General features: G+C 62.3%; 808 protein-coding genes and 20 pseudogenes (2 of these 828 cut by a window edge). 420 read left to right on the top strand and 408 right to left on the bottom strand.

Annotation, left to right across the window (positions count from 1 at the left end; all coding sequences use genetic code 11):
• The 3 genes from ACN9MO_RS26625 to ACN9MO_RS26615 all read right to left on the bottom strand — a co-directional run.
• Positions 1–504, bottom strand: partial view of an ABC transporter permease gene (locus tag ACN9MO_RS26625; RefSeq protein ID WP_057255303.1) — the 5' portion only. Its footprint begins 366 nt before the window's first position; only the first 504 of its 870 coding nucleotides appear in the window; the start codon lies at positions 502–504; its stop codon lies beyond the left edge, outside the window.
• Complete coding sequence (locus ACN9MO_RS26620) at positions 504–1445, bottom strand: ABC transporter permease (RefSeq protein WP_057255304.1); 942 nt, start codon at positions 1443–1445, stop codon at positions 504–506. Before ACN9MO_RS26620 ends, ACN9MO_RS26625 begins: the two co-directional genes overlap by 1 nt.
• Before the next feature lie 117 nt (positions 1446–1562).
• Entirely contained in the window at positions 1563–3092 is a 1530-nt protein-coding gene (locus tag ACN9MO_RS26615) for an ABC transporter substrate-binding protein (protein WP_057255305.1), read from the bottom strand.
• A 263-nt stretch (positions 3093–3355) separates the two neighbouring features.
• On the opposite strand from ACN9MO_RS26615, the gene ACN9MO_RS26610 reads away from it, so the two are divergent.
• Positions 3356–4054 carry an aspartate/glutamate racemase family protein gene (locus ACN9MO_RS26610; protein ID WP_057255306.1) on the top strand — a complete coding sequence of 233 codons (699 nt, stop codon included), beginning with the start codon at positions 3356–3358 and terminating at the stop codon, positions 4052–4054.
• 107 nt (positions 4055–4161) lie between these two features.
• On the opposite strand, the gene ACN9MO_RS26605 is transcribed toward ACN9MO_RS26610, so the two are convergent.
• From ACN9MO_RS26605 to ACN9MO_RS26595, 3 genes are all read right to left on the bottom strand, one after another.
• The gene (locus ACN9MO_RS26605; RefSeq protein ID WP_057255307.1) at positions 4162–4455 is read right to left on the bottom strand and encodes a hypothetical protein; all 294 of its coding nucleotides are present in this window, start codon (positions 4453–4455) and stop codon (positions 4162–4164) included.
• A gap of 350 nt (positions 4456–4805) precedes the next feature.
• Positions 4806–5984, bottom strand: a complete 1179-nt coding sequence (locus tag ACN9MO_RS26600) for an MFS transporter (protein ID WP_113132569.1) — start codon at positions 5982–5984, stop codon at positions 4806–4808.
• 310 nt (positions 5985–6294) lie between these two features.
• Positions 6295–6711, bottom strand: coding sequence for a DUF2000 domain-containing protein (locus ACN9MO_RS26595; RefSeq protein WP_113132570.1), 417 nt, complete (start codon positions 6709–6711; stop codon positions 6295–6297).
• Positions 6712–6842: 131 nt separating this feature from the next.
• Between ACN9MO_RS26595 and ACN9MO_RS26590 the strand changes: the two genes are divergently transcribed.
• The gene (locus ACN9MO_RS26590) at positions 6843–7328 is read left to right on the top strand and encodes an Lrp/AsnC family transcriptional regulator (protein ID WP_057255310.1); all 486 of its coding nucleotides are present in this window, start codon (positions 6843–6845) and stop codon (positions 7326–7328) included.
• A gap of 14 nt (positions 7329–7342) precedes the next feature.
• Here ACN9MO_RS26590 and ACN9MO_RS26585 read toward each other — a convergent pair whose 3' ends face one another.
• Positions 7343–8248 (bottom strand): LysR family transcriptional regulator, encoded by a 906-nt coding sequence (locus ACN9MO_RS26585; protein ID WP_113132571.1) that lies wholly within the window; start codon positions 8246–8248, stop codon positions 7343–7345.
• A 129-nt stretch (positions 8249–8377) separates the two neighbouring features.
• On the opposite strand from ACN9MO_RS26585, the gene ACN9MO_RS26580 reads away from it, so the two are divergent.
• From ACN9MO_RS26580 to ACN9MO_RS26570, 3 genes are all read left to right on the top strand, one after another.
• On the top strand, positions 8378–8857 hold the full coding sequence (locus ACN9MO_RS26580; protein ID WP_113132572.1) for a carboxymuconolactone decarboxylase family protein: 480 nt from the start codon (positions 8378–8380) through the stop codon (positions 8855–8857).
• A gap of 58 nt (positions 8858–8915) precedes the next feature.
• Positions 8916–9668 (top strand): SDR family oxidoreductase, encoded by a 753-nt coding sequence (locus ACN9MO_RS26575; protein WP_057255313.1) that lies wholly within the window; start codon positions 8916–8918, stop codon positions 9666–9668.
• Positions 9669–9886: 218 nt separating this feature from the next.
• Entirely contained in the window at positions 9887–10897 is a 1011-nt protein-coding gene (locus tag ACN9MO_RS26570; RefSeq protein WP_113132573.1) for a mechanosensitive ion channel family protein, read from the top strand.
• On the opposite strand, the gene ACN9MO_RS26565 is transcribed toward ACN9MO_RS26570, so the two are convergent.
• A complete protein-coding gene (locus tag ACN9MO_RS26565; protein WP_057255316.1) occupies positions 10880–11368 on the bottom strand; it encodes an RrF2 family transcriptional regulator in 489 nt (162 codons plus the stop codon). The two genes, ACN9MO_RS26570 and ACN9MO_RS26565, sit on opposite strands and share 18 nt — an antisense overlap.
• Positions 11369–11468: 100 nt before the next feature.
• The gene (locus ACN9MO_RS26560) at positions 11469–12008 is read right to left on the bottom strand and encodes a hypothetical protein (RefSeq protein ID WP_113132574.1); all 540 of its coding nucleotides are present in this window, start codon (positions 12006–12008) and stop codon (positions 11469–11471) included.
• Between the two features lie 35 nt (positions 12009–12043).
• On the opposite strand from ACN9MO_RS26560, the gene ACN9MO_RS26555 reads away from it, so the two are divergent.
• Together ACN9MO_RS26555 and ACN9MO_RS26550 are read left to right on the top strand one after the other, a co-directional pair.
• Entirely contained in the window at positions 12044–12610 is a 567-nt protein-coding gene (locus ACN9MO_RS26555) for a methylated-DNA--[protein]-cysteine S-methyltransferase (RefSeq protein ID WP_057255318.1), read from the top strand.
• A gap of 312 nt (positions 12611–12922) precedes the next feature.
• Positions 12923–13696, top strand: a complete 774-nt coding sequence (locus ACN9MO_RS26550) for a LuxR C-terminal-related transcriptional regulator (RefSeq protein WP_057255319.1) — start codon at positions 12923–12925, stop codon at positions 13694–13696.
• Here ACN9MO_RS26550 and ACN9MO_RS26545 read toward each other — a convergent pair.
• The 6 genes from ACN9MO_RS26545 to ACN9MO_RS26520 all read right to left on the bottom strand — a co-directional run bounded on the left by ACN9MO_RS26545 (position 13665) and on the right by ACN9MO_RS26520 (position 20505).
• Complete coding sequence (locus ACN9MO_RS26545; RefSeq protein WP_057255320.1) at positions 13665–13934, bottom strand: transposase; 270 nt, start codon at positions 13932–13934, stop codon at positions 13665–13667. The genes ACN9MO_RS26550 and ACN9MO_RS26545 overlap by 32 nt on opposite strands.
• A 96-nt stretch (positions 13935–14030) precedes the next feature.
• On the bottom strand, positions 14031–15458 hold the full coding sequence (locus ACN9MO_RS26540) for an HlyD family type I secretion periplasmic adaptor subunit (protein WP_112996464.1): 1428 nt from the start codon (positions 15456–15458) through the stop codon (positions 14031–14033).
• A 19-nt stretch (positions 15459–15477) separates the two neighbouring features.
• Positions 15478–17193 carry a type I secretion system permease/ATPase gene (locus ACN9MO_RS26535; RefSeq protein ID WP_113132575.1) on the bottom strand — a complete coding sequence of 572 codons (1716 nt, stop codon included), beginning with the start codon at positions 17191–17193 and terminating at the stop codon, positions 15478–15480.
• A 184-nt stretch (positions 17194–17377) separates the two neighbouring features.
• Positions 17378–17974, bottom strand: a complete 597-nt coding sequence (locus ACN9MO_RS26530) for a hypothetical protein (protein ID WP_057255323.1) — start codon at positions 17972–17974, stop codon at positions 17378–17380.
• A 292-nt stretch (positions 17975–18266) separates the two neighbouring features.
• Complete coding sequence (locus tag ACN9MO_RS26525) at positions 18267–19331, bottom strand: hypothetical protein (RefSeq protein ID WP_057255545.1); 1065 nt, start codon at positions 19329–19331, stop codon at positions 18267–18269.
• A 184-nt stretch (positions 19332–19515) separates the two neighbouring features.
• The gene (locus ACN9MO_RS26520) at positions 19516–20505 is read right to left on the bottom strand and encodes a GlxA family transcriptional regulator (protein WP_057255546.1); all 990 of its coding nucleotides are present in this window, start codon (positions 20503–20505) and stop codon (positions 19516–19518) included.
• Between the two features lie 407 nt (positions 20506–20912).
• Here ACN9MO_RS26520 and ACN9MO_RS26515 point away from each other — a divergent pair, with 407 nt between their 5' ends.
• Together ACN9MO_RS26515 and ACN9MO_RS26510 are read left to right on the top strand one after the other, a co-directional pair.
• Complete coding sequence (locus ACN9MO_RS26515; RefSeq protein ID WP_425987151.1) at positions 20913–21941, top strand: four-carbon acid sugar kinase family protein; 1029 nt, start codon at positions 20913–20915, stop codon at positions 21939–21941.
• A gap of 3 nt (positions 21942–21944) precedes the next feature.
• Positions 21945–22646: a FadR/GntR family transcriptional regulator gene (locus ACN9MO_RS26510; protein WP_057255325.1), complete on the top strand. Its 702-nt coding sequence runs from the start codon at positions 21945–21947 to the stop codon at positions 22644–22646.
• Between the two features lie 61 nt (positions 22647–22707).
• On the opposite strand, the gene ACN9MO_RS26505 is transcribed toward ACN9MO_RS26510, so the two are convergent.
• The 3 genes from ACN9MO_RS26505 to ACN9MO_RS26495 are packed head-to-tail and all read right to left on the bottom strand — an operon-like array spanning position 22708 to position 25980.
• Positions 22708–23826, bottom strand: a complete 1119-nt coding sequence (locus tag ACN9MO_RS26505; protein ID WP_113132576.1) for an iron-containing alcohol dehydrogenase — start codon at positions 23824–23826, stop codon at positions 22708–22710.
• A gap of 4 nt (positions 23827–23830) precedes the next feature.
• Entirely contained in the window at positions 23831–24787 is a 957-nt protein-coding gene (gene pdxA, locus ACN9MO_RS26500; protein WP_057255327.1) for a 4-hydroxythreonine-4-phosphate dehydrogenase PdxA, read from the bottom strand.
• Complete coding sequence (locus ACN9MO_RS26495) at positions 24784–25980, bottom strand: sialidase family protein (protein WP_057255328.1); 1197 nt, start codon at positions 25978–25980, stop codon at positions 24784–24786. The genes pdxA and ACN9MO_RS26495 overlap by 4 nt, the downstream gene beginning before the upstream one ends.
• A gap of 232 nt (positions 25981–26212) precedes the next feature.
• Between ACN9MO_RS26495 and ACN9MO_RS26490 the strand changes: the two genes are divergently transcribed.
• From ACN9MO_RS26490 to ACN9MO_RS26465, 6 genes are all read left to right on the top strand, one after another.
• Complete coding sequence (locus ACN9MO_RS26490) at positions 26213–27082, top strand: DMT family transporter (protein WP_057255329.1); 870 nt, start codon at positions 26213–26215, stop codon at positions 27080–27082.
• 56 nt (positions 27083–27138) lie between these two features.
• Positions 27139–28608, top strand: coding sequence for an ABC transporter substrate-binding protein (locus ACN9MO_RS26485; protein ID WP_210334619.1), 1470 nt, complete (start codon positions 27139–27141; stop codon positions 28606–28608).
• A gap of 87 nt (positions 28609–28695) precedes the next feature.
• Positions 28696–29610: an ABC transporter permease gene (locus ACN9MO_RS26480; RefSeq protein WP_057255547.1), complete on the top strand. Its 915-nt coding sequence runs from the start codon at positions 28696–28698 to the stop codon at positions 29608–29610.
• 10 nt (positions 29611–29620) lie between these two features.
• Positions 29621–30544, top strand: a complete 924-nt coding sequence (locus tag ACN9MO_RS26475) for an ABC transporter permease (RefSeq protein ID WP_057255548.1) — start codon at positions 29621–29623, stop codon at positions 30542–30544.
• Positions 30537–32156, top strand: coding sequence for an ABC transporter ATP-binding protein (locus ACN9MO_RS26470; protein WP_425987150.1), 1620 nt, complete (start codon positions 30537–30539; stop codon positions 32154–32156). The genes ACN9MO_RS26475 and ACN9MO_RS26470 overlap by 8 nt, the downstream gene beginning before the upstream one ends.
• A 27-nt stretch (positions 32157–32183) precedes the next feature.
• Positions 32184–33068 (top strand): dihydrodipicolinate synthase family protein, encoded by an 885-nt coding sequence (locus ACN9MO_RS26465; RefSeq protein ID WP_057255332.1) that lies wholly within the window; start codon positions 32184–32186, stop codon positions 33066–33068.
• A 48-nt stretch (positions 33069–33116) separates the two neighbouring features.
• On the opposite strand, the gene ACN9MO_RS26460 is transcribed toward ACN9MO_RS26465, so the two are convergent.
• From ACN9MO_RS26460 to ACN9MO_RS26450, 3 genes are all read right to left on the bottom strand, one after another.
• Entirely contained in the window at positions 33117–36164 is a 3048-nt protein-coding gene (locus tag ACN9MO_RS26460) for an AsmA family protein (protein ID WP_425987149.1), read from the bottom strand.
• A gap of 76 nt (positions 36165–36240) precedes the next feature.
• Positions 36241–37188 (bottom strand): DUF817 domain-containing protein, encoded by a 948-nt coding sequence (locus ACN9MO_RS26455; protein ID WP_082616242.1) that lies wholly within the window; start codon positions 37186–37188, stop codon positions 36241–36243.
• Between the two features lie 126 nt (positions 37189–37314).
• A complete protein-coding gene (locus ACN9MO_RS26450; protein ID WP_112996458.1) occupies positions 37315–37797 on the bottom strand; it encodes a hypothetical protein in 483 nt (160 codons plus the stop codon).
• 528 nt (positions 37798–38325) lie between these two features.
• On the opposite strand from ACN9MO_RS26450, the gene ACN9MO_RS26445 reads away from it, so the two are divergent.
• From ACN9MO_RS26445 to ACN9MO_RS26430, 4 genes are all read left to right on the top strand, one after another.
• Positions 38326–40080 carry a hypothetical protein gene (locus tag ACN9MO_RS26445; protein ID WP_162733612.1) on the top strand — a complete coding sequence of 585 codons (1755 nt, stop codon included), beginning with the start codon at positions 38326–38328 and terminating at the stop codon, positions 40078–40080.
• Positions 40081–40210: 130 nt separating this feature from the next.
• Complete coding sequence (locus ACN9MO_RS26440; RefSeq protein ID WP_246806071.1) at positions 40211–42247, top strand: type I secretion protein; 2037 nt, start codon at positions 40211–40213, stop codon at positions 42245–42247.
• Between the two features lie 19 nt (positions 42248–42266).
• Positions 42267–44729 (top strand): type I secretion system permease/ATPase, encoded by a 2463-nt coding sequence (locus ACN9MO_RS26435; protein WP_112996453.1) that lies wholly within the window; start codon positions 42267–42269, stop codon positions 44727–44729.
• A 6-nt stretch (positions 44730–44735) separates the two neighbouring features.
• Complete coding sequence (locus tag ACN9MO_RS26430) at positions 44736–46076, top strand: HlyD family type I secretion periplasmic adaptor subunit (RefSeq protein ID WP_058330140.1); 1341 nt, start codon at positions 44736–44738, stop codon at positions 46074–46076.
• An 86-nt stretch (positions 46077–46162) separates the two neighbouring features.
• Here ACN9MO_RS26430 and ACN9MO_RS26425 read toward each other — a convergent pair whose 3' ends face one another.
• Entirely contained in the window at positions 46163–46786 is a 624-nt protein-coding gene (locus tag ACN9MO_RS26425) for a hypothetical protein (RefSeq protein WP_057255338.1), read from the bottom strand.
• A 467-nt stretch (positions 46787–47253) separates the two neighbouring features.
• On the opposite strand from ACN9MO_RS26425, the gene ACN9MO_RS26420 reads away from it, so the two are divergent.
• From ACN9MO_RS26420 to ACN9MO_RS26405, 4 genes are all read left to right on the top strand, one after another.
• Positions 47254–47670, top strand: coding sequence for a hypothetical protein (locus ACN9MO_RS26420; protein WP_057255339.1), 417 nt, complete (start codon positions 47254–47256; stop codon positions 47668–47670).
• 127 nt (positions 47671–47797) lie between these two features.
• Positions 47798–48769, top strand: a complete 972-nt coding sequence (locus ACN9MO_RS26415; RefSeq protein WP_057255340.1) for an aldo/keto reductase — start codon at positions 47798–47800, stop codon at positions 48767–48769.
• A gap of 124 nt (positions 48770–48893) precedes the next feature.
• The gene (locus tag ACN9MO_RS26410) at positions 48894–50621 is read left to right on the top strand and encodes an adenylate/guanylate cyclase domain-containing protein (RefSeq protein ID WP_057255341.1); all 1728 of its coding nucleotides are present in this window, start codon (positions 48894–48896) and stop codon (positions 50619–50621) included.
• A 54-nt stretch (positions 50622–50675) separates the two neighbouring features.
• The gene (locus ACN9MO_RS26405; protein ID WP_057255342.1) at positions 50676–51056 is read left to right on the top strand and encodes a VOC family protein; all 381 of its coding nucleotides are present in this window, start codon (positions 50676–50678) and stop codon (positions 51054–51056) included.
• A 68-nt stretch (positions 51057–51124) separates the two neighbouring features.
• Here ACN9MO_RS26405 and ACN9MO_RS26400 read toward each other — a convergent pair whose 3' ends face one another.
• Complete coding sequence (locus ACN9MO_RS26400; protein WP_057255343.1) at positions 51125–51550, bottom strand: OsmC family protein; 426 nt, start codon at positions 51548–51550, stop codon at positions 51125–51127.
• A gap of 157 nt (positions 51551–51707) precedes the next feature.
• Here ACN9MO_RS26400 and ACN9MO_RS26395 point away from each other — a divergent pair, with 157 nt between their 5' ends.
• A complete protein-coding gene (locus ACN9MO_RS26395) occupies positions 51708–52190 on the top strand; it encodes a methyltransferase family protein (RefSeq protein ID WP_057255344.1) in 483 nt (160 codons plus the stop codon).
• Here ACN9MO_RS26395 and ACN9MO_RS26390 read toward each other — a convergent pair.
• Both ACN9MO_RS26390 and ACN9MO_RS26385 read right to left on the bottom strand, forming a co-directional pair.
• The gene (locus ACN9MO_RS26390) at positions 52174–53385 is read right to left on the bottom strand and encodes an amino acid aminotransferase (RefSeq protein ID WP_113132581.1); all 1212 of its coding nucleotides are present in this window, start codon (positions 53383–53385) and stop codon (positions 52174–52176) included. The two genes, ACN9MO_RS26395 and ACN9MO_RS26390, sit on opposite strands and share 17 nt — an antisense overlap.
• Positions 53386–53410: 25 nt before the next feature.
• Positions 53411–54322, bottom strand: coding sequence for a DMT family transporter (locus ACN9MO_RS26385; protein ID WP_113132582.1), 912 nt, complete (start codon positions 54320–54322; stop codon positions 53411–53413).
• A 116-nt stretch (positions 54323–54438) separates the two neighbouring features.
• Here ACN9MO_RS26385 and ACN9MO_RS26380 point away from each other — a divergent pair, with 116 nt between their 5' ends.
• Positions 54439–54894, top strand: a complete 456-nt coding sequence (locus ACN9MO_RS26380) for an Lrp/AsnC family transcriptional regulator (protein ID WP_057255347.1) — start codon at positions 54439–54441, stop codon at positions 54892–54894.
• Positions 54895–54918: 24 nt separating this feature from the next.
• Here the strand turns inward: ACN9MO_RS26380 and fabF are convergent, their stop codons facing one another.
• The 4 genes from fabF to ACN9MO_RS26360 form a co-directional block, all read right to left on the bottom strand.
• The gene (gene fabF, locus ACN9MO_RS26375; RefSeq protein WP_057255348.1) at positions 54919–56187 is read right to left on the bottom strand and encodes a beta-ketoacyl-ACP synthase II; all 1269 of its coding nucleotides are present in this window, start codon (positions 56185–56187) and stop codon (positions 54919–54921) included.
• A 130-nt stretch (positions 56188–56317) separates the two neighbouring features.
• Entirely contained in the window at positions 56318–57511 is a 1194-nt protein-coding gene (locus ACN9MO_RS26370) for an acetyl-CoA C-acyltransferase (RefSeq protein WP_057255349.1), read from the bottom strand.
• A 59-nt stretch (positions 57512–57570) separates the two neighbouring features.
• Complete coding sequence (locus ACN9MO_RS26365; RefSeq protein WP_057255350.1) at positions 57571–58170, bottom strand: TetR/AcrR family transcriptional regulator; 600 nt, start codon at positions 58168–58170, stop codon at positions 57571–57573.
• A gap of 118 nt (positions 58171–58288) precedes the next feature.
• Positions 58289–59302, bottom strand: a complete 1014-nt coding sequence (locus ACN9MO_RS26360; protein WP_113132583.1) for an oxidoreductase — start codon at positions 59300–59302, stop codon at positions 58289–58291.
• A 94-nt stretch (positions 59303–59396) separates the two neighbouring features.
• Between ACN9MO_RS26360 and ACN9MO_RS26355 the strand changes: the two genes are divergently transcribed.
• Positions 59397–60344 (top strand): AraC family transcriptional regulator, encoded by a 948-nt coding sequence (locus ACN9MO_RS26355; protein ID WP_057255352.1) that lies wholly within the window; start codon positions 59397–59399, stop codon positions 60342–60344.
• An 18-nt stretch (positions 60345–60362) separates the two neighbouring features.
• Here ACN9MO_RS26355 and ACN9MO_RS26350 read toward each other — a convergent pair whose 3' ends face one another.
• On the bottom strand, positions 60363–61421 hold the full coding sequence (locus ACN9MO_RS26350; RefSeq protein WP_057255353.1) for an adenylate/guanylate cyclase domain-containing protein: 1059 nt from the start codon (positions 61419–61421) through the stop codon (positions 60363–60365).
• 152 nt (positions 61422–61573) lie between these two features.
• Here ACN9MO_RS26350 and ACN9MO_RS26345 point away from each other — a divergent pair, with 152 nt between their 5' ends.
• Entirely contained in the window at positions 61574–62032 is a 459-nt protein-coding gene (locus ACN9MO_RS26345) for an SRPBCC family protein (protein ID WP_057255354.1), read from the top strand.
• 17 nt (positions 62033–62049) lie between these two features.
• On the opposite strand, the gene ACN9MO_RS26340 is transcribed toward ACN9MO_RS26345, so the two are convergent.
• Positions 62050–62523: an Lrp/AsnC family transcriptional regulator gene (locus tag ACN9MO_RS26340; RefSeq protein WP_057255355.1), complete on the bottom strand. Its 474-nt coding sequence runs from the start codon at positions 62521–62523 to the stop codon at positions 62050–62052.
• 145 nt (positions 62524–62668) lie between these two features.
• Between ACN9MO_RS26340 and ACN9MO_RS26335 the strand changes: the two genes are divergently transcribed.
• Positions 62669–63565 carry a DMT family transporter gene (locus ACN9MO_RS26335; protein ID WP_425987148.1) on the top strand — a complete coding sequence of 299 codons (897 nt, stop codon included), beginning with the start codon at positions 62669–62671 and terminating at the stop codon, positions 63563–63565.
• Positions 63566–63606: 41 nt separating this feature from the next.
• Here the strand turns inward: ACN9MO_RS26335 and ACN9MO_RS26330 are convergent, their stop codons facing one another.
• On the bottom strand, positions 63607–64758 hold the full coding sequence (locus tag ACN9MO_RS26330) for an efflux RND transporter periplasmic adaptor subunit (protein WP_057255357.1): 1152 nt from the start codon (positions 64756–64758) through the stop codon (positions 63607–63609).
• A 15-nt stretch (positions 64759–64773) separates the two neighbouring features.
• Positions 64774–67917 (bottom strand): efflux RND transporter permease subunit, encoded by a 3144-nt coding sequence (locus tag ACN9MO_RS26325; RefSeq protein WP_057255358.1) that lies wholly within the window; start codon positions 67915–67917, stop codon positions 64774–64776.
• 69 nt (positions 67918–67986) lie between these two features.
• On the opposite strand from ACN9MO_RS26325, the gene ACN9MO_RS26320 reads away from it, so the two are divergent.
• Complete coding sequence (locus ACN9MO_RS26320; RefSeq protein WP_425987147.1) at positions 67987–68967, top strand: TetR/AcrR family transcriptional regulator; 981 nt, start codon at positions 67987–67989, stop codon at positions 68965–68967.
• 11 nt (positions 68968–68978) lie between these two features.
• Here the strand turns inward: ACN9MO_RS26320 and ACN9MO_RS26315 are convergent, their stop codons facing one another.
• Together ACN9MO_RS26315 and ACN9MO_RS26310 are read right to left on the bottom strand one after the other, a co-directional pair.
• Positions 68979–70301 carry an MFS transporter gene (locus ACN9MO_RS26315; protein ID WP_113132584.1) on the bottom strand — a complete coding sequence of 441 codons (1323 nt, stop codon included), beginning with the start codon at positions 70299–70301 and terminating at the stop codon, positions 68979–68981.
• A gap of 54 nt (positions 70302–70355) precedes the next feature.
• Entirely contained in the window at positions 70356–70631 is a 276-nt protein-coding gene (locus tag ACN9MO_RS26310) for a metal-sensing transcriptional repressor (protein ID WP_112996441.1), read from the bottom strand.
• A 457-nt stretch (positions 70632–71088) separates the two neighbouring features.
• Here ACN9MO_RS26310 and ACN9MO_RS26305 point away from each other — a divergent pair, with 457 nt between their 5' ends.
• Genes ACN9MO_RS26305 through ACN9MO_RS26285 form a run of 5 tightly spaced genes read left to right on the top strand, consistent with a single transcriptional unit; the run spans position 71089 to position 76514 of the window.
• On the top strand, positions 71089–72666 hold the full coding sequence (locus tag ACN9MO_RS26305; protein ID WP_113132585.1) for a nickel ABC transporter substrate-binding protein: 1578 nt from the start codon (positions 71089–71091) through the stop codon (positions 72664–72666).
• 12 nt (positions 72667–72678) lie between these two features.
• Positions 72679–73614, top strand: a complete 936-nt coding sequence (locus tag ACN9MO_RS26300; protein WP_057255363.1) for an ABC transporter permease — start codon at positions 72679–72681, stop codon at positions 73612–73614.
• A complete protein-coding gene (locus ACN9MO_RS26295; protein WP_057255364.1) occupies positions 73605–74513 on the top strand; it encodes an ABC transporter permease in 909 nt (302 codons plus the stop codon). Before ACN9MO_RS26300 ends, ACN9MO_RS26295 begins: the two co-directional genes overlap by 10 nt.
• Positions 74506–75501, top strand: coding sequence for an ABC transporter ATP-binding protein (locus tag ACN9MO_RS26290; RefSeq protein WP_057255365.1), 996 nt, complete (start codon positions 74506–74508; stop codon positions 75499–75501). The genes ACN9MO_RS26295 and ACN9MO_RS26290 overlap by 8 nt, the downstream gene beginning before the upstream one ends.
• Entirely contained in the window at positions 75498–76514 is a 1017-nt protein-coding gene (locus ACN9MO_RS26285; protein WP_058329987.1) for an ABC transporter ATP-binding protein, read from the top strand. The genes ACN9MO_RS26290 and ACN9MO_RS26285 overlap by 4 nt, the downstream gene beginning before the upstream one ends.
• Before the next feature lie 279 nt (positions 76515–76793).
• Here the strand turns inward: ACN9MO_RS26285 and ACN9MO_RS26280 are convergent, their stop codons facing one another.
• The 3 genes from ACN9MO_RS26280 to ACN9MO_RS26270 all read right to left on the bottom strand — a co-directional run bounded on the left by ACN9MO_RS26280 (position 76794) and on the right by ACN9MO_RS26270 (position 80191).
• Positions 76794–77753: a YeeE/YedE thiosulfate transporter family protein gene (locus tag ACN9MO_RS26280; RefSeq protein WP_057255367.1), complete on the bottom strand. Its 960-nt coding sequence runs from the start codon at positions 77751–77753 to the stop codon at positions 76794–76796.
• 321 nt (positions 77754–78074) lie between these two features.
• Complete coding sequence (locus ACN9MO_RS26275; protein WP_057255368.1) at positions 78075–78539, bottom strand: SRPBCC family protein; 465 nt, start codon at positions 78537–78539, stop codon at positions 78075–78077.
• Between the two features lie 290 nt (positions 78540–78829).
• A complete protein-coding gene (locus ACN9MO_RS26270; RefSeq protein WP_057255369.1) occupies positions 78830–80191 on the bottom strand; it encodes a dicarboxylate/amino acid:cation symporter in 1362 nt (453 codons plus the stop codon).
• A 551-nt stretch (positions 80192–80742) separates the two neighbouring features.
• Here ACN9MO_RS26270 and ACN9MO_RS26265 point away from each other — a divergent pair.
• From ACN9MO_RS26265 to ACN9MO_RS26245, 5 genes are all read left to right on the top strand, one after another.
• Positions 80743–82095 (top strand): LLM class flavin-dependent oxidoreductase, encoded by a 1353-nt coding sequence (locus tag ACN9MO_RS26265; RefSeq protein ID WP_057255370.1) that lies wholly within the window; start codon positions 80743–80745, stop codon positions 82093–82095.
• A gap of 9 nt (positions 82096–82104) precedes the next feature.
• The gene (locus ACN9MO_RS26260) at positions 82105–82968 is read left to right on the top strand and encodes an ABC transporter permease (protein WP_057255371.1); all 864 of its coding nucleotides are present in this window, start codon (positions 82105–82107) and stop codon (positions 82966–82968) included.
• 40 nt (positions 82969–83008) lie between these two features.
• Positions 83009–83992 carry an ABC transporter substrate-binding protein gene (locus tag ACN9MO_RS26255; RefSeq protein ID WP_057255372.1) on the top strand — a complete coding sequence of 328 codons (984 nt, stop codon included), beginning with the start codon at positions 83009–83011 and terminating at the stop codon, positions 83990–83992.
• A gap of 9 nt (positions 83993–84001) precedes the next feature.
• Positions 84002–84772 (top strand): ABC transporter ATP-binding protein, encoded by a 771-nt coding sequence (locus ACN9MO_RS26250; protein ID WP_057255373.1) that lies wholly within the window; start codon positions 84002–84004, stop codon positions 84770–84772.
• Between the two features lie 121 nt (positions 84773–84893).
• Entirely contained in the window at positions 84894–85271 is a 378-nt protein-coding gene (locus tag ACN9MO_RS26245; RefSeq protein WP_057255374.1) for a hypothetical protein, read from the top strand.
• A gap of 98 nt (positions 85272–85369) precedes the next feature.
• Here the strand turns inward: ACN9MO_RS26245 and ACN9MO_RS26240 are convergent, their stop codons facing one another.
• The 5 genes from ACN9MO_RS26240 to ACN9MO_RS26220 form a co-directional block, all read right to left on the bottom strand.
• Positions 85370–87100: an adenylate/guanylate cyclase domain-containing protein gene (locus tag ACN9MO_RS26240; protein WP_057255375.1), complete on the bottom strand. Its 1731-nt coding sequence runs from the start codon at positions 87098–87100 to the stop codon at positions 85370–85372.
• Positions 87101–87248: 148 nt separating this feature from the next.
• Positions 87249–88271 (bottom strand): LLM class flavin-dependent oxidoreductase, encoded by a 1023-nt coding sequence (locus tag ACN9MO_RS26235; RefSeq protein WP_057255376.1) that lies wholly within the window; start codon positions 88269–88271, stop codon positions 87249–87251.
• 176 nt (positions 88272–88447) lie between these two features.
• Positions 88448–88762 (bottom strand): cupredoxin domain-containing protein, encoded by a 315-nt coding sequence (locus tag ACN9MO_RS26230; protein WP_057255377.1) that lies wholly within the window; start codon positions 88760–88762, stop codon positions 88448–88450.
• A gap of 8 nt (positions 88763–88770) precedes the next feature.
• Complete coding sequence (locus tag ACN9MO_RS26225) at positions 88771–89292, bottom strand: DUF4142 domain-containing protein (RefSeq protein ID WP_057255378.1); 522 nt, start codon at positions 89290–89292, stop codon at positions 88771–88773.
• Positions 89293–89381: 89 nt separating this feature from the next.
• Entirely contained in the window at positions 89382–90083 is a 702-nt protein-coding gene (locus tag ACN9MO_RS26220) for an RNA polymerase sigma factor (RefSeq protein ID WP_112996437.1), read from the bottom strand.
• A gap of 340 nt (positions 90084–90423) precedes the next feature.
• On the opposite strand from ACN9MO_RS26220, the gene ACN9MO_RS26215 reads away from it, so the two are divergent.
• The 11 genes from ACN9MO_RS26215 (at position 90424) to ACN9MO_RS26165 (ending at position 102761) form a co-directional block, all read left to right on the top strand.
• On the top strand, positions 90424–90834 hold the full coding sequence (locus ACN9MO_RS26215; RefSeq protein WP_057255380.1) for a hypothetical protein: 411 nt from the start codon (positions 90424–90426) through the stop codon (positions 90832–90834).
• A 234-nt stretch (positions 90835–91068) separates the two neighbouring features.
• Complete coding sequence (locus tag ACN9MO_RS26210) at positions 91069–92541, top strand: ComEC/Rec2 family competence protein (protein ID WP_162728142.1); 1473 nt, start codon at positions 91069–91071, stop codon at positions 92539–92541.
• Positions 92542–92659: 118 nt separating this feature from the next.
• Positions 92660–93427: a DUF899 family protein gene (locus tag ACN9MO_RS26205; protein ID WP_057255382.1), complete on the top strand. Its 768-nt coding sequence runs from the start codon at positions 92660–92662 to the stop codon at positions 93425–93427.
• A 108-nt stretch (positions 93428–93535) separates the two neighbouring features.
• Positions 93536–95239, top strand: a complete 1704-nt coding sequence (locus ACN9MO_RS26200; RefSeq protein WP_112996435.1) for an amidohydrolase — start codon at positions 93536–93538, stop codon at positions 95237–95239.
• Positions 95240–95712: 473 nt separating this feature from the next.
• Entirely contained in the window at positions 95713–96813 is a 1101-nt protein-coding gene (locus ACN9MO_RS26195) for an ABC transporter ATP-binding protein (protein WP_113132586.1), read from the top strand.
• 5 nt (positions 96814–96818) lie between these two features.
• The gene (locus tag ACN9MO_RS26190; RefSeq protein ID WP_113132587.1) at positions 96819–97739 is read left to right on the top strand and encodes an ABC transporter permease; all 921 of its coding nucleotides are present in this window, start codon (positions 96819–96821) and stop codon (positions 97737–97739) included.
• Positions 97732–98532 (top strand): ABC transporter permease, encoded by an 801-nt coding sequence (locus ACN9MO_RS26185; protein ID WP_058330137.1) that lies wholly within the window; start codon positions 97732–97734, stop codon positions 98530–98532. Before ACN9MO_RS26190 ends, ACN9MO_RS26185 begins: the two co-directional genes overlap by 8 nt.
• Positions 98533–98551: 19 nt before the next feature.
• Positions 98552–99586 (top strand): extracellular solute-binding protein, encoded by a 1035-nt coding sequence (locus ACN9MO_RS26180; protein WP_057255386.1) that lies wholly within the window; start codon positions 98552–98554, stop codon positions 99584–99586.
• A gap of 139 nt (positions 99587–99725) precedes the next feature.
• Positions 99726–100898, top strand: coding sequence for a serine hydrolase domain-containing protein (locus ACN9MO_RS26175; protein ID WP_112996434.1), 1173 nt, complete (start codon positions 99726–99728; stop codon positions 100896–100898).
• A 107-nt stretch (positions 100899–101005) separates the two neighbouring features.
• Positions 101006–101722 (top strand): GntR family transcriptional regulator, encoded by a 717-nt coding sequence (locus ACN9MO_RS26170; RefSeq protein ID WP_057255550.1) that lies wholly within the window; start codon positions 101006–101008, stop codon positions 101720–101722.
• A gap of 100 nt (positions 101723–101822) precedes the next feature.
• Positions 101823–102761, top strand: a complete 939-nt coding sequence (locus tag ACN9MO_RS26165) for a LysR family transcriptional regulator (RefSeq protein ID WP_057255388.1) — start codon at positions 101823–101825, stop codon at positions 102759–102761.
• 105 nt (positions 102762–102866) lie between these two features.
• On the opposite strand, the gene ACN9MO_RS26160 is transcribed toward ACN9MO_RS26165, so the two are convergent.
• Complete coding sequence (locus ACN9MO_RS26160) at positions 102867–104261, bottom strand: NAD(P)/FAD-dependent oxidoreductase (RefSeq protein WP_057255389.1); 1395 nt, start codon at positions 104259–104261, stop codon at positions 102867–102869.
• 14 nt (positions 104262–104275) lie between these two features.
• Complete coding sequence (locus ACN9MO_RS26155) at positions 104276–104653, bottom strand: cupin domain-containing protein (protein WP_057255390.1); 378 nt, start codon at positions 104651–104653, stop codon at positions 104276–104278.
• Between the two features lie 385 nt (positions 104654–105038).
• On the opposite strand from ACN9MO_RS26155, the gene ACN9MO_RS26150 reads away from it, so the two are divergent.
• Positions 105039–105923, top strand: coding sequence for a helix-turn-helix transcriptional regulator (locus ACN9MO_RS26150; protein ID WP_057255391.1), 885 nt, complete (start codon positions 105039–105041; stop codon positions 105921–105923).
• Between the two features lie 60 nt (positions 105924–105983).
• Here the strand turns inward: ACN9MO_RS26150 and ACN9MO_RS26145 are convergent, their stop codons facing one another.
• Genes ACN9MO_RS26145 through ACN9MO_RS26130 form a run of 4 tightly spaced genes read right to left on the bottom strand, consistent with a single transcriptional unit; the run spans position 105984 to position 109905 of the window.
• Entirely contained in the window at positions 105984–106778 is a 795-nt protein-coding gene (locus tag ACN9MO_RS26145) for an ABC transporter permease (RefSeq protein WP_057255392.1), read from the bottom strand.
• 10 nt (positions 106779–106788) lie between these two features.
• Positions 106789–107691, bottom strand: a complete 903-nt coding sequence (locus ACN9MO_RS26140; RefSeq protein ID WP_113132588.1) for an ABC transporter permease subunit — start codon at positions 107689–107691, stop codon at positions 106789–106791.
• Between the two features lie 9 nt (positions 107692–107700).
• Positions 107701–108768 (bottom strand): ABC transporter ATP-binding protein, encoded by a 1068-nt coding sequence (locus ACN9MO_RS26135; protein ID WP_057255394.1) that lies wholly within the window; start codon positions 108766–108768, stop codon positions 107701–107703.
• Between the two features lie 30 nt (positions 108769–108798).
• Positions 108799–109905 carry an extracellular solute-binding protein gene (locus ACN9MO_RS26130; RefSeq protein WP_113132589.1) on the bottom strand — a complete coding sequence of 369 codons (1107 nt, stop codon included), beginning with the start codon at positions 109903–109905 and terminating at the stop codon, positions 108799–108801.
• Positions 109906–110147: 242 nt separating this feature from the next.
• Here ACN9MO_RS26130 and speB (ACN9MO_RS26125) point away from each other — a divergent pair, with 242 nt between their 5' ends.
• Positions 110148–111101: an agmatinase gene (gene speB / locus ACN9MO_RS26125; protein WP_058323076.1), complete on the top strand. Its 954-nt coding sequence runs from the start codon at positions 110148–110150 to the stop codon at positions 111099–111101.
• A gap of 104 nt (positions 111102–111205) precedes the next feature.
• On the opposite strand, the gene ACN9MO_RS26120 is transcribed toward speB (ACN9MO_RS26125), so the two are convergent.
• The gene (locus ACN9MO_RS26120; protein WP_113132590.1) at positions 111206–111580 is read right to left on the bottom strand and encodes a hypothetical protein; all 375 of its coding nucleotides are present in this window, start codon (positions 111578–111580) and stop codon (positions 111206–111208) included.
• A gap of 30 nt (positions 111581–111610) precedes the next feature.
• On the bottom strand, positions 111611–112579 hold the full coding sequence (locus ACN9MO_RS26115; RefSeq protein ID WP_113132591.1) for a DUF808 domain-containing protein: 969 nt from the start codon (positions 112577–112579) through the stop codon (positions 111611–111613).
• Positions 112580–112821: 242 nt separating this feature from the next.
• Between ACN9MO_RS26115 and ACN9MO_RS26110 the strand changes: the two genes are divergently transcribed.
• From ACN9MO_RS26110 to ACN9MO_RS26100, 3 genes are read left to right on the top strand one after another with little or no spacing between them, the layout of a single operon-like run.
• A complete protein-coding gene (locus ACN9MO_RS26110; RefSeq protein ID WP_057255397.1) occupies positions 112822–113430 on the top strand; it encodes a TetR family transcriptional regulator in 609 nt (202 codons plus the stop codon).
• 54 nt (positions 113431–113484) lie between these two features.
• Complete coding sequence (locus ACN9MO_RS26105; protein ID WP_425987146.1) at positions 113485–114630, top strand: efflux RND transporter periplasmic adaptor subunit; 1146 nt, start codon at positions 113485–113487, stop codon at positions 114628–114630.
• 30 nt (positions 114631–114660) lie between these two features.
• Positions 114661–117819, top strand: coding sequence for an efflux RND transporter permease subunit (locus tag ACN9MO_RS26100; RefSeq protein WP_112996522.1), 3159 nt, complete (start codon positions 114661–114663; stop codon positions 117817–117819).
• A gap of 45 nt (positions 117820–117864) precedes the next feature.
• Here ACN9MO_RS26100 and ACN9MO_RS26095 read toward each other — a convergent pair whose 3' ends face one another.
• Complete coding sequence (locus ACN9MO_RS26095) at positions 117865–118662, bottom strand: C1 family peptidase (RefSeq protein WP_112996432.1); 798 nt, start codon at positions 118660–118662, stop codon at positions 117865–117867.
• Between the two features lie 188 nt (positions 118663–118850).
• Here ACN9MO_RS26095 and ACN9MO_RS26090 point away from each other — a divergent pair, with 188 nt between their 5' ends.
• The 14 genes from ACN9MO_RS26090 (at position 118851) to ACN9MO_RS26025 (ending at position 136418) form a co-directional block, all read left to right on the top strand.
• A complete protein-coding gene (locus ACN9MO_RS26090) occupies positions 118851–119078 on the top strand; it encodes an EamA family transporter (RefSeq protein ID WP_425988245.1) in 228 nt (75 codons plus the stop codon).
• 289 nt (positions 119079–119367) lie between these two features.
• The gene (locus ACN9MO_RS26085; RefSeq protein ID WP_113132622.1) at positions 119368–120981 is read left to right on the top strand and encodes an ABC transporter substrate-binding protein; all 1614 of its coding nucleotides are present in this window, start codon (positions 119368–119370) and stop codon (positions 120979–120981) included.
• 19 nt (positions 120982–121000) lie between these two features.
• The gene (locus ACN9MO_RS26080; RefSeq protein ID WP_112996430.1) at positions 121001–121984 is read left to right on the top strand and encodes an ABC transporter permease; all 984 of its coding nucleotides are present in this window, start codon (positions 121001–121003) and stop codon (positions 121982–121984) included.
• Positions 121981–122883, top strand: coding sequence for an ABC transporter permease (locus ACN9MO_RS26075; RefSeq protein WP_112996429.1), 903 nt, complete (start codon positions 121981–121983; stop codon positions 122881–122883). Before ACN9MO_RS26080 ends, ACN9MO_RS26075 begins: the two co-directional genes overlap by 4 nt.
• Complete coding sequence (locus tag ACN9MO_RS26070; protein WP_112996428.1) at positions 122880–123695, top strand: ABC transporter ATP-binding protein; 816 nt, start codon at positions 122880–122882, stop codon at positions 123693–123695. Before ACN9MO_RS26075 ends, ACN9MO_RS26070 begins: the two co-directional genes overlap by 4 nt.
• A 5-nt stretch (positions 123696–123700) precedes the next feature.
• Entirely contained in the window at positions 123701–124633 is a 933-nt protein-coding gene (locus ACN9MO_RS26065) for an ABC transporter ATP-binding protein (RefSeq protein WP_425988242.1), read from the top strand.
• A gap of 82 nt (positions 124634–124715) precedes the next feature.
• Positions 124716–126740 carry a beta-N-acetylhexosaminidase gene (locus tag ACN9MO_RS26060; RefSeq protein ID WP_057255405.1) on the top strand — a complete coding sequence of 675 codons (2025 nt, stop codon included), beginning with the start codon at positions 124716–124718 and terminating at the stop codon, positions 126738–126740.
• 265 nt (positions 126741–127005) lie between these two features.
• The gene (locus ACN9MO_RS26055) at positions 127006–127884 is read left to right on the top strand and encodes a LysR substrate-binding domain-containing protein (protein WP_425987145.1); all 879 of its coding nucleotides are present in this window, start codon (positions 127006–127008) and stop codon (positions 127882–127884) included.
• Positions 127885–128078: 194 nt separating this feature from the next.
• A complete protein-coding gene (aldA, locus tag ACN9MO_RS26050; protein ID WP_113132594.1) occupies positions 128079–129503 on the top strand; it encodes an aldehyde dehydrogenase in 1425 nt (474 codons plus the stop codon).
• A 109-nt stretch (positions 129504–129612) separates the two neighbouring features.
• Positions 129613–130890: an MFS transporter gene (locus ACN9MO_RS26045; RefSeq protein ID WP_218373057.1), complete on the top strand. Its 1278-nt coding sequence runs from the start codon at positions 129613–129615 to the stop codon at positions 130888–130890.
• Positions 130891–130895: 5 nt separating this feature from the next.
• Complete coding sequence (locus ACN9MO_RS26040; protein ID WP_113132595.1) at positions 130896–132113, top strand: mandelate racemase/muconate lactonizing enzyme family protein; 1218 nt, start codon at positions 130896–130898, stop codon at positions 132111–132113.
• A 22-nt stretch (positions 132114–132135) separates the two neighbouring features.
• Positions 132136–133749 carry a GMC family oxidoreductase gene (locus ACN9MO_RS26035; RefSeq protein ID WP_112996520.1) on the top strand — a complete coding sequence of 538 codons (1614 nt, stop codon included), beginning with the start codon at positions 132136–132138 and terminating at the stop codon, positions 133747–133749.
• A gap of 259 nt (positions 133750–134008) precedes the next feature.
• Positions 134009–135751: a gamma-glutamyltransferase gene (gene ggt, locus ACN9MO_RS26030; protein WP_057255410.1), complete on the top strand. Its 1743-nt coding sequence runs from the start codon at positions 134009–134011 to the stop codon at positions 135749–135751.
• Between the two features lie 310 nt (positions 135752–136061).
• Positions 136062–136418 carry an SPW repeat protein gene (locus ACN9MO_RS26025; protein ID WP_058323092.1) on the top strand — a complete coding sequence of 119 codons (357 nt, stop codon included), beginning with the start codon at positions 136062–136064 and terminating at the stop codon, positions 136416–136418.
• A gap of 283 nt (positions 136419–136701) precedes the next feature.
• Here the strand turns inward: ACN9MO_RS26025 and ACN9MO_RS26020 are convergent, their stop codons facing one another.
• Positions 136702–136887, bottom strand: coding sequence for a hypothetical protein (locus ACN9MO_RS26020; protein ID WP_425987144.1), 186 nt, complete (start codon positions 136885–136887; stop codon positions 136702–136704).
• Positions 136888–136973: 86 nt separating this feature from the next.
• On the opposite strand from ACN9MO_RS26020, the gene ACN9MO_RS26015 reads away from it, so the two are divergent.
• From ACN9MO_RS26015 to ACN9MO_RS25990, 6 genes are all read left to right on the top strand, one after another.
• Positions 136974–137624 (top strand): sensor histidine kinase, encoded by a 651-nt coding sequence (locus tag ACN9MO_RS26015; protein WP_113132597.1) that lies wholly within the window; start codon positions 136974–136976, stop codon positions 137622–137624.
• A gap of 384 nt (positions 137625–138008) precedes the next feature.
• A complete protein-coding gene (locus ACN9MO_RS26010) occupies positions 138009–139145 on the top strand; it encodes an ElyC/SanA/YdcF family protein (protein ID WP_113132598.1) in 1137 nt (378 codons plus the stop codon).
• Between the two features lie 300 nt (positions 139146–139445).
• Positions 139446–140156 carry a 7-cyano-7-deazaguanine synthase QueC gene (gene queC / locus ACN9MO_RS26005; RefSeq protein WP_057255414.1) on the top strand — a complete coding sequence of 237 codons (711 nt, stop codon included), beginning with the start codon at positions 139446–139448 and terminating at the stop codon, positions 140154–140156.
• Positions 140156–140512, top strand: a complete 357-nt coding sequence (gene queD, locus ACN9MO_RS26000; RefSeq protein WP_058329947.1) for a 6-carboxytetrahydropterin synthase QueD — start codon at positions 140156–140158, stop codon at positions 140510–140512. Before queC ends, queD begins: the two co-directional genes overlap by 1 nt.
• A complete protein-coding gene (gene queE, locus ACN9MO_RS25995) occupies positions 140509–141246 on the top strand; it encodes a 7-carboxy-7-deazaguanine synthase QueE (RefSeq protein ID WP_112996421.1) in 738 nt (245 codons plus the stop codon). Before queD ends, queE begins: the two co-directional genes overlap by 4 nt.
• 98 nt (positions 141247–141344) lie before the next feature.
• The gene (locus tag ACN9MO_RS25990) at positions 141345–141695 is read left to right on the top strand and encodes a DUF488 domain-containing protein (RefSeq protein WP_112996420.1); all 351 of its coding nucleotides are present in this window, start codon (positions 141345–141347) and stop codon (positions 141693–141695) included.
• A 20-nt stretch (positions 141696–141715) separates the two neighbouring features.
• Here ACN9MO_RS25990 and ACN9MO_RS25985 read toward each other — a convergent pair whose 3' ends face one another.
• Together ACN9MO_RS25985 and ACN9MO_RS25980 are read right to left on the bottom strand one after the other, a co-directional pair.
• The gene (locus ACN9MO_RS25985; RefSeq protein ID WP_113132599.1) at positions 141716–142561 is read right to left on the bottom strand and encodes an arylamine N-acetyltransferase family protein; all 846 of its coding nucleotides are present in this window, start codon (positions 142559–142561) and stop codon (positions 141716–141718) included.
• A 2-nt stretch (positions 142562–142563) separates the two neighbouring features.
• On the bottom strand, positions 142564–143730 hold the full coding sequence (locus ACN9MO_RS25980; protein WP_113132600.1) for a serine hydrolase domain-containing protein: 1167 nt from the start codon (positions 143728–143730) through the stop codon (positions 142564–142566).
• A 198-nt stretch (positions 143731–143928) separates the two neighbouring features.
• Here ACN9MO_RS25980 and ACN9MO_RS25975 point away from each other — a divergent pair, with 198 nt between their 5' ends.
• The 3 genes from ACN9MO_RS25975 to ACN9MO_RS25965 all read left to right on the top strand — a co-directional run bounded on the left by ACN9MO_RS25975 (position 143929) and on the right by ACN9MO_RS25965 (position 146656).
• Positions 143929–144738 (top strand): SDR family oxidoreductase, encoded by an 810-nt coding sequence (locus ACN9MO_RS25975; protein WP_113132601.1) that lies wholly within the window; start codon positions 143929–143931, stop codon positions 144736–144738.
• An 8-nt stretch (positions 144739–144746) separates the two neighbouring features.
• Entirely contained in the window at positions 144747–145640 is an 894-nt protein-coding gene (locus ACN9MO_RS25970; RefSeq protein ID WP_113132602.1) for a LysR family transcriptional regulator, read from the top strand.
• 152 nt (positions 145641–145792) lie between these two features.
• Entirely contained in the window at positions 145793–146656 is an 864-nt protein-coding gene (locus tag ACN9MO_RS25965) for an alpha/beta fold hydrolase (RefSeq protein ID WP_112996415.1), read from the top strand.
• 64 nt (positions 146657–146720) lie between these two features.
• On the opposite strand, the gene ACN9MO_RS25960 is transcribed toward ACN9MO_RS25965, so the two are convergent.
• The 7 genes from ACN9MO_RS25960 to ACN9MO_RS25930 all read right to left on the bottom strand — a co-directional run bounded on the left by ACN9MO_RS25960 (position 146721) and on the right by ACN9MO_RS25930 (position 155405).
• The gene (locus ACN9MO_RS25960) at positions 146721–147788 is read right to left on the bottom strand and encodes a sn-glycerol-3-phosphate ABC transporter ATP-binding protein UgpC (RefSeq protein ID WP_113132603.1); all 1068 of its coding nucleotides are present in this window, start codon (positions 147786–147788) and stop codon (positions 146721–146723) included.
• Positions 147785–150049, bottom strand: coding sequence for a glycoside hydrolase family 2 protein (locus ACN9MO_RS25955; RefSeq protein ID WP_112996518.1), 2265 nt, complete (start codon positions 150047–150049; stop codon positions 147785–147787). The genes ACN9MO_RS25960 and ACN9MO_RS25955 overlap by 4 nt, the downstream gene beginning before the upstream one ends.
• 8 nt (positions 150050–150057) lie before the next feature.
• Positions 150058–150879, bottom strand: a complete 822-nt coding sequence (locus tag ACN9MO_RS25950) for a carbohydrate ABC transporter permease (RefSeq protein WP_113132604.1) — start codon at positions 150877–150879, stop codon at positions 150058–150060.
• Positions 150876–151775, bottom strand: a complete 900-nt coding sequence (locus ACN9MO_RS25945; protein WP_113132623.1) for a carbohydrate ABC transporter permease — start codon at positions 151773–151775, stop codon at positions 150876–150878. Before ACN9MO_RS25945 ends, ACN9MO_RS25950 begins: the two co-directional genes overlap by 4 nt.
• Before the next feature lie 182 nt (positions 151776–151957).
• Positions 151958–153226, bottom strand: coding sequence for an ABC transporter substrate-binding protein (locus ACN9MO_RS25940; protein ID WP_113132605.1), 1269 nt, complete (start codon positions 153224–153226; stop codon positions 151958–151960).
• A 126-nt stretch (positions 153227–153352) separates the two neighbouring features.
• Complete coding sequence (locus ACN9MO_RS25935; protein WP_113132606.1) at positions 153353–154381, bottom strand: LacI family DNA-binding transcriptional regulator; 1029 nt, start codon at positions 154379–154381, stop codon at positions 153353–153355.
• A 136-nt stretch (positions 154382–154517) separates the two neighbouring features.
• On the bottom strand, positions 154518–155405 hold the full coding sequence (locus ACN9MO_RS25930; protein WP_162733616.1) for a LysR family transcriptional regulator: 888 nt from the start codon (positions 155403–155405) through the stop codon (positions 154518–154520).
• A gap of 91 nt (positions 155406–155496) precedes the next feature.
• On the opposite strand from ACN9MO_RS25930, the gene ACN9MO_RS25925 reads away from it, so the two are divergent.
• The 7 genes and pseudogenes from ACN9MO_RS25925 to ACN9MO_RS25895 all read left to right on the top strand — a co-directional run bounded on the left by ACN9MO_RS25925 (position 155497) and on the right by ACN9MO_RS25895 (position 163626).
• The gene (locus tag ACN9MO_RS25925) at positions 155497–156396 is read left to right on the top strand and encodes an EamA family transporter (RefSeq protein WP_113132608.1); all 900 of its coding nucleotides are present in this window, start codon (positions 155497–155499) and stop codon (positions 156394–156396) included.
• A 222-nt stretch (positions 156397–156618) separates the two neighbouring features.
• The gene (gene ytfQ, locus ACN9MO_RS25920) at positions 156619–157581 is read left to right on the top strand and encodes a galactofuranose ABC transporter, galactofuranose-binding protein YtfQ (protein WP_113132624.1); all 963 of its coding nucleotides are present in this window, start codon (positions 156619–156621) and stop codon (positions 157579–157581) included.
• A 134-nt stretch (positions 157582–157715) separates the two neighbouring features.
• Positions 157716–159230, top strand: a complete 1515-nt coding sequence (gene ytfR, locus ACN9MO_RS25915) for a galactofuranose ABC transporter, ATP-binding protein YtfR (RefSeq protein ID WP_113132609.1) — start codon at positions 157716–157718, stop codon at positions 159228–159230.
• Entirely contained in the window at positions 159227–160252 is a 1026-nt protein-coding gene (locus ACN9MO_RS25910) for an ABC transporter permease (protein WP_113132610.1), read from the top strand. The genes ytfR and ACN9MO_RS25910 overlap by 4 nt, the downstream gene beginning before the upstream one ends.
• A complete protein-coding gene (gene yjfF, locus ACN9MO_RS25905) occupies positions 160249–161217 on the top strand; it encodes a galactofuranose ABC transporter, permease protein YjfF (protein ID WP_113132611.1) in 969 nt (322 codons plus the stop codon). Before ACN9MO_RS25910 ends, yjfF begins: the two co-directional genes overlap by 4 nt.
• An 18-nt stretch (positions 161218–161235) precedes the next feature.
• On the top strand, positions 161236–161964 hold the full coding sequence (locus ACN9MO_RS25900; RefSeq protein WP_112996408.1) for a FadR/GntR family transcriptional regulator: 729 nt from the start codon (positions 161236–161238) through the stop codon (positions 161962–161964).
• Between the two features lie 144 nt (positions 161965–162108).
• Positions 162109–163626, top strand: a pseudogene (locus ACN9MO_RS25895) (FAD-dependent monooxygenase).
• 151 nt (positions 163627–163777) lie between these two features.
• Here the strand turns inward: ACN9MO_RS25895 and ACN9MO_RS25890 are convergent.
• From ACN9MO_RS25890 to katG, 3 genes are all read right to left on the bottom strand, one after another.
• The gene (locus tag ACN9MO_RS25890; protein ID WP_112996406.1) at positions 163778–166987 is read right to left on the bottom strand and encodes an efflux RND transporter permease subunit; all 3210 of its coding nucleotides are present in this window, start codon (positions 166985–166987) and stop codon (positions 163778–163780) included.
• A 3-nt stretch (positions 166988–166990) separates the two neighbouring features.
• The gene (locus ACN9MO_RS25885; protein ID WP_057255435.1) at positions 166991–168103 is read right to left on the bottom strand and encodes an efflux RND transporter periplasmic adaptor subunit; all 1113 of its coding nucleotides are present in this window, start codon (positions 168101–168103) and stop codon (positions 166991–166993) included.
• A 420-nt stretch (positions 168104–168523) separates the two neighbouring features.
• Positions 168524–170731, bottom strand: a complete 2208-nt coding sequence (gene katG / locus ACN9MO_RS25880; RefSeq protein WP_057255436.1) for a catalase/peroxidase HPI — start codon at positions 170729–170731, stop codon at positions 168524–168526.
• A gap of 441 nt (positions 170732–171172) precedes the next feature.
• On the opposite strand from katG, the gene ACN9MO_RS25875 reads away from it, so the two are divergent.
• From ACN9MO_RS25875 to ACN9MO_RS25825, 11 genes are all read left to right on the top strand, one after another.
• Positions 171173–173359: a hypothetical protein gene (locus tag ACN9MO_RS25875; RefSeq protein ID WP_113132613.1), complete on the top strand. Its 2187-nt coding sequence runs from the start codon at positions 171173–171175 to the stop codon at positions 173357–173359.
• A 410-nt stretch (positions 173360–173769) separates the two neighbouring features.
• Positions 173770–174660 carry a helix-turn-helix domain-containing protein gene (locus tag ACN9MO_RS25870; protein WP_113132614.1) on the top strand — a complete coding sequence of 297 codons (891 nt, stop codon included), beginning with the start codon at positions 173770–173772 and terminating at the stop codon, positions 174658–174660.
• 135 nt (positions 174661–174795) lie between these two features.
• Positions 174796–175695, top strand: a complete 900-nt coding sequence (locus ACN9MO_RS25865; protein WP_113132615.1) for a helix-turn-helix domain-containing protein — start codon at positions 174796–174798, stop codon at positions 175693–175695.
• Positions 175696–175934: 239 nt separating this feature from the next.
• Positions 175935–176843, top strand: coding sequence for a helix-turn-helix domain-containing protein (locus tag ACN9MO_RS25860; RefSeq protein WP_057255440.1), 909 nt, complete (start codon positions 175935–175937; stop codon positions 176841–176843).
• Positions 176844–177017: 174 nt separating this feature from the next.
• A complete protein-coding gene (locus ACN9MO_RS25855) occupies positions 177018–177668 on the top strand; it encodes a hydrolase (RefSeq protein ID WP_057255441.1) in 651 nt (216 codons plus the stop codon).
• A gap of 84 nt (positions 177669–177752) precedes the next feature.
• Entirely contained in the window at positions 177753–178046 is a 294-nt protein-coding gene (locus tag ACN9MO_RS25850) for a XapX domain-containing protein (protein WP_057255558.1), read from the top strand.
• Positions 178046–180019: an amidohydrolase gene (locus tag ACN9MO_RS25845; RefSeq protein WP_425988239.1), complete on the top strand. Its 1974-nt coding sequence runs from the start codon at positions 178046–178048 to the stop codon at positions 180017–180019. Before ACN9MO_RS25850 ends, ACN9MO_RS25845 begins: the two co-directional genes overlap by 1 nt.
• Before the next feature lie 20 nt (positions 180020–180039).
• Positions 180040–180252: a hypothetical protein gene (locus ACN9MO_RS25840; protein ID WP_113132985.1), complete on the top strand. Its 213-nt coding sequence runs from the start codon at positions 180040–180042 to the stop codon at positions 180250–180252.
• 50 nt (positions 180253–180302) lie between these two features.
• The gene (locus ACN9MO_RS25835) at positions 180303–180761 is read left to right on the top strand and encodes a DoxX family protein (RefSeq protein WP_113132984.1); all 459 of its coding nucleotides are present in this window, start codon (positions 180303–180305) and stop codon (positions 180759–180761) included.
• Entirely contained in the window at positions 180758–182356 is a 1599-nt protein-coding gene (locus ACN9MO_RS25830) for an MFS transporter (RefSeq protein WP_113132983.1), read from the top strand. The genes ACN9MO_RS25835 and ACN9MO_RS25830 overlap by 4 nt, the downstream gene beginning before the upstream one ends.
• 89 nt (positions 182357–182445) lie before the next feature.
• Positions 182446–183276, top strand: a complete 831-nt coding sequence (locus tag ACN9MO_RS25825) for an alpha/beta fold hydrolase (RefSeq protein WP_057255444.1) — start codon at positions 182446–182448, stop codon at positions 183274–183276.
• 96 nt (positions 183277–183372) lie between these two features.
• Here ACN9MO_RS25825 and ACN9MO_RS25820 read toward each other — a convergent pair whose 3' ends face one another.
• Positions 183373–184266: a LysR family transcriptional regulator gene (locus ACN9MO_RS25820; protein WP_057255445.1), complete on the bottom strand. Its 894-nt coding sequence runs from the start codon at positions 184264–184266 to the stop codon at positions 183373–183375.
• 103 nt (positions 184267–184369) lie between these two features.
• On the opposite strand from ACN9MO_RS25820, the gene ACN9MO_RS25815 reads away from it, so the two are divergent.
• Positions 184370–185563: an MFS transporter gene (locus ACN9MO_RS25815; RefSeq protein ID WP_113132982.1), complete on the top strand. Its 1194-nt coding sequence runs from the start codon at positions 184370–184372 to the stop codon at positions 185561–185563.
• A gap of 9 nt (positions 185564–185572) precedes the next feature.
• Here ACN9MO_RS25815 and ACN9MO_RS25810 read toward each other — a convergent pair whose 3' ends face one another.
• Both ACN9MO_RS25810 and ACN9MO_RS25805 read right to left on the bottom strand, forming a co-directional pair.
• Positions 185573–186217, bottom strand: coding sequence for a PQQ-binding-like beta-propeller repeat protein (locus ACN9MO_RS25810; RefSeq protein ID WP_057255447.1), 645 nt, complete (start codon positions 186215–186217; stop codon positions 185573–185575).
• Positions 186218–186227: 10 nt separating this feature from the next.
• Positions 186228–187448 carry a helix-turn-helix domain-containing protein gene (locus ACN9MO_RS25805; RefSeq protein WP_113132981.1) on the bottom strand — a complete coding sequence of 407 codons (1221 nt, stop codon included), beginning with the start codon at positions 187446–187448 and terminating at the stop codon, positions 186228–186230.
• Between the two features lie 321 nt (positions 187449–187769).
• On the opposite strand from ACN9MO_RS25805, the gene ACN9MO_RS25800 reads away from it, so the two are divergent.
• Positions 187770–188984, top strand: a complete 1215-nt coding sequence (locus ACN9MO_RS25800) for an MFS transporter (protein WP_113132980.1) — start codon at positions 187770–187772, stop codon at positions 188982–188984.
• A gap of 92 nt (positions 188985–189076) precedes the next feature.
• Here the strand turns inward: ACN9MO_RS25800 and ACN9MO_RS25795 are convergent, their stop codons facing one another.
• The 11 genes from ACN9MO_RS25795 to ACN9MO_RS25745 all read right to left on the bottom strand — a co-directional run bounded on the left by ACN9MO_RS25795 (position 189077) and on the right by ACN9MO_RS25745 (position 203823).
• Positions 189077–190381, bottom strand: coding sequence for a CynX/NimT family MFS transporter (locus ACN9MO_RS25795; RefSeq protein WP_113132979.1), 1305 nt, complete (start codon positions 190379–190381; stop codon positions 189077–189079).
• On the bottom strand, positions 190378–191055 hold the full coding sequence (locus ACN9MO_RS25790) for a FadR/GntR family transcriptional regulator (RefSeq protein ID WP_057255451.1): 678 nt from the start codon (positions 191053–191055) through the stop codon (positions 190378–190380). The genes ACN9MO_RS25795 and ACN9MO_RS25790 overlap by 4 nt, the downstream gene beginning before the upstream one ends.
• A gap of 294 nt (positions 191056–191349) precedes the next feature.
• A complete protein-coding gene (locus ACN9MO_RS25785) occupies positions 191350–191691 on the bottom strand; it encodes a slr1659 superfamily regulator (protein ID WP_057255452.1) in 342 nt (113 codons plus the stop codon).
• 13 nt (positions 191692–191704) lie between these two features.
• Entirely contained in the window at positions 191705–192265 is a 561-nt protein-coding gene (locus ACN9MO_RS25780; protein WP_112994078.1) for a slr1658 superfamily regulator, read from the bottom strand.
• 4 nt (positions 192266–192269) lie between these two features.
• Positions 192270–194630 (bottom strand): SpoIIE family protein phosphatase, encoded by a 2361-nt coding sequence (locus ACN9MO_RS25775; protein ID WP_112994079.1) that lies wholly within the window; start codon positions 194628–194630, stop codon positions 192270–192272.
• Complete coding sequence (locus ACN9MO_RS25770; RefSeq protein WP_065376614.1) at positions 194627–195805, bottom strand: class I SAM-dependent methyltransferase; 1179 nt, start codon at positions 195803–195805, stop codon at positions 194627–194629. The genes ACN9MO_RS25775 and ACN9MO_RS25770 overlap by 4 nt, the downstream gene beginning before the upstream one ends.
• Positions 195802–196320 (bottom strand): hypothetical protein, encoded by a 519-nt coding sequence (locus ACN9MO_RS25765; RefSeq protein ID WP_058323161.1) that lies wholly within the window; start codon positions 196318–196320, stop codon positions 195802–195804. Before ACN9MO_RS25765 ends, ACN9MO_RS25770 begins: the two co-directional genes overlap by 4 nt.
• Positions 196321–196461: 141 nt before the next feature.
• Entirely contained in the window at positions 196462–198138 is a 1677-nt protein-coding gene (locus ACN9MO_RS25760) for a putative bifunctional diguanylate cyclase/phosphodiesterase (RefSeq protein ID WP_065376615.1), read from the bottom strand.
• A 559-nt stretch (positions 198139–198697) separates the two neighbouring features.
• Positions 198698–200494, bottom strand: a complete 1797-nt coding sequence (gene ade, locus ACN9MO_RS25755) for an adenine deaminase (RefSeq protein ID WP_112994080.1) — start codon at positions 200492–200494, stop codon at positions 198698–198700.
• Positions 200495–200562: 68 nt separating this feature from the next.
• Entirely contained in the window at positions 200563–201963 is a 1401-nt protein-coding gene (locus tag ACN9MO_RS25750) for an NCS2 family permease (RefSeq protein ID WP_112994081.1), read from the bottom strand.
• Between the two features lie 60 nt (positions 201964–202023).
• Positions 202024–203823, bottom strand: coding sequence for an adenine deaminase (locus ACN9MO_RS25745; RefSeq protein ID WP_112994082.1), 1800 nt, complete (start codon positions 203821–203823; stop codon positions 202024–202026).
• 111 nt (positions 203824–203934) lie between these two features.
• Between ACN9MO_RS25745 and ACN9MO_RS25740 the strand changes: the two genes are divergently transcribed.
• Positions 203935–204876, top strand: coding sequence for a LysR family transcriptional regulator (locus ACN9MO_RS25740; RefSeq protein ID WP_057255461.1), 942 nt, complete (start codon positions 203935–203937; stop codon positions 204874–204876).
• Between the two features lie 13 nt (positions 204877–204889).
• On the opposite strand, the gene ACN9MO_RS25735 is transcribed toward ACN9MO_RS25740, so the two are convergent.
• The 7 genes from ACN9MO_RS25735 to ACN9MO_RS25705 form a co-directional block, all read right to left on the bottom strand.
• The gene (locus ACN9MO_RS25735; protein ID WP_113132978.1) at positions 204890–205852 is read right to left on the bottom strand and encodes a pyridoxal-phosphate dependent enzyme; all 963 of its coding nucleotides are present in this window, start codon (positions 205850–205852) and stop codon (positions 204890–204892) included.
• Positions 205849–206826, bottom strand: coding sequence for an ornithine cyclodeaminase family protein (locus ACN9MO_RS25730; RefSeq protein ID WP_112994084.1), 978 nt, complete (start codon positions 206824–206826; stop codon positions 205849–205851). The genes ACN9MO_RS25735 and ACN9MO_RS25730 overlap by 4 nt, the downstream gene beginning before the upstream one ends.
• Positions 206823–207431, bottom strand: coding sequence for a helix-turn-helix transcriptional regulator (locus tag ACN9MO_RS25725; RefSeq protein ID WP_112994085.1), 609 nt, complete (start codon positions 207429–207431; stop codon positions 206823–206825). Before ACN9MO_RS25725 ends, ACN9MO_RS25730 begins: the two co-directional genes overlap by 4 nt.
• 184 nt (positions 207432–207615) lie before the next feature.
• Positions 207616–208128 carry a DoxX family protein gene (locus tag ACN9MO_RS25720; protein ID WP_112994115.1) on the bottom strand — a complete coding sequence of 171 codons (513 nt, stop codon included), beginning with the start codon at positions 208126–208128 and terminating at the stop codon, positions 207616–207618.
• A gap of 7 nt (positions 208129–208135) precedes the next feature.
• On the bottom strand, positions 208136–208939 hold the full coding sequence (locus ACN9MO_RS25715) for an HvfC/BufC family peptide modification chaperone (protein WP_375293106.1): 804 nt from the start codon (positions 208937–208939) through the stop codon (positions 208136–208138).
• The gene (locus ACN9MO_RS25710) at positions 208926–209852 is read right to left on the bottom strand and encodes a DUF692 domain-containing protein (RefSeq protein ID WP_112994086.1); all 927 of its coding nucleotides are present in this window, start codon (positions 209850–209852) and stop codon (positions 208926–208928) included. Before ACN9MO_RS25710 ends, ACN9MO_RS25715 begins: the two co-directional genes overlap by 14 nt.
• A 129-nt stretch (positions 209853–209981) precedes the next feature.
• Positions 209982–210305 (bottom strand): BufA1 family periplasmic bufferin-type metallophore, encoded by a 324-nt coding sequence (locus ACN9MO_RS25705; protein ID WP_058323170.1) that lies wholly within the window; start codon positions 210303–210305, stop codon positions 209982–209984.
• Between the two features lie 225 nt (positions 210306–210530).
• On the opposite strand from ACN9MO_RS25705, the gene ACN9MO_RS25700 reads away from it, so the two are divergent.
• Entirely contained in the window at positions 210531–211067 is a 537-nt protein-coding gene (locus ACN9MO_RS25700; RefSeq protein WP_112994087.1) for a sigma-70 family RNA polymerase sigma factor, read from the top strand.
• A gap of 1 nt (position 211068) precedes the next feature.
• On the top strand, positions 211069–211707 hold the full coding sequence (locus ACN9MO_RS25695; RefSeq protein WP_112994088.1) for an NrsF family protein: 639 nt from the start codon (positions 211069–211071) through the stop codon (positions 211705–211707).
• A gap of 246 nt (positions 211708–211953) precedes the next feature.
• Here ACN9MO_RS25695 and ACN9MO_RS25690 read toward each other — a convergent pair whose 3' ends face one another.
• Entirely contained in the window at positions 211954–212187 is a 234-nt protein-coding gene (locus ACN9MO_RS25690; protein ID WP_425988235.1) for a hypothetical protein, read from the bottom strand.
• Positions 212188–212763: 576 nt separating this feature from the next.
• On the opposite strand from ACN9MO_RS25690, the gene ACN9MO_RS25685 reads away from it, so the two are divergent.
• On the top strand, positions 212764–214578 hold the full coding sequence (locus tag ACN9MO_RS25685; protein WP_112994089.1) for an ABC transporter ATP-binding protein: 1815 nt from the start codon (positions 212764–212766) through the stop codon (positions 214576–214578).
• A gap of 73 nt (positions 214579–214651) precedes the next feature.
• On the opposite strand, the gene ACN9MO_RS25680 is transcribed toward ACN9MO_RS25685, so the two are convergent.
• The 4 genes from ACN9MO_RS25680 to ACN9MO_RS25665 all read right to left on the bottom strand — a co-directional run bounded on the left by ACN9MO_RS25680 (position 214652) and on the right by ACN9MO_RS25665 (position 219265).
• Positions 214652–215860, bottom strand: a complete 1209-nt coding sequence (locus tag ACN9MO_RS25680) for a TIGR03862 family flavoprotein (protein ID WP_057255471.1) — start codon at positions 215858–215860, stop codon at positions 214652–214654.
• A gap of 80 nt (positions 215861–215940) precedes the next feature.
• Positions 215941–217014, bottom strand: coding sequence for an amino acid ABC transporter permease (locus ACN9MO_RS25675; RefSeq protein ID WP_057255472.1), 1074 nt, complete (start codon positions 217012–217014; stop codon positions 215941–215943).
• Positions 217011–218201 carry an amino acid ABC transporter permease gene (locus ACN9MO_RS25670; RefSeq protein ID WP_058327354.1) on the bottom strand — a complete coding sequence of 397 codons (1191 nt, stop codon included), beginning with the start codon at positions 218199–218201 and terminating at the stop codon, positions 217011–217013. The genes ACN9MO_RS25675 and ACN9MO_RS25670 overlap by 4 nt, the downstream gene beginning before the upstream one ends.
• A 20-nt stretch (positions 218202–218221) precedes the next feature.
• Complete coding sequence (locus tag ACN9MO_RS25665; protein ID WP_057255473.1) at positions 218222–219265, bottom strand: amino acid ABC transporter substrate-binding protein; 1044 nt, start codon at positions 219263–219265, stop codon at positions 218222–218224.
• A gap of 321 nt (positions 219266–219586) precedes the next feature.
• Here ACN9MO_RS25665 and ACN9MO_RS25660 point away from each other — a divergent pair, with 321 nt between their 5' ends.
• Complete coding sequence (locus tag ACN9MO_RS25660) at positions 219587–220690, top strand: DUF930 domain-containing protein (RefSeq protein ID WP_063891504.1); 1104 nt, start codon at positions 219587–219589, stop codon at positions 220688–220690.
• Between the two features lie 103 nt (positions 220691–220793).
• On the opposite strand, the gene ACN9MO_RS25655 is transcribed toward ACN9MO_RS25660, so the two are convergent.
• Positions 220794–221996 (bottom strand): MFS transporter, encoded by a 1203-nt coding sequence (locus tag ACN9MO_RS25655; protein ID WP_113480189.1) that lies wholly within the window; start codon positions 221994–221996, stop codon positions 220794–220796.
• Between the two features lie 107 nt (positions 221997–222103).
• Between ACN9MO_RS25655 and ACN9MO_RS25650 the strand changes: the two genes are divergently transcribed.
• From ACN9MO_RS25650 to ACN9MO_RS25640, 3 genes are all read left to right on the top strand, one after another.
• A complete protein-coding gene (locus ACN9MO_RS25650; protein ID WP_112994090.1) occupies positions 222104–223042 on the top strand; it encodes an AraC family transcriptional regulator in 939 nt (312 codons plus the stop codon).
• Positions 223043–223253: 211 nt separating this feature from the next.
• Positions 223254–224312, top strand: coding sequence for a P1 family peptidase (locus ACN9MO_RS25645; RefSeq protein ID WP_112994091.1), 1059 nt, complete (start codon positions 223254–223256; stop codon positions 224310–224312).
• A 72-nt stretch (positions 224313–224384) separates the two neighbouring features.
• The gene (locus ACN9MO_RS25640; protein ID WP_112994092.1) at positions 224385–225251 is read left to right on the top strand and encodes a D-amino-acid transaminase; all 867 of its coding nucleotides are present in this window, start codon (positions 224385–224387) and stop codon (positions 225249–225251) included.
• A 24-nt stretch (positions 225252–225275) separates the two neighbouring features.
• Here the strand turns inward: ACN9MO_RS25640 and ACN9MO_RS25635 are convergent, their stop codons facing one another.
• Positions 225276–226175: a LysR family transcriptional regulator gene (locus ACN9MO_RS25635; protein ID WP_112994093.1), complete on the bottom strand. Its 900-nt coding sequence runs from the start codon at positions 226173–226175 to the stop codon at positions 225276–225278.
• 87 nt (positions 226176–226262) lie between these two features.
• Positions 226263–227783, bottom strand: a complete 1521-nt coding sequence (locus ACN9MO_RS25630; protein WP_112994094.1) for a serine hydrolase domain-containing protein — start codon at positions 227781–227783, stop codon at positions 226263–226265.
• A gap of 244 nt (positions 227784–228027) precedes the next feature.
• Here ACN9MO_RS25630 and ACN9MO_RS25625 point away from each other — a divergent pair, with 244 nt between their 5' ends.
• Positions 228028–229068 carry a dipeptidase gene (locus tag ACN9MO_RS25625; RefSeq protein ID WP_113480190.1) on the top strand — a complete coding sequence of 347 codons (1041 nt, stop codon included), beginning with the start codon at positions 228028–228030 and terminating at the stop codon, positions 229066–229068.
• A 67-nt stretch (positions 229069–229135) separates the two neighbouring features.
• Here ACN9MO_RS25625 and ACN9MO_RS25620 read toward each other — a convergent pair whose 3' ends face one another.
• The gene (locus ACN9MO_RS25620) at positions 229136–230005 is read right to left on the bottom strand and encodes a LysR family transcriptional regulator (protein ID WP_112994096.1); all 870 of its coding nucleotides are present in this window, start codon (positions 230003–230005) and stop codon (positions 229136–229138) included.
• A gap of 183 nt (positions 230006–230188) precedes the next feature.
• On the opposite strand from ACN9MO_RS25620, the gene ACN9MO_RS25615 reads away from it, so the two are divergent.
• The gene (locus ACN9MO_RS25615; protein WP_112994097.1) at positions 230189–231160 is read left to right on the top strand and encodes a quinone oxidoreductase family protein; all 972 of its coding nucleotides are present in this window, start codon (positions 230189–230191) and stop codon (positions 231158–231160) included.
• A gap of 43 nt (positions 231161–231203) precedes the next feature.
• On the opposite strand, the gene ACN9MO_RS25610 is transcribed toward ACN9MO_RS25615, so the two are convergent.
• The 3 genes from ACN9MO_RS25610 to ACN9MO_RS25600 all read right to left on the bottom strand — a co-directional run bounded on the left by ACN9MO_RS25610 (position 231204) and on the right by ACN9MO_RS25600 (position 233215).
• Positions 231204–231881, bottom strand: a complete 678-nt coding sequence (locus ACN9MO_RS25610) for a helix-turn-helix domain-containing protein (RefSeq protein WP_210334667.1) — start codon at positions 231879–231881, stop codon at positions 231204–231206.
• A gap of 143 nt (positions 231882–232024) precedes the next feature.
• The gene (locus tag ACN9MO_RS25605; protein WP_112994098.1) at positions 232025–232270 is read right to left on the bottom strand and encodes a DUF2798 domain-containing protein; all 246 of its coding nucleotides are present in this window, start codon (positions 232268–232270) and stop codon (positions 232025–232027) included.
• Between the two features lie 36 nt (positions 232271–232306).
• Positions 232307–233215: an NmrA family NAD(P)-binding protein gene (locus ACN9MO_RS25600; protein WP_113132976.1), complete on the bottom strand. Its 909-nt coding sequence runs from the start codon at positions 233213–233215 to the stop codon at positions 232307–232309.
• Between the two features lie 113 nt (positions 233216–233328).
• Between ACN9MO_RS25600 and ACN9MO_RS25595 the strand changes: the two genes are divergently transcribed.
• The gene (locus ACN9MO_RS25595) at positions 233329–234222 is read left to right on the top strand and encodes a LysR family transcriptional regulator (RefSeq protein ID WP_057255485.1); all 894 of its coding nucleotides are present in this window, start codon (positions 233329–233331) and stop codon (positions 234220–234222) included.
• Between the two features lie 51 nt (positions 234223–234273).
• Here the strand turns inward: ACN9MO_RS25595 and ACN9MO_RS25590 are convergent, their stop codons facing one another.
• Complete coding sequence (locus ACN9MO_RS25590) at positions 234274–235137, bottom strand: DMT family transporter (RefSeq protein ID WP_112994099.1); 864 nt, start codon at positions 235135–235137, stop codon at positions 234274–234276.
• An 80-nt stretch (positions 235138–235217) separates the two neighbouring features.
• Between ACN9MO_RS25590 and ACN9MO_RS25585 the strand changes: the two genes are divergently transcribed.
• Both ACN9MO_RS25585 and ACN9MO_RS25580 read left to right on the top strand, forming a co-directional pair.
• Positions 235218–236660 carry a PLP-dependent aminotransferase family protein gene (locus ACN9MO_RS25585; protein WP_112994100.1) on the top strand — a complete coding sequence of 481 codons (1443 nt, stop codon included), beginning with the start codon at positions 235218–235220 and terminating at the stop codon, positions 236658–236660.
• Positions 236661–236995: 335 nt separating this feature from the next.
• Entirely contained in the window at positions 236996–238036 is a 1041-nt protein-coding gene (locus ACN9MO_RS25580; RefSeq protein WP_112994101.1) for a glutamine synthetase beta-grasp domain-containing protein, read from the top strand.
• Positions 238037–238171: 135 nt separating this feature from the next.
• Here the strand turns inward: ACN9MO_RS25580 and ACN9MO_RS25575 are convergent, their stop codons facing one another.
• The 9 genes from ACN9MO_RS25575 to ACN9MO_RS25535 all read right to left on the bottom strand — a co-directional run bounded on the left by ACN9MO_RS25575 (position 238172) and on the right by ACN9MO_RS25535 (position 246684).
• Positions 238172–239080, bottom strand: coding sequence for an ABC transporter ATP-binding protein (locus ACN9MO_RS25575; RefSeq protein ID WP_425987143.1), 909 nt, complete (start codon positions 239078–239080; stop codon positions 238172–238174).
• Complete coding sequence (locus tag ACN9MO_RS25570; protein ID WP_057255490.1) at positions 239077–239880, bottom strand: ABC transporter ATP-binding protein; 804 nt, start codon at positions 239878–239880, stop codon at positions 239077–239079. The genes ACN9MO_RS25575 and ACN9MO_RS25570 overlap by 4 nt, the downstream gene beginning before the upstream one ends.
• Positions 239877–240767, bottom strand: a complete 891-nt coding sequence (locus ACN9MO_RS25565) for an ABC transporter permease (RefSeq protein WP_057255491.1) — start codon at positions 240765–240767, stop codon at positions 239877–239879. Before ACN9MO_RS25565 ends, ACN9MO_RS25570 begins: the two co-directional genes overlap by 4 nt.
• A 1-nt stretch (position 240768) precedes the next feature.
• Positions 240769–241746 (bottom strand): ABC transporter permease, encoded by a 978-nt coding sequence (locus ACN9MO_RS25560; protein ID WP_057255563.1) that lies wholly within the window; start codon positions 241744–241746, stop codon positions 240769–240771.
• Positions 241747–241937: 191 nt separating this feature from the next.
• Positions 241938–243587 (bottom strand): ABC transporter substrate-binding protein, encoded by a 1650-nt coding sequence (locus ACN9MO_RS25555; protein ID WP_112994103.1) that lies wholly within the window; start codon positions 243585–243587, stop codon positions 241938–241940.
• Between the two features lie 29 nt (positions 243588–243616).
• Positions 243617–244639 carry a glycoside hydrolase family 3 N-terminal domain-containing protein gene (locus ACN9MO_RS25550; protein WP_112994104.1) on the bottom strand — a complete coding sequence of 341 codons (1023 nt, stop codon included), beginning with the start codon at positions 244637–244639 and terminating at the stop codon, positions 243617–243619.
• A gap of 22 nt (positions 244640–244661) precedes the next feature.
• A complete protein-coding gene (locus tag ACN9MO_RS25545) occupies positions 244662–245141 on the bottom strand; it encodes a GNAT family N-acetyltransferase (RefSeq protein ID WP_057255493.1) in 480 nt (159 codons plus the stop codon).
• 465 nt (positions 245142–245606) lie between these two features.
• Positions 245607–245975, bottom strand: coding sequence for a YbaN family protein (locus ACN9MO_RS25540; protein ID WP_057255494.1), 369 nt, complete (start codon positions 245973–245975; stop codon positions 245607–245609).
• Positions 245976–245994: 19 nt separating this feature from the next.
• On the bottom strand, positions 245995–246684 hold the full coding sequence (locus ACN9MO_RS25535) for a DUF2161 domain-containing phosphodiesterase (protein ID WP_112994105.1): 690 nt from the start codon (positions 246682–246684) through the stop codon (positions 245995–245997).
• A 251-nt stretch (positions 246685–246935) separates the two neighbouring features.
• Here ACN9MO_RS25535 and ACN9MO_RS25530 point away from each other — a divergent pair, with 251 nt between their 5' ends.
• Positions 246936–248288 (top strand): NfeD family protein, encoded by a 1353-nt coding sequence (locus ACN9MO_RS25530; RefSeq protein ID WP_057255496.1) that lies wholly within the window; start codon positions 246936–246938, stop codon positions 248286–248288.
• A gap of 54 nt (positions 248289–248342) precedes the next feature.
• Complete coding sequence (locus ACN9MO_RS25525; protein ID WP_057255497.1) at positions 248343–249122, top strand: slipin family protein; 780 nt, start codon at positions 248343–248345, stop codon at positions 249120–249122.
• Positions 249123–249137: 15 nt separating this feature from the next.
• On the opposite strand, the gene ACN9MO_RS25520 is transcribed toward ACN9MO_RS25525, so the two are convergent.
• From ACN9MO_RS25520 to ACN9MO_RS25500, 5 genes are all read right to left on the bottom strand, one after another.
• The gene (locus ACN9MO_RS25520; protein ID WP_113132974.1) at positions 249138–249950 is read right to left on the bottom strand and encodes an inositol monophosphatase family protein; all 813 of its coding nucleotides are present in this window, start codon (positions 249948–249950) and stop codon (positions 249138–249140) included.
• Between the two features lie 33 nt (positions 249951–249983).
• A complete protein-coding gene (locus ACN9MO_RS25515; protein ID WP_113132986.1) occupies positions 249984–251045 on the bottom strand; it encodes an ABC transporter ATP-binding protein in 1062 nt (353 codons plus the stop codon).
• Positions 251046–251053: 8 nt separating this feature from the next.
• On the bottom strand, positions 251054–253291 hold the full coding sequence (locus tag ACN9MO_RS25510; protein ID WP_113132973.1) for an ABC transporter permease: 2238 nt from the start codon (positions 253289–253291) through the stop codon (positions 251054–251056).
• Between the two features lie 133 nt (positions 253292–253424).
• Positions 253425–254450, bottom strand: a complete 1026-nt coding sequence (locus ACN9MO_RS25505) for an ABC transporter substrate-binding protein (RefSeq protein WP_113132972.1) — start codon at positions 254448–254450, stop codon at positions 253425–253427.
• Between the two features lie 175 nt (positions 254451–254625).
• A complete protein-coding gene (locus tag ACN9MO_RS25500; protein WP_113132971.1) occupies positions 254626–255618 on the bottom strand; it encodes an ABC transporter substrate-binding protein in 993 nt (330 codons plus the stop codon).
• Between the two features lie 247 nt (positions 255619–255865).
• On the opposite strand from ACN9MO_RS25500, the gene ACN9MO_RS25495 reads away from it, so the two are divergent.
• Positions 255866–256606: a response regulator gene (locus ACN9MO_RS25495; protein ID WP_057255502.1), complete on the top strand. Its 741-nt coding sequence runs from the start codon at positions 255866–255868 to the stop codon at positions 256604–256606.
• On the top strand, positions 256603–258696 hold the full coding sequence (locus ACN9MO_RS25490; protein ID WP_057255503.1) for a two-component system sensor histidine kinase NtrB: 2094 nt from the start codon (positions 256603–256605) through the stop codon (positions 258694–258696). The genes ACN9MO_RS25495 and ACN9MO_RS25490 overlap by 4 nt, the downstream gene beginning before the upstream one ends.
• 27 nt (positions 258697–258723) lie before the next feature.
• Here the strand turns inward: ACN9MO_RS25490 and ACN9MO_RS25485 are convergent, their stop codons facing one another.
• Positions 258724–259365 carry a phosphatase PAP2 family protein gene (locus tag ACN9MO_RS25485; RefSeq protein WP_162770906.1) on the bottom strand — a complete coding sequence of 214 codons (642 nt, stop codon included), beginning with the start codon at positions 259363–259365 and terminating at the stop codon, positions 258724–258726.
• Between the two features lie 472 nt (positions 259366–259837).
• Between ACN9MO_RS25485 and ACN9MO_RS25480 the strand changes: the two genes are divergently transcribed.
• From ACN9MO_RS25480 to ACN9MO_RS25465, 4 genes are all read left to right on the top strand, one after another.
• A complete protein-coding gene (locus ACN9MO_RS25480; RefSeq protein WP_113736674.1) occupies positions 259838–260533 on the top strand; it encodes a response regulator in 696 nt (231 codons plus the stop codon).
• Complete coding sequence (locus ACN9MO_RS25475; RefSeq protein ID WP_057255506.1) at positions 260530–261702, top strand: ATP-binding protein; 1173 nt, start codon at positions 260530–260532, stop codon at positions 261700–261702. Before ACN9MO_RS25480 ends, ACN9MO_RS25475 begins: the two co-directional genes overlap by 4 nt.
• Before the next feature lie 190 nt (positions 261703–261892).
• The gene (locus ACN9MO_RS25470; protein WP_082616268.1) at positions 261893–262891 is read left to right on the top strand and encodes a DUF535 family protein; all 999 of its coding nucleotides are present in this window, start codon (positions 261893–261895) and stop codon (positions 262889–262891) included.
• A gap of 93 nt (positions 262892–262984) precedes the next feature.
• Positions 262985–263401 (top strand): GFA family protein, encoded by a 417-nt coding sequence (locus ACN9MO_RS25465; protein ID WP_113132968.1) that lies wholly within the window; start codon positions 262985–262987, stop codon positions 263399–263401.
• Between the two features lie 56 nt (positions 263402–263457).
• Here ACN9MO_RS25465 and ACN9MO_RS25460 read toward each other — a convergent pair whose 3' ends face one another.
• From ACN9MO_RS25460 to ACN9MO_RS25450, 3 genes are all read right to left on the bottom strand, one after another.
• On the bottom strand, positions 263458–264081 hold the full coding sequence (locus tag ACN9MO_RS25460) for a LysE family translocator (RefSeq protein WP_057255508.1): 624 nt from the start codon (positions 264079–264081) through the stop codon (positions 263458–263460).
• A 100-nt stretch (positions 264082–264181) separates the two neighbouring features.
• Positions 264182–264634 carry an Lrp/AsnC family transcriptional regulator gene (locus ACN9MO_RS25455; protein ID WP_113132967.1) on the bottom strand — a complete coding sequence of 151 codons (453 nt, stop codon included), beginning with the start codon at positions 264632–264634 and terminating at the stop codon, positions 264182–264184.
• Positions 264635–264723: 89 nt separating this feature from the next.
• Positions 264724–265782, bottom strand: coding sequence for a LacI family DNA-binding transcriptional regulator (locus ACN9MO_RS25450; RefSeq protein WP_113132966.1), 1059 nt, complete (start codon positions 265780–265782; stop codon positions 264724–264726).
• A gap of 244 nt (positions 265783–266026) precedes the next feature.
• On the opposite strand from ACN9MO_RS25450, the gene ACN9MO_RS25445 reads away from it, so the two are divergent.
• The 16 genes from ACN9MO_RS25445 (at position 266027) to ACN9MO_RS25370 (ending at position 282463) form a co-directional block, all read left to right on the top strand.
• Complete coding sequence (locus ACN9MO_RS25445) at positions 266027–267019, top strand: autoinducer 2 ABC transporter substrate-binding protein (protein WP_113132965.1); 993 nt, start codon at positions 266027–266029, stop codon at positions 267017–267019.
• Between the two features lie 152 nt (positions 267020–267171).
• On the top strand, positions 267172–268686 hold the full coding sequence (locus ACN9MO_RS25440) for a sugar ABC transporter ATP-binding protein (protein ID WP_057255511.1): 1515 nt from the start codon (positions 267172–267174) through the stop codon (positions 268684–268686).
• Positions 268679–269680, top strand: coding sequence for an ABC transporter permease (locus ACN9MO_RS25435; RefSeq protein ID WP_057255512.1), 1002 nt, complete (start codon positions 268679–268681; stop codon positions 269678–269680). Before ACN9MO_RS25440 ends, ACN9MO_RS25435 begins: the two co-directional genes overlap by 8 nt.
• Positions 269677–270675, top strand: a complete 999-nt coding sequence (locus ACN9MO_RS25430) for an ABC transporter permease (protein ID WP_057255513.1) — start codon at positions 269677–269679, stop codon at positions 270673–270675. The genes ACN9MO_RS25435 and ACN9MO_RS25430 overlap by 4 nt, the downstream gene beginning before the upstream one ends.
• A 2-nt stretch (positions 270676–270677) precedes the next feature.
• Positions 270678–271526 (top strand): sugar phosphate isomerase/epimerase family protein, encoded by an 849-nt coding sequence (locus ACN9MO_RS25425; RefSeq protein WP_057255514.1) that lies wholly within the window; start codon positions 270678–270680, stop codon positions 271524–271526.
• Positions 271527–271569: 43 nt separating this feature from the next.
• Positions 271570–273039, top strand: a complete 1470-nt coding sequence (locus ACN9MO_RS25420) for an FGGY family carbohydrate kinase (RefSeq protein ID WP_113132964.1) — start codon at positions 271570–271572, stop codon at positions 273037–273039.
• Complete coding sequence (locus ACN9MO_RS25415) at positions 273036–273731, top strand: class II aldolase/adducin family protein (protein ID WP_057255516.1); 696 nt, start codon at positions 273036–273038, stop codon at positions 273729–273731. The genes ACN9MO_RS25420 and ACN9MO_RS25415 overlap by 4 nt, the downstream gene beginning before the upstream one ends.
• A gap of 93 nt (positions 273732–273824) precedes the next feature.
• On the top strand, positions 273825–274382 hold the full coding sequence (locus tag ACN9MO_RS25410) for a gluconokinase (RefSeq protein WP_057255517.1): 558 nt from the start codon (positions 273825–273827) through the stop codon (positions 274380–274382).
• 267 nt (positions 274383–274649) lie between these two features.
• On the top strand, positions 274650–275813 hold the full coding sequence (locus ACN9MO_RS25405) for an isovaleryl-CoA dehydrogenase (protein WP_113132963.1): 1164 nt from the start codon (positions 274650–274652) through the stop codon (positions 275811–275813).
• A gap of 46 nt (positions 275814–275859) precedes the next feature.
• Positions 275860–277467, top strand: a complete 1608-nt coding sequence (locus tag ACN9MO_RS25400; RefSeq protein ID WP_057255519.1) for a carboxyl transferase domain-containing protein — start codon at positions 275860–275862, stop codon at positions 277465–277467.
• A 10-nt stretch (positions 277468–277477) separates the two neighbouring features.
• Positions 277478–277861, top strand: a complete 384-nt coding sequence (locus tag ACN9MO_RS25395; RefSeq protein ID WP_057255520.1) for a RidA family protein — start codon at positions 277478–277480, stop codon at positions 277859–277861.
• A gap of 15 nt (positions 277862–277876) precedes the next feature.
• The gene (locus tag ACN9MO_RS25390) at positions 277877–279865 is read left to right on the top strand and encodes an acetyl/propionyl/methylcrotonyl-CoA carboxylase subunit alpha (protein WP_057255521.1); all 1989 of its coding nucleotides are present in this window, start codon (positions 277877–277879) and stop codon (positions 279863–279865) included.
• Entirely contained in the window at positions 279862–280731 is an 870-nt protein-coding gene (locus ACN9MO_RS25385; protein ID WP_113132962.1) for a hydroxymethylglutaryl-CoA lyase, read from the top strand. Before ACN9MO_RS25390 ends, ACN9MO_RS25385 begins: the two co-directional genes overlap by 4 nt.
• Positions 280728–281513, top strand: coding sequence for a crotonase/enoyl-CoA hydratase family protein (locus ACN9MO_RS25380; RefSeq protein ID WP_057255523.1), 786 nt, complete (start codon positions 280728–280730; stop codon positions 281511–281513). The genes ACN9MO_RS25385 and ACN9MO_RS25380 overlap by 4 nt, the downstream gene beginning before the upstream one ends.
• Before the next feature lie 72 nt (positions 281514–281585).
• Positions 281586–281954 (top strand): MbcA/ParS/Xre antitoxin family protein, encoded by a 369-nt coding sequence (locus ACN9MO_RS25375; protein ID WP_057255567.1) that lies wholly within the window; start codon positions 281586–281588, stop codon positions 281952–281954.
• Positions 281954–282463, top strand: coding sequence for an RES family NAD+ phosphorylase (locus tag ACN9MO_RS25370; protein WP_057255524.1), 510 nt, complete (start codon positions 281954–281956; stop codon positions 282461–282463). The genes ACN9MO_RS25375 and ACN9MO_RS25370 overlap by 1 nt, the downstream gene beginning before the upstream one ends.
• A 51-nt stretch (positions 282464–282514) precedes the next feature.
• Here ACN9MO_RS25370 and ACN9MO_RS25365 read toward each other — a convergent pair whose 3' ends face one another.
• From ACN9MO_RS25365 to ACN9MO_RS25310, 12 genes are all read right to left on the bottom strand, one after another.
• A complete protein-coding gene (locus ACN9MO_RS25365; RefSeq protein WP_057255525.1) occupies positions 282515–283879 on the bottom strand; it encodes an FAD-binding oxidoreductase in 1365 nt (454 codons plus the stop codon).
• A gap of 125 nt (positions 283880–284004) precedes the next feature.
• Entirely contained in the window at positions 284005–285144 is a 1140-nt protein-coding gene (locus ACN9MO_RS25360) for a sulfate/molybdate ABC transporter ATP-binding protein (protein WP_425987142.1), read from the bottom strand.
• Between the two features lie 13 nt (positions 285145–285157).
• Positions 285158–286045 (bottom strand): sulfate ABC transporter permease subunit CysW, encoded by an 888-nt coding sequence (gene cysW / locus ACN9MO_RS25355; RefSeq protein ID WP_192496219.1) that lies wholly within the window; start codon positions 286043–286045, stop codon positions 285158–285160.
• Complete coding sequence (cysT, locus tag ACN9MO_RS25350; RefSeq protein WP_255571103.1) at positions 286035–286895, bottom strand: sulfate ABC transporter permease subunit CysT; 861 nt, start codon at positions 286893–286895, stop codon at positions 286035–286037. Before cysT (ACN9MO_RS25350) ends, cysW (ACN9MO_RS25355) begins: the two co-directional genes overlap by 11 nt.
• A 118-nt stretch (positions 286896–287013) precedes the next feature.
• Positions 287014–288015, bottom strand: a complete 1002-nt coding sequence (locus tag ACN9MO_RS25345) for a sulfate ABC transporter substrate-binding protein (RefSeq protein WP_425988230.1) — start codon at positions 288013–288015, stop codon at positions 287014–287016.
• Between the two features lie 360 nt (positions 288016–288375).
• The gene (locus ACN9MO_RS25340; RefSeq protein WP_057251338.1) at positions 288376–289434 is read right to left on the bottom strand and encodes a D-TA family PLP-dependent enzyme; all 1059 of its coding nucleotides are present in this window, start codon (positions 289432–289434) and stop codon (positions 288376–288378) included.
• Positions 289435–289538: 104 nt separating this feature from the next.
• Positions 289539–290624, bottom strand: a complete 1086-nt coding sequence (locus ACN9MO_RS25335) for an ABC transporter ATP-binding protein (protein WP_057251337.1) — start codon at positions 290622–290624, stop codon at positions 289539–289541.
• Positions 290621–291556, bottom strand: a complete 936-nt coding sequence (locus ACN9MO_RS25330) for a PfkB family carbohydrate kinase (protein ID WP_113133821.1) — start codon at positions 291554–291556, stop codon at positions 290621–290623. Before ACN9MO_RS25330 ends, ACN9MO_RS25335 begins: the two co-directional genes overlap by 4 nt.
• Before the next feature lie 3 nt (positions 291557–291559).
• Positions 291560–292576, bottom strand: coding sequence for an aminotransferase (locus ACN9MO_RS25325; protein ID WP_112996892.1), 1017 nt, complete (start codon positions 292574–292576; stop codon positions 291560–291562).
• A 5-nt stretch (positions 292577–292581) separates the two neighbouring features.
• Entirely contained in the window at positions 292582–293427 is an 846-nt protein-coding gene (locus ACN9MO_RS25320) for a carbohydrate ABC transporter permease (protein WP_058324649.1), read from the bottom strand.
• A complete protein-coding gene (locus ACN9MO_RS25315) occupies positions 293427–294308 on the bottom strand; it encodes a carbohydrate ABC transporter permease (protein ID WP_057251333.1) in 882 nt (293 codons plus the stop codon). The genes ACN9MO_RS25320 and ACN9MO_RS25315 overlap by 1 nt, the downstream gene beginning before the upstream one ends.
• Positions 294309–294488: 180 nt before the next feature.
• Positions 294489–295727: an extracellular solute-binding protein gene (locus ACN9MO_RS25310; protein WP_113133825.1), complete on the bottom strand. Its 1239-nt coding sequence runs from the start codon at positions 295725–295727 to the stop codon at positions 294489–294491.
• Between the two features lie 232 nt (positions 295728–295959).
• Here ACN9MO_RS25310 and ACN9MO_RS25305 point away from each other — a divergent pair, with 232 nt between their 5' ends.
• Positions 295960–297189, top strand: a complete 1230-nt coding sequence (locus ACN9MO_RS25305; protein WP_057251332.1) for an ROK family transcriptional regulator — start codon at positions 295960–295962, stop codon at positions 297187–297189.
• 11 nt (positions 297190–297200) lie between these two features.
• Here ACN9MO_RS25305 and ACN9MO_RS25300 read toward each other — a convergent pair whose 3' ends face one another.
• A complete protein-coding gene (locus ACN9MO_RS25300; RefSeq protein WP_057251331.1) occupies positions 297201–298121 on the bottom strand; it encodes a LysR substrate-binding domain-containing protein in 921 nt (306 codons plus the stop codon).
• A 133-nt stretch (positions 298122–298254) separates the two neighbouring features.
• Here ACN9MO_RS25300 and ACN9MO_RS25295 point away from each other — a divergent pair, with 133 nt between their 5' ends.
• A complete protein-coding gene (locus ACN9MO_RS25295) occupies positions 298255–298932 on the top strand; it encodes an isochorismatase family protein (protein ID WP_034799134.1) in 678 nt (225 codons plus the stop codon).
• Positions 298933–299008: 76 nt separating this feature from the next.
• Here ACN9MO_RS25295 and ACN9MO_RS25290 read toward each other — a convergent pair whose 3' ends face one another.
• The 10 genes from ACN9MO_RS25290 to ACN9MO_RS25245 all read right to left on the bottom strand — a co-directional run bounded on the left by ACN9MO_RS25290 (position 299009) and on the right by ACN9MO_RS25245 (position 311837).
• Positions 299009–300262, bottom strand: a complete 1254-nt coding sequence (locus ACN9MO_RS25290) for a Zn-dependent hydrolase (RefSeq protein ID WP_113133820.1) — start codon at positions 300260–300262, stop codon at positions 299009–299011.
• The gene (locus tag ACN9MO_RS25285; RefSeq protein WP_112996889.1) at positions 300259–300795 is read right to left on the bottom strand and encodes an L-2-amino-thiazoline-4-carboxylic acid hydrolase; all 537 of its coding nucleotides are present in this window, start codon (positions 300793–300795) and stop codon (positions 300259–300261) included. Before ACN9MO_RS25285 ends, ACN9MO_RS25290 begins: the two co-directional genes overlap by 4 nt.
• Before the next feature lie 206 nt (positions 300796–301001).
• Positions 301002–303557 carry a spermidine synthase gene (locus ACN9MO_RS25280; RefSeq protein ID WP_113133819.1) on the bottom strand — a complete coding sequence of 852 codons (2556 nt, stop codon included), beginning with the start codon at positions 303555–303557 and terminating at the stop codon, positions 301002–301004.
• Between the two features lie 43 nt (positions 303558–303600).
• Complete coding sequence (locus tag ACN9MO_RS25275) at positions 303601–305244, bottom strand: arylsulfatase (protein ID WP_210334633.1); 1644 nt, start codon at positions 305242–305244, stop codon at positions 303601–303603.
• Between the two features lie 153 nt (positions 305245–305397).
• Positions 305398–306768 carry a BatD family protein gene (locus ACN9MO_RS25270; RefSeq protein WP_162733747.1) on the bottom strand — a complete coding sequence of 457 codons (1371 nt, stop codon included), beginning with the start codon at positions 306766–306768 and terminating at the stop codon, positions 305398–305400.
• Entirely contained in the window at positions 306765–308336 is a 1572-nt protein-coding gene (locus ACN9MO_RS25265) for a vWA domain-containing protein (RefSeq protein WP_113133817.1), read from the bottom strand. The genes ACN9MO_RS25270 and ACN9MO_RS25265 overlap by 4 nt, the downstream gene beginning before the upstream one ends.
• Positions 308333–309337, bottom strand: coding sequence for a vWA domain-containing protein (locus ACN9MO_RS25260; protein ID WP_113133816.1), 1005 nt, complete (start codon positions 309335–309337; stop codon positions 308333–308335). Before ACN9MO_RS25260 ends, ACN9MO_RS25265 begins: the two co-directional genes overlap by 4 nt.
• A complete protein-coding gene (locus tag ACN9MO_RS25255) occupies positions 309324–309851 on the bottom strand; it encodes a DUF4381 domain-containing protein (RefSeq protein ID WP_113133815.1) in 528 nt (175 codons plus the stop codon). The genes ACN9MO_RS25260 and ACN9MO_RS25255 overlap by 14 nt, the downstream gene beginning before the upstream one ends.
• 2 nt (positions 309852–309853) lie before the next feature.
• Positions 309854–310849 (bottom strand): DUF58 domain-containing protein, encoded by a 996-nt coding sequence (locus ACN9MO_RS25250; RefSeq protein WP_112996884.1) that lies wholly within the window; start codon positions 310847–310849, stop codon positions 309854–309856.
• 16 nt (positions 310850–310865) lie between these two features.
• Positions 310866–311837: an AAA family ATPase gene (locus ACN9MO_RS25245; RefSeq protein WP_112996883.1), complete on the bottom strand. Its 972-nt coding sequence runs from the start codon at positions 311835–311837 to the stop codon at positions 310866–310868.
• A gap of 258 nt (positions 311838–312095) precedes the next feature.
• On the opposite strand from ACN9MO_RS25245, the gene ACN9MO_RS25240 reads away from it, so the two are divergent.
• From ACN9MO_RS25240 to ACN9MO_RS25225, 4 genes and pseudogenes are all read left to right on the top strand, one after another.
• Positions 312096–313061: a formylglycine-generating enzyme family protein gene (locus tag ACN9MO_RS25240; protein ID WP_113133814.1), complete on the top strand. Its 966-nt coding sequence runs from the start codon at positions 312096–312098 to the stop codon at positions 313059–313061.
• Positions 313062–313119: 58 nt separating this feature from the next.
• Positions 313120–314150, top strand: a pseudogene (locus tag ACN9MO_RS25235) (HAD family hydrolase).
• Between the two features lie 459 nt (positions 314151–314609).
• Entirely contained in the window at positions 314610–314885 is a 276-nt protein-coding gene (locus ACN9MO_RS25230; protein WP_058324637.1) for a hypothetical protein, read from the top strand.
• Positions 314886–315104: 219 nt separating this feature from the next.
• Complete coding sequence (locus tag ACN9MO_RS25225) at positions 315105–316874, top strand: tetratricopeptide repeat protein (protein WP_113133813.1); 1770 nt, start codon at positions 315105–315107, stop codon at positions 316872–316874.
• A gap of 20 nt (positions 316875–316894) precedes the next feature.
• Here ACN9MO_RS25225 and ACN9MO_RS25220 read toward each other — a convergent pair whose 3' ends face one another.
• The 9 genes from ACN9MO_RS25220 to ACN9MO_RS25180 all read right to left on the bottom strand — a co-directional run bounded on the left by ACN9MO_RS25220 (position 316895) and on the right by ACN9MO_RS25180 (position 326105).
• Entirely contained in the window at positions 316895–317920 is a 1026-nt protein-coding gene (locus tag ACN9MO_RS25220) for an NADP-dependent oxidoreductase (protein WP_113133812.1), read from the bottom strand.
• Between the two features lie 181 nt (positions 317921–318101).
• Positions 318102–319463 carry an O-acetylhomoserine aminocarboxypropyltransferase/cysteine synthase family protein gene (locus ACN9MO_RS25215; RefSeq protein WP_082615863.1) on the bottom strand — a complete coding sequence of 454 codons (1362 nt, stop codon included), beginning with the start codon at positions 319461–319463 and terminating at the stop codon, positions 318102–318104.
• 45 nt (positions 319464–319508) lie between these two features.
• Positions 319509–320546: an isopenicillin N synthase family dioxygenase gene (locus ACN9MO_RS25210; RefSeq protein ID WP_425987141.1), complete on the bottom strand. Its 1038-nt coding sequence runs from the start codon at positions 320544–320546 to the stop codon at positions 319509–319511.
• Between the two features lie 620 nt (positions 320547–321166).
• On the bottom strand, positions 321167–321403 hold the full coding sequence (locus ACN9MO_RS25205; protein WP_058328064.1) for a hypothetical protein: 237 nt from the start codon (positions 321401–321403) through the stop codon (positions 321167–321169).
• Between the two features lie 120 nt (positions 321404–321523).
• Entirely contained in the window at positions 321524–322249 is a 726-nt protein-coding gene (locus ACN9MO_RS25200) for a TfuA-like protein (protein WP_113133811.1), read from the bottom strand.
• Positions 322246–323433 (bottom strand): YcaO-like family protein, encoded by a 1188-nt coding sequence (locus ACN9MO_RS25195; protein ID WP_057251315.1) that lies wholly within the window; start codon positions 323431–323433, stop codon positions 322246–322248. The genes ACN9MO_RS25200 and ACN9MO_RS25195 overlap by 4 nt, the downstream gene beginning before the upstream one ends.
• 72 nt (positions 323434–323505) lie before the next feature.
• Positions 323506–323727: a hypothetical protein gene (locus ACN9MO_RS25190; RefSeq protein WP_057251314.1), complete on the bottom strand. Its 222-nt coding sequence runs from the start codon at positions 323725–323727 to the stop codon at positions 323506–323508.
• Positions 323728–323759: 32 nt separating this feature from the next.
• Positions 323760–325631 (bottom strand): SARP family transcriptional regulator, encoded by a 1872-nt coding sequence (locus ACN9MO_RS25185; protein WP_113133810.1) that lies wholly within the window; start codon positions 325629–325631, stop codon positions 323760–323762.
• A gap of 27 nt (positions 325632–325658) precedes the next feature.
• The gene (locus ACN9MO_RS25180; RefSeq protein WP_057251312.1) at positions 325659–326105 is read right to left on the bottom strand and encodes a helix-turn-helix domain-containing protein; all 447 of its coding nucleotides are present in this window, start codon (positions 326103–326105) and stop codon (positions 325659–325661) included.
• A 471-nt stretch (positions 326106–326576) separates the two neighbouring features.
• Between ACN9MO_RS25180 and ACN9MO_RS25175 the strand changes: the two genes are divergently transcribed.
• The 6 genes from ACN9MO_RS25175 to ACN9MO_RS25150 all read left to right on the top strand — a co-directional run bounded on the left by ACN9MO_RS25175 (position 326577) and on the right by ACN9MO_RS25150 (position 335082).
• Positions 326577–329099 carry an SH3 domain-containing protein gene (locus ACN9MO_RS25175; protein ID WP_425987140.1) on the top strand — a complete coding sequence of 841 codons (2523 nt, stop codon included), beginning with the start codon at positions 326577–326579 and terminating at the stop codon, positions 329097–329099.
• A gap of 111 nt (positions 329100–329210) precedes the next feature.
• Positions 329211–331328: a mechanosensitive ion channel domain-containing protein gene (locus tag ACN9MO_RS25170; RefSeq protein ID WP_113133808.1), complete on the top strand. Its 2118-nt coding sequence runs from the start codon at positions 329211–329213 to the stop codon at positions 331326–331328.
• A gap of 41 nt (positions 331329–331369) precedes the next feature.
• Positions 331370–332821, top strand: coding sequence for a lytic transglycosylase F (locus ACN9MO_RS25165; RefSeq protein ID WP_113133807.1), 1452 nt, complete (start codon positions 331370–331372; stop codon positions 332819–332821).
• A 42-nt stretch (positions 332822–332863) separates the two neighbouring features.
• Positions 332864–333148, top strand: coding sequence for a hypothetical protein (locus tag ACN9MO_RS25160; RefSeq protein ID WP_425987139.1), 285 nt, complete (start codon positions 332864–332866; stop codon positions 333146–333148).
• Positions 333149–333217: 69 nt separating this feature from the next.
• Positions 333218–334315: a glycosyltransferase family 4 protein gene (locus ACN9MO_RS25155; protein WP_057251309.1), complete on the top strand. Its 1098-nt coding sequence runs from the start codon at positions 333218–333220 to the stop codon at positions 334313–334315.
• Positions 334312–335082: a polysaccharide deacetylase family protein gene (locus tag ACN9MO_RS25150; RefSeq protein ID WP_113133806.1), complete on the top strand. Its 771-nt coding sequence runs from the start codon at positions 334312–334314 to the stop codon at positions 335080–335082. The genes ACN9MO_RS25155 and ACN9MO_RS25150 overlap by 4 nt, the downstream gene beginning before the upstream one ends.
• Here the strand turns inward: ACN9MO_RS25150 and ACN9MO_RS25145 are convergent.
• Positions 335069–335899: an MBL fold metallo-hydrolase gene (locus tag ACN9MO_RS25145; protein ID WP_057251307.1), complete on the bottom strand. Its 831-nt coding sequence runs from the start codon at positions 335897–335899 to the stop codon at positions 335069–335071. The two genes, ACN9MO_RS25150 and ACN9MO_RS25145, sit on opposite strands and share 14 nt — an antisense overlap.
• A gap of 277 nt (positions 335900–336176) precedes the next feature.
• On the opposite strand from ACN9MO_RS25145, the gene ACN9MO_RS25140 reads away from it, so the two are divergent.
• A complete protein-coding gene (locus ACN9MO_RS25140; protein WP_113133805.1) occupies positions 336177–337346 on the top strand; it encodes a DUF3095 domain-containing protein in 1170 nt (389 codons plus the stop codon).
• A gap of 48 nt (positions 337347–337394) precedes the next feature.
• On the opposite strand, the gene ACN9MO_RS25135 is transcribed toward ACN9MO_RS25140, so the two are convergent.
• Positions 337395–338732, bottom strand: coding sequence for a nucleotide sugar dehydrogenase (locus ACN9MO_RS25135; protein ID WP_162733746.1), 1338 nt, complete (start codon positions 338730–338732; stop codon positions 337395–337397).
• A gap of 374 nt (positions 338733–339106) precedes the next feature.
• On the opposite strand from ACN9MO_RS25135, the gene ACN9MO_RS25130 reads away from it, so the two are divergent.
• From ACN9MO_RS25130 to ACN9MO_RS25090, 9 genes are all read left to right on the top strand, one after another.
• Positions 339107–340456, top strand: a complete 1350-nt coding sequence (locus ACN9MO_RS25130) for an adenylate/guanylate cyclase domain-containing protein (protein WP_057251304.1) — start codon at positions 339107–339109, stop codon at positions 340454–340456.
• An 8-nt stretch (positions 340457–340464) separates the two neighbouring features.
• Positions 340465–341415 carry a polysaccharide lyase gene (locus ACN9MO_RS25125; RefSeq protein ID WP_113133803.1) on the top strand — a complete coding sequence of 317 codons (951 nt, stop codon included), beginning with the start codon at positions 340465–340467 and terminating at the stop codon, positions 341413–341415.
• A 121-nt stretch (positions 341416–341536) separates the two neighbouring features.
• Positions 341537–343429: an ABC transporter ATP-binding protein gene (locus tag ACN9MO_RS25120; protein WP_057251302.1), complete on the top strand. Its 1893-nt coding sequence runs from the start codon at positions 341537–341539 to the stop codon at positions 343427–343429.
• Positions 343426–345327, top strand: a complete 1902-nt coding sequence (locus ACN9MO_RS25115; RefSeq protein WP_057251301.1) for an ABC transporter substrate-binding protein — start codon at positions 343426–343428, stop codon at positions 345325–345327. The genes ACN9MO_RS25120 and ACN9MO_RS25115 overlap by 4 nt, the downstream gene beginning before the upstream one ends.
• 1 nt (position 345328) lies before the next feature.
• Positions 345329–346327, top strand: coding sequence for an ABC transporter permease (locus ACN9MO_RS25110; protein ID WP_057251300.1), 999 nt, complete (start codon positions 345329–345331; stop codon positions 346325–346327).
• Positions 346324–347499 carry an ABC transporter permease gene (locus ACN9MO_RS25105; protein WP_057251299.1) on the top strand — a complete coding sequence of 392 codons (1176 nt, stop codon included), beginning with the start codon at positions 346324–346326 and terminating at the stop codon, positions 347497–347499. The genes ACN9MO_RS25110 and ACN9MO_RS25105 overlap by 4 nt, the downstream gene beginning before the upstream one ends.
• Positions 347500–347568: 69 nt before the next feature.
• Positions 347569–348786, top strand: coding sequence for a glycosyltransferase family protein (locus ACN9MO_RS25100; RefSeq protein ID WP_057251298.1), 1218 nt, complete (start codon positions 347569–347571; stop codon positions 348784–348786).
• Positions 348787–348790: 4 nt separating this feature from the next.
• Positions 348791–350035, top strand: coding sequence for a glycosyltransferase (locus ACN9MO_RS25095; RefSeq protein WP_425987138.1), 1245 nt, complete (start codon positions 348791–348793; stop codon positions 350033–350035).
• Complete coding sequence (locus ACN9MO_RS25090) at positions 350035–351171, top strand: glycosyltransferase family protein (protein ID WP_113133802.1); 1137 nt, start codon at positions 350035–350037, stop codon at positions 351169–351171. Before ACN9MO_RS25095 ends, ACN9MO_RS25090 begins: the two co-directional genes overlap by 1 nt.
• Positions 351172–351271: 100 nt before the next feature.
• Here the strand turns inward: ACN9MO_RS25090 and ACN9MO_RS25085 are convergent, their stop codons facing one another.
• Complete coding sequence (locus ACN9MO_RS25085) at positions 351272–351946, bottom strand: hypothetical protein (RefSeq protein ID WP_057251295.1); 675 nt, start codon at positions 351944–351946, stop codon at positions 351272–351274.
• 304 nt (positions 351947–352250) lie between these two features.
• Here ACN9MO_RS25085 and ACN9MO_RS25080 point away from each other — a divergent pair, with 304 nt between their 5' ends.
• The 8 genes from ACN9MO_RS25080 to nadE (ACN9MO_RS25045) all read left to right on the top strand — a co-directional run bounded on the left by ACN9MO_RS25080 (position 352251) and on the right by nadE (ACN9MO_RS25045) (position 361890).
• Positions 352251–354953: an ABC transporter transmembrane domain-containing protein gene (locus ACN9MO_RS25080; protein WP_057251294.1), complete on the top strand. Its 2703-nt coding sequence runs from the start codon at positions 352251–352253 to the stop codon at positions 354951–354953.
• A 91-nt stretch (positions 354954–355044) separates the two neighbouring features.
• The gene (locus ACN9MO_RS25075) at positions 355045–355509 is read left to right on the top strand and encodes a cyclic nucleotide-binding domain-containing protein (RefSeq protein ID WP_057251293.1); all 465 of its coding nucleotides are present in this window, start codon (positions 355045–355047) and stop codon (positions 355507–355509) included.
• A gap of 106 nt (positions 355510–355615) precedes the next feature.
• Complete coding sequence (locus ACN9MO_RS25070; protein WP_057251292.1) at positions 355616–356377, top strand: FkbM family methyltransferase; 762 nt, start codon at positions 355616–355618, stop codon at positions 356375–356377.
• A 342-nt stretch (positions 356378–356719) separates the two neighbouring features.
• Positions 356720–356944, top strand: a complete 225-nt coding sequence (locus ACN9MO_RS25065; protein ID WP_156414643.1) for a hypothetical protein — start codon at positions 356720–356722, stop codon at positions 356942–356944.
• 146 nt (positions 356945–357090) lie between these two features.
• Entirely contained in the window at positions 357091–359028 is a 1938-nt protein-coding gene (gene asnB, locus ACN9MO_RS25060) for an asparagine synthase (glutamine-hydrolyzing) (RefSeq protein WP_113133801.1), read from the top strand.
• A 22-nt stretch (positions 359029–359050) separates the two neighbouring features.
• Positions 359051–359317 carry an acyl carrier protein gene (locus ACN9MO_RS25055; RefSeq protein WP_057251289.1) on the top strand — a complete coding sequence of 89 codons (267 nt, stop codon included), beginning with the start codon at positions 359051–359053 and terminating at the stop codon, positions 359315–359317.
• A 21-nt stretch (positions 359318–359338) separates the two neighbouring features.
• Entirely contained in the window at positions 359339–360886 is a 1548-nt protein-coding gene (locus ACN9MO_RS25050) for a class I adenylate-forming enzyme family protein (RefSeq protein ID WP_057251288.1), read from the top strand.
• Complete coding sequence (gene nadE / locus ACN9MO_RS25045; protein WP_112996862.1) at positions 360883–361890, top strand: NAD(+) synthase; 1008 nt, start codon at positions 360883–360885, stop codon at positions 361888–361890. The genes ACN9MO_RS25050 and nadE (ACN9MO_RS25045) overlap by 4 nt, the downstream gene beginning before the upstream one ends.
• A 71-nt stretch (positions 361891–361961) precedes the next feature.
• Here the strand turns inward: nadE (ACN9MO_RS25045) and ACN9MO_RS25040 are convergent, their stop codons facing one another.
• Both ACN9MO_RS25040 and ACN9MO_RS25035 read right to left on the bottom strand, forming a co-directional pair.
• Positions 361962–363077 carry a hypothetical protein gene (locus tag ACN9MO_RS25040; protein WP_425987137.1) on the bottom strand — a complete coding sequence of 372 codons (1116 nt, stop codon included), beginning with the start codon at positions 363075–363077 and terminating at the stop codon, positions 361962–361964.
• On the bottom strand, positions 363074–363727 hold the full coding sequence (locus tag ACN9MO_RS25035; protein ID WP_113133773.1) for a HemK/PrmC family methyltransferase: 654 nt from the start codon (positions 363725–363727) through the stop codon (positions 363074–363076). The genes ACN9MO_RS25040 and ACN9MO_RS25035 overlap by 4 nt, the downstream gene beginning before the upstream one ends.
• Before the next feature lie 270 nt (positions 363728–363997).
• On the opposite strand from ACN9MO_RS25035, the gene ACN9MO_RS25030 reads away from it, so the two are divergent.
• The 11 genes from ACN9MO_RS25030 to ACN9MO_RS24980 all read left to right on the top strand — a co-directional run bounded on the left by ACN9MO_RS25030 (position 363998) and on the right by ACN9MO_RS24980 (position 377241).
• On the top strand, positions 363998–365320 hold the full coding sequence (locus ACN9MO_RS25030; protein ID WP_112994696.1) for a lipopolysaccharide biosynthesis protein: 1323 nt from the start codon (positions 363998–364000) through the stop codon (positions 365318–365320).
• The gene (locus tag ACN9MO_RS25025) at positions 365310–366458 is read left to right on the top strand and encodes a GNAT family N-acetyltransferase (RefSeq protein WP_425987136.1); all 1149 of its coding nucleotides are present in this window, start codon (positions 365310–365312) and stop codon (positions 366456–366458) included. Before ACN9MO_RS25030 ends, ACN9MO_RS25025 begins: the two co-directional genes overlap by 11 nt.
• 128 nt (positions 366459–366586) lie before the next feature.
• Positions 366587–368203: a GumC family protein gene (locus ACN9MO_RS25020; RefSeq protein WP_113133771.1), complete on the top strand. Its 1617-nt coding sequence runs from the start codon at positions 366587–366589 to the stop codon at positions 368201–368203.
• Positions 368204–368216: 13 nt separating this feature from the next.
• A complete protein-coding gene (locus ACN9MO_RS25015) occupies positions 368217–369545 on the top strand; it encodes an O-antigen ligase family protein (protein ID WP_113133770.1) in 1329 nt (442 codons plus the stop codon).
• The gene (locus ACN9MO_RS25010; RefSeq protein WP_057251512.1) at positions 369538–370299 is read left to right on the top strand and encodes a polysaccharide deacetylase family protein; all 762 of its coding nucleotides are present in this window, start codon (positions 369538–369540) and stop codon (positions 370297–370299) included. The genes ACN9MO_RS25015 and ACN9MO_RS25010 overlap by 8 nt, the downstream gene beginning before the upstream one ends.
• Before the next feature lie 9 nt (positions 370300–370308).
• Positions 370309–371568: a glycosyltransferase family 4 protein gene (locus ACN9MO_RS25005; RefSeq protein ID WP_057251513.1), complete on the top strand. Its 1260-nt coding sequence runs from the start codon at positions 370309–370311 to the stop codon at positions 371566–371568.
• A 325-nt stretch (positions 371569–371893) separates the two neighbouring features.
• The gene (locus ACN9MO_RS25000) at positions 371894–372994 is read left to right on the top strand and encodes a glycosyltransferase family 4 protein (RefSeq protein ID WP_425988224.1); all 1101 of its coding nucleotides are present in this window, start codon (positions 371894–371896) and stop codon (positions 372992–372994) included.
• Between the two features lie 139 nt (positions 372995–373133).
• On the top strand, positions 373134–373496 hold the full coding sequence (locus ACN9MO_RS24995) for a VanZ family protein (RefSeq protein ID WP_057251514.1): 363 nt from the start codon (positions 373134–373136) through the stop codon (positions 373494–373496).
• A gap of 81 nt (positions 373497–373577) precedes the next feature.
• Complete coding sequence (locus ACN9MO_RS24990; protein WP_057251515.1) at positions 373578–374576, top strand: glycosyltransferase; 999 nt, start codon at positions 373578–373580, stop codon at positions 374574–374576.
• Between the two features lie 53 nt (positions 374577–374629).
• The gene (locus ACN9MO_RS24985; RefSeq protein WP_425987135.1) at positions 374630–376741 is read left to right on the top strand and encodes a glycoside hydrolase; all 2112 of its coding nucleotides are present in this window, start codon (positions 374630–374632) and stop codon (positions 376739–376741) included.
• A gap of 80 nt (positions 376742–376821) precedes the next feature.
• The gene (locus ACN9MO_RS24980) at positions 376822–377241 is read left to right on the top strand and encodes a CBS domain-containing protein (RefSeq protein WP_057251516.1); all 420 of its coding nucleotides are present in this window, start codon (positions 376822–376824) and stop codon (positions 377239–377241) included.
• Between the two features lie 71 nt (positions 377242–377312).
• On the opposite strand, the gene ACN9MO_RS24975 is transcribed toward ACN9MO_RS24980, so the two are convergent.
• The 6 genes from ACN9MO_RS24975 to ACN9MO_RS24950 form a co-directional block, all read right to left on the bottom strand.
• The gene (locus ACN9MO_RS24975) at positions 377313–378020 is read right to left on the bottom strand and encodes an OmpW/AlkL family protein (protein WP_425987134.1); all 708 of its coding nucleotides are present in this window, start codon (positions 378018–378020) and stop codon (positions 377313–377315) included.
• A 192-nt stretch (positions 378021–378212) separates the two neighbouring features.
• On the bottom strand, positions 378213–378959 hold the full coding sequence (locus ACN9MO_RS24970) for an ABC transporter ATP-binding protein (protein ID WP_057251517.1): 747 nt from the start codon (positions 378957–378959) through the stop codon (positions 378213–378215).
• Complete coding sequence (locus ACN9MO_RS24965; RefSeq protein WP_057251518.1) at positions 378956–379765, bottom strand: ATP-binding cassette domain-containing protein; 810 nt, start codon at positions 379763–379765, stop codon at positions 378956–378958. Before ACN9MO_RS24965 ends, ACN9MO_RS24970 begins: the two co-directional genes overlap by 4 nt.
• The gene (locus tag ACN9MO_RS24960; RefSeq protein ID WP_112994687.1) at positions 379762–380613 is read right to left on the bottom strand and encodes an ABC transporter permease; all 852 of its coding nucleotides are present in this window, start codon (positions 380611–380613) and stop codon (positions 379762–379764) included. The genes ACN9MO_RS24965 and ACN9MO_RS24960 overlap by 4 nt, the downstream gene beginning before the upstream one ends.
• Positions 380610–381575 carry an ABC transporter permease gene (locus tag ACN9MO_RS24955; protein ID WP_057251520.1) on the bottom strand — a complete coding sequence of 322 codons (966 nt, stop codon included), beginning with the start codon at positions 381573–381575 and terminating at the stop codon, positions 380610–380612. Before ACN9MO_RS24955 ends, ACN9MO_RS24960 begins: the two co-directional genes overlap by 4 nt.
• Positions 381576–381792: 217 nt before the next feature.
• Positions 381793–383337, bottom strand: a complete 1545-nt coding sequence (locus tag ACN9MO_RS24950) for an ABC transporter substrate-binding protein (RefSeq protein WP_113133767.1) — start codon at positions 383335–383337, stop codon at positions 381793–381795.
• A 467-nt stretch (positions 383338–383804) separates the two neighbouring features.
• Between ACN9MO_RS24950 and ACN9MO_RS24945 the strand changes: the two genes are divergently transcribed.
• The 7 genes from ACN9MO_RS24945 to ACN9MO_RS24915 all read left to right on the top strand — a co-directional run bounded on the left by ACN9MO_RS24945 (position 383805) and on the right by ACN9MO_RS24915 (position 391330).
• Complete coding sequence (locus ACN9MO_RS24945) at positions 383805–384884, top strand: LacI family DNA-binding transcriptional regulator (RefSeq protein ID WP_113133766.1); 1080 nt, start codon at positions 383805–383807, stop codon at positions 384882–384884.
• Positions 384881–385900, top strand: a complete 1020-nt coding sequence (locus ACN9MO_RS24940; protein WP_113133765.1) for a polyamine ABC transporter substrate-binding protein — start codon at positions 384881–384883, stop codon at positions 385898–385900. The genes ACN9MO_RS24945 and ACN9MO_RS24940 overlap by 4 nt, the downstream gene beginning before the upstream one ends.
• Positions 385901–386000: 100 nt before the next feature.
• The gene (locus ACN9MO_RS24935; RefSeq protein ID WP_057251524.1) at positions 386001–386828 is read left to right on the top strand and encodes an ABC transporter permease; all 828 of its coding nucleotides are present in this window, start codon (positions 386001–386003) and stop codon (positions 386826–386828) included.
• Positions 386825–387604 carry an ABC transporter permease gene (locus tag ACN9MO_RS24930; protein ID WP_057251525.1) on the top strand — a complete coding sequence of 260 codons (780 nt, stop codon included), beginning with the start codon at positions 386825–386827 and terminating at the stop codon, positions 387602–387604. Before ACN9MO_RS24935 ends, ACN9MO_RS24930 begins: the two co-directional genes overlap by 4 nt.
• Positions 387597–388625: an ABC transporter ATP-binding protein gene (locus ACN9MO_RS24925; protein ID WP_057251526.1), complete on the top strand. Its 1029-nt coding sequence runs from the start codon at positions 387597–387599 to the stop codon at positions 388623–388625. The genes ACN9MO_RS24930 and ACN9MO_RS24925 overlap by 8 nt, the downstream gene beginning before the upstream one ends.
• A gap of 6 nt (positions 388626–388631) precedes the next feature.
• Positions 388632–389552: a nucleoside hydrolase gene (locus ACN9MO_RS24920; protein WP_057251527.1), complete on the top strand. Its 921-nt coding sequence runs from the start codon at positions 388632–388634 to the stop codon at positions 389550–389552.
• Entirely contained in the window at positions 389549–391330 is a 1782-nt protein-coding gene (locus tag ACN9MO_RS24915) for an adenine deaminase (protein ID WP_112994680.1), read from the top strand. Before ACN9MO_RS24920 ends, ACN9MO_RS24915 begins: the two co-directional genes overlap by 4 nt.
• 156 nt (positions 391331–391486) lie before the next feature.
• Here the strand turns inward: ACN9MO_RS24915 and ACN9MO_RS24910 are convergent, their stop codons facing one another.
• Positions 391487–392662 (bottom strand): M20 aminoacylase family protein, encoded by a 1176-nt coding sequence (locus ACN9MO_RS24910; RefSeq protein WP_057251529.1) that lies wholly within the window; start codon positions 392660–392662, stop codon positions 391487–391489.
• Positions 392663–392763: 101 nt separating this feature from the next.
• Between ACN9MO_RS24910 and ACN9MO_RS24905 the strand changes: the two genes are divergently transcribed.
• Positions 392764–393534: a phosphoribosyltransferase gene (locus ACN9MO_RS24905; RefSeq protein WP_425988219.1), complete on the top strand. Its 771-nt coding sequence runs from the start codon at positions 392764–392766 to the stop codon at positions 393532–393534.
• 145 nt (positions 393535–393679) lie between these two features.
• Positions 393680–394081 carry a VOC family protein gene (locus ACN9MO_RS24900; protein WP_057251530.1) on the top strand — a complete coding sequence of 134 codons (402 nt, stop codon included), beginning with the start codon at positions 393680–393682 and terminating at the stop codon, positions 394079–394081.
• 119 nt (positions 394082–394200) lie between these two features.
• On the opposite strand, the gene ACN9MO_RS24895 is transcribed toward ACN9MO_RS24900, so the two are convergent.
• From ACN9MO_RS24895 to ACN9MO_RS24835, 13 genes and pseudogenes are all read right to left on the bottom strand, one after another.
• Positions 394201–394656, bottom strand: coding sequence for a DUF411 domain-containing protein (locus ACN9MO_RS24895; protein ID WP_057251540.1), 456 nt, complete (start codon positions 394654–394656; stop codon positions 394201–394203).
• 90 nt (positions 394657–394746) lie between these two features.
• Positions 394747–395040, bottom strand: a complete 294-nt coding sequence (locus ACN9MO_RS24890; RefSeq protein WP_057251531.1) for a copper-binding protein — start codon at positions 395038–395040, stop codon at positions 394747–394749.
• Between the two features lie 27 nt (positions 395041–395067).
• On the bottom strand, positions 395068–395553 hold the full coding sequence (locus ACN9MO_RS24885; RefSeq protein ID WP_425987133.1) for a cupredoxin domain-containing protein: 486 nt from the start codon (positions 395551–395553) through the stop codon (positions 395068–395070).
• Positions 395554–395603: 50 nt separating this feature from the next.
• Positions 395604–396941 (bottom strand): multicopper oxidase family protein, encoded by a 1338-nt coding sequence (locus ACN9MO_RS24880; RefSeq protein ID WP_057251532.1) that lies wholly within the window; start codon positions 396939–396941, stop codon positions 395604–395606.
• Positions 396942–396955: 14 nt separating this feature from the next.
• Positions 396956–398416: a TolC family protein gene (locus ACN9MO_RS24875; RefSeq protein ID WP_425988215.1), complete on the bottom strand. Its 1461-nt coding sequence runs from the start codon at positions 398414–398416 to the stop codon at positions 396956–396958.
• The gene (locus tag ACN9MO_RS24870; protein WP_082615889.1) at positions 398416–398646 is read right to left on the bottom strand and encodes a hypothetical protein; all 231 of its coding nucleotides are present in this window, start codon (positions 398644–398646) and stop codon (positions 398416–398418) included. Before ACN9MO_RS24870 ends, ACN9MO_RS24875 begins: the two co-directional genes overlap by 1 nt.
• Positions 398647–398850: 204 nt before the next feature.
• Positions 398851–399243 (bottom strand): hypothetical protein, encoded by a 393-nt coding sequence (locus ACN9MO_RS24865; protein ID WP_057251534.1) that lies wholly within the window; start codon positions 399241–399243, stop codon positions 398851–398853.
• A 96-nt stretch (positions 399244–399339) separates the two neighbouring features.
• Complete coding sequence (cueR, locus tag ACN9MO_RS24860; RefSeq protein ID WP_057251535.1) at positions 399340–399810, bottom strand: Cu(I)-responsive transcriptional regulator; 471 nt, start codon at positions 399808–399810, stop codon at positions 399340–399342.
• Positions 399811–399912: 102 nt separating this feature from the next.
• Positions 399913–402345: a heavy metal translocating P-type ATPase gene (locus tag ACN9MO_RS24855; protein ID WP_244495635.1), complete on the bottom strand. Its 2433-nt coding sequence runs from the start codon at positions 402343–402345 to the stop codon at positions 399913–399915.
• Between the two features lie 758 nt (positions 402346–403103).
• The gene (locus ACN9MO_RS24850) at positions 403104–403565 is read right to left on the bottom strand and encodes an SRPBCC family protein (protein ID WP_112994676.1); all 462 of its coding nucleotides are present in this window, start codon (positions 403563–403565) and stop codon (positions 403104–403106) included.
• Between the two features lie 25 nt (positions 403566–403590).
• Positions 403591–403766 (bottom strand): annotated as a pseudogene (locus tag ACN9MO_RS24845) (ArsR family transcriptional regulator); the annotation flags it as partial.
• A gap of 159 nt (positions 403767–403925) precedes the next feature.
• Positions 403926–404366: a hypothetical protein gene (locus tag ACN9MO_RS24840; protein WP_113479946.1), complete on the bottom strand. Its 441-nt coding sequence runs from the start codon at positions 404364–404366 to the stop codon at positions 403926–403928.
• A 64-nt stretch (positions 404367–404430) separates the two neighbouring features.
• On the bottom strand, positions 404431–404607 hold the full coding sequence (locus tag ACN9MO_RS24835; protein WP_425988212.1) for a biotin/lipoyl-binding protein: 177 nt from the start codon (positions 404605–404607) through the stop codon (positions 404431–404433).
• Between the two features lie 55 nt (positions 404608–404662).
• On the opposite strand from ACN9MO_RS24835, the gene ACN9MO_RS24830 reads away from it, so the two are divergent.
• On the top strand, positions 404663–404887 hold the full coding sequence (locus tag ACN9MO_RS24830) for a hypothetical protein (protein ID WP_113133988.1): 225 nt from the start codon (positions 404663–404665) through the stop codon (positions 404885–404887).
• Positions 404888–405004: 117 nt separating this feature from the next.
• Positions 405005–406342, top strand: coding sequence for a PQQ-dependent sugar dehydrogenase (locus ACN9MO_RS24825; RefSeq protein WP_057255114.1), 1338 nt, complete (start codon positions 405005–405007; stop codon positions 406340–406342).
• Between the two features lie 143 nt (positions 406343–406485).
• Here the strand turns inward: ACN9MO_RS24825 and ACN9MO_RS24820 are convergent.
• Positions 406486–406581: pseudogene (locus ACN9MO_RS24820) on the bottom strand (type II toxin-antitoxin system RelE/ParE family toxin); the annotation flags it as partial.
• A 13-nt stretch (positions 406582–406594) separates the two neighbouring features.
• Here ACN9MO_RS24820 and ACN9MO_RS24815 point away from each other — a divergent pair.
• Complete coding sequence (locus tag ACN9MO_RS24815) at positions 406595–406951, top strand: hypothetical protein (protein ID WP_244495726.1); 357 nt, start codon at positions 406595–406597, stop codon at positions 406949–406951.
• A 384-nt stretch (positions 406952–407335) separates the two neighbouring features.
• On the top strand, positions 407336–409522 hold the full coding sequence (locus tag ACN9MO_RS24810; protein WP_112994302.1) for an adenylate/guanylate cyclase domain-containing protein: 2187 nt from the start codon (positions 407336–407338) through the stop codon (positions 409520–409522).
• Positions 409523–409542: 20 nt separating this feature from the next.
• On the opposite strand, the gene ACN9MO_RS24805 is transcribed toward ACN9MO_RS24810, so the two are convergent.
• Both ACN9MO_RS24805 and ACN9MO_RS24800 read right to left on the bottom strand, forming a co-directional pair.
• On the bottom strand, positions 409543–410055 hold the full coding sequence (locus tag ACN9MO_RS24805; protein WP_112994301.1) for a YHS domain-containing (seleno)protein: 513 nt from the start codon (positions 410053–410055) through the stop codon (positions 409543–409545).
• A gap of 13 nt (positions 410056–410068) precedes the next feature.
• Positions 410069–410662 (bottom strand): ankyrin repeat domain-containing protein, encoded by a 594-nt coding sequence (locus ACN9MO_RS24800; protein ID WP_057255118.1) that lies wholly within the window; start codon positions 410660–410662, stop codon positions 410069–410071.
• Between the two features lie 396 nt (positions 410663–411058).
• On the opposite strand from ACN9MO_RS24800, the pseudogene ACN9MO_RS24795 reads away from it, so the two are divergent.
• Positions 411059–411294 (top strand): annotated as a pseudogene (locus ACN9MO_RS24795) (LysR family transcriptional regulator); the annotation flags it as partial.
• A gap of 92 nt (positions 411295–411386) precedes the next feature.
• On the opposite strand, the gene ACN9MO_RS24790 reads toward ACN9MO_RS24795, so the two are convergent.
• The gene (locus tag ACN9MO_RS24790) at positions 411387–412049 is read right to left on the bottom strand and encodes an FMN-dependent NADH-azoreductase (RefSeq protein ID WP_057255119.1); all 663 of its coding nucleotides are present in this window, start codon (positions 412047–412049) and stop codon (positions 411387–411389) included.
• A 322-nt stretch (positions 412050–412371) separates the two neighbouring features.
• Here ACN9MO_RS24790 and ACN9MO_RS24785 point away from each other — a divergent pair, with 322 nt between their 5' ends.
• A complete protein-coding gene (locus ACN9MO_RS24785; RefSeq protein ID WP_057255120.1) occupies positions 412372–412980 on the top strand; it encodes a TetR/AcrR family transcriptional regulator in 609 nt (202 codons plus the stop codon).
• Positions 412981–413093: 113 nt separating this feature from the next.
• Here ACN9MO_RS24785 and ACN9MO_RS24780 read toward each other — a convergent pair whose 3' ends face one another.
• Entirely contained in the window at positions 413094–413798 is a 705-nt protein-coding gene (locus tag ACN9MO_RS24780) for a TetR/AcrR family transcriptional regulator (protein WP_244495727.1), read from the bottom strand.
• A gap of 337 nt (positions 413799–414135) precedes the next feature.
• Here ACN9MO_RS24780 and ACN9MO_RS24775 point away from each other — a divergent pair, with 337 nt between their 5' ends.
• Together ACN9MO_RS24775 and ACN9MO_RS24770 are read left to right on the top strand one after the other, a co-directional pair.
• Positions 414136–414336 (top strand): hypothetical protein, encoded by a 201-nt coding sequence (locus ACN9MO_RS24775; RefSeq protein ID WP_156414745.1) that lies wholly within the window; start codon positions 414136–414138, stop codon positions 414334–414336.
• A gap of 12 nt (positions 414337–414348) precedes the next feature.
• Positions 414349–414942 (top strand): hypothetical protein, encoded by a 594-nt coding sequence (locus tag ACN9MO_RS24770; protein ID WP_057255122.1) that lies wholly within the window; start codon positions 414349–414351, stop codon positions 414940–414942.
• Between the two features lie 116 nt (positions 414943–415058).
• Here ACN9MO_RS24770 and ACN9MO_RS24765 read toward each other — a convergent pair whose 3' ends face one another.
• Positions 415059–415688, bottom strand: a complete 630-nt coding sequence (locus ACN9MO_RS24765; protein ID WP_057255123.1) for a TetR/AcrR family transcriptional regulator — start codon at positions 415686–415688, stop codon at positions 415059–415061.
• Between the two features lie 203 nt (positions 415689–415891).
• Between ACN9MO_RS24765 and ACN9MO_RS24760 the strand changes: the two genes are divergently transcribed.
• Genes ACN9MO_RS24760 through ACN9MO_RS24745 form a run of 4 tightly spaced genes read left to right on the top strand, consistent with a single transcriptional unit; the run spans position 415892 to position 422402 of the window.
• The gene (locus ACN9MO_RS24760) at positions 415892–416956 is read left to right on the top strand and encodes an efflux RND transporter periplasmic adaptor subunit (protein ID WP_057255124.1); all 1065 of its coding nucleotides are present in this window, start codon (positions 415892–415894) and stop codon (positions 416954–416956) included.
• Between the two features lies 1 nt (position 416957).
• Positions 416958–418055 (top strand): efflux RND transporter periplasmic adaptor subunit, encoded by a 1098-nt coding sequence (locus tag ACN9MO_RS24755; RefSeq protein ID WP_057255125.1) that lies wholly within the window; start codon positions 416958–416960, stop codon positions 418053–418055.
• Positions 418052–421102, top strand: coding sequence for an efflux RND transporter permease subunit (locus ACN9MO_RS24750; protein ID WP_057255126.1), 3051 nt, complete (start codon positions 418052–418054; stop codon positions 421100–421102). The genes ACN9MO_RS24755 and ACN9MO_RS24750 overlap by 4 nt, the downstream gene beginning before the upstream one ends.
• A gap of 1 nt (position 421103) precedes the next feature.
• The gene (locus ACN9MO_RS24745) at positions 421104–422402 is read left to right on the top strand and encodes an alpha/beta hydrolase (protein ID WP_244495728.1); all 1299 of its coding nucleotides are present in this window, start codon (positions 421104–421106) and stop codon (positions 422400–422402) included.
• 173 nt (positions 422403–422575) lie between these two features.
• Here ACN9MO_RS24745 and ACN9MO_RS24740 read toward each other — a convergent pair whose 3' ends face one another.
• From ACN9MO_RS24740 to ACN9MO_RS24700, 9 genes are all read right to left on the bottom strand, one after another.
• Complete coding sequence (locus tag ACN9MO_RS24740; protein ID WP_057255127.1) at positions 422576–423640, bottom strand: OmpP1/FadL family transporter; 1065 nt, start codon at positions 423638–423640, stop codon at positions 422576–422578.
• Between the two features lie 204 nt (positions 423641–423844).
• Positions 423845–424855, bottom strand: a complete 1011-nt coding sequence (locus tag ACN9MO_RS24735; RefSeq protein WP_244495729.1) for a fumarylacetoacetate hydrolase family protein — start codon at positions 424853–424855, stop codon at positions 423845–423847.
• 24 nt (positions 424856–424879) lie between these two features.
• A complete protein-coding gene (locus ACN9MO_RS24730) occupies positions 424880–425557 on the bottom strand; it encodes a VOC family protein (protein WP_057255129.1) in 678 nt (225 codons plus the stop codon).
• Complete coding sequence (locus tag ACN9MO_RS24725; RefSeq protein WP_057255130.1) at positions 425554–425988, bottom strand: VOC family protein; 435 nt, start codon at positions 425986–425988, stop codon at positions 425554–425556. The genes ACN9MO_RS24730 and ACN9MO_RS24725 overlap by 4 nt, the downstream gene beginning before the upstream one ends.
• A 106-nt stretch (positions 425989–426094) precedes the next feature.
• On the bottom strand, positions 426095–428020 hold the full coding sequence (locus tag ACN9MO_RS24720; protein WP_057255131.1) for an acyl-CoA synthetase: 1926 nt from the start codon (positions 428018–428020) through the stop codon (positions 426095–426097).
• 208 nt (positions 428021–428228) lie between these two features.
• Positions 428229–428870: a TetR/AcrR family transcriptional regulator gene (locus ACN9MO_RS24715; protein ID WP_244495731.1), complete on the bottom strand. Its 642-nt coding sequence runs from the start codon at positions 428868–428870 to the stop codon at positions 428229–428231.
• Complete coding sequence (locus ACN9MO_RS24710) at positions 428863–429738, bottom strand: 4Fe-4S dicluster domain-containing protein (RefSeq protein WP_057255132.1); 876 nt, start codon at positions 429736–429738, stop codon at positions 428863–428865. The genes ACN9MO_RS24715 and ACN9MO_RS24710 overlap by 8 nt, the downstream gene beginning before the upstream one ends.
• Positions 429735–432728, bottom strand: a complete 2994-nt coding sequence (locus ACN9MO_RS24705) for a molybdopterin-dependent oxidoreductase (RefSeq protein WP_113133385.1) — start codon at positions 432726–432728, stop codon at positions 429735–429737. Before ACN9MO_RS24705 ends, ACN9MO_RS24710 begins: the two co-directional genes overlap by 4 nt.
• Before the next feature lie 1392 nt (positions 432729–434120).
• Positions 434121–434624 (bottom strand): hypothetical protein, encoded by a 504-nt coding sequence (locus tag ACN9MO_RS24700; RefSeq protein ID WP_425988148.1) that lies wholly within the window; start codon positions 434622–434624, stop codon positions 434121–434123.
• Between the two features lie 259 nt (positions 434625–434883).
• Here ACN9MO_RS24700 and ACN9MO_RS24695 point away from each other — a divergent pair, with 259 nt between their 5' ends.
• From ACN9MO_RS24695 to ACN9MO_RS24670, 6 genes are all read left to right on the top strand, one after another.
• Positions 434884–435129, top strand: a complete 246-nt coding sequence (locus ACN9MO_RS24695; protein WP_162733701.1) for a hypothetical protein — start codon at positions 434884–434886, stop codon at positions 435127–435129.
• A 1942-nt stretch (positions 435130–437071) separates the two neighbouring features.
• Complete coding sequence (locus tag ACN9MO_RS24690; protein WP_156414746.1) at positions 437072–437809, top strand: nutrient deprivation-induced protein; 738 nt, start codon at positions 437072–437074, stop codon at positions 437807–437809.
• Positions 437802–438221: a phage holin family protein gene (locus tag ACN9MO_RS24685; protein WP_057255137.1), complete on the top strand. Its 420-nt coding sequence runs from the start codon at positions 437802–437804 to the stop codon at positions 438219–438221. Before ACN9MO_RS24690 ends, ACN9MO_RS24685 begins: the two co-directional genes overlap by 8 nt.
• Positions 438218–439156, top strand: a complete 939-nt coding sequence (locus ACN9MO_RS24680) for a DUF3618 domain-containing protein (protein ID WP_057255138.1) — start codon at positions 438218–438220, stop codon at positions 439154–439156. The genes ACN9MO_RS24685 and ACN9MO_RS24680 overlap by 4 nt, the downstream gene beginning before the upstream one ends.
• 1380 nt (positions 439157–440536) lie before the next feature.
• Positions 440537–440701: a hypothetical protein gene (locus ACN9MO_RS24675; protein WP_200964213.1), complete on the top strand. Its 165-nt coding sequence runs from the start codon at positions 440537–440539 to the stop codon at positions 440699–440701.
• Between the two features lie 73 nt (positions 440702–440774).
• Positions 440775–441020 (top strand): DUF982 domain-containing protein, encoded by a 246-nt coding sequence (locus tag ACN9MO_RS24670; protein WP_113133387.1) that lies wholly within the window; start codon positions 440775–440777, stop codon positions 441018–441020.
• A 41-nt stretch (positions 441021–441061) separates the two neighbouring features.
• On the opposite strand, the gene ACN9MO_RS24665 is transcribed toward ACN9MO_RS24670, so the two are convergent.
• Complete coding sequence (locus tag ACN9MO_RS24665) at positions 441062–441247, bottom strand: hypothetical protein (protein ID WP_057255140.1); 186 nt, start codon at positions 441245–441247, stop codon at positions 441062–441064.
• A 298-nt stretch (positions 441248–441545) separates the two neighbouring features.
• On the opposite strand from ACN9MO_RS24665, the gene ACN9MO_RS24660 reads away from it, so the two are divergent.
• Positions 441546–441779 (top strand): antibiotic biosynthesis monooxygenase, encoded by a 234-nt coding sequence (locus tag ACN9MO_RS24660; protein ID WP_082616209.1) that lies wholly within the window; start codon positions 441546–441548, stop codon positions 441777–441779.
• Positions 441780–442185: 406 nt separating this feature from the next.
• Here the strand turns inward: ACN9MO_RS24660 and ACN9MO_RS24655 are convergent, their stop codons facing one another.
• The 7 genes and pseudogenes from ACN9MO_RS24655 to ACN9MO_RS24625 form a co-directional block, all read right to left on the bottom strand.
• Entirely contained in the window at positions 442186–442383 is a 198-nt protein-coding gene (locus tag ACN9MO_RS24655; protein ID WP_057255141.1) for a hypothetical protein, read from the bottom strand.
• 563 nt (positions 442384–442946) lie between these two features.
• A complete protein-coding gene (locus tag ACN9MO_RS24650) occupies positions 442947–443432 on the bottom strand; it encodes an adenosine-specific kinase (RefSeq protein WP_057255142.1) in 486 nt (161 codons plus the stop codon).
• A 580-nt stretch (positions 443433–444012) separates the two neighbouring features.
• A complete protein-coding gene (locus tag ACN9MO_RS24645; RefSeq protein ID WP_057255143.1) occupies positions 444013–444489 on the bottom strand; it encodes a hypothetical protein in 477 nt (158 codons plus the stop codon).
• A 52-nt stretch (positions 444490–444541) separates the two neighbouring features.
• Positions 444542–444838, bottom strand: a complete 297-nt coding sequence (locus ACN9MO_RS24640; RefSeq protein ID WP_156414747.1) for a hypothetical protein — start codon at positions 444836–444838, stop codon at positions 444542–444544.
• Positions 444839–445037: 199 nt separating this feature from the next.
• Complete coding sequence (locus ACN9MO_RS24635; RefSeq protein WP_082616211.1) at positions 445038–445658, bottom strand: hypothetical protein; 621 nt, start codon at positions 445656–445658, stop codon at positions 445038–445040.
• 710 nt (positions 445659–446368) lie between these two features.
• Positions 446369–447754 (bottom strand): adenylate/guanylate cyclase domain-containing protein, encoded by a 1386-nt coding sequence (locus tag ACN9MO_RS24630; protein ID WP_082616213.1) that lies wholly within the window; start codon positions 447752–447754, stop codon positions 446369–446371.
• Between the two features lie 545 nt (positions 447755–448299).
• Positions 448300–449467 (bottom strand): annotated as a pseudogene (locus ACN9MO_RS24625) (IS110 family transposase).
• Positions 449468–449916: 449 nt separating this feature from the next.
• Between ACN9MO_RS24625 and ACN9MO_RS24620 the strand changes: the two are divergent.
• Complete coding sequence (locus ACN9MO_RS24620) at positions 449917–450993, top strand: septal ring lytic transglycosylase RlpA family protein (RefSeq protein ID WP_113133410.1); 1077 nt, start codon at positions 449917–449919, stop codon at positions 450991–450993.
• An 83-nt stretch (positions 450994–451076) separates the two neighbouring features.
• Here ACN9MO_RS24620 and ACN9MO_RS24615 read toward each other — a convergent pair whose 3' ends face one another.
• Both ACN9MO_RS24615 and ACN9MO_RS24610 read right to left on the bottom strand, forming a co-directional pair.
• Entirely contained in the window at positions 451077–451922 is an 846-nt protein-coding gene (locus tag ACN9MO_RS24615) for an SHOCT domain-containing protein (protein WP_112994292.1), read from the bottom strand.
• Between the two features lie 245 nt (positions 451923–452167).
• Positions 452168–453700, bottom strand: a complete 1533-nt coding sequence (locus tag ACN9MO_RS24610) for an FAD-dependent oxidoreductase (RefSeq protein ID WP_113133388.1) — start codon at positions 453698–453700, stop codon at positions 452168–452170.
• A 300-nt stretch (positions 453701–454000) separates the two neighbouring features.
• On the opposite strand from ACN9MO_RS24610, the gene ACN9MO_RS24605 reads away from it, so the two are divergent.
• Entirely contained in the window at positions 454001–454126 is a 126-nt protein-coding gene (locus ACN9MO_RS24605) for a hypothetical protein (protein ID WP_425988137.1), read from the top strand.
• A 75-nt stretch (positions 454127–454201) separates the two neighbouring features.
• Here ACN9MO_RS24605 and ACN9MO_RS24600 read toward each other — a convergent pair whose 3' ends face one another.
• Genes ACN9MO_RS24600 through ACN9MO_RS24580 form a run of 5 tightly spaced genes read right to left on the bottom strand, consistent with a single transcriptional unit; the run spans position 454202 to position 457921 of the window.
• Entirely contained in the window at positions 454202–454942 is a 741-nt protein-coding gene (locus tag ACN9MO_RS24600; RefSeq protein ID WP_057255149.1) for an ABC transporter permease, read from the bottom strand.
• A 2-nt stretch (positions 454943–454944) separates the two neighbouring features.
• The gene (locus ACN9MO_RS24595; RefSeq protein ID WP_425988208.1) at positions 454945–455484 is read right to left on the bottom strand and encodes an ABC transporter permease subunit; all 540 of its coding nucleotides are present in this window, start codon (positions 455482–455484) and stop codon (positions 454945–454947) included.
• On the bottom strand, positions 455485–455655 hold the full coding sequence (locus ACN9MO_RS24590; protein ID WP_162733703.1) for a hypothetical protein: 171 nt from the start codon (positions 455653–455655) through the stop codon (positions 455485–455487).
• A 6-nt stretch (positions 455656–455661) separates the two neighbouring features.
• Positions 455662–456492: a transporter substrate-binding domain-containing protein gene (locus tag ACN9MO_RS24585; RefSeq protein ID WP_113133390.1), complete on the bottom strand. Its 831-nt coding sequence runs from the start codon at positions 456490–456492 to the stop codon at positions 455662–455664.
• A gap of 34 nt (positions 456493–456526) precedes the next feature.
• Positions 456527–457921 (bottom strand): M20 family metallopeptidase, encoded by a 1395-nt coding sequence (locus tag ACN9MO_RS24580; protein WP_113133391.1) that lies wholly within the window; start codon positions 457919–457921, stop codon positions 456527–456529.
• Positions 457922–458023: 102 nt separating this feature from the next.
• Between ACN9MO_RS24580 and ACN9MO_RS24575 the strand changes: the two genes are divergently transcribed.
• Positions 458024–458941, top strand: a complete 918-nt coding sequence (locus ACN9MO_RS24575; RefSeq protein WP_057255152.1) for a LysR substrate-binding domain-containing protein — start codon at positions 458024–458026, stop codon at positions 458939–458941.
• Between the two features lie 263 nt (positions 458942–459204).
• Here the strand turns inward: ACN9MO_RS24575 and ACN9MO_RS24570 are convergent, their stop codons facing one another.
• Positions 459205–460008 carry a L,D-transpeptidase gene (locus tag ACN9MO_RS24570; protein WP_113133392.1) on the bottom strand — a complete coding sequence of 268 codons (804 nt, stop codon included), beginning with the start codon at positions 460006–460008 and terminating at the stop codon, positions 459205–459207.
• 277 nt (positions 460009–460285) lie between these two features.
• Complete coding sequence (locus tag ACN9MO_RS24565; protein ID WP_057255154.1) at positions 460286–460477, bottom strand: DUF6494 family protein; 192 nt, start codon at positions 460475–460477, stop codon at positions 460286–460288.
• Positions 460478–461355: 878 nt separating this feature from the next.
• On the opposite strand from ACN9MO_RS24565, the gene ACN9MO_RS24560 reads away from it, so the two are divergent.
• The 9 genes from ACN9MO_RS24560 (at position 461356) to ACN9MO_RS24520 (ending at position 473026) form a co-directional block, all read left to right on the top strand.
• Complete coding sequence (locus tag ACN9MO_RS24560; RefSeq protein ID WP_113133393.1) at positions 461356–463110, top strand: alkaline phosphatase; 1755 nt, start codon at positions 461356–461358, stop codon at positions 463108–463110.
• A gap of 79 nt (positions 463111–463189) precedes the next feature.
• Positions 463190–463654, top strand: a complete 465-nt coding sequence (locus tag ACN9MO_RS24555) for a hypothetical protein (protein ID WP_113133394.1) — start codon at positions 463190–463192, stop codon at positions 463652–463654.
• A gap of 2 nt (positions 463655–463656) precedes the next feature.
• Positions 463657–464343: an ABC transporter ATP-binding protein gene (locus ACN9MO_RS24550; protein ID WP_057255157.1), complete on the top strand. Its 687-nt coding sequence runs from the start codon at positions 463657–463659 to the stop codon at positions 464341–464343.
• A complete protein-coding gene (locus tag ACN9MO_RS24545; protein ID WP_113133395.1) occupies positions 464340–465638 on the top strand; it encodes an ABC transporter permease in 1299 nt (432 codons plus the stop codon). Before ACN9MO_RS24550 ends, ACN9MO_RS24545 begins: the two co-directional genes overlap by 4 nt.
• Before the next feature lie 339 nt (positions 465639–465977).
• Positions 465978–466304: a GYD domain-containing protein gene (locus ACN9MO_RS24540; RefSeq protein WP_057255159.1), complete on the top strand. Its 327-nt coding sequence runs from the start codon at positions 465978–465980 to the stop codon at positions 466302–466304.
• Between the two features lie 693 nt (positions 466305–466997).
• Positions 466998–468416, top strand: coding sequence for an aspartate ammonia-lyase (aspA, locus tag ACN9MO_RS24535; protein WP_113133397.1), 1419 nt, complete (start codon positions 466998–467000; stop codon positions 468414–468416).
• Positions 468417–468479: 63 nt separating this feature from the next.
• Positions 468480–469760, top strand: coding sequence for a dicarboxylate/amino acid:cation symporter (locus ACN9MO_RS24530; protein WP_113133398.1), 1281 nt, complete (start codon positions 468480–468482; stop codon positions 469758–469760).
• Positions 469761–469904: 144 nt separating this feature from the next.
• Complete coding sequence (locus tag ACN9MO_RS24525; protein ID WP_057255162.1) at positions 469905–471722, top strand: sensor histidine kinase; 1818 nt, start codon at positions 469905–469907, stop codon at positions 471720–471722.
• Complete coding sequence (locus ACN9MO_RS24520; protein ID WP_057255163.1) at positions 471698–473026, top strand: sigma-54-dependent transcriptional regulator; 1329 nt, start codon at positions 471698–471700, stop codon at positions 473024–473026. The genes ACN9MO_RS24525 and ACN9MO_RS24520 overlap by 25 nt, the downstream gene beginning before the upstream one ends.
• A 57-nt stretch (positions 473027–473083) precedes the next feature.
• On the opposite strand, the gene ACN9MO_RS24515 is transcribed toward ACN9MO_RS24520, so the two are convergent.
• Positions 473084–474100, bottom strand: a complete 1017-nt coding sequence (locus ACN9MO_RS24515; protein ID WP_113133399.1) for a LacI family DNA-binding transcriptional regulator — start codon at positions 474098–474100, stop codon at positions 473084–473086.
• A 137-nt stretch (positions 474101–474237) separates the two neighbouring features.
• Here ACN9MO_RS24515 and ACN9MO_RS24510 point away from each other — a divergent pair, with 137 nt between their 5' ends.
• The 6 genes from ACN9MO_RS24510 to ACN9MO_RS24485 all read left to right on the top strand — a co-directional run bounded on the left by ACN9MO_RS24510 (position 474238) and on the right by ACN9MO_RS24485 (position 480475).
• The gene (locus ACN9MO_RS24510) at positions 474238–475272 is read left to right on the top strand and encodes a Gfo/Idh/MocA family protein (RefSeq protein ID WP_113133400.1); all 1035 of its coding nucleotides are present in this window, start codon (positions 474238–474240) and stop codon (positions 475270–475272) included.
• Positions 475273–475282: 10 nt separating this feature from the next.
• Entirely contained in the window at positions 475283–476185 is a 903-nt protein-coding gene (locus ACN9MO_RS24505; protein ID WP_057255166.1) for a sugar phosphate isomerase/epimerase family protein, read from the top strand.
• A 59-nt stretch (positions 476186–476244) separates the two neighbouring features.
• Complete coding sequence (locus tag ACN9MO_RS24500; RefSeq protein WP_113133401.1) at positions 476245–477477, top strand: ABC transporter substrate-binding protein; 1233 nt, start codon at positions 476245–476247, stop codon at positions 477475–477477.
• 201 nt (positions 477478–477678) lie between these two features.
• Entirely contained in the window at positions 477679–478581 is a 903-nt protein-coding gene (locus ACN9MO_RS24495) for a carbohydrate ABC transporter permease (protein ID WP_113133402.1), read from the top strand.
• On the top strand, positions 478578–479405 hold the full coding sequence (locus tag ACN9MO_RS24490; protein ID WP_057255169.1) for a carbohydrate ABC transporter permease: 828 nt from the start codon (positions 478578–478580) through the stop codon (positions 479403–479405). The genes ACN9MO_RS24495 and ACN9MO_RS24490 overlap by 4 nt, the downstream gene beginning before the upstream one ends.
• Positions 479402–480475, top strand: coding sequence for a sn-glycerol-3-phosphate ABC transporter ATP-binding protein UgpC (locus tag ACN9MO_RS24485; RefSeq protein ID WP_113133403.1), 1074 nt, complete (start codon positions 479402–479404; stop codon positions 480473–480475). Before ACN9MO_RS24490 ends, ACN9MO_RS24485 begins: the two co-directional genes overlap by 4 nt.
• Positions 480476–480549: 74 nt before the next feature.
• Here ACN9MO_RS24485 and ACN9MO_RS24480 read toward each other — a convergent pair whose 3' ends face one another.
• Positions 480550–481215 (bottom strand): TetR/AcrR family transcriptional regulator, encoded by a 666-nt coding sequence (locus ACN9MO_RS24480; protein ID WP_057255171.1) that lies wholly within the window; start codon positions 481213–481215, stop codon positions 480550–480552.
• 281 nt (positions 481216–481496) lie between these two features.
• On the opposite strand from ACN9MO_RS24480, the gene ACN9MO_RS24475 reads away from it, so the two are divergent.
• From ACN9MO_RS24475 to ACN9MO_RS24450, 6 genes are all read left to right on the top strand, one after another.
• Complete coding sequence (locus ACN9MO_RS24475) at positions 481497–482060, top strand: TRAP transporter small permease (RefSeq protein ID WP_057255172.1); 564 nt, start codon at positions 481497–481499, stop codon at positions 482058–482060.
• Between the two features lie 10 nt (positions 482061–482070).
• The gene (locus ACN9MO_RS24470) at positions 482071–483351 is read left to right on the top strand and encodes a TRAP transporter large permease (protein ID WP_057255173.1); all 1281 of its coding nucleotides are present in this window, start codon (positions 482071–482073) and stop codon (positions 483349–483351) included.
• Between the two features lie 59 nt (positions 483352–483410).
• Positions 483411–484424, top strand: coding sequence for a TRAP transporter substrate-binding protein (locus ACN9MO_RS24465; protein ID WP_113133404.1), 1014 nt, complete (start codon positions 483411–483413; stop codon positions 484422–484424).
• A 92-nt stretch (positions 484425–484516) separates the two neighbouring features.
• Positions 484517–485377: a shikimate dehydrogenase gene (locus ACN9MO_RS24460; protein WP_113133411.1), complete on the top strand. Its 861-nt coding sequence runs from the start codon at positions 484517–484519 to the stop codon at positions 485375–485377.
• 34 nt (positions 485378–485411) lie between these two features.
• Entirely contained in the window at positions 485412–487301 is a 1890-nt protein-coding gene (locus ACN9MO_RS24455) for a bifunctional sugar phosphate isomerase/epimerase/4-hydroxyphenylpyruvate dioxygenase family protein (RefSeq protein ID WP_113133405.1), read from the top strand.
• A 997-nt stretch (positions 487302–488298) separates the two neighbouring features.
• Positions 488299–488724, top strand: a complete 426-nt coding sequence (locus ACN9MO_RS24450; RefSeq protein ID WP_082616269.1) for a DUF4168 domain-containing protein — start codon at positions 488299–488301, stop codon at positions 488722–488724.
• Between the two features lie 79 nt (positions 488725–488803).
• On the opposite strand, the pseudogene ACN9MO_RS24445 reads toward ACN9MO_RS24450, so the two are convergent.
• Positions 488804–489046 (bottom strand): annotated as a pseudogene (locus ACN9MO_RS24445) (hypothetical protein); the annotation flags it as partial.
• A gap of 317 nt (positions 489047–489363) precedes the next feature.
• Here ACN9MO_RS24445 and dtd point away from each other — a divergent pair.
• Entirely contained in the window at positions 489364–489807 is a 444-nt protein-coding gene (gene dtd, locus ACN9MO_RS24440; RefSeq protein ID WP_057255177.1) for a D-aminoacyl-tRNA deacylase, read from the top strand.
• 284 nt (positions 489808–490091) lie between these two features.
• Here dtd and ACN9MO_RS24435 read toward each other — a convergent pair whose 3' ends face one another.
• A complete protein-coding gene (locus tag ACN9MO_RS24435; protein ID WP_057255533.1) occupies positions 490092–490688 on the bottom strand; it encodes a TetR/AcrR family transcriptional regulator in 597 nt (198 codons plus the stop codon).
• A 100-nt stretch (positions 490689–490788) separates the two neighbouring features.
• Here ACN9MO_RS24435 and ACN9MO_RS24430 point away from each other — a divergent pair, with 100 nt between their 5' ends.
• The 3 genes from ACN9MO_RS24430 to ACN9MO_RS24420 all read left to right on the top strand — a co-directional run bounded on the left by ACN9MO_RS24430 (position 490789) and on the right by ACN9MO_RS24420 (position 495273).
• On the top strand, positions 490789–491475 hold the full coding sequence (locus ACN9MO_RS24430) for a PspA/IM30 family protein (protein ID WP_112994280.1): 687 nt from the start codon (positions 490789–490791) through the stop codon (positions 491473–491475).
• Between the two features lie 28 nt (positions 491476–491503).
• Positions 491504–491782, top strand: coding sequence for a YiaA/YiaB family inner membrane protein (locus ACN9MO_RS24425; RefSeq protein ID WP_057255179.1), 279 nt, complete (start codon positions 491504–491506; stop codon positions 491780–491782).
• 92 nt (positions 491783–491874) lie between these two features.
• Positions 491875–495273, top strand: coding sequence for an acyl-[ACP]--phospholipid O-acyltransferase (locus tag ACN9MO_RS24420; RefSeq protein ID WP_112994279.1), 3399 nt, complete (start codon positions 491875–491877; stop codon positions 495271–495273).
• A 20-nt stretch (positions 495274–495293) separates the two neighbouring features.
• Here ACN9MO_RS24420 and ACN9MO_RS24415 read toward each other — a convergent pair whose 3' ends face one another.
• From ACN9MO_RS24415 to ACN9MO_RS24395, 5 genes are all read right to left on the bottom strand, one after another.
• Positions 495294–497414 (bottom strand): GNAT family N-acetyltransferase, encoded by a 2121-nt coding sequence (locus ACN9MO_RS24415; protein WP_425988114.1) that lies wholly within the window; start codon positions 497412–497414, stop codon positions 495294–495296.
• Positions 497407–498606, bottom strand: a complete 1200-nt coding sequence (locus ACN9MO_RS24410; RefSeq protein ID WP_057255183.1) for a hypothetical protein — start codon at positions 498604–498606, stop codon at positions 497407–497409. The genes ACN9MO_RS24415 and ACN9MO_RS24410 overlap by 8 nt, the downstream gene beginning before the upstream one ends.
• Positions 498603–499490, bottom strand: coding sequence for a ThiF family adenylyltransferase (locus ACN9MO_RS24405; protein ID WP_112994276.1), 888 nt, complete (start codon positions 499488–499490; stop codon positions 498603–498605). The genes ACN9MO_RS24410 and ACN9MO_RS24405 overlap by 4 nt, the downstream gene beginning before the upstream one ends.
• Positions 499487–500434: a hypothetical protein gene (locus ACN9MO_RS24400; RefSeq protein ID WP_113133406.1), complete on the bottom strand. Its 948-nt coding sequence runs from the start codon at positions 500432–500434 to the stop codon at positions 499487–499489. Before ACN9MO_RS24400 ends, ACN9MO_RS24405 begins: the two co-directional genes overlap by 4 nt.
• A 294-nt stretch (positions 500435–500728) precedes the next feature.
• A complete protein-coding gene (locus ACN9MO_RS24395; RefSeq protein ID WP_112994274.1) occupies positions 500729–501628 on the bottom strand; it encodes a LysR family transcriptional regulator in 900 nt (299 codons plus the stop codon).
• Between the two features lie 117 nt (positions 501629–501745).
• Between ACN9MO_RS24395 and ACN9MO_RS24390 the strand changes: the two genes are divergently transcribed.
• The 4 genes from ACN9MO_RS24390 (at position 501746) to ACN9MO_RS24375 (ending at position 505067) form a co-directional block, all read left to right on the top strand.
• Positions 501746–502678: a VOC family protein gene (locus ACN9MO_RS24390; RefSeq protein WP_113133407.1), complete on the top strand. Its 933-nt coding sequence runs from the start codon at positions 501746–501748 to the stop codon at positions 502676–502678.
• Between the two features lie 129 nt (positions 502679–502807).
• Positions 502808–503095 carry a XapX domain-containing protein gene (locus ACN9MO_RS24385; RefSeq protein WP_057255187.1) on the top strand — a complete coding sequence of 96 codons (288 nt, stop codon included), beginning with the start codon at positions 502808–502810 and terminating at the stop codon, positions 503093–503095.
• A gap of 170 nt (positions 503096–503265) precedes the next feature.
• Positions 503266–504369 carry an NADH:flavin oxidoreductase/NADH oxidase gene (locus ACN9MO_RS24380; RefSeq protein WP_057255188.1) on the top strand — a complete coding sequence of 368 codons (1104 nt, stop codon included), beginning with the start codon at positions 503266–503268 and terminating at the stop codon, positions 504367–504369.
• A gap of 407 nt (positions 504370–504776) precedes the next feature.
• Positions 504777–505067, top strand: a complete 291-nt coding sequence (locus ACN9MO_RS24375; protein ID WP_057255189.1) for a GNAT family N-acetyltransferase — start codon at positions 504777–504779, stop codon at positions 505065–505067.
• A 16-nt stretch (positions 505068–505083) separates the two neighbouring features.
• Here ACN9MO_RS24375 and ACN9MO_RS24370 read toward each other — a convergent pair whose 3' ends face one another.
• The 3 genes from ACN9MO_RS24370 to ACN9MO_RS24360 form a co-directional block, all read right to left on the bottom strand.
• Positions 505084–505482, bottom strand: a complete 399-nt coding sequence (locus ACN9MO_RS24370; protein ID WP_113133408.1) for a DoxX family protein — start codon at positions 505480–505482, stop codon at positions 505084–505086.
• A 133-nt stretch (positions 505483–505615) separates the two neighbouring features.
• Positions 505616–506305, bottom strand: coding sequence for a hydrolase (locus tag ACN9MO_RS24365; protein ID WP_425988106.1), 690 nt, complete (start codon positions 506303–506305; stop codon positions 505616–505618).
• A gap of 294 nt (positions 506306–506599) precedes the next feature.
• Complete coding sequence (locus tag ACN9MO_RS24360) at positions 506600–507226, bottom strand: hydrolase (RefSeq protein WP_057252195.1); 627 nt, start codon at positions 507224–507226, stop codon at positions 506600–506602.
• 409 nt (positions 507227–507635) lie between these two features.
• Here ACN9MO_RS24360 and ACN9MO_RS24355 point away from each other — a divergent pair, with 409 nt between their 5' ends.
• The 10 genes from ACN9MO_RS24355 to ACN9MO_RS24310 all read left to right on the top strand — a co-directional run bounded on the left by ACN9MO_RS24355 (position 507636) and on the right by ACN9MO_RS24310 (position 517644).
• Complete coding sequence (locus ACN9MO_RS24355; RefSeq protein WP_113133977.1) at positions 507636–508559, top strand: dioxygenase; 924 nt, start codon at positions 507636–507638, stop codon at positions 508557–508559.
• A 28-nt stretch (positions 508560–508587) separates the two neighbouring features.
• Positions 508588–509373, top strand: coding sequence for an SDR family NAD(P)-dependent oxidoreductase (locus ACN9MO_RS24350; RefSeq protein WP_057252208.1), 786 nt, complete (start codon positions 508588–508590; stop codon positions 509371–509373).
• Between the two features lie 123 nt (positions 509374–509496).
• A complete protein-coding gene (locus ACN9MO_RS24345; RefSeq protein ID WP_057252197.1) occupies positions 509497–510393 on the top strand; it encodes a 3-keto-5-aminohexanoate cleavage protein in 897 nt (298 codons plus the stop codon).
• A gap of 12 nt (positions 510394–510405) precedes the next feature.
• A complete protein-coding gene (locus ACN9MO_RS24340; protein ID WP_425988100.1) occupies positions 510406–511431 on the top strand; it encodes a quinone oxidoreductase family protein in 1026 nt (341 codons plus the stop codon).
• 4 nt (positions 511432–511435) lie between these two features.
• Complete coding sequence (locus ACN9MO_RS24335) at positions 511436–511780, top strand: cupin domain-containing protein (protein WP_057252198.1); 345 nt, start codon at positions 511436–511438, stop codon at positions 511778–511780.
• 93 nt (positions 511781–511873) lie between these two features.
• A complete protein-coding gene (locus ACN9MO_RS24330) occupies positions 511874–513223 on the top strand; it encodes a dicarboxylate/amino acid:cation symporter (protein WP_057252199.1) in 1350 nt (449 codons plus the stop codon).
• Positions 513224–513287: 64 nt separating this feature from the next.
• On the top strand, positions 513288–513815 hold the full coding sequence (locus tag ACN9MO_RS24325) for a gamma carbonic anhydrase family protein (RefSeq protein WP_057252200.1): 528 nt from the start codon (positions 513288–513290) through the stop codon (positions 513813–513815).
• 46 nt (positions 513816–513861) lie between these two features.
• Positions 513862–514557 carry a CoA transferase subunit A gene (locus tag ACN9MO_RS24320; RefSeq protein ID WP_112996840.1) on the top strand — a complete coding sequence of 232 codons (696 nt, stop codon included), beginning with the start codon at positions 513862–513864 and terminating at the stop codon, positions 514555–514557.
• Between the two features lie 12 nt (positions 514558–514569).
• The gene (locus ACN9MO_RS24315) at positions 514570–515244 is read left to right on the top strand and encodes a 3-oxoacid CoA-transferase subunit B (protein WP_057252202.1); all 675 of its coding nucleotides are present in this window, start codon (positions 514570–514572) and stop codon (positions 515242–515244) included.
• A 114-nt stretch (positions 515245–515358) separates the two neighbouring features.
• On the top strand, positions 515359–517644 hold the full coding sequence (locus ACN9MO_RS24310; protein ID WP_057252203.1) for an NADP-dependent malic enzyme: 2286 nt from the start codon (positions 515359–515361) through the stop codon (positions 517642–517644).
• A gap of 67 nt (positions 517645–517711) precedes the next feature.
• On the opposite strand, the gene ACN9MO_RS24305 is transcribed toward ACN9MO_RS24310, so the two are convergent.
• From ACN9MO_RS24305 to ACN9MO_RS24265, 9 genes are all read right to left on the bottom strand, one after another.
• On the bottom strand, positions 517712–518965 hold the full coding sequence (locus ACN9MO_RS24305; protein WP_162261309.1) for a patatin-like phospholipase family protein: 1254 nt from the start codon (positions 518963–518965) through the stop codon (positions 517712–517714).
• 49 nt (positions 518966–519014) lie between these two features.
• Entirely contained in the window at positions 519015–520181 is a 1167-nt protein-coding gene (locus ACN9MO_RS24300; protein WP_057252205.1) for a low temperature requirement protein A, read from the bottom strand.
• Positions 520182–520237: 56 nt separating this feature from the next.
• Positions 520238–520912: a DUF1275 family protein gene (locus ACN9MO_RS24295; RefSeq protein ID WP_057252206.1), complete on the bottom strand. Its 675-nt coding sequence runs from the start codon at positions 520910–520912 to the stop codon at positions 520238–520240.
• A gap of 198 nt (positions 520913–521110) precedes the next feature.
• Positions 521111–521803 (bottom strand): hydrolase, encoded by a 693-nt coding sequence (locus tag ACN9MO_RS24290; RefSeq protein ID WP_425988092.1) that lies wholly within the window; start codon positions 521801–521803, stop codon positions 521111–521113.
• A 386-nt stretch (positions 521804–522189) separates the two neighbouring features.
• Complete coding sequence (locus ACN9MO_RS24285; RefSeq protein ID WP_057252207.1) at positions 522190–522402, bottom strand: hypothetical protein; 213 nt, start codon at positions 522400–522402, stop codon at positions 522190–522192.
• Between the two features lie 20 nt (positions 522403–522422).
• The gene (locus ACN9MO_RS24280) at positions 522423–524396 is read right to left on the bottom strand and encodes an amidohydrolase (RefSeq protein ID WP_425988089.1); all 1974 of its coding nucleotides are present in this window, start codon (positions 524394–524396) and stop codon (positions 522423–522425) included.
• 547 nt (positions 524397–524943) lie between these two features.
• Entirely contained in the window at positions 524944–525822 is an 879-nt protein-coding gene (locus ACN9MO_RS24275) for an AraC family transcriptional regulator (protein WP_057249267.1), read from the bottom strand.
• Between the two features lie 62 nt (positions 525823–525884).
• Positions 525885–526670: a helix-turn-helix domain-containing protein gene (locus tag ACN9MO_RS24270; RefSeq protein WP_156414605.1), complete on the bottom strand. Its 786-nt coding sequence runs from the start codon at positions 526668–526670 to the stop codon at positions 525885–525887.
• A 139-nt stretch (positions 526671–526809) separates the two neighbouring features.
• Positions 526810–527703, bottom strand: coding sequence for a LysR family transcriptional regulator (locus ACN9MO_RS24265; protein WP_057249265.1), 894 nt, complete (start codon positions 527701–527703; stop codon positions 526810–526812).
• Positions 527704–527802: 99 nt separating this feature from the next.
• On the opposite strand from ACN9MO_RS24265, the gene ACN9MO_RS24260 reads away from it, so the two are divergent.
• Positions 527803–528264 carry a cupin domain-containing protein gene (locus ACN9MO_RS24260; RefSeq protein ID WP_057249264.1) on the top strand — a complete coding sequence of 154 codons (462 nt, stop codon included), beginning with the start codon at positions 527803–527805 and terminating at the stop codon, positions 528262–528264.
• Positions 528265–528365: 101 nt separating this feature from the next.
• Complete coding sequence (locus ACN9MO_RS24255) at positions 528366–529181, top strand: arylamine N-acetyltransferase family protein (protein WP_244495564.1); 816 nt, start codon at positions 528366–528368, stop codon at positions 529179–529181.
• 53 nt (positions 529182–529234) lie between these two features.
• Here ACN9MO_RS24255 and ACN9MO_RS24250 read toward each other — a convergent pair whose 3' ends face one another.
• Positions 529235–529468: a hypothetical protein gene (locus ACN9MO_RS24250; RefSeq protein ID WP_057249262.1), complete on the bottom strand. Its 234-nt coding sequence runs from the start codon at positions 529466–529468 to the stop codon at positions 529235–529237.
• Positions 529469–529792: 324 nt separating this feature from the next.
• On the opposite strand from ACN9MO_RS24250, the gene ACN9MO_RS24245 reads away from it, so the two are divergent.
• Positions 529793–530302 carry a methylated-DNA--[protein]-cysteine S-methyltransferase gene (locus ACN9MO_RS24245; protein ID WP_113132691.1) on the top strand — a complete coding sequence of 170 codons (510 nt, stop codon included), beginning with the start codon at positions 529793–529795 and terminating at the stop codon, positions 530300–530302.
• A gap of 1 nt (position 530303) precedes the next feature.
• Positions 530304–530939 carry a hypothetical protein gene (locus tag ACN9MO_RS24240; RefSeq protein WP_057249260.1) on the top strand — a complete coding sequence of 212 codons (636 nt, stop codon included), beginning with the start codon at positions 530304–530306 and terminating at the stop codon, positions 530937–530939.
• Here the strand turns inward: ACN9MO_RS24240 and ACN9MO_RS24235 are convergent.
• The 8 genes from ACN9MO_RS24235 to ACN9MO_RS24200 all read right to left on the bottom strand — a co-directional run bounded on the left by ACN9MO_RS24235 (position 530917) and on the right by ACN9MO_RS24200 (position 536931).
• On the bottom strand, positions 530917–531666 hold the full coding sequence (locus ACN9MO_RS24235; RefSeq protein WP_057249259.1) for a 2OG-Fe(II) oxygenase: 750 nt from the start codon (positions 531664–531666) through the stop codon (positions 530917–530919). The genes ACN9MO_RS24240 and ACN9MO_RS24235 overlap by 23 nt on opposite strands.
• Complete coding sequence (locus ACN9MO_RS24230; RefSeq protein ID WP_057249258.1) at positions 531663–532229, bottom strand: methylated-DNA--[protein]-cysteine S-methyltransferase; 567 nt, start codon at positions 532227–532229, stop codon at positions 531663–531665. Before ACN9MO_RS24230 ends, ACN9MO_RS24235 begins: the two co-directional genes overlap by 4 nt.
• Before the next feature lie 88 nt (positions 532230–532317).
• A complete protein-coding gene (gene alkB, locus ACN9MO_RS24225; protein ID WP_057249257.1) occupies positions 532318–532968 on the bottom strand; it encodes a DNA oxidative demethylase AlkB in 651 nt (216 codons plus the stop codon).
• Entirely contained in the window at positions 532952–533602 is a 651-nt protein-coding gene (locus ACN9MO_RS24220; RefSeq protein ID WP_057249256.1) for a hypothetical protein, read from the bottom strand. Before ACN9MO_RS24220 ends, alkB begins: the two co-directional genes overlap by 17 nt.
• 22 nt (positions 533603–533624) lie before the next feature.
• The gene (locus tag ACN9MO_RS24215) at positions 533625–534266 is read right to left on the bottom strand and encodes a DNA-3-methyladenine glycosylase family protein (protein ID WP_113132690.1); all 642 of its coding nucleotides are present in this window, start codon (positions 534264–534266) and stop codon (positions 533625–533627) included.
• A gap of 94 nt (positions 534267–534360) precedes the next feature.
• Positions 534361–535452: a bifunctional DNA-binding transcriptional regulator/O6-methylguanine-DNA methyltransferase Ada gene (gene ada / locus ACN9MO_RS24210; RefSeq protein WP_425988079.1), complete on the bottom strand. Its 1092-nt coding sequence runs from the start codon at positions 535450–535452 to the stop codon at positions 534361–534363.
• Between the two features lie 344 nt (positions 535453–535796).
• Positions 535797–536246: an ester cyclase gene (locus ACN9MO_RS24205; protein WP_057249254.1), complete on the bottom strand. Its 450-nt coding sequence runs from the start codon at positions 536244–536246 to the stop codon at positions 535797–535799.
• A 163-nt stretch (positions 536247–536409) separates the two neighbouring features.
• Entirely contained in the window at positions 536410–536931 is a 522-nt protein-coding gene (locus tag ACN9MO_RS24200) for a DUF6428 family protein (RefSeq protein ID WP_057249253.1), read from the bottom strand.
• 43 nt (positions 536932–536974) lie between these two features.
• Between ACN9MO_RS24200 and ACN9MO_RS24195 the strand changes: the two genes are divergently transcribed.
• Both ACN9MO_RS24195 and arsK read left to right on the top strand, forming a co-directional pair.
• Positions 536975–537316, top strand: coding sequence for an ArsR/SmtB family transcription factor (locus ACN9MO_RS24195; RefSeq protein ID WP_057249252.1), 342 nt, complete (start codon positions 536975–536977; stop codon positions 537314–537316).
• A 19-nt stretch (positions 537317–537335) separates the two neighbouring features.
• Positions 537336–538538 (top strand): arsenite efflux MFS transporter ArsK, encoded by a 1203-nt coding sequence (gene arsK / locus ACN9MO_RS24190; protein ID WP_113132689.1) that lies wholly within the window; start codon positions 537336–537338, stop codon positions 538536–538538.
• On the opposite strand, the gene arsH is transcribed toward arsK, so the two are convergent.
• From arsH to ACN9MO_RS24110, 16 genes are all read right to left on the bottom strand, one after another.
• Complete coding sequence (gene arsH / locus ACN9MO_RS24185; RefSeq protein ID WP_057249281.1) at positions 538539–539267, bottom strand: arsenical resistance protein ArsH; 729 nt, start codon at positions 539265–539267, stop codon at positions 538539–538541. It lies immediately after the preceding gene.
• Positions 539242–539664, bottom strand: coding sequence for an arsenate reductase (glutaredoxin) (arsC, locus tag ACN9MO_RS24180; protein ID WP_057249250.1), 423 nt, complete (start codon positions 539662–539664; stop codon positions 539242–539244). Before arsC ends, arsH begins: the two co-directional genes overlap by 26 nt.
• A 2-nt stretch (positions 539665–539666) precedes the next feature.
• A complete protein-coding gene (gene arsB / locus ACN9MO_RS24175) occupies positions 539667–540725 on the bottom strand; it encodes an ACR3 family arsenite efflux transporter (RefSeq protein ID WP_057249249.1) in 1059 nt (352 codons plus the stop codon).
• Positions 540712–541251, bottom strand: a complete 540-nt coding sequence (locus tag ACN9MO_RS24170) for an arsenate reductase ArsC (RefSeq protein WP_113132688.1) — start codon at positions 541249–541251, stop codon at positions 540712–540714. The genes arsB and ACN9MO_RS24170 overlap by 14 nt, the downstream gene beginning before the upstream one ends.
• Positions 541252–541266: 15 nt before the next feature.
• A complete protein-coding gene (gene arsN2 / locus ACN9MO_RS24165; RefSeq protein WP_057249247.1) occupies positions 541267–541707 on the bottom strand; it encodes an arsenic resistance N-acetyltransferase ArsN2 in 441 nt (146 codons plus the stop codon).
• The gene (locus ACN9MO_RS24160; protein ID WP_057249246.1) at positions 541704–542057 is read right to left on the bottom strand and encodes an ArsR/SmtB family transcription factor; all 354 of its coding nucleotides are present in this window, start codon (positions 542055–542057) and stop codon (positions 541704–541706) included. The genes arsN2 and ACN9MO_RS24160 overlap by 4 nt, the downstream gene beginning before the upstream one ends.
• A gap of 203 nt (positions 542058–542260) precedes the next feature.
• Complete coding sequence (nadE, locus tag ACN9MO_RS24155) at positions 542261–543103, bottom strand: ammonia-dependent NAD(+) synthetase (RefSeq protein WP_057249245.1); 843 nt, start codon at positions 543101–543103, stop codon at positions 542261–542263.
• 249 nt (positions 543104–543352) lie between these two features.
• The gene (locus tag ACN9MO_RS24150) at positions 543353–544243 is read right to left on the bottom strand and encodes an intradiol ring-cleavage dioxygenase (RefSeq protein ID WP_057249244.1); all 891 of its coding nucleotides are present in this window, start codon (positions 544241–544243) and stop codon (positions 543353–543355) included.
• 3 nt (positions 544244–544246) lie between these two features.
• A complete protein-coding gene (locus tag ACN9MO_RS24145; protein ID WP_057249243.1) occupies positions 544247–546001 on the bottom strand; it encodes an FAD-dependent oxidoreductase in 1755 nt (584 codons plus the stop codon).
• Positions 545994–547079 carry a branched-chain amino acid ABC transporter permease gene (locus tag ACN9MO_RS24140; protein ID WP_113132687.1) on the bottom strand — a complete coding sequence of 362 codons (1086 nt, stop codon included), beginning with the start codon at positions 547077–547079 and terminating at the stop codon, positions 545994–545996. The genes ACN9MO_RS24145 and ACN9MO_RS24140 overlap by 8 nt, the downstream gene beginning before the upstream one ends.
• Positions 547080–547089: 10 nt before the next feature.
• Complete coding sequence (locus ACN9MO_RS24135; RefSeq protein WP_057249241.1) at positions 547090–547953, bottom strand: branched-chain amino acid ABC transporter permease; 864 nt, start codon at positions 547951–547953, stop codon at positions 547090–547092.
• A complete protein-coding gene (locus ACN9MO_RS24130; RefSeq protein WP_057249240.1) occupies positions 547940–548662 on the bottom strand; it encodes an ABC transporter ATP-binding protein in 723 nt (240 codons plus the stop codon). The genes ACN9MO_RS24135 and ACN9MO_RS24130 overlap by 14 nt, the downstream gene beginning before the upstream one ends.
• Positions 548659–549378 (bottom strand): ABC transporter ATP-binding protein, encoded by a 720-nt coding sequence (locus ACN9MO_RS24125; protein WP_057249239.1) that lies wholly within the window; start codon positions 549376–549378, stop codon positions 548659–548661. Before ACN9MO_RS24125 ends, ACN9MO_RS24130 begins: the two co-directional genes overlap by 4 nt.
• Before the next feature lie 40 nt (positions 549379–549418).
• Positions 549419–550699 carry an ABC transporter substrate-binding protein gene (locus ACN9MO_RS24120; protein ID WP_112996914.1) on the bottom strand — a complete coding sequence of 427 codons (1281 nt, stop codon included), beginning with the start codon at positions 550697–550699 and terminating at the stop codon, positions 549419–549421.
• A 39-nt stretch (positions 550700–550738) separates the two neighbouring features.
• Positions 550739–551800, bottom strand: a complete 1062-nt coding sequence (locus ACN9MO_RS24115; protein WP_057249237.1) for a maleylacetate reductase — start codon at positions 551798–551800, stop codon at positions 550739–550741.
• Positions 551797–552672, bottom strand: coding sequence for a dioxygenase (locus tag ACN9MO_RS24110; protein ID WP_425988064.1), 876 nt, complete (start codon positions 552670–552672; stop codon positions 551797–551799). Before ACN9MO_RS24110 ends, ACN9MO_RS24115 begins: the two co-directional genes overlap by 4 nt.
• 89 nt (positions 552673–552761) lie before the next feature.
• Here ACN9MO_RS24110 and ACN9MO_RS24105 point away from each other — a divergent pair, with 89 nt between their 5' ends.
• From ACN9MO_RS24105 to ACN9MO_RS24090, 4 genes are all read left to right on the top strand, one after another.
• Positions 552762–553712, top strand: coding sequence for a LysR family transcriptional regulator (locus tag ACN9MO_RS24105; RefSeq protein ID WP_057249235.1), 951 nt, complete (start codon positions 552762–552764; stop codon positions 553710–553712).
• Positions 553713–554068: 356 nt separating this feature from the next.
• The gene (locus ACN9MO_RS24100) at positions 554069–555163 is read left to right on the top strand and encodes an HlyD family secretion protein (RefSeq protein ID WP_057249234.1); all 1095 of its coding nucleotides are present in this window, start codon (positions 554069–554071) and stop codon (positions 555161–555163) included.
• Positions 555163–557502 carry an ABC transporter permease gene (locus ACN9MO_RS24095; RefSeq protein ID WP_112996916.1) on the top strand — a complete coding sequence of 780 codons (2340 nt, stop codon included), beginning with the start codon at positions 555163–555165 and terminating at the stop codon, positions 557500–557502. Before ACN9MO_RS24100 ends, ACN9MO_RS24095 begins: the two co-directional genes overlap by 1 nt.
• On the top strand, positions 557492–558463 hold the full coding sequence (locus tag ACN9MO_RS24090) for an HlyD family secretion protein (protein ID WP_057249232.1): 972 nt from the start codon (positions 557492–557494) through the stop codon (positions 558461–558463). Before ACN9MO_RS24095 ends, ACN9MO_RS24090 begins: the two co-directional genes overlap by 11 nt.
• Positions 558464–558670: 207 nt before the next feature.
• Here ACN9MO_RS24090 and ACN9MO_RS24085 read toward each other — a convergent pair whose 3' ends face one another.
• Entirely contained in the window at positions 558671–558853 is a 183-nt protein-coding gene (locus ACN9MO_RS24085) for a hypothetical protein (protein WP_057249230.1), read from the bottom strand.
• 146 nt (positions 558854–558999) lie between these two features.
• Complete coding sequence (locus tag ACN9MO_RS24080; RefSeq protein ID WP_057249229.1) at positions 559000–559197, bottom strand: heavy-metal-associated domain-containing protein; 198 nt, start codon at positions 559195–559197, stop codon at positions 559000–559002.
• 425 nt (positions 559198–559622) lie between these two features.
• Here ACN9MO_RS24080 and ACN9MO_RS24075 point away from each other — a divergent pair, with 425 nt between their 5' ends.
• Entirely contained in the window at positions 559623–560915 is a 1293-nt protein-coding gene (locus ACN9MO_RS24075; RefSeq protein ID WP_057249228.1) for an NCS2 family permease, read from the top strand.
• 163 nt (positions 560916–561078) lie between these two features.
• Here ACN9MO_RS24075 and ACN9MO_RS24070 read toward each other — a convergent pair whose 3' ends face one another.
• A complete protein-coding gene (locus ACN9MO_RS24070) occupies positions 561079–561399 on the bottom strand; it encodes a 2Fe-2S iron-sulfur cluster-binding protein (protein WP_057249227.1) in 321 nt (106 codons plus the stop codon).
• A gap of 40 nt (positions 561400–561439) precedes the next feature.
• On the bottom strand, positions 561440–562693 hold the full coding sequence (locus ACN9MO_RS24065) for a cytochrome P450 (protein ID WP_113132686.1): 1254 nt from the start codon (positions 562691–562693) through the stop codon (positions 561440–561442).
• Between the two features lie 112 nt (positions 562694–562805).
• On the opposite strand from ACN9MO_RS24065, the gene ACN9MO_RS24060 reads away from it, so the two are divergent.
• A complete protein-coding gene (locus ACN9MO_RS24060) occupies positions 562806–563654 on the top strand; it encodes a helix-turn-helix transcriptional regulator (RefSeq protein ID WP_082615765.1) in 849 nt (282 codons plus the stop codon).
• Positions 563655–563751: 97 nt separating this feature from the next.
• Here the strand turns inward: ACN9MO_RS24060 and ACN9MO_RS24055 are convergent, their stop codons facing one another.
• From ACN9MO_RS24055 to puuE, 3 genes are all read right to left on the bottom strand, one after another.
• Complete coding sequence (locus tag ACN9MO_RS24055; RefSeq protein ID WP_057249225.1) at positions 563752–564237, bottom strand: ureidoglycolate lyase; 486 nt, start codon at positions 564235–564237, stop codon at positions 563752–563754.
• A 107-nt stretch (positions 564238–564344) separates the two neighbouring features.
• Positions 564345–565367: an allantoicase gene (gene alc, locus ACN9MO_RS24050; RefSeq protein WP_057249224.1), complete on the bottom strand. Its 1023-nt coding sequence runs from the start codon at positions 565365–565367 to the stop codon at positions 564345–564347.
• Between the two features lie 10 nt (positions 565368–565377).
• Positions 565378–566793, bottom strand: a complete 1416-nt coding sequence (gene puuE / locus ACN9MO_RS24045; RefSeq protein WP_057249223.1) for an allantoinase PuuE — start codon at positions 566791–566793, stop codon at positions 565378–565380.
• A gap of 172 nt (positions 566794–566965) precedes the next feature.
• Here puuE and uraH point away from each other — a divergent pair, with 172 nt between their 5' ends.
• From uraH to xdhC, 4 genes are read left to right on the top strand one after another with little or no spacing between them, the layout of a single operon-like run.
• Positions 566966–567337, top strand: a complete 372-nt coding sequence (gene uraH, locus ACN9MO_RS24040; RefSeq protein WP_112996917.1) for a hydroxyisourate hydrolase — start codon at positions 566966–566968, stop codon at positions 567335–567337.
• A gap of 3 nt (positions 567338–567340) precedes the next feature.
• Positions 567341–568819: a xanthine dehydrogenase small subunit gene (gene xdhA, locus ACN9MO_RS24035; protein ID WP_057249221.1), complete on the top strand. Its 1479-nt coding sequence runs from the start codon at positions 567341–567343 to the stop codon at positions 568817–568819.
• 11 nt (positions 568820–568830) lie between these two features.
• On the top strand, positions 568831–571170 hold the full coding sequence (gene xdhB, locus ACN9MO_RS24030; protein WP_113132685.1) for a xanthine dehydrogenase molybdopterin binding subunit: 2340 nt from the start codon (positions 568831–568833) through the stop codon (positions 571168–571170).
• Between the two features lie 18 nt (positions 571171–571188).
• Positions 571189–572055 carry a xanthine dehydrogenase accessory protein XdhC gene (xdhC, locus tag ACN9MO_RS24025; protein WP_057249279.1) on the top strand — a complete coding sequence of 289 codons (867 nt, stop codon included), beginning with the start codon at positions 571189–571191 and terminating at the stop codon, positions 572053–572055.
• Positions 572056–572059: 4 nt separating this feature from the next.
• Here the strand turns inward: xdhC and ACN9MO_RS24020 are convergent, their stop codons facing one another.
• A complete protein-coding gene (locus ACN9MO_RS24020) occupies positions 572060–572866 on the bottom strand; it encodes an NAD(P)H-dependent oxidoreductase (protein WP_112996918.1) in 807 nt (268 codons plus the stop codon).
• A gap of 94 nt (positions 572867–572960) precedes the next feature.
• Here ACN9MO_RS24020 and ACN9MO_RS24015 point away from each other — a divergent pair, with 94 nt between their 5' ends.
• Positions 572961–573887, top strand: a complete 927-nt coding sequence (locus ACN9MO_RS24015; protein ID WP_057249218.1) for a LysR family transcriptional regulator — start codon at positions 572961–572963, stop codon at positions 573885–573887.
• 105 nt (positions 573888–573992) lie between these two features.
• On the opposite strand, the gene ACN9MO_RS24010 is transcribed toward ACN9MO_RS24015, so the two are convergent.
• Entirely contained in the window at positions 573993–574907 is a 915-nt protein-coding gene (locus ACN9MO_RS24010; RefSeq protein WP_057249217.1) for a LysR family transcriptional regulator, read from the bottom strand.
• Positions 574908–575054: 147 nt separating this feature from the next.
• Here ACN9MO_RS24010 and ACN9MO_RS24005 point away from each other — a divergent pair, with 147 nt between their 5' ends.
• Positions 575055–576293 carry a urate hydroxylase PuuD gene (locus ACN9MO_RS24005; RefSeq protein ID WP_058322534.1) on the top strand — a complete coding sequence of 413 codons (1239 nt, stop codon included), beginning with the start codon at positions 575055–575057 and terminating at the stop codon, positions 576291–576293.
• Positions 576290–577642 (top strand): guanine deaminase, encoded by a 1353-nt coding sequence (guaD, locus tag ACN9MO_RS24000; RefSeq protein ID WP_425988049.1) that lies wholly within the window; start codon positions 576290–576292, stop codon positions 577640–577642. Before ACN9MO_RS24005 ends, guaD begins: the two co-directional genes overlap by 4 nt.
• A 114-nt stretch (positions 577643–577756) precedes the next feature.
• Here guaD and ACN9MO_RS23995 read toward each other — a convergent pair whose 3' ends face one another.
• On the bottom strand, positions 577757–578578 hold the full coding sequence (locus tag ACN9MO_RS23995) for an IclR family transcriptional regulator (RefSeq protein ID WP_058322583.1): 822 nt from the start codon (positions 578576–578578) through the stop codon (positions 577757–577759).
• 170 nt (positions 578579–578748) lie between these two features.
• Here ACN9MO_RS23995 and gcl point away from each other — a divergent pair, with 170 nt between their 5' ends.
• From gcl to ACN9MO_RS23975, 4 genes are all read left to right on the top strand, one after another.
• Positions 578749–580536, top strand: a complete 1788-nt coding sequence (gcl, locus tag ACN9MO_RS23990) for a glyoxylate carboligase (protein ID WP_113132684.1) — start codon at positions 578749–578751, stop codon at positions 580534–580536.
• A gap of 65 nt (positions 580537–580601) precedes the next feature.
• Positions 580602–581417, top strand: coding sequence for a hydroxypyruvate isomerase (gene hyi, locus ACN9MO_RS23985; RefSeq protein WP_113132683.1), 816 nt, complete (start codon positions 580602–580604; stop codon positions 581415–581417).
• Positions 581418–581422: 5 nt separating this feature from the next.
• On the top strand, positions 581423–582307 hold the full coding sequence (glxR, locus tag ACN9MO_RS23980) for a 2-hydroxy-3-oxopropionate reductase (RefSeq protein WP_057249211.1): 885 nt from the start codon (positions 581423–581425) through the stop codon (positions 582305–582307).
• Positions 582308–582536: 229 nt separating this feature from the next.
• The gene (locus ACN9MO_RS23975; RefSeq protein ID WP_113132682.1) at positions 582537–583805 is read left to right on the top strand and encodes a glycerate kinase type-2 family protein; all 1269 of its coding nucleotides are present in this window, start codon (positions 582537–582539) and stop codon (positions 583803–583805) included.
• Positions 583806–583837: 32 nt separating this feature from the next.
• On the opposite strand, the gene hpaH is transcribed toward ACN9MO_RS23975, so the two are convergent.
• The 5 genes from hpaH to ACN9MO_RS23950 all read right to left on the bottom strand — a co-directional run bounded on the left by hpaH (position 583838) and on the right by ACN9MO_RS23950 (position 593332).
• Positions 583838–584641 carry a 2-oxo-hept-4-ene-1,7-dioate hydratase gene (gene hpaH / locus ACN9MO_RS23970; protein WP_113132681.1) on the bottom strand — a complete coding sequence of 268 codons (804 nt, stop codon included), beginning with the start codon at positions 584639–584641 and terminating at the stop codon, positions 583838–583840.
• 75 nt (positions 584642–584716) lie between these two features.
• Positions 584717–584854, bottom strand: a complete 138-nt coding sequence (locus tag ACN9MO_RS23965; protein WP_244495562.1) for a hypothetical protein — start codon at positions 584852–584854, stop codon at positions 584717–584719.
• Positions 584855–584907: 53 nt separating this feature from the next.
• On the bottom strand, positions 584908–586989 hold the full coding sequence (gene pbpC / locus ACN9MO_RS23960; protein WP_057249208.1) for a penicillin-binding protein 1C: 2082 nt from the start codon (positions 586987–586989) through the stop codon (positions 584908–584910).
• Between the two features lie 8 nt (positions 586990–586997).
• Entirely contained in the window at positions 586998–592448 is a 5451-nt protein-coding gene (locus ACN9MO_RS23955) for an alpha-2-macroglobulin family protein (RefSeq protein WP_113132696.1), read from the bottom strand.
• Between the two features lie 218 nt (positions 592449–592666).
• The gene (locus ACN9MO_RS23950) at positions 592667–593332 is read right to left on the bottom strand and encodes a GntR family transcriptional regulator (protein WP_113132680.1); all 666 of its coding nucleotides are present in this window, start codon (positions 593330–593332) and stop codon (positions 592667–592669) included.
• Between the two features lie 290 nt (positions 593333–593622).
• Here ACN9MO_RS23950 and ACN9MO_RS23945 point away from each other — a divergent pair, with 290 nt between their 5' ends.
• Positions 593623–594654, top strand: coding sequence for a trans-3-hydroxy-L-proline dehydratase (locus ACN9MO_RS23945; RefSeq protein WP_113132679.1), 1032 nt, complete (start codon positions 593623–593625; stop codon positions 594652–594654).
• A 56-nt stretch (positions 594655–594710) separates the two neighbouring features.
• Here the strand turns inward: ACN9MO_RS23945 and ACN9MO_RS23940 are convergent, their stop codons facing one another.
• Positions 594711–595331, bottom strand: a complete 621-nt coding sequence (locus tag ACN9MO_RS23940; protein ID WP_113132678.1) for a cupin domain-containing protein — start codon at positions 595329–595331, stop codon at positions 594711–594713.
• Positions 595332–595558: 227 nt separating this feature from the next.
• Between ACN9MO_RS23940 and ACN9MO_RS23935 the strand changes: the two genes are divergently transcribed.
• The 15 genes from ACN9MO_RS23935 to ACN9MO_RS23865 all read left to right on the top strand — a co-directional run bounded on the left by ACN9MO_RS23935 (position 595559) and on the right by ACN9MO_RS23865 (position 613662).
• Complete coding sequence (locus tag ACN9MO_RS23935) at positions 595559–597136, top strand: ABC transporter substrate-binding protein (protein ID WP_113132677.1); 1578 nt, start codon at positions 595559–595561, stop codon at positions 597134–597136.
• 63 nt (positions 597137–597199) lie between these two features.
• Positions 597200–598141 (top strand): ABC transporter permease, encoded by a 942-nt coding sequence (locus ACN9MO_RS23930; protein WP_112996926.1) that lies wholly within the window; start codon positions 597200–597202, stop codon positions 598139–598141.
• Positions 598138–599007 (top strand): ABC transporter permease, encoded by an 870-nt coding sequence (locus ACN9MO_RS23925; RefSeq protein WP_082615764.1) that lies wholly within the window; start codon positions 598138–598140, stop codon positions 599005–599007. The genes ACN9MO_RS23930 and ACN9MO_RS23925 overlap by 4 nt, the downstream gene beginning before the upstream one ends.
• Position 599008: 1 nt before the next feature.
• Positions 599009–600022, top strand: coding sequence for an ABC transporter ATP-binding protein (locus ACN9MO_RS23920; RefSeq protein ID WP_113132676.1), 1014 nt, complete (start codon positions 599009–599011; stop codon positions 600020–600022).
• A complete protein-coding gene (locus tag ACN9MO_RS23915) occupies positions 600019–601035 on the top strand; it encodes an oligopeptide/dipeptide ABC transporter ATP-binding protein (RefSeq protein WP_113132675.1) in 1017 nt (338 codons plus the stop codon). The genes ACN9MO_RS23920 and ACN9MO_RS23915 overlap by 4 nt, the downstream gene beginning before the upstream one ends.
• A 25-nt stretch (positions 601036–601060) precedes the next feature.
• A complete protein-coding gene (locus tag ACN9MO_RS23910; protein WP_057249199.1) occupies positions 601061–602863 on the top strand; it encodes an aminopeptidase P family protein in 1803 nt (600 codons plus the stop codon).
• A gap of 244 nt (positions 602864–603107) precedes the next feature.
• The gene (locus tag ACN9MO_RS23905; RefSeq protein ID WP_057249198.1) at positions 603108–603839 is read left to right on the top strand and encodes a DeoR family transcriptional regulator; all 732 of its coding nucleotides are present in this window, start codon (positions 603108–603110) and stop codon (positions 603837–603839) included.
• A gap of 178 nt (positions 603840–604017) precedes the next feature.
• Positions 604018–605031, top strand: coding sequence for a deoxyribose-phosphate aldolase (gene deoC, locus ACN9MO_RS23900; protein WP_112996928.1), 1014 nt, complete (start codon positions 604018–604020; stop codon positions 605029–605031).
• A 5-nt stretch (positions 605032–605036) separates the two neighbouring features.
• Positions 605037–607421 carry an aldehyde dehydrogenase family protein gene (locus ACN9MO_RS23895; RefSeq protein ID WP_113132674.1) on the top strand — a complete coding sequence of 795 codons (2385 nt, stop codon included), beginning with the start codon at positions 605037–605039 and terminating at the stop codon, positions 607419–607421.
• 135 nt (positions 607422–607556) lie between these two features.
• Entirely contained in the window at positions 607557–608009 is a 453-nt protein-coding gene (locus ACN9MO_RS23890; protein WP_057249195.1) for an RbsD/FucU family protein, read from the top strand.
• Between the two features lie 105 nt (positions 608010–608114).
• On the top strand, positions 608115–609047 hold the full coding sequence (rbsK, locus tag ACN9MO_RS23885; protein ID WP_112996930.1) for a ribokinase: 933 nt from the start codon (positions 608115–608117) through the stop codon (positions 609045–609047).
• The gene (locus tag ACN9MO_RS23880) at positions 609044–609919 is read left to right on the top strand and encodes a carbohydrate ABC transporter permease (RefSeq protein WP_057249193.1); all 876 of its coding nucleotides are present in this window, start codon (positions 609044–609046) and stop codon (positions 609917–609919) included. The genes rbsK and ACN9MO_RS23880 overlap by 4 nt, the downstream gene beginning before the upstream one ends.
• Positions 609916–610944 (top strand): carbohydrate ABC transporter permease, encoded by a 1029-nt coding sequence (locus tag ACN9MO_RS23875; RefSeq protein ID WP_057249192.1) that lies wholly within the window; start codon positions 609916–609918, stop codon positions 610942–610944. The genes ACN9MO_RS23880 and ACN9MO_RS23875 overlap by 4 nt, the downstream gene beginning before the upstream one ends.
• Before the next feature lie 41 nt (positions 610945–610985).
• The gene (locus tag ACN9MO_RS23870; RefSeq protein WP_112996932.1) at positions 610986–612440 is read left to right on the top strand and encodes an ABC transporter substrate-binding protein; all 1455 of its coding nucleotides are present in this window, start codon (positions 610986–610988) and stop codon (positions 612438–612440) included.
• 130 nt (positions 612441–612570) lie between these two features.
• Positions 612571–613662 (top strand): sn-glycerol-3-phosphate ABC transporter ATP-binding protein UgpC, encoded by a 1092-nt coding sequence (locus ACN9MO_RS23865; protein ID WP_112996933.1) that lies wholly within the window; start codon positions 612571–612573, stop codon positions 613660–613662.
• Between the two features lie 39 nt (positions 613663–613701).
• On the opposite strand, the gene ACN9MO_RS23860 is transcribed toward ACN9MO_RS23865, so the two are convergent.
• From ACN9MO_RS23860 to ACN9MO_RS23840, 5 genes are all read right to left on the bottom strand, one after another.
• The gene (locus ACN9MO_RS23860; protein ID WP_112996934.1) at positions 613702–614208 is read right to left on the bottom strand and encodes a GAF domain-containing protein; all 507 of its coding nucleotides are present in this window, start codon (positions 614206–614208) and stop codon (positions 613702–613704) included.
• 77 nt (positions 614209–614285) lie between these two features.
• Complete coding sequence (locus tag ACN9MO_RS23855) at positions 614286–615026, bottom strand: ABC transporter ATP-binding protein (RefSeq protein WP_112997018.1); 741 nt, start codon at positions 615024–615026, stop codon at positions 614286–614288.
• On the bottom strand, positions 615023–615856 hold the full coding sequence (locus ACN9MO_RS23850; protein WP_425988029.1) for an ABC transporter ATP-binding protein: 834 nt from the start codon (positions 615854–615856) through the stop codon (positions 615023–615025). The genes ACN9MO_RS23855 and ACN9MO_RS23850 overlap by 4 nt, the downstream gene beginning before the upstream one ends.
• Positions 615856–616761 carry an ABC transporter permease gene (locus ACN9MO_RS23845; protein WP_058325015.1) on the bottom strand — a complete coding sequence of 302 codons (906 nt, stop codon included), beginning with the start codon at positions 616759–616761 and terminating at the stop codon, positions 615856–615858. The genes ACN9MO_RS23850 and ACN9MO_RS23845 overlap by 1 nt, the downstream gene beginning before the upstream one ends.
• A gap of 12 nt (positions 616762–616773) precedes the next feature.
• A complete protein-coding gene (locus ACN9MO_RS23840) occupies positions 616774–617766 on the bottom strand; it encodes an ABC transporter permease (RefSeq protein ID WP_425988203.1) in 993 nt (330 codons plus the stop codon).
• A 196-nt stretch (positions 617767–617962) separates the two neighbouring features.
• Here ACN9MO_RS23840 and ACN9MO_RS23835 point away from each other — a divergent pair, with 196 nt between their 5' ends.
• The 3 genes from ACN9MO_RS23835 to ACN9MO_RS23825 all read left to right on the top strand — a co-directional run bounded on the left by ACN9MO_RS23835 (position 617963) and on the right by ACN9MO_RS23825 (position 620800).
• The gene (locus tag ACN9MO_RS23835) at positions 617963–618643 is read left to right on the top strand and encodes a helix-turn-helix domain-containing protein (protein WP_057249186.1); all 681 of its coding nucleotides are present in this window, start codon (positions 617963–617965) and stop codon (positions 618641–618643) included.
• Positions 618644–618653: 10 nt separating this feature from the next.
• Positions 618654–620243 carry an ABC transporter substrate-binding protein gene (locus tag ACN9MO_RS23830; RefSeq protein ID WP_112996937.1) on the top strand — a complete coding sequence of 530 codons (1590 nt, stop codon included), beginning with the start codon at positions 618654–618656 and terminating at the stop codon, positions 620241–620243.
• A gap of 128 nt (positions 620244–620371) precedes the next feature.
• A complete protein-coding gene (locus tag ACN9MO_RS23825; protein ID WP_112996938.1) occupies positions 620372–620800 on the top strand; it encodes an OsmC family protein in 429 nt (142 codons plus the stop codon).
• 75 nt (positions 620801–620875) lie between these two features.
• On the opposite strand, the gene ACN9MO_RS23820 is transcribed toward ACN9MO_RS23825, so the two are convergent.
• From ACN9MO_RS23820 to ACN9MO_RS23800, 5 genes are all read right to left on the bottom strand, one after another.
• Positions 620876–622171, bottom strand: coding sequence for an MFS transporter (locus tag ACN9MO_RS23820; protein ID WP_058325011.1), 1296 nt, complete (start codon positions 622169–622171; stop codon positions 620876–620878).
• A 123-nt stretch (positions 622172–622294) separates the two neighbouring features.
• Positions 622295–622690 (bottom strand): MarR family winged helix-turn-helix transcriptional regulator, encoded by a 396-nt coding sequence (locus ACN9MO_RS23815; protein ID WP_058325010.1) that lies wholly within the window; start codon positions 622688–622690, stop codon positions 622295–622297.
• Between the two features lie 59 nt (positions 622691–622749).
• Positions 622750–623277, bottom strand: coding sequence for a GNAT family N-acetyltransferase (locus tag ACN9MO_RS23810; protein ID WP_112997020.1), 528 nt, complete (start codon positions 623275–623277; stop codon positions 622750–622752).
• A 52-nt stretch (positions 623278–623329) separates the two neighbouring features.
• A complete protein-coding gene (locus tag ACN9MO_RS23805; protein WP_112996939.1) occupies positions 623330–623851 on the bottom strand; it encodes a hypothetical protein in 522 nt (173 codons plus the stop codon).
• 54 nt (positions 623852–623905) lie between these two features.
• Entirely contained in the window at positions 623906–624331 is a 426-nt protein-coding gene (locus ACN9MO_RS23800) for an Lrp/AsnC family transcriptional regulator (RefSeq protein ID WP_043613515.1), read from the bottom strand.
• Between the two features lie 92 nt (positions 624332–624423).
• On the opposite strand from ACN9MO_RS23800, the gene ACN9MO_RS23795 reads away from it, so the two are divergent.
• The 8 genes from ACN9MO_RS23795 to ACN9MO_RS23760 all read left to right on the top strand — a co-directional run bounded on the left by ACN9MO_RS23795 (position 624424) and on the right by ACN9MO_RS23760 (position 631683).
• Positions 624424–625506, top strand: a complete 1083-nt coding sequence (locus tag ACN9MO_RS23795; RefSeq protein ID WP_425988200.1) for an ornithine cyclodeaminase — start codon at positions 624424–624426, stop codon at positions 625504–625506.
• A 1-nt stretch (position 625507) separates the two neighbouring features.
• Complete coding sequence (gene ctlX / locus ACN9MO_RS23790) at positions 625508–626479, top strand: citrulline utilization hydrolase CtlX (protein ID WP_112996941.1); 972 nt, start codon at positions 625508–625510, stop codon at positions 626477–626479.
• A 31-nt stretch (positions 626480–626510) separates the two neighbouring features.
• On the top strand, positions 626511–627314 hold the full coding sequence (locus tag ACN9MO_RS23785; protein WP_113132672.1) for an arginine deiminase family protein: 804 nt from the start codon (positions 626511–626513) through the stop codon (positions 627312–627314).
• A 29-nt stretch (positions 627315–627343) separates the two neighbouring features.
• Positions 627344–628144, top strand: a complete 801-nt coding sequence (locus tag ACN9MO_RS23780) for a transporter substrate-binding domain-containing protein (protein WP_112996943.1) — start codon at positions 627344–627346, stop codon at positions 628142–628144.
• A 160-nt stretch (positions 628145–628304) separates the two neighbouring features.
• The gene (locus ACN9MO_RS23775) at positions 628305–629018 is read left to right on the top strand and encodes an ABC transporter permease subunit (protein ID WP_112996944.1); all 714 of its coding nucleotides are present in this window, start codon (positions 628305–628307) and stop codon (positions 629016–629018) included.
• Entirely contained in the window at positions 629018–629719 is a 702-nt protein-coding gene (locus tag ACN9MO_RS23770) for an ABC transporter permease (protein WP_057249177.1), read from the top strand. The genes ACN9MO_RS23775 and ACN9MO_RS23770 overlap by 1 nt, the downstream gene beginning before the upstream one ends.
• 37 nt (positions 629720–629756) lie before the next feature.
• Complete coding sequence (locus tag ACN9MO_RS23765) at positions 629757–630521, top strand: ATP-binding cassette domain-containing protein (RefSeq protein WP_113132671.1); 765 nt, start codon at positions 629757–629759, stop codon at positions 630519–630521.
• Positions 630522–630531: 10 nt separating this feature from the next.
• A complete protein-coding gene (locus ACN9MO_RS23760) occupies positions 630532–631683 on the top strand; it encodes a M20 aminoacylase family protein (protein WP_112996945.1) in 1152 nt (383 codons plus the stop codon).
• A 26-nt stretch (positions 631684–631709) separates the two neighbouring features.
• On the opposite strand, the gene ACN9MO_RS23755 is transcribed toward ACN9MO_RS23760, so the two are convergent.
• Together ACN9MO_RS23755 and ACN9MO_RS23750 are read right to left on the bottom strand one after the other, a co-directional pair.
• A complete protein-coding gene (locus ACN9MO_RS23755) occupies positions 631710–633086 on the bottom strand; it encodes an FAD-containing oxidoreductase (RefSeq protein ID WP_112996946.1) in 1377 nt (458 codons plus the stop codon).
• Positions 633083–633550 (bottom strand): DUF4126 domain-containing protein, encoded by a 468-nt coding sequence (locus ACN9MO_RS23750; protein WP_112996947.1) that lies wholly within the window; start codon positions 633548–633550, stop codon positions 633083–633085. The genes ACN9MO_RS23755 and ACN9MO_RS23750 overlap by 4 nt, the downstream gene beginning before the upstream one ends.
• A gap of 332 nt (positions 633551–633882) precedes the next feature.
• Between ACN9MO_RS23750 and osmF the strand changes: the two genes are divergently transcribed.
• The 10 genes from osmF to ACN9MO_RS23700 all read left to right on the top strand — a co-directional run bounded on the left by osmF (position 633883) and on the right by ACN9MO_RS23700 (position 644270).
• The gene (gene osmF / locus ACN9MO_RS23745; RefSeq protein ID WP_113132670.1) at positions 633883–634794 is read left to right on the top strand and encodes a glycine betaine ABC transporter substrate-binding protein OsmF; all 912 of its coding nucleotides are present in this window, start codon (positions 633883–633885) and stop codon (positions 634792–634794) included.
• Between the two features lie 97 nt (positions 634795–634891).
• Positions 634892–636061, top strand: a complete 1170-nt coding sequence (locus ACN9MO_RS23740) for an ABC transporter permease (RefSeq protein WP_113132669.1) — start codon at positions 634892–634894, stop codon at positions 636059–636061.
• A complete protein-coding gene (locus ACN9MO_RS23735) occupies positions 636058–636996 on the top strand; it encodes an ABC transporter ATP-binding protein (protein WP_113132668.1) in 939 nt (312 codons plus the stop codon). Before ACN9MO_RS23740 ends, ACN9MO_RS23735 begins: the two co-directional genes overlap by 4 nt.
• Entirely contained in the window at positions 636996–637733 is a 738-nt protein-coding gene (locus ACN9MO_RS23730; protein WP_113132667.1) for an ABC transporter permease, read from the top strand. The genes ACN9MO_RS23735 and ACN9MO_RS23730 overlap by 1 nt, the downstream gene beginning before the upstream one ends.
• A gap of 78 nt (positions 637734–637811) precedes the next feature.
• Positions 637812–638624: a pirin family protein gene (locus tag ACN9MO_RS23725; protein WP_113132666.1), complete on the top strand. Its 813-nt coding sequence runs from the start codon at positions 637812–637814 to the stop codon at positions 638622–638624.
• A gap of 241 nt (positions 638625–638865) precedes the next feature.
• Positions 638866–640023: a Gfo/Idh/MocA family protein gene (locus ACN9MO_RS23720; RefSeq protein WP_057249168.1), complete on the top strand. Its 1158-nt coding sequence runs from the start codon at positions 638866–638868 to the stop codon at positions 640021–640023.
• A 12-nt stretch (positions 640024–640035) separates the two neighbouring features.
• Positions 640036–640920 carry a carbohydrate ABC transporter permease gene (locus tag ACN9MO_RS23715; RefSeq protein ID WP_057249167.1) on the top strand — a complete coding sequence of 295 codons (885 nt, stop codon included), beginning with the start codon at positions 640036–640038 and terminating at the stop codon, positions 640918–640920.
• On the top strand, positions 640917–641774 hold the full coding sequence (locus ACN9MO_RS23710) for a carbohydrate ABC transporter permease (RefSeq protein WP_057249166.1): 858 nt from the start codon (positions 640917–640919) through the stop codon (positions 641772–641774). Before ACN9MO_RS23715 ends, ACN9MO_RS23710 begins: the two co-directional genes overlap by 4 nt.
• A gap of 37 nt (positions 641775–641811) precedes the next feature.
• Entirely contained in the window at positions 641812–643041 is a 1230-nt protein-coding gene (locus tag ACN9MO_RS23705; protein ID WP_057249165.1) for an ABC transporter substrate-binding protein, read from the top strand.
• A 95-nt stretch (positions 643042–643136) separates the two neighbouring features.
• The gene (locus ACN9MO_RS23700) at positions 643137–644270 is read left to right on the top strand and encodes an ABC transporter ATP-binding protein (protein WP_057249164.1); all 1134 of its coding nucleotides are present in this window, start codon (positions 643137–643139) and stop codon (positions 644268–644270) included.
• A gap of 108 nt (positions 644271–644378) precedes the next feature.
• Here ACN9MO_RS23700 and ACN9MO_RS23695 read toward each other — a convergent pair whose 3' ends face one another.
• On the bottom strand, positions 644379–645860 hold the full coding sequence (locus ACN9MO_RS23695; protein ID WP_113132665.1) for a M81 family metallopeptidase: 1482 nt from the start codon (positions 645858–645860) through the stop codon (positions 644379–644381).
• Positions 645861–645886: 26 nt separating this feature from the next.
• Complete coding sequence (locus tag ACN9MO_RS23690; RefSeq protein WP_113132695.1) at positions 645887–646378, bottom strand: hypothetical protein; 492 nt, start codon at positions 646376–646378, stop codon at positions 645887–645889.
• A gap of 114 nt (positions 646379–646492) precedes the next feature.
• Between ACN9MO_RS23690 and ACN9MO_RS23685 the strand changes: the two genes are divergently transcribed.
• The 6 genes from ACN9MO_RS23685 to ACN9MO_RS23660 all read left to right on the top strand — a co-directional run bounded on the left by ACN9MO_RS23685 (position 646493) and on the right by ACN9MO_RS23660 (position 653375).
• On the top strand, positions 646493–646882 hold the full coding sequence (locus tag ACN9MO_RS23685) for a RidA family protein (protein ID WP_058324990.1): 390 nt from the start codon (positions 646493–646495) through the stop codon (positions 646880–646882).
• Between the two features lie 25 nt (positions 646883–646907).
• Entirely contained in the window at positions 646908–647771 is an 864-nt protein-coding gene (locus tag ACN9MO_RS23680; protein ID WP_113132664.1) for a MurR/RpiR family transcriptional regulator, read from the top strand.
• A gap of 21 nt (positions 647772–647792) precedes the next feature.
• Positions 647793–648569 (top strand): SDR family oxidoreductase, encoded by a 777-nt coding sequence (locus ACN9MO_RS23675; RefSeq protein WP_112996957.1) that lies wholly within the window; start codon positions 647793–647795, stop codon positions 648567–648569.
• A gap of 21 nt (positions 648570–648590) precedes the next feature.
• Positions 648591–650510, top strand: coding sequence for a beta-N-acetylhexosaminidase (locus ACN9MO_RS23670; RefSeq protein ID WP_113132663.1), 1920 nt, complete (start codon positions 648591–648593; stop codon positions 650508–650510).
• Positions 650511–650521: 11 nt separating this feature from the next.
• On the top strand, positions 650522–651964 hold the full coding sequence (locus tag ACN9MO_RS23665) for a M81 family metallopeptidase (RefSeq protein ID WP_113132662.1): 1443 nt from the start codon (positions 650522–650524) through the stop codon (positions 651962–651964).
• A 184-nt stretch (positions 651965–652148) separates the two neighbouring features.
• Positions 652149–653375: an MFS transporter gene (locus ACN9MO_RS23660; protein ID WP_113132661.1), complete on the top strand. Its 1227-nt coding sequence runs from the start codon at positions 652149–652151 to the stop codon at positions 653373–653375.
• Here ACN9MO_RS23660 and ACN9MO_RS23655 read toward each other — a convergent pair.
• The 13 genes from ACN9MO_RS23655 to ACN9MO_RS23595 all read right to left on the bottom strand — a co-directional run bounded on the left by ACN9MO_RS23655 (position 653372) and on the right by ACN9MO_RS23595 (position 667577).
• Positions 653372–654010, bottom strand: a complete 639-nt coding sequence (locus ACN9MO_RS23655; RefSeq protein WP_113132660.1) for a hypothetical protein — start codon at positions 654008–654010, stop codon at positions 653372–653374. The two genes, ACN9MO_RS23660 and ACN9MO_RS23655, sit on opposite strands and share 4 nt — an antisense overlap.
• A gap of 269 nt (positions 654011–654279) precedes the next feature.
• Positions 654280–655953, bottom strand: coding sequence for a urocanate hydratase (gene hutU / locus ACN9MO_RS23650; protein ID WP_162733620.1), 1674 nt, complete (start codon positions 655951–655953; stop codon positions 654280–654282).
• A gap of 2 nt (positions 655954–655955) precedes the next feature.
• Positions 655956–656774 (bottom strand): N-formylglutamate deformylase, encoded by an 819-nt coding sequence (gene hutG / locus ACN9MO_RS23645; protein ID WP_113132658.1) that lies wholly within the window; start codon positions 656772–656774, stop codon positions 655956–655958.
• 1 nt (position 656775) lies between these two features.
• A complete protein-coding gene (hutH, locus tag ACN9MO_RS23640) occupies positions 656776–658311 on the bottom strand; it encodes a histidine ammonia-lyase (protein ID WP_113132657.1) in 1536 nt (511 codons plus the stop codon).
• A complete protein-coding gene (gene hutI / locus ACN9MO_RS23635) occupies positions 658308–659552 on the bottom strand; it encodes an imidazolonepropionase (protein ID WP_112996965.1) in 1245 nt (414 codons plus the stop codon). Before hutI ends, hutH begins: the two co-directional genes overlap by 4 nt.
• A gap of 319 nt (positions 659553–659871) precedes the next feature.
• Positions 659872–660459 (bottom strand): phosphonate metabolism protein/1,5-bisphosphokinase (PRPP-forming) PhnN, encoded by a 588-nt coding sequence (gene phnN, locus ACN9MO_RS23630; RefSeq protein WP_113132656.1) that lies wholly within the window; start codon positions 660457–660459, stop codon positions 659872–659874.
• The gene (locus tag ACN9MO_RS23625; RefSeq protein WP_113132655.1) at positions 660456–661595 is read right to left on the bottom strand and encodes an alpha-D-ribose 1-methylphosphonate 5-triphosphate diphosphatase; all 1140 of its coding nucleotides are present in this window, start codon (positions 661593–661595) and stop codon (positions 660456–660458) included. The genes phnN and ACN9MO_RS23625 overlap by 4 nt, the downstream gene beginning before the upstream one ends.
• Position 661596: 1 nt before the next feature.
• Entirely contained in the window at positions 661597–662304 is a 708-nt protein-coding gene (locus ACN9MO_RS23620) for a DUF1045 domain-containing protein (RefSeq protein ID WP_113132654.1), read from the bottom strand.
• 127 nt (positions 662305–662431) lie between these two features.
• Positions 662432–663949: a phosphonate ABC transporter, permease protein PhnE gene (gene phnE, locus ACN9MO_RS23615; RefSeq protein ID WP_113132653.1), complete on the bottom strand. Its 1518-nt coding sequence runs from the start codon at positions 663947–663949 to the stop codon at positions 662432–662434.
• A gap of 9 nt (positions 663950–663958) precedes the next feature.
• The gene (gene phnE, locus ACN9MO_RS23610; RefSeq protein ID WP_113132652.1) at positions 663959–664921 is read right to left on the bottom strand and encodes a phosphonate ABC transporter, permease protein PhnE; all 963 of its coding nucleotides are present in this window, start codon (positions 664919–664921) and stop codon (positions 663959–663961) included.
• 179 nt (positions 664922–665100) lie between these two features.
• A complete protein-coding gene (gene phnD / locus ACN9MO_RS23605; RefSeq protein ID WP_113132651.1) occupies positions 665101–666006 on the bottom strand; it encodes a phosphonate ABC transporter substrate-binding protein in 906 nt (301 codons plus the stop codon).
• A gap of 88 nt (positions 666007–666094) precedes the next feature.
• A complete protein-coding gene (gene phnC / locus ACN9MO_RS23600; RefSeq protein ID WP_058324974.1) occupies positions 666095–666937 on the bottom strand; it encodes a phosphonate ABC transporter ATP-binding protein in 843 nt (280 codons plus the stop codon).
• Between the two features lie 262 nt (positions 666938–667199).
• The gene (locus ACN9MO_RS23595) at positions 667200–667577 is read right to left on the bottom strand and encodes a YciI family protein (protein ID WP_112996972.1); all 378 of its coding nucleotides are present in this window, start codon (positions 667575–667577) and stop codon (positions 667200–667202) included.
• A 425-nt stretch (positions 667578–668002) separates the two neighbouring features.
• Here ACN9MO_RS23595 and ACN9MO_RS23590 point away from each other — a divergent pair, with 425 nt between their 5' ends.
• The 3 genes from ACN9MO_RS23590 to ACN9MO_RS23580 all read left to right on the top strand — a co-directional run bounded on the left by ACN9MO_RS23590 (position 668003) and on the right by ACN9MO_RS23580 (position 671172).
• A complete protein-coding gene (locus ACN9MO_RS23590) occupies positions 668003–668830 on the top strand; it encodes a transporter substrate-binding domain-containing protein (RefSeq protein ID WP_112996973.1) in 828 nt (275 codons plus the stop codon).
• A gap of 72 nt (positions 668831–668902) precedes the next feature.
• Positions 668903–670183: an NAD(P)/FAD-dependent oxidoreductase gene (locus ACN9MO_RS23585; protein ID WP_113132650.1), complete on the top strand. Its 1281-nt coding sequence runs from the start codon at positions 668903–668905 to the stop codon at positions 670181–670183.
• A gap of 17 nt (positions 670184–670200) precedes the next feature.
• Positions 670201–671172, top strand: a complete 972-nt coding sequence (locus ACN9MO_RS23580) for an amino acid ABC transporter permease (RefSeq protein WP_112997023.1) — start codon at positions 670201–670203, stop codon at positions 671170–671172.
• Positions 671173–671271: 99 nt separating this feature from the next.
• Here the strand turns inward: ACN9MO_RS23580 and ACN9MO_RS23575 are convergent, their stop codons facing one another.
• Both ACN9MO_RS23575 and ACN9MO_RS23570 read right to left on the bottom strand, forming a co-directional pair.
• Positions 671272–672084 carry a PfkB family carbohydrate kinase gene (locus tag ACN9MO_RS23575; protein ID WP_113132649.1) on the bottom strand — a complete coding sequence of 271 codons (813 nt, stop codon included), beginning with the start codon at positions 672082–672084 and terminating at the stop codon, positions 671272–671274.
• 84 nt (positions 672085–672168) lie between these two features.
• Positions 672169–673182: an SIS domain-containing protein gene (locus ACN9MO_RS23570; protein WP_112996976.1), complete on the bottom strand. Its 1014-nt coding sequence runs from the start codon at positions 673180–673182 to the stop codon at positions 672169–672171.
• A gap of 239 nt (positions 673183–673421) precedes the next feature.
• Between ACN9MO_RS23570 and ACN9MO_RS23565 the strand changes: the two genes are divergently transcribed.
• Positions 673422–674153 (top strand): GntR family transcriptional regulator, encoded by a 732-nt coding sequence (locus ACN9MO_RS23565; protein ID WP_057249142.1) that lies wholly within the window; start codon positions 673422–673424, stop codon positions 674151–674153.
• Between the two features lie 69 nt (positions 674154–674222).
• On the opposite strand, the gene ACN9MO_RS23560 is transcribed toward ACN9MO_RS23565, so the two are convergent.
• The gene (locus tag ACN9MO_RS23560; RefSeq protein WP_113132648.1) at positions 674223–675350 is read right to left on the bottom strand and encodes an NAD(P)/FAD-dependent oxidoreductase; all 1128 of its coding nucleotides are present in this window, start codon (positions 675348–675350) and stop codon (positions 674223–674225) included.
• A gap of 95 nt (positions 675351–675445) precedes the next feature.
• On the bottom strand, positions 675446–676399 hold the full coding sequence (locus ACN9MO_RS23555) for a LysR family transcriptional regulator (RefSeq protein ID WP_057249140.1): 954 nt from the start codon (positions 676397–676399) through the stop codon (positions 675446–675448).
• Between the two features lie 228 nt (positions 676400–676627).
• On the opposite strand from ACN9MO_RS23555, the gene ACN9MO_RS23550 reads away from it, so the two are divergent.
• A complete protein-coding gene (locus tag ACN9MO_RS23550; protein ID WP_057249139.1) occupies positions 676628–677815 on the top strand; it encodes an acyl-CoA dehydrogenase in 1188 nt (395 codons plus the stop codon).
• Between the two features lie 11 nt (positions 677816–677826).
• Positions 677827–679011, top strand: a complete 1185-nt coding sequence (locus ACN9MO_RS23545) for a CaiB/BaiF CoA transferase family protein (protein ID WP_113132647.1) — start codon at positions 677827–677829, stop codon at positions 679009–679011.
• A 94-nt stretch (positions 679012–679105) separates the two neighbouring features.
• Here the strand turns inward: ACN9MO_RS23545 and htpG are convergent, their stop codons facing one another.
• Entirely contained in the window at positions 679106–680995 is a 1890-nt protein-coding gene (gene htpG, locus ACN9MO_RS23540; RefSeq protein WP_057248543.1) for a molecular chaperone HtpG, read from the bottom strand.
• A gap of 362 nt (positions 680996–681357) precedes the next feature.
• On the opposite strand from htpG, the gene ACN9MO_RS23535 reads away from it, so the two are divergent.
• The 4 genes from ACN9MO_RS23535 to fabI are packed head-to-tail and all read left to right on the top strand — an operon-like array spanning position 681358 to position 686551.
• Entirely contained in the window at positions 681358–683586 is a 2229-nt protein-coding gene (locus ACN9MO_RS23535; RefSeq protein WP_162733618.1) for a DUF3141 domain-containing protein, read from the top strand.
• A gap of 18 nt (positions 683587–683604) precedes the next feature.
• Positions 683605–684561 (top strand): phosphate acetyltransferase, encoded by a 957-nt coding sequence (locus tag ACN9MO_RS23530; protein WP_112996981.1) that lies wholly within the window; start codon positions 683605–683607, stop codon positions 684559–684561.
• Between the two features lie 2 nt (positions 684562–684563).
• The gene (locus ACN9MO_RS23525) at positions 684564–685748 is read left to right on the top strand and encodes an acetate/propionate family kinase (protein WP_057248540.1); all 1185 of its coding nucleotides are present in this window, start codon (positions 684564–684566) and stop codon (positions 685746–685748) included.
• 17 nt (positions 685749–685765) lie between these two features.
• Entirely contained in the window at positions 685766–686551 is a 786-nt protein-coding gene (gene fabI, locus ACN9MO_RS23520) for an enoyl-ACP reductase FabI (protein WP_113132646.1), read from the top strand.
• A 31-nt stretch (positions 686552–686582) separates the two neighbouring features.
• Here the strand turns inward: fabI and ACN9MO_RS23515 are convergent, their stop codons facing one another.
• A complete protein-coding gene (locus ACN9MO_RS23515; RefSeq protein WP_113132645.1) occupies positions 686583–688058 on the bottom strand; it encodes an NAD-dependent succinate-semialdehyde dehydrogenase in 1476 nt (491 codons plus the stop codon).
• 221 nt (positions 688059–688279) lie between these two features.
• A complete protein-coding gene (locus ACN9MO_RS23510) occupies positions 688280–689548 on the bottom strand; it encodes a 4-aminobutyrate--2-oxoglutarate transaminase (RefSeq protein WP_057248537.1) in 1269 nt (422 codons plus the stop codon).
• Between the two features lie 227 nt (positions 689549–689775).
• Between ACN9MO_RS23510 and ACN9MO_RS23505 the strand changes: the two genes are divergently transcribed.
• The 5 genes from ACN9MO_RS23505 to ACN9MO_RS23485 all read left to right on the top strand — a co-directional run bounded on the left by ACN9MO_RS23505 (position 689776) and on the right by ACN9MO_RS23485 (position 696068).
• Positions 689776–690585, top strand: a complete 810-nt coding sequence (locus ACN9MO_RS23505) for a MerR family transcriptional regulator (RefSeq protein WP_057248536.1) — start codon at positions 689776–689778, stop codon at positions 690583–690585.
• Between the two features lie 326 nt (positions 690586–690911).
• Positions 690912–692111, top strand: a complete 1200-nt coding sequence (locus ACN9MO_RS23500) for an acyltransferase family protein (RefSeq protein WP_113132644.1) — start codon at positions 690912–690914, stop codon at positions 692109–692111.
• Between the two features lie 15 nt (positions 692112–692126).
• Positions 692127–693230: a glycosyltransferase family 2 protein gene (locus ACN9MO_RS23495; RefSeq protein WP_057248534.1), complete on the top strand. Its 1104-nt coding sequence runs from the start codon at positions 692127–692129 to the stop codon at positions 693228–693230.
• 46 nt (positions 693231–693276) lie between these two features.
• On the top strand, positions 693277–694260 hold the full coding sequence (locus tag ACN9MO_RS23490; RefSeq protein WP_057248782.1) for a glycosyltransferase family 2 protein: 984 nt from the start codon (positions 693277–693279) through the stop codon (positions 694258–694260).
• A gap of 11 nt (positions 694261–694271) precedes the next feature.
• The gene (locus ACN9MO_RS23485) at positions 694272–696068 is read left to right on the top strand and encodes an ABC transporter ATP-binding protein (protein ID WP_112996985.1); all 1797 of its coding nucleotides are present in this window, start codon (positions 694272–694274) and stop codon (positions 696066–696068) included.
• A gap of 179 nt (positions 696069–696247) precedes the next feature.
• Here the strand turns inward: ACN9MO_RS23485 and fba are convergent, their stop codons facing one another.
• A complete protein-coding gene (gene fba, locus ACN9MO_RS23480; RefSeq protein WP_057248781.1) occupies positions 696248–697291 on the bottom strand; it encodes a class II fructose-bisphosphate aldolase in 1044 nt (347 codons plus the stop codon).
• Between the two features lie 768 nt (positions 697292–698059).
• Here fba and ACN9MO_RS23475 point away from each other — a divergent pair.
• From ACN9MO_RS23475 to ACN9MO_RS23460, 4 genes are read left to right on the top strand one after another with little or no spacing between them, the layout of a single operon-like run.
• Positions 698060–699658, top strand: a complete 1599-nt coding sequence (locus ACN9MO_RS23475; RefSeq protein WP_057248532.1) for a peptide ABC transporter substrate-binding protein — start codon at positions 698060–698062, stop codon at positions 699656–699658.
• Between the two features lie 53 nt (positions 699659–699711).
• Positions 699712–700635 (top strand): oligopeptide ABC transporter permease OppB, encoded by a 924-nt coding sequence (oppB, locus tag ACN9MO_RS23470; RefSeq protein ID WP_057248531.1) that lies wholly within the window; start codon positions 699712–699714, stop codon positions 700633–700635.
• A complete protein-coding gene (locus tag ACN9MO_RS23465; RefSeq protein ID WP_057248530.1) occupies positions 700628–701758 on the top strand; it encodes an ABC transporter permease in 1131 nt (376 codons plus the stop codon). The genes oppB and ACN9MO_RS23465 overlap by 8 nt, the downstream gene beginning before the upstream one ends.
• Position 701759: 1 nt before the next feature.
• Positions 701760–703361 carry an ABC transporter ATP-binding protein gene (locus ACN9MO_RS23460; protein WP_057248529.1) on the top strand — a complete coding sequence of 534 codons (1602 nt, stop codon included), beginning with the start codon at positions 701760–701762 and terminating at the stop codon, positions 703359–703361.
• 86 nt (positions 703362–703447) lie between these two features.
• On the opposite strand, the gene ACN9MO_RS23455 is transcribed toward ACN9MO_RS23460, so the two are convergent.
• Positions 703448–704806 carry a sigma-54-dependent transcriptional regulator gene (locus ACN9MO_RS23455; protein WP_112996986.1) on the bottom strand — a complete coding sequence of 453 codons (1359 nt, stop codon included), beginning with the start codon at positions 704804–704806 and terminating at the stop codon, positions 703448–703450.
• Positions 704803–706629, bottom strand: coding sequence for a sensor histidine kinase (locus ACN9MO_RS23450; protein ID WP_057248527.1), 1827 nt, complete (start codon positions 706627–706629; stop codon positions 704803–704805). The genes ACN9MO_RS23455 and ACN9MO_RS23450 overlap by 4 nt, the downstream gene beginning before the upstream one ends.
• A 238-nt stretch (positions 706630–706867) precedes the next feature.
• Between ACN9MO_RS23450 and ACN9MO_RS23445 the strand changes: the two genes are divergently transcribed.
• Positions 706868–707800: a VOC family protein gene (locus ACN9MO_RS23445; RefSeq protein ID WP_113132643.1), complete on the top strand. Its 933-nt coding sequence runs from the start codon at positions 706868–706870 to the stop codon at positions 707798–707800.
• A gap of 164 nt (positions 707801–707964) precedes the next feature.
• Positions 707965–708567, top strand: a complete 603-nt coding sequence (locus ACN9MO_RS23440) for an alpha/beta hydrolase (protein WP_057248525.1) — start codon at positions 707965–707967, stop codon at positions 708565–708567.
• A 2-nt stretch (positions 708568–708569) separates the two neighbouring features.
• Here ACN9MO_RS23440 and ACN9MO_RS23435 read toward each other — a convergent pair whose 3' ends face one another.
• From ACN9MO_RS23435 to ACN9MO_RS23405, 7 genes are all read right to left on the bottom strand, one after another.
• Positions 708570–709682 carry an ABC transporter permease gene (locus ACN9MO_RS23435; protein WP_057248524.1) on the bottom strand — a complete coding sequence of 371 codons (1113 nt, stop codon included), beginning with the start codon at positions 709680–709682 and terminating at the stop codon, positions 708570–708572.
• A 1-nt stretch (position 709683) separates the two neighbouring features.
• Positions 709684–710832 carry an ABC transporter permease gene (locus ACN9MO_RS23430; RefSeq protein ID WP_113132642.1) on the bottom strand — a complete coding sequence of 383 codons (1149 nt, stop codon included), beginning with the start codon at positions 710830–710832 and terminating at the stop codon, positions 709684–709686.
• Positions 710829–712559 (bottom strand): ATP-binding cassette domain-containing protein, encoded by a 1731-nt coding sequence (locus ACN9MO_RS23425; RefSeq protein WP_113132641.1) that lies wholly within the window; start codon positions 712557–712559, stop codon positions 710829–710831. Before ACN9MO_RS23425 ends, ACN9MO_RS23430 begins: the two co-directional genes overlap by 4 nt.
• A complete protein-coding gene (gene hlyD / locus ACN9MO_RS23420) occupies positions 712556–713563 on the bottom strand; it encodes a secretion protein HlyD (protein WP_113132640.1) in 1008 nt (335 codons plus the stop codon). Before hlyD ends, ACN9MO_RS23425 begins: the two co-directional genes overlap by 4 nt.
• Positions 713560–714264 (bottom strand): CerR family C-terminal domain-containing protein, encoded by a 705-nt coding sequence (locus tag ACN9MO_RS23415; protein WP_113132639.1) that lies wholly within the window; start codon positions 714262–714264, stop codon positions 713560–713562. The genes hlyD and ACN9MO_RS23415 overlap by 4 nt, the downstream gene beginning before the upstream one ends.
• A gap of 234 nt (positions 714265–714498) precedes the next feature.
• Complete coding sequence (locus ACN9MO_RS23410; RefSeq protein ID WP_113132638.1) at positions 714499–715851, bottom strand: sensor histidine kinase; 1353 nt, start codon at positions 715849–715851, stop codon at positions 714499–714501.
• Positions 715848–716522, bottom strand: a complete 675-nt coding sequence (locus ACN9MO_RS23405; RefSeq protein ID WP_057248518.1) for a response regulator transcription factor — start codon at positions 716520–716522, stop codon at positions 715848–715850. The genes ACN9MO_RS23410 and ACN9MO_RS23405 overlap by 4 nt, the downstream gene beginning before the upstream one ends.
• A gap of 272 nt (positions 716523–716794) precedes the next feature.
• On the opposite strand from ACN9MO_RS23405, the gene ACN9MO_RS23400 reads away from it, so the two are divergent.
• The 4 genes from ACN9MO_RS23400 to ACN9MO_RS23385 all read left to right on the top strand — a co-directional run bounded on the left by ACN9MO_RS23400 (position 716795) and on the right by ACN9MO_RS23385 (position 720769).
• Positions 716795–718507, top strand: coding sequence for a phosphoethanolamine transferase (locus ACN9MO_RS23400; protein WP_162733617.1), 1713 nt, complete (start codon positions 716795–716797; stop codon positions 718505–718507).
• Positions 718508–718672: 165 nt separating this feature from the next.
• Complete coding sequence (locus ACN9MO_RS23395; protein WP_113132636.1) at positions 718673–719044, top strand: hypothetical protein; 372 nt, start codon at positions 718673–718675, stop codon at positions 719042–719044.
• A 262-nt stretch (positions 719045–719306) separates the two neighbouring features.
• The gene (locus tag ACN9MO_RS23390) at positions 719307–719975 is read left to right on the top strand and encodes a metallophosphoesterase family protein (RefSeq protein WP_057248515.1); all 669 of its coding nucleotides are present in this window, start codon (positions 719307–719309) and stop codon (positions 719973–719975) included.
• Positions 719976–720055: 80 nt separating this feature from the next.
• On the top strand, positions 720056–720769 hold the full coding sequence (locus tag ACN9MO_RS23385) for an HAD family hydrolase (RefSeq protein ID WP_425987968.1): 714 nt from the start codon (positions 720056–720058) through the stop codon (positions 720767–720769).
• 51 nt (positions 720770–720820) lie between these two features.
• Here the strand turns inward: ACN9MO_RS23385 and ACN9MO_RS23380 are convergent, their stop codons facing one another.
• Positions 720821–722410, bottom strand: a complete 1590-nt coding sequence (locus ACN9MO_RS23380) for an ABC transporter substrate-binding protein (protein WP_057248513.1) — start codon at positions 722408–722410, stop codon at positions 720821–720823.
• A gap of 167 nt (positions 722411–722577) precedes the next feature.
• Positions 722578–723264, bottom strand: a complete 687-nt coding sequence (locus tag ACN9MO_RS23375) for a GntR family transcriptional regulator (RefSeq protein WP_255571196.1) — start codon at positions 723262–723264, stop codon at positions 722578–722580.
• Between the two features lie 239 nt (positions 723265–723503).
• Here ACN9MO_RS23375 and ACN9MO_RS23370 point away from each other — a divergent pair, with 239 nt between their 5' ends.
• The 4 genes from ACN9MO_RS23370 (at position 723504) to ACN9MO_RS23355 (ending at position 728367) form a co-directional block, all read left to right on the top strand.
• Positions 723504–724535: an amino acid ABC transporter substrate-binding protein gene (locus ACN9MO_RS23370; protein WP_057248512.1), complete on the top strand. Its 1032-nt coding sequence runs from the start codon at positions 723504–723506 to the stop codon at positions 724533–724535.
• A gap of 126 nt (positions 724536–724661) precedes the next feature.
• A complete protein-coding gene (locus tag ACN9MO_RS23365) occupies positions 724662–725810 on the top strand; it encodes an amino acid ABC transporter permease (protein WP_057248511.1) in 1149 nt (382 codons plus the stop codon).
• A gap of 3 nt (positions 725811–725813) precedes the next feature.
• On the top strand, positions 725814–726920 hold the full coding sequence (locus ACN9MO_RS23360; RefSeq protein WP_057248510.1) for an amino acid ABC transporter permease: 1107 nt from the start codon (positions 725814–725816) through the stop codon (positions 726918–726920).
• Entirely contained in the window at positions 726913–728367 is a 1455-nt protein-coding gene (locus ACN9MO_RS23355; protein WP_113132634.1) for an amidohydrolase family protein, read from the top strand. The genes ACN9MO_RS23360 and ACN9MO_RS23355 overlap by 8 nt, the downstream gene beginning before the upstream one ends.
• Before the next feature lie 28 nt (positions 728368–728395).
• On the opposite strand, the gene ACN9MO_RS23350 is transcribed toward ACN9MO_RS23355, so the two are convergent.
• Both ACN9MO_RS23350 and ACN9MO_RS23345 read right to left on the bottom strand, forming a co-directional pair.
• Positions 728396–728983, bottom strand: a complete 588-nt coding sequence (locus ACN9MO_RS23350) for a YqaA family protein (protein WP_113132633.1) — start codon at positions 728981–728983, stop codon at positions 728396–728398.
• A gap of 112 nt (positions 728984–729095) precedes the next feature.
• The gene (locus tag ACN9MO_RS23345; protein ID WP_057248507.1) at positions 729096–729998 is read right to left on the bottom strand and encodes an AraC family transcriptional regulator; all 903 of its coding nucleotides are present in this window, start codon (positions 729996–729998) and stop codon (positions 729096–729098) included.
• A gap of 99 nt (positions 729999–730097) precedes the next feature.
• On the opposite strand from ACN9MO_RS23345, the gene ACN9MO_RS23340 reads away from it, so the two are divergent.
• Positions 730098–730841 (top strand): SDR family oxidoreductase, encoded by a 744-nt coding sequence (locus ACN9MO_RS23340; RefSeq protein WP_113132632.1) that lies wholly within the window; start codon positions 730098–730100, stop codon positions 730839–730841.
• Between the two features lie 49 nt (positions 730842–730890).
• On the opposite strand, the gene ACN9MO_RS23335 is transcribed toward ACN9MO_RS23340, so the two are convergent.
• Positions 730891–733161 (bottom strand): methyl-accepting chemotaxis protein, encoded by a 2271-nt coding sequence (locus tag ACN9MO_RS23335; protein WP_113132631.1) that lies wholly within the window; start codon positions 733159–733161, stop codon positions 730891–730893.
• A gap of 155 nt (positions 733162–733316) precedes the next feature.
• A complete protein-coding gene (locus ACN9MO_RS23330) occupies positions 733317–733964 on the bottom strand; it encodes a TetR/AcrR family transcriptional regulator (protein WP_113132630.1) in 648 nt (215 codons plus the stop codon).
• 145 nt (positions 733965–734109) lie between these two features.
• Between ACN9MO_RS23330 and ligD the strand changes: the two genes are divergently transcribed.
• The 6 genes from ligD (at position 734110) to ACN9MO_RS23300 (ending at position 740343) form a co-directional block, all read left to right on the top strand.
• Positions 734110–736572, top strand: coding sequence for a DNA ligase D (gene ligD / locus ACN9MO_RS23325; protein ID WP_113132629.1), 2463 nt, complete (start codon positions 734110–734112; stop codon positions 736570–736572).
• A gap of 26 nt (positions 736573–736598) precedes the next feature.
• Complete coding sequence (locus tag ACN9MO_RS23320) at positions 736599–737489, top strand: Ku protein (protein WP_113132628.1); 891 nt, start codon at positions 736599–736601, stop codon at positions 737487–737489.
• Positions 737489–738574, top strand: coding sequence for a tetratricopeptide repeat protein (locus ACN9MO_RS23315; RefSeq protein WP_112997005.1), 1086 nt, complete (start codon positions 737489–737491; stop codon positions 738572–738574). The genes ACN9MO_RS23320 and ACN9MO_RS23315 overlap by 1 nt, the downstream gene beginning before the upstream one ends.
• Position 738575: 1 nt before the next feature.
• A complete protein-coding gene (locus ACN9MO_RS23310) occupies positions 738576–739217 on the top strand; it encodes an alpha/beta hydrolase family protein (RefSeq protein ID WP_057248500.1) in 642 nt (213 codons plus the stop codon).
• A 13-nt stretch (positions 739218–739230) separates the two neighbouring features.
• Positions 739231–740004, top strand: a complete 774-nt coding sequence (xth, locus tag ACN9MO_RS23305) for an exodeoxyribonuclease III (protein ID WP_057248499.1) — start codon at positions 739231–739233, stop codon at positions 740002–740004.
• A 132-nt stretch (positions 740005–740136) separates the two neighbouring features.
• Positions 740137–740343, top strand: coding sequence for a TOBE domain-containing protein (locus ACN9MO_RS23300; protein ID WP_057248498.1), 207 nt, complete (start codon positions 740137–740139; stop codon positions 740341–740343).
• 56 nt (positions 740344–740399) lie between these two features.
• Here the strand turns inward: ACN9MO_RS23300 and ACN9MO_RS23295 are convergent.
• Positions 740400–740636 (bottom strand): annotated as a pseudogene (locus ACN9MO_RS23295) (TrmO family methyltransferase domain-containing protein); the annotation flags it as partial.
• A gap of 253 nt (positions 740637–740889) precedes the next feature.
• On the opposite strand from ACN9MO_RS23295, the gene ACN9MO_RS23290 reads away from it, so the two are divergent.
• The 9 genes from ACN9MO_RS23290 (at position 740890) to ACN9MO_RS23250 (ending at position 750143) form a co-directional block, all read left to right on the top strand.
• A complete protein-coding gene (locus tag ACN9MO_RS23290; protein WP_113132692.1) occupies positions 740890–742659 on the top strand; it encodes a cytochrome c biogenesis protein DipZ in 1770 nt (589 codons plus the stop codon).
• A 10-nt stretch (positions 742660–742669) separates the two neighbouring features.
• Positions 742670–743407: a peptide-methionine (S)-S-oxide reductase MsrA gene (gene msrA / locus ACN9MO_RS23285; protein WP_113132626.1), complete on the top strand. Its 738-nt coding sequence runs from the start codon at positions 742670–742672 to the stop codon at positions 743405–743407.
• A 223-nt stretch (positions 743408–743630) separates the two neighbouring features.
• Complete coding sequence (locus ACN9MO_RS23280) at positions 743631–743846, top strand: hypothetical protein (RefSeq protein ID WP_057248496.1); 216 nt, start codon at positions 743631–743633, stop codon at positions 743844–743846.
• Between the two features lie 408 nt (positions 743847–744254).
• On the top strand, positions 744255–745055 hold the full coding sequence (locus ACN9MO_RS23275; protein ID WP_057248495.1) for an SDR family NAD(P)-dependent oxidoreductase: 801 nt from the start codon (positions 744255–744257) through the stop codon (positions 745053–745055).
• Between the two features lie 86 nt (positions 745056–745141).
• Positions 745142–746485, top strand: coding sequence for an epoxide hydrolase family protein (locus ACN9MO_RS23270; RefSeq protein WP_057248494.1), 1344 nt, complete (start codon positions 745142–745144; stop codon positions 746483–746485).
• A 52-nt stretch (positions 746486–746537) separates the two neighbouring features.
• Positions 746538–747176, top strand: a complete 639-nt coding sequence (locus ACN9MO_RS23265) for a VOC family protein (RefSeq protein ID WP_057248493.1) — start codon at positions 746538–746540, stop codon at positions 747174–747176.
• A 78-nt stretch (positions 747177–747254) separates the two neighbouring features.
• Positions 747255–748196 carry a GlxA family transcriptional regulator gene (locus ACN9MO_RS23260; protein ID WP_057248492.1) on the top strand — a complete coding sequence of 314 codons (942 nt, stop codon included), beginning with the start codon at positions 747255–747257 and terminating at the stop codon, positions 748194–748196.
• A 162-nt stretch (positions 748197–748358) separates the two neighbouring features.
• Positions 748359–749411 (top strand): alpha/beta fold hydrolase, encoded by a 1053-nt coding sequence (locus ACN9MO_RS23255; protein ID WP_057248491.1) that lies wholly within the window; start codon positions 748359–748361, stop codon positions 749409–749411.
• Between the two features lie 315 nt (positions 749412–749726).
• On the top strand, positions 749727–750143 hold the full coding sequence (locus ACN9MO_RS23250) for an organic hydroperoxide resistance protein (RefSeq protein ID WP_057248490.1): 417 nt from the start codon (positions 749727–749729) through the stop codon (positions 750141–750143).
• 141 nt (positions 750144–750284) lie between these two features.
• Here ACN9MO_RS23250 and ACN9MO_RS23245 read toward each other — a convergent pair whose 3' ends face one another.
• The 6 genes from ACN9MO_RS23245 to ACN9MO_RS23220 form a co-directional block, all read right to left on the bottom strand.
• Positions 750285–751619, bottom strand: coding sequence for a sensor histidine kinase (locus tag ACN9MO_RS23245; protein WP_057248489.1), 1335 nt, complete (start codon positions 751617–751619; stop codon positions 750285–750287).
• The gene (locus ACN9MO_RS23240; protein WP_057248488.1) at positions 751616–752356 is read right to left on the bottom strand and encodes a response regulator; all 741 of its coding nucleotides are present in this window, start codon (positions 752354–752356) and stop codon (positions 751616–751618) included. Before ACN9MO_RS23240 ends, ACN9MO_RS23245 begins: the two co-directional genes overlap by 4 nt.
• Before the next feature lie 240 nt (positions 752357–752596).
• Positions 752597–752836: a tautomerase family protein gene (locus ACN9MO_RS23235; protein ID WP_057248487.1), complete on the bottom strand. Its 240-nt coding sequence runs from the start codon at positions 752834–752836 to the stop codon at positions 752597–752599.
• A gap of 120 nt (positions 752837–752956) precedes the next feature.
• On the bottom strand, positions 752957–753670 hold the full coding sequence (locus tag ACN9MO_RS23230; RefSeq protein WP_057248486.1) for an SDR family NAD(P)-dependent oxidoreductase: 714 nt from the start codon (positions 753668–753670) through the stop codon (positions 752957–752959).
• A 143-nt stretch (positions 753671–753813) separates the two neighbouring features.
• Positions 753814–754746 carry a LysR family transcriptional regulator gene (locus ACN9MO_RS23225; RefSeq protein WP_057248778.1) on the bottom strand — a complete coding sequence of 311 codons (933 nt, stop codon included), beginning with the start codon at positions 754744–754746 and terminating at the stop codon, positions 753814–753816.
• Between the two features lie 123 nt (positions 754747–754869).
• Complete coding sequence (locus ACN9MO_RS23220; protein WP_057248485.1) at positions 754870–755898, bottom strand: NAD(P)H-dependent flavin oxidoreductase; 1029 nt, start codon at positions 755896–755898, stop codon at positions 754870–754872.
• A 243-nt stretch (positions 755899–756141) separates the two neighbouring features.
• Between ACN9MO_RS23220 and ACN9MO_RS23215 the strand changes: the two genes are divergently transcribed.
• Positions 756142–756336, top strand: coding sequence for a hypothetical protein (locus ACN9MO_RS23215; RefSeq protein ID WP_057248484.1), 195 nt, complete (start codon positions 756142–756144; stop codon positions 756334–756336).
• Between the two features lie 15 nt (positions 756337–756351).
• On the opposite strand, the gene chrA is transcribed toward ACN9MO_RS23215, so the two are convergent.
• From chrA to ACN9MO_RS23195, 4 genes are all read right to left on the bottom strand, one after another.
• Positions 756352–757758 carry a chromate efflux transporter gene (gene chrA, locus ACN9MO_RS23210; protein ID WP_057248483.1) on the bottom strand — a complete coding sequence of 469 codons (1407 nt, stop codon included), beginning with the start codon at positions 757756–757758 and terminating at the stop codon, positions 756352–756354.
• Position 757759: 1 nt separating this feature from the next.
• Positions 757760–758581: a sulfurtransferase/chromate resistance protein gene (locus ACN9MO_RS23205; RefSeq protein WP_113132625.1), complete on the bottom strand. Its 822-nt coding sequence runs from the start codon at positions 758579–758581 to the stop codon at positions 757760–757762.
• Positions 758582–758784: 203 nt separating this feature from the next.
• The gene (locus ACN9MO_RS23200; protein WP_425987940.1) at positions 758785–759543 is read right to left on the bottom strand and encodes an alpha/beta hydrolase; all 759 of its coding nucleotides are present in this window, start codon (positions 759541–759543) and stop codon (positions 758785–758787) included.
• A gap of 196 nt (positions 759544–759739) precedes the next feature.
• Positions 759740–760006, bottom strand: coding sequence for a hypothetical protein (locus ACN9MO_RS23195; RefSeq protein WP_057248480.1), 267 nt, complete (start codon positions 760004–760006; stop codon positions 759740–759742).
• A gap of 129 nt (positions 760007–760135) precedes the next feature.
• On the opposite strand from ACN9MO_RS23195, the gene ACN9MO_RS23190 reads away from it, so the two are divergent.
• A complete protein-coding gene (locus tag ACN9MO_RS23190; protein WP_057248479.1) occupies positions 760136–760465 on the top strand; it encodes a YciI family protein in 330 nt (109 codons plus the stop codon).
• 23 nt (positions 760466–760488) lie between these two features.
• Here the strand turns inward: ACN9MO_RS23190 and ACN9MO_RS23185 are convergent, their stop codons facing one another.
• Genes ACN9MO_RS23185 through cysT (ACN9MO_RS23175) form a run of 3 tightly spaced genes read right to left on the bottom strand, consistent with a single transcriptional unit; the run spans position 760489 to position 763367 of the window.
• Positions 760489–761616, bottom strand: coding sequence for a sulfate/molybdate ABC transporter ATP-binding protein (locus ACN9MO_RS23185; RefSeq protein ID WP_425987935.1), 1128 nt, complete (start codon positions 761614–761616; stop codon positions 760489–760491).
• Between the two features lie 13 nt (positions 761617–761629).
• Positions 761630–762517: a sulfate ABC transporter permease subunit CysW gene (gene cysW, locus ACN9MO_RS23180; RefSeq protein WP_192496219.1), complete on the bottom strand. Its 888-nt coding sequence runs from the start codon at positions 762515–762517 to the stop codon at positions 761630–761632.
• Positions 762507–763367, bottom strand: coding sequence for a sulfate ABC transporter permease subunit CysT (gene cysT, locus ACN9MO_RS23175; protein ID WP_425987932.1), 861 nt, complete (start codon positions 763365–763367; stop codon positions 762507–762509). The genes cysW (ACN9MO_RS23180) and cysT (ACN9MO_RS23175) overlap by 11 nt, the downstream gene beginning before the upstream one ends.
• 419 nt (positions 763368–763786) lie before the next feature.
• Between cysT (ACN9MO_RS23175) and ACN9MO_RS23170 the strand changes: the two genes are divergently transcribed.
• A complete protein-coding gene (locus tag ACN9MO_RS23170) occupies positions 763787–764398 on the top strand; it encodes an RBBP9/YdeN family alpha/beta hydrolase (protein ID WP_057252129.1) in 612 nt (203 codons plus the stop codon).
• Between the two features lie 322 nt (positions 764399–764720).
• On the top strand, positions 764721–766127 hold the full coding sequence (locus ACN9MO_RS23165) for an FAD/NAD(P)-binding protein (RefSeq protein ID WP_425987929.1): 1407 nt from the start codon (positions 764721–764723) through the stop codon (positions 766125–766127).
• 25 nt (positions 766128–766152) lie between these two features.
• Here ACN9MO_RS23165 and ACN9MO_RS23160 read toward each other — a convergent pair whose 3' ends face one another.
• The 4 genes from ACN9MO_RS23160 to ACN9MO_RS23145 all read right to left on the bottom strand — a co-directional run bounded on the left by ACN9MO_RS23160 (position 766153) and on the right by ACN9MO_RS23145 (position 769608).
• Positions 766153–767004, bottom strand: coding sequence for an ABC transporter permease subunit (locus ACN9MO_RS23160; protein ID WP_113133758.1), 852 nt, complete (start codon positions 767002–767004; stop codon positions 766153–766155).
• Positions 767001–767792 carry a taurine ABC transporter ATP-binding protein gene (locus tag ACN9MO_RS23155; protein WP_112997242.1) on the bottom strand — a complete coding sequence of 264 codons (792 nt, stop codon included), beginning with the start codon at positions 767790–767792 and terminating at the stop codon, positions 767001–767003. The genes ACN9MO_RS23160 and ACN9MO_RS23155 overlap by 4 nt, the downstream gene beginning before the upstream one ends.
• 79 nt (positions 767793–767871) lie before the next feature.
• The gene (gene tauA / locus ACN9MO_RS23150; RefSeq protein ID WP_057252132.1) at positions 767872–768879 is read right to left on the bottom strand and encodes a taurine ABC transporter substrate-binding protein; all 1008 of its coding nucleotides are present in this window, start codon (positions 768877–768879) and stop codon (positions 767872–767874) included.
• A gap of 180 nt (positions 768880–769059) precedes the next feature.
• Positions 769060–769608, bottom strand: a complete 549-nt coding sequence (locus ACN9MO_RS23145) for a flavin reductase family protein (protein ID WP_082615924.1) — start codon at positions 769606–769608, stop codon at positions 769060–769062.
• 185 nt (positions 769609–769793) lie between these two features.
• Here ACN9MO_RS23145 and ssuD point away from each other — a divergent pair, with 185 nt between their 5' ends.
• Positions 769794–770975 (top strand): FMNH2-dependent alkanesulfonate monooxygenase, encoded by a 1182-nt coding sequence (gene ssuD, locus ACN9MO_RS23140; RefSeq protein WP_057252133.1) that lies wholly within the window; start codon positions 769794–769796, stop codon positions 770973–770975.
• Positions 770972–772456 (top strand): FAD/NAD(P)-binding protein, encoded by a 1485-nt coding sequence (locus ACN9MO_RS23135; RefSeq protein WP_244495663.1) that lies wholly within the window; start codon positions 770972–770974, stop codon positions 772454–772456. The genes ssuD and ACN9MO_RS23135 overlap by 4 nt, the downstream gene beginning before the upstream one ends.
• Here ACN9MO_RS23135 and ACN9MO_RS23130 read toward each other — a convergent pair.
• The 5 genes from ACN9MO_RS23130 to ACN9MO_RS23110 all read right to left on the bottom strand — a co-directional run bounded on the left by ACN9MO_RS23130 (position 772446) and on the right by ACN9MO_RS23110 (position 775900).
• On the bottom strand, positions 772446–773159 hold the full coding sequence (locus ACN9MO_RS23130) for an MOSC domain-containing protein (protein WP_057252134.1): 714 nt from the start codon (positions 773157–773159) through the stop codon (positions 772446–772448). The genes ACN9MO_RS23135 and ACN9MO_RS23130 overlap by 11 nt on opposite strands.
• The gene (locus ACN9MO_RS23125) at positions 773152–773859 is read right to left on the bottom strand and encodes a glutamine amidotransferase (protein WP_057252135.1); all 708 of its coding nucleotides are present in this window, start codon (positions 773857–773859) and stop codon (positions 773152–773154) included. Before ACN9MO_RS23125 ends, ACN9MO_RS23130 begins: the two co-directional genes overlap by 8 nt.
• Before the next feature lie 12 nt (positions 773860–773871).
• Entirely contained in the window at positions 773872–774435 is a 564-nt protein-coding gene (locus tag ACN9MO_RS23120; protein ID WP_112997240.1) for a redoxin domain-containing protein, read from the bottom strand.
• Positions 774436–774483: 48 nt separating this feature from the next.
• On the bottom strand, positions 774484–775032 hold the full coding sequence (locus tag ACN9MO_RS23115) for a carboxymuconolactone decarboxylase family protein (RefSeq protein WP_057252136.1): 549 nt from the start codon (positions 775030–775032) through the stop codon (positions 774484–774486).
• Between the two features lie 211 nt (positions 775033–775243).
• On the bottom strand, positions 775244–775900 hold the full coding sequence (locus tag ACN9MO_RS23110) for a MarR family winged helix-turn-helix transcriptional regulator (protein ID WP_057252137.1): 657 nt from the start codon (positions 775898–775900) through the stop codon (positions 775244–775246).
• 152 nt (positions 775901–776052) lie between these two features.
• Between ACN9MO_RS23110 and ACN9MO_RS23105 the strand changes: the two genes are divergently transcribed.
• The 4 genes and pseudogenes from ACN9MO_RS23105 (at position 776053) to ACN9MO_RS23090 (ending at position 780253) form a co-directional block, all read left to right on the top strand.
• A complete protein-coding gene (locus tag ACN9MO_RS23105) occupies positions 776053–776499 on the top strand; it encodes a pseudoazurin (RefSeq protein WP_082615927.1) in 447 nt (148 codons plus the stop codon).
• A 115-nt stretch (positions 776500–776614) separates the two neighbouring features.
• Positions 776615–777144: pseudogene (locus ACN9MO_RS23100) on the top strand (MgtC/SapB family protein).
• A gap of 429 nt (positions 777145–777573) precedes the next feature.
• Complete coding sequence (locus tag ACN9MO_RS23095; RefSeq protein ID WP_162733741.1) at positions 777574–779454, top strand: patatin-like phospholipase family protein; 1881 nt, start codon at positions 777574–777576, stop codon at positions 779452–779454.
• A 328-nt stretch (positions 779455–779782) separates the two neighbouring features.
• Entirely contained in the window at positions 779783–780253 is a 471-nt protein-coding gene (locus tag ACN9MO_RS23090; protein WP_057252140.1) for a hypothetical protein, read from the top strand.
• A gap of 221 nt (positions 780254–780474) precedes the next feature.
• Here ACN9MO_RS23090 and ppk2 read toward each other — a convergent pair whose 3' ends face one another.
• From ppk2 to ACN9MO_RS23040, 10 genes and pseudogenes are all read right to left on the bottom strand, one after another.
• Positions 780475–781320, bottom strand: a complete 846-nt coding sequence (ppk2, locus tag ACN9MO_RS23085) for a polyphosphate kinase 2 (protein ID WP_113133760.1) — start codon at positions 781318–781320, stop codon at positions 780475–780477.
• Complete coding sequence (locus ACN9MO_RS23080; protein ID WP_113133761.1) at positions 781289–783085, bottom strand: SulP family inorganic anion transporter; 1797 nt, start codon at positions 783083–783085, stop codon at positions 781289–781291. The genes ppk2 and ACN9MO_RS23080 overlap by 32 nt, the downstream gene beginning before the upstream one ends.
• A gap of 716 nt (positions 783086–783801) precedes the next feature.
• Positions 783802–784002, bottom strand: coding sequence for a hypothetical protein (locus ACN9MO_RS23075; RefSeq protein ID WP_143033022.1), 201 nt, complete (start codon positions 784000–784002; stop codon positions 783802–783804).
• A 65-nt stretch (positions 784003–784067) separates the two neighbouring features.
• On the bottom strand, positions 784068–784520 hold the full coding sequence (locus ACN9MO_RS23070; protein WP_057252142.1) for an amidohydrolase family protein: 453 nt from the start codon (positions 784518–784520) through the stop codon (positions 784068–784070).
• Positions 784516–784761 (bottom strand): annotated as a pseudogene (locus ACN9MO_RS23065) (transposase); the annotation flags it as partial. The pseudogene ACN9MO_RS23065 and the gene ACN9MO_RS23070, both read right to left, overlap by 5 nt.
• 1035 nt (positions 784762–785796) lie before the next feature.
• Positions 785797–786090: a glycosyltransferase gene (locus ACN9MO_RS23060; RefSeq protein ID WP_309140582.1), complete on the bottom strand. Its 294-nt coding sequence runs from the start codon at positions 786088–786090 to the stop codon at positions 785797–785799.
• Positions 786091–786145: 55 nt separating this feature from the next.
• Entirely contained in the window at positions 786146–786301 is a 156-nt protein-coding gene (locus ACN9MO_RS23055; protein ID WP_375293107.1) for a glycosyltransferase, read from the bottom strand.
• A gap of 356 nt (positions 786302–786657) precedes the next feature.
• Complete coding sequence (locus ACN9MO_RS23050) at positions 786658–786909, bottom strand: hypothetical protein (protein WP_425987914.1); 252 nt, start codon at positions 786907–786909, stop codon at positions 786658–786660.
• 80 nt (positions 786910–786989) lie between these two features.
• Positions 786990–787988, bottom strand: coding sequence for a nucleotidyltransferase family protein (locus ACN9MO_RS23045; RefSeq protein ID WP_113133826.1), 999 nt, complete (start codon positions 787986–787988; stop codon positions 786990–786992).
• Positions 787988–789148: a PqqD family peptide modification chaperone gene (locus tag ACN9MO_RS23040; protein ID WP_113133840.1), complete on the bottom strand. Its 1161-nt coding sequence runs from the start codon at positions 789146–789148 to the stop codon at positions 787988–787990. The genes ACN9MO_RS23045 and ACN9MO_RS23040 overlap by 1 nt, the downstream gene beginning before the upstream one ends.
• A gap of 485 nt (positions 789149–789633) precedes the next feature.
• Between ACN9MO_RS23040 and nusG the strand changes: the two genes are divergently transcribed.
• From nusG to ACN9MO_RS23015, 5 genes and pseudogenes are all read left to right on the top strand, one after another.
• Positions 789634–790182 (top strand): transcription termination/antitermination NusG family protein, encoded by a 549-nt coding sequence (gene nusG, locus ACN9MO_RS23035; protein WP_082615850.1) that lies wholly within the window; start codon positions 789634–789636, stop codon positions 790180–790182.
• A gap of 243 nt (positions 790183–790425) precedes the next feature.
• A complete protein-coding gene (locus ACN9MO_RS23030) occupies positions 790426–792036 on the top strand; it encodes a hypothetical protein (protein WP_057251176.1) in 1611 nt (536 codons plus the stop codon).
• Between the two features lie 1065 nt (positions 792037–793101).
• Positions 793102–794853, top strand: coding sequence for a type I secretion system permease/ATPase (locus tag ACN9MO_RS23025; RefSeq protein WP_309239092.1), 1752 nt, complete (start codon positions 793102–793104; stop codon positions 794851–794853).
• Between the two features lie 28 nt (positions 794854–794881).
• A complete protein-coding gene (locus ACN9MO_RS23020) occupies positions 794882–796195 on the top strand; it encodes an HlyD family type I secretion periplasmic adaptor subunit (RefSeq protein ID WP_057251175.1) in 1314 nt (437 codons plus the stop codon).
• Positions 796196–796292: 97 nt separating this feature from the next.
• A pseudogene (locus ACN9MO_RS23015) lies at positions 796293–796652 on the top strand (transposase); the annotation flags it as partial.
• Positions 796653–796766: 114 nt separating this feature from the next.
• Here the strand turns inward: ACN9MO_RS23015 and glmS are convergent.
• Positions 796767–798590 carry a glutamine--fructose-6-phosphate transaminase (isomerizing) gene (gene glmS, locus ACN9MO_RS23010; protein ID WP_057251173.1) on the bottom strand — a complete coding sequence of 608 codons (1824 nt, stop codon included), beginning with the start codon at positions 798588–798590 and terminating at the stop codon, positions 796767–796769.
• Positions 798591–799474: 884 nt separating this feature from the next.
• Here glmS and ACN9MO_RS23005 point away from each other — a divergent pair.
• From ACN9MO_RS23005 to ACN9MO_RS22995, 3 genes are all read left to right on the top strand, one after another.
• On the top strand, positions 799475–800911 hold the full coding sequence (locus ACN9MO_RS23005; RefSeq protein WP_162733749.1) for a M10 family metallopeptidase C-terminal domain-containing protein: 1437 nt from the start codon (positions 799475–799477) through the stop codon (positions 800909–800911).
• Positions 800912–801180: 269 nt separating this feature from the next.
• Positions 801181–802920 carry a type I secretion system permease/ATPase gene (locus ACN9MO_RS23000; RefSeq protein WP_113133829.1) on the top strand — a complete coding sequence of 580 codons (1740 nt, stop codon included), beginning with the start codon at positions 801181–801183 and terminating at the stop codon, positions 802918–802920.
• Complete coding sequence (locus ACN9MO_RS22995; RefSeq protein ID WP_113133830.1) at positions 802917–804359, top strand: HlyD family type I secretion periplasmic adaptor subunit; 1443 nt, start codon at positions 802917–802919, stop codon at positions 804357–804359. Before ACN9MO_RS23000 ends, ACN9MO_RS22995 begins: the two co-directional genes overlap by 4 nt.
• A gap of 271 nt (positions 804360–804630) precedes the next feature.
• Here the strand turns inward: ACN9MO_RS22995 and ACN9MO_RS22990 are convergent.
• A pseudogene (locus ACN9MO_RS22990) lies at positions 804631–804801 on the bottom strand (IS3 family transposase); the annotation flags it as partial.
• A gap of 9 nt (positions 804802–804810) precedes the next feature.
• Between ACN9MO_RS22990 and ACN9MO_RS22985 the strand changes: the two are divergent.
• Positions 804811–805247: pseudogene (locus ACN9MO_RS22985) on the top strand (IS110 family transposase); the annotation flags it as partial.
• A gap of 251 nt (positions 805248–805498) precedes the next feature.
• Here the strand turns inward: ACN9MO_RS22985 and ACN9MO_RS22980 are convergent.
• A complete protein-coding gene (locus ACN9MO_RS22980; protein ID WP_113133831.1) occupies positions 805499–807664 on the bottom strand; it encodes a GumC family protein in 2166 nt (721 codons plus the stop codon).
• Between the two features lie 537 nt (positions 807665–808201).
• Here ACN9MO_RS22980 and ACN9MO_RS22975 point away from each other — a divergent pair.
• Positions 808202–809533 carry a polysaccharide biosynthesis/export family protein gene (locus ACN9MO_RS22975; RefSeq protein ID WP_057251168.1) on the top strand — a complete coding sequence of 444 codons (1332 nt, stop codon included), beginning with the start codon at positions 808202–808204 and terminating at the stop codon, positions 809531–809533.
• A 583-nt stretch (positions 809534–810116) separates the two neighbouring features.
• A complete protein-coding gene (locus ACN9MO_RS22970; protein WP_057251166.1) occupies positions 810117–810827 on the top strand; it encodes a response regulator transcription factor in 711 nt (236 codons plus the stop codon).
• Between the two features lie 26 nt (positions 810828–810853).
• On the opposite strand, the pseudogene ACN9MO_RS22965 reads toward ACN9MO_RS22970, so the two are convergent.
• Positions 810854–811524 (bottom strand): annotated as a pseudogene (locus tag ACN9MO_RS22965) (IS5 family transposase).
• 284 nt (positions 811525–811808) lie between these two features.
• Here ACN9MO_RS22965 and ACN9MO_RS22960 point away from each other — a divergent pair.
• The 5 genes from ACN9MO_RS22960 (at position 811809) to ACN9MO_RS22940 (ending at position 818008) form a co-directional block, all read left to right on the top strand.
• The gene (locus tag ACN9MO_RS22960) at positions 811809–812528 is read left to right on the top strand and encodes a nucleotidyltransferase family protein (RefSeq protein ID WP_057251165.1); all 720 of its coding nucleotides are present in this window, start codon (positions 811809–811811) and stop codon (positions 812526–812528) included.
• Positions 812488–813717, top strand: coding sequence for a DegT/DnrJ/EryC1/StrS family aminotransferase (locus tag ACN9MO_RS22955; protein ID WP_113133832.1), 1230 nt, complete (start codon positions 812488–812490; stop codon positions 813715–813717). The genes ACN9MO_RS22960 and ACN9MO_RS22955 overlap by 41 nt, the downstream gene beginning before the upstream one ends.
• A 34-nt stretch (positions 813718–813751) precedes the next feature.
• Positions 813752–814504, top strand: coding sequence for a sugar transferase (locus tag ACN9MO_RS22950; protein WP_113133833.1), 753 nt, complete (start codon positions 813752–813754; stop codon positions 814502–814504).
• Positions 814505–814896: 392 nt separating this feature from the next.
• A complete protein-coding gene (locus ACN9MO_RS22945) occupies positions 814897–815463 on the top strand; it encodes a hypothetical protein (RefSeq protein ID WP_057251164.1) in 567 nt (188 codons plus the stop codon).
• Positions 815464–815662: 199 nt separating this feature from the next.
• A complete protein-coding gene (locus ACN9MO_RS22940; RefSeq protein ID WP_057251163.1) occupies positions 815663–818008 on the top strand; it encodes a Calx-beta domain-containing protein in 2346 nt (781 codons plus the stop codon).
• A 406-nt stretch (positions 818009–818414) separates the two neighbouring features.
• Here ACN9MO_RS22940 and ACN9MO_RS22935 read toward each other — a convergent pair whose 3' ends face one another.
• From ACN9MO_RS22935 to ACN9MO_RS22920, 4 genes are all read right to left on the bottom strand, one after another.
• Positions 818415–819437 carry an SDR family NAD(P)-dependent oxidoreductase gene (locus tag ACN9MO_RS22935; RefSeq protein WP_057251161.1) on the bottom strand — a complete coding sequence of 341 codons (1023 nt, stop codon included), beginning with the start codon at positions 819435–819437 and terminating at the stop codon, positions 818415–818417.
• Between the two features lie 110 nt (positions 819438–819547).
• The gene (locus ACN9MO_RS22930) at positions 819548–820705 is read right to left on the bottom strand and encodes a glycosyltransferase family 4 protein (RefSeq protein WP_113133835.1); all 1158 of its coding nucleotides are present in this window, start codon (positions 820703–820705) and stop codon (positions 819548–819550) included.
• Between the two features lie 24 nt (positions 820706–820729).
• A complete protein-coding gene (locus ACN9MO_RS22925; protein WP_162733751.1) occupies positions 820730–822271 on the bottom strand; it encodes a dTMP kinase in 1542 nt (513 codons plus the stop codon).
• A 574-nt stretch (positions 822272–822845) separates the two neighbouring features.
• Positions 822846–824108 (bottom strand): O-antigen ligase family protein, encoded by a 1263-nt coding sequence (locus ACN9MO_RS22920; RefSeq protein WP_113480111.1) that lies wholly within the window; start codon positions 824106–824108, stop codon positions 822846–822848.
• A 250-nt stretch (positions 824109–824358) separates the two neighbouring features.
• Here ACN9MO_RS22920 and ACN9MO_RS22915 point away from each other — a divergent pair, with 250 nt between their 5' ends.
• Both ACN9MO_RS22915 and ACN9MO_RS22910 read left to right on the top strand, forming a co-directional pair.
• The gene (locus ACN9MO_RS22915) at positions 824359–825654 is read left to right on the top strand and encodes a hypothetical protein (protein WP_192496008.1); all 1296 of its coding nucleotides are present in this window, start codon (positions 824359–824361) and stop codon (positions 825652–825654) included.
• The gene (locus ACN9MO_RS22910; protein WP_244495608.1) at positions 825644–827143 is read left to right on the top strand and encodes a lipopolysaccharide biosynthesis protein; all 1500 of its coding nucleotides are present in this window, start codon (positions 825644–825646) and stop codon (positions 827141–827143) included. The genes ACN9MO_RS22915 and ACN9MO_RS22910 overlap by 11 nt, the downstream gene beginning before the upstream one ends.
• Before the next feature lie 590 nt (positions 827144–827733).
• On the opposite strand, the pseudogene ACN9MO_RS22905 reads toward ACN9MO_RS22910, so the two are convergent.
• A pseudogene (locus tag ACN9MO_RS22905) lies at positions 827734–828133 on the bottom strand (transposase); the annotation flags it as partial.
• Positions 828134–828556: 423 nt separating this feature from the next.
• Here ACN9MO_RS22905 and ACN9MO_RS22900 point away from each other — a divergent pair.
• The gene (locus tag ACN9MO_RS22900; protein WP_082615845.1) at positions 828557–829414 is read left to right on the top strand and encodes a response regulator transcription factor; all 858 of its coding nucleotides are present in this window, start codon (positions 828557–828559) and stop codon (positions 829412–829414) included.
• Positions 829333–829650 (top strand): annotated as a pseudogene (locus tag ACN9MO_RS22895) (hypothetical protein); the annotation flags it as partial. The gene ACN9MO_RS22900 and the pseudogene ACN9MO_RS22895, both read left to right, overlap by 82 nt.
• On the opposite strand, the pseudogene ACN9MO_RS22890 reads toward ACN9MO_RS22895, so the two are convergent.
• Positions 829534–829863, bottom strand: a pseudogene (locus ACN9MO_RS22890) (hypothetical protein); the annotation flags it as partial. The pseudogenes ACN9MO_RS22895 and ACN9MO_RS22890 overlap by 117 nt on opposite strands.
• Before the next feature lie 258 nt (positions 829864–830121).
• Between ACN9MO_RS22890 and ACN9MO_RS22885 the strand changes: the two are divergent.
• A pseudogene (locus ACN9MO_RS22885) lies at positions 830122–830753 on the top strand (aldehyde dehydrogenase family protein); the annotation flags it as partial.
• Between the two features lie 288 nt (positions 830754–831041).
• Here ACN9MO_RS22885 and ACN9MO_RS22880 read toward each other — a convergent pair.
• Both ACN9MO_RS22880 and ACN9MO_RS22875 read right to left on the bottom strand, forming a co-directional pair.
• Positions 831042–831788 (bottom strand): SDR family NAD(P)-dependent oxidoreductase, encoded by a 747-nt coding sequence (locus tag ACN9MO_RS22880; protein ID WP_244495607.1) that lies wholly within the window; start codon positions 831786–831788, stop codon positions 831042–831044.
• A 107-nt stretch (positions 831789–831895) separates the two neighbouring features.
• The gene (locus tag ACN9MO_RS22875; RefSeq protein ID WP_057251155.1) at positions 831896–832936 is read right to left on the bottom strand and encodes a LacI family DNA-binding transcriptional regulator; all 1041 of its coding nucleotides are present in this window, start codon (positions 832934–832936) and stop codon (positions 831896–831898) included.
• 252 nt (positions 832937–833188) lie between these two features.
• Between ACN9MO_RS22875 and ACN9MO_RS22870 the strand changes: the two genes are divergently transcribed.
• From ACN9MO_RS22870 to ACN9MO_RS22815, 12 genes are all read left to right on the top strand, one after another.
• The gene (locus ACN9MO_RS22870; RefSeq protein ID WP_057251154.1) at positions 833189–834472 is read left to right on the top strand and encodes an amino acid ABC transporter substrate-binding protein; all 1284 of its coding nucleotides are present in this window, start codon (positions 833189–833191) and stop codon (positions 834470–834472) included.
• 97 nt (positions 834473–834569) lie between these two features.
• Positions 834570–835316 (top strand): ABC transporter ATP-binding protein, encoded by a 747-nt coding sequence (locus ACN9MO_RS22865; RefSeq protein ID WP_057251153.1) that lies wholly within the window; start codon positions 834570–834572, stop codon positions 835314–835316.
• On the top strand, positions 835316–836044 hold the full coding sequence (locus ACN9MO_RS22860) for an ABC transporter ATP-binding protein (protein WP_057251152.1): 729 nt from the start codon (positions 835316–835318) through the stop codon (positions 836042–836044). Before ACN9MO_RS22865 ends, ACN9MO_RS22860 begins: the two co-directional genes overlap by 1 nt.
• Positions 836045–836055: 11 nt before the next feature.
• Positions 836056–836934, top strand: a complete 879-nt coding sequence (locus tag ACN9MO_RS22855) for a branched-chain amino acid ABC transporter permease (protein ID WP_057251151.1) — start codon at positions 836056–836058, stop codon at positions 836932–836934.
• The gene (locus ACN9MO_RS22850) at positions 836934–837977 is read left to right on the top strand and encodes a branched-chain amino acid ABC transporter permease (RefSeq protein ID WP_057251150.1); all 1044 of its coding nucleotides are present in this window, start codon (positions 836934–836936) and stop codon (positions 837975–837977) included. Before ACN9MO_RS22855 ends, ACN9MO_RS22850 begins: the two co-directional genes overlap by 1 nt.
• A gap of 11 nt (positions 837978–837988) precedes the next feature.
• The gene (locus tag ACN9MO_RS22845; RefSeq protein WP_057251188.1) at positions 837989–838762 is read left to right on the top strand and encodes a glutathione S-transferase family protein; all 774 of its coding nucleotides are present in this window, start codon (positions 837989–837991) and stop codon (positions 838760–838762) included.
• A gap of 106 nt (positions 838763–838868) precedes the next feature.
• A complete protein-coding gene (locus ACN9MO_RS22840; protein ID WP_200964178.1) occupies positions 838869–839078 on the top strand; it encodes a dioxygenase in 210 nt (69 codons plus the stop codon).
• Positions 839033–839737 carry a catechol 1,2-dioxygenase gene (locus ACN9MO_RS22835; RefSeq protein WP_200964176.1) on the top strand — a complete coding sequence of 235 codons (705 nt, stop codon included), beginning with the start codon at positions 839033–839035 and terminating at the stop codon, positions 839735–839737. Before ACN9MO_RS22840 ends, ACN9MO_RS22835 begins: the two co-directional genes overlap by 46 nt.
• A 39-nt stretch (positions 839738–839776) precedes the next feature.
• Positions 839777–840655 (top strand): 3-keto-5-aminohexanoate cleavage protein, encoded by an 879-nt coding sequence (locus tag ACN9MO_RS22830; RefSeq protein WP_057251149.1) that lies wholly within the window; start codon positions 839777–839779, stop codon positions 840653–840655.
• 27 nt (positions 840656–840682) lie between these two features.
• Positions 840683–841687 (top strand): quinone oxidoreductase family protein, encoded by a 1005-nt coding sequence (locus ACN9MO_RS22825; RefSeq protein WP_057251148.1) that lies wholly within the window; start codon positions 840683–840685, stop codon positions 841685–841687.
• 10 nt (positions 841688–841697) lie between these two features.
• A complete protein-coding gene (locus ACN9MO_RS22820; RefSeq protein WP_057251147.1) occupies positions 841698–842030 on the top strand; it encodes a cupin domain-containing protein in 333 nt (110 codons plus the stop codon).
• A gap of 160 nt (positions 842031–842190) precedes the next feature.
• On the top strand, positions 842191–843246 hold the full coding sequence (locus tag ACN9MO_RS22815) for an alpha/beta hydrolase family protein (protein ID WP_057251146.1): 1056 nt from the start codon (positions 842191–842193) through the stop codon (positions 843244–843246).
• Between the two features lie 79 nt (positions 843247–843325).
• On the opposite strand, the gene ACN9MO_RS22810 is transcribed toward ACN9MO_RS22815, so the two are convergent.
• Positions 843326–843463 carry a hypothetical protein gene (locus tag ACN9MO_RS22810; protein ID WP_156414639.1) on the bottom strand — a complete coding sequence of 46 codons (138 nt, stop codon included), beginning with the start codon at positions 843461–843463 and terminating at the stop codon, positions 843326–843328.
• 25 nt (positions 843464–843488) lie between these two features.
• Positions 843489–843643 (bottom strand): annotated as a pseudogene (locus ACN9MO_RS22805) (NAD/NADP octopine/nopaline dehydrogenase); the annotation flags it as partial.
• 260 nt (positions 843644–843903) lie between these two features.
• Here ACN9MO_RS22805 and ACN9MO_RS22800 point away from each other — a divergent pair.
• From ACN9MO_RS22800 to ACN9MO_RS22760, 9 genes are all read left to right on the top strand, one after another.
• Positions 843904–844938: a LysR family transcriptional regulator gene (locus ACN9MO_RS22800; protein WP_082615842.1), complete on the top strand. Its 1035-nt coding sequence runs from the start codon at positions 843904–843906 to the stop codon at positions 844936–844938.
• A 23-nt stretch (positions 844939–844961) separates the two neighbouring features.
• Entirely contained in the window at positions 844962–846062 is a 1101-nt protein-coding gene (locus ACN9MO_RS22795) for an extracellular solute-binding protein (RefSeq protein WP_425987890.1), read from the top strand.
• Positions 846063–846139: 77 nt separating this feature from the next.
• Positions 846140–847120, top strand: coding sequence for an ABC transporter permease (locus ACN9MO_RS22790; RefSeq protein ID WP_082615841.1), 981 nt, complete (start codon positions 846140–846142; stop codon positions 847118–847120).
• 10 nt (positions 847121–847130) lie between these two features.
• On the top strand, positions 847131–847922 hold the full coding sequence (locus tag ACN9MO_RS22785) for an ABC transporter permease (protein WP_057251144.1): 792 nt from the start codon (positions 847131–847133) through the stop codon (positions 847920–847922).
• 5 nt (positions 847923–847927) lie between these two features.
• Positions 847928–848998 carry an ABC transporter ATP-binding protein gene (locus ACN9MO_RS22780; protein WP_057251143.1) on the top strand — a complete coding sequence of 357 codons (1071 nt, stop codon included), beginning with the start codon at positions 847928–847930 and terminating at the stop codon, positions 848996–848998.
• 13 nt (positions 848999–849011) lie between these two features.
• Positions 849012–850484, top strand: coding sequence for an NAD(P)-binding domain-containing protein (locus ACN9MO_RS22775; RefSeq protein ID WP_057251142.1), 1473 nt, complete (start codon positions 849012–849014; stop codon positions 850482–850484).
• Between the two features lie 33 nt (positions 850485–850517).
• Positions 850518–851024 carry a CMD domain-containing protein gene (locus ACN9MO_RS22770; protein ID WP_057251141.1) on the top strand — a complete coding sequence of 169 codons (507 nt, stop codon included), beginning with the start codon at positions 850518–850520 and terminating at the stop codon, positions 851022–851024.
• 1 nt (position 851025) lies between these two features.
• Entirely contained in the window at positions 851026–851604 is a 579-nt protein-coding gene (locus ACN9MO_RS22765; RefSeq protein WP_057251140.1) for a peroxidase-related enzyme, read from the top strand.
• Positions 851605–852963 carry an MATE family efflux transporter gene (locus ACN9MO_RS22760; protein WP_425987883.1) on the top strand — a complete coding sequence of 453 codons (1359 nt, stop codon included), beginning with the start codon at positions 851605–851607 and terminating at the stop codon, positions 852961–852963. It abuts the gene before it with no gap.
• Positions 852964–853085: 122 nt separating this feature from the next.
• Here the strand turns inward: ACN9MO_RS22760 and ACN9MO_RS22755 are convergent, their stop codons facing one another.
• On the bottom strand, positions 853086–853568 hold the full coding sequence (locus tag ACN9MO_RS22755) for a RidA family protein (protein WP_057251138.1): 483 nt from the start codon (positions 853566–853568) through the stop codon (positions 853086–853088).
• Positions 853569–853752: 184 nt separating this feature from the next.
• Between ACN9MO_RS22755 and ACN9MO_RS22750 the strand changes: the two genes are divergently transcribed.
• Both ACN9MO_RS22750 and ACN9MO_RS22745 read left to right on the top strand, forming a co-directional pair.
• Positions 853753–854451: a TetR/AcrR family transcriptional regulator gene (locus ACN9MO_RS22750; RefSeq protein ID WP_057251137.1), complete on the top strand. Its 699-nt coding sequence runs from the start codon at positions 853753–853755 to the stop codon at positions 854449–854451.
• Between the two features lie 389 nt (positions 854452–854840).
• Complete coding sequence (locus ACN9MO_RS22745) at positions 854841–855578, top strand: hypothetical protein (RefSeq protein ID WP_057251186.1); 738 nt, start codon at positions 854841–854843, stop codon at positions 855576–855578.
• Here ACN9MO_RS22745 and ACN9MO_RS22740 read toward each other — a convergent pair.
• From ACN9MO_RS22740 to ACN9MO_RS22665, 16 genes are all read right to left on the bottom strand, one after another.
• Positions 855565–856974: an ISNCY family transposase gene (locus ACN9MO_RS22740; protein WP_425987880.1), complete on the bottom strand. Its 1410-nt coding sequence runs from the start codon at positions 856972–856974 to the stop codon at positions 855565–855567. The two genes, ACN9MO_RS22745 and ACN9MO_RS22740, sit on opposite strands and share 14 nt — an antisense overlap.
• 756 nt (positions 856975–857730) lie before the next feature.
• Positions 857731–858777, bottom strand: a complete 1047-nt coding sequence (locus ACN9MO_RS22735; RefSeq protein ID WP_425987877.1) for an ABC transporter ATP-binding protein — start codon at positions 858775–858777, stop codon at positions 857731–857733.
• Positions 858778–858789: 12 nt separating this feature from the next.
• Positions 858790–860496: a GH32 C-terminal domain-containing protein gene (locus ACN9MO_RS22730; protein ID WP_057251134.1), complete on the bottom strand. Its 1707-nt coding sequence runs from the start codon at positions 860494–860496 to the stop codon at positions 858790–858792.
• Positions 860497–860498: 2 nt separating this feature from the next.
• A complete protein-coding gene (locus ACN9MO_RS22725) occupies positions 860499–861392 on the bottom strand; it encodes a carbohydrate ABC transporter permease (protein ID WP_057251133.1) in 894 nt (297 codons plus the stop codon).
• On the bottom strand, positions 861385–862317 hold the full coding sequence (locus ACN9MO_RS22720) for a carbohydrate ABC transporter permease (RefSeq protein ID WP_057251132.1): 933 nt from the start codon (positions 862315–862317) through the stop codon (positions 861385–861387). The genes ACN9MO_RS22725 and ACN9MO_RS22720 overlap by 8 nt, the downstream gene beginning before the upstream one ends.
• Positions 862318–862389: 72 nt before the next feature.
• Positions 862390–863682 carry an ABC transporter substrate-binding protein gene (locus tag ACN9MO_RS22715; RefSeq protein ID WP_057251185.1) on the bottom strand — a complete coding sequence of 431 codons (1293 nt, stop codon included), beginning with the start codon at positions 863680–863682 and terminating at the stop codon, positions 862390–862392.
• A 51-nt stretch (positions 863683–863733) separates the two neighbouring features.
• The gene (locus tag ACN9MO_RS22710) at positions 863734–864729 is read right to left on the bottom strand and encodes a LacI family DNA-binding transcriptional regulator (RefSeq protein WP_057251131.1); all 996 of its coding nucleotides are present in this window, start codon (positions 864727–864729) and stop codon (positions 863734–863736) included.
• Between the two features lie 250 nt (positions 864730–864979).
• On the bottom strand, positions 864980–869344 hold the full coding sequence (locus ACN9MO_RS22705; protein ID WP_057251130.1) for a putative Ig domain-containing protein: 4365 nt from the start codon (positions 869342–869344) through the stop codon (positions 864980–864982).
• Between the two features lie 763 nt (positions 869345–870107).
• Positions 870108–871616: an amidohydrolase family protein gene (locus ACN9MO_RS22700; RefSeq protein WP_057251129.1), complete on the bottom strand. Its 1509-nt coding sequence runs from the start codon at positions 871614–871616 to the stop codon at positions 870108–870110.
• Positions 871617–871674: 58 nt separating this feature from the next.
• On the bottom strand, positions 871675–872568 hold the full coding sequence (locus ACN9MO_RS22695; protein WP_057251128.1) for an ABC transporter permease: 894 nt from the start codon (positions 872566–872568) through the stop codon (positions 871675–871677).
• The gene (locus ACN9MO_RS22690; RefSeq protein ID WP_057251127.1) at positions 872565–873602 is read right to left on the bottom strand and encodes an ABC transporter permease; all 1038 of its coding nucleotides are present in this window, start codon (positions 873600–873602) and stop codon (positions 872565–872567) included. Before ACN9MO_RS22690 ends, ACN9MO_RS22695 begins: the two co-directional genes overlap by 4 nt.
• Positions 873599–875179, bottom strand: a complete 1581-nt coding sequence (locus tag ACN9MO_RS22685; protein WP_113133733.1) for an ATP-binding cassette domain-containing protein — start codon at positions 875177–875179, stop codon at positions 873599–873601. Before ACN9MO_RS22685 ends, ACN9MO_RS22690 begins: the two co-directional genes overlap by 4 nt.
• 148 nt (positions 875180–875327) lie before the next feature.
• The gene (locus ACN9MO_RS22680) at positions 875328–876353 is read right to left on the bottom strand and encodes a BMP family ABC transporter substrate-binding protein (RefSeq protein ID WP_057251184.1); all 1026 of its coding nucleotides are present in this window, start codon (positions 876351–876353) and stop codon (positions 875328–875330) included.
• 113 nt (positions 876354–876466) lie between these two features.
• The gene (locus ACN9MO_RS22675) at positions 876467–876787 is read right to left on the bottom strand and encodes an NIPSNAP family protein (RefSeq protein WP_057251125.1); all 321 of its coding nucleotides are present in this window, start codon (positions 876785–876787) and stop codon (positions 876467–876469) included.
• An 11-nt stretch (positions 876788–876798) separates the two neighbouring features.
• The gene (locus tag ACN9MO_RS22670) at positions 876799–878424 is read right to left on the bottom strand and encodes a GMC family oxidoreductase (RefSeq protein ID WP_057251124.1); all 1626 of its coding nucleotides are present in this window, start codon (positions 878422–878424) and stop codon (positions 876799–876801) included.
• 3 nt (positions 878425–878427) lie between these two features.
• Positions 878428–879255: a uracil-DNA glycosylase gene (locus ACN9MO_RS22665; RefSeq protein WP_057251183.1), complete on the bottom strand. Its 828-nt coding sequence runs from the start codon at positions 879253–879255 to the stop codon at positions 878428–878430.
• Between the two features lie 258 nt (positions 879256–879513).
• Here ACN9MO_RS22665 and ACN9MO_RS22660 point away from each other — a divergent pair, with 258 nt between their 5' ends.
• Positions 879514–880146, top strand: a complete 633-nt coding sequence (locus ACN9MO_RS22660) for a TetR family transcriptional regulator C-terminal domain-containing protein (RefSeq protein WP_057251123.1) — start codon at positions 879514–879516, stop codon at positions 880144–880146.
• A gap of 235 nt (positions 880147–880381) precedes the next feature.
• Positions 880382–880720, top strand: a complete 339-nt coding sequence (gene fdxA, locus ACN9MO_RS22655) for a ferredoxin (protein WP_057251122.1) — start codon at positions 880382–880384, stop codon at positions 880718–880720.
• 154 nt (positions 880721–880874) lie between these two features.
• Here the strand turns inward: fdxA and ACN9MO_RS22650 are convergent, their stop codons facing one another.
• The 8 genes from ACN9MO_RS22650 to ACN9MO_RS22615 all read right to left on the bottom strand — a co-directional run bounded on the left by ACN9MO_RS22650 (position 880875) and on the right by ACN9MO_RS22615 (position 889307).
• A complete protein-coding gene (locus tag ACN9MO_RS22650) occupies positions 880875–882140 on the bottom strand; it encodes an amidohydrolase family protein (RefSeq protein WP_113133735.1) in 1266 nt (421 codons plus the stop codon).
• A 128-nt stretch (positions 882141–882268) separates the two neighbouring features.
• Positions 882269–883192, bottom strand: a complete 924-nt coding sequence (locus tag ACN9MO_RS22645) for a LysR family transcriptional regulator (RefSeq protein ID WP_057251120.1) — start codon at positions 883190–883192, stop codon at positions 882269–882271.
• A 44-nt stretch (positions 883193–883236) separates the two neighbouring features.
• A complete protein-coding gene (locus ACN9MO_RS22640) occupies positions 883237–884010 on the bottom strand; it encodes an enoyl-CoA hydratase-related protein (RefSeq protein ID WP_057251119.1) in 774 nt (257 codons plus the stop codon).
• A complete protein-coding gene (locus tag ACN9MO_RS22635) occupies positions 884007–885164 on the bottom strand; it encodes a CaiB/BaiF CoA transferase family protein (protein ID WP_057251118.1) in 1158 nt (385 codons plus the stop codon). The genes ACN9MO_RS22640 and ACN9MO_RS22635 overlap by 4 nt, the downstream gene beginning before the upstream one ends.
• Positions 885161–886516 (bottom strand): FAD-dependent oxidoreductase, encoded by a 1356-nt coding sequence (locus ACN9MO_RS22630; protein ID WP_200964175.1) that lies wholly within the window; start codon positions 886514–886516, stop codon positions 885161–885163. The genes ACN9MO_RS22635 and ACN9MO_RS22630 overlap by 4 nt, the downstream gene beginning before the upstream one ends.
• 112 nt (positions 886517–886628) lie before the next feature.
• Positions 886629–887465, bottom strand: a complete 837-nt coding sequence (locus ACN9MO_RS22625; protein WP_057251117.1) for an ABC transporter permease — start codon at positions 887463–887465, stop codon at positions 886629–886631.
• Positions 887465–888268, bottom strand: coding sequence for an ABC transporter ATP-binding protein (locus ACN9MO_RS22620; protein WP_057251116.1), 804 nt, complete (start codon positions 888266–888268; stop codon positions 887465–887467). The genes ACN9MO_RS22625 and ACN9MO_RS22620 overlap by 1 nt, the downstream gene beginning before the upstream one ends.
• Positions 888269–888272: 4 nt before the next feature.
• Complete coding sequence (locus ACN9MO_RS22615; RefSeq protein WP_057251181.1) at positions 888273–889307, bottom strand: ABC transporter substrate-binding protein; 1035 nt, start codon at positions 889305–889307, stop codon at positions 888273–888275.
• Positions 889308–889527: 220 nt separating this feature from the next.
• Between ACN9MO_RS22615 and ACN9MO_RS22610 the strand changes: the two genes are divergently transcribed.
• A complete protein-coding gene (locus ACN9MO_RS22610) occupies positions 889528–890961 on the top strand; it encodes an aldehyde dehydrogenase family protein (protein ID WP_425987861.1) in 1434 nt (477 codons plus the stop codon).
• A gap of 126 nt (positions 890962–891087) precedes the next feature.
• Here the strand turns inward: ACN9MO_RS22610 and ACN9MO_RS22605 are convergent, their stop codons facing one another.
• From ACN9MO_RS22605 to ACN9MO_RS22590, 4 genes are all read right to left on the bottom strand, one after another.
• The gene (locus ACN9MO_RS22605) at positions 891088–891210 is read right to left on the bottom strand and encodes a hypothetical protein (RefSeq protein WP_256436675.1); all 123 of its coding nucleotides are present in this window, start codon (positions 891208–891210) and stop codon (positions 891088–891090) included.
• A gap of 171 nt (positions 891211–891381) precedes the next feature.
• Positions 891382–892308: a dihydrodipicolinate synthase family protein gene (locus tag ACN9MO_RS22600; protein ID WP_113133844.1), complete on the bottom strand. Its 927-nt coding sequence runs from the start codon at positions 892306–892308 to the stop codon at positions 891382–891384.
• Positions 892305–893012, bottom strand: a complete 708-nt coding sequence (locus ACN9MO_RS22595; RefSeq protein WP_057248677.1) for a ribonuclease activity regulator RraA — start codon at positions 893010–893012, stop codon at positions 892305–892307. The genes ACN9MO_RS22600 and ACN9MO_RS22595 overlap by 4 nt, the downstream gene beginning before the upstream one ends.
• Before the next feature lie 17 nt (positions 893013–893029).
• Positions 893030–893815 (bottom strand): SDR family oxidoreductase, encoded by a 786-nt coding sequence (locus ACN9MO_RS22590; RefSeq protein WP_057248678.1) that lies wholly within the window; start codon positions 893813–893815, stop codon positions 893030–893032.
• Positions 893816–893907: 92 nt separating this feature from the next.
• Here ACN9MO_RS22590 and ACN9MO_RS22585 point away from each other — a divergent pair, with 92 nt between their 5' ends.
• A complete protein-coding gene (locus ACN9MO_RS22585) occupies positions 893908–894765 on the top strand; it encodes a LysR family transcriptional regulator (protein ID WP_057248679.1) in 858 nt (285 codons plus the stop codon).
• 118 nt (positions 894766–894883) lie between these two features.
• Here the strand turns inward: ACN9MO_RS22585 and ACN9MO_RS22580 are convergent, their stop codons facing one another.
• The 7 genes from ACN9MO_RS22580 to speB (ACN9MO_RS22550) all read right to left on the bottom strand — a co-directional run bounded on the left by ACN9MO_RS22580 (position 894884) and on the right by speB (ACN9MO_RS22550) (position 901836).
• The gene (locus ACN9MO_RS22580; RefSeq protein ID WP_057248680.1) at positions 894884–895213 is read right to left on the bottom strand and encodes a type II toxin-antitoxin system RelE/ParE family toxin; all 330 of its coding nucleotides are present in this window, start codon (positions 895211–895213) and stop codon (positions 894884–894886) included.
• Positions 895210–895443, bottom strand: coding sequence for a type II toxin-antitoxin system ParD family antitoxin (locus tag ACN9MO_RS22575; RefSeq protein WP_057248799.1), 234 nt, complete (start codon positions 895441–895443; stop codon positions 895210–895212). Before ACN9MO_RS22575 ends, ACN9MO_RS22580 begins: the two co-directional genes overlap by 4 nt.
• A gap of 406 nt (positions 895444–895849) precedes the next feature.
• Positions 895850–897535 carry a choline dehydrogenase gene (betA, locus tag ACN9MO_RS22570; protein WP_057248682.1) on the bottom strand — a complete coding sequence of 562 codons (1686 nt, stop codon included), beginning with the start codon at positions 897533–897535 and terminating at the stop codon, positions 895850–895852.
• Between the two features lie 16 nt (positions 897536–897551).
• Positions 897552–899015, bottom strand: a complete 1464-nt coding sequence (locus ACN9MO_RS22565) for a cytosine permease (RefSeq protein WP_057248683.1) — start codon at positions 899013–899015, stop codon at positions 897552–897554.
• 1 nt (position 899016) lies between these two features.
• Positions 899017–899184 carry a hypothetical protein gene (locus ACN9MO_RS22560; RefSeq protein WP_110881590.1) on the bottom strand — a complete coding sequence of 56 codons (168 nt, stop codon included), beginning with the start codon at positions 899182–899184 and terminating at the stop codon, positions 899017–899019.
• A 109-nt stretch (positions 899185–899293) separates the two neighbouring features.
• Positions 899294–900802 (bottom strand): aldehyde dehydrogenase family protein, encoded by a 1509-nt coding sequence (locus tag ACN9MO_RS22555; protein WP_113133845.1) that lies wholly within the window; start codon positions 900800–900802, stop codon positions 899294–899296.
• 56 nt (positions 900803–900858) lie between these two features.
• The gene (speB, locus tag ACN9MO_RS22550) at positions 900859–901836 is read right to left on the bottom strand and encodes an agmatinase (RefSeq protein WP_057248685.1); all 978 of its coding nucleotides are present in this window, start codon (positions 901834–901836) and stop codon (positions 900859–900861) included.
• A gap of 90 nt (positions 901837–901926) precedes the next feature.
• On the opposite strand from speB (ACN9MO_RS22550), the gene ACN9MO_RS22545 reads away from it, so the two are divergent.
• Positions 901927–902859 carry a LysR family transcriptional regulator gene (locus ACN9MO_RS22545; RefSeq protein ID WP_057248686.1) on the top strand — a complete coding sequence of 311 codons (933 nt, stop codon included), beginning with the start codon at positions 901927–901929 and terminating at the stop codon, positions 902857–902859.
• Between the two features lie 326 nt (positions 902860–903185).
• Here the strand turns inward: ACN9MO_RS22545 and ACN9MO_RS22540 are convergent, their stop codons facing one another.
• The 6 genes and pseudogenes from ACN9MO_RS22540 to ACN9MO_RS22515 form a co-directional block, all read right to left on the bottom strand.
• Positions 903186–903572 carry a hypothetical protein gene (locus tag ACN9MO_RS22540; RefSeq protein WP_425987851.1) on the bottom strand — a complete coding sequence of 129 codons (387 nt, stop codon included), beginning with the start codon at positions 903570–903572 and terminating at the stop codon, positions 903186–903188.
• Between the two features lie 13 nt (positions 903573–903585).
• Positions 903586–903792 (bottom strand): annotated as a pseudogene (locus ACN9MO_RS22535) (SDR family NAD(P)-dependent oxidoreductase); the annotation flags it as partial.
• Positions 903793–903807: 15 nt separating this feature from the next.
• Entirely contained in the window at positions 903808–905808 is a 2001-nt protein-coding gene (locus ACN9MO_RS22530; protein WP_057248688.1) for a glycosyltransferase, read from the bottom strand.
• Entirely contained in the window at positions 905790–907025 is a 1236-nt protein-coding gene (locus ACN9MO_RS22525; protein WP_113133847.1) for an HlyD family efflux transporter periplasmic adaptor subunit, read from the bottom strand. The genes ACN9MO_RS22530 and ACN9MO_RS22525 overlap by 19 nt, the downstream gene beginning before the upstream one ends.
• A gap of 217 nt (positions 907026–907242) precedes the next feature.
• The gene (locus tag ACN9MO_RS22520; RefSeq protein WP_113133848.1) at positions 907243–908010 is read right to left on the bottom strand and encodes an EAL domain-containing protein; all 768 of its coding nucleotides are present in this window, start codon (positions 908008–908010) and stop codon (positions 907243–907245) included.
• Between the two features lie 66 nt (positions 908011–908076).
• Positions 908077–908811, bottom strand: a complete 735-nt coding sequence (locus ACN9MO_RS22515) for a hypothetical protein (protein WP_162733752.1) — start codon at positions 908809–908811, stop codon at positions 908077–908079.
• Positions 908812–909091: 280 nt separating this feature from the next.
• Between ACN9MO_RS22515 and ACN9MO_RS22510 the strand changes: the two genes are divergently transcribed.
• Together ACN9MO_RS22510 and ACN9MO_RS22505 are read left to right on the top strand one after the other, a co-directional pair.
• On the top strand, positions 909092–910477 hold the full coding sequence (locus tag ACN9MO_RS22510) for a sensor histidine kinase (protein WP_425987846.1): 1386 nt from the start codon (positions 909092–909094) through the stop codon (positions 910475–910477).
• Between the two features lie 5 nt (positions 910478–910482).
• Complete coding sequence (locus ACN9MO_RS22505) at positions 910483–911124, top strand: response regulator (protein WP_057248800.1); 642 nt, start codon at positions 910483–910485, stop codon at positions 911122–911124.
• A 49-nt stretch (positions 911125–911173) separates the two neighbouring features.
• Here ACN9MO_RS22505 and ACN9MO_RS22500 read toward each other — a convergent pair whose 3' ends face one another.
• Positions 911174–911626 (bottom strand): hypothetical protein, encoded by a 453-nt coding sequence (locus ACN9MO_RS22500; RefSeq protein ID WP_057248693.1) that lies wholly within the window; start codon positions 911624–911626, stop codon positions 911174–911176.
• A 1787-nt stretch (positions 911627–913413) separates the two neighbouring features.
• Here ACN9MO_RS22500 and ACN9MO_RS22495 point away from each other — a divergent pair.
• Positions 913414–917097, top strand: a complete 3684-nt coding sequence (locus tag ACN9MO_RS22495; RefSeq protein WP_425987841.1) for a beta strand repeat-containing protein — start codon at positions 913414–913416, stop codon at positions 917095–917097.
• Positions 917098–917194: 97 nt separating this feature from the next.
• Positions 917195–918848, top strand: partial view of a type I secretion system permease/ATPase gene (locus tag ACN9MO_RS22490; RefSeq protein WP_246806086.1) — the 5' portion only. Its footprint extends 200 nt past the window's final position; the window shows 1654 of its 1854 coding nt (coding positions 1–1654); the start codon lies at positions 917195–917197; the stop codon falls past the right edge of the window.

Here is a 918848-nt window from a genome sequence, read left to right as displayed (position 1 = left end):
GCGCACCACGCGGGCGAGCCTCGGTGCATAGACGATGCTGAGCGCAATGATGACGGTGGTCAGCGATGGCCCAAGCGCGGCGACAAGCGCAATCGCAAGGAGGATGTCCGGGAAGGCCATCATCGCGTCGATGACGCGGGCGATCGGCGTGTCGAGCTTCGGGAAGAAACCGGCGAGCAACCCGAGCACGACGCCGATCACGGTCGCGAGCGTGACGACGGCAGCACCGACGAGGAGCGACAGCCGGCCGGCATAGATAGTGCGGGAGAAGACGTCGCGGCCGAATTCGTCGGTGCCGAAGAACCATTGCAGGCTCGGCGGCTGCAGCCGGTTGACGATCGACAGCTTGCCGGGCGCATAGGGCGCGATGAGCGGCGCGAAGACGGCGAGCAGCACGAAGACGGTCAGCACGATCAGGCCGAAGGCCACCGTCTTGCGCTTCAGCAGGCGGCGGACGAACTTGCGGCCCTCGCTCTCGGCGGGGACTGATACGGTGACGGTCATCAGTAGCGTACCCTTGGATCAACGAGGAGATAGAGCATGTCGATCGCGAAATTGATCAGCACGTAGAGGGCGGCGATCACCAGCAAGGCCCCCTGGATCACCGGATAGTCGCGGCGAAGCACGGCGGAGACGACGAGGTTGCCGACACCCGGCAGGCCGAAGACCGTCTCGGTGACGACGGCGCCGGAAATCAGCACGGCGGCGGTCAGGCCGATAATGGTGAGGATCGGGATCAACGCGTTCTTGAGAGCATGTTTCATCACCACCTTGCGCTCGCCAAGCCCTTTGGCTCGGGCGGTGCGGATGAAATCGTCGCCGAGCACATCGAGCATCGAAGCGCGGGTGAAGCGCAGGATCAGCGCGGAGGAAACGACGCCGAGCGCGATCGCCGGCAAGGTCAGGTGATACATGCGCTCGGTAAAGGAGGAGCCAGGCCCGCCATAGCCGGAAACCGGGAACCAGCCAAAGCGCACCGCAAACACCTGGATGAGAATCAGGCCGAGCCAGAAGCTCGGTATGCTGGCGGCGAGCATCGCAAGCGTGGTTGCCGCCTGGTCGACGAAGGAGCCGCGCTTATAGGCGGCGTAGATGCCGATCGGCAGCGCGATGGCGCAGGCGATCACGATCGAGAACAGCGTCAGGAAGAAGGTCGGCTCGGCGCGTTCGGCCAGCGCTGAGGTCACCGGCTGATTGAGGAAGATCGACTGCCCGAGGTCGCCCCGCAGCAACTGGCCGATATAATAGACATATTGCAGGCCGAGCGACTGGTCGAGGCCGAGCCGGGTGCGCAGCGCCGCAATGTCCTCCTGGGTCGCTTCCGGACCGAGCATCACGGCGGCCGGATCGCCCGGTGTCACGCGGACGATGACGAAAACGATTGTGACGACGATCGCCATGACGACGATCATGCCCATCAGCCGCTGGAAGATGTAGCGTAACATGGTGGCCTCGAACCTTTCCTGTGCGCCGCAACCGCCGGAGCGGGCAACGGCGCGCCCTTCCGGCGGGCGCCAGGCTTGTAGCCGGGCGCCCGCCGAAGTCCCTGGGAGGGTGGGAGCTTACTTCTTGATCGAAGCGTTCCAGAAATACGGCCATGGCGCCGGGGACACGCCTTCAAGCGTCTTCGACTTTGCCGAGAGCGCGTTGAAGTCGCCGATCTTGATGAAAGGCACTTCTTCGAAGATCACCTTCTGCACGTCGGCCCAGAGTGCTACGCGCTTGGCCGGATCGGATTCGGCGTTGAAGGCATCGACCGCCTTGGCGCGCGCCGGGGTATCCCAGTTGCCGGGCGCCTTGGTTGACATCATGCCGATCAGCGCCGGTTCCGGCAGGAAGGGGCTGTGGGTGATGTAGATGTCCCAGAGCGTTGGGTCGGCGCGGCGCTGCGTCAGTGTCGCCCAATCGACCACCTGCAGATCGACCGTGAAGCCGGCGAGCTTCAGATACTCGGCGGCGACCTGCGCCATCTTGTAGTGGAACTCGTACTGGCGGCTCGTCAGGATGCGCAGCGGTTCACCCTTGTAGCCGGCGGCCTTCAAGAGTTCGCCAGCCTTTTCCGGGTCGGCGATGTTGTAGGCGCCTTCGGTGCCGGCATCCGTCCGCCAGGTGAATTGCGACGGATAAAGTGCTGCATGGAGCGCATAGAAGTCGGTGCTGCCGAAGGCGGCGGCCATCATATCTTCCATGCTGAGCGAGGCGCGGATCGCCTTGCGCAGATCGAGGTTCTTGGTCATGCCGTTGCCGGAGTTCAAGACGAAGACCGGCCAGCCGAACGGCTGGAGCATGACGGGATCGGAGGCGCTCGAACCCTTCACGCGATCGAAGGATTCGACCGGCAGGGAGTCGACATAATCATACTGGCCGGAGACGGCCGCCTCGACGCGGGTGTTCGGGTCCGGAACCGGCACGAAACGGATTTCGTCGGCATACTGGTGGCGGGCGCCGCCATAGCCATTGGCCTCGCCTTCCGGCGACGTGTAGGCATCGTAGCGGGTCAGCTGGATATACTGGTCCGCCTTGCGCTCCTTCAACTGGTAGGGGCCGGTGCCGACGAAATCGGTCATCGGCTCGGCCTGCTTTTCCGAGGGAAGCACGATCGCCGCGGAGTTGTTGAAGGCGAGCAGCGAGACGAGCGGTGCGTAAGGGGTGTTGAGCGAGATCTTGACCGTCAGCGGGTCGACCGCCTCGATGCCGGCAATCGTGGTTGCCGTCTGCTTGCCGCGCGAGGCGACCTTCGTCCAGCGCTCGAGCGAGGCGACGACGTCCTTGCTGTCGAGATCGCTGCCATCATGGAACTTGACGTTCGCGCGCAGCTTGATCGTGTAGGTTTTGCCGTCGGCGCTGATCTCGGGCAGGCTGGCAGCAAGCAACGGCGTTGGCTTCCAGTCCTTGTCGAAGGTGTAGAGCGTCTCGAAGATGTGCTGCGAGATGATGCCGACGAGGTCGGCGGTCGATGCCATCGGGTCGAGCGTCGGGGGCTCCCCGACCGTCGCGACGTTGATGACGCCGCCCTTTTCCTGTGCAAAGGCAAGGGTTGCCGATGCCACGAGCGCGGTTCCGATAAGCAATGCAAGTTTGGTCGATTTCATATTTGTTCCTCCTCATATTCCATAGTTATGCTATGTCGTTCTTTATTTTGGAATATAAAAGTCCACGAAACCGGAAATGTCAACCGATCGTCGTCGTCACGTCACGCAGCTTTGCGGAAAAGTCCGGTTGATGGGGGCGGGAAAGGCGCTCGGCGGAGACCGGCGTTGAGCCCCGCAATTGCGTTCTGCGCCGGTCGCTGGAGCTATCGCGATGGCTCGCGATTTGTTAGCTCAGAGTCCGGTTCGAAAATGGAGCGCGCAAAGTGAAGGTCATCGGCCTGATTGGCGGCATGAGCTGGGAGAGCTCGGCCGAGTACTACCGCATCATCAACGAGACGGTTCGCGGCCGCCTGGGTGGCGTGCATTCGGCAAAATCGCTGATGTGGTCGATGGATTTCGGCGAAATCGAACGGCTTCAGCATCATGGCGACTGGCCGGCGCTGACGGAGGAGATGATTGCGGCGGCGCGGCGCCTGGAAGCTGGCGGCGCCGATTTCCTGATGATCTGCACCAACACGATGCACAAGATGGCAGCCGACGTTTCGGCGGCCGTTTCCATTCCGCTGCTCCATATCGCTGACCCGACGGCGCAGAAGATCAAGGCCGCGGGCCTGAGCAAGGTCGGTCTGCTTGGAACCGCCTTCACGATGGAGCAGGATTTCTACAAGGGCAGGCTGAAGGACACCTTCGGTCTCGATGTTCTGGTGCCGGAGGCGGACGACCGCGCCAAGGTGCACGAGATCATCTATCGAGAACTCGTCGCCGGCATCGTCAAGGACAGCTCGCGCGACGCCTATCGCGCCGTCATCGCGCGCCTGGTCGATGCGGGGGCCGAGGCGATCATCATGGGCTGCACCGAGATCATGCTGTTGATTTCGCAGGCCGACAGCCCGGTTCCGGTGTTCGATACGACTGAAATTCATGCGCTGGCTGCGGTCGACCTCGCGCTCGAAGGCGCGTGAGACGCCTAATGGCCCGCTGAGCAGCCGCCGCGGCCGGTCGAGGATAGTCATCATCGACCGGTGCAAAGTGGCAACGGCCGGCTGGTCGCCGGCCGTGGTCGTGAGCTTTAGTGCAAGGTGAACTCTCGGGGCTCGCCCTGAAACAGGCTGATCAACGCGATACCTTGCTGCAACAGAAGTTCGGCCGCCGGCAGATCGCCAACGACCAGGTCGTCAGCACAGCTGATGATGATGTTGGCGAGGCTGATCGAATTCTCTGCAAACCGGTCATCGCCGATCTCGTAGGCCTTCTCGGCCGTTGCTTCGAGTGCGTCTGCGACGAGCGCCATCATGTCCGAGCGCTCGTGGAGCGTCATCTTGTCCAGTGTCTTGGCGTCAAGCGTCTTGGCAGAAGTCTGCATGATTACCTTCCCTATTGTTCAAGCCGGAATTGGCCGCGCCGGCCGGGGGCCGGGGGAAAAGTCTACGACTGGGATGGAGTGCTGAAGGGAGCCGGCGTCGAACGCGGCTTCATCATTAAGATCGTGAATAGCGGCGCGGGATGCAAGGAATGGCTACTATGCGCCCTGCGCATGGGTCGGCGGATCGAAAGTGAAGAGGTGCCTTCGAGACGCTCATATGGGTGGTGTTCGTCGGTTATGCCAGACTCTCGTCGACCGTCAGGCGATCGGCAGCGCATTCCCGGGCGAGAAAGTCGATCAAGGTGCGAACCGACGGCAGAAGCCCGCGCCTTGAGGGATTGCCTTGGCTGTTACGCGCGGCCCACGGCTTGCTGGGCGTCCTGCGCGCTCACGCGAGCGGCCGGCTTCAAACGGCCGGTCAAAAGCAGGCTGACGGCGAGGAAGGGTACGAGCACGCCGAGACCGAAGCGCATGTCGCTGTGCTCGGCGATCAGGCCGATAAGTGGTGGTCCGAGCAGGAAGCCGAGCAGAGCGATGAAGGACAGGATGGCGACGCTGGCTGCGGCCGGTCGGTCCTTCTGGTCGGCGGCCGCCGTGACGGCGAGCGGGAAGCCGACGGAGACCCCGAAGCCCATGGCGGCAAAGCCGAACAGCGCTGCCCAGGCGGCGGGGCTTGCAACGACCAGAAACAACCCGGCAATGCTGGCGATGCCACAGGCGCGCGCAACCGCCACCGGACCGTAACTCGCCTTCAGCCGGTCACCGGCAAAACGGCCGGCTGCCACCATGAAGGCGAAGATCGAATAGCCGAAGCCGGCGCTGGCGCTGGAGAGCCCGAAGACATCGCGCAGGAAAACGGCCGACCAGTCTGCCACAGCGCCCTCGGTCATGGTGATGCCGAAGACGAAGAAGCAGACGCCGAGAAGCGCAAAGCTCGGTAGCCGCCCCCTGGACGGCGCCGCCTCTGCAGCCGCGGCCTCGCCGGTTTGGAGGAGCGGCAGCTTTCTGGCGAAAAAGACGCTGATCGGCAGCATGACCGCGGCCGCCAGCGGCACTGCCCATTCCGGCGCGACGTGGAGCGCGGCGAAGCCGACGCCGATCAGGCTGCCGGTCATGATGCCGAGACTCCAGAAGCCGTGACAGGTGCTCATGATCAACTGTCCGGAGTGCTTCTCGATCGCATCTGCCTCGACGTTGAGGCCGAGCTCGAGGGTTGCCAGCGCCACACCGACGATGGCAAGAGCGACGAAGAGCACTTCGATGCTCGAGGCCCATGTCGGCAGCCAGACCAGCGCCAGGAAAACGACGAAGCCATAGAGGATCGTGGCGCGGCCGCCGATCCAGGCGACGAAACGTCCGGCGAAAGGCAGCGTCAGCAAAATGCCGACGGGCATGCCGAGAAGCGCGATCGCCAGTTCGGCCGGTCCAAGGCCGAGCTTCTGCTGCACATCGGGGATGCGCGGCAGCCAAGCGCCGAAGGCGATCGGCTGAAGGAAGAAGATCGGCATGATGAGCCGTTGATTGGTCATGCGCATTGGTCCCCAACAGGTATCGCATCGCACGATCAACCACGGCAGCGGCGGCCGGGGTGATGTGGTCTATGAAGCAATTCTGATATTCTGAAAATCGTTTTCAGAGCTTGTCGCGCACGACAGGGGCCGTCAAGGCTAGAAAAAGTTGCCAAGCCGGAAAGCTATGTCTTTTCGGTCGAATGGGCGGGAAGTGTTGCGGATGTGTCGCCACCAATTCCGCCATTGGTCTGGTCGCGATGAAAAAAATGTACACGCCGGGCAAGGAGGCGGGGTCTAACGCCTCCCGCGCCGTTGCGGGACTTTCGCTTCATCGCAGCAATTTCAGGGATCCCGTCAGCGATTTGACCCACTTGGTGGCACTGGCCAGTCCAATGCCGTCGATCGTTTCCTCCGAGAGATCACGCTCGGGGAATTGCGTTTCATAGTCCGCATAGCTGTGCAGAGAGCGCGCAAAAGCCGGAAACGGCACGATGATGCGGTCTTCCTCTTTCGGCAGCGCCTTCAGGAGCAACGCGCCGATCGTCCTGCTGTCGGCCTGCAGGATCGGGATGGGTCGGTTGGAACTGATGTCGATCGTATTTTGATTGCTGTCGGTAAGGTGCTGATTGCCGAGAACGGGCATGGCCGCGCCGATGCCGATGGAAATCGCCGCGATGGTGTTGGCGAGATGACCCGGCGGCAGCTCCGGATTGACGATAATGGCGAGGCGGATGTCCTGAAGCACGGTGGTTTATTCCTTCTCTGTTTCTCGACGGGGAGAATAGACCGGGCCTTGAGGTAAGTTCTTTCGGATGTTGCGGAGATTTACGAATATGGGGTAGTTTCTACCTGCATTGACAAAGCATGAGGTAGGATGTGCCTACAATCTTGACGCCCGCCGATGTGAAGATTTTGACCGCGCTGCAGAATGACGGGCGCCTGAGCAACCAGGCGCTTTCGGAGGAAGTGGGCATGTCGACATCGCCCTGCTGGCGGCGCGTGCGCCAGCTTGAGGATGATGGCGTCATTCAGGGCTATATGGCTGTCCTGAACCGGAAGGAAATCGGCTTGGGAGTGCTCGCCTTCATCCGGGTGAAGATCGACAGCCATACCGAGGCGGAAGCCGATGCTTTCGCCGATGAAGTGATGAAGCTCGACAGCGTTGTCGCCTGCTACAGCATAGCCGGTGATGCGGACTTCCTTCTGCAGGTCGTTTCATCCGACCTCGATTCCTATTCGGATTTCGCCATGAAAGTGGTGCGACGGCTGCCCTGCATCAAGGAAATGCAGACGACCTTCGTGCTGAAGGAGATCAAGGCGTTCAACGGACTCCCGCTGCGCGCAACGATCGGTCAACGCTGAGCGGCGTTCCGCTGTCAGGAGGCGGACGCCATCAACGGATCTTCCTTCACTGCCTCGACAAGAAAATCGAGAACGGTTCGCACACGCAGCGGCATGTTCCGGCGCGACGGATAGACGACGCTGATCGGCAGACGCGCTGGCGGAAAGTCCGGCATCAGGTTCACCAGCCTGCCAGCTTCGATGTCGGGGCAGGCGAGGATGTGCGACAGGATCGCCAGGCCGCTTCCCGCAAGCACCGCACGGTGCACGGCCACCGCATTGTTGGCGACGAGACGCGGTGCAATGCGCACGAAGATGTCGTCGGAACCATCGGAAAAGGTCCAGGAGCGTCCGTCACCGGCACGACTGTAGCAGATGCACTCGTGGCCCCCGATCTCGTCAGGCGTTTTCGGTGTGCTCCTTCCGTCCAAATAGCCGGGTGCTGCAACGAGGAAGGCGGTCGTCCAGCCGATGCGCCGGCACATCAGGCTATTGTCCGTCACAGGCCCGAGGCGCACTTCGAGATCAATGCCTTCGCCGACCAGATCCGACGACTCTTCACGGAAGATCAACTCGACCGACAGGCCGGGATGCCGCTCGAGAAAGCCGGCGAGCCGATCGCTGACATAAAGGCCGAGGGGTGCGGGCAGGGTGAGCCGGACTCGACCGGAGACCGAGGCAGTCTCGGCACACGAGGCTTCGTTCAGGGCGTCGACCGCTTCCACCACCCGGAGCGCCATCGGGATCATGTGCTCGCCCTCGGCGGTAAGCGCCAATGCGCTCGTCGTCCGGTGAAGAAGGCGCGTGTTCAGGTGCTCCTCGAGAGCCGATACCTGCCGCGAGACCGCCGGCTGCGTCAGGTTGAGATCGAGTGCGGCGGCGGAAAACGAGCCCGTCTCCGCCACGCGCAGGAAGGCTCTCAGCGCTGAGACAATATCCATCCGGTCCCTCAAACGTTTCGGCATAAGCCTTATGCGCCGAGTGTATGACCATCGCGCTTTACTGTCCAGTAATTACGGATATCTTGTATCCATAAGGATAGATAATATCCTTAATTACGGAGCGAACCCATGACACAGCGCCTGAACTACGCACAGCATTCCCCCGAGTTCTTCAAGAAGATCTCCGACCTCAGCCTCAGCCTGAGGGACAGCGTCATCGAACAGAAGATCCACGACCTCGTGAACATAAGGGCCTCGCAGATCAATGGCTGCGCCTTCTGCGTTGACATGCATGTGAAGGAGGCAAAGATTCACGGCGAGAGCGAACTGCGTCTCTACCACGTCGCGATCTGGCGTGAATCGAACCTCTTCATCCCGCGCGAACGCGCAGCGCTTGCCTGGGCCGAGGCGGTTACGAAACTGCCCGAAGGCGGCATTCCGGACGAACTTTACGAGCGTGTACGCGGCCAGCTTTCGGAGAAGGAGATCTCCGATCTCACCTTCTCCATCATGGTCATCAATGCCTGGAACCGCGTCAGTGTCGCCTTCAAGGCCGTGCCCGGTTCGGCCGACAAGCTCTATGGCCTCGACAAGGCCGGACTGAACTAAACCCTGTTCCTGAGTGATCGAACAACGCGGCCAGCCGCCGCAACGATTGGAGGATCCCATGAAAATCGTCATTATCGGCGGAACGGGCCTGATCGGCTCCAAGACGGTCGAACGCCTGCGCAAGCAAGGCCATGAGGTGGTTGCCGCCTCTCCGAATACGGGCGTCAACACCATCACCGGCGAAGGTCTCGCCGAGGCGCTTTCCGGTTGCGAGGTGGTCATCGACCTCGCCAACTCGCCCTCCTTCGAGGACAAGGCGGTGCTCGAGTTCTTCGAGACCTCCGGCCGCAACCTGCTTGCGGCGGAAAAGGCTGCCGGCGTCAAACACCATATCGCGCTTTCGGTCGTCGGGACCGAGCGTCTGCAGGAAAGCGGCTATTTCCGCGGCAAGCTCGCCCAGGAAAAACTGATCAAGGCCGGCGGTATCCCCTATACGATCGTGCATTCGACCCAGTTCATGGAGTTTTTGGGCGGCATCGCCCAATCCGGGACTGTCGGCGACACCGTGCACCTCTCGCCGGCCTATGTGCAGCCGATCGCGTCCGATGACGTCGCCGATGCCATGGCCGCGGTCGCGCTTGCCGCCCCGGTCAACGGCACGATCGAGATTGCCGGACCGGAGCGCTCACGCCTCAGCGATCTCGTCGCCCGCTACCTCAAGGCAAGCGGCGACAACCGCAAGGTCGAGGCCGATCGGGAGGCTCGCTACTTCGGCGCGCTGCTGCAAGACGGCTCGCTGGTCTCCGACAACAATCCCCGCCTCGGCCGGATCACCTTCGAAGAATGGTTCGCCACGGCTCCTCGCAAGTGACCACATACGGGTGCGCCGGCGGCGCACCTCCAGCCCCCTGAAAGGACTTCCGACATGATCAAGTCTCTCATCGCCGCCACTGCGGTCGCCACCGCATTGTTCGGCACGGCCGCTGCGGGCGACGAAAAGGAACTGACCTATCCGATGAAGTGATCCCTGCAGGACCGGCCGCACAAGCGCCCGGTCCTGCAATTTGTCTGCAATCGTTGGAGCCCAAGATGTTCGCCGACCAATTACCGTTGCCGCTCGTGCTGATCAATCTTCTTGGCATCACCGGCATCGTTGTCTGGCATGTGCAGGGGCGCCGTCGCCCGCTCGCCAGGCTGATTGTCCAGATCCTCTTCTTCTGCGTGATGACGGCGGTTCTCCTCCTTTCCGGCATCATGCCGCATCGGAGCGACGATCAGCATCTTCAGGGAGCGCTCGCCTTTCTGGCGACGTCGGCACGGGTGCTGTGGTGGACGCACCTCGCCTGGTCGCTTATCGGCTTCGTGCGTCTCTACATCGTCCTTGAAAGGCGGCCGCAGGAGGCCCGCCTGCTGCAGGACCTCATCGTAGACATTGTCTATCTCGGCGTGGCACTGTCGATACTGGGCTTCGTCTTCCGGGCGCCGATCGGCACGCTGGTTGCGACCTCCGGGGTGGTTGCCATCATCTTCGGTCTCGCGCTTCAAAATACGCTCGGCGACGTGTTCTCGGGTATCGCGCTGACGCTGGGGCGGCCCTTTGCCATCGGCGACTGGATAGTGCTTGGCGACGGCACCGAAGGCCGTGTCATCGAGAACAACTGGCGTTCCACGTTTCTGCTCACCGGAGCGCACAATGTCGTCGTGCTGCCGAACAGCGCGCTCGCCAAGGTCGGGCTCACCAATCTCAGCCGTCCGGACGAGACCCATCAGATCGCTTTGTCGATCCGTCTTGCCGCGGATCATCCGCCACGCCGGATCGAAGAAACGATGCAGAGAGCTCTGCAAGGGTGCGGCCTGATCGTGCGCGAGCCGCCGCCGGTCGTCGCCCTCAAGGCGATCGACGCCGTGGCCGTCGAGGTCGAACTGCAGTTTCGCGTCAAGAACCCGGCTGAGCGGACGCCGGCACGCAACGAGGTGATCGACCGCGTTCATGAACAATGCCGTCTAGAGGGTCTCTCGCTTGCGCCGCCGCCTCAGGCCTATTTCTACGTGCCGCCTGCCGGCACAGACGCCGGTTTTCGCTCAGCCGGCGCGCTCTAGAACCCACGCGAAACTCCGTTTCAAGAGATCCGAGGGAATTTCCTGCGAGAGGATCTCGATCAGGTCGGATAGGCGCACGCTGCGCAGCTTGTCGCGCCAGGCTTCGTCGGCCTCCCACATGATGCGCGCCACCGCGCACGGCGTCTCTTCGCAGTAGCCGGGTGCGCGACAGGGATTGTTGGCCCTGATATTGGTGCAGACGAAGGTTCTCGATCTGCCTTCGACCGCCTCGACGATTTCGAGAAAGGTCAGCTCGGCCGGCGCTTTTGCCAGCCGGTATCCGCCCGATGGACCGAGGGTCGTGTGGACGAGACCGGCCTGCGAAAGGCTCTGCAGCGCCTTCGACAGATACTCCTTGGGCAGCCCGTGAAATTCCGCCAGCGCCTTGGTTGAGAGGTAGCGGCCTTCAGGCAGGCCGGCGAGAATGGCACAACAGTGCAACGCCCATTCGACTTGGCTTTTGAGGATCATGTCTTCGTCCGGCGGATGCCAAGGTGCATATTAAGGATAACAAATATCCCTATTTTTCTGCTGTGTAAACAGTGTCAAACCGATGCGGCCGGTCCCGTCTTCATGGTGCGGCACGCACGACGCGGAAAATCAGGAGAGGTTCGGCGATCTCGGCGCTGAGCCGCCCCTTGAGGATTTCAGCGAAAACAGCGCCGCCGCTGGAGTGCCGCCGGTGGCAGGCCCGGCGGACGAAAGCGCGCAGGCCGAGCCAGATCATCGCGAGCGCCAGTACCGCAAGCGCATTACCGAGCGAAATGGTGACAAAGTTGTAGCCATCACCGCGCAGCGTCAGCAGGACGAAGCCGACCGCGCCGATGGAGAAGGCCGAGGACCACAGAAGCAGTTCGAGGCTCTTGCGCTCCTGTCGCCAGGCAAGGCCGAAGAAAACGGCGAAGACCACCAGCGTCGCGAACGAACTGAGCATGATCGTCGGGGTATGCAGGATGTCCACCGTCGTCTCCTGATGTTGGTGCGGAACCTTGCCCGACAACCGTAAAGCTTTCGCAAATGGCTGCGCTTTCGACCTGCGCTTGATGTCGAGCAGCCCGTAAGCGGCGGCCACCGAGGCAGGAAACGGGTTGAATTCGTCGCCCTCCGGCACGATTTTGATAGTAGAGACACAGGGAGGCTATACGGATGGGGCAGGCAGGACATCGCTATTTCATCTTCGAGACTGCGGCCGGCTTCTGCGGCATCGCCTGGAACGATGTGGGCATCACGCGATTCCAACTGCCGACCCGGGCGGCAGAGGCAACCCAGCGGCTGCTGTTGCGGCGTCTGTCGGCCGCCGAGGCTTCCCAGCCGACACCCGAAATCCGGGAGGCAGTGGAGGCCGTCCAACGCTACTTTGATGGCAAGGAGGTCGATTTCTCCGGCTTTGCGGTCGATCTGGAAGGGCAGGATGAGCTTTTCCAGCGCATCTATGCTGCGACCCGCCAGCTGCGCTGGGGGCAGACGACCACGTATGGCGCGCTGGCAAAGGAACTGGGCGCAGGCCCGGAAGCCGCGCGCGACGTTGGTCAGGCGATGGCCAAGAACCCGGTGTCCCTGATCATCCCCTGTCACCGGGTACTTGCCGCCGGCGGCAAGATCGGTGGGTTCTCGGCGCCTGGCGGTTCCACCACCAAGACCCGCATGCTGGAGCTGGAAGGCATACATCTGGGGCAAGCGCCCGAACCGACGCAACAGTCCTTCGGTTTTTAAAGATATCGACAATCGTCAGGCCGACCGGACACTCAAAGCGCTTTTGCTCAAACAATTGTGCGCGGCCCGCGTGCGCAAGCGCGTGAATATTGACTGAGGGTTGCGCGTTGCTACCTTCTTTCCGAGAGGTTCTCAGGCTCGCTGCTCAATATATGTTACAAGCTTTATCGGCGCTTCGAGAAATATATAGTATTTTCAATCTGTTGCTGATGCAGCCCGATCGGATTAATTCTGATTTTCTCATGACAGACTATCAGAACGGAAATATTTTAGGCACCGCAACTTGTCGCGAACGAATCCTGGGGGTGACGCATGTCCATCAGTTCAGGAACGCCGTGCCGCAAGGACCGTACGCCGACCGGGATTGTGATAGAACACCAGACGCTCGTGCGCAGCGTCATCGTTGCCGTTCTCGAATACGAACTCTCCGGTTGGAATTTTATCGATATGGTCTCGACCGACAGCCTGGACCAGGCGCTCGGGTACGATGTGCGTTTAATCGTGCTGGACCTGAGCGCTCGAAACGACGGCGGGTGCAACTTGCATGATGAGCTTGCGGAAATCCGCAAGCGCTTTCCGGACGTGCCGGTTGCGGTGCTCTCGGACACGGACGACAGGACGACCGCTGCCGATGTCCTCAAGCTTGGAGTTCGCGGCTTCTTCACGACGTCCTTGCGGATCGAGCTTGCGCTTGCCGGCTTGCGGCTGGTCCTTGCCGGCGGCATCTTCTGTCCAGACCCGCTTGCCGCGCTCACCGAATGCGCGGCTGCCGCTCGTCATATCGAAAGGGTGCCGATCAGCGCTTATCGAAGCGAGTTTGCGCTCGCCGACTTCACGCCGCGCGAGGCGGACGTGCTCGCGGAATTGCGATGCGGCTCTTCGAACAAAGTGATCGCTGGAAAGCTCAATCTTTCCGACCATACGGTGAAAATGCATCTGCAGCACATCATGCGCAAATTGCAGGTGCAGAACCGCACCGAGGTCGTCGCCTTGCTTGCAGACCGGGGAACCGCCGGCAACGGTCATGGCGTCGCCACCAACGGCAGCAGCATCGTCAACGTGATGTCTTTTCGAGCATCTCGCTGAGCGTTGCGGCCGTCAGCATGGCTTCGGCCAATAGCCTCTTGAGCTTCTGATTTTCCAGTTCGAGCGCCTTTACGCGCTCCGCATCGAAATTGGGGCCCCTGCTTTGCAGCGATTGCCAGCGATAGAAAGTCGGCTGGCTGATGCCATGCCGGTGGCAGACATCGGCTACGGTCGCACCGTACTGATGCTCCTTGAGGATCTCCAGGACTTCGTCGTCATTGAACTTACGTTTGCCCATCGCAGCTGTCCTTCCGGGAACCGACTGGCACATATGATCGCGGGGCCGGATAACAGAGCCCATGTGGTACGCCCACGGCGTTCCGCGCGGCACGCCTCAGTTCTCGCGAAATGCGGTGTTGAAACTGTCAAGCAACGGACGCAGCGCGTAAAGCGCCACGCTGCTCGTACCGGTCTCTATCATGGCCCGCACCGGCATGCCCGGTACCATCTCCACGCCCGGCATATGGCCTAGCCGCTCATCGGTAACGCGGATTGTTGCCGCGTAGTAGGTGTGGCCGGTTTGCCGGTCGACCAGATGGTCGGCGGACACATAGGCGACCGTGCCCTTCAGCAGCGGTACCCGCCGCTGGTTGTAAGGAATGAGATGAACCTGTGCCTCGAGCCCGGCATGGACCTGGGCGATATCTTCCGGCTTCACCCGCGCCGCGACGACCAGTGCGCCGGCGTCCGGCACGAGGTCGGCCAACGGCTCTCCAGCGCCGATGACGCCGCCTGTCGTGTGGACACGTAGATCCATGATCACTCCGTCGTCGGGCGCTCTGATCTCGGTTCTCGCCAATTGATCATCGATGGCGTTCAAACGCTCACGCAGCTGCGCCAGCTGGTTTTCCGTATCGCGCAGTGTGAGCGCGACTTCATTCAGCCGGTCGCTGCGCAGCTTGACGATATAGGACTGTGACTCGCTGATAACCTGGTGGGCGCGGGATATGCGCGCGGAGACTTCGCCGATCTGACCGCCGATGTCGGCCCTTTCCCGCGCCAGGATGAGAACCCGGCTCTTTCGTTCGAGACCCTTCGCGGTGAGCGCCGAAACCGTCTCAAGCTCCTGGCGCGAAATGGCACTCCTCTCCATCAGGGACGCCTTCTGGGCGCTCAGTCCGGCGACTTCCTCCAGCACTTCCTTGATCTTCTGCTGCGTGATCACGATGTCGGACTGCATCACCTGGCGACGGGCATCGAATATATTCTGCTGACCGTCGAGAATGTCGTGGATCACCCGGTAGTTGCCGGCTTGCTCCACGAGATCGGGGGGAAAGGCGACCTGATCCCAGCCGTTCTGCTCAGCGGTGAGCCGCGCCTGTCGCGCCTCCGCATCCCAAAGTTGGCCGCGAAGGCTGTCCCGTTCCGAACGCGGCTTCGTATCGTCGAGCTTGATCAGCACCTGGCCGGCGGACACGGCATCGCCGTTGCGCACAAGGATCCGCCTGACGATTCCGCCTTCGAGATGCTGGATGGTCTTGCGGTTCGCCTCGGTTTCAACGACGCCGGACGCGATCGCGGCGCTGCTGAGCGGTGCGAGAACCGACCAGATGCCCAGGCCGAAAACAAAGACGCCGATCAGCAGGTTTCCCGTCCAGGCGACATGCCGCAGCCGCGACATCGGTGAGGCTTCGGCAAGCGTCACCGGAAGGCGGGTGGAGACCGCTGTGGAGGGCTGGGGCCCGGCTATCCCATTGGCGTCGCAGGCATAGCCTACAATTTCAGGGCCGCGTCGGGTCAGGTCGGATTTGATGAGCTCCATCGTTCTCGCGCCTCCCTTCTCACGTGCCCGCTCGGGCCGGTGGCTGCAGATAGGTATCGAAGACCCAGTCGCTGTCGCCGAAGGCTTCGATCGTGCCATTGCGCATGATCGCGATCTTGTTGGTCACCGGGAGAATGCCCATGCGGTGCGTGATGATGATGATCATCATCCCCATGGCGCGCATGCGGGCGATTGCTGCAAACAATCGGCGTTCGCCGTCGTAATCCAGACTGGAATTGGGATCGTCGAGGACGACGAGGGCGGGATTGCCGTAAACCGCGCGCGCCAGTCCCAGCTGCTGGCGTTGGGCCCGAAGCAGGGTCGCGCCGCCATCGCCGACATCCGTCTCGTAGCCCTGAGGCAGTTGCATGATCGCATCGTGCAGCCCGACAAGCTTTGCCGCTTCGATGACCTTGCCGACGTCGGTTCCGTCGAGCCGGCCGACGACGTCCTTCACCGCGCCGCCGAAGAGTTCGATGTCCTGCGGCAGGTAGCCGACATGACGCATGCCGCCGCCGAGCCGGAGGGTGGCAATATCGACGCCGCCGAGCAGGGCGCTGCCGCAGGTCGTCGGCTGAACGCCCGCTATGATGCGGCCAAGCGTCGACTTTCCGGAACCGGATGGACCGATCAGCGCAAGACAATCGCCCGGCGCCAGCCGCAAAGTAACGGCATTCAGTATCTGACGGTTGCCCGAAGGAAGCATGTAACCGACGCGGTCGAGCACGAGCCCGCCCGCTTCGGGCATCGGTATCGTGCGTGCGCTCTCCTGCGACGCGATCGATATCAACATCGCGTTGATGCGATTGAATGCGGCATGGGCGAAGGCCACGGCGCGCCACCCGCCGATCGCGCCCTCGATCGGGGCAAGCCCGCGACCGAGAAGCAGGCTGGAGACGAAGATGATGCCGGGGTTTCCGCTTTCCTCCAGGACGAGCCAGGCTGCGGATCCCATCATCAGGATCTGCGCCAGCATGCGCACCGATTTCGAGAGCCCGAGAATGGTTTCGGTGCGCTTCATCGCATCGTCTTGCGCCTGTCGTGCGGTCTCGGCGTCGCGATAGACGAGTTGGGCGGCGCCATTCTGCATGTTCATCGCGCGGATGACCTGGATATACCGCAACGCCGTCGCGAAACGCATGTGGCTGCGGGAGAGCGCCAGGTTCGCTTTCATTAACGGCTGCCGGGTCGCGAATTCCGTCGCGATGGCGAGCAGCAGCAAGGTGAGCGCGGTGAATAGCCCGATGGTTCCGAGCAACGGATGGACTAGGAACAGAAGCAGCAGGAAGATCGGCGCCCAGGGAACGTCGAAAAGCAGCGAGCTGGCCGGGGCGTCGAGGAACTGGCGCAGGATCGATAGGTCGCGGTAGCAATCGTTGGCGAGGTTCGTTTCGGTGCGGGCGCCATATTCGAAGCAGGCCGTCAGCACGACGGGCCGCAAGCGGTGATCGAGCCAGCTGCCGATCCGCGACAGCGCGGCGCGGCGAACGATATCCAGGATCGAGCCGACCAACACCGCTGCCGCGATGATGAGCGTCAGCATCAACAGCGTGTCGGCGCTGCGGCTCGACAGGACGCGATCGTAGATCTGCAACAGGTAGATGGAAGGCGCCAGCAGGAACAGGTTGTAGGCGCAGCTATAGAGGAAGACCAGCAGGAACGCTCCCGTGCAGGCCTTGAGAGCCAGGACCAGATGGGTTGGAGAGTGCTGCGCCCCTGTCGGATTCGTCGTCATTATCGGATCTCGATCGGATCGGCATGATCGATGCTGATGCGGTCGGCTTGGCTGCTTCAGGCTTCTTTTGCTCGGGCTCGATCCGTGGCCAAATGCAACTCAAAGGTCCCGTAGCGTTCTTGCACGCCGCGACACAGGTGAAAGGAGGATCGCCGGCCATGGCCGGCGATCCTTGTCGAGCGACTCAGATACCGATGTCGCTGATGTTGCCTAATGTGTTGTCGAAATTGTCGAGAACGTTCGAGACCGCCGTGGTGGTAGTCGTCGTGGTGGTTTCCGAGATCGGGTTCGAATGAACCAGAGCGGCGGAAATATCGCCACCGAGCGCCGTTGCGCCGCTGCCGCCAGCCCCGCCCATGCCCGAGATGATCGTCGCACCTTGGTCGGCGAGCAGGGTCGTGGTTTGCGTAGCGGTGGTGTTAGCACCTACCGTTGCCGTGTTGCCGCCGCTGGTGTTGCTCTGGTCGCCACTCGAGGTCGGATTGCCGCCTGCGCCGCCTGCACCGCTGTTGGTAAGCGAAGCAAGGACGGCGATCGGTACCTGGATGAAGCCACCGCCATCAGCGCTGCCGGTGCCCCAGGCCGCAGCCTGGCCGACGTCATCGCCGTTGTCGACGGTGGGGACTGAGCCGACGACGGTCTGCGTCGGGGCAACCGTGACAACTGGGGTGTAGTTGATATCGCCGTTGTTGGTGCCGTCGCCGCCGTTGCCGGCGCTCGCGTCGCCCGCGACGGGATTGGTGAAGTTGATCGTGTCGGTGGTTAGTTGCGAGATAGGCATAGCGTCGCTCCTCTACTTGTTGCCCCGTAGTCTTGGACGGTTCGATGCCACAGCACACCGCCGCAGCGGGGGACAGCGCGAAGATATGGTGCGCGTGATCATCGGGGGGAACCAGCCGGACATTCGGGGACGTTCCTTTGGGTAGGGTCCGCCCGCGCTTCAGGCTTCGGCCGGCGTCAAGCGCTCCGGCGGCGCGCGGTTTCAAGTATATTGGCCGTGGGTGATGGTGGCAGAACGCCATGTCTCCGTGGCGCCAGAGCCGCTTGTTGGGCTTGATCTGGAATGCGGCGGGTCAGCCGTGCAGGACGTCGTCGATCAGCGCGGCATTGGTCTCGGCGATGTTGCCTTCGCCGCCCGCTCCCCCGATGCCGCCGATCTGCAGTGTATGCTGGTCGACGAGCAGGTGGTTGAGCTGGTCCGCCTCGGCGGTGCCGCCGGCGGGCACGGCGATGTTGAGCGGGTGGAAGTAGCCGATGTTGACGTCGACTGCGCTGCCGTTCGAATAGCCGTCACCGCCGCCGCCGGCGACCCCGCTTCCGGTGAAGATCGTGTCCGATGAGAGGTTGAAACCACCGCCCTTGCCGCCGATGCCGGCGATCTGCACGCCGCCCTGGTCGAAGATCACGTTGTTCGACTGCGTGGCGTGGGCATCGCCGCCGGCCGCGCCGACAGCAATGTTGATGGGCGAGAACACAGCGACGTTCACGTCGACCATGCTGCCGATGAAAGTGCCGTCACCACCATGGCCCGCGTAGGCGTCGCCATTGAAAATGAACGTCGCGCCCTGCGGCTGGGCCGGCGCGGTATTGCCGGCAACGTTATGATCCCCGCCGGAGCCGCCAACACCGCCGATCTGGGTGGCGCCTTGAAGGAAGGCGGCATTGTTTGTTTGTCCGGCCGTGGAGGTCGAACCCTGACCGGCCGCGACAGCCAGGTTCAAAGGCGCAAACACCGCGGTGTCGGTGCTGACGAGGCCGCCAAAAAAGCTGCCGTCGCCGCCACCGCCGGCCACGCTGCCGCCGCCGTGGCCGCCGGCAACATTACCATTCCCGCCTTCACCGCCGATGCCCGCCATCTCGGTGACGTGCTGATTCATCAGTGCGGTATTGCCTTGGTGCGCATCGGCGTCCGTGTGCGAGCCGGCGATTGCCGCGTTCGACGGTGTGAACATTGCCAGCGTGTTGCTGCCGATCGTACCCAGGCTTGTGCCGTCGCCGCCGCTTCCGGCGGAGTTCTGCGCCGGCGCTATGTCGAGTGGAAGCCACGTCGGGACCAGTGCGAGATGTCCGCCGGCAACTGTGCTCTGATTGGAGTTCGCGTTCGGTGCCTCTTCCGACAAAAGACGAGTTTCCGCCATCGCCATCACTCCCATAGACTTCATCCCTCGCAGCACGATCATGCGACGTGTACGAGCGCGCATCGCGAGCTATTTTGAAGGCGGTTGCGGCAAAAGGTGAGCCTGCAATTCGGCTACGTCCGTTCGGGGAGGTCATTAGCCAATCGGCTATCGTGGCCAGGCACCCCGAGTGGTAATGCAAGGCTCACTTCGGCAGTGTCGCGCGCATTTGGCGCGGCGACTGGCCGAAGGTCTTGGCAAATGTCCTGGAGAAATGCCCCGCGCTTTCGAAGCCGACTTCGAGGGCGATCTCGATGAGCGAGGCATCGGTCTGGGCGAGAAGGTGCTTGGCGCGTTCCAGCCGGAATTTCCTGTAGACGTGCGCGGGCGACATCTTGGCTTTTTCCATGAACAGGCGCTCGAGTTGCCTGCGTGACAGACCGACGGAGGCCGCCAGCTCAGGGATCGAGAGCGTGTTCTCGGTATTCTGCTCCATGATGATAAGCGCAGCGTTGAGGCGGGGGTCGTTGCTCTCGATCGCGAGCGGCTTCCTCGGCTGGACATGAAGATGCGAGCGGGCCTTGTCGATCTGCAGGACTTCCAGCGCATTGCGCTCCGCCTCCCTGCTGATGTGGAGGCGCACGATGTGGGCGGCCATGTCGGCCGCGCTGCTGCCGCCGGCGCAAGAGCCGCGGGTGCGGTCGAGATTGAAGAGGCGGTCCGAGCGCACCTTCAAGTCCGGGAAGCGTTCGCGGAACGCCTGATAGTGGAGCCAGCTGACGCAAACGACGTGCCCCGCCATGAGCCCGGCTTCCGCCAGGATGAAGGTGCCGGTGCACAGGCCGATCAACGGCACTTTCTTCGCGGCTGCCTTCTTCAGGAAAGCGATCGTCTCGTTGTCGATCGGGTGCTCGTTCTTGAGCAGGCCGCCGACCATCACGATGTAGTCGAACTGGCCGGGATCGACGAGGTCAGACGTGGGCGCCACCTGTACCCCGCAACTGGATGCGATCAGATGGCGGGTGTTGCCAAGCACCTGCCAATCGGCACGCACGCGGCCCGATTTATCGAGCTCGTCGCTCGCCAGCCGAAGCGTGTCGATGAAGAGAGCGAAGGCCGAGAGTGTGAACGACCGGGCGAGCACGAAACCTATCTTGAGGCGATTGGCTGCAGCATCGTTGGATTTCGTGTTCATCGTCATTGCGAACCCACTTTAAACTCGTCATGCCCATTGGTTGGCGCGCAGGTCACTTGTCGCGGCCCGACGGTCGTCGCGCGACTTTGCAAGCGCCGATAACAGGAACCGCAAGCTTCCGGTTCCGCCGACCCTGGTCCCGATCCGTTATCCTATCTGAAATCTGCGTGCTAGGGGATCACAATCATCCACGAAGATCAGCCGGCGCCCGATGCGCTCTACTCTTTCAGTTCCCTGCTGGCCGTTGCTCATCGCGGGATGAAGCAGACCTGCAACGGGCACCATGTCGCATGACGACAGCCTGCGATCAGAATGGTCTAGAGTTGTAATATTAGAACAAAAAAAGTTTGACATTTCAATCGAAAGAATAGTTATAAAGATAACAACAAATCGTTTGGATCTATCAGATGCTCGCCATTGTCGCTGATGACCTGACCGGCGCACTGGATGCCGCGGCGCCGTTTGCTGCGAGGGGCTTCCATGTCGAAGTCGCATTGGCGATCGAAGCGATCGGCGATGCTCTGGGGGCAGGTCCGGACGTGCTCTCGATCAATCTCGGCTCGCGCGAACTGAGCGCCGAAAGTGCCAGGCAACGTGCCGCAGCCGCTCTCGGCGCGCTCCCTTCCAGTTGGCGGATCTTCAAGAAGATCGACTCTCGTCTGAAAGGCAACATTGCCGCCGAACTCGATGCGATGTTCTTCCATTCTGCCTTAGTGGCGCCGGCCATTCCTGCCTTTGGCCGGGTGGTGACATCCGGCCGCGTTCAAGGCTTTGGGGTGGATGCGCCCATTTCCGTTGCCGAGAGGCTCGGCCGGCATGCGGCAAGAGCCTTGATCCCGGATGCATCCACCGAGGCCGAAATGCGCGCTCTGCTCGAAGAGGCGGAGCGAAGCGGCACCGATCTGATGATCGGAGCGCGTGGCCTGGCCGAAGCGCTTGCCGAGCGGATGAGTGACGGAGAGGAAGCAAGCGCTGCCGAAATGTCGGGTGGCCCGGCCTTGTTCGTTATCGGGTCCCGCGACCCGATTACCCTTGCCCAGATCGACGCGCTTCGCAGTGTCCTTGCTCTTTCCTACCTGCCGGCGCCGAATGGGCGGCTTGTCGGGTCAAGCGACGCTGGCGGCGCGATCACCCTCGTTCAGGCGGTGCCGGGCGAAGGGGAGGTGACGCCGGAGGCGGTTTCCGAGGCGCTTGCTGAAAGCGTTTGTCAGGGCCTTGTCGAAGCGGCAGGAACGCTGCTTCTGTCCGGTGGCGCCACCGCAGAGGCGGTTCTGAAGAAAATGGGCGTTCAGCGCTTTCGCCTGCTTGGTGAGTGCCTGCCGGGCCTGGGCTTGGCTGAGGTCGATGGACGTTGCATCATCGCCAAGTCCGGCGGATTCGGCGTGCCGGACACGCTGAAGGAAATCGCGGAGGCTGTCCTCCGCAAGATGGGATGACGGATGGGACTGGAGAACGGAACAGCACGCAAGAGCCTCGGCGATCTCGTCTTTGAGCGCATGCACCGAGCGATCAAATCCGGCGCCTACAAGCCGGACGAGCGCTTGCCGACTGAGCACGATCTGGCAAGCGAGTTCGAGGTTTCCCGCCCGATCATTCGCGAAGCGCTGCGCCGGCTGCGCGAGCAGGGTTTCATCTATTCGCGGCGCGGCGCTGGCAGCTTCGTTCGCGCTGTCGGCATGCGTGAGCCGCTTGGCTTCGGGCAGTTGGAGAACGTCGCCGATCTTCTGAACTGCTACGAGTTCCGCCTGACGGTCGAGCCGGCTGCAGCTGCAGCTGCGGCCGAGCGGCACGACGCTGCCACCTTGGCCGCCATCCGTCAGGCACTGGAACTGATGCGGGACGCCACCAACCGGCAATCGCACCGGGAGGATGCGGACTTCCAGTTTCATCTCGCGATCGCGCGCGCCGCCCAGAACAGTTATTTCTTCACGGCGATGGAAGCGCTGAAGGACCATATCGCCGTCGGCATGCGGTTTCACGGTGCTTCGGTCAAGCGGGAGACCACCGGGCTGACGCGCGTCTTCGCGGAGCACGAGGCGATTGCCGAAGCCATTGCCGCGCGCGAAGCCGCAAAGGCGAGACAACTCATGCAAGACCACCTCGCCGGGTCCCGCGAGCGCCTGTTCCAGGCGACCAAATAGTGATCTCGAATGCGAAAACCCCGGCTGCTGCCGGGGTTTGATTTTTGCAGTGGCCGGTGGGTCAGAAGGCTGCCCTGTAGACGGCGAGCACGTCTTCGACGCTCATATCGACGGGATTGTTGTCCATCAGCCGGCGGTTGGCATGGGCCTCGCTGGCATAAAGCGGCAAGTCGTCGGCATTTGCGCCGTGGGCGGCAAGCGACATTTCGATGCCGAGATCGCGGCAGAAGCCGCATGCTGCATCCAGGAGTTCCCGGGGGGACAGATTTTCGCCAAGACCTAAGGCCTGGGCGACTTCCGCCGTCTTGCTCACGGCTACCGGCTGGTTGAAGGCGAGCACGTGCGGAAAGATGATGGCATTTGCCAGGCCATGGGGCAGGCGAAGCCTCGTGCCGAGCGGATAGGCGATGGCATGTCCGGCAGCGGTGTTGACCGGGCCAAGGCAGATGCCGCCGTAGTAGGAGGCAAGCATCATCCCTTCACGTGCCTCGGTATCGGCACCATCCCTGACTGCGCGCGCGAGATACTTGCCGACGAGCTTGAAGCCCATACGGGCAAAGCCGTCGATCATCGGATGGGCGCGCCGATTGGTGAAGGCTTCCACGCAATGGGCCATGGCGTCGACGCCGGTGGCCGCGGTTACCGCCGACGGCACCGAATAGGTGAGTTCCGGATCGAGAACGGCGAAGTCAGCGATCATGTGTGGGCTTTCGACCGCGATCTTGTTCCCCTTGGCGGGATCAGTGATCAGCGAGCGGATACCGGCCTCCGAGCCGGTGCCGGCGGTCGTGGCGACCTGGGCAAGGCGCGTTTTGCGGCCAAGAACCCGGTTTGGCCCGGCGACATCGGCAAGCGTCTGCTCCGAGTCCCAAAGCACGGCAACCAGCTTGGCGACGTCGAGTACCGATCCGCCGCCAAGGCCGACGATGACGTCCGGCTTGCTTTGACGCGCAGCGTCGAGCGCGGCGTTGAGCGTATCGACATCGGGTTCGCCCGGGATGGCGTCAAACACCGTGACGCGGCCCGAAAGCGTCAGGCGATCGACGAAGCCGGCGGTGATCGGCGTTGCGATGACGAGCACCGAACCGGCGTCGGCCGCCCAGGTGCCGACGTCTGCGATCGTGCCGGCGCCGACGGCGAGGCGACGCGGCTGGTGAAGGGTAAGGGGAGCGATGGTCATCGTGTCATCCTCGCTTGGCGTCACCCGCGACGAGCTTGCGGGCATAGGCGATGGCGGAATTCATGTTGCCGTGGTTGGCGATGCCCTGGCCGGCGATGTCGAAAGCGGTGCCGTGATCGACCGAGGTTCGGTCGATCGGCAGGTCAACCGACACGTTCACGGCGGTATCGAAGGCGACGAGTTTCACCGGGATGTGCCCCTGGTCGTGATACTGCGCGACCACGAGGTCGAAGGCGCCGGAATAGGCGCGGTGGAACACCGTGTCGGCGGAGATCGGGCCATAGGCATCGATCCCTTCTGCCCGCGCCGCCGTGACGGCCGGCGCGATCTGGTCGTCATCCTCGGTGCCGAAAAGGCCGTTCTCGCCGCAATGGGGATTGATGCCGGCGACTGCGATTTTGGGTGCCGCGTAGCCGATGCGTTTCAGATGGGCGTCGCCGGCGCGGATGGTGGCGAGAACCCGTTCGGTCGTCGAGCGCCGGATTGCTTCCTGCAGCGCCACATGGGTCGAAACGTGGATGACCTTGAGGCGCTCGGAGGCAAGCAGCATGTAGGCAGCCTTCGATCCCGTGAGGCTGCGCAACATGCCGGTGTGGCCGTCATAGTGATGACCGGCAAGGTTGAGGGCTTCCTTGTTGATCGGCGCCGTCACGATGCAGCCGATGACGCCGGCTTCGGCGTCGCGCACCGCCATTTCGATGAAGCGGAAGGCGGCGTCGCCGGCGACCGGGCTCAACTGTCCCCAGGGAAGCGGCGCGCCCTCGATCGGCAGATCCACGACATGTGCGGTGAGATCAATCTCGAGGCCAAGGGCCGCACGGGCCGCCTCGAGCGTGGCGAGATTGCCGTAGATCCGGATCGTGTCGCGCTCTTGCTGCGACATGTCGGCGAGGGCACGCACCGAAATCTCGGGGCCGACGCCGCACGGGTCGCCCATGGTTATGCCGATGATGTTGCTCATGAAGGTCTCCGTTGGTCGGCGTGGTCCCAGCCAGGGGCCAGGCGAACATATTTGATGGCGCGCCGGTGGTAGGTGTAGGCGAGATGCACGGCCCCGTCCGGTCCCTCAAGCAGCCAGGGATAGGACATCTCCTTGTTGCGGCCGTCGGTCGAGTCGTTGGAAAGGCACGTGCCGGGGCCGTCTTCGATCAGCAGCCGGACGGGAAAGGTCTTGCCGCCATCCTCGGAGAGGCAGAGGGCGACCGGCGCGCGCCGGACACCCCAGATTGGAACGCAGCCGCCCGTGGGGTCTGCGTCGGGGCGGCTGTCGTTCTCGCCGATTTCGTCGTAAAGCGAGGTGCGCCGCTCGGCGGTGTCGGCCGCGCTGACGGGATTGCAGATCATCGCGATCCGACCATCGGCAAGGCGCAGGGCGGCGATCGAGGAATTGTTGTTCGGGACGTCGCTTGCCTCGGGCGCGGACCAGGTTCGGCCCTCGTCGAGGCTCTCGGTCCTATAGACCCAGTCGGCCTGCCGCCGGCGGAAGAGGGCGGTAAGGCGGCCATCGCCGAGTGATACCGGCGACATGTGCACGCAGCCAATGGAACGCTCCAGTTCTTCGAGCTGCCATGTTTCCCCTTGGTCGAGCGAGATGCCGATGGCCGCGGTATCGTGGCTTCCGTTCCACTTCTGACCGGGGCGCTGAACGCAGCGGAAGATCGGCAGCATCCATGCGCCGTCGCCGCGGACCACGAGGGGCGCGCGGATGAAGCATCCACGCGGGAGGTCGAGATAGCGGCCCTCGGTCGTCGTCAGTGCCAGCGGGTCGGATGCATCGCGGCGGATCTCTGCCATCCGGATCCGGCACTCATCCTGATTGCCGGAGGGTTGGGACGTGTGGAAGAGCCACAGCCTGCCGTCGGGTGCGGTGAAGAGCACCGGGTTCTGCTCCGAATGCGCAGGGTCAAAGCTCAGGCGCTGTGGCGGACCCCATTGCGTAGCGTCCTTTGGCAGGACGGAAGCAAAGATCGAGATATCCGACTTGCCCTCGAGCGTACCGCCGAACCAGGCGCAGGCGAGCGCGCCATCTGAAAGCAGATGCAGAAAGGCAGCATGGTTCTGGATCATCGGCGAAGGCAAGAGCGCTTCCATGCGCCCGGGGGAGGCGGATTGAAGCAGGCCATTCATGCCGCGGGCGATTTCTTCAGGGTTCATGGGCTCCTCCTGTGTGCTTCGAAAATCGCTGAATTTTCAAAGTTGTCAAGTTTGATAAAGTTACAAATTGACCTGTGTTTGCTCGTTTATGTCATTAATATATTGAATTTACGTAATTATTTATTGTGAGAATTCTAGAATGAATTTTACATCGCAAATTAATTTGACAAACTTGAGTGAAAAGTGGATTGTCTGGACAAGCCGGCGAGAGGATGCCGGGGAGGAGGATCTCATGCCGGAAGCCAGCCCCCAGGGGGCCAAGATTGCTGTCACCTTCGCGGTCGGTGCCGCGATTCTGGCGGCAGTCGACGCGGTGATCGTGCGGGTGCTGAACGGTGCCGTGCATCCCTTCGTCATTGGCTTCTTCCGTGCCTTTTTCGGTGCGGTCATCCTTTTGCCCTTTGTTGTCCTGCGCCCATCCGTGCTCAAGTCGAGCCACCCCTTGCGTCAGCATGCGGTGCGTGCCGGCTTCAAGCTGCTCGCCATGGTCGCCTTCTTCGCCGCCTTCAGCTGGGGTCCGCTTGCCGACGTGACGGCCATCGCCTTCACCTCGCCGATCTTCCTGTTGCTCGGCGCCGCGCTGGCGCTGGGCGAAAAGCCCGGCGCGGCGATGATCGGTGCGGTGGCGCTTGGTTTCGTGGGTGCGATGCTGATCATTGGCCCCTCGGGCGCCGGCTTCAGCTTTGCCATCCTTCTTGGGCTTACGGGCGCGGTGCTCCAGTCGACCATTCAGTTGATCCTGAAGTCGATGTCGAAGGGCGACTCGACATCGACGCTTGTCGTCTGGAACCTCCTCTTGACCGTTCCGATCGCGCTTTTTTTCGCTCTACCGTTCTGGGTTATGCCGGGGGCGAGGGAGATGACGCTTCTGGCGCTGCAAGGCGTCGTCGGAACTGCCTGCATGGGGATGATGACTCACGCCTTTTCGCTCGCACCCGCCACGATCGTCGCGCCGGTCGATTTCCTGCGCCTGCCGCTCGTGGCGCTCGGCGGCTTCGCGCTGTTTGGGGAACACATTGCCCTCACCACCCTTTGCGGTGGCGGGCTCATCGGTTGTGCGGCGCTGATCGCTGCGCGATCCGGAAAAGCAACATCCGGCTGAACGAATTTCACCAGGGAGGAAATGCCGTGAAGAAACTGTTTGTCTTGAGTGCGCTCATGCTGAGCTCCGCTCTTTCGCCCGCCTTTGCCGGGTCCGGCCCGATCAAGATCGTGCTGGCCGAGGAAGCGGACCTGCTCGAGCCCTGCATGGCGACGCGTTCGAACATCGGTCGCGTCATCATGCAGAACGTCAGCGAAACACTGACCGAACTCGATGTTCGCGGCGACAAGGGCGTCATGCCGCGGCTTGCCGAAAAATGGGAACAGAATGAAGACGGCAGCTGGCGCTTTCACCTGCGTCAGGGCGTCAAGTTCTCGGATGGCACGACCTTCGACGCCAAGGATGTCAAGCACAGCTTTGACCGTATCATGAGCGACAAGAACACCTGCGAGTCGCGTCGCTATTTCGGCGGCATTACGGTGACCCCCACTGTGGTCGACGATTACACGATCGACTTCAGCGCCGATCCGGTCCAGCCGATCCTGCCGCTCTTGATGTCTCTCGTCACGATCGTGCCCGAAGAAACGCCGCTTGAGTTCATCCGCGAGCCGGTCGGTACCGGTCCCTACAAGCTCACCAACTGGACGCCGGGGCAGCAGATCGTGCTGACGAGCCGCGACGACTATTGGGGCACGAAACCCGAGGTCACGGAAGCCACATATCTGTTCCGCGCCGACCCATCGGTGCGCGCCGCCATGGTGCAGACCGGCGAGGCCGATCTCTCGCCGTCGATCTCGCAACTCGACGCCACCAATCCGGCCACGGACTTCTCCTACCTCGACAGTGAAACCGTCTACCTGCGCATCGATCACAACATCGAGCCATTGAACGACGTTCGCGTTCGCCGCGCGCTCAACATCGCCATCGACCGCCAGGCCTTCCTCGGCACCCTGGTTCCCGAAAGCGCACTGCTCGCGACCGCAATCGTGCCGCCGCCGACGCTTGGCTGGAACCCTGACGTAAAGGTCTTCCCCTATGACCCGGAAGGCGCGAAGAAGCTGCTCGAGGAAGCCAAGGCCGATGGCGTGAAGGTCGATACGCCTATCACCATCATCGCCCGTTCAGCAAACTTCCCGAACGTGACCGAGATCATGGAAGCCATTCAGGCACAGCTTCAGGAAGCGGGCTTCAAGGTCGAGCTGAAATTCGTCGAGGTTGCCGAGCACGAACAGTACTATTCGAAGCCCTTCAAGGAAGGCCGCGGTCCGCAGATCGTCGCTGCCATGCACGACAATTCCAAGGGCGATCCGTCATTCTCGATGTTCTTCAAGTATGCGACCGACGGTACGCAGTCCGGCTTTTCCGATCCGAAGGTTGACGACTTGATAAAGCGTGCATCGGCTGCCGTCGGCGAGGAACGTGCCAAGCTCTGGTCCGAACTGATCGCCTATGTGCATGACGATGTCGTCGCCGACGTCCTGCTCTTCCACATGGTCGGTTTCTCGCGCGTTTCCGAGCGGCTTGATTTCAAGCCGACGATGGCGACCAACGGGACGCTGCAACTCTCGGAGATCAAGATCAAGTAATCTGCCCTGGCGGACGATCGGTTCGCCAGTCACAACAGAAATCAAGGCGGTGGGATGATCCCGCCGCCGGATTCCTTCGAGGGCGCCATGCTGAAATTCGTTCGAAAACGCGCCGTGGCCAGTCTGATCTCGCTCGTCGGGCTGCTCGTCATGGTCTTCTTCCTGTCGCGGTTGACGGGTGATCCGGCCGCCTTGTTCCTGCCGGTCGAAGCCTCCGCGGAGATGAAGGCGCAGTTCCGCGAACTGCATGGCCTGAACGATCCCATGCTGATGCAATTCGCGCGTTACGTCGGCGACGTCGTGACCGGCGATTTTGGCGAATCCCTGCGCAAGGCCCGCCCCGCTCTGGAGGTCGTGCTCGAGGCCTTCACATGGACGCTCTGGCTTGCCGTCATCACCATGACGCTCGTCGCCGGTGCTGCGATCGTCGTCGGCTCGCTTGCCGCCTTCCGCGCCGGCGGTTTTTTCGACCGGCTATCTTCGCTGATCTCGCTGGTCGGCGCTTCCGTTCCCGATTTCTGGATCGCCATCGTCGCGATCGTCGTGTTTTCGGTAAACCTCGCCTGGCTGCCGACTTCGGGCACGGGGTCTCTGCTTCATTGGATCCTGCCGATCTCGGTTCTGTTCATCCGGCCTTTCGGCATCATCGTGCAGGTAGTGCGCGGCTCTATGATCGGGGCACTGTCCTCGGCCTATGTGAAGACGGCGCGCGCCAAGGGCGTCAAATCCGGGCCGATCATCTTTGTGCATGCACTGCGCAATGCCATGCTGCCGGTCATCACCGTCATCGGCGACCAGGCGGCGAGCCTTCTGAATGGCGCAGTGATCGTCGAGACCATCTTCGGATTTCCGGGGGTCGGCAAGTTGATGATCGATTCCATTTTGCAGCGCGATTTCAACGTCGTGCTTGCCGCCATCCTCGTCACGGCTCTGGCGATCTTCCTCATGAACCTGCTCATCGACCTCGCCTATGCGCTGCTCGATCCGCGAATTCGACACTGAGGAGGCGACCATGACCCTCCAGACTGCCGATACCGTCATTGCCGAAGAACCGCGCTTCGCGATGCGCATGTTCCGCATGCTGCTTGCCGACAAGTTCGCGCTATGCGCTGCGATCTTCCTGATTTTCGTGCTGATCCTGGCGATCGTGGGGCCGAGCTGGCTCGGCGATCTCGCGACCAAGCAGAACCTCAGAGGGCGCAACGCCGTGCCTTTCGACTGGGAGCGCGGATGGGTCTGGTGGATGGGGGCCGATGCTCTCGGGCGACCGTTGCTTGCCCGCATGATCGTTGCCACCCAGAACACGCTGATGGTGGCCGCAGGTGCCGTCGCGCTTTCGGCAACCGTCGGCACCTTCCTCGGCCTTGTCGCCGGCTTTGCCTCGCCGCGCGTCAATCAGGTCATCATGCGGCTCGCGGACGTCATCATGTCCTTCCCGTCGCTGCTGATCGCCGTCATCGTGCTCTATATTCTCGGCTCGTCGATCCTCAACCTGATGCTGGTGCTGGCGATCACGCGCATCCCGGTCTACTTGAGGACGACGCGCGCCGAAGTGCTGGAAATCCGCGAGCGCATGTTCGTGCAGGCGGCGCGCGTGATGGGCGCATCCAGCAAGCGCATCCTCTTCCGCCACATCCTGCCGGTGGTGCTGCCGACACTGACGACGCTTGCCACGCTGGATTTCGCCTATGTGATGCTGGCGGAAAGTGCGCTCTCATTCCTCGGTATCGGCATCCAGCCGCCGGAAATCACCTGGGGGCTGATGATCTCTCAGGGCCGCCAATACCTCACCAACGCTTGGTGGCTTTCCTTCTGGCCCGGGCTTGCGATCATCCTCACCACCATGTCGCTGAACCTCCTGTCGAACTGGCTGCGCATCGCGCTCGATCCGGTGCAGCGCTGGCGCCTCGAAATGAAAGGTCGCAAGAATGGCTGACCATCTCCTGGAAGTCCGCGACCTTTCGGTCGAGTTCCACACCGCAGTCGGCGTGGTGAAGGCGGTCCGCAACATTTCCTACCACCTCGACCGTGGCGAGACCCTAGCGATCCTCGGTGAGAGCGGGTCCGGAAAGTCGGTCTCCTCCTCGGCGATCATGAACCTGATCGACATGCCGCCGGGACGCATCAGCTCCGGAGAAATCCTGCTCGACGGTGCCGACCTGCTGACGATGCCGGCGCATGAAAGGCGCAAGGTCAACGGGCGTCGAATCGCCATGATCTTCCAAGATCCGCTGAGCCACCTCAATCCGGTCTATACGGTCGGCTGGCAGATCCGCGAGGCGCTCACCACCCACGGAACCGATGCTGCCAAGGCTGCGTCTGAGGCGTTGCGACTTCTGACGCGAGTCGGCATCCCCGACCCCGAGCGCTCACTGGACAAGTATCCGCACGAATTCTCGGGCGGCCAGCGTCAGCGCGTCATGATCGCCATGGCGCTAGCGCTCCGCCCGGACCTCCTGATTGCCGATGAGCCCACGACGGCGCTCGACGTCACGGTGCAGGCCGAGGTGCTCGCTTTGCTCGAGGAATTGCAGCAGGAGACCGGAATGGCGGTTCTCATCATCACCCATGATCTCGGTGTCGTCGCCGAGATCGCCGACCGCGTCGTCGTGATGGAGAAAGGCGTCCTGGTCGAGGCCGGCACGGTGAGCGAGGTTTACAAGAACCCGCAGCATCCCTATACGAAAAAGCTCATTGCCGCCGCCCCCGGCAAGGGCGAGATGCACGCACCTGCGGCTCGCGCCGAGCCTGTTCTCTCGGTCCGTGACGTGCGCAAGCGCTACGGCTCCTTCGAGGCGTTGAAGGGCTTGTCCTTCGATCTCATGCCCGGCGAGACCATGGCCGTCGTCGGCGAGAGCGGCTCGGGCAAGTCGACGCTGGCGCGTATCCTGCTGCGCCTCGACGAACCGGGTAGCGGTAGTGCCTTGTGGAAGGGCCGCGACCTATTCACCATGTCGCCCGCCGAACTCTATAAGCTGCGCCGCGACCTGCAGATGGTGTTCCAGGACCCTACGCAATCGCTCAATCCGCGCATGACGGTCTATCAGCTCATCTCCGAGGCCTGGGTCATCCATCCGGATATCCTGCCCAAGGCGAAATGGCGCGAGCGCGTGGCTGAACTTCTGGTGCAGGTCGGTCTCGGTCCGGAACACATGGGTCGCTACCCGCATCAGTTCTCCGGCGGCCAGCGCCAACGCATCGCAATCGCCCGCGCACTTGCGCTCGAGCCGCAGCTCATCATCTGCGACGAGGCGGTCTCGGCACTCGACGTCTCGGTTCAGGCCCAGGTGATCGCGTTGCTCGACAGGCTGCGCAAGGAAATGGGCATCGCCTTCATCTTCATCGCCCATGACCTGCCAGTCGTGCGCGACTTTGCCGACCACGTCATGGTCATGCAGAAAGGCAACATCGTCGAGCTCGGCACGGTGCGCGAGGTGTTTGATACGCCGCGGCAAGACTATACGCGCGCGCTACTCGCCGCAGGCCTCGACCCCGATCCCGACGTCCAGGCCGCTCATCGCGCCGCCCGTCTTCAGCGCGCGTCTTGAGACGCGCCCATTCAAAGGAATGCCCGCATGACCAAGCAAGCCTTCGTCGCCCTCGTGACCTGCTTCAACGAGGACGAGACCATCAACTACCAGGCCACGCGCGCCCAGGTCCGCCGCCAGGTGGCGGCGGGCAACAACATCATGTGCGCCGGTACCAATGGGGACTTCACCGCGCTGACCTTCGAGGAGAAGGTGCGCCTGACGGAAGAGGTGGTCGATGAGGTCGGCGGCCGGGTCAAGGTGATTGTCAATGCCGGCATGCCGGCGACCTTCGAGACGGTGAAGCTTGCCCGCGAATTCGACCGTATCGGCGTCGATGGGATCGCTGTCATCACACCGTTCTTCATCGCCTGTACGCAGGATGGCCTTGTCCGCCACTTCTCGACCGTTGCCGACGCCGTGAAGACACCCGTCTACCTCTACGACATCCCGGCCCGCACGCAGAACCACATCGAACCCGACACCGCGCGCACGCTTGCCGGCCACGGCAACATTGCCGGCATCAAGGATTCCGGCGGCGCAAAGGAGACGCTGGAGGCCTATCTGCAGGTTGCTAGGGAGGTCGAAAGTTTCGAGGTCTATTCCGGCCCAGACCACCTCGTGCTTTGGGCACTGCTGAACGGTGCGGCCGGCTGCATTTCGGGCCTCGGCAACGCCATGCCGCATGTGCTTGCCGGCATCCTGAAGGCGTTCAATGCAGGCGAGATCGGCGAAGCCGAAAAGCAGCAGGCGATCTTTACCGCTTTTCGCACCGACCTCTACGCGCTGGGTTTCGCCCCGGCCATGGTCAAGCGCGCGCTCTTCCTGCAGGACGCCTCCGTCGGCGCCAGCCGCCAGCCGGCCCTGCTTCCGAACGCAGAGCAGGACGACCAGATCGCGGAAATCCTCCGCAGATACGAACTTCTGGGGTGATGCCGCCAGTGCCGGCGACCACACGGCAGCCGGATCGGCGATGGAAGGCTATTCACGCGCCGGCTTCTGCAGAAGCTGGTTGAACAGTTTTCCCAGGGTGCCGCTTTCCTCCGCAGGCTGCTCCGTTTCAGCAGCCGGTTGCTGGTCGGGCTGCTGCCCCTCCGGTGCCGGTTGCTCGGTGGCAACGTCCGGCGTCACGGGTTGTTCTTCAGCCGGTGGAGCGGGTGGCGTCTCGCTGCCTTCTGTCGCCTTGCCACCGATGATCTCTTCGATGGAGAGTTGATCGCCTCCGTCTTTCGCTGGCTTGCCGATAGCGCCACCAATGATGTCGCGGATCGATCCGGCCTTTCCTTCGCCGGAGAGCAGCTCGTCGAGCTTCAGCTTCCCGGTCGGCAAGCCCAGCTTCTGCAGCGCCGAGAGTGCGGCGTCCGGGTTCTTCAGCAGGCCTGAGAGATCGGGATAGATGCGCGGGGCAGCAAAGGAACCCTCGATCATCACAGGCACGCCGATGCCTTCGGTCGCGATAGCGGCGCACTGGCCTTCGAGTGAGGCGACGACGCGTGGATCCAGGCGGAAGTTCAGCTGGTCGTTTGGAAGGTTTGCCTCACCGCTGCCGCTCATACGCACCAGCGGGCCGATGAGTTTGATATCTTCGGTGCGCGCGACGCCGTTTTCGATGGCAAAGGATGCCCCAAGCTCGGTGAAGCCGGTCGCCTTGTTTTCGTTCTGCTTGAAGCCCGACGACATCAGGCCGACAAGGTTGTTGTAGACATCGGCGACGTCGATGCCGCGGATGGCGCCGTCGAAAAAGCGGACATTCGCCGACCCCTGAAGCGCGCGCTTGAGCGCGCCGGCCGTAGCGCCTGCGCCGGTGATGTCGAACTGGGCTTGCAATGCGCCTTCGAGATACTTGAAATTTGCAAGGTCGATCAGCAGCGGGGCGGCCGAAGCGCCGGCGATCGAGGCCTTCAGGGCGATCGAAGCGTCCTCTCCCGTGCCGTCAGCTCTAAGGTTTGCGGCCATCCGCCCGCCATAGAACGGGCTTTCGGGAAGGTCGAGGCTGGCCACACCCTGGGAGATCACCAGGGTGGTTGCTACCGGTCCGGCAAAGACGCGGCCATAGCCGAGCTTCTCCGCGTCGACCTTGATGGATGCATCGATCGTTCGAAGCGACGACAGGTCCAGCGGCGCGTCGGGGGTGGGGCTGCCTGCTTTGCCCTTCGCTTGCGACGGTGCGGGGCGTGCACCGGCAAGCCGCGCGAGGTCGAGTTCGGCGAAATGGAGCGCGCTGGATATCTTGAGGGGCGTGCCCAGGTCTACGGAACCGTTGCCGGTTCCTTCGACCCCGTTGACGGACAAGGTGGCTTTTTGAAACGCAACGCCGGTGGGGCTTGCGTTGACATCGCCCTTGAAGGCGAATTGCTCGACGCTGTCGCCGCCGCCCTGGCCGAACCAGGCAAGAAGCGCGCGCAGATCCGTGGCCGCGAAGTTCACCTTGCCGGCATAGCTGCCCGCGAGCGCCGCCTTGCCGTCAAGGGAGAGTGTCGCTTCTGGCATGCGCAGATCGAGTGTCAGGGGCAGCTCACTCGAACCCGAGAGCAGTTCGCGGACCGGCAGTCGCAAATCGATATCGGCTGCTTTCCCGCGCCAGACCAGGTTGCCGGATAGGAGCACGGGCTTGGTAAGATCGTCGATCTGGACCGCCAGCTTCTTGATCGTCACTTCGCCCATCGATGGGTCGGTGACACCGGGTGCTACGAAGGTGGCGTCGCGCAGGCTCGCAGTGCCGCTCAGGTTGACGGTCTTTCGGAACGCATCTCCGCCGAGCCCGCGGAACGCAAACCCGGTATCCATCGCAAGCGTTCCCGACAGTGAAACCGATTGGCCGGCGAGGCTCGCGAGCTTGGAGATGTCGAGCCCTTTGCTTGCGACGCGTCCCTTGAACGTCGGCTCGCTCTTGCGGACGTCGGCGGTGATTTCGGCCGAAATGCCGCCGGCGTCTATGCCGAGATGTTCAAGCCGGGTCCTGAGCAGCCCATCCTTCAGCGTTGCCGTCAATGCCGCATCGGAGGCGGAAATATCGTTGACGGTAATGGCGCCCACAGTGACGCTGACATCGGCATCGAAGCCGGCGAGTGCCTGCAAGCCGGCCGAGGCCGACTGCCTTTCCGATTGCCCTGCCGGTTGTGACGACCCCGAGGCGCTGGTTCCGACAAACGCGCTGAAATCCAGCTGATCGGCACTGAGGTCGGCCAGGAACCGCGGCCGGTCACCGGGAATGAACAGCGCATCGAGGCTGAGCTCTTCGTCCCCCGCTAGCAGCTTGCCGCCGCGGATCTGGTAGCTGCCGTTGCTGTTGAGCGCCACCTGCCCGCTGGCCTTGAGCTCGGTCAGGCCCGGCGCAAGCAGGGGGTCGGCTTCCACCGAGAGGCTGAGGTCAGCGGGCTTGCGCTCAAGGAGAGGGCGAAGCGGGGAGACGGAGAGAGCGACCTGGTAGCGCCGGTCTTCAAGCCGAGCACCGGCCGAAAGCGAAAGCTCGCCGTCGATGTCAGGGGCCTGGAGTGTAAGGTCGAGATCGCTGACAACGTCAGCTGTCCCGGCGGCGTTCTCTTGTCTCAGCGTGCCCCCGGTGATCGAAATCGTATCGATGGCGCTTCGTTCGAGGAAGGCGACCAGGGCTGCGAGCGGGTCGTTCTGCTTGGCCTCGCCATTGCCGCCCCCGCCGTCTTCCACCGTCGATGCGTTCTCCGGTTTCTGCCGTATCACCACGACCGGCCGGGTGAGCCTGACCTCCTTGACGTGCAGGCGGTTCGACCACAGCGAGGAGAGCGTCACGGAGCCTGCGACTTCGCCAATCTCTGCCGTCACGCCATCGCTTTGCGCATCGAGCGAAACATCCTCGGCCACAACAGCCAGATGGGGGATGACGGAGAGCCGGACGGGACCCTTCAGCGCGATCGAACTGCCCGTCGCGCTCGAGAGCTGACGGCTGAGCTCGGCGCGCATCCAGTCGCTGGAAACAAAGCTCGGCAGGACAATGAGAGAGACGACTGCGAGAACCCCGAGCGCCAGCAGGCCGAGAAAGAAACGCCGCATGTGTCTCTCCGTTGCGATAGCAATTGATTCGGTATCGTTTTCCACGGAGGCGTGTTTTGCAACTCTTGCGGTGTGTTCACCTGGACGCCGCGGGACTTCCCGCATCTGCAGTGATGTCCGTCGTCGTCTGTGCTTCGATGTTCGTAGTCGATACGTTTCCGGCTGCCGGCGCGTAGTTTCGCGGGCGATGGACGAGCGTGACCAGCACGAAAGACAGGATCATCAGCAGGTACCAGGCGCCGAGCTTTTGGAGCGAGACCGGGGTCCAGCCGTTGTGCTGCGAGGGATAGATCCAGGCGCGTGACCAGGTGCCGATGTTCTCGGCAAACCAAATGAACAGGGCGACGAGTAGAAAGCCGAGAAGCAACGGCATGCGGTGCCGAAACCGGAAGACGCGATAGTGCACTGTCGTGCGCAGAAACAGGACCGCCGTGATCGCAAACAGCGCGTAGCGCAGGTCGATGACGAAGTGGTGCGTAAAGAAATTGGCATAGATCGCCAAGGCGAGCAGCATCGTCGCCCAAAGCGGCGGATAGTTGCTGTAGCGCATGTCGAGGATACGGGTCACGCGGGCGAGATAGGAGCCGACGGCGGCATACATGAAGCCCGAGAATAGCGGAACGCCGCCGATGCGGAAGATGCTTGGCTCCGGGTAGATCCAGGACCCGACCGACGTCTTGAAGATCTCCATCACCGTGCCGACGATGTGGAAGATCAGAATGACCTTGGCTTCGGCGACGGTCTCAAGCTTGAAGACGAGCAACGAAATCTGGATGACAAGGGCCGCGACGAAAAGGAAATCATAGCGGGCAAAGCCCATGTCCTCCGGCCAGAACAATTTTGTCGCGAGCATCAGGGCGAGCATGGCGCCGCCGAAAAGGCAGGCGAAGGCCTGCTTGATGCCGAATACCAGGAACTCCGTCAGGCCGCCGAGGAGGCCGGCCGCCGGCAGCCGATCGAGCAGGCGGTGCGCCGCAGCGTCGATACGCGCTTCCCGGCTCGTGAAACGCCTATCGTCCGCCATTCGAGCCATCAGTACCGCCTCCGCTTCGCCGTTGGGGACGCGATGCCGGGACAATGCGGTTGAATTAAGGGTGGACAACAACTGCCGGGTGGGCGGACAGGCAGCCGCCCCTGCGGGTTGCCCGCCTCACCGGGGGAAGGAATAGCGCTCGACGATCGACCAGATTTCCCTGTTGACCACCTGCAACTGCTCGATGACTTCGTTGATCCGCGAAATCTCCGCATCGTTGATCTGCTCGATCTTGCCGTATTTGATCGTGTCCTTGCTGTCGAAGATCGCCATCAGCTGGGTGCTTGCCTGGTCTCCGGTCTCGTCGAAGGAATAGATGCAGTGGCTGTATTTGTTGCGAAGCTTCGCTTGCCGGCCCAGCTGCTGGGTCAGCGCGAGGATTTCCTGCCGTTGGTTCAGAGGTGTCTTGTTTGTTTTGGCCAATCGCTCGACCAGCTCGATCCGAGCCCGCGTCGTGTTCAGCGTCAGGAAGATGATGATCGCGGTTTCCTTGTCCACGCGCGCAAGACCGGCGATCAGATAGATGAGCAGGCTTTCCGTGTTGGTCCAAGTGTAGTTTAGCTGTCCGATCAGGAGAAGGATGTCGTGAAATCTCGCCATGGGCACCTGCCGAGCTTCTGTTCAAGAACAATAGTGTTTCAGAATAGCGCATTCCCGTCGTCAGTACATTCTCCCAATACGGCTATGCGGCGCACGCATTCGGTGCCGTTGAGCTTTGTGCAAGGAATCCGTTTAAAAGCAATTTCTAATAGGTACTACATTGGGCGGACCGGCGGCTAAGTCAATGCTACCCCGGCAAGGCTAGCCCGAAGTGGCAGCTTACAACGCATGTCTGTTTGCGACAGACTTGCCTCCGTAATCGGCGAGCAGGACGTGTTCAGGCCTTTGAGGGCTAGTACTGCAGCGAATTGGAGAATGCCCTTTTCATACCTGAAACCGCTGCTCTCCACCAAGTAAAGGGAGAGGCAGCCCAATATTAAATTGATTGCATATTAGAGCATATAGGCGCGCAAGCGCCTCGGAGGATCCAAACTTTCATCAAATCCAACCGCAGCCCGCCAATGGCCCAAATCCGCGTAAGAGAAGAATGCGGTTCGGCTATGGCGGCCTCAACTTGAGGTGATCGTCATGAGCAAGGACAAGAATATTCTGTTCCCATGGGACCCGAGCCAGGATCAAAGCCAGGACCAGGACCAGGGTCAAGGCCAGGGTCAAGGGCAACTGCAAGCTGAGCTCCAGGCCCAGCTCCAAGGCCAGGGACAAGGTCAGGGCCAGGGACAAGGCCAGGATCAGGGTCAAGACCAGGGCCAAGGCCAGGGTCAGGATCAGTCGCAATACAGCGAATCCTACAATGGCAACCTGAACGGTAACGGCAACCTGAACGGCAACGGCAACGGCAACCTGAACGGCAACGGCAACCTGAACGGTAACGGCAACGCCAACCTGAACGGTAACGGCAACCTGAACGCCAACGGCAACCTGAACGCCAACTTCAACGAAAACAAGACCGACGTTGACGTCGACGTCGACAGTAAGACCAAAGTCGACGTGGATGTGGACATCGACCTCGACGGCTACAAGCCGTCGGACGACGACTTCAACGACATCGACCATTCCAAGATCGACGGTATGGCCAGCACGAGCTTCAAGGACATCTTGAATGACTCGCTCAACGGCAACAACAACGTTGCCAATGTCTTCAGCCAAAACGCCATCATGTCGGACGACGACAAGGCTGAAAACATCCACAACAGCGGAACGCTGAACCAGAACGGCAGCGCCTGGGGTGGTATCGCCAAGTCGGGTGACGGCATCCAGTCCGGAGCAGACGGTGGCGAGGGCGGAAGCAAAGCTTATGCCGATGGTGGCGCCGGTGGTGACGGCGGTCACACGGTCGGCGGCTTTGCCGCCGGCGGTAAGGGTGAGGGCGGCGATTCCGACAACGACGGCGACGCAACTGGCGGGCACGGCCTTGGTGGTATTGCAGCCAGCGTTGGCGTCGGCGCCGATGGCACAAGCGGTGACGCGAACGGTGGTGCCGCCACAGGTGGTGCCGGTGGTCAGGGTGCTGCTGGTCTCGGCGTAGGTCTTGGCCTCGGTCTTGGCCTCGGTGTCGGCGCAGCAGGCGGCGGTGATGGTGGCGACAACACAGCCGGCGCCGGCGGTCAGTCTGGCAACGTCCAAAGTGGGGATGGTGACGGCGGTGACGGCGGTGATGCTGGTGACGGCGGCGACGCTGGCGGCTTCATCCTGCCGATTCTGAACTTCGCTGGAGACGGCGGCGACGGCGGCGACGGCGGCGATGGCAACAGTGTTGCACTCGGCAGGACCGGCAGCGCTGACGGTGGCGAATCGGGCGATGCCGGCGACGGCGGCAATGCTTTCGGCGCAGGCCTCGGGGCTGGTGGCGGCTACGGCGCAGGCGTTGGCTACGGCGGTGACGGCGGTGCCGGCGGCGGTGCCAGCGCCAACGGTGGAGCCACGGGTGATGCCTATGGCGGTGACGGAACCGGTGGCGCGGCGGCCGGTGGCCATGGCCTCGGCGGTCTTGCTCTCACGGGCTCGTGGGCCAGTGGCGGTGAAGGCGGTGCTGCCTATGGCGGCGACGCCTGGGGCGGAGACGGTGGTGCCGGCGGCAACGGCGGCTTTGCCACGAATGGCGACGGTGGTGCAGGTGGCAATGCCGGCACTTGGGGCTCCTTCAATGGCGGCGACTCTGTGGTCGAGGGGCTCTCCCAGGCGACGGCAGATGCCGTGATCGACACCAACGCCTTCAACCAGCAGATCGTGCTCGGCGCGAACCTGCAGGGCAACACGATCGACATGACAGTCGTCGGTGGCGACTACCATGCCGACGTAATCGGTCACGACGACAACGCTTGATTGTAAGCGACGCGGCCGGTTGCGATCATTCGCAATCGGCTTCGAACCGGGCTGCGCGGGTCTCCCGCGCAGCCCGTCATGACCCGATGCGCTTAGGGGCACTACCGGCGACAAAAAAGAGGCCCTGACCATGTACTCCGCAAAAATCACCGAAACGATTGCCCATTTTATCGGTCTCTTCCAACTCTCGATCGAAGACGCCCGCATGCGCGAAGCGCACGAGAAGTTCGACCCCAACCGAGAGATTCACAAGGACCCGAAGGACCTTGAAACCGCCCCGGTCAAAGTGCAGGCGCCGTACGATCTCGACGACTTCAATCCCGACGTTCCCTACCGGCCGCTCGATACGGACATTTATACGCCCGTTCCATACGGCTATGCCGGCTTGCCTTTCCCGCAGTACCCACACTCTGAAGGGACGTACGGTCGTCCGGAAACCGATGGCGCCGTGCAGAACACGTCGTTCAAGTCGACCTATTTCAGCACCCCGCACATCAATCCCCCGGGTTCGGTCGTGGTCTACAGTCAGCAGACCGCCGAGCTCTCGGACAACGACTATGTCAACATGGGCGGACACGGCCTGAAATCCGTCCTGCACATCGATAGCAGTGCGGTCATGGCGGAACTCATCGAAGGCTCGCTGCAGATTTCGCCGCTAGGCCTCGAGGATCCCGCAGGCTCTGCCGAAACCGTCGCCAGCCTGGTGACGACCACCGCCGCGACGCTCGATGCCTACTCTGCCGGCGATGAAAGCCAGGTGGGCGGGCTGGCCGCCAGCACATTCGTCGCGAAGGCAGCAACGCTTGAAGGCGTTTATGTCAACGGCGATCTGGTGGAGACCGCGCCCGTTCTCAAGGACCATCTGCCGAACCAGGACGAAACCGAGGAAACGCCGGAACCTGAACTGACGGAGGGCCCGAAGGAGGCGAGTGGTGCCGTTGCGCATGGCGAAGGGGAGGTTGCGATCTCGGCCTCGGTAGAGCTGGAGGCCGGCAGCAATACGCTGGTGAACGAGGTTGTCATCACAAACAATTGGCTGCAGTCGAACGTCCTCGCCGTTGCCGGCGACCATGTTCAGCTCAACGCCATCGTCCAGACCAATGCCTACTACGACAGCGATCTGGTAAGCTCCGCGCTTTGCGGCGGCAGTCTGGCGGCGGACAAGGCGACCGAAGCGCTCAACATCGCGTCATTCAAGCACGTCGCTTCCACGGAAACGACACATAACGAGTCGGGTGTTTTCCCAAAGGCATGGGCGATCACCGAGGTCAAGGGCGACCTGATGATGGTGAACTGGCTCCAGCAGTTCACGTTCATGTCCGACAACGACACCGCTATCCTGGCGGCCTCCGGCTCCAAGCTTTCGATCATCGCCGGCGACAACACCTCCGCCAATCAGGTGTCGCTGCTTGAACTGGGGTTCCGCTACGACCTGATATTCGTCGGCGGAAACGTCTTCGACGCCAACATCATCCACCAGACGAACATCCTGCTCGACAACGATTTTATCGGCGCCGTCGGCGGATTCCAGATGAGTGGAAACGGATCCGTTTCGACCGGCGGAAACCTGTTGTGGAACTATGCCAATATCGTCGAGGCCGGTGGCGCCAGCGCCGTGAACCCGATGTCGGAAGGATATCTCTCGGCCTTGCAAGACCTTGCGGAAGGCAAGGACCCTTCGTCGAAGGACTTCATGCACGACGCCGCATTTGCCGGACTGCTGGGCCTGCGTGTGCTCTATATTTCCGGCGATCTGCTCAGTCTCAACTACATTTCGCAGACCAACATCCTCGGCGACAGCGACCAGGTGACGCTGGCAATGAACGCGCTGACGGCACTTCCGGATGCGGATTGGACCATTTCAACCGGCTCGAACGCCCTCTTGAACTATGCCGGGATCGTCGATGTCGATACCGGCAAGACAATCTATGCGGGCGGTGAGGTCTATTCGGATGAAGTTCTCATCCAGGCTGAGCTGGTGAAGAACGACCCCTTCCTCGGCGGGCAGGATCCGAATGCGCTCGCGAGCGAAGCGGTGGTCTTCCTCGGCGACGGCATGCTCTCCTCGGACACCGGTGATCAGACGCAGGACGATGCATCGCCGAACCCGACATCACACACGATAGAGACGGCGAGCTGCGATCCCATGCATAGCATGGTCGCTTGATCGGGGCGCGGGGATACTCATGACCGACCGCATCAATCCCGTCCGGCTGGTACGAACTGACGCCGACGACACATTTTCTCCGAATGGCGACGACGCGGGCCGGAAGGCGGACAAGCCGGATGCAGACGCTGCGCGGCAGCAGTTCCTCCGCAGACTTGACCAACAGGAATACATTCTGGATCGCGCTGTAAAGGAGATCGACGGGGTGGCGGACCAACTTCGAAGAGCGGCGGCAAACGGCGCCAACGAAAACGAGAACTGGGCCAATAAGGCAGCAGTCCCGCTTCCAGGACCGGGCGCCAGAGTCGCGAGCGTCACGCTGGCTGCCATCGATGCGACCCCGACGCCGACAAACATCGCACCCGCGACAGTGAAATCCCCGCCTGCATCAACAGCAACTGAGGCAGCCAGCGTCACACCGCGGGCCTGGCCTCCAAGAGCCGAGCCCAATTCCCGGGTCGAGACGCCTCCGAAGAACGAGACACCGGCCAAGACGGAACCCCTGTTTGCACTGCGCGATCGGATATCGGTGGAACGGCAACCGTCTCAGGGCGAGCAAAAGCCGGAGCCACGCGCCGAGCGGCCGGTTATCTGGCCGACGGCCGAGATGAAGGAGAAGAGCTCGCCGCCCGGCATGGTCGTGATCGATGGCGATCGCGGTCCCATCAAGGCCGACGAGCGGTCCCCCGGCAATGGCGGCGGCTCGTCGAGCGGCAATGGCGGCGGCGGAGGCGGAGGGGGCGTCTTCCACAAACGCCTCGGACCGGTCGATTTTTCCGCAAGCCTCAGGGCCGGCGTCAAGGCGATCCGGCAGAACCTTATGATCGTGATGATCTTCACGATCGTAACCAACATCCTCGTACTCGCCATCCCGGTGTATCTGTTCCAGATTTCGGACAGGGTGCTCACCAGCCGCTCGCTCGACACGCTGGTGATGCTGACCGCCCTGATCGTCGGTGCGGTGTTGCTGCAGGCGATTTTCGACGGCATTCGCCGCATGATCCTGATGCGGACCGCGGTTGAGGTCGCTGCCCAGCTCGGGGCTCCGATCCTCAGCGCGGCAGCCAGGGCAGCACTCCACAGCAATGGGCGGGAGTATCAGACGCTGGGCGATCTGCAGCAGCTCCGCTCCTTCCTGGTGTCGGGCACGCTGCTTTCCTTTCTCGATGCCCCGATGGCGCCGCTCTTTGTCGTTGCGGTGTTTCTGATTCACCCGCATCTCGGCGCCATCGTCATCACATCGGCATTTCTGCTTTTGATCGTCACGCTGTTGAACCAGAGAGCGACGGCCGCCGCCTTCGGCGAAGCCACCACTTTCCAGACGAAGGCGAACCTTCATCTTGATTCGATGTCCCGCAACTCGCAGATCATCAATGCGCTGGCAATGATCCCGGAAGCCGTCCACCTCTGGGGTAAGGACATGGCCGGCTCGCTGAAAGCGCAGGTTCTGGCGCAAGACCGCAACATCGCCTTTGCGTCACTCTCCAAGGCCGTGCGACTGCTCACCCAGGTGACGATGCTCGGTTGGGGCGCCAATCTTGCTCTCCACGGTCAACTGACGGGTGGCATGGTAATCTGCGCCTCGATCATTGCCGGCCGGGCGCTCGGCCCGATTGAAGGCGCGATCGAGGGGTGGAGCCAGGTTATCCAGTCGCGCGCCGCCTACGGGCGCATTGCCTCGCTCCTGCAGACGTCGCCGCTCAACTTCGAGCGGTTGAAACTGCCGCGTCCGGAAGGGCGCCTCGACGTCGAGCGGTTGCTCTTCGTCCCACAGGGCACCAAACGTGTGGTTCTCAACGGCATCACCTTTGCGCTCGAACCCGGTGACTCTCTTGCCGTGATAGGCAGTTCCGGTGCTGGTAAGACGACGCTTGGCAAGATGCTCGTTGGCTCCATTCTGCCGACCTCTGGCAACGTCCGGCTCGACCTCATGGACCTGAGGAACTGGGACCAGCGTCAGTTCGGCGAGAGCATCGGCTATCTGCCGCAGGATGTGCAGCTTTTCCCCGGAACGATCAAGGCCAACATCGCCCGCATGCGCGAGGATGCAACGGACGCGGAGATCTATGCCGCTGCCAAGCTCGCCGACGTGCACGACATGATCGCCATGCTGCCGCATGGATATGAGACGGTCGTTGCCGCTGACGGCTCGCCCCTGTCGGGTGGACAAAAGCAGCGCGTGGCGCTTGCCCGTGCCTTCTTCGGCAATCCGCGCATGGTGGTGCTGGATGAGCCGAATTCCAATCTGGACACGTCGGGCGAAGCGGCGCTGACCCGGGCGCTCGCGCATGCCAAACGCGAGAAGATCACGGTCATCACCATTACCCAGCGGCCCGCTCTTCTCAACAGCGTCGACAAGGTCCTGCTCCTGGTGAACGGCACGGTTGCCCTGTTCGGCCACCGACAGGACGTTCTCAAGGCGCTTGCTGCCCGCGGCGTGAATACTGAAGGCAACCCGATCGACCAACCCCAGCTTCCGTAGGCGATGATGACGGACATAGCCAAAGTACATGACCTGACTTGGTACGCAGAGGTGCCGCGCTCGATCTGGAGGCACACCATGATCGGCATGGTGTTGATGGTGGCTACGGTCGGCGGCTTCGGCCTGTGGGCCTTCACCGCCCCGCTGGCCGCAGCCATCATCGCGCAAGGCAGCTTCGTCGCCACCGGCCAGAACAAGGTGATCCAGCATTTCGAAGGCGGGATCATCAAGGACATCCTGGTCAGCGAGGGCGATCATGTGACTGTCGACCAACCGTTGGTGCTGCTGGACGAGACGGCGGCGCTCGCCAATGAGCGTCAGTTCTTTCTGCGGCGGGCACGGCTGGAGGCGATCGTCGCCCGCCTCAACGCGCAGACGCACGGTCTGAAAGCGATCGTTTTGCCCGAGATCCTGACCCCGCACCTGAAAAATGACCCGGAGATCGGCCCGATCGTGCTAAGCCAGCAACTCAGCTTCCAGACCTGGAGGAGCAAGCTGGAGAGCGATCTCGGCTTGCTGAGACGCAACATCGAGAGCCTGGAATTCCGGTCGCAAGGCTTCCAAGAGCAGCTGAAGTCGGTTCGGGAGCAGCGCCGGCTGCTGCAGGAGGAATATGAAGGCAAGAAGACGCTGCTTGCGAAGGACCTGATCCGCAAGACGGAGATCAAGACCATCCAGCGGGCAATCGCCGACGCTGAAGGTCAGATCGGCAGGCTGATGTCCGAAGTCTCCGAAACGGGCTCCCAGATCCTCAAGCAGGAACAGCAGGTCAACCAGACCGAACAGAGTTACCGCGAGGCGGCGCAGGACGACTTGCAGAAGGCAGAGGCTGAACTGGACACGGTGCGTGAACAGTTGCGCGGGGCCACCAATGTTCTTCGCCGTGCCACGATCAACGCACCGGTGACCGGTACCGTGATCAGGATGCATTACCACACGTCCGGCGGCGTTATCGAAAGCGGCAAACCGATCATGGAGATCCTGCCAGCTGACGTGCCGCTGATCATAGAGGCCCAGGTGCTGCGCACCGAGATCGACAACATCAAGGTCGGCGAGAAGGCAACCGTACGGTTGACGGCTCTCAACCAGCGCACGACACCAGTGCTGAACGGCCAGGTCTTCTATGTATCGGCCGATGCCCTGCCGGTGCAGACTCAGGAGGGGACGCGCGAGGTTTACGTCGCCCGCATCAGCCTACCGACAAGCGAGCTCGCAAGGGTGCATAACTTTGCCGTGACGCCGGGTATGCCGGCCGAAATCCTAATCCAGACCGCTGAACGGACCTTCTTCGACTATCTTACCAAGCCGATCCGCGACAGCATGGCCCGCGCCTTCATGGAAAACTGACCGAGGCCTTCGCGTTCTGCCTTGCCGACTGCCCGAGATCTGAAATGATCTGGGAGGGAAGGTTACATTGGTTCTCCCGCAAGGCTTCAGTTCGCGGCGAAGCAATAGAAGAGGCCTTCGCCGCCCGTACCCTTGAAGGCTTCGATGGTGCAGCCTCCCCGCGTCGTGTGCGACGAGTTCCAGGATTTGGCTTCGGCGGAATCGTTCGGGCCCGTGCGGTCGCTGTGGCCGACGATCGCCGCGCCGTCGGCGCCGCCCATCGTCCAGTTGCCGCAGGTATCGGGTGCCGCAGTGCCATCCGCCTTCGAGCCGGTCAGGATGTCATGACGGTTGGGTGTGTCGCCACGCCCGTTGATGACCTCGCCTTTTTCATTGAGCGCGGTCTGTTTGGTGAGGTTGTTCTTGTCGCTATGGAGCGAGGCCACGTCGTCGGCGATCTTCTCGCCCTTGGCGTTGTACCATGGCCCCTTGCCGATCCGGTCCTTGGCATTTTCGGCGTCGGTGGACAGATAGGCTTTCCACGTCTTGCCGGTCGAGCCGGCCGCCTTTGCCAGGGTGTCGCAATAGGCGTCTGCGCCCGTAAGCCCGCCAAGATCGCCGCCCTTTCCTGGGTTCACGCTGGTGACGAAGAAACTCATGCTGGTGTCCTGGGCATGGGCCGCTCCGGAGCAGGCCAGGACGAATGCGAGAGCTGCAAGTCCGCTTTTCATTGGTCTCTCTCCCATCAGGTTTCGGGGAAGCCTAATGGTCGCGCTTGGCGGAGTAAAATCGAAATGGCGTGATGAACGAGGGGAAGTGTCCCTCTGAGGCGCGGGGGCCAGGCATCGTGTTGCGCGCCGGACGCATGGCTGGCTTGCGAAATCCCATCTACGATTTCGGCGCGATCGCTGTATATTCAGATCATCGAAGCGATGCACCTCCTCCCGCAAAGCTTCGACAGGTAAACGACCTTCTCCTCCTCCCAAAGGTCGTTTGCGAGATCAGCGCCACTCCTCCTCCCAAGGTTGCTGATCGGTTTTCTAAGAGCCTGCCGCTCCTCCCGCGGCGGGCTCTTTTGTTTTCACCGGATGGGACGCCAGCTTGCGCAGCATGGACCTGACGCGACGGCGGATGATGACACGCCCCAACTCTGCGGAACAAAGTGCCGGCTAGATAGTTGAACCTCCGGGAGGTTCCAATGTCGATCCGGCACTTGAAATCCAATGTGGAGCAGAAATCGCCGCGGTGGGCGTTCCACCATGGCGCGGGACGTCTCCGCCGGGCGGAAAGTGACGATACAGGCAGCCGACTGGTCGCTGAAGTGCAGCGTGAGCAGATCGTCGACGCGGGCGACGGCGGCCTGGTAGCGCCGGACCTTGCAGCCACCCCTGTACCCGATCGCAGCCGCCAACCGCCTCCACACGACTACAGCCGTCCCGCGACGAAGATCGGCAAGCTGCTTTCCGCCCAGGCCATGCGCGACGAAGATGGCGCCGGCGGGCCGGTCTGGTTGGCCGTGCTCGGCGATAATACCAGCGAAGCCATGCGACAGTTCATGGGGCTGGTGTTTGCCTTTATCTTCCTGTCGGCAGTCTTCTTCTGGTTTCTTACGTAGCGCGGCAACGAGTGTTGTGTGACTGGAAGTCACCCTATCTCTGCAACGCCGCCACGGTTGACGACCAAAGGCCGAACCCTAGATTACCGGCGACATCCCGCCTCATTCCAACGCCAGCGAGATCATCATGCACTACAGAACCTTCGGCCGTAGCGGCCTTCGCGTATCCGAAATCGGTTATGGTGCCTGGGGCATCGGCAAGAGCCATTGGCGGGGAGCGACCGATGACGAGTCCGCCCGCGCCCTCAATCGCGCCGTCGATCTCGGCCTCAACTTCATCGATACCGCGCTTGGCTACGGCCAGGGCCACAGCGAGAAGCTGATCGGGGCTTTGCTGCGCGAGCGGTCGGAGACGATCCATGTCGCCACCAAGATCCCGCCGAAGAACATGCAATGGCCTGCCCACGCCGGCACGCCGGCCGAGCAGACCTTTCCGGCCGATCATGTGATCGCCTGTACCGAGACGAGCCTGCGCAATCTCGGCGTCGAGACGATCGACGTGCAGCAGTTCCATGTCTGGTCGGATGAGTGGGTCGGTCGCGGCGACTGGCTGGAGGCGGTCGAGCGACTGAAGCGCGACGGCAAGATCCGTTTCTTCGGCGTCTCGATCAACGACTACGAACCGGACAACGCACTGAGGCTGATCGAAAGCGGCGTGGTCGACAGCGTGCAGGTGATCTACAATATCTTCGAACAGGCGCCAGAGGAAAAGCTGCTGCCTGCCTGCCTCGAGCACAATGTCGGCGTCATCGTCCGCGTGGCCCTGGACGAAGGCGGCCTGACCGGCCAGATTCGCGCTGACACCGTCTTCCCCGAGGGCGATTTTCGCGAGACCTATTTCCGCGGCGAGCGCAAGCGCGAGGTCGAGGAACGCACGCAGAAGATCGTCGAAGACCTGGAGATCGCGCCCGACGCGCTTGCCGAAACGGCACTGCGCTTCGTTCTTAGCCACCCAGCCGTATCGACCGTCATTCCCGGCATGCGCTCGGTCCGCAATGTCGAGCGCAACTGCGCTATCGGCGACGGCCTCGGCTTGCCGGACGCTCAACGTGCAAAGCTGAGCGCCCACCACTGGCGGCGCAACTTCTACCGGGATTGAGCGGCCCGGCGGCCTGGCGGTTAAGACACTCCCCCAAGGGATCATTGCCGTCGGGCGACTGCTCTATCGGTGCCCCGGGCGCCCGGATGTGCTATCCATATGGTTGCAGGAGCCGGGGGCGCCGATGGAACAAAAGCTATCCGTCATCATGGCCGCGGACGTGGCCGGCTATAGCCGGCTGATGGAGCTCGACGAGAAGGGTACGCTTGCGGCCCTGATGGCTCATCGACGGGAGCTTTGGGACGTCGAGGTCGCCGCGCATCATGGGCGCATCGTCAAGCTCATCGGCGACGGTATGCTGGTGGAGTTCCGTGCTGTGGAAGACGCAGTTCTCTGCGCGGTCGAGATCCAGCGGGGAATGCGGAGCAGAAACGCCGGCATACGCCCGGATCGCCGGATGGAATTTCGCATCGGGATCAATATCGGTGACATGCTGTTTGAAGATGGCGACGTCTATGGCGACGGCGTCAATGTGGCGGCGCGCATCGAGGGCCTCGCCAAACCGGGTGGGGTATCCGTCTCCTCCTCGGTCTACGACACCTTGGGCGGTCGCCTGGGCATCCGCTTCGAAGATACGGGCGCGCAGGCATTGAAGAACATCGGCCGCCCCGTCCACATCTACAATGTCTTCATCGACGACGCCGGGTCCGGGCCCGCCGTGCTGATGGCGCCGCCATCACAAGAGGTTCGAGAAAATCCCCCGGTCAAATCGGGCCGGACTCTTCTCCATGTGTCGCGCTTTGCGAATCTGAGCGGCAATCCCGACCGGGAGTATTTCGCTGCCGGCATAACGCAGGATGTCGTCGCGGCATTGTCGCGCTTCTCCGGCTTGAACGTGATTGTTCGGGCGCCACGTGTCGAACCGCAACACCATGCAGCCGCCTGCTACTCGCTTGAAGGCAGCGTCAGGCGCGTTGGCGACCGCGTCAGGGTCAATGCCAACCTGACGAACGCCACTGGCGAACACATCTGGGCGGAGAAATACGATTTCGACCTGATCGACATGTTCGACGTCCAGGACGAACTGTCCCGTTCCATTCCGGCGGCCCTGAACGTCAAGATCGAAGAAGCCGAACGATACAGGGTTCTCGCCGAACCGCTCAAAGGTTCGAGCGCTTACGATTTCTATCTGCGCGGCCGGCACATTGAAAAGAGCCTGAAACCGGATGAGATCAGGTTGGCGAAGGAGATGTTCCTGGCAGCGATTGACGCCGATCCGGCTTATGCGCGCGGATATCTCGGGCTCGCCTGGCTGGAGATACGCAAGCTGAAGTGGAACGAGCGCGTTGATATGGAGGCGACGCTCGCCAGCGCTTTCGCCTCGGCAAGCAAGGCTCTGGAGCTCAGCCCCTATGACGCCGACATTCACTGGGCGCTTGGCGTCGTCCATCTGTGGAGGGGAGAGGCCGATCGGGCAATCGGTTGTTATGAACGCGGCCGCGAATTGGCACCCAACAACTGCGATCTCCTCGCAGAATATTGCGATGCCCTCGGCTATCTCGGTCTTCTTGAAGACGCGATCAGGATCGGCGAACTGGCATTGCGGCTGAACCCCAGTCGCCCGGACTGGTATTTCTGGAATATCGCGGCCAGCAAATACCTCTCCGGGCAATATAGCGAAGCGCTGGCGCTGCTGGAAAAGATGGCCGAGCTTGGATCGGCCTACCGATTGCTCGCGGCGACCTACGCGCAACTCGGCCGTTTGGAGGAAGCGCGCCGCGCCGCGGCCGAACTCTTAAAACTCAATCCGGAATTCTCGATCGAGCGATACAGTTCTCGCACTCCCTATCGGGACAAGGCGCTGCTCGCGCGATACGTTGAAGGGCTGCGGCTGGCGGAACTGCCGGAATGAGGTCTGGTTGTCGCGAGGGCGCCGCCTCGGCCGTGTTCAGTTGGAGGATACGCAATGTCGGAAACAGTCAACGTCCGCTACATGGTCGACGACGTCGAGGCGGCGATCGCCTGGTACACCACCCATCTCGGCTTTTCGGTTCTGTCGAACTATGCGCCGGCCTTCGCGGATGTCCAGCGCGGAGCGTTGCGGCTCCTGCTCAGCGGGCCGACGAGCTCGGCGGGCAGGCCGATGCCGGATGGCGAGACGCCGGGGCCTGGCGGCTGGAACCGCATCCATCTCATCGTCGATGACCTCAACGCCGAGGTAGAGCGGCTGCGCGGCGCCGGCGTCAGGTTTCGCAACGACATCGTCACCGGTCCCGGAGGGGCGCAGATCCTTTTGATCGACCCCTCCGGAAATGTCGTCGAACTGTTTCAGCCGGCGCGCCGATAACGATCGCGCCCTGAGCACGTTCGTTGACGCCGCGCGCACCGTTGGAGATGCGAGAGGCGGATCTGGTCTCAGCCGGCGCTGGTGTCGACCACTTCGAAATCATGCGTGATCGTCGCGGTCTTGGCGAGCATGGCCGAGGCCGAGCAGTATTTTTCGATCGAGAGCGAGATGGCGCGTTCGACTTTGTTGACCGCCAGTCCGCGTCCCTTGACGATGAAATGCATGTGGATGCGGGTAAAGACGCGCGGTTCCGTCTCGGCGCGGTCCGCATCGAGTTCGACGACGCAATCCTCGACCGGCTCGCGACCCTTTTCCAGGATGTGCACGACATCAAAGGCCGAGCAGCCGCCGGTGCCGATCAGCACCAATTCCATCGGGCTCGGACCCGGCGTGCGGCCTTCCTCACCGAAGGCGGTTCCCAAAACGACCTTGTGGCCGCTTCCGGACTCTCCGACGAAGGTCCGGTCTTCCACCCATTTGACGCGTGCTTTCATGTGTTTCGTCCTGTTACAGCAATGTCCGGATCATAGACCCGCGCGGCCGATGACCTCCAGTTCACATACCGTTTCGAACGATTTTCGCAAATGCCTCGCTTCCGGTAAAATGCCAAGCCCGCGCCATGTGCGCGCGAAACAGGCAAGGATTGATCGGATGAACGAGACGACCGGAAATGCGCCTGACAGCTCCGGCGCGGTGGTGCACCCGCCGATCGCGTGGGTGCTGGCCGTCGGTGGCGGCCTCGTGCTCGACCGGCTTTACCCGTTGCCGTTCGTGCCGGAGATGGTGCCTGACGCGTTGGTTGGCGGCCTCGTGTTTCTGGCCGGCCTCGCGCTGCTCGTCTGGGCAGCGATGACCTTCGGCCGTGCAGGAACCGACATACCGGTCAACCGCCCGACGTCAACGATCGTCGAAGCGGGTCCCTACCGCTTCACCCGCAATCCCATCTATACCGGGATGTTCCTCGGCCTGATCGGCTTTTCCATCGCCTTCGACAGCCTGTGGCTGCTGATCCTGCTGGTCCCCTTCTACCTCGTCATCCGCTATGGCGTGGTGGCGCGTGAGGAGGCCTATCTCGAGCGCAAGTTCGGTGACGTCTATCGGGCCTACAAGACGCGCGTCAGGCGCTGGCTTTAGCGGCGCGGACGAAGGACGGAGAGCTTGAAACTGCCCGGAGCGCATCGGCCAGGCGCTCGACGTCGCGCGGCAGTAGACCGGCGATGTTGATGCGTCCGTTCGCCGTTCCGTAGACGCCGAAGTCCTCGCGGAGCCGGTTCATCTGGCGCTGGTCGAGCGGTAGCAGCGAGAACATGCCTTTTTGCCGGCGCAACACCTGGAATTTCTCCGGGGCGCCGCATCCTGCGAGCGCATCGGCGAGGCCGCTGCGGATCTCGGCTACGCGGCGGCGGCTCGCCTCCAGTTCGGCAAGCCACATCCCGGGGGTTTCGAAGAGGCGCGCGGCAATCGCGGCGCCGTGCTCCGGCGGCATGGAGTAGTTGGCCCGGGTGATCCGCTCCAGCGTGGCGCGAATGTTGGCGAGCAGGTCCCGGTCAGGCGCGATCACCATCGCCGCGCCGGTACGTTCGCAATAGAGACCCATGTTCTTGGAGCAGCTTGCCGCGACGAGCACCGTGTCGAGTTCTTGAGCGAAATGCCGCAGGCCCGCGGCGTCCTCTTCGATCCCGTCGCCGAAGCCCTGATAGGCCATGTCGATCAGCGGTATCAGCCTCTTGTCTTTGCAGAGCTTGGCAAGGAGCCGCCACTGCTCCGGCGTCGGATCGATGCCGGTCGGATTGTGGCAGCAGCCGTGGAGGAGAACGACGTCTCCCTGACGAGCCTCCTCAAGATCCGCGACGACGGCGTCGAGATCGAGGCCAGCCTCGTTCTCCTGCCAGCGGAACGCCCGCACGGCGAGGCCCGCAGCCGTCATGATCGGACGGTGGTTCACATAGCCGGGGCTGGTGTTCCAGACCGTCGCGTGCGGCGAGACGAGCGCGATGAAATCCGCGAGGATCCGGAGCGCGCCAGTGCCGCCAACCGTCTGGATCGTACACTGGCGGTTGAGCGCCTCGGCGCCTTCACCGAGAAGGAGCCTGGACATCCCGTCGTTGAATACCGGGTTCCCGGACAGTGCCCTGTAGGACTTGGACGCGGCGGCGGCGGCGAGACTCGCTTCCGCATCCTGCACGGCCTGCATCACCGGTGTTTGGCCCGAAGCATCGCGATAGACGCCGACGACGAGGTCGATCTTGTCGGTGCGACGATCCTGCCGGAACGAGCTGATGAGTGCCCACAACGGATCGGGTTCGGCGATTGGCAGAGCGGCGAGCATACTGGGTTCCCTATCGTTCTTGAAACTAGTGGCGGTTTGCCAGGATCACGCCCGTGGTGATGACGAGGATGCCGATGGCGGTCGCGAAGGCGAGCGCCTCGCCAAGGATCGGAATGGCCATCAGGCTTGCGAGCGCCGGCGCGAGCGAGCCGATCGTCGCGCTCCTAGCAGCGCCGAGCCGCGAGATCGCGAAGGCGTAGCCGACGGTCGAGACGAGGCCGACACCGAGCCCCTGCACCAGAATGAAGGGCAACGCCTGGTGCCAGGAAAATTGCCCGATATGCGTGGTGACGGCGCCGGTCAGGAGCAGGGGGAGGAGGATGACGAGCGAGCCGATGGAGAGCAGCAGTCCGTTGCTGATCGCATCCACTCCGGTGCGGCGCAGCCCGATCGTATAGGCGCCCCAGATGAGGCTCGCGACAAGCAGCAGGCCGACGCCGCGGAGGGTTTCGGTCGTCACCGCATACTGCTGTCCGGCAACGATGCCGATGACGCCGGCAAGGATCAGGGCGAGCGGCAGCCAGCGCTTCCTCGGCACGCCCTTTCGCTCAAGCAGAAGGACGAGCAAGGCAACGGATAGCGGCGTCGTTCCGGCAACGAGTGCGCCAACATAGGCCGCGGAGGTTGCTTTGGCACCTTCCGAGACGATGAAGAAGAACGGTACGCCGCCGAGCAAGACGAGGGCCGCATCCATTGGCCTGACCTTGCGAAGTGCGGAAAGGCGCTGGGGGATGGCCGGCAGCAGGGCGAGGATCGGGATCGCGAAGCGAATGAGGGCGACGTCGACGGTGGCAAGCGGCGAGGCCCCGATCGCCCGCATGGTCAGCGCGAAGCCCGCCCAGACCAGCACGACGATGGACAGCACGATGTAGCCGACTGTCGCCGGTGTCAGCCATCCGCTTCTCGATTGCTGAAAATCTGACGTCACGTCGGGCATGCGGGGCCTCATCGCTAGGATGGCTCACATGATATGCTTCTCGCGCAGTCGATATCTTGCTATTTCACTCGCCGTTTGCATAGAGTTTGGCAGAATCTGCCATCGGGGAGGGGCGAATGGACGAAAAGGACATGCAGATCATCTGGGCGCTGCAGAAGGACGGCCGCCTTTCCAATCAGGATCTCTCCGAGAAGGTCGCGCTGTCTCCGTCTCCGTGCCTCAGACGGCTGCGCCTGCTTGAGGAGGCGAAGATCATCAAGGGCTATACGGCGATCGTCGACGAGGAAGCCTATGGTCTGCCGATCACGGCTTTCGTCCGCATCCGGCTTGAGCGCCATTCCGAGGCTTCCGTCGCTGCCTTCGAGCGCAAGGTGAGAACGATCGACAACATCCAGGATTGTTACGTCATGACCGGCGAAGCCGACTACCTGCTGCGGGTCCTGGTGACGAGCCTCAAGGACTACGAGCAGTTCGTCCGCACGCAACTGCACAATATCGAGGGCATTGCTGCGATCGATACCAGCTTTGCCTATGGCACGGTCAAGCGCGCGACCGTCTTTCCGCGTCTGTGAGCGGCCAGCGAATGCCGCGCCTCGTCACTCCGCCCAACGCCGGAAGACAACGCTGGCATTGACGCCACCGAACCCGAAGCCGTTGGAGATGGCATAGTCGAGCGACAGCTTCCGTGCCGCGCCCGAGACAAAGTCGATACCGTCCGCAGCCGGATCCGGCGTTTCGAGATTGAGCGTCGGCGGCGCGATCTGGTCGCGCAGGGCGAGCACGGTAAAGATCGCCTCCAGACCGCCCGCTGCACCCAGCAAATGCCCGGTTGCGGATTTCGTCGCGCTGACGGCGATTTCGCCGTTGCGGCCAAAGACCGACTTGATCGCCTCGATTTCGCCCTTGTCGCCGACCGGCGTTGAGGTCGCATGAGCATTGAGATGGCGAATATCGCTTGGCCGAATGTCGGCCTGGGCGATGGCGATTTCCATCGCCCGCCGGGCGCCTGCACCATCCTCCGGGCCTGAGGTGATGTGGTGGGCATCGGCCGTGGTGCCATATCCGACGAGTTCGGCGATCGGTGTGGCGCCGCGCGCCAATGCATGCTCGAGCGCCTCGATCACGACGATGCCTGCGCCCTCCCCCATGACGAAGCCGTCACGATCGACATCGAAGGGCCGTGAAGCGCGATCGGGCGTCTCGTTGAAACCCGTCGACAGGGAACGGGCAGCGGCAAAACCGCCGAGGCTGATGGTGTTGATGCAGGCTTCCGCCCCGCCGCAGATCGCAATATCCGCCTCTTGCGCGCGGATCAGCCGGGCCGCGTCGCCGATCGCCTGGACGCCTGCGGCGCAAGCGGTCACCGGCGCGCCGATCGGCCCCTTGAAACCGTGACGGATCGAAACCTGGCCGGCGGCGAGGTTCACGAGAAAGGATGGCACCGTGAAGGGCGAGAGCCGCCGTACGCCGCGCTGATCGACCGTGCGGACCGCCTCCGAGATTGCCGGGAAGCCGCCAATGCCGGACGCGATCACCGTGGCCGTGCGCTGCTGTTCGATCGCGGTCGCGGGATTCCAACCCGCTTGCTCAATTGCCTCTTCCGCCGCGGCCAACGCCAACAGGATGAAGCGATCCATCTTGCGCTGGTCCTTCGGCGGGATGATCCGGTCGGGATCGAAGCCAGCCGTTGCGTCGTCCGCAGGGGTAGGCACCGTCCCGCCGATCTTGCTGCCGAGTTCGGCGACGACCTCTTCCGGCAGACGGCGAAGCCCCGAGTTTCCGGCAAGAAGCCGCGACCAGCTTGCCTCTACGCCCGCTGCCAAAGGGCTGATCGCCCCCATTCCCGTTACGACGATGCGACGCATCGGTTCTCCTGACCTGGGTTACGCAATCCGAACGGAAAGCCGCTCGTGTTGTTCCTGCCATTGCTCGCGGATCCGAGCCGCAAGGCGCGAACGGCCGCAGCACGGATGACCTCTCTCCTGTGCATGGTCCTCAGCGAGGACGCTCGATGGCGATCGCGGTGGCTTCGCCGCCGCCGATGCACAGGGCAGCGACGCCGCGCGAAAGACCCCGCCGCGCCAAGGCGTGAAGCAGGGTCACGATCAGCCGCGCGCCGGTCGCACCGATCGGATGGCCGAGCGCGCAGGCGCCGCCGTTGACGTTCAGCCGGTCGCGGGCGATGCTGAGATCCTTGGCGGCGGCCATAGCCACCACGGCGAAGGCTTCGTTGATTTCGAAGAGATCAACGTCATCGACACTCCAGCCGGTCTTTTCCAGCAGCTTGCGGATCGCAGGAATAGGTGCCGTCGTGTACCAGGCGGGTTCCTGACTGTGCGTCGCATGCGCCTTGATTTCGGCGAGGATCGGCATGCCTTCGCGCTCGGCAATCGAGCGGCGGGTCAGGACGAGCGCCGCCGCACCATCCGCATTGGCCGACGCGCTAGCGGCCGTGATCGTGCCATTGGCGCGAAAGGCGGGCTTCAGGTTCGGGATCTTTTCGGGCGACACCTTCCGCGGGTGCTCGTCGGTATCGATGACCGTGTCTCCGCCCCTGGCCGCGACGGTGATCGGCGCGATCTCGTCGGCAAAGGCCCCAGTTTCGATCGCGGTGCGGGCGCGTGTCAGCGTTTCGACCGCATAGGAGTCCTGATCGGCACGGGTAAACCCATAGGCTTCGGCCGCTGCCTCGCCGAAATCGCCCATCGGTCGGCCGGGCTCATAGGCATCTTCCAACCCGTCGAGCATCATGTGGTCGAAGATCCGGTCATGCCCGACGCGATAGCCGGCTCGTGCCTTGGGGAGCAGATAGGGCGCGTTCGACATCGACTCCATGCCGCCGGCGACCGCGACATCGATCGATCCGGCAAGAATGAGATCATGCGCCAGCATGGTCGCCTTCATGCCGGAACCGCAGACCTTGTTGATCGTGGTGGCGCCGACGGCATCGGGCAGACCCGCGCCGCGGGCTGCCTGCCGGGCCGGGGCCTGTCCCTGGCCAGCGGGAAGCACGCAGCCCATCAGCACCTCGTCCGGGCGATCGGGTGAGAGGTGTGCCCGTTCAAGTGCGGCACGGATGACGTGGGCGCCGAGCGCGCTCGCCTGGGCCGGCGCAAGATCGCCGAGGAAGCGGCCAAGCGGCGTGCGCACCGCCGATACGATGACGATGGGGTCGGATGTGCTGGACATGGTCCGGTCCTTTCCGGCTGGAGGGAAACCCTGAACGTTTCGTGGGGGATCTTTGCCTGCTACTGCAGTGGCGACGCCTGCGACGCCCCTTCGTCGGCAAGCAAGCTCTCGGCCGCCGCCTTCAGGAACCGGTTCGAGAGTTGCTCGTCATCGACTGCGCGCGAAAGCACCAGCGCACCGACCATGGTCGAGAGCGCGACGATCGATTGGTCACGCACTTCCTTGCCTGGTTCGGGTGGAACCACCCCATCGAGAATGTCGAGATGACTGTTGATGCCGGCCTCGAAAGCCTGGCGCAAAGCTGGGCTGCGGCGGGCGGCTTCCGGTGCGAGCGCGGCCAGCGCGCATCCGTCGGCCTTTTCGTGGCGATGCGCATCCGACAGGTAAAAGCGGAGCAGGGCGCGAAGCGGCTTACCGGCCGCCTTGGAGACGACCCTAGCCCAGTTCGCCACGCCGCTCTCCAGCGCCTTGGAAGAAGCCTGAGCGATGAGGTCGTCCTTGGATTCGAATTGCTTGTAGAAACCGCCTTGGGTCAGGCCGGCGCCCTTCATCAGGTCGTTCAGACCGATGCCGTCGAAGCCTCTCTCGCGAAAGAGGCGACTTGCGACCTCGATGACCGTTCGGCGGTTTTCCTCCGCCTGTGCCCGGCTTACTCTCATTGTCTGCTCCCATCAGGCAAATGCGACAAAGAGAATATATGTCGATCACCATCTATCCGTCAAGTATAGATGATGACCGAAATCTTAATGGAGGCTTGAGCGGCTGCGACGAGGAGGCTCAGGCGCCTAGCCGAACGCCGGTCATCTCCTCACTGACGGCCCAAAGCCGCTCGGCGGCCTCCCGGTCGACGGCATAGGCCTCGACGCCGGCAATGCGGGCGGACGACGTATTGCGTGCGATCGACCAGGGCGTGTCGCTGGGAAGCAGTGGGGCAATTTCGCAGTCCATGCAGAACACGCCGCCCTTGCCGTCGAGCTGTGGGCTGGTGGCGCACCAGACCTGGGTGGCCGCCCCTTGCTCCGGGGTTTTCAGGTCACGCGACGGGTCGAGGATCGGTTCGCCCTTATCGTCCAGCGCGCCGTGCGCCTGCAGCGTCTCGACCGACATGTGGCGGGTGAGCCCGGTTCCGACGATGCCGCCCGGGTGCACGGAGAGGGCACGGATGCCATCCTCCTTGCCGCGCGCGTCGAGCGCGGTGGCAAAGAGCATATTCGCCGTCTTCGACTGGCCATAGGCCAGCCACGGATCGTAGGCGCGGCGCTCGAAATTGATGTCGTCGAACACCACGGGCGAGAAGCGGTGCCCGGCCGACGAGACGGAAACGACGCGGGCGCCCTGCGCGCGCTTCAGCGCCGGCCAGAGCCGCGCAACCAGCCGGAAATGGCCGAGATGGTTGGTGGAGAACTGCAGCTCGTTGCCGCGAGCGTCGCGTTTCAATTCTTCGACGGCCATGATGCCGGCGCTGTTGACGAGGATATGGAGCGGCAGCCCGGAGGCCAGGAAATCATCGGCGAAGGCGTCGATCGAGGCGGGGTCGACAAGGTTCATTGGCCGGACTTCGACGCCCGCGGCCACCGCGCCGATGGCCTTGCGGGCGCGGTCGACGTCGCGGGCCGGCACGATCACCTTGGCGCCTGCCTGCGCAAATGTGCGTACCGTTTCAAGGCCGAGGCCGGAATAGCCGCCGGTGACGATGGCGATCTTGTCCTTGAGGTCGATGCCGCGGACGACATCCGCTGTGGTCGAGGCAGCGGTGAAGCCGGAGTTGATGGGCTGTTGCAAAGTGGACATGGTGGGGTCTCCAGTTGATGCCCCCTGGAGATATCCATCATCAACTGAATTATGAATGCTTGATAATCCGTAGTCCTTTCGCCATAGTTCAGAAATGGACCAAGATCCGCTTTCCTCCATCCTGTCGCTGATCGAAGCCCGCGCGGTTTATGCCGGCGGCTTCAGTGCCGGCGGCGATTGGGCAATCCGCTTTCCGCCGCCGGAGAAGATCAAGTTCTTCGCCATTGCCCGCGGCGCCTGCCTGCTTGCTGTCGATGGCCTCGGCGATCCGCTTCAGCTTGATTGTGGCGATGTCGTGCTGCTGTCGGCGCCGGCTCCGTTCACGATCGCCAGCGCAGATGGAATTTCTCCCGTTGATGCCTATGAGCTCTATACCGAAGGCAAGCGCATGGCGTCCCTCGGGCAGGGGGACGACTTCCTGTTCATGGGTGGCCATATCGACCTCGGCACCACAAGCAGCCGCCTGCTCATCGACAATCTGCCGCCGGTCATTCACCTGCGCCGCGATGATGCCGGGGTGGATCAGTTGCAATGGCTCATCCGCGAGCTGGTGCAGGAAACCATGGCCGCAGCGCCCGGTGCAGATGCCGCGTGCTCGGGCCTTGCCCATCTGATGTTCCTGCAGATCCTCAGGGGCTATCTGTCACGGGAGCGTGGCGTCGATGTCGGCTGGCTGCGCGCCGCATGCGATCCGAAGCTGGCGCCGGCGCTCTCACTGATGCATGGCGACCCGACACGCAACTGGCATCTGCCGGAACTGGCCCGCGCTGCGGCCATGTCGCGCACTGCCTTTGCCACCTATTTCAAGGCCGTCGCGGGCATTGCTCCGCTCAGCTATCTCGCCGAATGGCGCATGCGGCTGGCGGAGCGAAAGCTACAGGATGGTGGCCAGTCTGTGGCGACGGTCGCGCAATCCGTCGGCTACGCCTCCGAAGCCGCCTTCAGCACCGCGTTCAAGCGCATCATGGGCCGCTCGCCACGGCAGCGCGCCAAGACTGGACGTCAGGTCTCGCCGGATCAGCTGTTGCCGGTCACGCTCTGACCTTTGGCCGGAGTGCCCTCAGGCATCCGGCAGGGTGAAGACGGTGCAGGGCGCTGCGATCCCACGCAATTTATGATCGCCGAGGGGTAGGAGCGGCGTCGTCGTGACGTTGGCGACGGCGCCTGAGATCAATACGGACCGGCCAAGCGGCCGACACAGGCCTTCCAGGCGGCTGACGAGGTTCACCGCCGCGCCGATGGCGGTGAAATCGAGCCGGTCGGCTGCGCCGATATTGCCCCAGAGAATGTCGCCGAGATGCAGCGCCACGCCGAAGGAGAGCGGCGGCAGACCCTCGGCCTGCCTTGCAGCATCGAGATGCGCCATGCCGGCGCGGGCGGCGGTCACCGCGCGCAAGGCCGCGTCACACGCCTCGGTCGGCGAACCACTGACCGGAAAGATCGCCAGGACGCCGTCGCCGATGAATTTCAGCACCTCGCCGCCGAAGGCGTGGATCGCGCCGGCCACCCGATCGAACCAGGCGTCGAGGGCCGCAATCACCAAAGCGGGCTCCGTTGTTTCGGACAAACCCGTGAAATTGCGAAGATCGGCGTAGAACAATGCGGCGCGAATGGTCTCGCCGGTGCCGCGGGTCAGCTCCCCGGCTCGGACGCGGGCGGCACTGCGACGGCCGAGATAGGCTTCGAGCAGGGCGGCGAGCGCTGCCCGCTCGGCGAGTGCCACCAAGGGAGCGACGGCGAAGCGTGCGACCTGACGAAGCCTAGCGGTTTCTGCTGGGTCGAAAGGCCGGGTTCCGGCCCAGCCGAGCCTCGCCCGGTCCGTCCCCGAACTGGTCGATTGTTCAAGCACCGGCCCGAGACCGGCCAGCCAGTCATGTCCTGCCCGATCGGATACCGCGCCCGCGAAGCCCAGGCTCTCGATCACGACGCCAGTCTCGGCCCGCCATAGCCAGGTGCGGCGGGCGATGATCGGATGCGGCACGGCCAGAGTGAGCGCACCGCCGGCAAGCGGCAGGTCGTCGGCGACAAGCAGGCGTCCAAGCCCGGACAGGAACCGGTCCGGATCGGGCGAGGCGCTCGCTTCATCCACGAGCCAGGCGAGGGGTGCGGACAAATCCATGGCGAAGAGGATAGAGCCGGGGCTCGTTCCGGCAAGGGGCTGGCCTGCAAGGTGGCGCCAAACGGCACGCGGGTCTATGATCGCGGCAGCCCGGGTTCCGTGCTTCACCTCTCCTGAACCGGCGGGCAGGCCAAACAGCAAAGGGAAGACCGATGCAAGAAGCCCTCGTCGTCCGCCGCGAAACGCGTATTCAGGCGCCGCCCGCCGCGGTGTTCGCTCTCCTGACCGATCCGGAAAAGATCCTCCGCTGGATGGGAACGGAGGCCGACACCAAGGCGGAGCCCGGCGGTCTCTATCTCGTCAACGTAACCGGAGCGCGTTTCGCCCGTGGGTCTTTTCGTGAGGTGGTGCCGGTGCATCGGCTCGCCTACAGCTTCGGCTGGGAGGGCAGTGACATCGTCCCGCCCGGCTCCAGCCTGATCGAGATCGACCTGATCGAACAGCCGGATGGAACCTTGCTGCGTCTCACCCACACGGGATTGCCCAATTCCGAGCAATGCGCCGGCCATGCGGAAGGCTGGGCGCATTATCTGGAACGGTTGGGGCAAGTCGCGTCCGGGCGCGATCCCGGGCCCGATCCCTGGCTCGGCCGTGACGGCAGCAGCAGCTGACGACCTCTCCTGATTGCTTAGATCGGCAGGAGCGCATCCGGCTTCACGTCCCCGACCGACGCGTAGGTGTGCGTCTCTCTGACGCCGGGAAGCGGCAATATCACCCGTTCGAGAAAGTCCTGGAATAGCGACATGTCGCCAATCCGCGCCTTTACGAGATAGTCGAAGCCGCCGATCACCATGTGGCATTCGAGAACCTCCGGTGCCTTTGCGATGGCCTCGGAGAACCGCTCGAAGATATGCGGCGCCGTGTGGTCGAGGCGCACCTGAATGAAGACGACGGTTCCCCGGCCGATCTTCTTCGGATCGAGGATTGCTCGCACCGCTTTCACATAACCCTCGCGGAAGAGGCGCTTGACGCGCTGGCTGGTGCCGGTCGGCGAGAGCCCCACCCGGTTCGCCAGTTCAAGCGTCGTGCGCCGGCCGTCTTCCTGGAGCAGCCTCAGCAGGTTGCGATCGATGGTGTCGAGACCTGCAATTTCCTGATTCACGCAAACTGATCCTCGATAGAGTGCATTTCACTCAGATTCTGCGAAATTAATATATTTAGACACGCTCATTCGAGCAATAGCATGCCGCTTCCGCAGTCCGATAACCGTTTCTGGCCGGACCGATCTCGTCGTCATGGAGGCAAGCGTGCGTGTTCTGTTGGTCGAGCAAGAGGCCGGAAGCAAGAGGTTGGCGATCCTGGCGAGCGTGGTCTTCGTTGCGATCACCACTATCCAGTTCGTTGCCGCCCGCTTCAGCCTGCGCGAACATCTGACCGCCGCCGATATCGTCAGTTTGCGGTTTGCGGGCGCTGCTTTCGCCTTCCTGCCGGTGGTTTGGAAGACCGGGGCTGCGAGGCTGAGGGCACTCGGCTGGCGGAAGGCTGGTTTGCTGGCCCTGCTGACGGGGCTACCCTATCCACTGATCATCAATCAGGGGCTCACCCAGGCGCCGGCCGCCCATGCCGCGGCCCTCTCTCCCGCCTTTATCGTCTTCTTTTCGTTCCTGTTCTCGCGCATCGCGTTCAGGGACAGGGTTTCCGGCCAACGGGTGATCGGCATTGCCGTGATCATGGCGGGGCTCGCGCTGTTCGTCTTTCACGCAGGCATCGGTTCCGGCGACACCTTGCGCGGCGATCTTCTTTTTGCAGGTTCGGGCATCATGTTCGCGGTTTATGCGGTGCTAGTGAGGCTCTGGTCGGTCGATGCGGTCACGGCGACCATCGCCGTGGTCTTCTTTTCCTGTCTGCCTCTGCCGCTGCTGCACATCCTGGCGCCGAGCGGGCTCGGGGCCACGTCGCTGGCGGAAATCGCAACGCAGCTGGTGATCCAGGGGTTCCTTGCCGGTGCCGCTGCCGTCGTCCTCTACACCTTCGTGGTGCGCCAGCTTGGGCCGCAGCCGGCTTCGCTGTTCATGCCGTTCATTCCGGTGACCACCGCCTTGGTCGGCATGGTGGCGCTCGGCGAAATACCGGCGCCTCTGCAATTTGCGGCAATCGCGGTCATCGCGTTTGGAATGATCTTCCCGATCCTGATGCGAGCGTAGCGATCTTTTTGGAAGGATGCTCCGGGGTTGCCAGAGAACGCCTACTTCTGTGCCTGCTCGGCGGGCATCGGCTTGACCGGCGCGCCGGGGAAAATCTTCTGCAGGTTTCCCGCGATCACCTGATCGCCCTCCGCAACGCCTGACGTCAGGCCGATGAGGTCGCCGCTTGTCGGGCCGAGGGTGACCAGCCGCTGCTCGACCGTGTCGCCCTTGCCGACGACATAGATGTATTTGCCGAGCTGGCTCGAGCCGAGTGCCGTTTCCGGCACCATCAGCACATTTGGTTCGTCGCGGACTTTCAGCCGCACGCGGACATATTGGCCAGGTAGCAGGGTCAGATCGGTATTGTCGATCGTCACGCGCGCGATGACCGTTCCGGTATTGCCCTCGACCGTATTGTTGATGAAGCTGAGGTCGCCCCGATAGCGCGGCTCCTCGTCGCCGGGAAGAAGCACTTCGGCCTCCACCTTGCCCTTTGCCCGAGCCTTTTGGATGTCGGCGAGTTCCGTTTCGCTCGGGTTGAACGAGACATAGATCGGCGAAAGCTGCACGAGGTTATTGAGGGGCGTTCCGGTGGTATTGCTGACGAGCGTTCCCTCAGAAGCCTGGTTGCGGCCAAGCCGGCCGGCGAAGGGCGCTCGTATTTCGGTGTAGTCGAAGTTGATCTCGGCCGTGCGCACCGCCGCTCGCGACATCGCCAGCGCCGCTTCCGCCTGATGCACGGCGCTCTGGCGCTGGTCGAAACTGTCCTTGTCCAGATAGCCCGTGGTCGCGAGCTCGTTGCCGCGCGTGAGGTTGGACTGAAGATAGGCAAGCGATGCCTGGTCGCGCTCGACCTGGGCCTTCGCCTGATCGAGTTCTGCGCGATAGTCGCGGGCGTCGATCCGGTAGAGAAGGTCGCCTTCCTTCACATCCGAACCGTCGGGAGCCGCCTGCGATTCGATGTAGCCGGTGATCTTGGCGCGAAGCGTGACGTTGCGGATCGCCTCGGTGCGCGCCGAATAGTCGAGATAGATCGGGATCGTCTTCTTGACCACCGCCGCGACCGGAACGGGCATCGCCTGCTGCGGCGGACCCACCGCCGCGCCGGCGTCTCCGCCTTTCAGCTCAAAGCCGCCGTTCTTGTAGTGATAGGCTGCAGCGAGGGCGGCGATCGCGACCGCTGCGGCAAGGACCAGTCTCGAACCACGCATGTCAGGCTCCAATTCCTATTCCGCCGCCTCCGGCTCGCGGCTCTGGCCGAACGGCTTCGAGGACGTACGCTCGCGCCATTGCTCGATGACCGCGTAGAACACCGGGACGAAGATGAGTGTGAGAATGGTCGCTGCCAACATGCCGCCGAAGACGGTGGTGCCGATCGACTGGCGGCTCGCCGCACCCGCGCCTCTGGCATACATCAGCGGCAGCACACCGAGGATGAAGGCAAAGGCCGTCATCAGGATCGGCCGCAGGCGCAGGCGCGCCGCTTCCGCTGCGGCCGCGACCACGTCGAGACCCTCCTCGCGTCGTCGTCTTGCGAACTCGACGATCAGGATGGCGTTCTTGGCGGCAAGTCCTACCAGCATCACGAAACCGATCTGCGAATAGACGTCGATCTGCAGTCCGCGCAGCCATAGCGCCGAAAGCGCCCCCAAAAGCGCGAGCGGCACCGAAAGCAGCACCATAAACGGCATCGACCAGCTTTCGTACTGGGCGGCCAGGATCAGGAAGCAGAAAACGAGCGCGAGCGCAAAGACGAGCGCGGCGATCGAGCCTGCGCGGATCTCCTGATAGGTAATGCCGGTCCACTCGAATGTGTAGTCCCGCGGCAGCGTCGTGCGGGCGACGCGCTCCATCGCCGCCACCGCCTGGCTCGAGCTGAAGCCGGGCGCTGCCGCGCCGTTGATCAGCGCCGAGGGGTAATTGTTGTAGTGCGTGATGGTCTCGGGGCCGACCGTCGGCTTGAAGGTTCCGAGCGTGTTGAGCGGCACCATTTCGCCTTCGGTGTTGCGCACATAGAGGCGGGAAAGATCCGTCGCCGAGGCCCGCGCACCCTGGTCGGCCTGCAGCGTCACGCGGAAGGTGCGGCCGAAGATGTTGAAGTCGTTGACATAGAGCGAGCCGAAATAGATCTGCAGCGTGCTGAAGATGTCCGGCAGGCTCAGGCCCAGCAGCTTCGCCTTGTCGCGGTCGAGGTCATAGTCGAATTGCGGGCTCGAGGTGCTGAAGGTGGTGAAGAGCTGGTAGGGATTGATCTCCGGCTGCTTGCGCGCCTCGGCAATCAGTGCCTGGGTCGCGTCGCTCAGCGCCTGCGCACTGCGCCCGCCGAGATCCTCGACCTGGAATTCGAAGCCGCCTGTCGCGCCGAGCCCCTGGATCGACGGCGGATCGAAGGCAAGCACCAGCGCATCCGGGATCTGCAGCAGTTGCGGCATTACGGCCTCGCGTAGCGCCGAGGCGCCCTGTTCGGGGGGACGTTCGTCCCATGGCTTCAAGACGGCGAACTGCACGGCGGAATTCGACTGGGCGGCAAAGGACAGGAAATTGAAGCCGACGACGGAGCCGACGAAATCGACGCCGGCGGTGCCGCGCAGGATCTCCTCCGATCGCCGCGCAACGGCCTCGGTTCTTTCAAGCGAGGCGCCGTCCGGCAGCTGGATGACGACGAAGAAATAGCCCTGGTCCTCGACCGGCAGGAAGGTCGACGGAATGCGCTGCCACAAGGCATAGGTGGACCCGATCGCGACGAGGAAAAGGGCAAACAGCGCCCAGCGCCAGCGCACGAGCCCCGCGACGCTGCGCGCATAACCGTGCGACAACGCATGGAAGCCCGAATTGAACCAGCGGAAGAGGGCGAAGCGCGGCTCGCCGCGATAGCGAAGGAACGCGGCGCTCAAGGCCGGGCTGAGCGTCAGCGAATTGAAGGCGGAGAACGCGACGGAGATCGCAACCGTCAGAGCGAACTGGTTATAAAGGCTGCCGGCGACGCCCGGAATGAAGGCGACCGGGATGAACACGGCGAGCAGCACGGCTGTCGTGGCAATGATCGGGCCGGTCACCTCCTGCATGGCCTTTTTGGTGGCGGCAAGCGGCGGCAAGCCGGCCTCGAGCTGGCGTTCGACGTTCTCGACGACGACGATCGCGTCGTCGACCACCAGCCCGATGGCAAGCACCATGCCGAGCAGGCTCAGCATGTTGAGCGAGAAGCCGAAGAGATACATGACGACGAGCGTCGCGATCAGCGAGACCGGAATGGCGATCGTCGGGATGATGGTGGTGCGCAGGTTCTGCAGGAAGATGAAGACGACGAAAACGACGAGGGCAAGCGCCTCGAGCAGGGTGAAGACCACATCCTTCATCGCCGCCGAGACGAAACGCGTGGTGTCGTAGAACATGTGATAGGCGATGCCGGCGGGGAAGCGCTGCGACAGCTCGTCCATTTTCGCCTGCACGCGGCTCTGCAGGTCGAGCGCGTTGGAGCCCGGCGCCTGGAAGACGGCAAGCACGACGCTCTCCTTGCCGTTGAAGGTGACCGATGACGAGTAGAGAAGGGCGCCGAGTTCGATGCGTGCGATGTCGCGCAATCTGGTTGTCGCGCCGGTCGTCTGGTCGGCCCGAAGCACGATGTCACCGAACTGCGAGGGATCGCTCAAGCGCCCGAGCGCGTTGATCTGCATCTCGAAGGGCGTGCCTGCTGGCGCCGGCGACTGCCCGATCTTGCCGCCTGCGACCTGGATATTCTGCTCGGCGATGACGTTCTGGACGTCGACGGCGGTGATGCCGAGATTGGCCATGCGATCCGGATCGAGCCAGACGCGCATCGAATAGCGGCGCTCACCGAAAAGCTGCACGTCCCCGACGCCCGGCAGGCGCTTCAGCGGATCGAGAATCTGCAGGTAGGCGTAATTGCTGACCGAGGCGAAATCGACCGAATTGTCCGGCGAATCCAGGCTGACGAGCACGGTGAAATTGGGGATCTGCTTGGCGATGGTGACGCCGGTCTGGTTGACGAGCGCGGGAAGCGACGAGGCCGCCTGGGAGACGCGGTTCTGGACGTCGAGCGCCGCGGCGTCGATCGGATAACCCACTTCGAAGGAAATGATGATGCGCGACGAGCCGTCGTTCGAACTCGTCGAGGTCATGTAGAGCATGCCCGGCACGCCGTTGATCTGCTGTTCGAGCGGTGTCGTCACCGTGTCGGCGACCACCTGGGCGCTGGCACCCGGATAATTGGCGGCCACCACGATCTGCGGCGGCGTCACATCGGGAAACTGTGAGATCGGCAGCAGGAAATAGCAAATGCCGCCGGCAAGCGTCATGATGATCGCGATGGCCGATGCGAAGATCGGCCGGTGAATGAAGAAGTCGATCATGGCGGGATCGATCCTTTGCAGGCGCTGCCATCCTGGCGGGCGGCATAACGGAGCATTTCGAACCTGTGCATGCGCACGCCCGCCGCGCCGACCTTCCGGTCCGCGACGTTCTCCTCAGCTTTCGGCCCATCCAGCATGCGCATCGTAAGGCTCCAGCACGAGATCCTGATGGGCCGGATCGACCCAAAACACGAGCGTTATCGAATCTTAAAAGTCTCTGCGGTGTGCGCTCTGGCTAAAAGACGCCTGACGACCGCGCTCACCGACACTGGGCTAGAAATTATTCTGCGGTTACCGCCGTCTCCAGAAGGCCTTCGCGGCAAGCGGCCACTCTTCTGTGCCGCGTTGGCGAAAATGTTACTGGTCGGTAACAGCGTTGCATGTTATCGACCAATAACAGGGCGTCAAGGGCAAGATTTTTCACGCCGACCACGCCGGGCCAATGCGATGACAACGGATTTCTGCAAGCCATCCCGTCGTTCGCCGCGCGATCGCATCGTCGAGGCTGCGCGAGACCTCTTTCGCCGGCACGGCATCCGCGGAACCGGCGTCGATGCGATCGCCGATGCCGCCGACAGCAACAAGATGACGCTCTACCGCCATTTCAATTCGAAGGATGAGCTGATCGTCGAATGCCTGCGCCATGCGGGAATGGAGATGGACGGCTTCTGGCGAGAGCTGGAAGACGCGTACCCTGGCGACGGACTGGGGCAGCTCAGGGCCTGGGTCCGGCGGATCGCCGACCATCTCGGTGACGACAAGTGCCAATGCGAAATGATGAGCGCGGCCGTGCAACTGACCGACGAGGATCATCCCGGGCGCTCGGTGATCCGCATGTTCAAGGACGCGCAACGTGACCGCGTCGTTGAGCTCTGCCGCAGGGCTGGCGTCGCCGATGCGGAACTGCTTTGCGACACGCTGCTGCTGTTGATCGAGGGCGCGCGCGCCGCTCAGCAAAGCAGCGGTGCCGAAGGGCCGAGCGCCCGTTTTGCGGAGATCGCCGACGCGGCGATCCTGTCCTTTGCCGGCAGCGGTGACGCTTTCAAGTAGCGACCGTTTGCCTATCGCTCGGCCGGCCAGTCCGGGTGATGGCTGTCGATCACAAACACATGGGTGTGCCGGTGACCGCCGCCGACGCGTGTTGCACCTGCGAGATGAGGGTGACCGTCGGCAAGCTCGTGATGGACGTGCTCGATTTCGTCCGGATCCTGCGCCGGCCAGAGCCGGGCCGCCGCGACGATGGCGCCTACAGCGATGAGGCCAAGCGCTGCGAAGGTCGGCGTCAGCCCGGCCGTCGCGCCGAGCCAGCCGGCAAGCGGATAGGTGATCAGCCAGCAGGCATGCGAAAGGGCGAACTGCGCGGCAAAGAGCGCGGGCCTGTCTTCCGGTTGCGCCGAGCGGCGCAGCAGCCGGCCGGATGGTGTCTGTGCCAGCGAATAGCCGAGACCGATGGCGAGCCACAGAGGCAGCAGCGAAACGAAACTTGGGACAAGAGCGCCGATGAACAGGCCGGCGGTGAGAACCGCTGCACCCGAAAACATGGCGACGCGATCGGGGGTCCTATCGAGCAGGCGGGGCAACAGCAGCGCGGCGATCATCGAGCCGCCGCCAGAGGCGGCGAGTGCGATGGCTGTGTCGGTCTGGGTGAGCCCGAATTTGGCCTGGACCAACACCACCGTGTTGACGATGACCATCGACCCGGCAGCCGAAACCGCGAGGTTGAGCGCGAGCAGCCCCCTGAGCCGCGGCGTTGCCAGATAGATGCGCAAGCCCCGCGTCGTCCGGTCGTAGATGCCGCGTCGTTCCGTCGCCTTCGGACTTGGAAGCGCGACTGAGACGACGAGTGCGGCGGAGGCGAGGAAGCCAATGACCGTGCCGGCAAACAGGTTGTGGAAATTGACGACGGTGAGCAGCGCTGCGGCCAGCATCGGGCTTGCGACGCTCTCGAGGTCATAGGCAAGCCGCGAGAGCGACAGGGCGCGTGTGTATTCCCTTTCATCCGGCAGCACATCCGGAATGGTTGCCTGGAAGGTGGGGGTAAAGGCGGCCGACGCCGACTGCAGCACGAAGATCAGCACATAGACCTGCCAGATCTCGGTCACGAACGGCAGGAAGAGTGCGACGGCGGCGCGCACCAGATCGAGGCAGACGAGCATCGCGCGACGCGGAAGCCGCTCCGCAAAGGCGGCGGCGATCGGCGCCACGCCGACATAGGCGATCATCTTGATCGCGAGTGCCGTGCCCAGGACGACGCCCGCCTCGGCGCCTGCCAGATCATAGGCGAGAAGCCCGAGCGCAACGGTCGCAAGACCGGTTCCGACCAGCGCGATCATCTGCGCCAGAAACAGATGGCGATACGTCCGGTTTGCGAGGATCTGCAGCATGAGGTTTGGGCTCGTTCATTCGGTGGCGGTTGCAGTCGGGGCGGGCGTGGTCGTTCAGAGAAACTTTGTGATCGCCTTGAACTCGTCGATGGAGTGGCGCTGGTCACGCGGAAGCGCACCGATCGTGTCTTCGAGGCAATGATCCAGATGGTCCTGGATCAGGGTTCGCTTCGCCTGGCTGATCGCCTTCTCCACCGCGTGGAGTTGCTGGGCGATGTCGAGGCAGGGGCGGCCGCCCTCGATCATGGCAATGACGCTCTTCAGGTGCCCTTCGGCGCGCTTTAGCCGCTTGACGATCTCGGGATGGGTATCGTGTCTGTGTTCGCTCATGTTCGTAACCTATCCCCCTGGAGGGGATATATCAAGGGATGCTTGCGGAGATAGCGCTGCCCTCAGGCGCGCGTAACGCCGTGGAAGCGCGGGTATCGCCTTGGCGCTATTCAACTCGCGCGAACGTAACGACAAGTGACGTGACTTTCTTCATATTGCATACAATTTGAATTCGGCAATCCTCGGAGATTGAAGCCGAGGAACGCCGATCTGGCTGATAAAGTCCCGCCACTGCATCCACTGTTTCATCAAATGAGCCGTGATGCGGGAGGTTTCTCGCCGATTTTGATGCGCCAGACCCGGTGTCTTTTCACTCAAAGTTCAGAATGCCTACAATCTAAAATACGATATTGACGCAAGATTGCATACATGAGACAGTTATTTTGTCTATACAAAACGGCGTGGAGGCCGGATGTCTAGGCGGGCGCAGGGAGCGCCAAAACGGAGGAGAAAATTCATGTCAGTGAAGAGACGTACGTTCCTGCAAGGGGCGGCCGGCGCTGTCGGCTTGGCCATCGCACAGGGTGCCTTGTCGAAGATCGCCTATGCGCAGGGTGCAGCCGGCACGCTCCGGGTCGCCATCGCCAAGCCTGCCGGCAATCTCGATCCGCAGAGCCACTATGCGATCTGGGCGATCCAGGATCTGATGTTCGAACCGCTCGTGAAATACGGCAAGGGCGGCCAGATCGAACCGTGCCTGGCGACCGACTGGAAGATCGAGGACGGTGGAAAAACGCTGTATCTGACGTTGCGCCAGGGCGTCACGTTTCAGGACGGCACCAAGTTCGATGCTGCCTCGTGCAAATGGAATCTCGAGCGCTGGATGGGGCTCGACCAGTTCAGCTGGATGAATTGCTCAAAACACTTCCAGTCGCTTGAGGTGGTCGACGACTACCACGTCACCCTGCATTTCAAGGAGCCGGTTCTCGCGCTGATGCAGGAGCTTTCCTACACCCGGCCGACGCGCTTTCTTTCGCCCAAATCGGTTGGCGCTGATGGCAAGTTCAAGGAGCCTGTGGGCACCGGGCCGTGGCGTCAGATCAGCGCCGACGATACGCAGAGCGTCTTCGAGCATCACGAAGGTTACTGGGGCGAGTTGCCATCCTATGAACGCCTTGAAGCCAAGGTCGTCCCCGATGCACGGTCGCGGGTTGCAGCGCTGCGTGCCGGCGAGCTTGACCTGATCGGCGGCTTCTGGATCGCGCCGCTCACCCCGGAAGAAGGCAAGCAGCTCGAGGCGGCCGGCTTCAATGTCGTCGTCGATCCGGGCAATGTCACGCTGGTGATGGCCTATAATCCGGACCGCGCCGAGGCGCTCAAGGATCCGGCGGTGCGAAGGGCCGTCAGCATCGGCATCGATCGCGCGGCGATCTCCAAGGTGCTCTACCACGGCTACGCCAAGCCCGCCGGCAACATGTTCTCCAGCGCTTTGCCCTATGCTGGAACGCAGAGTGATGCACCGGTTCGCGATGCGGCGGCCGCCTCGGCCCTGCTCGAAAAGGCCGGCTGGACGGGAAGCCCCATAAGGTCCAAGGACGGCAAGCCGCTGACGCTCGAACTGGTCGTCAGCCCGGACGCCGTCCCGGGATCGCGCGTCATTGCCGAAGTCATCCAGTCCGAGATGAAGGAGATCGGCATCGACCTGGTGATCCGTTCGGTCGACCATGCCTCCAAGCACACCGACATGCTGGAGCAGAAGTATGACCTCGGCTTCTTCCTGACCTACGGCGCGCCATACGATCCTTTCGGCTCGATCGTGGGGCTGTGCCTGTCGACCTTCCACAATGACGTCGAGGGCAAGCTGGTCACCGATCCGGTTAATCTGGATCCATTGATCAACGCGGCGATGGCGGCAACGGGGGACCAGATTCAGCCGACTATCCAGAAGGTCTACGACTGGCTCAGGGACAACGACGCGATTGCGCCGCTGGTCTACGTGCCGAGCATCTGGGCGCATTCCAAGCGGGTCCACGGCTTTTCGAGCCCGGTCACCGAATACGACATGCCCTACGAAAACGTTCTGCTGGCCGAGTAAGAGGAGGGTACCTTGATCCACTTCATCAGCAAGCGGCTGAAGCATTCCCTGGTCCTTTTGTTCATGGCGTCCCTTGTTTGCTTCACCCTCGTGGTTTCGGCACCCGGTAATGTTGCAGTCTTGATTGCCGAGCTTCGCGGGGCGGTCGCAACACCGGGTTACGTCGAACAGGTTGCCGAAGAGATAGGACTGCATAAGCCATTGCTGATGCGCTACGTGGATTGGCTGGGCGATGCGGTTCGCGGAGATTTCGGCATCTCCTACAGAACGGGAACGAACGTCAGCGCGGACCTCGCGAACCGTATGTTCGTGACGGGAACGCTGATTGCGGGCTCGGCCGTGATCGCCACCCTCATCAGCCTGGCCTTGGGGTTCCTCGGTGCCTTCTGGCCCTACAAATTGCCGGATCGCGTTTCGCGCGGTCTGGCGCTCCTCGGCGCATCGACCCCGACGTTCTTCGTCGGCGCGCTGATGATCTACGCCTTCTCCGTCACCTTCCAGCTCCTGCCATCGTTCGGTTTCAATGGTCCGAAAAGCTGGATCCTGCCATGGCTCACCGTCGCCGTTCTGCCGGCTGCCGTTCTCAGTCGTGTCGTGCGGGTGGGTCTGGAAGAGGCGATGACGAGTCCCTTCGTTCTGACCGCGAAAAGCAAGGGCCTCGGCCGCACCGCCATCTTGTTCCGTGAGGCGTTGCCCAACATCACACCCCTCTTCATCAACGCGCTCGGCACCCAGGTCGGTTTGATGACCGCGACCGCCATCATCGTCGAACCGCTGTTCGCCTGGCAGGGCCTGGGAGATTATTTCCTCGCCGGCGTGCGCTTCCGCGATTTCATGGTGGTGCAGGCGTGCCTGCTCATCTTCCTCACTTTCTTCATCGTGGTGAACCTGATCGTCGATCTGGCCGTCCTGCTGACCGATCCGCGCATTCGTCGCCAATGGAGCTGACCATGAACATGCTCAATCCCATTTTTGCCCGATTGAACAAGATGCCGCGCGCGGCACTGATCACCATCGGCCTATTCGTTGCTCTCGGCACCTTCGCGCCCTGGCTTGCACCCCAGGATCCGAGCACCCAGAGCCTGCTCGATGCCGGACTTGGTCCGTCCGCCGCTCACTGGCTCGGAACCGACCACCTCGGACGCGATACCTTCAGCCGGTTGATCATCGCCGCAAACACTTCGCTCGTCAGCGTGGGCTCGGTTCTCGGCGTCGCCATGACCATCGGCATCCTGCTCGGAACGATCGCCGGCTATCATCGCGGCTGGGTCGATGACCTCTTGATGCGCGTCGTCGATGTCGGTCTCTCCATTCCGAGCCTGATCATCTCGCTCGCCGTCATCGGCATCGTCGGCCCCGGATACTGGACCATGGTGCTGGCACTGGCGCTTGCCTGGTGGCCGATGAGCGGCCGCATCAGCCGGGCCGTCGCAGTCAGCATCATGAGCAAGCCGCATATCGAGGCCTTGCGGGTGCTGGGCGCCAGCCCCTGGCGCATCTACTTCGGTCACCTTCTGCCAGGGACGATCGGTGCGGTGATGGTCTATGCGACGGCAGACGCCGGCACGGCTGCGCTCGCGGTCGCGACGCTGAGCTTCCTCGGCCTCGGCATCCAGCCGCCGACGCCGGAATGGGGGCAGATGCTCGTGGATGCGCTGCCCTATCTCGAATCCGACCCGCGCCAGGTGCTGCTGCCGGGCCTCGCCCTCACAGCCGCCGTCATCGGCTTCAACACGCTCGGGGAATCCATCGCGCTCAACCGCATTCCGAAACCGCTGACACGGCGCATGCTCGCAATCCGTCGGGCCGAGGTCGCAAGCTGGGGCAAGGAGAATTCCGATGCATGACGAACCGCTCCTTGAGGTCAGGAACCTGACGGTCAACCTGCTGACCGCGAAATCGGCAGTACGCCCGGTCGACGGCGTCAGCTATTCGGTCCGGCAAGGCGAATGTCTTGCCATCGTCGGCGAAAGCGGTAGCGGCAAGACGGTGATGAATTTCGCGCCGCTCGGGCTGATGCCAACAGGCGTGACGACTATGCTCTCCGGCTCCGTCAAGCTCGAGGGTCGCGAGCTGATCGGCCTGCCCGAGGCTGAGATCCAGAAACTGCGCGGCAAGTCCGTCGGTTTCATCTTTCAGGACCCGATGAGCGCGCTCAATCCGGTACGCCGGATCGGGCGGCAGATCGCCGAGATGGCCGAACTGCATCTCGACGTGACGCCGAGGGCCGCGGAAGCGCGTGCGTTGGAACTTGTAAAACTCGTCGGCATCTCCGACCCGGTGGCACGGCTTCGGCAGTATCCGCACGAGCTCTCCGGCGGCTTGCGGCAACGCATCGTCATTGCCATTGCGCTTGCCGGCGAGCCGAAGCTCCTGATTGCCGACGAGCCGACGACCGCACTCGACGTGACGGTTCAGGCGCAGATCCTGCGGCTGCTCAAGGACGTGCAGCGTCGGCTGAACATGGCGATGGTGCTGATTACCCACGACATGGGCGTGGTCGCGGGTGCAGCCGACAACATCGTCGTCATGTATGCGGCGCGCGCTGCCGAATGCGGTCCGGTGGACAAGGTGCTGGTGAGCCCGCGTCACCCCTACACGCAGGGCCTGATCAACGCGATACCGCGGCGAGAGGACCCAATCGGATCGGAGTTCCGGGGGCTTCCCGGCATTCCGCCGACGCTCGGTGCACCGATCAAAGGCTGCGCTCTTGCGCCGCGCTGCGAACTCGCCGTCCCTGCATGCAGCAACAGCCGCCCTCCGTTGGTCCGGTCGGACGACAGCGCGGTTCTCGTGGCTTGCCCTGTCGTCAATCAAGGAAAGGCTGCCGCATGACACAAGCACCTGTTCTTAAAGTTGAAAACCTGCAGACGCGCTTCAAGAGCGTTCAGCGGGGCAAATTTGTCCATGCCGTCGACGATGTCTCGATCGAACTCTATCCGGGCGAGATCGTCGGGTTGGTCGGCGAATCCGGCTGCGGCAAGTCGACCCTCGGGCGCACCATCGTCGGGCTCGAGAAGGCAAGCAGCGGCCGCGTGCTTCTCGACGGCGTCGATCTCAGCGCTCTCTCCGGGGCCGCCCTGCGCGACAGCCGCCGGGCGCTGCAATACGTCTTCCAGGATCCCTATTCGTCTCTGAACGATCGACAGACCGTGGGCGAGGCGATCGACGAAGCGCTGGTGATCGCCGGCACCCGATCGCCGGAGGAGCGGGATCGCCGCACCAAGGAGCTCCTGGATCAGGTGGGCCTCGCATCCGCGGTCAGGGACCGTCACACGCGCGAGCTCTCGGGCGGTCAGCGCCAGCGCGTGGCGATTGCCAGATCGCTTGCCGTGAACCCGCGCGTGTTGATCTGCGATGAACCGGTGAGCGCGCTCGATCTCTCGATCCGTGCACAGGTGATGAACCTCTTCCTGCGGCTGCAGAAGGATCTGGGCGTGGCATGCCTGTTCATTGCCCATGATCTTGCGCTGGTGCGGCAGGCGGCGTCGCGTGTCTACGTCATGTATCTCGGCAGGATCGTCGAGCATGGCTCGTCAAAGGAGCTTTATGACCGTCCGAGCCACCCCTATTCGCAGATGCTGCTGGCATCGGCGCCCGAGGTGGATCCGCGGATCGAGAAGCACCGCAGGGGACCGTTGATGATCGGCGAAGTTCCCAGTCCGACAAACCCGCCGTCGGGCTGCCGGTTCCGAACCCGTTGCCCTCTTGCCGTCGACGATTGCGCTAAGGCGCTGCCGCCATCCCGGGTGCTTTCGCCGGGGCATACGGCGGCCTGCACTTTCGCCGCGGATCTCCACCGCGGCAATCGAACGGCTCTCGTTCAACAGGAGATGTCGGCGCCATAGAGCCGGGAGCGGCTCGCCTCAGAGCCACCGGTCCGGACGTTGCCTGCTTCGAATCCCAAGTTCCCTCGCATCCTTAAGCTGGGGATGCGCGCCTGCCCCGCCATCGAGCGGGGCCTTTTTTTGTTCGGATAGACGTGTGGACCGCACCGCGGTGTCGCGGACGCGATCAACATGGACGCACTAGCACTTTGATTCTAGAGGATCTTATCCGCGTTCTGTGCTTCCACTTGAAGGCGGGATGCTCTAGAGGCGGACAAGCATCTTGTCGGTGTAGCAGCGTCATGACCAAGGTTTTGCCACCGAACCGATTTTGACAATGAGCGCGGCAAGCGTCGCAACGAACAGCACGTAGGCGAGCGCCGCCTGCCAGGCCCCTGCGGGCAGACCAATCAGCAGCAGCGTGTCGTTCCCACCGGGAATGAGTAGTGCACCCAGTCCCATAAGGATGCCCGCAAGCGTTCTCTTGACTATGGTCTTCACTGTCGGCCGCTTCAGCATGAATCCATGCTTCCGAAGTCTTGCGGAAACGAGGCTGCCGCCGAACATGCAGACCGAAATCACGGCTCCCGCGACAGGTATCGAAGCGATCGCTCCGACCGATGCGGTGATTGAGAACCCGGGCGCAAGAAGCGTCAGGACCGTAGAGGTGATGCCGATCGCTCCCATCGCTATCGTCAGCCGCCGGAAGTTTGACTCGGATCTGCGTGAAACGCCGAGCCTCAGAGCCATGATCGCCAACAATGCAAGCGCGAGAAGCGCCGCCTCCAGCGGCGGGGGAGCACTTATCGGCGGCTGATCCGAAAGCAGATCAAACAAGGATTCAATGTAGAGGACCGCATAGATCCCGAGAAACGTGAATGCGAATCCGATTTCGCCATTTCCGATATGCCCAACGGACCCGAACACACAAGCGCCGTTCACATAGCTGCCGATCCCAAGCAAAATGGCTGCGGGAACGAGGTAGCCGAGTGGCGACCAGCCCTCCTGCATCATCGGTGCCGTTTCGAGGATTGCGTAGACGAGGGCCGCCCAGACGGCGCATTCGACCAGAGCGATGAAACGTGCCGGCCTCTTGTCCGATACCAACTCCTTCGTGGCGATGACGGTGCAGATCGATCCACGATTCATGGCGAAGCCGAGAACAAATCCGAGCGCCCCGATCAAGGCCATACTTACCCAGATCTCCAAGCTAGTGGCGACAGGGCCCGTGCCTGATATGTTAAGGAGAAATTCACTCATTCGGCAAACGGACTCGCGTCCTGCTCCAGTTTCGGACACATCCAGCGATTCATATTGATCGCCGTCGCTGACATTTCAGCGACCCCAGCAGTGAGGTTCTCCCGCTCCGGCGGGCGCGCAATTGTGCCTCAAATCTTTTTGGGCGGACAGCACTTCGGTGGTTTCGATGCGAACGATCGCTTCGGAAGAGCGGGCGATCCCCCCGGGCGACTTCAAGCCAGACTATTGCCGTTTAGCCAGGTGCCTCCGCCCCGACCTTGGCGTCGCCCGGGCGGGCTGTGCTCTTCCTGTCTTTGGGAAAAGGTGTGCTCAAAATAGCGTTTAGACGCGGGCGAGGCGACGCACGAGACCGCGCCGGCCACGCTCCATGACCACCCCATGGTTCCAACGGAAGATGGGCTTCAGGATGAATGAGAGCGTGATCATCCAGGGCTTGGTGACCTGGACGATCCAGTCGTAGCGCACCCGGCAGCGGGGGCCTTCGCGCTCAAGCGTCCATCGGCCGATGCCGTCAAGCTCCCCTGAGGCCCTGCCTTCGATGAGCGACAGCGGCTCGACCCGCACCGTCTCCACGTTGAAGATCAGTTCATAGGGCAGGGCCGTCACCCATTCCAGCCGGCGAACCGCGCCCACGCCGTGTTCGTCTCCCTCGCGCAGCAGGGAAACCCGCTTGACCGATGGCCACCATTCCGGCCAGGCCTCCGGGGTGCTCAGCTCCCGCCACACGTCTTCGACCGGAGCATCGATGGTCCATTGGGTGATGAGATGAAACTCGGTGAGAGACATCGCCGGTCCTCTTCATAGCCAGAGGACGCAGCACGCCGGCGGCGATGCCTGAGCAAAGCGCAGGGCCCGCCAGCGTACGCGATCCGGCCAAGCACTCAATAAGTCTCGATAGAAGAGACACTGCTCGGCTCGCTTGTGCAAGCTCTGCTTGATCGGCGAAAGGGGGATTTTGCGGCCCGCTGCAAATAGGTGTCTCGCAGGTCGGGTACGTTTGAGTTGATGGTAGTTGCGCACCTTGCCGAGCGGGCACATGCGGGCCGTCGTAGCCCGCATGGTCAATTTTTGGAGCGCTAGGCCGCGCGTGCCGCAGCCACGAGCGGCTCAAGGTCATCGACGACCTTGTCGCCGTTGTAGACGGTCTCGTCGAGAATGCCCTCGCGCTTGGAGACGATCGTCGGCACCAGTGCCTGGCCGGCGACGTTGACCGCCGTGCGGCCCATGTCGAGGATCGGGTCGATGGCGAGTAGCAGGCCGACGCCTTCGAGCGGCAGACCGAGCGTCGAGAGCGTCAGCGTCAGCATGACGGTCGCGCCGGTGAGGCCGGCGGTGGCGGCGGAGCCGAGTACAGAGACGAAGACGATCAGCACATATTCCTGGATGCCGAGTGGCAGCCCGAAGAACTGCGCGATGAAGATCGCCGAGATGGCCGGGTAGATCGCGGCGCAGCCGTCCATTTTGGTGGTCGCGCCGAGCGGTACGGCGAAGGCGGCGTATTCGCGGGGAACGCCGAGGCTCTTTTCGGTCACCGTTTCGGTGACGGGCAGGGTGCCTACGGAAGAACGGGAGACGAAGGCGAGCTGGATCGCCGGCCAGGCGCCGGCAAAGAAGCGCGACGGCTTCAGGCCGTGGCCGATGAGCAGCGCCGGGTAGACGACGAAGAGCACGATCGCAAGGCCGATATAGACAGCCGCGGCATACCAGCCGAGTTGCGCCAGCGTTTCCCAGCCATATTGGGCGACGGCGCGGCCGAGCAGGCCGATCGTGCCGATCGGAGTCAGGCGGATGACCCACCAGAGGATCTTGCGGACGATGGCGAGCAGCGACTGGTTGAAGGCGAGGAACGGCTTGGCGGCATCACCGACCTTCAGCGCAGCGGCACCGACGGCGATCGAAACGACGAGGATCTGCAAGACGTTGAAATTGAGCGAGGTGGTAGCACCCGTGTCGGTGACCTTGGTGCTGGCTTCGAGGCCGAGCACGTTGGCGGGCACCAGGCCCTTCAGGAAATCAAGCCACGAGCCGGAGTAGGAGGGCGCCTTGGCGGCTTCCTGCGAAACGGCAGAGCCGACGCCCGGCTGAAGGATCAGTCCGAGGGCGATGCCGATGACGACGGCAATCAGCGATGTGATCGCGAACCAGAGCAGCGTCTGCCAGACGAGTTTCGCGGCATTCTGCAGCGTCGCCAGATTGGCGATCGAGGCGACGATGGCGGTGAAGACGAGCGGCGGCACGAGGGCGCGCAAAAGCTGGACGAAGATCGAACCGATCGTCTGCAGGGTTACCGTCAGCCAGTTGGCGTTGCCGCTGGCATCGACGCCCATGTTGCGGGCGACGAGGCCGAGCAGCAGGCCGATCACCATGGCCGCGAGGACTTGAAAGCCGAAGGAGGCGTAAATCGATTTCGGGGGAGATTTGATGGTTGCTTGGGACACGTCTTCTACTCTCATTGGATGGCGGTGGCCGCATTTTTGGCAAAGGCCGCCGCAAGTGCCCAAAAAATAGTCGAGTGCCCGATTCAGGATAAGAAACCCTTTGGCTCGAAAACCACTCAGAGTAGAATAATTTCCCCGGTGCGATTGGCTGATTGTCCAGGCACCGCCCGGGTCTCGCGGAGCGACGGTATTTCGGCCGAAGCGGTATGCGCTGCGGCGATATCGCGCGTTCCAGGCTGTGGCCACAGCCGTGGAGAGTCCTCAGGATTGCTCGGCTCACCGCGCTCGCCTCGCAACAAGTCACGGCGCAACCAGCCTTTCTCTCCCAAGCTCTCAGTCCCCCGGTACACGGCGATTGATCTCGCTTTCTGCGCCTGCGTCGAAAATCTTTTCACTTGCCTCGGGCGCACGGGAAATACTCTTTCTCTATAAACATTATGGATAATGTAGCCTGTCTTTCTGGCAGCCAAGGTCGTGGGTCTGGTCGCAGACAGCCCTTCATCCGTGACTTGACGCCCAAGAATTTGCAGCGAGAAGAGGAGAGGATTGAGATGACACGCAGGATCAGGCTTGGAGCATTTCTTCCCGGTGGCGGACAGCATATCGCCGCCTGGCGCCACCCCGACCAGCCGGCCGACGGGGCGACCAGTTTCGAATTTCACAAGCAACTGGCGCTGACGGCGGAACGCGGTCTGTTCGACGCCTATTTCCTGGCAGATGGGCTGGCGATCGGCTTCGGCGGGGCGCGCGAGGGCGGAAACGCCCGGGTGGCGGGCTTCGAGCCGGTGACCCTGTTTTCGGCGCTGGCGCCGCTCACCACCCATCTCGGCTTCATCGCGACCTCGTCGACGACCTATGAAGAGCCCTACACCACGGCACGCAAATTCGCTTCGCTCGATCTCATTTCCGGCGGCCGCGCCGGATGGAATGTGGTGACGACAACGGGCGATGCGACGGCGCAGAACTTCAACCGCGAGACGCAGCTTCCGCATGCCGAACGCTATCGGCGCGCGGCCGAGCATGTCGACGTGGTCACGAAGCTCTGGGACAGCTTCGAGGACGATGCGTTCATTCGCGACAAGCAAACGGGCATCTTCTACGACCCGGCGAAGCTGCACGATACCGACCATCGCGGCGAACATTTCAAGGTGCGCGGCCCGCTCAACATCTCGCGCTCTCCGCAAGGGCATCCTGTCATCGTCCAGGCGGGCCAGTCCGACGACGGTCGCGGGCTGGCGGCCGCGACGGCTGAGGTGATCTTCACTGCGCACCAGCACATTGAGACGGCGCAGGAATTTTATCGCGACATCAAGGCACGTGCGCGCGGTCTCGGCCGCAACCCGGACCACATTCTGGTCATGCCCGGGGTCTCCCCCTTCGTCGGCAGAACGGAGGCCGAAGCGCGCGAAAAGTACGATCGCCTGACCTCGCTCATCGTCGAGGAGGATGGCATCGGCCTGCTCAATGGCCTGACCGGCGGCACGCTCGATCTCCATGGCTACGATCTCGATGGGCCGCTGCCGCCGGCACCGCCAACCGAGGGCATGAAGAGCCGGCAGGCGCTGATCCGCCAGATCGCCGACGAAAACAACTTCAGCATTCGCCAGCTCTATCAATGGATTGCGTCAGCGCGCGGCCACTACACGATCGTCGGAACGGCAGAACAGATCGCCGACACCCTGCAGGAGTGGTTCGAAAACGAAGCGGCCGATGGCTTCAACATCCTGCCGCCCTGGTTTCCGACGGCGCTTGACGACTTTGTCGAGCTGGTGGTCCCGGAACTGCAGCGTCGCGGCCTTTTCCGCACGGCCTATGAGGGTCGGACGCTCCGGGAAAATCTCGGTCTGCCCATTCCCGTCAACCGCTGGGCCGACGTGCGATCGGCCGTTCAGGCAGCAGAGTGAGGTGCGATCATGTCCTACGAACACGTCAACACGTCGCTTGCAGCGAGCTTTGGTCTCGGCCGCGCTGACGGTCAGGTCTCTACAGCCGTCCCGGCCATCGTTTCCCGCTGGCGCGCCCTGCTTGGCTCGATCGTCGCACGCTATGGTGTCGTACTCGGGTTTCTCGCCTTCTGGCAACTTTCCAGCACGCTTGGCTGGGTCAATCCAGCGGTCTTTCCGCCTCTCGATGTGATCCTGTCCACGCTGTGGGGCGGTCTTGCCAGCGGCGCGCTACTGGACGATATCGCCATCAGCCTGCAGCGATCGGGCATCGCCTTTGCGGCCGCTGTCGTAGTCGGCATCCCGCTCGGCCTGTTCATGGGCCAGGTACGGCTTGTCGAACAGGCGCTCGACCCGATCCTGCAGCTCTTTCGCCAGACCTCGGCCCTGGCGCTCTATCCGGTCTTCATCCTGCTGCTCGGCCTCGGCGAGACCTCAAAGGTTTTCGTGATCTTCTGGGCGACGCTGTTTCCGGTCCTGCTTTCGACGATCGGCGGCGTCAAAGAGGTCGACAAGAAGCTGATCGAGATGGCCCGAACCTACGGTGCCGGACCGCGCACCGTGTTCCGCCGCGTGGTGCTGCCTGCCTCGGTGCCGGCGATTTTCGTAGGCCTGCGCCTCTCGGCCACCACGGCGCTTCTGCTGTTGATCGCCGCCGAGATGATCGGCGCCAACAAGGGCATCGGCTTCCAGGTCATGAACGCCCAATACAACTTCCAGATCCCGCTGATGTTCGCGGCGATCCTGTTGCTCGCCCTGCTCGGGCTCGCCGCCAACGCGCTGCTCGTTCTGCTCCAGCGCAACCTCTGCCGCTGGTCGCAACCCAACGCCTGATCGTTTCTTTGCCAGATTTCTCCTTCGAAAGGATATCGATATGACCTTCCATGCCCGCAACCTTCTTCTGTCTGCTGCAATCACCCTCGGCCTTGTCGCACCGGCGGCCGCGGCCGATGACGTGAAGCTGCGCTATCTCGCGAGCCAGGGTGGCCTGTCGGCGCACGAGCTTGCCCAGGAACTCGGATACTTCGAGGGCACCGGCATCACGATCGAGAGCGTCGGCTACGCCACGGGCGGCCCGGCCTCGCTGATCGCGCTGGCCTCGGGCGACGTCGAGATCGGCGGTGCCGCGACGTCCGCCGTCCTGAATTCGATCATCAGCGGCAACGACTTCGTCGCCGCCTATCCCTCGAACGGCATCAATGACGAGGTGCAGTCGATCTTCTACGTGCTCGAAGACAGCCCCATCAAGAGCATCAAGGACATCGCCGGCAAGAGCATTGCCGTCAACACGCTGGGCGCCCATCTCGACTATACGATCCGCGAAGCCCTGCATTCGGTCGGGTTGCCGACAGACGCCGCCAACCAGGTTGTCGTCCCCGGTCCGCAGCTGGAGCAGGTTCTGCGCTCCGGCCAGGTGGATATTTCCGCTTTCGGCTACTGGCAGACGACCTTCGAAGGGGCAGCCCGCAAGAAGGGTGGCCTGCGTGCGATCTTCGACGACACCGATGTGCTCGGCGAGATTGCCGGAGGCTTCGTCGTGCTGCGCCGGGATTTCATCAAGGAACATCCGGAAGCCGCCAAGACCTTCGTCCTGCAGTCGGCCCGTGCGCTGGACTACGCGCGTGAGCATCCCGAGGAAACCAAGGAAATCCTCGCAAAGGCATTGCAGGCGCGTGGCGAAAATCCTGACATCGCCCAGTATTTCCGTGGCTACGGCGTGCGTGCGGGCGGCCTGCCCGTCGAGCGTGACCTTCAGTTCTGGATCGACGTTCTGGTGCGTGAAGGCAAGCTCAAGGAAGGCCAGCTGACGCCAAAGGACGTGCTCTTCGCCGTCGACGGCGCATCGGCCAGCAACTGAGGACCGGCCATGAGCGTTGCCCAGAACCTTCGTCGTGGAGAGGTGGCGATCCGCCATCTCTCCAAGTCCTACCGCCTGAACGGCGCGCCATTGCCCGTCCTCAGGGATATCAACCTCAACATCCGCTCAGGTGAGACGCTCGCGATCGTCGGCGCCAGCGGTTCCGGCAAGACGACCTTGCTGCGGGTTCTGGCAGGGCTCGAGGATCCGGATGCCGGAGAGGTGCTGATCGACGGCAAGCTGACGAAAGGCGTCGGCACCGACCGCGCGGTGATCTTCCAGGAGCCGAGGTTGCTGCCTTGGCTGACGGTGCTCGACAATGTCGGCTTCGGGCTGGAGACGCAGGGGCTCTCGCGCGGCGAGGCGAGGCACCGGGCACGACGCTATGTCCAGCTCGTCGGCCTGCAGCAGTTTGAAAGCGCCTATCCCCGGCAACTCTCCGGCGGCATGGCGCAGCGCGTCGGCATTGCTCGTGCGCTGGCGGTCCAGCCCGAAATCCTGCTGCTCGACGAGCCGCTCGGCGCGCTCGACGCCATGACAAAGATCAGCATGCAGCAGGAACTGGCACGGATCTGGCGGGATGAGGATGTGACGACCGTTCTCGTCACCCATGATCTCGAGGAGGCGATCTACCTCGCCGACCGTATCCTGATCCTGCCACGCGAGAAGGGTGGCGAACCAAGGCTGATCGAGATCGATCTGCCGCGACCCCGCGATCGCAGCGCGCCCGAATTTGTCCGCCACCGCGAAGAACTGCTCAATCTCTTCGGTCTGCATTGAGGCGGCGGCGGAACGGTTGCAGCGATCAGGCGTTTATCTCTCGGGCAGCATCCGACAGGAGGCGCAGCCTGCTGGGCCTCCTGCGCGGGGCCGGATGCGAAGCCGAGACAGGAGCAACGCTATGAGAGTTTCCAAGAGGATGTCATTCGCCGCAATCGTCTTTGCCTTGAGTGGGGCAGCTGGTCCGGTGCTGGCCAACGGCTTTTATACTGGTATCGATCCGCACAATCCGCCAGGCACCCAGAATAGGTTGATGTCGACGGGTCCGTATTATCTCGAGCCCGCACCTGGGCCTGTCTATGTGGAGCCGGCGCCAGGGGCGGTCTATGTCGATCCGATGCCAACAGGCAGTATCTATATGGATCCAGCGCCAGGCTACGTCTATCGCCCGCCGGCACGCACATTGGGCGACGCCCGCCAGCGCTACACGGGTGAGTATCAGAGCGGCGGCGAGGGCGACTACTATCTCGGTGTCGCGCATCCGCCACAGGTTCCTTAAGCCCGCTGCCGCGGATCCAACCGACAATGCTTAGAGGCGACGCGTGGTATAGCGATCTCACGCGTCTGTCGGTTGGCGCGTCTCCCGAATGGGGCCGCCTATTCGGGCAGGTCCAGCAGGCGGTAGCCTTCCACGAAGTGCTGCCGCATCGTCTCGTCCCGGAACGGTTGCGATGCGGCCCATTGGCCGATCGTGAAGTTCGGATTGTTCATCAAAAACAATTGCGCTTCGGTCCGTGCCTCGTCCAGGCGACCGAGCCGCGCCAGACTGGCAGCAAGCAGGCGGCGCGATGTCGCCCGGTAGGTTTCCGGGTGGCGCAAGGTCTGGACCGCGGCCTCGTAGTCGCGAATGGCGTATTGCGCTTGCCCAAGCATCCAGTAGTACCAGCCCGGCGGATGCGGGTTGAGTCGGAGCGCTTTGTGAACGTGTTCGATCGCTTGTGCCGGTCGACCACAAAGGACGATAAGGTCGGAGCGCATCGCCCAGGCGTCGGCATGGTTCGGATCAAGCGTCAGCGCCAGGTCGAATTCGGCGTCGGATTCCTCCCAGCGGCACTCGTGACCGAGAATGATGCCCAGGACCCAGCGGTTCCCGGCGTCGTTGGGGTCGAGCGCTACCGCATTCTGCGCCTCGCTGACGGCGCGTTGCCGATAGGGAACGATCGGCTGGTCCCAGAATTCCCAGCTCAGCCAGAGGTTCAGTGCCAGGAGCCGGTGCGCCTCAGCATAGTCCTGATCGAATGCGAGCGCCCGCTCGAGAAGAAAGATCGCCTCTCTGGCTGCCCCAGCGGTCTGCAGACCGAGCGTGCGCGCCCGGACGCAATAGTCATAGGCTTTCAGGTTCGATGGGCGGTTCCGGGCCGGTGCGTCAGTTAGGCGCCCGACCAGGGCCTCGACGATCCTGCTCGTCACTTCGTCCTGAACGGCGAACATATCCTCCAGGCTGCGATCAAACCTCTCCGCCCACAGGTGATCGCCCTGCAAGGCGTCGATCAGTTGGGCGTTGATGCGAACACGCCCGGCCGCCCGTCGGGCACTGCCTTCCAGCACGTAGCGAACGCCGAGTTCGCGCGCGATGCGGCGCACATCCTCATGCCGGCCCTTGTAGGCGAAAACCGAATTGCTGGCGATGACGAACAGCCCGCCGGCCCTGGAGAGGTCGGTGATCAGGTCTTCGGTCAAGCCGTCGACGAAGACCTCCTGCTCCGGCTCGTTGCTCATATTGGTGAAGGGAAGGACGGCGATGGAGGGCTTGATGGGCAACGGCAAGGAGGCCCTGGCGCCGCTGCCTTGGCTCAAGGTCGCCGTGCTGATGCGATAAAGAGAAACCGGCTCGACTATGTTCTTGATCGCGTGGGGGCCAAGCGCGTCGAAATCGCAAAAGAGGCGCCGCCGCACCTGGTCGTAAATGTTGCCGGAGACGTAGATTTCGCCGGGACCAGCCATGGTCTGAAGCCGCGCGGCGACAATGACGCCGTCGCCGTAGAGATCGCCGCTTTCGACGACGACATCGCCGAGATTGATGCCGACGCGCAGAAGAATTCGGCGGTCGTCGGCAAGGCCCTGATTGGCTGTTGCCATGCCCTTCTGAATGTCGATCGCACAGCTGACTGCATTCACGGCACTGGCAAACTCCACCAACACACCATCGCCCATCGTCTTGACGATGCGGCCGTTGTGCTCGCGGACAAGGGGATCGAGAATCTGCTTACGGCGTTCTTTCAACGCCGCAAGTGTACCGCCTTCGTCCAGTTCGACGAGGCGGCTGTAACCGACGACATCGGCAGCCACGATAGCGGCGAGACGCCGTTGAGCGCGTTCTTCAGCCATATCGCGCCCTTCCGCAGAATGGGGTGCACGGAATTGTAGGACGTCCGCCGGAAATGTCTATGAGGGAATGCTTATGGGCTCGATCGTCGGCAATCGGAGCTCCAATCGCGACAATCCTGCCTGCTTCCGCCGAGGCGGGCTGCCGGCCCTAGCGCCAGCCGAGAGCGGGTGCGACGTGCTTCAGGATCGCCTCGATCACATGGGCGTTGTAGTCGACGCCGAGCTGGTTCGGAACGGTCAACAGCAGCGTGTCGGCTTCCGCTATCGCTTCGTCCTTGGCCAATTGCTCTATGAGAACATGCGGTTCGGCGGCGTAGCTGCGTCCGAAGATCGCCCGCGTCTTGTCGTCGATGAAACCGATCTTGTCCTCGTGCTGGTTTCCGCCGCCGAAGTAGACGCGGTCGCGATCATCCACTAGCGCGAAGATGCTGCGGCTGACCGAAACGCGCGGCTCGCGCGTGTGACCAGCCGCCTTCCACGCTTCCCGGTAGGCGCGAATCTGGTCCGCCTGCTGGACATGGAACGGCAGGCCGGTCTCATCGTCCTTCAGCGTCGAGCTCTGCAGGTTCATGCCGAGTTTCGCAGCCCAGACAGCGGTGGCGTTTGAGCTGGCGCCCCACCAGATGCGCTCCCTAAGCCCTGCGGAGTGTGGTTCGACGCGCAGCAGGCCGGGAGGATTGGGGAACATCGGCCGCGGGTTGGGCGCAGCGAAACCTTCGCCGCGCAGGACGTCGAGCAGAACCTCTGCATGCCGTCTTGCCATGTCGCTTTCGGTTTCGCCTTCGGCCGGCTGGTAGCCGAAGTGGCGCCAGCCGTCGATTACCTGTTCCGGCGAGCCGCGGCTGATGCCAAGCTGCAGGCGTCCGCCGGCGATGAGGTCGGCGGCACCCGCATCCTCGGCCATGTAGAGCGGGTTTTCGTAGCGCATGTCGATGACGGCGGTGCCGATCTCGATCCGGCTGGTCTTGGCGCCGACCGCCGCCAGCAGCGGGAACGGCGAGGCGAGTTGGCGGGCGAAGTGATGGACGCGGAAATAGGCGCCGTCAGCGCCCAGTTCCTCGGCCGCGACGGCGAGATCGATCGACTGCAGCAATGCGTCGGCCGCGGATCGCGTCTGCGACTGGGGCGAAGGTGTCCAGTGTCCGAAGGAAAGAAAACCGATCTTCTTCATGCTCGTGCCGCCTGTCGAATGAAACCGACGGCTTCATCGCATGATTCCGGCTTTGGATACAGACGGCGTTCGGTGACTTCACCGTGAACGGCGACGCGCTCTGATGATGTTGCGCCGCCGTCGTGGTCGGGAGTGGGGGCCCCTCATCCCAACCGTAAAAGAGCGGTCTTCCGCTTTCACCGCACTTGCAGGCGCGCCTTCATGTTCGGGTGAAAGCGGCAGTAATAGTCGAAAGTGCCGGCCCTGGTGACGGTGAGCGTCGCCGTTTTTCCGGGTGGGATCACCACGTCGAAACCGTCCTTGGCCGTTGCCGTGTGCGCCATGACGTCCTTGTTCTGCCATTCGATCACGTCGCCGACGACAGCGCTGATCTCGGCGGGCGAAAAGACGAGCTTTTCGACCGTGACCCGGATGGTTTCGGCCCGCACCGGCGGTCCGGCCAGAATCAGGACCAGACCGCAAAGAGCACCAAGGCTCAGTTTCGAGATCACGGCGCAACCTACTTCATCATGGCAGCGACATGCTCGGCATGTTGCTGGTGGCCCTGAAACAGCTTGAGGCCGGTCTCCAGCAGATCCTTGAGTTCGGCGTTCTTCGCTGACGGGATCAGCAGGGTTTCGAGCGCGCCGTTGACCTGCTTGTGGTAGGCAACCTCGTTGGCAACATAGGCCTTGTCGAAGTCGGTGCCGCTCAGTTTCGCCAGCTTTTCGCGCTCTTGCGTGGCGGCCTTCGTCAGCGCGCGGCTGGTGTCGTTGTCCTCGGGCTTCACGTTGAGCTTCTTGACGAGATCGAGGGCCTGTTTGTTCACAGCCTCGTGGTCACGCAGCATGTCGTTGGCGAAGGCGATGACGTCCTTGTCCTTGGAAATCTTGAGAGCCTGCTTGGCCGCCTCGATGTCGATGACGCCGGCGGTGTAGGCAATATGGGCGATCTGGGGATCGGTGATCCCGCTGCCCGCCGCAAGGCTGGCGCCACTGATGAGGCAGGCGAGGGCGAGGGCGGAGGTCAGGCGGGCATACATCGGGAACTCCTCTCCGGCGGAGCGTTGCCGCCGGTCTCTGTGGATGACACCCATTGGATGCGCGCCACGGACGAAGGTTCCCGAAAATTTCACCCGACGAACCCGAGCCGGCTCATGACGGCCGCCGTCAGCCGTTCGCAGCGGCGACCGGCAAAGGGGAACGCATTCATCAGAACGGGTCCGATCTTGCGGTCGATATGCTGGCGCAGGAGCTGGCGGGCGCGGTGCAGGCGGCTTCTGACCGTCTCCGGCTTGATGCCAAGCAGGGCGGCGGTTTCCTCGACGCTCATGGCTTCAATGACGCGCGCGGTGAAGACCAGGCGAAACGCTTCCGGCAAAGCGTCCGTCGCCTCTTCCACCAGGCGCAGAATCTGCCGTTGGGCAAGGGCTCGCTCCGGATCCTCCGAGCTTGCCGCATTGGGAAAAGGCACGATGTCGGCGCTCGCCTGCTCGGTTGCCAGCGGAACTTCTCGTCGGGTGGACGACTTTCGCAGACGTCCGAGCGCCTCATTGAGCACCACGCGATGAAGCCAGGTGGCGAGGCTGGCGTCGCCGCGAAACGTTTCCAAGTGTTCGAAGGCGCGAAGATAGGCCTCCTGCACCACATCCTCGGCGACGCTGTCGTTGCGCACCACGGCGCGTGCGATGCGGAAGAGCCGCTGATTATACCGGCGCATGATGGTGCGGAACGCTTCGGGATCATTGGCGAGCGCACCCTGGGCGAGATCGTGGTCCGTCAAATGATCGGGGTCGAGCGCGAGCGGTGTTGTTTGCAAGAGAACATCCTTCATCATCCACCTCCAAACCACCGTTTGATGCGGATCCGGCAAAATCGTTCCCGATCGGTTGAAGGAAAGAATACCCGCTGCTGAGGGGGACGGATATTGAAAACGAGCGCCCGCTGTTTTCGGCACCTGCCGCGCGTAGTTTCGCCGGGTGAGGGCGAAGAATTCGGGCACTTTTGCCAGCGAAAGTTGGGGGCAAAGCCGCGCTTCGCGCGGAGGTACGCGTCGACGATATTTTTTTTATTGGCAAGGGAACTGTGGTTCCCGCTGGCGAGTTGGTGAAGCGGCGACCTGCGTGTGGAGGGGCGCACACCGAGGTCGCATCTTCGGACCAGGAGAGACGACTATGAAGCATCAATCGATTGAACAATTGCAAGCGCTCGCCGAAATCCGTCCCGCTCCCGTCATGACGAGAACGGAACGGCTCCAACGTTGGGCCGAACTCTTGGAAAGCAATCCCGATCGCCGGCTGGGCACGCTTTCCGGTACCGAACGTGCGACCGCTGCCGTTCGGCAAGCCATGCAGGTCAACGGTTCCCCCATGACCGTCGCATTCGAGGATCCGCAATTGCGGCTCGTGGGCCTTGCCGATGACAGCTACGGCGAAGCAAAACGGTTCTTTGAAATATCGGACCACCAACTGCACGACATCGTCTGCGATTGCAATTTCGGCAGCTCGGTACGTGCTGCCTATGCCGCCCGGCGGGTTCGCTCGGCCATCGGCCTCTGGCCGCGACTGAAGGCGCTCTTTAGCTGAGCTAGATCGGCCTCACCCCAGGGAAGCCAGGGCGCCAGCCGGAAGCTTCCCTCACCTCCCGTCTTTAATGCCGGCGACAGGACATGATCGTCGGAGGGGGTCGGTTGCGGTGAAATCGGGCAGCCAGTTATGGCGACCTTCGACCACCGGATTTGGCGCGAAACCGATCGAGTTGTCGATTGAATATGACAAAATGCTACCATAAGCTGTCCCTGTCCAATGACGGGGGCGCTCATGCGATATCTTGATGATGACGTCGTAAATCTCCGCCGTGCCGATGGCAGTCAAGGGCAGTATTACTGGGGCGACCGCTGCAACGTGCTCTCGACCGAAGGCAGTCGTATGCGTGTCGAAATCCTCGGCGCACGCGGAAAAATCGACGAAGGCTTCATCCGGGCCGAGACCAGGCTGCGCGACACGGGCTTGCTGCGGCTGTCGATGGTGGACGTGCAACAGGGCGATGGTCTCATTCTGGAGACCCCTGAAGGCAAGGTGATTTTCATCGATGGCGGTGACAACCAGCTCTTTGCCCGTCACGCCAACGCCCGCTTCCCGAATACGAGCGACACCGATCCACTGGTGGTCGATCTGATCCTGATCACCCATGGGGATGCCGACCATTTCGAGGGGTTGGTGGAACTGCGTAAGTCGGAGGCCGACAGCCGCCCGAGCAAGCGGATCTTCATCGCGCCGAGGCGGGTTTATCACAACGGTATCGTCAAACGGCCGAGCGAAGACGGCAATCAGAAACGGCGCAAGGATACTGAGCTGCTCGGGCAGACCGTAGCGGTGGACGAGCGTGTATTCATCGTCGGCCTCGTCGACGACCAGGCGGCCGTGCCGCGCGAAGAGAGGAATCGTCCCTTCAACAAATGGGTCGACACGCTTGCCGCCTGGGAGGGGCGGGTTCAGACGGTTACCGGCAACGGCATCGAGCGTCGACGGATCGACCACCTTTCCGCCGGCGCCTTCGACTTTCTTCAGGATGAGTCGATCGCCGTCGATATTCTCGGGCCAATCGTCGAGACTGTCGGCGGCCAGCCTGCGTTGCGCTTTCTGCGGTCGCCGCCCGACGACGCCAACTTGATGCTCGGCACTGTGGCGGCGAGCGGCCAGGGCGCCTATTCTGCGTCGCACACGATCAACGGCCACTCCATCAATTTTCGGCTGCGGTTCGGCAATGTGCGGTTCATGTTCACCGGGGACATGAACCAGGAAGCAAGCCAGCGCTTGCGCGAGGCCTTGCCGTCGGCCGCCCTGCGATCGGAAATCCTCAAGGCGCCTCATCATGGCTCTGCCGATTTCGACATGGAATTTCTCAAGGAAATCGGCGCCGTCGTTTCGCTGATTTCATCGGGAGATGAGAGTGAAGCCAAGGAATACATCCACCCTCGCGCAACGCTGATGGCGGCGCTTGGGAAAGCTGCGCGCACCACGCCGGCGATCATTTTCTGCACGGAGCTGGCCGCATTCTTCAAAACGCTGGGTTACGTGCAGGATCCGACTGACGCCAGCAAGAAAGTCTTCGCGTTCGAGCGCACGAATTTCGGGATTTCGCATGTGCGGACCGACGGCGAGCGGGTTCTCGCCTTTACCCATTCCGGCAAGAGGTTCATGAACGAGGCCTATCGCTTCAACGTATCGCCCACGGGCGATGTCGTTTTCGAAAAGAGCGTGGTCAAACGATCGGCGCCTGCAGCGCCGTAGGAGCGATCGTGTGCCTCTTCGCAAGGGGCGCTCGGAGTGGGTGACTCACGTCAGGTGCGACCCGGCGCGCAACGGACTATGTTATGATGCCTGCGCATCCGCTTTGATGGAGGTATCCATGAGCGTGACCTTTCCGAACGAAAGCCCCAGCTACCGCGATGCGCGCAACAGGTTGTTGCAACGGGAGGCAGCACTCAGGCGCGAAATGGAAAGCGTCGCCGCGGAAATCCGTGCACTCCCGCCGGGCGGGCATGTCCTTGAGGATTATGAATTCGACCATATTGATGAGACGGGCTCTGCGGCCAAGGTTCGGCTCTCCGAGCTGTTTCGACCGGGCACCAACACCCTGATCCTCTATCACTACATGTTTCCGCGCCATCGCTCCGATAGGCGCGCCGGACCGCGGAGCGGCCCGATCGCAGGTTGTGCTCTGGAGGATGGGCCGTGCCCCTCCTGTACCGCCCTGCTCGACAATTGGGAGGGCGCTGTGCGGCATGTCGAAGGCTTCGGCGTCAACATCGCCGCCGTCGCGAAGGCGCCGATCGAAAGGGTTTCCGCCTTCGCTGCCGACCGCGGCTGGCGGGATTTGAAGCTGCTTTCGGCCGCCAACAACAGCTTCAAGCGCGACTATCACGGTGAGAGCGAGGATGGGCAGCAGGTGCCGATCCTGACCATATTCCACAAGGATGACGACGGGCTGATCAGTCTGAGTTGGGCTTCCGAACTGTTGTTCGAGCCAGCCGATCCCGGGCAGGATCCGCGGCATCTCGGCACTGTCGAACCGATGTGGACCCTGCTCGACCTGACACCAGGCGGTCGGCCCGACGTCAACGAACAATTCGATGCCGAAACCTATCGGGCGGAGATGGACGAACGGCAAACCTAGCCCGAGGGAGTATATCGCTGCCTTCCCGACTTGCAGCATCATCCATTCAACGCCGGTGTCGCGCGGCTCGCCGGGGGTGGAGGGATGCAGTCGCGGGAGGAGAATTTCATGACATTGGCAGCAGTAACCCGGGCGCTGAGCGCGACCTCGGTCCTGGCGATCATGGTTTGCGCAGCGCAGCCGGTTTGGGCGGCGCCGGATCTGATCGTGCTGAACGGCGACGTGCGCACGGTCGATCAGAGTACGCCCAAGGCTCAGGCCTTCGCGGTCGAGAACGGCAAGTTCACTGCGATCGGCAGCAATGACGAGATCAAGGGGCTGGCCGACGCCGAAACAAAGGTGATTGACGCCGGCGGCAAGACCGTCACCCCGGGCTTCATCGACGGCCATACGCATCTCACGTCCGGCATGGACATGGTGACCGGTGTCGATCTCTCCTACATTCCGGACAAGAAGACCTGGCTCGAAAAGATCAAGGAAGCCGATGCGCGCCTGCCCAAGGGCGTCTGGCTGATGGGCGGCGGTTGGGATTACACGCTCGGCGAAGGCAAGCTACCGACCAAGGAGGATCTCGATGCCGTGGTGCCGGATCGCGTCGTCATCCTGCGCGACATCGATTTCCATTCCTACTGGGTCAATTCCAAGGCGCTCGAAGTGGGCGGCGTGACCGCGACGTCCAAGGTCGAGGAGGGCGGCGAAGTCGTGCTCAACGACAAGGGCGAGCCGAGCGGCATTCTGCTCGAGAGCGCTGGCGACCTCGTCGAGAAACATCGGCCGGCGGTCGCCGATGCGGAACGGCGCGGGGCCCTGCTGCAGACGATGAAATTTGCCAACAGCCTCGGCATCACCGGCGTCAACGACATGTCCGATCTCGCCGCCGTGCACGACTATGCCGCGATCCTCGCCGAAAAGAAGATGCCGCTTCGCGTCTGGTACGGCTTCTTCGAGGGTGACCCGAAGAAGATCGCCGCCGCCGTGAAGGATCGCGACGAGGTCGACAAGGTCGCCGCGGATTCCGGCGAGCAGGAGAAGAAGGGGCCGATGCTCAAGCTCGGTTACACCAAGTCGGTGATCGACGGCGTGCTCTCGACGCGTACCGCCTACATGCATGAGGACTATTCCGACCAGCACGGCTGGAAGGGCAAGCCGTTCGAAACCAAGGAGCAGCTTGCAGCCGCGATCAAGGCCTCCAACGAAAACGGCTTCCCGACGGCGGTGCATGCGATCGGCGACGGTGGCGTCAGCCTCGTGCTCGATGCCTTTGCCGAAGCCTCCGTGCCGCGACCGCAGCCGAACCGCATCGAACATATCGAGGTCGTCGAGACCAAGGACATCCAGCGCTTCAAGGAGCTGGGCGTCGTTGCCTCGATGCAGCCGAACCATGCGACCGGCACGATCGGCAAATACATCACCGAGCGCATCGGTACCGAACGCGAGCCGCGGGCCTATGTCTGGCATTCGATGCTCGACGCCGGTGTGCCGCTGGTGTTCGGCTCGGACTGGCCGACCTCGCCCTTGAGCCCTCTGACCCAGATCAACGACGCCGTCTTCCGCGAGAGCCCGTTCGGGCTCGGTGATGGTCCGTGGCACCCGGAACAGGCTGTCAGCTTCGACCAGGCGCTGCACGGCCTCACGCAAGCCGGTGCCGACATGACGCCCTGGGGCGCTCAGATCGGCTCGATCAGTGTCGGCAAATGGGCGGATTTCGTGGTGATCGACGGCACGCTACCGGATCCGCTCGATCGTTCCATCCGGGAGCGCAAGGTTGAGGCGACCTATCTCGCCGGAAGCGAGGTCTATCGCCAGCCGTAAGTCTCGAGCGGAGGAACCCATTGCCATTGTCGATCGCCTACGGGAAGCGACAACTGCCTGTCTTCCGGTAATCTAGATCACTATCGGCCGGTGCCTGTGGCGCCGGCCGATTTGGCATGAACGGTGCCGGTCCATGCCGTGTTTTGAGGGAGCCTGCCCTTCCTTCCGGCCACGCCGCCTCCCTTTTCTGATCCGATTACCGGCTCCCACGAAAACGAGTTTTCGGGGCCTTTCGGTGTCGATTACGGATCTTTTCACGCAGTCGCGTGCTTATGGCGTGTTGCTCCATAATATTGATTTTAAATCATAAATCGTCTCTTGTTTCGCTTCGCAACCAAAATTCAGCACTCGCAAATATAATTCCTATTGCGTGATCTGAGATCACACTATACGTTCCAAAAAAATGTCGGAGGACGGACGTGGTTGCGGAATCGCCATGCTGCGGCGAGCGCTCGACTTCGTCGGGAGGAAACATGAAAAACACCACGATATCCGATGACTGTGCGGTCGATATCCGCGCCGTACGCAAAGCCTACGGGGCGGGGGAGAGCGCCTTCGTCGCGCTCGACAACGCAACCGTCTCGGTTCGGGAAAACGAGTTCTTCACGCTTCTCGGTCCATCCGGCTGCGGCAAGACGACGTTGCTGCGCATGATCGCCGGTTTCGACTATCCGACGAGCGGCGAAATCCTGCTCAATGGTTCGGATATCACCAGCCTGCCGCCATTCCAGCGGCCGGTAAACACCGTCTTCCAGAACTATGCGCTGTTTCCGCATATGACGGTGGCCGAGAACGTGGCTTTCGGCCTGGAAGCGCTCGGCAAGCCCCGCACCGAGGTCAAGGCGCGGGTGGCGGAAATGCTGCGGCTCGTGCAACTGGAGCATCTGGCCGGGCGCCGCACAAACCAGATGTCGGGCGGCCAGCAGCAGCGTGTCGCGCTGGCAAGGGCGCTGGCGCCGCAGCCGAAGGTGCTGCTGCTCGACGAGCCGCTATCGGCGCTGGACTACAAGCTGCGCAAGGAGATGCAGTCCGAGTTGAAGCGGTTGCAGTACGAGACCGGCATCACCTTCATCTTTGTCACCCACGACCAGGAGGAGGCGCTGACCATGTCCGATCGCATCGCGGTGATGTCGGCCGGTCGCATCCTGCAGATCGGCACCCCGCGCGAGATCTACAACAGGCCGGCGGATCGGTTCGTCGCAAGCTTCATCGGCGAGACGAACTTCCTCACCGGAGCGCTTCACGGTGTCGCCAACGGTAAGGCAAAGGTTACGTTGAAATCCGGCCAATCGGTCGTCGTCAACGCTGCGTCGGACGCGCCGGCATCCGGCGACGTGACCTTCATCGTCCGGCCCGAGCACGCCAGCGTCGTCGAAGGCTCAGGTGATCTTAGGGGCATAGTCGAGAAGGTCGTTTATTTCGGCACCCATACGCATCTCCATCTGCGCCTGAGTGGTGGAGAAGCCTTTACGGTGCGGCAACAGAACGGTTCCGTTTCAGGCAGCGCTGTCGAGGCGGGCCAAGCGGTGGCCGTGGCGATTGCCGAGGGAGCAGCACAGGTCGTGAGGGCTTGAGACCCATGACCAGCGCCAACGATCTCACGACGAAACTGGAAGCCGTCGACGCGCGCAGACGCTGGCTTCTTGCCTCGCCCGCATTGCTGACGATCTTTCTCGCGGCCATCGGCCCGCTGTTCATCGTGCTCGCCTATTCGTTCCTGACGCCGGGCGATTACGGCGACGTCAAATGGCAGTTCTCACCCGACGCCTGGATCGGCGTGTTCTTCGAGCGCGACATCTTCGATGACACGTTGTCGCTCGCGACCGCCCATGTCGATATCTTCTGGCGCTCGGTGAAGCTCGCCTTGATCACGACGGTGGCAACGCTCTTCTTCGGCTTTCCGACCGCCTATTTCATGGCGACGCGCAACGAGCGAAGCCGCGATCTCTGGCAGTTCCTGATCACCATTCCGTTCTGGACCAACCTTCTGATCCGGACGCTCGCGATCCTGCAGATCATCCGCAACGAAGGCATCCTGAATACGGCTCTGATCAAGCTCGGCATGATCCAGGAACCCATCCAGATCCTCTTCACCGACACGGCCATCCTGATCGGCATGGTCTATGTCTACCTGCCGCTGATGGTGCTGCCGATCTATGCCAGCCTCGAGCGGCTCGATTTCCGCCTGGTCGAAGCGGGCTACGATCTCTACGCCACACGCTGGCGCGTGTTGCGCAAGATCATCCTGCCGCTCGCCAAGCCGGGCATCATCGCCGGCTCGATCCTCGTCTTCATCCCGGCGATCGGCGCCTTCGTTTCGCCGAGCGTTCTCGGCGGCGGCAAGAACATGATGTTCTCCAACCTGATCGAACTGCAGTTCGGCCAGGGGCGGAACTGGCCGCTCGGCTCGGCGCTTTCGATTACCGTGATGATCGTCGTGATGGCGGCGCTGCTCGTCTACGTGCGCAATAACTCGGCGAAGGATGAACGCCATGCGTAAGGGCTTTTCCGTCCGCCATCAGCCCGGCTTCACGGCCATTGCAATCGCCTGCTTTGCGCTGCTCTACCTGCCGGTCGTCACCTTGGTGGTCTACGCCTTCAACAGCGCGCCTTCGGTGGCGGCCTGGGGTGGCTTCTCGCTGCACTGGTTTGAGGTCGCCCTGACGAACAGCGACGTCATCGACGCGTCGGTCCGCTCCTTCCAGATCGCGACTGTCGCGGCGACTTTGGCCACCGTCTTCGCCACCATGGCGGCGCTGGCGACGACGCGGACGCGGCGCTACCGGGGTCAGACCTTCATCTATGCCTTCATCAACCAGCCTCTGATGGTTCCGGAAATCGTCACGGCGGTTGCGTTGCTCATCATCGTCGCGCAACTGAAGGCCGTCACCGGCTATTCCGGGCTCGGCTACCTGATCGCCGCACATACGGCGTTCTGCATCCCCTTTGCCTATCTGCCGATCCGTGCCCGGCTCGAGAACATGGATCTGAGCCTCGAGCGGGCGGCGGCCGATCTCTACGCCAAGCCGCTCTACACGTTCCGCCGGGTGACGCTGCCCCTGCTCTGGCCGGGCATCCTCGGCGCCTTCATGCTCGCCTTCGTGCTCTCGCTCGACGACGTCGTCATCACCGAATTCGTGAAGTCCGGCGGCCAGGACACGCTGCCCACCTACATGCTCGGCCAGATCCGCCGCGGCATCACGCCTGAAATGAATGCGATTTCGACGGCCTTCCTGCTGCTGTCGGTCGTCATCGTCACGCTGTTTTTCGTCGTCAGCCGAAAACGCACCTGATCAAAATGGGAGGAACCAAATGATACGTGCAAACCGCATGACCCTTCTGCTTGCCGCACTCATCGCCTCGACGGGCATTGCGCATGCCGAAGGCGAACTGAACATCTACAACTGGGGCAACTACACCAGCCCGGAGATGGTCAAGAAGTTCGAGCAGGCGTTCGACGTCAAGGTCACCGTCACCGACTATGACTCGAGTGACACCGCGCTTGCCAAGGCAAGGCAGGGCGGCTCCGGCTATGACGTCGTCGTCGTCAACCAGGTCTATGTGCCGATCTGGGTGAAGGAAGGGCTCTTGATGGAGCTCGACCCAGGCCAGATGGAGAACTTCAAGAACGTTGCGCCCGAATGGGTGAATGCCGACTTCGACCCCGGCCGTAAATATACGGTTCCGTGGGCCGTCGGCACCACCGGCGTCGTGGTCAATGGTGACGCCTACAAGGGCGATGCCGACAGCTGGAGCATCGTCTTCAATCCGCCGGAAGAACTGAAGGGCAAGGTCAATGTCGTGCCGGAGCTGAACGACGTGATGGCTGCCGCCATCCAGTATGTCGGCGGCGAACAGTGCACGGCCGACAAGGCGGTGCTGAAGAAGGTCCGCGATGTGCTTGTCAATGCCAAGGCGGACTGGATCGCCATGGAATACAACACCATCGAGAAAATGGCGGCCGGCGACTTCAAGGCCACCCTTGCCTGGAACGGCGCCGGCTTCCGCGCGCGGATGAAAAACCCGGCGATCAGCTTCCACTACCCCAGGGAAGGCTACGGTGTCTGGAGTGACAACGCGGCGGTGCTGAAGGACGCCAAAAACGTCGACAACGCCAAGCTGTTCATCAACTTCGTCATGGATCCCGAGAACGCCGCGATGAACTCGGCCTTCCATGGCTATGCCAACGGCATCGCAGGCTCCGAAAAGTTCATGCCCGACACCATGAAGAACGCGCCGGAAATCGTGATCCCGGCGGAGCGCCGGGAAGGTGGGCAATTGCAGCGCCTCTGCTCGCCGGAGGCGCAAGACCTCTACAAGCGGATCTGGACCGATCTTCGCAAGTAGGCGCGCTTCAGCCTCTGATTTCAGTGCCGGCGGCCCTGTCGCCGGCGCTGCTCGCCAGCGCCGCCATCGCTCCCGCCTGACGGTTCGTCCGGTGCAGGTGCCGTGCGCTGCGTCGATCCATTCAAGAAAGGACATATCCATGACCGGCAAGACCGCGTTCAGCGAAAGATACGGCTTCCGCCGCGACCAGGTAACGCTCGCCAATTGGCGCACGGCGCCCTTCAGCCGTTGGGCGTTCCAGAACGTCGGCGAGCTGGTGCCGAGCGCCCCGGTCGTGGCCGCCTCTACCGCTCCCACGGAAGAGCTGCGTGATTTGTCGTGGCTGCTTTCGGAGACGGTGTCGCTGCCAAGTGGCGAGAAGCGGATCGGCGACTTTCTTGACGGCTCCTATGCGGACGCGCTGACGATCATGAAGCGCGGCAAATTCATCGGCGACTGGGTGGCGCCGACCATGAACTTCGGCGAGAAGCACATCGCCTTTTCCATCAGCAAGTCGATGGTCGCGATCGTCGCCGGCATCCTTGAGGACGAGGGCCTGCTGGACCCGAACGCACCCATTATCGACTACCTTCCGGAAACCGCGGGCTCGGCCTATGCGGATGCCACCGTCCGGCATGTGCTCGACATGACGGTCAGTCTCGACATCGAGGAAGCCTATCTCGATCCGGAAAGCGCTTTCGGCCGCTACAGGCGCGCGATGCTCTGGAACCCTGGTGGCGGCGACGAGGGGCTGTTCGAATTCCTCTGCACGCTGAAGCGGCTGCCGACGCCGCACGGCGAGGTTTTCCGCTATCGCTCGCCCAACACCGACCTGCTCGGCATCCTGCTCGAGCGCGTGTCCGGCAGGCGCATCGCCGATCTGATGCGGGAAAAGCTTTGGACGCCGCTTGGCACCACCGGCGAAATCGCGATCACGGTCGATCGCGAGGGAACCAGTCGCGCTTCGGCTGGAATATCCCTGACGCCACGGGATCTTGCGCGCGTCGGCGAGATGATGCGCAACGGCGGCATGGCGCGCGGTCGGCGCGTCGTTTCGGAAAGCTGGGTCGAAGACACGCTCACCAAGGGCAGCCATGAGGCGTGGCAACGCAGCGATTTTGCGCCGCTGTTCCCGAAGGGGCGCTACCGCAACAAATGGTATCAGACCGGCGAGGGCAGCTTCTGCGGCATCGGCATCCATGGCCAATGGCTCTTCGTTGATCCCAAAAACGAACTGGTCGTTGTCAGAATGTCGTGCCAGCCGGATCCGGTGATGGAGGCATTTGACTACGACAACATCGCGTTCATGAAGGCTTTGGGAAAGCTGCTCTGACGCGCCTCGAGCATCCGGAAGGTCTTGCGCTGATGTCGCGGAATCTCCTACCAAGATAAACTCTCTCTTTTAGCGCTGCGCTCCCAATGCAGCCCCAGGTTTCGAGCATGGCGACGAAGAAGACACCAAAAATCACCAGCATCGAAACACCGGTTCCGATGTATGAGCAGGTCTATCAGCAGATCGTGCAGGCGTTGATGGCCGGGCATTTCGAACCGGGCCAGAAGCTCACCTATCGCAAGGTTGCCGAGCAGTTCGGGACGAGCCCGATGCCGGTGCGCACCGCCTTTCAGCGGCTGCAGGCATTGAAGGGCCTCGAACTTCTGCCGAACGGCAGCGTCGAGGTGCCGCTCTTGACCGTCAAATCCTTCGTCAGCCTGACGGAGGCGCGCATCGCCATCGAAGGCACGGCAACGGAACTCGCGGCGAGCCGCCTCAACGGCAACAACCTGCGCACCGTGCGCCACCACTGCAATCAGCGTACTGCAGCGGCGAAGGCGGGTGACATCGACCGCTATCTGCAGGCGAACTTCGACTTCAAGTTCTCGATCTACCGCCACTGCGGCAACGAGCACCTGATCTACATCATCGAAATGCTCTGGCTCCAGGCGGGACCGTTTTTGCGCAAGCTCGTCGAGGGAACGCCGTTTACCGCGACCGAAGTGCTGGACGTCGATTTTCACGACAAGATCGTAGCGGCTCTCGAGGCGAAAGACCCGCAGCGGGCACGCGAGGCCGTTGCCCACGATATCCGCGATGCCGCAGACTACATGCTCAAATACGCGAGGTTCCTCTCGGACGAGGACGTACGGCCGGCCACATAAACGGACTGGATTTCGTTCACGCCTGCCCTAGCTTAGTGCATGAAAATGCATAATAATCGCGCTTCACTTGGATCTTTATCAAGGTAAGGGCGGACCTTGCATGGCTTTGGACTCGTTGGATGTGAGGCTGCTGCGCATCTACGTCACGATCGTGGAGGCGGGCGGTTTTGCGGCTGCGCAGGGAGAGCTCAATCTCTCGCTCTCGACGATTTCCAACCATATCTCCGCGCTGGAGAGCCGGCTCGGCCTAACGCTCTGCCAGCGCGGCCGGTCCGGCTTTCGCCTCACGGAAGAAGGGCGCGCCGTCTACGAGGAGGCCAAGCGCCTCTTCGGCTCGATCGACCAGTTCGACATCCGCATGAAGGGGTTGCAGCATCAGTTGAACGGTACGCTCTCCGTCGGCCTCATCGACAACACGCTGTCTGACCCGTCTTCCCGTCTCAACCGCGTCTTTGCCCGGATGACGGACGAGGCACCGGAAGTGGCGCTTTCGATCGTCACGCGGCCGCCGCATGAACTGCTGCGCGATGTGATAACAGGAGAGCTCCACATCGCGATCGCCAGTTTTCCGCGCACGACGCTGGGGCTGGAATATGTCGATCTCTACGAGGAGACGCAACGCTTCTATTGCGGCGCGGAGCACCCGTTGTTTTCCCGTGACGACAGCGAGATCGAGATCGACGATATCCGGTCCTACAATCTGATCGGCCGCTCCTACTGGAACGCCCGTGACCTCAAGATTTTCTCGATCGCCAATCCGCGCGCGACGGTCAGCGACATGGAAGCAGAGGCGCGGCTGATCCTCTCCGGTCGCTACCTCGGCTATCTGCCCGACCATTTCGCCAGCCGTTATGTGAACGAGGGTTTGCTGCGGCCGATCCGCCCGGATCTCTTCAGCTACAAGGCGCCGTTCCAGGCGGCCTTCGACAAGACGCGTGCAAAGTCGGGTCTGATCCCGTTTTTCGTGAAGCTGCTCGTTAGTGAATTCGGCGTTTCGCAGACCGGACGAGGCGCGTCTCGTTTGCGTGCAGGTCGATAAGCCCTTCAATCCTGACCGGCCCAGTGCCAGCTCGCGAAAACAAAGGCAGGGCCGGTATCTCGGCTCTGCCTTTGTCAAACGATAGGTGCCTTTTGGCGAGAGGCGTCAGCTTAGAGGGAAACCCATCGCCGAAACCATTTTCAGCCAGGGCTTGCGCCAGCCGCCGGACTTGTCCGCCGTATCGAGCGCATACATGGTGACCTGCGCACCGAGCCAGCGGAACGGTTCCGGCGGAATAGCGTTCGGCAGGCTGGTGGCGAAATCCAGCCGGCTCTCCGGCGTCTTCGAACCGTCGAGAATGTCGAGCGCGATACGCGCGCCGAAGCGGGAGGCCGAAACGCCGAAACCGGAATAGCCGCCTGCATAGACGACCTTCTCGCCGTAGTAGCGCTGGAAGTGCACCGCCATGCGGGTACTGAGATCGATCGGCCCGCTCCAGGCATGGGTGAAGCGCAGGCCTTCGAGCTGCGGGAACGTGTCGAAGAAGGCGGATGCCAGGGGCTTGTAGGTTTCGAGTTCCTTGTCGACCGAAGGGAAGGGGTTGCCGGCAAAGGCGTAAGCCAGACGACCGCCGAAGATGATCCGGTTGTCCTTGGTGAGCCGCATGTAGTTCATCTGCGTGCGGGTGTCGTAGACGCCCTGACGGTGGCTCCAGCCGATCGACGCCATACGCTCTGCTGACAGGGGCTCCGTTGCCAGCACCCGGTCGCGAACGGCGACGACCCGGTGCTTGATCTTTTTGTGGCCCGAGGCAAAGGCATTGGTGGCGAGAAGAACCTTGGGCGCGGTGACGCTGCCCGAAGGCGTCGTAGCCTTCATCCGGTCGCCAAGATCTTCAAGGCCGGTCAGTTCGGTGTTCTCGAAGATCTCAACGCCGAGGGTGAGCGCAACCCGCTTCAGCCCGAAGGCAAGCAGCGCCGGATGCACCGTGCCGCAGATGTGCTTCGACCAGACACCGGCCTTGTAGCGTGGCGAATTGATTTCGCTGCGGACGGCGCCCTGGTCGAGGAAGACGGCCTGGTGGCCATATTTGAGATGGAGTTCGTGCTCTTCGTGCAGCGCTTCGATATGGGCATCGTCGACGGCTACTGTCAGCTCTCCACCCCATTCGGCGTGACAGTCGACGGCGTGTTCCTCGAGGGTCTGCAGGAAGCCGTGCATGTTTTCCTGGCCAAGCCGCTCGAGCGCGGCGATGTCCTTGGGGAAGATGCGCACGGCATTCGAAAGTCCGTGCATGACCGACGTCGAGACGACGCCGCCCGGCCGGCCCGAAGCGCCGTTGGCGACCGAACCCTTTTCGATCAGCACGACGTCGATTTCGGGCTGGCGCTGTTTCGCCTGGATGGCTCCCCACAACCCGGTAAAGCCGCCGCCGACGACGAGCAGGTCAGCCTTCAGATGGCGCGTCAGTCGCTCTCGCGGCTCGGGCGCGTCCGGCCGGTCGAGCCAGAAGGGCGTCATCGTCACATCTGCAAGGGCTTTGCTTCTTACCTTGGTCATGGAGACGCCTCACATCACTTCGCGGCTGGTGCGGTGTAGAGGACGTAGACCTTGCGCATCGTCTCGAGCACTTCGAAACGCACCTCGACGCCGGCAGGCAGGACATAGCTTTCGCCGGCCTCGAAGGTCTCGATGGAACCGTCCGGGTTGGTGATTGCGACCTTGCCCGAGAGGATCACACTGTATTCGCTGCCATCGGGGTAGGAGAGCATTTCCGCGTAGGGCGTCGACTGCCAGGTGCCGATCACGACGGCTTTGTCGGGGCTTTCGAAATGAACATCGCCGAGTTCGTCTGCAAAACCGGACAGGATCGCCTCCGGCGGGACGACGCTGCATTTTTCAAGCTCGCGCAGGCCGACACCGTTGCGCCCGAGTTTGATGACCTTCGACATGTTCACTCCAGTTCAGAAAGACGAGCGGCAAGTACATCGGCCGCCCTTCAAGGTTTCGTTGCTTTATTTTCGCGCAAAGCAGCCTGGTGCCTGAGACCAATGTGTCGTCTCGACAGTCACATGCCGTCTTGCGTGCCGCCGATCTACTATGGGGCTTGCCCCATTTTTCTAGGCGCCCGGGTCAATGTCCGGAATACGCCTTAGGGCTAGGTTTGGAGGACGAGAGCCCGGCTCAGGGGCGGCGTCAGCCCTTGCGGAGCCTGGCTTTCGCTGCCGATGTCGTTGTTTTGGTTGCTCAAATGATAGTTTTGGATTTCCCGTAGTGAAAATCCGTTACTTGCGACGCACTAAACCTTCGCCTAATCTGCGCCTGGAGGAGAACAACATGAACAACGATACGATCGTCAAAGTCTGCGCGGCGACGCAGCGGGTGCCCGGTGTGGGTGATCTGGCGCTATCTCTGATGGAGGGGGTCGGCCGTTCGGATTTCCAGGATCGTCTGGCGCAGTCGCTCAAGCGACACATCGCAATCGATGCCGGTCTGATGCTCCTGTATCGGCGAAACGCAGCGCCGAAGATCCTGTTCAACGACTGGCGTACGGACAGGGGCCTGTCCGATATTCGAGCCTACCTGCAGGGCCCGTATCGGCTCGACCCGTTCTACCGGCTGGCGCTCGACAACGGCGACGATGGTCTTTATCGCCTGAGGCAGATCGATCCGTCCTTCGACCGGTCGCAATATTACCGCGACTACTACCGCCACTCGGGCCTGCACGACGAATTCAACGTCTTCATCGGAATCGATGCCGACACGAAGATCGCGATCTCGCTGGCGCGACGCCACTCCCACGCGGCCTTCAGCGGAGAAGACCAGGATTTCCTGCAGAGCGCGGCGCCGCTGCTCAGCATGGCCGTGCTCCGGCATTATCGCGACCTCAGGCCCGAGAGCCTCGGCGATGACGGCTCGCCGCTCCAGAGCGCATTGGCGCAGGCAATCCGGAACTTTGGCCGCAGCCTGCTCACCGATCGCGAATGCCAGGTCGCGCAGATGATCCTGCGCGGATATTCGGTCAAGGGGGCCGCTGAAAAGCTCGGCATCTCACCGGCGACCGTCAAGCTGCACCGCCGCAACCTCTATGCCAAGCTCGACATCAGCTCGCAAACCGCGCTGTTCTCGCTATTCATCGATGCGGTATCGTCGGCGAGCAATGCCTTCGAAGATCCGCTGGCGACCTATCTCGCGCCGGGTGGCGCGCTTCTGCCACACTGATCCAAGGCGTTGAAACGGCGCAATTCCAGGAGAGACGTTTCCTGGAATTGCCCTTTCTGGTCAGGCTGTGGTGGCTCGCTGTTCCGAGCGTCGCGAGACCAGTTGTGCGGCCACCAGTCCCAAAACCACGATGCCGAGAATGATCGTCGAGATCGCATTGATTTCCGGCGTCACGCCGAACTTGATTTGCGAATAGATCTTCATCGGCAGGGTCGATGCGCCCGGGCCGGTCGTGAAGCTTGAGATGACCAGATCATCCAGCGACAGGGTGAAGGACAGTAGCCAGGCGGAGACGATTGCCGGGACCATGTTCGGTAAGGCAACGCTGACGAATGCTTTGGCCGGCGGGCAGCCGAGATCGCGGGCCGCTTCTTCCAGCGACGGGTCGAGCTCGACCAGCCGCGATTGCAGCACGACGGTCGCAAAGCAGAGCGTGAAGGTCGTGTGCGCCAGCGTGATGGTGAGCGGCCCGCGATCAATCCCGAGCGTTACGAACATCAAGAGCATCGAGACGGCCATCACCACTTCCGGCATGACCATGGGCGCAAGCAGCATGCCGTTGAACAGTGCCCGGCCGCGGAAACGACGCAGCCGCACCATCACAACGGCCGCGAGCGTCCCGAGAATGGTTGCTGCCGTTGCCGAGACCGCAGCGACCAGGAAGCTGACTTTCGCACCTTCAATGATCGAGGGGTTGTTGAGAACGGTTGCATACCATTGAGTCGAGAAGCCGCCCCAGACCGTCACGAGCTTCGAGCCGTTGAAGCTGTAGATGACGAGAACGACGATCGGCAGATAGAGGAAGGCGAGGCCGAACAGGATCGAGAGCCGATTGAACCAGCTTGGTTTTGTCATGGCCAGCTCCTCAGGTTCGTTCGCGCGACTGGCGCGATTGGAAATAGACGATCGGCACGACCAGCAACGCGAGGAGCACGATCGTCACGGCGGCGGCCATCGGCCAGTCGCGATTGTTGAAGAATTCGAGCCAGATGGCGCGGCCGATCATCTGGGTATCGGCGCCACCTAAGAGATCCGGGATGACGAACTCGCCGACGACGGGGATGAAGACCAGCGCGCAGCCGGCCAAGACACCGGGCAGGCTCAAGGGGAAGGTGACCCGCCAGAAGGCCGAGATGCGGGAGCAGCCGATATCGCGCGCCGCCTCGATCAGGGTGCGGTCCGCGCTGCTCAAAGTTGAGTAGATCGGAAGCACCATGAAGGGCAGGTAGGTGTAGATGATGCCGATATAGATCGCCGTCTCGGTGTTGAGGATGCGCAGCGGTTCGCTGATCAGGCCGACCTTCAAAAGCAACGCGTTCAGGAGACCGTCGTTCCTGAGGATGCTCATCCAGGAATAGACTCGGATCAGCATCGAGCTCCAGAACGGAACGATCACCAGGAAGACCAGGAGAGAGCGGGAGGATGGCGAACAGGACGCAATGCCATAGGCGAGCGGATAGGCGATGAAGAGCATGGCGGCGGTCGAAATCGCCGCAACCTTGAGGCTCGTCAGATAGGCCAGAAGATAGGTGTCGTCGGTGAGAACATAGAGGAAGTTCTCGAAGTTGAGGCGGAGGTTCAGGATCGAGCCGTCCCATGCCGTCAGCGGCTCGAAGGGCGGCATGCCGAGCCGCACGGTCGAGAGGCTGATGCCCGCAACCAGCGCGAAGGGTGCCAGGAAGAGCACCAGAAGCCAGGCATAGGGGATGGCGATCAGAAGACGCTTGCCCCAGTTCGTCTTTGTGGAAGGTGTCGCTGCCGTGAGCATGGGAACCTCCTATTCGGCCAAGAGCCGGCTTGCCTGCGGCGACCAGCTCGCAAACACCCGATCGCCGACGCCGAGATCGCTCTCGGCTCCGAGATTGACCCGGCGTGCGTCGAGCGTCGCACCAGACTTCAGCCGGACGCGGTAGTGCCGCTCGACACCGGTATAGGTGAGCTGTTCAACCGTGCCTTCGAGACCACTGCCCGAAGTCGCGAGTTCCACCCGCTCGGGGCGGACCGAGACCCAGAACGGCGCATCGAGCGCGACGCGGTCGGTAAAGGCCGCATGCAGTCGGCCGCCGGCTTCGTCGCTGTCGATCTGCAGCTCGCTGCCACTGCGATCCGCTCGGCTACCGGCAAACACGTTCGTTTCGCCAAGGAACTTGGCGACATAGCGGGACTGCGGCGTTTCGTAGACTTCCGAAGGCGAGCCGACCTGCAGCACCTGCCCCTGCTTCATGATGGCGATGCGGGTGGAGACCGTCATCGCCTCGTGCTGATCGTGGGTGACGATGATGAAGGTGAGGCCGAGCTCCCGTTGCAGGCGAACGAGTTCGAGTTGCGTTTCGGTGCGCAGGTTTTTGTCGAGCGCCCCGAGCGGCTCGTCGAGCAGCAGAACCTTCGGCCGTTTGACCAGCGCACGGGCGAGCGCCACGCGCTGACGCTGGCCGCCGGAAAGCTGCGCCGGCTTGCGGTCGAGCAGCGCCGTCAGCTGCAGCTTCTCCGCCACCTCGTCGATACGCTTCCTGATCTCGCTCTTGGCAAGACCATCCTGCTGCAATCCGAAGGCGATGTTTTTGCCGACCGTCAGATGCGGGAACAGCGCATAGGACTGGAACATCATGTTGGTCGGGCGTTTATGCGCCGGCACGTCGGTGACATCGGCCCCTTCCAGTTTGATGGCGCCGGATGTCGGCGTCTCGAAGCCGGCGATCATCCGGAGCAGCGTCGACTTTCCGCAGCCCGAGGGGCCAAGAAGCGAGAAGAACTCGCCCTTCTCGATGCCCAGGCTGATGTTGTTGACGGCCGTGACGACGCCATAGGACTTCGCCAGGTTCTCGATCGAAATATAGGATTGCACGGGGTCTGGTCCTGCTGTTGACGGTGCGCGCTATTGGCCGGCCCTGAAAGCCGACCAGACGCGGGTGCGCTCGCGCGTCTGGCGCGGTGGCAGCGACTTGTCGACGAAGAGCTTGGAGCGGACTTCGGCAGGAGGATAGATGTTCGGGTTGTCGCGGATCCCGGCATCGACCTCGGCGGTCGCCGCGGCATTGGCGTTAGCGTAGAAGACGTGGTTGCTGATCGCAGCAACCGTCTTCGGCTCGAGGATATAGTCGATGAAGGAGAGCGCCTGCTCCGGATCCGGCGCATCGGCCGGGATCGCCATCGTGTCGAAAGAGATGATCGTTCCTTCCTTCGGTATCGAATAGTCGACCTTGACGCCGGTCTCGGCTTCCTCGGCGCGGGCCGCGGCAATGCCGGCGTCGCCGCTCCACATCAGCGCCAGGCAGAGCTGGCCCGACGCCATGTCGGCCACAAGCTGGCCGCTCTGCATATGGCGAATGAATGGACGCAGCTTCAGCAGCAGCTCCTTCGCCTTGTCGAGGTCGTCCTGTTTGGTGGAGTATGGGTCGAGGCCGAGATAGTTGAGCGCGATCGGGATCACTTCGTTCGGCGCATCGACGATGCCGATGCCGCAATCCTGGAATTTCGCGGCAACCTCGGGCTTGAAGAACATGTCGAGGCTGTTCGTCGGTGCATCGGCCAGGCGTTCGCCGACGAGCTTGGCGTTGTAGGCGACGCCCGTCGTCAGCCACATATAGGGAACCAGATACTTGTTGTCGGGGTCGTGCTCCGCAACGAGCTTCAACAGGTCCTTGTCGAGATTGCCGTAGTTCTTGAGCGCTGTGACATCGATCGGCTTAAGTGCGCCGGATTGGATGAGGCGTTCACCGACCGTGGCGCTTGGAAAGGCGACATCGAAGCCGCTGCCGCCGGCGAGCAGTCGGGTTTCGAGCACTTCGAGCGAATCGTAGAAGTCCACGCGCGTTTCGGTACCGGTGCGGGCCTGGAAGTTCGAGACCGTGTCTTCGGCGAAGTAGTCGGAGAAGTTGTAGATGAAGAGTTTGTCCTGCGCCTGGGCAGTCGTTGAGACCGAGATAGCGGCGAGCGATGCCGCAAACATGGAGCGCAGTGCGGTGCGACGTGAGTTTTGCATGGTTCCTCCCAAGGACATCGTATTTTTGTTTTCACCAAAGTGATTGGCGGGTCCGAAGAGGGCAACACTCCCTTTGGCTAGGTGCGGCGAGCAAGGGTGTCGACGTAAATGGCAATCGACGCCTGCCTTCGCTGCGTCAAACATGTTGGTTTGATCGCGATCGAAGTAACATTCGATCAATGGGCATTTCTCGGCCTGCAGCGCCTGATAGGGTTCCGGCGAAATCAAAAGGGAGAGCTTCGATGGATGAGAAATTCAATCAGCCGCTGGGCGGCAACGACATGCCCCGCTTCGGTGGCCCAGGCACGATGATGCGCCTTCCCACCGCGACGTCGGCTGAAGGCCTCGATGCGTGCTTCGTTGGGATCCCCATGGATATCGGCGCGTCCAACCGCTCCGGCACGCGCTACGGGCCACGGCAGATCCGCGCCGAGTCGGTGATGATCCGTCCCTACAACATGGCGACGGGGGCAGCACCCTTCGAAAGTCTGCAGGTCGCCGATATCGGCGACATCGCCATCAACACCTTCAACCTGCCGGCCAACATGGAGATCATCACCCGCAACATCGGCGAGATCCTCAAGCATGACTGCATTCCGCTGACGCTCGGCGGAGATCACACGATCAGCTATCCGATCCTGAAGGCGATTGCCGAGAAACACGGACCGGTGGCGCTCATCCATGTCGACGCCCATGCCGATATCAACGACACGATGTTCGGCGAAAAGATCGCGCACGGCACGCCGTTCCGCCGCGCCTTCGAGGACGGCTGCCTCAAGCCCGATCTCGTCTTCCAGATCGGCCTGCGCGGAACCGGCTATGCGTCCGACGATTTCGACTGGTCGCGCGACAGGGGCTTCACCGTCGTCCCGGCAGAAGAATGCTGGCACAAGTCACTCGTGCCGCTGATCGACGGCATCCGTGCGAAGATCGGCAACCACAAGACCTATCTGACCTTTGATATCGACAGCCTCGACCCGGCCTATGCTCCGGGCACCGGCACGCCCGAGATCGGGGGTCTGACCGTCATCCAGGCGATCGAAATCATCCGCGGCTGCCGCGGTCTCAATCTCGTCGGCGCCGATCTCGTCGAGGTTAGCCCGCCTTTCGATACGACGGGAACGACGGCGATCACCGCGGCGAACCTGCTCTACGAAATGCTCTGCGTGCTGCCGGGCGTGAAGTACAAGCGGTAGATCGACCGAAGAACGTCGATCATCGATGTGATGGAAGGCGCAAGAGCCTTCCATCACGCGGTGGGACTCATCCATAGCTTCTGCGAGTCAACCAGCGCGACGCATTAGCGGTAGTGCCTCCAGCCGGCCAGGTAATAGTCGAGCAGCACGGGGCGATCGAGCGTATTGGTCTCGACGCCGCTTGCGACGATATCCTTCTCGAACAGGAAATGTTTTGCGACATTGGCGTCATCGAGGTAGCGCGTCGTGACGCTGAGCGCCGGGCGCGCGGTTTCGAGCGGCGTGTCGCTTGCCACCACGAACCCCCAATCGCCAAACGAGGGCACGTTGGCGTGATAGGGATAGACGTTGCCGAAGCCCGCGGCTTCGACGGTGTTCGCGATGCTTGCAAAAGCTTGCGGGGCGAAGTAGGGGCTCGTCGCCTGGGTCACGAACAAACCTCCCGGGACAAGGTTGTTGCGAACCAGCCGGGAAGCCAATGGCGGTGCGGCCGGGTGCGGGAAGCCGGATCAGTGCTTTGCCGGCCGCAGGCGGCTCCAGATCGGCGCGACGACATTGCCCATCACGACGATCGTGGCAGCGCCGACGGCGATGGCAAGCAGCGCCTGGAGCGCCGAGGTCGTGAACCAGCCGACGACCGCCGGGGCGACCGCCAGCGTGTGGGCGACGCTCTCGGAGACATCGTGGATGAAGTGTTCCGGCTCGGCCTGGCCCAGTTGCGCCATGCCATGCACGAGGATGCTGCCGCCGACCCAGAGCATGGCCGCAGTGCCGATCGCGGCAAGAACTTTCAGGAATGCGGGCATGCCGAGAACGAGGCCGCGGCCGAAAACGCGTACGGCGGACAGCGGGTTCTTCGCCAGCGCGACGCCGGCATCGTCGGCTTTGACGATGAGCGCGACGACCCCATAGACGGCGAGCGTAATCAGGATGCCGACGCCGGCGAGTACAGCGCCCTGCATGTAGATGTCGGCATCGGCGACGGTCGACAGGGTCAGCGCCATGATCTCGGCCGAGAGAATGAAGTCGGTACGGATGGCGCCGGCAACCCTCTCGTTTTCAAGCGCCAGCGGATCGCTCTTTTCCCCGAGAACCGCTTCCTCGTGCGCGTGGGCCGCATGCGGAAAGATTGCGCCGTAAAGCTTCTCGGCCCCCTCGTAGCAGAGATAGATGCCGCCGAGCATCAGCAGCGGCGTGATCGCCCAGGGCGCGAAATAGCCGAGCAGCAGTGCGCCGGGCAAAAGGAAGAGCAACTTGTTCTTCAGTGAACCAAGGGCGATCCGCGCAATGATCGGCAGTTCCCGTTCAGGCGTCAGCCCCACCACGTAGCGCGGCGTCACCGCAGCGTCGTCGATCACGACGCCGGCTGCCTTGGCGCTGGCCTTCGTGGTCTGGGCCGCGACGTCGTCCAGCGAAGCGGCCGCCATCTTGGCAATGGCCGCGATGTCGTCGAGGAGGGCGATGAGACCTGTGGCCATAAGTTGCTAACCCCTTGAGAAGAATCCGAGAAACGCGGCTCCAGAAGCGCCAGTAACCACCATAGCGTGTCGAGTCAACGACAGCCGGGTGACATTGGGAGGCGTTCGGCCGCGCGCGGCGAGCTCAATGTTGGTTATCAAATCGTGAACGTGCGAGCGTATTCTTTCATTGACGAGTGTCTCATTTCGATTTATGACTGACGAAATACAAAATTCGTCAGTCGTAAATCGAAAGGCAAGCGATGCAGGTGAGCAGCGATAACGTCGTGGATCAGACGCGTCAGGACAACATCACGCGGATCCTCGACGCAGCGGAGCGGTTGTTCCGGCATTTCGGCTACAGCAAGACCAATGTCGCCGACATTGCCAAGGAACTCGGCATGTCGCCGGCGAACATCTACCGCTTCTTCGCCTCGAAGACGGAGATCCATCAGGCGATCTGCGGCCGCATGCTGGCGGCCAGCTACCAGATGGCCCAGGAGATCTGCGCCTTGCCATTGAGTGCGAGCGAGCGGCTGCGGCGTTACGTCCACGCGCAGCATCAGATGACCGTTGAGCTCATGCTCGACGATACGAAGGTGCATGAAATGGTGGTCGTTGCCATCGAACGCGAGTGGCACGTCATCGACAAGCATATCGACAGGCTCGACGCGCTTCTCGCCGACGTAATTCGCGAAGGCATCGCCGCCGGCGAGTTCCCGGAACAGGACGCCGATGCGGCGTCGCGCTGTTTCGGTGCGGCGACCGTCACGCTCTGTCATCCGCAAATGGTTGCGCAGTGTCTCAGCAAGACAAACCGCGCGGCACCGGAAGAGCTGGTCGAATTCGCGATCAAGGGACTGAAGGTTTAGCCGGACTGCTTCCGGCGCCAATGCGGCGTCGGCCTATTTTTCAGGAGTGCGACTATGTTTATGCCGATTGAATCTCGCCGCCGTATTTCATTCATTGCCACCGTTGCGCTGATTTCGACCCTCTCGGCGGCGCTTGCCGGCTGCTCGGAAGAAAAGTCCGAAACCGCTGAAGTCGTGCGCCCGGTCAAGGTCGTCGAGATCGCCCAGGCCGACAATGTACGCCAGCTCAGCTATTCCGGCGCCGTTCGGGCACGGACCGAGATGAATCTCGGCTTCCGCGTCAGTGGCAAGATCGTCGAGCGCGTCGTCAATGTCGGTGACCGCGTCAAGGTTGGCGATCTTCTCGCCCGCATCGATGCGACCGACTACGAGCTCGCGGTGCGCAGCGCGTCCGCCAATCTGGATGCGGCCGAGCGTCAGGTCGAAACGGTCGAGCTGGTGCGCGACCGCGCCAAGCAGCTGCTTGCCAGGAAATTCGCCTCGCAGGCCCAGTTCGACCAGGCGGTGCTGAGTTACAACCAGGCCGTCGCCACGCGCGATGCAGCAAAGTCGGCACTGTCACAGGCGAAGAACCAGGTGGTCTATACCAGCCTCGTCGCCGACCGGCCGGGCATCGTGACCTCGATCAACGCCGATGTCGGCCAGGTCGTCGGTTCTGGCACGCCGGTCGCCACCGTTGCAGTCGAAGGCGAAAAGGAAGTCCAGGTCGCAGTACCCGAAACGGAAATCAGCAATTTCAAGGTTGGCTTGCCGGTCAAGGTCGGGATCTGGTCCGATGCGGGCCTGTCGCTCGATGGCACCGTGCGCGAGGTTGCCGGCAGCGCCGACCAGCAATCGCGCACCTTCTCGGTGCGTGTCAGCCTGCCGAACGACCAACGCGTCCTTCTCGGCATGACCGCGACCATCGAAGCTTCTGCCGGCAATGGCGTGTCGTTCGTCTCGGTACCCTTGAGCGCGCTGGCTGAGAAGGATGGCTATCCGATCGTCTGGGTCGTCGACCGCGGTACGGAAACCGTCCGCAGCCGCCCGGTCACGCTTGCAGACTTCACCACCAATGGTGTGCGGGTCACCGAAGGCCTCAAAGTCGGCGATCTCGTTGTTGCCGCCGGAACGCAGTTCATGACGGACGATCTCAAGGTGACGATCTCCAACGATACGACGCACCAGGCTGCTGCCGCAGCCGAAACCGTTGTGCGCTGACGTCACCAGGATCGCGGAACCGAGCCGATGATGACCTCCTCTTCCGAAGAAAAGCGGCCTTTCAACCTTTCGCGCTGGGCGATCGCGCATCCGAGCATGGCGCGGTTCCTGTTCGGCCTCATCATTCTCGCCGGTGCCTTCGGCCTGATGCGCATGGGGCAGAAGGAGGATCCGGACTTCACCTTCCGCGTCATGGTGGTGCAAGCCTTCTGGCCAGGCGCCTCGATCGAGGAAATGCAGGACCAGGTCGTCAACAAGATCGAGCGGAAGTTGCAGGAAACGCCGCACCTCGATTTCGTGCGCTCCTATACCCGCGCCGGCAGTGCGATCATCACGCTGCAGGTTGAAGGCGATACCAATGCCGAGCAAGTGGCGGACGCATTCTACCAGGTGCGCAAGAAGGTCGGCGACATCTCCAACGAACTGCCCGAAAGCTTGCTCGGCCCCTATTTCAACGATGAGTTCGGCGACACCTTCATCACGCTCAATTCACTAAGCGGCGAGGGCTACAGCTATCCGGAGCTGAAGAAATTCGCGATCCAGGCGCGCGATATGCTGCTGACGACGCCGGGCGTCGAGAAGGCTGTGATCATCGGCGACCAGCCGGAGAAGATCTATATCGACGTTTCCTCCAAGGTGCTCGCCGAACGCGGCCTGACGCTCAACGACCTACGCAGCACGATTGCCGGTCAGAACAATATCGACCCGGCCGGTTCCGTCGATACCGGTTCCCTCTCGGTGCGCATCTCGGTCGAAGGCAGCCTCGACAAGGTCGAGGACCTGAAGAACCTCAGGCTTCGCGCCGGCGGCCAGGTCACGCGCCTTGGCGATATCGCCACGGTAAGCTCCGGGCTCGAGGATCCCTATTCGCGCAAATTCCGCTTCAACGGCCAGGACAGCGTCCAGATCGGCGTCGTCATGGCCAAGGGCTTCAAGGTGACGGATGTCGGCAAGGCGGTCGAAGAGACCTATCAGCGCTTCGAGACGTCGCTGCCCTATGGGGTCAGTGTCGACCAGGTCTCCAACCAGCCTGAGGTCGTCAAGGAAGCAGTCGGCGAGTTCATGAAGGCGCTCGGCGAAGCGCTGGCGATCGTGCTCATCGTATCGTTCCTGTCGATCGGCTGGCGCTCGGGCCTGGTGATCGCGATCACCATCCCGCTGGTGCTCGCCGCGACCTTCGCCATCATGTACGAGCTTGGCATCGATCTGCAGCGCATCTCGCTCGGCGCCCTCATCATTGCGCTCGGCCTCCTGGTCGACGACGCCATGATCGTCGTCGAGATGATGGAAAGAAAACTGGAGGAGGGACTGGTCAAGGTCGAAGCCGCGAGCTTCGCCTATACCTCCACCGCCTTCCCGATGCTGACCGGCACGCTGATCACCACCGCCGGCTTCATTCCTGTTGGCTTTGCCGCCTCGACCGCCGGCGAATATGTACGTTCGCTGTTTTATGTGGTCGGCATCGCGCTGGTCGTCTCCTGGTTCGTTGCGGTCTATTTCACGCCCTGGCTCGGCAACATGCTCTTGAAGCAGCGCAGCCACGCCGGAAACCATCACGACGTCTTCGACACGCGCTTCTATCGTCATCTGCGTTCGACGGTTGCCTGGGCGGTGCGCCATCGCATCATCGTGCTTTCGACCACGCTCGCCATCTTCTTCGTCAGCCTCTGGGCCTTCCAGTTCATTCCGAAGAACTTCTTCCCGCAGTCGTCGCGGCCGGAAATCCTGGTCGATCTGTGGCTGCCCGAGGGCACGAGCATTAAGGAGGTCGAAAAGCAGGCCAAGGCGCTTGAAGCCCGGATGATGGATGATGAGGACAAGCGCTTCATCGCCACCTATATCGGCGAGGGAGCCCCGCGCTTCTTCCTGCCGCTCGACCAGCAACTGCGTAATCCGAACTTCGCCCAGCTTCTTGTCATGGCCAAGGACGAACCGGCGCGCGAGCGGCTGATTGCCAAGATGCGTGCGATCCTTGCCGCCGACTTCCCGTCGATCCGTTCCAAGGTCGACCGCCTGTTCCTGGGGCCGCCGACCGGCTGGCCGGTACAGATGCGCGTCATGGGTCCGGACCGCGAAGAGGTCAGGCGCATTGCCGACCGGGTAACGGCGAAGTTCCACGAGAACCCACTTCTGGGCGCCGTTCACGACGATTGGCTGGAGCCGGTAGCGGGCATGAAGCTGGTCATCGACCAGGATCGCGCCCGCGCGCTTGGCGTCACATCCCAGCGCATCCGCCAGATGCTGCAGGCGAGCGTCACCGGCGCGCCGCTCGACAACTTCCGCGACGGCGAGGAGACGGTGGCGATCGTCGCCCGCGAGCCGGCCGAAAGCCGCAAATTGCTGAGCTCGGTCGATTCCATCTACATCCCGACCGATTTCGGCGGCTTCGTGCCGCTCTCGCAGGTCGCCAAGGTCGTACCGGTACTCGAGCAGGGCATCGAATGGCGCCGTGACCGCCTGCCGACGATCACCGTGCGAGGAACCTTGCCGGACGGCGTGCAGCCGAACGACGTGGCGATGAAGATGTTCGGTGAGATGCAACCGCTGCGCGACAGCCTGCCTGCCGGCTATTCGATCGCCATTCAGGGTGGGGCCGAAGATTCAGCCGAAAGCCAGGCCTCGATCGCCGCCAAGGCGCCAATCATGCTCGGCGTCATCGTCGTGCTGTTGATGATCCAGCTCCAGCATTTCGGCAAGGCGATGCTGGTTCTCGCCACCGGACCGCTCGGCATCATCGGTGCGGCGGCGGCCCTGCTCATCAGCGGTGCCCCTTTCGGCTTCGTCGCGATCCTCGGCGTCATCGCGCTGCTCGGCATCATCATGCGCAACTCGATCATCCTGGTCGACCAGATCGACCAGGACATTGCCGCCGGCATGGACCGCGCCGAGGCGATCATCGGATCGGCCGTGCGACGCTTCCGCCCGATCACGCTGACGGCGCTAACTGCGGTGCTGGCCCTGATCCCGATCTCCCGCGGGGTCTTCTGGGGACCGCTCGCCTACGCCATGATGGGCGGCATCCTGGTCGCGACGGTGTTGACCATTCTGGTATTGCCCGCCGGCTACGCGCTCTTCTTCGGGCGCGAGCCCAAGAAGGACACGGTCGAGCCGGATAAGGCGGAAGAGGTCCATGCGGATGCCGAACTTAATGAGCCGCTTGCTTATCCGCCGGCCGTGGCGGCGGAATAACGCCACGGCCCTTTCAAAGCCAATTCGGGCTAGAACTGTCTGGGGTCAGGCCGTGACATACATGGCCTGGCCCTGAGCCAGATATTGGAACAGCTCATAGCTCATCCAGATGTAGCCGCGACGTCCGTTCCACTCGCAGCCCCAGTCCTGTCCGAAGCTGTTTTGGATGAGGATCGCCTGCTGATCGTCGTCGTAGCCGATAATTAGCATGCAATGGCCGACATTCGGGACCTTGTTGAGGGGGCCCGTCATCGGGCCGGGGCCTTCGTATTTCATGAAGCCTTCGTTGAGCGACGTGCCATAACAAAGCGCACCGCCGGCGGCGATGACCGCCTTGATCGCGTCGAGATCGCTGGTTTCGACGATGGCCCAGCCGGGAATCTGGAAGCTGCCATCGGCGGCGGCGTTGGGGTCGTAGCTCGACCAGAGCTCGGGGCAGTTCGGATAATAGGGGGCGGTCTGCCAATTCGGCGTTCCGCTCTGCTTGAGCAGGTTGAGGTAGGATGCAAGCCGCGATCCTGCACAGCCCTTTTGCCCATAGCTCTTCATGACCTCGATATAGATATGGGCTGGGCTTGCCTGCAGCGCGGTGCTCGATGGGGACTGGCTCGCCGCTGCGGCCGCCGTGTAGGTGGCGAGCCCATAGGTCGAAGCCCAGGCGGCGCAACTCCCGGGACTGCCGACATGGCGTGGCGTCCCCTGCGCCTTCGGAGGCGGGAGATATTGTGGGTCGACAGTGGCCGAGGTCGGCAGCGCCGCAGGCACCGGCGGCCGGACGAGCGGGCCATCCTCTCTGATGGTGGGATCATAGCCGAGATCGAGAATTGCTTCATGCACGGACATGTAGGCCTCCTGTCAGCAGCTCCAGCTGCGTAGGTTGAAGGAATGATGTCACTGGGCAGGTTCCGGCAGTCCGCCGGTATTTCGAGGCGTGCTCAGGCTAAACCACGCTCCGGCCAAGGATCGCAGTTCGCTATGTTTCGAATTGATACACGCAATGGTAGAGTTTATCATGATCTTGCACGTTAGATATCCTGAGTTTTAACGGGGCAACTCCGGAAGTTCTCCAGTTTCGCGGGCAGCAGATGATCTCGGCGGCGAGGGCGTCGGTCATCATGTGCTGCGAACCGGTCTGGGTGCTGCCTTTCACGCTGGCATTTCTCGGGACGCCATTGAGCCTTTCGCAGATCCTGGGCTGCGCCGTGATTCTCTTTGCGATGCTGAGACAGGTTGTTCTGCGATCAAAATTGGGCGGCTGAACCGATCCCCGAGGCTCGATTTCCGCAATTGGTATTGCAATGAGAAATACCACTCACCCTCTTTTCCCGAAACTTTAGGCGGGGCGAATTAGCCCGATTGACAGCGCCTCTTTGGCAGACTTATCGTTAAGTCAAATTACTTGACTTAATAGATCGATCAACGAAACCTGAGGGGGAATTCGTCATGACGGCAGTCGAGGAAATGCGGCTTTTGGGTAACGCTCCGGAGGCCGGGAGGAAGAGGGTGACGGCGGCGCGATGGCGTCTTGGACCGGTCGCCGCAGCGCTGATGATGGTCGGGGCCGCCGAGGCCCGGGCCGAAGCGGTGCTCACCATGCACATCGAGGAACAAACGAGCTGGGTGCAGAACTTCAACCCGTTCGACCTCGGCGGCCGGCGGCAGAGCACCATGGATTTCGTCTACGAACCGCTGGTGATATTCAACGACTATGACAGCGGCAAGCCGGTCTGGCGGCTGGCGACAGGTTACAAGTTCGCCGACGATCTGAAGTCGATCACCTATACCCTGCGTGACGGTGTGAAATGGTCGGACGGCAAGCCGCTGACCTCGGCCGACATGAAGTTTACCCTCGAGATGATGTTGAAGAACCCGGCCGTCGATACCGTCGGCGTCGGCGAAACGGTCGCCTCGGTGGAGGCGCCATCACCGACCGAAGTGAAGATTAATCTCAAGGGCGTCGACACGCATTTCCCGGAATCGCTCGCCGACTTTCCCGTGGTGCCCGAGCACATCTGGAAGGACGTGAAGGATCCGCTGGCCTTCAAGAACGAAACGCCTGTCGGCTCCGGCCCGATGACCGAGATCCGCCGCTTCACGCCGCAGGTCTACGAACAATGCCGCAACCCCAACTATTGGGACGCCGCCTCGCTCAAGGTCGATTGCCTGAAGTTGCCGCAGATCTCCGGCAACGACCAGATGCTGGCGCTTTTGCCGGAAGGCGCGATCGACTGGTTTGGGTCGTTCCTGCCGCAGATCGACAAGACCTATGTCGGCCTTGACGCCGAGCACAATGGTTACTGGCAGCCACCGGCGGAAACCGTTGCCTTCCAGATGAACTTCAAGTCGTCGAATCCCGGCAATGCCGAGGCCTTCAACGACATGACCTTCCGGCGCGCCTTCAGCCTCGCGATGGATCGCACCGCGATGGTCGATATTGCCGGCTTTGGCTATCCCGTCGTCAACACCCTTGCGAGCGGCCTGCCGCCGCGCTTCGACAGTTGGCGCAACAAGGCAGCCGAGGGTGCGCAGGACGAGTGGCTGGCCTATGACATCGACAAGGCCAACAAGCTGCTCGACGACGCCGGTTACAAGAAGGACGGCGACGGCTTCCGCACCACGCCGAGCGGCAAGCCGATCGCTTTCCCAATCATCGTTCCGAACGGCTGGACCGACTGGATCGACGCGGTGCAGATCGCAACTGAAGGCCTGCGCAAGATCGGCGTCAATGCGTCGGTTGCCACGCCCGAATACGAGCAGTGGCAGAAGCAGATCCTCGACGGCAGCTTCGAGGCGGTGATGAATTCCCGCGCCGATGGCCCGACGCCTTTCCGCGGCTACTTCCAGTCGCTGTCGACCGGCTTCGGCGGGCGCATCACCAGCGCGCCGTCGCGCTATTCCAACCCCGAGCTCGACAAGGTCTTCGATGAATACCGCCGCGCCGCGACGGACGAGGAGCGCAAGACGCTGTTCGACCAGGTGCAGGTGATCGTTGCCGACAACCTGCCTGTCGTTCCCGTCTTCAACGGCCCGACCTGGTACCAATTCTCGACCAAACGCTTTACCGGCTGGGTCACCAAGGACGAACCTGTCATGAACCCGGAGGACCACGACAACAACAGGATGCGGCTGGTGCACCTGCTCCGCCTCAAGCCCGTGCAATAAGCGACAACAGGCCCCAACGATGCGACTTTCCCGTCGACGGCTTGCCGTCTATTGCGTGGCGTTCCTATTCGCGATCGTCATGAATTTCGCGGTTCCCCGGCTGATGCCGGGGAGCCCCGTCGACAGCATGATCGCCCAGCTCGGACCGCGGGCGACGCCCGCGGCCATCGAGGCGATCAAGGCGCGCTTCGGCGCGATCGAGCAGCCGATCTGGCGGCAGTTCGTCGACTACGTCGTCGGGTTGGCCCATTTCGATCTCGGTGTTTCGGTCAAGTATTACCCGCAGACCGTCGTCGAGGTTCTCGGCCGCTCGGCCGGCTGGACCGCGTTCCTGGTCGTCACGGCGATTGCCTTTTCGCTCTCAATCGGCGTGCTCTTAGGCGCCATTGCCGCCTGGCGTCGTGGTGGCCGTTTCGACAGCTTCGTCTCGCCCTTCTCGGTCGTGCTGATCGCCGTGCCGCCGGTCATCATCGCGCTCGCGACGTTGTTCACCTTTGGCGTTACGCTGCGGCTGCTGCCGGTCGGCTACGCCTATGATCCGAGCCTTGATCCCGGGCTGAACTTTACCTTCTTCGGCAGCGTCTTCCTGCATGCGATCATGCCGGTGCTGACGCTTTCGCCCTATCTCATCGGCGAGTTCCAGACAACGATGCGCTCCAGCATGATTTCGGTGCTTGGCGAAGATTATGTCACCATGGGACGCGCCAAGGGCCTGTCCGAAGCGGCCGTGATGTTCGGCTATGCGGCGCGCAATGCCATGCTGCCGGTTTTGACCAACCTGGCGCTGATGCTGGGGGCGGTCTTCGGCGGTTCGATCGTCACCGAGATCGTCTTCAACTATCCCGGCCTCGGCCTGACGCTTTATACCGCGAGTGTCGCCCGCGATTATCCGGTCATCCAGGGACAGCTGCTCTTGATGACGATCGCGACGCTCGGGGCCAATCTCCTGGTCGATATCATCTATGGCGTGGTCGATCCGCGCATAAGGGAGGGCAGGGCATGAATGCGGGCGTCTCCTTGTTCTGGCGGCAGAAAAAAGCCGTCGCCGGCCTTATCATCATTCTCACGCTCTGTCTGATGGCGCTGTTCGCACCGGTTCTGGCGCCCGGCGATCCGAGCGAGCGCGTCGGCCGCTCGCACCAGCCACCGACGGTCGAGCATTATTTCGGCACGACGAAGATGGGCCGCGACGTCTTTTCGCAATTCGTCTGGGGCGCGCGGCCATCGCTTGCCGTCGGCTTTGCCACCGGCCTTGCCATTACCGCGCTCGGCACCATCGTCGGCCTCGTCGCCGGCTATTTCGGCGGGCGCACTGACGCGACACTCGACCTCGCGACTAATGCCGTGCTGGTGATCCCCAACATTCCGCTATTGATCCTGCTCGCCTCCTTTGCCGGCACCGTTGGGCCGCTGGCGATCATGGCGATCATCGCTCTCACCTCCTGGCCCTGGGGCGCGCGCATGACCCGGTCGCAGACCATGGCGCTCAGGCAACGCGAATTCGTGGTGGCGGCGCGTATGGTCGGCGAGCCGCATTGGCGGGTGATCTTCGTGGAAATCCTGCCCAATCTGGTGCCGCTGATCGGCATCAACGTCGTCGGCAGCATCATCTACGCGATCGTCGCGCAGACGACGCTCGAATATCTCGGCTTCGGCGATCCGCTGCGGGTGACCTGGGGCACCATGCTCTACAATGCGCAGAACTCCTCGGCGATCATCGTCGGCGCCTGGTGGGACATCGCCGTACCGGCCGCAGGCATTGCCCTCGTCGGTCTTGGCCTGGCGCTCATCAATTTCACCTTCGACGAGATCGCCAATCCGCAGCTTCGCTCCGGTCCGGCGTTGAGCCGCTGGCTCCGTCTCACGCGGCTGCGCCGCCGCCAACTGGAGGCAGCCCGATGAGCGATGCGCTGCTTCAGATCCGCAATCTCAATGTCGACTACTTGCTCGACGACGGCGCCTTTCGCGCGGTCAACGACGTCTCTTTCGAGGTTCGGCGCGGTGAGCTATTCGGCCTTGCCGGTGAATCCGGCTGCGGCAAGAGCACGATTGCCTATGCGATCACCCGGCTTTCCAAGGCGCCGGCCTGGGTGGCTGGCGGCGAGATCCTGCTCGATGGGCAAGACCTTCTCAAGATGCCTGAATCCGCCTTGCAGAATGTCCGTTGGCGGCGGATCGGCATGGTGTTCCAGAGCGCCATGAACTCGCTCAACCCGCTGATGCGGGTCGAGGCGCAGTTCTTCGACGTGCTGCGCAAACACACCGGCGCGACGCGGCCCCAGGCCCGGGCGCGGGCCGAAGAAATGTTCCGGCTCGTCGGCATCCCGATCAATCGCCTCGACGACTATCCGCACCAGTTCAGTGGCGGCATGCGGCAGCGCATCGTCATTGCGATCTGCCTGGCGCTGAAGCCGGAACTGATCATCATGGACGAGCCGACGACGGCGCTCGATGTCGTGGTGCAGCGGGAAATCCTGGAGCAGCTTGTCGATCTGCAGCGCAGCCTCGGCTTCTCGGTGCTGTTTATCACCCATGATCTGCACCTGATGGCGCAGCTCTGCCATCGCATCGGTGTTATGCTGAAGGGGCAATTGGTCGAGGTCGGCGACACCCAACAGATCAGCAGTGCACCGCAACACGATTACACGCGCAAACTCTGGGGCGCGATCCCGCAACTGCCACCCACCGTCCGCAGCCTGGGGGTCGTCGAATGAATGTGATGTCGGTAGCGACGACAATACCGCAGCAGCAGGACGCGATCGTCCGGCTGAAGGACATCAGACGCAGCTTCGGCGCCGTCGAGGCGCTGCGAGGAATATCCCTGTCTTTGAAGCCTGGCCGGGCTCTGGCCCTCGTCGGCGAATCCGGTTGCGGCAAGACGACCTGCGCACGCATCGTCGCGCGGCTCGATACGCCGAGTGCCGGAACGATGCAGTTTCGCGGCGCCGATGTTACCGAGGCGGGTGACCGCGCCGCCGAGAAGCTGCGCCGCCGCGCGATCCAGATGGTTTTTCAGGACCCCTTCGCGTCACTCAACCCGGTGTTCTCCGTCTACCATCACCTCGCGCGGCCGCTGCTTTTGCATGGCCATGCAAAGAACGTCGGCGAAGCGAAGGCCGCGGTCGCGCGGCTGCTAGCCGATGTCGGCCTTGATCCAAACATCACGGCGCGGAAGTTTCCGCATGAGCTCTCCGGTGGCCAGCGCCAGCGCGTCAACATCGCCCGGGCGCTTGCTGTTGCGCCGGACGTGCTCGTCGCCGACGAGCCGACGTCGATGCTCGACGTTTCGATCAGGCTCGATATCCTGGAGCTTCTCGCGCGCATCAAACGCGAACGGAATCTCGCAATGCTCTACATCACCCATGATATCGCCACGGCCGCCCACATCGCCGAGGAGGTTGTGGTGATGTTTGCCGGCCAGATGGTCGAATGGGGAGAGACGGCCGACGTCATCGGCAACCCTCGCCATCCCTATACCCAGCTTCTTCTTTCGGCCGTGCCCGATCCGGATCGCCCGTTCGTGCCGGGGCAGAGTGCCCGCTTCCTTGCCCATGCCGAAGAGGTGCGGCGCCTCAGCCGGCCGGCATCGGACGTGATGGAGGAGGTCGCCGAAAACCATTTCGTCCGCGCCCTTGGCCAAGCCCCGACGTGAGCTATGTGAACCCAGGTCAAGCCCCCGAGTACTCCGCCGGCCTTCGGCCGGCTGCAGAAACTAACATTCATGGAGCCGTTTGATGACGTTTGCCGCTAAATCTGAATTCCTGCTGGAAACCCTCTGGGTGCCGGTCGGCACAGCTGACAGGTCGGTCTATGCACTGACCTTGACCAACAACTCGGATCGAGTGCTCAAGGGTTTTCGCCTCGGCGTTTCCGGCCCGGCTCGTATCGACCCAGCTGCCGAGATTGAAGGTGGCCGGCTCCTGATCCGCCTCTCCAACTATGCGGAGTTCGCACCGCCGGAAGGCCTCGAAGTGCCGCCGGGCGCCACCTGGACGCTGAAGGCACACGGGATGAGCTATGAGCCGCGCCATTGGACCGATGGCGCCAACGCTGCCTTCCTGGTGCTTTCCGATGGCGCAATGGCGCCGGTCGCGGTGCTTGCTTCGCGGGCGCACGGTGACAATTCCGAACTGAAGCGTGGTGCTGCCGTCTATCCGGTGCCGAAGGTGGCGCCGGTCCCGGTCTCGATTGTGCCGTGGCCGCAGGCCGTTTCCGTTTCCGGGCAACTGGTGGCGCCTCCGGGGCTCGACCTCAAACCCGAGGGCGAGGAAGCTCAGAGCGCTGCAAAGGCGTTTGCCGATCTCACCGCAAGTCTGTTCCCGGTCGAGGGTATCGTCCGCCCGGCATCGGAAGGCGGCTTTCCGGTTTCGCTGTCGCAGGCCGGCGACCTCGGCCCGGAAGCCTATGTCATCCGCTTCTCTCCCGCCGGCGTCGCCGTTTCCGGCAGCACGCAGACCGGCCTCCTCTATGGCCTGATCACGCTCGGGCAGATCCTGCGCGGCGCGCGGCTGCATCCGGGCACCTTCGTGTTTCCGACCGGCGGCGAGATCGGGGACGAGCCGGCGCTCGGATGGCGCGGCACCCATCTCGACGTCGCGCGACAGTTCTACAGCACCGCCGAAGTCGAGCGTTTCCTGCGGCTGATGGCCTGGAACAAGCTCAATCGCTTCCACTGGCACCTGACCGACGACGAGGCCTGGCGCGTCGAGATCGATGCCTATCCGGCCTTGACGGAAATCGGCGCCTGGCGTGGCCATGGCCGCAAGATCCCGCCGCTGCTCGGCTCCGGTCCGCAGCCGACCGGCGGCTACTACACGAAGGCCGCGATCCGGCAGATCGTGACACTTGCCGCAAGCCTTGGTGTCGAGGTGATGCCGGAAATCGACATTCCCGGGCATTCCTTCGCGATGCTGCAGGCAATCCCCGAACTGCGCGATCCCGAGGAACAAGGCAGCTACTTTTCGGTTCAGGGCTTCCCCAACAATTGCCTCAACCCGGCGCGCGAAGAGACCTACCGCGTCTTGGAGATCATCTTCGACGAACTGATCGAACTCTTCCCGATGCGGGCCATCCACGTCGGCGCCGATGAAGTGCCACTCGGCGCCTGGTCGGGCTCGCCTGAGGCGCTCGCACGGCTTCGGGCGCTTGCCGGAGACGAGGTTGCCGGAACCCATGCCAAGCGCCTGAACGTCGTCACCAACACCCACGGCGCCGACGAAATCGATGGATCGGGTGCTGCGGTACTGCAGGGTGAATTCCTGGCGCGCGTGCAGGCGTTCCTCGCCAGCCGCAACTGCGTGACCGGCGGCTGGCAGGAGGCCGCGCATGGCAACGTCATCGACAAGGCGAAGTCGCTACTTTTTGGCTGGCGCACGGTCGAGGCGTCGGCAGCCCTTGCCGAGGAGGGCTACGACATCGTCGTCTGCCCCGGTCAGGTCTACTATCTCGACATGGCCAACAGCCCGGCCTGGTCGGAGCCTGGCGCCAGCTGGGCCGGTTGGTCGGATCCGGAAAGGCTCTACACATTCGATCCGGTTGAGGGCTGGACCGACGCGCAGAAGAAACACCTGCTCGGCGTGCAATGCTGCATATGGTCGGAGCCGATGACCGACCGGGCTGTCTTCGATCGGCTGGTGTTCCCGCGGCTTTCCGCGCTCGCCGAAACCGGCTGGACGCGGCCGGAGCGCAAGTCCTTCAAGCGTTTTGAAGCGCTGGTCGGGCTGATGCCGGTGCTCTACGGCTTTTATGCTGCGGAGTAGGAGCGAGTGAGTTTCCAGTTTTCGTCTGGGCTTGGCCAGGCGATTGATTGGATAGGCAAGCGGCGGCGTAAGCCGCCGTTTGTCGTTCGGAGATAGCCGGGCGCGTGCTTGCGGTCAGCCTGGAGCGATTTGGATTTTCGTGCTTGTACGCTGGAGCGTGGCACGCAAAAGTGCGCATCGATCCCGCGACGACAGTCGCGGAGATGTGTGTGCAAAGCTTTCTGAGGCCAAAATCTCGATGCGAAGACTTCCTGGATTGTCGGCGATGAAAGTCTTCGAGGTGGTCGGGCAGACCCGCAGTTTCACGCGGGCGGCCGAGCGGCTCAACCTGACGCAGAGTGCCGTCAGCCGGCAGGTCCGCAACCTCGAGGACGCGCTCGGCGAAGACCTTCTCATCCGCCGCCACCATCACCTTGAACTGACGCCCGCCGGCGCCGAACTGCTGGCGACGATCCAGGAGGCGTTTCACAGCATCGAGGTTTCGCTGCGCAGCATCACCGAGAAGAGCAACCAGAACCGGCTCAGGATCAACGTGCCGCCGACCTTTGCCAAGCGCTGGCTACTGCCGCGTCTTGCCCGGTTGCGCGAGGCTCTGCCCGACGTCGATATCAGCCTCAGCACGGAAGCCACGGATACGCTTGCCGAGCGCGGGCTTCTGGACTGCGCGATCCGCTTCGGCGACGGCGAGTGGCCGATGCTCGATGCCAGCATTCTCATGACGGAGCGACATGTCGTCGTCTGCGCGCCGTCCTTGCTTGAGGGGGCGAAAGTCGAAGGTCCGTCCGACCTGCAGCGCTTCACTTTCCTGCATGTGCTTGCCTCGCCCGACCGGCGTTATCTGACCTGGCGGCACTGGCTGGATGCGGCGGGTTTTCAGGACGTCGATACCCGCGGCGGACTGGAAATCGACCTGCTCGATCTGGCGATCGAGGCAGCCTGCGCCGGGCTCGGTGTCACCGTTGCCGACCGCTCGATGGTCCGCAACCAATTGCAGTCGGGTCAGTTGGTGCAGCTCTTCGACGTTGCAGTCGAGGGCCATGAATCCTACTGGTTCGTGACACGGCCGCAATCGGCAGGCAACCGCAAGGTCGATGCCTTCCGCGCCTGGTTGCTGGCGGAGGCCGCCGCAGACCGGGCCGAGTGAGCAAGCATTCCTTTTTGGAATGCTTTCACCGAAAATTACTCGCTTGTGCCCTTTTCCGCATCGTCGCATCAATTTTCCTGACGGTTGCGGTCAGGGAGAGAGGCCGGATCATCGCTCGTGAAGCTCTCTCCCGGCTAGTCCGCCTCCCGCACCGCCATCGGCGTGCGGATCGCGGCGAACAATTCCGAGATGCCATGAGCCCCTATCGCAACTTCTCCGGCGGCCGCTTCATCGAAAGCTCCTCTACGACTGTGATCGACGTGCGCAATCCGGCGACCGGCCAGGTGTTCACCTCCGTGCCGGCGGCAACGGATGACGAGGCGAAGGCAGCGGTCGATGCCGCGGTGAAGGCGCAGCGCGTCTGGGGTGCCTTGCCGGCAATCCAGCGCGGTGACGCGCTGCGCCGGCTGGCGGCGGTGTTGGAGAGCCGGGCCGAACGCATCGGTGCCGCGCTGGCGAAGGAGTCGGGCAAGAGCCTTGCCGATGCGACCGCCGAAGTGATCTACGGCGCCGAGCTGATGCGCTACCACGCTGAATGGGCCCGCCGCATCGAGGGCGAGGTGATCGAGAGCGACAATCCGGGCGAAACGCTGATCCTGAAGCGCGTGCCGATCGGCGTCGCCGCCTGCCTGATCCCGTTCAACTATCCGATCTACACGCTAGTGCGGAAGATCGCCCCGTCGTTGATTGCTGGCAACGCCGTCGTCGTCCGGCCGAGCAACAACACGCCGACCTCCGCGTTTGCCGTCGCCGAGGCAATCGTCGAAGCGGGTCTGCCCGACGGCCTCGTCAACATCCTCACCATGTCGCACGATGTCGCGAAGACGCTCTGCACCCATCCGGGCATCGGTATGATCACGCTGACAGGCAGCGTTTCGGCCGGCCGCGTCGTGCTCGAATATTGCAAGGAAAACATCGCCAAGCCGTCGCTCGAACTCGGTGGCAAGACGCCCGTCATCGTCGAACCGGACGCGGATCTCGATGCCGTGGCGCAGATGATCATCGCCGCCAAGACCACCCATTGCGGCCAGGTCTGTACCAGCGCCGAGCGGCTCTACGTTCATGAAAGCGTCCATGATCGGCTGCTTGCCAAGCTGCGCGAAGGCTTTACCGCCCGCGCATTCGGCGACCGCGCCGAGGATGCTGGTCGTATGGGGCCGCTCGCCAATGTCGCCGCCCAAAAGCGCGTGCACGAGATGGTCGAGCGGGCGAAGGCCGAAGGCGCCGTCGTTGAGACCGGCGGCTATCTGCCTGAGGGAGACGGCTATTTCTACCCGCCGACGCTGATTTCCGGCTGCCGGCAGGACATGGAGATCGTTCGCGAGGAAGTGTTCGGCCCGGTGCTCGCCGTTCTCCGCTACTCCACCTTCGAGGAAGCGTTGGCAAAGGCGAGCGACCATCAGTTCGGCCTGAGCTCGGTGCTCTTCACCGAGAATTACCGCACGGTGATGCGTGCCAGCGATGCGATCGAGGCCGGCGAACTCTACGTCAACCGCTTCCCGGCCGATCCCTATCAAGGCTTCCATGCCGGCTGGAAACGTTCGGGCCTCGGCGGCGACGACGGCAAGCACGGCATGCTGGAATTCACCCAGACGCGCCTCGTCGTCCTGAAACACTAGACCCTTTGAGATTCAGCAATTCCGGACCGAAGCCGGAATTGCTCTGACACCAACATCAATACCGGGCCGGTGGCAATGCTCTCGCTGTCGGCCAGGGAGGAGACTGCCCGTGAGCTCAATTGCCGAAACCGAAGTCGCGGCACCATCCGTGTCGGCCCGCAGCCGCTACCTTCAGCTGGCGCTGATCGTGATCGCCGCCGGCGCGATCTATCCGATCCTCTATCTTCGTCAGTCCTACCAGACGACGATGCTGGAGGTGCTGAAGCTGAGCAACACCGAGCTTGGCGTCCTCTATTCCATCCTCGGCACCAGCTTCCTCGTCGGCTACCTGCCGAGCGGGTGGCTTGCCGACCGCGTCCAACCGCGCATCCTGATCCTGCTGTCGATGGTGGGCACTGGCCTCCTTGGTCTCTGGTACGCGACGCTGCCCGGTTATTCGTCGCTCCTCGTCATCTATTGCGGCTTCGGCGTCACCACGGGTCTCACCTTCTGGGCAGCGACGCTCAAGCAGGTAAACCTGATCGCCGGTGCCAATGAGCAGGGACGCTTCTTCGGGATCCTCGACGGCGGACGTGGCCTGGGGGAAGCACTGCTCGCAAGCGTCGCCATCGCGCTCTTCGTCTTCACGACGGAAACGCGCGGCGCCGGACTTGCCACCGGCTTCCGCGACGTCGTGCTGCTCTACGCCATTTTCTGCATCGTCGTCGGCATCGCCTATTTCGCGGTGTCGCAACCGGTTGCCGCGGACAGGACCGCGCGCAAGCGCGAGGGCAGCCTTCTCGCCGACATCAGGACGCTGCTCAGCATTCCCGAGGTCTGGCTGGTCGCGGCCATCATCTTCTGCGGCTACCACGTCTTTCTCGCCACCTACAGCTTCTCGGCCTATCTGCAGGAGGGCGGCTTCGGCATTTCCGCCGCCATGGCCGGCCTGATCGTCACGGTCAAGCTGTGGCTGCGCCCGGTCGGCGGTATCGGCGGTGGCTTGCTCGGCGACCGCTACGGCAAGACCGGCATCCTGCTCCTGAGCTTCATAGTCGCGGCCGCCAGTCTCGTGGTAATGATCGCCCTGCCTGGCATCGGCTCGACCGTCCTCTTCGTCGGGCTGGTGCTGCTCGTTGGCCTCATCACCTATACGATCCGCGGGCTCTACTGGGCGATCCTCGACGATTGCCATGTGCCGGCGAACATCACCGGTCTCGCCATCGGCATCATTTCGCTGGTCGGCTACGCGCCCGACACCTACCTGCCGCTGGTCAACGGATACCTCTCGGACCGCTATCCGGGCATCACCGGCTACCAGCTCTATTTCGGCTATATCGCCGCCGTCTGCGTCCTCGGCGCCATCGCCACCCTGGCCCTGATGGCCCGCCTCAAGAAAAAGGGATGACACCCATGAAGATCGCGTCTCTCAAGACCTATGCCGTCGCCGTCCCGCCACCGCATGTTGGCGGCATGTACTGGATCTTCGTGCGTCTCACGACCGCCTGCGGCATCGAAGGCATCGGCGAGATCTATGCGACCTCGTTCCATCCGAGCGCCATGACGCCGCTGATCGAGGACGTGTTCGAGCGGCACCTGCTCGGCCATGATCCGCACCAGATCGAGCGCTTCTGGCGCTCGGCCTATTCGAGCGGCTTCACCCAGCGCCCCGATCCGACGATGATGGGCATCGTCTCGGGTCTCGAGATCGCCTGCTGGGACATCATCGGCAAGGCCGCCGGCCGGCCGGTCTCGGATCTCCTCGGCGGAACGGTGCACGAGAAGCTCCGCGCCTATACCTACCTCTACCCGAAGAACGCCGCCGGCGAGTTCGATTTCAACGATCCGGATCTCGCCGCCGAATGCGCGGTCGAGATGGTCGAGATGGGCTTCACCGCGGTCAAGTTCGATCCGGCCGGGCCCTACACCAACTATTCCGGCCACCAGCTTTCGCTCGGCGTCATGGACCGCTGCGAGGAATTCTGCCGCAAGATCCGCGACGCGGTCGGAAGCAGTGCGGATCTGCTCTTCGGCACCCACGGCCAGATGGTTCCGTCCTCGGCCATCCGCCTTGCCAAGCGCCTGGAAAAATACGATCCGCTCTGGTTCGAAGAGCCGGTGCCGCCGGGACAGGAAGCGGCGATGGCCGAGGTGGCGCGCGCAACCTCCATTCCGGTTTCGACCGGAGAGCGCCTGACGACCAAATACGAGTTCCAGCGCGTGCTCGAACTCAAGGCCGCGTCGATCCTGCAAATGAACGTGGCGCGCGTCGGCGGCTTGCTCGAGGCGAAGAAGATCGCCGGCATGGCCGAGGCCTATTACGCCCAGATCGCGCCGCATCTCTACAACGGTCCGGTGGGGGCTGCGGCCAGTATCCAGCTTTCGGCTGCCACGCCGAACTTCCTCATCCACGAGGCGATCCTCGATTTCTCCGGGTTCCACGCCGACGTACTGAAGACCAAGCTTACCGTCGAGGACGGCTACCTCATCCCCTCGCGCGAGCCCGGCCTCGGCATCGAGCTCAACATGGACGTCGTCGAAAAGCACACGCCCTACACCGGCGAGCGTCTGCACCTCCAGATGGACAGCCGGCCGGCGGACGTGAAGGCCTTTGCCCCCGCGCGCGGGTGAATTCGGATATCAGGGACACGAGATGATCTACGATTACATCATCGTCGGCGCCGGGTCGGCGGGTTGCATCCTTGCGAGCCGGCTCAGCGAGAACGGTCACCACAAGGTGCTCTTGATCGAGGCCGGCGGCAACGACAATTCCTTCTGGTTCAAGATCCCGGTCGGTTACGCCCGCAGCTACTATAACCCTCAGGTGAACTGGATGTATTCGAGCGAGCCGGAAGCCGAGCTTCAGGATCGCAGCATCTACGTGCCGCGCGGCAAGGTCCAGGGCGGCTCCGGATCGATCAACGCGATGATCTACGTGCGCGGCGCGCGCGACGATTTCGACGACTGGAAAGCCGCCGGCAATGCGGGCTGGGGCTATGACGACGTGCTTCCCTATTTCCGCCGGCTCGAAACCCATGCGCGCGGATCGTCGCAATGGCATGGCGGCGAAGGCCCGATCCACATCACCCCGATGCGCGGCATGACGCATCCGATCACCGACGCCTTTCTTGAAAGCTGCGGATCGCTGCAACTGCCGTTGAACGAGGATTTCAATGGAGCCTCGCTCGAAGGCGCTGGCGTCTACGACGTCAACACCAACAACGGCCGCCGCTCGCATTCGAGCGCCGAGTATTTGCGCCCTGCGCTCAAACGGCCCAACCTGACGATCGAGCGCTACGCCCAGGCCGAGCGGCTGGTCTTTGCGGATGACGGGCGCGTGACCGGCGTCGATGTCGTCCAGAACGGTGCCCGCCGGCGCTTTACCGCCGGCCGCGAAGTCATCCTTGCCGCCGGGGCCGTCGGCAGCCCGCAGCTGCTGCAGGTCTCGGGCATCGGCGACGGCAAGACGCTGTCTTCGCTCGGGGTTAAGACACAGCGGCATTTGCCGGCGGTTGGCCAGAACCTGCAGGATCACCTCTGCGCCAGCTTCTACTATCGTGCCACCATCCCGACGCTCAACGACGAGTTCGGCAGCCTGTTCGGCCAGATGCGGCTCGGCCTGCAATATCTGCTCACCGGCAAGGGTCCGTTCTCGATGAGCGTCAATCAGGCCGGTGGCTTCTTCCGCGGCAAACCTGACGAAGAGCGGCCGAACATCCAGCTTTACTTCAATCCCCTGTCTTATCGGATCCCGAATGATCCGAAGGCCGGGCTGAAACCGGAGCCCTATCCGGGCTACCTGATCTGCTTCAACTCCTGCCGGCCGACCAGCCGCGGCAGCATCCAGATCGCATCCGGCGACCCCGCGCAAAAGCCCCTGATCCGGCCGAACTACCTGACGACCGACCGCGACATCGACGAAGTGCTGCAGGGAAGCCGGCTGGTGCGGCGGATCGCGTCGGCCACGGCGCTCTCCTCACTGACCGCGGAAGAAATCTCGCCCGCGCCGCGCGTTCAGAGCGACGACGCGCTGATGGATTATTTTCGCGAAAACTCAGGCTCGATCTACCATCTCTGCGGCACCTGCGCGATGGGGCCGGACCAGGCGAGCTCCGTCGTCGACAGCAGCCTGCGGGTTCATGGCGTTCCGGGTCTGCGCGTCGTCGACGCCTCCATCTTCCCGAACATTACGGCTGGCAACATCAACGCTCCGACGATGATGGTTGCGGAAAAGGGCGCGGCTCTCATCCTGGCGGATGCCGCCTGAAGAGAGCCGTATGGTTCCCCACGTTGCCTGCGGGGGGAGCCCGCCCCAAGACAGCCCCTCGCGTTCAAACGCTGCCATCGGTCAGGTGTGAATTGCCATCGCCGACCGGGCGTGGCTATACTCCGCTGACTTCATAGCTGCCCACAATCAGTGCTTGCCTGGCCAAAAGATTGTTGCCGCCGCGTTGAACGCGGTGGCGGGCGTCCGCGTCGCGGCCGCCGGCAAGGCACTGCGAGCAACGCCTGCGAGGGAGAGACGCATGCTGAGTTTTCGCTTGAAGAGCCTGCCCGTCACCTTGTTTCTTGCGCTGAGCCTGGCTCCGCCGGAGGGCCGAGCCGCCTCGCCGGAACCGGTTAAGGCCGAGCATGGCATGGTGGTGACTGCCCAGCACCTGGCCTCGGATGTAGGTGTCGCGGTCCTGAAGAGCGGCGGCAACGCGGTGGATGCGGCGGTTGCAGTCGGCTATGCGCTCGCCGTCACCTATCCGACTGCCGGCAATATCGGCGGTGGCGGGTTCATGACCATCCGCTTCAAGGACGGCAGGACGACCTTCCTCGATTTCCGCGAGCGGGCGCCGCAGGCGGCAACCAAGACCATGTATCTCGACGGGAAGGGAGATGTCATCAAAGGGTTGAGCACCGATGGTTATCTCGCCGTCGGCGTGCCGGGGCCGGTCATGGGTTTCGAGGTTGCGCGGAGCCGCTATGGCACGAAGCCGCTTGCCGAACTGATCGCGCCGGCGATCGCGCTAGCCAAGGATGGCTTCGTGCTGGAGGAGGGCGATGTCAGTACCTTCGAGGGCAGGGCCGAAAGGCTGGCGAAAGATCCGGCCGCGGCCGCGATCTTCCTGAAGCCCGACGGCAAGGCCTTTGCGGCCGGCGAAAAACTCGTCCAGACGGACCTTGCCGCATCGCTTTCGAGCATTGCCGAAAAAGGCCCGGACGCCTTCTACAAGGGCGCGATCGCCGATCAGATCGTCAAGGCGAGCTCGGAGAAGGGCGGCGTGCTCGCCAAGGCGGACTTCGAGCGCTATGCGGTGCGCGAACTGGAGCCGGTCAAGTGCAATTATCGCGGCTATGACATCGTCTCCTCGCCGCCGCCGTCTTCCGGTGGCGTGATCATCTGTGAAATCCTCAACGTGCTCGAAGGCTATCCGCTTTCCTACATGGGCTATGGCGCCGCGGACACGGTTCACGCGATGATCGAGGCGATGCGCCATGCCTATGTCGACCGTAACACGTCGCTCGGCGATCCCGATTTCGTCGAAAACCCAGTCGCCAAGCTCACCGACAAGGCCTATGCGAAGGAAGTCCGTGCCAAGATCGATCCCTTCCGCGCCGGTGTCTCCGCGACGCTGATCCCGAAGGGCTTCGGCGAAAGCAAGGAGACGACCCACTATTCGATCATCGACGACGAGGGCAACGCGGTCGCCGTCACCTATACGCTGAACGGCTCCTTCGGCGCCGGCGTGGTGGCGCCGGGAACCGGTATCCTGCTCAACAACGAGATGGACGATTTCACCTCGAAGCCGGGCGTTCCCAATCTCTATGGGCTGATCCAGGGCGAGGCCAATGCGATCGCGCCCGGCAAGACGCCGCTGTCGTCGATGAGCCCGACGATCATCTCCAAGGACGGCAAGCCGTTCATGGTGATCGGCAGCCCCGGTGGCGCCCGCATCATTACGATCACGCTCGAGGCGATCCTCAACGTCATCGATCACGGCATGAACATCCAGGAAGCCGTCGATGCGCCGCGCATCCATCACCAGTGGCTGCCGGACAAGGTGTTCATGGAGCCCTATGCGCTCTCGCCCGACACCCGCAAGCTGCTGTCGGCGATGGGCCATAACGTTCAGATCGACGAAAGCTGGACGATCTGGGGGCAGGCGACCGGCATCCTCGTCGGCGGCGAGAGCCTCTCCGACATCGAGGCCGGCGGCGGCGCCCGCTACAATGGCGCCGTCGACAGCCGCATCGGCGCAGGTGCTGCGCGCGGTTACTAGAGCAATTCCAGGAAAAGTGCGAAACGGTTTTCCGTCCGGAATTGCGTAATTTCAAAGACTTAGATCACTTCAGTGTTTCGATGAAACAATGGAATGATCTAGAGCCCGAGATAACAGGTGGCCAGTCGGTGCTTTGACACCCTTTGAAAGCAGCGGATCGCCGGTTCGCTGCGCGCTTTCGCATGTGCGATCACCGGGTGCTCGCGCGAAAAAGATTTGAAAGCGTTTTCGATTGAATTTATTATGATTTCCAGAGCGTGCGCCGCACGCGGTCGTACGCTTTGGTCAAACTTCATTCGTGGAGGTTGTCATGGCACTGATGGAAGGAAAGAAAGCGCAGGACTGGATCAATCTGGTTCTCGCCGTCTGCCTGTTCATCTCCCCGTGGATCATGGGCTTCGTTGTCGAGAGCGTTCCGGCTTGGAACGCTTGGGCCGCCGCCGTCGTGCTCGGCGTTCTGGCGATCGCAACACTTGCCATGTTTGCGGAATGGGAGGAATGGGCAAGCCTCGTCGTCGGGCTCTGGCTGATCGCTTCCCCCTGGCTGCTCGGCTTCTCGACCAGCGCCAGCCCCATGTGGACGCATGTCGTCCTCGGGGCACTGGTGACTGCGCTCGCGATCTGGTCGGTCTGGGACGAACGGCAGCACCCGCATGCGCATGCATGATGACGAGCAGTGAAGGTCGCGGCCCGGCGCCGCAGCTCCGGGCCGCGAACAGCTGGCGTAATGTCGATGCAATCTCGAGTTTGCAGCTTCACCCGGATTAAGAGCAAATCCTGAAACCGTGTAGAACGATCTTCTTTCAGATTTGCGTGATTTCAAAAAGTTAGCTCCCTTCGAACGCGTCCGAGCGAGGCCCGACGATGCACCGCGCATTCAATCCAGCCCTATGGTGCCGCCGGTGAGGAAACTGTGGCCCCGATCTCTCAAACAGCGGCTGATCGCCCAGCTACTCGTTCTCCAGTTGGCGATACTGCTGGCTTTCGGACTTTCGTTTGTAAGCCTCCTGGTCCTTGCCGACGAAGGCGGTGTGCTGGTCAGCCCAGCGCCGGTGGAGAAGGCCTTCGACGCGATCCGGAGAGGTCCGGAGGGCAAACTCGTGCGGGCAAAAACCGAGGAAATGGGGCGCGTCCATGCCAGGCATCCAGACTTTTGGTTCATCGCGCGCAACGACCACGGAGAGATCGTGCGGGTCGGCAACATCCCGCGATCTACCGGGGCATGAGCGAGAATCTCGGCAGGATGACCTATTCGGACATTCGCGACGCAGGTGAACCATCACCCTATCTTGCCGTTCTCCGGCGACGGTCGAATGCGAAAGGCGATTTCACGGTATTCGGGCAAGGCGAGTTGATGAGCCAGTCGGCTCTCATCCTGCAGTTTTCGCGCTTTTCCCTCGCGCCGATGCTGGTCTTGCTGGCCCTGGTGACGGTCGCCGGCGTGCCATGGATCGTCAACCGGGCGAGCCGGGACATTTCACCGCTGGCGATCGATGAAGGCTACGAGTTTTCATATGAGCCGGCGGTGCAGCGCTCGCTCGTTCAGGCGGGCTCGCCTTCTCTCAGGCGTACCATCATCAACCTGGCAAAAAATGCGATCGAGCATGCCGGAAACCGGGGAGCGATTGTCGTTCGGGTCGAGCGTAACGGCGTGATCGAGATCTGCGACGATGGTCCCGGCGTTCCCGAGGCAGAGCGCGAGCGAATATTCGAGCCATTTTACCGGCTGAAGCCGCGGCATCGAGGCGCGGGCCACGGTCTCAATCTCGTGCTGCAGATTACGCGAAGGCATGGTGCGCAAATGACCGTTCTGAATTCGCCAGGCGGCGGCGCATGCTTCCGCATGGACTTCGGTAGCGAGGCCGCCGAATAGGCTTTGCCTTCCCATAAGCCGCAGAACTCCCCGCAGGCAAAAGCTGATTGCCCATGACATTGGCGTTCACGGAACGACCGCGCACCGCCCGGTGCGCGCGTGCCGGTGCACAATTGGATAATACCAATATCATACCAACTAGCAACTGTCTCTGAATGCTGACGCAACTTGTGTGCGCTATCTGTAAGAAATGTAATATGAATTATTCCGAATCTGGTCGCAGTCGCGGTCCGTTTTGACATCGCGCACTAGACAGGTGGTCATGTTTTGGTATTGCTAATGCTGGCCGCATATAGATTGGGCCAGATCGGAAGTGATTACGGAACGCTTATCGGCCCGAGGGCGAGCAAGCCTGTGGGCAACCGGAAAACTGGGAGATATCAAATGAAGCCGAGTTCCATTCTTGCCCTTTTGACGGGCTCGATCGTGTTTGCGTCGGATGTTCCGCATCGGACGAAGGCGGGCGGCGCGAGACGCCGACTCCTGGCAGTGTTGACAGCAACAGCGTGTCTTATCTCGGTCGCTCCAGCCGTGGCCTTCGATCAGACCAACGCTGGCCGTATCAAGCAGCTGGTGGACACTGGCATGCAATATTACTGGTCGGGAGGCGACGTCAAAAAAGCGGAAGCCGAAGTCTTCAAGGGCATTACCTTGCACGGCAAGTACGATGTCGTGGAAGCGGCCTTCAAGGAAGCGTCGACGTTAGCACCAGAGCGGCTGGATTTTCAGTATGCCGTCGCCTCAACGCAGATCATCCAGAAGAAGCTCGACGAGGCGCAGACGACGTTCCAGGGTATCCTTGACAAGGAGCCGACCGCATTTGACGCTCAAAGCTGGTTGGAAGCGATTGCCCGCATCCGTGGCGATGAGACCGCCGCGGCACTCGCCCATCAAGCACTCGCAGGGCTCGATCGCGAGCGCGCGGAGGCGTATCGCAAGCGCTTTGTTCGCGCAGAACAGATCATGGCCGAAAAGCCCAACTTCGATGTCCCAACGGTGCCCGGCAAGGTCGTGGTCGTCGCCTTGGGCTACGCGCTGGCGGATGACGGCACGGCGCAGCAGACTTTGCTCGACCGCCTCGACGTGACGTTGAAGGCTGCAGAGGCGAACCCGACAGCACTGGTGATGGTGAGTGGCGGCGTGCCGAAGCATGGCGTTACTGAAGGCGACGTGATGTCCAAGTGGCTGGTCGACAAGGGTGTCAGCCGCGACCGCATCATCATTGAAGACAAGTCGAAAGACACGATCGGCAATGTGATCAATGCTGCCAATCTGTTGGTGCGGCATCAGGCCGACACTGTGATCCTGGTGACCAGCTCAAGCCACATGCGCCGAGCTCGCACAGTAATGGAAGACGCATTGAAACAGCGCGACCTGCTGACGGCAGTGGTGCCGCTGAATGCGCTGGACGCACCATCCCAAGATGAGGCGGCAAAGGTCGGGTCTGACGAGAGGTTGGTAATTTACCGCGATCTGATGCGTGTTTCGGGCGTATGGGCGTATCCGGGGCTTCAGCAGTAGCCACTGACGCATCTCAAGAATCATCGAAACCCGCGCGCCCAGTTCCGCCATTATGGGCGCGCGAGCTATTGACCAATGCATCGGCGACCTTCACGCCGCAACGCTTGCAGACGCTTCCCGTTCCCCTTGGTGATCGAAAATTTCTCTATGGCCTTGTGCCACAGCGCCGATGTTCGGTCGTCGAAACAGTATTTGTTCGCCACAATCTCCGACATTAAGCTTCCCATCGCCCCTGCTTTGTCCTAGAAGGCACCCCGTAATCCGGTCGCAGCCTACCCGGTCAAAACAAGGACACCTATCATGAAGACGATTGTCATCTGCTCCGGCGGATTGGACTCGGTATCGCTTGCCCACAAGGTCGCAGCCGAGCAGGAGCTTATAGGCCTGCTCTCCTTCGACTATGGACAACGACACCGCAAGGAACTGGACTTTGCCGCCGCCTGTGCGAGGCGGCTTGGCGTACCACATCAGATCATCGACATTCGCGCCATCGGCGCCCACCTCACCGGATCGGCGCTGACGGACGATGTCGACGTGCCCGACGGCCACTATGCCGAGGAAACCATGAAGGCGACGGTGGTTCCGAACCGCAACGCCATCATGCTCGCGATTGCCTTCGGGCTTGCGGCGGCGCAGAAGGCGGACGCGGTTGCGGTCGCCGTGCATGGCGGCGATCATTTCATCTATCCCGATTGCCGTCCCGGTTTCATCGATGCGTTTCAGGCGATGCAGAACCAGGCGCTCGACGGCTATGCCAACGTTGCACTCTACGCGCCCTACGTGACCGTATCGAAGGCGGATATCGTCACCGACGGCGCAAGCCATGCGACACCCTTCGAAGAGACCTGGTCCTGCTACAAGGGTGGCGCACGCCATTGCGGCCGCTGCGGCACCTGCGTCGAGCGGCGCGAGGCCTTTCATCTTGCCGGTGTTGCGGACCCGACCGATTATGAGGATCCGGATTTCTGGGTGGCGGCGACGTCTGCTTTTTCAGCCGAGGAGGTGAAGTGATGTTCCGGATCACCAAGGAGTTCCATTTCTCCGCCTCGCACCAGCTGAAGAGCCTGCCGGCGGACCACCAGTGCGCCCGGCTGCACGGGCATAACTACGTCGTTGAAGTCGAGCTTGCCGGTGCGGAACTCAACGAACACGGCTTCGTGCGCGACTATCACGAGCTGGCGCCACTGAAGCGCTACATCGACGAGAGCTTCGACCATCGTCACCTCAATGACGTCCTCGGCCATGACCAGGTGACGGCCGAATGTCTGGCAAAGCATTTCTACGATTGGTGCAAGGTGAGGCTCCCTGAAACCTCGGCGGTGCGCGTCAGCGAAACACCGAAGACCTGGGCGGAATACCGGCCATGACCGGGCCTGGCGAAACGCGCATCCGGATCAGCGAAATCTTCGGGCCGACGATCCAGGGCGAGGGCATCCTGATCGGCCTGCCGACCGTGTTCGTGCGCACGGGCGGCTGCGATTATCGCTGCAGCTGGTGTGACACGCTGCATGCGGTCGACAGCGAATATCGCGACCAATGGCTGCCGATGACGGTGGAGGAGATCTGGAGCGAAGTCAGCCGGCTATCCGGCAGCAAGCCGCTCACGGTCTCGCTATCCGGTGGCAATCCGGCGATCCAGCCGCTTGGACCTCTGATCGCGCGTGGGCGAGAGGAAGGCTACCGGTTTGCCCTGGAGACGCAGGGCAGCATCGCCAAGGACTGGTTTGCCGATCTCGACGTGCTGGTCTTGAGCCCGAAGCCGCCGTCGAGCGGCATGAAGACCGACTGGAACGCCTTCGACGACTGTCTTCGCATGGCGGCAGGCCGGCCCGAGGTGGCGCTGAAGATCGTCGTCTTCGACGAGCGCGATTATGCCTATGCCCGCGATGCGGCGGCCCGTTATCCGCATCTGCCGCTCTACCTGCAGCCCGGCAACCACACGCCGCCGCCCCCTGATGACGACGATGCCACCGTCGATATCGACGGCATCATCGACCGCATGCTCTGGCTGGTCGGCAAGGTGACGGAAGATCGCTGGTTCGAGGCTCGGGTGCTGCCGCAACTGCATGTTCTGCTCTGGGGCAACAGACGCGGGGTATAGCGGGCGCGCCCTTGTTGTCTGCCTGCAAATCCTCCGGGCTTGGTCGGACAGCGGCGGGCGGCTATGGTCCAAGCAATGAGACCGTGTGAGGGGCGTTCATGCATCTGAAGACGAAACGTGTCTATGAGCCGAAGGCGGATGGGGACGGCATGCGCGTCCTGGTCGATCGCCTGTGGCCGCGTGGACTGACCAAGGCGGAAGCGGCGGTCGACCTGTGGCTCAAGGAGATCGCGCCGACAACGGAACTGCGTCGCTGGTTTCACGGGGCTCAAGGCACCTGGGACGAGTTCAGCAAGCGCTACCTTGCCGAGCTCGACAACAATCCGGCGGCAGTTGACGTGTTGCGGCAGCACATTGGTGAGGCCCCCGTGACCTTGCTCTACAGCGTGAAGGATGAGGCTCGAACCCATGCAGAGATCCTCAAGGACTACATCCTGACACACCGATAGACGGGGGCGTCGGGCTCACGTCATGTCGTTGCGGTGGATACTTCGAACGTGCTGCCGATGCGCGCAGTGATCCGGCGCCAATCGTCCTGGAAGGGTAGGCCGAAGACGCCTGTCAGGGCAGTTTCTATTGCAGGCGCATCGAGATCACGGCGTGTGACGGTGCCGTTCCTGTCACGGATCGTCAGCCGGTTTCCGAACAGGATCTTGCGTGCCTCCTCGGTGGTCAACGCCACCAACAGGTTCCGCCGGAAAAGCGACTGCGGATGGGTCGATGTGACGATATTCGCGATCCGATACGCTTCCTCCCCGCAAATCGTTGGCGACACTTCGTAGACCGGTACCCAATCGCGACCGAGTTGGGCTTCGAGCAAGAAGCCCTCGATCGTCCGGCTGAGGCGGAATGGCTCATGTGGCGTCGGCTGTGGCGTGGTCCGGTCGAAACGCAGAGGCGCGGTCGGCACGCAACTGCCAAAACCGGTATCGACGAGATAGCCGACACCGTTCACGAAGACGCGAAGCGCCATATGCGACCATGCGGGCGGCGGCGCATCGGGTTCGCGAATCCACAGGACGCGGGCCATCAAGGGCTCTACCCGATAACCGAGCGCGCTGAGTACACGCTGCAAAAGGCTGTTCTGTTCGAAGCAGTAGCCGCCGCGTTTGCGGTCGATGAGCTTGCTGTCGATTGCCGCCGGCGACAACTCGACCGGATGGGCAAGCAGCACATCGATGGCCTCGAAGGGGATCGACGCCGCATGGCGAGCAATGATGCCGCCGAGCGTTGCCAGATCGGGCGATTGCGGCCCGGAGTAACCGATGCGGGCGAAGTAACGGCCGAGGTCGACGGGAAACGAGGCGTTCCGCATGGTTAGAGGCTCCGATAGATGGCGTCGCGGAGATCGACCGGGAAGCGTCCGTTCATGCCTTCAAAGGCGGTGTTGGTGAGCGCAACGACGGTCAGGCCGCGGGCCGGGTCGATGAACCACTTGTGCCCGTAGGCGCCGTCCCATTGCAGCGTGCCGCGCGACTGCGGTGTTCCCGCCATCTCGGGTTCGACAAGCACGGCGCCGCCGAAACCGAACTCCCACCCGGCGCCGGCGGCCAATCCGCCCGTCCTTGCCTGAATGTCGAACATCGAGCGGGTGGTAGGCGCGTCGAGCACCGGCGAGTGTCCGGTCCTGAGGCTTTCGAGAAGGCGGATCACGTCGCCGGCCGTGCCTGCCATGCCGGCGCCGCCGGAGGGAAAGGCCCGCGGGTTCAGGATCCGGCCGGGCGAGAGGCGCACGGGATTGCCAAAGAAGGGGACCGCGTCGTCGCCAACGAGCCGCCGTGGCCGCGGCGAGGCATCGCCATAGTGGACCACGAGCCTGCGTTTATCGGTCACGGAAAAGGCGGTGTCGTTCATCCCCATCGGGCGTGTGACGAGCGCAGCAATCGCCTCCGGCAGCTTTGATCCCGTCGCCTCTTCGATAACGGCGCCAAGCACGTCGAGGCTCATCGAATAGCCCCACCCATGTCCGGGCGGATAGGATAACGGAATGGCGGTGAGCTTGCCGATGAGGGCGGTGAGATCATCGTCGGTGTCGTCGAGGCCGCTGCTGATGGCGTGCCGGCGATAAGGGCCGTCGCCTCGCTCCATGAACACGTAGCTCAAACCGGCACTGTGCGTCAGGAGTTGGCGGATGGTTATCCGAGGCTCGCTGCCGTCCGGCAGCTGCGGCCTGAACGCGGGCAGCCATTCCGACACGATATCGTCGAGACCGATGGTGCCCCTTTGCACCAAGTTGAGAGCGGCGACCGTGACGATCGGCTTTGCGACCGAGGAGAGCAGGAAGATGCTGTCCTCGGTCATCGGCTGGTCGGCCTCGCGGTCCCCAAGCCCGGCGGCATGTCGGTAGCCGGGCTCGCCGTCGATAAGGATCTCGACGACTGTGCCGACGATGCGCTGTTCATCCAGGGCTTCCGCAATCACTCGGTCGAGTTCGGCCTTCAGCCGCTCTCTGCGCTGCGATCTTCCTTGTCTTGTCGCATCCATGATCGTCTCCTGTGCTTCTCGAAACTGCGGCCCGGTCGACGCTTCAGGGCGAAATTCGGGCTCCCGGACAAAGGCAAAGCCCGTTCGCAGCGAAAGTCGATCGTCTGTTCCCGTATGGGAGGCATACGCGCCTGCACGAGGCAGCCGTCGTCGTCCGGCGCTAGAAACGGTGCGACAACGTCAGATGGAGTCGGGTTGATGAACACAAACAATCTGGGATTTGCAGGCAAAGTCGCCTTAGTCGCGGGCGCCAGCAAGGGTATCGGCGCGGCCACCGCCCGCGCCTTTGCGCAGGCCGGCGCATCCGTTGTCCTTCTTTCCCGCTCGCAGCCGGCGGTCGAGGCGTTGGCGGTTTCCATCCGCCAGGCGGGCGGCGACGCACTGGCGATCGCGGCCGATGTCGGCGACAAGAGTGCCATGAAGCAGGCGCTTGCAAGCGTGATGCAGCACTATGGCCGGCTCGACGCCGCCTTCAACAATGCGACGGATGGAACCATGCCGGCCCCGCTTGCCGATCTCGACATCGACGGGTTCGATCGCGGCATCCGCACCAACATTCGCGGCACCTTTCTCGGCATGCGTTACCAGATCGAGGCGATGGCGAGGGCTGGTGGCGGTGCGATCGTCAACATGGCGTCGGTTGCCGGCATCAACGGCACCTCCGGGCTTGCCGGCTATGTCAGTGCGAAGGCCGGGATCATCGGGCTGACCAAGGCCGCGGCGCTGGACTATGCCGACCAGGGCATCCGGATCAATGTCGTTGCGCCCGGGCCGATCCTCACCCACCATCTCGAGGCCGCCGGCGCGGAAATCCAGCGGCACGCAGCACTTTCGACGCCGATGCGCCGGCTTGGCCGGATGGAGGAGGTGGCCGCAAGTGTCCTCTGGCTCTGTTCCGATGCGGCGAGTTACATCACCGGCGTAGTGCTGCCGATCGACGGGGGCATGACGGCGGGCACGAAAGTGCCTATGAATTTACCGTCGAGGCGAGCCGCCTCGGCCGGCTGAACCCTGAGGTGCTTGTGGACTGGGAAGAACTCCATCTTGTTCAGCACTTGGTCCGCCACGGCTCGCTGAGTGCAGCGGCCCGTGCGATGGGCACCACGCAACCGACGCTCAGCCGTCGCCTCGAGGCGTTCGAGCAGAAGACGCAGCAGAAGCTGTTCGAGCGGCAAACAAGCGGCCTTGTGCCGACTGCGGCGTGCCTGTCCATTCTGTCGGCGCTCGAGCAGATGGAGGCGAATGCGCTTGCGGTCGAGCGACGCCTGGCGGCGCAGGACGATGCGCTGGCGGGTACCATCACCGTCACCAGCCTCGACTGGCTCGGAGATTATCTGCTGGCGCCGATCCTGACGAGATTTGCCGCTGCCCATCCCGGCGTCACCATTCACCTGTTGAACGACGCCCGGCGCTTCAATCTGTCCCGGCGGGACGCCGATATCGCCTTCCGCTTCGGCAGCTTCGATCAGAGCGACATCGTCGAGCGCAAGGTTGCCGATATCCGCTATGGCCTGTTTGCGATGCAGGCCTACCTCGATCGCTTCGGCCATCCAAACGCCACCGGTGACGGTCACGCCATTGTCGAACTGGCCGAGGTACCGGTGCGGGTGTCACTCTCGACTTGGCTGAAGGACCTCTTGCCGGATGCGAGGGTAATGTTGCGCGCGAACTCGATCCGCTCGCAACTGAGTGCTGTCGAAACCGGCGCGGCGCTCGCGACGCTTCCGCATTTCCTTGCGGCCGGCCGGGACGGCCTTGTATCTGTGGACCTCGGCGTTGCCGCACCAGTCCTGTCGTTGAAGCTCGGCGTGCACCAGGAGACGCGCAATCTCCCGCGGGTGCGAAAACTCATAGACTTCGCCGTCTCGCAGTTCGCGGGCCTGCGGCCGAAACTCAATCCGTCGAGCTGAACGCCGGTCGCGACGACTGCTGCGCGAGACCCTTTCGGCGCGCCGCAATGCAGGCCGAAATTTTCTTGATTGTCGACGTCGGGATGGGAAAGCGCCGCGCGTCTTAAGCTCGACGGCGGTTTTGGACCGCGCTGACAACAAGGAGAATATGCATGTTCCGCACCGCTTTCATTGCTGGCGCTCTGCTGATCTCCGGCACCACATTTGCCGACGCCGAGCCGGTGGGCAATCGCGTCGATGTCAACGGCATGAAGATGTATTACGAGGTCTTGGGCGAGGGCGAACCGCTGGTCGTGCTGCACGGCGCCTACATGAACATTCCGTCGATGGGCGCGATCATCCCGAAGCTTGCCGAGACCCATAAGGTCTACGCCGTCGAACTGCAGGGCCATGGCCGCACCAATGATATCGACCGGCCGATCACTTATCCGAACCTCGCCGATGACGTCGCTGCCTTCATGGATGCGGTTGATCTCAAGAAGGCTGACGTCCTTGGTTACTCCATGGGTGCGGCCGCCGGTCTGCAACTGGCGATCCGCCACCCGGAAAAGGTGAACAAGCTCGCTGCCGCATCCGTCGCCTATGACGCTGACGGCTGGCAGCCGGAGTTCAAGGCGGTCATCCCGCAGATGACCGTCGAGATGATTGTCGGCCTGCCGTTTGCCGAGGACTATCGCAAGCTTGCCGCGAACCCTGACGGCTTTCCGGAGCTGGCGAAGAAGCTCATTCAGCTCGAAAAGGAGCCGATGGCCTGGGAGGCTGACGTCAAGACGCTGAAGGCACCGGTCCTGATCATTGCCGGCGATGCGGACGTGGCGACGCTCGAACACAATGTCGCGCTCTTCCGTCTGCTTGGCGGCGGAGCGATGGGCGACATGGGCAAGCCCCTGGCTGTCTCGCGGCTCGCCATCCTGCCGGCGACGTCGCACACCGCAGTCATCAACCAGACGGACCTGCTCTACGCCTTCATCGAACCCTTCCTGAATGGCGAGACGCCGAAGGGCATGTTCCAGTAAGATTCGACTGGCGCCATCTCCAGAGAGATGGCGCCAGCGCGACAACACGCGCGAGCCGCCTAGACTAACGCAGACGCCTTCCGTCTGCGTCGAACACCAAAACGGCGGCCGGATCGAAGCGCGCCGCAATGCTGTCGCCGGATTTGAGGCCGCGGCCGTTCTTGGTCTCGATGATGATCAATTCGCCGTCGCCATGGCGGGCATAGGCGAAGGTCTCGCCGCCGAGGTGTTCCAGCATGTCGATCGTCAGATCGAGGCTTGCCGAGCCGCTGTCGCCGAAATGTTCGGGCCGGATGCCGATGGTCACGGAGCTCCCCGGCGTAGCCTCCTTGATGGCCACTGGAATAGTCGCGTTGCCGAAGTCGGGCAGACGTACCTGCGTTCCGCCAGCGTCGACGATCCCCTTCAAGAAGTTCATTTTCGGTGAGCCGATGAAACCGGCGACGAAGAGATTGGCCGGATCGTCGTAAAGGTCGAGCGGCGAGCCGACCTGTTCGACCACGCCACCGCGCATGACGACGATCTTGTCGGCAAGCGTCATCGCCTCGACCTGGTCATGGGTGACATAGACGATTGTGGTCGCGAGCTTCTTGTGCAGCCGGGCGATCTCGATGCGCATGTGCACGCGCAGTTCCGCATCGAGGTTGGACAGCGGCTCGTCGAAGAGAAAGATTTTCGGATGCCGCACGATCGCTCGGCCGATCGCCACGCGCTGACGCTGGCCGCCGGAAAGCTGCTTCGGCCTGCGATCAAGCAACGGCCCGAGTTCGAGAATGTTCGCCGCCTCGCCGACGCGTTGCTCGATCTCGGCCTTCGGCACGCCGGCAAAACGCAGCGCGAAGCCCATGTTTTCCCGCACAGTCATATGCGGGTAGAGCGCATAGGACTGGAACACCATGGCGATGCCGCGCTTTGACGGATCGACATCATTCATCCGTTCGCCGTCAATCGTGAGATCACCCGACGTGATCTCCTCGAGACCGGCGATCATCCGGAGCAGGGTCGACTTGCCGCAACCGGACGGACCGACGAAGACGACGAACTCGCCGGTCTTGATGTCGAGGTCGACCCCCTTGATGACCTCGAAGTTGCCGTAGGACTTTCTGACGTCGCTGAGTTGGAGTTCGCTCATGCAGCCGCTGCCTCGCTTGCCACTGCCAAAAGTTCCAGTCTTACGGATCCAAGCCGTGTCGAGGTTACTGCGACGGCGATGCCGCCAGCAGCACCCGTCGTCTCCAGCCAGAAGCCGGTCGAACCACCCTGGAAGACCAGGCGCTCGGGCCCAAGCAATCGGGCAGGGCCAGTGACGGTGACGTCGACCGCATCGTTGAGGAACGGCAGGACGTTGCCGGCCTGGTCGAGCGCCCGCACGATCACACGAACACTGTCACGCCCTTCGGCCCGCAGTGTGGTGTTGTCTGCCACGACCTCGAGCGTCGTCGGCACCGGGTCGGCGACCATGCGGAGGCTAGCTGCGGCCTTGCCGTCGATGAAGCCGGTGAAGGCGGCGTCTTCCCATTTCATGCCCCAGACGCCGAGTTCGTCCTTGGTGAAGTGGCGATGGTCGATGACCACAGGCGGATGCGGCAGATGCGGGAAATTTTCGCGGTCCGGACCGACGCGCTTCACCAGCGATCCGTATTTCAGCTCGACCTCGTCGCAATTGGTGAGCACGATCAAAGGCAGCACGCCGCCGATATTGCGCTCGCCGCGCGCCCAGAAAGTGACCGGCTTCATCACCACTTCCTCCGACGGCTCGCATTGGCTGGCGTAGACATAGGCTGCAAACTTCGGCTGGCGGAACATGTCCATGACACCGTGATAGCAGATCCGGTCGCCGGAGCCGAAATCCTTGTGGGTGTTGTAGTCGAACATGCACCAGCCGATGGCGCCGGAGATGCTGGGGTCACCATGCGCGGCGTTCAGCACTTCCAGATGCCGGCGCACATGCTCGGCCTGCCGCTGCTCCTGGTCGTAGATCTTCGTCGGATACATGTGACCGCCGAATTCGGTGATCATGTAGGGCACCTTGCGATTGAGCCCGGTGCACTCCTGTTGCGGGCGCAGCGCCGTGCGCGGGCGGTTCGCGCCCGGCAGTTCCTCGTTGCCGAGGATGAAGTCGTTCATGGTGTAGACGTCTTCGAGAAACTCGCTGTCGGTGATGTAGCGCACGCCGCCGGTCTGGCGGGTCGAGTCGAGCTCGTGCGCCAGGCGGTTGGTTTCGACGTAGAAGTCGTGGGAATCCTGCGACTCGTTGATGCGCACGCCCCAGATGATGATCGACGGGTGGTTCCAGTCGCGCTCGATCATGCGCCGGACGTTTTGGATCGCCTCCTGCTTCCAGGCCTCACCGCCGATATGCTGCCAGCCGGGGATTTCCTCGAAGACGAGCAGGCCGATGCGGTCGCAATGGTCGAGAAACCATTTGGATTGCGGATAGTGCGAGGTGCGGACAAGGTTGCAATGTAGCGTGTTCTTCAGGATCTCGGCATCGCGCTCCTGGGCCGTCCGGCCCATGGCATAGCCGACATAGGGGAAGGCCTGGTGGCGGTTGAGACCACGGATCTTCAGCGGCCGGCCGTTGAGCTTGAAACCTTCCGTGGTGAACTCTGCTGTACGGAAGCCAAAGCGCGATGAGAGCCGGTCGCTGCCGCGATCGCTGCGCAGTTGCACCTCCGCCTCGTAGAGGACGGGACTGTCGATATCCCAGAGCGAAAGCCCCTTGAGACCGGTAATCTCCAATGTGGCGCTCTCACCGCGGGTCTCGCCGATGGCTTCCGCCAGCACCTTGCCGTTCGTGTCCTTGAGCAGTGCCGTGACAGTTCCGGCGAACGTCAAGCTTTGCGGATTGGCGAGATCGCAACGGACCGTGACGGACTTGGCGTCGCTGAGGACATCGCGGGTCTCGATCTTGATGTTGGCGATCGAAACCGCGTCGGTGACCTTCAGCCAGACGTCGCGATAGATGCCGGCATAGGTCAGATAATCGATGCGGCCGCCGAAGGGTGGGATCTCCGGGTTTTCGCTGCCGTCGATCTTGACGGTGATCAGGTTATCGCCCTCCCGCAGCCTGTCGGTCAGGCGCGCTTCGAAGGGCGTATAGCCGTCCTTGTGGGCAACGATCTCTTCGCCGTTGAGATAGACGACGGCATCGGCCATCGCAGCGTCGAAGACGAGCGAGACCTCGCGGCCATGGAACTCCCGACGCCAGGCGAGCGGCTTCTGATAGGTGAAAGCGCGCTGATAGGAGGCCTCGTCGAAATAGTTGAACGGCAGTTCCACCGCATTGTGCGGCAGGCTCACGGGCCTGCCCGCCTGCAGGCGGCCGGCTTCAGTGGCGGCGAAGCCTTCGGAGAAGACCCAGGAATCGTTGAAAGAGGTAACAGAACGCATCATCATTCCTATTTGACTGAGCCCAGCATTCCCTGGACGAATTGGCGTTGCATGAAGAAAAAGACCGCGAGGGTGGGAAGCGTTGCGAGAATGGTGCCGACCATGACGACGCCGTAATCGGGGTAGTAGGCGGAGGCGAGCGAGGAGACGACGAGTGTGATTGTCTTCGTCTCGTTCGACTGCAGCACGATCAGCGGCCAGAGATAGTTGTTCCACGCCGTCATGAAGACGATGATGAAGGCCGCCGCGTAGGTCGAACGCATCACCGGCACGTAGATGTAGAGAAAAATCTGCCATTCCTTCAGCCCGTCGACCTTGGCTGCGTCGCGCAGCTCCGAAGGGAACGCCTTGGTGCACTGGCGGAAGTAGAAGACGATGAAGGCCGAGCCGATTGACGGCAAGACGACGGCGAGGTGGGTGTTGATGAGCCCCGCCTTGCCCATCATGATGAAGAGCGGAATCATCAGCGCCGCAAAGGGGATCATCATCGTCAACAGCATGGCGCTGTAGATCCGGTCGCGGTGGCGCGAGCGGAACATCTCGAAGCCGTAGCCGGCCAGCGACGAGACGGCGAGCGTCAGCGCCGTCGCCAGAATGGCGATCTTGGCGGAATTCCAGAAGACCAGCGGCGCATTCACCTGGGTGAAGAAGGCGCTGATATTGGTGGCGAGCGCGCTGCCGGGCAGCATCTTGCCCTTGATGATGTCGATCGACGAATTGGTGGCGCCGAGCAGCATCCAGATGAAGGGGAAGATCGAGAGAAAGGCCATCAGCCCGACGAAGCCGTAGGTGACGATGGCGGTTGCGATGCGTGCGGATCCGTTGTTCATCGGTCGCGCTCCCGTGCCGCGAAGAACTGAAGGCAGGCGAGCAAAGCGACGAGCACGACGATCACGTAGGAGACCGTCGCCGCGTAGCCGAAGTTCGGCATGAAGCGGAAGGTCAGGTTGTAGATGTAGAGCGACAGGGTCAGCGTCGCGTTGGAAGGGCCACCCTTGCCCTCGGTCAGATTGTAGACCTCGTCGAAGAGCTGGATCGTGCCGATCGTCGAGATGATCGTGGTGAACAGGATGACGGGTTTCAGCAACGGGATGGTGATGTGGGTGAAGCGGGCCCAGGCGGGCACCCCGTCGATACGGGCCACCTCATAGATCGACTTGTCGATGTTCTGCATCGCCGCCAGGTAGAAGATCATGTTGTAGCCGGTCCAGCGCCAGGTGATGGCGATGATGACGAGCACCTTCGCCCAGAAGGGATGCGTCAGCCACGGGATCGGCGAGGCGATGATGCCGATCGCCTCAAGCGTCGAGTTGACGATGCCGTCGAGCGCGAACATGCCTTTGAACAGCACCGAATAGGCGACGAGCGAGGTGACGCAGGGCAGGAAGATGGCGGTGCGGAAGAAGCCGCGGCCGACGAGCCTCGGATTGTTGAGCAATGACGCCAGGATTAGCGCCAGCAAGATCATGATCGGCACCTGCACGACGAAATAGGTCAGCGTGTTGGTGAGCGCCTTGATGAAGACCGGGTCGTTCCAGAGACGGACGATGTTGGCGAAGCCGGCGAATTTCAGCATCATGCCGCGGCCGGACTGGAACGACATCCAGAGCGACCACACGATCGGATAGATCATGAAAAGGGCGATCAGCCCGAGCGCCGGCGCAACGAAGAGCCAGCCATTGGCGTTGTAGTATCGGCCGATGCCGCCGCGGCGCGCGAGAGCCATCATCATCCCCATGGATAGCTGGAGCCGTTGGCCGCGGCGCAATCGCCACGGCCTACAGCGCCGCGCGTCTTCAAGACGCGCCAAGAACGCTGTAACACTTTGAATTGCTGCATAATTTTTCCCTCAAATCGACTTCGACTTGAGGAATTATGCAGTTGTGGTGCAGACAATCGCCGTAGCGATTACTGGACCTGTGCGCTGACCTCGGAGTCGATCGCCTTCAGGACGTCGTCGACGGGTGTTCCCTGCTGCAGCGCCGGCAATTGCGCGGTGACGGCGGTATCCGCCTCGTTGGTGAAGATGCCGTAGTTGACCGAGGGGACCTTCGCGAGCCAGTCGGAAAAGTTCTGCCAGACCTTTTCACCGCCGAAGAAGGCATCGGCCTCGCCATAGGCGGCTCCGCCACGGGCGGCGAGAAGCGAACCGACGGCGCCGCGGTCTTGCAGGATCGTCTGGTAGAAATCGACGTCCTTGGCGTAGACCGCGTTCAGGAAGTCGACCGCCTCGGCTTTCTCCGCCGAACTTTCGAGCACGTACCAGCTCGATCCGCCGAGGTTCGAGGCGTGCGTCGCGCCGTCGATCGAAAGGGCCGGGATCGGTGCTACGCCCCACTTGCCCGCTTGGTCCGGCTGCGCCTTGACGGTACCGGTGATCCAGACGCCGGTGATGACGGTGGCGACGTCACCGGACGTAAAGGTTCCGACCCAATCGGCCCAGCCGGCCGCCGGTTTGTAGATGTTGGAAGACATGATCTTGCCGACCGTCTCCAGCGCTCCCTTCAGCGCGGCGTTGCCGGTGATGTTCGCCTTGCCTTCCTTGTCGAAGTACCATTGCCCGGCCGATTGCATGATGATGCGCACGAGGCCGGCGTCGGTCGGGTCGAGACCCATCATCTTCTTGCCGGTCTTGGCTTCGACCTGCTGGCCGATCTCGATGAAGCGGTCCCAGGTGATGCCCTGCATGTCCTCGGGCTTGAAGCCGGCCTGCTCCAGATAGTCCTTGCGATAATAGAGGCCGGTTACGCCGGAATCGAAGGGCATGCCGTAGACCTGGCCATCCAGCGTCATCAGCTCGACCTTATAGGGAGCGAAGCCGGAATAATCGACCGTGCCGGAGAGTGGCGCGAAGGCGCCGGGGAAGGACTGCAGATACTTCTGCGCGCCGTAATCCTCGATCAGCACGATATCGGGCAGGGCATCCGCCGTGCCGGACGAAAGGCCGGTCTGCAGCTTCTGCTCGACGTCGGCCTTGGCGAAATCGACGATGTTGAAGGTGACGTCAGGATGCGTCTTGGTATAACGCGCGCCAGCCTCCTTCATGATCGCAACGTTGAAGTTGGGATCCCAGCACCAGACGGTGATTTCCTTGGCTTGCGCCGCAGTCACCGCCAAGAGGCTGGCGCCGGCAAGCGCGATGGCGCTCAAGCGCGGCAGATAGATACGCATGTCCATTGTTTTCCTCCCTTGAATTTCGTTCCCCGAGACGTTCCTCCTAGTCTCGGCGCGGAGTATTTCGCAAAATTCTGAAGAAGGCAATATTTCAGTAAATTTTTACCACCGTGTTTTTTACCGGCTGTTTTACCGGCCAGCAACGGAGCCCGTCGTGGCCGTGCTGCCGCGCCAGACCATCTCTGTTCCGAGGATCACCTTCTTCGCCACGTCGCGTCCGGTCAGCCGCTCGACCAATAGGTCGACGGCCGTCTCGCCGATCACTTCGGCCGGGATCTTGACCGTCGAAAGCGGCGGGCCGAGAAACTGCGCGACCGGGATGTCGTTGAAGCTTGCCACGGCGACATCGTCAGGGATTCGAAGCCCCATCTCGTGAATGGCGCGGTAGGCGCCGATCGCCATGTTGTCGTTGCAGGTGACCAGGATTTTGGGCGGGTTGGGTTTCGACAGCATCGCCTTGGCGAGCGTATAGCCGCTGTCCGGCGTCAGCTTCTCGACCATGCAGAGTTCCGGATCGTAGAAGCCGGCTTTCGTCATCCAGCGGATGAAGGCGCGGCAGCGGCGCTCCGAATGGATGTCGTCCTTGTCGCGGAAGGCGTCGATCCAGCCGAGAAAGCCGATTCGGCGGTAACCCATGCCGTATATGCCTTGAAGCAGGCGGTTCATGGCCACGGACACGTCGCTCATCACGCTGTCGTCGACATCGTCGTCGGGGGCGAAATCGGCAAAGACCAGGTGGCGGCTGTGCCGCCGCAGCCAGTGGACCTCTTCGCCGTAATGGTGGCCGACGGCAACGACGCCGTTGGCGCCCTGCAGGATCGCCGCCTCCGGCAGGTTGCCGTTGTGGAAGACCTTGACCACCTCGATCTTCAGCGCCTGACAACGGTTTTCGATGCCGAGCCGGACGCCGACATAATAGGGATCGATCAGTTCCTGGGCGGGCTGGAGGAAATGCACCAGCGCGAATTTCAGGCCCTGCATCGGTCCCGCGCCGCGCCCGCGGTTGCGGGGCGTCGCATAGTTCAGGGCCTCGGCCGTTTCGATGATCGCCTGCCGCTTCTTGGTGGAGATCGAAAGCGTTGGATCGTAATTCAGCACCCGTGAGACGGTCGCCGAAGAGACCCCGACAGCCGAAGCGATTTCCTTGATTGTTACCATGTCCAACGTCCTGCCCGCCGCCACAACCCAGGCTTCGGGCGCGGCGCAATCTTTATTTAGTAAAATTTTGCTTGGGTTTTTTCAATCTCTGGGCGTCGTATTTCGTTCGTCGAACGTGACGCAACCGCGGTTGAGATCACGCAGCGCGGCCGGTTGCCAATGCCTGCGCCTGAAGCTCTTCGGAAAGGAACGCCCACAGTGCTGAGACCGGGCGGGATGACAGGCCCTGGTCATCGGCCGCGAAAAGCCCGAGTTCGATCACCGGGGCGGGCGGCAAGCCCTCTTCGGTCCCGAGGACCCGCATCGTGTTGGCGCGAATATTGAGATCCAGCAGAACGGCGATGCCGAGCCCCGCCTCGATCATCGACTGGATCGAGGAGAGGCTGGCGCTCGTCAGCACCGTGCGCCAAGGCCGATCCCCGCCCTTCAGCGCCTCGATCATCTTCTCGCGCCAGGTGCAGACCCCGTCGAAGGTGACGAGCGGCAAAGGCCCTTCCTCCGGGAGCACGAAACCGCGCGCCGCGACCCAGCGCAGCGGCAGCCGCCAGGTGAGGATCGGCTCACCACGGATCAGGGCCGGATCGCCGATCGCGACATCGAGCTGACCCTGCGACAGCTTCTCCGACAACACGGTGCTTTCGGTGACCGTCAGTTCGAGCCCCACGTTCGGATGACATTCGGCGAAGCGCTGCAGTGCCCTTGGCAGCGAGCCGACGGCGATGTCCTCGATCATGCCGAAGCGGATCGGGCCCTGGAGCGCCTGCCCGGCGAGCGCTCGCCGGGCACCTTCGCTCAGCCCGAGCATCTTCTGGGCATAGGGAAACAGCACATGCCCGGCTTCGGTCAGGTCCATGCCCCTGGTGCTGCGGTTCAAAAGCCTGGCGCCGACATCGTCCTCCAGCCGGCGCAACTGCATGCTGACGGCGGCTTGAGTCCGTGCCAGCCGCTGGGCAGCGCCGCTGACGCTGCCGCATTCGGCGATCACGACGAAGGCGCGCAGCAGGACGGTGTCGAGGTCATGCATATAACGATCCCTTATGAAGACATCACAACTATTAGCGTTCCTTATTGTGCCGGGATTGCTATGTCTGTTCAAGCCCAACGGGAGAACGGACATGACGGAAACGGAGACGACTGCGGATCGCGGGTGGAGCGGGCAGGGTACGACGGACGATTCCACAGGGCGTGTCTCTGTCGCGATCGTCTTTTGCCTGCTCTCCATGTCGAGTGTGCAGTTCGGCGCTGCACTTTCCAAGCCGGCGATGGAAAGCGTCGGGGCTTTTGGCGCGACCTGGCTGCGGCTCTCCTGGGCGGCGGCATTCCTGCTGCTCCTCGTCCGCCCACCCTTCCTCAGCTACACCCGGGCGCAGTGGCTTTCGGCGCTCTCGCTCGGCGCCACGATGGCCGTGATGACGCTCTGTTTCTTTGCGGCCATCGCGCGCATCCCGCTCGGGCTTGCGGTGGCGATCGAGTTTCTCGGTCCGTTGACGGTCGCTGCGATTTTCGGCGGCCGTGGCTGGCGCCTGCTTTGCCCCATTATTGCCGCTGCCGGCGTACTCTGCCTCTCCTGGGACGGTACCGCCTGGGTGGCGGATACGCGCGGGCTGCTTTTCGCCTTCGGCGCGGCGATCGGCTGGGGCGGTTATATCGTGCTGATGAAACAGGCCGGCCAGCGCTTCAGGGGATTGGAGGGACTTGCTGTTTCGCTGCTGTTTGCAGCAGTCTTCGCGATGCCGTTCGGGCTGCACCAGGTTCAATCCGGTTTCTCCTTCGACATGCTGCTGATGACGGCCGGGCTCGCCGTTCTGGTGCCGTTGCTCCCCTACGCGCTCGAGTTCATGGCGCTCCGTCGCATGCAACCGTCGGCCTTCGGCATCCTGATGAGCCTTGAGCCGGCGATCGGCGCCGGCGCCGGCTTCATCGTTCTTGGGCAGGCGCTCTCCCTCAACCAGATCTTCGGCGTGGTTCTCGTGATGACCGCCAGCGCCGCCGGCACATTGCTGGCGAGGGCCTAGCGCCTAGCGCCTAGCGGAAGGCGCCTGTTCTCGCCCGCCAATCCTCTGAACGTTCCGACGCTCCCGCGTCGGGGTCGGCCGGCCCGCGTTCAGCCGTCTGCGACCTCCGACGGATTTCATCGACGTCTAGCGCGTTAGGTGAAAAGTGCCCGTTTACAAAAGTAATATTATATGATTTTTTCTCGATGGCTGCTTGGAGGCAGCTTTCTTTGGGAGGAAATCATGAAAATCGCCAAGGCACTTGCGAGTGCAACGATCCTTGCTGCCTGCACGTTCGGTAGCGCTTCCGCGGCCGATCTGGTCGTCGGCTTTTCGCAGATCGGCTCGGAGTCCGGCTGGCGCGCCGCCGAGACGACGCTGACCAAACAGCAGGCCGAACAGCGCGGCATCGACCTCAAATTCGCTGATGCGCAGCAGAAACAGGAAAACCAGATCAAGGCGATCCGCTCCTTCATCGCGCAGGGCGTGAACGCCATCCTCGTCGCCCCGGTCGTCGCTACCGGCTGGGACGAGGTGCTGCAGGAAGCCAAAGACGCGGAAATTCCGGTCATCCTGCTCGACCGCACCGTCGACGCCTCGAAGGACCTCTACCTGACGGCCGTGACGTCCGATCTCGTGCATGAGGGCAACGTCGCCGGCAAGTGGCTCGTCGACGCCACGGCAGGCAAGCCCTGCAACGTCGTCGAGCTTCAAGGCACAACCGGCTCCTCGCCGGCAATCGACCGCAAGAAGGGCTTTGAGCAGGCGCTTTCCGGCCACGATAACCTGAAAATCGTCCGCAGCCAGACCGGCGACTTCACCCGCACCAAGGGCAAGGAAGTCATGGAAAGCTTCCTCAAGGCGGAGGATGGCGGCAAGAACATCTGCGCGCTCTACGCCCACAACGACGACATGGCGGTCGGCGCCATCCAGGCCATCAAGGAAGCCGGCCTGAAGCCGGGCAAGGATATCCTTGTCGTCTCGATCGATGCCGTTCCGGATATCTTCCAGGCGATGGCGGCCGGCGAAGCCAATGCCACGGTCGAGCTGACGCCGAACATGGCCGGCCCCGCCTTCGATGCGCTTGCCGCGTACCAGAAGGATGGCACGGCACCGCCGAAGTGGATCCAGACGGAATCGAAACTCTACACTCAGGCCGACGAGCCGCTGAAGGTCTACGAGGAAAAGAAAAGCCTCGGCTACTGATGTCGGCCGTGGCCCGCGCTGCTTCTCGCGCGGGCCACGCTCTTTTCCAAGTTTCCGGCTGAAGAGCGCTGCTTGTCGCAGACAGGCGCCGTGCTTCTCGTCCGACAGATACCAGCATCGCGGAGACGGTACCGATGCAGACCAATGACCACATTCTCCAGGCGATCCGGATCGAAAAGACCTTCCCGGGAACGAAGGCCCTCGACAAGGTCGATTTTCACCTGCGGCGCGGAGAGGTTCATGCGCTGCTTGGCGAAAACGGCGCCGGCAAGTCTACTCTTATCAAATGCCTGACCGGCGCCTACCGCCGCGACGGCGGTGCCATCCTGCTTGAGGACACGGAGGTCGATCCGCGCGACACGTTCGAGGCCCAGACACTCGGTATCGGTACGGTCTACCAGGAGGTCAACCTGCTGGCGAACCTGACGGTTGCCGAAAATCTCTTCCTCGGGCGCCAGCCCCGGCGCTTCGGCATGGTCGACGTTAGCACCATGAACCGGCGTGCGCAGGAGCTGCTCGCCGACTATGAACTCGACATCGACGTCACCCGCGATCTTGCAAGCTATTCGGTCGCGATCCAGCAGGTCGTCGCCATCGCCCGCGCCGTTGATCTCTCGGGCAAGGTGTTGATTCTCGACGAGCCGACGGCGAGCCTCGATGCGCACGAGGTGGCGATGCTCTTCCGTATTGTCCGGCGCCTTAAGGCGCGGGGGCTTGGCATCATCTTCGTCACCCACTTCCTTGAACAGGTCTACGAGATTTCGGACCGGATAACGGTGCTCAGGAACGGGCAACTCGTCGGAACCCGTGAAACTGCCAATCTTGATCGGCGCGAACTGATCGCGATGATGATCGGCCGTGAACTGGCGGCGGAAATCCACGCACCGCGCGCGCAGGCCCAGGAAGGACCGTTGCGCTACCGGTTTCGCAATTACGGTCGCAAGGGTCGCGTCCGTCCCTTCGACCTCGATGTCCGCGCCGGTGAAGTCGTCGGCATGGCGGGCCTGCTCGGCTCCGGGCGAACGGAAACCGCGGAGCTCCTCTTCGGCGCCCATCGCGCCGATAGCGGCGAGGCCGAGATCGATGGCCGCGCGGCCGACCTCTCATCACCGCGCGCCGCCATCCGCCATCGCTTCGGCTTCTGCCCGGAGGATCGCAAAACATCAGGCATCATCGGCGATCTCTCCGTACGCGAAAACATCGTGCTCGCGCTGCAGGCGCGCCGCGGCTGGACGCGGCCGATCGCCCGGGCGGAACAGAACCGGCTGGCGGACCACTACATCCGCGCGCTCGATATCCGCACGGCCGATCGGGAGAAACCGATCAAACTGCTCTCCGGCGGCAACCAGCAGAAGGCGATCCTGGCGCGCTGGCTCGCGACCGAGCCCGAATTCCTGATTCTCGACGAACCGACGCGCGGTATCGACGTCGGCGCCCATGCGGAGATCGTCAAGCTGATTGAGGCGCTGCGCGAGAAAGGCCTGTCTTTGATCGTCGTCTCCTCGGAGATCGAGGAACTGGTCGCCTACAGTACGCGGATCATCGTGCTTCGGGATCGCGCCCATGTCGCTGAACTCGACGGCAACCGGATTACCGCCCACCAGATCGTCGAAGCGATCGCCGCAACCAATGAAAGGAGGACGTCGTGACGTCGTTCCTCAGGCTCTATTTCAACCGGTTGCTGCCGCAACTGATCGCGCTTGGCATCATCATCGTCGCGGTATCGCTGGTGTTTCCCGGCTTCCTCAACCTGCAGATCCAGAACGGCCGGCTTTATGGCAGCCTCATCGACATCCTCAATCGCGGCGCCCCTGTGGTGCTGCTGGCAATCGGCATGACCGTCGTCATTGCCACCAAGGGCATCGACCTCTCGGTCGGCGCGGTCATGGCGATCTGCGGCGCTACCGCGGCTGCTTGTATCACGTCGGGGCATTCGGTCGCCGCCACCCTGCTGATCACGCTTGCCGTCGGTATCCTTTGCGGTCTGTGGAACGGGGTGCTGGTGGCGGTGCTCGACATCCAGCCGATCATTGCGACACTGGTCCTGATGGTCGCCGGGCGCGGTATTGCCCAGCTCATCACCGAGGGCGCGATCCTGACCTTCAATGATCCCGGCCTCGCCTTCATCGGCAGCGGTTCCTTCGCAGGCCTGCCGATGCCGGTCGTGATCTGGCTGGTCTTCGGCGTGCTGATCGCCATGCTCGTCCGACGGACGGCGCTCGGCATGCTGATCGAAGCGATCGGCGTCAATCGTCAGGCGAGTACGCTGTCCGGCGTGCTAACGCCCGTGCTGCTGATCGCCGCCTATGTTCTTTCCGGCCTTTGTGCGGCCATCGCCGGCATCATTGCCGCCGCCGATATTCGTGGCGCCGATGCCAACAATGCCGGGCTCTGGCTGGAGCTCGATGCCATCCTCGCGGTCGTGGTCGGCGGAACATCCCTGCTCGGCGGCCGCTTCAGCATTGCCGCATCGGTGCTCGGTGCGATCATCATCCAGGCGATCAACACCGGCATTCTTCTTTCCGGCTTCCCGCCGGAGTTCAACCTGATCATCAAGGCCGCGATCATCGTCTTCATCCTGGTGCTTCAGTCGCCGCGGTTCCGCACCGCCTTTTCCTTCTTGGTGCCGGCGCGTGGCGCGCGCAAAGCGAGCGAGCGAGCTGCAAAATGAAGCCTAAATATCTTCCGCTGATCACTACGCTCGTGATCTTTCTTCTCGGCTATGCGCTTTGCGTCGCGCAGTATCCGAACATCCTCTCCACGCGGGTGATTGGAAACCTTTTGACCGACAATGCCTTCCTCGGCATCGCGGCCGTCGGGATGACCTTCGTCATCCTCTCGGGCGGCATTGATCTCTCCATCGGTTCGGTCATCGCGTTCACCGGCGTTTTCCTGGCCGTCGTGCTGGAACACACGAGCGTTCACCCGCTCATCGCCTTCGCGATGGTTCTAACGATCGCGACGCTTTTCGGCGCCGCGATGGGCGCGATCATCCACTATCTGGAGATGCCAGCCTTCATCGTCACGCTTGCGGGCATGTTTCTCGCGCGCGGTCTGGCCTTCGTGCTGTCGATCGATTCCATCCCGATCAAGCATCCATTCTACGCGACGTTGAAGAGCCTATACTTCAAGCTGCCGGGCGGCGGACGCGTCACGCTGATCGGCGGGCTGATGCTGTTCGTCTTCGCCATCGGCATCGCGCTGGCGCATCGCAGCCGCTTCGGCACCAACGTCTACGCGCTCGGCGGCGGCACGGCGACGGCGCGGCTGATGGGCGTGCCGGTCGCCGCGACGACCGTGCGGATCTACGCGCTTTCGGGCCTGCTGGCGGGGCTGTCCGGCATCGTCTTTTCGCTCTACACCTCGGCCGGCTACTCCCTTGCAGCCGTCGGCGTCGAACTGGACGCAATTACTGCGGTCGTCATCGGCGGGACGCTTCTGACCGGCGGTTCCGGTTTCGTTGCAGGTACATTTGTCGGCATCCTCATCCAGGGCCTGATCCAGACCTACATCACCTTTGACGGATCGCTGTCGAGCTGGTGGACGAAGATCCTGATCGGCCTTCTGCTGTTTGCTTTCATCCTCTTGCAGAAGGGCATCATCTACGTCTCGCGTCATCGCCGACAGCCGGCGTGATCTCGCAAGGACCGTGCGATGTGGCCATTCTTCCAGCCGCCGCGTAAAAGGACGAGCCACCGGCTCGTCGTCGAAGAGCTCGGCCAGGCGGTTGTCGCAGGGGAATTCGCCGTCGGCGCCATCCTGCCCGGAGACGTGGAGCTTGCGGCACGATTCAGCGTCTCCCGTACGGTTCTGCGGGAAGCAATGAAGACGCTCGCCGCCAAGGGGCTCGTCGTCGCGCGGGCCCGCATCGGCACACGCGTGATGCCGCGGGCGAACTGGAACCTTTTCGACGGCGACGTGCTTTCCTGGCATTTCCGGGCCGGTGTCGATGAGGAGTTCCTGCGCCATGTCACCGAGGTCCGTCTCGCTCTGGAACCCTATGCGGCTGGGCTGGCTGCGCGCCGCGCCACGGACGCCGATATCTCCCATATGATGCGGCTGGCGGTCGCCATGGGCGATGCCGGGCACAGCGCGCAGACGCTGGCCATTGCCGATCTCGAATTCCATCTCCGCCTGCTCGAAGCTTCGCTCAATCCGTTCATGCAAACGGTGGGCGGCCTGATCGAGGCGGCCCTGATCGGCGTTTTCCGGTTGAGCAACGCGGCGGCCGATGGCACCGAGATTGATCGTGTCGCCGTCGCGCATATCCGCATCGTCGAGGAAATCCGCCTCCGCAACGAGGAAGGTGCACGAAGCGCGATGGAGCATGTGATCCGCGTGGGACAGCAGCAACTGATTGCAAATTTGCGGGCACGTGGCTGATCCGGAGGTGAGCGCCGGACGCGCCGCAGACGAGTTGCCACAAAGCACTTTCTGCACAGCTTGGCTTTGTCCGTCGCGTGGGCGTAGGGTCGGCGAAGATGCCGGCGCAACTTTTGCCGCCGGCGAAGGCGAGCGGAGAGCAGGGTGACGGAACAGGATGTTCTGATCGTCGGCGCGGGACCGACAGGGCTGGTGCTTGCTCTCTGGCTGACCGTCCAGGGGGTGAAGGTCCGCATCGTCGATAGAAACACCGGTCCCGGCCCGACGTCGCGGGCGATGGTGGTGCATGCGCGAACGCTCGAACTCTATTGCCAGCTCGATCTGGCGACAGCGGTGATCGCGGCCGGACACCGCAACCCGTCGGTCAACCTTTGGGCGAAGGGCAGGATCAGGGCACATATCCCCTTTGGCCCCACCGGTGGGGAGCTGACGCCCTACCCTTTTGTCCTGGTCTATCCGCAGGATCATCATGAGCACTTGCTGACCGAGCGATTGGAAACCATGGGCGTCACCGTCGAGCGGCAGACCGAGCTGGTCGACTTCTAAGACGCGGGCGGCGCGGTCCGCGCGCGCCTTCGGCTGCCTGACGGCAGCGAGGAGGTCAGCGCTGCGCGATACCTCGCTGGCTGCGATGGCGCCCGTTCAGCGGTGCGGCACAAGCTCGCTATCGGGTTTGAGGGCGGCACCTATAACCAGACTTTCTACGTGGCCGACGTCGAGGTGAGCGGCCCGACGGCCAATGGCGAGGCGCATATTTCGCTCGAAAGCGGCGACTTCGTAGCACTCCTCGCCTATGCCAAGGGGCGAGGACGCCTTATTGGCCTGGTCCGTGACGAGCGCGAAGACGTGGGTAAGCTCACCTTCGAAGATGTCAGCCACCGGGCGATCGAGGGCCTGCGGCTCACCATCGACAAGGTCAACTGGTTCTCGACCTATCGCGTCCATCATCGTGTGGCTGACCGTTTTCGGGAGGGGCGTGCCTTCCTGCTGGGGGACGCGGCGCATGTGCACAGCCCTGTCGGCGGGCAGGGCATGAACACCGGGATCGGCGATGCGATCAATCTTGCGTGGAAGCTCGCGGCGGTGCTGAGGGGACGAGCGCCCGATGGTCTTCTCGACAGCTATGAGCGCGAACGCGTCGGCTTCGCACACCAGCTCGTGGAGACGACCGATCGCCTGTTCACCTTCGTAACGGCAGAGGGCCGCTTCGCGGACTTTTTGCGGGTCGAGATTGCGCCGGTTCTGGCAGGTGTCGCCTACCGCATAGGTGGCATCAGGGCATTTCTGTTCCGGATCCTCTCGCAAACCCAGCTGAACTATCGTGGCGGACCTTTAAGCCGCGGCAAGGCCGGCCGGGTGGACGGCGGAGATCGGCTTCCCTGGGTCTTGGTCAAAGGTCTCGACAACTACGCGCCCCTTGCCGCCATCGCCTGGCAAGTTCATGTCTATGGTGCGGCGTCCGGCGCACTGAAGCAATGGTGCGCGGCGCGCGGCGTGCCGCTCCACGTATTTCCCTGGACCGAGGAGCACGCGGCCGCGGGCCTGGCCATCGATGCCGCCTATCTCTTGCGCCCCGATACCTACGTGGCGGTTGCCGCTTTGGAGCAGGCGCCCGATGTGTTCGACGCCTATCTGGCGGACGTGGGGATCACCCTCTGCTGACGCGCGCCGTCGCAACAGGGGCCCGGCAACCCCGAAGGCAGTTCCTGTTGGGATTGCGGGGCAGGCGGATCCAACGCCGATTGGCGGAAAGGGTCGAATGGAAACGGGCCGGACCGGCCCCGTTGTCGATGTTGCCGTCGGGTCGTCAAGCCTATCCATGGCTGGTTGGTGTCTGGGCGCCGCTCTCCGTCGCGTCGCTTTCTGCCGACGCGCCGTGCGCTCCGACCGGGTGCATGGAAATGCCGGCGAGTTTGTGGCCGCGCTCGCGCAGCCACTGGAAGGCAACGTAGAGCGCCGGGATGACGAAGATGCCGACGAGTGCAGCGGCAAGCATGCCGCCGGCAACGCCGGTGCCGACCGCGCGACGGCTGAGTTCACCAGCGCCCTTGGCGACCACCAGCGGCACCAGGCCGACGATGAAGGCGAAGCTCGTCATCATCACGGCACGGAAGCGGGCGCGCGCGCCTTCGATCGCCGCATCGACGATCGAAGCGCCGGCTTCGCGGTGGGCCTTGGCGAACTCGACGATCAGGATCGCGTTCTTCGAGGCGAGCGCGATCAAAACGACGAGGCCGATCTGGGCGTAGATGTCGAAGGAAAGCCCGGCGACGAGCACCGACAGCAGCGCACCCGAGACGCCGAAGGCGACCGACAGCAGCACCGGCACCGGGATCGTCCAGCTTTCATAGAGTGCCACCAGGAAGAGGTAGGCGAAGAGCACGGCCATCGCCAGGATGGCGGTGGTCTTGCCGGCCGCTTCCAGTTCCTGCAGCGCCGTTCCGGTCCATTCGTAGCTGTATCCGGGCGGCAATGTCGAAGCCGAGAGCGCCTCCATCGCGGCAAGCGCCTCACCGGACGAATGTCCCGCGGACGGCTGGCCGTTCAGCGTGATCGAGCGATAGTTGTTGTAGCGTACGATCGACTGCGGGCCGACGATATAGTCGACCTTGGCGACCGAAGCGACCGGCACCATGTCGCCGTTTGCGTTGCGCACGTGCAGACGCTGAATGTCGTCGACGGCGTTTCGGTCCGGCTGAGAAGCCTGCATCGTCACCTTCCAGGTGCGGCCGAAGAGGTTGAAGTCGTTGACATAGTAGCTGCCGAGCGTGCCCTGCAGCGTGGTGAACAGATCGCTCACCGAGACGCCGAGCGCTTGCAGACGGTCGCGGTCGATATCGAGATAGAGCTGCGGCGAGCTCGCCGAATAGGTGGTAAAGGTGGGGCCAAGCGCCGGGTTCTGGTTGGCGGCGATGATCAGTCCGCCGGCGGTGGCCGAAAGATCGGCGACAGAACGGCCCTGCAGGTCAAGCAACTGATATTCGAAGCCCGATCCGGTGCCGAGGCCCATGATCGGTGGCAGGTTGAAGGCGAAGATCTGTGCGCCGCGGATCGCCTGACCCTTGGCCATGGTCGTGCGGATCGCCGCTTCGACGCCGGCCGCATCACTCAGGCGCTCCGCGAAGGGCTTCATCGTGACGATCGCGAAGGCCGAGTTGGACTTCGACAGGCCATCGAGGAAGGAGTAGCCGGTGACGGTGATCACATTGGCGACCCCCTCGATGCCGCCAAGCATCGTCTCCACCTGCTTCACGACAGCGTCGGTACGGTTGTACGACGCGCCTTCCGGTAGGCGGATTTCTGTGAAGAAGGCGCCCTGGTCTTCCGCCGGCAGGAAGCCGGTCGGAACGACACGGAAGAGGAAGCCGGTCGCGACGAAGGCGACTGCCAGCAACGCAAGCCCGATGATCGCGCGGCGGGCGATGTGGCCGGCCACATAGGCATAACCGTCGCGCCCCTTGTCGATGGTGCGCGAAATGTAGCCGAGAATGCCGCGCTTCGGTCCGTGGTGCGGCTTCAGGAGCACGGCGCAGAGCGCCGGGCTCAGTGTCAGCGCGTTGATCGCCGAGATCACCATCGACACCGAGACCGCGACGGCGAACTGCTGGAACAGCTGGCCGCTCAAGCCCGGGATAAAGGCGACCGGCACGAAGACCGACAGAAGCACGAGCGTGATCGCGACGATGGCGCCGGTGATTTCACCCATCGCACGACGCGCGGCTTCCGCTGCTGAGAGGCCGGGATTTTCCTCCATCACCCGCTCGACGTTTTCGACGACCACGATGGCGTCGTCGACGACGATACCGATCGCCAGAACCAATGCCAGCAACGACACGGTGTTGAGCGAAAAGCCCATGGCGAGCAGCACCGCGAAAGTGCCGATCAGCGCGACCGGAACGGCGACGAGCGGGATCAGCGTTGCCCGCCAGTTCCCGAGGAACAGGAAGACGATGATAATGACGAGGACGAAGGCCTCGAACAACGTTTCTTCGACGTTGTCGACGCTCGCTTCGACGAACTGCGCCGTGTCATAGGAGACCGAATAGGTGAGGCCCGGCGGGAAGGATTTCGACAATCGCTCCATCGCCTCCTGCACGCCTTTGGCGGCGGCAAGCGCGTTGGCGCCCGGCGCCTGATAGGTGCCGATCATGGCAACAGGCTTGCCATTGATCCGGGCGTTGGAATCGGAACTGGCGGCGCCGAGCTCGACGCGCGCGACGTCACGAATGCGCACATAGGAGCCGTCGGGCCTTGCACGCAGCACCACGTCTTCGAACTGCTTGGGATCGGTGAGGCGCCCTTGCGTTTGAAGATTGAGCTGGAACAGCGGATCGTCGGTCATCGGCTGGGCGCCGATGCGGCCAATCGCTGCCTGAACGTTCTGCGCCTTCAACGCGTTGATCACGTCGGTTGGCGTCAGGTCCAGGCTCGTCATGCGGTCGATGTCGAGGACGACGCGCATCGAATAGTCCTGGGCTCCGAAGAGCTGAGCATCGCCGACGCCGGGCACGCGCTTGACCGTGTCGAGCACGTTGATCGTGGCGTAGTTGGACAGGAACAGGGAATCGAAGTTCTGCTTCTCGTCCGCAGCAAAGATGGTGATCACCTGCATCAGCGCCGACGACTTCTTGCGCACGCTGACGCCGCTCTGCTTGACCTCGGACGGTAGACCGGCCTCGGCCAGCGACACGCGGTTCTGCACGTTGACGGTGGCGATGTCAGGGTCGGTCCCGACGGCGAAGGTGACGGTCAATGTATAGGAGCCGTCGGCGCCGCTCGTCGATTTCATGTAGAGCATGTCGTCGACGCCGACGACCTTGCTCTCGATCGGCTGGGCAACGGTGGTTTCCACCACGTCGGCGCCGGCGCCTGGATAGCTTGCCGTGACGCTGACCTGCGGCGGCACGATGTCGGGGAACTGCGCGATCGGCAGACGGGTGAGCGCCAGCAGGCCTGCCAGCGTCAGCACGATGGATATGACCGTGGCGAAGCGCGGGCGATCGATGAAGATCTCTGAAATCATCGCTTAGCCACCTGCTGCCGTGGCGGCATCGACGGTGATGCCCGGCCGGACCTTGCCCGCCCCCTCGGTGATGACGTTCTCGCCCTCTTTCAGGCCCTTACTGATCACCGCCTGGCCGCGGGTGTTGCGCGCCACATCGACGCGGCGAAGCTCCACCTTGGAGCTGGCGTCGACCACCAGAACGAAGGCACCCTGCTGGTCGCGCTGGATCGCCTGCTGCGGCACGGCCAGAACATCCTGCTTGTCCGACTGCTCGAGCACGACGCGCACCAGGGCGCCGTCGAGCAATATGCTGTCCGGATTGGGGAATTCGGCGCGCACGGTCACCGTGTCGGTGCCTTGCGAGACGTTGCTGGCGATGAAGTTGATCGTGCCCTTCTGCTTGTATTCCGTGCCGTTCGGAAGCCCAAGCCCGACATTGGCGCCGCCGCTGATCTCGCCCTTCAGCACGCGCTCGCGATAGGTGAGGTAGAGCGCGGTCGCTACCGGAAACTGAACATAGATGGGATCAAGCCGGGTCAGCGTGACCAGCGACCCGCTGTCCGGGCCGACGAGCGCGCCGACATCGGCGGCGGTCAGGCCGACGATGCCGTCGAAGGGGGCCACGATCTTCGTGTAGGAAAGGTTGAGATCGGCATTGTCCTTGCTGCCCTTGAGCCGCACGAGATCGCCGTCTGCCTTGCGGACCGCGGCATTGGCCTCGTCCACCTTGGCCTGGGAGACGGTCTTGGTGGTGAGGAGCTGGTCGGCGCGATCGCGCTCAAGGACAGCGAGATCCTTGGAGGCTTCGGCCGCTTCGATCTGTCCCTGGATTTCCTGGACGGCAGCGCGATAGGCGCCGTCTTCGACCTGGTAGAGCACCGTGCCAGCGGTGACCTTCTGTCCCTCGGTGAAGTTGACGGCTTCGAGGAAGCCCGGCACGCGGGCGCGAATATCGACCTTCTGGATGGCGGTGACCTTGCCGGTCAGGTCGACGCTTTCGCGCAGGTCCATGATTGCTGCCGGCGCCACGACCACGGCCGGAGCCTGCTGGGCGAACGCGGTCTGCGCCGTAAGGCCGATTGCGATGAGAAGAGATGATGAAAATGAAGCGGCGAGCATTCTCGTATGACGCATGCAACGTTCCCCCTGAACGAAACAGCTTGAGATGACTTCAGCGCGCCTGGGCAGGCGCCCTCGTTGCGTTGAAAGCAGAACACGTTCTCTGCCTCAAGTCACGCAACTAATGGTTGATAAGATGTCGACCACATAAATGGGATGGGTTTGCCGGAGCTGGACCGTACGAAGGAGAACTTGTCACAAAAGCAATGGTTTGCACCCCTTGTCCCGTCCGAGGCGGAAGTGCTTGCTGGCGCGAGGTTCAGGATGGTTCGATTGAACCCGTCACCCGATGGCGACCGTTTAACGTGTGTTGCGCCGTGGCGGCCGCGGGGCCGGGATTGCAACCTTAGGTGACGCATTTCGCGTGGATGCTCTAAAAACAGGTCCCGGCTTTATGCCGGGACCTGCGGTCGATGGTGGCATCAGGCCGGAATGTCAGGTGAGATCGAAGCGATCGCCGTTCATCACCTTGTTCCAGGCGGCCACGAAGTCGCGCACGAACTTCTTCTTGGCATCCGTCTGTCCATAGACTTCCGCGATTGCCCGAAGCTGCGAGTTGGATCCGAAGACGAGATCGACGCGGGTGGCCGTCCACTTGACCTCGCCGGTCTTGCGGTCGCGACCTTCGAAGACGTCCTTGGCATCCGACGTCGCCGTCCACGCGGTGGCCATATCGAGCAGGTTGACGAAGAAGTCGTTGCTGAGCGTTTCCGGGCGATCGGTGAAGACGCCGTGCCTGGTCGCATCGTGGTTCGCGCCGAGGACACGAAGCCCGCCGACGAGAACGGTCATTTCCGGCGCGGTCAGCGTCAGCAACTGTGCCCTGTCGATCAGCAGCTCTTCCGGCGAAACCGCATATTGGGTCCTCTGGTAGTTGCGGAAACCATCGGCGATCGGCTCGAGCACTTCGAAGGAGTCGACATCGGTCTGCTCCTGGCTGGCATCTGCGCGACCTGGTGCGAAGGCAACCTCAACGTCGTGGCCCGCCGCTTTCGCTGCCTTCTCGATTGCGGCCGCACCGCCAAGCACGATCAGGTCGGCGAGCGATACCTTCTTGCCGCCGGACTGCGCGTCGTTGAAGGCGCGCTGAATGCCTTCGAGGGTTTCGAGCACCTTGGCCAGCTGTGCCGGCTGGTTGACCTGCCAGTCCTTCTGCGGGGCAAGACGGATGCGGGCACCGTTGGCACCGCCGCGCTTGTCCGAACCGCGGAAGGTCGAGGCGGACGCCCAGGCGGTGGAGACCAGTTCGGAGACCGAAAGGCCGGAAGCAAGGATCTTGGCCTTGAGGTCGGCGATATCCTTTGCGTCGACGAGCGGATGATCGACGGCGGGGATCGGATCCTGCCAGATCAGGTCTTCGGCCGGGACTTCCGGGCCGAGATAGCGGGCGCGTGGGCCCATGTCGCGGTGGGTCAGCTTGTACCAGGCGCGAGCGAAGGCGTCTGCGAAGGCGTCCGGGTTCTCGTAGAAGTGCCGTGCGATCTTTTCGTAGGCGGGGTCGACGCGTAGCGCGAGGTCGGTCGTCAGCATCGACGGGGCGTGACGCTTGGACTTGTCATGCGCATCCGGGACGGTGCCGGCGCCCATGCCATGCTTCGGCGTCCACTGGTGCGCACCGGCCGGGCTCTTCGTCAGTTCCCATTCGTAGCCGAAGAGGTTCCAGAAGAAGTTGTTGCTCCACTTGGTCGGCGTCGTCGTCCAGGTGACTTCGAGACCGCTGGTGATGGCGTCGCCACCACGGCCGCTGCCGTAGGTGCTTGCCCAGCCGAGGCCCTGTTCCTCGATGCCGGCGCCTTCCGGCTCGCGACCGACATTGGCGGCATCACCGGCGCCATGGGTCTTGCCGAAGGTGTGGCCGCCGGCGATGAGCGCGACAGTTTCCTCGTCGTTCATCGCCATGCGCGCGAAGGTCTCGCGGATGTCACGGGCCGCAGCGACCGGGTCCGGGTTGCCGTTCGGGCCTTCCGGATTGACATAGATCAGGCCCATCTGCACCGCTGCGAGCGGATTTTCGAGGTCGCGGTCGCCGGAATAGCGCTTGTCGTCAAGCCAGGTCTTTTCCGTACCCCAGTAGATGTCCTCTTCCGGTTCCCACACGTCCGGACGGCCGCCGGCGAAGCCGAAGGTCCTGAAGCCCATCGACTCGAGCGCACAGTTGCCCGCGAGGATCATCAGGTCGGCCCAGGAGATGCTGCTGCCGTACTTCTGCTTGATGGGCCAGAGGAGGCGGCGCGCCTTGTCGAGGTTGGCGTTGTCCGGCCAGCTGTTGAGTGGCGCAAAGCGCTGTTGCCCGGCGCCTGCGCCGCCGCGGCCGTCGCCGGTGCGGTAGGTGCCGGCGCTGTGCCAGGCCATGCGGATGAAGAGCGGGCCGTAGTGGCCGAAGTCGGCCGGCCACCAATCCTGCGAATCGGTCATCAGCGCGAAGAGGTCATTCTTCACCGCTGGCAGATCAAGCTTTTTGAATTCCTCGGCATAGTTGAAGGCTTCGCCCATCGGGTCGGAAAGGGAGGAATTCTGGTGCAGGATCTTCAGGTTGAGCTGGTTCGGCCACCAGTCACGGTTCGAGGTGCCGGCGGATTGAGCGCTCGTCTGAGCTCCGTGCATGACGGGACATTTGCCCGTTTTGTCGGCTTTCGCGTCCATTTCTATCTCCCTTTGCGATAACGTGAATTGTGCGGATCAGAGGAAAGGCAGGCTGTGCGGGCCAGCGATGCGCCGGGCCCGGCTTGCGGCATTCTTTGTGCCGTCGGTGGTTGTCGTTCCGCGAAGCGGTCTCGCCACTGGCTGCGTCTCCCTCATTGCACCGGCAACTCTATCAAAGTGGTTTCATTAATTTAAGTTGGATTTCCTGATGGTGGCGATAAGACGATCCTATGGCTAATGGACGGCAGGGCAACAAGCGCATGCTTGCAGCCCTGTATGCATCTTTGATGACGCGCGAACGCTTTGCCGATTGCAGCCCACACAAGAATATTGGTGCACTGTACTCCCGCCAAACTTGCGTAAGAAAGCACCAATGGTTAGTCACATCCGCAAAGACTCAAAGAGCTTTTCCATTTTTCGCGTGGTGAAAGGACAGACATCGTGGCTGAGACAGAAACTGGGGCCGGCAAGGGCCGTCGCAAAGCACTTTGGGCGGCCGTCGCGGTGGTCGCGATCGCAGCCGCCGGCGTGGTCGGCGGCAAATTCATGCTCGAAAGGACGGTCGACAAGTTCATCGCCGAGCGTGGCGGCAAGGCGGGCTCCGTCGAGGCGGATTTCCTCGGGCGCATTCATTTGCGTGACGTGACGCTGCCCTTCGCCAATGGCGCCCGTGTGCAGGTCGCCGCGATCGATGGCCGGCCAAAGATCTTCTTCCTGAGCGGCAAGCTTGATGTGAAGGGCCTCGAGCTCGATATCGCCGCAGGCAAGTTCTCCGTGCCGCATGCGATCCTCGAAGAACCGGACTTCTTCGCTGGCGCGCTTTCCAAGGCAGGCGATCAGGGTGAGCTGACGACGCTGAAACGCATCGAGCGCTTTGCCGCAAAACGGATCTCGGCGCCGGAGGCGACGATCAGCCAGGATGTGGCCGGCACCGAGCAGAAGACGGTCTACAAGGACCTCGCGCTCGAGGACATCGCCGCCGGCCGCGTCGCCCGTTATTCGGCGAGCGGTGCAAGCTTCGCCTTCGCCATGGATGTTCCAGACGGAGAAGGCGCAACGAAGCGCGAGCAGATGAACGGCTCGATCGGGGCTGTCGCAGGCGAGAACTTCGACGCGGCCTATATGGTGCGGATCTACACGGAAAAGGCCGGCCCGGACGACAAGGAGCCGAAGCCGCTTTACGGTCCGATGTCGGCAAAGAACCTTTCCTTCTCCGACGGCGAGGCGCAGTTCGGTTATGACGAAGTGCGCAGCAAGGGCTTCAGCGCGCGCATGCCGGCCGAGCCGCTGCTGGAGACCTTGAAGAAGTTGCAAGGGGTGACGGACCCCGAAACGTTGCCGCCGGCTGAGCGGCAGGCGTTCTTCAAGCGCATCCTTTCAGTTGTCGACATGATCGGCAGCGGCGACATCGAATTGCTCGGTCTCAAGATGGAAGTGCCGGACAAAAGCAGCGAAGAGGAAGGCAAGACGATCAAGCTCGCCGTCGACAAAATGGCGATGCAGCTCAATGGCCGCAGCTTCGACGGTGCCCTGCACGGTCTTTCCGCCGGAGAAGGCGCAGACTACGTCAAGCTCGCCGAAGCAAGCATCAAGGGCTTCTCCTGGGCTCCGACCATGGACGCGCTCACGAAGCTGGCGGGCCTGAAAGAGGAAGAGTTTGAAACCTTCCCCTTCACCACCCTGATGCCGGAATTCGGAACGATCCGCATCGCCGGGCTGGACGTGGACATGCCCGGCAGCGCGCCGACAAGCGTGACCGACAGCGAAACTGGTGAAGACGACCAGAGCGCCACCGAAAGCGAGGCCGATCCGTCGGTCAGCGCCGAGCCGGCGCCGGATGAGGCAACCGATGGCGACGCCTCATCCGAGGCAGAGGTCCCCGGCGATGCCCAGGACGATCCGATGGCCGAAGCGCCGGCCGAGCAGGCGGCCGTGCCTTCCGTTCCGGAGCGCGTCCGTTTCACGCTCGACAACTACGAGCTGGCCCTGACCAAGCTGCACAACGGCATCCCGACGGATGTGCGCGTCAGCTATCGCGATCTCAGCGTGCCGATTCCTGCCGACACGCAGGAGGAAGGCTTCGCGACGCTGCGCAAGCTGGGCTTCGACAAGCTGGTGTTCTCTTCCAACGTCGAGCTGACCTGGGATGAGCCGAACGAGAACCTCGTCATCAAGGATATCTCCTTGAGTGGCAAGGACATGGGCAGCTTCTCCTTCTCCGGCTTGATGGGCGGCGCGAGCAAGGACTTCTTCTCCGGCGACATGACCGCTGCGCAGGTGGCGCTCTTCGGCCTCACGGCCCGGGAAGCCACGCTCAAGCTCGAAGACAAGGGCATCGTGGCCAAGGGCATCAAACTCTATGCCGAGGATAACCACATGACCGAGGACAGCGTTCGCGGTCTCCTCGTGCTGATGACGAGCGCTGGCGTGCAGCATTTTGCTGCCACACAGCCGAAGCTGCAGGACGTGGCAAGTGCGTTTACCCAGTTCATCAGCAAGCCCGGCGCCTTCACCCTGAAGGTCAAGGCCAAGGATGAAGCCGGGATTGGCGCACTCGAGCTGATGGGCGCCGCCGAAAATCCCGCGCTTCTGCTCGACAAGGTCGATCTCGAAGCTGCCTCACAGTAATCGATCGCGGGCCGCGTCAGCCGATGCGGCCCGCATCACTTCTGCCTGTGGGCTCCTGAAGGAATTCCCGCAGCACCTTCAATGCCTCCTGTCCGATTTCATGCCCGCCACGATTGTAGAGGGGCTCGGATATCGGCCCTTTGCCCCCACAAGACAATCGACCAGGAGTCCCGCGAGCATTGCGCGATCGGTTCACGCACAACGGGCTTCCGTCAAAACAGAGTCGTTTGCGGCTAAATGTGAGCAAAGGATACAAGAAATTGGTGGCGCCACCCTGCATTTTCCCCGGACATGACGGCAAAAGCGAGTTGATCCCCTGTGCGTTCGTCATCGGAGCGATCATGCATCCAGGCAGGTTTCCACGCGAAGAATGAACTCCATCGCCAGGAGGCGAAGGTGGACGGCAGATTATGAAAGAACCGAATGGCATTGGAGCGTGTTTTGGCGAGCCGAAGGCGCCGTTTCTCGCGGCTCGGCCCGTTCGCGACGCCCGGTTTTCGGTCACGCGCCTGCAATGCCGGCTGAATGGAGCAATGAGCCGCGTCGTGTCCCTTCCCGCCGACGACGCCTATTTCCTGATGTTCTATTTCAAGGACGTCATGCATCGCGACGTGGTGCCGGACGAAGGCGAGAGTGAAATTCGCCGCTACAGGCAGGGGTCGATCTGCCTCGTCGATCTCGTTCAGGGCGCCAGTATCCGGCTTGTCAGCGATCTCGATTCACTCGCCTTCCACCTGCCGCGGGCCTTGTTCCGCGAAGTCTCCGAGTTCTCGCACGCTCCGGCCGCCACCGGTCTCAGGTGCCGCCGCGGCGAGATCGACGACGTCATACACAATCTTGCCTTGGCGCTGCTGCCGCTTCTCGCCAAGAGCGAGAAGGAACCGGGCCCCGTACTGCAGCACATCGCTGTCGCCATCTGCGCACATCTCCTGCACGCCTATCCGGATCGAGCCAATGCATCCGCCAGCCGCGATCTGTCCGTGTGGCAGGAGAAGGCGGCCAAGGACTTCATGATCGACCATTGGGCCGAGGACTTTTCGTTTGCGGCTGCGGCGTCGGCCGCAAACCTGTGTGAGGACGCTTTTGCCGCGGCCTTTGCATCCGTGACCGGGCAAACGCCGGAGGCGTGGCTGATGCGGTACAGGATCGGCCGAGCCAAACGCTATCTGATCGAGGAGGGGTGGTCGGTGGCCAAAACCGCCGCCAGTTGCGGTTATGCCGACGAAGCGCGGTTCATCGAAGCCTTTCGCGAGGTGACGGGAGTGGCGCCGGCCGTGTGGCGCGCGCGCTGGCGGCAGTGAGGGGAGCGTCCGTTGACCTGTGAAGCTCTGCGATGTCCCCTGAGATTTGCCTCTGTAATGCAGCCGCCAACCGTTGTAGCATCTGCCCCGCCGCCGAAGCAGGCGGCTGAGCTCGATACTGGGAGACCCTGACCGATGGCCTTACAAGCGGGACTGGGCGCAAGCGAGCGCACACTGCGCCCCACTGTCAAAAGGATCAGCGCGGGCGATATCACCGTGACGAGAACCTTTTCGGATCGCTTCGATCTGGACCTCGGGCCGCTGATCCCGGTCGCCGACGCCTTCAACGTCATCGTCCAGATGCGTGACTTCGAGGCACATCGCCTGTGGCGGCGCGGCGAACTCGTCTATGAGGGAGGGCACTCCAAGGCATCGCTCGCGATCACCGATCTTCGGGACCAATGGCAGTGCCACCATCTGTCGCCCTTCGACAATGTCCGCTTCCACATCCCATTCGCCTGCATGCGGGCCTTCACCGAAAGGGCGGGACGCGGCGAGTATGTGTCGTTGTCTTCCGTGCAGGGATACGTGGATCCGGTGATGTTCGGCCTCGCCCAGGCGCTGCTGCCCTCGCTCGAAGAGCCGGACCGGGCCAATCTGCTTTTCGTCGAACAGATCAACCTTGCCGCATTGGCTCATCTCAGCCAGACCTATGGCGGTTTGCATTTCCCTGTCGACAAGAAGGGTACGCTCGCGCCATGGCAGGAGAGGCTGGCGACGGATTTTCTGGTCGCACACTTCAACAAGGCGTTTTCGATCGGCGATCTCGCCGCCCAGTGCGAGCTCTCGCGCAGCTATTTCAACAAGGCTTTCAAGGAGAGCTTCGGGCGCACGCCGTCCAGGTGGCTGACCGAATACCGGATTGCGCGGGTCAAGGAGTGTCTGCTTCAGGACACCCCCCTTGCCGAAGTCGCGATCCACTGCGGTTTTGCCGACCAGAGCCACATGACCCGGGTGTTCACCAGCCAGACGGCGGAAACGCCGGCGCGCTTCAGGAAAAAGAACCGCTCCGTCGGGGTGGCGGTAGATCAGTAATAGCGTGGAAAGAGGGCGCGCCCTCATGCAGATTGTTCAAAACACGTGAAAAGCGTGCAAGAATGACGCGGCGGCCGGGGCCATCATAGGCCGCTCCTGCAGATGATGATGAGAATGAACTGCGTGGCACGCGTCCCAGGCGCGCAGCAATCCGGGCGTCGGTTGGTTCCGCGCGTTTCGTTTTCATTAGCGCTGCGGGAGTTTTTGGCGGGTGGTCTCGACAAACAGGAGCGAAGACGATGACGAATGCCTCCGCTGCCTCGGTCGGACTGCGCCCGCGCGACAGCCTCGGATGTTCGCTGGACCAGCTCGATGACGACAGGACGATCGAAGGCCGCGACATGGTCTTTTATCGCAAGCGATCGGCAGCGGGTCCGCCGGGCAGGGTCGCGACTCCTGGCAATGGGCGGGGATATCTGATCGGCCTGTCGCTCGCAGGCGGTCATAGCCGCCGGGTTTTCGGGGAGCATCACTCGGCGATCCAGGAGTTCGGCCAGAATTCCATTTACGTCAGGAACTTCGCCGACGACTACAAAGCGGATCTGGAAGGTTCCTTCGACTTCACTTTGCTTGAAATCGGCTACGGTGCGCTCCAGAGGATTGCGGATGCAGCAAATGCCACGGGAGTCAGCGAGCTGAGGTCCATTTCCGGCTCGCCCGATCCTGTTCTCGGCGGCATGCTCGGTGCCTTGTTTGCGTCGGTGGACGGTTACACCGATCGCAGCGCGCTGTTCGTCGATCAGCTTTCCGTCGCAATCGGCGTGCATATGGTGCGACAGTACGGCAACGGCCGCGGCGAAAGTTTGGCTGGAGGACGCAGGCTCTCGCAGCGCTGCCAGGCAAGTATTCGCGAACTCGTGCAAGCCCGTCTCGACGGCGAGCTTACCGTCGAAGAGCTGGCCTCGACCTGCAACCTGTCGCAGGCAGCTTTTCTCCGCGCCTTTCGGGAGACCATGGGCAGCACGCCCTTCCGCTGGCTGCTGCAGCAAAGGATCGAAAAGGCCAAGGACCTGCTGCAGTTCTCTCCCACATCGCTGAGCGAGATCGCCACCGCCTGCGGTTTTTCGGATCAGAGCCATTTTACCCGTGCCTTCGCGCAGGCGGTGGGGGCCACGCCGCGCCAATGGCGACGCAGCCGGCAGTCGTAGGGCTTACCGCAAATATAGTTGTGCGGCGAAGCGGCCCGGATCAGACTAACAGTCTCCGGTATGACGAGCGAAATTTTCAAAAATCCATCTTTGGCGACAAGAACGGGACCGCCGTCGGCGGCATAGTTGGGCCTCTCCAATCGGAGCCAGTTTCAATAGAAAGAGGCCACGACCATGCCCGCGACAGCGACCCCCGGCAAACTCCTCGTCTCGCCCAAGGACCACACCCTGATCATGATCGATTTCCAGTCGCAGATGTCGTTTGCGACCAAGTCGATCGATGCGGTGCTGCTGCGCAACAACGCCGCACTGGTCGCCCATGCGGCCGCCGGCTTCGGCGTTTCGACCATTCTCACCACCGTTGCCGAGAAGACCTTCTCCGGTCCGATGTTCTCCGAGATCACCGACGCCTTCCCGGGCCAGACGCTTTTGGACCGCACCTCGATGAACACCTGGGAAGACGCCGCCGTGATCGAAGAGGTCAACCGCCTCGGCAAGAAGCGCCTGGTGATGTGCGGGCTCTGGACCTCGGTCTGCATCGTCGGCCCGACGCTGTCGGCGCTCGACCAGGGTTTCGAAGTCTATGTCATTGCCGACGCCTGCGGCGACGTCTCCGACGAGGCGCATGAGCGGGCGATGGACCGCATGGTGCAGGCCGGTGTGCGGCCGATGACGGCGCTGCAGTACATGCTCGAGCTGCAGCGCGACTGGGCCCGTACCGAGACCTACGAGATGACCACCGGCATCGCCAAGAAGTTCGGTGGCGCCTATGGCCTCGGCATCATCTACGCCAAGTCGATGTTCGGCGCCTCCGAAGGGCACTGACACGGGACCGAGATGCCCTGGATTATCGCTCTGGCCGTGCTTGAGGCGGCCAGGGCGGCACTGTCATTCGTGAAGGAGTTGGCGATGAAGTTGTATCTTCTCTCGCTCGGAGCCGGACTGCTTGTCGGCATCATCTATTCGCTCTTGAACGTCCGCTCGCCGGCGCCGCCGGTCATTGCGCTCATCGGCTTGCTCGGCATCCTGATCGGCGAGCAATCGGTGCCGCTGGTCAAGCGCGCCCTGTCGGGTGAGCCGGTCAATCTCAGCTGGTTCAATCTGCAGTGCATGCCGCACATGTTCGGCCACCTGCCCGGCGGCGCACCGGCCACCGCCGGCAAGGCGAAGGATGCGGCCATCAACGATGAAAGGGCCGGATGATGCCGACGCGACGCTCGTTCCTCGGTGCAACCGCCGCCGCCCTAGCCTTGGGCAGGGCAACCGCGACACACGCCCAACAGACTGGAGACACCTCGATGACGCCCGACCTGATCCTGCACAACGGCCTTGTCACCACGCTCGACCGCAGCAACCCGACGGCAAGCGCGGTTGCCATCAAGGACGGAAAGTTCCTGGCCGTCGGCGACGACCGGACGATCATGGCGCTGGCCGGCGCGGGCACCCGGGTGATCGACCTCAAGGGCAAGCGCGTGCTGCCGGGCCTCAACGACAACCATACCCACGTCGTGCGCGGCGGCCTCAACTTCAACATGGAACTGCGCTGGGACGGCGTGCGTTCGCTCGCCGATGCGATGGCGATGCTGAAGCGACAGGTGGCGATCACGCCGGCGCCGCAATGGGTGCGCGTCGTCGGCGGCTTTACCGAACACCAGTTCGCCGAAAAGCGGTTGCCGACGATCGACGAGATCAATGCGGTCGCCCCGGATACGCCGGTGTTCCTGCTGCATCTCTATGACCGGGCGCTCTTGAACGGCGCCGCCCTCAGGGCGGTCGGCTATGGCAAGGACACGCCCAACCCGCCGGGCGGCGAGATCACCCGTGATGCCGCCGGCAACCCGACCGGGCTGCTCCTGGCCAAGCCCAATGCCGGCATCCTCTATTCGACCTTGGCCAAGGGACCGAAGCTGCCCTTCGACTACCAGGTCAACTCCACCCGCCACTTCATGCGCGAGCTCAACCGGCTCGGCGTCACCAGCGTCATCGACGCCGGCGGCGGCTTCCAGAACTATCCGGATGACTATGCCGTCATCCAGAAGCTGTCGGACGATGATCAGCTGACCGTTCGCCTGGCCTACAATCTCTTCACCCAGAAGCCGAAGGAAGAGAAAGAGGACTTCCTCAACTGGACCTCATCGGTCAAATACAAGCAGGGCAACGACTACTTCCGCCACAATGGCGCCGGCGAGATGCTGGTGTTTTCGGCGGCCGACTTCGAGGACTTCCGCCAGCCGCGGCCGGAGATGGCGCCGGAGATGGAGGGCGAACTCGAAGAGGTCGTCCGGGTGCTGGCCGAGAACCGCTGGCCCTGGCGGCTGCATGCGACCTATGACGAAACCATCAGCCGCGCGCTCGACGTGTTCGAGAAGGTCGACAAGGATATCCCGCTCGACGGCCTCAACTGGTTCTTCGACCATGCCGAGACGATCTCCGACCGCTCCATCGACCGGATCGCAGCCCTCGGCGGTGGTATCGCCACCCAGCACCGCATGGCCTACCAGGGCGAATATTTCGTCGAGCGCTACGGCCACGGGGTGGCGGAAGCGACGCCGCCGATCAGGCGCATGCTGGAGAAGGGCGTCAACGTTTCCGCCGGTACCGATGCCACCCGCGTCGCCTCCTACAACCCCTGGGTCTCGTTGTCGTGGATGGTGACCGGCAAGACCATCGGCGGCCTGCAGCTCTATCCGCGCGCCAACTGCCTCGATCGCGAGACGGCGCTGCGGATGTGGACCGAGAAGGTGCAGTGGTTCTCCAACGAGGAGGGCAAGAAGGGCCGGATCGAGACGGGGCAGTTTGCCGACCTGATCGTGCCGAACAAGGACTACTTCGCCTGCGCCGAGGACGAGATCTCGTTCCTGACCTCGGAGCTGACGATGGTCGGCGGCAAGGTCGTCTATGCGGCCGGCGACTTCGCTTCCCATGACGAGAACCCGGTGCCGCCGGCGATGCCCGACTGGTCGCCGGTCCGCAGCTTCGGCGGTTATGCCGCCTGGGGCGAGCCCGATGGTGCCGGCAAGAACTCGCTCCGCCGCACGGCGATCACCGCGTGCGGCTGCGCCAGCAATTGCGGCGTGCATGGACACGACCATGCCGGCGCCTGGACGTCAAAGCTGCCGATCGCCGATCTCAAGGGCTTCTTCGGCGCACTCGGCTGCTCCTGCTGGGCCGTGTGACGATAGTGGAAGGGCGCAAAATGAAAACGATCGTCGGCGCCGCCGCATTGGCAGCCTCCATCCTGATCACTTCGTCGGCGGCACTCGGCGACGATGGTGCACCCGCAAAAGATAACAAGCGACCCTCCTGGGCGAAGGTCGTGGTGAACCAATCGCCGGCGAAGGCGGGCGCCTACTACAAGGGCATTTCGCGGACCGCGTTCAGCAATTCGAAATGGCCGCAGACCCGATGAAGGCGGCCAAGCCGCCCGTTAAGTCGAAGACCGTCTAACAAGGAAACAAAATGCTGAGCCTGTCTTCTCTCGAAAAACATCTCGCTGCCCGCCTGTGGCCAAGCCACGCCGGGCGATGGATCGTCTTCGTCGGCCTGCTGGCGCTTTGCTCGGCCTATATCCAGGGGCCGCTGACGAAGATCTTCGACTTTCCGGGTGCGCTTGCCGAGATGGATCATTTCGGCCTGCATCCGGCGCCGCTCTTTGCCGTCGGGGTCATCGTTTTCGAGCTTCTGATGTCGGCCCTCATTCTCATAGGTTTCTACCGCTGGGCGGCTGCCAGCGCGCTCGCGGCTTTCACGCTTGCCGCGACCTTCCTCGCGTTTCGCTTCTGGGAGCTTCCGCCCGGCATGGAGCGTGCGATGGCGACGAACGGCTTCTTCGAGCATATCGGCCTCAGCGGTGCCTTCCTGCTCGTCGCCTGCTACGATCTTCGTGAACGGGCATCCGCAGGAAAGGCTGGGCAATGACGGCAGCGAAGGAGGGCGCAGGGACGTTTGCGCCGTTGCGGCAGAAGGTCTTTGCGGTCCTGTGGGTGGCGACGATCATCGGCAATACCGGCAGTTTTATCCGTGATGTCGCCAGCTCCTGGCTCGTTACCGACCTGTCGGCGACGCCGGCCGCCGTTTCCATGGTCCAGGCGGCGGCGACGCTGCCGATCTTCCTGCTCGCCATTCCTGCCGGGGTTCTCTCGGATATTCTCGATCGGCGCAAATTCCTGATCCTGGTGCAGTTTCTGCTCGCATCCACGAGCCTCTGCCTGCTGTTTCTCTCCGCCACAGGTCTGCAGTCCGTGAGCTCGCTGATCGCGCTGACCTTCGTCGGCGGCATAGGGGCTGCACTGGTCGCCCCCACCTGGCAGGCGATCGTGCCTGAGCTCGTCTCGAGGCAGGACGTCAAGGGCGCCGTGGCGCTGAATTCGCTCGGCATCAACATCGCCCGCGCGATCGGTCCGGCGCTTGGCGGCCTGCTGCTCGCTTGGTCCGGCGCAGCCGTCACCTATGGCGTCGATGTCATCAGCTATGTCTTCGTGATCGCGGCGCTCCTGTGGTGGCGGCGCGGTGTATCGGAGGACGACGTTCTCGCGGAACGCTTCTTTGGCGCCTTCCGGGCGGGGTTGCGCTACGCACGCGCCAGTCGCGAGCTGCACGTGGTCCTGTTGCGTGCCGCCGTGTTCTTCGCATTTTCGAGCGCGATCTGGGCCCTGCTGCCGTTGGTTGCCCGCCAGCTTCTCGGCGGTGGCGCCAGCTTCTACGGCATCCTGCTCGGTGCCGTCGGCGCGGGTGCGATCGGCGGCGCGCTGGTGATGCCGCGCCTGCGCGCCCGGATGGATGCCGACGGGCTGCTTTTGCTTTCTGCGGTGCTCACGGCCGCGGTGATGGGCGTGCTCTCCTTCGCGCCGGCGCAATGGGTGGCGGTTGTCGCTTTGCTCGCTTGCGGTGCGGCCTGGATCACCGCACTGACGACGCTAAACAGCACCGCGCAGGCCATCCTTCCCAATTGGGTGCGCGGGCGTACGCTCGCCGTCTATCTTACCGTTTTCAACGGCGCCATGACCGGAGGCAGCCTGGCCTGGGGCGCCATCGCCGAAGCGATCGGCGTGCCCTTCACCCTCTCGGCGGCGGCTATCGGCCTTCTCTGCGTCGGCGTCGTCTTCCACGCCATGAAATTGCCGAAGGGAGAGGCGGACCTCATTCCCTCCAACCATTGGCCGGAGCCGCTGACCAGCGAGCCGGTCGAACACGACCGCGGCCCCGTCCTTGTGCTGATCGAATACATGGTCGACAGGGCGGACCGCTCCGAATTCCTGAAGGCGCTCGCCCGTCTGTCGCACGAGCGCCGCCGTGATGGCGCCTATGGCTGGGGCGTGACCGAGGACGCGGCTGATACCGGCCGCATGGTTGAGTGGTTCATGGTCGAATCCTGGGCCGAGCATCTGCGCCAGCACAAGCGCGTGTCCAAGGCCGATGCCGACGTCCAGGAAGACGTTCGTCGTTTTCACAAAGGGCCGGCGGCGCCGGTCGTACACCACCTTCTCGCGATCAACCGGCCGCAGCTCGGTTGACGTGGGTTGCGTTCCATGGCGTCCATCCGGCGCCGCGGAACGTGCCAGGAAGACACACACCCTAGAACCCAAGCAAAGGAACCGCTCCCATGACCGAGAACTTCGTCAGGACTGAAGACGGCGTCGATATCTTCTACAAGGATTGGGGCTCGGGCCAGCCAATCGTCTTTCACCATGGCTGGCCGCTGTCGGCAGACGATTGGGACGCGCAGATGCTCTATTTCGTCAGCAAGGGCTATCGCGTCATTGCCCATGACCGCCGCGGTCACGGGCGCTCGACACAGGTGAGCGAGGGCCACGATATCGCGCACTATGCAAGGGACGTTGCCGCACTCACCACCAAGCTCGGCCTTAGCGACGCCGTGCATATCGGCCATTCCACGGGCGGCGGCGAGGCCGTGGCTTATGTGGCTCGCCACGGTGCCGGCCGCGTCGCCAAGCTCATCATCGTCAGTGCCGTGCCGCCGATCATGGTCAAGACCGCGAACAACCCGGGCGGCCTGCCGATCGAGGTGTTCGACGGCTTGCGGGCTGGTCTCGCCGCCAACCGTGCGCAGTTCTTCCTCGATGTTCCGACTGGTCCCTTCTATGGCTTCAACCGGCCGGGTGCCGAGGTGTCTGAGGGCGTGATCCGGAACTGGTGGCGCCAGGGCATGATGGGCAGCGCCAAAGCCCATTACGAGGGCATCAAGGCCTTCTCGGAAACCGACTTCACCGAGGACCTCAAGGCGATCGACGTGCCGACGCTGGTCATGCATGGCGACGACGACCAGATCGTTCCGATCGACGACAGTGCGCGGCTTTCCGTCAAGCTCCTGAAAAACGGCACGCTCAAGGTCTATGAGGGTTATGCCCACGGCATGCTGACGACGCATGCAGATGTCATCAATCCTGACCTGCTTGCCTTCATCAAGGCCTAAAAGGCTGGCATGATCCGCGGCGTCTCGGTGCCGCGGACCGTGCCGGGACAAATCTTGGCGCCCGCACCGTGTTGATCGCGGTGCGGGTTCCGTCGTTCAAGCATTTGCCTTCGCGGTTTTGCCAAGTGCCCCCATCAACCGGTCGATGAAGACGCGTACCTTGGGTGCGACAAGCTTCGTCGTCGGGTAGACGGCCCAGATCGCCAATGTCTCGGGTGCCGCATCTTCGAGGCGAATGCGTATCAGCCGACCTGCATCGAGATCGTCGGCGATATTCCAGTCGGAGAGCAGGGTGATGCCGGCACCGGCGAGGCAGGCCGCATGGCATCCTTCGATGCTTGTCGACGAAAAGCGGCTCTGCAGCCGCACATGGCTCTCGACCCCGGCGCTCAGAAAGGTCCAATGGCTGACGCCGTGCAGCGGCAGGCATTGATGATTGATGAGATCGCCACTGGTCCGCGGGCTCCCATGCTTTTCGACATAGGATGGGGAGACGACGAGGGAACGCGGGTTTTCGGCCAGTTTCTTGGCGATCAGACTGCTATCCTTCAAACGCGCGACGCGGATCGCCAGATCGATGCCCGACGCCACCAGGTCAGGCATTGTGTCGCTCATATCGAGCGAGACCTTGAGCCCCGGGTGATCATCAAGCAGCGAAGGCATGAGCGGAGCAATCAGCTTGATCGAGAAGGCAACCGGCGCCGAGATGCGCAGGAGACCGGTCGCTCCGTCGCCGTCACCCCTCAGGAGCGTTCGCGCCTGCTGTTCGGTTTCGAGCAGATCCTGGGCATAGGGCAGAAAGGTTTCGCCCTCTGGCGTCAGCGACAGGGACCGGGTCGTGCGGTGCATCAGCCGGACGCCAAGCGCCTGCTCCAGGGAGGCGAGCCGCCGGGTTGCGATCATGGGGGTGATGCCAAGCCGTCGCGCGGCCTCGGCGAGGCTGCCGCCGCTTGCCGCTGCGGTGAAGACGAGGACTTCGTCGAGGTTCATTGTATCGAAATCCGATATTCTGCTATGTATAATGACGACACTACAGCGAATTTCGATAAGGCGATAGATCAAGCCCATCTCTCCAGTGAGAAGGGCAAGTGAAATGGTTACCCACGAAACGGAGCATTCCGACCTCGGTCGAACCCGCCTCTACGCCATGGCCGTCGCCAGCGGTATCGCGGTTGCAAACATCTACTACAATCAGCCATTGCTGGGGCTCATCGAGGCCGAGTTTCCTGGCGAGACGGCCGTCGGCCTGCTTCCGACGGCGACGCAACTCGGCTACGCGCTCGGGTTGCTGCTTCTGTTGCCGCTCGGCGATATCGTCCAGCGGAGACGTCTGATCGTCGGGCAATTCCTGGCGATCGCGATAGCAGCGACCGCCGCTGCTTTGGCCCCGTCGCCATTCTTGCTGATCGCCGCCTCGGTGCTGCTTGGGGCAAGCGCCACCGTCGCGCAGCAGATCGTCCCGATCGCTGCGATGCTGTCCACGCCTGACAAACGCGGGGCGGCGATCGGCACGGTCATGGCCGGCGTTTTGACCGGCATCCTGCTCAGCCGCACGGTCTCCGGATTTGTCGGGGCCCATGCCGGCTGGCGCGAGATGTTCTGGGCAAGTGTGCCGCTCGCACTAGCAGCTTCGTTCCTGATGTTTCGGACCTTGCCGGATCTGCGCCCGGCATTGCGTTTGCCCTATCGCGAAGCCCTGGCCTCGCTCGCCACGCTTTGGCGGCGCGAGCCTGCGCTCCGTCTCGCTTCGATGGTGCAGGCGGCGCTTTTTGCATCCTTCACTGCGTTCTGGACCGTGCTCGCGCTTTATCTTGCGACGCCGCGTTTCAACCTGGGTGCGGATGCCGCCGGTCTGTTCGGCGTTGTCGGGGCAATCGGCGTCTTTGCGGCACCGGTCGCCGGCAGGATGGCGGATCGGCGGGGTGCGCTGTCCGTCGTCTGGTTCGGGGCGGCTTTGACGCTCGCTGCCTGGGTCGTACTCGGAGCCGGGGCCTCGATCGCCGGATTGGCGGTTGGCGTCATCGTGCTTGATATCGGCATCCAGGTCGCGTTGATCGCCAACCAGCACATCATCTATGCGCTCGAGCCCGCGGCGCGCAGCCGCATCAATACGGTCTTCATGACCAGCATGTTTCTCGGGGGAGCGGCGGGCTCGGCTCTCTCCTTCGCCGCCTGGAGCTATGGCTCTTGGCCCGGGGTCAGCGCGCTTGGCCTGGCGCTTGCGGCACTGGCGCTGGCCGCCAAGCTGCTTGCTCGACGAGCGGTCAGGCTGGAGACCTTGCGTTGAGGGTTGAACCTAGGGAGCATGTTTCTTCGGCCGGCGGACGGCCCGGATCGTTCCGCTTCCGCCACCGCCGCAGTAGAAGCGTTCACCGCCATCGGATTCCAAACCCGAAACGCCGGTTCCCGGCGGCATCACGATCCGCTCGAGCACTGACCCCGTTTCAGGGTCGATGCGCCTGAGGTCGCTGTCGTCGCCTTCCCAGGTGCCGTGCCAGAGCTCTCCGTCGACCCAGGTGACGCCCGTCACGACGCGCTTGGATTCGATGGTGCGCAGGATTGCACCGGTTTCGGGATCGATCTGATGGATCCTGCGACCTCGGTGCTGCCCGACCCAAAGGGTTCCCTCCGCCCAGGCAAGGCCGGAATCGCCGCCGCCGCCCGGTGCCGGGATCGTTGCCAGCACGCGGCCGCTCTCGGGATCGATCTTCTGGATGCGGTCCTCGGCGATCTGGAACAGGTGCTTGCCGTCAAAGGCGGTACCGGCATGCGCCGCGACATCGATCGAGCGCACCGGGTTCCCGCTTTCGGGATCGAGGGCATTGATCTTGTCGCCGGAGGCAAACCAGACGTTCCGACCGTCGAATGTGACGCCATGGATGTGGTCGGCGCCAGGGAAGGGGCCATATTCGCGGAGGATTTCGGCTTCGGATCGTTTCATGGTCTCAATCCTAATCGCTTGGCAGTGGGCCGGGGAGTAACAAGACTGTCGGGAATGTCGGCACGGGCGGGATCACCCAGCGTCGCGCCCGCCCGTGGCCAACCGGCAGCACCTTGCCTTCCGAGGAGAGGTCTTCGAGCGCCCGTTGCACTGTGCGCGGGCTGGCGTCGAGCGCGATGGCGAGAGCGGAGCTCGACCATGCCTCGCCGTCGCCAAGAAGCGCCAGCATCGCCGCATGCCGATCGTCGACCGGCGGTGCAAGCACCACGACCGCGTGGTCGCCACGCGGAGCCAGCCGGAAGCCGTCGCTGGTCGCGCTGATATCCGCGAAAGCGCGGAGTTCGTCGCGAAGCCGGCCGATCTCGACCCTCAGTCGTGCCCGGTGGGATTCGTCGACATGTTTCGCGCCGAAGGCACGGGCGAGCAAGGCGCGCCGCGAGACGTCGGCCGGCCACGCCTCTGCGAGAGCACGCGCCAGCGCGAAGAGCACCGGCCGCGTTGTAAGCGAAACGGCGGAGGCTCCGCGCCGGATGATGTTTCGGCACGCATCGACCACCAGGGTACCGGAGTTGAGCAGGGCTTCGACGTCGTCGAGCAGCAGCAGGCGCTCGCCTCCCCCGGTCAGAAGCCGGGCCGCCGGCGTCTTCAGGACAAGCGCCGCGCCTTCGACTTCCGCGACCAGCGCCGCTATGCCGGTTGCTCGCGCCGCTTCAGTCGCCCGGGCGAAGGCGCGGGTCGCCGAAGCGGTTTGTAATCGTCGAACGGCGATGCCGGCAATCGCGAGCTCGTGCGTGGCTCTCGCCGGCGGTGTCAGCCGGCCTGGATCGACACCGGCAAGCATCTGCTCGGCCTCGTCGAGACGGCCGATCAGCAGCAGACGGCGGGCGCCGAGATTGCGGGCGTGCGCGGCATTGAGGTGGTCGCCATGGTCTTCGAGCGTCGCGCGGGCGGCGTCGAGCGCCTTCATCGGCCAGGAGAGATCGCGCGAGACTATGGCGATCTCCGCTTCGGCAACGATGCATCGCGCGCGGGCCACGGCCTCTTTCGGGCCGAAGCCGCGCGCCGCCGCCTTCAACAGCGTCTTGGCGCGGCCGAGATCTCCGAGCTGAGCCATCGCGATGCCGCGGAGCGCCAGCGCCGGCGGGTCGTCGCGCAAGGCGACCCGCTTCAGCACGCCGAGCAGGTCACCGGCGGCCAGCGCCTGGCCTGCCGCGGTAATCAGCGAATCCATCGAAATCCCGTCACACTTGTCACTCCCCCAACAGTGCTTCGGCCTCTATCTATTGCTCGAACGGCACGGGACAACAGAGAGGACCTTCGAGGCACAATCAAGTGGGTTGGATCCAAACGGATTGAAGGCATGCCGCGAGCGACGCCCAGGCGAACCTGCAATAGTTACAAAATTCTGCAAATTTCGGTGTCGGCTTTCCGCTGGCGCTTGCGTCTTACAGGAACCAGCAAGAGGAGGTGCTCTGCACTTCCAAACCTGCTGCGCGATCAGTTTGCACGTTATCGGCGCTGCCGGCAGTCGGGCGCCACCAAGGAGATTGCAATGAGCAATTCGTTTTATCGTTGGGTGATCGTGGCGGCTGGCGGCCTGCTTGGCTGCTTGGCGATCGGCGCCATGTTCTCACTTCCTGTTTTCCTGCTGCCGATCTCGCGGGATACCGGCTGGTCCGTCACCGGGGTCTCCAGTGCCATGACCATCGGCTTCCTGGCGATGGCTTTCGCCAGCATTGCCTGGGGCAGTCTCTCCGATCGCTGGGGTGCGCGGCCGATCGTGCTCATCGGCTCGGTGCTTCTGGCCGCCAGCCTGATGGCGGCCAGCTGGGCGACCTCGCTGATCGCCTTCCAGGTCGTCTTCGGCGTCGTCGTCGGCACCGCCACGGCGGCGATCTTCGCGCCGATGATGGCCTGCGTTACCGGCTGGTTCGATACGCACCGGAGCCTCGCCGTTTCGCTCGTTTCGGCCGGCATGGGCATGGCGCCGATGACCATGTCGCCGTTCGCGGCATGGCTGGTTTCCGGCTACGACTGGAGAACTGCACTGCAGATCATCGCCGTCGTCGTCGCGGTCATCATGATCCCGGTGTCGCTTCTCGTTCGCCAGGCGCCGGCACTTGCTGTCGGTGCTGCCGCGGCCTCTCCTGAGGAAGAGGCGCAATCGACGATGACGACGAGCCAGGTGCTGAAATCGCCGCTCTTCATTATCCTGCTGCTCACCAACTTCTTCTGCTGCGCAACGCATTCCGGCCCGATCTTTCACACGGTGAGCTACGCCATCACGTGCGGTATCCCCGTGATGGCGGCTGTGTCGATCTACAGTGTCGAGGGGCTCGCTGGCATGGGCGGCCGCGTCGTCTTCGGCCTGCTCGGCGACCGCTTCGGGGCAAAGCGCGTGCTGGTTCTCGGGCTGCTGGCGCAGGCTTTTGGGGCACTGGCCTATGTCTTCGCCGCGGGGCTCGGCTCATTCTACGCTGTCGCCGCCCTGTTCGGCTTCATCTATGCCGGCGTCATGCCGCTTTATGCCGTGCTTGCCCGCGAGAATTTCCCCCTGCGGATGATGGGAACGGTCATCGGCGGAACGGCCATGGCCGGCAGCCTCGGCATGGCGACGGGACCGATTGCCGGCGGCATGATCTATGATGCGCTGGCCAGCTATACCTGGCTCTATGTCGGCTCCTGGGGCATCGGTCTCGGGGCGTTCCTGATCGCGCTCACCTTCAGGCCCGCACCGCGCTATCAGCAGGCGGTCGCTGCGGCGTGAAGCAGTGCACTGAGATCGACGAGAAAGGGCTCCACCGGAGAGGTGGAGCCCTATCGAGTTGAGCTTTCATTTCGAGGACGGCTGCGCCCGTCTTAGCGATCGTCGATCCTGACCGTTCGTGCGCCGACATGGAGTGCCCGGCCGGCGCCCATGCCCATGATCGCCACGCCGATGCCAAGGGCGATGAAGAGTATGGAGCTGGCCGCGAAGTTGCCGGTCCAGCTGCGAATGAAGCCCACGAACAGCGGGCCGATGGCGGCGAGCACGTATCCGACGCCCTGGGCCATGCCGGAGAGGTGGGCTGCGACATGGGAATCGGGCGAGCGCAGCACGATGAGGGTCATCGCCGCGGCAATTAGGCCACCCTGTCCGATACCTTGAAGAACGGCCCAGACGAGCACCGTCGACAGCGGCGCAAAGAGGATGCCGATCAGGGCGATGACGGCAGCGGCCGCGAGCGTCACGCAGACGGCGCGCTGGTCCCGGCGGCGGACGGCAAAAGACGGCACGAGCAGGCAGGTGACGACCTGCATCATGATCGAGGCCGAGACGACCGCGCCGGCGGTTGCGGCATCAAGGCCGCGCTCGCGAAGGATCGGCGCCATCCAGCCGAAGACGCAATAGGCCAGTGCCGACTGCAACCCCATGAACAGGGTTACCTGCCAGGCGAGGCGATCGCGCCAGAGGCCGACAACGCGGAAGCCGCTGTGGCGGGCCTGCGCCTTGCCACGCAGCGCCTGTGGCGCCCAGATCAGGAGCACGATCAGAGCTGGCACCGCCCAGGCTGCGAGCGCGCCGGACCAGGAGCCGGCGACATGGTGCTCGATCGACAAAGTGAGGCCGGCGGCACTGGCCGCGCCGGCGCAGAGCGCCATAGTGTAGAGGCCCGTCATCATCGCGGCCCGGTCGGCGAAGTCACGCTTGACGAGGCCTGGGAGGAGGACGTTGCCGACCGCGATCGCCGCACCGGCGGTAAAGGTCGCGAGGAACAGCAGCGGCACGGATTGAACACCGCGCAGGCCCGTGCCGAGCGTCAGAAGCAGCAGCACGCCAAGAAGCGTGCGCTCGGCGCCGAAACGTTGCGCGAGTTTTGGCGCAAGCGGCGCGAAGATGCCGAGGCAAAGCACCGGCAGGGTGGTGAGTACGCTGGCGCCTGCGGTCGACAGGCCGCTTGCCTGCATCACCTCGGGCAGCAGCACTGAGAGGCTCGAAAACAGTGGCCGCAGGTTGAAGGCGATCAGGACGAGGCTCACGCCAAGAAGAACACGGGCGCTGCGGCTCAAGACAGGCGGTTGCGGCGCCGGCAGGCTGTCGGCCTCGGCATCGATGAGCTGGTCTTCGAGGTCCAGTGGCTCGGCGGTCTCGGCCTTGTGGGGGTCACGAAAAGTCTGGTTCATTGGGTAAGAAGCCGATCAAGTTCAGCGAGGACGGGGGCCATGAACGCCCGGACGGAGGCCGCGGCCTGGTCCGGATCACCGGACGCGATGGCCTCGACGATCGCCGCATGCGCCCGGTCGTCCGGTTCGGGAAGGTCGCCACGAAGGGTCGAGTGGATGGTTTCGAGGATGGCCGAGGTGAAGAAATCATAGAGCTCGACGATCGCTTTGTTGCCCGATGCCTCGACGATCGATCTGTGGAAGGCGATGTCGCGTTGGCCAAAGGCATCGCGTCCTCCATCGGCCACCGTGCCGCGGGCGCCAAGCAGCTTGAACATGCGTTCGAGGTCTTCCGGCGTATGACGGAGTGCCGCCAGCCGCGCCGCCTCGACGTCGAGTGCCGCGCGTGCTTCCCACTGGTCGCGCAGACCGGTGCGCTTGACCCGGTCGAGCGCGCCCGAGGTGTCGACGGTTGAGCGGACATAGGTGCCGGAGCCCTGGCGGGCGTCGAGAAGGCCCTTCGAGATCAGGACCCGAACGGCTTCACGCACGGTGCCGCGGCTGACGGCGAGTAATTCGGTGAGTGCCGTTTCGTTCGGAATGCGCTCGCCGACTGCCCAGCGGCCGCTGAGGATTTCCGTTCGCAGGCTTTCGGCTGCGCTCTCGGTGAGATTGGTACGATTGATCGGCTGCATCGTCTGCTCATCAAGTCATCAGATGATTTGATGGATAAGCCGAGTTGACGCGCGAGTCAATGGGGCCCGGCGGCGGCCAGGGGCAGCGAGCGGCACGAGCTTTTTCTCTGAAGCGCGCTTTGTCGACAAGGTGCCAAAAATGCTGGCTTGATGTCATCAGCATCCCGCTCTCCGGCGAAGTCGCTGGAGGCGGAAAGATGCTATAGAACCAAAGTGCTAGAGCGTCCTCATGCGTAAAGTTGAACGCACGGCGCTCTGTCGTTGAACCGGCGCGATACAGCCGGACCGCCGACCTCAGTTGAGCCGGAGATCGAGGCCAGGATGCAGTTTCTTGAGGTTCGGCAAGGATTTCGATTGCCACGGGATTTCGGAGGTTCCGCGCACCGTCAATTGCACGTTCGGCCGGTTGCGCGCCTCGATCGTCAGTTTGGCGAGCAGGTTGATCCCTGACGAGTTCAGAAACTGCAATTCGGTCAGATCGATCGTGATGTGCTCAGGCTCGGTTTCGAGCACGCCCATGACGGTCGAGAAGATCGGGGCATAGGCTTCCGTTCCCGGCAGCCGCATCGTTCCTTCGAAATGGATGTCGTTGCCTTCGGACCAAACGCGATACTCTTCTACGTCCTTGTTTTCCATGTTCATCGGCTCATCAGTTCGAGAGGGCTGGGACTGCAATGGAAGCATAGGTCTCCAGCGTGGTTTCGCCATCTTCTCCGAGGGCACCAAAAACCCAAGCGAAACGAACACCATAATCGCTCATCAGTGTCAAAAGACCAAGCCCCGAGCCACTTTTCCCAAGCCCGGATGCATTGGCCTCGATGCGCTCGATGAGAAGGTCTCCGGGGTCGCCGGTAGCGATTTCGGAAAGCAGATGCTGGAAGCGCACCGCCGCTTCGTTGTCGATCACGTTGGACACTTTCGTGCGGAAGCTGTTCGCTTCGAGAGCGGCTTCGAGGACGATTTCGCCGGACGCCCGGAACTTCACCGCGTTCTCGACCAACTCGTTGGTGAGATACCCGATATTGTGCCGTACCTCCCTGTAGGTGCTGCGTGAGGCGCGGTATCGCAGCGCGGCGAGTTCAGCGACGAAATCCGAAGCCATGGCGCAATGCTTCCAGCTGAGATCGAGCGGCCCGTCGTAGAGGCGTAGCCGCGTCATTCTCTGGTGGGCACCAATCGTCAGGTCCGCCAGTCCGTAGAGCGTGGTCATCTGATCACCTGTGTCTCATGACGACGAGCGTGATGTCGTCATATATCTTCTGCTCGCCGATATGCGCCATCAGGTCTTCGAGAATACCCACCTTGGCGTCCTCGGCGCTGTGGCCGTAAAATTGCCGGGCGCTTTCGCACAGCCGTTCGATCCCGAAAAGCTCGCCCTTGGCGTTCATCGCCTCAGTCACCCCGTCGGTGTGCAGGACGATCATGTCGCCGCGGCTGAAGGAAATCTCGCGCGTCGCGACGAAAGCCGAAATGTCCGGTTCGAGGCCGATCGGCAGACCGAGGTCGAGCGTGTCGATCCGTTCGATTTCGGCGCCCTCGCGCACCACGATCAGTTCCTCGTGCTGTCCGGACAGAGTCATGCGGCCATCATCGTAATCGAGGAAGGCCAGCGACAGGTGCTTGTCGGTGTTGGTTCGCACGATGTTCTTGTAGATGGCGCGGTTGAGGCGATTGAGGAACTCTTGCGGGTCCATGTCGCCGGCCTCCTGCAAGGCCCGGGCGACGGACTGCACCATCAGCATCAGCACGCCGCTTTCAAGCCCGTGGCCGGTCACGTCGCCAATGCCGATCTTCAGCCGTTCGCCGTCGCGCAGCACGTCGTAATAGTCGCCGCCCACCTCGTCGGCAGGCCGCATATAGGCGGCGATTTCGAGGTCGGCAATTTCCGCGAGTTCGCTGGCCTTGGGCAGCACCATCATCTGGATCTGCTTGGCGACGGCAAGCTCGGCGCCAAGGCGCAGGTTCTCACTGCGCAACTGCGTGTTCAGTGCTGAAATCTGGTGATTTGCGTCCTCAAGCTGGCTCGTGCGCTCGGTTACCAGGTTTTCGAGGTTCTCGGTGTGGTAGCTGATCTCTTCCGCCATTCGGTTGAAGGCAATGCCCGCTTCGCCGACCTCGTCGCGCGTCGAAATTGGGACGCGGACGGAATAGTCCTTCGCCTCGATGCGCGTCGCCGCGCCGGCGAGGGCGCTGATGCCGCGGGTCACGCGCTTGGATATGCCGAACACCGCGGCGGTGACGAACAGCAGCGAGGCGAGCAGGGCCAGGATCTGATAGATCAGGATCCGGTTCGCCGCCTCGGAGATCCCCGCTTGCGCCGCAAACAGCGAGGCGTAGATTTCCCGTTCGGGCACCACGATGCCGAGCGACATGGTCTCGCGGCGGACGGGGCCGGACAGCCAGAAATTCTCGGGCTCGAGCTGCTTCAGGAGAATGAGATAAGGCACTTTCTCGCCGGCCTCGTCGAGCAGCACGCGCTGAATGGCGCCGTCGACGCCGAGCGGCAGGTCTGCGATCGCTGGCTGTACGCTGCGACGCAGCGAACGCTCGAGTCCGGTGACGCCTTGCCCGCCGGTATCGCTCGATCGTTGCAGGCCGATGACCTTTTCGCCAACCGGATTGATGGCAAGCACATTGCCATCAGACATCGCCAGGAAGCCGAAGCCGCTGTCGGCGACCTTGACGTTCTCGACCACTTCGGCGAGTTGATCGAGTGTGATATCGGCGCCGGCAGCACCGGCAACGCTCTTGCGATCCTGCGACCAGAGTGGCTGGAAGAAGCTGACGATCAGCTTGCCGGTGATCGCGTCGGTATAGGGGGCGGTCTGGGTGGTGTCGTTCGGTACCGGCCGCAGGCCGGGGTTCTCTGCCCACTGTTGCCAGGATTCGTAGATACCCGGAAAGAAGAATGTCCAGAATTCCGCCTGGTTGTGGCCGGGATAGAGGCGATCGAAGGTCTGCGCCTGCTCCGTATAGGGCGCGGTTCTGAAGATCGGTCGTTCGCGCGGACCGATGTAGTACATCTGCAGCTTGGAGCTGCCGCTTGCGAGCAGGCTCGGTGCGACGAGGTCGAGCACGGCGCTGTTTTCGATGTCGGCCTGGACTTCCGGCAGCGGGCGATGGTCGGGCCCGAGAAGATATCCCCAGACGCTGACGACCGATGGGGCTCCGGGCAGGTTCTGTGCCCAGCCGCCCTTGGCGTCGTACGCTACCGAGATTGCGCCGGGTGCTGCGCGCGCCAAGGCGTCGCCAACTTCGGTTTCTCGTGCCGGGTGGTCGATTTGCCCCTGCAGGACACCCGCCAGCGTGCCGACGTCGGTATGCACTTGGCCGATAAGCAGGTTGACGCGTGCGACAGTCGATTCCGCATAGGACCGAATATAGTCCTGGTTGGCCTTTTCCAGGCCCTGTCCTACCTCTGTCGCGGCATCGCGCGAAAGCCTCTGAACGTTCCAGAGCGCGAGGCCGCCGGTGACGAGGAGATCGAAGAGCACGGCGCCGCCGACCACCAGGACGAATTTGGCGCGAAACGATCGGAGCCCGAACCGGCGGCGTTGTTCGTCGACGGCGCTCATAGCGGCTTCCGTCCGGAAGCGGCCCAGATCGGCCAGCCGGCATAGCCCTTGGGATGCAGCGCCGCAAAGATATGGTCCCGGAAGCCCTGGCGGAAGCGCTCGATGAACTCGGGCGGGTCACCGCGCTTGACCGCCATTTCGCCTGCATAGACATTTTCCCAGGCGGCGATCATGTCGGCGAAGTCCTGCGGGTCGCCGTCAAGATTGGTCACCATGAAGGACTCGACGAGGATGTCGTCAAAACCCGCTTCGGCCAGATAGCGCCGGCTCTTCGGTCCGAGTTCCACATCCATCTCGAAATGGCTGAACAGTTTGGCGACCTCCGTGTAGGTCCACTGGATGCTGTTTGCCCGCGGCTCGCCGAGGCAGTGCGAGTTCTTTTCGTTGGTGATATAGACGCGTCCACCGGGCTTGCAGATCCGGTAAAGCTCCTTCAGCAGGAGTTCCGGCTGATTGAAGATCTGCAGCGAGTGGCGGCAGGTCACGAAGTCGAACTGGTTATCCTCGATCAGCATCTCCGACGCATCGCCGAAAGTGTATTCGATGCCGGTGACGCCGAAGTCGGCGGCCACCTTGCGCGCATAGGCGAGGCTTGCCCGCGAATGATCGAGTGCCACGATCCGCCCCGGTTCAAATTCCTTCTGCACCAGAACGGCGAAGTCACCGATGCCGCAGCAGATATCGGCCATGGCGATGCCGGGCCGCATGCCGTGCCGCGGCAGGATGTCTCGCTCATGGCGCCAGGTCATCTTCGTTTGCGTCCGCAGGATCGGAATGAAGCTGGTGTCCTCGACGAAGCTCTGGCCGGGATAGAACATCGAATCGTAGACCTCGACGGAGATCTGTGGCTCGATCGTGCTCAAATGCCGGAACATGCGCGTCGTCCAGCCGACGACGCTGGAGGTGACGACGATCAGGCGCAGGTCCGACCGTTCCCGACAGGCATCGAGGGCGACCCGGATAAAGGCCTGGAAGGCCGTGTTGTTCATCTGGATGAGGCGCTTCACGTCGATATAGAGAACGCCCTTCACCGCATCGATCGCTTCCCTGAGCGCATGAATGCTCTCGGCGATCTCATCGATCGATCGCGGCCTGATCGTTCCGGCGAGCGAGAAGACCTGGCTGTTCGGATCGAAGGCGACTTTGAAGCGCTGAGTAAGGCCCGCCGCGATCAACTCACCATTCCTTCAAGAGGCAAATCCACCACCAGGGTGATTGCCGAAGCCGCGTCTTCGTCGAGCCGAAGGCGGGCGTCATAGTTGACGGCCAGGTCCAGCAGCACCGATTCCCGGCTCGGGGCGAGATCGTTGGAAATGGCATCGAGATAACGGGCCTCGGCGTCGCTCTCGCGGGTTCTCGATACGGCTTCGCGATAGAAGCGCGCCTGACCAGGCGGGCATGGAAAACTGAGCTGAACCCGTTCCGTGACGCCTTGGCGATAGATCGACAGGCCGATCTTTCCGTCGGTCGTGCCGCCGCGAAACGAAACTTCGAGAAGCTCGTTCAAAGCGGAGGAGAAGAAGTTCGAATGCCGCACCGGATCGGTTCTGTTGTGGCTGATCATGCGGGCGAGGTAGCTCGAAACATGATCGCAGTGCTGCCAGTCCGACAGAAATATCTCCATCTCCATATCGAACTGCAGCAAGGGCTCGAAAGCCGTCCCCGTGGTCTTATTGACACTTGCACCCATGCAGCAATGTCCTCCGCCCGAACTCTGCCACGGCCATACGGCACTTTCTATAATGATTTCTAACCACGCAACCCCCGGATTTTGCACGTGAACAACCCAGGTTTTGCGCCGCGCGTCCCGCCGCGCAACGCACGGATGCGCCTAGAGCGTTGCCATAGCCGACGAGCGGCGAAGATAGGCGCCAATGGCGCCCGCCGGCATCGGCATGCCCAGGAAGTAACCTTGCAGCCGGTCGCACCCCTCTTTCCGCAGCCAGACCGCCTGCCCGACCGTTTCCACGCCTTCGGCGGTGACGCGCATGCCGAGGCCATGCGCAAGCCCGATGATCGACCGAACGATCGTCTGGCTTTTTTCGTCGCTCTCGAGGTCCTTGATGAAGTAGCGGTCGATCTTGATCGTATCGAAAGGGAAGTTCTTGAGGTAGCTGAGCGACGAGTAGAAGGTGCCGAAATCGTCGAGCGAAATCTGGATACCCAGCACGTTCAGGGTATTCAGCGTGTCCAGGTTGTTGGTCGTGCGCTCGAGCAGGACCGATTCGGTGACTTCCAATTCAAGCCGGTCGGCCCTGAGGCCCGCCATGTCGATCGCTTGGGCGATCCGGTCCGTCAGCCCCTCCCGCAGGAATTCGGCCGGCGAAAGATTGACGGCGACGGTGAAGTGCGACGGCCAGGTTGCGGCCTGCCGGCACGCCTCTTCCAGCACCCATTGGCCGATCTCGTTCATCAGCCCGTCGGCTTCCGCCATGGGAATGAAGACATTGGGGGGGATGACACCCACCAGCGGATGGTGCCAGCGCACCAGCGCCTCAAATCCGACGATCGAGAACGGCGGTTCGACGAGTGGCTGGTATTCGATGGAAAACTGCCTGTCCTGAAGCGCCGTGCGCAGGCTGCGACGTAGCATCTCCCGCTGTTCCAGCACGATCAGCATCGAGCGGCTGAAGGTCTTCGACCGGCCGCGGCCGTCCTTTTTTGCAGCATAGAGCGCGATGTCCGCGGCCTTCATCAGCTGCTCGATCTCGTTGCCATCGTTGGGGGCGATGGCGATCCCGATGCTGGCGCCGACGAAGACCGCAATGCCGTCGATCGTAAAGGGTTCATTGAACGCCTGGATCAAGGCTTCCGCCAGATATTCGGCATCCGTCGGCTGGTCGCTGTGGCGTTGGATAACGGCGAACTCGTCGCCCGCAAGGCGATAGGCGACCTCGCCGTCGCGAAGAGCGCCACGGATGCGCTCCGCCGCCATCTTGAGCACGGCGTCGCCGGCGCCGTGGCCGAGCGTGTCGTTGACCGGCTTGAAGTCGTCGAGGTCGATCTGCATCAGTGCCAGCTTTTCGCGCGGCGTCGGCAGGATGTTTTGCAGGTCGTCGCTGAACTGCCGGCGATTGGGCAGGCCCGTCAGCACATCGTGCGTCGCCTGGTGGAGAAGCAGCGCCCTTTCGCTTTCGCCATGGCTGCCGACCTCGCGGCGCGTCGAGCGGCCACCCGTTTCGAGCACGCCAATGCCGCGCAAGGCGCGGAAGACCAGAAGCGTGCGCCGGGATTTGGTGGTTGCGTCGATGACTTCGACGCTGCGGGGCACACCGTGCGCGATCACGGACTCGACTGCCGCCTTGGAGGCGGGAGCAAGCAGTTCGGGATAGAGATGCCACAACGTCGCATCGACCAGCGTGCCGACTTCGTAGGTTTCCTGGAGCGCCGGCGAAGCGCTCGTCAGATGGAAGGCCTCGTCATAGAACGAGAGGATTTCATCGGCGTTGGCCGCGCCCGGATCTTGCACTGAAGCTGAAGCAGACAAGGTTGCATCAGTGTCCTGCATACTTGCCTTTTCCTTTCTGTTGCGAACTCGCCCGGGGACAGCAAGCGGTCCCGCCTCCCGCAGACACTGCACGCGCGGCACTTCGGCGTGGTTCGTCCTTCTCCAAAGCTACCGCGTGACGTATCCGGGTCAATGCCCTTGCCGCGCGCCGAAAACTACCTGTGGAAACCTCGTTTCGGAACATGGCGGGCTCCGGCGCGGTGCCGTTGCCCTGCACGGTTGTATATAAGATCATTCTTTTATCATTTACCATCATTGCATGCAATTTGGCGCCGTTTCGACGGGAAGCCGAAAGCTGTTTCAGCCGCGATCCCATTGCAGGACAGCCGCTTGGAGCACGCTTTGCGGCACAAGGGTGTCCTGCCTAGGGTCGACGAACGGCTGATTTGGATGGGCAAACGGAAGGAACGTCTCTCTCAGGCGCGGGTTAACCATAAACGAAGAAACCGGGGGATTGGGGGACTGTTCTTCCTCCATCCCCGGTTCGGAAGGGCAGTTCGGCGCCTCGCGCGCTCAGGGATCGGCCGCCTGTATCAGCCGGCCGATTCCTTGGAGCGGGTCAGTGCGTGCTCAAGATCACGTCGGTCTTCTGGAAGGTCCGGACGTCGATCAGGCCCTTGTCCGAAATCCTGAGTTCCGGAATGACGACGAGGGCCAGCAGCGAGTGCTGCATGTAGGCGTTGTTCAAGTGGCAGCCGCAGGCGCGCATCGCCTCGACGATGGTCGCGGCCTTCTCGGCGACGATCTCCGCCCGCTGATCCGACATCAGGCCGGCAACGGGAAGTTCGACCAGAGCCAGCTCGCGGCCTTCCTTGATGACGACGATGCCGCCGCCGACCTCGTGCAGTCGGTTGGCGGCCTTGGCCATGTCCGCCTTGTTCGTGCCGACGACGATCATGTGGTGGCTGTCATGCGCGACCGTGCTGGCGATCGCGCAATCGCTGCCGTAGCCGAAGCCGGAGACGAAGGCGTTGACGACGTCCCCGGTGCCGCGGTGGCGTTCGACGAGCGCGATCTGGCAGATATCGTTGGCCCTATCCATCTGCACGAAGCCGTTTTCGATTGCGACCTCGGCCTCGAGCGCGCGCGTCGGCGCCTGGTTTTCGACGACGCCGATCACGTTCACCCGCGCCCTTGTAGCGCGTGCATTGGACGGGATGTCGAAATCCGCGGCGGCCAGCATCCGGCCGAGATGGACGGTGTTGCGGGCGCTTTCCGGATAGACATAGGCCGGGATGTCGCGCACCAGCGTCCCGCCTTCGGCCATGAGTTCGCCGCGGGCAAACACCATCTCGATCGGCAGGCCGGCAAGGTCGGAGGTGACGATCAGGTCCGCCCGCCGGCCCGGCGCGATCGATCCGAGCTCGCGCTCCAGGCCGAAATGCTGGGCGGTGTTGAGCGTTGCCATCTGGATGGCGGTGATCGGCTTCAGCCCCTGTGCGATCGCGTGGCGCACCACGCGGTTCATGTGTCCGTCATGAACTAGCGTGCCGGAATGGCTGTCGTCGGTGCAGAGCAGGAAATTGCGCGGATCGAGGCCGGATTCGGTGACGGCCTTGATCTGTGCGGCAACGTCGTACCAGGCCGAGCCGAGGCGCAGCATGGCGCGCATGCCCTGGCGAACGCGGGCGATCGCGTCGTCCACCGTCGTGCCTTCGTGGTCGTCGGCCGGGCCGCCGGCGGCATAAGCGTGGAATTCGCGGCCGAGATGCGGCGAGGCATAGTGCCCACCGACGGTCAGCCGCGCATCCTGGGTCGCGGCGATCTCGGCCATCATCTTCGGATCGTTGCCGGCGACACCGGGGAAGTTCATCATTTCGCCAAGGCCGATGACGTTCGGCCAGGCGAGCGCCTCGGCGACATCTTGAGCGGAAAGCTCGGCGCCGGCGGTCTCAAGGCCCGGCGCGCTCGGCACGCAGCTCGGCACCTGGACGAGCACGTTGACCGGCAGGCTCTGCGCTTCCTCGTTCATCAGCCGGACGCCATCGAGGCCGAGCACGTTGGCAATCTCGTGCGGGTCGATGAACATGGTGGTCGTTCCGTGCGGGATCACCGCGCGGGCAAATTCGGTGACGGTGACGAGACCGCTTTCGACATGCATGTGGGCGTCGCAAAGGCCGGGCACCAGGTAGCGGCCGTTCGCATCGACGACCTTGGTGTCGGCGCCGATCGTGTGGCCGGCGTCCGGGCCGACATAGGCGAAGCGGCCAGCTTTGACGGCGATATCGGTGCCGGGAATGATCTCGCCGGAATAGACGTTGACCCATTTTCCATTGCGGATCACGAGATCGGCCGGCTTGCGGCCCATGGCAACGTCGACCAGTTCGGGTGCGGTTCTCGACCAGGATTGAAGCATGACAGTTTCCTTCGAATGGGCGATGTCGGCGCCCTTCCATCAATGGGGGCGCCGAAGGATTTGCTGAGTTACTGGGTCTGGGCGACGAGCGCTGCGGCAAGCAGCGCGACGAACCACATGACCGGTCTTACATCGCCGGCCCGGCCGCAGACCAGCTTGATCAGCACATAGGCGATGATCGCAAGCGACAGGCCGAGCGTGATCGAGAAGGTGAGCGGGATCAACACGATCGCGAGGAACGCCGGGATCGCCTCATCGAGCGCGTTCCAGCGGATGTTGCTGATCGGCTCGGACATGAAGAGCCCGGTCAGGATCAGGACAGGTGCTGTCGCAACCGCAGGCACCAGCGACAAGAGCGGCGACAGGAAGAGGAAGGGCAGGAAGAGCAAGCCCGCAACCAGCGCGACGAGGCCGGTCCGGCCGCCTTGCTGGATGCCGGCGCCGGATTCGAGATAGACCGTGGCCGGGCTGGTGCCGAGCGGCGCCGAGATCAGTGCTGCGATCGCATCGACATGCATCGATTCGCGGATGTTTCGCGGCATGCCGGTCTCGTCCTTGAGGTCGGCGGCTTCGGCAAGGCCGAGGAAGGTGGACAGCGCCTCGATGAAATTGGTGAACAGGAAGACGAAGATGAAGGGCAGGTAGATCAGGTTCAGCGCGCCCAGGAGATCGATCTGGCCAACGAAGCTGAAATCCGGTGCGGCGGAGAAACCGCTCCAATTGACCAGCGTGTGCACATCAGGCGCCTCCGGCCAAAACGCGCTGCCGTCGCCCCACCAGCGGCCGATCGGGATCGCGAGGATCGTGGTCAGGATCATGCCGGCCATCATCGCGCCAGGAACCCGCCGCACCACCAGCGCGACCGTCAACACAAAGCCGGCGATGAAGGTGAGCGTCACCGGGTTGAACTGCGTCAGGCCGACGATCGTATCGGGATTGGCGACGATGAACTTGGCGTTTTCCAGGCCGATCAGCGCGATGAAGAGGCCGATGCCGCAGGCGATGCCATAGCGCAGATCGACCGGGATCGCCTCGATGATCGTCTGGCGCAGATTGAAGAACGCCATGACGGTAAAGAGCACGCCGGCCCAGAAGACGCAGCCGAGTGCGACTTCGAGCGGCACCTTGGCGCCGACCACCATGGTGTAGGCAAAGAGCGCATTGATGCCCATGCCGGGCGCCACCAGAATGGGGCTGCGCGCATAAAGCCCCATGGCGCAGCTGCCGATGAAGCTGACGAGCACCGTCGCCGTCACCCCTGCCGAAAACGGAATGCCGGCATGCGCAAGGATCGATGGATTGACGACGATCACGTAGGAGGCTGCGAGAAACGTCGTAAGCCCTGCAAGGATTTCGGTACGGACGGTGGAGCCGAAGCGTGAGATCTGGAAGTAGCGGTGGAGAAGCGCGTGAAGCCAGGATCCCCCCGGGCTAGGTGCCGCCTCCACGGACTTGTTCTGAATGTTCATTTTGTTCCCCTTTTTTGAAACGACGGAGGGGGCCGGCATGACCGGCCCCCTCCTTGAGCATTATTCCGCAGCTTCCGCGCGCTCGTCTCCGCTTGCGGGCGAAAACGGCGAGATCACCTTCAAGCCCACGCAATCGACGACGCCAAGGTCGGTGATCGCGTATTCCGGAATTGCCGTGATCTGCAGCACGAACATGTACATGAAAGGCCAGGGCAGCGGGCACCCGAGGGCTCGGGCCGCATCGTCGAGTTGGTCTTCCAGCGCCGCCATCTCGGCCGGTTCGATGTCGGAGACGATGCCGCCGATCGGTAGGTGCAGGAAGGCCTCGACCTTGCCGTTCCTGACCACGACCTGGCCGCCATTGTTGGCGATCAGGTGGTTGATGGCGACGCGCATGTCTTCGAGGTCGGCGCCGATGCAGATGATGTTGTTGTCATCGGGCGCGGTCGAGCTGGCAATCGCGCCTTCGCGCAAGCCGAAGCCGGAGGTGAAGGCGACCGGGCGGTTGCGGGTCTTGCCGTAACGTTCGACCACGGTGACATACTGGACGTCCTTCTGGGGGTCGGCGAAGACCTGGCCGTCCTTGACGGCAAGGGTCACGTCGCGACGGGTGCGCACGAAGATCTTTTCCGGCGTGACGGCGATCGCCAACGCCTCGGCCGTGTCGCCGGCGCCGTCATAGGCGACCTTGAGGTCGCCGGGCTGAAGCTGTGCGACCTTGACGGAGTTGAGCAGGGCAACGCTGCGCACCGGCGGCGTCAGCTCGATCGCCATCTTGCCGTCACGGGCGACCACTTCGCCCTTGGCGACGACCGTCTCGATGTTGAAATCGCGCAGGTCGTTGACGAGCAGGATGTCGGCGGCGCGGCCGGGCGAGATCGAACCCACCTTGTCGTCGATCCTGAGCGCATCGGCCCCATTGATCGTTGCCATCTGGATTGCTGCCATCGGCGAAATGCCTATGGCGATCGCCATGCGCACCATGTTGTCGAGATGGCCGCGCTTGAGGATGTCGCTTGCCACCACGTCGTCGGTGCAGAAGCTGATGCGCCGCAGCGCCTTCACGCCCATTTCCGTGACGATGCGCAGGTTGTCGGCGAGGAAATGGGAGATCGAGGATTCACGCACAACGACATGCATGCCGGCCCGCAGCTTTTCGAGCATCTCTTCCGGCGTGTAGCTTTCGTGATCGGCGCGAACGCCGGATTGCTGGTAGCCGTTAAGCCGTGCGCCGCGCGTCATCGGGCAGCAGCCAAGCACCGGCAGTCGGCTCTTCTCGGCGAGTTCAAGCGCCGCCAGCACGTCGGCGTCTTCTTCCTGGATGAACTCGCGCACCGTCTCCCAGATGCCGACGCATTCCGGCCAGTGGTGTGTCGCCTGGTGGTCGGCTGGGCTGAAGTAGTGGCCGACGGTCGAGCGCGGCATGGTGTAGGGCGTCTTGCAGGGCGCGCCCCAGAAGACTTTCAGCGGCGTCTGCTTGGCTTCATCGAGGAACTCGCGTGCCGCAGCCGGCCCGCCGACGACGATGATCTGGTCGAGGCCGGTGACGATCGAGGTCGTGCCGAGCGGAACGACGGCCTTGGCAAAGCTCGTCAGCGACATCTTCGAGCATTCGACATGCAGATGCCCGTCGATCATGCCCGGCGCGAGATATTTGCCCGTGGCGTCGACGATCTTGGTCTCAGGGCCGATATAGTCGGAGATGTCGCCGACGGCGATGATGCGTTCGCCATAAATGGCGACGTCGGCCTGATAGATTTCCTCCGAGACGACATTGACGAGGCGACCGCCCCGGATCGCCAGCGTTGCCTTGCCGCCGGTGCCTGATGCGGCGCGAATGAATTCTCTGATATCGCTCACTGGAACCTCTTCTCCCTTAGCTCCAGTGAATATTCCCAATTCCCATCCGTTTGCACAATGGGCCGAAATAGGCTAATTTCTGGACATATCATCCAAGATTTTGGACGAAATATGGATCTCTCGCTTATCGACTGCTTCGTAAAGGTTGCGGATTCCCGTTCGATTTCAGCGGCTTCCAGGCGGCATCGGCTGCCTAAGTCGACGCTCAGCCACAAGATCCGTCAGTTGGAGGACGAGTTCGGCATCGAGCTCTTCGTGCGCGAGGGGCACCAGCTGCATGTGACCGATGCGGGCGCCGAATTCCTGCGCTATGCACGGCTCATCCAGTCGAATTGTGACGATGCGGCAACCGCGATGGCGGAGATGCGCCAGGAGGTGGCAGGCACGCTGAGGGTCGGCTCGACAGGCGAATTCGGCACGACGATCACGTCGGAACTGCTCTACGCCTTTCGCCAGCAGTATCCCCAGGTCAATCTCGACGTCGTCTTTCTCTCCTCGCGTCGGCCGTTTTCCGATGTCACCGAACAGGCGCTCGACGGTATCTTCCACTGGGGCGAGCCGTCGGATGTGGATTACATCAGCCGGCGGCTTTCGGTCTCGTCCTATGGTCTCTTCGCCAGTCCGCAATACATCGCCCGCCACGGACAGCCGGAAAACCCGGACGAACTTGCCGGTCATCGCGGCCTCGTCTTCCGCCAGCCGACGCGGCTGCAATCCTGGTACCTGACGAGGCCTGGCGAGGACGAGGTGGACCTGCTACCAGCAGCCACCTGCACCACCAACGACTACTGGACGATCAAGTATTTCGCGGTGGCAGGCGAGGGCATCGCCTACCTGCCTGACTTCTTCGTCGAGACCGAGCGGCAGGCCGGCCTGCTGGAACCGGTGCTTCGCGACTGGCGCTCGCCGCAGACGGCGATCAACCTCATCTATTCGCGCCGCCGGCACGTGTCGAAACGCTTCAAGGCCTTCGTCGATTTCTGCATCGACTTCTATCGCGATCGGGATCGGGTGAAGATCCCGCGCTATTACGTCGAGCGGGTCAGCCTTTGACGCTGGTCGTCGCCTAGCGAAGCAATGTAGGCAGCATGCTCGCGCCATCGACATTGCCGCCGCAGAGCAGCACGACATTGGTCTGGCCGGCGTATTTTTCGGCGACCTGGCGGAAGCCGGCGAGCGCGAGGGCTGCAGCCCCTTCGACCAGCATATGCTCGTCCAGAAGCAGGTCGCGCATCGACGCTTCGATCTCCGCTTCCGTGCAGGTCACGACCTCATCGATGACGGCCATCGATAGCCCAAGCGTCACGCTGTCTTCATCGAGACCACCGGCGACCGCTTCGGCGAGCGTGTCGAGATGATCGGTTTCGACGACGCGGCCGGCTCTCATCGACACGGCGAGCGCCGCCGAGTTCGCGGCGGAAACGCCGATGACGCGGGTGTGCGGGCTGAAACTCTTCAGCACCGAGCCGATGCCGCTGATCAGCCCGCCGCCGCCCATGGCGACGAAGACATTGTCGATGCGTTCGGCCTGTTCCAGCAGTTCGAGCGCAATGGTTCCCTGTCCGGCGATGATCTCACGATCGTTGTAAGGCGAGACGTAGACACGCTTGTCCGATGCGGCCAGCCGCTGGGCTTCCTGTTCGGCGAGCCCTGTTTCGCCGCCGTGGAGAATGACATCGATGCCATAGGAGCGGATGCGTTCGAGCTTCGCCGCCTTGACGATCTCGGGCAAGACGACGGTCAGCTTCTGACCGATCGCGCTTGCCGCATGGGCAGCACCGATGCCGTGGTTGCCGGAGGAGGCGGTAATCACCCGCTGATCCCGCGGCAGCGACGTCATCTTGCTGATGGCACCTCGGATCTTGAAGGAGCCGGTCAGCTGCAGGTTCTCCGCCTTGAACAGCACAGTCGAGGATGTTTGCCGTCCGACTGCGCGCGAGGGGATCAGCGGCGTCTCATAGATGAACGGACGAATGCGCTGGCGCGCCTGGACGGAGCGAGCTGCTGTTTCGAAGATATTGGTGTTCACGGTGTTGTTCCTTCCATACGCCCGAGCAGGCCGAGTTCATCGAGGACGGTTCGGGCGATGGCGATGTCCTGCGTCGCGATCCCCGTCAGGTCGGCGATGGTGATGTCCTGGTCCGAGCCTCGGCCTTGTGTTGCACCGGAAAGCACTGCACCGAGCGCCACGCAGTGGCCTTCGCCGATCGATCCTGCCCGCGCAGCGGCGGAGAATTCGCCGTGATCTAGGCATTGCTCGGAGAGATCGACGAAAAGCCGATCGGCGCGGGCAACGAGCGCGATGTCGAGCTCCTGCTTGCCCGGCGCATCCGCACCCATGGCGGTGATGTGCGTGCCGGGAGCTATCCAGTCCGACCGGATCAGCGGCTCTTTCGAGGGTGTCGTCGTCACGATCGCATCGGATTGGCGGCACAGCGCTTCCAAGTCGGTTGTCGCCTCGATGGAAAGATCAAGGTCCGCAAGATCGGCTCGTACTGCGGCTATCTTTTCCGGTGACCGTCCCCAGACGGTGAAATGAAGTTTTCGATCCGAGAGCGCGGCGAGCGCGCGGATCTGGATACGCGCCTGCGTGCCGGTGCCGACGATCCCGACCGAGCGGGTGTCGCTGCGCCACAAGGCCATGGTCGCGATGGCACCGCCGATGCCGGTGCGCAGATCGGTCAGCAAGCCCTTGTCGTCGAGCACCGCGACCACGTCTCCGGTCTCGGCGGAGATTGCAACCATCATGCCGTTGCTGGATGGCAGCCCCCTGGTCGGGTTGTCATAGAAACCGGACGCGATCTTCACGACGAAGATCGGATCGCCTTCGATGTAGCCGTACTTGATATGGCAATCGGCATTGCGGCCGTTGAGCGGCAGGTAGCTGACCGGCGGCAGGTTGGCGCGGCCATCGGTCACGGCAATATAGGCGTCGCTGATCGCCGGGGCCGCGAGTGTCAGCAAGGGCAGGCTCGCGAGTTTTTCGCGGTCGATGACGATCATGGTGCGCTGCCCCCGCTCAGATATTTGTAGACGGTCGCCCGGCCCATGCCGAGGATGCGGGAGATGTAGGAGGCGGCGTTCTTGCCGCCGAAGGCACCATCGGAGGAAAGGGCGATCACCAGCGCCTGCTTGTCGGTCCGGCTCATGGCCGAGATCGTCAGCCTGCGGGACGCCGTCCATTGCTGGACATACTCGTTGACGCGCTCGTGCCAGTCCTCCTTGAACAGGCTCTCCGGCTTGTCGGTGACCGGCACGCGGACAAGCGCGTTGAGCGTGCGGAGCGCCGCGTGGAAGTCTGAGACATCGGCGTTGATGCAGAGCACACCGATCGCCTTGTTGGTCATATCGCGCAGCACGGCGCTGATCGACTTGATCGAGCGGCCGTCCCAATTGACCTTCTCGTAGGGGCCGATGATCCCGTCCGCTTCCTTGAAACCGATCTCGCTGAGCAGCGAGGGTTCGCCGATTTCCCGCTTGGAGAAATTCCCTGCGATATGGATGACGGTTTCGGTTGCGAGATCGTGCAGCACGACTTCGGCATAGGGCTGGAACAGCAAGGCAATCGCGTCGCAGACTAGGATATGCGGGCGGAGTTCGGGGTTCACGGCCTTCCCTTTCTTCAGGAACCGCCCTTAAATCACGTGTAGACTAAAATGTCTATATTGGACTTAATGTCTGCGAATCTTGAAAACCGCGACGGTGGCGTGCGATGATATTCGCACGCCGCCGTCGATGCTGCCGTGGGGATCAGGTTTGGCGCACGCAGGTGATGCGGGCGCCGGAATGGGCTCAGCTTTTGTAGGGGTCTCCGCGCCAGGCGCAGAGCAGGTGGTCAAGTGACAGCTTGCCGGGACCGGAGGCCATGAGGCCGAGTGCCATCGCCGCCCAGGTGATGTGGATGGGCCAGCCATCCGGCACGGTCAGCTGTACCACTGCGGTCATCACCAGCAGGCCGAGTGCGGCAAAGCGGGTTGCCAGACCGAACACCAGCAGGATCGGCAGAAGGATCTCGGCCGAACCCGCGGTAAAGGCCATGGCGGCTGGCGCCGGATAGGGGTAGGGCCCGCCGGGAAGATGCAGCTGGAACTCCGACCTGAAGAGCAGCACGGCGACGTCGTTCAACTGTAGGAAGCCGTCCCACTTGCTCATGCCGGACCGGAAGAACGGCACCGCCAGGCCAAAGCGCAGGACGAGTTGCGCGAGCCAGAGAGGAGCGAGCGCGCCGACCGCCCGGTTCGCACGGCGGGCCCAGTGCGACAGGTCGGTGGCATTGACGCTGTTTCGGGAGCTGGATGCGGACATCATGGTTTCATCCTCCGTAATGAATGGCCGAAAAGGCGCCGGCCTCGAGCGCCGTTGCGATGACGGCGGCAAGGTCGAGCGAGGGATACTGGCTTGCTGCTTCCGTTGCCGCCGTGGCCAGGGGAACGCCAGACAGCAACCGGACGAGCAGAATGTCGGCTCCGGGTGTGAGGTTGCGGACAGCCACCTCCAGTTCCGGGCGGGTGATCAGCGCGCTTTCCGGCGCCAAGGTCTCGATGCGGTCGACCGGTCCGCTCGCCCGGTTGACGGCAAAGATGGTCACGGCCGGATAGTCGGAACGGACGATCCGGGTCGCCGGGTGCGCCTCGAAGACGGCGTCGCCGAGCCGGTTCGGCGGAACGGCGGCGAGAGCATCGGGCGTCAGCGCCGGCCTATCGGCGGCGTGATAGGCATCGAGCCAGGCGCGTTCGATCCGCGCCACATCGGCAAGCCAGGGCATCGATTGCCCGTACTCATAGCGGGCAATGAAATCGGGAAAGTCCCGGCCGTACTCGAAGAGCAGCGGCGAGGTCGGTGGCGTTTCTCGCACATGAAAACGCGCCATGGCGCGAAAGAAGGTTTCGCCGGTGATACGCTCAGTCGCCGGAAAGGTCGCCGCCAGCGCCTCGATCAGGCTGACGGTGACGTTGTTGCGGTAGACGTTGAAGCGCTTGACCGCCGCCTTGCCGTTCGGGCCGGAGACCAGCGCCGGCGTCTGCTGTTCCGGATCAAGAAGCGGCGGCACGAAGCGGGCGACATAACTGCCGGCGGCGCCAACGGGCGCGGTGGGTATTCTGCTAGGCGCTTGCACGGAACTTCTCCCGTGACGTCACCTGCGCATGGCGGTCGAGGATCCGTTGTGCGGCCGTGGCCTCGCGCTTCAGCACCGGCCAGTCGGGAATGGCGCTGTCCCATTCGATCAGCGTCGGGATGGGGCCGGTCCGGGCGATGACCAGCTCATAGAGTTTCCAGACGGCATCGGCGACCGGCCCGTTATGGCTGTCGATCAGCAACAACTCGCCCTCGTCGTCCTGCTGTTCCGCATGCCCGGCGAGATGGATCTCACCGACATGCTTCAGCGGAAAGTCCCCGAGATAGTCGAGCGCGGAGTAACCCTGGTTGGTGGCCGAGACGAAGACGTTGTTGACGTCGAGCAGCAGCCCGCAACCGGTGCGTCTTACCAGTTCGCGAATGAACGCCGTCTCGTTCATCGTCGATTCCCGGAAGGTGACATAGGTTGAGGGATTTTCGAGCAGCAGCCGGCGGCCGATCGTCTCCTGGACCTCGTCGATATGATCGGCGACGCGAGCGGCGGTCGCCTCGGTGTAGGGCAGCGGCAAGAGGTCGTTGTAGAAGGTGGTTTCGTGGGTCGACCAAGCGAGATGCTCGGAGACGAGGGCCGGTTCGTAGCGTTCGATCAGGTCCTTGAACCGGGCGAGATGCGTCTGGTCCAGCGGTTGCGGCCCGCCGATCGACATGCAGACGCCGTGCAGCGAGACTGGAAAGTCCTCGCGGATCCGGGCAAGTGCTGCATGCGGCGCGCCCCCGGCACCCATGTAGTTTTCCGCGTGAACCTCGAAGAAACCGCCCGGCGCATCGTCGGCAAGGATCGCCGGCAGGTGCTGGTGCTTGAAGCTGGTTCCCGCCAGCCCGACGATTCCATGTTTCGGCAGACGCTGGCTCACCAAGGCAAACCGGCCGCCGTATCCTGTTGAAGTGCTCATCGCCAATCCTGTTCCATGCCCGTGTGGGGTTCGGTGGCGGGCGATTGCATGCCTTGGCTCACCACCGTTTGGTGAACGTCCGTGCGGAACGGGAAGCGGTTGCCCGCTCCCGTTCAGCTCTGTGATGGATCAGGACGGCATGTCGCGGGCGAGCGGCTGCGGCGAACCCTTGCGGCCGTCAGGCAATTCCATGGTTGTGCAGGTACCGCCATCGACGAACTTCCAGGCGTTGCCCTGATAGTCGACCGTGGACGTGGCCTGGCAGGTCGTGCCCGGTCCGGCGGCGCAATCGTTGTGACCCTTGAGGGCGACGCCGAAGCACTTTTCCTTGCCCGCATCCATCGCGCTCTTGACCTGTGCTTCGGTGAGCGGTGCCGCGGTCGCGAGCGTCGACAGGGCGGCGGCAACCGCGCTTGCGAGCATTGCGCTGCTGATCGTGGACTTCATGGACATCATTCTATCTCCGTGTTGAACTCATCCCGTGCGTCCTGTCTCAGGCGCACATCAGGTCTTTCGTCGCGGAGACAGGGGACGTTACATAACGTTGGCAACACGCTTTCGTGATGCGTTCGCGAGCGGTCACGATGATGTCAGCCGGCTTGACAGCGCTGCCCATGCGAATTTGGGATGAGTGTGTAACAAACGCCTGGAATCAGCGAATGGGGAGGAAAGGCGCGGGTGAGCGGCGCGGACGACGAACATCTCGCAAGACTGCTTCGCCAGGCCGTGGCCGGTGACGAGAAGGCCTATGGCGACTTCCTGCGCGATGCAGCGCCTGTGATCCGCGGTTGGGCGCGGCGGTGGACCGTGGGCGGCGGCGTCGATGCGGAGGATATCGTCCAGGAGGCGCTGCTGGCGGTGCACGTCAAGCGTCATACCTGGCGAGACGATGCGCCTGTTATCCCTTGGCTCCATGCGATCGCCAGGCACAAATTCGTCGATGCCGTCCGGCGGCAGGCCCGCCGCCCGACGGTGGGCATCGAGGAATATGAAGAAACTCTTGCGAGCGTCGAAACCGAAAAGGCTCGCGATTGGGAGATCGGCCGGGCGCTGGAGGGCCTCGCACCCGGGCAACGGTCGGTCGTCAACGCGATCTCGATCGAAGGCTGCACGGTCGCCGAAACGGCGCAGAGACTGGATATGAACGAAACGGCGGTTCGCGTGGCGCTTCACCGCGGCCTTGCGGCAATCGCCCGCCGATTTGGACGAAGCTGACATGGACACGAACGATCTCATCAAGGCTCTTGCAGCGGATACCCGGCGGCCCGGATTGTCCATGAACACCGTGTGGCTGGGCGCCGCAAGCGGGGCGCTCGTGCTCGCCGGGCTCGTCTTCTTCATGATGCTCGGGCCGCGGCCGGATATCGCCGCCGCTGTCGAGACGCTGCGCTTCCTGTTCAAGTTCGTGGTCACCATTGCGTTGGCGGCGGCGGCCTTTGCCGCGATGCGGGTCGCCGCCTGGCCCGAAGCCGAGTTGCGCAAGCTGCTGCCCTATCTCTGCATTGCGCCGGTTCTGGTGCTCGTTGGTGTCGCGCTGGAGCTGATCGCCCTGCCGTCTGATACTTGGGCTGCAAAACTGATCGGCACCAACAGCCTGCTTTGCCTGACCTTCATTCCTCTGATCGGCTTGGCGCCCCTTGCGCTCTTCCTGCTGGCGCTGCGCCACGGCGCACCATCGCGGCCGGCGTTTTCCGGTGCGCTGGCGGGGCTTGCCGCCGGAGGCATCGCTGCGACATTCTATGCGGCCCACTGCCCCGATGACTCGCCGCTCTTCGTTGCGACCTGGTACACGATCGCGGTCCTTGGCCTGACGCTGCTTGGAGCCATTGGCGCGCGTTTGGCCGTCCGCTGGTAGCAGCGCCGGCCAGCCTCCGATCGGGCCGAAGCGGTGGCGCAAACAAAAAAGGCCGGCAAGGCCGACCTTTTCCCGTTCGCTGCGTCACACTGCCAGTACATCCGTGGTCAGCGTTTTCGCGCGAGCCGTGCCGGGAGCCTTCGGTTATCCCTCGGGCTCCACGGGCAATCCGTTGACGTCTATGTGTGGTGCCGCCGTAAGAGTTTCAAGCCCCCGTCTGGAAACCTGACAAGCTACGGGGCACGGCTAGCAGTGAATGCTGACACCATGTTCGCGCAGCAAGGCGACGAGACGCCCGTCCGGCAATTCATCGGTCACAAGCGCATCGATATCGGCAAGCGAGGCAAGGCGCACCGGCGCGCGCCGGCCGAACTTGCTGCTGTCGACCGCCAGGATCACGCGCGCGGCTTGCTGCATGGCGGCCGAGACGGCGGCGACTTCGGCATGGTCGTCGTCGCCGACGTCGCGGTCCTGGTCTATGCCGCTGACGGAGATGATCGCGACGTCGAACTGCCGCGACCTTCGGCGTCAACTACACCGGGCAGATTGCGTCGGGCGTCTCCGACCACGGCGTCAACGCCAAGCTCAAGGTGAGCTTCTAAGGCTCACGCCGAGCATTGCAAGGGCTGACCTTGCTCGAGGATTGGAACGCCGCGCGGCAGGGCGCGGCGTTCTCGACGTTCGCGATCTGCGTCCAGCGACTGTTGCAAACCGGCCGCAGCCGCGACGATTGGCGCCATGGCAAGATTTCTGCACTTGGCGGTTGCGCCCGATTCGCCTATAGGTCGTCATCCGGCAACCAATCAGGGAGGTTTCAAAAGATGCCAGCTTTTTCTTTCTCCCTACGGGGCGGCGTACAGTTCTGAGCTGGACGCAGAAGGGCACCTTCGCCTTTCCGTCTTTTCCAGGTCGGAGTTCGTTTCGCTGACCATGGCCCTTCCTCCCCGGAGGACGCTGCCAAACCAATGATGCCGCATCGGAAGCTGGGTTCCTTTTTTCGGCATACTCCGTTTTAAATCAGTTTTGAGGCCGATGCACGGGCATCGGGCAATCGTTATGGCTTTTACTCGTTTCGATCTGCGCGGCGGTGCGTTCCGCAGCGTTCTTGGTTTTACTTGGGTCCATTGGAAGCGGCAGCCGCTGCGGATCAGCGTCATCCTTGGCATGGTTCTGCTGTCGACGCTCGCCGACGTCCTGACGCCGCTCTATTCCGGCCGGCTTGTCGACGCCATCGTCTCCGGTGGGGCAGCCGATCAGCTTGCCTGGAATGCGGCGATCGCGGCATTCTGGATGCTGATGGCGCTCTCGCTGGGCGCGATCATACTCAGGCACTTCACCTTCCTGGGCGTCACCGATCTGACGCTCAAAATGATGGCCGACATCGCGTCGGCAGCGTTCTACCGCATCCAGCGCTTTTCGACCGACTGGCACGCCAACAGCTTTGCCGGTTCGACGGTGCGCAAAGTGACGCGCGGCATGTGGGCACTCGACCTGTTGAACGACACGTTGCTGGTCGCGCTCTTCCCGTCCGTCGTGATGCTCGTCGGTTCGACGGTACTGATGTCGTTCTACTGGCCGATGATGGGCGTCATCATCGGCATCGGCTCGATCGTCTTCATCGTCGTGACGATCCTCCTGTCGCTTGGCTATGTCGCGCCGATGGCGAGCCTTGCCAACCGATGGGATACAAAACTCGGCGGTGCGCTGGCCGACGCGGTGAGCTGCAACATCGTCGTCAAGGGTTTCGGCGCCGAAGGCCGTGAGGACGCACGTCTTGCCAAGGTCCTTGCGAAGTGGCGGGACCGCACGCGCCGCACCTGGATACGTGGCACGACCAACGGCACGACGCAAGGGGCCATGCTGCTCATCCTGCGCGCGGCGGTGATCGGCTTTGCACTGCTATTATGGTCGCGCGGGCAGGCAACGGCCGGTGACATCACCTTCGTGCTCACCTCGTTCTTCATCCTGCAGGGTTACCTGCGTGAAGTCGGGCAGCATATCCGCAACCTGCAGCGCTCGATCAACGACATGGAGGAGCTCGTCGACATCCATGGCCAGCCGCTCGGCATTGAGGACAAGGCGGACGCCAAGCCGATCCGGATCACCGATGGTCGCATCGAGTTTAGGGATGTCACGTTCCACTACGGTGCACACCGCAAGCCGCTCTATGATCGGTTCTCGGTGACGATCCGGGAGGGCGAGCGCGTCGGTCTTGTCGGGCATTCGGGCTCGGGCAAGACGACCTTCGTCAAGCTGATCCAGCGTCTGCACGACCTGAAATCCGGGCAGATCCGGATCGACGGTCAGGACATCGCTTCGGTGGCGCAGACGTCGCTGCGTCAGCAGATCGCGATCGTCCAGCAGGAGCCAATCCTGTTCCATCGCTCTCTGGCGGAGAATATCGCCTATGCGCGACCGGACGCCACGCAGAGCGAGATCGAGAAGGCGGCGAAGCTCGCGAGCGCCCACGACTTCATCACGTCCCTGCCGAAGGGCTACGGCACACTGGTGGGCGAACGCGGGGTAAAGCTCTCGGGCGGCGAGCGGCAGCGCATCGCCATCGCCCGTGCGTTCCTGGCGGACGCACCGATCCTGATCCTCGACGAGGCGACCTCGAGCCTCGACTCGGAATCGGAGGTGCTGATCCAGCAGGCGATGGAGCGGCTGATGCTCGGACGCACGACGCTGGTGATCGCCCACCGGCTGTCGACGGTGCGGGCGCTCGACCGGCTGCTGGTGTTCGATCATGGGCGGATCGCCGAAGAGGGCACGCATGACGCGCTGATCCGCCTCGACGGCGGCATCTACCGCGGTCTCTTCGAGCGCCAGGCGCTGGAACTGACCAAGGGTCTGGTGCTGAACGACCAGTAAGCCGCCCCTGTTGAAGGCGCCTTCAAGTCCTTTCGCCGCGCGCCTTTACCGGGTGCGGCGAAAGTCTATCGATCTATCGGCTGAGCCAGCGGTCGATGCCGCGGGCGGCGGCACGGCCGGTGGCGAAGCAGGCGGTCAGCAAATAGCCCCCGGTCGGCGCTTCCCAGTCGATCATCTCTCCCGCAACGAAGGTGCCGGGCAGTGCCTTCAGCATGTAGCTTTCGTCGATCGAATCCCACTGAACTCCGCCTGCCGAAGAGATAGCTTCGGCGATCGGCCGCGGGCGCAACAGCGGTATCGGCAGCGCCCTGATCAAGGCAGCGAGATCAGGTGGACCCATCCGGGCGGCTCCGGGCGCCAGTTCGCGCAACAGGGAGGCCTTCACGCCTTCGAGCCCGGCTCCCTTGCGCAGGCGGTTTGAGAAGCTGGTCTTGCTGTCGAGGCGGCCAAGGTCCTTTTCCAGTCTCGCAACGCTTCTTCCCGGCGTGAGATCGACCACCAGGTCGGCCTCTTCGCCGCGCGCCAGCCGATCTCTGAGGGCGGCCGCATGGGCGTAGACAAGGCTGCCTTCGATGCCGTTCCTCGAAACGACGAATTCACCAGGAACCGTCCCGGCCGCGGATGTGGCGGTGACACCCTTGAGGGCGGCACCCGAGAAGCGGTCGCGGAAGGTTTCGCTCCAGTTGACGTCGAAGCCGCTATTGGCGGGTTGGAAACTGGCGACGGCCACACCTTTCTCCTGCAGCCAAGGGAGCCAGCCGGCGTCCGATCCGAGGCGGGGATAGCTCGCGCCGCCGAGTGCGAGCAATGTCGCATCGGCACTCACAAGCTTTTTGCCATCAGGTGTGTCGAAGGCGAGCTCGTTGCCCTCAAAGCCTGTCCAACGATGTCGGGTCAGGGTCCGGACCCCACGACCTTCCAGCGATTTGAGCCAAGCGCGCAGCAACGGCGACGCCTTCATGACCTCCGGAAACACACGCCCCGACGAGCCGACGAAGGTTTCGGTTCCGAGATCTGCCGCCCATTGCCTTATCTCGTCGGGCGTGAAGGCATCGAGCGCCGCGCGCAGCCGCGGCGAGGCGTCACCGAAGCGTTCGGCAAAGACGGCGTAGGGTTCGGCATGGGTAATGTTCAGGCCGGATTTTCCGGCGAGCAGGAACTTGCGCGCGACCGTTGGCATGTTGTCGTAGACGGTGATCGCGTGGCCGCGCTCCGCCAACCCCTGCGCCGCCATCAGCCCGCTTGGCCCGCCGCCCACAATGGCGATGTTCTTTTGTCCCATGCGCTTGCCCGGTCACAGATTCCATGTCGCCGCACTCTTGGCCCGGCGGCGCGCGGCGCGCAACCCCGCGCGACGTGCGCTCAGCGGCGATTGGAAGCGTTGAGCTTCCGCTCGAGCCAGAGGCTGTAGCGCGAACCGGTGAAGCAGATTGCGAAATAGACCAGCGCCGCAAAGATATAGGCCTCGCTGTAGAAGCCGAGCCAGATCGGGTCGGTCGCCGAAGTCTTGGCGGCATTCAGGAGATCGTAGATGCCGATGACGGCGAGCAGCGAGGTGTTGAGCACGATGCCGATCGAGAGGTTGACGATTGCCGGGATGACGGCAATGAGCGCCTGCGGCAGCACGACCAGCCGCAGCATCTGGATCCGGCTGAGGCCAAGGGATAAGGCCGCCTCCTTCTGCCCGGAGGGGATCACCTGCAGGCCGGCGCGGATGACTTCGGCGAGATAAGCCGAGAAGAACAGGGTAACGCCGATCTGGGCGCGCAGCAGCTTGTCGATGGCAGCACCGCTTGGCAGCGCCATCGGCACGATCAGCATGGCGACATAGAGAACGGCGATCATCGGCACGCCGCGTAGCACCTCGATGAAGGCAATTGCCAGGCACCGCACGATGCCCATGTCCGATTGGCGGGCAAGCGCCAGCAGCAGCGCGATCGGGAAGGCGAAGGCGAGGCCGGCGATCGAGACGGTGAGCGTGATCGGCAATCCGCCCCAATGATTGGTCGACACCGGTTCCATGCCGGCTGTGCCCGCCATCAGCAGCCAGATCACGACAAGGGCCAGCAGCCAGACCGGTACCAGGCGGAAGCTCCAGAAGCGGGGAAGGGCAGAGACCGTGAGCAGCGCCGTGATGAGAGTGAGCACCAACGCCGGTCGCCATTGCAGCGGGGGCGGAAAGAAGGCGAAGAGCATGAATCGAAACTTGGCACCGACGAAGGCCCAGCAGGCGCCGGCCGTCTCTGTTGCGCAATCGGCCGACGTGCCGGACCACACGGCATCGACGACGGCCCAGCGGAAAAAGGGAAGTGCGAGCCAGAGCATCGCCGCGAGCGTGGCAAGCGTGACGAGGCCATTGGCCCAGCCGCTGAAGAGGCCGTCGCGCCAACGGTGCCAGTCGGGCGCGACGGGCGGCGCAAGTTCGATCTGGCTCATCGCTTTCCTTCCTCGCGCAGAACCACGCGGCGGTTGTAGAGGTTCATGACGGCCGAAACCGCAAGGCTGATGGTCAGGTAGACGGCGGCGATGATAATGATCGCCTCCAGCGCCTGTCCTGTCGTATTCGCCGTCGTGTTGGCGACGCTGACGAGGTCCGGGTAGCCGATCGCGACCGCGAGGCTTGAATTCTTGGTCAGATCCAGGAAGCTGGAAATCATTAGCGGCGTAATCACCCGAAGCGCCTGCGGCAGCACGACGAGGCGCAGGATCTGAGCGGGTTTCAGCCCGAGCGCCCGGGCCGCCTCCCATTGACCCGATTTTACCGACTGGATGCCGCTGCGCACGATCTCGGAGATCGAGGCCGAGGCATTGACGACGAGGCCGATCAGCAGGGCTGCGAACTCGGGTGTCAGCGACAGGCCGCCGCGAATGTTGAAGCCGCCCTTGGCGGGGATTTCGACAGAGGCCGCGAAACCTAGGGAGGTGAGGGTGAGGTAGCAGAGGGCAAGCGCCCCGAGCGCAGCACCGGCCGACTTCGGCAGATAGAAGGCTGAGCCTGCAAACAGGCGACGGCACAGGACGAGCGCGGCGAGGACAGCCAGCACCACCACCGAAAGCCAGACCACCGCTGGCAAGCCTTCGACCGAAAGCGAGGGAAGATAGACGCCACGATTGCTGAGATAGATGCTGCCGAGGAAAGAATAGGCGCCGCGCGGCGGCGGCAGCGCGTGGATGATGGCGCTCCAGAGAAAGAGTTGCAGCAACAACGGCGTGTTGCGCAAAAGCTCGACATAGGAGTGAACGAAGCTGGCCAGCAGCAGGTTGCCCGAGAGTCGCGCGATGCCGAGCGCAACGCCGAGCACGGTTGCAAGCAGGCAGCCGACGACCGCGACCTTGATCGTGTTGGCAATGCCGGCGCCAAGCGCGCGGGCATAGCTGTCGCCGGCGGAATAGGAGAGCAGACTCTCGCCGATCTCGAAGTTCGCCTGGTGAGAGAGAAAGGCGAAGCCCGGCGTCAGCCCCATGCGGTGCATGCTGTCGGCGGTGTTCTGACCCAGGAATGCGAAGAGCAGGAGCACGACGACGAAAAGCAGGCCTTGCAGCAGTGGCAGCGGCCCGATCCAGGTGCGCAGCCGCGAGACAGGTCCGGGCCCCGAAGGGCCCGGTCGGCTATGGCGTGTCATGGGAAAAACCATGAAGCGGCTCAGCGGAACGGCGGCGAGTAGAGGAGGCCGCCCGCGGTCCAAGGCTGGTTGTAGCCGCGTTCGAAGTTAAGGGCCGTGCCCTTGCCGACGTTGCGCTCGAAGATTTCGCCGTAATTGCCGACGGTCTTGACGATGTTGTAGGCGAACTTCGGATCAAGGCCGATCGCTTCCCCAAGCGAGGGATCGACGCCGAGGAAGCGTTTGATCGCAGGGTCCTCGCTCTTCAGGAACGTATCGACATTGTCCTTGGTGATGCCGAATTCCTCGGCCTGGATCGTCGCATAGACGGTCCAGTTGACGATTTCGAGCCACTGGTCGTCACCGGCGCGAATTGCCGGCGCCAGCGGTTCCTTCGACAGACGCTCCGGCAGAAGCACGTAATCGTCGGGCTTCGAAAGCTGCGTGCGCTTAGCGGCAAGGTCGGTCGCGTCCTGGGTGAGCGCATCGACACGGCCGCTGTCGAGCGCCTTCAGGAACTCGCCGGTTTCTTCGATCGTGACCGGCGTGAAGGCCTTGCCCGTCTTGCGGAAGAAGTCGGCGATGTTGAGCTCGCCGGTCGTGCCGCTCTGGACGCCGATGGTCGCGCCGTCGAGTTCCTCGCCCTTGCTGACGCCAAGATCCTTGCGAACCAGCAGGCCCTGGCCATCGTAGAAAACGACAGGACCGAAATGGAAGCCAAGCTTGAAGGCGCGGCTGACGGTCTGGGTCACGCCCGAAAGCAGGATGTCGAACTCTCCGGACTGCAGCGCCGGCAGGCGCTGCTGCGGCGAGGAGTTGGTGAACTCGACCTTTTCGGCGTCGTTGAAGACGGTGATCGCGATGGCGCGGCCGAAATCGACGAAGAAGCCCTGCCAGCGGCCGCTGCTATCGGGCGAGAAGAAACCCGGCGTGGTACCGACGCCGACCTTGATCACGCCGCGCGCCTTGATCTTGTCGAGCGTTTCGCCGGCAAGCGCTGACGTGGCGATGAGGCCGGCCGCCAGCGCTGCCGTCGCGGCAAAGGCTTTTGTGAAAAGTTTTCGGTGAGTGAAATGTCGCTGCATGAAGGCCCCCAAGCCATAAAGGAATGTCACTGCGCATCCACGGCAGAAGCGCCCGATGCGTGCTGAAATAATTAAATCTATAGAAATTATATAATAGGTATTTTTGTGCGAAATTGACGCGCGGCCCGAAACAGATTTCGCCGCCTCGTTTTCGCCGGGAACGTTTTTGACAAGCGGGTGGTTGGCTTGCGCGCGTGGCGCGCGGTCCGCTCGCCTGAAGCTGCGCGACCGGGCCTCCCGGTGCACTCCAGGGCTGTACCTCTTGTTGAGATCGGCGGAAGTTCCTAGGTTCCGCCGATCGATTGGTTTATCTCGTTGGCGATGCGGCTCTTTGCGGAAAAATGGTGGAAACGGGTAGGATGGGGCGCGCCGACATCGGTCGCCCTGCATCTCATCGTCGTTTTTCTGCTGTTGTTCGATCTGCCGCTCGAACTGCCGAAACCTCCGAAAGAGCAGACCGTCAACGTTGAGCTCGTTCCTCCCCCTGAGGCGAAGGAGGAGAAAAAGGCCGAACAGAAGAAGGCAGGGCCGAAAAAGGGCGAAGAGAAGAAGGCCGAGCAACCGAAGCCGCAAGCCAAGCCCAAGCCCCAACCGAAGCCAGAGCCGAAGTCGAAGCCGGAACCCAGGCCGGCGCAGCAGTTACCGCAGTCCTTCGCCTCCGCCATGGCCAAGACCAAGCAGGACAACAAGGAGGCCGAGCTGCCGCCGGCTGCACGGGACACGGTAAAAAAGACCGAAACGTCCGAGCCGGCAAAGGCGGTGGACGACAAGGCAAAGCCAGCGGACGAGCCGCCAAAGGTGCCCCCGGCGGAGAAGAAGGAACCGGTGAAAGAGCCGAAACCCCTGTCGGCTCTGGCTGTGCCCGCAAAGTCATCCGAGAACGCCACACAGAAGGCGGATGAAAAAGCCGCCTCGACGGTGGCCGAGGCGAAGCCTGAGCCAAAAGAAACGCCTCAGGCCAAGCCGCAGGAGGTCAAGTCGGAACAGGAGACCGCAAAGGCAAAGCCGGCCGATGCTGCGGCAAAGGTCGAACTCAAGCCGGTTCCGAGCAAGATGACCGAAGCAAAAGAACTGTACTCGGCAAAGTCGATTGCTGACCCGCGGGTGAAACAGGCGCTGATCAACCTGCCGGTCAAGAGGCGCATCCTGCAACTGTGCAATCTCGAGGCGCTGGAGCAGATCCGCAGCCAACGACCGGATACCCCGCCGGAAGGGCTGGTGCCCTTCGGACCGAAAGGCGGCTTCATCTCGAAGAACCGGATGGACGCGAGCGGCGGAGCCTATCAGAGCAAAGCGAATTGGTACGACGTCGATTTCAAATGCGTCGTCAATGAAGAGGCGACAGAAGTGACCTCCTTCAGCATCGCCATTGGCGACGCGGTGCCGAAGACAAGCTGGAGGGAGCGTCGTCTTCCCGGGAACTGATACTCCAGAGCGGATCCGGATGTTGACTTTTCTTGCCTGCCGAACCCCTTAAGGCCCGGCAGGCGCAGGTGCGAGTTGCCACTCCCGCCCTGATCTTGGTCGGCTACTCCGCAGCCTGCAGCGTCCGTTCGCGATAGACGGAGACCAGCGACGTGCCGAGCATTGCTGCGACCGCGGCGAAAAGGAAGACGCCTGCGGGTCCCTGAAGTTCGACGAGAAGGCCGCCGAGGATCGCGCCTGTGGAAATGGCGATCTGGAACGTCGTGAGCGTTGCTGCTCCCGCACCTTCGGCCTCGTCGCCGGCGGCGCGGCTCAGGAACGATTGCACACTGACCGGCAGCGCGCCGAACGCGAAGCCCCAGGCGGCCGTGGCAACAATGGCGACGGCGGGCAGTACGCCGGCAAGCGCCAGCGTCAGAGTGGTGACAGCGACGCCGGCTGCGGCCGACATCATCGACAGCCGCGTGCTGCGCTCGGCCAGGAACCCGCCGGCAATATTGCCGAAGAATCCGCCGATACCGAAGGCGAGCAGGATCGCCGTGATCGCCTCGACACCGAACTGCGGCACCTGCTCAAGGAACGGGCGAACATAGGTGAAGCCGGCAAAGTGACCCGTGACGACCAAGAGGATCGTCGCAAGGCCGAGCCGGATCGCCGGACGCTTCAGTACGTTGAGGATCGTGTTGAGGCCGGTCGTCCCGACAGGCGGAAGGCGGGGAACCGTCAGCGCCTGCACGATGAAGGTGACGATGCCGACGCCGGCAGCGAGCAGGAAGGCATAACGCCAGCCGAGCGTCGCGCCGATCCAGGCGCCGACCGGGGCCGCGCAGACCGTCGCGATCGACACACCCGACATGATGATCGCCATCGCCCGCGGCATCAGCCGGGCGGGAACGAGCCGCATGGCGAGCGCCAGCGACAGCGCCCAGAAGCCGCCGAGCCCGATGCCGAGCAGCAAGCGCGCGACAAGCAGCATCGGAAGACTTGAGGCAAAACCAGCGATCAGGCTCGAAATCACCAGAAGGGCGGTCAGGGTCAGAAGGACGTCCCGCCGGTCGAAGCGCCCGGTGTAGACGACGATCGCCGGACCGGCGATGGCCGCGACGACGGCCGTGGTGGTGACCGACTGACCGGCCGCGCCGACGGTGACGCCGAGATCGGCGGACATCGGCGTCAGAAGACTTGCCGGCAGAAATTCCGCCGTGACCAAGCCAAAAACCCCAAGCGACAGGGACACGACGGCCGCCCACAAGGGCTTTTCTCGCTCATCCGCATGTCCCGTGGGCTTGGCGACAATACCATCCATGACTTTCATCTCCATTGTGGTTCGGATGAAAATATGCATGGCCAACTGGAGTTTCTATGCTAGAAAATCCAAAACACTATGCCGTTTGTCCAAAGCTGGAGTGGTCCATGACTGATGCGCTCACTGACATCCTGCGCGGCCTGAGGCTCGACGGCGTGGAATATGGGCGTTGCCAACCCTGTGCGCCATGGGCAACCTCCTATCCCGCGCAGGAACCTGCCCGTTTTCATTTTCTCGCATCCGGTTCCGCCCATCTGCAAACGCCCGACGGCGCCTGGATGGAGCTTGCGCCGGGCGATGCCGTGCTGTTACCGCGCGGCGACGCCCATGTGCTTGCCAGCAAGCCCGGCCTTCCGGCGATCTCGATCCGCGACCTGCCGAAGCGGCAGCTTTGCGATGGCATCGTCGATGTGCAGTGCCCCAATTCGGACAGCCAGAACCTGTTGTTTTTCGCGGTGATGCAGTTCAACGTCGATCGGCTTCATCCTCTGCTGCAACTCATGCCATCGGTCATGCGCACCAGCGATCTCGCCTCGAGCGAACCGTCGATCCCGTCGCTGCTCGATACCATGACGCGTGAGGCGGCGATGCAACGCGTCGGCTCGGGCGGCATCCTGGCGCGGCTTGCCGACGTGTTGACTGCAACGATCATCCGCGCCTGGGTGGAGCATGGGTGCGGCACGGCGACCGGCTGGCTTGCCGCGGTCCGCCATCCGGAAGTCGGCCGCGTTCTCGCCGCCATCCATCTCGATCCGACCAAGGACTGGTCGGTGCCGGAATTGGCAAAGCTCATGGGCGCATCGCGCTCGGGTTTTGCCCAGCGCTTTGCCGATACGGTCGGCGAGACGCCGGCCCGCTACGTGGCGCGCATGCGCATGCACCAGGCGCATCAGTGGCTGCGTGAAGGAAAGCGCGTGGCCCATGTCGCCAACCGCCTCGGCTACGATTCCGAGGCCTCGTTCAGCCGCGCCTTCCGCAAGATCATGGGTGCACCGCCAAGTCATTCGCGAAGCCTCACCTCGGCGATGGAGCAGGCCGCTTCGTGACCTGCGCCGCGCGCTGACGTCTCAGAACTTGACGGCGCGATCGGCCCTTGCGCCATGATCCCGGGCCGTCGATGTATCCGCCGGCGTTGCAGGCTACTCATGAAACTATTCCATTTTTGAGATGCCGTTTTGCCAACGATAAAGGTAGGGTGCCCCGCGACGAAACGTCTGTTTCGCGATCGGGTCGACGGGCAAGGAAATGACGGAAAAAATGGTAGATATCAAATGCTTGCGACTTCGGGACCTCGGCTTCCGGCCGGGCGTCTATGAACCCGGCCCGTTGAATGCCATTACCGATGTCGAGGGCGTCGCGGTCGGTCATGCCACCGTCGTCGAGGGGGATCGCATCCGCACCGGCGCGACCGCCATCCTGCCGCATGGCGGCAACCTGTTTCAGGGCAAGGTGCCCGCGGCGCTTGCGGTGCTCAACGGCTTCGGCAAGTTCGCAGGATCCACCCAGGTCGAGGAGCTCGGTGAGCTGGAAACACCCGTCGTTCTCACCAATACGCTGGCGACGGGACGGGCCATCGAGGCAATCAACCGCTGGACGCTGGCGCAACCGGGCAACGAGAAGGTCGTGTCGCTGAACGCGGTCGTCGGCGAGACCAACGATTCCCGCCTCAACGACATTCGTGCCGGCCGCCCGACGATCGACGAGATCGGCGCGGCCCTCGGCGCCGCGAAGACTAGTGCCGTGGAGGAGGGTGCTGTCGGCGCCGGCGCCGGCACGGTGGCCTTCGGCCTCAAGGGTGGCATCGGAACCAGTTCGCGCCGCGTCAACGCGGCCGGGGAAATCTTCACGCTCGGCGTGCTCGTTCAATCCAACTATGGCGGGCGGCTCACCGTCTGCGGTCGTGCCTATGATGCGCCGGCGGCACACGACCGGGATGGATCCATCGTCATCGTAATCGCCACCGACGCGCCGCTCTCCGCGCGCAATCTCAAGCGTCTCGCCGAGCGCGGCTTTGGCGGCCTTGCCCGCACTGGGGCAGCACTCAGCAACGGCTCCGGCGACTATGCGCTTGCCTTCTCGACGGCGCCATCCGTTCGTCGAACGAAGGCACGGCGGGCAGCGATTGCGGATTACCCGGACCTTCCGAACGACCTGATGTCGCCGCTCTTCGAGGCGGCCATCGAGGCAACCGAGGAGGCCATCCTCAATTCGCTGACCATGGCCCGAACGACGCACGGCTTCAACGCCGCGAACGGCAAGCCGAGCACGGTCGAAGCGATCTCGCTCGAAAGGCTTCGCGCCCTGAGCGAGCCGTGATCATTGCGCCTGGATCGCGAGCGGTGTGGCGATCCACGGCTGCACACCAAACCTAACTCTTACGGAGCCCCCATGCCCCAGCTGCCCATTCGTACAGTCTATCTCAACGGCGAGTTTCTGCCGGAGAACGAGGCGCGCCTCTCAATCTTCGATCGCGGCTTCCTCTTCGGCGATGGCATCTATGAGGTGACCGCTGTTCTTGACGGCAAGCTGATCGACAGCGCGCCGCATATGGCCCGGTTGGAACGCTCGGCGCGTGAAATCGATGTGCCGCTGCCGGTGTCGACCGAGGAGATCGTCGCGATTGAAAAGCGGCTGGTGCGAGACAACGATCTTGTCGAAGGCATCGTCTACCTCCAGCTCACCCGCGGCGCCGAAGACCGGAACTTCCTGTTCTCGGAGGATATCAAGCCGACGCTACTGCTCTTCACCCAGGAGAAGACACTGGTGGGCGTCGCTGCGACGGAGAAAGGCCTTTCGATCAAGACCGTGCCCGACCAGCGCTGGGCACGCCGCGACATCAAGAGCGTGTGCCTGCTGCCGCAGGTGATCGCCAAGCGCATCGCTAAGGCCGAAGGCTGCGACGAGGCCTGGATGATCGAAGACGGCTTTGTCACCGAAGGCGCTTCCTCCACCGCCTATATCATCACCGAGGACAACCGCATCGTCACCCGCGGCAACAGCCAGGCGACGCTGCCGGGCTGCACGCGGCTTGCCGCACTGGCGCTGGCGCGCGAACAGGGGCTGACGCTCGAGGAACGGCCGTTCACGCTCGACGAGGCGTTGAACGCCCGCGAAGCCTGCCTGACCAGCGCCTCGAATTTCGTCGCGCCGATCACCCGGATCGACGGCAAGCCTGTTGGCTCAGGTGCACCAGGCCCGATCGTCAAGCGTCTGCGCGAGCTCTATCTGGAGCACGCACGGCGGACGGCGATCTAGGTTGCGCCGTTTCTGGGTTGTCGCCTAGGCGACAGCCTCAAGGCTCTGCCAGACACGCCCGACGATCGGGCGGCGGTTCTCCCTGGCGCGATAGAGGCGGATCTCGACGCTGATGTCCCAGCGAGGCTCGGCTGCCCGGACCAGGGAGCCGCTCGCCAATTCGTCCGTCATCAGGCTCTCGGGAACCCAGGCGATGCCCCAGCCGGCTTCGGCCATGGCTTTCAATCCCACGGACATGCTGCCTTCGTGCACCCTTTGCGCCGGCGGCAAATTGGGGCTTATCAGCTCGTCGAGGAGTTGGCCGAAGAAGGACAACTTCTCGTAGCTCAGATGCGGAAAGGGCTTCGCCCCGCCTTCGAGTAGGTGCTTTGGCGCACCTGTCTTGCTGGCGGCCGAGACCGGAAGGATGCGTTCATGACCCAGCACGCGATGCTCGAAGGCCTGTGGGTCGAGCAGGTGCGGAACCTGGGTGTGTGCGTAGGTGAGCAGGAAGTCGCATTCGCCGTCCACGAGCGAGTTGAGGTTCTCCTCCATGCTGCCGGAGTCCGGACGAAGCCTGGAGAAGAGCGGGCCGATCTTGGCGTTGACGCGGCTCATCCACTCCGGAAAGAAGGTGAAGGAGAGCGTGTGCAGCGCCGTCAGCTTGATGGTGCGGGCGTCGGAGCCCTCTTCCTGCTGGAGATTGCGCCTCGCCTGATAAAGCTGTTTCAGCGTTTCCTGCGCCACCGGTACGAATTTCACGCCGGCTTCGGTGAGGCGCGAAGGATAGGTCGCCCGGTCGACGAGCGTTGCGCCCAGCCAGGCCTCCAATTGCCGGATGCGGCGGCTAAAAGCGGATTGGGTGACGTGACGCTCGTCCGCCGCCTTGGAGAAGTTCAGCGTGCTGGCGAGTGCCAGAAAGTCTTCAAGCCATTTGATTTCCACGACATGCACTCCGGAAGTCCAGTCCGCTCAGCCAGTCGCCGCGGGACAGGCTTCTTTGCGGCAGCGCCCACGTGTCATCAAGAAAAATCAGGCGCGGCGGCGATATTCGATCATGCGGGCGCGGCTCGAAACCAGTTCGAGGCGGTCGGGCGCAAGCATATGCAGGCAGATGCGCTTGACCCACGGGCCGTCGTTCAAGGTGAACAGGAAGCGGCCGTTGCCGAGTGCATTGAGCGTCATGGCCTGACGCACAGGGCCGATGCCCATCAAGACCGTGCCGTTCTCGATTGTGAATTCCGCGCCCTCGTCCGAGTGCCAGACACCGGAAAGCGACGCCGGAACCGGCTCATGCGCCGCCGCCGGAAGGAAGCGCCTTGCGGCATGGCCGACTTCGCCGACAAGGGCGGAACCATCCCGGCGAAGCCGCAGGGGTGATGAGGCAGAGCGCGACGAGACCCAGCCTTCGCCGTCGTCATAGAGCGTCTCGTCGGCATCGAGATAGGTGCAGGTGCTGCCCTTGATCTCGATCCACCAGGGGCCGGTCTCCGTCACGTAGAGACCGTCGCCGAGATCGGTCACGGGAGCCGGTAGTGTGAGCCCGGTGAGCCCCGCCATGCTTTCGAGCGCTATCTTGTAACCGTTGGTATCTTCGCGGTTGGAAACGACGACGAAGCCGGCGTGTGTTTCGGGATCGAGCAGGAAATAGGTCTTGTAGCCGGGGTGTGAGCCGCCGTGGCCGACGAATTCACGCGGGCCGAGCCAGGACTTGCGCAGGCCCAGGCCGTAACCCGTCGGTCGCCCGTCGGCAAGAAACCGGGTCGCCTGCAATTTCTGCAGAAGACCGGCGAAGCGACCTTCGTCGCCGAGCAGGGCCTGCAGCCAAGTGGCGAGCGCCCGAGCGCTGCCGGTCAGGCTACCCGACGCGGAAATGTGCAGGCCGGCGGCGGAAAGCTGCCAGCTTTCGCCGGAGTGCCAATAGCCGGGAACGAGGTCCTTCACCGGGTCGTTCCAGACGTCCGGCGCCTTCAGCGCGATACCGAGTGGCGTTGAGAGCTCGCGCTGGACGAAATCGTCGAAGCCGAATCCCCTGCGCTCCAACGCCGCTTCGACGAGGCGATAGCCGGTGTTCGAATAGGAGACCTCGGTGCCTGCCGCGAAGTTCAGCCGCTCAAGGCGCGAAATGTAATCGAGCAGCGCTCCGGCCTTGGTTTCCGTGTAGACGGAAAGGCCCAGTAGCGACAGGCATTCGCGTGTATCCGGCAGGCCGCCGCTCATGTCGAGCGCCTGTCCAACCGTCACTTCGGCAAGCGGCGAACGCAATTCCTGAAGGTGTTGGCCGAGCGGATCGTCGAGGCCTATCAGATCGCTGTGCGCGAGCACCATTGCCGAAAAGACGTGCTTGGTGAGGGATGCATAACGCACGACGCTGTCGACCGTGAACGGCGCAAACGTGGCGAGGCTCTCGACGCCGCCCGCATGCGAAAAGCAGATTCCGGATGCGTCGAAACCGATGACGCCGCCGCCCGGCTCGTCCGCCGCCCATTGTCTGGTCAGGCGTCTCGCGGTTGCTTCGGCGGCTTGCCAATCCAGCGATGCCGGCTTCGTCATGTCCATTCTCCGTCCTGTTCGCGGGGTGTTGCCGCGCGCGTTTTCTGACTAAGCACGACAGCAGCATGCGCTGCCAATTCCATTTCCGGCAGGGCCTATGCACGGTTTGCATTTGCCCGGCATGGCTGCATTGGGCTAGGGCGGCAGGGAAAAAGGGTGCGGTTCCCGCACCCAATGTCTATGGTCCGTCCGCGACTATCTATGAGTCGCGCACAGGACAACAGGTTGAGAAGGCGATCCAGAATTGGCGACCCAAGCGAAAATCCCGGTCTTTGACGGACATAACGACGTGCTGTCGCGGCTTTGGCGTTCGCCGGGCGGCGCGCCGGAACGCCGCTTTCTCGACGGCGCCGATACCGGACACATCGATCTCGACAAGGCGGAGACGGGCGGCCTTGCCGGCGGTCTCTGTGCCGTCTACGTGGCTTCGCCGGGCCTGGCCAAGGACGGCAGCGGCGACTTTGCGACGCCCGATCGGGAAACCGCTCTCGAAGCTACTCTCGGTATGGCGAGCCTGTTGATGCGGATCGAGCGCCAGTCCGAGGGGCGGCTGAAGATCTGCCGCAGTGCTGCCGATATCCGCGACGCCATGGCCAAGGGCGCCTTTGCCTCGGTGCTGCACATCGAGGGCATCGAGGCCGTCGGTGCCGATCTCGACGCGCTCTATGTGCTCCATGCCGCCGGCCTGCGCACGCTTGGTCCCGTCTGGAGCCGGCCGAACATCTTTGCCTATGGCGTCCCTTTCCGTTTTCCCTCTTCGCCCGATATCGGTCCGGGCCTCAGCGAGGCCGGCAAGGATCTGGTTCGCGCCAGCAACGAGCTGAAGATCATGCTCGATCTCTCGCACATGAACGAGCAGGGCTTCTGGGATATCGCCGCGCTGTCGCAGGCGCCCCTGGTGGCGTCGCATTCCAACGTTCATGCGCTCTGCCCGCACAGCCGCAACCTGACGGACCGTCAGCTCGACGCGATCAAGGATACCGGCGGGCTCGCGGGTATCAATTTCGGCGTCCTGTTCCTGCGCGCCGACGGCGTCAGGAACCCGGATACGCCGCTGACGCTGCTCGCCGATCACATCGACTACATCGTCGAGCGTATCGGCATCGAACACGTCGCGCTCGGCTCGGACTTCGACGGCACGACGATCCCGGCCGCCATGCGCAGCGCGGCCGATCTGCCGCTGCTCGTCGATCTCCTGCGCACACGCGGCTATGACGACGCCGCACTTGCGAAGATCTGCCACGGCAACTGGATCCGCGTGCTGGAGACGACCTGGGGCGCGTGATCTCCAGCCGGAGCCGCGTGTTTCAACCGGTTCGCGCCTTTCGCCGTTTCAACGCGGCAACGGAACGCTAGGTTCTTGATGTGATCGGCAGGGCTTCGAGCAGCACGCCGATCGCCGCATCGACGACGGCTGTGCGGCGATCCCTGGCGAAAAGCCCGTATTGGACGGCAAGCGGCTTCGGAACGCCTGACGAAGCGGGGAGCGCCCGCATCGTGCCCGCTCTCATGGCTTCTGGTGGAAGCAACCCGATGCCGAGCCCATTCTCGATTGCGGCTTGAAGCGCCGTGATGCTCTGGCTCGTAAAGGTGATCCGGTGTTCCCGGCCCTGGTCCGCCAGCGTCTCGATCATGCGCCGGCGCCAAAGACAGGGCGCTGCGAAGGCGACGAGGTCGACCGGCCGTGTCTCGTCGAACGCATAGTCCGTGGCGCAGACCCATTGCAGTTCGACGTTCCAGGCGGTGAGGGCGTCGGCCGTGACCACAGAGGTCGGCACGACCATGATGTCGAGTTCACCTTCGGGCCAGGTCCTTCCGAGCGCTACGCACTGCTCCACCACCACGTCGAGCCGGATCTCCGAATAGCCGCGCCGCAGCCGCCCGAGAGCCTCGGGCAGCGCCGTCGTCGCCACTTCCTCGGCAAGCCCGACCCGCACGCCACCGCTGAGATCGGCCTGTCGCAGCCGCGCGGCCGCTTCGTCGCCGAGCGCCAGCATGCGGGTCGCATATCCCAGGAACAGTTCGCCCTCGGGCGTCGGCACGACGCCGCGACCAGTGCGGTTGAAGAGTTGGCGGCCGAGCAGATCTTCGAGCCGGCGCATCTGCATGCTGAGCGCCGATTGGGTGCGGCCGGTCTGGGTAGCGACGCGGTTCAAGCTGCCTTGTCGACAGACCGCCACAAAGGCGCGCAGCAGGTCGATGCCGATCTGATCAGATATCATAATCTTTGAACTCTGTTGTCATCGATATCAGTCTACACGGGGAACTGCCGTGTGGCTATCTATCAGGTGTGAGAACAAAGGAGCGCTCGATCCGCATGCCCAAGACGAGCAAGCCGGCACCCACCATCGACTAGGCACTGCCACGGCCCTGCGGCCACGATTCCCAACCAGAGGAGCAAATCCATGAAAGCAATCCGCGTGCATCAGCACGGCGGGCCTGACGTGCTCGCCTATGAAAACGTCGAACTCGGCGAACCTGGCCCCGGCGAGGTCCGGGTGCGCAACCGGGCGATCGGCGTCAACTTCGTCGACGTCTACCTGCGCCGCGGCTCCTACCCGCCACCGCAACTGCCGTTCATCCCCGGAAAGGAAGGGGCGGGTGAGGTGATCTCGGTCGGGCCTGATGTCGAAGGCTTCAAGCCCGGCGATCGGGTCGCCTATGCCGAGGCGCTCGGCGCCTACGCGCAAGAGCACAATGTGCCGGCCCATTTCCTCGTGCATCTACCTGACGATATCGACTTCGAGACGGGTGCGGCGATGATGCTGAAGGGCCTGACGGCGCAATATCTCCTGCGCCGCACCTTCCGTGTCGAAGCTGGCCACACCGTCCTCGTCCATGCGGCTGCCGGCGGCGTCGGCCTTATCCTGACGCAATGGGCGAAGCACCTCGGCGCAACGGTCATCGGCACCGTAGGCTCACCTGAAAAGGCCAGGCTGGCGCGGGCCAATGGCGCAGACCACGTGATCGACTACAGCAGTTCGGGTTTCGCCGACCATGTCCGCGAGATCACCAAAGGCGAGGGCGTCGATGTCGTCTACGACGGCATCGGCAAGGCGACATTCGAAGGTTCGCTCGACAGCCTGCGCCCCTTCGGTCACTTCGTCAGTTTCGGTGCCGCCTCCGGCCCGATCCCGCCGTTCGACATCACGACGCTGGCGATAAAAGGATCGCTTTACGCCACGTGGCCGCTGCTGCCGGCGCACCTGGCACGCCGCGAGGACGTGCTTGCCATGAGCAAGGATCTCTTCGACGTCGTCGCGAGCGGCGCGGTCAAGATCCCCGTCCACGCGCGTCTGCCGCTTTCGGAGGCGGCCGAGGCGCATCGCCGGCTCGAGGGACGCCGGACGACGGGTGCCATGGTGCTGTTGCCTTAGCGTTGGGTGGCTCGACCTGTCGGGCCCCAGACGCTCCTAAAGGTCACGTCTTGCTGGTGGCAGTCAGCCGGTTGTCGGCCCGCGTCACCGCAAGGCTGTCGGCAGGGCTTCCCGACGGATCTCCGTCGCCGAACACATCCATGGTGCAGGTGTGCAGAATGGTGGTGGGCTCTTTCGTGTGGTTCCACATCGTGTGGGTGCGCAGCGAAGGGAAGTGGGCGGAATCGCCGGCTTCCAGCACCATGCGTTCGCCGTCCACCTCCAGCGTCAAAGCCCCCTGGAGAATGAAGAAGATCTCTTCACCCTCGTGCGACATCGGCTCGCTGCGGTGGCCCGGCGGTTCGTGGATGATGGTGCTTCTGAGTACATTGCCGGGGAAGGACGCGGAGAGGCGTTCGTAGGAGACCGCGTTGCCGCGTTCTCCGCCGAGCCCATAGATCGGCCGGTGTTCGCGGCGGGTGAACGGTGTCGCCACCTTCGGTGGGTTGAGGAAGCTTCCCGCCTCGACCTTCAGCGTCCGGCAGACGGCGATCAGCGAGGTCAGTGACGGGACGGTGATGCCACGCTCGATCTGCGAAATGAAACCAACGGAAAAGCCTGCCTCGTCGGCGACCTCCTGAAGGGTCATCTTCAGCGTCTTGCGCCGTTGGCGCAGGCGATCGCCGAGCGACGGCGCCTCTGCCTCGCCGGTAGATGCGCCGCTGGCATGTTCCGTCGTCACTGTCTGTTCCCCTTATAGTCTCTCCTCAAGCTAGGGCGCGGCCCAATTTCCTGTCAATCGCTTTTAGGTATCCTAAAAATCATCCGTGGCTTCAGAAAAGCTGGCTCGGGCAGAGAGACGATGAGGCAGTCGGCAAAGGCGTGTCAGTTGCTGCGCGGCGGCTCGACGGTCGCCGCCACGATTCGGCGCACCACCGGGAGGGCAACGAGCAGGCTCGGGAACGCGACGAGCCAGGAGAAGGCCCAAGCCCTTACCCACAGCGCGAGAAGGTCGGGCTGAAAGCCATTGCCGGCGGCCGTTGAGACGAAGGAGACGATGCCCGACATCAGGGCTGAGAGAACCAGCGGCATAACGATCGGCTGGTACCGGTGAGGAAGCTTCTTTGGCATAGGAATACTCCGGGATTTTGAAGAGAAGGAGAGTGGCTATCGGCCGGCAGGAACGGCGCCGGACGGACCTTGCCGCGAGGCCCGTGCCAACTCGCGGATGAAGCTTAGAAGGCTGCGGGGTTCGCGCTGAAGCGCCGCGCGGAGCGTCAGGCTGTTTCCACCGAGACCGACATCCGAGTAATGGGCATGCACCTTGGCCAGCAGTTCCAACTGGTGGTCGGTGTATGTGGCCGCGATCGGCTTTGCCCATTCGTGAAACCCGATGTCTCCGGCAATGATCGGCCGCCCGAGCGCCCCGGTCATCATCTGGGCGATTTCCTCGCGGTTATGCCGTCCGTCGGCGCAGAGCTCGAGCGTCGCATAGGCGAGGCGGTCTTCGGTCAATGCAATTGCCGCAACTTCGGCAACATCACGGTAATCGACACGGGCGATACGCGCCGTCGTCGGGAACGGCTCGGCGAAGGTGCCGGTTGCAAGCACACTTGGCCAGGCCGGGCGGAGGTTCTGCATGAAGTTCGCGGGATGCAGAATGGTGTAATCGAGCGGTGACGAATAGAGCGCGTCCTCCACCGGCATCTTGGCCGCATGGTTCTTCAGCCGGACATGGGTCGGCTGGATGACCGAGGAAAAGACGAACTTGCTGACGCCGGTACGCACGGCGGCATCGACCATCGACACGCCCATCGCCGCTTCATCCGGGGCAAAGGCAGGCCCGATATGGAAGACGCCGGCAGCGCCTTCGAGTGCCCGGTCGAGGCTGCCGCGCTCACGCAGATCGCCGATCGCGATTTCGGATGCGCCCAGCGATTTCGCCAGCGCGCCATGCGTCTCATCGCGGATCAGGGCGCGAACCTTGGCGCCGCGCCGCGCCAGTTCCGGAACGACGAGACCGGCAAAGCGACCGGTGGCGCCGACAACGAGGATCGTATTGGAGCGCTGGTTCATCTGGGTCTGCCTTTCGTGCCGCCGAGAAGTGATGACTTCAAGCTAATGAGGCACAAGGCGGCGGACAATCGACGTGAAATGTGATTTATTCTCCCGGAAAACGGGATTATCGCATGAGCCGCATCGAAGATCTGGAAGCCTTTATGGCGATCGTCGAACAGGGTAGCCTGACGGCGGCTGCGAAACGGCTGGGGCGCCCGCTCCAGACCGTCAGCCGGTCGCTCGCCATGCTTGAGGACGACGTCGGTGTTGAACTGGTGCATCGCACGACCCGCCGCTCGATGCCGAGCGAGGCGGGCGAGAGCTTCTATCAGCGCATCAAGCCGGCGGTGGAGGAGATCCACGAGGCGCGCGAGGAGGCGGCGCAGCGCCGGTCCGAGCCGTCAGGCGTGCTGCGCCTCGGGGCGCCCAATCTGTTTGCGCCGCGGTTCCTGATGCCAATCATCGCCGAATACATGGCGAAGTATCCTGCGGTCGAGGTGGACCTCGACCTTTCCGATGCGTTCGTCGACCTCGCCGGGAGCGGGCTCGACCTCGTGGTGCGGATCGGGGATCTCGCGGATTCGGGACTGACAAGCAAACGCCTGGGTGCGCTTCGCCGGGTCGTCTTCGGTTCGCCCTCCTATTTCGCGCGCTTCGGTCGGCCTTCACATCCGCTGGAACTGGCCGAGCATCGTTGTGTCACGCGCACGGGCGACGAGCGACCTGGCGCCTGGATGTTCACCATCGACGGTCGGGCTCGTGCGGTCAAAGTCACCGGCGCGTTTCGCACGAATTCGATGAACACGATCTACTCGGCGGTGGAGGTAGGTCTCGGCCTTGGCTACTCTCCGCTCTGGCAGATCAAGCACCTGATCGACGCGGGCAAGGTCGAAATCGTCCTTGAAGACTTTGAGCCCGCTCCGGTGCCGATCCACGCGCTTTGGCTCGAGGGGCGGAGCCCTTCGGCAAAAATCCGTTACTTTCTCGATCTGCTCGGCGAGCGGCTGAAGCTCGACCGCCTTTAGAGCGGGCGAGGCCGTTTCTCTGCCGGCACCGCCCTTAACGTGTGAAGCTGCCTATTTCGCGAACTTCTTGGCGCCGGCGACGCAGACCACGATGGCGCCGGTGGTTGCAAGCATGGCCCAGCTCACCGGCTCTCCCAGAAGCGTCGCTGCAAGTGCCAGGCCGAAGAAGGGCTGCAGAAGCTGCAGTTGGCCGACGCCGGCAACGCCGCCGAGCGCGAGGCCGCGATACCAGAAGACGAAGCCGACGAGCATGCTGAACACCGAGACATAAGCGAGGCCCGTCCAGGCGCCATGCGTGACCGTCGCGAAGGAGGAAGGCAGCGTGAAGAGCGTGAGCGCGAGCATGATCGGCAGCGACAGGACCAGCGCCCAGCAGATGACCTGCCAGCCGCCAAGCTTGCGCGAGAGGCTGGCGCCCTCGGCGTAGCCGAGGCCGCAGAGGATGATGGCGCCGAGCATCAGGAGGTCGCCGATGGGCGACGCGGCGAAGCCCTGGACCAGCGCGAAGCCCACCACTGCGGCGCTGCCCAGGGAGGAAAAAAGCCAGAAAGCCGGGCGTGGCCGCTCGCCGGCGCGCAACACGCCGAAGATCGCAGTCGCCAACGGCAGCAGGCCGACGAAGACGATCAGATGCGCCGAGGTCACGTGCTGCAAGGCCAGGGCGGTCAAAAGCGGGAAACCGAGCACGACGCCGAAGGCGACAATCGCCAGCGAAACGAGATCGGCCCGCGCAGGGCGCGGCTGACGGAAGATGAGAAGCAGCGCGAGCGCGAGCAGGCCGGCGATCGCCGCGCGCGCCACCGTCAGAAACACCGGATCGAAATCCATCACTGCGACACGGGTCGCAGGTAATGATCCGCTGAAGATCAGCACCCCGAGAAAACCGCTCATCCAACCGTCTGCCGTCTTGTCCATCGCATTCTCCTTTTTCGTCTGTATCGGCCGCAGAGGGTGGTCTTTCCAGAGACAATACGGTACAGTTTCGTCAAACTGTAATGGATGTTTGGGCAGTACGGATGACGATGCAGGAGCTTGGGATTGGCAGCGAAACGCTGCTTGAAGGCGTTATGGCGACGATCCGGCAGCGGATCTCGGGGCGCGTTCTCACACCTGGCGCGAAGCTTCCGTCCATCCGCGCCTTCGCCAAGACCATGCGCGTTTCCAAATCGACCGTCGTCGAGGCCTATGAGCGGCTGGTGGCGGAAGGCGTCATTCGCTCGAAACCGGGCGCGGGTTTCTTTGTCTCGGCGCCGCTGGCGCCCTTGTCGCTGGCCGAGATTGGGCCGCGGCTCGACCGGGCCGTCGATCCGCTCTGGGTATCGCGCCAGGCGCTGGAAACGGGCGACAACGTGCTGAAACCGGGCTGCGGCTGGTTGCCGCCGAGCTGGATGCCGGAGACGGCAATCCGCCGCGCGCTCAAGTCCGCAGCCAGGCTGGAGGCGAGCGGGCTGACGGACTATGGAACGCCGCTTGGCCATCGGCCGCTGCGCCAGCTTCTGGCACGACGTCTCGGCGAACATGGGGTCGAGGCGTCACCCGATCAGATCATCCTGACGGAATCGGGAACGCAGGCGATCGACCTTCTCTGTCGCTTCCTGCTCGAGCCCGGCGATACGGTCGTGGTCGACGATCCCTGCTATTTCAATTTCCATGCCTTGCTGCGCGCCCACCGGGCTGAGGTGGTGAGCGTGCCCTATACGCCCTCGGGGCCCGATCTGGAAAAATTCGCCGAGGTGCTGGCGGCGCATCGGCCGCGGCTCTACATCACCAATTCCGCTCTCCATAACCCGACAGGCGCGACACTCTCTCCTGTCGTCGCCCATCGGCTGCTCAAGCTTGCCGAGCAGGCGGGGCTGACGATCATCGAGGATGATATCTTCGCGGATTTCGAGCATACGCCGGCGCCACGGCTCGCCGCCTTCGACGGGCTCGATCGTGTCGTACAGATCGGCAGCTTTTCCAAGACCCTCTCCGCCTCGATGCGCTGCGGCTTCATCGCCGCGCCGCGCGACTGGATCGAAGGGCTCATCGACCTGAAGATCGCCACCACCTTCGGCGGGCCGAGCCTTGCGGCGGAGCTGGTTTTTTCGATGCTCAAGGATGGCAGTTATCGCAAGCACATGGAGGCGCTGCGCCAGCGTCTGGCGCGCGGCATGAGCGAGACGGCGGCGCGGCTCGGTGCCATCGGCATCAAGCCATGGATCGAGCCGCAGGCCGGGATGTTCCTCTGGTGCCGTTTGCCCGATGGTGTCGATGCGGCCGACGTGGCACAGAAGGCGCTACAGCGGGAGATCGTGCTGGCGCCCGGCAACGTCTTTTCCCATGCCGGCACGGCCAACGGCTTCATGCGCTTCAACGTCTCCCAATGCGAGGATGAGCGGCTTTTCGAAATTCTGCCCCTGATCATGCGCCAATGCGGTGTCGGGCGCGCAGGCTGAGCAGACCGGAGTGCTGAAGGCGATTGCTCGTTTTAGAGGCAATCGCCGGCGATTGCTGGGGAAGGGCCGTTGATCTCAGCCTTGCCACTTTGCTTTGCCGCGGAGTTGGGCAGGTTTTGCCTATTTTTTGCGCAACTCGCTTTTTCCTTGCGCTGTTGCTTCTGCTCGCCGGGCCTCCTGCCTGCGACCAAAGGCAAATTTCTCTGGATTTTCGGCGTTGAACCCGAGTTGGCACGATTAATGCTTCTCAACGGGCATCGGTCGTCGGGCAGCCGATCTGGATTGCCCAGCCGCTTCGGAACCCAGCCATTCCTGGCGTCATGTGAGAGAACGAAATGACAAAGTTTAAGCTCGAATACATCTGGCTCGACGGTTACAAGCCCACCCCGAACCTGCGCGGCAAGACCTTGATCAAGGAATTCGATGCTTTTCCGACGCTTGAGCAGCTGCCGTTCTGGGGCTTCGACGGGTCCTCGACGATGCAGGCCGAAGGCAGCAGCTCTGACTGCGTTCTGAAGCCGGTTGCCGTTTATCCGGATCCGGAGCGCAAGAACGGCGTTCTGGTTCTCTGCGAAGTCATGATGCCCGATGGCACGACCCCGCATCCGTCCAACACCCGCGCCTCCATCCTCGACGACGAAGGCGCCTGGTTCGGCTTCGAGCAGGAGTATTTCTTCTATCAGAACGGCCGCCCGCTCGGTTTCCCGGAAGCCGGCTTCCCCGCGCCGCAAGGCCCCTATTACTGCGGCGTCGGTTTCAGCAATGTCGGCGATGTTGCCCGCAAGGTCGTCGAAGAGCACCTCGACATCTGCCTGGCTGCCGGCATCAACCATGAAGGCATCAACGCAGAAGTCGCCAAGGGCCAGTGGGAATTCCAGGTGTTCGGCAAGGGCTCGCGCAAGGCCGCCGACGAAATCTGGCTCGCCCGCTACCTGCTGCAGCGCCTGACGGAAAAATACGGCATCGACGTCGAATACCACTGCAAGCCGCTCGGCGACACCGACTGGAACGGCTCGGGCATGCACGCCAACTTCTCGACCGAATACATGCGCACAGTCGGCGGCAAGGACTATTTCGAAAACCTGATGGCTGCCTTTGCCGAAGCCCGCGCCGACCACATCGCCGTCTACGGTCCTGATAACCACATGCGCCTGACCGGCAAGCATGAAACCGCTTCGATCCACCAGTTCAGCTACGGCGTTGCTGACCGTGGCGCTTCGATCCGCGTTCCGCATAGCTTCGTCAACAACGGTTACCGCGGTTACCTCGAAGATCGCCGCCCGAACTCCAAGGGCGACCCCTACCAGATCGCTTCGCAGATCCTGAAGACGATCTCGACAGTGCCGACCGACGTCGCAAAGCGCGAAGCCGCCTGATTTTCCCTTGCCCGGCGCATACGAGGGCGCCGGGCAAACTCGACTATGTCGCGCCTCTCGCGACGACAAACAAAAACGCCCTGCGGATTGCGGGGCGTTTTTTGTTTTGGAGCGATGCGCGCGTGGTTCCGAGCTTTAGACCGCGCGCACGAAATGATCGGGTTCCACTTCGCGAATCGACTCTTGCGTCGCTGCCGAGCGGCGGCGTGTCTCGTCTGCCTCGGAGGCGCTGACTTGCGCGTTCGGATCGTCGAAGCGGATGTCGGGGTCGGGAACGGCCGAGAGCAACAGCTTGGTATAGGGATGGGCCGGATTGTCGATGACCTTGCCGGTATTTCCCCATTCGACGATCTGGCCGGCATACATCACCGCGATATCCTCGGCCACATAGCGGGCGGTCGCGATGTCGTGGGTGATGTAGAGCAGGCCGAGGTTCATCTCGCGCTTCATTTCGCTGAGCAGATTGAGCACGCCGAGGCGCACGGAAACGTCGAGCATCGAGGTCGGCTCGTCGGCGACGATGACCTCGGGCTTTGCCGCGAGTGCGCGGGCGATGTTGACGCGCTGGCGCTGACCGCCCGAGAGTTCGTGCGGGTACTTCGGCGCGACGATATCGGGATCGAGCTTCACTTGCCGCAGGAGCGCCTTGATCTCCTCCGCGATTGCGGCGCCCTTGATGTCGGGGCGATGCTGCATCAGCGGCCGCTTCAGATGATAGGCGATCGTGTGGGCCGGGTTGAGCGAGGCGAACGGATCCTGGAAGATCATCTGCACCGATCGGCGATAGTCGGCGTTCTCCTTGCTTTCCGCTGAAACGATGGGCTTGCCCTTGAAGAGCAGCCGCCCTTCGCTCGGTTCGTATTCGCGCATGGCGATGCGGGCGCAGGTGGTCTTACCGCTGCCGGATTCGCCGACGACGGCGAGCGCCCGTCCCGTATGGAGCGAAAAAGAAATCGACCGCGCGGCACGCACGGCGCCCGGTCCGTTGCCAAAGGTCTTGCTGACCTTGTCCAAGGTCAAAATGGGTGCGGATGTGCCGGTCATCGAAGAACGCCTCCATGCAGCGAGGGAAAGGAGGCCCAGAGCTTCTTCGTGTAGTCGTGTTCGGGCGTCCGGTAGATGGTGTCGGCGGTGCCCTGTTCGACCAGCTTGCCGGCAAGCATGATGCCGATGCGGTCGCAGAACTGCACCATCAGCCCGAGGTCGTGGGTGATGAAGAGCACGGCGAAGCCGAGCTTGCGCCGGAGCTCGTTGATGCGCTGCAGGATTTCGCGCTGAACGACGACGTCAAGCGCCGTCGTCGGTTCGTCCATGACGATGAGGCGCGGATCGAGCGCCAGGCAGATGGCAATCACGATGCGCTGGCGCATGCCGCCGGAAAACTGGTGCGGATAGTCGCGCATCCGGTCCGGCGAAATATCGACGAGCCGCAGCATTTCTGCAGTGCGGTCACGCGCAGCGGCCCGGCTTATGCCCTTATGTGTCTTCAAGACGTCGTAGAACTGCTGCTCGATGCGCAACACCGGGTTCAGCGAGTTCATCGCGCTCTGGAACACCATCGCCACCTCGCGCCAGCGGAAATCGGCAAGGCCCTTATGGTCGAGATCGAGCACGTTGCGGCCGTCGAGCAGGATGGCGCTCTCCTTGCGGATCAGCGCCGGCGGCCTGTGCAGCCGGCTAATGGCAAAGGCGATCGTGCTCTTGCCGCAGCCGGATTCTCCGGCAAGGCCGAAGACTTCCCCGGGCGCAACGTCGAAGCTGACGTCGTCGACGGCGCGGAAGTCGTTGGTCTCGCCGATATAGTCGATGGTCAGGTTTTTGACCGAAAGCAATGGCGCTGTCACAGGCGGCCCTCCCCGGAACGGATAAGGGCCGACCAGCGGCCGAGGCGGTTGCCGGTGCGCAGCCGCGGATTGGCGATCTCATCGACCGCGAAGTTGAGCAGCGACAGGCCAATGCCGAGGAAGGCGAGCGCGAAGCAGGGCGTCAGGATGTCCCACCAGGCGCCGACCGAAAGGGCAGAGGCCTTCTGGGCGCCATAGAGCATGGTGCCCCAGGAAACGACCTTGGGATCGCCAAGGCCGAGGAACTCGAGCGTTGCCTGGGTGATGATCGCAAAGATCACGCTGCCGATGAAGTTGATGCCGACAATCGAAATCAAGTTGGGGAAGATCTCGAAGGTCATGATGCGCCAGCGCGGCTCACCCATCATCTCGGCGGATTTCACATAGTCCTTCTGCTTGACCGAGAGCGTTTCGGCGCGGGTGACGCGTGCGCCCCAGGCCCAAGAGGTGCCGCCGAGAATAAGCGCGATGACCCACGGGCTCGCCTGGCCGATGAAGGCGGCGAGCACGAGCAGCAGCGGCAGGTTTGGGACGACGAGCACCATGTTGGTGAAGAAGCTGATGACTTCGTCGACCTTGCCGCCGCGGTAGCCGGCGATGATGCCGAGCGCGGTGCCGACGGCGGTGATCAAAAGGCCGGCGCCGAAACCGACCGCAAGCGAGGTACGAGCGCCATAGATCAGGCGTGCGAAGACGTCCTGGCCGATGCGGGTGGTTCCGAGCCAATGGTCGAGCGACGGCGCCTGGTGCGGCCGGCCGACGCGGGCGCTCGGGTCGTAGGTAGTCAGCAGCGGGGCGGCGATCGCCACGAGCAGAATGAAGGCGACGATCAGCGCGCCGACCATGGCCTTGCGATTGTGGATCAGCGGGAAGGAGGAGGTCTTCATGTCAAGCCCTCTTCAGTCGCGGGTCGAGCAGCACATAGCTGATGTCGACGACGAAGTTGGCGACGAGCATCGTGGCGGTCATGATCAGAAGCTGTCCCTGGATGACGGGGTAATCGCGGGCGAGGATAGCCTGGTAGAGAATGTTGCCGAGACCGGGGTAGTTGAACACGACCTCGGTCACCAGCGAGCCGCCAAGCACCGTGCCGATGGCAATAGCAAGGCTCGAAACGGTCGGCAGCAGCGCGTTGCGCGCGGCATACCAGAGCATCACGCGGGTGTCGGAAAGCCCCTTCGCGCGGGCCATGACGATATAGTCCTCGCCGAGCAGGTTGATCATGTTGTTGCGCATGGTCACGGCGAAGCCGCCTGTCAGAACGGCGCAGAGCGTCAGCATCGGCAGCAAGCCGTGATAGATGACGCTACCGAAATAGGTGAGCGAGAAAGCCGGATCGAGCGCCGGATCGGCGGCATAACCGGTCGGAAACCAGCCGAGGGTGAAGCCGAAGGTGAAGACGACGATCAGCGAGGTGACGACGGCCGGCACCGAGGTCGCGAAGATCGCGCCGACGGAAACGATGACGTCGAAGAGGCTGCCGCGTCGCCAGGCGGCAAGAATGCCGAGGAAGGTGCCGAGCGCGAAGCTTACCAGCGTCGCCGTGCCCATCAGCCCCACGGTCCAGACGAGCGCATTGCCGAGAACCGTCGTCACCGGCAGCGGGAAATACTTGATCGAGCGACCGAGATCGCCGCTGAAGATGCTGCCGAGATAGGTGAGGTACTGCTGCCAGAGCGGGCCGTCGACGAAGCCGAAGGTCAGTTTCAGGGCCTGCAGGCTTTCGGGCGGCAACTCGGCGCCGGCGCTCGAAAACATGATCTGCACCGGATCGCCGGGCATCAGCCGCGGCAGGAAGAAGTTGATCGTCGCCGCGGCGACGAAGGCCGCCAGGTAGAAGCACAGGCGGCGTAGCAGAAAGGCCATCGGGAACTCCATCGACTGCGGCCGCCGCATGTGGGCGTCAGGCGGCAGGGCTGTCTTTTTGTCGGACCGTCCGAACGAGCAAAAGCCAGGACGGTCGCGTGGCGGACGAAGGGCGTCCGCCACTGTTTCCGGATCAAGACAAGGCGCCCTCCCGGAGCATCGTCCGTGAGAGCGCCGCGCCTGCGATCGGGTTACTTCACCGGTTCAAGCGCCAGCAGGTGCAGGAGACGCGCCGGGTTGTTGCGGGTGATCGACGGGTTGACGAAGGGGTTTTCCGCCGTCGCCCAGCCCTTGAAGCGCTTAGTGTTGTACTGGTACCAGTTCGGGTTGTTGAATACCGGCATCATGGGCATGTTCTCGGCGACGACGCGTTGTGCCTTGTTCATCGCTTCCTTCTGCTTGATCGGGTCAGCGGTCTGGGTGAACTCCGTCAGCAGAGCCTCGACGTCCGGATTGAACCAGCGCTGCGCGGTGAAGCGGGTCTTGCCCTTGTCCGAAGCGCTGAAGGCGCGCTTGTAAGGGTAGTAGGGCGAGGCCGATGCCGGCAGGCTGTTGATCGCCGCGTCGAAGGTGCCGTTGATGAGGTTACCGGTCCAGACAGCCTCTTCCGGCGTCTCGATCTTGGCGTCGAGGCCGACCGCCTGCAGGCCTTCGGCCGCGATCGTCACCGTGTCGATCCAGTCGGTCCAGGAGCTCGGCACAATGATCGAGAAGGCGATCTTGCTGCCATCCGGGTTGTCGCGGAAGCCGTCGCCGTCCTTGTCGGCATAGCCGGCTTCGTCGAGCAGCGCCTTGGCGGCGTCGGCATCGTACTTGCCGTATTTACCGAAGTCGGCCGCAACCGACGGATCGGCCCAGCTCTTGTAAAGTTCGCCCATGCCGGCCGGGTCTTCGTTGAGCGTCGGATAGCCGTAGCCGGCGACGTCAACCATGGTGCCGCGGTCGAGCGCCATCGAGGCGGCGCGGCGGAACTTCACGTCGTTGAAGGCCTTACGATTGTTCTCGTTCGCGGTTTCCTGGTTGAACAGGAAGGCGACCATGCTGCTTGGCGAGTACCAGAAGTGATAGTGCTCCGGGTCCTTGGCGACATAGACGTTCTCGATATCCGGGATGAAGGAAACGCCCCAGTCGAGCGTGCCGGAGGCCGTCGCCGTCAGGATCTGGTTGTTGTCGGCGAGCTGCGGGAAGCGCACGCAGTCGATCTTCAATGTTGCGGCATCCCAATAATGCGGGTTGCGGCACTGGTCGTAGGTCTGGCCGGTAAAGCGCGGGATCTCGGTCAGCGGGCCGCTGCCGACGGGCGTCTCGTTGGCGAAGGTCACCGGCTCGGCGATGTCCTTCCAGACATGCTCCGGAACGATCGGCAGCTGCGCCAGCTGCTCGGCTGCGAGCGAGCTCGGATTGGCGAGCATGAAGCGCACCGTCTCAGCATCCACGGCCTCGACGCCGGTGATGAAGGTCCAGATGCTGACGAAATCAAGCGCCGGGAACTTCTTCAGATAGTCGTAGGTGAACTTGACGTCGGTCGCCGTCAGCGGCTTGCCGTCCGACCACTTCAGGTTCGGCCGAAGCTTGAACTCGATCGACTTCAGGTCGTCGGCAAGCTTGAAGCTTTCAGCCAGGCGAAAGACCGGCTTGTTGCCGTCGAAGCGATTGAAGACGACGAGCGGCTCGTAGATGAAATCGAGCGTGCTCTGGCGCGCCGAGGTCTGATTGAACGGGTTGAAGTTGCGTACCCAGGTGGTCGCCGGCTCGATGTTGGCGGTGAGCACGGTCTGGGCGGCCGCCGGGCCGGCGAGGAGGGCAAGCGCGGTGGCTGCGCCGAGAATGGATTTTTTCACGGTAGTTCCCCTTTTGATTTTCGGATTGGTCAGGCGACGAGGGCGCTGTTGAACATGTCCTCGACTTCCGCATGGGCCGCGCGCACGTCGACCTTCAGCGTGCCGAGACGGGCCTTGCCGGCGTCGATCCGCTTCTGGGCGGCGGCGGTCAGCGGACTTGCCGCCTTGGCTGCCGCTTCGCTTTCAGCGAGCGTGCCGTGGCTGTGGAGCGCAATGTCGAAACCGGCGTCGAGCACCTGGCGGACACGCTCTGGCAGCGTACCGCGAAGCGATTCCATGAAGATGCAATCGGAAACGAGAACGCCGTCGTAGCCCATGTTGTTGCGGATGACGTCGTGCATGACCGGCGAGATGGATGCCGGCAGCTCCTTGTCGAAAGCGGAATAGACGACATGGGCGACCATGGCCCAGGGCGTGTCGCGAAGTGCTACGAAGGGCTTGAAGTCGGTAGCGGTCAGCGTCTCGCGCGAAGCATCGACGATGGGCCGCTCCTTGTGCGAATCGAGCGTCGCCCGGCCGTGGCCCGGGATGTGCTTCATGACCGGCATGTTGCCGGTCTCAAGCAGGCCATCGACTACCTCACGGCCGAGCGCTGCGATGAAGTCCGGATCGGCGCCGAAGGAGCGGGCGCCGATCACCGAGCTGGTGGTTGCAAAAACGAGGTCGAGCACCGGCGAGCAGCCGCTCGTGAGACCAAGTTCGCTCATCATCGTGCCCATGGCCTGGCTCGAAAGGCGAAGCGCCTTCTTGCCGAGGGCGACATCGCGGCGGGCGAGCTCGGCGAACTCGCCGAAGGAGCGAAACAGCGGCCAGGGGCCGGCGTCGAGATGCTGGACGCGGCCGCCTTCCTGGTCGGTGAAGACGGGGGCATCTTCGCGGCCAACCGCTTCGCGAAAGCGTTCGATCAGCGCCCTTGTCTGCGCGGGTTCGCGCTGGTTGCGGCGGCCGACGAACAGGCCGAGCGGATTGGTTTCGCGGAACAGAGCGAACTCGTCGTCGGAAAGTGTGGGATTGGGAATGCCGACAAAGAGGGCAAGCGGGGTCGAGGACATTGGGAGGCTCCGATAGTGGAAATTACTTGGAAGGGCGGCGCAGCATGCCCTGGTAGATCCCCTTGTCGGGGGCCGGGATCGGCACGGCGCCGACGGTCTTTGCGTAGAAATCGACGGGGCCGGCATCGCCGATGAAGGCATAGGCGTGGCCAAGGGTCTTCATGGTGTCGAGACAACTGGAGAGCAGCGCCACGCCGATACCCTTGCCACGGCTTGCGGGATCGACGCCCGTCGGGCCGAAAAAGCCCGGCGCCGTCGTGTCATAGCAGGCAAAGCCGACCAGCTTGCCGTCGTCCACGGCAATGAGGCATGCCACGGGGCGGCGCGTGAAGGCGACAGCCACCTCGCTTGCCCAGGTCTCGCTGAAATTCTCCCGCACCCAATCAATGACCAGGCGCATTTCCGGCGGCAAGGCGGGCCGAATGGTCGCCTTGTCGGTTTCGGTTCTTCGCTCGAGTTCGCCAAGGATCGGCGAATACAAGCTCACCAGCATGTCAGGCATGTGCTCCTCCACGTATTCCGTTATTAAGGAATTGCTGCCTTTGTAATGCAATAGATGGATCCAACCCGACCGGCTTGTCAATCGCCAATCGCCAGATTCGCGGTGCTATCCTCTTTTCGCGCCATCAGACGTCGACCGATGAAACGTTCCAGCGGTGCAGCCTAGGACCGCGTATCCCGGCCGGCCTCGGGTGCATGGCTGCGGTAGCGGTGCCGGAAAAATGGCGGCCAAAAGAGCCGAGCAAAGCGCTTCGCTCTGAAGATTGCACGTTTGTACAACTTTGTTCTTGGGTTGTTCGAAATATATCTTGATTTACAAAAACACTAAGTATGAATATTCGCGCTCTCATGAAGTGCATGCTTAAGAAGAGCTCGCCATTTTCGATCGCGACCAAGTATTTCCTGAGAAGAAAAGTATTGTTTTTCTGCGTGGGCGGCGCAGGTTCTTGTCCCGCTGCCTTTATGGCTACTCCGCCGGACGCGTCAGGATGAACAGCGCAGGAAGCGCCATCGACGCCGCGACGATCGCGGCCAGCGTCAGGCTTGGATTGCCGAAGAAAACGAAGAGTCCGAAGCTAGCGGCCATCAGGCTGACCGCACCGGTTTTGGCGCGCTTGGAGATGGCGCCCTTTTCACGCCATAGCCGCAGCGAGGCCCCGAAGACGCGGTGATTGAGCAGCCATTGCTCCAATCGCGGCGAAGCGCGAGCGAAGAGGCCCGCCGCCAAAAGCAAGAACGGAGTCGTCGGCAGGACGGGGAGGAAGGCGCCGATGACACCCAACCCGACCATCAGCCATGCAATACCAAGACAGAGGATACGAAGGGCGGGGTTCATACGATGGCTCCGGTGAGCGTCATGCTTCGGATGTCTCGACGATCGGCGTCGTGGCCGCCTCGCTCGGCGGCCAGCGGCGAAGCGCCTCGGCTCCCAGCTCCGTCAGGGCATAGATGCCGCGGTCGATCCGCTCGAACCAACCATAGACGTTGCTGAGCAGGATCTTGGCGGCATCCGGTGCGACCGGGCGAAGGTCGCGCGGGCGCTGCTGGCCGCTCTGCAGGGCGGCCGCACAGGCAAGCGCCTGCTGCCGATAGGCGGTCATGATCGGCGAACGGGTGGCACCGCCGGCGGTCGGGTCGCCCTTGCGGCGGCGGTGCTCGCTGATCAGGCGCGACCGCTTCCTGTTGTTCTTGCGAGGCATTACCGCGGAGGCTGCGAGAATGACGTCGACCATGCCATTGTCGGCGACCGCCAGCATGCCGAATCCGAGCCTGCGGCAGAGATCGCGGAACCGGCGATCGCTCTCCCGCCCCTTGCCTTTGGCCGAGACACGGGCGGCGATCCACACCTCGTCGCCGGCGGTGGCGCGGTCGACGGCCTGCAGGATCAGCTCGAGATTGAAGCTCAGCTTGAGCTCGCAGATGACGACAAGCGGCGGCTCGTCATCGCTGAGCGCCACCATGTCGCAGCCGCCGATCTCGCCCTTGACGCTGTAGCCGCGGGTTTCGAGAAAGCTCTTGATCGGCTGATAGAGGGTCGTCTCCAAACCCGGGAATCCTGTTCTGGTCGAAATCGGGGAGGCTCAAGCAGTGACGCATCATTGCGAAAGGAGACTAGCAGATAACCCCGATCGCCGGACTTGTCATCACGTCGCAGCAGGAAGGAGGGCTGACCTCGTTGCTCCGAGGATCCAACCGATGCAGTAGCAACCTCGCTTCGTCCTAACCTTGTGTTGTGCTATTATTCTCGAATGGACTCCTCTTCGGAGGCGTCGGGCATGCGAGGTTTTGACGACGGATGTTGCGAATCCTCACGCTGTTGTTTGTTTTGATCTCGTCATTCGCGTTTCCAGCTTCGCCGCAGGCCGAAAACGATCGGGTCGCCTTGGTGCTGCATGTCAACGGCGCCATCGGCCCGGCCACGGCCGAATATGTCAGGCGCGGCTTGACGAAGGCGGAACAGCGCCGCCTTCCGCTGGTGGTCTTGCAGATGGATACACCCGGAGGTCTCGACACGTCGATGCGCGAGATTATCCGCGCGATCCTCGCTTCCCCCGTGCCCGTTGCAAGCTACGTTGCGCCGAGCGGCGCGCGTGCGGCGAGCGCCGGCACCTATATCCTCTATGCCAGCCACATCGCGGCCATGGCGCCGGGAACGAACCTCGGGGCGGCGACGCCGATTGCGATCGGTGGTGACATGTTCGGTCAGGGGAAGGATGGCGATACCAGCAAGGACGGCGGCAAGCAGCCGGCGGCTCAGAACGCCGCCGAGGCGAAGCTCGTCAATGATGCCGTGGCCTATATCCGAGGACTGGCCGAACTGCGCGGGCGCAATGCCGACTGGGCCGAGAAGGCGGTGCGCGAGGCTGCAAGCCTCTCGGCCGAAGCGGCCGTCAGGGAGAAGGTCGTCGATTTCACCGCCGCCACCGTCGCCGATCTCTTGCAGCAGGCAAACGGGCGCTCCGTGCAAGCGGGGCAACAGGAGATCGTGCTCGATACGGCGGCGCTTGCCGTCGAGGACTTCGTGCCCGACTGGCGCACCAGGCTGCTTTCGGTCGTTACCGATCCCAATATCGCGGTCATCCTGATGATGATCGGCATTTACGGTTTGATCTTCGAGTTCCTGTCTCCGGGGTCGGTGGCGCCGGGCACCATCGGCGGCATCAGCCTGTTGCTTGGGCTCTATGCGCTTTCGGTGCTACCCGTCAGCTACGCCGGCATCGGACTGATCCTGCTTGGCATCGGCCTGATGGTTGCCGAGGCGCATTCGCCGTCTTTCGGCGTGCTCGGCGCCGGTGGCAGCGTTTCACTGGTTCTGGGCGCGGCAATCCTCTTCGACACGGATACGCCGGGCCTGCAGGTCTCCTGGTCCGTGCTGGCGGCGCTTGCCGTCGCAAGCTTCGGCTTCAGCCTGCTGGTCGCACGGCTGGCCTTCAGCTCACGCCACCACGCGGTGGTGACCGGCGGCGAACAGATGATCGGGATTGCGGGCAAGGTCGATAGTTGGACAGGCGCCGCCGGCTACGTCATCGCCCATGGCGAACGCTGGCAGGCGGTGAGCACGGAAACGCTGTCGAGAGGTGAAGATGTGAAGGTTGTCGGGCGGAACGGACTGACGCTCGAAGTGGTGCGCGAAGGTCAAAAGGCATAGCGCTCCGCGGGTCCTATGGGCGCAGGCGAAAGCGTCCGGAATGGAGGAATGGTCATGGACATGTTTGGGAGCCTCGCTCCTCTTGCCGCGTTGTTGGTGCTTGTCATTCTCGTTATCGCCTATTCGATCCGGATCCTGCGTGAATACGAGCGCGGGGTGATCTTCACGCTCGGGCGGTTCACCGGCGTCAAGGGACCGGGGCTGATCCTGCTGGTGCCCTATGTGCAGCAGATGGTGCGGGTCGATCTCAGGACCCGGGTGCTGGACGTGCCGAGCCAGGACGTGATCTCCCATGACAACGTTTCAGTTCGGGTCAGCGCCGTGATCTATTTCCGGGTCATCGATGCGGAAAAATCGACGATCCAGGTCGAAGACTTCATGATGGCGACCAGCCAGCTGGCGCAGACCACCCTGCGCTCGGTGCTCGGCAAACACGATCTCGACGAGATGCTGGCGGAGCGGGACCGGCTGAACGAAGACATCCAGAAGATCCTCGACAGTCAGACGGATGCCTGGGGCATCAAGGTCGCGACCGTGGAAATCAAACATGTCGACATCAACGAGAGCATGATCCGCGCGATCGCCCGCCAGGCCGAGGCCGAGCGCGAACGGCGCGCCAAGGTGATCAATGCCGAGGGCGAGCAGCAGGCTGCCGCCAAGCTGCTCGAGGCTGCCGAGATCCTGTCCAAGCAGCCTCAGGCGATGCAACTGCGCTATCTGAGCACGCTCAACGTCCTTGCGGGCGAGAAGAATTCAACTGTCATCTTCCCGTTCCCCATGGAGCTCGGCCGCCTGTTCGGGCTAAAGGCCGACAAGCCGCCCGGTCAAACGTGAGCGCCGCGAAGGCGCTCAGGCCGCCGCCGCTTCAAGATTGGCGACCTTCATGAGGTCGTCGACTGCGCCGGGCGCAGCCGCCAAGACCGGAGACCAATGCGTCAAAGCCTCGCCGCGCGTCGGGAAGGGCAATGTCCAGCCGCCGGCTTCGTTCACCAGGCAGTAGCCACCGAGGCAATCCCAGGCATGCATATAGGGCTCGTAGTAACCGACGAGGCGACCGGCGGCGACATAGGCGATCATCAGCGCACCGGAGCCGTTGCGCATGAAGTTGCCGCCATTCGAAAGCAGACGCTCGACGATGGCACCCATCTCGCCGGGTTTCACCTGATCGTTGGCGCCAAGCCCGGTGACGGCGTTGCGGATCGTGCGCGTGTCGTCGAGGCGAAGCGGCTTGCCGTTCAGCGTCGCGCCGCGGCCCGTTGCCGCCGCGTAGACTTCCTGATGGCAGGGCGCGTGGATCACGCCGATGACGGGCTTCTCCGCATGCACGACGGCGATCGAGACGCACCAGTTCGGCATGCCGTTGACGAAGGGCGTGGTACCGTCGATCGGATCGAGCACCCAGGTGAAGCCGGATGTGCCGTCGAGAAGACCATGCTCCTCGCCAAGCACGCCATCATCCGGAAACGCGGCGGCGATCTTGTCGCGGATCAGCGTCTCGACGTTGCGATCGGCGATCGAGACGACGTCGTGCGCGTCGCGCTTGGTTTCGATGACAAGCGTTTCCCGCTTCAGGAAATAGTCGTAGGCGAGCCGACCGGCCTCCTCGGCCATGGATTTGGCAAGCGCGAACCGGGCGTCGAGGCCGGCAATTTCAGCAGTCATGCAAGTGTCCTTCTCGTATCCAGTTGTAAAAAGTCATGCGTCAATCAAAGCGAGGCCCCGGTTGCGGAAACCGATCGCGACCTCCGTTGCCGGAGATAACATGTCCTCGACCGCCTGATCGACAACGAACAGGAGGCCGGTAGCCGTTTCGACCTCGTATTCGACATGGCCGCCGAGATAGGCAGCGCTGCTGATCGTGCCGGAAAGTGCTGCGCCCTTGGCCGGCGTCAGGGTCACCGCATTGGGACGCACTGCAAGCTTCGACGGCCCTGGCCGAGCGGTCTTCGAGGGCAGCCGATGTTCGAGGCCGCCGATGCGGATCGTCGCCTGACCGGCTTCGGCGGCGGTGACCTCGCAAGGCAGCACATTGGCCTCGCCCATGAAGTCGGCGATGAAGGTGGAGGCGGGCGTCTCGTAGAGATCGCGTGGTGCTCCTTCCTGCGCGATCGCACCATCCTTCATGACGATGATGCGGTCGGAAACGGCAAGCGCCTCATCCTGGTCGTGGGTGACGTAGACGGCGGTGAAGCCGAGCCGCTGCTGCAACTCGCGGATTTCCGTGCGCACCTTGCGGCGCAGGCGCGCATCGAGGTTCGACAGCGGCTCGTCCAGCAGCAGCACTTGCGGTTCGAGCACGAGGGCGCGGGCGACGGCGACACGTTGCTGCTGTCCGCCGGAGAGCTCCGCCGGGAGCCTTTGTCCGAGGCCGCCCAGGCCGACGAGCTGCAGGCCTTCCTCGGCGCGCTCGCGCGCCTCCTTCTTCTTGATGCCGGAGGATTCAAGGCCATAGGCGACATTGTCGAGCGCCGACATGTGCGGGAAGAGCGCATAGGACTGGAACACCATCGAGACGTCGCGCTCGTTGGCCGGAAGCATGGTCACGTCCTTGCCACCGATCAGGATCTTGCCGGCGGAGGGGTGCTCGAGGCCGGCAAGCATGCGCAGCGTTGTCGTCTTGCCGCAGCCGGAAGGCCCAAGCAGGGTCACGAGTGTACCGGGCTCGATGGTGAGCGACAGGTCGTGGATTGCAGTGAAGGCGTCGAACTGCTTGCGCACGTTCTGAAAGACGACCGAGCCGGTGCGCGGGGTGCTCATGTGGGTGCTCATGCGGTTTTCTCCTGGGAGATGGTGGTGGCGGCTGGACGGGCGGGGGCGGCACCGAGGACGCGGTTTTCGCGCCTCAGTTTGCGTTCGCCGACGAGGAGTTGCAGGCTGGTGATGACGGTGATCATCACCAGGATGAGGGCCGAGGAATAGGCGATCGCAACACCGAACTCGCCGTTTTCGACAAGGCCGACGATATAGGCAGTGGCCATGTTGTATTCGGCGCTGACGAGGAAGACGACCGCGCTGATCGAGGTGATCGCCCGGACGAAGGAATAGACGAGCGCTGCGACGATCGCCGGCCGCAAGAGCGGCAGGATGACCTTGCGCAGCGTGCGGAAGCTGGTTGCCCGAAGCGTCAGCGACGCCTCGTCGAGGCTCTTGTCGAGCTGGCTCATCGCCGCTATGCCGCCGCGCACGCCAACCGGCATGTTGCGGAAGACGAAGCAGGCGACGAGGATCAGTGCCGTGCCGGTCATTTCGAGCGGCGGCAGGTTGAAGGCGATGATGTAGCTGATGCCGATGACGGTGCCGGGAATGGCAAAGCTCAGCATCAGCGCGAACTCGAAGACATCACGGCCGGCAAAGCGCTGGCGCACGATGAGGTAGGCCGTCAGCAGCCCGACGAGTGCCGTCAGCGGTGCGGCGAGCAGCGAAATCTCCATGGTCGTCCAGAAGGAATTCCAGGCAACACCGGTCCAGGCAATCGCGCCGTCTACGACGGAAATCGAGAAAGCCTTGGCGTAGTGGTCGAGGGTCAACGAGTTGTCGAGGCCCCAGGTCTTCACGAAACCGCCGAAGAGGATCATGCCGTAGACGACGACGGTGAAGATCATCCAGGGGATGACGATGGCGTGGACGCCGATCGACAGCGAGCGTGGAAGCGCGCTGTGGGCGCCGGAGTCGCCCTTGCCGGTGACGGTCGAATAGTTCTTGCCGGCGAGCCAGGAGCGCTGAGCCAGGAAGGCGGAAAGCGTGAAGCAGAGCAGAATGATTGCGAGAACCGCTGCGCGGGACGGATCGTTCTGGGCGCCGACGACGGCGAAGAAGATTTCGGTCGAGAGCACGCCGTGGCTACCGCCGAGCACTAGCGGGTTGCCAAAATCGGCCATGCTTTCGATGAAGCCGATGAGGAAGGCGTTGGCGAGGCCGGGCTTCATCAGCGGCAGCGAGACGTTCCAGAAGGTGCGCCAGCGATCGGCGCGGAGCGTCTGCGACGCCTCTTCCATCGATGGGCTGACGCCTTCGACGACGCCGATCAGCACGAGGAAGGAGATCGGCGTGAAGGAGAGGACCTGGGCGATCCAGATGCCGGTAAGGCCGTAGAGCCAGCGGCCGGGCTCGATGCCGAAGGCATCGGACAGAAACTCGGTGACGACGCCGGCGCGGCCGAAGAGCAGCGTCAGCGCCAGGCCGATGACGAAGGGCGGGGTAATGATCGGCAGGATAGTCAGGAGCCGCATGCCCTTCTTGAAGGGAAAGCGCGTGCGGGTGGCCACAAGCGCGAAGGCAAGGCCAAGGAGCGTCGAGCCTGATGCGGTCATCAGCGCCAGCCACAGGGTGCGCCAGGCGACGCCGCAGCGGCCTTCGCCGATGACGCAGCCCAGGCTCCAGATCGAGCCGTCCTGGATGTTGCGAATGAAACCGTCAGGCTTGAACGAGCCCTCGAAATCCTGGACGGAAGCTGCGAACATGCTGCCGACCGGATAGAAGACGAAGACGATGACCAGGGAAACGAGCAGCGAAATCGCCGCAACGATGAAGGCGTCCCCCTTGAGCACGCCACGCTCCGCAAGCCCGAAGGCGAAGAGCAACACGAAGGTGAGTGCCGCGATCACGGCGCCGGCGCCCATCGAGGGTTGACCGTCGGAGAGAGGGCCGAACAGGGCCTCGGTGATCGTCCAGGTCCAGCCGGTGAAACCGATCGCCAGTCCCTGAAGCGCGAGAAAAACGACACCGGCGGCGCCGGCGATCGCGAGCACCAATCCGCGGCGGCCAGGGTCGCGGATAAAGCGTGCTGCCGCCGAGACGGCCAAGAGCAGAAACGCCACGCCAAGCCAGGCGCGGCCATGGGCGAAGATCTGTGCCAGGCCGGGGGCGACGGCGGGGTCGAATGGGAAGCTGGCGAGCCATCCAAGGCCGAAGAAGCCACCTTCGATGCCATACCAGGGGACCAGCAGGAAAGCGGCCAGTCCGAGCCCGAGTGTCAAGTCGAGCCTGCGGTTGCGATGTTCCATGACGGTCCTCGCGTGATTTGAGATGAAAATGGTGTGCCGTTGGGCCGTCCCGATCAAAGGCCGGAGCCGGCAACCGGGCGTCTATGCCAGGCGGTGCCGGCCGGATCGCTTTTCCGGCCGGCTGATCCTGCGATCAGTTGGCGCTTGCGCCCACTTCGCGATCCCAGCGCTCAAGCAGCGCCTTGCGCTTCTCGGCGTCGCCGAAAGTGGCGAAGTCGTAGTCGATCAGCTTGATGTCCTCGAACTTCGGTGCTTCCTTCGGCACTTCGGCCGATTTGTTGGACGGGAGCTGGAAGGACTTGGCCTCCTTCATGCGCGACTGCACGTCGGGCTTCAGAGCCCAGTCATACCAGGCCTTGGCATTGTCCAGGTTCTTGGCGCCGCGAATGATCGACATCGAGCCGATCTCGTAGCCGGTGCCTTCGCAGGGCGCGATCGACTTGACCGGGAAGCCTTCGGCGGTCTGGGCGACGGCGTCGTGCATGAAGACGATGCCGAGGCCGGCTTCGCCGCGCGCCGCCGCCTTCACCGGTGCGGAACCCGACTTGGTATATTGCGCAATGTTGCCGTTGAGCTTCTTCAGATAGTCGAAGGCCTGGTCCTCGCCCATGATCTGCACCAACGAGGCGAGCGCGGTATAGGCGGTGCCGGAAGAGTTCGGGTTCGCCATCTGGATCTCGCCCTTCAGCGAGGCGTCGAGCAGGTCGGCCCAGCACTTCGGTTCCTTCAGGCCCTTCTTTGAGAAGATCTCGGTGTTGTAGCCCCAGCCGAGCGCGCCGGCATAGACGCCGACCGTGCGATAGCCCGAGCCTTCAGCCTGCTTCTTCGCCCAATCCTGAAGCTGATCGAGCAACGGCGACTTGTATTCGAGCGTCAGGCCATCGGAGGCCGCCTGCAGATGCGGGTCGCCGGTGCCGGCCCACCAGATATCGGTCTTCGGGTTGCGGGCTTCGGCGCGGATCTTGGCATAGGTCTCGCCGGACGACAGGCGAACCATGTTGACCTTGATGCCGGTCTCCTTCTGGAAATCGCCGGTCATCTGCTCGCAGATCACCACGTCTGCCGAGCAGATGAGGTTGAGGCTGCCGGCGGCTTGAGCCGGCAGCGCGGCGAGCGCCGTGCCGGCAAAAAGCATGAGGGAAAGGGTCGTTGTTTTCATTGGGGCATCCTCCTGTTGCCTTGGTTTATGCGGGCGCGAACGAGACACGGCGCGGCCATCGGCCTGCCCGCCGGGCAGCACGTTCACGGTTTCGGATTTGTGGTTTGCTGGAGCGAGATGAGGATAAGTCTGTGCGGTTTTCCGCTCGCACCTCGCTCAAGTTTATTCGGCCCGGTCAGTTCGTCGTGGTGATCTCCGCGTCGAACCTTTTGAGCAATCGACTTCGTTCTTCCGGCGAGCCGAAGGTGGCGAAGTCGTAATCCACCATTTTGATCATCGAGATATCGGGTGCGGCGAGCGGCAGGTTCGAGCGCGCATTGGACGTCACCTGGTTCTGTCCGGAGGCCGCCCCCGTACCCTGACCCTCCGGGCTCAAGGCGAAATCGACGAAGCTTTTCGCGGCCTCCAGATGCCGAGCACCCTTGACGATGCTGACGGCGCCGATCTCGTAGCCGGTGCCCTCGCAGGGTGCGACGATAACGAGGGGCGAGCCCGCCTGCTTCTGCGTGACGGCGTCGTGCATGAAGGAAATGCCGATCAGCGTTTCGCCGCGCGCCGCCGCCTTCACCGGAGCGGAGCCGGCCGTCGTGTATTGGTCGATGTTGCGATTGAGCGCGGACAGGAAACGGAAGGCTTCGTCTTCGCCGAAAAGCTGTACAAGGGTTGCAAGCGTGGTGAAAGCGGTGCCGGAGGAATTCGGATTGCCGCTGCGGATGCGGCCGCGATAGGCGTTGTCCGCAAGATCCTTCCAGCAGGTCGGTGCTGGCAGCTTCAGCGCATGCAGAAGATCGGCATTGTAGGCAAAGCCAAGCGCCCCGGCATAGATACCCGCCGAACGGCCGCCGGAAATGGCGAAGAAGTTCTGCGCCCAGGGCAGCATGTCGCGTTCATGCGCCGGCTTGTAGGGTTCGAGCAGGTTCTCGGATCCGGCCTGCAGATGGGTGTCGCCCGTGCCGCCCCACCAGACATCGACGGTCGGCGCGTCTTTCTCGGCCCGCAGCTGGTTGAGGATGTCGCCGGTGCTCTTTCGGGTCATCGAGATTTCGAGGCCGGACTTCGTCTCGAACGCCGTCTTCATCGTCGCGCACCACGCTTCGTCGACACCGCACAGCACGGTGAGTGCCGGCGCCGTCATGCCTGTTGTGGCGGTGCACAGCCACAGGGCCACGCACCCGCCGATAGCGGTGATGCCTCTCACGATGTCCTCCCATTTGGAACGCTGCCGTTCCAATCTCCGCAGTCAGGATGTCGATATTCCCCGCCTGCCGCAATCGGAGAATGGTTACCGTTCTTACAGCCTTGGGCGCTCTCCGCGGTTTCAAAATTACAAAGATTACAAATATGACAAATCACATAATGTGAGCTGCTTTGAACATTGGGACGGCCCCGCCTATGATGGGGGCGGGAGGACGTGCATGCTGAGTGAGAGGATACGGATTCTGATCGTCGAGGACGATCCGGACATGGCGGAGCTTATTTCCGATCTGGTGGAGGCAGAAGGTTGGCTACCCCTGACCGCGCCGTCGGCGGAGGCGGCGGCCAATGTCCTGGCGCGCGAGGCGGTGCATCTCGTGCTTGTCGACCACAACTTGCCGGGCACTTCGGGCCGCACCTTTGCGCAGAGGCTGCGGGCACGCACCAATATCGGCATCGTCATGGTGACGGCGGCAGGCAGTGCTGCGGACCGGGTGCTGGGATTGGAGACGGCGGCGGACGATTATGTCGTCAAGCCGTTCGAGCCGATCGAGTTGACGGCGCGCATCAAGGCCGTCCTACGCCGCACCTATCCCTCGCTCAAGCCGGAGCGGGAAAGCGAGCGTGAGACCGAGCCGGCATCGATGAAGCTCGGCGACTGGTCGATCGATCTCAGGAGCCGCCGGGCGATTTGCCTGAACGATCCTTCGAGGTCGCTGACGAGCGCCGAGTTCGCTCTTCTGGAAATCCTCGCGGAAACACCGAACACGCCCGTCGGCCGCGCGCAGATACTCGACCGCCTCGGCGCCGAAAGCGACCGCTACATCGACCGCAACGTCGATGTGCTCGTGCTCCGGCTCCGGCGCAAGATCGAGCGCAATCCGGACCTGCCGCGCCACATCAAGACGAGACGCGGCAAGGGATACGTGCTCGATACCGACGACGGCGAGTCGAAGCCGTGATCGTTCGCCCTTTTCTTTCGTCGATTGCCTTCCGGCTCCCGTTCGCTATCGCCTTCATCTGCGTGCTCGTCTTCGGCCTTGCGACGGTCGCAGTTTTTGGTCTGCAACGGGCGCGCGACGAGATGGCGGCCTACGGGCTGCAGGCGTTCACCAGCCTTGCCAAGGCCTCGCTCGTGTCGCGCCAGGTTTCCGATCTTGTGTCGAGCGCGCCGTTTCTGATGAACGCCACTTCGCCCTACCGGGTTTCGAGCGAAAGCCGCTCGGTGGTCGCGCAGGTCGATGCGCTGTTGCGCGCCATGGCGCCGCAGAACGGCGATGCGGCGGTCAAAGGTTTTGCCAGCGGGCATATCGTCGAGCTTCTGGAGACCATCCGCACGCAGACGATGACGCTCGCCGGCGACGCGGAATCGGCGCAGCAGCACAAGGCCGAAGCGGCAGCCGCGCTTGGCGAGATCGCGACCGGCAGCGGCATGGCCGATGCCGATTTCCGCCGCCGCCTCAATGGGATTGTGCAATCGGCATCCAACTCCGACAGCCTGTTCCAGCTCGGCGAATTGCGCCGCCGCTATATTGCCGAAACGGTGCCGCGCCTTGAGCATGCGGCGCCGGATATCCGGGTTTCCGCTACCGAACTCGCGCCCTATGAACGGGTCTTCGAAGCGCAGACCCAATATCTCCTGGAGATGTTCGCCATTCGCGCGGCCGTCTCGCGATTGCACACCGTTTCGCGCGACCTCTCGCATGCGACAGAAACACAGAGCGAGGCCGTCGCCCGCGGCCTCAACGACGATCTCGTTTCGACCTCGAATGCTCTGAGCCGCCTGCTCGTCATCGTCGCCGTCGCTGCGCTGCTCGTGCTTGTCATGGCGATCTTCTCCATTCGCTCGGTCATGCGCGTGTCGCGAGGCATCGTGTCGCTGTCCAACGGCATGAACGCTCTTGCGGAGGGGCGCCGGGACGTCGATACGCCGACCTACAAGGGGACGGAGACCGAGCTCGTCCGGCTGCTCGAAGCCTTCAGTGCCTTTCGCGAAAGCGTCGAGCGTGTCTCGCGGCTCCGACGTACGGCCGAGGCCGCCGCACGCACCATCCGCTCTACCTTTCGCAACATGAACGAAGGCATCGCGCTCTTCGATCCCAGCGGCAAACCAATCACGATGAACCGTCGCGTCATGGAGCTCGTCGGCTGGCCGGGCTCGGCACGGAAGCTGCCGCTTCGCAATTTCGTGAGCCCGATGCCCGAGATCGACCCGGCAATGCTGCCCGCCGATCGGGAAACCGGCACGCTCGGCGACCGACTTGTGCTGCGGCATCGCTCCGACGCGGGCCGCGTGACAGAGGTTTCGCTGTCGCGGCAACCCGATCGCGGCATCGTGTTGCTGGCGCGGGACGTGACCGACATGGATCGGCAGGAGGCTGAAGCGGCAAAGGCCCAGCGGCTGGATGGCATCATGCGCATGACGCACCAGGTGAGCCACGAGGTCGGCAACATGATCGGCATCATCACCGGCAGCCTGGGGCTGCTGGAACGGGATACCGGTTTCAACGATCGGCAGAAGCGTCACATCGCCCGCATTCGCAAGGCGGCCGATCGCGGGCGTTCGCTTGCCAGCAGCATGTTGTCCGTTGGCAGCCAGCACCCGATCCAGCCGGGCGCACTCGAGGTCGGCGCGGTGTTGCGTGGCATGGCGGATGTGCTGGAAATCGCCGTCGGGGAAAGATGCCGTCTCGCCTTCGAAATCGCCGACGGCCTGCCCAATGTGCATCTCGATGCCGCCCTCTTCGAGCAGGCGATCCTCAATCTCTGCCTCAATGCCGCCGCCGCGATGCCTCAGGGCGGGACGATCCTGATCCGTGCTGCCAGCATTGACGCCGATGTCGTCGTCGCCGTCGCCGATGAGGGGATCGGCATGTCTCCGGAGGCCGTGGACAAGGCGTTCGAGCCGTATTTCACCACGCGCGACGAGGAGGGCGGTGCCGGTCTCGGGCTCGCCGTCGTCTATGGCTTCGTCCGGCAAAGCGGGGGCGACGCCCGTATCCTCTCCCAACCGGGGAGGGGAACGACCGTCGAGCTGGTCTTTCCGAGCTGAAACGGATGTAGAGCGTCGGCTGCGGGTCTACGGATTTCGCCGCCGCCCGAGCCGTTGGAAGGCGGCATCGATGCGTTCGCCATTGTCGGTGAAGACCGCCCAGAGCCACGTCATCAGCCACAGCATCAACAGCCAGGCGAGCACGACGTCGGAGAGGAAGTGAGCACCAAACACGATCCGGTTGAGCGAGAAGGCGAGGATCAGCGGGATGAGCGCGATGATCGCCAGGCGTCGCCACTGAAGGGGCAGAAGCAGCGCGAGTGCTATGAGGGCAATCGCCGTTGCGGATTCGCCGGACGCGAAGGAACAGCTGCGCGAACAGGCGCTTGAGACTTGCCAGGCGGGCGTGAACGGCAGGGTGCCACCGAAATCCGTGATGTCGTAGGGGCGGGCGCGGCCGATCAGCCGCTTCAGGGCCTGGATGAGCAGCCCGGGGCCCATGGCGTAGTAGGTGAGAAAGAACAGTGCCTTGTGCGGCCGCAGTAATCGGCGGCGCGGTGCAATCGCCTGCATGATTAACAGCGCCAGGACGCAGGGCAGAATGCAGAAGGGCAGGACGCGATTGAAGTCGCGAAGTGCCCTGAGCGCGGGCTCTCGGGAAAGCGGGAAATCACCTGCCGCGGACGCCGCCCAGCGCGAAACGACGAGATCGATACCGGGAAAGGCCATAAAGACAAAAGCCGCGCAAATGGTCAGCGCGCCAGCAACGGCGATGGGCTGATCGTTAACGCGGGCACGGGCTTGCCCAGTCCATTGACGTGGGCTCGCGCGCAACCATCGGATGCTGTTTGAAGATACTACTGTGGAGGGAAAGAGGCTGGGCATGCCGGTCGCTCGCAGATTGTCGGTGTGTGCGGGCCGGACATTTGCTCTGCTTTGTCAAGGCTAAGTGGAGGATCAGGGAGAGCTTGACGCGCAGAGCCGGGCGGTTTTTGACTACACCTTTTGGTTGATGGCGGGCGGCGCCACCTATCAGTGTGCCGGACGCCTCGGTGCCGATTGTCAAGAAACAGCGGAGATTTGTCGGGGGCTCTATCCGGAAGGCCAGGTAAAGGGCGGCAGTGCTGTGGGGGCGAATTGCAACTCGAATCTATTCAGCCCATAAGCTGCTGATCACAACATCGGGCCAGGGAGTTGCTTTATGGTCGACAAGGGTCTCATCCTTTTGGCGGAGGACGAGCCGGAGATCGCGCAGATACTCGACGCCTATCTGGTGCGCGATGGTTTCCGGACGGTACGTGCCGCCGATGGCGAGACGGCGCTAACGCATCATGCGGTGCTGTCGCCCGACCTGGTATTGCTCGACGTGCGCATGCCGAAGCTCGACGGCTTCGAAGTCCTCGCCCGGCTTCGACGTGAGGGCAATACACCGGTCATCATGGTCACGGCGCTGGCCGAGGATCTCGACCGGCTGACCGGCCTGCGGCTCGGCGCCGACGACTATGTGGTCAAGCCGTTCAACCCCCAGGAGGTGGTGGCGCGCGTCAACGCGGTGCTCCGGCGCACCCGCAACGGCGCCGGCGCGACGGTGCTCCGCTTCGAGAACGTGGAAGTCGATCTCGATGCCCATGTCGCCTTCGTCGAGAAGAGCGGCCGCCGCCACTCGGTGCCGCTGACGCTCAGCGAATTCCGCATCCTCGCCCACATGATCCGCCGCCCGACGCATGCCTTCGAGCGCGCCGATATCCTCGACGCCTGCCTGCCGGACAGCGATGCGCTGGCCCGAACGGTCGATACCCATATCGCCAATCTCAGGCGCAAGCTCGAGGATCTGGGCGCCAGCGGTCTTTTCAGTGCCGTTCGCGGTGTCGGCTATCGCTTCGTGGAGCCAAGATGAAGATCAGCCTCTCGCGCTTGCCCCTCGGCATTCTCACGGCCCTGGTGACGATCGTCCTGCTCATCATCAGCGTGTTCATCATCTATGCCGGCGTCGACTACATGGAGCCGCGGCTGGAGGCGCGGCTCTTGGAGCGGATGCCGCCGGAAGCGGCTCAGGCCTATACCGATTTCAATTCCGGCAAGCTGCCGAGCCAGGAATCGCTGCAGAAACTGCTTTCGACCATGCCCGAACTCGAGGAGTGGGCAAACTGGGAGGTGGACAAAATCATCCTCGGCTTCGGGGCGACCGCGGTGACCTTTTGCGGTCTCGTCGGCTACTGGCTGGCGCGCAAGATCAGCCGGCCGCTCGAGGTGCTCGCCCAGGCGACGCAGAATCTCAGGGCGGGCGATTTCGCCGTGCGCGTCGGATCGATCCGCAAGGGTGCCAAGGAGGTGGCAACGCTCGTGAAGACCTTCGACGAACTGGCGGCCGAGCTCGAAAACATGGAAAGCCGACTGCGTTTCAACACGATGGCGGTCGCCCACGAGTTGCGCACGCCGCTGACGATCCTTCAGGGCAACCTTCAGGGCATGGCCGACGGCGTCTTTCCTCTCGAACAGGAGAGGATCCAGCAACTCTTGCTCCAGGTGGAGGGGCTTTCCGCCCTGGTCGAGGACTTGCGCACCCTTTCGCTCGCCGCCGGCCAGAAGCTGGTCACCCAGTGTCAATCGGTCGATCTCGCTGCCGAGGCCTCCCAGGTTCTCGGCGCGTCCTGCACCTTGCTGGGCTCCGCCGGAATGTCGGTCGAGACGGCGCTGGAACCGGTCCGGGTCTCGGGAGATTCGCAACGCCTGCGCCAGGCTCTGCTGGCGCTGATCGAGAACGCCACGCGTTACGCAGCCAGTGGCGGGGTATTGCGGTGCGAGACGGGCCGACGCGGCGCTGACGAGGCCTTCATCCGGTTGCTGGATCGCGGTCCAGGACTGCCGGACGATGTCTCGACCCATTCGATCGATCTTTTCTGGCGCGGCGATGCCTCGCGGTCGCGGGCAACGGGAGGCACCGGTCTCGGTCTCTCCGTGGTGCAGGCGATCGCCAAGGCGCATGGCGGGCGGCTGGAATTCGCGTCCCGCGCCGGCGGTGGCGCCGTGATCACGATCGTCCTGCCGCGCGCCATCCCAGCCTAAGGCCCGGCGCCGGCAGTGCCGCTTCCTGGCGCCGAGCGCGGAGGGCGTCAGCTCCTCCGGACGTCGCGCCCGGCCCGCAGGTACCGCGCTCAATTGCCGACCACTTCTCCGCAAATCCTTGACAGTCCACGGGCAAACCGAGGCTGGCCGAATAATCCGGCCGGCAGAGTTTGCTCTCAAGGATTGCACCATGTCCCTGGAAATCAGGCAGGAATACAGCGTCGATCTACGGTTGTCATCTCAGGATAGTACAACGTTTGGCGGTGAGCCGCTATCGTCTTCCGGACGCTCGGTTTCTGGGCCGGTCGTCAGAGATCGGTCGCAAGCCAAGGTATCGATCCTGGGTCACGTCCTGAAGCTCGGCCTCCGGGTGAGCCTGAAACGCGCCGTCGTCTTTTCGATGCGATTTGTGCGCCACCCCTTGCTTACGGCGCGCTGGATCGCCTTTCTCGGCGAGTTCGGCGAACGCTATCGTCTGGGGCTGCCGCACGACGATCTCGTGCGCAAGTCGATCCCGACCTTCTTCCTGCACGGTGCATCCTCGCCAGAGCGGCTCGAATTGATGCTCAATCATTTCGACGTTGCAAGCGAAGTCCTCTCGCGCCGCTCGCTGATGGCGCTCTGGCGCGGTGGCACGCTGGAGATGGGAACGGTCTCCGGTCGCAGCGAAAACTATCGCATTCAGCTGCAATTGGCGGATCATTGCGGTGCCCGCCACGAAGGCGCCTTCGCAATCCGGCTTCGTCGTCAGAGTGACGAATACACGCTTTGCACGGTCGGTTTCGTCTTCGTCCGCTGTAACGACGATACATACAGCCTTGCGATGGGCGGCATGCAGGGGCCGAAGGGCGAAGACGCGAAACGAGCGCTGATAACGGCAACACGCGATCTTGGCGGTCTGCGCCCCAAGGATGCGGCACTGCTCGTCCTCCAGGGGCTGGTGGCGGAAGGCCACACGGCCTCAATCCATGCGGTTTCGAACGAAAGGCATGTGATCAATCGCCGTCGCCGCAAGCGACGGAAGATGATGATGGCTGATCTCGATGCCTATTGGTGCGATCGTGGTGGGGTGCCGTCCGAGCCCTTCGGTTTCCGTCTTCCCGTTGCCGACGGCAAGGCTGCGCCCGAGGGCAACCGACGCGACCAGAGCAAGCGGGCGTTTCGCGACATCGGCGCCTGGTTCTATTGAACCGGGCGCATTTCGCCCGCGACCCTCGGCTTTTCTTTAGCGGTTGACACAACGTACGGTGGCGCAAGTCGAATCACGGCTGGAGATTGGCCTATGTCGACCGTTGCCTCTGGGAAGAAAAAACCGCTTTTCACCGGAGGCTGCCTCTGCGGAGCGATCCGTTTCGAGGCCAAAGGAGCGCCCCGCAAGCCGCACACGTGTTCATGCATGACGTGCCAGCGCCATTCGGACGCGCTGACGTTGGCGTGGGTCGAATTCGACAAGGACGTGATTGCGTGGACCGGTCCGGGCGGTACCCCTTCGGTCTACCGCTCGTCCGACTATTCCAGCCGCGCCTTCTGCCCGGCCTGTGGCAGCAGCATTGGGGCGATCGACGATGCACCGGTCGTTGCCTTACTACTCGGCATCTTCGACAAGACGAATTCCGCCGACTTGATCCCGGCCGTTCACAGCTACCGTTCCGCACGGCCCAAGTGGTGGCACGTGGAGGCCGTGAAGCCCGCGACTTGATGAGAAACGGCCAGGCTGCAAGTCGTTGGCGCGCCGGGTAGGCTGCGCCAATTGTTCTAGACCAACCCCTCGGCGGCGGCGGCGATGGCGATGATCCCAAAGGAAATTAGGACCAGGCCGGAGAGGCGCGACACCCAGGCGACGAAGCTGTCCGGCAGCCGTGTTCGGGCAATCGCCACCCCGCCGCTCAAGAAGAACCACCAGCCGAGCGAGCCTAGGAAGACGCCCACGACGACGATGGCGGCGCTCAACGCATCGCCTGCTTCGGCAAGGCCGAGGCCGGCAAAGATCGCAGCGAAGGAGAGGATTGTCGCCGGGCTGGTCATCGTCAGGAAAAAGGTGGCGATGGTCGTGCGGACCAGATCGCGTCCGCCGACGTCGGCCGCGGCCGTCACCGGTTTCGGCCGCAATCCGCTCCAGCCGAGCCAGATCATGAACAGTCCGCCGGCGAGGCCGAGCGGTGTTGCGATCATGGAAAGCACCGCCGCAAAGGCGGCGAAACCGATCGCGGCAAGCGCTGCATAGGTGGCATCGGCGGCGGCTGTTCCCAGCCCACCGGCGACGCCCGCCCAGAAGCCGCGCTCCAGCGTACGGTTGATGCAGAGCGCTCCGATGGGGCCGAGTGGGGCCGCGACCGCGAGACCGACCAGGAGGCTTTTTCCAAACAACAATGTAGACATGGGCATAGGGCTCCGGCCGCGGCATGGCTCAATCCATCCAGATCAAGGATGGAACATGTGCGGCAGTTCAAAAATGTTTCAGCAGTCTTTACGCGTCCGTTCAGGCGCGCGATGCAGTCGTTGCCAGGCTTTCCCGCACGGTCGACAGCGCGATCACCGTTTCGCTTCGCGCCAGGAACCGCTGGCGCTTCAGTTCGGCAAGGAACGGCTCAAGATCGCCGAGCGACGGCATCCGGACCTTGACGCAATAGGACCAGGCGCCAGTGACGTGATGGCATTCGGCCACGGCCGGATGATCGGCCATGAAGGCGCGGAACGCCGCCTCGTCCGCATCGGGCGCCAGGCCGACCCAGACGAAGGCAAGCACGTCGAGGCCAAGCGCGCGATGGTCGACTTCCAGCGTGAAGTTTCGGATCACGCCATTGGCGACGAGCCGACGAATGCGCTCGTTGACGGCGGAGGGCGAAAGCTCCACCGCAGCGCCGATGTCAGTCAGCGACCGCCTCGCATCTTCAGCGAGAATTTCGATGATTTTTCTGTCAATCGCATCCATTGCCAATTAATACGTGGAATTTAGTGGCCTGTACAGATGATTTTGTTGTTTAGAAGTGCTGATGGCTGAGAAAGCACTGGTCGGGCGGCCTATTCGATGTCCTTTAGTGCATCGAGCGGGCCGGTCAGCGCCGTTCGCGGCTGCACCAGTTCGGGCTGGATGAGGTGGATCCGCGGCTGGGGCCGGGCCTCCTCGATGACGTCGAAGGCTTTGGTGATCATGCCCTCGACGTCCTGGCGGATCATGATGACGGGGAAGGGCAGGAAGGATGCGAAGGGATCGTAATCGTAGCAGCCCACGACGAGGTCGGCGAAGTTCTCGTGCGGATGTCCTGCCATGAAGCGCAGCAGGCCTTCGAAGTTGATCGACGAGTTGACGAAGAGGCCGCGCGGCAGTTTGCCGTGCTTTTCGTAGAAGGCCTCGAAGGCAAGCCTGGCATTGTTCGGCGCATAACCGGTCGGCTGGATGCATTCGTCCGGATCGGCGCCGAGCAGTTCGTTTTTGACGGCGCGGAACCCGCGAATACGCTCTCGGCTGGCATGGTCGTTGCGGCCGCCGAAGAGGTAGAGTTCATGCGGTTCCAGCGGGCCCGTTGCTTGGAAGTGACGGATGATCGCCTCCGTCAGCATCCGTCCGCCCTCGTAGTTGTCGCTGATGACCGAAGGAACCTTGGTGCCGGGCAGGTCGATGTTGATGTGCTTGAGGCCGGCCGCCTCGCAGACCTCGTGCACGCCATCGGGATCCGTGGCGCCACAGATGAAGAGTTCATCGATCGAATAGGAGATCAGCGTCTCCGCGGTCTTGCGCTCCTCCTTCGGATCGCGGCTGGCGCTGACGACGATTGGGCACTGTCCCTTGCTTCTGACATGCGCCTCGAAGGTTTGCGCCATCGACGAGAAATAGCGGTTGTCGTGGATCGGTAAGAGCAGGCCGATCAGGCCCGAGCGCGAGCTGCGCAAACCACGCGCCTGGCGGTTGGCCGTATACTGATGCGTTTCAGCGAGGTTGCGGATCAGTTCCGCCGTGCTTTCCTTGATCCGGCGCTTCTGCCAGGTGCCGTTCAGGACTGCACTTACGGTTGAGGGTGAACTCCCCGACAACACCGACAGGTCGTAGATCGTCGCTTTCTTTTTGCTGCTGCTGGTCATCGTTTTCTCCCTTGATCGTTTTAGTGCCGATTTCCCCTTGACGAAAGATTAAGTCTGCACAATAGTTCTTGCACCATCGATTGTGCAAACAAGAAATATCGATTGTGCAATTTGTTGGTGCCGTCTGAGGAGGCGGCTGTCAGGGAGGCGAGGAAGCACTTCGCCAGTGATGGTTTGAAACTGGAGGCCGGCGCTTAGATGGCGACCGGGCGCGTTCCTTCTTGGGAACGAGTGGAGGAGAGACATGATCAGGAATATTCTCGTCGCCGCCCTGGCGACATCGATGGCGCTTGCCAGCTCTGCGGCTGCCTTTGCTCAAGATGCCGGCAAGGTCGGCGTCGTAGTCAAGATCGGTGGTATCCCCTGGTTCAACGCCATGGAAGCGGGCATCAAGGAGCGCGGCCAGAAGCTCGGCATCGACGCCTTCATGGTCGGCCCGACCAGCGCCGACCCGGCGCTGCAGGTGCGCGCCATCGAAGACCTCATTGCACAAGGCGTGAAGGTGATCGGCGTGGTGCCGAACGATGCCAAGGTGCTCGAGCCGGTGCTCACTAAGGCCAAGGAAAAAGGCATCATCGTCATCACCCATGAATCGCCGAGCCAGAAGGGTGCCGACTGGGACTTCGAACTGGCATCCTCGACCGGCTTTGGTGAGGCGCATGGCAAGCTGCTTGCCGAGAAGATGGGCGGCAAGGGCGAATATGCCGTCTTCGTCGGCTCGCTGACCGTGCCGTTGCACAATGCCTGGGCCGATGCGGCGATCGCCTACATCAAGAAGAACTATCCGGAGATGACGCTGGTCGGCGACCGCTACGGCGTTGCTGAAGACGTCGATAAGAGCCGGTCGACCGCACTCGACCTGATCTCCGCCCATCCAAACCTGAAAGGCTTCCTCGCCTTCGGCAGCCAGGGTCCGATCGGCGCTGGCCGCGCCGTCGAAGAACGCCGCAAGGTCGGCGAGATCTTCGTGCTCGGTCCCTTCTCACCCGGCCAGGGCCAGAAGCTGGTGAAGTCCGACGCGATTTCAGGCGGCTTCATGTGGAATCCGAAGCAGGCGGGCGAAGTTTTCGTCACCCTTGCCGACAAGTTGATGAAGGGCGAGGAGGTCAAGGACGGCGACGAGATCGAAGGTCTCGGCAAGGTCAAGCCCGACTTCGAGAACCGCAATATCATCGTCGACCAACTGGTGCCGATCAACAAGGAGACGGTCGCGGATCTCGCGGCCATGGGCCTCTGAGGTCCAAAGTTTAAGGGTTCTCCCGGCTGCTGGGCCGGCTCCGGCCGGCCTGGCAAGTCCCTTCAACGGTACAGGAGCGGGCTGAGGAAACGTGTTTGCGGTTTTCCGCCCGCATCCCGCTCCAACTTAACGTGATTTACGGGCACAGACACATGCACCAGCTTGCGACCGCGGGAGGAGGCGAAAGGCCGCTTTTGTCCCTGCGCGACATCAACATGACTTTCGGTGGCGTCCGAGCGCTCAAGAATGTGAGCTTCGACGTGCGCCCGGGCGAAGTTCATTGCCTTGCCGGCGAAAACGGCTGCGGCAAGAGCACGCTGATCAAGATCATCACCGGCGTCTATCGCCCCGCCGATGGCGCTTCGATCGAGTTCGATGGCGAAACCTACTCCCACATGTCGCCGGTGACGGCGCAGGACCGCGGCATCCAGGTGATCTGGCAGGATCTGGCGCTCTTCCCGGAGATGAGCGTTGCCGAGAATATCGCCTTCCAGACGGTGCTCGGTCGCTGGCCGAAGCTTGTCGACTACGGCCGCATGCGCCAGATCGCGAAGGATGCGCTCGCCCGCCTCGGCGTGACGCTCGACGTCGATCTGCCACTCAAGGAATACGCAATCGCCCAGCGCCAGATCGTGGCGATCGCCCGGGCTCTCGTCGGCGAAGCGAAGCTCGTCTTCATGGACGAGCCGACCGCATCGCTGACCCAATCGGAAACCGATCACCTGCTCGATATCGTTCGCGGTCTTTCCGCCTCCGGCGTCGCCGTCGTCTTCGTCAGCCATCGGCTTGCCGAAGTGCTGGAGATCTCAAGCCGGATTACGGTGCTGCGCGATGGCGCACTGGTCGGCGTCTACCCCGCCGCCAGCATGACCCAATCGCGCATCACCGAGCTGATGACCGGCAAGACCTTCGACCAGCAGGTGCGTGCGAAGTCGCGCGATGGGCAGCCGGCCGTGCTCGATGTGAAGGGACTGTCGCGCCCTGGCCAGTTCGAAGATATCTCGCTGACCGTGCGCCGTGGCGAGACACTCGGGATTACCGGGCTGCTTGGTTCCGGGCGCACGGAACTGGCGCTGACGCTCTTCGGTATGCTGAAGCCTGCATCGGGTTCGATTTCGATCGAGGGCAAGCCGATCCGCTTCTCCTCGAACCGCGACGCGATCGAGGCGGGCGTCGCCTATCTCTCGGAGGACCGGCTCTCGCTCGGTCTCATTCAGCCGCAGCCGATCGCCGACAATCTCGTCATCAGCTCGCTCGATAAGGTCCTCTCCGGCGGCCTGCTCTCGGAAGAGCGCAAGCGCAGCCTTGTCGGCCGCTGGATCGCCGATCTCGGCGTCAAGATCGGCCTCCAGCAGGATGCGATCTCGACCCTTTCGGGTGGCAACCAGCAGCGTGTGGCAATCGCCAAGTGGCTGGCAACCGATCCGAAGCTTTTGATCCTCGACGCTCCGACCGTCGGCGTCGACGTTGGCGCGCGCGCCGGCATCTTCGACATCGTCGCCCGATTGGCTGAGAGCGGGCTCGCGATCATCCTGATCTCCGACGAGGTGCCTGAGGTCTATTTCAACGCCGACCGCGTTCTGCACATGGCGCAGGGCCGCATCGTCGGCAGCTATGATCCGCGCACATCTTCGCTCGGTGATATCGAAGGAGCTGTCTATGCCTAGCTTCGTCCGTACCCATGCGACCGAAGTGTCCTTACTGGGCGTCATCATCGCGATCTGCGCCGTTCTATCGGTCACGACGGCCAACTTCTTCTCGCTCGGCAACGCCTTCGACCTGCTCAACATCAGCTCGGTCAACATCATCTTCGCCGTCGGGCTGCTCGTGGTGCTGATTGCCGGCGGCATCGATATTTCCTTCGCCGTCGCAGCGTCCGTGGTGCAGTACGGTACGGCGATCGCGCTCGGCTGGATCGGTGGCGGCGGCTGGGTCTCGGGGCTGTTGATCGCCGGGTCGATCGGCGTCCTGCTTGGTGCCGTCAACGCCTTCCTGATCCACCGCTTCCGGGTGATCTCGATCGTGGCGACGATCTCCACCTTCAACATCTATTTCGGCCTGTTGATGTTCTTCACCAAAGGCGTGTCGATCTATGACCTGCCGGACTGGCTGACGGACCGCGTCGTCCTGTTCGAACGCGAGATGCCTGATGGAACCTGGATCGAGATCACCCTGCCGGTGCTGGTGATGGCGATCTGCGTCATTGCCACCTGGGTACTGATCACCCGCACCACCACCGGCCGCCAACTCTACGCCTTCGGCGACAATCCAGAAGGCGCCCGCCGCTTCGGCATCAACATCGGCGCCATGCAGTTCATCGCCTTCGGTTGGCTTGGCCTGATGGCCGGCATCGGCGGCCTCATCCAGGCTCACTACGCGCAGGAGGTGGTACCGAATGCACTCTATGGTCGCGAACTCGATGTGCTCGCGGCAGTCGTCCTTGGAGGCGCTCGCCTTGGCGGCGGCAAGGGCTCGGTACTCGGCTGCGTGCTCGGCGTGCTCCTGATCTCGATCACGCAGAACGGCCTCAACCTGATGGGCGTCTCGCCTTTCGCCTTCAAGATGATCATCGGCGCCATCATCCTGGTCGCGATCACGCTCTCCAACACCAGCATCGAACGGCTGTTGCCCTTCCTCACCCAGAAGGGGACCGGACGATGAGCGCGGTTGTCGATCGCATAAAGAACCTGCTTGGGCCGGAAATGGCGGGACCAGGACTGGCTTTCCTCGCCGTCATGCTGGTCTTCGGCATTGCCTCGCCGCAGTTCCTCAGTGCCGCCACCTTCGGCTCAGTCGCCTTCCAGCTTCCCGAACTTGGGCTTCTGACGCTCGCCATGCTGCTGCCGATCCTGACTGGCGGCCTCAATCTTGCGATCACGTTTACCGCCAACATCGCCGGGCTGACGCTCGCCTGGGTCCTGCAAGCGAATGGCGGGGTGGATGCGGGTCTCGGCGCCTTCCTGCTCGGTTCGGTTCTGGCGATCCTCGTCGGGGCAGTGAGCGGCGTCGTCATGGGGTTGGTGATCGCCTTTACGCGCGCTCACCCGATCCTTGTTTCGCTGTCGATGATGATCTTCCTGCGCGGCCTCGGCGAGTTCCTGACGCGCGGCGGCGATGTCTCCGGCTTTCCAGCCTTCCTCGGCCCGCTTGGCCATGGCTCGTTCCTCGGGCTGCCGATCCCGCTCATCGCCTTCATCGTCTGCGTGCTCGCCTGGCACGTGCTGCTTTCCCGCACCAAGCTCGGATTCAACACCTACATGATCGGTTCCAACCTCGAGGCGACACGCTATTCCGGCATCAACACGCGCAAGGTGATCGTGCTCGTCTATGCGCTCTCGGGCGCCATGTGTGCGATCGCCGGCATCATCATGCTGGCGCGCTTCAACTCCGTGCGTATCGGCCACGGCGAAAGCTACCTGCTGATCACCGTGCTTGCCTGCTTCCTCGGTGGCGTCAATCCGTTCGGCGGCTTTGGCCGGGTCATTCCCGTCTTCGTCGCGCTGGTTGTGCTCCAGCTTCTTTCCTCCGGCCTCAACCTCATCGGTGCCAACCAGCATCTGGCGACCGCCGTCTGGGGGCTGCTGCTTGCCGGCGTCATGGTGCTGCGCTTCGTGGCCACCAAGTTCAAGATTTCATTTGTCAGAAAGGAAACGTGACCATGCAGGGTTTTGGCGTCCATACGAGCATGTGGACCATGAATTGGGATCGTCCCGGTGCCGAGCGCGCCGTCGCCGCGGCGGTGAAATACGGCGTCGATTTCATCGAGATCCCGATGCTCAATCCGCCGGTGGTCGACACCGCCCACACCAAGGCACTCTTGGTGAAGAACAAGCTGCGCGCCGTCTGCTCGCTTGGTCTGCCCGAGCACGCCTGGGCATCCGTCCGCCCCGATGCGGCGATCGAGCACCTGAAGGTGGCGATCGACAAGACGGCCGATCTTGGCGGCGAGGCGCTGTCAGGCGTCATCTATGGCGGCATCGGCGAGCGTACCGGCGTGCCGCCGACTGAGGCCGAATACGACAACATCGCTCGCGTACTGACGGTAGCCGCCAAGCATGCGAAGACGCGCGGCATCGAGCTCGGCGTCGAGGCGGTCAACCGGTACGAGAACCACCTGATCAACACCGGCTGGCAGGCAGTCGACATGATCAAGCGGGTCGGCGCCGATAACGTCTTCGTCCACCTCGACACCTATCACATGAACATCGAGGAGAAGGGCATCGGCACCGGCATTCTCGATGCGCGCGATTTTATCAAATACATCCATCTCTCCGAGAGCGATCGCGGCACGCCCGGCTACGGCAATTGCGCCTGGGACGAGATCTTCGCGACGCTTGCCGCCATCGGCTTCAAGGGCGGCCTCGCGATGGAGAGCTTCATCAACATGCCGCCGGAGGTGGCCTATGGCCTCGCCGTCTGGCGTCCTGTCGCAAAGGACGAGGAAGAGGTCATGGGCAACGGCCTGCCGTTCCTGCGCAACAAGGCCAAACAATACGGTTTGATCTAAAGCGCCTCCGCGTGCGTTTGGGTTAGGACGGGAGGGTCGCAGCATGTCAGTCGCGGCAGACGAGGAAGCCGGTGCGGTGGCCGTGCTCGATGTCGGCAAGACCAATGTGAAGCTGAACGCGGTCACGGTCGATGGCGTCGTCCTGGAAACGCTGAGTGTGGCCAACCCGGTGCTGCCCGGTCCGCCCTGGCGACATCACGATCTCGCAAGCCTCTCCGAATGGATCTTCTCTAACCTTGAAGCGCTTGCCAGCCGTCATCCGCTGCAAACCTTCGTCGCCGCCGGTCATGGCTCTGGCGGCGTCCTCGTCGGCGATGACCCCGATGCGACGGCTGGTGCCGCCCTGCCGATGATCGATTACGAGCAGCCCTTGCCGGAGGCGATCCGGCAAGGCTACGCGCCGCTTGCCGGTTCCTTCTTCGACCGCGGCAGCGCGATGATGCACAGCGCCACCCATCAGGCGCGCCAGCTCTTTTGGATGCAGGAGCACGCGCCGGGTGCTGTCGATGCTGCGTGCTGGTATCTGGGCCTGCCGCAGTATTGGGCGTGGCGCCTGTCGGGCGTTGCGGTATCCGAGGCGAGCTTCCTCGGCGCACAGTCGCATCTCTGGAACGTTGCCGAACGCCGCTTTGCGCCCATTGTTACCACTCGCAGCTGGCAGCGGTTGATGCCGGATTTCGCCGACGCCTGGCAGGTCCTCGGCCCTGTGCGTCCGGAGCTTGCCCGCCGCCACGGGCTGCGGGACGGACTGCGGGTGCTGGCGGGCGGCCACGACAGCAGTCTCAATCACTATCGTTATCACGCGGCCGGCTTGACCGATTTCATCGTCGTTTCGACCGGGACCTGGATCGTCGGCTTTTGCGGCCGCACGGCCCTCGACCGGCTCGACGAGCACCGCGGCATGACGCTGAACAGCGACGTCTTCGGCAAACCGCTCGGCGGCGTGCTCACCATGGGCGGGCGCGAGTTTTCGCACGTGGCGGGCAGCGCACCTCCAGCGGCCCCGGTGCCCGACGATGTCGTGCTCGGCCTGATTGCCAGACGTACCATGGCGCTGCCGTCCTTCGGCGACGACGACGGTCTCTTTCCGGGAAGCGCCGGCCGCGGCCGCATCAACGGGCCACCGCCGGAGACGCCGGTCGAGCGCAAGGCGCTGGCGCTGCTTTACTGTTCCCTGCTGACCACGGAATGCGTCGAGGCGTTGGGGCCGGGGCCGCTGGTCGTGCTCGACGGAAGCTTCCTGCGCGATCCCCTCTATGCCCGCCTCGTTGCGGCGCTCATGCCAAACCGGCGGGTGCGCTTCAATCTCGATGCCTACGGCGTGGCCTCCGGCGCCGCACTGCTTGCAACCGAAGGCCAGCGCCAGCGTCCGGCTCCGCTCTCGCTCGCCGATCCGGGCGACGTTTCGCATCTTTCGCCAGCTGTCGCCGTCTATGCGTCGCAATGGCGGGCCCGGGCGCGCACCGGGCACAACAACAGTTTCACTCGCGACTTCGAAAGGACATATCGATGACCAAGACAGACACGCTGTCGTTCCGCCGCGAGATGGTGGACATCTGCCGGCGGATGAATTCGAGCGGCATCAACCAGGGCACTGCGGGCAACATTTCGCTGCGCACCGATACCGGTTTCCTGATCACGCCCTCGTCGCTGCCCTATGAGACGATGCAGCCCGAAGATCTTGTCGAGATGGATTTCGACGGCACCTATGTTGGCCTTCGTCCTTCGTCGGAATGGCGCTTCCACCGTGATATCCTGAGGGAACGCACGGATATCAACGTCGTGCTGCATTGCCATTCGGTCTATGCGACGACGCTTGCCTGCCATCACAAGACCATTCCCAGTTTCCACTACATGACCGGCATTGCCGGTGGCACGACGATCCGCTGTGCCGAATATGCGACCTTCGGCACCCAGGCGCTCTCCGACAACGCGCTGGTGGCGCTCAAGGACCGCGTTGCCTGCCTGCTTGGCCAGCACGGCCAGATCTCACTCGGCAAAACGCTCGAATCCGCCCTGTGGCTGGCCATCGAGATCGAGACTCTATCGCGCATGTATGTCCAGGCGTTGACGCTCGGCGAGCCGCCGGTCCTTCCCGATGACGAGATGGAGCGGGTCATCGCCCAGATGCGTCGCATGAGCTACGGCCAGGCACCGGATGGCGAGGGCGTCAACGACGTCGCCCGCCCCCGTGCTGCAGTTTGAGACATCGTCTGAGACTTGCATGAGCCGCCTTGTTCACCCGGTGCCGCGACGGTATCAGGGAGAGCGAGCGCGGCAGATGCAAGGAGCAAGGCCATGTCGAACGATCACGCGTCCGAGGCTGTTGTCCGCCTGGCATTTCCCGGTTCCATCGTGGTGATGGGTGTATCCGGTACCGGCAAGACCTCGGTCGGTGAGGCTATCGCAGCTGCCTGCGGTTACCGCTTCGTCGAGGGTGATGCGCTGCATCCGGAGGAAAACATCCGCAAGATGTCGGCGGGTATTCCGCTCGCCGATGCGGACCGCTGGCCGTGGCTGAAGGAGATCGGCCGACAGCTCGCGTCGAGTGATGCGCCGGTAGTCGTCTCCTGCTCGGCGCTGAAGCGCAGTTATCGCGATCTGCTGCGCGAGAGCGCCGGCAGGTCCATTGCTTTTGTCTATCTCCACGGCGATCGCGATGTTCTTGTCGGGCGGATGCAGCGCCGAACGGGACATTTCATGCCCGCCTCTCTGCTCGACACGCAGCTCGCGACGCTAGAAGACCCTGTCGGCGAGCCTTTGACCGTAACCGTGGACATCGAGCCTCCGACGCAGGCCGTGATCAATGAGGTGCTCGCTCAGCTTGTGGGACTTGCGAATTGGGGGGGCACCTGAGCGTGGTACGATCCAAAACGGACGTGGCGCGCGAGCGCCCGGTGACCGCCTCACGCACAGGATGCAATCGGTGGGCGCCTCCGGATTTTCATATCGTGCTTGGCTTCGCCCCTCTTTGGAAGGAAATTAGCGGAACGCGGTGCTATCGTCCGACCATGTCGCGGCGTTGATATCATTGCATTCGCCGCGATCCGCGTAGAGGATGGAGCGTTATCGTACGGCCGCTGTGGGAGGAGACCGCGCGGCAGGCACGATGGGAGGATAAACATGTTTCAGGGCGGATTGAGCTTCGCACTTGGCGAGGACATCGACGCATTGCGCGAGAGCGTGCGGCGCTTCGCAATGGACCGCATCGCGCCATTGGCGGATGAAACCGATCGCAACAACGCGTTTCCGATGCAGCTCTGGCGCGAGATGGGCGAACTCGGCCTGCTCGGCATCACCGCTGGCGAGGAGCATGGCGGTGCCGGCATGGGCTATCTCGCCCATTGTGTGGCGATGGAGGAGATCAGCCGCGCGTCGGCCTCGGTCGGCCTCAGCTACGGCGCCCACTCCAATCTTTGCGTCAACCAGATCAACCGCAACGGCAATGACGACCAGAAGGCGCGTTACCTGCCGAAGCTGATCTCCGGCGAATTTGTCGGCGCGCTTGCGATGTCGGAGCCCGGCGCCGGCTCGGACGTCGTCTCGATGACGCTGAGGGCCGACAAGTGCGGTGACCGCTATGTGCTCAACGGCAACAAGATGTGGATCACCAATGGCCCCGACGCCGACGTGCTCGTCGTCTATGCCAAGACCGATCCGGCGGCCGGTCCGCGCGGCATCACCGCATTCCTGGTCGAAAAAGGCTATGCCGGATTTTCCACCGGCCAGAAGCTCGACAAGCTCGGCATGCGCGGTTCCAACACCTGCGAGCTGATCTTTAAAGACTGCGAGGTGCCCGAGGAAAACGTGCTCGGCACCATCGGCGGCGGCGTCCGGGTTTTGATGTCCGGGCTCGACTACGAGCGCGTGGTGCTGTCGGCCGGTCCCCTCGGTATCATGGCCGCTTGCCTTGATGTCGTCGTCCCCTATCTGCATGAGCGCAAGCAGTTCGGCCAGGCGATCGGCGAATTCCAGCTGATGCAGGGCAAGCTCGCGGACATGTATGTGACGGCAAATGCGGCACGCGCCTATGTCTATGCGGTGGCAGCCGCCTGCGATCGTGGCGAGACGACGCGCAAGGATGCGGCGGGTTGCATCCTCTACGCGGCCGAGAAGGCGACGGCGCTCGCGCTCGAGGCGATCCAGGCGCTGGGCGGCAACGGTTATACCAACGACTACCCGGCGGGTCGTCTGCTGCGCGACGCCAAGCTCTACGAGATCGGTGCAGGCACCAGCGAGATCCGCCGCATGCTGATCGGCCGGGAACTGTTCACCGAGACGAGCTAGAGCGGGATGAGACGAAAGCGGCCGAACTCGATCCTATGAGGACCTCATGACCGTTCTGAAATCTCACATCTCACCGTCCTCCGAAACGTTCAGGGCCAATCAGGCGGCCATGGCCGAGGCGATCGTGACGGTCGAGGAGGCTGTGAAGCTTGCGGCCGGCGGCGGCGGCGAAACCGCGCGCGAGCGCCATGTCAGTCGAGGCAAGCTTCTGCCGCGCGACCGGGTGGCCAATCTCATCGATCCCGCAACGCCGTTCCTCGAAGTCGGCATGACGGCCGCGCACGGCATGTACAATGGCGATGCGCCGGCGGCCGGACTGATCACCGGCATCGGCCGGGTGTCGGGCCGCGAATGCATGATCGTCTGCAACGATCCGACGGTCAAAGGCGGTACCTACTATCCGCTGACGGTGAAGAAGCACCTGCGCGCGCAGGAGATCGCCGCGGAAAACCATCTGCCTTGCATCTATCTCGTTGACTCCGGCGGCGCCAATCTGCCGAACCAGGACGAGGTTTTCCCGGACAGGGATCACTTCGGCCGGATCTTCTACAACCAGGCCAACATGTCGGCTGCCGGCATTCCACAGATCGCTGTGGTGATGGGATCGTGCACAGCCGGCGGCGCCTACGTGCCGGCGATGTCCGACGAAACGATCATCGTCGAGGGCCAGGGTACGATCTTTCTCGCCGGCCCGCCGCTCGTCAGGGCGGCGACCGGCGAGGTGGTCTCGGCGGAGGATCTCGGCGGCGCCGATGTGCATACCCGCCTTTCCGGCGTGGCCGATCACTTGGCGCGTGACGACGCCCACGCGCTGGCGCTGGCGCGTCGGGCTGTCGCCGCGCTCAACCGGCACAAGCCGCTGTCGGTCGAACTCACGGCATCTGAACCGCCGCTCTACGATCCGCACGAAATTGCCGGCATCGTGCCTTCCGATCTGCGCACGCCCTACGATATCCGCGAGGTCATCGCCCGCGTCGTCGACGGCTCCCGTTTCGACGAGTTCAAGGCGCGCTACGGTACGACGCTCGTCTGCGGCTTCGCCCATGTCCATGGCATTCCGGTCGGCATCATCGCCAACAACGGCGTGCTGTTCTCCGAATCCGCACTGAAGGGCGCGCATTTCGTCGAGCTCTGTGCCCAGCGCAAAATTCCGCTCGTGTTCCTGCAGAACATCACCGGCTTCATGGTCGGGCGGAAGTACGAGACGGAAGGCATAGCCAAGCACGGCGCCAAGCTGGTGACGGCGGTGGCGACGGCGCGGGTACCGAAGGTGACCATGCTCGTCGGCGGCTCCTTCGGCGCGGGCAATTACGGCATGTGCGGCCGCGCCTTTTCGCCGCGCTTCCTCTGGACTTGGCCGAACAGCCGTATCTCTGTCATGGGCGGCGAACAGGCGGCCGGTGTGTTGACGACGGTGCGCAGCGAGGCGCTGAAGCGGGCGGGCACGCCCTGGAGCGAAGAGGAGGAGGCGCGTTTCCGCCAGCCGATCCTCGATCTCTTCGAGCGCCAGAGCCATCCGCTCTATGCCTCGGCAAGACTTTGGGACGACGGTGTCGTCGATCCGCGCAAGACGCGCGATGTGCTGGGCCTGTCGCTTTCGGCAGCGCTCAACGCGCCGATCGAAGACACGCGCTTCGGCCTCTTCAGGATGTAGGGATGAGCTGATGAAGCGCGAGAACATCAACGCCAAGAATGCACCTCAACCGCGCGGCGGCTATTCGCAGGCCGTGCGCCTTGAAGATTTCGAGCGCCTGCTCTTTGTCAGCGGCCAGGTGCCGCTGACGGCCGAAGACGCATTGCCGGAGGGTTTCGAGGCGCAGGCGCGCCAGGTCTGGGCGAACATTGACGCCCAGCTGACGGCGGCGGGTATGACGAAGTCCGACATCGTCAAGGTGACGGTCCTGCTTGCCGACCGCCAGTACACCATGGCCAACCGTGCTGCCCGCCAGGAATATCTGGGCGCGCTCGCACCCGCCATGACCGTGGCGATCGCCGGCATTTTCGATGCCGGCTGGTTGCTCGAAATCGATGTGATCGCTGCGCGATAGGGGCCGAGGATGCCGATGTTTTCCAAACTCCTGATTGCCAATCGCGGTGAGATCGCCTGCCGGGTGATGCGTACCGCCAAGCGCCTCGGCATTCGCACGGTCGCCGTCTATTCCGATGCTGATGTCGGCGCGCTGCACGTGGCACTTGCCGACGAAGCGATCCGCATCGGCTCAGCCCCGGCCCTCGAAAGCTATCTGTCGGCCGAGCGCATCATCGCTGCCGCACGCGCGGTCGGTGCGGATGCGATCCACCCGGGATATGGTTTCCTCTCGGAGAATGCCGATTTCGCCGACGCCGTCGAGGCGGCCGGGATCACCTTCGTCGGGCCATCCGCGCGGGCGATCCGCGCCATGGGTCTGAAGGATGCCGCCAAGGCGCTGATGGAGCAGTCCGGCGTGCCGGTCGTTCCCGGTTACCACGGCGAGCGGCAGGATGCCGACTTCCTCGCGGAAGAAGCCGTGAATGTCGGCTATCCGGTGCTGATCAAGGCGCGCGCCGGCGGCGGCGGCAAGGGCATGCGGCGCGTCGACAGCGCCACCGAGTTTCCGGCCGCGCTCGAGGCGGCGCGCCGTGAGGCGGAAGCCGCCTTCGGCGATGGTTCGGTGCTGATCGAGAAATACCTGACGAAACCCCGGCATATCGAAGTCCAGGTCTTCGGCGACCGGCACGGCAATATCCTGCACCTCTTCGAGCGCGACTGCTCGCTGCAGCGCCGCCACCAGAAAGTGATCGAGGAAGCGCCGGCCCCCGGCATGACCGCGGAAGTGCGGCGCGCTATGGGCGATGCTGCGGTTCGGGCAGCGCAGGCGATCGGCTATGTCGGCGCCGGCACCGTCGAATTCATCGCTGACGTGACGGACGGGCTCTGGCCGGACCAGTTCTATTTCATGGAGATGAACACCCGTTTGCAGGTGGAGCATCCGGTGACGGAGGCGATCACCGGTATCGATCTCGTCGAGTGGCAGTTGCGCGCCGCCGCCGGCGAAGCGCTGCCGAAACGGCAGAGCGAGATCGGCATCGACGGCTGGGCGTTCGAAGCCCGCATCTATGCGGAAGACCCATCTCGCGGCTTCCTGCCGGCGACCGGGCGGCTGACGACGCTGAGCTTTCCGGAAGATGGCGTGCGTGTCGATGCCGGTGTCCGGCAAGGCGACCGGATCACGCCATTCTATGATCCGCTGATCGCCAAGCTGATCGTTCATGGCCCGAACCGTTCGGCAGCGCTGGCAAAGCTCGAAAGCGCATTGAGGGCGTGCCGCATCGGCGGCACGGTCACCAATCTCGACTTTCTGGCGCGTCTTGCCGCCGAGCCGGATTTTCGCGCCGGGCATCCCGATACCGGCCTCATCGACCGTTCCATCGATCAGCTCACGGCAACGAAGGCGCCAAGCGATGCGGCGCTGGCGCTGGCGGCGATCGTCTCCACCGGCGCCCTGCTGCCGGATGGATCTGCCGATCCGTGGTCGTCACTCGGCCATTGGCAGATCTGGGGCGACGCCAGCAGGAACGTCACGATCGAGCACGCAGGCGGCCGGGCGATTGTGACGCTCGCCGCCCGCGGCCGCGACCAGTTTGCGGTCCACACCGGAACGGCGGCTCTGCCTGTGGTGATCCTCGACCGGTTTACCGACGGCGCCCGCGCCGAGATCTCCGGAGCGCAGCATGAGTTCCGCTTCCTGCGCGAAGGCGAGCAGATCACCCTGTTCCTCAACGGTGACACTTACGTCCTGCGCCTGCCCGACGCGCTTGGCACTGGTCATTCCAGCGAGGTGGCCGACGACGAGGTGTCGGCGCCGATGCCCGGTATCGTCAAGCTCGTCCGGGTCCGCCCCGGTGATACGGTCGAAAAGGGGCAGGCGCTCGCCGTCATGGAAGCGATGAAGATGGAGCTTACGCTGTCCGCCTCGCGTGCCGGCGTGGTCGAGAGCGTACTGGTCAGTGAAGGCGAACAGGTGAGCGCCGGCGCCGTGCTGGTGATGCTCCAGCCGGAGAGCGCAGAATGAGCGGAGCGGTGCCTGAGCACGTGACGATCGTCGAAATGGCACCACGTGACGGGCTGCAGAATGAAAGCCGTATCGTTGCGACTGCCGACAAGATCCGCCTCGTCGATCTGCTATCCGACTGCGGCTATGAGCGGATCGAGGTGACGAGCTTCGTCAGCCCGAAATGGGTGCCGCAGATGGCCGACGCCGCCGAGGTGATGGCCGGCATTGTCAGGCGACCCGGTACGCGCTACGCCGTGCTGACTCCCAATATGCGCGGGCTTGAGGCAGCACTTGAAGCTGGCGCCGACGAGGTGGCGATCTTCGCCTCCGCTTCCGAAACCTTCTCGCAGAAGAACATCAATTGCTCGATCGCCGAAAGCATCGCGCGGTTTCGCCCGATTGCCGACGCCTGCCGTGAGCGCGGGCTTCTGCTGCGCGGCTATGTCAGTTGCGTGGTCGAATGCCCCTATGAGGGGGCGATCGCGCCGGCCAGTGCCGCCGATGTCGCCGGCCTGCTCGATGATCTCGGCTGCTATGAGATCAGTCTTGGCGACACGATCGGTCGCGGCAAACCGGAGGCGGTGGACGCGATGCTGGCTGCAGTGCTGGAGCGCATTCGGTCCGAGCGGCTTGCCGGACATTTCCATGATACGTGCGGCCGCGCGCTCGAAAATATCGCCGTGGCGCTCGACCGCGGTTTGCGGGTCTTCGATGCCTCGGCCGGCGGTCTCGGCGGATGTCCCTATGCGCCGGGAGCGGCCGGCAATGTCGACACGCTCGCCGTCAACGCCTTCGTCACCGGCAAGGGGTTCTCGACTGGCCTCGACACGGCGAAGCTCGAACAGGCCGCCGCTTTCGCGCGGACCTTGAGGACAAGATCATGACCCTCGAAACGATCCGGATCGCGACCGACGCACGCGGAGTCGCGCGGCTGACTTTGGCACTACCGCAGAAGCACAATGCGCTTTCGGCGAAGATGATCGGCGAACTTACCGAAGCCGCTCATTCGCTTTCGGACGATCGCTCGGTCCGGGCCGTCATACTGGAAGCCGAAGGCCGCAGCTTCTGCGCCGGCGGCGATCTCGGCTGGATGCGTGAGCAGTTCGATGCCGATCGGGCGACGCGGGTCGCCGAGGCGACGCGTCTGGCGATGATGTTCAAGGCGCTGAACGAGATCGCCAAGCCGGTGATCGGCCGCCTGCATGGCAACGCCTTTGGCGGCGGCGTCGGCCTCATGAGCATCTGCGATGCGGCCGTCGCTTCGGCCGACGCCAAATTTGGTTTGACGGAGACGCGTCTCGGCCTGATCCCGGCCACCATCAGCCCCTATGTCGTCGCCCGGATCGGCGAGGGCAAGGCGCGGCCGTTGTTCATGTCCGCCCGCCTGTTCGGCGCTGAGGAGGCGCGCGCCCTGGGGCTGGCCACGGTCGTTGCTGCGGCAGATGCCCTGGATGCGGCGGTCGAAGCGGAGATCGAGCCCTATCTGGCAGTGGCGCCCGAGGCGACCGGTCGGGCCAAACGGTTGGCCCGTTCGCTTGGACCACCGATCACCGGGGACACCATTGCCGCGACCATCGAGCAGCTTGCTGATTGCTGGGAATCCGACGAAGCCCGCGAAGGTGTCGGCGCTTTCTTTGACAAGCGCGAGCCATCCTGGCGGCAATAGGCTTTCCTTGAAATGGGCGCCTTTTGAGCTTATTTTGATTACGTGATGATCAAAAAGAGCTCGGATTCTGCCATGACTGTCAGTTTCAATGTTTCTGCCGCCCACTACGGCGAGAGCCACTCGTCCTTCCTCTCCGCGAGGCTGGTTTCCGATCGCCTCGGCGTGACGCTTGCGGAGCTAGCGAAGCTGATCGGGGTCGCGCGCAACACGCTGACGGCGAAATCCAGCGCCCGCAAGGTCGATGCGGCGTTGAGCAACGTCGTGCGCATCCTCGCCATGGCCGGCGAGATGGCGGGGGACGACAGCCGCGCCGTGATCTGGTTCAAGCACCAGCCGATCCCAGGCTGGGCCGGAAAGACGGCCTATGACCTTGTCGGCGAAGGCAAGGCCGACAAGGTGCTCGCCTATCTCGAAGCCGTACGTTCCGGTGTCTACGCCTGATGGCAGGAAGCGAGCCGGTGCGCCTGTGGCGCGCCTACGTCCCGCGCTGGGCGCATGCGCCGCTCTCGGGCGACGGTGCTTCGCGCTTTGGCGGACGGTGGAATCCCCTGGGTGTGCCGACAATCTATGCGGCCCGCGAACTCTCGACCGCCTGGGCCGAGTACAATCAGGGTTTCGTCCAGCATCCGGCGCTGATCGCGCAGCTTGAGCTGCGCTTCGCTCGGCTCGCCGACCTGACGGTTGTCGAAACGCTTGCCGCGCTTGATCTCACCGAGGAGATTCACCGCTGCGAATGGCGCGATGCGCTTGATCGCGGCCTCCTGCCGGAGACGCATCGCCTGCAGCGGGAGCTGAGCGATCGAGGCTTCGATGGCCTGATCTACCCGTCCTTCATGTCACCTGGCGGTACTTGCGTCGCACTCTGGCGCTGGAATTCAGGCGAGGGGGCAGAGTTGAAGGTGATTGATCCCGATGGGCGCTTGCCGAAAACGCCCGCCTCCTGGCTCTGAACCGACTTATTGAGAGTTCTTCCCGGGAGCCGTTCTTCTCCAGTCGTACTCTCAGAGCACCTTACCCGGATTGAGGATGCCGTTCGGGTCGAGCGCCAGCTTGATCCGGCGCATGAGATCGAGCTCCGCCGGACTGCGCGAATGGTCGAGGAATTCCCGCTTCAACGTGCCGATGCCGTGTTCGGCCGAGATCGAGCCGCGATAGCGCCGCACGATCTCGTAGACGATGCCATCGACGATGTGCGGCGTTTCCGCGTCGCTGTCCGGTTGCGAGAAGGCGATGTGCAGGTTGCTGTCGGCGACATGGCCGAAGAAGGAGACGTGGGCGGCCGGGAACCGCGCAGAAAGAGCCTTGCCGCAGTCCTCGGCGAAGCGCCCGATATCGCCGATCGGCAGGCTGACATCGAGATTGATGAGCGACGGCAGCAACTGGTCCATCGCGTGGCCCTCGCGGATGCTCCAGAACGAGCGGCTTTCCTTCTCCGACTGGGCAATCAGCGCGTCGCTGATAATGCCGGCTTCGAGCGCTTCGCCGAGAAGGGCCTCGAACGCATCGCGCTCGCTGTCGTCACCCAGGAGATCCTGTTCGACGATCACGGCGAAAGGCGGAATTTCATCAAAGAGCCTTTGCTTTTCCGCCTCTGCGTTGAAGCGGAAATAGTTCTGCCACATGGCCTCGAAGGCCGAGAGCCCCGGCAGGCGGCGCTGGCAATGTGTGAGAAAGGCAACCACATTATCAAAGCTGTCGAGGGCACAGAGCGCCGTCAGCCGGCCGGCTGGCAGTGGCCGCAGACGGAGGACCGCGCGGGTGATCACGCCGAGCGTTCCCTCGGAGCCGATGAAATACTGTCGGAGATCGTAGCCGGTGTTGTTCTTGATCATCTTGTTGAGCGACGAGATGACAGTCCCATCGGCCAGCACGACTTCGAGGCCGAGCACGTTGTCACGGGTGACGCCGTAGCGAAGCACACGGATGCCGCCGGCATTGGTGGCGAGATTGCCGCCGATCTGGCAGGAGCCGCGGGCACCGAGATCGATGGGCAACAGGAATCCGGCGTCTTCTGCAGCGCGTTGCGCAACCTCGAGCGGCGTGCCGGCGCGCACCGTCATGGTTCCTGCCTGCGGGTCGATCTCCTCGATGCCGGTAAAACGTTCGAGCGAAATCACCACCGCGTCGCTGCCGGCATTGGCGCCGCCGGCAAGCCCGGTCAGGCCGCCCTGGACGACGACTGCCCGGCCGTTCTCGTTGCAGAGGCGGAGGACTTCGGCGATCTCTTCGCTGCTTGTAGGTCGGATAACGGCCTTCGGCAGTTCGCGGCCGGTCAGGCTGGCGTCACTGCGATGGCGTTCGCCAATCTCTGTTCCTGTCAGGACGATATCGCCGAAGGCTTGTTTCAGGTCGTCGACGATCGTCATGCGCTTCTCTCCGTTTCCGAGGCCATTGTCGGCCGCGGGCGTCCCTGCTTAGCGCATATCGAAGCAAACCGAAATCGGCCGGCGAAGCTCAAGCGCGCTTCGCCGGCGTATGGTCGGTGATGAAGTCAAGTGCCCGTGCGGGCAAGTTCGAAGGCTACGGTTTCACCGGCTTCCTCGGCCGCCCGCTGCCCCACATCTATTTCTGCCTCTACAGCCTGCTCTCTGTTGTCTCTGAAGAGTTTCCACTTTGTCGGCCGGAAGGCGATGCGGCTGTGGTCGCCGGCGGCGGCGCGTTCGGGCGACAGCTCGATCTCGACATGCGGATGGTTGCGGCCAAGGTCGAGTTCGAGATGGCGGGTGCCGGCAACGCGGCGGCTGGCGGTGACGAGGCCGGCGAGACAGCCGCCGCAGCCGTCGATCAGCTCGATGTCGTGCGGGCGGAAGTGCAGATTGGCCGGCCCGTCCGGCTCGGCCGGAGCCCTGAGCCCGATCGGCCGGTCCTCGAACCAGATCTCGCCGTTCTGGAGCGTGACGGCGAGCGCGTTCGACTGGCCGATGAAGCCGAAGACGAAGGGCGAAACCGGATGGTCGTAGATCTCGTCGGGGGTGCCGACCTGTTCGATCGCGCCCTTGCTCATGACGACGACGCGGTCGGCCAGTTCCAGCGCCTCCTCCTGGTCGTGGGTGACGAAGATCGTCGTGTGGCCGGTGCGGTCATGGATCTCGCGCAGCCACTTGCGCAGTTCCTTGCGCACCTGGGCGTCGAGCGCGCCGAAGGGCTCGTCGAGCAGCAGCACGTTCGGCTCGACCGCCATGGCGCGGGCGAGCGCCACGCGCTGGCGCTGGCCGCCGGACAGCTGCGCCGGATAGCGTTTGTCGAGACCGGAGAGCTGCACCAGATCGAGCAGGTCGAGCGCCCGCTTGCGGATCTCGGCGGCCGGCGGCCGGCGATTGCCCGGGCGCACCTTGAGGCCGAAGGCGACGTTGTCGAGCACCGTCATGTGGCGGAACAGGGCATAGTGCTGGAAGACGAAGCCGATGTTGCGCTGCTGCACCGTCTTTTGCGAGGCATCCTCGTCGCCGAAGAAGATCGTGCCGCCGGTCGGGCTTTCGAGCCCGGCAACGAGACGCAGCAAGGTCGTCTTGCCGGAGCCGGAGGGGCCAAGCAGCGCGATCAGCTCGCCGGAGCGGATGTCGAGCGAGACGTCGTCGAGCGCCGGGAAGCGGCCGAATTCCTTGCGGATGTTGTGAACGCGCACGTCCATAGCGTTTGACCTTTCAATGCCTGCGGCTGGCGGCGATCTCGGCGCTGTAGCGGATCTCCAGCGCCGTCTTCAAAATCAGGGTGATCAGCGCCAGCAGCGCCAGCAACGCCGCCACCGCAAAGGCGGCGACGAAGTTGTATTCATTATAGAGGATTTCGACCTGCAACGGCATGGTGTTGGTCTCGCCGCGGATATGGCCGGAGACCACCGAGACGGCGCCGAACTCGCCCATGGCGCGGGCGTTGCAGAGCAGCACGCCGTAAAGCAGCCCCCATTTGATGTTCGGCAGCGTCACGAACCAGAAGGTCTGCCAGCCCGACGCCCCCAAGGACAGGGCTGCCTCCTCGTCGCTACTGCCCTGTTCCTGCATCAGCGGGATCAGCTCGCGGGCGACGAAGGGGAAGGTGACGAAGACGGTGGCGAGCACCAGACCGGGCACGGCAAACAGGATCTGGATGCCGTGGCTCTGCAGCCAGGGACCGATCAGGCTGTGCGAGCCGAACAACAGCACGAAGACGAGGCCGGAGATGACCGGCGAGACCGAGAACGGCAGGTCGATCAGCGTCGTCAGGAACGCCTTGCCCTTGAACTCGAACTTGGCGATCGCCCAGGCGGCGGCGACGCCGAAGACGAGGTTGAGCGGCACGGCGATGGCAGCGACGGTCAGCGTCAGGCGGATGGCCGAGAAGGTCTCGGTGTCCCCGAGCGCGGCAACGAACTCGGCCGGTCCCTTGCGCAGCGCCTCGGTGAAGACGGCGGCGAGCGGCAAAAGCAAAAACAGCGCGACGAAGACAAGCGCCGTGATCGTCAGGGTCAGCCGGGCAAAGCGGCTTTCCGAGGTGGCGGCAGCCAGCGCCGGCAAGGCCCGTTGCGGCCCGGATGCGGTCAGATCATGCGACATAGACATATCTCCGCCGGCTCCAGGCCTGGATCGAGTTGATGAGGAGCAGCATGGCGAAGGAGATCGCCAGCATCACCGCGGCAATGGCGGTGGCGGCAGCATAGTTAAACTCTTCAAGCCTGATGACGATCAGAAGCGGCGCGATCTCCGAGACATAAGGCAGGTTGCCGGCGATGAAGATCACCGAGCCGTATTCGCCGACGCCGCGGGCAAAGGCGAGCGCAAAGCCGGTGAGGCCGGCCGGCAGCAGTCCCGGCAACAATACCCGGCTGATCGTCTGGAAACGGCTGGCGCCAAGGGTGGCTGCGGCTTCTTCCACCTCCTTGTCGATCTCCTCCATGATCGGCTGCACGGTCCTGACAACAAACGGCAGGCCGACGAAGATCAGCGCGACGACGATGCCGGATGGCGTAAAGGCGATCTTGAGCCCGAGCGGCTCGATGAACTGGCCGATCCAGCCGTTGCCGGCATAAAGCGTCGTCAAGGCAATGCCGGCGACCGCGGTCGGCAGCGCGAACGGCAGGTCGACCATGGCGTCGATCACCCGTTTGCCGGGGAAACGATAGCGCACCAGCACCCAGGCGAGGATGACGCCGAAGACGAGGTTGATGATCGCGGCGAGAAACGCCGTGCCGAACGAGATCTTCAGGGCATTGAGCGTGCGCGGATCGAGCGCCAGCTCAAAGAACTTGGCCCAGCCGAGCCCGCTTGCCCGCCACACCAGCCCCGACAGCGGGATCAACACGATCAGCACCAGCCAACTCAGCGTGATCCCGAGCGACAGCCCAAAGCCAGGCAAAACACTCGGCTGGCGAAATCGCCAGGGCGCAGTCTTCGTCGCTTCCGTCAATGACACTACCTTTACAAAGCTCGCGAGACGTAGTGAACCGCGCTTCGTGCCAAGGGCCCGGCGCGGCGCAAAGCAAGACGCGCGGCCGGATTGTCCGGCCGCGCGTCCAAGGTCGGTCTTATTGGCCCGGCTTGTAAAGCTGGTCGAAGACGCCGCCGTCGCCGAAGAATTTCGGCTGGGCTTCCTTCCAACCGCCAAAATCTTCGATTGTGACGAGCTTCAGGTCGCCGAACCGCTTGATATCAGCCGGATCGGCCGCTGCCGGCTTGAACGGCCGGTAGTAATGCTTGGCCGCAATCTTCTGACCGGCATCGCTGTAGAGGTAGCCGAGATAGGCTTCCGCCACCTTGCGGGTGCCCTTGGCGTCGACGTTGCCGTCAACGAGCGCCACCGGCGGTTCGGCCTTGATCGAGATTGACGGCGTGACGATCTCGAATTTGTCGGGGCCGAGTTCCTCGAGCGACAGATAGGCTTCGTTTTCCCAGGCGAGCAGCACGTCGCCAAGGCCGCGCTGCACGAAGGTCGTCGTCGCGCCGCGCGCGCCGGTATCGAGCACCGGAACATGCTTGAAGAGTTCCGTCACATATTCCTGCGCCTTGGCGTCATCTCCGCCATTGGCAGCCCGGCCATAGGCCCAGGCAGCCAGGAAGTTCCAGCGCGCGCCGCCCGAAGTCTTCGGGTTCGGCGTGATCACCTGGATGTCCGGCTTCACCAGATCGCCCCAGTCCTTGACGCCCTTAGGGTTGCCCTTGCGCACCAGGAATACGATCGTCGATGTGTAAGGCGCGCTGTTGTTCTCGAACTTCGTCTTCCAGTCCGCCGGGATTTTGCCGGTTTCCTTGGCGATCGCGTCGATATCGGCTTCGAGCGCCAGCGTTACGACATCGGCCTGCAGGCCGTCGATGACGGAGCGGGCTTGCTTGCCCGAGCCGCCGTGCGACGTCTGGATCGTCACGGTTTCGCCAGTGTCGGCCTTCCACTTCTCAGCGAAGGCAGCGTTGAAGTCCTTATAGAGTTCACGTGTCGGATCGTAGGACACGTTCAAGATCGTCGTGTCGGCAAACGCAACACTCGCAGCTCCCAGCTGCAGGCCCCCGAGCACAATTGCCAGTCCCACCATTCCGGTAATTCGTCCAAAGACCATTTCGACCTCCATCGGTTACCAGATAAAACTATCAATTTTATCGACTGCTACAACGCAAACAGATGACCCCGAGGGCGGCAAACGGGAAATGTCCTATCGTTCTCGCCGCGTTTTCGGGAACGGTTTGCCTGCAACCGCCCAGTATGGCCGTGCCGGCCCGCCAAGGTCATTAGATGGAGGGCGCGATGCCGGTGTCCAGTGGACGCGCGTCGATTCTCCTTTCGATCGTTTGCCGGACCGATCCATCGATGAGCCTTCAGCCCTGCATTTCCGGCGAATGCGGGGCTCTCCAGGCGAGCACAGATTTCTGCAGAATAGGGTCTCTAAGGCGCGATTCTAAAGCACGCGGCCGCGGGCGACGATCGGCCAGGTGTCTTTCAGGGTGTCGCCCTCGATGATATGGACCGCATCGACCATGTTGGTCACGACGCAGGCGTGGTTGGGCACGATGCGGAGCTGATCACCGACCTTGAGGTTGATCGGCCCATCGGTGACGAGGCGGCCGTGTTCCTCCGAGAGTTGGTCGATGCGGATGTCGTCGCGGCCGAGCACGTGACCATAGCCTGTCAGTCCCAGCAGATCCGAGGTCAACACCTTACTGCCGGCATCGATGATCGCGCGGGTTTCGGATGGGACGGAGACGACGGTCGCAAGCACGGTCAGCGCGCAATCGTCCCAGCTGGCGACACCGCGCGAAACCAGGGAGCGGTCGTTGTAGATATAGGTGCCCGGCCGATACTCGCTGGCAACCGGCGCACCGGCGGCATGCATCATGCTCGGCGTGCCGCCTGAGGTGATCACCGGCACCGCGTTGCCGTCGGCTTCGATCAGGCTTTTTGCTTCGCTCATGAAGGCCTGGACCTTTGCCTCGCCGTTGACGGGCGGATAGGTCATCAGTCCACCGAAGACGAGCCCTTGGGCATCGGCGATCCGCCGCGCCAGCCGGGCCGCCGCCTCGGGAGCTCCAACGCCACAACGATCGGCGCCGGTGTTGCATTCGACGAAGACTCGAAGCGGCTTGTCCTTGCCGGCGAAATAGCCCGCAAGCCCGTCGATGACGGTCTCGCTGTCGGCGACGACGGCAAGCGCGACGCGGCCATTGAGCCGCTCCAGCCGTGCCATCTTGGCCTCGCCGAGAATGTTGTAGGTGATCAGCACATCCTGGATCCGGTCGCTGCCCTCGACCATTGCTTCGGCTTCGGTCACCTTCTGGCAGGTGATGCCAACGGCGCCGGCCTCAAGCTGAAGCTCGGCCATCTGCGGCAGCTTGTGCGTCTTGATGTGCGGGCGCACGCGAATGCCATGTTCATCGGCATAGGCCTGGAAGCGCTCGATATTGCGCTTGGCAATTTCGAGGTCGACGAGAACGGCCGGCGTTTCGATCGGCAGGGGCATCGCGGTCACTTCCTCTTCTCGCGCGGGACAACGTGTGATGAACGATTCTCACAAGAAGGAAAAGGCGTTGCCAAAGCAATCCCGGTCGTCGCCCGCAGGCACCCTCAGTCTTTCGCCAGCGATCGGCCGGTGTCGGGATCGAAGAGATGAAGGGCATCCGCCTCGATCGTGAAGGCGCGCTCTTCGCCCGACAGAACCGCACTGCGCGGTGGCAGGCAGGCGGTGATGCGCTGGTCGCCGATCCGCGCCGTGGTGACGAGTTCGGGACCGGTCAATTCGACCACCTCGACGCGTGCCTTGAACTGCGGCACCGGCTCGTCACCAGCGGCAAGTCGCAGCGCTTCCGGGCGAATACCAGCCTTGACGCGCTGGCCATCGGAGACAACGTTGCGGAGGCGTGCCGGCAGGGCGATCGCCTGGCCGTCGCCGGCGATTTTCAACCGACCTTCCACAACGGTCGCATCCAAGATGTTCATCGGCGGCGAGCCGACGAAGCCGGCGACATAGAGCGTGGCCGGGCGGTCGTAGATCTCTTCCGGCGTGCCGAGTTGCTCGATCCGCCCGTCACGCATCACCGCGATGCGGGTCGCGAGCGTCATCGCCTCGATCTGGTCGTGGGTGACGTAGACGATCGTGGTCTTCAGCATCTGGTGCAGGCGCTTGAGCTCGGTGCGCATCTCCATGCGCAGCTTGGCGTCGAGGTTGGAGAGCGGCTCGTCGAAGAGGAACACCTGCGGATTGCGCACCAGCGCCCGGCCGATGGCGACGCGCTGGCGCTGGCCGCCCGAGAGCTGGCTCGGCTTGCGGTCGAGCAGGTTCTCGATTTGCAACAGCTTTGCCGTCTCCGCCACCGCCTTTTCGCGCTCGGCCGAGGGGACCTTGCGCATTTCAAGGCCAAAGCCGATGTTCCTTGCAACGCTCATGTTCGGGTAGAGCGCATAGGACTGGAACACCATGGCGATGTCGCGATCCTTCGGATGCGCGCCGAGAATGGATCGGTCGCCGATGCGGATATCGCCGCCGCTCGGCTCCGCAAGCCCGGCGATGATGTTGAGCAGGGTCGACTTGCCGCAGCCGGAGGAGCCGAGCAGCACCAGGAACTCGCCGCTCTCGAGATCGATGTCGATGCCCTTCAGCGTCTCGACCTCGCCATAGCGCTTGTGAATGTTCTGAATGGCGAGTGCGCTCATGCGCCGGTCTCCTGAAGGTAGGACGAAAGCGGTTTGCCGTAGCTGCGCGGCAGGGTGGAAATCGCCTCCGAGGCGATGGCGACGCCGGTGCGAAGACAGGCCTCCAGAGGCATCTCGGCGGCAAGGGCTGCCAGGAACCCGGCATTGAAGACGTCGCCGGCGCCGATGGTATCGACCACAGTAACCGCTGGGGCGGCGGCCGATGAAAGACGGCCTTGCGCATCGATAGCGATCGCGCCATGGGGACCACGCTTGACGACGACGATTGCGCCTTCGGGCATGTGGTTCCTGAGCTCGTGGGCTGCCTCGGTCGGGTCGGAGAGGCCCGTCAGCGTGGTCGTTTCAACCTCGTTGAACAGTGCGAGCCGGCAACGCTTGAGCCAGCCCACGGTCGCCGCGCAGTTCGTTTGCGTCCAGCCGTCGAGCGGCCAGCCGGTGTCGAGCGCGACAGCGATGTCGTGGGCATCGGCCCAGTCGAAGAAGCGGTCATAGTCCGATGTCAGCGCATCGGTCAGGAAGGCACCGGTCAACAGCGCATAACCACCGCGGAGCTTCTCGCCGTTGAGCATGGTGCGGACTTCGTCGAAGCTGAGCAGCGGCAGATGCCCACGCGTCGTGAAGAAGGTGCGCTCGCCGTCGGGATGGGTGATGCCGACGGAAAGCGTGGTCCCGACATTTTCGACCGGCCAGGACTTGGACCGCGCGGGAAAAGCCTCTTTCAACCAGGTGCCGAACTGATCGTTGCCGACATTGGCGGCGATCGCGTAGTCGACGCCGAGGGAATCCCAGGCGAGCGCGCTGTTGCCGGCGCAGCCGCCGACACGCAGCTCGTCGTGGTCGACGATGATTTCGGTTCCGGCTTTGGGCCAGGGGGCCGCCGGCCCGAGGATGAGATCGACATTGGCATTGCCGACCACGGCAAGAGGACGCATCGTTTATTCGCTCCGGGTGATCTTGGTCGAGCGCACGGGAGTGCCGGCATTCTCGACACGCGACGCCGCAAAGGCGATCATGAAGGACTGGGCGACGGGCAGCATGGCGAAGATCGCCGCCATGCCCGCGGCCGGCGCAAAGGGAATGGTGGTGACGCCTTCGATGGGCGCCTCGCCGGAGGCATCGAAGACGATGACCGGCGAGCCGGCTTCGGCGGCGGAAAGCGCCATGGCTTCTACAAGGCCGGCGGTCGGATCTGTCGCGCGGAAGAGCACAACACCGACGGATGGACCGAGCATTTCCATCGGGCCGTGGCGAAGCTGGCCGCCTTCAAGCGAGAAGCAGGGCAGGCGGGAAAGCTCGGTCAGGCCGAGGCCGATCGCTTCGGCGAGGCCTTGCAGCCGGCGGCCCGAAGTTACAACGGATCGGACGCTGTGCAGGGCTTCGAGTGCCGCCGACGTATCGGGCGATTGCGGGTTTTCCAATGCGTGAAGGGCATCGGCCGGATCATCAGCGAGGGCGGCGAGAATGGCGAGGTGCAGGGCGAAGCTGATGGTCAGGCTGCGGGTGGCGGCAAAGGCCTTTTCGGTTCCGCCAACGCCGACCAGAGAAGGCGCATTGCTGGCGAGGAAGGAACCGCCTTCAAGCGTCAGTCCGAAGGTGTGCGGCGTTGCGCCATTGGTTTCGCTGAACCAGCGCAGCACCTCGGCGCTTTCGCCGGACTGCGAGGTGATGAGGATCGTCTTGCCTTCGATGACAAGCGGCTGGCCGAGTTGTTCCGAGAGCGGCAGGGCAATGGCGTCGATGCCATGGGCGCGGTAGAGCGGCTCGACGGCGCGACCGACGGCATGCGAGCCGCCCATGCCGAGCAGCAGCAGCTTGCCGGTAGACTTCAGTGAGGCAGCGACACTGGCCGCCATCGCTGTCGCCTGGTGCACGGAGGCGATGGCGTCGGAGGCCTGACGCGCCATTTCGCGATCGATCGCGACGAGCCCGGCGGGGCGTTCCGAATTGGTCATAGCCGTCATCCTTTGACGCCGCCGCTGGTGAGCCCGGAAATGAGGGCACGCTGCATGACGAGACCGATCAACACCGGGGGCAGGGCGGCCAGCACCCCGGCTGTGGCGATCAGCCCGTAATCGGAGACACGGCCGCCGGCGAGATCGGAAATGGCAACCGTGAGGGTCTTGGCGCGCAGATCCGACGTGAAGAGCAGCGCGTAGAAGAATTCGTCCCAGGCGAGCAGGAAGGCAAAGAGCGCCGACGTCGCCATGACGGGTGCCGCGAGCGGCAGGGTGATGAGCCGGAGGATCTGGTCGAGACGGGCGCCGTCGATCATCGCGGCACTCTCGATTTCCTTCGGGATGGAATCGAAGCCGGATTTCAGCAGCCAGGTGGTGAAGGGCGCCAGAATGGTGAGATAAACAAGCGCGAGGCCGAAGACCGAGTTCAGAAGGCCGAGATAGGCAAGCCCCATATAGAGCGGCACGGCAAGCGCTACTGGCGGCAGCATGTAGGTGGCGATGACCGCATAGAGCGACCAGGAAACGTTGGATGTGCGCGATACCGCCCAGGCGGCGGGAATGGCGACCGCGATCGCCGCCAGCGTCGCCATCCCGGCAACCTTCAGGCTGTTGAAGAGCGAGGCAGTAAAGGCAGCGCCGGTGCTGTTTTCGATCGTGGACAACAGCAGGCGGTAGCGCGACAGATCGATCTCGTTGGGCCACCAGTTGAGCGGCTTTGTCGAGAGGTCGGCGGCCGACGAAATGCTCATGACGAAGAGCCAGAGAATGGGGGCCAGGATGATGGCTGCCAGCAGCAGAGCCGCAGCATAGACGAAGGCGGTGAAAACCGGGTTCTGGCGTTCCATCAGGATGCTCCTGCGGCTTTGCGCACCATTGCTGCATAGGCGACGGCGAGCACGGTTACGAGCAGCGTGACGATCAGCGCCAGCGAGGCGCCCGATCCGGCACGCTGGAAGGAGAACGCTTCCTGGTAGACGAGGATCGACAGCGTGCGTGTGCTGTTTGCCGGGCCGCCGCGGGTCATCACCCAGATCAGGTCGAACACCTTGAACGCCTCGATCGTGCGCAGCACCAGTGCCACCAGCAGGGGACCCGCCAGATAGGGCATGATGACATAGCGAAAGCGATTGAGCGGACCCGCGCCATCGACGAGCGAGGCGGCGGTGATGTCACGCGGCACGGCCTGGAGTGCCGCAAGCGCGATCAGCGCAACCAGCGGAAAGTTCTTCCAGCAGTCGGCGATGATCAGCGCCGTCAGCGCCGAGCCGGGTTCGCCGAGCCAGGAGCGGTAGCTGTCGATCAGGCCGATTTGCGTCAAGGCGGCGTTGAGCGCGCCATATTCCGGATTGTAGATCAACCGCCAGAGCGTGGCGTTGACCACCGTCGGCAAAGCCCAGGGCAGGATCATCAAGGCTCTGAGAGCCGTGCGCCCGCGAAATTGTTGATTGAGCAGCAGGGCTGCGAGCACCCCGAGCACCATTTCAGCGGTGACCGAGACGACGGCGAACCAGGTCGTCGTCACGAAGGCGCGCAGGAAGTTCGAGCCGCCGAGCATCTTGGCATAGTTGGCGAGGCCGACGAACGTGCCTTCCGTGCCGACGAGCCTGGCGTCGGTGAAGGAAAGCCTGACCGTATCGATCAACGGCCAGCCGATGACGGCGATCATGACCACCAGCAGCGGCAGCATGAGCAGCCATGCGCGCGTTGTTATCCAGGTGCCGGACATAAGATGGAAACCTTCTCGGGCCTAGGGAGCCCCGTCATGCTATCGCATATTGCCCCGGATCGTCATCGACCCAAGCGAATGATGCACCAAATCAAAGTGTTAAAGCGCGTGGATGCCAGCGCTACCGCATAATTCCCGCGGTCCCCGGGCGGTTACCCGCCCGGGGCTTGGGAGGGCGGCTCAGAGGCCGCTGTTTTCGGCCGCCGTCTTCAAGGCGTCCTCAGGCGAAGCCTGGCCGAGCAGTGCTTCCTGGATCGCCTGCTGAAGCGCAGTCGAAAGTTCCTGGTATTTCGGTGTCGTCGGACGCGGATACATGGCCGCGAGGCCGAGCTTGGCGGCGCCGATCAGCTCTTCCTGGCCCTTGGTGACGCTGGCATCTTCGTAGGAAGAGGCCCAGATCGGCAGGCTGAGCTTGGCGTAGGCATTCTGCGTCTGCTGCGAGGTCATGTAGACGATGTACTTCCAGGCCTCGTCCGGGTTCTTGCTGGTCGAGGTGATGCCAAGACCCATCGAGCCGTTGACGGCGGAGACTTCGCTCTTGCCGGCAACGCCCGGCGCCGGCACGACGCCGACCTTGCCTGCAACCTTGCTTTCCTTCGGATCGTTGGCGAGGTTGTACATATAGGTCCAGTTGAGAGCGAAAGCGGCTTCGCCGTTCTGGAACACCTTGCGGACATCCTCCTCCAGAAACTCCTTGGAGTTGGGATTGGTGAGGCCCGAAGAGTAGCTCGCCACCATGTAGTTGAGCGCGTCGAGGCCGCCACCGGACGCGAAGGCCGGCTTACCGCCGTCAATGAACTTGCCGCCGTAGGCGCTGACGAGCGTGGTATAGTCGCAGATCGCGGCTTCGGCCTGCGACCAGCTCCAGGCGATCGGGGTCGCGAGCAGACCCTTGTCCTTGATCACCTTGGCCTGTTCGGCAAGCTCGTCCCAGGTCTTCGGCGGCGCCTTGATGCCGGCCTTCTCCAGGATTTCCTTGTTGTAGAACAGGTATTTGGTGTCGAGGATCCAGGGCATGCCATAGCGCTTGCCGTCATATTCGACGGTCGTCCAGGCGCCGGGCAGCACGCCGGATTTCATCTCGCCTGTGATGCGGTCGGTCACATCGACGAGCACTTTGTTGCTTGCATATTCGGCCGGCCAGATCACGTCGAAGAGCACGACGTCGTAGCCGCCGCCGGAACCCTGCGCCAGCACGGTCTTGTCGTGCAGGCCCTCATAGGGCACGAATTCGAGATTAACCTTCATGTCCGGGTTGGCCTTGGTGAAGGCCTCGGTCATGGCGCGCACATCCGCCTCGCTATAGGCGGCCTGGGCCATGAAGAGGGCGTTGAGCGTCGTTTCCGCATGCGCGTGGCCGACGAAGGAGACGCCGGCGAGGGTCGCGCAAAGCAAGGTGGTTCTTATCGATTTCAACATGATTTCCTCCAGTAACTTGAGCGTTTCAGCCTTCTTCGGCGCGCCTCTGCGATGCGCCGTATGCGAGAAGTCCGTCCGTTTCCGAGCGGCCGTCGACATATCCATCGGAGCGCCCGCAGCGGTGCTTGCCGCTGCTTTCGTTCCCCCGGAGCTCTTTTGGGCTCCTATTAAGTCAATTGTCTTGACTTATTTTTTGTTCAATATTCTAACAGTGTCAAGAGGGGTTTTTTGGATGAACGATATGCGCCTGATCCGGGCGAAGAGCGGCACCAACCAGGAGGGGACGAGCGCACACAACCGGCGCGTCATGATCGACGCGCTGCGGCTGAACGGTCAATTGTCCCGGGCGGACCTTGCCCGCGCGACGGCGCTCACGAAGCAGACGGTCTCCAACATCATCGAAGACCTGGAGCGGGACGGGCTGGTCGAATCGCTCGAGGCGGTGCGCAACGGCCGCGGGCAACCTTCGACGCCCTATCGCCTGGTGCCGGAGGGTGCTTTCGCGATCGGCCTGCAAATTGACAGGCATGTGACGCGGACCATCGCTGTCGATCTCGTCGGCCGGGTGCTCGCCCGTGGCGAGGCCAACCTGCCGGTCGGTGGGCCGGCGACAGGCGTGCGGACGATCCTCGAACTGATCGAGAAGACCCGCCGTGATCTCACGGAGATCGCGCCGCAATCGGAGGATCGCCTCGTCGGCCTTGGGGCGGCGATGCCCGGGCCCTTCGGTATCGAAGCCGACGACGACGATACCTGGATGATGGCGGCGTGGCAGAATTTTCCGTTGCTGGAGACGCTTGCGACCGGCACGGGGCTCGATGTCGGCTTGCAGAACGACGCGGCCGCGGCCGCTACTGCCGAGCGCATGGTTGGCGCTGCGCACGGTGTCGACCATGCCATCTGCATCTATCTCGGCTATGGCCTTGGCGCCGGGCTGATCCTCAACGGCGAGCTCTACCGCGGCGCCAATGGCAATGCCGGCGAGATCGGCATGATCCTCAGCCTGCCGCGTGGCGCATCGCTGGACGAACGCACGCCGCTCGAACATCGCGCTTCGATCGCCTCGCTCTGCAGGCTGCTCGACCTCGATCCCGCCGATCCTGAGCTTTACGCCCATATCGATGCGATTGCCGCCGGCCCGGACGAGCGGGTGCGGCGCTGGCTCGATGCGGCGGTCTTTGAACTACGCGCCGCCGTTCAGGCGCTCGAAACGATCTTCGACCCGCAGACGGTGATCCTGTGCGGTGGGCTTCCGCCGGGGCTCGCGCGCCTGTTGGTCGAGGCGATGATGCCGCTGCTCCCCTCGATCGCCGATCGGCGAGACCGCAGTCTCCCGCGATTGCAGATCGGTTTCACCGATCCCTGGGCGGTGGCGATCGGTGCGGCGGCAGAGCCGATCAGCCGCACGTTCGATCCGCGCTTCTCCGCGATCTTGAAAACACGAGAGCACGCCACGGTGTAATGGCGCGACCGTCAGGTTCTGGGCTCGTCCAGACGGGCAAGTTCAGCATATCCGGCGGCCAGAAAATCGAGCAGGGCGCGCACCGAAGGAAGCAAACCCCGGCGTGAGGGAAAGACCGCGTGAATGATGCCGGCCCTCGGCGCCCAGTCGGGCAGCACATCGACAAGCGTGCCATCCTTCAGGTCTTGCCGTATCACCATCTCCGGCAGTTGGCAGATGCCGACACCGCGCAGGGCGGCAAGCCGCAACGTCACCATGTCTTCGGTGGCGAGCCGCGGCCGATGGCGCACGATTGCGGTTGCGCCGCCGGGGCCCTCCAGCCGCCAGTCGTGCTCCGGGCGATCAGGGTTCCAGGCAAGGCTTGGGAAGGCGGCGAGGTCGGCCGCCATCAACGGCTTGCCGATGGACGCGAGCAGCCCCGGGCTGGCGACGAGCCGCTGCCGGCTCTCGGCAAAACGTTTGACGACAAGATCGCTTTCTTCGAGTGGCGGAAAGCGGACGCGGACGGCGATGTCGATGCCTTCGCGTAGCACGTCGGCGCGCCGGTTGGTGCTTTCGAGCACGACCTCGACCTTCGGGCATTCTGCCATGAACCGGGCGATCATTTCTGCGACCTGGAAATAGACCACAGAAGAGGGGCAACTGACATGGACCACGCCCTGTGGCTCGGATCGCATGCGCTCGATCATCTCCTGCGCCGCTTCGGCTTCCACCAGCATGGCGACGCAATGGCGGTAATATTCCCTCCCGATCTCGGTGATGACGAAATGACGCGTCGAGCGCTGCACCAGCCGCACCCCGAGCCGCTCTTCCAGAAGGCCGATGCGGCGGCTCAAACGTGAGCGCGGCATGTTCAACTTTCGGGCGGCAGCGGCAAAACCGTTCTGCTCGACCACGTCGACGAATAGCTTGAGATCGTTCAGGTCCTGCATGGGGAATTGTCCTATTTTCAGGACATTATAGCTCGATATGGCCGTCTACTGCTAGGTTTGGTGCAGGGATATCTTCTCCTCAACGCCAACCACCATGGATGGGGTGGTTGCTCAACCGAAAAGGAGCAAGACCATGACACCTGCAAACTTCAACGGACAGCGCCCGGTCATCGACCCCGATGACGCCGTGATGCTTCTGATCGACCACCAGAGCGGCCTGTTCCAGACCGTCAACGACATGCCGATGCCGAAGCTGCGCGCCCATGCGGCGGCACTCGCCAGCATGGCGACGCTGACCAAGATGCCCGTCATCACCACGGCCTCCGTGCCGCAGGGCCCGAACGGCCCGCTGATCCCGGAAATCCATGCCAATGCGCCGCATGCCAAGTACGTCGCCCGTCGCGGCGAGATCAATGCCTGGGACAACCCGGATTTCGTCGCCGCGGTGAAGGAAACCGGCCGCAAGACCCTGATCATCGCCGGCACGATCACCAGCGTCTGCATGGCCTTCCCGGCAATCAGCGCCGTCCATGATGGCTACAAGGTCTTCGTAGTTGTCGATGCTTCGGGCACCTATTCGAAGATGGCTGAGGAGATCACCCTTGCCCGTGTCGTCCAGGCCGGCGTGGTGCCGATGGATACCGCAGCAGTCGCCTCCGAGCTGCAGCGCACATGGCACCGTGACGATGCCCAGCAATGGGCGGAGATCTACACCAAGATTTTTCCGGAATATCAGTTGCTGATCGAGAGCTACCTGAAGGCGCAGCAGGTCGAAAAGGACCAGGAACAATTGGACTCGCAGCGCGGCTAAGAACGCAGGCAAGCCGTGAAACCGGTTTGCAAGCACCCACGGCAGACTGTCTGCCGTGGGTGCTTGGCTTTATCGGTCAGTGCCGGTCGAGTTCCAGGATGGTCTGGAACAGAACCTCTGCGCCACGGGCGCACTCTTCGGGCGCGGTGTATTCCGCTTCGTTGTGCGACAGCCCGTCCTTGGAAGGCACGAAGATCATTGCGGTCGGCATGATCGTCGCGATATGCGCCGCATCATGCCCGGCACCGGAAACGACGTCCGTGGCCGAATAGCCGAGCGCTTCCGCGCTGTTGCGGACGGCATCCACGATCGATGGATCGAAGACGACCGGCGCTTTAGACCAGATGCGCTTCAGTTCGGCGCGGGCGCCGGCCTTGCGAACCGCCTCCTGCAACGCACCTTCCATCTGGTCGAGGCCGGCCTCGGACGGATGGCGCATGTCGATCTGGAGTCGAACAGAACCCGGCACGACATTGCGCGAATTGGGGCCTACCTCGACGAAGCCGACGGTGCCGACACCGGGAGGGTTCTCTCGGGCGATGTCGCGCACGGCGAGCACGATTTCGGCCGCGGCGACAAGCGCATCGTCGCGCTGCGCCATCGGCGTGCTGCCGGCATGCGCCTCGGTGCCGGTGACAGTGATATCGAACCAGCGCAGCCCCTGGATGCCGGTGACGATGCCGATCTCGGTTGCGGAGGCTTCCAGCAGCGGTCCCTGCTCGATATGCAGCTCGACGTAAGCCGCGAAGGCCGCCGGCTCGACCCATGCTTCACCGCGATAGCCGATGGTATCGAGCGCCGCACCGATCGTGACGCTGTCTCGGTCGGTGAGCGCGCGCGCCGCATCGAGCGAAAGCGCGCCGGCAAAGACGCCTGATCCCATCATTGCAGGAGAAAAACGCGACCCTTCCTCGTTCGTCCAGTTGACGACCGTCAGCGGATGGCGGAGCACGGTGGATGTTTCCTTGAGGGTGCGCAGCACCTCAAGGCCGGCAAGCACGCCGAGAATGCCGTCGAACCGGCCGCCCTGCGGCTGCGTGTCGAGATGGCTGCCGACGGCGATCGCCGGCAGCGACATGTCTTCGCCGGCATAAGTCGCGAAGATGTTGCCGATGCCGTCGACTTCGACCGTGCAGCCGAGCGTCCGGCACGCGGCGACGAACCAATCGCGGACCTCACGGTCCTCCTCAGTCAGCGTCAGGCGGGTGACCCCGCCTTTATCGGCGGCGCCGAAGCGTGCGGTCGCGACGATGTCGTTCCACAGCCGGTCGCCGTTTGTAACCGGCGTGTTGATGCGCTTGGGCTCAGTGCGCAAGGCTTCGGCGCTCATTTCGGCTGCTCCGGTGCGTCCTTGTTCAGCTTGTAGCGGAAGTCGCAATGGGAGGCACCCTGCATCACCGTCTGGGTGCGCTCCAGCGTGATGCGCGGATCGTAGCCGGTACAGAAGACGCCGTCGCGGTTGCAGGAAAGCAGGTGCCCGATATGGCCGAGCCCCATCTCGCGATAGGTTTCGGCGTAGCGACAGCGCTTCACATTGTAGTGGAATTCCTCATCCGTCGCCTTGGTCACCTCGATGACAAGCGCGTCGTCCTGCGTCCAGAGGTCCTGCAGTTCCTGGAAGGTGCGCAGGTTGGTGCCGCCAGGCGTCTTTGCCGCAAAGGTCCTGCCGGCTTCGATCGCGGCCTTGGTGATCGCCTTGTCGAGGATTGCTTGCGCGCGCTCCTCGCCGATCTCCTCGCGCATCGCCTCATAGATCGGCGCGATGATGCCGGCCTCGATGCGGCGGCGCGCGAGTATGCCGATCTCGCCATCCATTGCCGCCCGCGAGGTGGTTTCGGTGTTTTCTTTGTCCGTCTTTTCCATGGAATGCCTCCCTGTCTGCCACAGGGCAGAACAACGGCGGCAGGATACTACGTGGGCAATGCCTCTGTGTTGCAAATCTGTGCCGGAGGTATTTCGCGTCGTGCAAAAATTTTGCGCTATTCCGCGATTATGCAGGAATCAATCTTAGCCCGACCGATGCCACGCGAACTGCAGTCGCGTGGGGGCCCGGATTCGGCTGTGCGCAATCAGCGCTCGCTGCTCGAAACGAACCAGCGGTAATAGGGATTGTCCGGCTCCACGCGCATCAGCAGTTCCATGTCACGCGCCCATTCGTCGCGATAGCCGGCATAGGCGTTGAGCGAAGCCTGATAGAACAGCATTAGCCGGTTGTGGGCGTCCGCTACGGATTTCTTGAACGCCACGTCCGCTCCGACGAGCGGTGCCTTGCTGCGCAGGCCGACCACGGCTGGGAGTGTGCGCTGCAACTCGCCGGGACGAACCCAGCTTGCATATTCGATCCGCGGCTGGTCGTCGGTGGCAGGCTGCGCCGATCCGGCGTAACGATCAAGTCCGGCGCGGTCGGTCATCCAGGTCGCGAGCAGGTCGGCTGCACCACCTATGCCGACTTCCTTGAACGCCGCGGCGACGGACGGGTCGGCCATGCGCTTGGCAATGCGCGCGACGTCGAGTGCCTGTGGTTCGACGGAGCCGATGAGCAGCATCTCGTGCAGCTCGGTCGACCAGAGCGAGGCATGCGGGAAACTGTCGAGGAAACTGCGCACGAGCGCGCGCGTGTCCTCGTCGTTCTGTGTGGCGATCGGCAGCCATTGCGCAACAAGACCGTTTGGAGCGAGGCGTTGGCGGGCCAGCCGGTAGAAATCGGACGAATAGAGATTGACCACGCCAGCGGCCGACGGCGGCGGTGGTTCCAGCGTGATGAGATCGTAGCGCTCCGCGCTGCGCATCAGCTCGCGGCGACCGTCTGCAACGCGCACTTCGAGGCGGCTATCCCCTGCCGCGTTGAAATTGCCGGCAAACAAGGTCGAGGCGCGGGCGACCGACGGCAGCAGTTCGGCAGCGACGCGTCGGTCGAGCCCAGGATAGGCAAGCAATGAGCCGGCGGTAATGCCGGTGCCAAGCCCGATGACGAGCGCCGATTTCGGCTCGCCCTTGTGGATCATGAGCGGCAAGAGCGCCTGCAGCCGCATGTAGCGCAGCGACGGCATGGCGTCGCCGGTGTTGGACACGCCTTGGATATAGAGGCGGCGGAAGCGCCGGTCCGGCTGGCCCTGTTCGATGACTGCGACGGTGGCACCGAGGCCCTCCTCATAGGAGACGATCGTGCCGTTGCCGCGCGAGAGATTGAGCAAGGTGGCCAGCCGGTCCGATGGTGCCATCACGGCGATCAGCACGGTGACGACGCCGAGCGCTGGCGCCGCAAGGCGCCAACCCTTCCAGCCGGTTGCCCCGCGGCTGGCTGCGATGACGCCGATGATGGCTGCAGCGACGGCGAGAACGGCGAAGCTTCTGACGATACCGAACGACGGAATTAGCACGAAGCCGGTCAGAAGCGTGCCGGCGATGCCGCCGAGTGTGTTGAACGCCAGAACGCGCCCGGTGTCGCGACCGACATGATGAGGATCGACCGCGAGCCGCAGGGCGACCGGGAAGGCGGCGCCGAGGATCAGCGTCGGGACGAAGACGATCGTGAGCGCCGCGACGAGGAAGCGTGCGCACATGCCGGCAAAGATGCTGCCAGTGATACCGGCGATGGCTGCTTCCGCGCTGGCCTGCAACGCCGTCAGCCAGGGGCCGAGCAGGGCAAGCTCGGCCAGCGCCACGAGGCCGGCCAGCGTGATGAGCAGGCCGAAGGCACTCCAGGGATCCGACAGGCGGTCGGTCCGGCGCGCAAAGAGTGCGGCGCCGAGCGCCAGCCCGGCGAGATAGGTGGCCAGCACCACGGAAAAGGCAAAGGAACGGGTGGAGATGAATTGCACGATCGCCTGCGACCAGGCGACCTCATAGCCGAGGGCGATGCCGCCGGCGATCGCGTAGAGGAGCAGCGCCAACCTTGAACCAGCGGTGCCCTGCGCCGGTATCGGCATATCAGCTTGCGCGTCTTCGCGAATCGCGGTCGTGCTTAGCGATAGCGCGATCGCCGCGGCGCCAAGCCCGAGGCCGGCGGCGGCAAGGCCGCTTGCCTGCACGCCGAGAGTGGGGATGAGAACGAAGGAGACCGCAAGGCAGCCGAAGATGGCGCCGAGCGTGTTGGCGGCATAGAGCCGGCCGCCCTTTGCGCCGACGCCTCTCGGCGCCCCTTTGAGCGCTCGCAACAGCAAGGGGAGGGTGCCGCCCATCAGGAAGGCGGGTGTAGCGACGATCAGGATCAGCAGGGCCCAGGCGGCGAATGCTGTGGTGTCCTCGATTGCGACGAAGAGCGGCGCGATCTGGGAAAGGATGAGGGTGACGCCGGCGCCGAGCACGGCCACACCGGTTTCGAGCAGGGCATAGAGGCGGAGCGGCTGTCGGGAGCGGTCGCCAATGCGCCCGAGGGCGAAGCTGCCGAGCGCCAGGCCGAGAAAGAAGGCGCTGACCCCGGTGCTGACCGCATGGACATCAATACCGGTGATGAGCGAGAGCTGCTTGATCCAGAGAACCTGGAAAACCAGCGCCGCGGTGCCGGAGAGGAAGAGCATGAAGGCGGCGATTGCCGGCGCGACGTGTGCCCGCGGTCTCGCCAAAGGGTCTTCAATCGACTCCTCGTAGGCGATCGTTCGAGCGGGCTGAATGTTCTTCGTCATCGCGGCACGCCATTTTGCGCGGGGCGCCGCCTTCTCGAGAGCGTTATTGTGCCGGCTGGGTCTTCGCCAGGATCTCGTCGATCTTCTGGTGCACGCTTTCTTCGATCTGGTCGACCGAGAAGCTTGCCGGCGTCTGGCTTGGCGGATACGCGACGAAGGTTTCGAGGAATGCCGCCGATTTCCCCACCGCTTCGGCGAAGAGATAAGCGTTCTTCGTCCGCCAGTCGTTGTACTGATCGGAGACGGTATCGGCTCGCTCGTAAGGGTCCATGCGCAGGTTGAAGATCTTCGGAACGCGCAGGCAGGTGAACGGATCCTGCCAGACGTCGAAGCCACCGGGTTTGCGCATTTCGCAGAAGACGGCTTTCCAATTGTCCCAGCGCATGCCGACGAGCTTGGCGTCGTCATTGAAGTAATAGAACTCGTTGCGTGCGCTCTTCGGCTGTTCACCGGTGAGATAGGGCAACTGGTTGTATCCGTCGAGATGCACCTTGAAGGTCTTGCCGCCGAGGTCGGCGCCCTTCAAGAGGCGCTCCTTGATGTCCTTGTCACCGGCTGCTGCAAGCAGTGTCGGGAACCAGTCGAGACCGGAGAACATCTCGGTGGAGACGCCGGGCTTGATCTTGCCCGGCCAGCGGACCATCGCCGGGACGCGGAAGGCGCCTTCCCAGTTGCTGTCCTTCTCGCTGCGGAACGGCGTGGTTGCCGCGTCCGGCCAGGAGAACTGGTTCGGGCCGTTGTCGGTCGTGTAGACGACGATGGTGTTGTCGGCGATCTTCAACTCGTCGAGCAGGTCGAGCAGCTTGCCGACATCGTTGTCGTGCTCGATCATGCCATCGGCATAGTCGTTGCCGGGCATACCGCTCTGGCCCTTGTACTGGTCGCGAACATGGGTGAACAGGTGCATGCGCGTCGTGTTCATCCAGGTGAAGAAAGGCTTCTTCGCCTCCGTCTGTTTCTTGATGAACTCTATCGCTGCGGCGGTCGTCTCGTCGTCGATCGTTTCCATGCGCTTGCTGTTGAGCGCGCCGGTGTCCTCCACCTTGCCGTCGGCGAAGGAATGCAGCACGCCGCGCGGCGCGTAGGACTTCAGGAAAGCCGGGTCGTCCTTCGGCCAGTAGGGGCGTTCCGGCTCCTCCTCGGCATTCAGGTGATAGAGGTTGCCGAAGAACTCGTCAAAGCCGTGGGCTGTCGGCAGGAAGCGGTCCTGGTCGCCGAGATGGTTCTTGCCGAACTGGCCGGTGGCGTAGCCGAGCGGCTTCAGCGCCTGGGCGATGGTCACGTCACGGTCCTGGATGCCGACGGGGGCACCGGGAACGCCGACCTTGGACATACCTGTGCGCAGCACCGTCTGCCCGGTGATGAAGGTGGAGCGGCCGGCGGTGCAGCTGTTCTCAGCGTAATAGTCGGTGAACAACATGCCGTCGCGCGCGATCCTGTCGATATTCGGGGTCTTGTAACCGACGACGCCGAAGGAATAGGCGCTGATGTTGGTCTGACCGATATCGTCGCCGAAGATCACGAGGATGTTGGGTTTGGCGGCGTCTTGCGCGACGGCGGGGAGCGCCGAGGCGGAAATCGCCGACATCAGCACGGTGCCGGCGAACGCCAGCGCTTTCGGTTTCATCGACCGCTCGACGGCGCACGCCGCGAGCCGCCCAAGCCTGGTCTTCAAATCGATACTCATTTCAAGTCTCCCTGAGGCCGCAAACAAATCGCTCTCGGAATGCAGGCAAAGTTTCGAATTTACCGATGCAATCTTCGCGGGAACGCGACCTCAGGTAAGTACGTAACAGTTACGAAGGCACGCAGGACGCGTAACACGCGCCCTCACAGGGCTTCAGCGGATCTGCCGCAAGGCGCTGTCGAACACCGGGTTGAGCTCGGGCAATTCATCTAGCGCTTCGTCGCCGTCGTCGGAGAATTCGTCCAGCCAGCGTCGCCGCGCCGACTTCAATCCGCTTCGCAGCCGGGAGAAATCCGGCCGTTCGTGATGGGATTGTGGAGTGCCGTAGCGGTTCTTTCGGTGCATAGCGAAAGCGACCCTCGCCTCCGGATCGGCAAACCGGTCGAACCATTTCGCAAGAGGTACATTGCCGGTCTTGCGCGACCAGCGATCGAGTGCCGCGTCCAGCCGCGCCCTGTCGTGGTCGCGGCAAGCGTCGAGAACATGGCGGAAGGCCGTCTCCTCTGACTGCGCCTTGCGCGAGAGCGCCGCACCGATCCAAGTTTCCAGCCGTCCGAACAGATTGGCGGCGAACTGGATGACAATGGCGACGGCGAGGACAGTGGCCATCGCGATGCCCCACCAGAGCCAATCGAAGGGTTCCTTTGTCGGCGGAGGAGCGGGTGGTGCGATGGCAACCTTCGTTGCCGGCCCGGCACCGACGACCACTTCCGCGCCATCGGCCTCCGCGGTTTCGGTCTTTCCGGTCTGAGGATTGAACCACTCCAATGTGATTGCCGCCAGAGAGAAGGTGCCCGGCTCGGCAAAGACGTAGGTTGCGGTGTCCTTGCGCAGTCCCGCAGCGATCTCGCCGCGCGGCGTGCGCTCCTCGGAGAGTGCCGGATCATGCTGATAAACCTGCACGCCCTCTGGAGCCTTCAAGCTGGGCTCGGGAATCATCATCGGCGCGAGGCCGGCTGCGCGGGTGGTGACCGTGCGCACCAGCGCATCGCCCGCATGCAGGCCGGCTGGGTCGCGGTCGAATGTCTGCGTGATGGTGATTTCGCCAGCGGTCACGCCGGGCGTGCCGCCGACACCTCCTGGTACCGCTTCCACGGTAAATTTGAGCCGCGGCACGGTAACCTTACCCTGTGTCGTTTGGCCCGGCACGGCGGCATAGCCAAAGGGGATCACGATTGTCGGCAGGGCATAATTACCTGCCGCCTGTGGCGTGATCACATAGGTTTTGCGGATGCCGGAAAAGGCCTCGCCATCGACGGTCTCGTTGAGGTTCAAGCCGCGGTCGTCGGGCATGGTGACCACCGCACCCCTAAGATCGAAGAGCGGAAACTGCGGTGGTGTCAGGAAGTAATTCGGCACGAAGACGTCGATGTCGATCTCTATCTGCTGCCCGGCATAGATCGTGCCCCTTGTCGCGAGCGTGGCGCGCGCGAAGGGGTTGTCGGCGAGCGCATGGCCCGCAAGCCAGAGCGACAGGCCGACGAGCCAGACCAGTAACCGAGGCATTCCGGACAAGGCACTCACGGCGTCGCCTCCTTTGCCTCGATCGCGAATTTTCGCGCGAGCAGCTCGGCGGGCGAGACCTGGATGTTGCGCATCCACATGTCCGCCGTCTGTGGTCCACCCTGGATCGTCGCCTCCGTGCCTTTCTTGCCCTTTTCGTCGAACTGGACCTGATCGGGGTCCATGCCCGCCTGTTCCTGTTGTGCGTCCTGTTCCTGCTTGTCCTTGTCGGCCTTGAATTTTTCGGCAGCCGCCAGGTTCCTTTTCGCGTCCGGCCAGTCGGGGCGGCGTTTCAATGCCTGCTTATAGACGGTGATCGCCTCTTCCGCCTTGTCGAGGTGCATCAGGGCGTTGCCCTGGTTGTAGTAGCTCTCGGCCGTATCGGTTTCGGCAAAGGCGTCGATCGCATCCTGGAAACGGCCGGCCCGGTAGAGCGCCGCTCCGCGCCAGGTGGGATCGGCGAATTTTTCGGCGGCACCCTGGAAGTCGCCCTCTTCGAACGCGCGACGACCCTGCTGGTCCGGCGTCAGCCAGAGATCGAGGAAGCGGTTATCGGCCGCCTCCGCCCGCTCGTTGCTCAAGAGCAGGCTGATGGCGAGCAGATAGACGGCCCAGCGCACGGTCCAGCCGCGCCGGAACCAGAACAGCCCGAAGACGGCGATCGGGATCGTCAGCCACCACCCGGCATCGTGCCAGCGGGTCAGCCCCTCGGCGGTCTTTGCGGCAAAGTTGGTCTGGATGCGCCTGACGATCCAGCGCACGTCGGCATCATCCGATGTGATAGTCGCGACCTCGGCCTTAGATGCGGACTGCAAGGCCTTGAGGCCGTCGACATCCAGTTTGGAGCGAACATGACTGCCCGTCGCGTCGGTCAGGAACCCGCCGTCGGCAGTCTTCACCGGGCCGCCTTCTACCGTGCCGATGCCGAGCACCATCACCGCGTTGCGGCCTTGATACTGGCTGAACGCCTGAAAGGCGGAGCGCTCGACCCCGTCGGTCATGAAGAGGATCGTGCCAGGCGCGGTTTCATTGGCCAGGGCTTTCTCGACCTCCTGCAGGGCCTTTGCCGTATCCTTGCCTTCGACCGGCATGATCTGAGGCGAGAGTGCCGCGAGATAGGTCTTGACCAGTGCCGCATCGTCGCTCAGCGGCAGCACCATATGGGCGGAGCCGGCATAGGCGAAGAGCGCCGTGCGCGAACCTTTTCTGAGGCTCAAAATATCCTGGACCTTGAGCTTGGCGCGTTCGAGCCGCGTCGGCGAGATGTCCGTCGCGTTCATGGTCGGGTTGAGGTCGATGGCGATCGCCAGCGGCGCGGTGTCCTCGACGAAGGGCGGGCGCTCGCGCTGCCAGGTCGGACCGGCGGCAGCGATGGCCGCAACGGCGATCAGCGCTGCGGTGATGTGCACGGGCTGGAGGCGCCGCTTGCCACCCTTCTCGATCAACAGGTGATCGAGCAAGTGCGGCGCGATCATGCCTTGCCATTGCGAGCGGACATCGCCGCGCCGGCTGACGAGGTAGACGAGCAGGGGGACGGCGAGCAGTGCCAGCAGCCAAAGCGGTCTCAGGAAGTGGAAGTCCGAGATCATGGCGCTGCCTCCTGCCGCCGGCGGCGCTCGGCGAGTGAAGAGAGGAGCCACATGATGGCGTGGTAGGCGAGGACGATCAGCAGTGCTGCGCCAAGCGGGTAGTGGAACAGTTCGATGCGCGGCCGCCAGGAGAGTGTCTTCTGGTTCGCCGGTGTCAGTTGATCGAGCAGTTCATAGATGTTCTGCAGGCCCGCCTGGTCCTGGCCGAAGAAGTAGCGGCCCTTCGTCGTCTCGGCGATACCCTGAAGGGTTACCGTATCGAGCTTCTGCTCGCCTTGCGCACTGGGATCACCAATCCCCACGGTGTGGATCACCACGTTCCGGTCGGCAGCGATGCCGGCGGCCTTGTCTGGCGGCATCTTGCTGGCGGTATCGTTGCCGTCAGTCAAAAGGATCATCACCTTGTCCGGCGCGGTGCTGGCGTCGAACATCTTGATCGCGAGCCCGATCGCGTCGCCGACCGCAGTGCGCGGGCCCGCCATGCCGGGCAGGCTGTCGGCCAGCATCAACTTGACCGTCTTGTGGTCGAGCGTGAACGGCACCAGTGGATAGGGCGCGTCACCGAAGGCGATCAGGCCGAGCCGGTCGTCCGGCCGCCGGTCGATGAAGTCGGCGACAACCTTGTGCACCGCCTCGACGCGGGTCTGCAGATTGCCGGAGGGATCGCGAAAATCCCGCGTGTCCATCGACTGCGAAAGATCGATCGCCAGCATCAGGTCGCGCTGTGGCTCGGTCTTTTCGATTGGCGGTTCGACATATTGCGGCCGCGCCAGCGCCACTACGATCAGGGCCCAGCAGATGGGCGCAATCGCCTTCTGGCCGAGATTGGTCCTTGGGACGACGGAGCCCTCGGTCGGCCCGAGATTGGCGGCGGCCGTTATGTCCTTGAAGAAAGGTATTCTGACCGCGGCCGATTGCTCGCGGTAGGGTGGAAGCAGCCACCAGACGACGAAGGGCAGAGGCAGAAAGATCAGCGCCCAGGCGTGGTCAAGCACGTACATGGTGCGCCTCGATCCAGTGACGTGCCGCGGCGGCATAGGTCCGCGCTTCGGGTTCCGGGACGGCGCAGAGCGCCGCGCTGCCACGATATTCGGCTTCCTCGAAGAAACGCGCCGAGGCGATCGGGAACACCGGGCCGCCGGAATGGGCATCGAGGAAGCCCGTCCAGCCCGTGCCATGGAGCCCGGCTATCGTTTCGCGCGGCCAGAGCACCAGGGCGGTGCGCTTCAAGAGGACGGGCAAAGCGACGAGCGCCTCGCCGCGGGTTGCGGGCGCGGTGAGCCGTCCCTCAATTTTCTTGAGGTCGGCGAGCGCTTCGCGACGGTAGCGATTGGCCTCCCAGCGCCGGTACCAGCGCCAGCATGCGAAGGCGATCAGCAAGAGTATGACGCAGCCGAGCGCCGCCCAGGCCCAGGTCTGCGGCATCATCGAGACGGGCTGAGGCATGGCGATGTCCGCGAGCTGCCGAAGGGTTGCCTCGAGCAACGGGTCTTTCGCAGGGGCGGCCGTCGCCATCGCTATCGCCTCCGTTGCCGGCTGGCGAGCTGGCCGAGCATGGTGCGCAATTGTGGCGCGACCTCCTCGGCGGCGGAAATCGGCAGCATCGGCAGGCCGAGTTCTTCCTGCCAGGCGCGCAGTGCCCGCCCGCGTTTTCTGGCAAAACTGTCGATCGCCTCGCGGACATTGCCGTGGGCGAATTGCACTTCGGCTTGAAGCAGGCCGCCGCTGAAGACGATATCGCCCTTGCGTGGCAGTTCGAGCAGGAAGGGATCGTAGATGAGAACGGAGATCACATCGTTGTGGGCCGAGAGCTTCAACAGCATGTCGCGGGTTTCGAGGCTGTAGCCGTCGAAATCGCTGATGACGATGACCAGGTGGTCGTGCCGGGCAATGTTGGCGACGGTCGTGAGGACGACGTCAAGCTGCTCCGCGCCATGCGGCGCCTGCGAACCGGCCTGCAGCGCCGTATTGTGGCGAACAATGCTGTCGGCAAGCCGGACCACCGCCTCGCGGCTGCGGTAAGGGCGCACCTCGGTAACCTCTTCGTCGCCGAAGATGAAGCCGCCGACACGATCGCCGAGCGCCAGCACGCGCCAAGCCGAGAGTGCGGCGACTTCGGCCGCCGCGACCGACTTCATCGCCCGGCGGCTGCCGAAGAACATGTTGATGCGCTGGTCGACGAGGATCAGGGCCGGCCGGTCCTTCTCTTCGTCATAGACACGGACGACCGGCTTGCCGGTGCGCGCCGTCACCCGCCAGTCGATCGTGCGGATGTCGTCGCCCGGGAGATAGTTGCGTAGCTCCTCGAAGGAAAGGCCGCGGCCGCGCATGCGCGATTCATGGCGCCCGGCGAGCAGGCGCTGCACCGGTGCCTTGCGCAGGAAGGTCAGGTCTCGGGCCATGGCCTCGAGGCCGACGAGCGTGTCGACCGAGGTGTAGACGCCGGTCGTATCGACCTGGCGGGGTTTTACGATGCCGCGGGAACGGGCGAGAGCCGGCAGGGATATGGCCATCGGCAAACCTCCATCCTCAGGCGACCGCGACGAGTTCGACGATACGGTCGATTACCTGGTTGGCGGTGGTGCCGCCGGCATGTGCTTCGTAGGAAAGCACCAGCCGGTGGCGAAAGACGTCGTGCACGGTGGCCTGCACATCGTCGGGGGTCACGAAGTCGCGGCCGTTCAGCCAGGCGTGGGCTCGCGAGACCTTGTCGAGACCGATGACACCGCGCGGGCTGACGCCGACCTGCAGCCATTTGGCGAGATCCTTGTCGACCTTGTCGGGGTAGCGGGTCGCCATGACGAGCGCGACGATGTAGTTCTCGATTGCCTCTGAAACGGTGATCGCCGAGATCTCCTGGCGCGCGGTAAACACAGCATCTTGGGCGAGTTTTTCCGTCGCGTGATTGTTGGATTTCGCGTGGATTTCCTCGGAACGTACGAGCCGCATGATGTCGGCTTCCGACGCGGCGTCGGGATAATCCACCTGGATATGCATGAGGAAGCGGTCGAGCTGTGCCTCGGGCAGGGGATAGGTGCCTTCCTGCTCGATCGGGTTCTGGGTCGCCATCACCAGAAACAGATCCGGCAGCGTGTGGCTCTTGCCACCGATGGTGACTTGGCGCTCCTCCATCGCCTCGAGCAGGGCCGATTGCACCTTCGCCGGCGCACGGTTCACCTCGTCCGCGAGGATGAGGTTGGCGAAGATAGGGCCTTCCTGAAAACGAAACTCGCCTTTGCCGCCGTCGGAAAAATAGATCTCCGACCCGGTGATGTCGGCGGGCAGGAGGTCGGGGGTGAACTGGATGCGCGACAGCTCCGCGTCGAGGTTCTTCGCCATGCTCTTGATGGCCCGGGTCTTGGCGAGCCCCGGCAGGCCTTCGACGAGCAAGTGGCCGTTGCTAAGCAAGCCCAGCAGCAACCGCTCGATCATGCCTTCCTGGCCGATGATCGCTTCGCCGATGCGCTTGCCGAGTTGCTCGATATCGTCGCGTGCACCCATGAATTCCTGCTCCCTCTGCCTCTCCGGCAGCATCGGTCATCATGAAATTTTGGCAGAGCTTATTGTTAAATCAGGCCAATTGGAAAGAACGTAACAGTAACGAAGACCCCCGCAAGGACCACATTTGGCCGATTTTCATCGTGGCCACGAGGTTTTGTTTGCCATCGTAACGGTTACGTACTTTGGGCCGGCGAGGAATGGCGTTAGCTTGGACCGGTTTGGTGGTCGAACCCGCCACCTTCGGGAGATGGAAACCGCATGCAAGGTTCGCCGAAGATACCGAACGAAACGCCGGCAGCAATCAGCGCGCGCGAGCCGATCTGGATCGAAGGTGGCACCTTCGTCATGGGGTCGGACAAGCACTATCCGGAGGAAGCGCCGGCGCATCCGGTCAAAGTGGACGGCTTCTGGATCGACGTGGCGCCGGTGACCAACCGGCAGTTTGCCGCATTCGTCGAGGCGACAGGCTACGTCACCGAGGCGGAGAAGACCCCGGACCCCAAGGATTATCCCGGCGCCCTGCCGGAGATGATGCGCGCCGGCTCGGTGATCTTCGATCCGCCGAAGCGGGTTACCAGCAACAGCCCGTCGCAATGGTGGAACTTCAAGTTCGGTGCCGGTTGGCGGCGGCCCTATGGGCGGCAGAGCAATATCCGCGGCAAGTTCGATCATCCGGTCGTCCAGGTCTCCTATCTGGATGCCAGGGCCTATGCGGAATGGGCGGGCAAGGACTTGCCGACGGAGGCAGAATGGGAGTTCGCGGCAAAGGGCGGGCTTGAGGGCGCGGAATTTGCCTGGGGTGACGAACTGGTGCCGGAGGGACGGTTCATGGCGAACACCTGGCATGGCATGTTCCCGACGGAAAATCTCAGACCCGACGGCTTTGAACGGACCTCGCCGGTCGCAAGTTTCCCACCGAACGGCTACGGCCTCTACGACATGATCGGCAATGTCTGGGAATGGACGAGCGACTTCTGGTCGACCAAGCATCCGGCGCCGGCGCAAAAGAGCTGCTGTATCCCTTCCAATCCGCGCGGCGGCGACAGGGAAGCAAGCTTCGATCCGAGACAACCGACGATCCACATCGCCCGCCGGGTGGTGAAGGGCGGCTCGCATCTCTGCGCGCCCAACTATTGCCGCCGCTACCGGCCGGCGGCGCGCCATGCGCATGAGGAAAACGCGGCGACCACCCATATCGGGTTCCGCTGTATTCGGCGGCCCTGACCCTGCCAGAGGCTTCAAATCGTTCCCGCAAGGAGGATGCGTGATGAGGGCAACAGCGATGCGATCCAACTCGGTGCCAAGCGGGTACCGCTCGCGGCTCGTCTGTCTCCTGTTCCTGCTTTCCACGGCGTTCGCTGCTCCGGCTGCCGTCGTCGCGGCCGATGCGCCGGCCGACAATCTTCCGTCCTGGAACGAGGGCGAGGCGAAGTCGACCATCGTCGATTTCGTCACCCGCGTGACCAGCGAGAACGGAGCGGACTTCGTGGCGCCGGAGGAACGGATCGCCGTCTTCGACAATGACGGCACGCTCTGGACCGAGCAGCCGAACTATTTCCAGGGCATGTTCGCTGTGGATCGCGTCAAGGCGATGGCGCCGGAACATCCGGAGTGGAAGGACAAGGAGCCATTCGCATCGCTGCTCAAGGGCGATATGGCGGCCGTCGCCGCCTCGGGCGAGAAGGCATCGTCGAACTCGTGATGGCGACCCATGCCGGCATGGCGACGGATGCGTTTACCAAGACGGTCAAGGACTGGTTTGCGACCGCCAAACATCCGCGCTTCAACCGTCCCTACAACGAGATCACCTATCTGCCGATGCGCGAGCTGCTCGATTATCTCCGGGCAAACGGTTTCAAGACCTACATCGTCTCCGGCGGCGGCATCGAATTCATGCGGCCGATGACCGAACAGATGTACGGCATCCCGCCCGAACAGGTCGTCGGCAGCAGCATCACGACGAAGTATGACCTCGATGGCGATACGCCGGTGCTGACACGCGAGCCCAAGATCGACTTCATCGACGACGGCCCGGGCAAACCCGTCGGCATCAACACGTTCATTGGCCGGCGGCCGATCTTTGCGGCCGGCAACTCCGACGGCGACTATGAGATGCTGCGCTGGGTAACAGCGGGCTCCGGTCCACGCTTCGGCCTGATCGTGCACCATACGGACGGCGAGCGCGAATGGGCCTATGACCGGCAATCGCCCGTCGGCAAGCTGGACAAGGCGCTGACCGAATCCGAACAGAGAAACTGGCTGCTGGTCGATATGAAACAGGACTGGCGCAAGATCTATACTTTCGACAAGTAAGGAGCGGACCATCAGCCACTTTGGTTGCGCGCCCATGTAGGTCGACTTTGCCTGCGACGTTCCGGCCGACGGATTCTAGTCTTTGAGGAGTTCCGGAGACGATGACCTACGGTTCGACAAAGGCGTCCAAACCGGTCTGTCATCGATAGGGATCGCCTTGGCGATACCGGGACCTGCGGAGGCATAAAGCTTGTCGTATCCAGGGACGAACTCGGACGATCATATCGTCGGCGTCAAGACTATCGGGGCAAAGTTACTGTTACGTACTTCCGAAACGGAGCGTCTGTTGTCACGTTAACCACCGAGGGAGAGGTCCGGTCCGGCTGCCAGTTTTGGTTGAGCGCTGGGCGGGCTGATGTGTCGTCACGGTCCCGGAGAAAATGATCCTTGAGAAATGGTGCGCCAGCGTATCGGGCCGGCGGCAAGGTCATCGATTGTCGATCAGGCGGGTAGGAAACAATGCCCAACGCGGCCGTACAGCGCGGACTTCTGAAGCTCATGCTGAAGCTTCCGGCGTTGCGCGGCCAACTGCAACTGCTGAGCGTCAAGAACCTTTCTCTTTCCAACCTCTGCGAGGCCTATGAAGAGGCGAGCTCCATGCTCGACCGGCAACGTAAGCTCGATCCGCTGGATCATTCGATGATCTCGGAGTATGAATTGATCTGTCGCGAGATCGAAGAAGAGGTAATTTCCATCTGTATCATCGATTCAGGCCGCGAACCTAGTCCATTGTGATTAACAAATAGCCTTATCGGGTTCATTCATTTCATGTAAATCCCGTGAAAATTCTATGGGATTTTCGATTGGTTCTTGCTCTATTTTGAAATGACTCATTTCCTTCGTGAAAATGTTTTGTGATGGCGCAATATTTTTCTTTTCGCCACTGCGGCTCTCGTCTAGAGTTCGTCTCGCGTTTGCACTCTCTTTGAGGTTGTGGGCAGTTGGGAGCGCATCATGGAAGCCAGAAATGCGGGTCAAGCAGCGCATTGTGCCGTTGCCGAATGTGACGCACGCCCTGCACTTGATCGTATTCTTGCCGATAGTCAGTTTCATGCGACTGAGCGCCACCGGAAACTCCTGCGCTACCTGGTCGATGAATTCTTCGCTGGGCGCTCGGGGCAGGTCAAAGCCTATACCATCGCGATCGACGTTTTCGGTCGGCCGGCTTCCTTTGATCCGGCAACCGATCCGATCGTGCGTGTTGAAGCTTCGCGCCTGCGCGCCGCGCTGACGCAATATTACGAGACCGTCGGCGATAAGGCGGGGCTTCGCATCGAGCTTCCCAAGGGCAATTACGTTCCGCATTTCGTGGTGAGCGACCGCTCACCGGACCCGTCGGAAATCGCGACGGCTCTCAAGGAGACGGCGAGTGAGCCGGAGGAACTGGTCGATGTCGCTCCCGCCATCGTCCAGCCGAAGCGTCGGCCGTTCGGTCTGATCGCCGTCGCTGTCGCAGGGACCGCGGTAATGGCTGGAGCCTTCTATCTCTCCGTCGTCGAGCGCCTCCCGTGGCAACCGGTGCTTTCCGCCAAGCCGACGATCGTCATCGACGTTCCGGCGGCCAGCGGAGCCGGTGCCGAAGAGCAGAGGAGGGCGGGCGACTATCTGGTCCACGCGCTGTCGCAGTTCTCCGCGGTGCGCACTTTGGCGCAAGCGCCGGCGCCGGGTGTCGATGTTGCATCGGTCACCGGCTGGGTCGCGTCGGCACCGCCGGTGAAGCTGCAGGGAAGCAAGGAGTACCGGCTCTCGGTCGCTTTCAGCGCTGACGTCAAGGAGCATCAGATCTCGTGGCAGGTTGTCGATGCGCAAAGCAATGAGGCGCTCCGAGCGGGTACGGCGAAAGCCGATATCGACAGCGGTGACGCACGAGCAGTTCAGGAAAAACTGCTGGCTCGGCTTGCCCGATCGCTCGCCGGCGAAGAAGGTGTCATCGTCAGCCTGGAGGCGGCGCGGCAGCTCGTGTCACCGTCGATCGGCCACGGTTGCGTGCTTCTTGCCGATGTCGCGCTGGCGCGGATCGACCCGGAAGGATTGGCTTCGGCACATGCCTGCCTGGAGCAATCGGTGACCTATCAGGCGACAGACCCTGACGTCCTTGCCGGCCTGGCCACGGTGCTGGTGGCGACCGGCGAGGCAAGCGCCTCGCCGACGGTGGCGGCGCGGGCGGTGAAGCTCGCGGACAAGGCCGTGGCTCTCGCACCGCAATCGAGCCAGAGCTACATCGCTCAGATGCAGGCGCGCTTCGCCTCAGGCGACACCGAGGCCGCGTTCATGTCCGGTCGCCGCGCCGTTGCGCTCAATCCGCTCGATGATGCCATTCCCGCTCGGCTCGGCCTGCTGCTCTTCGTCAGCGGGCAATATTCGGAGGGCGTGAGTCTTGCGCGGGTGGCGGAAGTGGGCTGCGAATATGTGCACCACGACGCGGCGCTCACGCTGGCGCTCGAAGACTACCGAAACGGCAAATATCGCGAAGCACTGACGCGTGCGCGCCAGCTCGCCAATCCCGCCGACACTGCCGTCAACCTCCTGCGGATGGCGGCGGCAGGTCAACTCGGCCTGACGAGAGAGGCCACGAGTGCCCTTGACGGCTTACAGCGGAACAAGGCTGGCTCGATGCGATCGATTGAGAGCGAACTCGCCGCGCGTGGTTACACGCCCGAACTGATCGCGCTTCTCGATGATGGTCTTGGCAAGGCCGGCGTCCGCCTCGCCAGCCTGCACTGATCGCTTGCGAGGCGTGGTTTTCAGTTCTCGGCGGCCACCCGCACGACCAGCTTGCCGAAGTTGCGGCCTTCGAGGAGCCCGATGAAGGCATTCGGGGCGTTCTCGATGCCATCGACAACGTCCTCCTTGTAGCGAACCTCGCCGCTGGCGATCCAGCCTGCCATCTCCTGGTAGAAAACCGGACGCTGATCGGCGAATTCGCGCTGGATGAAGCCCCTGATCAGCAGGCTCCTGCTCAGAACTTCCCGCATGACGCCCGGCAGCCTGTCGCCACCAGCTTGCGGACCGCCGGCCTGGTTGTATTGCGCAATCAGGCCGCAAACGGGCACGCGGGCGAAGTCGTTCAGCAGCGGAAACACCGCGTCCCAGACATGGCCGCCGACATTCTCGAAATAGACGTCGATGCCTTTGGGGCACGCGGCGGCGAGTTGCTCGGCGAAATCCGGAGCGCGGTGATCGATCACCGCATCGAAGCCGAGCACGTCGCGAACGAAAGCGCACTTGTCCGCACCGCCCGCGATGCCGACCGCGCGCGCGCCCTTGATGCGGGCGATCTGGCCGACGGCCGAGCCGACGGCGCCGCTTGCGGCGGCCACGACGACTGTCTCGCCCGGCTTCGGCTTGCCGATCGTCAGCAGTCCTGCATAGGCGGTGAAACCGGGCATGCCGAGAATGCCGAGCGCGGTCGACAGAGGTGCCGCCGAGGGATCGAGCTTGCGCAGGTCCGCACCGCGCGACAGGGCATAGCTCTGCCAGCCGGAATGGGAGAGCACGAAATCACCGTCGCTGAAATCCGGGTGGCGTGAGCGCACGACGCGAGCGACAGTGCCGCCCTCCATGACCGCGCCAATCTCCACCGGCTTGGCATAGGACCGGCCGGCGTTCATGCGCCCGCGCATGTAGGGATCGAGCGAGAGATAGAGGACCTTGAGCAGAACCTCGCCTTCGGCCGGCTCCGGGATTGCCGTCTCGACGATGCGGAAGTCGCTCGGCGTCGGTCGCCCCGATGGCCGGGCGGCCAGCAGAACCTGGGTGTTCGTGCTCATTGTCTTTCCTTCCTTATGCATGGCCGGATCTGCGCCGGGGTGCCATCCGACGGACGCTCGATTAGAGCATGTTGCGGCATGAAACCGAACGGAGGCCTACCGGCGCGTTCGGACGCCAAAATGGCGCCGCGGGCCCGGCCCTAAAGGGCGAGCCCGCGGCAACTCCCGCAAAAGCGTTCGATCAGGCGGCGTCAATCGCCTGCTTGATGTCGGCGATAATATCGTCCGGATGCTCGATGCCGATCGAGAGCCGGACATAGCCCGGTGTTACGCCGGTCTTCAGCTGGTCGTCCTCGGTAAGCTGCGAATGCGTCGTCGTCGCCGGGTGGATGGCAAGCGAGCGCGCGTCGCCGATATTGGCGACGTGGTAGAGCAGCTTCAGCCCGTCGATGAGACGGCGTCCCGCCTCTCGTCCATCCTTCAGTTCGAAGCCGACCAGGGCTCCATAGTGTCCATTCCGGAGATACTTCTCGGCGCGAGCCTTCGCTTCGCCCTTCTGGAATTTTGGAAAGATCACGCGCGCCACTTTCGGGTGGGTGCGGAGGAACTCGGCCACCTTGATCGCATTCTCGTTATGCTGGCGGATTCTGAGCGGCAGCGTCTCCAGGCCCTGGATGAACTGGAATGCGTTCAACGGACTGATGGCGGCGCCGAGGTCGCGCAAAAGCACCGCGCGGGCGCGCAGAATATAGGGATGGAAGGCGATCGCCTCGGCCTTTTCGAGCCAGGTCTTGCCCTGGTAGCTCGGGTCCGGCTCATGCAGGTTCGGGTGCCGCGTCTCATGGTCGTGCCAGGGGAAGCGGCCACTGTCGATGATCGCGCCGCCGATCGAAGTGCCGTGACCGCCGATATATTTCGTCGTGGAGTAGACGACCACTGCGGCGCCGTGATCGAAGGGGCGGATCGTCAGCGGTGCGGCCGTGTTGTCGACGATCAGCGGAATGCCGAAGCGCAAGCCGACTTCGGCCACTTCGGCGATCGGAAAGACCTCGAGCTTCGGGTTCGGCAGGGACTCGGCATAGTAGGCGCGCGTCCTGTCGTCCGTTGCCCGGGCAAAGGCCCCCGGGTCGGCGGCATCGACGAAGCGCACCTCGATGCCGAAGCTTTTGAGGGTCGCGGCAAAGAGCGCCCAGGTGCCGCCATAGAGGCCGGCGGCGCTGACGATGTTGTCGCCGGCACGGGCAAGGTTCAGCAGCGCGAAGGCCGATGCCGCTTGGCCGGAACCGAGCGCCAGTGCTGCTGCGCCACCTTCGATTTCCGCCAGCCGCTGCTCGAACGCATCCTGGGTCGGATTGGAGACACGGGTGTAGAGATGCCCGGGAGCCTCCAGCGCAAAGAGCTTGTCGGCGCCATCGGTGCCCGGCAGCTGATAGGAGGTCGTCTGATAGATCGGAACGGCGACGGCGCCGCTTGCCGGATCGAAGCGATAGCTGCCGCCATGGAGCGCCAGCGTTTCCGGATGCAGCCGTCCGCCGGGCTCGCGCAGCCCTGTCGGTGCCTTGATCTCGGCTGCTGGTTCTTCCGGCTTCTGATGGATCGTCATGCCATTTCTCCTTGGTTCTCAGGTTGATCGGCGCTGTCCGGTCAATCAGGCGGGCACGGCCGCCTTCTGCTGCTCCAGCAGGTCTGCATGGTGCTCGGCGGCGACATCGGGGTGCGAGCGCAGCCGGGATTTCAGCACGTTGCGGCCGACCTCGTGGAAGAGCGGGTTCTGCGGATCCTGGGTGACGCCGCGGACCTCGGCCGCAAGCGCCGGCGGCAGGTCGAGCACCGGGATGGTGGAGGCGAGGTTGGCGCCGAGGAAGAAGGCGACGGAAAGCCGGTCGCCGCCTGCAGGTGGCGTAACCACCCGGTGGATATTGGCGAGCAGATAGCCGTTCGACGCCAGTTCCAGGAGTTCGCCGACATTGATGACGAAGGTGCCGCGCTTCGGCTGCGCGTCGATCCAGCCGCCCTTGCCGTCATCGACCTGCAAACCGCCGACCACGTCCTGCAGCAGGATGGTGACGAAACCGCCGTCCTTGTGGGCGCCCACCCCCTGGTCGCTTTCCGTCTTGTCGCGGCCGGGATAGCGGATGATCTTCAGGAGCTGGTTGGGGCCATCGCGGTAGATCGGCCCGAAGACATCTGGCTGCTGGCCGAGCGCTTCGGAGAAAATCTCGATCAGGCGGATGCCGAGCCCGGTGACGGCGTCAATGTAGGCGAGGATCGCCGGCTTCAACTCGGGCAGGGCTTCCGGGAACTGGTTGGGGCCGATCAGCCGCTTCCACGGCGCATCCTCGGGCTTGACCTCAAGGCTCTGGCGCTCGGGGCCGAAATCGACCTGTTCGCGCCAGTCCTGGGTGCCGCGGGTATATTCGAGCCCGGCGCGATTGTAGCCGCGAAAATGCGGCGACTTGCGCATCTCGATTGCCAGCTTGTCATCCTCAGACAGTGCGAAGAAACGCCGCGAAAGCGAAAGGATACCGTCGATCTGTTCCTGCGGAATCCCGTGGCCTTCGAGATAGAAGAAGCCCACCGAGCGGGCAACGCTGCGCAATTCGTCGAGCGCCGTCGCCCGCTCGGGGTGGCCCGCCGCAAAGCGCGAAAGGTCGAGGACGGGTAGGGTAGGGGTGGTCTGGCTCAAGATCGTCTCCGTTGTTTCGTTAGGCGTGCCGCTGGCTGCCGAAACCCGCGGATTAAGCGGAGCGAGCAGGGGCACATCGAAGGACTTCGGGTGAGGCCGGCGGATGCGGCAGCAGCCGCAGTGCCTATTGGCCGCAAGGGGGTGCTGCGCGACAAAACGCTGGTCGTTGAACGGCGTTGGCTCATGGCATCCCCGCTTGTGTCGAGTGGTTCAAGCCTAACCGGCGGCGCTGATTATTCAATAATATCTATGGAAATTATGGACTAAATTCTGAGCGTCAGGCGAAGCAAACATTCGAACGGGCCGAGGTTCCGGGGAAATTCCGTCCGTCCCCTTCCATCTCGCCCTGGCGAGCGTGCCCTCGCGTGGAAATTGAAATACCGACGACTGCCCGGTGACGCAGCGGCGGAGCTGCAATGCCGTCACCTTAAGCCGCGCCGTGCACATCGCAGCAGGCGAACTCGCTTGCAGGCGGAAAATGAAAAGCCCCGTTTTGCTTTTCTGCAAAACAGGGCGTTGTAACGATTGGGTTGATCAGATCATTCCATCGTTCCGGAAGACGGAGGACGATCCTTCACGGCTGCGCAATTCTGGACGCAGAACACCCGAACTTGCTGGCCTCAGCAGCGGCCGAGGCTCGGTCGCGTCAGCAGTTCGTTGGTCAGATGTGCGCGCTTGTCTCCGCATTCCTCTGCCTCCTTGAGCAGCGATGCGAGCGCCAGCTCGAGACAGTATTGCACACCTTCGACATTGAGGGTCTTGGCGGAGTCTCGCGCATAGGTGACAAGGCGAGCCAATGCCAGTAGCTCCTTCTCCTTGTCTTCCGGTTCCACCGGTACAGCAAATGAAGACAGCATGATTTTCCCCAGCTCCCTATGGATCAGCCAGATCCAGTTCAGCGTGACCAATCATAGCGTGACTGCGCGGCAGTGCGCGTGACATGAGCGTGACACACGTTGTATGGGAAAACCGCGCGCTTAAGATGAGGCGTCAGGTTGACCGGACAACCTCTTCCACATGCTGGTAGAATTGAATTCCCAGTCTCGCACCACAACCGTTCGTTGGTTCGGCGCGTTGTGCAGTGCGTCGAGCAGAAGCAGCGCATCGATACGTTTCTGATCGACGAATTCGACGGCAAGCAGATCTGCGAGACACGTGCGGTCTGTTCCGGCGGGAAGGCGCGCGCGCTCGACAACCGCGGCCCAGGTGCGCTCCTTGTAGAAGACGCCGGCTGCCGCGGCGCGGACCGCCGCCACCGCTTCAACAGAAAGCAGCTGGCGATCCGCCAGGCGTCTGAGGGTCACGTCCACATTGACGAGCGGCAAGGTCAGCGGCAGGTATCCAAGCTCAGCCGGACTATGGATCAGGGCGACATCGGCATCGTCCACTCGCTCGCCTTGCGCATATTGCCGATAGATCTCGCCGATGCCCGTCATGCCGAAGGGAGCGCATTCGGCAGCGCGAAGCGCGCCCATGCTGGCTGCCCCGAAAACCTGAACGCCTTGCGTCAGTGCGTAGAGGATCTCCTTGTGCCAGACCGGCGCGACCTGTTCAAAGTTGCCGTCGATCAGACCGATAGCCGTTGCACCACGCTCGGTCGCGCGGAGAATGTCGCCCTGCATGGCAGGCGGCTGGAGCGTGATGGCGGCGCCCGCAACGCGGCGCGCGTCCGGCAGGGTCGGCCCGACGAAGACGATCTTCATCCGACCTCCAGTGCGCGTGCCAGCGCCCGCTCTCCGAAACGGCGCTTGCGCAGCCCATCGGGGTTTTCCAGGCCCGGAACGAGAACCTTGACGGCAGAGAACGGCACGGCCCCTTCTTCCACCAGCGGTACGACCACAACCGAGCGGATACGCGCCTCCCTGAGCCGCTGCATCAAGAAGCGCAGCAGCGCGGGCAGTCCGCCCTCGGCACCTGTGGGGATCGTCGTTTTCCGTTGCGGGACCGCCTCGAACAGGCGCCGCGTCTCGCCCGGAAGGGGGCGGATAAAGGTCTCGGGAAAGACGTCGTCGCGGGCGCCGCTGATATAGGTGAGCCTTGACTGGGCCGCCTCCGTCACGGCGCGGATGGCGGCTCTGCGCGCCACCAGGTGCGCACCGTGGCCGATTGTCACGTCGTGGTACCGAGGTTGCCGCGCGGTCAGAATGCCAGCATCGGCAAGTGTCGCCGCATAACAGGGGACGGCGACGTCGCTGGTCATGTCGAAGAGACGCAGGTTCAGGCCGCAAGCCGTGATCTGCCGCGCCATCTGGTCGAGGAGCGGGTCCTCGAACGATGCCGGATCAATGCACGTCGCGAGCTTTCCGCTTAGCGGCAGCAGGCGCCAGAGCGTTTCGGCGTCGCGCTCGATCCGCTCGAGCAAGCCATGCAGGATGGCTTCGGTCTCGGTGTTGCCGGAGGCAAGGCCATCGGAGGATTGCCAGTATCGGCAGCCCTCGATGGTTCGGTCGAGGGTGGTCGCATGAAGCGGCGCCCATGTGGTAGTTCCGTCTGCGAGATCGAATCCGCGAAGCCAGGCGACCGTCTCATCGTCGCCGAGATCGGGCTCGCCCGTCGCGACCAGACCGGGAAGCGTCAACGCCCGATCGCCGCTTTCGCACAATGCCCGCCGCGTCGCCATTCTGGTCGGCACTGCCGGCGCGCAGGCAACGGCGCGTTCGATCGCCTCCATGGCGGCCGAAACCTTGGCGTCGTTGTCGGTGATGCCTTTTCCTTGATTGATGACGATCGACCGCGCGTTCGGGGATATGGCGCTCCAGACCGGGATCCCGATCTTGTCGAGCCCGGTCAGGCGCGCAAGCCTGCTGACGCCGAATGTCGGCAAAAGCGGCTCGATGCGCCGAAGGGTCTCTTCGGACGGACAGGCACGATCGCTGTATGAAAGCATACCGGCCGTCGGATAACCGAAGCAATCATCCGACGGCCGATCAATTCCGGTGACTTGCGCCACGTGTCGGCGCTAGCCGTCCATGAACCCGCCGGAAACCGAACCGGACGAGGCCGCCACCACAGCGAGGTTCACGCCCTTGTGCACCGTTGCGCCACCGTTGACGCGCAGATCGTTGGCCGCTGCCAGCGGCCCCTGCGTCGGCGTCGGAATTTGCGTCACCGTTCCCGCGTCCAGATCCGCCATCCAGAGCCTGTCGTCGCCCGCCACGCCAATTACCACCACTTTCGCCATTTACCCCTCCTGGCTTTCGCTGAATGAAGACGTCAGAAACCTGCCTTGCGCAGGCCCTCGCAATAGTGGACTCGCTGCCACTCTTCCCTGAAGGGAACGATGGCCATCCATTTGTCGAGATCAAAATCCGGATGTACGTCGAATGTCTTGCGGACGAATTGGCGGGCCTTTTTCCTGTTGCCAAGCATGCCCCAACTCGCCGCCGACAACCGGTCTGCAGGCGTCGGATCGCGCATACGCTCGATATAGGCGATCGCCTGCTCGTACTGGCCAAGCGAATAGCTGGCGCCGGCTGCAGTCCAGAAATATTCATCCGGTGCGATCGGGTTGAGGTCGAGTGCCGCCTGGATCTTGCGTAGACCACCTTCCGGACGCGAGGCCTGCACCAGCGTGTCGGCATAGCTCGCGATCACGTTGGCATGCTGCGGGCTGAGCGCCTCCGCCTTGTCATGGTATTCCATGCTCTCATCGAATTGTCTCAGATAGAGCTTGACGACACCGAGCTCGCGATAGCCCGTTGCCAGCGTGTCATCGGCCCCCACCGCGTCGCGCGCATGCCTTTCCGCAAGCGCCAGCAACTCGCTGTCACCACGCGCCGTCAACAGCCACTCGAAGAAGTAGCTGCGCGCCAGCCCGCTCATCGCCGGCGCAAAGTCGGAATTCTCGTACAGCGATTCACGGAAACTCTTGCGAGCGCGCCGCACTTCCGGAAGGTTCAGCTGCTTGAGATAGCGCTGCCCCAGTAGGAAGCTGCGATAGGAGCCGACATTGGTTTCGTAGGTCTTGCGATGCGCCTCGTTGCGTTCCACCTGGCTGGCGATGGCATAGGCGATCTGGCGTGCGATCTCTCGCCTGGAGGTCATCAGTCCGTCGCCGTCGAGGTTGAAGCGGTCAGCCCAGATCACTTCGTCATTGGCAAAAAAGATCAGCTGCGTGAATAGCGTCAGCCGGCTGCCCTCGTCCGTCAGGCGAGTGTCGAGGATGTAGCTGATGGCGTGCTTCTGGTAGGTGTTTGCCTTGTCGGCCTGGAGGCTGATCTGCGCGGCCGTGTAGGGGGCGATGACCGAAACCGAACGAAGCGCGCAAAGGCCGATGGTGACGTCCTCGATCAAGGCGCCAGCAAACTGGGTGGCGGGACTGTCGATCGCTCCGTTGCTCGGCGGCAGCAGCACGACGCGCGGCGGACGCAAGTCCGCGGCCGCCTCGGAGGCCGGCGCAAAGATCGTCGAGGCTGGCCGCCATTCCGCGATCGCCGGAACGGCCGGCGCATTGCTGTGTGCAAGTGCTCTCGCTTCCAGGTGATTGCCTTCCAGCTGAAACACCTGGGTCAGGATCTTGCGCACCTCCTCGTCGAGCGGATTGCGCTCGAGGAGCCGCGCTGCCGCGGCCTTGACCAGCTTGCGATGACTCTTCGCCGCTTCCGGCGCGGCTGCGATGAGACTTTCGCGCAAGAGCGTCATGTGTTCGCCGCGCTGCCGTTCGATCCAGCCGTGCAGCGCTTGCCCCTGGGACTTCAGGTCCTTGAGAAAGTCCTCCTGGAATGTCGTTGCTGCCAGTTGGAAGCGGTTGAGCGCATCGCCCGGATCACGACTGATTTCGTCCAGGTCGCTCTGCAGTCGATCGACGTCGAGTCCGACCGACGATGGAGAGAAGCTCAGGAAATGACAGCCGAGTTCGTCCTGCCGTGCACTAATCCGGGAGATCGTCTTGCGCAGATTGACGAAGGCCTGACTGGGAACGACTTCGTCCCACAACAGCTTGGCGATGTCGTTTCTCGATTGTTCGCGATATCCGCCGACGATCAGATAGCAAAGGATAAGCAGACCCTTCTCCGGGAACGTCACTTCGCGCCCGTCCTTATCGACGAGACGCAAGCGCCCGAGGGTCTGCAGTCTGAATGTCATCCGGTCATTCCTGTCGGGTGCACACGATTATCCGTGCAGATCCTGGGCGTGGCTGGTTCCTGTACGGGTGCTCTCCGTCTCGGGCGTCTGGGCGACGGCGGCGACGAGCGAGATGATCTTCTTGCGCAGCACCGGATCGGTGATCTTCAGGAAGGCGCGGTTGAGAGCGATGCCTTCCTTCGACGAAACGAAAGAGGAGATTTCGCTCGGCTCGCGCGTCGTGTCGCCGTTGCGGGCAGCGGCGTCGTCGCCTTCCTGGAAGAAGAAGCTTGGATGCACGCCGAGGATATCGGCGATCGCCTGGAGGCGGCTGGCGCCGATGCGGTTGGTGCCTTTTTCGTACTTTTGAACCTGCTGGAATGTGATCCCGAGACCGTCGGCCAGCTTTTCCTGGCTCAACCCGGCCATCAACCGACGCATCCTGACGCGGGAACCGACAAAGACATCAATCTGGCTGGGGGCTTTTGTGTTCACTTGTATTTCCTCCGCACGTAGGAATGGTCAAATCATACATATGAGTTTGCTTGAATAAATCCCCTGATGCAATCACCACGGGCTAAAACGCGGAGATTTGCGGCGCCGTCCCGGTTTTCCAGGGGATGGGCCGGGCGATGCTGCCGTCACCGGGGCGCAAGCGCGCGAATTGTGGCGGGTCGCGTGCGTCACGTTGTCTCGACCGCGCCAAAATGCAAGGCGCCCCGCGCGAATCGATCCTGCGTCAATCTGCGTTCGGCGGCCCGAAGGGAGACTCATGCCCGGGCCTCATCGTCCCTTTTCAACGGCCTGTTACGGTCGCCGTTACTGTTACGTACTTGTGCTGCCCCCGATGCCGAAGATGCTGCGATCATACCGGTCCGATGTCCGCTCCTCACCTGCCAACAACGTGGCACAGGCGGCGACAGCACGGTGCCGGTTCGGATTGCTGCTAGACGCCGGAGAACCGTGATGCGCAGATTGACCCTGGCCTTGACCCTTTTCGCGATTGCCTCCGTTCCGGCCGAGGCCGGTCCGGCTACGACAAACGCGTCCGTCAATTTCCGGGAAGGGCCGGGCACCGCCTTCGACAGCCTCGGCACGATTGCGGAAGGCGCGGAAGTCGACGTCAAGGAATGCGACGATGGCGGCACATGGTGCGCGGTGAGCTTCAATGGCCAGAACGGCTTCGTCAGCGGCAAGTATCTGAACGATGCCGATCCCAAGGGGCTCGGCTGGCCACGCGCCTTCAAGACCGACAGCGGCGCGACCATTACGCTCTACCAGCCTCAGATCAACGCTTGGAAGGACTTCACCGATCTCGATGCGTTGATCGCCGCCGAATACAAGCAGTCCGACGATGCCAAGCCGATCTATGGCGTCATCGGGGTGACCGGCATGACCGACGCCGACAGCGCATCCGGCCAGGTCGTCGTATCGGACATCAAGATGACGGAGATCAATTTTTCCGTCCTCGACCGGAAGGAACTGGCGGATCTCGCCCTCGAGGTCGGCAAGCTGATGCCGGTCGGAACCATCACGGTTTCGGAAGACAAATTGACGGCGAGCCTGGCGGACTACGAGCGGCTCGGCAATGTCGAGGGGCTGAAGGCCGACCCGCCGCCGATCTTCGTCAGCAAGGCGCCGGCGGTGCTGCTGCAGACCGACGGCAAGGCGGTGTTCGCGCCGGTCAAGGGTGTCGAAGGCCTGTCCTTCGCGGTCAACACCAATTGGGACCTGTTCAAGGTCGATGCGGACAGCGCCTATTATCTGCGCAACGACAAGGCGTGGCTGCAATCGAAGGACCTGGCCTCGGGGTGGCAGCCTGCAGCGTCCCTGCCGGACATTTTCGGCAAGCTTCCGGACGACGACAACTGGAAGGATGCCAAGGCGGCTATCCCGCCGCAAGCGGACAAAGCCGTGGTGCCTGACGTCATCTATTCGGACAAGCCCTCCGAGTTGCTCGTGTTCGACGGCGAGCCGAAGCTGGAGCAGGTGCCGGGCACCGGGCTCAAGGTTGCGACCAACAGCGAGAGCGACGTCTTCTATCGCGATGCGGATTCCAACTGGTACATCCTCGTCTCCGGTCGCTGGTTTGCGAGCTCGTCCCTCAATGGTCCGTGGACCTTCGCGACGCCCAAGCTTCCCGAAGATTTCCAGAACATCCCGCAGGACGCCGCCTATTACACGGTGCGCTCGTCCGTTCCAGGCACGTCCGAAAACGCCGAAGCGCGGCTGAAGGCAAGCATCCCCGAAAAGGCGCGTGTGGCGCTCGACGGGTCGGTGAAGGTGGACGTGACCTATAGTGGCGATCCGAAATTCGAGAAGATCGACGGCACCTCGCTGACCTACGCCGTCAACACCAACGAGACCGTCATCAAGGTCGGTGACAAGTATTTTGTCGTGAAGGACGGCATCTGGTTCGTCGGCGATACGCCGACCGGACCCTTCAGCGTCGCCAAGGCGGTGCCCGACGAGATCTACAAGATCCCGCCATCCTCGCCCGTCTACAACGCCACCTATGTACGGATCTACGAGACCGAGCCCGACGCGGTCTGGTTCGGCTACACGATGGGCTATCTCGGTGCCTATCTCGCCTGGGATACCTTCGTCTACGGCACCGGCTGGTACTATGACGATTATTGGGACTATGGCTGGACTGGCGGCGGCTACTGGCCCTATTATCCGCGTCCCGTGACCTATGGCGTCGGGGCGTTCTACAACCCGGCTGTCGGAACGTTCGGCCGCTACGGCTATGCCTATGGCCCCTATCGCGGCATCGCCGCCGGTGCGGCCTACAATCCGCGCACCGGTACCTATATGCGAGGCGCTGTCGGCTACGGGCCGAACGGTGACCGGGGCTTCGTCGCCGCCTACAATCCGCGCACCGGCAACGCGGCGATTGCGCGTGGCGGACACAATGTCTACGGGAGCTGGGGAACGGCATCCGTCAAGCACGGTTCCGACTTTGCGCGCATTTCCGGCGGTTCGACTGCGGCCGGCGCGGGTGCCCGTTGGCGCACGTCAGAAGGCAACCATGGATTCGTCGCCGGTGGCAAGGGTGGCGACGTCTACGCCGGGCGCGACGGAAACGTCTATCGCCGCGACGACGGGCAATGGCAGAAGCACACGCCTGACGGCTGGCAGCCGGTCGACAAGCCTTCCATCCAGGACAGGGCCAAGGCGGGCGAACAGTTTTCCGCCAAGCATCCGGACGCTGTCCAGAACCTGAACCAGCGGATCGAATCCGGTCAGGGAGCACGAACGCTGGACCGCGCGCCCGATCACCTGGCCATCGACAATATCGGCCGACAGCTCGGCAACCAGCGTTCCTTCGAGCGTCAGTCCTTCGATCAGCGGCCGCTGAACTTCCCGAGCAGTGGAGGCGGTGGTTTTGATCGCCCGGGTGGCTTTGGTGGCGGCGGCTTTCAGGGAGGCGGTGGCTTCCACGGTGCGGGAGGCTTCCATGGGGGCGGCGGCTTCCGTCGTCGTTGATCCGCGGCGCGGCGAAAGGGCGTTGGTAGAACCGCCTACAGGTATGTTAGCATTTGTAAAAGTTGAGAATCGTGCCGGTCGGGGCCGGCATGATCCCTGGGGGTGGTAAGAATGGGCTGTGTCGGGTCGTCGCGTCGTTTTCTGGGGCCGGTCTTCGGCCTTCTCGCGTTTCTTTCAATTATCTTCGGTCCAGTTTCCAAGGGCTTGGCGCAGGAGGCGGCGCCCGCCGCGCCGCCCGCCAAGGTCCAGCAACTGATCCAGTTACTCGACGATCCCGAAGTGAAGCAGTGGCTTTCGGCGAAGCCGGCTCCGGCACCGGCTGCCCAAGCGCCGGCTGCGGGCGTCGTCGCGCGCTGGACCGCCGAGATCAGGCGGCGGCTGACCGGCATTCGCGATGCCGTGCCGCGCGTTCTACCGGAAATGCAGGCGGGGCGGGATCGGCTGGCCGGCGTGATGGAGAGCCACGGCAGGGCGCCCGTTCTCAAGGGCTTCTTCTTCATTCTCCTGATCGGCTACGGTGCCGAATATCTGCTGCGCTGGCTGTTGCGGCGTAGCCTGCAAGGGGCCGCGTTGGCAGGACCGGCGCGGACCATGTTGGCACGCGTTCTGCCGCTCGTCGTCTTTGCTGCCGCCAGCATGTCAGTGCTTGCCTTCGCAGAATGGCCAAAGCTGCTTGAGGCGACGATCGCGCCGCTGCTTGGAGCCTGGATCGGCGCTCGCCTGCTGATGATCATCGCATCCGCCGTCCTGAAAGGTGGTCGCGAAGGCGAGGAGAGCGCCGACGCCCGTGGCGGCTATCTGTCTCTGACCGCAGACGAGGCGGGCTTCTGGTATCGTCATTCTCTCTGGCTGATCAGTGCCGCCGCGCTCGTCTGGGGCGTCGGTGATGCGATGTTGGCGCTTGCCATATCCGCGGATGTGCGCGAACTGGTTACGGCGATCCTCGGGCTCGGAGTCCTGGTCCTGGCGATCGCAACGGCTTTGCGGCGACCTATTGGCGCGGTTTCCGGCTCGCGCCGCGTGGTTAGCAATGTGCTGCTGGTCGCTTTCCTCATCGTGCTGTGGCTGCTCTGGGTCGCGGGCATGGAGGTCCTGTTCTGGATCGGTCTCTATGTGATTGGCCTGCCGCCACTGCTGCGCTTCACCAGCGCCTTCACGAAGACGATGCTGGACGCCGACGCCGCCGATGATCTCAGGGTGATGCGCAACGTCCTGATCGAGCGGGGCGCCCGTCTGCTGATCATCGCCCTCGCGGCCGCCTGGTTGGGAGTCGTGTTCAAGGTCAACGCGACGGCGATGATGCATGATGATGTTTTCAATCGGATTTTCCGCGGGGCGCTCGCCGGCGTCGTCATTCTGCTGGCGGCGGATCTCGTCTGGCAACTGGTGAAGGGTTTCATCAGCCTGCGCCTGACGCAGGCGCATGCGGCGGCCAACGATCCGGCGGAGTTGGCTCGCAACACGCGCATGCTGACCCTGTTGCCGATCCTGCGCAACTTCCTCGCGATTTTCATCGCCGTCGTGGCGGTACTGATGGTTCTCTCCGGCCTCGGCGTCGAAATCGGTCCGCTGATCGCCGGCGCCGGCGTGTTCGGTGTCGCACTCGGCTTCGGATCGCAGTCGCTGGTCAAGGACGTCATCAGCGGCATCTTCTACATGACGGATGACGCATTCCGGGTGGGCGAATATATCCAGAGCGGCAGCTACAAGGGCACGGTGGAATCCTTCAGCATTCGCTCGGTCAAGCTCCGGCACCATCGGGGCCCGGTCTTTACCGTGCCGTTCGGCTCGCTGGGTGCGGTCCAGAACATGAGCCGCGACTGGGTGATCGACAAATTCATGATCAACGTTTCGTTCGATACCGATGTGGCGAAGGTAAAGAAGGTGGTGAAAGGTATCGGGGCCAAGCTGCTCGAGGATCCCGAACTGGGGCCGTTGATCCTGGAAACGGTCAAGATGAAAGGCGTCGAACAGTTTGGCGATTATGGGATGACGCTCAGCTTCGCCATGAAGACGAAGCCGGGAAATCAGACCCAGGTCAGACGTCGGGCCCAGGTCATGATCAAGGAAGCCTTCAAGGAAAACGGCATCAATTTCGCTTCGCCGACGGTGCAGGTGGCGGGCGACGAGCAGCAGCAAGCTGCGGCGGCCGCTGCCGCGACCCGTGATGCCATAGCCAAGAAGAATGCCGCAGCAGCGCTCGGCGAAGGTGGCCCGCCGCAGGAATAGGATTTCGCCAACAGGTTTTCCAGGGGCTGGGGAGGCCGACCATGAAACGCGTTCTGTTCGGGTTGCTTCTCGTGTTCTTCGCGGGCGGCAGTGCCTTGGCGCAATCGAACGAGCAATTCATTCGGTCGATGTTCGTTCCGCACAAGGACGATTTCGACGGGATGGAAAAGCGACGTGTGATCCGCATCATCGTACCGTTCAGCAAGACGATCTATTTTATCGACCGCGGCCAGCAATTGGGCACGGCTGTTGAATTTGGGACGGCGCTCGAAAACGAGCTCAACAAGGACCGCAAGAAGCAGATCGACAAGATTCGCGTCGGTTTCGTACCGATGCCGCGGGCGAGACTTCTGTCGGCGCTGGAAGAAGGTCTCGGCGATATCGTCATGGCGAACCTGACGATCACCGAAACACGGCTTGCCGAGATGGATTTCACGGCGCCGCTCTACGACGAAGCCAGGGAGGTTCTCGTCACCGGCCCATCCGCGCCCGCAATCGCCAGTCTTGATGACCTGAGCGGACAGGAAATCGATGTGCGCCGCTCGAGCAGCTACTACGAGCACCTTGCGGCCCTCAGTGCCGGTTTCGAGAAGTCCGGCCGCCCGCCTGTTGTCTTGAAGGACATGGATGAGAACCTGGAGGACGAAGACGTCCTGGAGATGATCAATGCCGGCCTGCTGCCGTGGACGGTCGTCGATATGTACAAGGCGAACATTTGGTCGAAGGTCTTCACCGACCTCAAGGTGCGGGAGGACATTGCTGTGTCCGATCATGGCGAAATCGCCTGGGCGATCCGCAAGGACAGCCCGAAGCTCAAGGCCGTCCTCGACGACTTCGTCAAGTCTCACAAGGTCGGCACCACCTTCGGCAACATCTTGAAGAACACCTACTACAAGGGCGACAAGATGCTGAAGCGCGCCTATGATCCGGCGGATGTCGAACGCTTCAAAGTGCTGGTCGAGATCTTCCGCAATCACGGAAAGACCTATTCCTTCGACCACCTGATGCTGATGGCGCAAGGATACCAGGAATCACAGCTTGATCAGTCCAGGCGCAGCCATCGCGGTGCTGTCGGCATCATGCAGCTCCTGCCGTCGACCGCAGCGGACAAGGCGGTCAACATCCACGGCATCGACAAGGACGAGACTCTGAATGTCGAAGCTGGATCCAAGCATCTGCGCTTCCTCGTCGATACCTATATCAACGACCCGGCCGTGACCCCGCGAGATCAGTTGCTGTTTGCCTTCGCGGCCTACAATGCCGGGCCTGGGAACCTGCGCAAGTTCCGGGCAAAGGCCAAGGATATGGGGCTCGATCCGAACCTCTGGTTCGGCAATGTCGAAAATGCCGCCGCCGCGATCGTAGGGCGCGAGACGGTTCAATATGTCAGCAACATCTATAAGTACTATGTGGCCTACAGCCTGCTGGACGCCCATGACGCTGACGCGGCGGCGGCGAAAGTCGAAAACAGGTCGGCGGCCACCGCGCCATAGGCGTGCGGCGCACGTGTTCTCGCGAGATGTGGAGGTCTCGAAATGGTCGTGATGAAATGCAACTCGCCTGTGAGGCGGTCGGCAGCCTTTCTTTGCCTTTTCGCTCTGATGCTCGCCGGCTGTACCACGCCAGATATCGAGCCGATCCCGGGCAGCATCACCTATGGTGGACAGCCCCGCACGAAGCTGACGAAGGCGCCGGTGGGCAGCATCGTCCCGCACCGCTTCACGAGCGGCAACAGTTTCGTTCAGGAGACCTACGTCATTGAACCGGATCGCACGCTTAGACTTATCCGACGCGATTACTATGATCTGCCGATCGATTGACGAGCCGGTTGTGCGTACGGAAACCCATTGGTTGACAGTCTCGGGCGGAGGCACGATAGCTCGCTGCGGATGAAGATCGCCTTTTATGCACCGCTGAAATCGCCCGATCACCCGGTGCCGTCAGGCGACCGGCTGATGGCCCGCATGCTGATCGCGGCACTGCGGATCGGTGGGCACGAGGTTGCGATTGCATCGGATCTGCGCAGTTTCATGGCCAAGCCATCGGATCAGGATTTCCGCGAACTTGAGCTTGCGGCGGAAACCGAAACCGCGCGCCTTCGGACACTCTGGCAGAGCGAGGGCGTTCCCGATCTCTGGTTCTGCTACCATCCCTATTACAAGGCGCCCGACCTTCTCGGCCCCGGGCTCGCGGGCGAGTTCTCCATTCCCTATGCGACGGCGGAAGCGTCATACTCGATGCGGCGGAATGAAGGTGTCCGCGCGATTGCCCAACGCCATGTTCTTGCGGGGATTTCGCAGGCGGCCGTCAACATCTGCCTGACGCGCCGCGACCGCGACGGCCTTCTTGAAGCCGCTCCCTCATGCCGCCACGCGATGCTTGCGCCGTTCATCGACGCTGCGCCGTTCATTGAGAGCAAGCCATCAGCCGATGCCCCCTGCCGGCTGGTCGTGGTCGCGATGATGCGCAGCGGCGACAAGATGAATAGCTACCGCATGCTGGCGCAGGCGCTGACGCGTGTTGCCGACGCCGCCTGGACCTTGACGATCGTCGGCGACGGACCTTGCCGCGACGAGGTCATCGGGGCCTTTGCGACTTTGCCTCCCGAGCGATTGATGTGGCTTGGCGAAAAGGATGCAGCCGACCTGCCGGATATTCTTGCCAGCACTGATCTCTACGTGTGGCCCGGCTGCGGCGAGGCCTACGGGCTTGCCTATCTCGAAGCGCAGGCTGTGGGCCTGCCGGTCGTTGCGCAACGAACGGCCGGCGTGCCGGAAGTGGTGAGAGACGGCGAGACTGGGCTGCTGACGCCGGACGGGGATATCGGCGCCTATGCGGCGGCGGTGCGCGACCTGATCGAGGATCCGGCCGGCCGCAGGCGATTGGGCGCAGCCGCCCGACGGTTCGTTCATGAGGAGCGCTCGTTTCCGGCAGCCGCCCTACGGCTTCGCTCGATTTTCGATGAATTTCTGGAGACGCCGAAATGACAGAGGAAATCCATTGGCAGCGCCTTGCTGCGGAGCTCGATCGCATTGAAGCGTCGGGACGGCCGGTGGATTTCTGGCTGCGTGACGACGACGCAGCCGAGCCGACGCGGGCGCTCGATCGGCTGCTGTCGCTGGTCGACCGACACGCTCTTCCGGTCGTTTTGGCCGTTCCGCCAGCCCAGACCGGCGAGGCGCTCGCGCGCCGCCTTGGCGGGCTCGCAGATGTCAGCATTGCCGTGCACGGGTGGGCGCATCGCAATCATGCGCCGCCTTCGGAAAAGAAGCAGGAGCTTGGCGCGCACCGGCCGCGCGCCACGGTGCTCCACGAACTCGAACTCGGCTATGACCGCTTGCGGACGCTCTTCCCGGGCGGCTTCGTGCCGATGCTCGTTCCCCCGTGGAACCGGATCGACAACACGCTTCTCGACGGCTTGCCCGACATCGGTTTCAAGGTGCTCTCGGTCTTCGGGCCGGAGAAACCATCGCCGTTCAAGCTCGTCAACACGCATGTCGATGTCATGGATTGGCGCGGGACGCGCGGTTGCCGCGACCATGCACTGATCGTCTCCGACATCATTGCGAGGCTTCGGCAGGTGACCGGCGACGTCGAGGAGAGAGCGGAGCAGAAGGGCCGCACGATCGGCGTGCTGACGCATCACTTCGTTCACGACGAGGGCGTCTGGACATTCCTCGAAAAGCTCTTTGCGGCGACCAGCGGACATCCGGCCTGCCGTTGGCTTGCCGGCCGCGAGATTACAGCTCGATGATCTGTCCGTCGCGGGCGGCAAAGGCGCCGGCGAACGTCGCCTGAACGTCGCGTTCCATCGCGGCCAGCGCCTCGTCGGTGCGGGACGGATCGTGATGGAACATGGCGAGATGCTTGACACCGGCGGCCATCGCCAGCCGGGCGCCATGCATGCCGGTCGAGTGCCCAAAGCCCTGAAAATGATCCATCTCGCTTTCGAGATAGGTGCAGTCGTAGACCATCAGATCACAGCCGGCGATCAGATCGAGAACCGCGGGATCGAGAATGCCGGGCTCGTGCTCGGTGTCGTAGACGAGTGCGACGGCGCGCCCGTTCCATTCGACGCGGTACCCGACACAGCCGCCCGGATGCCTGAGGCTTGCCGTGCGGACCGTGATTCCCGCCCGTGGCGTCAGCACGTCACCGGGTTTGAAATCCAGGCCGTCGAGGCTTGCCTGACAGATATCCGGGTCCACTGGGAACCACGGTGGGCGCATAAAGTCGCGGATCATTTCCTTCGTGGTCATCGTGCCGTGCAGATGGCCGGACCAGAAGCGTACCGAGTTCTGACACTTGTAGATCGGCTTGAAATAGGGAAGGCCGATGATGTGGTCATAGTGGCTGTGGGTGAAGAAAAGGTCGAATTGGTCGATGCCTTCGGCGATCAGCGAGTAACCGGCCTCGCGCAACCCCGACCCCGCATCGAAGAGCAATACATCCTTGCCGCATCGAATCTCGATGCAGGATGTATTTCCCCCATAGGCGACGTATTGTTGGCCGGATACCGGCAAACTTCCTCTTACGCCCCAGAACCGCACTCGAAAGTTGTCGTCACGCATTCAGTTTCGGCTTCACTACGCACGCTCGGACCATTTTGATCCTTGTGTGACTGTTAAACAAGCACAATGGCCACACCCCTGCAATGCCATGGGTTATTATTTGGAAAGTAACCTTAGCGTCGCCAAGAGCGCCCGGTTGGAAATCGTCCGACGAAACCGCATTTCAGCGGGGGGCGCCGGATCGATGGCGAGGCCTTCGCAACAGCACATGAAACTTTTCCTTGCGCTGTTACGTGGATTATTTATCGAACGCAGTAACGTAGGGAACAGGTCACGCATGGTTGAGGCAGCAGACGGGCGGTTCTATGACAGCGTACCTCTCTTCGATGCGTTCGAAGGGGTCGCGGACGAGGCGAATTATCGTCCGCTGCCGGACGGCTGGCTTCTCGCCGTTGCCGACATCGTCAACTCCACCGGCGCGATCGCCGAAGGCCGCTACAAAACTGTGAACATGGCAGGCGCCAGCGTCATTTCGGCGTTGATGAACGCGCTCGAAGAAAAGTCGATGCCCTTTGTTTTCGGGGGAGACGGCGCGCTCGCCGCGCTGCCGGCGCCGATGACGGACCGCGCACGCGACGCACTCGCCGCCGTGAAGACCTGGGTCGCTGAGGAACTCGGGCTCGAATTGCGCGCCGCCCTGGTGCCGGTCAGCGATATCCGCTCCAACGGCCTCGATATGCGCGTCGCCCGCTTCAAGGCGAGCGAAGAGGTTTCCTACGCGATGTTTGCGGGCGGCGGCGCCAGTTGGGCCGAAGCGGAGATGAAGGCGGGACGCTATCCCGTCGGCGCCGCGGCGGCTGGCAGCCGGCCCGACCTCACCGGGCTTTCCTGTCGCTGGAACCCGATCGAGTCCCGCCACGGCGCCATTGCCTCGATCATCGCCGTGCCGGGGCCGAAGGGCAATGGGCCGGAGTTTCAGGCGTTGATCGCCGATATCGTCGCATTGGCCGACGAGGAAGAACGCAATGGCCATCCTGTTCCCGAACTTGGGCCGAGGCCACGGTTCTCCTTCAAGGGCATTGAAGCCGAGACGCGGGCCGTGGCGCCGAAAGGACGGCGCTTTCTTCCCCGTTGCTTCATCACCGTGCAGACGCTGGTTCTGTTTGTTTGCCTCCGGCTGGGCTGGAATCTGGGCTCGTTCGACACGAACCGCTACCGCCGCGACCTCGCCGACAACACGGATTTCCGCAAGTTCGACGACGGGCTGAAAATGACGATCGACATCAGCACTGAACGGCTCGAACGGATCGAGACGAGGCTAAGGCAGGCAGAGGCCATAGATGTCGTGCACTATGGCCTGCATCAACAGGATTCGGCGCTGATGACATGCATCGTGCCGACGCCGATGACACGGGATCACATGCATTTCGTCGACGGCGCGTCGGGCGGCTACGCGGTGGCGGCAAGCAAGCTCAAGGCCGCGCTGGCGCGCGTAAGCACCGCCTAGCAAGACGCCGCAAGTGCCGCCTGTTTCAGCCGTGGTGGGCCGGGCGGACTAAGCCTTGACGATATGCTCGCCGGTCAGTCCGTTGCGGTGAAACACGTTGCGCGTATCGACGACGAGCGAGGCGGAAGCGGCAAGGGCCGCGTAATCCACCTGGTCGTGATCGGTGGCAATCAGCACGGCATCGAATGTCGCGACTGTTTGTGCGTCGAGCGTGACCGATCGCCGGCCCTTCAAAGCACCGTGTTCGCGTGTCGGTGGGATCTCGGCGACGTAGGGGTCGTGATAGGAAGTGCGTCCGCCGCGCTCTTCGATCAACTCGATCAGGCGCAGCGACGGGCTTTCGCGAATATCCGGAACATTCTTCTTGTAGGCGAGGCCGACGACGAGGACGTTGGAACGGCTGAGCGCCTTGCCAGCCTTGCGGTCGAGTGCCTCGGCGAGGCGGCTGACCACATGGCGCGGCATGGCCGAGTTGATCTCGCCGGCAAGCTCGATGAAGCGCGTCGGCAGCTCGTATTCCCGCGACTTCCAGGTGAGGTAGAAGGGGTCGATCGGGATGCAGTGGCCGCCAAGCCCCGGTCCGGGGTAGAACGGCATGTAGCCGAACGGCTTGGTCTTCGCCGCTTCGATCACTTCCCAGACGTCGATGCCCATGGCCTCGTAGACGATCTTCAATTCGTTAACGAGGGCGATGTTGACCGAGCGGAAGATGTTCTCGGTGAGCTTCACGGCCTCCGCCGTGGCGTTGGAGGAGACCGGCACGACGGTTTTCACCACGGCTGCATAGAACCGTTCCATCAAGGCCGAAGCCTGCGGTCCATCGCCGGCGACGACCTTTGGAATGCTGACCGTTTCGTAGGTCGGATTGCCGGGATCCTCACGTTCCGGCGAAAAGCCGACGAAGAAGTCGCTGCCGGATTTGAGCCCGGTTTCCTCGAGGATGGTGCGCACGACGCCGTCGGTCGTCCCGGGATAGGTGGTCGATTCCAGGACGACGAGTTGTGCAGGCCTGAGGGTCGCCGCGATCGCGCGTGACGTCTTTTCGACGAAGGAAAGATCCGGGTCGCGGTGCTTGGTAAGCGGCGTCGGCACGCAGATGATGATGACGTCGCAGTCCGCCAGCTTTTGAAAGTCCGTCGTCGAGCGGAAGCGGCCGGCACCGCTCTGTTTCGCGAGCGCGGCGTCCGATACGGCGGCGATGTAGGACTTGCCCGCGTCGAGCGCGACGATCTTGGTGGGGTCGATGTCGAATCCAATGACGGCAAAACCCGCGCGAGCAGCGGCGATGGCGAGCGGCAGGCCGACATAGCCGAGACCGATGACGCCGACCTTGGCGTTCGAGGCGGAGATGGACGAGAGCAGGCTTTCGAAATGAGGTGAGGTCAAGTTTGCTTTCCGGATCTCGTGGGCAGACGGGTGGCGCCGCGCGAACATGTCGTGGTTTGTTGGAGAGAAACAAGCTCCAAGTCAAGCGAGGCACTGCGTCACGCCGAAGGACAGGCCTTTGAGCTCTCTATCAAAACATCATGCGAGAAAAACTTTGCCCGGCCTCTGGAAATCGCCGGGTGGCATCAATATCTGCACCATATAAGTGCCGCATTCCGGGTGCCTGCACGTCATCGACGCCGGAATCGGTTGGAGCATTTTCTTAACGGGCACGGCTCATCATCATCCACCGCGAACATGGACCGGCAACTTGCCGGGGCGTTCGTCGTCTCCGGATGCTGACGCGGGACGGTCTGTCATGGTGAGGACGCGAAATGGCCCCGACGAACGACAACGTATCCGAAATCCTCATCGACAAGGTTGCCGACTGGCTTATGCGGACGTCGCTCAGCGACGCGCCGCTGGAAACGATCGTCAAAGGCTTTTGCGAGCGGCTCGCTGCCGCCGGCCTGCCGCTGATGCGCGTCCATCTCTCCTTTTCGATGTTGCATCCGCTTTATGATGCGCTTGGTTTTACCTGGATCCGCGGCAAGGGCGTCGAGGTAAGCGGCCTTCGGCACGAAGAGCTGGCGCTCAATCCCGAGCGTTTCCTGCAGAGCCCCTACTACTATCTGCTCAACAACAATCTCGAGCATGTCCGGCGGCGTCTTTACCAGGATACGCCGTCCGAGTTCCCGATCTTCGACGATCTCAAGGAGATGGGCGCCACGGACTATCTGGCCTTCATGCAATCGCTCGGCGCCGATTCGGGGCATGGCATGGTCGGATCCTGGACGACGGACCGCCATGGCGGCTTCACCGATGATGTGATCGGGGCGTTGCTCAAGCTTCAACACCACCTGGCGGTCGCCGCGAAGATGGCGGTGCTCGGAAAGCTCGCCGACAATATGCTGACCACCTATCTCGGCTCCAGTGCCGGCCGGCGCGTGATGAGCGGCCAGGTCCGCCGCGGCGACGGCGAAACCGTGCGCGCGATCCTGGTCATGGCCGACATGCGTCGCTCGACGATGCTGGCGGAGAAGGAGGGGCGGCAGTCCTATATCGAGACGTTGAACACCTATTTCGACGCGATCGCCGCGCCCTTCAATCGCAATGGCGGCCATATCCTGAGCTTCGTCGGCGACGGGTTCATCGCCGTCTATCCGTGTGGGCGCCATAAGGAACCGTCCGAATTTGCCGCCCGCGAGGCCTTTGCCGCCGTGCGCGCAGCAACGGCGCGGATGGAGATGCTGAACGGCGAACGGCGCAAGCAATCCCGCGATCCCATCGGCTACGGCATCGGGCTGCATGTCGGCAACGTGATGTTCGGCAATGTCGGGCTGCGCGACCGGCTGACCTTCTCCGCCTTCGGCTCGGCCGTTAACGAAGTGCAGCGGTTGCAGAACCTCACCAAGAAATATGCGCATAGCGTCGTCGCCAGCGAGGCCTTCGTCAATTACTGCGGCGGAGATTGGACGGCGCTCGGCCAGGAAAAACTGCGCGGAGTGCGGCAGAAATTCACGATTCTCTACCCCAACGATGCAGCGTTGCTTGCCAGAGCAGATGAGCGCTTCGACGATGTGTTGCAGGATGGACTTTCCGAGGCGGAACATGTCATGCTGCTTCACCGCAATACTCGTCCGCTTCAGCCGCCGCGCGGCCTTATCGACAAGATGCTTCAATAGGGGGAAGAATGTTCCGAGCCGTGTTTGTCGCCGCCAGCATCACCATGGCCGGAGGCGCGATGGCGCAGCCGTGGGAAAGCAAACTGTCAGACGGCTTCGAGGGACAGAATTTCGCACCCGAAGGCGGGCTCTACTATCGCGATAACTTCGAGCAGAGTGCGGGCACGGTGGAATTTCAAAACCAGGTGACGCACACCGGCAAAGGCGCACTCAAGTTGAGCGTCGTTCCGACCTGTCCGGATTCCCTCGACGGTTGTAGCGAGCGAGCCGAGATCTGGGAGAAGACGGCGCTGCGCGTGCCCTACGACCAGGGGGTCTGGTATGGTTTCGCGGTCAAGTTCGCCGATCCGGTCCCGAAGGAGGATCATCGTTATCTGATCGCCCAATGGAAGCGTGAGATCGATCCCGGCGCCGAAGGTGATTTCAGTCCGTTCCTTGCTTTGCGCCTCGAGGCGGGCAAACTCTTCGTCACGGTGGAGACGAATTACATCGCGCCGCTCTCATCCGGCCCGGAAGGTACGCCGGCGAACTGCAGGCCTGGCGAGATCCCGGTGTGGGGGCGGCCTAGCGTCAACCAGATGCGTATGCTGGTCGCCGCCGACAGCAACTGGAAACCGGAAGACGGCAGTCTGTTCAACGCCTGCACGGATGCCATCAAGGTGACCAACCATGGCAATCCGCTGCCCGATCCGAAGTCCGGCTGGATCGACTTCGCGATCTACACGCTGCCGGGGGCCGGTGGCACGGGACGCATCGAACTCTTCGCCAACGGCAAGCCGATCATCACGGTGGCGGGGCATGTCGGCCACGCCGACAAGGGGCTCGGCAAGAATCAGTACTTCAAGTTCGGCCCCTATCGGGCTGCCGATACGACCGACTGGACGCTGTTCTATGACGACTTCCGCCGCTCGCCGAACTGCGCCGACGTGCTGAAGGGCGGGACGTGCCCCGCGCTCTAACCAACTGAAGATGCACGAGGCAATGCTCCGGTTGCAGTTGGCCATGCTGGACAGCCCTCTGAAGCTGCGCTAGTCTTTTTTAGAGGCGGCGGATAAAAAGCAATGAGGGAAGCGTGCTGCTATGACATCTGGGGCGGACCTGCTTCGAGTTGAAGGTCTGCGGATCACATTCTCGGTGCTTGGCGGCGAAGTTCAAGCCGTCAATAATGCGAATTTCAGGATCTTGCCCGGCAAGGTCACGGCGCTCGTTGGCGAGTCGGGATCGGGCAAGTCGGCAATCAGCCAGGCGGTGATGGGCATCTTGCCCAACGTCGCCAGGGTTGGTGGCAAAATTCTGTTCAACGATCCCACGACGGCGGCAAAGCCCATCGACCTGCTTTCGCTGGAGCGGGAAGGTGATGAGATACGTAGCCTGCGCGGCACGCGTATCAGCAAGATCTTTCAGGAGCCGATGACGTCGTTGTCGCCGCTCCATACGATCGGAAACCAGATTTCCGAGGTGCTGAAGATCCACACGGATGCGGAAAAGGCTGAACGCCGGGCACGGACCGAGGAACTGCTCGGCTATGTTGGCTTTGCCAAGCCGAAGCGCGCCTACGAAATGTATCCGTTCGAGCTTTCCGGCGGCATGCGCCAGCGCGCGATGATCGCGATGGCACTGATCTGCCGACCGGCCCTCTTGATCGCCGACGAGCCGACAACTGCGCTCGACGTGACCGTACAGGCCCAGATCCTTAAACTTCTGCGCGAGCTTCAAGTGAAGCTCAATATGGCAATGCTGCTGATCACCCACGACCTCGGTGTCGTCGCCAACATGGCCGACGAGGTTGTGGTGATCTATCATGGGCAGATCGTCGAGGCTGGCCCTGTCGAGGCCATCTTCCGCAACCCGCAGCATCCCTATCTCAAGGGCCTGATGGCCGCCGTTCCGCATTTCGACATGAAGCCCGGCGAACGGCTGAAGGCGCTGCGCGAAGTGCCGGTCAAGGCCGGGTCAGTGCTTGGGACTTCGGTGGCCAACCGGCGCGCCGGCCCACAGGTGCTGCTGTCCGTCCGTAACCTCTCGAAGACATATGGAACGCGAAAATCGTCCTGGTTTGGTGGCGGCGAAAGTTCTCATCACCGCGCCGTCGACGATGTCAGCTTTGATATCCGCCGCGGCGAATGCCTCGGCCTCGTCGGCGAGAGCGGCTGTGGCAAGACGACAGTCAGCAAGATCCTGATGCGGGCGGTAACGCCGGACACCGGCTCGGTGACCTTCGACAACGGCGAAGGTCCGGTCGATGTGCTGAAGGCTCAAGGCGACGAACTGAAGGCGCTCCGGTCGAAGATCCAGATGGTGTTTCAGGACCCGGTTTCGTCGCTTTCCCCGCGCATGACCGTCAAGAACATTCTCAGCGAGCCCCTGGAGATCCATGGGCGCGGAACGGGCAAATCGCGCGTCGAGACCGTGCGCGAACTGCTGCAAGCCGTCGGGCTCGACCAGCGCTTCATCAACCGCTATCCGCACAGTTTCTCGGGCGGGCAGCGTCAACGCATTGGCATTGCCCGCGCTTTGGCGCTGGTGCCGGAACTGCTGATCTGCGACGAGCCGGTATCGGCGCTCGACGTTTCCGTTCAGGCGCAAATCCTCAACCTTCTCAAGGATTTGCAGAAAGAACTGGGACTGACCTGTCTGTTCATCTCGCACAACCTCGCGGTCGTGGATTACATGGCGGACCGCATTGCCGTCATGTGCGCCGGGCGCATCGTCGAGCTTGCGCCGCGCGAGGTGCTGATGCGCAAGCCGGTTCATCCCTATACCAAGTCGCTGTTGGCGGCCGTTCCCTATCCGGATCTCGATCGGCCGCTCGACTTTGACAGGCTGAAGGACAGCGAAGGATCGGATATGCGGCGCTGGGGACCGCAGTTCCGCGTCGACGACGCTGGCGACACGCTTATCCCCGCCGATCTCGGTGGCGACCACTTCGTGCTGGCGCGCCGGTCCGTGGATGCAAGGGAGTTACGGCCATGATCACCCGCCGAACTGTACTGGCATTGCTTGCATCCGTGGCATTTCCCGTGCGGCTCCTGGCTGCTGGGAGTGAACCGGCGTTTCTTGAAAAGCTGATTGCCGACGGCAAGCTTCCGCCGGTCAACGAGCGCTTGCCCAAGACGCCGCGTGTCATCAACGTTGCGGCGCTGGGGCGCACGCCCGGCAAGCATGGCGGTATCGTGACGATGATCATCGGCAGTGCCAAGGACATCCGGCTCATGACCGTCTACGGCTATGCCCGACTGGTCGGCTATGATGAAACGCTGAAGCTCGAAGCGGATGTCCTCGAAAGCTACGAGACGGTAGAGGACCGCATCTTCACCTTCCACCTGAGAGAAGGGCACAAGTGGTCCGACGGGACACCGCTGACGACCGAGGACTTCCGCTATTGCTGGGACGATGTGCTCAACAACGAGAAGCTGAGCCCCGCCGGTTTGCCGACTGCGCTGGTGATGGACGGCGAAGCCGGAAAGTTCGAAGTCATCGACGAGCGAACCATTCGCTATACTTGGTCGACGCCGAACCCGGACTTCCTGCAGAAGCTCGCCGCACCGCAGCCGCTGGTGGTGGCGGTGCCTTCAGCCTATCTCAAGCAGTTCCACGAGAAATATCAGGAAGAAGACAAGCTCAAGGCTTTGATGAAGGAGCAGCGCGTTAAGAAGTGGAGCCAGCTCCATATGCGCATGGCTCGCTCCTATCGCCCTGAGAATCCTGAGCTTCCGACGCTCGATCCATGGCGCAACACGACGTCGCTTCCTGCCGAACAGTTCATCTTTGAGCGCAACCCCTACTTCCACCGCGTCGACGAGAACGGGTTGCAGCTTCCCTATATCGACAAGTTCGTGCTCAACGTCAGCTCGTCGGCGCTAATCCCGGCGAAGACGGGCACGGGTGAAAGCGACCTTCAGGCGACGGGCATCGACTTCGTCGACTATACTTTCCTCAAGGATTCCGAGAAGCGGTACCCGGTCAAGGTACTGCTGTGGAAGAAGACGCAAGGCTCGCGCCTGGCGCTGTTGCCGAACCTCAACTGCTCCGACACGGTCTGGCGGTCGTTGCTGCAGGATGTGCGGGTTCGCCGTGCGCTCTCGCTGGCCATCGACCGCACCGAGATCAACAAGGCAGTCTTCTACGGCTTAACCAAGGAGAGCGCCGACACGGTTCTGCCGGACAGCCCGCTGTTCCGTCCGGAGTTCGCCAACGCTTGGGTGGCCCACGATCCAGCTCAAGCCAATGCACTGCTCGACGAAGCGGGCCTGACGCAACGCGACAGTGACGGCATTCGCGTCCTGCCCGATGGCAGGGCCGCGCAAATCGTCGTGGAAACGGCCGGCGAAAGCACGCTCGAGACGGACGTGCTGCAGCTCGTCACCGACTACTGGCAGAAGGTCGGGATATCGCTTTTCATCCGCACCTCGCAGCGCGACACGTTCCGCAGCCGTGCTGTCGGCGGCGAGATCGTCATGTCGATGTGGTTCGGGCTCGACAACGGCGTTCCGACCCCGGGCATGAACCCGGGGCAACTGGCGCCGACGGCCGACGACCAGCTGCAATGGCCGGTCTGGGGGCTCAACTACCTGTCCCATGGCGAAATGGGCCAGCCGCCGGATCTGCCTGCCGCTGTCGAACTGACGGAGCTGTTGCAACGCTGGCGGCATTCGGCTGAAGACGCCGAGCGCACGGAGATTTGGACCCGCATGCTGTCGATCTACACAGACCAGGTCTTCTCGATCGGTATCGTCAACGCCTCGCTACAGCCGATCCTCGTGGCGAAGAAGCTGCGGAATGTGCCGGAAACGGGGCTCTACGGCTTCGATCCCACGTCCTATTTTGGTGTTTACAAAACCGATACCTTCTGGATCGAGCAGGAAGCCTGACATGCTGCGATATATTCTCTGGCGTATCGCAGCGATGGTTCCAACCCTCCTCATCATATCGGCTCTTGTCTTCACCATCATCGAACTGCCGCCCGGCGACTACTTCGAGAGCTATGTCTCCGAGATCAAGGCGCAGGGCGAAGGCGTCGACATGGAGCAGATCGAGGCGCTGAGGAAGGAGTACGGCTTCGACCAGCCACCGGTCCTGCGCTACGTCTACTGGCTCGGCGGCATGCTGCAGGGCGATTTCGGCTATTCCTTCGAATACGAACTGCCGGTCAGCGCCGTCGTCGGCGACCGTCTGTGGCTGACGATCCTCGTCTCCTTCGTCACCATCATCTTCACCTGGCTGATCGCCTTTCCGATCGGCATCTATTCCGCGACCCACCAGTATAGCTGGGGCGACTACGGCCTGTCGCTGGTGGGCTTGATCGGCATTGCCATTCCGAATTTCATGCTGGCGCTGATCCTGATGTATTTCGCCAATATCTGGTTCGGGATTTCGATCGGCCACCTGATGGACCAGCAGTATCTGGCCGAGCCGATGAGCTGGGCCAAGGCGAAGTCTATCCTCGAACATATCTGGATCCCCGTCGTCATCGTCGGCGCGGCGGGCACGGCCGGCATGATCCGGCGTCTGCGCGCAAATCTGCTCGACGAGCTGCAGAAGCAGTATGTCGTAACGGCCCGCGCAAAGGGCCTTTCGCCGATGCGCACGCTGGTCAAATACCCTCTGCGCATGGCGTTGAACTTCTTCATATCGGATATCGGCTCGATCCTGCCGGCGATCATTTCCGGCGCTGAAATCACCGCGATCGTGTTGTCGCTGGAAACCACCGGGCCGATGCTGATCAAGGCCCTGCAAAGCCAGGACATGTATCTCGCCGGTTCGTTCCTGATGTTCCTCGCCTTCCTAACCGTGATCGGCGTGCTGATTTCCGATATCGCGCTCGCCATTCTCGATCCTCGAATTCGGCTGCAAGGCAGGAGCACCAAGTGACGTCATTTCTTCCGGCGCCCGGCGAGCCCTTGCCGCATTACGTATCGACTGCTCCCTTCGATCCCTATTCCGTCGAGGCGATGACCGACGAGCAGGTGCGCGTCAACCAGGCTTCCCAGCTTCGCCTGATGTGGTGGAAATTCCGCCGCCACAGGCTCGCGCTCGTCTCCGGCATCTTTCTCGCGGTGTTCTACCTCACGATCGTCGTCTCTGAGTTTCTGGCGCCTTACAACCTGCATACCCGCAACATGGATTACATCTACGCACCGCCGCAGGCGGTGCACCTGTTCCATGAGGGCCAGTTCGTCGGTCCCTTCGTCTATGGACGGACCATGACGCTGGATATGGAAACGCTGAAGCGCAACTATGCCGACGATGTCACGGACGTGCAGCGACTGCGTTTCTTCTGCCGGGGCGACAGCTATCGTTTCTGGGGCCTGTTCGACAGCAACGTGCATCTCGTTTGCCCGGCGAAGGACGGTCAGGCGTTCTTCCTGGGGACGGACCGTCTCGGTCGCGACGTGTTGTCGCGCATCATTTACGGTGCCCGAATTTCGCTGACGATCGGCCTGCTCGGCATCACCGTCAGTTTCGTGCTCGGCATCGTCATCGGTGGCCTTGCTGGTTATCACGGCGGCGTCTTCGATCTCGTCGTCCAGCGCGTCATCGAAGTCCTGCAGTCTATCCCGAGCATCCCGCTCTGGCTGTCGCTCGCAGCGATCATGCCGGCGACCTGGAGTCCGATCCTGATCTATCTGGCGATCACGATCATCCTTGGCCTCCTGGACTGGACGGGGCTTGCGCGCGCGGTGCGCTCGAAACTGCTGGCGCTGCGCGAGGAGGATTATGTGCTTGCGGCCCAGTTGATGGGCGCAAAGAGCAGCCGCATCATCGGCCGGCATCTCGTGCCTGGCTTCATGTCGCATCTGATCGCCACTGCGACGATCTCGATCCCCGGCATGATCCTCGGCGAGACGGCTCTGAGCTTCCTCGGTCTCGGTCTTAGACCCCCCATCACCAGTTGGGGCATTCTCTTGACGGAGGCCAAGAGCGTCAGCGTTATTGCTTTCTACCCCTGGCTCCTATTTCCCACAATTCCGGTCATTCTTGTGATTTTGGCGTTCAACTTCTTGGGAGATGGGTTGCGTGACGCAGCCGATCCCTACAAATGAAGCCCGGTTTGAAGCTGACAACCAGTCAGCGCCAAACGGTTCATTGATCCTGAGCGAAAGGTTTCTTGCATGATGCGGCGTTTTGAAGATGCCCGGATCCTCATGTATAGCCATGATACGTTCGGGCTTGGGCACCTCCGGCGGTGCCGCACGATCGCGCATTCCCTGGTGGAAGACTACCGCGGTCTGAACATCCTGATCATCTCCGGCGCGACGATCGCCGGTGCGTTCGACTACCGTGCGCGCGTCGACTTCGTGAAGATTCCGAGCGTCATCAAGCTGCACAATGGCGACTACACCTCGCTCGACCGTCATATCGAGCTCGACGAGACGCTGAAGATGCGTCAGGCAATCATTCGCCACACAGCCGAGACCTTCAAGCCGGACATCTTCATCGTCGACAAGGAGCCGATGGGCCTGCGCGGCGAGGTAGAGGAGACGCTGACCTATCTGAAGGCGCATGGCACGACGCTGGTCTTGGGCTTGCGCGAGGTCATGGATGCGCCGCATCTGCTGGAAGCGGAGTGGAAGCGGCGCGACACCATGCGCAAGATCGAGCAGTATTACGATACGATCTGGGTTTATGGCCCGCCGGATTTTTACGATCCGCTGACCGAGCTCGAAGTGCCGCCGGCTGTCCGCGACCGGATGAATTTCGTCGGCTTCCTGCAGCGCAGCGTTCCGCGGGAAGAACTGCCGGGCCACAAGCCGCAGGGCGATTATATCCTGGTCACCACGGGGGGCGGCGGCGACGGTGCGGACCTGATCCACGACGTCATCCACGCTTACCAGCAGGACCCGGAGCTTACGCACAATGCGTTGATCGTGCTCGGGCCCTATATGCCGGTCAAGAAGCGGGAAAAGCTGATCCGCAAGGGCAGCAAGATCCCCTATATCAAGATCATCGAGTTCGACAATCGCATGGAAGAGCTCATCGCCGGCGCAAAGGGCGTCGTCGCCATGGGCGGCTACAACACCTATTGCGAAATCCTCTCCTTCGACAAGCCGGCGCTGATCGTGCCGCGCATCCAACCGCGCGAGGAGCAGTTGATCCGCGCCCGCCGCGCGGCCGAGCTTGGGCTCATCGAAATGCTGTTGCCGGACGAAGCGGACGATCCGCTGCGGTTGGCGGCGGCGCTGAAGGCGCTGCCGTCCCGGGCGCCGCCTTCGAAAAGCACCGCTAACGGCTTGCGGCTGGAAGGGCTCGTGCATATCTCCGAGATCGTTGGTCGGTGGCTCGACCGGCCGTCGAGCGACCACTTGAATATCGTGAAGAAATCGAGCTGAAGCATTGCCGACAGATCGCAAGATTGCAGTCGTGCTGAAGGGCTATCCGCGTCTTTCGGAAACCTTCATCGCGCAGGAACTGCTTGGCCTTGAGCGGGCCGGACTAGATCTCGTACTGATCTCGCTTCGCCGTCCGACCGACGGCAAACGTCATCCGGTGCATTACGAGATTCGTGCCGATGTTCACTATCTGCCCGAATATCTGCATGAAGAGCCGCTGCGGGTGCTGCGCGGTCTCGTGCGTTCCCTGCCGAAGCCGGGTTTCTGGCCGGCATTCGGGCTCTTTCTGAAAGACCTGCGCCGCGATTTCAGCCGCAACCGCTTTCGCCGGTTCGGGCAGGCGGTCGTGCTCGCTTCGGAATGGCCGGGCAATCCGCGCTGGCTGCATGCGCATTTCATCCATACGCCTGCTTCGGTGACCGCCTATGCCAGCGTGATCGCCGCTACGCCCTGGACCTGCTCGGCGCATGCCAAGGACATCTGGACGTCGCCGCACTGGGAGCTTTCCGAAAAGCTTGGCCGGGCGCGCTGGACGGTCACCTGCACGCGCATGGGCTACGAACATCTGAAGAGCCTGACGAGCGAAAAGGCGAGGGTGCATCTGAGCTACCACGGCCTTGATCTTGATCGTTTCCCTCGTTTCGAGGGCACGCATTCTGACCGCAATGGTTCCGACCCTTCGGATCCCGTCCGCATCGTCAGCGTCGGCCGCGCCGTCGACAAGAAGGGCTACGACGTCTTGCTGAAGGCACTCTCGCTGTTGCCGGCGGACCTTCATTGGCGGTTCGAGCATATCGGTGCCGGTGAACTGACCAGCACGCTCAAGAGGCTTGCGGCCGAGCTTGGCGTTTCCGACAGGGTTGCCTGGAAGGGTGCGCTCGACCAGACCGACGTGCTGGCGCATTACCGGACGAGCGATATCTTCGCGCTTGCCTGCCGGATCACCGCCGACGGCGATCGCGACGGGTTGCCCAACGTGCTTGTCGAAGCGTCGAGCCAACGGCTGCCGTGTGTCTCGACGGCGATTTCCGGCGTTCCGGAACTTCTCATCGATGGTGAGAACGGCAGGGTCGTCCCGTCGGAAGACCCGCAGGCGCTTGCACGGGCCCTGGAGCAACTCATCCGAGATCCCGCGCTCCGTCACGGCCTGGGCGGTGCGGCGGAGCGGAAGGTCCGCGCGCAATTCGATCACCACACCAGTATCGATCAGCTTGCAGGGCTGTTTGCCAGCGAATGGAGAGCCGCGTGATGCGTGCGCGCCGTGTCTTTTTCTACGTGCAGCATCTCCTCGGCATCGGCCATCTGGCGCGGGCGAGCCGGATCGCGAGCGCCCTTGCCGCCAGGGGCTTCGAGGTGACCGTCGTGACCGGCGGCAGCCCGGTTCCGGGATTCCCGGGGAGTGACGTAAAGCATGTGGCCCTTCCGCCGGTGCTCGCGGGCGACAAGGGCTTTTCCGGCCTTGCCGACAGCGAGGGAAATCCGGTGAGCGACGCCTTCAAGGATCGGCGCCGGGAGCTGTTGATCGAGGCGTACCTTGAATGCGATCCCGATATCGTCATCTTCGAAGCCTTCCCTTTCGGCCGCCGCCAGATGCGTTTCGAGCTGATGCCCTTGCTCGAGGTGATCGAAAGGCAGACCCCAAGACCCCTCGTTGCCGCTTCGCTTAGGGACATCCTGCAGGAGCGGACGAAACCCGGCCGCGCCGAGGAGACACTCGACGTCGTCAGGGCGTATTTCGACCTCGTGCTCGTGCATGGGGACCCTGCCTTCGCGCGGCTCGAAGAGACCTATCCCTATGCGGCCGAGATCGAGGACAAGGTCGCCTATACGGGCCTCGTGGCGGGGCCGACACCGGACGCTCCGACGGAAACGTTCGACGTACTCGTTTCGGCCGGTGGCGGTGCGGTGGGCAAGGAACTGATCGGCGCGGCGTTGCAGGCGGCGAGCTTGCTGCCGCGCGAGCTGCAATGGTGCCTGGTCACGGGGCCGAACCTGCCGCAGCAGGACTATGACGCCTTGCAAGCTGCCGCGCCCGGCAACGTGCAGCTCTTCCGCTTCCGCAAGGATTTCGCGAGCCTGCTTTCGGGCGTGCGGCTTTCGGTTTCTCAGGCCGGCTACAACACGGTCTGCGACATCATCCGCGCCGGTTGCGGATCCCTGCTGATCCCTTTCGTCGCCGGCGGCGAAACCGAGCAGTCGACCCGAGCGGAACGGCTCGAAAAGCTCGGCCTTGCCGGCGTTCTGCCGGAGGCGGAGGTGACGCCCGAGAGGCTGGCGCGCGATGTCGAAGCGATGCTGGGGCGACCGAAGCCGAACATTCCGCCGCTGGATCTTGACGGCGCGATGAAGACCGCCGAAATCCTGGAAGGCCGCACGGCTCTTTGATCGGTCTCCGCGCGGGCGGCGGCTTCTGTGAACGTGTGGCCGGTTTGCGGTGCTATTCGACAGACAGATAGCTCGCTTCGCTGCGGCGCCCCAGCCGCCCTCAGACCGTGCCGATCAGCATGAAGCGGGTATATTTTTTCGTCGGCAGCGCGCCGGCAAATTCGACCGCCGAAAGCGCCGCCTGTTTCGTGAACTCCTCGACGGAGGCCACGCAATTGATATGCGTGGGCTCGCTGAAATAGTCGTTGGATTGCAAGAGGACGCGCGTGCCAGCGGGAATGCGATCGAGCCACGACCTCAGATCGGCGATGTGTTCGCAGCTCGTGTTGATGACCAGGTCGGCCCCAAGCGTCGTATAGTCGATCGCATACATGTCGGCCGTGACCGCACGGAATTTCTCCGGGAAGGCAAAATTCAGGGTTCGCGCAACCGTTTCCACATCCGGGTCGATGTCGAAGCTGTCGACCGCAGCCACGTTGAAGCGCGCATCCTCCAGCAGCATCGCGCCCAGGATGCCATACCAACCGCCGAGGATCGCAATCCTGGCGTAGGATGAACCAGCAACACTCAAAAGCGTGTCGCGCGCCCAGAGCTTGCAGGCAATCTGCTTGTGATTGAAGGCGTTGGCGATGTGGGCTTCGGGATGTTTGGCGATTACCTTCGCGACGCCTTCGATGAGGGGGCTCTGCGTATAGGCGGCGATACCGCGTGCCAAATCAAAGGCATGCTCGTACCAATCGCTGGTTTGGGAAGTCGGGTGGCTGGTGTGTTTCATGCTCTCGTTGTAAGCTGGGCGCCGGGCGAGTGCAATAACGGCGTGTGCTTCGGAGAGTGACGTTCTCTGTGGTTGCTTTCGCGGCAGTGGAGTCGAAACCACGTCCATTGCAGATTTCCCTCGCACCTGCATAATCGACAGAACCGGATTCGGCGCCGGACGGAATATGCAGGCATCCACTTCGCGATCGAGCGCCGACAGGCACCCATCCGGAGGCTTCGCCGAGGAATGATGCGTGGTGAGGCAAACGGCAGCCCGCCACGCCAGCAGCTATCGTGTTCAATAAGGTCCTATTGCCAGACACATGGAACCACGCCTTTCCCGCTACATCTGGGCCCACACGCGCAAGGATCAGCTTTGGATTCTGGTGATCGTCGCGCTGTCGATGATCCCCTATTTCCTGTCCTTCGACCTGCCGAAGCAGATCGTCAATGGACCGATCCAGGGTGACGGCTTCGACAGTCCGGAGGCGACGCAGGCCTTCCTGCCGATTTCGTTCGACTTGCCGTATTTCGGAACGATCAATGTCTTTGACGGTTTCCATCTCGGCCGAGAAGGCATGCTGCTCGCGCTCAGCCTGGTTTTCCTGCTGCTGGTGGTCATCAACGGCCTCTTCAAGTTCTACATCAACACTTTCAAGGGCCGGCTTGGCGAGCGCCTGCTGCGGCGCATCCGCTTCGAACTCGTCGATCGTGTCCTCCGCTTTCCGCCAAGCCACTTCAAAAGAGTGAAGCCGGCCGAAATCGCAACGATGATCAAGGATGAGGTCGAGCCGCTCGGCGGCTTTACCGGTGACGCCTTCGTCTCGCCGGCGCTGCTCGGCGGCCAGGCGCTGACGGCGCTGGTGTTCATCCTGCTGCAGAGCTTCTGGCTCGGTCTGATCGCGACGCTGATCGTCGCCGTGCAGGCGGTCATCATCCCGCGCATGCGCAAGCGGCTGCTGGTGCTTGGGCGTGAACGGCAGCTGACGGCGCGCGAACTCTCCGGTCGTGTCAGCGAAATCGTCGACGGCATCGGTGCCATCCGCGGGCACGATACCTCCAACTATGAGCGCGCCGACATCGCGGCGCGGCTCGGCCGGATCTTCAAGATCCGCTACGACCTCTACCAGTGGAAGTTCCTCGTCAAGTTCATCAACAATTTCCTGGCGCAGGTCACGCCTTTCCTGTTCTACGCGATCGGCGGCTATTTCGCGCTTCAAGGTCGCCTCGATATCGGTCAGCTCGTTGCCGTCATAGGCGCCTATAAGGACCTGCCAGGTCCGCTGAAGGAACTGATCGATTGGGATCAGGCTCGCCAGGACGTTCAGGTCAAGTACGCGCAGGTCGTCGAGCAATTCAGCGTCGATCCGTTGCTCGATCCGAAGGTTCAGGCCGTTGCGGCGGGGACCATCGAATCGTTGAGTGGTCCGCTGGCGGCGGTGAACCTGACGGTGATCGACGACGGCGGCTCGACCGTGCTCGACCACGTGTCGCTTCAGGTGCAGCCTGGCGAGAAGGTGGCGCTGACAGGCGGTGGCGAGGTGCTGGCGGAGGCCTTCGGCCGGCTGGTCTGGCCGGCGAGCGGCAAGGTGGTCATCGGCGGCCAGGACATTCTGGAGATCCCGGAATCGGTTACCGGACGTCGGATCGCCTACGCTTCGTCCGATGTCTACGTGTTCCAAGGCAGCCTCGGCGACAACATCCTCTACGGCCTCAAGCACGCTCCGCTGACGGAAGTAAACTACGAAGGGGAGGGCGCTACGCACCGCAAGTGGGAAGTGACCGAGGCGCGCCTGGCCGGCAATCCGCATCTGGATGTCAACAGCGACTGGCTCGACTACGGTTCGGCCGGGGCGAGCGGTCCGGATGATCTGCTCGTGCAGATCCGCCCGGTTCTCGACGCCGTGCTGCTGACCAATGACGTGATGGCGCTGGCCGTCCGCTCGACGATCGACGCGAACCGCCATGCGGCGTTCGCAGCCGGCATCGTCGAAATGCGCAGCGCGCTCAGGCAACGTCTTGAAAAGGAAAAGCTCAGCGATCTCGTCGTGTTCTTCGAACCGGGAACCTACAACATCGAGGCGACGATCGGCGAAAACATGCTGTTTGGCACGATCACCGATCAGGCGATGTGGGCGAACGCGCTTGAGAACCACCCGTTCTTCAAGACAATCCTGCAACGGGTCGGGCTGCGTGACACATTCTACGCGATGGGGATCGAGATCGCCGAGAACGTCGTCGAACTGTTCCGCGACTTGCCGCCGGATCACCCGTTCTTCCAGCAGCTGACCTTCATGACCGCCGAGGAAATACCTGTCTACGAGGCCATCCTGCAGAAGGTGCGCAGTCGCGGCAAGGCCGAGGTTTCTGAAGACGATCAGATCAAGATCATCCGGCTGTGCTTCGATTACATCGAGCCGCGGCACCGCTTCGGTTTGCTGACGGAAGAGGTCATGGCGAAGGTTGTTGCCACGCGCCGTGAGTTCGATGAGGGTTTGCCGGCCGACCTCGCTGGAATGATCGAGCATTATCGTCCGAACCGTTACATTGCCTCAGGCAGCATCATCGACAACGTGCTCTTCGGGCGTATTGGCCACAAGCATGCCGATGGGTCGGAAAAGATCCGGGCGATTGTCCGCGATCTCTTCGAAGCCGGCGGCCTCTATAACGAAGTGCTGGCTTTCGGTTTCGACTACAATGTCGGCGCGGGCGGCAAACGTCTGACGGCAGCACAGCGACAGAAGCTCGATCTTGCGCGCGCGCTTATCCGCGCCTGCGATTTCTATATCTTCAACCAGCCGCTGCTTGCGCTCGATCAACGCGTCCAGGAGCAGGTCGTGCGCAACGTCTTCTCGATGCTTGACCGGGCCGGGCGCGATCCAGCGATCGTCTGGGTTCTTGCCAATCCCTCGTTGATGGACCTCTTCGACCGTGTCGCAAAGTTCGAGAATGGGCGCCTGATTCATGACACCGGTGCCGATGCCGCAGTGGATGACGGACGCGACTACAAGGAAATGGCATCTTGATGTAATATTAATGTCAGGGCACGAGCATATGGTCCCGCCGCGATGCGGGAGGCAGACTGCTCCCGACGGGAAATCGGAGACACGGATTGTGATGTTGCTCAAGGATGAAGTTGAAATGCTGCGCCGGATAACCCTGTTTTCAGGATTGCCGCCGGCAAAGTTGAAGCTTCTTGCCTTCACGTCCGACAGGGTGATGTACGGTGCCGGCGACGCGCTGTTCTATCAGGGCGACATCGGCGATGCGGCCTATGTCATTCTCTCCGGCAAGGCGGAGGTACTGATCAACACCGCCGGCGGGCCCTTCAAGATTGCCGAGTTTGAGCAAAATTCGATCGTCGGCGAAATCGCCATCCTCTGTAATACGCCTCGTACGGCGACCGTGCGGACCACCACACCGCTCGAAGCCTTGCGTATTCGCAAGGAGGATTTCCTCAAGCTGCTGGCCGACTTTCCCGAGATGGCGGTGGAAATCATGCGTGTCCTGGCTGACCGCCTGGCCCAGACCACGGCCGAACTCAGCGAAGCCCGTAACCAGGTCGAGCGGGTTGACGCCTGACGCACCTCGCAACCTAAGCTGTACCATGTGGAGACATTCCCTCGGGGCATGTGAGCCTTTCGCAAAAGGGATTCCGCTTGGCGGGTTTATCGGCTAGACAGGCGACATGCGTTCGATCACCTATTTCCGCAAAACCGTTCAGTTTCCCGAAAAGCCGGAGAAGAAGCGTTTCTTCGCGCGGCTGCAGAATGGCGATTGGGAGCCTTGTACGTTTCAGAACATCGAGCGCCTTGTCGATCGCAAGACGACCTTCATCGACATCGGCGGATGGATCGGAGTGACGCCCTATTGGGCCGCGCAGATCGCAGACAACGTCATCACCGTCGAGCCCGACCCCGTTTGCTTCGGCATCCTCAAGGAGATGCAGCCCGAAAACAGCGGTGAGGTGCGCGTGATCAACGCCGCACTTTCCGAGGACGAGGTGCTGGTGTTGCACTCTGTCGGCGGCGGTTTCGGCAGCTCGGAAACCTCCGCGCTGATTGCCGACGACAACGGCGAGGCGATCCGGGCGCAGACGGTTACGATCGCCGAGCTTCAGACCATGGCCCGGACCGAGCGGCTCTGCTTCAAGATCGACATCGAGGGATATGAGTATCGTGCCCTGGATCAGTTCCGGGCTATCGATCCGCAACGCACAGCCGGCGTCCTGCTTGCGGTGCACCCGCAAATCCTCTTTGCCTCGCTGAGCGGTCCTTCAGTGGTCCGCGCCATTCGCACGATTACAGCCACGATGCGCCTGATCCGCAGCCTGCGCGGCTTCAGCCTCGACAATCCCTCGGCGATCTGGGCGGCGCTGCGCAAATCGATCGCCCGCCGGGAGTTTCGGGGCTTCGACCTTTTGTTCGTTTCCAGGCAGCGCGACCGCTAGGCGGTTGCGAGAACGGCACCCACCGCTTGAAGCAGATGGCTGTCTCTTCGCGCAGACGCGCTCGGCGATAGGCGTTCAGGTCACGTCCTGCGGGATCATTCTCGAGCGAGACAGGCTCCCGCCGACAACAGGCGCGGAGCCGGCATGGTTAACCATTCTTTAGAGAATGTTAATTCTTCGTTTAAAGACGTAATTTTCAGTGCTATAAATTTCTTGGCCGCTATTGCTTACCGCGCCGCGCGTCATATGAGACGCGCAAAGGTTGTTGTAGTACTTTGATTTGCTGCATGCCTTTGTCCTCAGATTGAGGTCGATCCAAGGGTTCATGCAGGAAGCTTGATATTGTATCGTGAGGGCGACCGCATGTCATGGATGTATTTTGCGTCTGCCGCCTATTGCCTGACCGCCTTGTTTCTCCTGGCGATGACTTTTCTTGAAGGTTTGCAGGCGCGTGCGCCTTGGAGCATGTATCGCTTTGCTGGGCTGCTCATCTGCATTTTTTGGCCGGTCCTGTTTCTCTATCTGATGTTTAAAATGATATCGAAAACAAGAATTTCGGAGCGATAAGGTTAGACTTCCCTGCCACTATGTCGGGTTTTGCGCCCGAACCGTGGCATTTACCATACAACCAGAAAATGCCGGAGATTTAACCCATGAGTACCTCATGCGGATTATGCTTCAGCGGTGATCGACCGGTGTGAAAGTATTTGAACATGTGCGGTTTCGGTGGCTATTTCGGCTCAATTCCAGACGCAAAGCACCTCCTCGAGAGAATGGTTTCCGCGATTGCCCATCGCGGGCCGGACGAGAACGGCGTCTTCGTCGACAAGGAGGCCGGGCTTGGTCATGCGCGCCTGTCGATCGTCGGTCTCGGCGACGGCCAGCAGCCGATGTCGGACGAGAGCGGTGAATTGACGATCGCCTTCAACGGCGAGATCTTCAATTATGTCGAATTGCGCGATGAGCTGCGTGCCAAGGGCCGGCGCTTCCGCACCTCGAGCGACACCGAAGTGATCCTCCATCTTTACGATGTCATGGGGGAGGAATGCCTGTCCCGTCTCAATGGCGACTTTTCCTTCGCCATCTGGGATCGCCGCCGCCAGCGGGTGATGCTGGCGCGCGACCGGATGGGCGTACGCCCGCTGTTCTACATGAACCATGGCGGCACCCTCTACTTCGCATCCGAGATCAAGGCCCTGCTTCAGGTGCCGGGCGTTTCTGCCGAACTCGATCCCATCGCGCTCGATCAGATCTTCACGCTCTGGGCGCCGATCGCGCCGCGCACCGGTTTTCGCGACATTCATGAGCTTGAGCCGGCGCATCTCATGATTGCAGAAAAGGGCAAGGTCGCGATCCGCCCCTACTGGCAACTCGACTATCCCGACCGCGGGGCGTCGCCGCTGTTCACGGACGACCGTGCCGCTGCCGAAGAACTGCGCGCGCTGCTCACGGATGCCACCCGGATCCGGATGCGCGCCGATGTTCCCGTCGGCTCCTACCTTTCGGGCGGGCTCGACTCCTCCATTGTCGCGGCGATGGCGACCGGCATGGCGCCGCAGGGGCTGAGGACCTTCTCCGTCACCTTCGATAGCGTGGAGCATGACGAGAGCGCCTTCCAGATGGAAATGGCGACAGCGCTCGGCACGCATCACAGCGCCGTTGCCTGCCGGGCGGGCGACATTGCGCGGTCTTTTCCGGAGGTGATCCGCTTTGCGGAGCGACCGATCATCCGAACGGCGCCGGCACCGCTCTATCAGCTTTCGGGTCTCGTCCGGGAGCAGGGGCTGAAGGTGGTTCTGACGGGCGAAGGCGCCGACGAGGTCTTTGCCGGCTACGATATCTTCAAGGAGGCGCGGGTCCGTCGGTTCTGCGGCCGCCAGCCCGGGTCGCGCATGCGCCCGCACCTCTTTCGCAAGCTCTATCCCTACATCCCGGGCCTGCAGCAGCAATCGGCGGAGTATCTCGCCGCGTTCTTCGGCGCCGGCGACGTGCCGCTCGACGATCCGCTCTTCTCGCACCGGCCACGCTTCAAGAGCACGGCGGCGACCAAGATCTTCTTCTCGGGCGATCTGCGTACGCGGTTGAGCAACTACGATGCGGCAGAGGATCTGGCGAGCCGGCTTCCGGCAGCCTTCGGACGCTGGCACCCCTTGCACCAGGCGCAATACCTCGAAAGCCGCTTCCTGCTGCCGGGCTATATCCTGTCGAGCCAGGGCGATCGCATGGCCATGGCCCACGGGATCGAAGGACGCTTCCCGTTCCTCGATCATCGCCTCGTCGAATTTGCGACCCGTCTGCCGCCCGAAATGAAGCTGAAGGGGCTGGTGGAGAAGCATATCCTGCGCGAAGCGACGAAGGATCTGTTGCCCCCGTCCATCGGCCAGAGAACCAAGCAGCCCTATCGCGCGCCGGACAGCCATTCCTTCACCGGGGTGGGCGAACTCGATTACGTTCGCGATGTCATGAGCGAGGCGCGCGTCAGCGACAGCGGGCTTTTCAATGCCAAAGCCGTGACGAAGCTCTACGAAAAATGCCAGTCGCAGCCGGTCACCGGCTTCCGCGACAATGCGGCTTTCGTCGGAGTCCTGTCGACACAGCTCTGGCTGCAAATCTTTACCGGCACCAGCGTCCGCGCGGCGGAAGCAGCCTGAACTATTGAGGAAAGGAAACCACATGACGGAAACGATCAAAGACAAGGTTAGAGCCTTCGTCATCGAAAACTTCCTGTTCGGCGATACGTCCTACGATCTCGCCGATACAGCCTCGCTGATCGAGAATGACATCATCGATTCAACTGGCGTTCTCGAACTGGTGGCCTTCATCGAAGACCAGTTCGGCATTGTCATGGGCGACGCCGACATCGTGCCTGCGAATCTCGATTCGCTTGCGCGCATTTCGGCCTTCATCGAGGCCCGGGTCGGGGCGCCGGCCACGGCATAATCTAGGCGCGAGGGGGCGTCCATGCGGTTCGAGCAATTCCTTATTGGCAATGCCGGCAGGCAAGCGGCGAAAACGGCGCTGGTCACCGACCGCCGTCGCCTTAGCTACGGCGAATTCGACGACCTAACGGGCAGGCTGGCTGCCGCGCTGGCGCGGGCCGGCGTCAAACGCAACGATCGCGTGCTCGTCTTCATGGACAATTGCTGGGAAGCGGCTGTCTCGATCTTCGCGATCCTGAAGGCCGGCGCGACCTTCAGCCCGATCAACGCCTCGACCAAGGCGGACAAGCTCGCCTATATCATCACCGACTGCGAGGCGGCGGCGATCCTGACGCAGGCAAAGCTGATGCCGATCGTGGCGGAGGCCCAGGCGCTGAGCGGCAACTCGGATCTCTTCGTTGCCTCGACGGCTGCGCCAAATGGCCAGACGCCGGCTGACGCGATCTCCTTCGAAACCTGCCTCGCGGAAGTGGCAACGCCCGTGCCGCATCGCGGCATCGATGTCGACCTTGCGATGCTGATCTATACCTCGGGTTCGACCGGTCGGCCGAAGGGCGTGATGATGACCCATCGCAACATCGATGCTGCATCGGATTCGATCACCACCTATTTGCGCAACGAACCGGACGATATCATCCTCAACGTATTGCCGCTTGCCTTCGACTACGGCCTCTACCAGATGCTGATGGCGATCCGCATCGGCGCGACGCTGGTGCTCGAAAAATCCTTCGCGTTCCCGCATGCGATCTTCGAGCGGATCCGGGAGGAGGGCGTTACCGGCTTCCCACTGGTTCCGACGATGGCGGCGATGATCCTGCAGATGCGCGATCTGGAACCCGGCTTCCTGCCGAGCCTGCGTTATCTCTCCAACACCGCCGCTGCCTTGCCGCCGCCGCATATTGCGCGGCTCCGCGAGCTCTTTCCGGGCGCCCGGCTCTATTCGATGTACGGGCTGACGGAATGCAAGCGATGCACCTATCTGCCGCCGGAAGAACTCGACCGCCGGCCGGGTTCGGTCGGCATCGCGATCCCGAACACCGAGGCGTTCGTCGTCGATGACGAAGGCCAACGCGCGCCGCCGGGCGTTCCCGGTGAACTTGTCATTCGCGGTCCCCACGTCATGCAGGGCTACTGGCGCAACGATGCCGCGACCGAGCGCATGCTGCGGCCGGGGACGAACCGATGGGAAAAGGTGCTCTATACGGGCGACCTCTTCCAGGCCGACGAAGAGGGCTTCCTCTATTTCGTCGGCCGCAAGGACGACATCATCAAGACGCGCGGCGAGAAGGTCGCGCCCAAGGAAGTCGAGACCGTGCTGCATGCGCATCCGGGCATCGCCGAGGCCGTGGTGGTCGGCGTCGCCGATCCGGTGCTCGGCCACGCGATTGCGGCGCTGGTGGTGCTGTCCGATCCCAGCCTGACGGACAAGGACATTATTCGCCACTGCGCCCGCCATCTCGAAGATTTCATGGTGCCGAAGATTGTCGAATTCCGCACCGAACTTCCGAAGACGGATACTGGTAAGGTCAGCCGCCGCCTTGCGGCTGAGACGATGGAGCCCGCCCAATGAACATTCTGATGACTGAGGGCGCGCGCCCGTTTTCGGCCGAGACGCTGACGATCGATCATGCGGCCGAGACTGACCGGATCGTCGCCGGGCTGCGTGAGCAGTTGCGGTCGATGAAGAAGCGCGGTCTGGTGCTCGGGCTCTCCGGTGGTATCGACTCGAGCGTTTCGGTCGCGCTGGCCGTGCGCGCCGTCGGCGCCAAGAATGTCTTTTGCCTGTTCATGCCGGAAAACGATTCCGATCCGGAAAGCCTGCGCTTTGGCCGCCTCGTCGCCGAGACCTTCGGCGTCGAGGCAATCATCGAGGATATCGGTCCGACGCTGAAGGCGATGGGCTGCTACGAGCGTCGCGATGCATTCATTCGCGAACTGGTTCCGGACTATGGTGACGGATGGGCCTCGAAGATCGTGATCGCCAATGCGCTCGAAGGCGAAGGCTACAACATTTCCTCGCTCGTGGTTCAAAGCCCTGAAGGCACGCAGTCGAAGCATCGCATGCCGCCTTCGGTCTATCTCGGCATCGTCGCCGCCACCAACATGAAGCAGCGCACGCGCAAGCAGGTGGAGTACTACCACGCCGACCGGCTGAATTTCGCCGTGCTCGGCACGCCGAACCGGCTGGAATACGATCAGGGCTTCTTCGTCAAGAACGGCGACGGGGCGGCCGACGTCAAGCCGATCGCGCATCTCTACAAGTCGCAGGTCTACGCGCTTGCCGCCTATCTTGGCATTCCCGAGGAGATCCGGCGCAGGCCGCCGACGACCGACACCTATTCGCTGGAGCAGACGCAGGAGGAATTCTACTTCTCGCTGCCATACGACCGCATGGATCTCTGCCTCTACGGACTCAACAACGGCATCGATATCGACGCCGTCGCTCAAGCGGCAGGCTTGACGGTCACACAGGTGGAGCGCGTCTGGGCGGATATCGCCGCGAAGCGCAAGGCGACGCGCTACCTGCATCTGGGTCCCCAGCTTGTGCAGCCGGTGGAGGAGATCAAGGGCTGATCCCGTGCCTCGTTGCTCGGCGAGGTGGTTGCGGTGGCTTCAAGGAAACGCCGCAATAACCGAAGCCCTGGTCAGTCGAACTGGCCGGCGATCAGCCGGCACCAGTGCTCTCCGGCAATACCGTTGAAGAAGCCTTGTCCGTCCCGGCAAGCCTGGACGATTGCGGCGTCACGGGAGTGAAGCACCGTCGAGGCGACATGGACGAAGGCAATCCGGCGCCCGAGCATGGCTTCTATAAGCACCGGTTGTGTCCGTCCCCTTAGGCCCGGAAGTCCGCGCTTGGCGGCATGATCGACAAGACAGTCGATGACCGGGCCGGCCTGGCCCGGCAGCGCCAAAACCTGCAGTACCCGCCCGATCTCGCCCGCCTTGGCGTAATAGGCGAAAGCGCCAACGAGCGTGCCGGTGCGCGCCGCGACCAGAGCGTAGACGAGATCTCCCTGTTCGGGCTTTTGCTCCGCATCGCCGAGAATGTAGTCGAGCTGCCCTTCGGCCCATTCGGGGCGCAGCGGAAACTGCGCGATGAAACGATCGACCACGGCGGCAAAGCCGTTGCGATCGGTTTCCTGTGTCGTGAAACCGGCCTGGCCGATGCTGGCGGCAGACACGGCGGACCAACGTTGTTCGCCCGGCGCCATCCGCTTGCGGTAGGCGCTGTCAATGGCCCGCGCGAAAGGTGCGGCAAGTCGCGCCGGCTTGATGCGGTTGGACGCAACACTCAGGCTGAAGGAAGCGGGCTGGATGACGCGCACCCAGTCGAGGCTGTATTGCGGCAGGACGACGCCCCGCAGCCGTGTCCACATCTGCATCGAAACGTCGCTTGCGGTTTCGCTGAAGGAAAGATCCTGTGGGCCGGCCAGAAAGGCCTTGAGGATGCGCGCTCCGGCCAGGGGGTCGCTCTCGCGATCCTCGACCATCAGCGAGCCGCAGATGGCCGCACGCAGCCGGCGGCCATTCAGCACCATGGGCAGGACGTTGACGCCGACAAATCCGGAAATGACGCCCTTGTCGTTCACGTGCACGAGGGGGCGTATCTGCGGATCGCAGCCGGGCGCATCGAGGTAAAGCTGCTGCATGTAATCGGCAAGTGCCGGCGGCGGTGTGCTCTGGTCGTTGCGGAACACCCGCTGGAACATGCCTGCGATTGCCGGGATGTCCGCGCGTTCAAGCGAACGGATTTCGCTCATCTGGGTAAGCTTCCGTCCCGGTCGTCGATTTTCCTGACGATTGCGACGCGCGGCTTGCCGTCGCGATCGGTTGCGAACGTCACAGGCTCATAGGTCTTGATGCGCGACAGAAGGGCGGCCGCCTGTCGATCCTGGCCCTCGCCAAACTCGAACAGCAGCCAGCCGCCCGGCTTCAGAAAGGCAACGGCGTCGCGGATCAGCCGCTGGTGAATGGATATGCCGTAGGGGCCGCCATCAAAGGCTTCGCGCGGCTCGCTTTCAAGCAGGTGCGCCCGGTCTCCCTCCAGACGTCCGGTCGAGATGTAAGGCGGATTGCAGACGATCATATCGACCGCGCCTTCGAGATTATCGCCTTCGAAGGCGGCGAAGAGATCCCCCTGCCGGATGGAGACACGTGCGCCCGTCTCGAGCCGGTCGACGTTGCGGCGCGCCAGCGCAACGGTGCTGTCCGTGAGGTCGGCGCCCCAGACGCGGGCAGAGGGGAAATCGTTGGCGATACCGAGTGCGAGATTTCCAGAGCCGCAGCACATGTCGATGACGGTCGGTGCCGAAGGGCCATCCGCGAGGATCGACACGGCTTTTCTTCCGAGGAGCTCCGTTTCCTCGCGCGGGACGAGAACGTCGGGCGCCAGTTCAAGCTCCACGCCCATGAAACGATGCAGACGGATATGATTGTCGTTGTGCGGCACGGCCACCCCCTCATGTCCTCGGTCGAATTGTTCCTGGATAAATCTGTAGACGCGCAGTGCTGCAGCCTATTGTAATCGGGTAAATGAAGCTCAAATGCAATTGCGGCGCATGTGTTAACCGCGCAATCATCTCTACCTGCTACCTTGCGCAGCGATCAAAGGCGATTGCTCGCTGTCATTGAGTGCGCTTCTGCGCAATGAACGGCTGGTTGGTGTCAAAGGCAGATCGGAATGGCTTCGGAAGGTGTGAAGGAACGCGCGCACAGACCGTTCCTCTCGATGATCATGTCCTATGCTGCATCTGGCGGCAGCCTCGTCATCGGGTCCGCCGCCCAGCTTCTGACGTTTGCTATCCTGGCGCGCTGGCTCGGCGTGCATGAGTTCAGCGTTTTCGTCGCAATTACCGCTGTCGCCAACATCGCCGTGCACCTGTGCGGTCTCGGCGCGATGGAATGCCTGGTGCGCCGCGTGGCGCGCGATCGCAGCATGTACGCGCGCATGCTCGGGCACAATATTCTGCTGACCGCCGTGAGCGGCGTGATCCTGGTTCTGCTCGGCGCTGCCGTCCTGCCATTCTTCTTCACATTGTCACCGGATCCCGCCACCAATGTCGCGGTGATCACGCTGATGCTCATCACCAACATCGTCTTCGTTCGCATCATCGTGCTGGCGGAGCAGATTTTCCTCGCGCATTCGAATTTTGCCTCGGCAAACAAGGTCGTCGTCGGCTTTGCCGTGGCGCGCACCATTGCCGCCGCGCTCGCCTGTATCGCGTTCGGAGTTGCGACGGTCGCCTCCTGGGCGGTGTGGCAGTTCATCTGTCATGTGCTCGTGGCTGTCGGATGCTGGCGTGCCGTCAAGGTGCTGGGGCGTCCGACCTATGGCATCGTCCGTGAAGAGTTGCCGCTGGGGCTCTATTTCAGCATCCCGTTCATCCTGCGGGCCGTCAGGCAGAATGCCGACCTCTTGGTTTTGAGCCTGGTGGCGACTGCCGAGGTCATGTCGAGCTACAGCGTCGCGCGGCGTATGCTGGAGAGCAGCTACCTGTCGGTTGAAGCGCTGAACCGGTTGATCTATCCCGGCTCCGCGAAAGCGACTGCAACCGGGCTGCACCATGCGTTCGAACGTGTGCGCAAGGTGCTGATTGCCGCCACCTCGATCAGTATCGCTGCCGCCGTCGCGGTCTTTGTGCTCGCTCCAGTCTTGCCCTATCTTTTCGGCAAGGATTACGTGTCGCTCGTTTCCTTCGTCCGCATCCTCTGCTGGGTCGTGGTGCCGCTTGCCATGTGGACGGTGGCGATGGAGGCGCTCGGCGCATCTGGGCACCATCCGGCGCGCGCCTCGGTCATGGGCCTCGGCAGCGTGCTCGGCGCAGCGCTTACGGCCTGGGCCACCTGGCATGCGCCGCCGACCGGAACCTTCGTCTCCTTCTATGTCATCGAAATTGCGATGGTCTTGGTGTCCTGGACCGTCTTCTTGCGCTTCGTGCGGAATGATCGGGAGCAGGCCGCTGGCGGCGCGTCTCTGGCAACGAGGATGGCCCATGAAGCTTGAGGCCGAAAACAGCCATGCCGCAAGGCCGCTCGGCCGGGAAACGCCGCGCCTGGGCAACGTACGGGCCATGGAGCCGCGGGATATTCCCATCGTCAGCAGCATGTTTACCCGCATCTTTCGCAAACGCGAAGAGGCGGCGAGCGAAGAGCTTCGACAATATCTCGAGACCACCTTCTTCGGCAGCCCGCTCTATACGCCGGAAAACGGCAGCATCGTCTATGACGACGGGACTGGCGGTATCGGCAGCGCCATACTGGCGCTGCCGATGGAGTTCACGGTCAATGGCCGACATACGGTGGCGAAACTGCTTTGCGCCTTCATGTCCGAAGGCAAGGCCGGCGCAGTCGGCGCGGCCTGCCTTGCCCGCGCCATGCGCGCCGCCAGACAGGACATGTGCTTTTCGGACAATTCGTCGCCGGTCAGTGCGGACCACTGGGTGGCAGGCGGGGGCGTCGTGCTTCCGATACAGAGCCTCGATTGGCGCCGTGCCTTTCGGCCGCTCAAAGCCTGGGCTCTGACGATTGGCCGGCAGGCACCGCTCCTCCGGTCGCGCGTCGTCATGGGGCCGCTTGCTGTTGCCGATCGAATCTTGCGCCGCCATCGCCCCCGGACGAAGCCGGATGCGCGAGCCGGTTGCACGACGCGCGCCATCGATCCCGCGGCCTTTGTCGAATGCGCCGAGCCGATGCTCCTGCGTTTTGCCGTCAGACCCGTCTGGTCCCGCAGTGAATTCGACTGGCTGACGGCCGTCGCCGGTTTGAACAGCACTCTGGGGGAACTCCTGAGCCGGGAGGTCGTGGATGAGGGCGGGCGCGTGATCGGCGCCTATCTCTATTTCGGCAAGGCCGGCGAGACGGCGACGGTGCTCAACATCGTCTGCGAGGCGGGCCGTGAGTTCGACGTCACCGCGCAAATGTTCCATTCGCTTGATGCGGAGGGCTATGCGCTTGCCGTCGGCAGCGCGCAGCCTTTCCTGATGAACGCGATCTCTCGCCAGAGATGGCTCTCCTTCCATCATCGCGGCTACTTCTGCATGGTGACCCGGCACGCGGATCTCAAGGATGCCGCGCAACGCAACGACATCTATGTCGGCGGACTGGCGTCGGAGAGCTGGAGCCGGTTGCTGACTGACTTCTGACCCCGCGCGTTAAGCGGCAAGCCCTGCCATTTAACGGAATATTCACCCTACAACCTTAATTCTGCGATAGATGGCGGCTCGCGGGGTCACGATCTTCGCGTCTTGATGGGCGTGCGTGAGGGATGCTTATGTATAGGCCGGACGAGGCCGAGAAACGGAGGCCCAGCCAGCCGGCGCACGATCAGCGTGCACCGGCCGCGAGAGGCTCGTTGCTCGATCTGCTGTCGTCTGACTTGCCGGAAGCGGAGCAGGTGGCCGATAAGCCCGCGAATGCGCGCTTGCAACCCGACGAGCCCTTGGGAGCGTCGCGGCTGCAGCCCAGGGCCGCTGTGGCTACTCCACCGGTGCGTCGCGAAAGTTACTTCCCGGGATTGAACGAACTCGGCAACGTCGGCGTCGATGATATCATCGGCTGGCTGCGGGACGGGCTCCTCTGGATCGTCGTCGCAGTGATGCTCTGCGTGGCCGCCGCGCTTGCCTATGCGATGACGGCGACGCCGCGCTACAATGTCTACACCGACATCGTTGTCGACCCCTCCAATCTCAATGTCGTCAGCGACGACGTTTTCACCTCCAACCCGCAGCGCGACGCGCAGTTGCTGGAAGTCGAAAGCAAGCTTCGCATTCTCACATCGCGCAACGTGCTGTCGCGCGTGATCGACCAGTTGCACCTTGCCGAGGATCCGGAGTTCGTGAAGCCCTCGGCCTTCGGTTCGCTGAAGAGCCTCTTTTCGACGAAGGCGGAGCAGCAGGCAGGAAATGAACTTGCCGCGATGCGAGCGCTATCGGAGCGCGTCGAAGCCCGGCGCGAGGAGCGCTCCTTCGTCGTGGTCATGAAGGTCTGGAGCGAGGAGGCGGCGAAGGCGGTGACACTGTCCAACACGATCGTCGCGGCCTTTGAGCAGGAGCTGTTTCAATCTGCCGCCGAGAGCGCCGGCCGTGTTGCCCAGAACCTCAATGCGCGCCTCGATGAATTGCGCCACAATGTCACCGAGGCTGAACGCGCCGTCGAGGATTTCCGCCGCAAGAATGGTCTGCAGTCGACCAATGACGGCCAGCTCGTCAGCAATCAGCTTTCGAACGAACTGAACACGCAGGTTCTCGACGCCCAGCAGCGCTTCATCCAGGCGGATACGCGCTATCGGCAGATGAACGATGCTATCGCTCAGGGCCGAATCGCGAGCGCCTCGGAGTTCGAATCCGTCAACATGACGAACCTGCGCGAGCAGTACAACGTGCTGCAGCAGCAGATCGCCTCGATGCAGCGCACCTATGGCGAGCGTCACCCGCGTCTCGTCAATGCCCGGTCCGAGCGCACGACGCTGGAAGGCGCTATGACCGACGAAGCGCGCCGCATTCTCGATCGTGCCAAGGCGGACATGGGTCGCGAGCAGCAGGCGTTTGCTGCCCTGCGGGCCAAGGCGAGCGACGAGAAGTCCAACGTGTTTTCCGACAACGAGGCTCAGGTGCAACTTCGGGATCTCGAGAGAGATGCCCGCGCCAAGGCCACCATCTACGAGACCCACCTGGCGCGCGCCCAGCAGATCACCGAGCGCCAGCAGATCGACACGACCAATGTCCGCGTGATCTCGCGCGCGCTGCCGCCGAATGCGCGGAGCTGGCCGCCGCGGACATTGATCCTGCTCGCGGGAGGCGTAATCTTCGGTCTCGCACTTGGTATCGGCCTGGCCCTGACGCTAGGGCTCTGGCGTTTCCTGCGCGGACGCCGGCTCGCAGTGGCCTGAGAAGGGGGACGGCATGACGAGCGCCGTCTATCGCGAGGAGAGCCCGGCGGACCTGCTCCGCGTCCGTATAGGAACCGTGCTCTTCATGGCGACGTTCCTGTTTTTCTGGATAACGACCACGCCCTTTATCGACCTGACCGGGGCGGCGGTGCTGGATCCTTCGGCCGGCAACTCCAATCGGTTGAACCAGATCGTATCGCTTGCACTCTTCACGGCCATGTTGGCCTATGGGCTGGCGCACCCGATGCGGGGCATCATCCTGCAGCCGCGGCCATTGCTGGCCGTGCTCTACATCTGGTTCCTGTTCGTCTCGGCCATATCGGCCTATCCGATGTTCGGCATCAAGGGGACCGTGCTCGCCGTAATGGTGACGATCAATGCCAGCATTTACCTGCTGCTGCCCGCTTCGGAGCGACATTTCGCCAAGATGCTCGGTATCGGCACCCTGTTCATGCTGGCGGTCGCCTATTACGGGATTCTCTTCAAGCCGACCCTGGCGATCCACCAGGCCTCCGAACTGCGCGAACCGATGAACGCCGGCCTTTGGCGTGGTCATTTCCCCCACAAGAACAGCGCTGCGGCGGCCATGGTGATTGCCGCCTTCTTTGGCCTCTTCGTCATGAACGTCTGGTCACGACTGGCTGGGCTGGTTATCGTCGTTTTATCGTTCAACTTCCTGCTCCACACGGGCGGCAAGACTTCGACCGCCATGCTGCCGGCGATCGTGCTGCTTGCCTGGGTTTTCGAGCGGTTCCGCTTCCTGCGCATCCCGATCGTTATCGGCGGGGTCGGTCTGTTCAATCTCTTCGCCGTCGGCTCCGCGGTGTTCAAGCCACTCAGCGACTTCGTCACCGAGCTTGGCATCGATGCGACCTTTACCAATCGCGCCGATATCTGGCGCTTCGCCTTCACGGCGCTCGCCGAACAACCGATCACCGGCTATGGCTTCAAGGCTTTCTGGCAGACGTCGGAACTGGTCAACAGCGGCGGCTCGATCGAGACCTGGGCTGTGGCGGCCGCAAATGGTCACAACTCCTATCTCGATATCGCCCTGACGACGGGTTTTCCCGGATTGTTGCTGACGGTGATCTGGCTTTTGGTTCTGCCTCTCCGCAACATCGCGCGCCTGGCACCGGCCGTGGAGCATTCGCATCTGACCCGGCTTTACATCCGCGTCTGGCTCTACACGATCTTCAACGCCGGCCTCGAAAGCCTGTTTTTCGAGGGCGGCAACCTGCTGTGGTTCACATTCCTCTTTTCCCTTTACGGCCTGCACCTTCAATCGCGCGCGGTTCTTTCGGTGGCCCCGCAGCAGGTAAAATCCGGAGCCGTCTATGCCTGATCTCCTGCAAACCGTCGACGGCCTTGTCGATCGCGTCGCCAACCGGTTGATCTGGCGCTTCGCGGCCAAGCCGCGCGACGTTGTGACCGATGTGCCACTCGTTTCCTTCACCTTCGATGACGTGCCGGATACTGCGCTTCATAACGGTGCCGCGATCCTCGAGCGCCACGGTGCGCGGGGAACGTTCTACATCGCCGGCGGATTGGCTGATCGAGTCGAAGCTGATCGCACTCTGATCTCAGCGGAGGGATGCGCCGATCTCGCCGACCGCGGCCACGAAGTCGGCTGCCATACCTTTTCACATAGCAAGATCAGGCGCCTGGGTGCTGCCGGTCTTGCTCGGGATCTCGACCGCAATACCGATTATCTGAAGCGCAGCGGTGTCGGGGCGGCAGCGACGAATTTCGCCTTTCCCTACAATGCCGCCTGGCCGCTGTCGCGCCGGGAACTGGGTCGGCGCTACCGCACCTGCCGCGCCGCTGGCGAAAGCATCAACCGCACCGCCGTCGACCCGTTGATGCTGAAGGCAGTAGAGATCCGACAGCCGGAAGCGGATGCGCGCGCACTGAGCGGTTGGATCGACGATGTGGTCGCCCGGCCCGGTTGGCTCGTGTTTTTCACCCACGACATCGCCGCGCGTCCGACGCCCTATGGCTGCACGCCGGAAACGTTGGAACACCTCGTCGAATACGCGGTCGCAAAGGGATGCGTGGTCCTGCCCGTCGAGCGGGTGCTCGACAGGCTTGGCTGGTAGGAGAGCGCCATGTCTGGCCAACGAAACGGCAACAACAGGCTGCTCGCCATCAACAACTACTTCTATCGCCGCGGCGGCGCCGAAGCGGTTTTCTTCGACCATATGAAGATGTTCGGCGATATCGGCTGGGACGTGGTGCCCTTCGCCATGGAGCATGAGGACAATAAGCCTTCGCCATGGTCCGACTATTTCGTCTCCGAGATCGAATATGGCCGGCGCACCAATCTGCTGCGCAAGGTCGTGCAGGCGGCGAGCGTGATCTACTCGCGCGAGGCGCAGCGCAATGTCGACCGGCTGATCCGGAGTGCCCGGCCCTCGATCGCCCATGCGCACAATGTCTATCATCATCTGTCGCCGGCGATCTTCTCGACGCTGAAGCAAGCCGGCATCCCTGTCGTCATGACGGCGCACGACCTGAAGCTTGCCTGCCCCTCCTACAAGATGCTGCGTGATGGCGCCGTCTGCGAGGACTGTCGCGGCGGGCACGTCTACAACGTGTTGCGCCACCGCTGCATCAAGGGAGAGGTGACGCTGAGCGCGGTGGTGCTAGCGGAAACGCTGGTCCACCGCGCGCTCGGTCTCTACCGCAACCAGGTGGACCGCATCGTCGTGCCGAGCAAGTTCTATGTCGACAAGTTGGTCGAGTGGGGATGGCCGCGTGAGCGCATGGTCCACATTCCGAACTTCGTCGACGTCGAGGACTATTCCGACCAATGGACAGAGGGCGACTACTTCGTCTTCGCCGGACGTCTGGCGCCGGAGAAGGGGTTGGGGACGTTGGTAAGAGCGGCGGCATCGTCGCGTCAGCGCCTGGTGATCGCCGGAACCGGGCCCGAGGAAGCGATGCTTCGCGAGCTGGTCGAGCAGACCGGGGCCGATGTCACATTCGCCGGTTATCTCTCGGGCCAGGCCCTGCACCGTCTGATTGGGGAAGCACGCGCCCTGGTCCTGCCATCTGAATGGTACGAGAACGCACCGATCAGCGTGCTTGAAGCCTATGCGTTGGGACGACCAGTCATCGGCGCATCGATCGGCGGTATCCCCGAAATGATCCGGGAAGGTGAGACCGGGATGACGGCAAAACCCGGTGATGCTGACGATCTCGCACGGGTACTGACGCGGATGGCGGCGCTCCCTTCCTCCGAACGTGCGGCGATGGGGGCATCGGGCCGGCGTTGGGTCGCCAGTGAATTCTCCGCTGCCGCCTATCGCGACAGAACACTTGACCTCTATGCATCGCTCGGGGCGGGGGAGGGCCGGCGCCGTTAACCGTCGCGCACAATTTGTAGTAATGTGGGCTCGCCGTATGGTTTCTGGTCAGTTATATAAGTGGTCAATGAAATATTTACTTGGTTGATAAGTATTTCGCCGTGAAATCCGGTACGGACAACCTTCGAGGCGACGCATGAGCAGTAACTCTGATGTCTCGCGAAGTCACCGCCAGCAGCCGGTGATTGCACAGGAGATCGCACAATCCGGGCTGTCCGAGGGACGCGCGCAGATGCCCCGGCGCGGCGCGGCTCTGTCTGGAAGGCAGCGGGCTCTGGCCGTCCAGAGTGGAGCTGTTGCCGCCAGAGGCGAGCGCAAGCGCGTGATGATGCTGGGCTTGCGCGGCATTCCGAACGTTCAGGGTGGTGTCGAGAAACACGTCGAAATGCTCGCCAGCAAACTTCTGGGCTACGGCTGGGATGTCGAGGTCGTCGGGCGTCGGCGCTATCTTCAGCAAAGCGACTGCTACGCCTGGAACGGGGTCGAGGTCATCCCTCTCTGGTCGCCGCGCCGCATGGCGCTGGAGGCGCTCGTTCACACCTTCCTCGGCGTATGTCTTGCCGCCTGGCGGCGACCGGACGTATTGCATATCCACGCCATCGGCCCGGCATTGATGACGCCGCTTGCACGCGTTTTCGGACTGAAGGTTGTCGTCACCCATCATGGCTACGACTACGACCGGCAGAAATGGGGCGCCTTTGCCAGGCGCACGCTGAAGCTCGGTGAGTTCTTCGGCATGCGGTTCTCGAATGGGCGTGTGGCGATATCGCAGGATATCGTCCAGACCATGCGCGCGCGCCACCATGTGTCGATGACGCTGGTCCCAAATGGTGTCGCGATTACGCTGCCCTCCGGCAACGCCGGTATCCTGCGTGAATTTGGCCTGGCGCCGCGATGCTACATCCTGCTCGCCGCACGATTGGTTCCGGAGAAGCGGCAGCTCGATCTCATCAGGGCCTTTGCGAAATGTGGGCTGACGGATGTCCGGCTCGTGATCGCCGGTGGCGCGGAGTTCGAGACACCCTATGTCCGGGAGATGAGAACCCTCGCCGCCGAGGTGCCGGGGGTGGTGCTTACCGGCTTCCAGTCCGGCGATAGACTGGCAGAACTCTTCGCCAATGCCGCCCTGTTCGTGCTGCCTTCAAGCCATGAGGGCATGCCGATCGCGCTGCTGGAGGCGATGGCCTACGGCCTGCCCTTGCTGGCAAGCGATATCATTCCCAACCGGGAACTGGACCTTGCGCCCGACGAGTACTTTCCGCTGGGCGATATCGATGCGCTTGCAGCCGGCATCACCGCAAAGCTTGCTGCGCCACTCAGCGATGACGATGTCCGGGAGCGCGCGGCCCACGCGGAAGCTACCTACAGTTGGACAAACGTGGCGCAAAAGACTGCGGCGGTGTATAGCGCATTGCTGGCGAAATAGGCCGACGTTCGCGTCTGCCCGTGTCTTCGCCAATCAAGTACGACAGCGCGCCTTGCACGTTTGGACGGGCAGGCGGGCGCCGTCGTGGTCCGTTCGACGATTGCCGTGCCTTGCACGCCGCCTGGAAGACAAGCTGACAATGAACCTCAAACGCGCCGCCGGCCTTTTCGCATGGCTCCTTTTTGCCGTGATCGCCTATTCGACGATGTCTCCCCTCGAATTGCGTCCGCGCATCGGGCATCTCGTTCATCTCGAGCGGTTCGGCGCTTTCGGCCTGCTGGGGCTGCTGTTCGCGATCGCCTATCCGAAGCACCTCGTGCGTGTCTTGGTTCTCGTGCTTGCCACTGCGATCGGCTTCGAACTTTTGCAGATGATTTCGGCGGATCGCCATGCGCGGGCGGCTGATGTCGCTGTCAAGCTTCTCGGTGGTGTCTGCGGCGTCTTCGGCGGCTGGTTCCTCTTTCGCTATCGGTTGCCATTGCTGCGTTTGCTGGGGCGGTAAACCAAAACGCAAAATATCGCGGGTAAGATCGCCCGCGACTTGGGCGCGGTTGTCGACGCGCTGTTGATATGAGGAGAATGCGTGGCAGTATCCGTCATCATCAAGACGCTGAACGAAGAAAAGCGCATCGCCGCGAACATCGAGAGCGCGCTTGTCGCCCTCAAGACGGTCGGCGGTGAGGTCATCGTTGCCGATAGCGGTTCCTCCGATAGAACCATAGAGATTGCCTCCCGCTATCCGGTCGTCATCGCCCAGATCAGCCCGCCGGCGCTTCCAAGTTGCGGGATCGGTCCGCAGCTCGGTTTCCAGTATTCCCGCCACGAGCACATCTGCCTGCTCGATGGCGACATGCTTCTGGACAGCGATTTCCTTGAGGTTGCCGAGGTGTTCCTGGCCGACAATCCTAAGGTCGGCGGCGTCACCGGTCATGTCCAGGAGATGCTGACTTCCAACCTCGAATTTGCCCGGCGAGTAACGCGCAATGCGCCGGAGAACCGCATCGGCGCGATCGACCGCATGAACGGCGGCGGCCTGTATCGCCGCTCGGCGATCCAGGCGGTCGGTTACCTCTCCGATCGCAATCTCCACGGCTACGAGGAGTTCGACCTCGGTATCCGGCTGCGCAGTGCCGGCTGGAAGCTGCATCGCCTCGACCGCCGCTTCGTCCAGCATTTCGGCCACACGGACAATTCCTACCGGCTGCTCGTCCGCCGCTGGAAGAGTAAGTATCTGTTCGGCATTGGCGAGCTGCTGCGCGCATCGCTTGGCCGGCCCTATTTCCTGCAGCTCATCAGGGAGCTGCCGGAGCTCAAGCTCTGGGCTCTGGTTTATCTCTGGTGGGCGGTTTCGCTCGGCCTGCTGCTTTTCATGCCCAACAGGGCGCTCGCGCTCGGCGTGGTCCTTGCGATCCTCGCCGGCGTCGTCGGGCTCATGAGCCTGCGCAAGGGGGGCATCAGCATGGGGCTCTACACCGTCGTTGCCTGGTTCTTCCATGCGGCGGCCCTGCCGGTCGGCTTCTTCCGGGCGCGCCGGAAGCCTGATGCGCCAATCGAGAGCAAGCTGCTCGGGGCCCCGGCGTGATAGGGCGTCGGCTGTTCGCTGCTGCGGCAATGCTCCTCGCATTCGGTTCGCCCATGCGCGCATCGGATCAGTGGCTTCCCGTGCGCGAAGTCTCACTCGAACTAGAGGCTGGCAGCCCTCTCGACTTCTCATCTTTCCTGCCGAACGGGACGATCAATGCGGATCGTCGCCTGGTCGCAGGCACCAATGGCCGACTCGCGTTCGCGAGCTCGCCCGAAAAACCTGAAAGGATGCTCTGCGCGTCACTCGCCTGGAGCCCGGCGTCCGGCGGGTTTCCCGATCACGTAACGGCCGATCGCTACGCCCGGCAGTTGGCGATGCACGGCTACAATCTCGCTCGACTGCATTTCGTCGATGCCAGCCTGATGTTCGGCCGTGACCGGGATTTCGACTACGACCCCGAGACCCTCGACCGCATTCAGTATCTGCTGGCGGCGCTGAAGCGCAACGGCATCTACTGGATGGTCGATGGCCTCTCGTCGCTGCGCGGCGTCTATGGCGGCTTTGACGACCGTTGGGACGATGGAGGAAACCTCAAGCTCGAGCTGCTTGTGGATGACCGGGCGTTCGATCACTGGAAGCGCATGCAGGAAACGATCCTTGCGCGCGTGAACCCCTATACGGGCGTCGCGCCCATCCGCGACGATGCCCTGGCGGTCGTCATTCTCGCCAACGAGAACGGGATGGAGTTCGACGCTGTCGTGCACGATCGGCCGGGAAAAGCGCCTTACGATCCGTTGCTCGCCAAGCCCTTCAATGACTGGCTGGCGAAACGCTATGGCTCCACCGAAGCTTTGGCCAAGGCTTGGCCCGATCTTCGCTCCGATGAGACGATCGAGGCGAGATCGGTCGAGCTTCCCGCAGACCGCTACGGCGACAGCGCGCGTCTGCGGGATCTGCAGGCTTTCTTCATCGAGACGGAACGGGCCACAACCGCACGAATGAGCGAGGTGCTGCGCGGGCTTGGCTACCGCGGCCTGATCAGCAACTACAACAATTGGCCGACGGTCCAGGCGTCGCTCAGCCGGCGCGACCTCGAAGCCGTGACCATGAATACCTATCACGACTGGGTCAGCGGCTACGCGCCGGGCAGCAAAACCACCCAGGCCAGCTCGATTGCCGACGGGGTGAACTATATCCGGATGATCGCCGCAGCGCGCTGGCTCGGCAGGCCCTTCGTGATCAGCGAATACGATCATCTCTTCTGGAACCGCTACCGCTTCGAGGCGGGGCTGGCGATGTCGGCCTATGCGGCGCTCCAAGGCTGGGATGCGCTTTGCCGCCATGGTCACGGCCCGATCGTTCTTACCTATGGCGAGCCCTTCGCACACAAGAAGGCAATGCTTCCCTATGCGATCGCCCTCGATCCCGTCGCCCGTGCCGGCGAGACGCTGGCAGCGTTGCTTTACCGCCGCGGGGACGTTGCGACATCGGACGTAACCGTCCCGTTTGCCGTGCGTGGTGAAGAGGATCTATCTGACGACATGCAGGCGCGGGAGCCGGAATATCTGACCGACCTCGCGCTCGTCGGGAGGATCGGACTTGAGGACGTAAAGGATCTCGACAAAACACCTGCCGTACTGCAACCACGTCAGCAAAACAGCGAAGCGCTGCTCGAAAGCCTGCGCCAAAGCGGCGCGCTTCCGGCGGACAATGGCACGAACATCGATGCCGGCATCTATCAGAGCAGCACAGGCGAGATCGTGCTGAACCGTTTTGCCGGGCAATTGCGCGTTGCAACGACCGCGACCGAAGCAGCAGCCTTCTCGTCGCTACGCGAGCCTATCGATCTCGGGGTCCTGAGCATCGACGGGGCCGACGGCAATGGGCTGATCGCGGTCTCGGCCCTCGATGCGGAAGCATTCCTGAGCAAGAGCCGCCGTTTCCTCTTGATCTTTGCGACCGATGCGCAGAACACCGGCATGACATTTCGCGACACCGAAGAGAAGGTGATCGAGGATTTCGGGCGGTTGCCCGTCCGGATCCGGGAAGGCTATGTGGATCTTTCGCTGGAGCGAAGCGCTGCGAGCTGGAGCGTCTCGCCTGTTGGTCTCGATGGGACTGTGCATGCGCCCGTCGTGAAGGGGAAGGGCGCCGTCGCCTTCCGTCTCTCAAACAAACTTCCCTCCGGTCCGACGACCTATTTCCTTCTCGAGCTGCAATAGAAATCGTCTGTCGCCAGTGGATCAATGAATGGCCACGATGTCAGCTTATTCTCCGCCGCTTTCAAGCACAGGAGGGTACGATGAAAATATCGGAAGCCATGCATCCCGGCGCTCGCTGGATCTCTCCCGAAACAGATATCAAGACGATCGCACGCATCATGCGGGACGAGGATATTGGGGCCTTGCCCGTCGGCGAAAACGACCGCCTGATCGGCATGGTCACGGATCGCGACATCGCCTTGCGTGCCTTTGCCAATGGGCGCGATCCCGCTTCGATGACGGCACGCGACTTGATGACCAGGGATATTGTTTACTGCCGCACCGGTGAGACGATCGAACACGCCGTCCACCTGATGGAGGCGAAACAGGTCCGGCGTCTGCCTGTAATCGACGAGGACAAGCGCATGGTCGGCATGCTGTCACTGGGCGACATATCCCATGCCAGCAGCCGGCAGTTGTCAGGTGAACTTGCGCGGGCAGTCACGGCTCATCACCTCTAACATCCTGCCTCTACAGTTGCGGCGCCTACTACGGCGCCGCAAACGGTTTCTCGCGTCGCTCCGCGAACGGATCAGAAGCGGTAACTGATGCCCGTGCCGATTAGCCAAGGGTCGAGTTTGACCTTGCCGCTGACCGCACCGGCACCGGGCAGCGTCGCGTTGACCTCAGGCTCAAGGAACAACTTCTTGACGTCGAAGTTCAGACCCCAATGGTCGTAGAGCTTGATGTCGACGCCCGCCTGCAGCGCCACGCCGAAGGTGTTCTTCATGTTGAAGCTCGAGAAATCGCCCCGGGGCTTCTCGTTGTAGAACATCGTGTAGTTCACGCCAGCGCCGACATAGGGCTTGATCTCGTCGGTGACGTTGAAGTGGTACTGCAATGTCAGCGTCGGCGGCAGCAGCCACGCCTTGCCGATTTCGCCGAGACCGGAGATCGAGCCGCTGCCGCGCGCCGTGTGCGGCGTCGTGCCGAGGACCAGTTCAGCCGCGATGTTGTCGGTGAAGAAGTAGGTGATGTCGAGTTCCGGCACGACGGAATTGCTGACGCCGACCTTTTCGCCATCAAGCGCTGTGCCATTCAGGGAGAGCGAGGCTTTGTCGTCGGGCAGGACGGCCAGCGCGCGGGCGCGGATCATCCATCGGCCCGGCTCGCTGGCGAGAGGCATTTCCGGTGCCGCGACCGCGCTCGGCTCGGAGAGATCTGCCGCCGTCGCGATCGCGAGCGGCGCCGCGAGTACGGCAAAGACGACGGCAGATGGCAAGATGGCGCGAGTAGGCATGATTTCCGGACCCCCAGAAGAAATTGAACATCGCCGGTCAGGGCGTTCGGCCACAGGGTATCTGCGGCCGGCGGCACTATGCTCACGAAGTGCGTCTCAGGGGTTGTCCTGGATCAATGCGGCCACGAATCACCAAGTCCTTGGGGGTAAAGGCGGATTCGTCCGGACCCAAGAACTTCGTGCAATCCCTTGTCAGGCAGGCATGCGCGGAATGCTGGCAAGCAACCGCTGCGTATAGGGGTGCTTGGGTACAGCCAAAATGTCGCGGGTCTTGCCGCTCTCGACCACCTTGCCCCGTTCCAGGATGATCATTTCTTCACAAAGGGCGGCAACGACGCCGAGATCGTGGGAGACGAACACCAGCGTCAGTTTTTCCGAAAGCGTCTTAAAGAGCTCGACGATGCGGATGCGGGTCGAAAGATCGAGCGCACTGACCGCTTCGTCGGCGAGCACGATCTGCGGACGGGCGACGATCGCACGGGCAATAGCGATGCGCTGGCGCTGGCCGCCCGAGAATTCGTGCGGATAGCGGCGCATCGCGTCAAGCGGCAGGCCTACCGCTTCGAGCGCTTCGGCGACCGTCTGCGTGCGATCGCCCGGGATCCGCAACGACCTGAGCGGCTCGCCGATGATGTCGATCACCCGCTGGCGCGGGTCGAGGGACGAATAGGGATCCTGGAAGACCGGCTGCACCGCGCGTCGATAGCGCTGCATGAAGGCACTGTTTCCAGTATCGAGGCTCTCCTCGCCAAAGCGAATGACGCCGCTGGTCGGGCGAATGAGCCCGAGCATCAGCCGCAGAAGCGTCGTCTTGCCGGACCCGGATTCGCCGACGAGGCCGACGCTGACACCGGGGCGGACAGACAGCGAGACGTCGTTGAGCGTGGTCTGCTCGCGGGAATAGCCGAAGCTGACGTTTTGAAGATCGAGCATCATCATCCGGTTGCCCCGAGCGCTTCGTCGAACAGGCGGGCCGCTTCAACCAGGGTTTTGGTGTAGTCGTGTTGCGGGTTGCCGAAGACCGCCTTGACGGGCCCTTCTTCGACAGCAACGCCGTTCTTCAGCACGATCACGCGCTCCACCACCTGGGCAACGACGGGCAGGTCGTGGCTGATGAACAAAAGCGCCATGCCGGTCTCGCGCACCAATTGATCCAATAGCTTGAGGATTTCCGCCTGCGTCGTGACGTCGAGTGCGGTCGTCGGCTCGTCGGCAATCAAGAGCTTCGGGCGGCAGGCGAGCGCCATGGCGATGGCGACGCGCTGGCGCTGGCCGCCCGACACTTCGTGCGGATAGGAGTTGATGATGCGTTCCGGCTGCGGCAGCGCCACCTTGTCGATGAGGTCGCGGACTTCGCGCTGGACGACATCCTTCGATGTCTTGCCGCTCTCCCGCTCCAGTCGGCGGCGAACCGGTTCGGCGATCTGCCGGCCGATCTTCATCAGCGGGTCGAGTGCTGTCAGCGGTTCCTGAAAGACGACGGCGGCGGCAGCGCCGCGCAGACGGTTCATGACGCTGTCGGTGGCGCCGACCACCTGCTGGCTGTCAAGCTCGATCGAACCGCTTACGCCGATCGACACGGGCAGCAGGCCGGTCGCAGCCATGGCGGTCATCGACTTGCCTGAGCCGGACTCGCCGATCAGTCCGATGCGCTCGCCCGGCCGGATCGAGAAGGAGAGATCGGATACCAGCGGCTTATCGCCGGCGCGAATGTGGAGGCCCTGGATGTTGAGAAGCGCTGTCATCGCGATCTCCCGCGTGTCGGATCGCCGATGTCGCGCAGGCCGTCGGCGAGAAGGTTCATGCCGATGACAAGGGCGACCAGGGCGATGCCGGGAGCAATCGCGCCGATCGGCGCCGTATAGACGGTGCCCTGCGCTTCCTGCAGCAGCCGTCCCCAGGAGGCGTTTGGCGGCGGTGCGCCGAGACCAAGATAGGAGAGCGACGCCTCGGCGATGACGGCAAGGCCGAACTGCAAAGCGAAATTGACCGAGAGCGTCGGCCAGATATTGGGAAGCACGTGGCGAAAAACGACGCCGGCCCAAGAGGTTCCCGATGTTCGCGAGGCGACGATATAGTCCTGGCGCAGCACCCGTTTGGCGAGGATGCGGGTCAGCCGAGCGACGATTGCGGAGATCGCGAGGCCAAGGGCCAGGATTGCCGTCCACAGACTGGCGCTGTCGCTTGCCGCGACCACCAACATGGCCAGAAGCAGGGTCGGGAAGGCGATCAGGATATCGAGCGTCGCGGCCATCACGTCGTCGGCAAGGCGTGTTGCAAAGGCGGCGAGAACGCCGAGACTGACGCCGACCGTCGCGCCGATCGCAACGGCGCCGGTGCCGACAAGAAGCGCCGTTCGCGCACCGATCATCAGTTGCGTGAGCAGGTCGCGCCCCAGCCGGTCGGTCCCGAGCCAGTGCAGGAGCGATGGCGCTTCCAGTCGGCCACCGGAGGCGTTCAAAGGATCGTACGGCGTCCAGAACAGCGTGAGCAGGGCGACGAGCAGATTGATGCCGACGAGCGCGAGCCCGAGGGTGAGGGCAAGAGAGTGCCGTTGCTCCCGTCTGGATACCGACGTCTCGACCGGGCTCATGCGCTGCCTCCAACGGCGCGCTCGCGCAGGCGCGGATCGATCAGCCGCTGGGTAAGATCGGCGCCAAAGCCGATCAGCAGCACCAGTAGCGTCGAGATGAACAGCACGCCCTGGACGTTGGGATAGTCACGCTGCTCGATCGCGAGCAGCAGCATCGAGCCGAGACCCGGCAGCGCGAAGACACGCTCGATGACGACGGCGCCGAGCAGGGTCGTGGCAAGCTCGATGCCGAGAATGGAGACGATCGGCACGGCGCCGTTGCGGATGCCGTGGCGAACAAGCGCTTCAGGAAAGCTGGCGCCGAGGGCGCGCGCGGTGCGCAGGTAATCGCTGCCGAGAACATCCTGTGTCGCCGAACGCACGTAGCGCAGCAGCGATGCGCCCATGACGAGCCCGATCGTCAAAACAGGCAGCGCCAGCGCATAGAGCACCTGTCCCTCATTCTGCCAGCCGCGGCGGGGAAAGCCGCCTGATGGAAACAGCCGGAAGGTGACGGCAAAGACAGTGACGAGCAGGATGCCGACCCAGAAGACCGGAATGGCGATGCCGAGCTGCGAGACCGTCGAGATCAATCCGCCATACCAGCGGTCGGCCTTGACGGCCGAGAGAATGCCGAGCGGCACCGCGATCAGAATGGACAGCAGGAAGCCCATCAGCGCCAGCGGTACGGTGACCGTCAGCCGCGCGGCGATCTCCTCGATCACGGGCTTGCCACTGACGAAGGAGGTGCCGAGATCGAAGCGGGCGAGGCTGCCGGCAAAACGAAGGAACTGCTGCCAGAGCGGCAGGTTCGAACCGACCTGCTCGCGAGCCTTTTCGATCTGCGCGGCATCGGCGCCGACGGACAGAAGCGCATTGGCCGGGTCGCCGGGGAGCAGGCGCAACAACACGAACAGCACCACCGCCGCGATCAGCAGCGACAGGATGAGGATGGCAAAGCGGCGGACGAGATAGGTGAGAATGGCTGCATTCCTTTCTTCTCACGGGGTCCCGCGATCAGAGAAGTTGGCTTTTGCATCAAAACGGAGAGGGAGGCTAGAGCGGCGGCTCTATTTTAGTGTGGCCTGTATCGGACTGGCCGAAACGGCTCGGGCGAGGCCAAGCAAGCTTGCGGAACGCAAAGCCCCCGGATTGGATCCGGGGGCTCTTCATTGCCGCGAAAAGCGGAAGTCGTTTCGCTTACTGCTCGCTCTTCTTGATGCCGTAGGCAAAGAACTGCGAGTTCAGACCATTCACCGGGTAGCCTGACACAGCCGAGCTCGAAACGACGATTTGCGGATAAAGATAGAGCCAGTTGCTGGCGGCATCCTCGGCGATGATCGTGTTGGCTTCCTTGAGCTTGGCGGTCTGCTCGTCGGTGTTGGCGGCGGCTTCCGAGGCCTTGATCAGGTCGACAACCTTGGGGTTGTTGTAACCCCAGTAGAAGTCCGGGTTGCCGTAGAAGACGATGTCGCGGTGGTTGACGTGCTCCTGCAGCGTCGCCTGGAAATCATGTGCCTTGTAGACCTTCGTGTACCATTCGTTGGCGGTGATCACGTTGATCTCGACCTTGATGTTCACCTTGGCGAGTTCGCTCTGGATGAACTGGGCGACGATCGGGTGCGGGTCGTAGTTCGGCGTGTCGAGCTTGAAGGTGAAGCCATCGGCAAAGCCTGCTTCCTTCAGGAGCGCCTTGGCGCTTTCGACGTCATAGGTGTCGACGGCGGTGAGGTCCACGTACCAGGGATCGGTCGGCGGCACGAAGGAGCCGATCAGCGTGCCGTACTCGCCCCAGATCGAGGTCAGCAACTTCTTGTCGTCGATGGCGCGGGCGATCGCCTTCCTGACCTTGACGTTGTCAAAGGGGGCGACGCGGTCGTTGAAGGCAAGCAGTTGCTTGGTGGTCGACTGGCCGGCGGTTACGGTGAAGTCAGGATTGTCCTTGAACTGGGCGATCGAGTCCGGGCTCTGGACACTGGTGATGATGTCGACCGCGCCGGTCAGAAGCGCATTGTTGAGTGCGGTTGCGTCGGTGAAGTACTGGAAGACGACTTCGCCATTGGTCGGTGCTGTGCCCCAATATTTGTCGTTGCGGGTCAATGCCAGCGACGAGCCGCGGCGCCATTCGTCGAGGCGATAGGGGCCGGTGCCGTCTTCGCTGGCGTTCAGGTCCTTTGCCGCATCGTTGACGATCCAGACGTAGCTCAGATTGTAGGGGAGCGAGATCGAGCGTGCGGACAGCTTGACGACGACGGTTTGGTCATCGGGCGTCTCAATCGCGCTGATCGTCGAAAGGCTCTTCTTGCGCGAACTCTTGGATTGCTCGGCGGTCACGCGCTCGATGCTGTACTTCACGTCGGCTGCGGTGAGCGGGTCGCCGGAATGGAAGGCAACGCCAGGGCGAAGCTTGAACGTGTAGGTAAGGCCGTCTTCGCTGACGCTCTGCTCGGCGACCAGACCCGGCTGGACGTCGCCCGCATCGGTCAGCGTGAACAGCGCTTCATAGACATTGCCGTTGAAGGCTTCGTTGATGCCCTGGCCGGCGCCGGCGGTGTTGTCGAGGTTCTGCGGCTCGTAGAGCGAGCCGATGGTGATCGAGGCGTTGGGGTCAAACTTGGCGTCCTCGGCGAAGACGGCTGTGCTCGTCGACAGAGCGAGCGCCAGTGTGGCGGCAGCCAGAGTTGCCCCTCGTGCGCGGCGGGCTTGTCCCGCGGTCTTGCCAAAACCGATGATAGTGCCAGTCATGTCCCAAACTCCTGCATTGTGCCTGTCACGCGGATCGCGTCGCCACCCGAATGTACGCACCGGATGATTGCGATGCATCATACTTATTCCCTAGTAATTTAGTGGGAAAATTGGTTTCTTTTGTCCGTCGAAGTTGAAAATTGTACCCGCGGCCGTGGCGGATGGGCATACGCGTATTTCGCCTTCCGTCGTCCGGCGCACTATCGAGATATATCAGGGAGCCTTCACGGACCAGTTTGGTTCCGGCGAATTGGGCCGCCACCCAACTCTGATTTTGAACGGTCTTCTCCATAAGCTTTATGCAGGATTGCCGGCTTGGAATAAGGGGGGCGTCGATTGTTATTCATGACGATTTTCCCTCGAAAATTGCAAAATGCAACACGTCGACAAAAGGATTCGACACCCAGGAGATTCTGATATATCGCATGATTAATCGTTTAATCATGCGATAGCGGAAACCACGGATTTTGGCGCGTTCCGGACCAAAACTAACGAGGATTGCCAGAGCGCTCGGCGTGTCCGCAGCCACGGTTTCGAACGCGCTCTCCGGCAAGGGCCGCGTGTCTGCCGAAATGGTGGAGAAGATCCGCGCGACCGCGGCCGAGCTCGGTTACGTACCGAGCCAGGCGGGCAGGGCGCTCAGGACCGGTCGCACCGGCGTCATCGGTCTCGTTCTTCCCGATATCGCCAATCCGCTCTTCCCCCAGATCGCCCAGGCGATCGAGCTTGCCGCCTCGTCGTCGGGCTACGGCGTGCTGATTGCGGACTCGCGCGGCGACGTCTCGACCCAGACCAAGGCGATCGAGCGGCTGATCGACCGCGACGTCGACGGCCTGGTGATCGTGCCGCGGCGCGGTACCCGCGTCGCCGATGTCGGCTGTCCGGTTGCCGTCATCGATACGCCCTCGACGCCCGGCAACACGGTTGCCGCCGACCACTGGGGTGGCGGCCAGCAGATCGCCGAGCACCTGAAGGCGCTCGGGCACCGGCGCGTGCTGATCATCGGCAACAATCCCGCCTCGAACGTGCAGAACGACCGCGCCGGCGGCATCCGCTCCGTCTTCGGCCAAGGGCTTCATACCGACACGCTCTGGATCGAGCCCTTGGAGAAAGTGTCCGGAAAGGGCTGTCCGCTCGGGCTCGCCGGGAAGGTGGCGGAAGGCTACACCGCGTTTGCCTGCATCTCCGATCTCCATGCGCTCCGGGCACTGACCGAATTGCAGCGCGCCGGCATCAATGTGCCGGAAAAGGCGAGCGTGACCGGTTTTGACGATCTGATCTGGTCGCCGGTTATCACTCCAGCGCTCACGACTGCGCGCATGGACATGACCGAGATTGCCGCGATTGCCGTTGCCGCGCTCGTCAAGGCGATCCGCGAGCGCGATCCGTTCGATCCCGAGATCGGCGCACCGGTCACGGCCGAGAAGTCGAATGTGCCGATGCATCTGGTCGTCAGGCAATCGGCCGCCGCACCGCCCGCGCTTCAACCCGTTCATACCACTGCCACCGCAGCCACATCCGTCACCGAAGGAGGACACCAGTCATGAAGAAGTTCCTGCTTGCCTCGAGCGCGCTCTTGCTCGTCGCCCCTGCCGCGTCTGCTCAGGAAAAGACGCTCACAATTTCCGTCTACGGCTTTGCCCAGGACGCATTCAAGGAGCTGGTCTACACGCCGTTTGAGCAGAAGTGCGGTTGCAAGCTGGTGGTCGAAACCGGCAACAGCGTCGAGCGCCTGGCAAAGATGGAAGCCAACAAGGCAAGCCCGGTTGTCGACATGGCCGTCGTTTCGATGGCCGACGCGCTCTCGGCTTCGCGCGCTGACCTGATCGAAAAGATCGACACCTCGAACCTCCAGAACTTCAACAAGCTCTATGACCTTGCCAAGGATCCGAACGGCGACGGCATGAGCGTCGGCTACACCTTCTACGCAACCTCGATCGTCTATCGCTCGGACAAGATGGAAGTGAATTCCTGGGCCGATCTGCTCGACGAGAAGAACGCCAGCCACGTCGCCTTCCCGAACGTCACGACCAACCAAGGCCCGCCGGCGCTCTACATGGTTGGCGAGGCCATCGGCAAGAATACGCCGGACCTCAAGGAAGCGATTGCCGCCGTCGGTGCCAAGAAGGACGACATCGTCACCTTCTACGTCAAGTCTTCGCAGCTCGTGCAGTTGATGCAGCAGGAAGAGATCTGGGCCGCACCGATCGGCCGCTTCTCTTGGGAAGGCTTCACCAAGCTCGGCCTGCCAATCAAGTGGGCAACGCCGAAGGAAGGCCAGACCGGCGGCATGAATGTGATGGTGCTGACCAAGGGCGGCAAGAACCAGGACTTGGCGCTTCAGTTCATGGATTTCTGGCTCTCGACCGAAATCCAGACGGCGCTCGCCGAAAAGCTGGTCGACAGCCCGGCCAACAAGGACGTCAAGGTTTCGCCGGAGATCGCCGAGAACCTGACCTACGGCGAAGAGACGGTGAAGAACCTGAAGCTGATCCCCTCGGCTGTTGCCCTCGACAACCGCGAAGCGTGGCTGTCGGAGTGGAACGCGCAGGTCGGCCAGTAAGCCAAACAACTGAACTCCATCGGCCGGACTTTTCGGCCGGTGGAGCCACGGCCACCGGGACGGGCAGGCCGCTCTACTTGATGCCTTGAAAGGAAGAAGGATGTTTCAGAACCGCGCCGAAGCCCTGGCGCTCGCTCTGCCCGCAGCGGTCTTTGCGGCGATCGTCTTTCTTGCGCCGGTGGTGATCCTGCTGGCGGAAGGCTTTCGCAACGCCGACAGCTGGTCGCTGTCGGCCTATACGACCTTTTTCTCGGATCCGCTGAACCGCACCGTCTTCCTGCGTACCTTCCGACTTGGTCTGATGGTCACCGCTGTTTCGGCGGTCATTGGCTATGCCGCGGCCTTTGCCATCGTCAATCTGACGCCGCGCAACAAGGGGCAGATGATCGGCCTCGTCGTGCTGCCGCTGATGATCTCGTCGGTTGCCCGCACCTATGCCTGGATCGTCATCCTCGGCCGCACCGGCATCGTTAACCAGGCGCTGCAACTGGTCGGCCTCTCGGATGAGCCGATCCGCTTTCTCTTTACCGAAACGGCCGTCTTCATCGGTCTCCTTCAGCTCTTCCTGCCGCTGATGATCCTGTCCTTGATCAGCGCGCTTGAGAACATGCCGAAGGATGCAATTCCTGCGGCGCGTGTTCTTGGCGCCAACTGGTTCCAGGTGTTCTTCAAGGTGATCCTGCCGCTCACCAAAGAGGGCCTTGTGATCGGCGGCACGCTGGTCTTCACCGGCTCGCTGACGGCCTACATCACGCCTGCGATCCTCGGCGGTTCCAAGGTGCTGATGCTCGAAACGCTGCTCTACCAGCGCGTCACCGTCGCCAACGATTTCGTCGCAGCCAGCGTCATCGCCTTCATTTTGATCGTCATGAGCTTTGCCGCCAATCTTCTTTTGAAACGGCTTGCCACCGCGAGGAACAAGCGATGACACCCCGCGTCTTTTCACCCCTTGTGCTCTTCCTGGTGATTGGCTTCCTGATAGGGCCGTTCTTCATCATCGTCGCCGCCTCGCTTTCAGGCGGCGAGACGCTGGCCTTCCCACCGCAGGGCTTCTCGCTCAAATGGGTCGCCAAGGTCTTCACTGTCGAGAGCTTCCGCGAGAGCTTCGCGATCTCGATGCTTTTGGCGATCGGCGGTACGGCTGCGGCGCTTGTGCTTGGCGTTCCCGCGTCCTATGCGCTTTCACGCTACAAGCTGCCGTTCGGCGAAACCATCCGCACGATCGTGTCGCTGCCGATCATTGTGCCGGGCATCATCGTCGGCCTGGCGCTGCTGCGCTACATCGTCGTGCCCTTCGGTTTCAACATCACGCTGACCCTGTTTCTCGCGCATACGGCGCTGGTTCTGCCCTATGCGGTGCGGGTGGTCTCGGCGAGCCTCAACAACCTGCGCTCCGACATCGAGGAGGCGGCCGTGCTGCTCGGCTCCTCGCGCGCCGGCGCCTTCTTCCGCGTGGTGATGCCGAACATCCGCAGCGGCATCTTGGCCGCCTTCATCCTCGGCTTCGTCACGAGCTTCAACCAGGTGCCGGTATCGCTCTTCCTTTCCGGCCCCGGCGTGCGCACGCTGCCGATCGACATGCTCTCCTACATGGAGATCACCTACGATCCGTCGGTCGCCGCCCTCTCGGCACTGCTCGCCTTCATGTCCATCGGCATCGTCTTCCTTGCCGAACGCTTCCTGGGATTCTCTCGCTATGTCTGACGCCGCCTTCCTCAGCCTTGAAAAACTGACGCTCGCCTATGGCGATACCGTTGCGGTGAAGGATCTCGACCTTTCGATCCGCAAGGGCGAACTCGTGGCGTTCCTCGGACCGTCCGGTTGCGGCAAGACGACGACGATGCGCTCGATCGCCGGCCTGCTGACGCCGGCCTCCGGTGCCATCAGGCTCGACGGTGCCGATATCACTCGGGTCTCCGCAAACAAGCGCTCCGTCGGTCTAGTCTTCCAGTCCTATGCACTGTTCCCGCACCTGACCGTGTTCGAAAACGTCGCCTTCGGCCTGCGGCTGAAGAAGCTGCCGGCGACAGAGATCGAGAGCAAGGTAACGGCCGGGCTGAAGTCGGTCGGGCTTTCGAAGTTCTCCGCCCGTAAGCCGGGCGAACTCTCGGGCGGCCAGCAGCAGCGCGTGGCGCTGGCGCGCTCGATGGTCATGGAGCCGAAGGTGCTGCTTCTCGACGAGCCGCTGTCGAACCTCGACGCCCGCCTGCGCCTCGAAATGCGAACGGAATTGCAGCGCGTCCAGAAGGAAACCGGCGTCACGATGATCTTCGTCACCCACGACCAGGGCGAAGCCCTGTCGCTGGCGGATCGGATCGTCGTCATGCTCAACGGCGCGATTGAGCAGATCGGCACGCCCGAGGATATCTACAACCGCCCGATCTCGCGCTTCGTCGCCGATTTCGTCGGCTTCGAGAACATCTTTGCCGTCGAGGGCGGCAAGCTTGCGGTCGGCAACGGCCCGATCGATCTTTCCGGATCCCTGCCGCCTGACACGGCAGGGCTTGCGTGGCGTCCGCGCATGGTGACCCTTGGTTCAGGTCCTTTCCAAGGCACCGTGCGCGGAGCCTCTTTCTCCGGCAGCACGCGCGAATACCTGCTCGATACGCCGCTCGGTGCCATCAAGGCCGAGGAAGATGCCGCATTGGCGGCGCGCGAAACCGGCTCTACGATTGCCTTCGATCTCCCGGTCGACAAGGCTGCGCGCCTCAAGAAGTTCGGTTGACGTCATATGGGTGTCTGGATCGATACGGACATGGGCTTCGACGACATCGCCGCGGTGCTTGTCGTCCTTCATGCCGCTGAAGAAATCGACGGCGTTTCGCTCGTCTTCGGCAACACGCCGATCGAACAGGTGAAGCGCAACGCCGCCAGTGCCGCGCTCGCCTTCGGCTGGAACTTCCCCATCCATGAGGGCCGCGCCTCGCCAGTGCTTGGCAGGCTTGAGACTGCCGAACGTATTCTCGGCGAGGCCGGCATGCCGACCGCCGGGCTGACGCTGCCGCGAGCCGATGCACTGCCGCAAAGCGACGCTTTCGCTGCTCTCTCAGCCTGGTTGGAACAGGAAGGGCCAAAGCGCATTCTCGCTCTCGGGCCGCTCACCAACCTTGGCGCCCTCTGCCTTGCCCGCCCGGACCTTGCCGCGCGCATCACCGACCTTACCTGGATGGGCGGCGGCGTCACCAGCGGCAACCACACAGCCTCCGCCGAATTCAACGCCTTTGCCGATCCGGAGGCGCTTGCCATCGTGCTCGCGCACGGCCTGCCGCTGCGCATGGTCGATCTCGATCTCTGCCGCAAGGTCTTTGCCTATCCGGACGACGTTGCGCCGATCCGCTCGGCCGGCGGCGTCAATGCCGCGCTGATCGCCGATCTGCTTGCCGGATACATCTCGATCGGTACCAGCCGTGGACGCCCGGGCATGGCGATCTATGACCCCTCAGCCGCCGTCGCCTTCGTCAACCCCGGCGCAGTCTCCTTTAAGAGCGCACGTATCGATGTCGAGCTTGGCGGATCCCTGACGCGAGGGCGTACCGTCGTCGAAACCCGCGCGAGCCATGCGACCTTCAATGCCGAATACGCCGTTGACGCACACGTCGAGACGACGCGGGCCCAGATCCTGGGTGCGTTGATGAAAGAAGCGCAGAAATGAACTCCGTGCTGCAGCCTCAGGACCTGGCCGATGCGGCGCTCCGGACCCGCGCGGTGGCCGCAGCGCGCGGTGAGCAACCCTTCGACATCCTGATACAAGGCGGGACGCTGGTCGACGTGGTCACCGGCGAGCTTCGTCCGGCCGATATCGGTCTGGTCGGATCGTTGATCGCGAGCGTGCACGAGCCCGGCACGCGCAGCGACGCGGCTGATATCATCGATGCGGGCGGTGCCTTCGTTTCACCTGGCCTGATCGATACGCATATGCATGTCGAAAGTTCGATGGTGACACCGGCGACCTATGCCAACGCGGTGCTGCCGCGTGGTGTCACGACCGTTGTCTGGGACCCGCATGAGTTCGGCAACGTCAACGGTGTCGCTGGAGTGCGGTGGGCTGCGGATGCCATTCGCGATCTGCCGCTGCGCACCGTTCTGCTGGCGCCGTCCAGCGTACCGTCGGCGCCGGGTCTGGAACTGGCCGGCGCCGATTTCGACGCTGGCATCATCGCCGACATTTTGAGCTGGCCGGAAATCGGCGGCATTGCCGAGATGATGAACATGCGCGGCGTCATCGACGGCGAGGCGCGCATCAGCGCTATCGTCCAGGCCGGGCTCGCCGCCGGCAAGCCGGTCAACGGCCATGCGCGCAGCCTTGCCGGCACCGACCTTCAGGCGTTCGTCACCGCAGGCGTCAGCTCCGACCACGAGCTCGTGTCCGGCGACGATCTGATGGCGAAGCTGAGAGCAGGGTTGTCGATTGAACTGCGCGGCTCGCACGATCACCTGTTGCCTGAGTTCGTCAATACCCTCAATGCCCTAGGCCATCTTCCTCAGACGGTGACGCTCTGTACCGACGACGTCTTTCCGGACGATCTCGCCCGCGCTGGCGGCCTTGATGATGTCGTCCGCCGGTTGGTCCGCTACGGCCTGCCCGCCGAATGGGCGCTACGGGCGGCGACGCTCAACGGTGCCGTCCGGCTCGGCCGGCACGATCTGGGGCTCGTTGCGCCCGGACGCCGGGCGGATATCGTGGTCTTCGAGGACCTGAGCGAGTTCCGCACGCGCACGGTGATCGTCCACGGCAAGGTCATCGCGAAGAGCGGTGACATGATCGAGCCGCTGACTGACATCGATGTCGCGCCGTTATACGGCACGATGAAAATTGCACCGCTCGCAGAGGCCGATTTCCGCATCTGCGCTGCCGGAACGAAGGTGCGCGTCGCGACCATCGATCGCCCGCGTTTCACCCAATGGGCCGAAGCAGTTGCCGAGGTGGAAGGCGGCTTCGTCGTGCCGCCCGAGGGGACTACGGTGATCGCAGTCGCGCACCGCCACGGGCGCGCTGACAGCCGGCCACGCGTCGGCTTGCTTTCGGGTTGGGGCGCCTGGCGCGGGGCCTTCGCCACCACGGTCTCGCACGACAGCCACAACCTCACCGTCTTCGGTGGCAACGCTGCAGACATGGCTGTGGCGGCCAATGCGGTGATCGCCGCCGGCGGCGGCATGGCCGTCGCGTCCGGCGGCAAGGTTGACGTTCTCCTGCCGCTACCGATTTGCGGGTTGGTTTCGGAACAGCCGCTCGCGGAGATAGCTGCCGGCTTCGCAGAACTTCGCGATGCTGTTGGCCGCATTGTGGATTGGCAGCCACCCTATCTGGTCTTCAAGGCCTGTTTTGGCGCGACGCTCGCCTGCAACGCCGGACCGCACCAGACCGACCGCGGCATCGCCGATGTCGCAATCGGCAAACTGATGGAAAGCCCGATATTGGAAGTGCTTTGAGGTGTAACTCGCGCGGTCAGCTCGGTTTAAGCCGCCTGTGCGATCCGCTCTCAGCTCCAATGGGACAGATCACTTCTCCGTTCAGAGAACTGATACAAGCCCCTGAAATTGCGCATCTTCGGGTGATTTGCGGCCACGCGCCCGGGCTGGCGCGCGCTATTCGGCGCGCGGCAGCTCCTGCTCCACCAGCGTCGACCAGAAGGCAACGCCCGGGCCGATCGCGGCGTCGTTGAAATCATAGGCGGTGTTGTGATGCAGCGCGCCGTCGACGGCGGGGCCGTTGCCGAGCCACACATAGCAGCCCGGAGCTTCGAGCCCGAAAAAGGCGAAATCGTCGCCGGCGGTGGAGGGCGGAAATGCCGTGCGGGTCTTTTTGCCGAAGACGGCTTGGGCCGCCTTCAGCGCCCGGGCGGTCGCATCGCCATCGTTGACGACGGGTGGGATGCGGCGCTCGAATTCGTAGTCGACCGCAATCCCGTACATTTCCGCCGTGCCCCGGGCCAGTCGTCCGATCTCGGTTTCGAGCTGGTCGCGCACTTCGGGTGTATAGGCGCGGGCGGTGCCGCCGATTTCCACGATGTCGGGGATCACGTTCAGTGCTTTTGGGTCGCCGGCACGCACGGAGCAGGCGCTGACGACGGCCGGTTGCAAGGGATCGACGACGCGGCCGACGATCGACTGCAGCGAGGCAAGGAAGGTACCGGCCGCCGTTACGGGGTCGCGGCCGAGATGCGGCTTGGCACCGTGGGTTCCGACACCGCGGAAGGTCAGACGCCAGCTGTCCGAGGAGGCGAGCTGCGGCCCGGCGACGACGGCGATTTCGTCCGGATCGAGGCCGGGCATGTTGTGCAGACCGTAGACGGCGTCGCAGGGAAAACGCTGAAACAGCCCTTCCTCGACCATGCGCTTCGCGCCGCCGCGGCCTTCCTCGGCCGGTTGGAAAATGAAATGAACGGTGCCTGAGAAATTGCGGGTCTTTGCCAGATGGCGGGCGGCACCGAGCAGTAATGTGGTGTGGCCGTCATGGCCGCAGGCATGCATCTTGCCGGCTTCGCGGGACTTGTAGGGTCGGTCGGCGATTTCGGGCATGGCGAGTGCGTCCATGTCGGCGCGAAGACCGATCGAGCGCGTGCCGTTGCCCACTTGCAGGGTGCCGACGACGCCGGTTTTTCCCAAGCCTCGATGGACCTTTAGCCCGGCGGCCTCGAGCCATTTGGCAACGAGGTCGCTGGTGCGCTCCTCCTCGAACCCGAGTTCCGGATGGGCATGCAGATCGCGACGGAAGTCCGTGAGGAAGGCGAGGTCGTCAGCAATTCCGTCTGGCAGGCGCATGTTCAGGTATTCCCGTGGTTCATCTGGCGAAGGGCTTGTGAATTCCGCGCGCTTTGCTCGCTGCACGGTGCCCTTTCGGTTTGATCGAAGTCGCAAACGGTATAGACGAAAACCACCGGGATCAGAACAGCGAACCGGCTTTTTGGGTCGCCTTTCAATCCGGGCGAAATGCGCAGACGAGGACGGAACCGATGCAGCCTCACGACTTCTGGCAGGAGGTCTACCCGCCGAAAAGTTTCGGCATTCAGGCGGGTTATCGCGATTTCTTCCCGGCAACGCTCGGCGACGGCCGCCAGATATTGCTGCCGATCCGGCCGCTCTCGGATGGCAGGCACGCGCTCGCCTCGCTGATCGTCAACCAGGCGAGCTTTGCGGTGGAAGATGCGCTGGCCACCGAACTTGCGGCAAAGCTTGCCGCCTTCGAGCCCGATGTCGTGGCCGGTCTCCCGACATTGGGCCTGACGCTTACTTCTGCCGTTGCGCGCAAGCTCGGCCATAGCCGCTACGTGCCGCTCGGTACATCAAGAAAATTCTGGTATGTCGACGACCTGTCGGTGCCGCTCTCCTCGATCACGACGCCGGACCAGAAGAAGCGGCTCTACGTCGATCCGCGCATGCTTCCACTGCTCGAGGGGCGACGTGTCGCGCTGATCGACGACGTGATATCGAGCGGCACGTCGATCCTGGCCGGGCTGACCCTGATGGAGGCTTGCGGCATCGAGCCGGTCGCGATCGGCGCCGCCATGCTGCAGACCGAGCGCTGGCGACAGCCGCTCGCCAACCTCGCGCCTTATTGGCCGGAACGCGTCGTGGGGGTGTTCCAGACCCCGATGCTCGCGCGCAGCGACGATGGCACTTGGCAGGTGGTCTGACCGCGTAGAGATCGCAAACAGGCGCGCTACCATGAAACGGCCGAGCCCGAGAGGGCTTCGCGAACGGCATTCTCTTTGCCATCTTTCAACGTGAAAACTTTAGGCAAGCTTTGGTCCGAGCGGCAGTCTTCGCGAAAGGAAGTCCATGCGCTTCGTCAATCCGATCCCTTTCGTCCACGACATCGCCCGGTCGCGGGAATTCTACGAGAAGACGCTCGGCCTGACAGTTCGCGAGGACTTCGGAAACTTCGTCCTCTTCGAGAGCGGCTTTGCCGTCCACGAAGGCCGCTCGCTCGAGCGAACAGTCTGGCGGGAAGAACTCGCCTCGGCGGAACCCTATGGGCGAGGAAACCTGCTCCTGTATTTCGAACACGATGATGTCGACGCAGCTTTCGCACGCGTCGCGCCCCATGTGGAACTGATCCATCCGGTCGAACGGCAGGATTGGGGGCAGCGCGTGTTCCGTTTCTATGATCCGGATGGGCACGCCGTCGAGGTCGGGGAGCCGCAGGCGCTGGGATCCACGGTCGAACTGGAGAAGCGCTAGCTTCCTGCGAGGCTGAGCTTCATTGGGGGCCCGACGCTTCCGACGAAAGAGGAAGCGCCCAGGTTTCGTGCTTGCGAGGCGCTTCGGGGCCGAAGCGCTGCCGCTTTGCAGCCAATGCCCTAATTCGCCGGACGGACCTGATAGTAGACCGTCGACTGGGCGCCTGCCTTGGCGATCGTATAGACGTCGTAGGACGCCTGCGGGTCATTGCCCATGCCGAGCGAGCCTGCGGGCATGCCGGGCACGGCGATGCCGGCGATATCGGGCCGCTCAGAGAGAAGCTTGCGAACCGCTTCCAGCGGCACATGCCCCTCGATGACGTAGCTGTCGACTACTGCCGTATGGCAGCCTTCCACGTCGGCGGGCACCGCGAAGCGCGTCTTGATCGCCGACATATCGGCCTCGTCGTGCACCTCGACCTTGTAGCCGGCCGCCTCCATCGCCTCGGCCCATTGCTCGCAGCAGCCGCATTGCGGATCCTTGTAGATGGCCATGGTGCCGGCCGCAGCCGCGGCGGCTGTCGCAAAGAGGGTGATGCCTGCGATTGCGCCTGCTACGAAATGTCTACGTAACACGTCCATTGGACGCTCCTTTCCGGTTCTGCCTGACTATAGCATCGTGCCGGCCCGGGCGGCGTGATTTCGACCCGGGCCGTTTGTCGCAGCTTACTTGACTTCGGTCACGGTCAGCTTGCCGTTGACCCGGTCGGCGACGAATTCGATCGAGGCGCCTTCCTTGAGCTTGGCAAGCACCGCATCGTCGCCAACGCGGAACACCATGGTCATGGCCGGCATGTCGAGGTTCTTCAGGTCTTCATGATCGATCGTCACCTTCTTGGCCTTGGTATCGATTTTCTTGACGACGCCCTTGGTGAACTCCGCCGCGTGTGCGGGAAGGGCAAAGGCGGCGGCGGAGGCAGCGAGCGCAAGCGCTGCGAAGAATGTACCTACGGTCTTCATGGTCAGATCCTTTTCTATGATCGGGGATTACTTCTTCACGACGTCGAGCGGACCGTGCATGCCGGCGTCGTAGTGGCCGGGCACCAGGCAGGCGAACTCGAAGGTGCCGTCATTGGTGAAGGTCCAGTAGATGTCGCCGGATTTGCCGGGCTCGAGCCGGATGGCGTTCGGGTCGTCGTGCTCCATGTCGGGGAACTTCTCCATGGTGATCTTGTGTTCCTGGATCGTCGCCTTGTCGTCGAGAACGAATTCATGGGCCAATTCGCCGGCATTCTTGATCGCGAAATGAACGGTCTGGCCCTGACGCACCTTGATGGTCGCCGGGGTGAAGATCATCTTGCCGTCGTCGGTTTCCTTCATCGTGACGCGGATCGTCTGCGTCGCCTTCTTGCTGTCACCGGGCTCGCCGACGGACACTTTGTCGTGGCCGCCCGCGTGGCTGCCCGATGCGAGCGCCTGGGCGGAGAAGGCAGAGGCGACAACGAGCGCCAGAGCGAATGCTGTTTTCTTCATCGTATGGTTCCTGGTGGAATTGAGAGAATTCATCGTGGTCAGCCGTTGCTTCATGGTTTCGGCGTGATCACGGTCTTGGCACCCTTTGCCCGCGTTGCTTCCGGCAGTTCGCCGGTCCACTCCCAGGCTTGTGTTCCCGGCGGGTTCTCGTACCAGCCGGGATCGCTGTAATCGCCGGCGGAGATGCCTTCGCGCACCTTCACCACCGAGAACATTCCGCCCATCTCCAACGCGCCGTGCGGACCCCAGCCGGTCATCATCGGGATCGTGTTGTCGGGGAGCGGCATTTCCATTTCGCCCATGTCGGCCATGCCGGCCGTTCCCATGGGCATGTAGTCGGGCTTGACCTTGCGGATCTTCGCCGCGACCGATGTCTTGTCGGCGCCGATGAAGGTCGGGATATCGTGGCCCATCGCATTCATCGTGTGGTGCGATTTGTGGCAATGGATCGCCCAGTCGCCCTCATACTTTGCGTCGAATTCGTAGGCGCGCATGGCGCCGACGGGGATGTCGATCGACACTTCCGGCCACCGCGCCTCCGGCCGCACCCAGCCGCCATCGGTGCAGGTTACCTCGAAATCGTAGCCGTGCATGTGGATCGGATGGTTGGTCATGGTGAGGTTTCCGACCCTCACCCGCACCCGGTCGTTCTTGGACACGACCAGCGGGTCGATATCGGGGAAGATCCGGCTGTTCCAGCACCACATGTTGAAGTCGGTCATCTCCATGATCTTCGGCACGTAGGTGCCGGGATCGATGTCGTAGGCGTTGAGCAGGAACACGAAGTCGCGGTCGACGCGCATGAAGTCCGGGTCCTTCGGATGCACCACGAAGAAGCCCATCATGCCCATGGCCATCTGCACCATCTCGTCGGCGTGGGGATGGTACATGAAGGTGCCCGACTTCACGAGGTCGAACTCGTAGACATAGGTCTTGCCCGAGGGGATGTGCGGCTGCGACAGTCCGCCCACGCCATCCATGCCCGAGGGCAGGATCATGCCGTGCCAGTGGATGGTGGTGTGTTCCGGCAGCTTGTTGGTGACGAAGATCCGAACGCGGTCGCCTTCGACCGCCTCGATCGTCGGACCCGGCGACTGGCCGTTGTAACCCCAGAGATAGGCGGTCATACCGTCGGCCATTTCGCGTTCGACCGGCTCGGCGACGAGGTGAAATTCCTTGACGCCGTTGTTCATGCGGTGTGGCAGTGTCCAGCCGTTGAGGGTGACGACCGGGTTGTAGTCAGGTCCGCTCGTCGGCACCAGCGGCTTCTGGGTCGCGGCATTGTCCATGCTTGCCGCTTCGGGCAGGCCGGAGTTGGAGGTTTGCGCCCATGCGGCGGTGGAAACGAGAGCCGCGCCTGCACCAAGGAAGTGTCTTCTGTTGAACATGATCCTATTCCTTCTCAATGCCCTGCAGCGCCGGCTTCCGCCGTCGCGGGGGCGGCCGTTGCTTCGGCTGCTCCGCCTGATCCGCCACCGTGGATCGCCGTCATCAGATCGCTGTCGGCGAGCCAGAAATCGCGTTTCGCATTGACTGAGAGAACGGTCGAATCGACCCTCGCCCTGACGTCGGCAAGCAGTTCGAAGGTGCTGGTGATCATCCCGTTGTAGCTAAGCGTCGCCTCCTCCTCGATCTTGCTGCGCAGCGGCACGATGCTGTTGCGATAGTGGCGGGCGATATCGTAGCGCGAGCGATAGGCCTCATAGGCGGAGCGCGCCTCGGAGCGGATGTTGACCGCCTTTTCGGCAAGCAGGTTGGCCGAGCGCATGTGGGCAAGCTCTGCCTTGCGCATGCGCGCGTTGCCGCTGTCGAAGATCGGGATGACGAATTCGAGCTCGAACTGGCCCGTCGTCTCGACCTTGGTGCCGTGATCCTCTTGCTCCCGTTCCGCTTCCGCACCAGCGACGAGTTCCAGATCGGTGACGAAGCGGGTCGCCTCGGTCAGCTTGTAGGATTTTGCGACGGCCTCGAGATCGAGACGGGCGATCTGCAAGTCGACGCGTCGCTTCAGCGCCTCCGCCTCGATGCTATCCTTGCGGGCAAGCGTCTTCGGCAGGTCCGGCAGGCGGTTCGGTACCTGGTAGTCGACATCGGATCCCCACAGGCCCATCCGTCGTGTGAGGTTCTCCTTGGCAAGCCGCGCGGCAAGTCGCGCCTCGGCCGCCTGTCCGGCAAGTTCCGCATTGAAGACATGTTCCCGCGCCTGCGCGCCCTTGCCCATGGCACCGGTTTCACCGAGCTTGGCGGCAAGTTCCGAGGAGGCGTCAGCAGCAATCTGGGCCCGGCTCAACTGTCCGACGGTTTCCCAAGCAGCGACGGCCTCGATCCAGGCGCGACGGGCTTCAGCGGCAAGTTCCAGGGTCCTGAGCGCTGCTGAAAGTTGCGCCTGGCGAAAACGGGCATCGGCGATGGCAATGGTCTTGTCGCGCGTCAGCAGCGCCAGGATGTTGGTGGTGACCAGGCCCTCGATTGCGCGGTAGGCTTCGAGTTCCGGCGCGCCGATCCCGGTCGTGCCGATCGAGACGGTGGGGTTAAGGAAAAGGGTCGCCTGCCAGGCGTCCGCCGAGGCATCGCCAAGATCGGCGTAGGTCGCTTGAAGACCCTTGTTGTTGAGAAGCGCGATCTGAACGGCGGTGTCAGCGTCGATCGTCTTGCGCTTCAAGAGCGCCTTGACCTCGGCATTGACCTTGTCCGCCTGTTCTCGGTTCTGGATCCAGACGCTTTTCTTGGTCGCAGCTGTCGCAACCTTCGCATCCACCGTCGTAAAACCCGCGTCCTTGGCCGAATACTCTGCGTTGGTCGCGCAGCCGGCGAGCACGAGCGGCAGGCCGATGAGCGCCGCCAGCTTGATCTTGCGGCTCATCATGACGCGTCCCCCTTCTTGGGCGATTGGGCGTCGTTCAATGGACCCCACGGCTTCGGGCCGATCGGCTCGCGGTGGGTATAGCCGACAACAGGGCTTCGATACTGGAGGCTACGAATTCCGCTGGTGCCGTCGGCGGGATCGCCAAGGCTTGAAACCTCGGCAGGCAATGTGGCAGCGCATCCGCCCAGAATGATGGGCAGGAGCGCCATGGAAAACAAACGTTTCATGGTCAAACCTGAAATGTGAATGGCAGAGGTCGGCGACCGACCGGCAGTGGTCCGGGCGGGCCTCATCGCTGACCGTGCTACGGTGCCTCGCGTTTCAGTTGACGCGCAAAAGGCGGCCACAGCGCTTTGCTCTGCTGCATGTTTTTGCCCTTCAATCGGCTAGGATAAAAGGCAACATGCAGAAGCGGTCACGGCTTCACAAAGTCAGGCTTTTGGAGGGCGATGTAGGCCGTCGAGCTCACCTGGGGTCAGCTGCGGCTGCGGTCCGAAGTTGCGGATGGAGCGCGGGAAAACGGGATGGCTAGCGCCGGTATCGGCAAGGACTGCAACGGCGGCACAGAAGGTCTTGCAGCAATCCTTCTTGTCGGCCTTGCCGCTATCCTGGGTCGGCTTCACCTTGCCCTTGTCGAGGCTCGGGCAATGCTCGGTCGCTGCCTGGATCGGGTTGTCTGAGGACGCTTCGATCTGCTTCGAGCCGTGCGTGGCCGCATGTGTCATGCCGGATGCGGTGGAATAGGGCAGCAGGGCCAGCGACAGCATGACTGCCAGCTTCAGCACAATCAGCAAACGCAGATATGTGGTTCGCACCTTTTCCATAATCGATCCGTAAAAACGCCCGCGATTCCTGTCAATGCCGCTTGCGCTTCGCACCGTCACGAATGCGTGAGACTTTGCCAAGCGCATGGGACCACGTCATCCGCGGCGGCGGTTGCGAACAGGATCGATGCCGGCCGTGCCGAAACGGGCGGGCTCCGCCTGCTTTGCTGGGGTGTTCCCGGCATCGGCCAGATCGTCAAGAATAGGACAGTCCGGTCGTCCGTCGCCATGGCAATGGGCCGCGAGATGCTTCAGCGTCCGGCTCATCGCCTTCAGCTCCTCCGCCTTGCGTTCCAGGATCTCGACATGTTCGAGGGCGATCTTCTTGACCTCGCCGCTGGCACGCGATCGGTCGCGCCACAGCGCCAAAAGGTCGGCCATCTGCTCGACGGTGAAGCCGAGATCCCGCGAGCGGCGGATGAAGCGCAGCGTATGGACGTCGTTGTCGCCATAGTTGCGGTAGCCGGCTTCGCTGCGGTCGGCCTGTGGAATGAGGCCGATCGTCTCGTAATAGCGGATCATTTTCGTCGAGACGCCGGAGGCGCGTGAAGCTTCGCCGATATTCATGATTTCATCCTTGCAGCCGCCTTCGCGGCCATTCCCTTCGAATATAAGGGCTCTCCCCGGCTTCCGCCATGCTGTGGCGGGAAGCCGGGGAGAATGTCGATCTTACGCCGCGCGTCCTGCCGCGACCGGGCGGAATGCCCTCAGCCGCAGCGCGTTGCCGAGCACGAAGACGCTCGACAATGCCATGGCGCCGGCCGCGAAGATCGGCGACAAGAGCAGGCCGTAGGCCGGATAGAGCGCGCCGGCTGCTACCGGGATCAGCACAACATTATAGGCGAAGGCCCAGAACAGGTTCTCCTTGATGTTGCGGATCGTCGCCTTCGACAGTGCGATCGCATTCGGGACACCGAGCAGATCGCCGGACATCAGCACCACATCGGCGCTTTCGATGGCGACATCCGTGCCGGTGCCGATCGCCAGCCCGACATCGGCTTCGGCCAGCGCCGGCGCGTCGTTGATGCCGTCGCCGACGAAGGCGACCGCGCGTCCGCCTTGCTTCAGCTTCTTCAGCGCTGCGACCTTGCCGTCGGGCAGGACTTCGGCGATGACCTCGTCAATGCCGAGCTTGGCGGCGATGGCTTCGGCGGTGCGGCGGTTGTCGCCGGTGATCATCGCGACCTTCAAGCCAAGCTCGTGCAGCATGCGGATCGCCTGCGGCGTCGTCTCCTTGATCGGGTCGGCAACGGCGATGATCGCCGCAAGCTTGCCGTCGATCGCCGCATAGAGCGGGCTCTTGCCTTCGGAACCCAGGCGGGTCGCCTGCTCGGCGAAAGCGGAAACGTCGAGCTTCAACTGCGCCATCAGCCGGTCGGCGCCGACATGGACGGTGCGGCCCGTGACTTCGGCGCTGGCGCCGAAGCCGGGGATGGCCTCGAACTTCGCCGGCTCGGCGATTGCCAGGCCCTTTGTCTTTGCGGCCTCGACGATTGCTTCGGCGATCGGATGCTCGGAGCGGGTTTCGACGGCGGCGACCAGTGCCAGAACGGTATCGCGGTCGAAGCCTGCGGCGGTTTCTAGGTCGGTCAGTTCAGGCCGTCCCTTGGTCAAGGTACCGGTCTTGTCGACGGCGATGACGGCGGCATTGCGCAGCATCTGCAGTGCCTCGCCCTTGCGGAAGAGTACGCCCATTTCGGCGGCGCGTCCGGTGCCGACCATGATCGACGTCGGGGTGGCAAGGCCCATGGCGCAGGGGCAGGCGATGATCAGAACTGCGACGCCGTTGACGAGCGCGAAGGTCAGCGCCGGATCGGGGCCGAAGACCAGCCAGATGCCGAAGGTCAAAAGCGCGATGGCGATGACTGCGGGCACGAACCAGGCGGTGACGCGATCGACCAGCGACTGGATCGGCAGCTTCGCGCCCTGGGCCTGCTCGACCATGCGGATGATCTGCGCCAGCACCGTGTCGGCGCCGACCTTGGTTGCACGGAAGGTGAAGGAGCCGGTCTTGTTGATCGTGCCGCCGACCACCTCGCTGCCGGCGATCTTTTCAACCGGAACCGGCTCGCCGGTAATCATCGATTCGTCGACATAGGAGTTGCCGTCGATGACGCTGCCATCGACCGGAACCCGGTCGCCGGGACGCACCAGTACGGTATCGCCGGCGTGCACGTCGGAAAGCGGGACCTCGATCGTCTCGCCGTTGCGGACCAAGCGGGCGGTCTTTGCCTGCAGGCCCATCAGATGCTTGATCGCCTCGGATGTCCGGCCCTTGGCGCGTGCTTCGAGGAAGCGGCCGAGCAGGATCAGCGTGACGATGACGGCCGCCGCCTCGTAGTAGACGTTGGCAGTGCCGTCAGGCAGCAGATCCGGTGCAAAGGTTGCGACGACCGAATAGATCCAGGCGGCCGACGTGCCGATCGCGACAAGCGAGTTCATGTCGGGCGCCAGGCGGAAGAGGGCGGGGACGCCCTTCTCATAGAAGCGCAGGCCCGGGCCGAAGAGCACCAGCGTCGTCAGCACGAACTGCAGATACCAGCTTTCCTGCATGCCGATATTGGTCATGACGAAATCATGCACGGCCGGGATGAAGTGCGAGCCCATTTCGAGCACGAAGATCGGCAGCGTCAGGACGCCGGCGATCAGCAGCGAGCGTGCGAGCTTGCGGGTCTCCTGTTCGCGCTTCTCGCCTTCGCGGTCGACGCTTTCGTCGCCGGTGATGCGCTTGGCGGCGTAGCCGGCAACGCGAACCGCCTCCTCGAGCGCGGCGGCCGTTGCGATCCCCTTCGTCACGTGTACGGAGGCGCGCTCGGTCGCCAGATTGACACTGGCTTCCGTGACGCCCGGCACGGTCTTCAGCGCCTTCTCGATGCGCGCGACGCAGGAGGCGCAGGTCATGCCTTCGATTGTGAGTTCGATCGTGTCTTCGGCGGCGCCGTACCCTGCATTTTCGATCGCCTTGACGATGTCGGCGGACTTGGTGCTGGCATCGAAGCGAACATCGGCGCGTTCCGTTGCGAGGTTGACCGAGGCTTCGGTGACACCAGGCACGGCGCGGATCGCCTTTTCAACGCGGGAGACGCAGGACGCGCAGGTCATGCCCTCGACGGGTATGCTCGCACTCAGCGCGGCCGCGGAAATCGCTTCGAGATTGTTCGTTCTAATGGGGGTCACCGATCCCATGATCGTGCTCCTTTCGCTGTCTTTGTCACAAGATGGAGCTTCCAACGATGGGAAGGTCAATGGCGCTGCCGAACTTTCTCTGCGCCGCCAACCCTGATGGGCCAAAACTAATTTGAAGCGGCGCCAAAAACACACGGCACAAACCCAAAAAATCTTGGTGTTTCCGTTTGCGTATGTCCTTGATGTAAAATTGATTAGTCGCTCTCGCGCGATTTAAGCGGGCCCGCCGTTACTTGGCTTCGTCCTCGGTCCGCTTCTCGAAACGAACATTCGCCGCGCAATGACCATCTCGCGCCCGATCAGTCTTATGCTCCTTATCGCAACGGTTGGCATGTTCGTGCTGATGGTCGTGCCGTCCTTCCGGCGGACGTGCGAAGAAGCATTCGAGGACGAGGAAGACTGATCGCAAGCCGACTGGGAAACTTGATAACGGCGGCCACGTGCGGCCGTTATCAATTTCAGCTCGGTCCCAGGTGAGCCAGAAGCTCTCGCATTCGAAAGCCCTGACGGAAGGTTCGAATCTGGTCAAGGCGAAGAGAAGCTGGTCCGACATCGTGCTCGATGCCAACTGCGGTCCACGCTCAACAACGGCTTTGCGCCCTCGCTCCTTCCGGAATGGCCGGTGGAGTTCCCAAGAGCATACGTTCCCCCGGAGGCGAGTTTCCCGACCCGCGCTACTCGTCTTTGCTTGAAAGCAATTCGTCGAGCTGCTCCAGCTGTTCCGGCAATGCGGCCGCCGAGCCCTGTAGTGTTTCCTCAAGCGCCTCCTTGGACGGATAGATTTCGTGGAAATTCAGCAGCGTCTTCCCGCCCTGGTCCTCGAAGGTTACGGTCGTGACCGCGCCCTCTTCGCCCTCGTCGTTGGTCCAGACGATGCGCTCGTTCGGCACCACCTCGAGATACTTGCCGTAGAAGGCCATGGTGTCCGAACCGCCGGCGCCGAATTCCAGCCGATATTTGCCGCCGGTACGGACGTCCATATCGCACGATACGAGCGAAACGCCGGATGCCGATTTTGGCACCCACCAGCGCTGGAACAGCTCGGGCTGGCTCCACGCCCTGTAAGCCGTGCTCGGCGGCGCATTGAATGTCCGCGTTACGACGAGTTCGCGATCCCCTCTGCGCTCGACTGACATGCCGTGCTACTCACCACCGGGACTGTTAACTTGCTGAATCATCGCTTCCCTCTTTTTTCATTTCGCTGATGATTTCGTCCAATGCTTCGAAGCGGGCCCCGACGAGCTTGCGATGCGCCTCGATCCACTCGGCGTCCGCCTTGAGGCCGCGTTTCCCAAGCTTGCAGATCTCACCCATCCAACCTTCTGCGTGACGACGAGGCACGTATCGCCCTCAGGATCAATCCCGGTTTTGACCCCAAGGCTGCTGGCATGAAGATGGGCGGGGGCCCAAAGTTTGGAATTGACCAACGCTGAAAGCCGACCCTTGTATTCAGCGTAGTGGGCCGACTGCAGGGACGACGAACGGAGCGACGGCCCTTACTTCACCGTGATGGCAAGTCCGCTGAGATCGGCGTTGACTTGCAGGCCTACCTGCTTGCCTGAGAGCTCGAGTTGGGCACCCTTGTCATTGGTCATGGCGATCACCTGGGCCCCTTTGCCGACCGCGCTGCCACCGCCTACCGCACCGTAGACCCCCGTCACATCTCGGGCGCGGCGAATGTGGCGAACGGTACCATGGAAATAGGTCTTAGAAGCCCCGAAGGCGAGGCCGCCCGAGATGCCGCCGACAGAGATGGGATAGCGGCGACCATGGAAGGTCAGCGTGCCCTCGCCGCCAGAACCACCCACAAAGAAGGCAGCCTTGTAGACTGAGAAGCTGATCGTACCGCTGTCGGCATGCGCGGAGCCGGCAAAGCTGATTCCTGCTGCAGCGATAACCGCAGCCGCGACTGAACGAAATCTGGACGAAATCTTCATGATGCGAGTCTCCTCATAATCGAGGCTTACCCAGCCAGGAGGGCGCGTCAGCGTCATGCCAAAGTCACAGCTGAACAGTCTTGCCCGTCATTAGTTCCAAGCACGCGGCCCGAATCCGGCTGCGAGAAGGCCGCCGGCTCCTGTCGACGGTGAAGAGAACGTCGCCCTTGCGAACCACGGCATTGTCGGCGACCGCAACGCGATCGACGAGCCCGGTGACGTCGGGCGCAAGCGAAACGATGATGCAGCGGAACTATCGCGCTCGCCAGCTATTGTTGCGCGAAAGGAGCGCACCGATGACAGACATCCGAAACGCCACATTCTACGTGTTGGAACCGGACGATCCCCCTACGCCCAGTGATGCAATACCTGTCAGTTTTGAAGACGCCTTCAAGGAAGCTGAAAAGCTCACGGCGAGCGGCCGCGCGGTTCACGTCCTTTACACCGAGGATGCAACCCAGATTCAGCTCACCCGCTTTGCCGCGGCTGGCATCAGAACGAGCCTTGCTCCGCAAGGGTAGGGTGGATTGGCCGCGCAGGGCGCGAACCTCGGATCACAAAAACCACGGAATAATAACGGCGAGGTTCGTGTCTAAGTTACAAGCGGCGAAAAATGCATTCCGTTCGGAGGACATCCGATGAATACCGGGATCCCGCGACTCTCGATCATTGTCTCCATCATAGGTGTCCTCGCCACCGGTTGTGTCGCCGTTTCGGATCAGAAGACGGGGGCAATTGCCTCCAACGGCGGCTATGGGCCGAACCCGACGCTGCCAAAGCCGCGACCGACGCTTATCCCCACGATCCGGATCGCCGAAGCGAAAGGTTGGCGGGACGGCACGGCGCCGACGCCCGCAAAAGGCTTAAGGGTCAATGCCTTCGCCACAGGTCTCGACCACCCCCGTTGGCTGCACGTCCTGCCCAATGGCGATGTGCTGGTTGCTGAAAGTAACGCGCCGGAAAAGAAGGGCGGCGGCTTCAGCCTCCGCAAGCTGGTCATGGGCGCCGCAATGAAGCGTGCCGGCGCGGCAACCAAAAGCGCCAATCGGATCACGCTCCTGCGCGACACCGATGGAGATGGCGCCGCCGACATGCGCCGGAGGTTTCTGGAGGGACTGAATTCGCCCTTCGGCATGACTCTTTCGAACGGCACGATCTACGTCGCCAACACCGATGCCCTCGTCGCCTTCCCCTACAGGAGCGGCCGCACCCGTATAACTGCTCCGGCGCAAAAGATTGTCGATCTGCCGGCGGGCGATCTCAACCACCATTGGACCAAGGACGTCACCGCCAGCCCTGACGGGCGCAAACTGTACGTTACAGTCGGCTCGAACAGCAATGTCGGGGAAAACGGCATGGCAGCGGAGGCGAACCGGGCCGCTGTTCTCGAGATCGACCGCGCAAGCCGCCGCACGCGCGTCTTCGCCTCGGGCCTGCGCAACCCGAACGGCCTCTCCTGGAATCCGCAGAGCGGCGAACTCTGGGTCGCCGTCAACGAACGGGATGAGATCGGTAACGATCTCGTCCCCGACTACATGACCTCCGTCCGCGATGGAGGCTTCTACGGCTGGCCCTACAGCTATTTCGGCGGGAACGTCGACGCCCGCGTCAAGCCACAGCGTCCCGATCTCGTCGCCAAGGCTATCAAGCCGGACTATGCGCTGGGCTCGCACACCGCCTCGCTGGGTCTTACGTTCTCAAAGGGCGCTTCAATCGGCCCACTCTATCGCAACGGAGCTTTCGTTGGTCAGCACGGCTCCTGGAACCGGAGCGTCTACAGCGGCTACAAGGTTGTCTTCGTGCCTTTCCGAAATGGCAAACCCAGTGGCCGGCCACAGGATATTCTCACGGGCTTTATCGGCCCCGACAACAAGGCAATGGGTCGTCCGGTCGGCGTAGCGATCGACAAAAGCGGCGCATTGCTTGTGGCAGATGACGTCGGCAACGTCATTTGGCGCGTAAGCCGACGCAATTGAGAACCGAGCGCAGGTATAGAACTCATTTTGGCGAAGGGGAGGGGCGTGAGTTCGTCTCCGAAAGCCGACAAAGCGCCTGACGGCGAGCCTAAGCGCAGTATCAGCACAGCCTCAGCTTGTTGCTCAGAATAGGCGCCTTTCGAGAATGACTGCATGTCTCGCGACCCATCGGCGACGCAATAGACCATACTGTCCGATCCCACGACGCGGTAGATCAACCGCCAAGGCTTGTGCGATAGCCCATATTCTATCGTGGCCAACCGCATCGAAAGGAATAACGACGCCAGCAGGCGTGTCATACGCTTCGACAACAAAAAAGATGGAGTTATTGCAATGAGGATCGTTACCTTGATTACCGCCTCGGCGGCCTTGCTGATCTCCTCCGGTGCGATCGCCCAAGCGGACGACCATCTATTCCAAGCGCAACAGAACGGATTGGCGGCTGGCGGCACAGCATCTTCCAACACACACGCTTTCACGACAAACAGTGCAGGCCATAGTGGTACCTTGGCGCCCGGTCAGGGCAGTCCCTTCACCGGCCATGACACCCAGACGCCCGCTACTGATACCGATGCCGCCAACCAGCACGCCAACGTGAAAGTCCGCTAAGGCTGAAGGAATGGCAAGGGCTCCGCGTCTCCCTGCTCTTCGACGGCCCCGTTACATAGGCGATCGAGGCAGCGGCGCCGGCTCCGAATCTGAGGCGAGGCCGGCTGGCTGGGGGAAGGCGAGGAGGTAACGCTCTTGCTGGCTGGCTTGGCGTGGTCGTACTGGCCTGACGGCATTCCTTGATCTGAAGCCGGGCGAAACGTTGCGAGTGTCACCGGAGCGGCAGCATGCGGGCGACAATGGAGTGGAGCACACAGCACAGCACGCCCGCCAAAATCAGGGCTATGCGATGTAAGCTTCGTGATGGCTTCACTAGAACATTGCGATGCCTGCGCGCCCTCGAAGTGGTAGGATAAAGTTGGCCATTGGAGTGTGGGCGGGAAAATGGAGAGGCGGCTCACCGCAATACTCTCTGCTGATGTTGTCGGCTATAGCCGCCTGATGGGAGAGGACGAGGTTGGCACCCTAGAGCGGCTGAAGGCCTGCCGCCGGGAGTTGGTTGATCCCGCCATAGCCGACTTCCATGGCCGCATCATCAAGCTCATGGGCGATGGTGCGCTCGTTGAATTCGCGAGCGTTGTGGACGCGGTTCAATGTGCCGCCGTGATCCAGCGGAGAATGGCCGGCCGCTGCGAGGCTGTTACCGCGGCACAGCGAATTCAGTTCCGTATTGGCATCAATCTCGGTGACGTCATCGTCGAAGGCGATGACATCTACGGCGACGGCGTGAACATAGCCGCGCGACTGCAAAGTGTGGCCCAGCCTGGCGGGATATGTATATCCGGAACCGCGTTCGATCACGCCGTGCACAAGGCCAATGTCGGCTTTTCGGCCCTCGGTGAGCAGCACCTGAAAAATATAGCCGACCCGGTCCGTGTCTATCGCGTTCTGCTCGACCCATCCGAGGGGGGAAAGGTCTTGACGGTCGGCCGCAGGCACGGCCGTCGGGCTATTATCTTGGTAGTGGGCCTCGCCGCGATGCTGATCGGAACCTTGGCGATCGTCTTCGCATGGCAATGGTCGTTTGCCCCGCAGCATACATCGGTTGCGGTGCTGCCATTCGCCAATCTGAGCGGCGACCCGGCCGAGGATTATTTCACCGATGGCATCACCGACGATCTGATTACCGATCTCGCAAGTCTATCGGACGTGGAGGTCACCGCCCGGAATTCGGTGTTCGCTTACAAAGGCAAAGCCGAAGCTGCGGCGGACATCGGACGCAAACTCGGCGTGCATTTTGTCGTCGAGGGCAGCGTTCGTCGAACGGGGGATCAAATCCGCATCAATGCCCAACTGATCGATATCGCAAGCGGCGACCATGTTTGGGCCAAGAGGTTCGACCGGGACGAAGCGGAGGTATTCGTGCTGCAAGACGAGATGAGCAGGCAGATCGCTAAGGCACTCGGGTTAGAGTTGACCCGGTCGCAGACCGAACGGATTGCCCGACCGCCGACCGCGAACCTTGAAGCATATGACAATTATCTGCGGGCCGAGCAGGCGACGAGGACCGGACGCCCTTCCGAGTTGCTGGAGGCCCTAGCCCTGTTTGACAAGGCGGAGGCGCTCGACCCCGGTTTTGCTGAGGCCTTCGCGGCCGACGCGCGCGCCACCGCTTACGTCTGGCGAAACGCATTTGACGACGTTCTCCAGAGCGCATTGGCGCGAAAAAGGGCCTACGACAAGGCAAGCCGTGCCTTGGCGCTCGACCCCGCCCTTTCATCGCCGTACGCGGTCCTTGCCGTCATTCAGGTCGTGGAGCGACGCTATGAAGAGGCCATCGCCTCAGCACGGCAGGCGATAGCCCTCGGGTCCGCCGATGCCGAAGCGCAGATGGCCGTCGCATACGTTCAACTGTTCTCCGGAAACCTTGCCGAAGCCGCTGCGGCCGTCGAGACGGCGCTCAAGCTCGATCCGAACCTGTCGGCCATCGACCGGTATACCGCTGGGCTGATTTTCTATCTACAACGCGACTACGTGAAGGCCATCGAAAATTTTGCGCTTGCGCGCGATGGTTCGCCCGGAAACGGCTATTTCGTTACCCCTCTCGCTATGGCCTACGTCCAGGTCGCCCGGCTTGAGGATGCCCGTGCGGCTGTCGCCGAAGGAATCCGGCTGCTCGGCGGTAGCAAATCTGCGGAGTCCCTGGCGGGCTGGCGGATGAGTCATGCCCACTTTCGAAACGAGCAGGACTTGGCGTTTATCCTCGATGCCCTGCGCGAGGCCGGTATGCCGGAGTGGCCATTCGGATTCCAAGGCGACGCGCACGACCGGTTGAACAGTGACGAAATAGCGAGCACGGTCATGGGGAAACTTCTGCGGGGTAAGATCGGCCCCTCCGGAAGCCCGGCACTCCTGCAGGTTAACCGCGATGGCAAGGCGGCATTCCGCTCAGCAACGCAGATGATGACCGAAACGGTTTTCGTCAAGGGGGACTTGCTCTGTGAGCAGAGTGAAAACGCATTTGGTCAAGCCGATTGCGGCCCGGTCTACAAACGTGCAAGTTCGCCCGATGAAGGCGGCTATGCTTACGTGAACTCGAGCAAGGTCTTCTACTTCTCGCCAGTCAAATAGATACGCGCATCCGTGGCGGTTCAGTGATATTGATCCAGCTTGAGGTCGGCCGCGATCTTCGGCCAATTGTCATCGGCTTTGGCCACTGCTTCCACCGCGTGGGTCGCAAACCAGTTCGCACCGCCCTGATCGTAGGTCAAGTAAAGCTTGCCGTCGATAATCTTGAACGCTTCTGGATCGATGTTTACCGTGACTGACCCGAATGCGACCTCGCCCGCGCAGTAGCCGCCATACTGCGGCGCATACTTCATCGGCTCGCTGATAAACATTTCGCGGTGTTTGGCATTGGCGAAATGCCAGGGCGTCCCCAGCCATTCGTAGGAGAATTTTTCGGAACCTTTCATTGCCTTGCCGCGGGTGAAGTAGGCGACCGGGTCGTATCCCATGATCGCTACGCCGCCGAAGTAGCCTGTGTTCACCGAGTCATCGGCGAAAGCTGATGGTCCACCAACATTGGCTGCGATCGCAAGGATAACCATCGCCACAGATCCGCGAAGCCCCCGAGTCGGAGCGCGTTTGCTCATCGCATGCATCGTTCCCTCCTGCTCAATCGTGGATTCCCAAACACTTCATGTAATCGTCGTCGCCCAAAACGCTGGCCGGAGGACAGGTCGCGCCATGCCGCTTCAACAGCCGGACAATGTCGGTATTGCCTTTCCAAAACGCCCGTGTGATGGGCGTGTAGCCGTGAACCTCCACACGGCCGACATCGGCTCCCCTGGCGAGAAGAAACGTAGCGAGAGCGACGTGGTTTTCCTCCCCGGCAACCATCAGCGGCGTCACACCCGCCTTATTGGCCGCATCGTCGAGCGTCGCGCCGTGGGCGAGCAGTAGTTTGGTGATCGGCAGGCTGCCAGAAAAGGCCGCGGCATGAAGCGGGGTAAAGCCGCCAGAGTTTCGCGCCATAACGTCGGCACCTTTATGTATCAGCAACTCGGCGATTGCGAGCTGGTCGGCCAAAGCAGCGTTTATCAGAGGCGTTGCTTGATCGTGCGCCCGGCTGTTGACATCGGCGCCCGAGGCCAGAGCCTTCTCGACAGCGGCGGAATCTCGGGCTGTTACGGCATCGAACACGGAATTCCCCGCGGCGGCGATTGTCGCCGTGAAGATCAGCGTTTCCAATGCCAATAACCCGCGCATGGCTGGCCTTTCTAGGTTTCTAAAATAGCATGGACCCTGTTTTTTGGGTAGGCGGCGACGCGCCTAGTCTCGTGTAAGCCCCTCCTTGTGGGCGATCACAATCATAAGGAGAGTAGTAGGTTTCAAAGCGGGCACGCGGGTCTTTGTCAAACACTGTGCGGCATAGCACCGGCCCTGACTGCACAGCGTATCTAACGCGGATTGTGCCGCGGTGAGGTCCACCAAAGGGGTGCTTGGTGTCAAACGCGTGAATCTGTCCGGCCGGCATTGCCTCAGGCAAAATGGTGCGCTGGCTTTAACTGCGTGGGGGAGGGCGATGCCGGGGCACAGTCGATTGGGGCCCCGACCAGCTGCGCGCGAGAGCCTCGTCAGCACGTCGCGTGTCGTCGCCTTGCCCGAAGCGAGATCGGCGTGGAGGATCTGAAGGGCGAGAAGATCATCTCGTTCTCACGGCAGAACCTCTCTGACACTGAGCGATATTTCACTAAAAAGTTCGAGGAGCACGATCTGTCGAAGAGTTTCGCCTATACTGCGACGACACCTTCTCGCTGGTGTCGTTGGTCTCCGCAGGTCTTGGCATCGATCTGCCCAACAGCAAGTTCGAGCCCATGGAGGTGAGGGGCATCGACTTCCCTGGCCTTCCCGCGGCGCGGCGTGCCGGGTAGTCGGCCCCGGTCCCCGGCTGATGGCTTGGCTCTCCTAATTCTCTTGGCAGACGGCACTTTTAAGCGATTAAGGCCCGCGCGGACGGACTCTCCAACATGCTTTTGCTATCTTCTAGCTCGGCAACCTTTGCCGCTGCCTCCTTCAGCGACGACTTTCTCTGCTCGGAACTTACGTTGACCCCATCTGCAGTGATAACCTCAGGACTGGCGATTCCGATGAAAGTCAGCACGCTCTTCAGATAGCTCAGCGTGTGCTCCAATTTCTCTGCTGGTGAACCCGGTCCGTAGAAGCCGCCGCGCGCCAACGCTATGATGACGCGCTTGTTGAACACCAAGCCTTCGGGTCCCTTTTCGGTGTACCGAAACGTCTTGCCCGGGACGGCGATTCGATCAATCCACGCTTTCAGTTGGCTGGGCACGCTGAAATTATACTGGGCTACGCCGAGAACGACGGTGTCGGCTGCCAGGAACTCTTCCAGAACAGCTTGGCCAAGCGCAAGGTCGGCCTGAAGCGCGGCATCATGGCTCGCTTCCAAGCCTCCCCTGACCACGGCTACGTAGTTGCCTGAGAGGTGTGGGATCGGCTGGGCTGCAAGGTCGCGATACACCACGTCAAAGCCAGGATTGAGATCCTTAAGGCGTGTGACCACAGCCGCCGAAAGCGCTCGGCTGACGGAGTTTCCGCCGAGAATGCTGGAATCGAGATGCAGGAGGGATGGCATCGATGAACCTCACACACGGAATTGAGCGGGGATGGGGCTGAGCAAGATGGAAGTCTCGATCAACAGAAATGATTATAAAGTCATTTCGACGATATAGTCAATATGAAAGTTCACTGATCATCTGGAAATTAGAAATGGGTCACGCCAGCTTTCGATCGCCTCTGTCGCGATTTTGCGGTTGCCCTTTCAGGATGGCTTGGCCTGCTGCATCCGTCGATCGGGCGCGGCGCCGGGAAGCGAAAGCTCCAATACAATTGAACGCAATAGTCAAAACGACTATATGCTCATAGCGAGCCACGGGATTTGCGGAGCAGGTTGACGAATGGCAAAGATAAATATGGAGCGCCGGGCGAAGATCGGGCGCGAAAGGCGGGCCAGGACGCACGCGCAAATCGTCGAAGCGGGGACGATGTTGCTCGCGCAAGGGCCCGCCAAGGCCCTCACAGTGGAAGCTGTTGCAGAGGCAGCGGGCCTCGCCAAGGGCACCTTCTACTATCACTTCCAGAATATCGAGGAGTTGGTTTCTGAGGTAACCGGGCAACTCGGCCGGAGTTTCGACGACGTGCTGTCGCCTGATCGGTTCGAGATGAGCGACCCTATCGCCCGTATTTCTTTCGCCTTCACGCAATCACTGGAAAAAGCGATTTCAGACACTGGCTGGGCGCGGTTGGTCGTTCAGAGCGCGCAAACCCGCGGCGAGTTCGCCCGCAGTGTTCGCGACAATCTCAAAACCGAGATTGCTGAGGCGATTGCCCAAGGGCATATGACAGTGAGGGACCCGGAACTGGCTGTCGACATCCTCGTTGGAATTTGGCTGCAGGTGACCCGTGGCATTCTCCAACGAGTCGCCCCCCCTGAATTGTCCAGCCAGGCCCTGGAAGCGGCACTTCGGGCCATCGGGAGCGCCCGACCCAAGAGCCCGAGTCCTTGATGGGTTCTGGCGAAGCTTCCGTGTCGGCATTATAGAGCATGTACCATGCCCCCGGGGTGTGCCGCTCGCAAAGCAGTCCGAAATCGCGAAGCTTGCTCCGCCCCGCATGTTCGCTACTTGGTCGCGCTTCGCGAGGAATTGTCCGACATGGGAGTTGCCGGTAAGCGCATAAGGACAGACTTGGCCTCCTGGGCATTGAGGCCGATCGCGCGCAGAATCGCGCTGATGGCAGCGTCACGGTCGATCGAGGACAACCTTCCTTCGCCGAGCGCGCGTAAGATCTGGAGCATGATTCCGACGACAATCTCCAGTTTCAGCTCTGCAGACACCCCGTCGTCCGGCAATGCCTTCGAGAACTGCTGTAGGTCTTCGAAGAGGCGGCGGCGGGCAATCTCGCCGCCCTTCGGCGCCGCTGCCGCCAGTCTTGCGACAACGCTGGCCCATAGAGGGTCTTTGAGAGCCTTGTCGATGAATGAGTAGCACCCGAAGGCAATCTTTAGAGCAGGGTCGGTGAGGGAGCCTCGGCCCGGCTGCAGCAGTTCGTCGAAGGACCGCACCAGCTCCTCCGCGACCGCTGCGGTCACTGCCTCCAGGCTGTCGAAATGAACGTAGAAGGTTCCCTTGGCGACGCCGGCCTCCTTGACCACGTCATCCACTGTGACAGATTCCACCGCCTGCCTAGCAAACAGCGAATTGGCGGCAGCAACAAGCTGCGCTCGAGTTCTCGCGCGCTTTTCACGCCCGATTTCGGCGCGTCGGATCGGATCGATTTTGGCCACGTACAGACAACCTGAAAACTTTTCATGCAAATAGGTCATATTGACCAGAATGTCCAGTTATCAGCCCTAACCAGATGCGACGACCTTTCTAAGTCGCGGAGGGGCAGCACCGGCTAGTTCTGTGCGATCGTGCCGCTGCAGCCGTCGTAAAGCTACCGGCAAACCCAGTGCGCAAGAAGTACTATCATCGCGCCCCCGTATTCCCGGCGCTAGGCTCGGCGAGGAGAGAACTCCTGCATCGTACAAAAGCGTAATTCTCATATTGACGTTAAGGTCGAATTGACATATTAGTCAAGTCGAAGGTCAAATTTGATCATGCGTAGGCCTTCTCATCGTCAAACCCTTACAACCTCGAACCTTTCGAGCGGAGGCTTTCATGCGCCCGTCGTCCGGTCAGTTTCTTTGTGTCTGTGTTGCTAGCCTTTATCTCTCTGGCAGTTGCGAAGTCCTCGGACTCGCAGTCGCGACCATGCTGACGCTGGTCTCCTATATCGCCGTCAACCAATTTCGGGAGACGGACGAGCCGGCGATAGATCCGCGTGCACTCGCGGCGCCTGCTGCCGTACGGCTGCACTGAGGCGGAACAGCCATGCCGGAGACCCCAGCCTCGCTCCTTGAGCGCTCTCTTCGATCGGATACCCCGATGTACGTCTCGCCGAGTGAGAACAAGCAGGATTATGTAGACAGGATGCTCCTTGCCGCGTTGCAGGAAACGCAAGTGACGGCGCGCTCCTATGACACCAAGGCGCAGATCGTTGGCGCCGGCTACATCCTGGCACTCAATCTGGTGCTGCATTTCGGCGATCTCCTGCCGACGCGTGCACCGCTTGGCCCGCTGTTCTTCGCCGTGGTCTGGGGCGTTGTCATCCTGCCGATCCTGCAGTTCGGGCAAGTGCTCTATCCGAGCCGAACCCGCGCAGAAAAGGACCTGCTCGGGAAAACGTCCGCTGCTTCCGATCAGCGCGTCTACTATGTCGAACCCGACACATTTGCCGATCTCAAAGACTTCGTCCGAGAGGCGCTGAGATCCGACTGGACCTCGGTGCTCGGCGCCGAGCTGCTCAAGACGTCTCGCGTCAGGATCATCAAACAGGTGCGCTTCCGGCGGGGCCTTATGATGGCCGTCGTGTCTTTCATCGTGCTCGGAGGCGAGCAGTTTATTCGAAGTCTCGCCATCCCCTGATAAGGAACATTCGGTAGGCGGGGACGATCCGGCCCGGTTCGAGTTCCACACCGGAAAAGATAGGAGATTCTATGCGACTTTAGAGGTGCACAGAGATCGGCAAGATCCACCTGGGGCTATGAACGCGGTAACAGTCCGTTTAGGGCCAGGTCGAAATGCGCCTCGATGAAGGCAGGCCCATCAATCGGCTTTCGATCCGCAAACATCAGGCGCCACACGGCAACGTGAAGGATCGAACTGGCGACGACGTCGGGAAACTTTGACGCGGCCCCCTCGCGGAATTCTCCCGATGCCACGCCTTCATCGACGAGCGTACGGACGGCAGCGATCAACGGAGCGATGAACTCGTCATGGTGTCGGTCCACAATGTCGGGGAAGCGCGTCCCCTCGGACAATGACAAGCGCAGGAGTTCTCTTGTTTTCCGGTCGTCGGCGATCTTTTCGTATGCCAGGAGCAGAAGGGCCCGTAGCTGGTCCGCCGTCGAACCTTCGAGTGTGCCGACAGACGCCAGCAGGTCCGCGAACGGGGTCGACATATGGCGGAACATTTCCTCGAAGAGAACGTCCTTCGTCGGAAAATAGAGATAGACGGTGCCCTTCGTCACCCCGAGGCGGGCAGCAACGTCTTCCACCCGCGTCGCCGCGTATCCCTTGACGGTAAATTCTTCGAACGCGGCCTCGAGGATCTCCTGAGGGCGCCTGGCTTTTTGTTCCGCCCGAGAGGTCTTCTTTTCGGTCTTTGTCATCACACTTCCATTTCCTGCTGGATTGGACCGGTTGTTCGGGTCGCCTGGTTGCAAGCAATCCTAGCAGGTTAGCCCGGGTACAGACGGTTCGCCGCTTTGGCAACTGTGATCATCCCGGCGCCTTGCTCAACTAATTGACTAACTCGTTAGTCAGTGATACTAGCGCACCACCCTTTTGATTGCAAACCGCTGTGGAGAAAAACATGAAGCCCTTTCGTTTGATTGGAATTGGTCTCGCCTGCGCCTATCTCGCCGCTTGCGAAGACAAAGCCGAAGTGGCCGCGCCACCACAGCAGGTTCGGGCGGTTCGCGCGTCTGCGGCCGAGTATCAACCGGCCGCAGAGATTACCGGCGAAGTCAAGGCACGGATCCAATCCGATCTGTCCTTCCGCGTCAGCGGCAGGGTTATCGAGCGTCTCGTCGACGTTGGATCGCATGTGGACGCCGGCGACGTCCTCGCTCGTCTCAACGATACCGAACAACGGGCCGATGTGGAGGTAGCCCGCGCTGGGCTCGAATCGGCACAGGCGATCGTCAAGCAAAAGGCCCTGACGTTCGAACGGTATGACGCGCTATTGCGCTCACGCTCGATTGCTCAGGCGACCTTCGATCAGGCTGACAAGGAACTGCGAACGGCACGAGCGTCACTGGATGCTGCGGAAGCGGCGTTGGCAACGGCGAAGGACGCATTGTCGCATACCGAGTTGAAGGCCGGCTCGGGAGGGATCATCACCGCGCGCGAGATCGAAGTCGGCCAGGTGGTTTCCGCGGCGCAGCCTGCCTTCACTCTCGCCCATGACGGCCCCCGCGACGCCGTTTTCGACGTCTTCGAGGCTTTCTTTCTCGAAGGACGGCCATTGGCGCAGGTCGGTGTCGCACCGGTCGGGGATCGCGCGCTCGAAACTCAAGCGACCGTCAGGGAGATCGCTCCTTTCATCGACACGAGAACCGGAACGATCCGCATCAAGGTGGCGCTTGCGGAAGATGCGCAATGGCCGCTTGGCACGCCGGTTGTCGGTGAATTCCGTTCGCCGTCACGCAAGGGGATTGTCCTGCCCGCCGGCGCGATCGCCTCCGCGATGGGCGAGCCCGCCGTGTGGCGCATCAACCCCGTGAAGAACTCCGTCTCGCTGCAAAAGATCGCAGTCGCTAAGTACCGGCAAAGCGATCTGATCGTGGAGGGCGGGATCGCTCCGCAAGACCTGATCGTCACAGAGGGCGGAAAGTTCCTCAAGCAAGGCCAAGTGGTGGCCTGGGAGGGCAAGTAAGATGGTTGCTTATCGTCCCCAAGTCTCGTTTTCACTCCTGGCAGCGCTGGCGATTCTTGCCGGCTGTAGTCAGGATGCCGGCGCAGGTGAGACCGCCAGGCCGCGGCCGGTCAAGTCCGTTGCGGTGAGTGCAGCGCACGTGCAGCTAGTGCGCCTCCCCGGGATCGTCCAGGCCAGGGTTGAGACCGATCTTGCATTCCGAACCTTGGGACGCGTCGTGTCGCGCAAGGTAAATGTTGGCGACCTCGTGCGTGCCGGCGATGTCGTGGCTGAAATCGATCCGTTTGCTCTTCAGCTTGCGGTCCGCAGCGCCGAAGCCGATCTGCGCAACGCTGAAGCGCAGTTCGAGAATGCCTTGTTGACGCAGGACCGCAAGCGGAGGCTTGCCTCGACGAGCGCCGCGAGCACCGCGGATCTGGACCTCGCCGATCAGGCGCTGAAATCGGCCTGGGCGGGCGTCGGCAAGGCAAATGCCAGCCTTGAGAAGGTACGCGAGCAGCTTGGCTATGCTGTGTTGAAGGCCGAGTTCGATGGTGTTGTGACTGCGACCTGGGTCGAAGTCGGACAGACGGTAACTGCCGGGCAGCCTGTCCTGAAGCTTGCGCGTCTTGATCAGCGCGACGTAGTCGTCGACGTTCCCGAAACGTATCTACGATCGTTGCGTCTGGGGGACCGAGCGGACATTGCCCTCCAACTCGATGACGCGCTGCAGACCTCCGGCGTCCTGCGCGAAATTGGCCCGCAGGCGGATGCCGGTACTCGTACTCATCGGCTGAAAATCGCCATCGATGAGGCGCCGGAGGTCTTCCGGCTGGGATCGGTAGTGACCGCGGCACCAGCCGGCGTTCGGCAAGGGGCGGCGATCGACGTACCGGCAACGGCCGTCGTCAAGAAGGACGGCGCCGACCGTGTCTGGGTGGTTGACCCGGAGACACACACCGTCTCGCTCAAAGCCGTGCGGCTCGACGGCTCCTCCACGGACATCCGTTCTGTCCAAGTCCTCTCCGGGCTCAAGGATGGCGAAGAGATCGTCGTCGCCGGCGTGAATGAACTTGCCGAGGGGCAGAGTGTGAGAACTGAACAGGATAATCGCCCGTGAACAAATTCAATCTTTCAGACTGGGCGCTCGAGCACCGCTCGCTCGTCTGGTATTTCATGATCATCTTCGCAGTGGCGGGAGCGTTTGCCTATCTAAGCCTTGGCCGTGAAGAGGATCCATCCTTCACGATCAAGACGATGGTGATCCAGGCCCAATGGCCCGGCGCCTCTGCCCAGGAAGTGACGCAGCAGGTTACCGACCGCATCGAAAAGAAGCTGCAGGAACTCAACAATCTCGAACACACCCGCAGTATCACAACCGCCGGCCAGACGATCGTCTTCGTCGATCTGTTGCCGGATACGAATGCGCAGGATGTAAAGCCCACCTGGTCGCGGGTGCGCAACCTGATCGACGACATCAAACACGAGTTCCCTCAGGGCGTCATCGGTCCGTTGTTCGATGACCAGTTCGGCGATGTCTACGGCAATATATTTGCCTTAACCAGCGACGGGCTAAGTCACCGGGAACTGCGGGACTTCGCGGAAGATGCCCGTACCCAGATCCTCAAGATTGCGGACGTCGGCAAGGTCGACATCGTCGGCGCGCAGGACGAGGTCATCTATCTTGAGTTCTCCACCCGCAAGATCGCGGCCCTCGGCCTTAACCGCGCCGACATTATTTCCACGCTGCAGGCGCAGAACGCCGTCACCCAGTCGGGTTTCATTCAGACGGGACCAGAACGCGTCGCATTGCGGGTCGGAGGACGCTTTATCTCCGAAGACACCTTGCGTGGGATCAACCTACGGGTAAACGACCGATTCTTCCCGCTGACAGACGTTGCCAACATCACGCGTGGCTATGTCGACCCGCCGACCTCGCTCTTCCGATTCAAGGGAAAACCGGCCATCGGGCTCGCAATTGGCATGAAGACCGGCGGTAACCTGCTTGCCTTTGGCGAAGCGCTCGAAAAGACGATGGCCGGGATCGTTCAGGATCTTCCCGTCGGCGTCTCGGTCGAACAGGTATCCGACCAACCGAAAGTCGTTCACGAGGCCGTGGGAGGCTTCACGAAGGCCCTGTTCGAGGCGGTGGCCATCGTGCTCGCGATCAGTTTTATCAGTCTCGGTTTCCGGGCAGGCCTGGTCGTGGCGATCGCGATCCCGTTGGTTCTCGCTATCACCTTTATGGTGATGCTCTATTCGGGCATTTCACTGCAGCGAATCTCGCTCGGTGCGCTCATTATCGCACTCGGTCTTCTCGTCGACGACGCAATGATCGCGGTCGAAATGATGGTGGCACGGCTGGAAATGGGTGACAGTCTCAGGAAGGCCGCCACCTACGTCTACACGTCCACGGCCTTTCCGATGCTGACCGGCACGCTCGTGACCGTCGCGGGCTTCATCCCGGTCGCCTTCAACAAGAGCAGCGCCGGCGAATTCACTTTCACCCTCTTCGTCGTGATCGCCGTATCGCTCGTCGTCTCCTGGATCGTTGCCGTCCTGTTCACGCCTCTCATCGGCGTTACCTTGCTGCCGAAGACTATGAAGAAGCATGCTGAACACAAGGGCCGGTTCGCGAGGGCATTCTCGAGCATGCTGCAGTTCTGCTTGCGCTGGCGCTGGATGACGATCCTCGCGACCGTTCTCCTCTTCGCAGGTTCGCTCGCGGGGCTGACATTGGTGCCGCAGCAGTTCTTCCCAAGCTCTGACAGGCCGGAACTGATCGTTGACTGGAACCTGCCGCAGAACAGCTCGATTGCCGAAACGAGCCGTCAAATGGCTCAGTTCGAGCGCGAGATGCTGGCCGGAAACCCTGCGGTCGATCACTGGTCGACATATGTCGGAAGGGGCGCGCCGCGCTTCATCCTTTCCTTCGACGTGCAGCCGGCAGACGTTTCCTTCGGTCAGACCGTTATCGTCGCCAAGGAGCTCGACGCCCGCGACAAGCTGAAGCAAGAAGCGGAAGCTTACCTCCAGAAGACCTTTCCCGGCACTGACGCCTATGTGAAGCTGCTGGAAATCGGACCGCCGGTCGGCAAGCCGATTCAGTACCGCGTGTCCGGCGAAGACCTCCAGACGGTGCGCGACCTGGCACAGAAACTGGGGTCTGTCATCGGTGCCCATCCTTCCCTCAAGAATCTCGCCTTCAACTGGAATGAACCGGCACGTGTCGTAAAGATCGACGTGCTGCAGGACAAGGCGCGGCAGCTCGGTGTCTCGTCCCAAGACATCGCGATGGCGCTCAACACCGTCGTACAAGGTGACGCCGCAACGCAGGTCCGGGACGACATCTATCTGGTCAATGTCGTCGGTCGTGCCTCGGAAAAGGAGCGCGGCTCGATCGACACGCTGCTCGACCTGCAACTGCAGAGCAGCAGCGGTCAGTCGGTTCCGCTCTCATCGGTCGCAACGTTCCGTTACGAGCTCGAACAGCCGACGATCTGGCGGCGCGACAGGGTCCCGACCATCACGATCAAGGCCGGGATCAGTGGTACGACGCAGCCGGCGACCATCGTGAAGGCGCTCGCCGACAAGGTTGCGGCGTTCGAAAAGACGCTGCCGGTTGGCTATTCCGTTGCAGTCGGCGGCGCGGTCGAAGAAAGCGCCAAGTCGCAGGGGCCAATCGCCACGGTGGCGCCGGCCATGCTCCTTATCATGGCGACCCTGCTGATGATCCAGCTCCAGAGCTTCCACAGGCTCTTCCTGGTCTTCTCGGTTGCCCCTTTGGCGCTGATTGGTGTCGTCGCGGCGCTGTTCATGAGCAATGCCCCGCTCGGCTTCGTCGCTCTTCTGGGGGTGCTCGCACTCGTTGGCATTCTCATCCGCAACTCGGTGATCCTGATCGTGGAGATCGAGGAATTGCGAGCCGCGGGAAAGTCGCCCTGGACGGCGGTGGTGGAGGCGACCGAACACCGAATGCGACCAATTATGCTGACGGCCGCAGCCGCGACCCTGGCGCTGATCCCGATCTCGCACGAGATATTCTGGGGACCCATGGCCTATGCAATGATGGGCGGTATCGTCGTGGGCACGGCACTAACGCTCCTCTTCCTGCCGGCGCTCTATGTCGCCTGGTTCCGGATACCGCGTGAGATCGAGGAGGGCTGACATGACCGGTTCAACGCCTCCCGACCGCCCGCGCAGCATTTGCGCTTTGCAATGGATCGGCCGCAAGCGGCCGATCCTCACGACACATCGAACAAAGCCTCGACAGGTGCTCCCCGCGCTAGTGATAGTGTCCGTCGTCATAACCGGCTGCGCGACCCGGGTGGAGAACGTCCTTCAGCCTCATCAGGTGGCAGCCAACGACGCCAGCCGGGTGAGCATGCTGGTGGCAACGACGCGAAGGCCATCCGACGATCCCGGCCGCCTCTATTCGGGCGAGCGTGGAACGGCGATCTCGCTGAATAACCTCACCGTCTCCATTCCTCCGGATCGAAACCGCAAGATCGGCGAGGTGCAGTGGCCCTCACGCGTTCCGCCGAATCCGGAAAAGGAGTTTGCAGTCCTTGAAGTCGGCAAGGTTGCGACGGAAGGGCAGGCTCTCGCATGGTTTCGCAAGAATCGGAACGCCAAGCGGCAGGTGCTCATCTTTGTTCATGGCTTTAACAACACTTATGCCGACGCCGTCTTTCGCTTCGCCCAGATCGTACACGACTCGGGCACCGATGCGGCACCTATACTCTTCGCCTGGCCATCGCGGGCTCGCGTTTTCGACTACCTCTATGACAAGGAGAGTGCCAACTACTCGCGGCGAGCCTTGGAGGACCTGATCCTTCAGGCCACCCGAAGCCCCGATGTCGACGAAGTGACGATTCTCGCGCATTCGATGGGGACCTGGCTCGCGGCGGAGGCACTGCGCGGTGTTGCCATGCGCGAAAAATCGATCCCGGCCAAAATCAAGAATGTCATCCTTGCATCGCCGGACATCGACATCGATGTGTTTCGCCGGCAGTTTATCGAAATGGGACCAAAGCGGCCGCATTTTGCGATTCTGACATCCACACGTGACAAGGCGCTCGAGGTTTCGGGCTTTCTGTCGGGCGGAGTTGACCGCGTCGGAGGATCCGATCTCAGACCCTATGCCGCTGCGCTCGAGGAGTTGGGCGTGTCAGTCATCGACACAAGCGCCATTGCGTCAAACGACCCGCTTGGCCACAATGCCTTTGCTGACAGTCCCGAGATCGTGCGTCTGCTCGGCCGGCGTCTGGCCGGCCAATCGATTTCGGGCGGCGAGGAGACGTTCGCGGATCGCGTGGGAGTAGCCGCCGCCAATTTCGCCGGGTCGGCAGCCCGCGTGGCCGTTGCGGCTCCGGTATCGGTCATCAGCGGCGATGCGCGCGAAGTCTTGAAACGCGAACTTTCTTCCTCGAGCGGGCAGATCGTGGATGGAAGGATCGCGTATTGACGACAGGTCTGCCTGGCAGACCTGTTTTCTGCCTAGCTGCCTCCATTCATGTTTGGCGCCCCTTAGCGCGCACCGTCGAGATCATCCAGTCGATCTGCGGCATAGAAGCCTGCAGAAACTCGCTCCCAGCAGAAGGTGACGTCGATCTGCGACGCCGTTTCCGGCGGCGAGGATCAAAACGAATACCCCACTTTGACGGCGGCGCTGACGAGATCGTTGTCCGTAAAATTTCCGAATGAACCCGACGCATCACCGAACTGGTGGTAGCTGATAGCGGTGGTTATTTTCATCCCGTCCTTCGTATAGATCGCCCCAAGCGTGGCGCCCCACAAACCGTCGGTTGCGTCGAGCGGCCCTTCAGCCGATACGTCGGTCGAGGGTTCATATGTCAGAGTTGTGAAACCCGACCATTGTTCACTGAACATCTGTGCCACGCCGAGCGTGTAGGTCGTCGTGTCGTTGAAGTGGACGAGTGATCCCAAAGGGTAGCCCGGCGGATTGATCGTGTGTTCGCTCCAATCGGCCCAGCGAACTGTCGCGAAGAGCAACGTGGAAAGGCTGATCGGCGCCTGGAGATGGACGTTGACCGATTGCGGGGTCTCGACATCCGTGGTCCCTTGATAGGCACCGGACGTGTCGAAATCGTAGTCGATCGCGGAATTGTACGTGACTGCGATCCGGACATGGCTTTCCGGGATTTCAAAGGCCGCCCCAACCACGTAGCCCGCCGCCCAGGTGTCGTCAAAGGTGACGTTGCCAATACCGGCGGGCACGCCGCCTGCGAAAACTGAGATATCGGTGTCGCCACCCATACGTTGCAGTCTGGGTCCGCCGAAGACGCTGAAACGATCCGTGAGCTTGTAACGCAGCAAACCTGTGACTGCGATCGACTCGACTTTTCCCGACAGGCCGGACAGCGGCCCGCTATCGTACTCGACTCTGCGCCCATACGGATTGTCTACGATGACCGCTCCTGAGAATTGTTCGTTGATATCGGCCTTGAAGGCGCCATTGTAGAATGGGACCGAGGGCGCCGTATCGCCGGAAGCAAACGGGGGCCCGACGGCAATGATTTGTCCCCCCACGTTCGGACTGCCAAAGCCGATCCCGAATTCGACGTAGCGTCCCGTCTCGAATAGGGCTTCATTCGGCTGCCCCAGGAGATCGAAGCCTCCTCCCATCGCCGGTGTGACCAAAAGACAGCTGAACAATCCGGTCGACAAATTAATAGCTTTCATGCGGGTCTCCCTCCTCCGAGACGTGTCGCTTTTCCGCAAAGCCCAAGGAAATGCGCATTGCTCTCTTTGCCTGCAGCCCTGCGCGTTGCCGGCTGCTCCAGGTCAAGGGGCTAGACCAGAAGGTGACACCCGAGCCCTTCACACCTCCGCCGATTAGACTGTGGTGCGGGCGGCCACGGCGTGCGCGTCCTGGTCTCGCCGAGATCACGCGTCCACGATTGCGAGCAATTGCCCGCCAAAATCGACCGCGCTGTCATCGGTGCGCATTTCGGCACGCATTATGTCGCCCGGTGCGAGGTAACGTGCGTGCGCGGTCGCCTCCTGGATGATCGCTTCCTTCCGCTCCGAATCCTTGAAGAGCTTGGTCGTCAGGATTTGGGCGAGGGGGGCGCTCGCTTGCAGGATCACGCCGCCCGGCGTCCCGGTCAGGACCAGATCGCCCGCAGCCAGGTCCATTAGAGACGCAATGTCGTTGAGGCAGGTTTCCGGGCGAAAGACGAAGTCCCGGGAATGGGCCGACTGCCGCAGTTCGTCGTTCAGCCAGAGACGGATCTCAATCCTGTCGAGCAGATCCGCCACCTCGTCCGCTTCGGGAATGACCAGCCACGGACCACAAGGGCAGAAGGTCCGGGCGCTTTTGCCGCGGAACCACTGCAAGAAGGCTTCACCGAACATGACGTCGCGGGCTGATATGTCGTTGCACAAGACGAGTCCGCCGATGAAATCGCCGAGGGTCTCTCGGGTGACGTGGTCGCCCGCAGTTAGTGGTCGCTTCAGGACAAGCCCAAGTTCCACTTCGTAGTCGAGCATCTGACATCCTGTCGGCCGGATGACGGGATCGAACGCTCCGGATAGCGAGGAGGCGGCCTTCATGAAGAGCAGGTTCTTCTGGCGTGACGCATGCCCCGATTGATCCGCGTGATCTGCATAATTCAGACCCTGGCAAACGATCTGCGCCGGCGCTGTGACGGGGCTCAGAATGGTTGCCGAGTTGATCGGGAAACGTTCAGCGCCTGCCCGCGCCTTGAGCTCAGTGGGAGGAAGGCGCAGGATGTCGGCAGTCGAGACGAAGGTGCCTTCGAGGGGTGCGATCTCTTCTCCATCCAAAATTCCCCACAAGGGTTCTCCACCGATCGCAAATCGGGTCACTTTAACAACCATTTCATTTCCTTTTTTGAGGGGGCCGCTTGGAAAGCGGCTCGAATCTCCGCTCACAGCACTTTGAAGGTCGGCGCGGCGTTAGGCGCGGTCCTTGCCCTTGAGCTCCCCGTATCGCTCGCGATAGTTCTCGATCGTGTCCATTGCCCCGCAGAATTCGACATTGTGCCAGTCGGGGTCGTAGAGATAGCAGGCCACGTTTCCGCCGGTCTCGCCGTCGCCCAAAGGCGGTTCGCTGTTGTGGCGGACTGGACCGTAGTTCAACTGGAATCCGTCGGCCTGCTGTTGCTTGGCAAAGGCCAGGACATCCTCCAGTTGGTTTCCTTTCACCTCGAGCGCGAAATGGAAGAAGCTCATGCCCGAAGGTACGGTAATCCTGCCTGAAGGATCGTATTCCTCGACGAGCACGAGGCATTCCTCGTGGTCAGTTGCACTCATGTAGCAGCAGCGAATGCGCCACCCTTCCTTGAACGGATGCGGCTCCAGCTCGCAGGTGCGGCTATGGATCATGCCGGCAACTTTCTCGTACCAGGCCCGGCTTCGCGCGATGTCGCGCACATAGATGGAGAGCTGTCCGATATGAGAAACGAGCGAAGGCTTGAAGACGCCGTAGTCCTCAGTCTTGTTGGAGAACCGCCGCTTCGTCAGCGTCGGCCACAACAGCACCATTTCGCGAAACCATTTCCGCTTCAGGAGGCCTGCGAAGCGTAGCTTGAATGGGGGCAGGACGTTCGGGGGAACGAATGCGGTATTGCTCATCTGCTGGGCTCCTCAATGATCTCGATCCAGTGCCTGTCTGGGTCCTGGAGGCAAAAAGCACGCGATACAGGGCGCGCGGAGGCGAGCATGCGCCCCTCGCGGATCGGTAAGTCCATGTCTCGTGCGCGGCGTCTGATCTCGTCGAATGCCTCTGCGTCCTTCACGGCTAGCGTGAAGTGGAGCATGGAATTGTTGTCCATCTTCAGCTTGTGATGCTTCACCAGGCAGATGTCGTGATGGTGGAAGCCGAATGAGAAGAAATGCATTTCCTGCTGCGACAAACGCATCGCGGCGCTGCTGTCGGGATGGTTGAGAGCGGAGAACTGCAGGTCGAAGACCTTGATATAGAAAGCCTTTGAGCGTTCCAGGTCGGTAACGTAGAAGACGTGGTGTTGAAGGTGGGTGACGAGGATTCGAGTTGGAGCGTTCATGACTGGTTTCCTGACTGCTGGTTTGCCCATGAGAGTGCTGGCGCCCCGATCTCGGAAAGGGCAAAATTGATCGCCATGACTGGCTTCCTTTTCTTCTCGCGAGTGTTCAGAGGAATTGCGCCTTAAAGGCGTAGTGGCCCAGTTTTTCGCGCAATAGGCGTGGATCGCCCTCTGCTGTAATTCTTGCAAGCAGCCCGAGCCGGGCGTCTTGAATGACCGAAAGCGATTCGAGCTTCACGCCGGACGACGCCGCCTCCTGAAGGACGACATCCTCGATCTCCAGCATCGACAACGCTGGCTTGAAGAGCTTGCCGACGGGTGTGACGGGGAGCGTGGGCAGAATCCGGACGGATTTGGGGTGCGCAGCGCGCTCGGGAATACGGCCGACGGCATGGGCAAGCAGATCCGCCTCCGTTGCGGTCGTCCCGGGCTTCAATTGGACGTAGAGCACCGGCAGTTCTCCCGCGCGCTCATCGGGTCTTCCCACCGCTGCGGCAAGCTGTACCGCCGGGTGATCTTGCACGGCATTTTCGATCAGCTTCGGATCGATGTTATGCCCGCCCCGGATAATGAGCTCCTTCTTGCGACCGGTCAGCCAGAAGTAGCCGTCAGTGTCCTGGCGGGCGAGATCGCCGGTGTTCAGCCAGCGCTCGCCGTCAATCTCAAGCCAGAGGCCCTTGTTGTGTTCGGCATTGATGTAACCGGCAAAGACATTCGGCCCGCGGATCGCGAGCACGCCGACCTCGTCCGTCCCGGCGAACCCGGTGAAGCCCGAATCGTCGAGTCTGACCACTGCCATTTGCTGGTAGGGGAGGCGTAGGCCGATCGAACCGACACGCCGCTCGCCTTCCGGCGGGTTGACGCTGGAAACACAGGCGCCTTCCGTCAGGCCGTAGGCCTCCAGAATGCGGATTCCAATCGTCTCTTCGAAAGTGCGGAACAGTTCCACGGGCATCGGAGCCGCGCCGCAAAAACCGTAGCCGACGCTCGAAATGTCGCGGCCGCCGACCGGCACCTGCATCAGTGCCGAGTATACAGTCGGAACGCCCGAGAAGGCCACGACACGATAGTGTTCGACGATCTCCCAAAAGGACGGAATAACTCCCTCTCCGCGATAGCCGTGCGGCGTGCCCATGACGACATGCCCGCCTTGCGACCACGGGATGAGGCCTGTCACCAACTGTCCATTGACGTGGAAGAGCGGCAGGCCGCAGAAGATCGCCTTGCCCGGTGCGAACACACTCCCGATAAAGGCTTGGGTGGACCAGGCGTCGAACACCTCCGACAAATGGGTGCGCGCGGCGATCTTGGGCAGTCCGGTTGTGCCGCCCGTGCAGAAGTATGAAGAGATATCTCCGGGATTGGGCATCTCGAAGGTCAACCCGTCGCCGCGTTCCCCGGCAATTTCCTGACGCAGGCTGAGAACGGGGATAGAAAGGCCGCCGACATCCCGAGCCTGTGAGCGTACCTCCGTGGCTTCCTCGGTGGTGCCGCGGAAATACGGTTCAAAACTGACGGTCAGAATTCCCTGCAAATCCGGTACATTCGCCGCGGCCTTGATCGCCTTCTGCCAGATGTCTGTTCCCGGAAAGGGGGCCAGTGTGACGAGCCATTTTGCTTTCCCGGCAATGAGGAGCTCGCAGATCTGTCCCGATTCAAGCAGCGGATTGATCGCGAAGGTGATGCCCGCCGCCTCGCCACCCCAGATCACGAAATGCGCTTCGGGCAGATTGGGCAGCACGAAGGCCACGACGTCGTCGCGACCGATGCCCAGCCGCCGCAGGGCATTGGCTGTCCTCGTGATGTCAGCGAGGAGCTCGGCGTGCGTCCAGACGACGGGATCACGGAAGTTTTCAGAGCGCAGAAAGAAGGACAGGGCAAGCTGATCCGGCGCGACAGCGGCGCCGTGCGCAAGCATCTCATAGGTGCTTGCCGGGAGGTTACGCTCCGGCAAAGGGATTTGCTCGAATGCCTCAACATCGGGCAATGTGGCAATGGGGCGACTGACGCCGCCATGGGTTTTTGCGAGCATAGTGATCTTCCTCCCTGTAGGTCTGCGCCGGCTCACTTGGACACCGGCGGCAACTCCCAATTAGCGATGCGACGAGCTTCCTCCGGCTCGATCTCAAGTGCCTGGAGCACGAACTCCGCAGCGTCGGAGCCGCCATCCGCCCAGGTCCTATGGCCCTGCAGCACCAATGGCACTGCAGCGAGACTGGTGCCGGCAATCATCGCCAGCCTTAAGAAGGACCCTTCCGGAGGGCCGCAACACTGAAGGAAATCAGGACTTCGGGCGTGATGAGCGGGTGCCTGAGATTGAAATTCTTTATCGCTTTGGGCTCCCAGAGTGCCGCAGTTGACGCGCAAAGGCATTCAGCGGCCCGAACACTGTCCTGTTGTCGAAATTCCTGTGCATCAACACCCTGTTCGACAAGTTCAGCGACGATGCCCTTAACGCGTTGTGCGTGTGCCTCGAAAGCGGGCCAGCGCTCATCATCGGCGATCGTGAGCAGCTCGAATATTTTGTCCTCATCCCGCATGAGAGCAAGGGCCCCTCCATGCAGCCCCAGAATGAACTCTCGGAGCGTTTCGGCACTCGTAAGGGTTCCGGAGCCGAGTTGGATGACGGGAAAATTGTCTTCGAGCACCCGCGTAACAAGCCTGTCATATATCGCCACTTTGGAAGAGAAAAAACGATAGACGTTTGCTGGCGACATCTTGAGGTAGCTGGCGATGTCGCACACGTTCGTTTTCCTGGAACCATAGAGAGCGCACAATTTCTCTGCCGCGCTTAGAATACGGGCAACATTCGTTTCCCGGTTCTCCTGCCGGCTTGTTCGCCGGTGGGGCATGCCCGAGCGGCAGTTATCACTCTCAAGCATCGGCGCCCCCCCGCGAATCTGCGGCGCCGGGACGGGCCAACCTCAGTTCGCCCAGATAGACGCTCTCGGACAGGACGCAGTCGCGCCAGACGCTGCCATGGGCATGGGACACTTCGACACGATATGTGCTTCCGTCACCCCGCAAACCGTCGAAGCCAAAATCGCCGAAGCTGTTCGTCGTGGCTCTCGCGAGACACTTGCCTGCCTGGGATAGGGTTACCTCCGCCCCTTCGAGACATTCCACCGCCCCGGCGATGTCGGCGCTGACGCTGCCGCCTATGAAGCATGTCTCCCACCGTTCCAGACCCCGGTACCAGATGCGGGGTTTGGTTCCGAGCTCGGGCTTTTGCACCTTGAGCCCCTCGGTGGCCGCCTTTAGCTCCATAGCGGCGTCATCTAGTTTCACCGCCTCGAAGACGTCCGTCGGACAACTCTGCTGGCAGCGAGGCCGCTGCCAGCCCTGATCGAGCAGGTGGGCATCAAAGATCCAGGTCTGCGGCACCTGCTGCTCCTCGTTCCAGACGATTGCCCGGTACGGGCACGAGCCGAGAATGTCCTTGCGGCCCTTAGCCTTCTCTGGATCAATGATAACGATACCGTCGTCGCGTTTGCGGATGGCGTCGCCCGCATATCGCATGCAGGGCGCGTCATCGCAGTGGTTGCACATCACTGGCAAATAGGTGGTCTCCACCATCGGCGCACTGCCCTGTACGCGGCGCAGGATGCGGATCGGACTCTCTCCCACTGCAGCAGCCGGCGCCGCGTAGCCCGGAAAGTCGTTGCCGACATGTTCGTCCCGGTCCGCGATCACGCAATTGTGGCAGTTCTCGCAGCGGCCGACGTTGATGATCAGATTCCATTTGCTCAAGACTTCCTCCTACGCCGCGCAGCCATCTTGAAGGCGTCCGCGTTCTGCCACTTCTCGATTTGCACAAGGCAGGAATTGGGAGCCATGCTGCTGGTTCCGCGGGTCTGCGACCGGTCCGGGGTAAGGATGTTCAAGCAGCCGCCGACCTCTACGGTCTCTCCTTCAACTTCGATAAGCTGGAACTCGGCGCTGGCCTCATAGGACTTGACGACGCCCGGGGTCACCAGGGCCGAAATGTCGGCGGCGCAGATCACGGCTCCGCGATCGTTGAAGATTTTCACCAGGTCACGATGACCAATGCCGCGGGTGGCGGCATCGGCCGGGTTGATCCGCAGCAACCAGAAGCGATGGCCTGCAACCAAGGCACGATGGTCCTCCACCTGATTAACCGCGCTGTTCTTGCCATCCATGCTGGTGTGGAAGCTGTAGCGGCTATGTGTGGCGATCATCTGCAGCGGATAGCGCTCCGTCAGCTCGGTGGTGCTCCGCCCTTCCCAGGAGGGAATGTAGTGATTGATCGGTGGCCGATCCGGATTGTCCGCCGTGTTCCGCTTGAGGATCTCGGGCACGAATTCGAGTTTGCCGCTCGGCGTTTGCAGGCCCATGCCGAACTCTTCGGCATACTGGGATGGCATCGGAAGTGGTTCCGGCAGATCCTTGCGCCTGCCCTCGGCGAACCAGCGCATGTCGACGGGCTGGCGCAGTTCCGGCTTTTCGGGCGGCACGACGTAGTAACCTTTGCGACAGAATTTCTTCCAGGAAATTTCGCCGGGCAGATCTGACGAATCGAACACCCGCTTGACCCAGTCGAGTTCGCTGCAGCCTTCGCTGAAGACGGCGCCCAGGCCCAGCCGGGTCAGGATGGCTGTGAATATGTCGTAGTCGGACTTCGACTCGCCCAAGGGCTCGATGCACTTATGCTGGAGGGTGATGACGCGATGGTTGACCACGTTGACGCCGTGATGGGCGTAGCCTCCGGAATTCGCCCATTCGCCGATGTCCCAGCGCTCCAGCGAAGTGCAGGCCGGCAGGATGACATCGGCAAACTGGGCCTCGCCCTCCATCCAGATGGACTGGTTCACCACAAACTCGATGCTCTCGTGCCGATAGGCGTCCACCCAGCGTCCCGATCGAGTTACGGTGCTGAGGGACGATCCGCCGTAGCGGTAGATCATGTGTATCGGCGAGTAGCCCGGCATAGGATAGCTGAAAGGCGCAAACTGGGCCTCTTGGGCCATGCCGTCCCAGAGATAGCCGGTGGCGTGACCGGTGATGATCGCGTCGGGCAGTTGCTGGCGCGGCACCATCTGCTTGACGGGATTCATCGTCAGGATGTGGGGCATGCGCTGATAATTGTTGACCGCATTGCCGGTCCACGCCAGGTCGCCGGAAATCCCTCCATCCGCATAGCCCGGAAAATAGAAATGCAGGTCGTGCGGGACCCCGATCTGGAGACCGCCGAAATTGACGCCCGGCTTGCCCCAGCCCTGCATGGCCATCGTCATGATCATGCAGCGAGCCCACTGGGCTCCGGTCGCGCCGCGGCCTGCGCCGCCGAACCCCGTGCCGGTCATGCCAACAGCTAGATAGACCTTCCTGCCGCCCCACTTGCGGGCCAGGGCGCGCACGTCCCTGGCAGGTATGCCGGTCTCGGCCTCCTGCCATTCAGGAGTCTTCGGAACGCCATCGGTTTCGCCCAGCAGGTACGCCTTCCATTCGTCGAAGCCGGTGGTGCGGGTCGCGACGTATTCCTCGTCATAGAGGCGTTCCGTGACCCAAACATACATGATGGCCTGGGCCAGGGCCGCGTCGGTCTGCGGCCGGACGGGAAACCAGCGTCCGCCCAGCAACTGGGCTGTCGGATTGCAATGCGGGTCGATATGCACGAACTCAATGCCGAGTTCCTTGGCCCATAGACGACGTGTCGTGCCCTCAAACCCCGCATAGGCTCCATTGGTGCTTTCGGGATCGCAGGACCAGAAGACGATCATCTCGGCTTCCTTCAGGCAATCCTCGACCCCGCCATAGCCCGCAGGCACGCCGACCCGCATTGAATTGCCGAAATGATGCATTGCGCCCCAGTACCAGCCTTCCCAACTGTCCGGATTGGCCGCGACCCGGGTGAATCCGATCAAGTTGGCGAAGCGCATCAGCGAGCTCAGGTAATAGCCCACATTGCCCCACTGGTGGTGGGACGACATCGGGAACGTGATGGAACCGGGCCCGTGGACGCGCTTCTGCCGATTGATCTCCGTGGCAACGATGTCCAGCGCCTCATCCCAACTGATCCGCACGTAGCCGGATTTGCCGCGGTTCTGGGGATTGCGTTCGCCATTGGGATCGAAATCCACCCGCTTCATCGGGTAGAGGATACGCTTGTCCGAATAGACGAGGGATTTCATCGTCAAGGCGTGCGGCGCTACCAGCGCCCGCCGAGGCGGACTGAATTTGCGGCCGCGAGCCTCGATCACCCAGGTGGCCGGGTCGGTATCGTCGAACTCGATCGGCGTAACCCGCAGAATGCGTCCATCCTTGACATAGACGAACAGGGGACCGCCGTTGGTGCAGGTGGTGAAGCGATGGCTGCCATCGGGCATGGGCATCCCCATGGCCACGCCGGCGGTCTCGCTCATGTTGAGAGTCTGCGTGAACCAGACAATCAGTTCATCGGGCCCGGTGGTCACCACCTTAAAGTTCTTGGCCGCGTGGATGATCTCACCCTGATCGCGATTGGGTAGCAAGAGTTTCAAGGCGGTCGCCACGTCCTTGAAGGACATGACCACTTCGCCCTCGGCCGCCGTGCCCGGACGGGAGCGGAATTTGCCGCCTCGGATTTCCACGATGCGGCCGATGCTGCCGTCCTGCAGGCCGATCCACGCGGTGACATCGTGCTGCTTCAGCCGCTCCGCAAATGCGGGAGCCCGGGACGCCGTGTGGTTGAGCACCTTCGGCAGGGCAAAGAGGATAGTTCGGAGAACCTGCCGGTTCACTCTGGATCTTATGGCTACCATATCGATGCGGTCCGCCAGTCGAAATGTTCGGTTTCGACGGCATGGAAAAACGGCCTGATCGCGACATCGCGCGAGGCTTGCACGTCCATTGATCGCTCTCCTCCAACTCCCATTCCTCAATATTGACTATAAAATCACAATGACTAATTAGTCAATTCCAAAATGAGGGTCGAGCGGCGGTGGAGGGATGAAGGCGTGAGCAGGCCAAAGATACGCCCGCGTCGCTACAGCCCGAGCCCAGCAATCGACGGTTCCAATTCATGGCATTGGAGGAGGGTCGGGGGATGCGCACAAAGTGCTGGAAGTTTGCCGCCGCATTGAAGGGCGGGTCGAGGAAACCCTCTACGAATCCGAGCGGCGCCCTGTGATCGTCCTGTGTTCCGCGGTGCGGTAAGGGGATTCCTGTTCTCGTTGTATGCCTCTAGGATCGCATAACGTATCGTCGGGAACCGCGTGGGCCAGACCCAAGCCCCCCGGGGACCCAGATAGCTCAAGTGCCTTCCGGTTCTGCCGACAAACCGCTGGAGCCCAGCGCGGGAAGGACCGCCCTGACGTTTCGAGGCCGTGACGCCGAGCTGACGGGACCTAAGTCCCCATGGAGGAACATTTTGTCGGCCCTATGTTGAGAATAGGTGCTCGGTCCCCGTGATCGAGACGCCTGTAGGGCCCACCTGCCATCAGTGTCCCCGCTAGAGGTGGGCCTACCGAGGTCCCTGATGCTCGCAATTCTCGACCGGCTAGCGAAAGCCGGGCGCTGTTCACCTCACCGGTACCGCTTCGGCGGGGCGTTTTTTTACCCAGCATGGATGAGCTGGGCGTTCGCCTATGTTCCTCATCCACTTGGGTTAGGGAAAGCTGCGTGGACCTCTTTCGTGCCGCGAGCGTTCCACAACCGTTCGCGCATATTTCAGAAGTTGTAGTTATTCGGAGCGCCGCTGGAATGTGTTCCCGCAAGTTGCAATAGAAGAGCCCCACCTCCGCCCGAACGTCGATGGAGCTCTACCTTGATCCGGAGGGATTTTGGATCATTGGCGAGCCTAACAACGCGCGTGTTCTCGGAATGGTTCCTTAAAAGAAATGGCCCCGTCGGGGTGACGAGGCCAGAGGCTACCTTCGGACTTCACTCCGGGGATTTGGTGAAGCCTGCCATGTGATCCCGAGCGGGGGTGTCGGGACCAAGACACGCGAGAAACGCGCATACGGCGGAAAGGTTCCTGCCGGCAGGGAGCGAGCCAAAAAGAATGGCCCCGAAAGGGCAAGCGTGTACCTGGCAGGCTCCGTGGACATAGGCTGCTCCTCGGAGCCCGGTCGATCATCCGGCGTCGTGGATCATCGGCAAAGCAAAGAACGGTCACCGATGCGGAATGTTCCCTATGCGTCCGGCCGATACTGAGCAACGTCGGAGTGCTGCTCCTGCCACATGGCGCTCTCGAACAGCGCAGCCTCATCGCTCACCCCGTTGCGGAATTGCTCGATGATATTCCGGCCCAACATTTGAGCGCGCTTTCCGTAGCGTGGAATGCTGCACCAGATGCACACCCGATCGAATGTTCGTTGAAGCATATCAACATCGTCCGGACTTATCTGGACGGATGGCTCTCCTGCGATCTCCTGCATCGAGACTTCCGGATTACCGTGGATGAGCGCTTCAGCGTTCGCTGGCGCCACCGATCTTTTGTCGAAACCGGTCATGTATTTCAGGGCGCCGCTCTCTCGAATGCCTCTCTGGTAACAACTGAGAATGCGTCTTGCGATCACTTCTGCCGTCTCACAATCTCGCGACAGCCCGCGTTCGCGCAGGATGTCTTGGAAGATCCGATCGATCTCGTTCATTTCGTGAGGGAGAAGCGCCATCGATCTAGGCAGGGAATGCATGCGCGACCTCCTTTCCCAGGGGCGGCGCGAGGTTCCCTTCGCCGGAGCCCCGTAGTTTCGAAAATCGAGTGTGAAGAAAAAATAATATCGGCTAATCAATCCGACAAGATAGCCAAAAAGGGTGATTGAGGCCGCTCATAACGGATCGGAGCGGTCGTTATTGTGGCGCGTCAGTTACTCGACGGCGGGGCTGCTCGAGTACGCGCGAGTGTCGCGTTTTCGGCCAAGTGGTATCCACAAACCTCCCGATCGACCGCAAATGGGCGTCAATCTCCAGTTTCTGTGGATTGCGGTTGCCGTACTTCTCTCCAATGCAGTTGAGCTCTTCGATCGCGACGTCCTGTTCGTCGTCATCGCCAATCACATACTTATCGTGCCTCACAGCGCTGGTGTCACACCCAGCCTCGATCACGTCCGACGAATGCAGGAATTTCGCCCTCGCTCATCAGGCGCGTCAGAGGGCTTTGCTCATGCTGGTTTCCTCCCGATGTGGGATCTGAAGTGAGGTAGGCCGAGGCGCCGAGTGGTCGCTGGGCGCAAAAGTGCCAGCAAGATTTCGGGGCATGGGCCACGTGTGGGATGGACCCTGGAGCGCGGAGTTGATTGGGACGGGGACTTGCTAGAATTTTGCCAGTTCAGCTCCTGTGGTCTGGTCCACAACGGCGGAAAAGTCAGCCAAGATAGCAAGAGAGCAGAGGTGCTCGTCAGCGATTTGGATCAACGCTATGGCGACGTCATCATCAGCCAGCCCGCTGCCGTACAATAATCGACGAACACCCCGAACGCCTCTCTGAGGGCTTCTTGGCATTCATCGCTGCTCTGTTCGTATTTGGTTCGGCGGGTTGGAGGGGCGATTATCGGTAGAGTTACGTTCTTCATTGCTTCACCCAAGCAGCCTCATTGATTTTCCAGTGGCCCACAGCGGCCCGGACGGGCGGGCGGCTCTGGAGCCGGTTAAGAGACCTTGGCGCTGAGGCGAAGACGCCCTGGTTGAATCAGAATATGCCGTAATCGAAATACGCGACAATTGACCTCAGACCATTGGCGGACCGGCTGGGACTTAGGTCGTTACAGCAAATGGGTGGTCACGGAGTAGCTCCTTAACTCGAAGTGGCTATCCGGAATCCAAAGGGATTAACTGCCATGGCCGCGAGGGGCGGGAACCTCTGCGTCAACCACTTGTTTCCGTGTCCTGCGAGCCCACCTTTGAACGCAAGATCGACCCAATCAACCTCGCTGCCAACGGCCTCGCACCGAACTGGACAGCAACAGTGTCGGCTACATCGGGCGTATCAGGAAGGAGACCGGCGGCAGGTCAGATCACGACCATGTGTTCTCGCCCCGAGGAACGTCACTTTCGCTCGATGGTTGGCCCGACGCCAAAGCGATTGACCACCTCAGGGCACGGTTGCAGCTCTTCGGATTTATTGCTGGTTGCTCGCTGTACCTTCCAGACTCAGCTCTTTGATGTTCCAGACTCGTGCTCTTAAGCTGCGGGGTCGGTAGATGGGGACGCCACCCCGCCCAAGAGCCTTGCCGGACCGGCTGCTATCGCGAAGTGGCCACGGAGAGCTTCGGAAGGACAGTGGCGATCGGACGGCCGCCGTCGCTCAAAGCGCCCCCGACCAGCAGGTAAGCAGCGATTACCGCCATTGATAGAAGCATTACTCCGATTGGGAGGGCCGTCGTAAACTTCCTCTGTGGCGTTCCGTAAGTGTGTCGTTCGTACATTCGCAAATCCTCAATCCTTCAATTGGGCAACGACATCAAAGCTGGTCCCTGCTGACTGCAAGGGGCGCTCCGGCGCCGTTGCCCGCCCAAGGCAGTTAAGGGCTGTGCTGCTTGGGCTAAGAAGAAAACTAACGCGACGGTAGGGTGCGACAACGAACCTAAGACCTTTGCGCTGGCCGTCTGGGACTGAGGTCCCATGGCGGAACCTTTTCCGCCGCCCTAGGTTTGGATATGTTCTCGATCTTCGACCCGATCGAGGCGCCTCTGGGCCCCGCCTGCCATTAGTGTCCCCGTTAGATGTGGGGCCCACCGAGGTCGTTAATGCTCGCAATTCTCGACCGGCTAGCGAAAGCCGGGCGCTGGTTCACCTCAGGTCCCGCTTCATCGGGGCCTTTTTTTACCCAGAATGGATGAGTTGTGGGCTGATCTTGTAGTCGCACACAGCCCCGGGGAGCTTCCACCCCCGGAGGAGGCTCCCCCATCTTCCATTCGGGAAGGGACAGCCGACCGCCGCCCGAACCTACCTTGGCTGCAGCGGTCACACCCAAGCAGGCAGAAAGACTGGCGCCACCCGGTAGCGCCCTCACGCAACAACGAGTCAAGTAGCCACTCGTTGGCAATTCCTGCCCACCGCGAGACGTAGGGCAGCGTCCCGGTTGGTAGGTGCGGGCGGACCCTCCTCGCTCCACGCCAAGCTCCCGCAGGCGGGTACCACATTGAAGCTATCGCGCCTGTTCAAGTCACTAGGAACCGAGGGTTTACAGCTCCTTGAAGTCTGGTTCGTCGAGCAATCCGGACTGCGCCGATATCAAAGGAACAAGGATCAAATTCGCTGGTTTGAAGCTCAATGGATCGGGCTCGCGCCTGACCAAGAGGAGGCGCAAATGATCGACGACCCAAAGGACCGCAGACCCCAGCAACAACAAAGTTTCTCACCGTCCGAGGAGCGCGGTCGATACCGGGAAGGTCTTGGAAATCGTTCTGCCGAGTGGCTGGATGAAAGCCAGGCTGATGAAAGCTCACCCGGTGATGATCAAGTCAATCAAGCGAAAAGAGCCGCAATGCGGGCCGTGGATGACGAAAAGAGCGCGCTGGCCCGCCAACTGCGCGGTTTAGCAAGCGCCGTGGAAAAGGTCGGATCCGAACTTCGCCAGTCGGAGCAACCGGCGCTTGGGCGCTACACACAGCAAATTGGGAATTCAATCGGACGGCTGGCGCGCGATTGTGAAAACCGAGAACTGGGCGAAATAGCGGCTATGGCAGAAGATTTCGGGAGAAAGCAGCCTCTCGCCTTTCTCGGAATCGCAGCAATTGCTGGACTGGCGGCAAGCCGATTCCTGTCTGCCTCGGCCGAACGGTCCCACATCACCCCGAATGTTGCCCAACCGAATTCCGCTGCGACACACCGCAAGGAAGGCGACTGGGACTTTGAAAAGGAATTGCGCGATGCTTGACCCTCGTGATGACCGCTCCTTATCCGACCTCATGACAGGATTGGTGACAGACATATCCGGGCTTTTCCGAAAGGAAATCGATCTCGCGAAGGCCGAGGCAGGCGAGAACCTAAATCGGGCTATCGGCAGCATCGAGACGTTTGTCGTTGGGCTTATCTTCGCAATAGCGGCCGTTGGTGTACTCTTGGGCGCGGTCGTGCAAGGGCTCGGCGCCTTCCTCATTGCGCAAGGAATGCAGGAGGCGAACGCTGATGCCCTATCAGCGGTCGTCGTCGGTCTCGTCGTGGGTCTTCTCGCATGGGTGATGATCTCGCGTAGCCTCGCCGGGCTCGGAAACCGCAGCGTGCGCTTCGACAAAACGACGGCGTCCCTCCACCGTGACCTCGAAGTGGCGAAGGAGACAGTACGATGACCGTGGACACGCATTCGTCTGCTCAGTTGCAGCGCGAGATCGAAGCCGATCGCCAAAGGATCGAAGAAAAGCTTCACGCTATCCAGGAACGGATGTCGCCTGGCGAACTGATGGATGAGTTTCTTGCCTATGCGAGGAGGAGCGGAGGAGCAGAATTTCTCAAGAATCTCGGCGGCGCGATGAAGTCGAACCCCATTCCGGTAGCCCTGACGGGCATCGGCCTTGCGTGGCTGCTGGCGGATCCTGCGTCCCGTGCACCTCAAGCTTCGGCCCCCGATAACGGTGTAGACAACTATCCACTCGCTTTCGTGAACGGCAGTCTTCGGCGTGTTGGGCCGGTCGAGGCAAGTTTTGGCGAACGATACAGCCATTTCGAAGATCAGGGAGGCAGTCGCTTTCGCGCCCGAACCGATGCGGCCGGCCACAGGGCCGGTCATTTCGTGGATCCGAGTGGCGCCGTCTATCGCGGCTTCACCGACGCATCCGGATCACCGATCGAGGACATCCGTGATGAAACGGGAAGGTTGTTCGACGAAGCCTCCGGCTGGGGGTCGGCTACCTGGCGAGAGATGAAGAGCGCAGCAAGCGGCATTTCCGATACGATTGCAGAAGCCGGCCGATCGGCGGCGGACAGTGCTCGCGGCGTCCGCCAGATTGCTCAGACTCAAGGAGCACAGCTGAACGCTGCCATCCTCAAGAACTTTCGCGACCAGCCTCTCGTTGGCGGCGCGCTTGCGTTTGCGATCGGTGCAGCCATTGGAGCAGCGCTGCCTGCAACGGCGCTGGAGGATGTTACCGCCGGCGCGGCCTCGGACCGCGTGCGCGACCATCTCGCGGCTACGGCCGATGCCGCCGCAGAAGGAGCGATCGAAGGTGCCAAAGGAGCCTTGGACGAGACCCGCAGAACGACACCAGGCGAGACGCCTAATGGATGACGCCCGACCGGGTCATCCGGCCGGCCCATTTCGATGATGACGAGATAGGTGCTGCTGCAAGCGGCCGCCGTGGTCAGGAGACATGACCGAAGCGACCATGGAAGCGAAGAAGCGCCGACATTCGAACCGGCAACGCTCAACTCGTACTGCTCACACTCCTGGGGCAACCGTCGCCGGAGTGCACAGGCGGCCCAAATATTCCTCAGATCCAAACGGGCCAGGATACCATTTTCGTAGCCATGGCGTTCTCATACCGTTCGATGAGCATTAGAGAATAAACCCTATTTCCCGTGTCGTTGCTGCCCGTCGTAGATCGCAACGACCACCGGAACAGCCGCATGCGTATAGTCGTGATTGCAATTGTCGCCTCGATCATGAGCATACTTGTTTTCAAGTATGTCGAGGGCACGTTCGGTAATTCCGAGGTCGCAGCGACGGCAGAGCAACTTTCGGAAGATTAAACGCCCAACAAAAAGGCCGAAGCGATCGCTTGCGACGCGGACTTCGCCCTCGCCCAGTTTACCTGTTCATCTCCGGTTTTGGTTGCCGTGATACAATTCGCGAGTCGGATGCATCCAAGAGGAGCCAAGCATGAGCCGAAATACCGTCCTTGGAATAATTCTTGCCGTGGTGGTCATCATCCTCGTCGTCCTTCTAATGCCAAAGAAGGAAACGACCCCGGAGACCGCAACACCGCCTGCGACCACGACTGAGCCGACGACATCTCAACCGTCGACGACCACGCCATCTACAACAGCACCGTCGACCGCTGAGCCGTCAACCACCCAACCGTCGACGACCACACCGTCCACTACGGAGCCGTCAACAACGACACCGTCGACTGCGCAGCCGTCTACGACGCAACCTTCAACTACGACGCCTGCTCAGTAGAGCTTTTACGTGTCGCGACCACCCCTAGACCGCGGTCCCTGGGTGGTCGCGCTTACCCAGTCGGTACTCTTCTGCTCATCGTTCGCAATGTTGAGGGCCTGTCGCGCGTGTTGTTCTTGAACTTGGAGTGCCGTCCAACCCGCAGAGATCTCGTCCATGCCGGCATCGACACGCAAGCGCGATCTCTTCCGCCGGCGCGCCGGCCTCGGCATCTTGCGAAACAGTTCGGCGTTGCTCACTTGACCATCTCGACTTCCAAGCCGTGGCAGGCCTTCATGAGCTTCTGTTTAATACGGAGTAGCGGGGTGACGACGCCCTTCGATGACGCGGCGGCGCCTCATGACGACATCAGAGGTTGCGCTTGCGGCCTCTCTGTTCCCAGCCTGTCGACGGGTGGGAGACGGAGCTTAATCATGCGGCCACCTCGATCGAATCTTGGAACAAACACAGTCCGGTATCGGTTGACCTCCTAAACAGGAGTCGAAAACGATGCCGACTGAACCGATCCCGAGGCCCCCCGATCCCGAATTTCCAGGCATGCCGTCGGACGTGCCGCAGCCGCCCATCGAGGAACCAGAGCCCGACGTCCTTCCGGACGAGGTTCCCAATCCGAACCCGGATGAGAATGACAAGCCACCGAAGCTGAAAGCGTGAATCCAGCCAGCACAACCCTGACGGAACGAAGGTTGCATCCCGCGGTTAATTCAGTAAGGAAACGGAGGCGCCGATGATCGAAACTTGGAACGAATGCGTGATCATCCAGCTTCCGGAACTCGACGGAGTTCAAATAGTGTGGACTCCCGCCAGGGCAGCTATGCTGCTTAGCGAGAGTTGGCCTGTCGACTATGGCGTCGCCTATTTGGCCGCCCTGAACAAATGCACGGACGCCATGCTTGGCACCTACCCGTGGGAGCAAGCGCGAGATGCGTTCGCGGCGGCCATTGCCGAGGCTAGGGTCACAAAGCTGCATTGACTTCATGCGGCTTTCGCCGGGACCGGGGAACTTGCTCGCGATTATGCTGCCGCCCCGCGCTTTTCGAGGGTTGCCAGAGACCGATTAAACCGGTCACGAAGGCGGGTGATCACCGCGAGCTTCTGCAGCTTCACGCCGTTATCGGCTTTGTTCATGCTGTTCTTGATGCGGAGGATCTGGGCTTCGAGCTCGGCAATTTCTTCGCGAAGGAGGTCTACCTCGCTCATGCTGCCTCCATCATCCGTACAAGGCGAGTTGCGCCGGCGGAGCCTCGTGCGCAAGCCGAGTTGCAAGAGTGCGGATACAGCGCGAATTTCGTGTCAAGGGGCCCAAATGAGCAGTTGATGCGGAATTCTCCTTCAACACGCATCCCAAGTGCTTTGCAGGGCCTTCCGACTGCTGTCACCTCATCACCACTGAACAAATGAAGTGCCCCGCGCGGTGATGGGAGGGAAAGAGGTCGAGTGATAAAATGGTGGTCTCCCTTAGAGGTGTGTGGACGCATTCTGGTGCGGGGGTACTTCAATGATTGTACGAATTTTCCGTGTTCGCGTTCTGCCAGGCAGGCTGGCGGATTGGAAGAACAAGGTTGAGGGAATTTCGATACCGTGGCTCCGCCAGCAGGAAGGTCTCATCGCATTTTATCCCGGCAAGCCGATCGACCCACGGGATCGGGAATTCTGGATGATCTCGATTTGGAAAGATGTTGAGTCAATTAAGAAGGCTGCTGGACATGAATGGCAGTGCCGATTCTACTAGAGGACGAGGCGGACCTCGTTGAGACCGTCGAAATTCATCACTTCGAAATCTTTGGAAACAAACACACCTGAATCTCTTAAAATCGAGCGGCTGAAGAAGCTTTGCCCCCGCTTGGGGTCGGCTCCGGTATTATCCCCTTACCCTACGCTGAGAGCGACTCGGATGCTTCCGTTCTGGATAAAAAAAGCGGAACGTTCGAGAGGCGGCCCGCGCCGCTGCTTTACGGCTTCAACGGCGCGCGCACACCACCGAGGTCTAGATATTGTCGATCCGGTACTCGGGCAGGGCACCCAACTTCGGCCTGGGACCAAATAGTTAGATGCGAACCTTTGGGCTTGATGAGCTTACCGGTTCGCCGGTACTCGTCAGAGAGAAAGAGCGCCTGATGCAGTCGGCGAAAGGTCTGTCAGTCATTGCTGCCTTGCGCCAGAAATTGTACGAGCGCCGAAACAAGGGCTTCTGCGCTGTAGTAATCCAAAGGGACTTCGATGTTCGCGCCCGTGAATGAGGTCAGTTCAAGTGTCCCAAGAAGCGGCTCCCGTGAGACAATACTGATTTCGAAACCCTGAAACTCCGCGGTTATTGTGGTCCGATCGTCTTCCATCTCTATCCCCCTCCAGGCAAGTAGCTGGCAATAGAGCGCTGAAAGGTTGGCACATCTCACCGCACTCCCTTGTATATAAGCGATGCGTAATATAGCTCACCTTCAAGGCCGACGAAAGCCGTCCCCCGGCCAGAAGAGCCGCGTCTCATTAAAGGCGGAGATTGCGGGTGCGATTGTGGGGTTGTTCCGGAACTCCCCCAATCAAGCTTCTATATAGGGGCCCCGCGGAAGCGAACGCCGCTCGCCCATGCGATATATTTTAGGGGAAATCTGGTTCCAGCATTCGCGCAAGGGGTAGGGGTGGCGGATGCTCGAAAGTCGGGCCATCAATCGACGACAACCGACGAACCTTCGGGTCGCAAGAAACGTCTCTCCGAGTATGGACTCGTACTGTGCTGCAAATCCATCCTCGAACAATGAGAGTGCCGCCAGGCCCCCAGGGAGATGGCGTGCGGCCGACCGCATGCACCATAACGTTGGCGTCGCACGAACGAGTCCCTGCCTGGATCATGGGCTTGACGGTATTGTCCGTAAGGGCACCCTGACGTCTCCTAATCCAGACACTAAAGCTTGTAGCCGATCTTTCGCAGCAGGTCTTTCCGCCACGTAATGTCCGCGTCGGTTTCGACACCCAGCGGTGAGGCGCCATCCACCACGCCGAGCACGCCGCGGCCCAGCTCCGTTTCAGCGACTATCACCTGCGTCGGGTTGGCCGTCGCGCAATAGATGCGGCAGACCTCTGGCACCGCGCGCACCGCAGCCAGCACGTTGACGGGAAAGAATCCATCGCCCAGAAAGATCAGGAAAGTGTGGCCGGCGCCAATGGCCAATGCGTTGTCACGTGCGAGGGTGAGCATGGCTTCTTCATTACCCGACCAGCGCACCAGCCGCTTACCGGAGGCCTCGCAGAAGGCCAGCCCGAAGCGGATGCCAGGAACCGCGCCCACCAGCGCCTCGTGGAGGTCTTCCACAGTCTTGATGAAATGCGACTGGCCAAAGATGAAGTTGGCGGCGTCCGGCTTGACGATGGGCACCACGGTGAGTTCCATGGCTGCGCTCCTTCAAGGTGGGCAACGCAATGGTAGGTAGGACCACGGAAGGCGATTTCAAGCCGCCATATGCGACCGCTTTGGCCCCCCAGCGCTGTCACCTTCACTTCTTCGCGGATCGACCAACACAAGGGAGCCGAAGACCAAGCGTGAGGTCAGTTTTCAAATGCTGGGGATCGTCGTTTTATGGGTGAATTCGGTATCCGATATCGGGAATATCCGACGGCTCCCTCCCCGCCAGACGGGGTCTGTTGGCCGCTTACTTGAAATCAGTGAATTTCCAGCGATAGATGGCGCGTCTGTGAATTCGAACGCTCAGACGGAAGGCTCCAGATCATCCTCGTGGCGTTCTGGGCCCTTTTTCAATCTCAGATCGCATTGCTCACAACGTGAGCTGCGACAACGCCAGTAGGGCCGCGCCAGTACGATGGCCGTTCTGTATCGCGCCAGAGAAGCGCTAACCCTTCCGGATTTCGCCGGCGCGCTCGTCGTAGCATGACTGAGCCTCTGCTCGTGGACGGCATTCGCGGCACTGCATCCGTCCGCAAGCCAAAGGTCCAGTAACCCGATGGTTGGGTCCTCAAACGTTAAGCCACGCAAGCAGTAAGAGAAGGACCAGCCCGGCGCTCACGACTCGGACCCAATGATTGTGAGTGATTTGGCTCAGTAGGCTAGGGGAACCAGGCTTACCGTTGACATAGCTGGTGGTGACGTCTTTGCCGGCATAGGCAATGTCGTCATCGTCCCATCCATAGCCGGCTGACGTCATGGATGCCCACTTTCGCTGTCGCCTAAACTCCTCTATCCGCCACAAACTGCGTTCTTGCACCGCCTTGAGAGCTTCGTCCTTCACATTCGGCGTTTCGATGATCCTGACCGCCGTGAGCTCCGTGGCTTTCAGAACTTTCTGCTGCGCAAAGATGTTCCCGCCGGTGTGATAGGGATTGAGAAATTGCCTTTTGAGCTGCTTTTCACTCAGGTCCCCGAACAGAAAAATCGGTTCGTCACCACTCTGAGCGGTCCAAACGACGACGTGGAAATAGTGCTGTTGCTCCATCGTCTGCCTCTAGCGTTCGAGGGTGAAGCAAACAGTGCGAAGGGAAGCAGTGTCAGATCGCCGAGAAAGTCACAGGCGAAGAGGCGGGCACCCAATTAACAAAGCGGGCACTGATATTGGTGAGCAATCTCACCACTTTGTCTTCGATCGCCTGACAGTTGCTTTCGTATTGGGCGATCAGAGATTCGCCTGAGATCGTGTGTCCTTGGAGTTCATCCCGGGTGATCACCGCGATGCCACAAGCCTCTAACAGGGTACTCAGCGAAAGGAGCCTTAGCTTCGCAAGCTGTTGCCGATGCCTCGGCAGCCGCACCATAAGGCGTGTCCGTCCGATCTTCTCGAAATCCATCGTTTCCGCCTTCAGGCGACGCCTGAAAGCCAGTGTCCTCCACAATCCGATAGGTAGCAACATGAATATGACGCACAGGCTCTGCAGCGACGACATGATTTTGCCCGAAGGCTCAACAGTCGCCTCGAGTAACCGGCGCTGTATCTGGCGATTGACCACATCTCTTTGGATATCGAGGAAACCCCTGGCTCTCGCGGTTTCAGGCGGTGATGCTGGCACACCTGTCGCGCCGGTCGCGCATGACGAGAGTGGCGATAATAAAACCCTGGACTAAGAGCAGCGCGTAGCCTCCGAGTATGATCTCGCACGGCACCACAAAATTCAGTTGCGGCGCGGCGCCGAGGATGACCGGCACGCTCCAGGAGACAATCGAAATTACGCCGCATCCTATCAGAGCGGTCTTCGTGGCGGGTCTGATTTCCGAGAGGAGCGTGGAGCCGATTTGGCGGCGGATGAACGGTATCACGAAGCGATGGATAGCGAAGCCGTTGACAGTGAGGATGCTGACGATCGTCACCTTGGCCCAGATCTTCGGGTTGAGCAGCTTCTCGGGTTCGGTCACTTGATAGAGAAGGAGAAATCCCAGGCCCGAGGCCCAGAGCAGCAAGAGTCCGGCCGCGATAAACCGGCTGATCCATTCGACGTGTTCGACGAGTTCCGAGCTGACGATCATCCGACGGTAGCGTGACAACATCAGATCAAGAAACACCGCGCCGCCGAGCCCGAGAACCAATCCCGAGAAATGGACTAGCCGTAGCGTTGTACGGATGTATGAGGCCAGCTGCGGCGCTGACGACAAAGAAAGATCCAGAACACCCATTTCCCAACTCCCCCAAGAAAACGCGCAAATGCATTCGCACCCCGAAACAGGGCACGTCCGATGCTTCGGACTGTTGTGATTTGCTGCTCCGAAACGCGATCGGGACCCGGTCTCGGAGCGAGCCCGTTCTATGAAATGGTGAGTTCCATTGTCAAGTATGATGCCGCGCTAATTCAGCAATTTGTAGATTGAAGGTGCGGCTAGCCGCCTTTGCTGCTTCGGGCTTGATGGCGGCTGATCCTGGCGATCGCCACCAGGATCAGGAAGCTCGCAATGCGGCTCGTGCTTCAGATTTTGACGAGTATTCCAGTGGTTTACACAAAGGCAGCACCGGATGCCAAACCAGCGAAGGAGGCGGCGTAAGGACTGCCTTGATGCCTTGTCTGTTCGAGCGCCCGATCAGGCCGCACACCTCCACGACGACCTGGTGCGATCGCGCCGGCTCCGACGGCAAGCGCGAGTCCACTGCAGCGAGTAGGCGAGGCGTCCGGTCCAGATCCCGATGACGGCCGGGCCGCCCGCAAGCAGAGCCAGGCCGACAAACGACAGCGGGCCCGTCGTATGGCAGATAGCGCTTACAGCGCGGGTCCGCTGACGAGGCCATAGGCTACATCCCGACAGCCGAAGGCGCGGAGCAGTCTTACTGCAGGCCGATCGAGCCAGCCATGGTCGGAGCTTCACCCACCCGGTCTCCGGCAAAGCTAGGGCGGTCAGTCCAAGCCGATCCAGACAGAGCCGTCCTGTACGCGGCACGGGTAAACAACCAGCTTGGCGCGGTTTTTCGAAATGTCGCCCGCGTATTCATAGCCAGGCGCGGTGCCATCCTGCTGCAACTGCGCCCACTGCCTGATTTCGCCTGTGAGCAGATCAAAACAGCTGTGATGCCATCGGCAAACCAGGCCAAGATCGCTGGTAATCGCACTTTCGGTGTGTGGGAGTTGCAGCCCTTTTGTCTGGGCTGGACTGCGACGCTCGTATAAAGGCAGGTGAAGATGTGGGCAGGCGTTGTTGAAGGCACAATAGCCATCCGCTTCGCGAACGATGACGATGTCGTAGTCCTCGAAGTCGAGGATCCGTCTTTCGTGGAGCTGAAGGTCTTGTTCAGCAAGAGCGCAAACCCACCTTCTGCCGCCATGTCGGATGGTTTCGCGGGAGGGCTTGGCGTTGAGTTCGGCGTCGATTTCGGGCCTTAGCCTATCGACTTCGAATAGCGTCGTGCGCTCGCTCGTACCGCGAAGGCGCACCCTGACAAAGTCAGCGATTTCAACTTTATCGGCAAGTGCGTTACGGAGCGGTTCGGATATCAGCAGCCGCGTACCGGCATCCTTGTTGGCGGCCTCGATCCGGCTCGCCACATTCACAACGTCACCAACGGCGGTCAGTCGTCCATGTCCGGAAAAACCCAATGTCCCGATGACAGCCTCGCCGTAGTTGAGGCCGATGCGGATCTCGAAGTCGATGCCATACATCGAGGCAAAGAACGGCTTCAATCGATCCACGGTGCCGAGAGTCTGGAGGGCTGCATTGACGGCACGGAGCGGTGCGTCAGGTTGACCATCAATGCCGAATATGGCCATGAGCCCGTCACCAATGAAACTGTCGATGAACCCGCCATTCTTCTCGATGATGTCGCCGACCTGGGCGAAGTAGCGATTGAGTAGATACATCACGTCGTAGGCAGAGAGCTTCTCCGACAGCGCCGTGAAATCGACAATGTCGCTGAAGAACACCGCGACGTGCTTCGCTTCCCCAGAACGTGTCGCGGCTGTTGCGCCAAGTTGGTTGGTGATCATCAGGTCGGTTTCGTCCAACACCAGTCGCCGGATACGAAGGTCGCCTTGAGGTTTAAGCTGGCAAGCCAACCGAACTTCGTCCGTCAAACTCAATCGGTCCGCCATCGAAGCCTCAGCGGCATTCCGATTTGGGCAGGCCTCCAAGCCAGAGAGGATCCAGACACGGCAGGTCGAGCATTTCGCCCGCCCGCCGCATGCATGCGCGAACGGCACGCCCGATCTCAAGGCCGCCTCCAGCAAGGTCTCGCTGGCGGTCACGTCGAAGTCCGTCTGATCAGGCAGGGCGGTTACTCTGGTCGTCATCTTCGACTCCGCGGGTTGGTCCCAATTCTAACACCAAGGGAGCAGGCGATCGAATCCTGTACGGGGCCGGGAGGCCGCAAAGTCCATCGGTGGTCTCGGAGGTGTCGGCTTAACGATTGGCGCTGATCGCGAAAGTATCGCAAGAGGGAAGTGCCCTGCACAAAGGCAGCGCCTCTTGCATTGTTCAATAGCGGAAGTGGCTTAAGCGACGCGACAAAACGCCATCGGTTCGATTCCGTTCACATCAGGATTTTTGTCAATGGTTCATTCACGTGGCATCGAATTGTTCCTTCGTAAGCGGATCCACGGTCTGAGCCCATAGCATTTACCGGCCCGTCCCCGGACCTGTACAATCTCACATCCGGTCGCCGCTTGTTACGGCTGCACCACTAACCCGCTTTCGACGGGAACGGGCTCAGGAGAACGGGACCAATCTCAAGGTCGGCGGGTAAAGCCAAACGGAATCCCGGTCCGTCCACCTGGATCCGTCAGGGCTGATCAAGCCCTGAGGATTGGAATTTAGGTCTATTGGCTGGTTTGATGGCTTAAGCGCTTTTCATGATCGCGCCCTCGATGACGACGCCAGAGCTCACGTATTTCCAAAGTGCAACCAGCAACTTGCGAGCCAAAGCCACGATCATCGGCTGTTTGAGACGGCCGCTGTTGCGGGCAATGCGCTCCTTGAACCAGAGAGCGAGCGCCGAATTTGGTTGGTGACGCAGCCACAACCAGGCAAGCTCGACCATCGTCGCTCGCAAACGCGGATTTCCTGCCTTCGAGACACCTTGCTCACGATTAACGTTGCCGCTTTGCCAAGGCGAGGGAGCTAGTCCCGCGTAGGCAGCGACTTGGCGCCGATTGTCGAAGTGTCTGAACAGACCTTCCGAGTAGAGGATCGTCGCGAACTCAGGACCTATTCCCCGGATTCCTAAGAGCGCGGCGGCTCTTGGCGGTGTCTCGGCTGTCTCGCGAGCGATCAAAGCATCCCGGTCTGCTTCCACAGCCTTGATCGGTATAAGTAGCAATTCAAGGCGATCGAGTTCTCGGCAGATTTCGGCTTTCAGGTGCTTTGATAGCATCCGGCCATCGCCAGTACGAGCTTCCTCCAGTCGCTGACGGCGATCGCGACGCAATGGCTCGTACTCTCGTATTCCTTGCGTAAACAGCAGCCCCTTTATGCGATTGACGTGGAAAACACGCTCCGCAATCAGGGTTTTTCGCTCCCGTCCAAGCCTGCGGATGTCTTCCTCATCCGGGCGTAAGCAACTTGACCATTGAACAAGCACGCGGCTCGCCGCGTTTCCAGGCCATCAAGGCGCGTATCAAGGTTTCGCCATCGATGCGGTCCGTCTTTGCGCGGCGATGACGGCGCGGCATGGCAATGGATGCGGCTTCCACAATATGGCTCTCGATCCAGGTTTCCTTGCTGAGCACTCGCCCCAGCCAGAAGCCATCAAGCCCGGCTTCTTGGATCACGACCAGCGGGTAGAGCCTGTCCTTGCGCCGCTGGACTTTCTGGCGCAGGGAGGCAAAACATGAGAACAAGCCGGTGATGTCGCCTCCAGCAACAGCAAAACGAGACATCTTTTCGCTCCCCGGCGAAAGCGCCGTCACGAGCCATGTGGATTTGCGCAATTCCAACGAGACGAAAATTGCGCCAAGATCGATGTGGGTAGCGGCCCGTGCTTGAGTTTGATCTGCTGTCATCGGCATGGTTGGCCTCCAGAGAGTTTTCTAGCGACCTCACTCTGCCACGGTGCAGGCCGCTATCCACCCCTGATGGGATCTCAAGGCGAGGGAATCGTCGGTCGTGGGGCGTGCAGGTTTCAACTGGATGATAGGCAAGTGGGCAGCCGTTTCCTCCCCCCAAAGAGGCCTCAAGCGTAGCGAGGCCGAGGCGACTCCAACAACGTCGTGTGTGTGTGTGTGTGTGTGTGTGTGTCCCCGTGGAACTTTTTGGCATCAGATCTGATTTAACAGTTACTTTCACGGGAGGAGCGAATTAATGGCGAGACCCCAAGTGCAGTGATGCATCGACGAGTGCCACAGCTGCTATTCCGTCTGTTTCTGGACCCAGTGCACAGACTGCTGGCGCGTGGCCGACATGAGCGCTTATGTCGAGGCTTGCCGCAGCATGGAAGTCCGTCGCCAGCGTTGGACAGATGGTCATTGAGGTAAATACGCCTGCGAAAGGTGTGCGATGGTTGGCGATTACGGTGATCTGCGCCTGCTGTGCTACCTGTACGACCACGCAAGCGCCCAACACGAACCGCAGCAAAGCATACATCTCCGAAAAGGTATACGGAGCGAAGGCTAACCCGTGGGTCGCCCACCGCAAGAATGTCGCCAAGGGCGGTGGCCGCTATGTGGTTGGCAAGCCCTATGTAGTGAAAGGCAAGAGCTATTTTCCGAAGGAGGACCCGAACTACGACAGGAAGGGGGTGGCTTCCTGGTACGGCTCAGCTTTTCGGGGGAGGCGGACCGCAAACGGCGAAGATTATGACCCGAAACACCTGTCCGCCGCACATCCGACCCTTCCCTTGCCCAGCTATGTGCGGGTGACCAATCTTGAAAACGGTTCTTCGCTCATCCTGCGCGTCAACGATCGCGGTCCTTATCGAAAGGGTCGCATCATCGACGTTTCCAGCAAAGCAGCAGACATGCTGGACCTGAAGCACCGTGGCACGGCATCCGTTCGGGTGCAGTATGTGGGGCGCGCCCGCTTGGGTGGGGACGACATGCCCTACCTCCTAGCCTCCTACATCAAGAAGAGTGACCGTTTCCCAGCCGTCAATTCGGAGCCTCAAATCGCAACCGGCGTGATGGTGGCCTCGAATCAGTCGATTGGCGACCAGTTGCGAAGCGACAGTCAGTCTTTCTCTCCAACGCGGACGAACCTTGCCGGAAAAACGCCGGGCGCCTCCTACCAGATCGCGTCACACACATCCAACCAACTCGGGATGTTGCCTGATTGGCTGTCCGAATACACACCATCGGTGTCACGAAGCGCCAAGATCGCACCACAGACTCACGAAATGCGCTTCCTGGCGACGCTTGGTGTCAAATATTGCTTGGACGAGGACGGCGATGACGGTCTGCGCGACATGTGTGGAGTTCAAGTTCCCCCTCTGGCGGCCGGCAGCGGCACCAAGCGTCTTGCCGGGGTAATCTTCATAAGGCGACGCCGCTCTTGCCAAAGCGGCTGCCGCTGGCGGGGCACAACATTAGGTCTTACCTAGCGTCGTTGACGGTCGTCATCGCCCGGCGCGGCTCGATGAAAATCCCTCCATTGACCTCCGTGGCAAGCCCCGTTCATCGGATACTATAGTCGGCTGAGCAACTCCGACTTCGTGGCCTCGAATTCCTGATCCGTGAGAATGCCTTTCGCATGAAGTGCCGCGAGGCGTTCGATCTTGTCGAAGATGTCCTCATCCGACCGAACCGCCTCCGGCGCTGGATGTGCCCCCTGTTGTGGCTCGGCGGATTCCGACGCGGACGATGCGAATATCGACGGCGCAGCCGTGGCGGCGGATGCTTCGGTAGTCGGCGTGTCTGCCGGTTCCTTGCCGCCCTGCCGTATCACATCCAGTTCCGAAATTTTCACCAGCCCATACTGGGAGGTAAAGCTCAGCGACTGGTCGCCGCTTTGCTGTTGCGAGAACCCGCCAATGCGATGGTCCTTCGTGTCATAGACCATAACCCGGCCGCCGATATCGATCGCTAGCCGTCGGGTTGTCGGGAAAAAGGCATAGCGCAGGTCATTCTGCGCCCCGGTCGAGGCAGGATGCCCTAACTCCTCGGGCCACCAGTTCCCAGCAGACAGCGCGCCAGGCACGAACAGGCTGACGCCGCCGCCCTGACCTTGATATTGGGACTGGGACGGCGTCTGCGGGCCCGGTAAATCCATGCCGCGCACCAAGGCAGAAAGCTCGGAACAAACTCCGGCCACGTTCGCCTTCAGCGCATTGTTGAACATGTCGCCGACCATGATCATCCCGCCCTCCGACCATTGCCCCATTCCACCTAGATCGGGATGGTTGAACTGGGCCTGTGTCGCCTGCCCGGCGATAATCGCCATCAGAAGGTGCTCCACCGCGCCGAGGCTGACCCCGTACCGCTCTGCAATCCCTCCCAGGGTTCGTCGGCCCTCTTCACTGAGTTGTCTCATCGCGATCGCTTCCTTACTCCTCTCCGCTGAGGTCGCCTGTCTGTTCCGTTTGAAGGTCTGCAAATCCGATTTTAGCCGTCGTGGTGAAATCCAGTACGCCGATAATACCCGCGCGTTGCCCTGCCTTTCAATGCAGTCTAGGCGTTTCTCGATTTGAAGTGGGCGAAGAGCTTCTCATAGCGTGTTGCGAATGTGCTTCGTCAAACTCGCTATCGCCCTATCGACCAGATAGTAATTCGTCACTCCTAGGCCTCGCCCCGCTCCATCGCCAGTTCTGCCTCGAGGCTCTCGGTGTCGCGGAAGATCGTGGCGACCGCCAGCACACGTCCGCCGCGCTTGAAGCGCAGGAGGCAGTCCTTGGCGGGAATGTCGCCCTCGACCTCGATCTCGTCCCATCCCTCGGCATGGCCGACATAGTTGATCGGAACGTTGTAATGCTGGCTCCAAAAGAACGGCACATCCGTGAACTTCTTCTGGCGTCCGAGCATGTTGAGTGCGGCCGCAGCGCCTTGCCGCTGCGCCACCACCCAGTGCTCCACTCTGATGTTCTCGCCGCTATGGGGATCGGGCCACCGGGCAATATCGCCCGCCGCATATATGCCCGGCACGCTGGTCTCAAGATAGGCATCGACCAGGACGCCCCGATCGGTGGCGAGCCCGGCCGCTTCGGCGACACCGACCCGCGGCCGCACGCCGATGCCGGCAACGACCATGTCTGCGGCCAAGATGCCGCCGCTGCTCAGCTGGATCTCCGTTGCGCCGATGCTCGCCGCGGTATCCCCAAGGTGGAAGATGACGCCATTCTCCTCATGCAGGGCGCGGATGAAATTGCCGATCTGCGGCCCCAGTATCCGTTCCATCGGCCGTTCCTCGGGCGCCACCACATGCACTTTGACACCGCGGCCTCGAAGGGCGGCGGCAACTTCGAGGCCGATGAAGCTGGCGCCCAGGACGACGGCGCTGCGTGCGGTGCCGGCTTGCGCGATGATCTTCCGACTGTCGGCAAGCGAGCGCAGCGTGTGGACATGAGGCTGGTCGGCGCCGGGTATGGTCAGGCGAACCGGTTCGGCGCCCATCGCCAGCAACAGTCTGTCGAAGGCGACCCGCGCCCCATCGGCGAGCAAGATTTCGCTGGCGCGGACATCTATGCCGGCAACCCTGGTTCCGAGGCGCAAGTCGATGCCGTTCTTGGCATAGAAGCCCTCCTTGCGCAGCGGGATCCAGTCCTCCGGCGCCTTTCCGGCAAGATAGTCCTTCGACAGGTTAGGGCGGTCGACGGGCAGCGCCTCGTCATCGCTGATCATGACGATGGCGCCCTGAAATTGTTCGCGCCGCAGTCTTTCGGCGGCAGCAAAGCCGGCGGCGCCGCCACCGACGATGACGATCTTTTCTGGAGCCGCTCCGGCATCGCCTTCGCGTGAGACCGGCGACTGCTTCTTGCGCTTCTCGCCGACGATTATTTTGTCGCCGTGCTGTTCAACCGACCAGCAGGCGAGCGGCGATAACGCTGGAGCACGCAGGGCCTCTCCGGTGCGCAGATCAAAGCAGGCGTGATGCCAAGGGCAGCGAACGGTGTCGTAGGCGACGAGGCCGTCGACCAGCGGCCCACCGTAGTGCGAGCAGCTGGCGGCTATCGCGAAGATCTCGGATCCGCGGCGCACCAGAAGCACCGGCTCGCCATCGCGATGACCGACCAACTTTCCGCCATCGGGGAGATCGGCGAGCGCAATGCCGAAGGCGAGGTCGGGTCCGCTCGGGTCTGAATGGTTACCGGCCATCTTCTCCTCCGTCGAAGGGCAGCTGCCGGTGTCGCCCACTGCGACGCTGGGCTTGTCTACCCAACAGGCAACTCGTCTGGAATTGTCCGCCATTCTGGCTCCCAGGCAAGCGAATTTGACCTGCAGTTGCGCGCAATTTTCGCAATATGCCCCATAGGAGCAACCCGGGCACCGGCGCTGTGCCAATCGCGATTTTCCGAACCATTTTCGACTTCAAGCCGGCGGAGTTGGCCCCGCTCGCAGCTGAACGAGGCGGCGTGTCTTGCGCAGCTGGAAAGGATCAGTGAGGCAAGTAGGGCGGTGAGCGAACTGCCCGACGACTTCGATGCCGCCTTATACGCCCGCATTACCGCCGAGATCTGCAGCTTGAAAGAGGACGCGGCTCTTTGGCTTAATGGTTATCGTAATGCCGGAGTTGCGGTCTGAGGCTGCGGCAAACTATGCGACCGATGGTTCGAATCCGTTCGAGAGCGTCAAGTTTTGACTTCGCTCGGCTTTAACTCATGCATCCGCTGATCTTACTTCAGCCTTTCGATTTCTCCGGCGCTGATGCCTAAGCGGCCGCTCGTGTTGTGGAGCAAGGTAGATTTCCAACAAACGCAACCCGAGGATCAGTGCCGAATTGATGACCAAATATATGGCGGCTACCATGCAGAATACCTGGATGACAGCGAAGGTCTCGCTCATCAGATCCTTTGCTACACCGGTCAGTTCCATCACCGTGATGGTGCTGGCAAGCGACGTCGCCTTGAGCGTCACGACGATCTCGTTGCTGTAGGCCGCCAAAGCGCGTCTCACAGCTATCGGAGCGGTGACGAGAAAAAAGACCTTGATTGACGACAGTCCCAGCGCGCGGGCTGCCTCGATCGCGCCTTTGGGCACGGCGGCCAGACCGCCGCGCATCACCTCGGCCGTATATGCGCCCGAGCAAAGGCTCATGGCGATCACCGCACAGGCGAAAGGCTCCCTCAACAGGATCCAGGCTGGACTTTCGCGCAGCCATGCGAACTGGCTGAGGCCATAGTAAAGGACGAAGATCTGAACCAGCAGCGGCGTGGAGCGGAACGCTAGAACATAGGCTGATGCGATAGCCCGAAGAGACCCATGACGCGAAGCACGCGCCCAAGTGGCAATACCCGCCAGGACGAAACCAAGTGGGAGGGTTGCTGCCGCCAGTGCCAATGTGACCCAGATTGCGCCAGCCAGCTCGCTAGCAACGTGTAGTGTCGTTTCGAAATCCATGATCAGCCCCAGCGCATTCTGTTCTCGACGGCGACGAACACCCGCGAGGATACCGCGACAAGCACGAAATAGATGACAGCCGCGGCGCCGTAAAAGACGAAGGGTTGTCCGGTCGTGCGCCCGGCGAGGCCGACGACCCGCATAAGCTCGGCCACAGAGATCACGGAAAGCAGTGTCGTTTCCTTGATGGCCATGATCCAGACATTGCCCAGGCCCGGCAGGGCCTGCCGGAACATTTGCGGCATGATGACCAAATAGAGTCCCAGAAACGGACGAAGGCCGAGCGCGGCGAAAGCCTCGAACTGCCCGGCTGGAATTGTGCCGTGCGCGCCGCGGAACACTTCGGAGCTATAGGATGCCGAGACGAGCGTGACGGCCATCACGCCGACCGAAAACGCGTCTATTTCGATGTAGCCGGTGTAACCGAAACCGCGCGCGACCCACATCAGCGCCCCGTTGGTTCCGAAAAAGAGAAGGAATATGACGAGCAAGGGCGGCACTCCTCGCATCACCGTCGTATAGAGATTGGCTGCGCCCGCGATTCAGCGATTGCTTCCGAGCTTCGCCAGTGCAATCGCAAACCCAAGGGCGACACCGAGAACGTAGCCGAGGCTCGCGCAGGTTACGGTGACGCCGAGCCCGAATAGGAGCGGCCTGGACCAGCCCTGATCGCCCCAGGCCAGCATTTGAAGAATGGACGCGTCCGCAGCCATCAAAAATCATTCCCCGCAGATTTTCGGGTCGGCCTTGGTCGAGATATCGAAACCAAACCATTGCTGCGAAATCCGTGTGATTTCGCCGTCTTTCTTCAGTTGGCAAAGGGCCACGTCCCATGCTTTGCGAAGCTCCTCGGTATCCTTGCGCATCAGTCCGCCGACACCGACGCCGAGATAGTCGAACTGCTCGAAATCAAGATTGGGCGACAGGATCTCGATCGTTTCGCCTTGTGACGAACCCGTGAGAGCTATCCACGGGGAACGCCCCGCAAGCGCGGCGTCAATCCTTCCAGCCAATAGGTCGAGATTGAGGCTGTCCTGATTGTCGTAGAGGCGGACGTTGACTTCGCCCTTCAGTTCATTGTCCATGAACTTTTGACTTTGCGTGCCGGATTGGACGCCGACCGTCTTGCCTACCAGCGCATTCTTGAGCTCTGCCCAGGAGCTTTTCCCGTTCAGGCCGGAATTCTTGGCGGCCGCAAAATTGATCGGCAGGTTGCCGTAGCTCTGCGTGAAGGCAAGGCGTTTCTGCCGCTCTGGGGTGATCGATATCCCACCGACGAGGATGTCATATTTGCCCTGCTCAAGAGCGGGAATCTGTCCTTCCCAGGGTTGGGCGGTGAAGCGGCAGCTGCGCTGCATTCGCTGACACACGAGCCTTGCCAGTTCAATATCGAAACCGGTCAGCTCTCCCGCAGGCGTCATCGAGGTCCAGGGAAGATAGCCGCCATCCGTTCCGATGCGCACTTCAGGTAAGTCCTCAGCCAAGACTGGTGTCGCGCATAATGCTGCAAGCGTCAATGTTGCGACCAGTTCCGTCCATTTTGCATTCATGATTGTCCCCCTCTTTGTATTTGTGTTGGTAGGCTCAAAAGCGTTCGGGTCGGTCGTCCGTGCCGAGGTCCCAGAACAGGCCTGCCATGATTGCAAGACCCTCTGCGACAAGTGGCGTCAGCAGATGTTCGTCCGGCGCATGCTGACAGCATCCCGAATAGGAGTGCGGCACCCAGACCGTTGGAATTCCTAACAGATCTGCGAAGCAATCGTTCGGTAGAGAGCCTCCGGCATTCGGCAGAATTGTCGGCTCCACCGTCGTCGTCCTTTGAACGGACGCGGCCGCCCAGCGCATCAAGGGATGCTCGGGATCGAGGCGTGTGGCGCCCCATTCCAGTTTCGTTGCCGTTGGGACGACGGCGACATTGCCAAAGCCGTTTTCGTCGAGGTAGACGCGAATTGTCTGCATGAAGCCCGCCGGATCGGTATCGACGGTGTAACGGATCTGCAGTCGTGCAGATGCGCGGGGCGGAATGGCATTGATCGGTAAAGCCGGCGTGCCTGCCGTCATCGCCAAAACTTCGAGCGCCGTCCAGCCGAAGACGCGTTGCGATGGCGTCAATCCCGGCTCGCCCCACCAGCCGTCAAGCTCCGGGCCGCCGCTCTCGGCTTGAAGCTCTATTCGACCGAGCGCGGCCATGACGCCTTGAGGAACTTCAGTCGGAAGAATTCCTCGAACATTGATTTGACCGGTCGCCGACACCAGGCTGGAGATGGCGTTGGCGAGGATCACGGCCGGGTTGGCAAGCAGACCGCCCCAATTGCCGGAATGATGTGCGCCAGCCCTGAGATCGCAGATCAGATCGAAATCAACGGTTCCACGGGTGCCACCATCAAGTGTCGCGCGATCGCGGGCCAGGCGAGGTCCGTCCGATGAGATCAGCCAATCGGCCTTGAGCTTCGAACGATGTTCCGAACAAATCTGGTGAAGTCCGGCCGAACCGGTCTCCTCAGATGTTTCGATAAGCACCACGACGTTAAAGCCGAGGGATCCGCGCGTCGCCAGAACCGCTTCCAGAGCCAGCATCACGATTGTGTGCTGGCCCTTGTTGTCGGCGGTACCGCGACCGTAGAGGCGGTCGCCCTCGACACTCACTTCCCAGGGATCACGGCCACTCGACCATGCGCCTTCCATGCCAGCCACCACGTCCGCATGTCCGTAAACGAGCAGTGTTGGCAGATGTCCGGCTTCGTCGCGCCGCGCGATCAGCAGCGGGCCGCCTATGGGATCCGGGTTGTCCAGAATGTCGCCAGTAAAGCCGAGGCTTGCGAGATCCTGCCTGAACTCGTTTAAATAACGCACGCATTCCGGGCGCCGTGCGGGATTCTGGCTTTCCGTCGCGATTGCGACCCGGCGTGTCAGATCGGCCAGAAAGCGCCCGTTGGCCAGATAGGCGACGGCGGTGGCTATAGATTGATCCCTAGACATAATCCTGCTCATTCATTGCGTTGACAGCACGATGTCACAGGGACGAATATGCAAGCAAACCAAAAGTTCTCTCGGTTACCCTTAGCTGGATTGAGTCTCGACATGGCCCGTCATTTGCCACCGCTGCCCGCACTGCGCGCTTTCGAAGCTGCGGCGCGCCACCTGAGCTTCGCCAGGGCGGCTGGTGAGCTGAGCGTGACCCCGGGCGCAGTCAGTCATCACATGAAACAGCTCGAAGAGTGGGTCGGTGGACCGCTGTTTGAACGGCGCGCCAATGGCGTGGGGTTGACGGAGACCGGCCGGGTCTTTGCAACGCGCCTCGGTGCGATCTTCGATCAACTCACCGCCGTCGGCGCTGCGGCGCGAGTGCCCGGTGGGCTCAGCACCGTCACCGTTCGTTGCCAGTTTTCACTCGCAACGAAGTGGCTTGCACCCCGCATTGGCAAGTTTCGCAAGGCTCATCCCGACATCTCCGTGGCTGTCATGGCTCTGCCGCACCGATGGAGCGCCAGGGAGCCGGATCCGGATCTTGCAATCTATCATGGCCGTGGAACGATTCCGGGCGTCCGACAGGATACGCTGATCAATGGCAGCCTGGTTGTCGTCGGTTCGCCCGACTTGGCGGCCACCCTCCCGCCTGCGTCGACACCTGCTGACTTGTTGTCCCGGCCCCTGATCAAGGTGGATTATGCCGAACCGGGCTGGCACGATGAAGGGTGGGAAGCATGGTTTGCTGCAACTGGGTTTGGGCATCTCGAACTGCGGTCAACCTTGTCGTTCAATCTGGTGCACCTTGCGATCGATGCCTGTCTGTCGGGCGCCGGCTTCGCTCTGGTTCCAGATTTCCTGGTCGAGACCGAGCTTTGCACCGGGCGGCTGGTCGATGCCTTCGGGATATCGCTGCCGATTAGGCAGCCCTATGTCATCATGACACCCGACGCTAATCTTGCGCGACCAGAGGTTGCGATCCTAAGAAGCTGGCTCTTGGATCAAGGTATTGCGACGGCGAAACTGGGGTAACCGGTCCCGCACGGCTTTCAGTCCGAGTACTGTTTTCGCCGACCCCGTTCGAGCAAGAGACGCATGGCATTGGGCAGAACGCGCCATTCACCGCGCTTGTGGCGGATGACAGCAACGGGTCAAAGGGAGCCGTTCTCCTCGATCCCCGTGCACGGCTTGCTGCGAGGTTGTTCACGTTCTGGGCTAAGAAGATCGCATAATTTATCGACGGGAAGGGACTGTCGTGATCCTTCGATCCCCTACGCACTCAGCGCGGAAGGCTTTCACGCCACCACAATCGGGACTTTGGTCGGCGAAGCCTTGACCCGGTTGTAGAGGTCGATGACGTCCTGATTGATCATGCGCACGCAACCGGAAGATGCTTGAGTGCCAATGGTCCACCATTCCGGTGAGCCGTGCACGCGATAGCCAGTGTCGTGGCCGTCCTTGTAGATATAGTGCGCGCGGGCGCCGAGCGGGTTGTCGAGCCCGCCTGGCTGACCGCCCGTCCATTTCACCAGTTCCGGCTTGCGCGCGATCATCTCTCTGGGCGGCGTCCAGGTGGGCCACTCCTTTGTGTACTGGATCTCCGCGCGGCCGTTCCATTCGAAGCCGGCCTTGCCGATGCCGACGCCGTAACGGATCGCTTCGCCGCCTTCCTGCACCCAATAGAGATGCCGCTCGTTGAGCCGCACCACGATCGTACCCGGCGCCTCGCCGGTCGGATCGATAACAATCTGACGCCGGAATTCCGGCCTGACCTTCTGGAATGGGATTGCCGGGATCACGAAACCATTGTCGACCAGCGAGGCATACATCGTGCTATTGTCGGTGATGTTGCTGTCAACGCTGATCGGTGGGATCGGGCGGATGGACCCGGTCGGCATGTGGTCAACGCCCACAGGCGGCATACCACCAGACGGCTCGATTGGTCCCAGCGAAGGGAGTTCCAGCGTCTGCGAGCAGCCGGAAGCGCCAAGCAGGGTCATGACACCGAGGCCCGAAAGTACGGCGCGGCGGGAGACGATGTACCCGGACTCCGGTATGGGAGCGTCAGAGGATAGCTTCTGATCTTGCGGCTTACGCATGCACTTTTCACCCCAAACGAACGGTCGGCATCATACCCACCGGATGGGCACATTTTCACAATTCATGGTTAAGAAGGCGTGAAACCGGCCGCCCGGCTGCTTGCCATTTGCAAGTGCAGGGTAATTCAAGCTCGAACTAAATATGGCTCTGGTTGCCAGCGATAGGCGAGATATCACTGGCAATTCCAATGTAGTGATAATTTTGAATGGCGTGTTTCTGACGGCCCCGAATTCGTACGAGGGGATGCGACGTTTCACGTAGGAAGCTCGATGCTTCCTATGGAAGTTCGATCTCGCCGGTCACCACGTGGTCGAGGTCGGTGCCTTCCGCCGTCAGCGTCATGCGGACCTTCAGCTTTTGGCCGCCGGTTTGCCCTTCGCGCACCGTCTCCTCGATCTTGCGCTGCGAGGTGATGCCGACTTCCTTCAGGAACTTGCGGATCGACATGTTAAAGGCGTCTTCGCTCATGGCAGAACTCCACTGTGTTCAGAAGGGATTGTAAGGGAAGGGGAGTGGTCAAGGAAGCAGGACGGTGAGGCGCGGTGTGCTACAAACAGACTGCGACCGAAGAAGAGGCGCCGAGGCCCTTTGAACTTAACCGACTCTGGGAGGAGGCGTGAAACCGATCCACGTTATGCGCGGGGGGGGGGAGCTCGAAAATCGCATAATGTTTCGTGCTGAACTTGAGTTTCGCGTTGCGCTCGGAGGAGCAATTCGACTTGCTCGGAAGTTTGGTGGGGGATGGTGTCCGGCTCCACACCCGGAAGGGCGACGATCGGTTCGTAGCGGCTATTTTGCGAGCAACCTTGTAGGTTTCGTCCGGCACGCCTGTCGGGACGTAGCCAGAGACGCCGCTGAGGGCTTTGACGACGGACGACCGTGATTGCTGCCCCTGCTTGCTCTCCACCCCGAGAATCCGGCACCACTGTCACGCGGCGCCGTTACGCTCGTCTATCTCGGTAAGTTCTCTGTATGCACTGATGCAAGGAGATCCGGGCGTCCCGCGTCTCCCAGACATCACGGAGGCTGATACTCGTCCACCACTTCGGCGCGACCCTCGTTCGACGGATATGCATGCGAACCACGGGTCTTCGGTTCCGATCCCATCAAGGCAACGGATGCACAGTTCAACTCCCAAGGTCGGTGTCTCTTTGGCCCAGAGCTCAGCTCAGAGCTGGTATCGTCCAGGAAGCGGAGCGGATGCTATCCACGAGAGTGCAGGTCTCCCTCACGACCGAACCGGTATCGGGAAGGCCGAAAGCGCCTCCTTGATGCGGCTGTAATACGCCTGTCACGCTGAGTTTCTATCGCAAGAAGGGTAACCACCGCTCAAGAGAGGCTCTCCCATGCGTAAACTTCTCCTCGCCCTGGCATCGGCAACGATCCTTTCCAGCGCAGCACAGGCCGCGACTGTTTATCCCATCGATCGCGCGACGATTCTCGTCGGCTCGCCGTTCGACTTCAAGGTAGAGTTCGATTCCGTCGTGAAGCCGGAAGACGTGAAGGTCACCGTCAACGGCCAGGACTACGAAACCGTTTTCGGCAAGAAGGCCGAATTCGTCGTCGAGGAAAAGGGCGCGGAAGACAAGGTACTCGGTTCCGCCCTCGTCCTGCGCGGCCTGACGATCGGCACGGCCGGCGCCTACAAGGTTGAGGCTTCAGCCGGCAGCGAAACGCAGTCGGTGGGCTGGGATGTCTACGGCACCGTCGCCGAGCCGAAGGCGAAAAACGTCATCTTCCTGATCGCCGACGGCCTCTCCGTCGCCCACCGCACGGGCGCGCGCATCATGTCGAAGGGTATGACGGGCGGCAAGGCGAATGGCCGCCTCGCCATGGACGACATCCCGCCGGTCGCCTTCATCGGCACGTCCTCGACGCATTCGATCGCAACGGACAGCGCCAATACCATGTCGGCCTACATGACCGGCCACAAGTCGCGCGTCAACGCGCTCGGCGTCTATGCCGACCGCACGCGGGCAAGCCTCGACGACCCGAAGATCGAGACGATTGCCGAGGCACTGCGCCGTACCACCAAAAAGTCCGTCGGTATCGTGACGACCGCCGAAGTTGAGGACGCCACGCCGGCAGCCGTCGTCTCGCACACCCGCAAGCGCGGCGACAAGGCGGAGATTGTCGGCATGCTGTTCGATGTCAAGCCGGACGTGCTTCTCGGCGGCGGCTCCGCCTATTTCCTCGGCAAGGACGTACCGGGCTCCAAGCGCAAGGACGACAAGGACTACATCGCGGAATTCAAGAACGCCGGCTACGCGCTCGCGACCGACAAGACGGAACTGGCCGCTGCCACCGGCTCCAACCAGGACAAGCTGCTTGGTCTCTTCCACACCGGCAACATGGACGTGACGCTCGACCGTGAATTCCTCAAGAAGGGCACCGTCGAGAAATTCCCGAACCAGCCCGGTCTTGTCGAGATGACCAAGGTCGCGCTCGACAAGCTCTCCAAGAACCCGGAAGGCTTCTTCCTGATGGTCGAAGCCGCTTCGGTCGACAAGATGAGCCATCCGCTCGACTGGGACCGCGCACTCGTCGAAACGATCGAGTTCGACAAGGCCGTGGGCGTGGCCCGCGAATTCGCTGCTGCCAATCCCGACACGATGATCGTCGTCACCGGTGACCACACCCACGGCGTCGCCATCATCGGCACCGTCGACGACGAGAAGCCGGGCGAGGACATGCGCGCGAAGGTCGGCACCTATGACGACGCCGGCTTCCCGAACTACGAGGACAAGGACGGCGACGGTTATCCGGATCGCATCGACGTCACGCGTCGTCTCTTCCTGGCCGCCAACAACGGTCCGGATCACTACGAAACCTTCCGTCCGAAGCTGGATGGTCCGTTCGTTCCGGCCGTGCAAAACGAGGCGAAGGAATATGTCGCCAACGAAGCCTATAAGGACGTTCCCGGCGCCGTCTTCGTCCAGGGCAACATCCCGAAGGATGGCGACAGCGGCGTTCATGCTGTCGACGACGTCGTGCTTCAGGCGGCCGGTCCTGGTTCGGAAGGCTTCCGCGGTTACATGGAACAGAGCGACGTCTACCGCGTGCTTGCCGACGCCTTCGCCCTCGGCACCGCGAAGGACTAAGGGCTTACATCCCTTTGACGGACAGGCGGTCCCGCGCCGCCTGTCCGCATGATTGCGAATGAAGAGGGAAAGCACGGCCATGACCGAAGAAACCCGTAGGTTTTTCAACAGACGGCGGGTGCTCGGCGCGCTCGCGGCCCTGCCCATCCTGTCCCTCTCCCGCCCGGCGCTGGCGGCGGAGACGCTTGGCTTCGGCGAGCTCTACAAGAGCTTTGGCGTGCTGGGCCTCGAGTTTTCCGACAAGGTGAAGCGGCTGAATGGCCAGGACGTCACCGTAAAAGGCTTCATGGCGCCGCCTTTAAAGGCCGAAGCGAATTTCTTCGTGCTCACCGAAATTCCGATGTCGCTCTGCCCCTTCTGCTCTTCCGACGCGGACTGGCCGGACAATATCGTTGTCGTCTATCTCGCCCGCAAGCAGACCTTCGTGCCATTCAACGCACCGATCGAGGCGCAGGGCGTACTGGAATATGGTTCATGGATCGATCCGGAAACCGGATTCGTCAGCCAGCTTCGCCTGCGCGAAGCCGCATTCAATACGGTCTGACGATGCTGGCGCTCGCTATTTCCGGCCTCACGATGCGGTTTCCCGGCCTCGACGCGCCGGTGCTCGCCATCGACCGGCTCCACATTCCGGCCGGTGGTCGGCTTGCAGTCACCGGCGCTTCGGGCTCCGGCAAAAGCACGCTGGTCAACGCCATCACGGGGCTTGAAATCGCAACCAGCGGTTCCGTTTCCTGGGGTGGGACGGACATCGCCCGCCTTTCGGCCGGACGCCGCGATGCCTTCCGCGCAGCGCATATCGGCCTCGTCATGCAGGATTTTCATCTTTTCCCCGGCCTTTCGGCCTTCGAGAATGTCGTGCTGCCGGTCCGGCTCTCCCGCCGCCTGACGCCGGTCGAGCGCGAGCGGGCGCTGCATCTTCTCGAAACCACCGGCATCGCTCGCCCGAACCAACCCATCGAGACCCTGTCGCGCGGCGAAATGCAGCGCATCGCGGTGGCACGGGCACTGTTGTCAAAACCTGGCGTGATCGTCGCTGACGAGCCGACCGCCAGCCTCGACCGACGCACAGGCAACGAGGTGGCCGAGCTGATCGTCCGGCTCGCCCGCGAGCAGGGCGCCACACTCGTCGTCGTCACCCACGATCCGGCCCTGGTGGATAGGCTTGACCGTCGGATCGGCCTCGACGGCGGCCGCATCGTCGAAGACAGCGCGGAGGCGCGCGCTGCGTGATCCGTTTCATCCTTGCCGATCTTCGCCGGTTCAAGGGTGGTGCGCTTGCCGTCATCGTGCTGATAGCGCTCTCCGTCGCGCTCAGCGTCACCGTTACCTTGCAGGAGCGCGCCGTCAGGCTCGGCAGCGCCCGGGCGGCGGAAAATTTCGATCTGCTGGTCGGCGCCGCCGGCAGCGAAACCCAGCTTACCCTCTCGGCCGTCTTCCTCCAGCCCTCGCCGCTGCCGCTGATGTCCGGCAGCGTGCTGGCCAAACTCTCCGAGGACCCGCGCGTCGATTTCGCCGCCCCGGTTGGCTTCGGCGATTCCGCCGATGGTTATCCGGTGGTCGGCACAACCGTCCAATTCGTATCGGCTCTCTCGCCAACGCTCGCTGAGGGTGCGATCTTCGCTCGCCTCGGCGATGCGGTGATCGGCTCGGACGTGCCGAAGCGGTTGGGCGCACAGATCAAGCCGATGCATGGTGCAGCCGACGAAGGCGGTCATGCCCACACCGAGCTCGTCTACGAGGTCACCGGCCGCATGGCCCCGACCGGCACCGCCTGGGACCGGGCGATCCTCGTGCCGATCCGCGCTGTCTGGCAACTGCACGGTATGGCTGGGGACGGCGGACACGCCCATGACCACGTGACCGAAGGTACCGCGGCGACCGATCATCATCATGCCGGCGAAGCATCCGAACGCTCGGCCGCAGACGAGCGCGACCGCGAAACGCATGTCGAGGGCGATGCGGCGCTCGACGAGCATTTCGATACCGATACGCCCCGCATTCCCGCCGTTCTCGTCAAGCCGAAGACGGTCGCCGATGCCTATCGCCTGCGCCAGGAATATCGCGGTGAGACCACGCTCGCCGTCTTCCCCGCCGAAGTGCTGACCCGTCTCTACGCCACGCTCGGTGATGTGCGCAGCCTGCTGCTGGCGATCGCCATCGGCACGCAAGTCATCGTCATCGCCGCCATCCTTCTGGTCACGATCATGCATGTCGGCGCCCGCCAGCGGCAGATCGGCGCTCTCAGGGCCTTCGGCGCGCCAGGACGCGCGGTCGTCGCCATCGTCTGGGGCGAACTCTTCCTGCTCTTCTTCGCCGGTTTCGGGCTCGGCATTCTCATCGGCTATGGCGCGGCGCAATTGATCTCGGCCACCGTCACCGCCACGACGGCCATCCGCATGCCCGTGGAGTTCGCCCGCGAGGATGTTTCGCTGGCCGCCTGGTTCGGGGTTCTGGCTGTGCTGGTATCGATCGTGCCGGCGCTCTCGGCCCTGCGTCTCAGCCCGGCAACGGCGCTGAGGGCCTGACGCCGCCTCGTAATCATTGCCGCGTTCGAACTACCAGTGCTGCCGTTTGCCACCCTGAGCAGCGATGCGGCGCAGGGGTATTTCGCCGACGGCCTCGCGGAAGACCTCATCACCGATTTTCCAAAGTTCAAGGCCTCCTGGTGATCGCCCGTCATTCGAGTTTTGCCTATCGCGCGCTGGATTTGCGCGATCGCCAACGTCCGCTATCTGGGGCTTTCCGCCGCAAGCCCAGAAACTGCGAAGTTGAAACCGTTGACTACGACAAGTCCGCACATTGGATGACTCGCGTTTTCCTCGCCTTGAGCGTTAACTGTGTTGTTCTGGCGGAGGAGACAAATCATGGCCATTTATCTCACGCGCTTCAGCTACACGCCCGAAACGTGGGCGCGAATGATCGAAAACCCCGAGGATCGCCGAGAGGCGGCGCGCACTTACATTGAATCCGTTGGCGGAAAGCTCCATGGGTTCTGGTACGCCTTTGGCGAGCATGATGGTTGGAATCTGTGGGAGGCGCCTGATAATATATCGATGGCGGCAGTCGCCCTTTCTATTGGCGCAGGAGGCGCGCTCAGTTCTATTGAGACCACTGTTCTGCTCAGCGTCGACGATACGATCGAAGCCTTGGAAAAGGCAAAGTCAATTCGGTATCGTCCACCGGCAGCGTAGGCGGCGACCCACTGCTTGCCATCATGTTGAGATGCGTGCTTCGTGCGTATCTCCGTCGCCGGCGCAAGCTGTCTTTGAATAACGCTGGAGGCAAGAAGAGTCGAGAATGGGTCGACAGTGGCCGCTGATCGCAAATTATCCGATGTTCATGCACGAAGTTGACTCGTAGACGAGCGATGACCCCGTTATGTACTTCTAGCATCGCATAATGTATCGACCGGAACTGGTCACCAATTGCCTGTCTGCGCCGGTCAGCCGATCGGGCGATAAAACCAAGCCAACAACAGGCTATAGCGGCCGGTAGATTTACTCGGCCCGTGGCTCGCGTTGGCAGAGATAATTTGCAGGGTTACCAGCCACTTGCCTTGCCAATCCCGATGACCGCCCGGTGGCGAGGAAAGTAGTTGCAAGCGGGGTCGCCTCAGATGCATCCGCGGGAGCGACGTCCAGGCCATGCGCCGCTCGGTTCATGGCGGTGGCGTCACTAAATGGGGTTGGATCATTCGGAACACCGAACGCGCAAGCTATTCTCCATTCGGAAATCCGAACATTGCCCAACGGCTCGGCAAACCGCAACGTTTGACTTCAATGACTTAGCGGCACGGCTCGGGCCCGCTCGAATTGGCACGCCTGTTGCTCTCTTCAGGTGACACTCGCTCGGCAGCGGGTGGATGGAGAGGAGTAAAACGCCCGATGACTGTTGCCTTGAGCCGTACAGAGCATGATCTGCTCGGGGACCGTGAGGTCCCCACGGACGCCTATTACGGCGTTCACACGCTGCGCGCCGTCGAAAACTTTGCGGTGACCGGCATTCCGATTTCACACTATCCGGATCTGATCCGCGCGCTCGCGCAGATCAAGATGGCGGCGGCGCGGGCGAACATGGAGCTGGGACAGCTCGATGCCGAGAGGGCCGAGGCGATTGTTGCCGCCTGCCACGAAATCGAGGCCGGCGCGCTCAACGATCAGTTCGTGGTGGACGTGATCCAGGGAGGAGCCGGTACGTCCACCAACATGAATGCCAACGAGGTCATCGCCAATCGGGCGCTTGAGCTCCTGGGCCACGCCCGCGGCGACTACCGGCGCCTGCACCCGAACGAACATGTCAACCTCGGCCAGTCAACCAATGACGTCTATCCGACGGCGCTGAAGCTTGCGACCTACAGCGGGATCTTCCGCCTGATCGATGCAATGGCCTATCTCCGCGCAGCCTTCGAACGCAAGGCAGACGAATTCCACGACATCCTCAAGATGGGGCGGACCCAACTGCAGGATGCAGTGCCGATGACGTTGGGGCAGGAGTTCTCCACCTACGCGGTGATGCTTGGCGAGGACGAGCAGCGGCTGCGCGAAGCCGCACTACTGATCCGCGAGATCAATCTCGGCGCGACTGCCATCGGCACGGGCATCACCGCCCATCCCGATTATGCGGCTCTGGTTTGCCAGTTGCTCGCGGAGGATAGCGGCGTGCCCGTGATCACTGCGCCCAATCTCATCGAAGCCACACAGGATTGCGGTAGCTTCGTCCAGCTGTCGGGCGTCTTGAAGCGCGTGGCGGTCAAGCTTTCCAAAGTCTGCAACGATCTTCGCCTGCTTTCCAGCGGACCGCGGGCGGGCTTCGGGGAGATCAACCTGCCGCCGCGCCAGGCTGGCTCCTCAATCATGCCCGGCAAGGTCAATCCGGTGATCCCTGAACTCGTCAACCAGATCGCCTACGAGGTGATCGGCAACGACCTGACGGTGACCTTTGCGGCCGAGGCGGGCCAATTGCAGCTCAACGCCTTCGAGCCGATCATCGCCCACAGCCTGTTCAAGAGCATCGGCCACCTCAGCCGGGGATGCCTGATCCTCGCCGACAAGTGCGTCGACGGCATCACCGCGAACCGCGAGCGCCTGGAGGCGAGCGTGCTGGGTTCGATCGGCATCGTCACCGCGCTCAACCCCATCATCGGCTACGCCAATGCGACCGAAGTCGCGGCGGAGGCGCACCGAACCGGAAAGGGTGTCGCCGAACTCGTGGAGGCGCGCGGGCTGATGACCGCCGAAGCGCTCGCCGAAGTCCTGCGCCCCGAGGCGCTGACCCAGCCGCGCCCGATCACGGCGCGCAGCTGAACCACCCATCTGTTGACTGAAAAACCGCCCGGATGGACCGGGCGGGGGAGGAAGGAGATTATCATGAAGATAAACAAGCAGACGACCTGGATCGTCATCGCAATGATCCTGGGGGTTGTCGTCGGCTACGGCTGCAACGTGCTCTCGGGCAGCCCGGCCGTGGCGAAGGATATCGCCGGCTATTTCGCGATGGTGACCGACATTTTCCTGCGGCTGATCAAGATGATCATAGCGCCGCTTATTTTCACGACCCTCGTCGCCGGCATGGCTGGCATGGGCGATGCCCGGACCGTCGGCCGTATCGGCGGCAAGGCGCTCGGCTGGTTCCTGATGGCGTCGCTCGCATCGCTGGCAATCGGCCTCGTCTTCGCCAATCTTTTCCAGCCCGGCGCCAATGTTGGCGTGCCGTTGCCCGATGTCTCGGCCTCTGCTGACCTGAAGACCTCCTCGCTCAATCTCAAGGACTTCATCACCCACGTCTTCCCCCGCAACATCTTCGAGGCGATGGCGAATAACGAGATCCTCCAGATTCTCGTCTTCTCGGTATTCTTCGGTCTCGCCCTCGGCAGCTTGAAGGACACGAAGGCTCGAGCCCTGATCGAGGTCATCGAAGGCGCCGTCCCGGTCATGCTGAAGGTGACGGATTATGTGATGCGTTTCGCACCGGTCGGCGTCTTTGCTGCCGTCGCCAACGTCGTCACCGTCCAGGGTCTCGGCATCCTGATGGTCTACGGCAAGTTCGTCGGCAGCTTCTACGCAACGCTCGTCGTGCTTTGGGCCGTGCTAGTCGGCGCAGGATTCCTGGTGCTCGGCGCGAACGTGTTCCGACTGGTCAGGGAAGTGCGCCAGCCGATGCTTGTCGGTTTTTCCACCGCTTCCAGCGAAGCGGCCTACCCGCGCGTCATGGAGAAGCTGGAAGACTTCGGCGTGAAGGAGCGTGTCATCGGCTTCGTCCTGCCGCTCGGCTATTCGTTCAACCTCGACGGCTCGATGATCTATACAGCCTTTGCCGCTCTTTTCATCTCGCAGGCCTACGGCCTGCCGCTCACAATGGAACAGCAGATCGTCATGCTGCTGGTCCTCATGGTTTCGAGCAAGGGCATCGCCGGTGTGCCGCGCTCCGCGCTGGTCGTTGTCGCCGCCGTTCTGCCGATGTTCAACCTGCCGGAGGCGGGCGTGCTGTTGATTATGGGTATCGACCATTTCCTCGACATGGGGCGCACCGCCACCAACGTGCTCGGAAATGCGATTGCCACCACAGTTGTCGCCAAGTGGGAAAACGCGCTCGACATTCCTGACGAAACGGAAGAGCGCACACGCGGAAGACTGGCCGCAGCCGAATAGCAGGACGCCCAAGGACAGTCTGCCCGCTTTCCCTTGAGAAGGCGGGCAGTTTCCCGCACGCTCGCTCGGTCTCATCGGATGTGGTAGGGAGCCGGATCAACAACAACACCGTTGCGGCGTGTGCATCCGCTTCCATTCGTTCCCATGTCGATCGCCTCTTTCATTCGCAAATACGGTTTGCTGCTGCCCGGCCTCGTCGCTATTGCGCTTGCCGCCGGCATTGCCGGCTTTCGCGTCAGCGAGAACCTGGGGCTCGCTGAGTTGCAAAGAACGGGAACCCAACGCCTCGAAGTCTACGCCACCAGCCTGAACAGGCAGATCGACAAATACGCCTACTTCCCTGCGACGCTTGGACTGGAGCGGGACGTAATCGACCTGGTCGCGCGCGGAAAACCGCTCACCGACACCGTCAACCGCTACCTCGAACAGCTCAACCACCGGGCGGGCACGCTGTCTATCTATCTGCTCGACCGGCAAGGACATGTGGTTGCTACCAGCAACTGGAACCGACCTGACAGCTTTATCGGAGAGGACCTGTCCTACCGCTCCTACTTCACAGATGGCATGCGGGGCCGGCCCGGCCGGCTCTTCGGCATCGGTATCACCCGCGGCGAGCCGGGCTACTATCTCTCTTCGCCGTTGCTCGCGAATGGCGAGGTTGTAGGCGTTGCCGTGGTCAAGGTCAGTCTTGAACAATTGGAGCAGTCCTGGGCGACCGTCGAAGTGCCCGTCATCGTCACTGATCAGAACGGTGTCGTCATCCTCGCGTCAGTGTCATCCTGGAAATTCACGACGCTGCGCCCGTTGCCGGATCAAGAAAGGCGGCGGCTGGAGCGCAGCCTGCAATATAACGCCCGCCCGCTTCCCTCGCTCGGCCTGACGCGTGAGGAGGCTTTCGATGAAAATGCTGTCCTCGTGCGGCTTGCTCTGCCGTCGGACGTCGACGGCGGCTCCAAGTTGTCCGGCAATTTTCTGGCGCAGACTGCTCCCATGGGCGACACTGGCTGGTCGCTGACCGTGCTCTCGCCCGCCGGCGAGGTCAGGGCTATCGCCTGGACACGCGCCGCGCTGGCGGCGATCGCCAGTGCCTTCGTCGGCATCTTGCTGGTGCTGCTCGACCAGCGGCGGCGGCATCTGCGCGACCGGCTGCGGGCGCGAGAGGCGTTGCAGCGCGCCCATGACGAACTCGAACGCAAGGTGGAGGAGCGGACACGGACGCTACGCGCGGCGCAGGACGAGCTCGTCCATGCTGCCAAGCTGGCAACGATCGGTCAGATTTCCGCAGGCCTTGCCCATGAATTAAATCAGCCTCTGGCAGCGCTACGCACGCTTTCCGGCAATGCGGTCAAATTCCTCCGTCGCGGCGACATCGCGACCGCCGAAAGCAATCTGGACCGCATCGGCAGCATCGTCGATGGCATGGGCACGCTCACCAACCAGCTCAAGTCCTTCGCCCGCAAATCCTCCGGCATGCCGGGCCCGGTCGATGTCCGACGCGCCGTCGACAACGCGCTGTTCCTGCTCGCCCAGCGCCTGCGCCGCGCAAACGTGACCATAACCACCGAGATTGGGGCGGAAATGACGGCGCTCTGCGACGCCAACCGCCTGGAGCAGGTCATGGTCAACCTGATTGCCAATGCGCTGGATGCGATCGAGGGCATTGCGGCACCCATGTTGCGCATTCGCGGCCGGCGCGAGGCGACGCGCGTGATCGTGGAGGTCCATGACAATGGGCCGGGTCTGCCGGAAGACGTGCGCGAGCACCTCTTTGAGCCATTCTTCACGACCAAGGAAAGCAACAGGGGATTGGGGCTCGGCTTGGCCATTTCATTGGAAATCGTGCACCATTTCAGTGGAACGCTGTCGGGGGCGAACCATCCCGAGGGCGGCGCGGTTTTCACCGTCGCTCTTCCCGCAGCCGATATCGGAGAAACGCCATGGGCGACCACCTCAAGGTCCTGATCGTCGAGGACGAACCGAACGTCCGGCTCGGCTGTCAGCAGACGCTCGAGCTCGAAGGCATGGCGGTCTTGGCGGTCGAAAGTGCCGAAAAGGCACGGCAGCTCGTTGCTGCGGATTTTCCGGGTGTCGTCGTCACCGACATCCGCCTGCCGGGCGATGACGGCATGGCTCTCATGCATGACCTCCTACGGCAGGATCGCGACCTGCCGGTGGTCCTGATGACTGGCCATGGCGATGTTTCTCTGGCGGTCCAGGCGATGAAGGACGGAGCGCACGACTTCATCGAGAAGCCGTTCTCGCCCGACTATTTCGTTGAGATTGTGCGGCGGGCGCTGGAAAAACGCACGCTGACGCTGGAGGTGCGCGAATTGCGCGCGCGACTTGAGAACAGGCAATCGACCGCCAGCCGCATCATCGGAGATTCTGCTGCCATCGAGCGCGTACGCCATCTCATCGGCGAGCTTGGAAATAGCGCAGCCGACGTGCTGATTCAGGGCGAGACCGGGACCGGAAAGGAGCTCGTCGCGCGCTGCCTGCATGATGCGAGCCCAAGGCGTAGCGGCAATTTCGTCGCCATCAATTGCGGCGGCGTGCCTGAGAACCTGTTCGACAGCGAAATCTTCGGCCATGAGCCTGGAGCCTTCACCGGCGCCGCCAAGCGCCGGATCGGCAAGATCGAGCACGCCAATGGCGGCACGCTGTTTCTCGACGAGATAGAAAGCATGCCGATGGCCATGCAGGTCAAGCTGCTCCGGGTGCTGCAGGAACGCACGCTCGAGCGTCTCGGGTCAAACACCCCGATCCTCGTCGACTGCCGTGTCATCGCTGCGACCAAAGTCGATCTGGCGGTACTTGCCGAAAAAGGCGAATTCCGCGCTGATCTCTATTATCGCCTGAACGTCGCGACACTGCCCTTGCCGCCCTTGCGCGAAAGGCGCGAGGACATCGGTCTCCTGTTCGAGCATTTTGCTCTGCAGGCTGCATCACGCCACGAGCGCCCCGTGCTCGCGCCTGACGCCGAACGCACGCGATGTCTGCTCGCTTACAACTGGCCCGGCAACGTGCGCGAGTTGCGCAATGTCGCCGAGCGCTGCGTGCTGGGGATCGCAGCCGGCTTCCCGCCTTTTGGTGGGGCGACAGGCACCGCCCCTCGGCCGCTGGCGCGAACCGTCGAAGCCTTCGAGCGTGCCCTTATCGCCGAAGCCCTCGGCCGCAACGGCAACAGCCTGGCCCGCGTCAGCGAGGAATTGCTAGTGCCGAAGGCGACCCTGCATGACAAGATCCGTAAGTATGGCTTGTCGTGATGCTGGTCCATCCGCGTTGGGTTGCGGTGTGGTTATATCCTTAAGATCGAATGTTGCTCAATCGCTTTCGCCGGGGACGAGAGCCATGGGCCAGAGAAATCGCTCAGACCTCGCCGGGTAGTAATCTGCAAAGGCTGGCATCGTTGCAAGCAGGGACTCGGCAAGCGCAATCCCGAGGTCGCGCAGCGACAGACTGAAGGATGTCAGACGGGGCGACAGGAATTGCGAATGCGGGCTTTGGCGTCCGATGATCGCCATGTCTCGCCCGGGCTTTATCCCGGCTTCGACAAGCCCCCGATAAAGGCCGACAGTGATTGCTTCGTTGATGAGCACGATTGCCGTTGGCCGGTCCTCAAGCGCGCTCAGTTCGCGGGCGATCTGGTATCCTCCCGCCTCGTTCGGGGTTGAACGAAAAACGTGACGCTCGTCGAGGTGAAGCCCGTGTCGGGCGAGGGTCGCCCGGCACTGATCCGCGAAAACGTAGCCGAGATTCATGTCGTCGTGAGGTCGTGTAACGGCGATGTGCTTGTGGCCGCGGGAGACGAGCCGATCGATGGACGCCTCGGCCATGCCCTCGAAATCGAGATCAATCCAGGGCTGACCGACATCCGTCAAGCTTCGTCCAAGCGTGATGAACGGGATCTTGCGTTTGGCCAACAGTTCGAAACGAGCGTCGTGGCGCCGGGTCGCCGAAAGAATGATGCCGTCGGCAAACCCACGCGCAACCACGCGTTTCAAATAGTCGTTGGGATCCTCCTCGGAGGAGCAGAGCAGGGCAACAAGATCGAGCTTGTGACGGGCAAAGACGGTCTGAACACCGTCGAAGACGCTCATGAAGAAGGTGTCACCCTGACCGGTAATTTCGGAGCCGGTCTGCATCATGAAGCCGATGACGCCGGTCGCGCCCTTCCTGAGCGCACGGCCTGATTGATTGGCGACATAACCAAGGGATTCTGCTGCTTCAAGAACCCTTTTTCTGGTTTCCTCGTTGACGTCGGGCTTGCCGTTCAGCGCGCGCGATACCGTGCCGATAGAAATATCGAGGTGTTCGGCAAGTTCGCGAATCCCCTTCATTTTTCCGCGTTCCTTCCCAGACCCGCGATTGGTCATTTTCTCACCTCTTGACATAAAAACCCGTTGCCGCATAGTATCGTAAACGTTTACGGAAGCCAATTGAGGAGTTGCCGCTTCCGTTTCTTGGAGGAAATCACGTGAGACACAGGGCCGTTTTGTGCGGGTGCGGAGCTATGGCCAAAGGGTGGCTAAGAGCTCTGACGCAGAGCAAAGTTCTTCGAGAGAAGGTAGAGATTGTCGGCCTTGTGGATCTTAATCAGGCGACCGCAGGCGCGCTCGCCGCAGAATTCCACCTTGGCCACATCCTGATCGGTACGGACCTGACGGAGGTTCTTCGCGGAAGCCGGGCGGACCTGCTCTTCGACATCGTCGTTCCTGCGGCGCGGCGCGCGGTGGTCGCTGCCGGTCTTGCGCATGGTTGCCACGTTTTGAGCGAGAAGCCGATGGCCGCCACGCTCGATGAGGCGCGCGAATTGCGCCGGCTTGCGACCGCGGCCTCGCGCGTTCACGCCATCGTGCAGAACCGCCGCTTCATCGGTGGTGTCCGTCGCATCCGTCGCCTCATCCAGTCCGGCGCCTTGGGCGAGCTGACGGCGTTGCATTGCGACTTCTTCCTCGGTCCGCATTTCGGGGGATTTCGCGAGCAGATGGACAATGTCCTGCTTCTGGACATGGCCATTCACACCTTCGACGCAGCGCGCTTCATGTCCGGCAAGGAACCGCTCGCGGTCTATTGCCACGAATACAATCCTGAGGGTTCCTGGTATCGCCATGGCGCCGCCGCCAATGCGATCTTCGAGTTTTCCGACAACGTTGCCTTCACCTATCGCGGTTCCTGGTGTGCTGAAGGCGCGAACACGAGCTGGGAAAGCGCGTGGCGCATAACAGGTTCGAAGGGCACGTTGCTTTGGGATGGCGGCGAGCGCTTTGAGGCCAATGTCGTCACAGGCAGCGAAGGTTTCCTGCGTGCCGTAGAGGCGATCGCAGTGCCTGAGGCCGAAGACAGTGCCGACACCAACGGCCACACGAGCGTCATCGAGCGTTTCATCCGCGCGATCGATGCGGGAACCGTGCCGGAAACCGACGGCAGCGACAACATCAAGAGCCTTGCCATGGTCTTCGGCGCGATCGACAGCGCGCGCGAGGGCAAACGCGTTACCATTGCAGCCTAGGGAGCCCATTTTGACCAACCCCAGCAAATCCATTCGCATCGGCACGATGATCTCGGCCACCAAGGGCGGCGCCGACAGGCGCATCGGCCAGATCGCCGACATGGGCTTTGAGAGTTTCGAGCCCTTCTTCTGGCAGACGACCAACGGCCAGGATCTTGCCGAACTTGGCAAACGTTGCGTGGCGGCAATCGGCGACCGCGACATCACCATGTCTACCCTTGGCATGTTCGGCAATCCGCTGGAGACGACAGAGATTGACGAACAGACCCTCCAGGGCTGGCGAGACTGCATCGACAACGCCCACCACTTCGGCGCCACCTGCGTCGCCGGTTTCACCGGCCGTCTTCGCGGCAAGCCGCTGACCGACAGTCTGCCGCGCTACCGGAAAATCTGGTCAGAGCTATCAAAGCGCGCAGGCGACAGGGGCGTGAAGATCGCCTTTGAAAACTGCGCCATGGACGGCAACTGGCAGAGCGGTGACTGGAACATCGCGCACAATCCGGACGCCTGGGAGCTGATCTTCAATGAGACGCCGGACGATCATATCGGGCTCGAATGGGAACCATGCCATCAGATGGTCTATCTGATCGATCCGCTGCCGCAGATCCGCAAATGGGCAAAGAAGATCTTTCACGTGCATGGCAAGGACGCCACGATCCGTTGGGACGTCATCCGCGAACACGGGATCTTCGGCAAGGAGAAATTCGTCTTCATGCGCACGCCCGGCTTCGGCGACACCAATTGGACCGACGTGATTTCCGAACTTCGGCTGGCCGGCTGGTCCGGCTCGATCGATATCGAAGGCTGGCATGACCCGGTCTATCGCGACGAACTGGAGATGACCGGCCAGGTCCATGGCCTGAATTACCTTAAGACCTGCCGGGGTGGCGACTTCGTCATCGACCCGGCCTGAGACGTGCATGTCGGCCGGCACGGAGGATGCCGGCATCGGGATAACCAAAGGAGGAGAAAATGGCTATCCGCGGATCCGCAATCCTGGGCGCTCTCGCCCTTGCAGGTGTCTCTCTGTTTGGACTTTCAGCCAAGGCGGAAGATGTCACGATCAACGTCTGGTCGCTCGATCGCGACATCCAGCCCGCACCGAACCTGATATCGGACTTCAACAAGCTGAACACGGGCATCAAGGTCGAATATCGCCAGATCCAGTTCGACGATGTCGTCAGTGAGGCGATGCGTGCCTATTCGACCGGGCAGGCACCCGATATCATCGCCATCGACAATCCGGAACATGCGCTCTTTTCGTCACGCGGCGCCTTCCTCGATCTAACCGACATGATCGCAAAGTCGACCGCGGTGAAGCCCTCGAACTATTTTCCGGGACCTCTTGCCTCCACCATGTGGGACGGCAAGAACTATGGCCTTCCCAAAGCGACGAACACGATTGCGCTCTACTACAACAAGGACATGTTCAAGGCGAAGGGGCTCGATCCGAGCAAGCCGCCGCAGACCTGGGATGAACTGGTCGATGCGGCTCGCAAGCTGACGGATCCTTCGGCGAACGTCTACGGGCTCGCCTTCTCGGCCAAGGCCAATGAAGAGGGGACATTCCAGTTCCTGCCCTGGGTCCAGATGGCCGGCGGCAGCTACGAGCACATCAACTCGGAAGGTGCCGTCAAGGCGCTCGACATCTGGAAAACCATCATAACCGAGAAACTGGCCTCGCCGGATACGTTGACCCGCGGACAGTGGGATTCGACCGGCACCTTTAACTCCGGCAATGCTGCCATGGCGATCTCCGGTCCGTGGGAGCTCGACCGAATGGTGAGCGAAGCGAAGTTCGACTGGGGTGTGGCGCTGCTGCCGGTGCCCGAGGCCAGTGCGGAGCGTTCGTCGGCCATGGGCGATTTCAACTGGGCGATCTTCTCCAACACGCAGCACCCCGCCGAGGCGTTCAAGGTGCTCGAATACTTCGCCTCCCAGGACGTCCGCATGTTCAAGGACTTCGGACAGCTGCCCGCTCGATCCGATATTGCCATCCCTGAGACTGGTGTGCCGCTGAAGGACGCGGCCCTCAAGGTCTTCATCGAGCAGCTCAAATTCGCAAAGCCCCGTGGACCCCATCCGGAATGGCCGAAGATCTCCAAGGCCATCCAGGACGCAATCCAGGCGGCCTTGACCGGGCAGATGACGTCGAAAGATGCCCTCGACCAGGCGGCTGAAAAGATAAAGGCAGTCCTTGGCTAAAGCCTCTGGCAAGGCGGCCTGCAGGCTTCCGGACGGACCGGAACAGCCGGCCGCCTTTCACAAGCGCTTAATCCGCTTGAGGCGCTCGGGCGGAAAAACCGCAAAACCATGCCGGCGAGGCCGGCGTGCTTCTGGTCGTTCTAGTTTGCAGGCCGGGTTGTGCGAGCGGTATATGCTGGCGCCTTGGCGGCGGAGGAGCTCATGAAACGCTTTCTATCCAGCATGATCGATGGTCGCGGCTTCGATATCGGCCTTGTCGGCCTGCCGCTCGCGTTCCTGCTCACGCTCTCCGGTCTTCCGCTACTCTACAATATCGCCATGAGCCTCCAGGAGGTCGACATGTTCAGCCTCGGGAGCTTCTGGCGCCCTTTCGTCGGCCTCAAGAACTACCGTAATCTGTTCGCTCAGCCGGAAACGTGGCCGATCCTGGTCAATACCGCGACCTTCGTCGTCGCCTCGATCGCGGGTCAGTTTCTTGTAGGTTTTGGCCTGGCATTGTTCTTCTGGACGAATTTTCCGGGCGCCTCGTGGCTGCGGGGTCTGTTCCTAGTGTCCTGGGTGATGCCCGGTCTTGTGGTCGGTGCGATCTGGAACTGGATCCTCTCGGGCGACTTTGGCGTGCTCAACTTTATCCTGCGTGAAACCGGCCTCATCGACGGCAATATCTTCTGGCGCTCGGACCCCGGCTTTTCGCTCTGGGCCGTCATCATCGCAAATATCTGGCTCGGCACATCTTTCAACATGATCCTTCTGTCCGTTGGCCTGTCGTCGATCCCACGGGATCTTTATGAGGCATCCGAACTGGACGGCGCCAATGTCTGGCAGCGCTTCTGGACGATCACCTTGCCGATGATGCGCTCGTCCATCGGGGCCATCATCGCGCTCGGTCTGATCTTCACGCTGCAGCAATTCGATCTTTTCGCCGCCATCACCTCGGGAGGACCGAACAATGCTTCGAACGTCACACAATACTGGGCCTGGGATTTGTCGTTCCGACAGTACGATTTCGCCAAGGGCGCGACGATTTCGGTGATCATGATCGTCTTCGTGATGATCGCCTCAGTCGTCTACGTGCGCTCCACACGGCACGAGGTGCGCGGATGAGCCATCAAACCCGCGACCGTCTGCTGCTCGCAATCGCGATCATCCTCGCCGGCATTTATCTGTTTCCCCTCTACTGGATGTACATAACCACGATCAAATCGGGATCGGAGATGTTTGCCACTCCGCCGACCTTCTGGCCGACCGATCCCCAATGGCAGATCTTCGGCAACGTCTGGCAAGGCCGCAACATGGGCCGGTACATCTGGAATTCTCTGGTCATCGCTTGCGGAGCGGTCAGTGTCATCACCGTACTCGGTGTCGGCTGCGCCTATGTGCTGGCGCGCTATCGTAACATTTGGGTCGATATCGGGCTCTTCCTCATTCTCATGTTGCAGGTGCTTCCGGCCTCACTGATGGTCACGCCGATCTTCGTGGGTTTCTCTCAGATCGGGCTGCTCAATTATCCCCGCCTTGCGGTGATCCTTGCGATCGCGGCGAAAAGCATGCCGTTCTTCGTGGTTCTGGTGCGCGCGACCTTCATGAGCGTGCCGCAGGAATTGGAGGAAGCCGCCCTCGTTGACGGCAACTCGAGGGTTGGCGCCTTCTTCAACATCGTCCTGCCGCTGGCACGAAACGGCATCCTTGTCAGCGCCATCCTGATCTTCATGCAGGCGTTCGGAGAGTTCGTCTATTCGAAGTCGATGATCCAGGCGGTGGAGCTGCAGCCGGCAAGTGTCGGACTGAATTCCTTCATGGGACCGAACACCAACGAATGGAACAATATCATGGCCTATGCGGCGATCTACGTGACGCCAATCCTCGCCATCTTCGTCCTCCTGCAACGCCGCATCGTCTCTGGCCTTACCTCGGGAGCGCTCAAATGACCGCCCAGATCGAACTGACCAACGTCAACAAGTATTATGGTGCCTATCATGCATTGAAGGACATCGAGCTCTCGATCCGCAAAGGCAGCTTCACGGCGCTTGTCGGCCCTTCCGGTTGCGGGAAGTCGACACTGCTGCGGTCGCTGGCCGGCCTGGAGAGCATATCGTCCGGCACCCTGAAAATCGCCGGCGAGGTCATGAATGCGATGCCGCCGCGCAAGCGTGACGTGGCGATGGTTTTCCAATCCTATGCGCTCTATCCGCACATGACGGTCGAGGAGAACCTCACCTACAGCCTGCGGATCAAGGGCGTTGCCAAGGCTGACCGCAAGAAGGCGGCCAATGAAGTCGCTGCAGTGACCGGGCTTACGAACCTGCTCGGACGCTATCCGCGTGAGCTTTCCGGCGGTCAGCGCCAGCGGGTGGCGATGAGCCGGGCGATCATCCGCCATCCCAAGGCGTTTCTGTTCGACGAACCGCTTTCCAATCTTGATGCAGCGCTTCGCGTTCATATGCGCAAGGAAATCCGCGCGTTGCACGACCGTTTGGGTGCCACTTCGGTCTATGTCACCCACGACCAGGTCGAGGCAATGACGATGGCGGACCATGTCGTCATCATGCGCGATGGCGTCATCGAACAACAGGGCAGCCCGCTTGAGCTCTATGACCGGCCGGACAACAAGTTTGTGGCCGGGTTCATCGGATCTCCGGCCATGAATTTTCTGCCAGCAGTCGGCGGTCCGGATGGCCGGTCGATCATTCTCGATCTCGGTATGAAGCAAACGGTCTCTCTCGAACGCGCCGTGCAGCCGGGGCGGGCCTTGGTCGTTGGCTTGCGCCCGGAGAACATCGAGCTTGTCCCGGCGGATGAGGGCGTTGTCTCGGTACAGGTGGCGCTGGTCGAATCGACCGGGGCGACATGCTTCTTGACCATGGCAACGACGCCTGAGCTTTCGGTAGTCTTCAACGGGCGATCGCAGGCGCAAGCCGGCGATCGGGTCGGACTGAACTTTGCACCCGCCAGCATTCATCTTTTCGACGCAGATACCGAACGGCGTTTGCCGGACTGAGGGCAGATACTGACCGCCCTATAGCGCGTGCGTTGCTTCGATATGCGACTTTCCGGCTGGCCCTTGCCAGTGGCTCAGGGACGCACCAGCGCATTCCCGTCCGCTTCTTTGAGATAGCTAACAACGGCGTCGGCGATCATGGTCCGATGCCTGCCGATCGTATGTGGCTCTGAGAGGTCACGGCGAAAGATCGTGCCGAACGTATAGCGGTTGGAGACCCGGAAGAAGCAGAAGGCACTGATCAGCATGTGCACGTCGATCGGGTCGGCCTTTCGCTTGAATACGCCTTCAGCGATACCGCGCTCCAGAATGCCGGCAATCGTCTCGATGACCGAGACATTCAGATCGCGGATCGCTTCCGAACGCAGCATATGTGCGGCGTGGTGGATGTTTTCGATGCTGACCAATCGCACGAAATCGGGATTGGCCTCGTCGTGGTCGAACGTACTGGAGATGAGGGTGCGCAGCGCCTCTTCCGGCGCAAGGCTTGCAAGCTTCAAATCCTCCTCAAGTGTGCGGATCTTGCGATAGGCGCGCTCCAGCACGGAGAGGTAAAGTCCCTCCTTGCCTCCGAAATAATAGTAGATCATGCGTTTGGAGGTGCGGGTCCGCTCCGCGATGGCATCGACCCGCGCGCCAGCCAGACCATGCGTCGAGAACTCCTCCGTGGCGACGACAAGGATGTCTTCCTTGGTCCGTTCCGGATCGTTCTTCCGACTTGCCTCAGCCCGCCCCGCCATTCTTTCGTCGTCACTCCTCCGGCGTTAACCGAAATTTTCTCAATAAAACCAATTCGAAACGGGCGGGCCACAGGGACTCGTCATCTCGCCTCCATTGAAAGTCATATTGAGGTTGCAGGGGTCTTTCAAGAGACTCCTCTTGACATACGTACTAGTTCGTACATTTTGTTATGAGCGATTACGCCTGGAGGAGGGCGTGGTCGCCCCGTGCCCCTGATGCGCATCCCGAAGCCGATACAACGCTCGGGCGCAAAGACGGCACTCTGCTTTGGGAGGAGCGCATGACCCGCATCATCGATTTCTATTTCTTCGCGCTGAAGGTGGCGATTGCCGTGCTGCTCGCCGGCATGGTTGTCCTCGTCTTCGGCAATGTCGTTCTGCGTTATGCCTTCAATCAGGGGATTACCGTTTCCGAAGAGCTGTCACGCATCTTCTTCGTCTGGCTGACATTCCTTGGCGCCGTCGTCGCCATGCGCGAACACGGTCATCTCGGCGTTGATACGGTCATCAAACGTCTGCCACCCGTCGCGGCAAAGATTGCTGTGCTCCTGGGCCATGCGCTGATGCTTTATGCGACCTGGCTGATGATCAGCGGCAGTTGGGCGCAGACGCTGATCAATCTCCACGTCGGTGCACCGGCGACCGGGCTTTCGATGGGCTTCTTCTACGGCGCCGGTCTCGCCTTCGGCATTCCTGCCTTCCTGATCCTACTTGCCGACGCGTTGGCGATCGCCACCGGCCGCATCGACGTGACAACGGCCGAACTCGTGCGCGAGAGCGAGGACGAGTTGGCCCTCGACGATCTTCCCGAGCCGGTGCTCGATCCCGTTTCCGCGAAACGCTGAGGAGCTGGCCATGACCGTTACGATCTTCCTCGGTGCACTCCTTGGACCCATGGCGCTCGGTGTGCCGATCGCCTTTGCACTCATCCTCAGCGGTGTGGCGCTGATGCTTTACCTCGGTCTTTTCGACGCACAAATCGTGGCGCAGAACGTCTTGAATGGTGCTGACAGTTTTCCGCTGATGGCCGTGCCCTTCTTCCTGCTCGCAGGCGAAGTCATGAACACAGGCGGGCTTTCCAGGCGCATCGTCGCGCTGGCGCTGGCGATGGTCGGCCATATTCGTGGTGGTCTCGGCTTTGTGGCGATCTTCGCCGCCTGTATTCTTTCAAGCCTCTCTGGCTCGGCCGTCGCGGACGCGGCTGCCCTCGGAGCGCTACTCCTGCCGATGATGCTGAAGAGCGGTCATGACGCAGCGCGCGCTGGCGGGCTGCTCGCCTCCGCCTCGGTGATCGGACCGATCATACCGCCGTCGATCGGCTTCATCCTCTATGGCGTCGTTGGTGGCGTCTCGATCACCAAGCTTTTTCTCGCCGGCATCTTCCCGGGGCTGATGATCGCTGCGGCCCTTTGCATCACCTGGCTGATCGTTGCCCGCAAGGAGCAGTTCGAGTTGCCGCCAAGGCAGAGCGGCACCGTGCGGCTCAAGGCGCTCGTCGACAGCATCTGGGCGCTGATGCTGCCGGTGATCATCATCGTCGGCCTGAAGTTCGGGGTCTTTACACCAACCGAGGCCGGCGTTGTTGCTGCCGTCTACTCGCTTTTCGTCGCCATGGTCGTCTATCGCGAACTGCCGCCAGCACAGCTCTTTCACGTCTTCGTGTCGGCGGCAAAAATCACCTCCGTCGTCATGTTCCTGGTCGCTTGTGCCGCGGTCTCCGCCTGGCTGATCACGGTGGCCGACGTCCCCGGTGCGCTTGCCTCGCTGATCGAGCCGCTGATGGACAACCAGACGCTTCTCTTGATTGCAATCATGGTCCTGATCGTGCTCGTCGGCACTGCGATGGACATGACGCCGACCATCCTCGTGATGACGCCGGTGCTGATGCCCATCATCAAGCAGGCGGGAATCGATCCGGTCTACTTCGGTGTCCTGTTCATCATCAACAACTCGATCGGTCTGATCACGCCGCCCGTCGGCACGGTTCTGAACGTCATCTGTGGCGTCTCGAAACTGTCGATGGAAGACCTTATGAAGGGCGTGCTGCCCTTCCTGGTCGCCGAGTTGATCGTCCTGTTCCTGCTTGTCCTGTTCCCCGCGCTGGTGACCGTTCCGGTTACCTGGTTCGGGCACTGACCGAAACTTCAAGCTTCAACACGGCCGGCGGAACTACCGGCCAAATCTGGGAGGAGAACATGTTGAAATTGACGAAACTGGCCTTGGGCCTTGCTCTGCCGCTCGCTTTGCTGACGGCAGGACCGACGCTTGCCGAGATCCGCGATCAGACGATCAAGTTCGCTTCGGCCAACAACAAGGGTCACCCGCAGGTGACCGGCATGGAGAAGTTTGCCGAACTCGTGAAGGACAAGAGCGGCGGCAAGATCGAGGTAAAGCTCTTCCCGGGCGGCACGCTCGGCGGCGACGTCCAGACTGTCTCGGCCCTGCAGGGCGGCGTCATCGAGATGACGGTGCTGAACGCCGGCATCCTCGCCAACAACGTCAAGCAGTTCGGCGCCGTCGACCTTCCCTTCCTCTTCGACAGTGGTGCGGAGGCGGACAAGGTCATGGACGGTGCTTTCGGCGACAGTCTCCTCAAGCTTCTGCCCGATACCGGCCTTATCGGTCTCGGCTATTGGGAACTCGGCTTTCGCAATCTCACCAACAATCGCCATCCGGTGACGAAGCTCGAGGACATCAAGGGTCTGAAGATCCGCACGATCCAGTCGCCCATCCCGATCGAACTCTTCAACACGCTCGGCGCCAATGCCGTGCCGCTGCCCTACACGGAACTCTATACCGCGCTCGAGACAGGGACGGTCGACGGGCAGGAGAACCCGGCCGCAAACATCATGAACGCCAAGTTCTACGAAGTGCAGAAGTACATGACGCTGACCCGTCACCAATACAATCCGCAGATCGTGCTCGTCAGTAAGAAGTTCTGGGATGGGCTGAATGACGAGGAAAAGGCCGTCCTTGAGGCGGCCGCGACCGAAGCGCGCGACTACCAGCGCAAGGTGTCACGCGACGCGGACGCCGCAGCTCTCGAGGAAATTCGCAAGACCGGCATGGAAGTCAGCGAATTCAGTCCGGAGGAAACGCAGAAGCTGCGTGATGCCGTCAAGCCGGTGATCGAGAAGTTCAGTGCCGAGATTGGCGCTGAGACGGTTCAGGCGCTGTTCAAGGAGATTGGTGCCGCACGGGGCCAGTAACAGGGTGCGAAGTCTTCGGCCCGCCCGCAAGTCACGGCGGGCCGGAAGCTGGCTGCCCGTACTTGCGGGCTTTGAGGATGGAAACGCAAATCATGACCGAAACGCTTGTAAGACCCTTGAAGGCCGGTCTGATCGGCGCAGGCATTCAAGCGTCGCTGACCCCAGCGATGCACATGGCCGAAGGCGCGGCTCAAGGGCTCCGCTATGTGTACGAACTGATCGATCTTCGCGAAATCGACGCGACGGAAAACGACCTGCCGCGTCTGCTTGCCGATGCTGAACGGCAGGGATTTGCCGGCGTCAATATCACCCATCCATGCAAGCAGGCGGTCATTGCGCATCTTGACGATCTCGCACCTGACGCGCAGCGGCTTGGCGCCGTCAATACTGTCGTGCTCAAGGGAGGGCGGCGACATGGCCACAATACCGACTGGTGGGGTTTTGCCGAAGGTTTCAGGCGGGGGCTGCCGGATGCCGACCTTTCCTTCGCTGTGCAGCTTGGAGCAGGCGGCGCCGGCGTTGCAACGGCCTATGCCGCACTTTCGCTCGGCCTGAAACGTCTAGCGGTTTTCGACCGCGAGCCGGAGCGGGCACAGTCGCTTGCCGAGATGCTGACCGCCCTGTTCCCCGAGGCGGATATCTCAGCCGGCACGGACCTTGCGGCTGCAATGCGGTCGGCGTCGGGGTTGATTCACGCCACGCCGACAGGGATGGCGAACTATCCGGGGCTGCCGCTCGACGGTGACCTTCTCGATCCGCGCCACTGGGTCGCCGAGATCGTCTACTTCCCGCTCGAAACGGCGCTGCTCAAGGAGGCGAGACGGCGCGGCTGCCGCACGCTCGATGGGGGAGGAATGGCCGTCTTCCAGGCGGTCGGCGCTTTTCGACTGTTTACCGGGCTCGAGCCGGACGCAGCGCGGATGCTCAACCATTTCAAGGCCATGACCGGCTGACACTGACGCCGGAAGTTCCAGCAAGGACAGAAACATGAAGACCTCGATAGCAACGGTTTCGCTGAGCGGCGATCTCAAGGACAAGCTGCGCGCCATCGCCAAGGCGGGCTTTGCCGGTGTCGAAATATTCGAGAACGACTTCCTTGCCTTCGACGAAAGCCCGCGCGAGGTCGGCCGAATGGTGCGCGACTTTGGCCTGGAGATCAGTCTGTTCCAGCCGTTCCGTGATTTCGAGGGTATGCCGGAGCCACTCAGAGCCCGGACTTTCGACAGGGCCGAGCGCAAGTTCGACCTGATGCAGGAGTTGGGCACCGACTTGGTGCTCGTCTGCTCGAACGTGTCGCCGGCGGCAGTGGCTGGCATCGACAGGGCAGCCGCCGACTTTTGCGAACTCGGCGAGCGGGCGGCGAAGCGGAACTTGCGCGTCGGTTACGAGGCGCTCGCCTGGGGGCGCCATATCAGCGACCATCGCGATGCCTGGGAGATCGTCCGGCGCGCCGATCACCCGAGCATAGGCCTGATCCTCGACAGCTTTCATACCCTGTCGCGCAAGATCGAGATCAATTCGATCCGCTCGATCCCGAAGGAGAAAATCTTCATCGTCCAGCTTGCGGATGCTCCGCTGATCGACATGGATCTGCTCTATTGGAGCCGGCACTTTCGCAATATGCCGGGCGAGGGCGACCTGCCGGTGACCGACTTTACCCGCGCGGTGGCGGCGACCGGCTATGATGGATATCTGTCGCTTGAAATCTTCAACGACCAGTTTCGCGGCGGTAACGCCAATGCCATCGCGGTCGACGGCTACCGCTCGCTGATCTATCTCGGGGACCAGGTGAAGCGCGCCGAGCCGGACGTCCGCCTGTCGGTTCCTGAGATGCCCCCGCGCGTCGACGTCAAGGGAGTGGCCTTCGTGGAGTTCAGCGCCTCGGAGGACGAGGCGGGCGAGCTCGAAGCGCTGCTCGTCACCATCGGCTTCAGGAAAGCGGCGCAGCACCGGACCAAGCAGGTGGTGGTCTACCGCCAAGGCTCCATCAATCTGGTGATCAACACCGAGCGGGAAGGCTTCGCCAACGCTTCCTATCTGGTTCACGGCACGTCCGCCTATGCGTTCGGCCTCGTGGTCGACGATGCCAAAGCGACTGCTGAGCGAGCCCGGGCGCTTGGCGCTGAACCCTTCGAACAGCCAGTCGGCCCAGGAGAATTGCTGGTTCCGGCGATCCACGGTGTTGGCGGCGGGATCATCTACTTCCTCGACGAGCGATCCGACCTCGCCAGGATCTGGGAGATTGAGTTCGATCCGGTGCCGGACAAGGGAGCGGCGATACCAGCTGGCCTGACGACCATCGATCACATTGCCCAGACCGTCAAATATGAGGAGATGCTGACCTGGCTGCTGTTCTACACATCGCTGCTCGATGTGCGAAAGACGCCGATGATCGACATCGTCGATCCGGCCGGCATTGTTCGCAGCCAGGTCGTTGAGAATGATGCCGGGACGCTGCGCGTGACGTTGAACGGCGCGGAGAACCGCAACACGCTTGCGGGCCACTTCATCGCCGAGACCTTCGGCTCCGGTGTGCAGCATATTGCCTTTGCCACCTGCGACATCTTCGCAACGGCTGAGGCGCTGCGTGCAAACGGCTTCAAGGCGCTGCCGATCTCGCCGAACTACTACGATGACGTCGAGGCGCGCTTCGGGCTCGACGCGGAACTTGTCGAGCGGCTGAGGGCCGAGAACATCCTTTATGACCGGGACGAGAACGGTGAATATTTCCAGCTCTACAGTCCGACCTACGGCGAAGGATTCTTCTTTGAAATCATCGAGCGGCGCGGGTATCGCGGATACGGAGCCGCCAATGCAATCTTTCGCATTGCGGCGCTGAAAAAATACCTGAGGCCAGAGGGTGTGCCTAAAAACTGATCTTCCAACGTCAGCTTTGCGTCGGTAACTGGCACGGCTCAGGCAAGTGCTCATTCCGATCGTTGAGGCGTCCTAGACGACCCAGCGTCACGCACGCACTTGCTATTGATGCTCTTTCCTTCGCGACCGAGGGGTCCGGCGTCGATGGAATGGGCGCCGAACGCTCTCTCGGCGCCCACATAATCAAGCTGGGGGCTAGGTTGTCAGAAGTAGCGAACCTCTTCGGCCTTTATGCTGAGCGGGTCTTTGCCGCGTTTGGACAGCCAGGAGTAGACGGGCGGCGATCGACTCCACGTGGATGTCGAGATCATCCATGGGCCGTCAGTATAGGCGAAGGCCGCAAGGGCTGCGTCCAATTCCCTTCCGTTTTTTCGCCGTTCATACCTTCACAGGCAATTTCGGGATGTTTCCGATAGATACGGAAGTTCCATAATTAGTCGTACGCCTCAGCGGCCGTCAGATGTTCGATCCGAGGGGAACTTTACTTATGTCGACCGGTTTTGCAGTGGAAAGCGCGAGCAACGAGTTTATGACTGAGAAAATTGTTCCTCCGCCCAAGAAGGGCGATCCCAAACCACGGCCCGTCCGCCGTCCCGAGCCCCAGGACTCGACGCCGAAGTCCGAAGAACGGATACATCCGCCTCGGGACACGAGAGAGGCGCCGGCGCCAAACCCGAATGGCGAGGATGCCACTCAACCGTGACGGCGCGCCGTCGTGCGCCGAAGGCTAGCTGATCTGCCGCCCTTCGCCCGGCGCAGCCCCGACACGCCAAAAGGGGTTCGAGGGCGGGGAAGAACATAGGGCTCGACAGAACCGGCGTCGTGGGTGAGCCATAAAGCTGCCGTTCAATGGTCAGCAAATTGCCCCGGTACCGCCGCACCAAGCCCTTCCCAGCGTTTCATCGTCACTGACGCGTTCGGTATCCAGCCGACGTGAGTGACGATCGAAAGGCCCTATCGCTGCCGATTACGTCATGAACATCATAGAGGAATGAATATGATCACTCGTTACACGCCAATTTCATCTCTGACGGCTGCAATCTTCAGTTTCATGATCTTCAGTCCAGCATCTGCCTTTGAAATTGCTCAGGCGCAAGAGACGCAGCCGACGCAGGGCCAGGCCGACAACAAGGGTACGGACGCCGCCATCAGCGAACAAAAGATCGAAGCCTTTGCTGTTGCCTATCTTCAGGTCGACAAGGTCAGGCAGGAATATTCCGCAAAGATAGAAGCAACATCGGACGAGGCGGCGAAAAAGAAGCTGGAGACCGAAGGCAGCAAGAAAATGGTCGAAGCCGTCAAAGCATCGCCGGCCATTTCGGTCGAAGAATATTCGGCAATTCTTACAGCGGCACAGAGCGATCCGGCAGTCGCCAAGAAGGTTCAGGCAGAACTTCAAAAGACCGCTCCGGCACAGCAGTAGGTGGCCTCGGCAGCAATCGGATTGCCGGACACTTGCGTGCGGCCCGCGAACTCATTTTGCGGGCTTCCGCTCCCGAGTGCTAAATACGCAAGGAGGCTTGCTGGCAGGCCCCGTGGAACTGTCGGCTACTAGCGGCCACTTGCCAAATTTTGGCGGCCACTTCCAGCGACCTTTCGAATGCCTGCACCGGCAGAAACGCGAAACGCGTGTGGAAGTTGTAGGCGCCGGTGAAGACGTTGGGCGTCGGAATGCCGCGGGCCGAGAGCACCGCGCCATCGGTGCCGCCGCACATCGGGATCAGCTTCTTGTCGATCCCGAGTTCGATGCGCCGCGATCACCACGCCATCCTCGAAGAGGGGATGTGTTTCCACGTCACCCCCTGCCACAAGTTCACGAGGAACCCAGTTCTCTTGCTTCCGCGGCATCGCCCGCGCGACAGGAAGGGTGCTTCAACGATCGCATAATGTATCGTCTGGAACGGTCGCTCGGGCAGGCGGATCGCGCATGGCCAGCCCTCCATGCTTTCCACTACGATTTCAGCGACGATCTCCTGACCGTCGGCGCGCGGTTCTGAGTAGAGCTTGATCGCCATCGCCTCGGAGCCGATAAGAGCGGGAAGCCATAGGGAGAATCGTTGCCATGAGAGCACTTATCCAGCGCGTTTCATCTGCGCGTGTCACCGTCGACGAAACGGTGACGGGGGAAATCGGCAATGGTCTGTTGGTCTTCGTTTGTGCGATGAAGGGTGACTCTGAAAAGGAAAGCGAATGGCTGGCGCGCAAGATTGTCAACCTGCGCATCTTCAGGGACGATGCGGATCGCATGAACCGTTCGCTTGTCGATGTCGGCGGCTCAGCTCTCATCGTCAGCCAGTTCACATTGGCCGCCGAGACGAAAGGAAACCGGCCGGGCTTTTCTACGGCAGCGCCGCCGGAGGAGGGCAAACGCCTATATGAGACTTTCTCTGCCAATTTCTCGGCCCTTGGCGTTGCCGTTGCGAATGGCGTCTTCGGTGCGGACATGCGGGTGGAATTGGCCAACGACGGTCCAGTTACGATCTGGCTGGACACGACGTCCGGCTAACCGCTTCAGGGTCGCATATTAAGCGGAACGAGCTTGAGGCGATGATCACCTATACTCGCGATCGGATCGCCTGGATGAATGACTGTCGGGCCGGGTCAGAGCCCAGGTTGAATAGCATCGACATGCGATCGGAGGTGCCGGGCTTTGAGTTGAATTACTACGAGCGTCGGTGCCCTTTGTTTGCGTCGACCCGCACGGCCGACGGCGCGATCCCTTCCACAAGGTCTGTGCTGAAAAGGTCGCGTCATCTATCGAACGGAACTGCCAAGCTGGCGCCGAGTACGTCAGCTCCGGCTCCTGGCGAGAATTCCTGCGAGCACTGTAATCTCACGTTCGAGCACTTCGGGCGTTATGCCGACGAACCGTCCTTCAAGGCTGAGAGAGATCACGCCATGAACGGCCGCGAAGAACGTCCGGGCACGAATTGCCACGTCTTGGCGAGAAGCATCAGGCATATGTCGCGCGAGTGGTGCTGCGATGAGCCCGATCAGGAAAGCGTGTTCGGCAAGGTGCCACTCCGGAACGGAGACGCCCTCCGGCATCCTATGTTCGAAAAGGGCGGACCACAGGTTTCGCTCTGCTAGCGCGAAGCGCAGGTATGCCAGAGACAGGCTGAGGAAAGTCTCCTCAATGGCCGCTGATGGCGAAATCGCGGTGTTGAGGGTGTTCTCCAACTGTTTCAGCGTCCCCGAGTTGACGTGGAGAATCAGCCCGTCGAGATCATCGAAGACCGTGTAAAGACCACCGAGCGCCGCGCCGGCGCGTTCGGCGATATCCCGCGCGCGCAGGTTCTTCAGCCCTTGTTCGCGAATGAGCTCCGTGCAGGCGACTATCAGCCTTGCCTTCAGGTCTTCCTTCTTCGTTTGACGCTTTCCGACCACCGGTAACCTCATTTTTGAACGTTGTTCATTTTTAACTTGAACATCGTTCATCTTTGTGACAAAAGATTATTGAACATTGTTCATACATGGAGGTGAGGAAATGTTCAAACAAATCGCAACGCTGATACGAGGTCGCGCCCACGAGGCGGAGGAGGCCTTCGGCGATCGGCATGCGCTACCGATACTTGCGCAGCAGATCCGTGATGCCGCGCGCGGCGTCGAAAGCGCACGTCGGGCGGTCGCTCTGGCGATCGCGCAAAATCGCCTGGAAAAAGAAAATGCCGAGAGGCTCTCTGCCCGCATCGATGATCTCGAAGCGCGCGCTATCGCAGCCCTTGAAAAGGGGCGAGAGGATCTGGCAACCGAGGCTGCAGCCTCGATTGCTCGGCTGGAAACCGAACTGCAGAACGCACGTCAGGTTCAGGCGGAATTTACAGATGGAATAGATCGGTTGAGGCAAGCGGTGCGGCAGAGCGAAACGCGCCTGGCTGCGCTGCGCCGCGGCGAGCGCCTGGCCGAGGCACGTGACCGGACGCGGCGCCTTTCCCGAGACGTGCCTGGCAACGATCTGGCTACGCTCAGCGATGCCGAGGCAACACTTGCGCGGCTCGAAACGCGCCAGCGCGAGGCTGAGTTGACGGCCGAGGCGCTAGTTGAGCTGGAAGACCGGCCTGATCCGACCGCGCTTGCAGAGAAACTGGCCGCTGCCGGTTGCGGCCGCCCGCTCGTAACGAGCGCTGAAGACGTGCTCGAGCGTCTGCGTGCCAAGGCAAACCCTACTCTTTGAACCCACTATCTCTCAAAGGTAAACGACGATGAACGACAGTCTGATGAAACACTCCCCGGCCTGGACCTCCTTCTCCTATGTGAGCTTCGGCGTGGCCGCCTTCATGGTGGTGATCGGCCTTTACATGATGCCGATCGATCTCTGGGGAAAGGGCTATCTCGCCATGGGCATCCTGATGCTCCTGCAGACGGCGGTAAACGTCACCAAGACGCTGCGCGACAATCTGGAAGCTGAAAAGCTCATCCGCAGGATCGATGATGCAAAGACCGAGAAGCTGCTGCTCGGCATCAAGGCCGACGACGTTTAATTCATCGTTAGCCCTGTCGCCACAAAGCACAACCTGTGAACGAGAGTGAAACGACTTTCATCTAGAACGCTCAAAAAAAGGGGAGACGTTCCGTGAAAAACAATCTCATGACTTCTCGGCGGTTTGCGCCACTCTTCTGGACGCAGTTCCTGTCGGCGTTCAACGATAATTTCCTCAAGAACACGCTCGTCTTCCTCATCCTCGCCACCGTGGCGGCAAATGATGCCGGATCGCTCGTTACGCTGGCCGGCGCCGTCTTCATGGCGCCGTTCCTGCTCTTTTCCGCACTCGGCGGCCAACTTGCCGACAAGTTCGACAAGGCGGTCGTCGCCGAGAGGCTGAAGCGGTGGGAGCTCGCTGCCGCAGCCGTTGCGGTCGTCGGTATTGCGTTCTCCTCCATTGCCGTTCTGCTGGTTGCGCTCTTCCTGTTCGGTGCCATCTCCGCGCTCTTTGGGCCTGTCAAATACGGCATCCTGCCGGACCACCTGGAGCGCAAGGAACTGCCGCGCGCGAACGCCTGGATCGAGGGGGCGACGTTCATCGCCATCCTCGGCGGCACAGTCGTCGCAGGGCTTGCCGCGGCCGATGGCGTCGATCCCTGGCTGTTTGGCCCCATGATGCTCGGCCTCGCGCTCGCCTGCTGGCTTTCCAGCCGCTACATTCCTCGCCTGGGCGCCAAGGCGCCGGACCTTGTCGTCGATCGCAACGTCCTCCGTTCCACGGGGCGGCTCCTCGCTTCACTGCGCAGCGACAAACGGCTCTGGCGCACCGCGCTGATGGCGGCGTGGTTCTGGCTGGTGGGCGCGATCGTACTGTCGTTGCTGCCGCCCATGGTGAAGAACTATCTCGGCGGCGACGAGACTGTGATCACTGCCTATCTCGCCGTCTTCGCCGTGGCGATCGGCGTTGGCTCGGCAATCGCTGCCTGGATGTCCGCAGGACGTATCGTGCTCCTGCCGGCACCGCTCGGCACCCTGATCATGGCGCTGTTCGGCCTCGATCTCGCCTGGTGCGTCGGACATGCCGGTGCGGCCGCAGCGGCCGAGACGCTCTCCGCCTTTTTCGCCGGTCCCTACACTCTGCGCATCGCCATCGATCTGGCCGGCATGGCCATCGCCGGCGCCTTCCTGGCCGTACCCACGCTTGCGGCCCTTCAGGCCTGGGCGCAAGAGGACGAACGATCGCGTGTCATCGGCGCGTCGAATGTATTGTCCGCGGCCTTCATCACCGCCGGCGGCGGCCTTGTCGCCGTCCTGCAGGCGTCCGGCGTGTCGACAGCGGTACTTTTCGCCGGCCTTGCGCTCGCCAATGCCGTGGCGGCCTGGGTCATGCTGCGCACGTTGCCGACCAATGCTTTCCGTGATTTCGTATCCATCCTCTTCCGCGCCTTCCTTCGGCTGGAAGTGGAGGGCCTCGACAATCTGAAAAAGGCGGGGCGTGCGCCGATCATCGCGCTCAACCATGTTTCCTTTCTCGATGGCGCACTGGCCCTGGCGCTGACGGACGAGGAACCGACCTTCGCGGTCGACTACACTATCGCCAAGGCGTGGTGGGTGAAACCGTTCCTGAAGATGTGCAACTTCCTGCCGTTGGATCCTTCGAAGCCGATGGCAACGCGTACGCTCATCAAGACGGTCAACAATGGTGAGCCGCTCGTGATCTTCCCCGAGGGCCGCATCACGGTCACCGGCGCGCTGATGAAGGTCTATGACGGCGCCGCGATGGTGGCCGACAAGACCGGCTCCATGGTCGTACCGGTTCGTATCGACGGGCTGGAGAAGAGCTACTTCTCGCGCCTCAGTTCCTTGCACGTTCGCCGCCGCCTGTTTCCGAAGGTGAAGGTCACCATTCTAGAGCCCGTTCGCCTCTCTGTTCCGGAAGAGCTGAAAGGTCGCAAGCGCCGCATGGCCGCGGGTGCTGCTCTCTACCAGGTCATGTCGATGTTGATGTTCCGCACCACGGATACCAACACCACCGTGCTCGAAAAGGTGATCAAGACGGCCAAGGAGCGCGGATTCAACCGGCTCGCTGTGCAGGACCCGGTCACCGGTTCCCTGTCGTATGGCAAGCTGCTGACGGGCGCGGCCGTGATTGGCGCGAAGTTCAAGTCGCTCTTCCCGGCTGAGAAGGCGCTCGGCGTTCTCTTGCCCAACGCCAACGGTGCGGTCGCAACCATCCTCGGCGTGATGTCCGCCGGCAAGGTGCCGGCAATGCTCAATTTCACGGCGGGCGCGGCCAACATCATTTCGGCCTGCAAGGCGGCGCAGGTCCGCTACGTGCTGACGTCGCGTGCCTTCGTCACCCAGGCGAAACTTGGCCCCGTCGTCGAGGAGTTGGCGAAGACGGTGGAAATTATCTGGCTCGATGATCTGCGCCAGACGATCGGCCTTGCCGACAAGCTGCGCGGTCTCCTGCAGAAGGCACGTCCGCTTGTTCGACGCACAGCCGACGATCCGGCAGTCATACTCTATACCTCCGGCTCGGAAGGAACGCCGAAGGGCGTGGTGCTGACACACCGCAACATCCTCTCCAATGCGGCTCAAGCCGCGTCCCGCATCGATTTCCACTCGGGCGACAAGGTGTTCAACATCCTGCCGGTGTTCCATTCCTTCGGGCTCACCGCTGGTACTGTGCTGCCGCTCATCTCCGGCGTCCCCGTCTATTTCTATCCGTCGCCGTTGCACTACCGGATCATTCCGGAACTGATCTACGCCTCCAACGCAACGATCATCTTCGGGACCGACACCTTCCTGAACGGTTATGCACGGACGGCTCATCCCTATGACTTCCGGTCGATCCGCTATTGCTTCGCCGGCGCCGAACCGGTCAGGGCGGCTACCCGTGCGCTCTACATGGAGAAGTTCGGCGTCCGCATCCTCGAAGGCTACGGTGTGACCGAGGCGGCGCCAGTGATTGCGCTGAACACGCCAATGTTCAACAAGGCCGGTAGCGTCGGCAAGATCATGCCGGGCATGGAGTATAGGCTCGATGCCGTGCCGGGTGTCGTGGAGGGCGGAAGGCTTTTCATCCGCGGCGCCAACGTCATGGCCGGATATCTCCGCGTAGAAGCGCCCGGCGTAATCGAGCCGACGCCGGACGGCTGGCATGACACCGGCGACATCGTCACTGTCGATGAAGATGGTTTCATCGTCATCCGGGGTCGGGCCAAACGATTTGCCAAGATCGGCGGCGAGATGGTTTCGCTTGGCGCTGTGGAGGCGCTGGCGGGAGAGCTGTGGCCGGGTCAGTTGACGGTTGTCGCGTCGCTGCCTGATGCCAAAAAAGGCGAGCGCCTGGTCATGCTCACTGACGCTCCGGGTGCGACACGCGCCGCATTCCTTCGCTTCGCCAAGGAAAAGGGGGCGATGGACATGATGGTTCCCTCGGATGTGAGGGTGGGAGCCGTGCCTGTGCTTGGAACCGGAAAGGTGGACTTCGTCAGTGCTCAGAAGCTTCTCGCCGAGACTGCAAGGACCGAGGACGCCGCCTGATATGGAAAAGGGAGCCGGCTTCAGTCCGGCTTTCCGTCCAGCACGAGAGCATGGGCCGGAAGGCGATACTTCGGAACGGTCGACGGCGCCGGCCCCACGCGCAGGACATTGATCAGCCGGTGGCCGGGTGGCAACGGGAAGCGCTGCCGCATCGCCTCTGCAGCGGACGGTAGATCAGCCAGCACCGCCATCGGCCAACCGGCGAAGCCGAGACGCGTGAAACCCAGCCAGAAACGATAGAAGGCTTGTCCGGAGACGATTGGGCTCTCGTCTTCCGGCCGATGGAACAGGAGGCAAGCCGCGGCGGTTATCGTCTTTCCCGCTTCGGCGACGAGACTTTTGCCGAGGCCCAGCCGATCGGCAATGTCGAAAAGTGGTGAAGCGAGCACATGCTCCGCCAGTGCGCCTTCCAGCCGCCCCATCTGCAGCGCGGCAATATTGAGCCCATCGAAGGCATAGGCCGGATGGGTTGGAGAAAACCGCATCCACGCCACGAGTTCATTGCGGAACGATCTATCGCGCATGATCGACAGACTTGCGCGGTCGTTAAGTGCGGCAATGAAGGCGAGATCCTCGTGGCCGCTGGCGAGCTTTACATCAGCCGTCTCAGCCACCCAGTGCTCGAGCCTTTCGATCTGTTCGGGCGCCGCGGGCAAGAAGCGGGCACGCCATGTGAAGCGCTTGGTGCTCCAGCCGGCAAGCTCCGTGGGCATCGCCGCGCGCGCAAGGGTCAGCCGCGCGGCCAATCGGTAGTCGGGCCTCCAGTCGAGAATGTTATCGCCCCAGAGATCTTCGATGGCCACACCGATCCCGCGCGCGGCGAGCGCCATCACCATGCCCTCGAGCGCCGCTCCACAGGAGAGCCCCATATCGCGACCGGTCGGATCGCCGATGCCGAGGTGCCGGGAGAGGTCGGCAGCAAGCAGAATGCATCCGTCTTCGTCCAGTATCCAGCGGGCCGGCTGGGTATTGTGGACGGAGGGGGCGAGATTGGCCTCAGCCGCCAGATCGACGAGCATGGCGGTGTCAATGCGGCTCATAATGTCTTTCCGAAGAGATGCAGACGATGCAGGGGCCTTGCGCCGGCTTTTTCCACCTGCCTCAGGCTGGCCGCATTGACGTCCGCGATCCAGGTGCCGCCGGCAGTCTCGTAGCCGGCGGCGCATTTCTTTGAGCACATGGGCAAGAAGGAGCGGATTGAGGCCGCGCCCCTGATGCTCCGGTTTCACACCCTGGAATATGATCACGCCACGGCGGCGCTTGAGGCGGTGCTTGAGCAGATGCCAGGGCGCACTCAACCCGAGCCGCGAGCCCATCGCCTTCAGCATCGGATTGACGTCGGGTATGGCAATCACCGCACCGGCTGGCGCGCCGTCTTTCTCCGCGACCGCCGAGATGCGTGGATCCATGATCCACTTCATCTCCTTTGCCTGAAAGTCGTATTCCGCACGGCTGACGGGCACGAACATCGGATTGTCGGCGAAGCTCTCGTTGAGGATCAGCCGGGAATCCTCCAATCTCCGTTCGAGCGTTGCCCGCCGGATCGGTGAAAAACGGAAGCCGTCGTCGAAAAGCGCGCGCATTTGCGCACTGGCGAGCAGACCGTCGACTGCCACAGTGCGGACGTCGATTTCGAAGGTGGTCATCGGGAAGCATGGGGCGTATCCCCGGCGTTCCAGCAGGCGGGGCAGATGCGGTGGCCCCCAGATCTGATCCGTATAGGGCGCGTTCTCGAAACCGCCGGTCATGATGCCGACTTGCTGCATGGCAGTCAGGTTGAAGTTTCCGAGGATTTCCCCAAAGCCCTTCGCGCGCGCCCAATCCTCTGCCCGCTCCAACAGGGCGGCCGCGACGCGCTCGTCGTCGGCACAGTCGAAGTAGCCGAAATAGCAGCGATCGAGGCCAAACTTCGCGTTCGATGCGCGGTGCACGTGGGCTGTTATGCGCCCGCGCACGGCGCCGCCTTCATGGGCCGTGAAGATGGCGAAGTCTTCTGCCGTATCGAAGAGAGGGTTCTTTTCAGCTGAAAGGAAACGCCTGAGGTCGCTGAACATCGGCGAGACATAGGGCGTGCGTGCACCGTAGATCTGAAGGGGCGCAGTGAAGAAGGCGTCGATATCCCCCTCGCGGATCTCAATCATGGAGCGGGTTCCTCTCGGAGATCAGCATGGCCATGCGCTGGACGACCTTCAACTCTGTCTCCGCACCCGGCGTGGCAGTGACGGAGGGCATGTTGAGCGCAATGAGCCGGAACGGCCGGTTCGACACCAGCATGACATGGGTGGCCTCGTATTTTTCGAGCAGCCAGGCAAGCTGCTCGGCATCCGATTGGGAAAGGCTGCCCGTTTCGGTAGTGCGCATCAACGGCCGGGCAGCAAAGAGCGCCTTGATCACCGGCAAGTCGAGGTCTGAAAGTTCATTCTCGCCAAGCAAAAGTGCGCCATCCACCAACGGATGGTTCTGTAATTCCTTGAGGAAGCCGAGCGTGTCGTCGATGCGGTCCTCGGCCAGATGCCGGATCAGGCTCTGCCGCCTTTGCTCCGTGCGAAGGCTTAGGCTGTCTTTCCAGATCACGCCAAGCAAGGCGGCGCTGAGGATGACGCTGGCCGCTCGCACCAGCGCTGCCGGTTCGAGCCCGTTTTCGAAGCCGACGACAAGGGCTGCGAGCAGAGCGACCGAAAGCAGGATGGCGAAGGAAACGACCGTGTCACGATGCCCCGCGGCGCGCTGGCCAAGGCTGATCAGCAGCCAGCACAGGAACAGGATCGCGACCCCGCCGAGCCGCACCGGCTGGTCGATGTAGGCCGAGCGGAAATCGGTGACGAGGAGTGGCAGGATCAGAAGCAGCGAGAGGGCCATGCGGTCAACCGCCTGGTTCTCCGCCTTTGACAGGCTCGCCCGGTCGCGCGTTACCGTCATATGCCCGGCGAGAGCGAAGGTGACGAGTTGATAGACGAACAGCAGCGCGACACGCCAGGGCTCGGCGATCGATGCCGGAAGGAAGGCGAGCGCGAAGAAGGTGGCCGCGCCGCCGGCTGCGATCCATTTCGTCGTCCTCGGTGCATGGCGGCGCAACAGACCCTCGGCGAGGAGAACTGTCGAGAGCGGAACGAGGCCCGCAGTTATGATCGTTGCGGCTTTGAAGATGAAGAGGTCCGTCCACCAGGCCAGCACCCGGCTCGCCATCAATGCCGCCAGCACCTGCAATCCAAAGAGGAAGCGGCGGTTCAGCGGGCTTTCCGTATCGAAGCTACGGATGGTGCCGATCAGCACAAGGAGGCCGCCAAGCGCCGCCAGCGAAACGAAACTATCGGCAACGAGCGGCGTGTTCATGGCGCTGCCGGAGCCGCAAGGCGCTTGAGGTAGCGACGTACCAGCGGACGCAGCAGCGCAGCGACGATTGCATTGCGGGGCCGTTCGATGCGCCCGGCATGGAGGTTGAAGAACCAGCCGCGGCAATCGGCGGACTGTGGACGGCCGAGGACCACGTGGATCGCCTCGTAGGCCATCAATGTGCCGGTGGAGATCACCATTGGCGCGAAGGACATGCGACTTCGGGTGCCGGCAATCACTTCGCCGGCGAGCGAAAGATCGACATGGTGGCGTGACGACGAATGGACCATCACGTATTCCGCCTCGCGCAGGAAAGCTTCCGACCGCTGGTCGGCCGTCAGTGCGTTCCAGGCGGTTCCGGCAGTCGGATAACCGAGCCGCTCTTCCGGCATCGGATCTTGCGGTCGCGTCACGTACACGGAGGGCAAAGGAGACGCATAGGCGTCGATCACCGTCCGGCCGAGGTTTCGCGAGACGCGATAGAGCAGGAGGCTGGCGCCGAGATCGTCCGTCCCGTTGATGACGACGTCCGCGTCGGCAATGAGCGTCTCGGCATGATCGGTCCAATCCGGGCCGAAGACGGTCACGTCCAAGTCGGGATTGATCTTTAGGCAGAGGTCTCGGGTCGCTTCTGCCTTGGGGGTGCCAATAGTGTCGGCAAAACAGAAGACCTGGCGATTGAGGTTCGACAGCTCGAAGCGGTCGATATCGGCGAGGATGAGACGACCGATGCCGGCCCGCGCCAGCGCCTGGATGCAGGCGCCGCCCATACCGCCGGTTCCGCAGACGAAGACGGTCGCCAGTCTCAAGCGTCGTTGCTCCGCCTCCGTGACGAAGCCGATGTTGCGCGTGGTGAAGGCCTCATAGGAGAAGACGCTGCTCATTGGTTTGAAGGCCTCAATATGCCCCACTGCCGACGGCTGTCCGCCCAATGCAAGACCGGTAGAGCCAGCCTTTGGACGAGGATGACGAAACTTGCGACGGCAAGACGACCGAGCGCGTTGCGCGGCACGCTTTCCATGAGGTAACGCTGCGCCGCGTTGAGGTCGAGCTGTCCGATTTGAAGCAGGTCGTCGCCGCGATCGTAGTCGAGTTCGGCCGCGCAGAAATCGTTGTACTCAGCCTTGCGGTGCATCGGCGCCGCCTCGAAGGTCTTTTTCAGGTTGTCGGAACCGCCCGTATAGGCGTTGGTGATCACGAAGCGATCGGCGTCGAAACCGGCATCAGGACCGACGCCGAAGACATGCCGATGGGAGCCCATGATCGCCGTGGCGATCAGTTGCTGATGCAACGATCGGCGCGCGCCGCGCGTGGGCGCAGGGAAGACGCCACTGAAGGTCTCGGCCACCATGCCGGCAACGGCCGGCACCTGGGTGACATTTGAAATCCAGAGCGGACGAAGCTGGTTGCGCAGGAAAAGAAGAAAGCAGGTGAGACCGTAGAGCACCCAGGAAAGCCCCTGGCTGCGAACTGCGGGATCGATCATCACCAGCCCCAGGTGGAGAACGTCGACGGGTTTGCCCGAGAGAGAGACCTGGATGACCGGCAAGGCGTTGAAGGCGACCGGCTCGCCGTCGGAAACCCGATAGACGACCGTCACGATCGTTCGGGCGAGGGCGTCTTCACGCTCGGAGAAGACGCCGTAGTCCAGCTCTCCATCGGCAACCGATCGCTGCGCGACCTTTCGCAGATCGTGCCGCAGTCTGGCGACTTCCCGCTCGCTCATCCACAGCCCGGGAGCTTCCACGATCCTCGCGCGGAAATCTGGTGAAGTCTTGAATGAGAGGTCGAGGCGCTTCTTCAGCACGACCGATATCAGATTGTACAATGGCCCGGCCCGGCAGCTTGAATTCTAGAATGGAGGTTTGTGCAAGCTTGGGTCGCATCTTCGCGGGAGAGAGCAAACATTTGGTTTAATTTTTGCCTGAGAGCAAGCGCCAACGGTTTGGTGTCAGGCAGTGATGCCGTGATTGTCCTCGCCGACGCCTCTTTTTCTCACAAGAAGCGCAGATCGTCATAAGACAAGCGCCGTGCGTTCAGATGAACGCACAAAAGTACGCTCCAGCACTTTGATTCTAGGGTATCTTTTCGCTTCTAGTTATTCCACTTGAAAGCGGGAGCTCTAGTCGAGCATGACCATATGAGCGGTCAGTTGTTCCTCGAAGAATTTCGAGAACGTCGCGATGCGCGGCGGTAGGGCCTGGTACGGCGGATAGTAGAGTGTCAACCAAAGGTCTGGTGGCGACCAGCCACGCAGAACATGGACGAGCCGTCCGCTGCGAATATGCTCGGCGATATGAAATCCCGGCAGCATCGCCACGCCCGCGCCGTCTGCGGCCATGTCGGCAAGTACCTCGCCATTGTTGGCGCTGAATGCCCTTCCGGCGACGATGGTGATGCTCGAGCCTCCGTCCGAAAGCAGCCAGTTCTCCCGTCGGCTTTCGCCGCTATAGGCGAGACAATCGTCCGGGGTCAGCTCGCTCGGGTGTTGCATCTCAGCGAACCTGCTGCCTGGTGCGGCCACCAATATCCTCGGCACCACCTTGATCTTGCGCCATATCGTGAACTTGTCCGACGGCGCCGACGAGATGCGGATCGCGAGATCGTAGTCGTCGTCAACGATATCGACCAAGCCGTCCGACAGCGAGATCTCGAAGCACATTTTCGGGTAGAGCTCCCGGAAGCCGGAGAGGATCGGCGGCAGCACCGTCTTGCCGAGCCAAGTCGGCGCGCTGATCCTTAAGCGTCCCTGGTCAGCCTTGTGGGCATTCTTGACGTCGCGCCGCGCGTTTTCGAGCGTTTCGACCGCCGGCTGGATCTGGGCGGCAAAAACGGCGCCGTCCGTCGTCAGCGATACCTGGCGGGTCGTGCGAACAAACAACTGGACCCCGAGATCATCTTCAAGCGCGGCAATGGCCCGCGTGACGGCAGCGGGCGTCATATCGAGCTCGCGGGCAACCTGAGCGAAGTTGCGCTTCTCGGCGGCCATCAGGAAGATTTTCAGGGCTTTATGATCGTTCATCTCTATTGTTTCAAAAATCGCAACTCACTCGAAAGAAATATTGCAATTCTGCGACCTAATCAACCCGAGTACATCTCTTCGCATCGACGGACAAGTCAACGAAGAAAGGCACGGGCCATGATCAAGGATATCAAGGGACTGCATCACGTCACCTCCATGGCGTCGGATGCGCAGCAGAACAACAGGTTTTTCACCGACACGCTCGGCCTTCGCCGCGTGAAGAAGACAGTCAATTTCGATGATCCGAGTGTGTATCACCTTTATTATGGCGATGAGAACGGTACGCCTGGTACCGTCATGACGTACTTTCCGTTCCCGCACATGATGATCGGGCGGCCGGGCGTCGGCGAAGTCGGCGAAACCCAGTTCTCCATTCCAAAGGGGGCGCTGGCCTTTTGGAAAGACCGTCTCATTGCGCAAGGTGTGGGTGGTATTCAGACCGATACGGTCTTCGGCGTCAATCGCCTGCGTTTCACGGGCCCCGATGGTGACGGCCTCGCCCTGGTCGAAGCGGCCGACGACGTCCGCGCCCCCTGGCTTGCCGAGGGCATTTCCGAGGCCAACGCCATCCGCGGCTTCAGCGGTGCCCGCTTCAACCTTCACGACACTGCGGCGACCGAAGAACTCCTCCGTTTCATGGGCTATGAGCGTTCTGAAATCGAAGGGGACGTCACGCGGTTCATCATTCCCGGCGGCAACGGTGCAGACACGATCGACTTGGCGGCGCTCCCGAAGACACCGTTTGCCCGCCAGGGGGCAGGTTCGGTCCATCACATCGCCTTTGCGGTCGAGAACCGTGAAAAGCAGCTCGAAGTGCGCAAGGCATTGATGGACACCGGCTACCAGGTAACCCCCGTCATCGATCGCGACTATTTCTGGGCGATCTACTTCCGGACACCGGGCGGGATCCTGTTCGAGATCGCAACGAACGAACCCGGCTTCGACCGCGACGAGGATACCGCTCATCTCGGCGAGGCGCTGAAGCTGCCGAACCGATACGAGCCTTTCCGCAACAAGATCGAGGCAAATCTGGCTCCGCTTGCTGCATGAGGTCAGCGCCTGACCGGCGCCACCCGCAAGCAGCGCGTCCACCCTGGAAAACGCATCGGATACGATAGGCAAAGCCACTCTGGGCCGACCCGCTCGGAGTGGCAGCTACACCAATCAAGGATCAGCGTCATGAAACTCTATCTCCTGTCACTCGGCGCCGGACTGCTCGTCGGCATTGTCTATAGCCTCCTCAATGTCCGCTCGCCGGCACCGCCGGTTATCGCCCTGGTCGGTCTTCTTGGAATTCTCGTCGGCGAACAGATCGTTCCTTTTGCCAAAACTCTGTGGGGCAAGGAGCCGGCGGTGATTTCCTGGATCAACCAGATCAAACCCCACATGTTCGGTCACATGCCGAAGGGAGAAAACCGGAGCGATGTCGCTGCGGCCCAGCGGGTTCGGATCAAGTCTGATAGCTGAGCCCGCGCCGAAAGCCTTTCCGCGTCCAGCACGAGCCCAATCGAAATGGCAGAGCCGGAACGGCAAGTTCTGAAGCCCCTTCGATACCGAGAGATTGCAACCTCGCTGCCAAACGGCGAAACATTGGCAGGGCCGATCCGACAGGCCCTGTCGACCTCTGGAGAACGATCATGAGCGGAACCAGGCTTTTCTCGCCCTTCGAAATGGGATCGCTTAATCTGCGAAACCGCATCGTCATCGCGCCAATGTGCCAATATTCGGCCACGGACGGGCAGATGACCGACTGGCATCTTATTCATCTCGGTAATCTGGCCATGTCGGGTGCGGCTGTGCTCACCATCGAGGCGACCGCAGTCCTGCCTGAGGGCCGTATTTCCTATGGCGATGTCGGGCTTTATTCGGATGCCTGCGAGCGCGCGATGGGCCGGGTTCTGGACGGGGTGCGTCGGTGGTCCGACATGCCCATCGCCATTCAGCTCGGCCATGCCGGACGGAAAGCTTCCAGCGAAGTCCCATGGAAAGGCGGCCGCCAGATCAACCCGAAGGACGAAGGCGGCTGGAAAACCGTCGCACCGAGCCCTGTCCCGTTCCACGATGACTATGACCATCCGGTTGCGCTCGATCGCGCCGGCCTTGCGCAGGTCCGCTCGGCCTTCGCCGACGCCGCCCGTCGCGCCGCCGCTCTCGGGCTGGACGCTGTCCAGATTCATGGAGCCCACGGCTATCTCCTGCATCAGTTCCTGTCGCCCCTCTCCAACCGTCGCACGGACGACTATGGTGGAACGCTGGAAAACCGCATGCGCTTCCCCCTTGAAGTCTTCGAGGCCGTTCGCGCGGCATTTCCGGCGGACCGGCCGGTGACGATGCGGGTCTCGGCGACCGACTGGGCCCAGAACGGCTGGGATATCGAGCAAACCATTACCTTTTGCCAGGCGCTTGAAGCACGTGGCTGCTCGGCTATTCATGTCTCGTCGGGCGGCCTTGCATCCCACCAGCAAATTGCGATCGGCCCAAGCTATCAGGTACCCTTTGCGCGCGCCGTCAAAGAGAATGTGGCGATACCGGTCATCGCCGTCGGCCTCATTACCGAGTTCGAACAGGCCGAAGCAATCCTGACGACGGGTGATGCCGACCTCATCGCGATTGCCCGCGCCATTCTCTACGATCCCCGCTGGCCCTGGCATGCCGCCGCGCATTTCGGCGAGCGGGTGTGGGCGCCCGATCAGTATCTGCGATCGCAACCCCGACAACTCCGTCATCTCTTCGACCGCTAAAGCCTGTCGCGCAAAAGTGCGCAGCGGTTTTGAGACAACGACATGCGAAACATCAAAAACTTAGAGCGCAAGGAGCGAATCTGAAAGATCGCGACGCGCTTTAGGCAGACGTAAGAACCGGCGCCCCCGCCATACCGATGTCGGATCGCGCCCTGGTTCATTCCGGCGCAGAAAGAAGACCGTCTCCTGCGGCAGGAGACGGTCTCAGCGGCCCGGGGCGGCCCGGGGGTTTCGAAAGGTAGACCTGCGCGGTGCGCCACGTAACTACACTTAGGTATCGGTGCGCCTGGACAAGAAGCTTGTTTTGTCCGGCGAAAACGGCGGGAGCGCAAACGGATCGTCGCCTCCTATCCATCAGTTTCTGCAACAGGCCGTTTGAAGCCCGGCCGGAGAAGGGAAAGCGTCCCATGAACCAATCCGAAAACAATGTGGTTATCGAGCGCCCGGAGCTGCACCGCTTCGAACTGGCGGTCGACGGGGGCATCGCCGCCGTCTACTACCGTCAGGAGGATGGGCGCCTAGTGTTGATCCATACGGAGGTTCCTGAGGAATTGTCCGGCCGCGGGATCGGGTCGCGGCTGGTGACCGGCGTTTTCGACCTCGTGAGAGCGAGCCACCGGAAAGTCGTCATCCGTTGCCCGTTCGTGGCCGCCTGGTACGCTCGCCATCTGGACTATGGCGACGTCGTCGACGGTTGACCGGCGCGACCGACCGTCAAAGCTTGGCGTCACCGCGCGCCGCATCAAGGCCGACGGGTCCGCCGCCTGCCGCAGCGAGGTAGAGGAACACGAAACAGAAGATGATGGCGGCCGTACCGCCGTTCTGAGCCGGATAGAAACCCTGCGGCGCATGGCGCAGGAAATAGGCCGACGCCATGAGGCCGGAAAGAATGAAGGCGGAAAGCCGGCTCTTGAAGCCGACCAGCAGCGTGAAGCCGAGGACGAGTTCGAACAATCCGGCAATCCAGGGCAAGGAGCCGACGGGCGGTCCGCCGCCGTCACTTGCGGGAAAGCCGATGACCTTCTGCGTTCCGTAGCTGAAGAGGACGAGGGCGGAGACGATGCGCAAAAGGCTGAGCAGATAAGGGGCCAGCTGGTTGGATAAAGCGTGCATGCGTGTTTCCTTTGCAAGCGACCCGGTGAGGTCAATGTGGGCGTGATCTGAAACATTCAAAATAATGACCGGCTTCATGCGAAGCCGGTCTTATTGTGGGTCTGGGGTGTTGCGCGGTGGGCAGATCGCCCCGTTATTTTGCCGGGTTGGGGCCGATCGTCTTGCCGTGGCTGACGCGTTCGTCGCCCTTGTGAACCATGGTGACGGCGTAGTCGATGCCCATGCCGTAGGCGCCGGAATGCTCCTTCACCAGCGTGGTGACGGCATTGTAGGTTTCCTTGTGGGCCCAGTCGCGCTGCCATTCGAGCAGGACCTGCTGCCAGGTCACCGGGATGACGCCGGCCTGGACCATGCGGTCCATGGCGTATTTGTGCGCATCGGCCGAGGTGCCGCCGGAGGCGTCGGCGACCATGTAGATCTCGTAGTCGGTGTCATGCATGCACGACAGCGCGAAGGTGGTGTTGCAGACTTCGGTCCACAGCCCGGAGACGACGATTTTCTTGCGGCCGTTGGCGGCATTTTTGGCCAGGGCATCGCGGACGTTCTGATCGTCCCAGGAATTCATCGAGGTGCGTTCGAGAATGTCGTTTTCCGGGAAGACGGCGAGCAGTTCGGGATAGGTGTGGCCGGAGAAGGACCCGGTTTCGACGGTGGTGATGGTGGTTGGAATGTTGAAGACCTTTGCCGCCTTGGCGAGACCGACGACGTTGTTCTTCAGCACCTGCCGATCGATCGACTGAACGCCGAAGGCCATCTGCGGCTGCTGGTCGATGAAGATCAGCTGGCTGTTCTGGGGGGTCAGGACTTCGAGTTTGCTGGACATGGGCTTTCTCCTCTTTGAGCTGGTTGGCAAGCGGGGCGTCGGTGCCCGGTCTTGGCCGGTCTGGGGTGAACTGGTTTGGTGACAACAGGTGTAGCCGACCGGGTTGCGCTGCTGAATTGCAATAATGATTTCGATTGAATTGCGTAAAATGAAACAAAGGTTGGGTTGGTGAGCCCCGAACTCCGTCGATTGATCTCTCGGATGCCAGGGCGGGTGGGTCGCGGTTGCTCGCTGGTCCTGGGCCTTGGATGCCGGGGCAAGTCCAGAGAGGCACCCGCGCAACGTCCCATCTGATCAAACCGGGTGAATCATGTCACGCGCATAGGCAAGTCCGATCCCGTATCCGCCCGCATGCGCTTCTACGATCGCCCGGGCACCATCGTAGGTCTCCTTGCGCGTCCAGTCCCGCTGAAGCTCGAGGAGAAGCTGCAGCCAGGACGTCATCGTCGCGCCTGCCTTCTCCATCCTTCGCAACGCAAGGGCGTGGCTCTCCGCGGTGATGCCGCCGCATGTGTCGGCTACGACGAAGACCTCATAACCATCAGCAAGCGCGGAAAGAACGGGGAAGGAGACGCATGCTTCGGTCAAGAGACCGGAGACGACGAGCTTGCGGCGGCCGGTTTTGACGACCGCGTCACGAACGCCGTCGTCCTCCCAGGCATTCATGTTGCGCCGCTCGATCACCGGAACGTCTGGGATGACGCTTCTGATCATCGGCATCAGGGGGCCGCTATAGACCTTGGATGCGGAGGTCGACACGACGATCGGCAGGTTGAAGACGCGCGCAGTTTTGGCAAGAGCCACTGTGTTTCCGACCAGCAACTGGCGATCGCCGGATCCCACGCCGAAGGCGAGTCCAGCCTGCTGGTCGACGATCAGGAGCAATGGCTCGTCGGGTGTCAGAAGGGGAATGGGCGTCATTTCTTTTACTCCAGGGAATAGCTGACAGCTGGAAAAGATAGCGGTCCGGCTTGCCGGCGGCTTGAACGCAAAGGCGGCATTTTGCCGAAAGCAATTGGATTTGGTCGGCTGTGACCGCGTTCGTCGACGGCGATCGGCGCACGCCCGCGCGATCAGCTGCATGACCGCTTCCCGCTTCGTTGCACGAGATCGAATCCCGTACCGCGCGCGTGGTCTCTGGGGCGAGCCGCGTCTTGCCTCAGCGATGTGGACAGCGCTGGCGTGCGCCGCCTGCATGCGAATCCGGGTCTTTACGGGAAGCGAACCTCTGTTTGAGTCCCCGATAAAAAAGCATTCCTTCATGCTCTTGACATCATGCAATCGATTGCGTTAAAAGACATGCAATCGATTGCATAGTTGGAGAGATCCCATGGACGCAGCAGAGACGAAAGCTAGGCCCACCCACGTTATCGGAAATCAGGCGGAGGTGACGGGAGTGGTGCTCGACGCGATGTCGCGAGCGACCAGCGCCCGCCTCAGAGAAATCATGGAATCGCTCGTCAAGCATCTGCATGCCTTCGCCCGCGAAGTCCGCCTCAGCGAGGAGGAATTCGAGCAGGGGATCGATTTCCTCAACCGGATAGGACAGGCGACCAACGACGCTCACAATGAGGGCGTGCTGTTCTCCGATGCGCTCGGCTTTTCCACCCTGGTCTGCCTGCTGAACAACGGCCAGAACGGCGCGACGGAAACCGCCGCGGCGTTGCTCGGGCCCTTCTGGCGGATGCATTCGCCGTCGACCGAAAACGGTGGTTCGATCATCCGCTCGCAGACGCCCGGCCCGGCCCTCTTCGCTGAATGCCGCATCACCGATCCCGACGGCAAGCCGATCGAAGGCGTCGAGATCGACGTCTGGCAGGCGTCTCCAGCCGGCCTTTACGAGAACCAGGACCCGGACCAGGCAAACATGAACCTGCGCGGCAAATTCCGGACCGATGCGCAGGGTCGCATTTCTTTCCGCTCGGTGAAGCCCGCGGGCTATCCGGTGCCGACCGACGGGCCGGTGGGCGAGTTGCTGCGCGCGCAACTCCGCCATCCCTACCGCCCGGCGCACCTGCATTTCCTCTGCTTCAAGCCGGGCTACAAAACCCTCATCACCCAGATATTCGTCGATGACGACGAGCATCTGGAAAGCGATGTGGTGTTCGGCGTCACCCGCCACCTGATCGGCGATTTCACGCAAGGCGCCGGCGCGCCGCCGGCTGCCGATGTGACCGGCCCCTGGTACCGGCTTGCCTATGAATTCGTGATGGAATGCGGCGAAGCCAAGCTTCCGGCTCCGCCGATCCGCTGACCCCAACATAAGAAAACGGATGTATCTCATGTCGAACACAGAACAGCTGAAACGCGAAACCTATCCCCGTTCGCTCGAAGGCAAGGTTGCACTCGTCGTCGGTGGCGCCGGCGCCATCGGCGCCGCAACCAGCCGCATGCTCGCAGCGGCAGGAGCGACGATCGTCGTCACGCATATGGACACGGAGCGTGATACGCTGGCGGCCGAAGCGTTGATCAAGGAACTCGGCGCGCCTCACGCCGCCTATGTGGCGAATGTCGTCGACACGGCTTCACTCATCGCGCTTCGCGCGACGCTTGAACAGAAACACGGCCGCCTCGACATCCTGGTCAATGCCGCCGGTTTCACCAAACCCGTCCCGCATGCCGACCTCGATGGGCTCACCGACGAACTCATCGACCTCATGTTGCAAGTCAACTGGCGCGGCCAGTTCGCGACCATTCGTACCTTTGCGCCGCTGCTGAAGGCATCTGGCGACGGACTGGTCGTGTCGATCTCCTCGATCGCCTCCTTCACCGCTGTCGGTTCATCCATCGCCTATTGTGCGGCGAAGGCCGGCATCGACGTCATGACCAAGGCTTTGGCGCGGGCGCTTGCGCCGGAAATCCGAGTGCTGGCGGTCTCGCCGGGCGTCGTCGATACCGAATTTGTTCCGGGCCGCGGCGCCGACTTTAACGACAAGGTCAAGGCCTCGACGCCGCTGAAGCGCATCGGCACCGCCGAAGACATTGCCGCGGCGATCACCGCCTGCGCCACCATGCTCCGCTACTCTACCGGGCATATCATCCAAGTCGACGGCGGCCGGGCGCTCTAGAGCGCCGTGCGTTCAGACGAACGCACAAAGGACGCTCTAGCACTTTGATTCTAGAGCATCTTTCCGCTTCGAGTGATTCCACTTGAGAGCGGGATGCTCTAGCCAGGTAAACGGGAGGAAACCATGACACGCGCACCGCTGTCGAAAGTGTTCATCACCTGCGCGATCACCGGCAATATTACCCAGCCGGAGCAGACGCCGCATTTGCCGATCACGCCAAAGCAGATTGCCGATTCCGCGCTGGAAGCGGCAGATGCCGGGGCGGCTATCGCCCATATCCACGTCCGCGATCCCAAGACCGGGCGTCCGTCGATGGAACTCGATCTTTACCGCGAGGTGCTCGATCGCATCCGTGCGAAGAATTCCGAGTTGATCATCAACCTGACAACGGGGCCGGGCGGCCGCTTCGTACCGTCAGAGCATGATCCGAAGATCGCGGGCGAGGGTACGACGCTGATGGTGCCGGAGCTCCGTGTCGAGCATATCGTCGCGCTGAAACCCGATATCTGCACGCTCGATCTCAACACTATGAATTCGGGCGGACAGGTGGTCATCAACACGCCGGCCAATATCCGCCGCATGGCGAAGGTGATCGCTGACGCCGGCGTCAAGCCAGAGATCGAGTTGTTCGATTCCGGCGATATCGCCCTGCTTCATGACCTGATCGCCGACGGCACGTTCAAGGGACTGCTCCTGACTTCCTTCGTGATGGGCGTGAAGTACGGTTTCCAGCCGTCGCCGGAGACCGTGCTCTATGCCCGCGGGCTGCTGCCGGCCGACGCCGCCTTCACCGCCATCGGCATCGGCCGCTCGGCCTTCCAGATGGTCGCCCAGTCCTATCTGGCCGGCGGCCATGTCCGGGTCGGGCTCGAAGACGCCGTCTATATCGAACGCGGCGTACTTGCGCCCTCCAATGCGGCCCTCGTCGAGAAAGCGCGCCGCATCGCCGAAGATCTGGGGGCCCAGATCGCCAATCCATCCGAAGCGCGCCGCATTCTCGGCTTGCGCGAAGCTGCGTGACAGGAGGCCTTGATGATGAACAACGAAGATTTGAACATTAAAGCGGCATCGACGGTGCGGGGCCTGCGTCTCCATGCCAAGGCGCCGAGCTACGACGCGATCGAGCTCCCCATCGAGACGCATCCGCTGCGGCCTCTTCGGCCAGGCGAGGTGCTCGTCGAAATCCATGCGGCGGCCGTCAATCCCTCCGATGCCAAGGCGGCAACGGGCCTGATGCCCTATGCGGTGTTTCCGCGAACGCCTGGCCGCGATTTCGCGGGCCAGGTAGTGGCGGGGCCCCAGGAGCTGATTGGAAAGCGAGTCTTCGGTTCGTCCGGTGACCTCGGCATCCGGCTGGACGGTGCGCAGGCGAGCCACATGATCGTCGAGGCCGACGCCGTCGTCGAAGTTCCCGACGGCATCGACATCAAGGCGGCCGCAGGGATCGGCGTGCCCTTCGTCACGGCCTGGCAGGGTCTGCAACGGGCCGGATTGCCCGCAGCCGGCGAGACCGTGCTCATTCTCGGCCTCAACGGCAAGGTCGGGCAGGCGGCGGCCCAGATCGTAACCTGGCGAGGGGCGCGCGTCATCGGCGTCGTGCGCCGGGACGAGGCCTATCAGGGGCACGCCAATGCGCCGATCGAGGTCATTGCCGCCGACAAGACGGATGTGCCGGCGCGAGTTCGCGAACTGACCGACGGAAAGGGCGCCGATATCGTCTACAACACGGTCGGCGACCCGTTCTACGAGATCGGCCAGAAGTCGCTTGCGGTGCGGGGCCGGGCGATCTTCATCTCGGCGATCGACCGTTTCGTCAACTTTGACTTGCTTGCCTTCTACAAGGGGCAGCACACCTATGTCGGCATCGACACGATTTCGCTGAACTCGGTCGAGACGGGCGCGATCCTCAAACAAATGGCGCCGGGCTTTGCCGCCGGCAAGCTCAAGCCGTTTCCCATTGTAGAAACCGCGATCTATTCGTTCGAGAACGCCCACGAAGCCTATCAGGCCGTCATGGCGTCCTCGCGCGACCGCATCGTGCTCGTTCCGGGAGCGTGAGGCCGTGCACGTGGTCAAGTTCACGGATGCTCCGCCCTACCAGGCGCCGGGCCACGACAAGATGAGGATGGTTCGCCTGCAGGGTCTCGAGGCCGGGCCGTCCGATACGGCCTGGCTCGGAGTGTCGACGTTGGAGCCCGGCGGCGGCACGACCCTTAGCAGTTCGCCCGTCGAAAAACTCTACGTCGTTCTCGACGGCAAGGTCACGGTTTCGAACGGCAACGAGGAGGTCGTTTTGCAGCCATGGGATTCCTGCCGCATTGCACCGGCGGAAAGCCGGAAGCTCTATAATGCGACGGACCGACCGGCGACGATCCTCTTGGTGATGCCGACGACCCAGCCGCCGTAAGGCAAGCGGCCGCTATCTCGAAAATTCGATGCCAGTTCACGTGACGGGTTGCCCGTCGCGGCAATCCTGCTCGTTCCGAAGGGAGGACCTTTCATGACGCATGCTTCCACCACGCCAAAGCCGCGCAAGCCTTGGTATCAGATACTCTACATACAGGTTCTGATCGGCATCGCGATCGCGATCGTCTTTGGTCATTTCTGGCCCGAAACGGCCATCGAGATGAAGCCCCTTGGGGACACCTTCATCAAATTGATCAAGATGGTGATCGCGCTCGTCATCTTCTGTACCGTGGTCTCGGGCATTGCGGGCATGAACGACCTGAAGAAGGTCGGCCGCGTCGGCGGCAAGGCCCTTCTCTATTTCGAGGTCGTCTCGACTCTGGCGCTCGCCATCGGCATGGTGATCGGTAACGTGCTCACGCCCGGCGCCGGCTTCAACGCCGACCCCGCCACCCTCGATGCCGACGCCGTCAATGTCTATGCCGGCAAGGCGGCGGAGCAATCCGTCACCGAATTCCTCATGAACATCGTGCCGAAGACCGTGGTCGACGCTTTCGCGCAGGGCGATATCCTGCCCGTCGTGCTGATCTCGGTTCTGTTCGGCTATGTCCTGTCGCATCTCGGCGATCGCGCCAAGCCGATCCGCGATGTCATCGAGGCCGGTTCGCATCTCGTGTTCGGTGCCATCAATGCGATCATGCGCCTCGCCCCCATCGGCGCGTTCGGCGCCATGGCCTTCACCATCGGCAAATACGGCGTGTCGTCGCTCGGACCGCTAGCCTTCCTGATCGGCACCTTCTATCTCACCAGCATTATCTTCGTGCTTGGTGTCCTCGGTCTGATCGCCTGGTGGGCCGGGTTCAGCATCATCAAGTTCCTGGCCTATATCAAGGAAGAGATCCTGATCGTGCTCGGCACCTCGTCGTCCGACTCAGCGCTGCCGAGCCTCATGGAAAAGTTGACGAATGCCGGTGTGGCCAAACCCGTCGTCGGTCTGGTCGTGCCGACCGGTTACGTATTCAACACCGACGGGTCGTCCATCTACATGACGCTCGCAGCCCTGTTTGTCGCTCAGGCGACCAATACGGACCTTTCGCTCAGTCAGCAGTTGGCAATCTTCGGGGTCGCCATGCTCACCTCCAAGGGTGCATCGGGCGTCACCGGCGCCTCCTTCATCGCCCTTGTCGGCACGCTTTCGGTGGTGCCGGCAATCCCGGTGGCCGGCATGGCGCTCATCCTCGGCATCGATCGCTTCATGAGCGAGGCACGCGCCCTCGTCAACATGATCGGCAATGGCGTTGCGGCGATCGTCATGGCGAAGTGGGAGGGCGAACTCGATGAGGCCCGTCTCCAGGCGGTGCTTGCCGGCAGCCCGCTCGCCGATAGCCAGGCCGTCGACGACCTGGATGTCATTGCGACCCCGGAACTCGCCTCGAAGATCTGACGGCGGTGGGGCCGCGGCGACGGCGGCCCCGCGCATCGGACCACAGTTACCATGGGAGTGTGAAATGGCCCTCTACGATCTCGAAGACCGTAAGCCGGTGCTGGATGAAGACTTCGGATGGATCGCGCCGGATGCTCAGGTCATCGGCAGGATCCGCATCCGAAAGGATGCCAGTGTGTGGTTCGGCGCGGTCTTGCGCGGCGACAACGAACTGATCGACGTCGGCGCCCGCAGCAATGTGCAGGACGGCGCGATCCTCCATACCGATCCGGGTTTTCCCCTGGTGATCGGCGAGGACTGCACCATCGGCCATGGCGCCATCCTGCATGGCTGCACGATCGGAAACGGCTCGCTCATCGGCATGGGGGCGATCGTCATGAATGGCGCTGAGATCGGCGAAGGCTCGCTCGTCGGGGCGGGCGCCATGGTCACGGAAGGCAAGTCGTTCCCGCCCGGCTCGATGATCCTCGGCTCGCCGGCAAAGCTTGTGAAGACGCTTTCGGCCGAGGAATCCGAACGTCTGAAGGCATCCGCTGGGCGCTACGTCCGCAACGCGATCCGGTATCGCGACCATCTCGCCTCAAACGGCTAGCGGCAGCGCCGCGCATCGACAAGGGAGTACATCCGTGAAGAAGGTAATGAGCAGCGCGACCGAGGCCTTGGCCGGTCGCCTCAAGAACGGCATGACGATCCTCTCGGGTGGCTTCGGCCTGAGCGGCATCCCGGAAGCCCTGATCCTGGCGATCCGCGAATCCGGCGTGACCGGCCTGACCGTGATCTCCAACAATGCCGGCGTCGACGGGATCGGTCTCGGCGTCCTCCTCGACTCGCGCCAGATCCGCAAGATGGTCTCGTCCTATGTCGGTGAGAACAAGACCTTTGCACAGCAGTACCTATCGGGCGAACTCGAACTCGAGTTCACCCCGCAGGGGACGCTTGCGGAGCGCATCCGCGCCGGCGGCGCCGGCATCCCGGCCTTCTACACGCGCACCGGCGTTGGCACCATCGTCGCAGACGGCAAGGAGACCCGCGAATTCGGCGGCGAAACCTATGTCATGGAAAAGGGGCTGCGCGGTGATCTCGCCATCGTGCATGCCTGGCAGGGCGATAGTGAAGGGAACCTGATCTATCGCTACACGGCCCGCAACTTCAACCCGATGATGGCCACCGCGGCAGACTTCACGGTCGCTGAGGTCGAGCAATTTGTGGCGGCTGGCGATCTGAACCCCGACGGGATCCATACCTCCGGCATCTATGTCGACCGCGTCGTGCACGTCGCCAATCCCGAAAAACGCATCGAACAACGCACGACCAGACCGCGGACCGCGGCTTAGGAGGACTGACCGATGGCATGGACTCGCGATCAGATGGCGGCGCGCGCCGCTAAAGAACTGCAGGACGGTTTCTACGTCAATCTCGGCATCGGCATTCCCACGCTGGTCGCCAATCACATCGCACCCGGCATCAGCGTGCAACTGCAATCCGAGAACGGAATGCTCGGCATGGGGCCGTTCCCCTTCGAGGGCGATGAGGACGGCGACCTGATCAACGCCGGCAAGCAGACCATCACCGCGCTGCCGACGACCAGCTTCTTCTCGTCTGCCGACAGCTTCGCCATGATCCGCGGCGGGCATATCGACATCTCGATCCTCGGCGCCATGGAGGTGGCGGCCAATGGCGATCTCGCCAACTGGATGATCCCGGGCAAGATGGTCAAGGGCATGGGTGGGGCGATGGACCTGGTGGCCGGCGTCAAGCGCGTCGTAGTGGTTATGGAGCATGTCGCAAAGGACAAGACGGGCTCCATTCAACCAAAGCTGGTTCCGCATTGTTCGCTGCCCCTGACGGGCAAGGGCGTCGTCGGTCTCGTCATCACGGACCTCGGCGTCTTCAAGCCGCTGCGCGGCGATGCCGCTGCATTCGAGGTTCTTGAACTTGCCGATGCCGTGACGATCGAAGACGTCAGAGCCACCACCGGCACTGAGATCGTCGTTTCATCGCGGCTCGCCGTGAGCGCCTGACCCGCGCTTGAACTTGCCGGTGCAACCGCGACCGGTGCCGCGGTTTTCCAACTTCAAGCATCGCTAGCGGCAGTCGCTGCCGATCGTATTCATATTGGCGAAGGGAACGAACTGATGTCATCGAAAAGAATCCACGCCGCAGCCTCGGTGACCGCCGCCGAGGCGCTTGAGTTTCATGCCATGGGGCGTCCCGGCAAGCTCGAGATCACGCCGACCAAACCGATGGCGACGCAGCGGGACCTTTCATTGGCCTATTCGCCCGGTGTCGCCGAGCCCGTCAAGGCGATAGCAGAAGACCCCTCACGCGCCTTCGATTACACGACGCGCGGCAACATGGTGGCCGTGATTTCCAACGGCACCGCCATTCTCGGCCTCGGAAACCTCGGGGCGCTCGCATCAAAGCCTGTGATGGAGGGGAAATCGGTCCTGTTCAAGCGGTTCGCGGACATCGACTCGATTGACCTCGAGGTCGATACGCCGGACCCTGAGCAATTCATCAACTGTGTGCGCTTCCTCGGTCCTTCCCTCGGCGGCATCAATCTCGAGGATATCAAGGCGCCGGACTGTTTCATCATCGAGCAGCGCCTGCGCGAGATAATGGATATCCCGGTCTTCCATGACGATCAGCATGGCACCGCCATCATCGCGACCGCAGGGCTGATCAATGCGCTGCACATCACCGGACGCGACATGAAAACGACGCGTCTTGTCTGCAATGGGGCAGGTTCGGCGGCGATCGCCTGCGTCGAACTCATCAAGTCCCTCGGGTTTCCGTCGGAAAACGTCATTCTGTGCGATACCAAGGGCGTCGTTTATGAAGGTCGCGCCGAAGGCATGAACCAGTGGAAATCCGCACATGCGGTGAATACGAAGCTGCGTACGCTGGCCGAAGCGATGGACGGCGCCGACGTATTCTTCGGTCTTTCTGCCAAGGGAGCGCTGACGCCGGCCATGGTGCTGTCGATGGCGAAAAACCCGATCATCTTCGCCATGGCAAATCCGGATCCCGAGATCGCGCCAGAGGAAGTCGCAGAAATCCGCGACGATGCCATCATGGCCACGGGCCGCTCGGACTATCCGAACCAGGTCAACAATGTCTTGGGCTTTCCCTATATCTTCCGCGGTGCGCTGGATGTCAGGGCGACGACCATCAATGAGGCCATGAAAGTGGCGGCCGCGCAGGCGCTGGCCGAACTTGCCCGCAAGGACGTGCCCGACGAAGTCGCTGCTGCCTATCAGGGCAACCGGCCGAAGTTCGGCCCCAACTACATCATTCCGGTACCGTTCGACCCGCGTCTCATTTCAGAAATTCCGCTCGCCGTCGCGAAGGCTGCGATGGAGACCGGCGTCGCACGTCGCAACATCGACGATCTGCAAAAATACGCTCAGGAGTTGTCCGCCCGCCGCGATCCGATCGCTTCGACCCTCCAGCGCATCTACGACCGCGTGCGCCTTCAGCCAAAGCGTGTCGTCTTTGCGGAAGGCGAGGAGGAGCGTGTCGTACGCGCGGCAATCGCATTCGTTAATCAGGAGCTCGGAACGGCGATCCTCGTGGGTCGTGAGGATCGCATCCGTGAAACAGCGAACAACGCCGGCCTCGATATTACCAGCAACGCCATCGAGATCACCAATGCGAGGCTCTCGCCTCGCAGCGGTAGCTATGCCCAGCATCTCTACGCGCGGCTACAGCGCAAAGGCTTCCTGCTGCGCGATTGCCAACGCCTCATCAACAATGATCGCAACCACTTTGCGGCCAGTATGCTGGCGCTTGGCGACGCCGACGCCATGGTCACCGGCCTGACGCGCCACTACTCATCCGCTTTGGAGGATATCGGGCGGGTGATCGATCCGCGCCCGGGTCAACGCGTTATCGGGGTCTCGATCGCCCTGAGCCGCGGGCGCAGCGTTATCGTGGCGGACACCTCCATCCATGACTTGCCCAATGCCGAGCAGTTGGCAGATATTGCGGAGGGAGCGGCTGGTTTCGCGCGGCGCATGGGTTACGAACCGCGTGTCGCGATGCTCGCCAACGCGACCTTCGGCCAGCCGCAGAGTGAGCGTTCGGAGCGCGTGCAAGAGGCCGTGCGGATCCTGGACATGCGCAAGGTGGATTTCGAGTATGATGGCGAAATGGCAGCCGATGTTGCGCTCGATCATCACCTGATGCAGCAGCAATATCCGTTCTGCCGATTGTCAGGTCCGGCCAATGTCCTGGTCATGCCGGCCCTGCATTCAGCTTCGATTTCGACAAAGATCTTGCAGGAACTAGGCGGTTCGACCGTCGTAGGTCCGCTTCTGGTCGGCCTCGATAGATCGGTGCAGATCGTACCGCTCAATGCGCGCGATTCCGACATCGTCAATTTGGCGGCAATCGCCGCCTTTGGAACCGACGGCAGCTGAGCAGATGTCGGCGGCTGCAGCCAGGAGCGCTGCAGCCCGCGATCCAGGCTGCAGGCATTGACGAACGTCAGCCAGGATTGCGCTGCTCGGCCGCTTGCACCGGCGTAAGCGGTGGCTGCTTGCGCCACCGCCCAAGACGGCCTTCGTCGTGACCGGCGGCAAAAAGCTGTTGCATGTACCTTCGATCAAATTCGGATTTCGGGCTCAGTGTGAACTGATCCGGAATCGATGCGTAATAAAGCTGACCGCGGGCGGCCGTCGTCTGAAGCTGCAGGCGCACCAGATCGGAAATCGCCTGATACTTGATCAACGTTTCGATCGAACGGCGGGCGATCCCGAGCGCTGTTTCTTCGGTCGCGGCGTACTCGGGCGTCAATCGCCCGTTGCGGATCAGATAGAGTGTTCGCGAGCGGGCATGACCAAAGTAGCGCTTCTCATATCCCGACAGCTCTATATTGGGAGGGGCGAAGAAGATCTGCGCCACGGTCCCGCCGTCGACATGCAATTCCTGCCTGGCTTGACTGTCCAGCCTTACATCGATCCGAACCGGTGGGAACACCGCAGGTATGGCCGCAGACGCCAACAGGACGTCGATCATGTGCTCTCGACGATCGGCGCGCGCACTGGCCGCGATGGCGGACAGGTCCCAGACAACAGGACGCTGGGCATCAATGTTGGTGGTTTGGATCAGCAGACGCCGGCCGATGCGGTACTGCGCTGCAATTTCCGTGACCATTTCTTCGGTGAGATAGCGACCGATCAATTGCCGCAACGGCCCATTATCGTAGAGACCACGGCCCATCACGCCGAACAGGCCGAGATTTCTATAGATATCGCGGTCACCATACTGCGTGAAAACTTCGCGCAATTCCCGGTCGTGGGACGGCCCAAGGAAAGCAAAGGGAGCCGCCAAAGCGCCCGTGCTGACGCCAGTCACGACCTCGAATTGCGGTCGATTGCCCCTCTCGCTCCAGCCCGTCAGATATCCGGCGGCAAACGCGCCGTCGGCGCCTCCGCCCGAAATGGCAAGAAAGTCGACATGATTGACGGCGGTGCGCGGGCGACGCCCTGAGCGAACCGCATCGTGGGTCTGCTTGTACTGTTGCGCTATGAGCGAACGTAGAGTGGGCGTGACCTCGTCTCCCCAGAAGCGGGCAAGGTCCACGTGTTCGATTTGCACAGCCGAAGCCTGTTCTGCCGGAACCGAGATACGCTCAGGCCCGGTGACACATGCCGTCAGTAGACCGGATGCAAAAAGGAGCGGCATGATTGAGGATCGAAATCCCTGAATGCGCGTAAAAATGGTCGCTGACAACGACATCGCCCTCGGATCCCCCATCCTTTTAATCCACCCTTTGCTTGCGCCGATTTCAGTCGCGTTCGCCGCCCGCATGCAGGCTTGCCGGATATAGTCGGCGGCGTATCGTTACGGTGATCGCCAGCAACATTGCGATCAATTCCAAAGCGTGGGAGGCGAACGTGCTGCTTGCGAGCACGAGCGCCGCCATGATCAAGAGAAGCCAGTGCATCGAGCCATGTTTGGACGCCCGGTCGCGGACCAGCCAGAGGGCGGTCAGGTACATCGCGATCGGTATGCAAAAGGCGAGAGCGGCAAGCTGTTGCGAAACGGTCCCATCGCGGGCGACGCTAAGAAACACCGTAAAGCCGGCGGCCGTCGCCGCCCCAGCCGCGAAAAGCAGACAATGTCCGTAGGCCCAGGTCAGAACGATGCCAGGTTTGCGGCTGAGCAGCTGTTCGTTGCGGTCAAAGTATAGTCCCCACATCGAAAACGCGATGATGGAGCACAGGACCGCCCACCAGAAATGCCTTAGTTCCGGCGTCGCGGGATCCGAGATAATCAAGGCGATGGCGGCAAAACATTCGCCAAGGACGATGATATTGAACGAGTTGTAGCGATCGATGATGTGACCATGATGCCAGTTGCTGGCGGTCCCGCGCTCGGCCAGCAGCGGTACGGCCAGTTCGCCAGCGGCGCCGAGCGCAAAGAGCGGAAAGTAAAGCGGCGCTTCAGGGGAAACTGTGACGATCAGGGTGTTCCAGTAAACCTGCATGCCGCCGATCCCGGCCGCGTAGCGCAGGGCCGCCGGGCGGGCATGCCGATCCCCGTTCGCCGCGCCGAGCCACAGGGCGATCATGCCCAGTCGCATGATGCTGAAACCGATGAGGACGAGCCAATGCGGCTCATCGCCGAGGCCGCTTCGGATCCCTCCGGCAAGGGTAAGCGATCCGAACATGATGACCATCGTCACCACACGGAAGGCGGCCGACTTGTTGTCATAGCCCGAGGCGAACCATGTGTAGTTCGCCCAGGCCAGCCAGGCCATGAAAAAGCTGCAGGCGAAGCGGACGACGCCGGGCGCGAATTCGCCGGCTTCGATGTCCTGTGCCAGTCCATGGGCGGCGGCGGCCACCGCCACGACGGTGGCAAGATCGAACATCAGTTCAAGGGAGGTCGAGCCGCGGTTGACCTCGTTACGATCGCGCGGGGGCAGGCTGAAAGCGGCTATCGCGGACAAGGCTGGCCTCCCTTCGAGATCACGCTTGGAGGCGGCAAAACGACAGCGGCCATCGTTCAGCCCGGCTTCTTCGTGTTTTGCGGTGAATAGAAAAGGCCGACCACGAGCAGCAAGAGAGCCGGGAAGAGCATTCCCGCAACGCCCACCGTGACTTGCGCAAACGCGCCGGCAGCACACCCCATCACAAAGCCGAACACCAGAATGATCGATGTCAGCGACTGCCCCCACTCTTCCGGCTTCTCGGTATAGCCGATGACGCGACGGGCCGCAGCGACTGCGAGGCCGGCGATGTTGCCCGTCATGAGCGAAAACGGTGGGCCGAGCCTTGGGTCGAGACGCTCGATCGCCGTCAGCATCCCCATAGCGACGACGGCGAGAAGGGCGCATGCGGATACTAGCCCGGCATCGAAGATCGCAAGAAGGGCGGCCGTTGCAAACGCGGCCGCGGCGATGATGAGCGTCCAGAATGTCGCGCGCTCGAGAGGCTTGATCCAGGCGACGAGGATGGCGGCCAGGCCCGCGCCCACCATGAAGAGCGGGAAGGTCATGATCTGAAGATCGCGCAGGCCGCCTTTTTCGTGACCGACCAGTCCGAGTCCGAGGAGCACGACGTTGCCGGTAACCAACCCGACGAAAAGGCCACCCAAGTGAATGAAGAAGAGTGCGTCAGCGAACCCGGAAATGAACGCCAGTGCCAGTGAATTGCTTTTCCCGCGAAGTATGTTCAGCATCGTATGCCGCTACCCCCTATTGCTTGAGTCCTGGCGACATTCTCGATTGCAGCGATAACGAAACCGTCGACGCTGGTGTCACCTGGCATGGCGTGAAGCGAGCTCTGATCCCGCGGTGCGCCGATGAAAACGAGTCTTGACAGGACGATGCGGGTCCCCTGGTCCGTCTTGGCGACAAACCAGGGGACCCAGTGATGCTCACTTCGCCGGGTTCGGGCCGATCGTCTTGCCGTGGCTGACGCGTTCGTCGCCCTTGTGAACCATGGTGACGGCGTAGTCGATGCCCATGCCGTAGGCGCCGGAATGCTCCTTCACCAGCGAAGTGACGGCATTGTAGGTTTCCTTGCGCGCCCAGTCGCGCTGCCATTCGAGCAGGACCTGCTGCCAGGTCACCGGGATGACGCCGGCCTGGACCATGCGGTCCATGGCGTATTTGTGCGCATCGGCCGAGGTGCCGCCGGAGGCGTCGGCGACCATGTAGATCTCGTAGTCCGGGACGTCATGGAGAGCGGAGAGCGCGAAGGTGGTGTTGCAGACTTCGGTCCACAGCCCGGAGACGACGATTTTCTTGCGGCCGTTGGCGGCATTCCTGGCGAGCGCGTCGCGGACGTTCTGATCGTCCCAGGAGTTCATCGAGGTGCGTTCGAGAATGTCGTTTTCCGGGAAGACGGCGAGCAGTTCGGGATAGGTGTGGCCGGAGAAGGACCCGGTCTCGACGGTGGTGATCGTGGTTGGAATGCTGAAGACCTTTGCGGCCTTGGCGAGACCGACGACGTTGTTCTTCAGGACCTGCCGATCGATCGACTGAACGCCGAAGGCCATCTGCGGCTGCTGGTCGATGAAGATCAGCTGGCTGTTTGCGGGGGTCAGGACTTCGAGTTTGCTGGACATGGATTTTCTCCTCTTAAAGCTGGTTGGCAAGCGGGGCGTCGGTGCCCGGTCTTGGCCGGTCTGGGGTGAACTGGTTTGGTGACAACAGGTGTAGCCGACCGGGTTGTGCCGCTGAAGTGCAATAATCATTTCGATTGAATTGCGATATTGGCAATAATCGAGATAGGCGACGCCACTCCAAGGTCTTTCGCATCTCCTTGTGACGGTCACACGGATGGCGTGGTTTTCGCCGCCCAGATGCCGGCCCGGTCACCACCACACCGCGAAATCGACTTCCGAATAAAGCTCCCGACAACGCACCGGAAGCGGGCCGGATGGCTCTGGCACTTTGTTTCTAGAGCACCTTCCGCTTCCAGTATTCCGCTTGAAAGCGGGACTCTAGTCCCTCATCGGGTCTGCGGCCATTCGAGATTGCCGAAGGTGGTCCGGGATACTCCCTTGTAATAGGCGCCCGCCTTCGGCGGTGGCTGGTTCACAACCACCTTCGCCCAGGAGGGTCGCTTGTTATCCTTTGCGGGTGCACCATCGTCGCCGAGTGCGGCCGACGAAGTGATCAGGATGGAGGCTGCCAATGCGGCGGCGCCGACGATCGTTTTCATTTTGCGCCCTTCCGCTATCGTCACACGGCCCAGCAGGAGCAGCCGAGTGCGCCGAAGAAGCCCTTGAGATCGGCGATCGGCAGCTTTGACGTCCAGGCGCCGGCATGGTCGTGTCCATGCACGCCGCAATTGCTGGCGCAGCCGCACGCGGTGATCGCCGTGCGGCGGAGCGAGTTCTTGCCGGCGCCATCGGGCTCGCCCCAGGCGGCATAACCGCCGAAGCTGCGCACCGGCGACCAGTCGGGCATCGCCGGCGGCACCGGGTTCTCGTCGTGGGAAGCGAAGTCGCCGGCCGCATAGACGACCTTGCCGCCGACAACAGTCAGCTCCGAGGTCAGGAACGAGATCTCGTCCTCGGCGCAGGCGAAGTAATCCTTGTTCGGCACGATCAGGTCGGCAAACTGTCCCGTCTCGATCCGGCCCTTCTTGCCTTCTTCGTTCGAGAACCACTGCACCTTCTCGGTCCACATCCTCAGCGCCGTCTCGCGATCGAGGCAGTTGGCGCGCGGATAGAGCTGCAGGCCGCCGATGGTCTTGCCGGTCACCATCCACGACAGCGAGACCCAAGGGTTATAGGAGGCGACGCGGGTGGCATCGGTGCCGGCGGACACGTTGACGCCCTTCTCCAGCATGCGCCTGATCGGCGGCGTCGCTTCGGCCACGCCGTGGCCGTAGCGCTCGACGAAATATTCGCCCTGGTAGGCCATGCGGTGCTGGGTGGCGATGCCGCCGCCAAGCGCGGCGATCCGGTCGATCGAGCGGTCGGAAATCGTCTCGGCATGGTCGAAGAACCAGTTCAGGCCGTCGAGCGGGATATCCTTGTCGACCTTCTCGAAGACGTCGAGCGCGCGGCTGATGGTTTCGTCATAGGTCGCATGCAGCCGCCAGGGCCAGCGGTTCTCGGCCAGCACCCGGACGACCTCTTCGAGTTCGCCCTCCATCTCCGGCGCCATCTCCGGGCGCGGCTGGCGGAAGTCCTCGAAGTCGGCGGCCGAAAACACCAGCATCTCGCCGGCGCCATTGTGGCGGAAGTAGTCGTTGCCCTGCTTGTATTTGACCGATGAGGTCCAGTTCAGAAAGTCTTGCTTCTCTTCCTTCGGCTTCTGGGTGAAGAGATTGTAGGCCAGGCGAACGGTCAGCTGATCGTCGTCCGACAGCTTCTGGATGACGGCGTAGTCGTCCGGATAGTTCTGGAAGCCGCCGCCGGCGTCGATGACGCTGGTGACGCCGAGCCGGTTGAGCTCGCGCATGAAGTGGCGGGTGGAGTTGACCTGGTAGTCGAAGGGCAGCTTCGGTCCCTTGGCCAAGGTCGAATAGAGGATGCCGGCATTGGGCTTGGCCAGGAGCAGCCCGGTCGGGTTGCCGGCGGCATCACGGGTGATCTCGCCGCCCGGCGGGTTGGGCGTGTCCTTGCCATAGCCGACCGCCCTGAGGGCGGCGCCGTTCAAGAGCGCCCGGTCATAGAGATGCAGCAGGAACACCGGCGTATCCGGGGCGACCGCATTGATCTCGTCGATCGTCGGCAGCCGCTTTTCGGCGAACTGGTGTTCGGTAAAGCCGCCGACGACGCGCACCCATTGCGGCGCCGGGGTGATCGCCACCTGTCGCTTCAGCATCGCCATCGCATCGGCGAGCGAACGCACGCCGTCCCAGCGCAGTTCCATGTTGAAGTTGAGGCCGCCGCGCACGACGTGGGTGTGGTTGTCGTTGAGGCCCGGCAGCACGCGCTTGCCCTTGAGGTCGATCACCTGTGTGCCCGATCCGGCCAGCACCATGATCGTCCGCTCGTCGCCGACGGCCAGGAACTTTCCGTCCTTGATGGCAACGGCGCTTGCCGTCGGGTTGGCGCGGTCGAGCGTGGTGACAAGGCCGTTGTGCAGGATCAGGTCGGGCGTCATCGAGGTGTCTCCAGTCTGTTGGGCGTGTGTCGCGGTTGCCCTGCCCAAGGCTAGGGCGGCGGCGGTTGCACCGAGAAAATTGCGCCGTGTAGGCATTATACGGGTTTCCTATCTATGGAGTTGCTGCCCGGCGTCCAATACCTGCGCTTGACGTGGTCGCGGAGCCCAGAAGGAAAATGGCAGGATCGACATGCCGCCGCGCAGCAGATGACGGCGCCAATGTCAGGGGAAAGGAGCGGGTAAAAACCTGCGAAGGGGGGCGCCAAGCTGCCGGCAAGGTCACTCGATCAACGAACTGGCTGTCGAGTGGGCGGACGGCGCTAAGATAGGTGAGATCAGAAGGCTGCGGGACGGCGGCGTGGCTGCCAGGATCATCGGCTTCTCCCAGATCAGTTGCCGGTTGCGGGACTGTTTCTCCAATATTGCGTTTATTCCACTGCAGTTTCTTGTCGGGAATGTCTGCCTTTTGAAGATTCTCACGTTTAAGCAGCGAAATCTAACTCTGTGGACGTCCGGACGTTTTTCCCTGAACTTATCGCCGGTTGCGCCGCCAAGGTTGAGCCGGGGGCGGAGGCTTGTTCGTCGTGTTTATCTTACAAGGCGTCCGTTCCATGCAGCCAACGGTCGCTCCCGTTTGGCCGATTCAGGTGCGCCGGTCACGCCGGAAACGAGCGGGCGTGATGCCCGCTATCAGGGAAAAGCTTCTGGTCAGATGGCTTTGGTCGGCGAAGCCACAGCGAATGGCGATTTCGGCGATTGGCATATCCTGGAGCAGCAATTCCTTGGCGCGGGCGATGCGGTATTCGGTGAGCCAGCGTAGTGGTGTGCGGCCGAAGCTCGCCTTGAAGGCTTGTATAAAGTAGCTCCGAGACAGCTCGCAGCTTTTTGCGAGCACCATCATCGATAGGTTTCCGTCGAGCTGCGCGGCCAGGTACTCCAGCGCGCGCTTTTCCTGCCAGGGAGCCAGCGTGCCCTTGCGCTCGCCCGGAAAATACAGCCCGCCGTATTTCTGCACGAGATGTGTCATGATGGCGAGCGTGACTTGATCGATGAATAGCCGACTGGCCTGTTTTGGCCGCTCCAGCGCGGGCAGCAGCGCGTGGGCGAGGCCGAGAATGACGGTGTCGACTGTACCAGGAGGGCATTCGAAGCCCATGAGGTCGGGCCGCCCGATTTCGGTGGCGAAGTCGCGCACATGCCGAAAGGGAATCCGGAAGCGCACGTTGTCGAAGGGCGATAGATGATGGCAGCGCCATTCCTCGCGCAGGTCCGTGATGGCAAGCGCCCCCTCGGGGTGGCCGCCTTCGAAAATCAGCGACTTACCACGCCAAAGCCGATGTAACCGAAAGTCGCGCAATTGCGTGATAATGCTAAAGGCGTCCTCGCGCACGTTGGCCGGGCTTGGTGCCAAGTCTTCCCGATCGGACTTCAATCGCATTATGGAGATGGGAGACGCATCGACGATCGATCGGCGTATGGCGTCCGGCTCCTGGGTCTTTTCTGGGGCGGACTCCCTGTACATCGTGCACTCCCAACTAACTGGCGAACGAAAGATTGCCCAACTCTCTCGTTGAAGCAATTGGACTAATGGAGGCCTCGTCGCCGCCAAACTGAAGGCGTAACGCCAGTTTCACTGACAAATACCCTCTCAAAATGTCCGAGGTCGTCGAAATCGCACGCATGCGCAATGTCCTCCAGCGAGAGGGCATGGTCGGCAAGGTGTGATTTCGCCCTGCCGATCTGCGCGGCGATTGGCCGTAGCGTGGTTCCGGGTTCTTCCCGCATAAGAGCCCCTTGCGCCTTGCCAACGCTTTCCTCGATCGGCTCGCCATACCGGTGCAGGAGGTGGGCGCAGATGGCGACCGCTACGGGTCGCAGGGGCGCCGGCGCCGTTCCGGTGCCGGCAAAAAATGCAAGCAGCGCGGTACCGAGATTGCGAAGCACTGAATCCGGTTCGCCGCGACGGCAGATCAGGCGTCGTCGTCCGATTTCCGGCGATAGTTCCGCAGTCTCGTTGAAAAGGGCCTTGGGCAGCACAAAGGCGAGCGAGCGCAGCCGACTGTTGAGGCGAATGCCCGCCCCGTCCGCGAGATCCACGAGGCAGATCGTACCGCGCGCGAAGTGGCGAACCTCAGTACAGGAGCCATCCGCCCGAATGTCGGCGTGTTCGGCGTCCTCCAGGTAGAGCATGAGGAAATAGGACTGGGAGGCAGGGAGCCGAACGTCGTTTGCCTCATCGGCCCTGGGTTCGCGGCAAATGCTGGTCACGGAAAAGGTCGCGGCGCGGATTGGAACAGTGCTCAAGCATGGGGCCTCTGGCGTCCCGAAGCAGACGCCTACGCATGCCATGTCTTTGCTATCGAAGTTCAACGACAATCCCTGGGCGATATCTGAGGAATGACCTTGTAAATGCAGGTTCTGCCCCTCGACTGTATTCCAGGCTGTGCCAAGGTGCAACGCGAAGACCCATCGAACTCGCGTTCAACGGGAATTGTCGAGATCACCTCTTCTACGTCCGCAGTTTGCCTGCCAGGAACGAGACGAAGCGTCGGACCTTGACCGCGATATGGCGGTTGGCCGGATAGACCGCCTGCAGCTGTAACGTACTGATATGCCAATCGGGGAGAAGCTGTACCAACCGGCCCTGCCTGAGGTCTTCGCCAACGATAAAGTCGGGCAGGAGGACGATACCGACTCCCAGCAAGGCGGCGTCACGAAGACCAAGGCTGTGATTTAGTTCCAGCCGCGGCACGATCGGAATGCGGAACTCCTCATCGTTCCTCCTGAACGGCCAGATCCGCCCCCACCGCAATTCGGCGAAGTGGAGGCAGAAGTGGTTTGCCAGGTCGTGCGGCGTCTTCGGTGCGCCGTGTTCGGCCAGATAGGCGGGTGACGCGGAAATCACGAGGGACGATGTCGCCAGCTGCCGAGTGATGAGATTGATGTCGACTTCGAGGCGCCCTCGAATTGCAAGGTCGAAGCCATCCTCGACCAGGTTTACGGCCCGATGCGACAGGTCCAGTTCGATGGACACGGCCGGGTTGAGCTTCAGGAACTCCGAAACTGCCGGCACGATCACCAGATGCCCGAGATCGGGCGGCGCCGACACCCGCAATCGTCCGACGGCTTCCTTCTGGAACGAGGTCGCCGTCCGCTCCGCCTCCCTTATCTGCGGAAGGATACCCGAAAGGGCTTCGCGGTAAGCGGCGCCCGCCTCGGTAAGAACGACCTTGCGTGTCGATCTCTGAAAGAGGCGGATGCCGAGGCGATCCTCGAGCTGCCTGACCTGGGCTCCCACCGTCGCGCGCGACATGGCCAGTTCGTCCGCAGCCTTGGTAAAGCTGAGATGGGTGGAAACCGTCAGAAAGGCGGCAATCCCGTCAAGCGGATCGAGCGATTTCATGAGCGCGATTATCCGTTCAATGATGTCAAGTCATCGCTCTTATCATGAGACGAAGCACAAAGTAATCGATGGGTGTCCTCAAGCAGAAGGAGACCCGACATGAAGACATTCACTTACGCGGCGGTATCACCGCCGGGACATGGAATGCCGGCAGCGGCGTTCGGCAAACACGTGATACGGATGATGGCCGACAATACAGGCGGTGCGCTGGGCATGCTCGAGGCCATCGTGCCGCCCGGGGAGGGCCCGCCGCTTCATGTGCACGAGCGCGAGGATGAGTTCTTCCGTGTCCTGTCCGGTTGCTTCGGTTTCTGGTGTGGTAGCGATTATGTCGAGCTCGCCGAGGGAGGCTGCATCGCGCTGCCGCGCGGCGTGCCGCATCGCTTCCGGAACATCGGGGAGACGGAAGGCTGCCTCATGGTCGTCGTGACGCCGGGCGGGTTCGAGAACTTCTTTCCGATCATCGACCTCTGCAAGCCCGAAACGCCCGAGGAGATCGCCTCCATCGCAGCGGATTTCGGCCTGACTTTCCTGCCTGAAGGCAGGCGCAAGGTCGCCTGATCCGGCGGCAGACCGCCCCAAACACAGTGCCGAGAAAACTCGACAACGGTCCATCGAAAGGAGACCGAAGGATGACACACGCGCCTTCACACGAAATCGGAATGAGCCTGACCGCCGGCCAGTTGGACGCCTATCTCGCAAGGATCCGGGTCGACCGGCCAATTTCTCTCGACCTTCAAGGCCTGTCGAAACTTCACCGCGCTCACCTCATGACCTTCACCTGGGAGGCGCTGGATGCCTTCATGGGATGGCCGTGCTCGATCTCCCCGGCATCCGCCTTCGCGAAGATGGTGGAGGGCAGGCGCGGCGGCTGGTGTTACGAGATGAACGGTCTCTTCGGCGCAGCACTTGACGCGCTCGGTTTCCGGGTAACCCGTCTTTGCGGCGCCGTCGACCGCAAAAAACTGGGCAATATCGCCATCGGCAATCATCTGACCCTGCGGGTTAATCTCGACCGCCCCTATCTTGCCGAGGTCGGCGTGGCCGACGCCATCGTCGAACCCGTGCCGATTGCTGTCGGACCGTTCAGCCAGCGCGGTTTCGATTTTTCGATCATGCCGGCGGAGGACGGCTGGTTGCGCTTCAACAACCATGTACACGGCATCGCACACAGCTTCGATTTCCGTGCCGATTACAGCTGCGAGGCCGCCATGGCCGCCACGCATTCGTGGCTGATGCGGGACCCCGGGTCGCCATTCACAAACGCGCTTGCAGTGCTGCGTCATACCGCGGACGGTTATGTCGCCCTACAGAATGATCGCTTGCGCACGGTCACGCCGGGCAGCGTTCGCGAACATCGCATCACAAGCGCGGACCATCTCGCGGACACGTTTGAGACCGTTTTCGACCTTGAGATTCCCAGGCCCGAGCGGATCTGGGACAAGGTCCAGGCGATTGGCCGCGACAAGGCGGCCTGAAGGCGCGGCACCAATATTCTGGGGTTCGAAGAAACGTCTATCCTTCGCGCAGTCTAGCGAACATTGCCGCGCATTCGCAGGAGCATCGGCACGACCTCGGCAGATCGAGTGGGCTGTTCCATCTCATCGGCGGGCTTGCCGCCGGTGTCCTGGCCGATCGCCGCACTGCCCATACGCTCGACCTCGGACCAAGCCGGCGACGGCGTGATCATTCGGAGTAATTCCGGAGGCAGACCGTCGCCGCGCTGAGCGGCGATGGAATGCAGACCTCGCAGCAATGTCATCATGGCTGGTCCCTCCGTTGTGATTTGAAGGGCCTCTTCAGACCGCGTTGATGTTCCTCAGCGTCGTGGAAGAGCCCCGGAGTGCCGCGCGCGCGTTTTCACGCTGACGGCGGGCGGCGGCCATTTGCAGTTACATTGGGCTTGCCAACGAACGATACGGCTGCCGCTCGGGCACACGCGCTCCGAAAATTGCTTTCAAATCGAAATTAGCAGTTCCTCGGAACGAGACGCTGACGATCAGTATTTCGATTTGAAAGCAAGGACCGGAGAGTGGCGCAACGCATCAGCTTCTAAACTCGTTTCACAACGAGTGAAGAAGGTAAGACGATGCGTGAAACTATTCGATTTGCATGGGGCGCCAGTTCCCTTGGCGACTTTGTTGTCGCCATGTCGAACAAGGGGATTGTGGCGCTTGAATTCAGCTCGATGCGCACCGCGATGGAGGATGCGTTGAGTATCCGCTTTCCCGAACCCGAGCTTGAACGCGCCCAGCAGGAACTTGCCGACGTGATCGAAACCGTGGCCGGCGCGATCGACGATCGGGCCAAGGTTTACGATCTGCCACTCGATCTGCGCGGGACGTTGTATGAGGTCCAGGTCTGGCTCATGTTGCGGGAAATTCCTGCTGGCCGGACCACGAATTATGGGGCGCTCGCAGCCAAGCTCGGTTCGCGTGATCCGCGGGACGCAACAGCTGCGATCGCCAACAACCCGATCGCCGTGATCGTGCCGTGCCATCGCGTCATCAAGAAGGATGGCTCGATTTCCGGTTATCGATGGGGTGTCCGCCGCAAGCGTGCTCTGCTGGCACGCGAGCAGCGCGCCACGGAGGAATGAGATGTCGGATGCTCGTTCCGCAGTCTCGCCGTGCGGGCATATCGCCGAGCCGCTGCAGGTCATCAGGCTGTCGATCGATTCCGTAGATGCCGCCCGTCGGCAATTCCCAGGCTACAGGTTGACGCGGCTGGTGGGGGCGCGGCTTGAGCTGGATGAAAAAGACGTCGAAAGGCTCTGTGACCTGCTCGGGGTCGATCTCCTGCGACCCGTGGAGGGCGCGTCGAAGCCGTTCGATCATCATTTGCGCCATGTGATCGCTCTCTACGAGCTTAGCGCTCTGTTTCGCAATGACGGGCACGCGCCCTACCATCATGCGATCCGGCCGACCGGCTACGACTATCACCGAGACGAGGTGGATCCGCACGGCATGGAGCTATGGCAGGCCGACTATCGCGCGATGCCGGATGTCAGGCAAATGATGGCCGCTTCGATCCTATGGCTCTATCGGGCAGGGAAAGACACTGTCTGGCTGCGGCGGGTGCCTTGCATCTGGCACGCTCTCGGCTCTACGCGCTTTATCCTGGGTGGTAGTTGCGGCAGTCCGCTCGGGCTGCAGGCCAGGGGCGCCGGAAGGCCAGCCGGCGCTGAGAAACCGCGGCGCCGGCATCGCGCGCTCATCGGGCGTCGTGAAAAATGATCCCAACGGTGTGGCGCATGCCGGATCGGACGCGGCTGACACCGTGGCGCAGGTTCACGCGGTAGTTTCCCTTCGTCCCCTGGACCGGACGATTGTGGACGGCGAAAGCGACGGCGTCGCCCTGTCTGAGCGGCACGACCTCGACGCGGCTTTGCATGCGCGGCCGCTGTTCGGTCAGTGCAAACTCGCCACCTGTGAAATCGCGGCCCGGCCCGGAGAGCAGGATCGCCACCTGGATCGGGAATGCGAGGTCGCCGTAAAGGTCCTGGTGAAGGCAGTTGAAGTCGCCGGCAACGTATTGCAGCAGCAGCGGCGTCGGCCGGGTCTGGCCGGCATCGTGGCATTGCTTGAGGAACGCGGCATGCTCGCCTGGAAACCTCTGGTCCAATCCCATCCGTTCGTTCCACACGTTGGCGACACCGGCAAGGCGCGGGTAGAGCGCCGTGCGGATACCGCCGATGAGATCGGGCAGCGGATATTTGAAATAGCGATACTCGCCCCTTCCGAAGCCGTGCCGCGCCATGATGATATGGCTGCGGAAATGGCTTTCGTCGGCGTAGAGCGACGCGACGCTGCTGCATTCCTCGGGCGTGAGAAGCTGGGGAAGGACAGCGCAGCCGAAGCCGTCGAGCTCGCCGGCGAGCGCCTTCCAATCATAGGCAGCAATCCGTGCCGCCGCGGACGCATCCGCAGAGGCCGGTACCATGTTGATCGCAGTCTTGTTCATAGCGTGGCTTCCTTCTCTATGAGGGTGCGTTTGCGCTCAAGGCCCCAGCGATAGCCGGCGAGGTCGCCGTCGGTGCGCACGACCCGGTGGCACGGAATGGCGAGCGCAATGGGGTTGGCGGCGCAGGCGCCGGCGACAGCGCGCGGGTTCGCGAACGGGCCAATCCACCTGGCGAGTTCCATGTAGCTCACCGTCCGGCCGACGGCGATGGCCTTCAGCTTTTCCCAGACGCGGCGCTGAAACGGCGTGCCGCGCATGTCGAGCGTCAGCTGAAGGCCGCCGGATGGCTTGGCGATGTAGCGCAGGACTTTCGCAACGTCGTTCTTCACCACGGCCTCGCTCGCCACGAGCGTGGACTTCGGGAAGCGATTGGCAAGGTCCGCCGTCAACTCTTCGGCGCTGTCGCCGAGCAGGATCGAGCATACGCCCTTGGCGCTGCGCGCGACCAGCACCTTGCTGAGTTCGCAATCGGCGACTGCGTAGGAGAGAACACCGGCGGTCGTCGAAGGGGAATGCTGCAGTGATTGCGGCCGCAGCGCGTCAGTCTTGATCATGAGGTTCATCGTCGTAGCTCCTTGTTCTGTCCTCACGATCGAGACTACGTTTTTGGTCGCGCCGCCAAACTCCGATCCTTGCTTTCAAATCAGAAAGCTATAACGCTCCCCGGAAGGTGAGATTGATGCGCATCCGTCCGACAGTCTCATGGACGCCATCCTTCAATTCGGGCACGCCGTGATAGAAGAGCCGCGACGGGCCGCCCCAGACCGCCACGTCGCCATGCCGCAGCGCATACTTCTTCACGGGATCATTCCGCTTCAGGCCTCCGAACTGGAAGGTGGCTGGCAGGCCGAGCGAGACGGACACGATCGGATTGGCGAAGTCGCGTTCGTTTCTGTCCTGGTGCAGCGAAAGGCGGGCGCCCGGCTCGTAGCGGTTGATCAGGCAGGCGTCAGGGCGGAAGTCCGGATAGCCCGCCCGTGTTGCCGCCTCCACAGCCAGATCGAGGAAGCATTCCGGCATGGCCGGCCAGGGACGGTCTGTTTCCGGATCGTCGCGATCGTATCGATAGCCGGTACGATCCGTGACCCAGCCGGCGGTGCCGCAATTCGTCATCGCCACCGACATGGTGAAGCCGCCCGGTGTGACCATATGTCGGAATGGCGACTGGCTGGTGATGTGGCCGAGCGCGGCGAGCAGATCCTTTTCAAAGGGAAGTGCTGCGCCGCGAAGCAGCATGGCACCTTCCGCCATGATCTCGGTTGCGGGATCGGCTGGGGCAAGCATGTCAAACAGATCGGGCATCTTCGGGCCTATTGCGTATCGTGTTGATCGACGGGTGAAAGACGGGCGGGTAGCCCGCAAGGAGCACCATGACCGTTGATGGTGGTGTCAGGAGCCAATCGGCGTCGTTGAGGATTTCGGGCCTGTCGTAGCCGTCATTGGCCCAGCGATACGCGAGGCCGGCGCGCAGCGTGTAAGCCTCATCCGCTGCCACGACGACCGCGCCGTCGGGCAGGTCGGTCACCGGAAGCGTGATCGGATGCAAGCGCTTGCGGCGGTGATCGAGGCGCTCGGCATGCAGGACGGAATCCATATGCGTGGCCGAAGGAGGCGCCTCTTTCTTCGCCGACGCCCAGCAGGCCCGGAAGCGTTCCGCGGCCTCGCGCCGGCAGAGGAAGCAGGGACGATGTCCGGCGGCGAGCGCAACGGCCTCGTCGAGGAAAAACAACTCCGTCCAGCTCCGGCGCGCCATCACGTCCCGGCGCCACCCCTTGAACGCGCAAGCGCATATGAGCCAGGTTTTTGTCGCCCAGCGCCTGGCCAGCAATGTCTTCGTTGCCGGATCGTGGATGATGCCGCGATTGCCGGTAAACAGCCCGCGCTGAGAAATGGCGACGATATCACCGAAGGGCGTGACGCGGTTTTGAAGGGGCATGGTGTACTTCCCGGAGCCGTATTTACTTCAAAACGTTTCCGCGCTCGCGCGGGATGCGCCACAGATACCAGGCTGCGACCGTGCGATGGGGCGACCAGAGCTTGGAGATCTCGCGCAGCTGTTTCGGCTTCGGTTGCTCAGGCAGCGATTTCAGGACGCGGTAGCCTTCGCGGACACCGAAGTCATCGACGGGCAGGATATCCATCCGCTCCAGAGAATACATCAGCAGCATTTCGACCGTCCAACGGCCGATGCCCTTGATACCGACCATTCGGTCGATCAGCGCCTCGTCGTCCATCGTCGCGGCGATGTTGTGGGTGGGGATCAGGCCATCCAACGTTCCTTGGGCGATTGCCTTGATGGTGGCGATCTTGCTGGTCGAGAAGCCGCAGGTCCGAAGCTGGTCGAACTCGGCCGCGATGAGGTCTTCCGGGCTCGGAAAATCGCGGTCATCGAAGAGCCCCTTGAGGCGTCCAATGATGGCATCGCCAGCTTTGGCCGTCAGCTGCTGGTAGGCAATCGCGCGAACGAGCGCCTCGTATGGTTCGCGGGCGGCTTTGGGGTCGTGCCGGCAAGGGCCGACCAGCTCGATCAATCTGGCCCAGTCGTCGTCATGACTGGAGAGGAAGGCAACAGATTCATCGTAGTGGGAGAGCAAATTCATAAGGACGCCTTGCATTCGTCGGCAACCGCGAAGCGCGGCCGGTTGCAGGTGGTCAGGATGTGGCCGCGGCGGAGCGGCGGTTGTGGCCGTGACGTCATGCGGTCTGAGACGCTTCCCGATCGAGCAGGGCGCGCTTGCGGTCGACGCCCCAGGCATAACCGGAGAGCGCGCCGTCGTTACGCACGACGCGGTGGCAGGGGATGGCGACCGCGATAGTGTTTGCGGCGCATGCTCCGGCGACTGCCCGCGTGGCACTCGGCGAGCCGATACGTCGGGCGATTTCAGAATAGGACACACGCGCGCCGACAGGGATCTCCTGCAGGATCTGCCATACCCGGCGTTGGAACGCCGTGCCGCGGACGTCGAGCGGCAGATCGAGGCCGACGGTGGGGTTTTCGACGAAGCCACAAACGCGGGCGATCAGAGCCTCGTATTCGCGGTCCATGCCGATTAGGCGCGCCTTCGGAAAACGATCCTGAAGATCGCGAACCAGTTCGTCCGGATCGTCGCCGAGTAGGATCGAGGCGACGCCTTTCGTGCTGGAAGCCACAAGGATTGCGCCGAGATAGGACTGGCCGATCGCAAACTTGATCTCCTCGTTGGCGCCGCCTTCACGATACTGTGTCGGCGTCATGCCGAGCATACCGGTCGACTTTTCGTAGAAGCGGCCGCTGGAATTGAAGCCGGCGTCATACATCGCCTCGGTGACGCTCGTGCCGGTATCGAGGCCCTCACGCACTTTCTTCGCGCGGTGGCCGGTGGCATCGGCCTTCGGGGTCAGCCCCGTCGACGTCTTGAACATACGATGGAAATAGCTCGGACTGCGGTCCACAGTAGCCGCCAACTCTTCCAGCGACGGTTCCTCCTCGCTCTCTTCGATGATGCGGCAGGCCTTGGCGATTAGGGCGGCATTCTCGCATTCGAGCGAAGGGCCATCGGGGTTGCAACGTCGGCACGGACGAAACCCGGTTGTCCGTGCGCTTTCGAGCGTATCGTGCAGCGCGACGTTCTTCGGATTTGCCGTGCGTGACGGGCAGGAGGGCCGGCAATAGATGCCGGTCGTCGAAACGGAATACCAAAACTGACCGTCGGCAGACTTGTCGCGCGCTACGATCCGCGCCCAGCGGGGATCGTCCCCCACGGAAGGAGGTGAGCTGTAAAGGGTTGGTGCGGGCCGGATGTTCATGTCCATGGTCTTCTACTCGGATTTGTTCTGGCTCGATCGTGCCTCCGATCCGCGCTGGTCACACTCCGATCCTTGCTCTCGAATCGAACAAAACCCACCCGAAACTTGCGCGGGCGATCGATAGGGCGTCGGGTTTCCGGCGTACCTCCAGTGCACGGGCACTCAGTGCGAAAAGCGTTTTGATCCCATGTTGAAACACCACTTTTGGTTCGGCCAGACTACATGCGCGGCATTGAGCGGGGTGGTGAAACATGCAATTGAGGCTCGCACAGGGAGCTGTGCGAGCCTCAATTCTCTTGGCCAAGATGCGCAGCTCACGCGAACTGGCGCTATGTGGTTTTCGATCAGGCTTTCTGGATCAGCCCGAGCTGCATCATTGCGGTCAGGCCGTCGTCGAGACCATGCTCTTCGACGATCATGCCGTCGACCACCTTCAGCACGGTCTTGCCGGTAAAGTGCATCTTGCGGCCGGTCGCCGCCGGTACGCCGCCGAGCAGGAAATCGTCGAAAGCCGGACCCGTGTGGGTGCCGCCGCCTTCCCACTGGCCGACCACATAGTCGCCCTCGGCAATCAAGTCAGCTGTGCCCCAGAAGTTGAGGTCGGGGAACGCGGCGCGGAAGTCGGTCATGAACGCCTTGATGTCTTCGCGGCCGCGGCGCGGTTCGTGCAGGGAATATTGCAGGAGCATATCGGGCGCCGCGACCTCATCGATAACAGCAAGATTGACGTCCTTGCCCCAGAATTCGGTGAACCAGCGAACGACGACTGCCTTGTTGTCTTCTTCTTTGCTCATGGAAATATCCTCATTTCAAAATCGGGCGACCATCGAAACCGCTCGATGACCTGATCAAAGGGATATGTGAGCTTGCCGGGCGCCAAACTCCGGTTCTTATCTTCGAATTGGAAACGGCGCGCGAGGTGAGCGCTGGCGGTTACCGCATGGATTCCCGGGTGGCCTAGGCGCAGCACTCCGCGACGGTCGAAGGGCCGCAGCACCGCTTTTCATTGGACGCGTGTTCAGCCAGCCATCGGTCTCGAGGCTTGCAGCTCGCGGGGCGGGGCGTCAACGTAACGTGGAGAGCACCGTCTTCCGCGACAGGATCGTTTGCGCAGAACAACTGCATCGGGCGGACTCCATCGCTCACTTCGAAGGTCAGCTTGGCCGAACCGTCAAGACGAACGTGCTCGGAAACTTTGCAAACAATGGCCGAAAATTTTCCGGCCGTCATATGGGTCCGCTCGCCCTCTTCGATATCCCACAACTGCACGAAGATTTCAGACCAGGCCTCCGGATTAGCGCCGCAATCGAGCGCGGAGAACTGGCCAACCTTGACCTCAGTCACATGGTAGCCGGGCTTTACGGGCTTTCCGTCGTAGGCGAACACCAGTGGGAGGTCCGCGGCGTCAGCGATCCTTTCAAGCAACTCTCCGAGCGAGATGTCAGATTTGTTGGAATGGCTATTGTCGATCTTGCTCATTTGCGTCTATCCTCGATTTCAATAGTTCAAGGATTATTGAAATATGGATGATCGTCAAGCCCTCGCGTCCTTTGCGGCACTTTCTCAGGAGACCCGGCTCGCCATCGTAAGAACGCTGGTCGTCGCCGGCCCTGAGGGCCTGGCCGCAGGCGCGATTGCGGAGCGCATGGGCGTTTCTCCATCGAACGTCTCGTTTCACCTCAAGGAACTCGAACGCTCCGGCCTCATCTCCCAGCGCCGCGAGTCGCGTTCGATTGTCTACAGCGCAAGTTATGACACGCTGGCTGACCTGGTGACGTTCATGACGGAGGACTGCTGCGCAGGACATCCCGAAATCCGCGGCTCGGTCGAGCGATCCGCTCGTTGCTGCCCAAGCGAAGCGTAGAGCGCCGAGGAATACGTCATTGCATACGAACAAGGTTCCTGCGGGCATCGTCTCCGCTCTCGGTGTCACGCAGATTATTGGCTACGGCACTCTCTATTATGCCTTCAGCATCCTGGCGCCAGGAATGGCCAAGGACCTGGGCATCAGCCTGGAACGGGTCTTCGCCGTCTTCTCGGTCTCGCTGTTCATTGGAGGTCTTTCCGCTCCGTTCATCGGCAGACATATGGACAAGGTCGGCGCGGCGACGGTGATGACGGTTGGTTCGACCCTTGCGGCGTTCACCCTGGCGCTTTGCGCGTGGTCGCCGTCCGTAGCGCTCTTTGCCCTTGCAATCATCCTGCTGGAGGTGTCCTCCGGCATGGTCCAGTACCAGGCAGCCTTCGCGACGCTGGTCGAGAGCGAACCCCGTTCAGCCTCCCGCAGCATCACCTATCTCACACTGATCGGCGGCTTTGCTTCGACCATCTTCTGGCCGATCGCCGCGACACTGATCAGGTACCTGTCCTGGCGGGAAATCTATCTGCTGTTCGCGGCGCTCAATCTTCTCATCTGCATGCCACTTCACTACTGGATCATGCGTGCCGGAAGGGTCGGCTCCAAACTGGATGAGACAAGAACCCACGAAATCGTCGTCGGCGCACTTGAGCCGCGAGCGCGCCGCCGCGGGATGTTGCTGGTCTCCATTGCCTTCTCGCTTTCGGGGTTCACTCTCGCGGCAATCCTCGCCCACATGGTGCCGATGCTGGGCGCGATGGGACTCGGCAGTGCGGCGGTCGTGATCGGATCGCTGTTCGGCCCGGCACAGGTCATGAGCCGCCTGATCAACATGGCCTTCGGAAAGGGCCTGTCGCCGCCCGCGCTTGCGATCGTTTCTGCGACCCTTATGGTCCTCGGCGTCCTCATACTCGGAGTCTCGGGCAACTGGTTGCCTGGCGCGGTGGCATTTGCCGTCTGTCTTGGCCTTGGGTCCGGGATCAACAGCATCGCTCAAGGGAGCCTGCCACTCTATCTGTTCGGCTCCGCAGGCTACGGAGCGATTACAGGAAAGATGGCTGCGGCCAGACTGGCGGTGGGGGCCGCCGCCCCCTTCGCGTTCGCCACGGCGATGGAGAATCTCGGCATCGCCACGGCGCTGTTCGTCAATGCCATGCTTGGTACACTCGGGATCGCTGCATTCATCGCAGTGGCTGTCTCTACGCGCAGCCCCACGAAGGCTGGGTGACTAAATCGACCTCAACGACACCCGCTTTTCAAGTTCGGCAGCGTGTTCCTTCCGCTCGCTGTAGCGGTCGGTCAGGTAGGCGGAAGCGTCCCTCGTCAGCAGCGTGAACTTGACCAGTTCCTCGCACACGTCCACGACGCGGTCGTAGTAGGAGGACGGCTTCATTCTGCCGTCGGCGTCAAACTCCTGGTAGGCCTTGGCGACGGACGACTGGTTCGGGATCGTGATCATCCGCATCCAACGGCCGAGCACGCGCATCTGGTTCAGAGCGTTGAAGGACTGGCTGCCACCAGAGACTTCCATGATCGCCAGTGTCTTTCCCTGCGTCGGTCGAATTGATCCGAGCGACAGGGGAATCCAGTCGATCTGGGCCTTCATGATGCCCGTCATCGCGCCATGGCGCTCGGGGCTGACCCAGACCTGGCCTTCCGACCACTGCGACAGCTCGCGCAGTTCCTGCACTTTCGGATGGCTGGCCGGAGCCGCGTCGGGAAGCGGTAACCCTCTTGGATCGAACATGCGCACCTCGCACCCCAAACGCTCGAGAAGTCGTCTGGCTTCGTGCGCGAGCAGCCGGCTGTACGAAACCTCCCTGAGCGAGCCGTAGAGGATCAGGATACGCGGCTTGTGCGTCGAAAAGGCGGGACGCAACGCGTCGAGGTCAGGCTGACGAAGATGCGGCTCCTGCAAGGCAGGGAAGGTCTCAGACAATGCGCTTTCCCTCTTGATCGAGGACCTGCTCGCCGTCTTCCTTGAAGAAGGCTCCCTTGAAGGCATCCGGCAGGATGTCGAGCACGACCTCCGAGGGGCGCGCGAGCCTTGTGCCGAGCGGCGAGACGACGAGCGGCCGGTTGATGAGGATCGGGTCCTTGAGCATGGCATCGAGCAACTGGTCGTCCGTCAGCTTCGGATCGTCGAGACCCAGCTCCACGTAAGGCGTCCCTTTCTCGCGGATCGCCTGGCGGACGGTCAGTCCGGCGTCGGAGATCATCCTTGCCAGTTCCTCGCGCGAAGGCGGAGACTGGAGATAATCGATGACCGTCGGTTCGATCCCGGCTGCGCGGATCATCTCCAGTGTGTTGCGGGACGTGCCGCAGGCCGGGTTATGATAGATGGTGACGTCCATTGTCATGTCCTTTCGGTAATGGTGTTCCGGGAGACGGCGGGTGCTGCCTCGTACCAGCCCTTGGTGCGGTTCACGGCCCAGACGACCGTGAGCATCACGGGAACCTCGATGAGCACGCCGACGACCGTCGCCAGCGCTGCGCCGGACTGGAAGCCGAACAGGCTGATTGCGGCCGCAACCGCGAGTTCGAAGAAATTGCTGGCCCCGATCAGTGCCGAAGGTCCGGCGACGCAATGGCGCTCGCCCGAGATCCGGTTCAAGACGTAGGCCAGCCCCGAGTTGAAATAGACCTGGATGAGGATGGGGACGGCCAGCAGGGCGATGATCGTCGGCTGCGCGATGATCTGCTCGCCCTGGAAGCCGAAGAGGAGGACGAGCGTTGCCAGCAGCGCGACAAGCGAAAGCGGCTGCAGCTTCGCCAGCATGACGTCCAGCGCCCTGGTCGTGCCGTCAGCGGTCAGACGGCCTCTCAGGACCTGCGCGATGATGACCGGGACCACGATATAGAGCACGACCGATAGAACGAGCGTGTCCCACGGTACGGTGATGGCCGACAGCCCGAGCAGGAGACCGACGATCGGCGCGAAGGCGACAACCATGATCGCATCGTTGAGCGCGACCTGGGAAAGCGTGAACAGCGGCTCGCCGCGCGTCAGATTGCTCCAGACGAACACCATCGCGGTACAGGGCGCGGCCGCAAGGATGATCAGACCTGCGATGTAGGAGTCGATCTGGTCGGCGGGCAGATAGGGACGGAACAGCCATCCGATAAACAGCCATCCCAGCAGCGCCATGGAGAACGGCTTTACCGCCCAGTTGATGAACAGGGTCACGCCGATTCCGCGCCAATAGCTGCTCACCTGTGCCAGCGAGCGGAAGTCGATCTTGATGAGCATCGGGATGATCATCAGCCAGATCAGGATGGCGACGGGCAAATTCACCTTGGCGATCTCCGCCGCGCCAATGGCCTGGAAAACACCGGGCATCAGATGGCCGAGGGCGACGCCGACGACGATGCAGAGAAAGACCCAGATGGTCAGGTAGCGTTCAAACGTCGACATTGGCGGACTTTCCCTGGCTTGCCGCCGAACCTTCCATCGCGCCGATCTGGCCGAGCTTCATTTCGAGCGCCAGGTGATCGAAGGATGCCAGCGGGAGGCTGACGAACACCATGATCCGGTTCTTCAGGAAGCGGGCGGCTTGCGCGAAGGCGCGCTGGATTTCGACCTCCGTGCCAACAACGGCGGCCGGGTCTTCGACACCCCAATGCGCGGTCATCGGATGTCCGATCCATACCGGACAGGCTTCGCCGTGTGCGCTGTCGCAGACGGTGAAGATAAAGTCCATTTCGGGCGCACCAGGCTCGGCAAAGACGTCCCAACTCTTGGAGGAGAAGCCAGTCGCCGGATAACCAAGTGCTTGCAGTTCCTTCAGCGCATGCGGATTGATCTCGCCTTTGGGCTGGCTGCCCGCGGAGAATGCCCTGAACCGTCCGCCGCCCTCTTTGTTGAGGATGGATTCGGCGAGAATGGAACGTGCGGAATTGCCCGTGCACAGGAAAAGCACGTTGTAGGTCTTGTCGGTCATGGTCGTTGTCCGTGGTTAGGTCGGAGGATTGCTGAGTTTCATGATCGTGGCCGATGCCGGGCAAATGCCCGAAAGCTGACGGGTTGCGAGAACGGCGGGCGGCGCATCGGCTCGCTCGACCGCAACGAAACCGAGGCTTTCGAAGAACGGCGCGGCGGTCGTCGTAGCCAGGAAGACTGCCGAGCTTTCTTTGACGGCTTTCAGGGTTTCCCTGGCCAGCGATTTGCCGAATGACTTGCCACGATGCTCGGGCAAGATGACCATTGACCTGAGGAGGACCGCATCGCCGCACGTCTCAATGCCAGCGTAGCCAATTGTGCCGCCATCGGAGGAAACCGCCCTGAAGAACGAGCGTCCCGGCTCTCCGAGGTCCTCGATCGGAAGACCGGAGGCCGATAGCGCCAGCTTCAGTCCGGGATCGCTTCCCGGGATTGGCTCTAGTCTGATGTCGCTCATGACAGCTTCACCTCGGGTCCGCAGCAGGGCGTAAGTTCGGCGATCAGCGGCGCACAGAGTTCGGTCGAGCCGCCACAGCAGTCTTTCAACAGGAAAAGGGTCAGGTTTCGCAGGCCGTGGAGGTCGGCTCGATAGATGATCGAACGGCTTTGCCGTTCGCTTGTCACGAGGCCGGCGCGCAACAGCGTCGCGAGGTGCGCCGACATGGTATTCTGCGGGACGTCGAGAAGGCGGGCAAGTTCGCCGGCAGGCACGCCATCCGGTTCATGTCGGACGAGAAGCCGGAATGTCTCGAGCCTGGTAGACTGGGCCAGTGCGGCAAGCGCCGCCATTGCGGTGATATTATCCATTAATCCAGAATAATAGATATATTGGATATGTCAATTGCTGCCAACGATCCTCCTCTCCACTATTGGCGCGAAGCCGGAGCAGCCCCGAATGCATAATCCACCCGGCAACAGCGCTCACAGCTGTGATGATACCTTCTCGCTGGTGTCGCTTGTCTGCGCGGGCCTCACACCGGAATGGACCAGGATTTGCCGAACCGCAGATATCATGCAGTCGTGGCGTGCAAGACCTGGTGATGGTCCGTGGGAACGACGGGAAGGGCGCGCTTATGTGCGCTGGCGCGATAGGTTGAGAGTATGCGTTCAGCCGCAGCCGACGCGACAGTTCTGCCTTCGAGAAAGTCGTCGATCTGGTCGTATGTCACGCCGTAAGCGTCCTCGTCCGGCCGCAGAGGCGCGTCCGATTCAAGGTCAGCGGTGGGAGTTTTCCAGACGAGCTGTTCCGGCGCGCCGAGTTTCGAGGCGACGGCGCGGACGCGGCGCTTGTTCAGACCGGCGAGAGGGAGAATGTCCGCTGCGCCATCACCGAACTTCGTGTAGAAGCCCATGAGCGCCTCCGCAGCGTGGTCCGTGCCGATGACGAGACCCGACGATGCCCCGGCGATCGCATATTGGGCGACCATCCTCTGCCGTGCCTTCACGTTCCCGAGGATGAAATGATGACGTGGGGCCGGGTCAACGCCGCCGGCAAGGATTGCGTCCATGAGGCTATCGGCCGCCGGTTTTATATCCACGGTGATGACACGGTCCGGGCGGATCGCAGCGACGGCTGCGGCCGCATCGTGTTCGTCCGCCTGCACACCGTAGGGAAGCCGGACGGCAATGAACGTCGCCGAATGGCCGCTTTCGCGTAACTCCTGAACCGCGCGCTGGGCGAGAAGCCCGGCCGTCAGGGAATCGACCCCGCCGCTGATCCCGAGCACGTAGGCGCGCTGTCCGCCTTGCACGAGATATGCCTTCAGGAATTCAATCCGCGTGCGGATTTCGCTCAGCGCATCGAACTCCGATCGAACGCCAAGCGCCTGAATGATGGCAAGTTGCTCTTTCACTGAATGTCTCCTGCTGCCTTCGCCTCGTTGCTCCTGGCGGTCCGTCCCTTCGGGGTGACCGCACCAGATATTTCATCTGAGGATCCGAAGGAGGCAAGGGAATAACCTTCCTGCCTCCTCCTTCTTCCACGTCGAAGTCACGCACGCCAGCAATGCTGGACGTGGTCTTGCAGCAGAATGGCGAGCCTGCGGCCTGAGCGACGATTGCTTTTTTGGCGTGCCGTTGCTAGGCAATGACCTCGGAACCGGTCAGTTGGCGCCCTTTGACCGCGCCAGCACGAAATCGTGGTTTACTTCCCAGAAGCGACCCGAAAATCCGTAATCCGCGGCGCGGCCCGGGTCCTCAACGCGCCGGAAAGTCGCCAGCAGGCTCTGCTTCACTCCGAACACCGCATCCGAATGGATATACGGATCATCCGGATCGAAGATGTGGGTGATGAGCGTCTCGTACCCGTCGGCCTTGATGATGTAGTGGAGATGGGCCGGGCGGTTGGGGTGACGCCCGAGATGCTCCAGCATCCGGCCGACCGGACCGTCGTTCGGGATCGGGTAGTATTTCGGCTTTACCGCCCGGAACCAATATCCGCCGTCTGGCCCGGTGCGGAAGACGCCGCGCAAGTTGAACTCCGGCTGGATGCCCTTCTGCTGAACGTCATAGAAACCTTCGTCATTGGCCTGCCAGACATCGATCACGGCGTCAGCAATGGGCCTGCCCTCGGTATCGAGGATGCGACCGCCGACCACCATGTCCTCGCCCTTCTGGTCGAGACAGATGTTTGCGCCCATCTCGAGCTCCGGCGCGTCCTGGACATGAAACGGGCCCAGCACGGTGCTTTCGGAGGCACCCGACGGCTTGCGATTGTTGATTGCGTCGACCAGCATCGAGACGCCGAGCGTGTCGGACAAAAGGATGAACTCTTGCCGCCATTCGTTACACATCTGTCCGGTGCGTGTGAGGAAGAGGATCGCCTCCATCCACTCCTCCTGCGTCGGCTCGATTTCCCTCACCGCTTCGTGCAGCTTGCGCGTCACGACGTCCATGATCTGTTTCAGTCGTTCGTCCTTGGCATTTTTGTTGCGGCCCGTGACGACCTCAATCGAGTTTTCTTCGGTGAAGAAGCCTTTCTCATGCGCTTCCATGGATCACCTCCCAAGCACTGATGTCATGACCCGACGAAGGTCTGCGACGGGATCTGCCGACTGCGCCTCCGAGCGCCAGCAGACGTGATGGTCAGGACGCACGAGAACGATGCCGCTGTCACGCACTTCGCTCAGCCCGGCCCAGTCGCCGGTGAAATCATCCCACTGCTGCCGTGCGCCGATGGCGTGGGCCGCAATATCGACACCAAGCTCATAGCCGACGACCTTCGCCGCTTCGATCCACCCCTGTCCGCCGATCCCGGTCAGGACCGTGAACCGGCCGTGGCCGGAGAGATCGAGCGTCGAGGCCTTCTTCCCATCGCCAGAGAAAACCCATGCATGCGGCAGTCGGGCCCCCGGCCAGGTGGTCTGCTGGAAATGCAGTTCCGGGTCCTTGGCAAAGGCCGGTTCGGGTTGACCATCGGTGACGATCGCATCCGAACGATAGCGCTGGTTCATCTCGACGCCGTGGGCGTCGAACTCGTAGACCTTGGCGGCGATCGCCTTGCGGATGGCGGCGCGCTGTTCTTCCGCCGCCGGCGTATCGCGGCAGCGCGCATCCATGTTCTGCTGCATCTTCACCGGATCGATGGAATCGAGCAGGCCGAGCGCCTTGAAGATCGGGCCGAACTCTTCAATCGACTTGTTGGCGCGGGTGACGATCTGCTTGGCGACCGGCGCTCGCTCCGTTGTGTAGGTATCAAGCAGCTTTTCGCTCGCCTGGCCCTTCAGCACAAAAGCGAGCTTCCAGGCAAGGTTGAAGGCATCCTGGATCGAGGTGTTGGAGCCGAGCCCGTTCGATGGCGGATGGCGATGCGTGGCATCGCCCATGCAGAAGACGCGTCCGTTCGACATCGTCGTCGCATACATGTTGTTGACCGTCCAGGTCGAGACCTGCTTGATCGTGACATCCAGATCTTGCACGCCGACCAGGTCGCGCACCACCTTCTTCGCATGGGCTTCGTCGACGGCCGGTGCCGGCTGGTTGATATCGTATCCCCAGACGATCAGCCATTCGTTCCAGGGGCGGACCATGCGCACGAGGCCCATGCCGATACCGCCGACGTCGGCTCCCGGTTGTAGCACCCAGTAGAGTACCGAAGGACGGTGGGCGACATAACGCGACAGGTCGGCCTCAAACAGGATGTTCATTGAGCCGGCAACGCCCATCCGGCCCTCGAAGGTGAGCCCGGCATGCTCCGCGACCTTCGAATTGCCGCCGTCAGCACCGATCAGATACTTCGAGCGAACGGTGATTTCCTTGCCGGTCAACCGGTCGAGACAGGTCGTGGTAACGCCTTCGCCGTCCTGTACATGGCTGACATATTCCGTCGACATCCGCGCCTGGGTACCGCGCGAGCAAGCCGTCTTGAACAGGAGCGGCTCCATGAAAGTCTGGGGCAGATCGTTCATCTGGCTCGGCGAGGATAGCTGGTGTTCGGCGCGCGAGACCGGGTGCTTGCCCCAGCTTTTCATGCGTCCGATCTCTTCGCCCGCAAGCGAGGTACAAAAGACGTTCTCGCCCATCAGGTCCTGTTCGGCGGCGAACATATAGACCTCGTCTTCCACGTCCCGGCCGAGATCGCGCAGGACCTCCATCGTGCGCTGGTTGGTGATATGGGCGCGTGGCGTGTTCGCCAGCCAGCGATAGCGGTTGATCACCATGTTTTCGATGCCGTAGCTCGAAAGCAGGGCGGCCGTGGCGGAACCGGCTGGCCCCGTGCCGATGATGAGTACGTCGGTTGTGATATCAGCCATTTGGTCCTCCCTTTGGCATGTGTGCGAGTGGTCCGTCGATCAATTTGCGACGGACCGGAAAGAGCTGGATTCCGGTGCGATCGGAGAACAGGCCCCAGAGACCGCGCGGCGAAAAGAGCATGACGAGGATGCCGATGAGGCCAAGGACCAGCAGGTACCAGGAGCCAAAATCGGCGAAGAGCTTTTGCAGCAGGAAGAAAAGCACCACGCCGACGATCGGCCCTTCGATGGTGCCGATCCCGCCGATCACCACGATGAAGATGACATAGGCCGTCCAGTCGGTGACGGAGAAAGCCGCGTCCGGCGAAATACGCGCTTTCTGCACGTAGATCAGCGCACCGGCCAGTCCAGTGACGTAGGCCGTCGCTACGTAGACCAGAGCCTTCATGCGGCGGGCGTCGACGCCGACGGCACGGGCGGTCTGCTCGTTGTCGCGCACGGCCGCAAGACCGAGCCCCTGCTTGCTTCGCAGCAGGTGGTAGATGAAGCCGATCGTCGCGAGCGCCAGGAGGAGCGCAATCCAATAGGTGAGGGCATCGCTGGCTGCGGCCGCCTTCATACCGAAGAGGTCACGCACGATATCGACGCCTGCCATGTCCTTCGTCGCCTCGCGCGGCAGCGACGTGCCGGTACCCCCGCCGAGCGCCTTCCACTGTGCGAGCAGCAGCCGCACCACCTCGGCCACCACCCAGGTGCCGATGGCGAAATAGGGTCCCTGCAGCCGGAAGGTGAAAAAGGCCGTCGGAATGGCGAGGAGCGCCGAAAGAGCGCCGGCAATCAGGATCGCAACGATGGGATCGACGCCCGCCAGAATGACCGCACCGAACATCGCATAGGCGCCGAAGCCGACGAAAACTTGCTGGCCGACCGAGATCAGCCCGGCATAGCCGGCAAGCAGGTTCCAGTTTTGCGCCAGCACCAGCATGGTCAGGATGAAGAAGAGATCCTGCACGACGCTGCGGGACACGATGAGGGGAGCTGCAATCGCAAGCGCGAGCCCGGCGACTGCCGCCAAAGCTGCAAGCGATGAGGTTCCGCTCCGGGTTTCGACCTTGAAGGACGGAATGGCGATGGACATCGGCTTGACCTCAATCGACGGCGCGGGGGAAAAGCCCGCGTGGCTTGATGACGAGAACGGTGAGGAAGGCGAGATGTCCGGCAAGGATCTGCCATTCCGGATTGACGGCCGCCCCAAGCGTCTGCGCAACGCCGAGGATGACCCCGCCGGCAAGCGTTCCCCAGAGCGAGCCGAGGCCGCCGATGATCACGGCTTCGAAGGCGTAGATCAGGCGGGACGGTCCCGATGTCGGATCGAAGTTGGCGCGCGTGCCAAGATAGAGGGCGGCGATCGTCACCACGACCATGGCAAGCCCGGTCGCCATGGCGAAGACGCGTTGCGGGCGAATACCCATCAGCCCGGCCGTCACGATGTCGTCGGAGGTCGCGCGGAAGGCGCGCCCGAGCGCCGTTCGATAGATCAGCTGGTTGAGGCCGAAGATCACGGCGAGCGCCGACAGGAAGGTCATCAACGGCATCAGGCCTATGTTGAGCGAGCCGACGCCGATCGAAGCACTTTCCAGCGCCCCGATGGACACGCGGCGGCTGTCGGCGGAAAACGCTTCGAGCAGGCCATTCTGGAGGACGATGGAGATGCCGAACGTGACGAGCAGCGGCGGCAACACGTCCTTGCCGAGCGTGCGATTGAGCACGAAGTATTGCAGGCCCCAACCTGTCAGGAACATCAGTGGCGCGGCAATGAGCGCTGCCAGGAATGGATTGAGGCCGAGCGCCGAGGTCAGCAAAAGGATCAGGAATGCGGCAAGCACGATCAGGTCGCCATGGGCGAGATTGACGAGCCGCATGATGCCGAAGACCAGGCTCAGGCCGGCGGCAAACAGGGCGTAGAGCCCGCCGAGCAGAACGCCCTGCACGATCGTGTCAATGAAGCTCATGGCGCGGCGCTCCGAAATAGGCCTGGTGGATCTGTTCGCGGGTCAGCACCTCCGGACGCCCCGAAAGCGTCACCCGCCCTTCCATCAGGCAATAGACCTGGGTTGCGACCTTCAGTGCCTGGGCGATGTCTTGCTCGACGATGACCATCGAGGCGCCCGTTGCGCGGATACGCGGGAAAGCCGCATAGATGTCGCGAACGACGACCGGTGCCAGGCCGAGGCTGATCTCGTCGCAGAGCAGCACGTCCGGGTTGGACATCAGTGCCCGGCCGATCGCCACCATCTGCTGCTGGCCGCCGGAAAGGGCCGTCGCCGGGTTGTTTCGACGCTCGCGCAGGATCGGGAAGAGCTCATAGACACTCTCTAGAGTCCATGGTCCCTGTCCCTTGCGGCCATAGGCGCCGATCAACAGGTTCTCCTCGACGGTCAGCGACGGGAACAGCCGGCGGCCTTCCGGTACCATGGCGATGCCGCGGGCAAGCACGTCGGGTGCTGCCAGCGCGCCGATCGGTTCATCGCGATAGACGACCATGCCCGGCTCGCTTGTGAGCACGCCGGAGATCGCGCGCATCAGGCTGGTCTTGCCCGCGCCATTGGCGCCGATGATCGCAACGGTTTCCCCCTTGGCAACGGCGATATCGACACCGAAAAGGGCCTGGAAGTCGCCGTAGAAGGCCTTGAGCCCTCTGGTTTCAAGCATAGCCGTCATAGCTCGATCCCCAGATAGATCTCCTGGACGGCACGCGACGCCATGAGCTCGTCGGGTTTTCCAATACCGATCACCTTGCCGAAGTTGAGAACCAGAAGCCGTTCGACCACCGAGGTCAGCGCATGAAGCACATGTTCGATCCAGATGACGGCAACGCCCTTTTGCTGGATGGCACTGATGGTCGCGACCAGTTGGTGGCATTCGGCTTCCGTCAAACCGCCGGCGATCTCGTCCAGCAGCAACAGCCGGGGTTCGGTGGCAAGCGCCCTTGCCAGTTCCAGCCGCTTGCGCTGCAGAAGGGTGAGGCCACCGGCCAGTACATTCGCCTTCTCGAACAGGCCGGTGTCCACCAGGATTTCGGCGCAGCGGTCACAGGCTTCCGCCTCGCGCCGCCGCGTGCCAAAACTGCCCGCGACGAGCAGGTTCTCAAAGACTGTCAGCTTTTCGAAGGGTTGCGGGATCTGGAAGGTCCGCCCCATGCCCGAAAGACAGCGCGCCATCGGCGGCGTTCGGGTGACATCCACGCCGCCGAAGCGGACCGTGCCGCTGTCGGCGGCGATGTTGCCGGTAATCAGATTGAACAGCGTCGACTTGCCGGCGCCGTTTGGCCCGATGATGCCCAGCGCCTCACCCTCGCCGACCGAAAAGCTGATCTCGTCGGCGACGGTCAGCGCGCCGAAGCGCTTCGAGACCCGCTCGAGCTCTAACAGAGACATGCCTGACCCTCCTCGGTCACAGTCCCACGCCATCAGGCGCTTAAACGATCGCTTCCATTTTTCCACCGGCGGGGATGTTCGGCGCCGTCTTGTTGTCGGTAATGACGAGGTCGTAGCCGCCGGCGTCCTTCAGCCGCCACTGACCGCCGACGAGCGGCGTCTTGGCGACGTTGCGGGCAGCAAACGGCGGCAGTCCCTTGCCGTCCCATGCAATGGGACCGACGAGCGTATCGAGTTTTGTGGCGGCGATTGCCTGGGCCACTGCATCCCCGTCCGTCGGGTCGTCGGCCCGCGTAACGGCGTCGACGGCCAATTCGAAGAGGGCGTGGGCAAAGCCGATCGGCTGCGTCCATGGCCGGCCGGTCGCCTTGGTGAAAGCGTCGGCCACTTGAGCGGATGTCTCGCCTGTCAGCGACGAGGCGAAGGGGTGGCTCGGCGACCACCAGACTTCGGACGAGAGATTGTGCCCGGCCTTGCCTAGCGCTTCGACCGCGTGCGGGAACAGCAATGCCTTCCCGATCGAGGCGACCTTCGGCACGAAACCCTGCTGCTTTGCCTGGTTCCAGAAGGTCGTGAAGTCAGGAGGGATGACCACGCCGGTAACGATCTCGCATCCAGCCGATTTGAACGCATTGATCTGGGCAGAGAAATCGTCCGTCATGTTCTGGTAACGGCCGGGGTCGGTGAGCCCGTAGCCAAGCTTTTCGAGGACCGGCGGGAAACCCACGGTCCCGTCGCCCCAGGCATTGCCGTCACCGTCATTGGGGAAGAGGCCGCCGACTTTGTGGTTCGTCTCGACCTGGGCCCACATATTGGTGAAGACGGCGATCACATCCTCGAGGCCCCAGAAGAAGTGATAGGCATAGTCGAACGGTTTCCACGAAGCGGGATCGCTTGGGTTACCCTGTTGGCCGATGAACCAGGGCTGCCACGGCGCAACCGTCGAAATGCAGGGCATCTGTTCGGCTTCGCAGGTGGTTGCAACAGGGTTCGTGGTTTCGGGTGTCGAGGCGACCAGAACCAGATTGACCTCGTCATCGACGATCAGCTGCTTGGCGACTTCCGCCGCCCGGTTCGGGTTCGACTGGCTGTCCTTGACGACAACCTCGAAGTTTTGGCCCTTGGCCTTGGTCGCCGCCAGAAACGCGTCGATGACGAATTTGTCGGCTTCGCCGAAGGCAGCGAGCGGCCCGGTTTGCGGGCTCACATAACCAAGCTTGATCGCCGTGTCCTTGGCAATCGCCGGCATCGCAAGTCCGGATGAAAAGGCGACTGCGCCACCTGCGGCTGTCGTCTTCAGAAAATCGCGTCTCGTCAGCATGGTTCCTCCTCCCAATGCCCTTCCTCCCGAAGGGTCTCGTCAGTTCGTCGGCCGGCTGCCCTCCCAGGCATCCTGCAGCAGCGCCCGAATGGACTGGCGGTCGATCGGGCGTGGGTTCCAGTAGGGGTTTTCGGTCGCAATCTCGGCGGTCCGATCCAGATCGGCCTCCAAAAGGCCGAGGTCCTTCAAGGCCAGCGGCGCACCGAGCGACTTTGCGAAATCCCACAAGCCGCCGCCAACCGATCCGCCGAAGGTCCGGGCCACAGGTTCAAGCAGCTCAGGCACGGCCGCGGCGTTGTAGGCCGCCGTATGCGGCAGCATGATCGTGTGGGTTTCCGCGTGCGGCGTATCGAAGGTGCCGCCGAGCGTGTGGCAAATCTTGTGATGCAGCGCCATGCCGACCGCGCCGAGCACGGTGCCCGAGAGCCAGGCGCCGTAAAGCGCTTCGGCCCGTGCCTCGCGATCGCGCGGCGTCCCAATGATCGTCGGCAGGCTCGTCTTGAAGGCTGACAAGCCTTCTTTCGCCATCAGCGAAGAGATCGGGTTACGATCCTGCGCATAAAGCGCTTCGACCGCATGGGCCATGGCGTTGAGCGCGCTGGCAACGCTCATGCCGACCGGCAGGCCGAGAGTCAGCTCGGGATCGTAAATCACCACCTCCGGCAGGATCGAAGGATGCCTGTCGGTCGTCTTTCGGCCGCCTTCCGTCTGTCCGAGGATCGGCGTTACTTCCGAACCGGCGTAGGTGGTCGGGATAACGACTTGAGGCAGATCGGTGCGGTAGGCGATCGCCTTGCCGAGCCCGGTGGTGGATCCGCCGCCAAGGGAGACGACACAGTCGGCGCCGCTTTGGTTGACCGCTTCCATCGCCTTTGCCGTGACCTCGACTGGCGTATGCATCACGGCCCCGGCAAAAACGCCTGCGGCAAGTGGCCCGAGCCGCTCCGCCAATGCTTCCGCGTCTGCCCGTTGCTGCGGTGTTGAGAGCACCAACGCTCGGCTGCACCCAAGCTTTTCGACCCAGGCTCCGGCCTCGCGGCTCCTGCCTTCGCCAAAGACGATGTGCGCCGCACTGCCCTGGTAGGTGAAATTGTTCCTCACGACCCAGATCCTTCCCTTGCCCTCGCCATCAGGAACTTGAAGTCCAGCCGCCAGCCGGGCTTGCCGCCGATGTCGGAGCATTTGAATTCGTGCACCAGTTCCGGCTTGACGCCGAAGATCGCGTCCTCGTCGATATGAGGATCGCTGCCGTCGTAGATATGCGTCGTAATCGTCTGGAAACCTGGAGCGGTGACGATGAAATGTAGATGGGCTGGGCGCCGGAGCGAACAACCCGCCTGGCCAAGGAGCTTGCCCACCGGCCCGTCTTCCGGGACGCTGTAGCCGGCGGGGCGCACCGTCAGGTAGTCGAACCGCCCTTCGCGATCGGTCTTGAAGACGCCGCGCAAATTAAACTCCGGTTGCAGGTCCGGTTGCTGGTTCTCGTAGAAACCTGCGGCGTTCGCCTGCCAGGTCGTGACCTCCGCGCCCTCGATCGGGTGGCCGTCGAGATCGAGCAATTGCCCGAAGACCGCCAGCCGCTCGCCGACGCCATCGAGCGAGATGTTGCTGCCGGATATGCGTTTCGGCGTGTCGGCGCGAAAGAACGGCCCACGGACCGTATTGGGTGTCGCCTGTTTCGGGCGACGGGAGTTGATCTCATCGACCAGCGCCGAAGCGCCAAGCAGGTCGAACAGCAGACCCCACTCCTGCCGCCGCTCGTCCGTGGTGTGACCAACCTCGGTCAGAAACTCGATCATTTTGCGCCAGTCGGCCGCGCTGGGACGCAATTCCCTGATGAGCTCGTGAAGGTGGGTGACGACCGTGCTCAGCACCAGCGGCAGCGAGCCGTCGTCCGCTTTCGATATTCGCTGTGCGAAAGCCTCGGTAAAGGCTGCTTCCTTGGGATTCGAAACCATCGCGCCCCGCATCACACTCCTCCAGACACTTGGCTGAGATGAAAGCTAACACGGGCCGCGGGCGCGATTGATGATTTTACTCTGAGTTAATATAATCAATTGTTATGAAGATAGACGAACGCCATCTTGTTCAGCTCGCTGCGGTCGTGAAGGCTGGCGGCGTCACCGAAGGGGCAGCGCTGCTCGGGCTGTCGCAGCCGGCGATCTCGCGCACCATTGCCATGCTCGAAAAGCGCCTGGGCGAACCGCTTTTCGTCAAAGGGCGGCGGCCGCTGCAACCGACGCCGCTCGGGCGCGCGCTCGCCGATCATGGCCAGGTCATGCTGTCGGCGTCGCGCAAGGCGTCCGACACGATCGAAAGCTTTCGCCTCGGCAAAAGCGGTCTCGTGCGCGTCGGCGGTACGCCATTTTTCATGGACGCCTTGATCGCGCCGATGATCGCAGACTTCCAGGCACAAAACCCCAACGTCAGGATTGACCAGAGCTACGGCTACATGGCCGACCTGCGCGCTGCCCTGAAGGGTGATCAGATCGATCTTGCTATCTGCCCGCTCGATATTCTTGAGGAGGGATCGGGCTTGGCGTTCCAGAAGGTGCTTCCCGGTCGAAACGTCGTCGCCTGCCGGGTCACGCATCCGCTTCTGTTGAAGCGACGGCCGCAGCCGTCTCAGCTACTCGAATATCCCTGGGTGGCGCCGCCGCCGGGAAGCCCGCTGCTTGCGGATCTCCATAGCCTGCTGCTCTCCTTCGGGGCGACCGAGATCAAGATACGCTACACAGGCGGCTCGCTGATGAGCCTCGTCAACTATCTGAAGGGTATCGACGCCTTGACTGTGCTTCCGCACAGCGTCGTCTTCGCGCTACGCAACGAAAAATCGATCACGGCACTTCCGGTTTCCGTCCCGCACCCGGAACGTGCCCTTGGGCTTCTGAGGCGCGCGACCTCGGCGCATACCCCGGCCATCGAAAAATTCTCGCAACACATCCGCCACAGCTTCGACCAGCTTCAGCACCTCATCCATCGACATGAACAGGCCGTGGTTTGGGGTGTTTAGCTGGATATCTGCCCATGCGAACCCGTAACCGCGTTCTGATCGGTGATGCGATGGTCTCGAGTCCAGGAAAGATCATCCCGGCAAGTCCGACGCGGCAAAAATCATCGCTTTCTCCATTTGTGCCGCGCAACATGTGATCGGCGCTTGACCGGTTTTTCCTGTTGACGTCTCCGACATCACGCGGGCACCATTTGCGCCTCGGGCGAAGGCCTCGCCACCCAGGACGAAGCAGGGCTTTGCCGTGCTTGGAGCTGTGGGCAAGCCGAAGTGGAGACGGTGCAGTGGTAGATACGTCACGCAGCGCAGGCAACGGTGTTTCAGAAACTGACCGCAGTTCCGATGGCGCGGCGAGCGCGATGGAAAAGACGACGGACCGAGACGAGGCGGTGGACCCGAACGTCCAGCTTCGTGGGCCCGACGATCCAGAAAATGTTCCTTCCGACGCAACTGAATCGGGCCTGCGCGGGAAGCCGCCGATCGCTACCGCACTCATCGTCGCGGTGTTCACGCTGGCGATCGTCGGATTGTCCCTCTGGTACCTCGTCCAGCCACAGCCGCTGCTGGTGCAGGGAGAGGCGGACGCGACCCGCATCGATATCGCTGCCCGTGTGGACGGGCGCATCGGCGAGCGACCGGTCTCACGCGGCGAGGATATCAAGGCTGGACAGACCCTTGCCTCGATCAGCAATCCCGAGTTGCTGATGAAGCTGCAGGAAGCCGAGGCCGCTCGCGCCGTCGCGGTGGCCGACCTCAATCGGATCGAAGTCGGCACAAGGGCAGAGGTGGTGGCGGAACGCAAGGCTGCGGTCGCAGCCAGCGAGGCAAGCCTGACGCTGGCCCAGCAGACCTATGATCGCACGCTGCAGTTGACCCAGGGCGAACACGCATCGGTCCAGAACCTCGACCAGGCAACGGCAAATCTCGATGTCGCCAAACGGTCGAATGAGCAGGCCAAACTCGCCTACGACGAGGCGGTGGCCGGTTACACGCCAGAGGAGCGCGGTGTCGCGAAGGCGGCCGTGGCGAAGGCGGAGGCCGCAATCGCGACCTTGAAAGCACAGGTCGCGGAGTTGACGGTGACCGCACCTATTGCCGGGCAGGTCTACCAGATTGCCACCGAACCGGGGGAGTATGTCTCGCCTGGCGTGCCTCTGCTCTCGCTCGTTGATCTTTCCGACATCTGGGTACGCTTTGACCTTCGAGAGGATCTCGTGAAGGGCCTGAAGGTGGGCGACCATTTCCAGGTGAAAATTCCAGCGCTCGGTGACACCCCCGTCGAAGTCGAGGTCCGCACGATTGCAACGCGCGGCGAATATGCGGGCTGGCGCGCAACCCGGGCGACCGGTGATTTCGACCTCAGAACCTTCGAAGTTCGGGCCTATCCGGTCGAAAAGATCGCCACATTGAGGCCGGGCATGAGCGCCTATGCCGACTGGGCGGATGCACGGTGATGACGGCCGCTCAGCCTCGCGGGCTCGTTGCGGTTGCCGCCCGGGAAGTCCTGTGGATGTGGCGGGACAAGGTAGCCCTGCTTCTGGTGGTGGGCATCCCGCTTCTGGCTTTCTCGCTGCTTGCCGCAACTTTCGGAAATGCGGTCATCCGCAACCTTCATGTCGACGTGGTCGATCAGGATCGGTCGAGAACCTCGATGACCTTCGTGCAGGCAATCAGCGCCGCTCCCGGGGTCAATGTCGACAGGCGGTCCTTTGATCTTAGCGGCGCCATGCATGCGGTGCGGTCGGGTGAGGCGATCGCTGCCGTCTATATCCCCAAGGATCTCGAGCGTGACATCATGGCCGGGCGGCGGCCGCAGATCGTGGTGTTCTTCAACAAGCAGTATTTCACACCCGGGAACGTCGCTTCGACCTCCCTGCAGTCGGCGGTTTCGGCGGCGATCGCCGACCTGCCGCGCGGCGCGGCAAGCCCGGGTTTCAGGCCGGGCCCGCTCGTCGTCGAGCAATATGTCCTGACCAATCCGGCCCTGAACTATGCGCAGTTTCTGCTTCGCGCCATATTGCCGACGGTACTTCATGTCGTTGTCGCGATCGCGGGCGGTTATGCTGTCGGGTCGGAATTCGGATCGCGCAGCATGAGCGAATGGCTTGCCACGGCCGGAGGCAGCAGCCTCACGGCTCTCGTCGGCAAGTTGCTGCCGTATTTGGCGATCTTCCTGCTGATGATGGCCGTGGTGCTCGGCATCATTCACGGCCTCTACGAGATCCCGTTCCGCGGCAATCCGGTCCTGGTCGCGGCCGCAGCATGCCTTCTCATCATTGCCTATCTCTCGGTCGGCGCTCTCTTTCAACTGCTCGTCAGAAACCTCGCTTCCGGCCTCAGCCTGACCGGTATCTTTTGCTCCCCCGCTTTCGGTTATGCCGGCGTGGGCTTCCCGATCCTGGCGATGAATACCTTCGCCCAAAGCTGGGGGATGCTGCTGCCGCTGCGTTGGTACATTCAGGTCCTGTTCGACCAGGCGGCCCGCGGTGTACCTGAGCAGGACTCGATTACGCCCTTCATGGCACTTGGCGCTCTCGCAGCGCTCTATTTCCTGTTCTCATGGCTTCGGTTGCGCGCGATCGCGAACAGACCCTTGCCCACCACGGAGGAGACGGTCGAACCACGGCGATCGGGCAGGATCAGTGTCGCCCGCGCGCTCGCGGACGAATATGGCCGCGTCCTGCGAGACCGTGGAGCTTTCGGCCTCATCGTTCTCGGGCCGATCATCTACGGTCTGTTTTATCCTCAACCCTATGTCGGGCAACTCATCCGGAACATTCCGATCGCTGTCGTCGACGACGACCACTCGGACATCAGCCTCACGATCGTCCAGGCCCTGGATGGACACGAAGCGGTCGAAGTTGCAGCCCGTCCAACGACCCTTGCCGAAGCGCAGATGGCCCTCGCCCGGCGGCAGGTGTTCGGTATCCTGAGTATTCCTGCCGGCACCGAGCGCGAGGTCATGAAGGGGTCGACGGCGCGTTTGCCGGCCTTTGTCGATTCCACATACTTCCTGCTTTACAGTCGGACGCTTCAGGGCATTCAGGAGTCTGTCGGTTCGGTTCGTTCCGACCTCTCCACGCAGAGCGCGCGCGCCGAAGGAAGCCGCTATCGGGCAGCTTTGTCCGTCAGTTCGCCGGTCGAGATTCTCAACCAGCCGCTGTTCAATCCGACGGGCGGCTACGGCAGTTATGTCGTGCCGGCTGCCTTCGTCCTGATCTTGCAGCAGACCTTGCTGATGGGCACGGCGACGATTGGCGGGGTAGCGTTCGAACGCGGCGGGCATGAGGCGCGGCGAAGCCGTAGCGCGGTAAAATCGGTTCTCGGCCAGGCGCTTGCGCATCTTCTGCTGGCATTGCCGGCCTACGTGTTCTTTCTCGTCGTCCTGCCGAGAGTCTACGGATTTTCCGCCACGAATCGGGTGCTGGACCTTTTTGTTCTCGCTGTTCCCTTTATTCTCTCGGTCAGCTTCCTGGGGCAGTTTGCAGGAAGCTGGTTCAGGCGCCGAGAGACCGCCGTCCTGCTGTTCATAGCGATCAGCCTGCCGCTATTCTTCCTTGTGGGCGTCGCCTGGCCACCGGAGGCGATCCCGCCGGGATTGCGGGCCGCGAGCTACGCCCTTCCAAGCACGTCGGGGATCGATGCGCTGGTTCGAGCAAACCAGATGGGGGCCGCGTTCGGCGACGTCTTCAAGGACTGGGCGCGGCTCTGGATGCTGGCATTCATCTATGCTGCCCTGGCCATGATCTCCGCTCGGTTCGTCACCTCACGGAGGGGCGTCAATGAACGCTAGATCCATGCGCCTACCGATCATTGCCGCGACCGCACTGGCCCTCTCGGCATCCGCCGCATCGTTGGCCGCGGCGGCGGACAGGGAGGCTATCGCCGGCATGGTCAGGCGAACGGAAATCCGCATTGCTCCCGAGACATCCGGCCGCCTCGCCAGCGTTGCCGTAAAACCGGGGCAGAAGGTGCGTAAAGGCGACATAATCGCGGTGTTGGACAATCCGGATCTGTCAGCGCTTGTCGGAGAGGCGAGGGCGGCGGCCGCGAGCGCGAAGGCAGAGCGCGACCGGATCTATTCCGGCATCAGGCGCGAACAGGTTGATATTGCAGTGGAGGCCGTGCGCACGGCCGAGGCAAACCTGGTCCTTGCACGACAGGAGAACGACCGGGCGACCGCACTTGCGGCCAAAAACTTCGCAAGTCGGCAAAAGGCCGACGAAGCCGCTGCCTCTCTCGCCAAGGGCGAAGCAGATCTGGAGGTAAAACGCGCCCAGGCAGAGGCAGCGAATGCCGGTCCTACTGTTGAAGAGCGGGCACTCGCGGATGCCAGGGTCGCACTTGCCGAGGCGACGGTGGCGAGTATTCAAGCCAAGCTCGACAGGACAAGGCTCGTTGCGCCAGCCGATGGCACGATCAACATCCGCGTCGCCGAACTTGGGGAAATCATCGGGCCCGGAAAACCTGTGGTAACGATGGACGTCGACGACCGGTCGTGGTTTGCCTTCACCGTGCGTGAGGATGATCTCCGCGGCATGACGGTCGGCACCCCCGTAACGCTTTCGACGCCGAACGGGCCGTCTGTTCCCGCACATGTGACGGAACTTCGGCCGTTGGGCGAGTTCGCGACATGGCGAGCGGCGCGGGCTGTCGGAGACCATGACCTCAATAGCTTCCGTGTTCGCTTGGAGGCAGATATGCCCACGAGCGATCTCGAGCCTGGCATGACCGTGCTGCTCGCTCGCCCCTAGAGTTCGGCGGTTATGCCGGTGCCGTTGATGGGAAAGGCTTCTAGGACCTGCCGAGACAGGCTCGAGAGCCGGGGATAATGGACGCTGGACGTTGCAGACAACTTTGCGGGGACCGGCGTCTTGCCTTCGGGTCGATGCCCGCAGGCAAGGAAAGCAGCAAAAGTGCCGTCCGCACTTTCGTCCATCTGGAGGCGGTATTCTGCGGGGTTAGCTGTCGATCGCAAAAGCAGCCCCCGAGCGGCGCTGCGGTCGGAGGCTGCGTTTCGTTCCGTCGACCGGGATCATGCGGTCCTCGGTGGCGAGATACCAGCTCGGCTTTTCCTTCCAGGCGGGCTTGCCCACCTCGCCCTGAAGCGCCTCGAGGTCCCACGGAACCTGGGAGTCGGTCATGAAGGCGGCAAGTCCGGGCTCGACGTCTGCGGCAAAGGCGGCGGCGAACTTCTCGACCAGCGGCCGAAAAGCCGCCCAAGCGCTTCGGGCGGGGCATTCGTTGCCACCCAGTTGGGCTGTGGATGGTCCACGGCGCGGCCCATCGTCTAGAGCGCACGGCTTTCGTAGCCGGCGGCCCTCAAGGCGTCGGCGATCGGGCCCGCACCGGCAACGGTCTCGACGCTGACTTCCCGGTTGCCGAGATCGACCTTGATCGTAGCCTGCGGATCGACGCTCAGGATCGCCTTTTGGACGGCACCGGCGCAGTGGCCGCAGGTCATGTTGTCGATCTTGTAGTTCTGCATGCTTGTCTCCTTCGTTTCGTTGTGAGAGAAACATGGCGGTTCCCATCGTTGGAAGGTCAAGAGGACCTTCCAACATATTTTGTCGAGAGTTTCTTCTTGGCACACCCCGATGGTGGTGAACACGCGAAACACGCAGTTTCGGCCCCCCAAATGCTCCGAAAAATTTGAAAGTCTTTCATCACCGATCCCGGGAATGGACGGCTAGCGGTCCGGCTCCGGAAGTCGCAAAATCCCAAGGCTGTGCAAAAGGCATTCGCGTCGTCCGAAAGAGGGCGGACGATCGCCAGCCGGCACGAAGCCTTAAGCGAAGCGATCGTCCCGGAAACTTCCGGACGTTCGAAATGCACTGGTCGGGAACTGGAGGAGACGGTTTCCCGGTCACTGTCGTTCGGCTGCGTCGTGGTGACGCCGCCAAGGGAGGAAAGATGTTTGAACGACTATTCAAGCTGAAAGAGCATCAGACGACGGCGCGCACCGAGGTGATCGCCGGTATCACGACATTCCTGACGATGTCCTACATCATCTTCGTCAACCCCGACATCCTGTCGAGCACGGGCATGGATAGGGATGCCGTCTTCGTCGCAACCTGTATCGCCGCCGCACTCGGCTCCGCCGTCATGGCGCTCGTCGCCAACTGGCCGATCGGCATGGCGCCCGGCATGGGCCTCAACGCCTTCTTCGCCTTCACCGTCGTCGCTGCCCTCGGCTTCACCTGGCAACAGGCGCTGGGCGCGGTCTTCATCTCGGGCGTGATCTTCCTGATCCTCACCGTGACCGGGGTGCGAAGCTGGCTGATTGCCGGCATTCCGCATTCGCTGAGAAGCGCGATTGCCACCGGTATCGGCCTCTTCCTCGGCATCATCGCCTTGAAGAACGCCGGTATCGTCGTCGACAATCCGGCAACGCTCGTCGGTCTTGGCGATCTCAAGCAGACCGGTCCGCTTCTCGCCATCCTCGGCTTCTTCGTGATCGCCGTGCTCGATGCGCTGAAGGTTCGCGGCTCGATCCTGATCGGCATCCTGGTTGTCACGGTTCTGTCGATGATCCTTGGCGTCAGTGAGTTCAAGGGCATCGTCTCGGCACCGCCGAGCATTGCGCCGACCTTCCTGCAGCTCGACATCATGGGCGCTCTGCATGGCGGCCTGCTGCACGTCATCCTCGTCTTCGTACTCGTGGAAGTCTTCGACGCCACCGGCACGCTGATCGGTGTCGCCAAGCGTGCCAAGCTGGTCGAAGAGGGCAAGCCGAACCGTCTCGGCCGCGCGCTTCTGGCCGACAGCACCGCGATCGTCGCCGGCTCGCTGATCGGCACCAGCAGCACGACTGCCTATGTCGAAAGCGCCTCGGGCGTTCAGGCAGGCGGCCGCACCGGCCTGACCGCGCTCACCGTCTGCGTGCTGTTCCTGGCAGCACTGTTCTTCTCGCCGCTGGCAGCGGCCGTCCCGTCCTATGCGACGGCTCCGGCTCTGCTCTATGTCGCCGGCCTGATGATGCGCGAACTGACCGAAGTCGACTGGGACGACCTGACGGAAGCGGCACCGGCTGCGCTCACCGCGCTCGCCATGCCCTTCACCTACTCGATCGCCAACGGCCTCGCCTTCGGCTTCGTGAGCTACGTCGTCTTGAAGGTCTGCACCGGAAAGTGGAGCGTCATCCACCCGGCCACCCAGATCGTCGCCGCCCTGTTCATCGTGCGCTTCGCGTTCTTTGCCGAGTAATACGAAATTTGGCCGGGGCATCGTCGCCTCGGCCAATCAGAACTTCCCCGTAAGTGCTGGCCGGAGCAACGAAAATGTTGCCCCGGCCTTTTTCTACCTGATCTGACTTTTTAAGGTACGCGAATCCGGGCGGAAAACCGTTTCACACTTTTCCTGGACTTGCTCAGTATTGCCCGGCCGGCAGATGCACCACCAGGCCATCGAACTCGGCCGAGACCGTGATCTGACAGCTCAGGCGGCTGCGCTCGTTGGGATTGACCACGCACTCGATCATGTCCTGCTCCTGGAAATCGGGTGCCGGCAATCGTTCGGCCCATTCGCCGTCGATGTAACAGTGGCAGGTGCCGCAGGCGCAGGAACCGCCGCATTCGGCGGCAATGGCATCGATGCCGTTCTGCACCGCCGCGGACATCAGCGATTGGCCGACCTCCGCCTGCACTTCTTTGGTCGTGCCGTCCGCGTCGATGAAGACGATCTTGGGCATGGGTATTCTCCGGTTCTTAGAATGTCGGTTTCAGTGCGGGTCAGGCTTGCCGGATGGCAATCTTCAGCCGCTTGGGGCCGCGCACCGAAAGGCCGCGCTTGTATTCCGGTTCCTGCTCGGCGAGTTCGATGGTCGGGAAGCGGCGAAGCAGGGTGCTGAAGATGATATCCATGTCGAGCCGCGCGAGGTGGTTGCCGAGACAGAAGTGCACGCCGCCGCCGAAGGCGAGGTGCCGGTTGGGCGTGCGGCCGATATCGAAGGTGTCGGCGTTGTCGAATTGCTTGGGGTCGCGGTTGGCAGCACCGTAGAGCAGGCCGAACTTGGTGCCGCGTTCGAAACGCCGGCCGCAGATCTCGACGTCCTCGACGCAATGCCGGTGGAAGAAGGGAAGCGGGGATTCGTAGCGGAACATCTCCTGTACGCCGGTCTGGATCAGGCCGGGTTCGTTCCTCAGCCGCGCCATCTGCTCGGGAAAGCGCAAGAGCGCATGCATGCCGCTGCCGAGCACGTCGATCGTCGAGCCGTGGCCCGCCATCAGGATCAGCATGCAGGTCGAGATGAATTCGTCGAAGTTCATTGCGCCGGAGCGCTCCGCCTCGATCAGCACCGAGATGAGATCATCGTTCGGCGCGCGCTCGCGCTCGGCCTTCAGCGCCGTCAGATACTCGTAGAACTCGGTGGTGTTGTCTTCGGCGATCTTCTTGCGCGCGTCGGAACGGTCGACGTCGAAGAACTGCACGATGTTTTCCGACCAGATGCGGAGCTGCGGACAGTCTTCGTCCGGCACGCCGAGCAGGCGGCCGATGATATGGCCGGGAACGTGGGCGGCGAGGTCGTCGACGAAATCGATCTCGCCGCGATCTGCAAGGCTGTCGATCAGGCGGTCGACATAGGCCTGGATCTGGTCGCGCAGCTTGGCGATCATGGCAGGCGTGAACAGCTTGAACACCTGCTTGCGCAGCCGGTCGTGCACGGCGCCGTCGCTGTCGAGCAGGCTGAACTGGACGAAGCGCTCGTGGTGCGGCATGTCATGCCAGTTACCGGCACGCTGCAGTTTCGCAAGCTCCTCGGCGGTCGCAATGTCCTCGAGCGAGCGCACCATCCGCTTGTCCATGACGATCGCCGAGACATCCTCGAAGCGCGAAGCCAGCCAGATGTCGAGGTCTGGGAAGTAATGCAGCCCTTCCTTCTCACGCAAGGCGCGGTAGGTCGGGTAGGGATCGCGGGCAAAATCCGGGGACAACGGCGCGAAGGTCAGCTTTGCGGCTTCGCCGTTCGGCGTGGCTTCGGTCATGGGCAATACTCCGTGCATAAAGCTGCATGATAGCGTCGCCACGGTCTCGTTGGGAATGGTACGCTGTCGCAAGATGATGGACAAAACTCGCATTGACTGACAGAAAACGCGGATGCTGTCTGAAAACGAAGAGATCCATTTCCATACGCCGGCCAAATTTGCCGATGCGTTTCCCTATCTGGCGCTGGTCGCCGGAAGCCGGACCGCCCATCCTGAGGAAGCGCCGATCCGCAAGCGGTTCCACCAGCATGTCTTTGTCTACACCACCGGCGGCCGCGGGCTGATAGAGGTGCGCGGTCAACGGTTCCTGGCCGAAACGGGCAATGTCGCCTGGCTCGATACCGCGCAGGCCTATGCGCACAGCTGCGCGCCCGACAGCGAAAACTGGCGCTATCTCTGGATGGGGATCGAGGGGCACGGTCTCGATGCGCTCTACCAGTTCCTGGGTGTCCAGCAGTCGCCATTGTTCGCGCCGAGGGATACGCAGACGGCACGCGCTGCCTTTGAGGCGGTGAGCGGGTTTCTTGCGGAACGCTCGCCTGCGACCGATGCCTTGGCGAGTGCGGCTATCTCCGGGCTGATCGTGGACATGATCGGTCCGCGTCTGACCGGCAGTGAGCCGGGCGAGGATGCACCGGGCGAGGATCGTTTGTTGGCTGTTCTTTCAGCGATGCGTGACGATCTCGCCCGCGCCTGGACGATCGATGATCTCGCGGCCCTAGCGCGGCTTAGCCAGTCGCAACTCTTTCGCCGCTTTCGCGATATGGTGGGCACGACGCCGATGGACTGGCTGCGCCACGAGCGCATCAACCAGGCGAAACGCCTGCTGATCGGCCGCGATGCGAAGGTTTCCGCGGTGGCGGCGGTATGCGGCTATCCCGATCCCTATCATTTCTCGCGCGATTTCCGCCGGGTGACGGGATACACGCCGACGAAGTTCCGTCGGGATGGCGGCTACTGATGTCGATTGATGGGCATCAGGAAAACAGTTGAGCCCTACGGTACGCCCCTGACCCACGCACCGATGACCCGGTCAGTTGACCGGGCCATTCGTTCATTCATACAATCAGGAACGGCTCCTTGAAGAAGTGTTCCTCCAGATTGACGCCTTCGCCGCCGCGGTCGACAACCGCGAAATCCGAGACATCTTCGAGTGGTGTCAGGATGCCGTGCCAGACATTGCGGGCGATGTTCACGCCTTGGCCCGGTGTGGTCTTGAAGGCGATCGGTTCACTCGGGCCTTCGTCGGTTTCCCGGGAGACGACGACGAGGAACGGATTGTCGCTCAAGGGGATGAACGCCTGACTGCCGAGCGGATGGCGCTCGACCATGGTGAGCTTGAGTGGCAGCGGATAGGGTTCGCCGCGCACCAGGCTGATCATCGGCCGGGCCTTCTCGCCCGTCGTTTCGATCTTGGCGAGATCGTGATAGCGGGTGCATTTGCCACCGTTGATGGGGAAGTTGTGGGCGTTCTCCGTTTCGATTACGTCGCCGTAGGGCGCAAAGGCCTCCCGGGTCAGTGGCTGTATGACGATCTCCTTCATGCGACGCTCCTCCGTGCAATGTTGATCGATGGCAGCAATTCCAGGGAAAGCGCTTCCCTGGAACTTGCGGTTCAGGTCCGGTCATTTCGTTTCCTCTGCGAAACGATCTAGGGGCTGCCGGCTTTCGCAATACGCCCGAAGACACGCAACCGGCTGACGCCGCCATCGGGGAAGATGTTGAAACGCACATGGGTTACAGGGCCCGGCGCTTTGAACTCGTTTGCTCCGTAGGTGTGCAGGCTGTCGGCCGAGAGCTTCTGCTGCGGCAGAACCTCGCGCCAGAACATCGACGATGCGGTGATCGAGGCAGCCAGCTCGCACGTGGCTGCGCTGAGGTCGGCTGCCTGCAGCGAGCAGGCGTCCGGGTAGTTTCCCTTGAAGTGGGCGGTGTCGACCACGATCCGCTCGACCGCACCGCGCGCGGCAAGTTTCACCACGATCCAGTCGTTGCCGGGCTCGCGCCGGCGGCGCGTCTCCCAGCCGTCGCCCATGTTGATGCCGCGTCCGGGCGCAAGCAGCCGCTGGTGGCCGTAGTGCCCGTTCGAATACGCGATGATGCGGCCGCCGAGCAGCGACGAGGCGAGATCGACTGCCGTGTCGCCGATCGCCGCCCGGTCCAGGGCGGGCGTGCCGTAAACCTTGAGGCGGGCGATGCCGCCATCGGGATAGATGCGCAGGCGGACATGGCTCCAGACCGCTTCCGACCTGGCCTCGAAATGATGAAGCGCACTCGGCCCGAGCGGCCGCGCGCAGACAAGTTCCGTCCAGGTCGTCCGCTCATCCGGTCCATCGGGCGCCAGACAGGCGTCGATGGCGCAGGCGCTCGGATAGTTGCCGGTGAAATGCGCCGTATCGACCTCGAAGCCGCGGATACGACCGTTTGCGGCAAGCGCGATGATGGCATGATCGTTGCCGGGGCCGCGGCGACGCCGCGTCTCCCAGCCGTCCATCCACTTGCCGTTCTCGTCATAGACACCGGGATGATAGACCGGCGGCGCGTCTTGAAGCATGCGCTCGAGCGGCGCGAAGAACTCGTCGGTTGCGAAGACCGGCCTCGCGCCGAGAGCGGCGGAGGCGAGGTTGATCGCATTCAGCGCGAATTCGGGCGGGCTCACGCCGTCGGTCGTCATCGCGAGGCCCTCAGCTCGGCAGCATGTCCTTGAGGCGCAGATAGGCGATCCGCTCCACCTGCCGGCACGCCGTCTCGAATTCCGTCTCGCGGTCGTTTTCGACCCGGCCTTCGAAGGCCGCAAGGATTTCGCCCTTGGTCCGTCCCTTGACCGCCAGGATGAAGGGGAAGCCGAACTTCTCGACATAAGCCGTGTTGAGCGTGGTGAAGCGCTCGCGCTCGGCATCGGTCAGCGCATCGAGGCCGGCACCGGCCTGCTCGTTGGTCGAGCTCTCGGTGAGACGCTTGGCTTGCGCCAGCTTGCCAGCGAGGTCCGGGTGGGCGATGAGAACGGCGAGCCGTTCCTCGGCAGAGGCTTCGCGGAAGACAGCGGAAAGGGCGGCCGCAAGGCCGATCGCCGTGTCGTTGGCGGGCGAAAGCTCGCCCTGGAAGGCGCGCTTGGCGATCCACTTCGAATGTTCGAAGACGCCGCCGAAGCGGGTGACAAACTCTTCTTCAGAAAGCCGCGACGGGCGATCGTCCCAGGCCTTGAAGGGATAGGCCTCGGCCCAGTAGCAGGCGATATCGACGCGCTTTGCGAGCCAGACCTTCTCGTGGCTCTGCACATAGTCGAGGAAGCGGGCAAGTGCTGCGGCGCGGCCGGGGCGGCCGACGAGGCGGCAGTGTAGTCCGATGCTCAACATCTTCGGCGCGCCGGCCGCTCCTTCGGCGTAAAGAACGTCGAAGCTGTCCTTGAGGTAGCTGAAGAACTGGTCGCCGCTGTTGAAACCCTGCGGCGTCGCAAAACGCATGTCGTTGCTGTCGAGCGTATAGGGGATGACCAGTTGATGGCGCCCGGCATGTTCATGCCAGTAGGGCAGGTCGTCGGCATAGGCGTCGGACACGTAGTCAAAGCCGCCGGCTTCCGTCACGAGGTCGAGCGTGTTGTCCGAACAGCGGCCGGTGTACCAACCACGTGGGCGCTCTCCGGTAACGATGGTATGCAGGCGGATAGCCTCGGCGATCTCCTGGCGTTCGCGCTCGGGCGAAAAGTCCTTGTGCTCGATCCATTTGAGACCGTGCGAGGCGATTTCCCAGCCGGCGTCCTGCATGGCGGCAACCTGCTCGGGCGAACGCTTCAGTGCCGTGGCGACGCCATAGACCGTTGCCGGCACGCCGCGTTCGGTGAACATGCGGTGCAGCCGCCAGAAGCCGGCACGCGCGCCATATTCATAGATCGATTCCATGTTCCAGTGGCGCTGGCCCTGCCAGGCCTGCGCGCCGACGATTTCCGACAGGAATGCTTCGGAGGCCGCGTCGCCATGCAGCACGCAGTTCTCTCCACCTTCCTCGTAGTTGATGACGAATTGCACGGCGATCCGGGCGCCGTCGGGCCATGTGATCTTGAAGTTCGGGCCGTGGCCGTGAAGATCGCGGGGGTATCTCATCAAAGCAGCTCCTCCAGACATTTTCGTCTCTGCGGCAAATTTCTAGCCGCATTTGTTTCGAGCCATTCCCCCCAAAAAATTTGAAAGTCTCGAATGATCCGCTCGCTACCAAGCGGGCCGGAATGCCGGAATACTGCGAGGTGGAAAGCTGACTTCGGGAGGAGCGAAAAGAATGCAATCTCATGGTGGAAACGCCGGTCGCCTGACGACGCACGTGCTGGATACGGCAAGCGGCAAGCCGGCCGAGGGGCTGCGCATCGAGCTTTACCGGGTCGATAGCGATCGCCAGACGCACATCAAATCGGTCAAGACCAACGACGATGGTCGCTGCGACGAGCCGCTGTTGAGTGGCGAGCGCATGCAGACGGGCACCTACGAACTGCATTTTCATGCCGGCGACTATCTCGGGGGCGCGAGCAAGCGCGGCGAGAACCCGTTCCTCGACGTGATCCCGATCCGCTTCGGCATCGAGAACCGGGGCGCCCACTACCACGTGCCGCTGCTGCTTTCGCCCTATGGCTACTCCACCTACCGCGGGAGCTAAGCGATGACGATCCAGATCCGCAACACCATCCGCTTCATCCTGAACCATCGGCTCGTCGAACTTGCCGACGTCTCTCCGGTCCAGACGCTACTCGATTTCCTGCGCATCGACCGCAACCTCAAGGGCACCAAGGAAGGCTGCGCAGAGGGCGACTGCGGTGCCTGCACGGTGCTCGTCGGACGCTTGCTCGACGGCAAGCTCAAGTATGAATCCGTCAATGCCTGCATCCGTTTCGTCGGTTCGCTCGACGGCTGTCATATCGTCACGGTGGATTCGCTGGCGCAGCCGGCCGGCCCGCTGCACCCGGTGCAGCAGGCGATGCTCGACACGCACGCTTCGCAGTGCGGCTTCTGCACGCCCGGTTTCGTGATGTCGCTCTATGGCCTTTGGATGGAAAACCCGAAGCCGTCCATCGCCGAAATCGAAAAGGCGCTTCAGGGCAATCTTTGTCGGTGCACCGGCTATGCCGCGATCATTCGCGCAGCCGAAGCGATCTCGACGATCGGCGATGTTGGCAAGGACCCGCTCGTGGTCGAGCGCGATCGGATCGCCAAGGAACTGGCGTCGCTGCAGGACGGCCGCCGTGTGGAAATCGGCTCCGAGACGGAACGCTTCATCCTGCCGGGTTCGGTCGACGATTTTGCTGCCGTGTTCGAAGCCAACCCCAAGGCGACGATCGTTGCCGGCTCGACCGACGTCGGGCTGTGGGTCACGAAGTTCATGCGCGACATCTCTCCGGTCATTCACCTGATCCATCTCGAAGAGTTGCGGCGGATCACGGTCGATGCGGATGGCGTCACGCTTGGCGCCGGTGTGAGCTATGCCGAGGCCTATCCTGTTATCGTCGCGCATTTCCCCGAACTGACGGAGCTCTGGGACCGCATCGGCGGCCAGCAGGTCCGCAACATGGGCACCGTCGGCGGCAACATCGCCAACGGCTCGCCGATTGGCGACACGCCGCCGGCCCTGATCGCGCTTGGCGCTTCGATCACGCTGCGCAAGGGCGCTCGCCGTCGCACGGTCGTGCTTGAGGATTTCTTCATCGCCTATGGCAAGCAGGATCGCGAGCCAGGCGAGTTCGTGGAATCCGTGCGCATCCCGTTCGTCTCGGATAATGCCCGTCTCGCTGTCTACAAGGTGACGAAGCGTCTCGACGAGGATATCACCGCCGTCTGTGGCGGCTTCAACATCGCCTTCGACGCCGGTCGGATCACCGATGCGATCATCGCCTTCGGCGGTATGGCCGGCACGCCGAAGCGGGCCGCCAATGTCGAGGCGGCGCTGAAGGGCGCGGAATGGAACGAGGACACGATCGAGCGCGCGGTCGCCGCTTTCGATGAGGACTTCACGCCGCTCACCGACTGGCGCGCCTCGGCCGAGTACCGCCAACTGGTGGCGAAGAACCTGCTTCGCCGCTTCTATCTCGAAACGCAGTCGAGCGGCCAGATCCGCCTCGATCGCACCATTGCTGTCGCGGTTTAAGGGAGGAAGCCATGAACGTGATGCAGCCCATCGACCGCATCCGCGGCGGCGTGCACGAAAACGAACGCCACGAATCCGGCCACAAGCATGTGTCGGGTACGGCCGAATATATCGACGACATCCCGGAACCCCAGGGCACGCTGCACGGCTATCTCGGCCTGTCGCAGCGCGCGCATGCCGATATCCTCTCGATCGACTTCGAAGCGGTAAATAGCAGCGAAGGCGTGATCGGCGTGCTGACGGCGGCCGACATTCCCGGCGAAAACGACATTAGCCCGGCCCACAAGCACGACGAGCCGATCTTCGTCACCGACAAGGTGGAGTTCCACGGCCAGCCGATCTTTGCGGTCATCGCCACCTCCCGTGAGGCGGCCCGCCGCGCGGCGGCCAAGGTCAAAATCGAGTACCGCGACCTGCCGCATGTGACCGATGTCCTGGAAGCGGCGGCCGCCAACTACCCGCTGGTGATCGATCCCTTGAAGCTCGAGCGGGGCGACATCGAAGCCGGCTTCGCCAAGGCGAAGAACATCCTTGAAGGCGAGATGCGTATCGGCGGCCAGGATCACTTCTATCTGGAAGGGCAGATCTCTTTCGCCATCCCCGGCGAGGACGACGAAGTGCTCGTCTACTCCTCGACGCAGCATCCGGCTGAGACGCAGCACATGGTTGCGACCGTTCTCGGCGTGCCGTCGAATGCGGTGACCGTCAACGTGCGCCGCATGGGCGGTGGCTTCGGCGGCAAGGAAACCCAGGCCAACATTTTCGCAGCGGTTGCAGCGGTTGCTGCCAAGAAATACCGCTGCCCGGTCAAGGTCAGGCCGGATCGCGACGACGACATGAGCGCGACCGGCAAGCGCCACGACTTCCATGTCGACTACAAGCTCGGCTACGACGATGAAGGTCGTATCGAGGCGGTGGACGCTGTCTTTTCGGCGCGCTGCGGCTATTCGGCGGATCTCTCCGGTCCGGTCACCGACCGGGCGCTCTTCCACGCCGACAATTGCTACTTCTATCCGAACGTGCGCCTGCGCTCGCGTCCGCTGAAGACCAACACGGTCTCCAACACCGCATTCCGCGGTTTCGGCGGTCCGCAGGGCATGGTCGGCGGCGAACGCATGATCGAGGAGATCGCCTATGCCGTCGGCAAGGATCCGCTCGAAATCCGCAAGCTGAACTTCTACGGCGGCGAGGGCCGCAACCTCACGCCCTATCACCAGACGGTTGAAGACAACATCATCGGCCGCATCATCGAGGAGCTGGAAACCTCGGCCGACTATGCCAAGCGTCGTGAGGCGGCGATCGCCTTCAACCGCGAAAACCATGTGGTCAAGCGCGGCATCGCGCTGACACCGGTGAAGTTCGGCATCTCCTTCACCAAGACCGAATACAACCAGGCCGGCGCGCTGGTGCACGTCTATACGGATGGCTCGATCCATCTGAACCACGGCGGCACCGAGATGGGGCAGGGGCTCTACACCAAGGTCGCCCAGGTGGTTGCCGATGAGTTCCAGGTCAACCTCGACCGGATCAAGGTGACGGCGACGACGACCGGCAAAGTGCCGAACACGTCGGCGACGGCTGCCTCCTCCGGTTCCGACCTGAACGGCATGGCGGCCGCCAACGCCGCCCAGCAGATCAAGGAGAGGCTCGTGCGCTTTGCCGCCGAGCGCTGGAACGTTGCTGAGGCCGACGTCGCTTTCGAGCCGAACACGGTTCGCATCGGCGCCGAACGCCTTGGTTTCAACGAGTTCATCAAGATCGCCTATGGCGCCCGCATCCAGCTTTCGGCTGCCGGTTTCTACAAGACGCCGAAGATCCACTGGAACCGCGCGGAAGGCCGGGGCCGGCCGTTCTTCTACTATGCCTATGGCGCTTCTTGCTCCGAGGTCAGCGTCGATACGCTGACTGGCGAATACCAGGTCGATCGCACCGACATCCTGCACGACGTTGGCCGCTCGCTGAACCCGGCGCTCGACCTCGGCCAGGTGGAGGGCGCCTTTGTTCAGGGCATGGGCTGGCTGACGACGGAAGAACTCTGGTGGGATGCCAAGGGTCGGCTGCGCACGCACGCGCCTTCGACCTACAAGATCCCGCTTGCGTCGGATCGGCCACGCGTCTTCAACACACGGCTTGCCGAATGGTCGGTCAACCGTGAGGAAACCATCCGCCGTTCGAAGGCGGTCGGGGAACCGCCGTTCATGCTCGGCATTTCCGTTCTGGAGGCCTTGTCGATGGCGGCGGCCAGTGTTGCGGAGTATCGTATAGCACCGCGCCTTGATGCGCCGGCGACGCCGGAACGAGTGCTGATGGCAATCGAGCGGCTGCGGGCGGCCGCGAGGCAGAAAGGGTAACAGGGGCTGATTGTCATGGTGGCGAGCCGCGAGGATATCAGGGACTTTCTCCGACGCGAGCCGGATTGCGTGCTTGTGGAAGTGACGGGTGCAGCCGGCTCGACGCCGCGCGACACCGATGCCTGGATGCTCGTCGCCACCGATAGCCTCTTCGGCACGATCGGCGGCGGCCAGCTCGAATATATGGCGATCGACCATGGCCGGCGGGCGCTGAAGCGCGGCGACGCGCTGGAGGCAATGACCATCCCGCTCGGTCCGGAGATCGGCCAGTGTTGCGGCGGGCGCGTGGCGCTCGCCTTCACACGCATCGATCGGGAGAAAGCCGCCATGCTGATTGAACGCAGCGACCTGGAAATCGCCAGCCGGCCGCATGTCTATGTCTTCGGCGCCGGCCATGTCGGCGATGCGCTGGCCATGGCGCTGTCCCTGGTTCCGGTCCGCACCGTTCTCGTCGATACCCGCGAGAACGAGCTTTCGGCTGTCGCCGATATACCGGGCATTGAAACCTGCCTGACGGCGATGCCTGAGGCGGTCGTGCGCGATGCCCCGCCCGGCAGCGCCTTCGTGATCCTGACGCACGACCACGCGCTCGACTTCCTGATCGCCGCCGAGGCGCTTCGCCGCGACGACGCATCCTATGTCGGCATGATCGGCTCGAAGACGAAACGCGGGACCTTCAAGAATTGGTTGTCGCGTGAGATCGGCCGCCCGGATCTTTTCGACCGGCTCGTCTGCCCGATCGGCGGCACGTCGGTTAAGGACAAGCGGCCGGCCGTCATCGCAGCGCTTGCCGCCGCGGAAGTCATGGCGGCGGCGCTGAATTTCCGGCAGCCGGCCCAACCCGATAGCCCGCGTCGTCCGGCTGTCGCGAAGTTTGCACGCTAACGGCTCAGGCGCTATTGCCCTGGTGTATCGCACCGTTCAGGTGAAGCGCAAAGCCGCGCGCGTCTGCGGCTTCGATATCCGGACGCAGCTCAAGGGTCGGGATCAGGTAGTCGCCGCCATTCTGCCGGCGATAGGGAATAGGCGGCGTGGTTGTTAGCGTGCGCATCCTTTGCCTCAGCCGCTCGGCCGTCGCTTCGAAACCGGCTTCGTCAAGACCGTCGACCCGGTAGGCGACAAAAGGCGGAAGTACGTCGTAGCCGGGATAATAGAGAACGCCGTGATTGATCGGGAAAAGCAGATCGTCGATCGGTCCGTTGACCCCGCGCGGCGAGTAGTGTTCTTCCCAGCCACCTGTTGTCACCACCAACATGGCACGTTTTCCTGCGAGCGTTCCCTCGCCGAACCGCTTGCCCCAGTATTTGTCGCTGTGTTCGCCAACGCCATAGGCGAAGCCATAGGCATAGACGCGATCGACCCAGCCTTTCAGGATCGCCGGCATCGAGTACCACCACAGCGGAAACTGCAGGATCAGGGTATCGGCCCATAGCAGATTTTCCTGCTCGGCCCTGACATCAGCGGTCAGGGTATTGGTCGCGAAGGCTTCCTTCGAGGCACGGCTTGGCTTGAACCGGGCATCCGGAAGGAGCGCGGGGAAGTCGGCGCGGTCGATCTCGGATTTCCATCCTTCGGCATAGAGGTCGGTGACGCGCACCTCGTGTCCCTCGGCTTCCAGCGCCTTGACAGCGACATCGCGCAGTGTCCCGTTCAGCGAACGCGGTTCGGGATGGGCATAGACAAGCAGAACTTTCATGGTCGGCAATCCTTCAGTCGTGAACTGAGACTTTAGGTAGACCGCCGTTTGTCCATGCGGTAGATATCCAATATGGATAGGATTATACCGAAAAATGGATAAATCGGACGTGACGCTGGAACGGATGCGAAGCTTCGTACGGGTCGCCGAGCGCGGCAGCCTGTCGGCCGTTGCCCGCGAACTCGGCATCGGCCAGTCGAGCGTTACGCGGCATCTGAGGGAGCTGGAGGAAGCCGTCGGCGTGCCCCTGCTTAGCCGCACCACCCGGCGCGTCACGTTGACCGACGAAGGCAGTCGTTACTATGCCAACAGCATCCAGATCCTACGCTTAGTCGACCAGGCAGGCGACGAGGCGCGCAGCACCCGCGGCGCCTCGGCCGGGACCATCCGGGTATCCTGCACCGCCGCCTTCGGGGTCCTGCACGCAACCCGCTTGATCTTCGCCTTTCAGGATCGTTATCCTGATATCGAGGTCGATCTCAGCCTGACCGACGAGCGGATCGATCTGGTGCGGGAAGGGGTCGATATCGCGCTGCGTCTCGGGCCGCTCACCGACAGCTCCATGAAGCTCCGGGTGCTTGGCGAAAGCCGCCGTCTGTTCGTCGCCGCGCCCGCCTATCTGGCGGCACGTGGGTGCCCGGCTGCCCCGCGCGACCTCGCTGCCCATGAGGGAATCCGCATGTCGAACGTCGCAGGCAGTGACCTGATCTCGCTGGAAGGAGCAGACGGCCGCAGCCACGCGGTACCCTTTGGCGGGCGGTTCCTCGTCGACCATGGGCTTGCCGCCCGCGAGGCGCTGGTCGCCGGGCGCGGCATCGCACCAACACACCAATGGCTCGTCGACGATCTCCTGGCGAGTGGTCGGCTGTTGCCGATCCTGCCGGACTACAGGCTGCCTTCGGTGCCGCTCAGCCTGCTGATCGTGCCCGAGCGCGCAGGCATCGCCCGGGTTCGCCTGCTGGTCGACTTTCTCGTCGAGCAGGTCAGCGGTATTGCCGGTATTGAGAAGACGAGAGGCTAGAGCATCCCGCTTTCAGTGGAATCACTGAAAGCGGACAAGATGCTCTAGAATCAAAGTGCTAGAGCGTCCTTAGTGCGTTCGTCTGAACGCACGGCGCTCTAGACGCTACTCCAGCGCCTTGCCGATCAAGCGCTGACAGCGCTCGGCCATGTAGTCGATCATCAGCCTGACTTTCGGATCCTGGAAGCGCTTGTGTGGATAGATCGCCGCAAGCTGTACGCTGAGCGGCGGCGTGTCGACCAGAATCGGCACCAGCGCGCCGGAATTGATGTGGCTTTTCACCTCGAAGAGAGGCTTGTTGATGATGCCGCGGCCGTCGAGCGCCCATTGGGTAAGCACGTCGCCGTCGTCCGAATCGTAGGGGCCGGTCACCTCGAGTTTGCGCATGCCTTCCATGGTCTGGAGCGTCCAGAAATACTCCTTCGAACCCGGGTAGCGCAGCAGCAGACAGTCGTGTTTGTCGGCGATCAACGCGTCAGGGGTTTGGGGCACGCCGCGCTTTTCGAAATAGTCGGGCGACCCGCAGACCACGCGCTCGCAGTTCATGATGCCACGCATGCGCAGGTTCGAATCTTCGAGGATGCCGAGCTTGAACGCGACGTCGACGCCTTCCGAGAGGATATCGACATTGTGGTCCGACAGACGAAGCCGCACTTCGATGTCGGGATACTTGTCATGGAATTCGGGAATGCCCGACGCAATCAGGCGCCGACCTATCCCCAAGGGAGCGGTAATCTTCAGCGCCCCCTTCGGATTGCGCGATAGATCGGCGATCGCGTTTTCGGCCTCGTTGACCGCTTCGAGGATCTTCACCGCGCCATCGTAAAAGACGCGGCCATGCTCCGTCGGGGTCAGCTTGCGCGTCGTTCGGTTGAACAGGCGAACGCCCATATGGCGTTCCAACTCTTTGATTCTATTGCTTGCAACCGCCGGCGTCACGCGCTGGTCGCGACCGGCCGCCGATAGGGTTCCAAGCTCTACGACGCGCACGAAGACGCGCACATTGTCCAGATAAGACATGCCTCCGTCCCACTCCTCCGGCTTCTCTCTAGCCTATCCATTGCGTCGCTATTTTATAGATTTTTTTGAAAGTGTTGGTGAAGCAGCGACGTTCCCGCGACCTCCAGCAATGACACATAATGGTCCGAGGAGAAATGGGAGAATTCCATGTACGAGTATGCCATAGCCTGGGATTGGCTCACCTTTGCCATGAGATGGCTGCACGTCATCACGGGTATCGCGTGGATCGGTTCGTCATTTTATTTCGTTGCACTTGACCTTGGCCTGAAGAAGCGACCGGACCTTCCGGTCGGTGCCTATGGCGAAGAGTGGCAGGTGCACGGTGGCGGCTTTTACCACATCCAGAAGTATCTGGTGGCGCCGGCCAACATGCCGGAGCACCTGATCTGGTTCAAATGGGAATCCTACGTCACCTGGCTTTCCGGTTTCGGCATGTTGTGCATGGTCTACTATGCCGGTGCCGACCTCTACCTGATCGATCCGAATGTGCTCGACGTTTCGAAGCCGGTGGCGATCGCCATCTCGCTGGGCTCGATCGCCTTCGGCTGGCTCGCCTATGACACGATCTGCAAGTCGCCCTTCGGCCGCGACAACACCAGGCTGATGGTGCTTCTGTACTTCATCCTCGTCGGCATGGCCTGGGGTTACACGCAGCTCTTCACCGGCCGCGCCGCCTTCCTGCATCTCGGCGCATTTACCGCGACGATCATGTCGGCCAACGTGTTCTTCATCATCATTCCGAACCAGAAGGTTGTCGTCGGCGACCTGATCGCGGGCCGCACTCCGGATCCCAAGTACGGCGTGATCGCCAAGCAGCGCTCAACGCACAACAACTACCTGACGCTGCCAGTTTTGTTCCTGATGCTGTCGAACCACTACCCGCTGGCCTTTGGCACCCAGTTCAACTGGATCATCGCCTCGCTGGTGTTTCTGATGGGCGTCACCATCCGCCACTGGTTCAACACCCGCCACGCCGACAAGGGCAATCCGACCTGGACCTGGCTCGTCACCGCGCTGCTCTTCGTCGCGATCATGTGGCTGTCGACCGTGCCGAAGGTGCTTGCCGGCGGTGGCGAGGAAAAGATCTCCGCCGCGCAGCAGCCCTTCGTGACGGCGGAAGCCTTTCCGAAGGTGCGCGACACGGTGCTTGGCCGCTGTTCCATGTGCCATGCCAAGGAGCCGGGCTGGGAAGGCTTAGTCGTGCCGCCGAAGGGCGTGACGCTCGAGACCGACACCGAGATCGCCAATCACGCGCGTGAAATCTATCTGCAGGCCGGCCGTTCGCATGCGATGCCGCCCGCCAACGTCACCGGCGTATCGGACGAGGAGCGGCAGTTGCTCGTCGCCTGGTACGAATCCGTCGTGAATGGAGGAAAGACCCAATGACCGATTTGCTGATCCGCGGCCGCGTTCTGACCTTTGTCGACGAGCCCAAGGGCATCGACGATACCGCCTCCTATCGCTACTTCGAGGACGGCGCCGTGCTGGTGCGGGGCGGCAAGGTTGCCGATATCGGCGAGCATGCCGAAGTCGCCCGCCGCGCCGGCGCCGGCGTCAAGGTCGCGGACCACCGCCCCAATCTGGTGTTGCCTGGCCTGATCGACACGCACCTGCATTTCCCGCAGACGCAGGCGATCGCCTCCTACGGCGCGCAGCTTCTCGAATGGCTGAATACCTACATCTTCGTCGAGGAGCAGAAGTTCCGGAAGCCGGAACATGCCGACTACATCGCCGGCCGTTTCATGGACGAGCTTCTGTCCAACGGCACGACGACGGCCGTCGCCTATTGCTCGGTGCACCCGGAAAGCGTCGACGCCTATTTCAGCGCCGCGGAAGCCCGCGGCATGCTGATGATCGGCGGCAAGGTGATGATGGACCGCAATGCGCCCGACGCGCTGCGCGATACGCCGCAACTGGGCTATGACGAGACCAAGGCGCTGATCGCCAAGTGGCACGGCCGCGGCCGTGCGCATTACGCCATCAGCCCGCGCTTTGCCATCACTTCGACCCCGGAACAGATGGAGATGAGCCGCACGCTCGTGGCCGAGCACCCGGAGTGCTACGTCCAGACGCATCTTTCCGAGAACAAGGACGAGATCGCCTTCGCGACCTCGCTCTATCCGGAGGCCAAGGACTACACCGATATCTACGCGCGCTACGACCTTCTGACAAGCAAGACCTTGCTCGGCCACTGCATTTATTTGAGCGATCGCGAGATCTCGGTTCTCGCCGAGACAGGCGCGGTCGGCACCTTCTGCCCGACCTCGAACCTGTTCCTCGGCTCCGGTCTCTTTGACAGGGATCGCTTCGACAAGCTCGGCGCGCGCTGGTCGTTCGCGACCGACGTCGGCGCCGGAACGAGCTTCTCGATGCTGGAGACGATGGACGAGGCCTATAAGGTGTTGCACCTGCAGGGCCAGCGGCTGACACCGTTCAACTCCTTCTACCGTATGACGCTCGGCAACGCCCGGGCGCTGGACCTCGACGACCGCATAGGCTCGCTGCATATCGGCGCCGATGCCGATATCGTGGTGCTGGACAGTCGCGCAAAGCCGTCGATGGAGCTGCGCATGCGGGTCGCCGGTTCGCTGGCGGAAGAGCTCTTCATCCTGCAGACAATGGGCGACGACCGGTCGGTGGCCGAAACCTATGTCGGCGGCAAGCCGATGAAGGGTGTTGCGACCGCGGCCAAGCATACCGCGAACGCGGTGACGAGAAACTTCGAGACCGCATAGGGGCGGACGCCGACTGCGCCTCATTCGCCGTCGGCCGGACACCGATTGGTGCTCAAAGCAGAATCTCCCAGCGCCGCGCGTCTTGATCGATGCGCGGCGCTTTCGTCTGGGCCGTTACAGGTCTTCCGGCCGTTTGCCACCCATTGCCCTCGTCAGGGCGTCGGCGCGTTCGCGCACGATGGGGCCGAAGGTCGAAAGCTTCTGGTCGCTGACGCGGACGGACGGGCCGGAGATCGAAATGCCGGCGATGGTTTCGCCATATTCGTTGAAGATTGGTGCTGCGACACAGCGCATGCCGAGCGTGTGCTCCTCGTCGTCGACGGACCAGCCGCGGTGGCGGATTTCCTGGATGTCCTTGAGCAGCGCCGGCAGCGTGTCGCGGGTCTTGTCGGTGAAATGCGCGAGTTCGCGGCCACCGAGCAGCTGGGCGATCTCCTTGTCCGACCAGGTCGAAAGGATCGCCTTGCCGATGCCGGAGGCATGAACCGGACCGCGGCGGCCGGGGCGGAAGAAGGCGCGCATCGGCGCGTGGCTTTCGACCTGCGAGATGAAGACGACGTCGCCGCCTTCCTCGATGCCGATATTCGCCGTCTCGCCGCTTTCCTCCATGAGGCCCTTGAGGAAGGGGCGGCTGATCGTTCCGAGCTTGCGGAAGCGCAGATAGGCGTTGCCGATCTCGAACGCCTTGAGGCCGACGGTCCAGGCGCCGGTGTCCGGGTCGTTCATCACCATGCCGTGGCCGGCCAGTGTCGTCAGCAGGCGATGCACTGTGGATGGCGCCATGCCTGTCTGGTCGGCAAGCTGGGTCAAGGTCGAGCCGTCCTCCTGGGCGACGACCGTCAGAAGAGCAAGGCTGCGATCGAGCACCTGTACGGATGACGGTGCTGCATTCTCGCCCGCCTTGCGTCCGCGTTTTCCCCTGCCGTTGCCGTCCATCGAAGCCTCTCTGCAAATCACGTCTCTCGCCATCATCCTCTATCAGGCCACGGAGGGATTTTCTCCGAATTGTTGAAAATCTTTATTTCCACATGATGGAAATGATTTCCATTTAGGTGTTGCGTATCGAGAATTATGGATTATGTTTTCAGGAAATAGGAGGAGTTCCCATGGCTAAGATGCGTGCCGTTGACGCGGCTGTTTATGTTCTGGAGAAGGAAGGCATCGACTGTGCCTTCGGCGTACCTGGCGCCGCCATCAACCCGTTCTATTCGGCTCTGAAGGCTCGCGGTTCCGTCCGCCACATTCTCGCCCGCCACGTCGAGGGTGCCTCGCATATGGCCGAAGGTTATACCCGCGCCAAGCATGGCAATATCGGCGTCTGCATCGGTACGTCGGGCCCGGCCGGCACCGACATGATCACCGGCCTCTATTCGGCTTCGGCGGATTCGATCCCGATCCTCTGCATCACTGGGCAGGCGCCGCGCGCCCGGCTCGACAAGGAAGACTTCCAGGCTGTCGATATTGCGAAGATCGCCGCACCCGTAACCAAGTGGGCGGTTACCGTCATGGAGCCCGCGCTGGTTCCCTTCGTCTTCCAGAAGGCTTTCCACATCATGCGCTCCGGCCGTCCCGGCCCGGTGCTGATCGACCTGCCGGTCGACGTCCAGCTCGCCGAGATCGAGTTCGATCCGGACACCTATCAGCCGCTTGAGCCCTATAAGCCGAAGGCGACGCGTGCCCAGGCCGAGAAGGCCCTGGCCATGCTGAACGAGGCGGAGCGTCCGCTGATCGTCGCCGGCGGCGGCATCATCAACGCCGACGCCTCGGACCTCTTGACCGAATTCGCCGAGATCACCGGCATTCCTGTCATCCCGACGCTGATGGGCTGGGGCACGATCCCCGACGACCATCCGCTGATGGCCGGCATGTGCGGCCTGCAGACCTCGCACCGCTACGGCAACGCCAGCATGCTCGCTTCCGACTTCGTTCTCGGTGTCGGCAACCGTTGGGCCAACCGCCACACCGGCAACGTTCCGATCTATACGGAAGGCCGCAAGTTCGTTCACGTCGATATCGAGCCGACCCAGATCGGTCGTGTCTTCGCGCCTGATTTCGGTATCGTCTCGGATGCCGGCGCTGCGCTGAAACTCTTCCTCGACGTCGCGACGGAGTGGAAGACGGCCGGCAAGCTGCGCGATTGGTCCGCCTGGGCGGAAGAGTGCCGCGAGCGCAAGCGCACCATGCTGCGCAAGACCCATTTCGACCAAACGCCGCTGAAGCCCCAGCGCGTTTACGAGGAGATGAACAAGGCCTTCGGCCGCGACACCTGCTACGTCTCGACCATCGGTCTCAGCCAGATCGCCGGTGCGCAGTTCCTGCACGTCTACAAGCCGCGCAACTGGATCAACTGCGGCCAGGCTGGCCCGCTCGGTTGGACTTTGCCAGCGGCTCTCGGCGTTCGCGCCGCTGATCCGGACCGGCCGATCGTTGCGCTTTCCGGCGACTACGACTTCCAGTTCCTGATCGAGGAACTGGCGGTCGGCGCCCAGCACAAGCTGCCTTACCTGCATGTGGTCGTGAACAATTCCTATCTCGGCCTCATCCGCCAGGCGCAGCGCGGCTTCAACATGGACTTCGAGGTCAGCCTTGCCTTCGACAACATCAATGCCTCGGGCGATGCAGAGAAGGGGTACGGCGTCGACCACGTCGCGGTTGCCGAGGGCCTCGGCTGCAAGGCGATCCGGGTGCGCAGCCCGAACGAGTTCCAGGAGGCCTTTGATCGGGCACGGGCGCTGATGGACGAGCACCAGGTTCCCGTCGTCATCGAGTTCATCCTCGAGCGCGTCACCAACATCTCCATGGGCGCAGACATCAATGCCGTCGTCGAGTTCGAGGAATTGGCGATCCGCGGCGAAGACGTGCCGACCGCGATCACGGCCGCCCTGCTCGACTGAGCAAAATGCGGGCGGTTTTCCGCCCGCATCCCGCTCCAAAGACAAACACAAGGAGGAGACATCGCATGGCGAAGTTCGCTGCGAACCTGACAATGCTGTTCAACGAGGTGCCGTTCCTCGATCGTTTCGCCCTTGCTGCCAAGGCCGGCTTCGAAGGCGTGGAATATCTGTTTCCCTACGAATTTGAGAAGGTGAGCCTGCGCGCCGAGCTTCAGCGCCACGGCCTGACCCAGGTTCTGCACAACCTGCCGGCCGGCGATTGGGCCCGCGGCGAACGCGGCATCGCCATCCTGCCCGACCGGGTTGACGAATTCCGCAAGGGTGTCGCAAGCGCCATCGATTACGCGACGGCGCTGGATTGCAAGCAGGTGAATTGCCTAGTCGGCATCGCGCCGGATGGCGTGTCCGACAGCATCCTGCGCACGACGCTGGTTGCGAACCTGAAGCTCGCCGCGGCTGAACTCGGCAAGCATGGCATTCGCCTGCTGATCGAGCCGATCAACCGCTTCGACATTCCGGGCTTCCACCTGAACACGGTGGGCCAGGCCGCTTCGATCATCGAGGAAGTCGGCAGCGACAACCTCTTCATCCAGTACGACCTCTACCACCAGCAGCGCACCGAGGGTGAACTGGTCGGCACCTACAAGCGCTTTGCCAACCGCATCGCCCATGTTCAGCTTGCCGATAGTCCCGGCCGGAACGAACCCGGCACCGGCGAGATCAACTATCCCTTCGTCTTCGACGCACTGGAAGAGGCCGGCTACGACGGCTGGATCGGCTGCGAATACAAGCCGCGCACCACCACGGCCGATGGCCTTAGCTGGCTCGGCACCGAGCGCCAGCGCACCCAATCTGCAGACATCATCAAGATCAGGAGCTAAGCACCATGGCAACAATCGGTTTCATTGGACTGGGTATCATGGGCACGCCGATGGCGCGCCACTTGCAGGATGCCGGCCACACCATCGTCACCTCGAAGTTCGTCATTCCGCCGCGCCAGGAACTGCTCGACAACGGTTTGAAATTCGTCGAAACGCCGAAGGCGCTCGCCGAGACCGTCGACACGATCATCCTGATGCTGCCGGACACGCCTGAGGTCAAGGACGTCCTCTTCGGCGAAAACGGCGTTGCTTACGGCCTTTCCAAGGGCAAGCTCGTCATCGACATGAGCTCGATCTCGCCGATCGAGACGAAGGAATTCGCCAAGAAGGTTCGCGAAACCGGCGCCGAATATATCGACGCTCCGGTCTCCGGCGGCGAAGTCGGCGCCAAGAACGCCTCGCTCTCGATCATGGCCGGCGGCGCCCAGGAAAGCTTCGACCGCGCCCTGCCGCTCCTGCAGCTGATGGGCAAGAACATCACCCTCGTTGGTGACTGCGGCGACGGCCAGGTCACCAAGGTTGCCAACCAGATCATCGTCGCGCTGACGATCGAAGCGGTTTCGGAAGCGCTTGTCTTCGCGTCCAAGGCCGGCGCCGACCCGGCACGTGTTCGCGAGGCGCTGATGGGCGGCTTTGCTTCCTCGCGTATTCTCGAGGTACACGGCGAGCGCATGATCAAGCGCACCTTCGACCCGGGCTTCCGCATCTCGCTGCACCAGAAGGACCTGAACCTGGCTCTCCAGGGCGCAAAGTCGCTCGGCATCTCGCTGCCAAACACGGCAGCAACGCAGGAGCTCTTCAACAACTGCGCCGCCAACGGCGACAGCGGTCTCGATCACTCGGGTCTCGTGCGCGCGCTGGAGCGCATGGCGAACCACCAGGTCGCCTAGCGCAATTCCCGGAAAAGTGTGAAGCGGTTTTCCGTTCGGAATTGCGCCGCTTCAAAAGCGCAAGGCATGAAATGCACATGATCCGTCTGGCGTCCCATTGTGCCGGGCCGGTCATGTGTCCGGGCGGCGGTTGGAGGAACCGCCGCCCGAGACATCATCAAGCAATTCCAGGAAAAGTGTGAAGCGGTTTTCCGCCCGGAAATTGCGTAAGTGCTCTAAGGGGAGACAAATGCCAGCCATCACCGACCCACGCCGCTTCCTGGAAACGCTGTTCACCTCGGCCGTTGCCGCGGCTGACCCGGAAAAGGTGATTGCGGCCAATCTGCCGGAGCGGCCGAAGGGGCGCACGGTGGTCGTCGGCGCCGGCAAGGGCGCGGCGCAGATGGCGGCCGCCTTCGAGCGCCATTGGGATGGCCCGCTTTCTGGCGTGGTCGTCACCCGCTATGGTTACGCTGCCCCTTGCGAGAAGATCGAGGTGCTTGAAGCATCGCATCCACTCCCCGATGAAAACGGTTTACTTGCCTCGAAGCGTTTGCTCATCGAAGTCAGCGGGCTGACGGAGGACGACCTCGTCGTGGCGCTCGTCTGCGGCGGTGGCTCGGCGCTTCTGCCTTCGCCTCCGCCCGGCCTGGCGCTGGAAGACGAGATTGCCGTCAACCGGGCACTGCTTGCCTCCGGTGCGCCGATCAGCGCCATGAACGCCGTGCGCAAGCACGTCTCGATGATCAAGGGCGGGAGGCTTGCCGCCGCCGCCTATCCGGCAAAGGTCGTCTCGCTGATCGTCTCCGATATTCCAGGCGACGATCCGGCGCTGGTCGCTTCCGGCCCTACGCTTGCCGATGCGAGCACTCGCGAGGATGCGCTGACGCTGATCGAGCGCTACAGCCTGGATTTGCCCGCCAATGTCATGGCTTGGATAAAAAGCCCGAATAGCGCCGCGCCGTCGCCTGACGATCTGCGCTTTGCCCGAAACGAAGTCCGGCTCATCGCGTCCGCGTCGGTCTCGCTCGAGGCTGCGGCTACCGAGGCGCGTGCCGCGGGCATTGAAGCGATCATTCTTTCCGATGCGATCGAGGGCGAGGCGCGCGATGTTGGCGGCGTGCACGCGGCGATCGCCCGTGAGGTTGCCGGTCGCGGCCGGCCGTTTACCAAGCCTGTCGTCGTTCTCTCGGGTGGAGAGACGACGGTGACGATCCGCGGGAAGGGCAAGGGTGGCCGCAACAGCGAGTTTCTGCTGGCGCTGGCGCTCGGCATCGATGGCGCCAACGGTGTCTCGGCGCTTGCCGCCGATACCGACGGCATTGACGGCTCTGAGGACAATGCCGGCGCCTTTGCCGATGATACGACCATCGCCCGGCTCGTCGCCCAACGGCTCGATGCGGCAGCGCTGCTGCAGAAGAACGACAGCTGGACGGCGTTTAATGCGCTCGGCGATCTCTTCAAGCCGGGGCCGACCGGCACCAATGTGAATGATTTCCGCGCCATCCTGGTGCAGTGAAACGGGCGTGTGCGTAGCCAGCCACGTTCGCGCTACGCGAAGTGGCAGCTCACCGAGCCATAGGCACCGAAATCGGCGACGATCGTGTCGCCGCTCTTGGCCTCGAGCGTGCGGATGAAAGAGCCTGAGAGCACGATCTGACCGGGCTCGATTGCATCGCCGCATTGCGCAAGCCGGTTGGCAAGCCAGGCGATGCCGCGGGCCGGATGGTTGAGGACGCCGGCCGCAAGCCCCGTCTCCTCGATCACCGCATTGCGCGAGACGATAGCGCCCATCCAGCGCATGTCGACCCTATCCGGACGTACGGCGCGACCGCCGAGGATGAGGCCGCCATTGGCGGCATTGTCAGAGATCGCATCGACGAGGGTTCGCGCCTTCTTGCTTTTCGGATCCGTGCGGACGATGCGGCTGTCGAGGATTTCCAGCGCCGGCATCACATAGTCCGTGGCGTTCAGCACCTGGACGATATTGACGCGCGGACCCTTCAGCCCGGCCTTCATCACGAAGCCGATCTCGGCTTCGACCCGTGGTTGAATGAAGCGGTCGGCCGGAATGCTTGCGCCATCATCGAACAGCATGTTGTCGAAGAGTACGCCGGAATCCGGCGTGTCGATGCCGAGTGCCTGCTGCATGGCGTTGGACGTCAGGCCGATTTTCCAGCCGATGATGCGGTGGCCGTCGTCGCGCTTGCGCCTGACCAAGGCCGCCTGGATCGCATAGGCGTCGTCGACAGTCATGTCGGGATGTTTGAGCGACAGAAGCCCGATCTGTTTTCGATCCTGCTCTGCCTGATGCAGGCTTTCGGCAGCCTTGGCGATCTCGGTTGCATTCAGCATGGTCCGGCCCCTCCACTCCAGCGTGTCTCACGATACACCAAGGTAGCCACGCGGGCACCGGTCGTCTTGTGATAGTCAGATCGGCTGGCTCGCCAGCATCAGGCCAAGGCCGATGAGGATCGAGCCGCAAGCGCGGGGCACCAGGTGGCCGGCGCCACCAGCCAGCCGCCCGAGCGTGAAGGAAGCGAGGAACACGGCGGCGACATCGGCCACCGCGGCAGTACTGGCTGCAAATCCCGAGGATGGCGTGCGTGAACGGAGCGCCGCTACTCGATAAAGACGCGCACGCTGGCGGCGCGGCCGACCGCGTCGATGACGGTGAGTGTCGAATAGCCGACCCCATCCGGCTGCCATTGTGTCACGCGGCGCCGGGTCAGCTCAGGGAGAGGCCGGCCATTGGCGAGCCAGCGGAATGGCGCTCGTCCGCCTTGCAGCTTGAGCGTCAGCGGCGAAATTGCCTGATGATCCATCCCAAGTTCGACGCGCGCGCCTTCGGGCGGGAAGACGATCTGCGGCGCCGGTTCGCGGGCTGAAGCGTTGACGAGGCCGCTAGCGGTCAGCGAGAAGCGGCGCTGGCTGATCGGCAGTTCCGCTTGCGAAATGCGGATCGCGCCGGCAGGAGCATCCGGTAGCGGCGTTATGCCGAAGCCTGACTTGGCGAAGCCTTCGAAGAGAATGGGGGCGGCACTGCCATAGCCGGTGAGGCCCGGTACGGCACCGTTGTCGGGACGGCCGACCCAGACACCGAGCACGTGGCGGCCGTCATAGCCGACCGACCAGGCGTCGCGGTAGCCGTAGCTGGTGCCGGTCTTGTAGGCGATGCCGCGCTGGCGGCTGCCCGTCGGCGGCAACACGCCCGAGAGCGCATCGGAAACATTCCAGACGGCGACGGGGGAAAGTAAGGGTTCGGCCTCGATCAGGCCGGCCTTGCCATCGATGCCGTCGCCAAGACGAAGGGGGAAGCCGCGATTGGCAAGTGCTGCATAAAGCTGGACGATATCGCGCAGCGAAAGTCCGACGCCGCCAAGGCCAATGGCAAGTCCGGGCGCTTCGCCTGCCGGCAGCCCCGGTTTAACCTCGGCGCGGCGGAAGCGCATCATCAGCTCAGCCGGGCCGACCGCATCGAGAAGGCGGATCGCCGGCACGTTCAAGGAGAGTTGCAGCGCCTCGCGCACGCTGACATCGCCCTGATAGCTCATGTCGAAGTTGCGCGGACGATAGCCGAAGAAGTCCGCCGGCCGATCCTCGATGATCGTTTCCTGGCTGACGAGCCCCTCTTCGAAGGCGAGGCCGTAGATGAACGGCTTGAGGGTGGAACCCGGCGAGCGCGTGATACGGGTCATGTCGATCCAACCGGAGCGGCTCGCATCAAAATAGTCGGCAGATCCGACCGAAGCGACGATCTCGCCGGTTTTGGCATCGGCCATCATCATGGCGACCGAAACCTTCGGCCCCAGCTTGGCAGCGCCCTCCTTTGCCACGGCCTCGAGGTTACGCTGGACGGCGAGGCGCAAGGTCGTCTGATGCCGGGCCGCGTGCGCGTCCTTGCGCAACGCGCGCTCGGCGAGATGGGCGGCATAGGACGGCAGCTGTAGGCGGCGCGAGGGGACAGATGTCGCGATTGCGCGCTCGGCTTCGCCGTCCCCGATGACGTCAGCGACGGCGAGACGGGTCAGCACCCGCTCGCGGGCAGCGACTGCCGCGGCATGATTGCGATCCGGCCGGCGCTTTTCCGGCAATTGCGGCAGGGCGACGAGCAGCGCTGCCTCACCGGCCGTCAGCCGCTTCGGCTCCTTGCCGAGCCAGGCGAGACTTGCGGCGCGCACACCCTCGATGTTTCCGCCATAGGGCGCGTGGGTGAGGTAGAGGTTGAGGATCTGGTCCTTCGATAGGCGCCTTTCGATCTGGATAGCGCGGGCGATCTGCAGGAGCTTGGCGGTGACGGAGCGCTGCGCGCGCGGCTCGATCAGGCGTGCGACTTGCATCGAGAGTGTCGAGGCGCCTGAGACGATCCGGCCGTTGCTGACGAATTGCAGAGCAGCGCGGCCGAGCGCGAGGAAATCGACGCCCGAATGCTCCTGGAAGCGCTGGTCCTCATAGGCGATCAGCATCTCAAGAAACTGCGGATCGACATCGTCGACCGTCGTCTTCAACCGCCAGAGACCTTCCGGTGTTGCGAAGGCGCGCAGCAACTGCCCGTTGGCATCGTCCACCTCACGTGAAACGACGCCAGCCTCCGCAAGTGGGGGCGGAAAGGCCTCGTCGGCCTTCTCGATCGCAAAGCCCGTCAGCCCCGTCAGCAGCAGGCAGACGGGCAAGGCGATCAGCAGTTTGCGCCCAATCGACATGGTCGTGCCTATTGTGCCGCCTGAACCTCCATGCGCCCGGTGGCAGTGCGGGCCGAAAGCTGCGGCCGGTACATATCCTCGACGGAGGCAGCCGGATGGTCGTAAACGCCTGGGGTCACGGCACGCACCACATAGGCGAGCGTGACTTCGCGCCCCGCACCCGTGCTTCGGTCCAGCGCCGCGACGAAGCGGTCGTTGCGGAACTCCGTATGCGTCGCGGTGATTTCGCCGAGCCACTCGAAGTTGCTGAGCTGGGCGCTGTCGACGAGGCTCGGATTGTCGATCTGGAAGCCGGCCGGCAACAGGTCGGTGACGAGCACGCGCGACGGCCAGTCGTTGGCTTCCGTCACTTTCAGTACGACGACATAGCGCTGGTTCTGTCGCGCTTCCATGACGTTCGCCTCGGCGCCATCGAGCGTGTAGTAGGTACGCTCGATGGTGAAACCGTCGCCGCCGGCCGAAAGCGGCTGGGCAGGTGCGGCGACCGTGGTGACGACGGCCGAGACCGGATCGGCGCCCTGGTTGCGGATCACGATCGGATGGGTCGTAAGCGCGTCGCCGGTCATCTGGGCGGCATAGCTGCCAGTCTTCGATGCGCCATTGACCTCCAGTGCCATATCCTCGTCGCCGTTCTGGATGGCGCGGGCGGCAAGCAGCATCCAGGCCTGTTCCTGGGTGCTGGTGTAAGTCTTCTGCTCCCATTCGCGCGCGACGATCTTCGACAGCTCGGGAACGATCGGCGGCACCGGACGGCTTTCGGCGGCGAGCGCCAGCACCGCCGCGTTGTCACGCAGCGACGAGCCGTAATCGGAGCGCGACAGGCTGACATTGATGAGGCCGGTCGACATGTTCGCCGCCTTGGCAAAGGTATCCTGCGACCCCTGGGCGTCGCCATAGAGTGCCAGCGCCGCGGCGATATGCGCCTTGGCGAGCGGCGTCGGGAAGTCGTCGATCAGCGTGTTGGCGTAGTAGCGCAGGTCGTTGATCGCCGCCTTGCGATTGCGGGCGAGCACGTAGAGCGCATAGGCGATCTCGTTGCCGCGATCCTTGGCATTGGTGTCGTAGCTGACGCCGTTCTGCAGGTTTTCGAGCGCCTGGACCATCGCGGCCTCCGGCACGTCGTATTTCTGTTCGCGGGCGCGGGTCAGGAAGTCGGTGACATAAGCATCGAGCCAGAGGTCGCCATAACCCGGCCCCCAGAGGCCGAAGCTGCCCGACGACGATTGATAGGAAAGGACGCGATAGATCGCCTCCTGCACCCGTTTCGTCACGCCTTCGTCGTCGGTGAGACCGGACTGCTTGGCGAGCTCGCTGAGATAGAGCAGCGGCAGTGCGCGGCTCGTCGTCTGCTCGGCGCAGCCATAGGGGTAGCGATCGAGCGTCATCAGCAGCGCCGGCATATCGAAGGCGGCCGAACGCGTGACGCTGAGGTTGACCGAGGCGCCCTGCAGAATGCCGTCGGCGAGCAACTGCCCGTCGACGGTCAGGCTGCTTCCCGGCGCGATCGCGACGACCTGTCGCTGGGTCACCGGCAGGGTGGCCGGACGCACGAGCAGATCGAGCGACTGTTCCAGCGAAAGGCCGTTCGCACCGGTCAGTGCCACCGTGACGACGCCGTTGCCGGGGTATTGCCCGACCACCGGCAAGGTGATGGAGGAACGGCCGCCCTGTTCCAGGGTCACCGTGTTGCCGGTGCCCGGTTGTTCGACCGTGGCGGGACCGCTGGTCGTGACATGGATCTGGTAGTCGCCGGCCGGTGCATCGGTGTTGGCGATGTCGAGCCTCAGTTCCGACCGGTCTCCCGGCGCCAGGAACCGCGGCAGGCTGGCGGTGACGACGACCGGATCGCGGATCACCACGTCGCGCGTGGCGTGGCCGACGCCGGATTTCGTCCAGGCAACGGCCATCAGCCGCGCCGTTCCGTTGAACTGCGGGATGTCGAAGCTGACGGTCGCCTTGCCGTCGCCGTCGAGCTGCATCGGACCTTCGAAGAAAGCGACCAGCTTTTCCGTGGGCGGGCTGCCCTCAAGAGCGACCTGTCCGCCGTCACCGCCGGTGCGCAACCGCCCGGTGGCGCCAAGCGAGCCGTCGATCAGGCGGCCGTAGAGGTCGCGGATCTCGAGGCCTAGCTGCCGCTGGCCGAAGTACCAGGCTTCCGGATCTGGCGCCTCGTAACGCGTGAGATTGAGGATGCCGACGTCGACCGCGGCGATCGTCACATAGGCTTCCTCGTTGGCACCGGCACCGGCAACCTGAAGGCTGATGTCGAGTGCCTTACGCGGTTCCATTTTTTCCGGTGCATCGAGTGTGACCGCGAGCTTGCGCTCGGCCGGATCGACCGAGAGCCATTTGATGCCGATCGAGCGCATCGGCATGCGGCTTTCCTGCGCATCGCCCGGCCGGTAGAGCGTCGCCGTCACATAGGCGCCGGCGCCCCAGGCTTCGGTAACCGGCAGCTCGACTTCGCCGCCTTCCGCGGCAATCGATGCGGTCTGGGTGGTGATCAGGTTCTCCGTGCCGACAGTGACCAGCAGTTCACCGGCAAAGCGCGGCGAGACCTTGAGCTTGGCCGTGTCTCCGACCGCGTATTTCTCCTTGTCGAGCGCGATCTCCAGGCCGTCGGGCGTTTCGGTCGAGGTGGCAGCGACATACCAGCCGGCGTCGAACTCGACGCTCGACGTCGGACCGTCGATCGAGGCTGTCTCGACCTCCAGGCGATAGCGCCCCCAACCAACCGGCACGGCGATTTCGCCGCCGTCTTCCGTCAGGTCGACGCTGCCGTTTGCCACCTGCTTGGTGGTGACGACAGGCTCGTATTTCCAGGCGCTGCCGTCACGGTACCAGTGATAATTGCGCTCGACGCTGATGAGTTTCCACAAGGCCCCGGGCATGGCGATCTTGCTGCCGCTCGGATCGACGGCGATGACACGGAACTTGCCGACGGAATTTTCGGCGAGTTCGCCTTCGAATTCCGGCTTGATCCCGAGCATCGGGCCTTCGGCGCGCACGGGCAGTTTCAGCGAACGTTCGACGGCGCGGCCGCCGGCCTCGCGCATGCGGACGGTGACGGTCGCGTCGAGCAGTTGCGTGGTCGAGGGCACTTCATCGATGAGGACGTCGAAGCTGGATTTACCTTCCTCGTCGAGCGGTGAAAGTTCCTCAAGCGGCAGGCGCGTGTCTTCGCTCGCCTCTTCGTCGGCGAGGCCGAAGGAATAGCCCTTGAAGGCGGCACTTTCGCGCGTCGGCTTGATCGTCACTTCGCCTTCGAGCTCGAGGCCGGCCGCGGGCGCGCCGTAGAGATAGCGTCCGTCGACAGCGACGCTTGCCGTCTCGCCGACAGCGATTTCCTTTGCGTCGCTCGTCAGGTCGAATTCGGTACGATCGGGCACGAAGTCGTCGACCAGGAATTGCTTTTCGCCGATCGCCGGGGATTTCGGATCGGTGAAGATCTGCATCGTCCAGGTGCCGCGCATGGCGTTGGCCTGGGTGTCGAGATCGAGCGTATGGCCGCCGAGCTTACCGCCGGAACTCGTGATGCGGCGATATTCGACGCCGTCGGGACGGAGGAAGACGAAGGTCAGCGGCAGGTTCTCGATCGCCATGCCGTCGACGTCGCGGGCAAGCGCTGCGGCATGCACCGTCTCGCCGGCGCGGTAGATGCCGCGCTCGGTCCAGGCGAGAATGTCGATGGCGCCGGGCGCGGCGCGGCCGGTAACGCCGCGATCGGAAAGGTCGAAGCCGGCGCGGCTCATGTCGAGGAAGACGTAATCGTCTTCGCCGTTCTTGGCGGTGATGACAGCAGGGGTCAGCCCGGCCGTGCCGCGGATCAGACCCGCCGTGAAGGTAACGCGGCCATCGCTATCGCTGGTCGCCGTGCCAAGAATCTCGTTGTTCTTGGCGACGAGCTGCAGCTCAACGCCTTCGATCGGTTCTGCCGAGGCGAGCGAGCGAACGAAGACGTTCAGCCCGTCGGTGCCGGCATAGGTGGAAACGCCGATATCGGAAACGACGAACCATTGCGTCGCGCGCGCATCCCATTCCTGGCTGACGCCGGTGGTCGGGGCTGCGGTTAGAACGTAGACGCCGGGCTTGCGCTCAGGCAGCGCCTCGTCGACCGGGAAGCTGGTGACAACCTCCTTGTTGACGTCACGCGCGATGTCGATCGTGCCCTGCCATACGAGTTCGCCGCTTTCGTCCTCAATGCGCTGGGCGCTGTAGCCGTCGAGCTGGGTCAGGAACTGCGAGCTCTGCAGCACCTGGGCGATGCTGCGATCGCCGACGCGGTAGAGCTTGAGTTTGGCGCTGTCGGTATTGACTGATACGAGGGGGATGCCGCGGCGTGCGGTCGAGGGCAGCACGAAGCTGTCGCCGGTGAAGCGCACCATCTGGGCGCGGTCAGCGACATAGATGTCGAGGGTGATGGGCGCTTCCAGCACCTCGTCGACCGTGGATGGCAGGCCGGTCCTGAGCGTCAGTTTGTAACGCTCGCCATGCGAAAGTCCCTCGACGCAGATCTGGTCGCCCTTGGCTTCGAGCGCTTTTGGCGCCGCACCGTTGACGGTGACGAAGGAGGCATAGTCGGCGCCGCTCTTCAGAAGCTGTTCGGAGAACTGCACGCAGGCGCGGGGCGTTGCTGCGTCCGAGTCGATCGTATGCTCGACCACGCGGAAGCCCTTGCGCTGCTTGAGATCGAGATAGGCCGCCTCGACCGATTTCGCCTTCACCAGCTCCAGGCTCGCCTTGTAGGCGTCCAGTGCGGCGCGGAAGTTTTCAGCGCCTTCGAGCGATTTCGCCATGACGGCGAGCGCATGGGCGCGGCTCTCGGTCGTGCGCGTGAGTTCATAACCGTTGATTGCGGCGATCGCCGCTTGCATCGAGACGGCCGAATTGTTGGTGATGCGGTTGGCCGTGCGGGCTGTCTCAAGCCAAAGCTCGGCGTCGTCGGGCGTGATCGCCAGCGCACCCTGGAACGCCTTCAGGGCGTTCTCGATATTGCCCATGCCGGCCTGGCCGCGCGCCATGTCGAGGAGCGTATTGACGCCCATCCCCTGCTGGTCGTCGGCAAGGGTGAGGTTGGCCTTGGTGTTGCGGGCGTCCTGCAGGATCTGATCCGACAGGAAGTTCAGCCGCGGCGGTGCGCCGATATCGGCTTCGGCGGCCTGCGGCTGCACGATCTTGCCGGCGATCGCGCCCGGGAAGGAATTCAGCTGATTGTAATCGGACTTGAGGAAGCACCACTTCACCTTGGGATTGTAGGTGAAGGCGCGGCAGGACTGATCGGCGATACAGGTCTGCTGGCACTTGTCGAGCGAGACGTTTTGCTCGGTCCTAAGATCGAAACCGAAATAGTCGCCATCCTGCGTGATCTCGACTTGGCGACCGGTCTCCTGCGCAGCGGCGGGACTTCCGATGGTCAAAAGAGACAAAAGTAGGGTGGAAAGGCCGAAAAACGCGCGCACAGACATCAAGTCCTCCCAACGCTGCCGGTCTCGATAGGGGCTTCACTTTTCAGGCTTCCGCGTCGCTTGTCAACCGAGGAGAGATCAAGCTCCGGTGCAATTTCAGCGGGAGTCCTGGTGTGAAGAGTCAAGAATCGATCCGGAATGAAACAAGATAAAACGATATGTAAATCAAACTATTATGACGGTTGGCCAGAGTGGCGGGAAAGCTAGCGCCGCTAGCCTCTTTGTTCTCTGAGGAAGATGGTCAACGAGCGACCGGCATCAAGGATATGGTCGCGCGTCAACGCACAAGCCCGCTCGGCGTCGCGTGCCATACAGGCATCCAGGATCGCCTTGTGCTCGCGACGCGCCCGGGCAACGCCTGACGTCAGCGTCAACTGCGCTCGAAGGTATCGATCGATACGGTCGAGCGAGGCGCGGACGATCTGGAGGTAATAGGGCCGCCGCGCCGCCTCGTAGAGACTGTAGTGGAAGTTGCGGTTGATCTCGCCCCAGCGCTCCGCATTCTCTTCGCGCTCGAACTCCTCGCAATGCTGGCGTGCAAGCTCGAGCGTGCGGCGGTCGAGATTGGGCACGGCCAGACGAATGACTTCAGCCTCGATGTGCGCGCGGAACTCGAAAATCTCTTCGATTTCTTCGATCGAAAGCCCGGCGACGACCGCGCCCTTGTAGCGCTCCGTGGTGATCAGGCCATGCTGCTCAAGACGTGAAAGCGCCTCGCGCACCGGAATGCGGCTGGTGTTGAACATCTGGGCGATGTGGTCCTGGCGCAGGTTCTCGCCCTCGGCGAGGTCACCTTCGATGATCGCCTTGCGCAAGGCTTCATAGACGATATCGGCGGCTGAGGCGGCTTGCCTGACATCGATGGCATCGAGTTTCATCGTGTTCAAACCCTGCTGGCCAAGCCTTCCGGCTCGGCGAATTCGGAAGCGTTTTTGCGTTGTTGGTCAATGGTCATAGGTCCAATCCGGACGCCGGGCAACAGAGCCTTGTGGCCCAAGAGGCGATTTCGAATATTTCAGATTGTATATTGGATCCAATATTTCTATGAGTCTTTTCGTCGGGCTCAGCGCTGTCGCGTATCATCCCGGCAAAATGCGGGAGCACGGCCGATGCACAGGGTATCGGTCGCCCAGGTGGCGCCCGTCCACCGCTTGGAAGGAGAAGAGGCATGCGCAGCAACAAGGTCGTCCATATCGTATCCTGCCACGCGGAAGGGGAAGTCGGCGACGTCATCGTCGGCGGCGTCGCACCCCCGCCCGGAAATACGCTATGGGAACAGCGCCGCTTCATCGCCGAAGACCAGACACTGCGCAACTTCGTGCTCAACGAGCCACGCGGCGGCGTCTTCCGCCACATCAACCTGCTCGTGCCGCCGAAGGATCCGCGCGCGACGATGGGCTTCATCATCATGGAGCCCGAGGATACGCCGCCGATGTCCGGCTCCAACTCCATCTGCGTTTCCACCGTGCTGCTCGACAGCGGCATCGTGCCGATGCAGGAGCCGGAGACCCGCATGGTGCTGGAAGCGCCGGGCGGGCTGGTGAACGTCGTGGCTGAGTGCCGCAACGGCAAGGCCGAGCGCATCACCGTCACCAACGTTCCGTCCTTTGCCGACAAGCTCGATGCCAAGCTCGAGGTCGAGGGCCTGGGCACGCTGATGGTGGACACGGCCTACGGCGGCGACAGCTTCGTCATCACCGACGCCCGCGCGCTTGGCTTTTCCGTCACGCCGGACGAGGCGCGCGAGCTTGCCGAAACCGGCATCAAGATCACCCGCGCGGCCAATGAACAGCTCGGTTTCACCCATCCGGAGAACCCGGAATGGGCACACATCTCCTTCTGCCAGCTCACGCTGCCGGTCGAGGAAAAGGACGGTGTCCTGCACGGCCGAAACACTGTGGTGATCCAGCCGGCCAAGCTCGACCGTTCGCCGACCGGCACCGGTTGTTCGGCACGCATGGCGGTATTGCATGCCCGCGGCATAATGAAGGTCGGCCAGCGGTTCAGCGGCCATTCCATTATCGATTCGACGTTCGATTGCCGCATTGCCGGCGAAACGACGGTCGGGGGACGCCCGGCGATCGTGCCGGAAATCTCCGGCCGCGCCTGGATCACCGGCACGCACCAGGTGATGCTCGACCCGGCCGATCCGTGGCCGGCCGGCTATCGGCTTGCCGATACCTGGCCGCGCAAGCAGTAAGCGATATCGGAGCGGGCCGCGTTATGCGGCCCGCCTTTCGGTTTGGCGTTGCCGCCCTAGTCTTCCTTGATGATCCGCGTCGTGCCGACCCAAAGTTCGCGGGCCGGCCCTGCGCCTACATTGCGGGCGCGATGCGGCAGCGAGGCAGGGAAGTGCAGCGTGTCGCCGGCCTTCAACAGATATTCCTTGCCGTCGATCTCGTAGAGCATCTCGCCCTCGATCAGGTAGAGGAAGTCCTCGCCTTCGTGGCTCGTCAGTTCGGAGGCGTAGCCCTTGGGCATATGGGTGATGCAGCCATTGAGGGCGGCGCCCGGAAAGCCGCGCTCGATCAGTTCGTAGACGCGCTCCTTGGTTTCGACATTGTAGCCGGGCCGTTCGCCGGCATGCGACACCATGGAATGCCCGTGCTGCGGCGGCTGCGACAGGAAGGTGTCGACGCTGGTGCCAAGCGCATTGGCGACGTTGTAAAGCGAGATTAGCGACGGGGTGGAGATGCCACGCTCGATCTGGCTGATGAAGCCTTCCGTCAGACCGGCCTCGCGTGCCACGTCCTTCATGGTCTTGCCAATTTCCTTGCGGCGCGCCCTGAGCATTTGCCCGAGCGAGGCGGGAGTCGAGGTTTCGGGGAGGGAGGCGCCACTGGCTGCTTCTGGCGCCTCTTCGATCTTCAAGGGCATGATTTTCTTTCCGCTTGACTCACGTCTATCGATGTACTTTAGTCCAGCTAAAGTTGGTTCGGCAAGCGATCAGATCGCATGCTGGCCTTCTTGAAAAGGGGAACTACAAGAACGTCTTCGCGGCAATCCGTCGGCGTCTAAAAACAGTAAGAAAAATTGGATCCAATATCCAATTGAACGTGTTGAGCGCGCGATCGATGCTGGCTGCGGTCAAAAGGAGGAGTGAGATGAAACGTATATTGCCAATCATGCTCGGGGCGACGCTTGGGCTGCTTGCAGCCACCTCGGCATTTGCGATCGAGCGCGGCGGCGCGATGACATTTGCGCGCTATGACGACTCGACCGTCATCGATCCGGTTTATGCGGACCGCAATCCTGATCTCTGGATGGTGAACGGCCTTTACGAAACGCTGTTGCGCAATGGCCCTGACGGCTCGATCGTGCCGGGGCTTGCCGAAACCCATGAGGTCTCCGCCGACGGCAAGACCATCACAATGGCGCTCCGAACTGGCCTGAAATTCTCCGACGGCTCTGATCTGACCGGCGCCGACGTCGTCTTTTCGCTCGACCGGGCGCGCAACCCGGAGCTCGGTCCCTGGGCAGGGCTCCTTGGCGCCGTCGACAAGGTGACAGCCGATGGCAACAAGATCACCGTGTCGCTGAAGAACCCCGATCCGACGATCATCTCGATCCTCGCGACCTTCAACACCGGCATCATGCCGAAGGCTGCCTTCGAGAAGGCGGCTGGTGCAACGGACCAGGAAAAGGCACGCGCCTTCTTCGCAGCCGGACCGGTAACCTCTGGTCCTTTCGTCATGAAGAGCCACGTGCAGGGCTCAAGCATGAGCTTCGAGCGCAACCCGAACTACTGGCGCCAGGGTGAAGACGGCAAGCCGTTGCCCTATCTCGACCGGGTGGAATTCCTCGTCATACCCGATGACGCCACCCGCATTCTCAAGCTTCAGGCCGGCGAAGTCGATGCGGCCGAGTTCATTCCCTTCGCCCGCGTCGGCGAACTCGGCGCCGATCCGAACCTGAAGATGGAGCTCTTCCCGTCGACCCGTATCGTCTACGCGCCGATCAACACGCGCGAGGCGAAGAAGGACGGCTCGAAGAACCCGCTTGCCGATATCAAGGTGCGTCAGGCGCTGAACTATGCGACCGACAAGAACGTGCTGATCAAGCTCGTGACTTTCGATACCGGCAAGCCGATGACCTCGCTGATGTCGGCCGCAACCCAGCTGCACTACGGTCCGGAACCGCTCTACCCCTACGACCCGGAAAAAGCCAAGCAGTTGCTTGCCGATGCCGGCCTCAGTGGCGGTTTCGAAGTGAAGCTCACGACGCTTGCCGGCAGCGCCGACGACGCGACGCTGTTTACCGCCCTCCAGCAGATGTGGGCGCCGCTCGGCGTCAACCTCAAGGTGGAGCAGGTCGACAACCCGACACGCGGCGAGAAGAACCGCGCCGGCGACTTCGACATCCACACCTATGGCTGGGCAAACGACGTCAACGACCCGGCGCAGGTGACCGGCTGGCTCGGCTATTACAAGCAGCGCCAGGCGGTCGGCACGGGCTGGAACAACCAGGAATTCAACACGTTGTTTGAAGCCTCCAACGTTGAGACCGACCCGGCCAAGCGCAAGGACGAATACAAGCGCATGCAGGAGATCTACGCCACCGAAGCGCCGCTGCTCTTCCTGTTCGAGACGCCGTTTGCCGTCGCCGTCTCGAAGTCGATCGAAGGCTACGTGCAGACGCCGCTCGGCGCCAACGACTTCTCCGAAGCCTGGCGCGCCGACTGATTGCGGAATGATCTGCGAAGGCCGGGTGGAAATCCGCCCGGTCTTCCGTTGAAGGTTGGATCCATGCCCTCACTTTCCTATCTCGTGGCGCGGCTGCTGCAGATCATCCCGACGTTCCTCTTGGTGATGATCTTCATTTTCTTGCTCGTGCGCCTGTTGCCGGGCGATCCGGCAATCGCCATGGCCGAGGCCAAGGCGACCGATGCCCAGCTTGAACAGATCCGGCACAATCTCGGTCTCGACCAGCCGCTGCCGGTGCAGTTCCTCGTTTTCGTCAAGAACACGCTGACGGGTGAGCTCGGGCGCTCGATCATGCTGAAGGCGCCCGTGACCGAGATCATTCTCGCTCGCCTGCCGACGACGATCTTCCTGGCGCTCTATTCGGTCGTGCTTGCCATCTTCCTCGCCGGTCCGCTCGCGTTTCTCGCGGCGTCGCGCGTCAACACTCCTGTCGATGTCGCGATCCGCGGCGTCTTTCAGGTCGGCCTTTCCATGCCCGTCTTCTATATCGGGCTGCTGCTGCTGACGGTGCTGGCCGCGCAACTGCGCTGGTTCCCGGTCGGCGGTTACGGCAAGACCTTCCTCGCCAATCTCTACCATCTGATCCTGCCGGCGCTGAGCGTCGCGCTCTATACGTCGGCGATCATCCTGCGCAATCTCAGGGCCTCGCTGATCGAGGTGCTCGACGCCGACTACGTGCAGTTCGCCCGCGCCAAGGGGCTTTCGCCGCGCATCATCATGACCCGGCACGTGCTCAGAAACGCGCTCGTCTCCACCGTGACGCTGCTGGGCCTGTCTATCGGCAACCTGATGAGCGGCACGCTGGTGACCGAGACGGTCTTTGCCATTCCGGGCGTCGGCCGGCTGATGCTGGAGGCGATCTTTGCCCGCGACTACCCGTTGATCCAGGGCCTGACACTGACCTTCGCCGTGCTCGTCTCCGTCGTCTTCCTTTTGACGGATGTCGTGCAATCCTGGCTCGATCCGAGGCTTCGCCAATCATGACGGCTCTCACGCAATCTCATTCGCCGACGCGGGGTCGGATCGCTGCCTTTCTGGCCCGCGCCTTTTCCCGTCCGTCCTTTGTCGTTGGCGTCGTCATCCTTGGCCTGTCGCTTTCACTCGCGTTGTTTCCGCAGGTCTTTGCGCCCTACGATCCGCTCGCCTTCGACCTCCAGGCAATCCAGCAGCGGCCGAGCCTTGCGCATCCCTTCGGCACCGACAATTTCGGCCGTGACGTGCTCTCGCGCGTCATCTGGGCCTATCGCGTCGACATGCAGATGGCCTTCTTCGCGACGATCTTCGCGCTTTTGATCGGGATCACCGTCGGCGCCTTCGTCGGCTACTACGGCGGCATTGCCGACGTGATCTTCGGCCGCTGCGTCGACGCGATCATCACCTTTCCATTCCTGGTGTTGGTGATCGCTATCGTCGCGGTGCTCGGCCCCGGCCTCGTCAACATGTATGTGGCGATCACCGCGGTGAACTGGGTCTATTACGCCCGGCTGACGCGCGCCGAAATCATGGCACAGAAGGCCAACGACTATGCTGCCGCCGGCCTGGTGCTCGGCTATTCCGACCGGCGCATCATCTTCCGGCATCTGCTGCCGAATGCGATTTCGCCGATCCTCGTCTACTGGATGACCGACATGGCGCTCGCGATCCTGCTCGGGTCGTCGCTTGGCTATCTCGGCCTCGGCGCGCAGCCGCCGGCGGCCGAATGGGGTGTGCTGATCGCCGAGGGCCGTAACTTCCTGATGACGGCCTGGTGGATGAGCCTGATGCCGGGCATCGCCATCGTCTTGACCGGGCTCGGTTTCAGCCTCGTCGGCGACGCGCTTGCCGATCTGCTTCGACCGAAGGGGCGCTGACATGGCAACGCAAGAAAAACCCGTCGTACTCGACGTCCGGCACCTTCGCACCGAGTTCGGAACGCGAGAGCGTCCGCTGGTCGCGGTCGACGATGTCTCTTTCCAGGTGGCGGCGGGTGAGATCCTTGGGCTCGTTGGCGAGTCCGGCTCGGGCAAGAGCATTACGCTCCGCTCGATCCTCGGCATCATCAGACCGCGCGGGCGGGTCGCCGGCGAAATCCTGTGGAACGGCCAAGATCTCGTTCCGCTCTCCGAGGCACAGCTGCGGCGCATCCGTGGCCGCGAGATCGCAATGATCTTTCAGGAGCCGATGTCGTCACTCAACCCGCTGCTGACGGTCGGCCTGCAGATTTCGGAGAACCTCGTCGCCCATACGGACCTCGACGCCAGGCAGAGAAGAGCGCGGGCGATCGAACTCCTCGATCTCGTCGGCATCCCCGCGGCGCGCAATCGTCTCGATGATTTCCCGCACGAGTTCTCCGGCGGCATGCGCCAGCGTGTGATGATCGCCATCGCGCTTGCCTCCAACCCGAAACTGCTGCTGGCCGACGAGCCGACGACAGCGCTTGATGTCACGATCCAGGACCAGATCCTGAGGCTGATCCAGTCGCTCAGCCGCGACCTCGGCATGGCGGTGATCCTCGTCACCCATGACATGGGGGTCGTTGCGGAGACCTGTGACCGCGTCGCCGTGATGTATGGCGGCAGGCTTTGCGAGATCGGGTCGACGACGGACGTGATCGCCGATGCGCGTCATCCCTATTCGCTGGGGTTGCTGCGTTCGATCCCGCGCGACGTGGCGCCGCGAACGCCGCTCTATTCCATCCCCGGCGCACCGCCGGCGCTGAACGCGCTTCCGCCCGGCTGCGCCTTCAGCGCCCGCTGTCCGGTCGCAGGACGCGAATGTCCGGACCTTCGACCCAAACTCGAAGCGATCGGCACGTCGCGGCTCGTCGCCTGCCATCATCTTGAGGATGCGCAAGCGCATTTCGGACCGCGGGAGGCGGCGCAATGACGACCATTCCGACTTCGGTAGGCACGACGCCCTTGCTTTCGCTTCGCGCGCTGTCGATCCAGTTCGAGAAGCGACGCTCGCTTTCCGACACGCTTGCCCGACGTCCGCAACAGGTCGTCTCGGCGGTCAATGGCATCGATCTCGACGTGATGCCGGGTGAGACGCTGGGCATCGTCGGGGAATCCGGTTGTGGCAAGTCCACGCTCGCGCGCCTGATCGCCGGGCTGCATCGCCCGACGGCCGGCGACATCCTCTTCGAGGGACAAAGCGTCGTCGGCCTCAAGGGGGCGCGGAGGCGGGCCTATAACCGGCGTGTTCAGATGATGTTTCAGGACCCCTACACCTCGCTCAATCCGCGCATGACCGTGCGTGATACACTGCGGGAAGCGATATCCGTGCATCGCATGCGTGAAGGGGCTGCGATCGACCAGCGCGTCGACGAGCTGCTGGACCTTGTCCGGCTGCCCGAAGGGGCCGCCGAAAAATATCCGCATGAATTCTCGGGTGGACAGCGCCAGCGCATCGGAATCGCCCGCGCGCTCTCGCTCGAGCCGACCTGCCTTGTGGCCGATGAACTGGTTTCGGCGCTCGACGTTTCGGTGCAGGCGCAGGTGGTCAACCTGTTGATCGAGCTTCAGGACAAGCTGGGCCTGACGGTGCTGTTCGTGGCGCATGATCTCCGGCTCGTGCGCCACGTCTCGCACCGCGTCGCCGTCATCTATCTTGGCGCGATCGTGGAGATCGGCCCGTCGGAGGCGCTGTTTTCGAGGCCGATGCATCCCTATTCCAAGGGGTTGCTTGCTGCCGCGCCTTCGCTCGATCCCGACGCAAGACGTCGCGCCCCCGCGCTATCAGGCGAGTTGCCGAGCCCGCTTGCCATCCCGCCGGGCTGCCCGTTCCACGTGCGCTGCCCGCACGCGACCGAGCTCTGCCGTCGCGAAAAGCCGGCGCTGCGTCCGGTCGGTGCCGGCATGACCGCCTGCCATTTCGCCGAGACGATCGGCGACGCCTGAAACTCAATTCGATAAGGAAGACATCATGGATACGAGAGCAAGGCCGGATATCTCCGGCCGGATCGGCGCCCTGCGGCGCAAGCTTGCGGAAACCGGGCTCGACGGCTACGTCGTGCCGCGCTTCGATGAGCATCAGGGCGAATATTGCGCGCCGCACGACAATCGCCTGGCTTTCGTCACCGGGTTCACCGGTTCCGCCGGCGTGGCGATCGTCATGCGCGACCGCGCCGCCATCTTCGTCGATGGCCGCTACCAGGTGCAGGTGCGCGACGAAGTGGATCTCGACACCTTTGCGATCGAGCACTTTTACGATGCTCCGCTCAAGGATTGGCTGAGGAACAACCTGCGCAAGGGCGAGCGTGTCGGCTTCAACGCCATGCTGCTGCCATCGACCTGGGATGCGGACTGCGGCCGTTCGGTCGAGGCGGCAGGTGGCCTTTGGACGCCTGTCGACGACGACCTTGTCGACGCGATCTGGGCCGATCAGCCGGAAAAGCCGCTCGGCAAGATCATGGCCTTTCCGGTTGCCTATTCGGGCGAAAGCGTCGCCGAGAAAAAGCGCCGCATCGCCGCCATGCTCGCGGAGCAGGGGGCGGATCTCCTGGTCGAGGCGCAGCCCGACAATATCGCGTGGTTCCTCAACGTGCGTGGTCGCGACGTTGCCTTCAACCCGATGCCGCAATCTTTCCTGATCTTCGACCGCGCCGGGCAAACCGAATGGCTTGTCGATCACCGCAAGCTGCCGAACGACCTCTCGGATTTCGAACTTGACGATGTCGCGATTGCCGAACCCTCCCAGTTGCTTGAGCGCGTGCGAACGATCGCAGCCGGTCGCACCGCACTGATCGATCCGGGCTTTGCCCCGTCTGCGACGGCTCATGCCACGCGCGCCGCCGGCGGGACTGTACAGCTTGCCCGAAGCCCAATCACGCTTGCCAAGATGCACAAGAACGCGACCGAGCTTGCCGGCTTTCGCGATTGCCACCGTCTCGATGGCGCGGCCTGGATCCGCTTTTTCGTCTGGCTTGAACAAAATGCCGCCGATCGGGATGCGAGCGGCCGGCCGGTGAGCGAACTGGAGGCGGAGGAACGCATCCTCGGTTACCGGCAAATGGAGGAAAGCTTCGTTGAACCGAGCTTCCGATCGATCTCGGCGGCCGACAGCCATGCGGCGATGTGCCATTACGCCGCGACGAGCGAGACCAGTGCGCCGATCGCGAGAGGCGGGATCTATCTGCTCGACAGCGGCGGTCAGTATCTGACGGGCACCACCGACGCGACCCGCACGACCGCGATAGGTCCGGTCAGCGACGAGATCAGGCGTGCCTACACCGCCGTGCTCAAGGGGCTGATCTCCATGGTAACGCTGAAGTTTCCCAAAGGAACCTACGGTCATCAGCTTGACGCCTTCGCCCGTCGTCCCCTGTGGGATCTCGGGCTCGACTATGACCACGGGACTGGTCACGGCGTTGGCCACTTCCTTTCGGTCCATGAACAGCCCCAGCGCTTCGATCGGCGGGTGAACGAGATCGAGCTCAAGCCGGGCATGGTGACGACGATCGAGCCTGGTTACTACAAGGCGGGTGCTTATGGCATCCGCATCGAGAACCAGGTCGAGGTGGTAGACGACGGCGACGGTTTCTTAAGCTTCCGCAGCCTGACTCTGGTTCCGATCGATATGCGGTTGGCCGATGTCGGTCTGTTGACGCAAGCTGAGCGGCAGTGGATCGACGCCTATCACCGGCGTGTTGTGCAGGAGGTGGACGAACTGCTCGACACCGAAACCTTGACCTGGCTGGCGGCGCGAACTGCACCTGTTGGAGGCTGATCTTTAACCGCCTCCCGATCCGTTGTGACCGAGACCATTTGGTGTGACCGAAACCATTCATTCATACGGCGGGCCAGGTGTCCGCCGTTTCGCTTTTTCGACAAGCCACGTACCGCTAAAACCCCTTGGCTGCTTCGCAAGCAATGTAAGTCCCCCTTGCTTGCACATGCCATTTTGTGATAATTTTCACAAATACTGTTCGAGGCCACAGGGCAGCGAAAACGATCCGGACACGGAAGTAACCATGGTCAGCCGCAAGACAGCCCGCATCATCCAGCTCGCCGACGCGCTTTCGGGGCGGAGAGTTCTGCATCTGCGTGACGCTGCGGCCTTGCTTGGCGTCTCGGAAATGACGATCCGCCGCGACGTTGCCGACAATCCCGGTCAGTTCGCCTTTCTCGGGGGGCATATTGTGCCGGCGGGAGAGATTGAGCCCGATACGCCCTATGAACTGGCGCGCGAGGCCGACAGCCATGCCGCGGCCAAGCGCGAGGCCTGCGTCCATGCTGCCCGCCACATTTGTCCTGACGAGACCATTTTCATCGATTGCGGCACCACGCTGGAATACCTCGTCGATCTCATTCCGGAAAATTATTCAATAACTGCAGTGTGTTATTCGCTGAACGTGGCGGAGAAGCTGACGCACAAGCCAAATGTGCGGATCGTCATGCTGGGCGGCGTCTATCACCCGTCATCGGCATCCTTCTCTGGCAATTCCGGGCTGGAGACGCTGGATTCGCTCGGTATCAATGTCGCCTTCCTGTCGGCGGCCGGTGTCGATCCGGGCCGTGGTGCCACCTGCGTCCATTTTCACGAAGTATCGGTGAAGCAGAAGGTCATTTCACTTGCCCGCGAGAGCCACCTCGTCATCGACCTCAGCAAGATCGGCAAGCTGAAGCCGGCGTTTTTCGCACCCCTTCATGTCTTTCGCTCTGTCATTACCGAAGAGGGCGAAACCCTGGTGCCGGCGCAGTAATCGCGACCGGATCAAAAATATTACGAATTCGTCAAAATCCGGACGCTTCGCTTGACACCCTCAATATTTGATGGAATAGTCACAAAAAATCGGTAGAAAAATAACAAAATTGACGATCTCCACGGCTGCGCCCTGGGTGTAGAGTTGTGCCGTGACAGGGAGTTCAAGGAGCCATCGCTTGGAAGACCTAGCTGTGAAGTCAGGCGCGTCGAAAGTCGTGCCATCGCCGGCGGCGGGCCATAACTGGCCGCGTAACAACGGCATCGATCTCGATCTTGGTTGGGTGCTTGACCAGCGCGTCAACCTGTCTGCCGCCGAACGCCGCGTTGCGACGCTGCCGGGCCGCCGTACCGTCAAGAAGGACGCGCAGGCCGCCTGGCTGCTGAAGGCCGTCACCTGTATCGATCTCACCACGCTTAATGGCGACGATACGACGGAGCGCGTCAAGCGCCTCTGCGCCAAGGCGCGGCAGCCCGTGCGCCAGGATATCCTCGATGCGATTGGCATGGGCGGCCGCGGCATCACGACCGGTGCGGTCTGCGTCTATCATCGTTTCGTTTCGACCGCCGTCGAGGCGCTTGACGGTTCGGGCATTCCCGTCGCCGCGGTTTCCACCGGCTTTCCGGCCGGTCTCATTCCGCATGACGTCAAGCTGCGCGAAATCGAAGCGTCCGTCGCCGATGGCGCCAAGGAAATCGACATCGTCATCACCCGCGAGCATGTGCTCACCGGCAACTGGCAGGCGCTCTATGACGAGATGCGTGACTTCCGTGCCGCCTGCGGCGATGCCCATGTGAAGGCCATCCTCGCAACCGGCGATCTGAAGACGCTGCGCAATGTTGCGCGCGCTTCGCTCGTCTGCATGATGGCGGGTGCCGATTTCATCAAGACCTCGACCGGCAAGGAAGGCGTCAACGCCACGCTTCTGGTAACGCTCGTCATGCTGCGCATGATCCGCGCCTATCAGGAACAGACCGGCCTCAAGGTCGGCTACAAGCCGGCCGGCGGCATTTCCGCGGCCAAGGACATCCTGAACTACCAGTTCCTGATGAAGGACGAACTCGGCCGCGAATGGCTCGAGCCGGATCTCTTCCGCATCGGTGCGTCGAGCCTGCTTGCCGACATCGAGCGGCAGCTCGAACACCACGTGACCGGCGCCTACTCGGCCCTCAACCGACACCCGATTGGATGATCCCGATGACTGTCGCAAGGTTTTTTGACGAAATGTCCTATGGTCCAGCGCCCGAAGCCGACACGGAAGCCCGCCAGTGGCTGGCACGCCACAAGGGCGAATTCGGCCACTTCATCAACGGCGCCTTTGTCGCGTCTGCTTCCGGCAAGACCTTCGAGACGAACGAGCCGGCAACCGGCAAGCTTTTGGCGAAAATCGCGCTCGGCGGTTCCAAGGACGTCGACGACGCCGTTGCCGCCGCCCGCAAGGCGCAAGGGCCCTGGGCGAAGCTGCCGGGCCATGCCCGCGCCCGCCATCTCTATGCGCTCGCCCGCATGATCCAGCGCCATGCGCGTCTGATCGCGGTGGTTGAGGCGATCGACAACGGCAAGCCGATCCGCGAAACCCGCGACATCGATATCCCGCTTGCCGCCCGCCACTTTTATCATCACGCCGGCTGGGCGCAGCTGCAGGAAACCGAATTTGCCGACCAGGTGCCGGTCGGCGTCGTCGGCCAGGTCATCCCCTGGAACTTCCCGTTCCTGATGCTCGCCTGGAAGGTCGCGCCGGCTCTGGCGCTCGGCAATACCGTCATCCTGAAGCCGGCGGAATTCACGCCGCTAACGGCGTTGCTCTTCGCTGAACTTGCTGCCGCTGCCGGTCTGCCGGCCGGTGTGCTCAACGTCGTGACCGGCGAAGGCGAGACCGGCGCGCTGATCGTCGAGCATTCGGATATCGACAAGATCGCCTTTACCGGCTCGACCGAGGTCGGCCGCCTCATCCGCGAGCGTACGGCCGGCACCGGCAAGTCGCTGACGCTCGAACTCGGCGGCAAGTCGCCCTTCATCGTCTTTGACGATGCTGATATCGACGGTGCCGTCGAAGGGGTTGTCGATGCCATCTGGTTCAACCAGGGCCAGGTCTGCTGCGCCGGTTCGCGCATCCTCGTGCAGGAAGGCGTGGCACCGCTCTTTTACGAACGCCTGAAGCGCCGCATGCAGACGTTGCGCGTCGGTCACCCGCTCGACAAGGCGATCGACATGGCGGCAATCGTCGCGCCGGTGCAGTTGCAGCGCATTGAAAGCCTGGTCGCCAAGGGCGTCGCCGAAGGAGCAGCCCTGCACCAGCCGTCGATCGAACTGCCGAAGGGTGGCAGCTTCTATCCGCCGACCTTGCTGACCGGCGTGCAGCCGACCTCGATCGTCGCGACCGAAGAGATCTTCGGCCCCGTCGCCGTCTCGATGACCTTCCGCACGCCGGAAGAGGCGATCCAGCTGGCCAACCACACGCGCTACGGCCTTGCCGCCAGCGTCTGGAGCGAGACCATCGGTCTGGCGTTGCATGTTGCGGCGAAGCTTGCTGCCGGCGTCGTCTGGGTCAACGCCACCAATCTCTTCGACGCGTCCGCCGGTTTCGGCGGCAAGCGCGAGTCCGGCTTCGGCCGCGAGGGCGGTCGCGAAGGCTGCTATGAATATCTGAAGCCCAAGGCATGGCTCGGCCGCAAGCTCAGGGCGGCGGTTGCCGAACCGACGCTGAAGCCGGTCGCTGGCGAGTTTGCCATGCCGACCGTCGACCGCACTGCCAAACTCTACATCGGCGGCAAGCAGGCGCGGCCGGACGGCAATTACAATCGCAACGTTCTTTCGCCCAAGGGCAAGGTGCTCGGCGAGGTCGGCGAGGGCAATCGCAAGGATATCCGCAACGCCGTCGTCGCGGCGCAGGCGGCATCCGTCTGGTCCTCGGCAACGACGCACAACCGCGCCCAGATCCTCTATTACATCGCCGAAAACCTCAGCGGTCGCGCCGATGAGTTCGCCGACCGCATCGCTGACATGACCGGTGCCTCGGCCGCCAACGCCAAGGCGGAGGTCGAGGCCTCGATCGCGCGCCTCTTCACCTACGGCGCCTGGGCGGACAAGTACGAAGGTGCCATTCACCAGCCGCCGCTGCGCGGCGTCGCGCTCGCCATGCCCGAAGCCATCGGCGTCGTCGGCGTCATCTGCCCGCCGGAAGCGCCGCTTCTCGGCATGGTCAGCCTCGTAGCGCCGCTGATTGCCGTCGGCAACCGCGTCGTCGTCGTCCCGAGCGAGCCGCATCCCTTGGCTGCGACCGATTTCTACACGGTTCTGGAAACGTCTGACGTTCCGGCCGGCGTGGTCAACATCGTCACCGGTTCGGCGCTTGAGCTGGCAAAGACGCTCGCAAGCCACAACGACGTCGATGCCCTCTGGGCCTTCGGTACGCCGGAGCTATCGACGCAGGTCGAGATGCTTTCGGCCGGTAACCTGAAGCGTACCTTCGTCGACTACGGCAAGGCGACGAACTGGCTCGATCGCGATGCGGCGGAGGGCCCGGCCTATCTGCGTCGCGCGACCGACGTCAAGAACATCTGGATCCCCTACGGCGAGTAAGGGACCCGCCATGCGCGAGGCGGGGGGAGCCGGCTTGCGCGATGGACATTTGAACAGTTGGGGAGACGCGTTTCTCCCGAGAGCGGAAACGCATATGGCGCGGCTGCGACGGCATGGCGCCTGGAGGAGGACTGTATGCTGAAGAATATCGACCCGGCTCTGAACGCTGATGTGCTGCATGCACTCAGATCCATGGGGCACGGGGACACGCTGGTCATATCCGACACCAATTTCCCGTCCGACTCTATCGCCCGCAAGACGACGCTCGGCACGCTGCTGCGGATCGACAATGTCTCGGCGGCGCGTGCGGTCGAAGCGGTGCTTTCCGTGCTGCCGCTCGATACGCCGCTGCAGCCTTCCGCAGGCCGCATGGAGGTCATGGGTGCGCCCGACGAAGTCTTGCCGGTGCAGCAGGAGGTCCAGGCCGTGATCGATAGCGCCGAGGGAAGACCGGCGCCGATGTACGGCATCGAGCGCTTCAAGTTCTACGAGGAAGCAAAAAAGGCCTATTGCGTGATCACCACGGGTGAAACGCGGTTCTACGGCTGCTTCCTCTTCACCAAGGGCGTGATCCCGCCCAAGACCTAAGCGAACCGCCTGCGCGATCGCCGCGCAGTGTTAGACGACACATGAAATCGCGAGAGATTGCCTGGGCACGCCGTTCCTGCGGTGCGGTCGCAGGGGGAGGCTTGAATGAAGGTTGGTGTTTCGATCCTGGGTATCTTCGTGGCCGATACGGCCTATCTGGCGCGGCGCATGCCGGTTGTCGGTGAAACGATTACCGGCAGCGGCTTTTCCGTCGGACCAGGCGGCAAGGGCTCGAACCAGGCGGTTGCCTGCGCCCGAGCCGGCAGCCCGGTTTCCTTCATTTCGAAGCTAGGCCGCGACACCTTCGGCGAGATGGCGCTGCGCACCTATGCCGAAGCCGGCGTGACGCCGAAGATCGTGCAGATGGACGATCTGCCGACGGGGGCTGCCTTCATCTACGTCAACGACCAGAACGGCGAAAACGCCATTATCGTCTATCCGGGTGCTGCAGGCTCGATCGGAGTCGATGACGTCGAAGCCGCTCGGGAAACGATAGAGGCGTCGCGCATCTTCGTGACCCAATTGGAGCAGCCGGTCGCGGCAGCTCAGCGCGCGCTCGAGATCGCGCGCGCCGCCGGCGTCACCACCGTCTTCAATCCGGCTCCGGCCGAACCCTTCCCGGACGCAATCTATCCGCTCTGCGACTATCTCGTGCCGAACGAAACCGAGGCGGCAGCCATCGTCGGCTTTTCGTTGTCCTCCGAGGACGACATTCGTCGCGCTGGTGACGTGCTGCTGAAGAAGGGTGCCGGAACGGCGCTGATCACGCTCGGCGAACGCGGCGTGCTCTATCACAACCACGAGCAGTCGGTGCTGGTGCCGGCGATCGCCAGCGGGCCGGTGATCGACACGACCGGGGCAGGGGATGCTTTTGTCGGCGGCTTCTCTGCAGCGCTGGCGCGGGATCTCGCGCCGGTTGAGGCCGTGCGCTTCGGTTGCGCGACGGCCGGCATCGCGGTTACCCGCCGCGGCACGGCGCCCGCCATGCCGACGCTTGGCGAGATCGAGGCGCTTCTGGCGAGAGGGGCGGCCGCATGACGCGCAACGACCCGATCAAGCACTTCTTCATCTGGCCGGCGCTCCTCATCGTCCTTTTGATCTCGATCTTTCCGCTCGTCTATTCGCTGACGACCAGCTTCATGAGCATGCGGCTCGTGCCGCCGACGCCGGCGCGTTTCGTCGGCTTCGGCAACTACATCGACCTCCTGCAAAACCCGCGCTTCTGGCATGTGGCAGGCACGACGACGCTGATCGCCTTCATCTCCGTCGGGCTGCAATATGTGATCGGTCTCTCGGTGGCGCTGGCACTGAATTCGCGGGTTCCGGGCGAGGGGATCTTCCGCGTGAGTTTCCTGTTGCCGATGCTGGTGGCACCGGTTGCCGTCGCGCTGATTGCCCGCCAGGTGCTCAATCCGACGATGGGGCCGCTCAACGAGCTGATGACTGCGCTCGGATTTCCCAATCTGCCTTTCCTCACGCAGACGAGCTGGGCGCTCGGCTCGATCATCGCCGTCGAGGTCTGGCAGTGGACGCCGTTCGTCATCCTCATGCTGCTTGCCGGGTTGCAGACCCTGCCGGATGATGTCTACGAGGCAGCCGCGCTCGAAAACGCCACGCCCTGGCAGCAGTTTCGCGACATCACCTTTCCGATGCTGTTGCCGATCTCGGTCGCCGTCGTCTTCATCCGCCTGATCGAGAGCTACAAGATCATCGACACGGTCTTCGTCATGACCGGCGGCGGGCCGGGGATTTCGACCGAGACGCTGACGCTCTTTGCCTATCAGGAAGGCTTCAAGAAGTTCAATCTCGGCTACACGTCGGCGCTCTCCTTCCTGTTCCTGATCGTCATCACCGTGATCGGCCTCGTCTATCTCGCGATCCTCAAGCCCTATCTGGAGAAGCACAAATGAGCGTGCGCACTCTCAAGGGAAAACGGCGCTGGCTGGCGCTCGGCGGCTGCCTCGTCTGGCTCGCCATCACCTTCTTTCCGCTCTACTGGGTGCTGATCACCTCGTTCAAGACGCCGATCGCCGTCGTCGGCGGCCCGACCTATCTGCCTTTCGTCGACTTCGAGCCGAGCCTGACAGCCTGGAGCGAGCTACTGTCGGGCCAGCGCGGTCAGTTTTTCAACACCTTCCTGGCGTCGACGATCATCGGTCTTTCGGCATCGATCGCCGCGACATTCATTGGCGCCATGGCGGCCTATGCGCTGGTGCGCTTCACCTTCCGCTTCCGTCTGCTCTCGGCGCTAATCTTCGTGGCGATCGCCTTCGGCGGCTTCCTTGTCGGGCGCCATGTGCTTGGCTACGGCCAGGGGATTTCGCTAATCTACGCCTTTGTCGCAGCGCTTGCGCTTGCGGTGATCTCGAGCCGCTTTCGTCTGCCTGGGCCGGAACTCGGCAACAACGACATCGTTTTCTGGTTCGTCAGTCAGCGCATGTTCCCGCCGATCGTCGCCGCTTTCGCGCTCTACCTGATGTACACGGAGATGGGCAAACTCGGCTTCAAGCTGGTCGACAGCTACATCGGCCTGACCTTCGCCTACATCGCCTTCTCGCTGCCGATCGTCATCTGGCTGATGCGCGACTTCTTCGAGGCGCTGCCGGTCGAAGTCGAGGAAGCGGCGATGGTCGACAACGTGCCGTCCTGGCGGATCTTCTTCGGCATCGTGCTGCCGATGTCGAAGCCGGGGCTGATCGCCACCTTCATGATCACGCTCGCCTTCGTCTGGAACGAGTTTCTCTTCGCGCTGTTCCTGACCAATTCCAAATGGCAGACGCTGCCGATCCTCGTCGCCGGCCAGAATAGCCAGCGCGGCGATGAATGGTGGGCGATCTCCGCTGCCGCTCTCGTTGCCATCATCCCGATGATGGTCATGGCCGGGCTTTTGAGCCGGCTCATGCGCTCCGGCCTGCTACTCGGAGCGATCAAGTAAACCAACCACTTTGGCATGTATTCATTCACAGGGAGGATAGAATGAGGAAATTGCTACTGGCATCTGCATCTCTCGGCGCACTCGCGATGGGGAGCGCGGGAACGGCGCTTGCCTGCGAACCGGACTACACCGGCGTCGAGCTGACGGCAACGACACAGACCGGCCCCTATATCGCCTCGGCGCTGCAACTCGCGGCCAAAGGCTGGGAGGAAAAGACCTGCGGTAAGGTCAAGGTCGTCGAGTTTCCGTGGTCGGAACTCTACCCGAAGATCGTGACGTCGCTGACCTCTGGTGAAGACGCGTTCGACGTGATTGCCTTTGCGCCTGCCTGGGCGCCTGATTTCACCGACTTCCTGTCGGAAATGCCGGCCGACATGCGCAAGGGCGCCGATTGGGAGGATATCGCGCCTGTCTATCGCGAACAGCTGATGGTCTGGAACGGCAAGGTGCTGTCCCAGACGATGGACGGCGACGCCCACACCTACAGCTACCGCATCGATCTCTTTGAGAACGCCGACAACCAGAAGGCGTTCAAGGCGAAGTACGGCTACGACCTGGCGCCGCCGAAGACCTGGAAGCAATATCTCGACATCGCCGAATACTTCAACCAGCCGACCAACAACCTCTGGGGTACGGCCGAAGCCTTCCGTCGCGGCGGCCAGCAGTTCTGGTTCCTGTTCAGCCACGTTGCCGGATATACCAGCCACCCGGACAATCCCGGCGCCATGTTCTTCAATCCGGAGACGATGGACGCCCAGGTCAACAATCCCGGCTGGGTTCGTGGCCTCGAGGAGTACATACGCGCCTCGAAACTCGCGCCGCCGAACGCGCTGAACTTCTCCTTCGGTGAAGTGAACGCCGCCTTCGCCGGCGGGCAAGTGGCGGAATCGATCGGCTGGGGCGATACCGGCGTCATCGGCGCGGACCCGAAGCAGTCTAAGGTCGCGGGCAATGTCGGCTCGGCGCCATTGCCGGGATCGGACGAGATCTGGAATTACAAGACCAAGAAGTGGGACAAGTTCGACCATGTCGTCCAGACCTCGTTCATGGCCTTCGGCGGCTGGCAGGCGGCGGTTCCAGCGACATCGACGAAGCAGGAAGCGGCCTGGAACTATATCCAGTATCTGACGAGCCCGGCCGTCTCCGGCCAGGCGGCAATCACCGGCGGCACCGGGGTCAACCCCTATCGCATCTCGCACACGACGAACCTCGATCTCTGGTCGAAGATCTTCTCCGAGCGTGAAGCGAAGGAATATCTCGGCGCGCAGAAAGATGCGGTGACCGCCAAGAACATCGCGCTCGACATGCGCCTGCCCGGCTACTTCTCCTACACGGAAGTGCTGGAGATCGAACTCTCCAAGGCGCTTGCCGGCGAAGTGACGCCGCAACAGGCGCTCGATAGCGTCGCCGAGCAGTGGAACAAGCTGACCGACGAATTCGGCCGTGACAAGCAGCTTGCCGCCTATCGCGCATCGATGGGGCTGCCCCAGGAATAAAGGCAACCGAGGGCCCGCCCCGAGGCAATCGGGGCGGGCCTTTTGATACCGGTGGTCGGTCTTGTTCGGATCGTCCACTCAATGTCCCGGACGCCACGCGCCGGGTACCGTCAGCAGCAAAGGCTTCCGCATGTCACAGGTCCGACTGGAGCAGATCACCAAGTCCTTCGGGAACGTCACCGTCATTCCGCCGCTCGATCTTCAGATCGCCGATCGCGAATTCGTCGTGCTCGTCGGGCCGTCCGGTTGCGGCAAGACGACGACCCTTCGGATGATTGCCGGCCTCGAAACGGCGTCGTCGGGTTCGATCAATATCGGCGACCGCGACGTCACGGAGCTGCGGCCGGGCCTGCGCAATTGCTCGATGGTGTTTCAGAACTACGCGCTCTATCCGCACATGACGGTCGCCGAAAACATCGGCTACGGCATGAAGGTGCGGGGCACGCCCAAGGCCGAGATCGACAAGGCGGTCGCAGACGCGGCGCGAATTCTCAATCTCGGTGCATACCTTGCTCGCAAGCCGAGCGCACTTTCCGGCGGCCAGCGCCAGCGCGTGGCGATCGGCCGAGCGATCGTGCGCCAGCCCGATGTCTTCCTCTTCGACGAGCCGCTGTCAAATCTGGATGCCAAGCTGCGCATCGAAATGCGCACCGAAATCAAACTGTTGCATCGGCGTCTTCAGACAACGGCCGTTTACGTCACGCACGACCAGGTGGAAGCGATGACCATGGCCGACCGCGTCGTCGTCATGAACCAGGGCCGCATCGAACAGGCGGCCGATCCGATTACGCTTTACGAAGCGCCGGCCAATCTCTTCGTCGCCGCCTTCATCGGCGCGCCCAGCATGAATTTCATCGAGGGCCGGCTCGAGCGCGGCGATGGCGGGCTCACATTCAGGGCGGAAGGCGATGTTGCTATTGCGGTTCCGGAGAGCCGCGTGGAAAGGCTTGGTGCCTTTGTCGGCAAGGACGTCGTGCTTGGCATCCGTCCGGAGCATACGATGGCAACGGATGCCGGAGCGCCGACCGTGAAGCTCACTGTGCGGGATGTCGAGCCGCTTGGGCCGCACACGCTGGCGCTCGGCAAGGTGGGGCAAGGCGCCTTCACCGCACAGGTTCACGCAGCTTCACGTATCGGCCCTGACGATCAGATCGAAGTGCCGATCGAGGCGCAAAAGATGCATTTCTTCCTGAAGGAAAGCGGCATGGCGATCGGCCGCTGACGGAGAGGCCGAAGGCGGCGGGGCCTTCGGCCAGCCTTGTTACTTCTGCTCGGCGCGCGCGGCGGCGAGGAATGCGAGCTTCGCCGGCATTTCCAGATGCTTGGAGAGTGCCACGCGTACCGGGGTGTAGTGGTGCTCGACGTCGAGGCAGTTGACCGTGCCGAGCAGTTCGCCGCCGACCACGACCGGAATGTTGGCAACCGAACCGCAGCCGAGCGACCAGATGGTTTCGTGGTCGCCGAAGACCTTGGAGATGTCGACGATGGTGTTGGCGACGAAGGTCTGGTGCGCCTTGTGCACGATGTCGAACCAGCTGTCGTAGCGGATCGGCTTGGTGCCGGAGGTCGGGTATTCCGCGGGGTGCGAGGTGTAGGCGCGGCGGGCGACTTCGTTGACCATGTCGACCGTCATGATGGTGAAAAGCTTGGCGCCGATCACCTGGCGGCAAAGCGTCTGCAGCGCGGTCCATACCGCGTCGGCATCGGTTGTCTTGGCAATCGCCGCGTCGAATTCCGCCAGCGCGGCAGCGATCTGTTCACTGTTCATGCTATGTCCTTGGAGTTACTCGGTATTTTAGAACGGTACGCGAGCGGAGGACCGCGCGCGTCGTTTATCGTCCCGCTCTAGTTGGCATGCGCGGCGCTGATCTGCATCAGCTCACGCGAATAGGGATCCTTGAGGTCGCCGCGCTTGAGATCGGCAACGTCGGCCACTTCGACGATGCGGCCCTGCCGCATGACGGCGAGCCGATCGCAAAGGAACGAGACGACGGCCAGATTGTGGGTGACCATCAGGAAGGTGAGGTTCTGCTCGCGCCTGAGGCGCTTCAGCAGATTAAGAATTTCGGCCTGGACCGAGACGTCGAGCGCCGAGGTCGGCTCGTCGAGCAGCAGCACCTTCGGCTTCAGCATCAGCGCACGAGCAATCGCCACACGCTGGCGCTGGCCGCCCGAAAGCTGGTGCGGGAAGCGGAAGCGGAACTTGCGATCGAGACCGACCGAGGCCATGACTTCCTCGATCCGCGCATTGCGGTCGCCGATGCCATGGATGGTCAAGGCTTCTCCGAGCGTCGCATCGACGGTCTTGCGCGGGTGCAGCGAGCCATAGGGGTCCTGGAACACCATCTGGCACTGGCGCGAGAATGCACGGTCGATGCCGTGGCCGCGGGGCGAGCCGAGCACCGTGATTTCTCCTGACCATTCCGGCGCAAGACCGGCAATCGCCTTCAATACGGTCGATTTGCCCGAACCGCTTTCGCCGACGAGGGCAAAGCTCTCGCCGTCGGCGATGTCGAGATTGACGTCGTGGGTGATCTGCACATCACCATAGGAGATGTCGAGGTTCTTGAGAGAGAGCGCGGTCATGCCTTGGCCCATGCGCTGCGGTCGAGCACCGGCAGCTCGTCCCGTGTTTCATCGAGGCGCGGAATGGAGGCGATCAGCCCGCGCGTATAGGGATGTTTCGCCGCCATCAGCTCACCGGCCTTGCACTCCTCGACCACCTCGCCGGTGTTCATCACGAGGATGCGGTCGCAGTAGCTGGAGACGAGGTTCAGGTCGTGGCTGATGAAGATCAGCCCCATGCCCTTGCGCTTCACCAGTTCGTCGATGATGTCGAGCACCTGCGCCTGCACGGAAACGTCGAGCGCCGAGGTCGGCTCGTCTGCGATCAGCAGGTCCGGCTCGGGGATCAGCATCATCGCGATCATCACCCGTTGCCCCATGCCGCCCGAGACTTCATGCGGATAGAGCCGGGCGACGCGTTCCGGATCGGCGATGCGCACCGATTCCAGCATCGCGAGCATGCGGTTGTTGACCTCACGGCGCGGCAGCTTCTGGTGCGTCAGCAACGCTTCGGCAATCTGCTCGCCGATGGTCATGACCGGGTTTAGCGAGAACTTCGGGTCCTGCATCACCATGGAGATGCGGGCGCCGCGAATGGCGCGCATCTGCCGTTCGGACTGTTTCAACAGGTCGATGCCGTCGAAGACGAGCTTGTCGGCGGTGACGCGACCCGGCGCCCGGATCAGCTGCAGGATCGAGCGGCCGGTCATTGATTTTCCCGAGCCGCTTTCGCCGACGATGCCCAAGCGCTCGCGGCCGACTGTGAAGGAGATGCCGCGTACCACTTCGAGGTCGCCACGGGGGGTCGGGAAGGTGACGCGCAGCTTTTCGATTTCGAGAAGATTGCTCATCAGCGCTGCTCCCCGCTCTTCGGATCCAGCACGTCGCGCAGGCCATCGCCCAGGAAGCAGAAGCCGAGGCTGACGAGAATGATGGCAAAGCCCGGCATGGTTGCGACCCACCACTGGTCGAGAATGAACGAACGGCCACGTGAGATCATCGCGCCCCATTCGGGAAGCGGCGGCTGGGCGCCAAGACCGATGAAGCCGAGGCCGGCGGCCGTCAGGATGATGCCTGCCATGTCGAGCGTGACGCGGACGATCATCGAGGAGGTGCAGAGCGGCAGCACGTGGCCGAGATTGACGCGCAGGCTCGAAGCGCCGAGTAGCCGCACCGCCGAAATGAACTCGGAGTTCTTGAAGGTCAGCGTCTCTGCACGGGCGACACGGGCGTAGCCCGGCCAGGAGGTGATGGCGATGGCGATGATCGCATTTTCGATGCCGGGGCCGAGGGCCGCGACGAAAGCAAGCGCCAGGATCAGCTTCGGCAGCGACAGGAAGATGTCGGTGATGCCCATGAGGATACGATCGACCCAGCCGCCGAAATAGCCGGCGGCAACGCCGATCACCAGGCCGGCGGGGGCTGCAAGCACGGCAACGAGCGTGACGATCGCAAGCGTGATGCGCGCGCCGTAGACGACGCGGGACCAGATGTCGCGGCCGAGTTCGTCGGTCCCCATCCAGTGGGCGCCACTCGGCGGCAGCAGGCGTTCGCCGAGCGATTGGCGCAGCGGATCATGGGTGGCGAGCCAAGGCGCGAACAGAGCGGTCAACACCAGGGCCAGGATGATGATAGCGCCGACGACGGCAAGCGGATTGCGCATCAGCGCGCCGAAGATGCGGTAGAAACGTCCGAGGCGGGCCTGCATCGGCGAGGCGGGGCTGTCGTCGATCAGCCAGTCGCGAAGTGTGGTCATGTCCGCCTCCTCTTAGCGTGCACGCGGATCGAGCACGCGATAGAGCACGTCCGAAATCTTGTTGATGCCGATGAAGACCGCACCGATGACGAGGGTCGAGCCGAGCACGGCCGACATGTCGGCGTTGAGCAGGGCGACGGTCAGGTAGTTGCCGATGCCCGGCCAGGAGAAGATCGTCTCGATCATGACGGAGCCTTCGAGCAGGCCGGCATAGGAAAGGCCGATGACGGTGATCAGCGGCACGCGGATCGGCCGGAAGGCGTGGCGCCAGATGACGAGGCGCTCCGGCACGCCCTTGACCCGCGCGGTGGTGACATATTCCTGGCTCAACTGGTCGAGCATGAAGGAGCGGGTCATGCGGGCGATATAGGCAAGCGAGAAAAAGCCGAGGCAGGAGGCCGGAAGGATCAGGTGCCACACGGCGTTGCGGAAGATCTCCCATTCGCCGACGATGATGCTGTCGATGAGGATCAGCCCTGTGATGGGAGAAACCATGCCGTCATAGAAGATATCGACGCGTCCCGGACCGCCGACCCAATTCAACCGTGCATAGAAGACGGCGAGACCGACAAGGCCGAGCCAGAAGGCGGGCACCGAATAGCCGAGCAGGCCGATGACGCGGATGCCCTGATCGAGCCACGAGCCGCGGCGGGCGGCTGCAAAAACGCCGAGTGGGACGCCGATGAGCACGCCGAGGATGATGCCGAGTGTCGCCATCTCGAGCGTCGCCGGGAAGACGCGGGCAAGGTCTTCGATAACCGGCTTGCCGGTGGAAACCGAGGTGCCAAAATTGCCGGTGGCGACATCGCCGACATAGCTGACGAACTGGGTGATCAGCGGCTGGTCGAGCCCCATTTCCTGACGGACGCGCTCATAGACCGCAACGGGCGCGCGGTCGCCGACGACAGCGAGAACCGGGTCGATCGGCACGATGCGGCCGATGAAGAAGGTGATCGCGAGCAGGCCAAGGAAGGTTATCGCGAGCGTAACCAGGAAGCCCGCCAATGAGCTAAGGCGCTGCCGGCTCCGGCTAGGTCTGGAGGCGCGGCGTACCGGCGTTGCTGCTGTGGTGCTGTCATTTGCCACGTGGCGATTCCATCCCTCTTCGCTTGCGGTCTGTCCTGTCGATACCGCAAAAATTCGCTTGGAGTATATAAATAAGTTTGCTTAAATCAAAAAAATTTTACTGGGGGAGGAGAGCGTGAGCGTTCCGTCGGATGACGAAGCCACGTCCGGGAAAAGCACCGGGGCAGGGCAGCCGAAGGTGGGCGCGCTGGTGCGCGCGCGTCGGCGGCAGATGCATATGACGCTGCAGGCGCTGAGCGATGCGGCGGGCGTTTCCGTCGGTTATCTCAGCCAGATCGAGCGCGATCTCGCCATGCCCTCGCTTGGCACGCTGGCCCAGATTGCCCAGGGGCTCGGCGCCGAGCTCAACCACTTCATCCTCGCCCCGGCGATCGATACCGGCCTCTCGCGCGCCGAGGGGCGCATGGTGTTTTCGGTCGGCGGCTCGCCGGTTTCCTATGAGCGGATCGGCGCCGATTTTGCCGGCAACCAGCTTTCGAGCTTCGTCATCACCATTCCGCCGGGACACCGTTCCGAGGTCTTCAGTCATGAGGGCGAGGAGCTCGTCTACATGCTCGAAGGGGAGATCCTGTTCGGGCTCGACGGCGACGAGACCACGCTTTCCCCGGGCGACGGCCTGCATTTCCGCGGCATCCAGCCTCACTTTTGGTGGAACAAGACCGACAAGCCCGTGCGGCTGATCTGGACCGGCACGCTGCCGCTCTTCCGCTTGCGGGCATCGCAATCCAACGAGACCGGCGCGCCGCAAAAGGCGCTGAAGCCGGCGATGACAAAAACCAAGCCTCATCGAAAATAGGAGAATGATGATGAGAATGTTCAAGGCCGCGGTGTTCGCGGCGTCCCTGATGATGAGCGTAGCGCCGGCGGCGCTCGCCGAAACGCCGGCGGAAGTGCTGGTCGTGGCGCAGAACATCGACGACATCGTCAGCATCGATCCGGCCGAAGCCTACGAGTTTTCTTCGGGCGAATACGTCACCCAGACCTATGACCGCCTGGTGCAGTACGATGCGCCTGATGTGAAGAAGCTGGCGCCGGGCCTTGCCTCCGAATGGACGGCCGACGATGCCGCCAAGACGATCACCTTCACGCTGCGCGATGGGGTCACCTTCACCTCCGGCAACCCGCTGCGCGGCGAAGACGTCGTCTATTCCTTCAAGCGCGTCGTCGTTCTCAACAAGGCGCCTGCCTTCATCCTGACGCAGCTTGGCTGGACGCCTGAAAACATCGACAAGATGGTGACGGCCAACGGCAACAAGGTCACGATCAAGTATGAAGGCGACTTCTCGTCGGCCTTCGTTCTGAACGTTCTCGCCGCCCGCCCGGCTTCGGTCGTCGATGCCGAGACCGTCAAGGCCAATGAGGCCGATGGCGACTTCGGTAATGCGTGGCTCAAGGCCAATTCGGCCGGCACCGGTCCCTTCGTGCTGAAGGCCTTCCGCGCCGGCGAGCTCCTGAACCTGCAGAGCAACCCGAACTATTTCGGTGGCGCTCCGGCAATCAAGGGCGTGATCATCCGTCACGTGGCCGAAGCTGCAACGCAGCAGCTGATGCTGCAGACCGGCGACGTCGACATGGCCAAGAACCTGACGCCGGACCAGGTTTCGGGTCTCGAAGGCAAGGACGGCGTGAAGGTCGAATCCTACCCGCAGGCCGCCGTGCACTTCCTGTCGTTCAACCAGAAGAACGCAGCCCTGCAGCCGGAAGCCGTCTGGGAAGCCGCCCGCTACCTCGTGGACTACAAGGGCATGACCGACAGCTTCCTGAAGGGTCAGATGGAAGTTCACCAGGCCTTCTGGCCGAAGGGCTTCCCGGGCTCGCTCGATGAGACGCCCTACAGCTACGACGTCGAAAAGGCGAAGAAGATCCTCGCTGACGCCGGTATCAAGACGCCGATCAAGGTAACCCTCGACGTCATCAACTCGACGCCGTTTACCGACATGGCACAGTCGCTGCAGGCATCGTTCGCCGAAGCCGGCATCAACTTCGAGATCATCCCGGGCACCGGCAGCCAGGTGATCACTAAGTACCGTGCGCGTACCCACGAAGCCATGCTGCTCTATTGGGGCCCCGACTTCATGGACCCGCATTCGAACGCCAAGGCCTTCGCCTATAACGAAGACAATGCCGACGACAAGTATCAGTCGACGACCACGTGGCGTAACGGCTGGGCTGTGCCGGCCGAACTCAACGAAGCGACCAAGGCAGCACTCAAGGAAGCCGATCCGGCCAAGCGCGATGCGCTCTATGTCGACCTGCAGCGCAAGGTGCAGGAAAAGTCGCCGATCGTGATCATGTTCCAGGCCGCGACCCAGGTTGCAATGAAGGACAAGGTCGAGGGCTACGTCAATGGCGCGACGTCGGACTTCGTGTTCTACCGCCTGGTGAAGAAGAACTGATCGAGCATCGCTCTTGCGCCGTTCTTCAAAGGCGCACATATCAACGCCCTGGGCCTTGCGGCCCGGGGCGACGTGTTTCTGCCGACAACGATGGTGTCGGTTCCGAGAATTCTGGGAAGGTTTGCGAGATGGCGGATGTGAAAGTGAGAACGCGTGAAACCGGTGCAACGGCCGTGGTCGGCAGAACCGGCTTTCCGCATGTGACTTCGGTGACCGGCGGCGAACTCGATATCGTTACCGGCCCGTCGCAGGCGGGTTACGGCCCGCTCGATCTGCTTTACGCCTCGCTCGCAAGCTGCCTGGTCTTGAGCGCCCGCATTGCCGCCAGCCGCTATGGCGTGCTCGACCGGTTGACGGAGGTAAGTGCCAAGGTGACCGGCGAGAAGGCCCATGACGAACCCTCTCGCGTAGCCAAGTTCAACATCGTCTTCGACATCAAAGGCGATTTCGACGATGCGGTCCGTCATGCGATCGCGGAAGCCGCCGAAAACGAGATCTGCACCGTCAGCAACACCATTCGCGGCAATCCGGAATTCGTGACTGAGTTCAGTCACTGACGGTCCAAGGTCTAAACATCAAGGGCGGGTGCCACCGGCAGCCCGCCCTTTTTGCGCACAACTATGGGGAAGAACTCAGGCCGGCTGCGGCACCAGCGCCTCCGGCTGGCGCCGGCCGATCGTCAGGACTAGCAGGGCGGCGACGATGCAGAGCATTCCGGCGGCGATCAGCGCCGGCGCGTAGGTTTCGAGCGACGTCCGGCTTGCGCCAGCGAGGAAGGTCGCACTGGCGGCGCCGAGCTGATGGCCGGTAAAAACCCAGCCGAAGACGAGACCGGCCCGTTCCGGGCCGAAGCGTTCGGCCGAGAGCTTCACGGTCGGCGGAACCGTCGCGACCCAGTCCAGGCCGTAGAAGATCGCGAAGATCGACAGCGTGTAGATGTTGAAGCCGCTGAACGGCAGGAACATCAGCGAGAGACCACGCAGGCCATAGAACCAGAAGAGCAGCCAGCGGTTGTCGTAGCGATCCGAAAGCCAGCCGGAGCCGACGGTCCCGATGAGATCGAACACGCCGATCAGCGCCAGGAGGCTGGCCGCGGCGACGGCGGCAATACCCACATCACCGCAGATCGAAACCCAATGGGTCTGGATCAGGCCGTTGGTGCTGAAACCGCAGACGAAGAAGGTGGCGAACAACACCCAGAAGGTGTTGGTCTTCGCGGCGTCGGAAAGCGCCCTGATCGGTGCCATCAGCAGAGCCCCGAAGCTCTTTGCCTTCGGCGCCGCCGGCACCATCTGTTTCGAGCCGAAGGGCGCGAGGCCGAGATCACCAGGGCGATCCTGCATCAGCAACAGGACCAGTGTGAGGGCTGCCATGAGGATGACGATGATCAGCGTCAGTGCCGAGCGCCAGCCGATCGTTTCCGTGAGAGACGCGAGCAGCGGCAGGAACACCAGCTGCCCCGTGGCGTTGCTGGCAGTCATCAGTCCCACGACGAGCCCGCGTCGCTTGTCGAACCAGCGTGTCGCGACCGTCGCGCCGAGAACCAGCGCCGTCATGCCGGTGCCGACGCCCAACACCACGCCCCAGATCGCGACCAGGTGCCAGAGCTCCGTCATGTAGAAGGAGGCGGCGATGCCGGCGATGATCAGGACCAGCGCCGCGGAAACGACCGGGCGTACCCCGAAGTGGTTCATGAACGATGCTGCGAACGGTCCGAGCAGACCGAACAGGCAAAGGCGGATCGCCAGCGCCAGCGAGATCTGGGCATTCGACCAGCCGAACTCGGTTTCAAGCGGCTTGATCAGCACGCCGGCCGAGCCCATCGCTCCCGCAGTCGACAGCATGACCAGGAAGGTGACGGCGGCCACAGCCCAGCCGTAATGGATATTGCGTTTGGCTAGATAACGCGCAAGCGCCGGACCGAGCATAGTCGACTTCCTTTCGTCCGTGTTTTCGGGTGTGCGAGAACGCTGCGCGGGCTTTCGGAGCGCAGGTCGCAGGTTGAATTGTTGTTTTGCAGTTTGCTGACGGTTCCTGGCAGGCCAGGTTGTCTAGAGCGCCAGAAGCAGGTCCTCTAGCTGGGCGGCCGCGTCGGTCCCCAGTCGCGCCTCGATCTTGTCCTGTGCGGCCTGCCAGAGCGGTGCGCCGTCAATGAGAATCCGATGGCCGTTTTCCGTAAGTTCGACAACGGCCTCCCTCTGATCTTTCCCGCTTCCGGTTGCCGCCAACCCCATTCCTTCCAGCACCTTGACGTTGCGGCTGACCGTCGAGCGTTCGAGTTCGATCTTGCGGCCAAGTTCGGTCATCGAGATCGGCTCATCGCGCGCGATGTGCCGAAGCAAGCTGAACTGGGCGAGGTTGAGACCGATCGGCTGCAGCGCGTCGTCGTAGACCGACGTCACTCTCCGGGTGGCTTTGCGTAAAAGGGCACAGTAGCAACGAGACATGATGTGTGTATATACACGCAATATCCCGACGTCAAGTCCGCGATCGCGGAAGCACCGTTTTAAGCGTTGTCAGCGACGGACCGATTTAGGCGAAAATGTAGGATGTTGTTCGGGTAGGCCCGGTCGCCTATCCTGAAGTGGGTCTCCCCGACCTTCTCGAAGCCGCTCGCGATGTAAAAGGCCGTGGCCTTTTCATTTTCGGCGTTCACCGCCAGCCAGGTGCTCGCCCTGCCAATGTCCGAGCAGTATTGAAGCCCCGTTTTCAGAAGCTTCCTGCCGATGCCGCGGCCGTGGTGACGGGGCTGCACATAGAGCGTCGCGATTTCAAGGTCCGAAACGATATCGACCGGCGCCCGTGAATTCGACGACATCCGCAGAAAGCCGTCGATGCCGACGGCATTCTGCGAAACCCAGATGTTCTCGTTCTCCTGATCTAGAATGTCCTTGAAGCGTGCGGCGGTGAATTGTTCCAGCGCATAATCGGCAAAGAACGCGTTGACGCCATCGCGGATATAGGTGTTGAGCCAGACTTCCAGGCTAATGGCCGCCAGGCTGGACGCATCCTCGATCGTGGCCGGTCTGGTCATCGTCTTTCCTATTGCTGCGGCAGCAAGCTGAAACATTTGGTTCGTCGGCTTCTCAGTCGACGAACGGTTCCAGTTCCTTGTCGAACTCGACCTCGACGACATTGTTGAAGAGGGCGGTCGCCACCATGATGCCGGCAAAGGCGACGAGATCGACCAGCGCCTTGGCGTCGTATCGCGCCTTAAGTTCGGACCAGATCTCCGCCGGGACGGCGTTGCTATCGACGACGACCGCACGACCGAAGGCGATCAGCCGCTGCTCGTCTTCGGTCGGAGTGACCGTGTGGAAGTCGATGCCGGCATTGGCGAAGGCGCGGCGAAAGAAACCCATGGCGATCGGCGATCGCATGGCCTCGGAAATCGCGTGTGAAAGAAACCAGATCTCGCGGTCGTTCAACGACGGGCGCAGTTCTTCGCGTAGCGTGAACCATTCCGCGTAGATGCGATGGGCGACCGGCGAATGCAAAAGTGTGCGCTTCATGTTGGTCATGCGTCCGCGCACGCGCACTTCCTCGTCATGGGCGGCGCGGATTTCGTCGGAAGCGGTGTCGTAGTCGATCTGGGGAATATGGCTCATGGGTCTTACCGGTCTTGAATGGCGCGCGGGCGGCGCGCTTGTGATGGTGGGGGATCAGACGGTGCTGAGCAGAATGCTCGTTTCGCTGTTCGATACGCCATCGACGTCGCGCACTTCGCGCAGGATGCGGTCGAAATCGCTGAGGCTGTTGGCGCGGATTTCGGCGACCAGATCCCAGCCGCCATTGGTCGTGTGCAGGGCATAAAGCTCGGGCAGCCCGCGCAGATATTTGATCACCTTGGTGGTATTGCGGCCGCTGACCTCGATCATCATGATCGCACGGATGGCGCGATCGTCATAGTCCTGACGCACGCGCAGCGTGAAGCCGAGCACGGCACCGCTTTCGAGCAGCCGGTCGATGCGCGTTTGAACCGTGGCCCGGGAAATGCCGAGCACGGCCGCGATCTTGGAGTAGGGGGCGCGGCCGTCTTCTCGCAATAGCGAGATGAGTTGGTGATCGAGGTCGTCGAAGATATGCATGAAAATTGTATAATCCGACTGCGCAAAATGCTCAATAAGGCTTTGCATATTAGGCAGGTTTAAAATTTCAACTCACTTCTTGCAAGCCTAGGCTGACTTCATCGAATTTCTCCGATGGAGTTTTAAACGTGGTTCAGTATGTCGGTGTCGGCAACGTAATCGAGCTGGTCAAATCGATCGGCATTGAGACGTTCCTTGTGGGTCTTGCGGAATACATCGAGGATGATTTCCGCCGGTGGAACGCATTCGAGAAAACGCCGCGGCTCGCGAGCCACTCGAAGACGGGCGTCATCGAGCTGATGCCGACCTCGGACGGCGAGCATTACGGCTTCAAATATGTCAACGGACACCCGAAGAACCCGAATGTCGGCCTGCAGACGGTCACCGCCTTCGGTGTTCTCTCCGATGTCAGCACCGGCTATCCCTGCCTCGTCTCCGAAATGACGATCATGACCGGTCTGCGCACGGCGGCCACCTCGGCGCTTGCCGCAAAGTACCTCGCTCGACCCGACGCCCGTTCGATGGCAATCATCGGCCTCGGCGCGCAGTCTGAATTCCAGGCGCTTGCCTTCCGTGCCCTGCTCGGAATCAAGCGGCTGCAGGTCTTCGACATCGATCCCGAAGCCGCCGAGAAGTTCTGCAACAACCTCTCGGACATGGATTTCGATATCGTCGTTGCTGCGACGGCGGAAGAGGCCGTTGCCGGTGCCGACATCATCACGACGGTGACGGCCGACAAGCGCAACGCCACAATCCTTTCCGACAACATGGTTGGCGCCGGCGTTCACATCAATGCGGTCGGCGGCGACTGCCCCGGCAAGACCGAGCTCCAGGGCGACATCCTGCGCCGTGCCGACGTCTTCGTCGAATATCCGGAGCAGACCCGCATCGAAGGCGAAATCCAGCAGATGGCGCCGGATTTCCCCGTTACCGAACTCTGGCAGGTCATCGCCGGCGACGCCGAGGGCCGCCGCAGCAACGGCCAGATCACCATCTTCGATTCCGTCGGTTTTGCCACTGAGGACTTCTCGGCACTGCGCTTCCTGCGCGACAAGATCCAGGGCACGGCGTTCTACACCGAACTCGACCTGACGACACAGCCGGAGCATCCGCGCGATCTCTACGGCCTGTTCCGGCAGCAGCCGGCCGCCTTTGCCGAGCGGAGCGTTGCATAACATGAAGAGACTGTCCGTGCAGGCGCCGAAGGGCGTCGTGATGATCCGTCCGCATCATTTCGGCCCGAATCCGATGACCGCTGAGGACAACGCCTTCCAGGCGACCGACGCGGCACGCCAGCCGTCGGCGATCGCCAAGGCCGCTTATGACGAAGTCAGCCGTATGGCTGATGGCCTCACCGGTGCAGGTGTCGCGGTGCATCTCTTCGAGGATGAAACGACGACGCGCCCCGACTCCGTCTTTCCGAACAACTGGTTCTCGACCCATTCCGGCGGCCATGTGGCGATCTATCCGATGTATTCGGAGAGCCGCCAGAGCGAGCGCCGCGTCGATATCATCGAGATGCTGAAGAACGAGTATCGCGTCCAGGACGTGATCGACTATTCCGGTCTCGAAAAGGACGGCGTCTATCTCGAAGGCACCGGCGCCATGGTGCTCGACCATATCGGTCGCGTCGCCTATGCCGCGCGCTCGAACCGCACCAACGAGGTGGCGCTGGAGCGTTTCTGCACGCACTTCAATTTCGAGCCGATGATCTTCGGCGCCGTCGATCGCAGTGGCAATTCGATCTATCACACCAATGTGCTGATGTGCATCGGCACCGACTTCGCGCTGATCGGCACCAGCATGATCCCGGATGCGGCCCGCCGCCAGGAAATCTGCGCACGGCTCGAGGAAACCGGTCGCCAGGTGATCGACCTGACGCTCGATCAGATCGAGAACTTCGCCGGCAACGCCATCGAGCTCGACGGTGCGGACGGTCGCGTGGTCGTCATGTCGGCCCGCGCGCTCGCCTCGCTCCGCCCCGATCAGATCGAGGCGCTCGAAGTCTCCGCCCGCGTGCTCGCCTTCGACGTGCCGACGATCGAGCTTGCCGGCGGTTCCGTGCGCTGCATGCTCGCCGGCGTTCATTTGTCACGAAGAGAACCGGCCGGTACGCAAAAGCTTTACGCCGCCACGTCCGATCGATAGAAGCACCTCATCCAAGCCAAAGGTCCCACAAATGTCGCAGTCACGCCCCGTCTACCAGTTCAACAACATCATCGTCCGCACGCCGTCGAAGTCGGTCGTCAACGGCCTGCGCGCCGACGATCGCGGCAACCCCACCTTCGAAGGTGTGAAGGCCGAACACGACGCCTACATCGCGGCGATGAAGGACGCAGGCGTGAAGGTGACGGTGCTGCCGGCGCTCGAAAATTTCCCGGATTCGATCTTCGTCGAGGATCCGGCGCTGGTCTTCACCGAAGGCGCGATCCTCCTGCGCCCGGGCGCCGAGACGCGCGTCAAGGAAACGCCGGAGATCGAGCCGACGCTCCGCGCCATGTTCGAGACCGTTCTCGACCTGCCGGGCAGCGGCTTTGCCGATGGCGGCGACGTGCTGACGACCCGCGAAAGCGTGATGATCGGCCTTTCGGCCCGCACCAACAAGGTCGGCGCCGAAGCGCTGCAGGCCTGCCTTGCCAAGCTCGGCCGCAAGAGCGAGATCGTCGCGACGCCGGAAGGCGTGCTGCACTTCAAGACCGATTGCTCGCTGCTTGACGACGAGACCGTGCTTTCGACCGCGCGTCTGGCAAAGTCGGGTGCATTCGAGCGCTTCAAGCAGGTGATCATTCCCGAAGGTGAAGAGCCGGCGGCCAATGCGCTGCGCGTCAATGACGTCGTGATGGTCGGCTCCGATTTCCCGCGCACGATCGAGAGACTCGACAAGCTCGGCTACAAGGTCGTGCCCATGAAGACGACGGAGATCGGCAAGATCGACGCGGGCCTGTCCTGCATGTCGCTGCGCTGGTTCAGCAACACGCTCTGATCCGTCGCAATCCCCGAGGAGGAAACAAAATGAAGACGTTGAAGACCGCCCTGTTCGCAGGGATCGCCCTTTCCATGACTGTTGGCAGCGCATTGGCCGAGGACACGCTGCGCCTCGGCATGACGCCGGAGCCCTACATGCCCTTCACCCAGGTAAACGCCGGCGGCGAATGGGAGGGCCTCGAGGCCGACCTCTCCCGCGCGCTCTGCGAAAAGATGGCCGTGAAGTGCGACATCAACCAGATGGCCTGGGACGGACTGATCCCGTCGATGAAGGAAAACAAGGTCGATTTCATCATCGGCGCCTTCTCGATCACCGACGAGCGTCGTCAGGTCGTCGACTTCTCGACGCCCTACTACACCGAAGGCACCTCCTTCGTTGGCGCCAAGGCTGACACGAGCGAGATCAAGACGGTCGATGCCGCGGACGGCTCCGGCAAGATCATCGATCCGGCAAGCGTCGAGGGTAAGATCATCGGTGTGCAGACTTCCAGCGTACAGTCGGCCTACGTTGCCAAGTATCTGACGGGTGCCGAAGCCAAGAGCTACGACACCGCAGACAACTCGGTCGCCGATCTTATCGCCGGCCGCGTCGACTACGTGCTGATCCCCGACCTCTACATCCAGACCTTCCTGAAGTCGCCCGAGGGCGCCGACTACGAGGTCAAGGTCGAGGTTCCGAAGAACGTCGTTCTCGGCGAAGGCGTCGCCTATGCCGTTCGCAAGGGCGATGCGGCGACGCTTGAAAAGGTCAATGCCGGCCTTGCCGCTCTGGAGAAGGACGGCACGACCCAGAAGCTCGTCGACAAGTGGATCTTCGGCAAGAAGTAAATCGCTCTTCAAGGGCGGCGTGTGGCCTATGTTTCGCGCCGCCCTCGATCGCCAAACCGGCCGCAGCGCCGGGGCATCTTCGCAGCGACCGCTACAGCGATCCAGCCCGACAGAGGGCGGCGTGAGGGCTGACGAGACAATCGGGAACAGGTAACGACGGATGGACTATTACTGGCAATTGCTTGCCTGGGGGGGCGAGGGCTGGGGCGACGATTTCGCCTGGGGCCTGGTGATGACCTTGCAGGTGTCCGTGGTCGCCTATGCGGTTGCGGTTCTCTTCGGCTTCCTCGGGGCGGCCGGCAAACTGTCGAAGCACCGCGTCCCGCGCTTCCTTGCCGAGATCTACACGACCGTCGTTCGCTCGCTTCCCGAACTGCTCGTCATCCTGCTCCTCTATTTCTCCGTCGCGAGCGGTGCCGAGCGGCTGTTGAAGCACTTCGGTCTGGTGGCCGAGACCTTCCAGTTCAGCTCGTTCTGGGCAGCAATCATCGCACTCGCTTTCGTCTCCGGCGCCTTCATGACTGAAGTGCTGCGCTCCGCCTTCCTTTCCGTGCCCCCCGGCCAGATCGAGGCGGCGGTTTCGATCGGCATGCCGAGACGCAAGGTCTTCACCCGCATTATCTTCCCGCAGATGATGCGCCACGCGGTTCCAGGCATGGGCAATCTCTGGCTGTCGATCACCAAGGAAAGCGCCATCATCAGCGTGCTCGGTTCGTTCAGCGAATTGCTCTACACCGGCTACCGCGCTGCGGCCGGCACCAAACAGTACATCTTCTTCTACGGCCTCACGGCCATCCTGTTTCTGACGATCACGCTCGTTTCCGTCCTGGTGATTGCTCAGATCGAGCGCCGCCTCAACCGGGGGCACCACTGATGGAAACAATCTCCAACGTCATCGGCTTCCTGCCGGCGCTGATCAAGGCCACCCCCCTGACGCTGCTTTTGACGGCGGTGGCGGGCGTCTTCGGTCTGGTCATCGGCACTCTCGTGGCGCTTGCCCGGCTTTCCGGCAGGCGCGTGCTCTCGGTCCCGGCCTATGTCTTCACCTTCGCATTCCGCGGCACGCCGCTCCTGGTACAGATCTACCTGATCTACTATGGCCTCGGGCAAATCCTGCCCGGCACCTGGGTACGCCACAGCTTCCTCTGGCCCTATCTTCGTGACGGCCTGTGGTACGCGATCTTTGCGCTCAGCCTCAACCAGGCCTCCTACAATGCCGAGGTTATCCGCGGCGCGATCAAGGCGATCCCGCGAGGCCAGATCGAAGCGGCAAAGTCGATCGGCATGCGCTCGTCGATGATCCTTCGCCGCATCACCCTGCCGCAGGCGTTCCGATCCTGCCTGCCGGTGCTGACGGGCGACCTGATCATCTTGTTGAAGACGACGTCGCTTGCCTCGACCATCACCATCCTCGAGGTCATGGGCACCGCCCGCATGCTGCAGCGCCAGTCGCTGTTGATCTTCGAACCGCTGATTGCCGCCGGCATCATCTATTTCACCGTCGTCTTCATCCTGACGCGCGTCATGGGCGTCGTCGAGAAGCGGCTCACCCGCTACCGCACGGCGAAAGCATAACGAGGAGGCGCGCCTGGGCGCGACGAGAGGAACGATCATGGTCGCAACAGCGCTATCGGTGAAGAACATTCACAAGAGCTTCGGGTCCGTCGAGGTGCTGAAAGGCGTCTCCTTCGAGGCGAAGTCCGGCGACGTCATCTCGCTGATCGGCAGCAGTGGTTCGGGCAAGAGCACTTTGCTGCGCTGCATCAACTATCTGGAGACGCCCGATGAGGGCGAGATCGCGGTCTCGGGCGAGGTGATCCGCACCGTCAAGGGCAAGGACGGCAAGTTCCATGCCACCGACCAGCGGCAGCTCGAACATATCCGTACGCGCCTTGGCATGGTGTTCCAGAGCTTCAATCTGTGGTCCCACAAGACCATCCTCGAAAACATCATCGAGGGCCCGATACATGTGCTCGGCATGACGCGCAAGGATGCGATCGGCGAGGCCGAATTGCTGATGGAAAAGGTCGGCATCACCCCAAAGCGCGACCACTATCCCAACCAGCTTTCGGGCGGCCAGCAGCAGCGCGCGGCGATCGCCCGTGCTCTCGCGATGAAGCCGGAAGTCATGCTCTTCGACGAGCCTACGTCGGCGCTCGACCCGGAACTCGTCAACGAAGTCCTGCTCGTCATCAAGAAGCTCGCCGAAGAAGGGCGCACCATGGTCATGGTCACGCACGAAATGTCACTCGCCCGTGATATCTCCAGTGAGGTGATCTTCCTGCACAAGGGACTGGTGGAAGAACGCGGCGCGCCGTCGCAGGTGATGCGCGACCCGCAATCGGCGCGGCTGCGCCAGTTCTTGCAGATGGCTTGAGGAGGCCCCAATGCGCGACGCCAATTTTTCCGAGTTCCTGCCCGAACTCGTCGATATCCGTCACAAGCTGCACGAGATGCCCGAGATCGGTCTTTCCGAGGTGAAGACTTCTGAGTTCGTAGCGGGGCTCCTGCAGTCCTGGGGTTTCGAGGTGACGCGCGGCCTTGCAACGACGGGCATCGTCGCTACGCTGAAGCGCGGCAACAGCAACCGCGCCATCGGCTTTCGTGCCGACATGGACGCGCTGCCGATGCAGGAGGAAACCGGTCTCGCCTATCAGAGCAAACATCCGGGCGCGATGCATGCCTGCGGCCACGACGGTCACACCAGCATGCTGCTCGGCGCTGCCTGGGCTCTGTCGAAGGACGAGAGCTTCAACGGCACCGTGCACCTGATCTTCCAGCCGGCCGAAGAAAATTTCGGCGGCGGCAAGCTGATGATCGAAGACGGCCTGTTCGAGCGCTTCCCCTGCGAGCGCGTCTATGCGCTCCACAACTGGCCGGGCCTGCCGGTCGGCCAGTTCTCCAGCCGCGCCGGCGCGATGGCTGCATCGATCGACGTACTGACGCTAACGATCAGAGGCAAGGGCGGCCACGGCGCCCAGCCGGAACTGACGGTTGACCCGGTCGTCGTCGGTTCCAGCGTGGTGATGGCGCTGCAGACGCTGGTCTCGCGCAATGTCTCCCCGCACCAGCCGTCGGTGCTGACGGTCGGTTCGTTCCAGTCCGGCTCCGCCTCGAACATCATTCCCGATACGGCGGTGCTGGAAATCAGCATGCGCGCGATGGATCCGGCTGTGCGCAGGCAATTGCAGGAGCGCGTCGAACAGATCGCCCGCTTGCAGGCAGAAAGCTATAACGCGGAAGCGACCTTCGACTGGCAGGTCGGTTATCCCGCGACGATCAACGATGCCGAGGCAGTTGAAGACGCGCGCTCTGTGATCGTTGAGACCTTCGGCGCCGACGCCTATGTCGACCTTCCCGAGCCGCTGATGGGCAGTGAAGACTTCTCCTTCCTGCTGGAGAAGGTGCCGGGCGCCTATGTGCTGATCGGCAACGGCGACAGCAGCGGGCTGCACACCACCCGCTATGATTTCAACGACGACATCCTCGAACGCGGCGCTACGTATTTTTACCATCTCGCGCGGGCAGCGCTCGTCTAACCGGGCGGTCGCTAACGCCCGGTCGCTCAGGTGGCCGGGTGCAGGTCACCAAACACCGTCGGGATAAGCTCCGACACCGTCGGGTGAATGTGCACCGCGTGGGTGATCGTCGTGTAGGGTTTGCCGGCATACATCACGTCGAGGATGCTTTGCACCGCTTCGTCGCCGCCCGTGCCGAGGATCGAGGCGCCGAGGATCTCCTTGCTGTCGGCGTCGACGATCACTTTCATGAAGCCTTCGGTTTCGCCCTTCTCGACGGCGCGGCCGACACGGGTCATCGGCCTGGTGCCGACAAGCAGCTTGCGTCCCGATTTGCGCGCTTCGGTTTCCGTCATGCCGGCGCGGCCAAGCGGCGGATCGATGAAGAGGCCGTAGGTCGAAATCCGGTCGCTGACCTTTCTGCTTTCACCGTCGAGCAGGTTCGCCGCGATGATCTCGAAGTCGTTGTAGGCGGTATGGGTGAAGGCGCCGCGGCCGTTGCAGTCACCCATCGCGAAAATATGCGGCACGTTGGTCTTGAGCGTTTCATCGACTTCAATGTAACCGCGGGCGTCGGTCCTGACACCGGCGCGATCGAGGTCGAGATCATCCGTATTCGGCCGTCGCCCGGTGGCAAGCAACAGGTGGGAGCCGACGATCTCGGGTGCGCCGGCGGTGCAGTCGACGCCGGCGACGACTTCGTCGCCGCGCCTGGCGAAGCGGATGCATTCGGCGTTCAAGCGGAAGTTTATGCCCTCTTTCTCCAGAATCGCGAGAATGGCGTCGGAAACGTCCGCGTCCTCGCGACCGATCAGGCGTGGGCCCTTCTCGATCACCGTGACCTCGGAGCCGAAGCGGCGGAACATCTGTGCGAACTCAAGCCCGATATAGCTGCCGCCGATGACGATCAGGTGGCGGGGCAGAGTGTCGAGATCCATGATCGAGACGTTGGTCAGATAGGGCACGTCCTCGACGCCAGGGAATTCCGGCGTCGCCGCACGTCCGCCGACATTGAGGAAGATCTGGTCGGCGGACAGCAACTCATCGCCGACGCGCACGTCGTGCGGGCCCATGAAGCGCGCATGGCCTTCGATGACGGTGATGTTCGGCATGCCCTTCAACCAGCCTTCGACGCCCTTGCGGGAGTTGAATCTCACCGTGTCCTTGCGCGTCATGACGCGGGCGAAGTCGATGGTGATGGGCCCGGTCGTGACGCCATAGTCGGCGCCCCGCCGCGCCAGATGCGCCGCATAGGCGCTCGCAACCATCGCCTTGGTCGGCATACAGCCGGTGTTGACGCAGGTGCCGCCGAAGTGCTTGCGCTCGATGAAAGCGACGGTCTTTCCCGCTGATGTCAGCCGGCCGGCCAGCGAAGGACCGGCCTGGCCGGCGCCGATGATGATTGCGTCGAAATGTTTCGTCATGACACCGAGGACACCACCCAGAGTGCGAGGAGAACGGCAACGACATCCTCAAGAAGCGCGATCGGCAGATCCTTGCCGCCGATGGCCGCAACGAGGCGCTTGCGGGCTTCGTAACCACCGAGCGTGCCGATGACGGCACCGATCACGCCGGCGACCAGTCCGCCCAGCATAGCACCTGCGACCGTTCCGAGCACAGCGCCGCAGAAACCGCCCGAGACGATGCGCGCGCCGAACTGCTGCGGAACCTTACGGCTCGGCGTGCTCGGCAACTGATCGGTGACGAATTCCACCAGCGCCAGCAGGCCGAAGACGTAGGGCGTGAAGCGAAAGCCCATGAAGGCTGCCCAAGTGCCGTTGAGCGGTAGCCATCCGGCTGCCGCGCCAATGCTGACGGCCGCAGGCGCGGTCATGGTGCGAAGGCCGGCGACCACGCCGATGAGTAGCGCGAGAAGATAGATCGACATGAATTCCCCGAACGTTCGCCGGGCGAACCTTAGCCACTAGCCCCCAAGCGGTTCAGGTCGAGCGGCATCGCAACCAAGAGTGAAAACGGATGTTTCTGGCGGGCCTCTGTCAGAGTGGCCGACAACACGACCGATTGCAACGGCCAATCGCGCACCTTGCACGGTAGTCTAGTCTTTCGGTCGGATTAGTAGCAGACGAGATTTTTTGTCTGTCACAGTCTCTGCGTGCAACCCTATTTTTTGCTGGGGGCTGACATATATGGAATGGCTTGCCCGGACGCGGCGGACTTTCCGTGATCAAACTTGCGGATCGATATTCGAGGGAGAAACCCATGCGCCTGACCAGACTGCTTATCGGAACTGCCTTTGCTTTCACCTTGACCGCTGCCACGGCGAGCGCCGATGTGGTCGTCTCCTCCAAGATCGACACCGAAGGCGGCGTGCTCGGCAACATCATCCTTGCGGTGCTGAATGCCAATAATATCAAGACGGTAGACCGCGTCCAGCTCGGCGCGACGCCGGTCGTGCGCAAGGCGATCACCGCCGGCGAGGTCGACATTTATCCGGAATACACAGGCAACGCCGCCTTCTTCTTTGAAAAAGCCGACGACCCGGTCTGGAAGGATGCCGCCAAGGGTTACGAGGCGGCCAAGAAGCTCGACTACGACGCCAACAAGATCGTCTGGCTGACGCCGTCGCCGGCCAACAACACCTGGGCGATCGGTCTTCGCAAGGAAGTTGCGGATGAGAACAAGCTGAAGACGCTCAGCGACTTCGGCAAATATGTCTCCGGTGGCGGCAAGGTCGTGCTGGCCGCTTCGTCTGAGTTCGTGAATTCGGCCGCCGCATTGCCTGCCTTCCAGACCACCTATGGTTTCACCTTGAAGCAGGATCAGCTGATCACGCTTTCCGGCGGTGACACCGCGGCGACCATTGCGGCTGCTGCCAACCAGACGAACGGCGCCAATGCGGCGATGGTTTATGGCACCGATGGCGGCATCGCACCTTCTGGCCTCGTCGTGCTCGAAGATGACAAGGCGGTCCAGCCAGTCTACCAGCCGACCCCGATTATTCGCGAGGCTGTGCTCAAGGAAAACCCGCAAATCGAGGAACTGTTGAAGCCGGTGTTCGAGAAGCTCGATCTGGTGACGCTTCAGGACCTGAACGGCCGCGTGCAGGTCGGCGGCGAACCGGCCAAGGCGGTTGCCGAGGATTTTCTGAAGAAGAACGGCTTCCTGAAGTAGTTGACGGATAACCGGAACGCTGGTCCGATGGCTGGCGTTCCGGGGTGTGCCTGCAGGTGCCGAAGTCGCGCCGGCACAGGCGGGGAGGGAATGTGGTTTGAGACAACTCCGCTTTGACAAGCTCGGAGCGATCATCGCGGCCTTGGCGCTTGGCGGCGCCTTCATCGCGCCTTTTGCAACGTTTCGTGCCAATCGCATCGTCGCCGGCGAGGCGAAGACGATCGTCGAGTCCCTGCCGCAGCCCTGGAGCGCGGCAGTGCTGCTGGTGATTTTGGTGGGCGTGCTCGTCGCGGCCATGCGCTCGCCGGCGATTCTGCGCCTTGTCGCTGCCTTCGCAGCGCTGGCCGTGCTGGCGCTCGGCATTGGCGTCGCCGCCAGCCACCTGACGCCTGAGGGCAACACCTATGCCCGCGTATCGCCTGCCTCCGGCTTCTGGGTCATGCTCTTTGCTTTCGGGCTGCTGGCAGCCGATGCCCTGACGCGATTGCGCCCAGCCCCCTTCATGCGCATCGTGGTGCTTGTCGCCGTGCTCGCCTTTGTCGGGATGCTTTTGCTTTCCGGTACCTGGGACGGTCTCTCGATCCTTAGGGAATATGCGAGCCGGGTGGACACTTTCTGGGCGGAAGCCCGAAAGCATGTGACCTTGGCGCTCGGCTCGCTTGTGGCCGCGACCATCGTCGGCATTCCGCTCGGTATACTGTGTCACCGCGTCGCCCGATTGCGCGACGGTTTGCTGGGCGTCCTGAACGCGATCCAGACGATCCCGTCGATCGCGCTGTTCGGCATTCTCATCGCACCGCTCGGCTGGATCGCCGCGAACGTTCCGGGCGCTGCCACGATCGGCATTCGTGGCATCGGCGTGGCACCCGCCTTCGTTGCGCTGTTCCTCTATTCGCTGCTGCCAGTGGTTGCTAATACCGTCGTCGGCCTGGCCGGCGTTCCGAGGGATGCGAATGACGCAGCCCGCGGCATCGGCATGACCGATTGGCAACGGCTGGTCGGCATCGAATTTCCACTGGCCTTTCCGGTGATCCTGACCGGCATCCGCATCGTGCTCGTCCAGAACATCGGCCTGGCGACCATCGCTGCCCTCATCGGCGGCGGCGGGTTCGGCGTCTTCGTCTTTCAGGGCGTTGGCCAGACCGCGATGGATCTCGTGCTGCTCGGCGCCGTCCCGACCGTGGTGCTCGCCTTTGCGGCGGCGATCGTGCTCGACGCGGTGATCGAGATGGCCACACCCAACACCAGGCAGGCAGAGGCCTCATGATTGAGATCGAGAACATCACCAAGCGCTATGGTGAGACCGCCGTCGTCGACGACGTCAGCCTGACGATCGCACCGCGCACCGTCACCGTCGTGGTCGGCACCTCGGGTTCCGGCAAGACGACGCTCCTGCGCATGATCAACCGGCTGGTGGAGCCGACTTCGGGGACGATCCGCCTCGACGGTGAGGACAACCGTTCGCTGCCAGGCTATGAACTGCGCCGCCGCATCGGTTACGCGATCCAGGGCCACGGCCTGTTTCCGCACCGTACCGTCGCGCAGAACATCGCCACCGTGCCGACGCTGCTCGGTTGGGAGCGCGCGCGCATCGATGCCAAGGTGGACGAGCTTCTCCAACTGTTCCAGCTCGATCCGGGCGCCTTCGGGCCGCGCTTTCCGCACGAGCTTTCCGGCGGTCAGCAACAGCGTGTCGGCGTCGCCCGGGCGTTGGCTGCCGAACCGAAAGTCCTGCTGATGGACGAGCCCTTCGGCGCACTCGACCCGATCATCCGTGCCAAGGCTCAGGATGATCTGCTCGCCATTCAGAAGCACTTCGAGACGACGGTCATTCTCGTCACCCATGACATGGAGGAGGCCTTCCAGCTCGCGGACCGCATCGCCGTCATGGACAAGGGCAAGGTGGTGCAATATGCGACGCCCGCCGAAATGCTGATCAAGCCCGCGACCCCGTTCGTCGAGAGCCTGATCGGGGTCAGCGAACGACCTTATCGGTTGCTCGCGATCGAGCCGGTCTTGAGTGCCGTCGAACCAGGGTCAGCAGACGGCACAGCCATATCGAGCACGCTCAGCCAAAGGGAGGCGCTTGCCGAACTGCTCTGGTCCGGGCGGAGCGCGCTGCCCGTGGCTGACCCCGCGGGGGCAATCATTGGCAAGGTCAGTCTCGAAGGGCTGGCGAAACGGGCAGCCGGGCCAGTCTGATGCCGAAACTGTCGACGCTTTTTCGCTTGGGATTTTTCCTGGTTTTGGTCGCCTTCCTGCTGCAGCCGCAATGGTTCGAACCGTTGCTGCGGCCGCTGGTTCAGGCGAATGCGCCGGTGATCTACAATCAGGGCAGCCTATTGCAATTGACGCTGCTGCATCTACGCACCGTCGCCATCGCAGTGGCTGCTGCGGCTTTGGTTGCGCTTGCTTTGGCAATATTGGTGACGCGCGAATCCGGGGCCGAGTTCCTGCCGCTGTCGCGCAGCCTGGTCAACATCGGCCAAACCTTTCCGCCGGTGGCCGTTCTGGCGCTCGCCGTTCCCATCTTCGGTTTCGGTGAGAAGCCGACATTGATCGCGCTTTTTCTCTATGGCCTGCTACCAATCTTCGAGAACGCGCTGACGGGGCTGACGACATTGCCGCCATCTGTCATGGAGGCGGCGCGCGGTGCCGGCATGACAGGCGGCCAACGGCTCCTGAAGGTGGAGCTGCCGCTGGCGATGCCGGTGATCCTTGCAGGCATCCGACTCTCGGTGGTCATCAGCCTGGCAACGGCCACGATCGGATCAACGGTCGCGGCGAAAACCCTCGGCGAAGTGATCATTGCCGGCCTGCAATCGAACAATCTGGCCTTTGTCGTTCAGGGTGGCCTGATCGTCGCGACACTTGCGGTGCTGCTGCACGACGGATTGCAGGCGGCCGAAAGGAAACTCGCTGCTCGAATGGGTCGGTGAGGTGCCGTCGGAAGGCGGGAAGCCCGGAAAGCGTTCGCCGGCCGTGCCAAATGCCGATGGCGCGTGATAGAGTGACCCATGCTCTACCGCGGCGCCAAAAGTCCTCTTGTCAGGGATATGGGCGGGTTCAAGGCCAGGCTCAACATGCCCGGTTGGCTGCTGCCACGACCGCGTGATCACGGCTACGGCCCTCTAGCAATGGTTGTTGAGTCGATCCTGGAGCCGGGCAGGCTGATCGCCATGCACGAGCACCAGAACGATGAAATCCTGTCATGGGTGCCGGAGGGTGTCATGCGCCACGATGACCGCGCTACCGGGAGACTGGTCACGGACAGCGGGCACCTTATGGTGATGAACGCAGGAAAGAGCTTCTGGCATTCGGAGGAGACCCTGCCGAGTGATCCACCGTTGCGGATGCTCCAGATCCTCGTGCGCCCTCACGGTCTCGATCTCCCACCGGCCATCCAGCACGGCCCCATTGCAGTGGCACCTGTCAATCAATGGAGGCATCTTGTCGGGCCGGAAGGTGGCACAGCACCGTTTTTCGTGCGCAACAGCGTCGACTTTTTCGATCTCCGGCTCGAGGCTGAGACAAAGACTGCGTTTCCGCGGGCGGAGGGGCGACACCTTTACTTTTATCTCTTTTCGGGCTCGATAAAGGTCGGAGATATCGCCTTCGGTGAGGGGGATCAGGGGATATTCCTGTCGGACGACGCCCTGGAGCTATACGCCACTCGCAGCTCGCTGATCGTTGCGTTCCTGATCGAGCCGAGCGCGCGCGCCGCACGGCAGGGGACGGTTGGCGACCATCCCCAGATACCGCGACCTTATCTGGCTCGACCTTTACTGCGGCTGCTGCACTGGCGAAACCGGCTGGTCGGAAAGGGCTGAACTGATCAGAAGTCAACCACGCAACGTGCAGTGGTCTGGACCGCTTTCTTCCTGCCGTAGAGTTGCGGGATACGCACCCTTTTTAGTTGTCCATGAATTGCCTGCATTCTCGGCATTTGCCTGTCGTATGAAAATGAATTTCACAATTTTACAAAATATGCGGATTTGAGTTGACGGCCTGAAAAAACTGTCCCAGTCTGCGAAAATAAATTACGCCAAAAGGCAGGGGAACAGGACGAGCATGAAAGTCGGCATCATCGGACTCGGATTCCGTTTGGGTTATCTGGGCTATGTCTTCAAGGCCATGGACGAGAACTTCGAGATCGCCGGCTACGTCGATCCGAACCCGGCTGGTTTGTCCACGCTCACCGAAAAAGGCATCTCGGCCGGCAAGGCTTACGCGACCCCCGAAGAGCTGATCGCCAACGAGAAGCTCGATCTCTTGATGATCGGCTCGCCGAACCACATGCACCTCGATCATATCCGGATTGGTCTCGAAGCCGGTCTCAAGGTGTTCAGCGAGAAGCCGATCGTCACGACGGTCCAGGAGAGCCTGGAACTCGCGGGGCTGATGGCGAAGTTCGGCCATGAGCGCCTGATGGTCGGTCTGGTGCTGCGCTACGCGCCCATGTATCGCGACCTGCGCGCAGCCCTTGCGGAAGGCAAGCTCGGCCAAGTCGTCTCGATTGAAGCGTCCGAGCATATCGAGCCCTATCACGGCGCCTTCTTCATGCGCGACTGGCGCCGCTACGAGCGTTATTCCGGCAGTTTCATGCTGGAAAAATGCTGCCACGACCTTGATCTCTACAATGGTGTCGTCGGCGCGCGGCCGGAACGGGTCGCGAGCTTCGGCGGCCGCAAGAGCTTCATTCCCGCCAACGATCCGGCCCGCGAAGGCATCAACGATCTGGAACTCTTCCATCGCAAGCCGAGCGGCTGGATGGGCTCCGACAAGGTCTTCGACAGCGACGGCGACATCATCGACTACCAGGTGGCGATCGTCGAATACGCCAACGGCGTCGGCATGAACTTCCACACCAATCTCAACGTGCCGGACCAATTCCGCCGCTTCTGCATCATGGGCTCGCGCGGCATGGCCGAGGGCGATTTCATCCGTGGCTATTTCGACGTTCACGAGATGCTGACCGGCAAGAAGGTCATCGAAAACAAATACGCCGCCACGGAACTGTCGCAGCACTACGGTGCCGACGAGCAGATGGCGACCGATATCATCGGCCATGTTCGTGACGGCCGGCCGCTACCGGTTTCAACGCTCGATGCGCTTGAAGCGGGTATCCTGGCGCTTTCGATGGACGAGGCGCGGCGCAAGAAGAGCGTCATAGATCTCCGGCCCATCTGGGACCGTTTCGACGAAGCACTGCATTCGCGCGCTGCGTAAGGGGAGGTGGGGATGAGTGTTCAACGCAGCACGGTCATCTTCGCCTGGATCCTGCTTCTTCCCGCCGTCCTCTACGTCACGGTGATCGTCGCCTATCCACTGGTCGATACCTTCATCCTGTCGTTTACGGATGCGTCGCTGAAGAAGACGACCAACTGGGTCGGCTGGGCGAACTACGACAAGATCTTCAACGAGACCTTCGCCGAGGTCATCTTCCGGACCTTCATCTGGACGTTCTTCTCGGTCTCGATCAAGATGATCATCGGCGTCTTCGGCGCGACGATGCTGAACGCCGCCGTGCCCGGCCGTGCGCTCTTCCGCTTGCTCACCATGCCGCCATGGATCGTACCGATGGCGATCGGCATCTTCATGTGGGGCTGGATGTACAACGGCCAGTTCGGCATGATCTCCGGCGTGCTGCAGAATTTGGGACTGTCCAATGGTCCCATCGCTTTCCTCGCCCACGGGTCCACCGCCTTCTGGGCGACGATCATCACCGACGTTTGGATCGGCGTGCCGCTGGTGACGCTCTATATGCTGGCGGCCATGCAGGCGATTCCGCAGGATCTCTATGAAGCTGCCTGGACCGACGGAGCAGGGCGCCTCTATCGTTTCCGCCGAATCACCCTGCCGCTCTTGATTCCGTCGCTGATCACGATGTCGATGCTGTCGCTGATCGCGACCTTCAATTCCTTCGATATCATCTGGATTCTCACCCAGGGTGGCCCCAACGGTGAGACCACCACGATGATCATCGATACCTACCGTACCGCCATCGGGTCGAAGAAATACGGTGAAGGCGCCGCGCGCGCCGTGCTGATCTGCATCTTCCTGTCGATCTTCTGCTTTGCCTATTTCCGGGTCACCAGCCGTCTTGCCGCGGGGGAACAGAAATGAGCCAGCCTGCCATGATCAACCGCTATCGCTGGTACGAGCTCCTTGGCATCTATGCCGGTATCTTCGTCTTCCTGTGCTTCATTCTGGCGCCCTTCGTCGAAGGGTTCCTGGTGTCGTTGAAGCCGCTCGGGCTGCTGTTCTCCTCGCCCTATCGCTTCTGGCCGCAAAACGGCTCGTTTGCCGCCTACTCGACCATGTGGGTCAGCGTGCCCGGCTTTGCCCGCTACATCTTCAACTCCTTCTTCATCTCCACCATCGTGACCGCCATCGTGCTGATACTGGTGATCCCCGCGGCCTATGCCTTTGCGCGCTTCAATTTTCGCGGCGCCGGGCTGCTGCTTGGTGCCTTCCTCGCCGTCAACATGTTCTCGGGCGCAGTGCTGCTCATCCCGCTGTTCCGTCTAATGCGCACTTTTGGCGTGCTCAACACCTATCTCGCGATGATCGTGCCGGGCGTCGCCTTCCTGATCCCCTCGGCGATCTGGCTCTTGCGCACCTACATGATGCGCATTCCGCGTGAACTGGACGAGGCCGCTTTCGTCGATGGCGCCAGCCATTTCTACACGCTGCGACGGGTGATCCTTCCGATTGCCATGCCCGGTATCACCGTGGTGGCGATCACCACCTTCATCGGCGCCTATGCCCAACAGTTCATCTATGCCCTGACCTTCAATTCCAAGAGCGAATACATGCCGCTGCCGGTCGGCCTCTTCGCCTATTTCGGTCGCCAGGAAGTGGTCTGGAACGAGCTCATGGCCGCGAGCTTCGTCGGCATCGCGCCGGCTGTCGTCGTGATCTTCCTCCTACAACGGTATCTCGTCAGCGGCCTGACCGCGGGCGCGGTGAAACAATAAGACTTAAGTCAACCACCAGAGAACGGGAGCATAAAACGTGTCTATTCATTTCAAGACAGGGGTACTCGCCCTGGCCCTGCTCGGGTCGACAGCGCTCGGCGCTGTCACCGCGAAGGCTGCCGACCAGGAGATCAGCTGGATCTACTGCGGCGACACCATGGACGCGGTCCACGCGAAATACATCAAGCAGTGGGAAGAGAAGAACCCGGGCTGGAAGGTCACGCCTGAAGTCGTCGGCTGGGCCCAGTGCCAGGACAAGGCCACGACGCTCGCCGCCGCCGGCACGCCCGTTGCCATGGCCTATGTCGGCTCGCGCACGCTGAAGGAGTTCGCGCAGAACGAGCTCATCGTTCCCGTCCCGATGACGGACGAGGAAAAGAAGAGCTACTACCCGAATATCGTCGATACCGTAACCTTCGACGACAACCAGTGGGGCGTTCCGATCGCGTTCTCGACCAAGGCGCTCTACTGGAACAAGGACCTGTTCAAGCAGGCCGGTCTCGATCCGGAGAAGCCGCCGAAGACCTGGGCTGAAGAGATCGAATACGCCAAGGCGATCAAGGAGAAGACCGGCATCGCCGGCTACGGCCTTCCGGCCAAGACCTTCGACAACACCATGCACCAGTTCATGCATTGGGTGTACACAAACAACGGCAAGGTGATCGACGGCGACAAGGTCGTCATCGACAGCCCGCAGGTGCTGGCAGCACTCCAGGCTTACAAGGACATCACCCCCTATTCTGTTGAAGGCGCCACCGCCTACGAGCAGAACGAGGTTCGCGCCATCTTCCTGGACGGCAAGGTCGGCATGATCCAGGCCGGCTCCGGTGCGGCTACGCGCCTGAAGGAAACCAAGGTCAACTGGGGCGTCGCGCCGCTGCCGCTCGGTCCTGAAGCGAAGGGCGAGGGCACGCTGCTCATCACCGACAGCCTGGCGATCTTCAAGGGCTCTGGCGTCGAGGAGAAGGCGATCGAATTCGCGAAGTTCATCACCTCGCCGGGGCCGCAGGGTGAGTATGAGCTGCAGGGCGGCGCCGGCCTGACGCCGCTGCGTCCGTCGCCGATGGTCGACGAGTTCGTCAAGAAGGATCCCTACTGGAAGCCGTTCATCGACGGCATCACCTACGGTGGTCCGGAACCGCTCTTCACCGATTACAAGGGCTTCCAGAACGTCATCATCGAGATGGTCCAGTCGGTCGTGACCGGCAAGGCCGAGCCGGCCGACGCCTTGAAGAAGGCGGCCGCGGACCTCGAAGAGTACAAGTAAGGCCACCGGGGCCGCGCGCCGATGGGATCGGTTCGCGGCCCCACCTAACTCTGCTATAAATGAGCCGCTTCTCGCCGGTGGCCGGAGACAGTTTCTTGGGACAGCTCAATCTCAATCGGATTCAGAAATTCTACGGGACTTTCGAGGTGCTGAAAGGCATCGATCTCGAAGTCAGGAACGGTGAGTTCGTCGTTTTCGTCGGACCCTCCGGTTGCGGCAAGTCGACCTTGCTCAGGATGATAGCCGGTCTCGATGAGGCCAGCTCGGGGGACATCCTGATCGAGGGCAAACGCGTCAACGACCTGCCGCCTGTCAAGCGTGGTATCGCCATGGTCTTCCAGTCCTACGCGCTCTATCCGCACATGACCGTCTTCGAGAATATCGCCTTTCCGCTTCGCGTGGAAAAGATGGCCGAGGAGAAGCTGAAGGCGAAGGTGGAGCATGCAGCACGCATCCTGCACCTTGATCAGCGCCTGCAGCAGAAGCCCGGGATGCTTTCCGGAGGCCAGCGTCAGCGTGTCGCGATCGGGCGAGCGATCGTGCGCGAGCCGAAGATCTTCCTCTTCGACGAGCCGCTTTCGAACCTCGACGCGGCGCTTCGGGCGGACATGCGCATCGAACTGGCGAAACTGCACCGGCAATTGCAGGCAACGATGATCTACGTCACGCACGACCAAGTCGAGGCGATGACGATGGCGGACCGGATCGTCGTCCTCAATGCCGGGCAGATCGCCCAGACGGGCGCCCCGCTCGAGCTCTATCATAAGCCAGCCAATACCTTCGTTGCCGGCTTCATCGGCAATCCGAAGATGAACTTCCTGCCGGTCACCTGCAAAGGTATCAGCGACGCCGGTGTCGAGGTCGACTACAAGGGGCAGACGGTGGTCATTCCCGTCAACCCGCAGAGCGGCCTTGCCGGGCGGACACTGACGCTTGGTGTTCGGCCGGAGCATATCACGCTGGGCTCCGGAGACCTGACCCTCAAGGTCACGCCAACGGTTATCGAACGCCTCGGCGCCCATACGGTCGCCTATGCGGCGATCGGCGGCGAGGGCGAAAACTTCTGCGCCATGTTGCCGGGAACGGCCGCGATCCGGCCGGAAGAGACGATCCAGACCGGTATCAAGGTTGCGGATTGCCACCTGTTCGACGAGGCGGGCCTTGCGCTCGAACGTCGCGTCGAACTGACCGACATCGACATGGGCGTGCTCGATCCGGCGGCTGCCTGATCGTTCAGAACTAAGGAAAAAGACCGCTGTCTAGCGAAAGACGGCGGTCTTTTTTGTCTGCGTACTAAGCCCGTCGTACCGGTGTCGGCGAGACGCGATGGCCGCACTCTAGGCGCGGTTCGGGCCGCGCCCTTCTGCGTGCGGATCGGCGACCTTCGGCCAGATGTTCTTCGGTGCCCGCTTGTAGTCGGTCTTCGCAGGGTTGTTCGGATAGGGAGTGCCGGCCGAACAATAGAGGATTTCGGACGCGATCTTCGAGAACGAGGCATAGAAGTGATTGGTCGACTTGATGACCAGGACCTTCTTCGCCGTTGGGTCGATGCCCATCACCGAGAACAGGCTCGGATCGAAGCTCTGCGCTCGCGTCGAATTGAGGATGATGTCGATGCCGTTGAAGACGATGTGGGCGGCATCGCCGAACGGGGCAAAACTCTCCCCGAACCGCATCTCGGCGTCGCGCACCAGCTTGACCACCCTGACGGTGCCATCGACCGGATGACCGGTTCCGGGAGCCGACTTGGCGCCGAAGCGCAGCGGGATCTCGGCGCCTTCGCCGGCCGCCATGCAGATCTGCACCGCCATCGGGTCCCAGATCGTCCCGACCGCAACGTCGGTTGCGCCGCGCGCCAGGAGCTCTTCGAGCAGCACCGTTGCGTCGCCGGCGGTGCCTCCGCCTGGATTGTCCCAGACATCGGCAATCACGACAGGACCCTTCGATGCGGCGAGTGCCTCGGAAACGGCCTGCTTCTCGTCGATCTGCGGCATGATAAAGGTTCCGCGGTGGGAGAAGAGTTCGAGACCCAGTTCCCGCGCGAGGCTCGCGCCCTTCTCCGGTTTGCCGTTGGTGACGGCAAGCAGCTTCGTTCCCATTTCCGATACGTCGCCGGCCATGAAGCCGTGGATCACGGAGAGCGAGAGCACGTCCGCATCTTCTTTCTCGATGCGCATGAGCTTGTCGACGAAGGAGCGCATCGGATCGCGCGAGGTCGGGTAAACGTCGATCATCCGACAGTCGAAGATCGACATGACAGGCGTGACGCGCCCTTCGAGCGTATCGACGACGATACGCCAGAGATCTTCGGCACGGTCGACGAAGTCGGTGTGCGGAAACTCCTTGAAGTAGACGAAGAAGTTCGACGCGGCAGCGCGCTTGGCCGTCAGGTGGCTATGGGGGTCGAGTTCGGCGCAGACGAGGATGTCGGGGCCAACGATCTCCCGGACGCGCGTCAGCAGGTCACCCTCCGGATCTTCGTAGCCGTCCGCGACCATGGCGCCGTGCAGGCCGAGCACTACAGCGTCGACGGGCATGGCAGCGCGTAGCTGGTCGAGGATTTCGTCGCGCAGGCCTTCATAGGTCTCCCGGTTGACGAGGCCAGCCGGGTCCGCCCAGGTCGCGGTGCCCTCGATCAGTTGCCAACCGTTCTTTGCGGCGACGCGGCGGCCGACGGTAATCGGCGCGGTGCAAAGCGTCGGTGTTTCCGGGTGTTCTCCCGGCGGCGCGTAGAGCGACGCTTCGAAGGCCCGGCGGTCGATGCAGATCGGGGAGAAGGTGTTGGTTTCGGTCGCAAGCGCCGCTGTGAAGATCCGCAATGCCTTTGCCTTTTCTATCGCGTCTTTCAGGCCGGGCCCATCGGGTTCGGCAAGTAGCCGGTAAAGCCGGCAATCTTCCAGCGTCCCTCGTGCAGGCGGCAATAGTAGACGGTCTGCCATTTCAGGATGTCGACGCTGCCGTCCGACTTCTTGAGGCTGCCATCGAATTTCTTGCGCGCCAGCGCCTGGTCGCCGTTGATCTCGATGTCTTCGAGAGTCGTCGTCGTGAAGATCGCATTGCGCGGATCTTCGGCGAAGCTCTGCGTCGCAAAGTCGTTAGCTTGGCGCAGCCACTCCTCGCGATAGGCCGCAAGCGACGGGAAGGTCAGCCGCCAATTGTCCGGATTGGTTTCGCGGCGGCCGTCGATGCCGATGAAGCCGTCCTCGACGAAATCACCTGCGACCATCGACCAGTCTGCGGCCAGGAAGGCGGTAATATCGCGAGAGACGAGCATCTCCCAGATCGAGTGGCGTGCCGTGTCGGAGGAGGGGAATGGATTGAGGAAAGGATCCCGCATATTCGCGCCCTGGATTGAAATTCTTTTCATGAATGGTGTTTTTCGCTAGCCAAATTCAGCTTTCTATGGTCACTTGTCAACGATCAAAGAAAATAATTTGCAAGAAGGCTCATGATGACGATCAAGCGCTATGGTGCGGAACAGGTCGGCGCGGGCGGCAAACCCTTGCCTTTCGCCCGTGCGGTGGAAGCGGACGGCTGGCTTTATGTTTCCGGCCAGGTTGCCATGGAAAATGGCGAGATCATCGAGGGTGGGATTATCCCGCAAACCCACAAGACAATCGCCAACGTGCTGGCCATCCTGACCGAAGCCGGCTACGGTCCGCAGCATGTGGTTCGTTGTGGTGTCTGGCTCGACGATCCGCGTGATTTCTGGACATTCAACAAGATCTACCAAGAGTATTTCGGTGCTCATCCGCCGGCGCGGGCCTGCGTCCAGTCGTCGATGATGGTCGATTGCAAGGTCGAGATCGACTGCGTCGCCTATAAGCCGAAGGAAGGCTGATCAATAAGCAAGGCGCAAGCGGGCGATGGACATCTTCGCGACACTACAGGAAGAAAAAGGGCGGCTCTCCCAATCGGAAAACCGCATTGCCGACATTCTCCTGAATGATTTCGAGTTTGCGGTGAACGCCTCCATCATCGAATTGGCGAGCAAGGCGGACGTGTCGCCGCCCACCGTCACCCGCTTCTGTCGCCGGCTCGGCTGCGACAGCTTCTCCGATTTCAAGGTGCAACTTGCCCGCACCGCCTATATCGGCATGCGCTATCTGAAACCGGAGCCGAAGAGCCGCGAGACCGGCGATGTCGCGCAGGACATCATCACCAAGTCGCAGAACGCGCTGTTCCTTCTGCATCGCTCGCTTGACCTGGCGGCGATCGAGCAGGCCGTAGAGCTCATTGCCGCAGCGGAAATGATCTACGCCTTTGGTTCCGGTGGTAATTCCTCGATGATTGCCGGCGAGTTGCAGAACCGGCTGTTCCGCTATGGTCTTCGCATCACCTCCAGCTCCGATCACAGCATGCAGCTGATGATGACGGCGGCGGCGCGGCCGACCGACGTGCTCATTGGCTCGTCCTTCTCCGGCCGCAACGCCGAGCTCGTGCGCGCTTTTACGCTCGCCCGCGAACTGAAGGTGCCGACCATCGCGCTGACACAGAGCGGTAGTCCGGTGGCGGCCGCCGCCAGCATCACCGTGCCGGTCGATCTGCCCGAGGGCAACAACATCTACCGGCCCACTTCCACCCGCATCGCCTATCTGGCGCTGCTCGATATCCTCTCCAGCCTCGTCGCCTACCGGGTGCAGCCCCAGGCGACGACCACACTTCGGCGCATCAAGCAGCAGCTGGTCACGCACCGCGACGGTGACGATCGCCAGCTTCTCGGAGACTGACGTGCCGCGAAAGGTCAGCGCATGACGCAATCCCTCGCGATCGTAACCGGTGCAGCCGGCGATATCGGCCGCGCTATCGCGCGCAAGCTTTCCGACGATCACGATGTGATCCTGCTCGTCGACATCGACGCGGACGCCGCTGAACGGGCGGCGCGCACGCTCGGCGATGACAACCGCTTCGTGGCCGTTGCCTGCGACGTAACCGATACGACAAGCGTTGCGGCGATGGCCGCGACGGCAAAGGAAAGGGGAGCGGTGCGCACGCTCGTCAACAATGCCGGCGCGGCCCGTGCCGTCAGCCTGCACGATACGACACCGGAGATCTGGCGCATGGACAATGCGCTGAATCTGGAAGCGGCCTTCCTGTGCTTCCGCGCCGTCGAGGATATGCTGAAAGAGACCCGCGGATCGGTGATCAATATTGCCTCGGTCAACGGCATGAACGTCTTCGGCCACCCGGCCTATAGCGCCGCAAAAGCGGGCCTCCTGCATCTGACGCGGCTGATCGCAGTGGAATACGGCAAGTTCGGCATTCGCTCGAATGCCGTCGCACCCGGTACTGTGCGCACCCAGGCCTGGGAAGCGAGGGCGGCGTCAAATCCGGATGTCTTCGAGGAGGCACGTCGCTGGTATCCGCTGCAGCGGATCGTCAACCCTGATGATGTCGCCAATGCGGTGCATTTCCTGGCGGGACCGCTCGCTGCGGCCATTTCGGGCGTCTGCCTGCCTGTCGATTGCGGGCTCACTGCCGGCCAGGCGGAACTGGCCCGCACGTTTTCACAATCAAGCCACTACTGACACTGCATTTGGAGGAAGAGCATGCAGCCGGTTTCCTATCGTCTCGAGGCGTCTTGGCAGCCGGATGGCGGGCCCTTTGGTCGGTTCACCTTCACGCTGTTCAATTTCTCCGCCGCACCGCTTTCCGGTTTCAGGGTCGTCTATACGTCGCTGACGCGGGTCATTGATCCCAAGGCCTGCGAGAATGCGGTGTTCCTGCGTCGCAACGCCAATTTTCATGAGTTTGCGCCGCCCGAGGGGCTGGCGATCGAGAGCGGCGGAAGCTGGACCTTCACCGTCAGCGGCCTGCATCGCAATGCACGCCATTGCACCGACGGAGCCAAGTCCGCCTATCTGACGCTTGCCGATGGCCGCCACGTCCCGGTCGCCGTCTCGGATTTGCTTCTTGAGAACGCCGTCAGCGAGCCGCCGCCGGTGCGGCTGCCGGAAGGTGAACTCGACCAGCCCTATGCGCTGCAGCCTTGGCCGGCGATGCTCGAGCTTCGGGCTGGAACTGGTTTCCCGGTCGTTCTCTATCCGGCCGCTGGGGCCGGGCAAGACGAGATTGCGGCGGTTGCTACCGTGCTGTCGATGTTCCATCGATTGTTCCCTGCGGCGCATGCGCCCTTCAGCCTTGCGACGTCGAAGCAGGGGCGGCCGGTCGTCTTCACGGCGGATGCCGGGTTGGCGGCAGAAGCCTATCGCCTTGAATTCTCCGAAGCTGAAGTTCGCCTGGGCTACGGCGGCAGCGCCGGCCGGCAATATGGCTTGACCAGCCTTGCCCAGCTTCTGGACGGAGCGCGCAATCATCCCGGTAAATTTCGCTTCCCGACGAGCGGTACAATCTCGGACAAGCCTCGCTACGGCTGGCGCGGCTGCCATCTCGATGTATCCCGCCAGTTTTATCCGGCCACCAATGTGGCGCGGCTGATCGATATCCTCGCCTGGTTCAAGCTCAACATCTTCCACTGGCACCTGACGGACGACGAGGCATGGCGCCTGGAGATCAAGGCGTTTCCGGAGCTGACGACGCTTGGTGTGCTGCGCGGCCCAGATGAGGCGCTGCTGCCGCAGCTCGGCAATGGTGCAGAACCCGTCGGCGGCTTCTACAGCCAGGCTGACGTAAAGGCGATCGTCGCGCAGGCAAGCGCACTTCACATCGATGTCGTGCCGGAGATCGACATTCCCGGACACAGTGCGGCGACGCTCGTCGCTCTGCCGGATCTCTCCGATGGCCAGGAGGCGCCCGAGAGTTACCACTCGGTGCAAGGTTATCCGAACAATGCGCTCAACCCGGCCGTCGCCTTCACCTATGAGTTCCTCGAGAAAGTCTTCGATGAGATGGTCGAGCTCTTCCCGAGCAAGTACCTCCATATCGGCGGCGACGAAGTGGCGAACGGCTCGTGGCTCGCTTCTCCGCTTGCCAAGACGCTGATGGAGCAGGAGGGCATTTCCGGCACCTTCGCGCTGCAGTCCTATTTCCTGAAGCGGGTGAAACAGATGCTGACGGCGCGTGGCCGCAAGCTCGCCGGCTGGAACGAGGTGGCGCATGGCGGCGGTGTCTCGACCGAAGATACGCTGCTGATGGCCTGGGAGCGGCCGGAGGTCGGCATCGAACTGGCACGCGAAGGTTATGACGTGGTGATGACTCCCGGACAGGCCTATTATCTCGACATGGCGCAGGCCGATGCGTGGCAGGAACCGGGCGCCAGCTGGGCCGGGACCGCGACGCCGGCGCATACCTATGGCTATGAGGCTGAGGGTGAGTTCCCCGAGGATCTGAAGCCGCGCCTCAAGGGCGTCCAGGCCTGCATCTGGTCTGAGCATTACCTCTCCCGCAGCTATTTCAACCGCCTTGTCTTCCCGCGGCTTCCGGCGATTGCCGAGGCGGCCTGGACACCTAAGGCGGCGAAGGACTGGCTGCGCTTCGCGGCCATCGCTCCGCTCAGCCCCAATCTCTAAGAGGAAAGCCCATGCGCATCGCCGTTGGTGGCATCCACACTGAATGCAGCACCTATTCGCCCGTCCTGATGACGGAAGAGGACTTTCGCGTGCTACGCGGGCAGGCGTTGCTGGAGGCCGAATACTTCAGCTTCATGAAAGCCGAGGACGTCGAGCATCTGCCGCTACTGCACGTACGCGCCGTACCCGGCGGTCCCGTATCGCGAGGGGTCTACGACGCATTCAAGGCAGAGTTTCTCGAGGGACTCCGTGCGGCCGTGCCGATCGACGGGCTCTATCTCGCCATGCATGGTGCGATCAAGGTCGATGGCATGGACGACGCAGAGGGCGACTGGATTTCGGCCGCCCGCGGCGTTGTCGGTTTCGATTGCCCGATTGCCGCAAGCTACGACCTGCACGGCAATGTCAGCCGGAGGATCATCGATCAGCTCGACATCTTTGCAGCCTATCGCACCGCGCCGCATATCGACACGCCGGAAACCATGACCCGCGCCTGGTCGATGCTCGTCTCGGCGCTCAGAGACGGAACGCGTCCGGGTATTGCATGGGCGCCGGTTCCGGTGCTTCTGCCCGGCGAATGCACCTCGACCGAAGACGAGCCGGCGAAATCGCTCTACGCTCAACTGCCGGAGATCGATAAGCGGCCGGGCATTCTCGACGCTAACCTGATGGTCGGCTACGTCTGGGCCGACGAGCCTCGGGCGACCGCCTGCGCCGTCGTGACCGCCACCGATAAGGCCGCAGCCAAGCGGGCGGCCGAAGAGATTGCCGCGGGCTACTGGGCTGAGCGCAGCAACTTCCGCTTTGGCCCGGTGACCGGACCGCTCAACGAGATGCTGGATATCGCCGAACGGGCGACGACGACGCCGATCATCCTCGCGGACTCCGGCGACAATCCGACCGGTGGCGGTGTCGGTGACCGAGCCGATGTGCTGAAGGCACTGCTGGCACGCGGCTGGCGCGGTGCCCTGATCGCCGGCATAACCGATCGCCCCGCGGTGGAAGCCTGCTTTGCTGCCGGTGCAGGCGAAACGCTGATGCTCAAGATCGGCGGTAGCCTCGACCCGGCAAGCCCCTGCGCCGAAATGTTGGTGGAGGTCGTCAGGCTCGATGATCCTGGGGCGGAGAGGGAGCGGCAGGCGGTGGTGCGCGTCGGCGCCATCGATATCGTCATTGCCGCGCGCCGCAGGCCCTATCACGATATCGAGGATTTCCGTCGGCTCGGTCTCGATCCCCAGGCCGTGCGGCTGCTCGTCGTCAAGTCGGGTTATCTGTCGCCCGAACTCGCGCCGATCGCCAATCCCAATCTGATGGCTTTGACCGAAGGCGTCGTCAATCAGGGCATCGCCGGCCTTGCGAGCTTGCGCCGTCAGCGGCCTGCTTATCCGTTCGACCAGGACTTTGTCTTCGAGCCTGTCGCCCGCTTCTCGTCCCGTTGGTCGAGCGGTGGCTGAGGCTTTACTATCTGTATTTTTCCTACCCGAATTTTCGGGTAGGCCCTCCTCTGCGGCGCCGCACGTCGTTCAAGACGCGTCAGGTCGCTGTAACGCTCTAAGTTACTGCATGTTTGTCCTTAACTCGGTCCCGATTTAAGGAACCATACAGTGCCCTTCACCCGCTTCGCGGATACGTTCTAGCATGACTTCCACCATACTTAGCGCCACGCGCAACCCGGCCATGCGGATCAGCATGCTGGCGATCTTCCTCTTCGGCTTTGCAGGCGCTGCCACCTCGCCCTATCAGTCGGTTGTCGGCATCAACGAACTGGGCTTGAGCGACGCCGTCTATTCGCTGCTGATCCTTCTTGCCTCGACCGTGAACGTCATCGTCAGCGTCTCGATCGGCATCCTGGCGGACCGCGTCGGCAACTATCGCGTGCTGATGTCGACGGCGATCCTCTTCGGCGTCGTCGGCTACGGCATCGTTTATGTGCTGCCATACCAGACGAGTTTCGTCGTCAGCGTGCTTTTGCTGCTGCCGATCTACGGCGCGCTTTACACCCTGCTTTTTGCCAATGTGCGCAGCATCGCGCGCCGCATGAGCGGCCACGATGCGGCGTCGCTGACGACGGGCGCTCGTGCGGCCATATCGGTGTCTTGGGTCCTGGTGCCGGGCTTGGTCGGCTTCGCGCTGGCGGGCGGCGAAAGCATGCTGCCGGCCTATCTGCTCGCCAGCCTCGGCTGCGCGGCCAATCTGCTGATCGTCTATTTTCGATTGCCCAACGAAGGCGGGGCTGACGCTTCGCTCGGCAAGCGGCTGTCCTACTGGACCTCGTTCCGGGAGATCCTGACGCCGCGCATCTTCCTGCGGGTGATTGCGGTTGCGACGATCACGTCGACCCTGCACGTCAATGCCGCCGTGCTGCCGCTGATCATGACCGACGAGATCGGCGGTAGCGTCACCGATATCGGCATCATCGTCGGCATCGTCGCCTTCCTGGAAGTCGTCTTCATTTTCGTCTGGGCGCGCATCCAGTTGAGCCTGGTGCCGTTCAAGGCGCTGGCGTTGGGGACGGCTATCTACATCGGCTACATGGTGCTGCTCGGCTTTTCCAATGCCACCTGGCAGATCTACGCGCTCACGCTCATCAGCGCCTTTGGCGCAGCCGCGCTGATCACCATCCCGATCAGCTACCTTCAGGACCTGATTGCCGACCGGCCGGGATTGGGCAGCTCGCTGCTTGCCGTGAACCTTTTCCTGAGCGGCGGGCTTTGCGCCGGGCTTTTTGCGCTCGGCACTCGGATCAGCAACTATTCCGGAACGGCGCTGCTCGGTGGTGTTGCAGGATTTGCCGGGTTGTTGCTGCTGCTGGTGCTCGATGGCGATAGAAAAGGAAAGAGGACGGTCAGCCGCGAACCGGGTTAGTCCCAGGGCTCATCGACAAATTTGCAGGTCAATGTGGTTTGGTTGTCCTGGAGACATCTCTTCTTTTGATCGACAAGGATCATAATTCTCGCGAAGAAGCGCGAGAAGTCGGCCTTGCTGGAGTTAAAGGTGGCTATCCCCAGCGCATGCGCCTGGGCCTGAGCCACGCAGGTCGCCAATTCCTGATCGGGGACATCATTGTTTGCAACGACGACGGCTCGGTCAAACCGCCCTTCCGCAGAATAGTTCACGGCAGAGGCGCAGTTTCCTGGGCCGCTTCCTGCCGTGTCGTTGAGCAATTTGCTGTAGTAGGGGTCGAAGCCGAAATCTTCAATTTTGCGAACGTCGACCCGGCCATTCTGGACGACATCTTTTCTGAATATCACGCCGATGGTGTTTCTTCCGAGGCCTGGTTGGGCTCGCACCTCAATTCCGGCAGTGATGGCGAGCATCTGAATTGTTGAGAAGACCACGTCCCTCTTCTTGGTCTCCCCTTGGCTCATTCCGACGCCGATATACTCCGGGAAGGCGGTAAAATGCCGCTCTCCGTTGCGAACAGGGCCGAAGAAACTCACGTTCTGGGCGACCGAAGACGAAGCAATAAAGACGCTCGTAAGAAGCCCCACGGCAAACATAGGATGTCTAATGGTTCTTCTCTTGTTTCTGCCCTTACACATGAAGCCTTCTCATAAACAATCAGCGCTCGCTTGAGCGAAAAGAGATCTTCTGCAACGCATCGTCAGAAATGCGATGGCATCATTATTTTTCTAGCATTGCGATCAACAGTTGCAAGGCGCCGAAGCAAGGAAGACGCAGTCCCGGTACTTGTCTCATCAAAAAGTGATAGGGGCGCCTTTCGGCGCCCCTATCAGCATTTCCGTTGAGTATGTCAGTCGAAAGCGTATCAGTTGCCGAGGATACCCGGCAGGCGCAGGCCCTTGTCCTTGGCGCAATCAAGAGCGATGTCGTAGCCCGCATCGGCGTGGCGCATGACGCCGGTCGCCGGGTCGTTCCAGAGCACGCGCTCCAGTCGCTTGGCTGCATCATCCGTGCCATCGGCGCAAATGACGACGCCCGAGTGCTGCGAGAAGCCCATGCCGACGCCGCCGCCGTGGTGCAGCGACACCCAGGTCGCACCCGAGGCGGTGTTGAGTAGCGCGTTGAGCAGCGGCCAGTCGGAAACGGCGTCCGAGCCATCCTTCATCGCTTCGGTTTCGCGGTTCGGCGAGGCGACCGAGCCCGAGTCGAGGTGATCGCGGCCGATGACGACAGGCGCCTTCAGCTCACCGTTCCTGACCATCTCGTTGAAGGCGAGGCCGAGGCGATGGCGGTCGCCGAGGCCGACCCAGCAAATGCGTGCCGGCAGGCCCTGGAACGAGATGCGCTCGCGCGCCATGTCCAGCCAGTTGTGCAGGTGCTTGTTGTCGGGCAGCAGTTCCTTGACCTTGGCGTCGGTCTTGTAGATGTCTTCCGGATCGCCGGAGAGAGCCGCCCAGCGGAACGGTCCGATGCCGCGGCAAAATAGCGGGCGGATATAGGCCGGAACGAAGCCCGGGAAGGCGAAAGCGTTTTCGAGGCCCTCTTCCTTGGCGACCTGGCGGATGTTGTTGCCGTAGTCGAAGGTCGGGATGCCCATGTCCTGAAAGGCGATCATCGCTTCGACATGCTCGCGCATCGAGGCGCGAGCGGCCTTTTCGACAACCTTCGGGTCGCTCTCGCGCTTGGCCTTCCACTCGGCCATGGTCCAGCCCTTCGGCAGGTAGCCGTTGACCGGGTCGTGTGCCGAGGTCTGGTCGGTGACCATGTCGGGGCGGATGCCGCGGCGAACCATTTCCGGCAGGATTTCAGCGGTGTTGCCGAGCAGGCCGACGGACTTCGCCTCACCGTTCTTCGTCCAGCGGGCGATGATCTCCATCGCCTCGTCCAGCGTTTCGGCCTTTTCGTCGAGATAGCGGGTGCGCAGGCGGAAATCGATCGAATCCGGGTTGCATTCGACGGCAAGGCACGAGGCGCCGGCCATGACCGCTGCGAGCGGCTGGGCACCGCCCATGCCACCGAGGCCGCCGGTCAGCACCCATTTGCCCTTGAGGTTGCCGCCATAGTGCTGGCGGCCGGCCTCGACGAAGGTTTCGTAGGTGCCCTGAACAATGCCTTGAGTGCCGATGTAGATCCACGAGCCGGCGGTCATCTGGCCGTACATGGCGAGACCCTTCTTATCCAGCTCGTTGAAATGATCCCAGGTCGCCCAATGCGGCACGAGGTTGGAGTTGGCGATGAGAACGCGCGGCGCATCCTTATGGGTGCGGAAGACGCCGACCGGCTTGCCGGACTGCACCATCAGCGTTTCGTCTTCGTTCAGGTCCTTGAGCGTCTCGACGATCTTGTCGAAATCGGCCCAGGTGCGCGCCGCGCGGCCGATGCCGCCATAGACGACCAGTTCGTGCGGGTTTTCCGCCACGTTCGGATCGAGGTTGTTCATCAGCATGCGCAGCGGCGCTTCGGTCATCCAGCTCTTGGCGTTGAGCGTCGTGCCCTGGGGGGCGCGCACGTCGCGAATGTTGTGGCGCGGATTGTTCATGGTCATGCCTCGCTCCCTGTCTGTCTCTTGAGGTCAAATGCGATGGTTTCGATGCGGTTCAAAATGGCTTTCAGCGGCACGCGCAGCAGTGAGGTACGGGCGGCGTCGAGCGCGAAGGGTGGTTCTTCCGCTGCCAGATGGGTCGATTGCGCGAGTTCCATCTGGATCGCGTGCACGCCAGTCTCGGGGCGCCCATAGTGGCGGGTCGTCCATCCACCCTTGAAGCGACCATTGAGAATGCTGCTGTAACCTTTTGCTGCAGCAGCGATTTCTCCCGTTTCTTTCTCGATTTCCGGCGCGCAGGTCTTGCCCATGTCGGTGCCGATGTTCAGATCCGGCAGCTTTCCTTCGAAGAGGAACGGGATGTGCGAGCGGATCGAATGGCAGTCATAGAGCACGACGACGCCATGGATCGCCTTGACGCGCTCGATCTCGGCGGCAAGCGCCGCATGATAGGGCGCGTGGAACGTCCGAAGGCGTTCGGCGATATCGGCTTCGGTTGGTGCCTCTCCATCCTTCCAGATCGGCTTACCGTCGAAATCCGTTTCCGGGATCAGGCCGGTCGTGTTCTGGCCGGGGTAGAGGCTGACGCCCGCGGGATCGCGGTTGGCGTCGATCACGTAGCGGTGGAAGGTGGCGCGAACGACGGTCACCTCCGGCAGCAGGCCGTCATAGAGCTGGTGGATATGCCAATCGGTATCGGCCAATATCCGGCCGTTGTCGTTGAGCCGATCCCAGATCGCAGCCGGCACGTCAGTGCCGGTATGCGGAAATCCGAGAATGACCGGGGAGTTCCCCCTTTTGACTTCGAAGACCGCCATCTCAGCTCTCCAGGCCAGGCAGGATGCCGGCGGAGATCGCGGCGTTCAGGCGGCCGGAGGCGACGAGATCGCCGGCAGCCTTGAGGTCGTTGGCCATGTAGCGATCTTCCTCGATCGTCAGAGAGACGGCGCGAAGTGCCGCGGCTGCCTTCTGCAACTCGGGGCTCGTCTTGAGCGGCGCGCGGAACTCGACGCCCTGGACTGCGGTCAGGGCTTCGATGCCGACGATCGAGAACAGGTTTTCGGTCATCTGCAGCAGGCGGCGGGCGCCGTGGCAGGCCATCGAGACGTGGTCTTCCTGGTTGGCCGAAGTCGGTGTCGAGTCGACCGAGGCCGGGTGCGAGAGCTGCTTGTTCTCCGACATCAGCGCAGCGGAGGTGACTTCGGCGATCATCAAGCCAGAGTTGAGGCCCGGCTTTTTCGCGAGGAAGGCCGGCAGGCCGTAGGAGAGTGCCGGATCGACGAGCAGCGCGATGCGGCGCTGCGAGATGGCGCCGATCTCGCAGACGGCAAGCGCGATCTGGTCGGCGGCGAAAGCAACCGGCTCGGCGTGGAAGTTGCCGCCAGAGACGACGGAATTGTCCGAAAGGACCAGCGGGTTGTCGGTGACGGCGTTGGCTTCGGTCTCGAGCACGCGCGCGACCGAGCGCAGGAGATCGAGGCAGGCGCCATCGACCTGCGGCTGGCAGCGGATGCAATATGGATCCTGCACCCGCTCGTCGCCTTCGATGTGGCTTTCGCGGATCGCGGAGCCGGCAAGCAAAGTGCGCAATGTGGCGGCCGTATCGATCTGGCCGCGATGACCACGCAGCGTGTGGATATCGGGGTGGAAGGGGGCGGACGAACCCATGGCCGCATCGGTCGACATGGCGCCGGTGATCAGTGCTGCCTGCGCGGCGCGGTGGGCGCGGAAGAGACCGGCAAGCGCCAGCGCCGTCGAGGTCTGGGTGCCGTTGATCAGCGCCAAGCCTTCCTTGGCGGCCAGCACGACGGGCGTCAGGCCAGCGGCGGAAAGCGCCTCGGCGCCGGACATGCGGCGCCCTTCGAAGAACGCTTCGCCATGGCCCATCATCACGGCTGCCATATGGGCGAGCGGCGCGAGGTCGCCGGAAGCACCAACCGAGCCCTTCTCGGGAATGACCGGGACTACGCCCTTTTCGAGCATGGCTTCGATCAGACGCACGAGTTCGAGACGGACGCCGGAGGCGCCGCGACCGAGCGAAACGAGCTTCAGCGACAGGATCAGACGCACGACGTTTTCGGCAAGCGGCTCGCCGACGCCGCAGCAATGCGACAGGATCAGATTGCGCTGCAGCGTCGCGACGTCGGCGCTGTCGATCTTGATCGAGGCGAGTTTGCCGAAGCCGGTGTTGATGCCGTAGACCGGGGCATTGCCGGCGACAATTTCGGCGATGCGCGCTGCGGCCTTGTTGATGCCAGCGTCAAAGGACGGGTCAAGACGAGCCGGCTCTCCGGTCCAGTAGATGGTTTCGAGGTCGCGAAGGGGCACGGAGCCCGGATGTAGAATGATGGTCATTGACCGATCCTTTGCCCTCTGAAGATGCGTTCATGAAGTGGGTTGAAGCCGATGCGGTAGACGAGCTCGGCGGGATCCTCGATGTTCCAGAGCGCGAGATCGGCCGACTTGCCGACCTCGATGGTTCCGGTGTCCGCGAGCAGGCCGAGGGCGCGCGCGGCTTCGCGCGTTGTGCCGGCCAGGCATTCGGCCACCGTCAGCCGGAAGAACGTCGCCGACATGTTCATGGTGAGAAGCAGCGAGGTCAGCGGCGAAGTGCCGGGGTTGCAATCGGTGGCGATCGCGATCCGGGCGCCGGCGTCGCGCAGCGCCTGAACCGGCGGCAGGCGCTCTTCGCGGAGTGCATAGAACGCACCGGGGAGCAGGACGGCAACCGTGCCTGATTTGGCAAGGGCTGCGGCGCCTTCGGCGTCGAGATATTCGAGATGGTCGGCCGAGAGCGCACCATAGGATGCCGCGAGCTTCGCGCCGCCGAGATTGGAAAGCTGTTCTGCATGCAGCTTGACCGGCAGGTCGAGTGCCTTGGCGCGGTCGAAGACACGGGCGATCTCGGCGGTCGAGAAGGCAATGCCTTCGCAGAAGCCGTCGACCGCATCGACCAGCCCTTCGGCATGGGCAGCATCGAGGCCGGGCAGCACGACATCGGTGATGTAGTCGCCGTTGCGGCCCTTGTAGTCCGCCGGCGTCGCATGCGCGGCGAGGTAGCTGGTGACGACGCGGACCGGGCGGAGCGTTTCCAGCTTGCGGGCGGCGCGCAGCATGTTGAGCTCAGCTGTCACATTGAGCCCGTAACCGGACTTGATTTCGACCGTCGAAACACCTTCGGAAAGAAGCGTGTCGAGGCGCGGCAGAGCGCTTTCTACGAGTTGGTCGACACTCAGCGCATTGGTCGCCTTCACCGAGGAAACGATGCCACCGCCGGCCCGTGCGATCTCTTCGTAAGTAGCACCTTCGAGCCGCATCTGGAACTCGCGGGCGCGGTTGCCGCCGTGCACGAGATGCGTATGGCAATCGATCAGAGCCGGCGTCATCACGCGGCCTTCGCAGTCAACCGTTTCGAGGCGGCCTGAGAGGTTGGCCGGCAGATTGCGATCGGGACCCGCAAAGGCGATCCGCCCATCGACGACAGCAATGGCCGCATTCTCGACAAGCCCAAGTCCTTCGGCGCCTTCGCTCAGCGTCACGAGGCGCGTGTTGCGCCAAACGCCGGATGCCTGCTTGCGGGTCGGGATATCGTTCATGAGGTCGCCTCCACTGGATATAATGTATATACATATTAATTCGCTCCACAAGAGGAAAATCGTGTGGCGGGAGGAAAAGGACAGGGCGGAAAGGCGAAGAAAAGAGGCGCAGCGCTGTTCAAAAACATGAGCAAGCGGCTTCAACAGATTGATTCTGTGAGCAACTTCTGTGCGATGTGCTTCCGAAGCGCGCGAACGCAAAAAAGCCCCGAAACCGGAATTTCGGGGCTCGTGTCAATCGATCGTCAGGAAAGATATCCGGCCGAAAGCCCTGCCATGTCGATTCGAGAGGCGAGGCCGACGGTACCGCTCGCCCCCGTCAGGCGGCGTGGTCCGCCTTGATGCGCAATCGTTCCACCAGGTCGACGAAGCGGGTGCCGGCGATGTCGAGCCTGCCGCTATTGTCGATGACGCTCACGCCGGGGCCCGACGTGACATCGGGGGCCCGGCGGCTCAGCCGTCGCAGGACTTCTTCCTCGCTCTCGCGGCCGCGTTCTGCAAGCCGCTTGGCCAGAACCGGTGCCTCGGCGGTGATGACGACGACGGCAATGTCGCCAAACGCTTCCCGGAACGCCGGCAGGGCGCCGCGGCTGCCGTTGACGATCGCGGTCATGCCGTTCCGCACATTCTGTAGCACCACGGAGGGGATGCCGTATTTGAGGCCATGCGCGTCCCAGAAGACGGCGAAGGCGCCGTCCTTCTGCATGTCGACGAATTCGTCTTCGGAGACGCTTTCATGCACCTCGCCGCCGGCATCCGACGGACGGGTGATGACACGCCGGACGAAATGCACGTCGTGACAGTCGGCAAAATGCCGGGCGGCAAAGCCCATGACGCTGTCCTTGCCGGCACCGCTCGGTCCGACGACGACGACGAGTGCGCCTGCACCCTGTTCGCTCGCGCTCATGCGACACGCCGTCCTTCGCGCCAGACGGAGCGCACGACCGGAATGCCTTGCCTGCGGTGGACGCGGGCGATGTCGGCGCGCAGACCGACTGCGACGCGACCGCGGTCGTCAAGGCCGACGGTGCGCGCTGGCGTCGAGGTCACCATCGCGATCGCCTTCGGCAGGTCAATGGCTTCGACTTCGTCGGAAAGAACGAAGGGCGCGTGGATCAGGCTGAAGGGCACATAGTCCGACGACAGCACGTCGAGCACGCCACGTTCCGCCAGGTCGCGGGCGGCGATGTTGCCGGAGTGCGACTTGCCGCGAACGATGTTCGGCGCGCCCATGAGCACGCTCAGGCCCGCGCGGTGCGACGCTTCGGCGGCTTCGAAGCTTGTCGGGAATTCGGCAAGCTTGATGCCGAAGCCGACCGATTCTTCGACGTGGTCGACCGTCGCGTCGTCATGGCTGGCAATCGTGATGCCGCGGGCAGCGCAGGCCTCAGCCAGCGCAGTGCGGTGCGGGCCGGCATATTTCGCCGAAAGCGCCTGCTGACGTTCGACGAAGCGGGCGAATTCCGCGTCGGAAAGACCGCGCTTGGATTTGTAGTAGAGCGTGTACTGATCCATCGTCTGGAACTGACGCTGGCCGGGCGCGTGGTCCATCAGCGAGACGAGCTTGACCTGTGGGTCGTTCCGGAAGTCCTCGTAGTGATCGAGCACGTCGGAGGTCGAGACTTCGCAGCGCAGGTGGATCAAGTGGTCGGCGCGCAGCCGACCTTCTTCCTTGGCCTGCGCCAGCGCGTCGGCCATGCTGCGCATCTCGCCCTTCTGGAAGCCGCCATCTTCGTCGGAGCCGAGCCGAAGGCAGTCGAAGACAGTGGTGATGCCCGAGGTGACGACCTGCGCGTCATGCGCCTGGATCGCTGCGATCTTCAGCCAGCGCACGCCGGGGCGCGGCGAATAGTGGGCCTCGAGGTGATCGGTGTGCAGTTCAATGAGGCCGGGAATGAGGTAGTCGCCTTCGAAGTCCTCGCCGCTGGCGACCGTCCCCGCGGAGATATCGGCAATCTTGCCGTCGCGGATCAGCACCGAGCCGCCGAGGATACTGTCCTCGAGGACGATGCGGGCGTTGGTCAAAACCTGTTCTTTGCTCATCTCATGCAATCTTTCGTTGGGTGTCGCTGCCGAGCGGCAGCAGGGAGCGGACAGTAAAGGGGGCGCCGCGCTCCGGTTCGACGAAGAGCGCGACTGACGTCACGTGAAGCGGTTTGCCGATATGATCGGCAAAGGCGGATTCGAGCGCCGATCGCATGACGCCGCTGGTCTCGGCGGACACCGGACCGGTCAAAGTCAGATGGAACTGAAATTCTTCGAATACATAGGGATAGCCCCATTCCCTCAGGTAGCGCCTCTGGCGTTCCGGGAGGCTCTCCGGCTTGCGCCGAGCGAAGTCCGCCTCCGACAGCGGCGCGCGGAACGGGTCGAAGCGGTGAACGGCATCTTCGGCCAGATCCTGCAGTTCGGCCGAGGGAGCGGACGGCACCAGCGCGAAGAACGGACCGAGCTGGTGCAGGACGATTTCAGGGATTTCGAAGGGATCGAGGTCAGCGGCAAAGCATTCGAAGATGCTGAGGAGTTCGTCTTCGTCGCGGCCCTCGGCAAGCTCGAAGGGAGCCTTCAGCGTTCCGTGAAAACCGTAGCGTCGCGGGTCTGCTGTCAGTGTGCGTTGCGTCGCTTCGTCGATCCCCGCGATCGTCGGAAGAGCAAGAGCGTGGCCGGTAAAGGCGTCACGGCCAAGCCAACGGGACGCGGTCTGCGACAGCCGGTCGTCCGCCGGCGGCGCGAAGTAGATTGCATAACGCACGGTCTTCACTTTCTTGTAGCGACCGGCCCGCCGGGGAGGCGGGTCGATTGTTTGCGGGATGCGATGCGCAGCTAGCCGATTTCCATGACAACATCATGATGGCGGACGCGCAAATGCTTGGTTGTCGTCAATGTGCCCTGCGACCCATCAGGCGTGAACGGCACGCGTTCGAGATGCTGTCGAAAATAAAGACAACCAGCAAGATCAGAAGCACCATGTAGGCGACATTTTCCCAATCGGAATTGGTGCGCATTGCTTCCCAGAGCTTGAGACCGATACCGCCCGCGCCGACAGCACCGATGATCGTCGCCGAACGGGTGTTCGATTCCCAGAAATAGAGCGCCTGGCTGGCAAAGACCGGCAACACCTGCGGCAGCACGCCGAAGCGCTGTACGGCAAGCGGCGCAGCACCCACCGACTTGACGCCTTCGCGCTGCTTGTCGTCGATGTTTTCCAGCGCCTCGGAATAGAGCTTCCCGAGCGTGCCGGTGTCGGTGAAGAAGATCGCCGAGATACCGGCAAGCGGTCCGGGGCCGAAGGCGCGGGTAAAAAACAGCGCCCAGATGAACATATCGACCGACCGCAGGAAGTCGAAGAAGCGCTTGACCAGTTGATTGGTCATGAAGCTCGGCGTGATGTTGCGGGCTGCGAGGAAGCAGAGCGGGAAGGCGATCAGCGATGCAAAGAGTGTGCCGACAAAGGCCATGACGACGGTCTGCAGGAGCTTTGTCCAGACATCCAGATGCTGCCACTCGGCGTTATAGAGGATGTTGTTCCAGGCAAGCGAGAGGTTCGAGCGGGACGGATCTATGCGCTCGCCGGATATGATGAGCTCGACGACCTCGCCATAGCTCTTGCCGAAGAAGGGCGAGTTGGTGTCGAAGAGGAAGTTCGCCCAGCCGAAGAAGCGGTTGCGGACGGAGACCTCGTCACCTTCGACTTCGGCCCAGCCGGTGGCGCCGAACGCAAGCACGATCTTCTCGCCTGGACGCTTCTGCGTCGCCCAGGTGGGCAGCGTGCCCTGCGGCATCACCCTGTCGGCGCCATCGACGGCCATCACCAGGGTCTCGCCGCCATGGGTCGCCTTGACCAGGCTGTCGGCGATCTCGATCCTGGTTGAGCGGTCATAGGTCACGACGACTCGGGTCAGGACTTCTTCCGTGCGGATTTCGACGCGGTTTTGAGCTTCGGCCGTGGTGGTGCCGCCGAGCGCTGAACCGGGCGTCATGAAGCTGAAGGACGAGCTTGCCTTCGGCTTTGCCGCCTGCGTCGTCGACGCCGGAATTTCCACGCGGCGCGTCACCGTCTCCTTGTCGAGTTCCATCCAATCCGGATCGGGATTGGGCCCGAGCGGCGAATTGCGCTGATAGTTGAGGCTCATTGTCCGGTCAGAGGCGATGTGGATCTCGGGCCGCACCTCGTAGGAGACCCAGTCGGCGAGATAAGTGCCGGCGATACCCCAGTTGGCGTTGCCAAGCACCTGACCGATCGAGAAGAACCACCAGCTGAAGATGAGATAGACGACAATGCCGCCGGCGATCGTTGCCGTGCGTACACGCTTGGAGGTCGAGGATTTCAGGAGCTCGGGATGGCGGGCCGCGATCGCGTCCATCTCCATTGGGCTCAGTCGTGTGGTCGTGGTCATAGCGCGCACCTACTGGGCAAGCTGGAAGGCCTGTTCGCCAACGAGGCGACGGCGAAGCCAGGCGGAAAACTGGTCGACGGCGAAAATGGTCGCGAACAGCAGGATAACGATCGCAAGCGTTTTCGCCTGGTGGCCCTGGCCGATCGAAAGGCGCAGCAGCTCGCCGATGCCGCCGCCACCGACGGCGCCGATGATGGTCGAGGCGCGCACGTTGATTTCGAGGCGCAGCAGGAAGTAGCTGGTGAAGTTGGGCAGCACCTGCGGCACCATGCCGAACCAGACGCGCTCGATCCAGTTGCCGCCCGCGGCACGCAGGCCCTCATCCGGTTTCATGTCGGCGTTTTCGACCACTTCGTAGAAGAGCTTGCCGAGCGCACCGACCGTGTGGATCGAGACCGCGGCGATCGCGGGAATGGGGCCGAGCGAGAGGATGGCGAGGAAGAAGCCGGCAATCACCACTTCCGGAAAGGCGCGCAGGATCTCCATGATCCGGCGAACGGTACCGCGGATCCACGGATTGGGCATCAGGTTGCGCGCTGCGAAGAAGCAGAGCACGAAACCGAGTGCCGTGCCGATGATCGTCGAGAAGATCGCGATGTTCACGGTTTCCAGCATCTTGTGCACGTATTCGGGGATATAGAAGCTGTCGGTCAGGTCCAGCCGGCCGTCCGGGTAGTTGTATTTGAAGCTGCCGTCGTCATAGGGCGAGGGCAGGTCGAACATGGCACGGAAGATTTCCAGCCCGTCACGCGGTGCGAGATCGCCGACGAAGTCGAAGAAATGCGGCAGGCGATCGAAGAACTTGCCGGCGTTGGAATCGTTGGCGAACCAGAGCGAGCCTGAGAGCGCCAGGAAGAGGATGCCGAAGCCGAGCCAGGAGTAAAGCCGGCGGCGGGAACTCAGTTCCTGCCAATGGCGCTCGATGACGGCGCCGTTGTCGCTCAGATTCCGCGGGAGCAGGGAAGTTGCCATGACCGTTCCGGCTCGCGCCGGCCTCTATGGCATTTCAAGGAAAAGCACGGAGCGGCTTTCCGTCAGGAAATGCGTGAAAACAAAGCGGTAGGGTATGGTTGAAGGGCTGGTGTCGAGCACCCTTCAAACAGTGAAACGCTGGCCGTTTGGCGGCCAGCGTTCCCGGAAGATGCGGTCTATCAGCCGCCGATCGTTTCCTTGCGGGCGTCGATGATCGGCTTGTAGAAATCGGAGTTGACTTCGGTGTAGCCGGTGAAGTCACCGCCCTGGATGGCGGAGAAGCAGGCAGCGTCGGTCTTCGGCAGGTCGACCATGAACTGCTTGAACTTCGCCTTCATGTCGTCGTTCATCGAGGTGCGCACGACGATCGGGCCGTTCGGGATCAGCGGCGACTTCCAGAGCTCGACGAGATCGTTCATGTCGAGGATGCCCTTGTCGACCATCTTCTTCAGGTTGCCCGAGGTGTAGCCGTCCTTGAATTCGCCGACGCCGGAGCCGAAGGTCGTGCCGGCATCGAAGGTGCCCTTGACGACTTCGAGAACGAGGTTTTCGTGACCGCCGCCGAAGCCGGTTTCACCGAAGAATTCCTTGACCGGCGCGCCGATCGCTTCCGGCAGGGTGACGAGCGGCACGAGGTAGCCCGAGGTCGAGTCCGGATCGGCGAAGCCGAGCTTCTTGCCCTTCAGGTCTTCGAGCTTGGTGATGCCGGAATCCTTGCGGGCAACCATGATCGAGTGGTAGCCGGTCGAACCGTCGGTCTGAACGGTCGTCAGGATCGGCTCGACGGCGTCAGCCTTGGCGAGGTAGATCTTGGCATAGCCGGAAGCGCCGAGCTCGGCGTAGTCGAGCGTGCCACCGAGCAGGCCCTGGATAACGCCGTCATAGTCGGCAGCCGGGAACAGCGAGACCTTCTCGACGCCGATGGCAGCCGGCAGCTTGTCGACGAGGCACTGGAAGTTGCGCAGGCGGTCGGCTTCGTTTTCGCCGCCGAGAATGCCGATGCGGAATTCCTTGAGGTCTTCAGCCTGAGCGTGGCCGACGAGGGCGAGGAGCGCGACGGCGCCCAGAAGAGCTTTCTTCAGCATAAGGTTCTCCCGTGTGTGTCCGGCTTGGCCGGATCCTATTCGGTTTCAAAGAGGTGCCCTTGACGCGGGCTTTCGATCCTGGCGGGCGTCAGATGCCGGCCAGTGCCAGCGGCTTGAGGCCGGCAGATGCCGTTTCTTCCTGCGGTTCGGCCGCGGGAATGTTGATGCTGGTGGAGGTCATCGACTCCTCGATGCCCGTGTCGGCGCCGTAGATCTCGGCAACCGCTGCCGCCGTCAGATCCTTGGGCTGGCCGTCGAAGACGACGCGGCCATGCGCCATGCCGATGATGCGTTCGCAATAGTTGCGTGCCGTATCGAGGGTGTGGAGATTGGTGATGACCGTGATGCCGTCGCGTTCGTTGATGTCGCGCAATGCGTCCATGACGATCTTGGCGTTCAGCGGGTCGAGCGAGGCGATCGGCTCGTCGGCGAGCAGAACCTTCGGCTGCTGCATTAGCGCGCGGGCGATCGCGACGCGCTGCTGCTGGCCGCCGGAGAGCGTGCCTGCGGGCTGAAGTGCGGTCTGTTCGATGCCGAGGCGCTCGAGCGCGCCGATCGCCATGATGCGTTCTTCGCGGGTGAACATGTTGAGGATGCTGAGCACCGTCGAGCGGTGATTGAGACGACCGAGCAGAACGTTGGTGAGCACGTCGAGGCGCGGTACCAGGTTGAACTGCTGGAAGATCATCGCGCAGTCACGCTGCCAGGTGCGCAGTGCCGCGCCGCGAAGCGACGAAACCTCACTGCCGTCGAAGACGATCGAACCCGAAGACAGGTCGACGAGACGGTTGATCATGCGCAAGAGCGTCGACTTGCCGGCGCCCGAGCGGCCGATCACGCCGACCATTTGACCCTGCGGGATGTCGAAGGTAACCGAACTTACGGCTGTCTTCTTGCCGAACTGGCGGGTTACACTCTTCAACTGAAACATTTCTAGCAGGTCCTCTTTCGGGGAGACCGGTCATCGGTATGACACCTGCCATATCGGCGCTTCATGAAAGCGAAATGTCAGTTTGTTGTAAGTTCTGTTACAGTTCACACCCGCGCGGGCTGGGTTAATCAAAAGTGAACGACATCGCGCCGGTGGGTGCCCGATTGGCCACCTCCCGCAAGATTGCCGCTTGAGATTCGGCTGGATCGAGGGCGGTCGCCAGATCGCGTCCTGGCACAGTAACGCCGTGCGATTCCTGGCTCTACGGTCCAGGCTCCAAGGTTGCCCCCGGAACATAGAGCGCGATCGGTCGGATCTCGTAGATCGCGGTGGGATTGCTGCGCCGCAGGTCGCGTGCCGCTGCGATTGCTGCGTCGAGCGTCGGAAAGTCCACGACGTAGAGGCCAAGGAGATGCTCTTTGGTTTCAGCGAAGGGGCCGTCCGTGACGATGCCTTCGCCCTTGCCCCTCAGCGTCACCGCTCCCTCAGCAGGGCCGAGCCGCGCGGCCGGTCCGAATGATTTCTGCTGAACGAAGCGATCATGCACCTGGAGTAGATCGGACATCAGGGCCGCATCCTCCTCCTCGCTCCAGGATTCGACGACGCCTGCCGTGTGATAAGCCAAGATCGCATAATACATGAACCGTCCTCCCGGACGTATTCCTGTCAGGTTTCGCCGATGGCTTCAATCGGTGTGGCGAGGTTCATGGGTTCAAGGCTACGCTCGAAATCAGGCCCAGGATGCTGCGACCTAACGCTAGGCCCGCGCGGTAATCCGGAAACTGCGCCTTTGAGTTCGCGCGCCGGACCACCGCCTTGTCCTAACGGTTGTCCAAAGTCAGCGACGGCGATGTCTAAGTGTATCTTTCCGGCATGAACGGGTCTCGGTGCAGGAGTGCGCTTCGTTGGCTCATTCATCACGGAGACACATGGTCCCATCACTTCGTTTCATGGAGCGGATGCGCTTCCGCCCTTGACTCATCTTTATCGATCTTTTCTAACTTATGTTGTCAGACATCTTACATAAACGGGAACCCATTGCTGACGTTCAAACAGGAGGAATGCGTGAGGAAACTGGTTCTACAGCTCGCCGTCGGCGCTGCCGCGCTGGCGCTTGCCACCGCCGCGCAGGCAGGCGAGACGCTCGACCGTGTCATGAGCAAGAAGGCGATGGTGGTCGCCACCAATAGCGGGTGGCCGCCGCAGAGCTATCTCGACGACAGCAACCAGCTGGTCGGCTTCGACATCGATGTCTCCCGCGAGATCGGCAAGCGCCTTGGCGTCGAGGTCAGCTTCGAGACGCCGGACTGGGCGACCTTGACCGGCGGCCGCTGGCAGGGACGTTATGACGTCGGCGTCGGCTCCGTCACCCCCACCAAGGCGCGCGCCCAGGTCATCGACTTCGCCGGCATCTATTACTACAGCCCCTATGTCTATGTGCTGCACAAGGACAGCGAGGCGAAGTCTGTCACCGACTTGAACGGCAAGGTCGTCGGCGTTGAAACGGCGACGACATCGGAAGATTTCATTCGCCGGCAGTTGGAAATCGACGCGCCGGGGCTTCCGCCGATCGAATACAAGCTGGAACCGGGCGAGATCCGCACCTTCGCCGACTCCATGCTTCCCTTCGACGACCTGCGCCTCGGCAATGGCGTGCGCCTTGATGCGGTCATCGCGCCGGAACAGACCGCGCTCAACGCCATCAAGAACGGTTATCCGCTCAAGGTGCTTGACGGCGAGTACGCGTTCAAGGAGCCGCTCGTCGTTATCGCAGAAAAGACCGACCCTGAGTGGACGAAGAAGATCGGCGATCTCATCGACGAGATGAAGAAGGACGGCACGCTCGCAAGCTTTACCACCAAGTGGTACGGCAAGGACTACAGCGCCGACTGAGTTGGACAAGTCTGTGCGGCGGCAGTTCATGCCGCCCGCAACCCTTAATCGCTGTCTGCAGAGCGAGAGAACATGTCCTATCCCGACACCTACTACAAAAATACGATGGTCGACCGGAAGGTCAGACCAGTGCTTTCGGAAACCATCGAATGTGACACGGTCGTTGTCGGCGGTGGGCTTGCTGGTCTGACAACGGCGCTTCAGCTCGCACGCGCCGGGCAGTCGGTTGTGGTGCTCGAGGCCGAGAGTATCGGCTTCGGGGCTTCCGGTCGAAATGGCGGCTTCGTCAGCCCCGGTTTTGCGACCGGTGGCGAGAATATTGCTCGAATGGCCGGTGCCGAGGGGGCGCGGCAGATCCACCGCCTGTCGATCGAAGGCGTGGATTTTGTTCGCGATACGATCGCGGCGCTGAAGATCGAGAGCGCGCATGCGCAGCCCGGCATCACCAGCGTGCTGCGCTATGACGACGACGGCAGCATGAAGGCACATGCCGACGCGATGCGCCGAAACTACGGATATGAATTGGAATACTTCGACACCGATCATATTCGCGCGGTGCTGAAGTCGAAGCGCTATTTCCAGGGTCTGCGCGATCCCAAGGCCTTCCACATGCACCCGCTCAACTACCTTCGTGCGGTGGCAGAAGAGATCGAGCGGCTGGGTGGGCGGATCTACGAAGGCTCGGCGGCAACGGCGAGCATGCTCGATGGGGCCGAGAAGACGGTGTCGACCGCTGGCGGCCGCGTCAAGGCCCGCCAGGTCGTCTTCACGACCGGCGGCTATACCGGCGCGCTCAACGGCCGGCTGCAGCGGGCGTTCCTGCCGATCGCCACCTATGTGATGCTGAGCGAAGAAGCGCCGGACCTGATCCGTTCTGCCATCGCCACCCGCGACGCGATCGGCGACAACCGCCGCGCCGGGGACTATTACCGGCTGGTGGATGGGGGCAAGCGACTGCTTTGGGGCGGGCGGATCACCACGCGGGCAGCTTCGCCGGCGGCCCTTGCGGCCGAATTGCGGCGCGAGATGACAGGCACCTATCCGCAACTCAAGGAACTGAAGACCGAACTCGCCTGGTCTGGGCTGATGTCCTATGCACGCCACCTGATGCCCCAGATCGGCGAGATGCGGCCGGGTGTCTGGCATTGCACCGCCTTTGGCGGCCACGGGCTCAACACCACGGCGATCGGCGGCAAGCTGGTGGCCGAAGGCATTCTCGGACAGTCCGAGCGCTACAAGCTCTTCCGGCCGTTCGGTCTGGTCTGGGCCGGCGGCTATGCCGGGCTGGCGGTTGCTCAACTCACCTACTGGAAACTGCAGGCACAGGACTGGTGGCGCGAGCGCGCGGCCTGAACGCCGGAGATTTTGAGATGATTGGTCGTCTGATACTGACTTATCCGGATGTCGCGCGACGGTCCGGCATGTTTCTCATGCTGGCGCTCGTCACGCTGGCGATCTACGGGCTCGGCATCAGCCCCGCCTGGATTGGGCATCTGCTGCCGACTTCGGCAGGGTGGCTGGAAGCCAATCCAGCGCTCGGCCGGTTGGTCAGCGCCTTGATGGTCGCGCTGATCGCGGTAGCGAACTGGAAGGCTTTGCGGCAATTGCCGCGTAGCGGACAGGTGATCGGCGTCTGGGTCGAGCTCTTCGTCCTGCTGATGCTGTTTTTCTACTCGTTCGATCTGTCCTTCGCCTTCATCGCCAAGAAGATCGGCTACCTGGTCTCCCAGGGCGTCGTCACGACGCTCTATATCTCGGTGATCTCGATCGCGATCGCCACCCTCATCGCGCTGGTCGGGGCAATTGCGAAGCTGTCGAAGAACGGCGTGATCTACGGTCTCGCGACCTTCTACACCTCGCTCTTCCGCGGTCTGCCGTTGTTGATGCAGATCTACATCATCTACCTCGGCCTGCCGCAGGTCGGCTACGTCATCGGCGCGGTGCCGGCGGGCATCCTGGCGCTGTCGCTCTGCTATGGCGCCTATATGACAGAGATCTTCCGGGCCGGGATCGAGAGCATCCCGCGCGGCCAGACGGAAGGCGCGACCGCACTCGGGCTTAGCCCGAGCCAGACGATGGCGCTGGTGATCATGCCGCAGGCGATGCGCGTCATCGTCCCGCCGACCGGCAACCAGTTCATCGCCATGCTGAAGGACTCTTCGCTCGTCTCCGTCGTCGGCGTCTGGGAGATCATGTATCTCGCCCGCACTCAAGGGCAAACCGAGTTCCGGCACATCGAGATGCTGATCACCGCCTCGATGATCTACTGGATCCTGTCGATCGGTCTTGAGTTTCTGCAGTCGCGTGTCGAGGCCCGCTTCGGGCGCTTCGATGTCCGCTGAGTACGGCGCACGCGAATTTCTTGGGGTGGAAAGCCTGAAGACGCCCGCCATTTACCCGGCCCATTGTTGAGCTGGGTCGGGTGAGGCGGGCTCGTCTTGTTACAGGGTGTGCGGCTGTTGCGGAAACCCGCCGACATGGGTGCAGGTGCGCGCAGCGAGGTCGCGCCCGGCCTCCAGTCGCTCGATCAGCGGGCGGCCTTCGAGATGAGCCAGAATGAACCCGGCGATAAAGCTGTCGCCCGCGCCGGTGGTGTCGACGACATCCACAGGACGACTGCCGGTCGATACTAGTTCGGTTCCGTCGATTGCGAGCGAGCCGAGGGCGCCTCGCGTGACAACGGCCAGCTTAGCACCGCGAGAGAGGAAGCCATCAGCCAATCGTTCTGCGTCCTGATCGCCGTCGCCGCCGGACCCGAAGGCGATGTTGAGGCCCTCCACGCCAAGGTCGGCGGGGGCGGCGTTGACGGAGACATCCTGCGAGACGCTGACGCCCTCGGCTGCAAGTGCCCGGCGCAGCGCGCCGCCGTCGTCGAGCCAGCCGATATGCACGTGATCCATGGTCTTCAGGAGAGCGAGGTCTTCCGCGTCGGGTCGGTAGCCGGCACAGGCGCCGAAATCCTCATAGAGGAAGACACGGTCGCCATCCGGCGTGATGCCGATGTCGGTATAGGCGGTGTTGACGTCGCGCTCCTTGAGGCCGTCAAGCCGCACGCCGTTCTGCTCGAGAAGCTGCCGCACCTGTGTGCCGTCGCGGTCACGACCGACGGCGCCGAAGTAGAAAGATTGGTGTCCGAGAAGCGCCAACTGCACGGCGACATTGATCGCGTTACCACCGACATAGGTTTCCCCGACCGGCGCCTGGAAACGGTCGATGCAATTGTCGCCGACGGCAGCAAGGCGGAAAGTGGTCATGGCGTCTCCTGGCGGGCGCATGGAAAGGTCGCGAACGCGTTTTCGCATCCGCGACCGTCGGGCGAACGATTACGTCTCGAATGCTCAGTAGGCAACGCGCTTGTAGTAGCGCCGCGTCGTCAGCGGGTGATTGCGCATGACCTCCAGGTGGGCACTGATGCGCTCGAGCACCGTTGCAAGCACGATCGGCGAGACGAGACCGCGCACGTCGGGAGAAAGGCCGGGGAGGGTAAACTCCGCCGTGTCGAGCACGGTGAGCTTGCTTGTGTAGCTAGGCACGAAGTTCTGAACGCGCTCGGCGAGCGGACGCATCGCATCTTCGCCCTTGAACAGGACGACGCTGACGTCCTGTTCGACCAGTTCGAGCGTTCCATGGAAGAAGTCGGAGGCATGCACCGGACGGGTGCGGATCCACTGCATCTCCTCGAGAATGCACATGCCGTAGTAGAAGGCTTCCGGCCACACGTTCCCGGCGCCGGTGATGATATGATAGTCGGAGCCGGCAAGAACCTTCGCGAAATCCTCTGCTCGGGGTTCGAAGCTTCGCTTCACCTCCAGCAGCGCCTGCGGCAGCGTTTCGAGTTCACCCACAATCCGCTCGTAATTTTCGAGTTCCCCGCGGTGGCGCATGATCGAAAGCGCAATGAACAGCGATTGCAGAAAGAAGGACTCGCAGGAGGTGTCGTCTTCGGCGAAATTGACGAAGACGTGGTCTCCGCCATGGCCGAGTGGCGTGTCCCGATGCCCGACCAGCGTCAATACCGTCGCGCCAACCGCTTTTGCCTTCTCGAGCAGCGCCACGCTTTCCTTCGTGGTGCCGGAGAGGGAGGGAATGACCACGATGGACCTGGAATTCAGGTTTGCCGATCCGGAAAGGACGAGCTCTGCCGGCATGTCGATAAAGGTGGTAAAGCGGGACTGGCGCTGAAGAAGCTGGGCTGCCGGCTGCATCAGGATGGCGGCGCCTCCCGTTCCCGTGAAAAAGATGTTCTCCGCGCCGGCGGCGAGACAAGCCGCGATGGTGGTGTCCAGTTGCTGGCGCAGTGCGCCAGCGCCCGACTGGATGCGAAGAAATCTCTGTTCGTCGAAGTTCAGCATGGCACGCTTTCCCGGTGATTGCCTCGGTCGGCGGTCATGGCGTCCGCCGTTCTCCTTAATGTTGTAAGACAACTGACAACAATGCGAAGCGGTGTCAAGAGAGATATCTCGCCAGCACCGCTGCACCTCGCGACGTACGCCGAGTACCAGCGAAAATCCGGTTGGCCGGAGGCGCACTTGACCTTCCAGAATTTGTCAGACAAGAACATCCTTGTGATTGTTCAACGGAGTGAGAGGAATTGGACGAACCCCTTCGTGATACGCGCACACTGGTCATTCAGCTCCGCGACCGCATCGCGGATCTGATTCGCGACGAAGGGCTCAATCCCGGCGACAAACTGCCAACCGAGGCGCAGTTGACGCAGCGCTTCAAGATCTCGCGTCCGGCGCTGCGCGAAGCGCTGAAGCTGCTCGAGCAGGACAGCATCATCTATGTCGAGCACGGCCGGGGACGGTTCGTCTCGGCGATGTCCGCCGTGCAGGTCGATCGCCCGATCACGGTCTTCGAAAGCGTCACGGACATGGCCCGGCACTATGGCTACGCCACGGCCAACAAGGTTCTTTCGGTGGCGGAGGAAGCACCCGACGCCACCACAGCTGAGCAGTTGCGGCTGCAGCCGGGCGAGCGGGTGATCCGTCTCGAACGGCTGCGGCTGCACAAGGACGAGCCGATCCTCTATTGCGTCGACTTCATCCCGCGCAGCATCATCCCGTTGCGCCTTTATGATGTCGATTGGACCGGTTCACTGCTCGATCTGCTGGACCAGCACAGGAGCAGGCCCAGGATGTCGGCCGCGATCGTCTCCGCCGTCATGCTTCCCGATGATGTGGTGGAGCGCAACGACCTGCGCGATTTCGGGCCGGCACTGCTGATCCGCGAGACCTGTTTCAATGCGGCCGGCTTGCCGGTGGTCTACGCGCTCGACTATCACCGCGGCAGCCATTTTTCCTTCAGCCTGGCGCGCAAGTGATCCGGCCGACGGTCTAGACTTGTCGGCAAATGGTCCGTGAACGGTGTCGGGCGGCGGCGAGCGGCCGTGTCACTTCTCCAGGCGTGTCGGGCTGAACTTCGAGGGATCGAGACCGACCGCCTCGAAGCCGTCCGGTGTTGTGGTACCGATGACGAGGTTCGCGGCGAGTGCGCCGAGCGCCGGTGAGGTCAGAATGCCGTAGCCGCCCTGGCCGGCGAGCCAGAAGAAATCCGGTCGGTCGCGGGCAAAGCCGATGACCGGCAACTTGTCGGGCGAGAAGCTGCGCATGCCGGCCCAGCTCTTGAAGATGCGGCGAACCGGTAGGGTCGTTGCCTCTTCGATGTAGTGCGCCGCCCAGGCGACGTCGATTTCCTCGGGCTGGACGTCGGCCGGCTCGCAAGGGGTGGCGTCGGCGGGCGAGGCGAGCAGCCGCCCACCCTCGGGCTTCATGTAGAAGTCTTCATCGATCTCGTTGATCTCCGGCAAGGTGAGCGCATCGATGCCTTCGGGGAGATCGACGGTGATCGCCGTGCGGCGATGCGGCACGATACCGACGGGGGCGACGCCGAACAGGTCCGCAACCGGATCGGCCCAACCGCCGGCGGCATTGACGATCGTCTTTGCGCCGACATCGCCGGCACTGGTCGTGAGCACCCAGCGATCGCCATCCCGACGTGGCGCCAGTACGTCCGAGCGTTCGACGATTGTGGCGCCATGCCGGCGGGCGCCCCTGACGTAACCCTGAACGAGGTTCTCGACTTCGATGTCCCAGAAATGCGGATCGTAATAGGCCGCGGCAACGTAGTCCCGCCGGAGAATAGGCACCCGTGCGATAACTTCGTCGACGGTCAGCCTTTGGATCTCGGCATTGGCGCGACTTTCCTCGGCGAAGACCTCTTCGAAGCGATCAGCCTTCTCGGCGTTGGCGATCATGACGCCGCCGCGCTGCTTGAGCAGCGCCACTTCGGAAAACCCCTCAGGCGGTTTGTCGAAGAAGGACTTGGAGATGGCCGCGAGCGCACAGACTTCCGGCGTGTTGTAGCGCAGCACGAATTCTGCGGCCGAGCGGCCGGTGCTGTGATAGCCGAGCCCTTCCTCCCGCTCGATCACCACCACGGAGCGATGTGGTGCCAGGAAATAGGCGAGTGACAGGCCGGCGATCCCGCCGCCAATGATCGCCACATCGTAGTCCCGCATGTCCTGCCTCCATTGGTTGTTGGCGGGACCATAGGCAAGCTGCCATCCGCGTTCAAATTTATAACCGGAAAGGTGGCTATCAATTCTGATGATGGTCAGGCTATCTCGTCGAGACAGTGGTCGAGGGGCTCGGTATCGGCGACATGGGAAAGAAAAGCAGCTTCCGCCGGATTGAGGATCGCGTTCGGGTTGGAAATGCGAAAGACGTCGGTCGTCGGCAGGTCGGTGTAGGGCGGCAACTGCCAGAGTTCGCCCTCTGCAACGGCTGGCGCCGCCAGGTGGTCGGGCAGCATGCCGATGCCGACATTGGAGGCGATCAGCCGCATCACCTCTTCGACATTGCAGGAGACGGCGCGGACCTGCTGGCCGAAAGACCCGACGGCACGCACCGCGGTCACCGAGTTCATGTGCTGCCCGCCAAGCACGTCGGCGATGAAGGCGATATAGGGATTGCCCCTGAGATCGTTGAAGTCGACGCCTTGAACGCCGAACAGCGGATGATCGCGGCCGCAGTAGAGCGCGTAGCGTTCGCGTACATGGAAGCGTTTGTTGAGCCAGTCGGGTATGTTGCCGTCGCAAAGGCCGATGGTCGCGACGTTTCGCTCGACGGCGCTTAGAACGTCCACCGTCGTCGCGACGGTGACCGATAGCGTCACCTTTGGGTGCAGACGGAAGAAACTTTCGAGCTTGCGGTCCCAGGCAGGGTTGTGGGCGTGGCTGACGGAGTGGATGTTGAGGTGGCCGGTGATCTCTTCGCCGGCAATCTCCAGAACGTTCGGCAGCCGGATCACGGCGGCGAAGATATCGCGGCATTGGGCATGCAGGCGGGCGCCGGCATCCGTCAGGTTGAAGCGCCCGGGGCGGCGGTCGATGAGCTTCTGGCCAACGGTCTGCTCCAATCGCTTCAACGCCATGCTGACAGCCGGCTGCTGCAGGAGCAGACGGTTTGCGGCGGCCGTGATGCTGCCTTCCTCGACCAGCACGACGAAGGTGCGCAGCAGATTCCAGTCGAGATTGTGGGCGAAGCGTTCGAGGCGGTCATTGGCCATGGTCGTGGCTTGCTTTGATCTCTGGCGTTGCACTGGCCATTCGCTCCACGGTGGTGGCCCGAAGGACTTGAGTTCTTGTCGTCATATTTCAGCGATTTTGCAACACGGGGTGCTCCCGGTCGGACGCGGGGCCATTCCCTGAACGCATGAGGCGGTGCCTCAATTTCGTTTGAAACGGCATGCACCCCTTGCGATAACATGAGCCGAATAATCCGATGGGAGAGAAACATGGCCGGCAAGACGCAATTTCAATGGGATGATCCGTTCCTCCTCGAAGATCAGTTGACCGAGGACGAACGTATGATCCGCGACACCGCGCGGGCCTATGCGCAAGACCGGCTGCAGCCGCGCGTCATCGACGCCTATCGCGAAGAATCGACCGATCCGGAGATCTTCCGCGAGATGGGCGAGCTCGGCCTGCTCGGTGTGACCGTCTCCGATACCTATGGCGGCGTCGGCGCTTCTTACGTCGCCTACGGCCTCGTCGCGCGCGAAGTCGAGCGCGTCGACAGCGGCTACCGCTCGATGATGAGCGTGCAGTCTTCGCTGGTGATCTACCCGATCTATGCCTATGGCTCTGAAGAGCAGAAGCAGAAGTATCTCCCGAAGCTCATCAGCGGCGAGTGGATCGGCTGCTTCGGCCTGACCGAGCCGGATGCCGGCTCGGACCCGGCCGGCATGAAGACCCGCGCCATCAAGACGGAGAGCGGCTACCGCCTCGTCGGCTCGAAGATGTGGATCTCCAACGCGCCGCTCGCCGATGTTTTCGTCGTCTGGGCGAAGTCGGAAGCCCATGGCGGCGCTATCCGCGGCTTCGTGCTCGAAAAGGGCATGAAGGGTCTTTCGGCGCCGAAGATTGCCGGCAAGCTGTCGCTGCGGGCCTCGATCACCGGCGAAATCGTCATGGACAATGTCGAGGTCGGCGAAGACGCGCTTCTGCCAAACGTCGAGGGCCTGAAGGGTCCGTTCGGCTGCCTCAACCGCGCCCGCTACGGCATTTCCTGGGGTGCGCTCGGTGCCGCCGAGTTCTGCTGGCATGCCGCGCGCCAGTATGGCCTCGACCGCAAGCAGTTCAACCGTCCGCTGGCACAGACCCAGCTCTTCCAGAAGAAGCTTGCCGACATGCAGACGGAGATCACGCTCGGCCTGCAGGGCTCGCTGCGTGTCGGCCGCCTGATGGACGAGGGCCGCATGGCCCCGGAAATGATCTCCATCGTCAAGCGCAACAATTGCGGCAAGGCGCTCGATATCGCCCGAATGGCCCGCGACATGCATGGCGGCAACGGCATCTCCGAGGAATACCAGGTCATGCGCCACATGGTGAACCTCGAGACCGTCAACACCTACGAGGGTACGCATGACGTCCATGCGCTGATCCTCGGCCGCGCCCAGACCGGCCTCCAGGCCTTCTTCTGAGCGGCACGATCATGGAAGCGCCGCTGAAGGGCATTCGTGTCCTGGAACTGGCCCGCATTCTCGCGGGCCCCTGGATCGGCCAGACGCTGGCCGATCTCGGTGCCGACGTCATCAAGGTGGAAAGCCCGGCCGGCGACGACACCCGCACCTGGGGCCCGCCCTTCGTCGCGGGCGAGGATGGCGAGACGCTCGACGCCGCCTATTTCCACGCCTGCAACCGCGGCAAGCGCTCGGTCGTGCTGGATTTCACCACGGAGGAGGGGCAGGAGGCCGTGCGCCGCCTTGCCGCCCAGTCGGATGTCCTGCTCGAAAACTTCAAGGTCGGCGGGCTCACCAAGTATGGTCTCGACTACGAGAGCCTGAAGAAGATCAATCCGAAGCTGATCTATTGCTCGGTCACGGGCTTTGGCCAGGACGGTCCCTATGCCCACCGCGCCGGCTACGACTACATCGTCCAGGGCATGAGCGGCATCATGGACCTGACCGGTGAGCCCGATCGCGAGCCGCAGAAGATCGGCGTTGCCTTCGCCGATATCTTCACCGGTCTCTACGGTGTAATTGCCGTCCAGGCGGCGCTTGCCCAGCGCGAGCGCACCGGCGAGGGACAGCAGATCGACATGGCACTGCTCGACTGCATGACCGGCGTTCTTGCCAACCAGGCGCTGAACTTCCTGGTCTCCGGCAAGGCGCCGCGCCGGCTCGGCAATGCGCACCCGAACATAGCGCCCTATCAGGTCTTCCCGACCTCCGACGGTCATCTGATCGTTGCGGTCGGCAATGATCGGCAGTTCGTGAAGTTCTGCACATTGCTCGACCGAGCCGATCTCGCGACCGACGAACGTTATCGGACCAACGCGCTTCGCGTGCAGAACCGCGACATGCTGACGCCTGAACTGGCAGCCGAAACCGCGAAAATCGAGCGCGACACGCTCTTGAAGTTGCTGGAAGATGCCGGCGTGCCCGGCGGGCCGATCAATACCGTTGCCGATGTTTTCGCCGATCCGCAGATCGAGCATCGGCAGATGCGGGTGGACACGCCGCATCCGGGCGCTGCCGCCGGCACCTCGCCGGGTGTCAGGACACCGATCCGCTTTTCGGCGGCCGAGCTTGCGCTGGACCGCGGCGTACCGCGGCTTGGAGAGCACACCGAGGAGGTGTTGGCAGAGATCGGGATGCAGGTCCCGAAGGCGGGCTAACGTAAGGTGACGCCCCGAAGGCGCTTGTTAAGACACCACCTGAGAAAATAGCAAAAAGCCCCGGAAATCCTGGAGATTTCCGGGGCTTTTCGTTTTAGGCCTTGAGTGCGCGGTTGAAGACGCGCGACAGCCGTTCGGCAAAAGCGCGCGGATCCTGCGGCTTGTCGCCATCGAGCACGCGCGCCTGGTCGAGCAGGAGTTGTACGGCGTCAGTCCGGAACGCGATATCGCCGGCGGGGCTGGCAGCCATCGCGGCGATCAGTGCGTGGTTCGGGTTGACTTCGAGGATCGGCTTGGCCGCATCGTCGAGACGGCCGGCGCCTTGCAGCATCTTTTCGAGCTGGCGATCGGGACCGTGCTCCGGCGCGACCAGGCAGACGGCGCTTTCCGTCAGCCGGTCGGACGTGCGAACATCGGAGACCGCCGCGCCGAGTGTTTCCTTGGCGAAGGCAACGAAATCGATGACCAGCTGGCTGGCCTTCGGCGCTTCTTCCTTGTCGCCTTCAGACTTGGCGATATTGCTGAGATCAGCCGCCCCTTGGGTGATCGACTTCAGCGGCTTGCCGTCGAAGTCCGGAGCCGAGGTCACCCAGAAGCTATCGACCGGATCGGTCAAGAGCAGCACTTCGATGCCGCGGGCGCGGAAACCTTCGAGCTGCGGCGAGGCCTTGAGCTGGCCGAGATTGTCGCCCGTCAGATAATAGATCGCCGACTGGCCTTCCTTCATGTCCTTGACGTAGTCGGCGAGGCTGCGCTGGCCCTCATCCGAGGTGGTGGTACGGAAGCGTGACAGAGCGATCAATTGTTCGCGGCGCTCGTAGTCCTCGTAGATGCCTTCCTTCAGCACGCTGCCGAAGTTTTCCCAAACTTTGTCGAAGGTCTCCGGCTCGCTTTCCGCCAGCTTCTCGATTGCGGTCAGCACGCGGTTGGTGACACCCTTGCGGATACTCGCGAGCAGCGGGCTTTCCTGGATCATTTCGCGCGAGACGTTGAGCGGCAGGTCCGAGGTGTCGACGAGGCCGCGCACGAAGCGTAGGTAGCGCGGCAGCAATTCCGCCTCGTCGGTGATGAAGACGCGTTTGACGTAGAGCTTCATCCGGCCCTTGCGGTCCGGGTCGAAGAGGTCGAAGGGCTTCGAGCCGGGCACGAAGGCAAGTGCGGTATATTCGTGACGGCCTTCGGCGCGGAAATGCACCGTGAGGGCCGGATCGTCATACTGCCCGGCGACGCCACGATAGAAGTCGGTGTACTCTTCCTTGCTGATCTCGCTCTTCTGCTTGGTCCAGAGGGCGGTGCCGTCGCCGACGGAAACCGGCTCGGCCCCGGGCTTCTCGACGACCGAGATCGGCACCGGCACATGGCCGGACTGATCCTTGACGATGCGCTCGACCGTCCAGCGCGAGGTGTAGGTCTTAGCATCCTCCATCAGATGGAGCGTGATGCGCGTGCCGCGCGCGGGGGCATCGGCGAGTTCGGCGGCAGCGACGGTGTAGCTGCCCTTGCCGTCGGAAGACCACAGCCAGGCGTGTTCGGAACCGGCGCGGCGCGACACGACATCGACCTTGTCGGCGACCATGAAGGCGGAATAGAAGCCGACGCCGAACTGACCGATAAGCTGTGCGCCTTCCTTGCCCTGGGCGGCCTCGATGCGCTCCATGAAGGCCCGCGTGCCCGAGCGGGCGATCGTGCCGAGCGCTTCGACCAGTTCATCACGGCTCATGCCGATGCCGTTGTCGTCGACGACGAGACGGCTGTTTTCCTCATCGAGCGTCAGCGTGATGCGCGGGGTGGGGTCTCCGGCAAGAAGCTCAGGCGAGACGATCGCTTCGTAGCGCAGCTTTTCGCAGGCGTCCGCGGCGTTCGAAATCAGTTCGCGGAGGAAGACGTTCTTGTCGGAATAGACCGAATGCACCATCAAATGGAGCAGTCGCGCCACATCGGCTTCGAAGACATGTTTCTCTACGGACATTTCGGTTTCGCTCATCGCCTTGGCAACTCCTTGTGCTTTGCGCCCCAATTGGCAAGCTGCGTCCACAATTTCAAGGGTCGTCTTGCGTGGTACCCATTTCTGTATGATGCTGCACTGCGAAGGAACGCTGAAAACTGGCCCACGTATGCTCCTTCCACGGGGTCCAAGGCGACGGTTCGCTACGACGACAAATCGCCGTAACACTCCACTGTTATGCTCCTGCGACCTGAGCAGACGTTCTTGGGTCACCTATGTCGAGTTCATACCGCGGCTCTGCCACCCGTCTCTTTGACTAAAGTCAATGCGAGACGAATTGCATTGTTCTATAGGCTTCAAGCAGCGGGGCCGGCCTTCAATCGCACCGAGGAGTGGACATTATGCCCAAGCATTCCACCATCCCGACAATACCGACAATACCGACAATACCGACATTCGCCGATGCCTATTCCTATTCGCTCGATGCCTGGCAGCGCTCGGTCCTTTTTCTTGACGTGATGCGGCAGCGCGGTGCGCAATATGAGGAGCACCGGACGCAGACCGCTCCGAACGTGCTGGAGTTCGAGGCTCAGCTTGTCCGCGACGGACGCACACTCGCGCGGCCGGTGAACTATGCACTGGTGAGCATCGTTCCTCCCGACGGGGTCGCGATCGATCCGTCGAAGCGCCCCTTCGTCGTTGTCGATCCCCGTGCGGGTCACGGGCCTGGCATCGGTGGTTTCAAGGCAGACAGCGAGATCGGCGTGGCGATGAAGGCCGGCCATCCCTGCTATTTCATCGGCTTCCTTCCTGATCCGGTCCCCGGGCAGACGATCGAGGATATTGCTCTTGCCGAGGCCATGTTCCTCGAAACCGTCATCGCTCGCCATCCGGATGCTGACGGCAAGCCCTGCGTGATCGGCAATTGCCAGGCGGGCTGGGCCGTGATGATCGTTGCTGCGCTCAGGCCGGAACTCTTTGGTCCGATTATCATTGCTGGAGCACCGCTTTCCTACTGGGCCGGCGTCAAAGGGCAAAACCCGATGCGCTATTCCGGCGGGCTCCTCGGCGGCAGCTGGCTGACGGCGCTGACCGGCGATCTAGGCGCCGGCGTCTTCGACGGCGCCTGGCTGGTTCAGAATTTCGAGAACCAGAACCCGGCCAACACGCTTTGGACCAAACAATACAATCTCTATTCGAAGATCGACACGGAGGCCGCCCGCTACCTCGGCTTCGAGCGCTGGTGGGGCGGGCACGTGACGCTGAATGCCGAGGAAATGCAGTTCATCGTCGATGAGCTGTTCGTCGGCAACAAGCTTGCGGCCGGCGAAATCCGAACGTCCGATGGCACGGCGATCGATCTGCGCAACATCCGTTCGCCGATCGTCGTATTCTGCTCGAAAGGGGATAACATCACCCCGCCGCAGCAGGCGCTCGACTGGATCCTCGATCTTTACGACAGCGTCGACGAGATCCGCGCCTACGGCCAAACGATCGTCTATACCATCCACGAGACCGTCGGACATCTCGGCATCTTCGTGTCCGCCGGGGTCGCGCGGAAGGAGCATGACGAATTCGCGTCCAACATCGACCTGATCGACGTGTTGCCGCCCGGCCTGTATGAGGCCGTGCTGACGCCGGCAGCCGGTGTGGACGAGGGACGCGAACTTCTCTCTGGTGAATGGCTGATGCGTTGTGAGGCGCGGACGTTGGAGGACATCCGTGCGCTTGGCGGCAACGATATCGAGGATGAGCGGCGTTTCGCTGCCGCGGCGAAACTGTCGGAAGTCAATCTGGCGCTCTACCGCACCTATCTGCAGCCGGCGGTGAAGGCGGCGGTGACTCCGCCTGTGGCCGAAGCCATGCGCAGCATGCATCCCCTGCGCCTGCAGTATGCACTGTTCGGCCCGGACAATCCCTTCATGGCCTGGACGGCGGCTCTTGCAGAACAAGTGCGACAAAACCGCGAACCTGCGGCTTTAAACAATCCGTTCATTGCGTGGCAGGAGGCGCTGTCGCAGCAGGTGGTGGACGGCCTGGATGCCTGGCGACGGATGACGGAGTACGTGTCCGAGCAAACCTTCCACACAGTTTACGGCGCCCCGGCTCTTCAGGCGGCACTCGGTGTGGATGCCGCCCATGCTCCGCGCAAGGCAGCAAAGAGCCTGCTGCATCAGGAACTTGTTGACGCGCGGATCGCAGACCTTAGGGCCAGGATGGCGGAGGGTGGCACTTGCGAAGGTCTCGCCCGAGCGCTGATCTTCGTCGGCATGGCGCGAGGCGGTGCCGACGAACGCGGCTTTGAGGCGGTTCGGCGACTTCGACGCGCTCACCCGGATGCCAAGCAACTGGATCTCGCCACATTCAAAGCAGTGCTTCGGGAGCAGTATTTCATGCTGCTGATCGACGAGGATGCTGCCCTTGCGGCGCTTCCAAATCTGCTGCCCGAAGCGATCGAGGAGCGTCGCACCGCCTTCACTGCTCTTCGCGAGGTCCTCGATGCCTCCGGCGCGCTGACGGGTCTTGCGGCCGAGCGGCTGCAACGGGTGGCGGCGATGTTCCGGCTGGACAGCGAGCCTCCGGTGGCGATTAATGCTGGCAAGGCCGTCCGCAATCGTGCCGCATCCTGATCGAGAAGGAGCTTCGACATGTCCGAGGCAACCGCACTGCCGCTTGAGCAGTCCAAATACGATCTGCTGATTGCCACCGCGCGAGACGAAACGCCGGCGGTCACCATCGTCGCGCACCCTTGCGACGAAACCTCGCTGCGTGGCGCACTTGAGGCGGCCGAGACGGGACTGATCAAGCCCGTGCTCGTCGGCCCGGAAGCGAAGATCCGCAGCGTCGCTGCCGAACACCGGCTCGACCTCGGTAGCTACGAGATCGTCGACGTGCCGCACAGCCATGCGGCGGCGGCGAAAGCGGTGGCGATGATCCGCGAGGGCCTCGGCGAACTGCTGATGAAGGGCAGCCTGCATACGGACGAGCTGATGCGCGAGGTTGCTGCCTCCGCAACGGGACTCAGGACCGATCGGCGGATCAGCCATGTCTTCATCATGGATGTGCCGGGCCATGCCGAGACGCTGTTCATCACCGATGCTGCCATCAACATCTTCCCGGATCTCGAGGCCAAGCGCGACATCGTGCAGAACGCCATCGATCTTTGGGTCACGATCGGTCTTGGCGAGCCGCGCGTCGCCATTCTTTCGGCTGTCGAGACCGTGACGACGAAGATCCCATCGACGATCGAGGCGGCAGCACTTTGCAAGATGGCCGAGCGCGGCCAGATCACCGGCGGCCTGCTCGAAGGCCCGCTTGCCTTCGACAATGCGATCGACCCGGAGGCAGCACATATCAAGGGCATAAAGTCTCCCGTTGCCGGCCGGGCGCAGATCCTGGTGGTACCCGATCTTGAGGCCGGCAATATGCTGGCGAAGAATCTCACCTTCCTGTCCCATGCCGACGCCGCCGGCATCGTCCTTGGCGCCCGCGTGCCGATCGTGCTGACGTCGCGGGCGGACTCCGTGCGCACGCGTCTTGCCTCCTGTGCCGTGGCCTCGCTCTACGCGGCGCGGCGGCGGGCGACGCAAGTCGCGGCGGTGTAGCCATGGACGCGCTCCTCGTCGTCAACGCCGGATCGTCCAGCCTGAAGTTTCAGGTTTTCGGGATCACGGATGCCGGTCTAGAACGCCGGGTGAAGGGGCAGATCGGGGGCATCGGCACGCGTCCGCGCCTTCAGGCGAAGGCGGCCGACGGAACTGTGCTGATCGATCGAAACTACGAAGCCGACGTCGTCTCCGATTTGCCGGCGGCCATCGCGGCGGCGCGGGACTGGCTGTTGACCCTTCAGGGCTTCACCCTGCGTGCGGTTGGCCACCGGGTGGTGCATGGCGGGCCCGACTATGCCGAGCCGGTGCTCATCGACGCGACAGTGCTGGATCGTCTGGCGAGTTACCAAGATCTCGCGCCGCTGCACCAGCCCAACAACCTCGCGCCGATCCGCCAGGCCATGGCGATCAATCCGGATGTGCCGCAGGTCGCCTGTTTCGATACCGCCTTCCATCACGGCCACCCGAAAGAGGTGAACTGCTACGCCATGCCGCGCAGCTTCTATGACGAAGGCGTTCGGCGCTATGGCTTTCACGGCCTCTCCTACGAATACATTTCGGAGCGCCTGCGCGACGTGGCGCCGGAGGTGGCGGGTGGCCGTGTCATCGTTGCGCATCTCGGCAGTGGCGCCTCGATGTGCGCCCTCAACAACGGCCACAGCATCGAGAGCACCATGGGCTTCACCGCGCTCGACGGCTTGCCGATGGGAACGCGGCCTGGCCAGCTCGATCCGGGCGTCGTGCTTTACCTGATCCTCCAGCGCGGCATGAGTGCCCAGGCCGTTTCGGATCTGCTCTATCATGAGGCAGGTCTGAAGGGGCTCTCCGGTGTGTCGAACGATATGCGCGATCTTCTCGCAAGCGAGGACCCGCATGCCAAACTCGCGATCGATCACTTCCTCTATCGCAGCGGGCTCAATGCCGGGATGCTTGCGGCCGCGCTCGGCGGCATCGACGCTTTCGTCTTCACGGCGGGCGTCGGCGAGAACTCCGCTCAGATCCGTGCCCGCATCGCGGACAACCTCACCTGGCTCGGCGCGGAACTCGATCCGGCCGCGAACGAGGCGGGTGCCACGCTGATCTCCACGCCTTCAAGCCGCGTCGCGCTCTACGTCATCCCAACCGACGAGGAACTGATGATCGCGCGCCACACGCTGGCGCTCCTTCGAACTCGTGCAGCCTGATCCATCGGAGACAATCCATGTCCATTCCTGTCGCCAAGGCCAAACTTCTGGATGGCCGCAAAGGTCTGATCGTTGGCATTGCCAACGATCGGTCGATCGCCTGGGGCTGCGCCCGCGCCTTTCGCGCCTTCGGGGCGGAAGTGGCCGTCACCTATCTGAACGACAAGGCAAAGCCCTATGTGGAACCGTTGGCGCGTGAAATCGAAGCGCCGCTGTTCTTGCCGCTCGACGTGGCCGTTCCGGGCCAGATGGAAGCCGTGTTCGAGGAGATCGACAAGACCTGGGGGGAGCTCGATTTCCTCGTGCACTCGATCGCCTTTTCGCCGAAGGATACGCTCGGCGGCCGCGTGGTCGACGTGCCGCGCGAGGGGTTCCTCAAGACCATGGACATCTCCTGCTGGTCATTCATCCGCATGGCGCATCTGGCCGAGCCGCTGATGAAGAATGGCGGCACGCTCTTTACCATGACCTATCACGGCTCACAGGTGGTGGTAGAAAACTACAACATCATGGGTGTGGCCAAGGCGGCGCTTGAAAGTGCGGTCCGCTATCTGGCAGCCGAGCTCGGCCCCAAGGGCATCCGCGTCCACGCGATCTCGCCGGGGGCGCTTGCGACGCGCGCCGCTTCCGGTATCCCGGAATTCGACGCGCTGCTCGAAAAAACGAAGGTCAAGTCGCCGTCGCGCGAACTCGTCGATATCGACGATGTCGGCGTTGCGACGGCCTTTCTGGCGCATGACGCCGCCCGGCTGATAACGGGCCAAGTGCTCTATGTCGACGGTGGCTACCACATCATCGACTAGCTGCTGGCTGGCCGGCCGGTGCCTGCACGGGTCAGATGTTGCCCATGCAGAGATATTTCATCTCGAGATAGTCTTCGAGCCCGTGGCGGGAGCCTTCGCGGCCGATGCCCGATTGCTTGATACCGCCGAAGGGAGCGGCTTCCGAGGACATGCGGCCGGTGTTGATGCCGACCATGCCGTATTCCAGAGCCTCGGCCACATGCCAGACACGCTTCAGGTTCTCGGCGTAGAAATAGGCGGCAAGCCCATAGATCGTGTCGTTGGCTTCGGCGATCACCTGCTCGGCCGTCTCGAAGCGGATGATCGGAGCGATCGGGCCGAAGGTTTCTTCCTGCGCGACCCGCATGTCGGTCGAGATGCCGGTCAGGACGGTCGGCTCGAAGAAGGTGCCTGACGCGCCGATTCTGTGGCCGCCAGCGCGCACCTTGGCACCCTTGGAAACGGCGTCGGTGACATGGGCCTCGATCTTCTCGATCGCATGCTTGTCGATCATCGGGCCGATGGTGATGCCCGGGGTGAAGCCGTCGCCGACGGTGAGCTCGGCAACTCGGCTGACAAATTTCTCGGCAAAGGCGTCATGCACGCCGGACTGCACATAGATGCGGTTGGCCGAGACGCAGGTCTGGCCGGCATTGCGGAATTTCGCCTGGATGGCGCCGTCCACAGCCTCGTCGATGTCGGCGTCGTCGAAGACGATGAAAGGGGCGTTGCCGCCAAGCTCCAGGCTGACCTTCTTGATCTGGTCGGAGCATTGCCGCATCAAAAGCCGCCCGACCTCGGTCGAGCCTGTGAAGCTGATCTTGCGCACCTTCGGGTTGCTGCAGAGCTCGCGGCCGATCGCGGCACCTTCCGAGGCATAGAGCAGGTTGACGACGCCCGTAGGGAAACCGGCCTTTTCGGCGAGCACGAACATGGCGCCGGCAACGAGCGGGGTCTGCTCGGCGGGCTTCAAGACGATGGTGCAGCCGGCGGCAAGGGCCGGCGAGATCTTGCGGGCGACCATCGAAGCCGGGAAGTTCCACGGCGTGATGGTGCCGACGACGCCGACCGGTTGCTTGATGACAAGCATGCGGCGGTCGTTGGCCGGTGCCGGGAAGGTCTCGCCATAGATGCGCTTCGCCTCTTCCGCGTACCATTCGACATAGGCCGCGGCGTGCAGCACCTCGCCCTTCGATTCCGCAATCGGCTTGCCCATCTCGGCGGTCAGGATCGCGGCGAGATCGTCGGCATGTTCCACGATCAGGTCATGCCAGCGCCGGAGCACCGCGCTTCTGTCCTTGGCGGGTTTTGCCGCCCAGAGAACCTGGGCCTCTGCCGCGGCTTCGATCGCCCCATGCGCCTCTTCGATCCCCATGTCCGGAAGGGTCGCCAGCAGCTCACCGGTCGAGGGGTTGAAAACGTCGAAGGTTGCGCCGGTCCAGCCTGCGGCGGCATGTGCAATGTTGTGTAGCGGCGCGAACAGTTCGGCGGCGCGCAGGTGCTTGGTCAAGGCGGGGGTCAAGGTCATTGGCGGGCATCCTCCGGCGATGGTCCGCCGGGAGGCGGCAGACCCGCTTTTGCTTGTTATTGCGGGTGCCGATCGACGTCGGCACCCGAGCTTCACGCGTCTGAATAGACGCGCTAAGTCGCTGTAGCACTTTGAATTGCTGCATAATTTTGTCCTCAAGTCGATCCCGATTTGAGGAATTATGCACCGGGCAACCGCGTTAGCGGTCGCCTGGTCGGGCGTCAACCACGCGCCGCGAGGATCGACGCTTCGAGAATGTCGAGCGCTTCGGCGAAGACTTCGTCCTGGATGGTGATCGGCGCCAGGAAGCGAATGACGTTGCCATGCACGCCGCAGGTCAAGAGGATCAGTCCCTTTTCCAGCGCGATCAGGCGAACCTTGTTGGCGAAGTCGGCGCTCGGCAGGTTGGTCTTCACGTCGTTGAACTCGACGGCATTCATGAAGCCGGGGCCGCGGATGTCGACGATCTCGGGTGCCTGTTCGCGGATGGCGGCAAGGCGCTGCTTGAGCCGGCCGCCGAGCTGCTCGGCGCGTTCGCACAGCTTCTCTTCGGCGATGACATCGAGCACCGCATGGGCGGCGGCGATACCTAGCGGGTTGCCGCCATAGGTGCCGCCAAGGCCGCCGGGGGCCGGCGCATCCATGACTTCGGCGCGGCCGGTGACGGCGGCGAGCGGGAAGCCGCCGGCAAGGCTCTTGGCCATGGTGATGAGGTCAGGCGCAACGTCGTGATGGTCCATGGCGAACATCTTGCCGGTGCGGGCAAAGCCGGTCTGGACCTCGTCGGCGATCAGAAGGATGCCATGCTGGTCGCAGATTTCGCGCAGCGCCTTCATGAAAGCGGCGGGCGCGGGGTAGAAACCACCTTCGCCCTGCACCGGCTCCAGGATGATCGCGGCGACACGGCCCGGATCGACATCGGCGGCAAAGAGCTTCTTGAGTGCTGCGAGCGACTGTTCGGTAGTAATGCCGTGCAGTTCGATCGGGAAGGGGGCGTGGAAGACGTCGCCCGGCATCGCGCCGAAGCCGACCTTATAGGGAACGACCTTGCCGGTCAGTGCCATGCCCATGAAGGTGCGGCCATGGAAGCCGCCGGAAAAGGCGATGACCGCCTGGCGACCGGTCGAGGCGCGCGCGATCTTGACGGCATTTTCGACAGCTTCGGCACCGGTGGTGACGAAGATCGTCTTCTTGGCGAAGTTACCGGGCGTCAGCGCGTTCAGGCGCTCGGCGAGGTGCACGTAGGATTCGTAAGGCACGACCTGATGGCAGGTATGGGTGAAGCGATCGATCTGCGCCTTGACCGCCTCAATGACCTTGGGGTGACGATGGCCCGTGTTGACGACCGCAATGCCGGAGGCGAAGTCGATGTAGCGATTGCCTTCCTTGTCCCAGATCTCCGAGTTTTCCGCGCGATCGGCGTAGATCTGGGTGGTCATGCCGACGCCGCGGGAGATGGCGGCGTTCTTGCGGTCGGTGAGGCTGGTCATGGCGCGTTCCTGTCACGTCTGGAGCTAATATATTGCATTTTTTCTGCAAGTTTATTCTGGAAGTGGTACACCTTTCACAGTCGATTGCAAATCAAATTTGGTGATCGAGACAACACGGGCGCTGATGCGGCGTCCTTGTCAGATCTCAATCGTGACGGGTAAGGTTGCGGACACGTCTGAACTGCACGGATTCGTGCAGCGCCGGCGGGCGGTAAAGGGAAGTTGGAATGGGCGCTGTGCGCTACAAGGTTGCCGAGGCGGCGCGTCTGGCGGGGGTCTCCGCTTCGACTCTGAGGTTATGGGAGACGCAAGGGTTGGTCGTGCCCGAGCGCTCGCCGACGGGACATCGGCAATATACGGAGGGCGATCTTGCCCGGCTGAAGCGCATCGCCTGGTTCCGCGTCGAACGTGGGCTGAACCCGGCCGCGATCCGCGAGGCGCTTGAGGCGGAAGGTGCCGGGGACGACGCTGTTTCGAGCGCGGGCGAGGGCGGCGACAATCAGGTCGGCCGCAAGCTCAGAAGCTTGCGGCACGCGGCAGGAAAGACGCTCGAGCAGGTTGCCGGCGACATCGGCATCGCCGCATCGGTGCTCTCGACGCTGGAACGCACCTCGCAGGGTGTCTCGGTGGCCGTCCTGCACAACATCGCGGAATACTTCGGAACCACCGTTTCCAGCCTCTCCGGCGAGGAGGAAGCGGATGCGCGGGCCGTGGTGCGAGCCGGCGAATGGCGGACCTGGCCGCGCACGACGCCCGGCGTCACCGTGCAACTGCTGGCCGACGGCCGCAACCAGATGGATTGCCACCGCTTCGTGCTGGAACCGGGGGCTTCCAGCGAGGGCGCCTACCGGCACGAGGGCGAGGAGTTCGTCTATGTTCTCTCGGGCCGGGTTGAGTTCATCCTCGACAGCGACCAGTTCTACGACCTCGGCGTCGGCGACTCGCTCTATTTCGAGAGCAAGAGGCGCCATGCCTGGACGAACCGGCACGACGGTGAAACCGTCCTTCTTTGGGTCAATACGCCACCGACATTCTAAGCCCCGGCCGACTTGAGGCGCTATCGTTTCTGAAACAATACAAGGGCTTGCGGCCTCGGCCCGGCGGTAGTGACCGGCGCCTCGGTCGTCACGGTCGACCGCCCGCAGGCGAGCTCGGCGCGCTGCCGCCATTCCAGCGGTCAAAGTTTGGCCCTATTCGACCCTAGAGTTTTAGGGGCCGCCTTCAATGCGTCGTGCGACCGATCAGACCTTTCACGCTTCTCTTGAAGCAAATGGCAACCTCGCGGCAAAAATCGTAGCTGACCAGAGAGTTGGCTCCACAAGGAACAGGGCCCGCAAGGGTCGGAACTCCGAGGGGATGTTCAATGTTGAATACGCGCGACCGTCAGTTGGACGGGTTGCGGGCCGCTGCCGTTTCCATGGTTCTGTACGCGCATTTTTTTGCCGCGGACGATTCCCATTGGGGACACATCGGTGTGCGGCTGTTCTTCATTCTCAGCGGCTTTCTGATCACGCGGCTATTGCTCGACGCCCGTTCCGCCGCTCAGTTCGAACCGGCGACGGCTCTCAGATCCTTCTACGCGCGTCGCGCCTTGCGTATCTTCCCACCCTATTTCGGCATGCTGGGCGTCCTGTGGCTGTTCAACCTGGAGGGCGCCAGGGAAGGCTGGGTCTGGCACGCGCTTTACCTCTCGAACTTCTGGTACGCGGTCAAGGACGCGTGGACACCGTGGGTGCTCTGCCACACCTGGAGTCTCAGCATAGAAGAGCAGTTCTATATCGTCTGGCCGCTTCTCGTTCTGCTGACGCCGCGCCGTCTGCTCGGGCGGCTTTGTGTCGGTGTGATTGCCTGTTCGCTGGCCTACCGCTTCTATTGGCCGCTGACAGGCGCCCCCTCGCTCGCGCGCGATCTGCTGCCGCCGGCCTCGATGGATGCGCTGGCGGCGGGTGCCCTCCTGGCCGTCCACCGATCGCATGTCACAGCCTGGCCGCGATGGATGGCGGCCAGCTGGCTGCCGCTTTCCATCCTGTCGCTCGTCCTCCTTTGGGCGCGCTCGACTGCAATGGGGCCGGTGCCCGATTGGCTGGTGTGGATCGGCCTTGAAGTTTCGCCCCTGGTTCCGCTTGCAATGTTGGTGGGCAGCGCCTCCGCCGGGTTCCGCAACGATTTCGGCAGGCTGCTCGAACTCCCGCCGCTGACGGCGCTCGGGCGCGTCAGTTATGGCGTCTACCTGTTTCATCCGGTCGTGTTGGCGCTGGTCGTCAAGGCGCAGGCGTGGATACCGGTCAATGTTTCCGAACAGGGCTTCGGGCGGTTGCTCGTTGCCGGTTCCGCCACTTTGGTCGTCGCGGCCGTCTCCTGGCTCGCCTTCGAGAAACCGCTCAACGCCCTGAAACGGTACTTCCCCTACCTTCGCGCGGGCGGCCGGCGGAGTAGATCGGCCCCAAATGCCGGAAGCTCTGTCAACTGGCTGCAGGGGAAAAAGGGTGAGCGGCCGCAGCCGACCTATCGCACGGACGCCGCTGGCAGGGAAAATGCGATCCATGCTTCAGATCTGCAATAACGTTCGAGAATGCCCATGACCGTTCCGTTGGTTTCCGTCCTGCTGCCCGTCTACAACGCCGAGCCCTATCTGGCTGCGGCGCTTGAGAGCATTCTGAAGCAGGATTATCGACGGCTGGAGATCATCGCTATCGACGACGGTTCGCGCGATCGTTCGCTGGAAATCATGCGACGCTATCAGCAGGCGGACGACCGCATCACCATCGTCTCGCGCGAAAATCGCGGTCTGATCGCGACCTTGAACGAAGGCCTCACGCTGGCGAAGGGCGACCTCATTGCCAGAATGGACGCGGACGATATTTCCTATCCCTCGCGACTGTCACGCCAGGTGTCGCTGTTCCAGCGGCAGCCGGAGCTTGCGCTGTGCGGCTCGGGTATCGACACGCTGCTTGGCGACCGTATCATCCGCGGCACGCCCAACCCGATCTATCAGCCGGCGAGCCTGCGGGCGCTGTCGAAGTTCTTCACGATCTTCATCCACTCGACCGTCGTCTTCAACAGGCGCGTCATCCCGCAGGATATGCTGACCTATGATGCGCATTACGTGCATGCGGAGGATTTCGATCTCTTCCGAAGGGTTGCCGAGCGTTTTCCGGCCGTGATGATCGACGAGGCGCTGATCGCTTACCGCATTCACGGCAACAGCGTTACGAACACGCATAAGCGCCAGATGCGCCGCACGCATTTGCAGATCGTCGGCGAAAATCTCGAACGCGAAGAGCTTTGCGACGGTCCCTCTGCCTTGAATGATATCGGCCTCGCAGTGACGTCGGAAACGATAGGGCGTGCCGCTGCGTGTATTCTCTCGCTTGAGGCCAGGGTCTCGGCGCTTCCTGCGGAAACCCGCGCCGGATACGAGGCGGGCGCGCTGAATTTCTTCTATTTTCTCTATCAGCTCGTCAGCGACGAGCGGCGGCCGGAACTCACCCACGAGTTTTTGACGCAGACGAGAAAATGGGGGCTCATCCGTCGCCGGGAACGATATGGCCTAATCGCCGGCGCTCGAGTGCCATGGTGCAGCCGCATGACGTTGGCTGCTTCAAGCCGGCTGGATGCTGTGTCGCGGTATCTGCAATCCGTGCCTGCGACGAGCGTCCTTCCGCAGCAAGGGATGCGCTAGCATGACCGTCGAGGGCCTGAAGTGGACAGCGGCGGAACGCAGCGACATGGTGGAGACGCCACGGCCGCCGTCGCCCCCCGCACGCAACGCGCTTTTCGCAAGCTTTATCGTCTGCACGCGCAATCGTGCGGCGGCGCTCGAGACCTGCATTCGATCGATCGAGACAGTTTGTGGCACCCATGCTGCCGGCCGGTGCGAGTTGATCGTTGTTGACAACGGTTCGACCGATGACACGCCTGAACGCATTGCCCGGATGGTTTCCGCTTCCCCGCTGGCAATCACGCACCTCATCGATACCCGACCGGGCCTCGCTGCCGCGCGCAACACGGCCATGGCACGCGCGCGTGGCGGCATTCTGGTTTTCATCGACGACGATTGTGAAATCGACACGAACTATCTGGCTGACCTGGAGCGCCACTACGCAAGCGGCGAAAGCGGAATCATTCGCGGCGGCCGCGTGGAACTCGGAGATGCCAGAGACCTGCCCTTCACGATCAAACGATCGAACGCGCGTGAGCGGTTGACGTGTGACATTCATCCGGGTGGCTTCGTCTTGGGCTGCAACATGACGATGCATCGCGAGGTTGCGCTGCGTGTCGGGGCATTCGACGAACGCTTCGGCGCCGGCACCTCCCTGCAGTCGGCCGAAGACACCGACTATCTGCTGCGCGCCTACAGGCTCGGTATCCCGATCGAATATGTCCCCGACATGCTCGTCTTCCATCACCACGGCCGACGCACCCGCCTGGCAATCGAGAGGCTTCACCGCAACTACAGTTTCGGCAACGGCGCGCTTTGCATGAAGCATATCCGCACGACACCATGGTTGCTGCGGCATTTCTGTTGGACCGTCCGGTCGGCTATCAGGGAAGTCTTCGGCGGCCCCCGGTTCGACCCCGTCCTGCACCTGTCGCATTGGCCAATCGTTTTCATGAACCTGCTCGGCGCTCTCAAGTTCATGAGCCTGTCCGTCGCCGAGCGGACAACGGGCCCGGTCGAACAACGGGCCCGAGAGCAACTCCAGCGCTGAGGACGGCCGCGATGTTCAGAATTCTCTTGCCGAGCCTGCAGCTGTTGCGCAATGCACTGGATGGCCAGATGCGTCTGCTTCCGCTCGTGGTGGTCCTCGGCCTCTGCAGCGCGGCACTGGAGGGCGTCGGTATCGGCCTCATCATTCCCATGCTGGGCATTATTGCCGGCGACCAGGATCCGGCGGCACTGAGCGGCGTCTCCTCTCTTTTCCAGCAGGTCGGATCGGGACTGGACGATCGCGAAAGGCTGATCGTCATCGCCGCTGCTGCCTTTGGGCTGATCTGTCTCAAGAACGTCCTGGCTTTTGCCAACACGGTGCTTGCAACCTTCATCTACGGCAAGGCTGGCCACGCGATCCGAAGCGCACTGTCGGGTCAGTTGCTGCGCATCGGCTACCCGTTCTTCATGAAGGAGAATCCCGGGCGCTTGCTCAACATCATTTCGAACGAGTCCTGGCGAGCATCCGACGCGATACAAACCGTACTTGCTGCCCTTGTGAATGGCGCGGCCGCCGTCATCCTGCTCGCGTTCCTGCTGCTGTTGTCCTGGCAGATGACGTTGTTCGTGGCGCTCGGCCTCGTTCTCGTGCAGCTCGTACACTACGTCCTGTCTGCAACCCTCACGGGGCCGAGCCGCGATGTCACCTCCTTCAACGGCGAGCTGGCGGCACGCATGCTCCACCTGGTCCACGCCGGCCGCCTGATCCGGATATTCGGGCAGGAGGCGCGGGAGAAGGCCGCGTTCGATGGGGCGTCGGATTCGGTCAGGCGCGCCGCCTTCGCACTACAGGCCCGCCAGGGCATGCTGCCACCGCTGACCGAGACGCTCCACTCCGCTCTCTTCCTTGGAGTGGTCGTCAGTGCCTGGTCTGCCGGCATCAGTTTTCCTGTGATCGTTGCCTTCGTGGTTCTGCTCTATCGTTTGCAGCCGCATGTGCGTGCCTTGCAATTGTCCTGGAGCCAGATCCAGGGCTGGAGCGGATCGCTGGAGGAGGTGCATTGGTTGTTGGACTCGTCCGGCAAGCCGCGGCCGCCGGAGGGGAGGGAGCCTTTCAGCGGGCTGCGGCAGCGGCTCAGATTTGATGACGTCACTTTCCGCTATCCGAGCTCGGGTTCCCGAGACGTCGTGCTGCAGTCGGCGGCGTTCGAAATCCCAGGCGGCCGTTCGACGGCGCTTATTGGCCGGTCCGGTGCCGGCAAGACGACGATCGTCAATCTGCTATGCCGCTTCGTCGAGCCGGATGAGGGAAACATTCTCGTCGACGATGTCCCGCTGAACCGGATCGACCCGGTGCAATGGCGAAGCCGGATCGCGCTCGCGAGCCAGGACCTGGAACTGGTTGATGGAACGATCCTGGAGAACATCACCTATGGCCGGGAGGCGACCACCGCAGCCGAAGTGGAGCATGCGGCCAGGATGGCCGAAGCGCATGGCTTCATCGAAGGCTTGCCGCAGGGCTATCAAACCGTCGTCGGCTATCGAGGTGCCAGCCTTTCGGCCGGGCAGCGGCAGCGGGTCGCGCTCGCCAGGGCCCTGGTGCGTGATCCGGATATCCTGATCCTGGACGAAGCCACCAACGCGGTCGACGGGCTATCGGAAGCGGCCATCGTCGAGACGCTGAAGTCGAGAGCGGGACGCCGCACGACGATCGTCATCAGCCATCACCGCAGCACGATCTCGTTCTGCGACGAGGTCGTCATTCTCGGCGGCGGCCAAGTGAAAGGTCAGACAGCTTTCGCCGACGTGGCCGCCTTGAGCATGGATCAGCTTTACGAGCACGAAACCGCGAAAAGGCGGCGGGCTTGAGGGGGGCCTTGTCCCCGTTCTCTCCGGTTCGCTTGGCCGATCCCAGCCTTCGATGACCGAAACGAAATCGGCGCGCGGCCGTATGATCACGGGCCGCGCCGGTTTGTTTCTCATAGGAATAGGCCGCCCGCTTCCCGTGGTCTCAATGATGTAAGCGGAAAGCGGGCGGGTCCTCGGGATCAGGCTGCCGCGTAGCGCTTTGCCATTTCCGGCAGGCGCAGCGTGCGGATCTTCGATGCCTTGCCGGCCGTGCGGAAGGCTTCGAAGCGCTCCTTGCAGACCTCGGTCATCAGCGCGGTTGCCGGCTTCAGGTAGTTGCGCGGGTCGAAATTCTCCGGGTTTTCGGCGAAGTTCTTGCGGATCGTGCCGGTCATCGCGAGGCGCAGGTCGGTGTCGATGTTGACCTTGCGCACGCCAAGCGGGATCGCCTTCTGGATTTCAGAGACCGGAACGCCCCAGGTCGGCTTCATCTTGCCGCCATAGGTGTTGAAGAGATCCTGAAGATCCTTCGGCACCGACGACGAGCCATGCATGACCAGATGCGTGTTCGGCAGCTTCTTGTTGATCTTGGCGATCGTCTCGATCGACAGGATGTCGCCATCGGGCTCGCGGGTGAACTTGTAGGCGCCGTGGCTGGTGCCGATGGCGACGGCCAGTGCATCGACACCGGTCTTGGTGACGAAATCGAGCGCCTGGTCCGGATCGGTCAGTAGTTCCTCGCGCGACAGCTTGCCTTCGAAGCCGTGGCCGTCTTCCTTGTCTCCGGCACCGGTCTCGAGGTTGCCGAGGCAGCCGAGTTCGCCTTCGACCGAAACGCCGGCCGCATGCGCGATCTTCACGACCTCTGCGGTGACGGCGACATTGTATTCATAGCTGGCGACGGTCTTGCCGTCCTTTTCGAGCGAGCCGTCCATCATGACGGAGGTGAAGCCGTTGGTGATGGCCGAGATGCAGGTCGACGGCTGGTCGCCGTGGTCGAGGTGCAGACAGACGGGGATATGCGGGTATTCCTCGGCAGCACCCAGGATCAGGTGGCGCAGGAACGCATCACCCGCATAGGAACGGGCGCCGCGGCTTGCCTGAAGGATCACCGGACTGTCGGTGGCATCGGCGGCGCGCATAACGGCCTGAATGTATTCGAGATTGTTCACATTGAACGCCGGCAGCGCGTAATCGTTCTCCGCCGCATGGTCGAGCAGTTGCCGCAATGTGATCAATGCCATTCGGTATTCTCCCTTGGTGCTCGGCGCAGCCTTCCCGGTGCGCCACAAAAACAATCCGGCTTGAAGCGCCGCATGAACATCATCGCAGGCAAGCGATGGCCGGAATTTCCGTGCGGCGTGACAGCGCGCGCGAATTGGTCGCGCCCACCGAAGTCAGGCGCACAATAGTTCATCGAAGTGGTTTGACAACCGGGCAAAAGGCAGGTTGCCAGAGGTCGAAACGCGCTTCAATCGATTTTACTGTGGACTGGATGCAACACCTTTCCGGTGAACTGGTTTCACTTTCTGGTGGTGCCTTTGAGGGGAGGAGGGCAAGAGTCGCATTTGCGACCTGTGCGTGTCTATTTCGTACTGCACACCATGCCGGTCGAGTGCGCGGTGGAAACAGTCTGTCTACATGAAGTTAGGGGTTCGCAAGAAGATTGCGGCGAATGGCGCCATTCTTTGCGCACATTACGTAAACTGCCGGCAAAATTCACAAAGTTTGCACGGTCGAGGATTCGACGGTGGCTGCGCCCGTGTTTTGTCGACAAAAATTGCCGACCTAAAACGTTGCAGGAGATTTCCCGAAATTGCCCTGCTTCCGTCACACGTCCGTCGCAAAGGCGACGAAAAGAATCGCAAACGAAATACAACCTATAGGATAGAAGGAATTCTGTCCTATAGATAAAGATGCAGACGGCCGCAGAATCCGCCTTGCGTTTGAGGACGATTTGCACTTCTCTCCTGCGATCACAAACCCAAAACAAGGGGAAGGAGAGAAACAAAATGGCATCACTGAAACTCAACCTTAGCGCTGCCGCGCTGATCGGTTCGCTGCTCATCGGAGCAAGCCCGGCGCTCGCCGAAGCTGTCCTGCATCGCGGCAATGCGGGTGAGCCGCAAACCCTGGATCAGGCCCATACCTCGATCAACATCGAAGCGTTCATCCTCAAGGACCTCTACGAGGGCCTGACGATCTATGACGCCGCTGCCAAGATCGTCCCAGGTGTCGCTGAAACGTGGGAGCTCTCGGACGACGGTACGGTCTACACCTTCAAGCTGCGCGCCGATGCAAAGTGGTCGGACGGTTCGCCGGTAACGGCAGAAGACTTTGTCTTTTCCATCCGCCGCGTCGAAGATCCGAAGACCGCGGCCGGCTATGCCAACATTCTCTTCCCGATCAAGAACGCCGAAAAGGTCAACAAGGGTGAACTGCCGACCGACCAGCTCGGCGTGAAGGCTGTCGACGAAAAGACGCTCGAAATCACGCTTGAGCGCCCGACCCCGTTCTTCCTGGAACTGCTGGCGCACCAGACCGCGCTTCCGGTCAGCAAGGCAAGCGTCGAAAAGAACGGCGCTGACTTCGTCAAGCCGGGTGTCATGGTTTCGAACGGCGCGTTCACGCTCGCCGCCCACGTTCCGAACGACAGCCTGACCGTCGTCAAGAACGCCAACTATTGGGATGCGGCCAACGTCAAGCTCGACAAGGTCATCTTCTACCCGATCGACGACCAGGCCGCTTCGGTTCGCCGTTTCGAAGCCAAGGAAATGGATCTCGTCTACAACTTCTCGGCTGATCAGATCGGGCGTCTGCGCACGTCCTACGGCGATCAGGTCCATGTTTCGCCGTCGCTCGCGACGTATTATTACGCCTTCGACACCCGTCAGGAGCCCTATAGCGACGTGCGCGTCCGCCAGGCTCTGTCCATGGCCGTCGACCGCGACTTCCTCGCCAAGGAAATCTATGCCGGTTCGCAGCTCCCCGCCTATTCGATGGTCCCCCCGGGCATCGAAAGCTACGGTGAGCCGTCCAAGGCCGAGTTCGGCACGCTGTCGCAGCTCGACCGTGAAGACAAGGCCGTCGCCCTGATGAAGGAAGCCGGCTACGGCGAAGGTGGCAAGCCGCTCGATATCGAGTTGCGCTATAACACCAACCCGAACCACGAGCGTGTTGCGACCGCTGTCGCCGACATGTGGAAGAACACCTTCGGCGCCAAGGTGTCGCTGGTGAACCTCGACGTGTCCTCGCACTACGCCTACCTGCAGGAAGGCGGCAAGTTCAACGTTGCCCGTGCCGGCTGGCAGGCGGACTACGCGGACGCAGAGAACTTCCTGGCACTCAGCGTCGGCTCCAACAAGACCTTCAACTACGGCCACTTCGAAAACGCTGAATTCGACGGCCTGATGAAGAAGTCCTACGACGAGCAGGATCCGGCAGCCCGCTCGAAGCTGATGCATGAAGCAGAAGCGCTGCTGATGAAGGAACAGCCGATCGCTCCGCTTCTGACCCAGGCCGACCTGTGGCTGGTTGCCAGCCGCGTCAAGGGCTGGGCGGACAATGCTCCGAACGAGCACCTCAGCAAGTTCCTGAGCATCGCCGAATAACGAACAGAGACGACGCGCGGTAACAGGCCGCGCGTCGCCTCCGGAGCACGTCCATGATTTCCTTCATCCTCCGCCGATTGGCGAGTGCGGTGCCGACCTTGTTTATCGTCGTCACCATATCCTTCTTCCTGATGCGGTTCGCCCCTGGTGGCCCCTTCAACCTCGAGCGTCCTCTTCCGCCACAAACGATGGCGAACCTGATGAAGACGTATCAGCTCGACCAGCCCCTTTGGCGCCAATACACGCACTATCTCAGCAATGCTGTGACCGGCGACTTCGGCCCGAGCTATGTCTATAAAGACAACAATGTCGCTGAATTGATCAGCAAGGGTCTGCCCTATTCGATGGAGCTCGGCTTCTACGCGCTGTTGCTTGCTCTCATCGGCGGCGTGACTGCCGGCACGATCGCCGCGCTCAGGCAGAACAGCATTCTCGATTTTGCGATCATGTCGGTCTCGACGATCGGCGTCACCGTGCCGAACTTCGTTGTCGGTCCGGTGCTCGTGTTGATATTCGCGGTCGGCCTTTCGTGGGTTCCCTCCGGCGGTTGGGGTGATGGATCGTTCCGCTCCCTGATCCTGCCGATGATTGCGCTGGCACTGCCGCAGGTTGCGGTTTTCGCGCGCCTGACACGCGGATCGATGATCGAGGCGCTTCACACCGACCACATCCGAACCGCCAGGGCCTATGGCCTACCTGCGCGAACGGTTGTGGTGACCCACGCGATGCGCGGCGCGATGCTGCCGGTCGTGTCCTATCTCGCACCCTGTGCCGCGGCGCTGCTGACCGGTTCGGCTGTCGTCGAGACGATCTTCACCATTCCGGGTGTCGGCCGTTACTTCGTCCTCGGCGCGATCAACCGCGACTATACGCTGGTGATGGGCACGGTCATTCTCGTTGCAATCTTCGTCATCGTTTTCAATCTCCTGGTCGACATTCTCTACGGCCTGCTCGATCCGAGGGTTCGCCATGACTGATATCGTCCAGACCCCGGTGGTGACACCGGAAACCAAGGGGCGCAGCCTCTTTCAGCTCGCCGCCATGCGCTTCAAGCGCAACCGTGCCGCCATGGCCGGTTGCGTGATGCTGGCACTGATCGCGCTGTTCTCGTTCTTAGGTCCGCTGTTTGTGCCGCATACCTATGACCAGGTGTTTCCGTCATACGTCACGAAAGCCCCCAGCCTCGAGCCGCGGCCCGACGTTTCGACGTTGCAGGGGGTGATGGAAGGCATCGCGACCCGCGCCCGCGTCACGCTCAAGGAGTTCAATCTCGAGGGTGAGACCTTCACCGCGACGATCACCTCGGAACAGCCGATCGATGCGCGCGCAACGCGCTATTTCGATCGCGCCAACGAGTTCCGCGACACCCAGGTGGTGGCAACGGAAGATGACGGCCGCACGCTGAAAGTGACCGGTCAGGTCGACCGGGAATACTTCCCCTTCGGCACCGATTCCAACGGTCGCGATCTTCTGGTCCGCGTCATGCTCGGTGGCCAGATCTCGATAGCCGTCGGCCTGCTGGCGAGCCTCGTTTCGCTCGGCATCGGCGTCGTCTACGGCGCGACATCGGGCTATATCGGCGGCCGCGTCGACAACGTCATGATGCGACTGGTGGAGATCATGTATTCTCTGCCCTTCGTCTTCCTCGTCGTCGTTCTCGTCGTGTTCTTCGGTCGCTCGTTCATCCTGATCTTCCTGGTGATCGGGGCGGTGGAATGGCTCGACATGGCCCGTATCGTGCGCGGCCAGACGCTTGCGCTCAAGCGGCGCGAGTTCGTCGGCGCCGCGCAGGCACTCGGCCTGACCGATTGGCAGATCATCCGCCGGCACATCATCCCCAATACGATCGGTCCGGTCATCGTTTTCGTGACCGTCGTCGTGCCCAAGGTGATCCTGCTCGAGAGCTTCCTCTCCTTCCTTGGCCTCGGCGTTCAGGCGCCGCTGACGAGCTGGGGAGCGCTGATCTCGGAAGGCGCAAACAACATCCAGTCGGCGCCGTGGCTGCTCATCTTCCCGGCCATCTTCTTTGTCCTGACGCTGTTCTCGCTGAATTTCGTTGGCGACGGCCTGCGCGACGCGCTCGACCCGAAGGATCGCTGACATGGCAGATACCAAGGAAACCATCCTGGCCGTTCGCGGCCTCAAGGTGAACTTCTCGACGCCTGATGGCACGGTGGAAGCGGTCAAGGGCATCGATCTCGACGTCCGTACCGGCGAAACGCTTGCGGTCGTCGGCGAGTCCGGCTCCGGCAAGAGCCAGACGATGATGGGCATCATGGGCCTGCTCGCCAAGAACGGTGAGGTCACCGGCTCCGCGCGTTACCGCGGCCAGGAGCTTGTGGGCCTGCCGCCCAAGGCGCTGAACGAGGTGCGCGGTGCGAAGGTCACCATGATCTTCCAGGAGCCGATGACCTCGCTCGATCCGCTCTATCCCGTCGGCCGCCAGATCGCCGAGCCGATCGTGCACCATCGGGGCGGCACGTTCAAACAGGCGCGGGCGCGCGTGCTTGAACTGCTCGAGCTCGTCGGCATCCCGGAACCTGGGCGCCGCATCGACAGCTATCCGCATGAACTTTCGGGTGGCCAGCGTCAGCGCGTGATGATCGCCATGGCGCTTGCCAACGACCCGGATCTCCTGATCGCGGACGAACCGACGACGGCGCTCGACGTGACGATCCAGGCGCAGATCCTTGATCTGCTCAAGTCGCTGCAGAAGCGCTTCGGCATGGCGATCGTGCTGATCACGCACGACCTCGGCATCGTCAAGCACTTCGCGGACCGCGTTGCGGTGATGCGTCGCGGCGAAGTGGTGGAGAGAGGCACGACGGCTGACATCTTCGAGCGGCCGCAGGCCGACTACACGAAGATGCTGCTCGCGGCCGAGCCGAGCGGCCGCAAGGCGTCGCCGGCCGACAGCGCGCCGATCATTCTCGAAGGCCGCGACGTCTGTGTCGACTATCAGATCGGCGGCGGGCTTTTCCGGGGTGGGAAGTCTGTCTTCCGTGCGGTGGACAACGTCAATCTGCGCCTGCAAGAGGGGCAGACGATCGGCGTCGTCGGCGAGTCCGGTTCCGGCAAGTCGACGCTCGGTCGTGCGCTTCTAAGGCTTCTGCCGAGCAGCGGCTACTATCGTTTCGGGACGACGGATATTTCCGGCTTCGACCGCGGGCAGATGCGGCCGCTGCGTCGCACGTTGCAACTCGTCTTCCAGGATCCGTACGGCTCGCTTTCACCCCGGCGCACCGTCGGTGAGATCATCACCGAAGGCCTGCAAGTGCACGAGCCCGAGCTCAGCCGTGCCGATCGCGACCGCCGGGCGTCAGAAGCGCTGAAGGAAGTGGGGCTCGACCCTGCGTCCCGCAACCGCTACCCGCACGAGTTCTCGGGCGGCCAGCGGCAGCGCATCGCGATCGCCCGCGCAATGATCCTGAAGCCCAAGGTCGTCATTCTCGACGAACCGACCTCGGCGCTCGACCGCTCGGTTCAGGGTCAGGTGATCGAACTCCTGCGCGACCTGCAGCGCTCGCATGGGCTCTCCTACATCTTCATCAGCCACGATCTTTCGGTGGTGAAGGCGATGTCGGACTATGTGATCGTCATGAAGAACGGCAAGATCGTCGAGGAAGGCGAAACGGACGCGATCTTCGAGGCGGCGAAGCAGCCCTATACCAAGACGCTGATCGGCGCAGCCTTCAACGTCTGAGCCGGCCGATACCGCAGTTGACAGGGACGCGAGCGATCGCGTCCCTGCTTTATTCCGGGCACTTGCGGTTTCGGCGCGGGCTCTGATCAGAGTTCGCCATCGGCCGGGAAATCTGCAGCGACAAGCTTCTTGTCGAGCCCGAACTTCTGCATTTTCTCGTAGAGCGTCTTGCGCGAAATGCCGAGAGACTCGTAGACCGGCTTCAGGGCGCCGCCATGCGCGGCAATGGCGCTGGCGATGAGACCCTTTTCATAGGCTGCCACCTTGTCGGCAAGCCGGCCGCTCTCTTCCTTCGCGGCATCGAGCGGTGCTGAATCAAGCCCGAGCACCAGCCGCTCGGCGGCGTTGCGCAGTTCGCGCACATTGCCCGGCCAGTCGCGCTCCGCCATTTCCGCCAGCATGGCTTGCGAGACCTCGACTTCATCGCGGCCATAGCGTGCCGCAGATTCCCTTACCAGTTGCAGGAAGAGCAGCGGGATATCGGCGCGGCGCTGGGCGAGCGAGGGAACCCGAAGCGTTGCGACGTTGAGGCGGTAGAGCAGATCGGCGCGGAAGCGCCCCGCGGCAACTTCCCTTTCGAGATCGACCTTGCTGGTGGCGATGAAGCGCACATCGAGCGGTACGACTTCGTTCGATCCGAGGCGGGTGATGACGCGTTCCTGGAGGACGCGCAGGAATTTTGCCTGAAGGTCGAACGGCATCGAGCCGATCTCGTCGAGCAGGATGGTGCCGCCGCGACCATGCTCGAATTTGCCGTAGCGCGGACGAATGGCGCCGGGAAAGGCGCCGGGCTCGTGGCCGAAGAGTTCGCTCTCGATCAGGTTCTCCGGCAGGGCCGCGCAGTTGATGGCGATGAACGGGCTGTTGGCGCGAGCGCTGAGATCATGCAGCGTGCGGGCCAGCACCTCCTTGCCGACGCCGGTATCGCCGATGATCAGCGTGTCCGCGTCGGCTGCGCCGATGGCGCGGATACGATAGCGCAGATCGACCATGACCTGGCTGCGGCCGGGGAGCCGCTGCTCGATGTCGTCGCGTTTGCCGGCGACGGCTTTCAGCCGGCGGTTTTCCAGAACGAGCGCGCGCCAGTCCAACGCCCGGCGAATGGTGCCAGCGAGCATCTGTGCCGCAAACGGCTTCTCGACGAAATCATAGGCGCCTTCGCGCATCGCGCGCACGGCAAGCTGAACGTCGCCATGGCCGGTGACGAGGATGACCGGCACCTCGGCATCGATCTCTCGGATGCGTTGTAGCAGCGTCATGCCGTCCATGCCGGGCATGCGGATGTCGCTGATGACGACACCGGCGAAGCTGTAGCTGATGAATTCCAGGGCACGTTCGGCTGCGGCGAAGACATCGACGCGGAAACCCGCCAGTTCCAGCGCCTGCGCGCTCGAATGGCGCACCTCCTCTTCGTCGTCGACGAGCAGGATCCGGCTTTCGATCATTCGGCAGCCTCCCGGGCATTGCTGTTTTCAGCGGCAAGTTCGATCCGGAACTCGGCGCCGCCTTCCGCAAGGTTGGTTGCGATAAGACTGCCACCGAAATCCTTGATAATGTTATAGGAAATCGAAAGGCCAAGGCCCAGCCCCTTGCCGACGCCCTTTGTGGAAAAGAACGGATCGAAGATACGCTCGGCAATCGCCGGCGCGATGCCAGGTCCCCGATCGCTGACCGTCAGCACCACCTTGTGGTCTTCCTGTCGGGCGCGAAGGCGAATGGTCCGGTCATCAAGCCCCTCGACCGCATCGGCCGCATTGGAGATGATGTTGACGAGCACCTGCTGCAGGCGGACTGAGCCGGCACGGACGACGAGCGGTTTATCGCCGAGATCGATGTCGATGGTTGCCGCTGCGGCCTTCAGCCGAACCGATACGATCTCCATCGTATCGCGCACCACCTCTTCGACCGGAACCGGCCCAAGCTTCTCATTCGGTTTGCGGGCGAAATTTCGCAGATGCTTGCTGATCGCCGCCATGCGGTCGACGAGCCCGGAGATCCGGCGGATATTGTCGGTCGCCTCGTCGGAGCGACCACGTTCGATCAGCAGGGCCGCGCTGTCGGCATAGGTCTTGGCGGCGGCAAGTGGCTGGTTGAATTCGTGCGAAAGCGCCGCGGACATTTGGCCGAGACCTGCCAGTTTGCCTGCCTGGATCAGGTCGGCCTGTGTGCGGCGCAACTGCTGTTCCGTCAGGCGACGTTCGGCGATCTCCTCCTCGATCTGGGTATTGACGCGCGCGAGGTCGGCGGTGCGTTCGTCGACACGGCGTTCGAGTTCGACCTGCGCTTCTGCCTGCATTGAAATGCGTTCGTTGAGCCGCGCACGCCGCTGCAGAACAATGGCCACGCCAAGGCCGGCAAGACAGATCAACAGCAGCGCGGCGGCGACGGTGGTCAGCGCTTGCGTATAGGCAGAGGCCGTATCCACCAGTACGTTCACGGTCCAGTCGGCATCCGGCATATATTGGGAGAGCACGAGGTATTCGCGGCTCGAACCGCCGGAGGAGACGGTCATGAAGCGGTGGTCGGACGCGTTGCTCTCTGCCATGGGCAGCGGACGCAGGGTGGCGTCGGCGTACCGCCTCGAGGCTTCGGTGCGCGCGCGGCGGTCTGAGGTCAGCGGCAGGATAGAGGAATAGAGCCAGTCCGGGTCCCCGGACATGAAGATGATGCCTTCGGGATCGGAAACGAAGATCCTGTATTCCCCACCCTGCCACGAGGCTTCGATGCTTTCGACATCGACCTTGAAGACGATAACGCCGCGGATTTCGTCGCCGATCTGGATTGGCGAGCCGAAATAGTAGCCGCGCTTCAGCGATGTGGTGCCAAGCGCATAGAACCGCGACTGCTGTCCGCGAAGCGCTTCCTGGAAATAGGGCCGGTAACTGAAGTTCTGGCCGACGAAGCTCGTTGGCCCGTCATAGTTGCTGGCAGCGATCGTATCGCCGTCCGGCGTGATGACATAGATATCGGAGGAGTGGAGCAGCGCGTTGATGTCTTTCAGATAGGTGTTCACCGCCTCCCTCAGTCGCCGATCACGCGGGCGGGTGACCAGTTCCTGAACGTCTTCGTGATCGGCGATCAATGCTGGCAGCGCCTGATAGCGGTTGAGGTGACCATCGAGCGCCGTGACGGCGAGCCGGAGAGCGGTGGTGGCTTGAGCGGTCGCCTCGCGCAGATAGCTGTCTGTCGTGACCGCATAGCCTTTCCAGGCCAGCATGGTCGCAAGCAGCGGCAACAGCAGGAATCCAAGAGCCAGGCGAAATTTCACAGGTGTCCGCGCGCCTCCTCGCGTGCTTACGGCAACATGCCGCGAGCCGATCTTATGCATCGGCGCAACCGGTCACAAGCGCAGCGCTGCCAGGCATATGATTGTTGACGAGTCTCTGGTGTCGTCAATGAAATGTTGACAATGCGTTTGGCCGCCGCCGTCTTTCGCCGACGGCCGGATGAGCGCATCTATGACCCAACGGAGCGCCCGGTGGCGCCGGAGAGAAAGGATCACGACAATGCTCAATCAGATCAAGGGTCTGCATCACGTCACTTCGATGGCCGACGATGCGCGCGAAAACAACCTGTTCTTCACCAAGTCGCTCGGCCTGCGCCGCGTCAAGAAGACGGTCAACTTCGACTCGCCGGATGTCTACCACCTCTATTACGGCGACGAAGCCGGCACACCCGGCACGGTCATGACCTATTTCCCGTTCCCGAACATGCCGCGCGGCCGTGCCGGTACCGGTGAAGTCGGGACCACCGTCTTCTCCGTGCCCGAAGACTCGCTCGGCTTCTGGCGGGATCGCCTGACGGCATCGGGTATCTCCGGTCTCAAGGACGAAGAAACCTTCGGCGAGAAGCGCCTGAACTTTGCCGGCCCTGATGGCGACGGCTTTGCGCTCGTAGAGGTCAAGGGCGATCAGCGCACGCCCTGGACGGAAGGCGGCATCTCGGCGGATCACGCGATCCGGGGCTTCCACTCCGCCGCCCTCCGTCTTCGTGATGAAGGCGCGACGGCCGAACTGCTGAAGTTCATGGGCTATGAGGAGCTTGACCGCAAGGACGGCGTCACGCGTTTGATCGTGCCTGGCGGCAACGATGCGCGCGTCATCGACCTCGAGACGATGCCGAATATCGGCCGCGCTTCTCAGGGCGCCGGTTCGGTGCACCATATCGCCTTTGCCGTCGAAAACCGCGAAAAGCAGCTGGAAGTGCGCAAGGCGCTGATGGATACCGGCTACCAGGTCACCCCGGTCATCGACCGCGATTACTTCTGGGCGATCTACTTCCGCACGCCGGGGGGCGTGCTGTTCGAGATCGCCACCAACGAGCCAGGCTTCGACCGGGACGAGGATCTCGCTCACCTCGGCGAGGCGCTGAAGCTGCCGCAGCAGCACAAGCACCTGCGTCCGATTCTGGAAAGCCACCTGCAGAAGATCGACGACTAACACGTCGATGCAGAGAAGGCTCGCCGTTATGGCGAGCCTTCGGCACCGGATTGTACGGAAGAACGGTTCACAGTTTCGTCGAAACCGTGAATCTAACGCTTTGAAAACAGGCAATCTCGGACGGGGTGTTTACCCGTTTCCGGAAATTGCTCCAGGAGACAAAAATGGTCGATCATGGCTACGTTCACAAACTGAAGGCCGGCAAGCCCGGCCAGCCGATCTTCTTCGTCTTTCACGGGACGGGCGGAGATGAAAACCAGTTCTTCACCTTCGCGTCCGAGCTGCTGCCCGATGCGACGATCGTCTCGCCGCGTGGCGACGTGGCGGAATATGGGGCTGCGCGCTTCTTCAAGCGCACGGGCGAGGGCGTCTACGACATGGCGGATCTTGCACGCGCCACCGAGAAGATGGCCGGTTTCGTCAAGGCATTGGCCGCCGAGCATCAGGCTTCGGAGGTGATCGGCCTTGGCTATTCCAACGGCGCGAACATTCTTGCCAATGTGCTCATCGAAGACGGTGTCTTCGACAAGTCGGTGCTCATGCATCCACTGATCCCGTTCCGACCGAAGGACAACGCGGGCCTCAAAGGGCGCCGGGTGTTGATCACGGGCGGCGAACGCGATCCCATCTGCCCGGCGCCGCTGACGCAGGCCCTGGCAGACTATTTCCAGGGGCAGGGCGCCGTAACGGAAACCGAATGGCACCCGGGTGGCCACGATATCCGCCAGAACGAGGTCGCCGCGATCGGGCGTTTCCTGAAAGGTTGACGCTATTCCAGCCGGCGGCGGAACAGCCATGAGGCGGCCGAGAGGGTGACGATGGCGATCAGCAAGAGCGGGATCGTCTGGCGCGCCACCTCGACCGCCGGAATGTCCTTTAGGAATACGCCCTTCACAATGACGAGGAAATAGCGCAACGGGTTGACGTAGGTGATCGGTTGCAGCCACGAGGGCATGTTCTCGATCGGCGTCGCGAAACCGGAGAGCAGCATTGCCGGCACCATGAAGAGAAATGCGCCGAGGATCGCCTGCTGCTGTGTCATCGACAGCGCCGAGATGAACAGGCCGAGACCGACGACGGCGGCCAGGTAGAAGACGGCGCTGCCGTAGAGCAGGAACAGCGATCCGCGCAGCGGCACCCCGAAGATGAAGACGGCGGCCAGTATGTAGATGGTGATATGGAACAGGCCGATCATCATTGGCGGGATCAGCTTGCCGATCAGGATTTCGTGGGTTCGAAGCGGTGAGACCATGAGCTGATCGAAAGTGCCGAGCTCGCGTTCGCGCGCGATCGATAGCGCGGTCACGATCAGGCCGATCAAAAGAGCGATGCTCGCCACCAGGTTCGGCACCATGAACCATTGATAGGTGAGGTTCGGATTGAACCAGTTGCGCGCAACGACCGTGACGGCGCTCGACGCCATGCGTTGGCCGGCCGGAGTCTCGGCGGCAAGCGTTCCGACGATGCGACTGAGATAGCCGGAGACGATCTGCGACGCGTTTGAGCGGCGCCCGTCGAGGATGAGCTGCACCTTTGCCGGCCGGCTCCCCTCAATATCGCGCGAGAACGTCGGGCCGATTTCGATCGCGGCAATGACCTTTTGGGTGTCGATCGCCACGCGCACCTCATCGGGGCTGTTGGTGAAGCGGATGCTGCGGAAGGTCGGCGACCCCTGGATCTCCTGAACGAGATCCTGGCTCCAATGGCCGTTGTCTCGGTTCAGCACCAGGACGTCGACGTTCGTTACCTCCAGCGTCGCGGCATAGGAAAACACCAGCAGTTGCATGATCGGCGGCACGATCAGCACGGTGCGTCCCTTGGGATCACGCAGCACCGCCAGCAATTCCTTGACGATCAGTGCCTTGAGCCTTGTCCACCACATCTCAGCCAATCCTCTTGCGGGTGCTGCGGGCGGCGAGCGCAAAGAAGACGCAGCCGATCAGGAGCATGACGGCGATGGAGCGCGTGAACATCGGCCAGATGTCGCCGGCAAGGAACACGGTCTGTAGGCTTGGGATCAGATAACGCGCCGGCACGATGAGAGTGATCCATTGAATAACCGTCGGCATCGAGTTGATTTCGAAGAGAAAGCCGGAGAGCAGGAACGCCGGCAGAAAGGCTGAGATCAGCGCGAGCTGCGAGGCGAGAAACTGGTTCTTCGTGGCCGCCGAAATCAGCAGGCCCTGGCCGAGCGCCGGCATCAGGAAGGTTGCCGAGAGCGCATAGAGTGCTGCGACCGAGCCGCGGAAGGGGACGCCGAAGAGGAAGACGGCAAGCAGAACGCAGAGCGTCATCGACGTGAGGCCGAGGATAAAATAGGGCAGCAGCTTTCCGGCCAGAAGTTCGGCGGCCGAGACGGGTGTCGCCATCATCGCCTCCATCGTGCCCCGTTCCCATTCACGGGCAACGACGAGCGAGGTGAGCAGGGTCCCGACCAGCGTCATGACGATGGCGATTGACCCGGGCACAAGGAAGTTCCGGCTGGTCAGCTCCGGATTGAACCAGAATCGTTGCTCTGCCGAAATTGCCGGCGGCCGGCCGGCGCCGTCGCTCAAGCGTTGGCGCTCCCAGTTGGCAAGGGTCGCCTGGGCGTAGTTCTGCACGAAGTTGGCGGTGTTGGGGTCCGAGCCATCGACGAGCACCTGCACCGTCGGGTGGCGCCCGGCGGCATAGTCCGCCGAGAAGCCGGCTGGAATCACGACGATGCCGCGCACGCGACCGAGCACCAGATCCTCTTCGAATTCGCGCCGGTCGCGACCGACCGTCACCTTGAAATAGCGTGAGGCCTGGAAGCCGGCGGCGAGGTCGCGGGTCAGCGGCGCCTCCTCCTCGATAACCAGGCCGATCCGGGTCTGCGTGGTATCGAGCGAAACGCCGTAGCCGAACAGAAACAGGAGGATCAGCGGCAACACGAAGGCGATCAGGATGCTGCTCGGGTCGCGAACGATTTGGTAGCTTTCCTTGCGCACGAGCGCGGCAAAGCGCCGGATGCGGGCGGACCGGCCTTCGGTCGTGGAGAGCTGTGTGGTCATGCGGCCTCCTTCTCCTCCGACCCCTGGACCAGGGCAATGAAAGCATCCTCCATCGTCGGGTCCGGAAGCTTGTCGCTGGCGACCTGTGCCTTCAGTTCATCCGGCGAGCCGAGCGCGATCGACCGGCCGCGATAGATGAGCGAGATGCGGTCGCAATACTCAGCCTCGTCCATGAAGTGGGTGGTGACGAGCACGGTCACGCCCTTTTCGACCAGCCCGTTGATATGGGTCCAGAACTCGCGTCGGGTGATGGGGTCGACGCCGGAGGTCGGTTCATCGAGAAACAGTGCTTCCGGCTCATGCAGGACGGCGCAGGCAAGGGCCAGCCGCTGCTTGAGCCCAAGCGGCAGATCCTTGGCCGACATGTCGAGCAGCCGGCCGAAGGCGAAGATATCGGTCATCAGCTGGATGCGTTCGCGCTTGCCCGTGCCGGAAAGGCCGTAGACGCCGGCAAAGAAACTGAGGTTCTGCGCGACGCTTAGGTCTCCATAGAGCGAGAACTTCTGCGCCATGTAGCCAAGCCGGTTGCGCGCCTCCGCCGCGTCGCGACGCAAGTCGAAACCGGCGACGCGGCCTTCGCCGGCCGTAGGCTTCAACAGCCCACACAGCATCTTGAACGTGGTCGACTTGCCGGCGCCGTTCGGGCCGAGCAATCCGAAGATCTGGCCGCGCGGGATATCGAAGGTGATGTCGTCGGCGGCGGTGAAATCGCCGAAGCGTTTCGTCAGGCCGTGGGCCTCGATGACGGGCTTGCTGTCCTCCATCGTGAAAGGTGTCTGTGTTTCCGCCAGTTTCGAGCGGCCGCCGGGGCCGCCGCCGAGCATGTCGATGAAAGCATCCTCGAAGCGGGGCGGGGTGGTCGTCACGTCAGGCGCAGACGAGCCGTCGTCCGGTGTCGGCGGTTTTGTGTCCGGCTTCATCACCAGTCGGATCGCTTCACCCTGGATGACACCGTCGACGACATCGTCGTCATCGAGCAAGCGAGCGAGCTTCTGGCGGCGTCCATGCGCGATACCGGAAACCTTGAAGACGCGGTCGGCGACCCGAGCGGTCAGATCGGCGGGGCTGCCGGCAAAAAGCAACTTGCCCTCGTTCAGCAGGAGAACGCTGTCGCAGGCCTCGGCTTCGTCGAGATAGGCCGTCGACCAGACGACGCCAATGCCCTCGGCCATCAGGTTCTCGACCATCTTCCAAAGGTCGCGGCGCGAGATCGGATCGACGCCGACGCCCGGTTCGTCCAAGAGGAGCAAGCGGGGCTTGCGCAGGAGCGCACAGGCGAGACCGAGCTTCTGCTTCATGCCGCCGGAGAGTTTGCCGGCAAGCCGTTCGGTAAAGCGCTTGAGATCGGTGAATTCCAGCAGTTCATCGAAGGTCGCGGCTCGCTCGGCAAGCGGCAGGCCGCGCAAGTCGGCATAGAGGTCGAGGTTCTCCTGTACGGAAAGATCTTCATAAAGGCCGAAGCGCTGCGGCATGTAGCCGATCGCCGCCTGGATGGCGGCGGCGTTGGTCACCGTGTCGAAACCGAGAACCTCGACCTTTCCCTCGTCCGGCACCATCAGCCCGGTCATCAGCCGGATCAGCGTGGTTTTTCCCGCGCCATCAGGGCCGACAAGCCCGGTGATCCGTCCGCGGAGGATTTCGCCATCGATGTGGTCGAGCGCCGGCGGGGCATCGCCGAAGCGCTTGACCACATCCAGGATCCGGACGAACGGTGCGTCGTCGTTCATCGTGTTGCCTCTGCGGATGCGGGCAAGTGCACTGTCACCGGCATGCCCTGCCTGAGATCGGGACCCGGCTTGTCGACCACGATGCGCAGGCGATAGACGAGATCGGTCCTGAGCTCTGGCGTTTCCACCGACTTCGGTGTGAACTCGGCGACGGGCGAGATGAAACCTACCGTCGCGTTGTAGGGGCGATCCGGCGCACTGTCCGACGTGATCTCGACGTTCATGCCCGGATGCACCCGGCCAAGATCCGGTTCTGCGACATAGGCCCGGACCCAGACGGGTTCGTTGAGCGAGACGACATAGACCATGTCGGACGGCGCGACGATGGCGCCGACTTCGCGCACCCGGGACAGCACCGTGCCCGCGCTTGGCGCGAGCAGGCGGGTATCGGCAAGCGAGGTGCGGGCACTTTCGAGCTTGGCTTCGGCTGCGAGCACCTGTGCCTGACCCGCCTCGATGTCCTCAATCCGGCTTCCCTCCACGATGAGCGCCAGCGCCTCGCGGGCGGAGGTGGCGCGTGCAGCGGCGGCAGCCCTGTTGGCGCTTGCCTCATCCAGATTGGCTTGCGAGATGGTGCCGTTCGGACGCAATTGCCGCGCGCGTTCATAGGCAAGGTTGGCATTTTCCAGATCGGCGAGGCGTTCTTCATGGGTGGCCCGCGCCTGGGCGATTTCGGTCGGGCGGGCGCCCGCCTTCAGTTTTGCAAGATTGGCCCTGAGCGCGCCGAGTTCGGCTTCGGCCGCGGCCACCGCCTGTTCGAACGGAACGGCGTCAAGGGTCGCAAGGACATCGCCGGGCTTCACCGCGTCGCCTTCGTCGACGCCGAGGCTCGCAATACGGCCATTGACACGGAAGCCGAGAGAGACTTGGCGGATGTCGACATTGCCGTAAAGCACCGAGGTTCGCTCCGTGCCGGTCCAGCCGAGCCGCTGGGGGACGTCGAACCACCAGGCACCGGCAGCAGTGCCAGCGAGCAACAGAAGGGCGATTGCCGGCTTGTTCATGGCTGACCCTCCTTCTCGCCGCCAAGCGCCGCGACAAGCTCGGCGACGTGCCGACGCAGAATGTCGAGTTCGTCGGGGCCAACGGCCTGCCAGTTCATCTGCCGGAGCATGGCCGCATGGGCCATGCGGAAGACGAGGATGCTGCCGACGAAGGAGAGGGTCTTCAGCCGGACATGTTCGGACTGCGGCGGTTCACCGAGAATTGTCGCAACCAGCCTGCCAGCCATGCCGATCATCGGGCCCATGACATTGGCGTAGACCCGTTCGAAGGCTTCGGTTGGCTCCATCTGTTCGCGGATGATGAAGCGCGCCCAGCTCTCGGATTGCCGGCTGACGAAGATCGCGACCATGTGTTGCGCCACTTGGGTCAGGAGTTCCCGGGCTTCCTCAGCCGACATCGTCTTGCCTTCGCCGTCGAGGCGGGCAAGACGCTCGAGGATCGCGTTTCTGAGATCGCCGACATGTCCAACGATAATTGAGGCGAGATGCTCGGCGGCGGCGATGTAGAGGCCTTCCTTGCCACCGAAATAGTAGGGGATCGCCTGCAGGTTCACGCCGGCAGTCTCCGCGAGCATCCGCGTGCTGGCGCCATCGAAGCCGTAGCGGCCGAAGACATCGATGGAACTCGTCAAAAGCTTCTCGCGCGTGACGTCGCCGCGTTCCTGCCTGGATGTTTGGGTCGAGGTTTTGTTTTTCATCATGTGCTGAAATTACATCATTCTATTGATTAAGTCAATCGAATGAATTTTTGATGCGGGATTGCGCGTCTCCTGGTCCGCGGATCAGCGAAACGGTCGTGGTTCACGGCAGAGCGACGCAAAGGTTGGCTGTGATTTGGCCATATAGCGTAGATGGTTGCGCATGGCGCCTAAGGACGGCGCGCGACCAAAAGGGGATGGGGAGTATTTTCTGCCGGATCGGCCAATTGGCGGAGCCTAGACCGCGGCAGAGAAATCTATCGAGATCTTGGTGCCGCGCTCCGGGGCCGTATCGACCGCGATGGTCGCCTGGTGCAGCTCGCTGATGCGCCGAACAATCTTCAGGCCGAGCCCGAGCTGGCCGGAACTCTTCAGGTAGCCGAGGTCTTCATGGTGTTCAGGCAGGTCGACGAGCCCCTTGCCATCATCCTCGACGGAGACCACCGGGCCGGGACCGCAGGCGAGAATGATGCGCGTGCCCGATGGATTGTGCTTGACCGCGTTCTCGATCAGGTTTCGCAGCATATTCTCGACGAGCGCCGGGATCGCGGTGACCGGCGGCGTGCCTTCGTCGACGAATTCGAGCGACTTGTCGTGGTCGAAGACGAACGGCGCGATCGCTTCCGCAACAGCGGCCCCGATTTGCGACAGGCTGGTGCGCTGGTAGGCGGAGGGATCGACTGCATCGGCCCGCGCCAGAGAGGTGAGCTGCTCCAGGATATGGGTCAGAGCGTCGAGGTCCCTTTCGGCATTGCGGGCCCTTGGGTCGTCGATGCGGCTCAGTTCCATCTTGGCGATCGAGACCGGCGTCCGGATCTCATGGGCGATCGAGGAGGAGAACAGCTTCTGCGACTGAATGAGATCGGCAACGCGTGTGAGCATGCGGTTGACCGCAGAGACCAGGCGAGCGATCTCCTGCGGCATCCGCGTCAGTGGCAGGCGTGCATTGCTGTCGCGCGGGTCGAGTGCATCGGCAGCCTGGGCCGCCATGGCGACGGGTTTCAGCGCGCTGCGAATGGACCAGATCGTCGCACCGATGACGAGGCAGAACATCAACGTCATCGGTACGATCATCGAATCGAACATCTCATGCAGCAGGGCGCCGTACATGAAGCCGTTCGGATCGTTGAGGATCGCAAGTTCGATGAGCACGGAGGTTCCGCTTCGTTCGAAAGACTGGCCGCCGGCGACGCTGAAGGGTTTGCCGGGGGCGATCAGCCGCTTCCAGAACTGCGGTGCATCCATGCTGACGGGCAGGAAATGCTGGGCGCATTCGCTCGTGCAGTTCGAATAGACGATCACGCCAGAGGCTGTGCGGATGCGCAGGAAGATCGAGCCATCGTCGTCATGGCGGTCCTGATAGCGCTCGCGCATCTCGTGACTGGGCTCGTAGGTCACGACGCCATCGCGGACCTGGACATAGCCGGCCAGGTTTTCGGTTTCCTGCTGGAGCATGAGCACGCTCAGCTTGTCGTCGTCGAACCAGTAGTCGGCAAAGACGACGCCGATCTGGATTGCCATGGCAATCAGCGAAAAGGCGATGATGCGGCGGGCGACGATGCCGATCAGCGACGGGTTGCGGGGTTTCATGAGGCGCGCCTGAGCAGATAACCGATACCACGCACGGTCTCGATCTGTACGCCGGTGTCAAGCGGCTGCAGGCGCTTGCGCACGCGTGATACCGCGAGCTCGAGCGCATTGGGCGTCATTTCCTGGCCATATTCGGAAAGCGCCGTTTCGAGTTTGCGCTTCGGCACGACGCGGCCGACTTCCCGCATCAGGATTTCCATCAGCGAACGCTCGCGCGGCGGCAACGGCACCACGATGCCGTCACAGGTAAGGTCCGCGGTCGCCGGGTCGTAGCGCAAGGCTCCAGCCTCCAGCACCGGCTGGACCGCTTGCGGGTTGCGTCTCAGCATCGCACGGCAACGGGAGAGAAGCTCCCGATGATGGAATGGCTTTACGAGATAGTCGTCGGCACCGGCATCGAGCCCGGCAATACGCTCGTCGACGGATCCCTTGGCGGTGATGATCAGCACAGGCAGCCCCGGATAGTCGTGGCGGAGGCGGCGAAGCAGGGACAAGCCGTCGCCGTCGGGCAAGCCGAGATCGAGCAATACCAGATCGTGCTCCTGCCCGGCGATTGCCGTTTCGGCGTCCGCAACGGTTGAAACGGAATCGAGGCGCCAGCCAGCGTCCCGCATGGTTTCTCCGACCAGTTCTACCAGTCGCGGGCTGTCTTCAACCAGGAGCAGGCGCATTGAATCGTCTCGATATTACATTGGCCGCTGCCGACCATATGGGCTTTCGCTTGGGCTGCCAACTCCCGGTCGCAATACCCACCACCGCGTGCATGAAGCGGTCAATGAGCAATCTTGACGGGGTTTCGACAGCTTGCACGTCGTATCTCGACCGGTGAGGGGGAGGCTGCAACTGAACAGGTGGCCGTATTGCGGTCTCCACTTCGACTGAATGCCCGCGCCTGTATTGACCATCTCAGATGATCGTGCAGTCGCCGCTGGAGACGACCGCATTGATTTTTTCGAGAATTCGCCGGCCAGAGATCGGTAGTATCGCTCTGAGCGCGCTCGTCAGCGCCTATCTGCTTGTCGTCACCAACAATTCCTTCTGGACGCATACATTCGCCTATTTCAACGATTCCGTTGTGGCGCTTGTGTCCTTCAGCGCGGCACTCTGCCTCCTGACCTTTGCGGGGCTTACGACCGCCTCAGTCAAATATGTGATGAAGCCGGTGTCGATCTTCCTCATCATGGTGTCGGCGTCGGCCTCCTATTTCATCGACACCTTTGGCGTCATCATCGACAAGGACATGATCGGCAATGCGGCCGTAACCACGCAGGCGGAAGCCGGTCATCTGCTGACCGCCAGTCTGGCGATGCACCTGCTGCTCTATGGCTTGCTTCCCTCGCTTGTCGTCATCTGGATCAATGTTCGCCGTCGCCCCTTCCTCGCCAATGCCGCAGTCAATCTTGCGGTAATCATCCCCTGCCTCATCGTCAGCAGCGGGCTGGTCTATGCCAATTTCGCGAACGTCGCCTACGTGATCCGCGAGCACAAGGACCTGATGAAGCGGTTCAATCCGACGGGGCCGGTCTCGGCCGCCGTGCGGTATGCCGCTTCGACTTTCAAAGAGCGCAACATCGTCGTGCAGCCGCTCGGCACCGACGCCCGCCAGGGTCCGCGAATTGCGGCGGCCGGCAAGCCGGTGGTCGTTGTCGTCGTTGCCGGCGAGACCGCGCGCGCAATGAACTTCTCTTTGAACGGCTACGCACGCGAGACCAATCCGGAACTGAAGGCGCTCGGCGTCGTGAACTATACGGACACCACGAGCTGCGGCACGGCGACGGCGATTTCGCTTCCCTGCATGTTCTCTGTCTATCCGCGCAATGAATACAGTGACTGGAAGGCGCGTTCGACGGAAAATCTGATGAACGTGCTGACGCGTGCCGGTGTCTCGACCACCTGGTGGGACAACAACACAGGCAGCAAGGGCATTGCCGATCTCATCAGCTTCGCCAGCATGACCAACCAGAAGAACAGCCCCCTGTGCAAGAACGGGGAATGCCTGGATGAAATCTTCCTCGGCGAACTCGACAAGAAGCTCCAGGCGACCACATCGAACAGCGTGATCGTCCTGCACCAGCTCGGCAGCCACGGTCCGTCCTACTATCTGCGCTATCCCGAAAAATTCCGCCGGTTCACGCCGGATTGCCGGACGCCGGAACTGATGAAGTGCTCGGTCGCCGAGATCACCAACGCCTACGACAATTCGATCCTTTACACCGACTACGTGCTGGCAAGTGTTGCCCGTCTCCTGGAAAAGCACCAGGACCGTGTGGCGGGCGCGATGATCTACATGTCCGACCATGGCGAGTCGCTCGGCGAAGACGGTATCTATCTGCACGGTGCGCCCTACGCGATTGCCCCGCGGGAGCAGACTCAGGTGCCGTTCGTCGCCTGGTTTTCGAAGCCCTATCAGGCGGCTATGGGGGTCGACACCGTCTGTCTCGCCAAGGACACGGCACAGCCGAAGTCGCACGACAATCTCTTCCATACCGTTCTCGGCATGATGAACGTCGAGACGAAGGTCTACAAACGTGACCTCGACGCTTTCGCAAATTGCACGCGGAAGCCGGCCGGTGGCCCGATATTCCAGTCGGCAGATACCGCCAACGATCTGCCGGCCAATACAACGCGCGCCGTCGCATTGCCGGGCGCACTCTGAGCGCAACCGCGACCGGTTGCCGCGATTTTTCCAGGGTCTCGGAACAAAAGCGCGTTTCGACACTTCCTTGCTTACATGTCCTCGACTCCGCGCGGACGATCGGCGACCCCTTTTGCCATATCAGTCCGGTGGACAGAGGCGCCAATCCGTACGCAGGAGGGTTAGATGCGCGTCGTCGGTATACAGGTTTCCCCAGAAAGAGGCGGTCGAGCCGGATTTAGCGTCGAGTTCGTCGGCGATGGCGGGGAAGTGGTGACCGTGATGTGCCCGCAGGATGATGCCGGCTCCTTGAACCGGCTCAACGCCATCGCAAAAGCAAAGGATATGCTCAGAACGGCGCTCGCCGCAGACGAAGCGCTTCCGGCTGCGGGCGGTGCGAAGGCGGCCTTTCGCGAACCGCTGCCGAATGCACGTCGGGCGCATGATCGGGACGCGATGGAAGAGCAGCTCGAAGAGGGGCTTGAAGATACATTTCCGGCGAGCGACCCGGTATCGATCGCCACTTCGACGATTGCAAAGGGCCATTCCCGTCGCTGAGGGCTCAGCGACGATGCCGCCTGTCCCGAGTGACGGAATACGGCTTTCGCGATTTCGCTCGAAGGCGTACCTCCGCCCAGTTTCGGCCATCTCGGCGGACTACCGGAAAAATTGTCGGGCACTTTGACGTGAGTCGGTTGTTTCAATCGATATCGCGCGCATACGTTTCGACGAAAGACTTGTTATAGTGTTTTGATTTATCGATATTTTCTCTCGGATCAGCCCGGTTCGAGGGTTTGGAGTATGTGTGGAGAGTAGACGCATGGCCGGCCGGCAACTCACCTTCGCTATCGGCGACATTCATGGTTGCCTCGACCAGTTGCGTGTGCTTTTGCGCGAGATTGAAACCTATGCACCGGCGGGCAGGGTCATTTTTCTCGGCGACTTGATCGACCGGGGGCCGGACAGTCGCGGCGTCGTCGAGTTGGTCATGGCCGGCCCGTCAAAACCCGGTTGGACCTGGCTGACACTCAAGGGCAACCATGAAGAGATGTTATGGGGCGCCAGCAGCGGCGAGAGCGACGTTGATTGGTGGCTCATGAACGGTGGCCAGGAGACGCTGGTCTCCTACAATGGCGTCGTTCCCGGTCGGCATCTGAAGTGGATCAAGGAGCTTCCCACGATCCTTGTCGAGCGGCATCGCATTTTCGTGCATGCGGGTATCGATGAGACCTTGCCGCTCGAACAGCAAGGCGACGAGATCTTCCTCTGGATCCGGCGACCAGAGGACTATTCGGGCGAGTACTTTGGAAAACATCTCTGCCATGGGCATACACCCAGCATGGCCAATCCGCGCACGATCGGAAACCGGACCAATGTCGATTCCGGCGCCGTCTTCAGTGGCGTGCTGTCCTGTGCCGTCTTCGACGACGATCAGCCCGGTGGCCCGATCGATTTCCTCATGACGACGCAAATCCAGGCCGCAAGCTGAGCGACATCGCTGGCGGTTGCGGCGCAAATGTCATTGTGCGTCCGGCCGTCCGGTAGTAGGTGTGCCTTCTCCATAGGGCGATGTTGCTGCCGCCCGTTTCACCACCTCAGGGGATTGCCTTGGACGCCGCGCCTTCATCCGTGTTCACGAAGAATTTTGCTGCCCTGCTGTTCGATATGGATGGCACTCTGCTGAACTCCGTGGCCGTCGTCGAGCGCGTCTGGGGCGCCTGGGCGGTGCGCAACGGGATCGATCCGATCGAGTTCATAAAGACCGTTCACGGCGTCCGTGCCGTCGATACGATCCGCAACCTCGAACTGCCCGATGTCGATCCGGAAAAGGAAGCCTTTGATCTGGCGCTCGCAGAGATCGCCGACGTCGAGGGCATCGTCGAAATTCCCGGTGCCGTCGCCTTCCTGAATTCACTACCGCCGGAAAAATGGGCGATCGTCACGTCCGCGCCGCTGGACTTGGCAGTGCGCCGCCTTGCTGCCGCCGGCATCCCGACGCCGCAGTTGATGATTACGGGCGAAGATGTTTCCGTCGGCAAACCCGATCCGCAGGGCTACCGGATGGCTGCCGAGCGCCTGGGTGTGCGTCCGGAGGATTGCCTGGTCTTCGAAGACGCACCTGCGGGAATTCTTGCCGGTCTCGCGGCCGGTGCCGACGTCGTCGTCGTTACCGGCGCACACGCGGCCGTGGAAGGTACTCCGCACCTGACGCTTGATCGCTACCACGAGATCGAGGTGGAACTCGCAAGCGACGGCACGCTGTCGCTGCGTCAAACTCTCTAAATGCGTCAAGGAAGCCGAAGGTCGGCGACGGCCTTCGGCTTCCCATTTAATTCAGGCGTTGAGCCAGCATTTCGTCAGCGCGTGGCCGCCCATCAGTTCGCCGTTCGGATCGTCGACCCAGCCGCCGACCTTGTCGCTCGTTGCGTCGATGTAGTTGTTGAACATCGGCACGATGACCCCGCCCTCGTCACGCAAAATCATCGCCGACTGGCGATAGAGCGCCTTGCGCTTGGCTGTGTCGAGTTCGCCGCGCGCAGTGAAGATCAGCTTGTCGAAATCCTCGCGGAAGAAGCGCGTGTCGTTCCACTCCGCCTTCGATAGGTAGGCGATGGAATAGACCTGGTCCTGCGTCGGCCGCCCGGTCCAGTAGGACATGCTGAAGGGCTGCTTGTTCCAGACATCCGACCAGTAGCCGTCGCCCGGTTCGCGCTTCAGGTCGATGGTGATCCCGCATTTGGCGGCACTCATCTGGAAAAGCTGCGCCGCGTCGACGGCGCCTGGGAAGGCGACGTCCGAAGTTCTCAGCAGAACCGAGCCGCTGTGGCCGGACTTCTTGTAGTGGAACTTCGCCTTGTCCGGATCGAATGCCCGCTGTTCGATGTCGTTGTCGAAGAGCGGGTAGCCCTTGATCATCGGCGTGTCGTTACCGACGGTGCCGTAGCCGGCGAGCACCTTGGCGACCATCTCTTCGCGGTCGACGGCGTATTTCAGCGCCAGGCGCAGGTCGTTGTTGTCGAAGGGCGTCGTGTTGCAGTGGGCGATGAAGACATAGTGACCCTTGCCCGGCACGTTGCGGATGACGACCCCGGGCAAGCGCTGGATCAGGGCCACGACCTTGGGCTCGATACGGTTGATCATGTGGATCTGGCCGCTCTGTAGCGCGGCGGTGCGTGCCGTCGAATCGTTGATGACGGCGATTTCGATCTGCTCGGCATGGCCGCGTTCGGCGGAGCCCCAATAGCCTTCGTGGCGTTCGGCGATGTGTTTGACGCCCGGCTCATTGGAGACCACCTTGTAAGGCCCGGTGCCGATGCCCGCCGTCGGATCATCCTTGCCACCGTTCGGCTGGATCATCAGGTGGTAATCGCTGACAACATAGGGCAGGTCGGCGTTCGGTTGGCGAAGCGTGATGACGACGCTGTCGCCATCTGCCTTGATTGTCTCGAATTCCTGGACGAAGGGCAGGGCCGCCGATTTGGAATCGGCATCGCCGTGACGCTCGAGTGTCGCCACCACGTCCGCCGGGGTCAGTTCCTTGCCGTTGTGAAAGGTGACGTCCTTGCGGATCTTGAAGCGCCAGGTCTTGGCGTCGGGTGTTGCCTCATAGGATTCGGCGAGCCGATATTCGATCTCGCCGGCCGGAGATACCTCGAGCAACTGTTCTCCCCAGCAGCGCCCAAGTGTGTAGGGGACCTGGCTTGCCCATGTCGCGGGGTCGAGGCTGTTCGTCGACTCCCCGCCGACGAGGCCGGCCTTCAGTGTTCCCCCTTTGACAGGCCCGGCCGCTCGAGCTGCCTGGCCGAGCAGCAGGTTCGCCGACGCGACCGTAACGCCGAGCGCTGCGGCGCGCCCGAGAAACTCCCGTCGCGACAGCCGCCCTGCGGCCACCTGTTGGCTCATGAATTCCAGTTCTCTTGGCATGGCTCACTCCCTCCCTTGTAAGACCCGCCCGGCGCACCGGTATCGTTGCAGGATATTGGAGGCAGATATCGCGTCTGGATTCTTGCCGCGCGACAGTTGGTGCCGCAGATCGACTGGAGAACGTCGTATCCTCGACCGCCGGCACGACCCGACGGCGACAGGCAGCGTCAGCCCTTGCGGGCGTAACGTTGCAGAACGGCGGAGATATCCGGCTCGGTCTTGTCGATATCGAGTTCGGCGCGCAGCTCGACGGCGTGGAGATGCTCTAGCATGATCCGCTCTGCCGTGGCGGTGTCGCGCGACTGCAGCGCGCGGATGATCTGCACATGTTCGTCGACTGCGCATTCCGGAGAATGCAGCCGGGCGAAACGCGCTAGGATCAGCGAGCAGCGCGAGACGATCTCGCGGACAAAGCGCGCCAGGGCCTGCGAGCCCGTGAGTTCGGCGAGCAGGATGTGGAATTCGCCTGCGAGGCGGATCGAAAGCGGGCCGTGATCGGAAAGGGCTGCTTCTTCCTGCTTCACGTGCTGCTCCAGCCGCTTGACGTCGGCGCTGTCGAGATCGGCCACCAGCCGGCGGATCACTTCGGCTTCCAGCATGCGCCTTAGCGCGAAGATATCGCGGGCTTCTTCCAGCGTCGGCTCCGCCACGCAGGCGCCCTTGTTGGCTCTGAGATCGACGATGCCCTCGGCGTTCAGCCGGACCAGGGCCGCGCGAACGCTGGTACGGCTGACCTTGAAATGATCGGCGATCGTGTCTTCGGCAAGCTTCGTTCCCGGCCTTAATGCCTGCTCCAGGATGGCCTGGCGCAGGAGCCTGTAGACGACGTCGCTGCGGCTCGATTTCTCAGACAAGGTTGCCTCCCCCGACGGGCCGATCGAGGATCGGCCAAACATGTCCTGCATTTCGATAACGCCCGAATATTTCGTCGTCAATATTGTATACAATCATGTTGATGTTTGTATCCGTCTATCGTATGCAATTGATGGCGCTGACAATTACGGGTTGGTGTCGATCGGTTCGGGAGGAGGCGTGCGATGAGGACCGCACGACCAGGACCGGTCAGGACAAGGAAACCAAAGGGAGGGAATTCATGAAAAACAGAATCCTACAGCTTTGCGCGACCGTTGCGGGCATCGCCGTCGGGCTTGTGGCCGCGACGTCTGCGAACGCGGCGACGACGCTTGAAACGGTCAAGGCGCGCGGCAAGCTGATCTGTGGCGTCTCGATGAGCACGCCGGGCTTTGCCACCGCGGATGCCAAGGGTCACATGGGGGGCTTCGACGTCGACGTCTGCCGTGCCGTGGCCGCCGCCGTTTTCGGCGATCCGGAAAAGGTCGATTTCGTCCTGACGAACATCAATACGCGCTTCCAGGCGCTCCAGTCCGGCGAGATCGACATGCTGTCGCGCCAGACGACCCTTACCTTCTCGCGCGAAGTCTCGCTTGGCCTCGATTTCGGGCCGACAGTCTTCTACGACGGCCAGGGGCTGATGGTGCCGAAATCGCTCGGCGTCAACAGCGCCAAGGAACTGACGGATGCCGCGATCTGCACGCTGCCGGGCACCACGACCGCGCAGAACCTCAGCGACTTCTTCCGCTCGATCGGCGGCAAGTTCGAACTGGTCGTCTTCGAAAACCCGGACGAAAACCGCAACGCCTTCTTCTCAGGCCGTTGCGAAGCGATCTCGTCCGACCGTTCGGACCTCGCTTCGATCCGCGCCGTTGCCAACAACCCGGATGATTACGTCGTTCTGCCGGAAACCATCTCCAAGGAGCCGCTGGCGCCTGCTGTTCGCCAGAACGACTCCAACTGGCGTGACATTGTATCCTGGTCCGCCTGGATGCTGATGGCGGCCGAGGAGCGCGGCATCACGCAGGCCAATGTCGACGAGATGGCCAAGAGCGAGGATCCGGAGATCCAGCGCATGCTCGGCGTCAATGAAGAACTCGGCAAGATGCTGAACCTCGACAACAAGTGGGGCTACAACATCATCAAGGGTGTGGGAAACTATGGTGAAGTGTTCGAGCGCAACCTCGGCACCAAGACCGCTCTCGGCCTGACCCGAGGTCCGAATACGCGCTGGAGCGAAGGTGGCCTGCTCTACGCACCGCCGTTCCGTTGAGGATTGATAGGCCCACGCTCAAGCGCGGGCCTAGCTTTCTGCTGCAGAAATTCAAAGTGCCAAAGCGACCTCTGCGCCCCGGTAAGACCGGCGGCGCTGTAGGTCCTGCCTAAGGGACGGGTGCCGATGCCCCTGTTTTATGATGCGCGCATTCGCGCCTATCTCTATCAAGTGATCGCCGTCGGTGTCGTGCTGCTCATCGCCTGGGTGATGTTCAGCACCGCAAGCGCCAATCTTGCCAAGCAGGATATCGCGACCGGTTTCGGCTTCCTGGCGCGCCAGGCCGGTTTCGTCATCACGGAAACCGCGATCACCTACGAGCCGACCGATACAATCGGCCGTGCGATCCTCGTCGGCATTGCCAATACGGTGAAAGTCTCGCTGCTCGCCGCACTGCTGGGCACCATTCTCGGTCTGCTGGTCGGCATCGGGCGGCTGTCGCACAATCCCGTGCTGTCGCGACTGATGCTTGCCTATGTGGAGGCCCTCCGCAACGTGCCGCTGCTGCTCTACCTGCTGCTCTGGTACTCGCTGATCATCTCCACCTTTCCGCCGGTCAAGCAGGCGATCCAGATGCTTCCGGGTGTGTTCCTGTCGAACAGCGGCCTGGTCATGCCCGCCCTGCACTGGGAGAGCGGATTTTCGGCAATGGTCACGGCTCTCGTTGTCGGCATCGCTGCGGCCGCTTCCGTTGCACGGATTCTCGGCCGCAGGCGCGTCGTCACCGGCAAGGACAGACCGATTGCCTTGATCGCGACGATTGCGCTTCTTCTGCCGCTCGTGGCAGCATTGCTGCTCGCCAACATTTCCGTCACTTGGGACGTACCAGAACTCGGCCGGTTCCGCTTGAGCGGCGGCTATCACCTGCGCCCGGAATTCGTGGCGCTTCTCCTCGGGCTGACGCTTAGCGTGTCGGCCAACGTTGCGGAGATCGTCCGGGCCGGCATCCAGGCGGTCAGCAAAGGACAGTGGGAGGCCGCGACGGCCCTCGGCCTATCACGCGCGCGCACCTTGAAGCTGGTGATCCTGCCGCAGGCGCTGAGGATCATCATCCCGCCTCTAACCAACACCTATCTGACCGTCTTCAAGAACAGCTCGCTCGCGATCGCCATCGGCTATCCGGATCTGGTGATGGTTTCGAACACGATCATGAACCAGACCGGGCAGGCGATTGAATCCATTGCCATTTTCATGGGCGTCTATCTCGGGCTGTCGATCCTCATCTCGCTGGTGATGAACTGGTACAATGCCAAGGTCGCGCTGAGGGAGCGCTGAGCAATGACACAGATCGATACCCTCATCGGCGACGCATCGCTTACGTCCCACCGCGAAGCGCCACCGGCACCGAAAGGGCGCTGGCTCAGCGCCTATTTCGGAACGCCGGGCAACGCACTGATCACCATCCTTTGCCTCGGAACGATCTTCGCGGTTGCGAAACTGGTGATCGGCTGGCTGTTCGTCGACGCCACCTTTGTCGGCACGCCGGCGGAATGCAAGGTGACGAATGGCGCCTGTTGGCCGTTCCTGTCGACGAAGATGCGCTACATCTTCTTCGGCTTCTATCCGTTCGAGGAGCAATGGCGGCCGCTGACGGCGATGCTCTTGTTTCTCGGCGCCTGTGTCGTCTCGATGGTCCCGAAGGTCTGGGGACGGGCGCTGTTGATCGCCTGGATCGCAGTCATCCTGCCGGTGCTCTATGTGCTGATGGCGGGCGGGTTCTTTGGCCTGACGGTCGTGCCGACGACGCAATGGGGCGGGCTGCCGCTCTCCTTCATGCTTTCCTTCATCGGGCTTGCCTGCGCGTTGCCGCTTGGGATCGCGCTTGCACTCGCCCGCGCCTCCAGCCTTCCAGCCATCCGCATCCTGGGAGTGAGCTTCATCGAGATCGTGCGCGGCGTGCCGCTGATCAGCATCCTGTTCATGGCAACGGTCATGCTGCCGCTGTTCATGCCCGACGGCATCACCATCGATAAGCTCATCCGCGCACAGGTGGCGATCATCCTCTTTGCCGCCGCCTATATCGCCGAGATCGTCCGTGGCGGCTTGCAGGCGGTGCCCAACGGGCAGGTGGAGGCCGGACACTCGCTCGGTCTGCACTACTGGCAGATCATGCGCAAGATCGTGCTGCCGCAGGCGTTGAAGAAGGTCATCCCGCCGCTCGTCAGCCTCTTCATCGGGTTCTTCCAGGATACGACACTGGTGACCATCGTCGGCTTGCTCGACTTCCTCGACACCGTGCGTACCGCCATGCGCGATCCGGAATGGCAGGGCATCGCGGTGCTAGAAGGCTACGTCTTCGCGGCCGTCGTCTATTTCATTTTCAGTGCTCTCATGGGAGCTTACAGCCGTTTCCTCGAACAATATTTCAGGACATCGCATGACTAAAGAGATCCACGTCATCCGCAATGTGCATACGCTCGTCGCCTTCGACAGCGAGCGCAATGGCCATGTCTATCTGCACAACGCCGACATCGCCTATGACGACAAGGGCTTCGTCCATGTCGGCGGTCACTACGAAGGTCCGTTCGACAGTGAGAGTTCCGGCCGCGACCGGATGATCATGCCGGGCTTCGTCAATGTCCATTGCCACTCCGGCGAAGAGCCGATCTCCAAGGGCATCTTCGAGGACACGGGCACGGCAGCCCTTTGGGGCAATGCGCTCTACGAATACTCCAACCTTCTGGAGATCGACGAAGACGCGATCGAGGCGTCGCTGACCGTCATGGTCGGTGACGTGATGCGCAGCGGCGTCACCACGCTGCTCGATATCGCCGGCCCGCATGAAAGCTGGCTGCCGACGCTCGCGCGAAGCGGTGCACGCGCTTTCGTCGCGCCGGGCTTCCGCGAGGCGCAGTGGCATGTCGAAGGCAGCCACCGTCTCGATTTCCGCTGGGACAAGGCGCGTGGGCGCGACGCTTTCGCTCGGGCTCTGGAGGTCGTCGATGCCGCGACAGCGCACCCCTCCGGTCGGCTTGGCGGCGTCGTCGCACCATCGCAGATCGAGACCTGCTCGCCGGAACTGCTGCAGGATGCGGTGGCGGCAGCGCGCAAGCGCGGCGTTCCGGTCACCATCCACGCCGCCCAGACCATGGCCGAGCACGAGGAACTCCTGCGCCGACACGGACTGACGGCCGTGCAATATCTCGAAAGCCTGGGCTTGCTCGGAAAGGATCTGATCCTCGGCCATTGCATCTTTGTCGACAGCCATTCGTGGACGCGCCAGCGCACGGAGGTCGATTTGCGTCTTCTTGCCGATCGCCAGACGACCGTCGCCCATTGCCCGGTCACCTTCTCGCGCAGCGGCATGGCGCTGGAATCGGTCGGCCGCTACCGTCGGGCAGGCGTTAACGTTGCGCTCGGAACGGACAGCTATCCCTTCAATATGCTGGAAGAAATGCGCCAGGCGATGATCTGTGCACGACTGTCCGGCAAGTCCGTCTTCGATGTCGCGACCGGTGATATCCTGGAGGCTGCGACCATCGCCGGCGCCAGGGCGCTCGGCCGTGATGACATCGGCCGCATCGCCGTCGGTTCCAAAGCGGATTTCCTCGTGGTCGATCTTCGCCACCACGCGATGCAGCCAGTCTATGATCCGCTGCGCAATCTCCTTCATTGTGCAGCCGAGCGGGCGATAGAGCGGGTCTATGTTGACGGAACCTGCGTCGTCAGCGGCGGACGGCCAACCCTGATCGACTACGATGGAGCGCTTGCGAAGCTGCAGGAGGCGCAGGACTACGCTTGCCGGAAGGCACCTGAAAACGACCCGAAGGGCCGCGGGATGCGGACGCTAGCGCCGCTATCCTTGCCCATGGCCCGTCCGGGAAGGGCGTAGCCGCCAAAAGAGACGGTTCAGACTAAGATCAGTAGAAAAGGCGGTGGGCGGCGAAGAGGCAAATCAGGATCGCCGCCGCCCCACCGGCCAACGCGCTCAGCCGCCGCTCGAGAAAATCACGGATCTCCTCGCCGAAGCGGCGCAGCAGCCAGGCGAGCACAAAGAAGCGCGCGCCACGTGCAACGATCGCCGACATGATGAAAAAGCCGAGGTTGATGTTGGCCGCGCCCGAAAGGATGGTCACGACCTTGATCGGCGGCAGATGGGCCAGGCCTGAGGTCACGAGCAGCAACGCCAGCATTTCAGAGTCGACCGACGCCTTCAGATGCTCGAACGTGTCGAGCTTGCCGTAGAACAACAGCAGCGGCCTTGCCAGCGTATCGAAGGCATAATGGCCGAGATACCAGCCGGCGACACCCCCGAGCACCGACGCGATGGTGGCCACAAGCGCGTAGCGCCACGCCCGCTCCGGGCGCGCCAGCGCCATCGGGATAAGGAGCAGATCCGCGGGGACCGGAAAGATCGAGCTTTCGACAAAGGCGATGATGCCAAGCCAGACAATGGCGGTTTCTCGTGTCGCGAGCGACATCGTCCAGTCATATAGGCGTCGGAGCATGAATTACGGTTCGCTGTTGGTGGTAGGCCCTCTATAGGCGACCGAGCGGGGTGTAAATGTGGCCGCCTTGGCATTTGAGCGATTTCTTACGAAGGGCGAGGCATGGCCGCCGCTAAGCAACAGCCATGCGTGCATAACGGCTTGGCGGCTGTCCAACATGGCGGCTGAAGGCTGTGCTGAAGGTACTGGCTGAACTGTAGCCTACACGTTCGGCGACGGAGGCGAGATCGACGTCGCGTTGCCGCAGCAGATCCTTGGCGAGCGCCATGCGCCAGACGAGCAGATATTCCATCGGCGGCACGCCAACAGCGCGGGTGAAGCGCTCGAAGAACACGGAGCGGGAGAGTGCCGCCTCGCTCGCGAGTTCCGCCACCGTCCAGGCATGGGCCGGATCGGCGTGGATCTGCCGAATGGCCGCCGCCAGCCGCGGGTCACCCAGGCCGCGCAACAGGCCGGGCGTTGCGCTTTCGCCTTGAATAGACCGAAGGGCCTCGATCAGCATGACTTCCACAAGCCGTGCCAGCACCAGGTCCCGGCCTGGCCTTTCGTCACGCGCCTCTTCGCCCACCAGACACACGAGTGTCGAAAGTCGGTCGATCCCGCGCAGATGCATCAATGTCGGCAGCAGCGAAACAAGCAGTCCGGCATCGGGCGAATCGAGGACGAAATAGCCGCCGAGCAGGCGCACGTCCGGTTCGCCGTGTTGCCTGCCGTGGCGAACCTCGCCGGTCGGCGCCGGCATCCCCTTGGGGTCGATGAAGGTCGGCTGAACCGGATCGAACCCCGAAAGGGTGAAACCCGGTGTTGCCGGCAGCAGCACGAAATCTCCGGCCTCCAATGTGACCGGTACCTCGCCATCGACAGCCAGCCGGCAAGCCCCCTCGATGACGGTGCAGAAGCTCGGCTGCCCGAAATCGGCATAGCGCACGGCCCAGCGGCCGGCGCCGCTGATACCCTTGGTGAAGACCGTGCGCGGACGAAGAAGCTGAATGAGTTGCGAGAGTGGATCGACCATGTCAGGACGATAGCAAATGAAATCAGGACTTCAAGCCGTAGAGCGTCCAGAGCGGAGGCGATATCTCTTTTCCATCGAAACAACTGACAGGAAATCGCGATGAATACCGTACTGATTACCGGCTGCTCTTCCGGTTACGGGCTGGAGACGGCGCGGCGCTTTCATGCCGAGGGCTGGAACGTGATCGCCACGATGCGCCGACCGCAGCGAGACATTCTGCCGAACTCCGAGCGGCTGCGTGTCTTGGCTCTTGATGTCACCGATCGCGACAGCATCGCGGCTGCGATTGAGGAAGCCGGCCCGATCGATGTGCTTGTTAACAACGCCGGTATCGGCGTGGTTGGCGCCTTCGAGGCGACTCCGATGTCCCATATCCGCAAGGTTTTCGACACCAATACCTTCGGTGTGATGGCCATGACCCAGGCGGTGATACCGCAGTTCCGTGCCCGCCGGTCGGGCGTCGTGGTCAACGTTACGTCCACTGTGACGCTTGCTTCCATGCCGCTCGCCGCAGCCTATACCGCCAGCAAGTCGGCGATCCAGGGCTTCACCGGCTCGCTCGCTCACGAACTGGAAGCTTTCAACGTCAGGGTTAAGCTGGTCGAGCCCGGCTACGCGCCGACCACCCGCTTCGCCCGCAACACCACTATGCGCGTCGAGGACCTGATCCCGGCGGCCTATGCGGATTTTGCCGCACCCATCTTCGCGCAGTTTGCCGCCCCACCCTTGGTCACGACCGAGACCGATGTGGCGGAGGCCGTTTGGCAGGCGGCGAACGATCTGTCCGGCCAGCTCCATTTCCCGGCTGGCGCCGACGCCGTGGCGCTTGCCAAGGCGAGCTGATCTCGCCTTCCGATACGGGACCGCGACAGCGCGCGGGCCTGTACAGGTGTCAAGCGATCAGTCGGAGGCGCGCGTCTGTCTCCGTCCGGTTGTGCGCGCCGGATGCCGTACGGAAGCGCTCGACGAGATCGAAGAGGCCGGATGCCTGGCTTGAGAGCCGAAGAGTCATGGCGGTGCTGTCTTCAACCATCGCATTGTTCTGCTGCGTCACGGCGTCCAGCGACAGCATGGTCTGGTTGATGTGCTGCAGGTCGTTCGCCTGGTCGCGCGCGTCGCCGGCAATCTGCTGTGTCTGCTCGTTGATGGCATGGATCTGGCCGGAGATCTCGTCGAGCGCATCGCCTGCCGCCCGAACCAGCGAAACGCCCTTCGTCACTTCCTCTGCCGAGGTGGTGATGATCGCCTTGATTTCCCGGGCGGCGAGGGCGGATTTCTGTGCCAGCTCCCGCACTTCATGCGCGACGACCGCAAAGCCCTTGCCCGCTTCGCCGGCACGGGCCGCTTCGACCCCCGCATTCAGGGCCAGCAGGTTGGTCTGGAACGCGATGTCGTTGATGGTTCCGATGATCTGGGAAATGGCGACCGATCCCTTTTCGATCTGAGCCATGGCGCCGACAGCGTTCATGACCACCTGGCCCGAGCGGTCGGAGCTCGCCTTGGCGGCAGCCGCGATCGTCGTCGCCGATGTAGCGTGTTCGGCAGTGCGCCCGATGGTGGCGGTAATTGCGCTCAAGGCCGCGGTTGCTTCTTCCAATGTCGCCGCCTGATGTTCGGTGCGCTTGGCGAGCTGGCCGATGGCGTCGCGCATCTCGCCGGTCTCGCCGTCGATCTCAGCGCTTCTCGCCTTCACGTCGCCAAGCGTGACGGCAAGGCTCTCCAGCGACAGGTTGAAGTCCGAGCGCAGACGGTCGAAACCGGCGCCGAAGGGCCGGTCGATGCGTGCAGTCAGGTCGCCATGCGACAACCGTTCGAGCCCCGACGCCAGCATCTCTACGGCCTCGTTGATCTGGCGCGCCACCTCGGACTGGGTCATCTCTCGGACTTGTCGTTCCTCTTCGATCATGGTCCGCGTTTCCGCCGCCTCGGTTTCAAGGCGGGCGCGATCGAGAAGCGCGTCGCGGAAGACTAGGACGGAACGGGCCATGTCACCGATCTCGTCCTTGCGGTTCCGGCCGACGCCGCCGATCGTCGTGTCGCCGTCGGCGAGTTGGCTCATGTCCTGAACGAGGCCGGTGATCGGGCGCGTCAGCCGGCGTGAATACCAGATGGAAATTGCCAGCGCTGCCGCGAGGACGGCCAGAGCCGTCGCGAGCGTCCAGTTGCGCAAGGCGGTGACGGCGGCAAAGGCTTCCCGTGACGTCATGACCGCGGCCATGGTCCAGCGAGTGCCGAAAGCATCGAGGCTTGTGGCAGCCATCTGCGCTTCCTCGCCGCGGAAATCGGCGAGCCTACTGCTGACGATGACATCTTCCGCCGGCTGGTCCGGCGAGACCCGGGCCTTGAGGATATCGTTGTCGGGTGTGGTGGCGCTGTCAGTGAGGAAAAATCCGTTGCCGTCGAGAAGGATCGTTTCGCCAGTCTCGCCAAGGCCCGTGCGGTTGCCGACGATCTCTCCGATGCGCGAGTCCGGCATCTCCAGGATCAAGGTACCGATCTTACCGTCGATCGATTCCAGCGGGATGGCGATGAACGCCGCGGGGCTGCCGCCGAGCGGTGCATAGGCCTCGTAGGAGGCAAAGGCCAGTTTGCTCTTGTCTGTTCCCTCGGCGGTTTCGCGGAAGATGCGACCAAGCCCCGTGTCCTTCCAGGAGCCGTCTTTGAGGCTGACGGCAAAGTTGCCCTTCTTGTTGAGGGAGTAGACAACGTCACCGCTGAGATTGGCGAGCAGCACGTCGCGATAGCCGTGGGCTTCCGCGAAGCGGCGGAAATACGGGTGATAGTGCGCATGGAGCGCGTCGTAGTCGTCGATGCCAGCGGTACTGTAGAGCGCGCGCTTGTCATCGAGATTGGGGTTTTGCGTGAGGTAACGGCGCTGCAATTCGCTCTCGGCCTTGTCGCCGAACTTGGCGGCAGCGCCATTCAGATCGCTGAGCGCCTTGGCGACGGATTTCTGCGCCTGCAGATTGCGCAGGTCGTTTTCCACGGTGGTGAGATAGTGGCGAAGCTCGTTGCGGCGGGCATCGGCGAGCGCCTCCAGCTTCTCGATCGCCGCGCGCGACGACAGGTCGCCGCTGACGGTCAGGCTGGCAAGACTGGTGGCAGCGATGGAGAAGGCAGCCAGAGCCGCCGCTGCGAGGGGTAGCTTCGCGGACAAACGCATAACAATCACCGGGCTTCAAGGAGAGGAGGCCATGCCAAAGGGCTGGTCGCGACGCCTCATGCGCCCGGCGGGAGATCTCCCGCGCGGAGAGTTATACGGTCGCATGTTACAGTTTGATGACGTCCGGATGACGAGGCGAAAGTTTAGCCGTGGACTTATCTCGGCAGGGTGCCGGTCAGAAAGACCTTCGCGCAGCTCTCAGCGCGCGCCATGATCGTCGCTTCGTCAATGCTGCCGATGCGGCCCATCATGACGGCGCGTTGCGGCTCCATCGCCATCATGCCGCGCAGCATGCCCGCCGCCAGATACGGATCCTCGATCACGAGGCGGCCGAGAGTCGTTTGCGCCCTGAGCCAGCGCTCCAGCGTTGCGTTTGTCCGCTCGATTGCCTGCTCCCAGAAGGTGGCAGCGATCTCCGGAAAGCGCTCCGCCTCGGCGAGCACCAGACGTATGATGGCGATCGTGTCTGCCGCCAGCACGAGGTGCCCATAGGCGGCAAGCAACTGCACGAGACCGGTCTTCACGCTCATGGCGTCGAGATGCTCTTCGTCGGCCTCGAGCGCGAACTCAGAGATCCTGAGGGCGATGACACGTTCGAAGAGATCGGCCTTGGTGGGAAAGAGGCGATAGAGCGTCTTGGTGGAGACGCCGGAATTCTGGGCGATAACGTTGATGTTGGCGGTCTCATAACCGAGGTCGCAGAATTGCCTTTCGGCGGCAAGGATGATCACCTTGCGGGTCTCGTCGTCGGATCGGACCTGGGGTCGGCCGCGGGAACGCGGCGATTTCTGCTTTTCGACCATGTGGACTTTCCAAATTCCTTGGCGATTTTTAGTCGTTGCCAGATGGGAAAGCAAATGTTTTCCGAAGCAGGCGTGTGCATAGCCGCACAGTTCCCTGTTTTTGGCGGATATTGCGACCTCTGCGAACACGCCCTAGCTTTGCGATATGGCGACGTCGAAGCTCACGGCCTACCGCGCAAAGCGAGATTTTTCCAGGACGCCGGAGCCTGCCGGGAGAACCGGCGGGGAGGGCAATCGTTTTGTCGTGCACAAGCACCACGCCACGGCCGATCACTATGATCTCAGGCTTCAGGTCGGTGATGTGCTGAAAAGCTGGGCAGTCCCCAGGGGGCCGTCACTCAATCCCGCCGACAAGCGTCTGGCGGTCGAGACTGAAGATCATCCGCTCGACTATATCGACTTCGAGGGCGTCATTCCGGAAGGCGAGTATGGCGGCGGGCCGATGATCGTCTGGGATACCGGCGTCTGGGCGCCGATGGACGATATCGACAAGAGCCTGAGGACCGGCGCGTTCAAGTTTCGTCTGGCCGGCGAAAAGCTCAATGGCGGCTGGATGCTGACGCGGCTGAAACCGAAGCAGCGTGAGGAAGACCAACGTAACTGGCTGCTTTTCAAGGAACATGACCTTGCAGCCGACCCTGATGTCGACATCCTGACGTCGCGTCCCGAAAGCGTGAAAAGCGGCAGGCGGATCGAGGAACTGGTCGAGCCGCCGAAGAAGCCGGCAAAGCGGGTCGTTCTTAAACCCGGCGCGCTGCCGGGTGCGGTGAAGGGCCTAAAGCCGCACCGGATCGAGCCGCAGCTTGCCAGCCCAACACCGAAGCCGCCGGGCGGTCCGCCAGACCGCCAAGTCTGGCTGCATGAAATCAAGTTCGATGGCTATCGGACGATGGCGGATATTTCGGGCGGCAACGTCAGGCTCATCACCCGCAGCGGGTTGGACTGGACGAAGCGCTACGGCGATCTGCCGGATGCCTTCCGGAAACTGCCCTGCCGCGAGGCGATCATCGACGGCGAGATCGTCGTACTCGATGACAAGGGCATCAGCCGCTTCGCGCTCTTGCAGGACGCGCTTTCGACAGGCGTCGACAGCAAGCTCGTCTTCTATGCTTTCGATATCCTCCATCTCGAAGGGTGGAACCTGACCGAGGTCCCGTTGGAAAGGCGCAAGGCGCTACTGGCGCAACTGCTCGAGGGGCAGGTTTCCAGCCGTTCGGCCATCCAGTTCAGCGACCATATCGAAGGCGATGGACACGGGCTTTACGAACAAGCCTCGGAGCTGGGGCTGGAGGGGATCGTTTCGAAGCGCGCCTCGGCACCCTACCGGAGCGGCCGCACGCAGACCTGGACCAAGACGAAGGCGCTCCAGTTCGGTGATTTCGTGATCGCCGGATACACCACTTCCGAGGCGGCCGAAGGCCTTGCTTCTCTCGCTCTCGGCGAGTGGGAGGAGGGCGAGCTGCACTATCGCGGCAAGGTCGGAACCGGGTTCGATGCGGCGACCGCCAAGCAGTTGCTGACCCGGCTGGAGGCGTTGCGCGGCAACGCGGCGGCGCTGGAAGGCGCGCCGAAGGAAATCACCTGGGTTCGGCCGGTGCTGAGCGCCCGTATCCATTATTCCAACCGCACGACCGACAATGTGCTGCGCCATGCGGTGTTCAAGGGGCTTCGCGATGTCGAGCTTTCCGCACCGGCGCGGGCAACGCGCAGGCGGCTGATCACGGATGCCGATCTCGCAAGCATCCACGTCACCAACGCCGATCGTCGAGTGTTCGGCAAATCCGGGCCGACCAAGCTCGACATTGCCGTCTACTATGCGCTCGTCGGCGACTTCATGCTGCCGCATATCCTCGGTCGGCCGGTGTCTCTCTTCCGTTGCCCGACGGGAAAACGTGCAGACTGCTTCTTCCAGCGTCATCCCTTTACCGGCATGCCACCCTCGATCATCAGCTTCAACTTGACCAACTCCGAGGGCGAAACCAATTCCTTCCTCTCGATCGAAGGCACGAAGGGCTATCTGGCGCTCGCTCAGTTCGGCGTGATCGAGCTTCATAGCTGGGGTACGAAGCGCGAGCGGCTTGAAAAACCTGACCGCATCGTCTTCGATCTCGATCCCGGCCAGGGCATCGCCTGGCGCGATGTCGTCGAGGCGGCCGTCCATATCCGCGGTGAGCTGGAGGCGCTCGGCCTCGTTCCCTTCGTCAAGACATCCGGCGGCAGCGGCATCCATGTGGTCGTGCCGGTGACGCCGAAACTCGACTGGAAGAAGACGCACCAGGTGACGAGTGCGATCGCGACGCGGCTGGCTGCAACCGCGCCCCAGACCTTCACCACCACGATGGGCAAGGAGAACCGCATCAAGCGGATCTTCATCGACTTTCATCGTAATGCCCGCAGCCATACGGCGGCGGCACCCTATTCGCTGCGTGCACGCACAAATCTGCCCGCCTCGACGCCGCTCAACTGGGCGGATCTAGAGACTATCGACGCTCCGGAGGATTTGAATTATTCTTCGCTGCCTGGACTTCTGGATACATTCGGCGATCCCTGGGCGGATATCGACGACTTTGCCAAGGATTTGCCGCTTCTGTCCGAAACGAGGACGTAATGCGTTTGGCCGCGTAGGAGACAATCATGGCGCCCAGGGCAAGTTGGAAAGGTTATCTCAAACTCAGTCTCGTCAGTTGCCCCGTGAGGCTCTATCCGGCGACCAGCTCGAGCGAACGCATCAGCTTCAATCAGCTTCACAAGGACACCCACAACCGGATCAACATGAAGCCGGTCGACCCGGAGCTCGGCCTTGTCGAGCGCTCCGATCTGGTCAAGGGTTACGAATACGAAGACAAGAAATACATCATCATCGAGGACGCCGATCTCGAAAGCGTCAGGATCGAATCCAACCACACCATGAACATCGAGGCCTTCGTCGATGAAGGCTCCGTCGATGTGATCTACCAGGACGCGCCCTATTACCTGGCGCCCGACGGCGCGATGGCGGAGGAAACCTTCGTCGTGCTGCGTGAGGCGTTGAAAAAAAGCGGCAAGCTCGCAATCGCGCGTCTGGTGCTTTCGAGCCGGGAGCGGGTTGTGACGATCGGTTCACGCGAAACCGGAATGTTCGTGTGTACTCTGAGAAACCCGAGCGAAGTGCGTGGAACCGCTGAGTATTTTGGCAATATCCCCGTCGGCCATCCCGACCCCGAAATGCTGCAGCTTGCCGAAGCGCTGATCCAGCAGAAGATGACGGTCTTCGATCCGAAGAACTACGAGGACCGCTACGAGATCGCGCTGATGAAGATGATCCGAGAGAAGCTTAAAGGTCATAAGCCGATCATTGCGGCAGCGCCGGAACGTGGCAACGTCATCAATCTCATGGATGCCCTGAAGGCGAGCCTGTCGCAGTCGAAGCCACCGGCAAAGAGCAAGTCCAAGGCCGAGCCGGCGGCGAAGGAAACGGCCAAGGCTGCAACTGCGGCTGCGGCCAAGCGGACGGCGGCAAAACCGACCGCGAAGAAGAAAGCCTGATGGCGGTTGCAGGCCAGACATTCGGTATCGTCGGGGGCCTCTCGGCCTTCCCGCGGCGACTTGTGGCGCGGGAAGTGGAGCGACAGTTCGGCCACTTGCGGCGCGGCGTTACGCGCCAGACGACGTATCTGGTGTTCGGCCGGAACCTGCTGGCGAAGTCGAGCGAAGCGGAGATCGAAGCCCGTTTCGATGCGGAAAATGCGGCGGGGCGATGGCTCGTCAGCGAGAACGGCTTCCTCCGGCTTCTCGGGCTGATGTCGGTGCCTGTAGCGTCCGCACTCACACGTCAGTCTCTGATCGATCAGGCCAAGCTTTCTCCGCGGACCTTCGATCTCCTGTCCCTGTTCGATGCTTTCGAGCATGACAGCGAGCCCTTTTCGTTCCGTGATCTCATCCTCGCCAGAAAGTATGCGGAACTGATTGGAAGCGGTGCGAATTGGAGCGCCATCGTCCGATCCGTTCATCGTTCGGGACAGGTCGCGTCGTTAACGGCGCTTTCGCTGCATAGTGGCGGTCCCGATGCGATCTACGCGCGGAGTGCCGAGGGGCTGAGCGAGCTCAATGGGCAATTGCTCTTCGATCTCGGCACGCCCGATGATGCCGCCCTGGAAGATCTCTTTGATCTGGCCGAGGAGGCGGAGGCGAATGGCGACTACGAGGAGGCCGCCACCTTCTATCAGCGCTATCTCGCCATGGACCGGACGGATTCGGTTGCGGCTTTCAATCGTGCCAATTGCCTGAAGGCTGCAGGACGGGAGCTGGATGCGGCGCATGACTACGCCCGTGCCATCAAACTCGATCCATCCTTCGTCGAGGCTTGGTTCAACCTCGCCGGGCTGATGAGTGAACGGGGACGGATCGACACTGCCCGCAGGCACCTTAGGAAGGCAATCGAGCTCGACGGCGACTATGCCGACGCTGTCTTCAATCTGGCGAAGCTCGAATTCGATGCCGGTGATCTCGGTGAAGCCAGGCGCTGGTGGAGTCGCTATCTCGAACTCGATAGCGACAGCGAATGGGCGCGAACGGCGGAACGCGGCGTGCAATATGTCGATCTGCAAGGCCGTCCAAGGACAGCGGGCTGATATGGGCGACAAATTCCTTTTCGACGGACCTGATGATGCGCCCGTCACCATCCTTCTTGCCCATGGCGCCGGCGCGCCGATGGATTCCGCGTCAATGACTGCGACCGCCAAGGCGCTTGCTGCCGCCGGCTTCCGCGTCGCCCGCTTCGAGTTCGGCTACATGGCGGCGCGGCGGACGTCGAACGGGCGCAAGCCCCCGCCGCGCGCCGAGACGCTCAATCCGGAATATGTCGCCGCCATCGAAGCGCTTGATGCGAAGGGGCCGCTCATCATCGGCGGCAAGTCGATGGGTGGGCGAGTTGCGAGCATGGTCGCCGACCAACTCCATGCGACCGGCAAGATCACCGGGCTGCTCTGCCTCGGCTATCCCTTCCACCCGCCGGCAAAGCCGGAGCAGTTGCGCACCAAACATTTGGCTGGGCTGAAGACGCCAACCCTGATTTGCCAGGGTACCCGTGACGAGTTCGGCACGCGCGAGGAGGTTCCGGGCTATACGCTTTCCGACGCGATCGAAGTCCTATGGCTCGAGGACGGCGACCATGACCTGAAGCCGCGCAAGAGCCTTTCCGGCTTTTCAACCGCCGATCATTTGAGGACCGTGGCCGATGCGGTGGCGGCCTGGGCCGCCCGACTGACGCGCTGATCTGTTTGCCGGGATGAAGATCGCCACCTTCAACATCAACGGCATCAACAAGCGGCTCGAAAACCTGATCGCCTGGCTTGGCGAAACCAAGCCTGACATTGTCTGCCTGCAGGAACTGAAAGCCACCGACCGCCAGTTTCCACGCACGGCGGTCGAGGCGGCCGGCTATGGCGCCGTCTGGCAGGGACAATCCGCCTGGAATGGCGTGGCAATCCTCGCCCGCGACAGCGCGCCGGTCCTGACTCGCGTCGGGCTCGACGGTGATCCCTCGGACAACCAGGCTCGCTACATCGAGGCTGCCGTCAGCGGCGTCCTGGTCGCCTGCCTCTATGCCCCCAACGGCAACCCGCAGCCCGGCCCCAAGTTCGCCTACAAACTCGCCTGGCATGAGCGAATGGCCGAACACGCCGCCGAGCTCTTCGCCCTCGATCTGCCTGTTGTGCTTGCCGGCGACTACAACATCGTGCCGGAGCCGCGCGACATCTACCCGACAACCTCCTACGACGACAACGCGCTGGTGCAGCCGGAAAGCCGTGCTGCGTTCCGTACGCTCCTCGACCACGGCTGGCTGGATGCGCTGCGCAAGACCCATCCGAAGGAACAGCTCTTCACATTCTGGGACTATCGCCGGAACCGGTGGCAGCGCGATGCCGGGCTCCGGCTCGATCATATGCTGCTCAGCCGCAAGCTGTCCCGCAAGCTCATTGGCGCCGGCATCGACCGCGAGGTTCGCGGCATGGAGGGCGCGAGCGACCACGCGCCGGTTTGGATCACGTTGCGCGATTGAGCTGGCTATATTGCGGGAATGAAGCTGAGAGCGTCAGCGCTATTCGCAACCCTTATCCGGATTACACCCGCTGCGGCAGGTGGATGGAAACGGCGACCGCGAACGTCCAAGGTAACCACGAAGGAGAGCCGCATGAAAATCAGCGCACGCAATCGCCTCAAGGGCAAGATCTTCGAAGTGATCAAGGGCGCTACCACCGCCCACGTTCGTATCGACGTCGGCGGCTCGATCGTGACTGCTGCAATCACCAACGAGTCGGTCGACGAGTTGGGTCTAAAGGTCGGCGGCGAGGCCTATGCGGTCATCAAGGCTTCGGACGTCATGGTCGGGACTGACTGACAATTCTCAGGAAGGGCGCGTGGGTCTTCCGTCGCGCCCACCCAAATCTTGATCGATCACGCCTTCTGGCAATTATGTGGGCCGCTGTCGCCGGCCTCGAAGTCGCCGCGCTGCGGCGGCGCGATCGGCTTGAACGGGGTCCGGTCGGGCTTCAGGTCAATAAGGGGCGTGCCGTCGAGGCAATCGAGACTGCGGACAAGCAGCGTTGAGCCTTCCACAGCTTCAAGCTTGACGGTCGACGTGCCGATCAGATTGGGGCGCACGGGCGAGCGCAGTGAAAAGGTGCCGTGCACCGCTATCTGACAATCGAGCCCGGGACCGTCCTGGCCTCTTTTGCTTTGGTCCATCTGTGCTCACCCGGTCGAGCGAGCATCTGGCCGCGATCGTGTGTCGCGACGTGCCGCCGCCCCGCATACGCCGCAACTGTTGCACTGAGATACAAATCTCCATCGATCGGAAACATCCGCGATACGTCGAGATGGTCCTCTGCCGCACATGTCAAGTGATCACTGCCTCGGGGCATTGATCCAATGCGGAGAGACGATGATGCTCCTCTTTGTTGTAGCCTATCTTGCAGGCGTCCTGACGATCGTCAGTCCCTGTATCCTGCCGGTCCTGCCATTCGTGTTTACCCGCGCCGGCCAGCCCTTTTCCACCAGCATACTTCCGATGCTGCTCGCCAAGATCGTGACCTTTGCGGGCATCGCCTCGCTTGCCGCGCTCGGCGGCAACTGGGCGGTCCAAGCGAACGCGTTTGGCCGCTACGCCGCGATCGCGCTACTGGCGGTCTTCGGCGTAACACTGCTCTCAACGCGTGCCGCAGCTTTTGTGACTGGCCCACTCGTGGCGCTGGGAAACCGGCTGTCGAGAAAGGCTGCGACCGGGGAGAAGGGCGGCGTCGGCGGCGCCATCCTGCTCGGTGTTGCGACCGGATTGCTTTGGGCACCCTGCGCCGGACCGGTGCTCGGCCTGGTGTTGACCGGCGCGGCGCTGAACGGCGCGAACGTGCAGACGACGCTTTTGCTTGGCGCCTACGCCGCAGGCGCCGCGACCTCGCTGGCGCTTGCCGTTCTTGCCGGCGCCAGAGTGTTCGCGGCGATGAAGCGCTTCCTCGGCATTGGCGACCGCATCCGCCAGGGCCTCGGCGTTGCGGTGCTGGCCGGCGTTGCGGCCATCGCCCTTGGGCTGGACACCGGCCTGCTGGCGCAGCTTTCCTATGCGAGCACTTCGGGCTTCGAACAGTCGATCCTCGATCGCCTGCGCGCCAATGCGGCGCCTGCCGACGTCGCAAGCACCCGCATGACCCTTGCCGCTAAGGATACGAGACAGGCGGCCTATCGCAGCGACCTCCCGGTCGAAGGTCCGTTCCCGTCGCTCGACGGCGCCGTTCAGTGGCTGAATTCCAAGCCGTTGACCCCGGCCGAGCTTCGCGGCAAGGTCGTCCTTGTCGACTTCTGGACCTACTCCTGCATCAACTGCATCCGGACCATCCCCTATGTGCGGGCCTGGGCCGAGAAGTACCGGGATCAGGGTCTGGTCGTCATTGGTGTTCACGCGCCGGAATTTGCCTTTGAAAAGCAGATCGGCAACGTCGAAAAGGCGGTGCGTGACTTCAAGATCACCTATCCGGTGGCGATCGACAACGACTTCGCCATCTGGCGCGCGTTCTCCAACAGCTACTGGCCGGCCCACTACTTCATCGATGCCGAAGGGCAGATCCGCTACACGCATTTCGGCGAGGGCGACTATGAAGGTTCCGAGCGGGTGATCCAGGATCTGCTGGCGGAGGCCGCGGGGAAGCGGAAGGCCGAAAACAACTTCGTCAAACCGGATGCAAAGGGCGCCGAAGCCTCGCCCGACCTCTCCCGGCTCGGATCGGGCGAGACTTACCTCGGGTATGAGCGGGCCGCGAATTTCGTGTCTCCGGAGGGCGTCTCCGCAGACAGCGCCAAGCGCTATACGGTCGATAGCCCGCGTCTCAACGAGTGGGGCCTTACCGGCAACTGGACAGTCGAGGCCGAGCAGGCCCGTGTCAACGAAGCGGGCGGCGGTATCACCTACCGGTTCCGCGCTCGCGATCTGCATCTGGTGCTTGGGCCTGGCGCCGGCGGTAAGCCGATCCCGTTTCAGGTGACGGTGGATGGTGTGGCACCCGCAGCAGACCGTGGCTCGGATATCGACGCGTCCGGCAGGGGGACCGTCACGGAGACCCGCCTCTATCAGCTCGTGCGCCAGTCAGGCGCGGCGCGGGAACGGACCTTCGAGATCCGCTTTCTCGAACCCGGCGCGGAAGCCTTCGTTTTCACTTTTGGATGAGAGTTCACAGATGACCGACAAACAACACCAGCGTGGGCGCCGCTTGCCCGCCCTTTCCCGACGTCTGTTCGTCGCGCTGGCAATGGTTGGCGGCGGGCTGACGTTCGCCTTCGACGAACAAACGGCGGCGCAGCAGGCCAAACCCATTCCCAAGGCGCTCCATGACGTCGCTTCAACGGAGACAAGGCAGACGGCAGTGCTCGCAGGCGGCTGCTTCTGGGGTGTGCAAGCCGTGTTTCAGCATGTGGCCGGCGTCATGGGCGTCAGATCCGGCTATGCCGGCGGCAGCGCGGAGACGGCGACCTACGAACAGACGGAAACCGGCACCACCGGCCACGCCGAAGCGGTGGAGATTACCTTCGATCCCAATAGGATCAGTTATGGGCAGCTTCTCGAGATCTATTTCTCGGTTGCGCATGATCCGACGCAGCTTGGCGGACAGGGGCCGGACAGCGGCCCGCAGTATCGATCGACGATCTTCCCGCGCAATGAAGGGCAGGCGAAGGTCGCTTCCGACTACATCGCGCAGCTGAACGCGGCGGACGTCTTTGCCCGGCCGTTTGTGACGACCATCGAACCCGGCAAGGCTTTCTATCAAGCGGAGGCCTATCACCAGGACTACGTCTACAACAATCCAGGCCAGCCCTATGTGGTCCTCTACGAGCAACCGAAGATAGAAGCGCTGCACCGCCTGTTCCCGAGCCTCTATCGCGAGAAGCCGGTGCTTGTCGCAGACAGCGCGTCGTAGCCGATCGTGGGCTTGTGTGGATCGCGAGCACGACCAGACCCGTGACGTTTCGAACGGATCTTGCAAGGGGTCGGGCCAAGTCGGCCTTCTACACAAGGATACAGTTTTGCGGCCGCCCGCACACATCCGCGATACGCCCAAAGGACACTCTGGCGGTGAGCAAGGCTTGGGCCCGTGGTGACGGGACGCGTCGCTGCCGCCATGATCAACGGAAGGAGACATCATGCGCATTTTCGCAACAGCTTTCGCCATAGTCGTCCTCGCGGCGGCGCCATGCGCCTGGGACAGCGACCCGGGAGAGCCCTCGCTTCTTGCGGCGCTCGTCGCCATTCCGGCGTCCGCAACGGCCGCGGCGCGGCCGCAGCCGGCCGCGATTGAGGACGGAGGTTTGCTGCCGGAGGCTCCGCACGAGGAGCTTGCCAACCCGTTCTTCGATTGATCACCGCACCGCGAAAGCTGGCGGCGCGAACCTTTGAAGCCAATCAAGGTGGATTTTCGCAGCGAAGCCGATGGGCGGATGAAAGGTTCTGGAGCGGGTCGACGCTGCGTCGGCCCCGTCTTCTTTTGCTGATCTCCACGGCCCCGTTCGCTTTGAACCCCAGAGCATTTCGTATCGCTCTGCCGTCGTGCTCGGCCGATCAAACATTGAGGTACACAGACGCCGCTCCAGAACACATCTCCGATACACCGCCCAGGCATGGTCACGGCGAAGTTTGGTTCGCATCCCTCCTACACGGCGTTGCAGTCGGTGAAGGTGGGTTTGGCCTAAAACGTCGGAATTACGACATTTGAGCCACTGACGTTTCGTCTTACCATCGAGGCTCCAACCAAGGCAAAGGAGCTTGAAATGAGCAGGAATTCCAAAGGTACGGCACTTATCACCGGCGCGTCCTCCGGTATCGGCGCGATCTATGCCGATCGTCTGGCGCGCCGCGGCTTCGACCTGATCCTCGTTGCCCGCAACCGTGAGCGCTTGAATGGGCTCGCCAGCCGGCTGGCGGACGAGACCGGGCGCGCCATCGAGGTCGTCGCTGCGGACCTCGGGAACAAGGACGATGTCAGGCGGGTCGAGAAGATCCTCCGGGACGACGCGAGCATCACGGTGCTGATCAACAATGCGGGTGTTGGTGCCACCGCACCGCTGCTCTCATCCGATGTCGACAAGATGGAGGAGATGATCACGCTCAACGTCAGCGCGCTGACGCGGCTGACCTATGCGGCCGCGCCCGGATTTGCCGCGCGCGGCGCCGGCACGATCATCAACATCGCTTCGATCGTCGGCGTTGCGCCCGAACTCCTGAACGGCGTCTACGGTGGCACGAAGGCCTTCGTTTTGGCGTTCACTCTGTCGCTGCAGAAGGAACTTGCCGACAAGAACATCCGCATCCAGGCCGTGCTGCCGGGTGCGACTGCGACCGACTTCTGGGGCATTGCCGGCACGCCGCTCGAACATGTTCCAAGCGAGATCGTCATGCGGGCCGAAGACATGGTTGATGCCGCGCTTGCCGGTCTCGATCAGGGCGAAGTGATCACCATCCCGGCGCTGCCGGAGGCCGCTGATTGGGCGGCCTATGAGGCGGCTCGGCAAAAACTCATGCCGAACCTTTCAAGGAGCGCACCCGCAGCTCGCTACAACATCGGGGGATAGCCCCGATCTGCCTCCGGGCTCCTCCCATCCCGGAATTGCTCGGCGATGCCTCTGGCATCGCCCCAACTCGAACCAGGAGAATGATGATGTCCAGACGCTATTTGCCAACTGCCAAGAGCAGTCGCTTGGCCGCCTTCGCGCTGTCCGGAGCGATCGCGATCCTGCTTCCTCCGCTCGCCGCCCACGCCGCAGGTGCCTCCTCGGCGGGCGGTGCTCAGGTCGTTGCCGCCGCAAAGCCCGCGGCCGACGAATCCATTCGGCCATTCCAGTTCCATGCCAGCGATGCGGCGCTTGCCGACCTCAAGCAGCGCATCGCGGCCACCAAGTGGCCGGACCGGGAACTGGTGAACGACGGCACCCAGGGCGTGCAGCTCGCCACCATGCAGAAGCTCGCCGACTATTGGGCGACCAAGTACGATTGGCGGAAGGTGGAGAAGAAGCTCAACGACCTGCCGCAGTTCGTGACCAATATCGACGGCGTCGACGTCCATTTCATTCACGTGCGGTCGAAGCACAAGAACGCGATGCCTCTCATCGTCACCCACGGCTGGCCGGGCTCGATCATCGAGCAGCTGAAGATCATCGATCCTCTGACGAACCCGACGGCGCATGGCGGCAGCGAAGCCGATGCCTTCGACATCGTCATTCCCTCGCTGCCCGGCTACGGCTTCTCCGGCAAGCCCACCGAGCGCGGCTGGGATCCGGTGCGGATTGCGCGGGCCTGGGCGGTGCTGATGCAGAGGCTTGGTTATACCCACTACGTCGCACAGGGCGGCGACTGGGGGGATGCGGTCACGGAGCAGATGGCGCTGCAGCGGCCGGCCGGGTTGCTGGGCATCCACACGAATATGCCGGCGACCGTTCCCGCCGAGATCCAGAAGAGCCTCGACGCGGGTGGCCCAGCGGCGTCGAACCTCTCCGCCGACGAGCGCCGTGCCTATGACCAGCTCGATTTCTTCTACAAGAACGGTTTGTCCTATGCGCAGGAGATGAGCAAGCGTCCGCAGACGCTCTATGGCATCGAGGATTCGCCGATCGGGCTTGCCAGCTGGATGCTGGACCATGACGCCCGCAGCTACGAACTGATCGCCCGCGTCTTCGATGGCCAGTCGGAGGGCCTGAGCCGTGATGACGTGCTCGACAACATCACGCTCTACTGGCTGACCAATACCGCCGTGTCGTCGGCGCGTCTCTACTGGGAGAACAAGCTCGCCTTCTTCCAGCCGAAGGGCATTCAGATTCCGGTGGCCGTCAGTGCCTTCCCGGACGAACTTTATCAGGCGCCGAAGTCGTGGGCAGAGAAGGCGTTTCCCAAGCTTATCCATTATAATCGCCTCGCCAAGGGCGGACACTTTGCGGCCTGGGAGCAGCCGGCGGCCCTGGTCGATGAATTGAGAGCTTCCTTCAAGTCACTGCGTCAACCGAGCTGACAGAAAGGGGCGCGCGAAAGCGCGCCCCGCCGTTGCACAAAGGAGAAGTGTCATGACAAGTGCTGGTAGCGAAAAGAGAGCGCAAACCGTCGACTTAAAGTTCGAAGTCGCGCTCATACCCGTTTCGAATGTCGACCGCGCCAAGGCGTTTTACGCCAATCTTGGCTGGCGGCTCGATGCTGATTTCCCGGTCGGAGATACGTTTCGGGTTGTCCAGTTCACGCCGCCGGGTTCGCCGGCTTCGATCCACTTTGGTACCGGGCTGACGTCTGCGGCGCCAGGTTCGGCGAGCGGGCTCTATCTGGTCGTCTCAGACATCGAGGCGGCACGTGCCCAGCTCATCAAGGGCGGTGCGGAGGTCAGCGAGATCTTCCATCGCGAAGGCCCTGGGAAGCCGGCGATCAGCGGACGTGACCCCGCAGGACGCAGCTACCGTTCCTACGCAACCTTTAGCGACCCCGATGGTAACGGCTGGCTGCTCCAGGAGGTGACCGAACGTCTGCCCGGCCGCGTGGACGCGGATGGTACGGACTTCGCTTCGGTCGCCGATCTTGCGGCGGCACTGCGTCGTGCGGCAGCCGCGCACGGCGAGCACGAGAAGCGCAACGGCGGTCAACACGACCACAACTGGCCGGATTGGTATGCCGCGCACATGGTCGCGGAGCATGCCGGAAAACCGTTGCCCGAATGAAATAGAACCCATGACCGCCGCGTTCCCTTCATGGCGTAAATTTGCTATAAGCGATCATTCCGGACGGAGTGATATGACATGCACAGGATCGGCTACGTTGTCTTTCCGAGGTTTCAGCTCATGGGGTTCGCGGCGGTCACTGCCTTCGAGGTCGCCAATCTGACGCTCGGGGAACAGGCCTACGAGATCGAACTGCTTTCCGAGGCCGGCGGCGAGATCAAGTCGTCCGCTGGCTTCGGCGTGCTGACGAAGGCCTTCGACAACACCGCCTTTGATACCGTCATGTTCGGAGCGGGCACCGAGATCGAACCGGTAACACCCGGGCTGGTCGCCTTCGCGCGCCACGCGCTCAAGGCCTCGCGGCGAGTGGCCGCCCCTTGCACCGGTGCCTTTATCCTGGCGGAGTCCGGGCTGCTCGACGGGCGTCGCGCCACGACCCATTGGGTGTTCGCGCGTCAGTTGCGGGAGGGTTTCCCTGAGGTGCGGGTGGAGGAGGATCGCATCTTCATCGTCGACGGCAGCGTGTGGACCTCTGCGGGCATGACGGCCAGCATCGATCTGGCCCTGGCGATGATCGAGAAGGACCATGGCGAGGAGGTTACCCGCCAGGTCGCCCGCAAGCTTGTCGTCTATCACCGGCGCGCCGGCGGCCAGTCGCAGTTTTCAGCCTTGCTCGAGCTCGATCCGAAGTCGGACCGCATCCAGAAATCGGTCAACTATGCCAAGGCGAACCTGCGCAACGTGTTGTCGGTCGAGGAACTGGCGGACGCCGCAGGCCTGAGTGCGCGGCAATTCAGCCGCGCCTTCCGCTCCGAGACCGGCCAATCGCCGGCCAAGGCCGTCGAGCATCTCCGCGTGGAAGCGGCGCGCCTGTTGATGGAGCAGGGGCGACACTCCATGGATGTGATCGCGGAGGAAACCGGCTTTGCCGATAGCGATCGCATGCGCCGCGCGTTCCTGCGCACGCTCGGTCAACCGCCACAGACGGTCAGGCGCAATGCGCGCGAAGGCATTGTCTGAACCTGACGGCACTGCGATGGGGCGCACCTCAGGAGAATTGTATCGCTGTGTATCCGCCGCCTGCCGTTTCTACATGCGCTTTCAATAGGAGCCGCAGAGCACACGGCCCGGATACACCGGCACTCCATTTCTGATGTCAGTTCAGTTCACCGGAGGCAATCAATGTCGGACGAAATCAACCACCCACGCCGTCGTTTCATCGGCGCAATCGCGCTCTCGCTGGCCGCGACGCAATTCGCTTCAGCGGGAGCCGCCAGAGCGCAAGCGGGAAACAATGAGGCGCCGCGCCTGCCGGCAGTCACCCCCGGGACGAACAAATCCTTCGCAACCCTCAAGCAGATCGATGCCGGCGTCCTGAACGTCGGCTACGCCGAACTTGGCGCGCGCGACGCGCCGGTCGTGATCCTCCTGCACGGCTGGCCCTATGACATCCACACCTATGTGGATGTGGCGCCGCTGCTGGCAGATGCCGGCTACCGTGTCATCGTTCCCTATCTGCGCGGCTACGGCACGACCCGGTTTCTCTCCGCTGACACACCTCGGAACGGCCAACAGGCGGTGATCGCCGCGGACATCATTGCCCTGATGGACGCGCTCAAGATCGAAAAGGCGGTCATCGGCGGCTGCGACTGGGGTGCGCGAACCGCCAACATCATCGCCGCACTCTGGCCCGAGCGCTGCAAGGCGATGGTCTCGGTCAGCGGCTACCTCATCGGCAGCCAGGAGGTGAACAGAAAGCCGCTGTCACCGCAGGCCGAGCTTGCCTGGTGGTACCAGTTCTACTTCGCCACCGAGCGTGGGTATGCCGGCTACAAGCAGAACCACAAGGAGTTTGCCCGGTTGATCTGGAAGCTTGCCTCGCCCAAGTGGGATTTCGACGATGCCACCTTCGATAAGAGTGCCGAGGCACTCGAAAACCCGGACCATGTCGACATCTCGATCCACAATTACCGCTGGCGTCTCAGCCTCGCCGAGGGCGAAGCGAAGTATGACGGCCTCGAAAAGCAACTCGCTGCGTTCCCGACCATTACCGTCCCGACCATCACGCTAGAGGGCGACGCCAACGGTGCTCCGCATCCGGATCCATCGGCCTATGTCAAGCGCTTCTCCGGCAAGTATGAGCATCGGCTGATTACCGGCGGCGTCGGCCACAACCTGCCGCAGGAGGCGCCGTCCGCCTTTGCCAAGGCGATCGTCGACGTCGACCGTTTCTAGTTTTTCTCACGCAGATTGCGTGGAGGCGCGGGGTCCGGTTCGCTGGTCCCGCGCTTTTTTGTGTGCCGACGTGCTTTGGAACCGTGCCTGGCGCACTATGGCGCCGCGCGGGGAGGTCCTCACGAAGAGCGTAGGTCCGCGCACCGAAATGGCCGCCTTCGTATCAGCGTGTATCCGTTCCCGTACTTGGCAGACTTGCACACATTTCCGCTTCTCGGTGAAACATCCCATACACCTGCGAAGCGCCATCTGTGTCTCGACGGTCGCACAGGGCAATCGGGCCCGAAAAGAACACCTGTCGAAAGGAAGAACATGATGAGCGAAGCTGAAAAGGTACTCTACACCGGCAAGACCCACACGACCGGCGGCCGCGACGGCGCCTCCCGAAGCGACGACGGGCGTCTGGACGTCAAGCTCTCTTCACCCGGCAGTTTGCGGCCGGGCACGAACCCGGAGCAGCTCTTCGCCGCCGGCTGGTCGGCCTGCTTCATCGGCGCAATCGGACTGGCGGCTGGCCAGATGACGGTTGCACTCCCTGCAGACCTCGCCGTCGATACCGAGGTGGATCTGCGCAACCGGGACGGCGGTTACTTCCTGCAGGCTCGGCTCAATGTCAGCCTGCCTGGGGTCGACGCGGATGTGGCGCGTCAATTGGTGGATACTGCGCACCAGACCTGCCCCTATTCCAAGGCGACGCGTGGCAACATCGATGTGACGATCAACCTCGTCTGACGGAGCTCCGATTGCCGGAGCATCCTGCAACATGACCCAACGGAAGCGGCGGCCGATGAGGCCGCCGCTTTTTGATTGGAGGGTTGGCTATTTCGAAGTGGAAAAGTTGGAGGCGTGTGAAGTGCCGCGCTTTGCTATGCCTCATGCCCGATGATGACGAATGGCAAGCTCTGCAACCAAGCCACCGCCGTCGCGGTTCGTCAGCGTCAGTGAGGCATTGATGGAGGCCGCGAGCTGTTGGGCGATGGCAAGGCCGAGGCCGGTTCCGCCGGTATCGCGGTTGCGGGAGTCCTCCAGCCGGACGAAGGGTTTGAGCACGGCATCCAGCTGATCATCGGGAATGCCAGGCCCGCGGTCGAGGACCTTGATTGTCACCGTGTCGTCCGCCAGCCGCCTGACCTCGATCTCGGCGCTGTCACCAAACTTGAGTGCGTTGTCGACCAGGTTGGTAAGGATGCGTCTGAGCGCCTGGGGCCGGGTGACGATCGCGCCGCTATCGACATCGCTGGCGGTAACCGCCCTGCCGGTGTCCTGATAGTCATAAACGAGGCTTTCGACGAAGGACGCAAGATCGATGCGTGTCGCTTTTTCGACATTGCCATGGGCGCTGCGTGCATAGGCGACGCCTTCCTTGACCAGGCTTTCGATCTGCCCGAGATCCTGGATCAGCTTCTCCCGGTCGGCGAAATCATCCGCCATTTCGGCGCGCAGCTTCATGCGTGTGATCGGCGTCTGCAGATCGTGGGAAATGGCGGCGAGAATCTGGACCCGCTCTTCGAGATACTGGGCGATACGGTCACGCATGGCATTGAACGCGGTCGCCGCATAGGCAACCTCGGTGGGCCCGGTTTCGCTGAGACGCGGTGTGTTCCGGTTCGGGTCGAGCGTATCGGCAGCCGCGGCAAGATTGACGAGCGGGCGCACCGCCTGACGCATGGCGAACCAACTGCACAGGAGCAGCAGCGCGAGCTGGGCTACGAGCACGAAGGGCAGCCAGTCGGCCAGGGGCATGACACCCTTGGGAAAGACGTCGATCGTCAGCGGTGAGCCGTCGCTCAGCGTCAGATGCGCCTGAAGGTGGCGGCGGTCGCCCGGGATCGTTTCGACCTTGACCGGAAATTGAAGGCCAGTCGCCCGCTCGATCTTGGTCGCGATCTCGCTGGCGGCCGGGTCGAGCGACGGATTGCCCGCAATGCCGGGGCCGAGAAGGAAGCCATAATTGTCGCGGTCGAGGCGAGCGAGCCACGAGGCACGCTCGGGCGCGGGCAGGCGATCGAGTATGGCGATCGACGTTGCGATTTCGTTTTCGAGCGTATCGAACATGACCGATCTGGCGGCCATGTAGCGCTCGAGGAACAGAACGGTGAACGACATGACATGCGCGATGGTGAGACCGGCCAGCAGGATAACGAAGAGCCGCGCCCTGAGCGTGCGCGGCCATAGTCGAAATCCTTTTGGGTCTGCGCTCGCCGTCATTCGCGCGCCTCCACGATCTCAATCGGGACCGAGAAGACATAGCCTTCGCTGCGCACCGTCTTGATGTAGGTCGGTTCACGGGCATCATCGCCGAGCCGCTGGCGAACCCGGCTGACGAGCAGATCGATCGATCGGTCGAAGAGCTCGGCCTCACGACCCTGGGTGAGATTGAGCAACTGGTCGCGATTGAGCACCCGCTGAGGGTGGTCGATGAACACCTTCAGCAGCCGATACTCGGCGCCGCTGAGTGCAATCACCGTGCCGTCAGCATCGATCAGGTGCCGGGCGGTCGTGTCGAGTTTCCACTGGCCGAAGCGCAGCAGCTGTCCAGCCTCCGAGATCTGCAGGTTCGGCGGCAGCATGCGTGCGCGCCTGAGCACCGCCTTGATACGGGCGAGCAGTTCGCGCGCGGAGAACGGCTTGGAGAGATAGTCGTCGGCACCCATCTCGAGGCCGAGGATCCGGTCCATCTCGTCGCTGCGGGCCGTCAGCATGATGATCGGGATCGCCTTGTGTTTGCCGGCGCGCAGTTCGCGGCTGAGCACGAGCCCGTCGTCGCCCGGTATCATCACATCGAGTACGATGAGATCGACGGTATCTCCCTCGAGGAAGCTGCGCATCTGTCGCCCATCGGCGACTGCCGTTGCGCGCAGCCCGTTCTTCTTGAGGTAACCAGACACGAGTTCCCGGATCTCACGGTCGTCATCGACAATCAGTACATGGTCGATATGCTCCATCGAGCAAACTCCTCAAATCCGGTTTGGTCTTCGCATCCTTGCGGCATCACCCGGCCAGGGCCGGGGAACATCCGCTCAGTTTCATTGGCGCCCAGGATATGTCCTCGGTGTGTTCGCGATATCCAGACTTGCATGCGAAAGTAATGCAAGCACTTCCGGATACATTTCGACACAATTTCGCAAACGAAACCCGCCGCTTGCTGTCGAGCGGCGGGTTGCAAGAACGTCTGACCGGCGATGTCAGGCTTTTGCCTGAGCGTCCCGCTGGGCGCGGTATTGCGCGGTCGGCAGGCCGCCCCAACCCCAGTTGTCGAGCTCTACTTCCTCGATGACCACGTAGGTCGATTCCAGCGGCTTGTTGAGCACGTCGAGCAGGACCTGGCTCACGCCCTTGATGATTTCGGCCTTTTCCTCGGCCGTGACCGCCTTGCGGTCTGGAGTGGTGCCTTCGCGGGTCACCTGAACTGTAACGATCGGCATTGCCGTCTCCTCTTCATATCTGGATGTTGGCGGCTCCATCAAGGTGCCGCATCTGCAATGGATGGGAGGGGAGGAGCGGCCCGGCTTGGGTAACGGTCGCTCCCGGACATACCTGCGCCGTTACCAGCGCCCGGCGTTCTGTCCGCCATCGACGTGCAGGATCTCACCCGTCACGAAACCGGCATTCTCCAGGTAAAGGACGGCGTCGACGATATCGCGGATCTCGCCCATGCGGCCGACGGGATGCAGCGTCGAGAGCGCCGCGTGCGTTTCCGGCGCGTGCATCGGGGTCTTGATGATGCCCGGCGAGACGGCATTGACGCGAACACCGGTCTTGGCAAATTCGATCGCGAGCGCCTGGGTCACGGAATTCAAACCACCCTTCGTGATAGACGCCAGGGCCGCCGGGACGCCGGCAATCGGCTGATTCACGAGGCTGGTCGTGATGCTGACGATGTGGCCGGAGCCCTGCTTCAGCATCTCGCGGGCCGCGTGCTGGGTAACGTGGAAGAAGCCGGCCACGTTGACACCCATGTTCAGATCATAATCTTCCTGAGTGAACTCGGTGAATGGCTTGGCGGTGAAGACCCCGGCATTGTTGACCAGCGTATCGATACGGCCGAACCGTTCCAGCCCCTGGCGAATGACCCGCTCGGCGGTCTCAGGCTTGCTGATATCGCCGGCGACACTGAGGATGCCAGCGTCCGAACTTTCCTGAATGGAGCGGGACGTGGCGATGACGCGATAGTTGCGATCGCGGTAGGCCTGAACCAAGGCGGCGCCGATGCCCTGCGATGCACCGGTGATGATGGCGACCTTCTGCTCATTGCTCATGGATGTGGTCCTTCTTCGATTGCAACGGGCGCTTGGTGTGGCCCGTCCTCCGCCCTCGGCGTTGGTGCAATCAGATTTAGACCCATCCGATGTGTGAGAGAATTGACGCTATTTGGCGATCAATCAACCGCATACCGGCATAATCAGGCGAGCGTGCCAGCTTCCGTTGCCATGCGTGCGAACTCGGTCCGCAGACGTGGCAGCGCGTAATCAGCAAAGGCGCGAACCTTCGGAACCGACATGCGGCCCTGCGGTGCAAGAAGATGAACCGGCATCGGGGGATGCTCGGCATCAGCCAGCACGATTTTCAACCGCCCATCGCTGACGTAGCGCGCGACATGATAGGAGTAGAGCCGGGTCAGGCCGGTACCCGCGGCGGCGGAGTCGGTCGCGGCACGCACACTGTTGACGATGCAGCGCGGTTTGAACTGCACCGTGCGAGGGATCAACGAGCCCTCGGCTGGCGTGAATGTCCAGGAATCGAGGCCGAAGTTGGTAAAGGCGACGATCTGGTGTTTGGCGAGATCGGCCGGCTCGTCAATCCGCGGGTGGTTGGCGAGATAACGAGGCGAGCCGACGACGACACGCCGGACATCGCCACCCATTCGTGTCGAAATCAACGAAGAGTCGGCGAGATGGCCGATGCGGAGCGCGATATCGACACCCTCGTCGACAAGGTTTACGAAGCGATCGAGCAGGAGGAGCCGGGCCGAAACCGAAGGGTAGAGGTTGAGGAATTCGTCGAGGATCGGACGCAGCACCTCTTCGCCAACGATCGGTGGCGCGGAGATCGTCAGCGTGCCGCGAGGGGCCGCACGTTCGCCACCTGCGAGCATGTCGGCCTCTTCGAGATCGATCAGCACCCGCCGGCAGGCAGCCGCATAGCGCTGGCCGGCTTCGCTGAGCTTCAACGATCGCGTCGTTCGATGGAGCAGTTCGACCCCGACATGAGCTTCGAGCAGGTTCAGGGCGCGGCTGACCGCCGTCGGCGACCGCTTCAGCCGCCGGGCCGCGCCCGCGAGGCTGCCTTCATCGACCGCGGTTACGAAGACCTTCATTGCGTCGATACGATCCATTCTGCCGACTTTCGCGATGATCATTGCCAATTGGCAAGCATTCACCCGCAACTGGACAGAAGTAAAGAGACCCGCTCCATCCTCTCGTCAGCGGTGTCGGGGCACAATTGGAGCAGCGGGCGATCAATCGGCAAACAGCTTCTCGATCAGATCGGCCGCTGAGCCCTGCCAAAGCTCTCCCTTGCCGGTTCCCGCCCAAAGGGAGAGGAAGTCCGCCGATCCCTTTGCTGCAGACGCGCCTCTGATATCGCGCGTGAACTTGTTCTGGGCCGGGAAGGGCATTGCGGCGGCGGCGTCCAGCTCGTTCATGAAGCGGTTCTCGATGCCACGGGCAAACCGGCCGGAGAAGGCGCGCGTTGTCCGCGTTGCGCGTTCCGTGCCCTGGAGTGCGGCGCGATAGGCTGCCGAGGTTCCTGCTTCGGCGGTCGCGAGGAACGCCGTTCCCATCTGCACCGCGCTGGCGCCCATGGCGAGGACCGACCGGATATCCACGGCCGTCATAATGCCGCCTGCCGCGATCAGTGGCACCTTCGCCTTCGGGAGGGTTCGGGTCAGCAGATCCCGGAGGCCGATTTCACTGTCCGCGGCCTCGGGATCGAATATGCCGCGATGGCCGCCCGCCTCAAAACCCTGGAGGGTGATCGCATCGACGCCGCTTTCTTCGAGCGCCCCTGCTTCCTCCGGTGTCGTCGCCGTGCCGATGATCAGCATCCCCGACTTGCGCGCGGTCCGCATGTACTCGGCAGGCAGCACGCCGAAGACGAAACTAAGGACTGCCGGCTTCGCCTTCAGCACGGCCTCGAACTGCTGATCGAAATCCTCTTCATAGGGTGCGGCGAATTGCGGCGCCGGCAGATCAAGTTCCGCACGGTACTTCGCCGTCGCTGCCACCGCCCGCTCGACCGTCGCCGCGTCGATCTGCGGCTGCGGGTGCTGGATGAAGAGGTTGATCGCAAAAGGACGGTCGGTGCCTGCACGAACCTTGTCAACGAACTCGGTGATGGCCGCCGGGCTCGAATAGGCTGCGCCGATCGACCCGAGCGCTCCGGCTGCCGAAGACGCGATGACGAGCTCCGGCGACGAGGGGCCGCCGGCCATCGACGCGACGATCAACGGGTGCTTCAGGCCGAGTCTCGCCAGGGGATCCTGCATATTCGATTTCCTCAATGAAGGTGCGTTCTTGCGTGCCGGCGGCGCGCGGGCTGAGGTGAAGGTTGACGAGCGGTCGCATTGATCGCCCGACTATGCCGCACCATAAAGGAGACCCGGAGCGGCCAGAGGTCAACTGTACAATGGTCGCACTGTCGAACGGGCGATCATGCCGCCGAGCAGTTGCGGCGAGATCGATTGGCTGGCACAGTCGCTCCGTGACGAGAGTTGCCCATGAGGATCCTGATGTCGCGACCGACGGACAAGCAAGACCCATCTCCAAGCCTTGTCGAACACTATCGGCCAGTGCAGCTCAAGGCCGTGCTTGCCGCCTGCGCGGTGAAGCATCGCGAACCTCCGCCGCCGCCGCCGGAGGAACGCTTCTATGGATCGCAATTGCCGGAGGGATTCCACCTCCCGCAATCGGTCCACGACGACTAGGCGCGGCTTTCGCAATCAGTTCGTTGCCAGCGTCCAGGCCATGCCTGCAAGCGCGCAGGCAAGCAGCGTCGTGATCACCGAGGCGTTGAAGCGGAAGATCGCCACGCCGGCGGCAAGCGTCAGCAGGAGCGACGGCAGTACCAGCGACCCTAGCACCGGTATGTCGAGCGCGAACGGCCCGAAATGCCCGCTCACGAGCTCCCCAAACAAGGTGTGCAGCCCGAACCAGACGGCAAGGTTGAGAATCACTCCCACAACGGCGGCGGTGATCGCCGACATGGCGCCCGTGAGCGCGATATTGTTCCGCAGCCGCTCAATGAAGGGCGCCCCAAGAAAGATCCAGAGGAAACACGGGACGAAGGTCACCCAGGTGGTCAGCATCGCCCCCAAGGTCGCCGCCATCATTGGATGGAGCGTGCCCGGGTCGCGGTAGGCGCCCATGAAGCCGACGAACTGGACGACCATGATCAGCGGCCCCGGCGTCGTCTCGGCCATGCCGAGGCCGTCCAGCATTTCGCCGGGCTTCAGCCAGCCGTAGTGCTGGACGGCTTCCTGGGCGACGTAGGCGAGCACGGCATAGGCGCCGCCGAAGGTGACGACCGCCATCTGGCTGAAGAACAGGCCGATCTGGCTGAAGACGCTGTCCCGACCGAGGACGATGATGAGCAACGCCAGGGGCACGAGCCACAGCGCAAGCAGCACGCCGGAAATCCGCAGCGACCATGCAAGGTTGGGGCGAGCATGCGCGGGGATTTCCTCGCCGAGCGCGGAGTCCTCGTCCTTCAGAACCGGGCCCGTGCCGCCCTTGTGTCCACCGCCAATGCGAAAGAGCGGCGAACCGGAGCGAGCGCCGATATAGCCAAGCACGCCGGCTGCCAGGATGATCAACGGGAAGGGAACGCGGAAGAAGAAAATGGCGACGAAGGCGGCGGCCGCAATGCCGATCATCATTCGGTTCTTGAGTGCTCGGCCGCCAATGCGGAAGACAGCCTGGACGACCACCGCGAGTACGGCGGCCTTCAGGCCGAAGAAGAGGCCTTCGACGACGGTGACATTGCCGAAGGCGGCGTAGATGTAGCTGAGGCCGAGGATCGCCAGGAAACCCGGCAGCACAAAGAGAAGTCCGGCAACGAGGCCGCCGGCGGTCCGGTGCAGGAGCCAGCCGATGTAGACGGCGAGCTGCTGCGCCTCGGGTCCGGGCAGTAGCATGCAGTAGTTCAGCGCATGCAGGAAGCGATGCTCGCCGATCCAGCGCTTCTCATCGACAAGGATGCGATGCATCACCGCGATCTGTCCGGCAGGGCCACCGAAGCTGAGGGCCGCAATGCGTGCCCAAACCCGGACGGCTTCGCCAAACGGGATGCCGTGGCTTTGCCGTTGCCGCGCCACTTCGGGCGCGGCCTTGTCAGCAATATCGGTCATCTCAGAGGTCCTTCTTGGGCGAGGGCCAGTTGTGCGTCTCGTTGGTAGCATCCCGGCACCAGCGATAGAAGGCGTCGTAGAGCAGCATCCCCGCATCCAGTTGCTCCAGGTCGTCGGCATACATGCGCGAGAGACCGAGGGAGGCGGCAAGCAGGCCCGGCGCCTCGGGCGCAAGCTCGGGACGGGCGGTGTCGGCCCCGCGCACGATGGTGGCTAGCCGCAGAAGCGGAGCGGTTGCAAGGCCGAACTTCTCGACCATCACGTCAAAGGTGCAGAGTTCACCGCGATGGCTCCAGCGGATCGGAGCATCGATATCGAAGGGCGTAGCGCCGAAGCGCTCGCCGACCATCTCGACCTCTGACGGCGCCACGTACAAGAAGACTGCCTTCGGATCGACGAAACGACGGATCAGCCAGGGGCAGGCAATGCGGTCGATCTTTGGTCGTGCCCGCGTAACCCAGACGGTCCTTCCGCCGGCGTCCCGTTCGGGTATCGCGGAAGCGGGCACGGCCGGATAGCCGCCATCCGCCCAAGCCTCGAAACCGCCTTCGAGCACGTCGGCAGCAATGCCGGCATGGCGAAGCCAGGCGGCAACGCCATGGCTGAGCTTCTTGCCCTGCTGGCAGATGATGATTGCCGATGCCTTGGCGACGTCGTCGATCCAATCCTGAACCTGGCGGTAGTCGCGCCTGTAAGAACCTGGGATGAGGCGGGGATCGGCGTCGAAATCTTCGTCGATCCTGACATCGATCAGTGTCGGACAGTTCGGCGTGCCGACGAGGCGAGAGAGTTTTTCCGAGGATATTTCGAGAAATGACGACATGACGCGTCCTCCGGATGAGCGGTTGAATGGACGCGATGCTTCGGCTGGCGCCTCATGGGGTGATCGCACCCCCATGCGCGAAGTTTTCCGCTCTTTGAGCGGACTGTCAAGCCGGCAATCAAGAATGGAAGAACGTCGCCGATCCGCTGTCCTGAGTGCAGAAGGGCGCCGCACTCAGGACGCAGACGCTCGGCGTGTTCGGGCTATTTGCCGGCGTCCTCGGCGGCGGTCTCTATGATCTTGGCAACCTTTTCCGCTTGCGAGGCAAAGACGGCGTGGCTCGCCTTGATTTCGCTTACCTGGCTGCCGGCGCGCTTCGCCATGCTTCGTTCAATGTCCGGATTGATGGCGCGATCTTCGGTCGCCACGACCGCCCAGCTTTTCTTCGTCCGCCATGCCGGCTCGCCGGACTTGGCGGTGAAAACTTCTTTCGCGGCAAAGACCTGCGACTTCGCCGCAAAGGCCGCTTCCGCTTTGGGAAGGTCGGCGGCGAAATCAACAGCAAACGCTGTCGGATCGAGATAGAGATATTTGCCGTCGGAGGTTTCCTTGATGCTCATTGCAGCCGGCGGCTTCGATCCGGCAAGCGTTGCCAAATCCTCGCCCTTGTCCGGTTGAAACGCTGCGACGTAGACCAATCCTTCGACCTTCTGGTGATGTCCGGCTTCGCTGATCACCATGCCGCCGTAGCTGTGCCCGACGAGCAAGGTCGGCCCATCCTGCAGGTCCAGAACGCGGTTCGTCGCCTCGACGTCGGCGGCAAGCGAGGTCAGCGGTTCCTGCACGACGGTCACGTTGAAGCCGCGCCGCTCCAGGATATCGCTGGCCTGTCGCCACCCCGAACCGTCGGCGAAGGCGCCGTGCACGATGACGATGTTCTTGATATCCGCAGCCTGGGCGGCGAAAGCAACCACGCTCGTTGCAAAGGCGAGGGCAAGAGTAGGGATGATTCGGCGGCGCATGCGATCGTTCCTTTCGGGGCCGTTGAGGTGACGATCGCAATCTGGACCGGCGAGGTATCCCGGATATGTCGGCCGCCACCAGCAATTGTACCGCAATGTATGGGGTCGGCTCAGGTCGCAGCGAAGCACCGCGGGAAGGGCGGCTCCCCGGTGAGTTCCGTCTGGCCTCAATGGCTGAATACGGGCGGACTGTGCCCTATGATTCAACCAGGATCACGATTGATTCCGGTACGACGCCATCAAAGACCATCGCATCGGCCGCGGCCTGGGTCTGCATGGCTTTCGACAGGGCGTCCAGATCGGGGACATCCATGAGAATGGCCACCCGGGTCTGGTCCTGGGGATCGACGAAGGTTCGAATGCTGGTCACGCCGAGCGTGCTGAAGAACTCCTTGCGTTTCGGTGATTTCAACCAGTGTTCCGCGCTTTTCGTGATCTTGTGGTGGGCGATGATGGTCGGCATTGCATCCTCCCTGTCGCGGCATGGACGAACTTTTTCCTGTGCGGCCGCGTTCCCTCACGGAAGGCTCCGTCGGCCCGACTGTCAATTAGCCCGTCGGAAGTAGGTGCCGTCACCGGGAGGATACTGCTGATGCCTAAATTCGTGACCATTGGATATGGAGACCGTGCAGGCTACGACCGCACGGCGGCGGACGTCCGTAATGCGGCGCACGCGCATGATGCGGAACTTCGTGCAAGAGGAGCCTTGATGGGGATTGCCGGAGCGCCTGTTCAGGTGCGCAACGCCAACGCCGCGCATGTCGAGAAGCGAAGCGGTCCGTTCATGTCGTCTTCGCTTCCTGTGGCCGGCTTCGCGGTGATCGAGGCCGCAGACCTGGCCGAAGCGATCGATATGGTGTCACGCACCCCGTGCGCGGTGGCTCATGGGGTGGTCGAGGTCTGGCCGCTCGAGACTCCTTAAGTCCGACGATGTGTCGCCCCTGCCTAAGAGGCCTGGGCGACCAATGTTGGTTCCTGTATCTCGATGGCGCGGCTCTCGATTTTTGCCTCCGCGGCTACAGCCTGCTCTCTGTTGTCTCTGAAGAGTTTCCACTTTGTCGGCCGGAAGGCGATGCGGCTGTGGTCGCCGGCGGCGGCGCGTTCGGGCGACAGCTCGATCTCGACATGCGGATGGTTGCGGCCAAGGTCGAGTTCGAGATGGCGGGTGCCGGCAACGCGGCGGCTGGCGGTGACGAGGCCGGCGAGACAGCCGCCGCAGCCGTCGATCAGCTCGATGTCGTGCGGGCGGAAGTGCAGATTGGCCGGCCCGTCCGGCTCGGCCGGAGCCCTGAGCCCGATCGGCCGGTCCTCGAACCAGATCTCGCCGTTCTGGAGCGTGACGGCGAGCGCGTTCGACTGGCCGATGAAGCCGAAGACGAAGGGCGAAACCGGATGGTCGTAGATCTCGTCGGGGGTGCCGACCTGTTCGATCGCGCCCTTGCTCATGACGACGACGCGGTCGGCCAGTTCCAGCGCCTCCTCCTGGTCGTGGGTGACGAAGATCGTCGTGTGGCCGGTGCGGTCATGGATCTCGCGCAGCCACTTGCGCAGTTCCTTGCGCACCTGGGCGTCGAGCGCGCCGAAGGGCTCGTCGAGCAGCAGCACGTTCGGCTCGACCGCCATGGCGCGGGCGAGCGCCACGCGCTGGCGCTGGCCGCCGGACAGCTGCGCCGGATAGCGTTTGTCGAGACCGGAGAGCTGCACCAGATCGAGCAGGTCGAGCGCCCGCTTGCGGATCTCGGCGGCCGGCGGCCGGCGATTGCCCGGGCGCACCTTGAGGCCGAAGGCGACGTTGTCGAGCACCGTCATGTGGCGGAACAGGGCATAGTGCTGGAAGACGAAGCCGATGTTGCGCTGCTGCACCGTCTTTTGCGAGGCATCCTCGTCGCCGAAGAAGATCGTGCCGCCGGTCGGGCTTTCGAGCCCGGCAACGAGACGCAGCAAGGTCGTCTTGCCGGAGCCGGAGGGGCCAAGCAGCGCGATCAGCTCGCCGGAGCGGATGTCGAGCGAGACGTCGTCGAGCGCCGGGAAGCGGCCGAATTCCTTGCGGATGTTGTGAACGCGCACGTCCATAGCGTTTGACCTTTCAATGCCTGCGGCTGGCGGCGATCTCGGCGCTGTAGCGGATCTCCAGCGCCGTCTTCAAAATCAGGGTGATCAGCGCCAGCAGCGCCAGCAACGCCGCCACCGCAAAGGCGGCGACGAAGTTGTATTCATTATAGAGGATTTCGACCTGCAACGGCATGGTGTTGGTCTCGCCGCGGATATGGCCGGAGACCACCGAGACGGCGCCGAACTCGCCCATGGCGCGGGCGTTGCAGAGCAGCACGCCGTAAAGCAGCCCCCATTTGATGTTCGGCAGCGTCACGAACCAGAAGGTCTGCCAGCCCGACGCCCCCAAGGACAGGGCTGCCTCCTCGTCGCTACTGCCCTGTTCCTGCATCAGCGGGATCAGCTCGCGGGCGACGAAGGGGAAGGTGACGAAGACGGTGGCGAGCACCAGACCGGGCACGGCAAACAGGATCTGGATGCCGTGGCTCTGCAGCCAGGGACCGATCAGGCTGTGCGAGCCGAACAACAGCACGAAGACGAGGCCGGAGATGACCGGCGAGACCGAGAACGGCAGGTCGATCAGCGTCGTCAGGAACGCCTTGCCCTTGAACTCGAACTTGGCGATCGCCCAGGCGGCGGCGACGCCGAAGACGAGGTTGAGCGGCACGGCGATGGCAGCGACGGTCAGCGTCAGGCGGATGGCCGAGAAGGTCTCGGTGTCCCCGAGCGCGGCAACGAACTCGGCCGGTCCCTTGCGCAGCGCCTCGGTGAAGACGGCGGCGAGCGGCAAAAGCAAAAACAGCGCGACGAAGACAAGCGCCGTGATCGTCAGGGTCAGCCGGGCAAAGCGGCTTTCCGAGGTGGCGGCAGCCAGCGCCGGCAAGGCCCGTTGCGGCCCGGATGCGGTCAGATCATGCGACATAGACATATCTCCGCCGGCTCCAGGCCTGGATCGAGTTGATGAGGAGCAGCATGGCGAAGGAGATCGCCAGCATCACCGCGGCAATGGCGGTGGCGGCAGCATAGTTAAACTCTTCAAGCCTGATGACGATCAGAAGCGGCGCGATCTCCGAGACATAAGGCAGGTTGCCGGCGATGAAGATCACCGAGCCGTATTCGCCGACGCCGCGGGCAAAGGCGAGCGCAAAGCCGGTGAGGCCGGCCGGCAGCAGTCCCGGCAACAATACCCGGCTGATCGTCTGGAAACGGCTGGCGCCAAGGGTGGCTGCGGCTTCTTCCACCTCCTTGTCGATCTCCTCCATGATCGGCTGCACGGTCCTGACAACAAACGGCAGGCCGACGAAGATCAGCGCGACGACGATGCCGGATGGCGTAAAGGCGATCTTGAGCCCGAGCGGCTCGATGAACTGGCCGATCCAGCCGTTGCCGGCATAAAGCGTCGTCAAGGCAATGCCGGCGACCGCGGTCGGCAGCGCGAACGGCAGGTCGACCATGGCGTCGATCACCCGTTTGCCGGGGAAACGATAGCGCACCAGCACCCAGGCGAGGATGACGCCGAAGACGAGGTTGATGATCGCGGCGAGAAACGCCGTGCCGAACGAGATCTTCAGGGCATTGAGCGTGCGCGGATCGAGCGCCAGCTCAAAGAACTTGGCCCAGCCGAGCCCGCTTGCCCGCCACACCAGCCCCGACAGCGGGATCAACACGATCAGCACCAGCCAACTCAGCGTGATCCCGAGCGACAGCCCAAAGCCAGGCAAAACACTCGGCTGGCGAAATCGCCAGCGGCTCCCATTGCGTCGGTCCGTCAAATTCCAGTCACCTTTTCAGCCCTGCAACCGCAAACGGTCGCGCCATCCCCTCATCCAAACCGATCATCAAGTCGCCGGTTGGCCGGCTTGTCAGAGCGCCGGTGTATTTCGGCGCCAAACTAACAATTTCACGGGCTCCAACAACGCAATTTTTTGACGCTGGGACGGGTCACAAGGAAACTGATTTCGCTTTTGAGCCGCGTCGATGGAAACACTCTACTGCGAATATAGTTCCATGCCGGATTGTCGATCGTGTGGACGTGAACTTCAGATAAGAAAATAAATACTATCGAATTTATAGATATTAGGCATTCCTTGCTTCTCCACCATCTGTCGCTTGCGCATAGTCGATCCAGAACCGGACCTGCTTGCAACGGGTCGTTGTAACTCCCGGATCGCCTTCGCAAGAGATTGATGTCATGGCAAAAACGCTCATCATTCCGGGATTGTTCGGGTCCGACGAGGGACACTGGCAACGCCATTGGTTGAGAGATCACCCGGATGCCGCACTGGTCGAACAGGTCGATTGGAACCGGCCGAGGCTCGATGATTGGCGCGATGCTCTCGAACGCGAAATCCTCCGGCATGGAATCGTCGACCTGGTGGCCCACAGCCTCGGCTCGGTTCTTGTTGCCAACCTGGCGCGGCGTCCCCTGGCAAGACATGTGCGCAGCGCACTGCTTGTTGCGCCCTGCGACCTTGACCCCACCGATCGCCTGCATCCCGGCGCCATCGATTTCGGCGCGATGCCCGACCTGCCGCTCCCTTTTTCCAGCCTCGTCGTCGGTAGCCTCAACGATCCCTATATGCCTTTCGATCGCCTGCGGCACGTTTCGACACGATGGGGGAGCCGTCTCGTCGACCTTGGCTATGCCGGCCATATCAATATCGCCAGTGGCTTCGGCCGCTGGTCGCATGGCTATGATCTGTTGCGCGTGCTGAACGGCATCGCGCGCCGGGAGCCGGCGCGTGCGCAACCGATCGAACTTGAGGTCATGGACCGCTCACCCGTGCCGAGCGGCCTGGCCTGAAGCCCTGTAAGGAGAGCTAGCCCGACGGGCTCTTCCACATGGCACTTGATGTTCAGATCGTTTCGCGCTCTAATAGCGCACTAACTTTATAGAGTATGCCGTCTAGGGATGACCATGCACCAAAGTGCCAGGCCAACCAGAACAACGGATACGGGCTCGGCCGCTGCCGCGGCGGGCGCTATGTTTTCCCGACCCCGCGACTATGTCGTATATCGAGACCTTGGTCGGCAATATTCACAATTCGGTCGGTGTCCGCGTTCCGAACCGAAACAGCCATGCATTTGAGACTTCGCCGGGGAGAACCGGCCATGGGAGAGTGCAGATGACTGTCCATGGATTGTTTGCGAAGGTCGCTCCCGAGGGAGCCGCTGCGAGAGCCAAACCGCATATCGCTATCATCGGCCGAGGCTTTTCCGGCGTGATGATGGCCATTGCGCTGATGAAGTCGGTGCGGACTGCGTTCCACGTCCACCTCTTCGATCCGCAGCCGACGATCAGCGGCGGGCAGGTGTTGGCCGCCGCCCAGAGTGGCGAGATCCTCAACAGCCGAGTGCGCGACCTTTCGGTCGCCGCCGGCCAGCCGGAGGATTTCAATGAGTGGCTGTTGGCGAATGCCGAATTCCGCGCGGCGGTTTCCGCCGCAATTCCCGGCTTTCAGCAGATCTTCGTGCCGAAGAGCATCTTCAGCGACTACGTCTATCAGCGCTTTTCCGAAGCGCTGACCCGCCGCCCCGATATTTCGATGCAGCTTTCCTGTCAGGCGGTACTGGGGCTGCGCAAGCAAGCCAGTGGCCGCTTCCTGGTGGTGCAGGAGGAAGCAACGGTGGAGTGCGATGCCGTCGTGCTGGCAACCGGTTTCGGCCTGCGCCAGGGCGAGATGGAGATCGCCGAGGAGGAGAAGCCGCTGGTGCGCGCCCGCCGCCTCGTCGTGCCGCGTCATACGGTCCTGCTCGGTAGCGGCGTTCGGGTGGTCGACCGCCTGCTGCAATTGCGCGACAACGGCTTTGCCGGCGAGATCACCATTCTCTCCCGGCACGGCTTTCTGCCGCAGCCACACACGCGCCTCGCTGCGGCGCCGACCTTCCCTGTCGAGCCGATGCCGACCCGGCTCGGCGATATCGTTCGCTTCGTCCGGCAGGCTTGCGCGGAGGCGGAAGCTTCCGGCCTTGGTTGGCAGGCGGCCATGAACGGCCTGCGCAGGCGCGCTCGCTCTCTCTGGCAATCTTTGCCTGAGGAGGAAAAGCACCGGTTCAACCGGCACCTTCGGTCGATCTATGACAGCCACCGCAACCGCCTGCCGGCGCCCCTGCACCTGCGGCTCCAGCAGGAGCTTGCCGGCGGGCAAACCACCATTCGGAAGGGCTGGGCGGGCAAGCGCCGTCCTGATGGCTTGATGGTGCGCTGGGCGGGTGAGAGCGAGGAGACGTTGCTTTCCGCCGATCAGGTGATCGACTGTCGCTGCTCGGCGCCGGACCTTCGGGCACCGCTGATGCAGAGCCTTTTTGCCGGTGGCCTGGCGGAGCCGGACGAACTCAGTCTTGGGATTGCCGTCAGCCCGGCTGGCGAAGTTCTGGCCGCCGGGCAGCCGACGCGTAACCTCTATGCGATCGGACCGCTCGGCGTCGGCAGCCTGCCGGACATCGACCTGGTGCCCGAAATCGTGACTCAGACCTATGCGGCGGCGCGATTGATCGCCACCCGACATCGCGTGACGCTGAAAACCGGGTGACGGTACAACGCGATCTCCCGGGGCGTCAGCGTCGTGTCGCCCACGGTACCAGCCATCGCTCGAGCAGGCGCGCCGTTATCTCGAAGACGAAAGCGACGGCCGCGATAACGACAATGCCGGCGATCACCACATCGGTCACCAGAAACTGGGCAGCAGACTGGATCATGAAGCCGAGGCCGCGCGTTGCCGCGACAAGTTCGGCGGCCACCAGCGTCGACCAGCCTGCACCAAGCGCAATCCGGGTCCCGGTCAGGACCGAAGGCAGGGCGCTTGGCAGGATGACGTGGCGTAGCACCTGCAGCCGCGACGCGCCAAAGGCGCGGGCCGCGTTGATGTGATCGCTCGAGGTGGATTTGACGCCGGTCGCCGTGGACAGAATGATCGGCGGCAACATTGCGAGCGCAATGACCGCGATCTTGGAGGCCTCGCCGATTCCCAGCCAGATGATCACCAGCGGCAAATAGGCGAGCGGCGGCAGGGGGCGCAGGAATTCCACGATCGGATCGAGGATGCCTTTCCCGAGCCGGCTTGTGCCGATGGCAATACCGCCCGGCACGCCGAGGAGGATTGCGACTGCAAGAGCCCCGAAAATCCGCAGAAGGCTGGCGCCTACATGCTGGGCGAGGGTCGCGTCGACAAAGCCTGTGACGGCGAGGCTTTGCAGAGCCTTGTAGACGGCGAGCGGCGAGGGCAGGAAGAGCGTCGAGACGAGACCATAGCTTGAGGCAAGGCTCCAAAGGGCAAGCAACGCGACGATCGTCGCCAGGGATATCCAGGCGAGCGGTAGCGGCGATCTCGTCGTGCCCCGTTCCGGTTGCTCGACGATGCCCCGCGGTTGATGCGTCGTCGACGGGGCGCTTTCGATCGAGAGGCTCATGCGGCGATCCCTTCGTCTTCGGCATGGATGAGAGCGGTCAGTTCGTCATGCAAGCGCCGGAACGCAGGCGAACTGCGTATCTCGGCGAGCGATACACCGGTCAGAAGATCACGACCGAACGTGGTTGCGATCTCGCTGGCGATGCGCCCGGGATTAGGCGCGAGCACAATGATGCGGGTCGCGAGCAGAAGCGCTTCCTCGATACTATGGGTGATCAGGAGTGCGCCGACGCCGCTCTTCTGCCAGACATCGAGAAGAAACCCTTGCATCCGGCTGCGCGTGAGTGCGTCGAGTGCGCCGAGCGGTTCATCCATCAGCAGGAACTTCGGGTCTGAGGCAAGCGCCCTGGCGATACCGACCCGCTGGCGCATGCCGCCGGAGAGCTCCCAGACGTGTCGGTCCGCCGCATCGGGCAAACCGACCCGGTTGAGGAGGCTCCGCGCTCTCTCCAGCCGCTCCGGCCTCGCAACGCCGCGCAGGTGAAGCGGAAAGGCGACATTGTCGAGAGCGGTCAGCCACGGATAGAGCGCATCGTCCTGGAAAACCACGGCCCGATCTGCACCCGGACCCGCAACTGGCCGGCCATCGACGCAGACCTGACCGCTGCTTGCCGCCACGAAGCCAGCCGCCAGATTGAGAAGACTGGTCTTACCCGAGCCGGAGCGGCCGATGACGACAACGAATTCGTCGCGGGCGATCTTGAGGTCGATGGAAGCGAGAACAGGGGCGGCCCTGCTGTCGGAAGCTGCATAACGCAGCGTGACCTTTTCGAGGGAAAGAACGGACATCCTGCTGTTCCATATTGGGTGGCACGTCGGACACTCGCCCGGCTCTTTGAGACGGGCGAGCTATCGAACGGGGCGGGTCTCAGAACGAGAGCTTCGCTGCCTCCTGCGCCCATCGGGCGGAGACGTAGGGCGTGTAATCCGGAAGCACCGCGGGAATCTTGCCCTGCTCAAGCAGGAAGGCCGAGGTCTCGGCGATGGCCTTGGCCGTCGCTCCGCCCAAGAGATCGGAACCTGCCTGCTCTTCAAGCGAAGGGAAATAGTAGCCCTTGAGCAGGTTCGGCACCTCCTCAGGCTTTGCACCGGTGAGGCGGGCGATCTTCTCCACCTGCGGCGAACCGGCGTTCCAGCTTTCCGGCCTTGCGCGGTAATCCGCATAGGCGTCGCCGGTCACCTTGACGAAGCCGGTCACGACATCCGGATGCTCCTCGGCAAACTTCTTGCTGACGATCCAGGCATCGAAGGTAGGACCTCCCCATTTCGCCACGTCGCTCGAGGTCGCAAGCACGGTCGCGGTTTTCTTGATCTCGGAGAGCACCGGATCCCAGACATAGGCGCCGTCGATATCGCCGCGCTGCCAGGCAGCCGCGATTTCCGGGGGGCGAAGGTTGAGGATTTCGACCGACTTCGGATCGATGTTCCAGTGTTTCAGGGCCGTGAGCAGGCTGTAATGCGCCGTCGAAACGAAGGGGGTCGCGATCTTCTTGCCAGCAAGCTGCTCCGGCTTGTCGATGCCCTTGACGGCGAGGGCCTCGGCTTCGCTGATCAGTCCGACGACGAAGATGGTTTCGAGGGGGAGTTGCCGGCTGGCGGCAGCGGCGAGCGGCGACGAGCCGACATAGCCGATGTCGATCGACCCGGAGGCGAGCGCGGCGATCACGTCGGCGCCGCCATCAAACTTTTGCCAGGCGATCTTGGCTCCGGTGACCTTTTCGTAGGTGCCATCCGCCTGCGGCACCCGAGACGGCTCGACGATCGGTTGGTAACCGATTGTCAGCGTCGTTTCGGCGGCGTGAGCGGGGAAAGTGGCCTGGCTGGCCAGAAGCAGGGCCGCACTTGCGGCAAGAAGGGTGCGTCTGCGGATCGTCATTGTGTGCTCCTCAACGGTTGGGTCCTGGCCCCGCTGCGGAGCCTCATCACAATGCTGATTAAAAAGGTGGATTTTATATAGATAATTTATTTCCGCATTTCTCTGAACCGCAGTGGTCCCATTCCAAAATAGAGCCGTTTCGGCGCAGCTTCGTGCGCCTGCCGGGGCCTTGCCGAGAGGCTAGAGATCAAGGCCGCCGTAGCGGCCGTTGTGGTAGACGATCGGCTCGCCGGAGCCCGCGCTGATCGCCACGACCCGGCCGAGGATGATGGCGTGGCTGTGGCGCTCGATGATTTCCTCAACCTCGCAGTCGATCGCGGCCAATGCCCCGCTCAACGCTGACGCGCCGCTTGCCAGCCGAACCCAGTCGGCTCCCTCGTAGCGGGCAGGGCCCTTGGCTCCATCCAGGCCGGAGAAGCGCTCCGCCACCCTCTGGTGCTCTCGCGAGAGGACGTTGACGCAGAAATGCCGGTAGCGCTGGATGATCGGCCAGGTCGAAGACGTCCGGTTGATATTGACGATCATGGTCGGCGGGTCCACCGACAACGCCGTCGCCGAGGTGACGGTAGCTCCCGTCCGGTCGTCCCCGATGCCGGCAGTAATCACGGAGACGCCCCCTGAGAAATTGCGCATCGCCACCTTGAGGGCGGGCGCCGTGATCGGCTCGTAGCCGTTGCTGGTTGGAATACTTGCGTCGAATGCTGGAGATGCGGCGAGCGCGATCGTCATGGCCAGTCCCTCGAAAATTTCGCCTAATTCCCGATCGCAAACCGGCGATACGAGAAAAATTTTTCCTCGCATCAAAAATGATAGCCTGATTTTTGATTGTCAATAAATTTTATAGAGTTTATGTTTTTTGCAGTCGGCAAGGCGATCATGGCTGCCGAAACGAACTTACGAGGAGGCATTTGCCGATGAACACTGCGCCCGTAAAAATCCCCGAAAAGATCAATGTTCTCTGGTTTCTGCCGACCCATGGCGACAGCCGCTATCTCGGCACAGCGCGCGGCGGCCGCAATGTCGATATCAACTACCTGAAGCAGGTGGCTCAAGCGGCCGATTCGCTCGGCTACTACGGGGTTCTCATCCCGACGGGGCGCAGCTGCGAAGACAGCTGGGTGGTAGCCTCGGCACTAGCGCCGCTCACGGACAAACTGCGGTTTCTGATTGCGGTGCGGCCAGGCCTTCTATCACCGACGCTGGCGGCGCGCATGACGGCGACGCTCGACCGGCTCTCGAATGGGCGGCTTCTGATCAACGTCGTCACCGGTGGCGACCCGATCGAAAACAAGGGCGACGGTATCCACCTCTCGCACACCGAGCGCTACGAGCTGACCGAGGAGTTCCTCAACATCTACAAAGCCGTGCTTCGCGGCGAAGAAGTCGATTTCAAGGGAAACCACTTCGATATCGAGGGCGGGAAGCTCCTGTTCCAGCCGGTGCAGAAGCCGCATCCGCCGCTCTATTTCGGCGGCTCCTCAGGCAAGGGCCAGGAAGTGGCGGCGCGCACGATCGACAAGTACCTGACCTGGGGCGAGCCTGTCGAGGACGTTGCCAGGAAGATTGCCGAAGTTCGTGCGCTCGCCGATGCCGAGGGCAGGGACGTGACCTTCGGCATCCGCCTTCATGTGATCGTGCGCGAAACCGCCAAGGAGGCATGGCAGGCGGCTGACGAACTGATACAATATGTCGATGACGACACGATTGCCGCCGCACAGAAGGTGTTCGAGCGTATGGATTCGGTTGGTCAGAGCCGCATGAGCCGCCTGCATGGCGGCCGACGGGACAAACTTGAAGTCGCTCCGAATCTCTGGGCCGGGGTCGGCCTGGTGCGCGGCGGCGCGGGCACGGCCCTTGTCGGCGACCCCGACCAGGTGAAGGCTCGCATGGAGGAATACCGTCAGGCGGGCATCGATAGTTTCATCCTGTCCGGCTATCCGCATCTGGAGGAGGCCTATCGTTTCGGTGAACTGGTGCTGCCGAACCTGCCGCTTGCCCATGCGGTTCCGGCCCGCGAAGCGTCGATCAACACCGGGCCGTTTGGCGAGACGATTGCCGGCGATCATCGTCCGAAACTGAAGGTTTCCCAATCGTGACAGGACCGACGCGCCGAACCGTGATCGCAATCGTCGGCGGCGGCTTCACCGGTGCGGCGGTCGCTGCAAATCTCGCGCGGAACGCAGCAAGCGACGGCGCGAGCATCATCGTCTTCGAGCCGCGGGCGCGCCTCGGCGCGGGCCTCGCCTATGACACGGACAATCCTGCGCACCGTATCAATGTGCCGGCCGCGCGCATGAGCCTGATCCCCGATGATCCCGACGATTTCCTCAACTGGATGGCTGCAAAAGGTGAACCGCGCAGCGATCCCGAGGCTCTGGCGGTCGATGGCAATCTCTATCCGCGCCGAGCGGTCTTTGGTCGCTACGTCTGCGAGTTCGTCGCACCGTTCCTGAAAAGTGGAAGGGTCGAGCATCGGCGCGAACGTGTCGCGCATATCGAGCGCCACGGGGATCGTTGGCGTCTGAGTAGCTCAGCCGGCACCGAACTGCTGGCCGATATCGTCGTTATCGCCACCACCCATCCGGCGCCCTGTGCCCCCCGGCGCCTGGATCAGGCACTTGACGGCCACCCGCGCTATGTGACCGATTCCACGGTCGCAGGTGCCTTGGCTTGCATCCGCACCGATGATCACGTCCTTGTCGTCGGAAACGGGCTGACGGCAGCCGACGTGATTGCCTCGCTGGGGCTCGCCGACCATCGCGGGCCGGTCGTCGCCCTTTCACGCCGGGGCTTGCGGTCACGCGGCCATGCCGCAGTGCCCCAGGAGCCGTTCGGCGATTTCACCAGCGACCCGGTGCGAACCGCGCTCGAACTACTGAAGCGGGTCCGACGTGCCGTGCAGGACGCGGCAGACATCGGTACGAACTGGCATGGGGTTTTCGACGCGCTTCGCAGCCAGGGTGGCCAGATCTGGCGGGCCCTGCCGGTGGCGGAGCGCCGCCGCCTCGTGCGCCATCTGCGTCCCTTCTGGGACGTTCACCGTTTTCGCGTGGCGCCGCAGATCGATGGAAGGATCCTGCATGGGCTGGAGCAAGGGCGGCTCCGAATTCTCGGAGCTTCGATCGAGGAGGTGGAGAGACGCGGTCATGTCATCGCCGTCGATATCCGTCACCGACACACCGGTCACCGGGAGCGCCTGCTGTTCGATGCCTGTGTGGTGACGACCGGCCCGGCCCATACCGGCATCCTCTCGAGCCAGGGCTGGCTTGCAGACCTTGCTTCACAGGGATGGCTACGTTTGGATGACGTGGGTTTGGGGCTCGCCTGCGACGAGGCAAGCCGCGCGATCGGGGTGAACGGCACGGCTGAGCCATCGCTGATCGTTGCCGGACCGCTGGCGCGCGGTACCTTCGGTGAACTCATGGGCCTGCCACAGGTCAACGATCACGCGATTTTCGTCGCCGAAGAGATTGCAGGCATGCTGCTGAAGCCTGAGCGAAGCGGCCGACGTGTCGCTTCCGTGGCAAAAATCCAGCGAAGGCCGGTAACGACCGTCCGCGGCGCTGCTAGCCATTGACCGGCGTGGTTTCACCATCGAGACGCCGCGACCAGTCCTCGACCATGCGCGTCTGCAGGCGCTTGGCCGCATAGTCCCGCCAACTAGACGGGAGAATGGCAAGATTGGCGATCTCTTCAAGCGCGTGGCGATTGAGCGTATCGACGTAGAGAAAGTGCCAGAGCCGGGCGATCGTCCACTCGGGATGACGGCGCTCGACGAGGTGCATTCGCTCGCCGGCCGAAACCAGTCCGGCTTCGATGACGCGATAGTACCAGCCGGTGCGGCTGGATTGCTGAAGGCGCCGCGCCATGTCGGGCAAGCCGAAGCGACGGTTCAGTTTCCAGCAGGGCTGCCGGCCCTGGCTCACTTCCAGAAGGGCGCCGCCGAGGCGAAACCGATCTCCGACCGCGACATCGCCCTCCGTCAGGCCCAGGGTCGAGAGATTTTCGCCGAAGGCGCCCGGCTGTTTTAACAGCGGTATGAAGCCGATTTCGTCCGTCCAGGCCCGATAATGATCCCGCGGGTAGTGATGTACGGCCTTGTCGACACCGCCGTGCCTTTTGAGATCGCCCTGATGATCGCCGGAAAAGCCAGTGGCACAGAGCTCAACGGCGCCGTCCAGCGGATGTTTGTCGATACCGCTCAGGGTTCCCCGATCGTCGATCGGCGCGAGGCTGCCGACGAGCAAGGCGTCGAGCGTGATCGGCTGCCGATCAATCATCGATCTGCTCCAGCCAATCGCCAATCATCGCTGCGGCGGCGCGCTTCAGACCGGGGCCGAAGCGCTGGGCATCGGCACGAAGATCCGGCACGCTCAATCCTGCTGCCGCCAATTCGCAGGCATGGCCGACCAACCAGCGTTCGAAGGCAGCACCCGTTTCAGCCTCAGGATGAAACTGCAGGCCGAGGACCTTCCGTCCACGCATGAAAGCCTGCTGTGCGATCTGCGGCGTCGACGCCAGCAAGTCAGCGCCGGGCGGCAGGTCATAGGTGTCGCCATGCCAGTGCAACACGGAAATGTCGGCGAGATGACGGAGAGGTGAGGCGAGGCCTGAAGCAGAGAGGCTCAGCGGCGAAAAGCCGATCTCCTTGATGCCGGAGGAATAGACGCGAGCATCGAGCGCTCGAGCGATCAGTTGCGCACCCAGGCAAATGCCAACGGTCGGCCGATCGGCAGCAAGACGCGCTTGCAGCATCGCGACCTCGTCCGCAACGAAAGGATAGGTCGTATCCTCATAGACGCCGATCGGGCCACCGAGCACGATGAGAAGGTCCGGTTCGGGCGGATCGAACGAAAGATAGTCTGCATCGCCGACATCTCGATACTCGATATCAAACCCTGCCGCGTGCAGCGGAGCCGCAAAGGTGCCAAGGTCTTCGAAATGCACGTGCCGCACGGCAACGGCCTTCTTTGCAGTCATCATCCGTCTCCTCTAGCGGCGTCCATCATGCGTGTCGGGGACCGAGCAGCCGTCGCTCGTGCACCCGAGCGTTTCCGGACCTGCTGCGGCGAAATTCGGGATCGGCGCGGCGAGCAACGTGGCAAGGCGGGCGCCGATGACCATGTCGTCTTCGATCCCGAAGCGATGATGTTCAACGTGACCGTCACGGCCGATGATGATCGCTGTTGGCGTGCCGCGCATGCCGTAGCGCTCCATCGTCTTCGGTATTGGCCCTTCATCCGATGGTTGATCGACGGCGATCGGGAAGGTTAGGCGGTATTCGTGAATGAAGGCCTTGAGCGCGTCCGGCGTCATGACCGCGTGATGCTCGAACACGGAATGCAGGCCGATGACCTGCAGGTCGGTCTCGCGAAAGACGGTCTTGACGCGCTGAGTCTGCGGCAGGCCGTGCGATACACAGGCGGGGCAGAGCATCTGAAAGGCATGGAGGAAAACGACCCGGCCGCGCAGCCGTTCGAGGCTGAAGGGCGCAGGCGTATTGAACCAGGTCGAAACGGCGAGTTCCGGGGCGGCGATCCGATAGTTGCTGTTCATTGTCATCTCCGGAGATGGCCGGACGGGCGCTGCCGTCCGGCCGCCTTGTCAGGCCGCTTCGCGAACGAGCTTCACACCGGGGAAATCGACCGGTACGGCAAGCGCGACGTTGATGTAGTTCGTGAAGAGATTGAGCGCGACATGGGCGATGATCTCGACGACATCCTGATCGTCGTAACCGGCATCACGCAGCGCCCGCACTTCGGCATCAGTGATGTGGCCGCGTGCTTCGACGAGTTTTTGGGCGAAGGTCAACGCCGCCGCCGTCTTCGGGTCGGACGACTTGCCCCGTTGCGCATTCGCCATTTCTTCCGCGGTCGCCCCGGCCTTGCGGCCAAGCGCGGTATGGGCGGCCAGGCAATAGTGGCAATCGTTGCGGTCGGCGACGGCAACGGCGATCTGCTCGCCGAGCTTGGCGCCGAGACGGCCGTTTCCGAGCGCGCCGAAAGAACCCCACATGCTGGCAAGGGCAGCCGGCGAGTTGGCGACCGCCCGGAACATGTTGGGGGCGATGCCGAAGGCGGAGCGGATCTCGCCAAGCAACTCGCCACTGGCGCCGGTTGCCGAATTGGGGTCAACTAGATTAATTCTGCTCATGGTTTTCTCTTTCTATTTGCGTGGAGGGAGAAAATTGCCGGTCCGCCGATGGCAGTCGTCGGACCGGCGCCGACATCATCGGCACCCGCTCGCGGTACTGAGAACGGTGCTCGCGGGCTCCGATGTTGAAGCTGGTGGCGAGAGCATGGCCGCTCGCTCGGTCTTGCGCCGGGCTCGGCTGCCGGCGCGTGTGTTTCCTTTCATTCTCATTTCAGGCCGCGCCGCGGTTGAAAACCCGCCAGGCAGCGTCCCGGTCCGCATCGTCGGCGCTTTCAAATTCACCGCAGTCGACGCGTAACTCCGCCGGCCCGAATGCGGCATCGACGAAGGCGCAATGGTGCGGTGCCTTCGGATCGTCGTAGACATGGGGGCGGAAGTAGCGACAGTTGACGCACATGCGCTGTTCCGGAATGGCGCCAGCCGACTGCAGGCGGCGGATGATCCTGACGAGATGCATCAGCAGGTCCTCCTGCTCAAGCTTGGAGAGGCTCGCGATGGCGTCCTCCGTGGCCGATGCCAGTTGACCGGCCTGGCGAACCGCGGCCTCGCCCTGCAGCGTCACGGCCACTGAAAGGGCCCGCGCGTCGTTGGGGTCGGCCCGTTTCTCGACAAGCCCCTTGCGCAGGAGCGCATTGACCGAATCCGTCGTCGTCGGCTGGCTGACGCCGAGATAGGCGGCGATCTGTTTGACGCGCATACCGCTCCGGTCGCGGGCGACGAGAAAGGTAAGTATCTGCAATTGCGTCGGATTGAGGCCGATCGCCTCGGCGGCCGTCCAGGCCTCGCTGCGCATGGCCGTTGCCACGCGCGATAGCCCGTCACCAATCCGGCCGACCAAGGTGGGTGTATTGCCAGGTTCGTTGCTCATGGTGTCATTAGTATAGGAATCCTATGTATTGTCAACGAGCGTTAGAAAAGCGCTGCGAATTTGACGCGCATCAAAGTAGAGGGGGCAGCGCGGGCCTATTTCTCTGCTCGAACAACCCGAGCCACGGGCTGGTCGCTCAAATGGAGAAGACGATGTTGAATGCAATCAAGAGCGGATTGGGTATCGCCATCGCGGCAATGCTTGTCGCAGCACCTGCAGCCGCCGCAGACTTCGAAGTGCACATGCTGAACAAGGGCAAGGACGGTGCGATGGTGTTCGAGCCGGCGTCGCTGAAAGTTGCGCCCGGCGACACGGTCACCTTCATCCCGACCGACAAGGGGCACAATGTCGAATCCATCAAGGGCATGATCCCGGATGGCGCCGAAGCTTTCAAAAGCAAGATCAATGAAAACTACAAGGTGACCTTTACCGCTCCCGGGGTCTACGCCGTCAAATGCACGCCGCACTACGGCATGGGCATGATCGGCGTTGTCCAGGTCGGCGACGCTCCTGCCAACCTTGACGCCGTGAAGGCTGCCAAGAATCCGAAGAAGGCGCAGGAGCGCCTGGATGCCGCCTTGGCGGCGCTCGGAAACTAAGCGCCTGGCTACGCTTCGGAGCGGGGTGGGGACAGGCCGCTCCTGGCGACCGCGCACTGGGTGAGGCGCGACGCCATCATGCGGAACCAATGCGAAGGCTTCGCGTTGGTTCCGCATGGATCAGATCACTGCCGAGTTGTTCCCGCCTTCACAGATTCCCTATCCCGTCATATTTGCGCGCATCCTCGGTGCGCTGTTTTTAGGTGCCGTCATCGGCTTCGAGCGCGAGGCAAAGGCGCGGCCGGCGGGGCTCAAGACCCATATGCTCGTCTGCCTTGCCGCCTGCACCTTCGGCATCATCTCGCTCGAAAGCGTCCGTCTCGGGGGTTTCTTCGACGATCGCGTCCGCCTCGATCCGTTGCGGGTTGTGGAAGCGGTGACGGCGGGCGTCGCCTTTCTCGCCGCCGGTACCATCGTGCTTTCCAGGGGTGAAGTTCAGGGATAACGACTGGCGCCAGCCTGTGGCTCGCGGGGGCCATCGGTCTTGCGGTGGGCTTCGGTCAGTGGGTTGTTGCCGGTTTTGCAGTTGCCTCCGCCTTCTCTGTCCTCTTCGTCATCGGCTCCATCGAGGCGCGGGCCATGCCCCACCAAAGGCCGGACGTCGAACCACGGGACGAGGCGAGCAATACCCAGGCCAGGCGTTAGGATTGACCTTCACGCGATTTGATCGAGCGCCCGGTCATCTCGAAAAGTTATCAATTTGCATGAGTTAACGACGATACTATTCTGATGTTTATAGATATTATCGATTGCTGTACGAGATCGTTATCCCAGCTCATTCTCGTCAAATCCCAGGCCGACAGAGCGTTATGCAGGGAAAGATTCTGGCGCGCCGGAAGCGTGCTGCTTCTCGTCCGCATGGCAGCGATCGGCCTCACCGAAAAATAGAATATACCTATCTAAACAATATATTGCGCCATTTATCTCATAATTTGTGGCACGATGGCCGAACGCGCCGCGCGTGGACGGTTTGAGCACAGCGCGCTCCTGGTCGATGGCGGATCGCACCAAATCTGTTCGGCAATTCCTGCCGAAACCGCTAAAGTCGACAGACGCTGTATCAAGGAAGGTTCGATGGACTCCACCGGTTCCCTTGCTGCCAAATTGCTATCGGCGACGCTGTTGTTCGACCAGACGTCTTTGTCCGCATTGGAGGCTTTGGCCGCCAACTCCGATCGCAGGATCTTGCGCCGCGGCGAAGTTCTCGTTCGTGAGGGAGACCGCTCGGACCGGTTCTTCGTCGTTCTGTCGGGCCGCTTCACGGTGCACCGGGAGGGAACTGCCCAGCCTGTCGCCGAGATCGGCCAGGGCGAGCTTGTCGGTGAGGTCGGCTTCTTTGCCGCGCTGCCCCGTATTGCCACCGTGATTGCAGCGCGTGATTCCATCGTACTCGAGATTCGCGACGACCAGTTCGAGAGGGCTGCCAAGGCGTTGCCCAGCCTGCGCCAGTCGGTGACGACGTTTCTCGCGCGCCGGTTCGCCATGCAGTCTCCAGCGCCGGCGCATACCAAGCATCCCTGCAGGCTTCGGACGCTGGCGATCGTTCCTGCGGGCAGCAGTCGTATTTCCCCTGATTTCATCGCACAGCTCCGTACCGCATTTGCTGCGGACAAGCGGGCCGTGTTCCTGACGCGAAGGGATCTCGAAGACCGCTTCGCCAGGCTTCCGATCGACGATCAGCCGGTGCTCGACTGGCTGAACCATCTCGAGATCAAGGCGGATATCATCGTTTATGTCGCCGATGACGAGCCAAGCGACTGGACGCGTGTGTGTATCCGCCAGGCTGACAACGTCCTGCTGTTTGCCGATGCATCCGACCCGCCGGGCCTCAGCCCCTGCGAGGCGTTGGCGCTCTCGGTCCATACGCCGTCCAACCTTCGGCTTGTGCTTGTTCACCGGACGCGCGCGGCAACGGTTACCGGAACTGCCGCCTGGCTCGACGCACGGCCCGGCGTTCGCCAGCATCACCACGTTTCGCTGGAAGATCGGTTGGATGTCGAACGTCTGGCCCGTTTCCTCTCAGGTAAGGCCAGGGGCTTTGTCGCTGCCGGCGGGGGCTCGCTCGGCTGCGCGCATATCGGTGTCTACAAGGCATTCGTCGAGGCGGGTGCGTCCTTCGACTATCTTGGCGGCACCAGTTCCGGAGCCGCTATCATGGCTGGCTTCGCCAGCGGATTGGACGCCGACGCCATCGATCGGGGAACACACCTCATCTTCGTCAAGAGCCGCGCGTTTCGTCGCCTCACCTTGCCGCAATATGCGCTGCTCGATCACAAGGTGCTCGACCGCACGCTGCACGCGGAATATGGCGACGTTCTGATCGAGGACCTCTGGCTTCCGTTCTTCGCTCTATCGACCAATCTCAGCAGCCGGCAGGCGCATGTCCATCGCCGGGGAAAACTTTGGCAGGCTGTCAGGGCGTCAGGCTCGATCCCCGGCGTCCTGCCGCCGTTCTTTACGGCCGAAGGCGATATGCTTGTCGATGGGGCCATCATGAACAATCTGCCGCTGGAGCAGATGAAAGAACTCAAAACCGGCCCCAATGTGGTCGCGAGCCTGGGATCCGACGGACCACGGAAGCATCATGTCGACTATGACAGTATTCCGGGAGCGTCCGAACTGGCGGTGCGGATGCTCACACCCTTCGGTCGTGCCAACCTGCCGAAGGTCCCGAGCGTGATCCAGGTGATCACGGCGAGCGTGCTGGCCCACAGGCCGGAAGAAGTCATGCTCGGTGAATGCGACCTGCTCGTCTCCCCGCCAATTTCGAGCGCAATCGGGTTCATGGACTGGAGCCGGCATTCCGAGCTCTACGTCGAAGCTTACGACTGGACGAAACGATGGATCGAGGGCCGCCTCAGCGAGAGCGACCCGAAGCTGCTGCAGATACTTGGCATTCCGTCTGGGCACGAGCTATCGCAGGCAATCGGTAGCAGGGGCGTATTCGGTGGTTGAAAATGTGGCGGTGAAACGTGATTGTCTTGGAGTTCCGCGTGAATATCATCGCTCATTCCGAATTGTCACCGTCCTCTTGCGGTTGTAGTATTTTAGGATAGCCTTGTGGGGGATTGGCCCGCATCGGCTATTCCGTTTGGTGGTGAGAAAGATCAATAAATAGAGAGCCCTCGGACAGGCAGCGGCTCGAATTCGAAATGCTTCGTCCCCGGATTGGTATGCCGATCGGGTTCCCTTGGATGTACCTGCGGGACGTCTTTGGCATACGGCGCACGGCAAGCGTGTGCCCCGCCACAGTGTTCCCATTTGCCTGAAGTGGATCGACACGATGCCTGAGAAAAAAGATCTAGACCCGACCGCAAAGCCCTTAAGCGCCCAAGATCTGAGAAAGCAGATGCTCCAGCGCGAAATGGAGGAGATGGACAAGGAGCGGCGGCTGAAAGCCCTCGAAGAACAGAAGCATGCCGACTTTGCCGCTGATTTTCTCAAAGAACATGTGACGGAAGAGGAAATTGGTATCGTCCGCCGCCTTGTCACAAACGCCGTCAAGGCCGGTAAATTCGAGGCGTTGGTCTATAGCTTCCCCTCCGAGCTTTGCACGGATAGCGGACGCGCCATCAACAGCGCTGACCGTGACTGGCCGCAGACCCTGCAGGGCAAGGCGAAGGAATTTTTCGATCGCTATCAGACATACGGCAAGCCGCAGGGCTATAAGCTGAAGGCGATGATCATCAACTTTCCGGGCGGTGTGCCCGGCGATGTCGGGTTCTTCCTGAACTGGGCTCCGGACAAGGCCTGAAGCTTGTCGCGCAAAAGTGCGCAGCGGTTTTGCGACAACGACATTTGAAATATCAAGAACTTAAAGCGCAAGGAGCGAATCTGAAAGATCGCGACGCGCTTTAGGCGCGACCATACCCGGTGTCGAATGACCCGCCGGCATCGGTGGTTCCGCATTCCTACTATCAGGGAACGCTCAACCGTTTCTGTAAGCCCGCGCCAGAAGGCGCGGGCTTATCAGCCTTAGAAAACGTCAGGTACGGTTCTGCGAATGTGATCGTCGTCTGCGAAGCCGTCCGGTCGCTTCTGGCGCTTGCCGAGGTCCGGTTCGGAAAACTTCACGCGCTCATAGGGGATCGAGGCGAGAATATGCGAGATGCAATTGATCCGCGCCCGCTTCTTGTCGTCTGACGGTACAATCCACCAGGGCGCATACTCCGTGTCCGTCATGCGGATCATCTCGTTATAGGCCCGGGTGTAGTCCCACCAGCGCTGATAGGATTCGACATCCATCGGGCTGAGTTTCCACTGGCGCAACGGGTCTGCGATGCGTTGACGGAACCGGCGCTCCTGTTCCTTCTCGCTGACATCGAGGAAGTATTTCAGCAGGACGATGCCGCTTTCGACCATTGCCGCTTCGAAGCGGGGTGCGAGTTCGAGGAAACGTCGGGCGCTGTCATCCGAGCAAAAGCCCATGACGCGTTCCACGCCCGGGCGGTTGTACCAGGACCGGTCGAAAATCACCACTTCGCCGGCCGCCGGCAGGTGTTGAATGTAGCGTTGCATGTAGATCTGCGATTTTTCCCGCTCCGTTGGCGCGGGCAGGGCCGTGACCCGGAAGACACGGGGGCTGACGCGCTCGGTAAACCGCCTGATCACGCCGCCCTTGCCAGCGGCATCGCGTCCTTCGAAGACAATGACGATGCGGGCGCCGGTCTTCTTAACCCAGGCCTGCAGGTGTGCGATCTCTTCCTGCAGCCGGGCGAGTTCCTTGGCGTAACCACTGGATGATCGTTCCTCTGATGCCGCTGCTTCGGCAGCGGCGCCGTTCTTTTCCTTATTCTTTTTCTTGCCTTCGTGTTTTCCCATCGTTCCCTCCCGTTTCGATACTGCGCGCTGTTTTCATGGCGTCGGAGTTCGCAGTGATTTCCCCGTCCGCCGTCTTACCTTCGCCGTATCGGGCCTCGTAGGCGTCGAGCGCGTCCTCCATGCCCTCGAAGACCATGCTCGGGCCAATTCTTTCGATGATGCCCGCCCGGTCGAGGAGGGCGCGGGCATCCGTGTGCAATTCCGCCAGGCCGAGCGCAATGTCGCGCGCCTTTAGTTCGTCGGCCAGTTCCCCGAGCATCTCGGCGGCGGTGCTGTCGATCTGGGGGATCGCACTGGCATCGATGACCAGCCAATGGGCCGGCGGCGGCAATTCGTCGGCAATGGCCGTCAAGCGCTCCCGCACATAGTCCGCATTGTAGAAAAGCAGGCTGTCCTGGACCATGCAGGCGCCGAAGCCCGGCACAGGACGTGCATCCGGTGCGCGATGCAGCTTATAGAAGCCGTCCCGACCAGGAATCCTGCCGAGTAGGGCGTCGTGCGGATACATGGCCTGCAGCAGCAGATAGATCAGCGTTGCGGCAATGGCGATGACCACGCCGTTCAAGACGCCGAGCCCGATCGGTCCCCACAAGGCGATCAGAGCGAATACGAATTCGATCCGGTTGACGCGCCATATGCGCCTCAGGCCTTCGAGGTCGATCAAACTGAGTGCGGTTGCCGCGAGAATCGCACCCAACGCGGCGATCGGCAGGATGCGCAGAACGCTGCCGAGAAACACAAGCACCGCCATGAGGGTCGCGGCCGCGACCAGGCTTGCGATTTGTGAACGACCGCCGACGGCAAAGTTGACGGCGGTGCGGGAATCCGAAGCCGTGACCGGAAACGTGCCGAACAGCCCGGCGGCGAAGTTTGCCGCACCGAAGCCCGTCAGTTCACGGTTCGGATCGACGCGGTAGCCGCCGAGCGTTGCGAAACTACGCGCGGCAATGACACCGGAGCCGAAGCTGACGAGGAAGATGGCGGCTCCGCCGGTCAGCAAGGCATCAATCGGCAGGTTCCCAATGCGCGGCAGGACGAGCGACGGCAGCCCTTGCGGTATGTCGCCGACGACCGCCATTCCGTGTCCCTCGAAGTCAAAGAGAAAGGAAAGCAGCACAGCCAAAAAAACGACTATTACCGGGCCAGGTATGGGCGAGCGATAGATGCGGGCCACTTGCAAGAGTGCAAAACAGGCCAAGGCGAACGCCAGGGTGGGCCAATGGATCGAACCGGCTTGCCGCAGGAGTTCGAGCACAGGTGATACCAAGCCCTCGGACTCGATATTGACGCCGGTAAAGCGCTTGATCTGCCCAACCAGGATCGACAGCGAGATGCCGGCGAAAAAGCCGGTCAGGATCGGGCGTGACAGAAAGGTCGCCAGCACCCCGAGCCGTACAAGGCGCGCAATCAGGCATAGGATGCCGACGATCAGCGCCAGCAGCGCGGCTGCTGTCACGCGGTCGACCGTCGCGCCGGATGTAGCGAATACCGTTGTCAGAACCGCTGCCAACACGGTCATCGTGGCAGCGTCCGGACCAACGATGAGCTGGCGCGACGGGCCGAAGACCGCATAGGCGATGAGCGGCGTGATGCTGGCATAGAGGCCGGTTTCGGCGGGCAGTCCGGCTATGGCCGGGTAGGCGATGGCGCTGGGAAGGCCAACGGCGGCAATTGCAAGTCCGGCGGAGATATCGTTGCGTAGCCATCCGACGCGGTAACCTTCCAGGTTCGCGAGCAAAGGCAGGCGAGGCAGAGTAAATGCCATGCTCGGGCCCCCGGACTATGCCTCCTCCAGCCGGCAACGATTCCGCGCCGAACAAGAGGGCCAAACGAATGAACCATAGCATCGCGAATATTAGAGATGCAAAACTTTTCGTTTTGCCTGGCCACGCACGATGCGCAAAAGTTGCAGCGTCCGCTCAGTGAAAGCCTCCACAACGTGTGCCTGATACTGATCTCACCGCGGAGCGGCTTGAGACCGCTCGTCTGCAGATGCGCCTACGCCGGACACCCGAAGCCCAGGTCGCCTTAATTGGACGCGCGCGCCCGCCCCGCAGGATGCCCGAAGGGCGGTGAGGGCGGGCTCTATCCCTTCACGTATCGCGGGCTCTCAACGATCCTTCCATCCCGAATGCGCATGTTAACTCCGCGAACCCGGTCCGTCTCGTTTTTGCTTCAACGCAGCTGCCGGCGGATGATCCCGCGGTCGTTGCTGGCCTGCTCGAAGTCGCATATCTGGACGATCCGACGCGAATTCCTGCCTTGGTCGACGAAGCGCTGGAAAGGCTGCTCGTCCGGCGCAAAACTCAACATAGCGCGTGAGAGTGCCTGCGAGATTTCCCGCCGGCGAAGGACGTTCCGCAACGCGGGTGTCGCCGGATTGCAAGGCTTCCGTGACAGAGCGCTGCGCGCAACTGAGGCGCAAGATGGCGCACCACACCGAACGGCGCAGTCCATGGAAATGCCGTCCGGGCGTCGCTGTTAAACCTTGGGCATGACGCCTTTGTTGACCAGCCATGTCTCGAAGGTGCCCGGGCATCCTTCGTTGAGCCATCTTCCCCGGTAAGAGAAACCGGGGGTGGCGCGTCCGCCGCTGACGAAGCCTTCGTCGTAACGACCGATCGCACCAACTGTTTTATGCATCTTTCCGGGATGTTTCTTCTTGGCCTTTGAGAATTTCACTGGATACCCCCACGCATTACAACCGTGAAGTCATAGCGTCTCACAGTGCACGCAGCCGTCAAGGATTAGACAAATGCGTAAATGGGGTTAGAAAACTGGCCAAGTGCCGCTCCGCCGATAGCCACATGCGGAAGCCTGCCGCGCCGACAGGCTTCACATCGTTCTCGGCTCCGAAGAGTTCGGGCCACGGTTCGACCGTAGTCCGTATTCGTGGTTGCCGAATTCATCCTAATTGCCCCCGGATAATCCGCCGCCGCTGGCGGTGATGGTCTGGCTGCCTTGATGACGTCCGCGTCGTGCACGACCTTGCCGCCGAGCAGGGTCAGGACGGAGCGGACCGTGTCGATCTCGCCCACCGGCATGGTCATGTGCGGTTTGTCGAGCACGGCAAGGTCGGCGAGCTTGCCCGCGGAAAGCGTACCGCGATCCTCTTCCGCAAAGCCGATCCATGCGGCGCTTCGCGTATAGAGACGAAGCGCTTCTTCGCGCGTCAGCAACTGATCATCCGCCTTTTGCACCGTACCTCCGGTCGAACACACCCTGTTCGATCCAGCGGTAATAACGCCGTTTGACTGTCTAATAGGGGCCGAAGCGGTCTTCGGGCATGTCACGCCAGCGGGCACCCGATCGGGCAAGCCACAACACCGAGTCGAAGAACCGGCGCCCGTCGCTGCGCGGGCCGCGCCTGCCTTTGCGACCGCCGGGCGCAAACGGCTTCAGCCGCTCCCACTGATCATCCCTGAGAACCTCACCATCCATCGCCAACCTCCAAAAGTCAGCGTTGAATCTGATCTGCCCCCAAAACGGAATCCCAAATGGTTAATTCGTCACCACAGCCTAATCCATTCTGGAGGAAATTCTCAGGGGCAGGTCAGGCGGCGCTGAAATAGTTTGTGCATTCGGCTGGAACAGGGCACAAGAGTTTCACTCTCCGTGGGTCGGGGGCCAGTTGCCCGAGTAGACGGTGGCCAGGATGGTCTGCTCCCGGACTTTCTTTATCCGCTTGCGGAACGGATCATGGCTCGCGATTTCGAGCATCAGTGAAAGACGGGCCGAGCGCATCGCATCGCTGAGCCTACGTTTCGGCGGGTCGGCCAGGATTGGCGGTAGATGTCGAGTTGCAGATCCGCTGCTCATTGCAGGCTAAAGCGTTTGGTGACCATTTCTCGCCCGAAGTGAGCAAGCGCTGCCCGACGATCGGGTATCATTGATTAAGCTCTCCATTTGTGCGGCAAGGCGGCTGGCTCCAGCTGCGCCCTCAGCCAAGCCGTAAAAACCTTGCCGCAAGGACAGCTCGCATGTCGAGGGCTCGAACGCTTCAGAGAACGCCTCTTCTACCCTAGACGATCAGCGGGGGACCAATGGAAAGCGCGCGCAACGCCGAACCCCACGAGATCGGCAGCGGCGTAGACACTTGTGGGTAAGATCGGCGCCGGGAAGCACTCTCACCTCTCGGCCGTGGTTCACCGCACCCGCTCCTGTTGCCACCGCGGCGCCAAGCTCTCAAGCTCTCGCTTCCCATGATCGACGGAACCGAGGCTGGAACGTGAGACATCACCTCGTTGGCAACGTGCTGTGCAAGATCTGAACATCGCTGCCACCGTTAGCGGCGCCTACCTAAGAATTACTACCTATGAATTAGTTGTCTTGGATAAGGGCCGGCTCCAAGACGGTTATGCCGTTCTCGACGCCACGGATGTTGCAGTGCAGGTTTGTTCGAAATCCGTAGATCCCGTTGCTCGTCGAGCCGCCGCCATTTCGCTGTCCTAAGCTCGCACCGCCGGACATCGGCAATCATGCTGTTGCCGACCGGCGGACGCTTAACTCGCCAAGGCGCCGCGCCTTCGTCGTGGAGTCATGATAAGCGACGGCCTGCGTGCGGGCTGCGCTTCCCAATTGCTTACGCAGCGCCGGGTCCGACGCCAATCTCTGCATCGCCACCGACATGCCGGCAACGTCGCCCTCGGAGACAAGGTATCCTGTCCGCCCAGGGACGACCTGGCTGGCAATTCCGCCGATCGCAGTGGCGATGACTGGTAAAGTGCAGGCCATCGCCTCGACGATCGACACCGGCGACCCTTCCTTGATGCGCGAATGCCTGGATGAAAATGTCGTGCCGTGGCAGCTCCTTGGCCAGGCTCAATTAAGGCGGAGTTTCTTGACCAAGTCTCTCTAGACTTTCGCGCTCTGGCCCGTCGCCGAAAACATCAAGCCTCGCCTTCGGATTGAAAATGGCGACGCGCGAAAAGGCGCTTATCGAGATATTATAGCCTTTTTCCTTCGACAATCGGGAGACCATCACAAACCGCAGCCTCGCGCATTCCGACAACCTGAACCGCCTCGGCATTCTGCCCCGGCGCCTCGGCTTCCCGGCCAATGGGCCGAGGCGGGTGTCCGGGAACGCAACTGGTTTGCCAATGTCAGGACGATCAGCACGAGCCCGCCACCGCTGGCGACCTATCCGAGAGCGTTGGGTGAAAAAGGAAGATCACGCTCAGAAAGAGCGGCGTCCAAGGAAAATCAACGCCAAGCGCGAAATTCCCCGCGCCGTCTTCTCTTGAGTAAGCTGACGCATAAGGTGTCCACCAAAATAAGTGGACACCAAGTCGTGGAAGAAGATGATCAAAAACTGAGTGTGAGGCGAAGGACCACCGATCAGCCGCCCAACCGCTTCCAGAGACCCGGAGGTCCGTTGTGGGTATGGTTCTTGTCCCCAAAACCCCAGCCGGGACGTGTGCCACTGGACTTGGCAATGGCGCGCGAACTCAGGCTCGTACCAAGGAGGAGGGTAATCGCCGGAGGTGTTACAACGGCAAAACGCCCGGCCTTCTTGAGAAAATCTCTTCGAGCCTGCGCTTCAGTTTCCAGTCCCTCAGGGATCATTTCTGAGTCGTTTCTCTTCTCCATTGCCCTGGCTCCTTTGGAAACACTCATGAACAGTATACATCCTGTCCGTGTAGGAACCATCCAGACCTTAGATTTGATCCCTAAATCTTTGAGCGTAGCCCCTTATTCGAAAGGATGAGGCCTGCGCGACGCACCAGTTCGATCGGGTTGCGACGCGCCAGCTCAAGGGAACGTGTGAGCCGGCTGAGGCCCCATGCCAGGTTGCCGGCGAGGCGTAGCGGAGCGCCGGAGACAGGATGCCTGACCGTATAGATGCGCCTCCAGTGCTGGAGGCGGGGCATCGGGCGCCCTGCGGCGTCTGCCGGAATCTTCGTCCCAAAGAAATGGTGCAAGGTCAGCAGTTGGGTGTCGAGCGCATTCCGGGTGGTTTTGTTTGGCATTGCCGTGCGCAGCGCCGCCCAATCCAACTGTTCGCTTTCGGCGAGTTGTGCCAGATCGTGCAGGTGCCGCAGATCGATTCTTCCGCGCCAGTAATCTCCTTCCTTGAGGAGGTCATGCATGATCCAGTGCATTGCGCGGGCCTCAAGGGAAGGAATCTTCACCCGAAGGCCATCCCGTTGGACGGGCTGGGGGCATCCGAATCCGTCCGGCCGATACCGCCGGAGTTCCAGGATGCCCGCATCCTGCGGACGCGCCATGCCACGAACGTCCGGCACCTCACGATAGCCAAGCTCTTCGAGGCAGGCCTTGGCGGCAGCCTCCTCGCCCGCTTCCACGGCGATATCGAGATCGCTCGTCATCCTGCTGGGCAACCGGCCGGGCGGGGAAACAAAGAGCGGAACGGCTCCCTTGAGCAGAATCGGAACGATCCCTCGGCTGTTGAACGCGGCGACGGTCTCGATCAACTGTGCCCTCAAGCTCAGGTTCCGGTTCCGATTGCAGTCATCGATAAAGGCAAGATAATCGCGCACGTCGCCTGGCAGCCGCTCGATCTGGCCCGATTGGGCGAGCGAGGAGAATAGGGCGGGCGTGAGCAGCGTGTGGTTCGCCAGTGCGATCAAGGCTTGCCAGTCGACATCGGCGACGAGGTGCCCCTGAAGGCCGGAGACCAGGGCGTCAAGAGCGGTGTCGGCACGCATCACCGGCAAGCTCCCCGGATCAATTCCAACGCATCTTCCAGCGAGGAATAGGTGAGGGAGCAGGTCCTGGCCGATCCAATAACCTGTGTCAGCATTTCGAAGGCGGTGCTGCCGAGATCTCGGCCGGGCGCAAACGCACCGTTGAGCAAGCCGCGCAACGCACCGACCGCATCGACCGGATCCAGACTGGGACGGGAGCCGCGGTCGCGGTTAAGCAGGATCACCCAGCCTATGGCTCGGGGGGCCTGCGACACCGGCGAAAAGTGTTTCGGCACGATGTAGCGCACTCGCTTGCCATCGGGGCGCCTGAAGATCGGTGCTGCAGCGAGCTCGGGATAGTATCCGGCAAGAAGAGGCCATGCGCCGGGCTTGACGCCGGCGGCGAAGGGAAGTCCGATGCCAAGCCCGCCGCAGTTCAAAAGGGTCACATCGTCCGAGACGAAGCCGAAGCCCGATTGGGCCAGGGCCAATGTCAGCGTCGTCTTGCCTGCACCGGGATCGCCGCAGAGCAGGATCAGGCGTTCGCCTGAGGAGAGGGCGGCTGCGTGGAGTGCAAGTTCATAGATGCCATGCTCGAGCGCTTCGGACAGCAATTCCCCCTTCAGCACGGTGGGGATCTCCTCGGGGGAGCAGGTCCGAAGCCAGTCACTATTCCGGAACACGTGGATCCGATCCCCGTGCTCGACCAGTTCCAGGAGAGTGTCGGTGGCCTCCGGCTGGACTTCGAGGTGCCTGAAGACGGTGATTGCCGGAAAGGCATGGGTCGCTGGATAGACAATCCGGATGCGACGGTCCGCCACGGCCAGCGTTTGGACCACATGCTTGTGAAGCGAAGCGGAGGCCGATGGTGCGTGTGGCCGGATCAGGCCCAGGCGCTCCCAATCCCTTAGCGCGGTTTGAACGTATTCTTTCGCATCGAGGGCATCAACGTGACCGCGCATGATCCTGCGCGGGATAGCATCCGGTGAAGCGCCTTCCTGCAACGAGCGCCAGATGTCGGCGGCCGTGTCGTTAAGGGCGAAGATGGCGCGCTGGGTTGGGCTGAACAGGATGTTCTGCCCACGGATGCGCACGAGCCGGGCCTGGGTCACGAGGCCCGCCGCCACGCCATCAGGGGAAACTTGCACGACAGCTGCTTCATTCGCTTCTAGTAAGGTCATCGTCGTGGCCTCCTCCGTGCCTTCCCGCGTCATAATTGCCGACCGCACCCCGTGTCTTCACTCTGCCGGCAGCCGCGCCAGAGGGGCAAAAATCATGGTGCACCCCAACTCGGCCTCACAAAGCCGGTAATCCGCTTGAGAAATAGCACATTTGAAAGTCTGTAATCAGCGGGCCGATCCGTCTAATCCGTCGTAAGCTCGCTCCACTACGGTGGTATGCGCCTGCGCCTTTTTGCAGGGTTGATCGGCAAAAAGTATCTATCTGCTAATCACTTGCTCCCAGCCTGTTACGCTCTAGTGCTGATGGCACGCAGGTCCGCGAACCTGATACATTCTCGGGTGGCTGGCGCCTCGGTGTGCAATGTTCATGGATGTTCGCGACAACGGGTGGCGGAACATGGATGGTTCACGGGCATGAGCGCGGCCATGCAAAATTGTTGATTTAATTTGCTTGTGGCGGCCCATCTGCATTCAGAGGGTTGAGTATGCTAAAAATGGAAAGTTCGGTAGCGGAACCGCTGGACAGCCAGGATGCGCGTAGTGCACGTTGGTATGTGGTTCAGACGCACCAGCACTGCGAAGTCCTGGCCGAACGACACCTGTCGTCTCAAAACTTCCGAACCTATTTGCCGAAAAGACGGCGAACTGTCCGGCATGCGCGCAAAATCAGACCGGTTTGTTCCGCATATTTTGAAGGTTACCTGTTCGTATCATTCGATATTCGCGAGCAAAGGTGGTCGCCAATCAATTCCACCGTGGGCGTTCGCAAGCTCGTCATGACAGATTGCGCGCCGATTCCGGTTCCATTCGGCGTCATTGAGACCCTCCTGTCAGCAACCGATGACGAGGGGTTCCTGCACCCGAAGAGTCTTTTGGAGCCAGGGCAGAAGATACGGGTCACGAATGGGCCATTTGCGGACCAGCTTGGTACTTTGGATTATGTTGGACGGTCTGGAGCAGTAAGAATACTTATTGATGTTATGAATAGATCCGTTCCTATGTATATTGATAGAGATCAATTGCTTATAACATGAATGTTAATGTAGAGTATTGTTCTTGTTTGGTATAGTTTCTATTGGTGTGGGGGCGCAGTCACACGACTCACCCTAAGTGCGGCAGCTTGCGAAGAAATCCGCAGTAGACGTCCCCTTGGCAAAATGGCCACACATGCGCTTCATGCAGAGATCGCGAAGCGAAGCCCGCCCGGACAAGCACATTACCGTCACTCCTTCGAACACGGCGCGCGCCATGGTCGGCAAGCGGCCCGGGAGCACGATATGAACCCACATCAGGTAATCGCTGGGCGCCGGAATCTGACCGTGGATGCGGCGGACAAGCAGAATGACGTACCAGGCATGGACCTAGCTGGCTCGGACGCAATCGCGCCGTTGCACGCAGCCGATACGGCTGCCGCGTTTCCAGTGGCGGCAACCTTGTTTCGCGCCCTGGATGAGGCAGGGGTGAGATACGGGATTATCCAGGATCTCGCGAGCCTGCCTGAGGCGGTCGCCGGCTGCGACGATCTGGATGTGCTCCTCGATAAGCAGGACTACCCGATGTTCTGTTCGATAATGGCTGAGTTGCATGGTCGCCGCGGGGTAAGCCTCTCTTGCTACGACAATGTTTGCGCCGGCAGAGAGGATTGGTTCGTTGCCGATTTTTCATGCGGTGCCTATCTCCATCTCGACCTCCACGTCGGAATTCGTGTCGGCTGGGAGTTTCGCAAGCGCTACCTGGCTTTCGATCATGCGGCGGTCGGGCGGTGGGAGCATGTATTCGTTGGGGGGATTTCCATCCCCGTCGTCTCCCCTGAGGACGAGGTTCGGATATCGATCGCCCGCTTCGCGTTCCGTCTGTGGACGCTTCCGTGGAAACGTTGGGTGGCGATACGTGGCAGTCGCAAGGAGCAACTTGCGCGCCTGTCCCCCGCCCCCGGCGAACCGAATTCCTACATCATTGAATACAAATTTGGCCGTGGCAGAAGCGTCAGCTGCAGGATTCGGCCGAGCGAGGACGGTATTCTGGTGCACAGCGGCGACCTTGCAAGACTGAGGCTTTCGCTCCGGCAGAGATGCGGCTTCTCGAGAGCCAGCGGTATCGCGGATGCTGCGGTTCATTTCGTGCGCAAGGCCTCCTATCTCGCCCTGAGGCTCGCAGGTCGCGTCATGCCCGGCGCCGTACCGCCAAAACGGTGGCCCTGGGCCGGTGGGGTCGTGGTGGCGCTCGTCGCTCCGGACGGACTGGGAAAGAGCACGCAGGTCAGCCTGCTGACACGGATATTTCGATGGAAGTTCGGCTGCGCCCAGGTTTATGTCGGCACCGGCGAGGGAAGAGGATGGCGGTTGCGCAAGGGGCTGCAGCGCCTGGCTTTTTACCGCCGGCGCGAGCTCAAGGCGATGATCCGGACCGAGGGCCGGGAAAGCCGCGCAATGGGAAGGATACTATCGGTCGGTTTGGCGCTCTGGGGAGTTCTGATCGCAATCGAACGGTACGCCGTTGTGAACCGTGCGCATCGATGGGCAATGCGCGGCATGATCGTTATCAGCGACCGCTGGCCACAGAAGCTTCGGCACGGATATCTGGACGGGCCGATGATACCGCCAAATCTCTCATCCGCGCCTGGCGTGGGCATGCTGGCGCGGCTTGAAAAGAAGCTATACGAGCGGATGGATTCTTGCAGGCCGCATCTGACGCTGCATCTCGTCTCCGATTATTCGGTTTCCGAGGCGCGAAAGCCCGGAGAAATTACCAGGGAGGGGTTCGACGCGCGGCTGGCACTCATGGCCGAACTGCGGGCCTTGGACAACGACATCAGGACCATCGACGCCAGCGCCAGCGCTGAGAGTGTCAAGCGGGAGCTTTTCAAGGAGATCTGGTTGTCCTTGTAGAAGGCTTCGCCGCTTCGCAAAGACGCCTCATGAGATGCAGCGCGCGCGCTCATCGATCTAGCCTTTTCAGGGACGAAAATGATCCCCTGCAAAGCCGGGCTGCAGCGCATTCTTGAAATCCGGACCTTCCTTTTTCGACCCGCGGGCTCCCGGTCGAGGCGTCGTCTCAGGCACACAGGTTAGTGGAGGTATTCGCAAATGAAGATCGTGCATGTGTTGACCCGACTGCTTCGCGGCGGTTCCGAGGAGAATACTTTGGCGTGTTGCAGCGCGCAGGTAAGGCGCGGCCATGCAGCAGGTCTGAGGTCTATTCGAACGTCCTCTTCGCGCTCTTTGTCGAAATACTTGCTGCTTTGATGGGCGATCATTTCGATGCCACCGATCCGGTCCAAATTTTCATGCGCGATGCCCGCAAAAGACAAGGGAGATAAACAGGTGCGGCGAATCGCCCGGCTCGGCACGGGCGTGGGCTTTGTCTTGCTGCTGTTTGGATTTGCCTGGTTCGTCCAATCGCGGTTTCTTGATCTTCTCGTTGCAGTCAAGGCGCTGTCGGAGCCCTTGGGGATCTATCTTCCCGACGGTGTCGAACCCGGGGGCGCGGAGCTCGGCATCTTGGATCTCATCCCTCCGGCTTTGACGATGTTTGTCGGAACCGCACTGGTGGTTCTGGCGGGCCATCTGCGCGCGGAGCCTCGCCTCGCAGAGCCCGGTGGATCGGCGCTGTTGCGAGCCGGATGGCGCCGGAAAAGGCCGCGCTATAGCCGTCGTCGACGCAGCCTCACAAAGTGGCAGACTGCCGGTATGGTTCTGATCTTCATCGCTCTCGCGCAGGTCGGACCTTTGGCTCTGCTGTTGCCTCATCAAATCGGCGATCCCGGCGGTAGCGCGCTTGCGGCCCTGACGGGGTACCTGCCCGATCCTTTGTTGTTTCAAGACCTGCAGAGCGCAGCGGACGGGCTCCCGTTCTGGCTGATGATCGGAAGTCTCGGCCTGTTGCTGTTATTCGGGCCGGCACGGCGGAAGCGGACGGGACCCTCGCCACAGCCATCGGCTGCTGCGCGGCCCATTTCCCTTGCCGGTAATCCGGCAGCGGGCTCGGAACTGGCCAGCGCGCTTGGCTCCTGCAAGGGAGCGCTCGCCGGTGTTGCGGCGTTCAGTGGCGTGAGCAACATCCTCATGCTGAACGGTGCGCTTTTTATGCTGCAGGTTTATGACCGCGTGTTGCCGAGCCGCAGCGTTCCGACGCTGGTCGGCCTGGCAATACTGGCCGGCATTCTCTTCGTCGGGCAGGCCATCATCGACCTCGTGCGTGGTCGCATCATGGCCCGCATCGGCACCGAACTGGACGAGGCGGTCTCCGGACGTGTTTTCACCGCGATAACCAGGCTGCCCCTCTTGGTCGGCTATCAGGGCGACGGGCTGCAGCCGCAGCGCGATATCGACAGCATCCGCTCCTTTCTCTCGGGGCCGGGACCCAATGCGTTCTTCGAACTGCCGTGGCTCCCCTTCTATCTGGCAATCATCTGGAGTTTCCATCCGGTTCTCGGGATAACCGCCATTTGCGGCGCAATCATACTGGTTCTCCTCACAGCGACCACCGAGATACTCACGCGCAGGCCAGCGAGCGCGGCGGTCTTGACGGGCGCCCGCCGCAATATCCTCGCCGAGGCGAGTCGCCGCAATGCGGAGGTCCTCGCGGCGATGGGGATGGGGAGGCGCCTCCATGACCAATGGCGGGACGCAAGTCGCCAGTGCCTCGCCCAGCAGCAGCGTGTCAGCGATGTCACGGGCGGCCTGGGTAGCGCTTCGCGCGCATTGCGGCTGATGCTGCAGTCCGCAATGCTAGGCGTAGGTGCCTGGCTCGTGATCCATGGCGAGGCGACCGCCGGGATCATCATTGCAGGTTCGATCCTGGTCGGCAGGGCGCTTGCCCCTATCGACCTTGCCATCTCCCATTGGCGCAATTTCGTGGGTGCACGCCAGAGCTGGCGCAGGCTCGGGCAACTGCTCGCCCGCCTGCCCCAGGACGTGCAGCCAATGGCGCTTCCGGCACCGAGATCGAGCTTGACCGTGGACCGGCTCGTGATCGGCGCGCCAGGGACGCAGCGGGTTGTTGTCCAGGGCATCGAGTTCAATCTGGATGCCGGCTCGGGGATCGGCGTCATAGGACCAAGCGGCTCCGGCAAGTCGAGCCTCGTTCGCGCGCTGGTCGGCGCATGGCGGCCCCTGGCGGGGCGGGTAAAGCTGGATGGCGCGGCGCTCGATCAGTGGCCATCGGAACAACTCGGCAGACACGTGGGCTATCTGCCCCAGGATGTCGAGCTTTTTGCGGGGACGGTGGCGGACAATATTGCCCGCTTCGACCCGTACCCGGACCCTGGCGTCGTCGTTGCCGCCGCCCGAGCGGCGGGCGTCCATGATCTGATCGTCAGCCTGCCCAACGGTTACGAGACCCAGATCGGGGAAGGCGGCGCCGCTTTGTCGGCGGGACAGCGTCAGCGTGTGGCGCTCGCGCGCGCGCTCCACGGGAACCCGTTCCTCGTTGTCCTCGACGAGCCGAATTCCAATCTCGACGTTGAAGGCGAAATGGCGCTTGCCGAGGCGATCCGGGGGGTCAAGGCCCGCGCCGGGATTGTCGTGATCGTGACGCATCGACCGAACATCCTCTCTGAGTTGGACTTCGTTCTGGCGATGAAGGAAGGACAGATGCACATGATCGGGCCGCGAGAACGGGTCCTGGCAAAACTCTTGCCATTGCAGCCGGCCAACAACGCCAACCCGAAGCCCGTTTCGATCTCGCCGAAACGGCCGAATTGACAGCGCTCGAGAAGAGGCAGGCGCAAAGATGGCAGATACTCGGTCGACGCACTGCAACCGGCGGTCCATTCGACGCAATCTCATGGGAGGGGTGACGTTCATCACCCTGCTCGCCGGCATCGTCGGCGGCTGGGCCGCAACCGTGGACATTTCGGGCGCGGTCATCGCGCATGGCGCGGTGGTCGTCGAGGATAATGAGAAGAAGGTGCAACACTCCACCGGAGGTATCGTCGGCGAGATCTTCGTGCGTGACGGCAACCACGTAAATGCCGGCGATGTTGTGGTCCGGCTTAGCGACGTTGTTCCCCGTGCCAATCTCGCGTTCGTGACCAAGAGCCTGGACGAGCTTTACGCCCGCAAATCCCGTCTCGAGGCCGAGCGCGATGGCGGCGAAGAGATGACGCTCGCTCCATTGCTTGCGAGCCGGATGGGCGTTCCCGAGGTGGCGGCGCTGGTTGCCGGCGAAAAGCGACTGTTCGAACTTCGCCGGATCGCGCGATCCGGCAACAAGGCACGACTTCACGAAAGGATGGAACAGTACCGCAAGCAGATCGAAGGCCATTCGGCCCAGGAAGTGGCCAAGGCTAGGGAGATCGAGCTGGTCAACAATGAGCTCGACGGGGTTCGCAGCCTCTTTGAACAGAAGCTGGTGCCGATATCCAAGCTGACGGCTTATGAACGCGAAGCTACGCGGATCGAAGGCGAACGAGCCCAGCTTGTTTCGAGCATTGCGCAGACAAAGGGAGCGATCGCGGAAGTGGAGCTCCAGGTCCTGCAACTGGATAAGGAATTCTCGAGCGAAACGGGACGCGAATTGCGCGAGGTCGACGCCAAGATAGCCGAGTTCGAGGAGCGAAACGTCACGGCCGAAGATCAGCTGGCGCGCATCAATATTCGTGCTCCTGCGAGCGGTACCGTTCATCAGTCGATTGTGCACACCGTCGGCGGTGTCATTGGTGCCGGGGAACCGATCATGCTGATTGTCCCTGATGCTGACGCCCTCACGGTCGAGGCAAAGGTGGCTCCGCAAGACATCGACCAGCTTCTGGTTGGCCAAGCAGCCCTGCTTCGGTTCACCGCCTTTAATCTGCGCAGCACGCCTGAGCTTATCGGAGTGGTCTCCAGGGTCGCCGCCGACATCACGCGGGATCAGCGCACCAACGAGAGTTATTACGTGGTGCGCATCACCCCGGTTCCGGAGGGATTGCAGAGACTCGGCCAGCTAGCGCTCGTTCCCGGCATGCCGGTCGAGGTTTTCATCCAGACCGGTGAGCGCAAGGTGCTCTCGTATCTGATGAAGCCGTTGACGGATCAGATGATGCGGGCTTTCCGGGACCAGTAGATTGAGCGGTTTGTCGCGCCGGATCCTGTTTCAGAAGTCATTTGAAGGAGGATTTTGCCAATGATGCCAACAAAGCTATCCCCTCGGCTCCGAAGCCTGTCGGCTGGTCTTTCTCGATGAAATCATCAAGACGAATATGGCGCCACTGCGGGGCTGGGCGCCGCGCGGCCGGCGGCTCGCTGCACCGGTCCCGCACGGCCACTGGAAAACCATGACCTTCATCGCTGCTTTGCGCAGCGACCGTATCGATGCGCCTTGGGTCGTCGACGGGCCGATCAACGGCGAGTTCTTCACCCTCTATGTCCAGAAAGTCCTCGTGCCCACGCTCGCCAAGGGCGACATCGTAATCCTCGACAATCTCGGCAGCCACAAGGGATAAGCCGTGCGCCGCGCCGTCAAGGAGGCACGCCTCTTCTTCCTGCCGCCCTACAGCCCGGACCTCAATCCCATCGGGCAGGTCAATCTTGGAGCGGCTGGATACGCATTGCACTGCGTGCCTGGTGGCATCGTATTCCATATGAGCGCGTCCGATAAGCAGCCCCGCCCACCGGCTCTCGGTCCTGCGCGAGAGCTATTCCACTGTGACGGATTTTGCCAGATTGCGCGGCTGATCAACGTCGGTGCCCATGTGCACGGCGGTATGATAGGCCAGCATTTGGATCGGCAGGGCGTAGATGATCGGCGCTATGATCTCCGGCATGTCGGGCAGGATGATCGTTTCCATCGTCTTCAGGCTTGCCTGCGTGGCCCCCTTCCGGTCGGTGATCAGAATGATCCTGCCGCCGCGGGCTGCGACCTCCTGCATGTTGGAGACAGTCTTCTCGAAAATCCGGTCATGCGGCGCGATGACGATGACAGGCATGGTTTCATCGACCAACGCGATGGGGCCGTGTTTCAGTTCGCCCGCGGCATAGCCTTCGCCATGGATATATGAAATCTCCTTGAGCTTGAGCGCGCCTTCCATGGCGAGCGGATAATTGGTGTCGCGCCCCAGATACAGCACATGCCGCACCTGCGTGAGTTCGCGCGCGACCTTCTCGATCTGCTCTCCGAGCTTGAGCACCTGGCTGGCGAAACGCGGCGCTTCCGACAACTGGCGGATGAGCCGCTTTTCGTTTTCCCCGCCGATGGTCCCCCGCACTGCGGCCGCACGTACCGCGAGCGCTGCAAGCACTGAAAGCTGGCAGGTAAAGGCCTTGGTCGAGGCGACGCCGATCTCCGGCCCGGCAAGCGTCGGGAAAATGCAGTCAGATTCGCGCGCGATCGTCGATTCACGGACATTGACGATTGCGCTGATCGGAATGCCGGCGCTGCGGCAATAGCGTAGCGATGCCAACGTGTCGGCAGTCTCGCCGGACTGCGAGATGAACAGGGCTGCACTCGACTTCGACAGCGGCATTTCCCGATAGCGGAACTCGGATGCGATATCGATATCGATCGGCAACCGCCCCAGGCGTTCGAACCAGTATTTCCCGATCAGGCCGGCAAGATAAGCGGTGCCGCAGGCCGAAACCGCCATACGGTCGAGCTTCGCGAAATCGAATGGCAGATCGACCGGCTTGGCCTTTCCCTGGGCGAAGTCGAGATAATGCGCAAGGGTATGCGAGATCACCTCCGGCTGTTCATGGATTTCCTTCTCCATGAAATGCCGGTAATTGCCCTTGTCGACCAGGAAGGAGGAGCCGATCGACCGCTGCCGCTTACGTTCGACCGGCGTGCCGCTGATGTCGAATATCTGCAAGCCGCCACGCTGCACGACAGCCCAGTCTCCATCCTCCAGATAGGTGATAGAATCGGTGAAGGGCGCGAGCGCGATGGCGTCGGAGCCCAGATACATCTCGCCTTCGCCGTGGCCCACCGCAAGCGGGGGCCCGTTGCGCGCCCCGATGATCAGATCCTCGTCTCCACGGAACATGATTGCCAGCGCGAAGGCGCCCTCGAGCCGCTTCAATGCATTGTGTGCGGCCCCGACCGGTTTCGTGCCGCGCGCCAGTTCGCGCGAGATCAGATGGGCGACAACTTCGGTATCGGTTTCCGAAGCGAATTCGAAACCATCTGCGATCAGTTCCGCGCGCAGTTCCGCGAAATTCTCGATGATGCCATTGTGTACAATCGCCACATCCCTAGAAAAATGCGGATGGGCATTGGTCTCGTTCGGGACGCCGTGCGTGGCCCAGCGCGTGTGCCCGATGCCGATCGTGCCGCCCAGTGGTTCGGCCTGCAACCGGCGCTCGAGGTTGACCAGTTTGCCTTCCGCACGTCGGCGGGCGAGCTGCCCGCCCTCAACAGTGGCGACACCGGCAGAATCGTAGCCGCGATATTCCAGCCGCTTGAGAGCGTCCACGATAAGTGGCGCAACGGGCGAGTGCCCGACAATCCCGACGATCCCGCACATTTTACTTGCCTTAAGCCTTCCATTGCTAGTTTTCGACGAACTCGGAAGCTGCGACCGACATACGAGGGGCAGCGATCATCCGCGGACCGCTGTGCGGTAGCAGGATCAAAACTGCACCAGCGGGGTCCACCAGAGCTGTCATTCCGACCCCGATGGCCAGTGCGAGCAACATCAACTCAGTCCTATGGCATTGTGTTCTCCTGGCCTGCACGCTTCAATTTGCCTTTAGGGCTATTGCCGCAGCCACATGGGTTACTTGACTTTCTGACCGCGGTCCGAGGCAAGTGGCACGGCCTTGGCGGGCCTGTTGTGCAAAACTGGAAGTGGCGCTGACGAACCTGGCTTCGCTGAAGCAGATCATCGAGGATGTCGACGCCGTGGAGACCAACGCATTTACCTTGAACGGATCGAGGCGCTCTCTTTCCGGATTGCCGGCTTGGAAAGGCGCTCAAGTCGGAGTGGGAAACACTCCGAGAACGCAGCCCAATTATTGATGTCCATGCCTGGAATGTGACCGATCACGGCGATGGTGATCGAGGCTTTCCCTATGGCGACATTCCGCAAAGGTGGAGAATTGTGGCCTGATTGGGGCTCGTGCCCAAACAGCGACGACGAGCGCTTCGCCGAATTGCCGACCGCTGCGCCGGTCGTGGATGCACCGCTGGCCAACGAACCGAAGGCGAACGTCGTGCACTATCATGCCTTTGCGCCGGACCCGGGACGTGCGACGTGCGTCATGATCCCGCGAGTGCCACCAAGGTGATCGGAAACGCCGCAGGTTCGCCATACTCCGCTAATATACGAACTGCGCGGCTGCAAATCACAGCCGTGTATTGCCTCCCCAATCACTCCTGGGGAAAGAGGGAAACTGGAGAACTTTCATCGTGACTACAATTACGCTGACCGGAGACTACGGCTCCACACCTTACAAGGCTTCGGGCCTTGCTGCGGGAACTCTGATCGATGCCGAGAATGCATCCTGGACACAAGACAACGATGGGAGCGACGGCAGCCCGTACCCCTTTATGGTCTACGACTCGCCGGGTGCGATACTTGATGGCGGCACGATCAACGGCAAAGTCGACATGACCGGTGATTGGCGTGACGTCTACAACGACGGCAACTCGGCTGGCGTCAGGACAGAGGGCACGCCAGATGTCGTGATCCGCGACTGGCATATCACGAATACGTGGGACGCTGTCCGCGTATCCTGGGACAGCCCTAACTTCCTCATCGAGGACGTCTGGGTCACCAACGCCCGCGACGACGCGGTCGAGAACGACCGACTCCAGACGGGCACTATCCGTGACAGCCTTTTTGACGGGGTGTTCGGTGGCATCAGCGTAGACCCATCGTCGTCAAGCCCTGTCGACGGTCATAACAACACTGTCACGCTGGATGGCGTGCTGATGCGGATGCAATCTTTCCTTTACGAGGGTGAGATGACGCACTCCTCGATGATCAAGACCGACTCTGCCACGGACGGCGAGCTCACACCGAACCTGCGCTTCATCAACACGGTCTTTGCCATCGAGGACGTTGAGCACCACAGCTACCGCAGCATGCAAGACGCTTGGAACAACACCGTCGAGTCCAAAGGCAACGTCTTCCTGAATCTGTCGGACAAACCGCTCCCGGACGACTACCCGATGCCTCCCGAAGGGTGGACGGTCCTGCAGGGCCAGGCGGCGCGCGACTATTGGCAGGAGGCCAAAACCGAGTGGATCGAGCGACACAGCGGTGAAGAAGGCACTACCCCCGATTCACCTGCCACCGAGCAGCCGGTAGCCGACCATCCGCCGGTAGCCGAACAGCCCCCGCTCGCTGCCGAGCCTGCTTCGTTCAGCGGCGTGAGCTTTAAGGGGGCCAGCGACGGTGAGACCATCATCGGCAACGAGCTGGACAACATCATCGACGCCGGCAATGGGAACGATGTCGTGAAAGGGTCCGCCGGAAACGATGTCATCAGGGGGAATGATGGCGTCGACAAGCTATGGGGCGGCAGCGGGAACGACACCTTCCTCATGGAGCGCCTCGGCGACTCGCGCGAGAACGGCGGCATCGACACGATCATGGATTTCGCCGCCGGCGACAAGATCAAACTGTCAGCAATCGACGCAAACAGGGAGCTGACGGGCGACCAGGCCTTCCATCTGATCCAGGGCGACTTCAGCGACGCTCCCGGCCAGCTTAAGGTGTCCTACGATGCCGGTTCCGACACAACCGTTGTGAGCGGGAACGTAGACACCGACGTTCAGGCTGAGTTCACGCTCTGGCTTCACGGCGAGGTCAACCTGACCTCGGGTGACCTCGTGCTCTAGACTCCCAGCCAATGGGGACGGTGGAACTTCTCCTCCAGATTCATTTGGTTTCTGGAGGAGAATACGCCGTTGCTGTGAGTGACTCCACGGCTAAACGCTCGAGTATCTGCGGCTAGCCTTCGCACGGGTGGCGAAGGTCAGGCAGGGGATTATGCGTGCCGCTGGCCGATTAGAAAACTAACCAAGCGCCAGTAGTGTTGAAGGCCCGCATCGCGGGCTCACACATGCAGTTGTTTGAGGGGACGGAAATGTCACAATCCGGTTTAGGAATGCTCCGCACGTCAGGGGCGAAGTCCGAGTTAGCTGCCTGTCTGCGGCGATTTCGACGGGCTTTTCTCGTGGTGGCGGCCTTCAGCGGTCTTCTCAACGTGCTGACGCTATCCGGCTCGGTCTTTATGCTGCAGGTCTATGACAGAGTTCTGCCCAGCCGCAGCGTGCCGACACTTGTCGCACTGATCTTCCTGATTTTAATAATTTACGGTTTTCAGGGCGCGCTCGACGCCATACGCGGCCGCGTGCTGGCACGTATTGGCAGCGGACTAGATGAGCGCCTGAACGAAGCGACCTATCGTGTGATGTCGAGGTTGCCCCTGATAAGGGGCAACTCGGGCGAAGGCCTACAGCCAGTGCGGGACCTCGACCAAATTTCCGGATTCCTGTCGAGCGGCGGTCCCGCCGCTCTCTTCGACCTGCCGTGGATGCCGCTCTATCTCGCGCTTTGCTTCGCTTTCCATCCTTGGCTGGGCGCGGCAGCGTTGATCGGTGCGATCCTGCTTTTGGCAGTGACCGTAGTCACGGAAAAAACGGTCCGCCGTCCAGCGACTGAAATGTCGAGCTATGCTCAGGCACGCAACAACGTTGCACTGGCAAGCATGCGTAACGCCGAAGTCATTGAAGCGATGGGGATGCGATCCAATCTTGCCGCGCTGTGGAACGATGCAAGCACGAACTACAGGCAGGCGCAAATACGGGCCAGCGATATCACCGGCTCCTTCGGGGCGCTTTCACGTGGCCTCAGGATGATGCTGCAGTCGCTCGTGCTAGCGACCGGCGCGTTCTTGGTGATCCGCCAGGAGGCCAGTGGCGGTATCATCATCGCGAGTTCTATTCTTACGGCGCGGGCCCTGGCGCCCGTTGAACAAGCTATCGCGCATTCGAAAAGATTTCTTGCCGCCAGACAAAGCTGGCGCCGGCTGGACGAGCTTTTTGCGCTGTTTCCTCCCGCCGGGGATGCATTGCAGCTACCGCCGCCGCAATCCGAACTCTCGGTGGAAGGTGTCGGCGTCATTCCTCCGGGCGAGCGCCGATTTGTCGCCCAGGATATTGCATTTTCGCTCACCGCGGGCTCCGCGCTCGGCATCGTCGGTCCGAGTGCTTCGGGTAAGTCGTCCTTGGCGCGGGCGATCGTCGGCGTCTGGCAGACAGCGTATGGCAAGATTCGCCTCGACGGGGCCGCGATCGGGCAGTGGCCGGTTGACGCGCTGGGGCGGCATGTCGGGTATCTACCACAAGATGTCGAGCTATTTGGAGGCACGATCGCTCAAAACATCGCTCGCTTTGATCCCACGCCGGATCCAGCGGCCATCATCGCGGCGGCCAAGGCCGCGGGCATGCACGAGACGATCCTGCTCTTGCCTGGCGGATATCAGACTGACATCGGCGAAGGCGGAGCATCGCTCTCAGCAGGCCAGCGGCAGCGCATCGGACTGGCTCGCGCGCTGTATGGTGATCCCTTCCTCGTGGTTCTGGACGAACCGAACTCGAACCTCGATGCCAATGGGGAGCATGCACTGACCCAGGCGATCCTTGCCGTGAAACGCCGCAAAGGCGTGGTCATCATAATTGCCCATCGACCGAGCGCGCTGGCGGCTGTCGATTTCTTGCTCGTTCTTCAGTCCGGCCGCCAGAAAGCTTTCGGACCCCGGGATATGATTTTGCGGGAGCAGACGCGGCTGGCGCCCGAGAGATCAATTCGAGCGGTTCCCGCGGGGGAAAGGGCGTCCGGATGATAAGTATTCGCGACTGGGCTCAGCGTGCGCATGGCGTCGCTAATCTGTTGACTACGGACAAAAGCCATTTGACAGCAGGTGCTAAGGGCAGAATTGGTCGGCCGACATTGCCTGCGGCCCACGCTCCTGCGAAGGGTGTATCCGCGCCCACACAGAACGATATTTCCCTGCGCAGGCACATCGTCTTCGGCGCGGCGATGGTGGCAATGCTGTTTGGCGGGCTTGGCGCATGGGCCGCGACGACGGGGTTGTCAGGTGCCGTGATCGCCCCGGGACATATCGCGGTTGAATCCAACGTGAAGGCGGTGCAACATCTAAGCGGCGGCGTTGTGGGCGCAATCAACGTGCGTGATGGCGACGAGGTTAAGGCAGGTGATATCTTGGTTCGCCTCGATGACACGGTCACTCGCGCTAACCTTGCCGTCATTACTAAGAGCCTGGACGAACTCTCGGCCCGACAAGCGCGCCTGACTGCAGAGCGCGAGGGTGCTGAAGCGATCCTCTTTCCCCAGGATATTGTGAGGCGCTCCTCCGCCGCCCACGTGGCGCAGGTCCTCCAAGGGGAACGGAAATTGTTCGCACTGCGCCGCGCGGCCTATCAAGCAGAGATCGAGCAACGCCGGGAGCGGATTGGCCAGCTCACAAAGGAGATAGCGGGACTCGAGGCTCAACGGGAGGCTAAGGAGCAGGAGCTTGGTCTGGTCCGCGACGAACTCAGCAGCGTGAAGGGCCTGTGGGAGAAAAAGCTTGTCCAGCACTCACGAGTGCTGGAGTTGGAGCGCCAGGAAGCGCAGCTCCTGGGAGGCCGCGGCCAGCTGATCGCTGCGATCGCCGAGGCCAAGGGCAAGATTAGCGAAACCGAAATAGCCGTCATTCAGGTTCAGGAGAATTGGCGCGGCGACGTCGCAAAAGAACTTCGCGATACGGAGGCCCAAATCGCGGAGTTGGAAGAACGGAAGATCGCCGCAGATCAGCTTCTGAGGCAAACCGACATTCGTGCGCCTCAGGCCGGACGCGTACATCAACTTGCGATCCACACGGTAGGAGGCGTTGTTGCCGCGGGCGAGTCGATCATGAAAATCGTCCCCATTGCCGACGAGTTGGCGGTGGAAGCGCGCATCGCGCCTCAAGACATCGACCAAGTCGAGCCCGGCCAGCCAGTCCATCTGCGTCTGTCGGCCTTCAACCAGCGGATCACGCCCGAAATCGGGGGGCATGTACTAACCGTTTCACCGGACCTGGTCGAAGACGAGCGAAATGGGTTGTCCTTCTACAGCGTGAGAATCAAGCTCGATAAAGGTCAGCGTGGCTCCTTCAAACCGGAAAGCCTCAAGCCCGGCATGCCAGTAGAAGCGTTCTTGCTTACTGGTGATCGCACGGTCATCTCCTACTTAGTGAAACCACTCACAGATCAGATTGAGCGCGCTTTCCGGGAATAGGAAATCATCCGCTCCGCTCCCCGGGACCAGAAATCAACGGACCGCATCGATGGTGAAGTTTATCGGTGATAGAAGGCGTGCTCTCGCACCTCAACCTGCGTTATTACGCCGAGCACGCGCTGTGGTACATCTTTAAGGCGCGGGCTTCAGTTGCCTCAAGCAAGGATGGACTGTCGATCACTATGCAAGCGTAGCTTCTTTCAGATTTTCCAACATCGGCGCGCCGCACAGCGCGGAACCTGCGATCAACTTCCATCGCCGTCGCAGCATGGTTCCGGCGGTATTCCGCGGGGCTAAGGCCACCGAGTGAGATTTTTGTGCGATGCTGATTGTGCCACCAGATATAGGAATCCACTTGCTGCATGAAGTCGTCAAGCGTCGTATTGATCCGGTGGTAGTACATCTCGTTTTTTAACCGTCCAAAGAAGCCCTCGCAGGCTGAGAGCTCCCTGATGAAACAGGCAAGATTTGCCGGGAGACAAAGGTTGCTACTCACCCCGAAGATTTGATCTTGGTGATGAAGGATCCGAAGTGGCAGATTGAGCGGGTCGGTCTTGAAGCCCGACCACTGTCGCAATGGTTTTATGAAGGACTGGCTAAGGCAGAATTACCCGTGATCTGCATTGAGACCAGGCATGCCAAGGCATTTTTGAAGCTCAATCAAATATGACGGACCGCAATGATGCGCGTGGAATCGCCCAGATGATGCGCGTCAATCTCTATTGGCCTGTGCATGTGAAGACACTGACGAGCCAGAAGCACCGGGCATTGCTGACCGCGCGCAAACTCTTGCAGGAAAAAGCCATCGCCATCGAGTATGACATTCGCGGATTGTTGCGAAACTTCGGCCTGAAAGTCGGATTGGTCGGTAAGGTCAAATTCGAAGAGGGAGAGCTTACCTGTTGCTGCTTAATTAGCAACCAGAGTGACGAGAGCGCCAGAGGAGACAAGAAGATTCCGCCGCCGGTGGAAAGATGTCCTCCGCAGTACGATGGATGGGGTAAGCTCGCGTGGTTGTCTGTTATATTCGCTCATCGCGATCAGGTCGCCGATTGGATTGTTCCGCCCCATTCTTCTGGTCGCATAATGGGAGGGCCACACAGGCCGAGCCCGGAGAGAAGCGCGATACTGCGAAGACATCAATCACCAGAGGTACGGGTAGTCAGAAGGTGCTTGACCTCACCACGCCGAATAGAGAATCCGAAATGGTGCTTTCGCATGTTAACTTGCGTCAGTACGCCAAACACCCGCTCGTGTGCATCTTTGATCCCGACATGTCCGAGCTGACTTATCGCGCGGCGGGCGACGTCGACCTCCGTAGCGCTCCACTCCAGTGCAAGGATGACGTTATCTACAACGGAAGCAATGACGCGTGCTTCCGTTGCACCAAGGAGCGGTGGGCTTACGATCACAATGCAATCATACTGGTCCTTGAAGTTGTCCAGCATGATTGTAAGCTGGTTTGTTGAAAGGAACGAAAGAGCATATTCCCGCCTGCAGGAAAGCGGGAGAAAGTCGATTCCGAACTCGGCGATCGTCTTGACAATTTCCTCAGCGGGTACCGTTTCCTCGCGGAAATACGTCGCCCTGTCCTTTCCGAATCCCTCAAGACTATGCGCGATGCTGGGGTTGCGAAAATCAAGATCGATGAGCAGGACCTTCCGCCCAATCGTGCCCGCACTCAGGGCAAAGCTAAGAGCAAGCGCGGTCTTTCCGTCGTCCTTGTCACTCGATGTGATGGCGAAGACGGCAGAATCACGGACTCGGCCCTGATGCGGGAAAATACGCCGTCGCGACAGGGCCGTCGCCACGACTGAGCGAACCGCCTCGCCATAGCTGTTGAACGGATCGTCAATCAACGCGCGTCGCGCGCTGCTCATCCGGAAGCGGTTGGGCACGAGCCCGATGCACGGTACTCCAACCGATTCTTCGACATCGCGCTCGCTGCGCACGCGACGGTGGAAACGCTCCAACAGCACAGCCGTCAATCCGCCGCCGATGCCAAAGGCAACGAATGCCGGCAGCACGAACAGGGCCGCCGAAGGCGAGCTCGGAAATGCGGGTGGCAATGCAGCAGAGACAATATGTGCTTCCTCTTGAATTCGGTCTTGGACAAAGATTTCGGTTTGTCGCCGCAGAAGGCTCTCGTATAGCTGCGCCGATGCAGTGGCCTCACGCTCCAATTCGCGCAGCTTTGCCTCAGCTTCGCGGAGTGTTTCCCGAGATTGGTCGAGTGAATCGAGGCGTTCCCGAGTGCGGTGGAGGCGCTCCCCAAGCGCCCTACGATCGAAGGGCAGTTCGGCAAGGACCTCATCGAGGAGCCGACTCAACTCTTCACGCTGTAACGAAACTGCTTGGTGACGGGTATCGGCTGCGTCTGTTTCGGCCTCCGTAGCGAGTGGGAAGGCATTTGCGGACTGGCCGTCACTCAAAACGTCGACGCGAGGCCCTTCCTGATCCTGTTGGGTCAGCAAGGCTGAGAGACGCACTCCCCGTTCTCCAAGTCTGGCCAGATCAATTGCGAGCTGTCGCCTCAGTTCGGCAATCTGCTGATCCATCGATTCGACGCTCTTCTGGTCAATAAGTCCTGAGGCCATTCGATGGTCACGAACGGCTGCTTCCGCACGCTCGACAGCGGCCCGCGCGGAAGGAATGCGTTCGGCCAGTTCCTTCTCCAGCCGCTCACGCCGCGCCTGAAGGCGGTCGCGACCTCTATTTACGTACATCTCGGCCACTCGGTTCGCAATGACTGCGGCCATCTGCGGATTCTCTGAAGTGAAGGTTACGGCAACTACACGTGAGTGCTGTTCCTTATAAACATTGAGGTTTTGCTGGAGGTCCTCGAAATCGATGGGCTCCGACTCTTCGGGCACGGCTTCTCCCGATGAACCCGTCGTTGGGGCGGAGGGCGGCTCGTCGTTTGCACCAAAGATGGCGTCTGAAAGCATCTTGCTCCATGGCCGCTGCGCCCGATCACTAAACGGGGGCGGGGACGCAACGGTTGCGGGACCGCTGGTGCCGGGATCCTCGGCGAGGCTTTTCTGCACCGCACGCAGATGGCTGGGCGACAGGATGAGTTCCACGTGGGTGTCGACGACAGCCTCATCGAAAGAGCCCTCCGGCCCGGACTCCGAGCGCGCCACGAGCAACTGCGCTTTCGCCGTATAGCGGGCCGGGATGCTGGTGCCAATCAACAAGGCCATCAACGCACCACTCGCGGCGCAAACGGCGACCAGCTTCCATCGCCGTCCCAACAGTGCAATAAGATCCAAGAGATGGAGCGTACGGTCTTCTTCGTAGGTCATTGCTCGTCCTGGAGATAAAGGGCGCGAAGGCGTCGCTCTTGTTAATTTTGCGGTTCGTCGGCATGATCAAAGCGTTTTGAGTAGACATTGGATGCCACGGAAGAGTGGGCCCGTGAGCGGGTGGGCAACACCACGGTCAACGCCGTTGGTCGGCGAGGGGACCTTGGTAGCCTGTGTCGTGCCACTCCTCAACCATTCCATCCACCCGGTTCTCGGCTGCTTGACTAGCCGGCGGCAAATGCGATGATGGGAATGCGAGTGCTCATCCCCCATTCACAACATTTCCAGCGTATAGAATTTCATCATTTGTACAACGCGTAAATTGATGCAAATTGAGTAAGGATCCGGCGGGGATTACCTAATCATGGTGCTTGTGGCGTACCCCCTTATGTCGCTCTGCCTGAATGAGCATACCTATTCTCCATTTATTGATATTGGGGCTTTTGCGATCATTTAGATGATGTTGGTGAAGCGCGCCGGGCCAGTCTGCCGGCCAGATGCACTGACTCCAGCAAATCTTCAGATTGGAGTACGCCGATGGTCATTCGTCCCCGACCGCGCACGTTTTTCAAGTTGTTGGGTCTGGCGGCCCGCACCGCAGTAGCTCTGGCCCTGGGGCTGTCGTGGTTGGAGGCCTCCGAGTACCGGCTGCATGCGGGCGATGTGATCGAGGTCTCGCTCGCTGGGCTTCCGCAGTTCGGCCAACGCGCGCCGGTTCAGCTCGATGGCAGCATCACAATTCCGACCATCGGCACGCTCGACGTCGAGGGCGTCACGTTGGCCAATGTTCGCGAACTTATTCAGGCTGCCTACACCAGCCGGCTCCTGACCCTCTATGCCTCCGATGGTCGGGAGTTGACGCGTACGGTTGAACGCGAGGATGTATCGGCAGCAATCGTGCAATATGCGCCGATATGGGTATCCGGAGATGTTGTTCAGACCGGCGAGCATCGTTTCCAGCCACGGATGACGGTACGCCAGGCGATCGCGTCTGCGGGCGGGCTCCGTCCACCGATTATGACTACCGGCACGCTGCCGCAATACGATCCGATCCCGCTGCAGAGCGACTACATTGCCAGCTGGCTCACATTGGCTGGCCATGCCGTCCGCGCCTGGAGGTTCCGCACCGAGCTCGGCGAGACGGCCGAATTCGACAAGACATCAATTCCAGCCGCACCGGTGCCTGAAGACGCGTTGACGCGCATTCTGGCGACCGAGAAGCAGATTCGTGAGCTTCGGCAGGTGGATTTCGATCGCGAGCGGGCCTTTTTGGACCGGAGCGCGGCTCTTGCTGAGGAGCAGATCAAGTCGCTATCCCAACGCGTCGAACTCGAGACTCAAGGCGAACGCGAGGACACTCAAGTCTACGAGACCGCGAAAGAACTTCTACGGCAAGGCAAACTCACCAATTTGCGGGTAGTGGATGCCCGACGCTCGGTGCTTTTCTCATCCACGCGCCGGCTGCAAACGGAAAGCGAGCTCATGCAGATGCGCAGACGGCTGGACGAGGCGCGCCGGTCGTTGGAAAAGCTCGAGGACCAGCGCCGGCTCGGCATCCATGAAGAACTGCGGTCCATAGATCTGAAACTGGCCGACGAACATGCCCGCCTAAAGAGTCTGCGGGCGAAATTGGACCTCGCTGGCATCGCCGTCCCGCGCGGCCAGGAGGCCAGCCAGGAGGCCAGCCCGGCGGTTACCATTTTTCGCAGGATCGAAATGAAGCCCGTCGCTTTTGAAGCGGGGTATGATGAAGAGGTCGAGCCGGGCGATATCGTGGAAGTCGCGTTACGCCAAGGGTCCTTATCGACGGGCACTGATGTCGGCGCACTTGGCATTGACCGGCCTCAATATGCCCAGAGCGCGAAATAACCTCTCAATCCCTCAAGTTCTACTTGGTCTTCCGGATCGATGCTCGAGCGGGGCGCGGATAGACGAAGAGGCCGAGTCTTCGCTCGGCGATGGCCGCTGTCATTTCATCTCTGCCGCCAACTTGAGTGAGTTCGTCAACCTGCTGGTGTTGGCCGGACCGCTGTCCATTTCCGTGGTCGAAGCGCTTGCGGCAGGACCTTAAGGCTTTGCGATGGCCGCCGACGGCGAGACGCAGCGCTTCGCCAAAGTTTGCGGTCGGACCGAGAGCTCTTCCAACCCCCGTGCCCATCTCGCGGTCGCTTTATTTGCCATCGGTGGCCGCATCGACAACTCGCTCGTCGAGCAAGAGCCTGCTTTCCGGCATTGGGCAATATCTACGTCAAAAGCGGTAACAGTATAAGGGCATTGGCGAATAAGTGTAAATCCATTGTGCTATGTATACAACCCTAGAGATGACCATTGAAACGTCATCGTTGACTTTTTGGGGCTATCCCGGTTGATTGCCCCGCTGCGCGTATGTGGTACCATTTCTTTTTTGACATGAGGAATTATTTGAAAAATTCTCTCCGGAAGGGGGTGCAACGTGAACAAGAAGAAAACGTGGAATTTTGCAATCGTCGAGCCGAACTACATTGTATGCGCAGGGCTGGCACGAATATTTGCACGAACGGCATTCAAAGAACAAATCGAATGCGCCAATATGGCCCAGTTGTGGGAGTTGATAGAAAAGGGTCAGGAAGTCGATTTGTTTTTGATAGACGTGGGGCAAAATATCTGCCGATTTAAAGCGGACGTCGAGAAGCTCAAAACGCAATTTCCAAAGTCATTTGTTGTTCTAATGGCGGACTCTGTTGAGGAAGCTGTAGTCACCCAGGCCGTCCAAGCGGGTGTTCATGGTTTGATTGACAAGGGCATGCGCGTCGAAGCCATGGTGAAATCGCTGGAATTGGTCCTGCTCGGCGAACCTGTTTTCCCTCCCCCCGCTCCGGTCAAGACATCGCTTATCACAAAGGAGTATGTCTTGCCGAAGCACAATCAAAACAATGGTCACAACGGGGATTCAACTCATATAATTTCCCTGGCGCCTAATCTTTCGTCGCGAGAAATTGAAGTATTGATGTCACTTAGTCGGGGAAACTCCAATAAGGAGATTGCCAGGAAGCTCGAGATCTCGGATGCCACCGTGAAGGTACATGTGAAGGCAATCTTGCGGAAGCTTCGGATAAAGAACCGGACCGAGGCGGCCTTGTGGGCAACGAGTGCAGGGCAACAGACCTCACCGTACCAGCAGTGATTGATATCCGTCCTGATCAAGCCGCCTCAGCAAGCCTTAGAATAATAAGGGCTATCTAAAAGCCGTCGACACCATATTCTCGTGGCGACGAGCTTTACGGCGGCGAGGGTTTCGGGACGCTTGTCATATCGGGTTGCGATGCCGCGGAATTGTTTGATCCTGTTGAAGAATCGCTCGACGATGTTCCTCTGCCGATAGACCCAGCGCGAGAATACGAAGGAGCCTTGCGGTTTGTCTTCGGCGGGATGTTGGCCCAGGCCTTTCGCGCGGCGGCCTTGGCCCGAATGGCGTTGCTGTCATACCCCTTGTCGGCGAGGAGGATGTCTTCCTTGCCGAGTTCGTTCGTCAGCGCGGCGGCCTCGGTGCAGTCGGCGATCTGTCCGCCGGTCTGGCGCAGGGTAACGGGGCGACCTTCGGCACCGACGCGCGCGTGGATTTTGCTCGTAAGCCCGCCGCGGGAACGTCTCATGCCGCCATCATCTCCATCCCCTTTTTCCCGTGGCCGCATGCTGGTGAACGCGGACACAGGTCGTAGCGCTCGGGATTTCCGCCCTGGGCGAGCCCGTTCGGAACCGCCAGAGGATGCCATTCAGCACTCGCCGATCATCGACCCGAGGAACCCCGCGGGCTTGTTGGGCAACAGCGGCGACAGGATCGACCATTCGTGATCGGTGAGTTCGTAGCGGCGACGCGTCATAGAGGCTCCCTCATTCGGAAATCTTGAATCACGACGGCGAAAAACACCAAGTGATTTTAAGAGTTTACGTCCAAGTAATACCCCTTTTGGAGCGGTCACTCCGCTTGGGTAGCGGCTCCACAAAAGGATGCTCCACAAAGTATGGCTTTGCCGTTCGACTGCCTTCTATCCTTATGCGCAATTGCCGAGGACTGATCGACTGTTAGATTCCTGTCATCGATCTGTCACATCTCTGCAAACGCGGATTTTGAGGCAGTACCGAGTCAACTTCAGGGAGAGATTCGATGAAAGCCGTAATCCAGTGTGGCGGTCAGGGAACGCGTCTGAGACCATACACTATGGTGCTACCCAAGCCGCTGATGCCAGTCCGCTCTCAGCCGGTACTTGAGCTTCTGCTGAAATGGCTTCGACGAAACGACCTGACAGAGGTCTATATCACCACCGGTTATCTCGGCCAGCTGATCAAGAGCTTCTGTGGCGACGGGCGGCGGTGGGACATCCGGATCCGCTATACGGATGAAGCGGCACCCCTGGGGACGATCGGGCCACTCGGCTTGCTGCGCGATGAACTCGACACCAGCTTCCTGGTGATCAATGGGGATGTCATTACCGATCTGAGCCTCGGTGCGTTCGCGCAGTACCATCACAGCACGGGCGGAATACTCACGGTGGCTACCATGCACCGGCAGACTCGAATGGATTTCGGCGTCATCGAGGCACATGACGGGCGGATCACCAGCTTCAAGGAAAAACCGATACTCTCGAACCTTGTGAGCATGGGTGTCTACTGCATGGAGCCCTCGGTGCTTCAATACATTCCTGCTGGCGTCCCATTCGGCTTCGATGATTTGATCCTGTGCCTCCTTCGGCGAGGCGTTCCGACCCACAGCTACATTCACGAGGGCATGTGGCTCGACATTGGCCGGATCGAAGATTTCCAAACCGCTCAGGAGCTTGATTGGGATGTCCAGTCACCACCGTTTGAACGCGTCCACGCAGCCTGAGGCTGTCCTGCTGAATGCCGCCCAGGGCGGAGGTGCCGCAACGGCGCGTCCCGGCAGCGAGCCCGACGATCGCTCAGAGATTTACGTCGCGCGACCAATCTTGGGGCGTGAGGAGCAGGTCGCCGTTTGCGAAGTCTTGGACGACGGCTGGGTCACGATGGGCTCGCGTGTACGCGATTTCGAGCTAGCCTTCGCCGAGCGGCATCGCACGGATGATGCCGTGGCGGTCAGCTCTTGCACCGCCGCACTTCATCTTATCCTCCATGCACTGGGGATAGGGCCAGGCGACGAAGTCCTCGTGCCCTCGCTCACATTCGTGGCGACGGCCAACAGCGTCTTGTATACTGGGGCGTCGCCTGTCTTTGTCGACATCGAGTCGCTCACCATGCCGCTGATGTCCCTGGAGGACGCTGCGCAAAAGTGCTCTCCGAGAACAAAGGCTGTCATTGTCGTGCACTATGCTGGCTGTGTCGCGCAGCGCAGCGCATGGCGCGAGTTCGCCTCCCGGCGGGGCCTGTTCCTCATTGGGGACGCGGCGCATGCAGTGGGTCTTGAGGACGCCGCAACCTTCGGCGACGCAGCTGCCTTCAGCTTTTACGGCAACAAGAACATGACGACCGCAGAAGGCGGCATGGTGGTGTCGACTCAATCCGACTTTCTGGAGCGAGTCCGGCAAATGCGCGGCCATGGGATGACAAGCGGCACATTCCAGCGCCACCACAGTGGCGCACCGCGCTACGACGTGACAATGCTCGGCTACAATTACCGAATGGATGAACTCCGAGCTGCCATGGGTCTGGTCCAACTCGGTCACCTGACAGCGTGGAATGAACGCCGGCGCGTCCTGACGGCCAGATATGCAGATAGTCTGGCAGCCGATTGCCCGACCATCCTCGTCCCCAGCCTGCAGGGTTGCGATTCGGCTCATCATATCATGCCGGTCGTCTTGCCGGCCGAAGCCGACCGCGATCGGATCATCGCTTCCATGAGAAGCGATGGCATCCAAACGAGCATCCATTACCCGCCTGTTCACGACTTTTCCTTCTACAGATCTCGGCGACCGGACCTTCGGCTCCCGAAGACGGAGGAATTCTCTCGTCGCGAGCTGACGCTCCCGCTGCATCCCGGCATGGCTGACGGTCACGTCGAGCGCGTAGTCGCCGCTCTGGCCGCTGCTGCGCAGGCATGAAGGACGTCAAGAAACAAATGTGAGGAGATTCGTAATGCGCCACGACGACCGTCTGCCAGCACGTCTTATCGGCTGGATTGCTCGCTCCTTCGACGTTCTCTTCGCCGCCGTCTGCTTGGCGGTTCTAAGCCCCGTGATGCTGCTGATTGCCGTGGCGATCATCGCGGAGAGCGGCCGTCCGGTGTTCTTCTCGCAGGTGCGCCTTGGACAGGGCGGCAGGCACTTTCGGATTTACAAGTTTCGCAAATTTCGTGCGGACTGCAGCCCCTTCGGCCTTCCATTGACGGTCAATAATGACGGTCGAACGTCCAGAATTGGACGATTACTCGCAAAAACGAAGTTCGATGAGCTCCCGCAACTCTATAACATCCTCCGGGGAGATATGGCCTTTGTCGGCCCGCGGCCAGAGAGCCTCGCTTTTGCCGACTGCTTCGACGACAAGCACCGGGCAATCTTGGACTATAGGCCTGGAATATTCGGTCCCAGCCAGGCAGCGTTTCGCAATGAGGCGAGCCTGTACCCGGTGAATACCGACCTGATTAAGGTTTATCGAGAGGTGATCTTCCCGCTGAAGGCCTGTCTCGATCTCGAATATTACCCGCGTAAGACCATGCTCAAGGACCTAGTGTGGATTGTTCGCGGAGTCATGGCGGTGGCTGGCCTCCATCCAACATTGACCAAGCTTCCGACGCAGCTGCCCACGCTGCGGACCAGCCAGGCGCCTGTGACGGAAGGCGCTCTATCGCCACCTTCGAGCTGGAGCCGCGCGAGGAGGATGCAACTATGAGCTGGGTAGTTCCGCAGAGGCCCTCTGAGCAGGGTCCCGCGGACGCGACGCAGGGATCATCGCACCGGACAGCGGCAACGCCAGTGCCTCGGGAGAGGTGGGGTTCGGGCGTGCTCCTCGGTGCGGAAAGCCCAATCCCCTCGCGAGCATGCAATCCCGGCGCGATTCCATCGTCGTGGACAAGGACACCGATGGCGCCAAGGTGCAACACCGTCATCGTTGAGCTTTTCGGGCCAGCTGCTTCCGGGAAGACGACCCTTGCCCGAGGCCTCGAGGCTGCGCTCGATGCTAGGGGCATCGCGGTGCGGCTCGTCGGGAGCTCGCGTCCCGCAGAAAAAGGTTCTGAGCCACCAGGAGCAGGAGCTAGGCCGTCCTCCGCACTGCCCGCAGCCTTGGCCCGCGCCTCGAAAGTCTTCACCGCTCTGGACGCGCTGGTGCCAGGCGTCTCCATCGACCCGCTCGTCGGGCAATTGATGGAGATCCTGCCGCCAAAGAGCTGGACTAGAGCCATCCGGGCTCGACGTTATCTGCGGAATATCTGCGGCTCCTGGAGCGCGGCGCTGACCTCGGACAGCGTCGTCATCTTCGATCAGGGTTTTATGAATTCACTCTGCTCGCTCGCTCTCTTTTCCGGTGCGCTAAGCCAGCATGCCCTGTCGCGAGGACTATCGCTTGTGCCGGCGCCCGATTTGCTCATTCGCGTGGAGACGCCGCGCGAAGTGCTTCAGGCGCGCCTTGAAAAGCGGCTGCGTCGTCAAGGGGTGTTTGAGCGACTGTTCGAGAGCGACATCCAAAGATCGCTTCGGCAGATCGAGATCTCCTCGATGATTGATGATTTGCTGAAAGCGGTCGGCCGGCATTCGATGCGTGTGAGTTGGCGGGACCAAGACACCCTCGCAATGGCCGTTGAGACGATCGCGGACGAAATCATCTTGAAGAAGGGACACGGATCGCGATGACCTGACTTAGCGCGAAATCGCCTTGTACCCGCGACGCTGAATTGAGAATTGACGGAGCAAACAGGGCCGTTTTCATCGGTCGCTTCCGGCACCGCTTGACCGAGCGCAACGCTCACTGCGGAAACAATTGCCGCGGGTGATGCAAGAGCTGCCCCGCCATAGCGGCTTTCGGAGCCGGTTGCAGAAAGGAGAACCAGCTATGGTAGATAAGATCGGCACGGATGCTGGCGAGGACCTCACTGGCGGCGCTGAAAACGATCTGCTCGATGGCAAGGGGGGAAACGACAGGCTTTACGGCAAGGATGGCAATGACATCCTTTATGGCCGGAGTGGGGATGACCTGCTCGACGGCATGGCCGGCGCGGACGCCATGTACGGCGGAGCAGGCAACGACCGCTACAGGATCGATAATGTCGGCGATGTGATCAGCGAGGATGAAAACAACGACGGCATCGATGATGGCGGAATCGACCTGGTCGAGAGTTCCGTCACGTTCACCCTTCCCAAGTTCTTTGAAAACCTGACGCTGACGGGAACGGACGCCGTCAACGCAACAGGCAATGAACTCAACAACAAGATCAAGGGAAATGCCGCTGCGAACGTCCTGACTGGAGACGGGGGAAAAGATATACTTACTGGCGGTGGCGGCGCCGACACGTTCCTATTCGGTCCAGCTGCGGTCAGTAGCACGGACCGGGTGGTGGACTTCGACGCGGACGACCGACTTGGATTCTTCGCCGCCGATTACGGCCTGAGCGAGGGCAGCGGTCTGACCAATGGGAAACTGTCGAGCGACTACTTTACCATTGTGAGTTCCGGCAATCAGGCGAGCACGTCTCACGGGCAGTTCATCTACTCGAGTGGGACTCGGACTTTGATGTGGGACGGAGATGGTGCCGGCGGCGCCGCCGGGATCGCGATCGCCACCTTCGATACGGATATTGCAAGCCTCCTGAGCGCCGACCGCTTCACGATTTCCGGGTCTGGCGGTTCAGCACCACCGCCGCAGATATCGATCACGGACGGAGCGCCCAACCCGCAGACGGAAGGCAGCACGGCCACGATCAAGTTCATGATCACGCTGTCGGAGGCGGCGTCCGAGGCGGTGCGCATCGTCTACAGTACGCAAGACGGCACGGCGACAGCCAGTGAGGACTTCGTGGGCGTGAGTGGTGGCGTGGTCGAGATCCCGGCCGGGCAGACAAGCGTCGAAGTCACCATCAATCTGCGCGACGACACCATCGTGGAGAATGCCGAGTCCTTCAAGGTCCTGATCAACTCGGCAAAGCTCGTCACGAGCGGCACGGCGCTCACCCTTGCCGATTCCTCGGGAACGGGCAGTATCGCCGACAATGATGCCAGCCCGCCTCCGAATCCGACCGTGGTCAACATCACGGACGGAGCGCCCAACCCGCAGACGGAAGGCAGCACGGCCACGATCAAATTCATGATCACGCTGTCGGAGGCGGCGTCCGAGGCGGTGCGCATCACCTACAGTACACAAGACGGCACGGCGACAGCCGGTGAGGACTTCGTGGGTGTGAGCGGTGGCGTGGTCGACATCCCGGCCGGGCAGACAAGCGTCGAAGTCACCATCAATCTGCGCGACGACACCATCGTGGAGAATACCGAGACCTTCAAGGTTCTGATCAACTCGGCAAAGCTCGTCACGAGCGGCACGGCGCTCACCCTTGCCGATTCCTCGGGAACGGGCAGTATCGCCGACAATGATGTCAGCCCGCCTTCGAATCCGACCGTGGTCAACATCATCGATACCAGCATCAAGGCAGGCGGGATCAACAGTTCGGATCCGTCAGGGCTGGCCTATGTGCCGGGCCAGGGCCTCTTCCTTTCCGATTCGGAAGTGGATGAGAGTCCATTTTTCCGCGCGAACAATCTGTTCCAGATCAGCACGAGTGGTGTCCTGGAGAACTCCCTCAGCCTTGCAGCCTTCACGAAGGAGCCGACGGGGCTGGCATTCAACCCGGTCACCGGTCATTTGCTCATCACGGACGATGACAAGTACTCGATCTACTGGGTCGATCCGAAGAACCCGACAGCGAGGCTCGGGACCGCCTCGGCAAAGTCCCTCAACTGTGACGATCCGGAGGACGTCGCCGTCAACCCGAACAATGGCAACGTGTTCATTGTCAACGGGACTTCCCATACGATCGTCGAGATCGACAAGGCATTCAGCCAGGTTCTCTCCAGGATCACTCTTCCCGTGGAAATCAAGGATCCGGAGGCGCTGGCCTATGACGCCCAGCACAACGTGTTCTTCGTGGGCGGCGGCTTCAGCAAGAATATCTGGGTTGTCGATCACGGCGGCAACATCCTGCAGACCATCGACCTTCTTAAGGATTACCGTAACCCGATTGGCGACACCAGCGCCAAGATCAAGGACCTGGAATTCGCGCCGAGCAGTGATCCCAATGACGATCCGGGTAAGATGAATCTCTATGTCGCCGACTACGGGAACAGCCATGTGAATGACGGGCGCGTGATCGAAATCGACTTGGGCAATGATTGGCTCATTGTCGCTTAGCACTTCAGTTGCGGCTGTCGTGAGCTTTGCGCCATTGCCTGGTGCGCTCGGCACTGCAGCGCCGCGCGTCTTATCAAACGCGCAAAATTCGCGGTAGCACTTTGAATTGGCGCAATGTCTGTCTCCTTAAATCGAGAGCGATTTAAGGAGACATGCAATAGGCGGGCCAGGCGACCACGGCAGCCAGCGGCATGGCGGCGGTGGCAAACCCCGGCAGGGCATGCGTGGCGGTGAGACAAGTGAGCGACCTGCGTTCCTTAGTCTCCTCGTCGCACCGCACGAGCTGCGCAATGCCAGGTCCAACCGCATCGCCCGTCAGGTCACGAAGGCCACGCCGCATCTGCGCAATGGCGAAGCAATGGCGCTGGAAGCCATTGCCCTCGTAAAGCGGCGAGGGCCAAGCCTATCACGTCAGATAGCTCAACTCGGGGCGAACCCGCCCGGCTGCGATTCGGTAGCGCCACCACTCGATCGTCTTTTCGAGGCCGCTGTCGAGCGTTTCGCGAGGCGCCCAGCCCGTCAACTCTCGCAAACGATCCGAGTCGGCGATTAGGGCCATCACTTCCGATGCAGCCGGCCGCTTGCGAACGTCTTCCGCGATTATCGGTTTGGCGGGCCCAGCCACTAGTTCGCGAATGCGTTCGACGGTCTCAGAAATGGTAACTGCAAACCCCGAGCCTGCATTATAAGCGGCACCCCATTCCAGCTGTTCCGCTCGGCCGATGGCTAGAAACGCACTGACAGTATCGTCAACGAAATTGAAATCTCGTATCGGGCTAAGGTCACCAATCCGGATCTCTTTCGATTCCGGCTGGAGGGCCTGCCGGATGATTGTCGGGATGACGGCGCGCTCGCTTTGACGCGGCCCGTAAGTGTTGAAGGGGCGCATGATGACGGCGGGCGTCTCGAATGATCGGGCATAGGCCTCTACCATCTTGTCCGCACCAATCTTGCTGGCGGAATAGGGTGACTGACCTTGAAGTGGGTGTTCTTCGGTGATTGGTGTGAACAGCGCGGTGCCGTAGACTTCGGAGGTGGACGTGTGGACTATCCGGCCGACCCCGCCTGCGCGACAAGCTTCGAGCACGTTCACCGTGCCCGTTATGTTGGTGTCCACATAGGATTGCGGCGCACTATAGCTGTACGGGATCGCGATCAACGCGGCGAGGTGAAATACGACATCTGCGCCGTCGACCAGCTTGCGCACGAAATGGGAGTCGCGGACATCGCCAGCCACGAGATTCATGGCTTGGCGAAGCTCGGCGGGGGTATCATCTAGCCACCCCCTTTGCCCGAAAGAGTTGTAGAGACTGAGCGCGGTGACCTTTGCGCCCTGACGTACCAAGCTCTCCGCCAGATGCGAACCAATGAATCCATCGGCTCCAGTGATCACCGTCTTTAGTCCGTCGTAGCGCGTATCGATAGCCATAGCACTCAGTTCCCCATCGTTGCGTTATTTCTGCTTGAACCCGCGAAGTTCAAGATGGCGGCGTACCCACGGAGGCGACAGGGGATCGCCACCGAGTCCCCCACCTCCATTCATGAATCCGAAAGCACAGAATCATAAACTGCAGTTGTCTCCGCCACGAGGCGGTCGAGGGAGAAGCGCTTCTCGTACCAAGCCCGTCCGGCCTCTCCCATCTGGCGACGATACAGTGGAGCCGCAATAAGCAAGCGCAGACGGTCGCGGAGGACATCAATGTTTCCCCGCGGTACAACGAATCCGGTCTCGCTCTCGCGAACCGACTCGCGCACTCCTCCAACGTCTGACGCAATCACTGGCAGGCCCGCTCGCATAGCCTCGAGGATCGAGCGCGGGAATCCCTCCCAATTGGAAGCGAGCACAAATATCTGCCCATCCGCCAAACGCTCTGCCACATCCTGCCGATAACCCGCAAAGCGAACGCGCGACGCGATCCCCAGCGAGGCGGCAAGCCCCTCGACAGAGGAGAGCAAGGGCCCGTCACCAACCAGCTCCAGCTGCCAATCGAGGTCCGTTAACTGCGCAAGAGCGCGCAAGAGCGTCGCATGGTCTTTTTGCCAGGCCATGCGTGCCACCATTACAATCTTGGGTGGCGATCTTTCCGGTCGGGCGCGAAGCGATTCCTTGACGTCGGGCATGGCATTCGGAATTGCCACGAGCCGATCTTTGCGAGTCAGGAAGCTCCGTTCGGCGGCACTGAAGTCAGATTCACATACCGTGATGATACGAGACGCAAGCGGTGCTGCGGCCCATTCGACCAGCCAAAAAATAACACGCTGGATCCATGGATGCCCCTTCGTGAAACCCCAGCCGTGGGCGGTAAACAGAGCCGGAATACCAAGACTGTATGCGGCAATCCGACCAAGCAGGCCCGCAGTGGTAGAGTGCGTCGATACGATGTCGGGGCGAAGCTGACGTAATAGTTCTCGGATCTCAAGTACAGCTTTCACGGCCTGGAAGGGCCCCACGCTGCGATGCAGGTTTTGTATGCAATGAATGGGAATTCCACACTCTCTGAGGTGATTGGCAAACCGACCGTCGCGACCAGCCAAAATCGTCACCTCCGCACCTCTGGAACGAAGCGCAGTGGATAGATCGCGCACGTGAATGTGTGCCCCCCCGATTTCGTCTCCGCGCGAAATCACGAAAACGATCCGTAGACGATGGTCGACCTGCTCGGTCGTCCCCTGTTCGTGTGACGTTAGAATAGACATCGGCACCCCCGGCCACAGCTACAGTTAGACACTACTCCACAGAGCCTGCATCACGGCTTTCACCGTATCCTCGAGCGGCTGGTCCGTATCGACGGAAATCACGCGCGAATTGGGGAACTCAGTCTCCATCTCGATCTTTCTGCGCCTCTTTACGGCTGCGGGATCGGGTCCTTCTTTCTTAATGCGAACCGCGTCCCTTCTCAGCGACGTCTCGATCGGCGCAGTTAAACGGATGACAAGCGTCGGCTGCGGGAGCCCGGTGTAGAGCGCCCGCTCGCGCCTCATCAGCCACTGCTTCGGGCCACGTCCGCACCGCGCAAGCGCCTCATCATCGAACCGACTGCTGTCGACCGCGCCAAGGGTTGCGGAAGGGTAACGATCGGCAATCACAATCGACCCCGCGGCGGCATAGCGCCAGCAACGGCTCAGAAGCGCGCGGCGGTCGTGGGCCAGAACAGTGAGCCACAGAGTATTCAGCAAAGAAGGCGGCACGTTTTGCTTCTGCTCACGTTCCGCACGCGCGCTGGATCGGTGACCGGGCAGGATCCGCCGGGCCAAAGGAAGGATGAGGCGCGGGAGGAGCGAAACGAACGTCGCGGGAGGTTTGCCGACATGGACGGCGCGGACATCGAAATGATGGCCCAGAATGCGGGCGGAGGCCAGACTCAAGGTGGATTTTCCCGTGCCCATGGGACCGACAAAAGCGATTACGAGCCCTGCCGCCGTAGGGATTAGCCTGCGGCGACGCCTCAGCAGCAACAGTAGGACACGTTGCATGCGTGACAGCGCTTCCGAGAGTGTGTTGAGCCGTCGCCAGCCACGGAGCTGGCCCGCTACCTGACGACCAAGCAGGATTCGGCGAACCATGGCCCGCGGCTCGGCGATGGCTTCGATCAGGTCATGAAGAAGCGAAACAGGCGCACCCGGAAACCAGGCCGTCCAGAGCTCCTCGGCCTTGTCACTGTTCGCGCTTGCACAGAGCCATTTCAGCTCCTGCAGCACGAGGTCGTAGTGGCGCTGAAGCAAAAACAGCTCCGCAAGACTGGTATGCTTGAGCGCAATTCGGAGCGCAAAGAGCACCAGTTCGGCCTCGACCGTGGGGACAGGAACGCTGTGCAAGCGACGCGTATTGGCCAGTAGCGCCGATTCCACCGGGAGATGGTAGGCCTTGACCAGACTGTCACCGGTGACGATCTGGAAATAGGCGTGCACGTGGAGCAGCTGCGGCGCATCGGGGTCCAGAGCAAAGGCGTGGAAGACACCGGGATGTCCGGCCCCGTTCGCTGAGACCGCGAGCTTGAACCCGCTTTCGACCAGCGCGGTTTGGAAGCCGGCGGCGTCCTGGCGGTCGATGAGCAGGTCGAGATCCCCTTCGCCCGCAAGGCTCTCGCCAAGCCGCAGATTGCTCTTCCAGTGGCAGTACCGCAGCCCCATACGGTCCAGCGAGGCGAGCAGGCGACGTATCGGCTCCTTCGGTGGGGGGAGGGCCGACGTTGTTTCGGGGCCGGCTGCTCCAGCGAGATAGGCTTTAGGCTGCATGGACGTCAAATGACGGCGACTGAACATCCTCAATCGAGCTCCTGGGCGGTGTGGAAATCGTCTATCCGGCCAAATTCGAGCCAGACGGCAGCAACTCGAGCACCGGCTGTGATTGAACCGGCACCAGCGGCATCGGGAGGACCATGGTATACGGGCGCAGGCGAGTTCCCTGACCGCCACATCGCATTACGGCTTTCATCAATGGACTCCCTCCGCTCAACAGGCCGATGCCACAGCTCCGAAACCCGCCTTTGAGGCGAGTTTGACCCCTTGCCGTTTCCAATCTAGCGCGCCGGCTAACGATCAACTTAATGCTAATAAGGGTGAGAAGGTTTTTCCGGCAGCTGGCTTTGGCAAACCTGAATACCCAAGAAGAGTGCCGCTCACTAAGCCCGAATGTAAGCATGAAGTATTGGCGGAGCAGGCAAGACGCACTCGACACGATCCCGTACACCGCCTACAGCGCCGCGCGTCTTATCAAACGCGCAAAAGGTCGCTGTAGATGCACGGCGCTGTAGTGGCACCACGAGTGCAATTTGGTGGATGGCGGGGACCGTAGATCGTCGTTGGCAGCGCTGCGAGCGAATATTCGTCAGTTGATTTAGGCTCGGGTGCGAGGGGCGCTGGGGCTGATATCGAGCGGTCGCGCACTCGTCAACTTTCGCGGTGCAACTGAGTGCATGGCCGCGAGACCGAGCACGACCGAGAACCAGAAAATCGGGTGACGAACAACCAGGTGAAAGTTGGAATATACGAACAGCGAGAAAATCAGACTTGCCACCGCTGTGAGCCCAGCCCGGTAGGCAGCGATGAGTGCCACCGTAATGATCCAGAAAAAGATCAGCATAGCTAGGATGCCGCCCTGAGTGATCAAGTCGAGGGCAGTGTTATGCGCTTCTGCTTTTTCAGGGGGCGGTAGTTTCGTCCGCTTTCCGAGAAGATGCGGGCCTGGTCCGAGGCCCAACATTCCTGATTTCAGGCCAATATCCACCGCTTCACTCCAGAGTCGAAATCGATCTTCAGCTTGATCATTTTCTGACATGGTCTCGACGATCGCTTGGCGCGCATTCTCCGCGATCTTCGGAGTGAACGGGGTTACGGACGCAAGCAGCAATGGAAGTGACAGGATTATCAGACAGGCGACGGTCATGACCAGAGACGGGTGACGCTCGGCGCGCATGAACCTGATTAGAAACTTGCTCCCCACGAAAAGCGGTACCGCAAAGCCAATGGCCACGGTAAACGAGTCACTTCGGGTCAGAATTCCGGCAATGAAAGGAGGGACCATGCAGCTAAGCGCGAAAATTTTGGTGTGCGGGCGAGCCGCCGCTTCTGCCCTTTGAAGCGACAGCAGCACAAGGACAGTGCATAAAAGACCAAATTGGTTTGGATTCATTGACCAGCCAATGAACCGGTTCCACTCCCAAAAGCCAAGGCCTGGCATGGGAACCATGCCATAGCCGCCGGCGATTAACAGAATGACCGCGACGGCGCCGCCGACCGAGAATGTCCACGCCACGCGGTGAAGCCGCCAAGCAGGGAGAATGACTAAGAGAAGCGACAAAATAGCCACGAAGGCGTAAGCTTGTCCGGTGTGCAGGACGCCCGATGGATAGATATTGTCTGTGGCCAATCCCAAAAGCAAACCTATGCTCTGGGCGAAGGTGAACACCGCCCAGAATAGCAGCATATGGGAAAGGGGCCTTGTAAGCGCCGGAGCGCCCCGATAGGCGAGGTCAGCCAGCGCTCCAATAATCCATATCGTGAGCAGCGCTTCGCCGGCTCCCCAAGGCGTGCCGGGCAGACGGAGCTGCGTCGCAGTCGACAACAACAGTCCAAATGCGAGCAGTCTATCATTAATCATTGACACGACCTGATTAGACCAAACCCAAAGCAGCAAGTGCCCGCCCTTTGGCCTCCGGGCGCACGAGCCGACGGCCCGATCTTCTCACATTCGCCTCGGTCTGGAATGTGCAAATTGGATACTGACGACGCCCAAAAAGGGCTAGGCCGCAACGCTGCTTACCCACTAAGGGGGTATTTACATCCACAACGCTGCGCCAGCATTTTAATGGGAGTGTTGCAGCAACCCCTAAAGACCGCCGGAGGCCACAATGAACCCAGGCAAGCCCAGATTGCTGGGATTGATTTTGTTGACGGGCTCGATCTTGGCGCTGTCGGTCAGCGGCAAGGTGCTTGCCTTCGACAATCTGGCGGACACACGGGTGGTCGCGGTGCCAGAGATGGCTGCCCCTGGCTATCTCGAGCGGAGCACCGATCCAGTATTTGGTACTCCTTTCGTTCGAGTGACGGATCCGGGCAAGGAGCTCATGACGGGCATCGCGTGTGATCCGGCCTTTTGCAGGCATCGCTATTCCAGCGCGCAGGCATGGAATGCCGATCAGAGTCTGCTGGTTGTCCAAAAAGGCTGTCCGGGGCTGTGCTTTCTGGACGGGCAGAACTATCGGCCGCTGTTCCAGCGCCGCCCGTCCGGTGTGTGCGAATGGCACCCGACAGATCCTGAGCAAATGATCTGCGTCAGCAATACTGAGATATTTCGCTGGATAGTGCGCAGCGATGAGCGGATGACGATCTATGCTCCCACAGAGTACCGAAAACTGGAATTCGGCCCCGGGAAGAACAACCTTTCGCGCAATGGTGATCGACTGGTGATCCGGGCTGTCAAACCGTCTGGCGAACGGGTCGCCTTTGCATACGACATACGATCGGCGACAAAATACCCCGATATCCAGCTTGATCATGAGGGCACCAACAACTACTGCACCATTTCGCCTTCGGGCCAGTACATCTTCTGCCATGAAGACATGCCTGACGGCAGTGACATCGCCGACATCTTCAGTTTTGACGGCCATCCGATCCAGCACTGGCCTGAGCATCATCGACCTGGCCACGGCGACATGACGATCGACAGCGACGGCAGCGATGTCTATGTCGGAATAAGCAAGAGCGAGCCGGACAAATATCAAGTCATCAAGAGGCGCCTCTCAGACGGTAAGGTGACGGTCCTGACACCGCCCGGCTTTGCGCAGCACGCATCAGCCCGCAGCATCAACCGGCCGGGCTGGGTATTCCTGACATACAGCGGCTCACACGAGCGGGCAGGGCGAAGCGGAACGACGCCCTTGTATGGGGAAATCGTCGCATTAAAAATTGACGGAAGGGGCGAAATCCGGCGTATCGTCCATCATCGAAGTGTGAAACACGACTATCTGAGCGAGGCGCATGCATCGCCTTCACCTGATGGCTCGCAGATCATTTGGGCGAGCAATTGGGGGCAACCCGGTGGACCTGTTGCGGCTTACGTTGCCCGGCTTACCTGGCCAGAAACGATCACGGCAGATCACTTGTCCCCCCCTGTTCCCAAGAAGGAAACGCGTCTTGACGAGTGACCGGCGAGGCTTGGCAGCGCGCAGCGCGATTGGCCTGATGTGGACTGGCCTTTCTATGGGCGGGCTAGCCGTTGCGGAACTCGTCGCCCTCATCGTTTTGGCCAGATTGCTTGCTCCGAGTGAGTTTGGGCTCTATGCCGCAGCGCTGGTCGTCATTAATTTTTCCGCAATATTCGAAGGTCTGGGCGTCGCTCAGGCGATTGTGCAGCGACCTGTTGTGGAAGAATCCCATCTACGTGTTGGGTTCACAATGTCGCTCATTTTCAGCCTTTCCATGGCTGGGCTCGTCTGGTGGGCAGCGCCAACTATCGCGGACCTGTTCCGCTTAACCGAACTTGCTCCCGTGGTGCGCGCGGCCTGCGCCGTATTCCTGTGTCGTGGAATATCGATGGTGGCGCAGGCCTCGGCCCAGCGCGCGTTGCGGTTTCGGTGGCTCGCGGGTATCGAGGCGGGCGCCTTTGCGATCGGGTTCGTTCTCGTCGGTCCCCTATTAGCCTGGCGGGGGCTTGGGATCTGGGCCCTTATTGGCGCCCTGGTGTGCCAGCATTTCGTGCGCATGCTTGCGCTGCTCATCGGACAGCCGCACCCGAAACGGCTTCTGCTGGAACGACGCGCGATCGGACACCTGCTCTATTTTGGAGGTGGCTTTACCATCGCTCGCATATTCAATTACCTGGCCGGTCAGGCCGACAAAGCGGTCGTAGGGCGTTGGCTAGGAGCTGAGTCGCTGGGGCTGTATGCGCTCGCATCGCAGCTGATGACAGCACCCGCAGTCATTGTTGGCCAGACCCTCGATATGGTCTTGTTTCCGACGATGGCGCTGATCCAGCAGGAGCCGGCGCGATTGGCACGCGCATTTCGCGGCGCAGTCGCGTCCTGTGCATTGCTTGTGCTTCCCGCCAGCGTGGTGGTAATGGCTGTCCTGCCGGAACTGGTACAGGTGCTGCTCGGCCCGGGATGGGAGAACGCGGTACTCCCGCTTCAGATCCTGGCGGCGGGAATGCTATTCCGCACCAGTTACAAGCTCAGTGATTCGATTACCCGGGCAACCGGGGCCGTATACGCCCGCGCGTGGCGGCAAGCCGTTTTCGCCTTCGCAGTCGGGGCCGGCTCATTCATCGGGCAACATTGGGGTGTGACAGGAGTGGCGCTTGGGGCCGTCATAGCGGTGGCGAGCAACTTCCTTCTCATGGCGCAGCTCAGCCTCCGCCTTACGGGACTTAAGTGGTCGGACTTTGCCGTCGCGCACCTACCCGGCGTGGCGCTAGCGGTCACGGTAGGAGGCGGCGCCTGGATGTTTGCGAATTTATTGCGAGAACTTCACACGCCGCCGCTCTCCCTGCTGGGAATGATCGTGCTTACCACGGCCCCTGCCAGCGCGCTGTTGTGCTGGTGCGCACCAGCGTTGTTCCTTGGTCACGATGGCAGGTCGGCATTGCAAGTCCTCATGAGCCTTGCCCCAGCTTGGCTCCAGCGCCGCCCAACATAGCGGCGGGGCGGCAAGGCGGGTAGGAGGCCCCCCATGCCTGTCACCCTTCAGGACTAGTCCTGATTTGAAATGGGGCCGCTTTGCCTCATTTCCTATCATGCCTGGGTCCCCACTCGGCTGGCCTGCGGCGCTTTAAATGCTTGGCCGCTTTGACGGGCCCGACCAGCATGACAACAGTCCCCTCGGACACATTAGCGATGTGGCGATCGGGCCTGCCAAGAGAGATTTCAAGTGACTAGATTCAGCGATGTGGAATCCTTCAGTTTAGACGTCACGAGCGACTCGCCTCGTCAGTTGCCGACATCCACGACCTTGGTGAGGACCACCGAAACCTCGACCTAGTCGACGCGCAGCACCGACTCTTCAGGCGTTACCTACATCGCCAACCCACTGCTGATCATGGGGCGCTGCTGAGCCCGCTTACCGCCTTCGCCTTTTCCGATGACCCGACCGGTGTCGCCTACAACCCGATCAACAAACACCTCTACTTCTCCGATGACGCCGGCACGAGGGCCTTGTACGAACTCGATCCGGGTCCGAACGGCCTATTCGACGGAGTCGTCGACATAGAGCCACTCGCGCACATTGGCGCCGGTTGTGACGTCATCTGGTCGCTGCACGATCACCATGACAGGCGTCTTCTGGGTATTCGGTAGACCTTTTTCGGCCTCGCAGCATCAGCCACATGCCCTTCAGCCAGACACGCAGAGGAAGCTTTGTGGAATGCAGCGGTGTGTGTGTCGTCACCGTAAACTGGAACCGACATCCGCCGCTGGAACATTGATAGAGACCCGGATGCGCACGCCGCTTGCCCATATCGCGCCCGGCGATCGCGATCGAGCGCTTGTAGCCACAGGCAGGGCAAACTCTTCCGGCCGGCCACACCATGCTTTCCAGCAATCGCCGACACTGCGCCTCATCGCGAAAGGCCACGATCATATCTTCCGCCGTCCGAATGTTGGTAAGCGCTGCAAGCATCGTTTCCGACATTCTCATCTCCTTCGGATCATGCCCGAAGAATCGCATGGAAGTCGTTGGCTATCAAGGTTATTGCTATTTTTGGTTGATAAAGGCCGCGTGTTTGAGGGAAACAATTCTTGTTCCGACCTCTACTACGCAAGTAGCATATATAATACTAATTTCACCGCAGTATCGTGTAATCTACTTCTTTTTTCACTCGCAGCGCCCCAATTTGTATGTGTTCTGTCGCCAGCCTTTGTAGTACGCTATTCTTTAGGCAGTAGAGTACCGCCGAGAATTTCTGCGGTAGTTTGGCTTGGCGTATTCGCCGAGTATTCCTTTAATCCGTTAGTACAAGCCGAGGGCGATTGGCAGTACTGTTGCGCGGCGACGATAATATTTAAGGCGGAGGGCAGTATAACCACTATCTCCAAGATCCCGGGAGCAAGGCGTATGAAAGAAAATGATATTGACTATCCCCCATTCAATGAGCTTATCGGCGCTGTCAGCGTGCGTGCGGAACCTCAACGGGAGCGCCTGCTTGTGATAATCGACACCCGTGCGCTCGATCGACAATGCCTCGCGCAGAGCATTGTTGCTCACAAGACGGACCTGCTCGTGTTGGCCTTTGGATCAATTGAGGAATGGAGGCAGAATCGCGGGCAATACCCGCCATTGTCGGCGATTCTCTTGAATATCGGGGGCAGAAATATTGCCGAGCGGGATGTGGCCGAGGAGATCCGCCGGCTCTCGTCCGAATTCGCGTCGACGCCGGTCATCGTGCTGGCCGATACGGACGAACTCGCGCAGATCATGAAAGCCCTCGAATGCGGCGCGAAGGGCTATATCCCTTCCTCGGTCACGATAGATGTCTGCATCGAAGCGATCTATCTTGCTCTCGTTGGCGGGGTCTTCGTTCCCGCCAGCTGTCTGTTCGCAATGCACCAGCTGTTCGAGTCGAGCAACACGGTCCCACACCCGCTGGCGGGTATGTTCACTTCCCGCCAAGCCGAAGTGGTCGAGGCGCTGCGGCGCGGCAAGGCCAATAAGATCATTGCCTATGAACTCAACCTGCGCGAAAGCACCGTCAAGGTTCATATCCGCAACATTATGAAGAAGGTCAAGGCGACAAACAGGACCGAAGTCGCCTACAAGTTAAACGATCTGTTGCCCAACGATCGAAGCGTGGAACGCGATCCGCAGCACCGCACGACCAGCGAACCCGATCAGCCTACATCTTCGGCGCCATCTGCCCGAAGCTTGGGAAAGCGGCAGCGCTGGTCATGCCATGGTGCGACACCTACGCCATGACACAGCATTTGGCCGAAATTGCCCGTCATGTCGCCGACGATGCGTATGCCGTCCTCATCATGGATCAGGCTGGTTGGCATATGTCCAACACTCTCGTCGTACCAGACCGTGCCGCCGGCAACCATGATTCCCTTGTCGATTGCGAGCCGCGTCGGTGGCGAGACCGCGGCCACCGCGGCACCGTTCGCTTCCCTGATGGCAGGGGCCTCGAAATAGGGCCCATCTGCACGGTATAGGCGAGACCCATCCTCTGCATCCGGTCGAGCGTCCGTTCCGATCCGGTGTTGGGCGATCGACCAGCGCAAGTCGTTGAACGGATGCGTCTTGTGCACCGCTTCGAAGACGTCGAGGATCGCGTTTGCGGCGTCATCGGTATAGGCATGGATCTCGATGGGGATGCGCCGTTCTGCGGCGAAAAGCGCGACTTTCATGAGTTCTTCGCGCGCCTCCTTTGGTAGCCCGGCCCCATCTGCACGCCGTCGTTATCCGCGGGCGTCGGGGCAATCTGAGGGAGTGGAGCGATTGAGACGGAGCCCATCGCTCAAATGCTTCCGATGCCGCGCAGAAAATCCACGTCGAATTGGACGATAGTTCACCAAAAGAGCACGGTGAGAACCTCACTGGCACCGAGGCAGCACGCTACGAATCTGAGGGCAGGAAGAGGAACCCGCCAGAAGAACCAAGGGAGCGAGAAATGATTCACGCCGATGACGGCTCACCTGTCCCAGGAGCAGCGATTGATGCGCGACAGTTGCCGCGCGTTCGTCGACGACGCAGTGACGCCTTTCATTCGATCGAACTGGCAGCGCGAATGGGACATGAGCCCGGGCGAGCGACTGCCGCGCTCGATCCTCGAGGGAGCCGAAACGATCGGCATCCGCACGATCGATGTCGCGCTCTACCAGGGCGAGGCATGCACGTCGACGTCACGCATACTCGTGCACGATGCGCTGCATGACGAGTTCCTCGAGCGTTTTGCACGTGCGACCGAGAAGCTGGTCGTCGGTGACGGCCTTGACCCCGCGACAGATATTGGGGCCATGGTCGATGCGAAGCACCGCGACAAGGTGCTGGCCTATCTCGATATCGCGCTGAAGGAAGGAGCCCGCCTAGTCACCCAGGGTAAACTTCCGACCGAGGAACGCCTGAAAGGCGGCTACTGGGTCGCCCCCACGGTCCTTGCCGATGTGACGCCCGACCTGCGCGCGAAGAGATGTTCGGCCCGATCGCCAGCATCATGCGGTTTTCTACCGAGGAAGAAGCAATCCGCATCGCCAATGACAGCGAGTACGGCCTGACGGCGGCAATCTGCACGACCGACGAAGCCCACGCCGGCAAGAGTGCGGCCAGGCTCGAAGCCGGCATGATCTTCGTCAACAACTACATGGCCGCGCCTTCCTCGGCTCCCCCTTCGGCGGTCAGAAGGGAAGCGGCTTTGGAAGGGAAAACGCCGCGGAAACTCTGCGGGAGTTTACGCGCTCCAAGAATGTGCGGTTCCCCTCGGGCAGAGGCACCATTCCGATCTGGCCGCCGAGGGACTGAGCTCTCCCTGAACCAGACATTGAACACGGTGACGGAGCCGGGCTTTCGGGCCCCGTCGCTCCATCGCGCGGATATTGCTGCTGCGTCAGAGCGCGCGACCGCCATCCACCTGGATGATATGACCGGTGGAAAAACCGAGCAACGTCGCACAGGCCAGGATGGCCGCAGCAATATCGTCGACCTCGCCGATGCGGGCGAGCGGGGTCGAGGCCGCGACCTTCTCATTGAAGCCCGAACCCCGCCCAGAAACGAATTGCGTGTCGACGACGCCGGGAGAAACGGCAAGCACCCTGACCTCCGGCGCCAGCACGCGGGCGAGGGGCTCGGTCATGACGTCGATACCAGCCTTGGCTGCGCAATAGGCGATATTCGACCCTATGCCGGTGAAGGCTGCGATCGACGAGATGGAGACGACGAGCCCATCGCCGGACTTTTTCAACAGAGGGGCGAAGGCCCGGATGGCTGCGAACTGGCTTCGCCAATTTACCTTGAAAATGTCGTCGATCAGTTCGTCGGTCAGTGCATCGAGATCCCGGGGGGCGATTGGCTTGGTGAAACCGGCCGCATTGACGAGGATATCGAGCCGGCCGAATTTCTGTTCGATGGTGCTGGCGAGGCCGCTAAGGGCGCTGGAATCCGTGATGTCGGCGGCGTAGCGCGCGTGACGTTCCGCGTTTGCAAAGGAAAAATGCGCCGCATCCGCGCTCAAGACGCTCTGTTCGCTCGGCGTATGGGTGATGAGAACCGTTGCGCCTGCCTCCGCAAACAGGCGCCCTGTCGCGGCGCCGATCGCACCGTTTCCGCCGATAAGGAGAACTGTCTTTCCAACCAAGGACCGCGGATACGCCATAAGGCTTGAGCCTGGAGAGGAGAGGGGCTCTCCAATGAAATCCGACACTGTTGACAACCAGCGCGCGACCGTTCGGCAGGGAACGATTGTCAGCGACTTCGCGCAGCTACCGGCCCTGTGCTGTCGCGCTCCATGAGTTCCACCGGCAACACGGTCTCCAAGGGGATATCGTCGTCTGCGCCGGAATTCATCAGGCGCAGCAAGATCGACGCGGCGGTGATGCCGGCATCGTATTGCTGGATCCTGACAGTTGTCAGCCGTGGACGCGCCAGATGGAGGAATGGCATGTCGTTGAAACCACTGACGGAAATGTCCGACGGGCAATCGAGGCCATTCTCTCGCAGAACGTCGATGCAGCCGAGCGCCAGGCGGTCGTTTGCGCAGAGCACGGCCGTGAAATCGTGCCCGGAAGCAAGCAGGTCGCGCGTGCAGCGGGCGCCTTCGTCTTCGTCGAAGCGTATGGCGGTAACGATGAGTTCCGGATCGAAGTCAATCGACATTCTCTCGGCGGCGCTGCGAAACGCCGCGAGGCGCAGCTGGCCGGTCGAGAGATCCTGCGGTCCGGCAAGATGCGCGATCCGCCGGTGGCCGAGCTTCGTCAGGTGGCGCAGCATCTCGCAGATGCCCATGTCCTCGTCATTGATGACGTAGGGGATGTTCGAACGTTCCACGCGTCTGTTCAGCGTCACCACCGAGAGACCATCCTGGGCGGCTTTGGCAATTGAGGGATCGCTTCTGAGCACCGCCGCGTGAATGAGGCCGTCGACGCCTCGGTCCCTGAGCACTTCGAGAAGACGAATTTCGCGCTCGCGTTCGCTATCGGTGTTGACGATGATCGACGCGTATCCGAGCGGTTCCAGAACGCTTTCGATTCCGCGCAGGATCGGCGGGAAGATGGGGTTGGTGATGTCGGGGATGACCACGCCGACCGTCATCGTCCTGTTGGTGCGGAGCCCGAAGGCAATGCGATTGGGGCGATAGTCCAACCGTTCCGCCGCCGCCTGGATCTTTGCCACGACTTCCGGCGTGATGCTCTTTCGCTCAGCGGGATCAAGCGCGCGCGACACGGTCGACACGTGAACGCCGGTCGCGCGCGCAATGTCCTTCAGGGTGGTTCGTTTCTTTTGCATGTATCACCTCGCTCCTCCATTTAAAATCTTGCCAGGAGTTTTGCAATCGTTCGCATGGGCGCTTGACAAAGCGCAAGCGGTACGCATAATCGCGGACGTGCAATCGTTTGCACATCCAGTTTTCGGCAAGGAGTTGAGGAGCTGCCCTGCCGTCGATCGAACACAAGGCGTGAGTGGCGTCCGGCGGAGCTGGGCGATTTGTCTTTTACTCGAATGCAAACGATTGCACGAAAACCTCTGGGAGGAGAAGAAATGGGAATCAATCGGCTGATCGCGGCAGCAACCATCAGTGTGCTTTCAGCAAGCACCGTTGCCAGCGCTGCGGAAACAATACGGATCGGAGCGTCGCTGCCGATTACCGGTGGCCTCTCGGTCAGCGGCGAGAAGCACAAGCGGGGCTACGAGCTCTGCAACAAGCTCATCAACGAAGCGGGCGGTATTCTCGGCAAGCAGGTGGAATTGATTGTCAGCGACAATCGCTCTGATCCGGCAACGGCCATCAACCAGTACGAACGCTTCATCAATGTCGACAAGGTCGATGCCGTCTACGGCACCTTCTCGAGCCGCCTGACCTTTCCGGTCGGCAACGTTCTGTCCAAGTACAACATGGTTCACCCGGTTCCCTCGGGCGGGGCGCTCCGGATCTATGCCCAGGGCTACAAGAACCTCTTCTACTTCCAGGTCAATGCCGCCGAATATACCGGCAAGGACATGATCGGCCTCCTGAAGGAGATCAAGGACCCGGCGGATGCGCCGAAGACTGTCGCGGTCGTCCACGCGGACGACTTCTTCGCAAACGCGATCGCCACCGGCCTCCTCGGCCAGAAGGTGATCGATCCGGCCAATGACAAGGAAATCGCCGACCTCGCTCCCGGTTACTTCAAGGAAGCCGGTATCGAAGTGGTAATGGAGGAAAAGTGGCCCGAAGAAGGGTTCAATGACTGGCTGAACCTTGCAAATTCGATCAAGCGCTCCGGCGCGGAAATGATCGTCGGCCTGACGGCTTCTGCGGAAGAAGCGGTTCAGCTCATGCGCGCTCTGAAGACCGTCGGTGCATCAGCGAAGCTCGTCTATCTCAGCCAGGGCGCGCAGACGGAATTCATCGAGGGTGTCGGCAAGGATGCGGCCGATGGTGTCGTCATCCACACCACCTGGCACAAGGATGTTCCCTTCAAGAGTACGCTCGCCGGAAAGCCGTTCGACAATGCGGATTTCGTGAAGGCATTCGAAGCCGAATACGGCGTCGAGCCGGATGAGGACAGCGCCATTCCCTTCGCCGTCTGCCAGGGCATCGAGCAGGCGATCGTCGGGGCCGGCACCACGGATAACGCCAAGATGGGCGAATGGCTGCACGCCCGCACAAAGGAGCAGCCGGTTCAGACGGTTCTCGGTAATTTCAGTTGGGACGATCTCGGCCTACCCGTCGACAAGGCGCACATCATGACGCAGTGGCAGGACGGCAAGCTGACCTTCGTTTACCCGACCGGTCAGTTCGAGGGCGTCGTGCCCTTCCGCTATCCCAAGTCCGGTTTCTGACCGTTTGCGAGATAGGGGAGGGCGTTCCGCCTGCGGCGCGCCCTCCCGATCGGCAGGCATCTACTACTGAGATATCTACTGAAAGGAGATCGCGCGGATGCTCGAGGTTAAGAACCTGTGCAAGCACTACGGCGGAATTCGCGCCGTGGATGGCGCAAGCTTCACGGTCGAGAAAGGCTCGATCACGGCACTCATCGGCCCGAACGGCGCCGGCAAGACCACGGCCTTCAATTGCATCAGTCGCACCGTCGTTCCGACTTCCGGCGAGGTCTGGCTGGACGGAGAGCGGATCGACAATCTGCGCCCGCACAAGATCACCGCAAAGGGTCTTAGCCGCACGTTCCAGATCTCACGCAATCTCGCCGACATGACGGTGCTGGAAAACGTGATCGTCCAGGCGCGCTGCCGCGGGTTCACGGAGCTGTTTCGGCCCGCAATCTCGGCGGATGAGCGGGACAAGGCGATGTCGATCCTCGATTTCCTCGGGATCACCCGCATTGCCTACGAGGACGGGCACAACCTGTCCTACGGCCAGAAGAAACTGATGGATCTGGCCGCGCTGCTGATGGCCGATCCCAAGATCATTCTGCTGGACGAGCCGGCCGGCGGCGTCAATCCGACGCTGCTCGAGGAGATCGTTGGCCACATCAAGGCGCTCAATGCCAAGGGGCTGACGGTCCTCATCGTCGAACACAACATGGACCTGATCATGCGGCTTTCGCACCGCGTCGTCGTCATGGCGCATGGGCGGGTGATCTGCGACGGCACGCCCGATGTGGTGCGTCGCGATCCGCATGTGCTCGAAGCCTATCTGGGCGGCGTACTGGAAGAGGAAGCGGCCTGATGAGCGAACTTTTGCAAGTCACCAACATCACTGCCGGCTACGGCGACGGCCCTGCCATACTTGATGGCGCCCGTCTGACGGTCGAGCCTGGCAAGGTCCACTGCATCATCGGCCCAAACGGCGCCGGCAAGTCCACGCTGTTGAAGGCGATCTGCGGCATGCTGACGATCCGCAAGGGCGATGTCGTCTTCAAGGGCGAGCGTCTGAACGGGCTACGCCCGGACCAGATCCTTCGCAAAGGCATCTGTTTCGTGCCGCAGGAACGCGCGCTGTTTCCGAAGATGACGGTGCGCGAAAACCTGCGCATGGGCGGATACGTGCTCGACGACACGAAACTGCGCGACCGCCGCATCGACGAAATCCTCGAGCGCTTCCCGGTCTTGCGCGAACGGGCCGATCAGCATGCCGGAACCATGTCGGGTGGCCAGCAGCAGACGCTTGCCATGGCGCGGACGCTGATCGTCAAGCCGGACATCGTCATGCTGGATGAACCCTCCCTCGGACTCGCGCCGAAGGTGGTCCAGGAGATGTTCGACATCATGAAGATGATGTCGAAGGAGGGCGTCACGGTGCTGCTCGTCGAGCAGAACGCGATGATGGGCCTCAAGAATTCCGACTGGGGCGTTGTCCTCGACCTCGGCCGCACCCTCTTCGAAGGGCCGGCCGAAGCGGTACTGGCGGACCCGCGCATCCAGGAACTTTACCTCGGCGGCCGCAAGGTCGCGTAGCGGAGGACATGATGACAGACATTCTTCAGATACTGATACTCGGCCTCGCCCTTGGCGGCGTGATCGCGCTGATGGGATCCGGTCTTTCGCTGGTCTTTGGCGTCATGCGCATCGTCAACCTGGCACACCCCTCACTGATCATCTGCGGCGCCTATGTTAGTTACTGGGCATTCAAGCTTTGGGGTCTCGACCCGATCGCGACGTTGCCGATCGCGGCACTGATCATGGCTGCAATCGGCGTGCTTCTCTACCGCCTCATGTTCGAAAGCCAGGCAAAAAGCGCGCGCTACTCGGAAATGACAGTGCTTTTGACCTTCGCACTGGCCATGATCGTCGAAGGTTTCCTCGGTGCCGCCTTCACCAACACCCAGCGCGTGACTTCGCCCGATTACGCGACGGATGCCTTCTTCATCGGCAGCCTGTTCATTCCGAAGGGGCAGTTCTATGCCGGGGTAGTGTCGCTGGCGATCATCGGTGCGCTGACGCTGTTCCTCAACTACTCGCGGCTTGGCTACGCCATCCGCGCAACGACCCAGAACCGTGAGGCTGCCGAGCTTCTCGGCGTCAATGTCAACCTGATCAGCATGGTGGCCTTCGCGATCGGGATCGGGCTTGCCGGCGCTGCAGGCTCTTTGGTGAGCTTCGTCTTCAGCTTCTTCCCCGCCAAGCAGTGGGAATGGATCGCGATGCTGATGTCGGTCGTCGTCCTCGGCGGCATGGGCAGCGTGCTCGGCACCGTCGTCGCCTCGCTCCTTCTTTCGGTCGTCGCCGCCTTCGTCGGCACCTGGGTGGGCGCCACCTGGTCGACAATGACCTTCTTTCTCGCACTCTTCGTCATCCTGCTGATCCGTCCCCAGGGGCTGTTCGGCGAAAAACCGGAGTTGGCATAATGGCCGCAAACCTGCAACAAGCCGACGCGAGCTCGGTGCTCGAGGCCCGTCGCATTCACAATCAGAAGCTTGCGCGCCAGCATGACCAGACCCGCGCCACATGGTTTCCCGTGGCCGTGCTCGGTGTCCTGCTCGCCCTGCCGCTCCTGCAGCTGACCGGCAACTACAACTACCTGCTGCATCTCGTGCTGTTCACCGCCTCCTATGCGGTCATGGCCAGCGGCTGGAACATCATCGGCGGCTTCGCCGGCTACATCTCGCTCGGACACGCGGTCTTCTTCGCGATCGGCGGCTATTTCTCAGGCGTGCTCCTGGCGCGATACGGGATCTCATCGCTGCTGACGGCACCGCTCGCCGGGCTGGTGGCTGCCGTCTGCGGTTATCTCATCGGCCTCATCACGCTGAAGGTTCGCGGCCCGAGCTTCATCATCTCCTCCATCGCGCTCCTGATGATCGCCCGTATCCTGTTCGATCACTGGGAGTTCATCGGCGGCGCCAATGGCTTGTCGCTGCCGGTTACCGACCTGCCGGTCGAGACTGCCAAACTGCCCTATTACTATGCCTTTGTGCTGATGGCTGCCTTCACCGTATGGGCGACCTATCGCATCAAGCATTCCAAGTTCGGGCTCGGCCTGCGCGCGCTCTCCAAGGACGAGGTCAAGGCGGAGAGCGCCGGCATCAACACCCGATTCTACAAGGTCCTTGCCTTCGCGTTGTCGGCATTCTTCGTCGGCATGGCGGGTGCTGTCTGGGGCGAATACCTCACCTATCTCCGGCCGAACATCTTCCTGATCATCCTCGTTTCGGCAAACCTGGTGCTGATGTGCATCCTCGGCGGCAAGGGCACGATTGCCGGGCCTGTCGTGGGTGCGATTCTGATCGTCGCCTTCAACGAAATCTTCGTGGCGACGCTCGGCGCGTCCGAGATCAACATCATGGCGACCGGTTTCGTCATGGTCCTGGGACTGATGTTCTTCCCCAACGGCGTGATCGGGACGCTGGCCCGCAAGGGCAAGCTGCCCCGCGTCCTCAACTGGGATTGATGGAGGCGACCATGCAGGACTTCATTCTCTACAACGCTCCTCAATCGACGTGCAGCCAACGGGTGCGATACGTTCTGCACGCGAAGGGCCTCGCATTCGAGGAGCACAAGCTCGATCTGTTCACCGGCGATCAGCTGAAACCCGAATACCTCGCGATCAATCCGAACGGGGTGGTGCCTTCGCTCGTTCACCAGGGCCGTGCGGTCACCGACTCCGCCGTCATCATGGATTATCTCGAGGACATTCTCCCAGGTGCGTTTCGACCATGGGACGCCTTCGAAGCGGCGAAGATGCGGGCGATGATGCGCTTCATCGACGAAGTACCGACGCCGGCGATCCGGGTGCCTTCCTACAACCTCGCCTTCCTGCCGCACTACCAGGCGATGACGGCAGAGGAGTTCCAGGCGGTCTGTGACGCAAAGCCGCTTCGTCGCGAGTTCCTGATGAAGATGGGGCGCACCGGCTTCCCGGAGCAGGAAATGAACGAAGCGCTCGGCCGCCTGCAACGCGGTGTTCAGCGCATGGCGAGCTGGCTTTCCGACAATGGCGGACCGTGGATCATGGGCGATAAGATGACGCTGGCGGATATCGCGATCATGCCGGTGATCGTCCGGATGGACGATATCGGTCTCTCCTCGATGTGGGCGGATGCGCCGGCGATCCAGCGTTGGCTCGAAGCCATCCGCGCAACCGACGCGTTCACCGAGACCTACTACTACGGGTCGCTGCTGACCGAAAAATACCCGCACCTGAGGTCGGCGAAGCCCGAACTTCGGGTCTCCTAGTCAGGCCAGTGATGCGGAAAGGAGAACAGGATGAACAGCCATATCAGCCCCGAAGTAAAAACTGATCTCGAAGGAAACCGACGTCGCGCCGACGGTGCTTGCCGCCATGTCGCACGGAGACGATCCGCGGCTCAAACAGCTCATGGATGCGATGGTCAGCCATCTGCATGCATTTCTGCTGGAGACGCGTCCGACAGAGGCAGAGTTCGAATACGCCCTGCGCTGGATCACGGCGCTCGGACAGGCGACCAACGAGGCCCACAACGAACGGTGCTTGCCGCCGACGTGCTCGGCGCATCGACGCTCATCGATCTGATCAACATCGACGGGACGCAGGGCGAGACGCTGTCGGCGCTTCTCGGGCCTTTCTATCGCGGTGGCGCGCCGAAATGTGTGAACGGCGACTGCATCGCGCGCTCCGATACGCCTGAGCCTAAGCTCTATTTCACGGGTCGTGTGACGGATCCCGCCGGTCGGCCCGTCGAGGGGGCAACCCTCGATGTCTGGCAGGCGTCCCCAGTCGGGCTCTACGAGAACCAGGACGAGACGCAGGACGACTTCAACCTTCGCGGCCGGCTCACGACGGATAGCGATGGAAACTTTCATTTCGTGTCCGTGAAACCGGCAGGCTATCCGGTTCCAACCGGTGGCCCGGTCGGCGACCTCCTGCGGGCACAGAAGCGGGCGCCGATGCGTCCGGCCCACATCCACTTCATCGTCTCGGCACCCAGCTACAAGACTCTCGTCACCCAGATCTTTTCCGACAGTCACGAAGCCCTGCTAACCGACGTTGTTTTCGGCGCGAAACAGCAGATTGTCGGGAAATTCTTCCGGCACGACAGTCCGGACTCCGGATTTCCGGGCGCCCAGGCGCCATTCTACAGCTGCAACTATCACTTCAAACTGGTGGAGGGCCAATCGATCCTGCCGGTGCCTCCGATCTCCGGAAAGAAGGTGGTGGCGCATCATGGCTGACGGATCAAATGGATCATTCCTTGGGAAGGAGAGTCTGTGATGCAGCAGAACGTCATCATTACCTGTGCGGTCACGGGTAACCTCACGACCCGGGAGAACACCCCCGCACTTCCCGTCACGCCCGAGGAGATCGCCAATTCCTGCCTGGAAGCGGCCGATGCCGGTGCGGCGATCGCGCATATTCACGTGCGGGACCCGGTTACGGCGAAGCCCTCCATGGAGCTTGGATACTACCGCGAGGTCGTCGAGCGCATACGGGCCAAAAACACGGCGCTGATCCTCAACGTGACGACCGGGCCGGGCGGACGCTATCACCCGAGCGACGAGAACCCGGCGGTCGCCGGACCACGAACCACGCTGATGCGGCCGGAAAAGCGGGTCGAGCACATCGTCGCGCTGAAACCGGACATCGCCACGCTCGATCTCAACACCATGACCTTCGGGTCGGAAGTCGTGATCAACACGCCGGCCAACGTAAAGATCATGGCCGACATCATCAACGAGGCGGGTTCCAAGCCGGAGCTCGAGGTCTTCGATACCGGGCATATCCAGCTCGCACAGGACCTTTTGAAAGCGGGCGTGCTGAAGTCGCCGGCGATGTTCACGATCGTGACCGGCGTCAAGTACGGCTTCCCGTCGACCACCGACGTCATGGCGACCGCCGCCCGAATGCTGCCCGGCGACGCCGTCTGGACCGGGTTCGGTGTCGGTCGAATGTCGTTCCCGATGGCCGTCCAGGCCTATCTGCTCGGCGGTCACGTTCGCGTTGGCCTGGAGGACAACTCCTACATCGCCAAGGGCGTGCTCGCCAAAGGCAATGGCGAACTGGTCGAACGGGCAAGAGACCTGATCGAGAAGCTCGGCGGAAGGATCGCCGAGCCTTCCCAGGCCCGTGAGATCCTCGGACTGCGCGCATAAGCATCGACATCTCCAAGGAGGCATAGAATGAACATTCAGGTGGACGCCAAGATCGCCCGGGCATTGAGGGTGACGGAAAAATCCCCCGATCTCGACAATCTCAAGATCGACGTCGTCGACGTTGCAGTGCCGCGACCGGGACCGGGCCAGGTGCTGGTGGAGATCATGGCGGCAGGGGTAAACCCCAGCGACGTGAAAGCATCCCTCGGACATATGCCGCACGCCGTCTGGCCACGCACGCCCGGTCGCGATTTCGGCGGCATAGTGCGCGAAGGACCGTCATCGATGATTGGCATGGAGATCTGGGGTGGCGGCGGCGAGCTCGGCATCACCCAGGACGGCAGCCACGCCAAATGGATGGTGCTCGATCAGAAGGCCGTGCGTGCCAAGCCCGCGAATTTCACGATGCAGGAAGCAGGCTCGATCGGCGTGCCCTTCATCACGGCCCATGAGGGCCTGCGCGAAGCCGGCGGCGTGCAGCCGACGGATGTCGTGCTCGTCTGCGGCGGCAATGGCAAGGTCGGGCAGGCGGTCATCCAGCTGGCGACCATGGCGGGGGCCAAGGTCTTTGCGGTCGAATACAACGAGCAGCCGCTGCTGGCGCATAGCAACGCGCCCGTCGAGATGCTGAACAGCGCCAAGGATGATGTCGCCGCGATCGTGCGCGAGAAGACCGGCGGCCACGGCGCCGACATCGTCTTCAACACGGTCGGCAGCCCCTATTTCGAAATCGCCAACAACGCGATGGCGAAGCAGGCTCGACAGGTGTTCATCTCCACCTTCGATCGCGCAGTGCCTTTCGATATCTTCAACTTCTTCCGAGGCCGCCACAAATATATCGGCATCGACACGCTGGCACTGTCTTCCGTCGAGGGCGCGCGCATCTTCGACAGGCTCAAACCGAAGTTCGAAGAGGGCAAGCTCAAGCCGTTCCCCATCAATCCGGCGACCGTCTACGGCCTCTCCGATGCCGCCAAGGCCTATGCTTCGGTGTTGCGCGGCACGCCCGAGCGCGTGCTGCTGGTACCTTAAGGAGCGGGCGATGCAGGTGACACGCTATGGCGGCGCCAAGCCATACGAGGCGGCAGAGCATTACGGCATGCATTGTCTGCGGCTTCAGGGAAAGGAGGCGACGACGACCGATACGATCTGGATCGGCCTGTCGCACCTCCTGCCTGGCGGCCATACGTCGCTGAAAGACGCCACGGTCGAAAAGATCTACATCGTCGTTGCGGGCGAGGTGACGGTCGAAACCGGCACCGAGAGCGCCACGCTCGGCTTTCTCGACAGTTGCCGGCTGGCACCCGGCGAGGCGCGCGCGCTCGTCAACCGCACCAATGCGCCGGCGTCCATCCTGCTCGCCATGCCGACCTGAGAGCGTCGCCGAAGACTGGTGGAGAGCATTGATGGGGTCATCGGGTCGGTACAGGCTGGGGGTGCGTGAGCCACGCATCCCCAGCGACGGTCGAGCGCCGGGAGCAATGGTGATCGGTGACGTCGGCTCGATGAACGTGTCAGCATACGGGAGGACGTGCATGGTGCAGAGTGAAAACCGGTTGGCCAGCGTCGTCGAGCACTGGCTCCCGCGCATGGAGGTTGCCGGGATACCGTCGGTGACGGCGCGCGCGGTGATCGAGCGCGCCGGAGTATGGCAAAAATGGCTTTCGACTTGGAGCGAAGAGGGCGAGCGTCAGGCCGAACTCGGCGATATGGCTCTTGCTGTCGGTCGCCACTTAACAGCGGGCGAGGCCTATGCCCGCGCGAGCCTTTTCTATCATTTCGGACAGTTCATGGCGTTCGAAGACCTTGAAGCCAAGGCGAGGGCAGCCGCTCGGAAGGTGCAACTCTACCACCTCGCCGCTCCCTTGCTCGATCCGCCGGCTGAGATGATCGCTGTACCGTTCGAAGGCGGGGTCCTGCAGGCGTCCCTGCGGATCCCGAAGGGAGAAAGCCGCTATCCGCTGGCGCTGATCATCCCCGGCTCGGATTCGACCAAGGAGGAGTTTCCGGCATTCGAGCGGCATTTCCATGCCCGCGGTGTTGCCACCATGTCTCTCGACGGTCCCGGGCAGGGCGAGGGGCGTTCGATGGGAGCGTTGCGCCCGGATATCGGTCCGGCCGTTCAGGCGGCAATCACGTCGGTAGAAGCGCATCCGAGACTTTCGGGAAAGGTCGCCCTCGTCGGCATGGCCTTCGGCGGTTTTCTCGCCCTGCGTGCGGCTGCGTCGGTCCCGACCGTGGCTGGCATCGTCTCCATCAACGGCTTCTTCGATCTCGGCGGGTTCTGGGGCGAACTCCCGCAAGTCTATCGAGACAACATGCGCTTCTCACTTGGCGGCGAGAACGTCCGCGAGCGCGCGGATTGCTTTACGCTTAGGGGCTGCGCTCCGCCAACTGTGCCGGCTCTCATTCTTCACGGCGGCCGTGACAGGATCTTCCCATCCTCCGAAGCGGCGAAGTGTGCCGACATCTGCTCTCGTGGAGCCGGGCTACACATATTCGAGGAGGGCAACCACGTCTGCAACAACATCCCTTGGCTCTATCGCCCGCTCGTCGCCGATTGGGTGGCGGAGCGTTTGAGCGGGCAATAGCCGCAAGGTCTGTTATTATGGCCGTCTCGGCTGGCCCGGCCGGGGCGCCCGACCAAAGCACGCCGCTTGGGCGGTCGCTTTACGCGGACGGCCATTCCTCACAAAGCGCAATCAGTGCCGTCGGCGAAAGCTTGTCGAGCGCGAGGTCGGGCAAAAGGTCGTTGTCGCCCACGAGATTGCGGCCCATCGCCGCCGAGAACAGGCTGGCCTCGAGCAACGATGCGGGTTGGCCGACGATGCGGCAGAGAAGGCTGGTCAGCTTGCTGACGGCCGGTCAGAAGCGTCATGCCCCAGACGTTGATGGGTAAGCTTACGCCCTCCGTGCCAGCCGCCGCGGCAGATAGAGCGTACCGAAGGAGCTGTGCGAACTGATAATGACCGGCCTTGGCGAGGAAAGGCGCCATGTCGCAAGCGATCGCACCCGCGCCGAGAACACCGAGACGCATAAACCCCTCCCTGCAATCGCTTCCGTCGCTCTCGCAGATCGGCCCTCACGGTCATTGAAACGGACCAAGAGCCGATGTGTCCCGTTAGGAGCCGGCTGATCGGATTTTCTACGAACGGCTCCAACAAAGAAACTTGTCTTTTGTCACTAGCGCATAGAATGCGTTTTATGCAGTATGAGTCAGTCATAATGCATGGAGCGCATGATAATCCATGGAAGTTCGCGATCTCGAGGCCTTTCTCGCAGTCATGTCGACAGGCAGCATCACCGGCGCCGCCCGCATGCTTGACCGATCGCAGTCGCAGGTGACGCGGCTTATTCAGGATCTGGAAACGTCGCTTGGATTTGCGCTGTTCGAGCGAAATGGACCTAAGATCTCCCCGACCGACAAGGGGATTGCCTTCCACGAAGATGCCGAACGCTTTCTCAGCGGCATCGGCCACCTGCGCAATCGAGCCAAGGCGATTGCCGGCAAGGAACCCGAGCCGATCGAGATCGCCGCAACGCCGGCTTTTGCGAGTGGCATCATCCCGATCGCGCTTGCGGAACTACCCGAGCATTTTCTGCCGCACACAATCCAGCTTCGCAGCATGCCGGCGGAAGCGGCCGTGCAGTCGGTGCTCGCGCGCACTGCGGATTTCTGCGTGACCTCTCTGCCGGCCGATCAGCCGGGGCTTGAAGTGCAGGGGTTTTTCGAGGGGCGCTGCGTGGCCGCGGTAGCGCCGCATGATCCTCTGGCTGCGAAGGACGTGATTTCGATCGCGGACCTCGCCGGACGCACCCTCATAACCATGGCCAATCCGTTTCGTTTGCGCCGCCGTGTCGATGAAGCACTGGAGGCGGCCAGCGTGCGGCCCAATCGCGTCATCGCGACCAATGCGGCCAACAATGCCGTGCAGATCGCATCGCTCGGGCTCGGCGTCGCGATCATCGAGCCAGCGACGGCCTATGGCCTGCAATCGGCGCCCGTCGCAGTTCGCCCGCTTGATGTCGAGATTCCCTTCCTTTGGGCGATCCTGTCGGCGGCCTCGCGCCCGCTCTCGGCCGGCGTCCAGGAACTGGTTCAACGCATCGCGCGGATCGCATCGGAGCGCATGCCGGATTTCACCGTCCACGATCCGCGACAGATGGCGCGCATCGCCGAAAAGACCTTCGCCGGCCGAAATGCCGGCGATGGCACGCTGTCGGACAACCGGCAGCGAAATAAAGGGGAGCAAAAGCTCGACACGCCCGAGAACGAAAACTGAGCTCGTAAAATGAGGAGAACGACATGAAAAATTTGGACGTAACCCGCCGCTCGACTTTGAAACTGCTGGCGACGGGCGCAGGCGTATTGGCCGCGCCATCGATCATCCGTCCCGCCTTTGCTGAGAGTAAGGTCGTCAACATCACGACCTATGACAAATTCGTACCGCAGTCCTTCATCGACCAGTTCCAGAAGGATACGGGCATCGAGGTCCGCATCCGGCTGACCGACGACCAGGGAAAGCAGTACAACCTGCTGACCGCCGAAGGTGCCACGCCTTCCACGGACATCGTGACCGTTACCGGCCACCGCCTGTCTCAGTTCATGAAGTCCAACTTGCTGGCGTCCCTCGACACCGCGCGGCTCAAGAACTGGGACAAGCTTGCCGCCGCCTACAAGGGTGCGCCGCAGCTCACCGTGGACGGCAAGACCTTCGGCGTGCCGCTGCTTGCGGGCTTTGAGGGTCTCGTACGCAACACGGAATACGCCAAGGCCTCCGATAGCTGGGGCATCATGTTCGATGACGAGAACAAGAACCTGACGTCGTACATCGTCAGCGACTTCCTCTCCATCGTCATGCGCTACCAGGGCAATGACGGCGACTATGTGACCTATGGCGACAAGCCCGATGTAGCGCAGACCGCAACGAACCAGGCGCGTGACTTCCTGATCCAGCACAAGGACAAGGTGCGCAAATACTACGATGCGGGCTCCGAGCTGCAGCAGATGTTCGTCAACGAGGACATCTATCTGGCGCAGGCCTGGTCCGGGCCGGCCGCCAAGCTCGTCATGGACGGCCATCCGATCGAGATCTCGGTGCCCAAGGAAGGGACCTTCGGCTTCCTCTATTCGTTCAACGTCGTCAACAACGCGCCGAACGCGGACGCCGCCTACACCTTCCTTGATGCGATCCTGTCCTCGCCGGAAATCGGCGCGGCGATGACCCGTCAGTCCGGCTTCTCTTCGGCCTTCGACGGGGTCGACAAGGTGCTGAACGACAAGGAGCGCGCGGCCCTGTCGCTGCCGCCCGAGCAGGTCGAACGCATCCAGTTCTTCAGCTCGATCAACCGCGACATGAAGAACGACTTGATCGACAAGGCCGCTGCGGAGATCAAGGCAGCCTGACTGCGGCCTTCTGGGTGACCGGTCTTCCGGCCGGTCACCCATAAAAAATGGACTCTTCCAGAGCCGGGAACAAAAGAATGCTGGATACGACAACGCAACCGCGATCCGTCGGTTTGCCGACGGCACCGCGCTACGCCGGATGGATCGGCAGGGCGGCGAGTTCGGGACTCTATCGCAACACGATCGGGCTTCTCGTCGACAGCCGACGTGTGCGTCTCGCCGTGCTTGCGGGCGTGCCGCTTCTGTGGATCGCCATGCTGCACATCGGGCCGATCTTGCAGATGGCCAATATCAGCCTTCTCGCCAACTATCCGCCGCAACCCGACAAGAGCAGCGAGTACACGCTGGCAAATTACGGGCTTTTCTTTTCCGACCGGCTCTATTTCGTGCCCTTCGTCCGCAGCCTGGTCTTTGCCGCGGTGGTCACGATCTCGACGCTGGTGATCGTCTATCCCGTCGCCTACTACGTCGCGAAGGTGGTGCAGCCGAAGAACCGGATGCGGGCATTGTTGCTGTTGCTCATTCCCTTCTGGGCCGGCGAGCTGATCCGTACCTTTTCGGTCATCATGTTGCTTGCCAATCGTGGAGCGCTGAACGTGCTCCTCAGGGAATTCGGCTTCATCGACCGGCCGATCCCGATGCTCTACACCTTCTTTTCGCTGAGCTTCGGCGTCATCTATCTGCTTGCGCTCTACATGCTCCTGCCGCTCTATTCGGCGATCGAGAAGATCCCGACACCGCTGATCCAGGCGGCGGCCGATCTTGGTGCCGGACCCTTCCAACGGTTCCGCCGGGTCATCTTGCCGCTCTCGAAGGACGGCATCGTCTCCGGCTGCAGCCTCGTCTATCTGACCGCCGTCGGCGTCTTCGCCGCGCCGCTGCTGCTGGGCGGCCCGAATTCAGTCATTTTCCCCGAGGTCATCGCGACGCTGTTCCACGGGTCGAACGACAAATGGCCGGAAGGCGCTGCGTTCTCGATGATAATGCTCGTGGTGTCGCTGACGACCGTCGGACTTTTCATGCGGATCGTCGGCGGCCGCTCGGTCCGGCTGATGTAAGGGCGGGCCGATGCGAACCTATTTCAACGATCTCCCCAAAACAGCGCTCGGCGCGTCCTATTGGATCTTCGCCGTCTATCTGGTCTTGCCGCTGACGCTGATGACGGCGATGAGCTTCAAGGACGCGAACTTCATCGCTTTCCCGATCGGCAACTGGACCCTTTCCTGGTACGCCAAGGTGGTCCAGGATAAGCAGTTCCTCGAAGCCTCGCTCTATTCGATCGGCATCGCGCTCGCCACCACCGTTTCGGCAACGATCATCGGCGTTTGGATCGCGCTTCTCGTTTCGGCGGAAAACATTTGGGGCAAGGCGGTCATTTTCGCGCTCGCCTGTCTGCCCGCCGTGGTGCCGGGGCTGATCAACGCCATTTCCATGCGCATCTTCATCCGCACCGTCGACATTCCGACCGGCACCTTCGCGATCATCCTGGCACACACGGTCCATGCCGTGCCCTTCGTCGTCATCATGGTGCTGACGCGGCTGCGCTCGATGCCGGCCAATCTCGTGGATGCGGCGCGCGATCTCGGTGCCGATCCCTTCATCGCCTTCCTCCGCGTCACCATCCCCTATCTGATGCCGGCGCTCTTCGGCGGCATGATCTTCTGCGTGCTGACCAGCATCGACGACTTCGTCCGCACCTTCTTCCTCGGCGGCTACCAGCCGACATTGCCCATGCTGATCTTCGCCAAGGTGCAAGGGGGCATGTCGCCGGAAATCAACGCCATGGCAACGATCGTTCTCGTCGTCACCACCGCCATCGGCATCTATGCCGAGCATTTCACCCGCCGTTCCAGGAGCTGACGCGAATGCAGCCTGTCGTCCATTTCAAGAACGTCAACAAATCCTATGGGGCCCTTACCGCCGTCGACGATCTCGACCTGGCGATAGAGCCGGGCCAGTTCGTCACGCTGCTCGGCCCGTCCGGCTGCGGCAAGTCGACGACCCTGCGTATGCTCGGCGGTTTCGATAGCCCGACCTCAGGGGAGATCTATCTCGAAGGCAAGCCGATCTCGCACCTGCCGCCCAACAAGCGCAACGTCAATATCGTCTTCCAGGACTACGCGCTTTTCCCGCACCTGACGGTCGGCCGCAACATCGCCTTCGGCCTGGAATTGAAGGGGATGCAGCACGCGGCGATCCACAAACGGGTCACCGGGCTTCTCTCCCTTGTCTCGCTCCAGGACCATGCCGAGCGCATGCCCGCCCAGCTCTCCGGGGGACAGCGCCAGCGCGTGGCCCTGATGCGGGCGCTGGCGCCCGATCCGAACGTGCTGCTGCTCGATGAGCCGCTTTCGGCCCTCGACGCGAAGCTGCGCCAGCAGATGCAGATCGAGCTGAAATCGATCCAGCAGAAGACCGGCAAGACCTTCATCTTCGTCACCCACGACCAGGAGGAGGCGCTGACCATGTCCGATGTCATCGTCGTGATGAACAAGGGCAGGATCGAGCAGATGGGCGGCCCCGATGAGCTCTATGCCCGGCCCCGCAGCCGCTTCGTCGCGGATTTCATCGGCCAGAGCAATTTCCTCGAGGGTGCCGTCGTCTCTGTTTCGGACGGAATCGCTGCTGTCGAATGGCGCGGCAATGTCGTGCACGCGGACGTGAACGGGACGTCGCCCGTGCCCGGTGAACGCGCCACGTTGGCGCTTCGGCCGGAGGCGCTTTACTGCCTGTCGAGCAAGCCCGAGGGACGGCCGGCGCTCAAGGGACGCGTCGATCAGCGTGTCTTCAAGGGCGCGCACACCACGCTGACCGTCGCTCTCGAAAACGGCAGCAGCCTTCTTGTCCAGATCGATCCCGTCGCGCTTTCGCATATCGAGGGTGACGACGTGTGGGTGGGCTGGCGCGACCGGGACGCCGTCCTGCTGGCGAATTGAACTGGAGACCGGGATGATCAACAATCTACAACAACAGCAACGGCTTGCGGAGCTGAACGCGCGGGTAAGGCAGGATCTCAGCTATCTCAACTACCCGCCAGCCAATTGGTCGAAGCTCGTCACCACCTCGGCCGGCGACCCGGTGAGCGATGTGGTCGTCATTGGTGGCGGCATGTGCGGGCTTGTCGCCTGGCATGCCCTGACGCGCGCCGGCATCGCCAATCTGCGCATCGTCGACCGTGCGCCCAGGGGTTTCGAGGGGCCATGGGTAACCTACGCACGCATGGAAACGCTGCGCTCGCCGAAGATCCTTCTTGGCCCGGCGCTCGGGGTTGCCTCGCTCAGCTTCCGTGCCTGGTTCACGGCACTCCATGGCGAAGCGGAATGGGAGGAATTGTTCCGGATTCCGCGCCCGATGTGGATGGACTATCTGCGCTGGTATCGCGATGTGATGGACATTCCGGTCGAGAACGACACGCACGTCACCCGCGTCGTGCCGCGCGCCGACGGGCTGCTGGAACTTGAAATCGCCGGTGGGGCAAAGCCTGCGATCGTCACCCGCAAATTGGTGATGGCCACCGGCCGCGACGGTCTGGGTGAGCCGACTATTCCCGACTTCGTCAGGGGCATGGAGCGGCATACCTCCTGGGCGCATTCGGCCGACGACATCGACTTCGATCGACTGAAGGGCAAACGCGTCGTCGTCATCGGCGTCGGCGCTTCGGCGGTCGACAATGCGGCAGAAGCGTTGGAGCAGGGGGCAGGGGAGGTGCGCCTTCTCGCCCGCCGCAAGGAGATGCCGACGGTCAACAAGCTGATGGGCATCGGCTCCTACGGGGTCACCGCAGGTTTTGCCGAGATTTCACCGGAATGGCGCTGGCGCCTGATGGATTATGCGGCCAAGCAGCAGACGCCGGCGCCGCACAACTCGACGCTGCGCGTCAGTCGGCATGCGAACGCCTATTTCCACTTCGACTGCGGTATTCGGTCGATGAAGGAGGAGGGCGGCGAGGTCGTCATCACCACCACCAGCGGCCGCGTCTTCCGCACCGATTTCGTCATTCTCGGCACGGGTTTCACCATCGATCCATGGAGCCGCGGCGAGCTAGCGCCCTATCAGGACCAGATCGCCTGCTGGGAGCACCGCTATACGCCGCCGGCAGGCGAGGAGAACCCCGGACTTGGGCGCTTCCCCTGGCTGAACGGAGACTTCTCCTTCACCGAGAAGGAGCCGGGTGCAGCACCCTGGCTGATGGATATCCATTGCTTCAACTACGGCGCATCCGTCAGCGTCGGCAAGGTCAGCGGCGATATCCCTGCCATTAGCGAGGGCGCCCTGTGGTTGGCGCGCGGTGTTGCCGCCTCGCTCTTCATTCGTGACGTTGATTACCATTGGGAAGCGCTCATCGCCTACGAGAAGCCGGAACTCGACGGGACCGAATGGGTCGATGCCGATGCGCCAACGCCGGCACAGAAGACGGCATGAACCCCTCCGAATTTCAGACGACTGGAAAAGCCAATGACCGCTCCATCGACAAACGACGTGATCGATACCGTACTAGGCCTTGATCGCTTCCCCGACCTTCAGGCGCTGCGCGAACAGCGGGCAAAGCTGAAGCACCTGAGCCAGACGAGCTACCAGGCGGCCCTTCGTCCCGCCGAAGCGCGCAACTTCTCCTATGCGCTGAGGGCAGCGCTTGCCGCACGCATGGCGGCACTGTGGAAGTCGCAGGAGCTCGCCGCCCACTTCCGGGAATTGCTCGAGAGTGAGGAGGGGGGCTCCGCCCTGGTGTCGATCGCCAATCCAGGCAACGGGGCCGAAGGTGCGGATACGCGCCTTGTTGCGATCCTCGCCCATGTCGATCTTGTCACGCTTTCCCCGAAGGAGGCGACGCGCGCCAACATCGAAAAGCTCACCGCCGCAGGGCTCGACGACCGGGACATCGTTACGCTCGCCGGCCTCATCGCTTTCGTGAACTATCAGGTGCTGGTGGTGGCCGGCCTCAAGATGCTGAGGGACAACTGAGATGTCGCAACCCGTACACGAATTCACCATCGAGCCCCTCGACTGGAAGCCCTATGTCAAATCGGTCGATGTCGAAACGGCGACGGTCGAACAGCTCGATGCGCTGAAGATCACGCCCTCCAACAAGAAGATCTCGGACTATGTCCTGGTGCTCGCCAACGAGCCGGAAACCTTGAAGGAGCGCACGCCGCTCTTCAACGACATCATGTATAGCGAGGGCGGGCTCTCCCGCGGCGGGCGGGAGATCGGAGCGCTCGCCGCCTCCTTCGTCAATCACTGCATCTATTGCGCGTCCGTCCACGCGGCTCGTTACATCCAGCTCGAAAGGCGGCCGGAGGTGGTGGACGAAATCTATGACCGCGGCCTCGACGCGAACCTGCCGGAATTCGAGCAGGCGCTGTTCAATTTCGGTGTTGACCTTACGGCCCATCCCGACAATGTCGGTGCCTACCAGTTCTACCATTTGCGCGAGATCGGTCTCGACGACCTCCAGATTATCGATCTCATTCATGCGGTCGCGATCTTCGGCTGGGCCAACCGGCTGATGCATACGCTCGGCGAACCGCACCGGCTGGATTGAGTGGGACACGCGCCTTCCGACCACGCGGGCTTTACGGTCCGCCCCTTCGACATCACCCATCGCGACGTGCTCCGCATCGCGCTGCCGATGATGATCGCCTATCTGTCGAGCCCACTCGTCGGGCTCGTCGCGACCGGCGTCATTGGTCAGTTGCGCGATGAGGCCCTGATCGGGGGCGTGGCGCTTTCCACCGTCATTTTCGACGTCATCTTCGTCACCTTCAACTTCCTGCGTGGTGCGACCACAGGTTTCACCGCGCAGGCGCTAGGGGCGGGTGACCGGCGCGAAGAGCAGCGCATGCTCGCCAGCGGTCTCATTATTGCGCTCGTCGCGGGGTTGGCGCTGCTCGCGCTGCAGAAGCCGCTCGGCGCGCTTGGCCTTGCCGCAATGGGAGCGGAAGGAAAGGTCGCCGAGGCGGCCGCCACCTATTTCGCCTGGCGTGTCTGGTCGGCACCCTTCGTGCTGTTCAATTTCGTGGTCTTCGGCTGGATCATCGGACGTGGCGACGCGCTCTGGGGCATGATCCTGCAAACCCTGCTGAATGCGCTGAATGCAGCGTTGAGCATCTCCTGGGCCCTGGGCCTCGGCTGGGGCGTGGCGGGTGTTGCGGCCGCCTCGCTGGTGGCCGAGGCGGTTACTGCGCTGGCTGGACTTTATCTCGTCTGGGCGAAGACCGACCGAACCGCATGGAACCTGCCGAACCTTGCTGCTTTCCGTCGCGCCTTTTCGGTCAATGGCGACATGATGATCCGCTCCTTCGCGCTTCTGATCGGCCTGTCCTTCTTCACGCGCCAGAGCGGCATGCTCGGTATCGAGATTCTTGCGGCGAATACGATCCTTCTACGCTTCTACTTCTTCGGCGTCGCTTTTCTCGACGGGGTGGCAACAGCGGCGGAGCAGCTTGCCGGCCGCGCGGTCGGCGCACGCTATCGGCCGGCCTTTGATCGTGCGGTGGGACTGACGACATTGTGGGGCTTCGTCTTCGCCGGTCTTGTGGCACTCGCGCTGCTTGCCGCCGGCGACTGGGTGATCGGCATCACCGCCCCAACGGAGAGCGTGTCCGCGCTCGCGCATAGGTATTTGCCCTATGTCGCAGCACTTCCGATCTTCGGCATCGTCGCCTTTCAGATGGACGGCGTCTACATTGGCGCCACCTGGTCGCGACAGATGCGAAACCTGATGGTGGCGTCGCTGGTCATCTACTTTGCAGCCTGGGCGGTCCTACAGCCTGTCTTCGGCAATGACGGACTATGGATCGCGCTGATCCTGTTCCAAAGTGCCCGCAGCCTTGCGTTTCGACTTATGCTGCCACGGTTGGCCGACCGTACGTTTCAGACAGGTACGGTAGCGCCTCGCTGATTGCGTCGCTCGGGTGCGTCGTTCCAGGGCAGGGCGCAAGTCCAGCGGTGCGGGTTGCATCTCACGCCCCGCTGGAAGCGATGCTCTATAGACAATTTCTCGCGGACCTTGTCCGCGCATTCCTACTGCAGAACGACGACGGCTTCGACCTCGAACAGCATAGGATCGATTGCAAGCTTGGGAACGGGAACCAGGGTCTGTGCCGGCAGCGCCGTGCCGAACATTTCCTTGACGTTCTCGGTCAATACGCCAAGCTTTGACATGTCGTGGTCAACCACGAAGATCGTGAGCTTGGCGACCTGATCCGGGCGTGCGCCGAGCGCATCAAGGGCTGCGCGCAAATTCGCATAGGCTTGCTTAACCTGAACGGCGAAGTCGGGTGACAAAGCGCCCGTGCCGTCTTGGCCGCCCTGTCCGGAAATGTAGGCCACCCGAGCACCGGGGGGCGTGACCACCGCGGTGCTATAGCCGTTCGGCGTGGGGTCGTAGAGGGTCTTGGGATTGACAATGGTCAGCTTGCTCTCATTCGCCGTTGCCGCACTGGGGATTCCGATATTCATGATGATTAGCCCTCCGATATGCACATGCTTGACTGTGCGTGACATGATTTTCTCGCTCCCAACGCCATGAGCACGGCTCTCCCGCCGGCATGATTTGACCATGAGTTGACGAATGACTCGTACGCTGTACGATTTATTTGCATCGTACAGCGTACGAGTCAACGGGCGAGGGTCGACATTCATCGTGTTTCCGGCCAAATTCGATGGACTGATTGACGAGGAAGACGGAATGGCGGCCAAAAGTAGCGGCACGCGGACGAAACGATCACCACGGGCAAATGTGAAACGCCAACCCGGGCAGGAACCGCGTAGCGACGCCTCGCTCTCTCTAGAACGTATCGTAACGACCGCGGTGGAACTGCTTGACGCTGAAGGCGTCGACGGGTTGACGATGCGTCGGCTGGCCGATCGCTGCGGCTCGGGGGTGATGAGCCTCTATTGGCACGTCGACACAAAGGAGGATGTCTTCGATCTCGCGCTCGACTCGGTGCTCGAATATCGCGGCCCTTGGCAAACAGGTGAGTCCCAGGACTGGCGTTCAGAAGTCGTCCATATGCTCGAAGACTGGCGCGCCAGCATGCTGCGTCATCCTTGGTCGGCATTGCTTTTGCCGAGCCGGGCACTTGGCGCAAACGTCCTCGGCCGTCTGGAGCTGCTCGGCACGGCCTTGTCCAGAGCCGGTGTCGCAGACGCGGATCTAAACGTGACAATCTGGTCGCTTTGGAACCATGTCCTGGGCGCCACCGTCACGCTCGCGAGCTTCGACCGATCGGACGAAGACAAAGCGGCCGCGCAGCAGCGCCTTACGCAGCTCAGTGAACGCTATCCGACGATCGAGCGCTCGCGGCTGTTGCTGGACAACGATTGGGACGGCACCTTCAGGAAGGGCCTCGATTTCCTTCTCGATGGCCTGACCCCGAAACAGTGAGGACGCTCGCGGCGAGGCAATCTTGTCGACGTGCTGTTAGCGGCGAGGACAAGAGGGAGAACGGGGCGACGACTGTCGCATCTCTAACTGGCCTATGTGTCGCATCTCTAAAATGCCGCTACAGACCATGTGGCGGCCAGGTTGAACTGTCCGCTTTGGCGCAAAGTTAAAATGTCACTTTGGATACGTCTTCAGCCATTTAGAAATGCGACAGCCGACATCTCCACTGGCGCTGAGGCAAGCCCCCGACCGGACCGGCTGGGCCGGGTTGCAAGGGAAGGGAGGGGGCGGGCGTAGGGCACCCCTTCGGCTTTAGCTTTCTCAGTTTCAATTAATGCGTTCCTGGTAGATGTTGCTGGCAGCTGAACGTGCAGGGCCAGGATCTCGCGATGCTTCCGGAAATCAGGCTGATGGGTGACGTCGATGTAGCCGCTTTGTCGCCACTGCTTCGCGGCATGGCCATGACGGTTTCCTACGCAGAGACCCAGGGAGGCATCGGTCTGACCGCGTCGGGGGCGATGAACCGCAAGTTCGTCCACTGGGCCGCTGTTCACTTCGATTGGCCCGGCTACACGTCGGACGACTTATACAGCATCAACAAGGTTCTCAACGAAGCCGATATGCCGCCGCTTTTGGTCGTGCGTGACATGCTCAAGTACTTGCGGCTTCTTCGGCGGCGAAAGGACGTACTGGTACCAACCCAACGCGGCCGAGACTTTCTGGCGAGACCGCAGGCCTTCTTCGATCTGATCGCGACGGATTATCTTTATGCTTATATCCACTACGGGCAGACGCAGGAGGCTGTCCGTAATCGGATGCGTTGGTGGCACGTCTTTCTCAATCTTATCAATATGAAAGCAGAAACGGGCTGTTCGTTGGACGACCTGGCGAACGAGCTATACCCGAGCGAATCGTACCCCGAGCCAGCAGAAATGACTGTCGAAACCTGGGCGGAACGGTCGGCGCTCCGCTACGATATCATTCGCCCGCTGTGCTGGCTGGGATTGCTGCACGAAGAGCGCGAGGGACTGACCATTTGGCAGCGCGGAACTTACCACAAGACACCCTTGTGGCCTGCATGTTTAAAGCTGGAATCGGACATGCAGTCCGAGTTTATTCTCCATTGAACTGTGCCGGGTAGGGTTGCCCTTGCTCCACCGCACTTCGCTGGGAAAGCGCCTGTCGCCGCCGAGCAATGACCGCTGGATCGGTCATGAAATCCGTCCGCTTGCCCGGCTTGCGGCCCCGCGGTTTGTAGCCAATCTTCTCGCTGTTCGTCTTTAAGGCCGGCTTCGTCTGCTGCTCCTGACGCTCCTTGATGTAGGCCAGGACATCACCGAGCCGCTTGTTCTCGGTGATCGCCGCATGCGTCACCCGCTGGTCCTTGTCGAACACCCGGTAGGTTAGGGAATGCCCCTTCCAGCGCACATCCAGCCTGCCGTCGGCAAGCGCGTAGGTCTCGACATAGCGACCGACCAGCCCGCGCGTCACCGCGGTCTCCTCCAGCATGATCCGCTGGCGCTCGAACGAAAACGTCAGCTGCGATCCGACATAGCGCTGCTCACGTTTGCACAGGACGTCGCGCAGCCGATCCGGGGCAAGGTTCAGCGGCCGATGCAGATCATCAGATCGGGCAGGGGTAATGGCAAACTGGCGGTTATAGCGCTCCATGAACCGAGGCAGGAAAGCGTTGCCGTCGTCCATGCCGCAGATGCCCTCCAGGCGCAGATCCTTGATCAACCGGTCCTGTAGCGTCCGGTTCATCCGCTCGACCCGGCCCTTGGCTTGGCTCGAGTTTGCGCAAAGAATCTCGATGTTTAGCTCGCAAAGTGCACGCCCGAACTGGGTCATGCCCTGACCGCCCTTGGCATCCTTCTTCGCAACCCGAAACACTGAATGCTTGTCGGAATAGAAGGCGACGGGAGCCCCATGCGCCTTCAGATAGAGCTCGAGCGCCTCGAAATAGCTGAACGCACTTTCCGAGCGTACAAACCGCAACTGCATCAGCTTGCCGGTCGCATCATCGATGAACACCAGCAATGAACATGGGTCACCGCGATCCTCGAACCAGCGATGCTCGGATCCATCGATTTGCACCAGTTCACCGTAGGCCTCGCGCCGCAAGCGTGGCTGATGAAACGTCCGCCGCTGCTTGCGCGACAGCCACAGGCCGGCCTCAGACATCCATTGGCGCAGGGTCTCGCGCGACACCGTCAGACCATCACGCTCGGCAAGCTTCTCGGCCGCCAGCGTCGGACCAAAGTCCACATAGCGTTCGCGAACGACCGTCACCGCATAATCCCGAACACCGTCGCTGATCCGATTGTTCGAGGGCCGGCCGATTGCCTTATGCCGGATCGAAGCCGCACCGCCGGTGTTGATCCGCTCCAGCAACCGACGCACCTGGCGGGTGCTCAGCTCAAGCACGCGCGCCGCCGACGCCAACGTCATCCGCCCGGCGGTCACTTTCGACAAAATCTCGATCCGCTGCAGGTCACGCTCGCTCATCGCAATCAATCCCATCCGCAATCTCCCAGGTCATCAAAACCCGGGGAGAGTGACATTCTTACTTTGCAGAAACAGGACACTTTAACTTTGCGGCTACACACAAGGATCACATAACATACATTATGGAACTATCGGATATGCCGGAAAACATGGATTGCGGCTGATCCTTGCCTCGCCGCGCTTGACCCGGCCTCCCGCGAAACGCGGGCGCGACGCAAACCTCAGCGCAACAGTTACCCCGGGAACGGTCGATGCAGTTGAGTCGCCTACAATGTAATCCAACTCTGGTTCGGTCATGGACGTTTCCGATGCCCACTTCACCCTGCGAAAGATACCTCAGCATATGCGATAAGAGCGGACATAAGCGTTTTCGCCCGTCTCGTCTCCTTCGCGCAGCCAACGACAACCGGCATGATGCCGATCACCTGTTCGTCGCCACTCCTGAGAGCGCTACGATATCCCTTCCTCGCGAACGCATGCCAGCGATCGAAATCGGATCGGCCTTGTCCATGCTGGCAGCGGTAGTCCTCGCTACCTACGTAGAGCTAGAGGTCATTACCGGCACACTGAACCAGGTGCTCGACGGGTTGTTCGTCGAGGCGTCGTCGGTCCTTTGGTGACGTCACACGGGCCATTGGAGCGGAGCAATGATTCCGAACCAACGTCCGCCGCCGCATCGATCTCGGCCTCCTTATACGCTCCAAAGGAGCTTGGCGGATGGCGTGTCTCTGCCCGAATGGGTCAACGGCCTCTCGCGACATGCATGCCGTTTCAGTTAATCCTGGCGCCCCCCGCGGAGAAGAGGTGAATCTTCTCTCCTTTTGGCGCGAGGTGGACCTGCTGTTCAGGGCGAAGGTCCGCGCGTCGATGCAGAACGATAGCGGCCGTCTGCGTGCCGACGCGCACCGAAAGATGGGTTTCAGCGCCTGTCGGCTCAACCGTCAGGACCGTTGCTGGAATGCCCGTTTCGGCAAGCTCGAGGTCTTCCGGGCGGATGCCGTAGGTTCGGGCTTCTTTGCCGCCCAGGAACCCCGGTAGCGGCAGGGAAAGCCCGCCCTCGATACGGAAGCCACCGTCGCCAATGTCGCCTTCAAAAAGGTTCATCGCAGGCGAGCCGATGAAGGTTGCGACGAAGGTGTTATCTGGGCGGTCGTAGAGGTCGAGCGGTTTGCCGATCTGCTCGATGCGGCCAGCGCGCATGACGACGATCTTGTCGGCCATGGTCATCGCCTCGATCTGGTCGTGCGTGACGTAGACGATGGTGGTACCGAGCCGCTGGTGCAATTCCTTGATTTCGCTGCGCATCGTCACGCGCAGCTTGGCATCGAGATTGGACAGCGGCTCGTCGAACAGGAACACCTTCGGATGGCGGACAATTGCGCGCCCCATTGCCACGCGCTGGCGCTGGCCACCGGAGAGCTGCTTCGGCAAGCGATCGAGCAGCGGTTCCAGTGCCAGAATACCGGCGGCTTCCCTGACAAGCCGGTCGATCGTCGCCCTGTCGCGGCTCTGCAGTTTCAGGGCAAAGCCCATGTTCTCGGCGACCGTCATGTGCGGATAGAGTGCGTAGCTCTGGAACACCATGGCGATGTCCCGCTCCTTCGGCGCCACCTCGTTGACGATGCGGCCGTCGATGCGGATCTCGCCGCCGCTGATGTCCTCCAGCCCCGCCAGCATGCGCAGAAGCGTGGACTTGCCGCAGCCGGACGGGCCGACGAGCGTGACGAACTCGCCATCCTCGATATTCACGGAAACGCCGTGGATGACGGAGGCTGCCCCATATTGCTTCAAAACGCGATCGATCGTTACCGATGCCATTGTCTTCCTCCCTTAAAGCTTGAGTTGCCAGATTTTTGCACTGGCGGCGGCACCGGTTAGCGTCGCCGAACGAGCGGCGGAAAATCCCGGAATGCGCTTGGTGCCGGTCCAGCGGCCGTTGTCGGCGAACACCTCGATGGAACCTGCGTCGAGAAAGATGCGCAGCTCCGAAGGCTTGGCGCCGGATGCGAGGTATCGCGGCGGCTCTTTGCCAGTGCCGGCATCAAAGAGGATCGCCAGGCCGTCGCCATCAAGCTTCACGCCGAGCTTGACGTCCGGGTGATCGAAGGCGAGTTCAAACGAAGCGCCGGGCTTGGGCAGCGAGAGTACGATCTCGACCGCGCCGCTTTCAAGCGGAACCGTCTCGCCGGCAGCGAGCGCCGCTTCGTCGAGCAGCATGTGGCGGAGGCTTTCCGCTGCGACGCTCGGTGGCGTCAGAACGGCATCTCCGTCGAGAAGCACACGACGCGGCAGCGTCATTGCGGTCGGGAAGTCGTCTTTCTTGGAAAAGTCCGTCCAGTTGGCGAGCCAAGCGATGCCAACCGGCTCGTCGCCGTCGACGAAAGCCTGGAAGGCATAGGCGTCGGAACCGAAATCCAGCTCCTGCTCGAACTCGGCCAGGAATTTGCGGCCGTCAAAGCGGCCGACGGTAACCGACGTCAGGTTACGCCGGCCGGTTGCGGGATCGCGGCTGGTCAGCAGGCCGAAGATCAGCGCCCAACGGGTATCCGGATCGTCCGCCTTCCCACCGAGCGGCACCATGCAGGGGCATTCCGCTGCGGTCATACCGAAACGGTCCTCGCGATGAATGATGCCGAGGAAGGTCCAGCCGGCAGCGCCTTGTCGATCCGTCGTCTCATAGAGCAGAACGACGCCGCCCGACCTGTCGCGGCTGCCGAGCAGCATCTTCCAGCGGCCGTCCGGGCCCCTGAAGACGTAGGGATCCCGGAAGTCGGTGGTGAGGTTCAAGCCTTCCGGACGGACCGGCAGAACCACCTCGGATGCACCGGCGACGATGCCGTCGCGGCTGAGGGCGGAGAGCTGGATCTGCTCTTCCGGCTGCCGATCGCGAACGTGTTCGGTATAGAAGACGCGGATCTCCTCCCCCTCAGGTCCGGAAATGGGGATGGCCGAGCCGGAAAAGGCGCCGCCGCGGCCGTCGTCCCTTTCGGACAGATGATCCGCCGGAAAGAGGAACATCGGCAGGTGCGTCCAGTGGATCAGATCTGTCGAGACGGCGTGTCCCCAATGCATGGTGTTCCAGCGCAAACCGTGCGGATAGTGCTGGTAGAAGAGATGGCCGCGGCCGGCGAAACGGCCGAAACCGTTCGGGTCGTTCATCCAGCCGAAGGGCGGCCGGAAGTGGTAGCCGGCCGGCACCTGAGGCGGTGCGGTACGCATGTCGTGGTGCAACACGCGGATCCCCTCCTCCAGCACCGTCTGCGGATGGAATGCGTAGACCACTGAGAGCGCGGTCGTTTCCGCATCATAGGCAAGTACAGTGTGGCCACCGGTCCCGAGCGTCACCGCGAAGAATTCGAACTCCTCGGTGCGGCGCGTGGACGGATCGGCGATGTCATTGCGCTCGACACTCACGAAGAGCTTCGCCTTGCCGCCAGTTTCGCGCGCCTTGATCCAGAGATGCAGCACCGTGCCGGCGGCAAACGCGGCCTCAATGATTTCAAGCGCGGGGCTCGCGAGTTTTGTTTGGGAAGTCATAGTCAACCTTTCACGGCGGAGCCGACGAACGAGCTTACGAACCAGCGCTGGAAGGCGAGGTAGAGAATGAGGACGGGGATCATCATCAGGACGGACGCGGCCATGGCGCGGTCCCAGTAGATGCTGTCCTGTCCAAAGAAGGTGGCAATTGCGACCGAGATCGGCCTTGCATGGTCGGTCTGCGTTACGAGTGTCGGCCAGAGATACTGGTTCCAGCTCTCGATCCCCATGAGGATCGACACCGTTGCGAGCGCCGGCAGGCTGAGCGGCATGTAGATCGAACGGTAGATGCGAAAGGCCGAGGCTCCGTCCATTTCCGCCGCTTCATAGAGTTCCTTCGGCAGTTGCGCGAAGAACTGGTAGAAGAGGAAGACATAGAGCGGGCTTGCTACCCAGGGCAGGATCTGGACGGCAAAGGTGTCCGTCAGCCCTGCCCGCGACATCATGACGACGAGCGGCATGATGATGCTTTCCTGCGGGATGACATAGAGCGCAACGACGAGCGCAAGCAGGACCGCCTTGCCGCGAAGCGAGCCCCAGGCGAGCACAAAGCCTGCCATGGAGTTGATGATCAGTCCCGACACGACGGTGACAACGAGGATCACCAGCGAATTGAACAGGTAGCGGCCATAGGCAAGCTCGCCGGAGAAATTGGCGATCTCCCTGTAGTTCGAGAGCGTCGGGTCGCTCACCCAGAAGGCGCGGAAGCTGCCCATGTCCGCAAGGATGCGGAAGCGGTCGTCCTTGAGGCTGGCAATGAGCAGCATGAAGAGTGGCGAAATCATCACCAGAGCAACAATGAAGATGCAGACGGTCTGGACGGCCCGCAGGCCCGTCTTGCTGTTGCCCCGGGATATGGCCAGCGGGGCGGGCTGGTTGAGCACGAGATCAGACATCGAAGCGCCTCAGGAGTTTGCGCTGGAGAAGCGCGATCAGAAGAACGATGACGAAGAGAATGACGGAGACGGCAGAGGCATATCCGAGCTTCTGTTCCTCGAAACCGGCGCGCACCATGTAGTGCACCACGGTCTCCGTGCTTTCCTTCGGCCCGCCCTGGGTGAGGATTGCAACTTGGGTGTAGAGCTTGAAAGCCTGGATCGTCGTGATGACCAGCACGAAGACATGGGTGGGACGCAGGCCCGGCATGGTCACGTGCCAGAAGCGGCGCAGCGCGCTTGCCCCATCGATGCGGGCGGCGTCGTAAAGCTCTTCCGGAATGCCCTGCAGGCCGGCAAGGTAGATGATCATCTGGAAGCCATAGGCCTGCCAGGCCGACAGCAGCACGATCGAGAACATCGCCCAGTTCGGGTCGCCGAGCCAATCGATCGGCTGGATCATTCCAGCGGACAAGAAGCCGACGATCTGATTGAGCGGACCGCTCGGATACTGAAACAGCGTGCCCCAGATCACGCAGACGACAACCATGGAGGTGATCGCCGGCAGGAAGAACATGCCGCGCAGAAGATTGCGTATCGGCAGCTTCTGGTGGAGCAGCAGCGCCGTCAGGAAGGCCAGACCGCACTGGACCGGGAGCACCCAGACCGTGAAGCGCGTGACGTTCCACAGCGACGTCCAGAACAGCGGATCGGTAAAGACGCGCTGAAAGTTCAGGAGGCCGACGAAGCGCACCGGCGTCGGGCGCGGTACGAGCGGCTGGTTGGTCATCGCCGTCCAGAAGGACAGAAGGAACGGCGTGATCAGGAAGATGGCGAGCAGCAGCACGGCGGGCGCGATCATCGCGACTTCCTGCCAAAATCGCTGCCGGTCACGTCGCCTGCCGACGCGCGGAATGGCCGGCGCAGACGTCTGTTGCAAAGTCATGGTCTCCTCCTCATCGCTCATCCTCCCGAGATGGCGCAGGGCCGGTCAGAGTGACGGCCCTGCGATAACGCCTTATTGCTGTTCGTCGAACGGCGGATAGCCGGCGTTGTCCTCGATGTCCTGGTCGATCTTCCTGGCGGCGGCCGTCAGGGCTTCCTGTGCGTCGCCGCCGTTGAAGATCTTGTCGACCGCCTGCATGAAGGCCGAGGTAATCGTCGGATAGGCCGGGTGCGGCGGACGGGCGACCGCGGACTTCGAGGCCTGTTCGAAGGCGACAGCAAGCGGTCCGCCTTCAGCGTAGAGCGGGGATTCCGCTGCAAAGCTCTTCAGGCCCGGATAGGCCGACTGGGTCTTGGCGTAGTCGCGATAGTCCTTGTCCTTCAGAAGGAAGCTCAGGAACTTGCCCGCGGCCTCAGGATTTTCGGAGGTCGCCGAGATGCCCCAGATCCAGGTGCCGTTCGGGCTGACGCCCTTCTTACCGATCTTTGGCAGCGGCATGACGACGATATTGTCCTTCATCGCGGCGGCGGCTTCCGCATAGAACCAGTGCCCGCCCATGGCGAGTGCTGCCGGCTGGCCTTCGGCATAAAACTGGTTGGTACCCGACGACGTCGGAACGACCCAGCCGTTCTTTACCCACGTCTGCATCATGGTCAGCGCCTTGACGCAGGCTTCGCTGTCGAGCGTACCGCTCGCCTTCCACGCCTTGCGGTCGATCAGATCACAGCCAGCACTTTCGAGCAGCGGGCCATAGGCATAGGTGATCCACTCGGTCTTGATGCCGTAGCCGCGGAACGTGTCGATCGGCCACTTCACGCCTTCGAGCTTGGAGAGCTTTTCGAGATATCCTTCGAATTCCTCGCGCGTCCAAGCGTCGTCGACGGATTTCGGAATGCGTGCGCCGATGGCTTCGAGATATTTCTTGTTGCCGTAGAGGACGACCGAGGAGTCGGTGAGTCCGATCGCATAGAGGTCCTTATCGATCGGATAAGTGCCCTGGGCGATGTTCGAGCCGGTCATGTCGTCAAGGACATCCTTATCGACGAGCGGCTTGATCGGCTGCAGGTATCCGGACCAGACGTAGTTGGCGAGGAACGGTGCGTCGAGTTCCATCACGTCCGGCAACTGCTTGGCCATGACGGCGGCGCTGAACTTCTCGTTATAGGCGTCGTGCGGCGCGTAGATCAGTTCGATGTCGACATCCGGATTGGCGTCCTCGAAGCGCTTGGCGACATCGCCATAGGCCTTCACCCAGCCCGGATCGCCCTGGTGCATGACATGAACGACGGTTTTTGCGTCGGCAATACCGCCGCTCCCCAAAAGCGCGGTGGCGGCGCAGAGTGCATTGCGTAAACGATTACCCAAGTGCGCAGTCATTGTTTTCTCCTCCTGTTGAATGCGATCACAAAACTGAATTTAGACGGATGCCCGCTCGACCAGATGGAAGGGCAACTGCCGCAGATGCGGCGGCTCAGGTTGCCCGGCGAGCAGGATCTCCATGGCAAGGCGGCCCATCGCGCGGTGCGGCAGGGCCATTGTCGTCAATGGCGGATCCAATCGCGAGGCAAGCTCGACCTGGTTGTCGAAACTTGCCACCGCAATGTCGTCCGGGATGCGAAGGCCGGCACGCGCAAGCGCGGCATAGACCTCCATCGCCACGCGGTCGTTGCCGCACAGGATGGCGTCCGGCCGCTGACCGGAAAGAAGTGCCTCCACATGGGACGAGACAAGGCTTGGCGCGCGGTCGCTGTAAACGCTGCGGCGCACGGCCGGAAACACGCCGAGCGGGTCGATGCCTGCCTCCTCCAGCGCCGCACGAAAGCCCTTCTCGCGCAAGGACCCGGCCAGAATGCCCGGCAAGTTGATGAAGGCGATACGGCGCCGGCCTGCGGCCAGCAGGTAACGCACGATCTCACGTGCCCCGCCCTCTTCGTCCGGGACCAGCGACGTGACACGGCCCGAGGCCTCGCGGCAGTTGATCATGACCCCGACGGAACCGGCCAGGGTTGGCGGCAGATCGACGTCCTTGTGATACATGGCGGCGTAGGCAACGGCGCGCGGCCGGAACTGCTGCACTTCGTCGAGCACCGAGCCAATCGACTGTCCGCTGCTGTGGTTGACAGCGAAGACGGCCATGCCGGCGCTGCGCGCAGCCCCATCGAGTCCTCGCACAATTTCGGTGGCGAAGGGCGAGGTGATCAACCCATCGGACACAACGCCGACCAGCGGAAGCCAGCCTTGACGCACGCCGCGCGCCGCCAGGTTCGTTACATAGCCGAGTTCCTCCGCAATCGCCTTGACCTTCTGACGGGTCTCGTCCGACATTCGAGCGGACCCGCCGTGCAATGCGCCGGAGACCGTCTTCACTGAGACGCCCGCACGCTCCGCGATGTCAGAAAGGGAGATTGTCACGATTTGTGCCCTTTGTGGGTTATCGATTACCCATTAGTTCAAACCCGGCCCCATTGTCAAGCGGTCACCCGATCGAAACGCCACCATAAGCCTTGGAAGATGATCGCTGCGTAGAGCTTCGCGCCCGACATCGCTCCGCCAAGACGGCGAACAACCCTCCGATGACGCGAAATAGAGGTTGGGGCTCAAGAGGGACGAAAGCCGCTGTGCGTCCACTGCGGCTTTCTGTTTCAGTCGGGGTCAGGCCTGCTCAGAATTGCTTTGCAGCCCTCACCCGTCCGCCAACAGATTTCTGGCCGTCACCCTCGATGTCGAGAAGGAGGCTGGCGTCGAGCATCCAGAAATCGACGGTCTCCAGCGTCAGGCCGGCGGTCAGTGCGCCGTAGGCGCCGGAGCCGTCGAGACCGGCATAACCGGCTGTTGCACCGAGCTTCGGCGTCACAGTGGAGCCGTTCTCCAGGGTGAAGGAACGCCCGATCTCCGCCCCGAGACTTACTCGGAACTGTTCGGCGTCGAAGCCCTCGATGGTGATTTCGTCGCCCGCACCGTTGCGCACGCTATAGTCCTTGACCGTCTCGTTGAAGTAGACAGCCCGGAGCTCCGGCGTCAGCACCGTGGCCTCGTCGATTTGCCATTCGCCCATGATCGCCGTGTCGATCAACCAGCGTTTCGTGTCGAACGAACCGTCCCAGAAGGCTGTGTCGATGTCGTTCGCCGAGCCGCCATAGAGCAGGCTTGTATCCCAGAACACGCCCTTGCCGATCTCGAGCGAGGCATAGGGGCCGGCGAGCCAGCCGTTGCCCGTCAATTCGGCGTCCTCCTTCGTCGGATCGGTCATCCGGTCGAAATGGAGCGACAGGCCGACCAGCGCCTTTTCAGAAATCAGATAATCGGCGCCGAGATTGAGCATGGCGAAGCTGCCCCACTTGTCGTCGTTCTCGTCTCGCTTGTGCGCCATCAGCGTGCCGTCGATCCAGACGTTGAACGGCGGGGCATAGCCGCCGGCCGATTCCATTTGCGCAAGACTGGTCGCGAAGCTGGCCGTTATGCCATCTTCCGAAGGCGTCATACGGGCAGTGACTGGATCCGTGGCGTTGCCCAGCTGCCGACGTTCTAGAAGGCCCGGAACCCTGATCGAAGAGGCAATCAGGCCCTGCCGGGTCTGGACGAAACCGTGCACGAGGTCATCAATATTATCGGCGACCTCGGCAGGATTGTAGCCGATCTTGTAGGTCACCGTACCGGTGTTGGAGGCGCCTTGCGCGTTCATCAGCCTGAAGCCAACCCGCACAGTACCCGAGTAGGCCGGGTTCGGGATAAACTTCAGATACCAGCCGAGAGGCGTCGGACCCGCTGCGGCAAATTCACCCCGCACGATGCTCGCCGTGCCGGCATTGGCCGGTTCCACGAATGTGGGGCTCGCATCAGTGAACGGGCCGCCAGTGGCGCCGGCCTCGAGGTTGACATTGACCGGCATGCTGCCAGACGGAACGTCGACTGTCTTGTCAGTGACGGTGACGGCGCGTGTTTTGACCGTCAGAGTGTAGCTTGCCGTTCCGGTGGTGCCGTGACCGTCACGCGCTTCGATGGTGAAGCTAAAGTCCTTCGCCTCGGCCGCCGTATCGAGGGGACCCGTCAACTCGCCAGTGGAGATGTTGAGGATCATTCCGGCCGGCAACGTGCCGGATTTGAGGCTGTAGCTTAGCGCTCCCGCTCCCCCCGTTGCGAAGATCTGCTGGCTGTAAGCCTCACCAGCCATGGCCTCGGGCAGCGCCCCGCCGGCGGGGCTGAACGTCATGGCCGAGGCAGCCACCGTGACCGTGACAGCGCTTGAGGTCGCAGCGGCATTGTTGCTGTCACCGGAATATTCGGCGGTGATGGAATGCGCGCCGACGCTCAGCGCCGCGGTGCTGAAGGCGGACGTGGTGCCGGACACGGTGCCGGTTCCAAGCGTCGTGGATCCGTTCTTGAAGGTGACGGTTCCCGTCGGTGACGCGCCGCCGGCCAAGGTCGCCGTAAAGGTCACCGATGCGCCGAGCACCGGATTGCTGTCGGAGACCGAGACAGTGACCCTTGGAGCAACCGGCCCGACCGTAACGGTCACGGCGGCCGAGACCGCAGCGGCATTGTTGGCATCACCGGAATATTCGGCGGTGATGGAATGCACGCCAACGGCCAGCGCCGCGGTGCTGAACGTGGCCGTGGTGCCGGAAACGGAGCCGGTTCCAAGCGTCGTGGATCCGTTCTTGAAGGTGACGGTTCCCGTCGGCGACGCGCCGCCGGCCAAGGTCGCCGTGAGGGTCACCGATGTGCCGAGCACCGGATTGCTGTCGGAGGCCGATGCCGTGATCGTCGGAACCGATGTCTGGTAGGTAAAGCCACCATTGAACGTATCGGTTCCGTTCGGAGTAGTAAGGGCAACCACTACGGCTCCAGCGGCATGAGCGGGCGTCGTCACCGTGACCTCACCGTCGTCGACGACGGTGAGGTTGCTCCCGGTAACGCCGCCGAAGGTAACCGCAGTCGTATCGGTGAAACCCGTACCGCTAATGGTGACCACCGTGCCGCCGGTCGTGCCCCCGGCATTCGGGGTGATGTTGGCGATCGACGGAGCAGGCGCTGCGTCGTCATTGAGGACAGTGCCCATACCCTGGTTGTCGACGACCGTCGCGCCGGCGACGTTTGTGACATTGACGAAGAATGTCTCGTTCGGCTCAAAGTCCGTATCACCCAGCGCAAGCACTGTGAACGTGGCGTCGGTCGCACCCTGGCTGACCTGACCGCTTGCGGAATTGGTTGTGTAGTCGCCAGTGGCGTTGGCCGTACCGTTTGCCGTCGCAATGTCGAAGGTCACCCCGCCAACACCGGCCGGTTTGTCCAGCGATATCGTGAAGGTGAAGCTGGTGGTGCCGGAACTACCCTCGGCCTGGCTTATGTCATTGATCGACAATTTTGGCAGCGCACTCACGGTGATCGTGACCGTCGCGGCCGCGGACGTGCCCGCGATATTGGTGGCCGTGTAGGTGAAGCTGTCGGCGCCGGAATAGCCTGATGTCGGCGTGTAGGTGATTGTCGTGCCAGAAGCCGACGCGGTGCCGTGGGTCGGTACCGACGCAACTGCCACGCTATCTGCGGCGCCGCCCGTGAGGGCGAGCGTGATTGCGTTGTTCGCCGAATTGGCATCGACCGTCGCGGACGCATTGCCGGCGACGGGCGCCTGCAGCCCCAATATGGTCGTCAGCGAATAGGCGGCCGAGCCGCTCGCACCGTAGGTGTCTACTGCAGACACGGTGAAGTTGACGGTGCCTGTCGTCGTCGGGGTGCCGGAAAGAGTGCCTGTTGCGGTATTGAAAGACAGCCCCGTTGGGAGCGTGCCGGAGGTAATGGTGAGCCCATAGGTATAGGGCGCGGTGCCGAGCGATGCGGTCATTGACTGGCTATAGGCAACGTCGGTCGTGCCGCCGGGCAGCGGCCCTGCTGCTGGCGACAGGGCCAGTGTGGGTCGGTTCACCGTGATGGTGACCGTCGCGGACGAAGAGGTGCCGGCTGAATTCGTGGCGGTGTAGGTGAAGCTGTCAGAGCCGGAGTAGCCTGGTATCGGCGTATAGGTAACGGTCGTGCCGGAGGCCGACGCCGTGCCGTGCGAAGCCGCCGTGCCGATCGCCACCGACGTCGCCGTACCGGCGGAAAGGTTCAGCGTGATCGGGTTCGCCGACGAGTTCGCATTGACCGTCGCGGCTACTGCGCCTGCAACCGGGGGAATTTCGTTGACGTTCACCGTGTACCACCGGGAACCCGAGAATGGCGCGTTAAGGCCGGTTGAGCTGTCCGTGGCGGTGATCTCGAAGCTGTAGCTCCCAGCGGTGGTCGGCGTTCCGGAGAGCACGCCACCGGAAGCAAGCGTAAGGCCGGTCGGCAATGTCCCGGCTGCAGAGAGGGAATAGGGATTTGTGCCGCCGGAAGCCGTCAGCGTCTGGCTGTAGGCTGTGCCGACTGTCCCGGCCGGCAGCGAGCTGTTGGGCAAAACGACCACGGTCGGGGCCGATACGGTGATGGTAACCGTCGCCGGCGACGATGTGCCGCCCGCATTTGTCGCCGTATAGGTGAAGCTGTCGGGGCCGGCATAGCCTGGCGTCGGCGTATAGGTGATGGTGGCTCCCACAGCCGTCGCCGTGCCATGCGCAGCCGGCGCGCTGACCGCCACCGACGTCGCTGTTCCACCGGAAAGGTTCAAGGTGATGGGGTTTGCCGACGAGTTGGCGCTGACTGTCGCCGAAAGCGCACCGGCAATCGGAACGGCGGGGTTGACGGCAAAACTCTGCTGTACCTGCGGGGCAGCGTTATAGGACGCATCTCCGGCCTGGTTGGCATTGATCGTGCAGGTCCCGGTCGTCACGAAGCTCAGCTGTCCTGCGCCGTCAATGGTGCAAACGCCGGTGGTTGCGGAGGTGAAGACGGGGCTGAGCCCGGAACTGGCGCTCGCCGTCAGCGTCGGCGTCGTGCCGAAATTCTGCGGGCCCGGGTTGTTGAAGGTGATGGTCTGGTCGCTCTTTCCAACGCATGTGACCGTCGCCTGTACGGTTCCGCCAGCGGGCTCGCTCCAAGCGTAAACCACAAATTGAGTATCGTCAGCGGGTATTGTCAATGTAGCGTTTAGATTCAACTCCGCGCCGGGTGCAGCATATGCTTCAAATGAAGTGCCGTCAGACATATTAACGCCAGCGTTCTTGTAAATCGCGAAGCCTGCGCTGTTCGAATTCACAGTGCCAGATGAAGTAACCCTGTATGTGACTTTTTCGCCGGCGAGGACGCTAAGGTTAGCCTGCCACAACTCGCTTGTATTCGAGAGGGAAACGCCGCTCCCCCACGTTGCGTTGATCGCACTGCAACCAGCCGATTGAGCGTGCGCACTCTGGAAAAACGCCAGGCTGATCAAGAAGGCAGCCACGAAGGCGAACCAGGCCTTCCACGGCCGAAGGACTGCATTGGTGACGGCCCGGAGCATCCAGGCGGCGGCGGAGAGAGCCGACAGAAAGCGCTTAAGCATTTTCAGCCATGTGAACGCCATGCCTGCAAAAGCAAGCACAAGAACAACTATCGTTGATGTCATCGGTTCCCCGTCCGCCTTCCCCCGAAGGTCGTCCAAATCGCGCAAGCACCCGCAATCCATGCCCAGGTGCAGCAGAGCTTTCCTACAGTGAAGAACTTTTGCCCAGCTTGTGAGCCAGAAAATCGCAAGTTATGCGTGCAGTATCATCCATAGATTGTTGTCATGGTTCGCGCCACACGTATGATGCGATTTGCCCAATTTTTTCTACGGAGCGTTGCAACAAGGCTGGCTACGTCACTGGGAAAAATCGTCTGCCATCGAGGTCGCGTCATACGGCATCGCCTTGGTATCGGTTGAGAGAAATGTCCATCGCGGTCGCCATTCGATGGACCTCTGCCAGCACGGGTTCGAAGATCGCGTTGCGGCGCTCAAGTTCGGCGTGTTCGGCAAGATATGCCGGCACGAGTTCGGAAATTTCATCGAAGACGGCCTGTTCATCCACCGTGGTCAGGCGTCCGCCCTGCATGACGATTCGTCCGGCAACCATCACTGCTTCCACCGACGATCCGTTTTCCGAATAGACAAGGTGTTTGGCGACATCGTTGAGCGGCACGAAGGGATAATTTCGCATATCCAGGACAAGAAGATCGGCCGACTTGCCGACTTCCAGGGAACCGGTCACCTGTTCCAGCATCGCCGTCTTGGCGCCGCCGATGGTCGCCATGGTGAGGATCTCGTCCGCCCTGAGCCATTTCTCGTAGTCAGGACCGGCGGCACTATGAACGAGACCGGCGACGCGCATGACGTCGAAGATGCGAGACGTGTCGTTCGACGAAACGCCATCCGTGCCAAGGCCGATCGTCACACCGGCATCGAGCAGGCGGCGGATCGGCGCGATCCCGGCCCCAAGCTTCAGGTTGGAGACGGCGTTGTGGGCAACGGAGACGCCCGCCTCCCCCATCAGCTCGATGTCCTCGTCGCTGACCCACACCGAATGCGCGATGGTCGTGTTGCGTTTCAAAAGGCCGAGATCGTGCATATAGGCGATCAAGGACCTGCCGTGATGAACGAGCCCCGTCACCGCCTGCGTCTTGGTCTCGAGGACATGCGTGTGGAACGGCACATGCCTTTCAACTGCCAGCTCCATACAGGCCGCCATGAGATCGGGCGTGCAGCGCTGCGGCGCGGAAGGTGCGATCATGAACTGCAGGCGGCCCGACATCCCGTGCAGGCTGGAAAAGGCAGCGCGGCAATAGTCCGCATACGCTCCTGCCGACATCGGCGGACCAAAATCGAGAAGATCCTGCATCGCCGAGGGCATTATCTCGCGCACAAAAGGCAGCGCATCAAGCGTATGCACATTCATCGCCGCGCTGGAAATATTGGCGCGGATTCCGGCATCGTCGTAGGCGCGAAAGACGGTGGCAAGCCGGTCGAGATCGTGCCGGGGCGGGTCGAAAAAATCGTCGCAGAGCGTCGTGACGCCGTTGCGCAGCGATTCCATCGCCAGCAGCAGGCTGCGCAGGTACAGCAGGCGCTCGCCGATCGGGTCGTTCATCAACAGCGGATAGGCATAGAGCAGCCAGAGTTCGAGCGGCATGCGCTCATAGCGCCCCCGCAGGAATGTCTCACTGGAATGCGTATGGGCATTGACCAGTCCCGGCAGGACCAGCTTGCCGCGTGCCTCGATAATTTGGGCGTCGGGCCTGGCGGCAAGGCCCGACCCGATCGATCTGATCTCGGTGCCTTCGATCAGGATGTCAGCGGCAAATGGTGTTGCGCCGTGAGCGCGGTCCATCGCAACTATCGTCCCATTGCGGATGAGAATTTCGCTCATGACAAATGCCCCGGAAACCACCGAATGACCTGAGGATGGCGTCCGCCGCGCATCATGATTACTGATCCCTGAGCTCGGCGAACGAGCTTGCGGCTTTCGCGCCGCCGCGAAGCTTTCCGGACAGCCAGACGCCGAAAACCGTCGCGAGATAGGGCAATGCCTGCAGGAGATCGTGCGGAATCCTGTCGCCGAACGTCAACTGCGCCCGGATGCCGATGGCGCCGACGATGGCAAAGAACAAGGCGGCGAAGGTGGCACCCACGGGATGGGCCGCGCCAAAGATGACGGCAGCAAACGCCATGAAGCCGCGACCGGCCGTCATGCCCTGGGCAAAGAACTGCAGGCTGCCAGCGGCAAGTTCTGCGCCGCCAATCGCGCACAGCACCCCACCGATCGAAAGCGCCACGAGCCGCATGCGCGAGGGGTTGGCGCCGACGCCGCGCGCAGCGAACGGATGCTCCCCGCAGGCGGCCAGCCGCAGGCCGAAGCGCGTTCGCCGCAACAGCACCCACATGGCAAAGACGACGAGCGGCATGGCCGCAACCGAGACCGACAGCACGCCATAGGAACCGAAGGCCGGCCCCAATTTTGGAATGCCGAAAGGTGCCGTTACGGTTGCCTGGCTGCCGAAGATAGACTGGACGGCGAGCGCCGTACCGCCGATGCCGAGACCAGTCAGCCCGAGGCCGGCGATAATAGGATTGGCCTTCAACCTGTCGATGACGAACCAGAGAAGCACCGAGGCCAGCACGCAGGCGATGATGGCGATGAGGATGGCGGCGCCGACGGACTTTGTGAGCATGATGCCGAGAATTGTCGCGCAGGCGCCGATGATCATCAGGCCCTCGAGACCGAGGTTCCAGACCCCTGCCCGCTGCGCGATAACGCCGGCGAGCGTGACGTAGATCAGCGGCGTACCGGAGCGCAAGATGGCGATGAAGATCTCATTCATGTCGAACGCCCTCCAAGGCGCAGCACCTTGTCGATGAAGGTAGAGCGCGCGGTTATGAACAGCGCGATCGCCGCGTTGATGATGTCGATCGCCGCCGACGGCAGCCCCGCCATGATCGGCAGATAGAGTGCCGCCGAGGCAAGGCCGCCGAAGAACACGGCAGCAACCGCCGTTCCGAGAACGGAGAGATTGGCGACAAGCGCGATCAGGATCGCGGTGAACCCGTGCGCCGGCAGGAAGCCCGAGGCGATGCGGCCGTTCGGCCCCATGAACTCGATGGTGCCGGCAAGGCCCGCAAGCGCCCCCGAAATGAGGAAACTGGAGAGGCCGAGCTTCCAGAGGCGCGCGCCCTGCCATTCCACCATCGTGCCATTGCGGCCGGCAAGGCTTGCCAGGACGCCGTAGGAAGTTCGGTTCACCAGCAGCCACATGAAGATGCCAACGACCACCGCGATTGCGATGATCGCCGGGGAGAGACCGAGAGAATTCGAGATGCGGTAGGCCGCATCAAGCGGGCGGCTCGATGCCTGCTGGCCGGAACCTGAGGGATCCTTCAGCGGCCCTGAGGTGACATAGACCAGAAGCAGGCCGGCCATAAAGTTGCCCATCAGCGTTGTGATGACCTCGTCGGTGCCGGAGCGGAGCCGCAGCAATCCCGGCCACAGCGCCCAGAGAGCACCCCCGAGCATGCCGGCAAGAAGCAAGGCCGGGATAACCAGAAAGGCTGGTCCGCCTTTCAGAGCTTCGGCAGCAAAGGCGGCACAGATGGCACCGACATAGAACTGGCCCTGGGCACCGATGTTGAAGAAACCCGCCCGGAAGGAAATGCCGACGCCGACGGCCGTTATGAACAGCGGCAGCGCCCATCTGAGACTTTGCTCGATCGCGCCGCTTCGCAGGAATGCTCCATCGAGCACCGCCCAGAGCGTCACCGGGGCATTGTAACCGGCAAGCTGGAACACGAGCGCGCAGAGGATGAGCGCGAAGATCACAAAGATCAGACTGCGGACGACGGTGATGAGACTGTCTTTCATGCGCTTGCCCCTGCAACGGCACCGGTCATGGCCGCTCCCACCAACCCTATGTCGAAGGGCGCACGGAACTCGCCGTTCAGGCGTCCCGACAGCATCACCACGACGCGATCCGATATGTCGAAGAGCTCGTCGAGATCCGACGAGATCAGCAGTATGGCCGCGCCACGGTCGCGCGCCTGCCGGAGCGCCTGCCAAACGAAGGCGGTGGCCCCGATATCGAGGCCGCGGGTCGGCTGGGCTGCGATGATCAGCTTCGCATCGGGATCGATCTCCCGGGCGAGGATCACCTTCTGCGCATTGCCGCCCGACAGGGACCCCGCCTTCTGCGCGGAATTGTGGTAGTGAACGCTCCATTCCTTGAGTGACCGGTCGCAGGCATCGCGCACTGCCGAGGGACGGATCAGCTTGAGCAGCCTGCCCTGCAGCAGCTCCCTCGCGCTCCAGTTCTGCCAGAGCGAACTCGTGAGGCTGAGACCTTCGACGTTGCGCTCGAAGGGAATGATCCTAAGACCGATCGCGCGACGGTCGGCGAGAGGTTCGCCAGTCACGTCATGGCCTGCAAGCTGGATCGATCCACTTGTCAGGTCGGCGAGAGCAGAGATAGCCCGCACCAGCGTCTTCTGCCCGTTGCCTTCCACCCCGGCGATACCCACGATCTCACCCGGGCGGATCTCCAGATCGATGCCATCGAGGGCAATGCCCCCGCTGTCCGGCCGGGTGGAGACGGCCTTCATCGAAAGGATGGCAGGGCCGGCCGCATGCGCCGGCTGATCGGAGTCCCCACGGACCGGTGACTTCGTTCCGACCAATGCATCGCGATCGTGCCGATCGAGCGTCTTCGCTACAGCCGCACCGACGATGAGGTTGGCCAATCGCTCGCCCGAAACCTCAGCCACCGGAAGCGGCCCTTCGACCTTCTGGCCGCCCCGCAGCACCGTGACCGTGTCGGCGATGCCCAGCACCTCGCGGATCTTGTGCAGGATGAGGATAACTGTCACCCCACGTTCCCTAAGGCGGCGAACGCGCGCGAACAGCATGTCGATGCCCGCGGGAGACAGGACTGCGGTCGGCTCGTCAAGAATGAGGACGCGCGCATCCGTGACCAGCGCGCGGGCAATCTCTATGCCCTGCTGGGTCTCGATCGGCAGGTCTCGGATACGCCGGTTCAAGTCGACCTGGACGTCGAGCCCCGCGAGATGCGCCCGCCATTTTTTAGCGAGCCCCTTGCGGCTATAGATGCCGCCCTTGCCCGTAGCGCCAAACTCCATGGTCTCGGCGACGGTAAAGGACGGTGGCAACGCAAAACTCTGGTGGACGAGCTCCACGCCCGCGGCCCGGCTTTCGCTGACCCGCCCCGTCCGGATGTCGTCTCCCATCACGTTGACCGCGCCGGAGGTCGGCTGGACGAGGCCGGCGGCAACCCGTGCGAAGGTGGTCTTGCCGGCCCCGTTCTGACCGACGACCGCATGGATATGGCCAGGAGCGAACGAAGCTGAAACCTCCGACAACGCCGTCACGTCTCCGAATTTGACGGTGACGTTCCGGCACTCCAGGGCCGATTTCGGAGAATTGGACATGCAATGGTTCCCATCGAGAGCGGGAGGTTCGCGGCTGTCAACAGGGCTGGAAACGATCCGCGAACCCCAGTGACCTTCCCCAAGAGGGAAGGTCTGTGCCGACGTCCTTCGAAACTTCGGGCTGGCTCCGCGAGCCAGCGTCAGGAGATCAAAGGGTGGTGTTGAACGGAACCTTGATCGATCCATCCAGGATGCCGGCGCGAATCTTGGCGACCTCGACCAGCGCTTCCTTCGCCTTGGCGTTCAGATCCGCCGGCCCCTGTTCGGTGAAGACCGGCGAGAGAATGAAGTCGATGACGCCGGTGCCAAGCCCCGTATGCTCGTGCGCTCCGCCGTTCCATTCGGGCCCAACCGCCTTGCTGGCCTCGTTGTAGAGCGAGGCGCCGAAGTCCAGGCTGACGATCGATATCAGGGATTTCGGACCGAGCTCATACTGTCCGGGCGCGAGGCAGCTCACCATGCGCCCTTCCTTCTCGTTGGCCGCGGCAATGATGCCGCCGTCGGTGGCCGCCGCATCGGTCTGGATGTAGTCGATGCCGTCATTGTACATCTGGGTAGCGATTTCCTGACCCTTTGCAGGGTCCTGGAACGAGCCTGCAAAGGCGGCGATGACGGAGGCATCCGGTCGAATGGAATGCACGCCGGCCTTGAAGGCGTTGAAGTCTGCGTTGAGAGGCGGGATGGAAACGCCGCCGATGAAGCCGGTCTTGCCGGTCGACGACATCTTGGCCGCGAAAACTCCCGACAGATAGCAACCAAGATAGTAGTCGTAGGAAACGGTCACCACGTTCGGGATTGCCGGCTCGAAGGGGTCGGCGAAAAGCTGGATCCACTTGGTGTTGGGATAGGACGGCGCCAGCGCTTTGAAGGGCTCGGCCACTTCGTTGAAGGTCGAGACGATGATCGCCGCGCCCGCATCTCCCAGCGTGCGGTAGACCGTCTCGTAGGTCGCCGGATCCTGCGCGTAGACAGCGCGGTATTCGAAGCCCTTTTCTTCCGAAAGCTGCTTGAGCTTGGCGATCATCTGGTCCACCGGACCATTGTCGCCTGCAGCTTGCGTGTGGACCAGCGCGACCAGCCCGCCGGACGCACGGGCGAATTCGGGCACGATGCTGGCTGCAAAGCCGAGCGCCGCGGCACCCGCGCTCGCCTGCAGGAATGTCCGGCGCTGCATCATGTGCTGTGTAATCTTCCCAGTCTTGTCTGTCATGATCGTTCCCTCTTTTATCTTGTTGTTTCTCATTCGCATTTGCCACGGCGCTGGCGGTACTGGCGCCAGTTGCCGCCTCAAAGCGGCGGCGAATAGGAGGCCGGGTTCATAATCATCACCTCCTGCTTCTGGATCGCGTCCAGCGCCCAGACTTCGGAAATGAACTTCTGCCAGTCCGGATCGGCATACATGGCCGCGCGGCGCGCTTCGCGGTCAGCGAGGCTGTCGTAGGCCCACATCAGCACGGTCGTGTGAAGCGTTCCCAGTTCCGAGGCATAGAGACCGACGAACTTGTTGAGATGGCGCTTCTGCACGGGAAGGCCGTCGGCCTCGTACTTCTTCATCCACTTGTCGACCGTGCCGGGCTTGAAGGTGTAGGTGCGGTGTTCCAGGATCATCAGATTGCTTCCTATGCGTTCAGGACGAATTCGGCGCATTTCTCGCCGATCATGATGGCTGGCGCGTTGGTGTTGCCACTTGAGATGACCGGCATGATCGAGGCGTCCGCGACACGCAGCCCTTCGATACCGCGCACCTTGAGTCGCGCATCCACCACAGCCATGGGGTCGTTGCCCATCTTGGCGGTTCCAACCGGGTGGAAGGTTGTCATGGCGGTCGCCCGCAACCAGCTCGTCAAAGCGGCATCGTCGAGCGCTTCCGGCCCCGGTGCCAGCTCCTTGCCGCGATAGCGGTCGAAAGCCTTCTGGCCGACAATGTCACGGGTCAGCCGGATGGCATCGATCATCGTGCGAACGTCGAAATCGTCACGGAGGTAGTTGGCCTGGATCTTCGGCTTGTCCGTCGCGTTCGCCGAGCGCAACGTGATCTCGCCGCGGCTCACCGGATTGACGGGGCCGACGCGGATCGTGAACCCGTGGTTGGCCTCTACGGCCTGCTTCTTCCGGAACGGATTGGGGAAGTGCAGGTTGGCCGTCTTTTCCAGCGCCGGCATGAAGTGCAGCTGTATGTCGGGCGCAACCAGGCCGTCGTTCGAGCGGATGAAGGCACCGGCTTCATAGGGGAAGGTCGTGGTGACGCCCTCACCGAACAGCATGCCCTGGGCAACGGCGGGAATAAGCTTGTCCGCCCGCAGCTCGCTGAAGAGCGTGATCGGCTCCCGGCATTCCCAGCTCATGACGCAGTCGACGTGGTCCTGGAGGTTCTTGCCGACGCCAGGCAGGTCCAACACCGGCTCGATGCCAAGCGCCCGGAGCTCGTCCGCGGGTCCGATTCCGGACAGAAGCAACGCCTTGGGCGAATTGACCACCCCTGAGGAGAGGATCACCTCCCGCCCCGCACGGGCGCGTCCCAGCACGCCGTCTTTAAAATACTCGACGCCGCACGCCCGGTCGCCTTCGATGATCAGGCGCGTGATCTCCGCCCCCGTCAGCACGGTGAGGTTCTTGCGGCCGAGTGCCGGACGCAGGAACGCCCATGATGTGGACCAGCGCTTTCCCTTGCGGATGGTGAAGTCATAGCGGCCAAAGCCTTCTTGCGTCTCTCCGTTGAAGTCATCGTTGGCCGGATAGCCGGCCTGGATGCCCGCCTCGCAGAACACGTCCATCAGCGGATTGTTGCCACGGGCTCGGCAGACGGTGAGTTCCCCGTCGCCACTGTGGAAGGCATCCTTCCGCTGTACATGCGTTTCGGAACGTCGGAATGCCGGCAGCACTTCCTCATAGGACCAGCCGGGCAATCCGAGCTGCGACCAGCGATCGTAGTCGTGGCGATTGCCGCGCACGTAGATCATGCCGTTGATGGTGGAGGTCCCGCCCAGCACTTTGCCGCGCGGCCAATAGAGCGAGCGGCCATTGAGATAAGGCTCGGGCTCGGTGTGATAATGCCAGTTGTAGATGCCCGAATGGAACAGCTTGCCCATCAGCATCGGCAGCCGGAACAGCGGGTTGCGATCCTTGCCGCCAGCCTCGATCAAAAGCACGCGGTTTGCCGGGTTCTTCGACAGACGGTTCGCAAGGACACAACCGGCCGAGCCCGCGCCAACGACGATGAAATCATATTCCGGGTTACGCGCCATGGTTCACCACGCGATGGGCCGGCCGCCCATCGCCTCCAAATAAGAATTGCAGAGAAGGAACGGATTTTCTCGGCCGAGCACCTTGTCGGCAAAGGCGGGATGCTCGCGCTGGACATAGGCGACATGGTCCGTGCGCCCCTCGGCAACGCCGGCTTCCGAAAAAATGTCAGCCGCAGCCGCGCCGAAGCCGAGGAAAACGACCGGCTTGCCTCGCGCCACAAGCATTTCGACCACGCGCAGCATCAACGGCCGCCAGAAGGACAGATGCCCGCGCGACTGGTGTGGATCGATATCGACACGGAAGCGAGAGAGCGTCAGCGAGGCATTGAGCAGGAGAACACCCTCCCCGACCCAACGGTCGGCGATCAGGCTCGGCGGCTCGAACGAACCCGCCGGATCGCACAGCAGATGCCGCACATCGGGCCAGTGGTCGAAATCGCGCGCCAGACTTTCGTCACCAAGGCGTGCGGCCGCAATCAGCTGCATGTAGGCGCGAATGCTCTTCGAGAACATCTTGTCCAGCTCACCCCAGGCGGCGAGATTGCCGGCCTCGAAAGCGCGCCCCGTCGCAAAACCCGGTTCGGGATAAGGATCCTGCCCAAGAACCAGGCAGCGAACGCCATCGGGCGCAATTCCGTCGAACGCCGCCAGGGCATGCGCGCCCCTTGGCTGACCGGGAAAAACCTTGCCGCGGCGCGCCGGGAAGATCGGCTCCCACGGCTCCAGTTCGAGGTCCGCATCGATACGGGCGAAATCGTCGCCGACGGGGCCGAGCGCATCGCGCCATGCATTCGGAAGGTCGCCCTCCCAGCCTGCAAACGTCTCCGCCATTGCCTCCTTCAAGCGCATCGGCATTACGGCTCTCCTTCCGTTCATTGAGGATGAGACTAGACAAAAGCTGACCAAAGTGTCAACTTTCAAAAGCAAAAAAAATGACGACTCGGTCAACGTTTCTTGACTGCATCGTCAACTTATGGCGAAGGGCGATACGCTTGCATTTCGCTGGAAAACGCGGCAATTGCAAAGGCAATCTCGCCACCACGCATGATTGCCTGGTAGGAAGCGACGGCGAGATGGAGGCGAAACCATATGGCAAGGGCAGTACGAGATCCCGAAGAGCGCATCCGCGAACGTAACGTGCGGCTGATCATCAAGGCGGGGATCGAGATATTTGCCCGCAAGGGCTTCGATGGCACGCGCATCGCCGAGATTGCCGAGGCTTCGGGCCTGCCCAAGGCAAACGTCTACTACTACTTCTCGTCCAAGGAGGAGATCTACACCGCCATCATCGCGCATCTGCTCGCCAGTTGGGACGATGCACTGAAATACATTTCGCCGGAGCGCGAACCGGCGGAGGCGTTCAGGCTCTACATCAAGGCGAAGCTGGAATACACGCGCAAGAACATGGCCGAGTCCCGGCTCTTCGCCAGCGAAATCATTCAAGGCGCCCGCTTCCTGACCAAGAAGGATCGCGAACACATCCGTCAGGTAACGGATACTCATGTCGCGGTCATCGAGGGCTGGATCGCCGCTGGCAAGATGCTGCCGGTCGATCCACGTCATCTCTTCATCATGCTCTGGGCGTCGACCCAGTTTTACTCGGACTTCGAACCCGTCGCCGTCGACGCGCTCAAAAAGCCCCGTTTGAAAGCCGATGACTACGAAAAGGCGGCGGCCACGATCACCGAGACGATCCTGAGAGGTATCCTCCGGCAGCCCTAAGCCCGGCGAGCGAACAAAGGCGCTTGCGCACGATCCTGGGCTGTACGGCCGGGTGATCAAGCTCGTTTCAGGTTGGCGCTTACCGCAAAACTTCGCCACGCGGCGACATCAAACAAGATCGAAGAAGCACCGGACGTTGCCTTTTTGGCAATCGACGTTGCGAATATCTGTGCTTCTTCGGCAAGGGAAACTCTGGATAATTGGCCGTGCAAGCAACTCTTCAGAGACCAGCAAGATGGCCTATGTCATTACCGAACCCTGCATCGACGTGAAGGATGGCGACTGCACCGCCGCCTGCCCTGTCGACTGCATCTACGAGGGTGGCCGTACCTTCTACATCCACCCCGATGAATGCATAAATTGCGGGCTCTGTCTTTCGATCTGCCCCGTCGATGCCATCGTCTGGGATCACGAGATCGCCGACAACCAGCGCCATTTCATCGCTGTGAACAAGGAGTTCTTCGGAGCCGACGTCACCGGAATGGGCTCACCGGGCGGGTGGAGCAAGGAGTGCTCGACGGTGCAGGACCATCCCTTCGTTGCCGCCTTCGAGAAAGCGGTAACCGTCGCATAAGCAGACCTGATCCACAGGAGCAAGACAGGGCAGCTGCACAGACGCAGGTCGACGGTTGCCCAGAGAAACGAAACTTGAGGCCGGTAGAAAGCCGTCCCATCTCGGCCCTCGCCGCACGTATCCCGAGATGTTTTTGCGGCCTCGCCGCTTGGGCTCACCAGCCGGAATAATAGGCCCGCGTCGCCGCGGCGAGCTTGGTCACGAGTTCACGCTCGCAGTTCAGCCGCGGAAGGTCCGCACGCGCCTGCTGCAGGAGTTCGGCCCGGGCACCTTCGAAATCGACCTGAGTCAGCTTCCCATCGCGCATGATCTCCTGTCCGCCGACGTAAAGTCCCTTCGCGTGCGCCGCCGTCATTCGCGTGAGCAGAACCTCGGCCTCGTCCAGATCGTCTATCAAGCTATCGGCGATCAGCGCACCGTAGTCCACGAGGACGAGGTCTTCGTTCGCTGGCGCATTCACAACCTTGGCGCCGACATGGATCGCGGCATCGAAGACGCGACGTGCCGTAAAGGTCCGCGCCAGGTCGCGGCCACCGTGCAACAGATGGCCGAGGCGCAGTTCGCGCCAAAGGTCCTGGTCGTCGTCAAACCCCGTGCCGTCGAGGCCGAAAGCGAAGGCGGGCCCGCTTGCCGGAATGGCAGCGAGCGGCGCCACGCCTGAACGCAGGCGCAAGTTTGCCGACGGGTTCGAAACAAGTTGCACACCCCTTGCTGCCAGCAGCCCCAGCTCATCCGGCCGCAGTTGAACGCCATGGGCAACGGCAAGGCGGGGCGAGAGGAAGCCGATATCGTCGAGGTATCGGACGACCCCTTGCGGAAAGCGCCTGTCCAGCCACAGCCTCTGCCTTGGGCTTTCGAGGAGATGCATGTGAATGCGACGACCCGTTGCGTGAGAGGCCTCGGCGATGCTTTCGAGCAGTGCATTGGAGCACCACTGCGGCCCGATCGGGCCGTACTGGACATCGATCAGCGGGTTGGTGTTGGCTGCGGCGACCGAGTCGGCCGCCGAAATCTGGATTGAAGGCGGGGCATATTGGGGGATCGAGGCACTGAGTTCGTCCCAGTCTGCCGGAGCGAGATACGGCCGCAATCGCTGCGGCCCGCCATCATAAGCCCACGGATCGTAGTCGAGAAGCGGGCAGGATAGCGCAAGTCTGATGCCTACGTCGCGGGCCGCGCGCATCACCGCACCAGCCTCCTCCACCAGTCGGTCGACATTCAGCGAATTGTGACAATGCATGGTCGCACCGATGCCCGTTTGCGCCAGCCGGGAGAATGCCACGAGCGCTTCCAGGTAGGGATCGGTGCGCGGTCGGAGCCGAAGCCCGGGGATCCAAACTTCCAGAGCATCGTCGACATTGCCGAAATCGAGCGTGCGGATGCCATAGCCGTGGTCATGCGCGTTGACGGGCGGCGGCATCAGGAGGGCATTGGCCGGGATCGCAGCCGAGGAGGCACCGTCAGGCAGATGCCGCAAGAGGTTTGGCTCACGCCTTGCGGCCTCGTGGCCAGGATGCAAAAGAAGTCGCCCGGGGACCTGGCGTTCACTCAAGGATTGATTGCCTCCATGATCTGGTCGCTGAACCTCAGCAGTTCCGCACCAACGAATTCGATGACGGCTTCGGCCGCGTGGGTTCGCTGCCGGCGTCGCTGCACGAGAATTCCGATATGCAGGTTCTGAAGGCGCGATCCGGAAAGCGGTATCGGAACGACATCGCCTGCCTTGATTTCCGCGAGGAAGCCGATCGGCGTGAAGAAAGCCACTCCCTGCCCCGAGATGATGAATGGCTTGAGCATCATCTGGCTGTTCGACAGCACAAAGGGCCGCCCGGTTCGTTCGAAGACCGAGAGTTCGATTTCGATGAGCGAGCGGATCGGCTGCGTATCGAGTTGCAGAAGCAGGTCGTACTGAGCGCATTCGGCGAGCGAGACCTGCCGCTGCTTCGCCAACGGATGTCCCCGTCCGACGAAAGCCATCAGCGGCATCGGTACGCGAAAGAGCATCTCCGTGTCGTCTGGACGGGCGAGATCAAAGGTCAACCCCATGTCGACATCACCTTCGGCAACCAGGCTGCTGATGTTGCCGTGACCGGCGGTGTGGATATGGAAGCTCACGCCCGGATGGATGCTGTGGAACGTGTTGACCATGTCCGGCAGGAACTGGATGGCCAGGCTGTCCAGACAAGACATTTGCACGCGACCGGCCTTTTTTCCCTGCAAGGCGCCGAGGTCGCTGCGCAGAAGCTCGAAATTCTCAAGCGTGACCCGGGCGTGGCGCAGCACGTTTTCCCCGGCGACGGTCAGCCTCAGGCCGTTCGAGAGCCGTTCGAACAGGGCGATCCCGAGCTCGTCCTCCAGTTTCTTGATCTGCCGGCTGACCGCCGAGGATGCGACGTGAAGCTCCTCGGAGGCCTTGCGAATGGACCCGGACCGCGCGACCGAGACGAAATATTTCAGGATGCTGGCGTGCATTCGATTGGAACCTCCCCTCCCCTGGGCTCCGACCTATAACACGCTCATCGTCCCCTCCAAACGGGCGCGCGCTTCTCCTGGAAGGCGCTGACGCCTTCCAGAGCATCCTCGCTTTTAAGCGCCTTCACGAGTGCAGGCGTGCGCAGCCCTTGTGCTTCCGCCGGCGACAGATGCCCGGTGCGATTGACAGTCTGTTTGATCGCGCGAAGCGAAAGCGGCGCGCAGGCGACGATTTCGGCCACCCAGCGGGCAACGGCGGCATCGAGCTCCTCGGGTTCAGCCACCTCGTTTACGATGCCGAAGCTTTGCATCTCGGCTGCGGAAAACCGCCGGCCGGTCAACAAAACGCCCATCGCGAGATTGTGAGGGATCCTGCGCTGGAGAAGCACCATGCCGCCATCGAGCGGCAGGCGTCCGACGCGGGCCTCGGGCAGACCGAACGCCGCCTTCGTCGAGGCAACGACGATATCACAACCGAGAACCATCTCGAATCCGCCGCCCAGCGCATAGCCGTTGACCCTGGCGATTACAGGAACATCCAGCGAGCGGCGAAAGGCGAGCCCGCCGAAACCGTTCGGCCGGCTCTCGCTCCAGTAGTCGAGGCCGGTCTTTTCGGCCCCTTTAAGATCCGCTCCGGCGCAAAATGCCCGTTCGCCTGCGCCCGTCAGCACGACGCAGCTTACGTCGTCGCGGGCTTCAATCTCCTGCCAGATAGCCTCCAGTTCGCCTTCGGTCGCTGCGTCCACCGCATTCATCCGTTCCGGACGGTTTAGCGTGACCGTCGCAACGCGGTCTTTTACGACGAACTCGACGCTCATGCCGCATCTCCCTGGCGAACGGGGAGCCCCGAGAGTATCTCGTCATTGTGCTCGCCGAGCTTCGGCGGGGCGATGCGCACCGTTACGGTCGCCGCCGACATATCGATCGGCGAACCGACCAGCCGGATCGGACCGGCCTTCGTTTCGCCGGCGTGAAGGATCATGCCGTTGATCACCGTCTGCTCGTCGTCGAGTGCTTCGGGAAGCGAGCGTACCGGCGCGCAGAGAATGTCCACCTGCTCCAGCCGGCCGAGCCAATGGGCGCTGCTGTTCTTCGCGAACGCCTCGCGGAAGACCTGCTGCAATTCCGGCCGGCGCTGCATCTGTGCGTCGAAATCGGCAAATTGCGGCCGTAGGGACAGATCCTCGATCTCCAATGCCGTGCAAATGTCGCGCAGCGGGTTCTGCTTGAACGCGCCGACCATGACGATGGCGCCGTCGGTGGTCTCGAACACGCCTGTCAGAGGGAAAGCGCCCCAGTTCAGGTCCTTCTCCCGCATCATGTGCGTGGTGCCTTCCTGCATCTGCATGGCGAGCATCGAGCTGTAGAGACTGACCGCAACCTGCTGGCCGTGGCCGGTCTTTTCACGGTGCAGCAAGGCAAGCAGAATGCCCTGGACGAGGTGCATGCCGGCCGAATAGTCGGCAAGCGGCGTCGCGTAGATCGACAGCGGATGGCTCGCGTCCGACTTGCGGCGCATGACACCGGAAAGCGCCTGCGCGAGGATGTCCTGTCCGCCCTTGTGCCGATAAGGCCCCTCCAGGCCAAAGCCCGTACCGACGGCGTAGATCAGCCGCGGATTGCTCTTCCTGAGCTCTTCATAACCGAAGCCCATGCGCTCCATGACATCGGGGCGAAAATTGTTGACGACCACGTCGGCCGTGTCGATCAGGGCGCGCACCGCGGCACGCGCCTCATCCTGCTTGAGGTCGAGCGCCAGGCTCTTCTTGTTGCGGTTGAGCGACGAGAAGACCGGATTGTTGAGGCCGTCCGGATCCGACCCCAGTGACCAGCGCGAGAGATCGCCGATCTTGGCCTTTTCGACCTTGATGACCTCGGCGCCATAGTCGGCCAGCATCTGCGTGCAGCACGGGCCCAGCATGACCTGGGTGAAATCGACGACGCGGATACCGTTGAGGGGAAGAGATGTCATTCTGCGGCCTCCAGATAGGTTGCATTATCGGATGGTACGTCGCCGGGATCGGCGCCCTGGGCCCGCAGCTGCTTCTGGATTGCCCGGACATCGGCGTCCCGCACCTTCACGCCGGCGTTGAGCGCAACGGTGGCGGCAACGCCGGCAGCCTCGCCCATCGCCATGCACGGCGGGATTTCGCGGCTCGACTTCTGGGCCTGGATCGTCGCCGAATAGTGCCTGCCCGCGACGATCAGCTGGTCGACTTCTTTCGGCAGCATGGCCCGGTAGGGCGTGTAGTAGTCGCGGCCGCGGCACACCGTATCGGCGAAGTGCTGGCGGTTCATCACGTCGTCCTTGGTAACGACATATTCGCCCTGGAGCAGTCGCGACTGGCGCACGCCCGTCTGTGGTGCAAAATCGATCACATGGGCATTTTCGAAGCCCGGCAAGTTGGCCCGCGCGAAGTCGAGCAGGCGAGCAATGCGGGACCGCCCTTCGAGTTCCGCGTAGGTCAGGTCTTCGACGTTGAGGCCGGAGAGCTTCGGCATGTGCGGGCAGTTCAGCCAGATGACGCCCGGCAGCGGCGTCTTCAACCACCAGAACGACCAGCAACCGCCGATCAGACGCTTGGCCTCATGATCGATCGCCTTGAACTTTTCCGGTTCTTCGAATTCGAAGCGCTCTGCTGCGGCGGTGTCGATCCCACCCCAGCGGGAAACGGTCGTCAGGATGAAATTGCCGTCCGTATGCTGGGCGCCGGCGTCGGCAGCGACGTCGAGGTCGCCCGAGGCGTCGATCACGACGTCGCCCATGATGGCCTCCCGACCGGATTTCGTCTGGCAGACCACGCCCTTCATCGTGCCGTTTTCGACGATCGCCGAGGAGAACCAGCTGTGCGTCCTCAGCTTCACGCCGGATTCGCGAAGGATGTCATAGGAGACCCGTTTGAACGCGTCCGGATCAAAGGCGGCCGCATAGCAGATCGGATGTGGCGCGGATGGCGTGTGGAAGTCGAACAAGCCCCAGCGCGCCCACTTTTGCCAGGCTTCCGGCGTGTCGCGAAAGTCGAGCTGGCGGTCGCCGTCCGTTGGGGTGACGCAGAGACCGAGCGTCTTCATCCGTTCGATCATCTCCATGCAGATGCCGCGCACGGTGATTTCAAGCCCGTTGACCATGTCGTCGAGGACCAGAACCATGCCGCCAGCGGCAAGGCCGCCGACATAGGGGTAGCGTTCCAGCAGCGTGACGCTCGCTCCCGTGCGCGCCGCCGAAACCGCGGCGGAGATGCCAGCCGGTCCGCCGCCGACGACGACCACGTCGGAGCGGTCGACGATCCTGGCATTGCGCGAGGGTTCTTTGATTGTTTCCATAATCGTTCCTCCATAGGGGACCTGTCCGGCGAAATGTGAGGAGCTCACAGCCAGTGACTTCGTCGGTTGACCGGACCCGGATATCCAGGTCCGGCAGCAAGGGGTTTGGGGGTCAGTGGTCCGTCGTCGGTTTCCAACGGACGATCTTCGATTCCGCGAACGAAACAGCGAAGAAGAGAACCACGGCAAGCGAAGCCGCAATCACCACTGTCGCATAGAGCAGAGGCGAACGGAAATTGTAGGTCGCCTCGATGATCAGGGCGCCGAGGCCGTAGCTGGAGCCGATCCACTCGGCGACAATCGCGCCCATCACGCTGCTGGTTGCCGCAATCTTCAGCGCAGCGAAAAGGAAAGGCAGCGAGCCTGGCAGGCGAACCCTCCAGAAGATTTCGGAGTTGCTGGCAGACAGGATGCGCATCAGATCGAGCATTGCGGGGCTCGCCGACTTCAGTCCCTGGACCATGTTGACGAGGGTCGGGAAGAAACAGATCAGGCCTGCAATGATGATCTTCGGTGCGATGCCGTTGCCGACGAGCAGCACCAGGATCGGCGCCAGCGCGATGATCGGGATCGACTTGATGATCACGGCGATCGGATAGAAGGCGCGCTCGGCGAGCGGGCTGTGGACGAACCAGACCGCCAGAAGAACGGCAATGACATTGCCGAATATGAAGCCGAGAACCGCTTCCATGAGCGTCGGCCAGAAGTTCGTCCACAGGATGCCGGCGTTTTCGCCGAAGGCCTTGATGACGTCGACTGGCCCGGGCGCCATGAACGTTGGCACCGAAAAGCCCCAGACGACGAGCTGCCAAAGCAGGATGCAACCAAGGATCGCAAGCGTCGCCGGCAGATGTCGCAGGGCAGCGCTGACGGCAGCGTCGAGCGCCCTGAACCTGTTGCCGTCAGTCAAGTCGCGGCCATCCGCTTGTGATGGTAGGGCATTTGCCATCAGCATTCTCCCAAAAGTTTGCGCAGATAGGCGGTAACCTTAATGAACTCGACCGTGTCGCGCATCGCGAGAGACCGCGGATAGGGTAAGTCGACCTTCATGAACTCCTTCACTCGGCCCGGATGGGCCGCGAGCATCAGCAGATGTTGACCGAGAAAGACCGCCTCGGGGATCGAATGGGTAACGAAGAGGATGGTGGTCCCGGTTTCCTGCCAGAGGCGCAGCAACTCTTCGTTCAACTTGTCGCGCGTGATCTCGTCGAGCGCGCCGAAGGGCTCATCCATCAACAGGATGCGGGGCCGGGTCACCAGCGCGCGGGCGATCGCCACGCGTTGGCGTTGGCCGCCCGACAGTTCGTGCGGCATCGCCTTTTCGCGCCCCTTCAGCCCGACGAGAGCCAGAAGTTCTTCCGGATCCGCGTAGGTCGCACCCGCTTCGCGTTTTCCCACCAGCAGCGGGAGACGCACATTGTCGATCACATTGCGCCATGGCAGCAACGTCGCCTCCTGGAAGACGAAGGCGAAATCGCGGCCCTCGCGCGCCTTGCGCGGCGTCTGGCCATGCACGGACACGGAGCCATCGGTGATGTGCACGAGATCCGCGACCGTGCGCAACAGGGTGGACTTGCCGCAGCCGGACGGGCCGAGCATGGTCACGAGCGAGCCGGCAGGTATCTCGACCGAGACGTCGGAGAGTGCGGTGAAGCCGGAGTCATCTGCGCCGAAGCGGATATGAAGATTCTTCACCGACACGGCGGAGCTACCGACTGCTGCCTGGTTGGGTCTGCTACGCGTTTCCAGCATCGCCTTAACCTACGCTCTTGCGGACATCGGCTGTCGCATCCAGGATTGCCATCGTGTAGACGTCGTCTGCATTCGGGACGGGGCCCGTGAACTGTCCGAGATCCGCATAGGTCTTGATCTGCTCTTCCCAGTTTGCCTGGTCCATGCCACCCCATCCCTCGGTAGCGGTGGTTTCGTTGAACACGAACTTCATCAGCGGCCCGATGGCCTCGATCTCGCTCGCCTTGTCCAGGTTCGGGTAGGATTCGAGCAGGATGTCGACGGCCTCTTCCTGGTGATCGCGCGCATGGCCCCATCCGCGTGCCGAACCCGACACGAATGCAGCAAGGTGGTCCGCGTGATTTTGCAGCTGGTCGTCGGTGGTATAGTAGACGTTGGCATAGAGGCGGATACCGCCGTCCCATAGCGTCAGGTCGACCCGGTCATCACCCAGAACCTTCAAGGCGTTGACATTCGTCAGCCAGCCACAGACCGCATCAGCCTGGCCGGTCACGAGCTGGTTCATGTCCGAACCCATGTTGACGATCTTGACCTGGTCTTCCGATATCCCGTTCTTGGCGAGGAGCGCACGAAGCAGAATGACCGAAGTCGGGATCGCTGCGATCGTCTTGCCGATCATGTCCTGAGGCTTGGCAATCGGGTTTGCCTTGCGGGAGAAGTACGCGAAGGGATGTTTCTGGTAGCCGGCTGCGAATGCCTTGATCGGCGCGCCGGCCGAACGTGCCAGCATCACCGATGGGCTGGAGGAGATCTGGCCGATCGTCGACTGGCCGACGGCGACGCCAGCAACGCCGTCGACATTCGGTCCGCCAGGCACGATTTCGAGCTCGATGCTCTTCTCGGCGTAGTAACCCTTCCTGCGGGCAACGAGTTCTCCAAGAAGCCCGTTGGAAGGCAGCCAGCCGAGCTGCATCCGAATCGTCGTGGAATCGGCGGCTAGACCGGGCGAAACATTGATAAGGCTATGGGTCGCAGCAATCGCGCCCATTGCGGCCGCATTCGAAAGGAAACCTCGGCGGTTCATCATAAAACGAGACATATCGTTCCCCTTGCTTGTTATGGGGTCGATGATGATGGAATTTGGCATCTCATAAAGCACAATTTTTAGCGGTTGGTATTGCCGATATGGCAACGCTCAAGGGCCATTCAGGTTTGCCGTTTCGGCAATGGCGGGCTCGAAAGATTGTGCTTTGTGCGAGTTCGATCCCGTCCGATAAGCGAAGACAGGATCAAAGTCTGAACGCCGCGGAGGTATAGATATGGTGCAGAAGAACCTGATCGACGGGGAATGGATCGCCAGTAGCGAAGTGTCCCGCAACATCAATCCATCGAACACCAACGATGTGGTGGGCGAATATGCCCGTGCGTCTGCCGACGATGCCCGCGCCGCGATCGCCGCTGCAAAGGAAGCGTTTCCGGCCTGGTCGCACTCCGGCATCCTCGAGCGCCACGCGATCCTGAGGAAGACCGCCGACGAGATCCTTGCCCGCAAGGACGAGCTCGGAAGGCTGTTGTCGCGCGAGGAAGGCAAGACGCTGGTCGAAGGCATCGGCGAGACGGTGCGTGCCGGCCAGATCTTCGACTTCTTCGCCGGCGAATGCCTGCGACTGGCGGGCGAAGTTCTGCCGTCGGCGCGACCCAATATCGGCGTCGAGATCACCCGCGAGCCGGTCGGCGTCGTCGGCATCATCACGCCCTGGAACTTCCCGATCGCCATCCCCGCCTGGAAGATCGCGCCGGCGCTTTGTTACGGCAACACCGTCGTCTTCAAGCCGGCCGAACTGGTGCCCGGCAGTTCCTGGGCCATCGTCGACATCCTCCATCGCGCCGGCCTGCCGAAGGGCGTGTTGAACCTCGTCATGGGCAAGGGCTCGGTCGTCGGCCAGGCGATGCTCGACAGCCCCGATATCCACGCCATCACCTTCACCGGCTCGACCGGCACGGGCAAACGCGTGGCGCTGGCCTCGGTCGAGCACAATCGCAAATACCAGCTGGAGATGGGCGGCAAGAACCCCTTCGTCGTGCTCGACGATGCCGATCTGTCGGTGGCGGTCGAGGCCGCGGTCAACTCCGCCTTCTTCTCCACCGGCCAGCGCTGCACCGCCTCCTCGCGCATCATCGTCACCGAGGGCATCCACGATCGCTTCGTGGCCGCCATGGGCGAACGGATGAAGGGGCTGACGATCGACGATGCCTTGAAATCCGGCACCCATATCGGCCCGGTGGTCGATGAGAGCCAGCTCAACCAGGACACCGACTACATCGCCATCGGCAAGCAGGAGGGCGCCAAGCTCGCCTTTGGCGGCGAGCTCCTGAAGCGCGACACGCCCGGCTTCTACCTGCAGCCAGCGCTGTTCACCGAGGCGACCAATCAGATGCGGATTTCGCGGGAAGAAATCTTCGGGCCGGTCGCGTCCGTCATCCGCGTCCGCGATTACGACGAGGCGCTCACTGTGGCCAACGACACCCCCTTCGGCCTGTCCTCGGGCATCGCCACCACCAGCCTCAAGCATGCGACCCATTTCAAGCGCAATGCCGAGGCCGGCATGGTCATGGTCAACCTGCCGACGGCCGGCGTCGATTTCCACGTGCCCTTCGGCGGCCGCAAGGGCTCGTCCCATGGCTCGCGCGAGCAGGGCCGCTACGCCGCCGAGTTCTACACCACCGTCAAGACGGCCTACACGTCGGCGTAGATGTGAGCATTCACCCCGCCGTTCGACTGGCGATTAACGTGTTGAACGGCGGGGCAATTCCAATGATCCGACTGACGCAGCAACCGCTAACACGCGGCTCATCAACTCTGGGGATTAAATCCGCTCTCAGAGGACGGCATAGAGGGAGCGCGACGACACCACATACTGGATCGCCGCAAGCAGGAGCGCGACCGCAACGATCACGCCGATACGCAAAATCCTATCAAGGAAGGTTTCCTGGCCCTGCATCGTCAAACCTCGTTCTTCGCCAGGTGTATTCGACAATCGCCAAAGCCAAAGTATCATCCTCGCGAGCCTCAGCACAGATCGCGATGAAGAGGCGCAGATACGACGGATGACTTTGTAGGCCCGTCCGCGGCTCTTGATCAGCTACGAACGGGCTCAGAGAGATCGAACTGACTAGAGGGCAGCGCGCTTGTCATGCCTTGCGACGCGAGCAAGCAGGTAGTCGACTTCTGTTCGCGCTGTCGGGGTCAGCATCTGGGCCGGCTTGCGTTGGGCGTCGGAGGCGATGACGCCACGGCGTTTCAGAACATGCTTGCGAACGGCAAGGCCGATGCCAAGCTGTTGCTCGTAACGGATCAAAGGCAGGTGCGCATCGAAGAGATCGTGCGCTTCATCCCTTTTTCCGGCCGCAAACAATCCCATGAATTCGGTGAGCATGTCCGGGAAGCCATAGCCGGTCATCGCTCCGTCCGCGCCTCGTTCCGGCTCGAAGTCTAGGAACATGCCGCCATTGCCGCAGAGCACCGAAAAGTCGCGAAGTTCTTTCGCCTTCTGCATGGCGCGCAGCTTCGATATCTTTTCAAGGCCGGGCCAGTCCTCGTGCTTCAGCATCAGGCAGGACGTGTGGTTGGACATGATCTTCGCGATGACGCCTGATGTCATGACGACCGTGAGGGTCAGCGGATAGTCCTGGAGAACCCACGGTACATCCTCGCCGACAGCTTCCACCGCGCCGGCGAAGTAGTTGACGATCTGGTCATCGGTGCGCAGGGCGGGAGGCGGAGCGATCATCACGCCAGCGGCACCCATTTCCATCGAGTCACGCGCCAACGAGCGCATGCTGGCAAAACCTGGAGCGGAGACGCCGACGATCACCGGAATTTTGGACCGGGAGACCACGCGCTTGACGATGGCACGGCTTTCCTCCGGTTCGAGCTTCGGGGCCTCGCCCATGATGCCGAGGATCGTGACGCCGGTGCAGCCGCTCTCCTCATAAAAGTCCGTCAGCTTGTCGATCGAATTGAAATCAATCGAGCCGTCCTCGAAGAACGGGGTGGTTGCGATGGCGTAGACGCCCTTGGATTGCGTGCTGAACGTCATTTCTGGCTGTCCTTCCAGGCCTCATACCGGGCCTTCGTTTCTGCATTCATTGGGTAAAGACCGGGAAGCGGCACGCCCCGATCGACTTCACTCATGATCCAGGCCTCCATGCGCTCCTGTTCAGGCGCTTCGGCGAGCACCTCGTCGAGAAGCGCTGCCGGGATGAGGACTGCACCGTCGTCATCGACCACGACAATGTCGTCCGGAAGCACGGCAACGCCGCCGCAATTGATCGGCTCCTGCCATCCGACAAAGGTCAGCCCTGCGACCGACGGCGGTGCTGCGATGCCATTGCACCACACCTTCATGCCGCTCGCCAACACTCCCTCGGCGTCGCGCATCACGCCGTCGGTGACGAGGCCGACAACGTTGCGTTTCGCCATCCGGGCACACAGGATGTCGCCGAAGATGCCGGCATCGCCGATGCCCATCGCGTCGACGACCGCGACACAGCCCTCGGGCATCGCCTCGATCGCCGCCCGGGTGGAGATCGGCGATGCCCAGCTCGCAGGCGTGGCGAGGTCCTCCCGGGCAGGGATGAAGCGCAGGGTAAATGCCTTGCCGACAACCCGCCCCTGGCCAGGCTTCAGCGGCTTGGTGCCACGCATCCAGACATTGCGAAGCCCTCTTTTGAGCAGAACCGTCGTTAGCGTCGCAGTGGATACGCCCTTCAGGGTTTCAACGACGTGAGGCTCAAGTGTCATGATCGATCTCGCCCAAATCAGATGCTGTTGATCAGACCGCCATCGACGCGGATGACGGAGCCGGTGATGTAGGATGCGCGGGGGCTGGCAAGGAAGGTGACGGTGTCGCCGTATTCCTTCGGGTCGCCGTAGCGCCCGACTGGAATGGACCCGGTACTTTCGGCGGTGACGTCGGCGACCGGCCGGTTTTCACGCTTCGCCTTCTGCTCGTCCAGGAACACGATCCGCCCGGTGGCGATCCGTCCCGGCAACACGATGTTTGCGGTGATGCCATCGCGCCCGACCTCGCGCGCCAAGGTTTTTGACCAGCCCACAAGCGCCAGGCGCAGGCTGTTCGAAATCCCGAGATTTGCAATCGGTGCGACGACGCCTGAAGACGTGGAGGTGATGATGCGTCCCCATTTGCGCTCGCGCATCGTCGGCAGAACGGCATCGGTGACCGCGATCACCGAGCGAACCATGAGGTCGAAGTACTTCGACCAATCGTCGGGCGACTGGCCTGCGGCCGGCGTCGGCGGCGGGCCGCCGGTGTTGTTGACCAGGATGTCGACCGGGCCAAACGCATTGTTTATGGCGTCGAGCTTCCGACCAACCAGGGACAGGTCGCCAATATCCCAGGTGAGCGGAATGGCCTTGCCACCCTCGGCCTTGATTGCATCCGCGGTCGCCTTGGCGCTTTCCTCGTGGATGTCGGCGACGACGACGGAAACATCTTCGGCCGCAAGCGACCTTGCGATTGCGCCGCCAAGTCCACCGCCGGCGCCGAAGACAAGCGCCGTCTTGCCGTTCAAATGTAGATCCACCTCTTCCTCCTTTGTTTCCGGGCCACTATGGCAACGCGCAAACAAGAGAAAAACCTTCCTTTTTATTCCTTCAGACGATAGTAAAAGTATCGATGGAAACCCGCTTTCTCGAAACCTTCCTGGCCGTCGTTCAACACGGCTCTCTGGCTGAGGCGTCGCGCCGCCTGGGTGTGACGCCGGCCGCGGTCGCGCAACGTATCCAGGCGTTGGAAGACGAGATCGGGCTGCCCCTTCTGGCGCGATCAGGCCGGCGGGTGAAGCCAACCGAAGCGGGCGTCGCGATCCTTGAAAAGAGCCGACGCGTTCTATCGGAAGTCAGACAGTTGAAAGGACTGGCACACGACGACCAGGCATTCGGAGAACTGCGGCTTGGTGCCATCTCGACGGCACTGACGGGCCTGCTTCCGAATGCGCTACGAAAAGTGTTCGACACGACGCCGGGCGTCGACATCTTCCTGCTGCCGGGAACGTCGGCAGAGCTCTATAACAGCGTGCTGGAGGAAAAGATCGACGCGGCGATCCTCGTCAAACCGCCCTTCCCGATACCCAAGACCTTACATTGGGAACTGATCCGGTCGGAGCCGTTCGTCCTTCTGGCGCCGCCCGACCTCGCGAACTTCACCGCCGACCGCTTGCTTCGCGAGCAACCATTCATCCGATACGACAGAAGCAATTGGGGCGGCCGCTTGGCAGATGCCTATCTTCAATCCCAGCGGATTCTTCCTCGCGAGTGGCTGGAACTCGACTCGCTCGAAGCCATATCGGTCATGGTTGAAGCTGGACTAGGCGTATCGCTCATGCCCGACTGGCGTTCGTCCCTCTTCGACAACCTGCGCGTTGCCCGGCTTCCGCTGCGCAACGCACCGTGCCGCGAGATCGGCTTGCTCAGACCTCGCAACGTGCCATCAGCCCGACTGATACAGGCCATTCTCGATGCCATTCGATTATAGAGCGGACCGAACTTCCGGCCGCAGGGGCCGTCCTCGTTCTGGTCTTTACGCGCACCACGATGGCTCGAAGCCGACCCGACGATGGGCTCGTAGACCAACAGTGGATATCTCCGAGAGATCAGTGACTTTCCGGGCCCTGCATCCACTGCGGGATATCCCGTTTGGCATGAAGCACACGCCAAACGTCGATATAATCAGCCTGCTCGCGATAGAAGACGAGATATGGGTATCTCTTCAAATAGACGTTCCGCAAATCAGGTAATCCCAATTCGTACGAATATCTCAATGATCCAGATTCCGGATGGTTCGCGATCAAATCGTATGCCGTTTGAAGAGCGTCGATAAATCCGTGGGCAACTTCAGGTCCCGCCTCGCTTGCGTAATAGTCGACGGCCGCTTCGGCATCATTGCGAGCCAATTCACGTGGAATAATCCGTTTGTAACTCACTTGGCCTGCCGAACTCGTTCGCGCAACCTGGTGAAATAATCAGCGTCGGCCGGTTCAGTCTGATCAGAGGAAGCACCGTCAAGCAACAGCCTGCGCAATGTGAGCCGGTCCTGATCTCGACGAATCAACTCCCGGATATACTCACTGCTCGTCCCATAGCCCCGCCCGGCGACTTGCTCATCGACGAAGCTCTTCAAATAGTCCGGCAGAGAAATGTTCATTGTGCTCATGTGAAAAAGAATACCGTCCTTGGCAAAAAATGGCAAGGACGGTTGATTCCAACAACTTTCACGAGACGCGATAATGCCTAACGCGGTGGCGTTCACCTGATGCGGATTCTACTCGGCCGGCACGGGCCTTGTTTCGCACAGGCGGATGGCGGTGCACCGCCGGGGCCGCCTGAACTATGCCGGCGTACCCGCAGAGCGCATGCGGTCCTATCTCGGCCGCTTCGCCGAGGCGCTTTCCTGGCCTTGAGGCTGCTGCCGTCGAGCCCCAAGGGACCAGCCGGCAAAGCGGACCAGGAGCCCGCGAAAATGCGCCTCTATGAAGCGCGCCCAATCGCGCGGCTCCTCGGGATTGTCCAGATCCCGCCGGGCAACCACATAGCCGATCCCCCGCAACATCGCGGCCGCCTCAGTGCCGAAAGGCACGCAGCGGTTTGCCGCTGCGCTGGGTGACGCCGACGCCGGGAGCCGCGCCGACCTCCGCATTGGAGGCAGCAAGCAGCGGCTTGCCGCGCACCATGTCTGAGCCACGCTCGGCGAGCATGATCGTCGGCGCGTTGAGGTTGGCGTTCGGCTCTGCCGGGAAGACGGAGCTGTCGATGACCCGGAGGCCGCCGATGCCGCGCACCCGGAGTTCGCTGTCGACGACGGCCATCTCGTCCTCGCCCATGCGGCAGGAGCCGCAGGGGTGGTAGGTGCTTTCCATGGTCTCACGCACCCAGGCGTCGATCTCGTCGTTGCTGCGCACATCCTTGCCGGGCGCGATCTCCTCGCCGCGGAAGCGGTCGAAGGCGGGTTGGGCGATGATTTCGCGGGTGAGCCGCAGGCAGCGCCGAAAACCTTCGCGGTCCTCCTCGCGGTCGAGATAGTTGAAGAGGATATCCGGCTGCTCGTGCGCCTCCGGCGAGCGCAGCCGCACATAACCGCGGCTCTTCGGCTTGTTCGGCCCCGTCAGCACCATGAAACCGTGACCGTCGAGCGGCTTCTTGCCGTCATAGCGCATGGCGGCGGGCAGGAAGTGAAACTGGATATCCGGCCACTGGAGGGAGGCGTCGGAACGAATGAAGCCGCCGCTCTCGAAATGGTTGGAGACCGAAAGCCCCTTCTTGAAGAGCAGCCATTCCGCGCCGATCAGGGCTTTGCTCAAAAGCCCCATCTTGCCGTTGAGCGTGATCGGCTCCTTGCAGGCATACTGGATGTAGACCTCGGAGTGGTCCTGCAGATTCTCGCCGACGCCTGGCAGATCGTGCAGCACCTCGACGCCCGCCTTTTGCAGCACGGCAGCCGGGCCGATGCCGGAGCGTTGCAGGAGGTGCGGCGAGCCGATCGGGCCGGAGGAAATCAGCACTTCGCGGCTTGCCTTCGCCACGACGCGCTCCCCACCCAGCTCGTATTCAACGCCGACGGCACGTTTTCCCTCGAGCAGTACACGCCGCGTCATGGCGTGGGTGACGACCGTGAGGTTCGGCCGGCTCATCGCCGGCTTGAGATAGGCATTGGCCGTCGACCAGCGCACGCCGTCCTTGACGGTCATGTGCATCGGCCCGAAGCCCTCCTGCATATGGCCGTTCGGGTCTTTCGTCGTGATATAGCCCGCCTCGCGGCCGGCATCGACGAAGGCCCGGTAGAGCGGGTTCCGCATCCTGTTGCCGGCATTGGTGGCGAGCGGGCCGGCGGCGCCGCGATAGGCGTCGCCCCCGTCCTGCCAGCTTTCGGCGCGCTGGAAATAGGGCAGGCAATTGGCATAGCGCCAGCCGCGCGCCCCAAGCTCCTCCCACTCGTCGAAGTCGCGGGCATGGCCGCGCATGTAGACAAGCCCGTTGATCGAGGAGGAACCGCCGATGACCTTTCCACGCGGGCAGTGGACCCGGCGGCCGTCGAGGCCGGGCTCCGGCAGGGTCATGTATTTCCAGTTGTATTTCGTGCCGTTCATCGGGATGGACAGCGCCGTCGGCATCTGAATGAAGATCGACTTGTCGCTGCCGCCGTATTCGAGGACCAGGACTTTTACGGCCGGGTCTTCCGAAAGCCGGTTGGCGAGCACGCAGCCGGCCGATCCGGCGCCGATGATGATGTAGTCGTAGGTATCGCTCATGGCAGTCATCCCGATATTACGGATAGAGGCCCCAGCCACGTCCGCGGGCGAAAAGCCGGGTCAAGGCATAGTGGACCGCGCCGGCTGCAAGGCAGGAAGGCACGGAGGCGGTGAGGTACTTGAAGGCCGGCAGGCTCGCGAGCGTCTGCGGATTGAAGACGAGCACGTAGACCCCGAAGCCGATGGCAAGCGCAAAGAGGCCGATGGGATTGAAGCCACCCCAGAAACGGTAGGGACCGTTTTCCTGCGGGCCGTGCAGGCTGCGCATGTCGAGCTTCTGGCCGCGCAGGAAGAAGTAATCGGCAATGCCGATGCCGGCGAGCGCGGAATTGAGCGCCGAGGTCCAGACGAGGAAGATGAAGAAGCCGTCATACATCTGCGGATAGAAGACCACGAGGCCGAGCGGGATGACGCAGAACAGGAAGAGGATCGCCCCCCAGGAGGTGGCCCGCACCGAGGCCGTGCCCACCTGCCGGAGACCGACGATGGAGGTGTAAAGGATGTTGGCCATCGAGGTCATGTTGGCGAAGGCGACGAAGAGCAGCGCGATGATGCCGATGACGGGCCCGGCGATCTTGGTCATCCAGATCGTCGGGTCGCTGTCACCGAGTGCGACGGCTGCGAGCAGGCCGACAATTTCGCCGAGTGCGGCGGCGCCGAAAATGCCGAGGATGTTCGGCCAGAAGGCGGTACGTTCGTTCTTGGTGAGGCGGGCGAGATTGCCGATATAGGGCCACCAGGAGAAGCCGGCGGCAAGGTTCACTTCGATAGCGATAATGAAGTTGAGCGTATTATCCTCAAACGGCGGGGAAAGCGCCGGCATCGCCAGCAGCTCGGAGAAGGAGCGGTGCTGGAGAATGAGGTAGAGCATCACGATCATCAGGATCACCAGCGCGGGCGAGACGACCATGTTGAAGAACTTGATCGAGGTTGGCCCCTTGGCGACGATGAACCAGGTAACGAGGATGGCGCCGACGGCGGCGACGATCATCTTGATGCCGGTCGGGTTGGCGGCCTCGCCGGAGCTCAGCGCCGTCAACCCGTCGATCGAGCGGCCGAACATCATGGCCAGCACCGCAAGCCAGCCCATGGTGAGCACCACGACGGCCAGCACATAGACAACGCGGCTGCCGTTATAACCGAACTGGCTGCGCAGCGCGACGAACTGCTCGATGCCGTAGCGGCCGGAAAGCGGCGTGGTGGCGAGTGCCGTCAGCATGACACCGACGATATTGCCGATGATGATGGCGGCAATGCCCTCCTTCGGTCCGACGAAAAGACCGACGGAGCCGCCGATCAGGAAGGCCCAGGTGGCGATGGCAAGCGCCGAATTGGCGTAGGTGAATTCCCAGAAGCCCCAGAGCCGTTCCGAGGGCAGAAGCGGTGCATCGCCGCGTTCGGCAGCGGCACGGTTGGCAGAAGCTTCCTCCCGTTGGATTTCAGCGGCGGCAAGCCCGCCATTGGCGACGTGTTCGGTCATCTCATGCCCCCCAGAACCAGGAGCCGAGGACCAGCACGAGCGTCAGCACGGTCATGCCGGCATAATCGAGGGCGGTCATCGTGCCTTCGAAGCGGTGACCCGCCTCGATGTCTTCATAGATGCGGGCGCGGCGTCCCAGTTCGTTCTGCCAGGCGATATCGTTTTCCATTTTTGGTTCCCCTATCGCGTCGCGCCTTCGGCGTCTTTCTGCGATGAAAGGCGGCTCCATCAGCCGCCGGTGGTGCGAAGCGGCCGCCCATGGGCGGCGGCCGCAAGGTTTACGGCAATGTGATCCACACCGCCTTGGTCTCCATGAGGTAGTCGAGTTGCTCCGGCCCCAGGTCCTTGCCGAAGCCCGAAGCCTTGAAGCCGCCGAAGGGCATGGAAGGATCGATGGTGCTGTGGGCATTGACGTAGACGGAACCCGCATGCAGGCGCGGGATGAGCGTGTGCACGCGCGCGAGATCGTTCGAGTAGATCGCGGCGGCAAGGCCGAACGGCGTGTCGTTCGCCAGCGAAACCGCGTCCTCCAGCGTGTCGAAAGGGCTGGTGACCAGCACCGGCCCAAAAATCTCCTCGCGCACGATGCTCATCTCCGGCTTGCAATAGGCAAAGATTGCCGGTTCGATGAAATGGCCAGGTCGGTCGGGACTGCCGCCGCCATGGATCAGCTCCGCGCCCTCGCGGCGACCGGCCTCGATATAGCTGGAAACCACCTTTTTCTGCTGCGCCGAGACCATGGGGCCGATGTAGCAATCGCGGTCGAGACCCGGCGCAAGCTTCAGCGTGCGGGTGACAGCGACCAGCTCTTCGAGGAACGCGTCATGCACCGACTGCTGGACATAGACGCGGGTGCCGGCATCGCAGACCTGACCGGAGTTGAAGAACACGCCGTTTGCCACTGCACGGGCAGCGCTTGCCAGATCGGCATCGTCGAGCACCAGCACCGGCGATTTGCCGCCGAGTTCCAGCGTCACATGCTTCAGATTGCCGACCGCCGTGCGGCCGACCTCCTGCCCGACCGGCGTCGAGCCGGTAAAGGTGACCTTGTCGATGCCCGGATGGGTCGACATGGCCGCGCCGATGACGCTGCCCTTGCCCGTGACGATATTGACCACGCCATCGGGAATGCCGGCCTCCTGCACCAGTTCGGCAAAGCGCAGGGTGGATAGCGAGGTGAGTTCCGCCGGCTTGACGATGACGGTGCAGCCGACAGCAAGGGCAGCCGCGAGCTTCCACGCCATGGTCTGCAGCGGGAAGTTCCACGGCACGATGGCGGCGACGATGCCGAGCGGTTCCTTGCGGGTATAGGCGAGATAATTGCCGGGAATGGAAGGTTCGACGGTGCGGCCATGCAGCTTTGTCGGCCAGCCGGCGAAATAGCGGAACGTATCAACCGTGCCCTGGATGTCGATCTCGCGGGCGAAGGTCACCGACTTGCCCATGTCGATGGCTTCGATTTCCGCCAGTTCGTCGGCATGGGTCTCGATGAGGTCGGCAAGGCGATGCAGGAGGCGTTCGCGCTCGAGTGGCTTGAGGAGACGCCATGCGCCGCCATCGAACTGGGCGCGGGCAGCGCGGACGGCCCGGTCGAGATCGTCCGTGGTGCCCGAGGGCGCGCGGGTGATCAGGCCGCCGGTGGAGGGCTCGAAAATGTCGAAGGTCGCGCCATTGCCGCTGTCGACCCAGGCGCCGCCGATGAACATCTTCTGGGGCTTGGCCAGAAACCGCCGCGTCGCATCGCTGACGCCGTATTGATCCAGATAATTGCGGACGCTTTCGTCCATGTCTCTTCCTCCTCGTCGGCCGCCGCTGGCGTGCCGGCCCTTCCCGGGGTCTTTGCTCAGCGTTTTTCGGCTCTTGCATGCATGACGCGGCCGATGAGGTTCATGAGAACCTGCGCGGCCAGAATGGAGGTGCCTCCGGTGTGGTCGTAGTCGGGGGCAACCTCGACCAGATCGATGCCGACAATGTTCCCGCGCTTGGCGAGCGCCGCCAGGATCTCCAGCACCTCGTAATAGATGAAGCCGCCATGCGACGGCGTGCCGGTACCCGGCGCGATCGACGGATCGAAGCCATCGATGTCGATGGTGACGTAATAGCGCGCATCGGCGGGGATGCGGTCCACCACGCCCTCTATGCCCAACGCCCGGATCTGACGGACCGAAAGGATGTCGGAGCCCATCTTGCGGGCATCCTCATAGCCTTCCTTGGCGGTGGAGGAGACGTTGCGGATGCCAAGCTGCGACAGGCCGCTGACATAGGGCTTTTCTGCCGCGCGGCGCATCGGGTTGCCGTGGCCGTAGCGCACGCCATGGCGCTCGTCGACGAAATCGAGATGGGCGTCGATCTGCACGATGTGGATCGGACCGTTCTTCTCGCAGTCCTCGGCAAAGGCATTGACGCAGGGGATGTTGATGGAATGATCGCCGCCCAGCACCACCGGCAGTGCGCCGGCCGCCAAAATCTTGCGCACGCCGAACTCGATATTGGCGTGGCTCTTCATCGTGTCGGTGTGGACGATATCGGCATCGCCGATATCGACGATCGAGACCGCGCCGCTCGGCAGATAGGTGACGTCGTCCTCATGATCGTAGGCGCCGCCGTGGCCGAAGGAGAACAGGGTCGAGGCTTCGCGGATCGAGCGCGGCCCGAAGCGGGTGCCGGCACGCCACTGGGTGCCGCAGTCGAACGGTGCACCGAGGATCGCCACGTCGGCGTCGATGGCGTCCCAGTCCGGCTGGTAGGGATATTTGCCGAAGGTGCAGATGCCGACAAACGGCAGGTTCAGACGCCCGGTTTCATAGGAATTGCTGGTCATGTGTCTCCTCCACAGGTGAAGGAGTGTGCGGAAGGTCGATACGCTTAAAAATATCTATGATTGGATGTTTAGTTGTGACTTAATCAATGCATGATCAACAAGGTTCGCCACCGCGTTCTCAACCTGTCGCTCGGCGATGCCGAGCTCCGGCTGCTGCGCGTCTTTGCCTCAGTCGTGCAGCACGGCGGCTTTTCCGCCGCGCAGTCAGCGCTCGGCATGACGCAGGCGACAATCTCCACCCATATGCGCAATCTGGAACAGCGGCTGGCCTTGCGCCTGTGCACCCGCGGCCGCAGCGGTTTCCAGCTAACGGAGGAAGGGCGGCTCGTCTATGACGCGGCGCTCGAACTCTTCGGCTCGCTGGAGAAATTCCAGAGCCGCATCGGCGAGGCGCAGGGTGAGCTTTCCGGCAATCTCAGCTTCGGCACCGTCGATGCGATGATCACCAATGGCGAACTCGACCTTCAGGGCGCGCTCGCCAGCTTCCATGCGAAAGCGCCGCGCGTGCATCTGGAAATCGATGTCGCAGCACCGCAGGTGCTGCACCAGGGGCTACTGAACGGCTCCTACCAGGTCGTGCTCATGCCATCGGTCGGCAGCGTCACGCCGCATGTCCGCAGCCAGCCGGTGTTTTCCGAAGTCCAGAAGCTCTATTGCGCCGAGCGCCACCAGCTCTTTACCCGCCCCGACGAAGAGCTCACCGACGCGATGCTGGCATCCCAGTCCTTTGCCGGCCGCACCTATATGCTCAACGAGACGATCTGCGGCGTGAACTTCACCTGGGCCGCCGCAACGCCGCATATGGAGGGCACACTGCTGCTTCTGCTTTCCGGTGCTTACATCGGCTTCCTGCCCGATCATTATGCAGAGGAATGGGTGCGCACCGGCCGCCTCAGGGTCCTTGCCCCCGAGCGCATGACCTTCGAGGATATGTTCCATATCGCCTATCCCCGCAACAAGCCTTCACGCGCGGCCGAAACCCTGGCAGAGGCGATCACCGAGAGCGTACGAAAGCCGCACTGATGTTTTCCGCTGGCCCCGGAAACCGGGGGCAGACGGTTCAGTCCTAGGACAATTCCAGGAAAAGTGTGAAACGGTTTCCGTCCGGAGTAGCGTTGCTTCAACGAGTTGGATCATTTCACTGTTTCGATGAAACGATGAAATGATCTTGGGCCGGTCGAGGTGCAGCAACCGCCGCATCGCTGAGGGCAGACATGGTGCAAAGCGGCGCAGCATGCGCCCTGCCCAGCCGGAAAGCGCAAGGCAGACCGCAGTTTCACTGCTCGCGTCCCTATCGCCCCGATCTGCAACCAAGTAGCCGATGCCGCGCAGCATTTTCACTTCCTGTCCTACCGAACCCGAACGGGCTCGGCGTAATAGGGCAGCCGGTCGATCCGCGGCGACCACAGTCCCTTGTCGACGACCGTGCGCACATGCGCTGCGATCTCCTCCATCGGCGCGAACCAGACGTCCCCGCGCTTAAGAACCTGCTCAAGGAAGCGATGCACCACTTCCCAGCGCGCAAAGCGTCCGGTGGCGAATGGGTGAACGACCGGCACCCAGGGCGCGCCGTGCCGGTAGGCGGCCTCGAACTCCTGCGCGGGGCGGCAAAGCCCCTGCTCCGGCGCGCGGATCGGCATCATGTGGTCGAGATCCATCGACTGGACATATTGCGGCCAGTCGTCGAGGCCCCAGTGCGAGGGCAGTTCCACCAGGCGGCCGGCATCGCATTCCAACCCGCGGTGCAAATTCCTTCGCCCAGGAGCGCACCAGCCCGAGCACCCCATGCTTGGAGGCGACATAGGGCGAGAAGGTCTCGCGGCGGTGATAGGCCATGTCGGACGCGGTCATGATCAGACGGGCCGTCCCCTCCACCGTCCCCTCCATCAGCCCGATCGCCATTTTTCCAACGAAGAAGCTGCCGCGCAGGTTAATGGCGATCACCCGGTCGAAATCGGCGGCTGGAGTTTGCTATTGGGAGACGGTGCGCGCGCGTCCGAAGGCGCGCAGTAGCAGGTTCACCGAAACAGCGATCTTGTCGATGTCGGGGACGTCTCGGGAGTAGCGCCCGGTATAGAGCTTGACGATCATCTGGTCGCGCTCTTTGCCGCTGAGCTCGTAGTGAAGGTGAAGGTAGAAGCGCCTCTTGTCTCCGGCGCGCGAGATGTCGCCGCGCCGCTGCGTCACTTGCCTGAGATCTGCATGTAGCGGCTCGAAGCCATCAAGTCTGAGCGTCACCTGTGTGGACTGGAAACGCACTTCAGTCGGAACGGCGACCACCGCCTTGTCGAGTGAGAGGCTGACCACGCGCCCCGGCGTGCCGTCGACATTGGCGGGCTCATCGAGCCTAAAAGCCTGGAAAAGGCGACACGGTTTCTCAAAGCAGATGAGAGAAGCGATGACAAGGACGACGATGTTGATCCCCGACCATACGGCCCCAATCGCCGAAAACGAGCCGTGTATCCGCGCGGTTTCCGGAACGATGTTGATCAGGAGCCCCAGTGCTGTGGCAGTGATGAAGCCCGCGATCCAAGAGAACGTGTAGGCATCGAAGGCGTTGGCCTCGTTACCGGTGCCTTTCGGGGTCACCTTGAACGGCTTGCCGAAGGGCCGTACGAGGCTGGAAACGACCGTCGGCAGCATGCGAAAGGTTGCGAACGTCCCGACGGCGCTGGAAACTACAGGGAGGTAGCGCGTCGGGGTGATCCACAGCATCAACAGGAAATAGGCCGCCAGAACGGGAAGCTGGTTAGAGACATAGTCGGCAACGCCGGTGAAGTGCAGCGGCAAGGCGCCGAACCAGAGATAGGCGATCGGCACCATCAGGACGATCAGGCGCACGATGTACTGCACCAGCCAGGACATGGGAAGAAACATAATCCGCTGGAACAACGACAAGCCCGGTCCGCGCAAGGGGCCGTTGTGGAGATAGAGCGTCTGGATGCCGCCCTGGCACCAGCGCTCTCGCTGGACGAAATAGCCCGTCAGGTTCTCGGCTGCCAACCCCATCGACAGGCGCTCGTTCAAGTAACGGGTCTTGTAGCCTTTGTTCAGCATCGACAGTGTCGTCAACAAATCTTCGGTGATCGACTCCGTCGGGAAGCCGCCGATCGCGTCGACTGCCTTGCGGCGGGCGATCGAGCACGACCCACAGCAGAAGCTGACGTCCCAGACGTCGCGGCTCGGAGCGATCTCGTCGAAAAAGAGGCGCTGTTCGTCCGGCCAGATGTTCTCCAGACCCAGGTTTGACTGGACCGGATCGACATTGAAGAAATGCTGCGGCGTCTGGACGATGCCGATCTCCTCGTCCGAGAAGAACGGCAAAGTACGCTTGAGAAAATGGCGATAAGGAACAAAGTCGGCATCGAAAATGGCAATGAAGTCGCCCGAACTCGCGCGGAGCCCGTTGTTCATGTTTCCGGCTTTCGCGTGCGCATTGTCCGTTCGCGTCAAGTGGACCGCGCCTCGCTCTGCGCAGAAGCTCTTCAGCCAATCACGCCTGCCGTCATCGAGGACATAGACCTTGAACTTGTCTTTCGGATAGTCGAGTGCCAACGCCCCGACGATCGTCCGCTCCAAGACATCGAGCGGTTCATTGTAGGTCGGAATAAAAACGTCGACTGTAGGCAGATCCTGTTGTTCGCGAGCGAAGAACGTCTTTCCCAAGCGGTCCGCTTCGGAACTCCGGTCAACGTATCGGCTCATCAAAATGAGGAAAAGGACAACCTCGGTGAAGGCAAGGAGCTCGATGATGAAAACAACCCAAACCCACCATGCGTTCGCGCCATCGGCTGGATAGGGAAGAACGGTCTCGAAAAGACGCCAGACCATATAGCGCAATGCGACAGCGCCTACGACGGCGCAGGTGATGCTGCGCGCCCAGCTTTGATGCCGTGGCCAGTTGGATGGCCCAAGCAGGAAGAAGGCGATAACCAGCAATGTGGGCGCGAGCGCTAAAAGAGGTTGAACCACAAGCTTTTGATCCACTGCGTCAGTTGCAGATTGTGCCTGGAGATGCGTACCTGGGCGGTCCGCCCCACCTGGCAAAAATTGCCGAAATCGGTGTTGAGCGCTGAGGGTATGAGTTGAACGCGGATCCTGGCATCGCGCTCCTCGGCCTCCGGCTCCTTGGCAGCTAGATTGTCCTTCTCGACAACGGCAGAAGAGCCTTTGACTGCCTGCACTTTCGCCTTGAAGACTTCGCTCCGACCGAGGAGCCGAACCTCCGCTTCGCGACCCGGATAGATCTCGTCGTAATCGACTTCGGGAACGAGGATATCGACGAAAAGCTCGCGGCAATCGAGGATACGCAGCAGCTCGTTGTTCAAGATGACATTGGAACCGTTGACGACGTTCCGGGTCCACACCACGCCGCTGAATGGCGAAGAGACCGCCGCCAATTCGAGACTGCGAACGCGCTTCTCCTCCTCGACCAATTGATGGTCTATCTGGTCGGCGCGCGTGCTGTTTTCGACTATGCGGGTGTTGATATCGTTTATGCGAACGATCACCTCGTCCTGGCGCTGGCGGGAATAGGGTACATCGTTTTGACCATCGCCCACTATGAATATCCCCTGACGAAGCGCCGTCAGTCGTTGTTCGAGCAGCTCGAGCGACAGATTGCTGATCTCGACCTCACCGCCCGTGGCGGCGCCCGCGGCAGCGGCCGACTCCACCATTTTGCGCGTAAAAATCCCTTTCGACTCCAACTCCTGCCGTCGGTCGAGGTCTACCTTGGCGACGAAGTCCTGGGCGCGCGATACCTCGACCCGCTTCTGCAGGATGCGAAGCTCGCGTTCCAGACTTGCAATGGTGGCGTTCTTGAAATTCTCGAGCCGATCGGCGAGTTGGGTGCGCAACGCGACAAGTTCGTCCCGTTCCCGCTCGAGCGCGGCAACGCGATCTACCGCGGTCTTTCCTTCCGCCTGAAGCGAAGCAAGGATCGCCCGATTGACCCGATCATTGCGGATCGTCAGAAGCGTCTCGCTGGCGGCTACCGGGGTGCCGATCCGGGGTGGTGCCTGCTCAATCTCGCCATCGATCGGCGCGTTGATCACTGCAAAGCGAGCGTTGACCGTGCCATCAAGGCTGGTAAAGCCCGTGAGCCCCGGCAAGAGCACGACAATGGCAAGTGCCAGAAGCAGGATCCCAACGACAATGCGTGTGACGCGATGGTTCAGGAGCTGCATGCGCAATCCCACTCACTACCGTTGACAACGACGACGGGGCTAGCGACATGCTCCCACCGCCGGGTTAACTTCCGGTGAGATGACGAGATGAACAACCCTCAAAATTGTATGTTTTGCAGCTGAAGATTGTCTCATTTTCGGAAGATTCGGACGGACTAACGCCGTGTGTGCGGTCGATTTTCAGACAGAGGCGGGCGTCCGCAGGCCTCCTCTTCTCTCAGCAAACCATCGCACTTGAGTGATCGTGCACTTCTCCGCCAAATAGCGGAGCGAGAGTAGGTTCGGAGAGCAGAAACCCTTGAACATGTGTTGCTCCCGCGGCCTGCGCGGCTTCAAACTGCGCATAGGTTTCGACGCCTTCAATGACCACGACCGGGGCGACGCAGGATGCGAGACCGACCATGTGCGAGAGAAAGCGCTCCGCGTCGTCACGACCCAGGCGCAAGAAGAATCCGTCGATCTTCACGATGTCGACGGGCAGCGACAAAAGCGCCTCAGGTGTCGAGAACCCAGTGCCAAAGTCGTCGACGGCAATCCTGTAACCAAGCGCCTGCACACTTTGCAGAAACCGGCCGGCTATCGGAAGTCCCGATACGGGCAGACTTTCCGTCAACTCGAGCACAAGCCGCGATGCAAATCTCGCATTTGCAGACAGCAGATCGAAGAGAAGTGCTCTGTTGCGTTCGTCGGAAATACTTTCGACTGAAATGTTGCACCCGAGGACACCGGATTGCTGGCACGCGAGCCAGTCAAAAGCGAGGGCGAGCATATGCCTGTCAAGCGCGGCAACACGGCCTGCCGCCTCCAGATAGCCTATGAACTCGCTGGCTGCCATGATCTCGCCATCGGGTTTGACGAGCCTTCCCAGGCATTCCGAGTAAAGGACGCGGCCGACGTCGGCGACTGAGTTGATGTGTTGAAGAGAAAAGCCGACACGTCCCTGTTTCATTGCGTGGTCGAAGGCTTCCGCAACACGATCAAACATTCGAATTCCGCCTGGTTTGGCAACCGGCCCGACAACAATCACCGGAGCCGGCTGCCTGTCTTTGTTTTACTGGACGCTTTCTACTTCCGGATCCGTTTCTACTTCCGAATCCGTCTCATCCACCGTCGATGGCGGCAGCGTCTCGCGGATTTCGTCGATCTTGCCGACCGCAGGGCCAACGCCGAGTATCTCCTTGGCTTCATCGACCATGTCGTCAGTCACCACACCGTCCTTGGTGAAGCTGGCAAGCGCATCACGCAGCGCTTCGTCACTCAGCGCCGGGTCCGTGGGGATGGCATCCTCACCGTTTTCAGCCTCAAACTCGGCATAGGCGATCGCATAGGCCCGAACCCCGGCCATCTTGGGATCGTTCGAATTGAGGTAAGCGTGGTAATTCCGGTTGAGCGAACCAAAGCCCGGCGCGTTCCCCGGCGTTACCGGTTCAACAACCGGATCCAACTCCACCGGCGCCGATTTGACGACCTTCTCGGCCTTCGCCGGCTTGGACGCTTTTTCCTTGCCGCTTGATGTGTGGGTCTTCTTATGCGATTTCTCGCCGGACTTGTTTCCCTTCGTTTCCTTGCTTCCGCGCGCATTATCGGACTTGCCGTGGCCGGAACTGCCACCACGATCACTGCCGTGGCCGCCACCATGGTCACCACCGTTTCCGCCACCATGGTCGCCGCCGTTGCCGCCCTTGGCATAGGCGAAACCGTTCAGCCCCAAATTGCCGCCAGCCACCGGCGCGATTGCCAGTGTCAGTGTCATGATGCTTCGCGCGATCAGTCTCGTCATGGCCATGATAATCTCCTTATTCCAACTTGCTGTTCACTGTCCTTTCGCGGACTCAGGCGAACGATCATTGATGCACGGACGATATCTGCGCCCCGGACACGGCGCCATTGACCCCAGACCATTGCCTTCGCGCTTGGGACTTAGGTCCGGGCCCAAAGCATCAAAGGTCCGATCAAGCTCGCGTCGATCGTCCTGCCATTGACCGCGTTTCGAGAGTGGTTAGGTTGAGCTGGGCTTGCTACAATCGTCGCGCCGCACGAGCCGGCGGCCCGATCCGAGAGACCTGGTGCGCTTCAATCAACTTATCACCCGCTGGAATTCTCAATCGCTCGCCAGGCAGTTTCTGCTGATTGGGGGAGCAGTCTCCGCATGCGCCATGGTGTTGATCGGAGCCTTTGTTTCGAACCGGATCGAAGATGCGGTCACCCGGAACTCGGCCGCGACGACTGCACTTTATGTCGATAGTGTGATTGCGCCGCTGCTGCCCGACATGCAGAGGAACGAAGTCCTAGACGGGACCGTGGCACGCGCGCTGGATGAGACCCTCGGCCAAGGCGCACTGGGTGACCGGCTTCTCTCTTTCCGCCTTTGGCGCGCGGACGGCACGCTCCTCTATTCGAGTGATCGGGCCGCTGTCGGCACGAAGGTTGAGCTCAGCGGTGAATTGCAAACCGCATTTTCCGGCAAGATGGCCGCGCGCTTCGATCGGGAAAGGAACATAGCGACTGATAAAGGTTCAAGGGTACCGGCGCTTGTGATCTACAATCCCGTACTGCAGCCCTGGTCCGGGCAGGTGGTTGCCGTGTCGGAATTCCACGAGGTCGCCAATGAGTTTCAGCAAAGTCTCAATGAGGCGCGCATGCATACTTGGTTGGCGGTCGCGGCCTTCACACTTGCCTTCTTTGTCGTGCTGTCGGCAATCGTGCTTCGCGGTAGCAAGACGATCGAGAGCCAGCGCCATGCCCTCAAGCAACGGGTCGAGGAACTCTCGGAATCGCTCGCGCAGAACGAAAAGTTGCGGGGTCGCCTCCAACGCGCTTCGCAGCGCGCCACCGCGTTGAACGAAAGTTATCTGAGACGTATCGGAGCGGACCTGCATGATGGCCCGGCCCAACTCGTCGCCTACGCCTCGCTCAGGTTGGATAGTGAAGCCTTGAAGCGCAGCAAAACCCCGGCCGGCACGCGCGACCGCGAAATTGGTGCGATAAAGGCGAGCTTGGACGAAGCGATGCAGGAGATTCGCACGATCTGCGGCGGCCTGGTCCTTCCGCAGATAGAAACGGCGGGTCTGACCGAAATCCTGCAGCGGTGCGTAAAGGCGCATCAGCAGCGGACTGGTTCACCCGTCGAGCTGCACTTGACGAAGCCTCCCGAACGCCTCTCGCAGGCGGCGAAAATATGCATCTACCGGTTCGTGCAAGAGACCCTCAACAACGGCTTTCACCACGCCGGCGGTGTCGGACAGCGGGTTACGCAGCGGACGGATGGCGACCGTGTCACGATCGAGGTTACCGATAGTGGACCCGGTTTTGACCCGGACACAGTTCTGCCCACAAGTCTTGGTCTTGCCGGCTTGCGAGAACGGATCGAAAGTCTCGGAGGAACGTTCGAGCTCGTTGTGGCATCGACCGGTACAACCGTTCGCATGACGACCAGCGTCAAGGAGATATGACAATCATGGTGTTTCCCATTCGCGTTGCTATCGTGGACGATCACCCCTTGTTTCGGGAAGGTGTGACGCGGAGCCTGTCGGAGATCGAGGGCTTTGAAATTGTCGCCGAGGGCAGCTCGAAGGACGATGCCACCCAGATCGCGGAGCGCCTTGGACCGGATATCATGCTCATGGATATCTCCATGCCCGGTGGTGGCCTGGAGGCCATACCGGCGATCCTGAAAATCGCCCCATCACAGAAGATTATCATGCTCACCGTTTCCGAAGACGGCGACGACGTGACAACTGCGCTGGATCGAGGTGCCACCGGCTATGTGCTGAAGGGCGTCGGTGCAAGAGCGCTTGCCGAGGTCATTCGCACCGTGGCTTCGGGAGAGCGCTATGTGGCGCCGACCTTGTCTGCCAAGCTTCTGTCCAGCCGGACACCAGCGGCAGGCGGCAAGTCCGGCCTGATCGCCGGTCTAACGCCTCGTGAAAGGGAAGTTCTGGAATTGGTGGCAGCAGGTATGAGCAACAAGCATGTCGCAATCCAACTGGACCTGCAGGAAAAGACCGTAAAGCATCATATGACGCAGATCATGACAAAGCTGGGTGTCGGCAACCGCACTGAAGCGGCCATGGTACTACGCGACGCGCGCGAAGTCTGATCCACGTCGAACAAGGATGGCGCAACCGGCTTCGTGCGCCCACCCTCACCTAATGCAAGAATGAATCTATCCGTTTTCTGTCGTTTGCCGTCGCGCGGCGGTTGATGATGGTGCGTCCGCGGGCATCCTTCATGATGTAGCGGCCATTCGCGATCTCTTCGGTAATGCCGCCTTCGTGGCGAACGCCGACATCCTGTCCATTGGCCTTTGCGTTCCCACGATTGGAGTTCTTGGAACGCTCGCTGTTGGAATTGGAGCGGTCACTGCCATTTGAACTCCCACCACCGTTCCCGCCGCCGCCTCCACCATTCCCGCCGCCGTTGCCGCCACCGTTCCCGCCATTTCCGCCCCCGCCTCCATTACCATTGCCACTGTTGGCGAAGGCGACCGTCTTGACGATCGTAAGCCCAGCGCTCGACGTTTCGAGGCTGTAGGGTAAGGAGATGGCGAGGGTGCAGACTGCCGGCAAGAATGCTGTCAGGATCATCCGACGCGTGATCATAATGTCTCCAAGGTCATTCGTGCGCAAGCGCACTCAGCGCGGCGGGTAACCAACCGACTTTGCCCTTGACCGAGACGCACAGTCAACTCGCTCCAGCAAAGATCCTGGCTGCACAGGACCTTTCCCTTACCCCGGCTGGACCTTCGTCCCATCCAAGCCAGACTATGGTCGGAAGACCGGGCGGGGGTCCGCTGGTGCGATCCGGCGGATCAGCCAGGCAAACGCGCTTGAGCCGGTCTCTGACTGGAGGGTTGCCGGGTTTAGCCTGATGCCGCCGTCTGGTTAAAAAGACGGCTCCCGGAGGAGCCGATGAGGTAAGCGAAGGGGCCAAATGTCAGGATCACCGATCTATGAAGGCTCCTGGTTGACCCCATTTGAAGGGCATGCTGTTCGGGCGGGGCTAGATATTCGTCGATTGCCGCGCCGGCGTATGGTACTTCTCCAAAAGGTAGAGTGGTGCCAAAGGTTCCGCCATGGGACTTCAGTCTCACTCCTCGCGGCAAAGGTCTTAGTTCCGTTGTCGCGCGTTCCGTTCACCCTAGTCTTCCTGTTCAGCCCATGGCACTTCGGCCCGTACCGCCATGGGAGGGTAGCGGCTTCGGAGCGGTCCTATCGTCCCCGCCCGACGGCTCTGGTGCCGCTGCCCGATCCTTCCGGAGGTCGTCAGAAGTACTTTCGAAACCTCTCATCGCGGCGTGAGATAGGTGTCCGGGAATTCTCGTTCTGAAACGGCAAAACTCTCGCCTGGTAGGAATCCCAGAGGACAAAAGCCTATCGGGCAGCTCCCCTTCCGTTGAGGCTCAGGCGGTCATCGCGAAAAAAAGAGCCTCTACCCGCTAAGGAAGAGGCTCAGTCGGTGCTTGCGATTGGCCTCTGCAGCGGGGACTGCATCGAGGGTGGCAATCGCAATGAGAAAAGGGTGACTGAGGCCCCGCCCAAAGACAACTTCCCTAAAGGGACTAGCCCTGATTAGCCGAAGATATAACCGGGGGCCTGCACAACAAAATGTCGGGCAGCGGTTTAAGAGCGTGGCAGCCGCACACCTTACAATCTATTCCTCATGAGCAAGATTTCAAAGGCAGCGTCCTGCGCAAGAACCAACGTCTCAATCGGAACAGTGGCGTTGCAACAGTCGACCAAAAGGCCTGTCGTCGTATACCAAGACGGGCGGACGCCCGGTTGAGGATTAGATTGCTTGTCGGCCTCGCTGCTGGGGTCCTGTCCCACATAAGACCTAAGTCCTATTTGCGTCGGCAAAGGTCCTACTCTGCTTGTGACGCAATTCAATCCCAGAATATCCTAACTACAACCATGGCGTCATCCACCGCCACGGCCGCAAAAGTTGTTCCAGAGTCGCTTGTGACGCCTTTCCGGGCGACTCTGGATCACAGCGCCAAACTTGCTCGCAGGTTCATTAATAATAATTAAGAATCCGAACCTGCCGCATCTCATCTCTGCTTTTCGCTGGGACATTTATGCCAGGCGGCTCGGCCGTTCAGCCGCAACGCTATCGATGCCCTTACGCTGATCCGGCTTCGCGAAGCGGCACAACTTCCGATATATTAGATAGTCCTTAAGGATGACTTGAAGGGCCCATACGAGAGGCGTAGCGTCCCAGTCTAAACCAGGTGCCTCAACGTAGAGCACCTGACAAGGCGTGATGAGAACACGCATAGGGGGGGATTTCCCAGAACAAATCTGCTTTTCCTAAGTGGATAGAGGCCATAACGCTCGAGGGCCCCTATCCCTTTTCTTTGGCCAATTCATTTTCGTGGAGGATAACCTCGATGGCGCTGGACATCCAGACTCAAGACATCATCATCGACGAGAGTACTCTACTTCAGGACGACGATATTAACCCGTCGGATCCGCCTCACGACACCAACCCCACCCTGTTGTATCTCCTAACTCTCGACGATACGGGCGGGCTGACCTCACCAGAGGTCGCTTACCAAGCCAATTTCGTGCAGGCCTCGGCGAGCGCAGGGGAAACCATCTCCGGGATCGTTCTTGCGCAGGATGCCTCCGGCACACCCTTTTCCAAAACCGTCGGCGTGAACAGCGGCATCCAAACGGTCGATGGCAACTATGTCTGGCTGTTCCAGGACCCAACGAATCCCAACGTCGTGATCGGCGTCATCGGAACCTCCGACCCGGACGTCCCGCCCGCTGCTGACGGGTCGCTCGCCTTTGCGTTTGGGCTGGACCCCACAAGCGCCACTAAAGCGGACCTTTACCTGGTTCAGTACGTGCCGCTGCTCCATCCGGATGAGACCGACCCGGACGACCGGATCGATCTGACTGATCACGTGTTCGCCTCGGTCGCGGGGACCTCGGTGGTCAGTTTTACCGGTGAGAATGCCCATCCCGGCAGCAATGAATTCAACCTGCTCAGTTCACCCAGTGACGCATCCAAGCAGTTGCTGGTGACGGGGCTCGTGCGGTCCTCCCAGGCCGACCCGAACAGCGCGCTGGTCAACAGCGAGTGCAACGTGAGTCAGCAGGGTTTTGGCGTCGATAACCAGAGCATCCAACCGGACACGGACGGGCAAAATCAACCACTCGGACGCGAAGTGCTGCAGATTGATTTTGTGACCGGCGGCACCCCCGATGCAGGTGATGGCGCGGACATCGCGTACGGCAGCCATCTCGAAAACATCACGCAGGCTGGCTTCATAATCAACCAGCTCACGCCGTCTCAATCGGCTGGGCGGGCGGACATCGCGATCCGCGCCTTCAACGTTCAGGGCAACGAGCAAGGCTCGGACTTCTTCAACGGCAGCCCGACCACCGCCGTGGACATCACCAGCATCAAGCTGACCGGTGCATCGGGGTTTGCTTCCACCATCACCGCGGACGGAACCTATGCCACCGCGAGCGGCAACGTCACCATCACCGGGCTCAGCGGGACCGGGAATGCTGTCACCATCACCGGGCTGGATAACACCACAACCGTCGATATCACTACCAGCGGCTTTATGGATCGACTGCATGTCGAGTCGGTCGATTCGAATGAAGGGATCGACATCACCGAGGTCCATTTCTCAGCGACGAACACCAACGCCCACACCGAAGAGGTCGGCTCGTTCATCAACTTTGATGACTCTGGACCGACGCTGTTGATCACGGCCGCACCGGTGGTTGGCGCCGCCGAGGTTGTCGAGGCAAGCGGAGTTGCCGGGCAGAATCAGGTAACGATCACGCCCCCGACCTTTGATTCCAGCGCGGTTGACGGCAAGACGACCAATGTGAGCTACGCACTCGCCCTGGCGGGCGGAGCCGCGACCGGGCTCACGACGACGGACGGCAACCATGCGATCACGCTGGTGGCCGACTCGGCCAGCCAGATCTCGGGCAAATACGACAGCGACGGTAACGCCTCGCTCGATGCGACGGCGTTCACGGTGACGCTGTCTGGCACGACGGTGACGCTGACCTCGTTGGTTGCCCTTGAGCACTCGAACGCGCCGCAAGGTGCTGGCGAGGACAACACCCTCGATCTCAACGGCCTGATCAACGTCGTTGCGACGGTGACGGTGACGGACGGCGACGAAGACGTCGTGTCGCAGCAAAGCACGAGTGCCGGGCTGTCGCTGACCTTCAACGACACCGATCCGACGCTGTTGATCACGGCCGCACCGGTGGTTGGCGCCGCCGTGGTGGGTGAGGCGAGCGGGGCTAGCGGGCAGAATCAGGTAACGATCACGCCCCCGACCTTCGATTCCAGCGCGGTTGACGGCAAGACGACGAATGTGAGCTACGCACTCGCCCTGGCGGGCGGAGCGGCGACCGGGCTCACGACGACGGACGGCAACCATGCGATCACGCTGGTGGCCGACTCGGCCAGCCAGATCTCGGGCAAATACGACAGCGACGGTAACGCCTCGCTCGATGCGACGGCGTTCACGGTGACGCTGTCTGGCACGACGGTGACGCTGACCTCGTTGGTTGCCCTTGAGCACTCGAACGCGCCGCAAGGTGCTGGCGAGGACAACACCCTCGATCTCAATGGCCTGATCAACGTCGTTGCGACGGTGACGGTGACGGACGGCGACGAAGACGTCGTGTCGCAGCAAAGCACGATTGCCGGGCTGTCGCTGACCTTCAACGACACCGATCCGACGATCACGGCAGCGTTCGACGCTGATCCCGGCACTCCTGGCATCCAAACCCCGGAGCACCTTGCCAACACCGCGGCAGCAACGGCCAGCGGAACCTTTGGCTACGACATGACCGACAGGCACACGGCCGCGGAGTATGTGGCGGGTATCAGTGACTTTGTCGATGCCAACGGTGCTTTGGCAGGCACCCAGATCGGGCTCACCGGTACGGTCGAGAACGTGCAGAACTCGAACATCACCCAAGCGGTCGCAACCCTCACGGCTGAGACCGAAACATCTGCCACGTTCAACTTCTCGTTCCACTACGACAAGGATCCGATCACCGCTGGCGTGCAGGACGCAACGGCGGGCGGCACTCTTGTCTTCGACAAGGTGGCCGACACCTACACCTTCACCTTGACGGACGTGATCGACGGGTTCAGCTTCGACGTGCTGCACACCAGTGAGTTGGTGGCCAAGGCCCCCACCGGCAACACCGGCCATCCGCTGATCGTGGCGGAGCAGCTCACGCCCAACGGCGATCCGGATCCGTTCTTTGTACAGTTCACCGCGAACACGATCACCCAGAAGATCGGGTTCGGGTTCAACTCAACCGGCGATGGAGCGCCGACTGGGCCGCCGACCGATGTCGCATTCACGCAGGGTGCCCATGACATGGTCACCAACGTCAACGAAGACTGGGTTAGTGCAACCCAAGCGACAAACGGGGTCGCCGGCGACACGATCCAGAAGGGTGAACTTCTGACCTTGCGGTTCTTCCAAGAGAACATTCTGGGGGATGTAAACCCGGGCGCCCCCGATGGTGGCACTGAGCGGCTGGATCCAACCACGAAAGCTGGCGGCATTGTCATCAAGTTCGATGGCATCGGCAACAGTGAAGACCTGATCGTGATCCTCGACCTGAAGGATGCCAACGGGAACGAGGTGACGAGGGCGGTCAACGTGCAGAACGCGGACCTGATCAAAGGGAACGCAAATGTCCCAGCCCCGTACAACACCGAGTTCACGCTCGATAACAACGATGCCCTGCTCATCATCGAACAGAACGACTACACGGTCGCTGGCGAGACCTACCAGATACAGGGCGTCCAGATCATGCAGAGCGCCAATGGGTTGACGGGCAACGCCATCAACCTGAACGGGGCGACCGGGGCCAATGGCGGCAGCAATGCCACTAGCAGCCTGACGGCTTTCGACCCGACCGATAACGATGTGCTGAAGATCGTGGACATCGGGTTTGTCCAAAACACGTCTGGGACGATCCCGGCCGACCTCGACTTCGCCTTCCAGGTCGCGGACGCGGACGCCGACCAGACAGCGACGCAGCACATACTTGTTGACGTCAGCTGACACTTCTCCACGGGGGCAGCCAAGCCTGCCCCCGTGGTTTGCCGGGGCGTCGTCCCGCTAAGCGTTCGTCTTGTTCCGCGTCCTAGAGTTATAGAAGATGAAAACCAGCCAACAACGCCCCGCCCTGCAGGTTGTGATGACAGAAGCCAGACGCGCCATCCGGCCGCTAATCTGGTTCAGTGCCGGCATCAACGTGCTGATGCTGACCGGCGCGATCTATATGCTCCAGGTCTACCATCGCGTGTTGTCCAGCCACAGCCTGGAAACGTTGGGGATGCTGTCGCTGATGGCGGTGGGCGCGCTCGCCACAATGGCGGGGCTGGAAATCGTGCGCGGGCGTCTGCTCGCAACAGTCGGATCCTGGATGAATGCGCGGTTGGCGCCGGTGCTCCTGACAGCAGCGGTGGAATATGCCGCTTCAGCGCCCGGTCAGGTCAATGCCCGCCCATTGCGCGACCTGGATCAAGTCCGGAATTTCTTCACAAGCCCGAGCATCTTCCCGATCCTTGACGCACCTTGGGCACCGCTGTTTTTCGGGGCCATATTCCTCATGCACCCTTGGCTCGGTTGGCTGGCGCTGGGTGGCGGGATCGTCCTGTTCTCGTTGGCATTGCTCAACGAATACCTCACACGCAAGCCGTTGACCGAGGCCCAAAGCGCCCAATCGCGCGCATACGTGCAGGCCGAGGCGGCTATCCGCAATGCAGAGGTCGTGCAGGCGATGGGCATGCTGAAGCCACTGCTGGAGGGATGGAAGGCGCAGCAGGACGAGGCAAACCATGGACAGGTTCTCGCCGCCAACCGTGGCGGCTTCATCGCGGCCATCGCGCGGTGTCACCGACTGGCCTTGCAAATGGCCATACTGGGCCTCGGGGCCTATCTCGTACTTCGCAACGAGGCTTCGCCCGGCATCATGATCTCCGCCTCGATCCTCATGGGTCGCGCATTGTCCCCGGTCGAGCAAGCGATCGGCACCTGGAAGGCGACTGTTGGAGCGCGGGCCGCCTACCGTCGTCTTGCCGCAGTCGCCGGCAAACACCTGGAGGCCACACCGGTTCTGCCACTACCGCGGCCGAAGGGTAGGTTTGAGGCCGACAATCTTGTGCTTGCCCGGCCGGGCGGCGAACATATCCTGAAAGGGATCAACTTCCAGCTCAAACCGGGCGAGGTCATGGCGCTGATTGGCCCAAGCGCGGCCGGCAAGACGAGTCTGGCGCGGATACTGGCCGGTGCCTGGCGCCCATCCGGAGGACGCGCGTTGCTTGACGGCATGGATGTCGCCCAATGGGCGGCAGAGGACCGTGGCCGCTATGTCGGTTACTTGCCGCAGGACATCGAGCTCTTCGCCGGCACTGTCTCCGAGAACATCTGCCGCTTCGCGAAGCTCGACACGCCGGTCTTCAACAACGTCGTCAAGGCCGCGCAACTGGCAGGAGTTCACGAACTGATCAAGGGACTGCCGAAGGGTTACGCTACCGAGATCGGCGAGTCGGGCGCGACACTGTCGGGCGGGCAGCGTCAACGCATCGGGTTAGCGAGGGCACTCTACGGCGATCCGGCACTCCTTATCCTGGACGAACCAAATTCCAATCTCGACCGCGAAGGTGAGGACGCGTTGATCGCAGCCATCAGCGCGATCAAGGCCGCAGGCACGACGATTATTCTGATCGCGCACCGACCGAGCATCATGCAGAAAGTTGACAAGATACTGGTCCTCAACCGAGGCCAACAAGATCTCTTCGGTCCGCGTG

This window comes from Ensifer sp. R-19 (assembly GCF_049905105.1).
GTDB lineage: Bacteria > Pseudomonadota > Alphaproteobacteria > Rhizobiales > Rhizobiaceae > Ensifer.
The sequence above is the reverse complement of the archived record's forward strand: the minus strand, read 5'-3'. Positions and strand labels throughout refer to the sequence as shown.

Excerpts from the sequence above, each read along its gene's own strand:
- ACN9MO_RS22800 (WP_082615842.1), top strand. The coding sequence starts at position 843,904 with ATGGAAGTTCGCGATCTCGAGGCCTTTCTCGCAGTCATGTCGACAGGC.
- ACN9MO_RS23945 (WP_113132679.1), top strand. The coding sequence starts at position 593,623 with ATGCGCAGCAACAAGGTCGTCCATATCGTATCCTGCCACGCGGAAGGG.
- ACN9MO_RS23080 (WP_113133761.1), bottom strand. The coding sequence starts at position 783,085 with ATGGCATTTACTCTGCCTCGCCTGCCTTTGCTCGCGAACCTGGAAGGT.
- ACN9MO_RS24065 (WP_113132686.1), bottom strand. The coding sequence starts at position 562,693 with ATGACCGAAGCCACGCCGAACGGCGAAGCCGCAAAGCTGACCTTCGCG.
- ACN9MO_RS23870 (WP_112996932.1), top strand. The coding sequence starts at position 610,986 with ATGAGGAAATTGCTACTGGCATCTGCATCTCTCGGCGCACTCGCGATG.
- ACN9MO_RS23360 (WP_057248510.1), top strand. The coding sequence starts at position 725,814 with ATGACACAGATCGATACCCTCATCGGCGACGCATCGCTTACGTCCCAC.
- ACN9MO_RS25530 (WP_057255496.1), top strand. The coding sequence starts at position 246,936 with ATGTTGCGAATCCTCACGCTGTTGTTTGTTTTGATCTCGTCATTCGCG.
- ACN9MO_RS25305 (WP_057251332.1), top strand. The coding sequence starts at position 295,960 with ATGAACGATATGCGCCTGATCCGGGCGAAGAGCGGCACCAACCAGGAG.
- ACN9MO_RS23245 (WP_057248489.1), bottom strand. The coding sequence starts at position 751,619 with ATGACGGCGAGCGCAGACCCAAAAGGATTTCGACTATGGCCGCGCACG.
- ACN9MO_RS23265 (WP_057248493.1), top strand. The coding sequence starts at position 746,538 with ATGACAAGTGCTGGTAGCGAAAAGAGAGCGCAAACCGTCGACTTAAAG.
- ACN9MO_RS23800 (WP_043613515.1), bottom strand. The coding sequence starts at position 624,331 with ATGCATATCTTCGACGACCTCGATCACCAACTCATCTCGCTATTGCGA.
- ACN9MO_RS24960 (WP_112994687.1), bottom strand. The coding sequence starts at position 380,613 with ATGAGCCCGGTCGAGACGTCGGTATCCAGACGGGAGCAACGGCACTCT.
- ACN9MO_RS23315 (WP_112997005.1), top strand. The coding sequence starts at position 737,489 with ATGGCGGTTGCAGGCCAGACATTCGGTATCGTCGGGGGCCTCTCGGCC.
- ACN9MO_RS25440 (WP_057255511.1), top strand. The coding sequence starts at position 267,172 with ATGCACCAGCTTGCGACCGCGGGAGGAGGCGAAAGGCCGCTTTTGTCC.
- ACN9MO_RS24080 (WP_057249229.1), bottom strand. The coding sequence starts at position 559,197 with ATGCAGAACTACAAGATCGACAACATGACCTGCGGCCACTGCGCCGGT.
- ACN9MO_RS25545 (WP_057255493.1), bottom strand. The coding sequence starts at position 245,141 with ATGCCTGACATGCTGGTGAGCTTGTATTCGCCGATCCTTGGCGAACTC.
- ACN9MO_RS23730 (WP_113132667.1), top strand. The coding sequence starts at position 636,996 with ATGCCGAAACTGTCGACGCTTTTTCGCTTGGGATTTTTCCTGGTTTTG.
- ACN9MO_RS25035 (WP_113133773.1), bottom strand. The coding sequence starts at position 363,727 with ATGGGCGTGGAGCTTGAACTGGCGCCCGACGTTCTCGTCCCGCGCGAG.
- ACN9MO_RS22750 (WP_057251137.1), top strand. The coding sequence starts at position 853,753 with ATGGCGGCCAAAAGTAGCGGCACGCGGACGAAACGATCACCACGGGCA.
- ACN9MO_RS23715 (WP_057249167.1), top strand. The coding sequence starts at position 640,036 with ATGAGTGTTCAACGCAGCACGGTCATCTTCGCCTGGATCCTGCTTCTT.
- ACN9MO_RS25280 (WP_113133819.1), bottom strand. The coding sequence starts at position 303,557 with ATGACGAAGAACATTCAGCCCGCTCGAACGATCGCCTACGAGGAGTCG.
- ACN9MO_RS24950 (WP_113133767.1), bottom strand. The coding sequence starts at position 383,337 with ATGACTGGCACTATCATCGGTTTTGGCAAGACCGCGGGACAAGCCCGC.
- ACN9MO_RS22940 (WP_057251163.1), top strand. The coding sequence starts at position 815,663 with ATGGTAGATAAGATCGGCACGGATGCTGGCGAGGACCTCACTGGCGGC.
- ACN9MO_RS26415 (WP_057255340.1), top strand. The coding sequence starts at position 47,798 with ATGCACTACAGAACCTTCGGCCGTAGCGGCCTTCGCGTATCCGAAATC.
- ACN9MO_RS24805 (WP_112994301.1), bottom strand. The coding sequence starts at position 410,055 with ATGCATGCGATGAGCAAACGCGCTCCGACTCGGGGGCTTCGCGGATCT.
- ACN9MO_RS26465 (WP_057255332.1), top strand. The coding sequence starts at position 32,184 with ATGACCAAGCAAGCCTTCGTCGCCCTCGTGACCTGCTTCAACGAGGAC.
- ACN9MO_RS23845 (WP_058325015.1), bottom strand. The coding sequence starts at position 616,761 with ATGACCACACTTCGCGACTGGCTGATCGACGACAGCCCCGCCTCGCCG.
- ACN9MO_RS23170 (WP_057252129.1), top strand. The coding sequence starts at position 763,787 with ATGGCAAAAACGCTCATCATTCCGGGATTGTTCGGGTCCGACGAGGGA.
- ACN9MO_RS26155 (WP_057255390.1), bottom strand. The coding sequence starts at position 104,653 with ATGTCGAAGGTCATCAAACTCGGGCGCAACGGTGTCGGCCTGCGCGAG.
- ACN9MO_RS25000 (WP_425988224.1), top strand. The coding sequence starts at position 371,894 with ATGATGCTGGGCTTGCGCGGCATTCCGAACGTTCAGGGTGGTGTCGAG.
- ACN9MO_RS26245 (WP_057255374.1), top strand. The coding sequence starts at position 84,894 with ATGAGAGTTTCCAAGAGGATGTCATTCGCCGCAATCGTCTTTGCCTTG.
- ACN9MO_RS25375 (WP_057255567.1), top strand. The coding sequence starts at position 281,586 with ATGACTGTCAGTTTCAATGTTTCTGCCGCCCACTACGGCGAGAGCCAC.
- ACN9MO_RS24380 (WP_057255188.1), top strand. The coding sequence starts at position 503,266 with ATGAGCGGAACCAGGCTTTTCTCGCCCTTCGAAATGGGATCGCTTAAT.
- ACN9MO_RS24525 (WP_057255162.1), top strand. The coding sequence starts at position 469,905 with ATGTCGATCGCCTCTTTCATTCGCAAATACGGTTTGCTGCTGCCCGGC.
- ACN9MO_RS23225 (WP_057248778.1), bottom strand. The coding sequence starts at position 754,746 with ATGGATCGTATCGACGCAATGAAGGTCTTCGTAACCGCGGTCGATGAA.
- ACN9MO_RS24415 (WP_425988114.1), bottom strand. The coding sequence starts at position 497,414 with ATGATTGAGATCCGCGAGGGGGATATCGACGCCTTCTTCACTGCGCCC.
- ACN9MO_RS25160 (WP_425987139.1), top strand. The coding sequence starts at position 332,864 with ATGGTCGTGATGAAATGCAACTCGCCTGTGAGGCGGTCGGCAGCCTTT.
- ACN9MO_RS23395 (WP_113132636.1), top strand. The coding sequence starts at position 718,673 with ATGCGCGTCGTCGGTATACAGGTTTCCCCAGAAAGAGGCGGTCGAGCC.
- ACN9MO_RS23750 (WP_112996947.1), bottom strand. The coding sequence starts at position 633,550 with ATGTCGATCTATCTTCTCGCGCTACTCATCGGCGTGGTCGCCGGCCTT.
- ACN9MO_RS24880 (WP_057251532.1), bottom strand. The coding sequence starts at position 396,941 with ATGTTCAACAGAAGACACTTCCTTGGTGCAGGCGCGGCTCTCGTTTCC.
- ACN9MO_RS24555 (WP_113133394.1), top strand. The coding sequence starts at position 463,190 with ATGACCGAAGAAACCCGTAGGTTTTTCAACAGACGGCGGGTGCTCGGC.
- ACN9MO_RS25960 (WP_113132603.1), bottom strand. The coding sequence starts at position 147,788 with ATGAGCGAACTCCAACTCAGCGACGTCAGAAAGTCCTACGGCAACTTC.
- ACN9MO_RS26015 (WP_113132597.1), top strand. The coding sequence starts at position 136,974 with ATGAGCGAGAATCTCGGCAGGATGACCTATTCGGACATTCGCGACGCA.
- ACN9MO_RS25595 (WP_057255485.1), top strand. The coding sequence starts at position 233,329 with ATGAGCCGCATCGAAGATCTGGAAGCCTTTATGGCGATCGTCGAACAG.
- ACN9MO_RS22915 (WP_192496008.1), top strand. The coding sequence starts at position 824,359 with ATGAACCCAGGCAAGCCCAGATTGCTGGGATTGATTTTGTTGACGGGC.
- ACN9MO_RS22870 (WP_057251154.1), top strand. The coding sequence starts at position 833,189 with ATGGGAATCAATCGGCTGATCGCGGCAGCAACCATCAGTGTGCTTTCA.
- ACN9MO_RS23825 (WP_112996938.1), top strand. The coding sequence starts at position 620,372 with ATGGCGGATGTGAAAGTGAGAACGCGTGAAACCGGTGCAACGGCCGTG.
- ACN9MO_RS22610 (WP_425987861.1), top strand. The coding sequence starts at position 889,528 with ATGGTGCAGAAGAACCTGATCGACGGGGAATGGATCGCCAGTAGCGAA.
- aldA (WP_113132594.1), top strand. The coding sequence starts at position 128,079 with ATGAGCCCCTATCGCAACTTCTCCGGCGGCCGCTTCATCGAAAGCTCC.
- ACN9MO_RS26150 (WP_057255391.1), top strand. The coding sequence starts at position 105,039 with ATGAACAACGATACGATCGTCAAAGTCTGCGCGGCGACGCAGCGGGTG.
- ACN9MO_RS25410 (WP_057255517.1), top strand. The coding sequence starts at position 273,825 with ATGTCGAACGATCACGCGTCCGAGGCTGTTGTCCGCCTGGCATTTCCC.
- ACN9MO_RS26160 (WP_057255389.1), bottom strand. The coding sequence starts at position 104,261 with ATGACCAAGGTAAGAAGCAAAGCCCTTGCAGATGTGACGATGACGCCC.
- ACN9MO_RS24480 (WP_057255171.1), bottom strand. The coding sequence starts at position 481,215 with ATGGCGGGGCGGGCTGAGGCAAGTCGGAAGAACGATCCGGAACGGACC.
- ACN9MO_RS23095 (WP_162733741.1), top strand. The coding sequence starts at position 777,574 with ATGGACTCCACCGGTTCCCTTGCTGCCAAATTGCTATCGGCGACGCTG.
- ACN9MO_RS25230 (WP_058324637.1), top strand. The coding sequence starts at position 314,610 with ATGCCCAACGCGGCCGTACAGCGCGGACTTCTGAAGCTCATGCTGAAG.
- ACN9MO_RS22520 (WP_113133848.1), bottom strand. The coding sequence starts at position 908,010 with ATGTTTGATCGTGTTGCGGAAGCCTTCGACCACGCAATGAAACAGGGA.
- ppk2 (WP_113133760.1), bottom strand. The coding sequence starts at position 781,320 with ATGGGAAAACACGAAGGCAAGAAAAAGAATAAGGAAAAGAACGGCGCC.
- ACN9MO_RS25550 (WP_112994104.1), bottom strand. The coding sequence starts at position 244,639 with ATGTCCTCGACCCCGCTTGCCCTCTTTGTCGGCATTCCCAATCCCACA.
- ACN9MO_RS22545 (WP_057248686.1), top strand. The coding sequence starts at position 901,927 with ATGATCAACAAGGTTCGCCACCGCGTTCTCAACCTGTCGCTCGGCGAT.
- ACN9MO_RS22605 (WP_256436675.1), bottom strand. The coding sequence starts at position 891,210 with ATGCAGGGCCAGGAAACCTTCCTTGATAGGATTTTGCGTATCGGCGTG.
- ACN9MO_RS24635 (WP_082616211.1), bottom strand. The coding sequence starts at position 445,658 with ATGGGTGTTCTGGATCTTTCTTTGTCGTCAGCGCCGCAGCTGGCCTCA.
- ACN9MO_RS22830 (WP_057251149.1), top strand. The coding sequence starts at position 839,777 with ATGCAGCAGAACGTCATCATTACCTGTGCGGTCACGGGTAACCTCACG.
- ACN9MO_RS23485 (WP_112996985.1), top strand. The coding sequence starts at position 694,272 with ATGTTCAGAATTCTCTTGCCGAGCCTGCAGCTGTTGCGCAATGCACTG.
- ggt (WP_057255410.1), top strand. The coding sequence starts at position 134,009 with ATGCTGAGTTTTCGCTTGAAGAGCCTGCCCGTCACCTTGTTTCTTGCG.
- ACN9MO_RS26265 (WP_057255370.1), top strand. The coding sequence starts at position 80,743 with ATGACACGCAGGATCAGGCTTGGAGCATTTCTTCCCGGTGGCGGACAG.
- ACN9MO_RS24305 (WP_162261309.1), bottom strand. The coding sequence starts at position 518,965 with ATGTCGTTGTCAGCGACCATTTTTACGCGCATTCAGGGATTTCGATCC.
- ACN9MO_RS26145 (WP_057255392.1), bottom strand. The coding sequence starts at position 106,778 with ATGACAAAACCAAGCTGGTTCAATCGGCTCTCGATCCTGTTCGGCCTC.
- ACN9MO_RS25290 (WP_113133820.1), bottom strand. The coding sequence starts at position 300,262 with ATGAGCGCCGAAGCCTTGCGCACTGAGCCCAAGCGCATCAACACGCCG.
- ACN9MO_RS23355 (WP_113132634.1), top strand. The coding sequence starts at position 726,913 with ATGACTAAAGAGATCCACGTCATCCGCAATGTGCATACGCTCGTCGCC.
- ACN9MO_RS24285 (WP_057252207.1), bottom strand. The coding sequence starts at position 522,402 with ATGAAAACGATCGTCGGCGCCGCCGCATTGGCAGCCTCCATCCTGATC.
- ACN9MO_RS22855 (WP_057251151.1), top strand. The coding sequence starts at position 836,056 with ATGACAGACATTCTTCAGATACTGATACTCGGCCTCGCCCTTGGCGGC.
- ACN9MO_RS25465 (WP_113132968.1), top strand. The coding sequence starts at position 262,985 with ATGTCGACCGTTGCCTCTGGGAAGAAAAAACCGCTTTTCACCGGAGGC.
- ACN9MO_RS23445 (WP_113132643.1), top strand. The coding sequence starts at position 706,868 with ATGCTCAATCAGATCAAGGGTCTGCATCACGTCACTTCGATGGCCGAC.
- ACN9MO_RS26510 (WP_057255325.1), top strand. The coding sequence starts at position 21,945 with ATGGGACTGGAGAACGGAACAGCACGCAAGAGCCTCGGCGATCTCGTC.
- ACN9MO_RS22645 (WP_057251120.1), bottom strand. The coding sequence starts at position 883,192 with ATGCACGCCAGCATCCTGAAATATTTCGTCTCGGTCGCGCGGTCCGGG.
- ACN9MO_RS25865 (WP_113132615.1), top strand. The coding sequence starts at position 174,796 with ATGGCCTTACAAGCGGGACTGGGCGCAAGCGAGCGCACACTGCGCCCC.
- ACN9MO_RS24590 (WP_162733703.1), bottom strand. The coding sequence starts at position 455,655 with ATGGCTGCGGACGCGTCCATTCTTCAAATGCTGGCCTGGGGCGATCAG.
- ACN9MO_RS24970 (WP_057251517.1), bottom strand. The coding sequence starts at position 378,959 with ATGATGATGCTCGATCTTCAAAACGTCAGCTTCGGCTATTCCCGCGAG.
- ACN9MO_RS24870 (WP_082615889.1), bottom strand. The coding sequence starts at position 398,646 with ATGAAACGTTTGTTTTCCATGGCGCTCCTGCCCATCATTCTGGGCGGA.
- ACN9MO_RS25020 (WP_113133771.1), top strand. The coding sequence starts at position 366,587 with ATGTATAGGCCGGACGAGGCCGAGAAACGGAGGCCCAGCCAGCCGGCG.
- ACN9MO_RS24840 (WP_113479946.1), bottom strand. The coding sequence starts at position 404,366 with ATGAAGATTTCGTCCAGATTTCGTTCAGTCGCGGCTGCGGTTATCGCT.
- ACN9MO_RS25785 (WP_057255452.1), bottom strand. The coding sequence starts at position 191,691 with ATGGAAAACAAGGACGTAGAAGAGTATCGCGTTTGGTCCGAAGGCAAC.
- ACN9MO_RS23165 (WP_425987929.1), top strand. The coding sequence starts at position 764,721 with ATGACTGTCCATGGATTGTTTGCGAAGGTCGCTCCCGAGGGAGCCGCT.
- ACN9MO_RS25435 (WP_057255512.1), top strand. The coding sequence starts at position 268,679 with ATGCCTAGCTTCGTCCGTACCCATGCGACCGAAGTGTCCTTACTGGGC.
- ACN9MO_RS24615 (WP_112994292.1), bottom strand. The coding sequence starts at position 451,922 with ATGAGACAACTCAGTGAAGAGGGCCGACGAACCCTGGGAGGGATTGCA.
- ACN9MO_RS23115 (WP_057252136.1), bottom strand. The coding sequence starts at position 775,032 with ATGAGCAGAATTAATCTAGTTGACCCCAATTCGGCAACCGGCGCCAGT.
- ACN9MO_RS26110 (WP_057255397.1), top strand. The coding sequence starts at position 112,822 with ATGCAGGTGAGCAGCGATAACGTCGTGGATCAGACGCGTCAGGACAAC.
- ACN9MO_RS24275 (WP_057249267.1), bottom strand. The coding sequence starts at position 525,822 with ATGTACAGGGAGTCCGCCCCAGAAAAGACCCAGGAGCCGGACGCCATA.
- ACN9MO_RS22745 (WP_057251186.1), top strand. The coding sequence starts at position 854,841 with ATGCTTCCGGAAATCAGGCTGATGGGTGACGTCGATGTAGCCGCTTTG.
- ACN9MO_RS23865 (WP_112996933.1), top strand. The coding sequence starts at position 612,571 with ATGTCACAGGTCCGACTGGAGCAGATCACCAAGTCCTTCGGGAACGTC.
- ACN9MO_RS22955 (WP_113133832.1), top strand. The coding sequence starts at position 812,488 with ATGTCCAGTCACCACCGTTTGAACGCGTCCACGCAGCCTGAGGCTGTC.
- ACN9MO_RS25295 (WP_034799134.1), top strand. The coding sequence starts at position 298,255 with ATGACACCTGCAAACTTCAACGGACAGCGCCCGGTCATCGACCCCGAT.
- ACN9MO_RS24205 (WP_057249254.1), bottom strand. The coding sequence starts at position 536,246 with ATGAGCAAAGAAGAAGACAACAAGGCAGTCGTCGTTCGCTGGTTCACC.
- ACN9MO_RS23675 (WP_112996957.1), top strand. The coding sequence starts at position 647,793 with ATGACGCAATCCCTCGCGATCGTAACCGGTGCAGCCGGCGATATCGGC.
- ACN9MO_RS24315 (WP_057252202.1), top strand. The coding sequence starts at position 514,570 with ATGGCATGGACTCGCGATCAGATGGCGGCGCGCGCCGCTAAAGAACTG.
- ACN9MO_RS26205 (WP_057255382.1), top strand. The coding sequence starts at position 92,660 with ATGAGCGTGACCTTTCCGAACGAAAGCCCCAGCTACCGCGATGCGCGC.
- ACN9MO_RS23270 (WP_057248494.1), top strand. The coding sequence starts at position 745,142 with ATGTCCAGACGCTATTTGCCAACTGCCAAGAGCAGTCGCTTGGCCGCC.
- ACN9MO_RS25220 (WP_113133812.1), bottom strand. The coding sequence starts at position 317,920 with ATGAGCACGAACACCCAGGTTCTGCTGGCCGCCCGGCCATCGGGGCGA.
- ACN9MO_RS26105 (WP_425987146.1), top strand. The coding sequence starts at position 113,485 with ATGTTTATGCCGATTGAATCTCGCCGCCGTATTTCATTCATTGCCACC.
- ACN9MO_RS25170 (WP_113133808.1), top strand. The coding sequence starts at position 329,211 with ATGGGCTGTGTCGGGTCGTCGCGTCGTTTTCTGGGGCCGGTCTTCGGC.
- ACN9MO_RS24385 (WP_057255187.1), top strand. The coding sequence starts at position 502,808 with ATGAAACTCTATCTCCTGTCACTCGGCGCCGGACTGCTCGTCGGCATT.
- ACN9MO_RS24340 (WP_425988100.1), top strand. The coding sequence starts at position 510,406 with ATGATGAACAACGAAGATTTGAACATTAAAGCGGCATCGACGGTGCGG.
- ACN9MO_RS25585 (WP_112994100.1), top strand. The coding sequence starts at position 235,218 with ATGGATGTTTGGGCAGTACGGATGACGATGCAGGAGCTTGGGATTGGC.
- ACN9MO_RS24245 (WP_113132691.1), top strand. The coding sequence starts at position 529,793 with ATGCGTGAAACTATTCGATTTGCATGGGGCGCCAGTTCCCTTGGCGAC.
- ACN9MO_RS24565 (WP_057255154.1), bottom strand. The coding sequence starts at position 460,477 with ATGAGCGAAGACGCCTTTAACATGTCGATCCGCAAGTTCCTGAAGGAA.
- ACN9MO_RS25040 (WP_425987137.1), bottom strand. The coding sequence starts at position 363,077 with ATGAGCGAAATCCGTTCGCTTGAACGCGCGGACATCCCGGCAATCGCA.
- uraH (WP_112996917.1), top strand. The coding sequence starts at position 566,966 with ATGCAATCTCATGGTGGAAACGCCGGTCGCCTGACGACGCACGTGCTG.
- ACN9MO_RS23110 (WP_057252137.1), bottom strand. The coding sequence starts at position 775,900 with ATGAGCAACGAACCTGGCAATACACCCACCTTGGTCGGCCGGATTGGT.
- ACN9MO_RS25885 (WP_057255435.1), bottom strand. The coding sequence starts at position 168,103 with ATGCGTCATACGAGAATGCTCGCCGCTTCATTTTCATCATCTCTTCTC.
- ACN9MO_RS25460 (WP_057255508.1), bottom strand. The coding sequence starts at position 264,081 with ATGTCTACATTGTTGTTTGGAAAAAGCCTCCTGGTCGGTCTCGCGGTC.
- ACN9MO_RS23725 (WP_113132666.1), top strand. The coding sequence starts at position 637,812 with ATGCTCTACCGCGGCGCCAAAAGTCCTCTTGTCAGGGATATGGGCGGG.
- ACN9MO_RS22920 (WP_113480111.1), bottom strand. The coding sequence starts at position 824,108 with ATGATTAATGATAGACTGCTCGCATTTGGACTGTTGTTGTCGACTGCG.
- ACN9MO_RS26085 (WP_113132622.1), top strand. The coding sequence starts at position 119,368 with ATGATGGTCGGGGCCGCCGAGGCCCGGGCCGAAGCGGTGCTCACCATG.
- ade (WP_112994080.1), bottom strand. The coding sequence starts at position 200,494 with ATGCTTCAATCCTGGTCGAGAACCGCACCCGAACTGGTCGACGTTGCC.
- ACN9MO_RS24290 (WP_425988092.1), bottom strand. The coding sequence starts at position 521,803 with ATGTCCAGCAAACTCGAAGTCCTGACCCCCGCAAACAGCCAGCTGATC.
- ACN9MO_RS26285 (WP_058329987.1), top strand. The coding sequence starts at position 75,498 with ATGACACAAGCACCTGTTCTTAAAGTTGAAAACCTGCAGACGCGCTTC.
- ACN9MO_RS26165 (WP_057255388.1), top strand. The coding sequence starts at position 101,823 with ATGGCTTTGGACTCGTTGGATGTGAGGCTGCTGCGCATCTACGTCACG.
- ACN9MO_RS25825 (WP_057255444.1), top strand. The coding sequence starts at position 182,446 with ATGACCGAGAACTTCGTCAGGACTGAAGACGGCGTCGATATCTTCTAC.
- ACN9MO_RS24130 (WP_057249240.1), bottom strand. The coding sequence starts at position 548,662 with ATGACGGCTATGCTTGAAACCAGAGGGCTCAAGGCCTTCTACGGCGAC.
- ACN9MO_RS22560 (WP_110881590.1), bottom strand. The coding sequence starts at position 899,184 with ATGGAAAACGATATCGCCTGGCAGAACGAACTGGGACGCCGCGCCCGC.
- ACN9MO_RS25780 (WP_112994078.1), bottom strand. The coding sequence starts at position 192,265 with ATGACCACGCTCTACGGACTGGCGGACCTGACGATTGGTGCCCACCAG.
- ACN9MO_RS22865 (WP_057251153.1), top strand. The coding sequence starts at position 834,570 with ATGCTCGAGGTTAAGAACCTGTGCAAGCACTACGGCGGAATTCGCGCC.
- ACN9MO_RS23925 (WP_082615764.1), top strand. The coding sequence starts at position 598,138 with ATGACGGCTCTCACGCAATCTCATTCGCCGACGCGGGGTCGGATCGCT.
- ACN9MO_RS23495 (WP_057248534.1), top strand. The coding sequence starts at position 692,127 with ATGACCGTTCCGTTGGTTTCCGTCCTGCTGCCCGTCTACAACGCCGAG.
- ACN9MO_RS24515 (WP_113133399.1), bottom strand. The coding sequence starts at position 474,100 with ATGAAGGGGATTCGCGAACTTGCCGAACACCTCGATATTTCTATCGGC.
- msrA (WP_113132626.1), top strand. The coding sequence starts at position 742,670 with ATGACCGACAAACAACACCAGCGTGGGCGCCGCTTGCCCGCCCTTTCC.
- ACN9MO_RS26450 (WP_112996458.1), bottom strand. The coding sequence starts at position 37,797 with ATGGCGAGATTTCACGACATCCTTCTCCTGATCGGACAGCTAAACTAC.
- ACN9MO_RS24060 (WP_082615765.1), top strand. The coding sequence starts at position 562,806 with ATGCTGTCTGAAAACGAAGAGATCCATTTCCATACGCCGGCCAAATTT.
- ACN9MO_RS24450 (WP_082616269.1), top strand. The coding sequence starts at position 488,299 with ATGATCACTCGTTACACGCCAATTTCATCTCTGACGGCTGCAATCTTC.
- ACN9MO_RS23545 (WP_113132647.1), top strand. The coding sequence starts at position 677,827 with ATGGAAGCGCCGCTGAAGGGCATTCGTGTCCTGGAACTGGCCCGCATT.
- ACN9MO_RS26505 (WP_113132576.1), bottom strand. The coding sequence starts at position 23,826 with ATGACCATCGCTCCCCTTACCCTTCACCAGCCGCGTCGCCTCGCCGTC.
- ACN9MO_RS23045 (WP_113133826.1), bottom strand. The coding sequence starts at position 787,988 with ATGCGTGCCGACACCGCTCTTGACGCCCTGGTCTCCGGCCTTCAGGGG.
- tauA (WP_057252132.1), bottom strand. The coding sequence starts at position 768,879 with ATGACGATCCGCAGACGCACCCTTCTTGCCGCAAGTGCGGCCCTGCTT.
- ACN9MO_RS25155 (WP_057251309.1), top strand. The coding sequence starts at position 333,218 with ATGAAGATCGCCTTTTATGCACCGCTGAAATCGCCCGATCACCCGGTG.
- ACN9MO_RS24575 (WP_057255152.1), top strand. The coding sequence starts at position 458,024 with ATGGCCCGTCATTTGCCACCGCTGCCCGCACTGCGCGCTTTCGAAGCT.
- ACN9MO_RS26530 (WP_057255323.1), bottom strand. The coding sequence starts at position 17,974 with ATGCCTATCTCGCAACTAACCACCGACACGATCAACTTCACCAATCCC.
- ACN9MO_RS23665 (WP_113132662.1), top strand. The coding sequence starts at position 650,522 with ATGCGCATCGCCGTTGGTGGCATCCACACTGAATGCAGCACCTATTCG.
- ACN9MO_RS23205 (WP_113132625.1), bottom strand. The coding sequence starts at position 758,581 with ATGTCGTCATTTCTCGAAATATCCTCGGAAAAACTCTCTCGCCTCGTC.
- ACN9MO_RS25070 (WP_057251292.1), top strand. The coding sequence starts at position 355,616 with ATGCGTTCGATCACCTATTTCCGCAAAACCGTTCAGTTTCCCGAAAAG.
- ACN9MO_RS26210 (WP_162728142.1), top strand. The coding sequence starts at position 91,069 with ATGCGATATCTTGATGATGACGTCGTAAATCTCCGCCGTGCCGATGGC.
- ACN9MO_RS24855 (WP_244495635.1), bottom strand. The coding sequence starts at position 402,345 with ATGACCTGCGCGTCCTGCGTCTCCCGCGTTGAAAAGGCGATCCGCGCC.
- ACN9MO_RS22675 (WP_057251125.1), bottom strand. The coding sequence starts at position 876,787 with ATGATCCTGGAACACCGCACCTACACCTTCAAGCCCGGCACGGTCGAC.
- speB (WP_058323076.1), top strand. The coding sequence starts at position 110,148 with ATGGATGAGAAATTCAATCAGCCGCTGGGCGGCAACGACATGCCCCGC.
- nadE (WP_112996862.1), top strand. The coding sequence starts at position 360,883 with ATGAACATTCTGATGACTGAGGGCGCGCGCCCGTTTTCGGCCGAGACG.
- ACN9MO_RS24055 (WP_057249225.1), bottom strand. The coding sequence starts at position 564,237 with ATGAAGGAGATCGTCATACAGCCACTGACCCGGGAGGCCTTTGCGCCC.
- ACN9MO_RS23855 (WP_112997018.1), bottom strand. The coding sequence starts at position 615,026 with ATGACCGCGCTCTCTCTCAAGAACCTCGACATCTCCTATGGTGATGTG.
- ACN9MO_RS26615 (WP_057255305.1), bottom strand. The coding sequence starts at position 3,092 with ATGAAATCGACCAAACTTGCATTGCTTATCGGAACCGCGCTCGTGGCA.
- ACN9MO_RS24010 (WP_057249217.1), bottom strand. The coding sequence starts at position 574,907 with ATGTCTTATCTGGACAATGTGCGCGTCTTCGTGCGCGTCGTAGAGCTT.
- ACN9MO_RS25225 (WP_113133813.1), top strand. The coding sequence starts at position 315,105 with ATGGAAGCCAGAAATGCGGGTCAAGCAGCGCATTGTGCCGTTGCCGAA.
- ACN9MO_RS24665 (WP_057255140.1), bottom strand. The coding sequence starts at position 441,247 with ATGAGCGAGGTAGACCTCCTTCGCGAAGAAATTGCCGAGCTCGAAGCC.
- ACN9MO_RS23055 (WP_375293107.1), bottom strand. The coding sequence starts at position 786,301 with ATGGTCTCCCGATTGTCGAAGGAAAAAGGCTATAATATCTCGATAAGC.
- ACN9MO_RS23160 (WP_113133758.1), bottom strand. The coding sequence starts at position 767,004 with ATGAGCCTCTCGATCGAAAGCGCCCCGTCGACGACGCATCAACCGCGG.
- ACN9MO_RS23585 (WP_113132650.1), top strand. The coding sequence starts at position 668,903 with ATGTCCTATCCCGACACCTACTACAAAAATACGATGGTCGACCGGAAG.
- ACN9MO_RS24365 (WP_425988106.1), bottom strand. The coding sequence starts at position 506,305 with ATGTCCAGCAAACTCGAAGTCCTGACCCCCCAGAACAGCCAGCTGATC.
- ACN9MO_RS26365 (WP_057255350.1), bottom strand. The coding sequence starts at position 58,170 with ATGAGAGTAAGCCGGGCACAGGCGGAGGAAAACCGCCGAACGGTCATC.
- ACN9MO_RS25955 (WP_112996518.1), bottom strand. The coding sequence starts at position 150,049 with ATGCGTTCTGTTACCTCTTTCAACGATTCCTGGGTCTTCTCCGAAGGC.
- hyi (WP_113132683.1), top strand. The coding sequence starts at position 580,602 with ATGGCGAAGTTCGCTGCGAACCTGACAATGCTGTTCAACGAGGTGCCG.
- queE (WP_112996421.1), top strand. The coding sequence starts at position 140,509 with ATGACCGGGCCTGGCGAAACGCGCATCCGGATCAGCGAAATCTTCGGG.
- ACN9MO_RS23220 (WP_057248485.1), bottom strand. The coding sequence starts at position 755,898 with ATGCAGGATCCCCTGGCGAGACTCGGCCTGAAGCACCCGTTGATCGTC.
- ACN9MO_RS25580 (WP_112994101.1), top strand. The coding sequence starts at position 236,996 with ATGACAAAGTTTAAGCTCGAATACATCTGGCTCGACGGTTACAAGCCC.
- ACN9MO_RS23365 (WP_057248511.1), top strand. The coding sequence starts at position 724,662 with ATGCCCCTGTTTTATGATGCGCGCATTCGCGCCTATCTCTATCAAGTG.
- ACN9MO_RS25655 (WP_113480189.1), bottom strand. The coding sequence starts at position 221,996 with ATGGATGGTATTGTCGCCAAGCCCACGGGACATGCGGATGAGCGAGAA.
- ACN9MO_RS23920 (WP_113132676.1), top strand. The coding sequence starts at position 599,009 with ATGGCAACGCAAGAAAAACCCGTCGTACTCGACGTCCGGCACCTTCGC.
- ACN9MO_RS24095 (WP_112996916.1), top strand. The coding sequence starts at position 555,163 with ATGACGGCCGCTCAGCCTCGCGGGCTCGTTGCGGTTGCCGCCCGGGAA.
- ACN9MO_RS25620 (WP_112994096.1), bottom strand. The coding sequence starts at position 230,005 with ATGATATCTGATCAGATCGGCATCGACCTGCTGCGCGCCTTTGTGGCG.
- ACN9MO_RS25260 (WP_113133816.1), bottom strand. The coding sequence starts at position 309,337 with ATGTACGTGCTTGACCACGCCTGGGCGCTGATCTTTCTGCCTCTGCCC.
- ACN9MO_RS23000 (WP_113133829.1), top strand. The coding sequence starts at position 801,181 with ATGCTCCGCACGTCAGGGGCGAAGTCCGAGTTAGCTGCCTGTCTGCGG.
- ACN9MO_RS24215 (WP_113132690.1), bottom strand. The coding sequence starts at position 534,266 with ATGAATTTGCTCTCCCACTACGATGAATCTGTTGCCTTCCTCTCCAGT.
- ACN9MO_RS23300 (WP_057248498.1), top strand. The coding sequence starts at position 740,137 with ATGAAAATCAGCGCACGCAATCGCCTCAAGGGCAAGATCTTCGAAGTG.
- ACN9MO_RS24655 (WP_057255141.1), bottom strand. The coding sequence starts at position 442,383 with ATGGAAGACGATCGGACCACAATAACCGCGGAGTTTCAGGGTTTCGAA.
- ACN9MO_RS24760 (WP_057255124.1), top strand. The coding sequence starts at position 415,892 with ATGAAGCCCTTTCGTTTGATTGGAATTGGTCTCGCCTGCGCCTATCTC.
- ACN9MO_RS25050 (WP_057251288.1), top strand. The coding sequence starts at position 359,339 with ATGCGGTTCGAGCAATTCCTTATTGGCAATGCCGGCAGGCAAGCGGCG.
- ACN9MO_RS23785 (WP_113132672.1), top strand. The coding sequence starts at position 626,511 with ATGTCGCAGTCACGCCCCGTCTACCAGTTCAACAACATCATCGTCCGC.
- phnN (WP_113132656.1), bottom strand. The coding sequence starts at position 660,459 with ATGAGCGCGAGCGAACAGGGTGCAGGCGCACTCGTCGTCGTCGTCGGA.
- ACN9MO_RS25085 (WP_057251295.1), bottom strand. The coding sequence starts at position 351,946 with ATGAAACACACCAGCCACCCGACTTCCCAAACCAGCGATTGGTACGAG.
- ACN9MO_RS25370 (WP_057255524.1), top strand. The coding sequence starts at position 281,954 with ATGGCAGGAAGCGAGCCGGTGCGCCTGTGGCGCGCCTACGTCCCGCGC.
- ACN9MO_RS25005 (WP_057251513.1), top strand. The coding sequence starts at position 370,309 with ATGTCTGGCCAACGAAACGGCAACAACAGGCTGCTCGCCATCAACAAC.
- ACN9MO_RS22595 (WP_057248677.1), bottom strand. The coding sequence starts at position 893,012 with ATGACACTTGAGCCTCACGTCGTTGAAACCCTGAAGGGCGTATCCACT.
- ACN9MO_RS24630 (WP_082616213.1), bottom strand. The coding sequence starts at position 447,754 with ATGACGACCAGAGTAACCGCCCTGCCTGATCAGACGGACTTCGACGTG.
- ACN9MO_RS24885 (WP_425987133.1), bottom strand. The coding sequence starts at position 395,553 with ATGAAGAAAACAGCATTCGCTCTGGCGCTCGTTGTCGCCTCTGCCTTC.
- ACN9MO_RS24090 (WP_057249232.1), top strand. The coding sequence starts at position 557,492 with ATGAACGCTAGATCCATGCGCCTACCGATCATTGCCGCGACCGCACTG.
- ACN9MO_RS23465 (WP_057248530.1), top strand. The coding sequence starts at position 700,628 with ATGACTGATATCGTCCAGACCCCGGTGGTGACACCGGAAACCAAGGGG.
- ACN9MO_RS25300 (WP_057251331.1), bottom strand. The coding sequence starts at position 298,121 with ATGCAGGACCTGAACGATCTCAAGCTATTCGTCGACGTGGTCGAGCAG.
- ACN9MO_RS25730 (WP_112994084.1), bottom strand. The coding sequence starts at position 206,826 with ATGATCGTCATCGACCGCGAAAAACTCGCGAGCCTGCCCTTGCTGACA.
- ACN9MO_RS24585 (WP_113133390.1), bottom strand. The coding sequence starts at position 456,492 with ATGAATGCAAAATGGACGGAACTGGTCGCAACATTGACGCTTGCAGCA.
- ACN9MO_RS23105 (WP_082615927.1), top strand. The coding sequence starts at position 776,053 with ATGTTGAATGCAATCAAGAGCGGATTGGGTATCGCCATCGCGGCAATG.
- ACN9MO_RS23090 (WP_057252140.1), top strand. The coding sequence starts at position 779,783 with ATGCCTGAGAAAAAAGATCTAGACCCGACCGCAAAGCCCTTAAGCGCC.
- ACN9MO_RS23390 (WP_057248515.1), top strand. The coding sequence starts at position 719,307 with ATGGCCGGCCGGCAACTCACCTTCGCTATCGGCGACATTCATGGTTGC.
- ACN9MO_RS23805 (WP_112996939.1), bottom strand. The coding sequence starts at position 623,851 with ATGAGCCATATTCCCCAGATCGACTACGACACCGCTTCCGACGAAATC.
- ACN9MO_RS26585 (WP_113132571.1), bottom strand. The coding sequence starts at position 8,248 with ATGGATATTGTCTCAGCGCTGAGAGCCTTCCTGCGCGTGGCGGAGACG.
- pbpC (WP_057249208.1), bottom strand. The coding sequence starts at position 586,989 with ATGTCGATTGGGCGCAAACTGCTGATCGCCTTGCCCGTCTGCCTGCTG.
- ACN9MO_RS22875 (WP_057251155.1), bottom strand. The coding sequence starts at position 832,936 with ATGCAAAAGAAACGAACCACCCTGAAGGACATTGCGCGCGCGACCGGC.
- ACN9MO_RS24800 (WP_057255118.1), bottom strand. The coding sequence starts at position 410,662 with ATGCGCGGGTTATTGGCATTGGAAACGCTGATCTTCACGGCGACAATC.
- ACN9MO_RS25605 (WP_112994098.1), bottom strand. The coding sequence starts at position 232,270 with ATGCCAAAGAAGCTTCCTCACCGGTACCAGCCGATCGTTATGCCGCTG.
- ACN9MO_RS24755 (WP_057255125.1), top strand. The coding sequence starts at position 416,958 with ATGGTTGCTTATCGTCCCCAAGTCTCGTTTTCACTCCTGGCAGCGCTG.
- ACN9MO_RS25660 (WP_063891504.1), top strand. The coding sequence starts at position 219,587 with ATGCGGCTCTTTGCGGAAAAATGGTGGAAACGGGTAGGATGGGGCGCG.
- ACN9MO_RS23040 (WP_113133840.1), bottom strand. The coding sequence starts at position 789,148 with ATGACCTTACTAGAAGCGAATGAAGCAGCTGTCGTGCAAGTTTCCCCT.
- ACN9MO_RS24540 (WP_057255159.1), top strand. The coding sequence starts at position 465,978 with ATGGCCATTTATCTCACGCGCTTCAGCTACACGCCCGAAACGTGGGCG.
- ACN9MO_RS25930 (WP_162733616.1), bottom strand. The coding sequence starts at position 155,405 with ATGCATGACCTCGACACCGTCCTGCTGCGCGCCTTCGTCGTGATCGCC.
- ACN9MO_RS24875 (WP_425988215.1), bottom strand. The coding sequence starts at position 398,416 with ATGAGCCGCAAGATCAAGCTGGCGGCGCTCATCGGCCTGCCGCTCGTG.
- ACN9MO_RS26540 (WP_112996464.1), bottom strand. The coding sequence starts at position 15,458 with ATGGAGCTCATCAAATCCGACCTGACCCGACGCGGCCCTGAAATTGTA.
- ACN9MO_RS24100 (WP_057249234.1), top strand. The coding sequence starts at position 554,069 with ATGGAAAAGACGACGGACCGAGACGAGGCGGTGGACCCGAACGTCCAG.
- ACN9MO_RS24825 (WP_057255114.1), top strand. The coding sequence starts at position 405,005 with ATGAATACCGGGATCCCGCGACTCTCGATCATTGTCTCCATCATAGGT.
- ACN9MO_RS26580 (WP_113132572.1), top strand. The coding sequence starts at position 8,378 with ATGACACAGCGCCTGAACTACGCACAGCATTCCCCCGAGTTCTTCAAG.
- ACN9MO_RS24775 (WP_156414745.1), top strand. The coding sequence starts at position 414,136 with ATGCGCCCGTCGTCCGGTCAGTTTCTTTGTGTCTGTGTTGCTAGCCTT.
- ACN9MO_RS24280 (WP_425988089.1), bottom strand. The coding sequence starts at position 524,396 with ATGCCTACACGGCGCAATTTTCTCGGTGCAACCGCCGCCGCCCTAGCC.
- htpG (WP_057248543.1), bottom strand. The coding sequence starts at position 680,995 with ATGAGCGAAACCGAAATGTCCGTAGAGAAACATGTCTTCGAAGCCGAT.
- ACN9MO_RS26405 (WP_057255342.1), top strand. The coding sequence starts at position 50,676 with ATGTCGGAAACAGTCAACGTCCGCTACATGGTCGACGACGTCGAGGCG.
- ACN9MO_RS25315 (WP_057251333.1), bottom strand. The coding sequence starts at position 294,308 with ATGTCCGGCACCTGGATAACAACGCGCGCATGGCTGCTCATGCTGCCG.
- arsB (WP_057249249.1), bottom strand. The coding sequence starts at position 540,725 with ATGTCGACGTTTGAACGCTACCTGACCATCTGGGTCTTTCTCTGCATC.
- hutH (WP_113132657.1), bottom strand. The coding sequence starts at position 658,311 with ATGACCATCATTCTACATCCGGGCTCCGTGCCCCTTCGCGACCTCGAA.
- ACN9MO_RS22685 (WP_113133733.1), bottom strand. The coding sequence starts at position 875,179 with ATGTCCAATTCTCCGAAATCGGCCCTGGAGTGCCGGAACGTCACCGTC.
- ACN9MO_RS24255 (WP_244495564.1), top strand. The coding sequence starts at position 528,366 with ATGAGCCTGACCGCCGGCCAGTTGGACGCCTATCTCGCAAGGATCCGG.
- ACN9MO_RS24395 (WP_112994274.1), bottom strand. The coding sequence starts at position 501,628 with ATGAACGATCATAAAGCCCTGAAAATCTTCCTGATGGCCGCCGAGAAG.
- ACN9MO_RS25195 (WP_057251315.1), bottom strand. The coding sequence starts at position 323,433 with ATGCTTTCATACAGCGATCGTGCCTGTCCGTCCGAAGAGACCCTTCGG.
- ACN9MO_RS25055 (WP_057251289.1), top strand. The coding sequence starts at position 359,051 with ATGACGGAAACGATCAAAGACAAGGTTAGAGCCTTCGTCATCGAAAAC.
- ACN9MO_RS24405 (WP_112994276.1), bottom strand. The coding sequence starts at position 499,490 with ATGAGCAGCGTCTTCTCCTATGAGGCCTTCACCACGCGCAACATCGGC.
- ACN9MO_RS23550 (WP_057249139.1), top strand. The coding sequence starts at position 676,628 with ATGGCCGGCAAGACGCAATTTCAATGGGATGATCCGTTCCTCCTCGAA.
- ACN9MO_RS22640 (WP_057251119.1), bottom strand. The coding sequence starts at position 884,010 with ATGAGCGTCGAGTTCGTCGTAAAAGACCGCGTTGCGACGGTCACGCTA.
- fabI (WP_113132646.1), top strand. The coding sequence starts at position 685,766 with ATGTCCATTCCTGTCGCCAAGGCCAAACTTCTGGATGGCCGCAAAGGT.
- guaD (WP_425988049.1), top strand. The coding sequence starts at position 576,290 with ATGACCGATTTGCTGATCCGCGGCCGCGTTCTGACCTTTGTCGACGAG.
- ACN9MO_RS23935 (WP_113132677.1), top strand. The coding sequence starts at position 595,559 with ATGAAACGTATATTGCCAATCATGCTCGGGGCGACGCTTGGGCTGCTT.
- gcl (WP_113132684.1), top strand. The coding sequence starts at position 578,749 with ATGGCTAAGATGCGTGCCGTTGACGCGGCTGTTTATGTTCTGGAGAAG.
- ACN9MO_RS26175 (WP_112996434.1), top strand. The coding sequence starts at position 99,726 with ATGACCGGCAAGACCGCGTTCAGCGAAAGATACGGCTTCCGCCGCGAC.
- ACN9MO_RS24900 (WP_057251530.1), top strand. The coding sequence starts at position 393,680 with ATGCGCTTCGTCAATCCGATCCCTTTCGTCCACGACATCGCCCGGTCG.
- ACN9MO_RS23020 (WP_057251175.1), top strand. The coding sequence starts at position 794,882 with ATGGCAGATACTCGGTCGACGCACTGCAACCGGCGGTCCATTCGACGC.
- ACN9MO_RS25310 (WP_113133825.1), bottom strand. The coding sequence starts at position 295,727 with ATGTTGAAATCGATAAGAACCACCTTGCTTTGCGCGACCCTCGCCGGC.
- ACN9MO_RS23255 (WP_057248491.1), top strand. The coding sequence starts at position 748,359 with ATGTCGGACGAAATCAACCACCCACGCCGTCGTTTCATCGGCGCAATC.
- ACN9MO_RS25415 (WP_057255516.1), top strand. The coding sequence starts at position 273,036 with ATGACCAAGACAGACACGCTGTCGTTCCGCCGCGAGATGGTGGACATC.
- ACN9MO_RS26025 (WP_058323092.1), top strand. The coding sequence starts at position 136,062 with ATGGCACTGATGGAAGGAAAGAAAGCGCAGGACTGGATCAATCTGGTT.
- ACN9MO_RS22665 (WP_057251183.1), bottom strand. The coding sequence starts at position 879,255 with ATGGCGGAGACGTTTGCAGGCTGGGAGGGCGACCTTCCGAATGCATGG.
- ACN9MO_RS23505 (WP_057248536.1), top strand. The coding sequence starts at position 689,776 with ATGGGCGCTGTGCGCTACAAGGTTGCCGAGGCGGCGCGTCTGGCGGGG.
- ACN9MO_RS25525 (WP_057255497.1), top strand. The coding sequence starts at position 248,343 with ATGGACATGTTTGGGAGCCTCGCTCCTCTTGCCGCGTTGTTGGTGCTT.
- ACN9MO_RS25860 (WP_057255440.1), top strand. The coding sequence starts at position 175,935 with ATGACGAATGCCTCCGCTGCCTCGGTCGGACTGCGCCCGCGCGACAGC.
- ACN9MO_RS26075 (WP_112996429.1), top strand. The coding sequence starts at position 121,981 with ATGAATGCGGGCGTCTCCTTGTTCTGGCGGCAGAAAAAAGCCGTCGCC.
- ACN9MO_RS25845 (WP_425988239.1), top strand. The coding sequence starts at position 178,046 with ATGCCGACGCGACGCTCGTTCCTCGGTGCAACCGCCGCCGCCCTAGCC.
- ACN9MO_RS22700 (WP_057251129.1), bottom strand. The coding sequence starts at position 871,616 with ATGAGCGAAATTCTCATCCGCAATGGGACGATAGTTGCGATGGACCGC.
- ACN9MO_RS23830 (WP_112996937.1), top strand. The coding sequence starts at position 618,654 with ATGAGAATGTTCAAGGCCGCGGTGTTCGCGGCGTCCCTGATGATGAGC.
- ACN9MO_RS23215 (WP_057248484.1), top strand. The coding sequence starts at position 756,142 with ATGTCGCGACCGACGGACAAGCAAGACCCATCTCCAAGCCTTGTCGAA.
- ACN9MO_RS26485 (WP_210334619.1), top strand. The coding sequence starts at position 27,139 with ATGCTGAGCTCCGCTCTTTCGCCCGCCTTTGCCGGGTCCGGCCCGATC.
- nusG (WP_082615850.1), top strand. The coding sequence starts at position 789,634 with ATGCTAAAAATGGAAAGTTCGGTAGCGGAACCGCTGGACAGCCAGGAT.
- ACN9MO_RS24160 (WP_057249246.1), bottom strand. The coding sequence starts at position 542,057 with ATGGATAATATCACCGCAATGGCGGCGCTTGCCGCACTGGCCCAGTCT.
- ACN9MO_RS25150 (WP_113133806.1), top strand. The coding sequence starts at position 334,312 with ATGACAGAGGAAATCCATTGGCAGCGCCTTGCTGCGGAGCTCGATCGC.
- ACN9MO_RS24620 (WP_113133410.1), top strand. The coding sequence starts at position 449,917 with ATGGTCATTGAGGTAAATACGCCTGCGAAAGGTGTGCGATGGTTGGCG.
- ACN9MO_RS22755 (WP_057251138.1), bottom strand. The coding sequence starts at position 853,568 with ATGTCACGCACAGTCAAGCATGTGCATATCGGAGGGCTAATCATCATG.
- ACN9MO_RS24925 (WP_057251526.1), top strand. The coding sequence starts at position 387,597 with ATGTCTGACGCCGCCTTCCTCAGCCTTGAAAAACTGACGCTCGCCTAT.
- ACN9MO_RS25405 (WP_113132963.1), top strand. The coding sequence starts at position 274,650 with ATGTTTCAGGGCGGATTGAGCTTCGCACTTGGCGAGGACATCGACGCA.
- ACN9MO_RS24345 (WP_057252197.1), top strand. The coding sequence starts at position 509,497 with ATGACACGCGCACCGCTGTCGAAAGTGTTCATCACCTGCGCGATCACC.
- ACN9MO_RS24005 (WP_058322534.1), top strand. The coding sequence starts at position 575,055 with ATGTACGAGTATGCCATAGCCTGGGATTGGCTCACCTTTGCCATGAGA.
- dtd (WP_057255177.1), top strand. The coding sequence starts at position 489,364 with ATGAGAGCACTTATCCAGCGCGTTTCATCTGCGCGTGTCACCGTCGAC.
- ACN9MO_RS23350 (WP_113132633.1), bottom strand. The coding sequence starts at position 728,983 with ATGCTCCGACGCCTATATGACTGGACGATGTCGCTCGCGACACGAGAA.
- ACN9MO_RS25080 (WP_057251294.1), top strand. The coding sequence starts at position 352,251 with ATGGAACCACGCCTTTCCCGCTACATCTGGGCCCACACGCGCAAGGAT.
- ACN9MO_RS24200 (WP_057249253.1), bottom strand. The coding sequence starts at position 536,931 with ATGAGCAAGATCGACAATAGCCATTCCAACAAATCTGACATCTCGCTC.
- ACN9MO_RS24715 (WP_244495731.1), bottom strand. The coding sequence starts at position 428,870 with ATGCTTGAGAGTGATAACTGCCGCTCGGGCATGCCCCACCGGCGAACA.
- ACN9MO_RS26290 (WP_057255365.1), top strand. The coding sequence starts at position 74,506 with ATGCATGACGAACCGCTCCTTGAGGTCAGGAACCTGACGGTCAACCTG.
- ACN9MO_RS24640 (WP_156414747.1), bottom strand. The coding sequence starts at position 444,838 with ATGGATTTCGAGAAGATCGGACGGACACGCCTTATGGTGCGGCTGCCG.
- ACN9MO_RS26315 (WP_113132584.1), bottom strand. The coding sequence starts at position 70,301 with ATGCTGCAGATCCTCGCAAACCGGACGTATCGCCATCTGTTTCTGGCG.
- ACN9MO_RS23440 (WP_057248525.1), top strand. The coding sequence starts at position 707,965 with ATGGTCGATCATGGCTACGTTCACAAACTGAAGGCCGGCAAGCCCGGC.
- ACN9MO_RS25800 (WP_113132980.1), top strand. The coding sequence starts at position 187,770 with ATGAGCAATTCGTTTTATCGTTGGGTGATCGTGGCGGCTGGCGGCCTG.
- ACN9MO_RS25515 (WP_113132986.1), bottom strand. The coding sequence starts at position 251,045 with ATGAGCACCCCGCGCACCGGCTCGGTCGTCTTTCAGAACGTGCGCAAG.
- ACN9MO_RS26185 (WP_058330137.1), top strand. The coding sequence starts at position 97,732 with ATGCGTAAGGGCTTTTCCGTCCGCCATCAGCCCGGCTTCACGGCCATT.
- xdhA (WP_057249221.1), top strand. The coding sequence starts at position 567,341 with ATGACGATCCAGATCCGCAACACCATCCGCTTCATCCTGAACCATCGG.
- ACN9MO_RS25830 (WP_113132983.1), top strand. The coding sequence starts at position 180,758 with ATGACGGCAGCGAAGGAGGGCGCAGGGACGTTTGCGCCGTTGCGGCAG.
- ACN9MO_RS23815 (WP_058325010.1), bottom strand. The coding sequence starts at position 622,690 with ATGTCTCGTTGCTACTGTGCCCTTTTACGCAAAGCCACCCGGAGAGTG.
- ACN9MO_RS22845 (WP_057251188.1), top strand. The coding sequence starts at position 837,989 with ATGCAGGACTTCATTCTCTACAACGCTCCTCAATCGACGTGCAGCCAA.
- ACN9MO_RS25795 (WP_113132979.1), bottom strand. The coding sequence starts at position 190,381 with ATGAACCAGACTTTTCGTGACCCCCACAAGGCCGAGACCGCCGAGCCA.
- ACN9MO_RS25200 (WP_113133811.1), bottom strand. The coding sequence starts at position 322,249 with ATGAAGATCGTCTTCGTCGGGCCGACCCTGCCGGACGCGCGCCGCGTT.
- ACN9MO_RS23280 (WP_057248496.1), top strand. The coding sequence starts at position 743,631 with ATGCGCATTTTCGCAACAGCTTTCGCCATAGTCGTCCTCGCGGCGGCG.
- ACN9MO_RS24370 (WP_113133408.1), bottom strand. The coding sequence starts at position 505,482 with ATGCACGCTTTATCCAACCAGCTGGCCCCTTATCTGCTCAGCCTTTTG.
- ACN9MO_RS24170 (WP_113132688.1), bottom strand. The coding sequence starts at position 541,251 with ATGACCGACAAGACCTACAACGTGCTTTTCCTGTGCACGGGCAATTCC.
- ACN9MO_RS25870 (WP_113132614.1), top strand. The coding sequence starts at position 173,770 with ATGAAAGAACCGAATGGCATTGGAGCGTGTTTTGGCGAGCCGAAGGCG.
- ACN9MO_RS24230 (WP_057249258.1), bottom strand. The coding sequence starts at position 532,229 with ATGAACCTCATGATCAAGACTGACGCGCTGCGGCCGCAATCACTGCAG.
- ACN9MO_RS25630 (WP_112994094.1), bottom strand. The coding sequence starts at position 227,783 with ATGACGAAGCCGGCATCGCTGGATTGGCAAGCCGCCGAAGCAACCGCG.
- ACN9MO_RS22730 (WP_057251134.1), bottom strand. The coding sequence starts at position 860,496 with ATGACTTCCCAAACAAAACTCGCGAGCCCCGCGCTTGAAATCATTGAG.
- ACN9MO_RS26035 (WP_112996520.1), top strand. The coding sequence starts at position 132,136 with ATGATCTACGATTACATCATCGTCGGCGCCGGGTCGGCGGGTTGCATC.
- ACN9MO_RS26470 (WP_425987150.1), top strand. The coding sequence starts at position 30,537 with ATGGCTGACCATCTCCTGGAAGTCCGCGACCTTTCGGTCGAGTTCCAC.
- ACN9MO_RS25670 (WP_058327354.1), bottom strand. The coding sequence starts at position 218,201 with ATGACACGCCATAGCCGACCGGGCCCTTCGGGGCCCGGACCTGTCTCG.
- ssuD (WP_057252133.1), top strand. The coding sequence starts at position 769,794 with ATGAACACTGCGCCCGTAAAAATCCCCGAAAAGATCAATGTTCTCTGG.
- ACN9MO_RS25695 (WP_112994088.1), top strand. The coding sequence starts at position 211,069 with ATGGACACGAACGATCTCATCAAGGCTCTTGCAGCGGATACCCGGCGG.
- ACN9MO_RS24150 (WP_057249244.1), bottom strand. The coding sequence starts at position 544,243 with ATGGAAGCGCATGAGAAAGGCTTCTTCACCGAAGAAAACTCGATTGAG.
- ACN9MO_RS26235 (WP_057255376.1), bottom strand. The coding sequence starts at position 88,271 with ATGAAGAAGATCGGTTTTCTTTCCTTCGGACACTGGACACCTTCGCCC.
- ACN9MO_RS24965 (WP_057251518.1), bottom strand. The coding sequence starts at position 379,765 with ATGACAGCGCTTCTCAACATCCAGGGCCTCCACATTCGCGCCGGCGAT.
- ACN9MO_RS26180 (WP_057255386.1), top strand. The coding sequence starts at position 98,552 with ATGATACGTGCAAACCGCATGACCCTTCTGCTTGCCGCACTCATCGCC.
- ACN9MO_RS23275 (WP_057248495.1), top strand. The coding sequence starts at position 744,255 with ATGAGCAGGAATTCCAAAGGTACGGCACTTATCACCGGCGCGTCCTCC.
- ACN9MO_RS23580 (WP_112997023.1), top strand. The coding sequence starts at position 670,201 with ATGATTGGTCGTCTGATACTGACTTATCCGGATGTCGCGCGACGGTCC.
- ACN9MO_RS24720 (WP_057255131.1), bottom strand. The coding sequence starts at position 428,020 with ATGCTCGCAAAAACCCATGGCGGCGTCAGTCGCCCCATTGCCACATTG.
- ACN9MO_RS22960 (WP_057251165.1), top strand. The coding sequence starts at position 811,809 with ATGAAAGCCGTAATCCAGTGTGGCGGTCAGGGAACGCGTCTGAGACCA.
- ACN9MO_RS25855 (WP_057255441.1), top strand. The coding sequence starts at position 177,018 with ATGCCCGCGACAGCGACCCCCGGCAAACTCCTCGTCTCGCCCAAGGAC.
- yjfF (WP_113132611.1), top strand. The coding sequence starts at position 160,249 with ATGAAGCCTAAATATCTTCCGCTGATCACTACGCTCGTGATCTTTCTT.
- ACN9MO_RS22565 (WP_057248683.1), bottom strand. The coding sequence starts at position 899,015 with ATGACCGAACACGTCGCCAATGGCGGGCTTGCCGCCGCTGAAATCCAA.
- ACN9MO_RS24995 (WP_057251514.1), top strand. The coding sequence starts at position 373,134 with ATGAACCTCAAACGCGCCGCCGGCCTTTTCGCATGGCTCCTTTTTGCC.
- hlyD (WP_113132640.1), bottom strand. The coding sequence starts at position 713,563 with ATGAACAAGCCGGCAATCGCCCTTCTGTTGCTCGCTGGCACTGCTGCC.
- ACN9MO_RS22795 (WP_425987890.1), top strand. The coding sequence starts at position 844,962 with ATGAAAAATTTGGACGTAACCCGCCGCTCGACTTTGAAACTGCTGGCG.
- ACN9MO_RS25950 (WP_113132604.1), bottom strand. The coding sequence starts at position 150,879 with ATGAACAACGGATCCGCACGCATCGCAACCGCCATCGTCACCTACGGC.
- ACN9MO_RS25985 (WP_113132599.1), bottom strand. The coding sequence starts at position 142,561 with ATGCGGAACGCCTCGTTTCCCGTCGACCTCGGCCGTTACTTCGCCCGC.
- ACN9MO_RS23515 (WP_113132645.1), bottom strand. The coding sequence starts at position 688,058 with ATGACCTTGACCCCCGCCTTGACCAAGCACCTGCGCGCCGCCGAACTG.
- ACN9MO_RS25890 (WP_112996406.1), bottom strand. The coding sequence starts at position 166,987 with ATGATTTCAGAGATCTTCATCGATCGCCCGCGCTTCGCCACGGTCATA.
- ACN9MO_RS25365 (WP_057255525.1), bottom strand. The coding sequence starts at position 283,879 with ATGACGATCGTCGACGACCTGAAACAAGCCTTCGGCGATATCGTCCTG.
- ACN9MO_RS24145 (WP_057249243.1), bottom strand. The coding sequence starts at position 546,001 with ATGGCTGATATCACAACCGACGTACTCATCATCGGCACGGGGCCAGCC.
- ACN9MO_RS25710 (WP_112994086.1), bottom strand. The coding sequence starts at position 209,852 with ATGAGCACTTCAACAGGATACGGCGGCCGGTTTGCCTTGGTGAGCCAG.
- ACN9MO_RS24600 (WP_057255149.1), bottom strand. The coding sequence starts at position 454,942 with ATGGATTTCGAAACGACACTACACGTTGCTAGCGAGCTGGCTGGCGCA.
- ACN9MO_RS23475 (WP_057248532.1), top strand. The coding sequence starts at position 698,060 with ATGGCATCACTGAAACTCAACCTTAGCGCTGCCGCGCTGATCGGTTCG.
- ACN9MO_RS23710 (WP_057249166.1), top strand. The coding sequence starts at position 640,917 with ATGAGCCAGCCTGCCATGATCAACCGCTATCGCTGGTACGAGCTCCTT.
- ACN9MO_RS22635 (WP_057251118.1), bottom strand. The coding sequence starts at position 885,164 with ATGACATCTCTTCCCCTCAACGGTATCCGCGTCGTCGATTTCACCCAG.
- ACN9MO_RS25450 (WP_113132966.1), bottom strand. The coding sequence starts at position 265,782 with ATGACCAGCAGCAGCAAAAAGAAAGCGACGATCTACGACCTGTCGGTG.
- xth (WP_057248499.1), top strand. The coding sequence starts at position 739,231 with ATGAAGATCGCCACCTTCAACATCAACGGCATCAACAAGCGGCTCGAA.
- ACN9MO_RS24425 (WP_057255179.1), top strand. The coding sequence starts at position 491,504 with ATGAACGACAGTCTGATGAAACACTCCCCGGCCTGGACCTCCTTCTCC.
- ACN9MO_RS25165 (WP_113133807.1), top strand. The coding sequence starts at position 331,370 with ATGAAACGCGTTCTGTTCGGGTTGCTTCTCGTGTTCTTCGCGGGCGGC.
- ACN9MO_RS24610 (WP_113133388.1), bottom strand. The coding sequence starts at position 453,700 with ATGGCCGGTAACCATTCAGACCCGAGCGGACCCGACCTCGCCTTCGGC.
- fabF (WP_057255348.1), bottom strand. The coding sequence starts at position 56,187 with ATGCGTCGCATCGTCGTAACGGGAATGGGGGCGATCAGCCCTTTGGCA.
- ACN9MO_RS24015 (WP_057249218.1), top strand. The coding sequence starts at position 572,961 with ATGGATAAATCGGACGTGACGCTGGAACGGATGCGAAGCTTCGTACGG.
- ACN9MO_RS25705 (WP_058323170.1), bottom strand. The coding sequence starts at position 210,305 with ATGTCCATGAAGTCCACGATCAGCAGCGCAATGCTCGCAAGCGCGGTT.
- ACN9MO_RS23595 (WP_112996972.1), bottom strand. The coding sequence starts at position 667,577 with ATGTATTATGCGATCTTGGCTTATCACACGGCAGGCGTCGTCGAATCC.
- ACN9MO_RS24910 (WP_057251529.1), bottom strand. The coding sequence starts at position 392,662 with ATGCGCCTGCCAGACGGAATTGCTGACGACCTCGCCTTCCTCACGGAC.
- ACN9MO_RS25255 (WP_113133815.1), bottom strand. The coding sequence starts at position 309,851 with ATGGCGACGGCCGCCCCTGCGAAAGACCCGTTGCTCGAGGCAACCCTT.
- ACN9MO_RS25560 (WP_057255563.1), bottom strand. The coding sequence starts at position 241,746 with ATGGCCTTTCTGCTACGCCGCCTGTGCTTCTACCTGGCGGCCTTCGTC.
- ACN9MO_RS23775 (WP_112996944.1), top strand. The coding sequence starts at position 628,305 with ATGGACTATTACTGGCAATTGCTTGCCTGGGGGGGCGAGGGCTGGGGC.
- ACN9MO_RS25420 (WP_113132964.1), top strand. The coding sequence starts at position 271,570 with ATGTCAGTCGCGGCAGACGAGGAAGCCGGTGCGGTGGCCGTGCTCGAT.
- ACN9MO_RS26435 (WP_112996453.1), top strand. The coding sequence starts at position 42,267 with ATGACCGACCGCATCAATCCCGTCCGGCTGGTACGAACTGACGCCGAC.
- ACN9MO_RS23940 (WP_113132678.1), bottom strand. The coding sequence starts at position 595,331 with ATGCCCTTGAAGATCGAAGAGGCGCCAGAAGCAGCCAGTGGCGCCTCC.
- ligD (WP_113132629.1), top strand. The coding sequence starts at position 734,110 with ATGGCGACGTCGAAGCTCACGGCCTACCGCGCAAAGCGAGATTTTTCC.
- ACN9MO_RS24940 (WP_113133765.1), top strand. The coding sequence starts at position 384,881 with ATGAAGAAGTTCCTGCTTGCCTCGAGCGCGCTCTTGCTCGTCGCCCCT.
- ACN9MO_RS23340 (WP_113132632.1), top strand. The coding sequence starts at position 730,098 with ATGAATACCGTACTGATTACCGGCTGCTCTTCCGGTTACGGGCTGGAG.
- ACN9MO_RS22925 (WP_162733751.1), bottom strand. The coding sequence starts at position 822,271 with ATGTTCAGTCGCCGTCATTTGACGTCCATGCAGCCTAAAGCCTATCTC.
- ACN9MO_RS25015 (WP_113133770.1), top strand. The coding sequence starts at position 368,217 with ATGACGAGCGCCGTCTATCGCGAGGAGAGCCCGGCGGACCTGCTCCGC.
- ACN9MO_RS25400 (WP_057255519.1), top strand. The coding sequence starts at position 275,860 with ATGACCGTTCTGAAATCTCACATCTCACCGTCCTCCGAAACGTTCAGG.
- ACN9MO_RS22950 (WP_113133833.1), top strand. The coding sequence starts at position 813,752 with ATGCGCCACGACGACCGTCTGCCAGCACGTCTTATCGGCTGGATTGCT.
- ACN9MO_RS26380 (WP_057255347.1), top strand. The coding sequence starts at position 54,439 with ATGGACGAAAAGGACATGCAGATCATCTGGGCGCTGCAGAAGGACGGC.
- ACN9MO_RS25325 (WP_112996892.1), bottom strand. The coding sequence starts at position 292,576 with ATGACCAATTCGGAACGCCCCGCCGGGCTCGTCGCGATCGATCGCGAA.
- ACN9MO_RS26310 (WP_112996441.1), bottom strand. The coding sequence starts at position 70,631 with ATGAGCGAACACAGACACGATACCCATCCCGAGATCGTCAAGCGGCTA.
- ACN9MO_RS26570 (WP_113132573.1), top strand. The coding sequence starts at position 9,887 with ATGTTCGCCGACCAATTACCGTTGCCGCTCGTGCTGATCAATCTTCTT.
- ACN9MO_RS25245 (WP_112996883.1), bottom strand. The coding sequence starts at position 311,837 with ATGGGTGCACGCGACGATATCGAGCAACTCGGCAAGCGCATCGGCGAA.
- ACN9MO_RS26170 (WP_057255550.1), top strand. The coding sequence starts at position 101,006 with ATGGCGACGAAGAAGACACCAAAAATCACCAGCATCGAAACACCGGTT.
- ACN9MO_RS26385 (WP_113132582.1), bottom strand. The coding sequence starts at position 54,322 with ATGCCCGACGTGACGTCAGATTTTCAGCAATCGAGAAGCGGATGGCTG.
- ACN9MO_RS23410 (WP_113132638.1), bottom strand. The coding sequence starts at position 715,851 with ATGAAACCCCGCAACCCGTCGCTGATCGGCATCGTCGCCCGCCGCATC.
- ACN9MO_RS25810 (WP_057255447.1), bottom strand. The coding sequence starts at position 186,217 with ATGAAACGATCCGAAGCCGAAATCCTCCGCGAATATGGCCCCTTCCCT.
- ACN9MO_RS23655 (WP_113132660.1), bottom strand. The coding sequence starts at position 654,010 with ATGTTTGCCGTGGGGCTTCTTACGAGCGTCTTTATTGCTTCGTCTTCG.
- ACN9MO_RS26260 (WP_057255371.1), top strand. The coding sequence starts at position 82,105 with ATGTCCTACGAACACGTCAACACGTCGCTTGCAGCGAGCTTTGGTCTC.
- ACN9MO_RS26490 (WP_057255329.1), top strand. The coding sequence starts at position 26,213 with ATGCCGGAAGCCAGCCCCCAGGGGGCCAAGATTGCTGTCACCTTCGCG.
- ACN9MO_RS25145 (WP_057251307.1), bottom strand. The coding sequence starts at position 335,899 with ATGCGTGACGACAACTTTCGAGTGCGGTTCTGGGGCGTAAGAGGAAGT.
- ACN9MO_RS25495 (WP_057255502.1), top strand. The coding sequence starts at position 255,866 with ATGCTGAGTGAGAGGATACGGATTCTGATCGTCGAGGACGATCCGGAC.
- ACN9MO_RS22770 (WP_057251141.1), top strand. The coding sequence starts at position 850,518 with ATGACCGCTCCATCGACAAACGACGTGATCGATACCGTACTAGGCCTT.
- ACN9MO_RS23490 (WP_057248782.1), top strand. The coding sequence starts at position 693,277 with ATGGTGGAGACGCCACGGCCGCCGTCGCCCCCCGCACGCAACGCGCTT.
- ACN9MO_RS24685 (WP_057255137.1), top strand. The coding sequence starts at position 437,802 with ATGCTTGACCCTCGTGATGACCGCTCCTTATCCGACCTCATGACAGGA.
- ACN9MO_RS23760 (WP_112996945.1), top strand. The coding sequence starts at position 630,532 with ATGCGCGACGCCAATTTTTCCGAGTTCCTGCCCGAACTCGTCGATATC.
- ACN9MO_RS26095 (WP_112996432.1), bottom strand. The coding sequence starts at position 118,662 with ATGTCCGTGCATGAAGCAATTCTCGATCTCGGCTATGATCCCACCATC.
- ACN9MO_RS25185 (WP_113133810.1), bottom strand. The coding sequence starts at position 325,631 with ATGACATTCAGACTGCAGACCCTCGGGCGCTTGCGTCTCGTCGATAAG.
- ACN9MO_RS24140 (WP_113132687.1), bottom strand. The coding sequence starts at position 547,079 with ATGTCCATCGCCATTCCGTCCTTCAAGGTCGAAACCCGGAGCGGAACC.
- ACN9MO_RS24085 (WP_057249230.1), bottom strand. The coding sequence starts at position 558,853 with ATGACCGACTCCCAGGTTCCGTGGGACCTCGAGGCGCTTCAGGGCGAG.
- ACN9MO_RS25445 (WP_113132965.1), top strand. The coding sequence starts at position 266,027 with ATGATCAGGAATATTCTCGTCGCCGCCCTGGCGACATCGATGGCGCTT.
- ACN9MO_RS23185 (WP_425987935.1), bottom strand. The coding sequence starts at position 761,616 with ATGGACGTGCGCGTTCACAACATCCGCAAGGAATTCGGCCGCTTCCCG.
- ACN9MO_RS24490 (WP_057255169.1), top strand. The coding sequence starts at position 478,578 with ATGAGCCATCAAACCCGCGACCGTCTGCTGCTCGCAATCGCGATCATC.
- ACN9MO_RS26575 (WP_057255313.1), top strand. The coding sequence starts at position 8,916 with ATGAAAATCGTCATTATCGGCGGAACGGGCCTGATCGGCTCCAAGACG.
- ACN9MO_RS26410 (WP_057255341.1), top strand. The coding sequence starts at position 48,894 with ATGGAACAAAAGCTATCCGTCATCATGGCCGCGGACGTGGCCGGCTAT.
- ACN9MO_RS25115 (WP_057251301.1), top strand. The coding sequence starts at position 343,426 with ATGATCACCCGCCGAACTGTACTGGCATTGCTTGCATCCGTGGCATTT.
- ACN9MO_RS24330 (WP_057252199.1), top strand. The coding sequence starts at position 511,874 with ATGACGCATGCTTCCACCACGCCAAAGCCGCGCAAGCCTTGGTATCAG.
- ACN9MO_RS25815 (WP_113132982.1), top strand. The coding sequence starts at position 184,370 with ATGGTTACCCACGAAACGGAGCATTCCGACCTCGGTCGAACCCGCCTC.
- ACN9MO_RS25740 (WP_057255461.1), top strand. The coding sequence starts at position 203,935 with ATGGATCTCTCGCTTATCGACTGCTTCGTAAAGGTTGCGGATTCCCGT.
- ACN9MO_RS23260 (WP_057248492.1), top strand. The coding sequence starts at position 747,255 with ATGCACAGGATCGGCTACGTTGTCTTTCCGAGGTTTCAGCTCATGGGG.
- ACN9MO_RS23850 (WP_425988029.1), bottom strand. The coding sequence starts at position 615,856 with ATGAGCAATCTTCTCGAAATCGAAAAGCTGCGCGTCACCTTCCCGACC.
- ACN9MO_RS26240 (WP_057255375.1), bottom strand. The coding sequence starts at position 87,100 with ATGGCTGAAGAACGCGCTCAACGGCGTCTCGCCGCTATCGTGGCTGCC.
- ACN9MO_RS26010 (WP_113132598.1), top strand. The coding sequence starts at position 138,009 with ATGAAGCCGAGTTCCATTCTTGCCCTTTTGACGGGCTCGATCGTGTTT.
- ACN9MO_RS26440 (WP_246806071.1), top strand. The coding sequence starts at position 40,211 with ATGTACTCCGCAAAAATCACCGAAACGATTGCCCATTTTATCGGTCTC.
- queD (WP_058329947.1), top strand. The coding sequence starts at position 140,156 with ATGTTCCGGATCACCAAGGAGTTCCATTTCTCCGCCTCGCACCAGCTG.
- ACN9MO_RS25090 (WP_113133802.1), top strand. The coding sequence starts at position 350,035 with ATGCGTGCGCGCCGTGTCTTTTTCTACGTGCAGCATCTCCTCGGCATC.
- alkB (WP_057249257.1), bottom strand. The coding sequence starts at position 532,968 with ATGCCCGATCTGTTTGACATGCTTGCCCCAGCCGATCCCGCAACCGAG.
- ACN9MO_RS23755 (WP_112996946.1), bottom strand. The coding sequence starts at position 633,086 with ATGACGAAACATTTCGACGCAATCATCATCGGCGCCGGCCAGGCCGGT.
- ACN9MO_RS25215 (WP_082615863.1), bottom strand. The coding sequence starts at position 319,463 with ATGACGATCCATCAGAAGCCGGAAGAACCAGCAGCCGAGATCAAGGCA.
- ACN9MO_RS22505 (WP_057248800.1), top strand. The coding sequence starts at position 910,483 with ATGGTGTTTCCCATTCGCGTTGCTATCGTGGACGATCACCCCTTGTTT.
- ACN9MO_RS24650 (WP_057255142.1), bottom strand. The coding sequence starts at position 443,432 with ATGGAACTCACCGTGGTGCCCATCGTCAAGCCGGACGCCGCCAACTTC.
- arsC (WP_057249250.1), bottom strand. The coding sequence starts at position 539,664 with ATGGACGTCACCATCTATCATAACCCGGCCTGCGGCACGTCCCGCAAC.
- ACN9MO_RS23690 (WP_113132695.1), bottom strand. The coding sequence starts at position 646,378 with ATGCGGGATCCTTTCCTCAATCCATTCCCCTCCTCCGACACGGCACGC.
- speB (WP_057248685.1), bottom strand. The coding sequence starts at position 901,836 with ATGACCAGCAATTCCTATGAAACCGGGCGTCTGAACCTGCCGTTTGTC.
- ACN9MO_RS25805 (WP_113132981.1), bottom strand. The coding sequence starts at position 187,448 with ATGGATTCGCTGATTACCGCGGCAGGCCAGGCGCTGGCCGCCGGTGAC.
- ACN9MO_RS22850 (WP_057251150.1), top strand. The coding sequence starts at position 836,934 with ATGGCCGCAAACCTGCAACAAGCCGACGCGAGCTCGGTGCTCGAGGCC.
- ACN9MO_RS25265 (WP_113133817.1), bottom strand. The coding sequence starts at position 308,336 with ATGATCTCGGACTTCCACTTCCTGAGACCGCTTTGGCTGCTGGCACTG.
- ACN9MO_RS23190 (WP_057248479.1), top strand. The coding sequence starts at position 760,136 with ATGCCTAAATTCGTGACCATTGGATATGGAGACCGTGCAGGCTACGAC.
- cysW (WP_192496219.1), bottom strand. The coding sequence starts at position 286,045 with ATGTCGCATGATCTGACCGCATCCGGGCCGCAACGGGCCTTGCCGGCG.
- ACN9MO_RS24680 (WP_057255138.1), top strand. The coding sequence starts at position 438,218 with ATGACCGTGGACACGCATTCGTCTGCTCAGTTGCAGCGCGAGATCGAA.
- ACN9MO_RS23570 (WP_112996976.1), bottom strand. The coding sequence starts at position 673,182 with ATGCTGAACTTCGACGAACAGAGATTTCTTCGCATCCAGTCGGGCGCT.
- ACN9MO_RS24725 (WP_057255130.1), bottom strand. The coding sequence starts at position 425,988 with ATGAACGCTCCAACTCGAATCCTCGTCACCCACCTTCAACACCACGTC.
- ACN9MO_RS22575 (WP_057248799.1), bottom strand. The coding sequence starts at position 895,443 with ATGAGCACAATGAACATTTCTCTGCCGGACTATTTGAAGAGCTTCGTC.
- ACN9MO_RS25980 (WP_113132600.1), bottom strand. The coding sequence starts at position 143,730 with ATGGATGCGACAAGACAAGGAAGATCGCAGCGCAGAGAGCGGCTGAAG.
- ACN9MO_RS25275 (WP_210334633.1), bottom strand. The coding sequence starts at position 305,244 with ATGAGTATCGATTTGAAGACCAGGCTTGGGCGGCTCGCGGCGTGCGCC.
- ACN9MO_RS22775 (WP_057251142.1), top strand. The coding sequence starts at position 849,012 with ATGATCAACAATCTACAACAACAGCAACGGCTTGCGGAGCTGAACGCG.
- ACN9MO_RS24295 (WP_057252206.1), bottom strand. The coding sequence starts at position 520,912 with ATGCTGAACATACTTCGCGGGAAAAGCAATTCACTGGCACTGGCGTTC.
- phnD (WP_113132651.1), bottom strand. The coding sequence starts at position 666,006 with ATGCTGAAGAAAGCTCTTCTGGGCGCCGTCGCGCTCCTCGCCCTCGTC.
- hutG (WP_113132658.1), bottom strand. The coding sequence starts at position 656,774 with ATGGCGGTCTTCGAAGTCAAAAGGGGGAACTCCCCGGTCATTCTCGGA.
- ACN9MO_RS22860 (WP_057251152.1), top strand. The coding sequence starts at position 835,316 with ATGAGCGAACTTTTGCAAGTCACCAACATCACTGCCGGCTACGGCGAC.
- ACN9MO_RS24780 (WP_244495727.1), bottom strand. The coding sequence starts at position 413,798 with ATGACCTATTTGCATGAAAAGTTTTCAGGTTGTCTGTACGTGGCCAAA.
- ACN9MO_RS26520 (WP_057255546.1), bottom strand. The coding sequence starts at position 20,505 with ATGAACACGAAATCCAACGATGCTGCAGCCAATCGCCTCAAGATAGGT.
- ACN9MO_RS24120 (WP_112996914.1), bottom strand. The coding sequence starts at position 550,699 with ATGCTGACGAGACGCGATTTTCTGAAGACGACAGCCGCAGGTGGCGCA.
- ACN9MO_RS24325 (WP_057252200.1), top strand. The coding sequence starts at position 513,288 with ATGGCCCTCTACGATCTCGAAGACCGTAAGCCGGTGCTGGATGAAGAC.
- hutI (WP_112996965.1), bottom strand. The coding sequence starts at position 659,552 with ATGAACGATATCCCGACCCGCAAGCAGGCATCCGGCGTTTGGCGCAAC.
- ACN9MO_RS25680 (WP_057255471.1), bottom strand. The coding sequence starts at position 215,860 with ATGGGACAAAAGAACATCGCCATTGTGGGCGGCGGGCCAAGCGGGCTG.
- ACN9MO_RS22765 (WP_057251140.1), top strand. The coding sequence starts at position 851,026 with ATGTCGCAACCCGTACACGAATTCACCATCGAGCCCCTCGACTGGAAG.
- ACN9MO_RS22980 (WP_113133831.1), bottom strand. The coding sequence starts at position 807,664 with ATGACCTACGAAGAAGACCGTACGCTCCATCTCTTGGATCTTATTGCA.
- ACN9MO_RS23660 (WP_113132661.1), top strand. The coding sequence starts at position 652,149 with ATGACTTCCACCATACTTAGCGCCACGCGCAACCCGGCCATGCGGATC.
- ACN9MO_RS25125 (WP_113133803.1), top strand. The coding sequence starts at position 340,465 with ATGTTCCGAGCCGTGTTTGTCGCCGCCAGCATCACCATGGCCGGAGGC.
- ACN9MO_RS26525 (WP_057255545.1), bottom strand. The coding sequence starts at position 19,331 with ATGGCGGAAACTCGTCTTTTGTCGGAAGAGGCACCGAACGCGAACTCC.
- ACN9MO_RS22780 (WP_057251143.1), top strand. The coding sequence starts at position 847,928 with ATGCAGCCTGTCGTCCATTTCAAGAACGTCAACAAATCCTATGGGGCC.
- ACN9MO_RS25565 (WP_057255491.1), bottom strand. The coding sequence starts at position 240,767 with ATGAAGACCTCCTCCTTCCCGCTGATCCACAATCGCAAGGCCATGGTC.
- ACN9MO_RS24930 (WP_057251525.1), top strand. The coding sequence starts at position 386,825 with ATGACACCCCGCGTCTTTTCACCCCTTGTGCTCTTCCTGGTGATTGGC.
- ACN9MO_RS24850 (WP_112994676.1), bottom strand. The coding sequence starts at position 403,565 with ATGTCAGTCGAGCGCAGAGGGGATCGCGAACTCGTCGTAACGCGGACA.
- ACN9MO_RS25510 (WP_113132973.1), bottom strand. The coding sequence starts at position 253,291 with ATGGAACATCGCAACCGCAGGCTCGACTTGACACTCGGGCTCGGACTG.
- glmS (WP_057251173.1), bottom strand. The coding sequence starts at position 798,590 with ATGTGCGGGATCGTCGGGATTGTCGGGCACTCGCCCGTTGCGCCACTT.
- ACN9MO_RS26370 (WP_057255349.1), bottom strand. The coding sequence starts at position 57,511 with ATGTCCAGCACATCCGACCCCATCGTCATCGTATCGGCGGTGCGCACG.
- ACN9MO_RS25470 (WP_082616268.1), top strand. The coding sequence starts at position 261,893 with ATGTCCCTGGAAATCAGGCAGGAATACAGCGTCGATCTACGGTTGTCA.
- ACN9MO_RS25240 (WP_113133814.1), top strand. The coding sequence starts at position 312,096 with ATGCAAGGTTCGCCGAAGATACCGAACGAAACGCCGGCAGCAATCAGC.
- ACN9MO_RS23250 (WP_057248490.1), top strand. The coding sequence starts at position 749,727 with ATGAGCGAAGCTGAAAAGGTACTCTACACCGGCAAGACCCACACGACC.
- katG (WP_057255436.1), bottom strand. The coding sequence starts at position 170,731 with ATGGACGCGAAAGCCGACAAAACGGGCAAATGTCCCGTCATGCACGGA.
- glxR (WP_057249211.1), top strand. The coding sequence starts at position 581,423 with ATGGCAACAATCGGTTTCATTGGACTGGGTATCATGGGCACGCCGATG.
- ACN9MO_RS25575 (WP_425987143.1), bottom strand. The coding sequence starts at position 239,080 with ATGACCGGCACATCCGCACCCATTTTGACCTTGGACAAGGTCAGCAAG.
- ACN9MO_RS23405 (WP_057248518.1), bottom strand. The coding sequence starts at position 716,522 with ATGCGCCTGCTCCTGGTTGAAGACAGCCCGCGACTGGTAGAACTGGTC.
- ctlX (WP_112996941.1), top strand. The coding sequence starts at position 625,508 with ATGAAGAGACTGTCCGTGCAGGCGCCGAAGGGCGTCGTGATGATCCGT.
- ACN9MO_RS26535 (WP_113132575.1), bottom strand. The coding sequence starts at position 17,193 with ATGACGACGAATCCGACAGGGGCGCAGCACTCTCCAACCCATCTGGTC.
- ACN9MO_RS23155 (WP_112997242.1), bottom strand. The coding sequence starts at position 767,792 with ATGTCCGTTCTTTCCCTCGAAAAGGTCACGCTGCGTTATGCAGCTTCC.
- asnB (WP_113133801.1), top strand. The coding sequence starts at position 357,091 with ATGTGCGGTTTCGGTGGCTATTTCGGCTCAATTCCAGACGCAAAGCAC.
- ACN9MO_RS25120 (WP_057251302.1), top strand. The coding sequence starts at position 341,537 with ATGACATCTGGGGCGGACCTGCTTCGAGTTGAAGGTCTGCGGATCACA.
- ACN9MO_RS23555 (WP_057249140.1), bottom strand. The coding sequence starts at position 676,399 with ATGGCCAATGACCGCCTCGAACGCTTCGCCCACAATCTCGACTGGAAT.
- ACN9MO_RS22555 (WP_113133845.1), bottom strand. The coding sequence starts at position 900,802 with ATGGACGAAAGCGTCCGCAATTATCTGGATCAATACGGCGTCAGCGAT.
- ACN9MO_RS25335 (WP_057251337.1), bottom strand. The coding sequence starts at position 290,624 with ATGAGCGCACTCGCCATTCAGAACATTCACAAGCGCTATGGCGAGGTC.
- ACN9MO_RS23905 (WP_057249198.1), top strand. The coding sequence starts at position 603,108 with ATGGTCAGCCGCAAGACAGCCCGCATCATCCAGCTCGCCGACGCGCTT.
- ACN9MO_RS26430 (WP_058330140.1), top strand. The coding sequence starts at position 44,736 with ATGACGGACATAGCCAAAGTACATGACCTGACTTGGTACGCAGAGGTG.
- cueR (WP_057251535.1), bottom strand. The coding sequence starts at position 399,810 with ATGAATATCGGCGAAGCTTCACGCGCCTCCGGCGTCTCGACGAAAATG.
- ACN9MO_RS26495 (WP_057255328.1), bottom strand. The coding sequence starts at position 25,980 with ATGAACCCTGAAGAAATCGCCCGCGGCATGAATGGCCTGCTTCAATCC.
- ACN9MO_RS25475 (WP_057255506.1), top strand. The coding sequence starts at position 260,530 with ATGAAGATCAGCCTCTCGCGCTTGCCCCTCGGCATTCTCACGGCCCTG.
- ACN9MO_RS24700 (WP_425988148.1), bottom strand. The coding sequence starts at position 434,624 with ATGCATTCCCTGCCTAGATCGATGGCGCTTCTCCCTCACGAAATGAAC.
- ACN9MO_RS26390 (WP_113132581.1), bottom strand. The coding sequence starts at position 53,385 with ATGCTCGCCGCTCTGCCAATCGCCGAACCCGATCCGTTGTGGGCACTC.
- chrA (WP_057248483.1), bottom strand. The coding sequence starts at position 757,758 with ATGACCGATATTGCTGACAAGGCCGCGCCCGAAGTGGCGCGGCAACGG.
- ACN9MO_RS23195 (WP_057248480.1), bottom strand. The coding sequence starts at position 760,006 with ATGCCGACCATCATCGCCCACCACAAGATCACGAAAAGCGCGGAACAC.
- ACN9MO_RS24485 (WP_113133403.1), top strand. The coding sequence starts at position 479,402 with ATGACCGCCCAGATCGAACTGACCAACGTCAACAAGTATTATGGTGCC.
- ACN9MO_RS23670 (WP_113132663.1), top strand. The coding sequence starts at position 648,591 with ATGCAGCCGGTTTCCTATCGTCTCGAGGCGTCTTGGCAGCCGGATGGC.
- ACN9MO_RS24770 (WP_057255122.1), top strand. The coding sequence starts at position 414,349 with ATGCCGGAGACCCCAGCCTCGCTCCTTGAGCGCTCTCTTCGATCGGAT.
- ACN9MO_RS23875 (WP_057249192.1), top strand. The coding sequence starts at position 609,916 with ATGAGCGTGCGCACTCTCAAGGGAAAACGGCGCTGGCTGGCGCTCGGC.
- ACN9MO_RS25285 (WP_112996889.1), bottom strand. The coding sequence starts at position 300,795 with ATGGAAAAGACGGACAAAGAAAACACCGAAACCACCTCGCGGGCGGCA.
- ACN9MO_RS25675 (WP_057255472.1), bottom strand. The coding sequence starts at position 217,014 with ATGAGCCAGATCGAACTTGCGCCGCCCGTCGCGCCCGACTGGCACCGT.
- ACN9MO_RS25380 (WP_057255523.1), top strand. The coding sequence starts at position 280,728 with ATGACCCTCGAAACGATCCGGATCGCGACCGACGCACGCGGAGTCGCG.
- ACN9MO_RS25775 (WP_112994079.1), bottom strand. The coding sequence starts at position 194,630 with ATGAGCGCCGTCGACGAACAACGCCGCCGGTTCGGGCTCCGATCGTTT.
- ACN9MO_RS26620 (WP_057255304.1), bottom strand. The coding sequence starts at position 1,445 with ATGTTACGCTACATCTTCCAGCGGCTGATGGGCATGATCGTCGTCATG.
- ACN9MO_RS26060 (WP_057255405.1), top strand. The coding sequence starts at position 124,716 with ATGACGTTTGCCGCTAAATCTGAATTCCTGCTGGAAACCCTCTGGGTG.
- ACN9MO_RS22785 (WP_057251144.1), top strand. The coding sequence starts at position 847,131 with ATGCGAACCTATTTCAACGATCTCCCCAAAACAGCGCTCGGCGCGTCC.
- ACN9MO_RS22740 (WP_425987880.1), bottom strand. The coding sequence starts at position 856,974 with ATGGGATTGATTGCGATGAGCGAGCGTGACCTGCAGCGGATCGAGATT.
- ACN9MO_RS22630 (WP_200964175.1), bottom strand. The coding sequence starts at position 886,516 with ATGGAAACAATCAAAGAACCCTCGCGCAATGCCAGGATCGTCGACCGC.
- ACN9MO_RS22790 (WP_082615841.1), top strand. The coding sequence starts at position 846,140 with ATGCTGGATACGACAACGCAACCGCGATCCGTCGGTTTGCCGACGGCA.
- ACN9MO_RS22670 (WP_057251124.1), bottom strand. The coding sequence starts at position 878,424 with ATGGCGCGTAACCCGGAATATGATTTCATCGTCGTTGGCGCGGGCTCG.
- aspA (WP_113133397.1), top strand. The coding sequence starts at position 466,998 with ATGACTGTTGCCTTGAGCCGTACAGAGCATGATCTGCTCGGGGACCGT.
- ACN9MO_RS23685 (WP_058324990.1), top strand. The coding sequence starts at position 646,493 with ATGACGATCAAGCGCTATGGTGCGGAACAGGTCGGCGCGGGCGGCAAA.
- ACN9MO_RS25720 (WP_112994115.1), bottom strand. The coding sequence starts at position 208,128 with ATGTCCGCATCCAGCTCCCGAAACAGCGTCAATGCCACCGACCTGTCG.
- ACN9MO_RS25140 (WP_113133805.1), top strand. The coding sequence starts at position 336,177 with ATGGTTGAGGCAGCAGACGGGCGGTTCTATGACAGCGTACCTCTCTTC.
- ytfQ (WP_113132624.1), top strand. The coding sequence starts at position 156,619 with ATGAAAATCGCCAAGGCACTTGCGAGTGCAACGATCCTTGCTGCCTGC.
- ACN9MO_RS26130 (WP_113132589.1), bottom strand. The coding sequence starts at position 109,905 with ATGCAAAACTCACGTCGCACCGCACTGCGCTCCATGTTTGCGGCATCG.
- ACN9MO_RS23425 (WP_113132641.1), bottom strand. The coding sequence starts at position 712,559 with ATGAACGACGACGCACCGTTCGTCCGGATCCTGGATGTGGTCAAGCGC.
- ACN9MO_RS24390 (WP_113133407.1), top strand. The coding sequence starts at position 501,746 with ATGATCAAGGATATCAAGGGACTGCATCACGTCACCTCCATGGCGTCG.
- ACN9MO_RS24765 (WP_057255123.1), bottom strand. The coding sequence starts at position 415,688 with ATGACAAAGACCGAAAAGAAGACCTCTCGGGCGGAACAAAAAGCCAGG.
- ACN9MO_RS25665 (WP_057255473.1), bottom strand. The coding sequence starts at position 219,265 with ATGCAGCGACATTTCACTCACCGAAAACTTTTCACAAAAGCCTTTGCC.
- ACN9MO_RS26400 (WP_057255343.1), bottom strand. The coding sequence starts at position 51,550 with ATGAAAGCACGCGTCAAATGGGTGGAAGACCGGACCTTCGTCGGAGAG.
- ACN9MO_RS25390 (WP_057255521.1), top strand. The coding sequence starts at position 277,877 with ATGTTTTCCAAACTCCTGATTGCCAATCGCGGTGAGATCGCCTGCCGG.
- ACN9MO_RS24570 (WP_113133392.1), bottom strand. The coding sequence starts at position 460,008 with ATGCGTAAGCCGCAAGATCAGAAGCTATCCTCTGACGCTCCCATACCG.
- ACN9MO_RS26550 (WP_057255319.1), top strand. The coding sequence starts at position 12,923 with ATGTCCATCAGTTCAGGAACGCCGTGCCGCAAGGACCGTACGCCGACC.
- ACN9MO_RS25340 (WP_057251338.1), bottom strand. The coding sequence starts at position 289,434 with ATGCCCCTGCCGATCGAAACGCCGGCCGTTCTCGTCGACCTCGAAATT.
- ACN9MO_RS26395 (WP_057255344.1), top strand. The coding sequence starts at position 51,708 with ATGAACGAGACGACCGGAAATGCGCCTGACAGCTCCGGCGCGGTGGTG.
- ACN9MO_RS23435 (WP_057248524.1), bottom strand. The coding sequence starts at position 709,682 with ATGTGGTGGACAAGGCTCAAGGCACTGATCGTCAAGGAATTGCTGGCG.
- ACN9MO_RS23820 (WP_058325011.1), bottom strand. The coding sequence starts at position 622,171 with ATGCTCGGTCCGGCGCTTGCGCGTTATCTAGCCAAACGCAATATCCAT.
- ACN9MO_RS22625 (WP_057251117.1), bottom strand. The coding sequence starts at position 887,465 with ATGGCAAATGCCCTACCATCACAAGCGGATGGCCGCGACTTGACTGAC.
- ACN9MO_RS23995 (WP_058322583.1), bottom strand. The coding sequence starts at position 578,578 with ATGGACGGCAACGGCAGGGGAAAACGCGGACGCAAGGCGGGCGAGAAT.
- ACN9MO_RS26065 (WP_425988242.1), top strand. The coding sequence starts at position 123,701 with ATGTCGGTAGCGACGACAATACCGCAGCAGCAGGACGCGATCGTCCGG.
- ACN9MO_RS23455 (WP_112996986.1), bottom strand. The coding sequence starts at position 704,806 with ATGATCGAAAGCCGGATCCTGCTCGTCGACGACGAAGAGGAGGTGCGC.
- ACN9MO_RS26195 (WP_113132586.1), top strand. The coding sequence starts at position 95,713 with ATGAAAAACACCACGATATCCGATGACTGTGCGGTCGATATCCGCGCC.
- ACN9MO_RS24580 (WP_113133391.1), bottom strand. The coding sequence starts at position 457,921 with ATGTCTAGGGATCAATCTATAGCCACCGCCGTCGCCTATCTGGCCAAC.
- ACN9MO_RS24745 (WP_244495728.1), top strand. The coding sequence starts at position 421,104 with ATGACCGGTTCAACGCCTCCCGACCGCCCGCGCAGCATTTGCGCTTTG.
- ACN9MO_RS24810 (WP_112994302.1), top strand. The coding sequence starts at position 407,336 with ATGGAGAGGCGGCTCACCGCAATACTCTCTGCTGATGTTGTCGGCTAT.
- ACN9MO_RS23880 (WP_057249193.1), top strand. The coding sequence starts at position 609,044 with ATGACGCGCAACGACCCGATCAAGCACTTCTTCATCTGGCCGGCGCTC.
- ACN9MO_RS26565 (WP_057255316.1), bottom strand. The coding sequence starts at position 11,368 with ATGATCCTCAAAAGCCAAGTCGAATGGGCGTTGCACTGTTGTGCCATT.
- ACN9MO_RS25765 (WP_058323161.1), bottom strand. The coding sequence starts at position 196,320 with ATGGGTGCAAGTGTCAATAAGACCACGGGGACGGCTTTCGAGCCCTTG.
- ACN9MO_RS25615 (WP_112994097.1), top strand. The coding sequence starts at position 230,189 with ATGAAAGCAATCCGCGTGCATCAGCACGGCGGGCCTGACGTGCTCGCC.
- ACN9MO_RS25205 (WP_058328064.1), bottom strand. The coding sequence starts at position 321,403 with ATGCTGTCTTCATTTGCTGTACCGGTGGAACCGGAAGACAAGGAGAAG.
- fba (WP_057248781.1), bottom strand. The coding sequence starts at position 697,291 with ATGGCATTGATCACATTGCGGCAACTGCTCGACCATGCGGCGGAGAAC.
- ACN9MO_RS23230 (WP_057248486.1), bottom strand. The coding sequence starts at position 753,670 with ATGAGCAATGAGCAGAAGGTCGCCATCATCACCGGTGCATCGCAGGGC.
- ACN9MO_RS26275 (WP_057255368.1), bottom strand. The coding sequence starts at position 78,539 with ATGTCTCTCACCGAGTTTCATCTCATCACCCAATGGACCATCGATGCT.
- ACN9MO_RS22725 (WP_057251133.1), bottom strand. The coding sequence starts at position 861,392 with ATGTCTGATCTCGTGCTCAACCAGCCCGCCCCGCTGGCCATATCCCGG.
- ACN9MO_RS26255 (WP_057255372.1), top strand. The coding sequence starts at position 83,009 with ATGACCTTCCATGCCCGCAACCTTCTTCTGTCTGCTGCAATCACCCTC.
- ACN9MO_RS25130 (WP_057251304.1), top strand. The coding sequence starts at position 339,107 with ATGGCCCCGACGAACGACAACGTATCCGAAATCCTCATCGACAAGGTT.
- ACN9MO_RS25935 (WP_113132606.1), bottom strand. The coding sequence starts at position 154,381 with ATGGTAACAATCAAGGAAATCGCTTCGGCTGTCGGGGTCTCTTCGGCG.
- ACN9MO_RS23720 (WP_057249168.1), top strand. The coding sequence starts at position 638,866 with ATGAAAGTCGGCATCATCGGACTCGGATTCCGTTTGGGTTATCTGGGC.
- ACN9MO_RS24135 (WP_057249241.1), bottom strand. The coding sequence starts at position 547,953 with ATGAGCTTCATTGACACGATCGTGCAGGGCGTTCTGCTCGGCGGGCTC.
- ACN9MO_RS23930 (WP_112996926.1), top strand. The coding sequence starts at position 597,200 with ATGCCCTCACTTTCCTATCTCGTGGCGCGGCTGCTGCAGATCATCCCG.
- ACN9MO_RS22680 (WP_057251184.1), bottom strand. The coding sequence starts at position 876,353 with ATGCAGCGCCGGACATTCCTGCAGGCGAGCGCGGGTGCCGCGGCGCTC.
- ACN9MO_RS22840 (WP_200964178.1), top strand. The coding sequence starts at position 838,869 with ATGTCGCACGGAGACGATCCGCGGCTCAAACAGCTCATGGATGCGATG.
- ACN9MO_RS23030 (WP_057251176.1), top strand. The coding sequence starts at position 790,426 with ATGAACCCACATCAGGTAATCGCTGGGCGCCGGAATCTGACCGTGGAT.
- phnC (WP_058324974.1), bottom strand. The coding sequence starts at position 666,937 with ATGTTTCAGTTGAAGAGTGTAACCCGCCAGTTCGGCAAGAAGACAGCC.
- phnE (WP_113132652.1), bottom strand. The coding sequence starts at position 664,921 with ATGGCAACTTCCCTGCTCCCGCGGAATCTGAGCGACAACGGCGCCGTC.
- ACN9MO_RS25520 (WP_113132974.1), bottom strand. The coding sequence starts at position 249,950 with ATGACTGCTGAAATTGCCGGCCTCGACGCCCGGTTCGCGCTTGCCAAA.
- xdhB (WP_113132685.1), top strand. The coding sequence starts at position 568,831 with ATGAACGTGATGCAGCCCATCGACCGCATCCGCGGCGGCGTGCACGAA.
- ACN9MO_RS24105 (WP_057249235.1), top strand. The coding sequence starts at position 552,762 with ATGAAGATAGACGAACGCCATCTTGTTCAGCTCGCTGCGGTCGTGAAG.
- ACN9MO_RS24550 (WP_057255157.1), top strand. The coding sequence starts at position 463,657 with ATGCTGGCGCTCGCTATTTCCGGCCTCACGATGCGGTTTCCCGGCCTC.
- ACN9MO_RS24530 (WP_113133398.1), top strand. The coding sequence starts at position 468,480 with ATGAAGATAAACAAGCAGACGACCTGGATCGTCATCGCAATGATCCTG.
- ACN9MO_RS23575 (WP_113132649.1), bottom strand. The coding sequence starts at position 672,084 with ATGACCACTTTCCGCCTTGCTGCCGTCGGCGACAATTGCATCGACCGT.
- ACN9MO_RS25750 (WP_112994081.1), bottom strand. The coding sequence starts at position 201,963 with ATGAACATTCAGAACAAGTCCGTGGAGGCGGCACCTAGCCCGGGGGGA.
- ACN9MO_RS25360 (WP_425987142.1), bottom strand. The coding sequence starts at position 285,144 with ATGGACGTGCGCGTTCACAACATCCGCAAGGAATTCGGCCGCTTCCCG.
- ACN9MO_RS23200 (WP_425987940.1), bottom strand. The coding sequence starts at position 759,543 with ATGCGCCGCCGAATCATCCCTACTCTTGCCCTCGCCTTTGCAACGAGC.
- ACN9MO_RS23370 (WP_057248512.1), top strand. The coding sequence starts at position 723,504 with ATGAAAAACAGAATCCTACAGCTTTGCGCGACCGTTGCGGGCATCGCC.
- ACN9MO_RS24470 (WP_057255173.1), top strand. The coding sequence starts at position 482,071 with ATGACCGTTACGATCTTCCTCGGTGCACTCCTTGGACCCATGGCGCTC.
- ACN9MO_RS25455 (WP_113132967.1), bottom strand. The coding sequence starts at position 264,634 with ATGGATGCGATTGACAGAAAAATCATCGAAATTCTCGCTGAAGATGCG.
- pdxA (WP_057255327.1), bottom strand. The coding sequence starts at position 24,787 with ATGAGCAACATCATCGGCATAACCATGGGCGACCCGTGCGGCGTCGGC.
- ACN9MO_RS26460 (WP_425987149.1), bottom strand. The coding sequence starts at position 36,164 with ATGCGGCGTTTCTTTCTCGGCCTGCTGGCGCTCGGGGTTCTCGCAGTC.
- ACN9MO_RS26020 (WP_425987144.1), bottom strand. The coding sequence starts at position 136,887 with ATGGACGCGCCCCATTTCCTCGGTTTTTGCCCGCACGAGTTTGCCCTC.
- ACN9MO_RS26225 (WP_057255378.1), bottom strand. The coding sequence starts at position 89,292 with ATGTATGCCCGCCTGACCTCCGCCCTCGCCCTCGCCTGCCTCATCAGT.
- ACN9MO_RS25945 (WP_113132623.1), bottom strand. The coding sequence starts at position 151,775 with ATGGCTCTCGCGCGCCGCGGCGGCATCGGCCGATACTACAACGCCAAT.
- alc (WP_057249224.1), bottom strand. The coding sequence starts at position 565,367 with ATGACGACCGACGGCGTGAGCCCGCCCGAATTCGCGCTGAATGCGATC.
- ACN9MO_RS26320 (WP_425987147.1), top strand. The coding sequence starts at position 67,987 with ATGCGCACGCCCGCCGCGCCGACCTTCCGGTCCGCGACGTTCTCCTCA.
- ACN9MO_RS25385 (WP_113132962.1), top strand. The coding sequence starts at position 279,862 with ATGAGCGGAGCGGTGCCTGAGCACGTGACGATCGTCGAAATGGCACCA.
- ACN9MO_RS26350 (WP_057255353.1), bottom strand. The coding sequence starts at position 61,421 with ATGGATTTGTCCGCACCCCTCGCCTGGCTCGTGGATGAAGCGAGCGCC.
- ACN9MO_RS23385 (WP_425987968.1), top strand. The coding sequence starts at position 720,056 with ATGTTGCTGCCGCCCGTTTCACCACCTCAGGGGATTGCCTTGGACGCC.
- ACN9MO_RS23130 (WP_057252134.1), bottom strand. The coding sequence starts at position 773,159 with ATGATTGATCGGCAGCCGATCACGCTCGACGCCTTGCTCGTCGGCAGC.
- ACN9MO_RS23950 (WP_113132680.1), bottom strand. The coding sequence starts at position 593,332 with ATGAAACTCGATGCCATCGATGTCAGGCAAGCCGCCTCAGCCGCCGAT.
- ACN9MO_RS24075 (WP_057249228.1), top strand. The coding sequence starts at position 559,623 with ATGTTTGAACGACTATTCAAGCTGAAAGAGCATCAGACGACGGCGCGC.
- puuE (WP_057249223.1), bottom strand. The coding sequence starts at position 566,793 with ATGAGATACCCCCGCGATCTTCACGGCCACGGCCCGAACTTCAAGATC.
- ACN9MO_RS24195 (WP_057249252.1), top strand. The coding sequence starts at position 536,975 with ATGGATGATCGTCAAGCCCTCGCGTCCTTTGCGGCACTTTCTCAGGAG.
- ACN9MO_RS24465 (WP_113133404.1), top strand. The coding sequence starts at position 483,411 with ATGTTGAAATTGACGAAACTGGCCTTGGGCCTTGCTCTGCCGCTCGCT.
- ACN9MO_RS23530 (WP_112996981.1), top strand. The coding sequence starts at position 683,605 with ATGTCCGAGGCAACCGCACTGCCGCTTGAGCAGTCCAAATACGATCTG.
- ACN9MO_RS26115 (WP_113132591.1), bottom strand. The coding sequence starts at position 112,579 with ATGGCCACAGGTCTCATCGCCCTCCTCGACGACATCGCGGCCATTGCC.
- ACN9MO_RS25975 (WP_113132601.1), top strand. The coding sequence starts at position 143,929 with ATGAACACAAACAATCTGGGATTTGCAGGCAAAGTCGCCTTAGTCGCG.
- ACN9MO_RS25025 (WP_425987136.1), top strand. The coding sequence starts at position 365,310 with ATGAAGCTTGAGGCCGAAAACAGCCATGCCGCAAGGCCGCTCGGCCGG.
- ACN9MO_RS24265 (WP_057249265.1), bottom strand. The coding sequence starts at position 527,703 with ATGAAATCGCTCGATCCGCTTGACGGGATTGCCGCCTTTCTGACGGTT.
- phnE (WP_113132653.1), bottom strand. The coding sequence starts at position 663,949 with ATGACCACGACCACACGACTGAGCCCAATGGAGATGGACGCGATCGCG.
- ACN9MO_RS25790 (WP_057255451.1), bottom strand. The coding sequence starts at position 191,055 with ATGCAGCCGATCAATCGTACCAATCTCACCGAGAGCGCAGCCGAAAGC.
- ACN9MO_RS22500 (WP_057248693.1), bottom strand. The coding sequence starts at position 911,626 with ATGATCACGCGTCGGATGATCCTGACAGCATTCTTGCCGGCAGTCTGC.
- ACN9MO_RS24350 (WP_057252208.1), top strand. The coding sequence starts at position 508,588 with ATGTCGAACACAGAACAGCTGAAACGCGAAACCTATCCCCGTTCGCTC.
- ACN9MO_RS22495 (WP_425987841.1), top strand. The coding sequence starts at position 913,414 with ATGGCGCTGGACATCCAGACTCAAGACATCATCATCGACGAGAGTACT.
- ACN9MO_RS24695 (WP_162733701.1), top strand. The coding sequence starts at position 434,884 with ATGGGCGTCAATCTCCAGTTTCTGTGGATTGCGGTTGCCGTACTTCTC.
- ACN9MO_RS22525 (WP_113133847.1), bottom strand. The coding sequence starts at position 907,025 with ATGCAGCTCCTGAACCATCGCGTCACACGCATTGTCGTTGGGATCCTG.
- ACN9MO_RS23380 (WP_057248513.1), bottom strand. The coding sequence starts at position 722,410 with ATGCCAAGAGAACTGGAATTCATGAGCCAACAGGTGGCCGCAGGGCGG.
- ACN9MO_RS24240 (WP_057249260.1), top strand. The coding sequence starts at position 530,304 with ATGTCGGATGCTCGTTCCGCAGTCTCGCCGTGCGGGCATATCGCCGAG.
- ACN9MO_RS22690 (WP_057251127.1), bottom strand. The coding sequence starts at position 873,602 with ATGAAAGACAGTCTCATCACCGTCGTCCGCAGTCTGATCTTTGTGATC.
- ACN9MO_RS23290 (WP_113132692.1), top strand. The coding sequence starts at position 740,890 with ATGCTCCTCTTTGTTGTAGCCTATCTTGCAGGCGTCCTGACGATCGTC.
- hpaH (WP_113132681.1), bottom strand. The coding sequence starts at position 584,641 with ATGCTGAATGCAACCGAGATCGCCAAGGCTGCCGAAAGCCTGCATCAG.
- ACN9MO_RS24320 (WP_112996840.1), top strand. The coding sequence starts at position 513,862 with ATGAGCAGCGCGACCGAGGCCTTGGCCGGTCGCCTCAAGAACGGCATG.
- ACN9MO_RS24455 (WP_113133405.1), top strand. The coding sequence starts at position 485,412 with ATGAAGACCTCGATAGCAACGGTTTCGCTGAGCGGCGATCTCAAGGAC.
- ACN9MO_RS23560 (WP_113132648.1), bottom strand. The coding sequence starts at position 675,350 with ATGCGGGACTACGATGTGGCGATCATTGGCGGCGGGATCGCCGGCCTG.
- ACN9MO_RS22650 (WP_113133735.1), bottom strand. The coding sequence starts at position 882,140 with ATGCCGCCGCCCGTCAACGCGCATGACCACGGCTATGGCATCCGCACG.
- ACN9MO_RS24520 (WP_057255163.1), top strand. The coding sequence starts at position 471,698 with ATGGGCGACCACCTCAAGGTCCTGATCGTCGAGGACGAACCGAACGTC.
- ACN9MO_RS24475 (WP_057255172.1), top strand. The coding sequence starts at position 481,497 with ATGACCCGCATCATCGATTTCTATTTCTTCGCGCTGAAGGTGGCGATT.
- ACN9MO_RS26545 (WP_057255320.1), bottom strand. The coding sequence starts at position 13,934 with ATGGGCAAACGTAAGTTCAATGACGACGAAGTCCTGGAGATCCTCAAG.
- ACN9MO_RS23735 (WP_113132668.1), top strand. The coding sequence starts at position 636,058 with ATGATTGAGATCGAGAACATCACCAAGCGCTATGGTGAGACCGCCGTC.
- ACN9MO_RS24260 (WP_057249264.1), top strand. The coding sequence starts at position 527,803 with ATGAAGACATTCACTTACGCGGCGGTATCACCGCCGGGACATGGAATG.
- ACN9MO_RS26605 (WP_057255307.1), bottom strand. The coding sequence starts at position 4,455 with ATGCAGACTTCTGCCAAGACGCTTGACGCCAAGACACTGGACAAGATG.
- ACN9MO_RS23525 (WP_057248540.1), top strand. The coding sequence starts at position 684,564 with ATGGACGCGCTCCTCGTCGTCAACGCCGGATCGTCCAGCCTGAAGTTT.
- betA (WP_057248682.1), bottom strand. The coding sequence starts at position 897,535 with ATGAGCGATACCTACGACTACATCATCATCGGCGCCGGATCGGCCGGC.
- ACN9MO_RS25110 (WP_057251300.1), top strand. The coding sequence starts at position 345,329 with ATGCTGCGATATATTCTCTGGCGTATCGCAGCGATGGTTCCAACCCTC.
- ACN9MO_RS25430 (WP_057255513.1), top strand. The coding sequence starts at position 269,677 with ATGAGCGCGGTTGTCGATCGCATAAAGAACCTGCTTGGGCCGGAAATG.
- ACN9MO_RS25480 (WP_113736674.1), top strand. The coding sequence starts at position 259,838 with ATGGTCGACAAGGGTCTCATCCTTTTGGCGGAGGACGAGCCGGAGATC.
- ACN9MO_RS25590 (WP_112994099.1), bottom strand. The coding sequence starts at position 235,137 with ATGGACAAGACGGCAGACGGTTGGATGAGCGGTTTTCTCGGGGTGCTG.
- ACN9MO_RS24865 (WP_057251534.1), bottom strand. The coding sequence starts at position 399,243 with ATGGAAAAGGTGCGAACCACATATCTGCGTTTGCTGATTGTGCTGAAG.
- ACN9MO_RS26040 (WP_113132595.1), top strand. The coding sequence starts at position 130,896 with ATGAAGATCGCGTCTCTCAAGACCTATGCCGTCGCCGTCCCGCCACCG.
- fdxA (WP_057251122.1), top strand. The coding sequence starts at position 880,382 with ATGGCCTATGTCATTACCGAACCCTGCATCGACGTGAAGGATGGCGAC.
- ACN9MO_RS23890 (WP_057249195.1), top strand. The coding sequence starts at position 607,557 with ATGCTGAAGAATATCGACCCGGCTCTGAACGCTGATGTGCTGCATGCA.
- ACN9MO_RS25940 (WP_113132605.1), bottom strand. The coding sequence starts at position 153,226 with ATGGACATGCGTATCTATCTGCCGCGCTTGAGCGCCATCGCGCTTGCC.
- ACN9MO_RS25010 (WP_057251512.1), top strand. The coding sequence starts at position 369,538 with ATGCCTGATCTCCTGCAAACCGTCGACGGCCTTGTCGATCGCGTCGCC.
- ACN9MO_RS25650 (WP_112994090.1), top strand. The coding sequence starts at position 222,104 with ATGACTGATGCGCTCACTGACATCCTGCGCGGCCTGAGGCTCGACGGC.
- ACN9MO_RS22620 (WP_057251116.1), bottom strand. The coding sequence starts at position 888,268 with ATGCTGGAAACGCGTAGCAGACCCAACCAGGCAGCAGTCGGTAGCTCC.
- ACN9MO_RS26190 (WP_113132587.1), top strand. The coding sequence starts at position 96,819 with ATGACCAGCGCCAACGATCTCACGACGAAACTGGAAGCCGTCGACGCG.
- ACN9MO_RS25190 (WP_057251314.1), bottom strand. The coding sequence starts at position 323,727 with ATGGCGAAAGTGGTGGTAATTGGCGTGGCGGGCGACGACAGGCTCTGG.
- ACN9MO_RS22995 (WP_113133830.1), top strand. The coding sequence starts at position 802,917 with ATGATAAGTATTCGCGACTGGGCTCAGCGTGCGCATGGCGTCGCTAAT.
- ACN9MO_RS26140 (WP_113132588.1), bottom strand. The coding sequence starts at position 107,691 with ATGCTCACGGCAGCGACACCTTCCACAAAGACGAACTGGGGCAAGCGT.
- ACN9MO_RS24985 (WP_425987135.1), top strand. The coding sequence starts at position 374,630 with ATGCGCGCATCGGATCAGTGGCTTCCCGTGCGCGAAGTCTCACTCGAA.
- ACN9MO_RS24675 (WP_200964213.1), top strand. The coding sequence starts at position 440,537 with ATGCCGACTGAACCGATCCCGAGGCCCCCCGATCCCGAATTTCCAGGC.
- ACN9MO_RS24560 (WP_113133393.1), top strand. The coding sequence starts at position 461,356 with ATGCGTAAACTTCTCCTCGCCCTGGCATCGGCAACGATCCTTTCCAGC.
- ada (WP_425988079.1), bottom strand. The coding sequence starts at position 535,452 with ATGAACATCCGGCCCGCACCAACCCTTTACAGCTCACCTCCTTCCGTG.
- ACN9MO_RS25425 (WP_057255514.1), top strand. The coding sequence starts at position 270,678 with ATGCAGGGTTTTGGCGTCCATACGAGCATGTGGACCATGAATTGGGAT.
- ACN9MO_RS24830 (WP_113133988.1), top strand. The coding sequence starts at position 404,663 with ATGACAGACATCCGAAACGCCACATTCTACGTGTTGGAACCGGACGAT.
- ACN9MO_RS24020 (WP_112996918.1), bottom strand. The coding sequence starts at position 572,866 with ATGAAAGTTCTGCTTGTCTATGCCCATCCCGAACCGCGTTCGCTGAAC.
- ACN9MO_RS25175 (WP_425987140.1), top strand. The coding sequence starts at position 326,577 with ATGCGCAGATTGACCCTGGCCTTGACCCTTTTCGCGATTGCCTCCGTT.
- ACN9MO_RS23770 (WP_057249177.1), top strand. The coding sequence starts at position 629,018 with ATGGAAACAATCTCCAACGTCATCGGCTTCCTGCCGGCGCTGATCAAG.
- ACN9MO_RS26055 (WP_425987145.1), top strand. The coding sequence starts at position 127,006 with ATGAAAGTCTTCGAGGTGGTCGGGCAGACCCGCAGTTTCACGCGGGCG.
- ACN9MO_RS25030 (WP_112994696.1), top strand. The coding sequence starts at position 363,998 with ATGGCTTCGGAAGGTGTGAAGGAACGCGCGCACAGACCGTTCCTCTCG.
- ACN9MO_RS24890 (WP_057251531.1), bottom strand. The coding sequence starts at position 395,040 with ATGAAGACCGTAGGTACATTCTTCGCAGCGCTTGCGCTCGCTGCCTCC.
- ACN9MO_RS25850 (WP_057255558.1), top strand. The coding sequence starts at position 177,753 with ATGAAGTTGTATCTTCTCTCGCTCGGAGCCGGACTGCTTGTCGGCATC.
- ACN9MO_RS26080 (WP_112996430.1), top strand. The coding sequence starts at position 121,001 with ATGCGACTTTCCCGTCGACGGCTTGCCGTCTATTGCGTGGCGTTCCTA.
- ytfR (WP_113132609.1), top strand. The coding sequence starts at position 157,716 with ATGCAGACCAATGACCACATTCTCCAGGCGATCCGGATCGAAAAGACC.
- ACN9MO_RS26555 (WP_057255318.1), top strand. The coding sequence starts at position 12,044 with ATGGGGCAGGCAGGACATCGCTATTTCATCTTCGAGACTGCGGCCGGC.
- ACN9MO_RS26420 (WP_057255339.1), top strand. The coding sequence starts at position 47,254 with ATGTCGATCCGGCACTTGAAATCCAATGTGGAGCAGAAATCGCCGCGG.
- ACN9MO_RS24935 (WP_057251524.1), top strand. The coding sequence starts at position 386,001 with ATGTTTCAGAACCGCGCCGAAGCCCTGGCGCTCGCTCTGCCCGCAGCG.
- ACN9MO_RS25505 (WP_113132972.1), bottom strand. The coding sequence starts at position 254,450 with ATGAAAACAACGACCCTTTCCCTCATGCTTTTTGCCGGCACGGCGCTC.
- ACN9MO_RS23050 (WP_425987914.1), bottom strand. The coding sequence starts at position 786,909 with ATGGAGAAGAGAAACGACTCAGAAATGATCCCTGAGGGACTGGAAACT.
- ACN9MO_RS26480 (WP_057255547.1), top strand. The coding sequence starts at position 28,696 with ATGCTGAAATTCGTTCGAAAACGCGCCGTGGCCAGTCTGATCTCGCTC.
- ACN9MO_RS22825 (WP_057251148.1), top strand. The coding sequence starts at position 840,683 with ATGAACATTCAGGTGGACGCCAAGATCGCCCGGGCATTGAGGGTGACG.
- ACN9MO_RS22900 (WP_082615845.1), top strand. The coding sequence starts at position 828,557 with ATGAAAGAAAATGATATTGACTATCCCCCATTCAATGAGCTTATCGGC.
- ACN9MO_RS25250 (WP_112996884.1), bottom strand. The coding sequence starts at position 310,849 with ATGGCCATATCCCTGCCGGCTCTCGCCCGTTCCCGCGGCATCGTAAAA.
- ACN9MO_RS25645 (WP_112994091.1), top strand. The coding sequence starts at position 223,254 with ATGGTAGATATCAAATGCTTGCGACTTCGGGACCTCGGCTTCCGGCCG.
- ACN9MO_RS26515 (WP_425987151.1), top strand. The coding sequence starts at position 20,913 with ATGCTCGCCATTGTCGCTGATGACCTGACCGGCGCACTGGATGCCGCG.
- ACN9MO_RS23335 (WP_113132631.1), bottom strand. The coding sequence starts at position 733,161 with ATGCGTTTGTCCGCGAAGCTACCCCTCGCAGCGGCGGCTCTGGCTGCC.
- ACN9MO_RS24915 (WP_112994680.1), top strand. The coding sequence starts at position 389,549 with ATGAACTCCGTGCTGCAGCCTCAGGACCTGGCCGATGCGGCGCTCCGG.
- ACN9MO_RS26070 (WP_112996428.1), top strand. The coding sequence starts at position 122,880 with ATGAGCGATGCGCTGCTTCAGATCCGCAATCTCAATGTCGACTACTTG.
- ACN9MO_RS24375 (WP_057255189.1), top strand. The coding sequence starts at position 504,777 with ATGAACCAATCCGAAAACAATGTGGTTATCGAGCGCCCGGAGCTGCAC.
- ACN9MO_RS24790 (WP_057255119.1), bottom strand. The coding sequence starts at position 412,049 with ATGCCATCCCTCCTGCATCTCGATTCCAGCATTCTCGGCGGAAACTCC.
- hutU (WP_162733620.1), bottom strand. The coding sequence starts at position 655,953 with ATGAACAATCCGCGCCACAACATTCGCGACGTGCGCGCCCCCCAGGGC.
- ACN9MO_RS25485 (WP_162770906.1), bottom strand. The coding sequence starts at position 259,365 with ATGGCCTTTCCCGGTATCGATCTCGTCGTTTCGCGCTGGGCGGCGTCC.
- ACN9MO_RS26100 (WP_112996522.1), top strand. The coding sequence starts at position 114,661 with ATGACCTCCTCTTCCGAAGAAAAGCGGCCTTTCAACCTTTCGCGCTGG.
- ACN9MO_RS26360 (WP_113132583.1), bottom strand. The coding sequence starts at position 59,302 with ATGTCCACTTTGCAACAGCCCATCAACTCCGGCTTCACCGCTGCCTCG.
- ACN9MO_RS23535 (WP_162733618.1), top strand. The coding sequence starts at position 681,358 with ATGCCCAAGCATTCCACCATCCCGACAATACCGACAATACCGACAATA.
- ACN9MO_RS26220 (WP_112996437.1), bottom strand. The coding sequence starts at position 90,083 with ATGAAGGATGTTCTCTTGCAAACAACACCGCTCGCGCTCGACCCCGAT.
- ACN9MO_RS24070 (WP_057249227.1), bottom strand. The coding sequence starts at position 561,399 with ATGCCCAAGATCGTCTTCATCGACGCGGACGGCACGACCAAAGAAGTG.
- ACN9MO_RS26325 (WP_057255358.1), bottom strand. The coding sequence starts at position 67,917 with ATGATCGACTTCTTCATTCACCGGCCGATCTTCGCATCGGCCATCGCG.
- ACN9MO_RS23415 (WP_113132639.1), bottom strand. The coding sequence starts at position 714,264 with ATGATGAAAAACAAAACCTCGACCCAAACATCCAGGCAGGAACGCGGC.
- ACN9MO_RS22930 (WP_113133835.1), bottom strand. The coding sequence starts at position 820,705 with ATGTCTATTCTAACGTCACACGAACAGGGGACGACCGAGCAGGTCGAC.
- ACN9MO_RS25820 (WP_057255445.1), bottom strand. The coding sequence starts at position 184,266 with ATGAACCTCGACGAAGTCCTCGTCTTCACCGCAGCGGCAAGCGGCGGC.
- ACN9MO_RS22975 (WP_057251168.1), top strand. The coding sequence starts at position 808,202 with ATGGTCATTCGTCCCCGACCGCGCACGTTTTTCAAGTTGTTGGGTCTG.
- ACN9MO_RS23680 (WP_113132664.1), top strand. The coding sequence starts at position 646,908 with ATGGACATCTTCGCGACACTACAGGAAGAAAAAGGGCGGCTCTCCCAA.
- ACN9MO_RS25965 (WP_112996415.1), top strand. The coding sequence starts at position 145,793 with ATGTTCCGCACCGCTTTCATTGCTGGCGCTCTGCTGATCTCCGGCACC.
- ACN9MO_RS24740 (WP_057255127.1), bottom strand. The coding sequence starts at position 423,640 with ATGAAAGCTATTAATTTGTCGACCGGATTGTTCAGCTGTCTTTTGGTC.
- ACN9MO_RS23310 (WP_057248500.1), top strand. The coding sequence starts at position 738,576 with ATGGGCGACAAATTCCTTTTCGACGGACCTGATGATGCGCCCGTCACC.
- ACN9MO_RS23320 (WP_113132628.1), top strand. The coding sequence starts at position 736,599 with ATGGCGCCCAGGGCAAGTTGGAAAGGTTATCTCAAACTCAGTCTCGTC.
- ACN9MO_RS25100 (WP_057251298.1), top strand. The coding sequence starts at position 347,569 with ATGATGCGGCGTTTTGAAGATGCCCGGATCCTCATGTATAGCCATGAT.
- ACN9MO_RS26345 (WP_057255354.1), top strand. The coding sequence starts at position 61,574 with ATGCAAGAAGCCCTCGTCGTCCGCCGCGAAACGCGTATTCAGGCGCCG.
- ACN9MO_RS25320 (WP_058324649.1), bottom strand. The coding sequence starts at position 293,427 with ATGGAACGCCAGAACCCGGTTTTCACCGCCTTCGTCTATGCTGCGGCT.
- ACN9MO_RS24220 (WP_057249256.1), bottom strand. The coding sequence starts at position 533,602 with ATGCCCCTTCAAAACCGCGTCACGCCCTTCGGTGATATCGTCGCCATT.
- ACN9MO_RS24980 (WP_057251516.1), top strand. The coding sequence starts at position 376,822 with ATGAAAATATCGGAAGCCATGCATCCCGGCGCTCGCTGGATCTCTCCC.
- ACN9MO_RS22600 (WP_113133844.1), bottom strand. The coding sequence starts at position 892,308 with ATGACGTTCAGCACGCAATCCAAGGGCGTCTACGCCATCGCAACCACC.
- ACN9MO_RS25990 (WP_112996420.1), top strand. The coding sequence starts at position 141,345 with ATGCATCTGAAGACGAAACGTGTCTATGAGCCGAAGGCGGATGGGGAC.
- ACN9MO_RS24645 (WP_057255143.1), bottom strand. The coding sequence starts at position 444,489 with ATGGAGCAACAGCACTATTTCCACGTCGTCGTTTGGACCGCTCAGAGT.
- ACN9MO_RS26280 (WP_057255367.1), bottom strand. The coding sequence starts at position 77,753 with ATGAGTGAATTTCTCCTTAACATATCAGGCACGGGCCCTGTCGCCACT.
- ACN9MO_RS25835 (WP_113132984.1), top strand. The coding sequence starts at position 180,303 with ATGCTGAGCCTGTCTTCTCTCGAAAAACATCTCGCTGCCCGCCTGTGG.
- ACN9MO_RS22735 (WP_425987877.1), bottom strand. The coding sequence starts at position 858,777 with ATGGCATCGGTAACGATCGATCGCGTTTTGAAGCAATATGGGGCAGCC.
- ACN9MO_RS23915 (WP_113132675.1), top strand. The coding sequence starts at position 600,019 with ATGACGACCATTCCGACTTCGGTAGGCACGACGCCCTTGCTTTCGCTT.
- ACN9MO_RS23145 (WP_082615924.1), bottom strand. The coding sequence starts at position 769,608 with ATGACGATCGCGCTCGCCGCATCTCCAGCATTCGACGCAAGTATTCCA.
- ACN9MO_RS24920 (WP_057251527.1), top strand. The coding sequence starts at position 388,632 with ATGGGTGTCTGGATCGATACGGACATGGGCTTCGACGACATCGCCGCG.
- ACN9MO_RS23765 (WP_113132671.1), top strand. The coding sequence starts at position 629,757 with ATGGTCGCAACAGCGCTATCGGTGAAGAACATTCACAAGAGCTTCGGG.
- ACN9MO_RS26330 (WP_057255357.1), bottom strand. The coding sequence starts at position 64,758 with ATGCGTGGTTCGAGACTGGTCCTTGCCGCAGCGGTCGCGATCGCCGCC.
- ACN9MO_RS25330 (WP_113133821.1), bottom strand. The coding sequence starts at position 291,556 with ATGCGTCCTCTTGCCGTGGTCGGCAATGCCAATGTCGATCTCATCCTC.
- ACN9MO_RS22815 (WP_057251146.1), top strand. The coding sequence starts at position 842,191 with ATGGTGCAGAGTGAAAACCGGTTGGCCAGCGTCGTCGAGCACTGGCTC.
- ACN9MO_RS24975 (WP_425987134.1), bottom strand. The coding sequence starts at position 378,020 with ATGCCTACTCGCGCCATCTTGCCATCTGCCGTCGTCTTTGCCGTACTC.
- ACN9MO_RS24250 (WP_057249262.1), bottom strand. The coding sequence starts at position 529,468 with ATGATGACATTGCTGCGAGGTCTGCATTCCATCGCCGCTCAGCGCGGC.
- ACN9MO_RS26445 (WP_162733612.1), top strand. The coding sequence starts at position 38,326 with ATGAGCAAGGACAAGAATATTCTGTTCCCATGGGACCCGAGCCAGGAT.
- osmF (WP_113132670.1), top strand. The coding sequence starts at position 633,883 with ATGCGCCTGACCAGACTGCTTATCGGAACTGCCTTTGCTTTCACCTTG.
- ACN9MO_RS25840 (WP_113132985.1), top strand. The coding sequence starts at position 180,040 with ATGAAAACGATCGTCGGCGCCGCCGCATTGGCAGCCTCCATCCTGATC.
- ACN9MO_RS26355 (WP_057255352.1), top strand. The coding sequence starts at position 59,397 with ATGGACCAAGATCCGCTTTCCTCCATCCTGTCGCTGATCGAAGCCCGC.
- arsN2 (WP_057249247.1), bottom strand. The coding sequence starts at position 541,707 with ATGAGCGACATCAGACTAGAGCCAATCCCGGGAAGCGATCCCGGACTG.
- ACN9MO_RS25925 (WP_113132608.1), top strand. The coding sequence starts at position 155,497 with ATGACGGAAACGGAGACGACTGCGGATCGCGGGTGGAGCGGGCAGGGT.
- ACN9MO_RS24360 (WP_057252195.1), bottom strand. The coding sequence starts at position 507,226 with ATGACGCCCATTCCCCTTCTGACACCCGACGAGCCATTGCTCCTGATC.
- ACN9MO_RS23910 (WP_057249199.1), top strand. The coding sequence starts at position 601,061 with ATGGATACGAGAGCAAGGCCGGATATCTCCGGCCGGATCGGCGCCCTG.
- ACN9MO_RS24660 (WP_082616209.1), top strand. The coding sequence starts at position 441,546 with ATGATTGTACGAATTTTCCGTGTTCGCGTTCTGCCAGGCAGGCTGGCG.
- ACN9MO_RS24125 (WP_057249239.1), bottom strand. The coding sequence starts at position 549,378 with ATGTCTCTGTTAGAGCTCGAGCGGGTCTCGAAGCGCTTCGGCGCGCTG.
- ACN9MO_RS23975 (WP_113132682.1), top strand. The coding sequence starts at position 582,537 with ATGCCAGCCATCACCGACCCACGCCGCTTCCTGGAAACGCTGTTCACC.
- oppB (WP_057248531.1), top strand. The coding sequence starts at position 699,712 with ATGATTTCCTTCATCCTCCGCCGATTGGCGAGTGCGGTGCCGACCTTG.
- ACN9MO_RS23510 (WP_057248537.1), bottom strand. The coding sequence starts at position 689,548 with ATGACCAGCCTCACCGACCGCAAGAACGCCGCCATCTCCCGCGGCGTC.
- ACN9MO_RS26475 (WP_057255548.1), top strand. The coding sequence starts at position 29,621 with ATGACCCTCCAGACTGCCGATACCGTCATTGCCGAAGAACCGCGCTTC.
- ACN9MO_RS23120 (WP_112997240.1), bottom strand. The coding sequence starts at position 774,435 with ATGAACAGCAACTATCGGATCGCCGCCCCGGAACTCGCCGTTTCGACC.
- ACN9MO_RS26250 (WP_057255373.1), top strand. The coding sequence starts at position 84,002 with ATGAGCGTTGCCCAGAACCTTCGTCGTGGAGAGGTGGCGATCCGCCAT.
- ACN9MO_RS23430 (WP_113132642.1), bottom strand. The coding sequence starts at position 710,832 with ATGACCACACAGCTCTCCACGACCGAAGGCCGGTCCGCCCGCATCCGG.
- ACN9MO_RS24310 (WP_057252203.1), top strand. The coding sequence starts at position 515,359 with ATGTCATCGAAAAGAATCCACGCCGCAGCCTCGGTGACCGCCGCCGAG.
- cysW (WP_192496219.1), bottom strand. The coding sequence starts at position 762,517 with ATGTCGCATGATCTGACCGCATCCGGGCCGCAACGGGCCTTGCCGGCG.
- ACN9MO_RS26215 (WP_057255380.1), top strand. The coding sequence starts at position 90,424 with ATGAAGCATCAATCGATTGAACAATTGCAAGCGCTCGCCGAAATCCGT.
- ACN9MO_RS23240 (WP_057248488.1), bottom strand. The coding sequence starts at position 752,356 with ATGGAGCATATCGACCATGTACTGATTGTCGATGACGACCGTGAGATC.
- ACN9MO_RS24430 (WP_112994280.1), top strand. The coding sequence starts at position 490,789 with ATGTTCAAACAAATCGCAACGCTGATACGAGGTCGCGCCCACGAGGCG.
- ACN9MO_RS23860 (WP_112996934.1), bottom strand. The coding sequence starts at position 614,208 with ATGAACAGTGAACAGATCGCTGCCGCGCTGGCGGAATTCGACGCGGCG.
- ACN9MO_RS25600 (WP_113132976.1), bottom strand. The coding sequence starts at position 233,215 with ATGAACCAGCGCTCCAATACGATCCTCGTTGTCGGCGCCACCGGTCGC.
- ACN9MO_RS24235 (WP_057249259.1), bottom strand. The coding sequence starts at position 531,666 with ATGAACAAGACTGCGATCAACATGGTACCGGCCTCTGCGGATGCGTCC.
- ACN9MO_RS25685 (WP_112994089.1), top strand. The coding sequence starts at position 212,764 with ATGGCTTTTACTCGTTTCGATCTGCGCGGCGGTGCGTTCCGCAGCGTT.
- ACN9MO_RS23125 (WP_057252135.1), bottom strand. The coding sequence starts at position 773,859 with ATGACTGCAAAGAAGGCCGTTGCCGTGCGGCACGTGCATTTCGAAGAC.
- ACN9MO_RS24500 (WP_113133401.1), top strand. The coding sequence starts at position 476,245 with ATGGCTATCCGCGGATCCGCAATCCTGGGCGCTCTCGCCCTTGCAGGT.
- ACN9MO_RS22720 (WP_057251132.1), bottom strand. The coding sequence starts at position 862,317 with ATGACTTTGCAACAGACGTCTGCGCCGGCCATTCCGCGCGTCGGCAGG.
- queC (WP_057255414.1), top strand. The coding sequence starts at position 139,446 with ATGAAGACGATTGTCATCTGCTCCGGCGGATTGGACTCGGTATCGCTT.
- ACN9MO_RS23500 (WP_113132644.1), top strand. The coding sequence starts at position 690,912 with ATGTTGAATACGCGCGACCGTCAGTTGGACGGGTTGCGGGCCGCTGCC.
- ACN9MO_RS25640 (WP_112994092.1), top strand. The coding sequence starts at position 224,385 with ATGCCCCAGCTGCCCATTCGTACAGTCTATCTCAACGGCGAGTTTCTG.
- ACN9MO_RS25900 (WP_112996408.1), top strand. The coding sequence starts at position 161,236 with ATGTGGCCATTCTTCCAGCCGCCGCGTAAAAGGACGAGCCACCGGCTC.
- ACN9MO_RS22820 (WP_057251147.1), top strand. The coding sequence starts at position 841,698 with ATGCAGGTGACACGCTATGGCGGCGCCAAGCCATACGAGGCGGCAGAG.
- ACN9MO_RS25760 (WP_065376615.1), bottom strand. The coding sequence starts at position 198,138 with ATGCAGGACACTGATGCAACCTTGTCTGCTTCAGCTTCAGTGCAAGAT.
- ACN9MO_RS23780 (WP_112996943.1), top strand. The coding sequence starts at position 627,344 with ATGAAGACGTTGAAGACCGCCCTGTTCGCAGGGATCGCCCTTTCCATG.
- ACN9MO_RS24670 (WP_113133387.1), top strand. The coding sequence starts at position 440,775 with ATGATCGAAACTTGGAACGAATGCGTGATCATCCAGCTTCCGGAACTC.
- ACN9MO_RS25540 (WP_057255494.1), bottom strand. The coding sequence starts at position 245,975 with ATGAACCCCGCCCTTCGTATCCTCTGTCTTGGTATTGCATGGCTGATG.
- ACN9MO_RS22615 (WP_057251181.1), bottom strand. The coding sequence starts at position 889,307 with ATGTCTCGTTTTATGATGAACCGCCGAGGTTTCCTTTCGAATGCGGCC.
- ACN9MO_RS25395 (WP_057255520.1), top strand. The coding sequence starts at position 277,478 with ATGAAGCGCGAGAACATCAACGCCAAGAATGCACCTCAACCGCGCGGC.
- ACN9MO_RS25075 (WP_057251293.1), top strand. The coding sequence starts at position 355,045 with ATGTTGCTCAAGGATGAAGTTGAAATGCTGCGCCGGATAACCCTGTTT.
- ACN9MO_RS22515 (WP_162733752.1), bottom strand. The coding sequence starts at position 908,811 with ATGGCCATGACGAGACTGATCGCGCGAAGCATCATGACACTGACACTG.
- ACN9MO_RS24460 (WP_113133411.1), top strand. The coding sequence starts at position 484,517 with ATGACCGAAACGCTTGTAAGACCCTTGAAGGCCGGTCTGATCGGCGCA.
- ACN9MO_RS26600 (WP_113132569.1), bottom strand. The coding sequence starts at position 5,984 with ATGACCAATCAACGGCTCATCATGCCGATCTTCTTCCTTCAGCCGATC.
- ACN9MO_RS22695 (WP_057251128.1), bottom strand. The coding sequence starts at position 872,568 with ATGAATGAGATCTTCATCGCCATCTTGCGCTCCGGTACGCCGCTGATC.
- ACN9MO_RS23235 (WP_057248487.1), bottom strand. The coding sequence starts at position 752,836 with ATGCCGATCGTTACAGTTCAGGTGACCCGCGAAGGCACCACTCCAGAC.
- ACN9MO_RS23330 (WP_113132630.1), bottom strand. The coding sequence starts at position 733,964 with ATGGTCGAAAAGCAGAAATCGCCGCGTTCCCGCGGCCGACCCCAGGTC.
- rbsK (WP_112996930.1), top strand. The coding sequence starts at position 608,115 with ATGAAGGTTGGTGTTTCGATCCTGGGTATCTTCGTGGCCGATACGGCC.
- ACN9MO_RS22660 (WP_057251123.1), top strand. The coding sequence starts at position 879,514 with ATGGCAAGGGCAGTACGAGATCCCGAAGAGCGCATCCGCGAACGTAAC.
- ACN9MO_RS26305 (WP_113132585.1), top strand. The coding sequence starts at position 71,089 with ATGTCAGTGAAGAGACGTACGTTCCTGCAAGGGGCGGCCGGCGCTGTC.
- ACN9MO_RS23460 (WP_057248529.1), top strand. The coding sequence starts at position 701,760 with ATGGCAGATACCAAGGAAACCATCCTGGCCGTTCGCGGCCTCAAGGTG.
- ACN9MO_RS22585 (WP_057248679.1), top strand. The coding sequence starts at position 893,908 with ATGGAAACCCGCTTTCTCGAAACCTTCCTGGCCGTCGTTCAACACGGC.
- ACN9MO_RS24410 (WP_057255183.1), bottom strand. The coding sequence starts at position 498,606 with ATGAACACGCCGCTCGTTGCCGATAGTTTCGTTTCGCTGGCGGCGCTT.
- ACN9MO_RS26425 (WP_057255338.1), bottom strand. The coding sequence starts at position 46,786 with ATGAAAAGCGGACTTGCAGCTCTCGCATTCGTCCTGGCCTGCTCCGGA.
- ACN9MO_RS22935 (WP_057251161.1), bottom strand. The coding sequence starts at position 819,437 with ATGGCTATCGATACGCGCTACGACGGACTAAAGACGGTGATCACTGGA.
- ACN9MO_RS26295 (WP_057255364.1), top strand. The coding sequence starts at position 73,605 with ATGGAGCTGACCATGAACATGCTCAATCCCATTTTTGCCCGATTGAAC.
- ACN9MO_RS23895 (WP_113132674.1), top strand. The coding sequence starts at position 605,037 with ATGACTGTCGCAAGGTTTTTTGACGAAATGTCCTATGGTCCAGCGCCC.
- ACN9MO_RS24355 (WP_113133977.1), top strand. The coding sequence starts at position 507,636 with ATGGACGCAGCAGAGACGAAAGCTAGGCCCACCCACGTTATCGGAAAT.
- ACN9MO_RS23345 (WP_057248507.1), bottom strand. The coding sequence starts at position 729,998 with ATGGTCGATCCACTCTCGCAACTCATTCAGCTTCTTCGTCCGCGCACG.
- ACN9MO_RS24785 (WP_057255120.1), top strand. The coding sequence starts at position 412,372 with ATGGCAAAGATAAATATGGAGCGCCGGGCGAAGATCGGGCGCGAAAGG.
- ACN9MO_RS26455 (WP_082616242.1), bottom strand. The coding sequence starts at position 37,188 with ATGGCGGACGATAGGCGTTTCACGAGCCGGGAAGCGCGTATCGACGCT.
- ACN9MO_RS23625 (WP_113132655.1), bottom strand. The coding sequence starts at position 661,595 with ATGAGCAAAGAACAGGTTTTGACCAACGCCCGCATCGTCCTCGAGGAC.
- ACN9MO_RS23810 (WP_112997020.1), bottom strand. The coding sequence starts at position 623,277 with ATGACCAGACCGGCCACGATCGAGGATGCGTCCAGCCTGGCGGCCATT.
- ACN9MO_RS24730 (WP_057255129.1), bottom strand. The coding sequence starts at position 425,557 with ATGAGCAATACCGCATTCGTTCCCCCGAACGTCCTGCCCCCATTCAAG.
- ACN9MO_RS26200 (WP_112996435.1), top strand. The coding sequence starts at position 93,536 with ATGACATTGGCAGCAGTAACCCGGGCGCTGAGCGCGACCTCGGTCCTG.
- ACN9MO_RS25345 (WP_425988230.1), bottom strand. The coding sequence starts at position 288,015 with ATGGTGGGACTGGCAATTGTGCTCGGGGGCCTGCAGCTGGGAGCTGCG.
- ACN9MO_RS24495 (WP_113133402.1), top strand. The coding sequence starts at position 477,679 with ATGAAACGCTTTCTATCCAGCATGATCGATGGTCGCGGCTTCGATATC.